Here is a 918,847-nt window from a genome sequence, read left to right as displayed (position 1 = left end):
CATAAAAGCCGATTCAATACAGCAAAGAAGAAAATTGTACAATCATCAAAAATTAATAAATTTATAACGCAAAATACTCCTTAAGGAATTTGACCTATGTGTCTAATTTAGTTTGAAGACATACACTTTGTCTTTTTTGTGTGCTACACGGAACCTACCATGGTAGTTGCCGACCTGCCCCGTAAGATCAATGATCTGCCAGGTGATGCCACCCGAGACGATGGTTTGGATCCGGTCGAACTGGACAAATGCGTGTCCGCTCGTTCCAAATAGCGGTCGCTGGCACCGCAGGCTCATGGTACGTAGCCATATATTCGGACAACTTTCCCGGTCTGTACTATCCATTTGGTAAAGCAGCGCCTGCATAAGCTGCCCGAAAAGCTGGATACTTTCGGTAGGAAGCAACATATGACGGGCCGTGCCGATGCCTTCGTAGGTTTCCTCTAAAAACATCGGGTCATATTCGAATGTTGCACAGATAAACCGCTGTGAAATGTCAATTGCCACGTCGCTAATATGGAGTCCTCGGGTGCGGTAGCCCGTACCGTAAAGTTGTGTCTCACCATCGGTATCAGCCATCTTTTGGGCTTCGGGCAGAACGAGGTAGCGCTTTCCTCCACGGTGGTCGATAGTCACTTTGCATCTATTCCCGCCGATATCCACTTCGATGGTACTGCAGGTACCCTGTACACAGTTTAATCCGTTACGGCTTGCCAGCAAGCGACAGCGGACCGGAATCTGACCTGTACCTAAGCTGCGACTGATCTTCACATCTACAGAAGAAGCGAAGCCACGGGCAATGTCTGAAGGGGCTATCATCCCTAACCGGTTAAGCGCATGCCCGCCCAGGCGCATCACCAGTGCGGTATATTCGAGACTTCCCAAATGAACATCTTCGTTCCGCGGACGTGCGGGACCATCGTAGCACACGTTTATCATGCCCGTTATAGTGTTACCGCTTTCCGTGAGCATGTCCATAGGGACGTGATAATGTCGAAAAGCTTCTGCAAAGTAGCGGGACGTTCTGCCGCCCAACAGTTCTTCCATGCTATCGTATTGTTTTATTTCCATAACCTTCCGTTTTGGGTTTTATGCTGCTAAGTACGATAGGAAAGCCAGAAATATATAATCGATTTTTATGCGGAAATTCAATGCTGAGGGTTATCTTTAAGCGTTTTTTACATCTTGACTAGATGATTGTTTGCCATAAGTGTAAAATATGCACGGAAAGGGCTGTGATTGAGCTGTTCGGGGCAGAAATCGTCTGAAATGAAGCGATAGAAATACGAAACCAATTGAAACTTGCATTTTTATCTAGTTTTCTCAGCTGATCGATCAAGTTTCGATCTAGACTTGCTATCCTGAAATAAAAGTTTTATCTTTAGGCTGTTTAACCAACTGTATAACTAAACGCCTGCTTATTATGATAGATCAGGAAACACTTTTTAAGATTATTGAGCGAAGATTTGAGAACACGTCAGACTTCCAACAGGCCATGAACGATATTTTGGGTGTTGAGGAGTCGAACATACGCAGACGCCTTAACGGTTCCACGCAATTACGCTATTCTGAGCTGCAGAAACTCATAAAGAAATTTTCTATTTCTAGACATGAACTGTTTAGGGATCCGGATCAGGACGTAAGCTTCAAGTATATCCGACTCGACTATCCGAGCGTAGAGAACTATTTGCGCTATATTCAGGGATTGACCGATATGCTGGAGAGCGCTGCGGCTATACCGGAAAGCAAGATCTATTTCGTGGCAGATGATATACCTATTTTTCATTATATGCGTTTTCCCGAACTGACGGCATTTAAGCTTTATTCCTATGCATATGATATGAAGGTTGTGAACACGTCCTTCGAGGTGTATCTGGATAGCTTCCGGGAGCAGGGTCTCCTTCCTATATTTCGGCGTATCAATGATGCGTATGATCGGATACAGTCGGTAGAGGTTTGGGATGATCACGTGCTGGACATGCTGCTTTTCAGTATCGGTGGAAAGCACGACCTGAACTGTTTTGAACGCAGCGAAACGGTGGCGATGTTGCTAGGCCAGCTGAAAGAATTATTATACGGCTTCCGCACCCTGGCCGAAAGTGGAGAAAAAGATCCCGGTGTCAAATTTGAGTTCTTTAAGAACGAAAGCCTAAATCGATTGCCTTATATGATGCTCAGCGATGGCAGTGGCTCGTCGCTGACCTTAAAGCTCCAAATCATCAATAGCATGAGCACGGGGCAGCCTGAATTTGTGGAAGAAGGTGCAAAATGGTTCGATGCGACAGTCAATAAGTCGCTCGCGCTCAGCATGGGCGCAGAACGGCAACGAAACCTATATTTCCAGGGGCTGCACGATCGGGTAGCAGCTGTAGAATTACACACGGCGGTATAACCGTAAACTAAACTGTACGGCGTTCTATGGTTAAACAACCGCTCCATCTATAGTAGCCTGTCTAACAGACCGGAAAGGGTGTTCTCTATTATGGATGGGGCAACAAAAAACAAAGAAAATGAATAAGCATGCTCAAAAGACAATGCAATTGCTCGAAAAAACAATCGAGCTGCTGGAGAAGTTGAACCAGCGTTTTGAAAACCTATCAACAAATCTCTTGGACCGGGTTGCCCCGCCACTCAAAGACCAATTGCTGGATAACACCGACCTGAAAGGTATTCTTAAAGTCGGAGATACAAAGTTCTTCCAGCTAAAAAGAAGCACGATCTTCCCTACCTATCGCCTAAACGGTAAGGATTATTACTTGGAAAATGAGATATTAGAGGCTATTCGGATACACAGATCTAGCTGATAATGTTTTTCCCGGCAGATGCGGCGCGTATCTTCCGGGATACTTTATCCCGTTCCACCCAAGGATGACCTAACAACAACCCAAGAAACACCTAACAATGACCCAAGAATGACCCCAGCCCAACCCAACAAAGGAACAATCACTACCCTGCCTAAGCACAAGAAACACCCAAGAAAAGAACAAGCTATACCTAACAAAAACAAGGTATTTTATCAAAGTTATCATCACAGAATAAAAGCACAATACCCTTTTTAACACAAAAGGTCATCCGGATATTTGAAGACTGTATAAATCTGCCCTTGCAATACCCATTATTTCAATTATCCGCAGCGACGATTTTTTTGAATCCTTTTTTATAAAAAGGATTTTAATAAACGTCTTTTTCCTTCATAATCCTTCGTAATACTTCGCAACCATCTGATTACTATTGATTTGTAAAAATTATTATGAACCTTTGCTTCTGTAAGACAGAGGAATGGGTACCCGGAAGTGCTTACAGCAGTAATAATTTTTAAACAAATAATTCTAAAAAAAATGGCAAAATCAAGAGACAATGTCGTGATGCAGGGCGCATCAGGCAAAGTAGGAAGAAACCTCGTGTTTCGTCAAAGAGGAGATCAAACAATTATCGCAAAGCGTCCTCGCGTGGTAGCGGGAGGTCGTGAGCTTACCCCAAAGCAACAACAGGTGCAGAACCGCTTCCTAAACGCATCCCTATATGCTAAACAAGCTATACAGGATCCGGAGTTGAAAGAAGCTTACGCTAAGAAAGCCACTATAAACCAAACGGCGTACAATGTAGCGTTCAAAGATTTTTTTGCACGCCCAGAAGTACGGTTGCTGAACGATAGCGGATATCTAGGGAACGCCGGCGACGAGATCACGTTTTTGGTAAGGGATATACTGAAAGTGACCGCAATAGAATTCGAGATCCTTGATCAGGATGAAACAGTTATCGAAGCGGGACAGGCCGAGCCTACCGACGAGGAAAACACGGGATGGAAGTACACAGCTAGTACTGAGAACACAGATTATGCGGATGCTATCTACCGGATCACCATGATGGATACGCCAAAGAATATCACGGAAGTGATTAAAGCCTATGGCGAGGACAGAGATGTAAATCCATAGTTAGGGTAAGGGGAGACCAATCGGTCTGCCCTTATTCTTGAGAAATACGTCGAGAAGCTAAAATCAATATAGAAAAAATGAAAACACTTCAAACAAACACCCCTTGGCTCATCAAGGATATGGCAGGGGAACTATCTGGAAAACACAAAATAGGGATTGTCGTCTTGCTGATGCTAGCATTATTCCTGTTTATCGGTACGATCTTACAGTTCGTAGATCCCACCGCAGGCGTGCTCGATATCGGCATCCTATCGGTATGGCTCTTTGGCCTGTTGGTAGGCATGGCAGCCATCTTCTGTAGCCTCTGGTTGCAGGAAATTCTTTGGCAGCCCTTCAAGGCATTCCGTAAAGAATTCAATTACCATTTTAATCAACTGACATCATGGCAACAATGTATCATCTATTTTTCGGTCTTGTTCTTATCGCTTTTTGCGGTGCTGTGGGCGTTGTCCATCATCCTATAGGCATCAGGCAAAAAATTATCGATATTGCTTCGGCCGAAATCGGTGTACGGGAAGCCACAGGTAATAACGATGGCGATAGGGTAGAGGAATATCTCCGGTATACTGGTTTGGGTAAAGGTTATGCCTGGTGTTCAGCCTTCGTGAGCTGGTGTTATGGTCAAGCCGGACTGCCCGAACCCCGCAACCCCTGGAGCCCGGCCTTGTTCCCAAATGCCCGCACATATTGCAGGAGCGATGTCTGTCGTCGTCCCATTACGTTGACGCAGATAAAGCCAGCCGATGTCTTTGGTATCTATGGTCAAGGTGTCCGGCGGATAAACCACGTGGGTCTGGTAAAAGAAGCGCGAAACAACTATCTCGTTACCATAGAAGGCAACAGCAACGACCGGGTGGAGTCTAAACGGCGACATCTGTCTACGATATATGCTTTGGCCGATTGGATAGGAGGTGGGAGATGAGAAAGCTGGCGACTATACACGCGATAGCGTGCTTGACGTTATTATTAACATCATCGTGCTATACGATGCGCAAAAGAATGGACAGCGCGGAGCAACATGGATTTGCCTATACACATACGGCTTCCGCCTCGGACAGTGCTTTTCGGTATTGGTACTTCGCTTCCGATTCGGCTTTCTCCTACCACCCCGATAACGGATTGCGTACGCTCTCGGGTCGTTTATTAGGGTGGGAGTACCGTGTGAACCATCAATCAGAGGAGTATACCGTAGACAGCACCAGCAAACTCCAATATAGCGGAAAGGAGTCGACCCGGAATAGCGCCAGCAATTACTTGCTGCGCTATGCTATATTTTTATTACCGGTGGTGAGCTTCGTTGTAGCCTATCGGGTGATAAGACGATGAGAGAACTTGTTTTCTTTAATTGCACTTATTTTAAGCCAAGCCAGGTACTAAAGGAGCGTATTCCAACGAAATTTAATATAGAAATAACACCCACCAAAACGAAAAAAACCGTTCATCTGGGTATCTTTGTCCAGACTTGAATCTTTACTGTTCATGACAACCAGTGGTACATATCCATCCGATCAAATGCTCGTCAAAGCCCTGCGTTCAGGGGTTGTGAATGCCTACGAAACGTTGGTCAGGGATCATGCCCATCGGTTATTGCAACAGGCGTTCAACCGTTTAGACAATCGGGAAGATGCGGAAGATATTGTTCAGGACCTGCTTATCGATATCTGGGAAAAGCGGAAAAAGCTATACATTGAAGGCTCACTGACCGCCTACCTTAATGTTGCCCTGCGCAACCGGATCTTTGACCATATCCGCCGTTCAGTGCTGCATCGCAAGGCCGCTGAGCGATTGCTGGATCGTCTGGAAGAAATGCAGACATCCGTACTGGACATGCTCGCCGCTAAAGACCTGAGCGACATGCTTTCGCAGGCCGTCGCCGAATTACCGGAAAACATGCAACGGATCTTTGTGCTTCGGGGGGAAGATTATTCTCTCAGAGAGATCGCCGGGGCGTTGGGGCTTTCCGAGCAGACCGTAAAAAGCTACAGTTCCGAGTTGGCTCGCAGGCTGCGGATAGCGATAGCAACCCGATATCCCGACATCAACCGTACGCTCATCCTGACACTGATTCACCTCTTAACAAAAAATTAATCTTTTATTTATTATTCCGAAATATACTTCGGCGGGTGTCTGTTCGTCCTTAGGACAAAATTAACATCGCGTGAAGCTATCATTTTTAAAAAGACTGATTACCCGCTATCGGGAAAATAAAGCAACACCCGCAGAACGATATATACTGGAACGTTGGTATGATTCCTTCGATCAGAAGGAAAAGCCGGCCGCTTGGTTATGCGACGAGTCTGCCCGGAAGGACTATGAAGCCCGGGTGATTGCCAGCACCTTGGCCACCGGAAAGATGAATCGTCCGGCACAATGGAATACTTGGCTACGGGCCGCCGCCGCAATCCTAGTGGTCTGCTCCGCAGCATTTCTCCTGTACCGTCTGTATGGCGATCGCCCCACCGGTCATCTCGGCACCCAAACAGCAGTGGAAATTACCACCGGCCCGGGGCAACTAAAAAAAGCCCTGCTCCCAGATAGTTCGGAAGTTTTCCTAAATGCCAACTCCATCCTGATCGTTCCAGAGGGCTTCGGCGGAACAGATCGGGGTGTACAGCTCATCGGCGAAGCCTTCTTCGATGTCAAGCCCGATAGTGCCAGACCTTTCACGGTTCGTGCTTCCGACCTGGAAGTGCGCGTACTGGGCACCTCGTTCAACGTCAATGCCTACGAGAATACGCATCATATACAGGTTGCTGTGGCCGAAGGGCATGTCGGTATATCGGATAGCGACGGCTTAATCACGGAGCTTAATCCAAACGATCAACTGAACTATGATAAAGCCTCCGGACAGGTTGACCTAGGGCGGACTTCGGGAGACATCCGCAGTTGGACAACAGGACGCACCCTGCTGGATAGAGCGAGCTTTATCGAGCTGGCGCAGGCTTTCGAAACTCTATACGGTCTGCAGCTGGAAAGCGAGGATCCGGCCGTACGGAACGGCAGGTATAACCTGACGATACGTAGTGATCGCCCGGCAACGCAGGCACTCGAACATTTATGTACGCTTATTGGCAGAAAATACAGAAAGGAGGGCGAGGAGCGCATCATTATTTACTAGTATAAAGAAAAGCAGGGCTGCACAGTGCAGCTCCTGCCGGATCGGTGTGGCAGCGGAAAGCTTCGAACCCTATTCTGCCGCCATGTCTACAAAGCATTAAAACTCAAATATTAAATCACCGACCTTCAAAAGTAGGAAAACTTTTGAGGCGTATAAATAACTATGGATAAATTTCTTTCACTGACTTATACATATATGAGAATATTTACCGTCATCAATGTCCTACTCGTAGCCGCAGCGACCTGCCTCCAGGCAGCACCCGGCCGGGCGCAGACATTGGAAAAACGGGTTAGTGTTTCATTCTCCAACATGAGCCTCCACGAGGCTGTGCTGGATTTGCAGCGCAGATCTGGAGCCGAATTTGCTTTCACGGATGAGCTCGGACTCTATGATTTATCAGTCGGTCAAGCCGACTTTACCAACGAACGGTTGTCCGTTATATTGAAAACCATGATGGCCGGGCACAACATCACCTTCTTTGAGCGGGACGGTATCGTCTTCCTCACCGAAGCACAACAGCCGCGTTCCATACGCGGCAGGGTTACCAACCTCCGCAGAGAACCGCTGGCAGGCGCTACGGTGGCTGTGAAAGACCGTAGCGGCCAGATGACAACCACGGATAGCGACGGGCGCTATAGGCTCGCAGTAACCGGAAATCCGGAAATACTGGTGGTCAGCTTTATGGGGTATCAGACCAAAGAGGTTGCCATCGCTAACCGGATGGCAATTGAAATACAGCTAGAGGATGCTTTACGATCGCTAAATGAGGTGGTTGTGGTGGGATATGGCACCCAAAAGAAGGAGAACCTCACCGGTTCTATTTCTTCCTTGAAGGGGGAGGAACTCATAAACAGACCTATCATACGGGCATCGGCTGCCCTCCAAGGGCTCGCACCCGGACTTACCGTTACCCAGCAATCGGGTCGGCCAGGTGCAGACGGTGGTTCGCTGCGCGTAAGAGGTATTGGTACGCTAGGCGATGCAAGTCCGCTGGTATTGATTGATGGCATTGAAGGCGCAATAGACGGCGTTGATCCGAATGACATCGCTTCGATTTCTGTTCTGAAAGATGCGGCCTCGGCTTCGATTTACGGATCCAGAGCGGCTAACGGCGTCATCTTGGTGACAACCAAGCAGGGTAAGGGCGAAAATCTGCAGGTCAACTACAACAACTATATTGGCTGGCAGCGCTTTACGGAACTTCCCGAATATACGGACGGCTATACCTACATGGTTAAATTGAATGAAGCCTATGAAAATATGGGGCGTGATCCGCTCTACTCCGAAGATTACTTAGCGGAATATCTCGAACACAAAGAGACCGATCCAGACCACTACCCGGACGTGGATTGGCAAAAAGAAGTGTATAGCGGATCCGGGTTCACCCAAAGTCATTACCTGAGCGTTAGCGGAGGAGAAAAAGTCAATGTGATGGGGTCTATGGGTTATCAAAAGCAAGAGGGGCTTATTCCGGGCTATGATGCGCAAAGATATTCGTTTCGCTTCAATGCCAAGATGAAGATTTCCGACCGCCTGCAGGCTTCACTGTTGCTTAACGGCCGTTACGCACCGACCGATATTGCTGCCAACGACGGAAATGTCATCATTAATGTCAACCGTTTGCCGGCTATTTACGCATCACGTTATACGGACGGGCGCTGGGCTGCAGGGATGAACGGATTCAACTCCTTAGCGCAGGTTACAGAGGGAGGCTTCGACAGAACGATCTATGGCTTCCTTCGACCGACACTACAGCTTAATTATCAACCTTTGAAGGGGCTTGATTTGGAAATGAACTATACGCCCCAGTTCAGTTCAACAGAAAGTAAGCGCTTTGTCAATGCGGTAGAAACATACGAAGTAGACAGTCAAACACCAACCTTTATTGTGCCTGCTCGTGCCTATCTCGAACAAAGCTACCGAAAGACCTGGGAGAACACCTTTAGGTTATTGGCTCGTTACCAGCGTCGATTAGGCAAACACCAACTAGGTGCTGTCGCGGGCTATGAACAGATCGCTTATCAGGCCAACAATTTCGGGGCAAAACGAGAAGGGTATCCTTTTCCGCAATATACCGAACTCAATGCTGGTTCGGTTGAATTCATGACCAATTCAGGCACAGCAGCAGAATGGTCGCTACGGTCAGGCTTTGGGCGTATGAATTACAGCTTTGCTGATAAATACTTATTAGAGGCCAACCTACGTATTGACGGATCTTCGCGCTTCGCCCAAGGACAAAAATGGGGTACTTTCCCCAGTTTTTCTGCTGGCTGGTTGCTATCCAATGAGCCGTTTATGCAAAGCGTATCGTTCTTCAATACATTGAAACTACGTGCCTCCTGGGGGATGTTGGGCAATCAGCTGATCGGAAACTACCCCGCCGCATCGGTCGTCAACTTAGGGCAATCTTATGTGAACGGAGGGGCTCCACTGGATGGCGCGGCTCAGCTGGCTATGGCCAACGAGGAAATTACATGGGAAAGCACAACTTCTTCCAATGTTGGTATAGACATGACTTTCTTGAACAACAGCTTTGATCTCAGCTTCGATTATTACCTCAGAAAAACCGATGATATTTTGTTGGAGCTTCCTATTCCGGCAACGATAGGTCTTACGGCACCTTACCAAAATGCCGGTAAAGTGGAAAACCGTGGCTGGGATTTAAGCTTGTCGTACCAACAGGCTTATGCGCGCTTCAATCACCAGGTAAAGCTCAACCTGTCCAATGTGGCCAATAAAGTGCTCGACCTGAGAGGTGCAGGGCCAATTATTGGGTCCTATACGGTGAATCAGGAAGGATACCCTATTAACGCACTATACGGCTACCGGGCGCTTGGCCTGTTTCAAAATGAGGCGGAAGTGGAAACAGCGCCTCAGCATATTGGAATATACGCCCCGGGAGACATCCGCTATGATGACGTAAGTGGCGACGGCGCAATTGGGCCGGACGACCGGGTCATCATCGGCAATATCATCCCCCGCTACACCTTCGGGCTTAATTACCGGGCACAGTACAAAGGGTTTGACATGAGCTTTCTTATTCAGGGTGTAGGCAAAGCAGATGTGATGCTAGCCCGTGATGCGGCTTGGGCTTTTTTCAATGCCGGCAAAATAAACACTTGGCAATTGGATGCCTGGAGACCCGATAATCCGGATGCTGCGTATCCAAGACTTATTGCAGACCGCACGCACAATAACTTTCAAAACTCCAGTTATTGGGTCTATAATGCGGCCTACGCCCGCCTGAAAAACCTGCAGCTTGGTTACACCTTTCCAGCCAATTGGGCTAACCGAATAAAAGCAAACCGTATTCGGATATTTGCTTCAGGTGATAATCTGTTCACCTTGCACGACATGCCGCCGGGATGGGATCCTGAAAGACCGAATGGTGATGCCACAAATTATCCCGTCACGGCTACTTACAGTTTTGGTGTAAACATCACGTTTTAACAAAAAAATTAACAGATGAAAACAATATTGATTCTTCTCCTACTGATCAGCTGCTGCCTCTCTGGCTGCCAGTCAGATTTTTTGGACAGGGTTCCTTTAGATCAGCCTTCCAATGCCAGCTTTTTTTCGACGGAAAACGAACTGGATCTGGCGATCAACGGGGCCTATCGTCAACTCTATTGGCACTCGTATAAAGTACCTTACCCTTTATGGTTGGATGCGAGTACCGACCTGGCTTGGTGCCGCGGTGACTTCGGCGGTATGCTGACCGCCCAGGGCGGTCAATTTACGGCAGAGACGCCCCTATTCAACAGCGTATGGGTACATATGTACGAAGGAATTGCCCGCGCAAACAATATCCTGGAAAATATGCATCGTGCACAGGAAGTAGTAACGCCGGAAAAGTACGCAGAGATAGAGGCTGAAGCCCGTTTCCTACGTGCTTATTTTTATTTCTACCTCACCAACCTTTACGGGGACGTACCTTTGGTTACCACCATGCTACAGCTATCGGATACCGATATGCCTCGTATAAACGTGTCGGAAGTACGTCAGCAGATTTACGCCGATCTTGAGTTCGCAGCGCAACATCTTCCCCAGGAGTTGCCTGCGAATCGCTCTGGCCGAGCATCTGCGGCGGCTGCACTTACGCTGATGGCGCGTACAGCCCTACTTGCCGGAGATTACCAGATTGCTGCGGAAAAAGCAAAAGCGGTGATCGATATGGATCAATATCAGCTCTACCCAGATTACCGAAATCTGTTCCAGCCCGAAGGAACCGGCTCTTCCGAAGTCATCATGGAACAGCAATATCATTTAGATGTTTTTACAACCGCCATACCCCGTTACCTAGCTAACCGGGAATCAGGGGGCTACTCTGTATTGGTGCCTACGCAGATACTGGTGGATATGTATGCCTGCAAAGATGGTCTACCCATTGACGAAAGCCCTTTATATGACCCTGCATCGCCTTTTGAAAACCGTGATCCACGGCTGGACCACTCGATCGTATTACCTGGCGAGTGGATTAACGATCTGAGGTTCCAAACCCATCCGGACAGCGTACAAACCTACAAACGGACAGCAAATGGCCTGCAACGTGTGGGCAACCCGGAGGTAACCAATGCCTATGCGACGTTTACGGGTTACTTATGGAATAAATATTATGATGAGGATGACATGCCAGGCAATGCGAACCAGTCGACCTTCAGCACCATGTTGTTTCGCTATGCAGAGGTCCTACTGACCTATGCGGAAGCCAAAATCGAGCTCAATCAAATTGATCAGAGCGTCGTCGCAGCACTTAACGAGGTGCGGACAAGAAAAAGCGTGGAAATGCCGGCGGTGAACATCGCCATGAACCAACAGGCTTTACGGAAAACCGTTCGCTATGAGCGCACGATCGAATTTGCGCTTGAAGGCTTCAGACTTTTCGATATCAGAAGATGGGGCATTGCCGAAAAAGTGATGCCCGGAGATGTTCTCGGGCGTCGGCGAAAAGCGCATTGGTATGACCCTATTATACCAGCCATTGACGAAGATAATCATCCGGTCTATAACAATGGATCAACCATTTTTCAAATCATCAGTACAAATCAGTTTACCAAACGTAATTACCTGTGGCCTATTCCGCAACCGGAATTAGACCTTAATAAACAATTAACACAGAATGAAGGTTACTAAATTATTCACTGTACTGGCTGTCTTAGGATGCATAGCCTGTAGCAAAGCGCAGATACAGGAATACCTGAACGGCGCTAGTAAAATGGCGGTAACGCCGAAAGCTGCAGCCGAAGATTTTATGATTGCCGTTATCGGCGATACCCAGTATTATACAGAAAACCAAGGAACAAACGGACAATATATTGAGCAACTTCACGACCAGATCAACTGGATCCGGGAGCATCGTGTAGACTCCAACATTGTTGCCGTGATCAGTGTCGGGGATATTATCGATGATTATGACCATACGGATCTGGCGACCCAACAACAATGGATGCGTGCTTCCGAGGCTTATGCCGAGTTGGAAAACATACCCGGACTCCCTGACGGGATACCATATGGGGTCGTGGCGGGCAATCACGATATCGATTTCAGTGCACCATGGGGCGTCAGTCCGTATTACGATACGCATTTCGGTCAACACCGATTCAGCGGAAGGTCTTATTATCAGGAGGGTTATCCGGAGGGAACCAATGAAAACCATTACGACTTCATTAATACTTCTTCGGTCAACTTGATGGTCGTTTACCTGCGTTGGAACCGCGATCAGCAACAGGTTACCGAGGCCATCGATTGGGCCTATCAACAGATTGCCGCCCATCCCGACCGGCAGGCCATTGTGGTGACCCACTACACGGTATCGGATAATAAAGATGTCGATATAGATGGCAAAAGCGATTGGGGGCTGCAAGAAAAGGACGGTATCAGTCAAGCTGAACAAATGTATACCCGTTTTCGCGAACTTCCGAATTTCTTTCTGATGCTCGGCGGCCATGTGTCCGGTGAAGGCAGGCGCGTAGATGTATACAATGGCAACATGGTGCATGCCATGACCGTGGACTACCAAGGCAGGGAGTATGTACCGGGCTTGCTGCGTACCATCAAATTTTCTCCTTCCAACGACCGCTTGGACTGCCAGACATTTGTTCCGGGAAGTGCGCCTATTGACAATCTGCAGAGCACATTCAGCCTGCCCTGGAAGCGATCGTATACCATGTCGCGAACAAACGACTATAACAATGATGGGCGTTCCGAACCTGCATTTTTCCAAGACGGCAACTGGATTATTCCGGGTCAGCCAAACCAAACCTTTGGCGATCGTCCTACGGACATTCCGGTCCCGGCAGATTATGACGGCGATGGCAAAACCGAGGTTGCTATTTTTCGAGAAGGCACGACCTATAACCGCTGGATACGCCCCGATGCGGAGGATGATGTTTTCGGTCAACCGGGAGATATCCCTACACCAGGCGATTTTAACGGCAATGGCCAGGTTGACTATGCCTTTTTCCGACCATCCAAGCGTACTTGGTACGTACGGTACAACTATATGCCCTCTCCACGGTATGTGACACAGGTTTACGGAGCGGCAGACGATATTCCTGTTCCAGCTGATTATGACGGCGATGGCAAAGTAGATTATGCGCTCTTCCGTCCGTCTACTGCAGAATGGTTTCGGTTTGCCATTCATCGAGGCCAATACGGAAAACCGGGAGATATCCCGGTACCCGGAGATTACAACGGTGACGGTATCACCGAACGTTCTATATACCGACCCTCTACAAACGAGTGGTATGTGGACGGAATTGCTGATCCGGTCATTATCGGACAGACTGGTGATATCCCTACACCGGGTGACTATAATGGTGATGGCAAGACCGATCGAGCGGTATACCGCCCGCAAACGGGAGAACTTCTATTTCCGAACGGACAGACCATAAGTACGGGGGTAATCAATGGTGTTCCTTTAAATCTCCCTTATGCGATCAGTCATCATTTTTTTGGAGGGAATTAATGTGATTCAAAAGAGACAGTCGCTCCTCGGAAATTCATGACAATTATATTACCATGGTCAATGCGTTGATGGTCAGAATATTATTTTGCAATATCGGTTTTTCACAGAAAAATATGTTTTGAAATTTTTGCTTCACAAGGTAAAACGTTTAGATTTGCGCCAGTTTAATTTAAAATCAATTTTATATGAAAAAATTATTACTTACTTTAACTGCAGTTGCAGGTCTTACCGTTGCATCAAAAGCACAGGAATTCGGTTTCCAAAAAACAGATTTCATCGTGGAAGGTTTTATCAACTCTTCAAATGCGAATGATAAGCAAGAAGAGGAAAAAGTTTCTAAATTCAACTTTAATCCTAAATTCGGATACTTTGTAAGCGATAAAATCGCTGTAGGTTTGGAGTTGGCCGTGGGTAATACCAAAACAACAGATTATTCTGGAGAAAACGACGTGTACGAGAAAGGTAACAACTTTGGTATCGGTGCTTTCGGACGTTACTATTTCCTAGAAGTAGGTTCACGTTTCAAAACCTATGCTGAACTAGGTGCGGGTTACAACCAAGTGGGCGGAGAATTTAACAACGGTACGGAAACAACCGAGCTTGACAAAACGAAAGGTTTCGGAGTAAACGCAGGTGTAGGTGCGAATTATTTCCTTACAAACAACATCGCCGTTGGATTTTCTTTCGGAAACGTTGTAGCATTTAACTCTTCAAAAGTAGACGTTGACGGTGCGAAAGCGCAAAATGAATTCACTACGAACATCAACGTTTTTGATAACTTCTTTAACACAGCTCACTTTGGATTAACGTTCAAATTCTAGTGTTATCTAGTTTTAATGGTATAGAAAAGGCAGTCCGTTTTGGGCTGCCTTTTTTTATGTCGTTACAAATGCTGACCGAAAAATTTCATCCTCCCGTCGTGAGATTTGCTATGTTACGGAAAATAATATTAACTTTATTGACAGGATCGGGTTAGATAGTGAGCTGGGCAAGGGATCCGTTTTTTATTTTCATCTCGGCCTAAATATCACATAAACTTAATACCAGGAATTTGTAACGAGATTTTAAATGTTTTAACTTGGGTCGATTTTTAAGGAATAGATTTTTATATGTCTCTAGAGCCACCATTGACCGCAGAAGAATTCTTGTCTTTCCAGGAAGGTGATGAACATATCTTCGAATATGTCTATAATGTCTATTTTGATGTGATAGTTAAAAAGGTCTATCGTCTGTGCAAAGAGGTGGCTGTAGCCGAGGAGATTACGCAGGAATCCTTTGTGCAGCTTTATTTACATAAAGAGAATTTAAAAGACGCAGAGGGCATATATCCCTATCTGTATGTGGTATCTAAACGATTGGCCATATCGCACTTCCGGAAAAAGGTAAATCAGGAAGAATATGAAAATTATCGTGCATCTAGTTGGGAAGAATCGACAGATGAGAACCAGAAAAGAATAGAAAATAAGGACTTAAGTGCGGTGATACAAAATGCAATCAATGAGCTTCCTCAACAGCAGAGGATCGTGTATCAAATGAATAAGCTGGAAGATAAATCTTATCATGAAATAGCTGATATGGTAGGTCTTTCGAAAAATACAGTTCGCAACCACATCGCAACCGCGACCAAAATTATACGGCTTAAACTCCATAATTTCCTCTTTCTTCTCCTTTTAATAAAAATTTTATTTTCCATATAGTACTTTTTTCGCTATAGGGCGTGTATCTATATAGAAGCACAGCCAGAAAATGAGTAACGAGCCCCAATTAAAGGAGTTAATAATACGCTATCAACAAGGTAAATGTAGCGAGGAGGAAATGCAACGGCTCCGCACTATGCTTGCCGATTCCAAGAATACCGAACTCCTGGAAGAGCTGTATGATACGTTACCTGAAGGATTTCCTGACGACAAACTGTTTCAGCGTAAAGCGGGTATTTATCAACAAATTTTAAACGATAAACGCGTTCGCCGAAAGGTAGCGGATGAATCCGTGTCAATCCGTAAACTTTGGTGGAAAAAGCCATGGATAGCCGTAGCCGCAGCTGCATTAATTGTCATGGTGCCTTTTTTATATAATAATCTTTCATTTTTCCATGCGCCTGAAGATACTCCTTCAAGCAATCTGGCGCAAAATGTCATTGTACCGGGAGGCGATCGCGCGCGTATTATTCTTGATAATGGTTCGGAAATTAATCTAGAAGAAATTCTAGGCGATACGGTCATTGTTCAAAACGGTTTTTCCATCGTTAAAGACGAAAACGGTACAATTTATTATCGCTATGACGATGCAACGACCTTGACACAAACGGCCGTCCACAATACCGTAGTGACACCCAAAGGTGGCCAATATCAAGTGGTGCTGCCAGACGGTACCCGTGTTTGGTTGAACGCGGAGAGTAAACTGCGGTATCCGGTATATTTTGGACAGGACAAACGAGTGGTAGAGCTGGAAGGAGAAGGTTATTTTGAAGTAGCTAAACAAACGAGTGGTGCTAAACGCATACCGTTTATAGTGGAAACGGGTGCACAGGAATTGGAAGTGTTGGGCACGACGTTTAACATCGAAGCTTACGGGAAGAATATAAAAACAACCTTGGTGGAAGGGAAAGTACGTTTAGGGCTTGAGGCCGGAGGACAGGAAGTCTTACTGCAACCAAACGATCAGGCCACAATAAGCAATCGGACGCAGCGATTTGATGTAAAAAAGGTAGATCCTATATATGCAACGGCATGGAAAAATGGAAATTTTGCTTTCCGCAAGGCGACCATCAAAGAAGTGATGGAAAGTGTAGCGCGTTGGTACAATGTGGAGGTGGTTTATAACGCAGCGGTCGACAACAGCCTTTTTACAGGAACGATATCGAGATTTGAGCAAATTGATAACTTGCTTGAACTTATTGAATTAACCGGCAGTGTTCACTTCAAAATAGAAGGAAGGAGGGTCATCGTGGAAGAATAAGGTTTACTTTTTTCATGAGACAAAAAAAAGCAGGAGCGGTCGTAACGCCCCTGGTTTCCGTCTACATGACTAAAGATTGAAAAATAACTAAGGACTAATTAATAATCAATCATATACAAATGTATGAAAAAAAAATATTCAATTCTGATGAAATTGAGTCTAGCCATTCCATTGTTATTAGCCGCCAACCTACATGTTAGCGCATTAACATTCGGACAGACATTTACCTTAAAGCAGAGCAAACTGCGTGTAGAACAATTGTTCAATGAATTACAACGTCAAACGGGATACAATATTTTTTATGACGAATCGATGGTGCCAGCAGCAGCTGTGCTAAACGTTTCTTATAATGATGCTGCCATACAAACGGTATTAAAAGATGTTTCTGATCGATACCAATTGACATATAGCATCGTAGGAAAGAATATCGTATTGAGCAGACGCAAGATTGCTGCGCCTACCACGACGGTAGCTGACGAAATAGAAGAATCTGTGCAGCAACGGACGATAAAGGGTTCCGTTGTGGATGAAGGTGGACAGCCGCTAAGTGGCGTGACGGTGCGAGAGATCGGGCATGAAAACCGTAGCGCTACTGATAGCGATGGCAAATTTTTGTTGCAGCTGCAAGGCACAGATGGGCTGTTGCGGTTTTCCTTAATGGGTTATCTTCCCAAGGAGCAGAGCGTTGGAGCTTCCAACGATATGAATATTAGACTAGAGCTAGATATACAGGAAGTGGACGAAGTCGTTGTCGTGGGATACGGAACACAAAAGAAAGAGAATTTGACAGGGGCTACTACAGTAGTAGATTCCAAGCTGTTGCAAAGCCGACCTGCTGCAAACGTATCATCGCTGCTACAAGGAACTGTTCCGAACCTGCAGGTTACCTTTGGTTCGGGCAGACCGGGCGCTTCTGGAAGATTCAATATCCGCGGCGTCAACTCCATCTCCAGTAATGCTACACCATTGGTTATCATTGACGGATTTGAAGGGGATATCAATCGAATTAACCCCGCCGATGTGGAATCGATTACGGTGCTTAAAGATGCGTCTGCTGCAGCCGTGTATGGCGCACGTGCTTCGTATGGCGTGATATTGGTGACCACCAAAACCGGAAGTGGAAACCGGGCGCAGATTACCTACTCCGGACAGACCTCCGTAAGTGCGCAAACGACATCGACGGATTTTGAAACCCGCGGTTATTATTCAGCGGGCATAAATGATTTGTTTTTCTCTAACTATGCCGGCTCCAATTATACCCGGTATACGGACGACGACTATTATGAGCTCTGGCTGCGTCGAAACGATGAGACAGAGCATCCCGACAGACCTTGGGTAGTAGTGGACGATAGAGATGGTCGTGAAAGCTACGTGTATTACGGGAATACCGACTGGTATAACCATTTGTTTGACCTGAGAAGGCCTATGCATACACATAACCTTAGTGTGAATGGGGTTTCCGAAAACATGAAATATAGCTTATCGGGGAATTATTTTAATCAAGAGGGGGTGTTTCGTCAGCATACGGATGATTTGAAACGGTATAATTTACGGTCGCGCGTGGATTTTACCGTAAACAACTGGTTGGATATTAATACAAACCTGTCTTATTTTAATTCCTCTTATGCCTATCCGGGGCCAAGCGGTGTAGATAATAGTTTTAGCGCGGCTGTGGTGCACGGGCTGGCAAGCATCGTTCCGGTGAATCCGGATGGTACGCAAGTGTATCAAACAAGTATCAGTAATTACAATCTGATGGATGGTTATGCTGCTTTGCTCGGGCAGGATCTTCACCGAAACATGGATAAGGTAAGTGAGTTTTCGCCTACGATAGAAGCGGTGATCAGGCCTTTCAAAGGTTTTGATATCCGCTCAAGTTACCGGTTTATTCATTACAATTACCAAACGATGAATAAATCGGCAAATATAGCGTATTCTAAATACCCAGGAGAGGTATTAAATATCACATCCGGCATTGGGAATGACCGTTTGTATGAAACGCAGGTCAATCATCAATATCAAGCGGTGAACACGTATGCTACTTATCAGAACGTATTTAACAATGATCACGATTTTAAGATCATGGCAGGGTATAATTATGAAACGAAGCATTTAAAAGATATTAAAGTCGCGCGGAATGGCTTGCTAAGCGATCAGCTTACCGACTTCGAAATTGCTACCGGCGACGTGCTGGAAATCAACGGCGGGCAAAATGAATATGCGTTGTTTGGTACGTTTTATAGGCTTAATTATGGTTATCAGGATAAATATTTAGTAGAAGCAGCGGGACGATACGACGGTACGTCGCGCTTTGCAAAGGGACACCGATTTGGTTTCTTTCCGTCTTTCTCCGCAGCTTGGCGCGTGGACAAAGAAAGCTTCTTTGAAGAATGGAATCAAAATGTGCTGAACGGTTTGAAAATAAGAGCTTCATATGGGTCGTTGGGTAATCAGCAAGTGGGGTACTACGATTACTTGCAGACCATCAATGCGGGGAATGTTTCCAAAGAGTATTCTTTTGGTGACGTGATGGCTCCTTATGCGCAAGAGAGTGAACCGAACGCGAGCGATTTGACCTGGGAAACCGTAAACACGACAAATATAGGAATTGATGTGGCGTTGCTCCAATCGAGATTAACGTTCACGGGAGATATCTACCAGCGCGAAACCTTAAACATGCTAACAGCCGGGAGAACAATTCCAGCCTATTATGGAGCAGATTTTCCGTTGGAAAATGCTTCCGATCTACTAACGAAAGGTTGGGAGGCTAGCGTGAATTGGAAAGACGGGTTTGATCTGGATGGTAAACGCTTCAATTATTATGTCGGCGCAGGGGTTGGAGATAATATTTCTCGGGTAACCCGATTTGACAACCCGAACAAAAACCTATCCAATTTTTATGAAGGGCAACGGCTCGGGCAGATTTGGGGATACGAAGTAAATGGATTCTTTAAAACAGATGAGGAGGCTGCAAATTACGCGGTTGACCAAACATCCGTGAATACGATTATCAATACTTCAGCGATTGATCAGGGTTTACATGCCGGAGATATGAAGTTTGAAGACCTGGACGGGGACAATGTTATTTCACTTGGTGATAATACCGCAAACAATCCGGGCGATCGCCGTGTGATCGGGAATTCCTTGCCGCGATACAACTTCAACTTTACATTCGGTGGCGATTGGAATCATATCGATCTTTCGGTCTTTGTACAGGGAATAGGGCGACAGAACTGGTATCCCGATACGAGATCATCTTATTTCTGGGGGCCTTATGCACAACCGTATTCGACATTTATAGGCCAGGATTTTTTGAGCCGCGTTTGGAGCGAGGATAACCCGAATGCCTACTTCCCACGTCCACGGGGGTACATCGCATTGAATGCGACAAACCGCTCATTGGGGGTCGCAAACAGCAAGTATGTACAGGATTTAGCTTATATGCGCTTGAAAAATGTTACCGTTGGTTATACTTTGCCGCCGAAGCTAGCGTCTAAAGCGGGGCTATCGAAGCTTCGGGTATATTTTAGTGGTGAAAATTTGTTGACGTTTACGAAGCTGGAAAGTAAGTATATAGATCCCGAACAAGCGGCAACAGAAAATACATACAATAGGTCGACAAGCCACGCCAAGGTATATCCTTGGGCGACGACATTTACGTTTGGGTTGGATATCAGTCTTTAAAATAGAGCGCGATGAAAAAGAATTTTAACAACATAATGATAGGGGTAGGGCTGATAGTAAGCTTGGTATCCTGTGATTTGGATAAAGTCCCATTAGCGACCCTTTCTCCGGAAACTTATTTCTCTAACGAAGAGGAGCTTCGCTTATATAGTAATAAATTTTATGAAGATGTATTACCAGAAGCGGCAGATATATACAATGATAGGGCCGACGTCATTATTTCCACGCCGCTAAATACAGAAATATCCGGTCAACGGACAGTGCCTGCCACCGGAGGTGGATGGGGGTGGGAAGCATTAAGGAGAATTAACTATCTCCTGCAGAACTCGCATCAAACGGATGATATAGCAGTTAGAAATGAATATGATGCCTTGGCCAAGTTTTTCCGTGCTTACTTTTACTTTGAGAAAATGAAGCGGTTTGGTGATGTGCCGTGGTTTAACGAAGTATTGGGTTCTGATGACGAAAGACTCTTTAAACCTAGAGATTCGAGAACCCTCATAGCAGATTCCATTATGCAAGATTTGGATTTTGCGATTGAATACTTGCCCACAACGAAAGATGTGTATCGGGTAAATAAATGGACGGCATTGGCGTTAAAATCGCGGGTAGGTTTGTTCGAAGGTACTTTCCGGAAATATCACGGCATGGCAGATGCAGAAAAATATCTAAATGCCTGCGTAGCCGCATCGGAAGAACTGATAGATAACGGAGGATATACCTTGTACACGAATGGAAGCACGCCTTATAGAGATCTGTTCGCAACACCTGATGCCAGAAGCCAGGAAATTATCTTGGCGCGGCACTATGACCAAGGACTTAATCTGACACATAGTGTACAGAATGCTACAAATGCGAGCACGTTGGGACGTCCGGGATTATCGAAGAGCTTCGTGAACACCTATTTGACAACAGGAGGGCTTCGGTTCACGGATCAACCAAATTATAATACCAGAGAATTTGTACAGGAAATGCAAAATCGCGATCCGCGTCTTGCGCAGACCATTCGTACGCCTGGATATACTAGAATTGGTGGGGGAGCTGCCGCACCAAACCTGTCCTTTACCGTTACGGGTTATCATCTGATTAAGTACACTATGGAACAGATATATGATGCTTATGATGCGAGTGTCAATGATATGCCCTTGTTCAGGATAGCGGAAACCTATCTGAATTTTGCGGAGGCAAAAGCAGAATTGGGTACGTTGACACAATCGGATTTAAATAAATCGGTGAATTTACTTCGCGCCAGGGTGGGAATGCCTGCGTTAAATTTAGAGCAGGCCAATACAAATCCTGATCCTTATTTATTAAATGAAAATACCGGCTTCCCGAATGTGTCGGAAAAAAATACGCAGTATACGGGTGTTATCTTGGAAATACGAAGAGAAAGAGGGATAGAATTGGTGATGGAAGGCCACCGATATTACGATATCATGCGTTGGAAAGCTGGTAAATTATTTGAAAAGCCATTCTTAGGTATGTATTTCAGCAGGTTAGGCGATTTTGACCTCGACGGAAATGGGACTATAGACCTCTGTCTATATCAGGGTACGAGACCTGGATCGTCGGCGAGTCTGTTTATGGAAGTTGGCCAAGACATCGTACTGTCAGAGGGAACTAGGGGTCATGTGGTGGCACACGGCAACATCAACAGGAAATTTGACGAGGTAGAGGGTAAGGATTATCTATACCCGATTCCTTCAGAGGAGATCAATTTATCGAACGGAACTTTAAAACAAAACCCTAGATGGTAATCATTATGAAAAAGCACAATCTTTTTATTATATTATTTCTAATAAGTTGTTTTACTACACTTGTTCCGATAAGTGGGTGTAGTAAAAAAATATTAGATAATTCGGAATTTGGTAATCTGTTGCCGGAACTCAAGGAACCGGAACCGCCGGTTACGAATGAAACGTTAAAAGATAAGGATGGCTGGGTGAGTGATACGATCGACAATGGCTTTATCCATTATCAATTTTCGAAGTATATTCAAGCACAAACTGCCAACCAGTTTGTAAACGTGGTGGAATTGGATTTGTCAAACCCAGACTATGAATTGGAATTTGTCTCCTTAGGAGATCGAGATACGCTGTCTGCCGTGGCCGAAGCCCGTGGCGCCATCGCTGCTATTAATGGGACCTATGAAGCAGATGCGAGTTTTATAAAAGCGAATGGGAACATCGCCTCGCCGGTTACATTAACCGAAGGGCATTTGCGGTTTTGGAAGCACGAGGGAGCTATTTCGTATAATGCCGGTCAGGACCTGACGATAGGATATGGAACAAAAGAAGATTATGCGCAATCGCCTTATCTTAATATATTTTCGGGAGCTCCAATGCTCATTGACGATTACAAGAAGGTGGGCGAAGATTTTATCGGAGATGTTACCGGGATTAACTTAAATAGCTTAGACTATGAAGATTATCGGAGACATCAAGGCGTTAGGCATCCACGTACCGCGGTTGCCTTGACCGAAGATAATAAACTTCTATTGATCACGATTGATGGTCGTTTTAGTGAATCGGCGGGCATGACGGCAAAAGAAGCAACACAGTTTTTAACCAATTATTTCGCTCCGCGGTTTGCGCTGAATATGGACGGTGGTGGTTCGACCACCATGTACATTAAAGATAAAGGTTACGAGAGGGTTGTCAATTACCCCACGGATAATGGTGCCCGTAACCATTATGGGCAACGTTTATTGCGAACGTTTATATTGGTCAAAAAGAAGGGTAGTGCAGACCAGTTCGCCGGGGGAGATGGCACGCAAGGAAATCCCTATTTGATAGCGACTGCCAATCACTTACAAAATATGCATGCGCTTAATTGGAGCAATACAGAAAATAATCCCTATTACTTTAAGTTGACGGCCGATATTGATATGGTTGGACGTAATTGGAAACCTATTAATAACGCCGACCCGTATATGAAATTTCTTCATTTCGATGGAAATGGACATCTTATCAAGAACTTGACCTCCAAGGATGCTTCGTATGCCAGTTTTTTTGGCGTTCTATTTGGTTCTTGTAAGAATTTAGGTCTTGTAAATGTGGATATACAATCTACAAACGGAGGAGGTGCTTTTGGTGGCTATCTCGGTCTGCGTTCACCAGATAAACCTGTCAAAGTTGGTATCATTGAGAATTGTTTTTCTACGGGTAAAGTAACTGGAACAGATGCAGTAGGTGGAATTGCTGGTAACGTTGGTAAAGCGAATGGAGGCAAAACGAGTCTCATCGTCAACAGCTTCTCGACAGCCGAAGTTATTGCAACGAATTCGGGGGCAAGCAACAGCCGGGCCGGAGGTTTAGCCGGTATCGTATGGGATGGTGGTAAAGTGGATAATGGCTTCTCTGCAGGAAAAATCCTTTCCAATACAAACGCTGGTCGGGGCGCTGGAGGCCTGTTGGGTTGGACAGATGGTAATGTTAAAGGATTAATAGCTTTCAATCCAACTGTGGAAAATGTTGGGGATGGGTTGGCAGGTCGCGTTGTTACCAATATGGGGCAAGTAGCCGGCGTGATTGCTCAGGGCGAAAACTGTTGGGCGTCTGAAGATGTTGTCGTGATAAAAAACGGCAGTCCAGTTCCGTCATCTAGCTTCGTTACAGGCGTAGTTACTGTTCGGGATACACCTTACGATGGAGAGACAAAAAGTAAAGCGTTTCTGAGTGATATGAATAACTACCAAAGTATACTAGGCTGGGAGCTTGGTCCACAGAAGCCTTGGGCCTCTACCGTAAACAGCAAAGGATATCCTATTTTGCAATGGTTGTTCTTAAGAGGGGACTACGAAACGTATTATTAGAAGTTGTCGGTTGTAATTAACGTTCGAGTTCTCGTTATACAGTTTTTAATGGTATAGAAGAGGCAGTCCAAACGGACTGCCTTTTTGTATGTAGACATTCGGTCGGTTTTTGGAAAGGTATTTGTGATTATAAGTTTATTTTAAAGATAAAATAAAGAAATATGGAAGCTTTGGAATTTGAAAAACGGTATTGGAAAGCCATGGAAGACCGCGATATTGACGCTGTTAAAAATCTTACCCGCTTTCCTTGTATTATTACCGGGAAAACGGGCGTGCGAAAAGTGGATGAAACTGAATTTCACAAGAATTTCGAATCTAGCAAGAACATGCGGATGCGAGTTCTTGATATTTCGGATATCACGTCGCAAGCAATCAATGAAACAACGGCTCTTATTGCTTACATCGTTCAATTGGAATATGTCGTCGGCGGACAAACGTCAGCATTTCGCTGTGCATGTGCATCAACATGGGTAAAGGAAAATGATCAGTGGCTTTGCGCCATGCATACAGAATCCGATTTAGAGAAATAAATGTAACACAGCGTAAACCAAAGACGTCAGTCGGTGTTCTTCCTATATAAGAAAGATGAACATGATGAGGTAAACCGTTAGGAAAAATAGGAAAGGTGTGGAATGTTCCACACCTTTCCTATTTTAGGGGTAACATACGCTAAAAGCGATAGCCTAGGGATAAACCGATCATACGATTTCGGCTCTCGAGTTCATTGCTTGTTTTATTGATGGCGTGATTATAACGAAGATCAATAGAAAACTGGTCGATATCCGTACCGATATTGACAAAACCATCGTAGTTTAGTTTCTTATAATCTACTTTTCCGTTTGCACTATTAGCTTTCAGGTTGTAATTGAACTGTGGACCAATAGATGTACGCAAAACCATCTTATCGGTATCCACGACGCGATAACCTATTTGAAGAGGTAAATTTAATTGGTAGAATGTGGGGGCAAATTTTTTACTTTCCAATGTGTAGGTCGATTTAAAACTGGAGAATGCCAATTCGCCTTCCACGTAGAGCTTTTCGGTCGTACGAGCAAATACGCCAGCTTGGAAACCAAATTTTGAATCACTATCACTGACTGCCTTATTTCCATAGCTAGGCATGTTGTAAAGAGCGCCTGCTTTGATGCCAAATTCGACTTCCTGTGCTTGCGTGGTTACATGCATGCCTAAACCCAAAGCCAAGAGCATGGCGACATTCTTTACTTGTTTTTTGAAATTTTTCATTTTTTAATGCTGATAAAATAAATATTATGAATTCCTTTATACCTATGACTGTTAAGTCGGATGATACCCTTATCAGAAAAGAAAAATTATTTTTCGCTAAGGGTAAAATGAAAATGGATTGTCTAGATAGTAAAGAGGCCGGAAAAATGGCCAGGAAAAAGAAAACAGCATGACGTTATGCTCATAGATAAAGAAAAGAAATTTGAGGAAGTATTTCGAACGCATTTTAAGGAATTACACCGCTATGCGTTTAAGATCGTACAAGATGCTGCGGCAGCGGAAGAAATCGTTCAACAGGTTTTTCTAAAACTCTGGGAACGGGATGCACAGCTGGATATCCATACGTCAATCCGATCATATCTCTATCGCTCGGTACACAATGAATGTATGAATGCCATTAAGAGAGAGCAGTATAAGATGAAATATCAAGCTTATCAGGAATATAATAGGCGTGATGATACGTATTCGCAGCAGAACGATCGGGAATTGAAGCAGCAGCTGCACGAGGCATTACAGCAATTGCCGGAAAAGAGCAGATTGGTGTTCGAGATGAGCCGATTTCGGGAGTTGAAATATCAGGAAATTGCCAATGAGCTCACCTTATCATTGAAAACAGTGGAAGGGCACATGAGCAAGGCTTTAAAGCACTTACGCATTCATTTAGCGGATTATTTAAATATCGTGGTCTTCATTATAATGACAAGGTTATGAACAGTGAGTTAATTGTAAAATATATAGTCGGCGAGGCTGATCAGCAAGAGCGTTCTGTGGTGGAGCGCTGGATTGCCGAAGACACCAACAATAAGCAAGAGTTCGAAAAGATGAAAAAAATATGGGACATGGGGGAGTGGACTGAGCAAGTTCCGGATGTGGATATCGACGACGCATGGTCGAACTTTTTGCGGATGCGTGATGGTCGCAAAAAGCATATCAGTTGGAATAGGTGGGCGATAGCTGCTGCGCTATTGGTGTTCTGCGCGTTAGGTTTTTGGGCCATGGAGGCGTCATTAGGGGATCGAAAAACATTCCGGACGGAAACACAGGTACAATATGCGACCTTGCCAGACGGAAGTACCGTACACCTGAATACGCATGCGGAGATGCATTATGGAAAAGGATGGTTGGACAAATATAGGCATGTGCAGCTTCATAAAGGGGAGGTTTTTTTTGATGTCAAGAAAGACCCCAAACATCCCTTCGTGATCCAAGCGGGAAAAAGCGAAATTACGGTGCTGGGCACAAGCTTTCACGTCCGCCGGGAAGGTGTCCTTACGGAGGTCATTGTGGCAAGTGGTTCGGTAAAAGTAGCACGCGGCCAACAGCAGGTCGTACTGAAGCCAAATCAGATGGTACTATTAGCTGATACCTCTACAGCAGAGATCCGTATAGATACCGTTCCGGACCAGCTATATCGTTATTACGTGCGCCAGGAATTTATTTTTGAAAATACCGAATTACAACGTGTTTTTGAAGTTCTGGGTAAGGCTTATGGAAAACAGTTTGTAATCGATAATCCAAAGACACGGGAACTGCCTTATACGGCCACGTTTGAACAGCAAAGCCTACAGGAGATATTGGAGGCTATTTTAAAGACCTTTGATTTGAAGATCGTTAAAAAGGATAATGTTTATCATATAAATTGATCATCATGTATAGGCTAAATAATTTCTTAAAAATGCTAAAAATAATACTATATATTATTCGTCGATCTAAACTTAGAGCTTTGGTTATGCCCATTTTATGTATGTTTTTCCTGTCGGTACAAGGGCAACATAATCTTTCCCGGCGTATCGAGATGCCGAAATTTGAAAATGTGAAGCTGCGGGTGATCTTTGATCAATTAAAGAAAGAAGAATCAGTGCTGTTCTCGTTCAATAGTAATCTGGTTGATCTAGATAAGCCGATTCATGCAGCCCCTTTTCGAGGGCTAATGATTGATTATCTGGAAGTATTGCTTGGTGAGAAATATACTTTCAAGGAAACCAATTCACATATTATCATTACGTATGCGCCACAGCGACTGAACGTGCATACGATCGATATTGATACGTTGAAAAATAACCGCGCGAAGATAACGGGATATGTGATGGATGTACAAACGAATAAACCGTTGGATCTGGTGACGGTATATGACCGAACTACATTCCAGGCAGCCTCCTTAACGCGTAAAAACGGTTATTTTGAACTGGACTTGAAGAACTTGGGAAATACGGTTACGGTTGCACTCAGTAAAGAAAACTACCGGGATACCATGCTTGTTTTATTGCTTCCGATAGATGTGACGAATCCGGATCCAAACAGAAAGGTGGGCTACCACCAAACGCTAGACTCGACAAAGACCATTGCCAACTCGGCATTCGGACGTTTTTTTACGAGTTCAAAGCAGCGTATCCAGAGTCTTAACGTAGGTGGTTTCTTTGTGTACAGCCCATTTCAGATTTCCATGACTCCGGGATTGAGTACGCACGGTCTTTTCAATTCACAGGTGGTGAATAAATTCTCGCTGAATATTATCGGCGGTTACACAGCAGGAGTATCGGGTACCGAGTGGGCGGGTGTTTTTAATGTGAACCAGTTTGATATGCGGGGGGGACAAGTTGCCGGGGTAACGAACGTGGTAGGAGGCGATGTGCGTGGCTTACAGATGGCAGGGGTAGCAAATGTTGGTCTAAATACATTAAAGGGCGTGCAGTTAGCTGGTGTGTGGAATACAATCGATACGTTAATTGTTGGAGCGCAGATAGCCGGCGTGGCAAATTTGGCGACGGACGCTACACGGAGTTTACAGATCGCCGGCGCGATGAATAAATCAACAAACGAGGTAGGGAACCAAGTCGCGGGGGGAATCAACATGGCAAAAAAAGTACGTGGTATACAACTTGGGGTTGTCAATATAGCGGATAGCAGTGACTATCCGATAGGTGTATTCAATTGGATTAAAAATGGTACACGGCAGTTCTCGATCGGACTGGACGAAAGCCAGTTTGCAGCGTTAAATTTCAAGACCGGAGGACGCGTGCTGTATGCGGTCCTAGGTGCGGGAACATATATAGACGATAAAGATTTGCGATATGGTTTTGAAACCGGCTTGGGAGGTTTTCTCGTGAAAAAGAAACGGTTTTCATTATCTGCGGAGCTTACCCATAGGATTCAGTTTGATAAAGACTGGAAATATAATGAGGCAAACCGGAGTTCGTTACGGATTATTCCGGCGATACGTTTGAATAAATCGTTGCAGTTGTACGCGGCGCCATCACTGACCTATGCAGAAGCTACACGTAAAGAGGCTGGCGCTAATGCTGTGTTATGGAAGTTCTGGGGGGCAGATGCTTCCAGAAAGACCATACACGGTGGTGGAATGGTAGGATTATCGTATACATTCTAAGTAAATTGTCGTGATAAGATAGGTTTTAAAAGAAACATTGTTGCGTTTGTAATATTTTATTTATTACATTTGCAGCGATCAAATACCATATCTATCAGACATGTTAGACCAAAGATGCTTTATCAGGTATGCTTTTCTATTCTTGGCGCTTTGTATCGCAGCAACGTTAGCGAATGCCCAACAGCAAAGCATAAAACTCAGAGGAACTGTTTATGAAATGCAACAGAATAACCGACGGCCACTTGGCGCTGCATCCGTCAAGCTGTCGCCGTACGGTTTACAGACTCATACCAATGAACAGGGGGAGTTTCAGTTAGAAGACGTTCCGGTGGGGGCTGTTCGGATTACGGTTAGTCATGTTGGGATGGCCGATTTGGATACGAACATGGTGCTGACAAGAGGTCACGAACTCCGTCTCATCCTGCGGCCCAATTCGTATAGGCTTAGGGAGGTCGACGTTACGGGACGAAGTTCGTCCGCAAACGGTTCGTCCAGTACGCATATCGGTCGTAACGCTATAGACCATCTGCAAGCCAATAGTTTGTCGGATGTCATGTCACTCGTACCGGGGGGCTTGGTCGTGAATCCGAACCTGAATGAACCGAAACAGATCAATATTCGAAATGTAGCCAATGCTACCTCCAATGCGAACGCATTTGGTACCTCTATTGTGCTGAATGGTTCGCCTGTATCCAATAACGCAAACTTGCAGACCCTCACGCCCGTACACACTGGATCGTCTATGTCTGGAGGTACACCGCCGACGGGAGGTTTTGATACACGTAATATTCCGCTGTATAATATCGAGTCTGTGGAGGTTATTCGAGGGATACCCAGTGTCAAATATGGCGATATGACGTCCGGGGCGGTGATCGTCAATCAAAAGGCCGGTGTACATCCGCTAACGGTAGAAGGTAGCACCAATCCCAATCTATACGGCATCAACCTGTCCAAGGGATTTGCGCTCAACGACAGGCAGGACGCCCTCAGTATGGGTGCAGATTATGCACACAATACCCATGATCCGGTTCAGTCGTACCTTTTTTACGAACGTACGTCCCTAAATGCGCTTTACAGTTCGAACTGGCTAAAGAATAAGTTGCGTACCCACCATGGATTGGTGGTTTTCCACGGGGGCGAAACAAGAAGACAAAATCCCAACGACGAAACGCGACAGCTGAGGTCATCAGCGAAAGAACTGGGTTGGGTGTTGAACAGCTCGGGTACCTATCGGCCGCAATCCTCCTCTTGGTGGCGCGAGCTGTCTTATTCGGGTAGGATCGGGGTGACAGACAAGGAGGGCTATTATCAACAGCGTTATACCGCTGCTAATGCAGCCTATGGGATGTCAACACAGGACGGGGCTATATTATCGAATACACCGGGAGGTCGGCTTTTCGATGAAGAGGGGCGGGAAATAACGCGTATCCTACCTGGCGATGAACATCGGTACGCCATTTATCTCCCCAGTACCTATTTAGGTATGCACCAGATCGACGGTAAAGAATTCAACGCCTTTTTCTCGGCGAATACCACCTTCTTTCATAGACTTGGTAATTCCTATCACACCTGGTTGGCAGGAGGAGATTTTAAGATCGACCGGAACTTTGGCACCGGAAGGATTTTTGCAGACAGCTTGCCGCCATACCGAAACCTGAGCTACGTCAACTCTTCCTTTCGTAACTGGCCATTTGATAATATTCCTGCCCTATACCAGATCGGCGCTTTTGTAGAAGACAATATCGTTTACCATATCGGAGATCACCGTCTTAACGTGATTGCTGGTCTTCGCTATGATCGCTTTTCAGGCGTGGATGACCGCGTCTCGCCCCGTATAAACTTCTCTGCCGATATTGTTCCTGACAGGGCTGTACTTCGATTAGGTTACGGCTCGTTGGCCAAAGCACCGGGTTTACTATACACGCATCCTGAACCGGCTTATTTCGATTATATAAACATCAATGAAATGGCCAGCGGGCGTGAAGATGCGCTATTCATGACGACAACGCGCGTATTCGATACCAAGAATAACGATCTAAAAATTGCGACGAATACCAAATTGGAAGCCGGAGTGGATCTACGGCTAGGGAAGACGCAATTGCATGTAACGTTATTTCAAGAAAAGCTGCGCAATGCGTACGGCATCGGTCCTACCCTGAATACATTTCGCCCGGTAGAATACCTACAATATGAACGTGCCCAAGCAGTTGATCCGACATTAAAGATTGCTTCTTCCCATCCGGTATTGGCCTCCTTCAACCAACCCCATAGCAATAACCAGCTGGATAAATGGGGGCTGGAATTCGACTTAAACTTGGGGAGAGTAGATGCGATAAGGACAGCATTTCAGCTCTACGGTGCCCACATTCAACAGAAATCCTATTCTTCGGATTATTTTTTCTACGACGAACAGAGCGGCGCCGGAGCAGCGGATCGGACACACATTGGCTTGTATGCGCCGGAAATGACAAGTGCTAATGAAAGATCAACCGTGACAACGTTAAAGATCGTCCATAACATTCCGCGCATTGGGTTTGTCGTGACGCTCACGACCGATGCCATCTGGAACGAATCGAATTGGACGGTCTACGGCAACGATTCTATTCCTCTCAAATACATCAGTAAAATAGATGGCCAGGTATATGAGTTTAATTTCAAAAATAGGGAAGATGTTACGGAAAAGGAATTTCAGGAGATCCTTCGTCCGGTAGCGCGCCCATTGGAAGTGGTGGAAAGCTTTCCGGCCATGTTCAATTTCAACATGAACATCAGCAAAGAGATTAAGGACTTTCTGAAGATATCGTTTTTTGCAAACAACCTATTCCGGTCATATCCGGTGGCACAATCTGACCGGGTCGGTACGCGGTACTATACACGAAATATGCCTGACAATACACGGAATAGTCCCGGTCTTCCCTTCTTTTTTGGATTTAGAGTCGGTGCTAAATTTTAAAGAGTTTAATAAAGTATATATATATGAAATTAGAAAAATATAACGTGGGTAGTTTGATCGTTGTCTTTTTGGGCGTCTGTACCATCTTTCAAGGCTGTCAGAAAATCAATGATGCACGCGAAATAGAAAATATTCAGTATGCTTCGTTACGCTTGGAGGCTATTCCGGTTATCGAGGAAGTTACATCGACCGAGGGCTTGCGATTGGTTTTGCAAAATTTTCCGGAGGGAATCCGGATCGAACGTACCATGGAGGCTGGGGCCAACTATATCGATAACATGGTGCCCGGTGTGTATAGCGTTACCGTGAGCGGGACGGTAGAGAGTGACCAGGGAAATTTTTTCCTGAATGGTAGCGTGAACAATGTGATGATCCTTCGGGAGAACGAGACGTTGGAAATCGAAGTCGACGGTGCTACGGTGGGTCCTTTCGCCTTCAGCGAAATCTTTTATTCCGGGACAGATCCTTTTTACTTTCGAAACCAGTTTTACGAAATTACCAACAATTCGGATGGAACTGCTTATGCCGATGGGTTATACTTTGCTCGACTGGTGCCTATAGCGGCTTCGACAAGTATGCCGATCTGGCCGGAAGAAGACGGTAATCGATACGTATACACTGATCGTATATGGCGTGTTCCGGGCAATGGCGCGCAGTATCCACTGCAACCGGGAGAATCCTTTACCATTGCACAGTTTGCCGCAAACCACCGTTTGCCCCAGTATAGTCCAAATTCACCCATTGACTGCTCGAAATGTGAGTTTGAGTTCAATATGAATAATCCTAATTTCCCGGACCAGCCGGCCACCGATATGCAACATATATTTTTTAACGGGAACGCTGCGATGGGTTCGTCTCCGCAATACCTGACTTCGGTATTTGGAAGTGCGTTGGTTATATTCCGCGTTCCGGAAGGAGAGACGTATGACCCCGTTGGCAATCCGAATTTACAGACCCGTGACCTGTCCACGACCTCGCCCAATTTGTACGCCAAGATACCGCGTAGCTATGTCGTTGACGCGGTGGAAGCGGTACAAAATGAAACTATGGGAACCGCAAAACGCGTACCTACTGTATTGGATGCGGGGATTACCTATGTCGATGCCACCTACAACTCATTGGGCGTTCGGCGGAAAAAGCTGGGAAACAGAAACGATGGATCACCTATCTTGATGGATACTAACAACAGCACAGATGATTTCGAGCCTAAGGTGGTTCCGCAGTTCAGGTACCACGGACAAGGCGTCCCCGATTGGTCATCTGCGAATTAATCACGGATTAAAAATAGAATTGAGCGACATGAGTATATACCAAAATATCACTTTCTACCTATTGACATTACTTTCCCTTGGCTATGCTAACAGCGTAGTGGCACAGCAAGAGACGGTAGACAATATGCTGCAATGGGAAGTGGATCAGCAATACGGCAATTGGCGTCACACAGGTAACGCTGCCGGGCTGCTAGTTGACCGACCGGCTCACTTTTCTGTGCTACAGGCTGGGTACAGTAGTCAAGCTGGAGATTTCAGAAGACCGCAGGAAGCACGAAAAAGCACACAAGCTGATGTGGGTACGCTAGGTAATATATACCTGGGTGATCTATACATACAGGGACACTTCGGTTATGCTAGACAAGATCGTCGAGCTGCCGAATACAATGCATCCTTGATTGACCCGTTTCGCGGAATGCCATACATGATTGCAGACACCAATGCCAGTCATTGGGCTAACGAGCATTACCGCCTTGGGTTCGAGTTGGCGTTCCCGCTCAAAGACGACAGGTTACAGCTAGGATTGGCCATGGAGTACCGCTCCTCTAGTGGGGCTAAGCAACGTGATGTGCGTGCATTGAACAAGTTCTACGCCCTTCAGGTCAGCCCAGGAGTAGTTTATGAGATTGCTCCGCAACATCGGATAGGCGTCAACGTTTCGTATAGTAATCATAAGGAAGAGGCGACCAATAGGAGCGTAAACAATGAGATCGACCAAGGGTATTTTTCGCTGTATGGGCTGGGACATTCGATCGCCCGGCTAGGCTATGAAAACCTAACCACAACTCGCCAGACAAACTATGAAGCAGATAGGATAGGGGTTGGGTTACAATATGGATTTGACGGTCCTTGGTTTGTGCTGCTTTCGGGGAACTACGAAGTGGGGGCTGAGAATGTACACGTTGGTTTTATGGATACCCGGCCTGAAGGGACACTTTTGCGGGACGATTGGACGGTTACAGTGGCGGTACGCCGTTCGCAAGAACATTGGAAGCACATTATCGATGTGAAAGGCCATTGGTCAAATGCCAGAGGTTCGGAATATATCAACGAATTCGTTCCTGGGCTCGATAGTGACGGCTATATGAATAGATACAGCAGCGTACGTTCTACATATGATAAGTCTGGCATTGGAGCAAGCTACGAGCTGATTAAAATGAATGGCAGCCAATACAGCTACCGAGCTAAGGGAAGGCTAGCTTATGGTATGGCAAAGGATAGATACCTGATACCAAGCTCTACGTTTGCATTCGAAGAAATGCTGTACGGAGCAAGTTTTGAAAAGGCTTTTTCACTGGGAAAGGGGGCGAGGTCTTTTCTTTCCATTGGTGTATCGGTGGATTATAGGCAAAGTCTAAACGCAGATTACCATTATGGTGGATCGCTCCCTAATTCCCTTCCGGTGGCCGATTTAATGGTGCGTGAAACAAATTATTCCGCATCGGATTTCCTGGTCATTGGCGTGCCACTCGTTTATTCGTTCGAACTTTCCGCAGCTCGGGAAACCAGTCTGTTTATCAAGGGTGAGGGCTTTTATCAACGAGCAGACCAAACGTTTTTCGATCATCGTAAAGGTATGCAGGTTAGCGTAGGTGCAACATTTTAGACGACTATTTAATCCATACTACAATTAAAAAATCATTCCAGATGACGATTATCAAACCCCTTTTCGCTCTATTATTGACATTGATTTTATTGCTATCTTGTAAGACGCAATATCAAGGTTCACCGCAAACTGGCGTGGAGATTAGTGACCACTATAGGCTGGCTGATTCCATATTACAGGTCGGGCTGGATAATGAGGCACTTTTTACGCTGCTCGCAGACATTAAGCCTATGAGCAGTCTGGTTTCTTTTTCTTTTCCGATTGCCAATACGGATTCTACGAAATTGTTGGAAGGAAATATACTCGAACCAGATTCTGCAGGGGCATATCTTGCGGAAATTGCTTGTATACAGCGGGCGGTCAATTCCATAAACCTAGACGGTTTGGACGTGGTGTTTGTACCTTACGCAGCAGCTTACGGGAAGAACCGTTCGCTACAGGTTAGTGTGGTTCGTACCGCGTTGCTGGATAGCCTGTTGGACGCGCAGCAGGCATTCTTTGGACAGTTTGGCATAACACGGGGTGCTAACCCGGCAATGGTCGTAACGGCCAACGAGTATGGTAAGAAATACGATCGCCTGCGCGGCTATGGATACTTGTTCGGCTACCCCGATTATGCGGTAGACTTTTTTGTCGAGGCGTTTCATACCGCTGATACTTCTGGTAAGCATGTGGAAAGAGATTTCTTCCGGATGCCCACGTTTAGCTCAGAAGAGGGGAATTTTGTTTACGCTGTGCCGAAAGGTCATCGCATCGGCCAGCTCGACTCCTTGATTGACAATCGTGCTACAAATCTCTTAGAGGAATACAAGAGATGGCGTCCTCGCTATCTCAGACCAGATAGTACCCTCCGTTCGCAGGAATTGATCCGAGATTTTATAGGCAAGCAGAATTAACCGGTTTAGCCGAACATTTTTCTTGGGAATGTTGTTCTTTTAAATAACAAGATATACATGATGAGTACAGTTCTAAGAATAGATACGATGAAAGAAATTAGTTTGTTGACAGCCTTACTGCTGAGTGGTATCATTTTATTGTCCTGTAACGGGGAATCAGGCTCATCATCGACGGATAAGACTGATTCCCTTGAACGGCCGACCGAAAATAATGGTGTTCCGCTGAATAATCTCGAAAGAGATAGAGACACCGATACCGTTGATCAGCGAATAGATAATCATTCCGGTGTCCCATTGGACAATTTAAATCGTGATAACAGCAAGGACACAGTTAGCCGCCCGAATCTGGATTGAGTAACTTTTTACTGGCAGGCCTGGAATACCAAGAGAGAATTGTCAAGACCAACAATAGGGACGGTCCAAATAAAGTTGCCATGTTATCTCCGATGCAAAGGTGGGAAATAATGGCTCCGGACATCAAGAAGAAAAATCCGGCATAAGCCCATTCTTTGAGCAAAGCAAATTTTGGAAGGAGGATAACGACTACGCCGAGTAACTTCCAAACACCGATAATGGAAAGGAAGTATATGGGATAACCTAATTCCAAACTGGTTTTTTGGATTTCTTCTTCCATTTTAACTAATTGCACGATAGCAGTGGACGTCATACCTAGCGCCAACCATACCGTCGAGATCCAGTATACTATTTTATTCCGCTTGTTCATGATTATTGTTGTTTTAGGATTTCCTGTAATCTGTTGTGTGCCATATTTAAACCTTGTGCAAATGGCATCTGGAGTAGCTGATCCCGGAATGCAACATTTTTGAAAATAATTTGCATGGTTAATTTACTCGTGTTATCGTCTAATGCCTCAAACTCGAAAAACTCTAGCTGGACAGGAAAGTCCGTGTTTTCCATTTTAAACGTCCGTGTTATCTTTTGATTTGGGACAAATTCCAAAATGACACCGCTGGCACTGAATACAACATTTCCTTCATAGGAAGTTTCGAATTGCCAACTTCCATACTTTGTATTTTCTAGTTTTATAACTTGCGTACCCATCCACTGTGCTACGATGTCTGGATCTTCATAAGCTTTGAAGAGTAATCCTAACGGTAAATCGAATTCCCTTGTGATAAAGAGTTCCTGTTTGCCCTCTTCGGCGTGTACTTGTGTTTTTAGTTCCATGCTATTTGGTTTTATAATTTTTCATTAAAGCTTCTAATTTGTTGAAACGATCATCCCATATTTTGCGAAAAGGTTCGATGAAATCTGCTATTTCCTTCATCTTGGAACCGTTTAGATGATAGATGATCTCCCGGCCATTTTGTTCGGGTTGCAGAAGCTCACATTCGGCAAGGATTTGGATATGTTTGGAAACAGTAGGCCTGGCCGAATCGAAATTTGAAGCAATAGCTCCTGCTGTCATAGATTGTGTTGCCACCAAAACAAGAATTGCTCTTCTTGTCGGGTCCGCGATCGCCTGAAATACATCTCGTCTTAAATTCATTGTGAAGTCATTTGGCTACAAATATAAATGTAGTCATTTGACTACGCAAATATTTTTATAAAATTATAGACCTAAAATAAAACTTTATCTATCTTGCGGTTATCAATCAGTTAAACATTAAAAATACTCACCGGTAATGAAAGTCTCTAATTCTGATAATAGATTTTGTGCATTTTTAAGAGGGGTGAATGTCAAAGGCACGAATATGAAAATGGCGGAAGTCTGTTCCGTTTTCGCGGAAGCGGGGACGAAAGATGTTTCCGCTGTTTTGGCGTCTGGAAATATCCTGTTTTCCTCGGAAGAAGAAGTGGAAGAGTTAAAAAATACACTGGAGGAGGCTATGTCAGCACATTTTTCCTACGAAGCTTTTCTATTCATCAAAAGCAAGAAGGAAATAGAGGCTATTTTTCGTGAAAATCCTTTTGAGACAAACCCCGGATACCATATTTACAGTTTCGTTGGTGTGGATGGGATAGAAAAAATATTGATGTCAGAATTTGAGAAATCAAGAAAAGCACCGGGAGAAGCGGCACAGATCATAGGCTGTAATTTTTATTGGACTGTTCCTAAAGGAAACACTCTCGATTCCGAGTTTGGAAATATATTGGGACGAAAGAACTTAAAAAATTCTTTCACGTCACGTAATATCAACACTTTTGAGAAAGTGTTAAAGAAAATATAGCACACGACTATTGCTTTTGTTTATATGATGAATAAAGATTTAATACTTCGGGAAAAACTTGCGCTCGCACGTACCGTGTTGGCCAATCAATCTACCTTGTTGTCGTTTATACGGACATCTATGTATTTTCTGGTGGCCGGTGTTAGTATCAATAATTTAACGACTATAGAACAGGGACATCTTATCGAAATTGTATTTATTGTGATTTCGGCAATTCTGTTGGCGGTTGGAATTTTCAATTTTTTGAAACAGAAAAAGAATATCGCCGATAGTGAAAAACACATTGGCGATTATAAGATGGAGTATATGGATAGCAAACGGTAAATGTCCGTTTTTTACTTTACCAAACCTCATTGAAGGTATACTTTTGTATCCGGTATGGTAATAGAAAATTAAACGGAACTATGTTGATAACCAACGAAGGCGATATAATTGGAATGAAGAGAGTGAGTGATGCTGTTGCTCTCACTTTGAAGGAAATGAGAAATTACGTTAAAATTGGAATGTCCACAAAGCAATTAGACGACTACGGAGCAAGAATACTTTCGAGCTTCGGGGCAAAGTCAGCGCCTCATCTTACTTATGGTTTCCCAGGCTCAACGTGTATAAGCGTAAATAATGAATTTTGTCATGGTATCCCTACAGAAAATAGAATACTACAAGAGGGCGATCTGATAAATATAGACGTCTCTGCAGAACTCGATGGCTTTTGGTCTGACAACGGAGGTTCGTTTGTACTCGGAGAAGACATTCACCAACATCAAAAGCTTATTGATGCATCAAAACAGATTTTACAAAAAGCAATAAATACCATAAAAGGCGGAGTGAAAATTTCTGACATTGGACAATTAATGGAAACCGAAGCTAAAAAAAGAGGGTTCATGGTGATTAAAAATCTCGGCGGACATGGTATCGGAAGGGGATTGCACGAGCAACCTGACGAGCTGATGAATTATAAAAATCGATTTGACCAGAGACGGTTTAAAAAGAATTCGGTAGTAGCTATTGAAACTTTTATATCAACTACTTCCTCTTATGCAATAGAGCTTGATGACGGTTGGACAATGGCTGGAGACAAAGGAGGTTATATGGCGCAACATGAACATACGATTATTATTACCGGAGATAAGCCCATCATATTGACGGAGATGAATGGAATTTGGGGTTAACTATCTAAAGCCCAACTCGTAGGCGATTTGGTTAATGGTCTTGCTGCTGTCTAGTATCTTTTGTTTAGCCAGTGCCATTATTTTTAACTGGATGTATTCCAAAACCGTTTTGCGACAAAATAGCTCACAGAGGGCAAGCCTATGGCCTGTGGTTTGTCCGATCGGTAATTCAAATACTGCACAAAATATTACATTTACTAATTCAAACACTGCCCTTGCTGTTTTATGGTTTTAGTTTTGCTATTATTGTGGCAAGTTTGATGAAAATTAAACCCAACACCATGAAAACGATCGTCTTTACATTTCTTAGCTTCATCATCACGCTATCGACAGTACGTGCACAAAAAGGCATCAACTTCTATATCTCCTACGATGCCGGAGGAAGATTAACCATGCATGTTGATAGCGCAGCAAACAATGTCTATTATGGCAATAAATTTCCCAATCAACCCAACACCTCTTTTAATTATTTGCCGGAAGTCAACCATGTAAGTGTCCAGATGTATTTTCAAAAGACAGAGAATCCGCAGAACTATCGGTACACCATTTTGGCCGATGATGAACCGATAGCGGTAAACAAGCCGATCAATAAAGAGGAATTAAAAGATGTCATCAGGAAAGATCATGAATGGAAAGACGAAGTACTGGATTCCACAACACTTGGTGTCTTCCCTATAAAAGGCAAAACCATTACAATACTAACTTATGACATCCAAAGACCGCAAGATGTTTATGAAAATGTGTTTTACGGGAAGTCTATTCCGAGACCAAAAATTGAAATCATAGCAAAGCGTTTCGCAACTGAAAAAGGCATTGACTACACTCGTATAATACGGCCAAAAGAAAGAATAGACCTCACTTTCACTGAAAAAGATGACGAACTGACTATTATAAAAGACAAGACATATATTGACTATATCTACTCCACCTCCATAAAAGATAAGAAAACAGATAAAATAATCTTTGAATCCACTTCATGGCTATATGGCGGCTACCTTAATGAAGAAGGTAATAAGTATTTACCTCATGTAAAGGTCGACAAAAGCATTTTTAAAAAATCGGGAGATTATGAAATCATCATTCAGCCAAAGATTCGATGGGATATATCCCATGAGGGTATTTTCGATTATGATATTTCACCACAAGAAATAGAAAAATATACAGCCAGATATACACTCGCTATCACTTTAGATCAAGAAAGCTACACAAAAAAAGAAGCTTTTATATATACCCTTATTATAACATTTTCTCTTGGGTTCGTTTTTCTTGTTATCTTCTACTTTACGAGAAAAAGAAACAAGAAAAAGCTAGCAGAACAAGAGCAGCAAAAAAACATCGCAAAGCTTCAGCTTAACTCCATTTGTTCCCAATTAAACCCTCATTTTCTGTTTAATGCACTCTCTGGTATTCAAAATCTGATGAATAAGAACGAAACAGACAATGCCAATAAATACCTTTCTAAATTTGCTCGATTAACGCGCAACGTACTTGATTATAAAGAACTGATCAGTTTGTCACAAGAAAAAAACTTATTAGACGACTACCTACAAATGGAGCAATTGCGGTTTGGCTTTCAGTACGAAATCAATCATTCCGAAGACTTGGATTTAGCTAACATAGAAATACCAAGTATGCTGTTGCAACCTTTTGTAGAAAATGCAGTGAAGCACGGCATTTCGCAACAAGCTACTGCTGGAAAAATCGTCATTGAATTTATGAAGCAAGCAGATGATTTGGTCTTGACTGTTACCGATAATGGAAATGGATTTGACACGGGAAAAAGGTACCCTGGTTTAGGTCTTCAATTAAGCGACAGTAGAATAGCGCTATTAAATAGTATTTATAAAGAAAATCGCTTTATCTTAGCTACACAATCGTCTGACGACGGAACTAAAATAGGATTGACATTAACGGATTGGCTATAACATGATGAGAGCAGTTTTAATAGATGACGAAATTTCCAATGTAGAAAATCTACGGACTTTGCTGGAAAAGCACTGTTCGCAGGTAGCTATAATCGCAACGGCGCAAAATGTAAGTGATGCCGTTGATGCTATTGAAAAACATTTACCTAATTTGGTGTTTCTGGATATTCAAATGGGCGATAAAACAGGCTTTGATGTACTAAAACTGTTGCCGTCACGTAATTTCGAAGTTATCTTTGTTACCGCTTACGACCAATATGGAATACAAGCTGTGAAATTTGCCGCTTTAGATTATCTTCTAAAACCTATCGATATTGAGGAATTGATGCATGCGGTAAATAAAGCCGAGCATAAATTGGCTACACAAATGCAAACCTCGCAGCTCGATTTTTTACTGCAACAGCTAAAAAAGCCTGAAAGGAACGTGAGCAAGATTGCCCTACAGATGCAAGGCGAAATAAGGTATGTTGCTTTATCAGATATCATACGTTGTGAAGCAGCCAATACATATACTCACTTCTTTCTTTCGAGTGATGAAAAAATATTGGTTTCTAAATCACTTAAAGAATATGCAGATTTATTGTGCCCCAACGGATTTTTAAGAACGCATCAAAGCCACTTGGTGAATCCAAAATACGTGAAAAGCTGGTTAAGAGAAGACGGCGGTATTTTACTCTTACTATCCGGTGAAAAAATACCCATTTCTAAGCCTAACAAGGATAATGTAAAACAAGCCTTACAACACTTCTAGTTAACTTATTGATTGAAGTGTCGAGTTTAAACAGTGTTTCATTGTAGAATTTATCCATTCAACGCCTTAGCTGGCTTTCAGTCAGCCAAAATGACGGCAAAGTACAGCCGTCATCTTGGCATATTCCTGTCGGAATAATGTGGTAAAAGTTCCTTATGTGATTTTTGGATTAATCACGTTGTAAAACTTCTCTCACTTCAATACTACCGCCTACTTGGTCAAAAATAGGATTGGCTTTTGCCATTTCTACGGCTTCATCAATGGTATCAGCTTTTATGACGATGTAGCCACTGATAAACTCCTTGATTTCGGTATAAGCACCGTCCGTTATGACATTGTTAGACTGAATGGTTTTTGCGTTACCTGCAAATGGCAAAAGTGTATTGCCTTTGTCCACTAATTTGTTTTGCGAGGCAATACCTGCTAACCAATTCATCCTTTCCTGCATTTGTTCGGGTGATGGTTTGAAATCTGAAATGTCCTTTAGTCTGAAAATTAATGCAAATTCTTTCACTGTCTTAAATTTTAAATTAAATATATAATAATGACGACCGAGTTTACGGAATGGGGACAGGTTCTTTGATTTTTATAAATACCTGTCTGTATCCATTACTTCGATCGATGAAGCAATAAAATGACATTTTACCTCCAAGAGGTATGGCGTACAGCCAAAATCATCCGTTTTGCTGGGGAGGATAAAAGAATATATAGTATCTTTGGGGCATACACTTTAATAAAGGAACATACTATGAAGCGTATAATAAAAAGCCTTTTAGCAACAAGTTGCGTTCTATTGGTCTTACACCTGTCTGCCTGTAAGTCCAAAAAAATCGTGGTTAATCCAGGTAGCCAGGTTGAACAGACACCCGTACGGGAAAAGCCCGTAGAGATAGTGGAAGAACCTGCCATCGCTCAAGAGGATCCGCGCAAAGACGCTGAGCCGGTGGTCGAAAAACCCAATTTCAATTTCAAGAACGTCCTGTTCGAATTTGATTCTAGTGTACTCAAAACCGAGTCCTATGCGGTGTTGGACGATATCGTTCGAGAGATGCAAAAAGATCCGTCGGCCAATTTTATCATCAATGGACATTCATCTGTCGAGGGTACGGCCGAATACAACCAATCGCTATCTGAGGACAGAGCCAATGCGGTCAAGCTCTATATTGTCAACGCCGGAGTGCCATCAGAAAATCTTAGCGCCAGAGGATTTGGTGCTTCCAAACCGGTCGCATCCAACGATACAGAAAGCGGGAGGGAACAAAATCGGCGGGTAGAAATATCAGTCGTACAATAGCCGGATTTTGAACTCTTCGGTTCTCATCCCGCTGGGATTGGTTCAGTCCCACATTGCCCAAACTCATGTCTGAACCTTCGAGAATCGAACCCTTGGGTTCTCATCCCAGCTAACAGCAAAAGCAACCCCTTTAGAGTTGCTTTTGTTTGTGATCCCGCTGGGATTCGAACCCAGGACCCATACATTAAAAGTGTATTGCTCTACCAGCTGAGCTACGGAATCTTACTATACTTGCGTTGAAGTGTTGCAAAGGTAGAAAAAATGTTTACTCTTGCCAAATACCTGATTGTTTATTTTTAATAGATTGCTTTAACCAGCTGTTTTTCATTTAAATAATTTTAAAACGCGCTCTTATCATTCGATCTACTTGGTTTAAATCCTGACGCAATGTTACGTCTTCATAGCCTTTTTTTAATAAGAGATCACACGTCTCGCAGCTCAGATATTGATTAATTTCGAAATAGAGACTACCGTTCGGTAACAAATGTTTTTTCCCCATTTCAGCAATAACATCATAGAAAAGGAGAGGGGCCTGCTCCTCGACAAAAAGTGCTGTATGCGGTTCATAAAGTAAAACATTGTTTTGCATGTCTTTTTGTTCGGTTGGCGTGATATAGGGGGGATTACTGACGACAACATCATATTGCTGGTTTCTTTGCATAAAACTGTCCCACTCCAAAACATCTGCTTGGATGAAGTTAACCGAAAGATTTAAATTAGCAGCATTAGCACGGGCAACCGTTATAGCCTCGCCTTGCAGATCAATCGCATCAATCTGCGCTCGGGGTAAGTGCTTTTTAAGGGCAAGTGCGATGCAGCCAGATCCCGTTCCGATATCGAGTATGGACAACTGTTCACTATTTTGATGCTCCTTGACAATCCATTCGACTAGTTCTTCGGTTTCGGGACGGGGAATTAATGTATGTTCGTTTACCGAAACGCGTAGCCCATAGAAATCCGCTACCCCAAGGATGTGTTGTATCGGACGTCCTGTTTTCAGCTCCTCCAGTATGCTCAAAAATCGATGTAACACTGTTTCCGTGATTTCGTTTGTGCTGTTCAACATGTAGTGCGTGTGGCTTTTCTCGGTAACAAAAGAGTATGACATCAAAAACAGCTGTTTAATTTCCCCTATGGGATATAGTGGTAACAGAGCTTCTTCATACATATTTGCTACATCCTTGAATGTTTTCATCTCATTAAATTAAGACCACAAACTTACAAAAGCTGATTACACTTTCGATATTCTTTGGTAAATACTAAGTTTGCAATATGGTACAAGACGAGAGATATATGCAACGTTGCCTGGATTTGGCGACGCTTGGAGCTGGTACGGTTAGCCCAAATCCAATGGTGGGCGCTGTCATTTTGCACGATGATCGTATCATTGGCGAAGGTTATACCTCTCCATATGGCGGGCCTCATGCTGAAGTGAATGCAGTGCAGGATGCCTATCGAAAGTTGGGCGAAGCAGAAGCAAAAGTGCTCTTTCGCACATCCACGATGTATGTCAGTCTGGAACCCTGTTCTCATTTCGGAAAAACACCACCCTGCGCCGATATGCTTGTCGAACTGCAATTCAAGCGGGTAGTTATTGGCTGTCTCGATCCGTTTGCCAAAGTCAATGGCCAAGGATTAAAAAAACTACAACAAGCGGGTATTGATACAATTATAGGTGTACTGGAAGATGCTTGTATATTGATCAATCGGCGGTTCTTTACACGGATTCAACAGCAACGCCCCTATGTTATACTGAAATGGGCACAGACGGAAGACGGTTTTTTCTCGCCTGAGGACGCAGCGCAGCAGTGGATAAGCAATAAAGCGAGCAAACAACTTGTGCATAAATGGAGAGGGGAAGAGGATGCGATATTGGTCGGCACATCCACTGCTCTTATTGATAATCCGGCATTGACGACGCGATTATGGCATGGAAAAAGCCCAAAGCGTATATTAATCGATAAAGAATTAAAAGTATCAGCAGAGGCGACAATTTTTAATGAGGAAGCTGAAACGATCGTATTCAACGCACATCAAACGGACTGGCAAAAAAACAGGAAATTGATTGCATTGGAGCATTTCGATCTCTATCTGCCACAACAGATGTTATATCAGCTTTATCTGATGGATGTACAGTCCTTGATTGTCGAAGGAGGTGCGAAAACACTACAATCGTTCATCGACGCAGGAATCTGGGATGAAGCGCGCGTTTTTGTTTCTCGGTTTCATTGGGGAAAAGGGAGGCTTGCACCTCAATTAAAATCAACAGTAAGCAGCATCCAAAAGGTGGGTACCGATGACTTGAGGATTTATTTCAAAGAAGGGTATGCTTAATGTATTTTTGGTGTATCCAGAAGATCGGTCACATACCCCAATACTTCCTGTTCGGTGTGGCCATCTTCCAACATAGAGAACGTAAGATAGGCGGCGTATATCTCGGCGCTGAATACGACGTGTTTGTCTGAAACTATTTTGTCGATTACATCTTCATGGACATTGATTCCGATATGATGCAATTCATTGTGGAGATTGGTAGAGATGGTGCAGTGTTCTTCTCCGGATGCAAAAGCGACAATGATATGTAGTATGAACTTATCCAAAATTTCCGAGCTGATTTTGGTTGCCTTTTCACCATAGTCACTTAGATTGATTCTTGTCTTAGCACTATTGACAATTTTATCCCAAATGAGGTATTCCGTTTTTGTGTGCATAGCGATGGAAGTTTATAATCTACCTTAAAGGTAACAAAAAGAAAATATACGCCAAAAATATGGATGTATTTTTTTATTATATAAAACGTTAATATAATTAGGCTACCCGTAATATTTCCGCCAGCTCCTTATGTCCCTTTTCGAGAGCTAGATCAGAAGCGGACAAGCCCATTTCCGTTTTTACGGAAACATCTGCTCCGCTTTCCAATAAGATGATGATCATATCAATATTGCCTTGTTGTGCGGCGATATGCAATGGTGTGATACGGGCATGTTGTGCCACGTTTACGTTTGCGCCGGCTTCAATTAACATCTTACTTATCTGATCATAGCCTCCGGTAAGCGCTGTATGCAGCGGATATACATAATACCCATTTTGGGAGCTTATATTGGGGTCTGCACCTTTTGCTAAAAGTGTTTGCACAACCTTTTCTTGCCCGAAATGTGTCGCTATGCCCAAGGGTGTAAAGCCGTGTGTGGAAACCTCGTCAATGACTTCAGGTTTCTGTTTGAGCATGATCTCTATCTGGTCTACTAAGCCGATCGCACAGGACTCATGGATCGTGATGGCGGTTAAGTAATTTAATATCGTTTTGATTACTTGGTCTTTGTGGTAATAACAAGCGAGTAATAAGGGAGATATATCATGGCTTGTTTGCTCTCTCAAAAATTCCGGTTGTGCACGCAACAATATTTCCAGGTCATGGTGATTCCCTGTTTCAATATATTCTTCTAACTTATATAAGCTCATTGTATATCCTTTGAAGTCTACGAATTAAATAAAATTTTGTGAAAAACGGATAAAATGTGAATAAGATTTGATGTGTTCAAAAAAATATGGTGTAGCTATACTTCGACATTTGCCAATAAACTCTTTAAAATGCTGTGGGGTTCTTAATTTAAAGCCTACTTTTGTATTAGCCCTCCCAAAGGGCATGTTTTTCATAGGTAGATGTAGGGCCGAATGTCACAGTTCGGCCCTTACTTTTAATCCCTACCGTTTATACTTATCATGCAATCCCTTCCCTTAACAGAAATATATTACCCGCGGGATCTTCGATCCAATGCATGGATGGATCTATTTCCTCCACTTCATCACATATAGTAACATCATTTACACGCAAATAATTTGTGGCACTTTCTATATCCTCCGTACTTATCTCTAAACTTATTTTTGAATCCGTTATTCCCTCAACACAGTCCAACCACAAAATGTTTTGTCCAAAATCCAATCGGTGCGTTGCCAATACAGCAGAGTGCGTTATAGGTACTTCCTCCACATCAAATAAGAGAATGTCCCTATAAAATGCCACTGTTTCTTCGTATTTTTCTGGTGGAATCTTCATAGCAATATTCACACCGCCTTTGAATCTAATTTCCATAATAAACGGGGTTTTGGTCTCTTCAACTATTCAAAAATAAAGCACTAGGTGTTGAAGTTACTTGCCGTAGGGCAAGTTTTCAAGAGACGCTATTTATTCACCAGTTCTTTTCGGATACGACTGAGGGAGGTATCGGTAATACCCAAAAAAGTAGCGATGTGTTTTAATGGTGCTTGCTGAAAGATAAGTGGTTTCTCGGCCAGGAGTTGTTTATACCGATCTATTGCTGATAGGCTGATGATATCTATAGCTCTTTTTTTGGTGATGAGTAACTGATAGGCCATCCAGGCACGTCCCCATTCTGCCAGTGCGGGAATGGTCTCGAACAGCCCTTGGAATTGTTCGATCTTTATTTTCCACAATATGCAATCTGTTATACAGATAATATTCTCTTGCGTAGGGATATGATGGAATATAGAAGCAACTTCAATGACGACTTCGCCGGGGCAAAAGAAGTTGGTACTGATATCATTACCTTCGTAATCATGAACGAAAGAGCGGGCAATACCTTCGTCTAATATATAGTAGCAATCGCTAATTTGCCCTTCACGCAATAGTAGATCACCTTTTTTAAAGGAGACTTTTTCATGCCGTTCTATAATCCGGTCGATATCAGCATAGGACATAGTCGGATATTGGTAAACTAGGCGAAGTTTGTCTGGGTACATAGCGGGTTTTTGTTTTAAAAATAGATTTTTTTTTAAACAAAACACATACCATTTAAAAATCAAACTTCACCCTGACCCGGATACCGTGTTTCGGTACGTCGGGTTGATCGAGATAATTCAAGCGTTTAACGTAATCTACTCGGATAAATTTAAAGATATTGGTTAAGCCTATACTAGCTTCGACATAAGGTCTGCTTCCAAATCCATATGTAATTGGTTCATTGTCTTCATTCTTTTGAAACTGGAATACATTGCTCGTATAAGCAGGGTTGTTCTCATTACGTAAATCGCCATAAATCGCCTTGATACTGAACACCTCACGCCATTTCAATTTTTTTATCAAGGGTACTTTGTTCAACAGAAACCCGTTCATATAATATTGTACGTTTGCGGAAATAGAACGGTCACTTACAAATTCTAGGAAATTCATAAGATTATAAGACCGAAGCTGATAAGCATATGTTTGGTTCGCCCGATGGATATTCAAAAATGGGAATGGGATATGATCTCCAAGAATATAATTTCCTTCTATATTTACGTCAGCATAGCCAAGTTGTGAAAAATAAAAGCGTTTATCTGCTCCTAACGTGAAATTATGATAATTGTATTCTCCTCCTAAAACATCTTTAAGACCGGCGACATAGTTGAGGTAAAAGATGGGGTATTTGTTATATATAGGTGTGCGGTACAATTTGCCTTGATAAAACTCTTCATGGGGTGCATAGCGTAAACTGACAGAAAGTTCCGTTGTGTTAAGTTCATTGAACAATCTATTATTTCCATGATCATCCAACATTTGGTACGACAATATGCCAGCTGGCTGTTGCCGCCATTTGGATAAACCGATGAGGTAGGAGAAATTGTTTTCAAATTCGCGTTTATATTGCAAACGGTAGATATCATTGTAGAGATAACGCTCATTCTCACCCCGTTTAAACGATAACAAAAAATTATCTTCTTGAACAAATTCTAAATTTTGTCCCGGGATTTTCGTATCTCGCATAACAGACGCTCGTAGGTAATGTTGCGGAAATGTATATACCGATTTGTTGTTGAGGGCGTAGGTTCCGCTCAAGAAATATTTCCATTTTTCGTCTTTAAATCCATAGGCAGTGTAAGCTTCGGCATAAAATCGTTTACTTAGTCTATCCGTTGTGCGTCCACCCAAGCGCAATCTAAAGCCTTCTACCGGATTAAAGCTATAAAACGTATTGACAGGACCAATCTCTACCGGCCCTGCTTGTTTATAGCCCGACAGAACTAAAGCACTTATATCCATAAAGCGCTGAAAGGAGGGAATAAGCTGTAAGGTGTCGATATTACGATATATGTTTTGCTCATTGGGCTTCAGTGCAATTGGACGATGGGTTGTCCAATATGTTTCATTTAATGTGGTATCATTTTCTTGAACGGCTTTTACGACTGACGGTCCTGCATAGACGCTGTCGGGTCGGGCAATACCTGTTCGGAAGTCATCGAAAGTTACGGTGCGATTGCCCTTGATACCTGTGCCTTTATCTGTTAACGAGAAATCCAATCCTAAAGAGCTTGTCTTTAGATAGTAACGGTTGTTAACATCCTGCTGAAAGTCGAGTTTGACATCCAGATCGCGGACAAAGTTGAGGTTAATGTCGTCGGATACAGTAAGATTGGCCCGTTTAACAGCATATTTCCCATCCAGGGTAATATATAATTTTCCCTGGAAGAGAAGATCGGCTTTATTCCGGGGAAAGAAACTTAATTCTACCAAATAAGGAGTTTCTGTTTTAATTGTATCGGTGATGTAAAATCTATAAAACGTCGGTGATGATCCAGCAATCGGACTTAAAAATTGATTTGTTACCAATTCGATATTGCTTTCGTAGATATCGATATCTTGGTAGAGTTTATTAAAGTATGTGCTCAAGCCATCGTTGTCTACGAATTTAGGGTCGAATTGCGCACGCTGTTCTGCTAAAATAAGCTGCTTTGTCGTATTTGGTTTTTTACGTGTATATACCTGCGACAACCTTTCTTCTATAAAGGCAGGTAGCGTATAGCCTCTCGTGGTGCTTCCTGTTTCTACGTCTTCTTTTTCAAATAGAAATTGGTAATTTTTAAATATTTTTCTGTTTTTGAATTTTTCAGATAGGTTGCTCAGACCTAGAGAAACTTTCTCATACTGTCGATACTCGGCATATTCGTAAGACGCGATTCGATTTTCATCTTTATGGGCAATAACCTTTCGTATAAGTTCGACAGCCGGATTGTTTTTATTGGAATATTTGGCTCGTTTCGGAGCTGTAATATTTACAGTCTCAATCGTGTGTTCCTCCGGAACCAGATAAACTGTTAATTCTTGGTAAGTTTCGCCACTAATACTTACATCTTGGGGTTCGTAGCCTACAAAGGATATACGGATTTTGTAAAAATTCGGCTCGACTTTTAATATGAAATTTCCATTATCGTCAGTCGATGCTGCGGTCGTGGATCCTACCGCTGCGACGGTGGCATAACCAATAGGTTCTTTATTGGTTACATCCATTACTTTTCCTTTTAAATGAAGGGTTTGTCCGAACGATAAAACGGAAACAAAAATGAATGCCATAAGCATTCCGGGCTTTAACCTATAGGCTAACAGCTTGTTGGTAATTGACGTTGCGCGATAACCTGACATAGTATATCTCTTTATGAACCTTCTACCTGACTTTTAAACTATGCAAGTCAGTTTTTGAGGAAGTCGAACAAAAGTAATAATACTTTAAATGATTCTAAAGAATGAAGTGTGACGTGGGGAGAATGTGACTTTTTCTTGATAAACTAGGGAAATGGTTGGTTATTAGAAAGGATCTTCTGCTGTAAAAGTTGTCAGCTTTCCGGTGCTAGGATGAATGAATTGGATATACCCGGCATGGAGGTGTAGCCTGTTTGCACGTTGCCCGTATAGATCATCACCCAGTATGGGGGTATGGAGTCCTAGGTGATGGGCGGCGTGTATGCGAAGTTGGTGTGTACGGCCGGTCAATGGAAAAAAATGGATACGGGTAAGCCCATTGTCATGGGTAAGTACCTCGAACTTCGTTTGTGCCGGTTTGCCATATTTGTAACACACTACTTGTCGGGGACGATCGTCTAAATCGACCCGAAGGGGTAAGTTGATAAGTCCATTTTTTAGGTTCACCATCCCATCTAGTATAGCAGTATACCTTTTTATGACGGTATGTTGTATGAATTGTTGTTGAATAAATTGATGTGCGTCTTTATGTTTCGCTAATACCAGAATACCGGATGTAGACATGTCCAGCCGGTGGATAATGACAGGGCCGGAAACCTCCGGATATTGTTCTAATATTCTGGTATAAACGGAATCGGTAATATGGATGCCCGGAACAGAAAGAAATTCCGAGGGTTTATTAATGACGATAATATCGTGGTCTTCGTGAATAATGTCAAATGTACGTCCGAATGCTGGATTTATGCGCATCGGATTGGGCGCCACTTGTAAACCTTTTAGCATGTGTGATAGTATGGGCTCACATTTACTTTTACAAGCGGGATAGAAGTTTTTGTGTTTCCGAACTTCGGAAGATGGTGAAACTCCCCACCAGAATTCCGCCATACAGATAGGCTTTAATCGATGCTGGTATGCATATTGAAGCAATTTTGGGGCCGCGCACTCGCCAGCGCCTGCCGGAGGGATAGGCTGCTTGCTCTCGGCAAAAATGGCTAACACATTTTTCGTTTCCTCCCGCGCATTCAAAAATTGATATTGCTCAAATAATCGCTGTTGCAGCGTTGCAGACTTTAATTTACGACTGCTTTTTAAACTTTCTATTTCCTGCCGCTTATCCTGAATTAATATTTCAATAGATTCTAGTTGTCCTTTCCATTTGCTTTTAAGGACGGCGTATTCATGTTGGTCACGATAGCTTTGTTTGATGAGATCGGTTTCCAACAACTGATAGTCGGCGACCGACAGTATATCCTTGCTTTCCGTTCTTATTTTTTTTCGCTTTGTTTTTTCCTCTTTCATATGGAGGCGATAAGTTTTTAACTCTTCGTCAGCCTGTTGCTGTGTTTCTTTGAGCTGCCGGAGGAGTGCCGGGAAATCGGGAGAACCTTCTAAGGTTTCAATTTTTCGATTTAATGCGTTGATTTGTTCTTCTTCCTGCAAGAAAAAGCTCTCTTTTGTCAGCATATCAAAAATAGGCGGTACAAAAAAGGTGTGTTGATTCGTGCCCGCAAGTTTTCCAGAACACGCAGCCAGATAGCCCATTTGACCGTCTTCATTTTCCACTACTAATACACCAAACATCTTACCAATGGCAGAACCTTCCATTTTCTTTAAGCCAAAGTTGTGCGTAAAGTCCTGTTGCTTTTCGAGATAGATCTGCAATTCTTCAGCAGCTATTTTACTGAGTTCATCAGGTTCATAGCAAAAAGGGAAAGTGAACACTTGGGGTTTTGGTAGTGCGGTAATATCCGATTGAAAATGATGAAAAAAGCTAGGGCTGTTGGCAACCATGCGGACGAAAAACTTTGTGCTGCAAAAATAGAAAAAAACCAACAAAAAGCCGTAAATTGTGTTAATCTCAATAACACGTAATTTTTACTTAAATTTTTAATTATGAAAACGGATATGGAAGAAACAGACACAACTGTGCTTGAAAAAGCTCTAGCGAGCTCGGCTAGCATAGGTATTAAAGAAAAAGACTCACATGCTGTTGCAGCCATTTTGAATAAGTTATTGGCCGACGAACATGTGCTGTATGTGAAAATCCGGAATGCCCATTGGAATGTGGAAGGACCTGATTTTCATTCCCAACATTTGTTTTTTGAAGGTCTATATGGTGAATTGGCAGAAACCATTGATGAAATTGCAGAACGTGTTCGTTCGATTGGGCATTATGCGGTGGGTACTATGAAAGAATTTCTGGAGCTGACCCAATTGACAGAGAGACGTTATAAGAAAAACGATAGTCAAGGGCTTATAAAAGAACTATTATCGGATTATGAGGCTATTATTGTATCCATTCGTGAGCAGATAGACAAGGTTGGTGAAAAGCATAACGATGCCGGAACGGAAGATTTTTTGGTTGGTATTATGGAAGCACACGAAAAAACCGCATGGATGCTACGTGCACACCTGCGTTAGTGTGACCTACCGCCGTTAATAGAGACGTAAACGATTTACTATGAAGGGTATTGTTGCGTCTCTATTTTTGTTATATTTACCATGATATAATCTTTATATATGAAGAAATTTTTTCTAACCGTCCAGAAAGGAACAACATCTAGCAATTTTGCAGCGTTTGTCCTGCGGGTAGGTTTTGGTGTACTGATGATACCTTACCATGGCTATGCTAAGCTAGTTGAGTTTAATGAACGTAAGGATGGATTTGTTGATATATTGGGGTTGGGCAGTACGGTGTCATTGGGCCTAGCCGTATTCGCAGAATTTTTCTGTTCGGTTCTATTGATTCTCGGTTTATTCACCCGCTTGGCTACAATCCCTTTACTGGCTACCATGTTGGTAGCTTTGTATATCCATAACTGGGAATTATTTGGGGAATATGAATTAGCCACTGCTTTTTTTATAGCTTATCTCTCGATTTTAACATTGGGTCCGGGCAAATTTAGTTTAGACTATCTGATTTTCAGACGTAGAAGGTAAGGGTAGAGGCAAAACGGATTATTCCGTTTTGCGTTTAGGAAATTTCCGAAAAGGTTTTTTCCGATTGTTATTTTTCTTTTTGGTTCCCTTACGTGGTTCGTATGAAGGACCTTCTGCAAAATCAGGAGGCAATGGCGTTTTCGGTATCTCTCTTTCTATCAACCGCTCGATACGGGCAAATCGATTTTGATCCTTTTCGTTGATGAATGTAATGGCGGTACCCGTGGTGGCTGCTCGTGCGGTGCGCCCAATCCGGTGTACATAATCTTCCGGATCAGGAGGTACGTCGTAATTCACGACCAAGCTAATCCCAACAATATCGATACCTCGGGAAATGACATCCGTACCTACCAGTACCCTTATTCTTCTTGCCTTAAATCGTTGCATGATATCTTCCCGTTGTACTTGTTCCAAATCCGAGTGGAAACCTTCTGCAACAATTCCCTTTTTAACCAATTCTTTGTTTAACCTTTTAACGATGTCTTTTTTTGAAGCGAAAATAATAACACTCTCATAAGTAGGATTATCTAATATATGTTTGATAAGCTCCATTTTATGCTCATCATATACCAAATATGCTTGTTGGTCGATTCCTTCAGAGGGTTTAGAAATAGCCACGTTGATTTCCAGGGGCTGGTGAAGTATCTTCTTTGCCAGCGTTCGGATTTTTGGAGGCATTGTTGCAGAAAATAATAGACTTTGTCTCTTTTTGGGCAATGCACTAATAATGCGCATGATATCATCATGAAACCCCATATCCAGCATACGATCTGCTTCGTCTAACACGAGGTGTTCCAAATGGCTGTAATCTACCTTTCCCGATCCCATGTGGGCGATAAGCCTACCCGGAGTTGCAACAATGATGTTTACTCCCTCTTGAATTGCTCTTCTTTGCTGTTCGTAACCCGCGCCATCTCCACCACCATATACACATATAGAAGTGGCTCCGGTAAAATACCCAAATCCCATAATCTGTTGGTCGATTTGTACGGCGAGTTCCCGGGTAGGAACGAGGATAAGGCTATTAATCTGTTCTCGAGGATTCTCGGCTATTTTGTTCAATAGAGGCAAGAGATAAGAAGCTGTTTTACCTGTACCTGTTTGTGCACAAGCGATAATGTCCTTTCCATTTAAAATAACCGGAATCGTTTGTTCTTGAATGGGTGTAGCTTCTTCAAACCCCATACTATCAAGGCCCTCCTCTAATGTGGGAGAGAAACCAAATTCAATAAATTTCAATATCTTAATTATTCATTTTGGCTAAAATTAGCGTAATAATTCGGATCAAACAAATTTTAAGATGTATCTTTTTAAAGATCTTTTTTCACCACAGGCATACCGTATCCACTCGTAGATCTATGAATTCAATTTGTTTTTCATTAATAATAATCGGTGTTTTTAATTTTTGTGTTAAAAAAATTATGATTTTTTTGGAAAAATCATAATTCGTTCGTATGTTTATAGTTGTTTATTCCAAGTAAGCAATCTATGTTATAAGCAAAGAAATCATCGGGGGTATAATACGAATCCGCCTCTAGGTTAAAAAAAATATTCCGTTCGCTTTTCCTAGCGGACATAAGTTTGTTTCATTTTGTTGTTTAGTAATCGAGTGATCGCTCAGAAGCCCCGCGGAAATCGCGGGGTGGATGGGCGTTTATACTAGTTCGACTCTCTCGCCTGTCTGACAAGATTTATAGATGGCGTCTATTATTTTTAAATCTCTTAAGCCTTCCTCGCCATCAACGGATATAATAGGCTCTTTCCCTTCTAGAATAATAGACGCCATTTCCTCCATTTGTATGGTTTGATGGGTAACATGCTGTTGTGTAAACGTACCCTTATGCGTCCTTCCTTCTATAGGTCCATAACCGGTGGAAGGTTGCATCTCGGCAAAACCCTTTTCCCCGTTTAAGAAAAATCGATCGAGGTTATTCATATTATATGTAGACAGACAAGAAGATACGGCACCGCTTGGAAAACCCAACTGAAATAATATCGTTTCATCTACACCCTCCTTAAATTTTACCGGATCTGTCTTCATTTCCTGTGCGGTTGCCCATATGGGTTCTTCCCCGACCATGTAGCGAGCGCCATTGACAGCATAAATGCCAATATCCATTAAGGAACCACCACCAGCCAAGGCTCTATCCAATCTCCATTGGTTAGGATCACCTATCCTAAACCCGCATTGTCCTTGAAAAAAAAGGATTTTTCCAAAATCACCGTTTTGTCTCATGCGGACAACTTCGAGCGTTTTCGGCTCAAAATGCAGACGATACCCAACCAATAACTTAACCTTCGCCTCCTTGCATGCCCGAACCATTTCTTCGCCTTCTTTCGCATTTAAGCCCATTGGCTTTTCGCAGATTACGTGTTTCCCTGCTTTTGCGGCTCTTATAACCTGATCGTGATGTAACGCGTTGGGGGTAATTACATATACGGCATCAATGTCGGGGTTATTCTTTAGGTCATCAAAATTTTCATAGTTGTAGCAGTTTTTCTCTGGAATTTGGTATTTCGACTGCCATTCCTTGATCTTGGCGGGTGTTCCGCTGATTACGCCCACCAATTTAGCTTTTTTACACGCCTTCATAGCTTGTGCAACGCGTGTTCCATATCCACCAAGCCCCATGATAGCCACCCGTAAAACCGGGCCGTCATAGGGTTCATTGTCAATACGGAATGAGCCAAATTGCCAGGAAGGGAGCAAAGGCAACACCATGGCTGAATAGGTAATCTTCTGAAGAAATTCTCTTCGTGTACGCATAGGGTTCGAGTTTAATTTTCTATCACCTATAATTAACAATAAAAAGAAGAAAAGGTTTAGAAGCGGGTTTCTATGTAAATTTGAATAATCTAAACCTTTTTGTGATTCAATATGTTCATTAAAAAATAGATAAGACTATGGTGTTACCGATTATATTTGCGGTTCTGTTTATTGCACTTGGAATTTTCTTCGTGATCAGGAGCCAAAAGAGGAAAGAAACGCGTAAACCCAGATGAGGCTAAGCGGGATGATGAAAAATATACGTTCAATACCTCGTATATGGATGTGGAGTGGAGGGATTCTGTTATTAGTGCTTATAGTTGCAATGTCACTAGGTGCATACTACGTACGTAATTGGAAGCCCAAAATCAAAGCCAAACTGGAGGGAGTTGTCCAACAAAAAAGCAAGGGGCTGTACACGTTGACTTATGACGATATGGAACTGCAGATCCTAACAGGTACCGTTCGTCTGACGAATGCGGAACTGGTTTCTGATTCCACAGTTTACCGTGAACAGATTGAGTCGAAGACCGCGTCAGACAGCCGTTTCCATATTAAATTAGAATCCTTAGAAGTGAAAGGCGTGAACCTCTGGTCTGCTTTGATACGCAAAAAGTTATTTATCAAACATGTTACATTGAGGGGAGCAGACTTGCTCGTGCTGAATGAACCCCAGGCTTATAACGATACGGTTAAGCGCGATAGGGCCACTTCGTTGTATGATCGTATTAAAGATACTTTCAAGTCGATACAGGTAGACAAAGTGAGTCTAGATCGTTTTAATGTCGTGTACTCAAAGACAGAAAGCGGTAACACAAACGAGATAAAAGTCGACAGTACACAATTCCGATTTTATGATATTCTGATAGATGAAAACGCAGCAGAGGATTCCACACGTCTATATTATTTCAAAGCCCTACAGATAGATATTCCAAAATTTGAATACGAGATTCCGACCAGCCCTTATAGAATAGGTTTTGAACGTTTGATGATAGACAGTAGGGAGGATCAACTGTTATTGACGAAAATCGACTTGTCACCGAAGATTAACAAAGTAGATTATTTCCGAAATGATAAGGAGAATAAAGCTTTGATTTTTCTAAACTTTGATACTATTCGAATGGAAAAGATCCGTTTTCGAGATATATTTGATAGGCAACGGATTTCCTCTATATACGTACATATGGCCGGAGGTACAGCCTCATTTCACAAAGATAAGCGCTTTCAAAAAGATAACGTAAATAAGATAGGAGAAGCCCCACATCAAAAAATAATGGCGGTTAATCTGCCACTTTACTTTGATACAGTTTTTGTAGAAAACATAGATGTTTCCTATCACGAGTTGAGCGGGAGATACCATCGTGAAGGTGTGATTACTTTTCAACAGGCACATGGTGATATTACCAATGTCACTAACGATACAAGTCAACTGGAAAAGGATAATTTCATGCGAGCAGATTTGCAGGCAAACCTGATGGGATTGGGAAGATTGCATGCCCTATTTGGCTTCGATATGCTGAGCAAAAATGGTAGTCACTCTTATGCTGGAACGTTAGGAAGTATGGAAGTATCAGCTTTTAACCGTATAATTACACCGCTGCTTAATCTCCAGTTTGCTTCTGGGAATGTGCATCGTATACGTTTTGACATGCAGGGAAATGACTACAGAAATTGGGGTAAACTCTATTTTGATTACGATCAACTTAAAGTGAATCTTTTATATCCTCCCGATGCGGAAAGCAATAAAAGAGGAAAGCGCGGTATCCTCACGTTTTTAATCAACCAGCTTTTAATCAATGATAGCAATCCGGATGCAAATGAAGTGTACCACATTGGAGAGATAGATTATGAGCGTGTTCCCGAATATTCTCACTTTAAAACCATTTGGAAAAGTCTTCAGGAAGGGCTGCAACAAACGGTTGGTTTGAGCGAAAGCAGTAAACGGAAACTGAATGAAAGGGAGTAATACCCATCCGGTTAAAAGAGATTTGCGTATTTTTGCGGCATGTCAAAATCACCCATTGTTATTGTTGGAGCGGGGCCAGCGGGATTAATAGCTGCGCAACAGCTGGCAATGAAGGGGTTTGAGGTGCACATCTACGAACAGAACAAAGCTGCTGCACGTAAATTTTTGGTAGCTGGCCACGGCGGATTTAACCTTACGCATAGTGAAGATATCAATACGTTTATTCAGAACTATGATAAGGTCGAAATACAACGTATCGTTAAACATTTCGATAATAAAGCAACGACGGAATGGCTTGGTAGCTTGGGAATCTCTACATTTATCGGCAGCTCCGGTAAAATATTTCCAGCCAACGGGGTAAAGCCTATACAGGTATTGCAAGCGATACTCGCTAAATTAGTAGATGCTGGTGTAAGAATTCACTACGGCTATCGCATGGTCGATTTTGATGAGCATGCCGCCACCTTCACTCATCAAGGAGAATTTACACGAATCGCTTATCATAAACTAATTTTGGGACTAGGCGGCGGATCTTGGTCTAAAACAGGTTCAGATGCGAAGTGGGTAGATCTTTTTAAAACAAGAAGTATTCAAGTTAATACTCTACAACCTGCTAATTCGGGTATGAACACGAAAGATGAATTTTCTACACTTGCCGGCCAAGTACTAAAAAATATTCAGTTAAAATTTGCAGAACACAACAAGTGGGGTGAAATAGTATTTACATCATACGGTATCGAGGGAGCCCCCGTATATTATCTAAATCGTTTCCTGCGTCAGCATCCTTTTCCGAATCGTCTGTTTTTAGATTTAAAGCCTACCCACGCAATGGTTTCCATCGAAAAGGAATTGGAAAATAAAGGGAACGTTGCCTCTGTTCTTAAAGACAAATTAAAACTTTCGAAAACAGCTGTACAATTACTGAGATTTTTGGATAAAGAAACGTATACCAATTCTACCAAATTAGCTTTTGCAATAAAAAATTTCCCTATAGAAGTTACTTCTTTTAGACCTATTGACGAGGTCATTTCTACAGTTGGAGGAGTTTCTTTCGCCGAATTGTCTGCTTCTTTGGAACTGTTAAAGTACCCTAATGTTTTTTGTGTTGGCGAAATGCTCGATTGGGAAGCGCCTACCGGGGGGTACTTATTGCAAGCTTGCTTTAGTTCTGGTGTGTGGGTTGCGGATAATATAAAGTAAAAAAAGACTTAACAAAAGAGACTTTTCATTGTTCTATAAGTAATATACTAAATAGCATAACTATGGGCACAGAAAATCTTTATAATCAAGAAGCGGTAGAGAAGTTAAAGAAAATCGTCGATCAGATTGATATTGGCATGTTGGGAACGTATCCAAAAGATAGCGACTATATTCATGCAATTCCGATGAGCCGGCAGGAAGTCGATGAGGAAGGAAATATTTGGTTTCTGTTTTCTTCGGAAAGTGAGACACATAAACACTTACAGGACACGGCTAAAGTTAGCTTGCTGTATTCGGATGTCCGCAATTATAGCTTTCTGAGCATCAGCGGCGAGGCCGAAATTAGTCAAGATAGAGACCGGATAGAAAAATATTGGAATAAGATGGTTGAAGGCTGGTTTGACCGTGGAAAAGAAGATCCGCGTATACGTGTACTTAAGGTTGTTCCTTATGAGGCTCACTATTGGGATACGAAATCAAGTAAATTAATAACCTTTTTTAAAGTGGCGGCACGTGCTATTACGGGAAGCAATATCGAAACTGGCGAGCAAGGCGATTTGAATTTATAAAATTCAATTGTCGCACACGGTGTCATAATTTCATTGAACTATTTACATCTTTCTAGGTTATCTATAAGGAAAAGATAACCATAGTGATGGATAAATACAGAAGTGAAACGGTTAAAAAAAGAGCGCTGCGTATAGCGCAAGTGGCACCGTTGTATGAGTCACTGCCTCCAAAGTTATATGGCGGAACGGAGAGGATAGTGCATTATTTGACAGAAGAATTAGTTCGGCAGGGGCATGATGTTACACTGTTTGCTTCAGGAGATTCTAGTACAACAGCTAAACTGATTGCCTGTGTCGATGAGGGGCTGCGGTTAAAACGAGATTGTAATGATCCATTAGCGTATCATATTATCCAAATGCAAAAGTTGAATACGCGCGTCAATGAATTCGATATCCTGCATTTTCATACCGATTACCTTCATTTCCCGTTTAGTAACATGTTAGAAATTCCATCTGTTACAACTTTACACGGCCGACTGGATATCCCTGAGCTACAGGATATCTATCATACGTTCCCTTACCAAAACCTAATATCAATTTCTGAAAATCAGCGTCTGCCAATTCCTCAAGGAAACTTTGTCAAAACCATATATCATGGACTTCCTGAAAACCTTCATCACCAAGGAAATGGAAGAGGTGAATACTTGGCTTTCTTAGGTCGGATTTCGCCCGAGAAAGGTGTGGAAAGAGCAATCGAAATTGCATTAGCAACGAATACAAAACTGAAGATTGCCGCAAAAATTGACAAGACTGATTCAGCCTATTATGAGGAAAAAGTGAAATTTCTCTTAGATCATCCTTTAGTAGAATATATCGGAGAAATAAGCGAACAACAAAAAACGGAGTTTCTGGGTAGTGCAATGGCTTTACTGTTTCCTATAGATTGGCCTGAGCCTTTTGGGTTAGTCATGATCGAGGCTATGGCATGTGGTACACCTGTGATCGCATTTAATAGAGGATCTGTACCAGAAATCATGGAAGACCATGTTACTGGTTTTATCGTAGATTCTGTAACGGAAGCTATCGAAGCTGTAAGTCGATTAAAGTATTTATCAAAAATGGAAATACGTCGTGTTTTTGAAAGACGTTTCACAGCAGCTCACATGGCAGACAGCTATATTGATGTGTATCATTCTCTAGTCAACGACAGATACAAAAATGTCCATCGGCGTAGTATGCCAAGATTAAATAAACCAGCATGAAAGAAGAAATAACACAAGAAGAAGAATATCACATCTCATCTGATGCCGTTAATTCAGATGAGGTAAATATGGTGTTAAACTATTCCAATACATTTGCGGTTTTTGACCGAGCCGGGAACATCCACCCTTATGGAAAAATGGTACAGGGCATTTACCACGAGGGTACCCGCTTTATAAATAGATTAGTGTTAAAGTTTAATGGTCAGAAACCTCTTTTACTAAGCGGCTCAATCAAAGAAGGAAATTCCATCTACTCGGCGGATCTTACAAACCCCATGATAAAAGCATGCAAGATACCCGAAAATTCTATTCATATCGAAAGGCACCAATTTGTTCGGGAAGGTGCTTTTTACGAGGAAATCAAGATTCTCCAATATGAGCCTGAAAATTGCTCCTTTGATTTAAGCTTGGATTTTGACGGGGATTTTAAGGATATCTTTGAAATTAGAGGGATAAAGAGAAAAGTAGATACCCATAATGCGTACCCAGTTGATCACGATGAATATTTTGAAACTACTTATTTAGGACTAGATGGTATCAAACGTTCTTTTGAAATCTATTTCCAGTCTGACGGGGAATATAGCTTAGAGGGAAATCGAGCTGTCTTTTCTGTTAATTTAACTTCTAAAAAGGTCGTAACTATTCAGTATTGTATTCATTTCTTGACAGGAGATGAGAAAAAAGACGCTATGTCCTACGCTGAAGCCAGTGAATTAAACCAGTTTGAGTTAAATCAAAGCAAAACCTTGTTCGCCGAGATTAAGACGTCTAATACGCAGTTTAACCACTGGTTATACCGGTCGGAAAAGGATTTTATATCGCTCCTATCCCAAACCGATTATGGAAAATATCCATATGCTGGCGTTCCTTGGTACAATACGCCCTTCGGGAGGGACGGGATAATTGCCGCTATGGAAATCTTATGGATCAATCCAGAAATTGCAAAAGGGGTATTATTATTCTTGGCCGCAAACCAAGCTGTTGACCTAATTTCGGAAAAAGATGCCGAACCTGGAAAAATACTCCATGAAGCGCGCAACGGTGAAATGGCGAATACGGGTGAGATTCCTTTTAAGCAATATTACGGAACAATAGATGCCACGCCTTTGTTTATTATCTTGGCGGGAATGTATTATGATCGTACCGGTGATTTGAACTTAGTTAAGCAAATTTGGCCGAATATTATGGTTGCGGTCAGTTGGATTGATAACTACGGGGATATCGATGGTGATGGTTTCGTGGAATATATACATAAGGCTAAAAATGGTTTGACGAATCAGGGTTGGAAAGACTCCTTTGATTCTATCATGCACGAAAACAATCAACTTGCCGACCCGCCGATTGCTCTATGTGAAGTTCAAAGTTATGTGTATGGTGCAAAACTTCATGCTGGAAAGCTCGCCCTTATACTTGGTGAACAAGATACGTCGTCGAGACTATACGATGAGGCCACCGCTTTAAAAAAGAGCTTTAACGAGCGTTTTTGGGATGCGGATTTATCTAGTTTCGTTTTGGCACTCGACGGTCAGAAAAAGCCTTGTAGGGTAAAGTCTTCGAACGCTGGACACTGCTTATTTACAGGGATTGCCGACGACGATAAGGCTGCTGTTCTTGCGGATACACTACTCGCTTCGGATATGTTTAGCGGATGGGGGGTCAGAACCCTGTCGTCATCATCGGGAAGGTATAACCCGATGTCTTATCATAATGGATCAATCTGGCCTCATGATAACGCTTTGATAGCTTACGGGTTATCAAAGTATGGTTTACAAAAGCATGTTTTAAAAATTATGGGCGCCATATTTGATGCTTCATTATTCATCGAGCTGCAAAGGGTTCCTGAACTATATTGCGGTTTTGAGAGACGGCAAGGTATAGGACCTACGGCGTACCCGGTTGCCTGTTCACCACAGGCGTGGGCAGTTGGTACGGTATTTATGCTGCTGCAGTCTTGTTTGCGTATCGATATAAATGCGATAGATAAAACAATAACCTTCGACCGGATTATGCTTCCGGATTATCTCCACGAAATTCGTCTCACGGATTTGAAACTGGGGAATGAAACGTGTGGCTTGGTCATCAACCGTTCGAAATACGGTGAGGTAGGTTTTAATATTCTCTATAAACCGGATGATTGGGAGATTGTTATAAACTAGTTAATGCCGGATTATATGTGGTATGAAACGACTCTGATCGGTGGTGATTGGCATGTCAGATTCCCTGAATGATATGCCGCAAGCTTCTTGTCCGATAATCCAGCTGCCGATAATCGAAAAGCCTGTATCTTCATGATGTAAGTTAGCGAGCTCCTGATAGATGTAGCCTTCCTCTCCATATTCACCTTCGGTGTGGTAGATCATCTGTTTATCGTAATACATCTCGATATTAGCGCCTTCGCGGGACAGGATAGGTTTTTTAACAAAATGTTTCAAATGAGCCGGTTCGTTAACATATGCAGCTAAGAGGTGGGGATGATTAGGGAATAATTCCCAGAGAATGGGAAGTATCGCTTTGTTGGATAGCAACATCTTCCACGATGGTTCTATCCATTGAGCCTGGTTCGGATCGTTTATAATATGCACGGCGAACTCTTCACGCGTCATCCATTCCCACGGGTATAATTTAAAAATGGATAGAATGGGTTCGCCTTCTATATCTACAAAGCTATTGCCGGTCCAACCGATATCGTCGATATAGATAAGCTTTGTTTTGATACCTGCCTGAAGTGCGGTATCCCGGAGATATTCTACGTTCGTCAGATCCTCTAAGGTCTCTTTGGCACAGGAAAAATGCAGTATATCCCCCTTAAGGTAGGGCTTTAATTCGGTCCAACTTTTTATCAGCTGTTCGTGGACACCGTTAAATTGATCTGTAAGCTGGGGAAAGTAGTGGTTCTTCCAATACCACTGCACAATACTGGTCTCAAAGAGCGACGTTGGTGTATCCGCATTGAACTCCAACATCTTTAACTTGCCATGCACGGAATCGTAGGCAAAATCAAAGCGTCCGTATATAGAGGGCTCGTCATCGTTCCAGGTCCGCTCAATGTGAGGGACCATAAAAGGAGGTATATGGAAATGTTGATACCGTTTGTTTTTGATGATATACTCGACGGCGTCCAAGCACATTTGCCACAGTTCGTTGGTCGCGTTATAGATCAGGTCGGCATCTCGATTACGAATCTCATAATAATAGTCGTCAATCCAATACGGTATCCCATCCATTGTATGGTAGCCGTATCCAATAGACTCCAAGCGGGACTGCCATTGTGGATCGATACGTAATTTTTTAATCTGCATTAGGAACCGTAAGAGGATCGGGTAGTGGAAGCTGCGCTACGGCCAAAACCGCCACGCTGGGCTTGATAGGCCGCGGCCTTCGCGGCATTGGTGCCAGCCACAGACTGGGGATGCAAACTGTTATTGGCGTAACCAAAGCCCCCACCCAAATGTCTGAAGGCCATAAACCAGAGTAGGGCAGAGCCCATCCCTCCGCCGGAATGTCCTTGTGAATAGTTGTCGGTGACCTCTGTATAAGCCGCCGTTGAGTCTGCACGCATAAATATACGCTGCTTGTCCTCATTATACTGCTGATCTTTTTGGGGGGCGCAGGAAGCTAATACAGAAGTAATCAAAACTAATTTGATGCTCTTTGTTGCTGCTTTTCTCATTATTGTACAGTTACGTAGATAGGTACCTTGCTCAATGTAGCTGATGAATCCATTGTATTCCACGTGCCTGGTGCGATGGCCGTCACGATAGTATCGCTGGCCGAAGTAATCTGCTCGCCATTGAACCAGATATGCTGCGTGGTGATATGTAATACGGAGTCTCCCTTGGTCACCGTTTTTAGTGTGACTTCGCGTGCCGATTTTTTATCCAATTGTTCTAATGCTTGTTCGCTTTGCCTCTGGCAGGATGTGGCGCTGATGAAGCAAAATACCCATAATAAATATTTCATCTATTATTTTTTTCTTATGGCCGATGAGAGCTCGAGCAAACAGCCATTGCCTGTGCCAATGATTATTTATATCTCGGTTTCATATGCTGATTTACTTCACAAATCTAACTAAAATACTGTAGATTCCCGCATCGACCACCGTGTAAATACAAATTTGTATTTCGACCTCCTAGGAAATTTATTTTAGGAAAACTTTCGCGTGCATCATATGTTCTTCTTTATGTAAACAACTCTTAGGAATAGAAAGATAAAAACGAAATTGTCATGAAAAAAAATGAACACGAAACTTCTGGATGCCCCTTTCATTCTAAAATCAACGATCTGCAAAAAAATAGAGTCTCGAGTGAGGGGAAACCGATGACTACAGACCAAGGTGTAAAAATCAACGACGATGCGAATTCGTTGAAGGCTGGCGAACGAGGCGCTTCTTTGTTAGAAGATTTTATACTTCGTGAGAAAATTACCCATTTTGACCACGAACGTATTCCGGAACGGATTGTACATGCTCGTGGTTCCGGTGCGCATGGGTACTTTGAGTTGTATGAAGATATGAGTAACTATACTCGTGCTCGAATCTTTACGGATACTGAGCATCGAACTCCAGTTTTTGTCAGGTTTTCTACGGTAGCCGGAAGCAAAGGCTCGGGGGATCTGGCACGGGATATTCGCGGATTTGCAGTTAAGTTTTATACGCAGGAAGGTATATTTGATCTTGTCGGAAATAATACGCCCGTATTTTTTATCCAAGACGCGATGAAGTTTCCGGATATTATACATTCGGTGAAACCAGAGCCAGACTGGGAGATTCCGCAAGCGGCGTCTGCACACGACACATTTTATGACTTTATTTCGTTGGCAACCGAATCGTTGCATAATCATATGTGGGCAATGAGTGATAGGGGTATCCCCAGAAGCTACCGGATGATGGAAGGCTTTGGCATACATACCTTTAGGCTGGTCAATGCACAAGGGAAGTCACATTTCGTCAAGTTTCATTGGAAACCAAAATTAGGGGTTCACTCCGTTACCTGGGATGAGGCAGTGAAAATAAATGGCGCAGACCCTGATTTCCATCGACGCGATTTGTGGGAGGCTATAGAAGCTGGAATTTTTCCTGAATGGGAGCTTGGTCTGCAGATCATTCCGGAAGACGATGAGCACAAGTATGAGTTCGATCTGCTGGATGCAACGAAGTTTGTTCCGGAAGAACTTGTGCCTGTAAAAATTATCGGAAAGATGACGTTGAATCGCAATCCGGACAATTTTTTTGCTGAAACCGAGCAGGTGGCTTTTCATCCAGGACACATTGTGCCAGGTATCGATTTTACGAATGATCCATTATTGCAAGGACGGCTTTTTTCTTATACGGACACGCAATTGTCTCGATTAGGGGGGCCTAACTTTCGGGAAATACCAATTAACCGTGCGGTTAATGAAGTGCACAATAACCACCGCGACGCGCAAATGCGCATGACGATCAACAAAGGTAAAGCGGCGTATTTCCCTAATACAATAGGTGGGGGATGCCCGCATTTAGCGAAGATGGCAGAGGGCGGGTTTACATCCTTTGAGGAGCGGATAGACGGCAAAAAGATTAGGGACAGGAGTCCCAGCTTTAACGATCATTTTTCGCAACCGGCTTTGTTTTTTAGGAGTTTAACAACGTGGGAACAGACTCATTTGATTAACGCTTACGCATTTGAATTGGGGAAATGTATGTTAGATCCGATTAAACAACGTATGTTGTGGCTTTTGTCACAGATAGATAATCGGTTAGCCACGGCTGTGGCAGACAAGCTGGGAATGCAAATACCGACCGGTATAGAAAAACCGATAAATCAAAACATTGGTGCTGATGCAGATCCGCACAAACATGAACCTCCTGCGGTTAACCATTATTTGGAAAAGTCGGACGCCCTCAGCCAAGAACGGTTGCCGGCCGCCATTATAGAGAGCAGAAAAATTGCCGTATTGGTGGCGAAGGGGTTTGATATGGTAGCACTACAAAAAATGAAAACGTATCTGGAGGAACTAAAACACGCGAGTTTTTTGCTTATAGCACCCCATGGTGGTACGGTAGCTAGCGCAGATAGCAGGGAGCATAAGGTGGACCACGCATTAATGACAACCGAAAGCGTACTTTTTGACGCGTTGTATATCCCCGGAGGTGCGGGAAGTATACAAAAGCTTAAAGAAGAAGGAAAGGTGTTTAAATTTATAAATGAAACGTTAAAACACTGTAAGACGGTTGCCTTTGATGGAGAGGCAGAAGAACTGTTTCAGCTTTCAGCTGCAAAGGATTTTGTCAATGACGAAGCCATTTTATTGAATGGAACGCCTGAGCAGTTCGCCAGCGCACTGGCTAAACACCGAAATTGGATGCGCGAACCGTATACGGCACATATAGCCGTTTAAACAGCACTGGTGATGTTAATTAGTTGGCGGGTTATGCTCGCCAACTAATTCGTTCTTATGATGACAGGCAAATTATACTCGGTCATATATTGGACGGTATTTTGATGGGCGTGAAAGTTTTAATGCAAATGTTCGGTATAAAATATAACGGTCTCCGCTATTATTTTATCAATTTCCTGTTCTGAAATGTTATTAAACCCATGATCGCCATTTTTTACCTTTATAAGTTCATGTTGTATACCATATTTGGTAAGGGTTTTCGCCAGTTCTTTAGATTGTTTTATCGGCACGATGCGGTCTTTCGTGCCATGTAGGATAAGGGTAGGGGTTGCAGTTGAATTAACATAATACAACGGTGAGTATTCTTTTGCTATTTCCACTACCTCATCTTTATTTTCTTCTAAAGTGTATCCTGTTAAGGCGTAGATCACTTTTTGCCGAAGAGGAAGTAGTTTGCTTGCAAAGGTCTTGTAAAAAAATACCGTTAGCTTTCCGGCATCTGTACGCAATAAAGCGTTTAAGTCGGTGGGACCAAAATTGTCAACCACGCAGCTGACCTTTGCTGAGAAGTTTGCAAGGCGCTCATCTCCTAGCCATTTAGAATCATCAGAATAAGCGGCTAACATGGCAAGATGGCCTCCAGCGGAGCCTCCCCACAAACCTATTCGGTTGCCATCGAAATTATACTTATCCGCTTGAGCACGCACCCAACGTATAGCGTCCTTACAATCAATAACAGGATCGGGAAAGTGTATTTCTTTATCCAATAAGGTGTAATCGATACTCACTACGGCTACACCAGTTTCAGTTAATGCTTTTCTAAGGGTTCGCATATAATACAGCGTTTCTAATGTGCGGTTTCCTGCTACCCATGCCCCTCCGTGTACAATGATGACAACGGGAGTCCGCTTCGAGACCGGATTAGGATCTGGTAAAAAGATATCCAACGAGAGCGGTTTTCCCGCCTGTGATGTTTTATAGACCACATTTGTAAGCGTATCGGCAGTATGTGCAGACACGCCGGAACCCAGCATGCTTACAATAAGTAAAACTAGGACTGAAATAAATCTCATATATATAGTGTTGATATCACAAACTTATACAAATTGGTTTTTATGCGCAATATGCGTATATGCATGTTCGTTCTGTTAAGTGCTGGTATCTACCGCGATCAGTTTATTTTTTATCTGGCAGTACCGCCCAGATAACATTAGCGGCGTCGTCAGTAACTAACATATATTGTGGCGTGAAGACCACCGCTACGGGACGGCCGTATACTTCAGCTTGTTCTTCGTTGGCGATAAAACCTGTTAAAAAGTCTTGGGGTTTGCCTGTAGGTTTGCCTTGTTCAAACGGAACGAACACCACTTTGTACCCAACCAAGCTAGAGCGATTCCAGGATCCATGTTGGCCAATGTATGCGCCTTGTTGAAAAGCAGATGTCGTGCTAAATGCTAAGCCTAGCGACGCAGTATGCGAACCAAGCGCGTAATCTGGCGTAATCGATTTGGCGGTCAACGAATCAGGCGCGGTTCCCAGATGTTGGTCGTGTTGGGGATCCCATCGGGGGTCGATATGCTTGCCCCAGTAGGTATATGGCCAGCCATACCAGCCGCCGGGTTGTACTGCGGTAATATAATCGGGCACAATTTCGTCGCCCAACTCGTCTCGTTCATTTACGGCAGTCCACAATTGCTTTGTGGTTGATTCCCAATCCATGCCGACAGGGTTCCGTAGACCCGCAGCATATATCTGCTTATCCGATCCATCTGGGTTGATCTCGAGGATTAGCGCTCTGCCAACCTCCTTGTCCATACCGTTTTCGCCGACGTTGCTGCCTGATCCGACAGATATATATATCTTGGATTTATCTTCGTTTGTAGTGAGGTTGCGCGTCCAGTGGTTATTATACCCTCCTGCGGGCAGCGAGAGAACTTTTTCAGGCTTGCTTGTTACTTTTCCTGTAGAAGGATCATATGGAAACCGCACTAACGCGTTGGTGTTTGCTACATAGAAAAAATTGCCGATTATCAACATACCATAAGGTTGTGATAGGTTCGTTAAAATAATGTCTTTCTTGTCAGCTATACCATCATTATCTTCATCCCGGAAGCGCAGTATCTCATTAGGGCTTTTATCGCGGAAAAGATTGCGCGAGTTCTCTTTCTCAGGATCTTCTCCTTCCTTTTCTGTTCGCGACTGGGCCACAAAAACATCTCCGTTTTCCGCTATATAAATGTTGCGGGGGCTGTTAAGGTCGCGGGCGAATGCGACTACCTGATATCCTGATGGTGCAGTTGGCGTACTTTCGCCGTTCCAGCCAATTACCTTTGCAAATTTGTTCTGTGGTGGTGTATCGAAAGGCGCTTTTAATTTGACATCGACACCATATTCGTTGGTAATGGCGCTGGTATCGTCGTCACGGATTAATGTATCGGTTTCGTTCGAGGTTTTATTGCCTGACTGGCCGCAGGAAATTAGAAGGACTATGGCTGGTAATAGTATTGCTAAACGTCTTGTCCGAGATACAATCTTCTGTTTCATATGTTATTGTCTGTTTGCTTATTATTTTTATAACAATTTTTTAAAGGGATGGTTCCCATAAAACGGCAGTTTCTCTTGACTTTGTCATAAATAGGTATAAAGGAATCACATTTTGGGATACCAAAAAACAGTACTGACTTTAAATTGTTCATATGGCAGATCTATTGGTAGTGGAATGATGTATATGTTATGGAGAAACGTGTAAACTTCGAAGTTATCATTATCGGTGGTAGTTACGCCGGTCTGTCAGCGGCTATGTCCTTAGGCCGTTCTTTACGTTCTGTATTAGTTATTGACAGCGGACGACCTTGCAACCTGCAAACTCCGCATTCACAGAACTTCCTTACGCATGATGGGCATACACCCGGTCAGATCGCTGCAGAAGCCAGAAGGCAACTCATGAAATACGACACGATAAAGTTTCATCATGGTCTTGCCGTTGGGGCTTCGAAAACAGACCAAGGATTTACGGTGACTACCCAGACTGGAGAGACCTTCAGTGGGCAAAAACTCATATTTGCCACTGGTATAAAAGATATTATGCCCGATATTCCGGGTTTTTCGGCGTGCTGGGGAATAACCGTGATTCATTGTCCATATTGTCATGGATATGAATTTCGTAATGCTAAAACGGCCATTCTTGCCAATGGAGCGAAAGCTTATCATTTAGCGTCTTTGATAAACAACTTGACGGATGATCTTACGCTTCTCACGAATGGTAGAGTTGAGTTTGATTTTCCAGCTGCGGAGAAATTGAAAGCGAATGATATCGCGATTACGGAGAAAAGGGTTGTCGAGATCGTACATCAAGATGGTCGTGTTGAAGAGGTGGTTTTCGCAGATGGTAGCCGTGAGACATTTAAAGCGGTATATGCTGCTTTACCTTTCGAACAGCATTCAGATATTCCTGTAGCGTTGGGCTGTGCTTTGACGGAATACGGTTATATCCGTGTCAATACGCTGCAAGAGACCACTGTAGCAGGTGTTTTTGCTTGTGGTGACAATGTCGAAATGATGCGCTCGGTAGCAAATGCTGTGGCTTCTGGAAATGCTACCGGAGCGCTCGTCAACAAAGAGCTTGTGGACGAGCGTTTCTGACCGTATGGATCCAGGACGCTCTACAGATTTATATTGTGGGAGTTTTTTATTTCGGCCATGACAAACGTACTGTGTGTACTGCCGATGCTTTCGAGTGTGCCTAGTTTATTGAATACAAACTCTTGGTAATGCTTCATATCCTTTGCAAATACTTTTAGAATAAAATCATAATCGCCGGAGACATTATAGCACTCTACGACTTCATCGATCTTCAGGATGTCTGCCACTAGTCGATGGCCCACCTGGCGGTCGTGCTGCTTCAATTTAATGTTACAGAAAACGATAAATCCTTGGCTAAATTTCTCAGGATTGAGTAGGGCTATATATTTTTTGATATATCCATTGTTCTCTAACCTTCTAACTCGTTGCAGTACCGGGGTAGGAGAGAGATTCACCCGTTTGGCCAACTCCTTAATAGTGTGGTTGGAATTGTCTGCCAATATTTTCAATAACAGCAGGTCTGTCTTGTCAAGTTCTTCCATAGCATAAAACACTTTTTGGTGAACAAATCTAATAAACAAAAAGCTAATTATGCTGAAAAATATATGTTATTCGGTTAAATTATCTAATTATGTAAAAAATTGTGGTTGTTAATAAACAGAAACTAACTTTGTGCAGTGTATAAGCAGACGCGATAAAGTTAAGTTATTCTCACATCTGCAAGACTGTTCACCGAAAAACACAGTATTATTTATGAAATTTTTAGTTACCGGAGGTACGGGATTTATTGGAGCACGCGTTGTAGTCAACCTGTGGGAACGTAAAATTCCGGTGGTGGTTGCTGACCTGAACCTGAATATAGAATGGACGAAGCAGATTGCTTTGTTAAAATATCAAAACGACGATATCAAACTTGCTGAAGTGAAGGAGCAGATTGCTCAGACCACCTTTATTGAGCTGGATGTATCCGATCGAGGGGCAGTTAATAACGTTTTTTTGACTGATCCGGATATTACCCATGTTATCCATTTAGCGTATCTCATGAGTGCTGAAGTGGAAGCCGATCATCATCGTGGCGCATCCGTCAATATTCTAGGTATGGTCAACATGTTTGATATGGTGGTGGATCATAAACTGACTCGTTTGGTGTTTGCCAGTAGCGAGACAATCTATGGGGCAAATCATAGTGCTTATGGCGATGAAGATTACGCTATTAAGGAGGATGACTTTTGTTCACTAGACGACCATTTTTATACCTATGGTGTTATGAAAATGTTAAATGAATTTACGGCGAAGAAATATATCCAGACGAAAGGGGTCAGTATTGCTTCTATGCGTCCTCCGGTTGTCTACGGAGATGGACGCATGCGTGGGTCGGTTCTTTGGGCTTGTGAATTTGCTACCAATCCGGCATTAGGGAAGGAGGTTAAACTGCCCTTCTCTAAGCATGCTCGTGATTGCTGGATTTATGTCGATGACGTCGCCGAGCAGTTTGTCCGGCTGACATTGAAACCGGAGCTCAAGTACTTCGCGTATAACAATGGAGGACATTCGGTGACGGCTGAGGAGTTGATGCAGACTGTTGCGGACATTGTGCCAGATGCTCGGTATACGTTCAACGAGAGCGTGCAGCGGACATCCTTAGTGGATCGTTGTGATGGCGCTCGTTTGGAAGAGGAAATTGGATTTACACCGAGGTCTTTGGCCGATGGGGTGAGAGCGCAGATTGAGGAAGCTAGAAACAGGCAATTACAGACCGTTTAACAGAAAAGTTCTATCTTTATCGATATTTAAAATACTAAGCAAAATATGGCAGGATTTCGTAACACAGTGGTGGGGAGTTACCCGCGTCCGGAAAAGTTAGAAGACACAATGAAGCGGCCGGTAATGACCCAGGAAGAGGTAGATGATTATATTAAATGGGCAGCAAAAGATCAGGCTGATTTGGGGTTGGATACGATTACTGATGGCGAAGGATACCGTGAGAATATGTATTACTTCTATCAAAAGCGTATTGACGGTATTACTTTTGAAGATATGCCTAAGGTTTCTTTTGGGACGGCTGGTTTTGGAATTGAATGCCCTAGAGTAATCGGTGAACTTAAAAATCCACGTTTTGATATTGCACGCAATTGGAAGATCGCCCGTGACGCAGCTCCAGCCGATGTAGACGTGAAACTGACGGTAACAGGTCCTCATGTGTTATATCGATTCAGCGTAAACGAGCGCGAAGATCTGTATCCTGATGCCCAGGCTTTATGTCGCGCTTGGGCCGATGTTTTGAGAGATGAAATTGCGGAAGCTATAGCTCTTGGGTGCGAACATGTACAGTTTGATGAACCGATGTGGACGGAGTCTCCGGAAGAAAGCGTTTGGGCGGCGGAGATTCTGGCTGAGTTAATAGAATCGTTGCCGAAAAAAGTGCGTATCGGATTGCACGTATGTGGTGGAAATCCGAGAAGAAAACGGGTCTATTTTACGAAGTATACTGATATAGTCGACGCCTTTAAGGCCGTACCGGTAGATGAACTTTTGCTGGAACATTGTACACTCAGCTACAATATGCTTGAGTTGTTTGATCAATGGGATTTTAAAGGAGATTTGGCGATCGGTGTGATAGACCAGCGTAGTGATGATCTAGAAACTGTAGAGGAAATACGCCAGCGGTTGAAGCCGGCCCTGGATTACTTTCCCGCTGATCGCTTAATCTTGACTAGCGAATGTGGATTTGGACACGTGCCTATCGATGTTACACATGCTAAATTAAAACGCCTCGTGGAAGCTTCAAAGGTTTTATAATAATGGCATTAATTAGACTAGAAACCCCTTTAAATTTGTTTTAAAGGGGTTTTTTAATTAATTTGTGATTGTTAAACATAGCGAGTGGAGATGATGAAAAAAATTGTGGTACTGACCGGTGCGGGCATAAGCGCGGAAAGTGGTATTTCTACATTCCGGGATGCTAACGGCTTGTGGGAAAACCATGATGTCATGGATGTGGCAACCCCCGAGGGCTGGAGAAGGAACCCTAGGTTGGTACTGGAGTTTTATAACCAACGCAGACGTCAATTAAAAACTGTGGAGCCTAACGAGGCACATCGCTATCTCAAGCGGTTGGAAGAGGAATATGATGTAACTATCATTACTCAAAATGTTGATAACCTGCATGAACGAGCGGGATCATCTCACGTCATCCATCTCCACGGTGAACTAAACAAAGTACGCAGTGTAAAAAATGAACAGCTTGTCTACGATTGGAATGAGGATTTGGTTTTAGGAGACACTGGAGTAGATGGTGCACAACTGCGACCCCACATTGTGTGGTTTGGGGAAATGGTACCGATGTTAGAGAAAGCGGCAGCGGAAACATTGACGGCCGATATGATGTTGATCATTGGCACCTCATTACAGGTTTATCCGGCTGCTTCGTTGGTCGACTATGTGGCAGTGGGTACTCCCATTTATGTTATTGACCCTCATGAGGTAGCTATTCCCCGTAATCCATATATACATTTGATTCCCAAACGAGCTACGGAAGGGGTGATCGATTTTGATAGGAGTTTAAGGGGTGGGTGATTTGAGGCTTTATTTTTATTATATATCAAGACCAATTTAAGTCTTGGAGCGAGTGTCAGGTCTTGGGCCACGTTTATAGATAATTAGTCCGTTGAGGAAATTTCGAAGAAACTGATCGCCGCAAGGTTTGTAATTCGGATGGTCTTCTTTGCGAAAGATTGCACTTAGTTCACTTTTCGTTATCTTAAAATCAACTAAGGATAATACTTCGATAATGTCATCGTCGGTAAATTTTAAAGCCACGCGGAGCTTTTTCATAATATCATTGTTGCTCATGGCGTAAATTTAATGAAAACTATGTTAATAATGCATCGTCTTGTAGCAATTACCTCTTGGAATCTTGATTCCAAGAGGTAATCTCAATTATTATTCTTCCTCTTCTGCGGGGGTATTTCCCGCTGCATTACCGGCAAGATCGCCCCCCTCTTTCTCGGCTCCATCGGATCGATTTGTCTCTCTGATATCAGTTTTATCGTCCTCGGCTGTGGGTTCATTTTGAGGAAAGTCGCTGTAGTTCGCTTTTTTGTTTTCCGCAACGCCCCGCTCGCGGTCTGTCTGCGGCTTTTGATTGTTCTTGTTCGTATTCATATCGTTTTGCTTTAGTTTCTACCTTCCTATAGAACAGTTAGGCTACCGTATAGTTTCCAGTTGCTAAAGCTGCGCAGATGCAACATCGGTAAACGAGCCCCGAAACTTTGAGGTGTCTCGGGGAGTGTTTGTTAGAGATCTGTCTAGCCTATTTGCGGAGCAAATTCTTCAACGGGTAGCCGAACCTTTTTAAGCGGTGCTAGCCAGTCTTGCTCTTCGTCTCGATAACCTAATGATAACAACACTACACTGCGTAGGCCTTGTTGGGCTAAGCCTAGGATGCGATCTACTTGCGTTGTGTCAAAACCTTCCATCGGTGTAGAATCTACTTCTTTAAGGCTGAACGCGTGGAGGTGCTCACAAAGGAAAATATGGTGGATTAAAACAAATCAAATGTGTGAACGTTTATGGAGATATAAACATATCGCTATGAATAATCTTGATTTTGATAATGTGAAATTGGAGCAGCTAAAAAAAGAGGCTAGCCTTCCGCAAGCAGTTGAAGACCAGGTTGAAGAAACATGGTTGGTTAATTCCGGTGATCAGACCGTTGGGGTTGGGCTTTTTCTTCCTGGTAGCGATAAGTGTGTAATGGCTATCGTTGGGAAGAGTGATCATAAAGTTGTGTTAGGGTCTTACGGCACGAGCGATGACCATGCTAAACTTATTGCCCATGCACTAGAGATTTCTTTTCAAGGTTATTTGAGATCTGTCGTTGGAGATACGGTGCTAGGGGATCCGCCTATCGATGAGATACTTGATGAATAATTGGCGCTGGTTCGACGACGAATCTAACCTGTTTTACCTTTGTTAGAAGTTTAAACCTGTATATTTGGTAGCATGAAGGTACTCATTTCTAGAAATATTCCAGATACAACAGCGGTACGGCTAGTGGAAGAAGGATTTGACGTCATAACTGCTGAAAAAGGAAAGATTTGGACTTCCGAAGAGCTCATCAACGCCTGCCAAAACGTGGATTTTTTATTACATCGTGGAGGCACAGTGTTAGACGCAAACTTTTTTTTGCATTGTAGCCACTTGAAAGGTGTTGCTTTAACAAGTGTGGGATATAATCACGTGGATGTTGCTGCAGCTACTAAGGCTTGCATACCGGTCAGTAATACACCGGACGTATTGAGTGACGCAACAGCGGATATTGCATTGCTTCTCATGCTGACAGTTTCCCGAAAAGCTTTCTTTAGGGCAAATCAGGTACTCCGCGGTGAATGGAAGGGTTCGGGCGCTACGGAAGACCTCGGCGTCGAACTTTACCGAAAAACGTTGGGCATATTTGGATTGGGACGGATAGGGCTAGCGCTGGCCCGTAGAGCGAAAGTAATATACGGTATGGAGATTATTTACTATAACCGGCATCGAAATGTCGAAGCGGAACGGGAAGTGGATGCAGTATATGTATCTTTTGACGAATTATTGGAAAGAAGCGATGTGATATCTATACATACCAACTTAAGTCCCGAGACAGAAGATCGATTTAATGCAGCGGCGTTCAGAAAAATGAAAAAATCAGCTATTTTTATCAATACGGCAAGAGGAAAGATTCATAACGAAGTGGATTTGACAGAGGCACTGGCGAGCGGTGATATTTGGGGAGCTGGACTTGACGTTACGAATCCGGAACCCATGTTGCCCGATAATCCGCTTTTAAATATGCCGAATGTATGTGTACTGCCACATATAGGTTCTGCGACTATGGAAACGCGAACAAAAATGGCCGTTATGGCAGCGAATAATTTGGTCGCTGCAAAAAATGGAAAGCGGATGCCGCAGGTTGTCAACGCCGAGGTCTACAAAATGAAATGATATGAGAGCAGTTGTTATCGGAGGATCCGGCGCTACAGGGCGTGAACTTGTTAAGCAACTTATACAAGATTCAAGATTTCAGGAGGTGATCGTTTTAGTTCGCAGACCCTATTTTGAGAAACATGCTAAACTGACAGAGTTTCTCGTGGATTTCGAAAACTTACAACAGTACAAGGATCAGATTCAAGGCGATGTGGCTTTTTCTTGTTTAGGAACCACTTTAAAGGATGCTGGTAGTAAAGGAGCACAATGGCGAGTAGACCACGATTATCAATTGGTATTTGCTTCTATAGCAAAGACGAATGACATCGAAAGTTTTGTGCTGCTGTCGGCTACCGGTGCAGATGAAAATTCTTCTTTTTTCTACAACAAAATGAAAGGAACGTTGGAGAATAATGTACGCAAATTAGTTTTCCCTCAATTTGTTATCTTGCAGCCCGGCGGCATCGAACGACCTAACTCTGATCGAGCGGGCGAAAAAATCTTTATTAAATTATTAAAAATATGTAATGCGATAGGTCTGTTTAAGCGTTACCAACCGATAACAACAGCAAGATTGGCAAAAGCTATGATTGCTTCCTATTTTAAATTTAAAGAAAAATATAAAGTTGTTAGCCTGAACGAAATTAGGCGAATGTCCAAATGAAACCTTACGGCAAAGGGAAGCAGAACGCGTAAAAGTCTGTAAATGGTCAGTGATGAATTTGTCCGTCTGGATACAGACGACCAAATATTCCATTTGGTCTCGCTATCTTTAACAGATTGAGGAATATGGCATACCAAGCATTGATATACGGATTATGTGGGGGCATTTTATTGCTGCTCTCCTTACTGCTGTTATCCAACTTGCCCAAAGTCAATAAAAGAGCTAATATCTTTCTGGGGATCTGTAGCTTTTTCTTATGCAGTGTATTTGTTCAGCTTCTCTTGGAAAATAGTAATTATCTGGAAAACGCCATGTTACTAGCGTCTCTGGAATTTGGAAGATGGGCGATATTCCCCTGTTTCTTCATCGCTATACAACTATACCTATCTCCTGATCAGCCTTATAAGAAATACGCTATCCACTTTGTACCTACCTTAATTTTGGTTCCACTACTTTGGAGTCCTTATACATTGCCCGATGTTCTCCGTTATGTAATACGTTATTTTTTATATGGGCAACTTCTGGTCTATGGAGTTTGGTCGTATGTGCTGCTGTATAAGCATCGCTTGTTGTTAAATACATTTTCTACCAGTCCTGGTGCTATCGATCTTCGGTGGATTATGAATATCTGGTGGGTTATATTATTTTTAGGTATTATGTCGCTTGTGACACGTTTTTTTCCTTTGGTCTCATTGTTGATTGATAGTTCGTATGTGGTTGGAATACTGTTTTTTAGTTATTATGCGCTATCGCAAACTGCAATCTATCCTGTGCGTGATGAGCAAGTCCCGGTTATCAAAGCGGCGGTACTATCTAAAGATAAGGAGCGCCTAACGATGGAACAGGTGCAGTTTTTCAAAGAAAGATTACAGGATTTGATGGACAAAGATCAACCCTATTTAGACCCGCTGTTGAGTTTACCTCATTTGGCTGAAAGGATTGGATTATCTATACACGAGCTTTCTTACGTTTTGAATACGGGTATCGATTCGAATTTTTATCAATTTATCAATGGCTATCGTATTCGTTATGCCCAGCAGCTGTTAAAAGATAATATACTCAATGGATACAGTATTCAGGAAATCTCCATCCGGTCGGGCTTTAATTCTAAAACCACATTCTACACCTCCTTTAAACAAGAAGTGGGTATGACCCCGAAACGATACCTTTTAAAGGTAGAATGAAAGCTATTGCGGTACAAGTTTATCCAAGCGGACACTGATAGCGGAGTAATTTCTTATCCTTGCCTTGTTCACTAAAACAAAGTAAAGATGAAAAGAATACGAAAGCAAATTTTGGTAATAGCAGCTCTAGTTGGGCTCTGTGGACCACATGTCGCGATGGGTGATAAAAGTCGAGATAATGATTTTACTCAGGAACAAACCTCGTTACAGCAGTTTGAAGGTTTTTACCGCTTCCCCAATAGGGTAGCCTATATCCAATTTGACGTAGTAAACAATCAGTTGCGAGCACGTCAAGTGTGGGATGGTCGACAATATGAGTTAAAGAAAACAGGAGAGTTAACCTTTGAATCTGTGGAAGAACAGTATAAGCTGGCTTTTGATGCTGCACCGCCTACTGAGGTAAAGATTCTGGATCGAGTTGATCTGACCAAAGTCGATTTCGATCCGGAGCAACGAAAATCAGTGCCGCCGTTATTAGCTAAGCTATATGCCGGAAGTTATCATCGTGAGGGCAACGAAAAGTTCGAAATTAAAGTTATTTCGGATGGTGGGAACCTTGTACTTATTCAGGGCTGGGATAGTAAACGTATCGAATTAGCATGCATCACTGATCAGGAATTTATCAATCAAGAAGCTGCTATGCCTGTCACGTTTTTTATTGATAGTGACCAAAAAATTGTGATGCGCTGTTTCGAAAGTGATCGTTGGATTAAAGTGGAATAGCTATGAAGTTCGTTGTATTTGCATTCTTTCTGATCTCTATGCCGATGCTCATATTGGCACAATCTGTTTCTGACCCTCACTTTGTGATGAGACTGGAAGATCCTCTTTATCCGGCGAAGGATGGTCCGGTGATTTTGTATGACCAGTATCATCATAATGCTTTTACGTTAGGAGGGCAGTTTAAAGGATTTGCCGATGTGGTACAGGCCGAAGGGTATCAACTTCAGAACCATAATGCTTCTATCGACAGAAAAGTCTTATCCAAAGCGAAGATATTTGTAACGGTCAATGCGTTAAGTCATCCTTCGGATTGGAACCTTCCCAACGTATCTATTTTTAAAGAAAATGAAATAGAAGCATTATACCGTTGGGTGCACGATGAAGGAGGCGGCTTATTCATTATCACAGATCAGATGCCCAGTGCTGGTGCGGTGGGGTGTTTGGCGGAACGGTTTGGTTTTAATGTTATCAATGGTATCACATACCATAAAGATGGACAAGCTGAGCTGTTCAACAGGGATATAGGAAACTTACTTCCGTCTGCCGTTACTGACAGAGAAGGGCACACGGTTAACCAATTGCGGTGTTGGGGAGGAAGCGGTTTTATTCCTCCGGAAGAAGCAGAAGTTTTTTCAGTATTAGGCAATGCATATCGCATATACCTGCCTTCAAAGACAAAAGATATGGAGCGCGCTATCCAGCACGATATCCCTTATATATCGGGTAGGAATATTGCGAATGGAGCCTTACTAGAATGTGGCAATGGCCGAGTGTGTATCTTTGCTGATGCTTCTCCTTTTACTGCGCTGTTAAAAGGTATAAATAGTAAAAAACAGGGAATGAACCATCCTGATGCCGGCGATCACGTGAAGCTATTACGAAATATTCTATGGTGGTTAAATCAGCAATAAATGTCGGAAAACAATTAAAGTATCCGTACGTTTAATACAGATAAAACAAAGCTAGGATGAAAGCGGTATTTTTTTTTGATTTGTTTATAATGGTGTTTTTCTCGATACGCTTTCTTTTGCTTACAATTGTAAAGAGGAGAAGAGGGGCAAAGTTACTTATTATACCAAAGAGGACAAACTTCTGGTTATTGAACATCAATACAACGAATACGATCATTATGAGGCAATAGACCGATATTATATACAAAATGACTCTGTTTATTTTGCGTTTTTTAAAGGGACTTACTGGTCTTTTGCATCTGGGGAAGGCATAACAAAAGACGACATTAAGGAACGTAGAATTTACATTGTCAAAGGAGGCCCAATAAAATGTTTGGAAAAGAAATACAGTATACATTCGGATTCGTCGGAAAATACGGATAGCGATGCCATCACAAACATGGAAGTAGACTGTGTGTCAGCTAAATCAATAGACGTACCTTATCAATTGTTGAAGAAGTATTATAAGCATCCGACTTCTGGTTGTTTGGAATAAGGAGGGAGCATTGGTTTTAAAAGAAACACGAAGTCGGATTGATTTATGTCAATTCAAATCCGGACTTTTAGGGAAATTCGCAACATGTGCATATTTCGGGCCTAGGCTAATAAGTGCTTGTTTCCACAGGTCTTCGCCATCTTGTAGCAGGAGTAGATCGGTTGGGAATTTGTTGTGTACTGCCCAGCTATTTTGTGCGATCTCATCGTCCAATTGTCCCGGCGTCCATCCAGCGTAGCCGAGGATGAATTTAATTTCATCGGGCTGAAGAAGATGATCATTAACCAGAAATCGTATCTGTTCGAAATCTCCGCCAAAGTAAATACCGTCGACGAGTTCAACGCCTCCCTCAATCTTTTCGGGAACCTTATGAAGAAAAAATAACGCTTCTACACCCACCGGACCGCCAATATATAAAGGAAATCGTGGATTTTCTACATCTGGTATTACATCAGATAACAGAAGAGAGGAACGATTATTGACGATAACACCCATCGTTCCATCAGTAGCGTCGTGTTCGCATAATAAAATAACAGACCTTTCGAAATTGTCATCGAGCATAAACGGTTCGGAGAGTAATAAACTTCCCTTTTGAGGTGTGTGCATATTGAACATAATATGAATCTTTCGTCAAAAACCTGTTTCAATATAAGCGATTTTTACCAAAAAAGCAATTTTTTGCCTTCGCATCTTACGAATCCCGCTGCTTTTGATTAAGTTTGTGTTTGCATCAACATACTTAACCCATGTCCATTATCCATAAAGATATTGCAGCTATACGGGAAGATTATTGTAAATATAAATTGGACGAAAAGGATGTTTTACGCGACCCTATCGAACAATTCCAGCGCTGGTTTGACGAAGCTCGTCGTGCTGAAGTCGTAGAGCCGAACGCTATGGTATTGGCGACGGTCGGAGAAGATGGCTTTCCCTCTTCGAGGATTGTCCTACTAAAAGATATAAAGCCCTCCGGATTTAGTTTTTTTACGAATTATCACAGTAAAAAGGGGCAAGCCATCGCGAAAGAAACGAAGGTAAGCCTTTTGTTTTTTTGGTCCGAACTGCAACGTCAGGTACGTATTGAGGGATTGGCTGAGAAATTACTTTCGGAAGATTCCGATGAATATTTTGCATCTCGGCCGAGAGGAAGCCAAATAGGAGCGATTGCCTCCCCACAGAGCCAAATCATTGCTGAAAGAAAGGTGTTAGAAACACGTGTAGAAGAGGCGAGGAGGAAATATCTGGACCAGGTGATTATCGGCCGCCCTGATTTTTGGGGTGGATATTTAGTCAGTCCGTTGCGGATGGAGTTTTGGCAGGGTAGAAGTAATCGTTTGCACGACCGCATTGAGTATGTTTTCCAACAGGGGAACTGGATTATACAACGATTAGCGCCCTGAGACATGATAACCAAAATAAGAGATTTAATAGTTGCTAATATTGGCGAACAGGCTGTCGTCCGTATAGAAGAAGAGCATTTACAGCCTATCCTAATTGTAAACGCTGAGAATCTAGTAGAAATTGCCATATTTTTGCGGGATACTGAAGGATGTTATTTTGACTTTCTCTCTAATGTATCTGCAGTGGATTATTATCCTGATAACCGGTTTGCCGTTGTGTATCATCTGGCGTCGATTCCTTACCAGACACAATTTATACTGAAAGTGGAGATCGAGAACGATCGCCGGCTTGAAAATTTGCCCGCGATCCCTTCCGTTTCCGCCGTTTGGCGTACTGCCGATTGGCATGAGCGGGAGGCATTCGATTTGATGGGGATATTTTTTACTGGGCATCCCGATTTGAGACGTATCTTGCTGCCTGACGACTGGCAAGGCTATCCCTTGCGCAAAGATTATGAAGATGCTGAAACGTATCACGGAATAGCTATTAAATAGACTACGATGACAGGTTATACCGAAGGACTGGAAAATTATAAGAAGAAGATTGCGGCGATTACTTCGCAGGAAATGGTAATCAATATGGGACCACAGCACCCTTCTACACACGGGGTGCTCCGTTTGGAGCTCATTACCGATGGAGAGGTCGTTAGAGAGATCATTCCGCATCTGGGTTATCTTCACCGTTGCTTTGATAAGCATGCAGAATCAATGAATTACGGGAAAGCTATACCGTTTACCGATCGATTGGATTACTTGTCGTCCATGAATAACAGCCACGCTTTCGTGATGGGTGTGGAGCGTATGCTCAAGATAGAGGACAAGCTCCCCAAGCGCGTGGAATATATTAGAGTGTTGGTTTGCGAGCTTAACCGTATTGCTTCCCATTTAATTGCTATCGGTACTTATGGCATCGATATTGGAGCTTTTACACCTTTTATGTGGTGTTTCCGCGATAGAGAGCACATTATGAACATGTTGGAATGGGCTTCGGGATCGCGTATGCTGTATAATTATATTTGGGTAGGTGGTTTATTTTACGATTTGCCTGTGGGATTTGAAGAACGTTGCCAGGAATTTGTAAATTATTTTAAACCTAAATTGGTGGAATTAGATGATTTGCTATCCAATAACCAGATATTTATTTCGCGTACAGCGAATATCGGAGCTTTGCCTGCTGATGTAGCTATCAACTATGGATGCAGTGGACCGATGCTGCGTGCTTCGGGCATCAGGTGGGACTTGCGCCGGGTGGATGGCTACAGTGTCTATCCTGAATTGGAGTTTGAGATTCCAGTTGGAAAAGGAGAAATGGGATCACTTGGAGACTGCTGGGACCGATATAAGGTGCGGGTGGACGAAGTGAAAGAGTCTGTAAAAATCATCGAGCAATGTCTGCAAAGGCTTCAGACAGATTTTAAAAGAAAACCGGATTTCGATTCGCGGGGATTGGTTCCAAAAAAGGTGAACTTGAAAGCGCAGGAATATTATATTCGGGCTGAAAATCCCAAAGGAGAGTTAGGCTTTCATTTTGTAACGCAAGAGAGAACCGATGTGCCCCGACGGGTGAAAGCCAGAGGGCCGAGTTTCAATAATCTCTCTGTATTGCCCGAATTAGGCAAAGGACAGCTTATAGCAGATCTCATTGCTATATTAGGCTCTATTGATATTGTATTGGGGGAAGTAGATAGATAGCATAATTCGTAACTCAAAATTTATAACTAAAACATGTCATCCATTCTCATAAAATCAGCACAAATTGTTAACGAAGGAAAGACTTCTTTGAGTGATATCTATATTAGTAACGGGCGAATCGAAATGATCGCTGAGGAAATTAATCATGCTGCCGATCAAACGATAGATGCGCGGGGTTTACACCTGTTACCGGGATTAATCGACGACCAAGTACATTTTCGCGAACCGGGTTTGACCTATAAAGCAGATATCTGGCATGAAAGCCGTGCAGCTGTAGCAGGAGGAACAACTTCGTTTATGGAAATGCCGAATACGGTTCCGAATACGTTGACCCAAAAATTGTTGCAAGACAAATACGATATTGCCGCCGAAAAATCATTAGCAAACTATTCTTTTTTCATGGGAGCCGCCAATGATAACTTAGACGAGGTTTTAAAAACGAATCCACGTGATGTATGTGGTATCAAAATTTTTATGGGCTCGTCTACGGGTAACATGCTGGTAGATAATGAGGCGACGTTGGAGAAGATTTTTGCCGAAGCACCGACATTGATAGCGGTACATTGTGAAGACGAAGAGACAATACAGCGCAATCTTCAAGCTTTTAAGGAAAAATATGGCGAAGAAGGGCTTCAGCCTTTTATGCATCCGCTTATCAGGACAGCAGAGGCCTGTTATCTTTCTTCCTCCAAAGCAGTAGAACTTGCCAAAAAGCATGATACCCGACTTCATATATTGCATATTTCGACTGCCGCAGAAACCGCACTTTTTATTAATTCTATTCCTTTAAAGGAGAAGAAAATTACTGCGGAAGCCTGTGTGCACCATCTTTGGTTCGCTGATGCAGATTATGAAGAAAAAGGCAATTTCATTAAATGGAATCCTGCGGTGAAAACGGTTGCGGATAGGGAAGGTGTTTTTCAAGCGGTTCTGGATGGTCATATCGATGTCATTGCTACAGATCATGCTCCCCATACATTCGAAGAAAAATCGAAACCTTATGCACAGGCACCTTCGGGCGGTCCATTGGTACAGCATGCACTTCAGGCGCTGTTGGATTTGGTAAAGCAAGGCAAAATGACATTGGAACAGGTTGTGCAAAAAACAGCACATAATACGGCGGAACTGTTTCAAATAGAAAACAGAGGGTTCGTCCGAGAGGGATATTGGGCAGATTTGGTGCTAGTGGACCTCGACCGGCCTTACACAGTTTCTAAAGATAATATCCTGTCCAAATGTGGTTGGTCTCCTTTTGAAGGACATACATTCTCGTCTACAATAGCCCACACGTTGGTTTCGGGAAATTTGGCCTTTACGGATGGCAAGATTATTGAAGTAGGTACCGGACATCGGTTATTATTTAATAGGTAGACGGCCGTATACAGTGTATAGATAGATGGCTATAACGTGTTGAAATGTTATGAAACGCACCTTATTTCTTTTATGTATAGTCACAAGCCTTCAATCTTGTAATCAAGCCACGAGTACGGGGGAACTGAACAACTATGCAGATGCAATGACGCTCGATACAACAGCTTATAACAGCTTACATAGAACATATAGAGAAACCGCTTTAACGAATAGACGGTTTAAGCATCACGATATTATCGACCTGGTGAGAGTGCACGAGGAGAAAGGGACGCTGCAGGTAAGGGAAATAGGGAAATCAGTGGAAAATAGAGCAATATATAAACTGCAATACGGTAACGGCAAGAAAAAGGTAATGCTGTGGTCGCAGATGCATGGGGATGAACCGACGGCGACGATGGCTTTGTTCGATATTTTCAATTTCTTGGGAGGTAAAGATGACGGCTTTGATTCCATTCGAACCTGTTTAAGGGATAACCTAACCATCCATTTTATTCCGATGCTTAATCCCGACGGTGCAGACCGTTTTATACGACGAAATGCACAGTATATAGATTTGAATCGGGACGCACGTGCCAATCACACGGTGGAAGCGAAGATACTGCGTCGAATGGCGGAAGAAATTAAACCAAGCTACGGCTTTAACCTCCACGACCAGAGCATATATTATAATGTGCCCGAAACGAAAAATCCAGTTACTATAGCGATGCTAGCACCAGCTTATAATACAGAAAGGGAAGTAAATGATGTCCGAAAAGGTGCGATGCAGCTGATTGTAGGAATGAACGACCTTCTGCAGCAATACGTTCCCCATGCGGTGGCAAAGTATGATGACACACATTCACCACGCGGCTTCGGTGATAACTTCCAGGCATGGGGAGCTAGTACAGTGTTGATTGAATCGGGCGGCTTGAAAGGCGATCCAGAAAAACAGCAAATAAGAAGATTTAATTTTGCCATTATCCTTAACGCTTTACTGGAAATTGCGCAAGGTTCGTATAAAAAGTACGACTGTAAGGCATACGATAAGATTCCTTTTAACGCGTCTCAGCTACATGATGTGGTTATCCGCCAAATCGATTTGGGAACGGATAGTGTGCCACTAAAAACCGATATCGCTATCCGCCGGGCAGAATTGACCGTGGAAAGGGATTACTGTGTAAGAGGTTGGATAGAGGATATAGGTGACTTGGAAGGTACGTACGGGTATGATGAGCTGGACGCAGGCGGACTGAAATTCGTTCAGGGAAAAGTTTACCCGCGAGCTTTCCAAGCGGTTAATGATATTAGTAATAATAGAGCTTGGGAGTTATTGAAAGAGGGGTATATTGCGGTTAGAGTAACGTCCAGAGGACAGGATCGTTTACATAATCTTCCGTTGGTTGTTTCTGCCCAAGGTGAGCTCGTTCCGACCCCTAAAATTGTATTGACAGGAACCAGTAATTTCTTTTTGGGAGACGGTACTAATTTGAAATATGCAGTGGTCAACGGATATCTTATCGATCTAAGTCGACCACCGCAGGAAAATTTTTATAAAAACTGGATCAATTAGCGGATGCCGATAATAGCTCACGGAAATTGCGTACGCTCTGGGCAACATCACTCTGGTTGTTTTCCCAATTGTATTCGTATTCTGCGGAAAGCATTCCGTCAAAGTTCTGTCTTTTCAGTTCTTCGATAACTTCGTTGATAGGAAGCTTACCTGTTCCCCAGTGTACATCGTGTGCTTTTTTATCACCAAAAGCATCTAAATCTTTAAAGTGTGAATGTATAATCTTGCCCTCTAATTTCTTTAGGCATTCTACAGGGTCTAATCCCGAGCGCATCCAATGGCCAACATCGGCTGCTACACCCATCTTCGGACTTCTTCCTTCTAGTGCTGCCAAAACGGCCTCAGGTTTCCAATAGGTTGTAGGTTCTGGGTGGTTATGAATCGCGGCACGAATATCGTATTTTTCACACAAGGCGGATACGATATCTAGATGCTCTTCTTTAGGCTCGCAATTGATAACTTTTACGCCCATATCCTGTGCGAAGGCAAAAATTTGCTCCCACTCTTCCGCGTCTTTGCCGTTAACTACGCCAAAGGCATGTAATGTTATGTTACGATCGGATAGGAGTTTGCGCACTACATCCCTTCCTTCTTCCGAGAGTGTATAGGTTAACTTTTCCTCGTTCCCAGCTCCGACAATTTGACCTGGAAAAGCTTCCACAAATCGTAAATCGGCACTGTCTATCTTATTCAATGCCTCGGCAAAAGTAAATAACTTAAAGGTGTACGCTTGTGCGCCTAATTTCCAGTTTAGATGTTCTTCGGGATAACCGATAGTATCCTGTAAGGTGTCTTCAACTTGTGTGTTTGATGACGTTGTTCCAGACGAACAAGATAAAAAGGCAATTCCTGCTAACAATATAAGCGAGGACAATGTGTTTAGTTTCATGGACTGATTTATAAGTTTAGAAAGCCAAAGTAACAAAAAATAAGGGGAAACGTATATTTCCCCTTATTTTTTATATGAATTTGTATTTAAGAAATTATTTTGCCAGACATCTCTTCTCGTTGTGCTTTCACAACATCTGAATTGATGTATTCATCGTAAGACATTAATTTGTCAATTACACCGTTAGGTGTAAGTTCAATGATGCGATTTGCTACTGTTTGCGTCAATTCATGGTCACGCGATGTAAACAACATCGAACCTCTAAAATCTAACATACCATTATTCAATGCAGTGATGGACTCCAAATCAAGGTGGTTTGTGGGTTCATCGAATAATAAGAAATTAGCTCCTTGAAGCATCATTTTTGAGAACATACAACGCATTTTTTCTCCACCGGATAATACCGATACCTTTTTCAAAACTTCTTCGCCAGAAAACAACATTTTTCCAAGGAATCCACGAATAAACTGTTCGTCTGCCTCTGGTTTTGATGTGTAATTACGAAGCCAATCCACCAGATTCTCATCGCGACCCTCAAAATATTCAGCGTTCTCAATAGGCATGTCAGTTGGCGTAATGGTAACTCCCCATTTGAACTCTCCACCAAAATCTTTGTCGCGACCTGCTAATATATCATAGAAAGCCGTAGTTACCAACGAGTTTTCAGCCAATAGTGCGATTTTGTCGCCTTTATTGATCATGAAAGTAACATCTTTAAAGTAAACTTCACCGTTGACAGTTTTACTTAGACCCTCTACGTGCAATATTTGGTCGCCCGGCTCACGGTCCATCTGGTTGAACATGATTGCGGGATATTTTCGATTCGAAGGTTTGATTTCTTCGACATTGAGTTTCTCAAGTGCTTTTTTTCTGGAAGTCGCCTGTTTAGATTTCGAAGCGTTTGCCGAGAAGCGGCGGATAAACTCCTGCAATTCCTTGACTTTATCTTCCATCTTTTTGTTTTGGTCCGCACGCTGTTTCAACGCCAGTTGTGAGGATTCATACCAGAAACTATAGTTACCGGTATAGATATTCATTTTACCAAAATCGATGTCAACGATATGGGTACAGACATGATCTAAAAAGTGGCGGTCGTGCGATACAACTAGGACTATAGCCTCATATCCTGCTAAGAAATCTTCTAACCAAGCAATCGTATTGATGTCCAAGTCGTTAGTTGGTTCATCGAGAATCAGAATGTCTGGGTTACCAAATAAGGCTTGCGCCAAAAGCACTCGAACCTTCTCATTACCATCCAGTTCCTTAACCAATTTATAATGAAGATCTTCTTTGATTCCTAAGTTGCTCAATAAGGTAGCTGCGTTACTCTCGGCATTCCATCCGTCCATTTCCGCGAAGAGGCTTTCCAGCTCACCCGCACGTTCGCCATCAGCGTCGGTAAAGTCTTCCTTCATGTAGATGGCATCTTTCTCTTTCATCACCTTGTAAAGTTCCTGGTTGCCCATCATGACTGTCTCGAGGACTGTAAATTCATCGAATTCGTAGTGATTTTGCTTCAGTACGGACATACGCTCGCCCGGGGTAAAAGATACAGACCCTGTAGTAGGATCAACTTCTCCCGAGACAATTTTAAGGAATGTCGATTTTCCTGCACCATTGGCGCCTATGATTCCATAACAGTTCCCAGGCGTAAATTTCAAGTTTACATCTTCAAACAGCACACGCTTCCCAAAACGAAGCGATAAATTAGACACGTTAATCATGTTGCAAAGATACGCTTTATTTATGGGATTTCTAATACATTGTGGGCGCAGGAAAAGTGGGAGGCAGCGTTAAAATAAGTAAAAGTATTTTTAAGCAATCGATTGTGTTTCAACAATGTTTGCATCTGCTGGACTTTTTAGCGAAGTTTAAGTCAGATTATGTCTTAGAACTCCATCAACGGTATCGGGTGGAGTCATACTGACATAGATGAATAATGACGTATTATGAACTTAAACACACTAAAATTAAAAAGTATGCTATGTGGTGCCATTCTCATCGGAATAGCTTCTGCATGCGGCCAAAACCAACAAGAACAAGAGCGGGAAACTTCTTTCGATTTGGTCAACTTTAAGGAATTACCCGACCCGACGGCGGATACTTTGTCCGATTGGTCTATGGTAGAAAATGGATTACACGCTTCTTTTGTGACGATTGATAAACGTTTTCCGAAGTCCATGGCTCCCGACTTCGCTGTCGAAAAGCAAGCCTCCGTTACCGGATGGAGAGGAGAACGTGTCTCTGCTCAAATATTGCTATGGACAAATGCTGAATTACCTGGTGCACAAGTGAAAATATCAGGTTTTCGTACCGAAAACGGCGGCGAGTTGTCAGCAAATATTGCGTCTGCTCATTTTGTGCGCTATGTGATGACCGATGAGTTTGCCGATGGATGTGGACACCGTAAACCGGAAGATTTTGTGTCGTCCCTATCGCCTGATATGTTGGATAGACTTTCGTCTTTTGATCTTGAAGCAAAGAAGGTACGGCCTGTTTGGATAACCGTGCGTATTCCGGAAGATGCCAAACCGGGAAGCTATACAGCAAAGATACAGGTAAAAGCAGATGATAGTCCCACTCAGGAACTGGATTTATCATTGCAGGTTATCAATCAAGCCTTGCCAAAGGCTTCGGAATGGACCTATCATTTAGATTTATGGCAACATCCCTCTGCTGTAGCCCGTGTGGAAGAAGTGGAAATGTGGTCGCATGAACATTTTGAAGCATTGAAACCACAGATGCAGATGTTAGCGGATGTGGGGCAAAAAGTGATTACGGCTACACTTAATAAAGATCCTTGGAATGTGCAGACATTTGACCCCTATGCAGATATGATTATATGGACAAAGCAAAAGGATGGTTCCTGGAAGTACGATTACAGCGTATTTGATAAATGGGTGCAGTTTATGTTAGACCTTGGTATTAACAAAATGATCAATTGTTATTCGATTATCCCCTGGAATAACGAAATACACTATCAGGATGAAGCAAGTGGCGAGTTGGTCAATGTTGAGGCGAAAGCCGGTACGCCTATATTTGAAGAATTATGGACCCCTTTCTTAGTTGATTTTGCCGAGCACCTGCGCGAAAAAGGTTGGCTAGAAAAAACCAATATCGCGATGGATGAACGTACGCGGGAAGAAGTGGACGGGGCATTGTCTTTATTACAGAAAGTGGCACCGGAATTAGGTGTTTCTTACGCTGATAACCAAAAAACCTACCAGCGCTATCCAAATAGTGAAGATATTAGTATTGCTTTGGGGCATCCCTTTTCGGAAGAGGATCTTAAAGACCGTCAATCACGGGGATTGAATACGACGTTTTATATCTATTGCGGTAATGCGTTTCCCAATCAGTTTACATTTTCTGACCCTGCGGAATCTGTCCTCGTGGCGTGGTACGCCGAAGCAGCGAATTTTGATGGTATGTTGCGCTGGGCATTCAATTCTTGGGTAGAAAATCCATTGTTAGATTCGCGTTTCCGCACCTGGCCTGCGGGCGATACTTATATCGTCTACCCAAATGCCAGAAGCTCGATTCGTTACGAGCGTCTGTTGGAGGGGCTTCAAGACTATGCGAAGATTCAAGTCGTGAAACAAGCGTTGGAGGACAAAGGAGACCAGACAAACTTGGATCGGTTGGAAACTGCCATCCAGAAATTGAAGATTACGAAGCGCAACGAAACGTGGAATCAAGATCTCAATGATGCAAAAGCATTGCTTAACGAGCTTTCGGTTCAACTAGTACAATAGGAGTAAAACAACTTTTGTTAAAATAACGGGGATATTATTCTTACTATCAGAGAATAAGATTCCCGTTTTTCATATTACTTCACTGCTTCCCGGAACTTGATTAATCGTAAATAAGCGGGACATTTTTCTAAATCTTTTTTCCAAGCTTCCACTTCGATAAACTGTATCTTCAAGAAAGTGTCCACATCTACCACGGCCTGTTCCTGTGAGATCTCCACCCGTTTGGGGAAAGACTTTCCCAACAATTCGTTTTTCAATTCCTCTATCGTTATCATATAGACAAAAATAGTGATTTTTCATCTGTATGATAATTCATCTTTTTTGTTTCAAAGAAGAGAGCCATCGGAGTGGGCTCAAAGGTAATTCTAATTAGATAAGTCAGAAAAAAAGACTTCAAAGGTGGACATTCAGAAAATTGTGTAACTTTTTTAGGTGAAGTTTTGATAAATAAAAAAAGTTTGTATCTTCGTGTACGTACACAGAAATAAAACAGACCTAAAAATGGCAAGACCGACGTTGTTTTATAATGCAAAAATAATCCTAAAAGATACCCTGACAGACGGTGGCGTACTGGTAGAAAACGGTAAAATCAAAGCTATTATTCCGACGAATGAACTTTCATACATCCATAAATATCAAGGATATACATTGATTGATGTGAAGCAGCAATATTTATCCCCCGGATTTATCGATATTCACATTCATGGTGGAGGGGGATATGATTTTATGGACGGAACAGAAGAGGCCTTTATTCAAATTTCAAAAACGCATGCCCGATTTGGAACAACATCACTTGTGCCAACTACGCTGACGACTACGACAGAGCGGCTAGAGGAGACATTAAGAAGTTATGAAAATGCAAAACAGAGTTTAAATGGGGGCGCAAACCTATTAGGTATCCACTTAGAAGGCCCTTATTTTGCCATGAGTCAACGGGGTGCTCAAGACCCTAGATATATACGAAACCCTAATCAGGATGAATATAAAGCATTGATAGCTAATTATAAAAGTATTGTTCGATGGAGCGCCGCTCCAGAACTAGAGGGCGCACTGGCATTTGGAGAATACCTAGTGGCAAATGATATTATTGCGGCCATTGCCCACACCGATGCAATCTATGAAGATGTTGAAAAAGCATATCAAGCCGGATATAAATTAATGACCCATTTTTATTCGGCTATGTCCGGCGTCACAAGACGCCACGCTTTTCGGTATGCGGGCGTCGTTGAGGCGGGGTATTTAATTGATGATTTTGATGTTGAACTTATTGCTGACGGTGTGCATCTCCCAGATCCACTCTTGAAATTGGTTTATAAAATAAAAGGGCCGGAGAAGATGGTGTTGATAACGGATGCTATGCGCGCTGCTGGAACCAAGGATACAAAATCGATACTAGGGAGTTATGATGATGGCATAGAAGTGCTTGTAGAAGATGGCGTTGCAAAACTTAAAGATAGAACCGCATTTGCTGGTAGCGTCGCGACGGCAGATAGGCTAGTTAGGACAATGTTAGGGCTGGGGAATATTCCGTTGACCGAAATCATTCGTATGATTACCCTAAATCCTGCACGGGTAATGAAAGTAGAAAAGGAAAAGGGCTCGATCGATATCGGAAAAGATGCAGATATTATTGTCTTCGATGATAATATTAATATCCAGTATACCATGGTAAAAGGAAAAATGGTATATGAACGACAACCCGAATAACAGGTTTCGATACCAATAATAGAAGCAGGAATTGACGGAGATAATATGAATTATTTTTTAAAAATATTTTCGGTTACGTACACATTTTTTTATATTTAAACAATAACGAAGTAAACCGGCACAATTTATTTAAATAAACCTTACATAATTTGCCATTAATAAAATATATGAATACGCCATTAATAAACACTTTTTCTAATGAAAAATCTTACTAGAAGAGACTTTTTAGGTGCTAGTTCCCTAGCAATGCTAGGATTAGCCGCGAATCAAGCTTCCGCTTTTACGCTGCCGATAACCTCTCAAAACGAGAAGCGCATAGGTATTATTGGGTTAGACACATCCCATTCAGTAGCTTTTACGAAATCTATCAACCAGAATCCCGAACAGTATAGAGGGTATAAAGTAGTAGCTGCATACCCGTACGGTACGAAAACCATTCCATCGGCTACGGATCGTATACCTAAGTTTACGGAGGATATCCAGACTTATGGTGTGAAGATTACCAAGTCTATTAAGGAGTTATTGAAGCAGGTGGACTTTGTATTGCTGGAAACTAACGATGGACGTCTTCATCTAGAGCAGGCGGAAGAAGTATTTAAAGCTAATAAAGTGCTTTTTATCGATAAACCGTTAGCCGCTTCCTATGCGGATGCCCATAAAATTTTTGAACTCTCCGAACAATATAAAATTCCGTTCTTTTCATCTTCCTCCCTCCGATACATCGACGGAATGCAGGATGTTATTGATGGTAAATACGGTAAGGTACTAGGCGCAGATGTCTATAGTCCGGCGGCGTTAGACCCGAGTCATCCAGATTTTTTCTGGTACGGTATTCATGGTGTGGAAATGCTTTTCGCTGCAATGGGTGTAGGATGTAAATCTGTATCGAGGACGCATACAGAGGGTTCTGATGTTATTGTGGGCGTATGGGACGACAATCGTATCGGCGTAGTCCGTGGTACCCGGCAAGGCAAAAGTGCTTACGGAGGCACTATTTATTGTGAGAAGGCTACGGTAGCATTGGGGGCATTTAAAGGGTACAATTTGCTGTTGGAAAAAATCGTTGAGTTTTTTGATACAAAGACTCCTCCTTTTGATGGCAAAGAAACATTGGAAATTTGTGCGTTTATTGAGGCGGCAGATGTTAGTAAAGTTTCTAGCGGTCGTTCAATTGACTTAAATCATGTTATAAAATAATATCAATTTATTATGAAAAATAATTCAAGAAGAGATTTCCTGAAAAAGACATTGATTGCTTCGGCGGCAATTGGTGTAGGAGGTGTATTACCGGCATTTAGCGCCAAAAGTTATAACAACATCATAGGAGCGAATAATAAGCTGCGCATATCGATGATGGGGGTTAATGCGCGGGGAAATGCATTAGCACAAAATTTTGCGGCTCAACCTAATAGTGATATCATCCACGTTTGTGATGTGGACAGCCGGGCCATTAATAAGTGTATAAAAGGACTGACAAAATACCAGCAGACAATACCAACGGGTTTTGCTGATTTCAGAAAATCGCTGGAAAGCAAAGATGTGGATGTGCTTGTCGTTGCTGCACCTGACCATTGGCATGCACCCGCCGCTATTTTGGCGTCGCAGGCCGGAAAACATGTGTACCTGGAAAAACCCTGTGGGCATAATCCACGGGAGGGCGAACTACTGATCGACGCCGTAAATAGGCATAAGAATGTTATCCAAATGGGGAACCAGCGCCGCTCTTGGCCGAATGTAGTCAAAGGTATCCAAGAGGTACATAATGGTACAATCGGGAAAGTGTTTTACGCTAAAACTTGGTACGCGAATAACCGTCCGTCCATTGGTGTAGGAAAGAAGGTGGCCGTACCGGAATGGCTTGACTTTGACTTGTGGCAGGGACCTGCGCCGCGAAGAGATTTCCAAGACAACCTCATCCATTATAATTGGCACTGGTTCTGGCATTGGGGTACGGGCGAAGCACTGAACAATGGTACGCATATGGTGGATCTTGCACGTTGGGGGCTGCAGGTGGATTACCCTACCCGAGTAAGCTCAAATGGTGGGCGTTATGCCTATCAGGACGACTGGGAGACACCAGACACACAGATGATCAGCATCGAGTTTGGTCCAGATAAATTAATTACCTGGGAAGGAAGGAGCTGTAATCGCACGCCAACAGACGGATCAAACGTTGGTGTCATGTTTTATGGATCTAATGGTTCCTTGCAGATAGATGGCGCGAATTCCTATAAAATATTTGATGTAAAGGGAAAACTCGTCAAAGAGGTAAAAGACTCGGGGCCTATTGATACAACTAGTCTGACGAATCCTTCTCAGCAACTGGATGCTATTCATATACAGAATATGTTCTCGGCTATTAACAATGGAGAAAATTTAAATTCGGATATTATCAGCGGTCATCAAAGTACCTTATTGGTACAGTTGGGTAATATTGCTTTGCGTTCTGGCAAACAGCTGGAAATAGACCCGTCTAATGGACATATAAGCAATGATAAGAAGATCATGCAAGAATTTTGGTCCAGGGAATATGCTAAAGGTTGGGAACCCAAAATCTAAATAAGGGATGAGTGCAACAACGGTAAAAACGGTGGCGAGCCTGACCAAAAGGGAAACGACTATTTCCATTGGTATTATTGCCTTATTATTTTTTATTTTCGGTTTCTTATCATGGATTAATGCCATCCTGATACCCTATTTCAAAATTGCTTGTGAACTAACGCACTTCCAGTCGTATCTGGTAGCGTTCGCTTTTTACATCGCTTATTTTGTTATGTCAGTACCTTCCTCGTACCTGTTAAAAACGGTTGGATTCAAGAAGGGGATGATGGTGGGATTTCTCGCCTTGGCGACAGGGGCATTTATTTTTATCCCGGCTGCGATGACCCGTACCTATGAGGTATTCTTGATCGGGTTGTTTACCATTGGTGTTGGCCTGGCTATTCTACAGACTGCGGCAAACCCCTATATCACTATTTTGGGCCCGAAGGAACGGGCGACACAGCGGATCAGTATTATGGGCATCTGTAATAAATTTGCCGGGATTCTGGCGCCGATATTATTTGCTGCTGCCGTATTGCGCCCGACAGACCAAGCTATGTTTGATAGTTTGGCTGAAATGACCGACGCAGATCGGAGTGCCGCTCTTGATGAATTGATCCGGCGGGTTATCGTGCCTTATGCAGTCGTAGGCTGTGTCATGCTACTCATTGGTATTGGTGTGCGGTATTCCCCACTCCCGGAAATAAATACGGACGAAGAAAGTGAGGAAATAGCGGAGACAAATAGTAGTAAAACCAGTATTTTCCAGTTTCCCCATCTCATCTTAGGCGCGGTGGCAATCTTTATCCATGTTGGAGCACAGGTTATCTCCATCGATACCATCATTAATTATGCGGGATCTATGGGAATCTCGCTGGTGGAAGCAAAAGTATTTCCCTCCTATACACTCGCGATGGCGATTGTAGGTTATTTCATGGGGATAGCCGTTACGCCCAGATTCATCAGCCAAACAACTTTATTACAGATTGTCACCGTATTGGGTGCGGTGCTTTCCTTGCTTATTGTTTACGCAAATGGGGAAGTGACGTTTCTTGGACATACGGCGGATATATCTATTTGGTTCATTACCTTGCTTGGAATCTCTAATTCTTTGACGTGGGCAGGTATTTGGCCGTTAGCACTGGACGGCTTGGGAAGATTTACCAAAGTCGGTGCATCATTAATGATCATGGGGCTGTGTGGTAACGCCATTTTGCCTATGGTTTATGGATATTTTGCAGATGGATATGGTTTACGCGAAGCGTATTGGGTATTATTTCCCTGCTACCTGTATCTTATATACTACGCGGTATATGCACATAAAATTAGAAAATGGAGTTTGTAAAATGAGAACATTAAGCTATTTTTCTTTACCAATAATCCTTCTGTGCGGAGTTGGATGTACCGGTGAGAATCCTGCTAATCAAAAAGAAGAAGATAAAGCCAGATTGACCGTTATCGATCCACAGCATTTTCATGCGGCTTTAGTGCAGAAACATACGCATCCTGGTATCGATTCAGTCGTGCACTTATTTGCAGATTCTAGTGCCACAGTGGAAGGATATAAACAACTGATCACACAATACAATACGCGGGAGAGTGAGCCGACACAATGGGAGACTGTTGATTATTTTGGAGCAGATTTTTTGGAAAAAGCATTTGATCCTACAGCAGGGAATGTTGTGGTGCTGGCTGGTGATAATCAGCGGAAGATAGACTATATCCAAAAGTCCGTTCAGCAGGGGAGAGACGTTTTTGCGGACAAACCTTTGGTCATCGATGCAACAGGTTACCGTAAACTGGAAGCGTTAATGGAAGGTAATGGAGAAAAAGAACAGGTATTGGTTTACGATATGATGACAGAACGATACGATGTGAAAAATCAGATCGTCAAATCGCTACTAAATAATCAGGACTTTTCAGGCGGATTATTGGATGTAAAGGATGATGATCCGTCGATTCTATTCCAAAGTGTGCATCACTTTATCAAGGATGTTTCGGGCAAACCACTCTTACGTCCGGCCTTGTTTTTTGATACCGAAAAACAAGGCGAGGGCCTTGTTGATGTCACGACACATTATATCGATTTGGTACAATGGATGCTGTCATCGGAAACGGTTATCGACATTAACCAAGATGTGAAGCTTACTGATTCTCAACGATGGAAAACCAGCCTATCGAAGGAACAATTTCAAAAGTCAACCGGCTTATCCAACTTTCCATCTGTATTGCAAAAGCATGTTGTCGGCAACGATCATATTGATGTTTTTAGCAATGGAAAACTGGCGTACACCTTTAAAGGTATACCCGTTTCCATTGATGTTAGGTGGCATGCCGAGTCGTTGGATGGGAGGGGAGATCAGTTTTATGCACACTTTCTTACCAATCGGTTAAAAATAGAGATCAAGCCTGATGAAGGAGGTAAAGCGGCTGTTTTTGTCACCCCGAATGAGGATACTCCTGATTTTGGAACCCAATTGAAGGATGCGCTAAGCGGTATCGACAACCTAACAGGTTTAACAGCAGAGAACTTATCAGATGGCTATAAAATTATTATTCCGGAAAATCTCTATCTAAGCCATGAAGACCATTTTGCAAAGGTATTGGACGGATTCTTACAATATCGGAAGGACGGGGTTTTGCCTGCGTGGGAAAAATCGTTTATACTAGCGAAGTATTATTTGACGACTAAAGCGTTGAAGGAAGCAAAGACGATAGAGGAGGAAGGGATTTAGTTTCCGAAAACGTAAGTGAGATAACCAATACGTTTTTGACCATACCTTCCAATCATCATATACTACTGACAGATCACTTCTATGGGCCATATTTATTAACCGCCTACGGCTTGCCCCATTGTTTATAGGGGAGTTGGTACTATGACGACGACTCCCGAACCCAGCCGGTCGAATTGGTATCGTGATGTGGTATTTATATTGAATAAACATAACGTTCCTTATACTTCTTTTGATTACAAAGGAGCGGGTTATAGCGTAGTTAACGAAAACATGACCATTCACTATCCTAATATTGTCGATATATTGCTTGGTAAGTAACTGATAAACTATGATGCCTTTTAAAAAGACGAAGTAATATGATGAAGCAAGCTTATCTAGTGTGTTTATCACTGTTTATATTTTTTCCTATTATGCTGTCAGCACAGGAGCGTATACTCGTTTTTGGTGATGCCCTAAACCAGTCTACAGCATTGAAAAAAGAGCTAGCAGGAAAAAAAATGGAGGTACGGAATATAACAGCCGACGGCCTATCAGATATCTCCGTTGATCAAGGCCGACTGCTATTGATAGGTGAAGACGCACCCTGTCCACCGAAAAGCCGACCCGCCATCAGCCAATATCTCGCAAATGGCGGAAACATCATCGTTGTCGGTCCAGCTAGCTTTGATTATAGGCCCCAACCTGTGAATCCTGTGGTTGTGGTTGACTTCAAAAATATCGATGATTACCAGATAATCGAACCGCCAAGGACACCGAGGCTAGCATCCATGGACAAGCCGGCTATCCAGACCGTAGACCTTCCAAACAGCACCGGGAAAGGGTTAGAATTCGCTACGGAGAAAAGAGGAATGCGTGATATATATGCACAGTTTTCGATAGTAAAAGAAGCTGCCCCTAATAGATCCGTATTAACCTTTAAAGCGAAAGGTAACCACTATATGGATCTGTTATCGCTACAAATCAAAGATCGCGATAACAAAAAGTGGATCACATTTGTTCCGTTATCCTCGGACTGGGGAGATTACACCGTTTCGTTGGCTGATTTTATACCAGAAGGTTGGGACGCCGCAGACATGGTATACCCTTTACTCGGCCCTTCCCGTATAGATTCGCTGGCAATGGGCACTAACTTAATGACTGTCTGGCGGGAAAAAGGCATGGCCTTTGCCATTGCGGATGTTTCCCTATGTGAAAATGAGACCGATATATATGCCCCCACATCAGCGCTTAGACCCTTGTCGCTACCCTTTCAGGAGAACGAAACCACTTTACCGCAATGGATTATAGATCCCTTTTTCCAATCCATGTCTATAAAGGACGCTGTACACATCATCTCGGCCAAAGATTCTCCTTTCGGAGAGATAGCACAACAGACCGTTCAGGATGTCACCATCTTGGCAAATACACTTGCCGAATTTCCCGGATCATTGAATGGAACGGATACCAAAAGTATTTATGATCACCGTATGGATAGAGAAAAACGCGTTATTCCGCTTTTGACAACCGACGATGGAAACATAGTGGCCCGTCTCGATATCCATGCGGGTGGACCCTATAAACATTCCTCGATTGCCGTATTTGGTTTTAGCCCCCAAAGCATCGTCGCACAGCCGCAGTTACGAAACACATTGGTCGGCGTCGCAGATTATATACTGCATACACCTCGTGTTTTGAAAACAACGATCAATACAACGATTCAAAAGAACAAGGAAAGTGTTGTTCCTAAGTTTGTCGTTACTCTTCAAAACCCTACTGCAAAAACGGTAAAAGGAAAGCTTTCTTTGCATATTGAGGGTATACCCCAAAAGAAGGTAGATGTAGAAATTTCACCGGGAGAGACACTTGACAGAATTATAAAATTCGGGGAGGTGCCGACGGGCTTTTCCTTCCAGCAGTTTGATTGGAGCATTGAGTTGGAAACTCCTGATTCCCATGACCGCATAAATGAAACAGTAGATGTGGAGCGTTCTATGCTAGAAGCATTCATCTACCTCGTCAACGTACAGAAAAAATATCCCGACGGCCGGTACAGCCATCACTATTTTGGAGATGCATACGGCGTTCGTGCCATGTTAGCCTATCTGGATTTTTTGGAAAGAAACCCGGAGCATCTGGCGAACAACACGGATCTCTGGGCAAAGATATCGCCAAATGACATCCTGGAAAGTGCTATCCACTTTTGCGACATGCTTGTCGAAAGACAACTGCCAAGTGGCGCTCTTCCGATGGGCTACTCCGAACATGCCAGTGGCTACAACGTTGCCGATGGAGGGCAGATGACATTGGCTTTATTTCAGCTGTCCCGCTATGTAAAAGATGAAAAGAAGAGAAAATCCTATCTGGATGTCTGCTATCGTTTTCTTGACTGGGCGGAGACATTCTATATTGATGAAGCAAAATCCGACTCCCTAAAAGTGAGCAGACCAAAGGATTATGCGAAGGGAAATGCTGCCGCCGGACGGTATGGTCTTGGGCAAGCCGGGCGCAGCCGCCAGGAAACGGGCCCCTCATGGGTGCTTGCCGATATCTTGGCTGCGCAAGCTTATGCAGCTTACATCGACAACCATCCCAGCAACGAGATATATCGGAAAATTGCGGATCGGAATATTAAATTCTATGCAAATGCCAAATATTCTGCTGCCGGGTATTATCAGGCGGAAGCCCTGTTTTGGGCTTGGCTGACAACCGACGACAAAGCGATAAAAAAGGTTATCCTCGAAAATTTGGATGCTTCCTTTTTGCCTCCGCTATACCGTGGCAAGGTAAACGACATGTATGATCTGGGATCACGCTCCACGCTGCGGGCACTCCCCTTGCTTTATTACCAGCAGTTTATGAGCAATACCGCCAGCAATCGCGCCGTTCTGCTAAAGTATATATGGAGCTTTGGAGCCAACACATCGATGTCCGCTATGCGAAACCTTTCGCAGACGTTTCCGAAGCCCGTACATGGAGAATCGCTGGCAGCCACTAAATACGCCGCACTAAGTGCATTATGGTCGATGGAACTGTTAGAACCGGGATCCACTTTATATCAAGAGGTTAAATAAATTAAAAACGATAAAAAATGCAGTATGATGAAAAAAGCTAAATTTATAGGAACCCAAATACATTAACGTTCGTATGCCGCATGTTATTTCTCATCCTCACCGGATAAATGTACGTTGATGTTTCCTCCATGCTCTTTTAGTGCAGCTGCCTCCATGCGGAAAGTAATTCTTTTCAAATTCGGAACCTGCATATCGTATTCGAGCGGAGGCGGATCTAACGAAGTTATTTTTTTTTCGGCGTTTAGTGGTGACAATAGCGTTACCGCTAAAGTTTTGCCATCTTGAGTAAGCAAAAAACCTTCGTTCGTAATTTCAGCTTCGGCTTGGGTCACCATGGCCCAAGTTACCGTTTCTGTCTTTGACGTTAAGGTCAATGAATCCATTATTTCCAGCCTTTCTTCGGATAATTTCCGGAACGTTCGGGTAGCGGCGGAAAGTTTGTCTGGAAATAATGGCCCGAGATCAAATTGACCCTGCGGGTGTGTCACAGAATCAACAAAAAACAGCAGTGTTGCGTTTCCGTTGGCCTGGTGCAGTTGATCGTTTACCGTAAGTGTGCTATGTCCAAAATTGTTTTTGCTTAATAATGTCCATCTTTTACTATCTTTGGTAGAACTCCATAGCCCTTTCAATCCAAGTTTCTCTTCCAGTTGTGTGTAGCCCTGTAAGCCTAAATCTACAGACCATCTTACGCCCTGAAGCTCAAAAATAAAAGATCCTGCGTCCATGTGGCCATGACTTATATTAGCTCTTCCGCCCTTTGCCGCTAGGTAAAAATTAGAAGAGGAATGTTTTCTGGATTTAAAGATGATCAAAGGATTGGGACCATCTCCTTTCCAGTTTTCGGGAAAGGCTTTTTGTGGTAGATCACGTGTTGCCGAGATCCAATGTAATGCCGCTCCGCTGAGTCTCGAAGCGAGTAGCTTGTCATGCCTCGCTTTTTTTGCCGCGAGCATAAACTCTTCTCGATTAAAGTAATTCCTATTTTTAGTTTTGCCGGCAAACCAGGCTAATAATTCATACTTCTCCAGTCCCCAGGCATTGGTCGTTCGGGAGTCAAAATAATTATAATATAATCCGGATGGTCCGGTCAGCATTTCCACAAACAGGGCACTTTCTATAAAACCAGGTATTTTTTCAAGTGCAAAATCAGTTTGAAAAGCAGATTGGAGGGCCGAGAGCATTAATAACGTATAACTGGTGCCATAAGCCCAATAGGAAGCACCCTCCGGATAGACACCATCAGGACCATATTGCGCCAAAGCAATGGGTATGTTTGCGATAGCCCTGTTCATAATTCGAGCAGCCAAGCCCGGATGTTCATCCGCCACAACGATGGCGGCAATCGTTAAGCCACCATGACAAACCTGATTCCAATTATTTTTGTTTTTTACCCAGCGGCTGTATTTTTCTTTAAAGCTTGGTTGTAGTGCTTTTTCGACCAATGCTTTCTTAGCCAGGGCAATGGTTGAAGGAGGGAGCTTCTTTAGTGACCAATCGAGACCGATGGATACACCATAAGCCATTTCGGCGACATCTAAGAAATGACTGGGATTCCAATCTGTGAAATTACACACCGCAATTATCTCCTCATTAAGTCTGGTTAGAAAACGCTTTTCATTAGAAACGGCAAAAACGGTTGACAGTATGCCCATTCTACTTAATGCATCCCTCGATACGGTAAGTAATCGGCGCCCCACCATTTTACGTTCTAAAATTGGTAAACTCAAAATAGACTCCGCGTTTTGGTACAGATAATCGTAGTAGGTGTTAACAATCGAATCCTTTTTAATTGCTTTTTTAATTTCGTTTAGTCGGCGCTTACTTAATATAATCTTAGGCTCATCCGTCTGGAGATGCTTGATAATCCAATTTTCGGAAATGGAGTCGGAAAATGAACTGTTGACGGCGCATGTAAATTCGTCGGCACGAGCCTGAAAAAAAAGGACGATGCTGAGGAACAAGATGATTAGGCTCGATATAATTTTCATCAATATAATAATAAGGACAGGTTTTTTATGATTCGAATCAATTTCCCTCGAAAATACCAATTATCGGTGTGCAGTCCAAATTTTGGCCTAACAATAATTTATCAACCAAAAATATAGGTTAGAAGTCCTGCCTTTTATTGAAAAAAATAGAGATAGAAAAAATATTTTGTGTTTTTTTTGTTGTTGTAATATTAGTTTTTATATTTGATACAATGTTTCGGTTACGTTACCGATTCGTTAATACAAAGATATAAACCAACAGCGATTTTTATAGGAAGCGTACTAGCGCGATGTATTGTCTGGATAATGACATTATATAGGAGACAGGGAGACCGGACAATAAAAAAATAGATTAAGAGGTTGTTTTTTGTGAAATCGGGTACGTTAACATTTATGGAGACACTGAGATAGCGAGAGAAGAAATCGCTATAAAGCAGTATAATAATTTGAGATACAAACCATAATAAATTTAAATATGTCTATCAAGAAGAAACTAAATTATTCCTACGTTGTGTGGTTGTTTTTCCTCACAACATCGTCGTTGACCACATCTTGCTGGAGCGATATGGAGAGCGTTCCACCAGCAGCATTAAAACCCGAGATTACTACCGTGCTTCCGGAGACCGGGGAGGCCGGTACGGTTATCACCATTGCCGGGGCCCGATTTGGAACAGATGCCACAAAGGTGAGGGTCCGGTTTGATAATACGACGGATGCCGCGGAAATATTATCCGTTTCGGATACGGAAATTAAAGTAAAAGCACCTGGTGGGTTTTCAGATAAAGCGGTAAATATTCAGGTGTTTGTGTCGGGTCAGCTCCTTCCTTCCCAATATGCGCAGTTTTATTATGTAGAAAGATTCCGGCCGGAAATCACATCTGTCCCAGCCACTACTTTTTATAATGCCGTATTGGTTATTTCCGGTATAAACTTTAGCCCAGTAGCAGAAGAAAATATCGTAAAGTTTGGTGACATCGAAGCAACCGTTACCGAGGCGAGTGAAACATCCTTAATAGTTTTAGTGCCCGATTTGGGTGATGTAACTTCTACAGATATTACAGTAGCCAGAGCTGATCTGGTTTCCAACGCCATGCCAATAGATATTAATTTGGATCAGAATACAATTGCTAAATATGATTGGGCTGCTACTCCGGTTAGAAACGGGATAGTCCATAAGACGGGTACATTTGCACTATTCGGTGATGTTCAACGGAGAATAAATGTCTTGGATGTAACGCTCGACGAGTCCAATGAATTGGCGATTGGTTTTTCGACAACTAATGCTTCTACCGTAAACATGATTGCTGGTTTAGGAGGAATAGCAGGTATCAATGCAGGTTATTTTCCGATATCCGGAGCGGTAGACAAAGACCCGTATATCAGAATAGACGGAGTTGAAGTGCAGGAGGGTACGTTGACCAGTGTTTCTACTCGTTTTGTTAATGCCGCGTTGACCATAAACAATAATATCGCGTCGGTACGCCATATTACTGGAAGCGGCAATCTGAACTTACAAGCTGCACAAATACCGTTCTCCGAAGCTGAAAACGTTATTGTCTGCGGCCCCATACTTTTTGTCGACCATAATCATCTCCAACAGGATGATAACCCCCACAATACGTCGTCTACGGCTAGAACGGGTTTAGGCGTCAGTGCAGATGGCAAACGCGTCATTATGGTGACCGTAGATACCGGCAATGGTGTAACGGGAGTGACCACCCCGCAGTTGGGACTCATCTTGGAAGCTTTAGGAGCGGCAAGTGGAATGAACTTCGATGGTGGCGGCTCAACGACAATGTATGCACAAGGATTGGGCAGTAATGGTCTTGTCAATCTTCCAAGCGGAGGTTCTCAGCGGGCAGTGAGGAGCGTGGTGTACGTAAAATAATATCTTTAAACAAGAATAAACCTAATAAACTAGCAACTATAAACAGTAGATATATGAAATTACAGATGAAAATTATCTTGTGTTTACTTCTTTTGTCGCCGATACTTCTTCACGCGCAATCCCTCTCGGTAAAGGGTACAGTCACCGATTTTAGAATTAACGAACCTATCGCGGGAGCCTCCGTAACCGTCAAGGGAACGGTCATTACGACTGTTACTAACCAAGACGGTGCTTTCTCGCTGTCAGGTGTTCCCAAGGATGCGACCCTTGTTTTTTCCTTTTTAGGAAGAGAGACACAAGAGGTGGCACTTAATGGCCAGACCACATTGAACGTCGAAATGCGGGAAACTGCAAGTAACCTTGACGAGGTCGTTGTTATCGGGTACGGTACACAAGAGAAACGGGATGTCACCGGAGCCATTACATCGATTTCGGCCGAAGACATGGAAACAAATCCTGGGGCAACGATTAACTCCGCCTTGCAGGGACGGATACCCGGTATGCAGATCGTGACCACTTCGGGGGAGCCGGGAGCAGGTTCGAACATCAAGATTAGAGGTGCGTCTTCAATCAATGGCGGTAGCGAACCGCTTTATATTATTGACGGGGTGCCGATGGAATCCTCCAATATTTCATCCATTGATGGCGATGCGACGTTTAGCCCCATAGCCAGTCTTAATCCCAATGATATTGAATCGATAGAGGTGTTGAAAGACGCCGCTTCAGGAGCTATTTATGGGTCGCGTGCTGCAAATGGAGTGGTGATCATCACGACGAAAGGTGGGAATAAATTTGGAGCAATTCGTCCGAGAGTAACATATGACCATACGTCGAGTATGGTGGCGGTTTCGAGAAAGCTAGATGTTATGAACGGAGACCAATTTAGAACGGCCTATGCCGAAGCTCGAGCCAATAACGGGCAAGGTATTACACAATTATGGGTAACCAATCCCTATCATCCGTACTATAATCGTACCACAGATTGGCAAGATGTGATCTTTAGACCGGCGTATCAAAGTCGGCACGACCTCGGTTTGCAGGGCAGCTCGGAAACATTCTCTTACGGTGTATCCATCGGCTATCGTGATCTTGATCCAGTCATGGTCGCTACTGGCTATAAGCAACTAAATATGCGCGGAAATTTCTCTTATAAATTATCTAGTCGGATATCTGCGGGAACTCGGGTATCGTATACCAATGTGGACTACAACCGTATACTTTCCTCAAGTAGTAATAACTACAGTGCTCTCCGGGCTGCATTGTTTACAAACCCGGTGTTTTCACCTTATGATCCACTTACTGGTGAATTGGTTGACTGGTTAGGTCAGCGGGAAATGAGAAACCCATTGGCAATGGCACAGAAAGTACCCATTAACTTCTTTCAAGATAGAATAACGTTGAATCAGTTTGTCTCGGCAGATTTAATGGAGGGTTTGACACTTCGAACAAGTCTCTATGCTAGTTTTGATAAAACAAAGCAATCGAGCTTCCAGCCAAAGACCTTCGATTCGGCCACCCCAAGAAGAGATTTTGGTAAATTTAGGCAGGGAGACGTGAAAAAATTCGTCAATGAAAATACGTTGTCATATGACAAAAAGATAGATAAGCATCGTATTGGTGTTGTATTGGGACAAGCTATAGAACGGGATTTTAGTGAAAATATCCGTTTGGAGGGCGAAAACCATATTGATTCGAAAGTAACACCTATACAAACAGCAGCACGTTTTACGTCGCTATCGAGAACCGAATCGGAACGTATATTACTTTCCTTTTTTGGGCGGGCAAATTATAATTATGCCAGTAAATATTTGGCGTCTTTTACAATCCGAGCTGATGGTTCATCCCGGTTCGGTAGCGATAAGCGGTTTGGTTATTTCCCTTCTGCCTCCGCTGGATGGCGTTTTTCCCACGAGCCTTTTATGCGCGGTATCAGAAGATCCTTTTTGACGGATGGTAAGGTGCGTGCCAGTATGGGGATAACGGGTAATCAGAGTATTTCCAATTATGCTTGGCAGGGAGAGTATTCAGCTTCTTCTGGCCGATATGATGGAAATGTAATTATTAACCACGCCAGTCTGATGAATACCAATTTAGGTTGGGAGACAACCACGCAGTACAATGCAGGATTGGATTTAACGTTATGGAAAGGAAAAGTCAATGTCACTGCCGATGCGTATCTTAAAAGCAGTAAAGATCTTTTGTTTGATTTTCCGATCAACTATTACACCGGATTTACCTCAGTAGCAACAAATTTTGGAAGTATAGAAAACAGAGGTCTGGAATTTCTAATCGAGACCGTAAACATCGATAAAAAAGTTCGTTGGGAAACAGGTTTCAATATTAGTTTGAACCGTAATAAGATTACACAGCTACCAAATGGAGACGATATACTCGTCAATGAGTATGCACTGGGTAGAATAGGGCAGCCTATAGGTGTGTTTTTTGCGCACCAGGCACTCGGTGTCTATGATCGGGACGAGAGTAATGTATACTTCGCGCCGGATGGCACACAGGGGCAATACCGTAGAGGTGCCGCTACCGGAGAGGTTTTCAAAGGCGGGGATATGATCTGGGCAGATTTAGATAATAATGGTGTTATTGATGATTACGATCGATCGATTATCGGTGATCCCAATCCAGATTTTATTGCTGGCTTTACCAGTAAATTATCCTATGAAAGCTTTTCGTTGAATATGATTTTTTATTGGTCACAGGGGAACATGGTGATGAATGAGTTGAGACGGCGTAGAAACCAAATGACATTTACTGGAAACCTCGGGCAAGATGCTATGAATCGCTGGCGGCAGCAAGGAGATGTGACCAATTTTCCAATGGTACGCTATGGTGATTCCATGCAGAATTTTAGACCATCTAATTTCAATATGGAAGACGGATCCTTTGTTCGCCTGAAAGAAATTACCTTGACTTATCGTGTACCTTCGGATTATCTTAAAGGTTTATTCATCCGATCGGCAAGTGCTTATATATCGGGTACCAACCTATTTACGTGGAGTAAATACAGTGGCTACGATCCGGAGGTTAACTCGTCTACAAATCCGTTTGTATCGGGCGTGGACAACGGTTCTTTTCCGAAAAGCCGATCGTATAATTTAGGGGTAAGGGTTCAATTCTAACATATATCAAAAATATAAAGATGAAAAAATTTATTTTATATCTCTTTCTCGGTGCAAGTTTGACGATATCTTCATGTAATATATTGGAAATTGAACCGACAACGTCGTGGACTGGTACAAACTTGCCTACAGAAGAAGCGCATCTATATGGCGTTTTATACGGTGGCTACGGTCGACTTCAGGCCGCTCTGCGTGTAAATTTCATGGTGTATGGCGATATGCGTTCGGAGGTCTACTTTAATAATGCATTCAATGTCAACATCGACAAAGTCGTTGCCAATAGATTGGACAACGGTATGTCACTTGCCTCTTGGAGGACATTTTATGAGGCGGTTAAACAAGCTAATATCGTTCTGAAATATACCCCAGAGTTGTTGGAACAGCGTATCATTACAGAGGCTGTAGCCAACGATCTGATGGGACAGGCTTATATTCTACGAGCTTATACCTATTTTTATCTCGTACGGATATGGGGAGATGTGCCGCTTGTCACGGAGCCGTTTCTTTCAAACAATGATTTGGTACCGTATGGTCGCGAATCACAAACTAAGGTTTTTGAGCAAATACATCGTGATCTCGAAGAGGGAGCGCTTAAGCTTCCTGCTTCAGGAACGAGCCGTACGGCATTTACGAGAGCTGCGGCTTACGCTATTGATGCACATGCCTATGCATGGGAACATAATTATGAAAAGGCTATAGAACGAATAGACTTGGTTTTGAGTAATTCCAATTATTCGCTTACAGCACTACATAGCACGGCGATAAGTGTGAACGATCCCAATTTTGTAGAGCGGGTACAAGCCACTGAATATGCTGGGATATTCAATAACGGACGAAGCAAGGAATCAATATTTGAATTGGCATTTAGCTTGGATGACGGAGACGATAATCAATATTTGACAAGTTATCTCTCGGGTGGGTTCCCTATCGTGAGGCCTCATCCCGAGTATGCAGAAACGTTTGACGATTTAGACTGGCGCGCTATCATAGCACACAGGTTCAATTCGAACGGTAACTACACGGTAACCAAATTTACAATCGGATTCAGCTCTGACGTAGACACGCGTAACATTGTCCTATTGCGACTAGCAGACCTGTACCTATTGAAAGCTGAAGCTATCGCTAATTTAGGAGATACAGATGATGACCGAAGGGCTGCCATGGATTTGGTTAATCAAATTCGCAATAGAGCCGGAGGTGTAGATTTTGAAATACCAGAGTCCGAATATCTTAATCGGGATATTTTCTATCCGGAATATTTGAAAGATTTCATATTGGAAGAAAGAAAGTTTGAGCTTACCTATGAAGGACAACGTTGGTTTGACCTGGTTCGTGCCGGTAAAGCAATTGAGATTGTTAAAGAACGGGTAGGAATCGATATTCACCCTTTAAGTCTGGTATGGCCAATTCATATCGAGGAGATCAGAAGAGGTGAAGGAGTAGAACAGAATGAATATTATAAATAAGTTTTAAGATGAAAAAATTAGCCATAAAAATGCCTAACAAACTTATTTTAATGTTAGTACTCGGTGTCACTAGCATGTGGAGTTGTCAGGATCTGATCAAGGACTATGAGTTGGATACCAATCCAGATTTTTTGAAGACCATGACGCTAGTGGATTATATCGAGCAAGGGCGCGATACCAGTTTGACGTTATATGCGGAGGCGATCGAGTACGCCGGTCTCACCGAACTAATCGCTAAAGGTGAACAAACTAGGGTCGTACCGACTAATAATGCAATTAGGACACTGCTGGCATCTGCCGGAATATCAAATATAAGAGATCTTTCTCCCAATGTCGTTAAAGGGCTGTTTTCCTATTTGATATTTCCGGGTACATTTCGGTCTATTGACTTGGATGAGAATGAAACAATTGAAGGAGAGACGTTGACTGGTGACCCCTTATACCTAACACGACTCATTTCTTCGACAGATAGGTATCGTGTGGTCGTCAATAACTCGGCTCGGCTGGCAACGCCGCCCATTGATGTTATTCGGCAGGATTATGTTTTTATGGATGGTGTAGCGCATGTGGTGGATTATTTTCCAACTTATCAACAGCTCATGACACCGACGGATTCCGTTCCGGATGATGTGGATTACAGCGAAGCACAGAAAGATACGATATGGGTGACGGATGACGCGCACGCATATGCAGGGGGCAGAAACAACAATTACAATTCTGGTGTTAATCAACTCGTGTCCAGATCTGGACAGTATAGATATACATTTTTTAAATTTAATACGCTTCCTATTGACTACGTAGATGACTTAACCTCGGCAAAGCTACATTTCTTTGTCAATACCATCAACGGATCGAATTTTGTTCCATTTTGCGCCGTGCATGAAACGACAGATGACAATTGGACGGCGCCGACTTTGACGTATAATACGATGCCTGGATTCGGGCCAGAGCTAGTAACAGCGGAGCTTGCCTTGAATTGGAATGAGATCAATCTAACAGGCTACATGCAAAACGTCTATAAAGATGAAAAACCAGTCATTTCTTTAGGACTTCAACTTCTTAATGGCCAAAATATTACATCGTCCAGCGTGCAGATAAGGAATAGGGAGGCCTCCAATGGTATTTATACGCAATTTATTAGTTTGATGGGGCCGATTCCAAGCGAATTGATCCTTCGTCATAATGAGCCAATTGTTGTTGCTAACAACGGTATAACGATACTCACAAAGGATCATTTTAGTATGGCAAGCTACCAATCATCAACGTATACTTATTCTGACAATAACATTATTTTTTCGCTAATGGAAGTTCCGGTTAATGGTACGTTGACAAAATATGGGCTCCCTATGACGAAATTTGCACAATTTACGCAGCAAGAATTGGCACGTGGCGCTATAAAATATGTACATAATGGAAGCGGTAATGATAGCTTCCAGTTGAAGGCATTGGATTTTATTGGCGGTGTTTACGAGGAGCTTTTACCGGTTACGGTCACTGTCCAGTAATCGTTTTTTAAAAATCAATAACTAAAAAATATAGAAAAATACAATATAAAATGAAGAGACTATTTAGTGTATCGGCTATCCTTTTAATTCTTTCCGTTTCTTGTGCGCAAAAGAAAAATTTAGTAAAAGCAGATCCGCACTTATTGACGATTATAGACAACAGTTTGCAGCAAGCTGTAGGTCAATATAAATATATGAAGTCATTGACGGACGAAGATCGATTTCCTAAAAATTATGAACACGGACGTTTAGTGACGAGTAGTGCGAGGGACTGGACGAGCGGTTTTTATCCCGGTACATTATGCTATCTGTACGAATATAGTCAAGACAAGGAATTATTTCAGGAGGTCGAAAATAAATTGACTTCTTTGGAAAGCCAAAAAGACAATAAACGAACGCACGATCTGGGGTTTATGATGTATTGTAGTTTTGGCAATGCCTATCGCCTTACGCAAAAAGAGGAGTATAAAGACATTCTCGTGCAGTCGGCAAAATCGCTGGCGAGCAGATACAATCCCAAGGTCGGTAGTATTCAATCTTGGGACCGTATCAAGTCTTTTGTCAGTGATGAATACTGGGATTTTCCAGTCATTATCGATAATATGATGAATTTGGAATTGCTGTTTTTTGCATCCAAGGCCACGGGTGATGCTCGTTTTAAGGACATCGCGGTTAAGCACGCTGAAACAGCCATGAAAAATCATGTGCGACCAGATTATAGTTCGTATCATGTGGTGGCATACAACCCCGAGACGGGAGCCGTGGAAAGCCGTAAAACCTATCAGGGTTTTGCGAACAATTCTACTTGGGCGAGAGGCCAGGGTTGGGGGATATATGGATTTACGATGGTATACCGCGAAACAGGAGACGAACGTTTTCTGAAGACGGCACAGGGAATGGCAGATTTTTTCCTTGGCCATGAAAACCTGCCGCAAGACAAGATCCCCTATTGGGATTTTAATGCCGGTGAGCCTAATTTTCCGTCCAGCTGGGCTTACGATGCTTCAAAATATCCTGTAATACCTCGGGATGCTTCTGCGGGTGCATTGGTCGCTTCGGCGCTGATTGAACTTTCGGGCTATTCGGACAAGGAAAAAGCAGATAAATACCTACAGGCAGCAGAGACAATGATCAGGTCACTTTCTTCTCCGGCGTACACATCTGCTCCGAAGGAAAACGGTGGTTTTATACTTATGCACAGTGTGGGGAACCTAACGAAAGGAAGAGAAGTGGACGTCCCGCTTTCTTATGCCGATTATTATTATGCCGAAGCCATGTTGAGATATAAAAACTTATCGAAATAATAGAAAACCATAGTATTTTAAAAGAGTTATGATGAAGAGCGTCTTGTGGATAGTTATTTTTTGTTTTTTTTGGGGCCCCTGCCATTCATATGGGCAGGGTGATATGCCAGATGGTAAAGCGCAGCGAGCTTATTATGTGCAAACTTTAGTGCGTATCGCGGATCCTGTATTGGATGCATTGAGCAAGAATGAGTTGAAAAAAAGGATGCCTTTGGAGGCTAAATATCCAGATACCCGTCGAGATTTCATGCATTTGGAAGCTTTTGGTCGGCTACTGGCAGGGATGGCACCTTGGCTGGAGTTAGGTCCTGACGATACCGAAGAGGGCAAGCTCCGCAAAAAGTACATAGATCTTTCCTTGACAGGAATTCATCATGCTACCGATCCGAAATCTCCTGATTTTATGAACTTCACCGAAGGAAAACAACCGTTGGTAGATGCGGCTTTTTTGGCCCAGGCGCTGTTACGGGCTCCTCATCAATTATGGGACAATTTGACAGAGGGTACGAAAGAAAATGTTTTAAATGCTTTGCGTTCGACGAGGGGAATCACACCGGGATACAATAATTGGATATTGTTCAGTGGTATTATTGAAGCTGCATTACAACAATTTGACCGTTCGGGAGATCTGATGAGAATAGATTATGGCGTTAGGCAGATGTTGGCTTGGTATAAGGGGGACGGTATCTATGGAGACGGTCCGGAATTTCACTGGGATTATTATAATAGTTTCGTTATTCAACCTATGCTGTTAGAGATTCTGCAGGTATTGAAAGAGAACGATCTTGATCCGGAAAATAATTATGATCTCGTATTAAAGCGAGCGAGCCGGTATGCGGCAGTACAGGAAAGGTTGATATCCCCCGAAGGTACCTATCCCTTGCTAGGCCGTTCGATACCTTATCGCTTTGGAGCCTTTCAGTTGTTGTCTAAAGCGGCACAGTTACAGTTTCTTCCTGCCAACGTTACACCCCAGCAGGTGAGATATGCGCTTTACACCGTAATCAAAAACCAAATAGAGGCTCCTGGTACATTTGACAAAGATGGTTGGTTGCAGATCGGGTTTTACGGACATCAACCCGAATTGGCTGAAAATTATATCTGCACGGGTAGCTTATATTTATGTTCGCAAGCTTTTCTCGTTTTGGGACTTCCTTCTTCAGATGTTTTTTGGACAGGTGAAAATGTAGACTGGACCTCGAAGTCGGCTTACAAAGGGAAATCTGCACCAATAGACAAAGCGTTGCGAAATAAATAATGGAAGATAAATTTAGGAAGATGAGACGATTTATAGACAAAAAAAGAGGTGGTAGAAAGGGACATCTTATTGCACTTTTGAGTTTGGCAATTTTATGCTGCTTCTCCGCAGCCACGACCGCTGCCGGGCAGCCCCAAACTGCTGGCGAGGATATTCAAGTCCATCGTAATATACGATACGGGGAGAAACCAAAGGGAATTGGACAGGATACGACCTCTGACAGGACGTTAGACCTCTATTTGCCGGAGAACAGAGCGGGTAAATTACCCGTTTTCATGTTTGTGCACGGTGGTGGTTTTGCCGGTGGCGATAAAGGCAATGCGGGTACACAAGCTTTTTGTACAAAGCTTGCCAAGCATGGATTTGCAGTGATTTCTATCAATTATTACCTCACGCTAAAGCACGAGAAAACTGCTGGAGCCAGTTGTACAGCCAATATGTCCAAGGGGCTGCCGACAAAAGGCTTTCATCCAAAATTGCAAGAGGCCGTTAAAAATGCTTCCAACGATGCGCAATTGGCACTGCAATGGATAAAAGACAATACGGACGTCTATAGATTTGACCTGTCGTCGGTTGCTATATCGGGAGGATCTGCAGGTGCAATGACCGCTTTATACACGGCGTATGCCTCGGGCCAGACAATACTACCCATCCAGGCGGTAGTCAATTTATGGGGAGGTTTGGAGAATTCAAACCATATCAAAAGTGGGGCACCAGCATTACTTACTTATCACGGTGACCAAGATAAATTGATCCATGTAGACTATGCCTATGATTTGGAGAAGAAAATGAAGGAGATCGGTAGCGACCTATCCGAAACACACGTCTTTCAAGGTAAAGGACATGCTATCTACAATTATATAACTGCCGAAAAAACCGAAGAAATTGTCGGCTTTTTGAAGAGTGTACTCCAATTGGATAATGTGAAAGTGCAGCGTATCGGAACAGTACAAGGGCTGGATGTTACCGAAGACGAAATACAACGAGAAATGCGGAAATATAGGGCAGAGGTATTTCGTCTCGTGGTCCAAAAGAACGGACTGAAAAATTCAGGAAGTGCTTTTTGGCAAGAATCACAAGTCGATGGCGTAAAAGCGATAGACATTTTGCGCGCGAAAGCCATAAGCGCTCTGACCACTATCAAGGTACAGGAAAAGATGTTGGTCGAAAGAAATCTATGGCCTTACACGAGCTATCCGGAATTTCTCGCTGACCTACGTCGCAACAATGAAAGCCGTCGTAACACCGTAACGGATAACCAGGTGATGTATGGGCCAGTGGAGTTTGACGAGCAGACATTTTTTGATTATCGGTTTAATAATGCACTGATTCAGTTAAAGCATCGATTGGTTGCCGAAGGTGTCATCGTGATTACGGAGGGCGATCTGGAAAATAAGTTTAAGAAGCTACAGGAAACCGTTTACAACGACGAAAAATATACGTTGAAGGAATTCACTCGTCAAGTCAGAGATGCCTATATAGAGGATGCTTACGCTGCTTTGGTTGCTATAAATACGAAAGCTGCAAAAATCGATATTAAATAGCGAATACAGCATTCCCGTACACAAGATTATAAAACAGTAAAAAGATAGTTTAGATGGTTACTTTCAAATTTCGTTATTTTATTTTCAATTCCTTGTTTTTTTGTATGTTATGTATGATTTCCGGTACACTGTCGGCGACTGTCATCACCACGACCGTGTACATTGATTCGGAGAGGGGCAATGATAAAAATGATGGTCTTTCTGAGGCGACAGCTTGGCAGTCATTGACTAAAGTAAATGCGGCAACGTTTGGCCCTGGCGCCAAAATATTGTTGAAAGCAGGGAGTATGTGGGTTGGACGACTACATCCGAAAGGATCGGGCGCTGAACAGCATCCAATTGTAATAGATCAGTACGGAGAAGGTAATAAGCCACTAATAGACGGGAATGGGATGACGGGCAAAGGTGTGGTCTATTTGTACAACCAAGCATATTGGGAAATAAATAATCTCGAAATAACGAACGATGCCGACACACCCGGCGATAGAAGAGGGATAGAGGTGAGTGCAGCAAATGGTGGATTGATCAATCATATTTATTTGAGAAATCTGCATATTCATCATATTAAAGGAATAATTGGAAACGGGCATCCCGAAAAGCGAACAGCGGGGATCTACATTACCACCGTAGCAGATGATATAAAACCGACACGCTACAACGATATTTTAATAGAGAACTGTCATATCCATCATGTTCAAAACCAGGGTATTGCAACGAGTCACGAAAAAGGCGTGTTTGATTATCCCGAGGGAGAAAAGTGGGAAAATAGAAAAATGACAAATCTGATTATCCGAAATAATGTGATTCATCATATTTCCAAGAATGCAATGATAATCCGGATGACAGAGGGCGGTTTGGTGGAGCGTAATCTGTGTTATGAAACGGCAACGGATATCACCGGAAATACCATTTTTTCCAGAACGGTTCGCGGCACCGTATTCCAATATAATGAAGGCTTTCTCAATCGTTCTCCCGATGCAGACGGGAGTCTGTACGACCCCGATATCAACAGCCCCGGCACCATTTGGCAGTACAGCTATAGCCATGACAATGCGCACGGACTGGTATGGTTTTGTACGCATAAGAGAGATGATGGTATTATTGTGCGGTATAACCTGAGTCAGAATGACAAGGGAGCATTAGTTTATTTTAACTATGCTTTTTCGGGAGCGTCCGTTTATAACAACGTGTTTTTTATCGGCGAACATGTGTCACCAGTCATCATCCGTGAACGATCAAATACGGATCACACCTATAGCTTCCATAATAACATTATCTACAACAAGAGTGAGGGGGCTACGTATCGGTTTGCGCTTCCAGGTTACAAAGCGATTCAGAACAGAACGTTTGGTCATAATGTTTTTTACGGAAATCATCCTAAAGGAGAACCAGATGATCCGGCTAAAATCACGGAAGATCCATTATTCGTAGCTCCAGGACTAGGAAGTATTGGCTTGAATACATTGGACGGATATAAGCTCAGGAAAGGATCACCGGCACTGCGCTCCGGTAACGTCATACCTAACAACGGTGGTATAGATTTTTATGGCAACAAGGTAGACAGTAAAAAAATACCCAATAGGGGACTATATGAAGGACCGGGACTTTAGGAATGTAAGAACATAACAAATAACTGTAACACGATGATGAAGAAAAACAACGAATTTAGGAGGTATATTATCCTTTTTATGATAGGGTTGTTCAGTGGTATAAACGTATATTCCCAGATAAATGTGCCGGCTGCGCCGGATTATCAGGTCGCTACGCAAGATGGCGCTTGGTGTTGGTTTGCCGATCCCCGCGCTGTTTATCATAAAGGTAAACAGGAAAAGATATACTATGGTTATATCAGCAGCCAAGGAGATGTGGTCGTTAGTTCGCGAGATATGAAGACAAAAACAATTGAAAATTTTGTTTTACATGAAAAGCTGCAAATTGATGACCATAACGTACCCACTATTTTGTTTTTGCCAGACGGGAAACTACTGGTGTTTTATACCGAGCATAATGGGAAATTCTTTATGCGTAAGAGCAAAAATGCAGAAGATATAAGTGCATGGGAAGAAGAGGTGATACTCTCGTTTGGGTTGGACGATGAGTTTATTACCTATTCTCACCCTGTTATGCTATCGGATGAAAATAATCGTATTTATATGTTTTTCCGAAGTAGAAACAGAAGAACAGGCGCAGCACAGGATGTAAACTGGAAACAGCATTATTCCTATAGTGATGATCTGGGAAAAACATGGTCAATTGCCAAAGCATACCTGACCAGTAAAGGAAGCCATAACAAGATACCTTATTTAAAGATCGTTTCTGATCATAAATCAAAAATTCATTTTCTATTTACAGACGGGCACCCGAAAGTTAGCTTGTCATCGGTATATCATGTATATTACGAGAAAGATAAATTTTATCAAACCAATGGAAATGAACTTCAAGGAATACACGAAATTCCACTGGACATAACCAAAATAGACAAGGTGTATGATTATGATAAAGTGAAAGTCAAATCTTGGATATGGGATATTGCGTTAGACAAAAAAGGACGTCCGGTGATAGCCTATGCACGCTTCCCGTCGATATATGATCATATCTATTACTACGCTTATTGGGATGGTAAAAAATGGCAGGATCATGAATTAATAAATGCTGGAAAATATATGACGGAACCTGAGAAAAATGGGAAAGTATTGGAAGAACATTACTCTGGAGGGCTGGTACTCGATCATCACAATCCTAAAAATGTATTTATGTCCCGTCAGGTAAATGGTGTATTTGAGATCGAACACTGGCAACGGAAGGGGGAAAAATGGAAAACTACCGCATTAACCCATCATTCTTCCGCCAAAAACATACGACCTTATGTGGTCGACCGGCACGCCGGCAAACCGATCGTCATGTGGATGCATGGTGTATACGACCATTTTATCCGGTATAATACATCAATATTGATCAACGAGAAAAAATAGAGCGTTTATGGAATATCCACAAGTTGATCACAGAAACAGGCATGAATATCACTGGAGACAACGAGTCGGCTTACTTTTCGCGTTTCTAATCGTTGCTTTTCAAGCCGGAGCCATGCAGGATCAAATGAAATTGACACCTTTTACAGGCGTTGATTTTGTGCGTTTGGTGGTGGACGAAAGCTTCCGGCAAGCATCCGAAAATACCTTCAACGTAAAAATCCGTTCCTTGGATGACAACAGTACCCTATGGCAAGGGGAGGTGGATTTTGTGCTTATCGAGGATAAGGGCAAACCTACGCTTTCTTGTACAATAAGCGATCTTGCACCACAATTATGGAACCCTACAAACCCTTATTTGTATGAAGTGGTGTTGGAACAATACCAGCGGCGGAAATTAGTCAGTAGCCTGACCGAAAGAATTGGTTTCAGAAGTTTTGAATCAAGGAATGGGCATTTGTTTTTGAATGGGGACCCGATATTTCTTCGAGGCTTTGCCATAAATCCACCCAACAGAGGAATTCCGTCCCACGTGGAGCGAAGTCGAGAATTTGCTATGCAATATGTACGTTTTATGAAGAGTTTGAATGTGAATATTATACGTATTCCAGACGATGAAACATGGTATGATGTATGTGATGAATTGGGGATGATGGTGTTTGGTGGAAATTACAGCGGCACGGTTGCTAGAGGAGCAAAGGTTGAGAATTTTGAGAAAATTGGTGATGAGACAGATGGTGGTTTCCCGCGAGATTATGATATGGGAGTTGCGTGGTATAAACACAACAAACTAGGGGCGATAGCACACCATCCGAGCTTGATGATCTATGCCATGACTAACGAAACACCATTCGCAGGTAGACGAGCCGCCGAATGGGAGAAGTTTCTATCCTATGCATACGACGAATTGAAGAAATGGGATGAAACGCGTGTGTATATTGCCAACGCAGGATACGGCTATGGGAAGGTGGGAGATATTTGTGATCTACACCGTTATTGGGGCTGGTATTATTCCTCGCCTTTTACCTTTCTCCACACGCGAGATAATAATCAGATTGTTCCATTTCCGAAACGGGTACAACCCATAACTTTTACAGAGTGTATCGGTAACTATACCGGACCTGATGGACGGTATAACATGACGCCTAATCACAAAAACCCGGGTTCTCAATTAGCCTGGACCGGACATGCACATCAAGATCTACAAGCAAATCTGGCAGACGAACATCAGATTTATACCATAAAGCAAGCCGTAGAAATTTTCAGACGGTTGCGCGTGATCAACCACGAGCTGAGTGGTATATTCCCGTTTACGATTTTATTTTATAACTGGGATACCGTAAATGAATTTGCCGATATGAATCCTAAACCGGCGGCCGAACAGCTGAAAAGATCCTTTCAGCCTATTTTGTTGAGCTGGGAGTGCTGGACGCCACAGGTCTATGCAGGCGCAACGGTAAAAGCAATAGCGCATGTGGTAAATGATGATGAAGAGAGACGTGATTTGAAAAACGCACGGATTGTTTATTCTCTTTCGGACAAAACGCATAAGAAACTATGGGAAGATAGTGTTGATATTGTCGACATCCCTTATTATGGCACGTACCAACAGCCGATTGAGATGAAAATACCCGATAATCTGGCTACAGGAGAGTATGTGCTTACCGGTAAAATTATCGCTGGAAACCGCAAAGTCAGTAAGAACTCGTATCAGCTTTTTATAGCAAACCAGACATTTGTCCAATCGGCAGCTACGCCAACATCCGATGTACTATTGTATGATCCAATTGGAACGACAGCCGAGTCACTCCAACGCTTGGGCATCGACTACCAGTTATTGACGGATTTTAGACGGATACCGCTTACGTCCTCTTTAGTTATCGGAGAAAATGCAGCAGACGATATCATCCTACGAAATAGCGCTGTCATTAAAGATTACATCACAAGAGGCGGACGGGTGTTGTTTCTTCGTCAGGATTCTCTTCATATGCCCCATGTGAATGCCATCGTTGAAAAGCCTTTCAAAAGTGCTCTTCCCGATATAGATAATCCGGCTTATCCGGCACCTATCCGACCTTCACGTAACGGATACTATGTGAATGCGGAACGTCCGGATCATCCGGTGATGGCTGGAATAGAGCGGCGTAACCTACGGGTATGGTCTGATTACACCAACTGGGACGAAACGAAAAGTAACTTGCCGGCGATATATCCGGTGACAGACGGCTTTACGCCCGTTGATAAGTCCGCGCTGGAGAAGATTGCTGTTTTGGGTAATTATGGTGCCGGACTGGAAGGCGTGGCATTAGCAGAACAGTTTAACGGCGATGGAAGTGTTTTGTTGAGTGGATTCGATTTAGCACGTCGTACCGGACTAGATCCTATTGCAGACCGACTTTTACGTAATTTAATTGCCTATAATGGAACGAACGAGGGGCATGCACGACACCCGTTGATTAGGAGTACCATCGTCTGGGGTGATTATGAAACAGAAAACGGCGTATTGACTGGAGTGAATAGTGGTTTGATGGTGAACGCTACCCCGCGTATTCCCGAATTGAATAAGAATAAGACGATTACGATCACGGATAAAGGGGATCAATTTGCTCCCGGTTTGAGAGTCGCATTTGCGTCACGTCCCGGAATGCAGTATGTAGCTAATGGTCGCCGTCCATTTGGACCATATTTTTTACGAGGTTTTGCAGCCATGCCAGAGATTCAGGATAAAAAGTCAACAGAGGGGGAGGGAAGGTTTTGGTGTAGCGTTTTGCCTGGCGTCAACGTTGCTGTTAGTAAGGTTTGGAACCCCGATGATATACCCTTGACAGTTCAGGTATGGATCAACGGTGAAGCAGTATCAAAAGAAATTGCACCGCATAGTACCGAAGAGGTGAGTTGTCCCGTCAATTCTACGGCGGTAGAGATGGGCTTTAAAGGAGATAGGAGATTAGTTATTTTGGACACAACGTTTATTAATCAAAGATAACAAATGAAAAGAACGCTATTGCTTGTGTTGAGCATATTATATACATCTATCATCTATGCTAAAGTGAAACTTCCGGCATTGATCGATGATGGGATGGTTTTGCAGCGGGACCAACCTGTGAAAATATGGGGTTGGGCGGATGTGGAAGAAGAAATTACCGTGAAATTCAACAAACAGCAATATCAGGTAACTACGGCAGTAGATGGTACATGGTCATTAACCTTACCTAAGCTAGATGCCGGAGGGCCATACGTTATGACGATAGAAGGCGAAAACGAAATAACGATCCGGGACATCCTCGTAGGTGATGTGTGGTTATGCTCCGGGCAATCGAATATGGCCTTTAAGATGGATAGAGTAAAAGAAAAGTATACGAAAGAAATAGCCGCTTCATCCAACAACTTTATCCGTCAGTTTTTAGTAAAGCCGTCGTGGAATTTTTCATTGCAAAACGATGTTCAATCGGAAGGGTGGAAATCGGCAAATCCACAAAATGTATTGGATTTTAGCGCGGTGGCCTATTTTTTTGCGAAAGCGGTGTATGACGATACACGGGTTCCGATAGGGATTATAAACGCCAGTTATTCTGCGACAGTAGCCGAAGCATGGATTAGTGAGGAAGGTTTGAAGCATTTTCCCGACTTTGTTGCCGAAGCTAATAAATTCAAGGATCCAAATGTTGTGAAGCAGACACAAGACGCCGATGATGTGTTGAAGTCGAATTGGTATAAGCTGTCGCGCGAAGAAGATATCGGTTATTCCGACAATGTGACCAATTGGGCAAATCCCATGCTGGATATTTCGAATTGGGAGGTCACGGATGTGCCCGGATACTGGGACAAAGCTGGGATCAAAAATATGCCTGGTGTGGTATGGATGGTGAAGGAAATTGATGTTCCTGCTCATCTAGCCGGTAGGGATGCGACGTTGTTTTTTGGCGCTATAGATGATCGCGATAGCACTTACTTCAACGGTGTTAAAGTCGGACACTCCTATATGCGTGGCCGAGAGCGAAACTATAACGTGCCGGGTAAGTTGGTCAAAGCAGGGAAAAATCGTATTGTGGTACGAATCCTTAATCCGGATGGACCGGGAGGTTTTTACCCAGACAAGGAATGTGTTTTTATTTCGGTAAATGAAAGGATTGACTTGGCAGGAAAATGGAAATACAAAGTCGGTGCTAAACTGTCGGCCTTACGCTCCAATATGACGACCAAGTTTAATATAAAGCCTACAGCGATATACAATAGTATGATCTATCCTCTTACGAATTATTCAATCAAAGGAGTAGTCTGGTATCAAGGAGAGGGCAATGCCGGAAGAGCATATCAATATCGCCAGTTATTTGCGGATCTGATTGTTGATTGGCGAAGCAAATGGGAACAAGGGGATTTCCCATTTCTATACGTACAATTAGCGAATTATGGAAAGGAAGAAGATCAACCGGTTGAATCTTCCTGGGCGGAGTTGCGTGAAGCGCAGTCGATGGCACTTGCCTTACCGCATACGGGTATGGCCGTGATACACGATGTCGGAGAAACGAATGACATCCATCCGCAGGACAAAAAAACAGTGGGGGATCGCTTAGCACTAGCAGCGATGAAGGTTTCGTATGGCCATCAAATTATTGCTTCCGGGCCCGTTTACGACAGTTCTCGTGTCGAAGGCAATAAAATCATCATCCGCTTCAAAAATACAGGCGCAGGTCTTAAAGCAAAAGGGGATGCGGAGCTAACATATTTCACCATAGCGGGAGCAGATAAAAAATTTGTGTGGGCAAAAGCGAAAATAGAGAATAATACTGTTGTTGTATGGGCTGATGAAATAAAATGTCCCGTTGCGGTTAGATATGCCTGGTCAAATAACCCATTAGATGCAAATTTATATAACGAAGATGGATTGCCTGCTTCATCATTTCGTACGGATAACTGGGAAGGTCGTACGTTCAAAAAATAGATCATATTTGCCTAGTAACAGGTAGCCGTATTATTTTTTTATATAAATTTTCTTTTTTACACTTCGTGTTTGTATATTCGTTTACGTACCCATTAAGAATACAGGTTTATAAACGAATTATGGTGTCCTAATATTTTTATACGGAATCAAATACACATGACTATGAGAAGAAAAATTTATTTAACATGTATTTTGTTGTTTTTTGCTTTAGTGAAGATAGGATATGCTGCGGGGGAGATAGAGAAGCGTAGATGGACGCCGGAGTCCATACAACAAAGATTAAAAGGAAGGGTTGTGGATGACTCTGGACAAGCTATTTCCGGCGTTACAATATCTGCAAAAGACGGCAGGTCCTTAGGTGTAACAAATCAGGAAGGAATATTTGAGGTTGTCGGTGTAAATATGGGTGATACTCTTTCTTTTTCTTATATCGGGTACGTACCAAACGAGATAATAGTTTCTAATTTTGAAACGCTTCAAGTCGTAATGACAACACAGCAAGGCAATATTGACGAAGTGGTGGTGGTCGGATATGGTACACAACGACGTTCAGAAATGACAGGGTCTATATCTTCCGTGAAATCGTCAGACTTGGAAAAGGTAGCTGCACCATCATTTACCAGTGCTATACAAGGAAAAGTGCCGGGCGTAACTATTAGCCAAACGACGGGAGCACCAGGTGGGGCGAGTTCTGTACGTATCAGAGGGGTGGGTACAACAGGGGGGAACCAACCGCTATATGTTATTGATGGATTTCCGGTCGGAGGGTCGAATATAGCCATTAATGGAAGTACAGACAATATTGACGGCATGTCGATTGTCAATCCGAATGATATTGAATCAATCGAGATATTAAAAGATGCCGCCGCGGCTTCTATCTACGGAGCCCGTGCTGCGAACGGCGTAATCCTCATCACCACTAAAAGAGGAAAGGAAGGTGTCACTTCGGCAGATTTACATGCGTATACGGGGTTCCAAAACTTATGGAGACAGCCTAAATTTCTAGATGCGGAGCAGTTTACTACATTAGCCAATGAGCTATATCAAAACTCTAATATGGCAACCAATCCCGAATGGGAAAACCCAAGTAGCTTCGGGCAAGGAACAAATTGGATGGATGAAGTATTTCGTACAGCACCCATGTATAATGTGGACTTGTCGCTGACAGGTGGAAACCAAATAATAAGAAATGCCTTATCACTAGGGTATAGAGACCAACAAGGTACTTTAATGGAAACGTGGAATAAACGTTATACCGGACGTGCCAACGTAGACCTAACAGCAACAGATAGATTAAACTTCGGAGGTAGCTTGGCTTTTTCCTATATACAGGGTAAAGGACAACGGAATGAAGATTTTAGGCTAGGTATTTTTAATCTTGCTCAGCAGTTTTACCCGACTCTGGGACGAGAGGATGTTGTCAGCGGCTCATCTGCATTTTACTCCACACAGGGTGATAACCCCTATTTGAGAGCGAAGTCGATGGAAAACTATTTGAATAATCTCCGCCTCTATGGAAATGCCTTTGGCGAATTTGAGATCATGGAAGGCTTAAAATTCAAAAGTAGTATTGGTTTAGATTTTATATCTAACAGAGGCACCGCTTGGCAACCGAAGGTACAGCGTGGTTTTTATACTAACCCGCAGGCGGTGTTGAGCGAAAGGCAGGATCAGGGACTCAACTGGTTGATTGAAAATACGTTGAGTTATAATAAGACGTTTGACAGGCATAATCTCTCTCTCATTGTCGGACAAACGGCACAAAAGAATACAAATGATTGGATTTCAATTACGGCACGTGAATTTCAAAATGAAACCATCCGAGTAATCAATACGAGTTCTGAGTCAGAACGAAGGGGGACAGGTACAGGCTCGATGTATACCTTAGCTTCTTACCTGGGAAGAGCAAACTATTCATTTGATAATAAATACCTGTTTTCTGCAAGCATCCGTCGTGATGGTTCATCTAATTTCGGTCCCTCTTACAAATGGGGGAATTTCCCGTCGGTATCCGCCGGTTGGAATATTTCGGAAGAGTCTTTTTTTAATGCTGACGGAGCAATCAACAGCTTGAAAGTGCGTGCCAGTTGGGGACAATTAGGCAATGATGCTATCGGCGCATTTGGTTATTCTAGTACATTTGGTTTAGGACGCGTGGCTGATAACTATATTCTCGGACCAGACCAACGTTTGATTACGGGAGCAGGTATGATACGTCCGGGTAATTCGGATCTGAAGTGGGAAACGAGCGAGCAGTGGAATTTCGGTATAGACGCTACATTTATGAATGGAGAAGGGTATTTGACCGCCGAGTACTATGTTAAAGATACGCGGGATATGTTGGTGAGTTTGCCTGTTTCATTAGAAGCAGGATTTGAATCAGCACCTTCGGTGAATGGCGGTCGAATCAGAAACTCGGGTTTCGAATTGCTAGTGGGCTACGGCGGAGGAAATGAATTTCAATATGATGTCAGTGTCAATCTTTCTACATTGAAAAATGAAGTACTGTCATTAGGTGCCGGAAATCCGATCAGCGGACCCGTTGTGGGGTTTACGAGCATGAATAGTTCTTATACCGAAGTGGGGCTGCCAATTGGATATTTTAGGGGCTATGTTGTAGAAGGAATTTACCAATCAGATGAGGAGATTGATAAAACATTTCAACCGAATGCGTCTGCCGGAGATTTTAAGTTCAAGGATGTCAACGGTGATAATGTGCTTTCGGACGAAGACCGGGTTATGTTAGGCTCTCCTTGGCCAACACTTACTTATGGTATGAATATAGACCTGTCTTATAAGAATTTTGATTTGAACCTCATGCTTCAGGGAGTTTCAGGTAATGATATCTTCCATGTCAATAAATTCAGTACGTATCCAATCAAATATTTTGGTGGAAGTGGTGTCATCAATGCTTCTGCGGATGTATTGGACAGGTGGACGCCGGAAAATGGTGGAAATACCGTGCCTATTTTGAAATATACGGATTTAAATGGCAATTACGCCAACCTATCGTCATTCTATATCGAAGATGGTTCCTATTTACGTTTGCGGAATTTCACGTTGGGATATACGTTGCCACAAGGATTATTTGAGAATACAAACATGCTAAAACGGCTGCGAGTGTATACGTCGATACAGAATTTGTTCACGTTTACAAAATATTCAGGTTTTGATCCCGAAATTGGAGATACGAACCCATTGGCGAGTGGTGTAGACAATGGCGTATACCCGATGCCCAGAACGTATATGTTTGGCGTGAAAGTAGGTTTTTAATTTGTTAAGATAATGATCATGAAATACATACATAACACTTTTTTATTTTTCGCTACGCTGCTATGCTTGGCATGTAGCGACGATTTTTTGTCTTTGTCACCAAAGGATACATTGATTGAAGATGAGTTTTTTCTGAATATCTCCGATGCGGAAGCTGCGTTGACAGGCGTTTATGCCACGCTTCAAAAAGAAGAAGCGTTTTCTAACGTCCGGGATGCCGCCGATATTGAATGGGCAATATCGGGGGATATGTACGAGATGGATGGAAGCGCAAATCGGATCGAATTGCATTCCTTGACATTACCGTCTACAAATACAATTCTTAGGGATGTTTATTCCGCTGCGTATCAAGGGATAAGTAGGGCTAACGTAGTCGTTGCAAAAGTTGTCGAGATGGAAGAAGGCGATGAGGAAACAAAAAACCAAATTATCGCACAGGCCAAATTTATTCGGGCATTGTTCTACTATCGGTTGGTAACATATTTCGGTGGTGTGCCGTTGATTACGGAGCCTTTAGATGCTAATTCCGATCTGCAGATACCTCGTGCTACAACAGAAGCGGTATGGCAGCAAATAGAAAATGATCTGAATGAGGCGAAAGATGTGCTACCGGCTACATGGACGGGAAATGATGTAGGAAGGGTTACTTCAGGGGCATGCAAAGCTTTATTGAATAAAGCTTATCTGTGGCAGGAAAAGTTCGATGATGTGATTGCCATTTCAGAATCGCTTTTTGAAGAAGAAGTATATACATTATTGCCGGATTACCGTTCCATTTTTATGGAAGAAAATGAGAATAATGCGGAGATATTGTTTTCTACTCAATTTAGGGAAGGCGTGGACGCTGAAGGAAACAATCTTGTGAAACGTACAGCACCTAGAGGCGCTCCTGCTGAGTTTACAGGTGGTGCTGCATGGAGTAACTTTGTGCCGCAGCAGCATTGGGTTGATGCACATGAAACAGACGGTTCCGGAAGAATCATCGACAAAAGATATTGGGCGGCAATTATCGGCCCGGGTGAACATCATCAGGATATGTCCGCTTTTGTGATGCCCGATAATGTGCCAGCTGGTTGGTCACATTCTGGATATATTATGACTAAATATTGGCAAAAACCGACACTGAATAACTCTGGCGTCAATGCACCAGTGATTCGGTTTGCTGAAATAGTGCTGAATTATGCTGAAGCGTTGAATGAAAGAGACCGTACAGAAGAGGCCATAAATCAAGTGAATAAGATCAGAGATCGAGCAGGTCTAGCTGACTTACCACTTACTTTATCAAAAACAGAAACTTTAGATGCGATTTTTAAAGAGCGAAGGATGGAATTTATATGGGAACCAACGGGAGGATTTTCGGATCTGAATCGGAGAGGACGGTTTCTTGACTTTATTGAAGCAGAACGTCCTAATTTTCCGAGCTTAAACGTAAATCAAAAACCATGGCTGCAGACACAGCCGATATTATTTCCTATTCCTAGAGATGCTTGGGATAGAAACAAAGCATTAGAGCAAAATCCACATTACACTTTTTAAAAGGTAATGTGATTTAACGTTTCCCGTTTTTTCGAGAAAAAGGGAAACGTTTTTTATTTTTACTATCCCGACGACATTGTCGTTCTACATTCATTCAAAATTTGATAATGTAGTTCCTATTTCTTACTTTTGGATAGTACTGACCCGAAGCGATTATAAATATCCACGCATGATAAGTGTTTTGACAGAAACGCAGATAAAGATACTATTTGAGCAATATTATATCCCGCTCGTGGAATTTTCGTGGCATATTGTAAAATGTCAAGACGTTGCGTTGGATATCGTTCAAGATACTTTTGTGAAAATATTGGAAAAGAAGGAAGAACTTCCCCCCCCAAGCAGTCATTACAAGGACGGATACGTCAGCTTCTGAAGCGTACGGAAACTTTAGCCCGAAAATTGCATTGAATTACAGCTTGTCCAAAGAACATAATTTTTATGGAATATACAGTAAAGGATTTAGAGCCGGAGGTATCAGTCAATTGTCTTCTGACCCTTCAGCGCCACCTCTTGTTCCGTACGATTCGGAATATAGTGACAACTTTGAAATAGGAAGCAAAAATATGTTTGCAGGCAAAAGATTAAGGTTGAATGCTACTTTATTTTATACCCGGATAAAAAACGGACAGATCCCTGTTCTAATTATGCCGGAAGCACTGACATTAATTCGCAATGCGGCAAAGTTGGAGAGCAAAGGTGTAGAATTAGAACTCTCTGGCCTTCCTGTTAAGGGGCTTGAATTTACCTATACTTTTGGCTATACCAATGCTTCTTATAGAGAACTGATTATTGCAGATGATGGAGAAAATAAAGATTTAAGTGGTAATAAACAGATCTTTACACCCCAAACAACTTCGTTTTTGTCATTACAATATACCCGAAGTTTGGCTTCAAATACAAATTCTAAATTATTTGCGAGGCTGGAGCACAGAAATATCGGAAAACAGTATTTTAATCTGGCGAATACAATCCAGCAAGATGCGTATAATCTGCTAAATTTCCGTTTAGGCTTTCAGTATAAAAGAATGGAAGCAGCTTTATGGGTATCCAATCTGATGAATAAAACATATATTGATTATGCTTATGATTTTGGAGCAGTACATTTAGCGGAGCCACGAATGTATGGTTTAACTATCAAAACTAGTTTTGTAGGAAATTCGGGTAAAAAGGAAGTTAACTAAATTCGTTGATAGTTTGTGAAAAAACTTGGATGTAATAAATAATGTTTCTAAATTCGTTTGTACTATAAATCTGAAACTCCCAATAAGAAAAGAGATGATAAGAGATATTTATTCAAAATTTGGTGTTCTTTCCGGGTACGTTAACGCTTATAGGGCTTTTGCTTTCTGCTCAATAGCTTTTATATTTTTAAGCGGTGTATTTTGGCGAGCACAGGCACAAGATCTAAAAGGTATAGACGTCGTATCCGAGAAAAAGAAAACCACCACGGCGGTTGAAATTGCCGTGGTATTGGAAAAGCAAGATTGGATATATGATATAGGAGAGGAAGCTGTCTTTGTCGTAAAGGCATACAAAAACGGTGTGGCTTGCGACAATGAAAAAATCCAATTTGAAATAGGCCCCGAAAAGATGCCGCTTACGAAACGTGGTGAAGTGGAGATAAAAGGCGGGGAAGCATTGATCTCTGGCGGGACAATGCAGAAGCCCGGTTTTTTAAGGTGCGACGTGAAAATGGATATCGACGGACACCCTTATAACGCTCGGGCGACGGCAGCATTCGCACCGGAGGAAATTAAACCAACGGTGAAGCAACCTAAGGATTTTTCCGTTTTTTGGCACACAGCGATTCAAAAGTCTAAATCTGTGCCGCTACATAAAAAGCTAACCCTACTGGAAGATCGGACAACAGAGGAGGTTAACTTTTATCAGGTTGAATACGAATTTCTGAGTGAAAATGTCGAGAAATTTTATGCTGTGCTCTGTATTCCAAAAAAGGAAGGGAAGTATCCTGCAATCATACGATTTCCAGGTGCGGGTTGGGCTCCGTTGTCGGGCGATAAGGAAAATGCCGCGAAGGGATTCATCACGCTCGATTTGTATATACATGGCAGGCCTGTAACAGAGAAGCAGACGTACTATGAGGATTTGAAGAGCAATGAACTGAAGGACTATATGTATAAAGGTATAGACAACCGAGATTCTTTTTATTACCATAATGTACTCCTAGGTTGTACGCGTGCCGTAGATCTAATTAATGACTTGCCTAATTTCGATGGCGAAAATTTGGGTGCTTGGGGATCAAGCCAAGGAGGGGCGCTTTCGATCATGACTACCTCATTGGATAAGCGTATCGATTATTTTGTCGCGTTATGTCCCGCCATGTGTGATTTTTCAGGCTATTTATATGAGCGGGCAGGGGGATGGCCACATTTTTTTCTGCGCCCAGAATTATATGAAGGTAAGGAAAAGGAAGTATTAGAAGCATTGTCTTATTACGATGTGGTCAATTTTGCCGCACATATCAATGTACCGGGTTTCTTTTCTTGGGGTTTTAACGATGTCACCACACCACCCACCTCCTTCTATGCGGCATATAACATGGTGCAAGCACCAAAACAAACTTTTATCATCCCTGAAGGGGAACATAAGATATATCCTCCACAGCGACAGAAAACCTACAATTGGTTAATGGATAATTTGAGGAAAAATAAAGCAAGTAGCCAAAGTGGAACATAAAAGATAGCAATGGATCGTAGATATTTCTTGACAAGTTCTGCTATTTTATGGGCTTCAACAAGAATAAAGATAGGAAATGCAAACACGGGTAGAAAGTTAGAAATGATAAATCAATCAACAATCATAAAAACAAAGTCAGATTTTGAGAGAGAGAAGCTCCGGTTTCCTTTTGGATTTAAGGGAGCATATCTCAGCGAATTATGGCAAATAGTCGTTTTGCTCGAGAACGATAGGGGAAAAAAAGGACTGGGATTAGCTACACAGAGTGTCCTATATGGTGATGCGGAGATATTTGCCTCTACCTCTGAATCCAACGGAAATGCAAATATGTTTGTACTAACAAATAAAGCGTTAAAATGGATAGAAGGGCGATCATTAGATAGCCCGATAAAGCTGTTCGATGAAATGCTACCTTGGTTGATCGAAGAAGGTAAAAAACTAACAGGATATCCTAATCTTAATATAAATTTTGTATACAATGCCTTGGTTAGTATCGATAATGCAATGTGGATGTTATATGCAGAAGAGAACGGTATCTCAACATTTACCGAACTTATACCTTCGACTTATCGTCAAGCGTTTAGTCACAAAAATGATCGGATCGCCGTTATGTTTCAGATTTCTTATGACATGCCACTGGCAGATATTAAAAAGGCAGCTGAAGAAGGATATTTTGTATTTAAGATAAAAACGGGAAGTCCTGGTGAGCAAGAAAAGATGTTGCAACAGGATAAAGCTAGATTAAAAGAGATCCATGATATCCTTAATGAAGAAAGAAATAAAAGAATAAACAGAATCTATTATACGATGGATGCCAATGGACGCTATGAAAAAAAGGAAACATTGCGAAAGTATCTGGATTACGCAAAAGAAATTGGCGCATTTGAACATATCCTATTATATGAAGAACCTTTTGGGGAGAGTGATAATGAAGACGTTTCGGATCTCGGAGTAATTATCGGAGCCGACGAGAGTATTCACAGCGAAGAGGATGCCCGTCGTAAGATTACGTTGGGATATAAAGCATTTATCTTGAAGGGTATAGCAAAGACATTAAGTCAGACCGTTAAGATTGCTAAGATAGCCCATGAAAATGATATACCATGTTTGTGCGCAGATTTGACAGTCAATCCAATTTTGATGGAGTGGAACAAGAATGTTGCTGCTACACTGGCTCCTTTTCCTACAATTGGGATGGGATTGATGGAAACCAATGGTGGTATGAACTATGTGAATTGGGAAAATATGAAGAAGAGACATCCGCTTGCGGACGCTAAATGGACGCGGGTGGTAAACGGCATATTTACATTAGACCAAAATTTTTATGACACTGCAGGTGGTATTTTTTCCATTTCAACATATTACCAACAAATGATGGGGATTGCGAGGCAGGGATTATGAAGACAATATTAAAAACAACGCCAACGGTTAAGAAGCTGGCTGCCGTAGCTTTTGCTTTTTTGATAGTTATCGGTATTTTGGGTTACAAAGAGGGATATTTAACCCAAAAAGAGCCACCTAAGGAAATTAACATATCGGTATTACCCGGATTGCAGTTTAGTCTACCTAGATTTCATGTTGTTCCAGGGCAGCAGGTCGTCCTTCGTTTTACGAATACAGACGATATGGATCATAACCTCTTGGTTATCCGTCCGAAATCTCGAGAAAAGGTGGTAAATCTCGCCGCCAAATTGGGGGCAGAAGGAGTAGCAAAAAGTTATATTCCCGAAACTGATGACGTGATGTGGCATACGTCTGTTTTACATGCAGATCAAACAGAAACATTGTCTTTCACAGCACCATCAAAAGAGGGGGTATATCCGTATGTTTGTACTCTACCAGGACACGGACATGTCATGTACGGAGCGATGTATGTTAATGAATCTGGTGAAATGCCCGTGTTGACTGAGGATAAAGCAGTGCCACACCATGTTAAGAATAAAGTGCATGTTCATGCAGAAACCAATAATCATCCTTATGAATTGGTACCTCCTTATTATTATCGACTATATATTGATGGCGCAAGCCCAGCAGCAATTGCTGTCCACTTACCTGGAAACATATCCTTTTGTTGGGATGCAACTCCGTGTCAGATGAGATTTGTATGGAAAGACGGGTTTGTCGATAATACGGAGTTGTGGAAAGGCCATAAAGATGCGAAAGCGAAGATAGAAGGGACAATTGTGTACCGCGAAACCCGGCCGGCCGTACTAACGATCGGCGAACAAAATACAAACAAGAATCCGCCTAAATTTAAAGGATATCGGGTAACGGATGGTGATTATTTAGAATTTTGTTATATCGTAGAAGGTATCGAGATTTTTGAAACGATAAGAGAATTGGAAAATAAAAATGGGATTGTACGTCATTTTCGGATTCCAACATTAGATGATAATGTTGTTTTTCACCATACAGAAGAAAAAAAAATAACCTGTTATTATAATGGCGTACCATTACCGGCTGGGCCGCTTGTCTTGGATAAAAAAAACGGAAAGCAATTTAGTGTGGAGTTTAGAATAGAGAAATAATGAGAACGGCGATTACATATTTTTTAGGCGCGTCGATAGCTTTAGCGGCTTGTCAAGGCGATGTTCTAGTCAGTGAGGGTGCATCTTTTCAAATAGATACTATTGAAACACCTCCTGGGTTGACAGCAGAAGTAGCCGCATTGGATTTTTTAGCAGATGGTCGGTTGGTAGCGGCTTTTATGCGGGGAGAGGTGATGATTTACGAACCGGATACGAAGGAATGGCGTGTTTTTGCAACAGGTCTGCACGAACCGCTTGGTTTAAAGGTTATTAATGACCGTGAGATGCTGGTCATGCAATTACCCGAACTAACACGGATCAAGGATACCGATGGCGATGGAAAGGCGGATATGTATGAAACGGTATATGACGGATTTGGTATGACGGGAAACTATCATGAATTTACCTATGGCCCCGTGGAAGACAGCGACGGCAATTTGTATTTTGCCTTGAATTCTTCCTCAGCGGGAGGAGGGATATCTGCTGAACTTCGAGGAGATACGTTGATGGACGGCAAGAGTCGGGAAGGTAAACCTATGTTTTCCATTGTACCCTATAGAGGTTGGGTGATGAAAATGAAAAAAAACGGAGAGATTTTGCCGTTTGCTTCGGGTTTTCGTTCGCCTAATGGATTAGGGTTTGATGCAAAAGGAAGGCTGTTTGTTACCGATAACCAAGGAGATTGGGTAGGGTCGAGCCCCTTGCACTATGTCCAGGAAGGTAAATTTTACGGACATCCGGCAAGCTTGGTATGGACGAAGGGATGGAATAGAGGCAACCCATTTGAACTGAATGCGGATACATTAAATGCAATGCGGGAGAAGCCTGCTGTGATTTTTCCACATAACGTCATCGCAAATTCACCTACCCAACCTGTTCAAATTAGACATAATAAAATGCTAAAGCCATTTGAGGGACAGTTTATTGTAGGCGAGATGAATCAAGAACGCCTAGTTCGTATTATGCTAGAAGATGTAAACGGAGTGGTCCAAGGTGCAGTGACACCGTTTATAGATGGTCAGGGGCTACGAAAAGGAAACAACAGGTTAGTTTTTGCGCCGGATGGTAGTCTGTGGGTAGGCCAATCAGATCATGGCTGGTTAGGAGATAGGGGAATCCAACGCATTTCGTTTACCGGCAAAACGCCGTTTGACGTAGCGGACATACATCTTCTTAAAAACGGGTTTGAAATGTATTTTACACAACCTATCGATCTGGGAGATAGCATTAATATAGCCAAAGCTATCCGAGTTCGTCGCTATAACTATCTATACCATCAAAAATATGGTTCGCCAGAAGTAAATCTTAAACAGATGTCGGTACACGAATGGAAAATATCGAATCGAGGAAAGAGATTGCAGATAGACCTCGGTGAAATGGAGAAAGATTATCTCTATGAAATCACGCTAGATTCGGTTTTTAATAAACAAAGGACAGATACCCTGCTGAATAAGCTAGTGGTATATACGGTCAAGGAAACTTTATAATGATTTGTTTTAATAGAAAAAGCACACGATTTAATATGAAAAGCAGACGAAAGAAGCATATGGCACTTTGGAGCACGGCAGTATTTATGTTAGGCACCTTAGTCACTCACGGACAAACCATGAAAGTGTCCAAAGAAGAAATATGGGATAAGATAGAGCGGTATTTTGTACCACCCGAACAATTTAAACAAGAATTAGGTGAATATCGTTCCCCTTTGAACTTTTATGATGGCAGGGTAGTAAAAACAAAGGAAGATTGGGAAGAACGGAGGACAGAAATTAGAGAAAAATGGCACGACATGATGGGGGAGTGGCCTGATATAATAGAAGATCAGACCTTAAACATATTGGACTCTATTCAGAAAGAGGGGTACACACAATATACGGTGACTTTTAAATGGTTGCCGAACGAAGAAACAACAGGATATCTTTTAGTACCCGAAACAAAAGGTAAAAAACCAGCAGTGGTAACGGTTTTCTATGAACCAGAAACAGCAACAGGTGCGGGAAAACCACATCGCGATTTTGCTTTGCAATTAACAAAACGTGGGTTTGTAACATTATCCATCGGCACGAAAGAGACATCTGCCAACAGAACCTATTCGCTTTATTATCCGTCAATAGATAATGCTACAGTGCAACCCTTGTCTATGCTGGCATATGCTGGGGCGAATGCTTGGGAGGCATTGGCGAAATATCCAGAGGTTGATGAAACTCGCATCGGAATTATGGGGCACTCTTATGGTGGCAAATGGGCGATGTTTGCCTCTGCTCTATATGATAAATACGCCTGTGGGGTATGGTCCGACCCAGGTATTGTTTTTGACGAAACCAAAGGAAGCGGTGTGAATTATTGGGAGCCCTGGTATCTTGGTTATTATCCTCCACCCTGGAAAAACACATGGCGAAAAACAGGAATGGGAGCAGATGCAAAGGGGCTATATCCAAAACTAATTGAAGAGGGATATGATCTACACGAGTTACATGCATTAATGGCACCACGTCCCTTTTTGGTTTCAGGTGGATCTTCGGACCCCTTGGAAAGATGGATACCACTGAACCATACTATTGCAGTGAATGAATTGTTGGGGTTTGAAAACCGGGTAGCGATGACAAATCGCGTAGCACATTCACCAGATAGCACTTCCAATGAACAGGCATTCTTATTTTTTGATTATTTTTTGAAACGATAGGTCGGGCGCGACGATGGATATTTGGAAAATTTAACGTAAATTTATCGTAGACTAACTTTATTAGGGAAGTATGATGTCTGATGACAAGGAAAAAAAACGTTTTGGGATTAAAGATATTGCCAAACTTGCCAATGTTTCTATTGGGACGGTAGATCGTGTACTTAACAATAGAAAGGACGTCTCCGGAGCAACCCGGAAAAAGGTTAAGGATATCATAAAAGAATACAATTATCAGCCTAATCTTTACGCGAGATCACTATCCGTTAAAAATAATATTAAGATTTCCGTTATTATACCTAAGACATCTTTACAGACAGGTTATTGGCAATTGTGTTTAGATGGTATTAGCAAAGGTATACAGGAGCTGGAACCCTTTGGTATACAGACCGAGGTGTTTCTTTATGATCAAGAGGATGTTCACACTTTTTTAGAAGTTTCGGAAAAAACGATAAAGTCTCACTTTAATGCTGTCGTCATAGCGCCGATATTCATTGAAGAAACGGAAGCTTTTGTGAAAAAATGCCATCGGAAAAAACTGCAGACGATATATATAAATTCCGATATTCCAACTAAATCAACATTAGGTTATATTGGCCCGGATTTGAACAGTACGGGAAGACTGGCGGGAAACCTGACTTCTTATTTAGTGGGAACAAATGCCAAGATACTTATTTTGAACATTGCGAAAGGCTTGGAAAACTATAAGTATTTAGATACAAAAATTGAGGGCTATAGAACGTATCTTAATAATCTGAATAAAAATTTTAGAATAGAAGTTGTCGATATTCCCTATAATGAGTATACAGAGGTAGAAAAGGAGTTGTGGACCAGTATTAGAAAGTCTACTCCTGATGTATTATTTGTTACGAATTCCAGGGTTTCTGTTGTAGGACGTTTTTTTCATGATCATCAGGAGATAAAGAAACCCTATATTATAGGATTTGACTTTTTGGAAGCCAACGTAGACTATCTCTCAAAGGGGATTGTAGATTTCTTAATCTGTCAGCGTCCGGATAAACAGGGATATTTTGCGTTAAACTACCTGTATAGATTCTTTTTGCTAAAGGAGAATGTCACGAATTTTAAACCCATGCCAATTGATATTATTACCATTGAAAATTATATGTTTTACGAAAATTGAAAAAAATATTTGTTTTTTTAATGTTTATATTCTACCTTGGATCATATTATAAGCAATAAATTAGTTGATATTATACAAAGACTAACGTGATGAAAAGAATTTCCATAGAAAATTTACCGTTACTTTTTTAACTAATAAGGCATGTCGCCTTTTTTTAGCATAGTGTTCGGTAACGTTAACGAGAAAATATCGAAATAACTATAAATTGTATAAAATAGAACATCAAATTAAAATACAGCGGAGTTAAAATTATAAGACTAATTATGGTTACAAAGAACAACTCTTTTTTATTTTATCCTAGGGGTAGAATGCAAAAACGGGGACGATTATATCCTTTGGTCAGGATATGCGGGATAGGTATAACTGCATTCTTTATAGGAAGCGGTTATACAGCAGCTTACTCATCTGAGCTGGATGAAGGAATGATGCTAAATACCAGCCCGTATAATCAAAGTGAGATAAAAGGTTCCGTACGTAATGCAAATGGGGAGCCTATTGTAGGAGCAACGGTGACCCTTGTTAGGACACAATCAAGTGTCTCTACAGACGAAAACGGAGTTTTCAACCTGTCGGCGTCGGGATTGAGTTCTTCCGATGTTTTAGTCATATCTTATATCGGGTACGTAACTCAAAAAATGAGTGTTGGCAATAAAACGTCCTTCGATATAGTTTTGGAAGGACAGGACTCGACGTTGGAAGAGGTAGTGGTTGTTGGCTATGGTACACAGAAACGTGCTCATATGACAGCAGCTGTTGACGTGGTTTCAGGCGATGCGTTGGCTAATCGTCCGTCTGCGAACGTGGCCGATCTCATCAAAGGGGCATCACCGAATATGAATATCAACATGGGCATGCGGGGCGGTGAGCCGGGAGCAGCAAGTGGTTGGAATATTCGAGGTGTAGGGTCATTAAATGGAGGTAGTGCCCCTCTTGTATTGGTCGATGGAGTAGAGGTAGATATCAACAGCGTAGATCCCGAAACGATAGAAAGTGTGTCTGTACTTAAAGATGCTTCGGCCTCGGCAGTATATGGCTCACGAGCTCCTTATGGTGTAATTCTTATCACGACAAAAAAAGGAAGCAAGACGGAAGGTGTGAAAGTTGATTATTCTAATAATCTCTCGCTATCCTCGCTTCTCCGTTTACCGCATTTTATCGACTCGTATACCTGGGCAACCGCCTATAACCAGGCAAATGCCAATGCAGGACTTGCCCCTGTTTATTCTGATGAACAGATGGAAAGAATAAAAGGTTATATTGATGGTACTTTTCTTTATGAATACGATCCGGAGAATCCAATTGACAATATCTGGGCCGGTAGACGTAATGGGAATGCGAACAATGACTGGCCACATATTTTGATGGGGAACAATGAACTCAGCCACAAGCATAGTTTAAACGTCTCGGGCGGATCAGAGCGTACGCAATATTTTCTATCTGCTGGTTATTCCAGACAGAACGGGACGTATGCTTTCGGTCACGATCATTATCAACGATATAACCTGATGTCTAATGTGTCGACGGAAGTGACGGATTGGTTACGGTTGAACTCCAGCTTAAAGTGGGCTTCATCCGATACGGATTATCCTATGGGGGAGACTACGGTAGGAAGGGAGCATACGTTTCGTGAGATGTTGATGTTTGCCCCGATGATGCCACATTATAATATTAATGGTACGGTTCAAAGTCCATTGGTACGCCTATTACAAGATTCTGGACGGGACAGAAATAAGCGAGCAGATTTTTTAGCCAATATTGGAGCCGAAATCGAACCTATCAAGGGCTGGAGAACCACACTCAATTATAATTATAACATCCGGAATACAAAGGCAGAAGCTAATCCCAAACCGGTGATGGTAGAACTGGGAGATGGTTCGGTGGGTAATATTGGAAAACCGGAATCTACCTATATATCAAATTATTCAGAAAGAGTTTATAAACTGCTCAGTGCGGTGACATCTTATGAATCGCAAATAGACGATCATTTTTTTAATATTATGTTGGGTTTCGAGCAGGAAGAAGCATTGACAACGGGATTAACGGCTACAGGAACATCGCCGGTAGTGGACGATTATCCTTCCATTAGAACATCTTTGGGAGGTGTAATTGCAACAGATAATATGTCACACTGGGCAACCAGAGGTGCTTTTGGTCGATTGAATTATAATTATCAAGAAAAGTATCTAGTCGAAATAAGTGGGCGTTACAGTGGCTCTTCGCGGTTTCCAAAAGAAAACCGTTTCGGATTCTTTCCTTCGGCATCTGTGGGGTATACCATATCTAATGAACCGTTTTGGGAATCTGTACAGCCCTATATCAACTACCTTAAACTAAGAACGTCTTACGGCTCATTAGGCAACCAAAATATTGACCCGAGCGCCGCAGAGCCCTATTGGTTTTATGATAAGCTGAATGTATATCCCGAAGCACCCTGGATTATGGGAAACCTGCGACCGCCGTATGCCACTGCACCTGTTTTAGTGAGTGATAATATGACCTGGGAAACAATTAATACATTTAATGTAGGGATGGAAATGAATCTCCTTAACTCCCGTCTAGGAATTACCTTTGATTGGTATAATCGGAAGACGCTAGATATGTGGGGTGCTGCTTATGAATTGCCCTATGTGTTGGGCGCAACCACACCAATTACGAACAATGCGGATTTATCCACAAAGGGATTTGAGTTGGTTGTTAACTGGAATGACCAAATATCGCAAGATTTTAGCTATAACGTCAAACTGGCATTAGGAGATAGCAGAACAATGATAACGAGATACTGGAATCCTACAAATAGAATAGATGGTTGGTATGCTGGAAAAGAATATGGTGAAATCTGGGGATTTGAGACCGGTGGGATTATCCAAACGGCCGAAGAAGCGCAGGCTGTGTCGGAGATGCAACAGCGATACCATGCGAATTGGGAACCGGGGGATATCAAATATGTAAATCAGAACGATGATAATGTTATTGATGAAGGAAATCGCACATTGGATAGTCATGGTGATTTGAAAGTGATCGGGAATACCAGTCCGCGTTATAACATCGGTATCAACGCAGGTGCCAGCTGGAAAGGTATTGACTTCAATATGTTCTGGCAAGGTATTCTAAAACGGGAATTTTATCCGGAAACGACTTCACCGTTGTTCTGGGGTCTGACAAGTGCTTGGGCCGGTTCGGGTCTTTACAAGGATTCGCCAGCACTAGATTATTGGCGACCAGCGGATGAGCCCAACATCTTAGGACCAAATACAGGAGCTTACCTACCTAAACCTTATTTTACGGCAGAAACAAATAAGAATAGACAGGTGCAGACACGCTATTTACAGAATGCGGGATTTATACGCCTCAAAAATGTACAAGTCGGTTACACGCTGCCGTCTTCTGCGGTAGGGAACATATTTAGTAAAGCACGTGTTTATTTCTCAGGAGAGAATTTATTGACCTTTTCAAGTCTGCCGAAAGTGTTTGACCCGGAGACAGCGATTGCCTCGGATAGCCGGGAAGACGGATATCTCACTAACGGCGTGATATACCCAATGAGTAAGGTGTTTTCTTTTGGTCTTAATCTCACACTAAAATAATTGTGATTATGAAAAATTTAATAATAATAGGACTGATTCCCTTGTTTTTCTTAATGGCTTGCAATGACGACTTTTTAGATCGTCCTCCATTAGATCAAGTAGCATCTGATAGGTTTTTTGAAAAACCTAAAGATTTGGAAACGTATGTAAATCAATATTATAACACGACTTTTTTTCCTAAGTATGCTAACCATGGAAACGATTATGATAGTGATGACTTGGTAGGGCCTACCGTAAATACGCGTTTACAAGGTACAAGACCGGTCGTGACCACAGGGAGCATTGGGTTTGGAAACGTGCGGAGCGTCAATTATTTTATGACACATTATAAAAAAATTGAAGAATTTCACGAATTTGACAGTTATAAGCAATATGTAGGTGAAGCCTACTATTTTAAGGCGGTTACCTATTTTAATCTACTGAAAAGTTATGGCGATATCCAATGGTTGGATATAGATTTAGGTACATCTTCTCCTGAACTATACAATCCACGCACACCCAGACAGATTGTGGCAGATCGCATCATCAGTTGTCTAGATACAGCCGCCATGTATCTGACAGCAGACAAGACCAACGGATATGAGCGTATCAATAAATGGATTGCATTGCTGATGCAAAGCCGTGTGGCGTTGTATGAAGGTACATGGCAGAAATATCATAATGGTACACCATTTGGAGTCGAAAATGCGGATCCGAATAAATACCTTTCGAAAGCAGTAGAAGCTGCCGAGCAAATTATGGAGTCGGGGCTGTATGCAATATATAATAACAATAATCCAGATGAAGACTATAGAAATCTCTTTATCCAACGAGATTATTCAGCCAATAGTGAAGTCATGTTCTGGCGTAAATATGACAATAATCTCTCCCGGGGAGATGGGGCATTTACCAATGACAGGAACTTTAGGATGTCGCAACCACTTGGACGCTCTATTTCCAAAAGTGTTATCGACGATTATCTTTGTACCGATGGGCGGGCAATTACAGGAAACCCACTCTTTCAAGGATATACAACCATCGTACAGGAAATGGAAAACAGAGATCCTAGGTTTAGACAGACGGTCGCTTCTCCCGATCAAGTATGGAAAATACAGGCTAACGGAAACGTAGAAAATTGGTCTTCTGTATTTTCGAGGTTGAATGATAATGCTGACCTCAACGCTCCAACAGGTTACATGATCCAAAAAGGATATGATCCACAGGTCACCTATCATGTACAGCAATATGGAGAGGAACCATCTATTCTCTTTCGGTATGCGGAAGTATTGCTAAATTATATCGAAGCAAAAGCGGAATTGGGTGATATTACACAAGGCGATATCGATAAGACTGTTAAGCTCCTTCGTGATCGTGTGGGAATGCCGAAAATCAATATAGAATCAATCGCAACGGATCCCGATTGGGATTTTCCGGCGCTAACGCCTTTAATTAACGAAATCCGCAGGGAGCGCCGGATAGAGTTGATTGGAGAAGGTTTTAGATGGGATGATATAGCACGTTGGGCTGCAGCAGATGAATTGATCGTTGGAAAAAGGCCCAAAGGATTTAAAGCAAGCCAAATCACAAAGAATCCCTTTCATGAAGACGAAAATGGATTTATGGATCCTTATCAAAAAGCGATGCCGTCAGGGTACGGCTTTAAATTGAACAGGGATTACCTGGATCCTATTCCCGAAAGCCAGATTGTTTTAAATCCAGAAAACCTGACACAAAATCCAGGTTGGTGATAATAATATATGGAGGATCTCGAAAGGAAGCTATAATGTCTGGAAAAAGAAAGCTCGTGTTTTGGGTAATGGGGATATCGGCGTGGTTATGTATGATGTCATGCCAGTCATGTAATCGACATCCACATGATTATGTCACAGAAGTGCTCGACTATGTCAAACTTGATGATTCATTTTTGGAGGTAGCTACGGTAGCAGATAGTTTGCAGGTGCCGTGGGGAATGACATTTTTTGATAATAAAATTTTGTTTACGGAAATTATCGGAAATGTTAAACAACTAGATCTGTCGACCGGTCAAGTTTCTACACTCCTGCGTGTGCCGGATGTATTTACAAGGACAACTCCGGGTTTACTGGATATTGTCGTACAGAAAGATATAAAAGATAATCCCTATGTTATTATTAACTATACGGCTAAAGAGAATGATCGTATCATTTCTAAATTGGTGCGATACACTTATCAAAAAGATACATTGATTAACCCGGTCGATCTGTTGACGGTCAGAGGTGCAAACGGACATAATGGCGCCAGACTAATGCTGGACAGCAAAAATACGCTATATTGGGCAACGGGTGATGTGGCCGATAATACAGAAGCACAAGACTCTACTACATTGAATGGTAAGATTCTGAGGATGACGATAAACGGGGAAATTCCCCCCGATAATCCTATACCAAACAGCTTCGTGTATGCCTGGGGATTTCGCAATATGCAGGGGTTAACCATAGACGACCGAGGGAATATATTTACATCTGAACATGGTGACGCGATTGAAGACGAGATTAATCTGATCAAACCGTTGAACAATTATGGCTGGCCCGCTATAGAGGGTATGCACGATACACCTGATGAGATAGAAATAGCTAAGCACTCCTCACGAACAGAGCCTATTTGGTCGTGGACACCTGTGGTAGCACCCGCCGGTTTAGCATATTACGGAGAAAGCGGTATTCCGGAATGGGAGAACACACTCTTGCTCGTTACGCTCAAATCGCAATCATTAAGGGTACTACATTTGGATGATAAAAATCAACAAATCAAACGAGAGCAAGTCTATTTTTCTAAAAAATATGGAAGGATGCGAGCCGTGTTGGTGACGCCGAATGGCGATATCTATTTGTCGACCAGCAATAGGGACTGGAACCCCCAACCCGGATTTCCGTTGCCAACTGATGATAGGATACTAAGACTAAGAAGAGCTACGGAGACGCCAGATAATCATTTGAAGGAAGATGTCGTAGAAACCGAATCTAAAGAGCATAACGGAAAACAGCTGTATACCAGCTTTTGCGCTTCATGTCATAAAGAAGATGGTCTTGGGGTTAAAGGTACTTTTCCCCCGTTGAAGAATGCTGCGAGGGTAAAGGACAACGATGCTTTTATCGATCTTTTGTTGAACGGCAGCAAAGGTAAAGGTACGATAGATGGTGTTTTTTACGAACAGGGTATGGCCAGCTTCTCCTTTTTGAAGGATGAGGAATTGGCAGCTATTATCAATTATGTCAAGAAAGAATTTGGTGAAGGGAAGCAAGTAAGTGACGATAATGTTAAGAAAAAAAGAAAATAGATGAAGAGACTATTAAACATCTTAGGTCCCGGAATTATCACAGCCGCACTTGTGTTTGGCCCCAGCAAGATGACCATTACCTCCAAAATGGGGGCAGACTACGAATACTCATTGTTATGGATTGTCTTGGTGGCGCTGTTTTTTATGGGGATATATACAGCAATGTGTTCTCGCATAGGAGTGGTTCATGACAAATCTTTATTGACTTTGACAAAAGAACGATTTGGCAAAGGCATCGGTGTCGCCATAGGTGTAGGTATATTTTTGGTGGCGACGTCTTTTCAAGCGGGTAATGGTATTGGTGTAGGTATCGCCATAGGTGAAGCAACTGGAACGCCTATGTATATCTGGATCATTGTTTTTACCGCGATAGCTATTGCTTTGTTGTTTTTTCCTTCCTTCTACAAGATTATGGAAAAGGTGATGCTAACCTTGGTATTGGTTATGCTGGCGTGTTTTATTGCTACACTATTTCTTGCAGATGTTTCATTAGGTAATTTATTTTCGGGTTTTATTCCTTCCGTGCCCGAAAGCTCTCTAGGATTGATAATAGCGTTTACCGCCTCTTGTTTTTCGCTTGTCGGTGCATTTTACCAGACATATTTGATTCAGGAGCGACGGAAATTAAATCGTGGGAGTGTCACTGTTCGCAATTCTGCGAGGGGAGCTTATACAGGAGTGGCTATTTTGGGTTTTATGAGTGCAGCTGTGATGATTTGTGCAGCGGCGGTATTATTCCCCAAAGGCATACATGTAAGTAGTGCCGCTGAAATGGGCAAGGCGTTGGAGCCATTATTTGGAAAACATGCCAGTTCGCTGTTTTTTGTAGGGTTGTTTGGTGCTGCTTTTTCATCGTTGGTAGGTAATGCAACGATAGGAGGTACATTACTAGGAGATGCGTTGGGAGTTGGAAGCAGCCTGGATTCCAAAAAAGTCAAGATATTGATTTCCATCGTCATGGTTTTGGGGTGTGTTGTGGCTATTTCTTTTGGCAGGCTACCTTTGGAGCTGATTGTTCTGGCTCAAAGCGTCACTATATTTTTGGTGCCTTTTATCGGCGTGTCTATTTATTTGATTGCAAACAATAAATCGATTATGGGAGATAAAGCTAACAATCTCTTTTACAAGATAGCGGGGGCATTAGGCTTAATTGTCATCTGTATATTAATGGTTAGTAATGTTTACGATATGTTTTTAAAATAAAAATGGAGAATCAGGTTTTAGTAGAATTGGAGTACAAGTTTACCCAACCGTCCGCGTTATTTCTCGAAGATCTTGCGCATATTGATGGTGATTTTATATTTCTGGGTATTGGAGGAAAAATGGGGCCGAGCATGGCCAAATTGCTATTGGAGGGTTTGCGTCAAATTGGTGTTTCTCGAAAGGTGTACGGTGTTTCACGCTTTTCAGACGACAGCAGCCGACAATACTTGGAAAATTTAGGTGTGGAAACCATCGTTTGTGACTTGTTGGATGACGAAGCTTTACAATCGCTTCCCCATGCAAAAAACGTTATCTATTTGGCAGGCTTTAAATTCGGTGCGACAGGAAAGGAAGATTTTACTTGGGCGATGAATACTTATCTCCCGGGGCGTATAGCGGAGAAGTACAAGGATTCGCGTATCGTCGCATTTTCCTCCGGTAACGTATTGCCTTTTGTCGACGTTCGATCGGGAGGTGTAGACGAATCGGTCCTTCCGGAGCCGATAGGAGAATATGCCCAAAGTACATTAGGGCGTGAACGGATTTTCGCTTATTTCAGTAAGAAAAACGGTACACCGATATTGTTGTACAGATTAAATTACGCTGTGGATTTCCGATATGGCGTGATCCGAGAAATTGCAAAACAGGTTTATCGCCAACAACCGATTGACATACGTACAAATAATGTCAATGTAATCTGGCAAAGTGATGCCAATGAAATAGCTATCCGTAGCTTATTGCATGTCGAAAGCCCGGCGAAGGTGCTGAATGTAACGGGACCGGAAATATTGTCTATAAAATGGGTTGCAGAAAAGCTTGGGGAAATATTGGGAAAGGAACCCTTGTTTGTACTTGAACCTGAACAGACAACATTATTAAATAATGCGTCGGAATGCCATAGGATATTTGGCTACCCAAAAGTAGGTATATTGGATATTATTGCCATTACGGCGCAATGGATATTGCAAGACGGTGGCGAGTTTGGGAAGGATACACATTTCCAGGAGAGAGGAGGGAAATTTTAATGAAAAGATTAGATAGTGTACTAAAGTCTTTGCTCATGGAAGGTACAGTCATTCCTGCTCATCCGCTCGCGCTGGACGAGCTTCGTCATTTCGATGAGGAAAACCAAAAACTATTGACGCAATACTACATCCAAAGCGGTGCCGGAGGAATAGCTGTGGCGGTACATTCTACGCAGTTCGAGATCCGTTTACCTAAATATAATCTCTTTGAGAAAGTTTTACGAGTGACGGCCGATGTTATTGATGGGATCAAACTGGATCGTCCATTTGTAAAAATCGCGGGAATATGTGGTCTCTCCGAACAAGCTGTTCAGGAAGCGCGGATTGCGGTGGATTACGGATATGATATGGGGCTGTTAAGCATGGGAGGGCTGCAGGACTTGAGTGAAAGGCAAATACTCGAACGTACAGAAGAAGTTGCCAAGGTGATTCCTGTATTTGGATTCTATTTGCAACCATCGGTTGGCGGACGGGTGTTTTCGTATGATTTCTGGTCTAAATTTGTAGAAATAGATAACGTAGAAGCCATAAAATGTGCTTCTTTTAACCGTTACCAGACCTTAGACGTAGTCCGGGCGATTGCCAATTCCTCTAGACGGGATCAAATTGCTTTATATACAGGCAACGATGATAATATTGTGCAGGATCTGTTGTCTATTTACCGATTTAATGTAAATGGCAAAGATATAGAAATAGAATTCAGAGGAGGTTTGTTAGGACATTGGGCGGTATGGACCCATAAAGCTGTAGGATTATTGGCTAAAGTCAAAGATTATAAGGATAATCCATCGTATAGTAAATGGAGGGCGTTACAGATATTGTCCAACCAAACGACTGACGCGAATGCGGCATTATTCGATACAGCGAATAATTTTCACGGATGTATACCGGGGATACACGAGGTGCTGAGACGGCAAGGACTGATGAAAGGTATCTGGTGTCTTAACCCAGATGAGGTATTGTCACCGGGACAATATGAAGAGATCTCAAGAATATATGCAGCCTATCCGGAATTAAATGATGACAAATTCGTGGCGGAGTTTTTGAAACAGAATTTGATGAAAATATAAAACTTGGTTTATTGCATGATCGAAAAAATAAGACAACTGGTCTCTGAGGTTAAGGACGAAGCCAGTTTTAATAGACAATATTTTCATAAGTTTCCCGAGTTATCATTTCAGGAATATAATACGTGTCGATATATAAAAGAATTACTGCGGACCTATAATATTTCTTTTGAACGCGTAGCTGAGACAGGTGTTATTGCGAAGATAGTAGGAAAAAAAGCGGATAGTGAACAAACGGTGATCTTACGTGCGGATATAGACGCATTACCCATTACGGAAGAAAATGTAGCAGACTATACATCTCAGCATATAGGCGTTATGCATGCTTGCGGCCATGATTTTCATACTGCAAATTTGTTGGCTGTACTCAAAATATTGAAAGCGCTGGAACATGACTTCGCAGGAACGGTTATTGGGATATTTCAGCCGGCAGAGGAAAAAATACCTGGTGGCGCGGTTTCCGTGCTGGCTTCTCAAAAATTACCTATCCCGCATCAGAATATAAAAGGTGTTATCGGTCTTCATGTTTCACCCGATTTGGAAGTTGGGAAAATTGGACTCAGATTAGGCAATTTCATGGCCTCAAGTGATGAAATTTATTTTACGATTAGAGGTAAAGGAGGGCACGGAGCCCAACCTCACTTAAATATTGACCCCGTAGTGATTACGGCACAATTGATATTGTCGCTACAGCAAATTGTATCCAGATTTGCCAACCCTTCTATTCCATCTGTACTTTCCTTTGGCAAAGTGATTGCAAGCGGGGCAACCAATGTGATTCCGGGTGAAGTATATGTTGAAGGGACGTTTCGGACGATGGACGAACATTGGCGTTCCCAAGCGCTTGAACTAATTGCAAAACATGTCAAAGAGCTACCAGCTATATACGGGGCTACTGTAGAATTGGAGATACGAAGAGGTTACCCGGTATTAATTAACGACCCCAAGCTGGCGGGTACCGTTTCCACTTATTTAAAAGAGTTTGTTGCACCTGATAACGTTGAATCCACAGGTATTTGGATGGCGGCAGAAGATTTTGCCTACTATTCACATCGATACCAGTCATGTTTTTATTTGATTGGAATAGCGAATCCTGATAAAGAAATTGGTTCTGCATTACATACACCAACATTTCAGATTGATGAAGATGCGTTTGACTATGCGATAGGGGGAATGGTGTACACTACCTTGAAACTTTTTGAGAAAGCTCTATAAGGAATGGTTTACAAAACGTCAAAACAACATGATATGCATAGTTTTTGTTACATAATGGTTACGTTACCGAAAAATACTATATTTACCTTATAAGTTATAGTATGGATAGAGAGAGAGATTTTGATATCATTGTGGTAGGATCCGGAATCAGTGGCGGTTGGGCGGTCAAAGAATTTACCGAAAGAGGATTTAAAACACTGTTGATCGAACGCGGCCGGATGGTCAAGCATATTCAGGATTATCCTACGGCATATACGGATACATGGGAGTTTGAACATCGGGGCCAGAGAACGCGAGATGATCTAACGCGGAACAAATGGATTAGCAGACACTACGCTTATTCAGAAGCTACTCGGCATTTTTACATAAACGACGAGGAACAGGAATATATTCAGGAAAAACCCTTTGATTGGATTAGGGGCTACCAGGTAGGCGGTAAGTCGCTGCTGTGGGCTCGGCAAACACAGCGGTGGAGTGATTTTGAATTTGAAGCACCTCGGAAGTACAGGTATGCGGTTGATTGGCCGATACGTTATCAGGATATCGCACCTTGGTATGCGCATGTAGAACGATTTGTCGGTATTGCAGGGACAAAAGATGGTATCCCCAATATGCCAGATAGTGAAGTGGTCGGCGCTTTTGAAATGAATCAAGTGGAGCAAGCCATTGCAAATAGTATTTCGCAGCGTTATTCGGATAGGAAAGCGATTATCGGACGCTGCGCAAACCTGGCGGGGATAAAAGAAGAGCAAATAGCACAGGGGCGAAGCAGATGTATGGCACGTTCGTTATGTGAGAGAGGTTGTCCTTTCGGAGCATACTTTAGCTCGAATTCTTCTACCATCCCCTATGCGGAGAAAACGGGGAACTTAACGATTATAACGGATACCATTGTAGAATCGATTTTGTATGACGAGAAAACGAAGAAAGCGATCGGTGTACAAACTATTGATACCAAAACAAAAGATAAAAAAATTTTTAAATCACGTGTCGTTTTTCTAAATGCGTCGACCCTTAATTCTAATTTGATACTACTGAATTCGAAATCCGATCGGTTTCCGAATGGATTAGGGAATGATAATGGACTAATGGGAAGATATATTACTTTTCATAACTATCGGGGTCGTATTACGGCCGACTTTCCTGGATATGAAAATTCGTATTATTACGGTAGGCGTCCTACCCAGGTTTTTATTCCAGCGTTCAAAAACATTCATCGGACGGAGCAGACTTTTAAGGGGTCATATCTTATCGCTTTTGCCGCTTATCGCGATTCGTGGGCTAGGGGAATCGCAATGGAAGGTTTAGGAGCTGATTATAAGGATAATTTACTGGAACCGGGCGGTTGGAAGATCTCAATGATGATGCAAGGTGAAGTACTCCCATCGTTTGATAATCATGTACGGTTGAGCCCAGACAAGGTCGATAAATATGGCTTACCCCAATTAATTACTTCTGTGGATTATAGTGCCAATGATATGATGATGATGGAAGATTTCTTTAACGAAGGAACGGAAATGTTGACCCAGGCAGGTGCAGAAAATATCCGCACATTAGATCAACACGAAGTATTCGGGAGACAACCGGGATTAGAAGTGCATGAAGTAGGCGGTGTTCGAATGGGAAATGACCCCAATACATCTTTGTTGAATAGGTATAATCAACTACATCTTTGTGAGAATGTTTTTGTAACCGATGGCGCGTGTATGGCCAGTATAGGAAACCAAAATCCGTCACTTACGTTTATGGCACTTACAGCCCGGGCAGCAAACCACGCTATGGACCTAATACAGGAGAAAAAGCTATAACACGAAATAGAAGGGAATCAAATATATAGCTTATTTGAAAAAATATTTTGGATTAAAGAAAGTTTGGCTTATCTTCGGTAACGTACACAATTCACGCTTCCCAAATTATTAGTAAAGCAGAACATTGGTAAGATGATTTGAGAGTGCTACATATTCGTTATTTTTGTATTCTGTAAGAGGGATGTAACGTTTTTATATGAAGAAAAATGAAAAAGAACTGGTCGGCGTAAAAGAAATTGCACGTCGGGCGAATGTCTCTATCGCAACGGTTGATAGGGTACTGCATAATCGGACAGGTGTTTCGGAAAAGACCAAACAAAAGATTAACGACATTATCAAAGAATTGGACTATAAGCCCAATATTTTAGCTAGACGTTTAGCTTCATCTAAAACCATGCACCTGTATACCTTGATACCGGAGGTCTCGGAAGAAACAGATTATTGGTCGGTACCTTTACAAGGCATTATACAGGCAGAGAATGAGATTATGCTTTACAATGTTAAAATCGAGAAACTGTTTTATGATATGAACGATAAGGACTCTTTCGTTAAGCAAACGGAAGTGATTCTGCAAGCAGAATCCGTTGATGGTGTGCTGTTAGCACCGGCGTTTATAGAAGAAGCAATTTCATTTACGGATGTTTGTCAAAAAAGAAAGATTCCGTTTGTTTTCATTAACTCCAATATTCCAAACCGTAAGAACCTCAGCTATTTTGGGCCGGATCTTTTTTATAGTGGATATACGGCGGCCCATTTGGTAGATTACCTTGTTGGGGAGTCTGAACGAATATTACTTATGAACATCGCCAAGGATATTGACTCAGATTACCATATCTTAAAAAAAGAAGAAGGATTTAGCGAATATTTCGCAACGAGAAATTCTAATAGGATACTGAAACGGAATCTTTATGAAACAGACTACCCATCAGTAAAAAAAATGATGGTGGGAGTGTTGAAAGACTATCCTGACATTAAGCTCATTTTTGTAACAAACTCGCGTGTCTCTTTGGTAGCAAAATATCTTCTCGAAAAGAAAAAGCAAGATATACTTCTGATTGGGTATGATTTCCTAGATCGAAATATTGATTTTCTTAATAAAGGCGTGATTGATTTTCTAATTTGTGAAAAACCACAGGAACAAGCTTATCGAGGAGTAAAAGCTTTATATCGTTATCTTATGTTTGAAGAAAAACAAGAGAAGGAATATTTTATGCCCATTGATATTATCCATCGGGAGAACCAAAGATTCTATCGTAATTAGGTATATGATGCATACCTTTTTTTAAATAAATAACGTGTACCTACACAATTATGCTTTAAGGCGGTTTTTTAATCAGAACAATAAAAAATAAATAATGGAAGTCGAAGAAAATAAAATAGAGCAATTGTTGGTCAGAACATATGATGACCGTAAACAGCTCGGAAAAGATGCTGCGGAAATGGTCAGCAAAAAAATTCAGGAATTGCAACAGAACAAGGACTATGTATATATCATATTTGCTTCTGCACCCTCGCAAAACGAGTTTTTAGAAACGTTAGCGAAAGCCACAAATATAGATTGGAAGAAAGTCGTTGCGTTCCATATGGACGAATATATCGGTTTAGATTTAGCCCATCCGCAGAGTTTTGGATATTTCCTAAAGGAAAACTTGTTTGATAAAGTACCGATTCATCATGTGCATTATATACAAGGAGATTCAAGCAATATCGAAGAAGAATGTGAGCGATACGAGCAACTCTTAAGAACATATCCTGTAGATATTGTATGTATGGGCATCGGAGAAAATACACATATTGCGTTTAACGATCCTCATGTTGCGAATTTTGATGACCCTTATTGGGTAAAAATCGTTGACTTGGATGATAAAAGTCGCCAGCAACAAGTAAATGATGGGTGCTTTAACTCCTTTGATGACGTGCCGACCCACGCCATCACATTGACCGTTCCAGCATTATTGCAAGGGAAATTTTTGTATTGTATGGTACCTGGTAAGAATAAAGCTAGAGCAGTCTATCAGACGCTTTATGAAGGAGTAGACTCTCGGTATCCTTCCACTATATTGCGGACGCATCAAAATGCACACTTATTTATTGATAGAGAGAGTGCACAATATCTCCATAAGTCTGTTTGAAAACAACATTACCTTTTCCAAAGATCCGAACATTGGAAAAGGTAATGTTTCTTACTAGGGTGTTACGCGGCCTGGATATTCCTTCAGAGCTTTCTCTAAACAAACCAACGCGTTGCGTAAATGTTCTTGCTTAAGTACATATGCCAAACGTACCTGGTCAGCACCCACATTTGGTGTGCTGTAAAAGCCGGTAGCCGGGGCCATCATAACCGTTTCGTTGTTATACGAAAATTCTTCCAATATCCACTGACAAAACTTGTCTGCATTATCAATAGGAAGTTTAGCTACGACATAAAATGCGCCACCCGGAACAGGGCAAAAGACTCCTTCTATTTTATTTAACCCTTCAACAAGCGTATTCCGGCGGGCAGTATATTCTTTAGATACCGCTTCGAAGTAACTGTCTGGTGTATCTACCGCTGCTTCGGCAGCAATCTGTCCTTCAAGGGAGGGGCTCAAACGTGTTTGGGCAAATTTGAGAGCAGTCTGATACAGTTCTTTGTTTTTAGTGATTAAGCAACCTATTCTTGCTCCACATGCCGAGTACCGTTTGGACACAGTGTCGATAATGACCACATGCTGTTCAAGCCCCTCTATATGCATAGGCGAAAAAAATGTATTACCATCATAGCAAAATTCACGATAAGCTTCGTCCGCAAATAAATAAAGATCATATTTTAGGCATAATGCCCTCAAAGACTCCAATTCTTCGCGCGAGTAGAGATAACCTGTAGGGTTATTAGGATTACAAATTGCAATTGCGCGCGTCTTATCGGTGATTAATTTTTCAAATTCCGCTATCGGCGGCAAAGCGAAGCCCGTTTCTATATAAGATAGAATAGGTCTTACTACGGCATCTGCTGCACAGGCAAATCCGTTATAGTTTGCATAAAATGGTTCGGGAATAATAATTTCATCACCCGGGCTGAGGCAACTTTGCATGGCGATAGTAAGCGCCTCTGACCCCCCGTTGGTCACTAAGATGTCTGTTGGAGCGACACGGTAATTCAATTTGTTGTAATACGTTGCCAACTTCTCCCGATAGGAAGCGATGCCTTCCGATGGCGTGTAGGCCCATATGCTGAAATCGATGTTTTTTAAAGCGTTTAGCATAACTTCGGGTGTCTCGATATCGGGTTGTCCAATATTTAAATGGTATACTTTTTTCCCTTCTTTTTTTGCCTGCTCAGCAAAAGGTGTAAGCTTCCTAATTGGTGAAGCCGGCATATCCCGACCTCTTTTTGAAATTTCTGGCATTACCGTGTACGTTTTTAAGTATATTGCAAAACTAATAAAAAAAGCCGTCAATCGACGGCCTTTTGCTTAATCTATATCTCCTTCTCTGGGGAGAGAGGTTTATTCTACGGTTCCTTTAATTGTTAGTGTTTTTACAGGCGTCTTCGTGTTGGACTTAATCGTAAATTGTTTCGTAAAAGGCCCTTTGGCGGCAGCGTTATATGTGACCGTTACAGTACCTCCTTCCCCGGGTTTAACGGGGGTCTTCGTGAACTCTGCTACAGAGCATCCACAAGAAGGTTTTACCTCGCTGATAATGATAGGGGCATCGCCAGTATTGGAAAATTTAAAGTTGTACGATGCCGGCTTATTATGGGGGATATTCCCGAAATCATGGGTTTCTTTTTCAAATTTGAATTCACCGATAGCCACTGTCAAGGATGTGAAACCAATGACGGCTATAAACGTTGCCAATATTCCTAATGTTTTTTTCTTCATCTTACTATTACTTTTACCTCTTCTGATTAATTATCAAAAGATACGCCAAAATTACAATAGAGCAAAGCATGCGGCTCAAATTCCCCGAAATAGACAAAAATATTACAGAAATAACTAGATAATTCCTTCTTTTAATAGATCCTGTAAGTGTATTATGCCCGCGTACTGCCCCCCTTGGGTAACCAAGAGCTGTGATATGTTATGCTGGCGCATAGTATGGAGCGCGTCGGCAGCTAATTCTTCTCTTTTTATCTCTTTCGGATTTTGTGACATGATGTCGTTGGCCGTTAAATGTGATACGTCCTCATATTTTTCCAGCATCCGGCGGATATCGCCATCCGTAATGATACCTTCGATATTTCCAGCATTAATGACAGCTGTAGCACCTAAACGATATTTCGTGATCGTAATAAGCACTTCGCGTACGCTTGCAGATGGGGAAACTTCGGGTTTGCCATTGTTGTCCGACAGATCGCTAACTTTTAAATACAACTGCTTGCCAAGCGATCCGCCGGGATGATATTTAGCAAAATCACGATCTGAAAATTGCCGACATGTTTGTAAACACACAGCTAAAGCGTCTCCCATGGCCAACTGCGCCGTTGTACTCGTAGTAGGAGCAAGGTTATTTGGACAAGCTTCCCGCTCCACAGAAGTATTCAAGATAAAATTTGCATGTTGTGCTAAAAAAGAATTTATATTACCCACCATCGCCACCAGCGTGTTGCCCGTTTGCTTCAAAAAAGGGACCAATACCTTAATTTCGGGGGTATTGCCACTTTTAGAAAGTGCAATAATAAGATCGTATTCCTGGATGATGCCCAGATCACCATGGATTGCATCTGCTGCATGCATAAAAATGGCGGGTGTGCCGGTGGAGTTTAGGGTGGCGACTATTTTTTGTGCAATAATTGCACTCTTCCCAATACCCGTTACAATAATCCTGCCTGGTAGATTCAATATTTGATTTACGACCTTAATAAAATCGTCGTCAATGAATTGCGTTAGTTTCTGAATTGCTGTAGCCTCCAGTTCCAATGTTTCTATTGCAGTCTTTTTGATATCGATGTTGTGTATCACAGAAAAAATAGTTAATTTTATTTTAATTAACTACAAAAGTAGGTTATTTAGCGCTCAAATGAGCCACGGATCCATCTAATTTTTGTTTGAGGTCAATGGAAATAGAAAAATCACTATTTGACAATTTGCAGGAGTTTTTCGGCTTTGATACCTTTAAAGGAGATCAAGAAGCCATTATAACGAACATCTTGAATAAGAAAGATACGTTTGTTATTATGCCCACAGGAGGGGGGAAATCCATCTGTTATCAATTGCCTGCGCTGATGAGCGAGGGTACGGCTATTGTCATCTCTCCGCTTATAGCGCTCATGAAGAATCAAGTAGATCAGTTGCGGGCGTTCGGGGGGAATGATAGCATTGCACATTTTTTAAACTCTTCGCTTAACAAAGGGGAGATAACAAAAGTAAAAAAGGATGTGACAGAAGGCAAAACAAAGTTGCTCTATGTGGCGCCAGAGTCGTTGGCAAAAGAGGAAAACGTACATTTTTTAAGGCAGATCAAGGTTTCTTTCGTTGCTGTGGACGAGGCACATTGTATATCGGAATGGGGACACGACTTTCGTCCGGAATACCGTAAGATAAGACAGGTCATTAACGGGATTGGCGAAAATATTCCTATTATCGCTTTGACAGCAACAGCTACGCCAAAAGTACAATCGGATATTCGCAAGAATTTGCAGATGAACAATGCGACGTTATTTAAGTCATCCTTTAACCGGCCAAATTTATATTACGAGGTTCGGCCCAAAAAAAGTGTCGTTAAGGAAATCGTAAAGTTCATCCGGAACAATGCTGGAAAAACGGGTATTATATATTGCCTCAGTCGCAAAAAGGTGGAGGAAATCGCAGAAGTGCTTAATATTAACGGAATAAAAGCATTACCGTACCATGCGGGATTAGATGCGAAGACTCGAGCGGAAACACAGGATAAGTTCTTGATGGAAGATGTCGAGGTCATCGTGGCAACTATTGCTTTCGGGATGGGCATAGATAAACCGGACGTTCGGTATGTAATCCATCATGATATCCCGAAATCGATGGAAGGATATTATCAGGAAACGGGGCGTGCAGGCCGTGATGGAGGTGAGGGTATTTGTTTAGCTTTCTATTCTGAAAAGGATATTGAGAAGCTGACGAAGTTCATGAAAGATAAGCCTGTTTCCGAAAGAGAAATAGGCACGCAGATACTAAAAGAAGTTATTGATTACTCCGAGTCGTCTGTATGCCGCCGGAAACAAATCCTGCATTATTTCGGCGAGCAGTTTGACGAGACGGGTTGTAATAATATGTGCGATAACTGTCGTGCACCGAAAACGTATTTTGATGCCGAAGAAAATCTAATGGAGGTGTTGCGTTTTATAGAGAAAGAAGGAGAGAAGTTTGATGACCATCATGTCATTAATGTCATGATTGGGCAAAACAATCAACCGGTGTCTTCGTATAAACATGATCTCCATCCTTTGTTCGGAAAAGGTAAAAGCTTAGGAGTTAATTATTGGAAATCGTTGATTCGACAAGCGGAATTGAACGACTTCCTAAAGAAGGACATTGACCACTATGGTTTACTTATGCTTACTGAACAGGGCAGAAGATATTTGGCGAATCCCTATAATATCAAGTTTATCCTAAATAGGATAATGGAAAAGGCGGATGAGGACGGTACAGAAGAAGTCATGCAAGGTTCCGGAACGTTGGATACGGATCTGTTGAAGATGCTGAAAGACTTAAGGAAAAAAATCGCAAAGCAGAAATCCTTACCACCTTTTGTGATATTTCAAGATCCATCGCTGGACGAAATGTGTACACACTATCCGGTCAGCTTGGATGAGCTGAAGCAAATGCATGGTGTGGGAGCGGGGAAAGCTCTTAAATTTGGGAAACCATTTGTTGAGTTGATTAAACAATATGTAGAAGACAACGACATCGATCGGCCATTGGATCTTGTTATCAAGAGTACTGCAAATAAATCGGCTTTGAAAGTTTCCATTATACAGAATATTGATCGGAAAATCGGTTTGGAGGATATCGCATCCGCAAAGGGAATTAGCTATGAAGATCTACTTAAAGAAGTGGAATCTATTGTCAATTCTGGTACAAAACTTAATCTCGGATACTTTGTGGATGAGATGATAGATAGCGACCGACAGGAAGAAGTCTATGATTACTTTCGAACAGCTGAGGTGGATTCTATCCAGGAAGCGTTGAAAGAGCTTGGAGAAGATGATTATACGTATGAAGATATCCAGTTAATGCGGATTAAATTCATGTCTGAATTAGGCAATTAATAATCAAAATATATGATTCAACAATATTTACCTGCCATTAAACACGGGGAGTCCACCCGTTTTTTTCTAATGGCAGGCCCTTGTGCTATTGAAGGGGAGGAAATAGCTCTCCGCATTGCGGAGCGGATCGTAAAGATTACGGATAAATATGGGATTCCTTACATTTTTAAAGGGTCTTATCGAAAAGCCAATCGTTCGCGTTCGGACTCTTTTACAGGCATAGGGGACGAGAAAGCCTTGAAGATACTGGAAAAGGTGGGGCAGACATTTGGCGTTCCGACAGTAACGGATATACATGAGAGCCATGAAGCCGCTATTGCTGCGGCTTATGTTGATGTATTGCAGATACCGGCGTTTCTGTGCAGACAAACGGAATTGCTGGTCGCTGCTGCGGAAACGGGAAAAGTGATCAATATTAAAAAAGGACAATTTCTATCAGCGTCTTCTATGAAATTTGCCGTAGATAAAGTGAAAGACGTCGGAAATGATAAAGTATTTCTAACCGATAGAGGGAACACGTTCGGATACCAAGACTTGATTGTGGATTTTAGAGGGTTACCTGAGATGCGTGCTTTTGGCGTACCAACGGTGATGGATTGTACACATTCACTGCAACAGCCTAACCAAACGTCGGGCGTTACCGGAGGAAAACCGGAACTTATTGAAACGATCGCCAAGGCAGCTATTGCTGTTGGAGCAGATGGACTATTTATAGAAACGCATCCCGATCCGGCCAATGCAAAATCAGATGGGGCAAATATGCTGCATCTCGATTTGTTGGAAGGCTTACTTGAAAAATTAGTGCGTATCCGCGAAGCGATTTTATAATAGGAAATTAGAGATGTGGGTTACCCCTACATCTCTAATTCTTTACGATAAACTTATTGTCACCCTCGACAACAATATTAATTAAATCCTTTTGACGTAAACTTTTTGTCGCAGCATCCCATTTTTTTCCACTCAATCTTGTCGCTAGTTTCACGTCTGCCAAGATATTACGTTCTTCCTGAAGTTGCGCCAATAGCAGTTTTTCATCCTCTGTCAATTCGATAACGATTTCTTTTTTCTCCGGACGCATTTGCGGGAAAAAGAGTACTTCTTGGATAGAAGCGTTATTGGTTAGGAACATAATCAAACGGTCCATACCGATGCCAAGTCCCGAAGTAGGGGGCATACCATATTCCAACGCGCGTAAGAAATCTTGATCGATGAACATCGCCTCATCATCTCCTTTTTCAGAAAGACGAAGTTGCTCTTCAAAACGTTCACGTTGATCTATCGGATCATTTAATTCTGAATAAGCATTGGCAATTTCCTTTCCGCATACCATGAGTTCAAAACGTTCCGTCAATTCCGGATTGTCTCGGTGTTTTTTGGTTAATGGGGACATTTCGATAGGATAATCTGTGATAAACGTAGGTTGGATATAATTGCCTTCACATTTCTCTCCGAAAATCTCATCAATCAGTTTGCCTTTTCCCATGCTGTCGTCTACAGCAATGCCCATGCTTTTAGCTGCTTCGCGGATTTCGGATTCGGATTTGTTTAAGATATCAAAGCCTGTAAATTCCTTAATGGCATCTGCCATGGTTACCCTTTTATAAGGAGCCTTGAAGTCGATTTCGTGTTCTCCAAAAATTGCTTTTGTTGTTCCATTGACAGCAAGCGCACAATGCTCGAGTAAGCGTTCTGTAAAGCTCATCATCCAGTTATAGTCCTTGTACGCCACGTATATTTCCATTGCGGTAAACTCTGGGTTGTGTGTGCGATCCATTCCCTCATTACGGAAATTTTTGGAGAATTCATATACGCCATCGTAACCCCCTACGATAAGACGCTTTAAATAAAGCTCGTTTGCAATACGTAAATATAACGGAATGTCCAATGCGTTGTGATGCGTCATAAACGGACGTGCAGCAGCACCTCCGGGAATGGATTGAAGGATAGGTGTCTCTACTTCCATATAGCCCGCATCGTTGAAAAATGAACGCATGGCATTAAATAATTTGGTGCGTTTAACGAATATTTCTCGATTTTGCGGATTAACGATCAAGTCTACATAGCGCATGCGGTAACGTTGTTCCGGATCGGTAAAGGCATCATACGTTTTGCCGTCTGCTTCCTTTACAATAGGCAGCGGGCGTAGGGATTTTGTTAATACCGTGAGTTTTTCAACATGGATGGAGATTTCCCCCGTCTGTGTCGTAAAAACATAACCGTCAACACCGATTATATCGCCAATATCCAACAGTTTCTTAAAAACGGTATTATATAAGGTCTTGTCTTCACCAGGACAAATGTCATCGCGTTTGACGTAAGCCTGGATCCGCCCGGTAGCATCCTGCAATTCCATAAACGAGGCACTCCCCATGATACGACGACCCATCATTCGTCCCGCAAAGCGGATATTTTTGTAATTCAATTTATCTCTTTCGTAATTCTCCAGAATATCTGCAGCCGAGACATTTACTTTAAACTCGTCCGCTGGGTACGGGTTGATATCTAAGTCGATAAGGGCTTGGAGATTTAGTCTACGCTGTTGCTCCTGTTCTGATAATACGGTGCTCATGGTAATGATTCAAAATGCTAAATGAGAATGCAAAAGTAGGAAAAAATCTATAAAATATTCTTTTGTTTTATTTAGAGAAATAGATTATCTTTGCACCTCAAATTGTTGAATATATAATAATCATAAAGATAAAATGAAAAAAGATCTGCATCCATCAAACTACAGATTAGTTGTTTTCAAAGATATGTCTAACGACTATTCTTTTGTAACTAAATCATGTGTAGACACAAAAGAAACTATTACTTGGGAAGATGGTAATGAGTATCCATTGGTGAAATTGGAGATTTCGCATACCTCTCATCCATTCTATACCGGTAAAATGAAATTGGTTGATACAGCTGGACGTATCGACAAATTCCGTAGCCGTTACCAAAAGTAATTTAGAACACTGGCTCCGGTCATAAATAAGTTTCATCCCGATAGGTTCTTCTTGTCGGGATTTTTTTATGTAAATTTATCGAATTATGCTGTTAGAAGTCGTATTACATGATCGAGCCCCGTGGCGAGAACATTTATTGCCTATGGCTTTCACAAGACCAGTGGGAGCTTTTCGAATTGGAATTCTGACACTACAAGAGAAATGGCAATTGTTATTCGATGTTCCCGTTGGCTTTTATACAGAACCATACCTTCAAGAAAAATTTCATGGTCCTTCATCTTCCGCGACATATTTAGTCGTGCGCGCTAACCTTTGTCCTACAATGGACCTGGTCAATACCTTATGTACACTAGAAGAAGGGTGTGTATTGGAAAAGGATGGCGATTGGATAGCGTATAAAATCAATAAGTGGAGTCCACAACCGGAGAGAAGCACGTTAAAGGTGCATAATTTTGAAGGCGAGCTGCGACGTATTCAATTTTTAGAAGATATTTATCTCGAAAATGCCAAACAAATTGTCTTTGATTTTAATCTGCTTACAAAAGATAAAACTTCCTCACCACTGCATCCTTCCAATCTGGTAATAGGGGATAACCTCTATGTCGGAACAAATGTGGAAGCATTTGGTTGTACCTTTAATACAGCGCAAGGTCCTATTTATATTGCTAATGATGTATTAATAGAGCAGGGGAGTCATTTGAGAGGTCCAATAGCGATCGGCAAGGGTGCAAGAGTGAAGATGGGAAGCCGTTTGTATCCGAATGTGAGTGTTGGTCCAAAAGCCACTATTGGCGGAGAGGTCAATAATACGGTCATGTGGGAGAATAGTGCAAAAGGGCATGATGGGTATCTAGGCTGCGCTGTAATCGGAGAAGGATGTAATTTAGGCGCAGGTACAAGTAATTCTAATCTTCAAAACAATTGGAAGGCGATTAAGTTGTATGATTATAAACTTGTTGATTGGCGGAAAACAGAACGAAAAAAAGTGGGAGCGTTTATGGGCGATTTCGCGATGTGCGGGATTAATTCTTCCATTACAACAGGTGCAGTAATAGGTGTAGGTGTACAACTGTCTATGTCAAATATTATTCCGAAGTTTGTGCCGGACTTTTCTTGGATGACAGACGAAAAACAAGAAACGTATGTTTGGAATAAATTTGAAGATATGTTGAAAGAGCGTGGAGGAATGATAAATGAAGAAATACAGGAAACAGACCTTCGTATACTATGGGAGGTTTATTGTTTAACAAGACGAGAAGAAAATTAATATTAAAATAGATAACAATAAAAAACGATGAGAAAAAACATTGTAGCAGGAAACTGGAAGATGAATTTGGATTATGAGAAAGGTGTAAGCTTGTTCTCGGAAATTGTTAACATGGTGAAAGATGAGGTAGTGGGCGATCAAGAGGTTATAGTATGCAGCCCAGCAATCCATCTGCATAGCATTGCAAAGTTAGCAGAACCAGTAAGCAACGTTGCTGTCGGAGCTCAGAATATCCATCAGGCTGAATCCGGAGCATATACCGGTGAAATATCCGGAGCGCAGGTAAAATCCACAGGTGCAGATTATGTTATCTTAGGCCACTCGGAGCGTCGAGCCTATTTTGGTGAAACAGACGCTTTATTAGCACAAAAAGTAGATGCTGCACTCGCCAACGGTTTAAAACCTGTTTTCTGTATTGGAGAAACGAAAGACGAACGCGAGGGAGGTCAGGTTTTCGATGTTATCAAAACACAACTTGAAAAGGGCGTATTCCACTTATCTAATGAAGATTTTGAAAAAGTAGTGTTGGCGTACGAGCCGGTATGGGCTATTGGAACGGGATTAACAGCTTCTCCCGAGCAAGCCCAGGAGGTACACGCTTTTATACGGGAAACGGTTGCTAATCATTATATGCAGAAAATTGCAGATGCGACGACCATCCTATACGGGGGAAGTTGTAATCCGGCAAATGCAAATGAATTGTTTTCGCAGAAGGACATCGATGGTGGATTGATTGGGGGAGCATCCCTGAAATCACGAGACTTTTTAGAAATTGTAAAGGTTTTTAATACGAAATAATGAAGTATTCTTCTGTTACGTTTACTTCTCCAACTATGGAAGATTGGCAGAGAGACCTGCTGATTGATTCACTGGGAGCGATTGGCTATGACACATTCGAATATACAGAACAAGGGTTCATAGCTTACATTCCGATGGCCAACTTGGATATACAGGCATTAGAGACGTTGTTATTACGGGAAACGGAGGGTTTTGATATCCGTTACACCATCCAGGAAATAGAAGATCAGAATTGGAATGAGCTATGGGAAAGTAACTTTCAGCCGATTACCGTGGATGATATATGTTATGTACGGGCAACCTTTCATGAACGGAAACCTAGTATGCCCTACGAGATTATTATCGACCCCAAAATGTCATTTGGAACTGGGCATCATCAAACTACATCGATGATGCTTTCCTATATTTTAGAGAATGACTTCCAAGGTAAGGAAGTGTTAGATATGGGATGCGGTACGGGGATTCTTGCTCTATTGGCTGTCATGCGTGGCGCAAAACACGCTCTTGCGGTAGACTATGATGAAATTTGTATAGATAGTGTAAACGAGAATAAAATACGGAATAATATCGAATCTATTGATGGTGAGTTAGGGTCTGAAGAATGTATAAAAGATAAGGTGTTTGATGTTATTCTTGCCAATATCAACCGTAACATCTTAATGGAACAACTGGAGCAATACGGTTTAAGTACAAAGTCTGGTGGAGAGTTGTATATTAGCGGTTTCTATGATGGGGAAGATCTGGAAATGCTGATAGAAAGAGCACAATTTGCTGGATTTGACTATCAGCATAAAAAAATGCGTGATAGATGGTGTGCAGCGAAGTTTGTTAGGAAATGATTGCACAGACGGGAATGCCTAAACTGATGGGTAGGATTTTGACTTTTTATTTTTAAGAAGTATGCGAGTTCATTTTATAGCAATTGGCGGTGCAGTAATGCACAACTTAGCCATTTCATTGGCAGAGCAGGGACATCAAGTGAGTGGATCCGATGACCAAGTTGTCGAGCCGTCAAAGTCTAGGTTGAAAAATGCCGGGCTTTTACCTAAAGCAACGGGTTGGTTCCCCGAGAAGATAACAGAGGATATTGATGCCGTAATTTTGGGTATGCACGCGGAAAGCGAGAATCCTGAATTGCTTCGCGCACAAGAGTTGAATATTAAGATATACTCTTTTCCAGAATTTATCTACGAACAAAGCATGGACAAAACTCGGGTAGTTATTGCCGGAACGTATGGCAAGACGACTATTATGAGTATGGTTATGCACGTGCTCAAGAAACTCGGACGCGATTTTGATTATCTTGTAGGTGCACAGTTAGAAGGGTTCGATTCTCTGGTGAAATTAACTGCTCATAATAAGGTCATTCTATTAGAAGGAGATGAATATTATGCATCTCCGATAGATCACCGATCAAAATTTCATCTTTTTAACCCTAACATAGCTTTAATCAGTGGGGTGGAGTGGAATGAGAGTAGGGCAAATATGGGGCAAAAAGAGTATTTTAAGCAATTTGAGACGTTTATTGATACTATCGTGCCAAAAGGTACACTGATTTACAACAAGGATAATCAAAATCTGGTAGAGATAGTGGAGGCAACTTCGGACTGCAATATTAACCGACACGGCTATAAGCTACCTGAATATTCCATTAACAAAGGTGTGACATATCTCCATCTAGGGGAAGAGCGTATTTCTTTGCAAGTGTTTGGGAAATTGAATTTATCGAATATAGCCGGAGCATATACGGTTTGTGAATGGTTGGGTATCAAACGAATCGATTTCTACGAGACCATCAAAGATTTTAAAAGTTCCATCCGCTATTTAGAATTTGTAGCGAGCGACAACGAGAGTGTGGTATATCAAGATTTTCTTCACTCACCGTATAAGCTCCGGACAAGCATCCATGCGGTTAAGGAACAATTTCCGAACCAAGGACTTGTAACGATCATCGAATTAAACCCTTACGACGTTGCGAACCGGAGTTTTTTGGATACCTATCGAGAATCCATGGACGAATCCGACTATGCTGTGGTTTTAATTAACAAAGAAGCTATCAAAGAGAAAAATATATTAATAAGTAATTTAGCGTCTGAAATTCAGCAAGTTTTTAATCATAAAAACTTTACATTTTTGACAGATATTTCTTCTTTAGAAGGTTATTTGGACAAGTTTAAATCGTTAAACTTCAATCTCTTATTTATGGTTTCGCCCCATCAGAACAGTATGGATATTGTCAGTTTTGCGGATAGATTCCTTAAAAATTATTAATTATTCTGTAAATGCAGTCTCTTTAGTATCTTTTTATTACTTTTGGAAAAGGAGAGAATTATCTAACAGAATAAGACAGCAATACCAAAATGAATGCACTAGGAAAGAAAATTCGTCTGTTAAGACATCAAAAAGGTTGGAGTCAAGAGGACGTAGCGAAACGTCTGGACATTTCAATCCCGGCTTTTTCGAAGATTGAAACGGGGATTACCGATGTGAACTTATCTAGATTGAACCAGATTTCTAAACTATTTGGTATGTCATTGGTTCAGTTGTTGTCTACATCCGACTCAGAAGAAGAAAGACAAGCGCAGGATGAAATTGATGAATTGAACAATAAACTACAAGCTCGGGAAGTTGAAGTGATAGAACTGCAAAAGAAAGTAATCGAACTCTACGAACAGCTTCATAAAAAGTAATTTAATTTTTAAATTATATACAAGAGGATTTGCCATTCAGTTAAACAGGCATTGATTACAAACTATTAATAATAAAAAAGCAGGGTTTCTAAAAATCCTGCTTTTTTAATGTTTCCCACCAACTTTACGTGATCATGTATTAAAAATCATCGTCGTCATCGTCGAAATCATCGAACTCTCCGATAGAATCAATCTCATCTAATTCGAAATCGTCATCATAAACATCATCCGCATCATCCTCTGGACCGTTAAAGTTAATAATTTCTTCAACCAAAACCTCTTTTTCTGCCGCTGCCATCATAGTCTTGTCGTGTTAATAAATGATAAATCTACTGTTTGTTATCGACCGTAAAAATAATCAAGAATCTTCTAACTTGAAATTTTTTTTGTTTTTTTATCACCTGTCAGCCAGTAAGTTAAAATGCCTGTAAGCTATTTTGAGGCTTCGCCTATACTATTATCCTCCGTGATAATGTCTTTCAGCTGGGGTAAATCTTTAACCGACTTAATACCGAAATGTTGCATAAATTGCCCGCTGGTCGTATATAAGAGAGGTTTACCGATGGTTTCCGCTTTCCCAGCAATTTCAATTAAATTTTTTTCCAACAGCCGTTGAATAGAATAATCACAGTTCACACCTCGAATTTGTTCCACCTCCAATTTGGTAATAGGTTGTCGATAGGCAATGATAGACAGTGTTTCCAAGGCAGCTTGGCTAAGTTTCTTTTTGTCCTTATGTGCTTGAAGTTGGTTGACCGCTTCGTGGTACTTTTCTTTAGTTAGAAACTGATAATGTCTATTAAAAATCTTTAGGCTAAAGATATGTTCTTCGGCTTCATATTTTTCCTCTATCTTCTTTAACAGGTCTAATACTTCTTGTTTATTGATGTCGATGGCTAAGGCATCTTTAAGTACCTGTTTTAGATCATTGGCATTGATTCCCTCTTCGGATGCAAAAATAATAGCCTCTATATTTAACAATATATCCTTCACGATGATATACTTTAGTAGTTAATGACTTGTTCTTCCATCTGCGGCAGCTGTCTGAACTCATATTTTTGTGTACGTAATTGAGGTTCAAAACCAGCTTCCAAGATAGCCTCCTGTATAGATGTAGAAGTGAAGCGATGCGGTGCACCTGCAGCGGAAACGACATTTTCTTCTATCATAATAGAGCCGAAGTCGTTGGCCCCCGCGTGTAAACAAAGTTGTGCGGTTTTCTTTCCTACAGTGAGCCACGACGCCTGTATGTTCTTGATGTTGGGTAACATAATACGACTCAATGCAATCATTCGGATATATTCTTCGCTACTTACATTATTGGTGATGCCGCGAAGGCGTTTTAGCAAGGTGCCGTCATCTTGAAAAGGCCAGGGTATAAAGGCAATGAACCCGTAAGCATCGACAGGTTTTTCGTGTTGGACTTCGCGAATCCATACTAGATGTTCAAAACGCTCTTCTATCGTTTCAATATGGCCGAACATCATCGTAGCCGATGTAGGTAAATTGATTTGATGGGCAGCGCGCATGACATCCAACCATTCCTGTCCGCCACACTTACCTTTTGAAATTAATCTGCGTACCCGGTCGTTTAGTATTTCAGCTCCTGCACCTGGAAGCGAATCCAATCCCGATTCCTTCAATGCACGAAGTACTTCAATATGGGAAAGTCCCTCTAGTTTTGCGACGTGGGCAATTTCAGGTGGTCCAAGTGAGTGTAGTTTGAGGGTAGGATAAAGTTCTTTAAGCTGCTTGAACAAGCTCGTGTAAAACGTAAGGCCTAGATCCGGGTGATGACCGCCCTGTAAAAGCAATTGGTCGCCACCATATCGAAATGTTTCTTCGATTTTCTGTTTATACGATTCAATATCGGTAATATAGCTTTCTTCATGCCCCGGACGGCGAAAGAAATTACAGAATTTACAGTTCGCAATACAGACATTGGTTGTATTGACGTTGCGGTCAATCTGCCAAGTAACTTTGCCATGAGGAACTTGTAGTTTTCGTAATGCATTAGCGACATAGGTCAGATCTGCCGTCGCAGCATTTTGGTATAGATAAATACCCTCGTCCTTAGATAGGAATTCGAAATTAAGCGCACGCTCAAGTAATTTGTCTACATTCATCGTCAACAAAGATACATAGGATTTTTATTTTTTTAATGTAAGCTTTATACGGCTAAAGAACTATTATCCCAAAATTTTGTTATATTTATTTGAAAACATATGATAAACTATCTTAAAAAAACATTGATATTATGGAATTAACACATGTAGCAGATAGCGGCAGATGGCTGGCCCTGAATGATGAAGTACAGATTGGTGAGTTAATTTATCAAGTAGACAATAATGTAATGACGATCTCCCACGCCGAGGTTGAACCTTTTTATCGGGGTAATAAAATTGCGGAGGAACTTGTTTTGGCCGCTATCCGCCAGGCAAGGGACAATGGATGGAAAGTAGTTCCAGCTTGCTCGTTCGCGAAAACTGTATTTGATCGCTACCCGAGTGAACAAGATATGTTGGCGTAGGTCACAATACGATTAGCAATATTGCTGAAATAACGACCAGTGTTATAATAAGCATGCGGAATTTCTTTTCTGGAAGGATCTTGATTATTTTTATACCTATGAAACCACCTAAAAGAATGAAAGGGATAGCAAATAAATTCAGATAAATGCCTGACCAAGTAAGGTTATGCCACACAAATGCCTGTAAGGGGATTTTAGTGAAATTCAAAAGCATAATAAACCAAGCGGAGGTAGCGGCAAAACTGATCTTGCTCAATCGCTTCGAGAGCATATAGACGGAAAGAGCAGGGCCGGCGGCATTACCTATCATAGTGGAGAAACCCAGAATAAAACCGAAAATAGGCGAATACCATCGGTTTTTTGTCAGTCTGTCTTGCCTCTGTTGAGAGGTTTTTTCCAACCAGATCATGATACCTACTCCTACAATGATGCATGCACCAATCAGTAGCTTAAATAATTTATCATTAATATAATTCCCCAGGAGTAAACCGACAACGAGTCCAAATAGCGCAGCGGGTAATAATATCTTCACTTCTTTCCACAGAAACTCTTTTCTGTAATAGATAACGGCGACCAAGTCTGCAATACAAAGGAGGATGAGCACGATACCCGTTGAATATTTTGCGCCAAACAGGAAGGCGAATAGGGGGACGGCCAATGTGCCGATATTCTGGATGCCTGTTTTAGACATACCTATTAGCAAGGCACATACAAAATATAAGACCCATCCCCAAGGGGAAGAAATAAGTTGTAGTGCTTCGCCCATGAACTATTGTTGTAATAAGTTCAGTACGCGTGTTGCGTTTATTTCGCGATAATCATTGATGTATAGAGAACATGGAGGCAATTCCTCTCGACTGTGAGAACTCAATACCCCCACCACCTTCATTCCCGCATTTAATGCAGCGGTTACACCGGAAAAAGAATCTTCAAATACAACGCAAGCATCCGGTGATACCCCTAGTTTTTCAGCAGACTTTAGATAAACCTCGGGATGAGGCTTATGTTGGGAGACATCTTCGCTTGCCATTAGCGAATCCATCCTAGCATCGATTTGTAAGCTGTCCAAAATCAATTTTAGATTTGCCAAAGGTGCTGAGGTCGCCACAGCTGTCTTAAATCCGGCAGATTTTAAGTCATCCAGAAACGGCAGATAATGAGGTAATGGAACAACTTCTTGGTGATATATTTTCCGGAAAAGAGCTTCCTTTTCTTCTTCCAACTGTTTCAATTCTTGCCCTATAATCTCCCTTTTGAAGAAATGTGTCATAATATAACTATTATGCTTTCCATACATATGTTCTTCAAATTCCTTTTCCGTATAGGGGATTTTATATTTGTCAAAAAATTGTTCAAAAGCTTTAGCATGATAGGGGTTCGTATGGCAGATAACTCCGTCCATGTCAAAAATAACTGCAAATGGATTCATAATGTGGCAAAGATACGTTTTTATAGGCTAAAAAATTTCCTTTTGATAAGCTCGACATCTTCAGGGTGGTCGACGGCGATGGTGTCAAATTCGGTCTCTGCTATTTTGATCTTGTAACCATTTTCTAACCACCGTAGTTGTTCTAACCCTTCTGCTTTTTCATACGAAGACACAGAAAGTTTCGTAATTTCTTTTAATATATCCACTTTATAGCCATATATGCCGATATGTTTAAAATAGGTATAATTGTTTATCCAGTCGTTTTGTTTTGCCCCGCGTTGAAAAGGGATGGTCTGTCGCGAAAAATACATAGCTTCTTTTCTGGAATTGACCACCACTTTCGGTGTGCTTTCATTAAATAGATCATCGGGGTTGTCTATTTTTTTTACCAAGGTTCCTATTTCAGTTGCTGCATCTTGAAAAAGATTACCCAAGAGCTCAATCTGCAACGGACTTATAAAAGGTTCGTCACCCTGAATATTAATGGCCACATCAAAACCGCTTATTTTCGAAACCACCTCCGCACAACGATCTGTTCCTGATTGGTGGGTTGAAGATGTCACAATCACATTTCCGGCAAATGAACGCACATGCTCCTCAATTCTGGCATCGTCCGTAGCTACAATAACTTCCGAAAGACTAGCGCAACCTTTCACCTGTTCGTAAACACGTTGAATCATGGATTTGCCGCCGATATCAACTAATGGTTTTCCCGGAAAACGGGACGATTCATACCTTGCCGGGATAATTCCAATTGTTCTCATATCCAAAGTAAGTCATTACTTTGTTTACCTCAAAAAAATAATCAAAATTTCCCCAACAAGAATACAATATTCTTCATGGGGAAAAGGCTATTCGTGTTGACGAACGCGTCGTTCTTTATAAAGAAAAGAGTATTCGCCAACAGGAAAGCACTATTCATTATGAAGAAAAGGCTATTCGTGTTGATGAACGCATCGTTCTTTATAAAGAAAAGAGAATTCGCCAACAGGAAAGCACTATTCATTATGAGGAAAAGACTATTCGTGTTGATGAACGCATCGTTCTTTATAAGGAAAAGAGAATTCGTTAACACGAATGCATCGTTCGTGTTAGCGAAAAGAGAATTATTGAAAAGATAGGGATTAAACTTTTTTAGAAAAAAAATGTTTAAAAGGTAACAACATAAGTATATCTTAACGATATGTTTTATTCCATATTACGATTGTTTGTACGTTTGGGATTGATGTGGTATGCTCCCCGATTGAAAGCTAGGAATCTACGACTGGCTCGATATACCTATCCCACTATTATCATAGCGAATCACCCTAACTCTTTTTTGGATGCCTTGGTGATTGCGGCGTATGTGCCGGCAAAAATTTGCTTTCTCGCAAGAGGAGATATTTTTAAACATCCGGTAGCAAATGTAGTCCTACGATCGCTATATATGTTACCCGTCTATAAACGGAACGATGACGAGGACTTTGCTGTGAAGAATGATTTTACATTCGATGAGTGCATGCGACGATTGGCTGCAGGGCAACATGTGCTGATATTTCCCGAAGGCAGATCTCGAAATCTCTGGGAATTACAACCTTTTATGAACGGTGGATTAATATCGCTGTTGGAACGCTCTTACAGGGTAGACTTGCCTTTGCAAATTCAAACCTATACTTTAAATTATAACTCTTTCCGACATGTACCGAAAGCGATGGAATTGGAGGCATTGCCGCCTTTAGATACAACGGAGTATATAAACGATCATAAAGTACAAACAGCAGATATTATCCGGGATGTGCGGAATAATCTCCGCGAAGCGGTAGTCGAAAGCCCTTGGATTGCCGAACTGGCTTTAAGCAAAGATAATCGTTTTTGGCGTATCCTCGCCAAAATAGGATATTACACGCAGTTTTGGTTTTATCGTGTATGGCGGGATTACGTTAAAAAGAAAACTGACGGCACCATATTCTACGATTCATTACTCTTCTCGGTATTATTGTTTTCATATCCGCTATTTGTTTTGTTGTGTAGCGGCCTAATAGGGCAATTTGCGGGATTTTTCGGAGGGCTTTTTGTCTTTATTTTTTTACCTACAACTGCTTATGCGATGGCGAGGTACCAGCAAGCGGTAACAGAAACGGAGACGAATATTCCCAAGCAAAATTCATGGAATAGGACCACAGGATCTAATGAAAATATGGAAGATTCTGAATAGGAGAAAATTGGGGATAGGAGCCTAATAAGAATCAGCGACTCGAGCAATAAACCTAACCCAGTTTACCTTACTTGTTTTTTCACCCAAACGAACAATAATAAGGTTTTTATCAGGATCAACAAAAATGTATTGCCCTAATATACCTTGTGCGTAAAACTGCTCTGCGTTTTTTGTGAGCCACCATTGATACTGGTAAAATGGGGCACTATGTTCGGTAGTATCTAATTTAGTAGACGCTTTTACCCATCGTTCCGGAATGATTTGCGTATCGTTCCATTTCCCGTTGTATAAATATAGTCTTCCTAGTTTAGCAAAGTCTCTTGCGCGGGCATTTAGACAACAGAACGTCTTTTCCAGCCCATCTTTTTTCCGATCGAGGCTCCAAGTAGCATCGTATTCCATCCCTAGTGGCTTCCAAATTTTTTCTTCCAGATAGGAACTGACAGTTTGGGTTCTTAGCGATCTTTCCAATACGAGCCCGAGAAGTTGGGTTGTCCCGCTGGTATAACCAAATTTTTCACCGGGTGTATCTTTCAGTTTTAACTTATTGATGGCTTTCCGAAGGTTGGTGCCATAATAAAAAGTAGCCGCGTGTCCAAATGGATTGGTGTAGCTTTCGTTAAAATCCAGCCCGGACGTCATTTGCAGTAAGTGTTTTATGGTGACAGCGTCAAATCCGTTCGGCTTTAATTCCGGAATATAGTTGGTGACAGGTTCATCCACTGATTGAATTTTTCCCTCTTCAATGGCAATGCCAATGAGCATAGATGTAATGGATTTTGCCATCGAGAAAGATGCAACGACGGATTCCTCCGCGTATTTGTTGAAATATTTTTCATATTGTATACTGTCATCTTGTATAACCAGAAAAGCAACTGTTCTAGTGCGTTCCAAATAAGCATCAAAAGGTTCATCGCCTTTATCCGTATCGATATTATCTGGCTGTTTCGGATGACGTGCTTCCGGAAAGATGAAAGCCGAAGAAGAGGTTTCTATCGTTCGGTAGGGGAATATTTTATGATCAGTGATATTGGCAAAGTTATAGAATACAAATCTTCCTAACTTGCACGACTGAAAAAGTACAACAGATAAAAGCAGAAAACAGATGATTTTGGCCGTATTCTTCATAATGTTCCTCGCATGATGTTCATAATAGTGTTTTCCGAATATACAAAAAAGACCCGCCAACTGACGGGTCTTATTGATTATTTATGCTGTTCACACCATTTGCGTGCATTCACAAAGGCTTCCAACCAAGGGGTAACCTCATCCTGTCTGTCAGCGGGATAGTATGCCCAATTCCACTGGAAGATGGAACGTTCGATATGAGGCATGGTCACCAGGTGACGCCCAGTATTATCACAAAGCATAGCGGTGTTGAAATCCGATCCATTTGGATTATGCGGGTACTGTTCGTAAGCATATTTAGCTACGATATTATACTGGTCTTCGCTGTGGGGGAGGTTAAACTTACCTTCGCCGTGTGAAATCCATACACCCAATGTGCTCCCCGCCAAAGTAGACAACATAATGGAGTTGCTATCTTGTATTTTTACCGAAGCAAAACTAGATTCGTGTTTTTGGGACGTATTATGCAACATCTTTCCATGTACCTCATGTTCCGGATTTATAAGTTCCAATTCCATAAACAACTGGCAACCGTTACAGATACCGACAGACATCGTGTCTGGACGTGCAAAGAAATTTTCCAGGGCATTTTTCGCTTTCTCATTGTAGAGGAAAGCCCCCGCCCAACCTTTCGCCGAACCCAAAACATCGGAATTAGAGAAACCGCCCACAGTGCCGATAAATTGAATGTCTTCCAGCGTTTCGCGACCCGAAATCAAGTCGGTCATGTGGACATCTTTTACATCAAAACCCGCTAGATACATGGCGTTAGCCATTTCTCTTTCGGAGTTTGAACCTTTTTCGCGAATGATAGCTGCTTTTGGTTTTGTTGTCGCCTCTGCTGCGCGTGTAGGCCTTTTGCCGTCAAATTGAGATGGGAATACATAGTTTAGCGGTTGGTTCTTATAGTTGTTATAGCGCTCTTGAGCCATGCCGTTTTTAGACTGTTTGTTGTCTAACAAGAACGACGTTTTAAACCAGTTATCGCGTGTTTCCGCTACGTCAAATGTAAATTCGTCTGCATTATTTTTGAAGGATACGGTGGTTCCGTTGATAGCTTTTCCGATTTTCACGACTTGTATGCCTACTTGAGATAATACCGTTTCAAAAGCGGCATCATCTTTCGCCTGTAATACGACTGCGATATTTTCGTTGAATAATGCTTTAACTGTATCTCTTTCACCTAAACCACTTAAATCGTATTGTGCAGCCAAGTTAACGTCAGCAAATGTCATTTCCAATAACGTCGTAATCAATCCACCTGATCCGACATCGTGTCCGGCGACTACATGACCTGATAGGATGGCTTCCTGTATGGCATTGAATGCCTTTTTAAAGTATTCAGCATCTTGGATGGTTGGTGTTTCCTTACCGATTTTATTGTTTATCTGTGCAAAGGAAGAGCCTCCTAGCTTGAATGTGTCCTGCGACAAGTTGATATAGTAGATAGAACCTACATCTTTTGATAATACCGGCTCAATTACTTTATTGATATTAATACAGTTGCCTGCGGCAGAGATGATCAATGTCCCCGGAGCGATTACGTTTTCGCCATTCGGATATTTTTGTTTCATCGATAGCGAGTCCTTCCCGGTAGGGATGTTGATACCCAAAGCGATGGCAAAGTCAGAGCAGCCTTTTACAGCTTCATACAAACGGGCATCTTCCCCCTCGTTGTTACATGGCCACATCCAGTTCGCCGAAAGTGATACGCCCGCTAGACCATTTTTGATAGGTGCGAATACTAAATTCGACAAGGCTTCAGCAATAGCATTGCGAGAACCTGCAACCGGATCAACCAGCGCTGTCAACGGTGAGTGGCCGATAGTAGTTGCGATACCTTCTGCTGAGTTGTAATCCAATGCCATAACGCCCACATTGTTCAATGGAAGTTGTAGGGGACCTGCACATTGCTGTTTGGCAACACGGCCGCCTACACAACGATCTACTTTGTTCGTCAACCAATCTTTAGAAGCAACAGCTTCCAATTGCAGTACCTGTCTCAAATAGGTAGGAACTTCGTTAACATCATAAGAGATATCAGCATATTGACGGTCGATTCTACGGTCGTTCATCACCGTTTTTGGTGAAGAACCAAAGAAGTCCGCCAGATCGTAGTCCATTGGTTTTTCTCCAGTTGATTTCGACTGGAAAGTAAAGCGATGGTCTCCCGTAACGTCACCTACGGCGTACATCGGTGCGCGTTCACGATCTGCTACCTTTTTCAGGGTTTCCATATCCTTGTCGGCAATGACCAATCCCATACGTTCCTGGGATTCATTACCGATGATTTCTTTTGCTGATAGGGTAGGGTCGCCTACAGGCAGCTTGTCCATATCGATTAGTCCGCCAGTTTCTTCTACTAGTTCTGACAAACAGTTGAGATGTCCACCAGCACCATGATCATGAATCGAAACAATGGGGTTGTTGTCCGATTCTACAAAAGCACGGATAGCATTTGCCGCCCTTTTTTGCATTTCGGGATTTGAACGTTGGATAGCATTCAGTTCGATACCCGAACCGAAAGCACCTGTGTCGGCAGAGGATACAGCCGCACCACCCATACCGATACGGTAGTTTTCACCACCGAGGATAACGATTTTATCACCTTTTTTTGGTGTATGTTTTTTAGCTTGGTCTACTTTACCATAGCCAACACCACCGGCTTGCATGATAACTTTGTCATAACCTAATTTCCGCCCCCCTTCTTCATGTTCAAAGGTCAGTACAGAACCCGCGATCAAAGGCTGTCCGAATTTATTGCCAAAATCAGAAGCTCCATTCGATGCTTTGATAAGGATGTCCATTGGTGTTTGATACAACCAAGGACGTTCTTTCATACCATTTTCCCACGGCTTGTCCTGAGCGGAACCGAAGGATCCGTCTTCTGTTAAATCAGATCCAAGACGTGAGTAAGCGGTCATATACACAGCGGTACCCGCCAAAGGCAAAGCTCCTTGACCTCCCGCCAGTCGGTCACGGATTTCACCACCCGAGCCTGTTGCGGCCCCGGCAAATGGTTCTACCGTTGTTGGGAAGTTGTGTGTTTCAGCTTTGAGCGATAATACCGATTCAAATGCTTTTTCTTCGTAAAAGTCCGGTTTGTCCGCCGATTTGGGGGCGAACTGGGTAATCTTTGGCCCTTTAACAAACGCCACATTATCTTTATAAGCCGAGATAATTTCATTGGGATTGGTTTCCGATGTTTTTCTAATCAACTTGAATAGGGAAGACGGTTGCTCTTCACCGTCGATGATAAAGGTTCCGTTGAATATTTTGTGACGGCAGTGTTCCGAATTTGCCTGTGAAAACGCAAAAACTTCGGAGTCTGTCAGCTTACGTTCGAGTTTCTCCGAAAGCTTGTTCAAATATTCCACTTCCTCTGGACTCAAAGCTAAACCTTCCGATTTATTGTATGCATCAATATCGTCAATTTCCAGAATAGGTTCTGGTTGGATATTGATCGTGTATATGTCTTGTGTCAGTACGGCATATTTCTGCGAAATCATCGGGTCGAAATCTGTGAAGTTTTCATCTACCGGATGAAATTCTTCAATGCGGATAATGCCTTGAATACCCATGTTCTGCGTGATTTCAACAGCATTGGTGCTCCAAGGGGTTATCATCGCAGCGCGGGGGCCGACGTAATAGTCGTCTAATGTCTGTTCGTCGAGCTTTTGCGCGTTTCCAAAAAGCCAATCTAACCTGGAAATATCTTCTGCCGATAAGTCGTTTTGGGTTTGCACACCATACACGGTGCGGCTTGGGTTCACAAAGAAATGAATCATTACTAATGGTGTATTTTGAACGTTCTTCAAATCAAAGTACAAATATACGGAGTATTTTAGTAATGTAACGTATCTTTGCTGCTATTTCCAATAACACGTATATTTTACTACTTTTGTTGAAACCATTGGTTAAATATGTCTAATATCACCATGAATATAAACAGTGATTTTGAAACGTCAAAAATCAGTTTTGACGATTTTCGTGAAATCATTTTAAACGATTATAGATTAGCGGTTGAAAGCCGGATTGCAAGCCTATCGGGTCGTAAGGAGGTGTTAACTGGAAAGGCAAAATTCGGGGTATTTGGTGATGGTAAAGAGATTGCGCAAATTGCCTTAGCTAAGGTATTCCAACCCGGTGACTGGCGCTCTGGCTATTACCGGGATCAAACATTTGCCTTTGCTTTAGGTATATCTAGTATCTATCATTTCTTTTCGCAACTATATGCCAACCCTAATCTGGAAGCTGATATATCCTCTGGTGGCCGGCAAATGAATTGCCATTTTTCTACGCAACTACTTGATAAGGAGGGGGATTGGTTAAATCAGACAGAGCGGAAGAACTCCGCTTCTGATATTTCGACAACAGGCGGACAGATGGCGCGTGTTATGGGACTAGGTTTAGCATCTAAATTATATAAGGAAAATCGAAATCTGGATTATCTCACCTATTTTTCGCGCCAAGGGAGAGAAGTTGTTTTTTGTACCATTGGGAACGCTTCTACATCAGAAGGCGTTTTTTGGGAAACACTTAATGCCGCTGCGGTAAAGCAAATTCCGGTTGTTATTTCCGTTTGGGATGATGGCTATGGAATATCTGTTCCGAACGAGGTGCAAACGGCGAAAGCCGATATATCCGAAGTGCTGAAAGGTTTTCAACGTGAAAACGGTAGTAACGGTATCGAAATATTCAAAGTACGTGGCTGGGATTATCCGGCTTTATGCGAAGTTTACGAACAAGCGGCTCGTTATGCCCGAGAGGAGCATGTACCATGTGTTGTTCATGTTACAGAGTTGACGCAGCCACAAGGGCACTCTACATCTGGATCACATGAGCGCTATAAATCGACCGAACGACTAGAATGGGAAGATGCATTCGACTGTAATCTGAAGATGCGGGATTGGTTGTTGCAATCGGGTATTGCGCAAGAAGAGGAATTAAAGGATCTGGAGAAAGAAGCCAAAGATTTTGTCCGTCAGGAACAGCGGCGTGCTTGGGCGGACTATCATAAGACCCTTCAAGTTGATTTAGATGAAGCAATAACATTGTTATCGGCTATTGACAATCCGATGGTCGAAGTGCCACTAAAGACCTTGCAGTCGTTGGCAGAACCATCTTTGAAGGAAGTCTATGGCAATGTAAGAAGGGCAATTCGCGATTTGCGAGGAATACATTCGCCCGAAAAGGATGCTTTGATGACTTGGTATGCCCAAAAACAGGTGCAAAATTTTGATCGCTATAACGATAAGTTATTTTCTGATACACTCGATTCTCCATTAAAAAAAGACGGCACATCTGCCCATTATGATCAGGATGTCTCTATTGTGGATGGTAGAGAAGTATTGAATGCTTGTTTTGATGCCAATTTCAGACGTGATGAGCGTATTGTTGCGTTTGGCGAAGACGTTGGGAAAATAGGAGATGTTAATCAAGGTTTTGCAGGACTGCAAGAACAGTTTGGCGAATTACGTATTTTTGATACCGGTATCCGTGAGTCCGCTATTATCGGAAAGGGTATTGGCTTGGCTTTGCGCGGTTTGCGCCCTATTGCTGAAATCCAATATCTCGATTACTTGATCTATGCCATGCCGGTATTAAGTGATGATTTGGCATGTTTGAGCTACCGTACCAAAGGAACGCAGAAAGCTCCTGTCATTATCCGCACCAGAGGCCATCGATTAGAAGGTATCTGGCATTCCGGATCACCAATGACGGTACTCCTTGGTGGACTTCGTGGTTTACATATTTGTGTGCCGCGTAATATGACACAAGCGGCGGGAATGTATAATGTACTTTTGCGTTCTGATGAACCGGCGCTGGTGATAGAATGTTTGAACGGCTACCGATTGAAGGAAAAAATGCCCGCTAATGTAGGTGATTTTATGGTGCCAATTGGGGTGGCGGAACAGATACGCGAAGGGAGGGATATTACGGTCGTATCGTATGGTGCCACGTTGCGTGTCGTACAGGAGGCTGCTATTGAATTGGAAAAGTTAGGTATTTCTCTAGAAATTATCGATGCACAATGTTTACAACCTTTCGACCGAACAGAAATTTGTCGCCAATCGTTGGAGAAGACCAATAAACTACTGGTGGTAGATGAAGATATGCCGGGTGGTGCAACAGCATTTATTATGCAGGAGATATTGGAAAAGCAAAATGGCTATTATCTGTTGGACGGACAACCTAGAACGCTTACTGCCAAACCCAACCGCCCGCCCTATGGGTCTGATGGTGATTATTTTACAAAACCTTCCGTAGACGATGTCGTTGAGCTGGCATACGAGATGATGAGTGAATATAATGAAAGCGCCTTTCCGAGATTGTTTTAGTTATAACTAGGTAGAGACGCCGACAGGGCGTCTCTACAGTTAATCTTTATACGCCTTAAATCGCAACAGGTGGTCAGCTAACACCAGTGCCGTCATGGCTTCAACAATGATGACAGCGCGTGACACAACACAGGGATCGTGGCGTCCTTTACCGGAGATGATGGTGCTATCACCGTCCTCGTTTAGTGTTTCCTGATCACGCATAATTGTAGCAACAGGTTTGAAAGCTGTACGGAACGTAATATCCATGCCGTTGGAAATACCGCCTTGGATCCCGCCTGAGAAATTAGTGCGGGTGCGTACTTGCTCTTTTTCTTTCACAAATATATCGTTGTGTTCGGAGCCTTGCATCTCCGAACCGCTGAATCCCGAACCGTATTCAAATCCATGAACAGCGTTAATGCTCAACATAGCCTTTCCTAGATCCGCGTGTAATTTGTCAAAAACCGGTTCGCCAAGTCCGGCAGGTACACCGCGGACCACCGTCGATATTTTTCCGCCAATAGTGTCTCCTGCTTTTCTTATAGAATCAATAAGGGCAATCATTTCATTTGCTGTTGCAGGATCTGCGCAACGGGCGATGTTGCTTTCCCGTACATCGAGTAGCGCTGATAAATTAGTGATATCCAAGTTTGGAGCTTCTAAAGTGCCAACAGCCGAAACATGGGCAAAAATTTCAATGCCCTGGTTCCTGAGGTACAGCTTGGCTATGGCGCCCGCCGCAACCCGTGCTGCTGTTTCTCTTGCAGAAGATCGTCCCCCACCACGATAATCCCGGATACCATACTTCTGTTGATACGTGTAGTCTGCATGCGATGGACGGTATTTATCCGAAATATGGGAATAGTCTTTAGATCGTTGGTCTTCATTTGGTATCAATACAGCAATAGGTGTACCTGTTGATTTTCCTTCGAAAACTCCCGATAGGATTTGAGCAACATCACTTTCCTTACGTTGCGTTGTAATTTTAGATTGCCCCGGCTTTCGCTTATCCAACTCCGATTGTATAAAATCTTCGTCTATATCAATATTGGGGGGGCAACCATCAATAATAACACCAATTGCTTTTCCATGCGATTCGCCGAAGGTTGTTATCTTAAAAAGGTTACCAAATGAATTTCCTGCCATGATGTATTTTTTTTCTAGTTGTTTAACTGTTTGCCTATTGCTTGATGGTGAAACCCTGTTGTTGCAAGTGTTCCCAAAAATCGGGATAAGACTTCTCTACTACCACGGGGTCTTTAATCGTTATTTCGTCAAAAATCAATGCCAATGGTGCGAATGCCATGGCCATCCGATGATCTTCGTATGTGTCAAACGTGATTTGTTTTGGCACATAGACTTCGTGTGCTTTGACATGATAGGTTTCCCCGTCCGCTGTAATAGTGGCTCCAAATTTTTCTATCTCATTCTTTAGTGCGGTGAGTCTGTCTGTTTCCTTGATTTTTAGGGTTTCTACTCCGGTTATAGAGATATCGCGACGGATTGCCGCTGCCAATGCAACAATTGTTTGTGCCAAATCCGGACATGCCTTAAAATCAAATAATACCTTATCAGAGCCTTCGTTAACCTTTGCAATATGTAATCCGTCATCCTGAAAAGAGCTAGCTACCCCAAAGTGTGTCATGATATCCACAATGGCGATGTCGCCCTGTAGGCTGTGGGCTTTTAAACCAGGTAACACGACTTCACCCTTTTCGGATAAAGCGACCATGGCGTACCAATAGGAAGCCGCACTCCAATCCGGCTCAACATAAATTGTTGTCGGTTTAAATTCCTGCGGTGCTATTTCAATAGTATTGTCTGTCCAAGTATGGGCTATTCCGGCTTCCTGCAACATGTCCAAGGTCATCGTGACGTAAGGTCTGGATGTCAGTTCTCCCTCAATTTCCAGTACGAGTCCTTGTTTTAGGGAGGCGGCAATGAGGAGGAGGGAAGACAAATATTGACTACTAACATTCCCTTGTATTCGAACTTTCTGTTTATCCTGTGCCATGCCCCCTTTGATTACCAACGGTGGAAAGCCATCCTTTTTCTCATAATCAATGTTTGCACCGAGTGTTTTCAATGCGTCTACTAGGATGCCGATAGGTCGCTGTTGCATACGTTCCGTACCGGTGAGGATAAAGTTGCCTTCTACCAGATTCAGATAAGAGGTAAGGAAACGCATAGCTGTTCCTGCCGGGCCAATATCCACCGTAATGGTTTCTCCTGTTTCACGGGATGTGTCAGCCAATGTAAGCGCCTTATTCATAATAACAGTATCAGCAGCAGCGGATAGATTTTCTACTTTAACTGCTCCTCGGCTTAGCGCTTGTATAATAAGAGCACGGTTACTCTCTGATTTGGAACCAGTAAGTTGAACCGTGCCTTGTATTACTTTCGACGGACGACGAAGTGTAAGTGGTGTTGAACTCATTTACGCCTCCGCCACAGATTTTGCGTTCATCACTTCATTTTGCTTGCGAATAGACTCGTTGTGCAACAATTCCAGGTATTTAGTTGCAAAGTCTTCGCTAAGTGACAATGCTTTCGCAAGTTGAACTCTTTTTTCTACGATTTCATCCCAACGACTAACCTGTAGGATAGTTACGTTATTATCACGTTTGTACTCACCGATTTTTTCAGCAATTTTCATGCGGTCACCAATTTGCTTGAGGATTGCATCGTCTAACTTATCTATTTGCTGACGCAATTCGGCAAGTTTATCATCGAAAACTGGATTGTTGGATTCTGGATGGCGAACCGATAAGTGGTCGATCAAGTCTGCCAATGCAGCAGGAGTTACTTGTTGTTTTGCGTCAGTCCACGCTACCGAAGGATCGATATGTGATTCTACAATCAAACCCTGTTGGTCCATATCCATTGCCTTTTGTGCAATGTAAGGGAGCAGTTCGCGATTTCCACAGATGTGGCTAGGGTCATTGATGATAGGAAGCTCCGGACAGGCTGATTTCAACTGGACGGCTAAATCCCACATCGGTTCGTTACGGAAAGCAGTTTTCTCAAAAGAAGAGAATCCACGGTGGATAGCACCTAATTTTTTAATACCCGCGCGGTTTATGCGTTCTAATGCGCCAATCCATAAGGAAAGATCTGGGTTGACCGGATTTTTAACTAATACCGGTACATCAACGCCTTGTAAAGCATCTGCAATTTCCTGTACAGTAAATGGATTTGCCGTAGAACGCGCGCCTACCCATAGGATGTCTATTCCAGCAGCTAACGCTTCTTCTACATGTTTGGCCGTAGCTACCTCTGTTGCGGTCAATAGACCTGTTTCTGCTTTGGCTCTTTTTAGCCATTCCAAACCTACGCTGCCTATTCCTTCAAATTCGCCTGGACGAGTACGCGGTTTCCAGATACCCGCACGTAAAACATTTACTTTTCCTGTGTTTGCCAATAGGTGCGCGGTAGAGACTACCTGTTCTTCGGTCTCCGCGCTGCAGGGCCCTGCAATGATCAACGGTTTATCGCCTGTATCTATCCAAGATTTTAAAGGAACGATGTCTAATGTATGTTTCATATTTTTATACTTAATCTTTTTATACTATACTTTTTCATTTTTTACATATTCCCCCATAATGGTGAAATTTATCGTGTGTTTTAGTACTTTGCGGATAGCCGCATCGTAGTCGCTTTGCTTTTTCCATTCCACATCTACATAGAAATCATATTCGTTTCGACGACCAATTACAGGCATAGATTGGATTTTGCTCAGATTCACATTTTGTTCTGCGAAACACTGTAACACATTGGCTAAAGCACCTACCGCGTTTCCTGTTTGAAAAGATAGGGAAGCTTTGTTTGCATTTTTTTGCTCGATAATCTCGTTTGATAAGATCAAGAAACGTGTCGCATTTTTCTTATTGGTTTCTATTCTTTTTTCCAGAATTTCTAAGCCATATAGTTCGGCTGCTGCTATACTGGCAATTGCCGCGGTATTGGTAAGCTTATTTTCGATAATGCTTTTGGCACAGGCGGCAGTATCCATGCCCTCCTTTATTGTCCAATCCGGATGTTCACTTAAAAATTCATCGCATTGACGGATAGCAATCGGGTGTGATTCAACGAATTTTATATCTGCAAGTTTTGCGCCAGGTAATGCCAACAAGTTTTGCTGTATATTTAAGTGTACTTCGCCAATGATATGGAATTTATAATCGCGAAGTAGATTGTAATTAGGTAAAATGCTGCCCGCAATTGCGTTTTCTATTGCCATAACGACATAATCCGCTTTGCCGTGTTTAAGCATTTCACAAGTCTTTTTGAAAGATTCGCACTCCAAAATTTCGATATCCTCATCGCCGAAATATTTATGAGCGGCTTCTTCGTGAAAGGAGGCTTTAACGCCCTGTATTGCAATTTTTGTTTTCATCCAATTATTATATTGATGAGTTAAGTGTTTCAGGTATCAATGAGCTCGTCCTACAAAAAAAGTCCCGAACATCATCCGGGACTTTTTGTCTATTCACACAAACACATAAAATCCCGGCTTTACGTTTTAAAGTAAAAGTTGCCAAAATAAAAATATGTGTTGTGTATCATCATGTCTCAAATTCTACAATCCAAAAGTAGAACTATTATTTTATATATGCAAAATATATTTAAAAATAATTGTTTTTTGTCGTTGATTTTTAAGTGTAAAAATTGTGTTTTTTTATATAAATTTTGACTACTATTTGTTTTAAATAAATATTTTTTTTTAAACCATTTTTATGTTTTAATTTATATTTAAGTTTCTTGTTTTCAATTCTTTAATTTTATAATGGTGTTGATAGTGCGTATTTATTTATACTTTGTATGACTTTTTTTATATTGTTTTTATGTGTATTTTTTGTTAATTTTTTTAATAAAAAAATAGATATAAAACCACATATTTCGTCGATGTAATTTGACTAGTTTACATTAAAATATATTACTTTTTATAAATGGATCCGGTTCGTAAATCGGCCATAGTCCGGTTTGGAGAAGAATACATAATTTCATTCCTTTGTTTTTTCTATGTTATACGTACTCATCAGCGTTATTTGCAGCGTTACTGTATCTGTCGTCATTAAGTTGGCTAAACAGCGTGGGATACAGCATCTCCATCTTATTGTATGGAATTACCCGGTGGCAGCACTGGCGACTTTATTGTTTTTAAAGCCGGGAGCGACGACCGTTCCATTAAGTGCATTGCCCTGGGGATTATATTTGTCGTTAGCATTACTTCTACCATTGATATTTTTATGCATTGCGTACGCTATTCAATATAGCGGTATAGTTAAAACGGAAATTGCGCAACGCCTTTCGTTGTTTATTCCATTGTTAGCCGCATTTTTTATTTTTCATGAAAGTATAGGTGTGTTCAAATTGGCGGGTATAGCAGTAGGCATTGCAGCCATCCTATGTTCTATTGGATGGAAGAAAGGTGGTATAGCCAAAAGCAAAGGAGCGTGGGGTTATGCGGTGATGGTTTTTTTCGGAATGGGGATTATTGATATTTTATTCAAAAAAGTAGCGCTTTATAGACAAGTACCTTATACTTATTCCATGTTGTTGATATTTATTTTGGCTATCGTCGTTTCGTTTCTTTTACTCACTTACCGCATTGCAATCAAGAAAGAACGTATACAATTTAAGTCTGTCATTTGGGGAATCCTTTTGGGATTGTTTAACTTTGGTAATATCTTGTTTTACATGGAGGCCCATCAAGCATTATCGAACAGTCCGTCTGTCGTCTTTACGGGGATGAACATTGGTGTTATTTTGTTAGGAGCGATTGTTGGTGTCGGTTTTTTTGGCGAACGTCTGACACGATTGAATAAGATAGGGTTATTATTAGCTGTTATTTCCGTTTTAATTATAGCATATCTGTGAGTTTATTTGAAGATACATATTTAACCATTGAAGAACCAAGTGAAGGACTGTTCAGAGATAAGGGTAGCAAGTTCATTGCTTACGCTTATCCTTTTAAAAGTGAGGATACACTAAAAGATATCATCGCTGAACTAAAGGCGCTACATCCCAAGGCAAGGCATCACTGCTGGGCATACCGCTTAACGCCAGATCGTTCTATTTTTCGATTGAACGATGATGGGGAGCCGTCTGGAACCGCAGGTCGCCCTATTTTAAACACCTTGTTATCCAAGGAGGTCACCAACGTATTGGTTGTGGTGGTACGTTACTTCGGCGGCACGTTATTGGGTGTTCCGGGATTGATAAATGCTTATAAAACAGCTACACAAGAAGCGCTAGAGACTGCTGAAATTGTGGAGAAAACAGTTAACGATGTTTATCGAATTACTTTTGACTATTTGCAGATGAATGATGTTATGCGTTTGGTTAAGGAAGAAAATTTGCCTATTTTAAAACAAGAGTTCGATAACAACTGTTCTATGGATGTTGAAGTGAGGAAGTTACTAGTTAACCAAGTTGTCCAAAAGCTCGACAAGTTAGATGATGTTCAATATGCATATCTTCATACTTTATGATAGCTGATTCAGAACTGATACTTAATGCCGACGGAAGTATTTATCACCTTAATCTGTTGCCAAAGGATTTGGCATCCACCATTGTTTTAGTGGGGGATCCCGATAGAGTAGGAGAAGTATCTCGTTATTTTGACAGAATCGATTTAAAAAAAGGAAAACGTGAGTTTATTACTCATACAGGCGTATTGAGAAATAAGCGTATTTCGGTTATCTCCACCGGGATTGGTACGGATAATATTGATATCGTTTTCAATGAAATTGATGCATTGGTCAATATTGACTTTGAAACACGTACATTAAAAGAACAGTTAACTAGCTTGGATATTATCCGTATCGGAACCTCCGGTTCGATACAAAGTGATATTCGGATGGGTACCATCTTGGCTAGCGAATATGCAATAGGTTTTGATGCACTGATGCAGTATTATGTGAAAAATTATTCGGAAGAAGAAAAAGATATCCAACATGCCGTAATGAACCATTTTGGGACATTGGGTTTTATCCCTTATATTGGCAGTGCCAGTAAAAGGCTAATCAATCGGATAGCTCGCGATCTTCCAAAAGGTATAACAATGACCACACCGGGGTTTTATGGGCAAGGTCGGTCAATGAGAACAAGAAATGTATATCCTGATCTTGTACGAAAAGCAAACGCATTTAAGCTACAGGGAAGATCGATTACGAACCTGGAGATGGAAACGGCAGGCATTTATGCTTTAGCAAATATGTTTGGACATCATGCTCTTTCTGTTAACGCTATTCTTGCAAATAGAGTACACGATGCGTTTTTGGACAACCCGAAAGAGATTGTAGACAAGGCTATACGTTTTGTGCTGGAAAGGATTTAGCCAGCTTTGATTACTTTCCTTCTTTTTTTAACTTATCTCTTATCAACTGATCTATTACTTCGACCCGACGATAGACAATTTGAGTTGTTTCAACTAGGTTTTTGTATTTGTCAAATATTTCTTTTGCTAATTCTGTGTAATGAAAGAAAAGTTCTTCTACTTTTCCGTATTCCTCTAGAAACGCTTGATGATCATCATCTAACGATACGGTATGGACGGACACCTCCTCATAGCGTGGATAAACCTCATCGAGTGCACTGAAATATTCCGGATTGATCACTGCATCATCTTCGTAGATATTTTCTATATCACGGTTGTATATCTCCGTTAGGTCGACTATTTTTTCATAGAGATTTTGTATATCGACGTTATGTTTGTCGCAGACAGTAAAAAAGGTGCCGATATCAATGGTAATTTCGCCATCAAAAAGTTCTTTATCCTCCAATTCCGTCACACCGAGCCAATCTTCTAGTATTTCCAACTCTTGTTCTATGCCTAAACGTCGAAAAGACAGATCTTCGATGGTATCGTCTGCCGCTTTTAGTTCGGCTTTTATTTTCGATACGTGTTCTTTAACTTCCCATGTCTTATCATGCGCCTCATAATAGGATTGTAAGGCCTCCTGTTCAAATGGAGGCGGTGTAATTTCATCATCAAAATCGAGTGTAATATCTTTTAAGGGATGTTCTTTAACAATCGTCTTTATCATATCATGTTCTGCTGTATCGTGTGTTAAAGTTATCGAATTTATTTAAGAAATAGAAGCTGGCCCTTTGTGCTGTGTAAATAGATGGAGCACAATTGGCTTTTGGGGATCACCCATTTAACCCTTTACGACTTGAATCAAACCGCAATAAAATAAAAAGGAGAATAGTAAAGCTCCATAAAGAAGAACCGCCGTAGCTGATGAAGGGGAGAGGGATGCCAATAACCGGTACTATACCAATCGTCATGCCGATATTAATAAAGAAATGAAAAAATAAGATAGAGGCGACCCCATAAGCATAAATCCGTGCAAAAGCCGTCCGTTGGCGCTCCGCGATGTTGACCAAACGGAGCAGCAATGTAAGATAGATGGCGATAAGTATCGTAGAACCTACGAATCCCCATTCTTCACCGATGGTACAGAAAATAAAATCGGTACTTTGCTCGGGGACGAATTTGTATTTAGTTTGGGTCCCTTGCAGAAAACCCTTACCGAGCAGTTGTCCCGAACCGATGGCTATCTTAGATTGATTGAGATTATATCCTGTTCCCCGGGGATCATCTATTTTTCCCAGAATAATATCAATGCGGTCACGTTGATGCGACTGTAAAACATGTTCGTAGGCGTAATCTACACAAAGGACATACACACTGCATGCCAAAAAGAGTATACCAACGTTGATAATATATTTGCGTTTTTTCCGTAATGAATAAATCAGTAATCCAGCGATGACTGCCAACATACTGATAATAATCCATTGATTGACTAAAAGCGCCAATATAAACAAAAGAATGGCTAGGCCGCCTAACAACAAGAGTGTGTTCCCGACATAACCTTCGCGATAAAAAACAAAAATCAAGGCGAAGAATGCCAATGCAGACCCTGTGTCGGGCTGAAGCATGACCAATGCGACGGGAAAGAGAACAATCGAGGTTCCTATAAACAGGGTTTTAATATTCGGGTTTTTATTAGCTTGAGAGCTTAGATAGGATGCAAGGAGTAAACAAGTAGCCAGTTTCCCGAATTCGGACGGCTGTAAACGAAAACTTCCCAACGGTATCCAAGCTTGATTTCCCCCAACATTCCGACCGACAATCAATACCAATATCAGTAATAAAACGGTGATAATATAGATGAGTGGAGAGGCTGAAATAAAAAACTTGGCATCGATAATCAGAATGCTGAATCCGATAATCAAAGCAGTAAAAATATAAATTGATTGCTTGCCGTAATTTGTTGCCATACTAAAAATACTGGGCTGTTCTGGATCGTAAACGGCCGCATATATATTGAACCAGCCGATTAAGCAGAGAGCGAACCATAACAAAATAGTGAACCAGTCGATGCGACCAAAAAAATTTTTCTCTCTCATTCTACTGATGTCCCTTTCTTATCTGGCTGTGATGTACGAAAAACTCGCGCCTCGGTTCTGTAGCCTGTGCTTCCGGTGTCTTATGTCGTCTTGTTTGCTTCTTCCTGTCCGACGTGGTTTTGTTCACTTCCTCTTCTTTTTTGACCTTGGGCTCAGGAAGGAAACTTGCATTAAAAATGCGGTCTTGCTCATATTTGGGTAAAGAGATAGTATCCTTGAGGTATTTTTCGACGAGCATATTGACAATCGGTCCCGCCCAGACGCCACCATACCCGGCGTTTTCTACAAACACTGCAATGGCTATTTTAGGGTTTTCACGCGGGGCAAAAGCAAAGAATACCGCATGGTTTTCACCATGGGGGTTCTGTACGGTACCTGTCTTTCCACACATTTCCACACCCGGAACGCGTACCCGGTATCCCGTTCCACCCGGAACATTCACCGCGCGGTGCATTCCCTCGATAACAGGCTCATAGTACTTTGCATCTACGCCGGCGCTTATTTTTTCTTTAAATTCATCTTTTACTATTCCTTTTTCACCAATTGCTTTAACCAGATGCGGGCGGTAATAAAAGCCACGATTGGCGACGATCGCCATTATGTTAGCCATTTGCAGTGGCGTTATGCCCATTTCACCTTGCCCGATAGACAAAGAAATATTAAAACTGGAACGCCATTTATCATTGCCATAACGCTTGGTATAAAAATCGGAAGTAGGTATTAGACCTGGCTTTTCACCCGGAAGGTCTATGCCCAAGGTATGACCTAGGCCAAATTTACTCAATGCTTCACGCCAGAGATCGTAAGCTTTCGGACCAGACATGCCCCGAGAGTCAATCATCCGTGCGTATGTGTATCCATAGTATGTATTGCAAGATGTCTGTATTGACTTTGCCAAAGTGGTAGCACCGTCTACGTGGGTACATCGCATGATTGCTCTGCCTCCTCCATAACGGTATCCACCAGGGCAATAGAACACGGTTTTTTCGTCAATAACACCCGCTTGCTGTGCCGTTAATGCAGCAACCACCTTAAAAACCGATCCCGGGGGATAGGAGGCTTGGATAGGGCGAATAAACAAAGGACGTGTCTCGTCCCGTAAAAGTTTCATATAGTTGTTGCCCCTTTGCCTTCCCACCATCAAATTCGGATCGTAGGATGGCGCACTAACAAACGTTAAGATTTCTCCAGTAGCCGGTTCAATGGCAACAACAGAGCCCATCTTATTTTTCATGAGCTTTTCCGCCAACATTTGCAGATCGCGGTCGATAGTTGAAACCAAACCATCTCCGGCAACTGCAAGCGTGTCGTATTTACCCTCCATAAAAGAACCTTTTGGTCGATTGAGCGCATCTACCATCTGGTTTCTTACACCTCGCTGCCCACGTAACAGTTCTTCGTAAGACCGTTCGATACCACTTGCACCAATATAGTCACCCGGACGATAAAAACCTTCAGATCGTTCAATATCTTTGTCATTTACCTCTTGGATATACCCTAGAAGTTGTGGCGCAATACTATCTGGATAGCTTCTGACGGTCCGGTTTTGCACATAAAATCCACGGAATTTATACAAGTGCTCTTGTAATTGTGCATAAGTTGTTGCAGATAATTGTTTTTCAAATATGGAAGGACGGTAAGGGGAATGTGTACGGGCTTTATTCATTCTTGTTTGGAACCCCTCATGGTCGATGTCAATAAGCTGACACAAAAGCGCCGTGTCAATTTCTTTTGCTTCAATAGGGGTCACCAACAAGTCGTATACTGGTTCGTTTTGTACCAAAACTTTTCCATTTCTGTCATATACAACACCTCTTGCCGGATATACAACTACTTTACGTAATACATTGTTATTAGCTGACAATAAATAAGTTTTGTCAATAACTTGAATGTAGAATAGACGAGCTACTATAACGACTGCGATCGTGATGAAAATTCCCTGAATAACAAATTTACGAGCGAAAAAACTATTCATGAACGTAAAGCTCCTTATTTAAATGCTACCAATGCGTGACTTTCTTTTATAAACCAGCAAACTCATCAATAGGATGATACAAGTTGTAAATATACTACTTAAAACAGTACTTGCCAGTGTATACAGAAAATTAGAGAACGTAAACGTTTCTATAAGAAAAAGAAAGAAATGATGTACAAATGTACCAAAAAACACATAGGATAAGAACCATTTCGTGCCCATTATCCCTAAGGAAGGGGTATTAAAAGACTCTTTTAGCTCGACTTCTATAGTGATCTTATGGAAAAATATGCGAAATAGTGCTAAGCCCACGCATGCTGCCGCATGTACGCCAACGGAATCATAAAAAGCATCTATGGTTAATCCCGCTAAAAAGGAGATCAGAAACAATAATAAGTTTGGTAACCCTATCGGTAAAAGAAGGATGAAAAAGATATACGGATAAGTAGTCGCGACATTGTAATAGCCGATATTTTTAAATAAGGCTACCTGTAACAATATCATGATAATAAATCGGAAAATATTTATGATTATTACTCTACCCATTGTCTTGGCTGTCAGCTTCTAGTTCTTCTTTTTCTTTAATTAATAAGTCTTTTACGACATATACATGATGTAAATTACTGAAATTTGTAGATAACTCGATCTTTAAATCTAAAAAGCTCTCTCCAGATTTTATACCTGTTTCTACGATTTTTCCTACCTGGATGCCTGCCGGAAATAAAGAAAACCCAGAAGTATATACTTTTTCGCCCTTCTTGACCTGGACGTGATTTGGGATATCTCTTACCATCCCGTAACGGGGATCTATGCTGCTTCCCCAAACTAATGAGCCGATTACTTCGGAGCTATCCAACGTAACAGAAATTCTAGTATCGGGGTGCAACAGCGACTGTACAGAACTAAAATGAGGAGAGGTTTGGAGCACCACGCCGACAACCCCGTTGGAGGTAATAACCCCCATACCGGTCTCTACACCATCAGCAGACCCCTTGTCAAGTGTAAGATAGTTATTTTTTCTATGGATACTGTTGTTGGCAACATTCGCTACAATAAAAGCATATCGTCCTTGTTCGATGGAATCTATAATATGAACGGTGTCTGCAGAAGTATCAGCTTGAAGAAGATTTTGGATCTGTTGCCTCAATAGCACATTTTCAGCCGCCAATTCCTTATTCGTTTCATTTAAGGAGAGATAACTTTTCCAGGAGTTCACTTGTTCATAATACGAACCAATGATAACATTTGATGAATTGATAAAAGAAGAACGTTGGAAATTGTTGTTACGAACAACTAAGATAATGGATACTACAAAAAAGAGAATAAACCAAAATATAGCATTATATCTAACTAGAAATAGCCAAAGGTTTCTCATTGTAACACCCTTACTGCATTAAAAATTTAAATCTTCCAATGTTTTTCAACGCTATCCCTGTGCCTCTAACCACAGCACGTAGCGGGTCTTCAGCTACATGTACAGGAAGTTTTGTTTTTGCTTGTATGCGTTTGTCTAAGCCCCGTAATAGCGCACCTCCTCCTGTGAGGTATATACCGGTTTGGTATATATCCGCTGATAATTCAGGAGGCGTAATTTCTAAGGCCTTTAGGATGGCTTCTTCGATTTTCGAAATAGATTTATCCAAACAATGTGCTATCTCCGTATATGACACAGTAATCTGTTTTGGGATTCCCGTCATGAGATCCCGGCCTTGTACGGCGAAATCTGCCGGTGGCTCTGAAAGCTCCGGAAGAGCTGCACCCACTTCAATCTTAATTTTCTCTGCCGTGCGTTCCCCGATCATAATATTATGCTGACGACGGATATATTGCACGATGTCTGAATCAAAATTGTCTCCTGCTACGCGGATAGACTGGTCGCAGACGATACCAGAAAGAGCGATAACAGCAATTTCTGTGGTACCGCCACCGATATCGATGATCATGTTACCGACCGGCTCTTCCACATCAATCCCTATACCAACTGCAGCTGCCATGGGTTCGTGAATCAAGTAGACCTCTTTAGCTCCTGCTATTTCAGCTGAATCACGGACGGCACGTTTTTCTACTTCTGTAATGCCCGAAGGAATACAAACGACCATTCTCAATGAAGGAAAAAACCAAGATTTACCTTTGTTCACTAACTTTACCATCCCGCGGATCAAATGCTCAGCAGCTGTGAAATCCGCTATCACACCATCGCGTAATGGTCTTACCGTTTTTATATTATCGTGGGTCTTTCCCTCCATCTGCATCGCTTGTCTTCCGATAGCAATCACCTTGTTGGTGGTACGGTCAAAAGCGACAATAGAAGGTTCGTCCACTACTACTTTGTCATTGTGTATAATTAGGGTGTTTGCTGTCCCTAAATCGATAGCAACTTCTTGCGTAAACCAGTTAAATAACCCCATGAAGTATATATTGTCTTGTTTTCAAATTTAATGCAAACCTAAGTAAAAAAAATGGTTTTATCTACAACCCCAATACCCCTATATAATAATTAAATGTATCGATCTCCAATTCTTTTGTACTGGCCACTTTTAAGGGTAAAGCCTGGAAGCTGGAACCAACTTCATAACGTATTTTGGGGTGTCCTTTTTTCCCAATATGCACAGGCATCCTAAAGTCAGGTGTCTCGGCAATCCAACGACAAAATACCTTCCCGTCATCTCGTCGTACGATTTCCAATACAGGAATAGCTTTATACTGAATATATTGCTCGAATACTTTCGTAAAATCTATACCAGATACGCTGTTCAGATACATTAGGATATCTTGATAATCTACCGTTTGATGGTAGAATTTGCTGTTCAACCCCCGGAGGACAGAACGCCAGACATCGTCGTTGTCAATGATAGTTCGAATCATGTTGTGTAACACACCACCTTTAAGGTACATGTCGCCCGAACCTTCTTTATTGACTCCATAGGGGCCTTGCAGCGGTTTGTCATTCAAAATGCCTTGTCGGTTACCGTTTACGTAAGCTTGACCAGCCTCTTTTCCATAGTGATAGTCGATGAAAAGTGATTCCGAATAATTAGTGAAACTCTCGTGTATCCACATGTCGGCTAGATCTTCAGCCGTGATGTTGTTCCCAAACCATTCATGACCAGATTCGTGAACGATAATGAAGTCCCATTTTAAGCCCCATCCTGTACCCGAGCCGTCATTACCTAAGTAACCGTTTTGGAACTTATTGCCATACGCAATAGCACTTTGGTGCTCCATACCAAGGTGGGCGGTTTCTACTAATTTATAACCATCTTCATAAAATGGATAAGGTCCAAACCAATACTCAAAAGCCTCTAGTGTTTCTTTACAATTTCTTTGTAAATGATTGATTTTGTTTTTGTTTTCTTTTAATACATAGTAGTCGATGGAAAGCGGACCCTCTTCTCCGGAATAAGTTTCGGTAAAATGCGCATAATCTCCAATGTTCAATGCGACATTATAATTGTTTATCGGGTTGTTCACTTTCCAATGGTATTTGGTGTAATGTTTATCTAGCTTTTCGGTCTTTACCAATCTACCATTGGAGACATTTATCACCTCGCTTGGAACGGCAACGGAAATCAACATACTATCCACTTCGTCTGATTGATGATCTTTATTAGGCCACCATACGCTGGCACCTAGACCCTGACAGGCAGTAGCTACCCAAGGTTTTCCTTTGCTATCTGTTTTCCAATCGAACCCGCCATCCCAAGGTGCGCGGGTAGCGGCAATAGGGGTGCCGGAATAATAGACTTTAAAAGAGTCGATCTTTCCTTTCTGGATAATGTCGGGAAAGTCTACAAAAACAGCATTATAAGACCGCTCAAAAGGTAGCTCTTTCCCTTGATATTCCACACGGTCTACCGAAAGGTTTTCAAAAAGATCAAATTGTAGTCTTTTGAAATCTTCAACAATCTCAAATTTAAATAGATTACTACCTGATATAAAGCGATTGTTTACATCTACCTTGATGTCGAGATGATAGTAGTTGATATCATAGCACGTCCGAAGAGGTGTCAGTGTACCACGGAGGGAATCTGCTTTGTTGAATAATTCCTTGGCTTTCATTAGCTGTGCCGTCGCCATATTGTGAATTACCAGAAATAAGAAGAAAAAGATAGCATATCCGATGTCCAGTTTCATCAATGATAAATGGGGTTTGTGATTTTCAAAGATAAAGATTTTAAGGGAAATTATACACGATGAATAACGAGTTACGAACCCGTCAGCTGGCGGACTCAACGAAGTTAACCGGGTTTTGCGAGCTCAACGAAGTTAATTACGAATCACAGGAAACATGTTGCCATGCTGCTGATAAGTGATTAATAATATCGGTAGCTGTAATGCTTTTTTTGTGAATAGATATGGCCGCAATGTCACCCGCTAAACCATGTAAGTATACACCTAATAAAGCAGCATCAGCTGGTGGGTAACGCTGGGCTAACAAAGACGTGATAATCCCAGAAAGTACGTCGCCGCTACCGCCGGTGGCCATACCCGGATTACCTGTAGAATTGAAGTGTACCGTGCCATCTGTTAAAACAATAGCACTATTTGCTCCTTTCACGACGACGATCTGTTGGTAAAGGCGGCTCCAGTCACGAACTTTGTCGATTTTTTCAAAGTCATCTGTCCATGTGCCGATTAAACGCTCCAGTTCTCTAGGATGAGGGGTCAAAATACTATTCGATGGGATGAGGGCATGCCAGTCAGGATTTCTAGCTAAGATATTTATGGCGTCCGCATCGAATAACATAGCTGGTATTTTGGACGTTAGTTTAAACCGCTCAAATAGCTGGCGTAACGTGTTTTCCGTATCTTGATGTGTTCCCATACCCATACCTATGCCGACAGCATCGTAATCTGTGATTTGTTCCGGAAGCATGCTGATATGCGTTTCAAGTGGGTCAGTTTGTACTTGCGCTTCCGGAAAAGCGCTCTGCAATACGGTGTAACCGCAAGTGGGAATATACGCTGTTATCAATCCGCAGCCCGTTTTTAACGCCGCTTTACCGGCTAAGACAGCGGCTCCGATACTGCCATAGCGCCCCCCGACGATATACGTATGGCCGTAAGTCCCCTTATGGGAAAACTTTTTTAGTGGACGCGTTAACGCTTGAATGTTTTCTTTCTGTATATAATTGTAGTTTGTTGATAATGTGTTTTGTATGTCCTTTCTTAAGCCAATATCCAGTATTTGTAAATTTCCTGAAAAAGCAGCGTATTTTGGAAAGAGGAGGCTAAGTTTAGGACAAGCAAAAGTATACGTTACGGTTGCTTGTACAATAGGAGCTTCTATGGGCGTCGGTTTGTCTGCAAAAAGTCCGGAAGGGATGTCGACGGACAATACCGGATTGGGAGCAGTATTAATCTGATCAATGAGTGCTTTCCAGTCGTCATCTAATGGACGGGATAAACCATATCCAAATAGGGCGTCAATAAGGATGCTTTTTTCTGGAACTTCCAAAAAACTTTCTGGTGCCAACGCAGAAATAGGTATCTCCATATCCCGTAGACGTTGTTGATTAATTTCGTTTTCTGTGCTGTAAACTGTATGCGCTAGCAGATAGACGTTAACGATATGTCCTGCGGCCTGTAACATCCTCCCCACAGCTAGACCATCACCGCCATTATTGCCAAAGCCACATAGGATCACAAAAGAGGCCTGTCGTTCGCCAACATATTGCTGTATAGCTTGAAACAATGCTTCCGCTGCCCGTTCCATCAATTCAGCAGGAGCAAGATTTTGGCTCAACATGGTGGCTTGTTCCCATTGGTAAATATCAGAAGTACAGAGAATCTTCATTTTTTTTGTTTAAAAATAACGATTTAATATATTTTCAACACCGCGATTATCTGAAAATTTTTAGGCATCACTTTTGCATAGCTTGGTATTAGGGAACAAAATGTCAACATATGATAAATAGAAGAATAATCATCATGGCCGTCCTGATTTCTGGTTTATTCCTCGCTAGTTGTGGAGGAAAGAAAAGATATGCCGCATTACAAATGCAGCATCAGGATTTGACCGAACGTTATCAACAAAGCCAAATGGAGTTGGCGGAAAGTCGTACAAAAGTTAAAAATTTGGAAGAGCTGTTGGAAATCGAACGCAAAAACAATGCATCCTTACGGGACGCGTTACAGCGTCTCCAAGGAACGTTGGACATGAGTATCAGCCAAAATACGCAAGGAAATGTGAATATTTCGAAATTGGTTGATGAGATTAACGCGTCAAACAGATACATTCAGCATTTGGTAAATACGAAAAACAAAAGTGATTCGCTTAATATGGTGCTGACAAACAATTTGACCCGCTCATTGAGCCGCGAAGAATTGCGTGATGTAGACGTGAAAGTATTAAAAGGTGTAGTATATATATCACTATCTGATAATATGCTTTACCGTTCTGGTAGCTACGAAATTTCCGACAGAGCAGGAGAAACACTTAGTAAAATTGCGAAGATCATTCAAGATTATAGAGAATATGATGTGTTGATTGAGGGTAATACCGATACAGATCCGATTTCGCAAAAGAATATCCGAAACAACTGGGATTTAAGTGTATTAAGGGCTTCATCTGTTGTACAAGCATTACAAGACCAATATGGTGTTGAACCGAAACGTCTGACAGCCGGCGGACGAGGCGAATACAATCCTGTTGCCGACAATACGACACCCGATGGCAAAGCAAGAAACCGTCGTACGCAAATTATCATTACGCCGAAACTGGATCAGTTTATGGAGCTGATCGATAAAGCGCCGGAGACTGCAGAAACGGACGTGCCTACGCAGGACGAACCGGTAGAACCAACAGGATTTTAGAAAAAATATTAGATAGAAAAAAGGCAGGTTACGACCTGCCTTTTTTTATTATACTTGTTTTCGTTTGCTCATCGCTTTTAAAAATAAGTAACCGCAGAGTCCAGATACTAACGAGCCCAGTAAAACGGCTAACTTTGCTTCCTCAACATGTAGCGGGTCACTAAATGAAAGGAGCGAGACAAAAATAGACATGGTAAAACCGATTCCTGCTAACATGCCAACCCCCATGATATGTGCCCATGTCGCTTTATCAGGTAATTGAGCAAGGCCAGATTTTATACACAGGAAAGAAGTGCTAAAGATGCCAATTGTTTTCCCAACGAAAAGTCCAACCATAATACCAAGCCCCATATTCGATGTCAATCCACCAATCATCTCACTTTGAAAGGTGATGGCAGTATTGGCTATGGCAAATAAGGGAACGATAATGAAATTGACCGGTTTGGCAATGGCATGCTCTAGTTTTTCAAGTGGAGATTCGACGTCGCTATCGTTGGTCGGAATGGTCATGGCAACCAAGACACCAGCAATCGTAGCATGAATGCCAGAGTGATGGATGAAATACCAGATAAAGATGCCGGGAATAAGATATAGCCATAAATTTCGTATGCCAAAACGGTTAAATGCTACAAGCAATAATAAAATGGCTCCTGCATATAGTAAATAAGCAAAGTGAAGCTCGGTAGAATAGAAGACAGCAATAACTAGAATCGCAAGTAAGTCATCTACGATAGCCAGTGCAGCTAAGAAAACCTTGAGACTTGTTGGTACACGTTTTCCCAGCATCGAAATAACGGCAAGTGCAAATGCGATATCCGTTGCCATCGGAATGCCCCAGCCATGATGGGTTTCTGTTCCTGCATTGAACAATGTGTAGATGAGCGCGGGAACCAAAGCACCACCAATAGCAGATAATATAGGTAAGGCGGCTTGGCGTGGAGAAGATAATTCCCCTTCTACCAACTCTCGTTTTATTTCTAATCCTACCAACAAAAAGAAAATCACCATCAGCCCATCATTTATCCAATCGGCTACGCTATATCGAAGATGAATGCTGGAGTTCTCAAATCCCAAATGGGTGCCAAGTAAATTATTGAATGCCTCAGATAATGGACTGTTCGCAATGATTAGCGATAAAATAAGGCATAAAAATAATAATATACCTCCTCCTGTACTTGAATCTAAAAAGTCTTTAAGGGCTTTTGGATTGATTAATTTTGCCATAATGCTGCGAAGTTATTGAAAATTATTTGTTTTCAGTACCTTTGGTAGCATGAAATGGGACATCGTGAAAAATGATTTCAAGCGCTACTTGCAATTGGAGCGTAATCTATCAAACCATTCTATAGATGCCTATTTAAATGATGTACAAAAGTTGGAAGCGTATTGCAGCTTTAAAAAAACAGAACTGAACCAGATAGATACCCGTTTCATACAACAATTTCTCGTTTTTATAAATGACTTTAGTATTTCGCCTTTTACACAAGCTCGACTCCTTTCGGGATTGAGGACGTTTTTTACATTTCTTCAGATCGAATATGATAGAAAAAACAACCCCACTGAATTATTGGAATCCCCTAGATTAAACCGTAAAATTCCCAGTGTGCTGAATATCGAAGAGATCGATGCGCTGATTGCGGCTATTGATTTATCTACATTAGAGGGAATGCGCAATAAAGCCATCTTGGAAGTATTATACGGATGTGGCCTACGTGTTTCTGAACTGGTTACACTAAAAATTTCCAATCTTTACCTAGATGTCGAGTTTATCAAAGTAGAAGGGAAAGGGAGTAAGGAGCGTCTTATTCCTATCGGACATCAGGCTGTTAAATACTTGAAAATATATTTGGAAGAAGTCCGCCCTCATATTCCACTGCAAATGGGGCATGAAGACATCGTATTTCTAAATAGGAGAGGGAAGCAGCTGACGCGTGTCATGGTATTCCTTATTATCAAAGATTTGGCAAAGAAAATAAGCTTAACAAAAACTATTAGCCCCCACACATTTCGTCATTCGTTTGCTTCTCATTTAGTGGAAGGTGGAGCGGATTTGCGTGCGGTTCAAGATATGCTTGGCCATGAGAGCATAACGACTACGGAAATTTATACGCATATCGATAAAGACTATTTGCAATCGGTCATTACGCAATACCATCCCAGATCATAAATATCGGCTTAATGCAACTGGGTAAACTTTAATTTGCAATACAATTGCATTTGATGTATCTTTGAGCCCATCTTATGATAGCAAAGATAGGACGGTTTATAGGTGTGATCATGACATTGGTTGTTTTATCAACAAGCAGTGGACTTCACTATACGCATGATGTTACACATCACCATGATTGTTCGTCTTCGGATCATCAAGAACATCCTGAGGCAGATGAATGTGCGCTTTGTTGGTTCGTTTTTCATCAAATAGGCCATCAGTTCGTGTTTGATACTTTGTTACCCGATATAGCGGTAAAAGAGCATACAAGTCTGCTCTACGGACTATACTATTTGTCCTGTCAGGATGGAGCAGAGCGTCTGCAGCAGAATAAAGACCCACCCCGATATATATAAATCCACGACATTCAGATTTATATCATTCATAAAATTTTTTGAATAAATGCAATACAAATGCTTAGCCCTATTAGGGATGCTATGGCTTTTTATCGGCTTATGTAACGGACAACAAGAACGCCCCGTGCCTACAAAAGAACAGGATTCCATCCACTTACAGGATGTGGAGGTTATCGGGCGTCGTGGTGAATTATCCCATAGCGTACATCGTCTTTCCACACAAGAAGCACAAGAAAACAAAGGGAAAACGCTGGCGGAATCTTTAAGGGATATTTCGGGCGTATCTACTATAGGAATGGGAAGCAGTATCGTGAAACCCGTTATCAACGGGCTTCATAGCAATCGGATTCTTATCCTGAACAATGGCATCCGCCAAGAAGGACAGCAGTGGGGCGCCGAACATGCACCTGAAATAGATCCTTTTACAGCAGACCATTTGGAGGTAGTGAAAGGTGCGCAAGGTGTGCGGTATGGGGCAGATGCTTTAGGCGGTGTTATACTAGCCTCGGCAAATGATATTGATTTAGATAAGGAATGGACGGGAGATGTGGATCTGATAGGGCAGTCGAATGGACGTGGAGGAGCTATAAATATACGTGTTGAGGGTGCTGTAAAGGCATTGCCAGGATTAGGTTGGCGCATGCAAGCTAGCGGTAAAAAGTTGGGGAGTTATAAAACGGCTGATTACTTTTTGGGTAATACGGGTATAGAGGAACTGAATTATGCTGGGACATTGCAATATAAACGGGACAGAAATCAACTAGAATTGTATTTTAGTCATTTTGGAACACAACTGGGCATCTTTCGGGGTGCACACATCGGTACGGTTGAAGATATTCAAGCGCGTATCGATTACGGACGTCCTTTTGAAACGTACGATTTTAGTTATCAGATCGAGGCACCCCGACAAAAAGTAACACACGATTTAGTTAAAGCCTCTTGGGAGCATCGGTTTCAGGCCGACCGTAAATTGGAGGTGCAATATGGATTGCAACGGAACCATCGTCGGGAATATGATTTGCGGAGGGTAGAATCGGACGATATCCCCATGGCGGATATGGTATTGACAACACAAAGCTTGGATGTCGTTGTGAAGCAAGGGCATAGTTCGATAGGCGTACAATCTTTGATACAGGTTAATAATAATACACCGGGTACAGGTACGACGCCTATTATTCCCAACTTCGATAGCTACGCAGCAGGAATATTTGCAGTACATCAATTCCATATAGATAGATGGCATGCGGAGATAGGTGGTCGCTATGACTTTAAATATTTGGATATCGCAGGGTATCGTTATCGGCGGAGCGTAATTGCGGACGATGGAACGATCGAGCAATATCTCCTAACGGATACGCGCAGGTTTCACAACGCTTCAGGGACAGCCGGTACCCTTTATCATTTTTCATCTAAACTAAGTTGGAAAAGTAATATTGGTTTGGCTTGGCGGGCGCCTTCCGTGAATGAATTGTATAGCGATGGTGTGCATCATGGAAGTGCGACCTATGAATTGGGAAATCCTGATCTCCGTAGTGAAAAAGGACTGAAATGGATAAATGCTTTTATATGGAGTGATGAACGTCTCCAGGCAACGATAGATGTGTACGCACAGATGTTGTATGGTTATATCTATGCACAACCCAACCCAGATGCTGTTCGTCAAACGATTCGAGGTACGTTTCCGCTGTTCGCTTATCAGCAGCACGATGCTTTCTTTTATGGCGCTGATTTACGTTTACGCTATGCGTTTCTGAATAGATTACATTATGACGCAAGCGCATCTCTGGTTCGTGCCCGTAATGTAGAATTGGATAGCTATCTCCCTTATATTCCATCAGCACGTCTTCAACAAGCACTTTCTCTGTCTTATCTGGGCGAATCTGAACCGGAGAGCTATATCAAATTTGCTCATCGCTTTGTGGCAAAGCAAACCCAATATAACGACGGTATGGATTACGTGGCGCCACCACCGGCTTATCATTTGTTTGATGTCGTGGTGAATAAGCAGATCAAAGCAGACAATCATACCGACAGATCATGGAATGTGATGCTGTCTGTAGAAAATCTATTCAATAGTTCCTATAAGGATTATATGGATCGTTTTAGGTATTTCGCTCACCAGATGGGTAGAAATGTGAATGTAAAAATTTCTTATCAATTTTAGAATTATCAAAATCATGAAACAGATTAATCTTTTTATTTTAGCAATTAGCATACTTTTCTTTGCGCCATCTTGTTCAAAAGATGACCCCATACCAGAAGAAGACCAAGAGGAAGTGGGGATAGCAACATTGGTTTTTACAGAGGTAAAACGGGAGTTACACGAGGGCCATTACCATTACCATGATATTGAAGGCGCTGAGACGATATCAGTTAAATTTGAAGGTAAAGATCTGGCTCCGCCCGTGAATGCACACCTTCATCTGAAAGTAGACAAAAGTTATCGATTAGAATTGAAATCCACAGATTTTTTAGGACGTGAAAGCCAACAAACATTTGTAGATCGTGCAGAGACTCACCAAGCATTTATTTTAGGCGACGAAACGGGAAGTCTGGAGTATGAATATGCAGATCAAGATGCCAATGGAAAAACAGTAAACGTGGGCGTTACAGGTTACTTAACGGTTCGTAAAGAAGCAGATATCTTTGTACTACGTTATGTGCTCCGCCATTTAAACCCAGGTGTGAAGGAAAATATCAAAGCCTCCGATTGGAACAATAAAGATTTTACCAAATTTACTGGAGCAAATGACCTGGACCTAGAAGTACCCGTGCATTTGGTTCATGAAGGTGACCATGATCACTAAGCAGTTGAAAATTGAGAGACGAAAGTGGCGATTGAGCGGAGCCGAAATCCCACTTTCAATATAATGCTGTCTTTTAAAAATTTTCATTTAGATTTTAAAGTAATGCAAAAAGTAGTATTTTTGCCAGCGCAGTTCCCGTAGTTCAATGGATAGAATTTCAGATTCCGGTTCTGACGATGTGGGTTCGACCCCCGCCGGGAACACAAAAAACTTCAAAAAACAGCGTTTTCATAATACGAAAACGCTGTTTTCTCTTTTTATACCATTTTTTCCCTGACAAATAATATTCTTTATATAACGTCGCACTCGAAATATTGCGGAAATATATGAGGAAAAACCGTTGAAATTTTGTAGGTTTACCATATTCGGTTATTATAAACAACAAATTAAATTACGAATGAATCTAATAAAACCTATTGCAATAGCATTCTTATTGCCTGGATTGTGTCAGCTCAGTCAAGCTGCTCCAACGACGATGTTTGAAGAATCACGGAGTATTCTCCGTGCCGATACGCTGTCTTGGGACTCACCTTTGCCTTTTGATCAGGAAGTCAAAACAGGCAAACTGGAAAACGGCTTTCAATATTTCATACGAAAAAACGTGGAGCCCAAAGATCGTGTTACGATGTACCTGGCGACCAAAGTCGGTTCTATTTTGGAATCAGAACAAGAATTGGGCTTGGCTCATTTTATGGAACACATGAATTTCAACGGTCTAAAGCATTTTCCGAAAAATGAACTTATTGATTATCTGCAGCGTGCGGGTGTACGCTTTGGCAGTGACCTCAACGCGTACACCGGCTTTGATCAAACGGTCTATCAGTTACCGATTCCCTCGGACGACCCCGAATTGATGAAAAACGGACTTCAAGTGTTACGAGATTGGGCCCAGGATGCTTTATTGACAGATGAAGAAATTGATAAGGAAAGGGGAGTAGTGTTGGAAGAAATGCGTGGTGGGCGCGGTGCTCAACAACGTATGCGCGATCAATACTTGCCTGTTATGTTGAATAACTCTTTGTATTCAAGTCGTTTACCTATTGGTACGGAAGAGGTAATCAAGAATTTTTCCTACGACGTGTTGCGGGATTTTCATGAAAAATGGTACCGTCCGGATTTACAAGCATTGATTATCGTTGGCGATGTTGATGTAGAAGCGATGGAGGCAGAAGTGCGTCGGTTGTTTGGCGATTTGAAATCACCTGAAAATCCGTCCGAACGCGTAAAGCATAAAGTATCCCTATTGGATAAAAACCAGTTTATAGCCGTGACAGATCCCGAAATGACATATACACTGGGGCAAATTTCCATAAAACATCCAGAAGAAAAAGTCGAGACCGTTCGTGATTTTAGAAGAAGTATTTTAAAATCGGTTTATAATACGATGTTAAATGCGCGCCTTTCCGAACTGTCACAATCCGCTAATCCACCCTTTATACAAGCTAATGTTGGAATAGGTGGATTCTTAGGTGGGTTGGACGCCTATACGGCTTTTTTTGTGGCAAAGCCAAACGAGTTTGAAAATGGCTTTAAAGCGTTGGTTCGTGAATTGGAGCGCGTGCAAAAATTTGGCTTTACAGAAACGGAGTTTGGACGGGCAATCGTTGCCATTCAAAAGAACAATGAAACGGCTTATATCGAACGTGATAAGAAGAAATCAGATAGCTACGTAAATCGATATCTAAATTTTTATCTGGAAGATAGTCCCGCATTGAGCAATGAAGATTCGTATAAGCTATACAACCAACTGTTGCCTACCTTGACGTTGAAAGAGGTAGAGGTAATAGGCAAGGAATTTTATGTGGATACCAATCGGGATGTTATCATTATGGCGCCTGATAAGGAAAAAGAGAATCTTCCAGATGAACAGCGTGTAAATAGATGGTTTGCAGAGGTGGAGGGCGAAGAAATTGGTGCCTACGAAGATAAAGTGTCTGATTTGCCGTTGCTTGCTAAAGAACCTCAAGCAGGTAATGTGGCTTCGGAGAAGGATATTCAAGCGATAGAAGCTAAAGAATTGACATTGAGTAATGGCGTAAAAGTAGTTTTGAAGCCTACCACATTTAAGAATGATGAAATTTTGATCAGTGCCTTTAGTCCAGGAGGAACTTCGTTATACGAGGACAGCGATTATTTTTCTGCGACGCAAGCCTCTAGTTTGGTCAATAGTAGTGGGGTCGGCCAACTGAATACGATTGAACTTCGTAAATATATGACAGGCAAAAATGTCAATATCAGCCCATATATAAACGAACGTGCCGAAGGACTGTCCGGCTATTCTGATAAAGAAGGGTTAAATACCGCTTTTGAATTGATTTATGGTTATTTTACAGAACCACGAATAGAAGATGATATATTCCAAAGTATTGTTACGAGATCATTGTCTATGATAAGCAACCAGGAAAGCGATCCAAATTTTGTCTTTAGAAAAACCATTTTGGAGAGTTTATATAACGGTAGCATCCGTCGTGTTCCTATTTCTGAGGATGGTATTAAACAGATAGATAAAGAACGTGCGTTGGCTATTTATAAAGAACGTTTTGCCGACGCGTCGGATTTCGTATTTACCATCGTTGGCTCTTTTACGGAAGAGGAAATCAAGCCTTACCTAGAGAATTATTTAGCAGCTTTACCCGTATCAGATCGCGAAGAACAAGCAAAGGATTTAGGGCTTTACGAACCCGAGAAAGGTTTCGAAAAAGTAGTGCGTAAAGGTCAGGAAGAAAAAGCCAATGTAATGTTGACTTATTACGGTGATTATACGTACGGTGAGATAGAAAATCTGAACATGAATGCTTTGGAGAGAGTTTTGAGTATCAAGCTAATTGAGCGTTTGCGGGAAGAAGAAAGTGGCGTATATGGAACGGGAGCGAGATCGTCGACAAGTAAAGAACCGAAAAATCGCTATAGCTTTACCGTATCATTTGGTACGGGAGTGGATCGATATGAATCTCTGGTAGCTTCTGCACTCGATGAAATCAGCAAAGTAAAGCAAAATGGTCCCTTGGCTTCGGACTTGGAAAAATTCAAGATAGAGCAAAAGCGTCAATTGGAACTCTCGTTGAAAGAAAATAGGTTTTGGATGGGGCAAATTACAGGGGCATACCAACGTGAAGAAGATCCGACATATATAAATCGTTATCTAGAAGATCTGGATAAAATATCGGTGGAATCCGTTAAGGAGGTAGCCAATAAGTATCTGAAGGAAGATCAACTCTTTAAGTTTATTCTTTTGCCAGATGAAAAATAAAATGCAATATATTGATAAAACAAAAATGCGCAGCTTTTGGGCTGCGCATTGCTAATAATGTGTCGGCGATTAGCCTAAATAAGATTTTAAAATTTTGCTGCGCGACGTATGGCGAAGGCGCTGTAAAGCTTTGTCCTTGATTTGACGTACACGTTCTCTCGTCAAGCTAAATTTTTCACCTATTTCCTCAAGGGATAATTGGTGGTTTGTTCCTAATCCGAAAAACAAGACGATAATTTCACGTTCTCTTTCTGTCAAAGTAGCCAATGAGCGTTTAATCTCCTCAGACAGCGACTCATCAATCAATATACTGTCTGTATCCGGGTCTGCATTTTCCAATACATCCAAAAGGGTGTTTTCTTCCCCTTGAACAAATGGTGCATCCATGGATACATGTCTTCCTGAGTTGCTTAACGTGTCTGACACTTTGTCAACAGTTGTTTCCAAAATATCAGCCAGTTCTTCCGGAGACGGCTCGCGCTCATATTCCTGCTCCAATTTGGAAAAAGCTTTGCTGATTTTACTCAATGAACCCACTTGGTTCAAAGGTAAACGTACAATACGTGATTGTTCAGCAATCGCTTGCAAGATAGACTGGCGAATCCACCATACGGCATAAGAGATAAACTTAAACCCTTTTGTTTCATCAAAACGTTTTGCTGCCTTAATTAAGCCTAAGTTGCCCTCGTTAATCAAGTCGCCTAATGTAAGGCCTTGATTCTGATATTGTTTAGCAACGGAAACAACGAAACGTAAGTTGGTTTTTGTCAATTTCTCCAAAGCAACTTGGTCTCCTTCGCGTATGCGTTGAGCCAAGATCACTTCTTCTTCTGCAGTAATTAAGTCTACTTTACCAATCTCGTGCAAATATTTGTCTAACGACTGTGATTCGCGATTGGTAATGGATTGTGTAATTTTGAGCTGTCTCATTTAATGTATAAATACCTTTCTCTTTTGAAATGTCTGCAAAAATAGTGAATTTTACCCGTAGTTCCTTCATATAAGTGTAAATTAAATACTCTGTATGAGGAAGTTAACATAGGGGATTTAGTGTAAAAATAACAGCAAAAATTATTCCAAACCCCACTATATTACTAAGGTAAACGTAAGAATCCTCAATTTGTTTTGTCTGTTTCTTTTAAATCCTTGTTGTAACGCCTTTGTTATGAAGTTCTTAATTTAAATGTGAATGAAATTTTGTTATTCAATAAAACTTATTTTATATTAGGATTGTTACCTTTAGGTAAAATATGTCATATTTAAAATGAGAAGTTATGCCAATTAAAATTCATTTAGATAAGATTATGTCCGAAAAGAAAGTCTCCTTAAATGAGCTCAGTCATCGTGTGGGGATAACGCTTTCAAATCTTTCTATTATCAAAAATCAGAAATCGAAAGCAATCCGACTAAGTACCTTAGAGGCACTTTGTAAAGCACTGGATTGCCAGCCAGGAGATATGATCGAATATATAGAAGAAGAAAAATAAGACTGATCAATCAAAGCGATATCCTCTCAAGAATTCGTCGATGTGCATTCTTTTCTTACCTTCGAGTTGGAGCGAGGTAATGGAAAGCGAACCATCTTGCGTAGCAAATGACAGAAAAGTTTTTCCATCGGTGACATGTGCTCCAGGTGTTTTATCGAGAGGTTGTCCTTTTTCCGTTTCAAAAATTTTTAAAACTTTCTCATCTAATAATGTAAATGCAGCAGGATAAGGGCTCAGTCCTCTTATTTGATTATATACTTGGTCTGTAGGCTTATCCCATATAATTTTGCAGTCTTCTTTAAAAATCTTTGGCGCTGTTTTTAGCTCTACGGTTTCCAATTGCGATTGAGAAACGGGACAGACATCGTCATTTTTTATCGCATTGACTGTTTTTAATAATACTTCTGCTCCCGCGATCATCAATTTGTCGTGTAGTATACCGGCTGTGTCCTGAGGGTCGATTTCTACGCGTTGCGAAAATAGGACATTACCCGTATCTATTTCATGTTGCAGCAAAAACGTGGTCACACCGGTATAGGTTTCGCCCTGAATAATGGCATGATTGATAGGAGCAGCACCCCGATACTGTGGAAGAAGTGATGCATGGACATTGATCGTCCCTAAAGGAGGCATGTTCCACACCACTTCAGGGAGCATGCGGAAAGCTACAACAACCTGTAGATCTGCACGGTACGATCGGATTTCTGCAATAAACTCAGAATTTTTTAATTTTTCTGGTTGCAGAACAGGCAACCCTTGCCGTATGGCATATTGCTTAACAGCTGATTCATGCATCTTCTGCCCTCGTCCCGCTGGTTTATCTGGTGTAGTAACTACGGCGACAACTTCTTCGCCAGCCTGTAACAACGCCGCTAGAGATGCAACAGCAAAATCAGGGGTACCCATAAAAATAATCCGCATATATTTTTCTTTTTTAGTATCGAAACGAAATGTCGCTAAGTGACAAAAATTATTAACTTTGCGAAGTTACAAAATTAATATTCACCTTGAATTTTCCTTACTTCTTAGCTAAGCGGATCACATTCATGGGGCATCGAACTTTTTCGAAGCTCATTGTTCGTGTGACTATCGGGGCGTTGGCGTTGGCTATTTCTGCCATTATCTTGTCTGTGGCTATATTGAACGGATTCAAACAGGAGATTATTGAAAAACAAAGAGGATTCTTCGGCGATATTGTCATAACTAAAAACGATCTAAGCGCTTCGTACGAAAATACCCCAATCCAATTATCATCCGAAGATCTGAAACAAATGGAAGCGCTACCCCAGGTAGTAGATATAACGCCTTTTGCTACGAAGGCGGGTATTATGAATGTCGACGGACAAGTAGAGGGGGTCTTATTAAAAGGTGTAGATCGAAGCTACAACCAACAATATTTACAGAAAAATATTATAAAAGGCGACACACTAGACTTTTCCTCTTCTGGGAATACACAACTTTTGATCTCTGAATACTTGGCAAATAGATTGCAGTTAGATGTAGGGGATAAGTTCATTATGTATTTTGTCCAAGATCCCATACGCCGGCGTCCTTTTACTATTCAAGGCATTTATACTACACATTCGGAGGAACTAGACAAAACGTATGTCATCGGCTCACTAGATTTGATTAGAAGGCTCAATGATTTACAAGAGAATGAAGTGGGGGCATATCAAATTAGAATAACCTCTTTTGACTTATTAGAAAACACAACACAGGAAATTGATAATATGCTGCCTATCGAACTGGATGCGAGCAATATTGTGCAGCAAATGCCAGATATTTTTAACTGGTTGAATATGCTCGACATGAACGATAACATCATTTTTGTATTAATGGTTATCGTAGCTGTTATCAATATGGTATCTTCTTTATTGATCAGTATTTTGGAGCGTTCTTCCATGATCGGGATATTGAAGGCCCTAGGGTATCCAAACGGGGGGATTCGGCAGGTGTTTTTATATGGTTCCATGTATCTTATTGGCATAGGTTTATTTATAGGAAATGTAATCGCGATTTCTCTTTATTTTTTTCAGACACAAACACACTTTTTTAAATTAGATCCTTATACCTATTATATTCATTATGTACCAATGGATATTGTCTGGTACGAAGTTGTTGGGTTAAACGTTGCCATAGCGATAATTGGGCTGCTGACCTTATTTGTCCCCGCGATGCTTATTAGCCGGATTTCACCCATTAAAACGATACAGTTTAAATAATTCATTACCAGAAATATTGGTACGCTTATATCCAGAGGATTAGGAAATAGACTAAAGTTTTCTTATTTTCCACTTCTATTTGTTATATAACAATAGTTGTTTTTATGGACAAACTCTTACATCATATATCAGAAGCGTTTTCAACGCCGATAACAAACCCTGTTCTGGTTTTTACCATTATCCTCACTATCATTCTGATTTCTCCCATTATTTTGCGACCTATTAAAGTGCCGGGCATTATAGGATTGATTTTGTTTGGGGTACTGTTAGGACCTCATGGTTTGAACTGGCTAGCAAAAATTGATAAGGATACATTACAGGGAATAGGTGTAGATGCCATCGACTTATTCTCCACGATTGGACTCTTATATATCATGTTTATAGCTGGATTAGAACTCGAAATGAATGAGTTTAAAAAAACTAAAAACAAGAGCTTACTATTTGGATTTTTGACGTTTATTATTCCCATCAGTATCGGATTTCCTGTTTGCCACTATTTGTTAGGCTACGACCTTTTGCCAAGTATACTGATCGCCAGTATGTTCGCTACACATACATTGGTGTCCTATCCAATTGTCAATAGTTACGGTATTTCGAAACGCGAAGCCGTAGCGATCACTATTGGCGGAACGATATTAACCGATACCGCAGTATTGATTATTCTGGCTGTTATCGTTGGTGCAGCCCAAGGCGACATAAACCAAGACTTCTGGGTGACTTTGGGCGTGTCGTTTGTATTGTTTCTGTTTATCATGTTTGGCATTATCCCACGGATTGCCAAATGGTTCTTCCAGAAGATCGAAAGCGAGAAAACGGCACATTATATTTTCGTTCTGGCGGTAGTTTTCTTTGCCGCTTTTCTTGCAGAAATTGCTGGACTGGAACCTATCATCGGGGCATTTGTCGCAGGGCTAGCACTAAACAAATTAATACCGCATTCCTCCGCGTTAATGAACCGGATAGAGTTCATTGGCAATGCCATTTTTATCCCCTTCTTTTTAATTTCAGTGGGGATGATTGTGGATGTTAGTGTATTAATGAAAGGTCCTATGGCACTTATTATAGCAGGAACGTTGACGGTTGTTGCCGTAACCGGTAAATTTTTGGCGGCCACAGCAACCAGTTTCTTGGCTAAGTATTCTAAAAATGACCGAAACTTAATCTTTGGACTGAGTAATGCACACGCGGCCGCTACACTGGCCATTATCATGGTGGGGTATGATAAGGAGATTATAGACGAGAATGTATTAAATGGCACGATTGTTTTGATTCTTATAACTTGTATTATTGCGTCTTTGGTTACCGAAAACGCGTCGCGTCGTATCGTGATGGAAGGACATCAGGATGATGAACACATCGAACATGTGCCCGAGCACGAAGAACGCCTGTTACTGCCGATAGCAAATTTGGATACGATGGAGCCGATTTTGGATTTCGCTACCTTGATAAAATCAAAAAAATCCCCGCATCCACTACATATATTAAGCGTCGTGGCAGATAATGAACAGGCGGAACGAAATATGGCAAATGCACGTAAGAATCTTGATAATATGGCCAAGTATGCATCAGGCTCAGAAACAGATGTAGAATTACTGGCCACTATAGATTTCAATATAGCCAGCGGTATCGGGCGTACCTCAAAAGATGTATTAGCTGATTGCCTTATTTTAGGTTGGCCGAGTGCGACATCCTTTATAGATAAGATTGTGGGCGAAAAAACAGAAAGTATTTTAAACCGTACCGACGCCAATTTATTTATGTGCAAGTTTGATAATCCTTTCCTGTCTAATAAATCTATCATTATTTTTGTTCCACCACTGGCAGAATCGGAAAAAGGATTTGAATATTGGATGGAAAAAATGTTAAAGCTAGCCGGCGAGCTAACTTTACCGCTCACATTTGTTTGTAATAGGCGTACGCAAACCACGATTTTAGAAGTGCTGAAAATGTTTGAAACCAGTGTTCCTTGCTCTTTTGATAATTATGAAGATTGGGATAACATTTATGGACTGGCTACTTTTAGCAACGCGGATGCGTTGTTGGTATTTGTCTCAGCACGTTATGGTGATGTATCCTATCGGGATTCACTGGATGGATTGGCAAAAAGAGTAGGTCGTTACTTCAAAAAACAAAACCTGATTTTAATTTTCCCCAGCCGACGGGAAAATCAGCATATAGATGATTATGAAGATGTGAAGACAGCACCTATCTTCCGAAAGATCAGCCGGGAAATTGGTAATATGTTTACCAAAGAATAGGTTAACAGCCTATTTATTTCCTTCGACTGGTCGATTCTCTGGCTAAAAGTAGCGGTTCAATCACAACCGACGTCTGATCTGTACGTGCGGTAACTGGTTGTTCAATGATTTTGAGAAACATTTTTGCACATTCTTTCCCCATTTTCAGAGCCTGTTGATCAATAGTGGAAAGACTGGGTATAATGTGTTCGGAAAAGTTTTGGTTTGCGAAACCGATCACGCCAATTTCTGGAGGTGTGATATGTTTGTCATGAAGGGCTTTGATAATCCCAAGAGCAACATAGTCGTCACCGCCAATGATTGCATCAGGACGTTCTCGAAGTTTCAGTAGTTCATGTGCACCTACGTATCCACCTTGGACATTCAGTTCTCCAAATATTGTATATCCAGGGTTTGCGATAAGCCCCGCTTCTTGCAAGGCAAGTAGGTATCCCTCATATCGCTCTTTAAAAATTTTAATCTGATGTTTAGTGGTGATATAAGCTATTTTCTGATAACCTTCGTCTAATAAATGTTTTGTAGCAATGTAGCCAGCGTGCAGATCGTCGATCTTTACCATCGAACACTGCAGATTGTCGTGCGCCCGATCAAATATAATAAGCGGTTTGCCCTCTTCTTTGACCTTTTCAAAATGGGAAGGATCCTTGGTTTCCAACGACATAGAGGCAACTATACCATCTACTTGTGCTTCTAAAAGAGTCGTTATCCCATTCTTTTCTGAGGTTAACGATTCATTGGTTTGATATAAAAGAATGCTATAACCAAATGATTTTAAGGACGTTTCAAGAGAATGGATAAACGACGCAAAAAACTGTATCTGTGCACTCGGAATCAAAACACCTATAGTATATGTTTTACCAGAGGTGAGGGAAGAGGCGATTTTATTTGGGCGATAATTCAAACGCGCAGCGGTTTCCAAAACGGCTTTGCGGGTTGATTCACTGATGGTCGATATATTATTTAATGCTCTAGATACCGTAGATACGGTTATATTAAGCTCTTTTGCGATGTCGTAGACAGTTGTTTTCTTAGCCAAAATGAAATCTTTTAAATTTAATTTTTGTAAATATAAAATTTATTAGATAATTTTATGCAAGCGGTTGCATTATGTGTCGCTTTAATATATTATTGTGTATGTTATTATTAGGGATAGATTTAGGTACGTCATCTATTAAGGTTTCTATTGTAGATGCTGCGACCAATACTAAAATAGTTTCAACGAGTTTTCCGGAATCGGAGGCACCCATATTGTCAGATAAAGTTGGGTGGGCTGAACAAGATCCGATTACTTGGTGGGCTAATACAAAGGAAGCGATTCAGAAAGCAAACCAGAGCGGACTATACAACCCTAAAGATATTGGTGCTATTGGCATCGCTTATCAGATGCATGGATTGGTTGTTGTTGACAGCGACCACAAGCCATTGCGAAATGCCATCATTTGGTGTGATAGTAGGGCGGTAGAACTGGGCAATAATGCATTTTCCCAGTTACAGGGACAATCCTTTTTAGCAACACATTTGAATTCTCCCGGAAATTTTACAGCTTCCAAGCTAGCCTGGGTTAAGCAATATGAACCGAAACTATATGGACAGATATATAAGTTTATGCTGCCCGGCGATTATTTAAGTATGTGCTTTACGGGAGAAATAAATTCAAATGTAAGTTCCATATCGGAAGGCGTGCTGTGGGATTTCGCAGCGCATCGCTTATCGGAGACACTCCTAAGTTATTATGGCATTGAGGAAACGCTTGTACCAGACCTATCGCCTGTTTTTTCGACATATGGTAGAATCCGTCCAACAGTAGCCGATGAACTTGGCCTCTCATCTGAAGTCGTAGTGAGTTTTAAAGCGGGAGATCAACCTAACAATGCACTCTCTTTGAATGTGTTCGAGCCGGGAGAAGTAGCCGCTACTGCAGGAACATCAGGTGTTATCTACGCGGTAACGGACAAACTGATTTACGACCAGCAATCCCGAGTCAATACTTTTGCACATGTAAATTATAAGGATGACAAGCCGAATATGGGCGTGCTATTGTGCATCAATGGCACAGGTATTCAGAATAGTTGGTTGAAAAAAATAACCGCAATGGGATATGATTATCCGCAGATTAACGAATTGGCGGCTGCAATTCCTATTGGGTCGGATGGTGTCCAAATTTTGCCTTTTGGTAATGGAGCAGAACGAATGCTGCTGAATAAAACAGTACATGCGCATATCGAAAACTTGGATTTTGTACGTCACGATGCCGCTCATCTTTGGCGAGCGGCTCAAGAAGGAATTGCTTTCGCATTTCGTTATGGACTGGATATTATGCGGGAGAACGGTATTGCGCCGGAGATTATCCGAGCCGGGCATGCCAACCTATTCTTAAGCAAAGTGTTTCAACAATCTTTCGCGGGCGCAACAGGCATTCCCGTCGAACTATATGATAACGATGGAAGTGTCGGTGCGGCATTGGGAGCAGGCATAGGGGCGGGTATTTATGTCGATCGGAAAGAAGCGTTCTCCAATTTAAAAAGACAACGAATAGTTGAACCTAAAGAAATAGAACGGTACAATGAGCTATATCATAAATGGAAAAAAAGTCTAGAATATAAACTATCAATTTAACACACAATGGAGATTTTACTAGGAAATCAAACGTATTTCAAAAACATCGGACAGGTAAAATACGAAGGACAGGATTCAGATAATCCTTTAGCCTTTCGTTGGTATGATGCATCCCGCGTAGTAGCTGGAAAGACAATGGCGGAGCACTTTAAGTTTGCCTGTGCCTACTGGCATTCTTTCAATGCAAATGGAGCAGATCCATTTGGTGGGCCTACTTTATTCTTTCCCTGGGATAAAAAAACAACAATTCTCGAACGTGCAAAAGATAAAATGGACGCTGCTTTTGAGTTTATAACAAAAATGCAGCTTCCTTATTATTGTTTTCATGACGTGGATTTAATTGATCATACGGATAATATTGAGGAAAACGAGCGTCATATGGCGCAAATCGTGGAATACGCGACGGAAAAACAACAACAGAGCGGTGTAAAACTATTGTGGGGTACAGCAAATCTATTCAGCCACCACCGATATATGAACGGTGCCGCCACCAATCCGGATTTCCATGTATTATCCCATGCCGGAGCACAGGTAAAAGCGGCCATAGATGCGACTATTGCTTTGGATGGAGAGAACTATGTTTTCTGGGGAGGACGTGAAGGCTATATGTCCCTGTTAAATACCAACATGAAAAGAGAACAAGAGCACCTTGCACGTTTCCTCCATATGGCTAAAGATTACGCTAGACAACAAGGCTTCACCGGTACATTTTTGATCGAACCCAAACCGTGCGAACCGACGAAGCATCAATATGATTATGATGCGGCCACCGTAATAGGTTTTCTGCGTCAATTTGATTTGCTAGCGGATTTTAAGCTGAATTTGGAAGTAAATCATGCCACATTAGCCGGCCACACGTTTCAACACGAGTTGCAAGTAGCAGCAGATGCTGGTCTATTGGGATCTATTGACGCGAACCGTGGTGATTACCAGAATGGATGGGATACCGATCAGTTTCCAAACAACTTGAACGAGCTTGCCGAAGCACTACTTATTATTTTAGAAGCGGGCGGTTTGAAGGGAGGTGGTGTAAACTTTGATGCTAAAATACGCCGGAATTCAACCGATCCAGTAGATTTATTCCACGCGCATATTGGCGGAATGGATAATTTTGCAAGAGCGCTTATTATCGCGGATAGTATTTTAGAGCATTCAGACTACAAAAAGATGCGTTCGGAGCGTTACAACAGCTTTAACAGCGGAAAGGGAGCTGAGTTTGAAAATGGTAATTTGCGTTTGGAGGATTTAAGAAATTATGCTGTGCAGCACGGAGAACCTGCGTTAATCAGTGGTAAACAAGAATATATCGAAAATATCATAAATCGATTTATTTAATTTTTAAATTCTTTTATTACCTTAGCAGCCGAGATCAAATAAACCGTATGAACAATATTTTATCAACACCAGACTATTTAGTTTTCCTCGTTTATTTCGTGATTGTCGCGACGTATGGTATCTGGGTCTATAACAAAAAAAGATCAAAAGTGGCCGGAGGGGACTCCAAGGATTATTTTCTTGCAGAAGGTTCGCTAACGTGGTGGGCTATCGGGGCATCGTTAATTGCGTCTAATATTTCAGCAGAGCAGTTCATCGGTATGAGCGGTTCGGGCTTTAAGATGGGACTCGCGATAGCGACCTATGAATGGATGGCTGCTATTACATTAATTATTGTAGCAGTGTTCTTTATACCTGTTTACCTAAAGAACAAAATCTTCACAATGCCCCAGTTCCTGAACAAACGGTATAATGGGACCGTGGCAATGATTATGGCTGTTTTTTGGTTGGCATTATACGTCGTTGTCAATTTAACTTCTATTTTATACTTAGGAGCACTAGCTGTTAGCAGTATATCCGGATTTAGTTTGGAATTCTGTATGTACGCCATTGCGGTATTTGCTGTTATCATTACGTTAGGAGGAATGAAAGTGATTGGATATACGGATGTTATCCAAGTCTTTTTCTTGATTCTAGGTGGTTTAGCAACGACCTATCTCGCATTAAGCCTTGTATCTGAACAATATGGTGGAGAGGGAATTTTGAATGGCTACGCTATCATGACGGATAAAGCTTCGGAGCATTTTGAGATGATCTTCGCGAAGGATAATGAAAATTATTTGGATTTGCCGGGATTGTCGGTCTTGATCGGCGGCATGTGGATTGTGAACCTCAATTATTGGGGCTGTAATCAGTATATAACGCAACGAGCCTTAGGAGCTGATTTAAAAACGGCACGTAATGGTATCTTGTTTGCTGCTTTCTTGAAATTGTTGATGCCAGTTATCGTTGTACTTCCTGGTATTGCTGCTTATGTACTCTGGAAGGACGGGCATTTCCAAGCAGAAATGTTGCAGGGCGGAGAAGTGAATCCAGACCGTGCTTATCCCGTTTTGCTAAACTTATTGCCCTCGGGTCTGAAAGGCTTATCATTTGCAGCTTTAACAGCAGCAGTAGTGGCTTCACTGGCTGGAAAGGCAAACAGCGTGGCAACCATCTTCTCGCTCGATATCTATCAAAAGGTATTTAATAAGACAGCTTCAGAAACGCAATTGGTCAATACAGGTAAGATCACCATTATTGTATCGATGATACTCGCTGTACTTATTGCCCCACATCTAGGCATCGATAAAAAAGGAGGATTTCAATATATCCAAGAATATACCGGCTTTGTATCGCCAGGTATTTTTGCGATGTTTATCCTTGGTTTCTTCTGGAAGAAGACCACCTCGAGTGCGGCATTATTTGCGACCATTGGTGGGTTCTTATTGTCTGTTTTCTTCAAGTTCCTGCCGAATTTTGCAGATTTATCTTTCTTGAACCCCACAGGTTTTGCGGTGATAAATCCGGCAAGTGGTTTATACGAAATACCTTTCATCGACCGTATGGGATTTGTATTTGTGATTTGTATCATTGGTATGTATATCATCAGTAAAATCGAGAATGCTCGTGGTGTAGTACCAAGAGGATTGGAAGTCGATACGAAGATGTTCAAAGCGCATCCAGGTTTCATTGTAGGCGCACTTTTAGTAGCTTTGGTAACCGCCGCTTTATATATCATGTATTGGTAAAAGAGGGTGAATGCCAATACCAGGTCGATCTGGTAATCGGCATTCACCATCTGATATCTTCATGCCATCAAATACATCGTTGTTGATTAAAAGGGCGCCGTCGAGATCAGCCCAATCTACAAGAGGAGCTAACTGTGCCGCAGCTGAAATAGCACAAGAGGTTTCCGTCATACAGCCAAGCATTACTTTCATATCCAGGGCCCTTGCAAGCTCCACCATCTTTTTAGCTTCGCGCATTCCGGTGCATTTCATCAACTTAATATTGATACCTGTATAAACATCTTTTAAACGAATAATATCACCATAGCGTTGACATCCCTCGTCTGCAATAGTTGGAATAGGAGCTCGCTCCGTTAGCCAAGCCATATCATCTAATTGTTCTTTAGGCATGGGTTGTTCGAGAAAGACTACATTGTGTTCGGCAAGCCAATGCGTCATTTCCAGTGCTAGCTCTTTGTTTTTCCAACCTTGATTAACATCTGCACATAAAGGAACATCGGTTATAGACCGTATAGTATTGATAATCATTTTGTCTGTATCCAAACCCAGTTTAACTTTCAAAATCTTAAACTGGGCGGCTTCTGCCACTTTTTTTCGTATAATTTCTTCGGTATCGATTCCGATCGTAAAGGAAGTTGGTGGAATAAGGTTTGGGTTTAATCCCCATATTTTATAGAAAGGTTGCTCCATGAGTTTTCCTAATAAATCATGTAGAGCAATATCGATACAAGCCTTTGCGGCGGTATTTTGTTCTTGGATGTTGTTTATATAATGTAGTATTTCCTCCGTGTCAAACGGAGAGCTAAACGTAGATAAATCAATCTTGTTCAAGAAATTGACAACACTTTCCTGTGACTCACCGAGGTAAGGGGGCATACTGGCTTCACCATAACCGACCACACCGTCATATTCCAATTCCGTCAAAATAATTGGCGTAGTCGTACGGCTGAACGAGGCAACCGTAAATACGTGCTTCATTTCCAGAATATAAGGTCTGAAACGCAACGTAAATTTGCCCATTTTCTTTATTGTGTAATTTTCCTGTATAAGCATAGATTATTTTTACTGATTATTGTAATAGGGGCTTTCTTCGATTTTCTGGATCGCGGCATCGTCAGCACCAATGTAACGGCGTGCCGCAACAATAGTTCGGGTTTGCACATCATCATAATTTGCAGCACCCTTTAATAAGCTGTTGATCTTGACCATTCCTGCCGCATGAATAAACTCACCATTGCCTATATAGATAGCGACATGTGTCACACGTGCATCAGGTTTATTTTTTTTGTCGGCGGCAAAAAACAATAAATCGGCAGGCTTGAGGTTTTTTATGGCTTTTTCCGGAGAAAGATTTTTGGTATCATCCAAGATGTCAATTGTATCTCCGACCATTACTTGTTGTGATGCATCCCGCGGAATAACGTAGCCGTTCATAAAGAACGACATCTTCGTGAAACCACTACAATCGACACCTTTAACAGAAGTTCCTCCCCACAGATAAGGCAAACCAAGCATCGACTTAGCGCTGATAAGAATCTGATCTGGGGTTGTTTCGCGAGTTGTTAGCCAATTGATAAATAACATGGCTTCCTCTTTGGGAATATACGCTACTCTATTATCGGGATAGACAACCTCGTAAAAATTGTGATCTTCACCCTGCAGCGATAAAATATTGCCATACACTAAATCAGAAACACGTTGGCTAGCTTTATGCGGAAGAGAAAAAGATTTTCCAAATTCCGCGGTATATATAATTTTATCTTTTTCATTCCATGCCAATATTTCGGCTTTGCTCATCGGAACGATTGACGAAGAGGGAATCCACGCCATGTATCCTTCAGGAGTACGTACGCGATAATTACTCCCTTGCTTTTGAAGAATATCTATGCGTGTCCCCAAAAGGAGCTGAGTGGCCATTTCGGCGGAATGGGCAGGCTTGGTACGGAGATTGGCAACGGATAGGTTGATTATACCATAATCTTTGTGGTGTACAGACGAATCTCCTTGGGCAATGGAGCCCGTAGTGTAAATAGTGAAAAATACCAACCAAAGCGTTTTACTGAAAAAATGCATCATCGTTATCATTATAAATACGAATATAAACTAAATGGAGCAAAAACAAAGCTGACATAATTTTTGTATAATTGCAATGGGAATATTAAAGGTTAATAAGGTGGAAAAATTTTACTTTTTAACCATTTTAAGGATTCATGGAAGATAATTTAGCAAAATGAAAGCAACATTTGGAGGAGGATGTTTTTGGTGTACCGAGGTGATATTCCAAAACACAGAAGGTATCCGTAGTGTTTTGCCCGGTTATATGGGAGGGAAAAGAGATAACCCGACATACAAAGAAGTGTGTAATGGCGGTACCGATCATGTCGAAGTTGTACAACTAGATTTTGATGAGCATAAGGTTGACTTTAATACATTATTAAAGGTTTTTTTTAAAACGCACGACCCCACAACATTGAATAGGCAGGGTAATGACGTCGGAACGCAGTATCGCTCTGTCGTTTTCTATCATGATGAGTCACAGAAAGAAACTGCGGAACGTTTCATTGCAGAATTGGAAAAACAGGCCGTTTTTTCAAAACCTATAGTAACGGCGGTGGAACCTGCAGAAACATTTTGGGAAGCGGAAGATTATCATCACGATTACTTTAACCAAAATCCCGGTAACCCTTATTGTGCGGCAGTTATCGCTCCCAAGCTACAGAAGTTTTTGAAAGAATATCGATAAAAAGTAAACTTCATCATGTGCTATGCAAAGATGGCAATAAAGCTATTAACTAAAGTCCGATGTCTGTAAAGCTTCGATTTGCCATTTAATTTGATCTATAGTTATAGGGTATGAAACCTGATTACGTAGACTATCGTAAATAGCATCAAATAAGAGGTTATAACTTCCTTTTTGTGCAGGAAGTAATGACGTACTTTTCTCTCCTTTTCTATCAACGATCACCAGCTTTCCTTCGCTACCCGCTGGTTCTATCCCATATCCTGGTGCGTCTGGGAGCATGCCATCAATTAATTGCCGCTCTTGCACATCGACCATTTTTTTGGTAAAAGTTCCTCTGGACCCATGAACGACAAAAGCTGGTTGTGGATCGGCTACCAAAAGATTTCCAGTTAAAAATACATGTAGATTATCGGGATAAAGTAAATGGAAATTAAAGAAATCGGGCACTTGTGATCCGGGTCTATTAATACCCGTTGTTTTGATAATGTTGTTAGGTTTTCCGAATACAGAAAAGGCCTGGTCAAGAACATGCGGACCTAAATCATATGCCACACCACTAGACGCATAATGACTATTTTCTTTGAATTCTTTTGGTCCCAATTGCATATTGTAACGGTCAAAACGTATATGGACTTCTATGATTTTTCCGAGTTGGCCACTTTCAATAACCTCTTTCACCTGCATGAAATGACTATCATAGCGTCTATTCTGATAGAAAAAAATTTTTTTGCCTGTCTTTTCACTTATTTCGTTTAATTTTTCGAGTTGACCAAGATTATCTACAGCAGGCTTTTCTAGCAAAATATGCTTTCCTGCTTCCAGAGACTCCTTTGCGAACTCGAAATGTGTATAATTCGGCGTATTGACAATAACAAGCTCTATATTATCATCAGCTAACAGTTCGTTAACACTGTTATAACTTTTCACATCGGGATAAATTTCCTTGACAATTTTCTTTGTTCTTTCGACGACCGCCGTGAAATTAAAATTTTCATTGGTATAAATAAAAGGAGCGTGGAAAACGCGTCCTGACATTCCGAAGCTGAGTATACCCGTATTAATCCTCTGTTTTTCCATGTTATAAAACTACAAAAAATAAGACTACTTTTTCTTATTCTTCATCGTCATTTTGGCTTTTACCCCCGCGCCATAGTTATGGCTTTTGTTATTACTGTCTTTCTTTTTATGAAAAGCTCCGCCTTGTGATTCGTCCACTTCTTTCATTTCTTTTGAATTAGCAGAGGGACGATAAATAATGAGATCATCTGGAAGAGGCACAACGGGGATCTTTTTCCCTAAAGATTGCTCTATTTTTTTTAGTTCCGGAAGCTCGATGTCCGTAGCAAATGTAATAGCGATAACTTCATCATTTGACGTTTTTGCGATATGCTGCACAAAAACGTCTCTATTTTCCGGTATTTCAAAATGGAATATAAAAGGAATCCCCGTTAAGTCTATATTATTCGAGCCCTCATTGGCAACAATGAGTATCCGACATTCAGCGATTTGCTTAAAATCACGGATCTCATCAATACCAGCATCGTCATGAAATAAGGGATGTAATACGGCAACTTCTCCTTTTTCTGCGTGTAGACTTCGACCTATTTTTTGAGCAGTAAGTCGACTGTTAACAAATACGACTACTTTATCAAATACGTCATCGTCTGTCATCAACAGATTTAGCAAGTTGATTTTTGTGCTAAAATTAGGAACATGATACAACATGAGCTCATGTGTTTCAATCATTTTCTCACCGTGTTCCTCTACCTCGATTAGCGTAGCAAAAGGCATGAAATCGTCGATCATTAAATGCAACTTTTCATGTTCTACAGTGCTAAATGCCAGATATTGAACTTTTCCGCAGCTTTGTGCCAATTCCCTCACCGGAGTTTGCATTCCTTGTTTAATTATTTCTTCTGCATCATCGATGATAAATGTCTGAATACGATTTAAATTAAGTCCTAGTTTTAGATAGACCGCACGTGCGCGGTTAGGAGTTGCTACCACAATATCTACCCCACGCACTAGATCTTCAATCTCTTCTTCCATACTTCCGCTCGTTTTAAGCCCCATGATGTAAAGGTTCTTATTCTTGCTAATGGTCAGAAAGCGTTCCACTATTTCAGCAATTCTTTCTTCATTAGGCGCTAAAATTAAGACTTTGGGGGCTTCGTCCTGTGTATATTTTAAACGCATCAGTACACCGAGTACATACGTGGTAGTCTTTCCGGCTCCTTCAGGTGCGATGCCGATTACACTATGTCCACCGATGATTCTAGAGAGTGATTTTAACTGGAATTCTTTTGCTGTAAAATAACCCAGATCATTCATGGATGCATGAAGACGTTTATTAAGCTTTAATTTATCTAATGACACAGCTGAATATTAAATGAATAAAATACAAAGTTAGCTAAAATATAATTGGCGTTACGATGTCGAGGTCTTGTTTATATCCGAAATATCCTGGCGGTCGGTAATATACTAAACTGAATATCGACTAAATAGGAAAGATTTTTGTAAATTGTGCACACTATTATTATCATAAAAGTATGCGTAAAAAAACACAAATAATCGCCGCCATGATGTTATTTTCCACGACGGTTGCAGTAAGTCAAATGAAGGTTCGAGAAGAACTGCCCGAAAAATATAAATGGAATCTGTCCGATCTCTATGCTACAGACGAGGTATGGAAAGAGGAGAAAGAACGGATACAAACGAAAATGAAGGACGTAGGATCCTATAAAGGGAAGCTGACTACATCCGGTACCATACTTTTGGAAGCGCTGGAACTACATACTTCGGTCCTTAAGGAAATGGTTCGGCTGTCATCTTACGCATCGATGAAATCTGATCAAGATACCCGAGTAACTAAATACGCCGGTATGAAACAAGAGCTGCAGCAGCTTTTTTCCGAATATGGGGCATTAACATCTTTTTTAGAGCCGGAGTTACTGACGCTTGAAGACGATCAACTTGATAACTTCCTTACGCAAGAAAAGGGGTTAGCAACCTATAAATTTTACCTTACGGATCTCCTTCGGAAGCGAGCCCACCGGGGTTCCGAAGAAGTTGAAAAAGTAATGGCCTATTCCTCATTAATGTCCAGTAACGCCGCCAATATCTTCAATACATTTTTTAATGCGGAGTTTCCGCATCCAGAGGCTGACCTAAATGGTGAGCGTGTGAAACTCAATCCTGCCAATTTTGCATTGTATAGAGCGAGTGATGACAGAGAAGTTAGAAGTAAAGTGTTTGCAACCTATTTCGGTAAGTTGAACGAATTTCAACGCACCTTTGGAGCGCAGTTATACGGAAATATCAATGCCGCACTGTTCGAGACTAAAGCCAGAAATTACAAGAGTACCTTAAATCGGGCGCTGGACAGTGATAACATTCCGACAGATGTTTTTCATAATCTTCTCAAAAATGTAAACGGAAACTTGGAAACCTTCCACCGCTATTTGAATCTCCGAAAACGTATGATGGGGGTAGACACCCTACATTATTATGATTTGTACGCTCCTTTGGTGGAAAAAGTAGATTTGGACTATACAGTCGAAGAAGCAATTGAAAACATTTTACAGTCATTGCAACCTTTGGGTACCAACTACGTGGATGTGTCAAAACGAGCCTTTAATGAAAGGTGGATCGATATGTATCCCAACGAAGGAAAGAGATCTGGCGCCTACTCGAATGGATCTGCGTACGACGTACATCCGTATATACTCATGAACTACAACGGGAAATACAATGATATGTCCACACTGACCCATGAATTGGGACATACTATGCACAGTTATCTGACCAATAAGAAGCAACAGTTTGCCAATGCGAACTATTCCATTTTCGTCGCTGAAGTGGCATCTACATTAAATGAAGAGTTGCTTAACGATTATATGTTGAGACAGATCAAAGACGATGAGCTCCGGCTCGCTATCCTCGGAAACTATCTCGAAGGTGCCAAAGGAACATTATTTCGTCAAACGCAGTTTGCCGAATTCGAATCCATTATCCACGAAAAAGTCGCGAATGGTGAAGCACTAACCGGGGAAGATTTCGACAAATTATACCTTGATCTGACCAAACGGTACTACGGTCATGATCAAAATATTTGTATAGTCGATGACTATATCAAATCCGAATGGTCTTACATTCCGCATTTTTATTACAATTTCTACGTGTACCAGTATGCGACATCCTTCACGGCTTCTACGGCTCTCTCCGAAAAGGTATTAAATGGAACAGATGAAGATCGCAAAAAGTATCTCGATTTTTTAGCTTCAGGAAGTACTAAATATCCTGTGGAGCTACTTGTCGATGCAGGTGTAGATATGAATACTTCAGAACCTTTCGACTTGACTATTGCTAAGATCAATAAAGTAATGGAAGAAATGGAAACCATTTTGACAAGGATGGGCAAATAAATGTGGGCATAAAAAGTACAAGAAGGCGTCCAAAAAAAGACGCCTTTATTGTTAAAAAATCCATTCATCAATCAACCACCTATAGCCGTAAGGATTCAAATCTATTCTCTGTTTATTGTTCGTGTCGTTACTGTATTTTTTATCGGAGACGACAACGTGATATCGTTCTGGATGATCCGATTCCAATGAAACTGTGATGGGTTGGTCACTTAAGTTCTGCAATATAAATACAGTTCTTTTGTCGAATTCATACCGATAGGCCAAACAATGTTTCGATGAGGTGTTGAGCACTGTAAATTTCCCTCGTTGAAAATCCATGTTTTTCCTGGCGTGTATAAATCTTCGTATTGTATTCAAGAGAGACTTATCGTCCTTTAACTGTTTATTTACATTGACCTTTTTATAACTATAGGGGCCCTCGGCGATGATATCTTCATCCATTGCGCCCGCCGTTACTTCAGAGAATCCCCCGTTTTTGCCTGCATTCCACTGCATCAGCGTTCTCACGCTCTGTCGTCCGTCTTTTTGCAGATCGTCTCCCATACCTATCTCTTGTCCATATCTTATGACCGGTGTGCCCGGCAACGAGAATAGAATGCTATAGGCCATGGCCAGACGTGATCGATTGTTGTCAAACATAGGCGGCAACCTCCGACGTATCCCACGATCGAAAATCCGCATATCTTCTTTCGGAGCAAACGTATCGAATACTTTTTGTCGTTCAGCTTCGCTCAATTGTTCTAAATCCAGTTCATCGTGGTTTCGCAGAAAATTAGCCAACTGTTCTTCTTCACTAAATAAGGGGATTTCCTGTAACGCCGTTGCGATCGGTTCCGCTTCTTCGCGGGCAAAAGCTAAAAAGAAATAGTTGTTCAAATAGAAATTAAACAACATGTGCATTTGTTTATTATGTTCCAAAAAATCCGTATAGCGTTTAGGGGGGACATCGACTTCGGCGAGAAATACAGCATCGGAGTTGAGCTCTTCGATATACGCACGCCATTCTCTGAATATATCATGCGGGTCACCGTCGAATTTGCAGTTTCCTTTTTGCTCAATCATATGAGGTGCCGCATCGATGCGGAATCCGTCTACACCTAGTTTGAGCCAAAATCGCATAATCTTTTTAACCTCTTCGACTACGGCCGGATTGGTCATGTTTAGATCCGGTTGGTCATTATAAAATGTATGGTAATAGAAGGCATCGGCCTCTTTGCTGTATGTCCAATTCGTGTATCCCTGCTCTTCCGCAAGAATAGCTTTGCTTCCATTTTCCTCGGGTTTCTCGTTAGACCAGATATAATAATTCCGATAAACAGAATGCGGGTTGTTGGCCGCTTCCAAAAACCACGGATGTTCTTTCGAAGTATGGTTTACGACCAAATCGATAATAATACGCAGGCCGGCTGCCTTTGCCGCATCGACAAGTTTCGCGAAGTCACCCAGATCTCCGAAACGTTTGTCAACCTCATAGTAGTTCCGTACATCATAGCCATCATCTTTATTCGGGCTATCGTAAAATGGCAATAGCCACAAGCAATCTATACCCAAAATGCGAAAATAGTCAAGCGACTGCTGAAGTCCCCTGAAGTCACCAGAACCATCTGCATCTGAATCTTTAAACGACTCAATCGCTAAAGCGTAGATAATGGCGTTTTTATACCAAAGATTTTTGCTCATATCTGTTTAATCTTTAATGAAAGGAAGAACTTCTTTTCCCATAAAGGCGATAAACGCCTCCTGTTGTTGATTTACGTTATGGACAAAAATTTTCTCGAAGCCCATTTTTCGATAGTGCTGGATCGCGTCGACAAACCGCGACGGATCGTTGCTCGCTAATACCTGGTTTTTCACGTGTTCGCGTGTCACGTGTAGTCCGGCACGGTCAAAGAATTCGGGGAGGGCCAATTCGGCCTGTAGTTCATTGCCCAGTGTATTATTGCGCCACGATGTCCAAGCGGATTCTATAGCCTCTTCTTCGGTTGAAGCATAGGACACCTCAAGTTTCATCGCTAGTTTCCCATTCGGGCACGCTGCTTGGAAAGCATTGACAATTTGTTGTAATGTTGGGGTATCCTGATTGACCGTAATTAGTCCATCGGCCCAAGTACCGGCCCAAGCAGCTGTAGATTCCGTAAGCGCTGCGCCATATACAAAAGGAGGAGATAGAGGTCTGGTGTATAGCGTTGCACTTTCGAGTTCGATAGCACCATAGTGTGTAACTGTCTCACCCGACCAAAGACGTTTCATAATCTGAACAGATTCTTCCAGCCGTTTATGGCGGATTTCTTTACTTGGCCACACCTGAGCTGTAATCTTTTCATTTAAGGCTTGTCCGCTGCCTAAGGCTATCCAAAATCGATCCGGAAATAAATTATCAAGCGTTGCTACAGCCTGTGCAACTATGGCGGGGTGATAGCGTTGACCGGGCGCGTTCACAATGCCGAATTCTATCGAGGTCGCCTGCATAGCCGCTCCCAGCCAACTCCAGGCAAATCCACTTTGACTATAGTTCTCACTCCACGGATGAAAATGATCCGAAGACATTACCGCATTAAAGCCCGCCTTTTCCGCTAATTGAACATAAGCAAGAAGTTGGCTCGGTGAAAATTGCTCGTGAGAAGCATGATATCCAATCTTCATAAAAACCTTTCTTTCTAGTATTAACACGCTTGCCCTCCGATAGTTCTCGATAAACAACGTGATAATATACTAAAAAGGTAAAACGGAATGTCCAGCATGTTGTTCAATCAAAAAGAATATATAGAGATCATGGAAATAAAATCAAAACTTGAAAATCCTGTGGATAAATATCCCAAGCCACCTTTCAAAAAGCAATCACAACCCTTTCCGGCGTTAACAGGAAAAATGGATCCCCTTCCTGACCATGGCGAAGATAGTTATCTTGGTTCAGGTCGTTTAGAAAATCGACGGGCATTGATTACGGGCGGAGACTCCGGTATCGGACGAGCCGCAGCCATTGCATTTGCCAGAGAAGGAGCGGATGTAGCGATTAACTATCTGCCGGCAGAGGAAGAAGATGCCAAGCAGGTTATCGACCTGATCGAAAAAGCCGGACGAAAAGGTTACGCTATCCCGGGAGATATTACAGACAGGGATTTCTGCCGGCAACTAATAGATGAAGCGATCGATAAACTAGGAGGATTGGATATTTTGGTAAACAATGCGGCTTATCAGCAGAGCTACGAATCTATTTTGGATATTCCTGACGAGAGCTTTGATACAACGATGAAAACAAATGTGTACGCTCCGTTTTGGATTACAAAGGCCGCTATTCCACACATGCCGGCAGGTTCATCTATTATCGTCACCGCTTCTGTGCAAGCTTATGATCCAGAAGCATCACTTTTGGATTATGCGCAGACAAAGGCTACAAATGTGATTCTGGTCAAAGCACTAGCGCAGCAGCTGGGACCTATTGGTATTCGCGTAAACGGCGTCGCACCCGGGCCCGTTTGGACTCCATTACAGGTGTGTAGCAAAGAACCCGAAACGTTAGTTGATTTTGGAGCAGACACGGCGTTAGGAAGAGCAGGACAACCTGCCGAGCTGGCGTCGATTTTTGTACAGTTAGCAGACAATAACGCAAGCTATTCCACGGGGCAGATTTATGGGGCAGCAGGAGGAGGGGGACATCCTTAACAAGGGGGTTGAAAATATATCCGATTCGGATTTCTTGCCATAAGACAAGCTGACAAAATCTGAAATATAATAGCTTGTGAAAACTTATATGGTTTATTTTGGAACAGACAGCCACTAGAAAGCGGGCTTACTATATAACATTAACATTTAAATATCAATAAAAATGGCAAAACAAGTTTTTATTAATTTAGCGGTAAGAGACTTACAAAAGTCAATGGAATTTTATACGGCATTGGGTTTTACAAACAATCCTCAATTTTCGGACGAAAGTGGTAAATGTATGGTATGGAGTGACCATATTTTTGTGATGCTTTTAACGCACGAAAAATTTGCGACGTTTGCGACCAAACCTATCGCAGACACAAAAAATAATGTCGCGGGACTTTTTTCGTTATCGGTCGACAGTGTTGACGAGGTCAATAATATTGTGACAAATGGATTGAATGCAGGAGGAGTGGAGCCCAGCGAAATGAAAGATTATGGCTTTATGCAACAGCGTACGATTGAAGACCCGGATGGACACACTTGGGAGATTTTCTATATGGATATGTCAAAAATCCCAGCTGAACAAGAGGAATAATAAAAAATATTCCTCTCGTAATGTTTGTTACAAAACATGAAAAGAACCGACATGATAAATATGAGGGCTGGCCGCCATGCCATTAGGGTTACATCCTAATTCGCCTTCTGGTATTTCTCGACCCTGATTTGCGTAGAAATTTATCCAAAACTCATCAAAATCACCCGTCTTTGGATCCTTAAATGTCATGGGTTCTAGTTTAAATAACCTGATGTGTCGAAAAGCTCTTTCCACAAAGTCTGAACAGTAATACGAACTGTCATTTAGCGTATAGCTCCAATTGTAAGGCTTACCCAACAGTTGGTGTGCCGTTTCTATTGCCTTAGGGATAGCATTTTGGTAAATGCTATCAATGCGATATATGGCAAATAGCCTTGTAGCTTCATGATCGATTTTTATTAAACTATCCAAAGGTTCCTTTACAGATCCTTTCTTACTACTTGCGTGGAGTATGTAGGGTTGTCCGTGCGCTATTTCGATGAGGCCTATATGATCGAAAGAAGTATTGTTTGTCCGTTGTGTGACGCGGTTGATAGCACCGGAGAGATTTTCAGACTGTGCTCCAACAAATAAAAGATCACCATGACGGATCGTTAACCCTCTATACGCTATGCTGTCTTGTGCACATACGCATAATACCTGAAATACCAACGCTAGTAAAATTGCTGCTTGCTTCATCTTAGGAACGAATATATAGATAAATACTTTATCAGCTTCATCTTTCTTTTAAAATTAGCTAGACAACAAGCCAGTTAAGGAGTAAAACGCCAAATAAGCCGATAACGGAAACCAATGTTTCCATAATGGACCACGATAGGAAAGTATCCCGCATAGTCAAGCCAAAATATTCTTTAAACATCCAGAAACCGGTATCATTTACATGCGAAAACATGAGGCTTCCTGCTCCGGTCGCCAGCACCATAAGTTCGGGACTACTGTGTGAAGACTCCAGGATCGGTAGCATAATCCCGGCTGTCGTAAGGCCAGCCACAGTAGCTGATCCAACGGCCAAACGTATAATAGCGGCAATTGCCCAGGCTAGAACTAATGGTGAGAGGGTAAGGTCAGCAGTAATTTCCGTGATATATTGCGCCAGGCCACTGTCCACGAGCACTTGTTTGAACACACCAGATGCCCCGATAATAAACAGTATCATTGTTACACCACGGAGAGCTTCTTCAATGCTCTCAGCCTGTTGCTTCATGCTCTTGCCCTGCCTTATTCCCATGGTATACATTGCTAGTAAAGCCGCTAAAAGTAAAGCAAAGACAGGATCTCCTAAAAATCGTATAACCCGGAGAAATTGCGAGTCTTCGGGAAGAAACATAGGTCCGAATGATCCCAGCGCTATGAGAAATACCGGAAACAATCCCGTGAAAATACTAAGTGCAAATCCAGGATAAGCTGTCTGGACTTTAGATGGAGGTGCGAATAATTCTTCGGGCGGATTGGTAGGTATAGATTTCAGGAATCGTCCAAAAATTGGACCACTTATAATGATAGCTGGTACGGCGACAATCATTCCATAGATCATCGTTAACCCAATATCTGCCTGAAAAATGATCGCAATAGCTGTTGCCCCAGGATGCGGTGGCAGGTAGCCGTGTGTTACAGACAGTGCCGCTAGCAAGGGAATACCTACATATAGCAACGGGAGTTTGTTCGATCGACACACCATAAAAACAAACGGAACCAACACGATGAACCCTACGTTATAAAAAAGCGGTATTCCTACGAGAAATCCTGTTAGCACCATAGCCCAAGGTATATATCTCACACCAAATACTCTTGTCAAAACATCGGTTATCTTTTGGGCTGCTCCACCATCAGCTAACAACCTTCCTAAAATTGCACCGAAGGCAAGTATTAAAGCCAACTGGCCCATTGTGCTACTCACGCCAACCTCCACAGATTTCATAATAGAGGTTCCATCCATTCCCATAGCGAAACCAACGGCTATCGACGTAATTAGTAAAGAAATGATCGAATTGAGCTTAACTACTGTTATCAATAGTAGAAGTAAAACTATTCCAGCGAAAACAATCAATAATGGCATAATAAAAATGATTTTAAAACTCTTCCTTCAATTTGAAGTAGAGACGTTCAAATTTCCGAAAGTTCTCCATGTAAATGTGGTGGTTATGCGCATCTGGAAGATATTGTGTGCTGTGCGTATCAACTGTATGTGTCGATAGATATGCTCTCCTAATGCCAAATGCTTCCATTCCTATGATAGCAGCTCCCCATGCCGAACTTTCTACATTCTCTTTCACATACACCGGTTTGTTAAATATGTCGGCCAGCATTTGAACCCACAACACGGAACGTGCTAGGCCACCACTCGCATAAATAATTTCTATACGCTGTGTCGTTTCTTCCAGTGCAATTCCAACACTCAACAACGAAAATAGCATCCCTTCAATCATTGCGCGTGCAAAGTGTGCTCTACTATGCTGAAGCTGGATGCCAAAATAAACACCTTTTGCCTTTGCATCCCAATACGGCGCACGTTCTCCCGTAACATAAGGTAGAAATATTAGCCCGTCCGATCCAGGAGCGACAGATCTGACTTCGTCATCAAATAAAGCTGCGGAATCCATTCCTAGGGATAGTTGAGTGAATTCGGACATAAATTGCTCCATAAACCATTTTCGCACGACTCCGGCATTGTTAATCGCACCACCTACCACAAATTCACCAGGACGAAGGATATAACTGAAAACCCGCTCTTTGGAGTCTGTATTGGAACGATCAGTCACTACTCTTATAGCTCCACTGGTACCGACTGTCACGGAGGCAATCCCAGGCGTCGTTGCATCGACACCTAAATTAGCGAGACATCCGTCGCTAGCACCAATCACGAAAGGCGTGCCTATAGGAATTCCCCATAAACACGCTGTCGCCTTATCATCTACCGTTAGTACATAATCAACAGAAACTAGTGAAGATAATTGTTTTTCCGTTATTCCTGCCTTTGAAAGCGCTAGTTCGCTCCAATGCATGCTATGGATATCTAATAAACCTGTTGCCGAAGCGATAGAATAGTCTACAACATAGGTTCCGAACAGTTGAAAAAAGATGTATTCTTTTATACCTATAAACTTATGTGTCTTTTGACAGATATTTGGCATATGCTTATTCATCCAAATTAACTTGCACAAAGGAGACATCGGGTGTATGGGCGTACCTGTTTCTCGGAATAGCTGATGGCCTGCAGACGTTCCTTTTAACTTATCCGCAATATCTTGACTACGCGTATCAGCCCAAATAATGCAATTTGTAAGAGGAGTGCCCATATCATCCACCGCGATTACGCCATGCATAGCGCTACTCAAAGCTATACCCTTTAGACGATGCTCCTGGTTACTATTCTTCAAAGCATCCATCACCTCTGACACTGCGCGTACGCAAGCCTCATAGATTTGGAGTGGATTTTGTTCATAAAAGCCACTTTGCGGGGATAAAATAGGGTATGTCACGCTAAATTGCGTAATAATTGTGCCTGCTCGATCAAATGCGATCGCTTTTGTTGATGATGTTCCAATATCTAAACCAATGATCATATTTTACTTATACTTAGAAAAAGTCGAGTACAAGTTACGAACATGTATGTCATTTATACGCCATCCCCGCTAAAATATTTATCGACGGACAACATACGCAAGGTAAACTTACTCACATTTCTTGCCTTGGGGCAATTTTAAGTAAGAGAAATCTTCATATACTTGTAAATAGTAGATAGTTAAGAAACCTGGTTAATAACTAGAAATATAAAGCAATGAAAAAACTACAATTCTCCAAAGAAATTAACGCATCAGCTCAAAAGGTATATGAAGCGATGTTGGGTTTAAATGATAAGTCGACTTACGAGCACTGGACGTCGGCATTTAATCCTACTTCCACTTATGAAGGAAGTTGGGACAAAGGGAGTAAAATCCATTTCGTTGGCACAGATGAAAATGGCGAAAAAGGTGGAATGGTTTCGGAGATCGCCGAACATAGACCCGCTGAGTTTGTTTCCATTCGTCACTATGGCTTTTTGGATGGTGATACCGAAGTAACTACGGGTGAGCAAGTGGAAAAATGGGCAGGTGGATATGAAAACTACAGCTTTCGGGAGAATAAAGACATCACAACCGTAACAGTAGATATGGACACGACCGACGAATATTTCGATTATTTCAACGGCATTTATCCCAAAGCCTTGGACAAGCTAAAAGAAATTGCTGAGAAGTAAATGGTTGTTCGTCCATTTCTTCTGCTTATGATCCAGTATGTCGCGCAGTTCTGTCAATAGTTTTAATCATTTTCAACCATTTTCGAGCTGAATCTGATACAATAATTAATGCCGCAGCCATCATTATGATGTCTTTTAAAACCAAACGCCCTGCACCTGATAAATAAGGAAACCCAAATTGCGGTGTTGGAAAATCTCCGCCTAAATTGGGTACATAAACTTCCGGGGTGGTAATCAAAAATGAAAGCGTAACAATTGACATCCCAAAGGTTAATATCCCTCCCCAAAATCCAATCTTAGGGAACCATATGCCAAGCAGAACTAGAATACCTATCACACAAATTACTGTTCCTAGTCCGTAAGAGAACACATATGTACCATTTTCTTTGTGCCATTCAATATTCTTGCGGACGACTAAACCCTCTGGGTTTTTATGCAGTTGATATTGTTTTATTAATATCCCATCTTTATTACTTTCCATCGCTTCTGATTTCGTATAAAAGAAACTCAAAAATGGACTGTTAATAACAAATGGGACAATACCATCTGCTTCATACTGGAAAGCTTTTAACCCCCCAATCCATGCGGTTACGACAAAAATTGATATACGTAAGAAATTAATAAAATATGCGTTTGAACGCCCGAAAAATACTAACAAAGTTTTCATCTTTACCAAATAATTTGCACAAAGCTAAAGTATGTTTAATCCAAACTAATAAAAATGGACAACTTCGTATATTATATGGACTTTTTTGCTATTTCTGCTATCCCTACTTCATTTCTAAACTTTTTAGGTGACACCCCTACATGTTTCTTAAAGAATCTGCTAAAGTAAAACGCATCATGAAACTCTAATTCGGATGCTACTTCTTTTACACTTTTGTAGGTTAGATGCAAAAGTTTCTTTGCTTCTAAAATCAATCGCTCCTGTATTAGTTCCAGAGGCGACTTGCTATACTCTGTCTTAACTCGTTTGCTGAAAGTTGCTATGCTCATTTTGTAATAATCTGCATAAAATTGTACTGTTCGGTGCTGAATGAAATTTTCGTTAATTAAATCTCTAAATTCGGATAAAGAATGCACTGCGGAGCTCGAATATACTTTACGCTGAAGAAGCATTTCTTTATTACAAATCGCTAAAATGAGCTGTAAGTAAGATTTCATGATTGATGAATCATATGATTCATTCGATATTTGAAGGCGTGCTATTCGCTCAAATAACGTATACATTTCGTCCCTAAAATTTGGAGACGCATGAATAAACGGTTGTTCAAAAATATTGTTAAACAATACACCATTACATGCGACTTCTTTTTTGTGATACTCAATACAATAAAAATCTGCATGGAATTCCAATATGCTAACCTTTGAATGTTCATTTATTTGAAATTTTGCTAATTGGAATGGTGATAGAAATAAAATGCAACAGTCCGAAATCTTATAATTCACTACATTGATTGCTACCCTCTTTACCTGTTTTAGTATTAGTACATAATAATAAGCATCATTTATTATTATCTCACTTCCAGAATACTTGCGATCATGGATCCTGATACCTCTGTGCATAACGGTTTTTATCACAATAGGGTGGCACCAGCCCACCATCTTATGGTAAATATTGATTTTAATGTCATTGATCTGTTTTGAATAGTTTGCGATGCAATGGTGTGATTTGATTGTTTGTCCATTCAATAAAATTACAAAAAATAGTAATTATATAGAATACAATCAAAAGTAAGGTGAAATTGAATCATTTGGTTTTTGTATATGACGTATAATTACCTTTTAGCGTCCAATTTTTTCCTGACGATTTACATAATTGTGGTTGGAATTCTTTAGTTTTGGCTATAGCTAGTTAGGGAAAGATTACAATATTATCTCCTCGGCAAAGGAACGTTTGGAAAAAACTCAGAAACACGGACGAACAATGATATTGAAAGAAAGCATCGGCTATAACTACCTGAAATACCTGCTTACGGGTGTCTTTTCAGCTTTGCTGGTTACGGGGTATGCGCAGCAAGATGAGAAAGAGCAGAAAGAGAAACAACAGCCTAGTGAACAACGGCACGAAAGGCAAGCTACCGTTATGGATTCCATTGATATCGTGCGTGACTACCGGCCGATGCTGGCCGATGCCGTAAAGGTCCGCCGGAGCCCGGATATGCGTATCAACCGGGGAGCAATTGAGATTGAGTTGCGAAAGATTGCCACCTCCATATATCTTGCAAGGAACCGATATAAACAAGCTTATAACGATGAATTACTGAAACGAAATCCGAACGCTTCACGCAACAATATCGATAATTACCGGATCAGCTATTTGGCTTATCGGGCAGGCGAATATCCCAGAGCGAGCTCTATTTTGGAGACGTTGGAAACTTCCGATGCCTTTTATCAAGGCTCACTAATTACCTTAGGCCATATCGCCTTAGAAACCGGTGATAAGCAACGTGCACGAGATGCGTTTCTCAAAGCGACGAGACTGGATCTCGATCCCGTATTGAAAGTGGATGCGCTGTTTAACTATGCCAAAATATTGTATGAATTGGACTCCGCTGAGGTCGCCCAGGAAGTCCTCCGCGAATATCTCGCTCGGGAACATGCAAACAGTGATCCTGGTGGCCAAAAACAAGAAAGTGTGGAAACACTATCGGCAGAGGTTTTGTTAGGTACGAGTAACTTCCATGCAGGGGTAAGTATGTTGGAATCGATGAACAACAGGGGGGAGGAGGGCAATTCGACCTATCAAAAAGTAACGTACTATCGCGCGTTGGAATTTTATAACGAGCGTGCCTTCGAAAATAGCATATCCATGTTCATGAGGTCGGAAAAATTCCCGATTGATGCAGAAATGGCGGCATTGGCCACGTACTGGAAAGCGGAGGCGATGTATGAAGTGCGCAAATACAGGGAAGCGGTGGAGAACTTTTCCCGGTTCCTTCGATTGCCCGCCGCACGAAACACTAAAGTATATAATTATGCAAATTATGGACTAGCTTATGCGGCGTTTCGCAATAACAGCTTTGGCATGGCGGCAGACTATTTTGAGCGCTTTTTGGCTATGGATGGAAGTTCAGTAGACGAAAGTGTACGTCATGACGTGATCGCACGTTTGGGCGATTCATATTTGTCCATGCGCAATTACAACCGAGCCAACCGATACTATGACCAGCTGATCAACAGCAAAGCTCCCAATCAAGACTATGCGTTGTTCCAACGAGGTGTTATCTTTGGATTGCAGGGCGACAATGAAACCAAGCTCAGCACCCTGCGGTCCGTTGTGGAGCAATTTCCGGGTTCGAACTATGCGGATGATGTGGCCTTTGAGATCCCGTACACATATTTCACTACCGGAGATTACGATACCGCTATCGAAGGGCTACAGCGGATGATCGGACAGTACCCCCGCAGCAGCTATGTACCCCGTGCGTTGATGACCATCGGCCTTGTCCAGTACAATAAAGGTGACACCGAAGCGGCGAAAGCCACGTTTCAGAAGGTGGTGGAGCAACATGCCGCAACCGATGAAGCAGGGCAAGCGCTGCGTTCTATTGAAAACATTTACCTAGATCAGGGGGATGCTTCGAGCTATATTCGTTACGCGACCAGCACCAATATCAACAATCTGAGCACCGCGGAGCAGGATAACTTAGCTTTCCAAGTTGCCCATTCCCTGTTTGCAAGGGGAGAATACGGCTCGGCTGTGGAAGCGATCAATGCGTATTTTGATAAATTTCCGAAACCCAGACAAGAAAAACATGCCCGTTACATCCGTGGGGTGAGTTTGTACCATACCGGGAACCCAAAGGAAGCGCTGCACGACCTGAACATCATCCTGAACGACTGGACGAGCAAGTATACGGAGAATACCTTGCTGACGGTTGCTGCGCTGTATCTGGGCCTAAAGGAATACAACGAGGCCATTGTGCATCTCAAAAAATTGGAGCTCAACTCAGCATATAGAGAGAACTATAGCTACGCGGTAACCAACCTGATGATTTGTTATTTCGAGCTCGGTGATTTGGAACAGACGGCCAAGTACGCGAAGTTAGTAAAGAGCCACAATAGGTCATCTAAGGAAGAAATTGCCAAGGCACACCTATACAGTGGGCGAGCTTTGCTGCAGGAAGGGAACATGGAGGCTGCCATGAAAGAACTGAATCTGGCCGCATTAAAGAACCAAACGGTGGTTGGCGCAGAGGCACGGTACCGCGTCGGGAGACTGCAGTATGAAAACAAAGAATACGACAAAGCCCAGGAAACAGCCTTTGATGTGATCAACAATATGTCGGCACAGGATTACTGGGTGGCCAAGAGTTTCATTCTGCTTGCGGATGCCTATGGGGGCAAAGGCGATAAGCTCCAAGCAAGGAGTACGTTGCAAAGTGTGATCGAAAATTACGAAGGAGATGATGATGTCATTCCTTCAGCAAAAGAACGTTTACAGAAATTGAAAACGAAGTAGCAGGAATTCGAATATATAACATTTATATAATACCTGCCTATTTGAAGCCCGGCAGTCTTGGACCGATGAACATGCAATGCACAATAAAGATGTAAAAGCTAGTGTTATTTAGTAGGTTGCTTTAGTCATTTTTCCTTCATTCTCAAGCGCTATTGCTTTGAAAAAGTGGTAAGATATAAATCCTCAACTTTCTTCCGTGCCCAGGGTGTTTTCCTTAAAAAAGTCAATGAAGATTTTAGACTCGGATTATCAACGAAACAATTAATCCGTACCTCTTGGCCTAGTGCTTTCCAACTTCCGTAGTGCGATAACAATTCTTCGATAATTGTGTCAAGTCTTTTACCATGTAAAGGGTTGTTTGGTTGTGCTTCCATCCGATAAAATTACAAAAAATAGTTCATTCCAAAGCACTTGTCCAGTGTCGGTCGATGAAGAGGTTTTTAAATTGACGCGCTATTATGACCACGGTAAAAACATCAACTCTTCAGAATATATGCAGGACATATCCTCCGGAATTGGTGAATTGCCATGGGATTCGTCATGATATTCTTAAGCAGATATAAATTACTACCCGCCAGCTTTCCCATGCTAAGGATTTTGTGTTATTTTAAGAATACAGTTCTTTTCTGTTTTGCCGATTGCATTGCCGCATCGAGGATTTCGACAACTATGCAATTAACGGTTAATTCATAAAGATCAAGTTTGTTCAATATTAAAGAACCATTCGCCACAGCGGCTAATACAGAAAATGGATCATCAAACGGAGCCGGTCTTGCAGGAAGTTCCTTTCGTTCTTCTTTATTGTTTCCCAGCAAGCGCTGTTGTAAAGTTGTTGCATCAAGAGCTATTGCATAACCTTTGGTGCCGTATACTTCCATATCCTTTCTAGGAAATGGCCAATTCCACGAAGCCTGAATCAGACATTGCGCTTTTGGATATTGTAGAACGATGGTTGCTTCGTCATCTACATTTTTGTAGATGTGTGGTTTATTTTGATGTATTACCGCCGTCACTGAAAGAGGTCTATGGCCGTTCATCAACCAGGTCATTAAGTTCGCTCCATAGCATCCGAAATCTACCAATGCACCCGCTCCATTCTTTGCCGGATCGATTAGTATTTCTAAGAATTCTTTGCTGACCCCGATTTCTTTTGGTCCTTGATGCCCGTCATTCACTATCACTTTTCGTATTTCTCCCAATTGTCCTTCTTCTAATATTTCTTTAATCTGCTGATTGCTTTCATACCATGACGTTTCAAAATTTGTCAGAACATGTATCTTATATCGTTCAGCGAGTTCTTTTATCTCTTTAGCATCCGCCACGGTCGTTGCCAGCGGTTTTTCCACCATCACATGGATCTGTCGCGGTGCGCAGGCACGTACCACAACAATGTGTTCGTTAATAGCGCCGAATGCTGACACCGCGTCCGGTTTGACTTCATCCAACATTTCTTGCAAATCGGTAAAGAAAAGAGTTTTATCTAGCTGGTACCGTTTAGCATAATGATCAATCAACTGTGGATTGGTTTCATAAATGCCAATTACAGCCACATCCTTTTTGTCTTTTCTGTTGAAGACCCAGTCGACGTGCCCGTGGCTTAGCCCAGCTACAGCCAACCGTAAAGGAACGTCAGCAGAAACTATATGGCTGATTAAAATCAAAAAAATGCTTAACAAAATTGGCTTCATGGTTACAAAAGACTTTCTTTTATTCTATTTAATATGATTGTTTATCAACCAATATAAGAAAAATTCTTTATTTGCCCTTGTCTTCTAATAAACCGTGCTGTCAAGCGAGAAAGACGATGGTCCACAAAATTCGTAAATATAGCATCAAGCTTTTTTGAAGAACACCGTGGCAGATATCGAACAACTCTTGAAACAAATCAAGAACTTTCCCGATGCTGCCAGATATATATAACACATTACCAATTGGAAGCTAGATAAAGCATTGTTAGAGAACGATGATCCCTTGAATGAAACTGACCTCGTGGAAAACTACCTCTTCATCATAATATAATCTGTCATCAAAGGATCCAGATTATTCTGCCTGAACTCTATTGCAATCTGCGCGCGGTGATAAGTAGAATGATTGATAACATGAAAAATAATGTCCCGGATAGAGGAATTAAAATGCCGTCCAGTACTGTTTTTGTAATTTATAACTTGAGTGAGGTCGGAGCTCTCCAAAATACTTAACGAATGTCTGTAGTTTTTTAGGTCCAGATTTATGAAATCAGTAGTGTCGTGGATCTGCCATACACCGAAAGTTTTTTCTCGTGCATGAATCCTGTTGTTCCAGATCTGGTGCGCGTCAAGTATGTGGCTATATAATCCGATAACCTTTTCCGGCAGTTGCTCTTGTAGGGAGACTATCATCTGCGCTAATTTTTGGTTGCATTCGAGATTGTAATCGAAGAGTTCCCTGAAAAATTGTACCATTTGTCTAACTTTTAGATAGACGATAAATATACTCATATTCATTGAAATACCGATTACAATCACTTTAGCTTATTCTACGTTCTAATGAGTATTACTAACATCATCTAAGGCCATTGAAGCAATATTCTCCAAGGATTTTATTCTATCATTTTCATTCATGTTGTACAGGGGTCCGATAAAAGCACTTTGAATAGAAGATACACCACAATATGCTAAAATGCCTTTTTCCAATTGAACGAGTCCACTTGACTTATATATCTCTTCATAGGTGTCAATGGATAAATCTCCTGCTGTGGTGATAATCCTTGCTGTTTTTGCATTCAACAAACCTTTGCTAATACCTTTCTTATTGCTTTCAAAAGTTATTCCTGGTAGAAATGCTCTGTCAAAAAAGCCTTTCATTATGGCAGGCATACCAACACACATGAGTATGGCATGGCCGAGCCGCCGATAGATTTGTTGGTCAGGATAGCGCGGTATTATGGGCTGAGTATTGATGATATTATTTCGGTGGATTTATATCGCGTGTCTTGAAATGGCGGACTGTCAAAAGGGCCGCACAACGGTTATAGAGCACATGAAAAACATATTTGAAGACGGTGAGTTGGAAGAAGAAGTCGTATGTCGGAATTTCCGATATACCACTCAGCACAATTCCGTCAGTGAGCAACCCAACGATTGAAAGAGTACCTTATACAAGGCTATACTATCAATCAAAAATCTTGGGTCTGCTTTGGCATAACATGAAAACAAACAGCAGGAAATATTTTGTAATTTTGTTGTATCTATAAACAGATTAGTGTTCACTGTAGAACCGTCAAAAAAATAAATGAAATATAAAAAGACAAACCCCCACAAAGACTTAAAACCCTTTATTCATTTCTATTGGGAGTTAAAAGGAAATAAACTTGAAAGCCAATTGGAACGTGTTTTTCCAGACGGCTGTGCAGGTGTATTGATGAATTTGGGAGATACTTGTTTAACAGATAATGGCTCACTTTCTTTGGAATTTGGAAAGACATATGTAGTTGGTGCAATGACTTCTTTTAAAGATAGCTTTATTGGTAGTAATACACATTTAATGGGTGTGTGCCTAAAACCTGCAACCTTTGCAAATTTCTATAATTATGCTTCTCAAAATGAATTGATGAACGATACCATTGAGTTTGAAAAATCCAATTCATTTAATGTCGATAAAATCCTTGACAACCCATTTGATTATCTTAACCAATTTTTTTCTGACAGAATGAAAATAAAAAACAATCCATTGCAATTGGTTATTGAGGATATTCATTCTACAGGCGGACTAATCAGCATTTACGAACTGTCAAAACGTAATTTTACAACTGTAAGACAATTAGAGCGGAACTTTAAAAAGTTCGTTGGACTATCCCCAAAAGAATATTCAAATATCATTCGCTTTCAGAAAGCATTGAGTATTATCAAAAAATCACATAAAAATCGAAGTTTTTTTGATATTGCTTTTGAATGTGGTTATTACGACCATTCACATCTTACCAATGAAATTAAACGAAATACGGGGCTTTCTCCATCACAACTTTAAATTGTCGCATTTTTCCAAAGTGCAGACTGCCGACTGAAGCTAACTTTGTGGAAACATTAAATATTTAAACGATAAATAGTGAACTTTACGACCGAAATAAGAAGCCTATACAAACCTGTCCAACCGACTGTCAGACAATCGGCTGATAATGTAATATACACTGAATTTCTGCCCGACATCAAACTTCAACCATTCCTTTATTGCTATTGGCAACTAAAAACCACAAAAGAATTATCCGAACAATTTAATTATCGTGTTGTAGCCGACGGTTGCATTGATATTTATTTTGAACTCAACAACCCGCAGGAAAATTATGTAATGGGTTTCTGCAAAAAGTTTACAGAATTTCCGCTTGATCATACTTTCAACTATGTTGGTCTTCGTTTTTTGCCGACCATGTTTCCGCAAATTTTCAGAATTAACGCAATGGAATTAAGCAACCGATATGAACATTTGCAATTGGTTGTTCCGTATCTGTCCAATTTTATTTCAAATAGTTTTAATGAAAAACAAAAGCAGGAAGAAATCAAAGTCTTGCTTGACAATTATTTTCTCGAACTAATTAAAAAAATAGAATTTGATAACGACAACCGATTATACAATGCAATAGACATCATTTTACAAAACTTTGGCGTGCTTGATGTTGAGAAAGACTTAAACACAGGTATCAGTCAAAGACAACTTCGCAGAATTTTTGAGTTTTATGTCGGAGATACTGCCAAGACATTTAGCAAAGTTATTCGTTTTCAAAATATTTTAAGAGCAAAGCCCTCAAAGCAAAGTTTGTGGCAGAATAAATTATTCTTTGACGCAGGCTACTATGACCAATCACATTTTATAAAAGAGTTCAAAAATTTTTACGGTGTTACGCCAAGCAAGGCATTTGGCAGATAAGGTTGTCCGATTTTTACTATTCTATCCACTTCACTTGTTTGAACTTTGTATCGTTAATCAATTTCAAAAACAATGAAATGGATAGTTTTAATCATTGCCACATTTTGCTTAACTGCAAATGTATTTTCTCAATCAAGTTCAACAACTAAAAAACAAATTAAGATGAAATTAAACGCAGGTATCGTAACACCGAAATTAGCAGAAACAAAAGAGTTTTACACCAAAATATTGGGTTTTGGTGTAACATTTGAAAATGAATTTTACCTTTTGTTGCACACACCCAATCACGAAGCGGAAATAAGCTTTTTACTTCCAAACCACCCCAGTCAGCAATCGTTGTTTCAATCGCCATTTCAAAATAAGGGAGTTTATCTAACCATTGAAGTAGACGACGTTGATAGTATCTACAACCAACTGAAACAAAAAGGAACTGAAATCAAAATAGACATTCGCAACGAACCGTGGGGTGATCGGCATTTTGCTATACAAGACCCAAACGGAGTTGGTATTGACATTGTAAAATATTCACCACCGCAGGAATAGCGGTGATTGGCGAAGACCAACCAAATAGATAAAACTGAAATAAAAATGAGTACGAAATGAAAATAATTGAAATCACTTTTGACGACTTTACAATTACGACAGACAAATCAAAAATGGATATAGTTGCAATCCACGACTTTCTATCAAAATATTCAGGTTGGAGTGACAATATTCCCATTGAAAGAGTGAAGACTTCAATTGACAATTCTTTAAACTTCGGACTATTTCATAACGGCAAACAGATTGGGTTTGCAAGAATCATATCGGATTTTTCAACTATTGCTTACTTGGGAGACATTTATGTTTTGGATATTTATCGAGGACAAGGACTTTCAAAAAAACTAATGGACGCTGTAATTAAACATCCGAATTTACAAGGATTAAGACGGTGGATTTTATTGACATCCACAGCTGATTGGCTTTATGAAAAGTATGGCTTTCGTAAACTGCCAAAGCCAGAATTATATATGGAGCTATTCGACCCCAATGTTTATAAAACAGACATACACAAAATTGACAAATAAATTATTAGGAAACGCCTCCTTGGCGGTTCGAAAACCATCTTTCTGATATTGGTATCACGCGTATTTACGCTAACGAAGGAGGAATTTGGTATATGTCAGGTATGAATACATTTAGAATGCTAACTTGTACATGATTGTTTTTCAATACTGGTAGTGTAAACTGAACTGTGTCACATCACTCGTCCGTTGCACGTCTCCCTGCATATTTGTCAATAATGTGTTCAGTGGCCGCTTTCAGTGATCGTCCGTATTCTACCGGGTGATGGCCGGGATAGGTGAAAAACTCCACTTCATTATTGATCTTCGAGTACCAAACCTTTCCAACATCCTCATGGTTCAACGTGTCTGTACGCGTAATTTTCTGAAAATGGACCAACTTGCTTTTGTCCAAACCAATAACCTGATAAGGTTGATCTTTATCCTGACAATCGATCCCCACATACCGTTCCCCGTTCCAGCACATACAATCCGCAGGCGTAAATATATTATAAACAGCAAACAACACCGTCACAATAACCACACCAACTCCCGCATATAATAGTTTATTGTGTTTCGATCTTCCTTTGATTTCTATCGCTTCTAGCGTGTCCTCTTTATATTCCTTATTTTCAACTTCTGCCTGTTCAATAGCTTTTAGTGTACCGTCTTCCTTTTCTGCTCCATCTGTGGAGGGCCACTCTGCAGATGAGCTGTCGGAGTCCGAACCTGAAGCCAAAGAATTTTCTTCACCCTCATTCAGATCACCCGGATATACATGTTCACCCCAGTGATAAGCTTTGTAGGGACGAGGTTTGAAGTCTATCAAAATCGCTAGCAACTTCACGATATTTTCGTCTGGTCTTTTCTTCGTATCACCATTTATAAAACTCCGCAAGGGCTTTAGCTTGTCCAAATCAAATTTTTCGATAAGAACGGAGAGATCCTTTGAGGACTTTCCGCTATTAAAAAAATCAATAAAGACTTTTTCGTCATCATGATTGAGATTTTCTAGGTAACGTTTTAAACACCAGGATCTAAGCTCTCCCGGAGAAGGATATACTCTATCGAAATGGAGATGACCTTCATTCTTTAAATCTAGGTAGGCGTTTCTCACCGCCGTTTGGAATTTTTCAAACATTTTAACAAAAATAAATCAATCAGATTACCGGAAATTACGGAAATCCGTAAACAGAGCAATCCTAAAACCCACGTAAATCCATCGGAAATTCCAGCAATGTGCCGGAAGAACCGGAATGATCCCGGAAATATCGGAAATATCGTAAAACATTGGTTTTTAGGATTTTGTTGCTCATAAATTTGCTTTCGGAATCAGTTAAAACACCGATTAGTTCTTTCCAGGAAAGATACGAAAGAGATTCCAAAAAGAGAAGAAGTCGCGGTAGGCATTAGCCGGTTTGGGAAGCAGTTACTGTCTCCCGCGATGGAAACTCCCACTTCCCAAAAATTCAGAAGGCCTTCTGAAACAACCGTAGCAATCCCGTGCATGGAGCACGTGGACCTACCAAGTTTTTGACTTTTAATTTTTGAAAAATGTGGTATTTAATTTTAGCCCTATTATTTGGACAAGGTGGTGACGCAGCTCACAATGGTAATAAATCTGGACAGCAAACTGTTCAAAAATCAGGGGATCATGGTGGAGAAACGGATACGCCAAGACCGCCTAAAAATAATTAACAATAAGCCCAATCAACTTAATAAAGGTAGCCTATGGCTGCCTTTTTTTGTTGAGTATTTTTATAAGAGCGAAATAGTATATATATTAGAATAAAAATTAACCTGTGAAGAAAGTTTCGCTATATCTGTTTTTGTTATTTGGTGTTTCGTGTATAAAAAATAATGAAGAAAAGAAAACTCCAATATCAAATGTTGCCTTCGATATAGCTTATGAATACATTGAAAAAGGAAAAGCCGATAGCTCATTTTTCTTTTTTGATGAAGCGAGACAATTATTTCTCGAAAGTGGCGATAGCCTCGGCGTGGCTAAGTGCCTCATCAACATGGCCATTACACAAAAAGACCAGGGCGATCATTTTGGCGCACAGGAAACCGCGCTGCAGGCAGTAGATTATCTAGACAAGAGCAACCCTAAACACCATATATACCTCAGTACGAACTATAACAATCTCGGGGCTGCTACGGGAAAACTTAACGATTTTGAACAGGCTTTAGCGTTCTATAAGTTAGCGCTCCAGTTTTCCCAAGACTCCTTGAATAGCCTGATCTATCAGAACAATATGGCGATAAGTTATCAGAATCTTAAAGCCTATGATAAAGCCGTACAGATTTATACAGATATCTACCATAGCGTTCAGCATAATAGGAGACAGTACGCTCGGGTCCTGTCAAATTTGGCCAGAACGAAATGGCTTGCTGACCCTACGTACCCAGCCGCGGACGAATTGCTGACATCGCTTACTATCCGGAAAGAGGAAACCGACCAATGGGGGCTGCATGCCAGTTACGTTCACCTCACGGATTATTACGCCCATACACGCCCCGATTCCGCATTATGGTATGCAAGAAAAATGTACGACACAGCCAACGAAATCCAAAGTCCGGACGACCAAGTCTATGCCTTAAGTAAGCTCATCGAACTAAGTCCGGAAGGAAAGGCAAAAGAATATTTTCATACCTACCAATTACTTACCGATAGTTTGCATCAAGCTAGAGCCGCGGCTAAAAATCAGTTTGCGCTCATTCGATACGAAGTAGAGAAAAATAAGGCAGATAACCTGCGATTACAGAAGGAAAATGCAGAAAAAATCAATAGACTAACAAGACAACGGTTTTTTACCGGAAGCCTTGTATTTTTATTCATACTCTCCGTCCTAGGGGGACGATTTTGGTACAGAAAGCGTAAACAACGGCTGGAACTCGAAGCACAGCATAAAATCAAAGCCAGCCAGCTTAAAACGTCCCGCAAAGTTCACGATGTCGTAGCCAACGGCATCTACCGGGTGATGAGCGAAATAGAAAACAAAGAAGCTATCGATCGGGAAGGAATTCTGGATAAGTTGGAAGGCGTTTATCATAAATCCCGTGACATATCCTATGAAGCCGAAGAATCCTTCCCCGCCGAACAGACCTATGCGCAACAGATAACCGAACTATTAACATCATTTGCCAACGAGCAGCACAAAGTACTCATCGTAGGGAATGAAAGTCAACTCTGGGACGATGTCAACGAAAATGTGAAAACCGAAATTAAGCATGTGTTGCAGGAACTCATGGTCAATATGCGAAAACATAGTCATACAGATCAAGTGATCATCCGTTTTGAGAAAACCGACGCACAATTAAAAATATACTACAAAGACAACGGTGTTGGGATGAAAAATGTAGATTCTCAAGGAAATGGTTTAAAGAATACGGTTTCCCGTATGAAAAATATAGAAGGGCAAATTACTTTTGCTAGCGAACTGGGAAAAGGATTGAAAGTAGAAATCGCTATTCCCATTTTCTAAAAGAAGAGATGTATGTTTAAAAAAATATTGATCGCTGAGGACCACGAGATAGCCAATATTTCGGTTCAGAAAACACTGCATGACTTAGGTATTCAAGAGGCAAAGTATGTCTACTACTGTGACCACGCGTTAAACTGGATAAAAAAAGCGCTGAACGAGGACGAACCCTACGACCTGTTGATTACCGATCTGATTTTTGAGGATGACAATACGCCGCAGCAGATCACCCACGGCACAGAACTCGTTCGCGCAGTAAAACAAGTTCAGCCAGATTTAAAAATAATCGTACTTTCAGCAGAAACACGTTCCAGTGTTATCGATGAGCTGTTTAAACAGAAGACTATTGACGGCTACGTCCGTAAGGCACGTCGCGACGCACAACATCTAAAAGAAGCTTTGCAAACTGTTTATAACAATAGAACGTATTATTCACCCGAGGTTAAAGAATCATTAAAGGAAAAACATAGTCATGAGTTCACGGCTTTTGATGTTTATATTATTTCCCTGTTGGCAGAAGGGGTGCCGCAGAAGAACATTCCTTCCTATCTGGAGGAGAAGAATATGAAGCCTTCCGGGCTCAGTAGTGTCGAAAAAAGACTAGGCCTCATGCGTACTGTTCTAGGTTTTTCAAAGAATGAACAACTCGTCGCCTATTGTAAAGACGTTGGCATAATTTAGCACACCGAAGTCTATCTTTGCACGATGAAGAACCGTTACATTTTTACCGTTTTATCGGTGTTATTATGCTATATCTCCACAGCCTGCCAGAGTCAGTCAGACTACGTTTATAGCGTTAAAGGCGAAACCGAGGAAGTCACGAGTACACCCCGCGAAAATGAACCGCCTCGCAGAGAAAAGGAAAAACGATGGAAAGAAGGCTACGCCTACGTCACTAAAGTTATCGACGGCGATACGTTTTGGGTGGACAACGGTAAAGAATCCTTCAAAGTGCGCTTCATCGGCATTGATGCGCCGGAAACACGGAACTCCCGCTGGAAGCAAAAAGGATACTTTGCAACCGAATCCAAAGAATACGTTCAGTCTAAGACAGAGCATCAATGGGTACGCCTGGAGTTTGATGTACAAGCTATGGATAGGTACAAACGTAGATTAGCCTACATTTATCTGGAGGACGGAACGTTTCTCAATGCCTCGTTGGTCGAACGAGGCTACGCCGTAGTCGATACCTATCCACCCAATGTAAAGCATGTGGAGCAGTTTATCGATCTGCAAAAACAGGCGCGTAATGCGAAACAAGGCTTATGGGGGAAAGTACCCAAATAATATTCCCAATTATTAATTCTAACCTAGAGACTGCTGCAATCGGCAGTCTCTTTTTTTATACAAAATGGCTGCTTTACGGGAAGCCGTAAAATCAAAACCATTGGAGGCCATACATTTGTATCATTAACAATAACCAGATGACTAAATATGAATGATCATGGCATGGAAATTTAGACGACGTGTAAAGATTATCCCCGGAGTTCACTTGAAATTATACCGATGACCGTTATTTTAGAACTCTTGCGTAAACATACCCACGGTACGTATGGTGCGTCCTTGTTAGATGAAAGGTGGAAAAAGAAGCGGAAAGAAATTTTGGAGAAGGATCAACATCAATGTGTGAACTGTGGGGCCAAAGAAAAATTGCAAGTACATCATAGACAATACCATTTCGATATCAAAACAAGGAAATTCAAAGAACCTTGGGATTACCCCCATGTTCTGATGATTACCCTCTGTGAAACTTGCCACCAACGAGGGCATTACCTGTACAAAGTACCATCAATAGTAATTTAAAATAAAAAATATGACAGCTTTATTCAAAAACATCTTCGGAAGAAACGATGCCTCTATTCCTCCGGTTCCAGAATCCGTCAAAGAAGACCGATCTGTCAAGGATATTAAAGAAGAAGTCTTTATCGAAAAGAATCCCATATCTTCTGATGGGTATTCATCGAATACCAAAGGAATCCTAGCCATTTACCATTATCTAGAAGGGGATTTTGAAACAAAAGGCTTTAATGATGCTATGGTTAGCCCCGATGAAAGCTATAAAAGAGAGAATGTCCAACTGATTAAATATGACTTGGAGATTATCATCCAAAAAGTCAGAATATACCATGATTCCCTTTTAAAGGATTTGGATTTTCACATCCTGTCTAGATCGCGAGCGGGATTGGTGGATCTAGTGGAAGAGTTAAAAAGTCGCAAGACCGATCTGATGGAGCACATTCAGAAAGTGAACGAAATAGATACTTCGTTGAAAAGTAACAATGGTTATTGTGAGCGAGCGATTCTCTCGTACCAACGAGGCTTTACGAAAGGTATGGCATCTATCACACAGGCAAGTCTGTTAACTAAATCATTTTAAGTTATGAAAGCTCATCATACTTATTTAAAGTTTTGTTGTTTCTTAACCGGATTAAGCTATCCTTTGATTCGAAATTCTAGCGAACAGAGCGTGAAAAATGCCAAAAAATATACCGGCGCTTTGTTGATTATTATGCTCGTTTGGTTTTTTATCGGCTATTGTTTTGCGACGAGGTATCTCCATATAGGAGAAGCAGGGGGAATAATAGGAGGGTTGCTCATGTCTTTTATCATTCTACAGATAGAGCGTATTATTATTCTGTCACACCACATCAGTTGGGGAGGTAAGGTATTCCGTATAATCCTTGGATTGGTTATGGCATTATTGGGAGCGATGATCATGGACCAATTTACCTTCAAAGATGATATCGAGTTGCGAAAATCGCAGGTACTGAGCTTAAGAGTAGAAGAAGCAATAAAGATCAGCGAAGTCGATATACGTCGCCAAGTCGCGGAAATAGATAGCATGTTGGATGGCTCCAATAAAAAACTGTTCAGTTTAAGCGAAGAGTTGCAAAAAAGGCCTGTGATCGTTACCCGTTATACCACAGGGAGCGTTACACGAGATAGTCTAGGAAGGCGAATAAGTGCAACAGAAGATATTAATACGACGGTGGCTGACAATCCGCTGAAAATAGAATTTGAATTCTTACAAAACCAAATAGGCGAACTGAATAAGAAAAAATTTGAATTGAGCCAGTCTATCACAGAATTACGAACTAAAAAGGAGCAGGAGCTTAAGGAAGCGACCGGCTTTCTAGATGAACTCGTTCTGCTGAAAGAAGTTGTAGCAGAAAGCTGGGTAGGTATGTTTGTATATGGCCTGTTTTTGTTTTTCTTCCTTTCATTGGAGCTTTTCATCCTTATCATGAAGATGAGTGACAAAGAATCTGATTACGACAAACTGATAGCACATCAGGTTGATGTACGAGCCGAGATGTTAAGTCAATTAAAAATGAGCCCAACTCAGCAATCACACGAGTTGCCTTAAATAAAAAATAACTATGGATATGAAGAAGAAGATACTTTCTACGCTTACGCTTTAAATAGCTATCTTTAAGATCGTATTGACTATCCATGATTAGAGCTTTACTTATTGCTGGGTTTATTTTAAGCGTTTCGATAGTAATTGGACAGACAGTCTACAAGACACCTTCTGGCCAAAAATATCATACAGCTACCTGTCGTTACGTTAAGAATGTATCGACAAAGTTGACGGTTTCTGACGCTAGAAAATTGGGACTTTCTCCGTGCAGCCAATGTCGGCCAGATCAAGCTGGCCAAAGTAATGCTTCTTCGTCAGGATTGGGAATCAGACCGGGAGAGGCAAAAGGTGTGCGAAGTACTTCTATTCGATGTCGGGGAATTACCAAAGCGGGCGCTCGCTGCAAGCGTATGACAAAAAATGTCAATGGCTATTGTTTTCAACATGAGCCGAGTCCATAGCTATTCCATGGGGTTTGTTACTATTTTTTTTAGTATAAAAGAATAGTATATTTGCGTCCACAATATATTAGCGTACAACTGTAAAAGAGACCAATTGAAGCTCGCTTCAACCAAAGAATATAAAGCTATGAGCAAGATTTTAATGTATCAAACAAAAGATAATCGAACCCAGATTGAGGTGCAATTTGATAAAGATACTGTCTGGTTAAATCGGCAACAGATATCTTCGTTGTTTGATAGGGACATCAAAACCATTGGTAAGCATATAGGTAATGTATTTGCGGAAGGAGAATTAGAAGCCGGTTCAGTTGTCGCAAAATTTGCGACAACTGCTTCAGATGGTAAAGTGTACCAAGTCGAACATTACAATTTAGACGTTATTATATCTGTAGGCTACCGGGTAAAATCCAAACAAGGTACCGCTTTCCGTCAGTGGGCAACCCAACGATTGAAAGAGTACCTTATTCAAGGTTACACTATCAATCAAAAACGTCTGGACGAGTTACAACAGACTGTGCAATTCATTGCCGAAAAGGCAAAAGATTTAGAAAATGTAGACGAGGCGAGGGGTATTATGGATATCATTTCACAGTATACCCAGAGCTTTGTTCTTTTGAACCAATTCGATAGCAATTCTATCGAACCGAAAAAGCTCAACGAGAATATTACTTACGAGATTAATTATCCCGAAGCAAAGATTGCCATTGCTGAACTTAAGAAACAGCTAATAGGTAAAAAAGAAGCAACCGCATTATTCGGCAATGAGAAAGATAACAGCTTTGAGGGAACATTGCAAAGTGTTGTGCAGACATTCACGGGGCAATATTTATATTCCAGTATAGAAGAACAGGCTGCCCATCTGCTCTATTTTATCATTAAAAACCATCCCTTTACTGATGGTAACAAACGTATTGGAGCTTTTATGTTCGTGTGGTTTTTAGAGAAGAATAAACATCGATTTAAACGGGACGGTGAAATAAAGATCAATGACAATGCCTTGGTGACATTGGCCTTATTAGTAGCCCAGAGTGACCCTCAGGAAAAAGAATTGATGGTCAAGCTGATTACGCAGCTTATAAATAGCCGGTAGTATAGCTCGGTCGGAGTTTCTTGAAATCTCATCAGTCTTTTACGTCAGGTAAAAAGACTAAAATTCATCAATCAGCCAGCCAAAAGCCTGGAAAAGCAAAAGCCATCCCACAAGTGAATGGCTTCTGCGCAAACACTATCTTCCCAGCGCCTTTCTCCGCTCAATCTCAGCCTGTAAGCTTTGAAACCAAGCCTGATAAACCTGAGGCTCGTAAATCATCTGTTCCTTTGTGTCCTTATTCACCTGGCCCCAGTAACCACTGCGGCTGGACTCAGCACCTTCATACAACGTAATCTTCACTTCCGTTACCGCTTCATTTATACCCTCCACGTAGAACATCGCTTTGGAGGTGTTCGCGTCTTTCGAGCTGCCCCATAACGCCCGTTGCATATTGGCATTTTTGTTCTCTATACGTTTGCTCGCGTTGATCAATCCCGTTTCCTTGTCGGCACGGTCTACGATGTAGCTCTCGGACTGCAGTAAGCTGATAGCGGATTTAAATACCAAATCTTGGTCAGATTCAAACTGTTTGGTCGTCATCATCTTCACTTCAGCCGGCGTTTTGGTAATCATTTGCGTAGCACACGAGCTTAGTAGCGCTACAGCACATAAGCATGTAATAATTTTCTTCATTTTGGTATATAGACTAAGGTTAATAAGCAGTGGATACGACAGAATAATCGGCAACAACATCGTTATCATCGAAAGTGATGATCAGATCGAAAGATTTACTACTGGTACTTTGGCTGGCACGCTGCCCCGCAAAGAAATCTGTTGAACCAGCCTTATTCTCGACAGACATTTTGTTGTAACTCCATACCTCGCGGTTGGATTTGTTTTTCGATACCAGATTAGGCGAGCCGAATAGTTTAAGGATTTCATCCTGCGTTGTCTCTCCTTTGACAACTTTGCTTTTGACCACCCCGATGGTCAGATTGCTTTTTTCGGCAGACCCCTCGGTGCCGTATTTGTAACTGTTGCAAGCAGTGAGGGATAAAATTAATAATCCGGAAAGTATCGTTTTATACATAGTTTAAAAATTTCACAAACATATTTAGTTCATTCGACCCAACCATACGGCTTCCCGTAAGGAAACCTATGGCTGAACGATTAAACTTGTCAGATAGAGGGGTGCGTCATTTACTGCTTTTGTATATCTAAAAGTACAATTGTCTATTACGTAAAATAATACTGCAACATTTTTTAACGTCGTAAACTTAATTATATGGTTTTCCTAAAGGAATTCGACTTATTTCTTTATTTCAGCGATATATCTATTTACATTTTCTGACCCGATACTCCCCCAAAATCCGTAAATTTAACCATTAAGCCATTTTGAAGCATAGTATGGCAGATATCGAATGCCTCGTGCAGCAGTCTCGGTATAACTCCACGCAAAACGGACAATAGCGCTAAATGAAATATGTAGATAAAATATATGGAGAGTTTGAAATTTCAGGAGTGTTTGAAGAAATCATAAATACAGATGTCTTTCAGCGATTGAAGAAAATTCACCAAGGAGGTTCTATTTTTTTGAGTAACCCGAAAGTAAATCATACAAGATTTGAGCATTCGATTGGAGTAATGCTCATTATAAAAAAACTAGGAGGAAGCATTGAAGAACAAATTGCCGGATTAATTCATGATATTTCGCATACCGCATTTTCTCATTTAATTGATTATGTACTTGAAGTAGAAGAAGAGGATTACCATGAACAAAGATATCACGAAGTTTTAAAGGATCGTGAATTAAACGCGGTGTTGAAGAAATATCAGATTGATAGAACGACGTTTATGGATACGGAAAAATTTAAGCTTCTAGAATACCCGCTACCATATTTATCAGCTGATAGGATAGACTATACACTTCGGGATATGTGTCAGATTGGAGAAGTTACCCTTGCCGAGATTTCTTGGTTTACAAAGGGTTTAGTGATGTTTGATAATAGAATTGTCCTGAAATCTAAAGATTATGCAGAGTGGTTTCAATCAAAATACAATTTCCTCACAGCTGAATATTTTGAAAGTCCGGAAAATGTGGAGATAAATCTAATAATGAGGGAAATAATTAGAAGTTGTTTGGGAACAGGGATCATTGAAGAACAGGACTTTTTCGAGGATGACTTTTATCTTATGGATAAAATTAATCAGAAATTAAATTTAAAGCAGTGGATTGATAGAATCCGGAGCAAAGGGTTGAAAAATAAAAAGTTAAAAACTAAAAAACGGATAGTGGATCCTGAGGTCATAGTAAATGGTCAGATCTTAAAATTATCAGAAGTGCATTAGAACAGCTCGCAATGGATACAGCAACATCTTGTCGACTGCCACGAATATTAACCAAATTTGTGACAAGACAAGTAGGCTAGTGACTGAAAGCCGTACGGTTTCCCGTATTTCCTACACGGTGAAGTTTCCTGTCTTTGAAAGTATCAGATTATGAACATATGAAATTCTCAGATTATTGTACACGCTGCGTCTGGATACAGGACCCCTTTAGAAGAGTATAGACTAATCTGAAAACCTTAAATAAACAGGGTTTGGCTGATAGATTATATGATTGTGAGGTTCTTATCAATGAGATATAAAACTGCAACGCTACGTTGCAGTTTTGCTGTCACGACATAGCTTGTTGGTGTAAACCTTTCTTTGAGTTTAAGATTACAGATATCAAGGATAATGAAATTGCCGAACTTCGGAAGTTCCATAAAACCGTATTCGATCTCGATAGTATTTCTTCGGTTGCCAGCGATCTTAAGTTTTTCAATGAACTTCAAATATTGATTACGGCGAGATGCAGGCTCCAAGCAAGGAATTTGTCCGATATTTTGCCAAACAAGTATATCCTAGCGTCGTAACCGCCAAAGTGGAGCAATTCACACCTTTAGTTAAGCGTGGGTTTACGCAGATTGTTCATGATCAAATCAGTGAGCGCCCGAAAAGTGCCCTCAAAAAATTAACAGAAAACGAACGGGAAAACAACCAGATAGACGTACGTCGATGAATGGACAATTAATGTGAGGGTCAAGGGATAACCTCAGTTTTTGACGCGGCTTTCTTTCGAATTAATTCGAACAAGCTCGCGAAATCATCCCCGCCGTGGCCGTCGGCAACACGTTGTTTCATCAGTAGTTCCACAGCGACGAGCAGATCAGGCTTTACTCCTTGTGCGATGCTGAAATCAACGAGGCTTCCGCCGGCAACCTGCATCGCCAAATTGGCTTCTTTGGAGACGTAGTTTCCCACCTCAATCTGTGCTGCCATCTCCGGCATGGCGGTTGTCATTGCCTGTAGCCATGGTATGAGTAAGGACGTGGTGAATTCCGTTATCGGAACCTGAGCGCTATCGATCAATGCCGTTGCCTGAAGGAACCCACCAAACATACCATACATACCGCTGAGCAATGCCAGGTCATGTAGTGCTGCTATTCCAGCGTCAGTGCCGAGGAACTTCACAGCACCCAAGGCGCTCAATACACTTTGATATGCTTCAAACCCGATTTTCGAACCGCTATAAAGGAGGAAGGCTTCTTTTTGGCCGATAAGCGACGGTACTGCCATGATTCCACCATCAACATAACCTTTTGCACCTTTCCCTTCGATGAAGATTGCCATTTCCCGAGCTTGTTTTGGTGTACCATTGGTGAGATTGACCACGATGCGGTCTGCCAAAACGCTCCAGTCCAATTCATCGAAAATGCGATAAACCACCTCATAGTTGAGGACGCAAACTACAATCAGCGGACTTGCCAATACGGCCTCAGTGATTGTTGTGCTACCTTTTGCACCGCTGACTACCATGTCACTGACCTTTTCCGGCGATCGGTTCCATACCGTAGTGGTGTAATTCGCATTTAAGAATGCGTTGGCCAACGCAGTACCCATGGCCCCTAAGCCAACGACGGTTACTGCTCCTTTTGTTTTATTGTTTGTTGTCATAATGATTTTATTTGTGAGTTTCTAGGAATTCTTTTTAATTGCCTCAAATAAACTAGGCCAACCGTCTTTGCCACGTCCTGCTGCAATGGTGTGGTCATAGAGCGTTTTTACCGCTTCCGGCAACACGGTATTGATCCCCGCAGTTTGGCTCGCCCGGACGATGTGGTCGGCAGTTGCGCCCATCATAATGACATTGGCCATATCGCCAGGATATTTGCCTGAATCGATGTGATCAGCAGCTTCTGCCAACGCACCAATAACTGACATGGATTCAAATGTTTTCATGGCATACGGGAGGAATGTTTTAGCGGAAACGCCGGCGGAACCCACGAGCGCCGTGGCGTGCAAATACGCAGCTAAGGATGTGAGGAAAATATCGAGTTGAGCTTGGTAGTAAAACTGAGCGAGTCCGGGATCTTCGCCAACATAATCGGCTCTACCGATGAGCCGAAGGCTCGCTTCATGTGTGTCGAATGCCGCTTTTGGTCCACTATAAAATCCGTATGCCCCTTCTTTCCCCACTAGTTCGGCGGGTACCATAATCCCGCCCACGAGGAGCTCAGCTCCATGGCTTTTCAGCCAAGTGGCCGATTCCCTTGTCTTGTCGGGTGTATCTGAACTAAGATTGACGATAAGTCGATCTCTCAGGGCGTCTTCGGCTCCTGCAAAGATGGTGTACATCGCCCTGTAGTCGGTCAAGCTCAGGATAACAAATTTGCTGGCGCCTAGGGCATCGACAACCGTATTTGCCTTTATGGCTCCTTTTTCAACGATTCTCTCAGCCCTACTGGCGGTACGATTCCATACATTTACCCGGTAACCCTCGTTGAGGTATACCGTTGCCATGGCCTGTCCCATTGGTCCTAAACCAATAATTGTTACCGCATTTTTGTTGTTTGTTACATTGTTCATATGAAGTTCACTTATTTTGTTGGTACAAAAGTAAGTGGACAATGAAGAGTGTATACTTTACAAAAGGAGGAAGATTCTTTAAGAATTACGGAAAGTTACCGGGCTTTCACCCACATGGCGCTTGAAGAAGACGGAAAAGTAGTCGGGATTATTAAAATTGAGATTATGGGCAATCTGTGAAACAGTCATATTGGTTTGTCGCAGGAGTGCCTTGGCATGGTGGAGCCGGGCATGGTGGATGACCTGCAACGCACTTTGTCCACTGACATTTTTTATGGTTTCCGAAAGATGTTTGGGGCTGATATGCATGTGGTTTGCATATTCGCCCACAGCGTCGAACTCCGAATAGTGCTTTTGGACGAGTAGCATGAATTCGTTGTAGATTTCCTGCTCGCGGCCAATACCGTTATGGAGGGGAGATTGATGCCGGTACAGCAGTTTCCCTTTCAGCAAAAGGATATGGAGATAGTTTTTGATGACCTCTCTGCTAAATACATTGTGATTATCGTATTCATACTTTATTTTACGGAATACTTCGATCATATCTTCCGCGTATTGGCCATCAAGTGAGATGCTCGGCGAGCTGAGGTGGTTGAAGAACGGGAAATCCTGTAAAAATAACGTGTTGGATGACTGAAGGTGCAGGAACTCGGGTTTGAATAGGATGGTAAAGCCTTTGTGAGATCCTAGACCGTTTCCAGATTGACAAGATTGGAGACGGTAGGGACTGATAAAGAACAACGTATTTTGACCATGGACCGATGTGAAATTAAATTGGTCAACGGTAAAGTTGCAATCAGTATCGATTTCCAACACTAGCTCAAAATAATGATGACGGTAGGGAATGTCATCCACGCATGCATGCCAGTTTATGTCTTCCCAATCATACATGACGAAATCGGAAAATTTTGGTTGGACCTGAAGGTTACTTACATTCAGGTAATCACTTATATCCTTAAACTGGTGAACGCTTGAAGCCATAATTTACACTACGAAGGTACGCGGTATTATATAAAATGGCGTGAGGTACATGTAGTATTAATGTAAAAAAAGTGAAATCCTAAGTAATAAGAATCCAGCCTTGTTAGCTCTTTAGTCCTTCTGATTTTGATACTATGCGTTTCGATCTTTATGCAAGTCCCAATACATCAGCAAATTCAACAACGTTATTCTCGGGCCCAGCGTCTTTCTCCGCTCAATCTCAGCTTGTAAGCTTTGAAACCAAGCCTGATAAATCTGAGACTAGTAAATCATCTGTTCCTTTGTGTCCTTATTCACCTGGCCCCAGTAACTGTTACCCTAAAAATAGAGAATATCAACTAGATTAGCAATACAAATTATTTGTTCCCAATTAATTGTCTATTCCTCAATAGCATTGAATTATTGATCGGAAGCAATGGCCAACTATTACCGCAGAGAGATTTATTGTTCACAAACGCCATACTGAACCGATTTATCCGTGGTTTCTAGAGAATTGAACTATAGGGCGAAAGTATGAGAAAAAAGAAGTAAAATTGTGAAGTCATCCGCTGGATTTAGCTGGAGCTTAGAGTTCGGGATACAAATAAAAAGAGGAGTGAAAATGACAACTAAAAAGGTGAGCGGTGGATATCCGAAAGTAGCACAGATAATGCTGTTATTATTTTTTGTGCCATTTACAATGTTCCTAACGTATATCACATTTTCAAAAAACCTTACAGTAGAAGGCGGAGTCTTTTTAGTCATTTTTCTTGCCGCAATTTCTTTGGTTTTGAAATTTGGCTTTTCTTATGCTGATGTTTATTTGTCGGAAAACCACGTGATTATAAAGAAGCTGTTTACGACAAGAAAAATTTATCTGGAAAGGATCAGTGAGATTAGCGAATCCTTTTTTCCTTTTACCTATTACATAAAAGTTGGTGAATCGAAGGTATATTTTTTGCCCAATTTTACAGATTTATCCAAACAATTGTTGAGCTTTAATCCGACTAAGGGGTTGCAACTTATTAAGGAAAAGCTTGTTAAGGAAAATGTTGCAAAAAGGAAATAATGTATGCGTGTTCTGTTATAAAGTTACGACATACCGTATTCTTGCTTATACCTAGGCTGCGTGCTATCGATTTGATCGCATAGCCCTGCTCGTGCAGCCTGATCATCTGTTTTATCTGACACATGGGCCTGGGTTTTCCGGCCATTAGGTAATATCTTTTTCCCAAAGTAAACCAAAATCAGAACCTTATGAGGGGTCAATATGCTCCGGAATCGGATAGCTGTTGCCCGGCAATATGGGGTCAGCTTACTCCGGTGTATGCAACAGTAAAAGGAACCTCAGACTTTACACTATTAAAAACTTTATTTAATAAGGTTTTTATAATTCTCTACTTATATAGATATTTGAAATATCTACTTAGGATGTGGAGAATATAGTTTCTTCTGTTTTGTATTTAATCGCGTAATGTAGCTGATTCTATGGATTGTGAATCTACACATATGGTACAAATTGTAGTTGTTGAAAACCGTAAGGTAATCCATAGGCTTATTTTCTACTAAAAGAAATTTGTTAATGACTAGATTGCCCAGACGCCCTGATATTAAGTTGAAATTTCGACAAAAAGATAAACTTTTTGAATTATTCTGTTTGCTAGTTTTACTCGCTTATTGGCTACTGGTGATTCTCAATTACAAAGTATTGCCCGACACCGTACCTATACATTATAACAATTCGGGCGAAATTGATGGTTACGTAGCGAAGAATAAAATATGGAATCTTCCTATTTCCGCAACAATACTCTATTTAGTAATGACGACATTCGCTTTCATTCCCCAGTACTTCAATTATCTAGAAGAAGTTACAGAAGATAATGCGGAGAGATTGTACAGAAAAGGTATTCATACTTTTCGCCTTTTAAAAATATTAATAATTGTTTGTTTCCTGTCGATCACTCTCTTTAGCATGTTTGCGAACGATCTACGTCCATACCCGATCCATAATTTAGTAATAGCAGCACTTCCTTATATTATGTTAGTACCGACATTTTATTACCTATTTAAAAACTAATTTCATAAAGACAAGCTGAAGGGCAGAGACAAATTATTGCCTGTCAATATAAGCTGTATTTACCTACTGAAGAGCAGCTGTTGGATGAACTAAATAAGGAGTTGAAAAGCTTTGACTGGAATTTACCGATTAGCCTGCAAACGGTATTACCTACTTCAATATCTTAACTATCCTTTCACGCTCTTTGTCCGATAAGGGTATAGCCCGTTCTACAATGGGTAGTATCTCATTTTTACGGTCAGTTTGAAGCAGCAGGTCTAGGAATCCCAGATAGGTCCGAATTAAGTCAGCTTTAACACCAACAAAGGCGCGCGGATCAGCTATATAAAGTTCCTGTACCAGTTGCAGGAGGGTCACGTTACGCTGTTTATCCACGTCTGATGAACTGTAGTGAGGCAATAAGTCTTTTTGTACCAGCTCCTGCAGTTTGATATCCACCGCCTGGTCGCGCACATATTTCTTCTGTTTACGTTCCAGCATGTCACGTAGTTCAATTACAAGTTTGCGGTATACCACTTGCTGTTCCTTCTCACTGAATAAGTTTCCCTCACCGGATAACATCATATCGGACATCTCAAAACCGTTAAAAAAAGAAGACTGCACATATACGGAGTGGTGAAAATCGATAGCGTTATTATTAAAGCTGCTCAACAGCTTAGCTACCTCCGCCTTATGGCTGTTCAGGAAATAATAATAGTAACGGTCGCCGATAGGGTATTTCCAACGGATATAGTTTACCTTGAAGACAAAAGAATTTTCCTCGGGGCTGTATATTGTAAACGAAGTTTCATCCGTTTCCTGAATCAGCTGTTGGTAGGAGATAGGCTTGCCATTTATCTTGATGCTGTACCCCAAATCCTTGTTTAGATGCAAGAACCAACCAAACTCCTGCGCCAGAAAATCCACAAATTCCTCCGACTGTAATGTCATAGCATTCAGACCAAATACACCCTCCAACACTACTGTTGTGCCGGTATTTAATGCAGTCGAAGGCTGCGGTTCCGAGTTATCGTATTCGTCCTTCGCGTCTCTGTCTATCACGAGTTTATACTGTACCAAGCTATCGCCGGCAGCTACGACCGTGTACCAGGTAGCGCGTGTTGCGAATAGAGAGAAGGCAAATCGTCCCTTTCCCTTCTTACCACGTGTGTACGAAGTTCGTTTAGGCTGTCCCTTTTTTAAGGAATCCAGAAAATTGCCAAAAGAATAATCCAGCGTATTGGGAGCAATACCTTCGCCATTGTCACTAATGCTAATTTGTTCTATGTAACCGAGCTGATTGCTCGTGATGTCAATAGCTACAACTGTAGCTTTGGCGTCAAATCCATTCCATAGATATTCCGCAATGACCTGTTTAGCATCCTTTGGTAGCCCTGCCGAGTCTATACTCGCATTTGTTATCTTGGTACTATTCTTCATGATTATAAGCCTTCAGGCAAATTTATTAAAATATCTTTGATTTGTGTTTGTTTTGCTAAAAAATATAGTAAGCAGGGGTGGCTTTAAATTCCCTATGCACTGTGTAGGGAATTTGTAACTAATTGCGCATAAGCAAAGCTTTACCCATTATATAATTTTGACAAAAAAGTGTTCTGGAAATTTTTCGATATTCCTTCTTACAGCTTGTTTGAGAGTACGTGTCTCTACACCATAAAGCTCTGCCAAATCCCGATCTAGCATGATATTTTCATGTCGTAGCGTATATATCCTATCCGCCAAAACTCCGTTAGGGATAATTATATCTTGGGTCTGCTTTGCCATAACTGATAATCGTTGATTAGTGTGTTTAATTCTATAGAGGTATCACATTTTGTGATACTTTAATATTTTATAATGTTGTAATCTTGAAATCATAATTTATGACTCCAAGTTGCATCCTCCAAATATAAAAAATATTTTAATAAAGCTAAATATTTTAGTAAATATGTTTTTACGGATAGCTATCTATTGAGTATACTGTATATGGACCAAGTGCTCAGCTATCAACACCATATCAAATTCCTTATCACAATTTTTTTTAGCTACTCAAGAAATTTATCACTCTTCCATTCTCTTTCATTAAAATCTTCTTGAAGTCTAAGGGTAAGCATTAAAATCCCATTCTTGTTAAGAGTATAAAGTGTCGCTGAGCTTCTTACCCGAGAAATCGATGTAGATCTTGTCTGTCGGTTTGTGTTCCAGTACCAGTAAGGTAGGCCCATCCGCAGGTAGTCTTTATATAGGTAATATCACCGACCCATTTTTGGGATAATGCATTCGCTGAAAAATCTCTCCCGAGGAGATTTTCAGCTATACCATAACTATGGCTGGAATCGGTGGTCACCTTATATTTTTTACGGATCTTACTTCTTAAGTTCAGTTTCTTCATTAAGCGCGCTACATACGACCTAGATACCTGCCAGTGTTTTTTCTTCAGTTCCTGCGTAATACGGGGACTTCCGTAGATCTGATGGCTATTTTCATATTCCTGCTGTATCAGGGCAGATAATTCCGCTGTCTTTTTTTCTCTGTTACTTTGTGGTCTGGTCAGCCACTTATAAAATCCACTGCTGCTAACTTTGATTGTATTGCACATCTTTTCTGGCTGGAAAGATATTTATGTGTTTACGTATGAACTCGTACTTTCTCAGTCTCCCTTGGAAAAGATGGCCACCGCCTTTTTTAAGATAGCGTTCTCTAATTCTGCATCCCGCAACCTCTTCTTTAGCTCCCTGATTTCTTGCTCCTGGGGAGTCAATTTGTCGTTTTTAGGTAATATCGTGCCACCATTATATCTTGGATCCATGCGCCATTTACTTAGTCTACTGGCATCCATATCCAGTTCTTTTGCCGCTTCTAATACCGATCCTTTGCTATAAGAAAGCTCTACTGCCATTTTCTTAAAGGAATCGTCAAATACTCTTTTCATCTGTTAACAAATTTAAATCTATTTTTCAAATCTGTCTCCACTCAAAGGTAGCAACTCCATAGAGTTTGAAAAACGCGATAACGGTGAGATAAAGAAAATGAATAGAGATTTTAATTATTTTGAGAACAGGAAGGAGGTTAAAAAATTTGAACGGTTGATTTATGATAAAATTATCGAAAAACTGCATGAAAATAGCAATAAACCAAGAACAATAGCTATAAGGTATCGCTGAATTCCGGGCGGAGCTTCTATGACCCAATAAAAATCTTCACCCCATCTTCCGCCTCGGCAGCCCAATCTCGTGCGCCTGCGGATAAGGCGCGCGATGCGTCATGCTCACATCCTCACGGATCTGCTGATGAATCTTATACTGGCTATCGCGGTCGTGGTTGTACCGCGGGTCCGGGATAAAAGGCAGCTTAGCCATCTTATGGATCGTCAAGGTAGGGAAGTGGTAGTCCACCTCTACCGTGCCGAGCAACAAATAACAGCCGCCACCCTTAAAAGGATGGCGCTCCAGACAGTCCGGAAAATGCGCCGTATCGAAGTAATCACCTTTCACATCGATCCACGTACCAAAGTACATTGCGCCCCTTTTCGTCGGCACATGCTTCCGCGCGATGAGATAAGCCAGCATCCGGACCTGCTTCTTGTGGCAGTTCACCAAGTCAGCCACCATCACATCTCCCCGAAAAGTCGTCTGCAACAGATCAAAAGGCGAGCAGGAAACCGGAAAGCCCAGCAGTTCGATCTCATCAAAAGCATCCTCGAAGTAAGAGCGCTCCAACTTCGGTAGCGACCATTCCTTGGCCGGTTCCCGCAGCAAAAGTGGCATGCGCTGTTCCGGTTTAAAATTTACCAGCAGCAGTCTTGCCTGCACCAATAGCTCACTTTTCGACTTCCCCGTAAAACGGAAAGCCCCGATAAAGATGAGCAGCTGCACCCCCTCGATGCCGATCGGTATACGCTGCACAAAATCCTCCAGTGACCAGAAGTCGCCGTTGCGTTCACGCTCTTCCACGATACCCTCCGCCAGCCTACTTTCCAATCCCTGCAGGAGCATCAGGCCCAGATACACATCCCGACCATATAAAGTCGTCTCATAACCACTTTTGTTGATGCATGGGTTCAAGATATGCGCGCCCGACATACGCGCCTCGTGCACATACACCTCCGTGCGGTAGAAACCACCCTGGTTATTGATCACCGCCACCATAAATTCCAGCGGATAATACACCTTTAAGTAAAGACTCTGGTAACTCTCCACTGCATAAGAAGCCGAGTGCGCCTTACAGAAAGAGTAACCCGCGAACGATTCGATCTGCCGGTACACCTCGCGGCTCAGCACCTCCGGGTGGCCAAGGCGTGTGCAGGACGCAAAAAAGTTATCCTTTACCCGCTGCAAGGCCGACAGCGACCGGCCTTTTCCGCTCATGGCCCGCCGCAGAATATCTCCATCAGCCGCCGATAGGCCACCAAAATGCATCGCGATCTTGATCACGTCCTCCTGATACACCATGATACCGTACGTATCGCCCAGATGCTCCTCGAATACCTGGTGGAAATACTCAAAACGATCCGGATAGTTATGCCGGAATATATACTCCTTCATCATGCCCGATTGCGCTACCCCCGGGCGGATGATAGAAGAAGCCGCCACCAGCGTCGGGTAGTTGTCGCACTTGAGGCGGCGCAGCAGCCCGCGCATGGCCGGCGACTCAATGTAGAAGCAGCCGATCGTCTGGCCGCGAGCCAGAAAATCATTGCAGCGCATTTCCCCCTTGGAGAGCGTCGTATCCCGGATATCTACCTGTATCCCCCGGTTTTTCCTGATCAGTTTAACCGCGTCATTGATGCTGCCCAGACCCCGCTGGCTCAAGATATCAAACTTTTCAAAACCGATATCCTCCGCCACATGCATATCAAACTGCACGATCGGAAAACCCTTGGGCGGCATCTCCAGAGCCGTATAATCGGTTATCGGCGTTTCCGATATCAATATCCCACAGGCATGCATACTCCGCTGGTTCGGAAACTTTTCGAGCATCTTGCCATACTTGTGTACAGCCGCCACCACCGCGTTGTTATCGTGCAGCTCCATCGGCTGGGTTGCCAGCCCGTCCAGTTCCTCCTTTGGCAGACCAAATACCTTGCCCACCTCCCGGAATATCGAGCGGTACTTAAATTCCACATTCGTGCCGCAGAAAGCCACATGTTCCTTGCCATAGCGGTCAAATATATACTGCAATATTACATCCCTTTCCTGCCAGCTCCAATCAATATCAAAATCCGGCGGTGTCTTGCGGTTGAGGTTCAGGAAGCGCTCAAAATACAGATCAAGCTCCAAGGGGCATATATCCGTAATGCCGAGGCAGTATGCCACGATGCTGTTCGCCCCGCTGCCCCGGCCCACGTGCATAAAGCCCATGCTGTTGCTGTAGCGAACGATATCCCAGGTAATCAAGAAATAACCGCTGAATCCCAGCTCATCGATTACCCTCAGCTCTTTTTCCACACGCTCCCGCGCAGGTCGGTTTTTCTCCCCATAACGCTTTTTCAAACCCGCATAAGCCAGCCCCGTCAACAAGTTGATATCACCCTCGCGGTTTCCCGTATAGTGCCTTTTGTTCTTGGGTGTTTTAAAATCAAACGCAAAATCGCAAGCTTCCATTACCCGAGCCGTATTGGCCACGAGCTGCGAGTACTCCCCAAATATTTCCATTAGTTCCCCGGTAGGCCGCATATATTCATCGGTACGGCAGCAAGCATCTTCCGACAAGCGGGACAGCACCACGTTCAGGTCGATAGCGCGCAGGATGCGGTGCAGGTTATACTCCTTTTTGCCCGATACCGTTACCGGGTTTAGCGCCAGCATGCGCGGCAACAAGCTTTTCCATTTTTCCTGTACCAGCAGGTTCAGTTCGCTGGGGCGGATGCCGATATATTCATCCGTGCCCAGCTGCTGCGGCACATTGGACAGCGGATAGATAGTGATGACATCTTGGAAATCTGGAGCCCGATCGGGGAGGGGCATACCCTCGCAGTTGCGGGCCGTAAGCAGTCGGCACAGCTCCCCGATACCCCGTTGCGTTTTCGCCAAGCCGATGTAAAGTAGGCGGTTTCCCTCACGAAATTCCATGCCCACCACAGGTTTTATCCCTTCCTTGCGGCATATCTTGGCAAAATCATAGATTCCCGTTACGGTATTGATGTCCGTCAAGGCGAGCGAAGTTGCCCCGCAGGCAAGCGCCTGCTGCACCAGCGTTTCCAATGAAAGCGTGCCGTAGCGCAGACTGTGGTAGGAGTGGCAGTTCAGGTACATGTTAGACCTCCTCCCTACGCAACCCCCTGAATCCCGAAGCCCGGCCCACTTTATCCACGCCAAAGCGGTTTTTGATGCGGTCCATCGCCTGGTAGAGCGCCACCATTTCCTGTGTATCCTCAAAGATGTCGATCTGTAGGCTGCCCCGCACCAGATTCGTCAGCCGCACACCGATCAGCCGGATGCGCATGCGCCTGTTGTACAGTTTGTCGAATAGCTCCATCACGCAGCGCGACAGCGTATGGTCCGCCGAAGTATACGGAATGCGGCACTGCTTGGTCTCCGTGTCAAAATTGGAATAGCGTATTTTCACCACCACGGTAGAGGTCAGCCACTGCTCGCTGCGCAGCTGATAGGCGAGTTTCTCCACCATACCGCTGATGACGCTGCGCAGTTTGGCCAAGTCGATCGTATCCTGGCCAAACGTATGCTCGGTCGAAATCGATTTACGTTCGGTATACGGTTCTACAGGCGTATAATCTATACCATTGGCCTTTTTCCAGAGGTCGATACCATTCTTACCGATCATCTGCTGCAATACCTCCATCGGCATATCCGCTAGCGTGTGTATCTGCCGGATGCCTATACGCGAGAGCAGCTGGAAGGTAGCATCGCCCACCATGGGTATCTTTTTGATCGACAGTGGATTTAGGAAAGGACGCACCATCCCGGCGCTGATCTCCTTTTTACCGAGAGGTTTTGCTTCGCCTGTACCAATCTTGGCCACGGTCTTGTTTACCGAGAGCGCAAAGCTGATCGGTAGTCCCGTATGGTGGGTGATGGATTGGGAAAGTTCCTCCGTCCACTTATAGGCGCCAAAAAACCGGTCCATACCCGTGATATCGAGGTAGTGCTCATCAATGCTTGCCTTCTCTACCACCGGTGCTTTTTCTTCGATCACCTCCGTCACCATATGTGAAAGCTTGGAATATCGTTCCATATCGCCCTTCATTACTTTGGCCTCGGGGCAGAGCCGCAACGCCATCTTGATGGGCATGGCCGAGTGCACCCCAAAATAACGTGCCTCATAGGAGCAGGAGGCTACCACACCGCGTTCGCCACCACCGATGATGATCGGTATTCCCTTCAGCTTGTCGTTGTTCAAGCGCTCGCAGGATACGAAAAACGTGTCCAGATCCATGTGTACTATTGCGCGTTCCATGCTATACCTTTCCTGTTAAATTTCATACAAAGCTATGTTGAAATACTAAAAATATTAGTATTTTTGTTGTTCAAAATTGGAACAATGTTGTATCTGGCTGACAATATGAAGTATCTGCGCGCGAAGTGGGGGCGGTCACAGCAACAGCTGGCCGACGAGTTGGGTATTACCCGCACCCGCTACTCGAAATACGAGTACGGCATGGCCGAGCCGCCGATAGATTTGTTGGTCAAGATCGCGCGGTATTATGGGTTGAGCATTGATGAAATAATATCGGTGGATTTATCGCGCGTCTTGATTTAAACTTTTAAGCTATGAAGCAAAAGGCGAAATTATTATTTATCAGAGCTATGACGGTATTACACGTATCGAGACCCGTTTCGAGGGCGAAACCGTGTGGTTGACACAAGCACAATTATGTGAGCTTTTTTAAAAATCAAAAGCTACAGTTAGTGAACATATTAAGTATATTTTCGAAGAGGGAGAGCTCGAAGAGGAAGTGGTTGTTCGGAATTTCCGAACAACCACTCAGCACGGTGCAATCAAAGATAAAACGCAAGAACGAGAGGTTAGGCAAATCTGGGGTTGACGAATTTTAAAGGAGATACACCCACTAAGCCAGAGCTACAGACTGCAAAAAACTACCTCAACGAAGAAGAACTAAACGTGCTCAACCGTGGTCACCGCTGTATATGACTGACTGGGTAGCACGTCTTGATGATTTTCTTCGGATGACGGGTAACGAGATTCTGCAACATGCCGGAACGATCAGCCATGAGCAAGCGTTGTTCTTTCAGCCTGTCTTAATCCTGTTGGCGCTTTGGCCGGCGGGTGCAATAAGACATATGTCCAAAAAAAGTTCAACAAACCTTAGTCGGAATCCGTCGACCTTAAGTCCCGTATGATTTATGGAAACAAACCGTAATCCTAGTTTTTTACATGAAAAAAATTGAAATCGGCAAAAAACATTGGGGGCTGTTGTTTTTTTGAAAATGTATATATATTTTTATTCGTACAAATATCAACAATTATTAAAGCGACTAAATGAAATTATCGAAGTTATTCTGAGAAGCGAACCATACCGCAGAAAGGAGTCTAATTCTTACGATAGAAAATAACAAATTAACCGAAAAAAGAAATTATGAGATTAACATCCTTATTCCTACTCGTTTTTATTTTAGTTGGGACAAATCATCTTCAAGCCAAGCGTATTAAGTCGCTAAGTCAAAAGGCAAACAGATCTACCGCGGCTTCTAAGGTTCAAGCGGTTCATAAAAATGAGAAAGATACGATAAAAGTCCAAACACTGTCCATAGATTTTAAAGATCCAAAAAACTTTAGACTGGAAAATGTTTCTTCGATAAAAAGAGGGCAGCTATATCAGATAGAAATTGATAATATTAATCTCAACATATATAACGTGGCAATCGGTAAAAAAGATAGTCTTATCATCTCCGATGTCCAATTTCCGACTTTTGAGTTAATCGGAGCAGACGCCATTAACAATGTAATAGACGGTATCAACATAGCGACTTCTTCGACAAGTATACCGGCGGTTAATCTTTTGGATGAAGCAACTTTAAAAAGTGGCGAAAAAATAAAAGTAAACCTGTTTGGCGAGAAGATCGTTAGTGATCCTTTTGAAATATCAAAGATAACGTCAAGTTTAGATAGTAAATGGGTTGAAGATTACGAAGAGATAGTTAAAGCAATTTATGCCGTGAAAGCGAAAGAGAAAATCAAGATAGAAATAGCTACTAATCAACAGACAATAAAGAACATCTTATCCGATGCAAATGCAGATTTCGAGAACGCAGATGACTTGATTTTTGATGTAAATCTTCAGGCGCTGTCCTATTTAGAAGGGTTGGGTGAACCCAAATTGGACGGTATTTTGAAGGGACGTAAAGCCAGAACACTTCAAGAAATTGTTCGGGATTCTGATACAGCCAGAGGAGCCATTCGGAAAATCAGAAGCGCTTTGGAAAAATTGGAAGCCGACTATAAGAAATTTAAGGAAAGCGATCCAGCATATGCAAAGGAATATGAAGACGCCGAAATAAAAAAGCAGGACGCGACGTTGAATTCTGATTTGTCAAAAGCTAAAGAAACCGTAAACACCATTTTGGAAAAAATTTCCCCCACTAAGATATCTGAATACCTGACTTCTATCATGCATTTGGACAACAATAATAGTAGAAAGTACGTATCAATGCCCTTTCAGCATAATGGTGATATCAGCGATCTTACTATAACTATCTCTCCCAAGAAACCAGAATATGGACAATCCTATACAATGAACTACAAATTTCCAATTGACAAGATCTATATTGGACTAAGTGGAGCCTTTTATTACGCGAATTTTAAACATGAAAGCTACAGTATAAAAGAAATCCCCACCAGCGACTCGACATCTGTTTTCTCTCTTGTGGATGAGGAAAACCGACGAGGAGAGGTCGGCTTTGCGGTACTTTTGCACGTCGGTTACAAAATCGGTAATAACGGATTCGGTGTTCACGGAACTGTAGGCCCGGGATTGTCTATCGCTAATAAACCCTTGCCGCGTATTGCCGGAGGCGGAGGCCTATCTTTCGGTAAAAGAAATGGTATGATTAGCCTAGATTTATTATGTATAGCGGGAAACGTAAATGTCAAAAGTAATGTTTTCAATGATGACAACTACCAACCTATAATTAAACCCGAGAGTCCAACCGTTTCAAAATTGAAAACTACCTGGGGTCTTTCACTTGGGTATATTTATAAATTTTAGACTCACTTACTGATTGGCCCCTCTAATTGTCACAAACATTTATTGAATTGGGACAATACAAAGGTTTTTAATAATTGGAAACGTCTAAATCAAGTAGAAAGTAAGGTTTTAATCATCTAGAGACGAATTGTTTTTCGCTGACGATTTGCAATCGGAGAAAGATTTTGTCTAATTACCGATCAGCCAGCCACAAGCTTGGAAAAGCAAAAGCCATCCCACAAGAGAATGGCTTCTGCGCAAACACTATCTTCCCAGCGCCTTTCTCCGCTCGATCTCAGCCTGTAAGCTTTGAAACCAAGCCTGATAAACCTGAGGCTCGTAAATCATCTGTTCCTTTGTGTCCTTATTCACCTGGCCCCAGTAACCACTGCGGCTGGACTCAGCACCTTCATACAACGTAATCTTTACTTCCGTTACCGCTTCGTTTATGCCCTCGACATAAAACATCGCTTTGGAGGTGTTCGCGTCTTTCGAGCTGCCCCATAACGCCCGTTGCATATTGGCATTTTTGTTCTCTATACGTTTGCTGGCGTTGATCAATCCCGTTTCCTTGTCGGCACGGTCTACGATGTAGCTCTCGGACTGCAATAAGCTGATAGCGGATTTGAATACCAAATCTTGGTCAGATTCAAACTGTTTGGTCGTCATCATCTTCACTTCAGCCGGCGTTTTGGTAATCATTTGCGTAGCACACGAGCTTAGTAGCGCTACAGCACATAAGCATGTAATAATTTTCTTCATTTTGGTATATAGACTAAGGTTAATAAGCAGTGGATACGACAGAATAATCGGCAACAACATCGTTATCATCGAAAGTGATGATCAGATCGAAAGATTTACTACTGGTACTTTGGCTGGCACGCTGCCCCGCAAAGAAATCTGTTGAACCAGCCTTATTCTCGACAGACATTTTGTTGTAACTCCATACCTCGCGGTTGGATTTGTTTTTCGATACCAGATTAGGCGAGCCGAATAGTTTAAGGATTTCATCCTGCGTTGTCTCTCCTTTGACAACTTTGCTTTTGACCACCCCGATGGTCAGATTGCTTTTTTCGGCAGACCCCTCGGTGCCGTATTTGTAACTGTTGCAAGCAGTGAGGGATAAAATTAATAATCCGGAAAGTATCGTTTTATACATAGTTTAAAAATTTCACAAACATATTTAGTTCATTCGACCCTACCATACGGTTTCCCGTAAGGAAAGTTATGACCGGATGATTAAACTTGTCACAAAGTAAAACACACGGTATGCACTGTACGTACACAGGTTGACGATTAACTGTGCACATACACGCAAAAGACGTATATTCGTATGTAGACCAACAAAATTGATCAATGGCCACCAACAAGCACGCAATTATCCGCTACGAAGCACTGGACAGATGTTTCTCCAATAAAGGGCGGAAATTCTTTATCAACGATCTTATCGCTTACGTTGCAGAAGCGATAAAAGATAAAACATTGGAAACGAAAAAATAGTATTGAAGTTATGAATAAGTTTGCAAGAGGTTCGGAATGGAACAAATGGGATTTACACGTCCATACTCCGAAATCGATAATTCAGCATTATGGGGGTGATACTGAAGAAGCTTGGGAAAAGTATATTACTGATCTTGAAGCTTTGCCAGTGGAATTCAAAGCATTAGGTATTAACGATTATATATTCCTTGATGGGTATAAAAAGGTGAAGGAATATAAGGACGAAGGTAGGCTGGCCAATATTGATCTTATTTTACCTATTATAGAATTAAGGGTGAATAAATTTGCTTCGCTTGGTGATGAAGCCTGGAAGAAAGTCAACCTTCATATCATTTTTTCAAACGAACTTTCGCCTGAAGTGATTGAAGCTCAATTTCTTAATTCGATACAGCATTCTGTCAAAATTTCACCGGATATTGAAGGAATTGAATTTCAGGGGGTCGCTACTAAAGAATACCTTGAAGAATTAGGAAAAAAAATCAAAGAAAGTGCCAATGTAGCAATTACCCATTCCGATTTAAAAGTCGGATTTTGGAATATAAATTTTGATTACAAGGATGTCTTGGATAAGGTCGGTGGATATTTTAAGGATAAGTGTTTGACGGCGATTGGTAAAACAGAATGGGATGTAATGCGTTGGGACGGCTCTGCCGCTGATAAAAAAAGTACAATAAATAAGGCTACTTTTTCATTTGTTTCCTTAGAGAAGCCTGACCATTATAAAAGGCATGGTGATAAATTAACGGAAGTGGGAGTTAGAAACTACTTGCTGGATTGTAGTGACGCGCATTCCTATTCGGAAAGGAAAACGGAAAAAGACAGAATTGGCAATTCCTTCACTTGGTTGAAAGCTGATTTAACATTCGAAGGGCTCAAGCAAGTTGCCAATGATAAAACTAGAATATTTATAGGTGATACCCCACCTCTATTAGATAGAAGAAAAAATAGCCCGACAAAATTTATTGATTCACTTTCTATAAAGAAAATTGAAAATTCTGGCTTGGCAGAAAAATGGTTCGAAAATTTCCAGGTAGAATTGAACCCATCGATGGTTGCTATCATCGGAAATAAAGGTCAGGGAAAGAGTGCGATAGCGGATGTAATAGGACTTCTTGGGAATACACGAAATTATGCGGATTTTTCTTTTTTGGAAAGAAAGAAGTTCAGAAAACCAAAACCAAATAGAGCAGAAAGCTTTTCAGGTGATTTAAAATGGGGGGACGGCACAACTGATTCTAGCCTGTTAGACGACAACCCAGAGGAAACCGCTGTTGAAAAAGTTAAATACCTACCTCAAAGCTTTATAGAAAAACTATGTAACGAAGATTTAAAGGATTTTGAGGGCGAGCTTAGAAATGTAATTTTTTCCCACCTTTCAGATTCAGATAAATTAGGTAAACATAATCTTGATGAACTTGTTGAGTTCCATTCCGAAATAATAAATGATGATATTGAGGAAATTAAGGGGAAACTTCAAAATGTTAATAAAGAAATCATTGAACTAGAGAAAAAGAACTCTGAAAGTTATCGAAAGGCTATAGAGGAAAGAATTAAGGAGAAAGACAACGAACTTATGGCGCATGATGCCGCTAAGCCAACACCTGTTGAAGCACCAACGGACGAAACCGCAATTGAAAAAAATAAAGAAATAACCGAGCGTATATCTGCCATAAGAGATCAAATCCCCGCTTTTGATGGTGAAATTGACAAGGCTCAAAAATCTCTCGCCAATACGAAAATAGATATAGCCGAAGTTGAAAAAGTAATACAATCAATTGGATCGTTTGAAAGGCAGTTTGGCAACTTAAAGACTGAGGTCCAACCTACCTTTGATAAACATTCATTAATTCTAAATGATAGTATTTCACTGACTGTAAATAAAGAGCCCCTTGCGCATTTGCTGAGATCCAAGCAAGATCAATCTATTGCTTTAAATCGATCCATCACAAACGAAGAGAAAACAGGATTTTTAGATAGAAGAGAAGCTCTGGACCAAGAACTACATCACCTACAGGAGAAGCTTGACGAACAATCAAGAGCCTACCAGAAGTTTTTAGATGCTAAGAAAACTTGGGAAGAAAAGCGAGAGCTAATTATTGGCGACGAGGATAAAGATGGGTCAATCGCCGCATTAAAAGCCCAAATATCGTACATTGAAGACCGGCTGACAGCCGATTTGGATAAAGCGAAAGAAAGTCGAAAAGCCTTAACGACAGAGCTATTTAAGAAAAAAGAAGAAATAATAACGCTATATAAAAGATTATTTGAGCCGATAACCGCCTTTATTCGAAATTTCGGAACACTTCTGTCGGATTATAGCATCGAATTAGATGTTGATCTAAAGATTGTGGGTTTAGTAGAAAAGTTTTTTGACCATGTTAGTTTGGGCAGTAAAGGGAGCTTTATTGGAAGCCCAACAGGAGTTGAAAAGCTGCATCAAATTATTGAAGACCATGAATTGAAGTCATCTGGTGGGTTAATTGCCTTTTTGGATGAGATTATTTTAAACCTCCATACAGATCAGCGAGAAGATCAAAAGCAAGCTAAAAGAGAGATAGAAGCACAGTTAAAGAAAGGCTATTCCGTACTCGATTTATACACCTACCTGTTTAATTTGGACTATTTAGAACCGGAGTACAAATTAAAATTGGGAGAAAAGAATCTTTCAGAACTCTCACCCGGGGAACGAGGCGCATTGCTACTGATATTCTATCTCACTTTAGATCAAAATGATATTCCTTTGGTTATCGATCAACCGGAAGAAAACTTGGATAATCAGAGTGTTTTTAAAATCCTTGTTCAGTTCATCAAAAGAGCAAAGGAAAAACGTCAAATCATTATAGTTACGCACAATCCAAATTTAGCTGTGGCTTGCAATGCGGAACAAATTGTCCATGTGAGTATGGACAAGGAAGATGGCAATAAGATAAGCTTCATTAGTGGTTCTCTGGAAAATCCAGCAATTAACAATGCGGTGATTAATATTTTAGAAGGCACGTATCCGGCATTAAATACAAGGACAAACACTTACGGTGTCATTACAAGGACATTTAAAGAAATGACTGAATGAAACATGCATTACATATTAAATTTTCTGATATCGAATGGGTTGAGGAGCTTTTAAGTCGCTGAGGGGTGGTGAGGTTAAAAATATTGACGTCGATCAATTATTATGCCCTTTCAGAAAAAGGCTAGAAAACGTTTATTTCTACGGATGCTTCCACTTCGTGGTTTTCGGTTGCGAAATAAGCAGATAAAAAGGGGGCTTCAGGATCCTGGAGGGGCGGGCACAACACTAAAGAACCTAATAGTTTGAAGAACTATACTGATATTATTATGAATAGATTGATATTGATTGGAAACGGCTTTGACTTAGCTCATGGATTAAAAACGAGCTACAAAGATTTTATCTTTTGGTATCTGGATGAATGTTTTAAACGTGCAGGTATATATGCTAATAGTCAGCCGCACGAAGATGAATTTCTTCATATATCGGTTCTTGAACATTATAGGCTTACGAATTTGTATAACCTATCAGGACAAAAAGGATTGAGTGAATATTTATACGAACAGGGGCTTCTGGAACCTTATCTGAGTTTCGATCCTGATAAGCAATATGGAGCAAAAAGCAACATTGAAAAATATAGTAAAGTGTCTGAGTTAACCGCTCACCGTGTATCTTTTAAATCATTATTCTTTAAACGATTAACTGATGCTTGTCTAGAATGCGGATGGGTAGATATCGAGCAAGAGTATTTTGATGCGTTGAAGAAATATAATGATGGCAATAAAGCACATGATTTGGATTATCTTCGAAGAATAAATAAAGATTTTGAGTTTTTGAAAAGTAAACTGGAAGAGTATCTAATTACTGAAGACGGGTCTGGTATAGAAATACATAATAAACTTCTATCAGCTCTAATTTCTGATCTTAAGACGGACGATTTTGACACTTTACTCGATAAAGAGTCTTTAATACAGGGGCAGTTATGGGATATTACAAATGAGCTTAACAACGATAAAGCATATATTTTAAACTTCAATTATACGAATACTTTCAAAAGTTATCTTGACGCAATAAGAGAGCATAAAAGATACTTAAGTGTTGAGGAAAACCATATTCACGGTCAGTTAAATAATCCTGATAACTCTATTATATTTGGATTTGGAGACGAACATGATACTGCTTATACGCAATTTGAGGAACAACGGAATAATGATCTATTTGCACATATCAAATCTTATTTCTATATGCAAACCCCCAATTATCGAAATTTAATAAGATTTTTAAATGATGGGCACTTTCAAGTACTTGTTATAGGACATTCTTGTGGTCTTTCTGATCGTACGATGTTCAAAGAAGTTTTTGATCATGAAAATTGTAAATCTGTTAAAATATACCATTATACAGATGATAGTGGAAAAAATGATTTCTTTGATAAGACGATAAATCTAGGTCGCCATTTTTTAGCGACAAAGGACGTATGCGGAAACTCATTGTGGAATTTAATCCGGCAGATGCTATTCCGCAAAAATGAGGAGAATAGATGTATTATACGAGACTGTAATCGCGAAATGCATTTACGGCTTTCCGTAAAATTGTACAATACAGGTTGTTAACTTTGCCTACTCAGTAGTTTTTATTGCATTATATTTTATAATTGTTTATCTTGTATCTTACTAAACTAACTCGTTATGGGCACTATCAAACCAACCATTTATCTTTTAAAAGAAGACGTAACAGATCCTAAAAAGCTATTTAAACAACGACTTCAAAGCAGAGAAGAAGACGGTTGTATATTGTACTACAAACGAAGTAGACCAAATACCCCTGATTGGGCAGGCTTTGTATTAGAAAACTTCGAACTGAATTCCAATCCTTTTAATAATTCCTCTTCATACGCCGTTGTCGTGATAAAAGTGAAAAATCGATATTTTGCGATACCTTTCGGTATGGGGGTTCATCTAATGGATCTAAGTAAGACAGAATATAATTTTGGTCTAAAGACGGCAATTAATGCTATTCCTAAAAATGAAATTAGGCAGTTGGATACAACTAAACCGGAACAAAAATCACAAAAAACCAAGAGATTGGCGGTGGTTGGTACTACACCAGAGGATTTTGAAATTAATAAAGAAAAAGAAATTCTAAGAGGTATTGTCGGTAAGGTACCTAAAAATATGGAAGTAGGAGAGGCCTTTGAAGGGCGTGACAGCTTGCGGACGATCAAACCTATTGGATCACTGAAGGTGCTGAAACAATACGTTCGTAAGATATACAAACTTTATCAAAAGCAAACTTACAAAACTGAATATCCGTGGATAGACAACATATCTTTAGTTAGAGACAAAAAACTAGAAGAGGACTTGAATAAGTTGCTTGTGAAAGAACTCAAGAATGGGAAATTGGATGAGGTATACGTTATACCTCCTGTTTATTTTGGAGAAGATAATCTTATTAAAGGTTTTGCCTTCACTACCGGAGATGGAACCAGGGTAGATAAAAAGTCTGTATTCGAAATGCCTTCTATACTTGATTGGAAGAAGAGTATAGGCGACGAGCGAAAAAAAATCACGATAGACACTTTGTCTGGATTTAAAATTCACGAAATAAAAGAAGATGGAAGGGGAAGAAGTTGGTCTTTGGAAAGAGCACTTTCTTGGGAAACAGACTTAAATGACAATAGGTATATTCTGTCGGAAGGCAGTTGGTATGAAGTCTCTCCGAACTTTTACGACTTGATAAATAGCTATTTTCAAAAGCGTGTTATTGACGGTAGTACATTATTACCGACGCCGACAAAAAATAAGATTAAGGAGTCAGAATACAATAAGGAGATATGTGATGCCTTAAAGGGACGTTATCTTTTTGACTTGGGACACCCGGATGCTAAAGTTAAGTATATAGGTAAAGATCAGAATGAGGCGTGTGATGTATATGATTCTACAACGAATACCTTTATTCATGTCAAGATGGGTAAATCTTCATTTAGTTTGAGTCATCTGTTCCAGCAAGGAAATTTTAGTGGTATTGTATTGAGACAAGATGAGAAGTTATTGGATCAATTTATTGAACATTTACAAAATGATAAATATAGTGATGCGGCTAAGCTTAAACCGTTGGTACCATCGTCTTATAATATTCTGTTTGTGTCGGTAGTGGCTAAGAATAGTAAAAAGCTAGATATTCCTTTTTTCAGCAAAGTAACTTTTTATAACGTAGCTAATAAGAGTTTGGAATTTGCAGGATATAAGTGCCGGTTTGCTTTTGTTCGGTTACCCTAGAGTTTGTTAAGTAAAAAGTTAAATATAGAGTAGCCATATACATGACTAATTCTGAGTTTTGCTACTATATTTTGTTACTAAAAAAATTATTAACTATGGATGTTTCTTACGTTTTTACGCTTTATGATTGGTTTGTCGATAGAGATAACTTTAAAGAATTTGTTTGGCCAGCATTTATCACAATAGCGACTATATTTTCCTCCGTTTTTTTATCCAAACAGGCGTTTCTACGAACTACCAAAGCTGAGAAACTTAAAAAAGATCGAGATGATGCTAAGTTAAAAGAGGTTATTCTTCGAAATGCAAAAATCGTTTCAGATAAAGTCACCGAGGAGAGTACAAAATTTTTGGAATCATTCGTTGTGGGCTATAATATTGAGAAAGGGATTATGCCGGTCAATATGCTTTATTTATTTCCAGAGTTAGATGTTCTGGATTCTATCGATAAATTGAGATATCATTCCGTTTTCTTTTCTGATGAGCTTGACGAAGATGATCTATCAAACTTATATTACGCACTTGCTGGAATTTCTGGTATTAGAGATACGTATAAAATAATTTCTGAAGAAGTCGTTAAAATAAATTCTTTCATTAGTGAATACGATACATTATTGATGGAGCGTTATCAAAAAATTACTTCATACTTAGAACAAAAAATACTCGACCATCAAAAAGACGACCAACAAAGTAGAAAAGTAAAAGAGGAAGAACTAGCAAAGTTTTATTCTTTGATTAACGAGTATACTAGTAATATAAACAATTTTTACCTGCTAAAGTGCAATGTAGATAAAATAATGGAGCTGGAAATATTTGATGTCGTCGTTAAAGAAGATTTTATTTTATATACGCATGTGATGGACTCCTTCGTACTGTCGTATTTGAAGTATCAGCAAGAGATCTCGGTATTTCATAATCGGATCAAGCATTTAGTAGGGCGACTACTTAAATTGAAGGATCAACTATTGTTACTAAACAGGCTGGATTGAGAACTATAGGGATGTGAAGTTATACAAAGTGGGAAATAATGTACAGAAAAAATAAGATTATAAATTTAGATGGTATCGATTACTTACTGAAAGAACAAAAAGGTAGTGGCGGTTCTGGTAAAGTATGGCGGGCAGAGTCAAACGGAAATACCTACGCTATAAAATTTATTGACTCGACAAATCAAGACAAAATTGCTCGTTTTAAGAATGAGGTAGTCTTTTGCAAAAATACTATGCATAGGAATATCGTAAAAGTGATAGCAACCGACCATAATAACGACATACCTTGTTATGTAATGCCGTATTACTCAAAAACGTTAAGAGATGTAATAGATAAAGAAAAGGATGCTGATAAGCTAATTAAATGCATTATTAAAATTTGTAAAGCGGTAGAGTTTATTCATAAGAAAGGAGTAAAACACCGAGACATTAAACCCGAGAATATTCTAGTCGATAAGAACGAATTGGTGCTGGCAGATTTTGGAATAGCTCATTTCAAGCAGTATGATATAACAAAGAAGAATGACTGGCTTGCAAACCGTAATTACATGGCACCAGAACAGAAGTTGAAAAATAATGCTTTGAACGTTGACGCAGCAGCCGATATCTATGCATTAGGATTAATAATTAATGAGTGTTTTACAAAACAAAATCCTGCAGGTTCCCAATTTAAGTTAATAGCTGATAGTTATCCATTATTCTTTGAGCTCGATAATCTCGTCGAAAATATGATAAGGCAGCAACCCGAGGAACGAATATCAATTGATAGTGTACAGGCACAAATAAAATTTATTAATCAACGACTGAAACAGAATCTTGCCAATATTAAGTATGATCTTGAATTATTCGATCCCCCTCAAAAAATAGAAAGATCTGTATTGCAGAATATCTACAAAAGAGCCAGCGAAGATATTTTATTTGGAAAGTATCTGTTTAGTACCCATTCTAGCAAAGAGATTGACAGATATAATCGTAATTGGCATATGAAGGTTGGTTATACCGTAAGTGATTTCTTATACAACCTTTATGTACAAGAGCAAATATTGCAATTGTGTAAAGGAAAATTTGAGTATGAGGGCAATATTTACAGGAAAGATAATTGGTATAAACCGCTTGACTTGCTTCAAAATGAAGAAGATAAATCACTTTATAGGCAACTAGCAAATGTTTTAGAGAAATACGATTTGAAGAAGAACGGTTATGCTTTATTAGATCTGTCTGGTCAAATTTTGAAGTTTTTTTCATCCTGTGCAGACTATCATTGTAAGGAGATACTGGGCCGAATAGAAAATGTTGAGGAGGGTGCTAGACGTAACCTCAAAAGTGCACCTATTATCTGGATTGTATCAGCTTTGAAGTACGGAGTTCAAGAAAATGATGAATCCCTATTACACGGTCTTGATGTCTTAGGCGGAAAATTTGAATTTATACTTGAAGAGCATATTTCAATCGATTGGGATAGGACCCAGTACTACGAAGCTAATGACGACGAAGAAGAATTATTTGATATTGAATACTTAGAAAAAGAACAAGAGATAATAAAGATTTTAGCTAGCTTTCAGCAGAAATGGAAAATTAGCTTTTCAAAATTGAAAAACGAATCCTATTCTGTCAGGTTTGCAACATACAAGCAATTTGAGAAATTTAGAGACTACGCTCTTGAATTGGCAAAACCGCATTACATATTTGAAGGGGATGTACTCAGTGTTTTGCAGGATCCTATATTCGTTGGCAATATGGTTGAGTTAAAAGTGGGGAGGGTGTTTGATATTCCTCACACAATAGCTCAAATTATAGGTATGAAAGAGATTAATGCTTGAAAGAGATGGGTTTAACGCTAACGTAGTCTATGTCAGCAATAACCCTAGTAGAGACCTAACTGCAATAACCTGCGTTATCATGAGTCGCTGCAAAACTTAACACCTGCAGATGCGTACTGTGGACGATCTGAAAGAATTTTGGAAAAAAGACAACAGGCAAAATCGATTCTTTGAACAAAAGAAGAAAATTGTATAATCAACAAAAATTAATACATTTATAACTAGAAAGTCTCCTTAAGGTTTCATGCTAATGTGTCTAATTTAGTTTGAAGACGTACAAGGCAAGTTAACCGAACTATGTTAAAAAACAATAAATCATCTGTCTCAAAATCAATTGCCTTGGGACAAATCTTGGAATTTGAAGTAGTTTTTCCTAAAGAAGAACGATTAACAATTCAACAATATTTAGCAGGCTGTAGCAGAGAAAAGATCTTAAATGCAGCAGCTTTCTTTTTGGGGTTCAAAAACCGTAAATCAAAGTTTGAGAACAATAGGGAATTTTTAGGGATGTTTTTTCGATCAGAAAACAGCGAGTTCGCTAATGATGTTTATAGCAGGATTAGAGAACTTGAAAAGAAAGGCATGCGTATTGAGATAATAAATCCGTATTCGAGTTTGAGACTTTTTGAATATTACTTTTCAAAGACAGAAGAACCCCAAACTCAAACAGAAGCACAGTTAGAGGTAAATTTGTTTAAAGCTTATTTGGTCCTAAATTCTGAGTTGACAAGAAAGCAAAGTATCGCTTTGCCATCAGCGCAAAAAAGTAATAAAGAATTACGAATCGCAATGATGATGTTTTGTATGCAATACCCCCTTTCAGATAAATTAAACTATGACATTCATCAAATTTGGGCAACACAAATGATTAAAGCTATTTACCTCTTTCAATTTCTTGAAACTGATAGAATAGCTCAACCTTTATTGACTGCATTTGTTACTCATTTCAGTTGTACATCATGGCAAGAATATTTAAAAAGTCTATTGCCATTAACACATTCAGCAATAAAAAGTGAACGAGAAGGACATACTGATATTGTTGTTACTCAGGGAGAAAAATTTGAACAGAGCTGCGCTTTTATTGAAAAGATTATGATACAGGAGAAAGATGAACTTGACCAAAATGACTTTCTTTCCACCAGAGCAAAGCCGTTTTACAAAGTGAATGACGGTGTTTATCGGATTATCTTCAATTTGTTTGTCGTTGAAAAGATATTCAAAGGTGTTTATTTCCTTTTGAGGGATGTAAACAAAGCTTTGCCAACAGCACAAAGGATTAAAGACGTAAGAAGCTTTTACGGGAACGAATTTTCAGAAAAAGTGCTTTGTTATAAGGTTATGGAAAGTATTTACCCTGCTAGATGCATTCGATTCTCAGGAAAGCAATTGGAGGATATGAATATTGATGCTGCACCTGATTACTATGTGAGAAAGGGCAAGAATATATTGTTAATTGAATCAAAGGATTTCTTGATTGCGGCAGATAAGAAAATGTCTTTTGATTATAACGTGTATGAAGAAGAGTTCGGAAGAGTTTTAGATTACGAGAAATTGCCTAACGGAAAGATAAAAGCCAAAGCCGTTATGCAATTGATAAACAGTATACGTAGACTTCTAAAAAATGATTTTATTGCTGATACGGATTATTACTACAAAGATGTTTTCATTTATCCTGTTCTGCTTACTCATGATCATCAATACGATACTCCAGGCTTCAATGAACTTATTAGTTTTTGGTTTCAGGATGCACTTTCAGAATTGGCAGGAGAGGGGCTTTTTACGCATCATGTTAAACCGTTGTCTGTTGTAAATATCGATTCACTTGTTTATCATCAAATGGGTTTAGCGAGTGAAATCCCATTGCATGAAATATTAAAACTTTATCACGAAAGCAAAAAATTAGAGAGACCAAAAAAGAAGATTTTAAAATCACAAAAAGAGTATGATAGGTACTTAGGTAATCAGAAAGAAATGTTAATGTCTAAACTCATCCCTTTTTCCCTTTTTATCAATAATTGTTTTGAAAGCCGTGGATTGTGGAAGTCGCCACCACTGCTCGATTTGATAGCTCCAGCCCTTTTCAAAGAGGAATATGAGAACAAAGCACGCACTTCTTAATTGTTACTGATGATTCTAAAGACCCATCTTTTGAAGAGGCTAAATTTATGTTGGTATCATGCTCTGCGTTTATCAACTATTTAAAAAGTTTGGAACAGACCGCTTAAAACTGATTAGTTTACGTCCAATATTTTATTATGAACAAACTAATTATTATCGGAAATGGCTTTGATCTAGCGCACGGTCTCAAAACAGATTATAAATCTTTCTTAACTTGGTATTTGACGCGGTGTTTCAAGAACGCGTCCAAAGAGAGGGAATATACCGACGACTTTTTGAAAATTGTGATCGATCCTCTACCTAATTACTCCAATCCAGACGTTGATTTTAGAGGTAACTTTTCAGAATTTATAGACAGCTATATTAGTGGAGAAATTATACAAAGCGGTTCGATAATACTCGATCTGAATAATCCGTGGGGAACATTATATACGCTTAAAGTGTCGCTGACCTCCGAGCTATTAGAAAGACTTCTGGGGAAAAAAGGTGATCCCAACTGGGGAGATATTGAGCACGTATTTTATCAAGAACTAAAAAAAGTATTAGCAGACAATAAAGATGCATTTGAAACAAAACGGAAGCTAACGATTCTCAACAATCATTTGGATAGGTTAAAAGAGCTTCTCAGAGAATATCTGCTCCAAGAAACTCAACATGTGAATGCAAGCGATCAATTTATGGCATTGGCTGGAAAGAAAACAGAACTTCGTCATATTTTGGAACAGAAAGGTAGAGGAAGATCGCAAGATATAAGAGAACTAGGGGATTTTAATGTTCATGGAAAGGTGCTTTTCTTAGATTTCAACTATACATTCTTAATTCATAAAAAAATAAGTGCAGACTCTGGATACATTCATATTCCAATACACGGCACTATAAACGGACCATTGGATGAAATGATTTTTGGCTATGGCGATGAAATAGACGAAGTTTTTCATGAAATGGAGAAGTCTAATATGAACGAGTATATGCGCAATATCAAATCTTTTGGATATTTCAAAAATCAACATTATTCTGATTTAGTTCGTTATCTTAGTTCAGAACCATTTGTTGTTTACTTGTGGGGGCACTCTTGTAGTCTTTCTGACAGAACGCTTCTCAATATGATTTTTGAGCATGATAACTGCGCAGCAATAGAGATTTTTTACTACGAAAATGAAGGCTACAATAATTATATTGAACTAACACAAAATATTTCACGGCATTTCCGTGATAAACTGAAAATGAGGAATAGAGTGTTCAATATAAAGAATTGCCAGTCTCTTCCTCAGGAGATAGATTAACAACTGGATCTGTTATGGACTATCAAACTAGATTAACCGTTGGATACTACGGTTCGATTTGTGCCAGTGATTTCGGAAGGATGATGCCAGCTGTTTCGGTTCAAAAGTGTAACTGTCTAAGCACGATTCACATTCGTGCGTCTGCTTTTGCAAGTCCAGCCGTTCCTATCTTTTCGCCGCCCAGAAATGTATGGTAGTATCGTTTAGGTTTCTTTTTTTTAAAATACTGTCCCGACGTTTGCTGTCTAGGCTATCAAATATATCACTAGCTTTCGCAATTCGTTTTATCCGAGGTGCGGCATGTACCCTCGATCGGCGTAAGCTTATAGGTTGCGAATATTTAGTTCTCTCCTTTTTCCAATATAGCACAAATAGGCAACCTATAATTGGAGTGATTATGGCTTAACAACACGAACAGTCTTTATAAATCTCTTAATACTATCATCATGTGTAACACCAAGCTCTTCCTGCCTCTCCTTGAAGCTCCTATTCTCTGAATACTCAGTTCCCAGATGTTCAGGTAGGTAAAACCAGAACTTTGCATCGAACGCTTGAATTCTGGAAACATGCCAGACAGTTCTTGGTACGTATCCGGCTTATTGAAAACCTTCGGAGAGGGCAATACCGATGCAAGAGACGTTTCATCAAGATCTTTTAGTTCGGAAAAATCCTTCCCCTTTTCTTTCAGATGAAGCACATATTCATTGACTGTCTTACGGTTGATGCCCAGCAACCTGGCGATGGAGCGATTACTCTCCCCACGGGCTTTTAATTGAACTATACGTTGGATATCTAACATATCTATGCGGTGACCAGCCATATCTTACAGAGTTAGTGCCCTGCAAAATAGTACTTTGTTTAAAGTGGCCCGTAATCACCGATACAACTGGCCCGCTATGACCGATATATACACAAGGGGTCAATTTGCCCTGGAATCTGATAACGGGTGGACACCTGAGGGGTCAGCATCTGCCGGAATGCCATGCGATTATCGCTCACAATCGAGCTTTACATCTCTAAACACTCACCGGAACTGTGGGGTCAGCTTATTCCAGTGTATGCAGTTGTTATCTCATCTTACTGGTCAAGCAGTTGAAGGGGTCTGTATTTTTTTGCAGATGTACCATTTTTGATAAAATCGGAATATTCATATAGGTAGATGTTTCTAACTTTATCAGGTAACTGCATGTAGCTTTTCAACGTCTTGGAATCAAATATAGTAGTAGATCGCTCAACGGTAATATATTGAAACCGTTGTTGACGGGTTCTTTCCTTGTAAGCATCTATAAAAACAATCACGCATAATAAAATACACGTTCCAAAAATTTCTTTAAAATATTTCATAATTTAATTATTACGTTAACCATTGTGGGTGCCTTAAAAATGAAAAAAGAATTTCCATTCCTAGAGATAACCTAGGGTTGTTTGTCTGATTCAATCCGGTTTCGAAGCACTTCACTGTCAACCAAGCACAAACTTTGATAGAAGCACAAAGCTTGATTTAACCACTGAACCGCCACTTTTGGGAAGGTGCTGTTGGCAGCTGCCTTTTTATTTTTCCGTTGTATCAACTGTTATTACTTCCTTGTTTTCTTCTTTGAAGAATTTTGAATTTTCTTTGAACTCTTTATATTCAGGGGTATTTCTAAATTCTCTTAAAATTGGAAACTCTTCAATACGTTCTACATTGGTTTGTTTTGATTCAAGTACAACAGGTAGTAATTCAATTATTTTTTCTGTTTCACTGCGAATAGCAAAAAGTCCTAATTGAAAAATTTCTTTTTTGTCAGAATAATCAATATTCTTAATCTCTTTTGATATTTGAGAATATTGTCCTAATTCCTTTTTACACAACCAATAATTTATTTGTGCTATTGTTTTATCAACTGGATTTATCTTTGAGTCATTTAATGAAAAGTAACACAAACCCTCAGAAATGTCCCATCTTGAATGAAGAAGATTTTCGTAAATAATATTGCCAAGTATTTCACCTCTATTTTCGTCTTCTGGACTTAGTTTTTTCCATAATTCAGAACCGATTAAAATAAATGCCTTTTGCAATTTACATATTGAATTTTCAAGGTATTGTTTTTCAACTATTAATTTGTCACCAACCTGGATATCTTTTCTTAAAATTTCCTTGACTTTTGATATATAGATAGAATTAACCACACCTCCATTATGAACAAACAAATTTCTTCTCTGATATATTTCAATTAGTTCGTCCATAATCTCTTTGAGATAGCCAAGACCTAATCCTAATTCTTCTTTTAGCAAACTTGTCCAACTTTCAAAGTTGCCTCTTAAAACTTCGTCAATTTTAACATCAATTAGATACTTTTCTGCATCTTCAACAGAGCCAAAAGTCTTTAAGTCTTTCAATGTTAGGGTTCTTTTTTGAACCCCTGCGGATTCAGGATGCTGGTCATAATAATAATGAAGTATTTGAGAAAAGAACCACTCAACGTTGCTTAAAAGAGAAATAAGAGAGTTCGTGTATAACAAACTTATATGCTTATTTGCCTTTTTTACATTTGAAATATGGTCAGCAATTGTGTCGTCATTCGACTTTATTTTTATGGAAAAGGATTTAACCTTTTTATCATCTGATTCTTCTTTTTCAAAAATCACTTCTGTTTCTTCAGAATATTTAGAATCAATTTGACTTTGAATTTTTTCTTGCATTGCAATAAACTTCTCTTTCTCTCCTTCTTTCCATTCAGAGTGTTCTGAAAGAAGTTCTTTCAATAAAGCGGATGCAACTAATGGTCTTACGTGTTGGTCGTGTTCTTCAACTTTATCGTTCAGAAAAGGGTCTATTAATTCTACAAAGTCTCTTAGACCGATAAGACTTTCATTAAAATCAATTATATGTTTATCTAACATTTTCTTATTATTTGTTCGTTTTCATAGGTTGCTGGCAACAATTCTGTTAGCGAAACTAATATACAAAATGTTTCGCTAATCCATCACTATAGGCGAATTTCGTTTTTATATAACTTTTAATTGTTTATTCTGTTAATATAATGTGTTTTAAATATTTTTTTATGTGTGTATAGCGAAGCAATATTAACACAATGATTCTTTTATCAATATGAATAGCGAACCGACCAAAGGGGGCTCACCGCAGATACATAGTAAATCATCTTGATTTTCAAAAATAGATTTTCTCCCTAAAAGAAAAATACGGTTTCCCGTATTCTATGCAAAATGAACCGCCCGAAAGGATGACCATTATAATCTTACTTCTTCTTATAAACGTTAGTATTCCCTTTTTAGGCTTTATAATAATGTTCTTTAAACGCTTTGCTCCAATAGCCACCAGTCAAAGATTTCTCGAGCAAAAACTGTTGCATCAATTTCGTAATTATAAAAACCATAAATAGCTACTAGATCACTTGCGATGATGTTTTGAATTTTTTCGAGATCCGCACCCTTGTGTAGATTAATATCTTATTGGCCATTGTGTCAAATTCATCCATTGGAGATCCAGGAATTAAGCTCCATGAATTGATAATCTTTCTCAGTATGCCAAGTTGGCTATGATACTGATTGAGTAACTGCTTGTTCTCATAGAACCTATATATAATACACGTCAATTATCTTTTACCATATCCACCACCTTTTAATTAACTAAGTTTCTTACTTCGTTGAGTTCCTCCAACTCAACTTGAGAATAATTTCCCCAATGTCCTGCATTTTTAGAGAATTCATTTTTTCTTAAGTGAGGCATATTTTCGTCACATAACTGCTTGACGATTTCATAAGCACTCGAACAGTTCTCAAATATGAAGTCTGGGATGATGAAGATCCCTTTGTTACCATAGGTTTTTATATCTTCGACGTCACCAATTCGAAAAACATTTTCACCAATTCCCCCGCATTTTAGCAAGTTTAGGTACAGTCCTAAATCTTCAACTTCTTTAAAGAACTCTTCAACAGATTGTATAGGTAAATACGGCTCAATAATACTGCGAGAACCCAAAATAAAGGGCAAAGTAAGGCCATTTGTAAAATATCTATTTTCTTCAAAATGACTGAGTAAGGTATACCAATACGGTTTTGAGTTCATCATGTCTTATTTATGGGTAATATCTATCGTCGAATACCTTTTTCTATAGATGTAGTTTCACATTCTTCGGTTTCATAATTCCAGCGTCCTCCGCAATCTAAACATGCGTCGATCTCAAAAAAGTTAGACTTTCTCAAGTAGACGTATGCTAATAAAGTACTCAGCGCTATCAGCAATATAAGTAAATATTTCTTACCTCTCATGATTAGCTTTTAAATCCGTCATTTCCCTTCATAGTTCGTCTTGTCAACGATAATCTTAATCACTTCCTACTGTATAAATTCGTATTCTTTTTCGTTGGGTGAGGATCGACTTGAACATTCGGGTGCCTTTTCAGTTCGTTTTGTAATGACCTTCCTTTAATTTTCAAATCCTCTTGATCAGCTTTATTTTGCTTGGTACATTGTCGATGTCGGAAAAGAATGGAGTTAACTGCGGATCTAACCACGCTATTAAATCGTATAAAGTTTTGTGTATATCGTCTGCATTCAAACAATCGATATGACTGCCGTTGAAACAAATCGGTTCACAGTGATTTATTCTATTCCTGAACTCTTTTATTTTCTCTAATTTGGTATAGATGCTTGCACGGTTTTCAGACGACGGCTTATGAGGAAAGACATGTATTGGACATCCGTTCAGCAATGAATAGTGATGCCCAAGAAAGAGGGCTGTCCAAAAACCGAATGTTTGATCAGCCAAAAGTTTACCGCTTGTGATGGCAATTTTTCTCCGACGAAGCTTTCGTTCCGTATTAGAGATAGATTCCTTTAAGAAGTATCTGGAATTAGAGAGCGAAGGGTGTGACATAAATCCATTCTTTTGGTTAATTATCCAATCTGCGTCTTTAAAATGTGTAGTTACTGTGTTCTGGATAGAGTTGCGCAATACCACTTCAAACTGTGTAAGTAACGGATGAAAAGCCTGTGCTAGACGTATATTGGCATTATATAGACGCTTTGCTCGAGGTATATCGGATTGTGTTGCTTGAAGATACCTATTGTATCGCGGTCTAGATAAATATTTATGTCTGAGATCAATCTTCATTTTGATAATTGGTTTAATATTTGGTATATTTGTAGCGTAAGACTTGGTAAAGCCTCTTTCAGCAATGAAACGTAACTAAGTAGGAGATTAAAGGGATACCGTTTTGGTGTCCCTTTATTTTTTTATACCTCCATTAACCGCCTAATCTCCTCACGCACGTTCCCTATATCTTTAATTAAACCCAAAGCTATTTTTGCTCTAGTAATTCTGTTATACGATTACTCATGCTGGTAACGTTGTCAATTAATAGCAAAATTGCCTCACTTTGTTTCTCATCAGTAGACTTAAAAGTATGAAAAGTACTATTTATAGGTGAACTGTATACATGTTCGAAATGATTTAGATTTGTGGAAGAAGAAAGTAGGGAAGAAACGTCTGTTTTGAATAAGACAGCAGTATTTTTTACTAACTCGGGTGTGATTTTGCCATTCGCATTTTCAATGGCTACAATTTCATTTTCCTCTACATTTAATCTGACAGCTGCCTCTTTTGTGGATATACCACTTATTTCTCTATGTACCTGAAATTTGATTGCAAATTTTTCTTTATCTATATTCTCAATTAGTTTTTGAATATCCATAATTAAAATAGTAATTAAAACTTATTTATTCTGTTTTTGGAGTTCCTTATCCAGCAGAAGCATGATACTTTTATTCATTCTTACGACATTTTCAATCAATAATAGAATAGCTTCGTTCTGTCGTTCGTTTGTTGATTGATAAGTGTGAAAAGTACTCAGTATTGGTGAGTTATGTATATTGTCGAAATAATTTATATCAGAAGAAGAAAGTAAAAGTAACGGATCGATATCTAATATTTCTGACACTTTCCTAACAAATTCGATTGTAATTTTTGTTTCGCCACGTTCATACTTGGTATAAGCTGCTTCCTTTATGCCAAGCCGTTCAGCTACATCAAAAGCTTTTAGACCCTTGATTTTTCGTTGGATATATATTTTCTGCCCAATTTTTTTATTGTCCAAATCTAGATATGATTTATTCTCTTCAGTTGACATATTTAACAAAGATAACTTTTTTGATTTTCAATTGGTAAATAGTTTTTTACTACTTTTTATGGTGGTAAAACTACTAAAAATAATAGTATTTCACAAATTATCATGGTACTTTTGTTTTTAATAATGTATAACACAGAGTGACTATTACATTTTGATTGGATAGTTTACTTAATTTAGTAAATTCGCAGAATCTTCAATAGAAACAATGAAGCTTCTGCTTCGAGTCTTGTTCTGGAAACTAGCACTTTCAATTGAGCACAAGATGAGAAGTAAGAACTCCCATGTTATAAGCATGGGGTTCCCTTCTTATGTGTGCTCAGGGTGTGCTAGCCCTCCAGAACCATAGGTTGGGACCTCATGCTTATAGCTATAAACCCGCTCCTAAGAGACTCGTTTATAAACAAGCGAGTTATGTATAAAAAACAATTATTTAAAAATATTACTAAACCCGCAAGCTGATTGAGCTTGATAAGTCATTTTGGCTTTCCTAAAGATGCGTCAATGCACACCGATTATTTCGATTATGAAAACCCGTATCGTTCGCATCATTTCTGAAACAATTTTACTAACCGTGTGGCCTAAGCTCTGTTTAGGCACAAAGGAGAAATAGCAAAAAACACTTTATAGTCAAAGCTCTAGGCCACACCCTAAAAACCTTAAAAAATGAAACATTTTTACAAGGGTGGGAGAGGACTGGCCTTTAGCCAACGCGAAGGAGGAGCCTGTTTCCGAAAAGAAAAACCACCAAGATTTTCAAAAATCTTAACCAACCAAGGAGAAAGAGCGTCTGTTGCCTTGCCTTCGGCAACCGTTCGAGAGGTGTTCGACGTTTCTTCGGAATATCCTCGGGATTTGTTCGACACTGGTTCGGGCGCTGTTCGGGAAGTGTTCGACTGCTGTTCGGGTGGCAGCCGAAGAACAACCGAAGCTCACCCGAAGCAATACCGAAGTTGTCCCGAACCAGTCCCGAAGCGGACTCGAAGCGCTCCCGAAGGACACCCGAACAGCACCCGAAGAAACAGGTTGGTTTTTTACCGTTTTTTAGGCACACTTAAAGCGAGGATCAAGTATAGATGCAGTAAGGATGTAGTACCTTTTACGCAACCTTTGCGTAAAATAGCTGAGGTACCGTTAATGTACCGCGAGTGTACTGTTAGTGTACGGGGAGTGTACCGAAAAGGTACTGGAGATCTACTAAGAAGCTACTGGAGATCCACTACTGACCTACTAAACGCATGTACCTCTGGCGTAGATCAGCGGTACAGTAAGAGTAGGAGAGAAGTAGGGGCAGAGGCAATGACGAACAAAGTAACCCTTTGTCTGACAGGGTTACTTTGTTTTTCAAGAAGATTATTTTCTTTAATGGCATTGAAGAACATAAGAATCCTTTGTTTGGGATTCTTATGTTTCATGTTGTTTAATCTATCAGACGCCTGGGCGCAGTCCGCGATTCCGCGGACTGCCGAAGGGCAAAAAACAGTATTGATGGGAGAGGTGCTGTCGAGCGTCGATGGTGAGCCTATCCAAGGGGTTTCTGTCCGTGCTAACGGGGTTTCCGCCAGTACCGATGAAACGGGCAGGTTCCGCATACCGGCGAATAAAAGTACAGGAACCATCGAGGTGAAACACATTGGCTTTCAACTACAATCTATTGACTATGATGAAAAGACTACCTATTTAACTATATCACTCGAGCCACTTGAAAACCAGCTTGAAGAAGTCGAGGTGGTAAGTACAGGATATCAGCAATTACCGAAAGAGCGCGCTACAGGGAGTTTTGTGCAGATTGATAATGAGTTGCTAAACCGCAGGGTAGGGAGCAATGTGCTGGACCGTCTGGCCGATGTAACACCTGGCCTGATCTTCAACAACGGAAAGGGAGCCGCAGCACAGATGCGTATCCGCGGGCAGAACACGATACACTCCGATGCCCGTGTGCTGGTCATTGTAGACAATTTTCCCTATGAAGGCGATATCAATAACATCAATCCAAACGATGTAGAGAGTATCACGGTGCTGAAGGATGCTGCGGCAGCGAGTATCTGGGGTGCGCGGGCAGGTAATGGGGTAATCGTCATTACTACTAAGAAGGCGGGTAACCGAGGCGGTACGCAGATCGAAGCAAATGCAAATACCACCGTAGGGCATACGCCGGACGTGCATTACCAGCCGCTGATGTCCAGTGCGGATTTTATTGAGGTCGAACGGATGCTCTTCGACCGTGGCTTTTACACCAACTACGAGAACTCGGTGTCCAAAATGCCGCTGAATCCTGCGGTCGAACTGTTTATCCAGCAGCGCGAGCACCCAGACCGCTATGACGAATTCGAGCGGGAGATCGAGAAGCTGAAAGGATACGATATCCGTTCGGATTACGAAAAATACTTTTACCGCGCACCGGTCATGCAGCAGTATGCCTTCCGCACGCAGGGCAACAATGGTGGCAACCGTTACCATGCATCTGTCGGTTACGACCGGAACCAGACCGAGGTCGTGGGCGATATCGGAAACCGTTTCAGCGGTATCATCGGGAACACCTGGTCTTTACTGGATAACAGACTGGAACTTTCCGGTCAGGCTTCCCTTACTTCCCAACGGAATCAGACCAACGGGATGACCGAGATTACCTATATGGGATACCGGAATATTCCCACATCGACCATATTTCCTTACGCAAGGCTCGCCGATGAACAGGGAAACCCGTTGCCGGTAACAAAAGACTACCGGCTGGGTTACCTGGAATCGGTCGGGGGCGACGGACTGCTCGACTGGTCTTACGTGCCGCTCCTTGACAGGGACAACAACGACAGGACGAGCAGAGGAAACGACCTGCGTATGGACGCCGGAATTCGGTATAAATTAATGGCGGGAATCAATATACATGCCCAATACCAATATTGGACGGGCAACACCCACAACAGGCAACTGTATAACATGGACAGCTACTATGCCCGTAATGAGATAAATCGGCTGACACAACGGGACGCGACCACCGGCGCACTTTCCTATCCGATACCGATGGGCGGCATACTGGATCTGGACAACGTCCGTTCGAAGGCGCACAACCTCCGTCTACAAGCCGATTTTAATTATAATTTTAATGCTGTGCACGAGCTTAACGGTATCCTTGGTTACGAAATCCGCGACCAGCAGACGGATACCGATAGGAGACGTTCCTATGGGTATGATGACCGGGTGGGGGTGAGCCAGTCGGTAAATTATAAGGATTACTATACTGCCTATTTCAATCCATACAGTGCTTACAATCTCATACCCTTTATGGATAATGAAACGGGGACGGTTGACCGCTTCCGTTCGGTGTTCAGTAACGTCTCCTATGTGTACGACCACCGATATACCTTTACCGGAAGTCTACGTTTCGACGAGAGCAATCTGTTCGGAGTGAATACCAACCAAAAGCGTGTTCCGTTATATTCTCTTGGTGTCGGGTGGAACTTGACAAACGCAAGTTTTTTTCGCTCCGAAACTGTGGACCGTTTACACGTACGTGCCACTTATGGTCGGACTGGAAATATCAATAGGAATTTGACGGCCTATACGACAGCGTACTACAATACGCGGCACGCATTGACGCAGTTACCATTTGCCAACATAGTAACTCCGCGAAACCCGGACCTGCGTTGGGAAAAGATAACAACTTATAATCTGGGCGTCGATTTCTCCCTATGGAAAGGACGGTTATCCGGATCGGTAGAATATTACAACAAAGATGGGGATGATGTTATCGGCACGATACCTTCACCAGGAACAGCCGGCATTAAAACGATCACGGGTAACTTTGCGCGAACAAATGCCAAAGGCGTCGAATTGGTAGTGAATACCGTACCTGTCGATGGAAAATTCCGGTGGAGCAATCAGTTGCTGGTCAATACGGTGAAGGATAAAGTGGTTGCCTACAGGGCGAACCCAGTTCCTGCTACACGTATTCTTGCGGAAACCGATGGCATGACGATCAATCCGATCGAAGGCCGGCCGCTTTGGGCACTGTATAGCCTGCCTTGGGGAGGACTGGACCCGGAGAACGGAGATCCAATTGGTTTTCTAAATGGAGAAGCTTCAAAAGACTACCCACAGATATTGCAGTCTGCAACAACGGAGAGTTTAACGTATCATGGTCCTGCCCGCCCCGTGTGGTACGGCGCATTTCGGAACACGTTGGACTGGAACGGACTGTCTGCCTCCGCGAACATTACTTTCCGAGGTGGCTATTATTACCGAAGGAATTCAGTCAACTACGCAGCCAGTTTGTTCCGAGGAGAAGTCGGACACGGCGATTACGCCGACCGCTGGCAGCAGCCCGGCGATCAAGGGCATACGCAGATACCCTCCATGCCGTCCGAAGCAGTAGCAAGCCGGGAAACTTATTATGGTTATGCCGATGTCAATATTGAGAGAGCGGATCACGTGCGGTTGCAGGATGTTCGTCTATCATACAGCTTTCCTTTGGACAAATGGAAGCGGAGCGGAATCGACCGTTTGAGTATATATGGCTATGTCAATAATGTCGGTCTGCTCTGGAAGAAATCGGATGCTGTGTACGATCCGGATTTTACCAATGTCGATTATCTACCGATCCGGACGTTCAGTCTTGGAATTAACGTTATCCTTTAATCAAAAATAGAAATAAAGTAATGACAAAGATATATAGAAGATATTTTATGGTGCTATTGGCATTGGCTGTCCTGGGGGCGTGTTCTCGGGAGTTTCTCGAGGTCAAGCCCCGGAAGGCCCAAGTGATAGTCGAAACGTTGCAGGATGTCGAATCCCTGTTGGATAATGCAAGCGTATTGAACCGTACGGATTATTACCGCATGGTCTCGGATGGTGACTTTTATTATACCGATTCAAAAATCCTTTCGCTTCCCGAAGTGCAGCGGAATTTATACCTATGGAATGCCGAAATTGATCCCACCGGACTAAACAGTTCTCCCTGGGACTTGCCCTATCAGCAGATTATGTATGCCAATATTGCACTGGAGACGCTTGGTGTAATGGTCGATTATGGAGGCAATCGGAATGTCTGGGAGGAATTGTATGGGCGGGCTTTATACTTCAGAGCCTGGGCGCATTATAATCTGTTGCAGGATTTTGCGGAAGGTTATGATCCATCTGCGACCGAGCAACTGGGTGTGCCGATTATTACCGACAGTGCTTTTCCCAGAGATACTCGACGGGAAACGTTGCATGAAGGTTATCGCTTTATTATCGACGAACTCACAGAGGCCATGAATCTTCTACCACAGCAGGCACAGGTGAAGACGCACCCTTCGGTGCAGGCAGCTTACGCTCTGATGGCGCGTGTGTTTCTCAACATAGGTGATTTCGATAATGCCCTGTTGTTTGCGGACCGGGCCTTGGAAATCAGCGGAACGCTCTTAGATTTCAATACACTCTCATCAACAGGCGCTTTGCCTTTTTCCCAGTTTAATTTTTCGACGCATCCAGAGGTCATATTCTTCACAAGCAGCAATGTTCCATTGGTCGGTGTTGCGGGTATTCAAGGGGCGGATGAACTGTATAACAGTTACCTCGATGACGATCTCCGCAAACATACTTTTTTTAACGAGGGGAAATTGTATACGGGTACATATTCCGGTGCTTCGTCCTATCATTTTACCGGACTGGCAACAGATGAGCTTTATCTGATCAAGTCAGAGAGCCTTGTTCGTAATGACCGGTTGGAGGAAGGAATAAAAACAATGGAAGGGTTGCTGATGAACCGCTATGTAGATAATGTATCAACTGCCGATGTACCACAAAACCAAAGCGAATTGCTTCAATGGGTACTGGGTGAAAGGCAGAAAGAGCTGGTGGGACGTGGAACGCGCTGGACAGATCTGAAACGGTTGAATGGAGGTAGCGATACGCATATCGAGCTGTCGAGGACATATAATGGAGAAGAGTTCCATCTCCCGCCTAACAGTAGCCGGTACGTTTTCGCGATACCGCAGGATGAGGTTGAGATTTCGGGGCTGGAACAAAATATTAGAGAATAGAAAGATAATAATATGAAATATTTTATGATAATAGGTATGCTGTTTGCTTGCCTTACGCTTAGGGCACAGGCAATCCCTTCCATTATGTTAAACGATCTTCATGATCGTTCAGAGTCGAGTGTTGATCTCCGAGCGTTGAGTGAGAAAAAACTTGTTCTATTAGATTTTTGGGCTACATGGTGTGGAGCCTGTTTGGCTGCGATGCCGAAAGTAGATAGTATCGCGCAGGAAAATCTCGATCAAGTAGAGGTGATCACGATAACTTCAGAGAATAAGGAGACGGTGCTGGAATTTCTGGAGAAACGCAAAAGTAGAGGAATGTATGTGCATACTTCTCCAAAATTATTCGGCGATACGCTTCTTTCCAGACTTTTTCCGCACCGCGTTATTCCACACTACGTATGGCTTAAAGAGGGGAGAGTTATCGCAGTGACGGAGGAGGTAACAAGGGAAGCTGTGCAGTTGGCCCTGACAGAGGGAAGAACGAATCTCAGGAATAAAATAGATAAAAAAATAGAATCGTTTGACCGGCATAATGAAACACTTTTGGGATTTTTGCAAAAGAATGCCGATCTAAATCTTATCGACATTCAAAATTACTCCTTGGCCACTGGTTACATCGAACGAATTGGGACTTCCAGTGGTTACAGTTTAAACCACATAGATAATATTGACAAAACTAAATTCACGGGAACGAACATGGCGCTGGAGAATTTGTACCGGGTCGCCTTTGGTAAAATGAAAAGGTTCATTAACGACAGTGCGATAGAGGTGAGGTCGAGGTCGAGTTACTTCGCCACTGCAGGTTTGAAGGGAATGCGTTTTTTGGATTGGCTCGTGGATCATGGTGTAAGTTATGAAGCCGTCGTTTCTTCGAAAGAAGATCTTTTTGAAAAAATGATATCCGATCTTCGCGTCGCCTTTCCGATGTTCCATGCGCACACCGTCGAAACAACGGACACCTGTTTGGTATTGACTGAATTTGATCCGAATCCCCGTAAGCTATGGAAAGTGGTTGGCGAAGAGGAGGGACGCTACCGGACCGATATGGATGGTATCGTAATCGATAACGGAACAATATCAGGATTAATGACAGCACTTGAATCTACTGTGTTTTATGGAGCAAAGCAGCCCCTCGTTGATAAAACTGGATACACAGGTAAGATCAGTGTACATCTATTGGGATCGATACGTTCGCTAGATGAGATAAACGCTGCATTGAAACCTTATGGTCTGCGATTGGAAAAAAAAATGGCGATTTATGATAAACTGATCATAGAAGATCGGGATAGAAGTCGTTAACGAAAAAATCCCCATTTGGATAAAAATGGGGATTTGATAATTTAAGTGCCGTTACTAGTTTAACGGAAGATCGCCTGATTCGGTGACGATAAAATTACCCTGACTGTCTTGGACGGCTTTACAAGGGCGCGTACTTAGGGTACACTCACTCTCGCCCGGACTCCCTGGTGTGATTGGCTGCCAATTGGCAGGGATATTGGGATCCATTTCAGCGTTGTAATGCGTAGCGGTTTGAACATTTTTTGAACCGGCGTAACCAGCGCCGGCGGAGAACATAATAGCAGCTGCTGCCATTATTCCCCAAAAAGTGGAATTGTTTTTCATGACTTTGTTAATCATGTTGTTCATAAAAAAGTTTATGTTGTCTACTCTGGTAGCGGTTTTCGGCTTCCCCGCGTATTTGTTTGTTATATAATATCAAGCCGGTAACGGCGACACCAAGCATGATGATGTTGAACCCTAAATGAAAAACATAGCCCAGCGTCGGAAATATCCCCGCACATGCGCAGGTCTGCCCCGGGAATAAATCAGCAAATGCGGTGATTATAAATGCGATGAATGAAGCGAGTAGACCGATAGATAGCCATAGCCCCACTTTTGTGCGATAAAACAGAAAAACCACGGTGATTAAAGCCAGGATCGGTATAAGATAGGCCAGGATATCGCCGACATAGGCTGGAAAAAACTGCTTGTGCATCGAATCTAAATTTCGCTCCATGTTTCCCAGTTTCATCGAGGCGGTATATCCCCAGAGGGCAATCAGTAATATTCTGCTGATGTTGATGACAATTTCTGTTATATTTCTCACATTTGTTTTCATGTTTACTTCTATCGATTCGTGATACTTAGAAAGCAAAACTAATACAGAATGTAGTGCAGGTGTTTGTCCGTTTTTGATATCTTGAATTATCCATTTTTGATTTGTAAATTGCGGAGACCTATTGAAGGAGCATGCTAAAACAATCGGGTACAATGGAGGTAAAAAGAATAGTCGCGAATATAAACACGCAACAAATTGATGCTGCACAACATTTTTACGGTGAGCTGTTAGGTTTGGATATCTTGATGGATCACGGTTGGATAACGAGTTATGGAAATACGGAAACCATGCGTGTGCAGATAGCTTTTGCAACCGAAGGTGGATCTGGAACTGCCGTACCCGACCTATCCATCGAAGTGGATGATGTCGAGGAAGCGTATGCGCGAATGAAAGAACATGGATGCGAAATCGCATACGGTCCGGTCGATGAGCCCTGGGGCGTGCGTCGGTTTTATGTACGGGATCCATTTGGAAAGTTGGTCAACATCCTGATGCATTTATAGCGAAACACGATGGTGTAAGCGATATAGCTCATCTTTGTATGCACCCGGCGTTTGCCCCGTGTGCTTTTTAAAGAACCGGCTGAATGACGCGACGCTGGAAAACTGGCAACGCTCGGCAACATCGCCCAATTGCTGATCGTGTAGAAGTTCTTTTGTGCAACGCGCAAGAAGAAAACGATCTTTATAGCTTCTGGGAGAAGGAAGCTTCTCGTCTTTAAATACACGACATAGATGTGCTGCGGTCACACCCAGATCGTCGGCGACGTGCTGGATACTGAAGGCCTGCCCGTGGGTATGCACATAGGCTTTAACCAGCTCAATGGCATTATCGGCCAGATGTTGTATTGGGTTGATCTGTTCGTATTCCTCGTAGACCTTTCGTCTGGAAAGCTGTACCAGCCGGCTCAGTTCATCAAAAATGAAAGTCTCGTTATTGAAATCGCCTTTCGTTAAATTTTTACAGAGATGGGTAATATGTAGCCGGGTTTTCGGCCCAATGAGAAAATCGATGCTGTGGATCAGGCTTTTCACGTTATTGCGATAGCCATCGATCACCTCATGTAAAAAACGAAAGCTGCGCTCATTGCCATCGCGAAAGATGCCGCCATCGAAGTAAAACCCAAAGATTTGATGTTGTCCACGAGAAAGTTCAACCTGATAATTACCGGGAGGCACATAAAGATAACGGGCACGGCTGGGAGCAAGGGTGCAAACAAGATCGGCCCCAGCATCCCGGATCAGAATGTCGTCGTTTCCCTCGACGACATAGACCACATACAAATCCCCGATATCGACACGGACAGGAATAGTGACAGCCTGCTCGAGCCATAGATCATAACCAAAGAGATAACCATGTTTGCCATCAAATTCTTGTGCAATGGCCCAATTTTCTTCTTTGGCATAGTACTGCGTGTCTGCGTGTCGGATGTTGAGCGAAGGTTTTGGCTGCCCGGACGCTTGATCGGTAATCGCTTGGCCAAAGTGCGATCGAAAGTTAATATGTAGGCTTTTTTCCATAACAGGTATTTTTTCGATTGTTAGTCCCTCAAGCTTACAAAAAATCATCTTTTCATGCCAAGTTCAAGCGAACAAAACACGGATATGGCATAAACGACGCGTATATGGCGTAAACGACACCAAATTGTAACGGTCAAGTAGCGATAAAAACTTGGTAATATAGCTAATCCCGGGGGGTGGGATAACTGGGTCGAATAGGAGTGGAATAAATCCCCGACACAGAATGGTGTCGGGGATATTTGACTTAGGGGAGGAGATTATCTATTGCCCCATCCATTCTTCCATAAGCTCAGCATTGTAAAATTCGATATTATCGATGTAGACTATGTCATTTTCTCTAGTACCGGATCCATCATTTAAGCGTAGGTTCATGGATGTGAGCGCATCCATCTGGTTTGATGTCAAAGCAATATCTACGTAAGACCAAACGCCTAACGCCGGCTGCGGCGCAATATTAAGTATAGGGTCTAGTCCATTATATTTCCACGCAACGGATCTTCCGGAAGCTACCGGATTGTAATACATAAAGCGCACCCGATCGAAATTCTTACCCCAAACCTCACCAGATATGTCTACCGTTGGATTGCTGGCCCGTTTAATGTAAACGTTTAATTGCTGGCTTGCAAAGCTCTTTGTGACCTTCAGCACTTTATTACTCGTATTTAAACCCGATTTCAGCGGGTTGTCCACCACGTCTACAACGGCGGCATCGTTTCCACCTCTAAATTTGATATCCTTGACCCCGCTTTCGAAATTATCTAGGATAAAGGTGTGTGGCTTCACTTTTCCTATAACATCATCGGTATTCCGGATATCCAATCTGATATTAGCGCCTTCACTTCGTATAATACCAATAAGGTTGTCTACCTGTTCGGGATAATCAGTTCCTGCAAAGGTTGCGTGTATCTTGATCATGGATTTAACGGAACCGCTGACGTCGGTATATGCCAACATGCCGCTATACTTACCACTTCCTCCCGAAAAACTGCCGCTACCTAACTTCACGAGTGTACCCGTCCAATCTTTTTTGTAGGCGAGTATCTGATCGACAGTCGTTTCATTCGGTATAATGGTTTTATCTCCTAACTTTTGAATATGGTCTGTCGGAATATCTTTTATCGTAAACTCATCATAAACCTTTGCTAGCGTGCGTTGTGATACAATCACCTCTACTTCATCTCCCACATTCCAATCGGCTTCTTCCGTGGTTTCTATAAAAAGCCCCCCTTTGTTGTTGTCTTCTTGCAATACCACAGTTTTAGCATCGATATTTCTACTTTTAGTATCCGAGATGACAACGCCTTTGATTTTAATATCATCAGGTAAGATAATAGATTCTTGTGATGACAAGTTGGCTTTCAATTGTTCAAATGTAATTAGACTGGGCGTCCGCTTTACATTGACCGGTAGCTGGGCACTGCTTCCGTCTTCTCCGGTGATGGTAATGTTCGTTGTCCCTTCTGTTACACCGGTTATGATAAGTTTAGTACCTTTAACAACGGCCGTAGCAGTAGCGGGATTGGAATTCTTGCTTATAACATAGGGGGACATACCTCCTGAAATAGCGATTTCTACTTGGGCATTCGCAAATAAGTTCGCCGATGTTTGGTGAAGTGATACGGGTACCATTGGATCGCCTTTTCGGTAAATTCCTTGTAAAATCCCCCGATAAGCCGATTTCCGTTGATAGTTGCTATCGAAAACCAATGGCCAATCGGGATTATCTCTCATGAAGGAGTTGTCGTCAGACACTCCCCAAAATGTAATGCCGAACTGTTGCTCTTCCGGCAGATCTAACATAGCCTGGGCTACGGCGCGATAACTCTCCTGTTGCCGGGCGGCTAATGCCTCTGTATACGTTGCGTTAGGATTTTGATCTGGGTTTACAGCAACATCGAGCTCCGACACATGTACCATAAGTTTGGTTGTAGCCGCGGCCATGATGGCATACCGAAGATCGTCGATCGACCGGTTGGTGTTGGTGTGCATTTGCAATCCGATGCCGTGGATAGGAACGCCGGCATTCACCAAGCTGTCTGCCAATTGTTTAGTTGCTAACCGACGGTTGTGGCTGTATTCATGTCCATAATCATTATAGAAAAGGAGTGCATTAGGATCAGCCTCGTGCGCAAATTTGAAAGCCAAACCGATATACTCCAAGCCAATGTTGGTCAGCCAAACTGACGGGCGTAGGGTGCCATCATCCAGGATTATTTCATTAAGGACGTCCCAGGAGGCAATTTTCCCTCGATAGCGACCTACCACCGCTTGAATATATTCGCGCATAATCGCTATCCACTCTTCCTTTGTTCCCGAAAATCCGCTTACCCAATCGGGGGTATGACGGTACCATAGTAGCGTGTGGCCATGTACCCGGAGATTGTTTTGTGCGGCAAAATCAACCAAATAGTCGGCATCCTCCCAGAAGTATTCCCCACGGCCGGTGCTGATGAAATTCATCTTCATCGCATTTTCGGCTGTGATGCTGCTCATTTCCTGGATGACCGTTTGGCGGTATGCTTCACTATTGCGTAGCGGTCCCATCGAAATGGCTGCGCCTATGGGATATGGAGCCTCACGCAGCGTTTCGATAGCTGCTTCGGGATAGCCTTGGATGCGGTTGTCTGATTCAAATTTTTCGCCTTTGCATGTGGTAAAGGCGATTAAAATGGATATTAAATTTAGTATCGTTTTCATCGTATTGGTTTCTATTAGTTATACCCAGGATTCTGTTTCAATGGATGCCCGGTATTGGCGTCAATAATCCGTTGTGGAAACGGTAAAAGTGTATGGAATGGCTGAATGCCGGCTCCACCGTTCCGTTCACCGGATGCAATGGGGTTGTATCGCCGTGTCCGTTCGATCAATTTCCCTGTACGCATAAGCGTTTCCCTACGCGGTTCTTCCGTTACAAGTTCGCGGGCTCGTTCATCGAGTATATAATCCAATGTAACCTCGCCTGCCGACACAGGTGTCGCATGGGCACGTTGGCGCACTTGATTGATGTAAAATGCGGCACCATTACTCTCACTGTTGTTCCCTTGCATGTGTAAAGCTTCCGCAAGCAGTAAATAAGTGTCTGCCAGTCGCAGATAGGTCTGGTCTGCATAAGAATAACTTTCTCCATAGCGAGAAGGATTATCGTACGTCCAATCCCATTTTCGGGTACTGGCCCAGATATGGTTATTGGTGGTCATTTGAGATGCAGACATTTGGCACACGACCGTATTCCCATCCCGATCTACGTAGCTTTTTCGAATAGCGTGTTCGCTAAATCGATCGTCTGATGATTCGTATAGGGAGAATACCCAGGCCGTGATTGCAGCACGCCCGATACCCCGGCCACCGTATTCGGGCGAATAAGCTATATTCCGGTTGTTATACGCCGACACCCAGGTACGCCGCATCGTATTGCTGTACGCTCCAAGGATATTGTCGACATCTGAATTTGGAAATACCCATAGCGCTTCGGTGTTGCCTTGGCTGGGGAGTATGTTGCCGTCATAGAATTGATCCATAAACGCGCACCCCGGTTCATTTCTACGGACACCATATCGCTCGGTAATGAGTTGGTAGTTCGGATTATCAATCACAGCCTTGGCCTTGGCTTCTGCTTGATCGGGTTTGTTTTGCCAAAGGTACAGTTCAGCTAGGTAATGCTGCGCAATCGCCTTTGATAAACGGGTGACGTCGTTGGAATTATCTGGCAACCATTGTTCTGCGAAAAGCAGATCTTCCTCAATAAGGGCCTGAATACTTTCTACCGGATCCCGTTGCCAATCGTCGCGGTAGTTCTCCCCGGTAATTTCCGTCGTGTTGATCGGTACTGCACCAAAGGTCATGACGAGGTGGCGATATGCCCATGCACGGATAAGCCGAGCGTGAGCGACCATTTCATTTTTATTTATTTCATTGTCCGCTGCATTGCCACCCTGCCAATCGACATCCGGATCGCCGGAACGGGCAATGAGCAAATTGGCGGAGCTGATGCATCTGTATAAGATCAGGAATATACCTGGTCTTCCTTCGGTGTCACCATTTAAAAATTGCATCATTCCGTTTAGGTCGGCCGTTGTATATTGGTTGAGGCCTCTCGTCCACGAGAGTTCTGTATTGGCCCAGCCAACGTCGGTGCCGATCTTCCAAATCACACCTAGTTCGGCGGATTGAATGGGTTCCATTCGTTCCTGCCTTGGGAAATGGAGTAGCGCGTTTTTAGCCAGGCGAAAGCCGTTCAGATCGGTATAGAGATTATCTGCATAAGTCTCGTCTTTTGCAATTTCGTCGAGAAAGCTGTCGCTGCAACCGGCCGTCATTACGGTCAGCGTTAGGAGTATGAATAGCTTGTAGGCGTGTGTTTTCATGATTGGATGTAATTGAAATGGTTAAAATCCGATCCGCGCACCGAAAAGAAAGCTTCGTATTTGCGGAATGCCGAAGTCCGATTCGTATTCGGGATCCAGCCCTATGAATCGGGTTAACGTTAGCACATTTTTCACGTTGGTAAAAAGTTCTAGACGATCTATGTTTATTTTATTGGTAATCGATTGGGGTATTTTATACGCCAACGAAATATCGCTTAAGCGAATAAAGGATGCGTCGTTTGTCTTTCCAAAATAATTGAGTGAATAAGGATTGGAATCATCTCGATTGGCGGGGTAAGTGTTGGTTTTATTTTCCGGTGTCCACCATTCCCGTTGCCGGATAGTTGTTGACCCATTGAAATAGGTGTTCATATGCTCGGTAAAACGGGTCGCTCCTTGAGATGCATATATAAAGAAGCTTAGGGATAGATCCTTGTAGGCGAGTGTATTGGTGAGACCTACGGTGTATTTCGGGAAGTTCTGGCCGATGATATGCCGGTCATCCACCGTGATGATACCGTCGTTATTGTGATCCTTTATCCGTACATCGCCTGGTCTTGCGGTGGGCATATGTGAATGGAGTATGTCGTCGGTTTCTTGCCAAATCCCGTCAAATCCATAGGTATAGATGACGCCAATGGGCCTGCCGATAAACCAGCTGCTGGCTACATTGTCCAACGGGTTTCCATCGTCATCAAACAAACCAACATCTACAATTTCATTTTTGGCGTACGTAAAATTAGCGTTGGTTCGCCAAGAGAAGTTATCACTTTGCACATTGATAGAAGATAACGCCACCTCTATGCCGCTGCTCTTCGTCCGACCAATATTCTGTCGGATGGTGGTCACGCCATTGATCTGGGGGATCTGTTTGTTCAACAGCAAGGCTCGGGTATTGGAAAAATAGGCGTCGACCGTTCCGGATAGTCGGTTTTTAAGTATAGAAAAATCCCATCCGATATTGAGCTGACGCGTGGTTTCCCAACTAAGGGTAGGATCGGCTAGCTGGTTGGGATAGAACCCGATCAACGGATCGCCTGCATTATCCAGATAATATTGATTGGCCATGGTCGGCATCGACGAATAGGCACCGATGGCCTGGTTACCACTTTCGCCCAATGATAGCCGCAATTTCGAACGATCTAGCCAGGTGAGGGATTCCATAAAAGGTTCCCGCTCCATATTCCATCCAACAGCCGCAGAAGGGAACACACTGTATTTATTGTTCGCTCCAAAAGCGGAAAAGCCATCACGCCGCACCGTGAAGGTAAACAAGTACCTGCTGTCGTAACTGTAATTCGCTCGAAACATTTGTGATAAGGAAGATTCCTTGATATATTGATCGGATGGGGTTAGCGTGGTAGCCAATCTGAATTGATAGTAGGACATGTGATCGCCCGGAAACCCTACACCGGTATTGTCGTGAAATTTCGTTTCGTACGCCCGGGCGGTATACACCCCCGTTAGGAAAACATTATGGCGTCCGAAATCTCGGGTATAACTCAGAATATTTTCAATAGACCATTCTTCTCGGTTTTGATTGTTGACCGTCGCTGATCCCCCCACCTGACTGCCCCGTAACGTGTTTGAGGACGAACTGTACTGTTCGATCAGTCGTGCGCGGTAGTTGTAACCCGTTAAGGTCTTGAACGAAAGCCCCTCCACAAATGGGAAATCGATCTGGATGTAGTTGTTGGTCAATATCCGTCTGGCTACATCTTCTTTTTGGATGTTTAATCCTTCCAATGGATTTACAATATTCAGATCGTCTGGATTGGGTTGGAAATTCAATTTTCCGTCTTCGTCATAGGGTGCTGTCAACGGATTCATCCGGCTGGCGTTACTGATGTTGGCTCCCTCGCCGGGACGGTCATAATAGCCGATGGTAGAGGCGGTACCGAACGTTAGCCAAGGGGTGATCTCGGTGTCCATATTGATCCGCAGTGCATAACGATTGTATACGTCATTACGTGCTACACCATCGGTTCGGGAAGCGTTTCCTGCTATAAAAAACTTTGTTTTTTCTGCGCCGCCCGAAATGGATAGGTTGTGATCCTGCTTGAAGCCGGTCTGTGTGGCGTAGTCCAGCCAATCGGTATTGACACCGTTCTGGTATTGCTGTTCCTCAAACGAACTGACGAATCCCATGCGTCGTTGTTTAAAATTATAAAACTGGGTGGCATCCATCATATCTGGCCGATTGATGATGTTGCTGGTACTAAGCATGGATTCCAGCGCCAGACGAGTTTTGCCCTTAACGCCTCGCTTGGTGGTGATCAACATAACGCCATTCGCTCCGCGTGCTCCGTAAATCGCGGCAGAAGAAGCATCCTTGAGTACTTCGATCGATTCGATATCGTTCGGGCTTATTTCCGAAAGGAATCCTTCGAACTGAATGCCGTCTAATATGATCAATGGTCCGGCATCGGCGTTGATTGAATTCTGTGCGCGAACCCGCAGCCGGGTATCTCCTTCGGCACTGGTTCCTGTGTTGGTGATGTTCACCCCAGGAAGCTTGCCCTGTAACGACTGTACGACATTGGAGTAGGGCGTATTTTCCAGCTCTTCCGGTCTGATGGAGACGATTGCCCCGGTTACGTCGCTTCTCTTCTGGGTGCCGTAGCCCACCACGACAACTTCATCCAAGCTGGCGTCCTGCATCTTTAAGACCACATTTATTTCCTTTCTCCCGGCAATGGAAACTTCTTGGGGAGCATATCCTATATAGCTGAAGACTAAGTTTGTGTTGCTTCCGATAACTTCGATGTCGTACAGTCCTTGAGCGTCTGTCTTGGTTCCGGTTGTCGTTCCTTTAAACTGCACCGTTACATCGGACATCGGCTCGCCCTTTTCATCCGTAACGCGCCCTCGAATCAGTTCTTGTTTATATTGTACGACGGACGATAGGGGCTTTTGACTAACGGTTTTCTTTTCTTTAATGATAATAATCCGATCGCGTATTTCGTAGGTAAGCTGCTGCTCGGCAAACAATAATTGCAATGACGTTTCCAATGTTTCATTTTGCAACGATATATTCACTGGTCTGGCATTTTTTAAGATTCTGTCATTATAAGAGAAGTCGTATTTGGTCTGTTTGCCTATTTGTTCCAATGCACTGGAAAGCGTTGCATTTTTTAGCGTCAGACTTATGGTTTGTGCTGATACCTTAGCCGTAGCCTGAAAACTAAATGCCAGTACCAATAATACAATAGTTTTTATCACGATAAAGGTTTTTAATATGTGTTTATCAAGGTGAAAAGATGACTTCATTACATAGCTTCTTTTCTCCTTGCAAACAAAGTGAATATTCATAACTTTGTTGTTTATAGGGTTATATTATTCTGTTAGCGATAAATAAATAGAATGTTAGCTCCTTACTAGCCAAGGTATTCCACTACCTTGGCTATTCTTTTGAAGAGGATGCCAAACAACGTAAACTTTATTATTTCATAAGTTGTAGCCTCCTCCCTTTGATCTTAAATTTGACATTGCTTATCTCTTCCAGGGCATACAGCACACTGGACAGGTTTTTATCTCTTTGTATAGATGCGTGTACTTTAATATCATCTGGTATGTGTGTATAATCTACATCCAAGTCATACCATCGTTCGATCTGACGTATAGCTTCGGGCAATGGTGTGGCCTTGAACCTGAACTCTCCGTCTTTCCAAGCAACATATGGTGCTACATCTATCGTGGAAACTTCAAACCCCTTTTGTCGTAAAACCGCTTGCTGTTCGGGTTTAAGTATTTGTGATGTATTATTTTTTACGCTGTTTAGCTCGACACTGCCACTGATTAAGGTGGTGACGGTGTGAAGTTCATCGGGATAGTCATGGACGTTGAATGTTGTGCCTAGTACTTTCAGGTACTGTGATTTGGTCTTCACAATAAAGGGCTGTTTTGGTTTATGGGTTACTTCAAAATAGGCTTCTCCTTTCAATTCTACCATTCGTTCATTACCTCTAAAAGCAGTTGGGTATCGTATCGAAGATTCTGCATTAAGCCATACATTAGTACCATCGGGCAATACGATCTGATATTGTCCTTTGCGTGGCGTGGATAGCGTGGCATATTGCGTTGCCGTATTTTGCGTAATTTTTGAGCCATCGGTATATGCAAATCCATTTTCGCTTATAGCAATGCCGGTTTTATTTTCGTTCAACACGATAGATTGACCATTTTCCAGCGTAAGGGTGGCACGGTTGCCACCCGGTCCTATTTCTATATTGTGCTGGTCGGCAAGCTCGACTTGCTCGATAGGTTGACGGCCAAAATAATAAAATGTCCATGTCGAGACAAGTAGTACGGATGCTGCAATGGACAGACCAATAAGCAATTTTTTGATCTTATCTTTTTTGCTTCTGGTTTGTATCTTTTCCATCAGCAAAGAACGATTTTGTTCCACCATTTCGAGAAGTGGTTTGGACAATGTCTGTTCTTGCTCAATATGAAGAAGTTCCTGCTCCACAAGGGACTTGAGATCGGCCGAATATTCGTCTAGCTCAAAGTACCGTAACAAGATGCTGAGCTCCTCTTCGGTACAGGAATTGTTTAAATAGCGTTTGAATATATCGTCGATATACGTCATGGCAAACCTCGTTTAATTATATAGACGAACCAAATGAAATTGTTCTCGGCTTCAGTTTTAAAAAAAACGAAATTATTTTAAAATAATATAGCTCGCTATGGTAAATAAAAGGTGTGGATAGTTCTCAGATAGCTTTCCCTTGAGAAAATCGGAAGACTTTGCCATGTGATCTTTTATTGTACTTATCGAAACACCAAAGTAAACAGACGCTTCTTCGTAGGATTTGCCTTCGAGTTTAATCAATCTGAAAACCTTTTGTCTCTGTGGAGGTAGGAGTGAAATTAATTGCTCTAATATAGTTGATGTTTCTTTATAGCTTAGCAAGGGTTCTATATGATCGTAAGATAAATTAATATGGACGGCGAGTTGTTTTTCCAACTCTTTGTCTTTTGAAGCTTTACGATAGAAATCTATAGACAAGTTTTGGGCAATAGTGAAGATATACGCTTTTAGATTCGTACCTTCTGTTAAGCTTTTCCTGTTATTCCATAATCTCAAAAAGGTGTCCTGGTGCAATTCTTGAACAACAGCCTGTATCTTAATCAACTTATGTATCTTATACGCCAGTTGGGCAGCATATAAATTGTATACCTGTTCAAATGCCGACGAATCTCCATCCCGCAGCTTTTGCAACAGTTCCCTCTCATCAGTAAAAGGCGGCCTACACATTGAACTAGGTTTGTATAAATTAATTAACGGGTCAAATCTAAAGAAAATATTCTGTAAAGAAAAAACGGCTGGTACCTGATAACTTTTCATTCCAAGATCAAGCGAATAAAACACAGATATGGCGTAAACGACGTCTATATGGCGTAAACGACACTAAATTTTAACCTTCAAATAACCCATTGCAGCATGAAAATTGGCACGAACGCGAATACGTTATTTACGGCGTTTAGGCTGTAACGTACGGTCACATTTTTTTCTTTTCGAAAGGGTTTATAAGATTTGGGCTGTTGGATCCGACAAAATGAGAAATATCTTCCCAACAGAAAGGTACAAGCTGCTGGGGGATAAATGGTAAAATTTTAAAGATAAAGCAACATGGAAAATCTACAGGTATTGTTCAACAGAGAGCCTAATGTACAACCATCGGAAGTATTGACTTGGTCCGAGATCGTTCCATTTTTGGAGGAAGAACCTACCAAAGAAAGATGCCCGATATTTACGCTGTAACGCATATTAGACGCTAACGTTCAGAAGGGTGGGGGCAATGAGCCGCCCTCCCTTCTTTGATAAAACCTTTATAACATGAACAAGACATTATTTGAGTGGCCTTTTGCGCTCTTTAGTGCACATATCCACCATTTTTTGCCGCATATCCCATGGCAGGAACATGAAGATTTATACAGGCGTTTTGAGGCATTTCACAAACCCAAGCAACATAAACTTTTGGAAATCGAACATACCGCCGATATACAGATGTTGCTCCAACTTGAACCGGCTTTGCTCTGCCTATACCATTTGGGAAACCATTTTGAGACGGTGCTTGCATTGGGGAAGGTCGGATTAAGTTTCGATCTCCTGCTAGATAGGGCGGTGTATAGACGCTATGAATCCACTTTTTGGGGGTTACAGGCACAACTCCAACGCAATGGCAGCGCATACCGTTTTTTATTTAGCGACGACCGCGCTGTGCTGCTAAAAATGAGATCCGCCTTGCGGGGGCAGAGACATGTCGTCGTATTTGCCGATGGTAATTCAGGCACGTTAGCAGGGAACAAAGATCTGCGTACGGCAATTCGGTTCCTTGGGGGAAGTTTGCAGGTAAAGCAGGGAATAGCGATGATAAGCCATGTATTACAGGTGCCGATTATTCCTCTGTGGATGAAAGAAGTAAGCGGAGTTTGCAAGCTGAGCGCGGTAGAGCGAATTGATCCGGGTGTGTGGGATGATAGGCGGGGATTTATAGGTCACGGTATGCAGTCCTTATACGATCGGTTGGAAAAGAAGGTGGCCGACCGACCTTGGGTATGGGAATGCTGGGGTTACTTACATCAAAATGGAAGTTTCGATCCGGCAAATTTGCTTCCCTTCCGGAAACAGCGACTGGGCACGAAAGAGGCATGGATACCTATACAATGGCGGGGGCGAATGGCGCATTTTGATCGTGTTTCGTATCAATTAATTCACTAATTAAATTTTTATTTTTTTTCGAGATTCATTAGGTTTACGTACATCTACTAAACCTAATGGATATGACGTGTTCAAGATCGTTAATGCCTGTGCTGGCAATTATCTTTATTATTGCCCTCTATAGTCTTATGTGGAATGTAAATGCGAAGTATGTAGAAGATCATATCCCGCATCGCCATATTGCCGCTGTGGTACTATTGTATGCGGCCTACTATAGCGTGCACCTGCTCTGTTTTGATATGGTATGGAAAGGAGGGTGGGCAAGGCGGATAATTGGCGTGGTTGGCATCACCGTACTTTACTGGACATTATTTCCCGTGATGTATAAGCTAATACAAGAATGGATGCCTACTGTTGGTTTGCAGTTGTTCGACGATACGGTTCCTTATAATGAAGCAGATTTTCGCAAACGGCTGATAAGTCCTTATATAATCGTGGTGAGCATGGCTGCGTTTACAGTGGCGATAACGCGTTTGATACAACATCATTTCGAAAAGAGGCAGCTACTAAAAAAATTGACTGGTTTGCAGCAGCAGTTTATCAAGCGGGAGATAAAAACACATTTTATCAGTAATATTTTAAGCACAAATATTGGTGCGGTACTCTTGGATTCTAAACCTGATCAAAAAAAGAAAATTATAGCCCTGATTGAGTTGCTCGCTTATTTCAATAAGGTGGATCAAGGACGTATGGGTTTGGTATCACTTAAACAAGAGCTACGGCAACTCAAACATTTTATAGCAATGATCAATCAGCAATATGGAGAAGGGACGGTAATGTGTACTGGGTTGGATAACGGCAACAAGTCGGAAGATGTTATACCATTGGGCATACTGCTTTTACCGCTGGAGAATTGTTTAAAATATGCTCGTCTGGACCCTAGATATCCGGTAAGATATGCAATTAAACGAGTGGATGGAGGCGTGGAAATTCGATGTGTCAATTATATCGATTGGAGGGGCGTAGAATCAATGGGCAGTACAGGTAAAGGTATCGAGATGGTCGAAAAGCAGATAAGCGTGCTGGGGCTCCCCATATCTATTACCGTGCAGCAGGATGGAGGAAAATTCTTTTTTACGATAAATATAAATAAGAGATGAAAAAGTCTGTTTATACGTTGCTGATGGTGGATGATCAGCCAGGAAGTATTATGATCTTGCATAGTTTATTGTCGGAGTTTCCTTTTTTGGAGGTGCTGCCTATCGAGTCTGATCCGCTGAAGGCGTTTACATTTTTGCGGGACAACCCGGTAGATCTGCTGTTTATCGACATGCAGATGCCGGATTTGGATGGTATCAAATTGCTTAATCTACTACAGAAACCACCTGTATTTGCAGTATGTTCGGGCTATACCAATCAAGCCTATGATGCGTCGAAGAGGGGAATGATAGGATATATTCCGAAGATGCCTGCTATAGAGGACCTGGAAAGCTTGCTGTGGAGAATGATAGCGGAAGTAGATCGCCGTGAGGAAGAGAAGAGGGATGTAGCGAGGATCAATGTCGTCGATGTGAATCGAATGGAATTCAGCCTGCTGGTCAGTGACATCCGCTATATTTCCAGCCAAGATAAAATTATGTCGATCGTCACGACCAAAGAGACTATTTGTGTTCGCTCGAAGTTGGAGTTGTTGATGGAACTATTACCCAGCGGCTTATTTTCGCGGGTACATCAGAGCTTTATCGTAGCCCTTGATGCTGTTGTCGCGCACAATGGTAGCGAGATTAACTTGGAAGACGTGGAGCCGATCATTCCTATCGGTCGCAAGTACAGGGAACAGTTTAATACGGATTTAGCAACATACCGATATTTTGCATGGAAATAAGAAGATAGTATCTACTATAAAAGAAAGGAGGTAACCATGATAGAATAGCTTATCAACAACTCGAAAAATAGAATTAATGCTCCGTGTTCATTTTATGAAGACACGATAATCCTAACCTTATAACACGATTTATAATGAACAATGATACTTGTGGCCACGAGCCACGTAAATGCGTACAATGTGCCATCTTATTGGCCATCTTAAAAGCACTGCATATTGATGTGGAGTTACCGCAAAACTGTACGGCTGCTCCGAAACCGGATGAAATGCACTTACTATTAACCCGAAAGGAAGTGATGCATAAGCTGAACATTAAAGATAGTACCTATACCCGTTGGGTAGACCGCGGTATCTTGGTGCCGCGGATAATGGGAACCCGACATTTCTTTACCGAATCAGATCTTGACCGTGCTTTCGAGGAAAGCAAGCGCAAAGGCAAGCGTTAATACGTAAACAGCTTTAGACGCTTTAATCGCGCAAGGGGAGGTACATCTATCATCGTGCTTCCCCTTTGTTTTTCCGTACGCCGGCGTCTTGGCGGCGTACGACTAGAACCATATGCCGGACTACGGCACGCTTCTTTCGTATGGGGCAGCGATATATTCACACGTCGAGGCAATTTAGTTGCCTTTCATGTTTGTCTCCCTGTATGGAATATTCATGGTTCCCTGTACCGAGATGATACTTCCGTCCATCATGCTCATTTCCCTGTGTGCCTGGAAGCAACTTCTGTGCGCTAAAGCATTCTCGGCATACGGAAACATGTATGCGTTGGGCAACGAAATTGTTGTCCCGTACACCGATATGAAAAAGATAGACAGGAGCTTGATCAGGTAGGGCAACGAAACAACGTCGGCGTACGACGACGTGATACTTCCGCCCATCGATAGGATACTTCCGTCCGCCGACAGGACATTTCCGTTCGGGTTGCTGACGCTGTTGTCGTCGTCATTAGTGCCCATTTGTGCCCAAATGTGCCCATCTGTCGTCATTTTCCGTTAAAATTTTCCGGCTCAGACCACTTTTGTTGCCACAGCGAGGGAATGGGCCCTGCTGCTAAAACATTATGTGATGAACATAAAACAACAAGCATTGGGCGGTTTCACCAAGGACAGCGATGAAACCGTATTGGTCAAAGGAAAAACGGTGCTGCTTGCCATGACGGGCAACGCCAACTTTGAAACACCGGAACCAACATTGGAAGCGGTGACGGAAGTTCTTAATGATTATGAGCAGAAGCTATCCATGGCAAAACGACGCGGCAGTCCGGAGGATACAGCCGCGAAGAACCAGGCTAGGAAAGCGACGGAGCAGATGCTGAAGCGCTTGGCATTCTACGTGACACAGACAGCTGATGGCGATCTGCCGAAACTATTGAGTTCGGGGTTTGCGGTATCAAGTTTACCGCAGAAGGATGATGTGCCGTTGCCAGTGACAGGGATTACCGTGGGTGACGGACGGCAGAAAGGACAGATGCGATTGGATTTCGACAAAAATCAGTCGGCCAAATTGTACGAATACCAATTGTGCCAGATCGACGCACATGGCTTACCGGATGAATGGGGAGAATCATACACGACGAGCTCGTCAAGGCTCAATATCATCGCCCCGTTGATACCTTATCAGCGCTATGGCGTGCGGGTGCGGGCAGTGAACGGCTACGGCCGCTCGGATTGGTCGGAGATGGTGTCACACGTCGTGCGTTAGCGGATGGAGATCCATGTAAAACGCAGCAGGCAGGGGAAAAACAGTACCCTGTCTGTTCTCTACATCGATGGCGAACAGGTCTGTTATGTACTGGAAGATTCGGTTCGGGATGAGAAGATCAAAGGGAGTACCGCCATTCCTGCAGGTCGCTACAAATTGGCATTCCGACGCTATGGTGGTATGCACGCGCGGTATCACCGGTTATTTCCCGATTTTCATAAGGGGATGATACAGCTGATGGATGTTCCGAACTTCTCCTACATCTATATCCACATGGGTAATAATTTCGCCGACACGGCGGGGTGTCTTTTAGTTGGAAAAACAAAGAAATATTTCAAGAAAATGCATGAATTTGAAATCCGACAATCGAGAAAGGCCTACATCCCGCTCTACAAGCGGCTTGCAGCGATGATGGAAAAAGGAGATGTGTTTGTAAAAATTCACGAACTGAGTTCACGCAGAATGAACTTATAAATAGCATAAAATGAGACAGATAATAAGAAAAATAAGCCAAGCGGTACAGGTGGTACTGCTGGCACCGATAAAATTGCCAGCGAAGGCATTGAATGTATTGAAATACGTTGCTGTAGGGTTAGGTATTATCGAACAGGTGATACAGGATGAGGATACTGAGCGAAAAACGGAAGGAAAGGAGGGAAATGATGAGGCCGCTGAGTAATGTGCAACTGGGTACCCTCGGCGGTACGATCTGCTCGGTTTGGAACAGCTTCGACTGGAGTAACCTTGCACATACGGCTTTGATGGCCGTGGTGGGTGCGGCGGTCAGTTACTTAACCAGCCGTTTGCTGCAGGGTAGGAGGAGACGACGTTAATCTACGTTTTATTGCTCCATAACGAAACCACCTGTAGCGTATGCTACGGGTGGTTTTATGGAAAAACCATAACGCACGGGTATGGACATAGGCTTCGATCACCTGTACGAGTTTAGCTACTAATAGCAGGGGCCTGTTTGATGTATGTGCTGTCTGTGACCTGTTGTAGCAGAAAGTCGGCCATATCTGCGCGAGAAGTAGTAAAACTAAGCCTGCCCTGACCTAAATATCCTGACTTGACATGGTTAGACCGGGCCTTATTATTTAAACCTGCAACTCTGACGAGCGTCCAATCCAAATCCGAATTTCGAACAATTTCGGCGATCTTACGAAGTTCTGAAACGGCGTTGCGGTACTGGCGGTTGAATAATCCCAAGAGTTTCAATACGCCTCTTGTCATACCTAGGAGTAGCGCAAATTTTTTATCAGGCAGGTCTTTGCTGTCTTTTGCATTTGAAGTGGAAACCACAACGAGGCGTTTTACCTTAAATTTTTTCATAGCTTGAATGATGAGTTTTGTCCCTTCGCTTACACAGCCTACTGTCTCTATGACCACATCACTGCCTTCTATGGCCGCTTCTATTGCTGTTTTATCAAGCATGGTGCCTTTTATAAGGGTTAAGTTAGGGTGTTGAATAGTCATTTTCGAAGGTGTCCGGGCATAACCGATTACCTTGTGTCCTGTGTCAAGAGCTTGTTGCACGAGTAGATGTTGCATGCGCCCTGTGGCTCCAAAAATTGTAATTGTCATTTTATTTGTTTTTTTAAAGGTCATGAATTTTTAGTGTAAATTTGTCATGGATTAACTACTGGTAACTAAGTGAAATTTTGTAATCTTATAAATAATGAAGGTTAAATCAAGAAGAAATGTGTCTGCTGAACAATGTAATGAAGCCATGTTGGCTTTAAGAGATAGCATTGAAATTTGGGGCGGAAAGTGGAAACTGATGATTTTGCTTTACCTGACCATAAAAGTGAAAGAAAAAAATTTCTTTATGGAGATTGTCAGAGGAATTCCCGGCATTTCGGGTAAAATGCTATCCAAAGAATTGAAGGATTTGGAAATGAATAAACTTGTCGAACGTATTGTACATACTACTGCACCTATAACGGTAGAATATGCTATTACGGAATACGGTAAGTCTTTTGTTCCTGTTGCTGAAAAATTATTGCAGTGGGGAATGTCTCACCGAGAACTCATCAAGGCAAAATAAGTTTCGTCTCGCCAATGCTATCACTATGTTTTATACAACAGGGGGGCTTAGCTGTTTGTTGTCGTCGTTGTTAGTGTTCCAATTACTTATTTATCTTCGTTTAAAACCTTTTCTACTTGGTTGTAGATAGAGATGAGCTTCTCGTACTGGGTATTTTTTTTATGAAACATCATAGACGTGTATAGGATTTGAGGAGATGTTAAATGTATATCAACTTTTATAATGTTGTCGAGCTTTATAATATCCTCTTGATACTTGGAGTATTTATACCATCGGCTAAAAATTTCATGGCGTATTTTTGATTTTTGGTCGTCATCCGAGCATATGTAAATAAGGGAGTTTTCTGTTTGTTGAAAGAATCTCTGAATGATATTTTGGATAGTTCTAGAAACTTTTGCATCAAAAGGCTCAAGTTCTTCACTTGCTTTTTCCACTATTAATTGATAGACATTTTGTATCTCTTCGCCAGAGATAGACGAAAAAGATTCGTCCACGACGAAAGCAACTCTATATAAAATGCTGTTTTTGGTTACGAAATTGTACGTACTGGTAATGTCGTCAAAAACGTAGTTATAATGGCTTTGCAAACTTAATACCTTTTTTATTCAGTTCTTTAAGAGAGGTTTTTCCCTTCATGTATGAACGCACGGATTCCTTATCAGCAATCATTTTAGATACTGATTTGACGATTGTTTCTTTTTTGATCTCTTGCTTTTTCATACCGATACAAATATAACAAATTATTTTCAACTAATTATTGTCGTCGTCGTTAGTGCCCTTTTGGGCCCATTAGTGCTTTTTTGTCGTCGTTTTCCGTTAAAATTTTCCGACTCCGACCATTTTTTGCCATGACGAGTGAACGGGCCCTAAGGTTATGATACAGCTGATGGATGTTCTGAACTTCTCCTACATCTATATCCACATGGGCAATAATTTCTCCGACACGGCGGGGTGTCTTTTAGTTGGAAAAACAAAGAAATATTTCAAGAAAATGCATGAATTTGAAATCCGACAATCGAGAAAGGCCTACATCCCGCTCTACAAGCGGCTTGCAGCGATGATGGAAAAAGGAGATGTGTTTGTAAAAATTCACGAACTAAGTTCATGCAGAACGAACTAAGTTCACGCAGAATGAACTGAGTTCATGCAAAATGAACTTATAAATAACAGGAAATGAGATAGATAATAAGGAAAATAAGCCAAGCGGTACAGGTGGTACTGCTGGCGCCAATAAAATTGCCGGCGAAGACATTGAATGTATTGAAATACATTGCCGTAGGGTTAGGTATTATCGAACAGGTGATACAGGATGATAGCGACAAACCAAAAACGGAAGGAAAGGAGGGAAATGATGAGGCCGCTGAGTAATGTGCAGCTGGGTACCCTCGGCGGTACGATCTGCTCGGTTTGGAACAGCTTCGACTGGAGTAACCTTGCACACACGGCGCTAATGGCCGTGGTCGGTGCAGCGGTGAGTTACTTGACGAGTCGTTTGCTGCAGGGTAGACGGCGCAGACGATAAACAAAAACCCCCGAAGCGCTTCGGGGGTTTTTATGGAAAACAGGCACAGCGTAGACCTCCGGAGCACTACCGACTTTTTGCCTGCACTGATTTCCTTACTGGCACCACAATTTTTAACCGAAACGACTAACAACCGTAGTGCTTCTATGTCATCCACACGTAACAATCTTGTAAATAATATTTAATTAAATTATTTGTCGTACATTTATATACGTTAATGTAATGTTTTGGATATTTAATTAATTTGCAAATTCAAACACCATTTCCGAAAGATGGTGGTCTCCATAAAAGTTGAGCGTTTCCGATCGTTACGGTACGTGCTCCACGATCACTCTCCGTTCAATGCAGTGCAAGGGAACCGCACTTACTATCCGTACTTAATGTTCTTTGCCTACTTATTTATGCAACGTCCTAACTGCCCATACTTTGCGGGATAAGGACGCCGGTGCGCGAAGATTTCACATCTATTCAAAAACATATATGACACCAAGAACAAAACGGGAAATAGTATTCCTGTCCACTTTTCCGCCACGTGCCTGTGGCATAGCAGCATATACTACAGATCTGATGACGGCAATTTCTGATCAGTTTCTACAGGCCTATTCCCACGTCCCTATACCAATAGAAAATGACGATGAAAGGCTTTCATATGATTTCATGAGTGATCACGTGCTCAATATATCCGATGACGACTCTTTCGGGATCTTGCTGGCCTATCTTAACCGGTCCGATAAAATTGACCTGGTCTTCATTCAGCATGAATTCGGACTCTTCCGAGGCCAAAGCGAGAGATTTCAGGAATGGCTCTCCCAGATAGAAAAGCATGTTATTGTAACCTTCCATACTGTATTGCCGTGTCCTGATAAAAAACTCTTCAAGGAGGTAAACGCTATAGCGGAGGCGTGCGCTAAGCTCGTCGTAATGACCTACCATTCCGCGGATATTCTTACTAGCGACTATCAGATCAATCCCGATAAGGTCATTGTCATCCAGCACGGTACGCACCTGACCCCGGCGACGGACAAGAATGAGATACGCGAGCGATTTGACCTTAAAGGGAGAAAGGTACTCAGCACCTTCGGTCTGCTAGGTCCCGGCAAAAGCATCGAAACAACCCTGGAAGCGTTGCCCAAAATTATAGAAAAGGCGCCAGAGGTCATTTTTCTTATTTTAGGGGTGACACATCCAACCTTATTTCAATCCGAAGGCGAACGGTACCGTCTCGTACTTGAAGAATTGGTCGATACCTATGGGATCGCAGAGAATGTACGGTTCGTCAATCATTTTCTATCAACGGAGGATCTACTTTCGTACCTTTTGGTGACAGATGTCTACCTTTTTACCTCCAAAGATCCATTACAAGCCGTAAGCGGTACATTTGCCTATGCATTGAGCTCTGGATGCCCGATCGTGTCGACACCGATACCACATGTATGTGAAGTGTTAAAGGAAGATATGGGGATTATAATAGATTTTAACGCACCCCTGCAACTGGCCAGCGCAGTCAATCAGATACTGGACGACACAGTACGCTTGGACAGGATCCGGCATATCAATATACAAAAAACCGTGGCCACCTCGTGGCCTAATGTTGCCATAGCGCATATGGAACTATTTGAAGATCTTATCGGAGGGGGGAGGAAGGTTATTTATTCCCTGCCACCGGTTAACCTTGACCATGTTCTCCGCATGACGACAGACATCGGGATGGTACAGTTTGCTGATATAAGTTCGCCAGACCTGGAAAGCGGTTACGCACTTGATGACAACGCGCGAGCACTAATAGCGATACTGCACCATTATAAATCCTATCAGGCAGATGAAGACCTGGCCTTGATCCAAACATATCTGTATTTCATTGCCCGATGCCTGCAGGAAGATGGCACCTTTCTAAACTATGTGGATAAGCAGGGGCGTTTTACCGAACAGAACGAACAGGAAAATCTGGAAGATGCAAATGGTCGCGCCATTTGGGCGTTGGGTGAGCTGTTGGGGATGGCGCAGCTACTGCCGGAAGCGTTCACCAAGATTGCCGGCGATTTGATGGAGCGCGCCTCGGTTAATTTTTTACGCTACTATTCAACAAGATCCATGGCTTTTATAATGAAAGGGTTGAGCTGTGTAGCAGATCGGAGCTATCATGCCCAACTGGATATGCTGGCCGCTCGACTGGCTGCGATGTTCGGACACGAAAGCAGGGACGGGTGGCATTGGTATGAGCCTTACCTAACCTATGGCAACAGCTGCATCCCCGAGGCGATGCTCTGTGCCTATGAAATTACAGGAAAACCGGAATATAAGATCATTGCCTATAAATCGTTCGAGTTTCTGTTAGGCCAGGTGATGGCAGATGACGAAATACATGTTGTTACAAACAAGGGGTGGGCACATCGAGGAAAACCCCGGAATAATTGCAGGGGAGGGGAGCAGCCCATAGATGTCGCATACACCATTATAGCGCTTGATCGTTTTTACCGTATAGACCACGATAACCGATATCGGGAAATGCTGGTCACATCATTCGAGTGGTTTCTTGGTAGGAACCATATCAGGCAGCACGTCTATAATCCGGTTACAGGTGGATGCTTCGACGGTCTGGAAGAAAAGGTTGTCAATATCAATCAGGGGGCGGAATCGACACTTAGTTACTTAATGGCCAGGTTAATTATGGACGGATACATTCAAAAGAAAAAGACTTCCGAAACTTTCTAGCTTTAATCCTTTGAATATCAACTATTATTCGTATCTTTAAAAATAAAGATTCGCATTAATTTAAATCCCTTTCGCGAGTCCGATATGAAAATAAAACATACTGTTTTATCCTGAAATTTTTGCTGGTTTACCGACAAGCAACCTTCTCTTTAAAGCACGTAATATCTCTAGATTAAACAGGCAACAGGGCGCCGATTGGATGCCTTCATGTCTATCGTCGAGCAAGCACGCCGCGCGAGTTGACATAATAACGTTAGTAAACTAAAAAATATACATCATGAGCAAAGATCAAAAAAAGACTAAAAGCACAAAAGAGAAGACACAGTCTTCCTACCAAAAAGAAAAAGACAGCCCGTCCAAGGACACCGTTGATAATGTCTTCAGTAAAAAAAAGAAATAACAGGTTGACGGCTATGCCGTCAACCGTTTTTTAATAACATTACAGCATATGAAAACAACAACAAAATTTAACAATGTAAATACACTATTTTCAAAATCGCTTAAAATGCGGGTCAACACGTACTTCGGCGCGCAGGGGAAGCTAAGGACGGGGGATTGGAGGATCATACTGAAGGCTGTTATTCTCTTGGTTTCATTGTCGATAATATATACGTTATTGGTGGTCGTGCAACCACACTGGGCTGTCGGCACGCTCTTGTGTGTAATCCTGGGAATTAATCTGGCAGCAATTGGATTTAACATTATGCACGATGCCGGGCATAACTCGTTCTCCCGCAGCAAGAAAGTGAATACGCTTCTTTCATATACCTTGAACCTGGTAGGGGGCAATATTTATTTCTGGAAACTGAAACACAATATCGCACACCATACCTACACCAATATCGACGGGGAGGACCACGATATCGAGATCAAATTCATGCGTATCCACCATGATCAGCAGCTACGTAAACATCATAAATATCAGCAATTCTATTTTATCATGCTGTATGGCCTGTCCTATCTGGCCTGGATTTTCTTTCAGGATTATGAAAAGTATTTCCGCCAGAGACTCGGTAGGGATTCCGATAAATTCCCTTTTCCGTTAAGGGAAAAAATTATTTTTTGGGTGAGTAAGACCTTCCATTTAGTAATATTCGTTGTCGTGCCCGTGATGGTGATAGGGTGGTTACCGACATTGATAGGTCTGCTGGTTGCCGGAATGGTGTGCGGAGTTTGTTTAGCGACCGTTTTTCAACTAGCACATGTTGTTTCAGAAACGGAATTTAAAACCATTGAAGCCGATAAGGTAGAAGAAGAATGGATGATCCATCAACTCCAATCGACGGCCAATTTTGCCACAAAAAACAGGATACTTACTTGGCTGCTGGGTGGGTTGAATTTTCAGGTCGAGCATCACCTCTTTCCAAAAATAAGCCATGTTCATTATCCAGCTATCAATAAGATTGTGCAACAAACATGTGACGAATTCCAGGTGAAATACCTCGAATTTCGATCTTTCAGGCAGGCATTTAAGTCACACGTGCTCGTGCTGAAGCACATGTCCGGGCCGATTAGCTAGACGTCCGAAGGTTACTTATGAGCTTGCCGGTGCTGAAGAGCTCTGAAACTTGCTTGTAACCTTCTGCGATAGATCCATGAGCTCTGACAAGCTGTTTTCCAGACTTTTTTTGGAGGGTATGTGAACGCCGTGTAGGATATCGTTACGTAGTTTTCTCGACCGTTCGAGTGCCGCCATTTCTCCCTTGGTTAAACGGCCCTGGTGCTGTATTATTTTAAGAACATCGAACGCCGTCTTCTTACGTTCTGTTTCTTCAGGGAAATATAGTTCCGCTACATTGTTCTCCAGCTTTACCCAACACAAAATATACGCTTCACAGCTGGATATTTTATGGTAGGCAATGCCAAGGTTTTTAAAGTAAGTCCTAAGACCTACCCGGTAATTAAACAACAACATATTCAGTAACTGGTCGGTCGCCGAATCTTTAGAACTGACATCGATATCATTGATGAATTCAATGAATTGATCAGTATCTAACTTTTTTATGGTGCTCAGATAATTGTTTAGCAGGGAGGTGTCACCAATTTTGATTTTATTTTTATGCTTTTTGTCAAAAGCACTGACCAGAAAATTGGTTAACTCGTACTTGTTGGTAATGTCACTCTTCCGTTTCGTACGTTCCGCCATGGCAGACTGCAATCTTTCCAAAGCGATTTCCCCGCTCAATACCATGCCATTTATCTCATCCAATATAGATAACTCTTCCTTTGATAGGTTGCCAGAGTAGGGTTTATAGACCAGATCGTGTTCAACTTCGGACCACGCATGCATTAAAACCGAAGCAACTTGGATTTCTGCGATGATGTCTCTGTTTTGTTTCTCTCTGATTTCCCCCGAAAACCTGATCCTATAATGGGTCGCCCAATAACCTGAAAATCGCTTCGCGTGTTTGGGGGTATGCGCTTCGGTTGGAAATATTTTTTTCTTTTCAACGTTGAATATATCGGTGATTATTTCGTCGATGATGTCCCGTTCTGAAGGGAAATATAAGGACACACGTACACCCGCCAGGTCAACGACATCTTCTAGGATATCCTCCTTAGAGTAATAGTGTTTATCAGCGTTTCGCTTGATCAGTTTATCTCTTAGCCTGTCTTTTTTTTTAGCCCTAAAGGTAACGATCGCTTTGATTCCCCTCCTAAAAAGTTGATCTTCAATTTGCTCGGCGATAGCTTGCGATTGCCGTTGGTAATAGTCGGGGTCGTAATATTTTATAAAATCATCGATCAGTTTCATAGTGGGCGCATCATGGGTCGTGACCTATACAAGGACGCAGCAAACATAAGCTGCGCGTGCCAATAACGGCAAAGCTTGATTTTAAGCCTTTTGCTTAAAGGAACAAGTACAGCGAAGAATAGTTTCAGAGGGCATGAAAGTGAGCTACATTTTCTAAGAAGCTCTTTTCTTACGTTACTATTACCGTTTTACCCCATAATTTGACTTCCGCATGATCGTTGCATAAACCTCGTCCATAAATAACAAAGTCTGGAGGTTCTTGTTGTATTTCCTTTCTTCGAACAAAAGGCTGTAAAGCCCATCGGTTTTTATGGAAGTAAAAATAAATTTTGAAAGTTGCAACCACGAGGGCTTGGGTGGTTCACATTTAACTTGACACTTGATAATGTAGCAATCATGTAGTTCTTCCTCGCTATAGTTGACCGTTAGTTCCTTTGCTTGTGCATTGGGAAACTGTAAAATGATGTGTTTATCCAAAGTTGAAATAGAGATAATGAAAAGTAGAGGCTGTTGATGCCCAAAATAACGATCAAATAGACATATGCCCTGATAGTAGACAAGTTACAAATTATAATTGATAAAACCTAAGGAATACCGTGCATATATCTCAGACTGAGGGCTATTGCATCTTTTATTCAGTTCTTTTCAATTCAACTAATTAACGTTGTCGTCATAGCGCCCATTTGTGCCCAAATGTGCCCATCTGTCGTCGTTTTCCGTTAAAATCTTCCTGCTCACACCACTTTTGTTTCACAGCGAGGGAATAGGCTCTGCTGTTAAAACAATATGTGATAAACATAAAACAACAAGCATTGGGTGGTTTCACCAAGGACAGCGGGAGTATTTTAGTTGGAAAAACAAAGAAATATTTCAAAAAAAATCATGAATTTGAAATCCGGCAATCCAAAAAAAAGCGTACATCCCGCTCTACAAGCAGCTTGCAGCCATGATGGAAAAAGGAGAAGTTTTTATTAAAATGCACGAACTAAGTTCATCCAAAATGAATTTAATTCACGCAAAATTAACTTTTAAATATCAGAAAATGAGATAGATAATCAATAAAATAAGCCGCGCGTTACAAGTGGTACTGCTGGCGCCGATAAAATTGCCGTTTTAAAACATAAGAAATTCTATTATCCATTTTTCATTCTTAAAGTAACTTCCCCAATATTGTAAGCGTAAACAGAAGAAGGAACAAATGTGAAGTTGATTTCACTAACAACTTTGGTATCTTGTTTATCATCTACTTTATTTTCTTATTTAGTCAAAAAAAGTAAAAATAAACCATTTAAAACATGTCTATTTGTACATTTTTTGACCATATAGATATTTTTTGAAAAATTAGAGAGTTTATTTTTATTGTTTTTTGTAACGTTCCATTTTATAATCTTGAGTATCTTTATGAAATAATAGCAAGTTATGATCATTAAATTAATCGCGCCGCTCATCGTATTGATCTTATGGTTTCAAAACACGAATGGACAAATTTTAACAAAAAAGGACATCAAGCTAATCACCAATCAAATCGAAAATCTGATCAATGAACATTATGTTTTTCAGGAAAGTAAAGGAAGAATTGTATCAGAATTTGAGCAGAAAGTAAAAAGTGGCAAATATGATGCAATAACGAATCCCGATAGTCTCGCTGGGATACTTTCGCACGATTTGAAATCGATCAGTAATGATGGGCATTTATATGTACGCTATTTAAGCACTAACGATACGGTTAAAAAAGATGTAAAAGATTGGGAGAAACAGGAATTGGAGCGGGAAATCCGTTCGAACTATGGCTTTCGGGAAGTGCAGATATTAGAAAATAATGTAGGTTTTATAAAAATCACGGAGTTTATGCATCCGCAGCGTGCCATGCAAACGGCTGTAGCTGCAATGAAACTCGTAGAAAATACAGATGCACTTATTATCGACTTGCGGGGAAATGGTGGTGGTTATCCAGGCATTATGGAATACATTCTGAATCATTATTTCGATGGGCCACCCACATTGCTGTCAACAACTTTTTTCGGTGATAGTACCTTGCATCCCGCTCCGAACTACACCTCCGACCTCGTGTACGGGAAGCTCAGGTTAGGTACGCCGTTATACATCCTTATCGATAACAAGACAGCTTCTGCAGCAGAATATTTTACCTATACCTTACAAGCCCATAAAAAGGCCGTGGTAGTAGGAGAGACATCAGCGGGAGCTGCCAATATGAATTCGTTTTTTCCACTGCCCCATAATCTTCGCATTTCGATCTCTACTGCCTCTCCTATCAATGAAATAACAAAGACCAACTGGGAACAAAGAGGCGTTCAACCTGATTATCCAACGAATGCCGAAGATGCAAAAGATAAAAGTGTGGAAATAATCCAATCCAATTAATACAAGGGAGATTAAAGTTGGTCTATGCAGATTATAAATTAATATGCCGCCGTAAACAGTCGGCTGTAACGGAATTAGGATCTTTCAATAAATCTGAAACATTCCCAGAAAATACAACCTCACCACCATATTTACCTGCTCCTGGCCCGATATCTATTATCCAATCGGCTTGAGCAATTACATCGAGATTATGCTCAATAACGATGAGTGTATTATTGTTGTCAACCAGACAATCCATAAAATTTAATAGCTTTTCGGTGTCGCTTGGATGTAAACCTGTGCTTGGTTCATCAAGAACGATTATTTTATTGGAGTTCTTCAGTTCTTTGGTTAATTTCAATCGTTGTCTTTCGCCACCGGAAAAACTACTCAGCCTTTGCCCCAATGTAAGATACCCTAAACCTAACTGGAGCAACGTATCAAAAGATTGCTGATAGCGTTTATCAGGAAAAAAATCAATGGCTTCTTCTACGGTCATATCCATGATGTCAACGATATTTTTGTTGTTGTATTGATAGGTTAAAACCTGCGGTTTGAAACCAGATCCTCCGCAGACTTCGCAGGGTTGGTCAATATCATCCATAAATGCGAGGTCGATTTTTACAACGCCAATTCCTTTACAGTTTTCGCAAGCTCCTTCACTATTTCTACTAAAAAACCGGTCGGATACTTGGTTTACCGTTGAAAGCAGTTTTCTTATAGCATCGGACAACCCCAGATAGGTGAGTAGATTGGAGCGTATGCTTGCAGCAAATAGCGATTGGTCAATTATCGTGGTTTCTGGATAAAATTTAGGTAGTAATTTGCTGATCAATGTACTTTTTCCTGAACCTGCAACTCCCGTAACGACTGTCATTACCTTCTTCGGAATCACTGTATCTATATTTTTTAAATTATACAGATTAGCGTTTTGGATCTGTAAATATCCTTTAGCAAACCTTGGATTTTTCTTGATTTTAGGTGTTTTTGCAAAGTATACACCGGTTTTTCCTGTTGAATGTTTCAATTGGTCAAATGTACCCTCATAGATAACTTCTCCACCTTTCTTTCCTGATTGAGGTCCCATGTCAATAACCCAGTCAGCAATCTTGATTAAATCAGGATCGTGTTCAACAATTAAGACCGTATTGCCTTTATCCCGTATTTGCTTAATGATTGAAGAAATATTCTGCAAATCCTTTGGATGGAGTCCGATACTGGGTTCGTCAAAAATATAGAGTAAATCGGTAAGGCTGTTTCCAAGGTTCCTCACCATTTTTATGCGCTGACTTTCCCCACCCGACAAGGTGTCTGTCCTTCTATCCAATGTCAAATATTGTAAGCCTATCTGAACGATGTTTTGAAGTTTCTTTTTTAGTTCGTCGAGAATTATCGCAAAGGACGACGAATGCAAAGAACCAATAAATTCCAAGAGCTCGTCTACCGAAAGAGATGCACAGTCGGCAATGTTTTTTCCATTTATTTTACAGGATAAAATTTTGTCATCCAACCTTTGTCCATTACATAGAGGACAAGTTTTGGTGATAACAATATTTTTTAAAACTTCTTTTCGACTAATAATTTCCTTTGACTGTTTCTTTAGAAATGCTTTTTCAATTCGAGGGATTATACCCTCATACTTGACCGTTTTTCCCCACTCTTTATTAGGGTTCTTCGGTTTGTGTTCGGTAGCGTTCAAAAGTATATTCCATTCCTCCTTCGTATAATCTTCAAGTTTTTTGTCATTGTCAAAATAACCTGATAACGTATATCTCGTTAAGCGCCACCCACCGGGTTGAAAAGTCGGAAACATTATCGCACCCTCGTTTAAAGACTTATGCTTGTCTATGAGGGTGTCTATACGGACGGTTTGAACAAAACCTAGCCCTTCACACTCTTTACACATTCCTAAAGGGTTATTAAATGAAAAGACATTTGAATAGCCTACGAATGGGCTTCCCATACGAGAAAAAAGTAACCTTAAAGACGCATACACATCGGTGGCTGTTCCGACGGTCGACCTCGCATTTCCTCCTAATCTCTTTTGGTTAATAATAATAGGAACATTTAAGTTGTCAATTTTATCCACGTCTGGGATGCCAATGTGCTGCAGGCGGTTTCGGATAAAGCTCCCCTGTGTTTCGTTGAATTGTCTTTGTGCTTCAGCGCCTATTGTCTCAAATACTAATGACGATTTACCCGAACCGGACACACCTGTAAATACGGTTATCTTATTTTTGGGTATCTGTAAAGAGATATTTTTCAGGTTATTTTGACGTGCATTTGTGACGCGAATGTGTTTCATATTTGTTGACTATTGAACATAACTAACAATAAATGTTCCGTTATAAGGATGAAAGTACACTTTGCTTCTGTGTGGCAGTATCCGCGAAAGCTTTTTTGTACGTCAACGTTGGCTTTACCCGTAGCCTGATGGCGGAGATCAACTGGAATGCCAGGTTCCTGAGGAATAGACATCACTTTTAACAACTGGTGTTTCATTTTTTGATGTTTGTTCCTTAACTGGATTTAATGCCAAAAATTTCCTGATATTTATGCTCTATCTGTGTAGCTTCATCAGCGCTTAATTCTTGAAATTCTTTGTTCTTCGCCCGTTCGGAAAATTTTCCGTTTCCCTGTTCTAAGAAACGCACCGCCAAGGCCACCATTTTATCGGGCATTTCAAACACGTTGTCTAAATAGTCTTTCATCTGATCATATTTTTCCAGATAGTCAACCTCTTCGGGGAAGGTTTGCTCAATGGTTTGCATGACACAGCTGTATAGAAACTCTGCTTGTTTAGTAGCATCAAAATACCGGTATAGGTCAATTGTTTCATTGAGAATATGCACATTGTTCTTGCCGTCTGGACGCCACTCTACAAAATCCAGCCTTGGTATGGAAAACGCTTCTAGCGTTCGGCGGTATTCATCCAAACGTTCCAGTATAATGGATGACACCGGAAATATCATACCTTTTGGAACATACTCCTTTCGTAGCAGTACATGGTGCATGAGGTAACGGTGTATTCTTCCGTTGCCATCCACAAAGGGGTGGATAAATACAAACCCAAACGCGATCATAGCAGCGGCCAAAACTGCATCAAATTCCGCTTCCTGTTCTAGTTTGTCTCCTGTTAAGATCAATCCGTTCACCAGTTGCTGCACATCTTTCCATTTCGCAGAAATATGATCGGGAATAGGTGTTCCGTAAAGACGGTCGTGTTCGCCAACAAACCCTTCCTGCTCACGATAACCCATTTTGGTAAAGCGCGGATTGTCGATTACAACCTGTTGCAGGCGGATCAGCTCATCGGTGCCTATCGGTTTTTGTCCGGCCTGTCCAATCGCCCTTCCCCAACGCTGTGCTCTGTTCTGCGGTGGCTTTTCTCCTTCTATGGCATAGGATGCCTTCGAATCTTTCAACAACAGAAAGGCGGCTGTTCTGGCCATGATATCCGGATGAATCCGCCCCATAATCGTCTGGATACGTTCAGGTAAATCCGCATGGATAAACTCGTCAAGTACAGCTGTTCTTCGAATCATCGGACAAAAGTCCTTAGTTCCGGGCAGGTTGTTACGCACCCGGTGTCTTTTCGAGTTTTCCATTGTTCGGACAACTCCATATTGGATACTGGTATCGACCACTTCGACGTAGTTACCCGTAGTCAGATCGGGCAAATTTAGCTGCCTGTCCATCAGCCATTCATAAAGGAACCATATCTTTCTGCTGTATTGCCCCGTACGTTCCCTTGCAATAACTTTGGTAAGCTCATGCTCAGGGACTTTTTCAAAGAGCTTCTTTAAAAGTCCTAGTTCTACGCCTTCATATTTAAGGGCAAAAGTTAAGTGCCCCATGAGTGTATCTTCCGGTTGGTGACGTGGCGTGAAGATACGCCACTGCGGCGTTGTATAGTGCTTATGCTTATGGCTTATGATGCTCAGCACATCCGGTAGCGGTAATTGCAGATCAAAGGCATTAAGTAGAGCCGCATATCCGGCCAGATACCCCTCTTCGGGAGCAGACCGTCCATGAAAAACGGTTATATTTTGTGAAAAATAATTATTTTTCATATCTTCTTATGAATTTTAATTAATACAAATTTATGAAAAATAATTGTATAAAATGAAAAACGGTTATAAAACTGAGGTTTTTGTGATTTTCTATTATAGATGGATAAAGTCGTAATTTGAGGTAAGCATTCAAAAAAAGCATGAACTTCGATATCTGGCAGTTTGCAAAATCGTTTTTTCGTAAAGACAACTTCGAGTTTCTCGAACAACTGGGAAACCAAGAAATGAGCTCGTGGAATATGAGATTAGAGACGATAATAATACTTCAGCAAGCTTACTGCTGTAATGGAAATACGATCTTTCAACAAGTCTGAAATATTTCCAGAAAACACAACCTCACCACCATATTTACCTGCTCCTGGCCCGATATCTATTATCCAATCGGCTTGAGCAATTACATCTAGATTATGCTCAATAACGATGAGTGTATTATTTCTTCTGGAAAGGATTCCTCGTGGAAAGCAAGGATATTAGACTACCATAAGGCAATTTGTGTCGTGCTACAGATGTTTTTTCACTGGCATGCATTTTATTGAAAGATACAGACTCATCTTTTGTAAGGAATTCAGCCATCCATACGTATGATACAAGTTGCTATGTCAAATAAAAGTAAAGAAAAAGAACACACATTTACTTACAAATAGCACTAAAAATAATTGCCAAATAGTTGTGGTAGCTAAAAAAAAGAGTTCCCGAAAAGATACATATTTTCAGGAACACTTTTTTTATGATTGTACTTTTCTATCTAAAAGCTTGCTTGTAATTCTATTAGCAAGAGGCAATAGAACTATTACGCAAGCATAAACAACAGGAATTGAAATAAGCCATGATTTAAAAAGCTCATTAATCCAATTTTTCGTTAAAACTTCTTTAGTAATACTTGATAAAAAGGACATTAAAAACGTTGTCGGCAGAACCACAAAAAGCGTACTAATTATTCTGTAACGTCTATCTTCCTTAGAATTTACCATTATCATTTTTTTGTTTTTCGGGTTCAGGTATTTTTTCAACGACATCCCAATGTTCTATAATTTTATCTTCTTCAACTCTATACAAATCGTAAAAGGCAACATGATCTCCTTTAAAAGTACCATCACTTAACACCAAGACAAAGTTTCCCTCTCCAAGCACTTTATGTATTTTATTGTAAATTTGCGGTTTACCCTCGATACTCCATTGTTGCAACACATTAAGAAATTCGTGTACTCCATCGTCCATATGTGGATTATGTTGAATCAATTCGTCTCCATTAAAATAATTTGAAATCAACTCGATTTGTCCATTAATAAGGACTTTTTGAACAAACTCTTCAACAAGTGCTTTGTTAACCTCCGTTTTATGATGATCTTTTGCCTTAGTCTTTCCGTCGGTCATTGTCCTTCCGCTTTTATTCAGCTTTTTCGGATTTGTTTGAAGATTATCCCAATGTTCAACACTTATTCCGTTTTCAAAACGGTGTATATCAAAAGCGACGGTGGGTTCAAAAAGGAAATAGTCTACGTGAACAAATCCATAATCACCGTCTTGAAACTTACGGACTACATTTGTGTAAACTTTATCCATGGGCATTTGATCATGCAAGTCCAAAATTGCTTGTAAGCCCGTTGCTACATTTGGATTGTGTTGTTTATAGGAGGTAGGACTGATCAACCCTATTTCCGCCAAAGTTTCAGTTTCAATGCTATTTTGTATAGCTTCAGCTTTGTCTCTATTTGAGAATTCCATTTTTTTTAATTTTAGTGATTAATTATGAGCAAATGTACTTACGTTATACACGTGAAAAAATAAGTGAAAAAATATTGTTATAGGGATAATATTATCCCTATGGTACTGAATAAGAAATATGTTGTAAATTTATTCCATTAAGTAGTATAGATATGTACGAGAAAAAAATACCGAAAGATTTTAGTTGTGGCATGACCATTACTTTTGAGGTTATTGGAGGTAAATGGAAGCCCTGCTTAATTGATTCTATCAACCAAGGAATACGAAGACCGAGTGAACTCGCAAAGAAACATCCGCTCGCGAGCAAAAGAGTTTTGAACTTACAACTTAAAGAGTTGGAGGCATATGGTGTTGTTAGAAAAGTTATTTATCCGGTACTTCCTCCCAAGGCTGAATATTTTTTAACTGAAGTAGGCGAATCGCTTTTACCCCTTGTTGATATGATGGAAAACTGGGGGAGTGATTTTATGAATGATTTTTATAAGAGACAAGAGAATATAAACTCTGACACTATTATTGCAAATAGAAGGTAACTCAAACGAAAGTGATTTAGGCTCAACAGTATAGTAGTAACACATTATGGAAATAGTAAATAGTACGAAAAACGATATACCGGAAATATTTAAACTTTATAAATTAGCCACCTCTGTGCAGCGTGAAAAGTTTCCTGAAAACCAATGGCCACAATTTGATGAAGCATTAATAGAAGAGGAAGTAATTGATAATCGACAATTTAAACTGTTGATTGATGGAAAAATTGCCTGCATTTGGGCAATTACATACAGCGACCCGGAAATCTGGAAAAATGACGATGGAGTATCTTCTCTTTATATTCATAGAATAGCCACAAACCCGAATTTTAGAGGTAATAATTTCGTAAAGATCATCGTGGATTGGTCAAAAGATTTCGCCAAAGACAAAAAATATATCCGTATGGATACTTGTGGTGAAAATAAAGGGTTGATTCAACATTACCAAAATTGTGGTTTTAATTTTTTAGGTATTGAAAAGCTGAAAGACTTTGCGAATCTTCCTTCTCATTACCACAATGCAGATGTTTGTTATTTTGAGATTAAATTAGATAAACAAAGATTTTAAGTAAATTAAAACAACAAAAGTTAATGACTGAACAGGAACAAAATCAATTAAATCAATATCTATTTGGTTTGGCTAAAAAGGCTATCTCTTTTTTGAGGAATCAAGAAAATTGTTAAGAGAATAATTCAGCGCATCGGGTGCAGAATCGGATCTTTATTTTATGCGCTTGGGAGAGGTTTTGAATATGATGCTGGAGATTGAACTGCCGTTATTGCGCCAAATTGACCTAGCCTATGTGGCTAAAATTAAACAGCTGTTAACGGTTATTGCAGAATCAGTACCTTTTATCCCTAACGTGAGTAAATTGAGCGAAAAGATTGGGATTAATAGAAGTACGCTATTGTCTTATTTGCATTATTTGGATGAAATTGAATTAACACGTAATCTCTTCAGATCTAGCGAAGGAATTAGCCTACTACAAAAACCATCTAAAATCTATCTGGAAAACACGAACCTCCTATATTTGCTGGCGCAGGAGAATGCCAATCGGGGAAATTTGCGTGAAACCTTTTTTGCGAATCAAGTGGGGTACGCTTACGAACTCAATTACGCGGAACAAGGAGATTTTACGGTGAATAATCAATATACCTTTGAAATAGGTGGGAAAGATAAGACAGAAAAGCAAGTCAAAGGGCTGGATAATGCCTATATCGTGTCAGATGATATAACGCACGGTTTCCACCACAAAATTCCTTTATGGTTATTTGGTTTTCTGTACTGATTCTCGTACGGGGTATTCCTTTTATTCCATGAATAGTCGCTCCCGCAACCTTTTCCATGCAGATGGACGATAAGTTCTAAATTGTCCTTTTCCTCGTTTATCTGCGCGACGCTATATCGTCTGGCGTCGGTATCGCTTACTCGGACATCAAAGAAAGCACCGACTGGAAAGGCTAGATTTTTAAAGTCGCCTTTCAATTGAATTTGTTTGACAGACGGCGACAGATACATTGTTTTACCAATTTCTACAAAAGGGATCTTGGGTATAAATAGATCCAGTGTATCGAAAACCCATTTTGGAGCACTTGGCATATTATTTCATTTTGTTAGCCACAAAGGACGAAGCTTTGGACAAAAGGAAAAAGGACGGAAAAGTGCAATTATTGGATTATTCGCGGTTTGTTCTTCGGAAAGTCACGGCAGTCATTCCAGTTACCGTGGTGAATAAACGGGAAAAGTAAGGGTAATCATCGTAACCTAATTCTGCGGCGATTTCCTTAACCGATTTGTCGGAATGATAAAGCAAACGCTTGGCTTCCAAAATTACGCGTTGCTGAATGTGGTGCGAAACGGATTTTCCGGTGATGTTTTTCACACATTCATTGAGGTAGGAAACGGAAATATGCAAATTCTCCGCAAAAGCAGATGGGCGTTTCATCGTTAGGAAATGTTGCTCCAATGACCGTAAAAAATCATGGGTAATACGCTCAAATCGCGAAAGGGATTCGGAAGGCTTTGTCGTTTTTACGTATAAGGAAATGAAAAGGCCGACTAAGGCGTTGCAACTATCTTTTAGGGACGAAACGTAAAGTTTGTCTGCCGTTCTTTCGTATAGATTTCTACACAGATCGAATGTTTGCTGGATGAGAGCGAGATCCTCATCGTTTACAGACAGCGGCTTTAACGGCCCGATAGCCTGTAAATTTTTGAGATAATCCGAATGTATATGTTCGTTGTTGATAACGAGCATTTACATTTCGACATGTTCTACTTTCAAAGCGCGGTGTACTTGGTTTGGCGATTGATATAGAATGGTAGGTTGGGTAATCAGGTATTGCTCAAAATCGATTTCGGTGTGCGTAATGCCTTTTTTCTGCAGTACAAAAAAATGGTAATCGTGCCGATGTGCATGCATCGTTTCATCATCCGCCAAAAAAGAATCTGCTGATACTTTTGCAACAGCAATACCATTGCGGTATTCCTTGGGCAATGTTCTTACGGGAATGTCGTTTTTGTTTCTTTTCATGGTAATCTGAAAAAAAATCTAACCTCGCTGTTCAAAAGACTGTCCTGGGCTATCATCAAATCGCCCGGCTGACTGACGCGCAACAAAGGATTATTTTTTATAACTTTCGGTGCGAAATTGCGAAATGTATTTTAAAATCATTGTATGAACACGATACGGCTATACTTGATACTTGCATGTCTTTGTTTATTGATCACTGCATGTGAGAAAAAAGATTGTTTTACGCCTCCCGAACCGGTCGTTTTTGAGTTCGTGGATACCGAAGGAAATAACTTGGTTACTACCGGTCAGCTCCATAAAGACAACTTCGAGTTTCGCGAAGAATTGGGAAACCACGAAAATGAGCTGGTGGAGTACGGGATTAGGGAAGATGATCGTATCAGTCTTCCTAAAGTGGGCTGGTCTGATGGGGTTATACAATACAAATTTTTGTCGACCATAAAATCGTTCTCATTCTTGATAAAGGCCACGAAAAATAAAGGCTGCGGAGGTACAACCATCGAACAGGTAACCTTGGATGACGTGGAGTATGAGCAGAAGGAGGGTTATATTCTGGTAATTTTAGAACGCGAATAAAGCCTAGCATAACAAAATCATTATAACATGGAATTTAGCGCAAATAACCCGGTGGTTAAGCTATGTATACAGGGCATGCATCTGGAGGAGACAGGTAATTATGAAGATGCACTTGCCCTTTTTCTACAAGCTTGGGAGGAGGCAACAGACGATGCTGAAAAATTTACGTCGGCACATCATATTGCCCGTCGGCAAAATTATAAAACGACCAATAGCGTCTAAACGGTTTTTTTGTAATGCTCCTTTTATAATCTTAAGTATCTTTGTGGTATAATAGCAAGTTATGATCATTAAATTAATCGCGCCGCTCGTCGTATTGACCTTATGGTTTCAAAACACGAATGGGCAAATTTTAACAAAAAACGACATTAAGTTAATCACCGATCAAATCGAAAATCTGATCAATGAACATTATGTCTTTCAGGAGAATAAAAAGCGAATTGTATCAGGATTCCAGCAGAAAGTAAAAAGTGGCAAATATAATGCAATAACAAGTCCCGATAGTCTCGCGGGGATACTTTCAAACGATTTGAGATCGATCAGTAATGATGGACATTTATATGTACGATATTTAAGCAATAACGATACTGCTAAAAAGGATGTAAAAGATTGGGAGAAACAGGAATTGGAGCAGGAAATCCGTTCGAATTACGGTTTTCGGGAAGTGCAGATATTAGAAAACAATACAGGTTATATAAAAATTACGGAGTTTATGCATCCGCAGCGTGCCATGCAAACGGCTGTAGCTGCAATGAAACTCGTAGAAAGTACAGATGCCCTTATTATCGACTTGCGAGGAAATGGCGGTGGTTATCCAGGCATTATGGAATACATTCTGAATCACTATTTTGATGGGCCGCCCACATTGCTGTCAACAACTTTTTTCGGTGATAGTACGTTGCACCCCGCTCCGAAGTACACCTCCGACCTGATTTACGGGAAGCTCAGGTTAGGAACGCCGTTATGCATTCTGATTGATAAAAATACAGCTTCTGCAGCCGAATATTTCGCTTATACATTGCAAGCGCATAAAAAGGCCGTTGTGGTGGGAGAGACATCAGCAGGAGCTGCCAATATGAATTCGTTCTTTCCACTGCCTCATAATCTTCGCATTTCCATCTCTACTGCGTCTCCTGTCAATGAAATTACAAAAACCAACTGGGAGCAAAGAGGCGTTCAACCTGATTATCCAGTGAATGCGGAAGATGCTAAAGATAAAAGTATGGAAATAATAGCGTCTGGTCTATTTTGTTTATCAGAGTAAACAATTTTTAAGAATATTGTTTACTCTGATAAGCAATTATCGACCTCTTAGGTTCTCCCATCATTTATTTTTAAAACCACCATCGTTGCCAGTGTATCGTCAAATTTATCGATGTATACGATATTCGGATATAAAGAAGGCGATACAAAATCAAGAACCCTATCGAGGTTTGCATTGGCTTCTCTAGCCAGATCCAAGATACTGGACGAACAGGTGACTGCTTGCGATGTAGACTGGGTAAGTGTCCAGGAGAGCAAGAAATAGCTATCGCTATGCGCCTTCATTTTATCAACTTGATCGTTGATCATTTTAGAAAGATCATTCGTATTGGCATAACTATTATATACATTAAACTCTTTTGTCGTATAAAACCCTTTTCTGTAATACGCGCCAAGCTTGTCGCTATCCACACCTTCGACCACGATGATAACCTTACTGCCGTCGCTCAAAAAATCGTTTAATTTGACTTGGGTAAGATCGGGTTTATCAGAAAACAGCAAGTTATTGATGCCAGCTAACTGTTGGAATAACGTGGCCCATTCTTCATCATTAAATTTTCGATAACTGGCATTGCCGACATCTGTATTAAGGGTGTGGGAAAGGTTAAGAATGACAATTTCCTTCCTACCTTCTGTAAAGCTGTTGACCTCCCTGATTATATCGGATATGGACTCACCATTAGCCCCTTGCCAGGTAGCATCTATAATCTTGCTGTAATGCCCGGTCATGTACTTCCCTGCAGCGATAACAGGGCGGATATCGAAATAGCGAGCGCCATTGGCCAACTGTTCGCCCACGGAGCCAGTCTGCGTTAGTGTATTGCAGTCCCGCCCGAACGCCGTTCCACCATTTCGTGTATACATCCCAGCATCATGCGATCCCGGGATCAAAATATCTTTAAGTGGAAGACCCCCTATACGACTTAAAGTCTGCTCCATCCACCTAGAAGGATCTATCAACATGTAATCTCCAGATGAACCGTACAAGGCAAAAGGCATAGTCCCATCGTGATCCCATCCTAAGTCTATGGTCTTGTTTAGAAGATTTCCATTGCTTGGTATATTAACCAAGTTTACATAGACATCCCTATCGTGCTTATAACTTGCACCGAACTCAAGATAGCAGCTTGGATTGGTGGAGGTATCTGAACCAAATTTGTACTTTACTTCACCGGCATCATCATGCTCGTTCTTAAAGATATTTTCACAAAATTCTACATAGACCTTCACAACTGAACCTGACTTAATTTTGTCAGGAAAGCCCCAGCCGTCCATCTGATATTGATGGTTGTGAAAACAGACCCAATCTTGATCTGTTTGATTTTTAATTAAAATGTGACTTCCTTGTCCCATAACATATAAGTTTTGAAATTAAAAAATTTGTTATCCTAGTTGTCTATTGATTGGTAGTAAGCATCCATATAGGCAACAATATCGTCGTACAATGTCATGTACTGCTTGGCTTCCGTTGAATTAGGGACCGACGCTTTTTCTCTGAAAGTTTTCCAGAGCGGGAGCGAGTTGACCAAGTCTTTGTCGAGCACGTCTTTAACGGCCTGACCGATCTGCGCGGGCGCGTAGTGTGCCGCTAATTGCAACTTCTTGATGTGATGTGTAACCAGTTCGAACAATAAGGTGTTCGCCTGTGCGTTTGCTGGCGCAATATCGGTATCAGGAACTTTTTCCTTTGGTGCGACGTCGTATTCAGGCGGTATCCGGCTAACGTAGGTAACCCGATGCAGCACACGCCAACTCTGATTGGTGTTGGCTCTAGCTTCCCGCAGTGCTGCTGCTCGCGGGTCGTTAGATAGATTCAGCCATCTCGGATCGACTACTCTTTCGAAAAAATCGTCGAAGTTTCCCTTGTCCGGGGGTAGATAAAACGTCATAAAGCGATAGGTGTCGACCTTTCCTGGCTCTGACTTAGATGCGTAAAAGGGTTTTTTCGGATCGTTGCCCAAGTATTTGTTCAAAAAACCATCAGGATCGGCCTGGATATCCAACGATATAGCAGACGTTTCTTCTTTTGCCTTGCTGACTTCGTATTTCATATGCGTACCCCCGTTGAGGTCCAACTCGCCCCAGAAACCCGCTCCCCCAAATACCAATGTGGTTTCTGCGGTCAGCCCCAATGACCAGTCGAAGCTGTATGAACCACCGTAATTTTCCTCAATTTGGCTGACATAACCTTGCTGCTCACGATAGAGCCCTCCCGCGGCAGTCCAGACGTGTGTACTGTACATGCCTTTTTTTGGCGCCCCCTGCTTCCAGTCGTAAAGCGCGTTGGATGAAATATCATTATCGAGTTTATAATTCCGGTCTTTGCCGCGTTTTTTCGCATCGAATTGCTGATACTGAGCCAGTAATTCCTGGTCTTTCCGTTCAATTTGACGTTTGAGTGCATAGGCTTCGGTCGGCTTGAAGTAACTACCCCTTTGTACATCGGCATTTTGATAGTCCGGATCATTTTTTAATCCTACTTTGCCATCCAATGTGCCATTTTTCACATACGCTCGGTTCAACGGGAAATAAATCAGATTGACATCTGGCGGAATCTCTGTATTGGGGACGATCGTAGTGCCCATGAGCGCGCCGGTGTCTTGCAGTAGCAAGGTATAAACATCGGCTGTAGCTGATTTGACCAAAGCATACCCCTCGTTGTTCGGGATAAAGCGCCGTTCACCGTTTTTAAGGAGCATACCTGCCCCGTCGTCTGGCTCCCAGTCGCCACAGTTATACATGGTGTTGACGTTGCCTGATAGCAGGTGGGCAGCGAATTGGCTGCCGGTGTCTTCGCTCTCATTCCATCCTAGTCCGAATGTCACTTTACCGATGACTTCTTTTTTTACGATTTTGGTGATCAGGATGACTTTCTCTAATTCTTTTTCAAAGGATACGCCACCGCCAAGCTTGGTGTTAAAAGCCAGATGACTACCGGTATGCTTGGATCCGGAAAAGCGGAAGGCGGTTGTTTTTTGCTGTGTCAACGCCACGGAGGAACTGTTGTTATACGCGAAGTATGACGGCTTGGTAGGATCTAGGTAATAGGGTTTAGTAAGATTTTCGCTGGGCAGCGGTGGTGCGCCCTCCACATAGCCGATTAGCGACGGGTTGGTTTGGATCTGACCTAGGTACACCATGTTGAGATCGCCCACTTTATACCCCGAGGCGTGTACGATATGGCCGTCTTGATCAACATACAGATAGCAACGTTTTAAGACACTGAATGATTGGCCAGTCGCATCATATTGCACATCGGCATATTCCACTGCTGCTGGCCCCGAGCGAAGAGATGCTTGGGCATCGGTGGCGAGGCCTCCCATGGCATTCCGGACCCGTGGCCCTTCGTTTGCGACCGGTGCGGTCGATGGCACCCAATAAGGAGATGCTTGATGCGTATCGATTTTAAATATGCCGTTGTTGCCGTAAGCTGATTCATCGACACATCGATCGCCCGATCCGGTATCAAAGGCCCAGTAGCCGACCAAATGTGTCTTCAATCCCGATATATGCCGATTCATGTTATCAGTAATTTGCTCGCTGGTTCGGCGCTCCGACCAGACCCGTACTTCTTCCAGATAACCTTCGAAACCATTTGTGACCACGGCGCTATCGTTTATGCAGCCGCCGATGGCAGCTTGCGGCGTCATATAGCCGCCGAAGTCGCCTGGAAGTGCATTGATGCCTGTAGTCAGCTTGCCGTTAATGAGCAGCTGCATGGTAGCATTATCATGGACAAAAATCCACATTTCCTCCTCATTGCTTAACCATACAGCATCATTTGATGACACGCTGTCGTAGGCCGTGCGTCCATTTTGTTCGTTGAAGTACCACGCTGATATAAGCCCGTCCTGCGGAATTTCTTTGATGGTATACAATGCGGCTAGCTGCTCGTCCCCAAGCACTTTATTCCATAACAATACATCCGAGATAGTACCCGAAAAGAATGCTTGTTCGGATACTTCCGCATCTGGCCGTGTCCGCCCCATATTCAGTGGTGTATTGGAGTCAAAAAAGCGGACGTTGCCGTACAATATTGCGTCGTTACTAGCACTGTCTTCTGGATACGTAGCAACGAACTGACCGTTTACAAACAATTTCAAGACTAACTGGTGGTAATTTTCTATCGATGTACTCAGCTGCTTGATTTTTTCTCCATCTTGGTTTTGGGCGACGTTCTCCACTTCTTCTGTGACTTCAATGAGCTCGGCTGTAAAAACCAGATGTGTCATTTCTGTGCTGGTCAATGGACTCGTGGATCGGCATGTTATATATTGCTTGTTGAGCGGTAAGGCATTGCCGTCTTTATCTGTGGCGTTTTTACAGCGAACCGTCAGGTAAGGCTTACCATCTTGCAGACCAATCTCGTAGCTTTGCTCGTCTTCCGTTGCCCCAAATTTGCTAAGCAGCACCTGTTTCTCCTTGGTCGTTTGATCGGCTTTCACCCAAAGTGAGGCTGCAAATGCTTTGTCGAAGTTGAGGCCGTTGTTTGCGCCGCAGTCCGCATAGTTTCCGTCGTTTAATCGAACACCGTAATGTGGTTGATAGGTAGCGGCGAGATGCGTCCACTGATTGTTCGGTACGGCAGCCATTTCGGTGACGATGGCTTGTTTACCAACAGCGGCATAAGCATATTTAAACACGCCAAGGCTTTCCCATATACACTTTTCAGTATCGAAGCTTGTACCGTACAGACCTTGTGTGACGATCGCTTCATTGACAACGGATCCGACACTCGTTTGGCGATCCAGCCGCCAAAGCAGTTGCAGGTTATCAGCACTCGATTGTATAACCCGGTGGTAGTGGTCGGTGACAAACTGTGGAGACAGACTGTCGCGGTATAGGGAAAATTGGTTAAGCCCCATTTCCATTTCTAGCTGTCCCTCCGTAGACTGCGCGTTGCCGCCAACGGTTACCACATGGTTATTGCCCTCGGGCTTACGGGTAGTGTCACTTTTTCCAGACGAAGAGCCGTTGATAAAAAACGAAAGAATTCCGTTTGCGCGTGACACGGTAATCTGGCTCCAGCTGCTGTCGGCTATGTCTTGGGTAAATGCTGACCTTACAGGATCCAAGCTGCCTGTCTGAATGGTGTAAGACAACCTACCTGTAGGGTCCAAGTATAGTGTTTCGATCTGATCTGTTGTTTCGCCATTCTTGAAGGTAAGCGTCAAAACTGGTGCTGGGTGATCCGGTTCAATTGTTTTCAAGGCGGGCTTAATATAGAGCTGTATGGCATAGTTATTCTGGTCAGGAAACAAGCGTTTGTCTCTTTTCGAATCGTCCATACAATCCGCATCATTTACTTCTAGCTTACCCTTACCCATCAGGTAAAGCATGTCGCTGCGCTTTAGCCCCAGCATATTCTGGCTTTTATCGACGCCATTTTCTAAATCGAGGTGTAGGATGCGGTTGGTGTCGCTAGCCAACTTATCGTTGGAAAGGGTCGGGTATGTCCAAGCTTCAAATGTACGTGCCTGTTGAAGGTTCAGCCGTTGGTACTGACTTCCGCTATTATCGATCGTGACCAGCGAATGTTTGCCGCGTAACCCTAGCGCTGATGATGGCGCTATATCAAGCCAACCGCCGTTTACTCCCGTTTTTAAAGGTAGGGCGGTGGCGGCTCCGTTTTTGTCCGTTGTCAATAGTTGAGGATAGCCGTTGTTTGCTGACCGATCAAGTCTGACAGCAAACAGGGGCGATCCCGGTGCTGTCTTTTTTACAGCTAAGCGTTGTTTGAGGGCGTACCCTTTGCTCTTTACACCCTGTATTTGGCTTAAAGGAAGGCTTGCGTTGCCGACCAATCCATTGGCACCGATGGTAAACACCCGGATAAACGCCAGCAAAGCCCGTAAGCCAGCTGTAGGGGCTGCCGCCACGTTGTTGACGAGCAGATCTTGCGCTAGGGCTGGACAATGGAATACGATGTGGTCCGCGACGATTTTGTTATCGCCGTCGGCACTTTTCTTGATAATTTTGCTTAGCTGGCCAAGCTGTCGGTTAATGTTTTTCCAGATTCCTACAGTTTCGGGTTTCGTTGAATCGCTGTATTGCAGGGATATTTTGACGGTACATGTCGTCTTGCTGTTTCCGTTTGTTATCGAAAGCGTGGTTGTTTTGATTTCCTTGCTCGGCACCAGCAAGAGTCCGTCCGGTCCATCGGTGGGCAACTGATAGCAAGCGGTGTTGTTCGGATCATTATTAGCGCCTGCGGTGTAATCGTAGGTGCTTGAGCGGTCGTTGAGTACTTGTGAAAATAACGTGACATCCGTCGGTACATGGTTGATTTGGATGTGTAATGGATTTTCGGGGTTGCCTGGTATGGTGCCCGACAGTATAACGGTGGCGGAGGTGGCCTCTTCGGCTACCTTCACTTCCACTTTGTCGACCGTTACACCATCGGACTGCGTGCCGACTATTTGTACAAATCCGTGTTGTAGTGGATCTCCCACAGCCAAAAAGCCTTGTTTATATACGCCTAAGCTATCGTAGAATACTGTGTTGCTGTCGAGCACATCGGGGTTTAGTGGATCGTTGGTGTAATGTTCTTCCAGTACAGCTGCCACATAATCTGCGCGCTGTAGTAGCCCCTGCCACGTCTCGTTATTACCGATGTTGTCGTCCAGCGTTAAGCTGTACAAATTGGTAGCCGTTTTAGTGAGTTGCACGACACTGTTGTTGAGCAGTGTGCCGGCTTGCCGCCCGATAAATAGCAGGTTGCCGCTGGTTACGGCGTCTGCAGAAGCGGGTCCGGCTGTCCAGGGTATACCAAACACCGGCCGAGAGATCGAGGTATCATATTGTGCTGCAAGGAAGGCATCGTTATTGCCTTGGTAATACAGATGTATTAGCCCGTCTTTACCACCCAATAAAAACGGTGTGCTATCTGGTTTGATCGCGCCAAAAAGGTGGTAACCATCGTCGTCGGCTACCGGGAGCGCAATGCCGGTGTTCACTGTCAGCCCCATTTCGTCCATGCTGCTGATGTCGCCGGTAGGGAGTTGCAGGGGCGGGGTGCCCGGTACCCAGCGCGCACCCGATAAGGTGGCGTCGTGTGTGCCGGCTTTAGAATGGTCTTTGGCAATCAAACCCTTGCCTGTATTGAGCGGCCAATAGGCTAGTAAATCAGGGTGGTCCTCCTGAAGATCGAGTGGTTTAAAGAGATTTTTCTTTGCTACGGCCGCCTGATTGCCCTGCCACAGCCGCACTTCATCCAGCATTCCGGTAAAGTTGCCGCCGTCAGCGCCTTGCCCAATGACGGTCAATACGGTTGGAGTTGGCGTCTTTCCCTTAAAATCGACCGTGGTTTCCAGTGTTACTTCCGATCCATTGATCAACAGGTGGTAACCAGTTTCATCGTAACAGGCAATTACGTTTGTCCAGGTATCTAGTTCTAGTACATTATCCTTGGTCTCGGCCGAGAGTAGATGCTTGCCATCTCCAAACCCGACACCGATTTTTAGGGTATTGGTAATGTAAACTACGGGGGGATAGTCGGCAGCTGCTGTGCCTGGCGCTACACCGAAGATGTATTGTTTATCCAATGTGGTGCCTTTGGGCATGACCCAGCATTGTTGTGTGAATGTCGGTCCGAGCGTTAAGGCCGGGTTTGCCGGAATAAGCAACTGTGCGCAGCCATTGAAAGAGAGGGTGAACTGTCGCGTATTCAAGGCGCCTGCTGCCAATGTCTGCGTGGCATTGTACGTGTTTTGGTAAGCCAGTCGTCCGGTTTCGGCTACCGCGAAATCCAGAACCACAATACCATGCGCTGTTTCGTTTTCCGGAGCCGCGACCGCACCCTGACAGGCGAGCATATAGCGGTAGGCATTTTGGAGTTTGAGCTGCTCGTTGTTAGCCGTGCGTACCTGTTCTTGTTTGTTGTACAGGCATGCTGAGGGTTCACCGGTGAGCGTGATGGCGGCACTCGTCGTGCCACTGCTGGGTTGTGTTAGCGATAGAACCACATTGGGGCTGATGGTCTGCTCAGCGGGATCGAACTGGTCGTCGTCAAATTGGAACCAACCACCTGCGGGTTTGATGATGGAGTAGGTGAAGAGCTTGCCTTCTGCTATCAGAGCGATCTGCCAGGCATATTCATCGGGTGTCGCGGTGGGCAACAATTGTACGTCAAAGCCTGAAATGGAGACTTTTTCACCTGTGGGTGTCAGCGGAAGTACCCAAACAGGTTCCTCGAAAGGTGTATTGTCCATATCCACAAAGCTTTGGTTGTCTTTAGGACCCAGGGGTGTATCTGGTTTTTCACTACGTTGGAACCGGACTTCCCAGCTTGGTTGTAATATCCAGTTCGCGCGAGCTTTAAGGTTGTTGTCACTGTTTTTAGCCGTTGCAGGTTGTTCGGAAAGGACATAGCGATTCGCGTACAGTTGATTATCGATGCATCGGAAAATATAGATATAGTGTTGGTCGGTGACTACCCGAAAAGTGGAGGTTACGCCTAACGTGGGTTCCGGGATACGAAGGATATTGAACCCGGCCATACTCACGGTTGTCGGAAATGCCAATTCTTGGTAGGTCTGCCAATCAAGATCGTCGTGCGAGGAGGCAATATCCGGATCGAGGATGTTGAAGCATATGGAGGTGGTACTTTCGTTTGTATTTACTGCCTGTTTCAGCACGAAGGACACGGCGCGGCCTTGGTGGCTGAGGGTGACGATATTGCTGTATGTTGTTTTGTCGTTCATACCAGGGATTATTTGTTTGCTTTGATATAAAAATGGACAGCTACATTGATGGGGCGGGATTCGGAATCACCGCCGTCGGTACAGGTGCTTTGTTCATATTGGCCATTGTCGGCTGTATTATTACTGTTGGTGACGCCGTGCGTCCCTTTCGAGGATGTGGGTAGATGGTCAAAGCTGGCACTAAACGGCGTGCCGGGACGTTTGGTGGCGTAGGACTGCGTCTGTCCGATGACGGGGTCATCGTCCTGCGTGTCGCCTTGGGCTCCACGTAAGAATTTGCCGCGTAGGTCGGGAAGTTGAAATGCATCAGCGGGGATGCTTTGATCCGGGTTGTTATACAGGTTTTTGACCACCGCGTACAACGCGCTGTATGTATGCTGCGGGTAGATTTGACCTTTGCATGGTAACCAGTAATCGTTTTCGGGCAATGTGCTACCCCCGTAGGCGATAATGGTACCCACGGGCCAGTCATCGGACAGCAGTTGCTGATATAGCACGTGCCAGGCGACGGCGGTGTTAATTGGGCGTGTTTCTTCGTCGCCGCCACCCGTCGTTACCGCAATAGGACCGAAAGAGTTATTGTTCCACTTGTAGACGTCTTTGGCAAAACCTGACATAGCAGGTGCTCCGGATTGGTTCGGCAGGTGGGGAATAGCGGTACGGAAAGGTTTGGAGACCGGGTAACCGGTGGCGTCAGCTTGTTTAGAGCCCACCGCGTTGCCGGTGTTTCCTCCTGGTTGAAGTGCTTCCCGGCCCTCGGCTTCGGGGTCGCGGTTTTCGGCATCCATGTTTACGCCACGGAGGAAATAGCCGCGCAGGTCGGGTAGGTTAAACTTGTTGTCACCGGTAGACCCAAATGCGGTTCCGATGGCTGCAAATAGCGATTCAAACTTACCCACGCGCTGGCGTTCTGCGCCTTCGCAGCTTGCCCAATTGCTGGCGAGGGCTGTAATAGCATGTCCAGCATACGCCATGACCGTGCCTACGGGCGGGGTAGCGAGTCCACCACTGTTGGTCGTTGTTTTCCATTTGATCAGGTAATAGACGTATACATTAATTGGTCTTGTTTCTTTGTCGCCACCTGTGCCATCTGTGTCGCCATAGCCATCTTCATCGCGGTATTTGCCAGCATCGTCGACGCAAGCTCCTTTGTCCAATTTAGAATTTCCGATCTTGTTTTTGGGAATGGTCGCGGTAAAGTCCTTACGAGGTTTTCCGGTGGCCCACGGTTGAAAGGAACCTACCGCGTTGCCTGCGTTTCCATTGTCGTGAAGTGCTGTTCGGCTGGCCGCATCCGGGTCATTGCCGGAATCTTCGCTTACGCCTCGCAGAAACAGACCTCTGAAATCCGGAATATTAAATCTACCGTCGGCTGGGCTTCCAAACGCCTGACCAATGGTGTCGAATAGTTCTTTGTATTCTGTTTGTGATAATTCCGCGCCGTCGCAGATTAACCACCCTGCTGCCTTTAAGGTGTCGCGTTGTGTTTTGGCATCGCCACTATAGGGTATGATGGTGCCCACGGGGGCATCGGAGCTGTTGTTTTTCATGAGGGAAGGGATTTATTTTTGAATACTAGCTATTATACAGTTCATGACGGCTTTAAAGCCGTTTGTTTTTAAGTCGGTCAGCGCATAGCCACCAGCCAGATCGTTTATAGTCTGCGGTATACCGTTAGCCTTCTCGTTGGAAAGGGCGGATGACAATAGGATCTCGACGTCGTTGCCAAATTGGAGGCTCATGGTATAGAGTTGGTGGGCCTGCCGCTCGACATGGAGCTGGTTTCCTAAGCTGATCTGTTGATCGAGATAATCGAGCTTGCTTTGTAGTGTATAGATGCACTGGTGATAAAACATATGGCCCACGGCTGTGCGCAGTCGTTCGAGTAGGTCGGCCAAGACGAAGATATACCACCTTTTTTTAATTGATTCACTGACGGCGGAGGTTCGCAGAAGCGCCCAGACTTTTAAGAAGGCATGCATGGGGTGTTCAATCAATGCGGTTACTAACATACCGTCTGCGTCTTTGATGCCGGCCCATTCTCGAAAATCTTGATCACTGGAATAATGTTCGAGTCCAAAATGCCAGTTTCTTCCGGGTGGCGGATTTTTTTTTAAGTCAAGGAGCGCTTCGGGCAGTTGTATCCGTTGCATTTCCGCCAGCGATATAAAGCTTTGCTTTATCTTTTGCTGGTCGGCCTGATTAAGCTGTGTGTTAATGGTAGTTGATTTCATTTTTTCATAGGATTGTTTGTTCAATACAATGTCTTTACCCCGTCCCTATATTGGATTGGGCATACACAAAGTTTGCAGTAATAGAGTGGTGTTTTCAGGTAGTAATTACCTGACTATAGGAAAGAGGTAAAAATACGGGTACGCTATATGTTGATGTTATCGGGATCGATAATTTTCTGCTGGATGGCGTAAAGGACCAAACCGACTAAATTCTTCGCGCCGGTTTTTGCAAACAGATTGTTCTTATGGCCTTCCACGGTTCGGGTGGTTATAAATAGTTCATCAGCGATTTCCTTGGCGGTCTTTTGTTGTGCCAGTCGAATAAGTACATCGCGCTCACGCGAGGTTAACAAGTCGCTTCCAAGCCGTGGTGGAGATACCTTATGGGATATTTGTTGCCTCAGGATACCGACTTGATCGGGTAGCAGGTAGAAGCCTCTTTGCATAACTTCGTCAAGCACCTCGATCAAAACTGTTAAAGAAACACCTTTGGGTAAAAAAGCGGCTACACCTTTCTTGATCATAAAGCCCAAGGTATCGTTGTGGTAATGGGAGGAAACAACAATAATATGCGCATCGGGGTAGCGATCTTGAATGTTTTCGAGTAGGGTTAGCCCGTCCATTCCTTCCATTTTCAAATCGATAATATAAGCTTCTGGGTGTTGATCTTCCATAGCGTCTAAGCGCTCGAGACAGGAATTGCCGTCGGAGGCTTGCAGAACGATATCGAACCGATCGAAGTTTTTTAAATAGGAGCTCAACAGATCAATGAGCAAAAGATCGTCATCAACCAGTGCCAGTCGGTGTTTTTTTGGTAGGGAAGTGGTCATGAATGGGCTTGTTTATAGAGGTGTTTATTATCGGAACAAATGGAAATAAACTGAAAACCCTGGTAAGATTTAGTTTTGTATTGTCCGGCGATCATCATCATCCGGTTTTGGATACTTTTGATGCCTAATCCGGCTTGGTATCCAGGCGGCAGACCTTTCCCGTTATCACAATAAGCCATACATAGGGAGGCTGGTGTAATCCGTAAATGTAAGCGGACTCGAGTAGCGTGCCCGTGCTTATCGCTATTGACGAAGAGTTCTTGGATGATGCGAAGAAAATGTAGTTTTACGTGGTTTGATATAGATTGCTGCGTACGGACATCGATATAATAATCGATTTCGTAACGGCTAATCCAATGTTGTACCTGATGGGAAATCAGCGTTTCTAATGATGTGTCTTCCAGCAGGGGCGGATAGAGATTGTGGGATATACGTCGTACTTCTGCGATGCAAAACTTAATCTTATCTTGCAGCTTCGGGCGCTCGACATCAAGGTCTACAGACCACTGTAGGGCGGTTAAATGACCATTTAGGGAGTCGTGCAAATCATGAGCTATCCGGGCACGCTCATTTTCTTGGCTCTCCAGCATGGAGAGTCTTAATGATTCCTTAAACCGGTGTTCGTTTTCCAGATGCGCTACTTTTTGTTGATACATGTTTTGCTGATACCGATAGAATAACCAAAAAAAGCAGATCAAAATAGCGGAGATAAAAAACAAGGAAACGATTATCCAGAAAATAATGGTTTCTTCTTTTTGCCAAAGCGCCATAGGTATAGGGTCAAATAGATGTAAAATATGTTGGTAACCAGTAAGTTTATAGCCCAGAGTAAAAATTTGAAATGGGTATGTGCCGTAACGAAAAAATTGATCGGAAGATAGAATATAAAATTCAAGCTGTAGTAAAAGGTCAATGCTACGATCAGACGTACTTTTTGATGATCCATCTGCTCGGAACGGCGAACCCTTTGCAACAGCGACATAAGTCCGTAGGTGACGAGCGTCGCCGAAACGACTACGCGACTGTACGATTGATAGTATGAAAAATCTTGATCGGTGTCCCGAAGGATATGATGCGCAAATTCCCAGGTCACGAAACCTCCGCTGACGAATAGCAGTAGCCCCCCAATTTTTCGTAGGCGGGTAAGGAAAAACCGCATATACATGATGCCCACCAACATCAATTCCGCCAGGGCATATAACTGTACGAAAACGAGATTATCGGTATGAAACGATAACCAGTATCGGCTGGATAGATCCACAATAAGCGCAATGGCCAGATACGCAGACACATAGTAATCCCATGGGTTGGCCGCTTTCCTATAGCAGATTAAAGCTGCAAGGCTTAGGGTCAATAAAATGGGAATGGACCAGGTTGCAGCATCCAGCCATTGTATCCAATTTGACATGATGTTTTAATCAAACAAGATTTCAAATTGCTGTTCTTCGGTTTTTGGGGGAAACGGAGGCACTAGGCGGATCGTATCGTAAGACGCCTGCGATGCAGAACGCGCATCGTCTTGATCGTCGTAGCACCCTCGGATAATCAAATCCATAGACCATAAGGATGTCTTTTTATCGACCTTAAATGCAAAGTATGCGCTATTGACACAGGTTGAAATATCCTCCATCGGAATGATAAAACACCGCACTTTTAGCAAGTCTAGAATAGCGGGATCAATAGCTTTGCCGCTAAAGGTCTCGTTCCAACGATCGATGCGCCTTTGGGCTTCCCTTTCACTGATATCAGATTTTAAATCTGCTTCCTGATCGGTACTTTTTACCGGTTTTGATACATAGATATAGTGATCCATACGGTCCCGGTATGTACTACGATCAAAGGTTTCTGATAGTACAAAAAATCGGAGTTGTTTATAATCGTCTGATACACCGGGGTACACATGGACGTTTTTTGCGTCCGATTTCATAAAATCCAATACACAGAAATCAAAATGGGATTTATCGCTATAGAGGCGCTCTAAGATACTAGGAGCTTCATGGCGCTCAAGCATACCTTTCCAGTTGTGGATATACCGCCAGATGTCGTTTTTTTTCATAGTTGTTTATAAGATTTGTAGATGTTTACTGCGTAGTACGCTTCATATAAGCGTAGCTAAGCAAATGTAATAAAAACGATATAATAATCAATGGAGTTCTTAACGGAAGGTACGCTTCTTACTGTCTTTTCCAGCGCTTGTCGGTAATCACCGATACTTGTATAAAAGAGCGAAATGTATTTTAAAATCATTATATGAACACGATACGGGTATACCTAATACTTACATGTCTTTGTCTATTGATTACTGCATGTGAGAAAAAAGATTGTTTTACGCCTCCCGAACCGGTTGGCAATGGTCGTAAAATACCGCTTTGGCTGTTTGGTTTTCTGTATTAAGCCATGTATATACATGGAAAAAAGAAGCGGTGTTAAGAAATGCATGAACTAAGGGTTTTTTCTTATTTTTGGGTAGATTACAACAACATCAAGATGACAGAATTAAAAGGAAAAAAGGCAATTATTACCGGCGGAGGTCGTGGTTTAGGAAAGGCAGTGGCGCTGGCGCTTGCGGCAGAGGGTGTCCAAGTGGGTATCACTGGGCAAAATGAGCAAAACCTTCAGTCTACCGTGAATGAACTTCGCGGATATGGCGTGGAAGCACACTATGCCGTATTTAACGTCGCAGATCATGCGCAGGTGGAAAAAGGGATAAACGAGTTGGTAGAGGCGCTCGGAGGTGTACATATTTTAGTAAATAATGCGGGCGTAGGCCAGTTCGGCAAAGTGATGGAGATGGCGCCGGAAGATTTCCAAAAGGTATTTGATATTAACTTTTTTGGTGTATACCTCGTGGCCAGAGCGGTATACCCGTATCTAAAAGAAGCAGGACAAGGTGATGTTGTCAATGTGGCGTCTACAGCCGGTTTAAAAGGTGGCGCAGGTATGGCGGCGTATGCGGCTTCCAAAGCAGCAGTAATTTCACTTTCGCAGTCGATGATGGCGGAGTGGCGAAAAGATGATATCCGGGTGGTGACCCTCACACCGAGCACGATTGCTACGGATATGAGTATACAAGGTGGTTTAACGGATGGTAACCCGGATAAAGTGTTGCAGCCGGAAGATTTTGCGGAGTGGGTCGTGGATATTCTTAAAATGAATCGACGTGCGCTGATCGCGAATGGTTCCATTTTTAGTACAAATCCATAAATGAAAAGATATTATTGAATTAAAGCCACCCGGAGCATATGCACGCTTCGGGTGGTTTTGCATCCCTGACATTATCATTGGGTTAGGACAAATTGCATTTGGAAAGAAAATTTGGGCCGGGAGAAAAAATAGTAAAATTATGTGCTATATTTGGTTTTTGGCGTTTCGGTGATCAAAGCAGCCAATAAAGCTAATCGACAATGATAAACGATCAGAATCTATCCGAACATGAGATTCTTCTTCGGCTACAGGCCGGAGATGATGATGCTTTCCGTATGCTCTACGAGCGTTATAGTCGCCTTATATATGGTAACATCATGCGCTTTATCAATGATGAGTCTGTGGCAGACGATCTGCTGCAAGATGTCTTCGTAAAGGTATGGGAACACCGGGCCTCCATTGATCCTAGTCTGTCATTTGCCGCTTATTTATTTACCTGTTCAAGAAACACAGCCTTCAATTTCAAAAGAAGACTGAAATTAGAGATTGAATGTGCGATACACTTGGCCTATGAAAGTGCTGAACTTGCAGAGTCCGTAGATAGCATACTCCATAAAAAAGAGGTACAGAAGCTGATAGAAAATGTAATCAGTCAGCTTCCGCTCCAACGGCAACGAATTTTTAGGATGTGTAAATTAGATGGAAAAAGTTATCAGGAGGTCGCTGAGGAACTCCAGATTTCGGTTTCTACGGTCCGCGACCATATCGTAAAAGCTAATAAGTTCATTAAAGATGTATTGATGTACGAAGGAAGCTTTTCTTCATTACTGCTTCTTTTCTTTTATCTGGGTATTTCTTAAAAAAATAATAGACAGAGCAGACCTTTTTTCACTGGTAGGTGTATTTATATATAAATAGACTGAAAGTGGACCATAATAAATCTAACATACGAGCGCTGTTACAGCGATACAAGGATGGCAAATGTTCGCGGGAAGAATTAGGACATCTTTACGATGAGTTGTCTAATAATAACGACGATGTAGATAAGGCGCTATGGGAAAGTCTGCTGCAGGAAGTGGAGACTGCCAAGCTGAATGATCAAAAATTCGAAGATCTTTATCACAAGATATCTTCTAAAACGATAGCAATTTCTAAGAAGCGGACAGTAAGACGATTGATCCCATTTTGGGCTGCCGCTGCTGTCCTCATCGTTTGCCTATTCGGCCTCTATCTCTATAACGGCACCTTTCAAAAAACCACTCCCGAAACCCAGCGATATACGACACTTGTCGATGTAGCGCCCGGCTCCAATAAGGCCATGCTTAAAACTGCTGATGGAAGTGTTATCGTACTTAACGAGGCACAGGAAGGTATAGTTATGGGAGACGAAATTACCTACACTAACGGTTCGGAGGTGGCAGAATCCATAAATAATGATGATAGCGAAGTACGGTATGAGCTTTCCACACCAAATGGCGGCAGCTATCGTGTCACCTTGGATGACGGAAGCATCGTTTGGTTAAACGCTGCCTCTAAATTAGTCTATCCAGCTAAGTTTAGCCAGCATGAAAGAAAGGTGGTAATAGAAGGAGAGGCCTACTTTGAAATCCAAAAAGATGCTAAGCGGCCGTTCAGGGTTACCAGCGGGGATCAGACGGTGGAAGTACTCGGTACGACATTTAACATCAGTGCATATCCCAATGAACGCTCTGTTCGCACGACCTTGGTAGAGGGGAAGGTAAGAGTCGATCTGAAGGACAAGCTATCTTCTTCCGTGTACTTAAGGCCAGGGCAGCAGTCCATTCTTAAAAATGGGGGCAAAATTTCGGTTAGGGAGGGTAACCTAATGGCAGAAGTTGGATGGAAGGAAGGTTTATTTTACTTTGATGAGACGGCGTTGACGGATGCGATGCTACAGATTAGTCGTTGGTACGATATAGAAATTAGGTACGGCGGGAATGTTTCCCAAACCTATTTTTATGGGCAGATCCCGAGAAGTAAGTCACTTAAAAATGTATTGAATATCCTGGAAGAGGGCAACGTCCGCTTCCGGTTAACAAAAGAGAAAACGAAAAATGTATTGACGGTATTATCCGCACAATAAATGGAGACTAATTTTTGATTGTGAACTTAATAAATGATAAACATGAAAAGAAAACCAACTTGACATAGCAAGATTAGAAAAGCAAAAAAAGGCAGTGCTGGGGGGCACTACCTAAAATTTTGAATGCTTTTATATGCCGCCAAAAAGACGGCTTGTCGTTAACCTTTATAAAAACAATACAAAACTATACAAACATATGATTTTTTATCCATGTGTTAAAGCCTGCTCTTGGACTTTAACTCGCCGAATATTTGTTATGATGAAGTTGGTGATCGTATTTCTATTCATTGCCATGATGCAGGTTCATGCGGAGGGAACTGCGCAGACGATAAATCTTAAAGTAAATAATTCTACGCTTACAGACGCCATGCGAAGCATCCAGAAACAAAGCGGATATGCTTTTTTCCTGAATGGAAAGGCAATAGCGACTGCACGCGTGAGTGCCGAAATTAAAAATGAAACGCTCGATGTAGCCATGAGCAGACTGTTAGGACCTTTAAACCTCGAGTGGGCCATCAAAGATGAAACAATAATAGTGAAACGTCGTTACCCAAAATCCGGCCTCGAACGATCTACAGCTACTTCTTTGCAACGCCGTATAACAGGGCGGATAACGAATGGACAAGGTACACCGCTTGTCGGCGCAACGATCACTGTTAAAGGCGGAACGATTACAACGACCTCAGATAGGGAAGGTGCTTATCAAATCGAAGTACCCGGACCAGAGTCCGTTCTAATATTCTCCAGTATCGGATTTACGCCTTCCGAAAAACTAGTCGGCGAAGAATCTATTATCAATATAATTTTGAAGGAAGCCGTTAGCGATCTGGAAGAAGTCATGGTAGTGGGATATGGTGTGCAGAAAAAAGAAACGGCCACGGGTGCGATTGCTTCGATTAAGGGGTCGACAATTGCTTCTTCGCCTGCAACGAATGTGACCAACAATTTGCTAGGCCGTGTGCCTGGGTTGAGCGCAATTTCACCGAGTGGGGAACCCGGTCGGGACGGTGCCAATTTACTGGTCCGTGGATTGAATACCCTTGGCAATAACAGTCCGCTAATTGTCGTAAACGGTGTCCCTAACCGTAGCTTTGAACGCATAAACCCAAATGATATCGAGAGTATTACGGTATTAAAGGACGCTGCGGCCGCTATTTATGGTGCACAGGCCGCTAACGGCGCTATCATCGTTACCACTAAAAGGGGGAATTCGGGTAAGCCAAGAATAAATCTTGACCTCGGAATGGGCATGAACCAACCTACCCGCATACCGAAAATGGCAGATGCTGTACAATACACGACCTTGCTGAACGAACTGGAATATTATAAAAATCCGAACGGGGGATGGTACCAACGATTCACCGAAGAGGATATCAGGTTATTCGCCGATGGGTCTGATCCATGGGGTCATCCTGACACCGACTGGTTCTCGGAAACGCTGAAACCTTGGTCGGCGCAGCATCAAACAAGTATTACCTTATCGGGTGGGTCAGACAATGTACAATACTTTATTTCCGCAGGCGAAAAATATCAGGATGCGTATTACAGAAAAAGTTCGTCGGATTATCGCCAATATAACTTTAGATCCAATGTTGATGCAAAGGTGAACCAATATATCGATGTAGCATTTGACGTGGCTGGTCGTTTGGAGGATTATAATTTGCCGACACGGCCCACGGAAGATATCATCTGGTCGATGATTACCAGAGGTAAACCAAATATGGCGGCGTACTGGCCGAACGGGGATCCTGGACCGGATATTGAACGCGGCGACAATCCGGTTGTGATTGTCTCTGACGCGCCGGGTTATGATCGAGTAGATAATTATGTTTTTGAAGGTAACTTTCGGGCAAATGTCCGGATACCTTGGGTTGAAGGCCTTACATTGACAGGTAACGCTGCGTATGACCGTTCTTTCCGTTTGCAAAAGGTTTTCAATAAACCGTGGTATTTGTATACGTGGGATGGAAACCCGGATCATGTAACAACACGGGGAAAGCGGGGTTTCGATTCTGCACAATTGACGGAGAACTATTCGGGAGGGGACAATTACCTGTTGAATACATTTGCTACTTACGATAAGTCGTTTGATACGGAGCATCATATTAAATTGATGGCCGGCATGGAAACCCGCGGTGGAAGAGGGAAAAACTTTGGGGCATTTAGAAGGAACTTTATTTCCGATGCCATTGAAGAACTATTTGCGGGGGCAGAAGATCAATTTATGACCAACTGGGGATCGGCATCCCATAATAAATACATGAGCTACTTCGGTCGTGCAAATTACGACTTCAAAAATAAATATCTGCTTGAATTTTTATGGCGGTACGATGGTTCCTACATGTTTCCCAAAGATAAGCGGTTCGGTTTCTTTCCGGGTGTATCTGTGGGTTGGAGAATCTCCGACGAAGACTTCTGGAGTGACAACCTGTCCTTCATCAACGACCTCAAGTTAAGGACATCTTGGGGGCAAACCGGTAACGATCGTATCGCCGAATACCAGTATCTTGCTACATACGGATTTTCTGATCGGAATTATGGTTTTGGTGTTCCGACCATTGACAATAAGCTGCTGGAAGAAATGAAAATCCCCAATCCAAATGTAACTTGGGAAGTGGCAAACCAATTTAATGTTGGATTTGATACGTATCTATTTGGGAATAAGTTCTTTTTGGAATTTGATTATTTCAACAATCTGCGGTCGCAGATATTGGTGACACGTAACGCGTCTGTACCGGGAAGCACAGGATTGGTTTTGCCGCCGGAAAACATTGGAAAAGTAAGGAACAAAGGATTCGAGTTTCATGTCGGTTATCAGGACACGAAAAGCGATTTCGATTATTCGATAGCTTTTAATGCAAGTTATTCCAAAAATAAGATTGTGTTTTGGGACGAAACGCCTGGGATACCAGATTATCAGCAATCTACAGGACGCCCGATGGGGTCCTCGCTGTATTACGAAGCTATTGGGATATTCAAAGACCAAGCGGAAATCGACGCCCATCCTCACCTCCCCGGCGCGGCTCCAGGCGATATTATATTTAAAGACGTGAATGGCGACCAGGAAATAAACGGATTGGATAGGGTGATGAATACGAAGTCAAGTATGCCAAGATTGCTTGGTGGTGTAACCTTGAATTTCAGCTATAAAAAAGCAATTGATATGAGCATCTTCTTTCAAGGCGCTGCGGGTGGGGTGCAGTATATCGACATGGTGGAATCTGGTGATTGGGGGAACTATTATCAATTTTTTGCAGAAGATCATTGGACACCAGATAACACCGCTGCCACCTATCCCAGAGCATATAACCGATCGGAACCTTACTGGACGAACTCCGCGAATACATTTTGGTTAAAACCGACGGACTATATCCGTTTGAAAAATATCGAATTGGGATATAGTTTCTCACAAAACTTGACAGAGAGAATCGGCATAGAGAGGTTACGTATTTATGCGAATGCGTTCAACTTATTTACGGTGGATAAATTAAAACATTTTGATCCGGAGGCGGTTAAAACCGGTCGTTCATACCCTGCGCAACGAATTATTAACATGGGGATTGGTTTAACTTTTTAAACGAAAATTAGAATGAAAAAGATACTTATTAAAACGATCATATTTTTTTGCATAAGCCTCCATTTGGCATGTGACAAGGATTTTCTGGATCTAGAGCCGCTGGGTGAATATTCGGAAACCAATGTTTGGAAAGATTTGAATCTAGCTGAAACTTTTGTAAACAAAATGTATATAAACGTCTTCGGAACACCCTTTGCCGCATGGCGACTCTCCGACTACAGCGACGAATCCCATTTTGTGCCGGATTGGGGTACGGGCAATTTTAATAAAGGATTGATTACTTCAGATAATTTGTATACCTGGCCCGCAACATACGCTACAGCGCATTTAAACTGGAATTCGCTGTACGCTAATATCCGGCAGACCAATATTTTTTTCTCAAAAATCGAAGATATTGCTGCTGACGATCCGGATTTTTCTAATCGGCTGAAAGGAGAGGTTTATTTTATGCGGGCGGCCACGTACCATTATTTGACTACGCTTTATGGTGGGGTTCCGATCATTACTGATGTGTATGGACTAAATGACGATTTTCTTCTTCCCCGGAACAACTATGCGGAATGTATAGATTTTATAGTATCGCAGCTTGACAGTGCTGCCGTGTTGTTGCCAGAAAGTTATTCGGCAGATAGGGCCGGGCGGATTACGAAGGGGGCTGCACTGGGGTTTAAAGCGAAAGTATTGGTTTATGCAGCAAGCGATCTGCATAATCCGGAGAAAAATGGCGCTATCCTTCAGGGCTACACTAATCCTGAGCTGTTAGGTTATACCAATGGCTCTTCCGCTGATCGCTGGAGGCTTGCGAAAAATGCCGCCAAAGCGGTTATCGATTTGCAAACTTATAGTTTACATGCCGCTGAACCTGCCGAAGGGGATTCCATTCCGCAAACCATTGCTGATTATTTTCTGTCGAAAGAATTGACAGCTGAAGATATAATAACGATACACTATACGCCTAAAACGTCTACCGGCGGATGGGTAGATCCTGTTATTGCGTCCAATCCGAACGGGTATCACGGTACAGGAAACCAAAACCCCATAGGGGATTTAGTAGACGACTACGAAATGAAAGACGGCTCTAAATTTAATTGGGAAAATCCGGTGCACAAGGCCAACCCCTATTTAAATCGTGATGCGCGATTTTATGCGACGGTACTTTATGAAGGGGTTCAATGGGCGACTCGACCATCGGATGCACTGGTAATGGATCCTTACAGCAGGATTCAGACAGGATATGTTTATAGCACAAACGGCACGATGATTAAAGCTGGTCTCGATACCAGAAAAGGACCGATTGAGGATTGGAATGGTAGTTATTCGGGATACTATCTCCGTAAAGCGGTTGATCCCACCATTTCGCCGACGGATGGAAAAAAGCAAGATATACCGTTCCGATATATGCGATATGCCGAAATATTGTTGATTTATGCAGAAGCGTGTAATGAACTGGGTGAAGACGCGGAAGCAAGGACGTTTGTTAATATGGTGCGTAAGCGTGCCGGACAACCTGATCTACCCGAGACCATTAACGGAGACGCTTTAAGGGAAGCGATTAGGCAAGAGCGTCGTATAGAACTTGCTTTTGAGGATCACCGCTTTTGGGATGTGAGAAGATGGCTTATCGGACCCGATGCTTCGTATCAGACGCACGGAGTAGATATCCGTTATACGGTTGACAGAACACAAGTCGCGTCCTATCGGCAGCCCGATGGGTCGACCTGGGGTACGCCCGTGTATAATCGTATCGAGATTCCAGGTGATTTAAGAATTTGGCATAACAAATTGTATTTCTTTCCCATTATGCGGGATGAAATACTTAAAAATGATCTGCTCATCCAAAATCCAGGTTATTGATAAACGAATTAACCTGTTTCTTATAGGTTATGCGGCACATGTAGCCGCATAACTTTAATTTAAAGTAATCAATATAATGAAGATAAAATGGACATCGGCTTTGCGGGTGAGCTTGCTGGCAACGGTAGTATTGATTTGTACGTTCGTTAGGTGCGCTTTCGGACAAGGACACACCATCAAACTCACGAATGGTAATTTTATAAATATACAAATTTGTAATGATCAGACGTTTAGGATAAGAGTTTCGCCGTCAAATAGTTTTCCAGAGACACTTATGGAGCGGTATGATATTGTAAAGAGAGACTGGAACAAGGAAACAAAAGTAACAAAGCATGGTTCGGACTATCGATTAGCAACAGACCGAAATCGGTTGGAAATAAATGGGAAAGATGGTACGGTCACCGTTAGATCATCATCAGACGATGAGATCATCACTCGTTTGTCCGTAGTGGAAAAAGGAAATCAAACCTATGAAGCGCTGTATGGGACGGTCACGGACTATGAGCAGTCGTTGCCAAAGAAGGAAATTATCGGAGATACGACAAGGAAAGATCAGGTTTCGGAAAATCTAAAGCAGACAAAAAAACGAGTAGATCCGGCTATACTAAGTCTTTCCATTACGCCAAACGAACGTTTTTATGGTGGCGGTGCGGCCAGTCGTAAAGCTATTCAACATCGGGGTTCGCTGTTGCGGATATGGGCTACGTATCAGCAGTCGGATATGGTTGCGCCATTTCTTGTTAGCTCCCGCGGCTGGGGAATATTTAACAATACGACAGCTTTAAACTATTTTGATGTTGGTCATTTTGAAGATGACCAACTTTATGTTTACAATACGGATGGAACGGTCGATTTTTATTTAATGACGGGGCAATCCTTGGAAAATACAATCGACTTATATACGACGATAACAGGCAAACCATACCTGTTACCCAAATGGGCTTATGGTTTAGCGTTCGGGGGGAATATGATGGAAGATCAGTTTCGAATGTTGGACAACGCAGTACGGTTCCGAGCGGAAAATATTCCGGTTGATGTGTATTGGATCGAACCGCAGTGGATGGCTAAATTTTACGATTACTCAACGGAGAAAGATTGGGATTTATCTAAATTTCCAGCTTATTTTTTTTGGCAGAAGGGCGAAGGTAACCGGTATGAGAACAAGCAGTTGTTTTTATCCAAATTACGCCAACTAGGTTATCATGTAGCGTTATGGTTGTGTATTGATCACGATCTGAGTATTGAAGAGGAAGACCATTTGGCTGCTCAGCAGGGTGGTAAACAGTCGGGCGAAGCACATTGGTTTCCCCATCTGATGAAATTTGTTGACCAGGGGATTGACGGGTTTAAGCTCGATCCGGGACGTACACTCGACGAGCACCCCGATAGAGTATATTACAATGGATACACGGATCGGGAAATGCACAATTTAAATCAAGTGCTATTGCCAAAACAGATGTACCGTGTTTTCCGCGAACATAAAGGAATCCGTTCTTTTCACCACTATTGTGGAGGGTATGCTGGAAGCCAACATTGGGGAGCGTCTACCGCTGGAGACAATGGTGGTGGTCGGGACGCGCTCTATGATCAACTCAACCTGGGGTTGAGCGGATTCCTTAATACTTCCGCGGATGTACTGGACGCGGTAGAAGATGTGAAAGCAGGTTTCCATTTTGGCTTTTTTCTACCATGGGTACAAATCAATAGTTGGGCAAGTATGCATTATCCATGGTATTTTTCGCCCGAATATAAGGAAACGTTTCGTTTCTATGCACAGTTGCGTAACAGCCTATTGCCGTATATCTATTCGACTGCCATACACGGCAGCCAAACGGGAATGCCCATCCTACGGGCAATGCCTTTGGTATTCCCACGAGATAAGGAAGTGGAAAATATGACGACGCAGTTTATGTTTGGGGAACATCTATTGGTCAGTGCCTTTACGGATTCAGTCTATTTGCCTGCAGGTAAATGGGTGAATTACTGGTCGGGCGAAAAGGTAAAGGGTGGGCAGACCGTCTCGCCGAGGATTCCTGCACATACCGGTGGTCAGCTTTTTGTGAAGGCTGGTGCCATTATTCCGTTTCAAAAGCCGATGCAATATGTTGATCAAAATCCGTTAGACACGCTTATCTTAAAGGTATACCCGGAAGGGAAAAGCTCCTATATATTATTGGAAGATGACGGTGAATCGTTTGATTTTGAGCAAGGTGCAATTTCGAAAACACATTTTGAATGTCATGAAAAACGTAATGAGATCGAATTCACGATAGCTCCAACCGCTGGTGCTTATAAAGGCATGCTGGATAGGCGAGCGTATGAGATTGTGTTTAATATCGATCGTAAACCGAATCGGATAGAATTAAATGGTCTGACCATCCAGACGTGGGAAATGAAGGACGGTGTATTACACGTCTTGATCCCCCAATCCGATATTCACAAGCATCAGTTGTTAAAAATTTCAATGGAAGATTAGTTTATGAAATATGTTATAATGTTATTATTGACGGCTGTCTGGAGCGGTAATGCACTATGCCAATCAATGGAAAACGATTGGGATAAAATGAATCGGTCAAAAGAACATGCATTACGGGAATTCCAGCAGCAAAAATTCGGTTTGTTCATCCATTGGGGGTTATATGCTATTCCTGGCGGGGTATGGAAGGGGAAAACAATGGAAGAAATGGGGATTCCGAGTGTAGCTGAATGGATTCAGTTAGTTGCAAAGATCCCACGAAAGGAATATGCGGATTTAGCTGCTTCATTTAATCCTGTCGATTTCGATGCGGACCATATTGTTACCATGGCCAAGGAAGCTGGAATGAAATATATCGTCATTACGAGTAAACACCACGACGGTTTCGCGCTATTCGACTCGAAAGTCAGCGATTTCGATATGATGGATGCCACACCGTTTAAGCGGGATATTGTGCGGGAGTTGTATGATGCCTGTCAACGGCATCAGTTGGAGTTCGGGGTGTATTATTCCCATAATATTGATTGGGCAGATGGGGCTGACGCACAATACGCGACGACAAAAGCCGCTAACGATCGGATGGGGAAAGATACGGATAGCTTCGGCGCAAATTTATGGGATCCGAGTCCCAATACCTTTTCTTCATATCTAAAAAATAAGGCTATCCCGCAGGTAAAAGAACTACTGGAGCAATATCCGGATATACGCTACATTTGGTTTGACATGCCGGGTTTAATGACTCGGGAGCAAAGCTATACCTTTTATAAAACAGTTTATGATATCAATCCAAGTGTCCTTGTCGCTGAACGTATCGGCAATAATATGGGAGATTATGCGATTCCCGGAGACAACCGTATCCCAACCGCTGAAGATCAATTTGATAAGCCTTGGGAAGCGATCGGTACGTTTAACCATTCCTGGGGATACAAGGCATACGACCAAGATTGGAAAAGTGTCGATGAGTTGCTTTACTGGCTTGTCGAAATCGTAAGTAAAGGAGGCAACTATATGTTGAATATCGGTCCGGATGCACAAGGAAATGTAGCGCCAACGGTTAGGAACAACCTACAAAAACTCGGTAGTTGGATGACGGTAAACAAGGAAGCAATTTACGGATCTAAACCGTGGAAAGTGCAACGCGAGGGCCCGACGACCGTGCATATAACAGATACCGAACAACGCGAGAGGGAAGGGTTTAAAGCAGCGTTCACGTCCCAAGATTTTTGGTTTACAGAACGGGAGAAGTATCTGTATGTGGTATCGCTCGAATTGCCTGGAAGTGGGGTAGCCGTTGTAAAAAGCTTGGCCAAGGGACAAATCGGTGTGAAACAAGTGGAGATACTGGGGATAGGCAAAGTCGCTTTTAGCCAAACAGAAGAAGGTCTTTTGGTAAAACTACCAAAATCAGTTCGGAAACTGCCAAAAGGATATACTTTGAAAATAACACCGAGCTCGCCATGAATCGTATCTGTATTGTCTTCCTTGTATGTTTAGGCTTTGCTGTAGAGGGGCGTGGTCAGGACCACCCCTTGGAAACTCCGTTTCCTATACGGGATGCCAAAAAGATATTATTTTTAGGAAATAGCATAACGTATGCGGGGCAGTATGTAGCCCTGTTTGAAAGTTTTTTGATAACGGCTTTTCCAGCCTCAGAGATTGAAACCATTAATCTGGGATTGCCGAGCGAAACCGTTTCGGGTCTTAGTGAAGATGGTCATGCGGAGGGAGCATTTGTGCGGCCGTGGCTGTTTCGCAGGCTTGATAATGTCACCAAACGGATAAAACCGGATGTTGTCTTTGCGTGCTATGGTATGAATGACGGCATCTATCAACCGTTTAGCGAGTCGAATTTTCAGCGATACAAAGAAGGGATGATAGGTTTGTATACGAAGCTTAAAGCGGCAGAGGTTAAACGGATTGTTTTTATTACACCAAGTGTCCATGAAGATCCTATACGGGGTCTTAAAGGCTATAACCTCGTGCTTAATCGGTATGCACAATGGCTTCTCGACCAACGAAGGGAAAGAAACTGGGAAGTCATAGATATACACTTTCCTATGCAAGACTACCTAATGGAAAAAAAGAAACGTGAACCTAATTTTAAATTAGCAGAGGATGGTATTCATCCTGGTTTGGAAGGTCACCGCCTAATAGCCGAATGTATCATTCCTTATTTTGATGACACCTTTGCCACAAAAGACTTTCTAGCTGCGTGTCTGGACAACACGTCTTATTATGCGCAACTTTATAAACTATTGGAAGAGCGACAGGAAATAGTAAAAAATGCGTGGCTAACATATACCGGGCATGAACGGCCAGGGCTACCTGTGGGAAAGCCGCTTGATAAAGCAAAAAAAGAAAGTATGCGCATTCAGAATAAAATACAAAAATTACAGAAAACATTATTATAAACGCAGCGACTATGAAATATCAGATCATCATTTATCTATTTCTTTTATTATCCGTTAACGATTTAACTGCTCAAAGTAAATCCGAACCTTTTGAGGGTGTTCCGGGATGGTTGGAAACACAGGAAAAGCGTCTCGCTTGGTTTCAAGAAGCCCGCTTCGGTGTTTTTATCCATTGGGGACTATATAGTGCTGCCGGCGGTGTTTTTAAAGGTGAAACATACCCGCAGCATTATGCGGAATGGATACAGACTTGGGGTAAGATTCCCAGTAAACAATATACAGAACATTTGAAGCCTAAATTTACGCTACAGGACTTTGACCCCAAGCAATGGGCAAGGTTGGTCAGGAAGTCGGGAGCGAAATATATGGTTCTGACCTCGCGACATCACGAAGGGTTTAGTTTATTTAACAGTGATCAACCTTTTGCATTGCACAATGAGGTAACGGGGACAGCAAATCTGTCGCCTGATGGAAGAGATCTATACCGAGAAATTATGGAGGCATTTCAACAGGAAGGGCTAAAAACGGGAGCGTACTACTCCTTACTGGATTGGCAGCATCCGGATTCGTATGAAGCGTTCCAGTTAAATCCAAATCCTACAGGACATGTTCCCGACCATGAACGATATAAGGATTATATGTATGGTCAGATCAAAGAATTGGCTAACAATTACGGTGCACTGGATGTACTGTGGGCTGACTTTAGTAGTAAGGAACACGAAGGCGAAAGCTGGGGAACGAAACGGATCTTGACGGATCTTATTAAATGGCAACCGAATATATTGATCAACAATCGGTTTTGGAATGGGTTAGAGAACAAGAACGGTGATATAGGAACACCTGAGAAATACGTGCCGCCAACGGGTATCAGCGGAACGAATTGGGAAGTAAATCATACGATGAACGAAAGTTATGGTTATAGTGCGCATGACCAAAATTGGAAAAGCTTCCCACAGATTATGCGCCTATTGGTGGAAACCGTTAGCAAGGGAGGAAATTTTCTTTTAAATGTGGGGCCTGACGGTAACGGCAAAATTCCAGATCAAGCGGTGGAAATATTGGAGCGGGTAGGAAGGTGGATGTCCGTAAACGGCGAATCTATTTATGGAACGCAGGCGAGTCCCTTTCGAAAATTGGATTGGGGCTATTGTACCATAAAAGGGGACAAGCTTTACTTACATGTATTTGATATTCCACAAGGTAATGTTATCAATGTACCGTTAAAAAATGCCGTGAAGAGCCTTTATGAGATGGGTTCGAAAGATGGTTCGATAGATGTGGTTCCGCAGGAAATGGGTTTAGGAATTTCTGTCCCTACGTTTTCGCTGGAGGACGGACCAAAGGTGTTGGTGATGGAGGTGGAGGGTGCCCTCGAAGTGGAAGAGAGTGTTGCCCAAGCATTATCGGATGGCAGGATTGTCTTATCTGCCGACAATGCGGACATCCATACGACTCATGGTATGAAAATAAGTGGTGCGAGACATGATTTTAAACGTCCGAATGCCCTTGCGGGATGGACGCATACCGATGATAAAGTATCTTGGAGGGTAAAGATACAACGGCCCGGACGATACGACGTATTGATTCAGCATTTGCCACTGCCAACAACGGGTGGAACAGTGGTTTTCCATACGGACGCCGGTAAGGTGACGTATAGCTTTGAGGGGAAGGAAGGAAAATCGTTTGAAGAAGTAAAAATGGGCACGATCGAAATACCACAAAAAGCAATAGGGGAACCATTCGTCTCGTTTGTACTCGAAGCGACCACAATCGATGGCAATGGTTTGCCTGAAATTAGCGCCGTAAGCCTTGTGCCAACAGAAAATTAATGTAATATCAAAAAAATGAAAAGAAGAGATTTTATTGATATAGGTTTGAAGTCCGCGGTTGCTTTTACCATCGTTCCGCGGCGTGTCTTGGGCGGGAATGGATTCCTGGCACCAAGTGACAAAATTCAAATGGGCTTTATCGGCGTCGGTAAACAGAGTCTAAATTTGCTGCACGGATTGAACGGCTGTCCGGAAGTGGTTATTCAAGCCGCTTGCGACGTGGATGACAAGAAATTAGATTATTTCGCCCAAGCGGCTACAACTGCTCAAAGTACGGTGGGAAAATCGGACTCCTCTATCGGCAAATATCGACATTTTCGAGAACTGCTGGAATTGACCTCGGTGGATGCTGTCGTTATCGCTACACCGGATCATTGGCATGCGCAGATCGCTGTAGACGCAGCGAAAGCAAAGAAAGATATTTATTGCGAAAAGCCATTAGCCCTGACCATAGCAGAAGGAAGAGCCATGGTGAACGCGGCCAGAAAATACGAGGTTGTTTTTCAAACGGGGAGCATGCAACGTTCGTCGTTCAACTTTAGACACGCCGCGGAATTGGTATATAACGGCTATATAGGGGATGTGAAAGAAATCAACGTGTCGGTAGGGGAACCGGTAAGACAGTGTGATCTGCCTTCCTTTCCTATACCGGATTACTTAGATTGGGATATGTGGATCGGCCCCTCTTTGTACCGCGGTTATCATCCCATTTTATCACCGCCGATCGAAGATGATAAATGGGCGTGGTGGCGAGGATATCGAGACTTTGGGGGAGGGTATATTACAGATTGGGGCGCACATATGTTTGACATTATTCAATGGGCTTTAGGCATGGATAATAGTGGGCCTGTCCAATTTATCCCGCCGAAGGTTCCACAGGCAGAAAAGGGGTTAACATATATTTATGAGCAGGGCGCACGTGTCAATCATGTTGATTGGGGAGAACCTAATGCTATCCAGTTTATAGGGACCGACGGCACCATAGAGGTAAGTAGGTCTTTCTTGAAAACAATTCCGACGACACTTGTTACACATAACCTAACGGCTAACGATAAGCGTCTGTATTATAGTGATAATCACTATCAGGATTGGGTGAAAGCTATTCAATGCCGTTCGAAGCCAATTTGTGACGTGGAGATCGGACAGCGTACGTCGACAGTTTGTAACGCAGTTAATATTGCTTATGAGTTACAAAGGAAATTGCGATGGGATCCAGTAAAAGAGGAATTTGACGATCCGTTTGCCAATATGATGCGAAGTCGACCTTATCGAGGGGATTGGAGTTTATAGTCAGGATATGTATTTGTTTATGTTTACCGCCTTTTCCGGCTCTTTATCGCCCTTATTGATTGTTCGTCGAAATTGACGAAAATATTTGTCGGCAATCGCCGATACTTGCATAAAAAAGCCCATGAATTCGCTTACGTTAACAGTTTATCGATTTGTAATCATGTTGCCGCTCTTGCTGGCGGCATCCTGCAATAAGGACGCACCATTGACAGAGGAACCCGACCCTGTTTTCGGCGAGCCGGTAGTTAAACCCAAGGGACAGCCTGTGGGCGATGCCGTTTCGGCAATGATCGCCCCCGATGGCGGCGTCCTGTTGTATGGGGATATGATACGAATGGAAATCCCGCCCGGCGCCGTGGACGAACTGACGACGTTCAGCATCCAGCCCATCGGCAATACATTGGACGAGACATCGGCTAATCCGGCATTCCGGCTGACGCCCGAGGGTATCCGCTTTAATAAACCTGTTGAGCTCTCGTTTTTGTATGATCCGAGTGCCGATGGTAACCCGACGACACGCATGGTGGCCTTCCAGCGGAGCGACGGGGTATGGTGCGGTAGCTCTACCGAACTGGATGCTCCGCAACGTCGACTAACGGTTGAAACGACACATTTCAGCGACTGGGTGTGGTTTGACCTCTTGTCGCTGCGGAAAGATAAAGAATCGGTAGGTGCAGGTGAAACGGTCAATCTGAAGTTGCTGGAACAGATACTTGGCGAACTCATGCCGGCAAACCACATCGATAGTGTTTCGTTAGCAGCAATGGACGATATCGGCTTTTCTAAGGATTTGACGGTGAGCGGGTGGAAGATTATCTCCGGCCCGGGATCGCTGTCGCCGAAGATCAATACCAATATGGTACTTGGTGACGCGGTTTACACCGCCCCGACCACGATCGAGAGAGCTACGGATGTGGAAATACAGGTCGAAGTGGAGAGCAAGAACGGTTACATCAGCGACCGAGGCGCTCCCGGCGGTCGGCGAAAGCTTGGAAAGCTTATTTTATTGACGACCATCCGGCTTGTACCCGAAAATCTTGTTCAACTCATCGTGAATGGCGTGGAGCAGGATCTATCCAAAACTGGAAACGATGCTAAACTTGTCAATGGTAGTGTATACATACGGTTAGGCGGAGACGAGTCTCCGATTACCCTGACCCTCCAGTGTTTTGGTACTGGCCCCGGCACCTACCCTGGTGGCACCGGCAGAGGCGAGGCCGTGCTGTACTATACAACATATCGTGGAGGGCAAAGGCGTAATGCTGTTAGTTTCTACCGTACGTGTGAGAATGACCATATATTTAACGGAACAGCTACGCTGACGGATGTTGGCCAGTACATAGAAGGTTCGTTTTCGGGCCTAATCTTTCCAATGGATGTACAAAACTGCGAGGTTCCCCCGTCAACTACTGTGGTGTTGAATTTTAAAATTAGCAACGGCTCGCCGTCCATATAGAAAATACGCAGCGACTACAGTATTAATGATTTGATCTGATGCATATAACGTTTTCCTACACCGATTTTCTGCCCATCGTCCATCATAAGATAGAGCCTGCCGATATCCCGATGACAAGCGTGGATGTATTCCAGATTGACGATAAACGAACGGTGCACACGCATAAAGCGGGATGGATCGAGTTTTTGTTCGATACAGCCGATACCTGATGAACTTATAAACTCACCCTTGTCTACATAAACTACGGTATAGTCGCCTGCAGCTTTCAGGTATCGGATATCCTGTACGGCGATGCGTCGTAGCCGTTTACCTTCTTCAACGAAAAGATGCGTAATTAATATCGTATTCATCGGATACAAAAGTAACCGAACCGTTATGCCTATTCCATCGAATTATTGTGGGGAAATAGTTTTAGGTAGTAGTACTCATAAAAAGCCGCACATCCCACTAGGTTCATGACTCATTGTTTTCAGAAACCCGGAGCACGCGCTCCGGGTGTTTGATTAGGTTAGCGTTTCCTCTTTTTCCAAATTTTCTGTTATAGTATAGTTACACTGAACTTTTGGTTTTGGTTTTTGTAGCCGTTTTCGCCACTTTTTATAGAAGTTTGGCTAGTTATAATCTTTTTAATTTATCCTTTAAATATCTTATTATTAACTATATATTGCTTTTTTAAAAGCGTATAGTGCTTTTGTGAGCAGAAACGCCAGTTAATGATAATTTAATTTTCACCTAGTGTAGGCTTAATACTTAATGTTTAACATTGCTTAACTTTTGATGAATGGGATAAGGGTGGGAATAACGCAATGCATGAAAAAGACAAATCAGTAAATAACATGAGCGCCATTAAAAATAGTAGAGCCAATAAAGATATGGATAAGAAAAGTCCATGGATACCCCCCAGAAGGGTGTCGGTGAAAATAAAGCTGTGGTCGAAAGACGTGCCCGGATTGATCATGGCTGTGTTGCTGTCGGTCGCCGGTTCACAGATAGGTCGGGCGCAGGATGTTATTGTTTTGGACAGTGTGCCGCCTACAAATACAGGTGGGCTGGAGGATATTCTGCAAGGTCAGGTGGCGGGGCTGCTGGTCAAGAGTTGGACGGGTACAGCAGGCAGCCAGTCGATCATTAACCTGCGTGGGTTGAGTTTAAAAGGGACCGATGAATCTACATTGCCTCTTTTTATGGTTAATGGTGTGCCCTTCATTGGCAGTCCTTCTGCTGTTACCGGGATCAATCCGTTGAGCTACTATAGTGCGGATCAGATCGAGCGGGTGGAAATTATTAAAGACATTGACCAGTTGGCGGCCCTTGGCATACAGGCCCCCAATGGAGCCATTAATCTCATTATTAAAGAAGGCGTTTCCGGGCTGTTACGTGTGCTTGCCAAGGTCGCTGCTGGAGTGGATTATTTTGCGGGCTTTGATGCGGAGAAGGATGCCTTCTATAATTACAATCCGGCAGCACGGAAATCGGTGTATGCAGCCCAATCATTGATCCATGAACAGTATATCTCGATCGACGGGGGCGGCGACTATGGTTCTTATCTGTTCGGGCTGAATAACTACAATGCCGCGGGAGGAATAGAGAACAGCGGTTATCAACGGCAAAATCTATTTGTTAATGCAAAATATAAGATATCGGAACCCTTTTATATACGGTTTTACAGCAATTTGGCGCTAGCCGACCGGGAGGGTAGATACGCGGGTCAATATAACCGCGATCTGTCTGCTTCGGAGCTAGCGGATGAAGGCTTTTTTATGGATGATAATAAAAACGTCGGTTTGCTCTCGTCCATTGATCTCAACTATCGTTTTACGCCTCATCTTACCGTCCGTTCGGTAGCCGGCCTATCGTATGAAACGGCAGGAAGAGATCTCTACATCCCATCCAATATATTGGATGGCCAAGTGCTAGCGGGCAGTGAAGCTTTTAAAAGACAGATGTTAAGCGTGCATACGAGCTTGAATTATCAGCATCGTTTTTCTGATTTGCTCAAGGTAAATATAACATTGGGAAATCAGCTCGTCAATTCCGACTGTCGGATGACATCCGTTGAGGGATCAAAGGGGTTAGAGAGTGGTGGCTCCGACTATGTGAAGGTAGTGAACGGCTATAATGCAAACCAAACGCAAGCTTATTCAGATAGCGAGCCGGAGAAACTGCTTTCGTTCTACGGTACATTCCATTGGGATTACAAGGAAAAGCTTTTTTTGAATATGGTCGGCCGTGCTGATGGAAGTTCTTTGTATAAAAACAAGTGGGCGTTTTACCCTGCTTTGAGCTTAACGTACGATATGCACCAAGATTTAGGAGTTCCGGTACGCTTCAAGACTGGATACGGACGAACGGGGCAGCGCTCTGGCCCGGAACGCTACCGTGGCGAGCTTATCGGGCTTGGCGACTATTATGGCGGAAATAAACTCGGAATAACGCAGTTGTATGCACCCTTCGCCGACGCAAAAAGTGCGACGATTGATCAATTTGATGCAAATGTCGATGTCGCTATTCACAAATTTGTACAGGTAGAACTGACGTATTTTAATAAGCAATATCGTGATTTTACCTATATGCGCTATTTGCCAAATACGGAAGGTCTGGATTATGCATTCGAGACCGGGGGCGGGATCAGACTGCACGGTTTTGAGCTCGCGTTACAGGCGCGTTGGATACAGCGAAAGGCCCTGGCTTGGTCTAGCCGATTTAACCTTGCAGTACATCGCAACAGGGTAACGAAACTGCCTGGGGAGGTCGCGCAAACGAGCCTTGCTTACCTCTCGCCTGTAGCGGTAGGGGATCAGGTGAGTTCGATTATCGCGTATGAAGGCAATGAAGGCCGGATAATCGGAAACAGTCAACCCAGCACGTTTGGTGGTTTGACCAATGAGTTACGTATGGGCAACGTGTCTATCGGCTTCACATTAACCTATGGCACGGGCGCTGATGCCGTGCTGGAATCATACCAGAGCCGGTACATCGCAGAACGACTGGGTGCTGGCTTTCCATTGGCAGCTCATGAAACGCCCTTTTACTTTACAACGGAACTTCCGGATGGTAATACCGAGTATCGAGGAATCAGTGATATAGAGGATGTCGATTTCGTTCGTTTGAACAAGTTCGGACTGTCGTACCATTTTACCGATTACCTTAAAAAATGGAAAATTAAGGATGCTGCGCTGACGTTGAGCGGCGAAAATCTACTGACTTTTTCTGCATACAAAGGGCTGAACCCCGAGGAAAATATAACGGGAATTCGGAAAGCCAATCTGGGGTACACAGGCACCGCGCTGCCTTCGTCTGTCGTGTTGGGTATGAAACTTACATTTTAAAACGAGAATAACATGATCTTCAAGTTTAATGAGATAAGAAATGGAATTATGAATAGGATAGCGCATAGAAAGTTGGGGGCTTTTTTGACTGTGGTCGTTATGACATGCACAGCTTGTGAGGATTATCTAACTGTGGCCGAGGTGGAAAACAGAACGGTATCGACCGGCTACTACGACTCACCGCAAAAGGTAGAACAGGCGGTTATTGGTGTATATGTTGATCTACGTCGTGCCTTGTTACAAAATTATGCTTGGCTGATGTATGGAGAAGGACGTACAGGCGATTTGACACTCGACGTGGAATATATGGGACATATTGCGGAACAGCATTTAGCTGATAACGATAGGCAGGTAAGGCAATTGACGGATTGGGGTTATTTCTACGATGCCATTAACGATGCAAATCACATACTGGACAAACTGGAGAAGACCGAAACCCCTGCGTTAAGCAGCTACCAATATGAATTGTACAAGGGGGAGGCGCTAGCGCTCAAATCGATGGCCTATTTTTATTTGACGCGGATATGGGATAAGGTTCCTTCTGCCGAGACTTCGGATCGCGGAACGCTGCTGACGCAGGTAGAGGTACTAACGCGCGCTAGCCAATGGGCAAAGGAAGCGAAGGAGTTGCTGCCTTGGCAGCTGGTGAACGATGACGGTATCGTGAGCACAGCACTAACGGAAGTTCGGTTCAATAAAACGGCGGTGAGTTTGCTATTAGCCCACCAACAACTCTGGCTAGGCAAAGGACAAGAAGCTTATAAGGATTTAACACAAGTTTTTGAGGGGCAAAGCCCCGATAGTCTATCCCATTTTGGTTTGTCGCTGGGGAAGGATATGGGTTTAAATGTACCATCAGATCCCTATACGGACCATAACATACATATGTCGGAGGAAAAGTTCGGTAGCGTTTATCCGGGAGGCGATACGCGGCGGTCGATGTTCAATGTTTCTGCCGACGGCGCGACGGCATCTTTAATTATTGAAAAGCGGGATATGTTAATGATCTACGCAAAGCAAGAGATTCAATTGTTGTTCGCGGAAGCTGCTTGGCGATCGGAGCAGCTGGAGAAAGCAAAAGAGCATCTAATGGCGGCGGCAACAGGTGCAACAGAAGATTACACTTTACTGACTTCGGATACGTTTGGTGCAGCGCTGCTACTGGAACGGCAACGGATGCTGATGGGATCGGGACAGCGCTTCTTTGATCTTATCAGGTTTAACAAGATAAGGCAGTTCGTCCCTTTTTATACCGAAGGAGATCTGGCAGCAGGCGCCGCGTACTGGCCGCTATCAGCGCAGAGCATAACAAGTAATGGATTAGAACAGAATGGGTACTGGGCTAAATATAGAATCAAATGAAGACAATAATAAAGGGCACATTTTTTCTTTTCATGATGGTGGTATTTCCGGTGTTCCTGATAGCGCAGAGTCTACGGGTCGGAAAAGTGACGGATTTGCAAGGAAATGCAATAGAAGGCGCTACCATCAGGGTTAAAGGTACATCGAACAGTACCAAAACCGATGTTACGGGTGGTTTTCGGATTGTTCTCCGACCGGGAGATGTCATCGTGAGTTCTTCGGTTGGATTCATGACAAAAGAAATCATATTCCAACAAACGGAATTTCTGTCCATCAGACTAGAGGCTAATCAAGCTATGCTCGATGATGTGGTCGTGGTGGGATACGGCTCACAGACAAGACAAGAGCTTACCGGGGCAGTATCGACACTCAAAATGGAAGAGATTACAGAAAACCAAGTAGCGGAGTCGTTCGAATCGATGATGCAGGGCCGTGTAGCCGGGGTAAATATTCAGCTGAATTCGGGTGAACCCGGCGCAACGCCAAATGTTATCATCAGGGGGCTGGCAGCCGTGAGCCGTGATGATGGGTCGGCCATATCGGAGCCATTGTATGTTGTGGATGGTGTACCCATTATTTCCCGAACGGGTGACGAATTTGCCGTAACCAGTACGAATGTTTTGGCTGATTTGAATCCAAGCGATATTGAAGATGTAACTGTGCTGAAGGATGCCTATGCCGCGGCAATATATGGTTCCCGAGCGGCGAATGGTGTTATCCTCATCACGACGAAGAAGGGAAAAAGAGGTAAACCGCAAATGAACATCAATAGCCGTACAGGTATAAACTTTGTGCCGCGTTTATTGGATGTGGCCGGCGGACAGAAAGAAAGGGAGCAGGTAGCCCGGTTGTATGAGCTCTATGCACCTTATGGCATAGCCATGCCGAGTATGTATACCGATGTGACCAATCCATTCTATAATAACTCATCGAATTGGCAGGATTATCTTTACAATACGTCTGTAACACAGGATTACAATGCCTCGGTTCGTGGAGCAGGCGATTTTGGCCAATATAGTGTGAGCCTTGGTTATTTAGACAATGAAGGAATCTTGTTTAATACGGGGTTTAAGCGGTATAGTATGATGACGAATACTACTTTCAACGCCTTAAACAATGCCTTGGTCATCAATAATACACTCGCCTTGTCGCGTACAGATCAAAATAGAAATCCTGATGCACTTTCTAGCAATTTCTCTTCTTTATTGCCCTTGCCTAATAGCCCTTTGGTGAGAGGAGCCGAAGTGTACGGCTTGGGTAATGTATCAAATGTAAATGACCGGGTTCGATTCAGTTCGGATGTATCCTGGCGGATTATCAAGGATCTAACTTATAAAGTGAGTTTAAGCCTCGAATATACGCGAGCAATGAACGATTCGTTCAACCAATCTAGGCGTACCCTCTGGGGAACAAACCAGAGCGCAGTGGGAGAGAACAGAAACTTGTTATTCCAGAACACACTTAATTATGCACCTCGTTTTGGAAATGGACATCATCTCAGTGTATTGGTAGGGCAAAGTGCTGAAAAAATAGAATCAAAAACAACGAAGGTAAACAGCGTCGCGAGTGCACCGTTGCTGACCTCGAACGTGAAATGGCCAACGGAAAACAATATTGGTATAAGTAATTATGGCGCAAATACCTTGATGTCCTATTTCAGTCGGATTGATTATTCGTTCCAACAGAAATATCTCGTGGGTGCTTCGATCCGAACGGACGGATCATCTAAGTTTGGTCGGGAGAACCGATGGGGTATTTTTCCTTCGGTATCGGCGGGATGGAATTTTAGTAAGGAACAATTATTCCAAAACTGGGAATGGTTGAGCAATGGTAAAATACGAGGTAGTTATGGTATGTCGGGCACGACTTGGGACGAAAATTATTTAGCCTTGGGCTTGATGGACGGCGGATCGCTAGATCAGTATAACTCTTTATTGGAGATTTCGTACGGGGGGATCGCCGGTTTTACACCAACCTGGTACAACGGCTTTAAGAATGAAAACTTGACCTGGGTCAAAAGTCAGATGGGAAATGTGGGATTAGACCTGTCGCTTTTTAACAATAAGGTGGAGGTTATCGTGGATGTATATGAGAAATTGACAAAGGGATTGCTATTGACTACGGCATTACCGACAACTTCCGGCTATAACGAGGTATACCGAAATGCAGCGGATGTATTGAATCGTGGAGTGGAGTTTACACTGAATAATAACCTGAGATCGTCTAAAGATTTCAGTTGGAATATGGGCCTTAATTTCGCTTATAACAAAAACCGTGTAGTGGCCCTCCCAGACGGAAATGCAGACATCATCAAAACAAGTACGTCGGGGCAGGATTTCGGATCTATTATTCGTTCGGGCGCACCGCTCAATGGTTTCTTTTTCTACGAATCGCAGGGCATATACCAAGCGGAAAACGAAATTCCTGTCAATCCAAAATCGGGGCAGAGATTGCTCGGGCTGCAGGATAAAAAATTAGCCGTAGGAGACCGGAATTTTAAGGATCAAAACAACGATTATATCATTAATGTGGAGGATAGAATATATGCTGGTGATCCGAATCCAAAGTGGACGGGTGGATGGACAAATGATTTTTATTATAAGGGCTTTTCGTTTAACCTCGTGTCTACTTTTGTGATTGGAAGAGATATCGTAAATACAGAACTGCTGGAGAGGCTGCAGTTCGGAAAAGATTTCGCCGGCTCTTCTTCTTTACCCGACTTCGACCGTTATTCCATCTGGGAGAAAAGCGGGGACAATGCACGCTATCCAAGTTTGAATCCATGGAATGATGCGTCGCAGATTATCAAATATGATTCCGAATATATCGAAAGTGGCTCGTATTTTAAGATCAAATCGGCAACCTTATCGTACAACTTACCCCGGTCGGTTCTGAACAAACTACGGCTTGATAGGGTGCGTGTGTATTGTACGATGGATAACGTGATAACTTTTCAGGGCTACAGCGGGCCGGATGCCGAGCTGGTTACCGTAGATGGTTTTGATAATTCTGGAGGATATCCTATGCGGCGGATGATGTTGTTTGGTCTCTCTCTAGGGTTGTAAATAGGATGACGGTTTTGTTAATGAATAAGTAAATAGATATGAAAAGCAATATTATTTTAATGAGCCTCGGATGTCTCATGCTTGTATTTTCGGGCTGTAAGGACTGGTTAGAGGAACTTCCGATCAATACCGTAACGGAAGATCAGGCTTGGCAAAATGGAAGTGATGCGGAGGGCGCGGTTGCGGCTGCGTTTTCCATATTCCGCCGTGGGCTGGCTGGCCTAACGAAAGATGATACACCCTCGACCACCAGAAATGGCGCCTGGGGAGACTACTACTTTTGGGGCGATGCCCGTTCGGGCGATTGGATTACGCCGAATAATGATGGAGATTGGCAGGCCGGATTTGAAAATCGGTTGATTGCCCGTACACAGTTGGAACCGATGACAAACTGGCGCCTGTTCTATCGTACTATTGAACAGTGTAACTTGGTGCTCGAAAGGGTGCCAGAGATAACCGAGGGGTTTACAGCGAATAGAAAGGCTGAACTACTCGCTGAAACAAGGTTCTTGCGAGCTATGTCTCACTTTTACGCAGCTAGGATATGGGGGGATATACCCATCAATCTGGAAGCTCGCAATGTGGAGCCTCTGGGACGGGCACCGCTCCATGACGTCATGAAAATGATCGTCGATGAGGTTGAGATAGCGATCACTGATCTCCCTTGGGAATATCAAGGTATGACCCGTAAGTTATCAACCTCTAGAGGGACAAGGGGCGCTGCCCTCGCGCTACAGGCGCACGCGTATATGTGGTTGAAGGATTATGAAGGGGCGGCAGCGAAATTACAGGAGATCATCGAGTCGAACTATTTTGAACTGGCACCTATTTCGGGGTTTAGAGACCTCTTTGATAAAGGCGAATCAAATGAGATGGTTTTTCAAATGTATTATGATAATCAATTTGGGGAGTTCTCAGATTACTATGGGCATATATTGACCTACTATCTAACGAATCCGTATACGAGCCGCTCTGACCTTTCACTCGCTATTCCGAAGTCAAGAATTCTGGAAATTTTTCCAGATTACCAACGAGATCGTTCGGATAAGCGGGTAGCGGAGTTTTTTCAAAGTATCGATTTTTCGGGTAGCGCAAGTGAATTGCGCCCTATATTCGAGGACCCTCTACAAAACGGTGAGCGCCAGATCATGTTTGCGAAATTTAGAAAGGTAAAAGACCGCTCCTATAACCGTATGGACGGTACTGTTCCTGTTTTTCGGTATGGGGGATTGCTCTTGTTGAAAGCAGAGGCGGATGCGCGGCTTAATCGAGTGGACGAAGCAATGCTGAACTTGAATAAGGTGCGTCGGCGTGCAGAAATTCCGGCGTTTACGAGAACGGATCAAACCATCTTGATAGAAGAAATAATGGCAGAACGCAGACGCGAGCTCATCGGTGAATTTCATCGGGTTTACGATTTGGTGCGTTTGGGAAGATTGCACGAGTTCAACGCATTTATCAGTGAGCAGGAGGAGAAAGAAGGTGCGGGATTTTTCCCGGTGAGCGACGAGGCGTTTGCAAACAACCCGAATATGGAGCAAACGTACTACTGGCAGTTTAACCAATAATTATTCCAAATGAAGAACGCTATGAGATTATTTTTCTTACTGTGCTGCATCGGCATATTTTTAGGAGCATGTGATGATGAATATTACAATGATGGTGGGGTGTTGGACAGCGATGTCGGTGTGTTCAACGGTACGACCATGGGTTATCTGGAAAGTCAGCCGGCGATGTTCGATACGCTCACGACACTGATTAAGCTGAATGGACTGGAGGCTGAGGTGAATCGGGCGGGCAGTACCTTTTTTGCTCCGCAAAATTATTCCATATACAACTTTTTAATTTTAAGGTATCCAGACGCTCAAAATCGGCCGAAGAGACTAGAGGACATTCCTGCCTCTGAGATGGCGGAGATCGCGGCAGGTATTCGGAATTATATTATTCCTGACAAACAAATCCGCAGAGAGGATCTGTCGACAGTTTACACGTTTTCTTCCACCTTAGGAGGGAGGAAGGCACGCTTTAACTTAGTGAAAGAAGATTATCTAGGAAACGTGAATATGGGCGCTGCTTCTGTCGTGTTTTCCATAAATATGAGCGCATCGGGTATGCCGGAGAGATACCAGTCGGCAAAAGTGATACGGGCTGATGTAAAAACAACGGATGGATGGGTTCATGTTCTGGTATCTGATACACACATTTTTGGCTTTAATTGATATCTAATGAAAATTTATATGAAAAAGGCAAGGCTACATTTTATCTCTTCCGTACTCGTTGCCACGACCCTGTTTCTCGGTTGTGCGGAGGTACCTGGTCTTGGGAGTATCGCGCCGGATGTACGCTATAAGAACAGGAAGCAGTATGCCATCTCGGGTATGGAACAAAATATTGGAGACTTCTTGCCTTCTACTTCCTCACTACCCTTGAATTTTGAGATCGTTGAGATACGCGAATCGAGTGGCAAGGATGTGTCTGCATTTAAGGAAGAAATTCCCGTAGTTTATTTTAAAACACCAATCGTGGGTGGTGAGACGGAGGAGGAATTGCGTCTTAAAAGTGATACAGTGAGTAGGCCGGCGGTATCGTTAAACCCATTTACGGGTAAGGTGGAAATATTGGAAGGTAATAACATTCCTGCAGGGGAATACCATTTTGATATTAATGTATCCAACACGTCGGGAACGACTTTGTTAAAAGATGCGATTATTATCGAGTTTAGGGAACATGAGGTGATAAGCTGGTCGAGTGGTATGGCAAAAGCCCCAGAAATTGAGCGGATAGCGGATGCGCCTAATCAAATTCTCTTTGTTGGCCATCTGGATGGGATGCCAATCCCGGGAAATCGGATTGATTTTACAACGGATAGGGCATCAGGCTTCAAAGGGAGTTTTGTAAATGATACACCTGAAGGCGAGATATGGAAGGTGAATTTTCCTGTTAAATCGGCTCAAACGTATTGCTCTTGGCAAATACTGGACGATGCAGACGAAACGGGCAGTTTCTCCTATGTGACAGAGAATCTGGACTTTGTTCTCGGCCGTCCAGGGAGTTATGTAATCCGACTTTTTAAATAATTAGAAATGGTTAGCGATATGAAAATTAAATGGGTGTTTTGCTGTTTTATGTTCCAGATGATAGGGATGGGTTTTTCGTTTGGGCAAACGGCCAAGGTGAAGAAAATATTGATAATTGGTGTGGATGGTATGATCCACACTGCAATCGACTATGCGACAACGCCGGGGATGGATAAGCTCATTTCGGAAGCTTCCTATAGTATGGAGGGGTATGGTGGTCTGCCAGCAAATTCAACGGCTGGCTGGTCGACATTGCTAACAGGCGTTTCGGTCGATAAGCATAATGTAAGAGAGTATCCTTCGATCGTCAAATATATTAAAAGTCAAAATCCTGAAATTAGGGTGGCCTCCATTGTTCGCGAGGCGGAAATCAATAGGCTGTTAAATAAAGATGCTGATCTGACGGCAGCTTATAGCGCAGATGGTATGGTATTCGAAAAGACAAAGGAAGTGCTTTCTGGGCAAGAGGCTGATGTGGTATTTACACAATTTAGCAGCCCGAAAGAGGTAGGAAATACGAGCGGATATCAACTTAGACAAGCACCTTATGTTTTAGCTATTCAGCAGGTAGATGGATACATCGACCAGTTGTTTGAGGTGGTAAAAGGGCGGCAAACTTATTCGGAAGAGAATTGGGCAATTTTCGTTGTGTCTACACATGGTGGGACAGAAACCGGCGTGTCATCCAACAATACCGAGGAAGAAATGAAGGTACCCATGATCTTTTCGGGCTCGGAGCTGGATAATAGACAGCTTTTAGTAACGAATATGGCTGCTAAAGAGAATGCGGATAATTTTTTAGCAATTCACAAGGCAAGTAGTGGGGAAAGAACGTACGGTAGAATACCGATTGCGCAAACGGCACTACAAGGGATGGATAAATTCACTATTGAAATGTGGATCAAAGCGGGAACAAACTCCAGCGACCCTGCTATTATGGGCGATAAGGACTGGGGTTCGGGAGGGAATCCGGGGTTTGTCATTTGTCGTAGCGGCTCCTCTTGGAAAATAAACTTTGCAAACGACAAACGAACGAGATACGATATTGGATCGACGAAAGCTATCGAGGATGGTAAATGGCACCACATTGCGGTTTCGTTTGACAAAACGAAGGAATGTGTGGTGTATCAGGATGGTGAACGTGTAGGAGGTGCTGCACTGTCTTATAAAGAGAGTGATCTGATGACGTCCCCTTTTAATTATATACACTTGGCGCAGGAAGGTACCGGCACATACGGCGGTGGCGGACCGAATTGGGCAGGAGCATTCAATGAAGTTCGTATCTGGACGACAGTGCTTTCGGAAGAGACGATAAGAAACTATATGTATTTGCCGAATATCGAAAAGAGCAACCATCCGGAGCTTCAATATTTAAATCTCTATTTAAAATTGGATGAAGTGCGGGGAAATCTCTTGACAGATTATAGTGGGAAGGGTAATCACGGCGAATTAATTGGTTCTGCAAGCCAAAGACATCCTTATTATCCGATAGGTCTTACAGATGTAGCGGTTAATATATTGACCCATTTAGGTGTCCGCGTGCAGGCTTCGTGGGGTTTGGATGGAACCCCTTTAAAATCGAATGTGCCTTTTCGTCTCTTCAAGGTTAATTAAGGATACATAAAATTATGAAACGAATTTTCTTACATATGAAGCTTCAGAACACTTTAAGCCTGGTGCTCATCCTTGTTGCGATGGTATTGGCTACTACATCCTGCGAAAAAGAGATGATTGAACGAACTGTTCCTAACCCTGAACAATTATTAGCTGGACGCTTAACGGGAACTTGGGTTAATCCGGTGAACATTATCACACCAACCGATGTGCCCCCTGAAGTTTTTGGCAATATGAGATTGGTGTTCACTACGGATGATGCCGGTAATCCTGCTGCATTTCTTGGGAAGGACTGTCCCATTGTATTTAGCGCGGCAGAAAGTTCTTGGGTGGTAACAGGTACGCAGGAACTTACAACGGTTAAACTGTCGGGGACAGCGCCGGTTGATGAATTTCAAGCACAGGTGGATGCAAATAATCTAACCTTGTCTTTTTACATGGGATGGGAGAATATAGAAACGGGCGAAACCGGTGAAGGAGATTTTCAGGTGACCTTAACCCGTCAATAAATAATTTACAAATTATATACATATGAACTACACATTTAAATTGATTGGATTGATCGTCATGTGCCAACAAATGGTATCGGCATCGGAACGGCCTAGCTTTGTCGTAAAACCCTACTTACAGTGGTCTACACAGAACGAAATGACGGTTAAATGGGAAACTTCCACACCAATGAGGGGATTTGTGGAGTACGGTAAAGCAACATTTAACGCCGAATCTCCCGTATTATCGCAAAAAGCGGAGGGTAAGGCGGACGTCTCTTTGCAGACCGCGACACTCACGGGTTTGGAGGCTGAAACCGAATATTTCTATCGCGCTGTCAGCATTAGTGCAGCGGGCGACACGTTGCGCAGCCGGATTTATCCTTTTAAAACGGCGGTAAAAGACGATTCACCGTTTGCCTTTACGGTTTTCTCGGATACACAGGGTGTGCCTAATCCGACGGTTTGGGGTCAGGTTGCTAAGATTGCAGAAAGGGAAAGACCAAACTTCGCGATTCATAGTGGCGACCAAGTGGACAATGGACACGATAGAAGCAATTGGATCGGTCAGTTCTTTCCGCAGGGTGAATCATTTATGAACAAGTATGCTGTATTCGCCGTACCGGGAAACCATGAAAATGATGCGCCGAATTACCATAATTATTTAGGGCATCCTGAAGGGTTACGTTGTTACAGCTTTGTGTATGGAAATACGGAGTTCTTCATGTTTGATACAAATCAAGATGTTTCTGAAGGAAGTGAGATTTACAAAAAACTTGAAGCAGATTTAGCGAAATCGACAGCGAAATGGAAAATTGTGGCGCACCATCATCCTATTTATTCGTCTGATAACGATGATTACGGGAATACACGTGTAGCGAAGTCTACCTTAGGGAGCCCAAAATTAAAGCACCTTGCTCCGTTATATGAGAAATACGATGTGGATATCGTTTTTTACGGTCACGTTCACACCTATGAGCGAACATGGCCGCTACGTGATAATAAGGTTGATCTTGAAAATGGAACGATTTATATGACCATGGGCGGTGGTGGTGGAGGATTGGAAACACCCTCGTTTTGGCGGTCATGGTTCACCAATAAATTATTTTTAGATCATCACTTTGGCTACGTGCGGATTGTGAACGGTGAACTGCACTTTCAGGCGATTGACTTGAATGGAAACATTCTTGATCAATTTATTTTAAAGAAATAATCATACACCTATGACGGATCGAAACTATTTACAGACAGAGGGTGATATCAACCTCAGTCACGCGCGGAAGCGGTGGGCAGAAGGAATAGCGGATGATGAGACGACAGCAGCATTAAACAGGGATTCGACGTCTTTTATGCACCAGGCGCTTTCTACGCCTTGTCTGGATGTTGTCGGTTCGAGTGATGGTGTATATATTCAGAATCTGGCGGGAAAGCAATACATGGACTTTCATGGGAATAACGTGCATCAACTGGGGTATCATAACACCTATATTCTGGAGCGGGTCAAAGCGCAGCTGGATACACTTGCCTTTTGTCCGAGACGGTTTACAAACATGCCTGCCATCGAGTTGGCGGAGCGACTGGTGTCCTTGACGAATGATTCCCTTACGCGCGTTCTTTTTGCTCCGGGGGGTACATCAGCCATTGGCATCGCCTTAAAGATTGCCCGTTTCTATACCGGTAAACAAAAGACGATCGGTATGTATGATTCCTTTCATGGCGCGTCTATGGATAGCATCTCATTGGGTGGAGAATATGTATTTCAGCAGGGATTAGGGCCACTGATGCCGGGGAGTGTTCACATCCCCCCGGTAGATACATATCGGGGTATGTGGTATAAGGAAGATAGCGTTTATGGTGATACGGCTTATGCCGATTACCTCGAATATGTGATTCAAAAGGAGGGAGATGTGGGTGTGCTCGTCATGGAGACGATAAGAAGTACGGTGGTACATGTGCATTCTAAGGCGTATTGGAAACGAGTGCGGCAGATCTGTGACAAATATGATGTATTATTAGTACTGGACGAAATTCCGATCGGAATGGGGCGTACCGGGAAGATGTTTGCTTATGAACATACCGGTATCGAGCCGGATATATTGGTGTTAGGGAAGGGGTTAGGTGCTGGAATTATGCCGATGGCTGCTGTGGTATGTAAAGAGAAACTCCATGTGGCGTCTTCGATTTCGCTGGGTCATTTTACACACGAGAAAAGTCCGTTGGGCGCGGCTTCAGCTTTGGCCGCGTTTGATTTTATGGAGCAAAGGGATGTGCTGGGACATGTGAATGAAATGGGGATTTATTTTCAAGAGAGGCTGCTGGCTTTGAAGGATAAATACCAAATAATAGGCGATGTACGAGGAGTTGGACTCTTATGGGCAATGGAGGTGGTGCGCGATAGAGAGACAAGAGAAAAGGATACGATGGCCGCCGAACGGATGATGTACCTCTGTCTAGAACGGGGTCTTAGTCTAAAGGTGTCCGATGGCAGTACGCTGTCTTTGTATCCACCATTGATCATCTCCAAACAGGAGTTGGATATTGCGTTAGGGATACTGGAAAGGAGTTTAATAGACGTTATGGGCGATAATATTTCTGCAAGATGAGCACTTTGTTGAGAACTGTATCAAAGCGCCTATCCGGTGTTTCGTATCGTATGCAGATGGTGTTGCTTGCTTTAGCGGCATTTGGCTGCTATACGAGCATGTATGCCTATAGAAAGGCGTTTACGGCGGGTGTTTTTACCGAGTTACCGCTTTGGGGTGTGGATTATAAAGTATGGCTTGTCATTGCACAGGTGTTTGGCTATATGCTGAGCAAGTTTTACGGTATTAAGTTCGTATCAGAACTTGGGCAGGAAAGGCGGGGAATCAAATTGCTCATCCTGATTGGTGTAGCGTGGTTATCGCTGTTGGGGTTTGCCCTCGTACCGGCTCCTTATAATATCGCTTTCATGTTTATCAATGGTTTGCCATTGGGGATGATCTGGGGTATCGTCTTCTCGTACCTGGAAGGCCGGCGCGCGACGGAGTTTCTGGCCGCGATTATGAGTGTGAGTCTAGTGTTTGCGTCTGGCTTTGTGAAATCACTAGCGCGGTTCTTGATGGAAGAATTCCATATTGTCGAGCAATGGATGCCTTTTGCCACAGGGCTATTGTTTGCGGTACCGCTTGTGCTTTTTACGTTGGTGCTGGAGGCTGTTCCATCGCCGGATAGCAAAGATAAAACTTTACGGAATGAGCGTAAAGCTATGTCGCATCAGGAACGTCTCGCTTTTTTAAAAAAGTTTCTACCAGGATTGATTATTGTCGTGTTTACTTACCTTATATTTAGTGTGCTGCGTGATATACGAGACAATTTCGAAGTAGAAATTTGGGCGGATATTGGGGTGAGGGAAACGCTTATTTATGTGCAGACGGACTCGCTGATCGCACTCGTGGTATTGGTACTCATGGGATTACTTATCTGTGTGAAAAATAATATGAAAGCATTTACATATATCCATGGGATGCTGTTCTTGGGATGTTTGCTTGCGGGCGTTTTTACGTATTTATTCCATGCGAAGGTGGTGGATGGTGTGCTCTGGATGATTATGACGGGCCTGGGCTTATATATGGTGTATATACCCTTTAACGCCATTTTCTTTGAACGTTTTCTCGCCTCTTTTAAAGTGAAAGGAAATATTGGTTTTTTAATGTACCTGGCGGATTCTGTTGGGTATCTAGGGAGCGTTTGTGTGTTGTTGGTACGAGAACTCGGCCTTGTGGAGACAAGTTGGGGTGATTTTTTTCAGCATGCTGTATTAGGGGCTGCAATACTGGGAGGAATTTCCGTGGTATTTTCATGGGTATATTTTAAGAAGAAGAAAGCGATGGCTCGGATTCGTGTGGAGAACGTCGAACTAGCCAGTTGATATGTTTCTTATCATCAAAAAATAGACCGGTCTATAATTTACTAGACCGGTCTATTTGATGTTGCCTAACTTATGAATGGTATAGGGCTGCGATACTGTGTTCTGCGTATCCGGCGCTAGCAGTCATTCCTTTGCCACCGATACCTGTACGAATGTGGATACGATCGTCTATTTCTCGTTCTAAGATATGTTCATCGTGCTGGGCATAATATCCGGCCCAGGAGATAGCGATTTGGCTTTCGTTTATCGGTATGATTCGGTTGGCCTCGGCAAGTATAAGTTTATTGATGTGTGCATTGATACTATAACCTAACTCCTCGAATTGCGTTCCTTTGGCGTATTCGTGTGAATCTCCAATGATGATACTCCCGTCTGTAGCTTGCTTAAATAGAATGTGGATACCCCATTCTTGAAGTTCTTCGTAATGCAGTGGTGTATGCATACTGGAAAATGAGGGGCAGTAGGCTTCGAAGCTTTCGTAGCGCCGGATGGTTAGCCCGGTGAGAATATTGCCCGGTAACTGGATTTGTGGAAGTGGAACGGTACGCAACATTTGTAGCTTACTGATCTGCAAGCCGCTGTCTTCAAACTGCTCTCTGAAAAGTAATTTGAATTCGTACCCGTTGCAGATGATGGCTTTTTCGGCCTGAAATACCTGGTTATCTGTTGCGTTGAGCTTGACTCCGCTTGCAGTACTGTCACAAGATAATACCGTTGTATTGTAATGTAGTGTATAGTTGGAGAACTTTTGCCGTAGGTATAGATGAAGACGATGAATCATGATCTCTGGCTCGACACTGAGTTCCTGCTCAAAAATGATGGCCTCTTTAACGTAGTCTGCTTTGATATCTGGAAATTTGGTTAAGATTTGCTGTTTGTTCCATAATTGATGTGCATAACCCGTTGTGGTGTAGTGTGTGGAGAGTTCATGTATTAATTGAACTTCATCCTTGTCAGATGCAATGTAAAAGCTTCCATTATTTCTTGCCGTGATATCGAATTCGTGCTGTATAGTTTTGTATAGTTCTAAGCTCCGACGACCAAATTCAAACCATTTATCAGACATCCCGGAAGGTACAACCTGACCAAAATTGCGCACAGTAGAACCGACGGGGAAATTGTCTTTTTCCAATTGTAGAACCCGCAATCCACGTAGCAGGGCATGATAGGCGTGGAAGGTTCCTAAAATGCCTCCGCCTATTATCACTAAATCGTATTTATGATTTTCCATTTTTTTAACCATTCTTGTTTTTAATCTAGTAGGGGTAAAATGTCCATCAAGTTGTTGACGATATAGCTTGGGTTTGCAGTCTTTAATTGTTCTGCCGTATGGGCACCCGTCGTTATACCGATGGTGAGCCGGCACCCCGCATTTTTTCCTTCTGTAATGTCGATTATGGAATCGCCAACTTTGACGACTTCATGTCCGGCAGTTATGCCGAGCATGTGCATGGCGAATTTAATCATATCGGGGTGTGGCCGGTTCTGAGGCACATCATCAGCCGTAACAAGTGCATCTATATCCTTTTTAACACGCCATCCAAGCCTATTTAACAACGTTTCCGCGGTATGTTTATTATAGCCGGTATTGAGTACAATGCGTATATTTCTTTGCTGTAATGCCCGAAAGAAATCTAGCGCGTTATCTTGTGCGGTTATTGCGGCGGTTTGATAGGTTTTGTCAAGCATATTCAGAAAATCTTGGAAAATTGATTCGATAATGATATCATCTGGTTTCTCAAAAAATGTATTTAATACGGATTCGATAGCTTGTTTTTTCTCTTTTCCTGCGCCCTCGGCCAGGACCTGTTCTAATGTAACATCATATCCTCGTTGATTGATCGCTCTCTGTAGGGTCTTATATACGAGATTGTCTTCATCCACGGTCGTGCCGGCCATATCACAAACAACCATTTTGATTTTTTGTTTTCCCTGTAGTATTGTCATATTTAATTTGCTATGGAACTAATTATCTGTATTATTTATATGATACAAATATATGGATTAGTTTAGTATTTATAAATAATTATAATGGTATGACGACTTTATTGAAGCTTAATTGTGTTTTATATAGGCTTTTTGCCATAAAAGAAGATGTTAATTAATATTTTGTTTACTTTAGCTAAACATTATAGCTTGGTTTTTTGTTTATAATACATGTGTTGTTTTATTAAAGTTTATTATATTTAGTCCGGTATCAATATCCTGGATATAGATGCGTTATATTACAAACGTAACCCCCTCGGGAATAAAAGCGATGGAAGATAATACGATATTTAGAATAAGTGCGAAAATAAAAGAGATCCGAAAGGAAAAGAATATCACGTTACAGGAACTGGCGGATAAGGCGGGCGTAACAAAAGGTCTTATTTCTCAAATTGAAAATAACCGGACTGTCCCATCTCTACTCGTTCTGATAAACATCGTGAGTGCATTGGATGTAGATCTTAATGAGTTTTTCCAAGATTTCAAATCGAATAATGAAGCTGGGCCTATTGTGGTCCGGAAAAAGGAAGAATATGAAAATTTTGAGAAGGAGCATGCGATCGGGTTTCATTATAAGCGGATCTTTGCTTCTTCAATCGATAGTTCGACCCTAGATATCGTATTGCTGGAACTGGCTCCTGATGCAACACGACCTATGGTGGAAACGGAGGCCTTTGAATATAAGTATATCGTGTCTGGAAACGTAAAATATATTTTTCCTGACCGCACAATCGAGCTGGAAGCCGGAGATTCTGTTTTCTTTGATGGCAGGATCTCGCACACGCCGAAAAACATTGGAACTATTCCTGCCGTAATGTTGATTGTTTATTTTTTTGAAGGCAAAGAGACGTGATTCCTCGATAGTTAGGCGCTGTTTAGATCGAAACATCAAAATCAGCCGCCGTCGGTTCTGATCTTTCAGTTTCGACCAATGCAAGACCGTTGTCATGCAACTGGAAATGATCCTTAACGTCCCAGGTCCAGGTTTTGCCCTGTCGGGTGTTGATACTGACAACCGTATAAGTTACCATAATCTCGTTGTCGTCGACCGCTACATCAATCTTGTCGAACGTTTCTTGTATAGTCGAACCATCGGGGATCGTAGGGCAGCTTTCTAGTTTTTGCAATGTGGTGCTGTCGTCGCGGAACCAGTGACGCAGGAAGCCTAGGTGGGTGTCGGAGCATTGGTAACCCAGATCTAATGCAGTAAGTATTTTACATTTTAGGTTGCTGCGGTCAGGAGCTGCCTTGCCGTCCCAAGCACATTCATTTCCAATAAAAGTTGCCACATAGCCTAGTGCGGCCTTTTCCGGATCGGATATACTGGCTACATAGGCGTCGTCCAGCACGATGGTACTGACGGTTGCATCATATCCATCCATAGGCCGGTCTTCGCGCCAAAGGAATTTGACTGCTTGGGACTGCAGCTTGTATGGCTTCGCCACGGATGCAGTGGTATCCATGCTTTCTGGCCGGGAAGAGTCTGCCTGTGTAACCTGCGTACCACTTTTGCTCGGCGTTTGACAAGCCTGTAGTGCAACGAGTAGGAGCGTACAATAGGTAAACCAGCGTAGGGTGAAAAGGTGAGTAGTGTGCATCGATCTGTCCATATGCTTAGCAAGCTAAGATAATTTCTTCAATTGTCAAACAAAAATAAGCATTACATGTACTTGTACGTACTGGTAATGTCGTCAAAAACGTGTTATAATGGCTTTGCAAACTTAATACCTTTTTATTTTCAAACACCCAAAGCGTGCGCTTCGGGTGTTTACTAGGTTAGGAACCCTGCGGAACTTTCCCATATCCCATGAGCGGATCGGTCATGCTGGATTTACCGGTTTCCAGATGCCCTGCATAGCGATAGACCTGCCTTTCGTCGTCTAGCGAACGTATCTCCAGATCATACCATCCATAGCTTTTACGGAGATCAATCTCTACAACGCGCCGTTGGGCTGTATTTTTGATCAGTGTGCCCTGCCCGTAAGAGAGATCACGGATGGTATGTGGACCGTCAGACTGACGCATATCGATGGATAACATTTGCTTATCCTGTTTCTGACGGACGATTCCCATGTTGGTAACTGCAGGTGTGATAGGGCCTTGGAATGATCGATAAAAGCCATTCGGACCATGGATATCTACCCGATACCTGTGGTCCCGGAAATGGTTTAGTTTCCAGCTATAGGTCAGCGGCTCTTGGCTACACACCGCAAAATTCCAGACACCCCGATTGCGCGACCCATCCTTGTAGCTGTCGTACGTGAGGGCGATAAACGGAACGCCGATGGCTTTGTGAGCTCGAAGCTGTCCGCCGACGGAAAACTGTACGACAAGTTCGCCTGCACGCTCATCGACGTGCGCATTGACTTCGACGTCATAGGGGAGCGCGCAAGCTGGTTTTGTGCCTTCTTCTTGTAGGGGAAGTAGCGATTGGTTGGCATCCCCGCGGCGCCATGATTGAATCTGCTCGGCATCTAACGGCCGGAAGTTATTCGGAACTGTCTTGTCTCTGGCAGAATAAATACGTTGCACATAGGCATTCCGGTTTACAGGTGTAAGGGCAACGTCGGATTGTTTTTGAATGGGACGAAAAACCGATGTTAAATCGCCACAGATGAGTCGGCGCCAAGGGCTGATATTGGATTCGGTGATTTTTTTGCTGAATTTTTTCTCTAGAAAATGCTCCAAAAACTGGAGATTGGATGTATGGTCGAATACCTCTGAATTGACCCATCCACCCTTGGTCCAAGGGGAGGCGACGACCAGTGGTACGCGGAACCCCAAGCCAATGGGGCTGTCGAGTTCGGCGGTAACGTATTCGGCAGCAGTATCCATCCCTTGCGGTGTCTTGCCACTATTCGGGCGGGCGGTGTGAGGCGGAACAAAGGGGGGCACGTGGTCGAAATAGCCATCATTTTCATCGTACGTCAGTATAAATATGGTTTTCTTCCAGACGTCTGGATTGGCTGTCAGGATATCTAGTGCTTCTGAAACGTACCAGGCGCCATACCATGGCGATCCGGGATGGTCGGAAAAACGGCAGGGTGCGACGAGCCAGGATACGGTAGGTAAATTTCCGCTCTTTACGTCTTCGCGAAACTGATGGAATATATCGCCCTGGGGAACACGTACGTTTTTTTCACCTGTATGATCTTGGTAATGGATGGTTTCGAGCCGGTGATAGTTTGGGTCGGCTGTGTTCGTAACGAATGCGCGCTTATGTATATCCTGGGCCACCGGATCGAGCTTTTCAAAATTTTCGGGAGTGTAATAAGCCATGTCTTTTTCGAGTTGGGACAAACGTTCCTGGATCTTTTGCTGCTCGTCGTCGGTGATGTTATCGTTCAATGTTTCTCGCAGACGATGGGCTTCTTGAGCCATATACTGTCGATGGGCCGGGTGAAAGCGCACATTGTACTGGGCATGGAATTCTAAATTATTGTCTGTGAAATTGGCAAGCCAATCTTCCTCCTCAGGGGTGAGCCCGACGGGAAGGCTCAATTCGTTCTGATACACTTTCCAGTCGATTCCGGCTTTCTGCAATCGTTCGGGGTAGGTGGTCCACCGTACATCTTGATAGTTGATCTGCCCGTTATCGACGTGGGCAGTGGACTCGGGATTATGGGGTTCTTCGCGTATGGTACCTGCCCAGAAATAAGATCGGTTCGCGCTGGTACCAGTGAGGGAGGAACAGAAATGTTGGTCACATACGGTGAAGGCATCGGCAAAGGCATAATAGAACGGTATGTCTTGTCGGGCGTAATAGCCCATCGTTAAGGGCATGTGCTGATAGTCTGGATTACCGGCTTTTTTTGCCTCTAACCAGGTGTCCATCTTTCCGTCGTTTCTGGCGCCCACCATGTCACGCCATCCATGTGGGAGGGAACCCATCCAGGTGGCTTTGGTATTTTCGATATCCAGACGAAACGGTGGGAAGGTCTCCTCCTTGGCATTGGTTTGTAACCATACCGGTAAGCCATTGTCAAGCTGGAGAGCGCGCGGGTCGTTAAACCCGCGTACACCCTTTAATGTGCCATAACAATGATCGAAAGACCTATTTTCCTGCATCAGGAAGACGATGTGTTCCGCATCCAGATAAGTGCTCCCTTCCGGGGCTTCGATAGCCAGTGCGCGCTGTATAGAGCTGGGCATTGCCTGATAGGCGGCGGTTGCTCCCGCCAATAGAGCCGCTTTTTTTATGAATGTTCTTCTGTTATCCATCATCGTGTTAAATTACTGTTATTTTTTAGTTTAACCACCATGGTTGGCTATGGATGTTGTCGTCGCCGTCAAATTGGCGTTGGATCGCGTCGTTTACGTGCTGCGTGTTCTGATTATACTCGGTTTGGGGATACATCCACCGGTAGGCTACCTGCACGTTGGCTGCCTTGCGTAGCGTAGGATAACCTGTACGGAGGTGATCGAAATAACTCGAATATCCGCCTTGATGGAAGGAACGCAAATACTTTTGCATCATGATCCGCTCTAATTTGGCTTCGGTAGACGTTGCGTCATCCAGGTCTACCAGCGGTTGGGCGATATACGTTTCAACTTTATCTTCTGCTACGAAGGCGCCCAAGTTTTTCGCGTATGCGGCGTAGAAGGCGAAGGATGCGCGTATACCCTCGTTGTACAGGGCTTTTGCATCGTCGCTTATCCAACCGCGAACCGTCGCTTCGGCGAGTATAAATTGTTGCTCGGCATAGCCCATCAGTACAAAGGGTTCGTTGGTGGGATCGTCTGTGTAGCGGTCGTGTACTTTAGACAGACGCCCTGCTACGGCTTTATCGTTGACCTGTGCATAAGGGGCGATGGGGTCTCCGCCCTCGTACGAACTAAAATCGTCCAAGGCGGCCCCCGCCTCCCGGCCTAAACGCGTCTGTGTGGCAATGACGAATAGACGGGGATCCTTGTGATCTTGAAGGCGGCGAATAAAGGTTGAATCCATATACATTCCGGAACCGTAGCTGCTGGAGTTGAACTCTGGATAGCGCACATCCTGTTGATCCAGAAACGCGAGCTGTCCATCGTCTTCTATGCTTTGTAACAACGGTTCTGCGGCGTAGATTGCTGCAAACTCTGAACGAATATCCATAGCCACGCTTTCTTCGTGTTTAGACAAGGTCATCAGTACTTTTAAACGGAATGCGTTGATAAGCGCTATCCATTTATTTGGATTACCGCTGTAGATAATGTCACCATCCATCGGGTTGGGGTTGTCTTTGAGCAGCGTAACAGCTTCTTCTAATTCGGTTAGTATGCCTTGGAATACAGCTTCTTGGCTATCGTATTTGGGCTGGAAGATGGACGCCGACTCACCCTGCAACGCTTCGGAATAGGGAATATCACCGAAAAAGAGCGTGAGGTTGTAAAAATAGTAGGCTCGAAAGAACTTGCCGAGAGCAATATAGTTTGTTTCGTTAAGTTTTTCCGCCTCTTCCATCATTTTTTGAACATTCCGTAATTGTTGGTATTCGCCGAAGCCCCCGCGTTGCCAATTGTAAAGCTGGTTGGCGTTTTCACCGTCCGTCTGGACAATCATTTTGAGGATGTAAAGCGGTGTAGTGCCATGCCATACACGGAAGGCTTCCCATTCCACTTTACTGAGCAGAGCCTGGGGATGGGTTGTGGCGGCTTCGTTTGGGTTCTCGTTAATTTCCGTCAGTTTTTGACAGGAGTTAACAGATAGGAGGAAGAGGATCGAGATTCCTGTAAATAGAACGTGTTGTATCGTTTTCATGTCTGGAATGGTTAAAATTTGAAATTTAAGGAAGCGCCAATGTATCGGGTTGAAGGATCTTGGAGGTTATCGTCGTTACCGATACCGAAATCGGGGTCTACGTATGGAATCTTCTTCCAAACGAGCAGGTTATATCCAAAGACAGCGAAATCGAGGCTTTTCATTTTCTTGCTGCGGATGATCTTATTTAGATCGTAGCCGATCGATAGTCTTCTGAGCTTGACGAAGGTACGGTCGTATACGTTAGCGAATAGTTCACTTTCCGATTCGGTGACACGCGCTTGGTAAGGGTAGTTTTGGCTCCATGACTGCCAGCTGATTGCTTTATCGAATGGCTGGTAGACGCGGGTGTCTGAGGTGATATTGCCATTTACGTCGTACGTAACGTCGCCATCGGTTACGATGACGCCTTCTGGCACGTAAATGTATTCGCCGGTGTCATATTCTTCTTGTCGATAGCGTGTGGACGAGGGATGTTTGCCGCCCCACCACATCTTCTCGATGGTTTGCGACCGCATCACACCGCCTATAGAGCCATCGATGTCTAGGTGGGCCGTGAAATCTTTCCATTTGAACGTATGTAGGAAACCGAATTGCCAGTCGGGATTGAAGTAACCTAGGTAACGTGGAAATGGATCGCGTAGGGGCATACCGGTAGTCGGATTCAGGACGACCTCGCCGGCTGCGCTTTTTTGCCATACCTGATCGTAATAGGCGTCTGCTCGATCACCTTTTTGCAGGTTTCCAAGCTTAGCTTGGTCGCCATAGATAGATTCCAACCGCTCGACAGATCGCATCCAGTTAATGGTGGTGTTCCAAGAAAAATCAGTGTTCCGGATGAGGGCCATATTCAACACGGCTTCGACCCCTTGCGTCCGGAAGCGGTTCCCATTGACTTTACGGTATCTGAATGCGGATGCTTCGGAAATTTCAAGATCGATAATTTGGTTTTTGTCTAGCACGTTATAGTACGCCAGATCGATTGAAAACCGGTTTTTGAAAAATGCCATGGAGGTACCTAATTCCCATGAAATAGATTGCTCCGGCAAGATGGACGGATTGACAATGCTCTCGGGATAGGTAACAGAAGGTGTTGACCCGTAGGTAATGTTCTTTTTATAGTAGGCCAATAGGTTATAGGGGTCCAAGTCGTCCGATACGGATGCCCAGGAGCTGTATAGCTTTAAGAAGTCTACTTGACTCGGTAAATTGATGTAGTCGGATAGAATCGTGCTTAAGGACGCTGATGGGTAGAAATAGGAGTTGTTTTCGCTAGACAGGGTGGAAGACCAATCGTTACGTCCGGATAGGTTGAGGTAAGTCGACTGGAATAGGTCAAAATTAACGGATGCGTATACGCTTCGGATTACCTTATCCGTGCGTCGGTTCTCGGCCTTTATCGGCCCCTGTGTATTTCCTAGATTGTAGACGCCCGGAACGACAAGACCGTCAGTAGATTGAAAGACCTCGCTGTACGCACGTTTGAAGGTTGATGCACCCGCGTTGACGGTCATTCCTAAATTGTCGCTGAATGAGTCGGTATAGGTGGCGAGTACATCGGCATCAAAATTAAGTTGGTCTTTGTCCCACATCTTATAATCACCGTTACGTGAGTCGCCGTAATTCATATACGATTTTGGACTCTGCATATCCTCAAATTTGGTACGCTGACGCAGGGCCATGCGTCCTTGTACATTCAGTTTAGGTGTGATTTGCCAGTTCAGGCGGGTGTGTCCGTGCAGCACGCCCAGATCGCTCTCCTGGTTTAGTTCATACGCTGCAAAGTAGGGGTTGTTGTACCAGGCATAGTTGTAATTGGCTTGACGATATCCTTCTTGTCCCGGGACATAGAAATGGTTGGCAAGGTCGTTTCCATTGACGTCATTACCCATCCAAAGGAGTATGGTATACATATGGTTTTTGGGACCATAACCATATCTGGGATAGTTGGGTGATTGGACCTTATTGTAGGAAACATTCAGATCTAGATTGAGTGTGGGTAAAAATGTATAGGAAGAATTCATGTTCAGCCCGCCGGAGTGGAGTTTGGTGTTGGGAACCTGACCTTTTTGTAGAGCATATTTTCCTGAGGTAAACAAGCTTAACTTATCATTTTTAAAGGATAGGGTAAAGTTGTTTTCCGTAACAATGCCGGGACGGAGAAAGTCGCGTAGATTGTCGTGCGCCACCCAATCTGTCGGCACGCGTTCGTAGCGCGCTTTGTCGTTGTATATGGTCCCGCTGACATCACCCCACCAGGGAATTACCTCGCCGGTTTGTTTGTCACGGATCGGGCTGTTCCATTGTGGGTATTTTTCGCCGGTGTTGAGTTTTGGCCCCCAGGTCATATCGCCATCGGAGATACCGCCGTCGGCACCGTCCCAAAATTCGTACTGGCCATTGGAGCCGCTTCCGAATTCGGTCTGTGATTCGGGGAATACCGTGAAGCCCGCGGAAACCATATTGGTGGAACCAACCGTAAACTCGAGTGTTTCATTTTTGGCGTTTTTGGTGGTAATCAGGATCGCTCCGTCCTTCCCTCTGGAACCATACAGCGCGGAGGCAGCTGTTCCTTTTAAGACGTTGATGTTCTCGATGTGTTGGCTAGGAATGTCAAACAGATCGGTCTCTACCGGGATACCGTCGATGACAATCAACGGTTGTTTTCCGCGGAGGTTGAAGGAGGGAGCTTGGAAGATACCTGTCGGATTGTTGACGATTAGACCGGCTACCTGGCCTGAAAGGGCATTACCAATATTCATCGTTTTTGATTCTTCCAGTACTTCCGTCGGTACCTCCTGTGTAGCGTATCCTACTTTTCGTTTTTGTTGTTTGATACCGATGGCCGTGACCACGACTTCGTCCATATCGGTACTACTGAATTCATCCAGTGTGAAGACAGCGCTTGACCGCTTTCCGACAGAGACGATGTATTGGCATGTCTGTTTAGCAGAGAGGCCCGTGTAGGATACGGAAATACAGTAATTGCTGTCTGCTGGAAGGTTGCTAAATAGTGCCTTACCTTTTTCGTCGGAAGCGGAGGTGCGTTCGATCTCCAGTGTAGCATTCGTGACTGAAATGGTGGCTGCTGGAATAGCCTGCGAATTGCCGTCTTGCACAACGATTACAAGCTCGCCTACTTTTTGAGCCATCGCCCAGTTGCTCATACCGATAAGCAGCAGGAGGCTGAAGAAACCTTTGAAAGGTGTGCGATTGATAATGGATTTGTTCATATTTTGTTGGTTTTTCTGATGCATAAGTATTCCCTACGGCTGATTTTAGCCGTTTATTTATTCTGTATATTATTTATTTAGTTGTTCACTTTTTGATGGTATAAGCTACTTCTTTTTCATCGTATCGTACGGTAAGGTCGTTTGCTAAAGCAATTGTCTGTATGATTTCTTGTATTTGGTTCCCCTTGTCGTATGTACCATAAAATGACATACCTTTTAAATCGTCGGAATTGAATTTGATCGTGACGTGATAGTAGGCTGCTAAGCGTGGAAAGACTTCGGATAACGGCACGTGATGGAAGTCCAATGCTGTGGCGGTGTCTGGTTGGGGAGTGCGCGCAGGTATAGATTTATTTTTCTCTGGTACTATGGTCGACTCTTCGAGCGCAGTAGTATTCCATTCCTCTCCGGGCGTTAACGTAGCTAAAAGCGTGTCCTGACCATAATCCCGTTGTTGTGTGATGCTGACTTTACCGGTTACCAGTTTTACCCTTGGTGAGCGTTTGCCTTCCATTTTTTCAATCCAAAAAGATGTGCCTAAAGCGGTAGTGATGATATCGCCGGAGTAGACGGATAGAGGACGTTTGGGGTCTTTTGCGACACGAAAGAAGGCTTTTCCGTCTAATCGTAATTCGCGTGCGTCGGTTGCAAATTCTGTTGGCCAGATCAAGGCGCTGCCTGAGCTCAGAAGTACTTCAGATCCATCGCTTAAGGAGATTAGGGTATCCTGGCTGCCATTGTTGGTCACTTGTTGTATAGTGGGAAATGGCTTTGCGGCCACGGTATGCCGATCTTCTGCTTCGGTTTGGTTGGATTGCCAAAGGTAGGCGCCGATCGCAAGTGCCAAAAGAACAGAAGCGGCAGTAGACCACCACATTTTTCGTCTGTGCAGCGATTTCGTATTTTCAAGGGCTCCCGTACGAAGGTCGATCTGTTTTTTCATCACCATCTTCCTGAATTCACTTGCCGCGGGTTGCCCATCCGATATATCCAAATGTTCCATCCACCTTTCGAGATGCTTTTTTTCTTCCGGTGTAATAGTGCCCTGCAAATATTCGTTGATTAAACGTTCTAAATGTTTTTTGTCGTCCTGCATATATATAGTAGTTGCAGAAAGGTTAATAAGGTACCACGGTAATCATATTAACTTTATATAAAGATATGGTGAACGTTATATTGCACTTAGGAAAGGAAAAAAAGCGCAAATAGGAAGGTAGTGGAATGGGATAGGTGTTCTGGAACAGATTTGCGTATATGTTGTAGGGATCGCATAAGCTGATTCTTGACCGTCTGTACAGATATACCCATGGTTTCGGCAATTTCCTTGTTGCTTAGTGAGCGGTAGTACTTTAGGTTGAAGACTTGCCGCATGCGTTCAGGCATATCTTCAACCGATTCTTCTATTGCGGTTAGCAATTGAGTATGCTGTATCTCGCCTTCTAATAGTTGGAGGAAATCTTCTTCTTTTTCGTTTTCTAGGAATGTGAAATAGGAACTTATGTGGCGTTGTTGGATACCTTGCTTCCTAAAATACATGAATACCTTGAAGTATAAGGATGTGATAAGGTATTTACGTACATCGTCGATTTGGGGTAGGGTACTTCGGCGTTGCCAAATATCGACAAAAAGATCTTGTACGATATCCATGGCGATATCGCTATCGCCCGTTTTTTTCAGTGCGACGGAAAGCAGGAGATCCCAGTATCTGTCATAAAGGTGACTGAACGCCTTGTAGTCAGAACGAGCTATATTTTGTACACACGTAGCATCTAACATATCATAAGTAACGAATAGTTCCTTTTGGTACAAACTTCTTTTTTTAATGCAATAGCACCGTTAAGATGCTGTGAAATAAACGTTAATTCTTTGGAAGCTGGACGCAGGTTATTGAATTAAAGCCACCCGGAGTGTGTACAGGCTACGGGTGGCTCTGTATGCTTAACATCATCATTGGGTTATGACGATACTATTTGATGTCTCCATATACGTGCTTGCTTGTCCTGCGTCATGATAGGGACCTGCTGGATAATGGACCACCAGTTCGTTGTATTCACCCGGCGGAAAGTCTTCCGGTACTCGAAATGTAATACTGCTCTCCGTTTTATTAACTATTGTCACGGCTTTATAGCTGTTGCTAAAGTAATTTCCCAGTTCCATTTTCTCCACGTTATCTGTGTTTACCCCAGTGAGGGTGATGGTGCCCCCCGTTTTTACGGATAGGGTTGATTTTGGTGTCTCTATAATTACAAAGGGGTTTTCCGCAACTTCAAAGGGAGTTGTTTCGTAGAAAATCGTGTAACCGGAGGAAAAAATCTTCAAGCCGGAGAAGGTTCCTAGTACAGATGCTAAAACATTGTAGCCAAGTTCGGTACTATGTTGTATTTCTACTTCATGGTCGTTTCCGGCAATATCGACAAAATACACCTTTGCACCATCCGCCAACGTATCAAAATAGTCTCCACGAATGGAAAGCGCAAAGTTTTGAAAGATATACTGTTTATCTTGGTAGGTTTGTAATCCTCCGAAACTGTTAATGTATGGTCGGGGACGGTTATTGGGGATACGTAGGCGATAGGTCTTCGTGTCGCCTGTTTCGGCGGTAACGGTATAAGTCACTTCTCCACGTAAAGCAATGGTTTCGCCGGATGCAGGTGAAATGCTTGCTCCATCAGCGACGTGGATCGTCGGTGTCAATGTTTCTGGAATCGTCTGCCCGATAGGCCAGTATAGGACGATAGAATCTCCATCTATCGCAGCCTTTATCATAGCGCTTTCATCGACTGCTACAGTGAAGTTTACGATATCGTTGTATGGTAGCAAGGCTTCTTCTTTTTTACAAGCGACTGCAACTACTATAGATGCAGTAAAGATGCTGATACGAGTAAATAGCTTCATAATGATTATTTCGTTATAGTAATACCCCACCAACCCGGAGTTGACGGTTCAAATTCGCCACAGACAATGGAAGGGATGTGTGTGCCCGTTGGTGTATCATCGGGTACGCGAATGATAACTTTTTTAGTGTCTTGGCTGAGGATCTCCAACATTTTTTTCTCTCCGCCGATCGTGAAGTAGGCTTCCCGGACATCATGTATGGCCGTAGAGGCACTCTCGAGGGTGAAAGTTTCGCCCGGTCCGATGGTGACCGGTGCATACACAAATGAAGCTGGCCGACCCCATACTAGCTGTACAGGGTAAGTTGTTGTAGCGTTTAGGGCTAAATGTGATACTTTTATATGATACATTCCCGGTAAAAGTTCTGGAGGTATTTGCAGGGAACCATAGCTATAGGTTTTTTTTCCATCAGCACTTATCGAGGGGACTACGCCCGCTGGGCCATACCCTGTATTGGCAATAAAAGGATGATCGTGACCGCTTTCATCAACGAGCGAAGCTTTGATAAGGGTTGGGTCTGTTGTATGAAAGTTTGCTTTGATGCTGATGCGGTTATCTCCTATACTCCATATAGCCGTTTGATCGGCCGTTGAAGGTTCCGTGATGATAAGCGGGGAGACCTGTTGCAGATGAATAGTCAACGTGTAGCTTGTCTTACTATGATCTGCGCCGACAACCGTGTAGATCGTGCCATTGTCGAGTACGTCGACCGGTACAGACTCTTCGAGTAAGCTTGCACCGTCGCTTAATTTTATTTCTGGATCGATGACTGAGAATTGGTAATAGAAAGGCAGATAGAGCGTGATGGTTTTGTCGGATTCATCAACGGCTCCAATGATCTCGCCATCGGCAGTGGGAACTTTAAAGCTTAATATACGGCTCTGGTTCAAGGGAGGCAATTCCTCTGTTTTACTGCATCCAGCTGCAATAAGCAAGATGAAGAATAAAACGGTTGTTGGAGATGTTAATTTTTTCATATGCTGCGGTTAATTACGGTTTGATTTCGAAATGTTTAGAACCTGCGGGAATGACAAGGTACTCGAAGGTGAAGTACATATGTGGCGTGTCTTTGAACCATTTGTCGGCGGTGAAAACATCTTTATAACAGGAGATCATTTTGATTTTTGCGATATCTCCTCTCGGCGTCTTGAGGATGATCGTACGTGCGGGGATTACAGTACCATCATTAGTCGTCACGGATGCCCCCAGGGCATAGGCAACGTGTGTCTTTTCTGTTGTTCCGTTTCCTAGAATTGTGCCTCCAAAATCATAAAGATACCAGCCGATTCCCTCACCGAAGGCTCCAGCATCATCTGTACCAATGACACCGCTGCCTAGTTTAAATTGCGCACCATCAGGTACTTCGGTAACCTCGTCAAAAGGTTTCTCTAGAATAAGAATACCGCCTTTTCCCGCTCCGCCGTATCCAAAATTGGTTGCGTTGGTACCATTATTTCCGCCTATGAAGCTATTGTAAAGCCCACTGAACGAGAGATCCCATCGCATAGTTTTCGCTTGTGCATTTGGTACTTCTTGTTGGGTTGCGAGATTGAAATAGACGGCTGATTTTGCTTCTGTAGGATTGTCGTCGTCCGTTTCCATGGCTAAGTTTTCAACACGATGCAATTTGTAATAAAATTCTTCATCTGGCGTTGGGTCAGGATCGGGTTGTGGATCGTCATTTTTGCTACAAGAAAAGCAAGCTGTACATATTAATAAAAGGTGCAGGTTGAATACTAGATAGTTATAGTTCTTCATTTTTTTTGATAATAATTATAATCCTTTGTTTATATTGAATCTAAATAAACTTAGTGCGAATATGAAGCTTTATTTTCATAAAAATATCTGCATAACCGTATTTCGTATATGAAAATCGATAAATTTTAACGACGATACGATCGATTTAGATTTTCTGTTCCGATGGGCACGGAAGGACACTACGCCGTATTTAATCTAGCGGATAATAATTTGTTCCTATTAAAACCAATAGGTGACGCTGGCAAGTAATTGGGTTCTAGCGATTTTCGCTTTCTTCTGCCTTTCCGTCGGCTATAAATTCGTTAACCTCTTGCATTTCTCCATTTTCAAGATGTTTTACTTCTTCTTCCTGATCGTCTGATTCGACGTCGACATGGAAAGTGCAGCCTATTGGAAAGTGATCCGAACCGACGGACGGGTAAATAAACAACTTGTCTATAATGATCGTTGTACTGTGGAATAATAAATCTAATGGAACTCGAAAAAACCAATATTTCGCATGAAACGTGGACAGTATACCTCGTCCGATACGTGCATCAATTAATTCACTGGCTTTTTTGAACAAAATAGAGGATCTTGCCCATGCCACATTATTGAAGTCGCCGGTCACTACAACGGGTAACTGAAGTTTTCTCACTCTTTTTGCCACCGAGAGTAGGTCGCCGTCCCGTTCTTTGGAATTCTCTTCCTCCGTAGGACTCGGTGGGGGCGGATGTACTGCGAAGAAAACAAAGCGATGGCCATCGCCTGTTTCGAGTTCCGCTTCTATACTAGGGATATCATCAGCTACAAAATAGTGAGTCTGTATTTTTTTAACCTTTAATCTTGTATAGAAATGCATCCCATAAGTATTTTCAAGCGTCACCTTTTCTTGATAGGGATAATCTTTTTCCAGAATGCGCAGCGAATTTTCCCAGTCAGCGTTGCTCTCCATCGTAACGAAGATGTCTGGTTGCTCCTGTTCAATCAGTTCGATAAAACGATGATATTCGTTGTTAAATTGATATATGTTGCATGAGATGATCTTTATTTTATCAGAACTAAACGATGTCTTGGTGGGCTTTTGTTTTCTCCAGAATTTGGTGTACCGCATTAAGATGTAGATATGATAAACAATTAGTACAAACTGCAGAATTTGAATCGTCCATAACCAGACATTGTCCGTTACATATACCATCATGATGCCAAAGACTAGAACTTGTAGAATAACAAGCTGAATTTTGATAAATTCGGCAACGCGGAAAAACCAGTGCTGATGTTGGATAAAGGGAACTACACTTAAAAATATTAAGAGTAGCGAGATAACGGTGAGTGTCGTAGACATGACAGATATAAGGAATTAGCTGAACGATGGGTAAAAGTAAAAAATTTAACTGCAAAATAAGAAAAGGTAGATAATTAGATTTTTTTAACGTTTGTTTGTAGATTGTCTAGAATTAATCTAAATTAGCGCGATTTAAAATTGTTCTAATTAATTGTTCTAGTATACGATGCGAAAAATCTTAGTTGTTGTATGTCTTCTTGCTCATACATTATTGTACGCTCAACAGAAAGTGGAAATCAGGGGGAAAATTTTATCAGCGGACAGCCAGCCGGCTGCTGGTATTACAGTGAATATAGAGGAATTGGCAAAATCTTCTTACACCGATGGGAAAGGAAATTATATTTTCAGTAATGTGGATACAGGGAAATATATGCTTTCGATCTCTGGGGTGGGAATAAAGCCGCTTTCCCGTGAAATCTCTATTCGTTCAGGCGGCCGAAAGCAAATTCCGACAATTTACTTAACGGAGAATCGTGCCTCGTTGGAGGAAATCAATATTTATGGGATACGGAATACGTATACACGGAAAACTAGTCCCTATGTGGCCAAGATGCCTTTACGCAATCTGGAGAATTCACAGTCGTACGCTGTTATAACGAAGGAGCTGTTGCAGAGCCAAGTAAATACAAGTTTTGACGATGCTTTGGCGAATGTTTCGGGTGTGGATCAGTTGTGGGGTGCGACCGGTCGCCCGGGAGATGGAGCGTCTTATTATACGTTGCGTGGATTTACCACGCAAGCAGCAATGGTTAATGGAGTGGTGAGCATTGCTAGTACAAGCCCCGATCCGATAAACCTGGAAACGATTGAAGTGATTAAAGGCCCTTCAGGATCGTTGTATGGTGGGGCGGCTATCGGCTTTGGTGGTTTGATAAATAATGTGACAAAAAAGCCTTTGGATACGTTAGGTGGACGGGTAAATTATATTTTTGGCTCCTTTGATCAACATCGTGTAACGGCGGATGTATATGGTCCGCTTTCGAAGGATCATAAATGGTTAGGACGTGTAAATACAGCCTTTACTAGCACGGGTACTTTTCAGGATGCCGGATTCAAAAGATCTTTCTTTATCGCTCCATCTTTGCTATATCGGGCCAACGAGCGTTTGGATATCCAGCTCGATGCGGAACTTTACCAAAGTAAAGCGACCAACCCCTTGATGGTATTTCTAAATAGAAATCGTGACCTTTTTGCACGTACACCATCCGAGTTGTCGTTTGATTTTGATAAGTCCTATACGAATAATGATGTGACGTTTAAGAACCCTGTCGCCAACATTCGTGGAAACGTAAACTATCGTTTGGATGATCGCTGGACATCCAATACGACGGTCAGTTTCAATCAACGGAAATCGGATGGTTACTTCCAATACGTAATGTATCTGGAGCCAGGTAACGATACATTGATCAGCCGTTATGCCGGCGATCAGGATTATGTGGCGAAAGTCTTCAATGCACAACAGAATTTCGTGGGTGATTACCGGATCGGAACGATGCGTAACCGGACGTTGATTGGTGTCGATTATCTTTTCCAGCAGGCGGAAACACACAACTCTCCTTATGTGTTGGTTGATAAGATAAATACATCCTATGATGATCCTGATTACTATAGATTTAATGCTGCGTTCATTGATCAAGCTATTGCTGCCTCCAATGGTGCTGAAACAAATAACCGTAGCCGTAACGGGGTATTGGGAGGTTATGTGTCTAATGTGTTGGACGTGACACCTGCTCTTCATGTTCATCTTGCACTACGTGTCGATTATTTTGACAACAAAGGAACGTATAATTTTGATGCGGACACCACGACAGGTGGATATAGTCAGACTGCTTTCTCGCCAAGGGCAGGGATCGTGTATGAGCTTATGAAAGATCGGATATCGTTCTTCGGTAATTATCAGAATGGATTCAAAAATGTCGCGCCGATAGTACAGCCCTTACCGGATGTCTCGGGCGATTTCAAACCACAGCAAGCCGAACAATGGGAAGCTGGAGTGAAGTTTAATTTATTTAATGACCGAGTCGGATTGACGGCAAGTTATTATGATATTTCTGTCAGCAATATTACCAGACCAGAGACTATTGAACGTGATGGCGAGTTCTATAACATTACGGTACAGGACGGAACACGCTTGAGCCGTGGGTTTGAATTTGATCTGACGGCTGCTCCAATGGAAGGCCTGGACGTAATTTTGAGCTATAGCAATAACAGCAGCAAGCTCACCAGAGCAGCTGCATCGGTTAATAATCTACGCCCAACGGAAGCGGGACCGAAGAACTTATTTAATTTCTGGGCGAATTATACAATTAGGCGCGGGCTATTGCATGGCGTAGGTATTGGAGCCGGGGTTAACCACGCTGGGAAAAACCTGATTACAAACAGTGTACCTACAGGTGCATTTACCGTTCCGGCTTATACCTTGGTTAATGCGAGTATATCTTATCGGTATAAAAATTACGAACTGGCCGTGAAGGCGAATAATCTGACGGATGAAACGTATTTCAAGGGATGGTCTACAGTTAACCCCATGATGTCCAGAAATGTGCTAGGAAGTGTGGCGTATAGCTTTTAATGTTGGTCACATAGGGGTAAAAAAATGATTTTTTGCTCAATAGCTTACAAGTTTCAATATATTTGGCTTTCCAAATTTAACTATTGAAAAAGATGAATAAATACAATTTCGGAATCGTTGGTCTGGGGGTTATGGGGCGCAACCTGCTTCTCAATATGGCAGATAACGGTTTCGCTGTAGCTGGATTGGATCTAGATCCGGAAAAAGCCGAATCATTACAAGCTGAAGCACAAGGCGGACAAGATATTAAAGCGACGACTCGCGCGGACGAATTTATCGGTTTATTGCAACAGCCTAGGGCAATTATGCTTTTGGTACCGGCGGGTAAGCCGGTTGACGCGGCCATCGCGAGTTTGATGCCGTTTTTAGATAAAGGCGATATTATAATTGATGGTGGTAATACGTACTTTCCAGATACAGATAGACGATTTAACGAACTGTCTGAAAACGGAATCCACTTTTTTGGAATGGGTATCTCCGGAGGAGAAAGTGGCGCAAGGAGGGGCCCTAGCTTAATGCCGGGTGGGAATAGAGAGGCCTATGAGCGATTACGCCCTGTATTCGAAGCGGTCGCGGCCAAAGTAAATGGCGAACCTTGTGTCGAATTTCTAGGCAATGGTTCTGCAGGGAATTATGTAAAAATGGTCCATAACGGTATTGAGTATGGTATTATGCAGTTGATTGCAGAAACCTATGACCTGATGAAAAGAGTATATCGTATGGACAATTCCACGATTCAACAAGCTTTTGAGCAGTGGAATAAAGAAGAACTGAACTCTTTTTTAGTGGAAATTACGGCGCAGATATTAAAGAAAAAAGAAGGAGAAACGTATTTGGTTGATTTGATTTCAGATTGGGCAAAGTCCAAAGGTACCGGAAAGTGGACTTCGCAAAATGCGATGGATCTGCAAGTGCCCGTACCGGTAATCGATGCTGCTGTCAACATGCGGGATATATCCAAATACAAACCAGAACGTATAGAAGCTTCCAACATACTTCTTTGGAATCCGGACAACGAAGCCACAGCCAACGAGAAGAATATAGAACAGCTTAAACAAGCTTTATTTTTCGCTGTACTCAACACCTATGCACAGGGTTTGGCGCAGTTGACCGTTGCTTCCGAAACATATGGTTATGATCTAGATCTGGAAGTGGTAACTAAAATATGGAGAGGCGGCTGTATTATTCGGGCGACCGTATTGGAAGATTTCCGTGCAGCGTATGCCAAGAACCCGCAGTTGCGTAATATTTTATTAGATGAAAATATTGCTCAAAAATTGGTCGCGTGCCAGGAAAGTATCCGTTCGGTAATAAAAGATGCGATAGATCAGGGTATACCTGTATCGGGCTTAATGAATGCGCTGGCGTATTTTGATGCCTACCGTTCGGAAAAGCTCCCGACAAATATCATTCAAGCGCAACGTGACTATTTTGGTGCGCACACGTATGAACGTATCGATAAAGCAGGTGTCTTTCACACGCAATGGGATTAATTTAAGCGATCGTAAAAAATGACGCACGACAGAACAACGGCACCAACATCCATCGTTGTATTTGGTGGAACAGGTGATCTAGCGAAAAGGAAATTGTTCCCAGCTTTCTTTAATCTATTCATCGACGAATGGATGCCAAAGCAATTTCAGATTCTTGCGCTGGGTAGAAAACAATACACGCAGGAGGGCTTTCGAGCTTATGTTTTGGAAAATTTGAAGGAATTTTCACGTAATAACAAATACACCGAAGAACAGTGGATGAGTTTTAGTGAAAAGATAACCTTCCTGAATTTTGACATCACGGATGATAATTCGTTCCTGAACCTAAAAGATAAACTTACGGCGTTCGATGTAGCTTGTAATAGACGAACGAACCGTCTTTTTTATTTATCGGTTGCACCTAGCTTTATAGATAAGGTGTCTGTTAATATACACAAAACGGGCCTAGCAAGCAATATAGAGAAGGATCGTATCATCATCGAGAAACCTTTCGGGTATGACAAGGCTTCGGCGATCGCGTTAAACACGCTATTAAATGAAAACTTTAAAGAAGAACAGATTTATCGTATCGATCACTATTTAGGGAAAGAGACCGTACAAAATATTCTAGCCTTTCGTTTTGCAAATACGGTTTTTGAACCGCTATGGAGCAACAGACATATCGAATCGGTTCAGATAACGGTGGCCGAACAGGTGGGAGTAGAAGATCGGGGTGGATACTACGATCATTCCGGCGCGTTACGTGATATGATCCAAAACCATCTCCTACAAATTCTCTGCATGGTCGCTATGGATGCGCCTGTCGAGTTTGAATCGGCTTTAATCCGAGACAAAAAGGCAGAAATATTAAAGGCGGTAAGAAGAATTAAACCGGAGGATATTAATCATTACACCGTGCGTGCGCAATATACGGATGGTGAAATAAATGGAAAAGCAAAACAAGGATACAAACAGGAGCCGGGTGTAGATCCTAATTCAAATACCGAGACATTTGTAGCCATGAAGTTTTATATCGACAACCCGAGATGGCAGGGGGTACCTTTCTATATGCGCACCGGCAAAAGTATGGCGCAGAAGAAATCGTCTGTTGTCGTGAACTTTAAGGAAGTGCCGAATAAGACATTCGTAAATGGTAGGAATAACCCAGTGCCCAACCAATTGACCATCAATATCCAGCCTGAAATGGATATTCGTTTATCGTTCATGGTGAAAAAGCCTGGTTTGGATATGACGTTAAACCCGGTTGAAATGGTGTTTGACTATTTTGAATGCGCACCGGATAGTCCCGAAGCGTATGAAACCTTACTAATAGATGCGCTCGACGGCGACTCGACGCTATTTATGCGTTCGGACCAGGTTGAGGAAGCCTGGGATATCATCGCTACCATTCAAGAAGAGTGGGCCAATGGTACATATTCGCCGATGCATACCTACGAGGCAGGAAGCTGGGGGCCAGCGGCAGCTGATGAACTGCTGAGCAGACAGGGACATCGATGGTTATCAACAACAATGGAGGATTTAAAGGAGGAAAAACATGTTAGAACAGTTTGAAAGTAAATCGCAAATTTTTGAAACAGCTGCGCATCTATTTGTCGATGCAGCAAAAAAAAATATAGATAAAAAGGGTTTTTTTTCGGTGGCATTGACTGGGGGTTCGTCTCCTATTGATCTGCACAAATTATTGGCTACAGATGCCTATAAATCACAAGTTGATTGGAGCAAGGTTTTTGTGTTTTGGGGCGACGAAAGGTGGGTGCCGCTTGACGACGATTTGAGCAATGCCAAGATGTCCTACGAAACGCTCCTTAATCACGTTCCTATTCCGGAATCCAATATTTTTCCGATGTATAAAGAAGGCGTAGATGCGGAGGAGTATGCGCGGACCTACGAGCAAATTTTGCGGGAAAAATTAAAAGATGTAGCACGGCTCGATTTTATTTTTTTGGGAATGGGAGACGATGGCCATACGGCATCGCTATTTCCAGGAACCGAAGTGCTTCATGAAAAAGATAAATGGGTAGATGCGTATTTTCTTGCGCCACAAGATATGTATCGGATTACGCTAACGGCTCCGTTTATCAATCAGGCAGAGAAGATCGTTGTGATTACTTTTGGCGAGAAAAAAGCCAAGGCCTTGCGGGAGGTCTTGCAAGGAGAGAACAATCCGGAGCAGTATCCGTCCCAACTGCTGGAACCTGCTGAAGGAGAACTGATTTTCCTGGTAGATGACGAAGCGGCTCAGCTATTGACGTGATTCAATGCCCGAGGTACAACCTCGGGCTTTTTTATGCAGATATCTTGTCGCTGTGTGAATAAGCAGGTGATTTATTAGTGGCCAAAGGTCATAAAAGCGTATATTTGTAGCTTTTACAACGAGAAGTTTATGGACGAATCTGTGCAAAAGATCGGCATTGTGGGGAGTGGAAGTTGGGCGACAGCCATGATAAAGATGCTTGGGGATAATGTCGAAAATAAAGATATTTTATGGTGGGTCAGGAAAGAAGAAGACTTGGCTTATATCCGATCTTATGGACATAACCCCAGTTATCTGAGCGCTGTCAAGGTTTCTGTGGAACCAGATAATTTATTCCTTGATGCGAAAGCCGTTATTCAACATTCGGATATTGTTGTATTAAACACACCCTCGGCGTACTTAAAGGCAGCGTTGAAAGAAGTGAGAGCAGAAGATTTCTCCAATAAGATTGTGGTGTCTGCCATTAAAGGTATTATTCCTGACGATAACCTTGTTGTGGGTGACTACTTGACCAAAACGTACCATGTTCCGTTAGAAAACATTGTGGTTATCGGAGGGCCTTGCCACGCAGAGGAGGTCTCTTCGGAAAAACTGTCGTATTTAACTTTAGCGGGTAAAGATGATGAAACCGTTGAACGTGTGGCGACATTTATTCGCGGTCGGTATATCAATACTATTCTTTCAAAAGACATTTTTGGTGTAGAATACGGAGCCGTGCTTAAGAATATATACGCATTGGCGGCTGGCATATGCCATGGGCTGGGATTAGGCGATAATTTCATTGCCGTATTGATTTCGAACGCCATCCAGGAGATGGAGACTTGTTTATCGGCAATTGATCCCGAGGCAGACCGAGATATTAATGCATCGGCCTATCTGGGCGATTTATTGGTAACAGCATATTCGCAATTTAGCAGAAACCGTACTTTTGGTCATATGATCGGGAAGGGATACACCGTGCAGTCAGCGCAATTGGAGATGAATATGGTGGCAGAGGGTTACTATGCGTCTGCATGTATCCAAAATATTATTCAACGTTACCAACTGGATATGCCTATATGCCATATGGTATATGAAATCTTGTATCACCGCCAGCCAGCAAATGCCGAAGTTAAAAAATTAGTAGCAAAATTAACGTAATGAGTTTAACAAAAGAGCAGATAGCAGAAACATACAAAAAAATTCAGGATGAGATAACCTCGGGATTAGAAGCTTTAGACGGAAAATCTACTTTTGTAGAAGAACTATGGCAGCGCGAGGGGGGTGGAGGCGGACGTACCCGTATTATACAGAACGGCGATATATTGGAAAAAGGCGGCGTTAATTTTTCTGCTGTTCACGGGATATTGCCTGAGCCTATAAGAAAATCTTTCAAGGTTGAAGAGGATGAATTTTTTGCTACGGGTGTGTCCATTGTTATTCATCCCAATAATCCATGGGTGCCTATTATCCACATGAATATACGCTACTTCGAATTAGGCGAAAATATTCGCTGGTTTGGGGGCGGTATTGACCTTACGCCACACTATATCATGGAAGATGATGCACGATTTTTTCACCATATGATGAAGAACGTATGTGACAGACATCATCCTACTTTTTATCCAGAATTTAAGGCGTGGGCAGACAATTATTTTTATATCAAACACCGACAAGAAACACGCGGTGTAGGCGGTGTGTTCTATGATAAGCTGACGCCCGAGAAAACAGGGCTGTCAGCAGAACAGCTTTTTAATTTTTCTTGTGATTTAGGACGAACCTTTGTCCCTACCTATACAGAATTGGTAAACCGAAATAGATATCGGAAATTCTCTCCACAGGAGAAAGAATGGCAATTGCTGCGTCGAGGGCGCTATGTGGAGTTTAACTTGGTTTACGACGCGGGCACTCGTTTCGGGTTGGAGACGAACGGTCGTATAGAGTCTATATTGATGAGCTTGCCGGCACAGGCGAATTGGGTGTATGATTTTAAACCCGAAGCGAATTCTAAAGAGGAAAAAACCTTGTCTTTGTTGAAAAAAGGGATAGACTGGGTGGTCTAACCTATAATAATTTTTTATGATCAAATATCAGCGTTTTACACTTGATAATGGCTTGCGTGTGTTGGTGCACGAAGACCATACCACGGCAATGGCGTGTGTAAATATATTATATGATGTTGGGGCGCGAGACGAATCGCCAGACAAAACCGGCTTTGCACATTTGTTTGAGCATCTGATGTTCGGCGGTTCAGTCAACATTCCCAATTATGATACACCTTTGCAGGAAGTAGGTGGGGAAAATAATGCCTTCACGAGCAACGATATCACCAATTATTATATTACGCTTCCGTCTGCTAATTTAGAAACGGCATTTTGGCTAGAAAGTGATCGTATGTTGAGTTTAGCTTTTAGCGAGCAAAGCCTGGAAGTGCAACGAAATGTGGTATGCGAGGAATTTAAACAGCGCTACCTCAACCAACCTTATGGCGATGTTTGGTTACGCTTGCGTCCACTTGCCTACAAGGAGCATCCCTATCGCTGGGCGACGATCGGTAAGGAACTTCGCCATATTGAAGATGCAACGATGGAGGATGTAAAGGCGTTTTTCTTTAAGCATTATGCGCCGAATAATGCCATTATGGTAATCGCGGGCGACGTTACATTTGATGAAGTAAAAACGTTGGCCGAAAAATGGTTTGCTAATATCCCCGCGCGTCCAAAACCCGAAAGAAAATTGCCTCGGGAACCAAAACAATTGGCTTCCAGACGAGAGGAGGTGTATGCGGATGTTCCGGTAAATAGTATTTACATTGCTTTTCACGGACCAGGACGTACACATCCCGATTATCCGGTAATGGATTTATTATCCGATATACTATCGCGTGGAAGCTCGTCCCGTCTATATAGAGCATTGGTAAAGGATCAACCTTTATTCAGCGAGGTGAATGCCTACGTGTGCGGGTCTATCGATCCTAATCTGATTGTTGTCGAGGGGAAACCTCTTCCTCATATGGATATGGCAGAAGCGGAGAAATTGCTGTGGAACCAGCTCGATATCTTAAAATCCGAAATGATGAAGGAGACAGAGCTTCAGAAAGTGAAGAATAAGATAGAATCGACGATGGTGTTTGCAGAGCTTTCTATCCTAGATCGTGCGATGAATTTAGCTTTTTTTGAAGTACTTGGTGATGCCGATCTTTATAACCAAGAAGTAACGAAATACCTTGCCATAACCCCATCGGATATCCAACGGGTAGCGCAGAAAATTTTTACTCCTGAAAATTCGTCAACCCTAATTTATTATGCTAAAGAACAAAAACATGCTGAATAGAACCGTAGCGCCTTCACGTCATGACATACAGGATATTGCCCTTGTACAACCCGATGAAGTTGTTTTTGACAATGGGTTAAGGGTTTTCATTTTTAAAGCGCCAACACAGGAACTGGTAAAGGCTGAATTTATTTTTCAGAATATATTCAATGGTTCGGAAAACGCTCTTCTCCATACCTGTGCTAGTCATATGCTAAAAGAAGGGACAAAAATGCGTACGAGCGCGCAAATCGCTGAAGAGATCGATTTTTACGGTGCTTATCTCATGCCGGAATACAGCTTTGACCAAACGGCGTTAACGCTTTATTCGTTAAATAAGCATTTAAGTGCTGTATTGCCTGTTGTACATGATATATTGAATGACGCTGTGTTCCCGGAAGCGGAACTGGAGACCTATATTCGCAACAATAAGCAAACGTTACAGATTTCCTTGCAGAAAAATGAGTATGTCGCACGTCGGCTATTTTTCAAAAACCTGTTTGGCGAAAGTCGATATGGACGTATTCCGACGGAGGAAGCTTATGATAGGCTAAGCCGGGAAGATTTGATTGCGTTGTATCAGAAGCAGGTGCAGCCCCAAAACTGTACGTTGATCTTATCGGGAAATATTACGGAAGATGTTTTAAAGCAAATACGGGAGCTTTTCGATGTCCAATGGCAAAATACCATGGAAACCAATAGGATCATCTCTCCCGAATTTCCGGTTTTTATGCCTACAACTATAGTAGAAGAGCGTACGGATGCCCTACAGTCGGCGATTCGGTTAGGTATGTCTACCATCAATCGCTTACACCCTGATTTTCCGGCCATACAGTTTGTGAATACACTGCTAGGTGGATATTTCGGTTCTCGTCTGATGCGGAATATCCGGGAAGAAAAAGGATTTACATATAGTATTGGCTCTGCCTTCGCGAGTCTGCAACATACGGGTTTTTTTACGATTGCCACGGAAGTCGGTGCGGATAGCACGCAGGCAACGCTGAGGGAAATAGAAAAAGAATTTGATATTTTACGGAATAGCCAAGCTACCGAGCAGGAAATAGCCTTAGTGAAAAATTATATCTTGGGTTCTATTTTAGGCACGATCGAATCTATCTTTTCGCATGCCGATAAGTTTAAAGCCGTATATTTCTATGGACTCGATTTATCTTATTATACGCGTTATAATGAAATCATCCGCAACATGACTGCTGCGGATGTGCAACGGATAGCAAATACGTATTTTGATTACGATAATCTATTAAAGATCGTTGTAGGTAAGTCTTCTAGCAACTTTTTTTAGAAAAAAGCTGCGCAAAAAATCGCCACTGAAAAATTTTGAATAATTGGATAATGCATCCATAATATCCCTACATATTTCAAAATTTTTGATGTGGCATTAAGAGGGTAATAAGGGATAATACAATTGCATGTACCCTCCTTAACACGAAAACGTCACATCCGGAAATTTGACAACTGTACAACCTCATCCTTAGTACCATCCCTTCCTGTCAAATTTCCGAAGTGACGAGTTTTGCTCCACTTTTGCGGTCAAAAGTGGAAAAGCCAAGTCGCGGCTTGAGCGACAAAAAATGTTATTTTTTTTCGATAACAGCTTTTCCTTCTTTACCCGGAGAACCAGAGTACACTTGTCCTTGGGGCAGGCCTCGAAGCCCCGGTGCTGAGGTAGCAATACGTGAATATATCTGATTTAAATCAGAAACGGGATTAATTGCCCGACCGCCGGCGGATACATCAATGTATACGTAGTTCGGTTGTTTTTTATCTTCTGACTGTGGTGTAATCCCGCTTGGATCGTATTTGAAATTCACTTGACCACCATCGCCGTTTGGATCGGTCTTCGTCCCATTCATGGCATCTTGACCACGGGCAATCACATAGAGCGAACCTAATTTTTTAAGGTTGATATCGATATCGAAGTCCGAAGCATTATTTCGTCCACCTATACCGCTAATAAATGCACCTTTTCCTATTTCCGCATGTTTTACAACCAGTTTAACATTTTTTTTTCCGTAAAACTGCAAAGATGACCTGTCTTTCATGATCAGTGTATCAATATAGATGACCGCAGAGGAATCCCGACTGTTAAAGGTTTTCTTTTTCTTTTTGCCCAGTTCTAATCTGGCAATATGTTCCTCTTGGGCATATCCTAATGATAGGAAGGAAGCCCCTAAGAAGAGGAAGATTATACTTAATGTGTGCGTTAGTTTCATGACTTCTACTATTTGCGTACGTTATATTAGAATAACAAAAGGGCAAATAGTTTAGTTTGTTTCGCCAGATGAATATTGAACAATAAGTTTTGCTGCTTTTTCTGATGCTCCCGGCGAACCAAGTTTCTCCGCGAGTATGTCATAATTCTCCATTACACTGGCGCGATGTTCTTTATTAGTGATCAGTTCACCAAGTTCGTCAGCAATAGTACGGGTATCACATTCTTCTTGGATAAATTCCCGAACGGATAAGAAACCATTGATCAGATTGACTAGCGAAATGAATTCAACTTTTACCAAACGACGAGCTAAAAACACGGTGAGTTTGTTGGCTTTATAAACAACGACCTGCGGTACTTTTAAGATACCTGTTTCCAGTGTAGCGGTACCGCTGGTTACCACGGCAGCTTCCGCATGGTTGAGGAGATCGTATGTTTGTTGGAAAACAACTTTTATAGGTAAATCACCAATGTATTGCTGGTAGTATTCTTCATCAAAATTGGGAGCGCCCGCAATGACAAGTTGGTGTGCTGGAAAAAGATAATACAAATCGACCATAACCGGCAACAGCTTTTCGATCTCCATTTTTCGGCTGCCCGGTAGCAGCGCAATAATAGGCCGCTCATTGAGCCCATTGTCTTCTTTGAAGGCGGCATTGAATGTATATTGACTTATCGCGTCCAACAAGGGATTGCCGACGTAATCTACGGCATAATTGTATTTTTTATAGAAATTGACCTCAAAAGGAAGTATACAGAACATATGGTCGACAACTCTTTTGATCTTATGTACTCGACCTTGGTTCCACGCCCAGATTTTTGGGGAGATGTAGTAACAAACGCGGATACCACGCTTTTTGGCAAATTCTGCGATCTTGAGGTTAAATCCGGGGAAATCTATTAAGATTAAAGTGTCTGGATTTTCTTTGGTAATATCCTCTTTTACCAGCTTAAGATTCTTCCTGATTTTTCCGAGATTTCTGATAACCTCCACAAATCCCATGAACGCCATTTCGGACGTATGTATCAACGGCGTTTGTCCAGATGCCTCGCGCATTTGATCTCCACCTACGATATGGAAACTGGCCTCTGCATCTTCTTTTTTTAATGCGTTGATCAGATTAGCGCCATGTAGATCTCCCGAAGTCTCGCCGGCAATAAGGTAATATTTCATCGTATACTGCGTTATGTTTCACCATATCAAAGATACGTCATTTATATCCCTAATTCAATTTGGAAAGTTCCACCCCAGGAGTTCTTACTGTTATTATTACCAAAATCTCCATTTGGAACGGTATAATTTGCGTTAAGCTGAAATTTCAACCGATGTGCTTTCACATATTTCGTTAGTCCTAATTCAATCACGTCTAACTGATCCTCATAATTTCGCAACTGCTGATGCGGCTTTATATAGGTGTAACGGGTAGCTATTTCGTATCCCTTTTCGAGTAAATAGGAGGCTTGTTGATTCAGGCCCCATCCCTTTTGTGCGTAGGCTAATTCTTCTTCTGGTCCGTCTACTTGATTGAATTGGTCATCGACGATGTTAAATGGGTTATCGACATCTCGCCGCATGTATTCTGCTTGATAGGCGAAGCCCTGATATTTAAAAATAGCGTCTGCAAAAGATGTTTTGAGTGTGAAAGGATTTTTCACATATCGGCCAAGCTGGCCGCCTTCCCTTGTTGTACGATCGTTGTAGCTGTACCCGCCTCCAATGGAAAGTTTAGGCGTTTCCTCGCGCTCAAGGTCTCCCTCCGAGTAATCCCCATCGTTTGTGAAATTGCCCAAAGGTAAAAACTCTACGCGCCCGGTATAAGCTAGTCCGTCATCGGTGCCCAAAGCTGGACGTCCTTCACCGGTCGAAATCGCTGCTTTTGCATTGATAGGCATATCGCCTATTTTCTTGCTTAGGTTAAACGAAACCCCAAAATCGCGATCCAACGTGTAATTACCGTTAACCAATGATCGGTCGGCAAACTGCAATTGACCGGAAGAATTGACGCGCTGTCGGTTACCCGGCAATTTATTTTGTCCAAAGGAAATATAAAAATCATCTGTAAAGTTATAGAAAACCACTGCGTCTCGTACTATATTGGCGATGCCCGTATCATCAAAATCTTGATCGCCCCGGGTAAATGCTAATTGAATGGAGTAGGAAATCTTTGGCGTATAGATGTAGCCGTCCATACGTAGCCGCAAACGACGGATGCGCGCATCGAACTTACCGTTATCGTCGTTATCCATTATATCACTATAGCCGAGTCTGTTTTGCATACGAAATCTAAAATTTGTATAGAACAGGGAATCGTCGCTCATATATTGTATCCCTTTGAAATTTAAAATGGTGGCTCGATCGTCTCGTTCTTGAGCCTGGCTTTGAAGGGAAAGTAAGAGGCAACCTACGGTCACCAGCAGTAATCCAATTTTGATGTTCATGCGTATGGTTATAAAGTAATTTCTAATACGTAGCAAAATGCCAAAGATAATATTTCTTGGTTTTACTTTGCACTGTTTCCAGATACGAAATTTCATTTTAATTTTGGAAAGAAATAGGAATTTTCTATTTGTGTCTTTTTTAGAAAAAGACGCGCAAAACCGAGCAACGGGAGCTCATGAATGCTAAAATAAACATGAATTCATAAATCGTCGCTTCAAATGTTTTACATGGAGGATAGTACAAGAATGAGTTCATGCGGTTGTAAAACATTTGGATGCGACCTTTACTGTTAAGGAAGGGGCGGTACAGTTCTAGTACAGATAAGATAATTGGAGAAAATGGTGAGCGAAAAGACGCGAAAAATAATTCATATTGACATGGACGCATTTTATGCGTCGGTGGAGCAGCGTGATTTTCCGGAACTGCGAGGCAAAGCGCTTGCAGTGGGCGGTTCGCCGGATGGTAGGGGAGTCGTGGCTACGGCGAGTTACGAAGCCCGGAAGTTTGGCGTACGCTCGGCTATGTCTTCCCGACAAGCTTTACAGCGTTGCCCACACTTATTATTTACTCGCCCTCGATTTGACGTATATAGAGAAGTTTCCCATCAAATCCGGGCAATTTTTAAGCGGTATACTGATTTAATCGAACCGCTTTCGCTGGACGAAGCTTATCTAGACGTGACCGAAGACAAACAGGGGATAGGGTCGGCTATTGAAATCGCGAAGGCGATCAAAGCGGCCATTCATGATGAACTGGGGCTCACTGCGTCGGCTGGTGTGTCCACAAACAAGTTTATTGCCAAAATTGCATCGGATTATCAGAAACCGGATGGACTGACATTTATCGGACCTTCCAAAATTGTTCTTTTTCTAGAGCAGCTTCCCATCGAGAAGTTTTTTGGCGTTGGTAAAGTAACGGCTCAAAAAATGAAAAGTATAGGGATACATACAGGGAAGGACTTGAAAGGATTTACAGAGAGCGAGCTGACCCGTCACTTTGGAAAATCGGGAAAATTTTTCTTCCACATGGTTCGGGGTGAGGATAACAGACCTGTAAAACCCAATCGCATCGTCAAATCAATTGGTATAGAGGATACGTTTGAAACGGATCTCAAAGAAGAACAAGAAATGCTGAAAGAGTTGAGGGTCCTATGTGAGAAACTAGAAAAAAGATTAGAAGGGAAGGCAAAACAGGGGCGGACGGTTACCCTGAAAATAAAGTTTGCAAACTTTACGCAGATAACTAGAAGTAAAACAAGTATGTTCTACTTGAATACTGCGGAAGATATTTTCCAGCAGATAACCGACCTCTTCAGCAATGCGAACATGAAAGATAAACGGGTAAGGCTCTTGGGTATAACGATCTCTAATTTTTACGATACTGACTTGGAGAAGTTAAATAACCCGCAATTGCGATTGTTTTGAGACCATGTTAAATATTGTTGCGGCTAAGTTTATATCTTAAATGAAAGTTCAAAACGGAGGAAGATAGAGGGGGTAGTCGTTACATTGGAAAATTGTGTTAAACATGTAGTTTAAACGCTACATGTTTTTTTTAACCTCATCTATCTGTTCAAAGAGTTATTGATATTCTCTAAATTCGCTTACTGGATCATTTCCGGCAATGATTCCATGTTGAGGAGAAATAAACTAATTTTTAGTGCAGATTATGAATATAATGTTACTTAAGGCATATTGGCATGCTATATCCAATAGGCATATTGTTGAAGAAATGGATAAATTGCAAGCCGTTCGTGTTCGTTTGATGAACCAATATGCTTTTTTGATTTCGCTGATTTTTGTTATAGATGCATTTCGGAATTTATGCTTGGGACGCCATCTCAATTTCTTAATTTTGCTTGTCGTAGGATGCGTGTTATTTCTATTATCTTGGTATACAAGAGTATATTTTAGCACAAAGATTGCTGCTTCGACACTAGTAGGAGCGACATTAATGGTATTCTATTTTTGTTCTACGGCAGGTTTTCATAATGGGATAGCTCCTTATTATTTTGCCATTCTGTTTGCTGCTTTATTCATTTTTAATGAAAAAAATAGTCTTTATAATATCTTCGTGTTTTTGTGGGTTTTTGTGCTATTCTATATAGTCCAGCTATTTGATTTGGAATGGTTCGATGGCGTTGAAGAGAGTCAAGTGTATTTTCATAAAAGTCCGCAAACGACCTTTATTCAAGCAATGCTACTATTAGCCGTTAATGGTTATTTTATTATGTTGAAGAACAAAAAAATCCAAAATCTGTATCATCAAGCTTTACGCGGTGATATTGGATTGCTGAATGACGAGTATTCAGAACAACCGAAACCCGCTGCTACATTGAAATCTCCGGCATATGTTGTGAAGTTGGCAAAAGATGATGACATGGCCTTCTTACCGATGTTTAAACAGATCTTTCCAGATTTTTATGAGAAGTTGCACGAAGAGAATCCTGGGATAACCAGAGAGGAATTTAAATTTTGCGCCCTTTTGAAATTAGGATTTACCACTAAAGACATAGCCAATTATAACCATATGGCTGTGCGCAGTGTGCAGACGAAGAAAAGTCGGCTTCGGAAGTCGTTTCGTATTCCTCCAGAAGAGGATCTTTATAAATGGATTGATCGGTTTTGATAAGTAGATAATTACTCCTCCGGCTCTTCCGGTATAGATCTTATAAACTCTGAGGGAGACATTCCTGTTACCTTTTTAAAATTTTGTGCAAATTTGCTCTGTGAAGAGAAACCAGCTTCGTTGGTTAGAGCTGCTATTTTCAATCTTCGATAATAGGGATCGCTTGTCAATCTTTTTACAATGTAATTGACTCGAAGCTCGTTTATATAATTATAGAAGTCCTTTTTCTTTTGCGAGTTGATAACAGAGGAAAGGTACTTCGCATTGGTATCACAATAAATAGCTAGGTATGAAAGAGAGATGTCCCTTTTAACATAAAGATGTTTATCTTCAAACTCTTCCAATCGGTTCATAATCTTGTTGACAATTTGATCTGAAATTACGACCGCGGTAGGTGAAGGCTCATTTTCAATTTCTGACGGCTCGTCTTTATTGCTTTCCTCTTCGGTGTTATCGGGTAAAGGAAATTGTGGACTTTCGACTTTTTTGTCTACCACATTTTTCTTGATTAGTTTCTGCTTCTGTCTAAACTGTGGTAAGATAAAGTAAAGCGTAATGGGGAGCACTACCAATAACCCCATGATGAGAAAGGCTGTTTTACTCTTAGACTGTCGTTGCTGGTCTTCCCTTTCAAGACCTAAACTCGTATAAGAATTATCCACGAAATCAGCCGATTGCTTATAAATTTCGGCTACAATAGAATCTTGTAATTTTTTGATAGACAATGCCTTATTCATTTTATTAGTTGTTACATAAAATCGGTATGCCGTTTCGTTCACTTCTTTCTTCAGTTGCAGATAATAAGATTTATCTGCGATGCGTTGTGCACTGTCTAAATGCTTTTTGGCATTCAAAATATTATCTCTATTAAGATGTATATTCGCCAAGCCATTATGAATTAAAGCGGTAACGTAATTTTCGGGAGCGTTAAGGCTTATACGCAAAGCATTTTGATAGTGTTCTATTGATTTGTCATAATCCGCTAATAAGTAATAATTAAGTCCCAATAACTGCTCATTCTCCATTTTAAAGAAGTCCCGATTTTCCTTGGTGCTTTCGAAATATTGTTCTGACTGTTGAACGTAGGCTATCGCCTGTGTATATCGCTTATTTGCCATCTCGTTATGAGCCATCTCTTGATTAATCAGCCCTTTGGTTGTATTAGCTATTTGTGGGCTTTTTATTTGTTCAGCTATAGCAGATGCTTTTCCTATATACTCTTTTGCCGGCGTAAACAATCTTGCTATTCTATATTGTGTCGCTAAGAAACCATAAACACGAGCCTTCCAGTTCATCTCATCAGTATCATTAACGATTTTTTCTGCTTTCAGCGCGTATTCAATGGACTTTATCGTTTCTGCTCGTTGTTGGTACAGGGAAGCCGTAAGCATCAAGCTTCGAATCTGTAATAAAGGGGTTCGTGATATGGAGTATAATGAGTCGGCAATCTGAAGGGCTTTTGGAAAATCCTTTTGGGATGTTTCCAAATACGTTTTTACGTACAATTCGTTATATGCCTCTAAATCCTGTGCACGTAAAACAACGTTACATATCAATAAGCAAAAAATACAAAAATAGATTAACCCTTTAATGTGCGTCTTCATAGCTATATATTAATATTAGGATGTTTTAAATTGAAATCCAAATAGATGAGTATATTAATTGTAATATTTACGTTGTTGAGGTTTTTTGTTCTTCTATTAAAGTTTCGTACTGATGTCTTTTTAGCCAACGAACAACGGTTTTTTTGCTCACAATACCATATTTTTCCATGGCTTCTTCCAACAACAGTTCGCCTTTTATGATGGCTTGGACAACATCGACTCTTACCTCTTTTTGATAACGTATCATTAATGGTTTCATACTTTCTGAATTCTATAAACACCGCATAGCTACTTTTAACTTCCCCGATTGTGTTTTATGAGTGTGATAAAAACCCAGTACGGCAGGGGATGCAATACCGGGTTTAATCTACCTATGAAAAATTATACCGAGGTTGGTATTATACTAAACAAAATCATTTTGCAAAAATACATTTATTCAATACCCCATAAAAAAAAGGGATACATCTTAGATACAACATAAGGTATCACATATCTACAAGATTTGCCTACATCCACTTTCTTTTGTAATGTAGCTGAACGACTACGATGTATCTACGGTAGGATATCTTACTTATCTGTTTACTAGTTTTTTATATCTTTTTTACGATTATCCTTTTTACCGAAAACGGATAAAATAAAATTGTCTCTTTTCGGTGTTTTGGCTATACTAAAACTTTCTACAGAACGCCAATGCCGCTAATTTTGTCACGTTATTAATCGGGCTCAAACAAGCCAAACTATTAATCGTAGTCAAGAAATATTATTAATTAAATCAGCAAAACCAAAACAACAAAATGGAAGAGCAAAACAACATACTGCCACCCAATATTACAGAATCGCATGGTGGGAGTAGAACAGAAAATGGGAAACTTAATTACATCGCACCCACAATGGGGTCGATTCTCGTGGAGTTGGAAAGCAATATCGCGGCGGGATCGATAACGCTTAAAGAAACCGACGAGGAGGTGCAAGAAAGTTGGAAGGTAGAAGACGATATCATCAAAGACATTGAAATCGATCTTTTTTAATCTAAAGTAAATCCAAAAATGAAGACAATGAAAATAAATTCTACAAATATAATATCGTGTTTATTCTTGATGCTATTTGTTACAGCATCATGTAATAAAGAAAATGGCGTTTATGGAACTTACGATGGCGTCAAATTGAAGGTCAACCTGACACGTGGGATTGTAAAAGATGATTTACAGATCAAAAATAATAACAAATCTTTTGTTTCTGGTTCTAAAATGTCTGTTTCCAAAGGTCTACAGACCCAAACACAAGTCGTTTCACTCGGTGATGACCTTAATATTGTTGCTGAGCTTATACCAGAAACTGAGTACCCGAAAGTTCCTTTAAAGCAATCAGCCGGTGGGGGACTAAAAGCAGCAGCTACCGAAGTTAAAACCTCTTTGGAAATAGGTACCCAATACCGTTTGTTGCTTTTCAAAAATGGTTTATTGGAATATCAGAAAGATTATACTGTGCAAGGAACGCCACATACTTTTACGGAAATTGACCTGGGCTATAATGGTGCAGGTGGTGAGGGAACAGGCCTGAATTTAGGAACAGGAGCGTATACGCTTATTGCCTATTCTGCCGGTAACGACGCTATTCCGGATATGGAAGGGAGTACGTTAGATGACTTTAAGGTTACCATTTCTGAAGATCATGACAAATTCATGCATTTCGTACAGCCATTACAGATTGATTCTGGCGAAAATACAGTTGACGTTGTCTTGGTAAACAAATTGACTGAAATAACAACCGTTATTGACGGGACAAATCTTGGTAGTAATTCCATAAAAGAAATATATCAGCCTCATTTTGAATCGGCTTCCCATAGTACAAATGCAGGCAACCGCGCTACGATAAATCTATCAGACGGATCCATGATTTATCCGGGAACTGCTGAAGATAAGGCAATCAATTTCTCAACAATCCCGAGCGGGGGTGTTACGGTGGCTACCAGTACACCGAGTGTGTTGGTACATGGTGCGACAACTGCAGCCGACTTCCGTATTCCTTACGTTACTGTACAAGGTATGACTCCCAACGGACTGAGTGATCTAGTCCGTAAAGAGATTATTTTTAACGATATCGTGATTACTCCGGGTGTTAAATATGAGCTGCGCCTGCGGCTAAATAGAGGAAGATGTATGATCGATGTCGAAAAAGAAGAATTTGATATGGGGCCGATAACTAGTACCAATGGGAGTATTTCGGAAACATTTGAATTCTCACCGACTGCTAACGGAGGTGTGGTATTGGATATCACCAAGTTAGACAACTCTTTTAATATGATCATCAACGGCGTACCGTTGGCAAATGATGAGATAGATTTTCAGAATAACTCTGGAGCACGTCGTACTGCAAGATTTACTGACGGAACTTGGCATGGTGCGTCTGGTGGTGCACACCCTGAAATATATAATTTAGAAGGAACAGAAGCCGCTCCAATTCTCCGCTTGATTATCAGCCCGGAAGGTAATGTTACGATGGAAGGTAGCAAAGTCAGTGAAGGTCCATTATTCCCGATGGAGTTATTTGGCACTGTAGGTGGCGATGATGGAGATGGCGTAACACCGGTAGCATTTAATAACATCACATGGCATTCTGACGGGGTTACTAAAAATGTGGTAACGGTATCTCAAAACCTTATTGGCCTTACAGAAATGAAAGCCTTTGTAGGAGGTAAACAGATTGTAGATTGTGAGACCGGTTTGCCAGTAAACCCATAATTGAAGAATAAAAATAAAAAGGGAGTGTGTTAATGCGTTCCTTTTCTAGAAAATAGTAATTATCAATTAATAAAATCAATATAAAAAGACATCATAATAGATGAAGAACTTTATTATTTTATCTCTTTTCGCTTTGGGCGGCGCAAGTGCTGGAAACGCGCAATCCCTGCCTGTAACACGCGATACAACGGTTACTGTATCCACTGACCGTTATAAAGTCGTTACCAACCGTTTTGGTGACAACGTTTTTTTCGGTATTGGTGCCGGAGCGCAGATTTTCTTTGGCGACCACGACAAGCAGATGAAGTTTGGTGAACGCCTTACCCCTACTTTTAACGGTTATCTGGGCAAATGGTTCAGTCCGGGATTCGGTGCCCGTGTTGGCGGTAGCTTCGGAAAAATCACAGGGGTAACCCAAAGCGGTCTCTATTCGACCGGTGAGCCTTACGAAGGGAAATCCGGATACGGCTATTGGTTATCACACGAGGAGTTTAAATCATTTCACGTCTATGGAGATGCGCTTTTCAACCTGACCAATCTTTTCAGTGGCTATAAAGAACGTTTTTACAACATCAGTCCGTACGCCGGTTTAGGCTATATGGTCGTGACAGATGAGCCCAGACAACACGAGGTGAGCATGAACATCGGTCTCTACAACACATTCCGTTTGGCGAAACCATTGCATTTAACCCTGGATGTTCGCGGCGCGATGGTGCACGACCGCTTTGACGGTGATCCAGGTCGCCGTCGTCAGGACGGCTCGCTCACGGCATCACTTGGTCTTGCTTACAGATTTAACAAACGCGATTGGGATAAACCAGAAACAACGATTATCGAGGCAAGCTATGATGAGTCTTTGTTGAACGAGCTACGTGACCGTGTCAGAAAATTAGCAGACGACAACGATGCGCTGAGACGTCAACTGGCGGATGCGAAAGGAGAAGTCATCACCGATATTCAATTTAAAGACAGAATCTTGGCGGCTCCTATTCTCGTGACGTTCAAGATAGACACTTGGGAGGTTCGTAACGAAGCGCGCGTAAATCTTGGATTCTTTGCAGAGACGATCAAAAGAGGTAGTCCGGATGTGGTATATACCATTACCGGTTATGCCGATAAAGGCACTGGATCCGCTGCTCGCAACGAACTGTTGAGCCGTAACCGTGCCGCAGCTATCAAAAAAGTATTGGTAGAAGAATTTGGTGTTGATCCATCACGTTTACGTACCGAACATAAAGGTGGCGTAGAAAATATGTACTATAATGACCCACGCGTAAGCCGTGCAGTTATCGTTATCGGGGAGTAATAACTATCATAGGGGCGTAAGTTACGCCCCTACAATAATAATTAACCAACATGTATATCTTACTCATATCTGGTTGTTTTTTACTTGCCATGCTGTTGAGCAGGGGGATGCTCCCTATCATTATGCTGGTTACTTATAAAAAACGGCTTTTCGATCCGATTAATTCGCGTAAGATGCATCATAATAACGTCCCGCGTTTGGGAGGTGTTGCTTTTGTTCCCATACAGTGTTTTCTGTTTATAGTATCGCTGGTTTTTGTCATTAAAATAGCGAATATGGACATGCAAGTGGAATCTTGGGCTCTCCTGCCAAGTTTCATGATGTTGCTATGCGGTTTGGGAATGCTTTTTATGGTCGGTCTTGCCGATGATATGATTGGTGTAAGTTATAAATGGAAATTTGTTGTTCAGATTTTTGTTGCTGCGTTTTTCCCACTTTCCGGCTTATGGATCAATGACCTATATGGTGTCGGACTTATCGTTTCGCTTCCGCCATGGATAGGAATGCCACTAACGATGTTTGTCGTTGTTCTAATTATTAATGCTGTCAACCTTGTTGACGGATTAGACGGACTCTGTTCTGGTGTCGTGGGGACGAGTTGTTTGGTGCTAGGATCTTTATTTATGTACTATGGAGCTTGGTGGCATGCACTGTTTGCGTTTATCACGGTAGGTTTATTAATCCCCTTTTTCTATTTCAACGTATTTGGTGCTACTGGTCGAAACCGTAGGATCTTTATGGGCGATACAGGAAGTACGACCTTAGGATATTCGATAGCGTTCTTGGCGATTAGTTTTGCCATGAACAATACCTATATCAAACCTTTTTCGGATGGTGCTATTGTTGTTGCCTTTTCAACACTTATTATCCCTGTTATGGATGTCGCCCGGGTGATGTTTGTACGTTGGCGAAAAGGGAAACCTGTTTTCAAGCCAGACCGTAATCATTTGCACCATAAATTCCTGCGGATGGGCATGTCGCACCGCGTAGCCATGTTGTCTATCTTAGGTTTGGTGCTATTTTTTTGCTTATTCAATATCCTCATGGTGGAGCTGATCAGCAATAATATTGTTATCCTCTGCGACATAGGCTTGTGGTTAGGCTTCAACTATGTGTTCGATAGAGCTGAACAACGTAATATTAAAAAACAAAAAATAGAAACGCAATTAACGGCGTCTATTGAAATATACAGAAAAAGTGCAGAAAGAAAGCATAGGGGGGTATTACATACGCCCTAATATTTCATATTGCATGTTGGCGAATTCGATTTGCCTATACAAGAATTGAAACAAAAATCTACATGAAAATAGTCCTCATCGGAGGTTCCGGATTTGTAGGTACCCATTTAATCGACAGGTTATTGGAAATACCCGGAATCGACGTGCTGAACATCGATAAAAACAACAGCGAGAAATATCCGCAACGGACACGTATCGGGAATGTTATGGATTGGCAGACGCTGGCCCATCATTCCAAAGGTGGCGATGTGGTGGTCTTGTTGGCGGCGGAGCATCGTGATGATGTTAGTCCGTTTTCACTCTACTACGACATCAACGTAGAAGGTATGCGCAATACCTTAAAAGCGATGGATGCCAACGGTATAAAAAGATTGGTTTTTACCAGTTCGGTGGCGGTATACGGATTGGATCGGGATAATCCCAATGAGTCTTCTGCTATTGAGCCGTTTAACCATTATGGAAGAAGTAAGTGGCAGGCGGAGCAGGTATTGCACGTTTGGTATCGAAACCATCCCGATTGGAATATCAATATCATCCGTCCTACCGTCATTTTTGGTGAAGGCAACCGAGGTAACGTCTACAACCTGTTGAAACAGATTGCCGGTGGCCGGTTCATGATGATTGGCAGAGGGAACAATAAAAAATCGATGTCGTACATCGGTAATATTGTTGCCTTTATACACTTCTTGATTGCAGAGAAGCGGCAGGAGGGATATGAAGTATATAATTATGTGGATAAACCGGATTTCACGACAAATGATCTGGTGCGTCACACCGGGCAGATATTGAGAAAGAAAATCCCGACTGTTCGTATTCCGTATTGGTTGGGGATGATGGGAGGTTATGGGTTTGATGTTTTGGCATCTATAACACGCAAAAAATTGAACATCAGTTCGGTGCGGATAAAGAAATTCTGCGCCACAACACAATTTTCTTCTAGCAAAGCGATGGCATCGGGATTTCAGCCCCCTTATACAATGGAGGAAGGTTTGCGAAGAATGTTAGAAGAGGAGTTTTAATGTAGGGGTGTATAGCATACGCCCTTAAGATAAGAAACATTGGAAAACACAGACAGAACAAAACGAATTGCAAAAAATAGCCTGACGCTATATGCCCGGATGCTTGTGGCTATGTTCATCGGCTTCTATATTTCCCGTTTAATACTAAATGAACTGGGGGTAGAAGACTATGGTATCTATGGTGTAGTAGGAGGGCTTGTTGGTATGTTCAGTGTACTGAACATGTCAATGTCCAATACCACGATCCGGTTTATTACCGTTGCCTTAGGGAAAGGCGATTTGGACGACCTTAAACGTGTTTTTGGCACCGCTTTGTCTATTCATGTGCTGTTAGGACTGTTGGTTGTGTTACTGGCGGAACCCGTGGGCTTATGGTTTTTATATCATAAGATGCAGATTCCCGAAGCCCGTATGGACGCAGCGACCTGGGTATTTCATTGTACCCTTGTTACGGTTTTTTTTTCCATTATCAACGTACCCTATAATGCGATGATCGGTGCTTATGAACGCATGGGCATATATGCGTTTTTCTCCCTGGTTGATTTATTCCTGCGTTTAGGCGTTGTGCTTTCTCTGCCATTTTTTGCGATGGATAAGCTGAAACTTTACGCGATTTTGTTATTAGGGGTTCAAGTGCTGATGCAGTTCATTTATTGGCAATATTGCTTCCGGCATTTTAAGGAGTCACGTACAGGACTGGTCTGGGATAGAAAACACGTAAAGGAAATGTCTTCCTTTGCCGGTTGGAGCTTATTCGGCGATTCGTCGGCTATGATGTTTTCGCAAGGTATTAATGTGCTGTTGAATATCTTTTTCGGACCTGCATTAAATGCGGCTCGGAGCATTGCCGTACAGGCGCAGCAGGTCGTTAACCGTTTTGTTGGGAGTTTTCAGGCTGCTACCACACCACAATTGATGAAAAGTTGCGCGGCGAAAGATTACGGGTATATGCACAAACTAATCTATGCCGGTTCTAAATTTTCTTTTTTCTTTTTCTTGCTGATTGCCTTGCCGGTCTTTTTTGAAGCGCACCAGCTGTTAGTTTGGTGGCTAAAGATCGTACCGGAACATACGGTTATGTTTTTACGGATTATTCTGTTGATTTCGCTGGTAGAATGCTTGGCGAATCCGTTGATTACATCCGCCAAAGCCACCGGAAAGATCAGAAAGTATCAATCTGTTTTGGGAACATTCTTGTTGATGATTGTTCCCGTTGCTTATGTTTTTTTAAAGTTGGGTTTTCCGCCTTATACGGTGTTTGTGGTGCATTTAGTCATGGTGTGTATCGGGCATTATATCCGAGTGGTATTGATAAAACCTATGATTCATTTAAGCGGTAGGGAATATATAAATCAGGTTATTTTAAAAGTGCTGATCGTTTTGTTGTTAACACCAGTTTTTCCCGCCCTGATTTATCTAAATCTGGACGAAAGCGTTTGGCGTTTTTTGGGAGTTGGGTTGGCTGTGTTAATTACGACACCGGTGTTAATTTGGTTGTTTGGTGTCAATCCAAATGAAAAAGCACTGATTGTTGAACAAGTTAAACGCTTTTTGCCAAGGGGAGGATAATAATGGAGCTTACAGAAAAAAAAGTCTTTCAATCGCTACCGATTCTAAACGAAATCGTATCAAACGAGATGTGTGTGGGATGTGGTGCATGTATAGCTCAGCCCGATATGAAGGAAAATATCGAAATGAAATGGAATACGAACGGTTTTTTGGTGCCCGATTTCGGGAACGCCAAGAGTCTGCCTGAAAGCAGCTTGTCCGTATGCCCTTTTAACCCTTTTCCGGATAATGCGGTACGCACAGAAGATGAACTTGCTGCTATTTTTCTAAGCCAATCCCCTAAGCGGTATAATAAAATAGGGCGGTACTACAATATGTATGCCGGGCATGCCGAACAGTTTAGACTGACGTCGTCTTCCGGTGGGTTGGGAACTTACATCACCTATAAGCTTTTAGAAAATCATATTGTTGATGCTGTTTTCTCTGTAACGGAAAGCAGTGAAGAAGGAAAACCCTATACGTACAGTATAATTACACAGAAAGAAGACGTACTGAAAGGGTCGAAGACGAAGTATTTCCCGGTCTCTATGGCAGAAGTGCTAAAGCAACTGTCTGATATGGAAGGGAAAGTAGCCATTGCAGGTATCCCTTGTTTTATAAAAGCGGTCCGTTTGCATCAATATTACCATCCGGAAATGAAAGATAAAATTGCATTCTTGATCGGTATTATATGTGGTGGAATGAAAAGTCGTTTTTTTTCGGAATATCTGGCGGCAAAAGCCGGCGCAAACCCTGCCTTATTCTTTAAGCCTGCGTTTAGAGTGAAAGATTATGACAGCAATGCGTTGAACTATTCGTATTCCTGTGAAGATGAAAATGCAAAGCTTTATCAAATCAAGATGGCGAAAGTAGGTGATATGTGGGGAACAGGTTTTTTTAAAAATAATGCCTGCGATTTCTGTGATGATGTGGCAGCCGAACTGGCAGATATTACATTGGGTGACGCTTGGATAAATCCTTATGAACAGGATGGAAAAGGAACGAATGTTATTATAACCCGAAGTGCTTTGGCAGATAAGCTCCTGCAAGATGGACTTGCAATGGGAGATTTGACACTAGACCATCTAACGGAAGAGCAGTTCATTCAAAGTCAGCAAGGTGGATACAATCATCGGCATCGTGGTATGAAATATCGCATTGCTCTTGCGGATAAAAACGATAGGGTGATTCCACCGAAGCGCTATGATAAGGAACAAATCCCTTTTGAGTTTAGATGGGTGCAGAAGATGCGGATGAAAGTAAGAACATTGAGCATAGCGTATTGGAAAAAAGAAAGAAATATATGGCGTTTTGATGAAGCTATGCAAGATCCGTTAAAAAAACTACAGCGTTATACCGCCCTGTATCATAAAATCAGAAGGTTAAAAAATAAAGTACAACGAGTTGCACCATGAAGATAGCGATATTAACGTTACCGTTGAACGACAATTATGGTGGCATTTTACAAGCCTATGCCCTGCGTGAAGCTTTAATCGCAAGAGGGCATGACGTGTTCCATATAGAAGAAGACAGTCAGGGTACTATGATGTATTGGTCGGCCCGTCGGTTTTATGGTTGGTGGTATACACATCGGTTGCTTCGTCAGTTAGTCAGCTTATGGTTAAATAAAGACATCAATCGTATATACCGGAAGACGTATGATGTGCGGCGTAGGACGACGGAGATCAGAAGATTTGTAAGAAATAATGTTCCCAGACTAGTCCTTAACAAGTTTGAGAACTTAAAAGATAAAAGGTTTGACTGTTTAATAGTAGGAAGTGATCAAATATGGCGTCCCCTATATTATAACCATATCGAAGACACGTTTTTGTCTTTTGCACAAAGTTGGCACATAAAAAAAATGGCATATGCTCCTTCATTTGGCGTGGAGCATTGGGAGTTCAGTGATCAGCAAACCAAACAATGTGCCTTGTTGTTGCAGCAGTTTAATGCGATATCCGTGCGGGAAGACGAAGGTGTTAAGATGTGTCGGGAGAATTTCAGCGTGGATGCTGTTCGTCTGTTAGATCCCACCATGCTTTTGAATAGAGAAGCTTATGAGAAACTGATCGGACAGAAGACAAGTACAAAAAAAGGGCAGTTAACGACCTACATCCTGGATATGAGTGCGGAGAAACGGGCAATTGTAGAGAGATTGCAGGCTATGGCGAATGTACAGCTTGTTGAACTGGGACTGGCTACCTGCGATAAATCCGATATAAAAAATGAAACGAAGAAATCTATTGAACAATGGTTGAAGGAGTTTATGCAAGCAGAATTTATCTTCACCGATTCCTTTCACGGTTGCGTGTTCGCTATTCTTTTTCATAAGCCGTTTATGGTGTATGGAAATAAAGATCGAGGGATGAGTCGGTTCAACACGTTGCTACGGGTGTTTGAATTAGAAGATAGACTCGTCTTTGACAATAAAAGCGCGATTGATTTATATAACAAGCCAATAGATTGGAAAAAAACAGATGCGATCCTTCAACAGGAAATGGAGAAATCCTTTTTGTTTATGGAAACGGTGGGTTTATAAATGAGCATGTATAGCATTATTATTTTTAACTAATGGGGGTAGACGTTAAAGTTTCTGTTATTGTACCTGTATTTAATGCAGGAGAAACATTGCAAAAATGTATTGAAAGTGTTTCAGCACAACACTATCAGAACTTTGAGCTTTTGCTGATTAATGATGGGTCAAAAGATCGGTCTGGTGATATATGCGATGAATACGCCCAAAAAGATGACCGAATTAAGGTTTTTCATAAAAAAAATGAAGGAGTTAGTAGCACCCGGAACGTAGGGTTGAAGGAAGCTAGAGGTGAATATATTGTTTTTTGTGATGCAGACGATTGGATGGCTGCAGATTATGTGCAGGGGCTAATGGACGAACTAGAACGCTATGATGTTGATTTGGTAGATCAAGGTTTCGAACGGGTGTATAACGATGGGTCGAGGCTTGCAGAATCGTATGACAATACTAAATGTTCAAAGGAAGATATGACCAAGTGGATGGAAATGCTGTTGACCGGGCATACCGGGCCTTTCCCGAAGATATATAGGGCACAGATCATTCAAGAGCACGGGTTGACTTTTGATACTTCACTTGAATTCTGTGAAGACCTCGTTTTTAACTTACAATATATGAAACATGCAACCAGAGGCATTTATTTTTCTGGTAAACGAAGATATTATTATCGTCAGGTGGAGACGTCTTTGGGGAATAGCGTGTATCAAAAAGATATGACTGTTGCCGGTAATGCGTTGATTAAGGTAATGGAAGTGCTCAACGATAGCTTTTATGCCAATTTACGTATCGATCGGGAAAAAATGATACGCCTTCGGAACAAAGTTATACAGCTAAGCATGTTCTTCATGACGAGTTTACACAATAACAGTAAACGCGGTGATCGCATAGAAGCATTGAAGACACTCAAATCGTACGAACTAGATCATTATTGGAAGCACATAAAGACGAAGAATCCTCTGCGGAAGCTATTTTATGGGTTATTTGAGCAAAATCATATTCGCTTTGCTGTCTGCGTAGAGGATTTAAGGAAGAGATTTGGAAAAAATTAATGTGTGTGATGAAGAACAGTAAAGAAAAAAAACAAACGGCAGTGTTGACTTTTCTCCAGATGATAAAGTGTATAATCTATTATAGATTCAAAAATATACGACTTCCGAAAATATACGATAAAAAGGAGGAGGTGCAGATGGTGGAAAAGGGGACGGATGATACCGATAGAGAAGAGATACCGAAGCTTATATGGATATACTGGCATGAACAGCAAATACCCTTTTTTATCCAAAGAATTATAGCGCACAATAAAAAAATATTGCCGGGTTATGATTTTAGGATACTGAATCAAGTTACCGTGAAAGATTATCTACCCGAAATATCGTTTAAGCAAAAATTAAAAATTGCGCATAAGGCGGATATTATCCGTTTGGAACTTTTATATCAATATGGAGGTATATGGTTGGATGCAACGGTTATTCTGAAGGAAAATCTGGCTTGGCTGGAGGAACTTTCTGCGTTACAAAAGTATGATCTCATTGCCTATTACCGCGAGCGGAGCACGATCGATAGGGCAAACCCAGTTGTTGAAACATGGTTTTTGGCAAGTCCGCCGAAAACAGCATTTATGAAAGCCTGGGCGGATGAATTTGGAAAGATAAAAGATATAGGATATCAGTATTACGAAGAGCTAAGGCAAAGAGCGGACTATGATATTGTGAAGCAAAAGGTTGAAAGACCGGCATATCTCATGTTGAACCTAGCGCAGCAGATAGCCAGCAGAGCGGCAGGGATGAACGCTTATCTTAAAAAGAGTGAAGATAGTGCACTATTTATACAGGAATATTTCGGTTGGGACAATTATGCCATCAATTATGCTTTAACACAGCTGAAAAAACCGTTGGCGCATCTGCCTCTTATAAAACTTACCTCCGGAGATAGATTGCTGGTGGATATGATGTACAAATTAGGTGCGCTTACAAAGAAAAGTCTGTTGGGCGAAATTGTTTACGGATGTTAAAAGGTTTTGGGTATGACGACTTATAAAAAATATATAACGATAGACGGATATACATATCCATCCTTTTTCTCGAAGAAATATTGGATAGAGCGGTTCCTGAAGTCAGAGCAATATTATATCCGCACGTATATTAAATATTTGCGCAGTGAGGAATATTATACGATCGTCAAACCCTGTAAACTGCTAAAGTACTATTATCAACGCAGGAAGAATATGCTTGGTAGCAGGTTAGGCTTTTTTATCCACGCCGGCAATTTTGGCGCGGGGCTGAAATTGTACCATTACGGGTCAGTTATCGTACATCCCGGAGCTAAAATCGGGAGAAACTGTACGCTGCACGGCAATTGCTGTATCGGCAGTAAGGGCGGATTTCCGGATATACCGCCCCAAATAGGGAATAGTGTAGACATCGGGCAAGGCGCACAAATATTAGGCGATATTACGATAGCGGACGGCGTGAAAATCGGTGCCGGTACCATTGTCACCAAATCTGTTTTAGAGCCGGGTGTCACGGTTGTAGGGATTCCGGCGCGTGTGATTAATTCAAAATGGTAGAAAGCGAAGAGGTATGTTGCAAAAAATGAAGAAAATAGTAAAACCTTTTGTAGAGCGATACAGAAACAACAAGCAGCTCCGGTCGCTCGTGGATCCTATTTTTGTAGATGGCTTTCCGGAAAGCAAGAACTTCGGCGATGCCTTGAATATCGTCCTGGCAAAATACCTCTCCGGAAAAGATGTTTTCCCTTCCCGTTTTTTGAAACAAACCCCACAAAAGAACGCGACCTCTTATGCCATTATCGGCAGTGTATGCCAATGGTCACGTCCGCAGACCATCGTCTGGGGTGCCGGCTTTATCAGAGAGGAGTTTAAAACAAAAGATTTTGTCAAACCCAGCCGGGTGCTGGCCGTGAGAGGACCCTTGTCGAGAGCGGTTTATCAAGCAAATGGTATCGCTTGCCCCGCATGCTACGGAGATCCGGCTTTATTGTTACCGTTGATTTATCATCCGGAAATCGAACCGGTGTATGAATACGGCATTATCCCGCATTATGTGGATTGGGATGCCCAATGGGTCGACCACTATCGTGGAAATAAAAATATACTGGTGATCAATATTATGATCAGCGATAACTATGAGCTTTTTGTAAAGCAGCTGAAATCCTGCCGGAAAATTGTGACCAGTTCACTGCATGGATTGATATTGGCGCAAGCTTACGGTATCCCTGTCTGTACGGTTAAGCTATCCGATGGTGTTGCCGGAGGCGAGTTTAAGTTTACCGATTATTTGCTGTCTGTCGGCAAAGCGCCTGGAGAAAGAATCAACCTCTTTGAGCGGGAAAGTCCGATAGAAAATCTGCCGTATGATAACGAACCTATCCATATAGATCTGGCTCCGTTGATAGCAGCGTGTCCGTTTATGCAGCCGGATCAAAAGGCATATTTGTTGGCAAAGAATACAAGTTATTATCAGGCATATAGCTAAATAAGGTAAAGGTGGATAAGATAAAGGTATTACATATCATGACAAGAGCCGATGTAGGCGGTATCAGTAGCTTGTTGCACAACTACTATACGCATATGTCGCACGGGAATGTCATGTTTCATGTCGTAGCTATTGAAACATCTTATACACAGCGGTATCAACAGATTTTTGAAGCGTTAGGCATGAAGGTTTTTTTCATGCCGGAGAAAATTACGAAGCGTTTACCGTATCTGAGAAGATTGATCCGTACCGAAAAATATGATGCCGTGCATTCGCATGTAGAGCTGGTCTCCGCCGTTTATCTGGGTACGGCGATGCTTGCCGGAACCAAAGTACGCATAGCACACACCCATTTGGCGATAGATAATAAAGGATGGAAAAATAAAATCCTACAATGGTTGCTTAACCGGGTCGTGACCCACCGGGTAGGATGCAGCAAATTGGCGATTTCGAAATTATTCGGTTCGAAATACGTAAAGCATGCTACGGTGATAGCCAACGCCATTAACCCCGCGGAATACATCTTTGATCCTGCAGTCAGAAACACCGTTCGACAGGATCTGCAAATCGAGAAGAAATACGTGGTCGGTTTTGTTGGTCGATTGACCGCGCTCAAGAATATCCCTTACCTGTTGGATGTTTTTAAAGCACTAAATGATAGGAAAGATAATGTGATCTTACTCCTGGTAGGTGATGGCGAAATGCGATCGGCGATAGAAGCCAAAGTAAAAGCGCTATCTATAGCAGATGATGTGAAGTTTTTGGGTACCAGAACGGATGTAAATCACATGCTGATGGCAATGGATGTATTGCTGTTCCCTTCTTTTAGCGAGGGATTTGGGTTGGTGATGGTGGAGGCGCAGGCTGCAGCGTTGAAATGCATAGCATCCTTAGATAGAGTATCCAAAGAAACGTGTATCTCGGACTATAGCCATTATGAAGCCATTGAAAAGCCGGCTCGTGTTTGGGCAGATTTGATTATGGATAAGTGCATAGAATATGCGCGTGTAAATATGGAACAGGAGATTGGTAAACATCATTTTGATGTACGCATAGAGGCAAATAAACTGATTGATTTTTATAATAAAGCTGTTCACGGAAACTAAATGGAAGCGATGCGAAAATACAGAAAAGAAGCGATACCGCTGGTAGTAGCCTTTACTCCGAACTATTTTGTTCCGGCGGCGACTTGTCTGTATTCCATACTGGAGCACAGTGATACTACGGCTTCTTTTCATGTGATCTGCTTGCTTACCGAAGAGCTGCCTGACAATATGAAGGAGGCGCTTGCCCAATTGGATGCGCAGCGCTTACAGGTGATGTACCTCAATTTGGAGGGACAGCTGGGGGATATTTACGTAGATGAACGGTACACCATCGCGGCTTCTTACCGCCTGTTGTTGCCGGAAATTTTGCCACAGTATGATAAAGTGCTGTACATCGACTGCGATGTGGTGGTGCGGAATGATTTGGCTAAGCTTTATCGGGAAACCGCGTTAGAAGCCCATTATCTGGCGGCTGTATTTGAAGCCAGCCTGTATTTTCAGATTCCCTATTTGGAATCGATAGGTTGCCGTCCCGGAGAATATATTAATTCCGGCTTTCTGCTGATGAATTTAGCCAAGCTGCGGGCGGACAATATGGTGCCGAAATTTTTGGAAGCGGCGAGGACGGAAGGTTTGCAGTTTCCCGATCAGGATGTGCTGAACCAGCTGTGCAAAGGGCGTATTTTGGGACTACCGCCATATTATAACGGTATCCGTACATTCTTTCTGCCGCAGTATAAGGCAGACTTTCTGAGATACTATTCCGATGCGGACTGGCAGGCGGTTCAACAGCATGGCACGATGCATTATACCGGGGCCAAGCCTTGGAACGCGTTTACGGTAGCTTTTCAGATCTGGTGGCAATATTACGAGCAGCTTCCGGAAGCCATTAAAGGCACATGGAAGCCAAATAAACGGATGTATCGTTTATACAAAATGAGTAACACCGGGATAGGGAGGTATTGTTTAGACGGTCTTCAACAATTGGTTAGACGCTTTAAATATGGAGTAGCATGAAACACGCTTATCTGATTATCGCGCATAACGAGTTTGAAGTGCTCCAACAGCTATTGCACGCACTGGACGATCCACGTAATGATATCTTTATTCATTTTGATGCGAAAGTTAAAACGCTTCCAAGGCTTCGTACCGCACAGGCAAACCTCTATATCGTTACCGACCGCGTCGATGTAAGATGGGGGCATGTTTCGCAGATAGAGGCGGAGTATGAGCTTCTTATGGAAGCCTATCGCTGCAACCCACGGTATGCTTATTTCCACATCATCTCAGGAGTACACCTGCCGTTGTATGGGCAAGATTATATCCATGCTTTTTTTCAGTCCCAGAACGGGAAACAACTTATTCCGGCGATGACGATAAATAATTTCCAGATGGATTTGAAGATGAACAGGTATAATTTGTTCATGCCCTATTTCGCAAGCGTAAACAAATCGACTAGCCGTTTCGCACAGATTGGTTGGCGCCTCGCACAAAGTATTCAACGGTTTTTCCATATCCGCCGGTATAACCGATCAGATTATCAGTATGGTTCAAATTGGGTGAGCATGACCGATGAAGCCGTTCGCTATTTGCTTTCTATTCGTAAACAGGTACTAAAAAGATATAAATATACGCTATGTGGCGACGAGTTTTTTGTTCCAACGGAGCTGTCAGCATCCGGTTTAGGTTTTACCATAGCCTATAGCGATCGTTTATTGAAGCATGTGATAGGCAACGCCCACGCAAAGGTTTACACCATGGCAGATTACGGAGAATTAGTGGCATCAGGCTGTTTGTTCGCACGAAAGTTTAGTGCTATGGATGGGGAGATAGTTAACAAGATGGTAGAACATAGTAAAAGAAACGGATGAAGCACGCCTACCTAATTATCGCCCATAACGAATTTACGTTGTTGCAGTACCTTATTAAGGCATTGGACGACGAGCGCAATGATATTTACGTCCATTTCGATAAAAAAGTAACAGATATTCCGAAACTTATGGCAAAGCATGCGGGGTTATATCTCACCAAAGAGCGAGTGGATGTGCGATGGGGAGATGTATCCGTTGTGGAAGCAGAATACGTGCTGTTTGAAGCGGCCGCAAAACGGGCGCGATATGGTTATTATCATTTGCTATCGGGTGTGGATATGCCGTTAAAAGGGCAGGAGGAGATACACCTTTTTTTTAACGCGAACCAAGGGAAAGAGTTTATCGGTTTTTCGCAATACGATTACGCGGGTGAGGTAGAACGAAAAGTGCAAAAGTATCACCTTTTTTCAAAAGATTTTAAGTTCAACGGAGGGTTGGTCAGTTTATGTAAGAAAGCTTTGCGTTTTCTGTTCATACGGGTACAAAACATCGTTGGTTACAAACGGCATAGAAGTACTGCATTTAAGAAAGGAACGCAATGGGTCAGTGTAACGCATGATTTTGTGGAATATCTATGCATAAAAAAAGAGGAAGTGATGAAAATATATCATCATACCTTTTGCAGTGATGAGATTTATAAACAAACGCTTTGCTGGCATTCTACATTTAAATCAAGCCTATATGATCTGGAGGACGAAGGAACAGGCTGTATGCGGAAGATCGGTTGGGCTAACGGACAGTTGTCGGATTGGACGGAGAAGAACTATGAAGCACTTATCCAGTCGAAAGCGCTGTTTGCACGAAAATTCAACAGCAAGCATATAGAAGTCGTACATCAAATAATGAAAGAGCTGAACTAATGGAGTATCTGCAAGCGGAGAAAAGACTATCAAGTGTCATTGAATCGATGCGTTTTCCACTGATTTATTTAGTGGTTATTGCACACATGGTGTCTTTTGATACACCTCGGATAACGTTGTCTTGGGATAGTAATGATATATACACCTTCGTTTCGGAAATGATTTCCCACAATTTGGCAAGACTTTCGGTTAGGTGTTATTTTTTGATTTCCGGCTATTATTTGTTCAAGAAATTGGTGGAATGGAACAGCAAGGCATACACAGGGCAGCTCAAAAAGAAAATCCGGACATTGCTATTGCCTTATGTGCTGTGGAACCTGATTTTAGTCGGTGCAATAGTAGCGAAGTATTATTTGTTTAATAAGTTAGGATTAAACGTGGCGAATAGCGAGGTGGAGTATGCTACCATCCGAGACTATTCCTGGTACGAGCTTTTGTGGGGGATGCCTATCAATTTTCCACTGTGGTATATGCGGGATCTAATCTGTATGACCTTAATAGCGCCTTTATTTTATTATTGGTTTGCGTACCTGAAACATTATGGATTAATCCTATTTGTTCCATTTTATCTGTTGGTGCATAACACAGGCGCTCCCGGTTTCAGCTCTACTGCGGTGATGTTTTTCGGTGCAGGCGCATATTTCGCGCTGTATAAACAAAACCTGCTCCTGATTACTGCCCCTTTCAAAAAAATAAGTATGGTACTGGCATTGATGTTATTGCTTGTTTCGACGATGATGAACGGAACTATATATCACGAGTATATCGTCCGGATTTTTATTCTGGTGGGTGTGGTCGCTGTCATCAACCTGTTTGATGTACTCAATAACAACGAGCGCTTGCGGACTACTTTAGCAAAGCTTGCACCGACTTCCTTTTTTATCTATGTGGCGCATGAGGTCTATATTATCAACTGGCTCAAAGGAGGATGGGCGAGATTGCCGTTTTCGGAATCGGGTTGGGGCAAGTTGATCGGATATTTTGTTGTGCCCTGTCTGTGTATCCTCGTGTGTATCGGGTTGTATTATTTAATCAAAGCGATCAGTCCTAAGTTGTTAGGATTACTGACGGGCGGACGGATGTCGTGCTTTGTATATAAGGAGGGGGAAATAAGATGAATGTACCGGTAGTATCGATTATTATTCCTGTTTATAACGCGGCAGATACACTCCATAGCTGTTTAACATCGCTGGAAAAGCAGTCGTATACGCATCTGGAATTGCTGTTTGTCAATGATTGTAGTACAGATCATAGTTTGGAAATGCTTGAGGACTTCGCGCTGTCATCAAAAGATAGGGAAACCATAACGGTTAAGATTATTAGCCACGAAACCAATCAAGGCGTGGCAGCCGCTCGGAACACCGGATTGGAACATGCAACGGGAGATTATATCTACTACGTGGATGCGGATGATTGGATAGAAGATAATACGATTCAATTGGCGGTAGAAGAAGCCGAGCAAAGCGGGGCAGATATTGTTGGCTTTGATTGGTATTTGTCTTTCGCGAAGAAAGAGCGCCTGATGCAGCAACCCCGTTTTTTGACACCAAAGGATGCCATTACCGGGATGTTGGAAGGCAAAATGCGTTGGAACTTGTGGCTTTTTCTGGTGAAACGATCGCTGTATGAAAAAAACAATATCCGGTTTATACCGCAAAGGAATATGGGCGAAGATATGATGGTGACGTTTAAGCTTTTTGCACTAGCAACGAAAGTAAGTCATCTTCCACAGGCTTTGTATCACTATGGGCAATCGAACGCGGATTCGCTGACAAAAGTGTATTCCGATAAACATATAGCGGAAGTTACGGAGAATATGGAAGAAATAGAACGTTTCTTTTCTACCGGAAAATATGCAGAAGTCATAAGAACAAAGTTGGATTTGCTAAAGCTGAACATCAAGCTGCCGCTGTTGATTTCTGGTAGGAGTGCCCGGTATCAAAAATGGTGCAGCTGGTTTCCGGGATCCAATCGATATGCGTGGGACAATAATGCGCAGTCTCTGCGCATCCGTCTGATACAATGGGCGGCGTGGAAAAAGCAGTTTTGGATGGTCAAGTTACATTATTATGGCATTATACGTCTGGTTTACGGCGTGATTTACAGATAAAAAGAAGAATGATACGTATCATATTATATTTTACAGTTGGGGTACTGGTCAGCTTTTACCTGTTTCCGATCGGATTTATGTTTTTACCGAATACGCTTAATACGAAGATGATATTGGGCGTATTGGGCGGAATGCTTTTCGGGTATAACAGCATACAATCACGAGGTATTTCGATGCCGAAAGGACTATTGGGTGCTTTCGGGTTGACCGTACTTTTTTCATTGGTATGCTATATCGCCGTTGATGTCAATAATACAGCAGACTACTCTTATGTGACCTATACCGGTAGCTTCTTTGCTTGGCTGGCGGGTGCTTATCTCGTTTGTATGGCGATAAAAGCGGTTCACGGGCAAGCGACGTTTCGCTTTCTGGTCTTATACCTGGCGACGGTTTGTTTCACACAATGTATTTTGGCCTTATTGATTGACAATATCGAAAGCTTCAAGATACTGGTCAACAGCTACGTTAATCAAGGACAATCATTTTATGAAGAAAAAGACAGGTTGTATGGTATTGGCGCGGCGCTGGACTCCGCCGGCGTACGGTTTTCGGTAGTGCTGGTGACGATTGTTGCCTTGATATGTCATGAACAACAGGTGCGCCGAAGCACGTTGACCATTGTCCTTTTGCTGTTGGTATTTTTTACGATAGCCGTTGTCGGAAATGCCATCTCCCGTACAACGATTATCGGCGTTGGCTCGGCGATGCTGTACTTTATGCTGTTTTCCGGTCTCTTTCGTCTCGAAATACGTTTCAGTGCCATGAAGTTAGGCGTTTGGTTTGGTATAACCCTGTTGGTAGCCGTAGGGATATCAACCTTTTTGTACTATACGAACGCAGAGTTTTACGGGCACATGCGCTTTGCCTTTGAAGGCTTTTTTAATCTGGTGGAGCATGGCAAGTGGAAAACCGCTTCAACGGATAAATTGAACAGTGAAATGTGGATCTGGCCGGAGGATACGAAGACCTGGATTATTGGATCGGGTCTCTTTGGCAACTATGTTTACGGTACTGATATCGGCTATTGCCGTTTTATCCTCTACAGCGGCGTTATCGGGTTTGCTGTCTTTGCGCTATTTTTTATTTATAACGGCTATTTTTTTATGCGCCAGTCGCCAAAATATGCTGCGATGTTTCTGCTGTTTATCGCCATGACCTTTGTGTTTTGGATTAAAGTCGCCACCGATATATTTTTTATTTATGCACTGTTCTATTGCCTGGATGAGTTTATGGAAGAAAGAACAACTATTGAACCTTTAGTACATGAAGATCGTTTATTGTATTCTTAATACCTGGTATTCCGGCGGATTGACCCGCGTCATTGCCAATAAAGCAAATTATTTGGCGGAGGCGGGGCATGAGGTAACTATTGTGACGACCGACCAATTGGGTAAGGGGCATTTTTATGAAATGTCGGACAAGATCAATTTTGTTGACCTGCGGATTCATTACGTGGGGTTTGATGATAAATCCCTGTTGGGCAAATTGCGTGAAGTGCCTAAGCGCATCGTATGGCACTATAAAAGACTGCGGAAATTCCTTAACGAATGGAAACCGGATATCGTGATTTCCACCTTCGGAAGGGAACTCTTTGTGTTACCGTTTATAAAAGACGGAAGCAAAAAAATATTGGAAGCACATTCCTCGCATTTCACATGGATTGATTCCCGCAAAGATAAAGGGCTGTTTGGCAAGTTTCATACTTGGCTGGATGCACAGATGGTACGTCGATTTGACAAATTTATCGTATTGACGGAGGAAGATAAGCCCGATTGGGGAAAGCTCTTTAATATCATGGTAATCCCCAATGCGAATACCATTGCACCGGAGGAAACCGCAGCACTGGATAATAAAGTAGCCATTGCCGCCGGACGATACGGTTATCAGAAGAATTTCGAAAGCCTGGTACGCGCCTGGAAGTATGTGCACGAGGCATGTCCCGACTGGAAGCTGAACATTTTTGGCGGAGGGGTCGTGAATGCAGGTCTTCAAGGCTTGATCGACGAATTGGTACTAACAAACGTGGTGGTCTTGAATCCCTCGAAACGGAATATTTTTGAAGATTATCTCCAATCATCGATATATGTGCTGAGTTCCAGATACGAAGGTTTGGGAATGGTGTTGCTGGAAGCACAGGCTTATGGTGTACCCTTGGTTTCTTACGATTGTAAATGTGGTCCGCGGGATATTATTGAAGATGGAAAGAATGGTTTTTTGGTCAAAACCGGAGATGAGAAAGCTTTAGCAGATGCTATCATTCGATTGGCAAAGGATGAACAGCTGCGCAAAGAGATGGGTAGAAAAGCGAAGCTCCACTCCCAAAAGTTTTCGGAGGAAGCCATTATGAAGAAGTGGAACGATTTGTTTATGGAATTAACGAATAAGCACTAATATTTTGAACATCACGTATTGTATTCTCGGTATGTATAATTCCGGTGGCATGGAACGTGTACTGGCGAACAAGGCAAATTACCTTGTTGCGCAGGGGCATAACGTGTCTATCATCACCACCGATCAGCAAGGGCGGCCATCGTACTTTCCATTGGATGCCGCCATTCGGGTATATGATCTGCATATCAACTATACGGACGATAATACAGCAGGATTAGTAACGAAATTGTTCGCTTACAGGCGAAAGCAAAGACTGCACAAACAACGATTGGCGCAGCACTTGAACCAGTTGAAAGCGGATGTCGTCATCTCGATGTTTGATCACGATACCTCTTTTCTCTATAAAATAAAAGATGGCAGTAAAAAAGTTCTGGAGATCCATTTTTCGCGCTACAAACGCTTGCAATATGGCCGAAAAGGGTTATGGCGTATAGTGGATACTTTCCGCAATTGGCAGGATAAATGGATAGCGAGTCGCTATGATCGTTTTGTCGTATTAACCGAGGAAGACCGTAGCTATTGGGGTAAACTTCCGAATATAGCCGTTATTCCCAATGCGAATAGTTTTATTCCTGTGGCACAGGCTGATGTTGCCCATAAACGAGCTATTGCCGTGGGACGATATGATTATCAGAAAGGTTTTGACGAATTGATCACGATATGGGGAGAGGTACATCAACAATATCCCGACTGGAAACTGGATATTTTTGGAAAAGGTCCCTTAGAAGAGCAGCTGTGCTTGCAGATTCGTGGGTTAGGATTGGAAAATACGGTACGTCTACGCCCGCCTGTTCGGGATATTGAAAAAGCGTATTGTCAAAGCGGTTTATTGGTGATGACCTCGCGTTATGAAGGATTGCCCATGACCCTGTTGGAGGCGCAGGCTTGTGGTTTACCGATGGTAGCTTACGCGTGTAAATGTGGTCCCGGAGATATTATACAAGATGGCGAAAGCGGTTTCTTGATAACGGAGGGCGATAGAGACATGATGGTTGCACGATTGATACAGTTGATGGAAGATGAAGATCTGCGCCGGAAAATGGGTGCGAAAGCGAAGGTGATATCTGCGAACTTCACGGAAGATAAGGTCATGCAGCAATGGTTGAATCTTTTTAACCGGTTAATGTCATGAAGACAATCGTCGTATCTGCCGTGAATATCGTGGAAGCTGGTCCATTAGCTATTCTACGGGACTGTTTAGGTTGCCTTTCGCAATGGGTCGCGCAACAGCAAGGAGCGTATAGGGTAATCGCCATTGTTTATAAACGGAAACTGGCAGATTATCCGCATATCGAGTATATCGAAACTCAATGGCCGAAAAAAAGATGGATAAATCGGTTATGGTATGAATATGTTTCGTTGCGGAAGGTTTCGAAGAACATTGGAGAAGTGTATTTATGGTTTTCTTTACATGATACGACGCCAACAGTAAAAGCGGAGCGCAAAGCTGTTTACTGCCATAATGCACTTTTTGGTTATCGCTGGAAGTTGCACGATTTATTTTTTGCACCAAAGTTGACGCTGCTCGCCATCTTGACAAAATATATCTATCGCCCCAATATCCATCGAAATGATTATGTGGTGGTGCAACAGGAATGGTTTAGAAAAGCGATGCATAACATGTTTGCAGTAAACCGGAATAAGATTATCGTTGCACCGCCTACAGAAATAAAAGCGATTCAACGCGCCACAAATACAAGCCAAGGAAAGGTAAAGTCATTTATTTATGCGGCTTCGGCGAATATTCATAAAAATTTTGAAGTCATCTGTCGAGCCGTGGATATCTTGGAGAATCAGTATGGTATCACTGATTTTCAGGTCTATCTCACCGTACGTGGGGATGAGAATAAATATGCCCGATGGTTGTATAAAAACTGGAATAGGCTGGCAGCGCTCCGATTTATAGGTTTTTTGCCGAAAGAGAAGCTACTCGACTATTACGATACCTGTGACGGACTTATTTATCCGTCTAAGGTCGAGTCTTGGGGTTTGCCTATTTCCGAATTTGCTCTTTATGGTAAATATATGTTATTGGCTGATCTGCCATATGCACATGAAACAGCGGGAGGTAGCAACCATGCTGCTTTTTTTGACCCGGATTCGCCAAGAGCATTAGCGGAAGCGATGAAAAAGCTGATACAAAGTGATGACAGCTTGTTTAAGCCTGTACCGCCTGTTGTTATGACAGAACCGATAGCAGAAGATTGGTCAGTGTTGTTTAACTATCTGATAAATAATGATGAATGATAAATGGATAATGGTGAATGGAACGCTGAAGACAGTTAAGGACTTACAAATCACGAATTAACAATTGACACGGTGAACATACTACAGTTAGGCAAATTTTATCCCATACGCGGCGGCGTGGAGAAAGTCATGTACGATTTGACGCTTGGTCTATCCGAGCGAAAAGTGTATTGCGATATGCTGTGCGCGTCGACCGAAGATCATCCCGCAGAAACCATTTCGCTAAATGCTTATGGGGACGTTATCGTGCTGCCTACACGATTGAAGTTGGCGGCTACAATGTTAGCGCCGAAAATGATTTCGAAATTGCGTCGAATCGCAAAATACTACGATATCATACACATCCATCATCCCGACCCGATGGCTTGTTTGGCCTTGTTTCTTTCTGGCTATAAAGGTAAGGTGGTTTTACATTGGCATGCGGATATACTGAAGCAAAAGACCCTATTAAAACTTTATGCACCGTTGCAAAGCTGGCTGATTAAGAGAGCAGATGTTATTGTAGGAACAACACCCATATATGTCGCAGAATCTCCTTTTCTACAAAAAGTAAAGCACAAAATAGACTATATCCCAATTGGTGTTTCACCATTGAAGAGTGATAAGGAGGAAGTAGCCCGTATTCGGGAACGGTATGGACATAAACATTTAATTTTTTCGTTAGGACGGCTGGTCGAATATAAAGGATATGAATATTTAATTCGGGCAGTAGCGGATTTGGATGATAGCTTTCATCTTCTTATTGGAGGTAAAGGGCCGTTAAAAACATCTTTGGAAGCTTTGATACAGGAATTAGGTGTGGAAGATCGGGTGACGTTGCTGGGGTTTATACCGGATGAGGAAATAGCCAACTATTACGATGCCGCAGACATCTTCTGTCTAAGCTCGATATGGAAAACAGAGGCATTCGCTATCGTGCAGATCGAGGCGATGTCCTTCGGAAAACCAGTTGTTTCTACGCATATACCAGGTTCCGGCGTGAGTTGGGTGAATGAGAACGGTACCTCTGGTTTGGTGGTGGAAAAAGAAAATCCGGAGGCGCTGGTAACAGCGTTTAAAAAGATAGCGGCTGATCCGCAATTAAAACAAAGCCTGTCAGAGGGAAGCAAAAAACGCTACGAAACATATTTCACAAGAGATAAAATGGTAGAAAAGGCTTTGGAGATATATAAACAAGCATAAAACAAAAAACGATGAATATGAGCAAATTTACTTTATTGACCTGGGTATTAGCCCTAGTATTGTTAAATGGGTGCATCGTACCCAAAAAAGTAGTGTATGTAAAGGATATGGTGCCTGATACAGCGTATATGGCGATGGAAATGTTGCCGCTGCGTTTGCAAAAGGACGACCGTATTCAGATTGTGGTGAGCGCCAGTGCGCCGGAACTCGCTGCACCATTCAACGGAGGAGCCGGCAGTTTTCGTGTAGAGAATGATGGTAGCGTATCAACTGTGGTAGACCGTACCAACGGCAGCTATATGATCGATTACAACGGCAATATTGATTTTCCGATACTGGGTACGCTGCATGTAGAGGGATTAACGGTGGACGAGGTCAGGGAATTAATCCGTAGCACGCTGATTTCCAAAGAGTACATTACCAACCCAACCGTGAAAGTAGAGCTGTTGAATTTAAAAGTCAGTGTCATCGGAGCTGTCGGAAGCCAGTCGGTATTGGATGTATCAGAAGCCAAGATCACTTTGTTGGAAGCCATTACGCGTGCCGGCGGATTAAATGTTGTAGCTGACCCACAGTCAATTTTGGTGATCCGGGAAGAAAACGGCGTACGGAAGAAATATGTAAACGACATCGAATCCAAAGCTATTTTCGATTCGCCGACCTACTATCTGCGGCAAAATGACATTGTATATGTAGAACCTAAGACGGCTGTCATGACACCGCGCGAACAACAAACGAGACAATATATGTCGTTTGGTATGAGTTTGTTAGGTATTGGTTTGACCTTGTTCGCTTTATTAAAATAATAACAAAATAGAAATGCGCAGTAATCAATACAGCGGTAGGACCGCTAACGAGAAAAACGAATATTCGATCAATGTGGTAGATATAGTGAAGTATTTGCTTTCCAAGTGGAAATGGTTTGTCCTGTCTATTCTGGTATTTGGTGCAATTTATTATTACCAATATAATAAATCACCGTTTATTTACCGCAGTGCGGAAACGGTCATGATCAAAACGCCGGCAAACACACCGGTAACTGCACGGTTGACACGAACAAGTGCCGCGAATACGGTGAACGTAAAAAGTGAAATCCTGCAGCTTCGTTCCAATGAACTGATGCAAACTACCGTGGAACGTGTTGGAGCCGAAACGGATTACCGGGTGCGTGCGGGCTTACGCTACAATGAACTGTACACCACCAGTCCGGTGCAGGTGAGCATGGAAGGAAAGTCTGCCGACAGGTTTGAGCTGTTGGTGACACCCTTGGACAAAACACATGTACAGGTAGAAGATAGACGGACGGAAAGCCAAGAAAAAGTCAAAGTACCGCTAAATCAAGCGACCAAAACACCGTTTGGTCAGATTACCATAAAGCCTACACCGTTTTATAACGAGAAGGCTTACGGAAAAACAATTTGGGTGACTAAGCGGTCTATTGTGGCTGCGGCAGGCTATTTCCTGTCGAATCTGGACATCAAACAACTGGATGGAGATGCAGGGTTGTTGCAGCTGACGATGGAAGATGCGAATCCGCAGCGTGCGGCGGCAGTGATTACAGAATTGATCGCAGTATATAATGAGGTGGCCTTGCGTGATAAAAACCAGGTAGCGGTCAACACAGAAGAATTTATACGTGACCGTTTGGCGATCATCGAAAGTGAACTGGGTTCTGTAGAATCGGATTTGGAACGTCTACAGACAGCCAATCAAGGGATGGACGCGAAGTCTGAAGGGCAAATGTACTTATCGGATAGCCGCCAGTACCAGTCGGAGCGCACCAAAATCGAAACAGACATTAACTTGGCGAATATGATGCGAGATTACCTGACGGATAAAGACGGGCAATATGAGCTGATGCCAAACAATACGGGCTTGGTGGACGCGAATGTGGAGAATCAGATTAATGAGTACAACACGATGCTCTTGCGCCGGAACCGATTAGTAGAAGGGAGCAGTACCGCCAATCCGGTAGTGGCGGATCTGGATAGAAATCTCGCTTCCATACGCGATAACATCTATGAGGCGATGGACAATGCTATGCGGGGTCTGGATATTAAGTTGAACAACGTGATACAGAAGGAACAGGCTGCACGGGGAAAAGCGATACAGGCACCGAGAAAGCAACGCATGATGCTGTCCGTAGAACGGCAGCAAAAGGTGAAAGAAGAACTCTACTTGTACTTGCTCAACAAAAGGGAAGAGAACGCGATCAACCGGGCGATGACCGATGAAAGTATCCGTATTGTTGATGCTGCTACGCGCTCGAATACGCCTATTTCTCCTAATAAGTACCGGAAATTAGTAACGGGTGTAGCTATTGGTACCGTACTGTCTGCAGCCATCTTATTGATGATGCTTATGTTGGATACCAAAGTTAGAAGCCGTCAGGATATTGAAGGCGCTTTGTCAGTGCCGTTTTTAGGAGAAATACCACTTTCTCGCAGGAAGACAAAGGATCACAGTATCTTAGTAACGGATACGGGGCGTGACCCGCTGACCGAAGCTTTCCGTATTTTGCGTACGAATATCAGTTTTATGTCTAGAGATGGAAAAGAGGCGCAGGTGATTCTGTTGACCTCCTTTGCTATTGGAGCAGGGAAAACGTTTTCTTCCTTGAACTTAGCCGCGACATTGGCCAATATGGGAAAAAAAGTTGCCGTGCTGGATTTAGATTTGCGAAAAGGTACGCTGAGCTCAAGAGTAGGGCTGAACGAAGGAAAGGGATTGAGCCACTATTTGTCCAAGTCAGATATACAAATGGAAGATATCCGTCAGACAATCGATGGTATGGAAAACTTGGATTTCTTCTCCTTCGGTGCCATTGCACCCAATCCGGTGGTCCTGCTAATGGGCCAAAGATTGGATACGCTGATGCACGAACTGCGGAGCCAATATGATTATATCATCGTTGACGGTGTGCCGATGGGCGTCGTTGCCGATGCCGCTATTATGGACAGAATTTCTGACCTCACCTTGTTTATTATTCGTGCAGGTAAAATGGATCGCAGACAGCTGCCGGATATCGAACGTATATACACCGAGAAAAAAGTTAACAATCTGGCCGTTGTATTAAACGGGATCAAACCGGGAGGAAGCGGATACGGAAGCTACGGCTATGGTGGGTATGGCTACGGTTATGGCTATGGAGAAGAAAAGAAGGGATTACGTGGTTTGTTTAAGAAAAATTAAACATTCAATAAAATGGAAGCAGAAGATAAAATAAATACGCGAAACGATTATAATCCTGGAAAGCGGATTGGAATTACATTTTCTACCTTTGATTTGTTGCACGCCGGGCATATCATGATGTTGGCGGAGGCAAAAAGACAATGCGATTATTTGATTTGTGGATTGCAAATGGATCCATCGTTGGATAGACCGGAAAAAAATAGACCAACGCAAACCGTCGTGGAACGCTACATACAGTTGCGTGGATGCATGTATGTAGATGAAATTGTTCCCTATTCTACCGAACAAGATCTTGAGGATATTTTGCGCTCTTTTAAACTGGATGTACGGGTAGTCGGGGAGGAATACAGACACAAGAGCTTCACGGGTAAGAAGTATTGTGAAGAAAAAGGCATTGAGCTGTATTATAATTCAAGAGATCATCGTTTTTCCAGCTCGGGATTACGAAAAATCGTAGCAGAAAAAGAAGCGATGAAAGGGCAGAAGTAATGGGTGTATCTCAAATACCTTTGGTAAAAGCTATGTGGAGTTATCTGCGCAAACGTAAAATCCTGGCTAAACATAAAGAAGTGGCTGCATTTTGGCAGATTATTATTGATGATTACGATACCGAAAAATTGCCGAAGTATGAAGTTTTGCCAAAGAAAACACTAAATACACATAAAATTATATGGCAATATTGGGGACAGGGATTTCAAGACGAGAACCTTCCGGAGGTCGTATCCATTTGTGCGGCGTCTGTAGACCGACATAAAGCTGATTACAAAGTTATTCGCTTGGACGATTCTTCTATTAAAGAATATTTGGATATACCCACCTTTGTGTGGGAGAAGTTTGATAACATCGAGGGCTTTAACAGAACTTTTTTTTCTGATCTGTTACGTGTGGCGTTATTGAATGCTTACGGCGGTGTTTGGCTGGATGCTACTGTTTTACTCACCGGATCTTTACCCGCTTATTTAGAACGATACGAATATTTTCTGTATCAGCGTGATTCCAATGAACAGCACAAACAATACTGGGAAAGCACCTATGCTTATTATTGGGGCTGGCATCCGGATTTCAAGGTCAACATGCTCAGTAGTATTATGTTTGCCCAAAAAAACAGTCAAATGATTGCTGTAATGCTGGATTTGATGTTGTATTATTGGCAAACACAGGATAAATTGGTGGATTATTTTTGCTTCCAGATATTGTACCAAGAACTAGTAACTGGAAAACTTGCTGATAAACGTTGTCCGATCGTAAGTGACGTGATTCCGCATCTGCTTCAAACTAAAATCAACGATGGCTGGGATTTTGTGTCTTATGAAGAAGCTTTTGCGAAGGGAAATATACATAAGATGTCCTATTTTGATGAAGATGCGATGGAAAAGTTACGGAAGTTGGTTATTAATGGGTAAAAAGCAGCTGTCTATAAACTATTTCTGATGGCGCATGGTTCAGCAACGGTTGTCGGTAAATCGGACTACTTTGATGTTTGATTTACCGACAACTTTTTTGTTCTAGAATGTTGCGAGATTAGCGGTAATCACGCGTGACGATGTCATGTGGTCTTTCGTTTTTGCTTTATTGGCGTATCGTTGAAACAAACAGGTTAGGGATTGTAGCTGGGTATACCTCGTTGCTATAAACGCTCCTTGTTTTATTTGTACATATAAACTTGCTTTTTTCTTCCCAATCTTGATATAGCTCCAGACACCCTGCGAAAATAAAACGTGAATGAATCCGTTTCGATTAATTTAATTCTGTCTGACGAGGCAAAATGACATTATTGTTGGGTAGTGGTGTTATTTTTTTATGTACAGAAATAAATTTCATCGTTAAGTGTTGTTTTTAATCGATATATATATGTTTTTTTTCTTTGTTTTTTATTTTATTGATTTCTTATTTGGTTTTTATTGGTGTTTTATCGTTAATTAATGTGTTTTTTATTGTGTTGTTTGTTGTTTTTTGTGTTATTATTGTTAAGAATGGTATTATTTTTATAATATTTTGATTTTTTTGTTGCTTTTTTGATTAGTTATATCAATATTTGTATGTTTTATTATATTAATATTAACTTTTAACCCATTTCATTGTAAAATTTAAAAATTATGGAGATGTTTACAACAAATTTGGTGGATTTTGCTAGTTGTTTCAGTGTGGGGGGTGTGTTTCCTATGCTGTCTGTGATGATGCAAGAGCCCTCTGCAGGAACGCAATCGATTGCGAACGTTTTGCTGACGACAAACAACATTTGGATGATGTTGGCTACCGCACTGGTATTTATTATGCACTTGGGATTTGCCAGTGTAGAAGCTGGCTTTACACAGTCGAAAAACACGGTAAACATCCTGTTCAAGAATACCTTGACACCGGTTTTGGGAATTGTTACCTATGCACTTTTAGGTTTCGCATTAATGTATCCTGGAGATTTTAACGGTTTTTTAGGTTTCGGCATGGAAAGCTGGGACACCATTTGGTTTAATTCCGCAGGAGCGGATGTGAGCGAAGGGTATGCCGATGGGGGCTATACTTTCTGGACGGATTTTCTCTTTCAGGCAATGTTTGCCGCTACAGCTGCTACAATTGTTTCTGGAGCGGTAGCTGAGCGGATAAAGCTGGGGGCTTATTTGACCTTTACTTTATTCTATGTCGGTGTAGTTTATCCGATCATTGGTAGTTGGAAATGGGGTGGTGGTTTTCTAGACGAACTTGGGTTTGTGGATTTCGCCGGTTCTACGCTCGTTCACTCGGTAGGAGGTTGGGGCGCCCTCGTTGGAATTTGGTTGCTCGGTCCGCGTATTGGTAAGTACAATAACGGTAAAACGAGTGAGATATCTGGATCTTCGGTGCCGCTAGCGACAATAGGTGTGTTTCTTCTCTGGCTAGGATGGTTTGGCTTTAACGGTGGTTCTGTACTATCAGCCGATCCCGGACTAACATCGCTTGTACTGGTTACGACAACTCTGGGTGCCTGTGGAGGAGCGATTGGGGGGCATTTCACGAGTATGATTGTCATGAAGCGTATCGACTTTGGGATGGTACTGAACGGCGTTCTTGCTGGCTTGGTCGGTGTAACAGCAGGTGCAGATATTATCACACCGCTTGAAGCGCTCTTCATAGGGGGGGTAGCTGGTATCTTAGTGGTATTCTCGGTAGTACTATTGGATAAAATGAAGCTAGATGACTGCGTCGGTGCAGTATCCGTGCATCTTACCTGCGGAGTGTGGGGAACTTTGGCCACCGGTATCTTCGGTGAGGGAGCATCCTTTATGTCGCAACTATATGGCGTAATAGCTTGTGGTGCTGCTGCCATTATCGGATCTTTTGTTATTTTCTACATCCTGAAAGTAACCATGGGGTTACGTGTTAGTGAGGAGGCGGAAAAACATGGATTGGATAGTGAAGAACACGGCATCCGAGGCTATACTATTCTCTTGGAAGATTAACAATTTTATTATGAAAGGGGTTAAAGAATAACGTGGGGTAGTGCTATACCCCAACGTCATCCCAAACCCAATGGTTTTATCGGCTCGCCTTTATTATATTTTGAACGAACAAATAAACGGCAAGCACCTTATGAATTACAAAAATGAAAAAAATTTTATTGGTTGCCAACCTATTGGTTGCTGGATTTATGGCCAGTGCACAAGATGCTCCACTAACCATTTCTGGATCTGTTGACTCTTATTACAAATATGATTTCTCCGGATATAAGAGTTCAGAGGGTATGGGGAATATTCCAACCTCATTTGCCAACGAGAACAACTCTATCTCACTGGGGATGGTGAATGTTATCCTTGGTAAATCGGTCGGTAAAGCATCTTTTGTGGGGGATGTGTCCTTTGGCCCACGCGGGCAACACCAATCATTGCTAAATGGTGACGATGGGAATTCGTTCCACATTCAGAACCTATATATGAGCTACGCTTTCACCGATAAGTTTTCGATGACGGCGGGGTTCATGGGGACCTTCGTCGGCTACGAGGTAATTTCACCTACGGGCAACTTCAATTATTCGACCTCGTATCTCTTTTCTGCGGGTCCGTTCCAGAATGCGGGAATCAAAGCCGAGTATGCTTTCTCGGATAAAGTAGGCTTGATGGTGGGTTTGTTTAATGACTGGAATGTTTACCAAGATTTGGACGGGGTCTCTGATTTTGGAGCACAATTATCAGTATCTCCTGTTGAAGGTTGGGATGCTTATGTAAATTTCCTGACAGGTAGCGCGGGTACAATCGTTGATTTGACAACTTCGTACCAGGCGACAGACGCCGTGAACATAGGTCTGAATGCTGCTGATATGTCTGCGTCCGGTGACGGGAATAGTGGTTATACCGGCGGAGCATTATATCTCCAATATGGATTTTCAGATGCCTTTGCCTTAGGAGCACGTGGTGAATATTATAAAGAGAAGAGCGATGGATGGGCATTTGTACCGGGTGGTGAGTCTGTTGTTGGGCTGACCCTTTCAGGGAATGTCAAGGCTGGTCCGTTGACCGTCATTCCAGAAGTGCGTTTTGACAAGGGGTCGACAAATATGTTTTACAAAAACATGAATTTGGATCCGACTAAGAATGCTTCACAGTTTTCTTTGGCCCTGGTTTATGGTTTTTAAATAGAAACGAGTAAACGTAAAGACAAAAAGCCTGACAGCGGAGTCTGTCAGGCTTTTTTACGCTTGTGAGTAAACAGGGTCTTACGCTCTATTTCGCTTTCAGTTGTTCAACCTCTTTTATCAAAGCTTCAATCTGTTCCTGCTGTTCCTTAATTGCAGCAACAAGTACAGGAATTAACCGCTCGTTATCCACGTCTTCATATTTGGCAATTTTAGTCGTGTTCTTTCCCTTTTTATACATTTTTGAGGAAGTCTCCAACATATCTGGGAATACGTTTTCGACGTCACGTACTAAAAAACCGTAATGGTTTCCCGCTGGTAAGTCTAGGCTCTTGAATTTATTTCTGTCATAATTGTAAACGATAGGATTCAGGTTTTTCAACTTTTCGGTGGAGTTTTCAATTTGTACAATGTTGGTTTTTACCTCGTCTTTCTGAAACTGTTGACCGAAACTAAGCGAAAAGGTGCCAACGGTCATGCCTAATATACAAATTCCTTTAATGATGATATTTTTCTTCATTGTAATGTTTTTTTATTAAAAATGTGTATGATTTTGCTGAAATACCGCTCGAAAAGTATACGAACAAGTCATTTCATGCAAGCTTTATTGTTTTTGAAAGCAATTTATTTTAATGAAACCCACATCTCCGCATGTGCGTGCAAAAAATATGTTCTTGCGCGGATGTAGCTTTATTATAAATGGATGGAATTATCCAATATTAGGAGGCGGAAAATGTAAGCTGATGCTAACATAAGGCAGCGGTCTGCCGGGCAAAAGATAAAAGCAATCTTTGGGTGATTGTAAAAGACACGGAGAAAAAGCTGTTTCGACTATAATTTCATCGTCTAAACTGAGTCTTGTCTCACTTTCTTCTGCATCGTTGTTTGGATCGCAAATTTGCTCGACACTCACACGGAAATCTCCCGTGATGTACGTCGAAGTAACTTGCAAACAAATCATACTTCCTAGAAGAAGAAATAGATATATTGTCCAAACCTTTTTCATCCACGACATTTAATTTTCTAGATACAAAAATACGGTTTCTAAGGGTTTAAACCTAATTTTTTTTATGTTTATAAAATATTGTTAGTGACTATTTAGTGGTACCAAAAAATCACTTTTTTTGATTTATTTTTTCAAAAATAATATCATTTTCAAAGCCTTTAGATTGCAAATAAATAGCCAATTTAGATTTCTCTGTAAAAGAAAACTCTTTCATTGGTTTATTTAACCTTTTTTCGATAGTTTGTTCTATTTTCTGGTCGTATTCATCAGGATTTATCTCCAATAAGGCAGTACGAATGAGTGGTTCGGAAACATTTTTTGCCTTAAGATGCTGTTTTATCTTGATTTTTCCCCAGCCTTTCATGCGAAATTTACCTAAAGCGTATGCTTTTGCAAATCGTTCTTCATTAAGAAAATTGTCTTCGATAAGTTGGACAATAATATTTTCCACCTCTTCTTGATGAAGCCCCCATTCATATAGTTTGTTGCGTACTTCCTGCTGGGCGCGTTCTTGATAAGCACAGTAGTTTTCAGCTTTTCTTTTAGCTTGGAGAGTCGTTAATGTTTTTTTCTGTTTCTTAAATTCGTCCATCCTGCAAACCTAAATAATTTCGTTTTTATATACTAAATAATAGTATTGTTGAAAATATTGATGAAATTTGTCCTTTACAATTTATCATGTACACACTTGCATCTATTCTTCCTTATATACATACCAAACGACAATTGGTCCACAATGCGGAACAACCGATTTATGATTTGGCTTATGACAGCCGCAAAATAAGAAATGCCGGATACAGTCTTTTTTTTGCGTTGAAGAATGTGCGTGATGGACATACTTTTATTCCAGATGCCTATCAGAAAGGTGTTCGGGCTTTCGTTGTTTCGCATGATGATATCGACACCTCGTTATACCCCGATGCGAGTTTTTTTTGGGTAGACGATGTCCTGTCAGCTTTACAAGAACTTGCACGATATCATCGCAAAAAGTTCAAAAAACCAGTTATCGGCATCACGGGCAGTAATGGTAAAACGATTGTAAAAGAATGGCTTGCTCAACTATTACAGGAAGATAAGAAAGTTTATCAAAGCCCTAAAAGCTACAATTCACAATTGGGCGTCGCGTTATCGCTATGGAACCTTTCGGATGATTATGACTGTGCCATTATTGAGGCAGGGATTAGCTTGCCGGGTGAGATGGATCATTTGCAAGCGATGATTTGTCCGGATATAGGTATCATGACCAATATTGGAGTAGCGCATGCCGACGGTTTTGCTAGCAAAACATTGAAAATAACAGAGAAATTAAAGCTCTTTAAGCATACTAAAAATGTCATCTTCCCTTCGCGCTATGGTTTTGAGGAATACCTGCCTGCCGAAACGAGCATGTTTACCTTTGGAGAGGGTGATATGGATGAGGTGAAAGTGTTGCGCATAGAAGAGAGGCGAGACGGTTGTTCGTCTATCCAAGTGAGCTATAGGCAAGAGATCGTAACTTTTACCGTGCCTTTTGTAGATAAAGCTTCGATAGAAAACGTGTTGATTTGTTTGACTACACTTTTGTTTCTAGACTATCCATTGGATACAATTCTGCATAAGTTGGGTCGACTACGTCCACTAGAGATGCGTTTACAGCTAAAAAAAGGGCGAAATAACTGCTCCATTATTGATGATACCTATTCAAATGATCTGGCGTCTTTACAAATAGCTTTAGACTTTTTGGATCAGCAGCAACAACATAAAAAAAAGACACTCATTCTATCTGATATGGATGGTTTGAATGATCATCTCGAGGCAAAGCTTCTTTCGATCCTGAGGCAACAAAACCTTAACCGGATAATTATGGTGGGTAAATCCTTAAGTCGCTTACAGGATAAACTGGGGACAATACTAGTTTTTTTTGATTCCACGGAAGAACTGATGCGAAACCTGGGAAACATGGTGTTTGAAAACGAATCTATTCTTATTAAGGGAAGCAGAAGGTTTCATTTGGAAGATGTAAGCAAATTGTTGGTTGCTAAATCACATGAAACCGTCTTGGAAATTAATCTCAGTGCATTGGAACATAATTTACAGGTGTACCGTTCGATGTTACCCCTAAATGTCAAGCTCATGGTTATGGTCAAGGCCTTTTCTTACGGGAGCGGTAGTTATGAGGTGGCAAACCTCCTGCAGTTTAATAAGGTGGATTACCTAACCGTGGCCTTTGCGGATGAAGGCGTCGAACTGAGGCAGCATGGGATCGACTTACCCATTATGGTGTTGAGTCCAGATGAGCAGGTTTTCGAAAGTTTGTTAACCTCCAATCTAGAACCGGAAATATATAGCTTTCGTATTTTAAGGGCCTTGATAGATTTTCTACGAATTCGTAAACAGAAAGCTTTTCCTGTCCATATCAAAATCGATACCGGAATGCACCGTCTAGGCTTCTTGCCCGATGAAATGGACGAGTTGACGACGCTATTATCCGCTGCTCCAGAGATTAAAGTGAAGACGGTATTTTCGCATCTGGTTGCTTCGGGCAACAAGCAGCATGATGATTTTACAATACAACAGATTTCGTTGTTCTCTTCAAGCGCAGATAAACTAGAAGAGATGTTGGGTTATAGGGTCTTTCGTCACATAGCAAATACGTCGGGTATTGTAAATTGGCCATCTGCTTATATGGATATGGTACGTTTGGGGATAGGTCTATACGGCGTGGATATGGATGGAAAATTGACACTAGAACAGGTAAGTGAGCTGAAAACCACCATTACGCAAATTAAAAAACTTCCTGCGGGTGCAACGGTTGGTTATGATAGGAAAGGACTGCTGAGCCGACCGAGCCGTATCGCCACCGTGAAAATAGGCTATGCTGATGGTTACAGCAGACGTTTCGGTGGCGGCGTAGGAGAGATGTCTATCAATGGGCAACGGGCCAGGACCGTTGGCTCGATTTGTATGGATATGTGCATGCTTGACGTCACCGATATTGCGGCACAAGAATTAGACGAGGTCGTCGTGTTTCCTGACTTGACCGAAGCGGCACAGCGTATCGGTACAATTCCGTATGAATTGTTAGTAAATATAGCTGCCAGGGTAAAGCGTGTATATTTTTATGGTTAGAAAAAATAAAAAGTAATGAGAAGAGTGTCGCAAAAACTATTGTATTATTTAATAAAGGGCACATTAGTTGCGCTACCGGTGGCGGGAGCGGTATTTTTAATCGTTTGGGTGGTAGCATCCTTAGATAATGCCTTAAATCTAACAACCCACTTTTTAGAAGATGAACAGGGGCATCCACTATATATCCCCGGCATCGGGATATTGACGGTACTCCTTATCCTGATTTTGGTCGGAATCATTTTCACAACCTTCGTCACGGAACCTATACGCGCGTGGCTAAAACGAACCATTGATAAGATTCCATTATTTAATACCTTATATTCTTCTATAAAGGATTTTACAGAAGCCTTCGTAGGTGACGCGAAGAAGTTTAACGAACCGGTATTAGTGTTGGTTAACGAAACCGGAATGAAGAAAATCGGATTTTTAACACAGCGCGACCTACATAAAATCGGACTACCAGATGAAGTTATAGTTTACTTTCCGTATTCTTATTCTGTTGCTGGACAAGTTGTTGTGGTCAAAGCGTCGAATGTGCAACGTTTAGATATGACAGCAACGGATGCTATGAAATTGGTGGTTTCAGGCGGTGTAAGTGGTATTGAGTAGCAGCTTTACGATTTATTCTTTTTTCGCAAGTATCTGTACAGTTCTAGTTGAGATCGGAACGGGGCTTCATCGTTCCGCACGTATTTATTCTCTAATTTATTGTTCAGGATACGTGCTTTCACGTTGTCTTTCAGTTGGATGTGAAGCATATCGATCAGCTCATGTTTTATTTTTTTGTTGGTAATCAGTACAGCGGCTTCTACGCGATAGTCCAGGTTACGGGGCATCCAGTCAGCGGAAGAAATATAGACTAGTTCTTTTCCTGCTGCGTAAAAGTATATCGATCGGGCATGCTCCAGATACTCGTCGACTATACTGACGGCGTGGAGTGGTGTTTTGAATTTTTTTTGGTTGACGGCGCAATAGATACCGCGTACGATCATCTCGATCTTTACCCCCGCATTGGCGGCTTCGTACATTTTACGTATAAGTATCTTATCGCTCAATGAATTAACCTTGACAATTATATGTGCTTTGTTACCAGTTTTGGCTTCGTCAATCTCGTTGTCGATCAGTTTTAAAAATGTGTCGCGCATTGTAGTTGGGCAGACCAGCAGATTTTTGCACGGTTTGAGGCTTTCAGTGAGCTCAACTTTCGGTTTTTTCAATGCAGCAAAAATTTTGTTGACATCCGCCATGATAGCTCGGTTGCTGGTCATAAAGCAATAATCGCCATAGATCTTTGCTGTTTTCTCATTGATATTTCCTGTACTGACAAATCCATATTGCCATGTTTTGTTGTCCACCCTTTTCTTAATGATACATAGTTTGGCATGAACCTTTTTGTCAGGTATACCGAGTAGCACTTTTACCCCCTCCATCTCAAATCGTTCTTTCCACATCAAGTTGTGTTCTTCATCGAAACGGGCGCGTAGTTCAAGCATAACAGTGACATGCTTACCGTTTCTCGCAGCATTAATTAAGGCGTTGGCTACTTTGGAGTTCTCTGCCATGCGGTAAATGGTAACCTGAATCGATTGGACGTGTGGATCCATCGCTGCTTCGCGGAGCAGATCGATAATAGGGTTAAAAGTATGATAAGGGAATGAGAGCAGCACGTCCTTTTTCACCAGCACATCACTTACCCGTTGACGGCCCGCGAAATCGGGGTGGTCAAATGAGCTGCGTTCGACCGCGGGTTTTTCCGATTTGAATATCTTCGGGAAGCTCATGAAATGTTTGAAGTTATGAATCTTCTGCCCAGGAATAATACTATCTTTTTTTGACAAGTTCAACTTCTTGATTAAGAAGGTGACAAGCGATGAGTCCATATCCTTATCGAATACAAAACGTGTCGGTTTACCCTTACGGCGGTTTTTGATACCTTTCTCAATTTTCTCTACCAATGTGGTGTTGATATCATTATCGATATCAAATTCAGCGTCTTTTGTGATTTTGAAAGCATGTGCTTTAAAAGTATCAAACCCGAAATAAGAAAAGATATAGGGCAGATTGAATTTGATGACATCTTCCAGGAGAATGACATGCTTTTGATCTTTCGGCGAGGGTAGTAATACAAACCGGCCATTATTACGCGTGGGATTTTCTATAATTGCAAACTGTGTTTCGTATACCCAATCCGTCTTGCGCATAGCAATACCCAAATAGAGACTTTTGTCCCTTAGGTAAGGCATCGGACGAGATTCGTCCAACATCAATGGGATGACGTTGGATTCTACTTCATCCTCATAATAGCGTCGTACAAATTCCTGCTGTGTGGCACTGAGCTCTTCTGGAGCTTTAATAAAGACCTTTTCCTTCGCCATCTCCGACTGTACCCGTAACCATATTTGGTCGAACTGCTTTTGAAGTTCGATGACCGATTCATTGATCTTATCTAGGATATACTGTGGGTTTTCGAAGAAAAATTCTTTCGACTCTTTTTCGTCCAATACCAATGCCCTCTTTAATCCAGCTACCCTGACACGAAAAAATTCATCCAAATTATTGGAAAATATAGCTAAAAACTTAATGCGCTCCGAAAGAGGCACACTCTCGTCAGCAGCTTCTTGCAGTACGCGACCATTAAAACTCAACCAACTGATATCACGCGGAATAAACCTATTCGTCATTTTTTTCTTTGCCACTGCTTGTTCGCTTTAAATATACCTTCTTAATGTGTCTTAAATATAACGAAAATATTAAATCGATGATTCATACTTTTTATGTTCTTTTTTGAGGGGGATCATGCAATTGTATTGTCCCATTCTTAACCTCTTAATGCCACATGTAAACTATTCTCGATGCGGGATAAGTGCGGGGTAGAGAGACGCATCAAATTTTAAAGTGGCGATTTTTTGCGCAACTTTTTTCTAAAAAAAGTGCCTAAAGAAAAAAGTTATTAAATTTTTTTGAAAAAATAATCACTTGAATATCAGTGTTATAAATATGTGTATATTATACAATAAGCTGAAAATCAGTTTTTTAATTTGTTTTCCTTATGTAGTTTTGTGCCGTAAAATTAGTCACCAAACGGAATAACTATACATTATGGCATTCAAAACATTAGGTCAGTTTATCATCGAAAAGCAAGCGGATTTTCCATATGCAAAAGGCGAATTATCGCGATTGTTGCGTGATATCGGTATCGCAGCTAAGATTATCAACCGAGAGGTCAATAAGGCTGGATTGGTCGATATATTAGGGGAAAATGGTCATCACAATGTGCAGGGCGAAGCACAAAAAAAGCTTGATGTGTACGCGGATGAGCAGTTTATCGAAGCGCTGACCCGAGGTGGCGAATGTTGTTATATCGCTTCAGAGGAACATGAAGAATGTATTGAACTATCGTTAAGAAACTTAACAAATAAAGGTAAGTATATGGTGTGCATGGATCCGTTGGATGGATCTGCAAACATCGACTTGAATGTTTCTGTAGGATCTATCTTTTCCATTTATCGAAGAAAAATGCACGATGTACCTGTATCTGAAGAAGAGATACTGCAGTACGGTCGCGAGCAGGTTGCCGCTGGATATGTCATTTATGGTTCTTCCACCATGTTGGTTTACACAACCGGTAAGGGCGTGAATGGATTTACATTGGATCCGTCTATAGGCGAATTTTGTTTGTCTCATCCTGATATGAAAATCCCTGAAGACGGAAAATCTTATTCAGTGAATGAAGGGAATTATTTGAAATTTCCGCAATATATCAAAGATTACATCAAATTTTGCCAGGAAGAAGATAGTGCGACGTCAAGACCTTATACTTCCCGTTATATAGGTTCAATGGTGGCAGACATTCACCGTACGCTGATCACGGGGGGCGTTTTTCTCTACCCTGAGACCTCCAGTTATCCGAGTGGTAAGCTGCGTCTACTTTATGAATGTAACCCGATGGCATTTATTATCGAACAAGCGGGAGGGAAAGCAGTTTCTGATAAAGAAAGGGTATTGGATATTAAACCAACCCATTTGCATCAACGAACACCAATCGTCATCGGTAGTAAAAACATGGTGGATAAGGTCTTGAGCTTTATGGGTAAGGTTTAGGAAAGGCTTTTTGTTTGGGGTAATATATGTACTTTTTCAGGGTAGCGCTCAGTATATTGTAAGACAATTTGCTGCATATAGAAGTTACTGATACATTTATCTTTATAGGAAACGATATCTTCCACGCTAGACCATTGTTGGATAAACTCCACGAATCCAAAGGCGTAGAGCTTATCCTCTTTAAAATAAACATAACTGCTTTCTTCTTCGTTCCGTCCGCGATCGATAAGTAGAAATGACCTCTTTCGATCACTCAACTGTTGAAATACACTATCAATAAGCTGGTTGTGCTCCTCCAGTGAAGGAAGCGTCTCTACTTGAATTTTTCTGTCTTCGCGTGTTTCTGTAGAGGGGGAATAAAATGAACAAAGTATAGGTGTTAGGTTAAATTCTTCCAGCAAATTGGCCAAAAATAGATTAGCTTCCTGCGCCGTTTCGAAATAGCGGATGCTATTTGCATGACGAGCTGCTTTGCTTATCGCCAATCTACTATAGCCCCGGATATCCTCGTAATGGATAAGCACAAATTTTGGCTCATAACGTTTTAGTGCCCGGTTGTGAACAGGCCAATGCTTCTTGATCATCTGACATTCCATAAGAAGCGCCATAAGCTCGGTGCCGGATTCTTCAAAATCGATCGTTGCGATATCATTTATAAACTGTTGTCGTCTGAGACTCGTGTTTATACCTCCGAAATGGCTTAAAACACGTTTTTGTATATTGACCGCTTTTCCTACATAGATGATTTTCCCTTTCTTATCCCTGAAAATGTAAATTCCAACGGTTTCAGGCAGTCTTCGAAATTGGTCTAAAGAAAGGTGTGTAGGTAATCGATGTTCGGTATTCTTTTGCAAACTCTCTTGCAAATACTGATTTTCGTCGTGTGCAAGCAGTTGGGAGAATAGCTCAGCGGTAGCTTCTACATCACCCATCGCGCGATGTCGGGCAGCAATGTTGATTTCGCGTGCTTTACAGATATCTCCGAGACTGTACGAACGATGACCAGGAAAGATTTTTCTGGACAGCCGAACAGTGCAAAGTTTTGGCGCTTGCCAATCATAGCCTGCTTGCTTCAATTCCTTCACCAGAAACGAGTAATCGAAATTGACGTTATGCGCTACAAAAACTTTACCTTGTAAAAGATGGTATACATCTTCTGCGATCTCGCCGAAAGTAGGTGCACCTTCCAACATGTCCGGTGTGATACCTGTTAATACCTGAATGGCAAAAGGGATAGGGCATTGTGGATTAACAAGACTTTGATACCGTTCGATTATCTTTTTTCCATTATGTATCAAAATGGCAACTTCCGTAATATGACTCCCTCCGGCGTGGCTACCCGTTGTTTCAATATCGACTATGGCAAAATGCTTTTGTTTGTTCACAATGCAATATTACTAATTTAATTAGTAATACCGAAAGTAATGATGTTAATTAACTTATTTGCCAATCAAATCTCGAATAGCTACAGAGGCTATGGCGCCACCAAACGCCGCGGGCAAATATGACATGGTTCCATAAGCAGATTTCTTGAAATTAGTGCCGTCGGTGTATAGTAAGGATTTCTTGTAGGGAAGCTCCGTAGAAAAGGCTACCTTAACGCCGTCCCGGATACCATGTTTGCGAAGTTTCTTTCGGATGTGCTGCGCAAGTTTACAATTATACGATTTACTGATATCGGCAATACGGATTTTGGTGGGGTCTAGTTTACCGCCAGCACCCATCGAGCTGACGAAAGGAATCTTTGCTTCCAGGGCGTGCCTGATAAAAAATAGTTTTGGCGTGATGCTGTCAATCGCTTCCACACAATAATCAGGGTTTGACGCTAAAAGATCCGATATTTTTTCTGGAATAATAAAATCTTGTACAACGTGGAGCTCCAGCTCTGGATTGATGGCTAATAACCGATCTTTCATGATTTGCGCCTTGGCCTCGCCATGATTGGTAGCAAGCGCGGGTAATTGCCGATTCCGGTTGGAGGGGTCTACAGTATCACCATCAATAATAGTCATCTTACCTACTCCTGCACGGCAGATGAATTCTGCGGCAAACGAACCTACACCACCTAAACCTAAAACCATCACATGTGAACTAGCTAATTTTTCTAATGCCTTGCGTCCTGTTAAAGCCTCTGTTCTAGACAACCAAGATAAATCTTTCATTTTCCTATCGGATAGTTAAATATATGCGTGAAATTTTGATACAATTGTTCTTTTAAGAGCTGTAGCTCTATTTTTCGAACGCGGCAAAAATAAGCATAAATATCAACGATATTGACAGATTTATCGTCCGTTTCCAATAAAATTTTGTTAAGCGGTAACTGTTGGATAAGTTCGTCTTTTTTTCCTGAAAGAAGTGCGTTTCCTAGACTGAGGAAATAGCCATAACGGAGAATTTGCGCTGCTAATTCATTTTTTTTCTCGAAACCATGAAAGATAACAGGAACACGCACCTTTTCTTCGCGAAGTATCTGCAGACATTCCTGATAAGCGCGGACACAATGTATAATTAAAGGCTTTTGAATACTGTTTGCATAAGCGATTTGTTTTCGAAAGATAGTTTCTTGTAAGGTCCATGCCGTATCACAAAGTTTATCGAGTCCGCACTCGCCGATGGCTAAAACTTGCTTCTTTTTTCCATATTGATGAAGAGCATCCAATTGTGCCGTGGCGTTTTGTTCGATATACCACGGATGTATACCTAAGGAACAGGGATGGGGAAACAAGTAGTTCTTGGACACAATGACATTGGGAAGCGAAAATATTTGTGCTGTCGGGGCAAGAGTGCAATGGGTATGTATGTTGATGTAAGGCGATGACATATCCAAATATACGGAACGGAATTTATGTTACCAACCTAGCTTCCAATGTTTTAAGTATAGCCGAAGCTTTCAGTAGACATTCTTCGTATTCTTTCTCTGGATCGGCATCAATGGTTATCGCTCCTCCGGTGTGGAAAGACAAGTATTGCTTTTTACTATTATAAAGTAAAGAACGTATAACGACATTGAAATCAAAATTTCCCGCTGGATCAAAATAGCCTACAGCGCCTGCGTATATACCCCGTTTGCTGTTCTCGTAGCGATCGCATAACCTCATTGCACTGATTTTAGGGGCTCCAGTCATCGAACCGGCAGGAAAGGTATTACGGATAGTTTCTATATCTGACATCTCGGTGCTTTTTTGGCAGGTGATGGTGGAGACCAATTGATGTACTTGCTCGAATGTTTGTACCTCCAGTTGCCGTTCGGCTTTTACGGTGCCTTCCTGTGCACTACGCGTTAAATCGTTCCGAACCAGATCTACGATCATCACGTTTTCGGAAATTTCCTTCGGACTGTTTTTCAATGTCTCTACAATGTAAAAGTCTTCCTCCGCCGTCTTTCCACGAGGTGCAGTGCCCTTAATAGGCTGAGAAATCAAGATATTCCCCCGTTTCGCTAAGAAACGTTCAGGTGAAGCAGATAAAATATAATTATCGTTGATTTTGAAAAAGCAAGAGAATGGAGTAGGGGAAATCTCGTTCAATTTTTGGTATACAGCCAACGGTGACAATGTAACTTCTTCCGCATAAAATTCTTGACAAAGGTTAACCTCATATATATATCCTTGTTGGATATGTCTCAATAGTTGCTGAAATGCATCTACATATGCTGATTTGGACATACGCTTTTGAAAACGGATGTTTTCCGTTCCTATTATTTCACTGCTTATTATATTGTCATTAGCTAAAATGTCATGATATACATTTTCCGGATAAGGAGCTTCAATTTTCACCTCCTTATCTTGGAAATGCAAGACGATGGTTGGGATAAAAAAATAAGCTTCCGGAAATTCTAGTCGATCAGGAAAAGAGGTCGTTAAATCTTCTATTTCATTTTTAAGATCGTAACTAAAAAAGCCAGGCATCCACTTATGGGGATGCTTGGCTCTAAATTTTTCTAACGCACGGAATGTATCGGTATACTCGCCAACAAATAAATCCAAAGCTTTTACGGCAAGTAAACTATTTATCTGCGCGTATTCATCGTTGTAGCCATTGGATTGAAAGAAACAAACCTCATCAAATTGTTGGGCCCATTGAAGCGCCTGTCTTTCGAATTGCTGCGTATCAACCTGAAATACGGCTGTAGCCATTTGTTTGTTATATTACAGTTCGATAGTCTGAACGCGATCGGGGCCTACAGATAGATATTTAATAGGTACTTCCAATGCTTGTTCCAAATAAGCGATGTAATTTTTCAATGCAGTAGGAATCTCGTCTTTTGAACGGATGCCCGTAATATCTTGATTCCACCCTTCTATTTCTTCCAAGACAGGTTGTGCTTGGTTGGTGATAATTTCATAGGGCATGTAATCGATAGTTTCGCCGTTGTGTTTGTAATGTGTACACACGTTGATTTTCTCAAATGTATCCAATACATCGGCTTTCATCATGATCAATTCAGTCACGCCATTTAGCATAATGGCATATTTCAATGCCGGAATATCAATCCATCCGGTACGACGCGAGCGCCCGGTAGTTGCACCAAATTCATGTCCTATCTGGCGTAATTTCTCGCCAATTTCATCATCCAGTTCCGTTGGAAATGGTCCGCCACCGACACGGGTAGCATAAGCTTTGAAAATGCCATATACTGCACCAATTTTATTTGGCGCAATGCCCAGTCCCGTACATGCTCCCGCGGTAGTCGTATTGGATGAGGTAACAAATGGATAAGAACCGAAATCTACATCTAGTAATGTACCTTGCGCACCTTCAGCAAGTACCCGTTTACCTTCTTTTAGATAATTGTTGACCAAATGTTCGGCGTCGACGTGTGGAATCGTTTTGATAAAATCAATGGCTTCCATGAAAGCCGCTTCTTTTTCAGAAAAATCAGGAATCTCACCATAGTGAGAAAGAATTTCCAAGTGCTTGGCTTTTAATTTTTCATAGCGTTCTTGAAAATCTGGAAGGGTTGTATCTCCTACACGTAAACCATTTCGGCCAGTTTTGTCCATATATGTCGGGCCGATTCCTTTAAGAGTAGAACCGATTTTACCAGCGCCCATTTTGGATTCGGAAGCTGCGTCCAACAATTGGTGTGTAGGAAGGATTAAATGTGCTTTGCGTGCAAGAACCAACGTACCTTTGCCTACCGGATCAAATCCCGACGTGCGTAGATTATCCAACTCTCGTTTCAAGATAATGGGGTCGATAACGACACCACCGCCAATAAGGTTAAGTGTACCTTCATTAAAAATACCGGACGGGATGGTATTCAAGACAAATTTCTTGTTATCAAACTCTAATGTATGTCCAGCGTTAGGGCCGCCTTGAAAGCGGGCGATTAAGTCATACTTCGGACAGAATACGTCCACGATTTTTCCTTTTCCTTCATCGCCCCATTGCAGGCCCAAAAGCACATCAACTTGCATAATATTTGAAATATCGATATTAAAATTTAAATGATACGTTTAGAAAAAACACGACAAGCCGGTCTTTTCTGAACAAAGGTAATACAATAATTGGCGATTACCACATTAATTTGAAATTACCGGGCTCCTGCCTTTTTTAGGCATACTTTCGGTATTTTCAGCATTGTTCTTTTGACAATCTTCACAGACGCCATAGAGGTTAAGAGAATGGTGCTTGATGTCAAATTTCAATAAATCACCCATCAAACTTTGGATTTGATTGATGCGCGGATCGCAAAACTCGACGACCTTATTACATTCAATGCAGATAACGTGGTCGTGTTGTTTAAAACCATAAGATTTTTCAAACTGAGCCATGTTACGTCCGAACTGATGTTTGGTCACCAGATCGCAGGATACTAACAATTCCAATGTATTGTATACGGTAGCACGGCTTACCCGATATTTTTTATTTTTCATATGGATATACAATGATTCCACGTCAAAATGGTCGGACCGTGAGTAAATTTCTTCTAAAATAGCATAGCGCTCAGGCGTTTTTCTCAGATTCTTATTTTCTAAGTAAGCTTCGAAGATTTTTTTTACCGTTTGATAGTTTTCGCCTTTATTCATATTAATAGTTATTTCTACAAAAATACCAATTTCATCTGTAAAAAACGATGGTTTAATCGTGAAGTACAGGTGTAAGGCTAGTTGTCTGCCTCGTAGCGCGTTATGCCTGTTATCCCGTTGATTTGCTTCAAGGTTTTCATGAGGTCTTCCAATTGTTCGATGTGATTTACAAACACCATAATGTTCCCTTCAAATATTCCCTCATTACTGGTAATGGAAAGCGAACGGATATTGACGTTATATTCTTGCGAGATAACGTTGGTTATCTTGTTTATAAGTCCTACGTCGTCAATTCCTACAATGCGTAATCCCGTAAGGAAAGCTACGTTTGGTTGAGAAGACGCCCATTTTGCCTTCAATATCCGATATCCGTAGCTCGCCATGAGTTTGGATGCATTGGGGCAGCTGGTGCGGTGTATTTTAATGCCATCATTCACGGTTAGGAAACCGAAGATGTCGTCACCCGGGATCGGATTGCAACAAGGCGCCAACGTATAATCAACCTGTTGGTAATCGTCACCGATAAGAATGGTGTCAATTTCTTTTTTGTTGATTTTTTCCACCAAGCCCGAAACATGTGAACTGAAATGGCTTTGACCAGGCGTATTTGTTTTCTCACTTTCCGCGTATTCGCGAAGGTTTTTGATATCAATATTGCCCTTAGCGACATTATAGAAAAGCTCTTGTGAACTAGGATACTTGAAATAGTTGGCAATTTTATTGATATTATCCGTGTTGTACGTGATTTTTAAAGATTTTAATTTACGTTCTAAAATCTCTTTGCCATCTTCTGCTACCCGCCTTTTTTCTTCTTTTAATGAAGAACGTATCTTTGATTTTGCTTTTGCTGTAACAACAAAATTGAGCCAGTCCTCTTTTGGCGTCTGCTTACTGGAGGTGATAATTTCGACCTGATCCCCATTTTGCAACGGATGGCTGAGTGGAACTAATTTGTGGTTAACCTTAGCGCCGATACAGGTTGCACCAATATCCGAATGGATTTCAAAGGCAAAATCCAACGCCGTGGCTCCATTGGGTAGTTGAACCAACGTACCCTTGGGTGTAAAGATAAATATCTCGTCCGAAAACAAATTCATCTTAAAGTCGTCCACGAAATCCATCGCGTTTTGCTCCGGGCTACTCAATAAGTTTCGGACTTTTTGTATCCATTGGTCTAACCCACTGTCAGAGTTAGATTCTTTGTATTTCCAATGTGCGGCAAATCCTTTCTCGGCAATTTCGTTCATACGCTTTGTACGAATCTGTACTTCGACCCATTGGCCTCGGGGGCCCATTACGGTGGTATGCAGGGACTCATAGCCGTTCCCTTTGGGCGAAGAAACCCAATCACGCAGACGATCCGGATTAGGACGGTACAAGTCCGTGACGATCGAATATACTTTCCAACACTCTGTTTTTTCTCTTTCGGTGGGCGTGTCTATGATAATTCGGATAGCAAATAGATCATATACCTCTTCAAACGGAATCGATTTCTTGCGCATTTTATTCCAAATGGAATAAATCGATTTTGGGCGTCCGAATACTTCTGCCTTTATACCTTGTTCCTCAAGTATTTTTTTAACGGGCTCGATGAAGTCAGCTACAAACTTTTCACGCTCCGCTTTTTTCTCGTTTAGCTTTCGTGCAATAAATTTATAGGTATCCGGGTCTGTATACTTCATCGAGAGGTCTTCCAATTCGGATTTTATAGCGTAAAGACCTAGACGGTGTGCGAGGGGAGCGTATAGGTAACTTGTTTCCGATGCAATCTTTAACTGCTTATGTCGGGCCATAAACTCCATGGTGCGCATATTATGAAGGCGATCCGCAAGTTTGATCAGAATAACGCGTACGTCGTCTGCCAATGTAAGTAACATTTTACGGAAGTTTTCCGCTTGCATGGAGCTATTCGGATCAAAGATTCCCGATATTTTAGTAAGTCCATCGATAATGCGCGCTACCTTTTTTCCGAACCGTGCTTCTATATCCTGTAAGGTAATAGACGTATCTTCCACAACGTCGTGCAAAAGGGCACAGACGATAGAGGTTGTTCCTAAACCTATCTCTTCTGCTGCTATCTGTGCGACAGCTATAGGATGATATATATATGGTTCACCTGATTTACGACGCATATCTTTGTGGCTCTCCAACGCGAGGTCGAATGCTCTTCGGATTTCTTGTTTATCGCCCCGCTGTAAAGTCGGTTTGCAAGCTCGAAGTAAAGCGCGATACCTTTTCCTAATCTCCTTATTTTCTGCCTCAATATCAATCTCAAATTCTTCCATATACACACTGAAAAAGTTGCTTTTATATTTTTTTGTTCGTAACTTTATTATTGTTTTTTCGCTTATGTGGAAATGGGTAAAAACAACATATAAATATAGCAAATTTTTTACATATTTGGAAATACATTAATATTTTTTAGAAGGAGATGACGCGGTCTTTTGTATGGGGTCTATTTTTAGCTTTCTTGTTGCCATATACGGGTAAAGGACAGGCTTTGCAGGTTCCCCATTATGGAGAAGGAGAGGGTGAAACGTTGCGGTATTATACCACTACCCGTTTGGAGACAGGAGAAGTACTGCCTTGGTTCCCAATTAAAGATGTCGTCGTTACAGCTAGACGCACGTTTAAGACAGAAGAGGATCGATTAAACTACTTGCGTTTGGAACGAAATGTCCTACGTGTATTGCCTTATGCGATTTATGCACAAAAACGATATGAACAATTGGATCGTGAAATTGCTCTTGCTTCCTCCAAGAGAGAAGAAAAGCGTTTGATTAGAGCGTGTGAAGATGAAATTAAGGAGAAATTCAGAACAGAAATCAAAAATCTGAGCATATCTCAAGGAGCGATCTTAATTAAATTGGTGCAGCGCCAAACGGGGAATAGCAGTTATGAACTTGTACGGGAGATGAAGGGGGGGCTTTCGGCTTTCTTTTACCAATCTGTAGCAAAGGTGTTCGGCCACAATCTCAAATCGGTTTACGACCCTGAAGAAGACTATGAAATCGAAAATATTATCCGAGGATATGAACGTATACGTCCGATAAAGAATTTATATAATTATTAGACCTAAATAGAAAGGAAGCTATGCAAACGGTTTATGATTTCCACGGCCTACAATTTAACGGAGAAAAGAAATCGTTGCAAGATTATTCTGGTAAAGTACTTTTGATTGTAAATACTGCCAGTAAATGTTTCTTTACCAGGCAATTTAAATCGCTGGAGCAATTGTATCAGAAATATAAGGATCAGGGATTCGAAGTTTTAGCTTTTCCATCCAATGATTTTCGCGGACAGGAACCGATGACAGGTTTGCAACTGGAAACATTTTGTCGTATACAGCAACAGGTTACCTTTCCAGTATTTAAACGAATACATGTTGTTGGAGATTATTGTGATCCGTTATTCAGATTTTTGTCCGACAAAAACCTCAACGGACATATAAACGTTAAACCTTTATGGAATTTTCACAAATACCTTATTAACAAACAAGGAGAAGTAGTGGATTACTTCTATAGCGCTACAAGCCCCCAAGCAAAAAGGGTGATGGCAAAAATCGAAAAATTGATAACAGCCTAGAGTATTCTTGATCTCTTTTTTGTTCTACTTGCCATTTTTTACTTAAATATCTACTTTTGAAACAAACAAAAATGTACTATGAAGTTGGATTTAATGGTGATGACCGTTCATCCCGATGATGCCGAATTAGGGGCAGGGGGGACGATTGCGAAATATGTTGCGGAAGGCAAAAAGGTAGGTGTCGTCGATTTGACACAAGGTGAGTTGGGGACACGTGGCACGGCCGAAACCCGAAAGAATGAAGCAGCAAGAGCAGCGGATATTCTGGGAGTGCACGTTCGTGAAAACCTTGGTCTACGTGATGGCTTTTTTGCCAATAATGAAGAAAATCAGCTTGTAGTTGTACGTGCAATCCGCAAGTATCAACCTGAAATTGTGATTACCAATGCGCTTGACGACCGTCATCCAGACCATGGCAGAGCAAGCAAACTAGTAAATGACGCACTTTTTCTAAGCGGGTTACGCCGCGTCGAAACAATGGATGAAGGGCGGTCTCAAGAAGCTTTCCGTCCGCGACTTCAGCTGCAAGTGATTCAAGATAAATATATCCAGCCCAATATCATATTAGATATTACGGACTTCTGGGAAAAGAAAGAGCAGTCCATTTTGGCCTATACTACACAATTTAACGCAGCGCTGGATGATGATGAACCGCAGACGTATATTTCAAATCCTGACTTCATGGAATCTACACGAGGTAGAGCCGCGGAATTGGGACGAAATATACAGGTCAAATATGCGGAAGGGTTTACTGCGCGCAAGTTATTGGGGGTACAGGATATCTTCCAACTCTTATAAAAACCGTACCTTTGCTTTATGTCAACAGGATTAGTTTCACAAGATACGATTGTGGCTTTAGCGACATCGCCGGGGGTGAATGGGGCAATTGCGGTTATTCGTTTGTCCGGTTCGCAAGCAATCGCGCTTACTAACGCTGTGTTTAAAGGAAAAAACCTTCTAGGCCAGCCTTCCCACACGATCCATTTCGGTACAATACGGGACGGAGATGAAATAATTGATGAGGTTCTGGTTTCCCTTTTTAAAGGACCACATTCCTACACGAAGGAAGATGTGGTCGAAATTTCTACCCATAACTCAAAATACATTATCGAACGCTTGATAGGCTTACTTATCAAAAAGGGAGCTAGAGCAGCACAGGCTGGAGAGTTTACATTGCGGGCATTTTTAAATGGTGGTATGGATTTGTCACAGGCAGAGGCTGTTGCGGACCTAATCGCTTCGGAAAACAAAGCTTCCCACGAAATCGCCATGAACCAGATGCGTGGGGGGATCAGTAACAAGCTACAGCAAATGCGCGAACAGCTGATCAATTTTACGGCGCTCTTGGAACTTGAACTGGATTTTGGGGAAGAGGATGTCGAGTTTGCTGATAGGGCACAATTTGAAGCTTTGGTTCAAGAACTTAAGATGCATATCCACAAACTTATTCAATCGTTTGCTTATGGAAATGCAATAAAGCATGGGGTTCCCGTTGCCATCATAGGAAAACCTAATGCCGGGAAATCGACATTGCTTAATACGTTGCTCGACGAAGAACGTGCGATTGTGAGTGATATCGCCGGAACTACTCGGGATACCATCGAAGAGTCGATCAATCTGGATGGAATTACCTTCCGCTTTATCGACACAGCGGGTTTGCGGGAAACGATGGATACCATTGAAGCCATCGGTGTGACCAAAGCTAAAGAGAAAGTTCGGCAGGCGAAGGTGCTACTCTATTTATACGATGATAAAGACAGCACGGCAAATGAAGTCATCGCACAGGTGAAGGAACTTTATTACGACGGTCTTATTGTCATTTTAGTTCGTAATAAAATTGACTTACAGGGAGGATATTACCCAAACGAAATGGATACAAACATTACTAAGACGTTATTTAGCGATTATAGTGATTCGCTAGTTGCCATATCGGCGAAGGACAGTGATAGCGTGGAAGGTTTAAAAAATATTTTGTTGGACAAAATCCGGAAGATGGCGATCGACGACCAACAGATTATTACCAACACCCGCCATGTAGAAGCTTTAGAGCTGGCCTTTAATGCGCTTGAAGAGGTAGAGAAGGGATTGGCGATGCAGATGTCCGGGGATTTATTAGCTCATCATGTGCGCGATGGGTTGAGGCATATTTCCGGAATTACTGGAGACATCGACGTGGATCGGGATATACTGGGTACGATCTTCGGTAAGTTTTGCATCGGGAAATAATGAAAAATCCTGAAGCGGGGAGCTCCAGGATTTTAAACTAACCAATTATTAACCTAAATTATGAATATCGAATAACTTACAATGACCGTGCCAAAACTTATGCATTGATAGTATTTTTTTGTTTCTTAATATCGGTTAATGGTGAAAGCACCTGCTTCAGAAGGCATTTCTTCTTTGTCAAGTACGATCACATTGCCTCCGTAATTAAACGCTAAGCATGACAATTCATTGATTACGTCTGTATATTGTCCATCATGGTGTACTATTTCGCGTTCCTCCATATCAATATGACCATCTATAGATTTCCCATTTTCAATACAAAGCACTTCTACCTTGCCGTCGATAACATCCCTTACCACATCGTTAATATCTACACTACTCAGGTTTTCCGATAGTGCTAGTTGGTAACGTTCTAACAATTCTTTTTTTCGCTTCTCCAATATTCCGTCAAATCCCTCTTGTATTTTTTCTAATAACGCGGCTTTGGTAAGGGAATGGGGATTTATATCTATGTGAATAGGCGCAAAGTTGTTGTGTTTGCTGATACGTATAAAGTGATTTTGATGCTCAGGTAGTGTAACCAGCAAAAGCGGGATATCCGGAGGCATAGGGTAATGCTCTAGAATAGCTTGGTCGATTTTTCTAAAAAATCGATCCATATCGATGTCCGCCTCTTGACTTTTTTCCATGTAGCCGTGGAGTCCGGCCCCCTCGACGACGTTGCCATGTAAATGGTTGTTGGTAAGCTCGGCACCTAGGGCCTCTTTCATGCCAGTAGGCACCTTGTCTTTTATATCGAGTTCCTCAATCTGGTACTTATCGCCTTTATAAAGTTTAACGTCATCCAAAGCTAACGCCAAAAGATAATAAGGTTGGTTCTCATGATATAGTTTAAACAACGGTTTTACACAAAATGAATCGGCCACGCAGGTTATTTCTTGGACTTTTTGAGGCAACCGTAATATTTGTGTATCCTGTGACGATACAAAGATTGCAAGCCCCTCATCATTATGATCCCAAAAATTCTTGTCGTCTATGAGTTTTTCCAATGGCTGAATCAATTTTTCATGTCGATTAAGTTTATTGTCTTTGGTATACTGCAACGTCTTTTTATATAGGTTTTTAAAAGTTATAGGATCCGTTGCATTTGCCGGGTGTACTCGATGGGTAGGCATGTAAATCGAGATACAAGGTTCACCTTGAATTGCTGTAAGTTCTTTTAGTAATTTTAAATCGATTGTTTGCATAATAGATGTTTTTAATGAATGCATTGATGTTCCTTTTAAACATTTCTTCTTTGGACGATTCTAAAACAGAAAAATCGTCCTGCTACATAAAAGCGGCCTATATATAAAACAGTGTAATTAAAGAGATGTTTAGAAAAGTTTATGATAGCTATAAACAAAAAAAGCTGGAGTAAAGAACTCCAGCACTTCACATATTTTGTTTAACTTATTGTTTTGGAAAATTAGGGTGCGCTTTAATCTCTTCTATTTGCAAAATGTGTCTATCTGAGTGTGCTGTTATGAATAATAGATTCTGATAGCCGTCTACCGGTCCTGCGGGTCCTTGGCTAATATGATTTCGCAAAACCTTTATGTCGGCGTTTTTTATATAATCGATGATCTCTTTTCTCCCATTTTCGAATGCTGTTAAAGCTTCGTTTATATCATCGTATTTTCCAGTGGGTTTAAGCATTTCGGGCGCTGGATATTTTTCACCCCTGTTAGTGATGCTCTTGACAATTTCTTCGTCAGTATAACTTGGCTTTTGGGAGGTTTGGGACGTATCAGGTTTTGACATTTCTTGTTTGAACATCCCAAAAATCATAGGTTCTGATAAGACGATATGTTCTAAACACTGACTAATCGACCATTGCCCTTCTCCTGGACTGAAATTTAACTGTTCTTCTGTAAGACCTGTTACATTTTTCTTTAGTTGTGTCGCCGTCTGTTCGTAATGCGTAAGTAGTTTTTGAATATCACGACTACTATCTTGTCTAAAAGATAGCATATTTCGCAAATTATGATCTGCGACTGCGTCAGGGGTGCTTATCAACAGGACGGCCCACAGCGGAGTTACCCTGATGAAATGTAATAGGTGCTTTTTCATAATAGATCCTTTTTATGTAAACGTTAATATAAATTTCCCTACATCTTTTAGCATACAATACTATATACTTTTTTTAATAGGATACTTGACATAAGACAAGATATTTACGGCGACCACGTGAAATACCTGTATTTAAACCAATAACGATGTATAAATACCTAAATTAACAATAAAAACAACCATAGAAGTATTTTTATTGTTCAACAATTGTTTAACAACATAATATTAGATTACAAATAAATAAGATTGTTATGAAAAGGATCATTTTTTTTACATTTATGCTAGGTCTATTAGGTATCGGCTGTGGTGGTAATAGGACTGAAAATTCCGACACAATGGATAGGGACACTATGGGAGACCAAAACTATAGAAATGGAAGTTCGATGACAGATACCACTATGCGAGACACTGTTGATTCGGTACTACCTCCCACACCTGCTCCAGTTACACCTAACTAAATCATGGGGTTAACTTTCAATATCTTAATGCTACTCACTTCTCACGCCAGAATGGATGGGACAGACTCTACGACAGGCGTATGGCTAGGAGAAATGACAGATCCGTATTATGAGTTCGTCGATGCGGGGTTTAAAGTGACGATGGCTAGTCCGTTGGGGGGAGAACCTCCAGTCGATCCCATGAGTAGACTGACGGAGCATGTTACTGCCTCCAACAGACGTTTTTTGGATGATGAAATTGCACAACAACAATTTGCAAGTACACTGAAGCTGGAAAATATACACGCCTGCGCTTTTGACGGCGTGTTTATTTCCGGTGGACATGGCCCGTTATGGGATTTAGCCCGGCATCCGGAGGTAGGCCGATTGTTATTGGAGTTCGTGAAGGAAGATAAGCCGATTGCAGCAGTTTGTCACGGACCAGCTGCATTGCTTCCGCTGGCGGATCTTTATCCCGGATACCTGTTGGGAAAACAATTGACGGCGTTTTCCAATCTGGAGGAAACCATAGTCATGCGTCACAGCAATATTCCCTTTGAACTGGAAACACGGTTGAAAGAATACGGGGCAGATTTTAGTAAGGCTAAGCTTCCTTTTGGTCCACACGTAGTGTTAGATGGGCAGCTTATTACAGGGCAAAATCCACTATCTGCGGCATCTACAGCACAAACCATGATCGAACTTCTCACTTATCCTGCTACTGTAGGAGATCCTTAAAACCTTATGGAGATGAGCGTGTTTTTTCAATAAAAAAGACAGGATATGGCGAAGCTTGCAGACTACAAAAAGAAAAGGGATTTTAAACAAACGCAAGAACCAAAGGGCAGTAGTAAGCGGAAGGACAATCAGGAAGAAAAGTTACGGTTTGTTGTACAACGACATCATGCTTCTCGCTTACATTATGATTTTCGTTTAGAGCTGGACGGGGTATTGAAGAGCTGGGCTGTTCCAAAAGGGCCGTCGTTATATCCGAAAGATAAGCGGTTGGCCATGCAAGTCGAAGATCATCCGATAGATTATGCCTCTTTTGAGGGGATTATTCCAAAAGGTAATTATGGCGCTGGCGTGGTCACTATTTTTGATTCGGGATATTATGAGTTCACTGAAGCAAAGAACGCAAAAGAATTTTTGCAGGATTTAAAAAAAGGTTCTCTAAAATTTAAGTTACACGGACATATCCTCCGCGGCGAATTTGCTTTAGTGCGAATGAAGGGACAGGAGGAGAATGCCTGGCTACTCATAAAGCATAACGATCGATACGCACGGGACGAACCCTACAATAGCGAAGATAGCGTACGACAAGAGGTTAAGCAAGCTGGCGTAGATTTTAAAAAAGAGAAGAAAACTCAAACCTCTAAAAAACTTCCTAAAACTAACCAAAAATCTAATACGGAAGAATTCCTGAAACCTATGTTCGCAAAATTGGCAGAACATCTTCCTGAAGGAACGGAATGGCGGTACGAAAAAAAATACGATGGGTTTCGTATTTTGGCTATAAGGAACGAAATCGGTGTTCAACTTTATTCGCGAAACGGGAAAGATATGAATACATTGTTTCCATCGCTGGTGACAGAACTATCTTCCTTGGACAGGCATGCTTGGATTGACGGAGAACTTGTTATAGAGGACAAATATCAGAAACCACATTTCCAATTGATCGCCAGTGGTGAGCCTATCCCAAGTCATCTTAGATTGCGCTATTATATCTTTGATATACTCCGTTTGGAGGATGAATACGTGACGGATTATGCACTTAAAGAGCGTGGGGAGTTACTTGCACTGTTATTTCGGCGTCTTAAGAAACCTAAAATTGTTCAGTTAACGCAGATCTTAGAAGGTACAACCCAACAAGTTAAAGCAACGGCCGAAAAGCAACAATGGGAAGGAGTTATCGCGAAAGATGTCGATAGCACCTATTTACCAGGCAAACGTAGTGGCTCTTGGACAAAATTTAAGTTGCGGAATAGCCAGGAAGCTATCATTTGTGGTTATACGTCGCCGCAAGGGAGTCGTTCATTTTTCGGCGCTTTGGTGCTCGGTCATTATCGGGAGGGGGAACTGGTATATATCGGCAACTGCGGTACAGGATTCAATGCGAAAAACCTTAAAGATCTCTACACTGCAATGCAGGAGCATGAGAATACACACAAACCATTTGATCAAGACGTGGCGGTTGCGAAAGAAAAGGAAGTGACCTGGCTACGCCCCATATTGGTTTGTGAAGTATACTATAGCGAATGGACAACAGACCATCATCTACGCCATCCGGTATTTAAAGGCTTACGGCAGGATAAAGATGCTGAAGAAATTGAGAAGGAGGATCCCATGAAAAATGAAAATAATAATGATGTAATAACGATAGGTCGTAAAAAAGTTCAATTGACCAATTTAAACAAGGTATATTGGCCAAAAGAACATTATGTCAAAGGGCAGATGATTGCGTATTATGAACAGATGGCCGATTACATACTTCCGTTTATCAAAAATAAACCGATATCGATGCATCGTTTTCCGAACGGCATTACAGCAGAAGGTTTTTTTCAAAAGGATGTGGATACCGATAATATTCCAAGTTGGATAAAAACAGTTCCGATACACTCGGAAAGCACGGGGAAGGAAATAGACTATATCGTTTGTAACGATAAAGCAACGCTTCTTTATATCGCAAATTTGGGTTCTATCGAAGTGAACCCCTGGCTGTCTACATACGGAAAACCGGAACACCCCGACTTTGCCGTGCTGGATCTGGATCCAAACGGAGCCGACTTCCAAGAGCTAATACAAGTTGCTAAGACCGCGCATACTATTTTCCAAGAATTGAAAGTGGCGGCATTTTTAAAAACTTCCGGATCAACTGGATTTCATATCTACCTATATTTAAAAAAGAAGTATACATACGACGTCGCAAGGGACTTTATTGAACTGGTGGCCCAAATGATCCAGGAGAGGCATCAGGACACAACAAGCCTGATCCGCGATCCTAAAAAGAGAAAGGGAATGATTTACTTGGATTTTCTGCAGAATAGGAGGGGGCAGACGATCGCTGCACCTTACTCCCTGCGGCCCAAAGAAGGAGCAACCGTCAGCACACCTTTGCGATGGGAAGAATTAACGCCCAAATTGTGTATAGCGGACTACAATATCAAGACAACATTGAAACGCGTCAAAGAGCTGGACGATCCGTGGGCGACGCTATGGGATAGTGCGGTTAATATAAAACAGGTGCTTGCTAAACTTTAGGCTAAACTAGCCTTTAATTTATTCAACAAGTCTGTGGATTTTGTATTTTCCACTTTCATCTTACGGATAGATGTGTGTTTTCCTTTGGATTTCTGTTTTATAATTTTTAGCAACTCGCTAGTATACTCATTTTTATATTTCGATATATCAAAAGGCCGGCTATGAAGTTTGATCAATTGAAGGGCCATATCCATCTCTTCTTTTTTTAATCGTGTATTGCCAGGCAAGTTTAGTTCATCTGCCGATCGGATCTCTTCCTCAAATCTGATCTTGTTGAGTAAAAGCATATTCTCGTATGGCTTCACGATGGCGAGATGCTCTACATTACGCATGACAAAAGAACCTAATCCGGCAGTTTTACTTTTTTCAAGTGCTTTCAAAAGAAGTTGGTAAGCCTTTGTTCCCCCTTTTTGCGGTTCCAGGTAATAGGGCGTATCAAAATAAATGCTATCTATTTCATCCATCTTAACGAAAGAATGTAGATTTATCATTTTGTTCTTTTCGGGACTGGCCTCTTCGAAGTCTGAATCTTCCAAAATGACATATTTATCTTTTAACAAATAGCCTTTAACAATATTTTCCCACTTAACCTCCTTGCCGGTGTTTTCGTTAACGCGCTTGTATTTGATGTTCGATTTGTCTTTTCTATCTAACATATCTAAATCTAATGAGCTGCTTTGTATAGCGCTATATATTTTAACAGGGATATTAACTAATCCAAATCCTATTGCTCCAGTCCAAATAGCTCTCATAGTATTTTTTGCTTTATTTCTATTAGTAAGAACAATACTTTGATAAAAAGGTTCTTTTGAGAATAATCCTAAATAACCAAGCTCGGCTTATTTAATAAGTTATTCGGGAATTGGAATTATCTCCATATCACCGTGTTATTACTTAGCTGCGATTCTATAAGGGGACTAAAGGGGATTAATAGGGATAACATCTATATTAACCCCCTGTTAAACCCCTACTAACCCCCTGTTAATATCCTATTGATATATAATTTAAATATACGGATGATATACTATAGACGAAACCGGAAGAAGATCTGCAAAATGAATATTTTAGGTGTTTACAGATAATTTTACGTTTTGGGTGTCCGCCATGTCCAGAATAATCCCCAGATGAAAGCTCCCAGCCCTACGGCAAAGCTTTGGAGTAAAGTACCTCCATACTCGATCCACAACTTAGCAAGCCACGGGCCTATTAATTGTGATCCGGCGTAAATGGCAATAAGCGCAGCGGACAATCTCGGTCCCTGATGTGGTTGAAAACGCCTTGCTAATCGTTGCGTACACATAACTGATCCTAAAAATCCACTACCTACTAAAATTGCGCACGCGATTACGCCGGTTCCCGCTGGGATTAGCAATACGGTGGCTACTCCCAGCGCTTGCAATATATATGTATAGATCAGAGCAAATCGGTCTCCGAATCGATGCCCGATCCAGTTCCATATAGGGATGGAAATCAAGCATGAAAGGGACGTGATAGCCCAGACATTTTTTATCCATATACTATCCTCTGACATCGTGTCGTGGGCGAGCGTAGGAAGAAAAGTCATAGGTAAGATATAGCCTAGGCCGGCGCCGATATAAGAAAGAAATAGTGGTGTGCTTCGTCGGTCGAAAAGTGCACTATTTTGTGTCGGTCGTTGGTATTTGTCTTTATAGTCGGGTCTTTCTACTTGAACCTTTACAAACTGTGTGATGCTGTAAGTTGCTAATAATAAGGAGGCAATACCTATTGGAATCCAACGATGTTCCGCTTGAAAAAAAGTTGCTGTCGAATCCACTAATAACCCGCCTGCCAATAACCCGCCAGCCACACCAAAATATACTAAACCACTTAATTGAGGTTTGTTGTTCATGATGAACCACTCCAACAGTAAAGCCGGGGCTAAAACAAACACAATTCCATTGGTAACTCCGTTTAGAAATCGTAATAGCAGCAACAAATCAAAGTGCGAAATAAAACATTGAAATGTGGTGATTAGTACATTTCCCACTAAACCAATCAATAAGTACTTCTTGATAAACTTTGGTTTGGAGTATCGTACCGCAAGTAGTGCTCCAATTAGATAGCCAAAATAGTTTATAGTTGCCAAATCAGCACCTTGTGTGATGGTCAACATACTATCGCTGATAAAATATGGCAATAAGGGCGTGAATGAAAATCTACCTAATGCATGCACTACAGCGAGAGCAGCAATACCCGCTAACAAATAGCGGATGGCTTTTTGTTTAATTGAATCTTCTGTTATATGTGCCACGAATGCATACTAATGACTATCATTTTATTTGCCGGCGCAAGATAATAAATAGTTTGAAGGGGAAGAATATTCTACGATTTCAAAAACAATTTTCACGGACATTTATTCTCTTATTATACGATAAAGAAGAGCAGACATATTATGGCGATTATTGGAGAAATTATTAAAAGGGTAATTGATGTGAACGGCTTGATCAATAAGGACTCTACACCTTGGGAAGCCCAGAAGCAAGTCTTGCTGGATATGCTAGATGTAGCAAAATATACCGCTTTTGGCAGAACGTATGATTTCAGTAATATCCTTGCGGATATAGACCCTGTAAAACATTTCCAACGCGTAGTTCCCATTTTCGACTATGATAAACTCCATGCAGAATGGTGGCATTATCTGCATGAGGGGCATGAGAACGTGACATGGCCTGGAGGGCAACGTTATTTCGCCATGAGTAGTGGGACGACTAGCAATAGCAAAGCCATTCCGGTAACGGATGATATGTTGAATTCTATTAAAAAGGCGGGTATACACCAGATATTGAGTTTGAAGAACTTTGATCTTCCAGGAGATTTTTTTGAAAAGGACATCATGATGTTGGGTAGTAGCACGAAGCTTGTGGAGCATAATGGATTTCTGGAAGGCGAAATTAGTGGTATATCAGCGGCTAATTTACCGTTATGGTTTCGAAGATTCTATAAACCCGGCAGGAAAATAGCAGATAGCAGGGAATGGGACGAGCGCGTGCGTAAAATAGCCCGTGCGGCAAAGAAATGGGATATAGGAAGCATGACCGGTATTCCCTCATGGTCAGAAATCCTGATTAAAGAAATTATTCGCCAAAATAAGGCGGACACCATTCATGACATTTGGCCCAATCTACAGGTATATAGTACTGGCGGCGTGGCGTTTGGCCCGTACCGTAAGAGTTTTGAAAAATTATTTGCGAAGCCTATGATTTATATCGACACCTATCTAGCGTCGGAAGGTTATTTAGCCACCCAAAAGCGTCCAGATACCGATGCAATGGCGCTTATTACCGACAATGGCGTCTTCTTCGAGTTTGTTCCTTTCACTTCCGAAAATATGGATGAGGATGGATGTGTAACGCAACAAGCACCTACGCTGACGATTCAAGAGGTAGAAGAAGGGGTAGAATACGTATTGTTAATTTCTACAGTTTCCGGTGCTTGGCGCTATGTAATAGGAGACACGGTTATGGTAACAGATAAAGAGCGGGCAGAAATCATTATCAGTGGGCGTACAAAGCATTTCCTCAATGTGGTTGGCGAACAACTGTCAGTGCACCAGATGAACCAGGCCATCCAGAAATTGCAAGAACAGTTTGGTTTGGCAATCCGCGAGTTTACCGTGGCATCTGTTCGTCGGGGCGAACGGTATATTAACAAGTGGTATCTGGGAGCAGACCGGGCATTTCCGGCGTCGACGGAAATTACCAAAGCACTTGACGCTGCGTTGCAGGCAAACAATAAAAACTATACCGTTGCGAGACGACAAACACTCGACGGCATCGAAGTGGAAATCATACCCATAACGCACTTTCATCGCTGGAGTGAGCATAATAAAAAGTTAGGTGGACAAACCAAAATACCACGTGTGATGAGCGAAGAAGATTTCGAAACATTTGAAGCATTTATAGCTAGGCTTTAAATGTTATAACAGATTATTTATCTTTATCTTGTGTTCTTTTATATAAAGCCGTTTCATCGGCTAAAAGTTCCTCTTTTTCGGGTTGCGTTTTCCTTTCCATTTCCGAAACCAGTTCAACGATATCATCCGGAGAAAGGTAAAGACGGACAATTTTTTCTTTATAGCGGGAAGATAATTCGCTATGTCCAAGGATGAATTCCTTGGTTGACAGGATATACGAGGACATACCGCTATTAACGGCAAAGATGTCCGCTATACGTTCCACTTTACGCACATATCTTCTGGATAACCAATACAGCAAACCAAATTTCGCTATGCCCCATACGGTTCGCCGTTCGTAATCCATAACATGACCTAATTCGTGGCCAAGCCATCCAATCAACACATCCGCCGGTAAATGGTGGATGGGTTCGATACTTTGCGTAAGCTTAAATACCGGACTGATTAAAATATCATATACTCGTTTATCGCGGGATTGCAGGAGTGTGCTTACTACCGGGCGTGCCGCCATTACAGACCTCTTTAGTTTTGGGGTAAACCTAAATCGAATGTGGGTATGTTCAAGTTCCGGGAAGTGGGATAAAGCCTTGATGGCTGATTGCTCGATAACCTTGGGTATTTCCTTGTTCTTGGGAAATACCGCTAAGTGCCTATTTCTGTCTGTTTTCTCCGCTGTATAAGCGCCCATAAGCTTTTTACCATATTAACAACAAGCAACAGAAATTGTTGCAAATAAACTGGTATCCACTAAAAGAGAGCTTAAAGCTCCTTTCTCAATCTTGCCACTGGGATGTTCATCGCCTCCCGGTATTTGGCAACGGTTCGTCTGGCAATGGTGTATCCCTTGTCTTTTAAAATCTCTGTCAATTTTTCGTCCGCTAACGGTTTGCGTTTATCCTCATTGGCGATACATTCTTCTAATATTTTCTTTACTTCTTTATTGGAAACCTCTTCACCTGAATCCGTTTGGATGGCTTCAGAGAAGAACGATTTTAATAAAAAAGTTCCAAATTCCGTCTGCACGTATTTGGAATTGGCAACACGTGATACAGTTGAAATATCCATTTCGATCTTGTCTGCTATATCCTTTAATATCATGGGCTTAAGAAGACGTTCATCGCCCGTGAGAAAATAATCGTATTGGTATTCCATAATAGCATTCATGGTCTTCAATAGCGTCTGTTGCCGCTGCTTTATTGCGTCTATAAACCACTTGGCAGAATCCAGTTTTTGTTTGACAAACTGTACGGCCTCTTTCATCTTTTTATCCGTCTTTTCCGCTTTTTCGTAGTGTGCAAACATTTCCTGGTAGGAGCGGGAAACGCGTAACTCAGGAGCGTTTCTTCCGTTGAGCGTTAGATGAAGCGTACCGTCATTGTTCATGATATGGAAATCCGGGATAATATGAAGCTGTTTGCCTGCCGAAGCGCCGGAATCGCCTGGTTTGGGATTTAATTTGAGAATTTCGTTGATAATATCTTTAAGCTCTTCTGAATTTACTCCCAATTGCCTCTCTATCTTGTCATAATGCTTTTTAGTAAATTCGTCGAGATAATTCTCAACAACTTTAATGGCCTGACTAATAATAGGATTATTTTGATCCTTTTTACGTAATTGTATAAGTAAACATTCTTGCAAATCTCGTGCACCGATACCAGCAGGTTCAAAATCTTGGATTACCTTTAGTATAGCCTCGACTTCTACTTCTTCTGCAATTACATTTTGTGAAAAAGCGAGGTCGTCGATCAATGACACGATGGGACGTCTTAAATAGCCGTCGTCATCCAAACTACCGATAATCTGTTGTCCGATGAGGTAATCTTTATCCGATAAAGCAAGTAAATCCAGTTGGTTTTGTAAAGACTCGAAGAATGAATCTTGAATAGCTATCGGAATCTCTTTTCTATCGTCATCGTCATCGCTTCCATAATTGGTTGAATAGTCGTTATAGTCCTCTTCCTGTATATATTCGTCTACATTAAACTCCTCGTCAAAATCGTTATCCTGATTTTCGAAATTATCGTCGGGATCATGGTCTGGATATTCCTCAACTGGATCATTCATATTAGTTAAACTCCCGTCCTCTAAAGCAGGGTTTTCCTCTAATTCCTCTTTGATGCGAGCATCAAGAGAAACGGTTGGCACCTGCAACAGTTTTATAAATTGAATTTGTTGCGGGGAGAGTTTCTGTAATAATTTTTGCTGTAATGTCTGTTTTAACATGTTTTAGCTTCTTTTGCAGGGTAAAAATACTTAAATAAATCAGAAAACTAAAGTGTGCGGTATCGCGTACATCTAAAATAGGTATAATTATTGAGGGGAAGTTTCGTTATCAATGTGAAATGTACGCGTATACGTCAAACGTTAAAATACGTTAATTACCGAAACCATAACCTGTTTTTTTGCCTTGCCTCGTTGTTTTTAGAAAAACAATTTCCATATTTACGATATGTTTAAAAGGGTTAAAAACAAAGTCGTCCGTTACCTGTTGATAGCGGTTTATAGCCTTATTGTATTGGTATGTGCTGTTCAGCTAAATTTCTTATGGCTATTTGGGTATTCCCCTACAAAAAAAGACATTGTTCTGCCAACACTCCATATTTCGTCGGAGTTATATACTGCAGACTCCGTTCTGATAGGTCGATATTTTGAGGAGGATAGGGATCCGGTTGGTTATGATAGTATTTCAGAAAATATATTAAATGCGCTTATTGCAACAGAAGATGTTCGTTTCTACAAACATAAGGGGGTAGATTTTATAGGGCTGTTTTCTAGTGTTATATCTACATTGAGGGGGGACAAGCGGGGAGGAAGTACTATCACGCAACAACTTGCAAAGAACCTATATCGAACACGATATAACCAGTCCCAAGGTTTGCTTGGCCGCATTCCCGGAGCACGTCTGGGCGTAACAAAATTTAAAGAGTGGATGACCGCTTATAAATTGGAAAGCAGATATGAAAAAAATGAGATTATCGCAATGTATCTAAATACCGTCTCGTTTAGTAATAACGCTTACGGTATTAAATCTGCTTCTTTGCGATATTTCAATAAACAACCCAATCGATTATCGGCTGTGGAGGCAGCTGTACTGATCGGAATGTTGAAAGGAACGACCCTTTATAACCCTATCCGCAACCCAGATAAATCAAAAGAGCGTAGGAATGTTGTTCTAAGGCAGATGCAAAAGGAGGGGTATATTAGTGAAGAACAATATATTTCCTTTTCCAAGGAACCATTAGCATTGAATGTGAATAATCCAGAGCGAGGTGGAACGAATGATTCATATCTACGGGCGGCTGTGGAAAAATGGCTTGAAAAATGGAGTCAGGAACATGATATAGATATTTACACAGCTGGTTTAAAGATCTATACAACAATCGATTCCCGCATGCAGCAATTGGCGGAAGAAACGGTATCTAAACAGATGGAAGGATTGCAAAAACGTCTAGACAATGCATGGAGAAACGAGGAACCGTGGCGGGATAAAAGTGGTGCTGTAATTCCTGGTTTTCTGGAAGATAAGGCTAGAAGATTGCCGGTATTTATATCGTTAATGAAACAGTATAACGATGACGAAGAGAAAGTATTCCAAAGGATGAGAGAGCCAAAGAAAATGACAATTTTTACGTGGGAAGGTGATAAGGAAGTAGAGATGTCTACGATGGACTCGTTAAAACATTACGTGAGTATGCTGAACACAGGCGTCATGGCAATGGATCCATATAATGGGAAAATTAAAGTGTGGGTAGGAGGTATTAACCACCGTTATTATAAATTTGATCACGTAAATCAGGCAAAACGACAAGCAGGTTCCACCTTTAAGCCTTTTGTCTATCTCACGGCGCTTGAGCATGGTATGGAGCCTTGTGATAAGTATGAAGACAAGCCCGTTCGATTGGATTTTGTCAATAAGCAGGGAGAAAAAGAGGTCTGGGAGCCCAAAAATGCCGATTGGAGTTTTTCTTATCGTAATATGTCGCTTCGTTGGGCGATGGCTCGTTCTTTAAATACAATAACGGCACAGATAACAAAGGATGTTGGTTGGGACAAAATTGTGGAAACAGCGCATCGCTGTGGTATCGTGAGTCATTTGGAATCCGTGCCTTCTGTAGGATTGGGTTCAAATGACGTATCTGTTTTTGAAATGGTGAATGCTTATGCCACTTTCATGAATGCGGGCAAAAGGGTGGAACCGGTTCTCGTTTCAGAGATCTACGATAGTGAAGGGCACCGAATAGCATCTTTCAAAACGAAAGAAAAACAAGTTGTGGATCCAGAGAACGCTTGGTTAATGACGTATATGCTACGTGGCACAATCGAAGAACCGCAGGGAACTTCGCAAGCATTGTGGGAATGGGATCTTTTCGGTGATGAAAATCAGATTGGAGGGAAAACAGGAACCTCCTCTGATTACGTTGATGGATGGTATATGGGCGTGACAAAAGACTTAGTTGCCGGTGTTTGGGTAGGCTGTGATGAGCAAAGCATTCGCTTTAAAAATTCGCAGACGGGGGAGGGTTCTAAAACGGCTTTGCCTATTTACGCAACGTTCATGGAGGAGCTGTACAAGCGGCCGGAACTAGGTGTTACAAAAGGTAAATTCCCGGATCCTAAGGTAGAGATTAAGAAAAAATATAATTGTCCGAGTCCGCGGATACGAATCGAGATACCAAGTGATAGTACGGCAGTGGAATTAGATACAGAAAACGAAAATCCGGAAAGTCTGTTAACACTGCCCTTGCCGGAAGTGGAAGAACAAGAAAGGACAGAAACAGACGAAATAGAAAGATAATTTGTATTTTTGAAAGAGACTAATCGTTAATTATGAGCATAAAAGACACATGTGGTTTAGCGAGCATCCAACAGCTAGTCGTGGGGATGTTTTTACTGTTAGTTGTGCCAAATATAGCGTCTGCACAATATTTTGGACAGAATAAAATGCGCTATAAGAAGTTAGATTTCAATGTGAAGCAAACCCCTCATTTTGAAATGTATAGTTATCTTAACAACGACAGTGTGATAACTTGGTTGGCCAAAGAATCTGAAGTATGGTACAATATGCACCAACAAGTGTTTCAAGACACATTTCTGCGTAAAAATCCACTTATTATCTATAGCAATCACCCCGAATTTCAACAAACGACTGCCATATCCGGAGAAATATCTGTTGGTACGGGTGGGGTGACAGAAGCGTTTAAGCAGCGCGTAGTGATGCCGATTATGCAAATTAACCATCAGACCAGGCACGTACTGGGACACGAGATGGTTCACGCGTTCCAGTTCCGTATGTTGATGGAGGGAAGAGATACCACCCGTTTGGAAAATGTGGGAAATATTCCTTTGTGGATGGTAGAAGGGATGGCGGAGTATCTTTCCATCGGAAAAAAAGACGCATTTACAGCAATGTGGATGCGGGATGCCTATGCCCGTAACGATATCCCCTCGTTAAAGCAACTGACAGAGCAATCCTATAACTATTTCCCGTACCGTTATGGCCAAGCATTTTTGGCGTTTATCGGGGCCACCTATGGGGATACTGTCATTATGCCTATGTTTATGGAGACAGCGAAATACGGCTACGAAATGGGCATACGTCGCGTTTTCGGTTACGACGCGCAGACCATGTCGACTTTATGGCGAAACACGATGGAGTCTACCTTTAAAGCGTTAAATAAAGATACCACCTCTCGTCCTATTGGCCAGGCTTTAATTACTTCCGTCAACGGTGGCCGTATGAACGTAGCACCGGCGATTTCGCCTGACGGACGCTTCGTCGCGTTTATGTCGGAAAAAGATCTTTTCGGTATTGATCTTTTTTTGGCGGATGCCCATACGGGCAAGATCCTGCGGAAATTGGGAAGCCGGACCACCAATAAAGATATAGATGAGTTTAGTTATCTGGAGTCGGCGGGTGATTTTTCTGCCGATAGCCGATATTTTGCTTTCAGCGTATTTAGTGAGGGCAAAAACAAATTGATGATCATTGATATACAAACGGGAAGACCGGTTGCGCTCGAAGCAATGGGGGATATCGTAGAATTTACAAACATCAGCTTTGCTCCCGACGGCGACCGTGTAGCTTTTTCGGGATTGAAAGAGGGGCAGAGCGATATATATATATTTAATTTCAAGACAAAAGAACTGACGCAATTAACGAATGACAAGTATTCCGATTTCCAGCCAAGTTTTTCTCCTGACGGAAAAATGATTGTTTTCAGCACGGACAGAATGTCGTTGGAGAGTGCTTCTCGTTCAGTTGATATTCCTATGGGAATGGCGCTGGTTGATGTCATGACAAAGGAAGTAACCACGATCGATATTTTTCCGGGAGCAAATAATTTAAATCCGCATTTCTCGGGCGATGGTAAGTATATTTATTTCCTGTCCAATGGCGATGGGTACCGTAATATGTTCCGTTACGCACTGAATGGAGCCATAGTAGAGCGGCTTACAGATTACTTTACGGGAATTAGCGGTATTACAGAATATTCCCCTGCAATGAGTATATCCGGCAAAAATGATATTGTGTACTCTTATTTCAAAGGTAATCAGTACAGTATTTATAAAGCAAATGCCTCAGACTTCGAGCCGGAAGTGATTGATGCCAGCGCTTCCGACTTTACAGCTGCCATGTTGCCGCCGAATATAGATCGTGGGGTTAACATTGTTAATACAAATCTGCAGAACTTCAATTCCTATCGTCGAATCGATACCGCACTGATACGGCCTGTACCTTATCGTTCGAAGTTTAAGCTCGATTACCTAGCCAATTCGGGCGTAGGTATGACCGTGGGCACGCGCTATGGAGCGGGGATGGCGGGTGGTATTTTCGGCATTTTTTCGGACATCCTTGGTTATAACCAAATTTACTCGACCTTGAATATAAATGGGGAAGTACAGGATTTTGGTGGACAGGTAGCTTACGTAAATCAGCGAAGCCGTTGGAACTGGGGCGGTTCGTTTTCACACATTCCTTATCGCAGCGGGTTTCGGGCTTATGAAATGGACGATCTGGGTAGAGGAGAAGAACTGGTGCTAAGCGATTATATTATCCGCCAATTTGAGACACAGCTCGATGCTTTCGTGGCCTATCCATTTAATAAGCATCACCGCTTCGAAATAGGTGGTGCGCTGGCACGCTACGGTTATAGCGTGGAAAAATGGCGTCAAAGTTATTTCAGTTTCGGTTTCGTAGATCGCCAAAGATTATCGAATGAGGAAGCAATGGATTTATTGGGTTTTCGTCTGGATCCACTCGTTATGCAGCAGCTCAGTACTGCTTTTGTGGGTGATAATTCCGTATTTGGTTTAACATCGCCAATACAGGGGTTTCGTTATCGCGTATCGGCGGGGCAATATTTCGGTGATCTAAACATGCGCGCGTATAATGTGGATCTACGGCGTTACGTACGCTTTAAACCGGTAACCTTAGCTGTTCGTGCCTATTCTTATATTCGTTCGGGTGGTGATGAGAATCGCTTGCGCGGCAACTATATCGGTTATCCCTTTTTCGTGCGGGGCTACGACAATCTAAGCCGTGACCGCGTCGGAAATATTTCTTTTGATGACCTGATGGGATCTAGGGTATTAGTGGGTAACTTTGAAGTACGCTTGCCGTTTACTGGTCCTGAGCAACTCGCTGTGGTAAAATCCGGTTTGTTGTTTTCCGACCTGAACCTCTTCTTTGATGCAGGATTAGCGTGGAATAGTGGCAATAAAATTGTGAGTAATCTGGACAAAAAACCGACAGTACCTGCAAAAGATCAAAATGGAAATCTTATTCCAGGAGAATCTGTTTATGATCCCAACTATCGCGTGCCGGTATTCAGTGCGGGTATATCTATGCGAGTAAATCTTTTTGGAGCCATGATCCTTGAGCCTTATTATGCGATACCGTTTGTATCGTCAAGGACGAAATTCGGTACGTTTGGATTAAACTTCATGCCGGGCTGGTAGTCCAATAATAAGATGTGGAGGTAGATTAGTGTATTTAAGGTAAGGTTGTGAAGGTCGCTGTTTTGTTTTAAGCATAAACAGCGACCTTTTTATTGTCCGGCCTATTTGTGTGTGATGGAGAAGCATGAAGATTAAGCCAATTGGGATTTTTTAGACGAATTAATTTTTCCCGCTGCATCCGCGTGAAGTGGCGTAATGTGCTATGATAGGAAAGTGCCTTTTCTTTTTTTTCAAATACCTCTATATAAACCACGTTTCTTAGTTTAGGCGAGCTGCCAAATAAGGTAGAGGATGTATGATTTATTTCTTGTAATTGAGTAGACATATCGGTGCAATACCCAACTTCCAAATATGCTCGGTTGCTGTCTGTAATAATATATACAATATGTGATTCCATGCGTTAAGTAATGTTTGTGTACTAATAAATTTGGTTGTTTGAATATTAATTACTAATTTTATTGGCACAATAATACTAATTATTTTAGTAAGAAAAAATTTTTGAGAAAAATATGTCAAATATCGCATCAAATCTTAAGTTTTTAAGAAAGAAAAAAGGTTTAACGCAGCAGCAATTTGCTGATGCGTTAGAGATAAAAAGAGCGTCTGTCGGTGCTTATGAAGAGGATCGTGCCGAACCAAAGTATGAGCTGCTAAGAAAAATAGCGCAGTTCTATGATCTTACCATGGACGAGCTGGCGAATGATGTTATAAACGAAAACTGGAGGCCGCAACCTAAAAGTAATGCATCAAACTTGCGTGTACTGAGTATTACCGTGGACGGAAATGAAAGAGAGAATATTGAATTAGTACCCGTAAAAGCTAGTGCAGGTTATTTAAACGGATATGGGGATCCGGAATATGTTGCGGAATTGCCTAAATTTTCGCTTCCGATGTTTAATCAAGGAACTTACCGCGCATTCGAGATTAAAGGTGATTCCATGTTGCCGCTGCCGTCGGGAAGTATTATTATTGGAGAGTACATCGAAAATTGGCATGACATAAAGCCCAGTCAAACATATGTCGTAGTGTCTAAAGAGGACGGTGTGGTATATAAACGTGTAGCGTACAAGTTTAAAGAGGAAAAAGGATTGAAGTTGGTTTCTGATAACAAAACATATGAACCGTATTGGGTTCATGCCGAGGATATCATCGAAGTGTGGAAGGCTAAAGCATTTATCAGCACAGAGCTTCCGGAGCCAAGTCCAGAGCCTACGATGGAAACGTTGACCTCCATGATGGCGCAGATGCAAAAAACAATAAAATCAGTAGTCGATAACAAATAAATCCATTTGTTTATTTAAAATAATGTGCGTATATTTGTACAATCTGAATAAGAGGGGGCATGGTATGCCCCCTTTTTTAATTCACTTATTGAAATGTTTAATTTACCTATCGAAATAGGGTATGCAAATAGAAGAAAGAGTACGCGAACTAATAGAAGAGAAGATTGCTGACCGGGCGGATTTGTTTATTGTGAAAATTAAAATGCACAATAATGGCCTTCTGGAGATATTGATGGACGGCGACGGTGGAATAGCGATTGAGGATTGTGTCCAAATTAGCCGTCATGTGGGCTACCATTTAGAAGAAGAAGACGCGATCGATCGGGCCTATCGTTTAGAAGTTTCTTCACCGGGGATCGATACTCCATTGTTGTTAAATAGGCAATATCAAAAGAATATTGGACGAAGCGTTCGGATAAAGGGCTTAGAGGGCGAGAAAAGAGAAGGCAAACTGATTGCGGTGACCGATAAAAGCATCGTAATAGAAGAAGTAAAAAAAGAAAAGGGGAAAAAAGCTATCGTAGCAGAAGCTGAGATTCCTTTAGATAGCATAACAGAAACAAAGGTGTTAATTTCATTTAAATAAAAAATGAGCAGCAATATCAATTTGATCGACTCTTTCCAAGAGTTCAAGGAATTTAAAAATATCGATCGCCCGACCGTCATTACGGTATTGGAAGAGGTGTTCCGTAGCATGATACGCAAGCGTTTTGGAACAGATGAGAACGTAGATGTGATTGTAAACCCAGATAACGGGGACTTGGAGATTTGGAGAACACGTGTGGTAATGGAAGATGGATTTTCTGAAGATGACGATTTGGAAATCGAGTTGTCGGACGTACACCAATACGATCCAGATTTAGAGGTTGGCGACGAATATATTGAGCAAATCACGTTGGAGAGCTTCGGTAGACGGGCTATTTTGGCAGCACGCCAGACGTTGGTTTCGAAAATATTAGAACTGGAAAAAGACGAAGTCTTTAAGAAATATAAAGATCGTGAAGGGGAACTGGTGATAGGAGAGGTTTACCAGATCTGGAAAAAAGAAATTTTGGTGCTGGATGAGGACGGAAACGAATTGATCCTTCCCAAAACCGAGCAGATCCCGGCCGACTATTTCAAAAAAGGCGATAGCATCCGTGCTGTGGTATTCAAAGTTGATATGATGAATAGTAATCCAAAAATCATCATTTCACGTACCGCTCCTGAATTTTTGCAACGTTTATTTGAATTGGAAGTGCCTGAAATTTTTGATGGGCTCATCACCATTAAGAAGATCGTTCGTGAGCCAGGAGAAAGAGCAAAAGTTGCTGTGGAATCTTACGATGACCGTATAGATCCTGTAGGTGCTTGTGTGGGTATGAAGGGGTCCCGCATACACGGTATTGTTAGGGAACTGCGCAATGAAAATATCGACGTAATAAACTATACATCAAATAATACGTTATATATCACACGCGCTTTAAGTCCAGCACGTATCTCTTCGATTAAAATTGATGATGAAAACAAGACGGCGGCCGTCTACCTTAAACCGGATCAGGTATCTTTGGCTATTGGTCGAGGTGGGCATAACATTAAACTTGCTGGTAAATTGACCGGTTATGAAATTGATGTGTACAGAGAAAATGATGAAGTAGAAGAGGATGTGGACATCGAAGAATTTGCAGATGAAATCGATAGCTGGATTATCGATGAATTGAAACGCGTTGGGCTTGATACAGCGAAATCAGTTCTAGCATTGACAGAAGCAGAACTGGTGAGACGTACCGACTTAGAAGAGGATACAATACAGGAGATTCTCCGTATCCTCGAATCCGAGTTTGAATAAGGGTTTCATCGCATCCGTATACTGAAAAAACAATTGAGCTGAAATTGTTTTTTCAGTGTAAAAAAACATATTTTTGTAGTATTAAAATTATAGAAGGTAAATAATAGATGACAGAAGGAAAAAGCATAAACTTGCTAAAGGCAGCAAAAGAACTTAACATTGGGATAGGTACGGCTGTTGACTTCTTGGTGAAGAAAGGGTTTGATGTCGAATCGAAGCCTAGCACTAAGTTGTCTCCAGACATGTATACTGTCCTTCTAAAAGAATTTCAAGGAGACAAAATCGTAAAAGACGAAGCGAAACAGATTGTTATCGGTAAAATTCGTCGTGACGAGTCAGCTGCTGGAACAGGTGGAGTGAATCCTGCGGAGTCTAGAGAAGATATTCAAGAAGAAGAAGACAATACAGCGTCTAAGGAAGTTCTAATTAAAGATGCCGGCTTGACTCCCGCAGTGGAGCCTATACAGCCTGTAGAGGAAAAACCCGTAGCGAAAGAGAAAGAGGAGAGTTCTAGCCCGTTAAAAGTCGTTGGAAAGATAGATTTAGACAGTCTTAAACGTGGCAAACCTAAGAAAGAATCCGAAAATGAGGAAGTAGTGCAAGAAACTTCTCCTAAGATAGAGGCATCAGAAACCAAGCCTGTTGAACAGGAGGTAGAGAAAGAGGAGGTTAAGCCTGTTGCAGCGGAACAGCCTAAAGCTGAGACACCTAAGCAGGAAATCAAACCTAAGAAAGAAGAGGATAAGGAGGAACTGCAGCTAAAAGAGGAACAAAAACAAGAAACAAAAGCAGAGCCTGCGGCCAACATGAATAAAGAAACTGAAGAAATTAAACCTCCGGTAAAAGAAGAGCGAAAACCTACCGCCTCTGAAGAATCTCATAAAGATGTAATACGTGCACGTTCGGAGACACTAAGTGGACCAAAAGTAGTTGGTAAAATCCAACTACCTGTGGAGCGTAAACCTATCGCATCATCCTCTGGTCCCTCACACAGCAATGACAATAAGCGCAAACGCAAGCGTTCGAATAAGAACACACCTGTCAATCCAAATGCTGCAGAAGGACAAAGAGGTGGAAATGAAGGGAACGCTAACCGTAGCAGCGGCGGAGGCTTCAATAAAGGCACCGGGCAGCATGCGGGCGGTCATCATAAACAAGGTCAAGGAAGCCAACAACACGGACACGGGAAAGGACGCCATGACCACCGCGGAAAAGGACGCCATCAAGAAACACCGAAAGAAGAACCTTCAGAAAAAGAAATCCAAGACCAAATTAAGGCAACGTTGGCTCGTCTAAGTGGTGCTGGTAAATCAGGCAAATTTGCGCAGCGCGCCAAATTGCGGAGGCAAAAACGTGATGATATAGCACTTTCGGCTGAAGAGGCAGCGATGGAAGAAGCTGCGCAGTCTAAAATTCTACGCGTTACGGAATTTGTAACAGCGAACGAATTGGCGAATTTAATGGACGTGCAAGTAACACAAGTCATCTCGACCTGTATGAGCTTGGGGATGTTTGTGTCGATAAATCAACGTTTAGATGCAGAAACTTTATCGATCGTTGCTGAAGAGTTTGGTTATCAAGTAGAGTTTATTAAGCCAGAGGATGAAGAAGTTACAGAACTAGAAGAGCTGGATAACGAGGCGAATTTAATCCCTCGTGCACCGATTGTAACGGTAATGGGACACGTCGACCACGGTAAGACGTCGCTATTGGATTATATCCGTAAGGCAAATGTAACGAAAGGTGAGGCGGGAGGTATTACGCAGCACATCGGGGCGTATGCTGTAAAGCTGGAAGATGGACGTAAAGTTACGTTTTTAGATACTCCAGGACACGAGGCATTTACGGCTATGCGTGCGCGTGGTGCAAAAGTGACCGATATCGTCATCATCGTAATCGCTGCGGATGATGCGGTCATGCCACAAACAAAAGAGGCCATTAATCATGCGCAAGCAGCTGGTGTTCCGATCGTATTTGCCTTTACCAAAGTCGATAAACCTGGTGCTAACGCAGATAGAATACGTGAGCAATTATCTGGTATGAACATCTTAGTGGAGGACTGGGGTGGTAAGTATCAGGCGCAGGAAATATCAGCGAAGACTGGAGAAAACGTTGACTTATTATTAGAGAAAGTTGTTCTAGAGGCGGAATTGCTGGAATTAAAAGCGGACCCTACAAAGCGTGCAGTCGGTTCCGTGATCGAATCAGCCCTAGATAAAGGTAGAGGTATCGTTACGACAGTATTGATACAAGCGGGTACACTACGTATCGGGGACCCAATCCTTGCAGGTTCACATTCAGGTAAGGTGAAAGCGTTGACGAATGAGCGTGGTGAACGTGTGAAGGAAGCAGGGCCATCCGTACCGGTACAGATCTTAGGTATGTCTGGTGCACCGACCGCGGGAGATAAGCTCTATGTAATGGAAAGCGAATCTGAAGCGCGTCAAGTAGCCAATAAACGTTTACAATTGCAACGTGAGCAAGGTATGCGTGCTACTAAACATATTACATTGGATGAGATTGGACGCCGTTTAGCTATCGGTAACTTTAAAGAATTGAATGTTATCGTTAAAGGTGATGTGGATGGTTCGATTGAAGCTTTGTCCGACTCCTTATTGAAACTGTCGACTGACGAAATTCAGGTAAATATCATCCACAAATCAGTGGGAGCTATTTCCGAGTCTGACGTATTATTGGCGTCTGCTTCAGATGCCATCATCATTGGTTTCCAGGTGCGCCCGACACAAGGTGCTAAGAAGTTAGCAGAACACGAACAAATCGATATTCGTTTGTATTCTATTATTTATGATGCAATCGAAGAATTGAAGTCCGCAATGGAAGGTATGTTGGCTCCGAAATTCGAAGAGAAAATTGTGGCCGAAGTCGAAATCCGTGAGACATTCAAAATATCTAAAGTGGGTACCATCGCCGGATGTATGGTTCGAGAAGGTAAAATAAACCGTAACAACGATATTCGTGTTATTCGTGATGGCGTTGTCATCCATACAGGTAAATTGGCTTCATTGAAACGTTTTAAAGACGATGTCAAAGAAGTATCACAAGGATATGAATGTGGATTGAATATCGATCGCTTTAATGATATACAAGTGGGTGATATTGTGGAAGCCTACGAACAGGTAGAAGTTAAACGTAAGCTTTAATCGTATTACGTGCAAATAATATAATCCCGGCAAATTCTGTCGGGATTTTTTTATATCCTATAGAAGCTATCTATTTGTCTAGTTTCAAGAATTAAGCTACTTTTATGGTATGTATAAATTTGAAATTTCCAATATTATATATCAACCTAATGATACCGTTACGGTAATATTTAAAGACCTGTCTGGCAGTTATCCTAAACCCAAGCCAGGACAGTTTTTGACGGTTTCCTTCACCTTTGGGGACAGAGAGGTACGCAGGTCTTACTCTTTTAGCAGCTCACCTGATGTAGACGAACCGCTTGCCATAACGGTAAAAAGGGTAGATAACGGCGAAATTTCCCGTTTATTACATCATCAAACCAGGATAGGCGATATTATTGACGTATTGGAACCGCAAGGATTATTCTATTATGAACCTCAAAAGGATATAGAACGTACGGTATTTCTTTTTGCTGCCGGTGTCGGCATAACGCCACTTTATTCTATTTTGAAAACAGCGTTGGTCAAGGAAAATAAAACTAAGGTAGTTTTGGTGTATAGCAATAGGTCAATAGCGAGTACGGTGTTTTATGAGGAATTGCTGGAATGGCAGAAACAGTATCCTGACCGATTGGAGATCGTATGGATATTTTCCAGTTCGAAAAACCTTTTGCATGCGCGACTAAATAGGGAGTATCTCATCCGCATCGTACAGGAACAGATGCCAGGACATGGTAAAGTATTGTTTTATACTTGTGGTCCCGTTTTCTATATGGATTTAGTGCGTTTTACCTTATTGGGCATGGGGTTTTCCGACAGTAATATAAAGAAGGAAACGTTTCATTTCCCCGAAGAGGAGGAAGACGATGATGAAAAGGACGAGGAGCCTATAGATGTAACGTCTTATGCTATCAAACTTCTTTTTCAGGGAAAGGAATATGATTTAACTATTCCATATAATAAGACTGTATTGGACGTTGGACTGGAACATAAAATCAAACTGCCCTATTCCTGCAAGTCTGGTATGTGTAGTACCTGTATATCACAATGTACTGCGGGCAGCGTGCGCATGGATTATAACGAGGTGTTAACGGATAGGGAAGTGGAAAACGGCCGTTGTTTAATTTGTGTATCACACCCTTTAGAAGAAGGTACCGTGATTGAGGTGATATGAGGGTGGGTAAGGTAGGATTAAACAACTCGCTTACCATAGACGACCATAAGTCTATCATCAAATAGTGTTGTAAAATATAAATAATCCTCTCCGCCATCTTTAATTTTGAACTTCCTTCGGATTTCCTCTACTTTCAACGGAAAGTTTTTTGCGACGATATTCGCTTTTGTAATGGCAATGTTCTTTTTAAACACGGAAAACGGCACAACTTGTTGTATTTGGAAGATGCGTCCGGGAAATTCGGTAACGATGTTTTCACTGGTATACAAATGGCTGTGCTGATGCAGTTTCTGTAGGCCGAAAGTGATAGCAATAGACTTAAAAGCACCGGCTTTTGTAATCGCGACATCGGGATCGTATAAGAAGTTTGTCGGTTCGCCCAATACCGGTGCTGCCTGTTTTTCCTGTATATAGTTAAAAGAGAAAATCTGCGGTTCGTCCGTCGACAGACGCACGGCATGAATACTGGGTGTACCTTGAAAGGATTTTTCCTGGACAAACAGTAATTCCTTGCAGTCGTTTTCAATACTGATGACATAGACATCTTTGAGATGTGGCAGTACATTTAGTGTCCCCGAGATGTCGAGCAAAGGTGCCAGCTTGGTGATGAGTTTATCGGAATGTTCAAAAAATAAGGATTGATAGGCAACGATATTAGGCTCGCAATCTTCCAATCGGAAGACCTTTTGGTTGTTCACCCTTCGCGACGGATCGATGTAAATGTAATCATACCGCTCACGAGATGGAATTAAGAATGCGATACCGTCTCCGGTGTGGAATTGTACGTTGTCTATGCCTAATTCGTAGAAGTTGTGGGCTACGATTTGTGATAACTCCGGATTGATTTCACAATGTACCACCTTATTCGCCTGTCGTGCGAAATAATAACTGTCCACGCCAAATCCCCCAGTCAAGTCCAACATTGTACTGTTTGATGAAAGGAGGGATGCTTTGAATTTTCCGGTTCTTGCAGATGAACATTGCTCCAGATTGAGCTTTTTGGGAAAATATAGTGCTTCGCCCTGTTCCAACCATTCCGGTATTTTGGTGCTTACCTTTTGCCAACCATTTATTTGTTGAGCAAGCTCTGACGAAGATACGCTCGCAAACGGACTCGTTTTCAAAGCGATGCTGCTGGCATTTTCATGTGCATGCCGGCGGATAAAGGCTTGGACCTCCGATGATAAAATGCTGTTGTTCATCATTTATAACTTATCACCCATCATGCACAACTTCTACAATTCCTTGACCAAAAGTTGACAGGTATAGCTGTCTTTAAGCTCCCGGATAATTTTTTTATTTACCAATACCCGGTCAACCGTTTCCTGATTATAATAACGGATCGTAATCAGCTCCAAGCCCTTTTCTACACTTACCTTATAGCGTTTTTCCAGTTCTTCTAATAGTGCGTCCACGTTCGTTCCGGTATTGTCGATACTAACACAGAAACTGATGGCGCTGTTGTGCATCATATTTATTTTGATACGATGGCTATGGAACAGGTTGAATATATGGCTTAGATTATCCTCTACGATAAACGAAAAGTCGCGCGGCTGTATACTCACAAAAGCCTGGTTGACTTTAAAAATAAAAGAGGGTATAGGTAGCCCGTCGTTCGTTGTACGGATGAGTGTTCCCGACTCCTCTGGATGTACGAAAGAACGCACGTTTAAGGTGATTTTTTTATTCTGTAACGGCTTAATCGTTTTGGGGTGGATAACGGTTGCACCGTAGTAAGTGAGCTCAATAGCATCGGTATAGGACAGCTCTGGAATGAGTTCCGTCGGGTTAAACCATTTGGGGTCTGCATTGAGCACACCGGGTACATCTTTCCATATGGTCACATCATCGGCCTGCAGGCAGGCAGCGAATATGGCTGCGGAATAATCGGAGCCTTCGCGGCCCAAAGTTGTCGTGAAGTTTTCAGAGGTGGAACCGATGAAACCTTGGGTGATAATAATTTGCTCGTCGAGTATGGTGGGCATTTCCCTGCGAATTTTATCTTCTGTTTTTTGCCAGTCTACTTCGGCTTCTCGATAGGTGTTATCCGTAAAAATATAGTCTCGAGCGTCTATCCATCTGATGGGTAAACCTGTATGGGCACAGTAGGCAGCCAGGATTTTCGACGATACAATTTCGCCGGTAGAGACAATCTGATCATGCAGATAATCGTACGAATCTTGAGGTTCTTCTTCCAGTATCCATTCGATTTCTACGAAGCAATTGGCAATCTCATCAAATATAGGATGATTGATTGTACCGAAAAGATCGGTCAGAATCTGTTGATGTGCATGCTTTACTTTTTCCAGCAGATCAAAGGCTTGCCCGGTTTGGTCAACAAAATGTTGGGTGACTTCGGTCAAAGCATTCGTGGTTTTGCCAAGTGCGGAGACTACCACGAGCAGTTCGCCCAGCTTGTATTTTGTTATAATATGTGCTACATTTCGTATGCTATCCGCATCTTTTACGGATGCTCCGCCAAATTTAAATACTTGCATTAAAACGTTTTAATTTTTACTTATGATGCTCACTTATCGCTTCCAATAAGCGCTTACCGGTGTCTGTCGTCACGTCTGCCAGCGCATGGTAAGGGATGGTCAGCGTTGTTGGCCCTTCGGCATATGATTTTATTTCATAGGGGTTGTAATGGAACAAAAGTCCTGTCGGGGTCACACCGAAGTTGTCTGCAAGTGTGAAGGTTTCGTTCTCAAAAAAATAAGCACTTCCGTAGGAGCTGGTATCGTTCAATTGTTCCTGTTTCCTGAAATAGCCTTCCACAATTTGCTGTAAAGCAAGTGTATCTTGAAAAAGATCGTTTAATGCAAGCTTTTTTCTATTTTGTATATCGTAGCTGGACCAGACTTCAATTTCTATACCATGGGCGCCTCCGGTATACTCACTGATGGCGTTTTTTAATGTTAGAAAACCGCGTACGTTCAAGGCGACTTCACAATTCTGATTCCTAAACCAAGCATGAAACGCCTGATTCTCGCTTTCTATCTGTTCTTCTGCATATTCATTGAATCCACCTAGGAAGCTTTCTGCCACTTGGCTTGCATTATGCTCACCATCTATAAAAACAACATCTCGAACCAAGGAATCGATTTCGGACGAAAATACGGGAAAACGCGCGGCATAATAGGTCGTATCCAATGTTGCCCCGTCCCCGGAAAAATAGGGACTTATTTCTTTGAAAACTTCGATGTGATAATCCAGGGTGTCGGTTACGGCCGTAAGCCCGTCCGACGACGCGGGTAGATTTTCCTGCGGATTATTTCTACCGATGCAACTGCTGGCCAACAGCGAGGTAGCCAGTCCGATGCTAAATATAATTTTTTTTTTCATCAATCGTTAAAATTTACGGATACGTTGAGCCATTCATCGTCAAACTCAGCCTCGTATTTCTTATAGAAGTTGATGGCCGGCGTGTTCCAATCGAGCACCTGCCACATCACGCCGCTATATTTGTTTTCTTTGGCATAGGCTATCGTCCGGTCGAGCAATTTTTTCCCGACACCGTGTCCTCGTTCCTTTTTGGTTACGATAAGGTCTTCCAGATATAAGCGCCTACCTTTCCATGTCGAATAACGGATATAGAAAAGTGAAAGGCCTATAATATTACTTTGACGCTCCGCGACAAACGCTCCCCAGACGGGTAAAGAACCAAATCCGCTTTCCATAAATTCCTCCATGGAAACCGTCACGGCGTCTGGTGCTTTCTCGTAAATGGCGAGCTCGTGGATTAATGCCATCATCGCCGGACAATCTGTTTGCTTTGCTTTTCTAATCGTTACCATTTATAATAATCTGAAGATACCGATTGGCATTTTTAGTCTTTGTTTTTGTAGTGTTTGATAATACGTTTGCCAAAAATCGTACTGCCCAGCCGAACCATATTCGCGCCTTGCTCTATCGCCAGGCTGTAATCTGACGACATGCCCATCGATAAGGTGTCAAACGTCTCTGCTTTACGGAAAAAGCTTGCTTTGACGCCATCGAACAGCATCTTTAGTTCATAAAACTCTTCTTTGATGACTTTTTCGTTTTCTGTATTGGTAGCTATCCCCATAAGCCCGCGTACACGAATATGCTGTAATCTCGGAAATTCCTCACTACGGAGCATTTCGATAAGTTCCGCATGATCGAATCCAAATTTAGTAGCTTCGTCGGCGATGTACACCTGCAGCAGGCAATCGATAATCCGGTTATGCTTGCCGGCAAGTTTATCAATTTCTTTTAAAACTTTTAACGAATCAACAGACTGTATCATCGATATAAAGGGAGCGATATATTTCACTTTGTTCGTCTGTAGATGACCAACAAGATGCCATTCAATATCTTTAGGTAAAGCTTCATATTTTTCTACCATTTCCTGAACCATGTTTTCGCCAAATATGCGCTGACCTGCGGCGTAAGCTTCCATGATTTCTTCATTAGATTTCGTTTTGGAAACAGCTACAAGGGTGACACCGATGGGTTTGAGGTCGATTTGTAAAGATTCAATATTTGTTGCAATACTCATTTTGGTGTAATTTCAAACGTTCAGAAACTGAAAAAAGTGATTATTATAATGCCTTTTTGTAATTTTGTACAAACTTACGAAATGCAGCGCTTAATACTTATTATATTGTCGTCGTTTTTTTTGATGATTTCCTGTAATAGATCGAAGCCGAAAGGAACCCTTTCGGAGAAGACGATGATAGACTTAATGACAGAGGTACATCTGGTAGATGGCTATCTGAACACGTTGCCTGTGGATAGCACGCGTCAAGTTATTGACGGGCTGTATGGAAAGGTATTTGAAAACTACGGTATTGATTCGGTGAGATTTAGAGAAAATATAGCTTATTATTTAGGTAACCCTATAGCTTCTAAAGAACTTTACGTGGAAATAACGAAAAAGTTAAACGCCTATGAGGACGACTACCGCCGAACGGATTCGTTGAAAAATGCGCGGATTTCGGACAGCATACGGGTGGTGCAACGATATCAGCGTTTAAAAGAGACTGCTCGTAGATTAATTCTGGAGGTACACGCTGATACGATACCGTTGACATATCGCGTTCATCAAAAAGATTTTATGGACGGGGCCGGGCTGTATGCTATTCAGACGTATCAACCAACGATTCAGCCCACCGTATCCAAAGAAGCGGATGAACCGCATGCAGATGTACCACGAAAGTCTCAAGTAGAGTCTAATTCGGTATCTGTCGAACAGAAACCAGCCGCTACATCCCGGCGAGTCCGACCGACTCCAATTCGGGGTCCCGTACCACAGAAAGTAGAAGCGAAGCCGCTTGAAAATTAAGGAATTTATGATTTTCCCAAAAAATGCGATAGATAAATTAGGTTTTATGGAGATTAAAGACCTAATAAAAGATAAATGTTTGAGTGAATCCGGAAAAGAGATGGTGGAGAAAATTCAACCTCAGGTAAAACTTGAACAAATAGATAGGTTTCTTCGTCAAACACAGGAATTTAAGGATTTGCTGATTAATGATGCCCCGCTGCCCGTGGACCATCTTTATCCTATAAAGCCGTTGGCGGAAAAGGTTCGTGTAGAAGGTTCTTTTTTAGCGGAGGAGGAGTTTCACCGTATTTTGTTATCGCTGCGCACGGTGTACGCTGTCATTCGCTATTTCAATGAACGGGAAGGTCAATATGTGCATCTGGAGCTACTGTTTGAACATCTCCCTATCGAAACGAAAATTATTCGGCAGATTGAAGCGGTGATAGACGACCGGGGAAAAATGAAAGACAATGCGTCCCGCTTGTTGCTAGATTTGACGCAACAGATACTTAAAAGCGAACAGGAAGCTCGCAAGCGTATTGATCACGTATTTAAACAAGCGCAAAATAGTGGCTGGACAGCGGATGGGAACTTAACGATCCGGGATGGCCGTTTGTGTATCCCTATACTTGCCGAAAACAAGCGTAAACTAAAGGGCTTTGTACATGATGAATCTGCTACTGGACAAACTGCTTATATAGAGCCTGAAGAGGTTTTCCACCTTAACAATAAAGTAAGGGACTTAGCTTTTGAGCGCAGGCGAGAGGTTATTCGCATATTGACGGAACTTACCACTGAGTTGCGTCCGCATGTTCCGTTATTGCTGGCGTATCACGGCTTATTGAGCAAGCTTGATTTTGTTCGGGCGAAGGCGTTGTTTGCCATCGACATGGAAGCGGAAATGCCGGAATTGTCAAAAGAGGCGGAGATTAACTTGGTTAACGCGCGGCACCCGTTATTACTAATAAATGCCCGTAAGGAAAGTCATCCGCCCGTGGTTCCTTTGAATATCAAGATCGATCAGCAAGACCGTGTAATTCTGGTGTCGGGGCCGAATGCCGGGGGAAAGTCCGTTTGTATGAAAACAGTCGGTTTGCTCCAACTGATGGTGCAGTCGGGGTTGCTCATCCCAGCAGAAGTGACTTCTAAGTTAGGTGTTTTCCGCCAAATATTTGCTGATATTGGCGACGATCAGTCTATCGAAAGCGACCTGAGTACATACAGCGCTCATCTTTCAAAAATGAAATACTTTACGGAGTTCGCGAATGCCCGTACCTTGGTATTGATCGACGAGTTTGGTACAGGTACTGATCCATTATTTGGAGGGCCTATTGCCGAAGCCGTGTTGGAAGTACTGAACAAAAAAGAGGTGCGTGGTGTGATAACCACCCACTATTCTAACCTTAAGGTATTTGCTAGTAATACAGGGGGCCTGGAAAATGCTTCGATGTTATTCGATAATGTTGCAATGCGCCCGCTGTATATATTGCAGGTTGGAAAACCAGGTAGCTCTTATGCTTTTGAAATTGCGCAGAAAATAGGCCTGAACAAAGAAATTTTGGATGCTGCAAAAGATAAAATCGGTGCCCGTCAGAAAAAAGTAGACACCTTATTAGTGGACTTAGAACGTGATAAAAAGGAGATTTATGACACCAAGACTGCCATCGCCATGCGCGAACGTGAATTGGAAAGACTGAAAGGGGAATACGAAAGCTTGCGGGGATATCTGGAAGAAAATAAGAAGCAGATTCTTAGGGACGCGAAGGAGGAGGCTCGCCAGATTCTAAAGAACGCCAACAAATTAATTGAGAATACGGTTGCCGAGATTAAATCGGTACAGGCGGATAAGGAAAAGACGAAGGACATACGGCGTCGTCTGCATGCCGAAGCCGACAAGCACACTGAGAAAAAACCAACAACTAAACAAACGGCAGTTGCGGAGGCTGATGCTTCTATCAAAGTTGGCGACTGGGTGAAGATTTTGGACGCTGATACGGAAGCGCAGGTAATCGAAGTTTCGAAAGGGAGTAATCTGATTTTGGCGCTAGGCGAGTTGCGCACCGTTGTGAAGAAAAATAAGGTCGTGAAATTGCAAGGAAAGGAAAAAGCGAAAGTGATCAAGAAACACAAAACGATTTCCACAGAATCTGCAGCAGAGTTTCAACCGGAGCTCGACGTTAGAGGAATGCGGACGGAAGATGCGTTACGACAGCTGGAGACGGTGTTAGATCGCGCGGTGATGATCGGTTACCCTTCCTTGAAGATTTTACACGGGAAGGGAGATGGCATTCTCCGTAAATTTATTCGAGATTATCTACGGAAATATAGTCACGTCTCGCATTTTGATGACGAGCATGCCGATCGTGGGGGGGATGGTATTACATATGCTTATATCCAGTAATGAGAAGGCTTGCTTAGCCCAGGTTATTAAACGAATACACATAATCTAAGGAGATAATGGCGTCGTTCGCACGACGGATATTGTATTGTCTACCTGTTATTTCGTAAACTACGGTTAGATGTTCGCCATGTTTTTCTACGCCTTTGCGTTGCGGCTTTACTTTGAATTCCTTCATGAAGTTTTCAAATTCACCCAAACGGGATACTTCGATGTTTTGAAAGGTAACGTGGATGGTCCTTATAAAATAAATGTTGGCCAGTAAGTTTTCCATCTTTTGAAACAGAGACAGGACAACCACCATACATGCGGTAAGAATGAGACCGAAGGTGTAGTTCTCAAAACCAATCATCATGCCTACGCCTGCCATAGACCAAATGACGGCGGCTGTTGTCAACCCCTGCACTGTAAACTTACCTTGGTAAATGACGCCAGCACCGAGGAAACCAATTCCCGTTACAATATTGGCGGCTATACGATCGTCCGAAATATTACCCATGCGGGATGTTAATGTAAAAATCGTAGACCCTAGGCAGATCAGGATAATGGTACGGAAACCCGCAGATTTATTTTTAAATTCTCGTTCGAAGCCTACCACCGCGCCACACAAGATGGACACGAGTACACTTTGAATAGGGAGCTCTTCTAGCCACTCAAACATAGGTGTTAAATATTATGTAAACGATGCATTATGACGTATTGGTAGTAGAACGGTTTCGCAGGGAGAAAGTTTAATGAAGGGGCAATAATGCCCCAAAAACAAATTAAACATTCAACCATTAGAAATTTGGTTTCATTAAATACTTGTCATAGAAGCGGAAGATATGATCGGCAGCTTCTTCGGCAGTATCGACAAAGCGATAAAGTTTCAGATCTTCCTCAGAGATGTATGCATTCCCTAGCATGCTGTGCTCAATCCAGTCAAACAGCCCTTTCCAGTACTCGGTGCCAACCAAGACGATGGGAAATTTGGCTATCTTTCCCGTTTGGATTAATGTTATGGCCTCAAACAGCTCGTCCATGGTGCCAAATCCGCCTGGCATAACGATATACCCTTGCGAATATTTGGTAAACATGACCTTCCGAACAAAGAAATAATTGAATTCGAGAAGCTTGTCACGATCTATGTATTTGTTGTGAAACTGTTCAAAGGGTAATTCGATGTTGAGACCTACCGATTTTCCGCCTGCTTCGTGCGCACCTTTGTTGGCGGCTTCCATGATCCCGGGACCGCCACCGGAAATCACACCATATCCCTTGTCGGCAAGCAAGCGTGCTATTTCTACGGTAATTTCATAATACTTGTGGTCGGTCTTGGTTCGTGCAGACCCAAATATAGATACACAAGGGCCTATCTTAGCTAATTTTTCAAAACCATCAACAAACTCTGCCATGATTTTAAAAATTTGCCAAGAGTCTTTTACTTTTATTTCTTGCCAGGTTTTGTTGGCAAATGAACTTCTTATTTTATCTTCTCTAACCATATATATGATTCCACTTGTTGAGATTTCCAAGATAGGGATTTTTTTGTTTATTTTTGTACATGCATTTTTCGTCGCGACTTTTAGAACAAGCAGTAGATGAATTTGGGCGTTTGCCCGGAATTGGAAAAAAAACCGCTCTGCGTCTGGTGTTGCATTTGTTGAAACAATCAAATAGCGATGTGAGCCGCTTCACACACTCCTTAGATCAACTTAAAGAACAGATTCGTTATTGTAAAACCTGTTTCAATATTTCTGATCATGAGATATGTGAAATCTGTACATCAGTAAAACGGGACCATGCAACAATCTGTGTGGTGGAGGATACACGGGATGTGATGGCTATCGAGAATACCAATCAATATCAAGGTGTTTATCATGTACTTGGTGGGCTTATTTCACCGATGGATGGGGTAGGGCCCTCCGATCTCAAGATAGAAGCACTTATGGATCGATTGAAGAACGGTGAGGTCCGGGAAATTATTTTGGCTCTTAGCGCAACAATGGAGGGTGACACCACTATTTTCTACCTATATAGAAAATTGAAAGGCTTTGAGGTACAAATCAGTACGATAGCAAGAGGTATTGCCTTTGGCGGTGAATTGGAATATGTCGATGAAATCACATTGGGGCGATCCATCGCCACGCGTGTACCCTATGAAAGAAATATAGGGTAGGATAACACTACATTATAATTTCTTCAATATCCATGAAAAACCAATACTGGTAAAAATCAACGCGCCAGCGGTACCTAGCCATAGGTTCTGATAGCCGAAATGTTCTGCGATGTATGTACCCAGATAGGGTGAAAAAATATTGGCAGAAGCGAATGCCAACGAATTGAATCCCATATAAGCACCTTGTGTATTTGGTGTGGCACGGGATGCGCTGATGGTGGCTGTAAAGGGCAGCGTAAGCATTTCGCCAACACAAAGGATAAACATCGCGCCATATAACCAGGCGATGCCCAAGGGAAAAGACAGCATGAAATAGGAAGCCCCTGCAATTGCTGTTCCGAAAATCATGACCTGTCGTGGGGTAAAGCGTCGTTCGACACCGTGCACCAACAGCATCTCAAATACGACGATACTGAAGCCATTAAAACCTAGAAGCATCCCGATCTGCACTTCGGAAAGCTGGATAACTTCTTTATAATATAAGGGAACTGTGCTCAGTAATTGGAAGAAGGCCATCGAAAACAAGCAGCAGAAGATGTTGAAAACGATAAAAGGTGGGTCTAAATAGGCATTTCGGTCGTCTTTCGCTACTACTTTTTCTTCTTTTCGTTGCATATGTATAGTCGACCGAGGCTTGCGGTTCCGGAAAAAGATGAGAAAGACAACTGCGGCCGATAAAGCAGCGATAGCATTTCCATAGAAAATCCAGCTATAGGAAATCATCGCTAGGAAACCGCCCAATGCAGGGCCTACAGAAAAGCCGAGGTTGACCGCCATACGATTGAGGGAATAGGCTTTGGTCAGGTTTTCCGGTTTGGCATACCGGGCGACAGCAACCGAGTTGGCGGGACGAAATGTGTCAGCGATAAGGGTCAACAGGAAGATCATGCCTGCTAGGCTCTCAAAGGTCCTGAACTGTGGAAGTATAACAAAAATAGGAACCGTGAGTAATAGACTGGTCGCTTGTACTCGGAAATTGCCCAATCGGTCCGTTAACCAGCCGCCCAGCCAGGAACCACATACGGATCCTAACCCGAAGCAGCCTAACACCATGCCGACTTGCGCTTTGTTGAAGTGTAGTTCAGAAGCCATATACATACTTAGAAACGGAATTACCATGGATCCCGTACGGTTAATCAGCATCACCAGTGCCAATAACCAAGCTTCGGTAGATAAACCCCTATAGGAGTTGATATAGAGTTGTACTAATTTTTTCAAACCGTGAATGACTGTAAAACAAAACGGACACCTCTTGAAGCGTCCGTCTTAAAACCTTTAAAATAAAGACCGACTAGCTTTTTTTGTATATTTTGTAAAGTCTGCCAGCGTCTGTAATAGCAAATATTTCACCATTTTTACCTTGGGCTACATCACGGAAACGTTGTCCTTCTTTCGCCAAGAAGCGTTCTTCTCCCACCACTTTATTATCTTTTAGAACCAGTCTTGCAATATGCGTACTGCTCAGGCCGCCGTTAAACAAATTATTTTTCCATTCTGGAATAGCGTCGTGTGTATAAAACATTAAGCCACTTGGTGACAATACAGGATCCCAATAATAAACAGGCTGTTCCAATCCTTCTTGTTGTTGGATAGGCGGATTTCCTATTTCTTTTCCGCTGTACTCCAGACCGTAGGTAATAATAGGCCATCCGTAGTTCTTTCCTGCTTCGATGTGATTAAGTTCGTCGCCCCCACGAGGGCCGAATTCCGTAGACCATAAATCTCCGGTTTCAGGATGCAGTGCTAATCCCTGAACATTTCTATTTCCGTAGCTATAAATTTCCGGGCGAGCCTCGCTGTTTGAAACAAAAGGGTTACTAGGTGCCGGCTGACCATCTTTTGTGATGCGGAGAATTTTTCCCAAGGCAGATTGGAGATCTTGTGCCTGCGGTCTTGTTTCTAAGTCGGAACGTTCGCCGGTACTTACGAACAGGTTGCCTTCTCTATCAAATATAATACGTCCTCCATAATGAAGTCGTCCATCATAGGTCGGCAAGGCTTGGTAAATGACCTGTACATTTTCGATGGATTTCTCATCGTCCGCTAACCTTCCTTTGGCGACTGCCGTATGGTTCCCACCAGTTACGGGTTCGGAAAATACCCAGTATACCATTCTGTTTGACGCAAAATCAGGATCGAGCGTAAGCCCAAGAAGCCCACCTTGACCACGTGCATCTACTTTCGGGATACCACCAATCGCCTCGCTTACTTCGCCTGTATCGGACACGATGCGCATGTTGCCTTCGTTTTCGGTAATTAACAGGCGACCGTCCGGCAGTACGGCAATTCCCCAAGGAGATTTAAGTTTATCTGTCACAACTTGGCTCTCGTAGGGAGTCTGTGTTTTAACTCCGGGAGCTCGCGTCTGCCCTTCAAAAGCAGGTTGATAGTCTGTATTAGGTTTGTTTTTTTCTACAGGGGGATAAACACTGTCGGTAACAGCGTTTTCATCTGACGTGTGAGAAGCTCCGTTACTATTGCAAGAAGCGACTATTAATGACGCTGTTGATAATAACAAAAAGGCCGGAAATGTACGTTTCATCTGTTAAATATTATTTTTAGTATGTCTTTTCTATTTTAAGAGCTAAATGTATAAAAATGTTTTGATAAGCCATAAAAAAAGGTTTTCAAACGGGGAGAATGAAAACCTTTAGCTAACCAATTATAAACCTAAATTATGATGCTGCAAAGATAAGGTTGTTTTGGTTAAAAAACAAATATTTTGTAATCTTTCTTATGACTAACCACTATATCATCCAGCGCAATAAACTGGCCCCCCAGGAGAACCCTGCGCCGAACGCAGTCAACATCAATAAGTCTCCTTTTTGTATCAATTTAATATTCTCCCAAATACATAAGGGAATGGTCGCTGCAATCGTATTGCCACGATATTCTATATTGGTCAATGTTTTGTCCTCTTGAATATTAATTTCCTTACCCACAGCATCGATAATACGTTTGTTCGCTTGGTGTGGTACCAACCAGTCTACTTGTTCTATATCCAATTGGTTGCGTTTAAGTACATTTCTGCAGGCATTGCTCATCGATTGTACCGCTTGTTTGAATACAACCTTTCCGTCTTGTCGCAAATATCTTCGTTCATCCGTAAAGATTTCGTCATTGGTAGGGTACAAGGAGCCGCCACCTTCAATGTTTAGGAACTCACGCCCGTCGCCATTACTCTGCATAAAGGCATCAATGACACCTTCTTCTGCAGAAGGTTCCAACCAGACAACCCCAGCTCCATCTCCAAAAAGAATATTGGTGGAGCGATCATTAATATTAACAAATGCACTGATATTATCGGCGCCGACAATAAGTACATTTTTATATCGTTCCGTTTCCACTAACGACGCGCCCATATCCAGTGCATATAAAAATCCTGAACAAGCGGCATTCATATCGAAAGCCCATATATTTTTTAAATCCAGTTTCCGGGCAATGATATTTGCAGTGGCGGGCATCAACACGTCGGGTGTTGAGGTTGCGACGATAATGGCATCTACATCAGAAATATCTTTGTCGTAACGTGTACACAAATCCCGGATTGCCATAACCGCCATATCGGAAGTGGCCAGCCCTTGCTCCAGAATACGACGTTCTTTAATTCCAGTACGTTTTACGATCCATTCGTCCGATGTGTCACACACCTGTTCCAGATCGAAGTTGGTTCTTCGTCCTTGGGGAAGATAACCGCCGATAGCGGTAATAGCAGCATATGGTCGGGATGAATAAATATTTTGCATAATTTTAGTTTCTCAAAATAAAAACAGGGCAAAGGTACGTATTTTTGTAATTAGTTTGGGTAAAACTTGTCGAGTAGTATTTGTCGCTTTTCGTAAGCTTAGCGTAAAAAAATAGAAACATAAAAAAAAGAAACCAAAGAGTACACCTCCGTAACGTGTAAAATGTATATTTACCTCTCAAATGATTACATGAAGAGCCATTAAAAAAGGTATATTTTAACATGTTGTGTCAGTATAGTGCTGAATCATTTTAATTATTTAAAGGAGGGGAAGTTTGAAAATACTTCTAATAGAAGATGAACCATCAGTTATATCCTTGATAGAGCGTGCGCTTAAGGGAGAGAATCATTGTATCAGTATTGCCATGGATGGCTTTACCGGTCTCAAAATGGCTGGATTGAATCACTATGATTTGATTATTCTCGATGTAATGCTGCCGGGAATGAATGGATTGGACGTGTGTAAAAATATACGTATGGCCAATGAAGAGGTTCCTATTCTTATTCTCAGTGCATTGAACCAAACAGAAGATATTGTTGAAGCGTTTAATCGTGATGCAGATGACTATCTGACCAAACCTTTTAAGCTGGATGAGTTGCGTGCGAGGGTAAATAGGTTTTCCCGTCGTGCAAACAACAGGAACTCTACACCGAATACTATTTCTATTGATAATCTCGTTATTGATAGAGACAGTAAGACCGTAACCCGTGGTGATTTATCCATCATATTGACTGCGACGGAATATCGGTTATTGGAATATCTGCTTATTAACAAAAATAAAGTACTATCCCGAGTGGATATCCTCGAGAAGGTGTGGAATATGGATTTTAACATGGGCACAAATGTTGTGGATGTGTATGTAAACTATCTGCGAAAAAAAATTGACCATCCATTTGAAAAGAAACTGATCCATACGGTAATCGGCATGGGCTATGTGTTGAGAAATGAAAATTAAGACACGCATCATCTTATTGTTTACGACAATCTCGATATTTTATATCATGTCATTTGCGATCTATGTATCCTATTTCACACGTGATAGCCTGCAGACTAAATTTTACCATCGGTTGGAAGAGAATGCTACCATCGTCGGAAATCATATCGTTCAGAACGACGCGTACAATAATCAGATATATTATGAAGTAAGGCGTAAGTACTTGGCACAGCTGTCAGAGGGAAAAGATTATCTTCTGCGGATTGTAAAGGATAGCACCAACATTAGGGTTAAGCCCAACTTACCCATGCCCGAATCTTTTTATACGGAGGCAATTGTGAACGGCAAAGCCCAGTATCTTCATGGCAAAACGTCGTACGTAGCGGTATTCTTCGTAGATTCGCTGCATAAGGAAGATCTGTTGGTTATTTCTGAGGGAATAGATGAATACGGGCATGGGGAACAACGCACATTAGACAGAACGGTGGTATCGGGAGCACTGATAGCCACTGCATTGATTTTTCTTTTATCCTTCTATTTCGCCAATAAATTGCTGGTACCTATTCAGGCGATAAACAACGATCTTACCCAGATCGACATTTCTCATTTGGATACACGTCTTCAGAATAAGTTCAATAATGAAAACGATGAGATAGGTACATTGATTGCCAATTTTAACTCGATGATGAACCGTTTGGATATTTCGGTGAAATCACAACAGAGTTTTATCGGCAACGCCTCACATTCCTTGCGCACGCCACTTACCATTATAGGGGGAGAAGCAGAGCTGGCATTACAGAGTCTGGCTAAGCAGCATGAGGCTTATTATTCGATAGAAACGATCTCGAAGCAAGCAAATAAAATGGAGCTGATCGTCAATAATCTTTTGTTGCTCTCGCGTTCTGGCTTCGATAGAAAAATAGAGAATAAGCAACTCATACGGATCGATGAATTGTTATACGATGTACAACGCAATGAAAAGGCTGTGAGCCCAGAATCCCGTATCCGCTTGGACTTTTCGAATATTCCCGAGGAAAGCCATCGATTGAACGTATTTGTCAACCCGGATTTGTTCTATATCGCTTTTAGTAATATATTATCTAATGCTTGTAAATATGGTGAAGATAATACGGTGACCGTCTCATTACAATGTCATTTAAAAAACGTTACGGTAAAAATTACCGATGATGGCATCGGTATTCCTCAGCAGGATCAACCTCATATTTTTGACTCTTTTTTCCGGGCGTCGAACGTCGGAAAAATATATGGAAACGGGCTTGGGCTTGTTTTAGCGAAGAATATTTTCGATCTACACGGTGCTAAGCTCATGATCTCTTCGGTTGAAAACCAAGGGACAAGTGTAACCATTGAAATACCGGTTTGATTTTCTAATTTCGTTTTAATATCACATTAATGTGATTCTTATAAATCCGTAATATACTTGTGAAAAGTTATTTTAATTACGGTACATGAAGAGAATTTTTTTGTGTTTTGCTCTGGGTTTTTTGGTAAAAGCCGGTTATTCGAATGGGGGCAATGGGAAATTAGATGTTGGGCGTGGGCGTCCGGCCGCCGTCCAGGATACATCTGAAAATGAGCCTGACCAATCCAAGCTATTTAATTTCGACGTATTGTTCAGGGGGGCGCTTCTTGGTGACAACCTGGGGAAGGATGATGCCGTTACCCGGGCAAAAATGGAGGAGATCCGTATCCATCTTCACGGAAATTACAACGATCATTTATCGTATAAAGTTCGACTTCGTTTAAACCGTCCATTTACTCAAAATTCCTTGGATAATGGTTCTAACGCACTGGATTTCGCGTTGATCGAGTACAAATTCGGTAAGAACAGAAACTGGGATGTGACGATAGGTAAGCAAAGTGCGATGGTAGGATCGTACGAATTTGAAAACAACCCAATTTATGAATTTATATTCACCGATTACGTCGATCGTATATTGAACTTGTTCGTAACGGGAGCAAAGTTCGGCTATCACGTAAACCCAAATCATTCTTTTCACGTGCAGGTGCATAACACCGTGAACAACAGCTTTAATGAACATATCGTGAACAATGGCTTTGAGCTAGGCGATTTGGAGCGGTCGAAAACACCTATGGGTGCTTACTTTACCTGGGTGGGTGCTTTTGCCGATCAAAAAGTACATACAAAATGGTCTTATCACCTGTCGCAGTTTGCGGATAAACATACCAACCAGGCCATTTCGCTAGCGAACAAGTACAAAACGGATAAGCAAATGGTGTACCTGGATCTGCAATACTCCCATATGGGGGTAGACCATGCGCTAATCGCTTCCAACGGTATCAGCGACTTTTATGGTTATACCGGATCCGATAGGGTATTGGCAAAGGATATTGTCTATAAATCGGCAGTGCTACGTTATGACCAATTTCTTACCGATAAATGGGAAATCGCATTGAAAGGTGCCGTTGAGACTGCTGGCAGTACGAAGGATGAAGAACTCGGCAAAAATTTCAGGCAGAACTACACCTACTTCGCCGCGCTCCAACACAAACCTTTCCGAAACCAAGACATGCGTTTCTATCTAGGTTACATCGGCAACAGCATTTCGTTTGCAGATAAGATGAATATGGAGAGCCAGCAGTTAAATAGGTTGGCATTGGGAGCTTATTTTACGATCCCATTGTTATAGAATAGCTTAAAGAAATTATTAAATGAATAAAATAAATCGATAACAATTATGCGTTTAACACCACGTGAAATCGAAAAACTAATGCTTCATACCGCTGGCGAGCTTGCAGCTAAGAGGCTAAAAAGGGGCGTGAAACTCAATTACCCTGAATGTATCGCGTATATCAGTATGGAACTGATGGAGCGTGCGCGTGACGGCAAAACCGTTGCGGAACTGATGGAGTATGGCACCACACTTCTAAAAAGAAAGCAGGTGATGGAGGGCGTTCCAGAAATGATACATGACGTACAGATCGAGGTTACTTTCCCTGACGGCACGAAATTAGTAACCGTACACAATCCTATTCGTTAACCTTAAAAATCAAAGAACATGGTTCCAGGAGAATACTTTTTGAAGAATGACGATATCAAAGCCAACGTGGGCTATAAGACGAAGACGATATCGGTCGCTAATAGAGGTGACAGACCTATTCAGGTAGGGTCACACTATCACTTTTTTGAAGTGAACAAAGACTTGGAGTTTAACAGAGAAGAGGCATTTGGCATGCGTCTGAATATTCCAGCGAGTACGGCTGTCCGTTTCGAGCCGGGCGAGAAGAAAAATGTCATATTGGTAGAAATTGGTGGAAATAAAGAAATCCACGGTTTCAATGGCTTAACCAATGGTAAGTATACCAATGCGAAGGTGAAAGCTTCGGCTATCGATAAAATGAAGAAACAGAATTTTAAATCTTCTAAATAATTAAAAGAACATATTATGGGAGAATGGAACAGAAGAGACTGGATTAAGATTGTCGGACTGGCAACTGCAGGAGTTGCTACGACAAAACTAAACGCCTTAGGTCTCGAAAAACTAGGCTTGGATAAATCGTCGATTCATTATGACGATGACGGTGCTTTATATATACCACGAGATAAATACGCTTCGCTATTTGGCCCGACTACGGGTGACCGTGTTCGTCTAGCAGATACGGAACTGTTGGTCGAAATTGAAAAAGACTACGCCGTGTACGGCGAAGAAAATAAGTTCGGTGGTGGTAAAACGATCCGTGATGGTATGGGGCAGTCGGCACGTGCCTTGCGTGATGAGGATGTACTCGATTTTTGTATTAATAACGTAATTATCATCGACCACTGGGGTATTGTAAAAGCAGATGTGGGTATTAAAGATGGTAAAATCGTGGGAATAGGTAAGGCGGGTAATCCAGACGTACAGGATGGAGTGACACCGGGCATGGTTATAGGCCCATCAACCGAAGTACACGGCGGTGCAGGCTACATCCTGACGGCCGGCGGCGTAGATACACATATCCATTTTATCAGTCCTACACAAGTGGAAACAGCATTATATAGCGGTGTCACGACGTTTATCGGTGGTGGTACAGGTCCTGCGGACGGAACAAATGCGACAACGGTTACCTCTGGTAAATGGTTTATTCACAAAATGCTAGAAGCCTTCGAGGATTTGCCTATTAATGTCGGTTTCTTCGGTAAAGGGAATATATCCACTACGAAACCTATCGAAGAACAGATTGAAGCTGGCGCATTGGGTGTTAAAATACACGAGGATTGGGGCGCTACGCCGGCAACTATCGATGCGGCATTGAAGGTGGCCGACAAGTATGATGTGCAGGTGGCCATCCATACCGATACGCTGAACGAAGCTGGTTTTTTAGAAGATACGGTTGCAGCGATCGATGGTCGAGTCATCCATACATTTCATACGGAAGGTGCAGGCGGGGGACACGCACCGGATATCATTAAGATTTCGATGTATCCGAACATTATCCCGGCATCAACCAACCCGACAAAACCATTTACGGTGAACACGGCTGAAGAGCACTTAGACATGTTAATGGTTTGCCACCATTTGGATAAAAATGTAAAAGAAGACGTGGCCTTTGCTGATTCACGTATCCGTCCGCAGACGATCGCGGCAGAGGATATTCTACAGGATATGGGGGTCTTCTCGATTATGAGCTCGGACAGCCAAGCGATGGGACGGGTAGGCGAGGTGATTTCCAGAACGTTTCAAACAGCACACAAAATGAAGGTACAGCGTGGACCACTAGAAGAAGATAAAGCCAACAATAACGATAACTTCCGTGTAAAACGATATGTTTCTAAATTTACGATCAATCCCGCAAAAGCACATGGTATCGATAAGTATGTTGGTTCGGTAGAAGTTGGTAAATTTGCTGATCTAGTGCTATGGAAGCCTGAAATGTTTGGTGTGAAACCGGAGATGATTATTAAAGGTGGTATGATCCTTAGCTCGAAAATGGGGGATGCCAATGCATCTATCCCAACACCACAGCCGATTATATATCGTCAGATGTTCGGCAATTATGGTAAGGCTAAAACCAAAACTTCTTTCAATTTTGTATCGAAAGTTTCTATCGATAACGGTACGATTGCGTCTTTAGGCTTATCCAGACAAAGTTTGCCGGTAGAGGGTTGTCGCAAAGTTATGAAGAAAGACATGGTACATAATGACGCAACACCAAATATCGAGGTGAATCCAGAAACATATGAAGTAACAGTGGACGGCGTACTTGCAACTTGTGAACCGTTGGCGGAGCTGCCAATGGCACAACGTTACTTCTTATTTTAATGATCATATCTAATGGCATAACGGGTAATATACGGGCAGATAATACGCTGCTGGAGAAATCTACTGATCAGGTTGAATTAGAATGGTTCGATACCGAAAAACGTGTTTTGAGAGTGCGTACGGTAGATGGTCAGGAAATTGGCTTTCGAAATTTGAGCGGCGCACCGCTGCGGGATGGTGACATCCTATTTGAAGATGAAAATCAACGTATCGTTGTGCGTATATTACCTTGCCTTTGTCTCATTTTCCGTCCACGGAATAAGATGGAAATGGCGACGGTCTGTTTTGAAATAGGCAACCGCCATTTACCTATCTACATAAATGAAGAGGCAGAGGTCATATTGGCTTATGAACGGCCCATACATCAGTTGTTGAAGAAGGGAAACTACGATGTGACAGTGGGCGAACGTGTGATTATACAGACGCTTACGCTGAAAATGCATGAGTGGTCAATAAAAACAAAATTTAATATAACATTAGCAAAACAAGGCGAATGAATCCATTACTGACGCTGTTGCAAATCAATGATTCGGTTTTTCCGATAGGAAGTTTTACCCACTCCTATGGTTTGGAAACTTATATCCATAAGGGGATAGTGCATGATAGCAGGTCTACCGAAGTCTATGCCGAAAAGATGCTGCGCTATAACTTCTTTTATAACGACGCCGCATTTTTCTACGAAACCTGGAAGATATGTGAAAAGAAAGCGTTGAAGCAGAAATTGGTAGAACTTGACAGCTTAATTACATCGCTTAAATCACCTTATGAGATTAGAGAGGCCAGCAAGAAATTGGCGGTCAGGTTTTTAAAGGTGGTAGAGAGTTTCCAGTCTGTAAGGCGTTGCAAAACCTATCTGGAAGCTATTCAAGCAGGTGAAGCGCATGGTCATTACCCAATGGCGTTTGCTATGTACGCGCATGCCCAAAATATCGACTTAGAGGACGCCTTAAGTGCGTTTTACTATAACTCGTTGAATGGGATTGTGACAAACTGCGCGAAGCTTGTTCCGATCAGTCAAATGGACGGACAGAAGATTCTCTTTAAACTCCAGTCTTTGATAAAAGAACTGGTTGATAAGCAGTCGGATATGGATGCAGACATGATAGGGAACTGTTGTGTTGTACAGGATATTCGTTGCATGCAGCATGAAAAACTTTATACAAGAATTTATATCTCTTAATCATTACGATGGAAAGAAATTATGTGAAAATAGGCGTGGCCGGCCCGGTAGGCTCCGGAAAGACGGCCTTGATTGAAAGATTAACACGATCGATGTCAGAAGATTACAGCATCTGTGTTGTTACAAATGATATATATACGCGCGAAGACGCGCAGTTTTTACAAAAAAATTCCGCGTTGCCGGCAGAGCGCATTGCGGGCGTGGAAACAGGTGGATGTCCACATACGGCTATTCGTGAAGATGCATCGATGAATATTGAAGCGGTAGAAGATTTGGTTCAAAAGTTTCCGGACACGCAAATTGTTTTTGTAGAAAGTGGAGGGGATAATCTAACAGCTACCTTTAGCCCCGATTTGGCGGATGTAACCATCTTTGTAATCGATGTGGCCGAGGGAGAAAAAATACCACGCAAAGGGGGGCCGGGTATTACGCGTTCTGATTTATTACTGATCAACAAGATAGACTTGGCGCCGTACGTAAATGCGGATTTGGGTGTAATGGAAAGCGATGCAAAAAGGATGCGGGGCGAACGACCATTTATCTTTACGAATTTGATGTCTCTACACGGACTCGATGACGTTATAAATTGGATCAAGAAACATGCTTTATTAGAACAATAACAGTCGGTATTGATGGATAGTATTATCAAGATTAATGTAGAACGGGAAGGACACCGGAGCGTGTTAAAGGAAAGTTATCACAATGCGCCATATAAGTTAACGCATTATGGTTCCCCTCGGGCCCAGGATCATCTGGAGATGATTATCATGAGTGCCTCTCCGGGAATAATGGACAGCGATTCCTTAGTCATTGATGTACACGTGAAGGAAAATGCACACTTAAAGCTATTTACACAGTCATTTAACAAGTTGCATCCGATGAAGGTGGGTGCATCTCAGGAGACGAATGTATTATTGGATAAAGATAGTATGTTCAACTACGTGCCGCATCCTGTCACGCCTTTTAAAAATTCTATTTTTAAGACGGTGAATACTATCCACGTCAATGACGGTGCGACGTTAATTTGGGGTGATATCATTAGCGCCGGACGGGTGCAACGGGACGAGGTGTTTGCGTTTCGGAAGCTACATAGTATTACCCGTGTCTACCAAGACAGTAAACTGCTCGTGACTGATAATCAATGCCTATTGCCGCAGGAACAACCCGTATCTGACTTATTGTTTTTTGAAGGATATACACACCAAGCCACCCTTCTTTATTGTGGCCCATTTGCGAAACTGATGAAAGGTGAGATGGACGAAATCCTAACAAGGGAGTACGAGGATGTCTCATTTGGATTCACCGAGTGTGCAGAGAACACCATCTTGCTCCGTGCAGTGGGTACCGATGGTGAATTGCTATATAGCTTTCTGACCATGCTGGCGCAAATGTGTTGGGTCTTTACCCAAGACCAGCTGACGAAAAAAGACGAGGAAACTGCCCGCATTGCAGCCCAGGCGCTCCCAAAAGAAACCGGTACAAGCAGGGTCAAAAAAGAAGCAAAAAAGGTGCCTGCAAAAAAAACGACGGGCCAAAAAAAAACAGAAACAACGGAAACCGCTTCTAGCGCCGTGGACGCCAAAAATCTTACTAAGAAGAAGACGATTGGCGGAAAGGGGAAAGAAGTAGCGGAAAAGACCGCGAAAGCGAGGACCGTAAGCAAAAAAGCTGTTTAAATACGTAGAATGATATGCACGAACTAGGTATTGTAAAGGATATTTTTAGAACGTTGGAAGAGGCTTATCCGGATAGATACGAATCTATTGTAAAAATTAACTTGGAGGCAGGCCTATTGAGCAGTTTACAGCCTATACTGATCCAGAATGCTTTTGAAGCTTATGTGATGGATGACACAAGGTTTAAAAATACCGAATTGGAAGTTTCCATATTACCTATCATCGCATATTGTAAGAACTGTGACAAACAGTTTGAAGTGAAATATCACCGGTTTGTTTGTGAATGTGGGCAACCATCGGACACGATTATACAAGGTGAGGAATTAAGAATTAGTCAAGTAACATTTCAGGAGGATAAAAATGAGTAACCCAATAACCCCGAAGAGTAATCAGATGCCGGTGGGTTCTGTACAATGTGATAACACAACGTTGAACTTATTAAAGGCCAACGATTTCGTAGCGAAAGCGATCCGGGAACGTTTGAAAGATGTTTGTGTTATCAATGTTTGCTCGTCACCGGGAAGTGGCAAAACCACGCTGATGCAGGAAACAGGTAAACGCTTGAGCAGCGAGTTGAATATCGCGGTTTTGGTTGGCGATCCCGAAACCGAACGCGATGCCGTCCGTATGCGCGAGGTCGGGATCAATGCACTTCAGATCGTAACAGGAGGTATGTGCCATATTGAAGCACAGATGGTGTTGCAAGCATTGGATCATATCAATTTAGATGGTGTCGATTTGTTGTTTATCGAAAATGTAGGCAATCTGCTTTGCCCTGCAGCGTTTGACTTAGGCGAGGATTACCGCGTCACCCTATTGGCTTCTACAGAAGGTGATGATAAGCCGAAGAAGTATCCGCGTATGTTCTTGACCAGTGAATTGATGCTCGTGTCGAAGGCGGATCTGTTGCCCTATGTTCCGTTCTCGGTTGAAGCGGTTACAAAAGATGCACGCGAGGTTAATCCTAATCTGGAAGTAATTTCGATCAGTACATTAAATGGCGAGGGAATCGATGCGTGGTGCAGTTGGTTAAAAGACAAAGTGCGCGCAAAGAAAGGCATAAAGGGGTAACAATGTATGCTTCCGGTCCAAAAATAGACTTTCTACCGCTCCAATGGTACGAAGTCAATCGAACGGTAATCAAACGGAAGACCGAGGGGGGCAGAGATGTTTCCCTCTCGCGGTTTCCTAAGACGCCTATTTACAACGGCGAGGTGCTCTACGAGACAGACGAGGTTATCGTGAAAGCGCGTGTTGAACCTTGTGCATGTATCGTGTTACATGCGAACGATATGGCGACTATTGGGAACTTTTGCTTTGATGTGGGGAATCGTCATTTACCTATATTTTGTATAGACGATAGGATGGTCGTATCGTATGATGGGCGCCTGTTTCAGGCGCTATCCGCTAAATATGGCGATAAAGTAAGGATGGAGGCAAAAAGACTTGATGTGAGAGATGCCATCAAAGCGTTCGGAAATTATCTATAGCGTTTTGGTACAATATAAAAAGATGCGAAAATATAAGGATGTAGTTTTTAGATATGCGTTACTAGGCTGGTGTGTGGCGGTGCTGATGAGCTGCCAGCAAACTGCACCGCGTACGGATCAGAGAAATGGTACTTATGTCGCAGAGGATAGCAGGGGAACAAAAGTAGCGTTGAAACACCCTGCCAGACGTGTAGTGGTATTGTTTGAACCGATGGTGGACGAACTGTACATGCTACAGGCAGGGGAGGCTATCGTAGGTATTCCCGAACAGGTTTATCAGCATGCTTCTTCTTACCGTTTTCTGTCCAAACTGGACGAACGAATCGCGCGCAAGGAAATTGCTACGCCCACTTATGGAGGTCGAGCGAACAACGTGGAATCGGTTATTGGATTGCGACCGGATTTAGCAATTGTATACGAGCAGGATAAGGAGACGATTACGCAATTGGAAGGGTTAAATATCCCCGTTTTTGCTGTTTCCAGTAAAAATAAACAGCGTATCTATAGTGAACTACGCGGCGTAGCTACATTATTAGGTAAGGAGCAGCGGGCAGCAGAACTTATTTCTTATGTGGAGGAACAACTGAAGAAAATGGACAGACCTACACATGGCGTTCGTAAAAAAGTGTACTATGCGTGGTCGAAAGGGCGTGTTTTGTCCACTTCCGGTAAAGGTTCTTTAATGGATTTGTCTATCGAGGCAGCCGGCGCGGAAAACGCTTGTCCGTTAGAAATGGAGGCGCCTAATATCGGCGCAGAACAGCTTTACAGCTGGAATCCTGATATTATTGTACTGTGGAATTCGAGCTTGAACGATGTATACGATTTAAAAGAACTGGCCGCTCTTCCGGCAGTGAAAAATAAGGAAGTGTATGTACTGACTCCCACCTTCAATTTTGATCCCCACACTATTAAGTTTATGCTTTTTGCGAAGCAATTACGACATTGGTGCTATCCTGAGGAAAGTGCCGAGGAGCTGGAGAAAGAAATTCAAGAAGCGCTGGACACGCTATATGGTAACACAAAAGGGGAGGCTTAACCAATGCAACGGCATTTTAAAATTCTTTTACTTGTCCTGATGCCTTTGGCAGTGGTGTTCTTTTCGTTGTCATTGGGAAGTACAGGTTATGTAGGTTTATCGGACTTAGCGCATTATACCAGGACAGCCATTCAGGATCTCTTCGTTAAGGAATTAACGGAAGCTCCTATGGAGATGGAGATCATCTTATGGCAAGTTCGTTTGCCCCGTATTCTACTCACCTTTATGGTTGGAGCGGCACTGGCGGTCTCGGGAGGGGTGTTGCAGGCGATTTTTAGAAATCCGATCGTTGATCCGTTTTCGTTGGGTATATCTTCAGGTGCAGCGTTTGGCGCGGCATTGTCCATGTTGGTGCCGTTAATCCCGATCAATTTCTCTGCTTTTTTATTTGGTGTTTTGGCTGTAGGGATTACCTATGTTGTTTCTTATTCGGGGGTGCGGACTTCGTTGATAACAATGGTGTTGGCGGGAATGATTATTACCGGTGTTTTTACGGCATTCTTGACTGTATTACAATACCTGAGCGACCCCTATAAGTTGCAAGCCATCGTACAATGGACGATGGGGAATCTCCATACGGCTTCATGGGATAAAGTACAAACAGCATTTTTGCCCATAATAGGTGGACTGGCGGTTATTGCGGCATTTCGTTGGAAGCTAAACTTGCTGGCGTTGGGCGATCAGGAAGCCATGGCAGTGGGCGTTAATCCGCGGAACATCAAATTCGCACTTGTGGGGTTGGCGACAATGATTACAGCGTCTGCTGTGGCTTCCGTGGGTATGATCAGCTTGTTCGGCTTGATTGTACCTCACATCAGTCGTATTGTTTTTGGCCCGAATAACGAAATAGGTATTTTCGCTAATATGAGCATCGGAGGAACATTTTTATTGTTGATTGATGATTTTTCGCGTGCTGTTATGCCATTTGAAATTCCAATAGGCGTTTTTACGATGATACTGGGGGCGCCACTGTTTATTTATCTGATGCGTAAAAACGCTGTAAACTGGAACGCATGAAAGAGTTGATACAGATCCATAACTTATCCTTTTCGTTTGGTAAGCAACAGGTACTTGTCGGACTCACGGCAAATTTCTATGCAAAGGAGCTGACGGTTATTCTTGGAAGGAACGGTAGCGGAAAATCAACGCTTTTCAATATTCTTTCCGGTATGGAGCGCCAATATAACGGTTCGGTACTCTTTGGCGATCAAGACCGAAAACATATCAAATTGGGAAAGAACAGTCCATTGCGGATAGGATTTATGGCACAATTCCATCAAACGACTTTTCCATTTACCGTGTTTGATGTGGTGCTAACAGGTCGGGCCTCATTTTCTAGGTTTGCTCCACGGCAAGTGGATCTCGACTTAGTGGCGGAAAATCTGCGTGCCTTCGGGTTGTGGCACCTAAAGGATAAACCATATACGGCGCTCTCGGGAGGGGAGAGGCAATTGGTTTTGCTGTGCCGAATTTTGGTGCAACAACCGGATGTACTGCTACTCGATGAACCAACAAATCACCTGGACCTGCATTACCAGGTTGCGGTGATGGAACATCTCAAGCGTTTGGTCGAAACTGGTACAACAGTGGTGTCTGTGATGCATGATCCTAACCTTGCACTTTTATATGGCGATCGATTTTATGTGATGCAAGACAAAAAATTACATGGGTTAGAAGAGAAAGACCCAGCTGTGTTGCTTTCCACTTTAGAAAACACCTATAATGTTGCTTTAACAGATGTCCAGCATGATGGGCGAACATTGATAATCCCTAAACGGAAGCGTTTATGATAAACGATATAGACATATTACCTGTAGGCATACGAGATCGTGAAGAAGTTATCGCCTACGTATTGAAAACACGAGAGCATCTATTTCCCATGTTGAACCATCAGGTTATACCGAGAGATTTAAGAGATTTTTCTTCAACGTATGTACAAACCGATGTAGGGGCTTTTTTACAAGCGCGTACAAAACAAGGAAAGCTCATCGGCACCATAGGTATGATGGCGTATGATAATCGTTTTCCCTATTTTTCTTTTACGGGGAGCAAGATTGTCGAAGTTGCGAGGTTATATGTTGAGCCCGCCTACCGGAAATCGGGTCTCGGGACAGCACTTGTACAGCGGTTGAAAACTATAGGACAGCAACAGGGCGTTGAATTATTGTATTTACATACACATCCTTTTCTGGAAGGTGCTTATGAGTTTTGGTTAAAGCAGGGGTTCGATTTGGTCTTGGCATGTGAAGAATCTGGTTTTGAGACATTGCACATGACACTGGATAAGACGAAAGTGATAACGACAGATACTTTTACTTCATTTATGGAGAACCGCTGATGGCAAAAGCTTTTTATACGTTTTGTTTACTGTGTTGCGCAGTGATGAGCTATGCGCAAGTAGATACCACTGTCGTCACCTTAGAAGAGGTATTGATTACCGGTAGGCGGAACAATTCGTATTTAATCAATACGACGGAGCTGGGTGGTAAGTTTTCGGGAATATTGAAAGATCTCCCGCAATCGGTATCGTTAGTGAGTCGTGAATTCATGGAGGATCGACAAGCTTTTCAGATTACGGATATGGTACAGGATCTGGCCGGTGTGAGCCAAGCATCTGTTTATGACGATTTAACCATACGAGGTTTTAACAGTGGTTATGCAAGTGGTCTTCGTTTGGTGAACGGAATGCGCTCAGCCTATGGCTATGGGACTAGTTTTTGGCGTGCACCGCTAACAGCAAATTTGGAAAGTATCGAGGTGCTGAAAGGTCCAGGGGCTTCGCTATTTGGTGATATCGTACCGGGTGGGACGATTAATCTGGTGACGAAAAAGCCGCTCGAAGAACAAAAAACGAATATTGGTTTTAGTGTAGGAAGCTTTCAAACACTTCGGTCTACATTGGATATGGGTGGCCCTTTGGATAAAGACAGCCGATTTTTGTATAGACTCAATCTGGCTTACGAAGCGTCACGTACATTTCGAGATAATAACCAGCGAAAAAATATATTGGTTGCTCCCTCTTTTAGATTTCGTCCTGCAGAAGGAACACAGATTGATGTGGACTTAACCTATGATGATTTTGATGGGTTTTTGGATAGAGGTCTTGGCATCCGAAATAATGATTTCTATGGGCAGGATAGAGCGTTCAATGTAAACCAGCCGACAGATTTTTACCGTTCTAGGTTCTTGACGTTTTCGACCCGTTTGTCACAATACATCACCAGCGATTTGTCTTTGCATGTAAACTACATGAAATCAATATATAGTGAGGATCTGAATGAATTCCGTACACTGAATACGTATGCCAATCCGCCAGAGAATACCATTATGAACATGCGCTTTCTTTCAAAGAAAGTAAAGGATTATACGGATAATCTCGTAAGTTATCTAAGCTACAACCTGCAAAAGCCAGGCCATGCACATCGTTTCGTGTTGGGGGTAGACTATGCACAATACGGTGGAGATAAAAATAACGTACAGCGCGAGGCAAGACGCCGTATGCTGGATGGAGAAGAAGTGCCGCTCACGATTGATCTGGAAAGCCTGGTACGGGATGTTATCGATGTAGGATCTTACGTGTGGTTAGCCCAAGCTGAATTTCCGTTTTTGAATCCGTACAAAAGTATAGGCTTTTATCTGCAAGACCAGATGACTATTGGTGAACGCCTAAACGTAATTGTCGGCTTGCGGCATGAATATTACCGTTCGAGTAGTGCGGATTTGGCGCGGTCTTATGAAACGAGCCAACACGCTTGGTTACCTCGTTTCGGGTTGACATACCATATCAATGACCAAATGAATTATTTCGCGAGCTATTCGCAGGGATATGTTCCGGTGGGGGCAGATTTTATTCACAACCACGAACAATATGGTGCGGATCGCCCATTTTTGCCCGAGCGTAGTTTTCAAGTGGAAACCGGATTGAAAGCAGGGTTCTTTAGCAATCAATTGCAAACAGAGCTTTCTATATTCCATATCGGTAGAGAAAACATGCTAATTGTTACAGGCGAAATGGGCGACAGTGGTTTTCCGGTATATAGGCAATCGGGAAGGGTTATCTCACAAGGGGTAGAATTGGATTTCAGAGGGCAGGTAACGAAAGAACTCCAGGTGATGGCAAATTACAGCTTTAACCGCACCGAGGTGAAATCCTCCTCGCGAGAAATGGAGGTCGGTATGCCATTAGCTAATGCACCGAAGCATATGGGGAGCATATGGATGAAGTATGTTATTCCGCATGCCGCGTTAAAAGGACTGGGATTTGGTGGTGGAACGAATTTTATGAACAGCAGGCGGATGGAGAACCCGATGGCAATAGACGACCAGGGGAATATGAGGTGGGGTGAATGGCCTGCTTACCAGGTCTGGAATGCCGCATTATATTATCATATAAGCGGAGCTCGGCTGAGCCTCAATATCAACAATATATTAGATAAGTATTATTATTTAGGTGGTTTTGATTATACGAGAGGTTTCGTTGGTACGCCCCGTACGTTGATGCTTTCTTTAGGTTTTTCATTTTAGCAGCCATTGGCATCGCGCCTATTGCTAACTACGATGGGGCAAACAATTTCTAAAGTTGTTTGTACTATTATAGACAGGAAATCATTCAACAACCCCTATAAAATGGAAAGCGCGCATGAAAGACACGCAGAACCTGGAAAACCGTATCGAAAAAATAGCAAAGACAGCCAGCGACGACATCGTTGCTGACGCCGATAAACCCACCCACCCAAAACAAGTTTTAAGAGTAGTCGACGCCGTTGTTGTTATCGTCGGTGTCGTAGTTGGCGCGGGTATTTTTCGTACGCCGTCCATTGTTGCAGCAAATACCGGCAGCCCGGAATTATTTTTTGGCGTTTGGATATTGGGCGGGATGGTTTCTTTTATCGGTGCGATGTGCTATGCAGAGCTGAGTACTGCTTTTCCGAACACGGGTGGAGACTATCACTTTTTACACCGTGCCTTTGGTCGACGCTTCGCATTTTTGTTCGCTTGGGCAAGGATGAGTATTATTCAAACAGGCTCTATTGCGTTACTAGCTTTTATTGTAGGAGACTACATGAGTGAACTATATAGTTTGGGCTCCTTTTCTTCCTCTATTTATGCGGCCATGGTGGTCGTTGGACTCACATTTGTCAATATTATCGGTGTACACGTCGGAACAGGAACACAAAAATCCTTAATCAGTTTGCAGTTTATTGGATTGCTCGCCGTGATTGTTGTGGGGCTTTTCTTTGCTCCGCAAAGTAATATTACTGCCGCCGTCACCACGGTCAGCTCTGGTGTAACGCCGGCAATAGGCGGGGCAATGGTGATGGTGTTGTTGACATTTGGAGGATGGAACGAAGCTGGCTATATATCCTCGGAGATGCGAGGAGGTAGTAAAAAAATGGTTACCGTGATGATGGTTAGTATCCTCCTTATTACCGCCATCTATCTATTGATCAATCTAGCCTACTTCAACGTTCTCGGAATTGACGGTTTAGCCTCTTCGGAAGCAGTCGGCGTGGAAACCATGCGTGTAATTATGGGAGATACCGGGGTGTTTCTTGTTGGCTTATTGGTTATCCTGGCCGCACTGACATCGACCAATGCAACCATTTTTACTGGCGCGCGCACCAATCACGCTTTGGGACGGGATTTCTCGATTTTTTCTTTTATGCGAACTTGGAAACCGGAAACATCTACGCCAGTCAATGCACTTTTGACACAAGGAGCGATAGCTGTCGCACTAATCGTTATAGGATCTTTCGCCCGTAGCGGATTTGAATCTATGGTCGACTTTACCGCCCCGATTTTTTGGTTTTTTATATTATGTACCGGGCTGGCGCTTTTTGTTTTACGCCATAAGGAACCGCATACGCCACGTCCGTTTAAAGTGCCTCTGTATCCCGTTCTACCGATTATTTTTTGCCTTACTTCTTCATACTTGTTGTATTCCAGCCTGATGTTCGCTGGAAGGGGAGCATGGCTAGGTGTAGGTGTGCTGTTATTGGGAACGGTCTTTTTCTTTTTTATAGCAGAATCGAAAGACACTAAACAAAAAGCATGACTTTGCTGTATTACTATAGTATCTTGAACTTTTGAGAAAACTAGATGAGCTATATTTTTTTACCATTTAAATTAAACAAAATGAATGCATTGAAAAATTATTTATTGGTGGTTTGTTTGTTGTTAGGCTTCCAAGTATTTGCGCAGAAACCTAATCTGGATGTTCCATACGTACCCACAAAGCAACCCGTCGTAGACGCCATGTTGGATTTGGCAGGAGTGAAAGCGGGGGATGTTCATTATGATTTAGGTTGCGGTGATGGTCGTATCGCCATTTCGGCAGCTAAGCGCGGAGCTACATCAACAGGTGTTGATCTCGATCCACAACGTATTAAGGAAGCAAATGAGAATGCAAAGGAAGCAGGTGTAACTGATAAAGTAACTTTTGTTCAAGGGAACTTGTTTGATTTCGATTTTAGTAAAGCAGACGTGTTAACGCTTTATTTACTCCCAGAGGTGAATTTGAAGCTGCGCTCTAAAATCTTGAAAGAACTGAAACCAGGAACACGCATTGTATCGCATGCTTTTGATATGGGTGATTGGGAACCTGAAAAAACGGTCACGGTAAATGGCAGCACTATATTTTTGTGGACGGTTCCGAATCGTTAATAGCTAAGTGTTCTTTTTTCCCTCAAAAAAGAACCAAAAAAAATCGCCGCTTCGGATGTTTTACATTTGGAATAGTACTAAGGATGAATTTGTGCAGTTGTAAAACATTCGGATGCGACCTTAAAAGTTAAGGAGGGGATGGTGCAAGGCGTAAATAAAAGTGAACAATAACACCTCGCGGTTATGCGGGTTTAATCGGCCTTATATTGTTTTGCGACCATTTTTCAGCAGGCTATTCTGTTAAAAACAGCATAATGTCTGAGCGTAGCGAGTTATATGCTGTTTAGGAATAGACAAAGAAAAATAGCAAAACCATATCCAGCCTTGATTTTTCTCTCTTTTTATCAAGAAAAAGAGATTCAAAAAATTACCACCCTTTTATAGCCCCGCCTTTGAACACTTTGTTCGCTACGGCCTCTACTTCTTCCGACTGATACGCTTTTGCAAAGTTCAGTACTTTTTCGTCCTCTTTGTTGTCTTCCCGACTCACAATGATATTTACATAAGGTGATTTTTCGTCTTCGATAAAAATACCGTTGTCTTTGGCTGTTAAGTTGTGACTGGCAGCAAAATTATTATTGATAACTGCCACGGTCACTTTACCGTCGTCTAATGTACGTGGCAGTTGGGGAGCTTCCAGCGCAAGGATATTGAGTTTTAGATCGTTCTTTGTGATATCTTGTGTACGTGGGAGTAATCCTACGTTATCCTTAAGCTGGATAAGGCCGACTTCTTGCATTAGCAAAAGTGCCCGACCTAGATTTGTCGGGTCATTAGGAATAACCACCGTATCTCCGGATTTAAGTTCACGGATGTTTTTTATTTTCTTGGAATAGCCAGCCATAGGATAAACAAAGGTATTTCCTACAACAGCTAGTTTATATCCTCTACTTGCCATTTGATCGTCTAAATAGGGAGTGGTTTGGAACACGTTAACGTCAATATCACCTTGATGTAAAGCCTCGTTTGGCATAACGTAATCGTTAAAAGAAACAAGTTCGACTTCCAAATTGTACTTTTCTTTTGCTACCTTTTTAGCTTCCTCTGCCAAACTGTATTCAGGGCCGGACTGTACACCTACCCGAAGGATATCCGAAGAACGATTTGCGCCACCACAGGATAAAAGCGAAGCTATGATAATCGCTGAACTAAATAAAGATTTGATTGTATTGTACATATTTTTAATACTTTATAAATTAGCCGTTCATTCACCATTAGTAATTGGCATCATTTCCTATGATCTACATATTTTGATAATCGGTCGCCGATAAACTGTATTCCGAATACGATACCGATAAGTAGTACGAGCACCATATTCATAATCAACGCGTCATAGCCGACATAACCGTATTGATACCCAATATGTCCTAGCCCCCCAGCGCCTACGGCGCCGCCCATTGCGGAATATCCCACTAACGTGATGAGTGTAAGAGAAGCGCTATTTATTAATGCGGGAAGAGCTTCCGGAATAAGCACTTTACGAACAACTTGCATTGTCGTGGCTCCCATAGACCGCGCTGCTTCTATAATGCCATAAGGAACCTCTAGCAGGCAATTTTCCACCAACCTTGCTACGAACGGCGCAGCGCCAATACTCAGTGGTACGATAGCGGCTTTCATACCAATGGAGGTTCCCACTAGGGCACGGGTAAACGGGATCATCCATACGATGAGGATGATAAATGGAATGGAACGGAAAATGTTTACAAAAAATGCTATACTACTGTTCAATGATCTGTTGGCAAGTAATTGTTGTTCGCGTGTTAAAAAGAGCAATATGCCTAGCGGAAGCCCAATCAAAAAACTGAAGAATCCTGAGGAAAATGTCATCACAATCGTTTCCCACGTACCGTTTGCCAATAACCAAAATGTTTCTTCAGACATACTCACTTTTATTAATCGATACGCAATGTAGGATTCAACAATTCTTGTGTGATGGGAGACCTCGGACGCTCAAATAATATATCTACATCGTTCTCTTCTACTAATTCACCTTCCGATATAACCGCTACCCGGTTACATACCGCACGCACGACTTCCATCTGATGAGTAATTAATACGATGGTAATGCCTAGCTCTCGGTTAATACGTTTTAAAAGAGCAAGAATTGAACGTGTTGTTTGTGGATCCAAAGCACTTGTCGCTTCGTCACAAAGGAGAATGTCGGGATTGGAGGCCAATGCTCTACCAATGGCCACCCGTTGTTTTTGTCCGCCGGATAGAGCTACAGGATACTCCTCGCGTTTGTCCGATAAATCTACCATATTCAGTAGATTATCTACTTTTTTATCTATGTCTTCTTTAGCCATACCTATTAATTGTAGTGGAAAGGCTACGTTATCGAAAACGGTACGGGATGAAAGCAAGTTAAAGTGTTGAAAGATCATCCCAATTTTTCGACGAAAAGGAATCAATTCTTTATCAGAAAGCGATACAATATTTTTTTTGGACAGGTATATGTTCCCGGAAGTGGGACGTTCTAACAAGTTGATGGTGCGAACAAGCGTACTCTTTCCGGAACCGGAATAACCGATAATGCCAAAAATATCCCCTTTCTCTATATGGAGCGTAATATTCTTCAGGGCTTGAATCTCCCTGTGTTTCTGGTAGAATATTTTACTGACTTGCTCTAGCTTAATCATATAATTAATCTAGTGCAAAGATAGTGTTTTGTTATTTTACTTGTATAAAAAAAGTCGGTATACCTTCTGTTGATATACCGACGTGGTAGTTATCCTCTGTAGGCTTTTTTAATTTAAGGTAAATTTAAACCCTAATGTAAAACGTGCAGGTTCAAAATTACTTCTATTGGATAGGTTCCACCAAGGTTTCCAGTCGAAATGGAACGCTAGGGGAGCTGACGGTATCTTAAATTCCAACCCGGCTGCCGGGCGAAGCGCAAAATAGGTGCGATCATCGTCCCTATCGTCATACCACCAACGGCCACCGTCGATAAACGCAAGTTGCGGACCGACCCCTACGTACCAATTCAATCCGTTTGTCCCTGCAATAGCTTGGTTATACGAGTAATCCACGCCCAATACCGTCACATCATCTCCAAATAGCACTTGGGCATTCCCTGCGTTTGCACCATCAAAAAAGTGCTTTATTTGTGGCCCGACCAAGGTCGGTCCATCACCTAAATCGATTCCTAACCCCAATGCCGTTCGATAACGTGCCTGTGCATTTACTTCGTTTGTGCCGATGGCCAAGAACGAAGCGGCTAATAAAGATAAAAATACTTTCTTCATATTATTTTTAATTTCAAAACTTACCGGTTATCGATAAATATGTTTCCAAACTAGAAGAAGAGCAAATAGTCTGCCAAATCTTGTTGTCGGTTAGTCATCCTAGTGTTTGAAAAAAAAATATTTTTTAAAAAATCATAAAAATCCGTATATTTGTCCGGCAAATAGAAACTCCAAAGATATTTGCCATATGCAATTAGATCCACAAAAATTCGTAGCAGAAGGTCTCACCTACGACGATGTTTTATTAATTCCTGCGTATTCAGAAATTTTGCCTCGTGATGTCGATACGAGTACGCAACTTACAAAGAAAATCCGCTTGAATATTCCCTTGGTCTCTGCCGCGATGGATACCGTGACGGGAGCTGATTTAGCTATAGCCATCGCGCAAGCGGGCGGAATAGGAATGTTGCATAAAAATATGTCTATAGACGAGCAAGCGGCTGAGGTGCGCAAGGTAAAACGTTCAGAGAGCGGAATGATACAGGATCCAGTAACTTTGTTGGAAGGTTCGACCGTTGGTGATGCATTTAAGATTATGAAAGAGCATAAAATAGGCGGTATCCCAATTGTGAACAACGACGGAAAACTTGTTGGTATTGTTACCAACCGTGATCTTCGATTCCAGAAGGATATGGCTAAGCCGATCAATGAGCTGATGACGAAGGCTAATTTAGTCGTTGCTCCGGAGGGAACAGACCTGATTCGTGCGGAGGAGATTTTACAGAACCATAAAATAGAGAAGTTGCCTGTAGTAGATACAGAAGGTAATTTAAAAGGACTTATTACCTTTAAAGATATTCAAAAATATAAGCATTATCCGAATGCTGCCAAAGACAGCCATGGTCGTTTGTTGGTAGGCGCTGCAGTAGGTGTAACCGCTGATACATTAGAACGTGTTACGGCATTGGTGAAAGCAGGCGTGGATGTTGTAACTATTGATACGGCGCACGGACATTCAAAAGGTGTGATCGAAAAGTTGAAAGAAGTTAAATCGACTTTCCCCCAGTTACAGGTTATCGTCGGAAACATCGCAACAGGTACTGCGGCTATAGCCTTAGCAGAAGCTGGAGCTGATGCAGTAAAGGTAGGGATAGGCCCGGGATCTATTTGTACAACACGTATTATTGCTGGTGTCGGTGTACCGCAGCTATATGCGGTATATGAGGTGGCCAAGGCGTTAAAAGGTTCTGGTGTTCCATTAATTGCTGATGGTGGTATCAAACAAACTGGAGATATTGCCAAAGCGATCGCAGCCGGAGCCGATACAATTATGGCTGGTTCATTATTTGCCGGTGTGGAAGAAGCACCAGGCGAAACGATTATCTATGAAGGACGTAAGTTCAAATCGTATAGAGGTATGGGATCGGTAGAGGCGATGGAGAAAGGCTCAAAAGACCGCTATTTTCAGGATGTGGAAGAGGATATCAAGAAGTTGGTGCCAGAAGGTATTGTGGGCCGCGTGCCTTACAAAGGGACGTTGGCAGAGGTCGTATATCAATATATTGGTGGATTAAGAGCATCTATGGGATACTGTGGTGCGGATACCATCGGAAAATTGAAAGAAGCACAATTTGTGCGGATTACCGGTGCAGGTCTGAGAGAGTCGCATCCGCATAATATTTCCATTACGAAAGAAGCACCTAATTACAGTAGAGGCTAAGCGATAAATTTCCGGTGATACTTGGATTTAAATGCTATAATTATTAAATTGCTTTCAATCGATCAATAATTGTAAAATTTAAACACAAAACTATGGGTAAAGGAGATAAAAAAACACGTAGAGGAAAAATTATTATGGGATCGTACGGAAAGAAACGCCCAAGAAAGCATCCCAAGGTAAAATTGGAAGATAAAAAAGAATAAGCTGTCTAAAAAGACAGCTTTTTTTGTGTAGGTTTATAATGAAAGAGTTTAAAGCACAGGTTCGTATGCTTTAAACTTTGCTTTCGATTCAAAATAATTCCATAGTATATTGGAGATCTTTCTGATTAACACCTCAGCTTCATTATCGTATGTCCAACGTTGATCTTTGTTGTTTTTGGTTAAAATAGCAAAAACAAAATCACCCGATGGAGCGTGCACAAATACCACTTCGTTACGCGTTTGGTTCAATGCACCGGTTTTGGACGCTGTTGCGATATGGGCTGGAAGCTGGGATAGGGCTTCGCCGTTATAATATTGGTTTTTCAAGTAGCGATACATTTTATCGGAAAGGCGAGGAGAGATGACTTTGCCTGCTTCTATCATGGTCATCAGTTTCACAATTTCGCGCGGCGTGGTTTGTCCCCACCCGTATTTTTCCCAAATTTTCTGACGACCTTCCGTGCGAGAATTTACCTTGGTGTTCGGAAGCCCCAGCTCGTCCATCAGCTGATTGATTGCTATGCCTCCACCGGCAAGTTCCTGACACCAGATCGAAGTTACGTTGTCACTATAGGTCAGCATTAAAGAAACCATTGTGGATAGGTTTGTCTGTGCACTATCTTTATAAAACTGCATCAGACCTGAACCGCCGTATATACGTTTGGCATCGTAGATGTAAGAATCATTTAATTTCAGCTTGCCGTGGTTTATTTTATCGAAAACCCCAACGAGAATAGGCACTTTAACTACGCTAGCGGTAGGAAAGATAGTATCCGCCTGTATGCTTACCGTTCTGTTTTTTTTGAAATGCTGTACGAATATCCCCACATCCCCTTGAAAATCTTTGATTTCGTTCTTTAGCATACGCTCCAGCCTCGCATCATTTTTTTGCGCATAACCAATCGAAGCTATCGAAATTAAAAGAACCGTTAACAATCTACGTTTCATAGCGCTTATGGTTATAATTTACGATGAGATTGCCTTACCTTACTGTGTTTTCTGCTATAGAACCAATAAATTGCGATACCGATAGCTAACCAAATTGCTAAACGTTCCCAACTTTCTACGGGCAAAGATGCCATCAAAATCAAACAGACAATAATACCTAATACGGGCACTAGCGGAACTAATGGCGTTCTGAATGGCCTTTCGATTTCCGGGCTTGTTTTCCGAAGTACCAACACGCCAATACAAACCAACGTAAAGGCAAATAGAGTCCCGATACTAACCATATGCCCCAAATCGGAGATAGGAACAAAGCCGGCAAAAAGAGATACGAATACCATGAATATGAGATTCGTTTTCCAAGGTGTCTGGTTTTTAGAAAGGTCGGAGAATATTTTAGGTAGCAATCCGTCTTTGCTCATGGAATAAAACACACGGCTTTGCCCTAGCAGCATCACAAGGATAACGGAGGTATAACCGGCAATGATCGTGATGATAAGCGCCGTATTGAGAAATGTATAGCCTGTATTTGCGAATGCCGTGGCTACGGGCTTGGCATCCCCTTCAAAAGATTTATAGTTTTCCAAACCGGTCATCACATAAGAGAAAAGGACATATAGAAGCGTACAGATAATGAGTGATCCGATAATCCCGATTGGCATACCACGTTTAGGGTTTTTAGCTTCCTGCGCTGCTGTACTCACGGCATCAAACCCGATGAAAGCAAAAAACAAAACGCCAGCAGCCCTCAGGATACCGCTAATCCCAAACTCTCCGAAATAGTCACTGTGTAGAAAAGACCATAAGCTCATATCGCCACTTTTTATCATTTCTTCCCCTTCGTTTGTCGGGACAAAAGGGACGTGATTTGACGAATCAATAAAACTCCATCCCAAAGCGATAAATATCAAAACCACCCCAACTTTTAGAATAACCAGTATATTATTAACTGTGGAGGATTCTTTTGTGCCTCGCATTAATAGTAAGGATAGGAGACAAACAATGATAATAGCTGGAATATTTACATAGCCGCCTTCCCAAGGACCTTTTAAGAATTCCGATGGGATAGATAGCCCGCAAGTCATCAGGAGTTCATTGAAGTACTGCGACCAGCTGACGGCTACGGTGGCACTCGCCAATGCATATTCCAAGACTAAATCCCAACCAATGATCCAAGCCATAAATTCGCCCATCGTTGCGTAGGAATAGGTATATGCGCTGCCTGCCACGGGAATCATGGAAGCAAATTCTGCGTAACAAAGTCCGGCAAAAGAACATGCCAAAGCAGCGATGATAAAAGAAAGGATAACGGCTGGACCCGCGTTCTCGGCTGCAGCAATCCCTGTAAGGGAAAAAAGCCCTGCACCTATAATAGCACCAACTCCTAAAGAGACCAATCCGGTGCTTGAAAGTGTCCGTTTTAGCGTATGCTCCCCACTTTCCCTCGCTTCTTGGATGATCCGTGGTATAGACTTTTTATATAACATAATTCTGTTGTTTATAGGGGTTGATGAAGTCTTATTTTTTCGATTTAAATTTGCTGTAAGAATCGAGTATATATACTCTTAAATCCTCTGGCGAAGCCGTTTCTATAAATTCCAACGATGGACGGAACTGCTCTCTAAAAAGCGCCATTTCCGTAACTGTAAGTGGTATAACAGCACGAATAGCCTGTTCGCTAAACAAGCGATCCACTTTTCGATTATTCTGTTCTTCCAGCAGAAGATCCAAATTTTTGCGGGCCATCTTGCTTTGTCTGCCAAATAAGCGGGAAAGCGAAAGCCTTAGTCCGCCACGTGTCTGCGAAGCTTCTGTAACCTGTCCCTCATTTTTAGCTTTTTCTATTTCGGCGGCCAGCCGGCTGTCCGTAAGGCGGCTTATCACGATCTCATCGATTACAATCGACTTGCTATCGCGGACTAGGTAGATCCGTTGTACGCCTTCCTGATAAATAAAGGCAGTGTCCACCTCATACCCGGGTTGGTTAAAAGTTAATAAATCGTTAATTTTTCCAGATATCGTAAAATTACCTTCTGCATCCGTTTCTGTGGATTCGTTTGTACGGAGGTTCTTGACAGTAACTTCTCTCAACCGCTGGCTGCTTTCCAATTCATGTACGATACCCTTAATTTCCTGCGCATTTACTGATAAGCTAAAACCTACTCCAAAAAGAAGCAGAAAGAACAGGGGAACCAAATATGATATGTTTTTCATTATATTCTCAATTATTATCATTACTCATCACTAATTCCTGGGCCAGACGTTATTTTTTGGATCAATATCCGGATAAACGTTATCTGGGTCAACGACGACTTTCGTTAGTTTTTCTGTAGATTTGAGCTTAAAACGCCAAGATGTGTTACGTTGCCATATTTCTACCGGCAGCTTTTTCCTTATTTTTTCTCCTGACTCCATTGTTGCCTCGATGACGACGGGCATTGGTAATTTTCGTAGGTTGTCAATTGTGATAATGGCGCCATTTTTTGCATCTAAACCTTCGTAGTCAACGGAGCGGACGGCCTGGTCTAACGCCCAATTATTTTTAAACCACCCGCGCCAAAACCACGCGAGGTTCTCACCCGTTTCATTTTCAATAGTGCGGAAAAAGTCATCAGGCGTAGGGTGTTTATATGCCCAGTATTCGATATACTTGCGGAAAGCCCTATCAAAACGTTCCGCACCGATCACCTCATCACGTAATAGTCGAATACCGTATGCGGGTTTATAATAGGCGAGGATGCCAATATTTTTTTCTTTCATGTTCTGAGGGGTCGACATGATGGGTTCCAAATCAGGTCTGGAAAATGCGGGAGCCATACTGTTGCGGTTTCCGAATTTTTTATGATATTCTCCCTTATTAAATGCTTCGGTTGATATACCATTGATAAATGTATTAAAGCCTTCATCCATCCAAGCATGTAAGCGCTCGTTGCTTCCGACAATCATGGGAAACCAGTTATGCCCAAATTCATGGTCAGTTACACCCCATAAATTACCTGCTTTTGCCGTATGGCCGCAGAAGGAGATAGCGGGATACTCCATACCTCCAACGTTGGAGGCTACATTGACAGCCACCGGATACGGATACTCAAACCACTTTTTACTGTAATGCTCGATAGATGCTTTCGTATATTCCGTTGAACGCTCCCAAGCGTTGCCTCCATTGCTTTCAATTGGGTACGCAGATAACGCCAAAGCGCTTTTACCGCTAGGGTTGTTTATTTTTGCGCCATCGATAATAAACGCTTTCGAAGAAGCCCAAGCGAAATCGTGGGCGTTATCCAGCTTATATTTCCATGTTAGGCGTTTTTTGTTTGGACGTGATGCAGCGTTAGTTACCTCTTCTGCTGATCGGATCAAGACCGTTTTTTCACTTCCAGAGGCTTGTTTATATCGGGAAAGCTGTTCGGACGTCCACACTTCGGTAGGGTTAAGGAGTTCTCCGCCGGCCACTACAATATGGTCGGCAGGAACCTCGATTTCTACGTGATAATCGCCGAATTCAAGGTAGAATTCACCTGGTCCAGTGTAAGGCTCTGTATTCCAGCCTAAAATATCGTCATAAACACACACACGTGGATACCACTGAGCTATGGTATAAATCTTTCCATTTTTAGTATTCAATATTCCTGTACGGTCGGCTCCATATTCCGGAACTGTATAAGAAAATTCCATTTCTAAGCTGAGCGAATTGCCACCAGCTTTTAATACTTTAGGCAATTCCAACCGCATCCGCGTATCAATGACTTCGTAGGATGCCTTCGAACCGTCTGAAAAATGAAGATTTGTTAATTGAAACCCTCCTTTGAAGTCAGATTCTGCAGAGCCGTAGCGGCTATCTTGCAAAGGAATAGTAGCTTGTCCCCGTGAATCTTCATGGAAGAGGTTTTGGTCTAGCTGAAACCAAAGATGTTGTAAATCGTCCGGACTGTTGTTGGTATAATGGATGGATAAACGTCCAGAAACCCGGTTTGTTTGTTCATCTAAAGATACTTTGATGGTATAATCCGCCCGGTTTTGCCAGTATGCGTGCCCTGGTTTTCCGCTGGCGGAACGATAAGGAGAGCCATTCTGCGTATAAAAAATAGGGTTAAAAGCTTCTGTATAATCGTAGACGCTGTTTGTTTGTGCACTTAACTGACCTGCCACCAGCAACACAGCAGCAAGCGATGTGCAAATAATTTTTTTAATCATAGTGCTATTTAAGTTTTGCCCGGTATTGCTCTTCATCGAAGCCTAATATAATACCTTTAGGTGATTCTATTAAGGGTCTTTTAATCATACTGTTATTCTTTAAAAGAACTTTGTTCGCCGAATCGGCATCAACTACGGCTGCCTGATCTTCGGGACGTAGTTTTCGCCAGGTTGTTCCTTTTTTATTAACCAAGGATTCCCAAGAAACTTCTTTTTCCCAGACTTCCAGTTGCTGCAATGTTGCAGGTTCTTTTTTGTAGTCATGAAAGTTGTAATCAACTTTATTCTCATCCAGCCATGTCAATGCTTTTTTTACTGTATTGCAATTCTTAATTCCGTATACCTGTAGTGCCATTAGCTATTCTTTTAACATTTGTTGATGTGATAAAGATATTAATATTATTAAAAATAGTGGTATTCTCATAGAATTATATAATGGTGTTGGTGTATTTTTTACACTAAGTGTTGCGTGATATTAAAAAACTCCATACCTTTAGTCTCGAATAACACAAATAATAGAAAAAATATGAGCCTAAAAGATTTTAAGGGTGTTTTAACTGGTGATCAAGTACAAGAGCTTTTTGAGATTGCTAAGAAACATAAATTTGCTTTGCCTGCGGTAAACGTGATTGGGACAAATTCAATCAATGCCGTTATGGAAACAGCAAAAGCTGTCAACTCACCTGTCATTATTCAATTATCAAATGGGGGAGCACAGTTTTATGCAGGTAAATCATTGAACAATGATGGATTGCAAGCCTGTATTTTGGGAGCGGTATCGGCTGCACAGCACGTACATTTGCTAGCGGAGCATTATGGAGTGGCTGTTATATTACATACAGACCATGCGGCTAAAAAATTATTGCCATGGATTGACGGCCTTTTAGATGCGGGTGAAAAATTCTTTGCACAACACGGGAAACCATTGTTCTCTTCCCACATGTTGGATCTGTCAGAGGAGCCGATCGAAGAGAACATCGAGATTTCAAGAAAATATTTAGAGCGAATGAAGCCGCTTGGCATGACGGTTGAAATTGAACTGGGTGTGACAGGAGGAGAGGAAGATGGCGTCGACAATACGGATGTGGACAGTTCGAAATTGTACACGCAACCTGAAGAGGTAGCTTATGCTTATAAAGAACTATCGAAAGTATCGGATAAATTTACGGTAGCGGCGGCATTTGGAAATGTACATGGTGTATATAAACCAGGAAACGTGAAGTTGCAACCGGTTATTTTACATAACTCACAAGCGTATATCCGTGAGAAATTTAACCTGTCTGCGGAGAAACCGGTCAACTTTGTTTTCCACGGCGGTTCAGGTTCTTCACCGGAAGAAATTGCAGAAGCTATTTCTTACGGAGCTATCAAAATGAATATTGATACCGATATGCAATGGGCATTCTGGGATGGTGTTCGTGCTTACGAAGCGAAAAATCGAGATTATTTGCAAGCCCAGATCGGTAACCCGGAAGGTGGGGATTCTCCGAACAAGAAATATTACGACCCACGTGTGTGGCTACGTAAAGGTGAAGAGGCATTTGTAGAACGTCTAAAACAAGCCTTTAACGAATTGAATGCCATCGATGTGAATACCAAACTGTAAGTATTTATTATCGGTATACCTTATAACTTAGCTCACAGCCAAAAACTGTGAGCTATTTTTTATTCCTTCGTTTTCTTAAAATACCTTAATAAATTTTTTTATATCACTCTTTTTGCTATATTTATACAAGAACGATATAGATGATGAATAAGCAACGGTTTTTGAGTTTTCTGGAGTTTGAGAAACGTTATTCTGCACATACCATTTCAGCCTATGCGCTGGAAATAGATCGTTTCCTCAACTTTCTATTAACCGAAGAAATTGCTTTTGAAGAAGTAGACTATCGAATTATCCGACATTATCTGGCGATGATGAAAGAAAACGGTAGACAAGCTGCAAGTATAAATCGGTCTATATCGTCCTTGCGTTCTTTTTATAAATTTTTAGTCAGAGAAGGCTTTGTGGCTTCAAGCCCTATGCAGCTGGTTCGTGCGCTCAAAACCCCTAAGAGATTGCCTGTGGTGGTCGAGCAGGAAAAGATGGTGGATTTGCTGGATATGGGGGGGGCGGATCCGGAGAGCTTTGAGGATACACGCGACTTCGTTATTTTAGAGTTGTTGTTCGGAACGGGTATACGACTTTCGGAATTGCTTGCCATTCAAGAGCGCGACATCGATACCTATAACAAACGGATACGCATATTTGGCAAACGAGGAAAGGAGCGATTAGTGCCCGTGCACCAAACGCTGTTGAAAGAGATCAGGCGCTATTTGATGTTGAAATATGTGCAAGATTTTAAAAACAAATCAACCTTTTTAATCGTTACCAAAGAAGGAAAGCAGGCTTATCCCTCGTTAATTTATCGGACAGTACGGAGGTATCTGGGACGTATCACTTCCCAACAGAAAAAAAGCCCACATGTATTGCGACACACCTTTGCCACCGCGCTTTTAAATAATGGGGCGGATTTGAATGCAATAAAGGAACTACTGGGTCACGCTGGTTTAGCGGCAACGCAAGTTTACACGCACAACTCTGTGGAAAGATTAAAATCTATTTATAAACAAGCCCATCCAAAGGCTTAAACAAAAAAGGAGGAAAAATGAACATTACTGTGCAATCTATCAAGTTTGATGCTGATCAAAAGTTAGTTGAGTTCATCAAGAAGAAAACCGCTAAACTAGAACAGTTTTTGGACAACATCATTGAAAGCGTATGTTATCTTCGTCTGGAGAATGTAGACGATGAAGCCAACAAAGTGGTAGAATTGAAGATGAACATACCCGGTAACCAGTTATTTGCCAAAGCACAGGCGAAAAGTTTCGAAGAAGCAACTGATATTGCTGTAGAATCATTACGGCGACAGATCAATAAACATAAAACAAAAACTAGGACAGCAGTAAGTAACCACAAAGAGCTATTGAGCGATCCCGAAGAGGAATTTTAAAGAGCCGAATATCGGAAAAGGTAAAGCTGATCGAAAGATCAGCTTTTTTATTTACTTTATGTGTAATTTATTTGGATTGAATCTGAATAAGATATATATTTGCTCAGCGAATTTCTAAAGAACGATGATTTGTCCATTAGCACAAGTAGAAGAAGTATATAAAACAACACATGGAGCCGTATACCAATGTAGCCGAAAAAACTGCTATTGGCTAGAATTCCAACAAACAACGACTGCATTTAAGGTTTCGGATTTTTTCCTGTTCAAGAAGCGTATAGATACGTTGGATATTACGCGTATGTTAGCAGATACTTCACGTGCCGCTGATTTTGAAATCGTCATGCCGCACCGTACCGAAAGGTGTTTCATCCTTTCTGTCCAAGACATTTTAAACTTACGGGAAATTTTAACCGGAGCAAAGTTTATGATAGAACTGAATAGCGAAGTAAAAAAGATTCTTCGTAAAGACGCCATGCTTGCCATTTAACTTTTTTAATTGTACTGATTCTAAACAAGTTAAAGTGCATTTTCGGTAATTTAGACTTAATTTGTATTGCATTTTATTTATTTGTTTTGAGCTTTCTTGATTTATCTTTGCATAAACAATGTGAGGGATACATTGTTATGTAAATAAAGTTGTTTAAGATTAAAACAGAATAAATATGAAAGATCTATTGAAATTAAAGTCTTCCTTATCGGAAGAAATAGAAAATATATTAAATGCACAGGTAAAAGTAGAAGCACATGCATCAGCGCTTTATTTAGCGATGTCGTCTTGGTGCGATGATCAAGGACTTGACAATTCAGCGACATTTTTTGCTAAACAAGCGGATGAAGAGCGCGAGCATATGTTGAAGCTTTTTAACTATATCAATAACCGCGGAGGACGCGCTATTTCTCCTGAGATAACGAACATTCCTGTTGATTTCGAATCTTTTCGTGGTGTCTTTGAGCAAACATTGGAACAGGAGATGCATGTGACGGAGCAGTTTAACAATATTGCGGACAAATGCATGAGGGCGAGGGACTACGTTACATTCAATTTCGTACAATGGTTTTTAGAAGAACAGGTGGAAGAAGAGTATGTAGCCCGTCGTATCTTGGAATTGTTTGACGTTATTGGCGAAGAAGGCACGGGTCGTTGGGAAATTGACAAACACCTAGTTAAGGTAACGTTTGACGGAGAATAATTCGGACAAAAGAATTATGTAGGCGGGTCGTTTCGAATGAGATGACCCGCTTTTCTTTTATACGGATTGACCAGGATATAGCGTTATTATATAAACTTTTATTGAATTTCATTTTTTTTGTTATATTGACGAAAATGCGTAAACATTAGTTTTTTGTGAGACATTATCGACATCTTATATTCCTGATTGCAACGCTCTTTTTTATTGGGTGGAGTTCGATTGGAGCAAAAGCCCAAACGGAGTCACGCCAGATTCAGGGATTTGTTGTGGATACTGCTGGGACGAGATTGAAAGGTGTTACGATACGATTGACGAGTACAGAAGACACAGTTACTGTAGTAACGTCGAATGCCGGATATTATCGCGTTAAGGATATTGAAGGTACGGATATCCGGATTTCTTACAGTATGTTGGGTTACCAGATCGTCAACAGGACATTATCACCACAAAATTTATCCAGCTTTATAGTCATGCCCAATGTGATGTTAAAACCACAAAGTTCGTTAATAGAGGGCGTATATATTGTCAAAACTGTTCCGGTAGTCTACGCTGGAGATACCATCCAATATAATATGGATGCGTTCACCTTTCGAGCGAATTCACTTTTAGAAGAGGCTTTAAAGCAATTGCCGGGAATCCAGGTTTCTCGAGACGGTACGGTATACGCACAGGGAAAACCTATTTCATCCGTACGGGTAGATGGTAGAAAATTCTTTGGAGGTGATGTATTAACGGCCACTCGCAACTTGCCTGCAGATTTTATCAAAAGCATACAGATATTAAACCATCGCGATGATCATGCAATAGATAGAGGGTTTACGGCAGAAGACCCTGAGAAGATACTAAATATTGTTCTCAAAGATGACCGTAAGCGTATTTCTTTTGGCCAGTTAACCGGCGGTGTAGGAACTAGAGAACGCTATATCGGTAGTGCTGGTTTTAATCGCTTTGATGACGGGCAGGAATTTTCGTTGGTAGGCTCCATCAACAATACCAATACGAGCTTATTTTCGTTTGGTTCGCCGACGGGGATGGGAGAAAGAGAAAAATCACTTTTTGATGTTAATGATTTTGTAGACCCGACGGACGGTCTTAATAATATAAAATCATTGGGTTTTAGCTTTTCAGATAATCTCGCAGAACATACGCAGCTCAATGCGAGTTATAGCTTCACCAGAAAAAAAAACGTTACAGAGGGGAATTCTATTCTAAGCTCCGATTATGTCGGTAACCGGATTCGGAATAAAGAAGACTATGTTATAAATAATAATGATAATTTTCATCGGCTCACTGCAGAACTTAAACACCGTTTCAAGAACCACGATATCTTGGAGGTAAAACCAGTATTTTCGTACAACGAAGTTTCTGTTTGGAATAAAAGGGATAGGCTGACCAAGAGTAACCAAATAACAAATGACGGAAAATATCAGGACTCATCTTCTCACAAAAACCCGAATTTGGATCTTGATATATTGTACGCCAAAGCTTTTAAGAAACCGGGTAGAAAGTTATTGGGAAGTGTTTCCTTTAACTTTAACAGCCAGCGTAAATTAGAAGATGTATGGGACTACTATGTTTCCGTCGATTCTACGCCTGTCGATCCGATAAGAAGCCGTTTTGAGCAACGATATTTTATTCAGCAACGTAATGGTACGGACGGGGCCAGCGTTTCATTATCTTTTGTTGAACCGTTTTCGGAATACAGTACATTGGAGTTTCTGTATAACTATGAAATAACGGATATGACTACACAGCGGATCGTGGAAGATAAGCTTAAATTTACGGAACCCGATAATTTTTTTTACGTAGACTCTTTGGGTGTGAACTATAATTATCGCTTCAGAAATAGCCGTATGGGACTGAATTACCAATACACGCCAAATAAAACTTTTAAAGCTAATATCGGATTTGCGGTGCAACCTGTTAGATTGACGAGCTTTCTCCCTAGAGAGGACATGCAGTACACGTATGAAAACGTTAATCTGGTACCTACCGCAGGTTTTAAATGGAGGTTGAACGACGAAGCGGACTGGAGTGTTGATTACGTCGGCAAAAACAATCAGCCTAACCTTTTACATATTATCCCTATACGTGATAATAGTAACTCACAGAATATTATCATCGGAAATCCGGAACTGAAAGCGGAATTTTCGAATCGGATTAGCACGACATTACGAAAATTCGTGACGTCAAGAGGTCAATATTTTGAAACGAATTTTGCTTACAATTATGTAGTTAACAAGATTGTTTCCGATAAAAAGGCATTTTTCGGTTCGACTATTCAGGAGACAACGTTTAAAAACACAGACGGATATTACGACATTAAATGGTATTATCTCTTCAATACGCCGTTGTTTAATGAAAATGTACAATTGGATATCAGCGGAAACGTCGATTATTACAATAACTTATCGTATATAAACGATCAACGAAATACAACGCGACAGTTTATATACTCACAGTCTACTCAATTACGTTATACATGGAGCGACTATTTTGAATCTATGTTTAATGCGAACTATCTTTTAAATAGCGCGAGTTATACATGGCCTGTTTCTACAAATATTACGGGTCATAGTTTGCTGGCAAGTGCTGCTACGAAAAGCTATTTGGGAGAATACGTAACGTTGGGCGCAGAGATGTCCCAACGATTCAATTCTGGTTATGCTAGCAGCTTTATGAACATTAATCCGACGATCATCAATGCTTATCTGGAATTTTCGTTTTTGCACAATAAGAGAGCATTGTTACGTTTCCAGGGCTTTGATTTGTTAGACCAAAATAAAAATATGGGTACGTACAGTGAATATATAGGTAATGATATATATGAAGCTAGAAATAATCGGCTTGGGCGTTATTTTATGGTTACTTTAAATATGCGTTTGCAAAAGTACCCGAAAAAAAAGTAGTATAATGAGAGCAATTGTCATTACAAAACCTGGTGATCTTGATGTTTTACAGGTTCAAGAACGCGCTAAGCCGGCGATTGGCAAAGACGAGGTATTGATACAGGTCAAGGCAGCCGGCATAAACCGTCCAGATATTTTTCAGCGTAAAGGAAAGTATCCTGCCCCTGTCGGTGTAGTAGAAGATATCCCTGGACTTGAAGTGGCGGGAATTATTACCCGAGTGGGCAGGGCAGTAACAGAAAGGAAGGTAGGAGAGCGAGTATGTTGCTTGGTTGCAGGTGGCGGCTATGCGGAATATGTGACCGCTCATCAGGACATGTGTCTCTCCATTCCTGAGGGGATCGGTTTTGAAGAAGCAGCGATCTTACCGGAAACAGTATACACCGTTTGGGATAATGTATTTCGTCGCGGTGCATTGCAGAAGGGTGAATCGATTTTAATCCACGGTGGAGCCGGTGGTATCGGTAGTACCGCTATCCAGCTTGCAAAGGCTTTTGGAGCAAAGGTGCTGACGACTGTTAGCTCTGATGAAAAAGAAGCTTATTGTCGGCAATTGGGTGCTGATAACACTGTCAATTATAGAGAAAGTGATTTTTGGGAAGTTTTAGGAGAAGAGAAAATCAACGTAGTTCTAGATAGTATAGGTGGTAGCTATTTCCAAAAAAATATCGACTTGCTGGATACGGACGGTCGTCTGGTGTATATTAACGCCGTGAAAGGACATAAAGTGGAGCTTAATATTTTGAAATTAATGCAAAAACGTATCCTAATAACCGGAAGTACATTACGAGCCCGAGACCTTTCCTTCAAAATATCACTGACGAGGGAAATACATCAGCACGTTTGGCCACTCATCGGAAAATCTTTTCGACCGCAATTATTTAAAACTTTTCCATTGGAAAATGCGGCGGAGGCACATGAATTAATGGAGAATGGCACATTTTTGGGAAAACTTGCACTTGTCATTTGATTACTTTTTAATAGATACGAGAAGCGGACGTAATCATACGTCCGCTTGTTCTTTGATAGGAGAACGTTCATAAGCATGTTCAAAATACTTTCCTAACGTGATTGTCCTTTGGATATCCATTTGGTTAATATAATTATGAAACATACCCTCTGAGCCATGTCCTGTAGCTTCCATCAATAGCGGTGTCGGTATCTTACCATAAAAATTAGATGCAAAACTACGTCTACCGATGTGACTGGATATCGCTTGCCATTTTGGGATTTGAAGCGGTTTGCAACGATGTCCGGATCGCTTGTTGTAATATACCAACGTATGTATATTTGCTAGCTTGGCAAATTCTTTTATTTGTCTGTTGTATAGTTGTTCCGATATCTTGGGAGGAAACTTGTTCGGATACTTTTTTATAATGTGGAGTACTTCTGGGTGGAGCGGAAGCAGAATATCTTTTCCGGTTTTCTGCTGTTGAAATGCAAGGCATTTTTTGTCTTTTATCGTGTGCAACATATCCGAACAAAAATTCATAAAATCCGATATACGTTGGCCGGTATAGCAACTGATTAAAAGCCAATCTCTCGCATGTTGCAATTGAGACGGGATAACGGCTTGCTTTATACTGTTCAACTCTTCTTCAGTTAACGTAACAAAAAGTGTCTTCTTTTTTATCCTCGGTAATTCCAACTCATAGGCGAAGGTCCTTATTCCTCTTTTTTCTAAGAAATTAAGCACAGTCTGGATGAAGGATATCGTACGGTATAGCGTACTTGGAGAGTAATTTTCTTCTGTTCCAAATTGGATGAACTGTTTTACAAAGGAAGCGTCAACTTCCTTTATCTTGAAGTTTTTCATGGCATAACCTTCAAATCGTTGGACAAGGCGCAGGAATACATGATATCGTTTTAATGTGTTCGGCTCGATGATGTGTTTTCGGCTTTCGATATACACCTGGATCTGGTGTGCAAGGTTGTCTCCCTTTACAATTGATTTTTGTCTATAGGCTTGTAACATACAAGCTTGTACACCTTTCTGGATATCGGGTTTGTTTACTTTCTCGTCCCTTAACCAATTGGCTACAGTAATTTTGATTCTGTTCAAACCGTTATAGATAATCTTTGCATTTTTTGTGTAAGGGTTTTCTGGACGTTGTTCGACGTAGTTCCATTCTTTCTCTGTGATTTGATAAGGAGTGTCGAATGTGTAGACTCCCTGTGGAAGATGTAGGTATAAGCGGACTCTATTTTTCTCCACAGAGAATCTTATATCAAATGTTTTCATAAGGATGTGGATTGTTTTTTTACACGTAGTGTCGCGAAGTTAGGTAAAAAATGTAGTCCTACCGAGACTACTTATGACTCAAACAAATATAATAAAAAATTAGGTTCGCGGTGTTTTTCAATCAAGCAAGTATATTTTTTATTATTCGTCTCAATTACCTAAAGTGCTGACAGGAAGTTTTAAATTATTTTCACTATAGTCTCGGTAGGACTACTTATATAATATAGGTGATATAATCTATCCATAGTTTAAATGAAGAAGTCAAAAAGGGAAATACAAATAGAAGCGGTAAAAGCGATTATTTCGGGAGAATTGCTTTTAGAGGAGGCGATGGATAAATATGGTGTTAAGGATAAACGGACGATGTTGGCTTGGATAAAAAAAACGATGCCACTGCTGAATGCACCGGAGTCAGTGCCTAGTAAGAGGACTAAAACGCTTTTTGATACACCCCCGGAAATTCCTTTTATGCGTGATACTAATTTGGATTTCTACCATCAAGATATAATGAAAGAGAATGCATTGCTGAAAAAAGTAATAAACCTGCAAGATAAAGTTCGTGAGCTTGAAGAAATGAACGGACAATTAGTAAAGTATCGGAACTTTCTGATAGAAAAAGTAACTTCTCTGGAATTGAAGATTCAATTAAAAGATAAAGAAGCTAGGTAGGATATTTCGTCCGATAGCGTTTGTGCAAGTTGGCGACACGACAATGGCGTGTTTTCTCGCCCGTAACCCGAATAACACCATCAGGCACTCAGTTTGTTGATTTCGAAAAGCCAAAATATTCAACATGCCCTAATTGAATCTATCGTCCGAGAACTACGTGGTGAGGGACTTTGCCCATCAACTGGCGAGAGTGCTTTAAGAACAACAGCCGTAGTAGAGGTTTTTACAGTTTAAACGCCTGGCGGGCAAGAAGCTGCCAACTACCATTCGATTTCACCCATGTCAACATGATGCCTAAACGAATACTGGCAGGGCCTTTTCCTGGATCATTGGTTTTCGCATGTAATGTATGGCGGACGATGGCTGTGTTATCTTGTAGATCCACAGTTTGTTCAGAAATCTGAATTTCTTCGAAGACCGAAGCTCCCGAAACGAGCGTATTTACAAATTGCTCTTTTGTTTCTATGGTGCCACTGGAATGTCCATAGCTGAGTTTGTCTGATGCAAGTTTATTTAATACTTGCGCCGTTGGTTTTAACATGGCTTCAGTAAGCGCTTTCGTCGCATTTTCAACCTCTTCTTGCAAAGATCTTTTTTCTTGAGCGGATGTTTCGGAAAGTATGGTCGCCATAACGACAGTTAGCATAACTAGGGATACTTTATTATATAACGTCATATAATGTGATGTTTATTCGATTATCGAATTTAATAATTCTCTTTCGATAATCCAAGATATTATTTCTTAAATCGAAGAGACAGATGCCTGAATTTTTGGGATTCAAACTGAAAATTGTTATATTGTCTATATCTTATTATCAACAACATGGAGACTAATAGATATGAAATTCCGGAAAAAACAGCAGGTTACATACAAATAGAAGAGGAATATGGTGCTCACAACTACCATTCATTGCCAGTTGTATTAAGCAAGGGACTAGGGCCATTTGTTTGGGATGTGGAGGGCAAGCGTTACTACGACTTTCTATCCGGTTATTCGGCTATCAATCAAGGACATTGTCACCCGAAAATTGTCGAAGCTTTGATAAAGCAAGCAAAACAATTAACGCTGACATCAAGGGCTTTCCACAGTGATAAAATGGCAGAATACACCCGATATATTACACAGTATTTTGATTATGACAAAGTGTTACCCATGAACACGGGGGTGGAAGCGGTGGAAACAGCTTTAAAATTAGCCCGTAAATGGGGGTATGTTGTAAAAGGTGTGCCGGACGGACAAGCCAAGATTGTCACCGTCGAAGGAAATTTCCACGGTCGTACCATCAATGTTATTTCATTTAGTACAGATCCTACGGCAAGAGTTGGTTTCGGACCTTTTATGCCGGGATACGTCACAATCCCCTACAACAATTTGAATGCACTTCGCGATGCATTTGCAGATGAAAACGTTGTGGGTTTGTTGGTGGAGCCTATCCAAGGAGAAGCGGGAGTCTTTGTTCCCGATGACGGTTATCTGGCGGCCGCTAAAGCATTGTGTGAAGAACATCGCGTGCTATTTATAGGAGACGAGATTCAGACAGGCTTATCGAGAACAGGAAAATTATTGGCTTGCGAGTATGAAAATGTCCGGCCAGATGTTCTTATTTTAGGGAAAGCCTTGAGCGGCGGCGTTATACCAATTTCTGCGGTACTTGCCGATGATGAGATTATGTTGACGATAGCGCCGGGCGAACATGGTTCTACCTATGGCGGAAACCCCATAGCTTGTGCTGTCGCTATCGCTTCACTAGAGGTGTTGAAAGAGGAAAAGCTTGCGGAACGTGCAGCAGAACTTGGTGTTTATTTCCGTTCGGCATTAAACACCTTAACGCATCCCGCAATTAAACAGGTACGGGGGAAAGGACTTCTTAATGCCATCGTCATTGATCATCCGAAAGATAATGCTGCTGACATTTTCTGTTTGGAACTTCTGAAAAATGGTTTGTTGGCAAAACCTACGCACGGCGACAAGATCCGTTTTGCACCCCCCTTGGTAATCTCTAAAGAAGAATTAGAGGACGCTATTCGCATCATCCAAAAATCATTGGCAATATTGGATGAGCCAAAATAAGCGTACGTCTATTGTGAACGTCAAAAAAGATGGGTATTTTTAGAATAATTTTATTTAATAAATAAGACATTTATGAGAAAGATCTTTTTATCAGTGGTGGCAGGTACTGCCATTCTATTTGCTTCTTGTGGGGGAAATTCTTCAAAGACGCAAGTATCCGAAAAACAAGAAGTAGCGGAGAAACAAGGAGACGTATATATTGCAAATGTAGAAGCTTCTGAGGTGACTTGGAGAGCGACGCATAAAGGCGGTCTTGCTCCTCGTTGGGGTACGCTTTCCGTAAGTTCCGGTGAAGTATCGGTTGCAGACGGAAATGTCAATGCAGGTGATTTCACCATTGATATGAAATCCTTACATGTTGACGCTGCTTCGGTAACCGAAGCAGATAAAAAATCTAGCGATTTGCAAAACCACTTGAAAAGCGAAGATTTTTTTGATGTTGAAAAACATGCGACTGCAACCTTCCATATTACACAGGTTGCGGACTTGGATTTATCTAGCGTGAAAGACGCAGTGGATGGCGCAAACAAACTCGTTAGCGGTAATCTTACTTTATTAGATAGCACATTGAACGTGTCTTTTCCTGCTAAGATTGATGTTCAAGACGATAAAGTTGCTGTAGAGGCTAAATTTACTGTAAACCGTGTAGATTGGGGTATCAAATTCGGTACTTCGGATTTGGATCCGGCAGAGTGGGGAATAAGCAGGGACATCGAGGTTGGAGTTAATCTAGAAGCGACGAAACAATAATAGGTGTGATAAACATATCTTTAGAAATGCCTCCTATATGGAGGCATTTCTATATGAAATGATAGTATCTTTCCAAAATAAAAAGGGCTTTCAAACGGGGAGAATGAAAGCCCTTAACTAACCAATTATAAACCTAAATTATGAAAGTACAAATATAGTGTATTTTTTACACTAAGTCAAGCTATTTGATATTAGTTATTTTATATTCTGTAACGTTTTTATATCATTTAATAAGTTTGTGACCAAATATCAACCAAGTATATTATTCGTGAACCGCATTTTTATTCCCATTTGAAAGTTGCCGATCGATTTAAATATCTCTCTTAAAGTAGCCTTTTCAATTTTCGTTAATGTATTTATACGAATATAGTTATTGGGATCTGACTTCTCCACCAATATTTGATTAGCCTGGTTTTCCAACCTCAACGCCATTAAATAATAGTAGGATTGATAAAGTTCATGATATTGTTGAGGCGTGAAGACTCCCGATTCCATCAGTTTCTTTAACCTTTCTCCGGTATTTTCTTGATATATTCTTTTTTTAAGCGCATATACTCTAACCAAGTCGACAATAGGTGTCATCGCATTTTTGATATTGAAAACCTCGGTCTTACCGATGGTTTCGGTTTTAATATTCTTGAAGAAAGTTAGGGGAGGCTCATATTGCAGGGCATTTTTTGCTGTAAAAGCGAAAAACCGATCGTTTGGCTTTTGAAGTTCCACCTCTAAAAATTGTTTGAGTTCTTCGATAATGTTTTTTTCGCCATATAGGAAACGGCAATCAAAAAATGTCGAGAATTTAATTGCGTTTTCGGGTACACTTTCCTCAATCCACTTTTTATAGTTGCGTTTCCAATGTGATAAAGAATGGGTCCACTCGGGATTGCTAGCCATGTATCCTCCTTCACAATAACTGAAGCCGATTTCATTTAAATAATCTGATACTTTTTTCGCGAATGTGAGGAAATATTTTCGAACCATTTCCCGTTGTTCGTTAGCTTTATCTTCATAGATAATGGCATTGTCCTGATCGGTTTTTAAGGTTTGCTCTTTTCTTCCCTCACTTCCCGTAACCATGAAGACAAACTTGGCTGGAGGTTCACCCATTTCCCTAATTACACGTTCAATAACTTTAATGGCGATAGTATCCGCTATCGTTGTAATGACTTGATTGGTAATCTCAGCGTTAATGCCGCGGCCTAATAGTTGTTTGATGATTTCCGGTACATAATTCCATTTTTGACGTAATTCCTCAATGGTTTCCGCCAACTTTACGGATTGAATGAAAACCAGCGGTGATTGTCCCTGTTCGCTTAATATCCGGTTTCGGCTCAAGAAACCCACATATCGTCCGTCTTTTTCTACTAAAAGGTAACGGCTCTTTGTGCTGAACATCATGAGCACGGCTTCATAGAGGTAGGCTTGATGGGATATCGATACGATAGGATTATCCATAACCTCGGCGATTGATGCATTGACATCAATACATTTAGCAATAACGTTGTCTCGAAGGGTTATGTCGGTGGCATAACCTATGATATTTTGGTTTTCGTCCAGAATGAAGATACAGCTTACGCGATTGTTAGCCATATGTTTCGCAGCTTTGTAGATAGGCGTATCTGCGGCACAAGACACAATATCTTTATAGGCTATCCCATCTATTTTTCTGGAATAGAGCTGTTCTGCTGCAATATAACTTTCTTCAAAAGAAGCCGGGGTTTTCACGAAATGTGAAAACTCTTCGTTCAGCATTTTCTTTCCGAAATCCGTTGTATAATATTGGAAAAAATCGTCGTAAGCATGACACAATTCAAGAAATTCCTTACGTGGTAAATTATATACAACCGTGCCCTTTTTCGCCATAACCGATTTTAAAGCTTTCGTTCTGTTGAGGAGAATGGAAATGCCGCCAAAGCAATAAAGAGGATGGTGTATCTCAACCGAACGTTTGTTTTCGGACGAATCGAAAAAAAACGTTTCATATTCTCCTTTGACGATAATATCAACACCTTTTACTTCTGTTACCTCTTGTCTGTAAGCCAGCGTATCCCGTGTATAAGAAGTTTGTATCAACGATTCGGAAATACCTCGAAGTACGCTCTCCGGAAGGATATCAAAGGGTTGTGTGTTTTTTAAAATTTCAATTAAATTTGGCATGATCTGCTTTTTAACACAATGTTAGACATTCTATTTATCTAAAAAGTTAAGTTTTCGTGAAAACATCTTTTGTTGCCGTTCCATATCCAATTCTGTTATCTCATGACGATTCCAAAGTTCGAAAAAACATTTAGCGGTTGCACTGGCATCCTGTTCAGCTTCGTGAATTTCCGTTAACAAGTTGTCGAAAAGGTATTCGTGAAGCTGTGGTAACCGGAGATATGTTATCGATGGATTAGCGGCATATTTCTCGCTATCTAACATCGTGCAGAAAAAGGATTGGCTGTTGAACGGGTTCCTAAGGTTTGCTCTGTAATAATCCGCACTTAATACCTGTACGTCTAATTCAACGAAATGACCAATAATGAGCGGATTATACTTTTGTATGTCGTGCGACAGCTTACGTAATACTTCTTTTCTTCTATCTCCATGCTGTTTTAGAAATTCACTTGTTATACCGTGTACGTTGTAAGAAGAAGAGGTTATCTTTATATCATCGTCATAAATGTATTTGCTCATACGCTTGATTTCGGTCCCGTCAACTTGATAAATAATCCAGGCTACTTGAATGACATGTGGCCAGTTTTTCTCATCTGAATAGGGCCGGTTCCAACGCTGAGGAATACCGGAAGTCTCTGTATCGATAAATAGTAAATGGTTTTTCAAAAATGTGATGGTTTATTCGAAATATAGAACGGATTGATATGATTTTGATTGTCGCTCACTAAGATAAAAACTGTTTTGATATTAAACAACAAAGCTTTCCAATAAGATGGAAAGCTTTGTGATTGTCGGGATGGCCGGATTTGAACCGACGACCTCCAGCACCCCATGCTGGCGCGATACCGGGCTACGCTACATCCCGTAATTCAAGGCAAACCTAAATAAATTTATTTTTATATGCAATATGCATCACCCATATAAAATAAAATTATTTCGCTCTCCTCAGCCATCAAGAGCTATTTTTATTATGCTTTCGCTAGCCTATGAATGGAAGTCTATTACGGAACGTCCTTTTAGAGAACTTCCGCAATAAAATTTCCGGTTTGATCGATTATATCTCTTTTTACGATAATTTCCTGTAGACTAATTTCTCCTATAACGTATTTGAAATCTTGCCCATAGAAACGTTCCACTATCGCATCAAATTGTATCTGATTTAAAGTTTCTTCTTTTACATAACGAAAATATACCTTTAATTTATAATCTGTACTGTACTGGATCTGAGCTGCCTCCAAGTGCTTTTTGTATTCGTATCGGTAGCCATATCGTAATGCAGCGATATCCGAGAGCACTGCGGAGCCGGTAGGATGTCCGCCAGCACCTTTTCCATAGAAAAATTGCTCGTCTGCAAAAGCTGCTTTTACCAGGACGCCGTTGTTTTCGTTTTCTACATTGAACAGGATATTGTCAGGTGTAATCAATCTTGGCAATACGTACAAAACGACCTGATTATTGTTGATTTCTTTTGCGAAAGGTAAGAGTTTAATTTTAAACCCTTTTTCTTTAGCAAAACGGATGTCTCGATCGTCCAGTTTATCAATTCCTATATTGAGAATCTCGTCGGGATTCACATAGATTCCGTAAGCGTGAGAAGCAACAATAGCTAGTTTATATTTTGGATCGAATCCCCCTACATCTAATGTCGGATCTGTTTCTGCAAACCCTAGGTCCTGTGCCTGTTTCAACGCTACGTCATAACCCTGGTTTTCATTGAATATCTTCGATAGGATATAGTTGGACGAACCGTTGAAGATACCACTAACGGAATGCAACAGCTCATTATCATAGTATTCCTCTAAATTACGAATAATAGGAATGCTTCCGCATACTGCACCTTCATATAACAAAGATGTGCCGTATTCTTGTTGAATGAGTGTAAGCTCTTCTAAATGAGAAGCAATCATCTTCTTATTGGCAGAGACTACATTTTTACCGTTTTTTAGTGCCCGCTTAGTGATTTCAAAAGCTGCATTGGCATCGTCTATAAGTTCAACAACGGTATTAATCTCGGCATCTGCCAAAATAGCTTCAGCATCGGTCGTAAACAGTTCCGCTGGGAGTGTTCTCTTCTTGTCCGCATTTTTGATAACAAACTTCTTGATTTCTAAATTTAGTCTTTTCGTTTTTATAATATCATATAAGCCTTGTCCAACCACACCAAATCCAAACATGCCTATGATTAATTTTTTACTCATTGTTATTATTTATCTTCTAAAAAAGTACGTTTATCTGTTATTTAATTGTTTCAAAGGCTTGTTGCAGGTCATCTTTGATATCATCAACATGCTCAATGCCTACTGAAAGACGCAACTGGCCAGGGAATACGCCGGCACTTCTTTGTGCCTCTTCCGGGAGCTGTTGATGTGTAGTCGCCGCTGGATGTATGATTAACGTTTTCGCATCGCCCACATTAGCAAGATGGCTAATTAAGTTCAGTGAATCGATAAATCCATTCGCTTTTTCTGGACCTCCTTTAAGCGTAAATGACAATACCGAGCCATATCCATTCTTCAGATATTTCTGGGCGTTCTGATGATAAGGATGGCTTTTCAAACCGGGGTAGCTTACTTTTTCTACTTGAGGGTGTGCTTCCAACCACTGTGCAATTTCTAGTGCATTATCCACATGGCGTTGTACACGTAAGGAGAGCGTTTCTACTCCTTGTACTAACAGAAATGAATTGAAAGGAGAGAGTGCCGGACCAAAGTCACGTAAGCCTTCTACACGAGCACGGATCGCGAACTGGATGTTGCCAAAAGGTCCTCCTGGTCCAAAAACATCAGCGAATACTAGGCCATGGTAACCTTCGGATGGCTCAGAAAACTGTCTGAATTTGCCATTTCCCCAATTATAGTTACCTCCATCGACGATAATACCGCCGATGCTTGTGCCGTGACCGCCGATCCATTTCGTTGCCGCCTCGACTACAACATGTGCGCCGTGTTCAAATGGCTTAAAAAGATAGCCTCCAGCACCGAATGTATTATCTACGATTAGTGGTAAATCATATTTCTGGGCTAAAGCCGAAATTTTTTCAAAATCGGGGATATTGTAGCTTGGGTTACCTATAGTTTCTACATAAAGAGCCTTTGTTTTTTCATCTATCAAACTCTCCATGTTTTCCGCTGTACTACCCTCTGCGAACCGTGCTTCTATACCTAATCGCTTAAATGATACTTTAAACTGGTTGTATGTACCTCCATATAAGTCTGAACCGGTTACAAAGTTTTCACCGCTTTCGATGATGTTTGTTAAAGCAATGAACTGTGCCGCCATACCCGAGGCTACTGCTACGGCCGCTACACCACCTTCCAAAGCAGCGATGCGTTTTTCAAAAGCATCTGTGGTGGGGTTCATGATACGTGTATAGATATTTCCGAACTGCTTTAACGCAAAAAGATTCGCACCATGTTCCGCATTCTCAAATACATATGAAGTTGTTTGATAAATGGGGAGTGCTCTAGATCCTGTAGTTGGGTCTGCTTCTTGTCCGGCATGGACTTGTAATGTTTCGAATTTTAGGTTTTTACCTGTTGACATAGTTTATAATGTTTTATATGTAAATATAATAAATTAAGCACGCATTCTATCATATGGAAGTTGGTCGTTCATAGGATGGCAATGTGAAGGGAAGGAATGTTTCAGAACCGGACATCACCAAGAACGACTAACGCATTCGCATAGGTGCATAACTGCAACAACAAGCATATGCTGTTGAGAGTGATAGTATTTTATTAGAAATGCTTAGTTTACATGTTTTCATTGTCTTATCTATTTATATGTTCCAAAACGATATTGCTTTGGACAGGATTTGGCACCTTTTCAATTCTCTCTTGCTGGTTGCCAGTGGGTCATGGAGCCAGTCTCTCGCCACTTCTTTATAAATCAAGACCTGACACAATGCAAGGTGCTGATTAGTGTACTTTAATATAGGTACGATGCAAATATAGGGGATTCAGAACGAAAGTAAAAATTAAAAATAAAAAAGCCTTTCCAATTCGGAAAGGCTTTTTCGTGGTGCCAGCTGGATTCGAACCAGCGACACAAGGATTTTCAGTCCTTTGCTCTACCAACTGAGCTATGGCACCTTTAAGTTTTTGTTTGTAATCTGTTACTTTCAGATTTTGTGGTGCCAGCTGGATTCGAACCAGCGACACAAGGATTTTCAGTCCTTTGCTCTACCAACTGAGCTATGGCACCTTCCGCAATCAGGTTTTTCCCTTGATTGCGTTGCAAATCTATATTCTTTTTTTGAAATCTGAAACTTTTGTCTGCATTATTTTTAAAGTATTTTTCAACTAATTGATTCATATGGAAATAAATTACACGGAATAAACACAGCTGTGTCGTAAATAACCTATCTTTGCACTTCACAAATTTAATATGAGTAAAAAAGGCAGGGTATTGGTCGCGATGAGTGGTGGAGTAGATAGTTCCGTAGCGGCCATTATGTTACATGAGCAAGGCTACGAAGTGATCGGTATCACCATGAAAACATGGGATTATGCCTCGGCGGGTGGTTCATCCAAAGAAACCGGCTGCTGCAGTTTGGACAGTATAAACGATGCCAGAGCACTAGCAGTAGGTTATGGTTTTCCACATTATATATTGGATATTCGGGACGAGTTTGGCGATTTTGTTATCGACAATTTTGTTGATGAATATATTGCTGGACGTACGCCAAATCCTTGTGTGCTTTGTAATACACACATCAAATGGTCAGCGCTGATGAAGCGAGCAGATAAATTGGATTGTGAATTTATCGCAACAGGACATTATGCAAATATTCGTCTTCATCACAATGGTAGGTATGTTATATCAAAAGGAAGAGACGAAAATAAAGATCAATCCTATGTGTTATGGGGTGTATCGCAAGAGAATCTTGCGCGGACACAGTTTCCATTAGGTAATTTTACGAAACAGGAAATTCGACAAATGGCTTTAGAGATGGGACAGGAGGAACTGGCGAAGAAATCTGAAAGCTATGAAATTTGTTTTGTACCAGACAACGATTATCGCGCGTTTTTACGTCATAAGCGTCCTACACTTGACGACGAGATCGGACCAGGAAATTTTGTGCTATCGGATGGTACGGTGGTAGGGCAACATATTGGTTATCCTTATTTCACCATTGGCCAACGCAAAGGACTAGGTATTGCCTTGGGTAAGCCCATGTTCGTTATTGAGATACTAGCCGAAAGCAATACGGTGGTACTAGGAGAGGAGCATGAGTTGGAAAAATCACAAGCGTTTGTACGCGATATCAATTTAATTAAATATGCTTCGATAGAAGAACCGATGGAAGTGATAACAAAAATACGATATAAAGACGCCGGCGCACAATCTAATATAACGCAACAAGGTAATACCATGCAAGTGGATTTCGCCCATCGGGTTAAAGGCATTGCACCTGGTCAATCCGCCGTTTTCTATGAAGGTAGTGATTTACTTGGTGGTGGTTTTCTGATGAAATAAAAAGGCTTGCGAATCTGCAAGCCTTTTTATTTCATTATAATTTACCAATTTCTTGCGCCAAGTCGATGATCTTGTTAGAATAGCCCCATTCGTTATCGTACCAAGATACGACTTTTACAAAATTGTCATTCAACGAGATGCCTGCTTTCGCATCAAAGATAGAGGTACGTGCGTCGCCGATGAAGTCAGAAGAAACTACCTCGTCTTCTGTGTAACCTAAGATACCCTTTAGTTCGCCCTCAGAAGCCTCTTTCATCACTTTTTTGATCTCCTCGTAAGAAGCTCCTTTTTCCAAACGAACAGTTAAATCGACTACAGAAACGTCTGCCGTGGGAACACGCATAGACATACCTGTTAATTTACCTTTTAATTCTGGAAGAACTAATCCTACTGCTTTAGCGGCACCAGTAGAAGAAGGAATGATGTTTTGATAAGCACCGCGCCCCCCTCTCCAGTCTTTAACTGAAGGGCCATCAACTGTTTTTTGTGTCGCCGTTACAGCGTGAACTGTTGTCATTAAGCCTTCAAGAATACCGAAGTTATCGTTTAACACTTTTGCGATAGGTGCTAGACAGTTAGTTGTACAAGAAGCGTTTGAAACGATAGTGTATTCTGCTTTCAATTCTTTATGGTTTACGCCCATGACGAATGTAGGCGTGTCATCTTTCGCCGGTGCAGACATCACTACTTTTTTCGCGCCTGCATCGATATGTCTCTGTGCCGTTTCTTGTGTTAGGAAAAAGCCGGTCGATTCGATGATAACTTCAGCACCTACTTCGTCCCATTTTAAGTTCGCTGGATCTTTTTCAGCCGTTACACGAATTGTATTTCCGTTTACGACCAAATGTCCATCCTTCACCTCTACAGTGCCGTCAAATTTTCCGTGTGTAGAATCATACTTTAGCATATACGCCAAATAATCAGGTTCTACTAAATCGTTAATACCTACAACTTCAATATCACTGCGGTTAATAGCAGCTCTAAAAGCTAAACGGCCAATACGACCGAATCCGTTAATTCCAATTTTCATTTTCTCTATTAGTTTTTATTAATGTAATACTTTATTAAGTTTTGAACAGGTTCTTTAATAATAGAACCGATATGTAATCCATGTTCTGCGCCTAGTTCACGTAACCAATCGGCGTAATTGTTGGCTACCGACCCCGTAAAGTTAAACTCGTTGTCCGGATAGTGTTCTGATAAAGGGATCAAGTATGTTTTGATATATATTTCCAATCCTCTTTTTATATGTTGTGTGAAGTAGGGTTCATCTCGGTGTTCATAGATGAAATCGGCAAAACTTGTCAGAAACAGATTCGGATTGGGATTATAATATACCCGTTCCAATATGGAACGTCTATCTATGTTATATCTATGAAGTAATTTTTCACGGATACTGCTAGGCATAGTTTCTGTCAAAAAATCCTTCAATAACTGTCTGCCCAGCCAATTTGTTGAACCTTCGTCAGCTAAGATATAACCCATCCCGTAATTGTTTGGTAGCACTTTTTTGCCATTATAATAAGCGGCATTCGAACCACTGCCAATAATCCCTACAATCCCCTTTTCGTCCCCAAAAGTTGATTTTGCAGAAGCCTCCATATCATGTCCTGCTTTTACTTTGGCATTTTTAAAAAATTGTGCGAATGTTTGCTCTATCTTTTGTTGTCGTTCAGGTGATGATACACCTGCACCGAAAAAGAAGATTTTACGAATCTTTTCGGCGTTATTGATCAAATGATTACTTTTATTCAGTAGCTGTGTAATATATCGCTCATCTTGTATATAGGAATTGATACCCGGTGTGCGAAAGCCGTGGAGTACGCGTTTTTTATCCGCAATCCGCCAATCCGCATATCTCGATCCACTAAAAACAACTACAATCATTATAAAAATCTCTAAAAATAACTCGCCGCAGCTCGTTTGAAAGTCAAAAATTAAAATTTAAGACGCGTAACTATTCATACAATAGTAACAACTCAAAGGTAAAAAAAATGCGTGTAAACAAGCGGCTACAATGCCATTATTTTCGCAATTTCAACAAGATCTTCGTTGAGTTTCAATTCTTTTTTACTGAGTGCTTCTTCTAAAGGTGTAGTGACCATTTCTGATCCACGTATTCCAATAGTCGCTCTTGTATTGCCTTTTAAAAGTTCATTGACTGCTGCGTAGCCCATACGAGTGGCTAATACCCTATCTGCACTACTAGGTGCACCTCCCCGTTGTAGATGTCCTAAAATACTAACCTTTGTATCGTAATAATCGAACTTCTCGTTGACATGTTTAGCAACGTTGTTCGCTCCGCCGTTTTTATCACCTTCTGCAACAATCACGATCATGGACGACTTTTTCCTATCGGCAGCATGTTCCAGCATTTCGATAAGCTCATCAATCGCTGTCTCCTTTTCAGGAAGAAGGATAGCTTCTGCACCTCCGGCTACACCGGCGTTCAGCGCAATACATCCAGAATCACGCCCCATTACTTCGATAAAAAACAAACGATTATGGGAAGCTGCGGTGTCACGGATTTTATCAATTGCTTCAATAACGGTATTGTTTGCTGTATCGTAGCCTATTGTAAGGTCCGTACCGTTCAGATCATTATCTATAGTGCCGGGGATACACATCACTGGAATATCGAATTCGCGAGAAAATATTTCCGCACCTGTAAACGTGCCATCACCTCCAATCGCCACCAAAGCGTCAATTCCAGCTGCACGAACATGCTCGTATGCCTTAGCACGCCCTTCTGCTGTTTTAAATTCCATGCAACGGGCAGTTTTAAGGACAGTTCCTCCCTTTTGTATAATAGAACTGACTGATGGACTATCCATATCAAACATGGTGTTTTCGATCATGCCTTGATAGCCGTGGTAAATACCGGTAACTTTCTTCCCATTATATAGGGCTGTTCTCACAACAGCACGGATAGCAGCGTTCATTCCCGGGGCATCTCCTCCTGATGTGAAAACGCCTACTCTTGTTATTTTTTCCACTCGATTACTCATTTTAGGTTCTACGAATATAGTGTGTATTTTTTACACTATTAAATTTTTTTTGTTTTTTTTGGATTATTATGATAATATTGACAAATAAATAAATTGTACTTACAGATTTAAAAAATCAATTGTTTTGCAAACTCATTTCACAATAGACTGTGTAATATACAGTTTTAACGAAGGTAAGCTTCAGCTATTGTTAACCGAACGAAGTGTTTATCCTTACAAAGATTGGTGGGCGTTACCTGGTTTCTTCGCCCAGAAAGATGAGGAGATGGAGGATGCAGTGAAACGTATCTTATATGAACACACGGGATTAAAAGATATTTTCATGGAGCAGCTGGGCGCATTCGCTGGTTTGAAACGACATCCCGAAGGGCGGGTATTAACGGTCGCCTTTTCAACTATTGTGAAATATGAGGATGTGAAGTACAAGATTAAGCCGATGACCTCTTATATGCGGCAAGCAAAGTGGTTTGCCATAGATCAACTGCCTGACCTCGCTTTTGATCATGCTCAAATTGTCCAACAAAGTCTGCAAAAATTAAAGCATACCATTAACTATTCGACTGCAGTATATGAACTTTTACCCGAGAAATTTACCTTAACGCAGTTGCAACAGGTTTACGAAGCCATTTTAGGTAAGACGCTGGACAAGCGGAATTTCCGCAAGAAAATATCGAATGCGGGATTTCTTAAGGAATTGCCCGAAGTACAAAAGGGGGTTTCGTACCGTGCAGCTAGATTGTATAAATTTGATAAACGCAAATTCCAAAAACAAATAAGCGTAATGTAATTAGTCGAACCGTCTATTCATAAAAGTTAATTTACAGTAAGATTACAATTTGTTGATAAAATGTTTCCTGCGATTTCGTTTTGTTTTTATACTTTTGAACGTTTTTAGAAAAAAGTCAAAAAGTATAAAGTTAAAAATGGATAGTAAAAAGGAACAGATTATTCAAACAGCTCTCAAAAGATTCTCTCATTATGGTTTCAATAAGACCACAATGAGCGAGATTGCGATGGATTTGAATATCACAAAAGCCAATTTATATTATTACTATCCCGACAAAAACGCGTTGATAAAAGATGTATTAGCATATATCTCGGATGAAATTCTTACACAGCAATACGCAGTTCTCAATCAGTATGATGGGAGCTTATTAGACATTTTGTGCAAACTACTGGAGGTTAAAGCTGATTTTTTGAAGGATTACTATGTTCTACACATAAATGAAAATTTGGAATGGATAAAAGGACAAGGAATAGGTACACTTTTAGAACAGTTTCATCAAAGGAATATCGTTATAGTAGAGGATTTATTGGAACGAGCGACGAAACATGGTGAAATCAAGATACATTCTGTAGAAGAAGCAGCAACATCCTATACGGAGATCATGGAAGGATTAAGTCTTATCCGTAGTGTATCTGATATGATTTCTGGCGTGCCGAATGCGCGAAATGTAGATGTTATACTGGAAAGCCAAAAGAAAGCTACAAAATTTATATTTAACAATAAAATAAAAGAGAAAAATTAGTTTTACAGGTCATGTTTTCAAAAATGGGATTTAAATATTTAAGTGTTTTAGCGGTAGGTTTACTTTTTCAGGTGAACTCATTGAAAGCGCAAGAAACGCTGACGCTTCAAGAAGCGATAAAGTATGCACTCGAGAATAAGGCGGAAGCAAAAACAGCTAAGCTAGATGTTGAAAATGCGCAGTATCAAATTGATGAGGTACGTGCGGGAGCCCTACCCCAGATCAATGCATCAGGATCATTGAAATATAACATTCTAATTCCTGAAATGGTCATTGATATGGATGGACAGGTTATCACAGCGAGAATGGGGCTACCTTGGAACTCGAATGCTGTAGTTTCATTGAACCAGCAATTGTTTAATCAATCTCTTTTTACCGGATTGAAGGCGGCAAAAACGACCAGGGAATTCTATCAAGTTAATGCGCAATTAACAGATGAGCAGTTGATTGAAAAAGTCTCCAATTCTTATTATGATATTTTTCAAACACAATTGCAGTTGCAGACTATTCAAAACAATTTGGAAAACACGAGTAAGACCCATCGAATTATTAATGGTATGGTGGACGCCGGTTTAGCAAAAAAGATTGATTTAGATCGGCTTTCCGTAGCTGTTAATAATCTGGAATCTCAGAAACAACAGATATTGAGCGCTTTGGAGATGAAAAAAAATGCTTTAAAATTTGCGATAGGTATGCCGATGGAACGTGATATCGATTTACCCGAAGAAACATTTGAGATAAATCCAGCTATTTCTTTGGAAACCAACAATATTGAAAATAGATCGGAGATCCTACTAAGTATAAAACAAATTGAATTGTACGAACTAAATAAGAAAGCAAAAAAAGCAGATCTATATCCTCAATTGTCTTTGGGAACTGATTTCGGGTTTACGGGGTTTGGTAAAGGCTTTCCGATAGGAGGAGATTTTATGTGGCCGAAAACATCAAGTATTGGTCTGAATTTATCGATACCGATTTTTACAGGTGGTGCTACAAAAGCTCGGATTAATCAAGCGGATATCGATATCCGAAAAGCGAAAGTAGCTTTGGAAGACACGAAACTAGGGATTGCCTTGGCAAATGAAAATGCAAGGACACAGATCAAGAATAGTCTGTTGACTGTTGATGCCAATCGTAGAAATGTAGTGCTTGCTAAAGAAGTTTTGAGCGATACACAAAACAACTATAATAACGGTTTGGCAACATTAACAGACTTGCTAGATGCAGAGAAGGCACTGGCAGATGCAGAGACGAATCTGAATACTTCCTTGCTAGACTATAAATTAGCAGAAATACAGCTTATCAAAGCGAAAGGAAACTTAAAAACTTTAATTAACGAATAATCAACTATTTATACATAACAAATATGAAACGGGTAATTATAACGGTAATCATCATAGCTGCTGCGTTAGCAGGGATTGTGTTTATTTTGAATCAAAACAAGGCTAAAAACGAAGCGGATACAGCTACAGTAGCTATTCAAAACGCCGCGGTCGCCGTTCGTGCCGATACAGCAGATTTTAAAAATGTAAATACACAATATGTAACCAATGGCGTATTTGCCCCTAAACAAGAAGTAATGCTTTCGGCAGAAGCTTCGGGCAAGGTCGTTCGTGTGCTCGTAGAAGAAGGTGCTTATGTAAGAGCTGGTCAGACGCTTGCAATTATAAATGGTGATAAGCAAAATGTTGATGTGACAAATGCACAAGCAATGTATAATAATGCAGAAGCGGAAGTCGCACGCTTTGAAAGTGCGTTTTCTACTGGTGGAGTTACAAAACAGCAATTAGATCAGATGAAACTTCAATTGGAAAATGCGAAGAATAATTTGAAATCGGCACAGATCTCTGCCTCGGATGTAAATATTACCGCTTCCTTCGCAGGTCTTATAAACAAAAGAAATATCGAACCGGGCTCATATGTAAGCCCTGGACAGGAACTGTTTGAAGTGGTTAATGTCTCTACATTAAAATTGAAAATCAATGTAGATGAGAAAAATATAGGACAGACTAAGGTAGGACAAAGTGTGAAAGTAGAATCACCCGTATTGCCTAATCAAACCTTCAACGGCATTGTAACCTTTATTGCACCAAAAGCAGATGGAAGTTTGAACTTTCCTGTTGAGTTGGAGATAAAAAATAACGCTGATAATGATTTGAAAGCAGGAATGTACGGCACTGCATATTTCGGTAGCGAGCAAAGTGTGAACGCTTTGGTTGTACCGCGTGCCGCCTTTGTAGGGAGTGTAAGTTCTAATCAAATTTTTGCGGTGGAGAATGGAAAAGCTGTAATGAAAAACGTAGTATCAGGAAGAAGTTTCGGTGATAATATCGAAATTATTTCCGGTTTGAAAGAAGGTACAGTAGTTGTAACCTCCGGTCAAATCAATCTTTTGGAAGGGACGCCAGTAGAAATTATTAAATAACGAATGAGTTTCATCGCATACGCATAAATAATTTATTTAGATGAAGATTTCTGAAATATCAATAAAAAGACCAAGTATAATTATAGTATTGTTTATTATACTTACGCTTGGTGGAATATTCTCCTATACGCAGATGGGGTACGAACTTGTGCCTAAATTTGAGATCAATGTCATCACCGTTCAGACGGTGTATCCAGGGGCAGCACCTTCTGAGGTGGAAACGTCTGTAACGAAAGTCGTAGAGGATGCTGTTGCTTCGCTAGAAAATGTTAAGAAAATAGAGTCGAAGTCGATGGAGTCCGTCTCTGTGGTCATGATTACGTTGAACACCGGAGCTGATGTCAACTTCCTACTTACTGATGCGCAGCGTAAGATAAACGCTGTCGTCAATGAGTTTCCGGACGATGTGGAAACACCTGCATTGTCCAAATTTTCGCTGGATGATGTGCCAATCATCAACCTATCGGTGACATCAAACTTATCTGAAAAAGATCTATACGACTTGCTGGATCAGAAAATTCAACCTGTTTTTGCCCGTATCAATGGTGTAGCAAAAGTCGATATGATTGGAGGGGAAGAACGTGAAATACAGGTGAGCATCAACCCAAACAAATTGGAAGGATATGGTCTCTCTGTTTCACAAGTACAACAATCCATTGAAGCGGCCAATTTGGACTTTCCGACAGGAAATGTAAAAACGCGGAAAAACCAGACAACGCTACGCTTAGCGGGTAAATTCACGAGCATTGACGAGTTACGCGATTTACCTATTACCACGCCAAGTGGAGCAGCTGTTCGTTTGCGAGATGTTGCCGATGTACAGGATGGTATTAAAGATATCGAAAAAATATCCCGTATTGATCGGAAAAATACCATTTTAATGCAGGTGTTTAAACAGTCTGATGCTAACGCTGTTGCCGTTTCCGAATTGGTAAAAGCAGAAATTGATGTCGTCAAAGCGGATTATTCGGCAGAGGGAGTGGATATTACAATAGCCAACGATACTACAGACTATACGTTGACCGCTGCAAATAACGTTATTCATGACTTAATGATTGCGATTGCATTGGTGGCGTTTATCATGTTGTTCTTTCTCCACAGTTTGCGTGACGCGTTTATTGCCGTAGTGGCCATCCCATTATCGCTGATAGCTACCTTCATCTTTTTAAATATGTTGGGCTATACATTAAACTTGATGTCCCTTCTCGGGCTATCTTTAGTTGTAGGTATCCTTGTGGATGATGCGATTGTGGTTATCGAGAACATCCACCGCCACATGGAAATGGGAAAGAACAAGGTACGTGCTTCATACGATGGCGCGAAGGAAATTGGTTTTACAGTTTCGGCAATTACTTTGGTTATCGTGGTCGTATTCCTACCTATTGCTATGTCGTCTGGTTTGGTATCTGACATCTTGCGACAGTTCTGTGTAACGGTAATGGTTTCTACGCTGCTTTCATTCTTGGTGTCGTTTACGATTGTGCCGTGGTTATATTCGCGTATCGGGAAACTGTCGCACATTGATAAGACATCATTTTTTGGCGGTATCCTTCACGGTTTCGAAGGTGGACTCACAAAGTTGACGAACTGGATTTCGGGGATACTGAAGTGGTCGTTGAAGCGCCGGTTGAATAAAGTGATGGTGTTGCTTATTTCTATCGGTTTACTGTTCGCATCCTTTGCGCTTGTCGGTATGGGATATATTGGGTCAGACTTTTTCCCAGGAAATGACAAAGGAGAGTTTTACCTGCAAATGGAGATTAACAAAGATGCTTCGTTGGAACAAACCAACTTCTTAGTCCAAAAAGCTGAAAACTATTTAGCACAGAAATCGGAAATAGAGCGAATGATTACGACCGTAGGACAGGCTTCTGACGGGATGATGAACGCCGGTGGTACAAAATATAAAGCGGAAATTCATATTATTTTAGAAAACGGATATAATAAGATCGAATCTACCAAAGTCTATTCTGCGAAGTTGAAGCGTGAGATGGAAAATGTTTTAGTGGGTGCGAAACTCAAAACCGTTAATATGGGAATTATGGGCGCAGAACAAGCTCCATTGATGATGACGGTGGTTGGCGCTTCTCCGGAGGACGCATTAGAGACGGCACGTTCCTTTGCTGATATTCTTCGAGGTGTACCGGGTGCATCAGAAATTGAGTTGACATCGGAAGATGGCAATCCAGAGATCAGTGTAGAAGTAAATCGGGATAAAATGAATTCGTTAGGGCTGAACGTGGCGACAGTCGGAATGGCCATGCAAACGGCATTTTCCGGAAATACGGATACAAAGTTCCGGGCAGGCGATACAGAATACGATATAAATATCCGTTATGATGAGTTCGGACGTGGAAACATTGAGGACGTTCGGAATTTAAAATTCATTAATCAAGAAGGACAAGCAATTAAATTATCGCAATTTGCGGATGTTACTTTTGCATCTGGTCCGAGTCTGTTGGAACGCAGGGATAAATCACCGTCCGTATCTGTACAAGCACAAGTAGTGGGGCGTCCGGTGGGTACGGTAGCAGCTGAGTGGGAAACGGAAATTCAAAACCAACTCGATAACAATACCATGACGATGAAACCCGGTGTTTCCTATATGTGGGGAGGTAACATGGAAAATCAGGAAGAAGGGTTTGGCACCTTGGGAGTGGCACTAATTGCCGCTATTCTATTAGTGTATCTAGTCATGGTAGCACTTTACGATAGCTTTATGACGCCCTTTGTCGTCCTGTTTTCTATCCCATTGTCTTTCATCGGGGCGTTATTGGCCTTGGCGATTGCAAACCAAACCTTGAACATCTTTACCATCCTAGGTATTATTATGTTGATCGGCTTGGTGGCAAAGAATGCTATTCTATTGGTAGATTTCGCGAATCACAGGAAGGATGCGGGTGCTACTACATACGACGCGCTTGTCGCCGCAAACCATGCCCGTTTTCGTCCGATCTTAATGACCACGATTGCGATGGTGGTTGGTATGATTCCGATTGCTTTAGCAACAGGTGATGGAGCAGATATGAACCGAGGACTCGCGATTGTGATTATTGGAGGGCTCTTATCATCACTTTTCCTAACGTTGGTTGTTGTGCCAGTAGTCTATTCTATTTTCGATAGTATCAGTCGAAGATTTGGTAAAAAAGAGAAAGAAAATTATGCTGAATTGATGGTGGCTGACTATGTAGAAAACGAAGATTACGTAGATGAAATGGAAGTCAAATATTAGTTTTTAGAATCACAAACTGGAAAAAGAGGCCAACCTAAGTGTGTTGGCCTCTTTTTTTAATTAAGCACGATTTTTGTGCATTATTCTGTAGCTTATAAACCGCATTTTAAAATTGCAATGGATAAATGATTATTTGTTCAAAAAGGAGGTTATATGAATCTTGTACAAAAAATTGGCAGATGGGGTGATGCACATCACCCGCGTTGGCTTGACATCTTAAGAATCTTTCTCGGTATTGTTATTTTTGCGAAAGGAATCAGTTTCGTAAATGACCGTGATGCAGTTGCGGATCTCATCCGGCAAACGAACTTTCAGCTCTCTATCTGGTCGGCTGTTCATTACGTAGTATTCGCTCACCTTGTTGGCGGATTATTTATTATCTTTGGTTTTCAGACACGTCTTGCCGTTATCTTTCAAATACCGATACTTATTGGAGCCGTGTTTTTTGTAAATATTACGAACGGTTTCAACTTTCTCAATTCCGAGTTTTGGATTTCTTTAGTTGTTCTAATTTTGTTGTTCGTATTTTTAATCGTAGGTTCTGGGAGGTATTCGTTAGATAATTTAATGGACAAACCAGGCTATAAACGGTCTATTTAAAATAGAGACAGAGACGTAGCACAGCTACGTCTCTGTTCATCTTATCCTTTTCTATATATCGATAACTGTTTTTGTAGAAACTTTCGTGTATGGTGTATACGGGTTTTTACAGTGCCTTCGGGTAAACCAAAGTGATCGGAAAGTTCACGATATTTATACCCTTCCATATATTGTACAAAAAGTTCATAATGATCCTGTGGCAACTTCTTTAATGCGTCGCGTATGTCCTTCATCACAAACTTTCCCTCTACAGTATTGATTGTAAATGGTTCTGAACAACCTTCTTCTCTGTATCCAGCACTTTGGAAATTTTCGTATTCCGTATGTCGTTGATTACGTCTGTAATGATTGATATATACATTCTTCATAATCACATATAACCACGAAACCAATTTCGGATTGTTGAAAAAATTGTCGAGATACTTAATAGAACGCACCAGCGTTTCTTGGACAAGTTCGTTAATTTCTTCCGGATCTTTAGTAAACTTAAACGCTATATTTTTTAGAATGCTTTGGTTTTCTAATAGCGCTAGATTTAATTTTTTGCTTTCCATAGTCTTGATGTTTTTATCTAGTTTACGTTCGATGTGTTAGCATAAATGGAACAAAAACAATGCAAACTAATGTGGAAAGGACTGTGAAACAGATGCCTAATTTGAAAAATGATGAAAATACGTATAAGGTGTTATTTTCCTAAGAAGCTCAAATTATAGAGAAAAGGTTGTTTAGCGTTTTTTCCTCAAAATGAAATGGTTTAGTCGCGAAAAGTAAAACAGGTATTTTATTTTTTGCAAGCGTATAAATATCGTGAAGAACAATATCAGATATTTATCTCATATATTACCGCGTATTTACCGTGTAAAACATGGCTTTTTATTGTTTTTTTTATCTCTTTTATCTAATTCAGACTTAATCTGCTTTCGTTTTCGTTCAAGGCACCAATGCGTGTATTGTATCCATTTTAGTACTTGCCGGCTTCTGATTGTCCCTTTTTTTTATAATAGCGAAAACAAAACAAAATTTCCCAACATTTGTTATCTTGTCGATATATTGAATACCGTCCGCTTATCATAGAAATGAATCGATACGAAAACTTATTTTTAGAAATCCTACAGCAATCCAAGGGAGCCACTGCTATTTATGATACGGTGGACATACGTATCGCATTCGTTAACGACGCTATGTACGAAATCTGGGGACGAGGTGAGGAGATTATTGGACACTGTTTTGGCGATGTTTTTCCAGAATTTACGGAGCAAGGCTTCACGGAAATATTAAAAAACGTGTGGATAACAGGCGAGACTTACGAGGCAAAAGAATATCCAGCAAATGTAGCGATTAACAAGGTTACGGAACTTAAATATTTTGATTTTAGTTATCAGGCTGTTTTAGATGACGATGGGAAAACGTACGCTATAATCCACACGGCAACGGATGTGTCTTCCCGTCGTCGTGCTTTAGAAAGAGTACAAGAGCAGGATGATATCCTTGCATTTAATAATGAATTGGAGGTATTGACTAGAACATTATCACATGATCTGAAAAATCCGCTATCCATAGCCAAAATGGGAGCACAATACATGCAAACGAAAGATTCGCTTACTAAAGCCGAGAAGTATAAATGGACTACCATTATTTTAGATGCTCTTACCAGCATGGAGCAAATCATAGGACATAAAATACAATTGAATCAGGCTCGTATGCTAAAATACGACAATGAATGTGTTTCTTTAGAGAAAACTATTCGAAAAATATGTCTCGAAAGTCAGACATTGTACAACAGTACCGATTGTGTTTTTAAAATAGGGCAATTGAAATATTTATATGGAGATGAAGGGATACTATATCAGATATTTTTCAATATTATCAGTAACGCTGTAAAATACTCCTCCAAACAAAAGAAACCTATCGTAGAGATTAATAGCTCAAAAAAACAGGGGTATATTGTGTATACGGTACAAGACAACGGAATTGGCATCCCGAAAAAGGAATTGGAGTCTGTTTTTCAACAGTTTCATCGTGCTTCGAACACGGAAGGTTTTCCTGGAACAGGTATAGGGTTATGTGTAGTAAAGAAAATCATGACCCGTCTTAAAGGAAAAATAACACTTTCTAGCACGGTAGACAAGGGGACCACTGTCGAACTTGCTTTTCCAGAAATTACTCAATGTAGAGGTGATGTGGAGCGAACGGATGATTAAAATCCCGTATCGCACAATACGGGATTTTTTGTAGGTATCAATTACCAGATTTTGATACGTTCTTCTTTTGGCTTATACATCTCATCGCCCTCTTTCGTATTGAATGCATCGTGGAAGCCATCAAGATTAACAATGGGAGCAACAGCTCGGTATTGTGCAGGAGAGTGTGGGTCGGTTTTTACTTGGTTTACGACAAATTCATCCGTCGTTTTTGTTCTCCAGATAGTTGCCCACGACAAAAAGAATCGTTGTTCAGGGGTAAATCCATCAATTAAACCAGGGGTTCCGTTGTCATTCAAATACATCTTCAATGCATCAAATGCTACCGACGAACCACCGAGATCTCCAATATTTTCACCCAAGGTAAATCGTCCGTTGACAAAAACACCAGGTACAGGCTCATATGCTTCAAATTGCGCAACAAGCGCATCTGCAGCTGCGTCAAACTTCTTTTTGTCTTCCGGTGTCCACCAGTTATTTAGATTTCCATTTCCATCGTATTGCGAACCGGAGTCGTCGAATCCATGAGATAATTCGTGTCCAATAACTGCGCCGATACCTCCAAAGTTTACAGCTGCATCAGCACGATAATCATAGAATGGTGCTTGAAGAATAGCAGCGGGAAAAACAATCTCGTTGAACAGAGGGCTGTAATATGCATTTACCGTTTGCGGTGTCATACTCCATTCTGTTTTATCCACCGGTTTACCTTGTTTTGCGAGATTGTCTTCGAATGCCCAGCGATTTAGGGAATTTACGTTCTCGAAGAGGGAAGTGCCAACTTCCATTTTCGAATAGTCTTTCCATTTATCCGGATAGCCGATCTTAACATTAAATTTTGCCAATTTTTCCAGGGCTTTCTCTTTCGTTACCGCGGACATCCAGTCCAAGTCGTTGATATGTACTTCGAAAGACTTGATAAGATATTGTACTAACTCTTCACAAGCCGCTTTTGCTTCCGGCGGGAAATTTTCTTTCACATATAGTTTCCCCAATAGTTCACCAGCTGAACCGTTTACAAAATCTAGACCGCGTTTCTCCATATCGCGTTGCTCTTTCTGCCCTTTTAGTTGGCGTCCGTAAAACTCAAAAGCTAATTCGTCCAGCTCGGTAGAAAGATAATTGGTCGCATCGTTCATGACATTGAACTTCAGGTACTCCTTAATCTGCGGAAGCTTCTCGGGTGTAAAAATTTTATCAAGATTCTTGTAATAGTTGATCTCGCTAATGATCACCGTGTCTGCTGTAAAACCGATTTCTTTGATGTATTTCGCAACATCGATGTTTTTGACCATCTTTCCTAAATCTGCTACTGCAACCGGATTGTACCGTTTTTGTGCGTCACGTGACTCTTCGATGGTTTTGAGATAAGAAGCAATTTCCTTCTCAAATGCTACAATTTTAGGGCCTATAGCATCCTCATCAGCTTGATTTACTTTATTGTATAATGTAGAAGCGAAAGTAGCATATTGTTCTAGTGTTTCGGTGTTTTTCTCGTCCACTTTCTGGTAGTAGGAACGCCCTAAGCCTAAACTTCCACCGCTCAGATAAACGGCGTTAATGTCACTGTTTTTCATGTGTGCATACACATAACCACCAAAGAAAGGATTTCCACCTTCCGGACCGACTTCTACCAAGTAATTATAGAGATCGTCCATGTTCTCGATAGCATCAATTTTTTCAAGATAGGGTTTGATCGGATCTGCGCCCAATTGATTACGGTTCTCTATATCCACATAGGATTTGTATAGATCCGCAATCTTTTGTCCATCTGTACCTTTCTCAAACGTTTCGTTTAGCGACGCCTTCAGAATCTTTAATACCGCCTCGTCGGTGTTTTCACGAAGTTCATCAAAAGAACCCCAGCGTGCTTTGTCAGCAGGAATCTCTGCTGTTTTCATCCAGTTGCCATTGACATAATGGTAGAAATCATCTTGTGGACGGACGGTAGTGTCCATTTGCGATAAATCGATCGCTTGATGTTGTTCTCGCGTGCCGTTACATCCGGCTGTCATTACTAAGACAGTGGCCAGTCCAAGAAATTTTTTCATCATAAGTTGTTTTTTAATTCGGAAACCTACAGTCGAGGCAAGTTTCCCATTTTGTCATTTAGTTTTAGTATGCAAACATAATAAAACTTAAGAATATGAAAAGTAACGATTGCGTGGGAAGATTTGGATTTTTCCGTATATTGCTCTTATGATATGGGTAGTGGACGGTCACGAAATAGACATTCTTGTCAGTGCGAGACGAGAGGTAGAGGTACTCCGGTGGAATGAACATAAAAAAATCATACGAGTACCGGTAAGCATGCCCAATACCGAAGCTGTGTGGACTATACGTAATCTTCTGCAAACAAGACTTTCAAGTGCATCACTATGTACAGAAGAACGGTTGGAGGTATTTGACAGGTATTGGCCGATCAAGTTATTTGCAAGAAAAAAGGCGCCCTTTATCAATGGCGACATCATTCATTGCTATATTAAAGGAGGTCGGATGTCGTTAGCAGAAAAAACAAAGATAAGGGAAGAACTGTTACAACGACTTGTATTACATCATATTGGTCAATGGGAAGAAATATTGGGCGTGATGATTTCACATATCGCGTTCCGGAAAAATAAAAATAGGCCCTACGTCATACAACGGAGAAAAGAGCGCATTTGTTTTGATAAAGAACTGTCAAACCTGTCGTTAGAGGCTATTGCCTATTGTTCTTTTAAGGCCGTAGCCGATTACGGCGGCATAGGAAAAAGCATCAAAAGAGGATTATTAGAGAAACATTTCCCCACATGGAGCACAATAGAAAAAATTATTATATATGCATATGCAACCCACGATCACCGTTGAGATACCTATTCCGTTGTCCTTGTTCGATAAATGTCGGGAGCAACCTAGTTTCCTGCTGGATCTATTGACGAAGCAGCAAATAGCACGGATCAAAGCATTTGTTTTCGATAATCTGGAGGATAGAGATGGCGCTCCAGAAGTGGAAAACTTTGGTGTTTCTTTTTTTAAATATAGCGAAGAGGAGAGGAGCGGTTCTTTCCGTCTGTACTTCTATGTTAATCGTCGGTTTTGTTGTTCTGATGTCGAAAGCTCCAGACAAGATTACATTGACTTTAATTTCAGTTATATAAACGAGGCCCTCAAAGCATCCGCTATCTATTTCGATTGGAACTTAATGTAATCAGAAAGCCCTGAATCGTCAATGTTGGAAGGACATCCATTCTATATAATGATAATGGATCAGGATATAAGTGAACGAAAGAGGTTAATTTGAAAAAAAAATGGTATAATTTGAAACACACCTCTTTCACTCACCATTCTTTCCTACTTTTGGAAAAATTAGATTTTATGAACAGATTCCTCATCGTGACCTTTTTTTTCTTGACTATCCAAACAGCACTTGCACAAAGTTCAAAGCTTTCCGGCGTTGTTAAGGATTCCCTTTCGACGAAAGCTATTGCGTATGCCAGTGTCGTATTACTGGATGCTAGCCATAACGTTGTTGACGGCATGATAACAGATTCATTAGGTAGTTTTAATTTTTCCAATTTACAAAACGGAAAAAAATACAACTTAACCGTTAAATTTATAGGCTACAAGCAAAAGAGACTGGCTATTGAAATTGGAAACCAAAAGAAGATTGATCTTGGAAGCGTCCTCATCTCCCTTGCTGATAATAGTTTAGGGCAGGTTACAGTTATTGCCAGCGCGGCAGAACAAAAACATAGTGGTGACAGACAAACCTACCAAGCAAGTCAATATAAAAATGCCATTGGTGGAACGGCGTTGGATATCGTGAAGAACTTACCATCTGCGTCTGTAGATGCCAACGGGAATATCAATGTCCGCGGCAATACGGGGATAATCGTACTAATCAATGGAAAACCATCGTTGCTCGATCAGGCAACTATCTTAAACCAGATAGCAGCCAATGATGTTGCAGAGGTCGAATATATAACCAGTCCTACCGCTCAATTTGACCCGGATGGCAAAGGCGGTATCATTAACCTAAAGACAAAAAAATCTTTGACCAACGGATTTGCGTGGATACTCAACCTCCAAGGTGGATTACCGAGTATTGACGATTACGATAACCGCGAAAGCCAAAAGCGTTTTGGCGGCGACATTGCGTTCCAATACCGGCAAGACAAATTGGAACTGAATGGTTCAGCGAACTACTTAAGAAATGACAATGCCGGATTTCGAGATGGAGATGTCAATACTATTATCGGAGACCGGCAGACCTTCTTCCCTTCAAAAGGGGAAAGAAGCTTTAATAAATATAATTTTGGGATCAGGTTAAATGGTGCTTATGAAATATCCGACAAGCATTCCATGAATTTAGGTGTACTGGCTTCCAGAAGGTTTCAGGACAGGGTTGCCGATATCCACTACACCAATAGGACGATTAGACCATCCACAAACCAAGAAATATCCAGAACAAACTACTTTAATCCTAACCTCCAAAATAAACAAGGAGAATTTTATCTATTGGATTTTTCCTATCAATATAAAATCAACGCTACTCATTCCCTACAATTAGGTGCCATTTACGAATATGCTGACATTTATGGTTCCACTAAAAATGGAAATATCGAAAACGGAAACGACACGATACAATGGACGCATAACACGTATACCAATCCACTGAAAGGATTAAGGCTTTCATTACAACATAGCTGGACGCTAGAAAACGCAGATTTATTAACGGGATATCAATTAAGGAACGATAAACAGAAAGGTAACTTCGAATACCTCGCTTCAGAAAATGGGAGAAATAATCTTGAATTGATCCCGGAATTTACTGGAAAACTGAATGCAACCAATACAGTTCATGCTTTTTTTAGCCAATACGACCATAACTTCACGAATACACAGCTTTCGTTAGGTTTGCGTTACGAATATTATCAACGCGATTTACTTTTGCTAAATACCAATCAGGAATATCCATATGCCATTCATCAATTATATCCTACCTTTAATTTAATGCATGATCTAGGCTCTGGGTGGTCATGGAAATTAGCAGCAGCGAGGAGAGTTCAGCGAAACAATAACTTTGAGCTTAACCCTATCCCTGAACGTGAACATTCTGAAACCCTTGAACAGGGAGACCCAGAATTGTTGCCTGAATTTACCGCAAATGCAGAAACAGGAGTGGTAAAGAAATTAGACAAGGGTAGTATCTTTTTAAATGCTTACTACCAACATACCAAAAACCCGATTCAACGTGTAAATTCTGTTTATGCTGATACTATCCTTCACCGTGTTTTCACCAATGCCGATTATGCTTCCCGCTATGGAGTTGAATTAGGCGGGGAAGGCAAAGTGCTGTCTCGGTTGAAGGTAAACGGTGGATTTAATCTATATAATTATAAAGTCTCAGGTCAAGTATTGGATTATCTGGAAACGAGAACAAATCGGGATTGGGTATACTCTATCAACGCCGGTGTCCAAGTTGATTTTCGAAAAAATTGGAGCACAGGCTTGCAAATAAACTACCTATCAGAAAGACCGACGGTACAAGGTATGGACTCGAGATTTGTGACTCCTCATTTTAATCTAAGTAAGACTTTCCTAAAACAAGCAGTAACTGCTCAACTGCAGTGGCAGTTTATCGAGCTTGGTGATTGGGGGGTGAACGAACAACGGATCACAACTTTCTCCAACGATTTCTATACAACGACAAATTATATTTATGAAAAGAACGTATTTTTAGTTAACTTAAATTTTAATCTTCATAAATTAAATCAGATCTTAAAATTACCGAAAAGTGAATTTGGGGAAAAAGAGTTTTAAGATTCTTGCTTCCTAAAGTCGGTTGGCGTAATGCCGGTATACCGTTTGAAATATTTAGAAAAATTTGATTTGTCTGAAAAACCTAATTTATAAGCCACTTCTGATATAGAATTGGTTGTGTACAAGAGTAATCTCTTAGCTTCTTTAATGATGCATCCGGCCAATACTTCCGAAGCCGTTAGGTTGATATTTCTTTTACAGGCGGCATTCAAGTTCTGAGGGCTAGTGTGCAATTTCGAAGCATAATACGCCACATGGTTTACAACTCTTGGATCTTCATTTAGCAGCGCACAGAACCTAATGTAAATATCGTGCTGAACTGATCTACTTCGTCTCGAATCCGTCGTATACTCTAGAACCTTGGCCAAAATTGCTTTGAACAAACCTTCTTGACAGGCCCTGTTTTCTTCGACGGCCAATAGTTCTAATAGATTTTCAATGGTTGTAGCTTGATTAAAATATATCGTATCAAACTGACTAATCCTATCCACCAGTCTATTGATCTCAAAATCTAAGCTCTGGTCAACAAATTGATTCTTAACCAATAGAACAAGTCCTTTCACTGGGTTGGTCAATTCCCAGTGATGTACGTTATCTTTTTTGATCACCAATAAGCATGGTGTTTTTATTATTGTTTCTCTTCCATCAATATAATGTCTGCCTGTGGTGGAGGAAAGAAACACAAGTTCGAGATAACCATTGTGCTTATGAGGATCAGTGACATTTTTTGAAAGATCAAAAGTAACTACCTTTATAAGTGTTTGGTATTCCAGCTTGTCTTTTACTTGGATTTTTTTTCTATCTATCATCGTTTATAAACGATCCAAATCTAATAAAAAATTGTATACCCCCGTTTTCGTATATTCATCATCTTTCTGTTAATAGATCCAAAGCCACGACGTTATTAAATCTAGGCGTATTGGGTACAAGACGATGAGACCGTTAATATCGTTGAAGTTCGGATAGTTGCCATGGCCTGTTTATGTTAAATTTTTCAGCTTGAGGTTCTTTTCCGTACATCTTCAAACTCCGTTTCGATTTCTTTGGACACAGGTTTACTTAGTAAGGAAACTATCACAATTGTCAGAAAGCTTAAAACAAAACCTGGAATAATTTCATATAGCTCTTTATAGTTATGAGGGACATAAATCCAGAGTAAGACAGTCGCTCCACCCACTAACATACCTACCAATCCGGCTATTGCGGTCATACGCTTCCATAGTAATGACAAAATAATCAGAGGACCGAAAGCTGCTCCAAAACCTGCCCACGCATTACCTACTAATCCCAGAATGCTTTCACGCGGATTCAGTGCGAGTAAGAATGCCACGACCGCGACGACAAGTACTGATATGCGGCTCATAATGAGCATGTTCTTGGCGTTTGCGTGTTTGTTAAAGAACGTCTTGTATATATCTTCTGTCATCGAACTGGAGGTCACTAAAAGTTGGGAAGATATCGTGCTCATCACGGCTGCAAGAATAGCTGAAAGTAGAAATCCGCCGATGATGGGATGAAAAAGTGCTTTTGAAAGATATATGAATATCGTCTCGGATAATTCCCGAGACTCATCAAACTTCGACATCATTTCTATATCGAATCGTTGAAGGTAAGCGATTCCAAAAAAACCGAGAAGCAGAGACCCCAAGACAGTCCCTATCATCCAAGTCATTCCTACACGTCTTGCTTTCTTAATGTCCTTTACACTATCAATAGCCATAAAGCGAACCAAAATATGCGGCTGTCCAAAATACCCCAATCCCCATGCCAGAAGCGACACAATAGATATAGCTGTAGTTCCTCGCAACATATCTACATAGTTGATGTTTTTGGTTGTGATAACATTTAAAGTTTCCTCTACACCATCTAATCGGAAAACGACGACAGTAGGTATCAATATCAAAGCGATGACCATAATAGTTCCCTGCACTGCATCTGTTAAACTAACTGCCATAAAACCTCCAATGAACGTATAGAATACCACGACTAACGACGTCACCCAAAGTCCAACATTATAATCCATATTGAAAGCCGATTCAAAAAGTCTTCCTCCCGAAACCATCCCTGCGGAGGTATACAATGTAAAGAAAACCAAAATAAAAATAGAGGAAACCAATTTTAATAGTTGTGATTTGTCTCGAAACCGGTTCTCGAAAAAAACAGGTAATGTTATCGCATTATTAGCTACTTCGGTGTATACACGTAATCGAGGGGCAACGACGAGGTAATTAAGGAACGCTCCCGTGGTAAGCCCAATCGCGAGCCAAGAGCCTGACAATCCCATCATATACATTGCTCCGGGTAGTCCCATCAGTAACCATCCGCTCATATCAGACGCTCCCGCAGATAGCGCGGTTACGAAAGGCCCCATCTTACGTCCACCGATTAGAAATTCTTCAGAGTTGCTTGTCGACTTTCGATATCCATAGATACCTATCAAAATCATAATTAATACATATAGACCTATGGAAATCAGCTCATAAATGTTCATTGGTAATCGTTTTATTTAGTTTTAAATAACAATACAATACTAAGCTCTTTCGTGAAAGTGTGAAAGTCTAGGAATGGGGAAATCAATATTAAGAAACCTACGTTCGTAGGTTGATGATAAAATCGGATAACATTGAGGCGTACATTATAAAGTAATGACGGCAGAACGTTTTCGATAAATTCACTCTGCACTTCCCAAGATTTTTATCCAAACTCACATTTAGTGCAAAAGGCTATCATAAAGGTATAAAAAAAAAATGAAATATCAAGAGGCTTCGTTGTCTCATCGCCGTGTTCGGAAGCATTAACAATCTTTTCATGTGCTTTGGTCCATATCCATGACCAATAATTCGCCGGATAGGATAGATCAATTTAGGTTAACGGAATGAAAATCGAAATTAGAAAAGAGCATTCTTTTGGAAACCTCTTGGAAGGAACTTTCTTAAGGAGCTGATATACAATATCTTGATAAGAGCTGTTATGCCAAATCGACAGACGCCTGTCTTGTTAATTCAAAGATACAGCGTGTTATTGACATCTGATAAGCATACTTAATTGTGGCATAATCCCGATTAAACAGATAATATCACGAAGACTCCTATAAAAATGATTTAATGTGGTCATTATATCCATAGATAGCCAAAATATCACCTTTTTCCAAAACTGTGTTGGGTTTGGGAATACCGTGTAGTATTGTTGTAACCATACTGCTTCCAAAGGATGTCTTTTGTTCCTTACTTTTTAAAATTGTCAATACCAATAGCTCATATTTTTCGCGAAAGCCTATCTCTTGGATACTTTTACCGATATATTTATCGGGTACAATAGCCTCGACGATACTATAGTTGCTGTTTAATTCAAATGAGTCGACCAGGCCTGTCATACAAAGTTTTTTAGACCAACGTTCGGCGGATTCTTCCTCTGGATGGGCAATTTCCGAGACTCCCAAGGCGGTCAAGACTTTTTCATGTAACCGATTGACTGCTCTGCTGATCAGGCGTTTTACGGACGCCTCTTTACAGAGTGCGGTAACCATGATGTTTGCCCCCTCATCTTCTCCAATAGCCACTACTACGACATCTGTATTTTTAAGCGGTAAAGTGTGGAAAGCGGTTTCATCGGTAGCATCAAGGCAAACGCAGTGTGTTATCTTTTCTTTCAAAGCTGTAATTCTTTCTATACGCTGATCTACACCTACGACCTCATTGCCGTGCATGGTAAGCTTCTCCGCTAAAGAAGCACCGAAATTTCCTAAACCTATTACTATGAACTTCATGATGTAAATATTAATATACTGTCAATTCTTCTGGAGCATAACGATAATGTGTATATTTAGTTTTCTTTATAAAAGCAATCATAACAGAGAGCATCGTCACGCGACCGATGAACATTAGGAAGATTAATACAACCTTACTGCCGAAAACGAAATCAGCAGTCATTCCCAAAGAAAGTCCAACTGTATTATAAGCCGAGAAGCACTCAAAAGCAATATCAAGTAAGGGGCGTTGAGGTTCAAAGAATGAAATGACGAAGACACCTATTCCGATAGTCATAAAAGACAAGAACATCGTTGCAAAGGCACGCTGTATCGATATTCCGCTGATCTCTCTTTTGAATATCTCAGTTCTGTTTTTTCCTCGTGCCAAACTAAGCACATTTAACAGGGCTATTGCAAATGTGCTCGTTTTTATACCACCTCCCGTAGAATTTGGTGAAGCACCGATCCACATCAATAGGATGATGAACAGAATGGACGAAAACTGTAAGGAACCGAAGTCGATACTATTGAAACCTGCTGTTCTGGGTGTAGTTGCGGTAGCAAAAGCAATCGCAAATTTACCGATACCTTCATGGTCTTCGAGTACATGGTTATATTCATTGCAGAAAATCACGAATGTAGCTACAATGGAAATTACTGCGGTGGTAAGGAGATTGATTTTGCTGTTGATGTTTAGTACCCAGGGTCGGTGTAGGTTTTTTTTTAACGACCATATTCCAATTAGTCGTTTTATGATATGTTTTAGATAAGCTAATATATTAATTACAATAGGGAATCCCAACCCTCCAAAAATATAAATCAAGGTTATAATCAACTGAAAGTTGTAGTTGAAGACTACAGTTGTATCCATTAAGCCTGCTGGTAAAATAGAAAAACCCGCATTACAGAAAGCCGAAATGGCATGGAATAGAGAGAAGAATACTCTGTTGATACCTAAAGATGAAATCTCATTTCCAATACTACTGTAAATGGCAAGCGCACCTACCATCTCAATTCCAAAAGTAATCAGTATAGTATGCTTTAGAAGATCAAAAACCTCGGACATTCTTTCCGTGTTGGAGAAACCACCAATGGTCAATTGATTTTCGTATGAACTTCCGCCCTTAAGGAAATAGCTGAAAAGGCCCGCAAAGCTTAAAATACCTATTCCTCCGGCTTGTATTAACAACATAATAATCAGTTGCCCCCAAACGGTAAAATGTGCGGCTGTATCTACAACAATCAATCCTGTGACACATACTGCACTGGTAGAAGTAAATAAAGCGTCTGTCCACGATAGCGGTTCATTCAGGGCAAATGGAAGTTTCAACAATAATGCGCCTCCAATAATCAGCATAAAAAAACTGAATATAAATAGTTGGGCTGGGTTGTACAAACTCTTTTTCATTTCAAAAATGATAAGACCGAGGCAAAGCTATAAAATATTTTGATATCCGAATTTGTGATTGTATTTTCACAAGCAATGTTATCAAATACCGGCTAAGATACCTATCAATATTTGCTAATGCAGCGCTATTCTTTTCATACCTTTATTGTTATGTATTAGTTTTTGTCCTCCTCTTTCAACAAGGAGGCTTTTCTACTCAACAGAACGTATCCGATAACTCCCGAAAGTAGCGAAGCTACCAAAATGGAAAACTTTGCCTCGGCAATCAGAAAACTATCCGAAAAAGACAACAAGGCGATAAAGATGGACATCGTAAAACCAATACCCGCCAAAAGAGCTATTCCGATAACCTGTATCCAAGATGCTCCCTGTGGCATAGAACCGATGCGCAGTACGATAGCCAACTTAGTCATTAGAAAGATACCGACGGGTTTGCCCAACATAAGCCCTAATGTAATCCCTATTCCGAGCGGTGAAACCAGGCCCGCTAACATACCGTCCTCAAACCGTATATTGGTGTTGGCGAGAGCGAACATGGGTACAATCAGAAAGTTTACTGGGGTGGTGAGAGCGTGTTCCAATTTCAGCAAAGGCGGTTCCCCATTTCCTTTAACAATCAATGGTATGGTCATGGCAGTCAATACTCCGGCGATGGTCGCGTGGATGCCTGAATGATGGATAAAATACCATATGAAAAGACCGGGAATGAGATACAATGCCAACGATTTGACACCCATCCTATTAAAGAGAATGAGCAATACTAATATCGCAAAGGCGTACAACAGGTACACTGTATGTAGTTCAGCTGAATAGAAGATAGCAATCACTAAAATAGCAATAAGGTCATCTACGATAGCCAAGGCGGCTAAAAATATCTTTAACGAACCCGGAACCCTCTTGCCCAACATTGCAACGACGGCCAAGGCAAATGCGATGTCTGTAGCCATTGGGATTCCCCATCCGCTTGCGGTTTCTGTTCCTTGATTGACCAAAAGGTATATACCTGCCGGTACTACAGCTCCTCCAACAGCACACAATATGGGAAGTAGGGCTTGCCGAGGAGTAGACAATTCTCCGCTCACCAACTCCCTTTTTATCTCCAGTCCCACCAAAAGAAAGAAAATAGCCATCAAGCCATCATTTATCCATAGGGCGACAGAATATTTTAGGTGTACAGAATTTGTCTCAAAGCCAAGTGACGTATTCAATACCCTTTCAAATGAAGCTCCGAGCGGTGAATTGGCGAGAGCTAACGATACGACTACACAGACGAAAAGAATTATTCCCCCACTGGTCGGAGAATGAATGAAGTGTTTAATAGTTTTAAGCATAATAAGCGTGGTACATAATCTAAACGATCAAAAATAGTATAAACAGATAGATTAGAAAAGTAAGAATCGGACATCAATGCAGATCGTTTATTCATATTAAAAACTATTTTAGTATAATTGATACTTCTTGTCTATGATTAACAATAGAATTAGGCAAAAAGAGTAGAAAATAAAATTGGACACTTGCTATGACGTTAAATAGGTTTATTTCTTAATATTACACTCACTATGCCATTAGTTTTTTTACAAAAGATTAAATCAGCTGTTTTTCCCAAATCAAGACTGGTATGGAGAAAAGATATCGTATATAAGCAACTAAAAAATGAACATTTTTTTGGAGTCTATGTTTTTCCGTGCATGGACTTGAAATCCAATCAACCTTTGTTTAATGATGGTCTACCGTCCCTTATTTTTATGCCGCGAAAATCCGATACGGTTCATTTAAAGGAAAAGGGTGAAATGCTAAAATTCAAATCTTCTTGGATTTGTTGTGGAGTTATTAAAGATACTCATTGGGAGGTGCCAAAAGACCTTGAGTATATTTTGGTTCTGCGTTTCAAACCATCTTCTTTTTATTCGATATTTAATATTAATCCATCTGTATTCCATTCAAAACCTATACATAATTTGGAAGACATTATGGATGAAAACTGGATGCAAGTCTTTGACAAAATGTTTGAAAGGAAAAAAATATCCCAAAGGATTTCCTTTTTGGATGATGCTCTGTCAACGTGTCCAACTAACGATTGCTTTCCACATATATTGAGTACCGCCATGGAATACATCGAAGAAAGAAGGGGGGATACTACAGTTTCCGACGTTCTTCATCAATTGGGAAAAAGAGTCAATTCAAAATGGCTTTACAGAAATTTTGTTAAATACGTAGGTATTCCTCCTAAAAAATATATTTCACTTCAGCGATTTATTTATACATACGGAGATTACAAAGAAAATAGATCAGACGATATATTTAATGTAGCTTTACATTCGGGGTATTATGATTATAACCATTTTTTCAAGGATTTTAAGAGGTACATCGGCATATCACCGTCTAATTATGCTTGGAATTAACTAAACTGTAGGAAATAAAAAAGCTTCAACCAGCCCTTCTGTTCGAATACCTCCCACTAAGCCGAGTAGCTAAACCGTAAATAGAAATAAAAAAGCTTCAACCGTTAGATTAAAGCTCTGCGGAAAGGGAGGGATTGGTTCAGTCCCACATCCCCCATACTCAGCCTTGAACCCTCTTCAAGTCGAACCCTATGGGTTCTCATCCCCTTCATTAGCGAAATGAAGATGCTTTAGAAATAAAAAAAGCTTTAACCTTTCGATTAAAGCTTTGCGGAAAGGGAGGGATTCGAACCCTCGATACGGTCATCCCGTATACAGACTTTCCAGGTCTGCTCATTCGACCACTCTGACACCTTTCCAAATGCGATTGCAAATATACAATATTTATCTTCAGAAACTAATTTATATATAATTAAATATAGACTCTTTCGGCATTTCAAGAGCTAACGATTTCTAAAATTTATGTTGAAATAAGAAATGCTGCTGACATACTGTTGTCACGATCAGATATAATTTTGTTCTAACAATAACAATTTGAACAACATTATTTATTGAATCTTAATTATTTAATAGTATGAAAACTACAGCAATTTTAACAAAAGAAGAGCTTTTAAAACATTGGTTAGGTCATCGCGATTTAACACGTCGTACACTTGAAAAATTTCCTGAGAAAGAACTTTTTGAATTTTCGATCGGTGGAATGCGGCCGTTTTCGGACTTGATTAAGGAGCTATTATCGATTGCAGAACCCGGTTTACGAGGAATTGTCGAAAGAAATGATCAATCTTATGACCATAAACTCGCTTTGGATACTAAAGAAGAGCTGCTGGCAAAGTGGGATGCTGACACGCCCAAAATCATTGAATTGTTCAATCAGATTCCTGAGGAAGATTTTCACGTTACGCATAACTTATTCGGAGAATATAATTTTCCGATATACAGCAATCTGCTATATTTTATTGACAATGAAATTCACCACCGAGCACAGGGGTTCGTGTATCTTCGGGCGTTAGGTATCGAACCTCCTTTCTTCTGGGACAGACCCTAACGGCAGGCAGAGAAGGAAGTGACGCTGATAAATGCCTCTACGTTACGTAGAGGCATTTTTTATATATAGTTTAGATACGAATGTTAGAAACTAACTCTTTTACTCGATCCTTCAATTCATTCGGTTCTAAAATTTTGGCTTCATCTGCAAACATGAGATACCATCGGGCAAATTCTTGTTCCATATTTTTACACTCGAAAGTCATGATTACGCCCGCATCGGTTATCTCTTCTGATACAAATCCGTAATAGGAGCGTTCCCATTCCATATGCCGTGCGTACACTAACGGCACACAAATGCGTATGGTTATGGTCGGAGAAGGATCTTCTTTTGCTAGGTAATATGATAACGGCTTATGTTCTTTAATAAAGGAAACAGATGTTAATTGAATTTTCTGAATGCGGTCGATGCGAAATTGACGGTAATCTTTACGTAAATGACAATATGCCATAAAATACCAATAATTTCCCTGGTGGAAGACACCTACGGGTTCAATTTCTCGATGTATAGGTTTGACAGATGAGCCGCTTTGATATTCCATATCAACCACTTTATGCTGCGCTATACTTTCAAATAATATGGATAATGCCGAAGGAACGTTCTCGTTAAATCGATGTGCAAGCGATCCCATCAACATATTTTCTTCCAATAAATTGACATTTAGTTTATCACTATAACGGAGATATGCCTTAATTTTATTGAGTACAGCACTAAAATGCCGAAATAAGTCAGGATCCACAAATTTCTGCATTAACTTTTCCGCTGCGGCAAGTGTCAAAATTTCTTCTCTGGAAAATTTAGTAGGAGGTAATCGATATCCTTCCACTAAACCATAACCGGTGCCGGCTTCGCCATATATGGGAATACCCGCTTGCTCTAAAGCTTTGATGTCACGATAAATTGTGCGTTGACTAACGTCGAACTGTTCGGCAAGATCCTGTGATCTTACGATAGGTTTAGCCTGTAGCTGAAAATAAATGGCAATAATTCGGTTAAACCGCTTCGTCACATCCATATTGTAAAAGTAAACATTTTGAAACAAAAGAAGGCCAATCCTCGATTGGCCTTCTTTTGTTTTATGGAGTCTATTTCTATCTGGAACAATCAGCTGTCCATATACGATTATCCCTATTATATGCGATATGCAACGTGGAGGCTGTAATTCGGATGGTTCCAATTTCTCCGTCGCTGAAGACAAGTGTGTTATTGTCTCCTTTTTCCATCGTAATATCACCTAGAGTCGGAATACCGTTCGAAAAATTGAACGTATAGTTGTTACCAACTTTAGTAACGGTAACCGATCCGTTTGGCTCGGAAACATCTTCGTCATCGGTACTACTAAATGAAACAGATCCTTCGTACTTACCTAGAAAGAGATCGTTATCTGCAGGATCGTCGTCTTTACTACAAGAAGTAAAAGCGATGAATGTGATGAATAATAGGCCTAAAATTTTCATACTCGTTTTCATATATCTATTTTTTAATTATTTACCAGTTGTCACTTATTTGTTACAATATGGATGCCAGTAATCTTTTCAAAGGATTTGTTAACAATTATTAACTATCTTTTCCGGACTCCAAATTAAGTCGCCGTTTTCCTCTTCAAGTCTTTTATCAACTCGTATATTTCTTGTTGGAGTGCCGCTTGGCTTTTGAGGATCGCAATTGTATTTTCAGAGAAATTGTTTTTAGATGAAAGGATCTGTTTAAAAATGTCCTGTATAATTTCCTCCATCTTTTCACATGATTCAAGTACCTGCTCACGGCCAGAAGCGTGGATGCACGGATCTCGTTTCTCCCATTTGTGGTACAGTTCGCCTGGTGTCCATTGCTTTTCAGAAGGTGACAAACCTTCTTTTGGCAAGATCACAACGAGTTCTGATTTAAACTGTTGTGATAATTGCATACTTTTTTCGAAAAAAGCGATGAGATCCACATCCTTGTCAGGGTCTACTGAAGAAACAGCATTTGTGTAAACTTCTATCCGTTCTGTCAAGACTTGAATTAAGTCTTGTAGCTGATCGGTATGTATATTTTCATTGTTTTCCATAAAAAAATATGACGTTGTTTATTAAGGGAACAATTTGATGGAGATTCCGTTTAAAACTACGATAGTTTTTATTGTTGATGTTTTTATAGTTTATTAGAACATCTTATGGATTCAGTTGTTTTTTTAAATATGTGAGTTTGAATATGGAAACCAATACAATTACAAAAGAGCAGCTTAATAAGCTTGTTGACAAAATAGAAGCGGAGTTTCATGAATATTTTACATCCGATGAATCCCAAGTGGGTTCCCTACATGAGTGTTTTTATACCCCTGAGATATATAAGGAGGAGGGGCTGTTGACCTTAGATCAGGGTGTATTCCACAAGCTTCCAAAGAACATTCAAGAGAAGACACATGAATTGATAGCGGAGTTTACGAAAGTGGACTGATAAATGGTCATTTTAGTTGGGGGTAAAGAACTTTTTCAATCGAAAAAGGTTCTTAAAATATGGAAGAGAAATTGCCAGGACGACCTATTAGAATTATTAAAAGTGTGGAGGACAAAAACCTAGGTGTCTTTTCCGAAGCACTTTACAAAACGTGTTCAGGCGATGAAGAAGCTGTACTCGTCTTGAAAAAAATCGAGCGAGCATTTAATGCGGACCCTGATTACGAGCTTTTACATAATTTAAAAGAGCACGCGTCTGTCAGTTTTAGAAACATACATACTCAACAAGAAGTACGCTTTTTTCCGGAAGATTAAGATCAAAAATTATTTTTTCCTCCATTTCAATACACTTGAAATTGCATAGTGATCGGAAAGTGCAATACCATCGTTATTGGAGAAATATCGTTTTTCCACTTTATATTGTGACGGAGAAAATTCAAGATAAGCATTATTCCGAAAAAAAATCTTATCAATACTCTCGCAATTATTTGTAAGAGCTAGTTTTTCCTTTGGGATGAAAGTGGAATGGGCAATAGGACATTTGCCATTTTTTATTAGTATTGTCCATACGTCCTGCAAGCCTGTTTTTTCTATAAACGAATCCATGTTATCCCAAACGGCGCTAAAATGGGCATTGAAATCGCCCATTACAATGATAGCATTTCCGGCTGAATGTGTATTAATATATTCAGCTAATTGTAATAAATTTTTCTTTCGAGCTGCAGCCGCAGATTCATCATCTTGAGCAGTAGCATGAACGTTATAGACATCCACCCGAATTTCCTTTGCTATTTCAATTTGAGTAAAGGAAAATCCTTTGGCCGCAAGGCAATCTGAACCATTACAATGTCGCCAGGGAATTCGCTTTGTTTTTAGGATAGGATATTTAGACAACGTATTGAGACCATCGCCGTACGGTACTGCTATTTTATGCGGAGTTCGATAGGGGTGTTTATTTTCGTTTCCATAAAGAGCATGATGATAATGGAAATCTTCTTGTACATTCACGATATCGAAGCGGCTAATTTTCCGTGAAATTTCTTTTGTGCTAATGGCACGAGAACTTTTTGCAGATGAAAGAAAATCAGGGAGCCCCGCTATATTATATGTCAATAATGACAGCGCACCTTCATCTTTATCTTTTAATTCACTTTCATAAGCTTCTATATAAGACGGAGGATAAGTATTGGAATGTGTGATTTTGGTTAGATAAAAACCTAAAAAAATTGGAAAGAATGAAACAGATAATACCTTTATCCAGTGCTTCTTTTTATGTGAGACCATATTGAACACCATGTATTTTCGTTTGATATCTCAAAGCTAGACGATGCTTATTATTTATTTGTAAACCGATAATTATCCTTTTGTATTTAAATTATGTATAAAATAAAAATGAGCTCTAAAATTTCATAAATCATTAATATTCAGTTTCTATTAAGAAAATATGAACTATTTATTTTCGTAAAAACAAACATCTTTAGGTGTATGATAAGAATAGCTTTTTTTGCCGAGATACTATTTGAAGAATATGACGGGGCATCCCGCACTATGTTTCAAATTATCAACAGAATAGACCCCACTCGTTTTTCTTTTTTATTTATATACGGAAAAGGTCCCGAGCAAATCGATGGATATGGCTCTATTCGAATACCTACGCTCAATACCGGGTTAAATAAAGATTATAGCGTTAGTCTGCCAGCATTGGCAAAAGGCCATATTAAGCAACAACTAGATACCTTTCAGCCACACGTTGTTCATATTGCGACGCCCTCTTTCTTGGGCTTTTTTGCTCTACGCTATGCACAATCGCGAAATATTCCAGTCATTAGTCTTTATCATACCAATTTTCTTTCCTATATACCTTATTATTTTCGCAAAGTTCCTACGCTCATTAAGCCTATGCAACGCTGGATGACTTCTGCTACCCGTCGGTTTTATAACCATTGCGATATAGTATATGTACCTTCGTGTGCGATGCAAAAGCAGTTGGATAGTCTTGGTGTAGAAAGAGAGAAAATGGTTTTATGGCAACGAGGTATCGACTTAAAACTTTTCAATCCACAAAAAAGAGACCTAGAATACGTGCGAAATATCACGGGAAATGATAACCCCAATATCTTATTCGCCAGCAGGCTCGTATGGGAAAAGAATATACAAACATTAATTGATATTTATAAGCGGCTTCGGAAATCAGAACTAGCACATAACTTTATAATAGCGGGTGATGGGCCGGCTGGAGAGGAAATGAGACGGCAGATGCCCGATGCGTTCTTTATGGGCAAACTGCGACATAACGAGCTCGCAAAATTGTATGCTTCATCTGATATTTTTGTTTTTCCTTCCATCTCTGAAACATATGGAAATGTAGTTGTGGAGGCAATGGCTTCTGGTCTGCCTTGCGTTATTGCTGATAGCGGAGGAAGTGCAGATTTGATACGTCACGGACACACAGGTTACAAATGTTCACCTAAATCGGCAGGGGATTACCTTATTTATATCCGTATGCTATTGTCGGATCCGACATTACATAAATTTGTAAGTAATACAGGGGTTACCTATACACAAAAATTAGATTGGAATAATTTGACAGACCGTTATTTCGATGAAGTAACGCGACTAGGAATGCAGTCGAATGGGCGTATGGTTTGGACGGCATGCTGATGAATAAAAGGGTACTGAAAATTTTAATTCTTGTTTGTATCGTCGTCCCGATAGCTGTATTTATTGTGCAAATTGATTTTACGGCTGTTTTTCAGGAGCTTCGAGAAATAGGCGGTAAGTTTATTACTATCCTGCTCGTTACGTTTCTTGCGTATTTACTGGGGACAATTGGCTGGTGGTTATGCTTAGGGTCACAGCGGAAGAATGTTTCACTGTGGCAGCTCTTCGGTATTCGACAGGTTGGCGAAACTGTGGGTTTCTATAATCCATCAAGCGTAATAGGTGGGGATATGCTAAAGAGTGAAATGCTGAAATCATATGCAGTTTCAGAAGATCGAGCAGTAGAGTCCGTTGTAATATCGCGTATTACGGCTGTTTTATCACAATTATTGCTTTTTATCCTGGGCCTATGCTGGTTATTAGTGACAAGAAGTAACCAACTGAATATAATTTGGTTACATGGCATACTTACTGTGACACTCTTATTAGTTTCGCTAAAAATATTGTTTTTCTATCTACTTAACCAAAATCGGACAGCAAAAATCAACAAGGATAATCGTCTTAACTTATGGAGCCGGCTCAAGGGAATAGTTTCTAATTTAATCGCTCAGACACAATACTTTTTCCAACACAGGCAATCACTTTTTTGGTGGTCATATTTCTTTTTCTTTTTACATTGGTTGGTAGGAAGTTTAGAATTTTATTTCATACTTCGTTTTCTAGGGTATAATGTTTCATTAATGCAGGGTGTTTTGGCGGATATGGGGGTTATCGTTATTAAAAGCGTAGCAGCGTTCGTACCGGGTCAAATAGGCATTGAGGAGTTAGGTAATAAAGTAGTATTGGCCAGCCTTGGTATTCAAGCTGTCACTGCTTGGGTAACGGTGTCTATATTGCGCCGTGCACGCCAACTATGTTGGATTTTGATAGGAGCATTCTGCTATGTTTTTACTCGGAAGACCGATATATTTAAAGTTTTCAGACATGGAAATCCTGTTCGTCAGTCATAAATATCCACCTGCTACCGGCGGAATGGAAAAGCAAAGTTTTGAGTTGATTGAGGGAATGCGTGCGTACGGTACAGTACGGAAAATTGTCTATACAGAAGGCGAAAGCCACTTTCAATTTTTCCGTAAATTGAACGGTCGTATTCTAGCCATGATACATCGGTATCCTAAAATTGGCATTGTACATTTCAACGATGGACTGATAGCAGCGGTTAGTCTTTGGCATGTCGGTTATAGCCATCTACGAAGAGTGGTCACACTTCATGGACTTGATGTCGTTTTCCCTCTGAAAATCTACGAACGTTTTATTTTTCCACGATTTAATCGATACGATCATATTGTAGCGGTTAGTAAGGCTACGGCTGCTGCTGCTGTCCAACGTGGAATAAGCTCGGAAAAGATCTCTGTCATTGCAAACGGTATTAGTCATCAGGTGGCGCCGAAAACCTCTATCACAGAATGGGAAAAATTTCAGCATACATATCACTTACCTGTCGGAAAGAAAGTCTTGGTGACTTTGGGGCGACCAGTTAAGCGTAAGGGATTTTCTTGGTTTATACGGGAGGTATTACCGCTATTGCCGGATGATTTTTATTTAGTCATGGCGGGGCCGTTTGTCAGGGAAACTCGGCCAATTGAAAAATGGCTGTCACGGTTGCCCAGTCGCTGGAGCGACCTCTATATGTTATTTATGGGATATCCGTCAGATCAAGCAGTAATACGCGACCTATTACGTGATCCTACGTATTCGTCCCGGGTGAAACATGTCGGTAAATTACCTTCCGCAGATCTGGGTATTCTTTTAAGCCATGCAGAGGCCTTTTTAATGCCAAACATTAATGTAGACGGGGATATGGAAGGCTTTGGATTGGTCTGTTTAGAAGCTAGTGCTTGTGGAACGATTGTTCTAGCCGCTGCGCTGGAAGGCATTACCGATGCTATACAACATCTTAGAAATGGGATTCAAGTCGAGCCTAAAAATGCCAACGCTTGGTCCAAAGCTATACAGAAGCTGTCGTATGATGACACAGAGGATCGACGTTCTACTTTTAGGGCCTACACCTTAACCCATTTTAGCTGGGAAAAAATGGTAAGTGAATATGCAGACCTATTCAGGGAATTGATTATAAAATAAAAAGAGACTGTTCACAAAAACAGTCTCTTTTAACTTTCTATCGTATCAAACAGTTTTAAACGGTCTCTTGGTTTAAATGTTGTTTGTAGATTGCTTTCTTAATCTGGGTACGACGAGTTACTGATTTTTTCTCGTATGCTTGACGAGAACGAAGTTCACGTAATACACCAGTTTTCTCAAATTTCTTCTTGAAACGTTTCAACGCTCTGTCTAAAGATTCTCCTTCTTTTACATTTACGATAATCATGCTTTTAAATACCTCCTTTCGTGCCCTTTAATTTTGTGTGTGCAAAAATACACAAATAATCTATATATTAAAAGGAATTGTTAAAGAAATGCCGACAATGTGATCCTTTTCACAATTTTTTCTAACGGTTCTTCTTCGTTACACAGTGTAATACCGAATACCGAATCGCAATTTCTCTGCTGCTTCCAAAATGTTGAGGGCTATCCGATGCCTTCCAACATCATCTATTTGTTCGTCGGTCAAATCAGGTCAGTTCGATCTTGTTCAATTAGCATCTCTAAATTCCGAAGCGCTAATTTCTCCTCGATCAAAGGCATCGAATATGGAGCCTTGAGCGCGATGCCCAAAGAAACCATATACGTTTTTGATACCCAAGGATATAAAAGCTTCATGTACACGAGCGAAGTCAATCATAAAAATGACATTACCGTAATCGAGTATAATATTTTCAATTTTTTGCATGGAAAATTTTGTTTTCTCCCTGTAAATATCGATAATTGCATCGTCAAAACAGAACAGTAGTGATGCTTTTGACAGATTACTCAAAATGCTGCGCCTATAGCTCAGTTGGTTAGAGTAGAAGACTCATAATCTTTTGGTCCCTGGTTCGAGCCCAGGTGGGCGCACTTTCAAAAAAAGCCGTTTTTCTTTACGAAAAATGGCTTTTTGCGTTTATTAGGGCACTTTAGGAGCATGCGCCCTACGCTGTGTCGGATTCTCCGAAACGGTGTGTTTTACATAGTTTATTGTTGAACTTCACACAAAACCGTAACAAATAGGTAACGGAACTTTTGTGTGGCAATTGAAAAAATTATGGCAACCGTAAGCGCAAAAGTTTATGTGTCAGAAAACAGCTGCCCAAGGATTACAAGGTAAAAGACCCTTTCATCGCCGACAAGGTCGAGCAGCAGCTAAGGGATTATCGAAAGATGATCAGCGAACTTGACGACCGACTGGATTATTTTACCGCTGAATCTCTACGCGATTACCTGTGAGACAAAGATGAAGATATCGATTTTATCAAGTTTCACGATACAAAGAACTGTATATGCTTTCGTTTGATCTCTGCGGAATAAATGCTGTAGACCTTTATCAATTATCGGAACGGGATATTAGAGACGGCCGCGTGGATTACAACCGTTCCAAGACGGAGGGCAAGCGCAAGGACAATGCATTCATCAGCATCAAGATTGTCGAGGAAGCCAGGCCATTACTTTAAAAATACCTTGGCAAGTTATCCGCACGCTATTCCGGTTGCGACTGTCTCAATTGGGCATTGTGCAAAGGCATGGAACAGTTATGCAAATTGACAGGTATACCCGAACTTACTTTGTACTGGGCGAGACATACTTTCGCAAACACCGCAAGAAATGATTGCCGGATGAGCAAAGACGATGTAGCTCTTGCACTCAATCACGTGGACGAGGGTAATCGCACAACAGATATTTACATTGCCAAAGATTGGAAAATTGTGGATGACGTTCAGCGGAAAGTCATTGCACAGCTTAAAAAAGTTGAAATCAAGGTGATGAAGAAAATACAGGTAAAGAACGGAATAAAGAGCGTGGCCGCCTAATAACTATCATCGTCGAATTGTATGGGGAATCTAGTCCCGGTGCAATTCGATGGGATCATTTTTTAAAATGTAAATTCTGATTATCATGAAAACTGTGTTTTAGTTTTTTATCACTTGTATTATCGCAACAATAAGTTTCTTTGCCGCACTGTCCATGAAAACCCCATGGATTGGATTTGTTGTTGCTTTTGGTGTTTGGTTGATTTTCCTTTGGAACACGACAAAACCGAGGAAGCATTAGTTCTTTCCGCGGAACATTACAAAATTCTCTATCAGTCCTTGACTGATTCTACATCAATCAATTTTGTATTATTGACGCCAATAGCATCATCGGTTGTCACAATCAATAGAGTTTTACCTGTCGGTATAAAGGGTTGGACTCCACGAAAAGTTCTTCTTGAGTTGATTTTTGTTCTTCTTGCGTGGCCATTTCGAATCATTTTTATCCCAAATTCGCATCAAATTTAATTTGTTAATAATGATTCTAAATAATGTGGGTTTGGATTTCTCAAGACTAAGTATGAAAAACCACAACAGGTGGTTTAACATACATAGCATCACGGCTTACCAATACAGTAACCGTTTTATAAAAGATGGTCGATGGGATTTTGATTGGACTCCGCAAGACATCAACAGTTCGGCGTATGTGGATTCGCCCAACGATAATGCATCGGGAACGCTGACACAGGAATTACGTTTTGATAACAACAATCTCGGCATGCCTAACTTATATTGGACTGTGGGAAGTTTTCTCCACTTTCATCAGCGTAAGGAAATAGGCGTGATACATGTTGGCGAAGACGCCGTGTTCGATGGAAATAGCTATGCGCCATATCAACTACGGACACCCTCACAATTTTATAATGTGGGAATCGCAGTTTTCGGCCAGATGTCCTATACGATCTTACCAAAACTGGAAATTACAGCGGGGTTAAGATACGATTGGGAAAACAAATTAATGTATACCCAAACCGATATGATTAAGGAAGGAACGCCTGATACCGAAATCCAGCAACGTATGCGGATAACGGGAAAATACACAGCGTTCACACAGAAGTTGAATTTGAGTTTTAGACCTACGGACGCGGTTATTTTATATGCCACCTATTCCACAGGGTTCCGTGCGGGAGGCTTGAATAATAGAACAAGTATACCGGCATTATTGACCTACAATCCAGAGTTCTCAAGGAATTGGGAGATGGGATTCAAATTTAATGGGATCTCCAACAAGTTTTCCGCTAGCCTAGCTGCATTTTCCCAGCCTGATTTCACTTCTATGTTGGTCGCACAGTACAGCTGTCCAATAGCTCCGAAAATCATTGGTACCGCCCGGCTAGAATGGAATCATATCGGATTTCAATCTTTTGACATCGCAAACTCTATTAGCCAGCGATCTTACCCGCTATTCAACGTGAGGCTTCAAGCAAACTATCAACAGATAGGAATCGCTTTCTGGATGAAAAATATTTTCAACCACCGATATATTTCAAGTATTTATGCTTCGGGTTCACCTTTCGTTGTTCTCGGAGCCCCCGGAAATTACGGCTTAACTCTGTCTCTTAGATTTCAGAATCGATGAAGACGAATGCTAAATACGCTATTATTGGCTTATTATATTTCACACAATCCATCCCCATAGCATTTATGGGAACGGCATTGCTAACCATCATGCGTTCGGAAGGCATTGGATTGGATAAAATTGGCTATTTATCGCTTGTTATGATTCCTTATGCCCTAAGTTTCTTATGGGCGCCACTCGTAGATCGATTTGGTAGCAGTTACTTCAAATGGGTATCCACTGCGAGTATATTGTATGCATTATTTCTTTTTCCGGCGAGCTTTCTATACGTCGATAACTTATACGGGTTGCTTATATTGTTTACCCTTGCGATCTTTTGTATGAGTGTACAGGATATCGCCATGGATGCGTTCGCAATTACATCATTAACGGATAAGGAAAAGAGTATCGGGAACGGGTTACAAGCAGGTGGCGGGTATTTTGGATTATTAATTGGCGGTGGCGGAGTACTACTTGTCTATGACCGATTGGGGTGGGATGCAACTATTACATTGCTGACTGTTGTAACACTTATTCCGGTGATAGCTACAATCCGTTATAATAAATACAGTAAGAAACCGGACACAAGATCGGACGTTTCGATACGACAAATGCTTGAATATTTTAAAGATGCTAAATTTAAAAAATGGATACCTCTTTTGCTTTTATTGAAAATCCCTGCCAATGTCGCTTTTTATTTTTCTAATCCTCAGTTGATAGACAAAGGTCTCGGTCTCGCCGAAGTCGGATATATTTTCGGTATATGGGGCATGGGCGCTGCGGTGGCTTCTGGACTTGTCGCTGGCCTTGTTTTTAAGCGAGCAGAAATACGGACGAAGTTGATAATTGCTATTGTGGCCAATATCATAGCCATTGCCTCAGCATTTCTATTAAGCTATGTTTCATCTTCACAAACAACTATAATTATATTTCTATGCTTGGCTATGGGTAGTATGCTCGGTTTAACCGGCATGATATTAAACGATGTGGCTATGCGACATGTTCGAAGTGGCGTGGAGGCAACAGATTACTCACTGCAAAACTTTCTGTCCAGCTTATTCTATAATCCGATAATATTCGTGTCGGGATATATTGCTCAAAATTTCGGATATCCTGTCCTATTTGTATGTATTGCGGGGATAATCTTGGTACAGCTAGTTTTTATGTCAACATACAAGAGTATAAAACCGAACGAGTGGGAAGATGTTGTTTAGTGATTTTCCTTATTTATATTTTAAGCGTAATTTTAGACATATGAATCTAGATCTTATTGCCACTATGTTGATAGCAGGAGGATTGCTATTGTTATCGTTTCTACATCTCAGTAACGTGACGTCCGTTAATCGGAGAGCCAATCTATTATTTGGCATTTTTACATTTCAATGGTCGACTTTCTGGCTTGATGAGCTTTTATTTTCTGAACACCTCAATACAACAAGTGCCGTATTTATCATATTAAGGACGTTTCAATTTTTAGTACCAATAACCTTCTTTTTAAGTGTCAAATTTTATACCGAACCAGACACAAGGTTAACTTGGAAGCATGGAGGGATAGCCATTGCGCCCGCGGTATTTTTATTATATCTATTATTTAGGCCAAGCGTTAAAAACGAGTTATTTGAAGTTGGCTCTATCGTATTTTTCCTAGGGCACTCCGTATTTTACATAATATGGGCACATGCGAAAATTTTAAAACACCAGCGTGCAATTAAGTCCTTTCATTCCTATACCGAAAAAATAGACCTGCGTTGGATTAAATATATTACTTATAGCTTTATCGGATCAGCAACTATCGTCACGGCGTACAATTTTTTGACGAAAGCAGAGTCGCTCAGTATCTACATCAATCTATTCTTCGTTGCGGTAGTTTATCTAGTTGCATTTTATTCGCTTCGACAAAAGGAGATCTACCCTCAGGGAATAGAGCTCTCCGACATCGTCAGCAATAATACACTAATTGAGCAACAAACAGACGTTCCTAAGGTCAAGGTCATAGAGGATGCTGACTTGCATCAACTAAAGGAAAAATTGCTCCGACTTATGGAACTCGAAAAGCCTTATCTCAATAGTGAGCTCAATCTTGTTAAGCTCGCTGAACAAATGAATTTAACTACCCACCAATTATCTTATTTAATAAACAACGCAATGGGAGAGAATTTCTTCAATTTTATTAATCGATATCGGGTTCGCAAAGCCAAGGAACTATTAAAAAATTCAGATTATGACCATTTAAATGTCCTCGTTATAGCTTATGAATCTGGATTTAATTCGAAAACCTCCTTTAATAACACTTTCAAAAAAATGACAAACTATACACCAACAGAGTATAGAAAAAGCAGTGTTTAGTCTTAATTATTCTACATATATAGGTGCGCTGTACCTCATTGTTTACCCCCCATTTAAGTGTGTTGATTAACAATGTAGAATCAGTCGCCACATGAAAACATTGATTACAATTCGGGTAGCCGTCTAAATGGAACGATAACTATTTGTGCGACTTTACAAACGTATACCCATAAGTTACTGGTTAATAGGTTTTTATTTCGGTATTTGATTTGGTTCAACTTTATAACGAAGAGCGTTTTACAAATCTTATGCCTTTAGTTTTGCTGTTAAAATTTAAATTGACTTGGCTTGGCTGAACTTGCAAGTAATCAAAAAACAAAAGATAATATTAATGACAAATTTCGTTAGGGGCTCGATTTCAATCGACGCAGATTTGATTATAATTCAAGACGTATTGGTGGAGTACAAATACATTGAAGAGTGGGAAAAAGGATTCGATTCTTTTAAGGAACTTCATGTATCTAATGCAATGAAGACGATCGTGCATTGGGATATAGAACATGATATAGATTATATTTTTAGTGTGAAAGAGAACAAGGGGGGGATTCTACTGGAACTTATGGTAGGTGATTTAACCACACGCCTCAATGAAAAATATAATTTGGAGGCACAGCAACACTACGTTGATAACGTACTCTGTCGTATCAAGTCCATATCGGAGAGACTACAAGTCGCTACAAAACAAGTGATATATACGAGTTAAACGAAATGGAAAAAATGCGCTTGGATTTGATGCTATAGCTACGAGTTTTGCCAGGGGATTAAGCTCTATTAAATCCTGTAGCGTTATAAACAAATCTTCAAACGTTATCAGAAATTTTATGGATGGATTATTTTTACCGATGGAATGGTATTTTAGATTTATGAAAATTAGTAAAGACATAAAGAAGCGGGTACTTGAATTAAAATCTACAAAGAGGAAAAACATTTGGCTATTCGGAGGATCCGGATTGACCACTTCGCTGGTTAACCTTGGATTGGTAGATGAAATCCGGATAAGAATCAACCCGATTATTTTGGGTGAAAGAATTCCCTCGTTTAAAGAGGTACAACAGCGCCTTTGATTGCATCTAACTATAGCAAAGCAATACCGTTCAGGGCCAGTAGATCCATATTACGAGGTTGATAACTAAATCTATGACATAACATACTCAACATTTATGAAAAAACATATTTTTTTGACAATATTCAACGTCCTATTTACGTCCATCGTCTTCTGTTATGTATTTGTAGCATTTAAAGAAAAAGAGAAGGACTATTATATAGATGAGATTACCGTTAAGCGGCTAAATATCGTCGATGAATCCGGAGATACTCTTCGAATGGTCATCAGTAATGAAACTCGACAGCACCCGGGTATCCTCAACGGCAGGGAAATGCCACAGCGAGAACGACCAGCTGGGATTATTTTTTTTAATTCAATTGGAGATGAATGCGGTGGACTGTTGTATAATGGTAACGAAGAGCAGGCGGGGCTCGTGCTTTCTGTTGATCAATATCGTGATGACCAAATCATGCAATTACAATATCAGGAGAATACTTTTGATGACAAGCGAAAATACGGACTTCAGATTTGGGATTATAAAAAAGAGGATGGTTTTGACGAACGTTATGAGCGCTACATGGAACTGAATGCTATAGAAGACAAGGAATTGAGGGAGCAGTTGATTAGTGAAATGAAATCCGACAGTTTGTGGATGGAAGATAGAATGTTTGTTGGGAAAAACTATCAAAACCAAGTCGGCTTATTTATTAACGATCAATTTGGTAACGCAAGAATTAGGGTATACATCGATGAGAACGATGAACCTAAATTCGAACTATTGGATAAAGAAGGGAACGTGTTAGGTAATAAATAGACATTGGAAATAGAAAGAAAATCACGCTTTGGTAGATAATATTGCGTTAAGTTTTTTGGAAATTTACCAAAGAAGTATAAATTTAAACCAAACTAATTAGTTGCGCATATGACTAAAGATATCAAATTATATAACGAACGTTTGCCTACTGAGGAAGCAAGAATATGCACTTTTCTCGCCGAAGAAATCGATCGTGCTTTACCAGAGGCTGCAAGCAAAATTTGGCATCGGCATCCGGTATGGTTTCTTGATGACAACCCTGTTGTTGGTTATAATAAATTAAAAGGTGGCATCAGGTTGATGTTTTGGAGTGGCGAGAGTTTTGAAGAAGAGCGACTTGTATCAGGAACAGGAAAATTTAAGGATGCCCATATATATGTTAATTCTGTCGACATACTCAATTTAGAGGAATTATCTCGTTGGTTCTCAAAAGCTAGGGATATTCAGTGGGATTATAAAAATGTCGTCAAACGGAAAGGTAAACTAGTGCGATTAAAATAATAGGATTGGTATGTGTGTGAAATTAGGGTTAGTAGTCGTCGTGGTATGTTTGTTTTCGAAATCATTTGCACAGGTCGATTATCGTGATTTGTCGGAATTATGCAGTATACCGAATGCGCAGCGTTACTTTGATGATTGCGGAGTGAAGGGTACAGTGCTCGTGTATGATACCACGCAAGATAAACTTTTTGCCTCTGACACTGTATCGATAAACGATCCATCGCTTCCAGCCTCTACATTTAAAATAATAAACAGTTTAATTGCGCTGGAGATCGGAGTCATCCCTGACGAATATTACACTGTTAAGTGGTCAGGCGTTACCGACACTGTAAAATATGGATACCGCCCAGATATTTATCATGATATGACAATTGACGAAGCTTTCAGAAGTTCAGCAGTGTGGGTTTTCTTAGAACTTGCACGAAAAATTGGCAGGTCCAATTATGAAAAATATCTGGCTCTATGCGGGTTCGGAGACCCGACATTAATTGCTGAACCTTTGGATTTCTGGAACTTTGGGAAATTTGAGGTGACACCGTTTGCACAGCTAATATTTCTCAAGCGATTGCAACAGGACAGCCTACCTTTTTCGAAACGGAGTATGGATATCGTCAAAAAGATGATGACTACTGAAATCAACGAATCCTATCAATTATATTCCAAAACGGGGTGGACGCGCGACAATGATGTCAATACTGGCTGGTGGGTTGGGTTTATTGAAAAAGGAGAGAGTTCATATATTTTTGTGTCCCGATTCTTGCAAAACCGTAGGAATAATCGAAATGATTTCGGAGCATGCAGGTTATCAGTCTCAAAGGCACTTCTTGGCGAACTACAGATCATCGATTAATACGAAATAAGTGGAAAAACCTAACCTTTTAATTCGCTAGGTAAAACACCGTATTTACGCTTGAAAGCAGCTGCAAAATGATGTGCATGTTTATACCCTATTATGTCTGCCACCTCACTCACGTACCTTTTCTCGTCAAGAAGTAGATACCTTGCTTTTTCCATTTGGAGGTCGCGGATGAAACCAAAAACGGTGTTACCGAAAAGCTCTTTGAAACCGGCTTTAAGCTTGGTTTGATTGATTCCCACTTGCTGAGCCAGCCCCACAATTGAAATGTATTGGTTGAAATGTTGCTCAATAAAGTTTTTAGCATCATGAAGGCACGCTATATCATATGAAGATAATTTACACTTTTTCGGAGAAGTTTGCCTATCCAACTCTTGAATTTGCATAAGGAAAAGTTCCATGGCTTTCGCCTCCAGATAAACGGACATTAAATGACCTTTATAACTATGCGTACCCATTTCGATAATCACTGTTTTCATCTTAGGTGTGATTGTCGCTCGAAAAAATTCTTCTGAATAAGTGGGATGCAGGAGTTGTTGCTGTATTTTTTCGAGGAAACAACTATCTGGAGTATACATTTTCTCAAAAAAAGATAATTCTATAGCAACTTCAAAAAATTGGTCCTTTTGACCATTTTTTGTTTTTGGTATATCATGGGTATAAATGCTTGGATGTTGATGATAAACATGAAATTCCTTTACGTTGGTCGAATCAGATAATTGGAAATGAGATACAATGGACGGCGCATCGAAATGTTCTGTCAGCGTCGATTCAGTCGCCGCTCTGAAGGTACCCCAGGTCATATGAAAATTTTGGTTTGCAACATCCACCAAATCCATGGATACATGATTGTGTCCGATCGAGTAATTAGTCCTTGATAAGCTTTCCGTAAAGTATCGGTTGGACAAGCTGAACCGTTCATTATCTAACGCTAGATGATATCCCATATTATTTCCTTTCCCGTTGATCGTATTTCTCAGCACGTTGACTACCAGTACCTAAAATACAGAATTTTGTATCAGTAATGATATCCAAAAATACACTATTTAGAATTAATATAAAATAATAATGATAGATAACCTGATTGATACGACAGATCCAAATGAAAATCCAAGGAAACGATATGGATCACAAACAGTCTCTACAGATGATCACCCCTTTCTCATGAGTGCCGGCGCTTTAGCTCGTCTATTGAAACCCGTTCGTAAAAAGTTAATATTCGCGACATCGTTGTCCGCTATTGCAGCGGCAGTTGGTTTGGCTCCGTATATAGCCATTGCGGAGATTGGCCGACTCACTTTAAGTTTATCGGATGGCTCGTATGAATCCGACACACTTTGGTTCTGGGTTACCGTCGGGTTAACTGGCGCGTCCCTACGTCTATTGCTTACGTTCTTTTCATCACGTATTGGCCATTATGCAGATGCCGAAATTCTACACGACATACGTCTACGTATCGTTAGACATTTAGGAATACTCCCGTTGGGGTGGTTCCGATATAAAGGCTCCTCGGCTGTAAAGAAAGTTATGACAAATGATCTTGAAGAGATGCATCAACTAATTGCCCATTCCTTGCGTGAAACCGTTGGCGCAGCGGTTGCTATACTAATAGGAAGCGCCTACTTGTTAGTGGTTGATTGGCGACTGGGCCTGATAACAATTTCTGTACTTGTGTTCATGTTTGTTTTCTACCGGATCGCCATGCGTTCCATGACGTTGCACATGGGCAAGCTGCTTGCCGCAGAAGCGCGGATAAGCTCGGCTAGTGTGGAATATGCGGATGGTATAAGCGTTGTGAAAACATTCGGCACAGGCGGTCGAATGATGCAACGATTTGCGAAAGCGGTGGATGAACATACGAAAGCAATGGCTGCATGGGTGTCTGAAACCAAATATAGCTCCGCAATAGCTAGACTACTGGCGTCCGAGATGACGATATTCGGAGTAGTGATGGTGTCGGGGTTGCTTTTTGTTCGTTCCGGCTCGCTCAGCATGGGTGACCTGATTCCATTTCTGGTTGTCGGAATTGGAATGCCGACGTCAATTGTACCGGCAATACATGGGTCGCAGGGTCTACGTAAGGGGCGGCTGTCCGCCGGAAATGTAGAAAATCTATTGAATCGAAAACCGTTGCCCGAACCGTTGCAGTTCCAAACAATGAACGGGTATCAGATATCGTTTAATGATGTGTCTTTCGCCTATGACGGACAAAATATGGTTTTGAAAAACATCAATTTGACCTGTGAGCCTGGAACTGTCACAGCACTAGTGGGGCCATCCGGGGCAGGAAAATCAACATTAGCCAATTTGTTACCTCGCTTCTACGACGTGACAGCTGGATCCATATCTATAGGTGGTGCAGACATACGATCAATACCATCAAACCGCTTGCTATCATCGATGTCCTTGGTTTTTCAGGATGTCGTACTGCTCCGAGACACCGTTGCCGAAAATATTCGCATCGGTAAATCCGGAGCAACACTTGCCGAAATTAAAGACGCCGCGCAAGCGGCTCAAATCCATCACGTTATCGAACAATTGCCAAATGGGTATGATACTGTCTTAGGTTCCGGTTCTAGCGGGTTGTCGGGAGGGGAACGCCAGCGACTCACTATCGCCAGAGCAATTTTGTCGGGCGCCCCTATTGTCATTCTCGATGAGGCTACCGCATCTCTAGATCCCGATAGCGAGTTAGCTGTACAGCAAGCATTGTCAAAGCTTGCCTCGGGAAAAACAATGATTGTCATTGCTCATCGGCTGCACACCATTCAGGAAGCCGATCAAATCATCGTCATTGACGATGGCCAAATCGTTGAAACCGGAAAGCACAAAGAATTGATCATCGCTAATGGTCTTTATAGCCGTATGTGGAATTCACAACAAAAAAATCAAAATCGATATGATAAAGAAATTATATAGTTTATGGCCAGAGCCGGGATTGTTGGTTCGGCTTGGCGCACTGCATGCAACCAATGCGATCCTACAAGGTGTGCTTCTAGGGATGCTAATACCTGTTTTACGAGCGCTATTGCAACCAAAACCAAATTTCGTAGAAGCTGAACCGTGGCTTGTAGCGGGTGGAATACTACTGGTTGTCTATGCTGTATTGACGATTATCGCAACTCCTGTAGGATTTACTGCGAGTATGGAACTTACCGCAAAACTTAGACACCATGTGATGAAGCATATTACCGTCTTGCCATTGGGATGGTTCACAACAGAACAGAAAGCCCGTATGGCACGGTCAATTACTGCTGATGTAGGCAACGCACCAAATCTCGCCGTAACCATCGGTGCTCCAGCAATTACCGCCACTCTGGTACCGGCTACGCTTATTTTGGTCACATTTTTCGTTGATTGGCGAATAGCACTCTTATTATTGACTATCATGGTGATAGCACTTGTTGCTTTAAGACATGCAGGTAACGTTGCAGCTATAGCCGATGAAGAACTCGAAGAAGCTGCTACAGAAATTGCCGGACGCGCCATCGAACTTGGTCAGGCACAAACCGTGCTCCGTGCTGCTGGATTGGGTATTTCAGGAACATCACGTATGCAAGGAGCATTGGAGGAACATCGCATTACCTATCGCAGGGGATTGCAAAAGTCCCTGTGGCCCGATCTTACTTTTACGGGTGTAGTCATGGGCGGCTTCATTGCATTGATTGTGTTAGGCATACAGTTATTGGTCAATAATACACTCTCTGTGCCCGATACCATCGCGCTGTTTGTAATTGCCGTACGCTTTCTTGAACCGCTCGGTTCCCTGATTGAGTTGATAGGTGCTTTGCGTGCCATGAATAATGCGGTAACAAGGGTTCAGGACATCCTTGATACGCCAAGTTTGCCCAAATGCGATAATGGCATAAAAACAATTGAACATGCGGGTATAACGCTCGAAAACGTATGTTATTCCTACGGGAACAATCTCGCGTTAGACGATGTTTCTTTCCATTGTCCACCCGGTAGTACCACGGCTTTGGTCGGAGCATCTGGATCAGGAAAGACAACTGTAATAAGAGCTATTGCCAGATTTTTTGATGTTGACAGCGGAACCGTCCGCATTGGAGGCAAGGAACTAATGTCTTACGATTACGATAGTTTGATGCAGCATGTAGCTGTTATATTCCAAGATGTATATCTGTTTGATACGTCAATTGAGGATAATCTAAGACTCGCGAAACCGGATGCATCTACGACGGAATTATCAAAGGCAGCAGAACTTGCATGCTTAGACGAAATGATCGCGCGATTACCTAATGGTTGGGAAACGAAAGTTGGAGAAGCGGGTACGTCGTTGTCAGGTGGAGAACGTCAGCGGGTTTCAATTGCAAGAGCATTTCTTAAAAACGCACCTATTGTACTGATTGACGAGGCAAGTTCTGCGCTGGATCCTGAAAATGAAAGGGCCATCAGCCGTGCGATAGCGAATTTGGCAAGTGACGTTAACCGTACGGTAATTATTATCGCACATCGACCTACAACTCTTGCTGCCGCCACGCAGGTAGTCTCCTTACATGAAGGAAAAGTTGTTGAGTTTGGTGACCCCGAAGCGTTAAAAAGTGGCAATGGTGTGTTTTCCAAACTATTCCACCAATACGAAAATGTAAGGAGTTGGCATATTTCCAAAGGTTAACTATAGCGATGCTCGAACTTTGATTAATTGTCTCTACCTAATATAGTTTAATCAACATATAAAATTAAAGGTTTATCATTAGATAATCAGGAGTTTGATAATCAACAAACAATGGGTTGAGGAATAAAATAAAAGTCGTTCCTCCACATTGGAAGAACGACTTTTATTTTTCTAACGTATACTTTTGCCCCACTTCTACGTTTGATATAAAAGAACCATTATGGGCATCACGGCCATTTGGTTCTCGCTTATAGTTAGCCGATATTCGTCTGTTGTAGGCATCTATTCCTAACCACGTGATATTGATCATTCCGCTACCAACTCATTCAACGCTTTACGTACACCAGCAGCCATGTAATCCCGACCTCCTTCAGCACGGGTCACTATTTCACCATCTTTTGCAAGAATAACCGTTGTGGGGATAGCACTTCCTAAATAGTCTGCTGGGATATCTCCATTAGGAATGTATACCGGGAGATCGTATTTGTTTTTATTCATAAACGCTTTTGCACCATTCATGTTGCCGTCGACATCAACCATTAGGAAAACAATATCGTCGTTACCTTCAAATGTTTTCTTCAAGTTGTCGATAGAAGGCATTTCCTGGATACAAGGAGGGCACCAGGTGGCCCAAAAATTGATGAATACAACCTTACCCTTGAGCGATTTTAGTGATATCGTTTCTCCTTTTTCATCAATAAATGAAACACCGGTTGTCTTATTTTCCTGACCGATGGTTTCTGGGGTTACATTTCCCGACGCTATCTGTTCTGTTTCCGTCTTCTTTTGAGCCTGTTTGCAGGCTATAAAACTAAAGCTGGTTATAGCTAATAATACATGTGGCAACAACGTGCTTTTATTTAATCTCATATTGTTATATTTTATTCGGTTATACTTCCTTCTTTAATTTCTTCCGATGGTTTTAAAATAACGTCGTCTTTTGGAGAAAGATTGCCAAATACTTCCGTTAATGTATCCAAACGGATACCTTCCTTGATTGGGATGCGTTTTATTTCCTTATCGTTCAGTGTCAGGATATATGTTCCCGACTGCGCATGAAGGACGCTTTTTCCTTGAACCCAGTGGGAGGGAGCTCGACGCTGTAATGTTAGCTTTACCTGTGCATAATCACCGCCTTGTAATTCACCGGCGTGGTTGTCAACGTCGAACTCCAGTGTAAGCGAGCGGTCTTGTTGGTCAAGTAAACCCGATGTACGCGAAAGTATCGCGTCAAATGTTTTTCCGGGTTGGGAGCTCACGGTAAATGTAGCGGACATCCCCTGTTTTACCGAAAAAGCATGTTTTTCTGGTAATGGCAAGGTTAAACGCAACTTGCTACCCTGCGCCATCATAAACAACGGTGTGTTGGTTCCCGTTCCCGCCAACGCGCCCACAGAGACATTCCGTTGGGTAATTACACCATCAAAAGGAGCGATGATGCGTAAATATTGCCGTAGTTGCGAAGAATGGGCTGTTCCCGCTTGGGAAGCATCGTAAGCCGATTTTGCGCTTTCCATGGCTGTTTTTGCCCTGTCCAATTCTATATCTGCTACCGCTCCCGTCGTCTTGGAAGCATCCACCAACCGTTCATATGCCTGTTTAGCATATAAATAATCACTATATACCTTCTGCTCAGTGGATTTGTCAGAAAGATATTGTTGTTCCATTTCGGGCGCTTCCAGTACCGCCAAAAGCTGCCCTTTACGAACGCGGTCGCCCCGGTCAACATATAACTGTTTTACAAATCCCGTAACCTTGGCGTAAACGGATACCTGTTCGTAAGGTTTCAGTTCTCCGGGAACAGATATTTCATATTCTGGGTTTATGTATTGTACAGAAGCTGTAGGATAAGCAACAGGTTTTGCTTCTGTATGCTGTTCTTGTGCTTTTTCGCCGCCGTTTTGGGAGCAGGCTGTAAAAGCCAGTGCCAACATCGTTGCCAGTAGCGCTGATGCTACGGATTTTTTATTTTTTAAAAAGCTTTGATACATCGTTTTCTCTTATTTTAAAATTTATGATATCGTCTGTTTTCCGGATTGTTCTGTATAATATCTGCTCTGCTCATCGTCAGGGTCTAGCGATGGACTGACAATTGAAGTCCTCGACATCAAGGATGCGAAGAAATGCGGAACTAATAGCAAAATGGTGGTCGTCGAAGCAATAAGCCCTCCGATAACTGCTCTGCCCAGAGGCGCAACCTGTTCGGCTCCGTCTCCTAACCCCATAGCCATAGGCAACATACCGGCAAGCATAGCAGCGGCAGTCATGAGCACTGGTCTTAACCGGGAGGAAGCGGCAAGTCTCGCAGCGTTGGCGGGCTTCAAAGCCATCTGTTTCCGGTAATATTCGGCTTGGTTGACCAACAGGACGGCGTTCGATACCGATACACCCAAAGACATGATAATCCCCATGTATGACTGAAGGTTGAGGGTACTACCCGTGAAGAAAAGCAGGATAAGGCTTCCGGCAATGACGGCAGGTAGCACCGAAAGAATAACCAAGGGAACTTTAAAGGACTGGTAATACGCAGAAAGCATCAGGAATATCACAATAATGGCTACACCTAAACCTATCAACAGGCTGTCGAGTGTATCATCCAGCAATTGTAAGGTTCCCTCTGTCCATATCGTAGTTCCGCGGGGTGGTTCACCGGCATCTTGAATAGCTTCCTTGACCGCCCTCGATACTGTACCCAGATCTTTTCCGTAAACATTGGCGACCAAAGTTACATAGCGATTAGGACCTTTGCGGTTTACTTGCGCAGGAGAAGTAACTTTACGTAGGGTCGCAATATCTTCCAGCACAGGACGAGGACTTCCTTTTTTCAGTGGAAGCGACCGCAATCTTTCTTCGGATGACATGACCCCCTCGGGTATCTGCACCTGTGTTTGGAATACCAGTCCTGATCTGGGATCGATCCAAAGATTTTTATCCGTAAAACGGGTGGACGACGTGGCGGTGACGAGGCTTCGGGTAACATCTTGCATCGTTAATCCAAATTGCCCCGCAAGGTCACGGTCAACATCAATTTCCAATGTCGGATAGGAAAGTGCCTCTGCAATACGGACATCCCGTAAATAAGGTATTTCTTTGAGATTTGCTTCAATTTTAGATGCGTGGGCAAAAGCATGGTTTATCTGATTTGCCCCCACTTTTATTTCAATCGGTGTCATGGCTCCTTGACCCATAATTTTTTCGGTCAGTTCCATCGGCTCAAAATTGAATTGGACTTCAGGATGTTTTTCGGCAATCTTTTTCCGAACATCTTCTTTTAGATCTTCCATCGAGCCACTATATACATCCTGATTGATGGATACTTGTAAAACTGCTTCATGCGAGGCACTGGTAAAAAGGAAGATAGGATTGATAGGCGATCCTACGGGATGTGTACCCACAAATGCGGACGTCAGGTTAATGCCACTATCAGGAACCAGCGTCTTTATATCTGCGGTAATTTCCTTGACTATTTTTTCAGTTTTTTCAAGTCGGCTTCCTTGCGGAGCCTGTATCCGTACCTGAAAATCGCCGTTATTGGAACCAGGCATGACATCCATTCCGACAGCGGTAAGCAGCACAGCGGAAATCCCTCCGGCAACGAGAATATAGGCTATAAAAAGAGGCAGCGATCTTGTTCCCCATTTGCGGATCCTGTAAGAATAGTTTACCCGGAATTTATCAAAGAAAGCCCGTTTTCTAGGCGTATCGGCTTTCTTGTTATGCTTATTTTTCATCATCCAATTTGCCAGTATCGGTACAAAGGTCTGCGAGGCTAAAAAGGATGCAATCATGGCGAAAGCAACCGCCATCGACAAGGGCATGAACATGTCTTTCGGAATACCGGTCATGATAAAGGAAGGTGTCAGCACGGCAAGGATACAGAGCAATATGAGCAATTTAGGAATGGAAATCTCCAATAGTGCATCCACGATGGCGCGTTGTTTTCCCTTGCCCATTTCCATGTGCTGGTGGATGTTCTCTATGGTTACGGTAGCTTCATCGACCAAAATACCGATAGACAAAGCAAGGCCGCTCAACGTCATGATGTTGATGGTCTGTCCGAACAGGTGCAATACGGTAACAGCCGATAGGATAGCGATCGGAATGGTCAATACAACGATAATAGCACCTCGAGTATCGCCCAAAAACAGTAATATCATCAGACCTGTGAATACAGCCCCCAATATACCCTCGTGGATAAGTGTGGAAAGTGCCCGTTCAATATAGGTGGACTGGTCGAATTCATAACGAACGTCCACATCGTCGGGCAACTGATTCTTGAGCAGGGGGATGGCATCTTTTAGATTTTTTACGGCATCCAATGTAGAGGCATCCGCTTTTTTGATGATGGGCAGGTAAACAGACCGTTTGCCGTTGACCAGTGCGTATCCCACGGTTTGGTCAGCACCATCCAATACGCTTGCCACATCTCTTATATAGACAGTACGGTTGTCTCTTGTTTTAACAGGCGTATTCAAAAATTCTTCCGGGTCTTTGGCAATGGAGTTAATAGGCGCCATCAGGTTATTGTCACCGATACGGATATTTCCGGCAGGAGACGGGAGACTATTCTTCGTCATGGCTATGGTCACTTCTTCCGGACTTAGCCCATTAGCCTGCAATGCTTCGGGGTCAACATTGACCACAATGGAACGGATATTACCGCCAAAAGGTGCAGGGGAAGTGATGCCGGGGATTTCCACGAACATCGGTCTAACTCTTGTAATCGCGAGGGTCTGCAGTTCATTGACGGAACGTTGCTCACTCTCGAATACAAGCTGTCCAACCGGAAGAGAGCTGCCGTCAAAACGAACGACCATAGGGGGTACGGCGCCGGGAGGTAGAAAACCCATCGCTCTGGAAACGGTGGTGGACACCTCTCCGGCAACCTGGGCCATATCGGTTCCGGGATAAAAAGTCAACTTCATCAAGGTCAAACCCTGTACACTCTTGAAGTCTATATTCTTTACCCCACTTACAAACAACAGTACTTTTTGGAACTCGTTGGCCATAAATCCGTCCATATAGGCAGGAGATAGTCCCCCATAGGGCATCGCGATATATATTGCCGGTAGTTCTACTTCGGGAAAAATATCGACGTTTATTTTTTTAATCGTGTTATAGGAAAAGAAAGCTATCGTCAGCACCACGACTATGATGGCAATCGGCTTTCTTAACGCAAATCTTATCAGGTTCATGCGCAATAATTAAAGATTGTTAAACAGAAAATCGAAATCAGCAGTCAGCTCCGCTTCGTAAGCAAGCAGCATCCAGTAATCACGTGACGCCTCAATGTGGGCATTTTCCGCCTGTTCCAGCAAGGTGCGTATCTGCAACAGCTCACTCAAGGCGATAAGCCCACTTTTATATCTTGCCAGATACATATTATAGGCATCCTGTGATTGCTTTACGGCAAATCCCGTTTTCCCGAGCTGTTCGTATTGCTGATGGATTTTTGCCTGTGATGCGGAAAGATCTGCCTGCATTGCTAGCTCATATTGTGTGTGAAGTTGTTTGGAACTTTCGGCATCTTTGAAAAGTTTCTCGCCCTTCAGCCTACTGGTATGTAAACCGCTGACGCTCCAGGTAATACCCATGCCTACAAGGAAATTATTAGTAGTATTATTAAACCCATCTTTCCATGCGCCGGACACTGTTCCGTTAGGGGCGATACCGGTTCCACGATAGGCGTAACCTCCTAACAATCGTAGGGATGGTAGGGCAGATCGTTTCTCTGCTTCACCACGATGCGTATAATATGCAGACTGCTTATTTAAGGCTTCCAATATAGGATGGGCAAGATTTATATTATTTTGTCGCTTCACGAGATTTTGTGTAAGCGTATGGAAACGATTGGATGATGAGGTATAATCAATATCGTCATTGCCATAAAGTTCGGATAACTTAACGAATGCCGCACGTGTAAGTCCGTACCATTTATCATGCTCGCCCATGGCCTGTACGTATGATGATAAGGCCAGCAGGCCGTCTGCTGCAGGTCTTAATCCGGCTGCAGAAAGACTAGACGTAATGTTTCGTATACTATCAAGCCGTTCTGCATTCTTGGCTGTCCAGTGCAATTTAGCGTCATTATACAATAAGGTAATGTATCGGTCCGACAATATTTTTTTAAGGTTGAGCAAATAAGCATCTTTTTCGCTCACCGTTTTATCAAATAGTGTACGGGCAGCTTCATTTTCCTTGCGAAGCCTGCCAAAGGAAAACAATTCCCATTCCACGGTCGTAGAGCCGAAACTGTTGGCTGCCGTTGAACTGCCTCCTAAAGCCGTTGTTGTACCGCTCACGTTAAAGAAACCAGGTTGTGGAAAAAATGCACCGGCGCTACCTTCATACGTGCCATACGTATTTTGTACCTGTGCTTTTATTTGGGGAAGCATGTCACCCTTTACTACCCGCTCGTGGAGTTTTGCCGCGTCAACCGCTGACGTCTTCGCATTCACGCCCGGATAATTCTTCTCCACTTCGGGCCATAGACTACCCAATGTATTTTCTGTTTGCTGCGCATACAAAGGCTGCACAACTACAATGGCAATGCATAATGCTATGCTTCCCATTATTTGTTTTAACATATTTAATGAAATTTTGAGAAGACCGTCAGATAGTTATCAGACAGCCTCGTATCGTCTTACAATAAAAGCAATAGAAATGATGTCTATTGATACATGATATCAATAGAAAAAAGAAAAATAAAAAGAATCCTTATATAATAAGTTTCCGAAATTGGAGGAAGATGGGTAATCTACCCGGAATTTTCAGGTTACTGTAGCGGGGATGCGCCTGCACGTAAATGTGCTTGTAACCGCATAAGAGAATAAAAGTTACCGCGAGAAGTGCAACGGGCAACAGATCACTTGTGTTGGTAGAAGTTGGCTGAGAAATTTTGGCGTCTGTTACCTGAACATTAGCGCATTTTTCCATTCCATTGACAACAAGCGAATTGTTCTTCTTTGCTGGCTGCTGTTCCGTATTGACCGGAGTACCAGCTAAACTTTTGATACTGCTTTTTACCGGACAGGAGGTAAGCAGCACAAAAAAAACCGAAGCGAATACTGCGAGGTATTTTCCGTACTTTTTTGTGATATGTAACATAATCCTATCCATAAACATTCGAAAGTAGCGATAATTTCCGCTAGACACAAAAAATCACTTTCTTTCCTGGTAATTTTCACGTTTTTTTTACAATATCTGTATCTTATTATAGTACTGGAATATCGTTTTTGACCAATTTTAACGTGTTGCCAAAGGCAACTGCTGCTTGATGTACTTGAACAGTCCAATCTTCCGCTGCATTATCGTCGGCTCCATCCGAAATGTATTTAAGGCAAAGGAAAGGAATATTTTCTTTCATCGCCACTAAAGCTAATGCGTAGGCTTCCATATCCACGATTTGGTAAATTGTTTCTGCGTGTGCCATTTCAAAATTATCCCCCGTTCCACAAATGGTTTCCGGTAGTCCTTCCATGCGCAGACCGTATTCAAGAACAGGAGGCAATCCCGACAAGGGCGTTTCATATTGTTCGAAACCTAATCCTCGGACGTCCATATCTCGCTGTACAAATTTTGTACAACAGACCACTTCACCTTTTTTGTAATGATTACTCCCCGCAGATCCTAAATTTACGATTAGAGAAGGTCTTTTTTGCTGTATAGCCGTCATCAAGCCATAGGTGGCGTTTACTTTGCCAATTCCACATATCAAAGGAGAATATTCCGTAAATATATCAGCGGCCTCGGATGCTAAAGCAAAAGTGAATAGCGTATCTTCTACAGGGAAAGCGGATGTTTGACTAATGTTGATCATTTGTTCTTTTTAAAAGGGTTGTCGGAATGCAAAGTTATCAACAAAAACTGTATATTTGTCAAAACTCCAAAATAGTAAATAAGCATTATATGTAAAATATAGTTTCTTTCAGACATTCAGAAAATAACGAAACCCATCACGGTTTTGGTTGATTTAATAATCGCTAAAAGAAAGAAATTATGCTTATTATCCAAAATTTATCATATATACATCCGAACAAGGAATTGTTGTTCAGCAACATCAATCTCACCGTTAATCCAAATGAAAAAATCGCATTGATTGGAAACAACGGGGTAGGAAAATCTACATTATTGAAAATTATCGCGGGGATGTTAGAACCATCGGCAGGTACATTGCAGATAGAAAACAAACCGTACTATATCCCACAGATATTTGGGCAATATAATCATTTAACGGTTGCGGAGGCTTTGGGAATCGACAAAAAACTGCACGCGCTCCATGAAATTTTAAACGGAAATGTCTCCGAAGAAAATTACGATTTGCTTAACGATGATTGGGCAATTGAAGAACGTTGTAATGAAGTTCTTCGTAATTGGCAACTAAACGATCTTGACTTATCACAGAAGATGGAAACATTGAGCGGAGGACAGAAAACAAAAGTGTTTTTGGCAGGAATTGTCATTCATCAGCCCGAATTAGTTTTATTAGACGAGCCAAGCAACCATTTGGATATAATGGGTAGGCAGCTTTTGTATGACTTTATTCAAAAGACAAAGCAAACCTTTATTATTGTTAGTCACGATCGGAAATTACTGAATATCTTACATACCGTTTGCGAACTAAATAAAAATGGTATTACGGTCTATGGGGGAAATTATGATTTCTATATCGAACAAAAACAAGTAGAAATCAATGCACTTACGCAAGATATCCACAGCAAGGAAAAAGCATTAAGGAAGGCTAAAGAAAAGGAACGTGAGACGATTGACCGACAACAAAAATTGGACATCAGAGCGAAAAAGAACGTAGGTAAAGCCGGACTTCCCGAAATAGTTGCCAATACCTGGAAAAACAATGCGGAGCGAAGTACGGCCAAAATTGCAGGTGTACACACAGAAAAAATCGGAAATATCAAACAAGAGCTTCAAGACCTACGCTCTTCTTTGTCGGAAACCGATCAAATGAAATTCGGATTTGACGATTCAAAACTACATAGGGGCAAAAATCTGTTTATTGCAAACAACATTAACTTTTACTATAAACAGGAAGAATATCTCTGGAACGAAAATATTAATCTGCAGATCGTCAGTGGAGAACGTATTGCCATAAGAGGTGCAAATGGCTCGGGGAAAACAACGTTAATCCAATTAATTTTAGGCAATATAAATCCACAGGTAGGATCTGTTTACCGAGCTGAAAGCAGGTCGGTTTACATTGATCAAGAATATTCCTTGATTAATAACGGCTTGAAGATCTACGAGCAGGCACAGCAATTCAATACGTCTGCCTTGCAGGAACATGAAATCAAAGTTAGACTAAGCCGTTTTTTGTTTACCAAAGACGATTGGGACAAGCCCTGTAACACGTTAAGTGGAGGAGAAAGAATGCGTTTAATGTTATGCTGCTTAAATATTACGCACCGGTCACCCGATATCATTATTTTGGATGAACCAACTAATAATCTGGACATTCAAAATATAGAAATACTAACAGCGGCTATTAACGACTATCGTGGGACATTACTCGTGATATCCCACGATGAAACATTTTTAGAACAGATAAATGTGGAAAGGGTAATTGCGCTGTGAGGATAATTAATTCAACGTTCCTAAACTATCCAAGCCCATATCATGCTGAGCAAGGAGGCCACGCTCGTCCATATCCCGTACAATCTTTGTGCTCGCCATATATTCGGAATTATTCGCGTAAATATAAAGGAGCGTACCGTTTTTTATCGTATTGATAATAGGCTTTGTTACCTGTCTAGGCAATGCCGGACAACCGTAACTCCGCCCTAGGCGACCCGTAGATTTGATAAACGATTCACTGCAATAGTCTGCGCCGTGTATGACAACAGCTCTTGCTTTTGCTTGGTCGTTAATACCTTTTTCAAGTCCGTTAAGCACCAACGAATAGCCATTCCCGCCCTGATAGGTGTTTTCGGTTTCGTAAAAACCTAGAGAACTTTGATAAGAACCATGTCGGTTCGAAAAAGAGCGGGCATATTTATCACCGGAGTTACGTCCGTGCGATACAATCGTATGGTATAAAATCTTTTCATTTTTCATATCCAACACGACCATTCTTTTTTCAGTTGATGGCAATGTGAAATCGATCACCGTTAGGATATGATCATATTTGGGTTGCAAAGTTTGGTATCCTTGCATGGCCTGTGCAAAGGCTTCGTATTTCAAAACAGACTCCAAGTTCATCTTGCGGTAAAGGAGTTTGGTATGGTTAATTTTTGAAATAGGTTCTTTTTCTACTACAGTTTCAATTGGTTTTTCTTTCGGGAGATGTTCTGTCAGCCTAGTTGGTATATAACTCACTAAAAACGACGTCAACAGCACGAATATTAAACTACGCATAGGCAAAAAAAATTAATTCAAATGCAAAGTTAGCATTAATTTGATTATCAAAGTGTTAAATTATGTCAAGATCACTCAATGACGATAACCAACGCATTAAAGGTCTCCGTCCAATCGTATACAAATTTGGCATGTGAGGAAGCATTACGTACACACATGTGCGATCTTGGAGTTGTTCCCAGCGACCAGCTATGTTCTATAATAGGCGCATTAACGCTTTGTGTTGGGACACCATGTATATAAGCACCATTTGTGAAACGGCTCGCATACGGTGCATAACCGTGAATCGTACTGGTGCCATCTTTTAGATAAAACATTTTGGCTTTCTTTTCTTGGACCACAAATATCCCTAACGGCGTTTCGTGCGCATAAGGCGGTTTGTGAACGCCGGAAGTAGCTGGATTCATACTTCGGATAGCCCATTCACAATCACCGATACGCTCTGCTGTAAGGATATTTTGATTGGTGACATCGACAAAAGCAACACGATGGAACGTGACTGTATCACCGATGGCTTTCACATACCGTTTAGGAGTCTCCCAAATTCCTTCAAAAGATACACCTTCTAATTTTACCATATCTAGGGTATCGCTCGACAATAATTTTGCAAGCGCACCATCCCGCCCGTAAATAATAGGAGCATCTGTCTCACCTACAACGTAAAGGGGAGCAGCTTGATAGCGTTCTGTACCTAGCGAATCAGAAATGAGTTTGTATTCATTACGATGATAGTTCTTTACTAACGGTGCTTCCCGGTTTTTATTTTTCCGATTCTGTAAGACAGCATAAGAAGCAGGTGCACGCTGAAAATTTTCTACAAATGCAAGCTTTTCTTTGATTTTATCTAATTGAAAACGTCTGGTAGTATCCTGATAAGGATAGATTTCTTCCAACGTATGTTTATCGTATGTAAGTTCCGTGGAAAGTTTAATATCGTCTGCAGTTCTTGGTCTTTTTCTCGCCTCTTCTTCGGCTTTCTTGACCATTTCCAATGAATCTGCTTTTCTTTGCTCTGCTGGATCAACGGTTTCCGTTTGTTGGTTTCGGTTACACGACCATGTTGCCGCGCCGATGATTAAAAGTGATAACGTAAAATATACTCTCATGTATCGAGTTAACAGTTTGCTGATAGTGATTACCCCAAAGATATAAAAATGTCCCAACAATCCGCTATCTTCGTATAGAGGGTAAAATAATGTAAAAAAATGAAATGGTTTATCTGTATAATGATACTGTGTATCTCTTGTGTAGCAAAATCACAGGGGATATTTCAGACCCGCGACGATAAACCAGTGTCCTTCAAATTTGAGTTAGTAAACAATGTCGTATTGATCCCGCTGACGATAAATGGAATAGCTTTTTCGTTTTTGCTTGATACCGGGGTAAAAGAAACACTCTTATTTGCAAATGCTGAAGACTCACTTTACTTGAATAATCAAAACAAAATGAAGTTTCGCGGTATCGGAATAGAAGAGGGTGTGGACGGGATTCTTTCGACCGATAATGTGGTTGAGGTAGGGGGCGTGGCCGTGGATTCACTTCATTGGCTCTATGTAATACAAGGTGATAAATTGGATATTTCAAGTGATATTGGCGTTGCCATTAATGGCATACTCGGATCTAAATTTTTTGACAGCTTTGCTGTAAAGGTCGATTATCAAAAGCAACGTATTACGTTGTTTCCACCCGATTACAATTATGAGAGATCCATTCGACAATATAACTATGTTCCCCTAACAGTAGAAAACGAAAGACCATATATAACAGCCAATATGCTGATTGATACAACATGGGTCGAAGGTAAGATGCTGATGGATATGGGTAATACTGCTCCCCTGATGTTATTTGCTTTTTTACTGCCTGATTTCCATATCAAAGAACCTTATGTAGAAGAATATATCGGCCGCGGTTTTAATGGTGCTGTCTATGGAAAGCGTAACCGCATTCGTAAAGTCACGTTGGATGATTTTATTTTGGATTACCCGATTGTCGCTTATCCGGACTCAAACGCCTTATTTATGAGTAAACTGGCAGAGAATAGAATCGGTTCGGTTGGAAACCAAGTGCTGCAACGTTTTCATTTGTTGATAGATTATCGGAAAAATGCCTTATATCTCCGTAAAAATAAGAAGTTCGCCAAACCGTTCTTATTAAATATGGCAGGAATCGAAGTACGACATGACGGTATGATCTGGAAAAGAGAATTGGTGAAAACAGGTCTACCCCAAAAAAAAGATAATCAAATGAAACCTGATCAGGGCGTTACCATTAACCTTGCCAATGATGCATTCCAGTATAAGTTTGTGCTGCAACCTACTTATCGTATAGCAGGGATACGAAAAGACTCACCTGCCGAAAAAGCGGGCATCCAAGCCGATGACATGTTATTGAAAGTGAACGGGAAATCAACAGGTAGGCTAACATTGCCCAAAATTATGGAAGCTTTGCAGTCCCGTCCAGGCGAAACCCTCCGTCTCACCTTGCAACGGGGCGATGAACAATATGATGCACGATTTTTGCTTGTCGACCCTATTCCTTTCTATAGATAAAAGCTGCATGAATTGCCATCCAAAAAAAGATACAAATAATTCGTACATACTTCATTGCCAAAAAAAAACAAATTATTCTAATGAAAATTATTGGCATTCCATTTTGAAATACCTTTATTTGCAGAAATCATTCATTATAAATGGCAAAAAATTTATTGATTGTAGAGTCACCGGCGAAAGCCAAAACAATAGAAGGATATCTAGGAAAAGACTTTTTAGTCAAGTCTAGTTATGGTCATATTCGTGATTTAGTGAAGACGGATGACGCCATTGACGTAGAAAATAACTTTGAACAAAAATATGAAGTCCCCTCTGATAAGAAAGCAGTTGTCAGCGAGTTAAAGAAATTGGCGAAGGATGCAGAAACGGTATGGTTAGCATCCGATGAAGACCGGGAGGGGGAAGCCATCTCTTGGCATCTATATGAAACATTATCGTTAAAAGACGATAAAACAAAGCGTATCGTTTTCCATGAAATTACCAAGCCGGCGATCATGAGAGCCATTGATGAGCCGCGCAAAATAGATTATAATTTGGTGAACGCCCAACAGGCACGTCGCGTGTTAGACCGTCTGGTAGGTTTTGAGCTTTCTCCGGTATTGTGGAAAAAAGTAAAGCCATCCCTGTCTGCCGGTCGTGTACAATCGGTAGCTGTACGCCTTATTGTCGAACGTGAACGGGAAATCAATAAATTTAATGCAGAAGCTTCCTTTAAGATTGTTGCGCAGTTTACAACGGGCAGGGGGAAGGATCAGTTTAAAGCGGAATTGCCACAACGTTTTGATCAAAAAAGTGATGCGGAAGCCTTTTTGCGCGATTGTATCCAGGCTGCTTTTGCGGTTACTTCGTTGGAAAAGAAACCCGCAAAGCGCTCGCCGGCGGCTCCGTTTACGACATCTACTTTACAACAGGAAGCCAGTAGAAAGTTGGGTTTTTCGGTGGCACGGACGATGCAGGTGGCACAACGACTCTATGAGGCTGGACGCATCACGTATATGCGTACCGATTCCGTTAATTTGAGTGATACCGCTATTCAGGCAGCACAACAAGAAATTGTGAACGCTTATGGCGAAAAATATCATAAGCTACGTCGTTATAAGACCAAATCTGCAGGTGCACAGGAAGCGCATGAGGCTATTCGTCCAACCTACTTTTCACAGCATACTACTGAAGGTGACCACGCTGAGCGCCGTTTGTATGAACTGATATGGAAACGTGCTATAGCTTCTCAGATGAGCGAAGCAGAGTTTGAGAAAACAACAGCCAAAATATCGGTGTCTACCCGGCGAGAAGAGCTTGTGGCTACCGGAGAAGTGATGAAATTCGACGGTTTTCTAAAAGTTTATATAGAGTCTACCGACGATGAATCCGACAATACCAACGAGCAAAGCGGTGAAAACGCATTGTTACCTCCGTTGGAAAAAGACCAAAGCTTGATACTAAAAGCGATGAATGCAACCGAACGTTTTTCTCGTCCGCCAGCGCGTTATACGGAGGCTTCATTGGTAAAGAAACTCGAAGAATTGGGGATCGGTCGTCCTTCTACATATGCACCTACTATTTCTACAATACAAAATAGAGGCTATGTCGTTAAGGAAGACAGAGATGGAAGGGAAAGGCGATATACCGTGTTGCAGATAGCAGATGACAAAGTCGTCGAAGAAATAAAAACAGAAATGACGGGAGCAGAACGATCGAAAATGTTTCCTACTGATATTGGTGTTTTGGTAAATGATTTTTTAGTAGAACATTTCAATGATATTATTGACTATCACTTTACGGCTAAAGTAGAGAAGGAGTTTGACGAGATTGCCCATGGTGGTAAGGAGTGGACAACGATGTTGAAGGATTTTTACGGACCGTTCCACCAAGGTATTCAAGATACACTGGAACACGCTGATCGGGCAAGCCATGAACGCCATTTAGGAACCGACCCAGCGACAGGGAAACCGATAAGTGTACGCGTGGGGCGGTTTGGCCCACTGGTACAGATAGGTTCTGCAGACGATGAAGAGAAACCACGCTTCGCCTCCTTACGTAAAGGACAAATGATTGAAACCATTACCTTTGAAGAGGCTATGGATCTATTCAAACTTCCTAAAAAAGTCGGTCTTTTTGAAGATAAGGAAATGACCGTAGCTATTGGTCGATTTGGACCGTATATCCGCCACGCAAGCGCTTTTTATTCTTTGCCTAAGGGAATGGATCCAATGGACGTGACAGAAGAAGACGCCATTCAGATTATTCAAGAAAAAAGACAAAAGGACAAGGAAAAGGTTATTCGTGTATTTGAGGAAAACTCCGATGCTCAAATCGAGAACGGTAGGTGGGGGCCTTTTATCCGTTTTGGCAAGCAAAATGTAAAAATTCCGAAGGGTACCGATGTCGATAAGATTACCTACGAGGATGTGTTGAAATGGGCAGAAGCGGATCCGAAAGGTAAAGCGAAGGCGGCTGCAAAAACTGCTACGGCTAAAAAAACGACAACGAAAAAGACTACAAAAAAAACTAGTACAGCTAAATCAAAGAAATAAAGGGGAATGAAGAAAGATCTGCCCGAAAATATTGTAGAAGATATTTCCATTGCGGTAGTACTAGAAAACTCCACACCTTCGGATAAGGTGTGGAATGTATATTTGATTAATGAGAAAAAACTGCCTCTTGTCAACGTAATCATATCATCCAAGGGATATGGCGAAAAAGATGGGAGAGAGGTGAAAACAACAGTTTTGCGCCATTTTTTAGGCGATGTAGAAGGAAATACATCTTGTAAAATAGAAGCAATTGATCCCGAGCTATTTGGTTTGACAAATGAATATTGGTTGAGTTACTATATGGAGAAGACAATTTACGACAAGAAATATATTTTCCTGCCAGAAAGTATTGTGGACGAAAATTTAATTAAAGTTCCGTTAGTGGATAAGCCAGGAATAGTAATCGGAGGGAGCAAATAATGAAACGGGAGAATTTTATCATAGCCATTGATGGATTTTCGTCTTGCGGAAAAAGCACCGTTGCGAAAGCGGTGGCAAAGAAACTTCAATTTGTATTCATAGACAGCGGTGCTATGTATCGTGCTGTGACACTGTATTTTTTGAGACATCATATTGACCTGGCGGATACGGACCAAATTAATGCTGCGTTGGAGCATATTCACATTGATTTTATACCTCACAGCGATAAAGTGTGTGTCTTATTGAATGGGGAAGATGTATCGGAGGAGATTCGAATGATGCACGTTTCCGAAAAAGTGAGCGAAGTGAGTGCCATTAAGGAAGTGCGCCATGCACTGGTCAAACAACAGCAGGATTTAGGAAAACGTCGGAATATTGTGATGGACGGGAGGGATATTGGTACAACTGTATTTCCAGATGCGAATTTAAAAATATTTATGACAGCAAGTCCCGACGTCCGCGCCGAAAGACGATTGGCTGAATTGTTGGCGAAAGGTGAATTGGTGTCGATCGAAGAGATAAAACAGAATTTAGTCCATCGGGATCATATCGATAGTACACGCGAAGAAAGCCCATTAAGACAGGCAGAAGACGCCATCGTCCTGGATAACTCTAATTTAACACAGGAACAGCAACTGCAGATCGTGCTGGAAGAATACCAGAAAAGAAAGGGGGGATATTAAAATGCCCCCGGGTCATCACCTTCTTGCAATACCAATGTCGCCGTGTTTGCGTGCATACGAAGCCGATTGCTCATACTCGACTTGAAAAGGCGCTCCAAGAGACTCTTATTTCTCTTCACAACACAAAGCAGGTCGACGCGATTGCTCTCGATGTACTTATTTAAGGTGTGTTCTATCGATTGATCTAGATCTAACAGTACAAATTCAAGGTTGTCCTCCGGAAACATTTTCTGCCAGCGATCGGTCACTGCAATAATATGGATGTTTTTATCTTTCAAGACGTGCGCACATTTGACTTTCACACCGAATTTATTGGCGATCTCCATGATTTGGCGTAGAGCGGCCTCGTCTTTTTCCCGGAAAAGCGTCGTGAACAATATCTCTTTAATACCGTCGTATTTGGCCTCTCTTGGAACAGATAAAACGGGCACTTTTACGCCTCTGATAACACCTAGGGTATTCGAACCAAAAATTTTATCAATAACACCATCGGCTCGATTCGTTCCCATGACAATGAAGTGAATGCCTTCGTTTTCAATGATGCGCTGTGCATTTGCTACAACGGTTCCTTCCTCAAAAAGAAAGGTCAGTGGCACGTCTGACAGGTTGTAATCATCTGCCAGTTTATGGAGATCTGCGGTATGCTTCTTAAAATTCTCGAATTGATGTAATTCATAATTTTCATACACCTCGGGTACTAGCTCCGGCTGTCCTGCATGCGTAGCCGACAAAACGGGTTGCATATAGGTATTAAGGACATATAAACTGGCATCCATTTCTTTTGCCAGATGTAGGGCATATACAAACGCATTATTTGCTGCGTTTGAGAAGTCTGTGGGGAATAATATCTTTCTCATAACTCTAAGTTTTATATTATACAGCAAGTTAAGCTATTTCCTTGATTTTTACAAGCAATGTGATATGAAATATCCACGATTGCCAAACACAAACACGAGCAAAACAGCTGGATATTCCATATGACCTTTAAAGAACAAATTATTTACATATGAATCATTTTTACAAAAACTGTAGCGTTTTGCAAAAAAGTAACGTTTGGCTATTAAAAAAAAGGTATATGGCAGAATGTTAGTTCTCTGTTCTGGTAATTGAAGATTAATTCGTTAAATTGGCATACCCGAACAGGCGATTTTAAGTGAAGATTGTTCAGCAATATTGGAAGAAGGCGAGACCATTGACCTTACGAGAGGCTTTGGAAGATTGTGTTGTGGGTAAAAGTGAGCGTGGGAAATCGTTTGTTTACAAAAAATACTATGGATATGTCATGGCAGTAGTGCTTCGCTATATTTCTACAGAGATGGAAGCGGAAGAAGCTGTTAACGAAAGCTTTGTGAAGGTATTCAGAAAGATAGCGTCGTTCGAGATGCACGCGGATGAGCCAGCGCTGGAGAAAACATTTCGTTCTTGGTTAGCACGTATAGCGGTGAATACATCAATAGATTTGTTGCGAACGAGAAAGCCAACCAGCTTTCTGGAAGATACATCAGATGAAGAGTTGAAATCACACACGGTTGTTATGACGGATAGATTGGGTGTTGAAGATATTATGAAGCTTTTGACACGATTACCCGATATTCAATGCTCTATTTTTAATCTGTTTGAAATTGAAGGGTATTCACATGAAGAGATAGGGACAATGCTCAACATTCCGGAAAGTACATCAAGAACATATTTGACACGCGCCAAACAGCGCTTACGAAAATTATATATAGAAGAATTTAGTGTTTCGCACAATATACATTCTTAAATGCTAGGGGAACATGAAAAATAGCAATAAGGAACTTATCGATCTCATCAGAGAAGGGCTTAAAAATGCCGAGGAACTTCCTTATAAAGAGGGAGCTTGGGAGACTTATAAAGCAAAATACGAGCCTGCTCAGAAAGTAAGGCCTCTTGCACCACTTTGGGTGGCGGCGGCGATCGCCGCGCTAGCAGGTTTTACTTTTTTGTTTAATGATTGGAACGAACCAACCGAATCAATACGAGTTGTTAAAACGGAGCAACAAAATGTAAAACCGGCGCCAATCGCAGGTGAAATGACTGATAAACCAGTCGTAGTAGAAGAAAATCGCTTAGCTTCGACAAACGCACTGCATAATAACAAGAATGAGAAATTATCAACGTTCGCCGATGACGCGGTTTCTCCGCGTACGGAACGATTTCAATCACAGCTTGCTATACAAGAGATCGTACAATTAGATAGAATGGACATGCAGCCGCTTGATATGACACGCTTAGGCAATACATCTGTCTTAGCGAGAGAAATCAAAAAACCAGATTTGATGGTATTCCGGGAAGATCATAAACCTGTAGCGGCGTTAGCGTGGGACGATGATTTAATAGCCGGTCAGCAAATTGATCCAAATTTCGCTTATCAAAGTGAAGCTGCCCGTCAATTATCTCCCAAGAAATTACGCCTTACCGATCGGTTTGAATTAGGCGCTTTTCTGAGTCCATCAACTACCGATCGGAGTTTCGATCTTGGTGGAGGACTTGTTTTTGCGTATCGATTTAACGACAAGCTCGCCATTCGTACCGGAGCTTCGTTTAATCAATACGAAGTGGGTATGTTGAAATCGCATGTACAAGAAATAGGCGCAGAAAAGAAGCAGGAAGCAGCTCCTATAAAAAATACGGATAAAGTGATTTCCAAAGAAGCGTCCTCTCTGAGAACTAATAATTTCTTTATTCCTAATCTAAATGCAGTAACAGGTAAGGTACAGACGTTGGATATTCCGCTTGAGATACGATATAATCTGACAAAACAATTTTATGCTACTGGTGGTGTTTCTTATGCAGCAGTTTTATCACAAGAACGTTTTGACCACTATGAAGAATCTGCTGGAATACCGACATATTCCAGTGTGTCTGATTCTGAAAAACCAGCTCAAAATTCGGTTACTACAGTCGAGACCACCAAGATAAGTGAAGATGAAAATATAAACACAAATGGTTTTGGTGGATTTGTAAATTTCTCGTTAGGCAGAAAAGTGAATGTAGGGAAAACAATGAAAGTCTCTGTCGAACCGTTTGTGAAACTCCCCGTCGGTCAGTTTAAGCGGGCCGACATGAATTACACAAACGGCGGTATACGTATTATTACGAGTTTCTAATACGATATAGATTATATTTTATCGATACGTACCCAGCTCATACCTGCGGCTATCGCTCCTTGAACACCAGGATCGCCATCTTCGAAAACAAGGCAATCAGCAGGGGCAACATCAAGCTGTTCCGCAGCTAAGAGGAAAGGTTGCGGGGAAGGTTTGCCCTCCGGTGTATCGCCTGCACATACCAATGTTTCGAATTTGCCCGCCACATTGATCACGTCTAATGTGATATTTAAGGTTGAACGGGAACCTCCAGAAACGATTCCAATTTTCTTCTTTCCTACATTTGCCAAAAGATGTTGTAACACATAGTCCACTGGTTTCGTTTGACGGATAAACTGTTCAACAAATATAGTGGACTTTAATCTTGCAAAAGCCAGTGTCTCGATATCTTTTTGATACCGTTTGCCGATTTCGGCAGCAACATCGACTGTTGGCCAGCCTGCAAGTTCCTCTACAATCTGATCATCTAGATCGATGCCATATGCTGCCGACGCCGCTACGTAAGCCGCTTTATGTGCTGGCATGTTATCGGCAAGCGTTCCATCTACATCATATAATAACGCTTTAAATGGTCTGGATTTTTCTTGTAAGATTTCAAATTTTTTCTGTGATTCAGCATTCATGCCGCAAAAATACACAAAAATGTGGTAGAGGCATTATTTAATGGCTTTTCTCCGTGCTTTCTCCTTTACGATCAAACTTAGCTCCCGGTTTGTCTGACTGCCAACAGAAGTGTTCTCTTGTGCACGACGGAATAAATAGGGCATAACGGCCTTTACTGGTCCGTAAGGCATATATTTAGCCACGTTGAAACCAGCATCGGCTAGATTGAACGAGAGATTGTCGGACATACCTAAAAGCTGTGAAAAGAAAATATGAGGATTTGTCGAAGAAATGCCCCGTGCCATCATTTCATCTGCCAACAAAGCGGAGCTTTCTTCATTGTGTGTACCCGCTACTAATCCAATACGGTTGATATGGTCTAGACAAAATACGATAGCCTTGTTGTAATCGCTGTCACATGTTTCTTTATTAGGCTGTATCGGTGATGGATAACCTTTTTCTGCCGCACGCTGGCGTTCTATTTCCATGTAGGCGCCACGTACAATCTTGGCACCCAAATAGAAGTTTTGTGTTTGGGCATACGCGAAGTCCGCCTGTAACGAAGCAAATTTATCGTGGCGATATAGCTGATAGGTATTATATACTATAACCTGCTCTTTGTTATACTTCTCCATCATCTCTCTCGCAATATCATCGATTGTATCTTGCACCCAGGAATGTTCCGCATCGATCAATACCCGATGCCCCACCTCGAAGCAAGCTTTACAGATACGGTCTATTCGATCGTAGACACGACCAAACTCTGCTTTTTCGTCCACTGATAAATTCTCTTTGGCATCTATTTTTGCAAACAGATCAAACCGACCCAGGCCAGTTGGTTTAAAAACACAAAAAGAAGTGTGTTTATTGCGGTTGGTGTATGCTACTGTCCGCAAGATTTCCTCACAATTGGCATCAAAGCTTCCTTCAGCACCCTTTCCTTCAACAGAGTAATCGAGAATCGTCGTGACGTTAGTTCGCCCAAGCTCCTCAATCGCTTGTTCACAATCTTCAATAGATTCGCCGCCACAAAATTGCTTGTAAATGGTATTCCGGATAATTCCTTCTATAGGAAGCCCCACCCTTAAAGCAAAATTTGTCAATGGTGTGCCGATTTTGATGAGTGTATTATTCGAAACCATCTTAAAAAGCCAATATGCTTTTTCCAAATCTTTATCGGATTTATTTCGAAAAGCAATTTCAGTGTCGTTAAAATCCAGTTTAACCAAGTTGTTGGCAGATATCATCATGTAAAATATTAACGGTCAAAATTAAATAATTATTTTCATCTATTTGTTTCTTTTCGATAGTCGATAAGCCTTTATAATTAACGAGAATTATCCTTTTTTTTACTGATATTATTTATCACTTCGTTTCATAACGCTTATTTTTACAAAAAGATAAAATAATAGTAGAAAATAACGAGATGCAAACATTTTCATTAAAGGGAGAGTATATTCAATTGATCCAATTGTTGAAAGCCATGAACTGGGTAGAACATGGTGCTATGGCTCAGTTTGTGGTAGAAGAAGGATTAGTTAAATATAACGGTCAGGTAGATCATAGAAAAAGATTAAAAGTAAAAGTAGGAGACATCGTTGAATTTGATGGACAGCAAGTAAAAATTGTTTAATTTAGTGCTTTAATTATTTCAAACATCATTATACATGACAAAACAAATTGCCAGTCTTGGGTATCAGGTATTCTTCGAAAAAAATCTTGAATCCTTGGAGCCGTTTATCACTTCGCGCAACTACTCCCAAATATTGGTATTAGTTGATAGAAATACGAACGACAATTGCTTACCGATATTACAGTCTGCGCTTTCAGAAATAACGGATTATGATATTATTGAAGTGGATCCCGGAGAGGAAAACAAAAATATCGATTTTTGTATTGGTGTTTGGAAAACGATGCTCGATTTCGGGGCAGATAGAAAAGCGCTCATGATAAATTTGGGTGGTGGAGTCGTCACGGATATGGGCGGTTTTGCTGCATCTACGTATAAGAGAGGAATTGATTTTATCCAGATTCCTACTACTTTACTTTCACAAGTTGATGCGTCTGTCGGGGGGAAAACCGGAATAGACTTAGACAATGTAAAAAATATCATTGGCACATTTACCCAACCTCAGGCTGTATTTATTAGCGGACAGTTTCTCTCGACATTGGATGATCGCCAGATGCGTTCGGGCTTTTCCGAAGTCATAAAACATGGTTTGATTTATGATAAGAGCTTGTTTTTAAGGACTAACGAGGTTTATCTGGAAACAGATGATTTAGATGATATTGTTTTCCGATCCGTAGAGATAAAAAATGAAGTTATCACAGAAGATCCCACGGAAAAGGGTCTCCGCAAAATTTTAAATTTCGGACATACCATCGGGCACGCTATAGAAGGATATTCCTTGATAAACGATGCAACCCCCCTTATACACGGCGAAGCCATTGCGTTGGGTATGATTTGTGAAGCCTATATTGCACATAAAATAAATGGACTTTCGGCAACCGATCTGTCTGAAATAGTTCAAGCATTTGACAACCGATTTGAACGTTATCCGTTTTCCGCAGAGATATATCCAGAGCTTATCGCCTTAATGCAAAATGATAAAAAGAACGTCGGAAAGAGGTTAGGTTTCGCGTTACTGTCTGAAATTGGTAAATGTGATTATAATATCTATGTAGAGGAGGAACTGATTAAGGAGAGTTTGGATTTTTATAGAAATAGGTAGAACATATGGGTAGATATATATCGTTTGCATTGGGTTTGTTCATTTTAGGTAATGTCATTTCGGTCTATAGCCAGGATCGAGTGTTAATTTTTACTAAGACGGCGGGTTTCAGGCATAAAAGTATTCCTAAAGGAGTAGAAACCGTCACAACATTACTTAAAGCTGAAAATATACAGCCTGTCCATTCAGAAGGTGCGCACTATTTTTGTGCAGATAGTCTGCATCAATTTGCCGCCGTCATATTTTTAAACACAACAGGTGATATATTGGATGACCAGCAAAAGGTAGCTTTCCAAAACTTCATCCGCTCGGGAAAAGGATATATGGGTATACATGCAGCTTCTGATACAGAGTTTGAATGGCCTTGGTATGGCGAGCTTGTAGGGGGGTATTTCACCCAACACCCTCCGGTCCAGAAAGCCAAAATCGATGTCGTCGACCGCGCACACGCTGCGACCAAACATTTGCAAGAAGTTTGGTGGCATAAAGACGAGTGGTACGATTTTAGAAATGTACAACCGGGATTACATGTCCTAATGACGCTCGATGAGCAAAGTTATAAAGGCGGTACGATGGGGAAATTTCATCCGATTGCTTGGTTCAGGGAATTTGATGGTGGACGCACTTTCTATACGGGACTTGGACATACTGAGGAAGCTTATGATGAGGACGATTTTCAGAAGCATATTATCGGCGGGGTCAAGTACGTGTTAGGGCGTTAAACGTATTGACTATTCATTTATGAACAAATTTGCGTTTTCTGTATTGGTATTATTCGTTTGTGTTTATGATGGTATTTCTCAAGATATCAGTTTAATACAAAAAGAGTTAGAAGAGTCACCTATACTAAAAAATCATTTTTTTGGTTTTAGCCTTTATGACGTGGATCAGGGCCAATTTCTGATAGGGTCGAATGAGGATAAATATTTTACCCCTGCTTCAAACACAAAAATTTTCACATTGTTTACAGCGCTTAAAAATATAGGTGATTCCGTTCCAGCCCTTTATTATATAGTAAAAGGAGATTCTTTGTTGTTTTGGGGAACAGGCGATCCGACCTTTCTACATTCGAAGTTGGATTCAGCGAAAGTTTATAATTTTTTACAGGCAACGGATAAAAGGTTATTTTATGTAGGGGGAACGGTTACAGAAGAACCTTTTTATCGTCAGGGGTGGGCGATGGAAGATTATGAAGAATACTATCAACCGGAAATAACGCCATTTCCCATTTATGGTAATGTGGTCACATTTAAAGCAATCCCTTGGCAACTTATCACCATACCTCAGTTTTTTATGGATTCAATGATCATCGGAAATGCAGATACTGATCGATTGCGGATACATCGGAAATTTGATGAGAATATTTATTTTCGTAACAGTCCGTTCATTCCGAAGAACTTCATGACGCGAAAACCATTTAAATATTCCGATGAGTTAATCATACAATTATTGCAGGATACGTTACAGAAACCGGTGGAATTAATTCAATACCCCAAGCCCACAGAAGTGAATACTTTATATTCTGTTGCTACACGTGATGTACTACGGGAGATGATGTTGGTCAGTGATAATTTTTTGGCAGAACAGTTAATGATGGTTGCGGCAATGCATAGATACGGTGAATTTAATACCGCTCGTTTAAGAAGAGATATGAAGGCATCATATTACGCTTATTTCACCGATAAAATAGATCTATATGATGGCAGTGGCTTATCACCTTATAATAAAGTTACAGCAAGGAGTTTGATAGAACTTTTGTTGATGATAGCGCACGAGGTCCCGAAAGTAGAGGAGCTTCGTTATTTGTTTGCTGCTGGAGGTTTGGAAGGAACGTTAAAAACGACTTATCGGACGGACGGTGGATTTCCATTTATATGGGCAAAAACAGGCACCATAAAGAGCGTGTATTGTCAAAGTGGCTACATACAAACCGGCAGGGGGAGAAACCTGGCATTTTCTTTTCTTAATAATAATTTTATAGGCTCTGCTACGCCGGTGCGTAAGGAAGTCGCCCGTATCATGACTTTTATCCGGGAGAATTATTGAGTAACTATTTTTTATTATATTCGCTTCACAAATGCGTGTTATCGAAAAAAACAACAAACGCTTAATTCGCTCTTGGTCGATGTTTGACTGGGCGAACTCTGCTTATAATTTAGTTATCACCTCGACTATCTTTCCGGCTTATTATACAGCCATCACGCAGACAGCGGAAAATGGCGATGTGGTTAGCTTTTTCGGATTGAAGGTAATCAACACCGCCCTTTCCAATTTTGCTTTAGCTTTTTCTTACCTCTTCATGGCTTTCGTACTGCCATTTCTTTCGTCCTACGCCGATGTACAAGGAAAAAAGAAAACAATGATGATGTTTTTTACCTATTTTGGGGCCATAGCTTGTATGGGGCTTTTCTTTTTTCGTTTAGAGACACTTGAATTGGGCGTAATATTGTTTGGACTAGCTGCGATGGGTTATATAGGCGGTGTGTTATTCAACAATTCCTATTTACCGGAAATAGCAACCGTAGATAAGCAGGATAGTGTAAGTGCGCAAGGATTTGCGTATGGTTATGTGGGCTGTGTTACATTGCAAATTATCTGTTTGGTGTTTATTTTAAAGCCCGATTGGTTTGGTATTATCGACCCTTCTTTTGGACCACGACTATCGTTTTTGCTTGTAGGGGTGTGGTGGGCTAGTTTTTCTACTATTCCTTTTTTAGCCCTTCCCAATAATCAAAAATCAGCTATCCGAGCCTCCAAGAAAATTTTTCGTACGGTTATTATAGAATATCGCATTGTGATGCGACGCATACAGAAAATGCAACGTATTCGCCGGTTTTTACCTGCTTATTTTTTTTATTCTGCAGGCGTGCAAACAGTGATGATTGTAGCAGCTGCCTTTGGTGCCAAAGAGCTTCATCTCGAAAGCTCTAAACTGATCATAACCATACTGTTAATTCAGCTTGTCGCCATATTGGGCGCTTTTCTCATGTCCAAACTTTCGGCGAGGTTTGGCAACATTAAAATCTTAATCGCCGTCGTGTTCGTTTGGATAGGCGTGTGTGTGTCTGCATTTTTCATAAAAACAGAAGTTGAGTTTTATGTTTTAGCTTGCTTGGTCGGATTAGTGATGGGAGGTATCCAATCATTATCGCGATCCACCTATTCTAAATTCCTGCCAGAAAATATCAAGGATACAACATCCTTTTTTAGCTTTTATGATATTACAGAAAAATTAGCTATTGTATTAGGGCTGTTTTCTTTTGGATTAATAGAGCAGTTTACGCATAATATACGCTATTCAGCGTTATTTCTTTCTGTATTTTTTATTATCGGATGTGGTTTGCTCTTTCGCTTGCTACGATTTAATAAGGCTATGACGTTATGAACGTAGAGATATTTATACCCTGCTTTATAGACCAGATTTATCCCCAAACTGCTTTTAACACGATCAAATTGCTGAAAAAAGCCGGTTGTAATGTTGTCTATAATCCTAAGCAGACCTGTTGTGGACAACCAGCATACAATGCTGGGTTTTGGGATGAGGCGAAGAAAATAGGACTTAAGTTTCTCCATGATTTTTCGGAGGATTGTTATATCGTGTCGCCTTCAGCTTCCTGTATCGGGATGATAAAAAATGGTTATGATGATTTATTTACCAATTCTACGGAGCATAATCGCTGTCGTCATATTCAGTCAAACATCTATGAATTGAGCGATTTTTTGGTAAATGTGCTTAAAAAAGATTATTTTGGGGCGGAATTAGTGGGAACGGCAGTCTATCAAGACCCTTGCTCTGCGTTACGGGAGTGTAAAATTAAAGATGAACCTCGACAGTTATTAGCGCAAGTAGGAGGGCTTGAAGTTGTGCCAATGCGTGATCAGGAAACTTGTTGCGGGTTCGGAAGCATTTTTGCAGTGAAATCCGAAGGTATATCGGCGGCGATGGCCGAACAAAAAGTACAAAATGCTATGGCCGTAAAAGCTGACTATATTATTTCAACAGATAGCCCTTGTTTATTGCAATTACAAGGATATATTGATAAACATCAACTCCCGATCAAGACTAAACACATCGCAGATGTGTTGACATCAGGATGGGCAAATATTTAATAAAACCTATAATAATCCATGAACTCTAGAAGAACTTTTCTAAAAAATTTAGGTCTGGCAGCAGCGGGAGTGGCGATAACTCCTTCTTTAGACGTATTCGCAGCAAAAAAATCGTGGTTTGACATTTCGTTAGCCCAATGGTCCCTTCATAAAACCCTATTTGCAGGTGATTTAAAGAATATCGATTTCCCTGAATTTGCAGCAAAGAAATTTAATATTTATGGTGTAGAGTACGTAAACCAGTTCTTTAAGGACAAAGCAAAAGATACGACTTACCTTAAGGACCTAAATAATCGGGCCAAAGACAATGGTGTAAAAAATGTAATGATCATGATTGATGGTGAGGGAAATCTCGGCGATCAAGATAATGCAAAACGTTTACAAGCTGTAGATAACCATTATAAATGGATCGATGCAGCAGCATTTTTAGGATGTAAATCAATTCGAGTAAACGCTGCTGGAAAAGGAAACCGGGAAGAAGTTGCGCAACGCGTTGTAGAGAGTTTAAGTACATTAGCAGATTATGGCAAAAAGACAAAAATTAACGTCATTGTTGAAAATCACGGTGGTATTTCTTCACACGGTGACTGGTTGGCAGGTGTATTGAAAGCAGTGGGTAAGAAAAATTGTGGAAGTTTGCCAGACTTCGGTAACTTTTATGAATATGACCGCTATCAAGGCGTGCAAGATCTGATGCCATATGCCAAAGGTGTAAGTGCCAAAACAAATGTCTTCGATGTAAACGGAAACGAAGTGAACATCGATTATGCTCGCATGATGCGTATTGTAAAAGATGCAGGTTTCAAAGGTTATGTCGGTATTGAGTACGAAGGAAAAGATCTGCCTGAAGTAGAAGGCATCCTAGCTACCAAGAAATTGCTTGAGCGATTTAAAACGTTGTAGTCTGTTATAACCCGTAATTGAAATTTTACAAAATTAAAAATGGATAAAACGGGAAAAACTAGAATTTTTATTTTCTTTGTAGCAAAGTTACCAAAATCAAACTTTCGACATTATTGCAAGAACAAAGTAATGATAAATTTTTGAGGTTTGATTTTGTTTTTTTAATGTCTATAACTTAAAAAGATGAATCAACAAAAAGAAGACGACGTCCTGGTAAACCACCTTGCCACACAGGGCATTGACGACAAGATGGTGATGGGACATCCCGCAAGTTTATTTGTCCTGTTTTTTACGGAGATGTGGGAGCGCTTTAGCTATTATGGTATGCGCGCCTTATTGACGGTTTTTCTTATAACGGAAATTACCAAAGGCGGGTGGGGATGGACAAATGCCGATGCTATGCAACTTTATGCTTGGTACACTGGGTTGGTCTATCTTACACCGTTGATTGGAGGAATGATCGCAGACAAGCTTACAGGCTATCGGAAAGCAATTCTACTTGGAGCCTTAACGATGACCTTGGGACACCTTTCGATGGCATTTGAAACGTTTGGGGATAGCTTTTTTTACTTGGGGCTCGCTTTAATGATTCTCGGAAACGGTTTGTTTAAACCTAATATCTCCTCTATGGTGGGACAATTGTATCCTGATACCAGCACAAAGAAAGATGCTGGTTACACCATTTTCTATATGGGTATCAATGCGGGAGCTTTTCTGGGCATGTTGTTATGTGGTTATATCGGTGAGAAAATTGGTTGGCATTATGGCTTCGGTCTGGCTGGTGTATTCATGTTTTTCGGTATGTTACAGTTCTTTTTTGCACAAAAGATATTTGGTATCATAGGAGAGAAGCCCGATACAACACATAAACCCGAAGAGCACGTAGAGAAGATTACAGACGAAGAAGCACCTAAACATGTGGTTCGTGATCGACTTATCGTTGCCGGGGTCTTGATGTTGGCCAGTGTGTTTTTCTTCTTTGCTTTTGAACAGGCCGGTGGTTCTATGTCCATCTTTGCCAAAGATTATACACAGCGGGTTTTGGAAGGTAATGCCGGGCTAACTTTTAAATGGGTCGATGCGGCATTGACCATTTTCCCAATCATAATCGTCACATGGGTATTGTATAGTCTGTCTAAAAGAATTGCTTCTGCTTATCCGTTAACAATTATGTTTACGGCGTTGTCGTTTGCCATCATTTGGGGACTTGGTATCTGGAAAGTATATAGAGAGTTCAGTGCAGAACAAACAGAGGTGACAGTATCCTGGTTTCAGATTTTAAACTCCTTCTTCATCATCACCTTAGCTTCTTCTTTCAGTAAAATGTGGGAGAAAATATGGAATCCTTCGGGCGCTGTAAAATTTGCCTTGGGGCTATTGCTGGTGGGCGTAGGTTTTGTTGCCTTGGCTTTTGGAGCCAGCTCCATTCCGAAGGGAGCAACAACGGCTACGGTTAGTATGGTATGGTTAATACTTGCATATTTCTTCCATACGACAGGCGAGCTATGCTTATCACCGGTAGGGTTATCCTATATCAGTAAACTTTCACCGAAGAAATTTGTGGGATTGCTTTTTGGACTTTGGTTTACAGCATCTGCTATTGCGAATTTTATTGCCGGTATGACCGGATCGTATATTGATAAAATTTCTGAAGAATATTCCATGTCGATATTCTTTTATATCATTGCATCCATTCCAATTGTAGCAGCTTTGTTGTTGCTGGTCTTCAGCGGTAAACTGCGGAAAATGACACATGGTATTGATTAAGAAAAGCACCTTATATCTCATCGAACGTGGTAGACAGTTTAGTCATTATTCCGACATACAACGAAAAGGAAAATATAGAGAAAATAATTCGAAAAGTATGTTCCCTGTCTATCCCATTTGATATCTTAGTCGTCGATGATGGCTCGCCAGATGGGACCGGGAACCTCGTTAAAACTTTACAACAAGAGTTTGCGGGACGTCTGTTTATCGAGGAAAGACAAGGAAAGCTCGGATTAGGTACCGCTTATCTCCACGGATTTCAATGGGCCTTGCAGCGACACTATGCCTATATTTATGAGATGGATGCCGATTTCAGCCACAATCCAGACGATTTAATACGTTTACGTCAAGCCTGTTTGAGCGGAGCCGACATGGCGGTCGGCTCCCGTTATATAAAGGGTGTGAACGTTGTTAATTGGCCAATGAGCCGCGTGTTGATGTCGTATTTTGCTTCTGCGTATGTACGACTTATCATGCGGATCGATATTCAGGATGCTACTGCTGGCTTTGTTTGCTTTTCAAGACATGTATTGGAAAAGATTCCGCTAGACAAAATTAGATTTATCGGTTATGCGTTCCAGATTGAAATGAAGTTTACCGCGATCCAATATGGCTTCAAGGTAGTCGAAATACCGATTATATTCACTGATCGTACGGAAGGCGTTTCCAAAATGAGCACGCGGATATTTAGAGAAGCATTTTTTGGTGTTATCCAATTGAAGATAGAGAGTTGGTTTAAGAAATATAAATAGGTAACTTCGCGTATATATGAATGAATATCTTGATCCGAATCCAGAAAAGCTAAATCCTGTAGATAGAGATATAGAAAGGGCCTTACGCCCACAGGTTTTTGAGGATTTTACGGGGCAGGAGAAAATTTTGGAAAACCTCTCCATTTTTGTCAAGGCTGCAAAACTACGCAGTGAAGCATTAGACCATGTATTGTTACATGGGCCTCCTGGCTTGGGAAAAACTACGTTATCCCATATTATCGCCAACGAAATGGGCGTGAATATTAAAATCACATCTGGTCCGGTATTGGATAAGCCTGGTGATCTGGCAGGTCTCTTGACTAATTTAGAGGAAGGGGATGTCTTATTCATTGATGAAATTCACCGTTTAAGTCCATTGGTTGAAGAATATCTTTATTCGGCAATGGAGGATTTCAAGATTGATATTATGTTGGAGACAGGACCAAACGCGCGCTCTGTTCAGATCTCTTTGAATCCTTTCACGCTGATTGGCGCTACGACCCGTTCGGGGCTATTGACAGCGCCTTTACGTGCTCGATTTGGAATTAATTCGCGGCTTCAGTATTATGACGCTAAATTATTGACTACAATTGTATTAAGGTCTGCTCATATCCTCAATACACCGATTACGGAAGAGGGTGCATATGAGATTGCGCGGAGAAGCAGGGGCACACCTCGTATCGCCAATGCTTTATTGCGCAGAACCCGAGATTTTGCGCAAATTAAGGGAAATGGATCCGTCGATAGAGCTATTGCCCAATATGCGCTGAATGCGTTGAACGTTGACGAAAACGGACTAGACGAAATGGATAACCGAATACTGACAACCATCATCGAGAAGTTCAAGGGAGGCCCTGTCGGACTGAAAACAATAGCCACGGCAGTTGGGGAGGATGAAGGAACGATTGAAGAAGTGTATGAACCTTTCTTGATTCAGGAAGGTTATCTGATGCGTACTTCCCGAGGGCGTGAATGTACCGAACTAGCCTTTAAGCATCTCGGAAAAAGTAATTTCCTGAAAGGGAATACCTTGTTCTGAACCTCGGCTATTTTCTTTTCCTTTTGCAACTTTTTTTGTAGTTGCTTGTTTTTCTTCCATGATGAATCCTAGAAAGTTTACGACGTTAAGGAACTTTAATCAGGTTTTACTTTTTTTGGTTTTACTTTTCGCAATCCTATATTATGCGAAAACTTTTCTTGTTCCTGTCGTTACCAGCGCTTTGTTTGCTATGTTATTAGTACCTATTTGCCAAAAACTAGAGCACTGGCGGATGAAGCGGGGTTGGGCTGCAGTTTTGGTCGTGTTAATCAGCATGTCAATTATAATGGCTGTGTTATATGTATTAATAAGTGAACTGGTAGGCCTCGGTGGTGATATTGTTGTCATAGGAAAGCGGATAAACATGATATTAGATCAAACACACGCCTTTGTGGCAGAGCATTTTAATGTATCCAGAATAAAACAGAAAGAATATCTCCAAAAACAATTATCCGAATGGTCTAATGCAACAGGTAAAGTCGTGGGAGGGGCAGTTTTCTCTATTGTTTCCTTGGCAGGTAATGTTTTAATCGTAACCATCTATACAATCTTGATGCTGATATACCGACAACGCATTAAATGGTTTATCCTTCAATTAGTCAAACGTCATGCTGGGCATGATGAAATAGGTCATGCAAAAACAATCGTAGGAAAAATAACAAAAGTGTCTAGTCTATACGTGGGTGGTGTTTTTTCGGTTGTGTTGATATTATCAGTTATTTACTTCACGGGATTGACTCTTATTGGAGTAAGAAATGCTTTATTTTTCGCGCTTTTGGCGGCACTGATAAATGTCATCCCTTATATAGGTTCCGTGTTGGGTGGCGCTATTGTTGTATTGTATACACTGGTAACGGGAGATTCGCTGACTACATCCATCATCGTCACGATTTTTTTTACCGCAGTCCAACAATTAGATAGTTACGTGCTAACACCGAAAATTACCGGAGGAAAAGTAAAACTTAGCCCCTTGTTTACCATTATGGGGTTATTGCTAGGTGGGATGGTATGGGGTGCGGCAGGTATGATTTTGTTTATACCCATATTGGGTATTTGTAAAGTGATTTTTGATAATGTGGATTTGCTCAAACCCTATGGGCATTTGATAGGAGCCTGATAGTCCGCCATATTTTTTATTAGGAGATCCGTCTTAATATTCTATTTGCGCGGCTCGCCAATGCCGGTGTCGGATTTTTGAGCAGATGTTGAATCTGCGCTTTTAACTCATCTTCTATCCAAGGGTTTTTCTTACGCAGGTTGTATAATATATCAAAACAGTTGACTACCACCGCTACCGGGCAGCTAGGGTTAATCAGCCAATTGAAACACTGTTCGATTAGAATTTCTTCTTGATCTGATGTATGTGGTATGGCTGTTTTTACATCGGTCGCCAACATCACTATTTTCGTGTAGCTTCGAATAGTTCCCCAATGACTTTGTTCCGATAGACGATTAATAAGGACATTATATATAGACGAGATCAGAGCAGGCTGTTGTATGCAAACATGTTCCAGAAGCCACGCTGCCCGAAAAGAAACCTGACTATCTGAATGATAAGAATACGCCAATAAACTGTATATCGTAAAACCATGGGTATGAATAAAATCCAGACCGAATACTTTCGCCGAATATTGGCGAATATCTACTTTCAAGAACTTCACCAACTGGGGTTCGAAATCTTTATTCGCCATAAAATTTTGGGTTAAAATTAACCAAGAACAATTGTGCCGTGGCCCGGGTAATGGCGGTGTAGAGCCAACGCAAAAACTCGGTATTGAGCATATCATCATTTAGATATCCTTGATCTACGAATACGCAGGGCCATTGTCCGCCTTGCGCTTTATGACAGGTGATGGCATACGCAAACTTAATCTGTAAGGCATTATAATAAGGGTCTTTTTTGATGGCATCCAAGCGATCTTTTCTGGTCGGTATGTCTGCATAGTCCAGGGCAATCGACTCATATAACTGCTGTTGTTGTTCATAAGGCATGTTTGGCGCATCTACATGTAAACTATCTAATAAAACACGGCATACGACCGGTTCTAACTCATCATCGTCTATAAATTCCAGCGATATATCTGCGAAGCGGAAGCCATGTTGTTCGTGTATATTACTGACCTTTCGAACCTTGGCTAGATCACCATTGGCTATAAAGCCGGTGTTTTTCTCATCGTGTTGTTGCAGCCAATAGTAGTTGTTACGTACCACCATGATTAAATCTCCTCCGGTGATTTCTTCATCGCGAAAGAGAATTTGATTCCGGATATGTTGATTATATAAATTTGCGGATTTATTGGATCGGCATATAACGATGGTATTTTCGATCTCAAAACGATCGTAGCTATAATGCAATCCTTCCAGAAGCCGTTCGCCATTCATGCGAAAAATATCTGTAAACCCCTTAGTGTGAAATTGCGGAAATGGGAGGTTAGCCTCTTGTTTCTCCAAATGGATATCATTACGCACTTTGGTGGCATTATAAAGTATACCCGAAGCTTGTTGCTGTCGCACGACCTCCCGAAGTTCATAATGGAATGTTCTGAGATGGTAGTTGGCTTCGAGATAATTCGGATCCAATGCGGGGCTTTCCAACATACCCACAGGTGGAAGTTGAGCGGTGTCCCCAACGAACATAAGGCAACAATTTTCGCCCGATTGCACATACCGAATCAAATCGTCCAATAAACTTCTCGAAAAGAACTGTTCACTAGAATCAGAAATCATAGACGACTCATCCACAATAAATAATGTATCTTCATGCAGATTTTCCGCTAAGGTAAAATCCAGCTCCAAGCTAGCTGCGGATTTTTTTCGATATATCTTTTTATGGATGGTAAACGCTTTCCTTCCGGAATAGTGACGCATGACTTTTGCAGCACGTCCGGTAGGTGCCAGTAAGACCGATTTTTTTTGAAGTGTAGGTAAAATCTTTACTAATGCACTGATGATGGTCGTCTTTCCCGTACCCGCATAACCTTTTAAAAGAAAACAGGAAGCGGGGTGAAAAACACCTAAGAACTCCTCCAAAAGTACAAACGATTCCTGCTGTTGCCGGGTAGGTTGCCATACAAACTGTTGGGTAAGCAGGTTCTGAATATGCATAATCAAAGTTATACAAAAGGTTGGTCATATCAATTGGAAAAGCTAATTTTGTTGAGGGACTTCTAATACCCAGAGCATGAAATATACGTCAAAGAATTTCCATTTACATTATATACCGCAGTACAAGCTGTTCGTAAAAGCTGATTTTTTAGAGGATACGTTAATCGTTGTGGATGAGTCGAATAGGGTTCAAGCCATGTTCTCTTATCCTATCAACGAACCAGATGCAGAAGCTATCAAATTATTAGGTTTGCCGTTCCAGTACGTATTCATTAGCTTGCCGGTACAAAGTTTGATGTTTATTCCGACTGAAGTATATCAAGAAGAAAATCGTCCATTATATCAAACGTTTTTAGAAGATAACCACACAGAGCGTACGCAGGTTTATACGTTAGACAATTTACAAGTAACGGCATGCTATCAATACGACCTATTGTTATACAATCGTTGGCGCGCAATCTTTCCCCAGGCGAAATTTGTGACTGATTTTCAGCTTCTTTTAGGCGAAGTGCAAGCCTATATTCCAATGCAAGGAGAGGTGTTGGGCGCTCATTTTAATAATACACAGGTAGAGCTGTTTGCATTTAAAAATGGAAGATTTCTATTTTACAATATATTCGATATACAACAGGTAGACGACTTAAATTATTTTGTATTAACGGCATGCCAAGCTTTTGGTTTACACATCAAACTTCATAAAATATTGATTTCGGGCGTTGATACCGAACATACTTATAGTACTGCCCTTACGCACTTTGCAAACCGTATTGAGTTTATGCAAGCCCAGAGTGATTTGCACGCAGATAACGAAAACGTCGGGAAAGAAGTCAATCGTTTTAACTTCATCGTAGATGCTCCTTTATGCGTATCATAGCCGGACAATATGGTGGACTTCGATTATCTCCTCCGTCGAATTTACCGGTTCGCCCGACGACGGACATTGCAAAGGAAGCGTTGTTCAATATCCTAGATAATCGGATTGCGCTGGACGAATGTAAGTGCCTCGATCTTTTCGCCGGAACAGGTAATATCAGTTTTGAACTAGCATCCCGAGGTGCTTTGTCGGTAGAGGCTGTCGATATTCACTTTAAATGTTTGCAGTTTATTAACGATACTGCGAAGAAATTAAAGACTGACGTTATCCTCACACGCAAAGCAGATGTGCTGAAGTTTATTGGGGCGTGTAAAGATCAATATGACTTTATTTTTGCTGATCCACCCTATGATTTGTCCTGCTTACCACAATTAGCCAATCTTATTATTGAAAATGAGCTGTTGGGAGCGGGGGGGATCATGGTTATTGAACATCCTTCTACACGAAAAATGGATGATTCACCGTTTTATATGGAAACAAGGAAATATGGTTATTCTTCGTTCAGCTTTTACAAGTTGGAATCATAAACTCTTAAATTTTATCGGACATGAAAACAGCCGTTTTTGCCGGATCGTTTGATCCTTTTACTTATGCACACCAAAATATAGTTGAAAGGGGTTTATCGCTATTTGATAAGATTGTGATTGCAGTCGGCGTGAACAGTACGAAAAAAGGATTGATGTCTTTCGATGATCGCGTAAAAGCTATTTCGGATCTATTCCAATCGAACGAAAGGGTAGAAGTGACTCAGTTTTCGGGTCTGACGATTGACTTTTGCAAGGGACTAGATGCAAAATACCTGCTTCGCGGTTTGCGTAATACAGCTGATTTCGAATTTGAAAACGCGATAACCCAAAATAACCTCTTGCTTGCACCGGAAATCGAAACCTATTTCCTTATGGCAAAATCTGGGTTAGCCCATATTTCTTCGACGATTGTGCGAGATATTTTGTCTCATAAAGGAGATGTTTCGGCATTGGTTCCGAAGGAGGTCTTAAGATATATCGGTTTGCGTTAAAGGTTTTAAGTAGATAACCAAAAACTAGGTCCTGCCAACCCTTATCTTCCTACCTTTAATCTTTTGATTATTCGCTTGTTTGATAATGCTAGCGGCTACAGCACGTTCCACAGCGACGTAGGATTCTTTGTCTTTGACCTCTATTATTCCGACCTGTTCTTTTGATATTCCGTTCAGGTTTAATAAAAAGCCGACGATATCTATCTTATTGATTTTGTCTCTTTTACCTCCGGTAATATAAAGCGTTGCAAAAGGTGAATTCGGTGGCAAAGGGTACTCTTCATCTAAAAGCACAGTTTCACTGTTTTCCGGTACGTAGGGGTATTCTTCTTCCGGTTTCAGGATAACGTACACCTCACCGCTGGCTTGCATACGTGCCGTTCGGCCATTACGATGAATGAAAGCATCTTCTTTAGAAGGCAACTGGTAATGTATAATTACATCCACTTCCGGGATATCCAATCCACGGGCAGCCAAATCCGTCGTGATCAAAATACGATTGGAGTTGTTACGGAATTTTAACAAGGCAAGTTCTCGGTCTTCTTGTTCTAAACCACCATGAAACATATCATGTATAATTTCCCGATTTTCAAGCAGCTCACTAATATGATCTACAGCTTCCCGGTGATTACAGAAAATAAGCGTTTTCTTTTCTCCGTTCTTGCACAACAATTTAAATAAAGTACTCAATTTATACTGCGCAGGTGTGATTACCTTTTTGATCGTTAGTTTAGGAACCGTATCGGCATCAGCAGAAAAATCGACTATAACAAAATCACCGATTCCAGTAAAACTCGGAATATCTGTCATTTTCGTTGCCGAAGTGAGTATACGATGTTGCAGTCGCGACAGCTGTTCGATGATATATTCCATTTGCTCTTGGAAGCCAAATTCCAACGATTTGTCAAACTCATCCAAGACAAGTGTCTGTATAGTGGAAACGTCAACGTAGGATCTTTCGATATGATACATCACCCGTCCGGGAGTCCCTATCAATAAACTTGGAGCTTCGCGAAGTTTATTACGTTCCGTCTTTGTATCATTTCCGCCATATACACACGTTATTTTGTAACCCATAAGCGCTTTACGCATTACTTGTTCTATCTGCAGCGCCAATTCCCGTGTGGGTACTAATATCAATGCTTGTACACTGTTCTTATCTTTTTTTAGATGTTTCGCTAACAATAAAGCAAATGCGATGGTTTTACCACTTCCGGTGGGAGAATGTAAAACGAAACCTTTCGTGCTATCGTAATTGTTTAGGACGGCATGTTGCATAGCATTTAGTTCAGCAATCTGCATCCTGTTTAAAATTTGTTGAAGCTCCATGCACCAAAATTACGGATTATTTTCATGTTCTTTTTAGAAATTGGCATATTAATTGCTCCGATACAGTAATTCATAATTTAGGTTAATAATTGGTTAGTTAGTAAAAGGCTTCAATCTCCCCGATGGAAGCCTTTTTAATTTTTCATAAACATATCCACGTTTTATATGTTTATTCCAAAAAAGAGCAGGGCATTCGTATGCGGATCAAAACAATGTTTATCGGATTATTATTACTAGGTATAGGTTGTAATCAATCTACACAGCAAGAAGGGGAACGGTGCGATCAATCGGATACCCTATTACAGGACATCGACCAACCTAAAGAGGATCCCTTTGTTTATGTGCCGACAGAGGTTTTCTGGGAATACAAATACGACACTGCCACGCTTGATTTCAGACCTGTTAAAGTACGGGAAGTTCAACCAGATAGTTTAACAGCCGAAGGTATTGAAGCAATGATCAATAACACATGGCCAAATGTACAGGTTCGGTATATCGAAACTTTTGGTGATACAGTGTACCTCGAAATTCCCGAAAGCACCGTATTGACACAGCAAATGGGAACAGCGGGAGCACAACAGTTTATGGTCTCTACGACATATTCCTTTACGGAACTGCCTCATGTGCGATATGTTGCATTTGGTTTTGACGAAGGAGACCATGCTATGCCAGGTGTCTATCACCGGGGCTCATGGGATCATCAATAAACGTCTTGCGACAACTATTTCCCTGTGTAGCTAATATGACCATCAATTTCTAATATATTGCTATCTAATACCGATGTAGTTATATTTATTTTAACATCATGTTGCTGTAAGGATTTGACAATAGAACTGTTCCATGAACTTGGTGTGTTCTTGAAATCAGCCATGACGCGGAATGGACTGGATGTCGTCTCAAAAGTAGGAGAAAATTCTACCCGCTCATCGGTAGACAACAGGATGACGCTATCAGTATACGTCTTGCTGAATTTATAGAATAATTTATTGGGTAGTGAAAAGGCAAGTTGTTCATTTCCTTTCCAGACACTTTCGATAAGCGGCACACTGATTTCCTGTATTTCCTTTCTTTCTATACTATTAAAATCTTCGTCGTAATCGTACACGACAATAGTATCTTGTTGCATTATCATGTTATTACCAATAAAAAGGTCTGTATACCCATACGAGTCATTTATTAGTTTGGTTTTTTCTATACCCGAGACAGCAGACAAAAAATTAGTAATAACCGGTGTTTGTGCGAGTGGTAGTATACTCCAAAACGATAGAAAAAGGTTCGTATTTTCTTTCGGCTTGCGCACCTGCATATCATCGGTCGGTATCTCCGTAGTAAGTTGCCATTGGCCAGACAACGAAATTTGATTTTCAGCTATGTCTGCAAATAACTGAAACGTTGCGTCGATGTCGCGGTAGATTAGATGAGCATTTGTTTTTTTTGTCGAATGAAAAGGAAGATTCCTTACATACACCCAATCTTTTTCTTCTGACCATATCACTTTCATTTCTTCCACGCTGTCCGGTTTTGAAAGACCGATACGGAATAACGCATAGTGTTCATTGTGAAGCGTCGTCATAAAAGGAGAAAAGTGTGCTAACCTTAACTCCGGAGCGTCGTCTATAGCATGTACGGAGTCGTTCGCGTATTTGTTTAAAAAAGCTTCCCATTTTCCAATATTATCAATGCGTTGGATCGTGAAGAACGTGAATGGGTCATTGCTTAATGAAAAAAAGTGAAGTTGTGCAGGAATAGAAATTCCCGCCTTCCACCAATTCTCTACATCCAGCAAGGATACTTTGTCTGTGAGTGTATCCCGCGTTCGACTTCTAAAAAGTTGGTCGAGATTATCTAACAGCAGATCGTCCAATGCAACCGATATGATAGCCTGACTTTTGGAATGCACATATTGGTCAAGTGCTCTGTTTTTTCTGAATAGGTATAATGCAATGATGGTACCAGCTGCTATCACCAGTACCATCACAAAAATCCATAACGTGCGTTTCATCAACTCCGTATATTATTTTTCTATCGTCTTTAACAGTTCCTGTAAAAAATATTGCAGTGCATTCGTTTCCTGTTGAGGGAAATCGACCGCCATCTCTCCGATTATCCTGCCTTTTTTGTTTCCTTGAGCAGTGATGGTAACATCACCGTATTCCGATAGATTATTCACCACGTGATCCCAACGTTTTATTACGGGAATTCCCAATTTATTGATGGTTTCGGGAATTTCGGAAAGATGCGTAACTGCCGTCATGGTATTGGAAAAAATCTGCTTTTTAATACGTCGATCCCCTGAAGTTTGAAAGCGATTTGTTCGGATGGCTGACAGCTGTTCTTCATCATTGCTTATAAAGACAATGTTATCCTTAAATAGGGCGTATATGACTTCATCACCGGGTTTGTCTACAATACGATAGACATCTTCCGTTTGTGTTACTTTATCTTTGGATTCGCCTAGTTTCAAGATCTTTTTATAGATACGTTGATCTTCTGAAGTAAACATCCACAAAAAGGTAGGAATGTAATCATCTTTTGTTTTCTTTACCTCCTTATAATCAAAGGTATTTTCATCGTATTGATAGTCGATATATTCTTTTTCTACTTTTTTCATTTCATTGATGAACAGGAGATGATCGCCACCCATAACATTCGCAATAGCTTTCTCATCCAAGGCGATTTCTAGAGCTGTCGCCACGATGCCCGCTACCTCTCCAAAAGAAAAGTACATCGTCGATCCATATAACTGCTCCATCATGAGCGGGAAGTTCTTTAGGTAAGCTTCGGAATTGAAGTTTAACGACATATACCCAATATGGTTTTCGGGTATGTAACGTGCAAACTTACGGTTCATCTTGTTTTTGTATATGGGTTTGATCATGCGCTCCATTTCCTTGTCTACCCCGAATGAACCTTGTAATTTTAAGGTATGCTTATCTTGTACTAAATCGAGGACAATATCTTGATATGCATACGCGAGTTTCTCCATTTGGCCAACCAAGGCATATTGCATAGCAGGCATGTAATAAGATGGTATAGACTGGCTGTAAAGACTCATCATGTTTTTGGACCAGAAATGAACCAAGGTATTTTTCTTATCAAACTTATTTAAAAATTTATGTGAAGTCGCGTTTTGGATAGGGTGGAGGCAACGATCAAAATCTTCTGCAAGCCATGATGCGAAAGCAGCATTACGGAGCGAGTCGTTTTTCGCATTCCGAGCCATTTCCTGAAGATACGTAGAATCTGAATACGTATCATAAACGGGGTAATCGGTGTATACGAGGGTTTCCTCTGTTTCTCGCACAGGTGGAGGAAAATCCATATTCAGGTTATCGGGAACGGTATCGACAAGATACGTCGTATCGGCGTCAAAATCGTAAGCTTCCCATGCTGTTTCGACGCTATCTGTAATTGTATAGACTTCATCTGCAACGGCGTCAGCCATATCTTCGATATCGGCCGTATCCAGTACGACGTCATATTGATATTCGGGAAATGTAACAACTTTATCATAAGTCGGTAGTTCTATACCGTATCGTTGCGCGACGGAATCAGTATCGAAATAATAACGGCGCGCGTCGCCGGTCAATATAAGAACGCTATGTTTATTCCACGCAACCTGCGTTTTCCCATCGGTGCTGACGCGACGTTCGTAGCCCTGCGAAGTAGGTAACGGAGAAAGTTTGCTAAATAGATTTGTACCGATCTGATGCCCAGATTTTAATGGAAGAAGAATACCGATATAATAAGAACTATCAGTATCTGTTTTATAGATATAAGCACTTCTATCGTAAGATAGATCGAGGTCATTAATACTTTGTATCTGTACATCCTGATTGCCGATATCATCAAAAGCCCCTAGTTTTTGAAATACCTCGTTTATCTTTTCGAAGGAACTATGGTTTACGATAGCTTGGTTGTTGATGAGGAATACAAATGACGCATGTTCGGGTACTTGATGGATAAGATCTTGTTGTCCGTAACCGGTAGCGGCTACGGATAGCCCCAATAACGTAGCGATGTAACTTTTCTGAAGTTTCATTTTCTATTTTACGAGAGTGATTGTATTTGTTAAGTTGGTAGAACCATTAATTAGATCGACTGCTTTCGCTTTTAAAAGAACAGCGCGTTTATTCGTCGATATTTTGGCATGTTTATGGCGCTGGGACTGAATGTTTTTATCAAAGCGAATAATGTTGGTATAATATGCATCTGCAAAGAGACTTTTGTCTTCGTTCGGGATTCTAGAAAACTCTTTTGCTAGGTTCGGCGTATAGGTATAGGAACGTGTAAAGGTTAGTGAAGCGGGATCGTATCGATAGCTGTTATAACTCGTAATTTGGATTTTAAACTGAGAAGATAACGTCTTACTGAAATCATTTAGCGCCTGTATATTTTCGAAGTTGCAAGATACCGTAGCGATATAATTGTTGAAATCAAGATTATATTGCACACTGCTGATCCCTTGAGTGGATTTCAATGTTCGGACTACTTTTTCCATTTCTTGTTTGATGTTTGTTTCCGAAGGGATATCAATCCCGTTAAACCGCTTCATTTTCAAGAGTGATGCAACCTTTGTACGACTCTTACTTAGATTCAAAGTCGCTTTGATGGTTCCTGCTCCTCTGTAATCCATATCAATTTGCTCAACCAGATCGAAACAACTACTTAGTGTCAAGCATCCGATTACGAGCAGTACCCCCATATATTTTTTCATCGTCTTAATCTGTCTGACGCAAAGATAGCAATTTGTTATCTACGAAAAACCTCCAGAATTAGGGATTCTTGAAGATGTATATATATTGTAGAGACGAAAAAAAACCGAAGTTGGGAACTTCTGGATTTCTACAACTAGTCGTCTTCGCGAATATTCTGTCCAAGGAATATTTCATTTTTTTCGTCAGAAGACAAGCTAAGGAAACGTTCGTATTGTTTTAATACGTCGCTGATAATTTCCTCTTTTGTAAAATACTGTACATCATAACCTTTTCTACTATCGCCAAAATAGGTCATCGGAATATAAGTGCGCTGGTGTTCGATATCGGGAGCGTTTTCTTCGGTTCGGAAATAATCTGAAACAGTTTTTTCGACATTTTGTACACCATAAATAAAATCAGCCATATTTTCATGCTGAATTTTAATCTCCACATGGTGAGGTGATTCCGTTAAGGAACTTTTTACCTCCGCGATAATATCATTACTCTTAAACGCTTCCGCTAACTGTTCAAACGCCACTTTAACGGTTTTCGATAAAAATTGATTGATATCATTCTTACCGTGGTAGGAAATAATGCTTTCCAATCGTTCCCTCCAATACGTCCCTGACCAGCTGTTGGTCGAGTGGGACAGCGGTCTCATATAATATTCATTATCGATGAATAAGCCTCTTACCAAGCTATAGCAGAAGAACAACATAATAATAGCAAAGGGCAACGCTGTTATCAACGTCATGGTCTGCAACGATTTAAGTCCGCCGGCATTTAACAATACTAAGGCCAAAAGGGCCAACATTCCGCCCCAAAATACCATCTGCCATTTGGGAGATACTGCCGCATTTTTTGTAGAAATGTTGTTCATCACAAAAATCCCCGAGTCCGCCGATGTGACAAAGAAGATAACAAGGATTAGGATAGCAAATACGCTGACAATGGCCGTCAGGGGAAAATATTTAAAAAATTCAAAAAGCAAGATATCGGTGTTATTTGCTACTGCCGCCAGTGCGCCTTGTGCTGTATGTTGATCCAACCAAGTTGCGCTATTTCCGAAAACCGTCATCCACAGAAAATTAAACAAGGTCGGGATAATTAGCACAGCGCCTATAAACTCGCGTATCGTACGCCCTTTGGAAATTTTTGCAATAAACAGACCTACATAAGGTGACCAAGATATCCACCATGCCCAGTATAGAATTGTCCAATTAAAAAACCACTCCTTATGTGCTGGTTCGTATGTATGCGTAGCAAAAGTCAGGTTAAAAAACTCATTAATATAATAGCCGAGGTTTTCTGAAAAACTTCCTAGTAAATAGACTGTTGGCCCGAATATTAATATAAAAATCAGCAGTACAACTACCGCTACAATGTTAATCTGGCTTAATAGCTTTACCCCCTTAGCCACGCCCGTTGTCGCTGATAAAATAGAAATGGTCATCACACCTACGACAATTAATATCTGTGAAGTAAAAGAAATTTCATCCAAGACACCGAGATGTACTAGCCCCGCACCAAGTTGCGAAACACCAAAACCAAGGCTTGTAGTGATACCAAAAAAGGTACTACATAAGGCGAACATATCGATAAGATCGCCCGCCTTTCCGTCTATTTTCTCTTTTAAAATAGGGTAGAAGCAACTTCGAAGCGATAAAGGCAATCGGTATCGGTAAGTAAAATAAGCTAAACTTAACCCAACAAGTCCATATATCGACCAGGCGTGTATTCCCCAATGAAAAAAGGTATATAACTGAGCGCTTTTTGCTCTTTGTATGGGCGAAGCATCTCCAAAGGCAGCATCAGCATAATGCGATATCGGTTCTGCCACACCGAAATACATCAAACCGATCCCCATTCCAGCGGCAAACAACATCGAAACCCAGGAGAAAAAGGAAAATTCGGGCTTGGAATCGTTCGTGCCGAGTTTGATACCGCCATACTTGCTAAAGAAAAGAAAAAGTAGGAAGAACACAAAGATGGTTACTACCATAACATAGAGCCAATTGAGGTTCTCAAACAAAATATTCTTAACAATGGATAAATAATATTCGGTACGGTTCGGAAAAAAAACCGATAAAATGGTTACACCAAAAATAAAAACAAGGCTTGGTATGACAATCCCAGGAAGGAATGTCGTTTTATTTTTTTTTCGCATATTGCTTTATTATATTACTATATTAATAGTTATTTGACAAAATTGTTTGCTATAAATAGTTATTACTCCTTTTTTAAAAACAGAACTCCCGATAAAAAAATACGCGTCGTATGGAAAACTGTAGTGAGCTTCGGCACAAGAATACAAAAAAATCCCGGAGTGGGGAACTCCGGGATTTTAACTAACTAACCAATTATAAACCTAAAATTATGAAGTACTAGTATAACGCCACCCAGTGTGTATATATTACGCCATAATTGGAAATTAACAAATTTTAACTTCTAAATCATCTCTTGGTTTCCCATATTGTAAAACAAAGACGCACACTAACGTTTCTATATTTTTTCCATTTCCTTTTCAATCGCTTCTTGTGTCTGTGTACTAACCGGTACCAGCGGCAAACGAACCCCATCCGTAGCAATAATTCCTTGATTTTTAAGAATATACTTCACGCCACAGGGATTACCTTCGATAAAGCATAAATCGGTAATCTTCAATAAATCACTATGTAATTTGCGCGCTTCGATATAATTACCGTTCGCGCATTCTTTTACCAATGTTGCAACTTTTTTAGGATAGGCGTTTCCGACAACAGAAATAACACCTACAGCTCCTAATGCCATCATGGGTAAGGTCGCAGGATCATCTCCGGAAATCAATAAAAAATCGTCTGATTTGTCTCGCATAATTTCGCCAAATTGTGCAAAACTAGCCGAAGCCTCTTTAATAGCAACAATATTACGACATGCTTTCGCCAGACGGATAGCTGTGGCCGGTAAGATATTGCTACCTGTTCTTCCCGGTACATTGTATAAGATTATCGGAAGTTTGGCTGCTTCCGAAGTAGCTTTATAATGTTGATATATACCCTCTTGTGTAGGCTTGTTATAATAAGGGGAAACGGAAAGAATAGCACAATAACCGCTTATAGAAAACTGATCGACTTGTCTTACAATTTCTTGTGTGTTATTGCCACCAATACCCGCCACAAGGGGCAATCGACCCGCTACGTGTGTAGAAGTAAACTCCCATACCTGTTTTCGCTCCTCGGCATTTAATGTGGCCGTTTCTCCTGTTGTACCTAAAACGACCAAATAATCCATACCCTCCTTGATCTGATAATCGATTAGATTGCCTAACGATTCATAATCAACTGTTCCATCCGTGTTAAAAGGTGTCACCAATGCGACACCTGCTCCCTGAAGCTCATTCATTATATTATGATATATTTTTACTTATTCTGATCAATCATTCCCAATATTTCCTTATCGGAAATAATGGGTACTTTCAATTTTTCTGCCTTCGCTAATTTTGATGGACCCATTTTATCACCTGCTACTAAGTAATTTAATTTAGCAGAGATAGAAGATAGCATTTTTCCGCCATGCGACTCAATGAGCTGTGCCAATTCTTCTCGTGAAAAATCAGCAAAAACGCCGGAAATAAGAAATGTCTTTCCCTCTAAACTATTACCAGCCAGTACCACCTCACGTTCTTCTACTTCAAATTGTAGTCCCGCTGCTTTTAACTTGTTAATTTCCAAAATGTGCTTTGCATCGTGCAGATAATGATAAACGCTCTCCGCTATACGTATCCCAATGTCTTGGACGTTAGCAATCTCCTCTACACTTGCTTGCGCTAAGTTATCTAAACTTTTGAAATGCAAAGCTAACTTTTTTGCAATAGTTTCACCAACGTGGCGGATACCTAAAGCAAAGAGAACTTTTTCAAAAGGTTTGTCCTTCGAATTTTCGATACCCGTCAACATATTTTCGATAGATTTTTCTCCAAACCGTTCGAGGGTTTTCAATTCTTCCCGATGCTCTTTCAGTGAATAAATATCACTTATATTGTGTAAAAGCCCGAGGGAATAAAACGTTTCTATTGTTTCATTGCCCATACCCTGTATGTCCATCATTTTACGACCGATAAAATGTTGCAACTTACCAACAATTTGTGGTCTACATCCTGATTCATTAGGGCAATAATGCACAGCTTCCCCCTCTTGTCTAACGAGCTGCGTCCCACATTCGGGGCACACGGTAGGATAAACAATAGGAGAAGTGCCCACAGCGCGCTTTTCATTATTTACGCCAATAACTTTAGGAATAATTTCACCCCCTTTTTCTACATATACCGTATCACCTTCATGCAAATCTAATCGTGCTATTTCGTTAGCATTATGTAAAGACGCTCGCTTCACTGTCGTTCCGGCTAGTAATACAGGTTCAAGATTGGCTACAGGCGTGACGGCACCAGTACGGCCAACTTGATAGGTGATATTCTTTAACAAGGTTTCCACACGTTCTGCCTTGTATTTATAGGAAATAGCCCAACGAGGTGATTTTGCAGTAAAACCCAGCTCTTCTTGTTGCGCATAATCATTCACTTTGATGACAATACCGTCAATATCATAGGTCAGCTGGTGACGCATCTCATCCCAAAATTGAATAAAAGCCAGTATTTCATCTATGTTGTCGCACAACTTCGTATGTTCAGATACGGGAAATCCCCAGCTTTTAACCGCCTGTATACTATCCCAATGGCTATCGAAAATTCTATTCCGATTGTCCGCATATAGAAAATAAAGGAAGCAGTCCAGAGGTCGTTTAGCGACCTCTTTGGGATCTTGTAATTTGATGGTACCCGAGGCGAAATTGCGCGGATTCGCATAAGGTTGTTCATCGTTTTCCTCCCGTTTCTTGTTTAGCCTTTCAAAAGCAGCATGGTGCATAAATATTTCCCCACGTATTTCAAACAAGTCAGGGTAGCCACCCGTTGTCAACGAATGAGGTATACTCCGAATCGTTTTGACGTTATTGGTAACCTCATCTCCTTGCGTACCATCGCCACGGGTTACGGCACGTACGAGCTTACCTTGCTCATAAGTAATGGAAATAGAAAGTCCATCAAATTTTAATTCACAAACATATTGCACGTTATCGCCGACGGCTTTGCGCACACGTTCATCGAAATCACGCAGCTCCTGCTCATTATAGGTATTACCTAACGATAGCATCGGCCAACGGTGTTTTATAGTGTTGAATTTATGCGTAATATCTCCACCCACTTTTTGTGTAGGAGAATGAGGATCTTTAAATTGGGGATATTGTTCTTCCAGCGCTTCCAACTCCTTCAATTTTATATCAAACTCATAATCTGATATAAGGGAATTGGCAAGCACGTAATATTGATAATTATATTCCTTCAGCTCTTGTGTCAGCCGCGCTATTTTTTCCTGAATGTCTGCAAGCATAGTGGACAAAACTAGATAAATTTAGGTGTATGCGCAAAATTAAACACTAATAAAAATTCCTGCTTTTCAATTGGGAAAACTTCCGAAGTTTATTTACATAAAAATCCCAAATAATGGACTTTTTATATAACCCCGTTCGGTTTTCTTTTCCAGGATAGCGTTTCCTTTTTTTTGCATTCTTGAAGATATTAAGAAACACGTACTGATGCGCTCTACTAATAGCCCAGGCGTCACGTGGTTTGCCGTCGACCAGAAACTTGATCAATGCTAACAAGTCCAGCCACAGACGCGCAAATATGATCCACCAGCAAGCAAAAAAACCGGCATTTTTCTGTATCATCAACAGATTATTTCGGAAGTTAAGATAGGTCTTTTTAGGATTGCTGGTGTTCAACGTTCCACCACCTACATGATATACAGTGGAATCAGCAACATAACCAATACGGTAGCCCATCCGCTTAAGCCGCCAACACAAGTCGATCTCTTCCATGTGAGCAAAAAAATCGTCGTCAAACCCACCGGATTCCTGCCATACGTCAGCGCGGATGAATAACGCCGCACCTGTTGCCCAAAAGATTTCCCGATTATCATTGTATTGTTGTTGATCCGGCTCTACCTGATGGAATATCCTACCTCGGCAGAATGGATACCCTAACTTATCGATAAATCCGCCTGCTGCTCCGGCATGCTCAAATATTCCTTTATCATGATAAGCCAGAATTTTTGGCTGCGCGGCAACCATATTAGCTTCCGTTTCCAAATATTCAATAACAGGTTCTATCCAATTAGGGGTGACTTCCACATCGGAATTTAAAAGCACATAATAATCCGCTTCTACATGCTTCAATATTTCGTTGTATCCACCGGCAAAACCATAGTTTTTATCGTTTTGGATAATTTTGATAGAAGGATATGTATCCTGCACAAAAGACACAGAATCATCTGTAGAACCATTGTCGCCAACGACAAATTCTATATTGGGATAAGTGCTATTATATATATAAGGAAGAAATTTCTCTAGAAAAAACTTCCCGTTCCAGTTTAAGATAACAACGGCGACTTTGGGATAATGTGTCATATTCTGCGTTTTCGTTTCCAACGTCTATGTGTCCATAGCCAATATTCCGGCTGTTCTCTAATCATTTGTTCCGTAAAACGATTATGGATCTGCGTAATTTCATGTTCTTGATAATCGCCCGGATTTTCAACCAAAGTTGTAAATTTACAAAAGTAACGTCCCCGTGTTTTCTTTCTTCCGATATGGCAATAGACTACGGGGCTTTTAGACAACCGAGCAATACGCTCTGTACCGGTATAAACTAAGGTTTCTTGATTTAAGAACTCCATAAAATAATCGGAATCTTGATAAGTCGGTGTCTGATCCGCAACGAACATACTGATATAAGGCATATCTTTCATCCGGACAATATGACGCAAGATTTGTTTCATGGGAACCATTGTCGCTCCAAAGCGACTGCGCAATCCATTGTACACCTCGTTGAAAGCTTTATCATTGAGGGGTTTGTAAATCACAAGCCGTGGCTTATCAGTCATAAGAGAAAGTCGATAAATACCCAACTCCCAGTTCCCATAATGTGCCGTTACACCGATTACACCCTTATTTTGTTCAAAATGTCGATATACTTCTTCCGGGTTGAGGAGTTCTATACTTTCTAACACCTGCGCTGCTGACATGGTTCGCATCTTAATCGCTTCGACAACTAAATCTGGAAAAAAACGATAGAATTTCTTCGCTAATTGATATCGCTCTTGTTCCGATTTTTCGGGAAATGAGTTTTGCAGGTTATCAAATACGACACGTTTACGATATTGAACAATATAGAAAAGAAGGTAGTACAACACATTAGATATGCCATACAATACCCAAAAGGGCAATAACGAGAGCATATATAGTAGTACATCTATACTTTTCTTTTTCATCTGCATAAATTTGCTTTCATACGTGATGAAGCTATCAGATTTATTCGCCCTATTATTGGAGCGATAAATCATGATGGTCTCATGAATACGGTCAATTCTCCAGGATAAGGTGCAAATATATCCTTAAATAAGTTTAAATTTGCCTAAATTAGTTAAAATACATGGAATCATCGTTACTTTTACCCGCTTTTTATTTACCTCCTGTCAGCTATTTTCATATCATTCAGCAATATAATCAACCACTATTAATTGAACGATGTGAACACTATGTAAAACAGACATATAGGACGCGGACAAAAATAGCCACTGCAAATGGCGTGTTAGACTTGATTGTTCCTATTTTACATGGAGTAAAGGAGCACATTCCGATGAAAGATATTCGCATTAACTACGATTTTAACTGGCAGCGTTTGCATTGGCTTAGCATACAGACGGCGTATAGGAGCTCTCCCTATTTCGAATATTATGAAGATGACTTTGCTTGGTTTTATGCGCAGCGGCATGATTTTCTCATTGATTTCAATATTGAACAGTTGCAATTGTTATTGAAGTGCATGAAAATAAACCGATCTATTACGTTCACAGAAACCTATATATCCACCGTGGAACCGTTGGATTATCGAGAGGTTATCCATCCTAAGAAGCCCAGTCTCTTGGAACAACCGAAACCTTATTATCAAGTGTTTGAAGAGAAGCACGGTTTTTTGCCCGATCTCAGCGTAGTAGATCTTCTGTTTAATCAAGGACCTCAAAGTAAAAACTACTTATAATCTCCCTGCAAAAACATTTCGGAGACGTTGGTTGTTTTAATGACAAATATATCCGTTTCATGAGAGTTTTGTTCGTTTTCCTTTTTCTATGTGCAGGTTGCTTTATGGTATCAGCACAGACAGAGACAGATAGCTTGCACTATCGCAAGATATACTACATGGGAGGGACCGGATTATCCTTTCCACTGGGAAAATCAAAGAATGTACTGGGAACGAAGTTGTTTTCAGGGAGCGCCGGCTTGGATATTGCTTTAAAAGACAGCCGTTATTTTCTTAGCCCTACGCTTTATATGTTGACCTTTCGTTATGATCAGCAAAAAGATGACCCCAAATACAACTATATGATAGAGAATGGACGAACGAATTTCTATATGCTTAGTCTGGCGGCTGGGAGAAGGCATCAATATAGACGACTAAATACTTTTGGGTATATTGGACCAGTGGCGGGATTGGTGGTAGAACCGAGAGGAAATGTTGTAAACGAAAAGCTGAAGATGTCCAACAAATATTCATTAACGGTAGCGGGCAAAATAGGCATGGGGGCAGATTATAAATTTCCTGGGTTTTTCATTGGTGGAGAAATAGGCTATATGTATAATTTCAGAAAAATGGAGGGAAATCCTATACAGTTCTTGACGATTATGGTTGGATTGAAATCTGATATCACGAGTTTAAGTGAAAAAGTTACGGGTGTAATTGGCATAGAGACATATAAAGATTAACAGTATGTATGGCATCTATAAGTTTAAGCGGATAGGGCATATTCTTCGCGTCCTGTCTAAGCACGGTTTAGAGGAGGTGATATCGCGTTCTAACATCGACCGAATTATTCCGGATAGCTTTCTATTATGGAATATGCATACCCGCCGGATTTTTGAAGATGATTTTAATGTCCGTGTGCGCGCTGCTATCGAAGAATTAGGCCCTACATTTATCAAACTAGGACAACTTCTCAGCAATAGGGCAGATATCGTCCCCCGCGATTTACGACAGGAGCTGATAAAGCTACAGGATGAAGTACCTACGGATGTAATCGATATAAAATCAAAACTTCTTGAGGCCTTTGACATTGACGTTGACGAACATTTTAGCCATATCGATGAAGTCCCCATAGCTGCTGCGTCTATTGCACAAGTGTATCGTGCGGTGTTAAAAGACGGAACGGTAGTGGTTTTAAAAGTAAAAAGGGAAGGAATAAGCGACATCGTTCATGCGGATCTAGATTTCATTCGGGACTTGGTAAAGCTTCTACGCGACAAATACGAAGTTATTCAGAGAATCAATCTTTATGAAGTCGTCCAATCATTTGCCAACTCCTTACTCAACGAATTGTCCTTTACAAATGAACTGAATAATATCGAGCGCTTTCGCCGGAATTTTAGAGAAAATGGCAATATTTACGTACCTAAAACGTACCGAGCGTATTCCGACGACGGAATATTATGTATGGAGTATGTGGAGGGAGTTAAAATAAATGATCTAAATGGGCTCCGCGCTTTCGGTATTCCGGCAAAAACGATTCTCCAGAACTGTCTGGACCTATATCTAGAACAAGTCCTTCAGCATGGTTTTTTTCACGCTGATCCGCACCCCGGCAATGTATTTGTTAATAAAAGAGGACAGGTGGTATTTATAGATTTTGGATCGATGGGATTCATGATACCACATGACCGGGATATAATCGAGGCGATGGTTATTAATTTTTTAATGAACGATGCGAAGGATCTTATTCGTAATGTTAAAAAGTTGGCGGTAATACACCATATAGAAGATGAAAGACAGCTCGAACGGGATGCCTACGAAATCTTTCAGATGATCGAAGAAAATGCATTGGACGATATTGATATCGCTGTTATGTTTAGAAAGTTAAATAAGATACTCCAATATAACAGCATTTTACTTCCGGATTTTGTTTATATATTATTGCGTGGTGTTTCCCTAATGGAAGGCACCGGAAGGGAACTCGATGCACAATTGAATATTCCTGAAAGTATCAAACCCTTTGCAACGAAAATAGCAAAAGAGAAGACCTCAGCCGATTATTTGAAGAAACAGCTTTTGGAAAAAAGCAAATTTGTAAAGGAGGTCTTAACCGAAGTACCACAAGACTTGATTACTTTGTTAGAAAAAACCAAGTCGGATAAGCTAACATTAAACCATAAGGTTCAAGATTTTGACCGCATGCAATTGATCCTCCATCGCATAGGAAATAAGTTCTTGCTTTCCTTATTGGCTATGACATTCGGCATAGGAGCTAGTATTTTAGCGCATGGTAGAGTAGGATATCTACTATGGGGAATGCCTATTCTTTCATGGCTTGGTTTCATCGTCAGCTTTGTATTATCTACGATATTAATCATGTACCTGTTACGTAGTAAATAGCCTTGTTTTTTCGTTCATTTACCCAAGTTTTCTTAACTTCATCATTTAATACATACACTATGAGACACATCATTTTATTTTTTATATGGTTAGGGATTGGCCAAATTAGTTATGCGCAGGATGTTCGTTATGAAACGATTGAAGATATTAGCTACGTCGATGAAACGGCATCGGCTTATGCGAAGGAGCAATGCAAACTCGATATACATTATCCCACTTCGGGAGAAAGTAAACCCGTTGTAGTCTGGCTTCATGGCGGAGGTTTAACAGGGGGAGAAAAGGAAATCCCCGATTTTTTAAAAGAAAAGGGACTCGTGGTCGTGGGTGTAGGATATCGGTTTTCCCCAAACGTGAAAGTAGAAGATATCATACAAGATGCGGCAAAAGCGACATCTTTTGTTATGAAAAACGCACGTAAATATAGGGGCAACGTAGACAATGTTTTCATTTCCGGACATTCGGCAGGAGGATACCTGGCATTGATGATCACGCTAAATAAAACTTATTTAGAAGCGGAGGGAGTGGATGCAGATAAATTAGCCGGCATCATCCCCTTCAGTGCACAGACTATCACACACTTTACAGCGCGAAAGGAACAGAAAATTGATGAAAAACAACCGACAATAGACGAGTTTGCTCCTTTATTTTGGATTAGAAAAGATGCCCCACCAATAGTATTATTGACAGGGGATCGTGAATTGGAACTGCTGGGGCGTTATGAAGAGAATGCCTACCTTAAACGTATGCTATCCGTCATAGGACATGAAAATCATAAGCTTGTAGAGTTTCAAGGCTATGATCACGGTATGGTATATCCCGGATTACCTGTTTTGGTGAAAGAAATCAACCGTCTGGTAAAAGAAAAAGAGTAGAGGGCGTGTGATGCGCCCTACTTTTTATCTTCATTCGTAATTTCACGAAGCACTCGACACGGATTCCCAGCGGCAACAACATTTTCGGGGATGTCTTTAGTAACGACAGACCCTGAACCAATCACGGTATTTTTCCCGATCGTTACCCCGGGATTTATAACTGTATGGCCACCGATCCAAGTATTGTCACCGATGGTGATCGGTTTTGCAAATTCCCAACCCGCTACACGAGGCTCGGGATGCACCGGATGTCCGGCAGTGAAAAGTGACACATTCGGCCCTATCATGACATTGTCGCCAATTGTAACGGGAGCACAATCTAAAATGATTAAATTGTAATTCGCATAGAAATTAGCGCCTAGAAAAATATTGTAGCCATAATCACAACGGAACGGAGGTTCAATAAAAAAGCGACTGGTAGTCCTGCCAAATAGTTTTTTTAGAATCTGATTCCGCGCCTTTATTTTGGATGGTTCAAGATTGTTATACTGAAAGAGTTGCTCTTTGGCATGTTGACGCTCATTCATCAGCTCTTTTTCCATTGCTTGGTATAACTCACCCGCAATCATTTTTTCTTTTTCTGTTTTTTCCATTGTAATACGAAGATAGCTTTTTTTCAACGGTAATCGGTTCACAGAAAAAGACAACTTTAATTAGAAAAACCATCCAAATTTATCTAAGTTTGAAAGAAACAAGAAAATAACAAACATGATATTAGGGCAAATAGAACCGAAATCGGTATGGCAATATTTTGAAGCGTTAAATGCCGTTCCTCGTGCATCAAAGAACGAAGAGCAGGTTATTCAGTTTATGTTGGATTTCGGTGATCGTCTAGGATTGGAAACGATACAGGATAAAGGGGGTAATGTTATTATCCGCAAAATGGCTACTGCGGGAATGGAAAACCGCAAGACGGTTGTTTTACAATCCCATTTGGACATGGTTCACCAGAAGAACAACGATACGGATTTTGATTTTGACGCGCAGGGAATCTCCATGTTCATAGAGGACGGATGGGTAAAAGCACATGATACCACACTAGGGGCAGATAATGGAATAGGTGTAGCGGCAATCATGGCCGTTTTAGCATCGGACTCTATTTCGCACCCTGCTATAGAAGCCCTGTTTACGATAGACGAAGAAACGGGGATGACGGGTGCAAAAGGTTTACAGAGTGATCTGCTGAAAGGTGAGATTCTGTTGAATCTTGATACCGAAGAAGATACTGAAATTGACGTCGGCTGTGCAGGAGGGGTAGATGTTACGGCTCGTCGTACCTATATACCTGAATCCGTTTCGGACGACGCCACCTACTATACATTAACGGTGAAAGGGTTGCACGGGGGGCATTCGGGGATGGAGATCCATAAAGGCTTAGGCAACGCCAATAAAATACTCAATCGTCTATTGTATACCTTATTACCATTGGATATTCGGTTGGCTAATATTGACGGAGGCGGACTACGAAATGCGATTCCGAGAGAAAGTGTTGCTATTTTTGCAGCTGATGAAACCACCGAGGAGTTGCTATTATCGGTAGTGGAACAAGAGAGCGCAGCTATAAAGCAGGAATTTGCGACGGTTGACGAAGCGCTCGAAATCACATTGGAGAGATGTGAAAAACCATCAACAGACGTGTTACCGATAGCCGTACAGACAAAGTTGATTCAAACGCTTTATGCCGCACCAAACGGGGTCTACCGCATGAGTACTGCCTTCGATAATTTGGTTGAAACATCGAACAATATTGCACGTGTGAAAGTAGGAGGAGGGAAGATAACAGTTAAATGTTTGACACGTTCATCGGTAGAATCGTCCAAAGTTGATCTGGCAAATGCACTAAAGTGTTGCTTTGAGATGATGGATGCGGAAGTTAGCTTTTCAGGGGATTACCCGGGTTGGACGCCTAATCCGAATTCTGAAATTCTGGACGTGCTCAAATCAACCTATACCAACATGTTTGAAGAAGAACCCCATGTTGTAGCTTGTCACGCGGGATTGGAATGTGGTATATTGGGCAGTCACTATCCTGAGATGGATATGATCTCTTTTGGCCCAACTATTTTAGGTGCGCATTCTCCACAAGAGCGTGTTTCGATATCGTCCGTACAGAAATTCTGGAGATTTTTATTAGAAATCTTAAAACAGATCCCAACAAAATAATTGTAATTAAGGGTGAGGTAATATTAATGCGTAAAGGATGATTTTAAAAAAGCGAAAAAAAGTCTCTCTTGTACTTGGTGGGGGTGGCGCCAGGGGCATTACGCATATTGGTGTCATCCAATGGCTGGAGGAGCAAGGCTACGAAATTGACGAAATTGTCGGTTGCTCCATAGGAGCGCTTGTAGGTGGTGCTTATGCTACCAGCCGTTTACAGGAGTTAGCTGATTGGATGAAAACCCTAACCCGTGCACAGGTGTTTAAGTTAATGGATTTCTCCAACCCGCGCTATGGTTTGTTGAAGGGCGAGCGGGTTTTAAACACGTTACATGAAATATTCGATGACATTAACATTGAGGATTTAGTCCTCACCTATACCGCAGTTGCCACCGATTTAGAAAACGAACAAGAAGTCATATTCCGAGAGGGGAGTATCTACACAGCTATCCGTGCTTCCATCGCTATTCCTGGTATTTTTACAGGCGTATCTATGGAAAATCGTTTTCTAGTAGACGGTGGAGTTTTAAATCCATTGCCTCTTAATCACGTATCTAGAAAAAGAAATCTGATTGTCGCGGTTAATTTGGATGGCGTGCCGATTAAAGATAGGTCAGCTACGCCACCACATTTTACGACAAAGACGCTGTTAATCGAATCATATTATGCAATGCGGCGTAGATTAAGTGCATTGATGTTGGAGCTCCATAAACCTGATTATACGATATGCGTACCGCACAATGCTGCTGAGATATGGGAATTTCACCGTTCAGCAGAATTGATCGAAGTAGGTTACGAATTGGCACGCGCGGTGATTAAATCCCAATCATAAATTCCTTTATGGCATAATTAAATTCTTCAGGTACCTCTAAATTTGGTAAATGTCCGCACCCCGTTATTTCTATAAACCGCGCATTTGGAATAGCTTCTTCTAAATCTTTCATATCTTGTAAGGACGTAATCCGGTCGTCGCTACCGCGAATCAAAAGTGTAGGAACGCTGATATCTTTTAGTGTATCGCTCGTATCTGTCCTAGCTGCCAGCGCCAATAATGTCGAGCAGATGCTTCGTACACTACTTCGCCGGATGGCACTTTTGATGTATTCCACCGCCTCCGGTCTTTCTAAGATACTATGTGGCGAAAATACGTTTTCTACAAAACCAATAGAAAACGGTCTACGTCCATAGTTCAGGATGGCTTGTATGCTGTCAAATCTTTTTTGTTTTCCGGCGTTTGTATCAGCCTTACTATGTGTATCTACTAAAATAAGACCGGAAATTTTCTCTGGAAATAGTTGATAAGCGCGAAGGGCTATATATCCGCCCATAGAGATCCCACAGAGCACTGCCTGCTCGATATCCAACTTTTCCATAAAGACGCCGATATCTTTCGCAAAAACATCGATGGAAAAAAAACCATGTCCACTAGTAGTCAAACCATGTCCCCGAATGTCTAATGCAATTGCAGTGACATCTTCCGGTAACGCCTCCAATTGATCACGCCACATGTTTTTGTTAAATGGAAAGCCATGCAAAAAAATAATGGTTTTGGATGTGGTTGTTCTTGATTTTTTAATGTAATAGGAGATGCTGATGTCGCCAATTCGTATTTTGTTGCTTCTTATTAAGCGTTCGGTCATGTTGTTGAATTTTTATGCAATGTAATTATTTTTTAATCAGCAATATATATACCATAGCGATATTTTGGCAGTCTTTTTTTTGAAAATAATTTGGAAAAAAGGAAAAAGTGACGATATTTGCGTCACCAAAAGCAACAATCAAATGTTGTTATCGATATAAAAAGTCTGCGCTTGTAGCTTAATTGGATAGAGCACCTGACTACGGATCAGGAGGTTAGGGGTTCGACTCCCTTCAAGCGCACTTTTTTACTTCCTTTTATTTTGATTTATTTAAAGAAATTGATTTCATGCAGCGTCTTTTGTGTTTTTCACGAGACCTATTCCCGAGAAAAAGAAGATTAACGCAATAACACCGATTACAGAAAGCGATATATAATCCGTGTTCTGGTTAATCAATTCGTAGCCAGTGTATATTAACCCGATGATACCTAAAATAGTTAGTATCGTTCCAAATATTCGTTTTACGTTCATGATTATGCTTTTTGATATTGAACAATAGTTGTGTCCGAAAGGTTTTAACACGCTATAATATATCATCTAAATATTGCTTTACCGATCCGTTAATTATTTAAAAATTTTTTAACGTTCTCTTCAGTTTCTGGTTTCGCGAAATAGAAATTCGAATTATGACAAATAGGTCTGAAACTGTTTTCGTTCCCCTAGTGGCCCAATCTTAATTATTGTTAAATTCTTCTTTTTTTTGTTGTCTAACAATCATTTTTCGAGATATTCGTTTTGTTATAAAGGTGAATTTGATTCATGAAGCCTTCGAGATTAGCTGTTTATGTTTCGGATTTACAACGCATGACCGGGCAAAGCGAACGCAATTGCCGAAGACTGCTCAACAAAATCCGTGATTTATTCGGACTGGAAAAGCGACAATATGTAACAATCTATCAAGCCTCAGAATATACGGGGATGCCGGTAGCGGACATGATTCGTTTCATGAAATAGCTTAAAAGCCACAAAAAACCGACCCTAGGCTGGCCGGTGCAGAGAAAGACCGCAACCGCGATAACAGATAGTTGTCGCGGTTTTTTTCGCAATGACTAACTCTCCATTGTTCAACACGAATGGCGCATTCGTCAGCATGAATAGTCCTTTTCTCAACACGAACGACACATTCGTCAAGATGAATAGTCCTTTCTTCAACACGAATGACGCGGTTATCAATACGAAAGAATAAACAAATAGACCAAAAGCACGCAAATCGGCCGATATATGCCAAATACGGTCAAATCCGGACAAATGTGACCAAATGGGTCATAAACGGACAAATCGGACAGGCCTTTTTTTTTGCTTTTTACATTTGAACCATACAGCCGCGGATGTGCTGTAAATAACAAATTGTAGGATGTAATAAAAATAAAAATGAGGATACTGAAACCACCGTAGGAATGAGACAATGGCACAAGATGGAGCCAAGGGAAACATTAGTAGAAAAAATTAATATTATCAAATTTAAAATAAGTAGGAATGAAATACACAAGAGCATTAGGTGAAACGCCCAAAGGGACGGGCGACACTGAAATTTTAAGAAGAGCTGGAGCTGTTCTGGAGGCAATGATAGTCAATGAAGAAACCTTTCCGGGTCCGTTGCCTTCCTTGGAAGTGTTACAGGCAGCTAAGGATACCTACGAATCGAGACTGGCGGTCTCAAGCAAAACGCGGGGTTTACAGGATATCAGTTTAAAAAATGAAGCAAAGGCCGCGTTAGCCTATACCTTGCAAAAACTGGCCTTCTATGTCAACACTGTAGCGGATGGCCATTTACCGACGCTTTATGCATCCGGATTCCGAATTACCTCGCCGGTGGTTAAAGGACAAGTTCCATATTCGCCTTCGTGGATAAAAGGTGGAGATGGCCACCTCAGCGTTTCGGTGAATGTGGATTTTCAAAAAGTGGATGGCAATAATGTAGCTTATGAATATTGTTATGCTGTGACAGATGATTTGGATGGTGTACCAGAATGGGGTAATATTGTCCATACCCGGACGACCAGAAAAAACATCATTGATGGATTAGTTCCGAGAACAGTCCTGCACATTCGAGTGCGTGCGGTAAACGCCAATGGCGTAAGCGAGTGGACGCCAGCAATTAAACACATCGTTCGATAAATAGGAGGACGACACAAAAAGAAAAGCATCGGGCGACCGATGCTTTTTTAATTCTTTACTGATATCCTAGCAATTTCATTACCTGTTTAGAATTCTGCTCTTCACCAAACACTTCGAAATTGAACGTTTCGTCCCGGTTTCTGCGAATCAACACATGTTTCGGGGACGGGAGCAGGCAATGATGGATACCCCCATAACCACTTAATACATCTTGGTACGCACCTGTATGGAAGAACCCGACATACTGTACCTTACGGGTTTTCGGCATAAAAATAGAGTCCATATGTGCTTCCTGATTGTAGTAATCCTGCCCATCGCAGGTAATACCCCCCAGCGTAACACGTTCATACTCGGAATCCCAGTTGTTTATCGGCAAGAGGATATATTTTTGGTTCAGTGCCCACACATCGGGCAGATTCGTGATAAAAGAACCATCGATCATGAACCATTTTTCGCGATCGTTTTGTTGCTTGCGACCTAATACCTTATACAAGATACCGGAAGCCTCCGCCACGGTGTACTTGCCAAATTCGGTAATAATATCTGGTTCCATTACCTCATGGTGTGCACAGATCTGTTTGATACGATTGATGATCTCGTTCACCATATACTCGTAATCGAAATCATGCACCAACGAATCCTTAAACGGCATACCGCCACCGATATCTAAGGTATCTAAATCAGGATTTACCTTTTTAAATTTACAGTAGAGCGTAACATATTTCTCCAGCTCGTTCCAATAGTATGGTGTATCGGAAATACCCGAGTTGATAAAGAAATGTAATAACTTGACCTTGAAATTCGGATTGTCGACTATTTTATTGTTATAAAAATCAATAACATCTTCTGAGCGAATACCTAAACGTGAAGTATAGAACTGCGAATCCGGCTGTTCTTCCGATGCGATACGGATGCCCAATGCACAAGGCTCGTCCAGCTCAATCTCGTCGTCATACAGATTAAATTCTTCTTTATTATCTAGTACGGGAATAATATTTTTAAACCCGTCGTGGATCATATCAATGATGTATTGCTTATATTGATACGTTTTGAAGCCGTTACAAATTACGGTAATATCTTTTGTTACCGTTCCTGCTCGCTCTAAAGCGTCGATCATCGGCATATCAAAAGCGGATGACGTCTCTAAATGGATGTCATTTTTCAGCGCTTCTTCAACGATATGTTTGAAATGTGAAGATTTAGTACAATAGCAGTATTTATATGTTCCTCTGTAATCATTTTTCAAAATGGCGGTTTGGAACAAAATTTTTGCTTGCTGAATTTTTTTGCTGACGATAGGTAAGTAGGTAAAACGCAGTGGTGTGCCATACGTCTCTATCATCTCCATCAAATTCAGATCGTGGAAATACAATTCGTCGTCGATAACCTCGAATCCGTCTTGCGGAAAACCAACACTTAAGTCAAGAAATTCCTGATAGCTTTGCATTTTTTATTATTTTTGGCAAAGATATACTTTCATGATGAATACCTTACTATATGAGCTTATGTTTTTCTAATTCATTATCAGAAAGTTATAAAAATTACGAAATAATTACATGGTTAATTCTATTCAACAGACATTAATTACACAGACAATTCGCGCTGTGAAGGAACTTTATAGTACGGATATTCCTGAATCACAGGTGACTTTGCAGGAAACCAGAAAAGAGTTTGAAGGGCATATCACCGTAGTCGTTTTTCCTGTGACACGTTTCTCCAAAAAATCTCCGGAACAAACCGGGAACGATATTGGAAGATTCCTTCAACGTACTGTGCCGGCTATCTCCGCCTTTAATGTAATCAAAGGCTTCCTGAATATCAGCTTTACCGATCAGTATTGGGTAGAATTGGTTAACACGAAGTTGATAGACACGTCTTTTGGTGTATTCCCGCCGAATGGAAAGAAGTTGATGGTGGAATATAGTTCGCCGAATACCAATAAACCGCTTCACTTAGGGCATATTCGAAACAACTTATTAGGATACTCCGTCTCTGAGATTTTAAAGGCTTATGGTTATGATGTCGTGAAAGCTAATCTTGTCAACGACCGTGGTATCCACATCTGTAAGTCGATGCTTGCCTGGCAGAAATACGGAAATGGAGAAACACCGGCCTCGTCGGGAATAAAAGGTGATCACTTGGTAGGTAAATACTATGTTGTCTTCGATAAAGAGTATAAAAAGGAAATCGACACACTGAAAGCGCAGGGACAGACCGAGGAGGCAGCAAAGAAAAACGCACCCTTGATAAAAGAAGCGCAAGCGATGCTCCAAAAGTGGGAAGCTGGTGAGGAAGAGGTTATCGAGTTATGGAAAACCATGAACGGATGGGTGTACGACGGGTTTGAGAAAACGTATAAGCGGCTGGGCGTAGATTTTGACAAGTTTTATTATGAATCGAACACGTATCTGCTAGGAAAGGATATCATTCAGGAAGGACTGGACAGCGGCGTCTTCTTTCGAAAAGCGGACAATTCAGTGTGGATTGATTTAACGAATGAAGGACTAGATGAGAAACTGGTGCTACGAGGTGATGGTACATCGGTATACATTACGCAGGATTTAGGTACAGCCCAACTGAAATACGACGAGTTTGAGATGGACGAGTCTATTTACGTGGTGGGCAATGAGCAGGATTATCATTTTAAGGTATTGTTCTTGATTCTAAAGAAATTGGGAAAACCGTGGGCAGAAGGGCTATTCCATTTATCGTATGGTATGGTCGATCTGCCGTCGGGCAAGATGAAATCCAGAGAAGGCACAGTAGTCGATGCTGACGATTTAATGGCGGAAATGTTGGAAACGGCCAAAACGCGCACGGAAGAATTGGGAAAAACCGAAGGATTGGAAGAGGATGAAAAAGCGTCATTGTACTGTACCGTTGGGATGGGCGCGCTAAAATATTTCTTACTGAAAGTGGATCCCAAAAAACGACTCTTGTTTGACCCCAATGAATCGGTCGATTTTCAAGGGCATACCGGACCGTTTATTCAATACACACATGCACGTATCAAATCAGTCTTACGCAAAGCATCTTATGATAAGTCACTAGCGTTAGGATATCCTGCGGATCTCTCTGTTTATGAACAAGATTTAATACAAGCTTTAAGCAAATTTCCGGAGGTATTGGAAGCTTCGGCGAAAGAATTTTCACCGGCCCAGTTGGCCAATTATGCTTATGAGCTCGCTAAGCTTTATAATAAGTTCTACCATGAAGAAAGCATTATAAAGGCCGAGGATGATACGGTCAAAAATTTCCGTTTACACCTATCGGCGATAGCTGCGCGGATGATTTCGAAAAGTATGCGGCTATTGGGGATTGAGGTACCGGAGAGGATGTAGGTTTTCTTTTCTTTTTCTCCGCGAAAAAGAAACAAAAAGCTCGCCGCTGGGAATCTTTGCGTAAGGGTGAGGTGCAAAGGCAAGTTTGTACAGATGCAAAGTTTCCAAGGCGGCATTTGGGGTTAATTAGGGATAATGCAAATGCGTAACTAAAGCGTTTTTTATCGCATAGTGATTTCGCAGATTAATACTCATTAAGAAAAGAAAAAACTTATGCAAAAAAAATACAAAATTGGATTAATAGGCTTTTCAATAGGTGGACAGGTATTCCATGCGCCGTTTATTGTAGGAAACCCGTCTCTTCAACTCTATAAAGTAACGGCTAGAAAACCTGAACAGCAGCAAGTTTTATCGAATAAATACCCGTCGGCTATTGCGGTACAGACTGTGGATGAAATCATCAATGATCCCCTAGTGGATATCGTCGTAATCGCGACTTCTAACGACGTACATTATTCATTAGCTAAAGGAGCGCTGGAAGCGGAGAAACATGTAGTCGTGGAAAAACCATTCACCAACACAACCGCAGAGGCGGATGAATTGATTGCGTTGGCGAAACAGAAAGGACGGATACTAACTGTTCACCATAATGCCAGATTTCATTCTGATTTTAAGACGGTTAAAAAGATTGTCGAAAGCAAAAGGTTAGGATCGGTGGTCAATTATCAAGCACGTTTTGACCGTTTTAGAAACTTTCTGCGAGAGGGTGCATGGCGGGAACAAGATTTGCCGGGTTCTGGTATCCATTATGATTTGGGTGCGCATCTAATAGACCAAGCACTGCAACTTTTCGGCAAACCCGATGCCGTGTTTGCCGATCTGCGAAAGCAGCGTGAACACGCCAAGGCGGTTGATGATTTTGAATTTATATTAAGTTATCCAACGCGCAAAGTGTCCCTATTTGGGCAGATGCTAGCAAAAGAACCAACTCCTCGGTTTGCATTATATGGCCTGAAAGGTTCCTTCGTAAAACCAGGCATAGACCCTCAGGAAGCTTTATTACGCAACGGTGCATTACCGCACGAAGACCCGAACTGGGGGAAAGAACCTACGTATAATTATGGGGTGTTGAATATATTGGAAAACAGGCAGGATATAAGGGAAACCATTCCTAGTGAAATCGGAACAGGTCAGGATTTTTATCAAAATTTGGTAGAGGTATTACATAATAAAAGTGAGTTAATTATTACACCGAAACAGGCGCGTGATGTTATCCGTACTCTAGAAGCAGCTGAACAATCCTGGAAGGAACAACGGGTTATTTGCCTCAAAGATCAATTGATAGCATATTAATGGATTATGACGCAATTATAATCGGTGGAGGAGCATGTGGACTGATGTGTGCTGCGCAAGCAGGATTGTTAGGAAAACGTACACTAGTTTTAGAAAGAAACGACAAGCCTGGCGCTAAAATACTAATCTCAGGAGGCGGACGCTGTAATTTCACCAATTTATATACCGCACCGGAAAATTTCATTACGGAAAACCCACACTTTTTGCACACTGCTTTTTCGCAATGGACGGTGGAGGATACGATTTCTTTTTTTGAGAATTTCGGTAAAATTCAAGGACAGGAAAAAACACTCGGTCAACTTTTTCCAAAGTCGAATAAAGCAAAAGATATTGTCGCTGTATTCACGAAATTGATGTATGATACCGGGCAAGACATTTGGTTGCAAACCGACGTTAAATCTGTCGAGAAACGAGAAGAAGGGTATCTAGTGTCCTTGGTACGACAGGGAAACGATCAACAGCTCTTTTGTAGGAAAGTAGTTTTTGCTTCGGGAGGTTTACCGGTGACCAAACTGGGCGCTTCGGATTTTGCCGTGAGATCGGCTCGTCAATTTGGTTTATCCATCGTCGACACTGCACCAGCACTTGTTCCGCTGACGATAACAGGAAAGGACGCACCATGGTATGCGTCTTTAGCTGGGAACAGCGTCTTTGCCCGTGTTTACAACAACAGAATCAGTTTTGAAGAGAACATACTTTTTACCCATTGGGGATTGAGCGGCCCGGCTATATTGCAGATATCATCTTATTGGCGCGCCGGTGAAACCTTCACGATAGATCTTCTCCCAAAATTCCGTCTCGATGAACTGATCAAAAGTGAACGAGCTGCCGGAGGGAAGCGTACAGTAGGGCAAATGCTGAACGATTATTTTACAAAGAGAATGGTGGAAGCGTTGGGGACATATCTTCCAATCGAGCTTAAGATTGCATCAATCAGTAAGACAAACGCAAAGCGTGTATGCGATACGATACATAAGTTTACGGTCAAACCTGCCGGTGACAAGGGATATGATAAAGCGGAGGTAATGCGGGGAGGGATCTCGACCGACGAGCTCAATCCTCGCACGCTGGAAGCCAAGAAGCATCAGGGGCTTTATTTTGGCGGCGAAGCTGTAGATATTACGGGTTGGCTCGGAGGCTATAACTTTCAATGGGCTTGGGCTTCAGGCTATTTGATTGCGCAAGATTTGTAGGGCAATCGGTATTTTCTTAACTTTGCACCGAAGCAAACTGGTTCTATCGCTGTCGCATCTACGGATGGGAGAGAGGAAAGTCCGGGCAACATAGAGCAACACGCTTCCTAACGGGAAGGCTCTTGTGTAAATAAGAGACAGAAAGTGCCACAGAAAATATACCGCTCCGACACGTCGGGGTAAGGGTGAAAATGTGAGGTAAGAGCTCACAGTCTTGCATGGTGACATGCATTACGGTAAACCTCGTGTGTTGAAAGACCAAATAGGTTACGAAATTCAGAGGTTGCTCGTCTTTTTCCGATTTATCGGGATTCGTAATGGGTAGGTTGATCGAGCTTGCGTGTGAATGCAAGCCTAGATAAATGATAGAAATCCGCTCGTTTAGACGTTGAGGATACAGAACCCGGCTTACAAGGTTTGCTTCTTTTTAAGAGTTAATAAGTTAATAGGATAAATAAATATGACGACAATCTTAATCATCGACGACGAACGACCAATAAGGAGCTCGCTCCGCGATATTTTGGAATATGAAGATTACAAAGTTCTGGATGTCGATAATGGATTTGATGGCTTGGATCTCTTAAAAAAGGAAAAAATAGACCTCGTTCTATGTGATATCAAGATGAACAAAATGGACGGTATGGAAGTTCTGACGGAGGCACAAAGTATCTGCGATACGCCTTTTATCATGATTTCCGGCCATGGTACTATCGAGACCGCTGTGGAGGCAGCGCGGAAAGGTGCTTTCGACTTTCTGGAAAAACCACTCGATCTAAATAGATTGTTAATTACCGTGCGAAATGCCCTTGAAAAAGGAGGGTTGGTCAAGGAAACTAAAGTTTTAAAGAAAAAAGTTTCCAAAACCAAGGAAATACTAGGCGAATCCCCAACGATTAGTCTTATAAAAGAAACGATAGATCGTGTGGCTCCTACGGAAGCACGTGTCTTAATAACAGGGGAAAACGGCTCAGGAAAAGAATTGGTAGCGCATTGGCTTCATGAAAAATCTACTCGTGCAGGTTCGCCTTTAATAGAGGTCAACTGTGCCGCAATCCCATCTGAGCTGATAGAGTCTGAATTATTTGGACATGAAAAGGGTTCGTTTACATCGGCAGTAAAGCAGCGTATCGGAAAGTTTGAGCAAGCTAATGGTGGAACATTGTTTTTGGATGAGATCGGTGATATGAGTCTTTCTGCCCAAGCGAAAGTACTACGTGCACTTCAAGAAAATAAAATAACACGTGTAGGAGGTGAAAAAGAGATAGATGTGAATGTCCGTGTAATCGCGGCAACAAATAAAGATTTGTTAAAAGAGATAGAAGATGGCAATTTCCGTATGGATCTTTACCATCGGCTGAGTGTTATCTTAATTCATGTACCTTCTCTTAAAGAACGTGCTACCGATATTCCTATTATTGCATCAAGTTTCTGTGAAGAAATATGTGGTGGATACAACACGCCTACTAAAGAGATTACCGAGGGAGCTATGCAAGCATTACAAGCGTTGCCCTGGACAGGAAATATTCGTGAATTGCGGAATATGATTGAACGATTGATTATCCTTAGTGATAAGAGAATTACGGAAAAAGAAGTGGCATTGTATGCGAACCCGTCGAACACGAACATAACTACGGAGAATAACGGAGGTTTGAAAACAGGACAAACCCTCGATTTTGATAAATTTGAATCTTTTCAGGATTATAAGGATTACGCGGAAAAGGAATTTATTAATTTTAAATTGGATAAGAATGGTTGGAATGTTTCAAAAACCGCCGATGATATCGGAATACAACGCAGCCATTTATATCATAAAATCGAAAAATTTGGATTAAAACGTACGGAATAGGATGGAAAAAAAGCGGTGGAAATTTCCACCGCTTTTTGCTACTCATTGAATTTTCGTTTCTGCCTCCTGTAAAGCACAACAATAATAAGTAAGAGTATAATCGCTCCCACAATAATCGCCGCTGTAGGCGATGTTTCTTCTCCCTCCGTATTTATATGTTGGCTTGCTCTTGCAAGTAACGCGAAATAGCTAAATAAAATAATAAACCCCACCTTTCTCATAACTTAAATATTTAAAAAACCATAATGGATATAATGTAACGTTTTCTGTGTTAAATAACAAACTTTTTTAACACAAAGATGTAGTATTTTGTGTTAAGAAATGTTAAACAACCATAAAGCTCTTTTTCACTTTTTTTACAAACAGTAGTTGCAACAAAGAAGATTTACATTTCTTCCGGAACCGGACTGTGTATCAATTCTTGCGCTTCGAGTAAGATTCGTTTTTTTTGATGTTTGGCAGTTCGCAGAAATTCGAGGTAATTAGGATTTTCAAGCAAGTCACGGACGAGTATGCAGCCATTTTTGAGTAACAACGATGTTTCTATAGCATTTAAATTGGTTAAACAGGTTACTGGATACAAGTCTAAATTATCTACTTGATTTTTAATGCTATTGTGGGCAGGGTAGTCCCAAGCTAACATATTTAATTTATAATATTCTCCAAAACTGATGGAGTCAGAAGTGAGGTAGGCATTCGTCACCAGCCAACCATCTGTAAATTGTTGAGGCGTTTCAAAAAAAGAAAAGGAAAGACCTTTGATATCTTTTACTCTTGACAGAAAATACATGGGGGTAGTTACAGAAATTTTCGCATCCACGTCATTTCGGAATTTACATTCTATAGCCAACATAGAATCACCTTTTGTTGCTATAACATCAATTTCATGTGTAACCGCATGGCCTTGTACTGTTTTTCCGGTAACAGTTTTATAACCGGCGTTAGCAAACAATTTACCTATCCATTTCTCAAAGTAGAAGCCCTCTGGTCCTAAATCCCGAAGTGCCTTCTTCAATGAATACCTGGCTGCATAGGAATCACGATGATTTTTTAACAAATCGAAAGCAAGTTCATACAGTTCGCGTGTAGTTATACCATCGTAGAGACGCGGTTGTATGCGTTGGAAAACCGTATCAACTTCGTCTTCCGAAGCTTCTGATTTAGTCAGCGAGTGTCTTAATTTGTTAGGTTCAAAGGGAACCAGCTCCCCCGAGTGTTTTTTTACATATATTTTCATTGTAATCTGTTTGGGTACCAAAAAGGTACTATTTTTTATATAAACAGCAAAACATTTTGAATAAATAGATTGTTCTATTAAAAAAATTGGTTATGGGAATTATAGATCAAGCAGTAGACAAAATGAAAACTAAACTAGACGATGCTTGCGAACATGGCACGATAGGAAGTTCAGAGCGTATGCTATCTGTCATAGCGGGTGGTTTTATCTTAGGATATAGCGCCAAAAAATTACTAAAAAAACCATTAGCCGCTATTTCCGGTCTTACGTTGGGAGGTGCATTGGTCGCCAGGGGTGTAAGCGGAAAATGCCCTATTGTGGGAGCAATTGAGGATGCAGAACAACAGGAACGGAATCTTACACTAATCGAACGCCGCTATTTCGAGAAATAAATCGAGGTTTGTTATATACTAATTCTGGCTGAACCATCCTTGTGATGGTTCAGTCTTTTTTATCAACTAATAAAACCTTTCACATATTGCTGTGTGATCTCATGCTGTGGATTTAACAGTACATCATCTGTTTTGCCAAATTCAATGATCTCGCCGTTATACACAAATATGATATAATCAGATACACGACGCGCTTGCCGAAGGATATGTGTAACAAGTACTATTGTGTAATCCTGTTTTAGCGCTATCAGTAGGTTTTCTATCGTTTGAGTTGAAATAGGGTCTAGCGCGGACGTGGACTCGTCTCCCAAAATAATTTCTGGCTTTACGGCGAGCCCGCGAGCTAAGCAAAGACGCTGTTGCTGTCCTATAGAAAGCTTGGTCGCCGATCCTTCCAAGCGGTCTTTTACCTCGTCCCATAACCCAACATTCCGGAGCTGAGTTTCCACTATTTCCGTCAATACTTTTTTGTTTTTCTCGCCGTGTATACGCGGTCCATACGCTACGTTGTCAAAAATGGACATTGGTAAAGGGAAAGGTTTTTGTGAAAGTAATCCCATTTTTTTACGGATATGGGTAACCTCTGCATCTTTAGCATAAAGATCTTCGCCATTCACCAAAACTGACCCTGTAATATTCACACCTTTGGCGTCGTCTACCAGACGATTTAAGGTCTTGAGCAGCGTCGTTTTCCCTCCGCCCGAGGGTCCGATAATGGAAGTTACCGAATTATTGGGAATTGACAGGTTTATATTCTTTAAAATACGCTTACCCTCAATGGTAACATTCAGATCTTTAATTTGTATATGTGGTATAGAAGTATTCACTAAATCTTGTGTTTCTGCTGTTTGGAGGCTAGAAGATGTGTACATATAACGATTATTAAAATAATAAATGTCAAAACTAATGCAGAAGCATAGGCACGTCCTTGTACCTCCGGAATCGGACTACTCAACTGGAAGAAAATAGCCAATGGCAATGTGGCCGCAGGTTCATCTACATATTTTGGAAGATTATCGCTAAAACCCGTTGTTAACAAAACGCCAGCTACGTCTCCGATTGCCCGGCCAAATGCCAATAGAATAGCGGTAAAAATACCCGGTTTAATATATTTTAATAGAATTTTCGCCAATTCCCATCTTGTCGCTCCCAGTGAAAAGGTTACATGCTTCAAATCGACAGGAATCGTTTTTAATAATTCATCTATAGTCCGCACGACGATAGGAATCGTTAATAAGGTAATCGTAATGATACCACCCAATAAGGATGCCCGAATACCCATCCAAATCATGATGCTGAAAGCAATAGCACCGTATACAATGGAAGGAATACCAAAAAGGACGTCAAACAACAGTTTGCAGGAGCGCTCCAAAAAAGATCCGCTCTTTACGTAAACGTTGAGAAAGATGGAAATAGGAATTCCAATGAGCGTGGCAAGCAAAGTAGAAAACGTTGCTAAATACATCGAACCTAAAATAGCATTCAGGATACCACCTTCCTTTCCAATATAAAAACCACCTTTTGGAGCTTGACTAATCATTTCCCAAGATAAATATGGGAGCCCCTGGTAAAGAATGGTACCAATAATAAAGAAGAGGGAACCCGTGATCGTTATTCCCGAAAGCTGCATAGCCACCTTGGCAATTTTTTCTTTTAGTAGTCGTTTCTTTATATTACTCATTATGATTTCGCCTCCAATCTGTTGAGTATTAACCGCGATATTAAATTAAATCCGAAAATGAGTACAAATAACAGTAAAGCTGCAAACATCAAAGCAGAATCGTACAACGGTATCGACATCATCTCACCAAAATTATTGGCAATCAATGCCGGCAGGGGATACCCTGCGTCAAAGAACGACTTCGGAATCTGCGGAATATTTCCACAGACCATCAGTACAGCTATCGTCTCGCCAAAGGCACGAGAAATACCTAAAACAACAGCTGCTATCAATCCCGGCTTGGTTTTCACTAATATAACTTTGACAATGGTTTCCCATTTTGTGGCGCCCAATGAAAGTGAAGCGGCTTTCAATTCATAAGGAATCGTTTGTAGTACTTCTACCATGATGCTCATCATAATCGGAAAAATCATCACTGCTAACACAATTCCCCCGGCAAATACCGTGTAACCCGTAGTTTCCGCTCCCACAATAGGCGCAACGTATTGGCTCAAAAAAGGAACGACAAATAATACTCCCCAAACACCGTAGAGTACGGGAGGAATTGCAGCTAATACATTCACTAAAGGCAAAACCATTCTACGCAGCGCTTCGCTGGCGTATTCTACTAAATAGGCAGAAGCCAAAATACAAAGTGGAGCGGCAATGATAAGGGATATAAACGTTACCCAAACAGTTCCCATGATGAAAGGAAGGAATCCAAAACTTCCGTTGAGAGGAGACCACACACTTTCCGTAAGGATAGCACCCAAACTCTCTGCACGAAGCAAAGGAATAGATTTGAAACTAAGCCCCGTAAGTATAAGGATGATAACAACAAGGGATAATGCCAACATGGCGGCAAAACTACGTTGTATAAGCTTGTCTTTTATTAATCTCCAGTTCACTTTATAATGATAATTTATTAAGTTCAATGGTTTTTATCGCATCGTTCAAAGGAACGTATCCATTTTCAAGCAGATAACCTTGCTGCTCCTTTTCCAGAACAAATTGTATAAACGCTGTCAGTAATTTTGTTTTTTTGTCGGAGCGAATGACAAATGTCAGGTCACGGGAGGGAGGAGAGGGGTAGCGATTGGTGGCAACAGCATTTGTTAAAGAATCAATATGGCTATAGAAATTTTCTTCTTCATCGATATGGCCATTGTTATTAAGATCCAACGGAAGGATACCGATATTTTCTACTGTCTGTTTCGTTTTCAGATTATAAACAAAATTAATATTGCTGAAACCAATAGAAAGTGGCTTGTCTTTGATAGCCTGTACCAGACCAGGATCTCCGAATATACCCACGCCTTTTAATCCTTCTTGGTGTACGCCTAAAAACTTCGCCCACGTTTCAGCTGCGCCTGCAGCGTCTGAACGTACATATACCTCGATCGGCTTATTTACAAAGCGCGAATCAATGTCGCTCCATAGTTTATATTTCTGATGTACAAAAATACCTTCTAATTCTTCTTGTGTAAGACCGCGTTCTTTTATCAGTGTATAATTGGGATGATGGCGATTAAAAGACCCAACCACTGCATCTTTTGCGACATGTACGGGATAAGCGCCCTTAGTGATCTCTTGTTTATGGAGGTCACGGGATACTAAGCCGATATCCACCATGTTGGATAGGACGTCGGCAATACCCTTTCCCGCACCCCCAGCTGAAATGTTAAATCGAACATGTGGATGTTCCTTTTTAAAATCTTCACTCCATAATACAACAATAGGATATAAAGCAAACGCACCAGAAATGGAGATATTTCCGGTGTAACCGTTTTTTTCATCATATCCCTCTTTAACTTTCGGGGCGCAAGAAGTTACTAAAAATAAGAGTAAAAAGCTATATATTAAATAATTATGTTCTTTCACCTAATTTTGTTATTTGAATTGCTTCGAAAAATTATTTTACAAATATATACTAAATTGGTAGATTTTATGTGTTTAGTATATAAAAATTTTATAACTTTGTCTTCAAGTTGTTGAAAAGAAGCCATCGGATGGCAGGGATAATTAGCAAATTAAAAAATAGAGAGAAGAGATCATGCAAAGCTTTCGCACAGAATTAGAGAATCCAATAGTAGAGCAGGAGATAATTGAATTAGAGAAAAAGATAAGAGCTTATCGCGAGGGAAATATCGTAGAGGACAGATTTAAATCCTTACGCTTAGCTCGTGGTATTTATGGACAACGTCAACCAGGAGTCCAGATGATACGTATCAAATTACCATTTGGTAAGATAACTTTTAAACAGTTATTAAAGATTGCAGATATCTCAGATGAATATGCGAGCAGTAATATCCATTTTACGACAAGACAGGATATACAAATACATTTTGTTAGTCTGGACCGTACCCCCGAGCTATGGGCAAAATTAGCGGCGGACGACATGACTCTTCGTGAGGCCTGTGGTAATACGGTCCGGAATGTAACTGCTTCTCCAACAGCCGGAGTAGATCCGGACGAACCTTTTGACGTTTCTCCTTATGCGCAAACAACATTCGAATATTTCGTTAGGAACCCCATTTGTGCTGAAATGGGACGAAAGTTTAAGATTGCATTTTCATCGAGTATAAAAGATACGGCTTTTTCCTATATACACGATTTTGGCTTTATCCCTAAAGTGAAAACCGTAGATGGTCAGGAAGTCCGTGGTTTCACTGTGATGTTCGGAGGCGGCCTGGGCGCACAACCGATTTTAGCACATAAAATACATGATTTCTTGCCTGAAAATGAAATTATTCCATTGATGGAGGCGACTATACGTGTGTTCGATCGGCATGGTGAACGAAACAATAGAAACAAGGCACGCTTTAAATATGTGGTACAAAAGTTAGGGTTAGAGGAAGTATTAAGGCTCGTTGAGATTGAGCGCAAAGCGAATAAAAGTAAACAGTTTGTGTTCAAAAAAGATAAAATCACACAACCCGAACCTCCGCCAGTATTTTCGGGTATAGTGGAACCACTCGATGCAAACGCTTATGCCATGTGGTCGAAAACGAACGTTTTTGAACAGAAGCAAAATGGATTCTACGGCGTATATGTTAAAGTACCCACCGGAGATATTTCGACCGCAAACGCTCGGTTGTTGATAGCTGGAATCCGTGACCATGTCGCTGATGACATGCGGATCACCCAAGATCAAAATTTATTGTTAAAATATGTTCGGAAAGAGTCGCTTCCGCATATATATAATGTATTGCACCAATTAGGTTACGCAAGATTCGGATTTAACAGTACATTGGATGTAACAACCTGTCCTGGAACAGACACCTGTAATTTAGGGATTTCCAATTCAACAGAAATGGCACGTGTGTTGGAGCAATATATAGAAGAATTTCATACAGATTTCGTCTATGAAACAAATCTGAAAATCAAAATTTCCGGTTGTATGAACTCTTGCGGTCAGCATGGTCTAGCACATATAGGATTTCATGGTGCGTCGCTCAAAGCTAACGGCAAAGTATTGCCTGCAGCACAAATCATGATGGGCGGTGGAACTGTTGGTGACGGTATTGGTCGTGTATCCGATAGAATCACCAAAGTACCGACCAAACGGGTTACACAAGTTGTAGACGTCGTATTAAATGACTATAAATTAAATAAGTTGGAAAACGAGAATTTCCATGATTACTACGACAGGCAAACAAAAGATTATTTCTACCGTCTGCTGAAGCCTCTTGCGGATTTAACCAATCTAATAGATGATGAATTCGTAGATTGGGGGCGTGACGATGTATACAATACAGCTATCGGCGTGGGAGAATGTGCAGGGGTAGTCATTGATTTAGTGGCTACACTATTGTTCGAAGCAGAAGAAAAACTAGATCTAGCAAAAAAAATGTTAGAAAAGGGACAATATGCAGATAGTATATATCATGCATATAGTGCCTTTGTGTGGACAGCCAAAGCGTTGCTTTTGGACAAAGGAATAAATGCCAGCACACAAGTGGCCGTTATTGACGAATTTGATGTACAATATGTACAAACGGAAATATTCACTTTCCCGACTTCGTTTAAAGAACGCGTATTACAAATTAATAAATACGAGCCTTCTCAAGAATTTGCAGAAACATATTTAACACAGTCTACGGCATTTTATGTCGATGCTGCAGCTAGGAGAGAGGAGTTACGGGCGGCGACAACAACTGTTTAGTTTATATAATAGGAGGGAAATAAGGAATGCAGATTAAACCATTTATTACTTTGGTAGGAGCTGGACCGGGGGATCCCGATCTGATTACGCTAAAAGGTATAAAAGCTATTCGTGACGCGGATGTTATTCTCTATGATGCTTTGGTGAATGAAGAACTATTGTCTTATGCCAAGCCATCTTGCACATTGATTTATGTAGGTAAACGGGCGGAACGCATATCGACTTCACAAGATTATATCAATAAACTTCTCGTTGATTACGCATTGACCCACGGTCATGTCGTACGTTTAAAAGGAGGAGATCCATTTGTATTTGGACGAGGAGGAGAAGAGATAGATTACGCTAGACAGTTCGATATCCCAACCGCTGTTATACCTGGGATATCTTCATCCGTTGGTTTAACAGGTTTGCAACAGATTCCATTAACATATCGTGGAATAAGTGAGAGTTTTTGGGTTATTACTGGCTCCACATCTGATGGTCGACTTTCGGATGATTTAAAATCGGCAGTGTATACGAGTGCTACGGTTATTGTACTTATGGGATATGCTAAATTGGCCCAAATCGTAGATTTTTACCAACAGCATGGCAAGGGCCAGTTGCCTATAGCACTTATTCAAAATGGCTCATTGCCCAACGAACGTGTTGCGCTAGGGCGGATAGATAATATCTTAGCGGAAGCTGAGCGAAACCTTGTGGGTGTTCCTGCTATTATCGTTTTGGGCGAAGTCGTTGCCAAACATCAGGCGTTTGAAAATATAAAGAAAGAGCTTCAATCAATTACGGTGTAAAATGAACGAACTGTTTCCTATATATGTGAAACTTCACCAAATTCAGACCTTACTGGTAGGAGCTGGCAATGTAGGGTTGGAAAAATTGCAGGCAATTTTAACCAATTCGCCACAAGCAAAAGTACATGTCGTCGCGGCAGAAGTTAGTACCGAGGTTCACGAATTGATCCAAGGGAAGGGAAATATAGAAGTTTCAGCACGGGAATTTGACGAAAGTGATATTGAAAATGTGGATTTAATTATCCTTGCAACGAACAATACAGTATTAAACGCTAATATTCGTCAGCTGGCCAGCAAGCACCACATTTTATTGAATGTGGCAGATAAACCCTCTCTTTGCGACTTTTACTTGGGTTCGGTCGTTTGTAAGGGTAATCTTAAAATCGGAATATCAACTAACGGGAAATCGCCTACTATAGCAAAACGGATTAAGGAGTTTCTCAACGAATTGCTTCCTGAAGAAATCGACGAGACACTCGAATTAATGGGTCAGTTAAGGGATAATTTAAAAGGTGATTTTCAAGAAAAGATACGTGCTTTAAATGCACATACAAAAGATGTTTTAGTTAAGAAATCGTATGATAGCACAAATTAAGCAAGAAATACAAGGCTTGAATGCTGCAGAAATTATTGAATATGTGCAGCGAAAATATGGTCCTAAAACTGTTTTTTCGACTTCATTTGGTATAGAAGATCAAGTTATAACCCATTTGATTGCGCAATCCGGAAAAGAAATTTCTCTTTTCACGTTGGAAACAGGACGCCTTTTCCCAGAAACATACTATGTATGGAACAGGACCCTAGAAAAATATAAACTTCCTATCAAAGCCTACTACCCGAATACGGAAGCACTGGAGCAAATGGTTACAAAAAAAGGACCATCAAGCTTCTACGAATCGGTGGAAAATAGGAAGGAATGTTGCTATATCCGTAAAATAGAGCCTTTACGCCGTGCGATACAAGGATTTCAGATTTGGATTACAGGCATCCGAGCCGAACAGTCGGCTAATCGAGAAGATATGGAAAATATAGAGTTGGATGCCGCAAACAATATTATTAAAATACACCCTTTGTTTCACTGGACATTAGAAGAAGTAGAGCTTTTTTTGAAAAAAAATGGGATACCTTATAATCCATTACATGACAAAGGTTTTCCGAGTATAGGCTGCCAACCTTGTACGCGGGCGATACGCGAAGGAGAGGACTTCCGCGCCGGCAGATGGTGGTGGGAAGATAAAAGTAAAAAAGAATGTGGTCTACATGTTACACAATAAAGAAGAGACAATAGATTATAAACAGAAGATGGATTATTTAGATCATTTAGAAGCGGAGGCGATATATATCCTGCGTGAGGTAGCGGGCCAATTCGAGAATCCTGCGCTTTTGTTTTCAGGAGGCAAAGATTCGATAACGTTGGTGCATTTAGCGAAGAAAGCATTTCGCCCGGGCAAATTTCCTTTTCCATTGGTGCATATCGACACTGGACACAATTTTCCAGAGACGATTGAATTTAGAGATTGGTTGGTCGAGCAGCTAGGAGAGAAACTCATTGTTGGATTAGTACAGGAAAGCATCGATCAAGGAAAAGCAGTCGAACAAAAAGGAAAAAATGCCAGCCGTAATGCATTGCAAACTGTGACACTTTTGGATACCATCGAAAAGTACGGCTTTGACGCCTGTATAGGAGGGGCTCGGAGAGACGAGGAAAAAGCTAGGGCAAAAGAACGTATTTTTTCCGTACGTGATGAGTTTGGTCAATGGGATCCAAAACGCCAACGTCCGGAACTTTGGAACATCTTAAATGGAAAAATCCATAAGGGTGAAAATGTAAGGGTATTTCCTATCTCGAATTGGACAGAACTGGATGTTTGGAACTATATCAAACGGGAGAATATAGCGTTGCCTTCGATATACTTCAGCCATGAACGTGATGTGGTGTTACGAAACGGACAATGGATGGCGGCAGCACCATTTTTACATATCGACGGAGAAGATATCGTTGAGCATAAATCGGTGCGTTTCAGAACCGTAGGCGACATGACCTGTACAGCAGCAGTAGATTCGGTTGCGATTGAACTTGACGACATCATCGCAGAAATTAAAGCTTCGACCGTCAGCGAAAGAGGAGCGCGGATGGACGACAAAGTTTCTGAAGCCGCGATGGAAGAGCGTAAAAAACAAGGATATTTTTAACCGATAAGGGAATAAGGAATAAAGAATATTGAAAAATGAACATACTGAAATTTATAACAGCAGGCTCTGTAGATGACGGTAAAAGCACCCTAATCGGACGCTTACTATATGATACAAACTCAATTTTAGACGATCAATTAGAAGCGATAACAAAGGCTAATCGTAAAAACAACGATGGAACCGTTGACCTAGCTATATTGACCGATGGTCTAAAAGCCGAGCGGGAACAAGGTATTACCATTGATGTAGCATATAAATACTTTCAAACAGAAAAGAGGAAATTCATTATCGCAGATGCCCCCGGACACATCCAGTATACACGTAATATGGTGACTGGCGCGTCAAATTCGGAATTGATTATCATTTTAATTGATGCACGCAAAGGGGTTATTGAGCAAACTAAACGTCACTCATTTTTAGCAAAATTATTGTCATTGAAGAAAGTGCTTGTTTGTGTCAATAAAATGGACATGGTTGGATTTGATCCATTTGTTTATGAAAAGATCAAAGCTGATTATTTGGCTTTGGCAGAACGATTGGGACTTGAAAATATTGACTTTATTCCTGTTTCTGCTTTAAAGGGGGATAATATAGTACATCGCTCAGAAAGAACACCTTGGTATACTGGATCTTCATTATTAGATTATCTGGAAACAGTCAACATAGAGGATAAAAAGCTACAGCCGTGGCGTCTTTCAGTACAGTGGGTGGTACGTCCACAGACAGAGGATTTGCACGACTATAGAGGGTATGCTGGACGTGTCTTAGGTGATGGCTTACAGAAGGGAGAGGAGGTTATTGTATTGCCAAGTGGTGTAAGAAGTGCGGTAGAAAGTATTGAACTGGCCGAACAACAGTTAGATCATGCACCAAACGGACAATCCGTTATTGTTCATCTAACAGATGATATCGATATTTCACGAGGCGATATTCTGGTGTCAGCTAGCCATCCAGCATTAGCAGAAAGAAATTTTGAGGCTAATATTTGTTGGTTCGATAATAAATCATTGGATACGAATCAGGTGTATTTACTACAAAATCATAGTACACTTACCAAAGTTAAGGTGACGGAGATTTTGTATAAATATGATGTCAATACGCAGGAAAAACAATATGATGAAGATATTCGGTTAAATGATATTGGTAAAATTGGAATCAAAGCCGCTGACGAAGTTGTATTTGATCTCCATCAGGATTTCCCCGAAAATTCGCAAGCCATATTAATTGATCCTAGAACGAATTTGACAGTAGGTGCTGTTATGATTGAAAATGTGGCATAATTTAAAATAAATATTATAAGTAAAAACGGCTTTTGATTGTCTCAAAAGCCGTTTTTACTTATAGTGTACAATGAGGAGAGGAACTCATAATTTTCTATTTAACATAATATTAATTATAATTCTCATGGTATTGGGGGAAAAATAAGACCTGTTTTGACTATGCAATCGCGCAAAGATCTAAAAAATGAAAACTTTGTGATATACATGTGATTATGGCCAGTTTTTTTAAAAGAATATTCGCTATTTGTCAATTATTTTAATAATTTAGCAACCTGAGGGAATATAAAAAATATAATTGCTAACAAATGTCACTTAACTTTAAAAAGTTTATCAAATACGTTGAGGATAGAAATCCAAACGAACCAGAATTTTTACAAGCTGTTGCGGAAGTTACTGAAGATTTAATACCGTACATCAATGAACGGCATCCAACTTGGGTCGATTTAAAAATATTAGAACGTATCGTCGAACCAGAGCGCGTTATTTCTTTTCGAGTAACATGGTTAAATGATAAAAATGAAGTTCAGGTGAACCGCGGTTATCGCGTACAGATGAACAGTGCTATTGGGCCATATAAAGGAGGACTCCGCTTCTCTCCCACTGTAAACTTAAGTATTCTTAAATTCCTGGCTTTTGAACAAGTGTTCAAAAATAGCTTAACAGGAATACCTCTTGGCGGTGGAAAAGGTGGTTCAGACTTTGATCCAAAAGGCAAGTCAAATATGGAAATTATGCGATTTTGCCAAAGCTTCATGACGGAGCTATATCGCCATATTGGAGCTGAAACAGACGTTCCGGCCGGTGATATTGGTGTGGGAGAACGTGAGGTAGGTTACATGTTTGGTCAATATAAGCGCATTCAAAATGATTTTACCGGTGTATTAACCGGAAAAGGAAAGCATTGGGGCGGTTCTTATATCCGTCCGGAAGCAACAGGATATGGCCTGCTCTATTTTGTAGAATGTATCTTTGAAAATATTGATGAAGAGATTGCAGGAAAGACTATCGCAATCTCTGGGGCAGGAAATGTTGCATATTATGCGGCTGAAAAAGCGATACATCTAGGCGCAAAAGTGATTTCTTTGTCGAATAGCACCGGAACACTGCATGATCCCGAGGGATTAACTCTTGAGAAGTTATCTTACGTAGGTACATTAGGGCGTGAATTGTCAAAATACCCGCAAAAATTTAAAGCTGCAATTTTTCATGCAAATAAAAAGCCTTGGCATCTTAAATGCGATATTGCCCTTCCATGTGCCACGCAAAATGAGCTGGATAATGAAGACGCCAAGATGCTTGTTAAACACGGTTGTGTATGTGTCGCAGAGGGCGCTAATATGCCTTCTACTGCAGAAGCAATTAAGATATTCCATAAAGCGAAAATCCATTTTGCTCCTGGTAAAGCCGCGAATGCGGGTGGCGTAGCGGTTTCTGGCCTCGAAATGTCGCAGAATTGGATCGGGCAACAGTGGAACGCTGAAAAAGTAGATACTCGATTGAAGGGCATTATGAATAATATCCATAAGACTTGTCTAAAATATGGAAAAGAAGAAGATGGATATATCAACTACTTAAAAGGTGCGAATATCGGCGGCTTTATTAAAGTAGGCGTCGCCATGAAAGCGCAGGGGTTGGTTTAGTCCTCAATTTCGCGTAAATTCGAAAGCTCCACAATATAGATTGTGGAGCTTTATTTTTATCTAATTTTTTATTATATGAGAACAGTTGCAGAACTCCCCCATCCTGATTGCAAAATAACGATTTTTTCAATGAACCAGAAGTTCATTATCAAGTTCGAACAGGGTGTTCTTGAGCAATCTTATAAATTAGCGGAAACGGATGTTATCGGCGGTGTCAATGGCGTATTTGAACTTTTAGACGAGGAATTTATCAATCAAGTAATTACACAATTTAAACAGATGCGTAAAGCCTTTGTCGGTGCCTATGAAAGATATGAATGATTTATTTCTATAAACATATGTACAATATTGATAAACAAGATCATATATTATTTATAGATTAAAAACAAAATAAAATTTGGCATTAGAGGGTTTCCTTTTCAATATCCCTTCATCATTTCCTAAACATTAGGTTCATATAAAATACACAATATATTGACTACAAACGAATTAATCATTTTACGAAATAATATTTGGCGAAAAAGTAGGGCAAAATATTGTATTAGAAAGAAAACGAGGTTAAAATAAAAATATCGATCGGCAGATCGTAGGTTTCTGCCGATCGTTTATTTTTTCTAAAAGTCGACCTTGATAATTGATTTTAAAGGGATAAGGATCCCATTTTTTATTTGGATATATCGTTCGGTCAATGACCAAACTGTCGTCTCGACACGCTTTGAACCATCCTCTGTTTGAAATACAATGGTTGTTTTAGACTTAAATTCATTTCCCAAACGCTGTGCCGAGCGTAACTTGTCATACAATACAGCCGTATTATCGACCTCAGCTGGAACAATCTTATATTCACCAATACGCTCTTTTTCTATAATTTCTACACTCATATATCAATAATTTTTGTTTTGTATAATCCAGTCAAATAAACTTTTAACGTATTATTAAATATAAATATTGACTTTGACGTTTTATACATAACAACAAATTCTTTACATTATTGCTTGATTTTAACATTTATTTGTAACAACAGTCATCTATTTATAAAAAAACATCCAAACAAGGTTTAACCCTGTTTGGATACTTTGTAAATCCACAGTTGTATAGATAATACACTTTGTTATGACGCAAATGCTCTGTCCCCTTTTTTGTAAGGAAAGTTGCCATCGTATTTTCCTGGAATTTTAACGTAACGTAGTGCCTTCGTCATGCCGACTTCTGAAGTAAAGAATCCCGTCAATGTTAATTGTTTTAACATGTGAAAGAAATGGTTTGGAAGCTGTTCAACTTCGTTTGCATTCTTTCCACTTTTTTCAGCGTCTTCGTTCAATTTCTTTTGCTTATCGCCTCTTTCTTTTTGAAATTCTTTGGCTTCTTTATCAAACATATTGACATACTGCAATTGTTCCTCTTTTGATAGCTCTTGGAATTTTTTACCAAATTCCTTTTTCGCTCTATCGTCTACACCATCTAAACCTTCTAGGAACGCTTTCTGATCTTGTGGATCGTAACAGTCACGGATCATTACTGGAATAAATTCGCCCACACCAGCTTCCTTGGCACCGGGTGTTGACGTTTTAGGTAAAATTGCTTCAGCAAGATCACCTAAAAAATTCATCTTATCTTTTTCGAACAATACCGCGACATCCTTAGAGGCGGGTCTTGTACATCCTTCTAAGAATAAGTTAGCTCCTATAACAGAGCCACCGATAAGCATCGCTACACGTTGAATCGCTTCTCTTCTATTCATTTTCTTAAGATTAAATACTATAATTTATATCCCATCCTTGACGATATTCCCGTTTCACAAACTGATTTACGATGTCAAAGTTGGTTACCTTCATTTCGTCCTTGTCCCATAATAACTTGAGGTTCCTGCCCGGGAACTTATTATCTACCTGGAGATCCGCACCACGGATTGCTAAATTCGCCATGAGAATAGCCTCGGTAAGCGGACCTGAAATCTCAAACGGTGCGCTGACTTCCATATTTCCATATCCGGCGATACAAGCTTCTACCCACTGTGCATAGTGACCACTTGCTTTACCCGGAACACGTGCGTATTTCTGTTCTACACTTTCTTTACGGGTAGTAGGAAGCAATCGAGCGTTATCGCCATAGGTATCAGCCAATAATTTTCCTTTTGTGCCGACAAATAAAATACCATTACCGCCATCACCGAAAACTTCATTAGGTTCCAATTCGTCTGGACGAGCGGGTTGTATACCGCCATCCATCCAATGCAAGGTAACTGGTCCACTTGTTTTTTCGGTTTTGGGGAAAGTCATCGTAACGTGGCTCGACGGCGGGCAGCTTTCAGGGAAATAACCCCGTTTAAATTCGTCCACATAAATTGTACCTACGGTAGCCTGTACATCCTGTACGTATTGAAGATTTAACGTACTAAAAGGTACTTCCAAAAGATGGCATCCCATATCGCCTAATGCGCCCGTTCCGTAATCCCACCAACCACGCCAATTGAATGGCACCAGTTTTTCGATATAATCTTTATACGGAGCCGTTCCTAACCAAAGATCCCAATCCAGCTCGTTTGGCACAGGTGCAGTTTGGGTTGGCCATGGAATCCCTGAAGGCCATACCGGTCTGTCGGTCCAACAGTAAATGGTATGCACATCGCCTATCAGACCTGCCTCATACCATTCCCTGATTTCCCGAGGGCCATCGTTGGAAGCTCCTTGGTTTCCCATTTGTGTCACGACCTTATATTTCTTTGCAGCATCTGTTAACACACGCGCTTCCCAAACATCATGTGTCAAGGGCTTTTGTACATATACATGCTTCCCCAATTGCATTGCAGCTAAAGTCTGTATAGCATGATTATGGTCTGGAGAAGAAATAGAAACAGCATCTATATGTTTGTGTTCGTTGTCCAACATCTCCCGATAATCTCTATAATATTTCGCTTTCGGGAAGTTTTTCACCGCTCCGGCCGCACGACGGTCGTCTACATCACATAAAAAAGCGATCTCTGCTTTCCCACTTTTGTGAAAAGACATAATGTCACCGTAACCTTTGCCTCCGACACCTATTCCAGCGATAGATAATTTATCGCTTGGGGCTACAAATCCTTTTCCGCCGAGTACATGACGGGGAACGATCATAAAGCCCGCTGCAGCTAAGGCAGCGTTCTTTATAAAATTCCTCCTTGAACTATTTGTTGCTATCATAATTTATTACATTAAGCCTGTTATAGATTTCCTTTTTTAAGCTCGTTAACGGCAAAATCCACAGCACGCGCCGTTAAAGCCATATAAGTCAATGATGGGTTCACACAAGCACCTGATGTCATTGCCGCACCGTCCGTTACGAATACATTCTTCGCATCCCAAACCTGATTATGCTTGTTTAACACAGAATTTTTAGGGTCTGTTCCCATACGGGCCGTTCCCATTTCGTGAATTCCTTGACCAAAGCCATAGGTGTTATCATAAGTCCTAACATTTTTAACACCGACTTTCTCCAGCATCTCTTTCATCTCCTCCATCATATCCGGACGCATTTTTAACTCGTTTTCCTTGATTTCCATATCCATTGCCAATACCGGTAATCCCCACTTATCTTTCTTATCCTTATCCAGGAAGATTCTATTCTCGTGATACGGCAATATCTCTCCAAACGCACCGAAGCCAATACTCCAGTTACCTGGTTCCAGCATCGCATCTTTCCAATCGCCACCAACACTCATTTCGGCAATCTCACCGGACCATCTTCCTCGGCTAGCAGCTCCTTGATAACCGAATCCACGAACATAATCCCGTTTTTTATCATCACCAGGTACATTCACAAAACGAGGTACGTATAATCCCGTCGGACGTCGTCCAAAAATATATTTGTCCTCATAGCCTTCCACAGTTCCGCTAGCTCCACAGCGGAAATGGTGATCCATTGCGTTGTGGCCAAGTTCGCCTGAGCTACTGCCTAAACCGCCTTCCCAAACGTCGGTAGCTGAATTCATCAATACCCACGTTGAATTAAATGCCGAAGCACATACGAAGATCACTTTTGCATGGAATTCATACGTTTTATTAGTCTCGGCATCAACAATCTCTACTCCCGTCGCCTTTTGAGTATCCTTATCATATAGAATACGTGTTACGATAGAGAACGGACGAAGTGTTAAGTTACCCGTTGCCATAGCCGGTGGCAATGTAGAAGATTGTGTACTGAAATAAGCGCCGAAATTACATCCTAACCAACACTGATTTTGATATTGGCAATTAACACGACCGGTATGAGGTTTGGTGATATTAGCCGTACGTCCCATAATAAAATGGCGTTTACCACCATATTCCTTTTGTAAACGAGCAGCTAGGTCTTTCTCAACAACATTAAAATCCATGGGAGGCAGGAAATCACCATCTGGCAATACATCTAAACCGTCGCGGTTACCGGAAATACCTGCCCATTTCTCCGCATAGCTATACCATGGCGCGATATCAGCATACCGAATAGGCCAATCTGTACCATGCCCGTCTTTTACATTTGCCTCAAAATCTAGATCAGAAAAACGATAGCTTTGACGTCCCCACATAAGAGAACGTCCTCCTACATGATAACCACGATACCAGTCAAACCGCTTAACTTCCGTATAGGGACTCTCTTTTTCGTTTACCCAAAAGTCAAGATTTTTTTCATTCAATGGATAATCTCGTTTCAATACGGGATAATCTTCTTCCATTTGCTTGGTACGCCCTCCTCTATGTGGATATTCCCAAGTATTTTTATTCGCGTGGTAGTCTTTTATATGCTCAACGTTTCTTCCGCGTTCCAGCATGATGGTTTTCAGCCCCTTCTCCGTAAGTTCTTTTGCAGCCCAACCACCACTGATGCCTGATCCGATGACAATTGCATCATAAACATTATCTGCCATACCTTTTCTATTTTTTTTGTTTGTTTTTTATATTGTTTTACTCTCTATCTTTCTTGTTTTCCTATGCAGTTGTATTTTCTATTTTTTCATTCTTAAAGAACAACATGAACAAAATCATCACTAGTAAAGCGATTCCCGCAGGAACTAGCCAGACCTGTTGCCAAAACTGTTCAACGTTTCCCGAATTCGCATCTGAATAGTAGTTGGCGACAATCCCAGCGACCTGAAAGCCAATCAGCTGCCCGACACCGTAAGTTGCTAATGTAATCAATCCTTGAGCAGAACTTTTATATTTTGCCCCAGCCTTACTATCGGTATAAATCTGTCCGGATACGAAAAAGAAATCATAGCAGATACCATGCAATGCAATTCCTACCAATAACATCCATGTGCCCGATCCGGCGTCTCCATATGCAAACAATAGATAGCGAACGACCCAAGCCAACATCCCAAATAAAATGGTTTTCTTAAATCCGAAACGCACAAAAAAGACTGGAAGTAATAGCAAGAAAAATGCTTCGGAAACCTGTCCGATTGCCATCTTTCCAGTTACATTCTCCATCCCTATTTCTGATAGAAAACGATTTGTCAATTGATAGTAAAACCCTAAAGGGATACAGATTAAGATAGAGGAGATGAAAAATACTAAAAAGTTCTTATTGCCGAGCAACTTTATTGCGTCTAATCCTAATATTTCAGAAACATTGCCCTTCTTCTCGCCATCTTTTTGTACAGGAGGTGTTTTAGGCAAAATAAAGCTGAATAATCCTAAAATTAGGGAACCGATAGAAGCCATTAGAAATGTATTTTTTAACAGTCCTTCGGCAATGCCCTCTTTGGAGTCCCAAGCCAAGAAGCTAATCGCAAAACCTGCTAATATCCATCCTATCGTTCCCCAAACTCTAATACTGGAAAACTGTTTCTCCGGGTTTGACATTTGACGAAAAGAGACCGAATTGACCAGGGCCAAAGTAGGCATATATAGGATCATATATACCAAAACATATGGATAAAAAACGGCAATATCCGTAGCATTATACATCTGGAACATCAAAACCGCACCGATTAGATGCAATATTCCCAATATCCGCTCTGCATTGAAGTATTTGTCCGCAATCATCCCTATAATGAATGGCGCAATGATTGCACCCAACGATTGGGTAGAGAAAACATTTGAGATTTCATTCTCATTTGCAGATAAATTATTAGGAAGAAAATTCCCTAACGTTACGAACCACGCTCCCCAAATAAAGAATTCAAGGAACATCATAAATGATAGTTTAAATCTTATGGATGTTGACATCTGATAATAGGTTTATTTATGTAAATATATTACTTCTCCTTTATATTATATAATACGCTTAAAAATTGTCGACTTCTCGATAGGCGTTTACTAATGCCTTTTCGCCTTCTACTCCCGATTTTGACATGCCATGCTCCATCCCCACAACACCTGTATATCCCTTTTCTTTCAGCCACTTAAATACATTTTTATAGTTTATCTCTCCCGTCGTGGGTTCTTTTCTTCCAGGGTTATCTCCTACTTGGATATAAGCAATTTCACTCCAACACATATTCATAAGGTTGATGAGATTACCTTCATTTTTTTGTTGGTGATATGCATCATATAAGATTTTACAAGATGGACTTCCTACCGCCTTACAGATCTCGTATGTTTGATCCGTGTAACGAAGAAATAAGTCCGGCGTATCGCTCAATGGTTCCAATACCATCGTGATACCATGTGGTTCAAAAATTTCGGCACCACGTTTTAACCCTTCAATCACGTTAGCCGTTTGCACACCTATAGGTAGATTACGTTGATAATTTCCCGGAACAACGGTCACCCATTTGGCATTGACACGTTTTGCGACTTCCACAGATTGCTTACATCCGTTTAAGAAAACATCAATATGTTCCTGTTTGCCCGCGGCCAGGGTGTTGGCTCCGTTTCCACCTTTTGGTACAACAAACACGCCCATGCGCATACCTAATTTTGCCAAGGTCTCTCCCACTTTCACTTGCTCTTCGACCGGTCGGGTTGGCAAACCATTGTCTTCGATACTACGAAAACCCAATTCGTGCATGTATTTGATTTCGTCCACAAAGTTTTTACCTGCCGTTGCTGAAAACATACCTTGATGCGGGGCATAATCTAATTGGAAGGTTGCCCCTTCTTTATTTTGTTTTGTTGCTGCCATAATTTCATCACCTAAAATAGCTGTACTTCCAATAAACGCTGCACCACTTTTTATAAAATCTGCTCGTTTCATTACATTAAATTTAATCGGTTAATTATTCTTTACATACCGGTAAAAACCTGTCGAAAAAGCTTCTTTAAACCGGTCGTTATCCTTATAAATAATATAGACTTCGATATCGTTTAGTCTATTTGCTAAATTTACACCTTCTTCTGGCGTCATCGCCATAAATACATTGTCATAACCATCAGCATCCATCGCTGTGGGTGCTATAACCGTTACACTGGCGACATTATTCTGTACTGGATAACCGTCATGTGGATTGATATGATGATGGATACGACGTCCTTCCAAGTCAAATGCTCGTCTATAATTCCCGGATGTAGTTACCCCCTTATCCGTCAACTGCAGGATAACATTCGAATACTTTCCATTCCGCGGACTTTCGATGGCAATTTCAAAAGGAATGTTAACATCCTTATATCCTTTTACTTTTATTTCTCCACCTAACTCAACTAAATAGCTTCCAATACCTCTACTATCCATGAACTGAGAAATAACATCCACAGAATACCCCTGTGCTATCCCATTTAAATCTACTTGCACTCTTTTATCTTTCTTAATTAGTATATTGCCATCTAAGACAAGTTTATCCATCCCTACAAACTGCAATATGCTATCGATTGTCTGCGGTTGAGGAAAGGTATTGATACGATCCGGACCAAATCCCCACAAGCTTACAAGAGGCATTACGGTGATGTCAAAAAACCCATTTGAGATACGATTCAAATCAAACGAACGTTTGACCACATTCGTCATGTGGTCATCCAACACTATACTTTTATCCCCCCCATTAAAAGCCGATATGAGAGATTGTTTGTCATACAGCGACATTGACCGGTCAATAACGTTCAGCACACTATCTATCTCTATTTTAGAAACGATAGAATTTGGTGCATAGTATTGAATCCTGTAAGACGTACCCTGCGCCTGTCCATTAATAATAAATTTAGGTTGTTGGCCATAAGCAAAACAACCTAAGGTTATTAAAGATAATATGAACACATTCCTTAACACGTTTTAAATATAAAGTTCCGTGTTTTTTCCCGGAATAGCATAAGGGTATTCTCCATTTTCATTCGGAATGATATTAGGCAATGCATCCCAGGCGTAAACGTTAGGGGATAAATCGACCGTTGAAGTTATAGCTTCATCCCATTTGATTACCTTGCCTGTGTAACAAGCTATACGACCAATGATACCTGTGAGTGTGCTATAAGCCCCGTGCTGCGTATCGTCAAAAGCGTATTCGTTTTTTGCTATCGCCGCAAAAAGCTCTTTATGTTCCTGTCGGTAAGCATTTGGATTCCCTTTAGGATCATGACGGTATATTTCGTTCCCCTTTGCATCCCATAATACCGCTTGGTTACCCGCCGAAAGGTAAGCACGACCGTTTGTCGCCTGAAAAGTTTCGTCCACGCGATTGGATACACCTTCAAAATGTCTACACTGACTATATACCACCGAACCATCATCATATGTGAGCTCAATGGCAAAGTTGTCATAAATTTCGCCATAATCTTTGCCTGTACGATGAGCCCTACTTCCTGTACCTTGAATAGAAACAGGATACTTTCCTTTTACCCAATTGGCGATATCAATGTTATGTACATGTTGTTCGACAATATGGTCGCCACAAAGCCAATTAAAATAAAACCAATTTCGCATTTGGTACTCCATTTCGGTTTGCTCCGGTTTGCGTGGGCGAACCCATACTCCTCCACTATTCCAGTAAACCTGTCCAGATACAACATCACCGATCGCGCCATCCTGTATACGTTTGATAGCTTCTCGATAATTTGTCTGATAGCGCCGTTGTAAACCGACGACTACATTTAATTTCTTCCTTTTGGCTTCTTCGGCTGCCGCAAGCACCTTTCTTATACCCGGGATATCCACTGCTACGGGCTTCTCCATAAAGACATGCTTACCTGCCTTTACTGCTTCTTCAAAGTGTATGGGTCGAAATCCCGGAGGTGTGGTCAGCAATACCACATCGGCGTCCTTAATGGCTGATTTATAAGCGTCAAACCCAACATATTTACGACTGTCCGGCACGTCCACTTTATCGCCAAACTTTTCTTTTATAGTTTGGTAGGTCTTTTCCAAATTATCTTGAAAGGCATCTGCCATCGCGACCAATTTAATATTTTGCCCTGAGGCAAAAGCGTCAAAAGTAGCGCCGGTACCACGTCCCCCACATCCAATCAACGCAATCTTGATAACATCGCTTCCCGCAGCAAACACATTGGACACTGGCATAGAGGATAACATCGCCGCACCTGATAGAACTGAACCTGTCTTAATAAAATCTCTCCTTTTAAAATGTTGCATTAGTTTAGGTATTATAATTTATTTATTAAAAGTCTTTTATAGGCTCCTGATTGTAATAGGCTGTAATTTCCTCTGGGGACGGTTGATTTACTGGACGAACAAGACGTAGCCCAACAAATGGCGCTTCGGGAAACCACCAATTAGATTTTGGTATTTGTGGATCCAACTGCTTCCATATAGGATCCGACGCCATACGAGCAGCCGACCTAAGCTGACCAGCGCCGCTATCGAAAGATCCTCCTCTTACGCTGTGCGGATAAAGCTCCGTGGGTACGGCAACTGGATTTTTAGCAGTTTTATTCTCAAACCGTTTGTAATAATCAGGTATATATTGGTCAAAAGTCCATTCAGCTACGTTTCCGGCCATATCGTATAGACCCCAAGCGTTCGGTTTCTTCGTCCCTACTGAAGCAGTTTTTTCGCCACTATTTGCTGCATACCAAGCATATTCATCTAATTGAACAGAATCGTCACCAAAGAAATACTCACTTGTAGATCCCGCACGACATGCATACTCCCATTCCGCTTCTGTCGGTAAGCGGTAAAACATGCCCGTGCGCGTATAAAGCCATTTACAAAACTGAATAGCATTATAGTGCGTCATGGCTAGCGCAGGATGACCTTCTTTACCCATACCGAAAGTCATATCCAAATAAGGTTTTGTGGGCCGCGTAACGGCATCTACTTCAGATGAAACTTTACCGTCTATCGTAATAGTTTGCTCTAAATCCTTGTATACAAAAGGCTCATATAAATCCCAAGTGACTTCATAAGTTCCCATCCAAAACGGATCAAGTTCCACTTGATGGACAGGCTTTTCATCCTCTTTATCAGATTTATCACTCCCCATAAGAAAAGTTCCACCAGGAATTGCCTCCATGGAAAACTCCAAGTTTGTTCCCTCTATTTTCTGTATGTAACGTTCGTGCTTTTCCTGTGCTTTTGAAAGGAGGTTAGCCACCATGAACGTAAAAATAAACACACCGTTCTTTACAATTTGCATTGTCATTAATCTAGATTTTTATAAATCGGAATTAAATATAGGAATAATATTGTAAAAAATACACTAAGTCCTTTTTCCAACAATCAAGTTACAAAAAAATATGGCTTGTGCAGGTTCTCCTAACAGGCCTAAAATATCTCTATTTCAGTAATAACGCATGCCTCTTAACACCAAAAAAAATAATATCTTTGGCAGCAAATTTTATTAGTTTTTAAAAAACAGTATTGGATAAAGTATTTTTTACCTCAGTTTTAACGATAGCTACTTTACATCTTTGCGCCCAAAAGGATTCTATCTCCTCATTTGAACAATCTATAAAGAATCCGCTCATTATCGAGTTGGAGATCGAAAATGGAGGGATATTGGCAGCAAAGGATATACGACGAACCACTTTTGAAAGTGCTTATTATAACGGAATTAATTTAAAAATCGGTTGGAAAATACAAAAATCAGACGATCAATATTTTACATTATATAACAATCCCACATACGGAGTAGGGTTTTACAGTAGTACATTTAACACTGATATTATAGGAAGTCCTTACGCCATCTACGGATTTGTACAATCTCCTTTTGGAAATTTAACGAACAGGCGCTGGGGGTTCGATTACCGCATAGGACTTGGTATTTCCGGTAATTTTACCCCTTATGATCCAGAAAATAATCCGCTGAATGTCGTCATTGGCGCAAAGAATAATGTATTTATCGATCTCGGTATACGAAGTCAATATAAAATTAATCCAAATTGGCGTATTGGACTAGGCTTGGCCTATCACCATTTTTCGAACGGTGCTCTTCGGTTGCCAAACAAAGGCGTCAATTTGGTTCCACTGACAGCATCCATTACATATCAACCAAATGGTCATTCTGTCCTTCCCGACAAAAGTGACATAGCACCTTATAGCGACAAAATATTATACCATATTAACTACGGCGCTGGCTGGAAACAATTAGACAAAGACAAAGATGAGCGTTTTCTAAAGACCACATTAAGCCTCTATGCTAGTAAACACGTTTCGTATAAATGGCGGATGGGCGGCGGTCTCGATTTATTCTATTCTGCTTCAGGCAACTATGATGAAATTGCAGGCGAAGATAGCGGCAAATTAAGCGCTAAATTATCAGGTGGCCCATCTTTTTATTTAGTACATGTATTAAATCGCAACCTTGTATTGAATGGCAACGTCGGATATTATATCCACAAACGATATTTCAACGGAGAAATAAATCGGATTTTCTTAAGAGCAGGCGCGCGATATTACGTTTATAAAGATTTTAACGCTGGCATTTCTATCAAAGCCCATAAAGGAAAGGCTGATTTTATCGAGTGGACAGTTGGGTATACGTTTAATAGGGATTAACTTTTAATGTCGCATCCGAATATTTGAAGTTTGTAGAAATCCTCCCTTGCACGGACCATTGTTTCAAATATTCGAAGCGACCAGCTTTTTGGTTCGTTTTATTTAAAAAAAAGAACAGAAAAACAATTTACATAACTAATTTTCCGATACTTTTCGCCAGATTTCTGTCTACCGTAATATATCCGGGATAGTAAATATTACTGTTACCGATTTTAATAGAAGGTTTTATTTTTAGGACGAGAAAACCTTCTCCTTTCCTCGTGAAAAGCTCATTTAACACATTTTCCACTCCTTTTTCTTTTGCGGTACCAAAGATGTTCGCTTTAAAGGTTAAAGGAACGACTGTGCTCTCGCCGGTTGCCAAATTAAGATTTTCGTTCACTGTCCCTTCAAAAAGCGGTTTCCCTTGAATTTCAATTAAATATTTAAAGGAATTGATTTTTGTTGTCGTTGTCGTGGGATTACTAACTTTCATATTTATTTGCGCTTCTAGAGGCAAATCTTGACGTAACATAGCCATGGCTATCACCGGCAGGGAGCCTAAATTCACTCCGTCCTTCCCTGTATAGCTATCCATGTCTCTGCCTGCTAAACGAATATCTTGCATCGATTCCACTGTGTAATTGAATTTGGCAAGTGCATCTATCTGTTGTTTATTAATAGCACAACCACTCAATAATAATCCTATGAACATCACGCATAGGATATTGATATTTCTTCTTTTCATATCTAATTTATTATTTTCCCTTATTCCTTTTTCCACCAAAATTATATGTCAATCCTAAAGTAAATACAGCATTTCCCGCTTTTAAATAAGTGTTGTCCACCACATTAAAGTTAAAGCCATTTGTATACTGTATCTGAAAACCTCTATTCAACTCCATGCGTGTATAAAAAAGAGGTTCGATAAATAATGCTTCTTCTGTTGGACTGGCTAAACCGTTAATTGTAAAATCTTGCATAGCCACCCTACTGGCGCGGATAGCCGTGCCATAATTTAACTCGCGTGGTTTGCCAAATAGATTTAGTTTCTGTCTCCGTGTGGAGGAGTAATTTACTTGAACAAAAATTTTATCAAAATCCATCACTCTTGTTTCTACGGGCATCATGCCTGTTGTAGAAGCCCGACGGTCAACTTCTGTTGAAGACCCGATACCGTAACCCGCATATATTTCGAGTACCTGTCTTTTTTGCTTACCGATTCGGGTAAAATAACCAAGACCACCCTCTATCAGATGTTGCTTAAATAACTCATTTTTATTGTTGTTACCACCTTGATCAACGTAGGATCCATTTGCTATAATGGCTATATGGTTACCTACAGCGACACCTACATTTCCACTTAAGTTCCCTTTAATATTAGCATGGGCAGCCGCATGCACCTCTCCTTTCCCTTGAAACATTGGTGTTGCAGGCACATTGGGCATATACATTGAGCTACACGAAGCGAAAAATAATGCTAGAGGCAAGATAATGATGTATACAAATCTAATGTACATAAGTGTTGTTCTTACGTTCTAGCAATAAGTAATTATTGTGCCAAAATTATTTCAGCCTTTTCTAATTCCGTTTGCATCTCCTTTTGTAGTTTTGAAGCTTCCTCTCGTGCACGTTCCGCAAAGTCCTTTCCATCAGATGCATATATAATACCGCGGGTGCTATTTACCAACAAACCACATTCTTTATTCATACCGTATTGACAAACTTCCTGCAGAGAACCGCCCTGCGCGCCCACACCGGGTACCAGAAGAAAATGATCCGGAACGTGTTGCCGGACCTTCAAGAATCCTTCTCCACGGGTCGCTCCCACCACAAACATCGTATTTTCCGGTGTGCCCCATACTTTTACCTTTTTTAATACGTATTCAAACAGTTCTGTGCCCGATGGGTTGGTAAAGTTCTGAAAATCCTTGCTCCCCGGATTCGATGTCAGTGCTAAAACAATAGACCATTTATCGGGAATATCTAAAAACGGAATCACAGAATCATGTCCCATATACGGTGCTATCGTAATCGCGTCAAATCCTAAACCCGATACTTCTTGATCAAAGAACGCCTTGGCATATCTAGTAGAAGTATTGCCAATATCACCTCGCTTAGCATCTGCAATACTCAGACAGTTTTTGGGCAAGGTTTCCCATGTTTTTTGTAACGATCGCCATCCCTTTTCACCGTAGCATTCGTAAAAGGCGATATTAGGCTTATAGGCTACACACAGATCCTCCGTCGCTTCAATAATCGCTTTATTAAAAGAAAATATAGGATCTTCATCGTCTAGCAGATGCGTAGGTATCTTCGCTAAATCTGTATCCAATCCTACGCACAAAAAGCTTTTTTTTGTTTTAATTTGGTTAACTAACGCTGCTCTGGTCATGTTTATTGATGGATTAATTCTGTAATAAAGTCGGATACCTCTGCGCGAGAATAATCCGCCATACCTTCATGTTGTGCAGCAATTTTTCCTGTTTTATCTAAAATGACTGTCGTTGGAATAGCTCCTCCCAACCATTCGCTCGGAATCTGACTCTCCGGATAATAAACAGGTAAGTCCATATCGCCCTGCCGCATAAAATCACGTGCCTTCTCCTTTTCACCTTCAATTTCAACGATGAGGAAAGCCACTTGATCATTGCCTTTAAATTTATCTTTCAATACTTGAATAGAGGGCATTTCCGCTTTACAAGGAGGACACCAAGTCGCCCAAAAATTCAAGAAGACAACCTTTCCCTTTAAATCCGGTATGTTCACGACCTCTCCCTTATCATCTGAAAAGGCAATCCCCGCGTAGTTGCTGCTCGGCGCCACCTCAACTTCCGAAGTCTGCGTAGGTGGCACCTCCAATTTAGGCTTAAATAAGCCGATCTTCATCAATCCCTGTTGTACCCAGGCACGACCACTTGGCAGGATCAATAAAACGATCAATCCCGCGAATATGACGTTGCTAACTATTTTCCAAATTTTCTTTTTATCCATTATTATGAATCAAACTTCTCCAGTAATTTTAACAAGGTAGCAAAATCTTTCGGATATGGCGCTTCAAAATTGTATTCCTTTCCCTCAATGGAAAAGCGGATTTGATGCGCATGCAAAGCAAATCGTTTCATAATCGGTTGCTCCTCTTCTCCCTTGGCCATCGTAAAACCTCTTTTTTTAATCTGAGACAAATAAACAGGTTTACCACGATACATCTCATCGCCCACAATAGCCGCCCGCTGAGTAGCCAAATGGATACGGATCTGGTGCATACGTCCAGTAATTGGTTTACATTCAACAAGTGTAAAATGTCTAAAGTACTGTATGGAATTAAAAACAGTTTCGGCGGGTTTTCCATTGGCACGATCGATGGAAACATTTTTATTTCCCTGATTCAAAATAGGCAAATTCACCAATAGATTTGTAAATGTATGCGTACCGCTGATAATCGCGTGATATATTTTATCTACGCGTCTACGTTCGAATTCCATAGAAACTAAACGATATGTCTCTGGATTTTTCGCTAACAAAAGTAGACCAGAGGTATCTTTGTCCAAGCGGTGACACACCTGAGCATCTGGGTGATATTTTTTGGCCAGACGTAAGATATTGACCTCATCTCCGCTCCTATTGTCTAACGACGCTACAAACGGCGGCTTATTAATGACGATAAGGTCATCATCTTCAAAAATGATCAGATCTTGAAATTTCGGAAATTTAAATAAACGATTGTCGCTTTTTTGCATAAACGCAAAAATACAGAAATACCTTTAAGATCCTCGACTTCTATAACTTTTTATTAGCTTTGTCTCTTCAAACTACAAGCAATGTCAGTAAACAAAATAATCAAACGAGTAACCACGAACACCATTTTGGCCATGAAAGCAAACGGTGAAAAAGTTAGTATGCTCACGGCCTATGATTACTCTACTGCACGCGCATTGGACGAAGCCGGTATCGATGTTTTATTGGTAGGAGATTCGGCAGCGAATGTCTTTGCAGGATATGAAACCACTTTGCCTATCACATTGGATAACATGATATACCATGCCAGCGCGGTAGCGAGAGGGGCAAAACGAGCTTTGGTATTAGTTGACCTTCCTTTCGGTGAATATCAAGGCACACCCGAAGATGCTTTCAAATCGGCTGTTCGGATGATGAAGGAATCAGGTTCCCACGCATTGAAATTGGAAGGCGGTGCTGAGATTTTGGATAATATTAAAAAGATTATTGATGCGGGTATTCCTGTCTGTGGACATCTAGGCCTTACACCGCAGTCTATTAATAAATTCGGTACATTCGGCGTTCGCGCACAAGAGGAGACCGAAGCGGAAAAACTGAAATCGGACGCGTTGGCACTTCAAGAAGTAGGTTGCTTCGCTATTGTTCTGGAAAAAATACCGGCAAAACTTGCTACAGAAGTTAGCGAATCACTTTCGATCCCTACTATTGGTATCGGTGCGGGGAACGGATGTGACGGACAGGTATTAGTCGTTAATGATATGCTTGGGTTCACAAAAGATTTCAAACCAAAGTTCTTGAGACGTTATATGGAAATGTACAATGGTATTGTGGAAGCGGCGACAAAATACGCCGAAAACGTGAAATCCGGGGACTATCCCAATGAAACCGAACAATATTAAGCGAACGAAGGATAGAGGCGCTATTACGAGTCACAGACAACTAATCATGGATTACCGATGAAAATATTTATTATTGTCGCTTTAGTAGGACTTTTGGTATATCTTATTGCCAGGAGATTTATGTTGACAAGTGTAGGCAATACATCAATTGTAAAAGCGAGTCAGCGTCAACATTTCGTCTTGATAGATACTTCACCTCAACTTATCAGACGCGTGACGAAAAGCACCTTACGTACGGTTGGAATAGGCTTTTTACTACTTATGATTACGCTAGTTTTGGGAATGAAAATAAAAATCCTTTGGATACTCATACCGCTAAGTCTTTACCTCATAGGTCAATTTTTTGTATACACAAATCACATTAAGTCCACTAAAGATCAGCGCATTTACTTTAACCTTGAAACATATGAAGTCTTGGTTGATTATATTAAAGACCAACCTTTGTCTTTTAATTTAATGCGAGATGTCATGAGCGTATCCGAAATAAAATCCGTTCAAAAAAACCGGGATACACTATTTGGTTACTACAAACTCCGTTTAAAGCAAGGCGCTGTTGTTATTCCCTATTTAGTCGAACAAAACGACAACAGAGTGAATAAGCTCTTTTTTACTTACCTCAATGAAAATTTTAAAATCGAGATAGAAAGTAGATTATTTCCTATCATCTAAAGCGATCAATCATTAATCGCCCGCCAGATAATATCTTTTAACTGCTGGATGTTTTTACCCGTTACGGAAGAAATGAATATCGAAGGTATTCCTTTCGGTAATGTTTCCGCCATCTCCGTTTCAAGCTCATCATCGAGCATATCCGATTTTGTAACCGCTAATAGGCGTGGCTTATCCATGAGCTCCGGGTTATAGGCGGTCAACTCATTTAATAAAATCTCGTATTCATCTGCAATGCTGCGGTCGGTATCCGCCGGAATCATAAATAAAAGGACAGCATTACGCTCAATATGGCGTAAAAACCGGTGACCTAATCCCTTACCCTGTGAAGCACCTTCGATAATTCCCGGAATATCTGCCATCACAAATGACCTGTTGTCACGATAACTTACAATTCCGAGGTTGGGTACCAGCGTGGTAAATGGATAATCCGCGATTTCGGGTTTTGCGGCAGACACGACAGATAGCAGCGTGGATTTTCCAGCATTTGGAAAACCGACCAACCCAACATCTGCCAATACTTTCAGTTCAAGTATAATCCATTGTTCTTGTCCCGGTGTCCCCCCTTGCGCAAAACGTGGCGTTTGTTGTGTAGCAGATTTAAAGTGCCAATTACCCAATCCACCTTTCCCTCCTGGGGTCAATATCTTGGTTTCTCCGTCTTCTGTAATATCAAATAGGACTTCACCAGTGTCGGCATCCTTAGCAACCGTTCCTAGGGGGACTTCCAATATTTCGTCTTTTCCGTTTGCCCCCGTACGCAACGCGCTTAATCCTTGCCCGCCATTTTCTGCAATAATATGCTTACGATATTTTAAATGAAGTAATGTCCAGTGCTGTGAAGAACCTTTTAGGATGATATGGCCACCGCGACCACCGTCACCTCCATCTGGTCCGCCTTTGGCGGTAAATTTATCCCGATGTAGGTGGGCCGAGCCGGCTCCTCCATGGCCAGAGCGACAACACACCTTCACATAATCTACAAAATTTGAGCCCTGAGCCATATTATACAATAATACTTTTACTGTGGAGAATTAATATTTGTCAATAATCTCCGTCAATGACTGGAAAATCGTGTCAATATCACCGATACCGTTCACTTTAGACAATTTACCCTGTGTCTCATAATAGGGCAATACGTGTATGGTCTTATTAAAATACTCTTCGATACGTTTGTTCAACTTATCGGCAGCATCATCAGCGCGACCAGAGATTTCCTGGCGTTTTGCAATACGCTGCTTCAACTCTTCTTCAGTTACGTTTAATGCCAACACACCTGTGATGCTTTCATTAATCGATTCCATAAATTTGTCCAAAGCTTCGGCCTGCGCTACTGTGCGCGGAAATCCATCAAAAATAAATCCTTTCGCTTGTGGATTTTTATTGATTTCCTCTTCCAACATCGCAATGGTGATGGAATCCGGGACGAGATTACCATCGGCAATGATTTGACTCACTTGCCGACCCAGCGCTGTTTGATCTTTGATATGAGCACGAAAAATATCGCCTGTGGAGATATGAACTAATTGGTATTTTTCAATGAGTTTTTCTGATTGGGTACCTTTCCCTGCACCGGGAGGACCAAATAAGACGAGGTTTAGCATAAGTTGTTATTTTATGTTCAAAAAAAAGCCTAATCCCCGATAAAGAATTAGGCTTTGCTTGTGCGCTCAAAGGGAGTCGAACCCCTAACCTCCTGATCCGTAGTCAGGTGCTCTATCCAGTTAAGCTATGAGCGCGGTAACCATCACATCTTGACATATAGCCCGTCTTGTTTTTGGTGATGCAAATATAGGGAAATGGAACGGCTATACAAACTTTTTTTTCTTTTTTTTGTTGCGGAGAAAGGTGGTATTTTTGTTCATTGAAGTTTGTCCCCATTCCTGAATCTCAATCGTCACTAAGGTGAACAATAAAATTTTTAAAAGATGAAAGAATTTGCATTAATTTTTAGATTAAAAGACATCTCCGACTTCAGGCCATCCCCTGAACAAATGCAGGAACGTATGAATTGGTTAGCAGGAATCGCTTCACAGAACAAATTAGCAGACAAAGGCAATACACTTTTACCAAATACAGGAAGTGCTAAAACTGTAAAACGGAACAACGTAGTAACAGATGGAGCTTACACCGAAATAAAAGAATTTATCAGTGGTTACATTGTTGTGAAAGCTGAAACTATTGATGAAGCGGTAGAAATGGCAAAAGCAAATCCGATTTTTGATCAAGTGGGTGGGAGTATTGAAGTAAGAGAAGTTTTAAAACGTGACTAGTAAAAAGACACATAATGAACTTTTACCTCACTTATTCCGACAGGAATATGTTAAAATGACGGCTGTTCTGTGCCGTCATTTTGGTTTAGAGCATATGGAAATTGCCGAAGATATTGCAAGTGATACGTTTTTAAAAGCCTCCGAGTATTGGGCAATCAACGGAGTTCCGGAAAATCCTACAGGTTGGCTTTATGCAGTTGCGAAAAATAAAACCAAAGATTATTTTAAACGTCTTGCTATTTTTGAAACACAAATCAAAAATTCTATAAAATCAAGTGAAACCGAAGACGAAAAGGATTTTGAATTTAGCAATCAAAATATCTCAGACAGCCAATTAGCGATGATTTTCGTGGTTTGTAATCCTGTAAACCCGACCGAAGCACAGATTTGCTTAGCACTCCAAGTTCTTTGTGGTTTCAGTATAGAAGAAATTGCAAATTCTTTTTTGAGTAAACCTGAAACGATAAAAAAACGTCTCCAAAGAGCAAGAACCAATCTTCGCAACGATAAATTTCAAATTAAAAACGTAAGTAGGGAAGAAATAAAGTCTAGACTAGATACCGTTTTAAAGACATTATATTTGCTTTTCAACGAGGGCTATTTTTCCAAAACAAATAATCAGCTCATTAGAAAAGACCTTTGTTCAGAAGCTATAAGACTAACTTTAATCTTGACAGAAAACCCATTGACAAACCAATCTCAAACCAACGCGTTGTTAGCTTTAATGTGCTTTCAAAGTTCACGATTGGAAGCAAGAACCAATGATAAAGGCGAAGCAATTTTGTTTGATGAACAAGATAAAAGTTTGTGGGATAAGTCGCTTATTGAAAGGGGGAATTATTATTTGATAAATGCCACAAATGGCAACGAAATCTCAAGATATCATTTAGAGGCAGGTATTGCTTATTGGCACATTACACCGACAGGCGAAAATAAATGGAAACATATTTTACAACTTTACAATCAACTTATTTTAATTGAGTATTCGCCTGTCACAGCATTAAACAGAATATTTGCTTTTGCCAAAGTTTATGGAAATAAAAAAGCTATTTCCGCGGCCGAAACACTCAATCTTGTTGATAGCGATTATTATCACGGATTGTTAGGCTATCTGTATTCAGACATCAATATTACGAAAGCTGTTGAACATTACGAACAAGCAATTCAACTAACCAAGTCCAAAATAGAAAAGCAAACCTTAAAAAGGAAAATTGAGCGCCTCAGAAAATTTAGCTAAGTTTATCCTCCACCAGCTCACCTGATAAAAAAAGCTCAACTTTCGTTGAGCTTTTTTTTGAGCCTCCTATCGGGATCGAACCAATGACCTACTGATTACAAGTCAGTTGCTCTACCAGCTGAGCTAAGGAGGCTTTAAATTGTTTCTGATTCAGTGATGCAAATATCATAGTTCTATTTTTATTATGCAAATACTTTTTAAAAAAACTCATTGTATAGAATGCAAAGAACATAAACACAAACTATGAAATTTTTAAAAACAAACAAGCTAGAATCAACAAATAGGTCATTTTGTCATCTAAATATATTTTTATGTGACAAAATTTCTGATTTATTCACCGCAATCAAAAAGGCACTTAAATTGTTTATCAATAAAACGATATCAATTAACGCATTTACATAGATTAAAAGAGATATTATTATATGAACTTTAACAACTATACAATCAAAGCGCAGGAAGCTATACAAAAAGCTTCCGAAATGGCGACGGGCAATCAGCAACAAGCGATTGAACCTGCGCATATATTGAAAGCACTCCTAACCGTAGACGAACACGTTATCGGACATCTATTAAAGAAGCTCAACGTTAACACGAACTATTTGGATACCGAAGTCGACAAGCAAATCGCTTCGCTCCCCAAGGTAAGCGGCAGCAGCGTATACCTAAGTAACACGAGTACTTCTACTCTGCAAAAAGCACAAAGCTATCTCAAGGAGTTCAACGATGAGTTTGTATCCATTGAACACATTCTTCTGGGACTTCTTTCCACAGGCGATAGAACCGCTTCTCTACTGAAAGATCAGGGCGTGAATGAAAAGGATCTCAAGCTAGCCATCAAAGAACTTAGAGGGAATAACCGTGTTATCGATCAAAATGCAGAAGCAACTTATAATGCATTAGGAAAATACGCGCGGAACCTCAATGAATTTGCAGAATCGGGTAAATTGGATCCCGTTATCGGTCGTGACGAAGAAATCCGTCGCGTAATGCAAATCCTCTCCCGTCGTACGAAGAATAATCCTATTTTGGTTGGTGAGCCGGGTGTGGGTAAAACAGCTATTGCGGAAGGTATTGCACATCGTATTATTAAAGGTGACGCTCCGGAAAACCTTAAATCCAAAACCGTATTTTCGCTCGATATGGGCGCACTTATTGCCGGAGCGAAATACAAAGGCGAATTTGAAGAGCGTTTGAAAGCTGTGGTAAAAGAAGTATCGGATAGTGCCGGCGAAATCATCCTGTTTATCGATGAAATCCACACCTTGGTGGGGGCTGGTGGCGGTGAAGGTGCTATGGATGCGGCCAACATCCTAAAACCTGCTTTAGCACGTGGTGAGCTTCGTGCAATCGGCGCCACAACTTTAAATGAATATCAAAAATACTTTGAAAAAGATAAAGCGTTAGAGCGCCGATTCCAAAAGGTCATGGTCGACGAACCGGACACACAGGATGCGATTTCAATCCTCCGCGGTCTTAAAGAAAGATATGAAACCCACCATAAGGTACGTATCCTGGACGAATCTATTATCGCCGCAGTAGAGTTATCACAACGCTATATCACGGATAGATTCTTACCAGATAAAGCAATTGACTTAATAGATGAAGCGGCCTCTAAACTACGGTTGGAAATGGACTCCGTGCCAGAAGCAGTTGATGAATTAGAAAGACGCATCATGCAACTGGAAATTGAGCGGGAAGCGATTAAGCGCGAGCATGACAAGAAAAAAGTAAGCGAGCTCTCGGAAACGATAGCGAACCTTTCTAACGAGCGCGACTCCCTGAAAGCAGCTTGGCAATCTGAGAAAGGTTTGGTCGATAAAGTCAACCAGGAAATCCAGCATATCGAAGATTACAAACTGGAAGCAGATCAAGCAGAACGTGCTGGCGATTACGGTAAGGTAGCCGAATTGCGGTATGGAAAAATTAAAGAAGCACAGGATAATGTTGAAAAACTGAAAGCCGAACTTGCGGAGAAGCAACAAGACAGTCGTATGCTGAAAGAAGAAGTCACCTCGGAAGATATCGCCGATGTCGTATCCCGCTGGACTGGTATTCCGGTCAGCAAGATGGTGCAGTCTGAACGCGAAAAACTGCTTAACCTAGAAGAAGAGTTACACAAGCGCGTGGCTGGACAGGAAGAAGCGATTGAAGCAATTGCTGATGCTATCCGCCGTTCCAGAGCCGGACTGAGTGATGCGAAACGTCCGATCGGTTCGTTCATCTTCCTCGGTACAACCGGAGTAGGTAAAACAGAGCTTGCTAAAGCATTGGCCGAGTTCCTGTTTGATGATGAACAAGCTATGGTACGGATAGACATGTCGGAATATCAAGAACGTCATGCGGTATCCAGATTAATCGGTGCGCCTCCGGGATACGTGGGTTACGAAGAAGGCGGACAATTGACGGAAGCCGTTCGTCGTCGACCTTACTCGGTCGTGTTGTTGGATGAGATCGAGAAAGCCCATCCGGACGTATTCAATATTTTATTACAAGTTTTGGATGATGGACATTTGACAGATAACAAAGGACGCGTGGTCAACTTTAAGAATACGATTATTATCATGACGTCGAACACCGGATCGCACATTATCCAGGAGAATTTCTCCAAATTGGATGATAGCAACCGCGATGAAGTGATTGCAAAAACCAAGGATGATGTATTTGAACTCTTACAGAAATCGATCAGACCGGAGTTTCTGAACCGTATTGATGAAGTGATCATGTTTACGCCGTTGAGCCGGGATGAAATTGGCGATATTGTGCGCATGCAGTTTCAGAAGATACAGAAACAACTCGCGGAACAGAATATATTCTTATCTGCCAGTGAAGACGCACTTGACTGGTTAGGTCAATTGGGCTATGATCCGGTATACGGTGCAAGACCATTGAAACGGGTTATACAAAAGCGGGTACTCAATGAACTCTCTAAAGAGATCCTTTCGGGTAAGGTAATCAGGGATTCCGTTATCCAACTGGATGTATTCGATGGTAAATTTGTGTTTATGAATAAAAAAGACGGGGATCTATAATCCCTGTCTTTTATTCTTTAATCCGCCATACGGAAATAGCACCTAACAGCATAAATATTCCTCCTAGCATTATTCCATATATCGGTTGGCTATCGAAAACATATTTAATAATCATCCCGCCAAAAAAGCCACATATAATTTGCGGAAAGGTGATAAAAAAATTAAAAATCCCCATATATACCCCCATCTTACGTACCGGCAGGCTGTCGCTCAGAATAGCATAAGGCATGGAGAGAATGCTTCCCCACGCTATACCAACACCCAACATCGTTAACAATAAGATATTCGGAGAAGAAATAAAGAGTATGGAGATCAACGAGACTCCACCTATTACCAATCCGAACGCATGTATTTTCGTTCGCCCAAAACGATTCGCAAGCCGAGGTAAGAAAATAGCGTATATCGCAGATATACCATTGTATACACCAAAAAGTACACCGACCCAATTGCCAGCTTCCGCATACAGACGATTGCGCTCTCCATCCATCTTATAAAATACATGTTCCGCAATAGCGGGTGTCATGTATACCCACATCATGAAAAGTGCAAACCAGGAGAAAAACTGTACCCATCCGAGTTTTTTCATGGTTAGCGGCATCTGTTTGAAATCTTGAAAGATCGCTCCCAAATTATGGTTGGTTGAAGATTGAACTTCCGGTTCAGCTTCTTCCTCCCCTACAAAAGACTGCAGTTCTTGCGGCGAATATTCCTTCGTAGTGAAAACAGTCCACAGAATGGTAGCGATCAATACGAATGCTCCAAAGTAAAACGAATAAATTACATTCTGAGGAACAATACCGTCGCCTCCATCCGCAGGGATAAGTAAATATTCTGCAAACACATAAGGTAACCAAGAACCGACTACAGCCCCCACACCTATTAAAATAGTCTGAACCGAAAAGCCCAAACTTCGTTGAGCACTGGGAAGGTTATCCCCTACAAGTGCTCGAAAAGGTTCCATGGTTACATTGATCGACGCATCCATCAGCATGAGCATACCAGCACCGATCAACAATGGCGGCAGTATTGCCGTAAACAGGGCTATATTAGGCATCAAGACCAATGCAATTGCCGTTAACAAGGCCCCCACCAGAAAGAAAGGCCGCCGCCGGCCCATCTTTGTCCAGGTGCGATCACTATAGTGGCCTATAATCGGCTGCACAATCATCCCGGTAATCGGTGCGGCGAGCCAAAATAAAGACAAATGCTCCACATCAGCACCGAATGTTTGCAGAATACGGGAGGCATTGCTATTCTGCAAAGCGAACCCCATTTGGATACCCAAAAAGCCCATACTCATATTGAAGATCTGAGCTACAGTCAAAGTGGGTTTAACGCGTCGTATATTGTTCATGAAAAGGTTTTAAGATTTCCATTCAGGTTCTATCAAAAGCTGTTCACCGTTAAATATAATACTAATTTCGGTATCAGACAGGTTTTTGACTTCAAAATCATCCTGACTTACATTAATATACAACTTCGTTCCTCTATACTGCACGTGAAAAGCATAGCTTTGCCAGTTTTTAGGGATAAAAGTTTGAAAATGTAATTGACCGTCGCGTACGCGCATACCGGCAAATCCCTCTACAATAGCCAGCCAGGTGCCCGCCATCGATGTGATGTGCAGCCCATCTTCGGTATCGTTGTTATAATCATCCAAATCAAGCCGAGCGGTGCGGAGATAGAACTCATATGCCTTCTCTTCTTTACCCAATTTGGCAGCGATAATCGCATGTACACAAGGCGAAAGGGAACTTTCATGAACAGTTAACGGTTCGTAGAAATCATAGTTACGACGAATAGTGTCCGTATCAAATTCATCTTCGAAGAAATATATGCCTTGCAGCACATCTGCCTGTTTGATATAACAAGAACGTAGTATCCGATCCCAACTCCAGTGTTGATTCAAAGGACGTACTTCCGCTGGAAGCTCCGCAACAGGGATCAATTCCTTATCCAAAAAACCATCTTGTTGTAGAAATACACCGCGGTCACTATCTTCGGGTAGGTACATATTATCTATGATGTGTTGCCATTGTGCACCTTCTTTTGCTTTAAAATCCAGTCTCGACAACAACTCGTATAAGCGATCCTCGTGATGTGTCTGCTCCTGCTGAATGATTTCCAATGTATAATGCAAACACCATACAGCAATTTTGTTCGTATACCAGTTGTTGTTTACATTATTCTCATATTCATTCGGGCCGGTTACACCCAGCATCACATATTGCTGTTTTTGCTCACTCCAATTGACACGTTGCGCCCAAAAACGGCTGATACCGATCAGGATCTCCAAACCGTGTGCAAGTAGATATTCACGATCGTCTGTATAGCGGACATAGTTGTAAATAGCAAAAGCAATGGCGCCGTTCCGATGGATTTCTTCAAACGTAATTTCCCATTCATTGTGGCATTCTTCTCCGTTGATAGTGACCATCGGATATAAAGCCGCTCCATCACTAAACCCTAATTTGCCCGCATTTTCAATAGCTTTTTCCAAATGCTGATAACGGTAAAGTAACAGATTACGGGCTATCCGAGGCTCTTGTGTCGCCAGATAAAAAGGCAAACAATATGCTTCGGTATCCCAATAAGTTACCCCGCCATATTTCTCCCCGGTAAAACCTTTCGGTCCGATATTCAATCTAACGTCTTCGCCTGTATACGTTTGGTTTAGCTGGAAAATATTAAACCGGATAGCTTGTTGTGCAGCAACATCTCCCTCGATTTGTATATCACTTTCTTGCCAGATGTGCGCCCAAGCGTCTGTTTGTAATTGCATTAATTCGCTGTAGCTTTTGGAAGCTATTTTTTTCAAACTGGTTTTTGCTGCTTCCGTCAACTTATCCAGAGGATGATTGAGCGAGGTGACCATCGCGACATATTTCTCCACACGAACGGACTCGCCAGCTTTCAAATGCGTATGCAACTCCTCGCCCACGTAGAATTGTTCTTTTCTCTTTCTGTCCGACGACAGTACCGCTCCACCAACATAAAACACGTTTTGCAAACGCGCTTCTACACGAAACTGCGTCTTCTTGGTTTCCGTTACCAGTACCAGGTCATCCTGAATGTCTTCCACAATAGGTACCCAAAAGCCTTCATCGTAATTGCTGTCCCGATTAAGAACATCACCATTTAAATAAGAACGAATAGATACGTTTGCATCCGAATTTAAGACACGTAGCGTATACTGCAAGGAGGTTGTATCTGATTGAAACAGATGATACATCCGCTTAGCGGTCACTTCCACTTCCGTACCATTAGGCATTTTTGCCTTAAACGTACGATAAAGGACCCCCCCTTTCATATCCAAACGGCGCTCAAAACTGGTGATTTCACATTTTGCCAAATCCAGTACCGTACCGTCAATTTGAACGTCCAACCCAATCCATTGCACGGCATTGATTACTTTAGCAAAATATTCGGGATAGCCATTCTTCCACCAGCCCACTCTTGTTTTATCAGGATAATACACACCGGCTAGATAAGAACCTTGCATCGTTTTTCCAGAATACGCTTCCTCAAAATTCGCCCGCTGTCCCATCCGGCCATTACCAATGGAAAAAATACTTTCCGAAAACTCATTGTGCTCTGCTCTAAACTGATCTTCAATAATATGCCAAGGATCGTGTATGATATAATTCTTCATGTTCTTCGTTAATAGTCACTTATCAATATTTCCGACAAATCGTCGACACGTACATTGTAGTTAGACAGCGAATAAGACTTGTCTACGGCTATCACCTGCATATTGGCGGCCCTTGCCGCATCAATTCCTGCCTGCGCATCTTCCAGCACAACACACCCCGAAGGCGCTACACCAACCGCCGTAGCGGCTTTCAAGAAAACTTCCGGATCAGGTTTAGAATTTTTGACAGCATTCCCGTCGATGATCGCATCAAAATAATGTCGAATACCGGTTTTCTCTAAAATTCGTAACGCATTTTTACTCGCCGAGCCCAATGCGATCTTTTTATCAGTTGCTTTCAAATAGGTCAATAAATCTATCGTGCCCGGCAACACATCGCCTTCCTTCATGTTCTCTACCAACTCCAGATACCACGTATTTTTCAACGACGCCAATTGTTCCTTCTCCGGCGCAGACACTTCCTTATTTGCCCACTTTAAAATAAGATTCAGGGAGTCCACACGACTCACTCCCTTTAATTGTTCATTTTCTATCTCTGTAAAATCAAAACAAAATTGTTTTGCCAGTCGCTTCCAAGCCTGATAATGAAACACAGCCGTGTCCACCAAAACCCCATCTAAATCAAATATGACAGCAGCTACTCCGTCTACTATTTCTCTTGCCTTCATTCGTTATTTTAGTTCAAAAACCAACGTTTGTTTCCCCTTCACTACAATGCTTTTTGGTAAATCCGAAGATTGACCCGTTAAAATATTTTTGAGCTGACTAGACTGGCCGATACCCTCGTCAAAACGAGCTAATGCTACATCCTGTTGTTCATCACCACAGTTCATAAGCACCATTACTTTTTCCTTTTTGTTATACCGGAAATACACATATACATCATTTTGCGGCGCATAGTGCAACAGCTTGCCATCCTGTAAGGCAGCTGTCTGTTTTCTATATTGCGCCAATGTACGCACATGGTTAAACATGTCATTTTCAGCTTCTGTGCGTCCCTCAGCGGTAAACTTATTCACTTCATCTCCCGGAAAACCACCTTTAAAATCATCCCGTACCAAGCCATCCGGCCTGCTGAAATTTTTCATTAATATCTCTGCACCATAGTACATTTGCGGGATACCTCGGTAGGTTAACAACCAACTAAAAGCACTTTTATATTTTTCGATATCTTCACCCACTGTTGAAAAGAAACGGTCCTTATCATGGTTATCGAGGAAGATCACATTTGCCAAAGGGTTTGGATACAGGTAGTCGCCACTTACGGTGCTATATAATTTGTTTGCACCATCTTTTTCCAGATTAAGTGCATCTCCGATAGCGTAGTTTAACTGAAAATCCGTTACACCTTCCAATTTCGTATCCACATTCTGCCCTACTTTTTGACCGCCTAAGAAATACGCTTGGTTAGGAACCGAGTGTACCCATGTTTCCCCAAAGAAGGAGAAATCGGGAAATTCCGCACGAATGGCATCTGTCCATTTCCCCATGAAAGCCAGATCATTGTAGGGATATGTATCGATACGAAAACCGTCCACGCCCGCTTCTTCAATCCACCAGATATGACTCTGCGTGATGTATTTCTGGATCTGTTCATTTTGATGGTTCAAATCCGGCATTGTCTTCACAAACCACCCTTTTTCCATCAGATCCTTGTCTGCCTGCGTTCCATAGGGATCAAACATCGTCTGGTCTTTATAGGTTGTTTGTGTAAATGTATCCCACTCATGTAGCCAATCAGAAGAAGGACGATCTATAACTGTCCAGTGATATAGTCCTACGTGATTAGGCACTACATCATGAACAAGTTTCATGTTGCGTTTATGTAATTCTTTTCCTAGTTCACGGTAGGTATCGATGGAGCCAAATCGGGGATCTATTTGGTAATTTTCCGTATTGGCATAACCGTGATAAGAAGCCTGCGGCATGTCGTTCGTCAAGACCGGAGTCATCCAAAGAGCCGTTACACCTAAATTCTCGAGGTAATCCAAGTTATTGATAATACCTTGAAGATCACCACCGTGTCGGTAATACATGGAATCCCGGTTTACAGCTGTTTCGCGCATACCCTTTACTGAATCATTACTGGGATCGCCGTTGGAAAACCGATCGGGCATAATCAAGTAGATAAGATCTGCCGCATGTACACCTTGTGCTTTAACCAAATCTTTGTCACGATTTTTCAATGTATAGTCGCGGGTCGATACCTTCTTCCCGTTTTTGTATAGCTCTATAGGGTAGGTTCCTGCTTTTGCATTATCCAGAATTTCGACATCCAGAAAAAGGTAATTCCTATTTTCCACCTGATGGACTTTTTTTAAATGCATGCCCGTTCTAGGCAATTTCACTTCACAATCTCCGATATCGGAACCATGTAATACGATTTGCAGTTCCGGATTGTGCATACCTACCCACCAATGCAGGGGTTCCGCCCGTTGTATGGATTGCCCTTGTGCAAAGGCAATCCATAGCGTCGAACATAATAGCGTGATCGCTATCTTGATGTGGTTCATTTTCAAAAGTATAAGAATAAAAAATCTCTGCTTCAACAAAAAAGGGTTGAAGAAACGTGTATTTTCAGCTATAAATTAAGGATGCTGCGTATCACTATGCAGACACCCTCGATTATTGTTGTTTAGTAATTATTACTGCTTTTCGATCTTCGCCGTATAGCCCGCTGGACTTAGATTAAGCTCAATGTTGTACGTCCCGGCAGATGTGATATCGATATTGCTACCACCCCATGTCAAGTTCGACTCATCCCCCCCCAAATTGGCAGGAATATCATCGAAATCCCAAGCATTGTTGTATCTAAATTTCAAACCTCCCTCGGATAGGTTGGCTGTAATTTTCCAGGTGTAGGTACCTTTTCCACCCTCAAACATCATGTCTGTACTTTGATCCCAGCCACCCGCTGTAGCATCACCAACGATACCCCAAGTCACTTTTAGCAGATCATAAGTTAGCGCTTCCGCGTCCATACGCACGCGGTAGAACCCATTTTCTTCGACTGTAATATTTCCGGCATCTCCAGCCTGCAACAACGTACCTGCCGACGCACCTAACCCATAAGCATTATCCCAGGTCTTGTCCGGCAAGAACTTAAATCCGCCTCCGTCTGCGGTGATATACTCAAAAATTTCAAATTTGTCTTTGCTCTCACTATTATACAAGAACATCGGCGTTGCCAAGGGCGGTTCCCAGCCCGCGCCTGTTGATCCACCCACAAGGAACATTTCCGGACTGCTTTCCAAAATGGTCAGCGCCCGGGTTTTCTCTATCCGTTGTCCGCCGGCATCATAACTCACTTGAAGTAATACATCGCCCATCCATGATCCGTCATTTGGAATATCAAATTCACGAGATAGTATTTTTTCATCGCCTTCCAACGTGATTTGCTCTGTCATTAACGCGTCGCCATCTTTTACAATGCTAAATTCAAAAGCATTTACCCGATTGGAAATAAAACCTACACGTAACTTTTGTCCCAACTGCACACTATTAGGCGTGTTTTCATTAATCGAAACAATAGCGTCATCTATTTCATGCACAACCTTTTTACAGGACGTAAACCATCCCATCGCCAGTACCATTACTGTCATCAGGGAAATATATATTTTATGGGTCTTCATTTTTCTGTATCGTTTAATTTGTGTAACCAGGATTTGGTGTCAAGTTTCCATTATTGGCCAACACGGTTGCCGGGATCGGGAAGATGCGCTTATAAGTTTCTCCCGCATTAGCAGGCTTGAACAACATGGCGTTTTCCCATTTGCCAAAGCGGATCATATCTGTTCGGCGTGTCACTTCAAAAGTGAATTCCAATGCACGCTCTTTGTAAATGGCATCCAACGTTAACGTCGCTGCTGTGAAGTGCTTTTCTGGATTTAAAGGAAATGCCCTTCCACGGACCTGATTGGCGGATTCCAATGCTTCGATCATCGTGCCGTTTGTCGCTCCACGTAATATAGCTTCGGCCTTCATCAGTAATACATCGGCTAAGCGGTACACCACCACGTCGTTGTTTGCATTTGTACCGATGTGGTCTTTATCCGGAAAGTATTTCACACAACGTGCTCCCGCCAAACGACCACCGTCATCTGCACCGCCGATATCAAAATCTGAACCCGGCAGCAAGTTATAACCGTAAGGATCAAGCACGATATTAATACCGTTGTACACCAACGGCGCTCCAGTAGCCGTGTATTGCTGGCCGTATAACCACTGTTGTTTGCGGATGTCATCATCATCAAACAGATCGAAATATTCCGGTTGGGCGCTCCACCCATTCCACGGATTTGTATTCAAACTGAACGTTTCGCGATGAGAGTAATGCAACACTTTATTGAACAGCTCATTGCCTGTTGCGCGTGCTGCGTGAAAGGGGATAGAGAAAATAGGTTCCGAATCCTGTGCACCATTATCCGGACGGAATTGTGCCAACATATCACTTTGCAAGGAATACGCAGTTCCCTCGGTAAGCACGATATTGGTATGTTCCACCACTTTATTCCAGTTTGGCGTACCCGTATATATCTGCGCATTTAAATATATTTTTGCCAACAGCGTATGGGCAAACCATTTCGTCGGCCTTCCGTAGGTAAGCTCCGACTTCTCTTCGCTCAAAAGCGAAAGATTATCTTCCAGTTCCTTTACGATAAAATCAAAAACCTGCGCTCTTGGCGTCGTTGATGGAAGTTCACCGCCGGTGTCGAAAGTGGTTTGCAATGGAATATTTCCATAGGCATCCATCATTAAATAATAATACCAGGCGCGCATCGTTTTGATTTCGGCAATTGTTTGCCCTTTGGTATCCGATTCCGGTGCATTTTCCAGTACCCCAAGCACACGATTACAAGTTCCTATCGCATTGTATCCCCAATTCCAAGCGTTTCGTACCACTTCATGCGATGGTGACCAAGTATGCATGTGCATATCCCGCCACTTTCCGCCATCAAACCAGTCCCCACCACGTGTCGGGATAACCACTTCATCCGATCCGGCAGTTTGCAAATCAAAATAATCCCGGAAGTAGTCACGTGCAGCCGTATAAACAGGCCCTGTGAGTGCCACAAATTGTTCCGGAGTTTTCGGAAACGTATCTTCTGAATAAGCCGAGTGCATGTCTACATCTAGTTTTGTACAGGATGTGCCTGTACATAACGCTCCGGCAAACAGCAACATATAAAGTTTATTGAATTTCATTTTCATAGCCATTTAGTGTTAAAATGTTAAGTTCACGCCCACAACAAACGATCTTGTTCTGGGGTAATAGTTCCGGTTATCAATCCCCGGGTCTAGTCCACCAAGGTTAACTTCAGGATCTACGCCACTGTAATTGGTCAATACAAATAAATTTTGACCGGTTACATATAAACGTGCTTGTTTGAAATAGCGGGTGTTGCTCGTATTGAACCGATAACCTAATGTTGCGTTATCCAAACGTAGGAATGACGCGTCCTCAATAAAACGACTGGATGCAATAAGCGGAGTCTCAAAAATTCCTTCTGCCACGGCGTCCTTGGAAATATTGGTTACACTAGCCTGTTGCAAGCGGGATAAATCTGCTCTGGTAGCGTTAAATATCTGGTTCCCGTACATACCGCGCAAGAAGAAATTCAAGTCCCAGCTTTTATATCTGAAATTATTGTTCCAGCCATAAGTGAATTTTGGTAACGCGTGTCCCATGATCTGATAGTCGTCGGGTGCTGAAATTTGATCTTGTGTTACTAGTTCACCGGATGGCTTTTGATAGATGGTACGTCCTGCGTTTTCATCGTAACCGATATATTTTGCTACGTAAAATGTACCGATGGGTTGTCCAGGAAGTACAATAGATGCCGTTTGTCCGGTCCATCCCTCTAAGCCAATGCTCCCTTCATAACGCTGTGACACACCGATATTCTCGATATTAGATTCCAATGAACCCACTTCGTTAACATTTCTCGCAAAGTTTACAGTTGTACTATAGGAGAAATCCGCGTTACTGTACACATTGGCGTTCAGCACGACTTCCACTCCTTTGTTATTCATGCTGGCACCATTCGCTAATAAACGATTATGTTGATAAGGTGGCGATGGCACATCATATTCATATAATAAATCTCTTGTGCGTTTGTCGTAATATTCGACTGTACCGCTGAACCGTCCTCTGAGCAATTCAAAATCCAAACCCACGTTAAACATCGAGGTTGTTTCCCATTTTAAGTCTGGATTTTCATTTTGGTTCACACCATAAGCCGACATCCAGGTACCATTATAGAGAAACTGTCCGCTTTGCGGTCCAAACACCACAATAGATCGATAAGGGTCAATATTCTGGTTACCGGAAACACCATATCCTGCTCTCAATTTCAAATCCGAGAATAGGTTTTGATCTTCCATAAAGGATTCACTACTCAATCGCCACGCTGCTGAAACAGAAGGGAATGTTGCCCAGCGATTGTTAATACCGAATTTTGAGGATCCATCCTGTCTTAAGGAAGCACTTACCAAATACTTGTCGTCAAAATTGTACCCCACCCGGCCGAAGAACGAAATCAAAACAGATTCCTTTAAGGTCGGCGAATCCGTAAACGGATTATATCCTTCTGGAAGCATACCTAGGTTGAGATTGTTTGATCCCAAATCATCCGAAAGAAACCCTACGGAAGACGCCCATATGCCATCATCGTTTTTGGTGCGTTGATAGGAATATCCTGCCATGGCATCAAACGTATGTTTGTCTTTGGTTAAAGAGTAGTTGAGGTAAGATTCCAAAATCTGGTCAATATGTTTTAGATTCGTACGGTCAGCATATCCTCTACCTAATGCTTTCGAGTCGAAATCCGTACGGTGCATATAATATTTTTTGTCGTAGTGCGTACGTTGGTAGGAAAGCACGTTCGACCAAATCAAGCCATCTATTATTGTCAAATCCGCTTTGAAGTTACCCATAAGCACATTGTTGCTTCTGGACTCATCCCGCTGATTTAGTATCGCCACGGGGTTAAAGTAATTTGTCCGGCCGGGTACTTGAAAATAACCACCGTATTGTTCATACGACGGATCATCGGACATGATCGGTGACGTCGGTAAATAGCGTGCAGCACCATTGAAAATATTGTAATCAACATGATCCGAATTGTTAATACTATTCGACAGGTTAAACGCCAATTTAAGTCTGTCATCGAACGCATTTTGATCGACTCCAGCACGTGCTATGATGCGCTCTACACCGTTACGTTTTACAATACCTTGATTGTTAAAATAGTTTACCGAAGCATTATAACGTGTACCTTCGCTTCCACCAGTTAAGGATAGGTTATGGTTATGTGAGAAACCTGATCGTGTAATTTCTTCTTGCCAATCCGTATCATGACCTGTTTCACTTGCAGCTACGGACAGACCATGGTCTTGTAAAAACTGGCTATGTTCGGTGGCATTCAATACATTTACCCGATTGGCTACAGATTCGCTTGCTGCCCATCCGCTGTATGTTAACACCGGAGCTCCTGCTTTGCCTCGTTTGGTGGTCACGAAGATAACCCCGTTTGCTGCACGAGAACCGTATATTGCGGTGGATGACGCATCCTTCATCACGTCCATCGACACGATATCGTCAGGCGCAACCAATTCAATACTTGCTCCGACAATCCCATCAATTACATATAACGGCGACGAACTTGCTGTTAATGAAGATGGCCCCCGAAGTTGGATGTTGGAACCTGATGTAGGATCTCCTCCCGACCGATTGACCGTCAATCCGGCAACCTTACCAGCCAAAAGCTGGTCGGGCGAAATCACGACACCTTTGTTAAATTCTTCTGGTGCGACACTAGACACCGAACCCGTGATCTGTTTTTTCCTTGCTGTACCATAACCGATGACCACCACCTCATCAAGGCTACTGGAAGTCGTTTCCAGTGTAAAGTTTAATGTGTTGTCACCGACTGTTAAGGCAACGTTTTGTTCGGCGGTTTCATACCCCATCATATTGACCACAACCCTGTGGGAGCCGGCTGAGATATTACCGAGACTATACTCCCCGTTTGCTCCTGAGGATGTAGAAATCTGTTGACCAAGAATTTGTATAGTTGCCCCCGGTACACCTACTCCTTCGCTATCCAAAACCCGACCTTGTAGCCGTGCCGTCTGCGCGAAACCAAGTGTACTAAGCAACATTAAAAAACTCATGGCCATTACGCTGCGTAATGTGAATTTGTTCATCATGTGATTAGTTTATTATTGTTTATTGTTCAGTTTATTTATACTTAATATGTAATATTGTCCTGCTGTCAATGGAATCGAACTTGTCGAACGCCAATCGCGTGTTATCCCTGTCAAGTTATCGTACCAACTTTTTTGTAAGTTTTCCGGAATAGTGAAATCATGGGCAACCACGTCAAAGTTCCCGACCACAAGTACCTCCTGCCCTCCTTCTTTCAACACATAATATTTTAGGGCACCATTTACGTTGTGATTGATCGCTCCATTTCTAAAAATAGCGTTCTGACGTTTCCAGTCAATTAACCTTGCATAGTGTGCAAAAAGGCTATAACGTTGCGAATCCTTCAAATAATCCCATTTTAATGGTTTTTCTCCTGTTCTGCCGTTTTCATCAATCGACATATCATACCCTAGTTCTCCGAATTGCCATATCATCTTGGGGCCAGGCGCACAAAGGAGAAATGCCGCAGCTTGTTTCATACGTTCCAATGCCGTCGTTAGTTCTTTGGTTGAATAATTGCCATTTGTATTACCATATTGTAAGTTTTTGTACATCAAGCGTTCTTCGTCATGGGATTCCATATACGACACGAAATACGGTTTTTCGAAACCATGCGCATCGGCGAAAAGGCGTTTAAGATCGGAGTTATCATTCCACCCCATGGTGGCTTCATTGAATGCATGGTTTAGGTTATTCCACAAAAACATACCCTCGCTTGCCAGTTCCTTTTCTTCCCGATCTTCCGCAAAATGCTCTAAAATGACGTAGAAGTCCTGATCCCGTTCACGGATAAAATGGTTATAGTTTTTCCATATCGCGATACGGCTCGCATCATAGGCTGACCATTGCTGTACTGCGCCGTCACTTTCGTCCGTACCCGAATTTTTCTGTGTAAAACCTTTGGAGAGGTCAAAACGGAAACCATCTACCTTAAACTCTTCCATCCAGAACGCGATAACATCTTTGGTAAATTGCTGCGTAAGCAGACTTTCGTGATTAAAATCGTAGCCTACGTTAAATGGATGGGTAGGCGTAATATTAAACCAAGGATTATTCGTTAGCACACCGGATTGTTGGTATAAACGCACCATAGGTGACTGTCCGAACGCATGGTTCAACACCATATCCAATATCACGGCAATGCCCTCTTGGTGACATGCATCGATAAACGCTTTCAATTCATTTGTGGTACCGTAATATTTATCCAATGCAAAATGAAACGATGGATTATAACCCCAACTGGAGTTTGCCTCAAATTCCTGTACTGGCATCAGCTCGACAGCATTCACGCCCAATCGTTTCAGGTAAGAAATAGAATCCCGTAGTGTTTTATAGTTGCGTTGATCCAAGAAATCCCGTACATGCAATTCATAGATGACCAAATCGAACGCGTCGGGACGATTAAATGTCGTGGTTTGCCAAGCATATGCTGTGTTGTTTAACGATAATACCGAAACGATGCCCTGTGTTGCGCCTTGAGGATAACTTGGCAATTGTGGGTTCTGTGCTACTTCCCCATCATGATTTGGATCCAGCACTAATCTCGCATACGGATCAGCTATCTTTAGCTGTCCGTCTATCAGAAATTGGTATGTATAATTCTTTTGAAAATCCAGCTGTTTTAATGTGATCCACCAAGTATTACCGTCTGGTGTCCGTTTCATCGCATAGTCTTGTGTCGCTTGAAAATCGTTGAAATTACCTAATAAGAATGCAGAAGACTTATCGGGCGCAGTAAGTGCAAAAGACACTTCGTGCTTATCACGATTAATTGTAACCCCGTTTTTATTTATCCCCGCAGGTAATTCAGCGACTTCCACATCACCTTCCACAAACACAGTAAGCACCCTAACAGCATGTTGCCCGTTCGCTTCAATACGCGCTTCGATATGCTGCAACCCGGTACCATTCAGCTGTAATTTGTGCTCAAGCTCATTTCCTTGGCTGGTCGCAACTTCCTGTCCATTTATGGAAAGCTTTAATGTACCTGACTGGGAGGCGTGTAGGCGAATAGGGAGTTCCTCTCCCACTGCAAATGATTGCTTTTCCGATTGTAAAACAAACGTGGGTTGAACCGTAGGCGCTTTAAAAGTTATATGCGGTTTTTGTTTCGATGAAATCGCCCAATACATATCCGACCCATCTACATTACGCAACACTTTACTTCCATCTGCATTCCGTACTAAAAAGGCAATATGCGTTACGTCATTTGTTTGTGTACGTTTGAAAAAGCTCGCGGGATGAATAGCAATACTATATCTACCGTCCGCTTCCCGTTTTAATTTATAGGTATCGAGATTCTTGTCCCACGCTGTAGCGACCTCTTTCCATTCTTTTTCCGATGTGCTGCTTGTCAGTAGTAAGCCTGCATGGAGAAATAGATCGCCCGAATGGTTAGCAAGCTCTTTATTACCTTTCGTGAGATCAAAAGTCAACGTAGTGGTCTCGTCCCAATAAATAAAATCATTGGATAAGGTTACCAGCCCTTGCGCTATCTCCTCGCCGATGGGGTCTACATCCGGTTTCACATCCTTTTTACAGGCAATGATCCAAAGTACCATGACGAGCAAATACCCTAAATTTTTATTCGTTTTCATTTACAATGCGGTTAGCCAAAACCTACTGGGAATGTTCCCGAAATAACTCCACTTAACTTAATTATGGAAGAACGAAGTGTATTGTAATAGCCTACTCTTGTGATCCCTCTATAATTGTTAGCATTTCGGGAATGTTCCCGAAACATATCAAAGGTAAAAATGTTTCGGGAATAATACAAAGTAAAAAATGATTTTTTTATGGAAACTCAAAATTTCCGGCTGGAATCTTGAAAAATAAGGCTGGATTGTAATAATGTGGTCTCCTGTTGGCGAAGCTCTATCGGTTTATCCAAAATCTGGAAAAGAAAATTAGCAGCTTCCTTTCCCATCGCGAAGGCCGGTTGCTTCACGACACTAAGCGCGGGATTTAATAGATCTGCGATGTCTAAACAGGAAAAGCATATCAGTTTCAGGTCTTCCGGAATCTGTACCCCTTCTTCCCCAGCAACACGAATGGTAGATATCGCCAGTCTTTCCACGGAAGCAAAAATCCCGTCAGGTTTATGTTGTTTAATGAGATTTCTAATGGCCGCCCTGTTTTTCGTTTCGTCGTTTTCTGTGTCCAGTATCAGCTCTTCCCGAAATGGTATACCATTATCTTCCAATGCTTTTCTATAACCATCCATTCGAATCTTGCCAATGGACACTTTTTGGTTAATAACGAGATAGGCTATGTTTTTACATCCGTTATCAATAAGATGCTGCGTGGCGAGTCTACTGGATTCAAAGTCATTACCGGTTACGAAATGTCCATGAAAGTCATCATAACTCCTATCAAAGAATACAATGGGGATATCATGGTCAATCAACGTTTGCAAATGACTATGGTCTTTTCCCTCTCCAGAGGCAGAAATCAATACGCCATCTACACGGCCATTTCCCAACGAACGTACAATAGATGCTTCATTCTGTACATTATTATCCGTTACGTATATTAAGGTATGGTATTTTTTTGAACGGGCAACCAGTTCAATGCCTTTTATCGCCTGACTGAAAAACTTGTTTCCAAATTCGGGGATAATGATCGCAATCGTTTGGCTGCGGTTCCCCCGTAAGCTACTCGCATACAAGTTTGGAGAAAAACCGAGCTCTTCCGCTTTCGCCAAAATGCGCTCTTTTGTTTTGGGGCTAATATCGCTACTATCCCGAAATGCCCGGGATACTGTGGATTTGGACAGCCCTAACGTCTCTGCTAAATCAACTATCGTTATCTGTGACATATCTTTATGATGATGATTTCAAAGATAATAATAATTCGTAGTTTGTTCTTCGATTTGTGCAGTGTCTCCTAACGCAGGAAAACAATATCCAATAAATAAAACGCTGCAAATATCACGGAAGCTACGCCATTGGTCGTCATAAACGCTCTATTTACACGGCTTAGATCCGTGGGGCTAACAATACGGTGTTGATATACCAATAGAAATCCATAAAATGCAACCCCAAAATAATAAAGCCAACCCACAGGCATATAGAATGCTGGAAGTAGTACAAATACGAAGGAGAGAACATGCAGCATTTCCGAAATGCGCAATGCTTTTTTTGCACCGAAATAGGCGGGAATAGAGTTCAGGCCATTTGCTTTATCGAATTCCTCATCTTGCAAGGCATAGATAATATCAAATCCGCCGGACCAGCACATGACGGCGATGCCGTAGAATATCGGTACGATATCGAATTGGTTGGTTACGACCAAATACGCTCCTATGGGTGACAAGCCCAACCCAACTCCCAATACAATATGGCACAAAGGTGTGAATCGTTTTGTATAGCTATAAAACAATACGACAAACAAAGCAACAGGCGATAAATAGAAACACAGTGTATTGATGAAATAGGTTGCTGCTATAAAAATCAAGCAATTGACAATGGTAAATGTCAAGGCGCTATTGGCGGAAATTTTTCCGGCCGGAATATCGCGCATGGCCGTACGGGGATTTATGGCATCAATATCACGGTCTAAAAAACGATTAAATGCCATCGCTGCGTTCCGGGCGGTTACCATGCACACCAGCATCAGCAATAGCTTTTTCCAATCAAAGCCGTGCGCTGTAGTTTGTATAGCTAAAAAGAAACCGATAATGGCAAAGGGCAATGCAAAGATGCTGTGTGCAAACAGCACGAGAGACATGTACTTCTTCATGGTTATTCCTGCTCAACAATAGGCGAAACGAAATTCTTATTGATGTCGTCTATCGTCGCTAAAATCTCCTCCATACCTTGCTTCTTCTCGGCGGACGTCAAAAAAACCGGGGGAACCTCTTCAAACCAGGTTAGGAGTGACTTTTTGAATTGAGCGATATTTTGGTCGGACTTCAAACTGGATTGCTTGTCTGCTTTTGTAAATACAAGCAAAAAAGGCAACCCCTGCTCTCCTAGCCAACAACAAAATTCTAAATCGATTTTTTGTGGCTCGTGCCGGCTGTCAATAAGCACAAAAATACATTGTAAATTCTCACGTTTCGTTAGATATCTTCGAATAAAACGCTCCCATTCTGCTCGGTTCTTCTTGGATGTCTGCGCGAAACCATAACCCGGAAGGTCGACAAGGTACCATTCTTTATTAATTATAAAATGATTGATAAGTTGTGTCTTCCCTGGTTTTTGCGATGTTTTTGCTAGATCCTTTTTATTGACCATGGCATTGATCAACGACGATTTACCCACGTTTGAACGGCCTATAAAGGCGTATTCTGGCAACGATGGTTCCGGAAGTTTCCGTACCTCGGTATTGCTCATGACAAATTCAGCAGTTTTTACAAGCATACAGCAAAGGTAATGTTTTTTCCCGTTTGTCTGATATTCGTTCAAGAGCTACTATTGGCGCGACGACCTGCACAGCGATTACGGACGTAATTACACGAATACAAAACATTATCGATACGTGAATCGTTAGCATATTATATGCGTATAAATCTTTTAGAGATGGAGAACAACAATTTAAACGAAAAAGAAAAATCAAATGATGCGACTCCACAACGTCCCGAGGGCGAACGTATCTTAAACGCCCCTCTTGTAGAAATGGACTTGTTTGGCTTCATTGAGCAAATAAAAAATGAGCCGACTTGGGCTGATAGCGAACGGAATTCTATTACGATTTTTAAGTCGGAGACGATAACGATTGTGCTGATCGGACTACATGAAAATGCGGAATTGAAACCACATAAAACAAATGGTACGATCAGTGTACAGGTGTTAAGCGGAAAAATCGAATTCAGCACAGAGGACCGGTCCGTACAAATAGAAAAAGGACAAATGATAACGTTGCAAGAGAATCTGATGCATAGCGTAAAGGCATTGACAGAAAGCTTTTTGTTACTCACGCTGGTCATGAAAGAATAAAGTTATACGATATCATCTATAGACTGACAACCGGATTTAGTAGTTTGATTCAAACTAGACATGTGTTAGTAAAAATTTCTAATAAAAAGGAATATCCAGTATTTTTTTTGGACTGTGTTATATTTAACGAAATTATACGTTATTTTGAATATATATAACCAAACACAGTATAAATTAAAATATTATGAAGGGATTATATGATTTAGACGAGGTTGATGCGAAGTTACTGAGACTTCTACAGAATGACTGCTCGTTGAGTAATAAGGAATTGTCCTATCGCTTAAATAAATCGATTACAGCTGTCCATGAACGCGTAAAAAAGCTCAAAAATGCCGGTTTTATAAAGCGCACAGTGGCGATTCTTGATAGGAAGAAAGTGGGAATTGATCTAATATCGTTTTCTCAAGTATTTCTCAAGGCACATACCTCGGAAGTATTGAATGAATTTGAGAAGCAGGTCTTAGGATTTCCAGAAGTGATGGAATGCTATCAAATGGCCGGCTCTTATGATTTTATGTTGAGAATTGCTACAAGAGATATGGAAGCTTACCATAATTTCCTTAGGTACAAACTGGCTGTGTTGCCCCATGTCAACACAGTACAGACATACTTCGTTCTCTCCGAAACCAAAAGTCAGACAGCTTACCCCATTTAGAATCAATCATAGATATACAAAAGCAACTTTATTTTCTTCGGTAAAGATTGGGGCAAATCACCCCTAACCAAAACAATGCACGGTTTTTTTCTTTAAAACAGTAAAATATTCTAAAATAGAGTAAGCCTATTGAATATTACTCTTTTAAGCCAGACATTTGACCATAAATGATACCTGATTTAGGAAAATGATACCTGGTTCAGGAATCTTGCTCGAGGAATCAAACAAATTTCCCGTGCACAACCATTAATAAATTTGATATGAAAAAATCATTGGAAAAGAGACCAGATTTGCGTTATTTATCGATTTCGGATACGGCTAAAGTAAATTATCAGAAAGATGTTCCTGAACTTGTGGAGAAAGCCATATTGCACCGAGAAGGCGTACTTTCTGACACCGGGGCGCTAGTGGCCAGTACCGGACATTTCACAGGGCGATCCCCGCAAGACAGATATATTGTGGACGATCCGCTGTCCCGAACGAATATATGGTGGGGTGAAATAAACCAACCCATTTCTGAAGAATCTTTTCAGTTTTTGTTCCATGAAATGGGCAGGTATTTATCTGATAGGGAAACCTATGTACTGGATTCGGTTGTGGGCGCAAACGATAAGTACAGTTTGTCCGTAAGAACAGTTACAGAGACCGCCTATCAATGTATCTTCGCAAAAAATCTTTTTATTGAAGACGCAGTTGCCAAGGGAGGTCAGCAACCCGAGTGGTCAATATTGGCAGCAGCAGGTTACCGTTGTGATTGTCACGGCCGACTCGGACTCAAAAATCCTAATTTCGTAATTATCAACTTATCAAGAAAAGTAATCCTGATCGGTGGAACGGGGTACACAGGAGAGATAAAGAAGTCGATGTTCTCGGTAATGAATTATCTTATGCCGACGATACATAACGTTCTTCCTATGCATTGTGCAGCAAATCAGGATCGAGAAGGTAATGTTGCACTTTTCTTCGGACTTTCGGGCACAGGAAAGACAACACTTTCTGCAGACATAAACCGTATGCTTATTGGGGACGATGAGCATGGTTGGGATGATAATGGCGTTTTTAACTTTGAAGGGGGTTGCTATGCTAAATGTGTAGGCTTATCGAAAGACAAAGAACCGCAGATATTTAAAGCAATCCGATTCGGATCGCTTATTGAAAATGTTGTCTTCATTCCCAATACCCGCACACCGAACTATGATGACGTAACGAAAACGGAGAACACGAGAGTTGCATATCCCATCGAGCATGTGGACAACAGCGTTAAATCTGGTGTGGGAAGAAAGCCACAGAATATATTTTTCTTGACAGCAGATGCATTTGGCGTCCTTCCACCAATATCTCTATTAACTCGCGAACAGGCTATGTACCACTTTCTCTCGGGTTACACCGCAAAAATTGCCGGAACTGAATGCGGTGTCAAAGCGCCAAAAGCTGTATTTTCGGCCTGTTTCGGGGAGGCATTTCTCCCACTACACCCAACTGTTTATGCGGAGCTTCTGGGTGAGAAAATAACGAAACAAGACGTAGACGTTTGGCTTGTCAATACGGGTTGGATCGCCGGACCATATGGAGTTGGTAGAAGGATAAAGCTGGCATACACAAGGGCGCTAATTAAATCAGCTTTAAACGGATCATTGAAAGACGCAACTTTTGAAACGCATCCTACATTTGGACTTAAGTTTCCTACGACCTGTGCGGAGGTTCCGAACGAGATATTAAATCCGGCAGAAATGTGGGACGACGCAGACGCATACAATTTTCAGGCCACCAAGCTTCAGACTTTATTCGAAAAGAACTTTAAAAAGTACGAATCAATTTCAAACAGACAGGATCAGGAACCACAAGAAAGCGCTATCAGCTTTGGAAAAGCATAAGCCGCCGTATATGGGGTAGCAACAGCAAAAGTTTAGTCGGACAACGCCCGCGCCGTCCGACCAAATAGTAGCTGGATGCTACCCTACACTCGTTACTTTTTTTTCGGCTCCTGCATCTTCTCCATTTGCCGGGTAGCCTGGCTATCGGACATGAGGTTACTCGCGGCGATCATTAACTTGTTTTTAACACCAGAGATTACCTTGTCCTTACCCGCCATCAATGCGCTGTAGCCATCCTTTGCTACTTTCTTAGGATCACTAAGCTTTTGGTCCATTATTTTTGATCCGGTCATACCAGCTTTGTTGAAGAAATCCGTGTCTGTAGCACCCGGTTCTAAGACCGTAATGGTCACATTGCTATCAGATATCTCCTGTCTTATTGCCTCCGAAAGCGAAAGGACAAATGCTTTTGTTGCATGATAAACTGCCTGCCAAGGGCCAGGAATTTCAGACGCTATCGATCCCAACTGTAAAATCTTGCCCCTTTCATGCGCTAACATATCTTTCAGAAAAAAATGGGTCAGGCAGGTCGTCGCTACGATATTGAGTTGGATAATCTCCAGTAGCCTATTCAAGTCTGCTTTAACAAACAGCCCATATTCCCCCTGTCCGGCATCGTTGACTAGTATATCGATAAAGATATGCTTATCGGCGACTTGCCGATAGACCTCCGCGGCGGCATTGAAAGCAGCCAAGTCCTGCGAAATCGTAACGACTTCGATATCGAATTCTGTTTCTAACTCAGTCTTGACACTGGAAAGCCGAGCATCATCTCGTGCCACCAAAACAAGGTTATAATTATCTTTTGCAAAAAGTCTTGCAAGTTCCAGCCCTATGCCAGCAGTCCCGCCTGTAATGAGCGCATACTTTTTTAAGTTATCGTTTTTCATGATCTATGCTTTATCGTCGACAATCCGTCGTATATGAAGAACGGACACAGATGTGTTTGGTTCTAGACAACAAAAACAATTTAATCATCTCCGTTGTCCTATTGGAACAATATGAACATAATTGATATCATACTTCTGCTGATTTTCTTCATCTCCGTAGGGAATGGGGTGACCAAGGGGTTCTTTGCCGGAATGGCAGGGTTAGCCTCTTGGCTAGGAAGTTTGCTGATTACGTTTGCATTATATAGACATGTAGCGCAGCTTATCGAAACAAATATCACATCCAGTGTATGGACAATGCCCCTATCATTCCTATTCACCTTGCTTATCGTTGGTTCGATCCTGTCTTTGTTAGCGGCCAAGACCCTGAACGCTATTCCGTTAAAAATTCAGAAACATCGATTGAACAACATTTTTGGATTTTTACCAGGTATTGTCACAGGATTTCTTTACGCCGCTATTACCGCTACCCTTTTGCTCCTATTGCCATTCTCGGAATCCCTGATATTGCGAACACGGGAAAGTAAAATCGCAGAACAGCTGACAAACATATTGACGCAAATCGAACAACCATTCGCGCCAGCGCTCGAAGCTGTAAACCGATCCATCAATAAGATGACTATCGATCCCAAATCGTCGGAAAGCGTACGCCTCCCCTTTGTAGTGGCGAATCCGAAGCCGAGACCAGATTTGGAGAGCCAAATGCTCGACCTTATAAACGATGAACGGACAAAGGCGAACCTAGGGGCGCTGACGCTAGATGAAGAACTGACACCCGTAGCGCGCCAACACGCGAAAGATATGTTTGCCAGGAGCTATTTTTCGCATATTTCCCTGGAAGGACAGACACCGTTTGACCGTATCCGCGCAGCTAACATCAGGTTTGTCGTAGCAGGCGAAAACTTGGCAATTGCACAAAATCTCCTTTTGGCCCACGATGGGTTAATGAATTCACCGGGACATCGCGCCAATATCCTTCGAAAAACATTCGGCCGTGTAGGAATCGGTATCCTTGATGGCGGTATATATGGCTTAATGGTTACACAAAATTTCCGCAACTGACCAAAAAACTACCGATCATCTAGAAAACACGAAAGTAAACGGTTAAAAAGTGATCTACCAATTTCCACCATCAGATTTGCCGATTATAAAACTGGAAAAGAAAAGCGGTTAATCTCTGAAATCATAAGTATATTAGCAGCAAAATACGCGTTATATGCTAGACATCCGTCATATCGTTAAACAATATAGTAATCACCGCGCTTTGGATGACGTGTCCTTGCATGTACCCAAAGGTAGTATTTTCGGTCTTTTAGGCCCCAATGGCGCTGGAAAGACATCCCTTATCCGTATTATCAATCAGATTACTGGACCAGATAGTGGTGAAATTTATTTCGATGGGGAGCTTCTTCATCCCAAACATATAGAGCGCATCGGCTATCTGCCGGAAGAACGCGGGTTATATAAAAAAATGAAGATCGGCGAACAGATGCTCTATTTGGCACAACTCAAAGGATTGTCGAAAAGGGATGCTAAACAGCGCATTCAGCGCTGGTTTGAAAAGTTACAGATCGAAAGCTGGTGGGACAAAAAAGTGGAGGATCTCAGTAAGGGCATGCAACAAAAGGTACAATTCGTTGCGACTGTCGTACATGAACCGGATCTTATTATCCTCGACGAACCCTTTTCGGGATTTGACCCCGTTAATGCACAGCTGATACAGGAGGAAATTCTGGAACTGAACAAAAAAGGGGCTACCATTATTTATTCTACGCACCGCATGGAATCGGTCGAAGAACTTTGTGATAATATCGCGCTGATTAATAAATCGAAAAAAGTACTGGATGGCCCGGTCCGGAAGATAAAGCGTTCTTACCAAAATCAAATGTATGTAATTGAATTTAAAGAACAAGATGGCATCATTCCAAGCTTCATAGGGACATCGTTATTTGAAGTAGTGGAAGAAAAAACAACGACTGACAGCCGTGAAGTCACTATTCGTGTACAGGAAGACAATTCATTGAATGATATTTTATTATACTTGATTTCCCAAGTGAAGATACGTCAAGTGAAGGAAGTTATTCCATCTATGCACGATATTTTTATTGATCAAGTTAGCGGATCGACTAATAACAAGTATATCCACCATGCATAAAATATTATTAATCATCAATCGGGAATATTTTAGCCGTGTAAAGAAAAAATCTTTTTTGCTGGTGACGTTTCTTGTGCCCATGTTGTTTATCGGCATGTATGTGGCTATATTTTTTCTTACCAAACAGAGTTATGAGGATACCCATGCGATTGTACATGTTGTTGACGAAGAGGGATCAATTGCCGATCAGTTAAAAAATAATAAAAACATTACCTATTCTTTTTCAAATACGGATCTGCAAGAGCAGATTAAAAACTTAAAAAATGGGGCTAAGAACACCAACCTGTTAATCATACCCGCTGACTTCTATACTGCTAGGAAAATCGAACTATTATCTTCCGGAAAACCCAATATAGGCACACAAAACGAGGTCAGGTCACAGCTCCGAGAAATTATCCGTAATGAACAATATCGCAAAATGGGGCTGAATGCAGATCGTATTCGCAACATTAACGACAACATCCAAATTGCTGCAAAGGAGGTTACCGAAACCGGAGACGCTAAGGATAGCCATACGGAAGTTGCGATGGGTATTGCAATGGGATTGTGTTTCTTAATTTATTTATCGTTAGTGCTTTTTGGGACCCAAGTGATGCGTGGTGTCATAGAGGAAAAATCAAACCGTATTGTAGAGGTCGTCATATCTTCCGTAAAGCCGTTCCAGTTGATGATGGGAAAGATTATTGGGATCGGTTTGGTCGGCATCACGCAATTTGTGCTTTGGATTATTCTTTCTTTGACCTTAATGACGATCTTTTCAACCGCTTTATTCAACGATAAAGAGGTAGCTCAGCAGGCTATGGGGCGTAATATGCGTGAATTGCCCGGCGAACAGTCTACGACCGCAAATGCAGACTTTGATTGGATGGCCGCACTTGATTCCGTGGATTTCACCGAGCTTACGATCTGCTTTTTTGTTTTCTTCTTTGGAGGATATCTCCTGTATAGCGCTTTATTCGCCGCAGTAGGCTCCGCCGTAGACAATGAAACAGAAGCAGGGCAATTTACCATGCCGATAACCATGCCGCTGTTAATACCCTATGTCCTATCATTTGGGGTACTGATCAACGACCCTCACGGCAGTATAGCAACATGGTTAAGCATGATTCCGTTTACGTCGCCCGTTGCCATGTTGGTTCGTATTCCATTCGGTGTACCTACTTGGCAGATTGTATTATCTGCCGCTCTGCTCATTGGGGGATTTATTCTCACGACTTGGTTTGCCGCACGCATATATCGTGTGGGAATTTTAATGTACGGCAAAAAAGCAAGTTTAAAAGAACTTATAAAATGGTTTAATTATAAAAGATAGAGATTAGAATGACGACATCTCAAAACACAGAAAAGAAAAAGTCGGGAGTTTTTGGAAAAGTCCTGGCTTGGCTGCTTATCATCATATTTCTTACTGTAGGTGGCTGGGTTTACTATAAATACTATTTCGTATTTGGTGAAGGTGTAAAATCAGGTTATCTCAATTTCGCGGTAAAAAAGGGAAACCTTTTTAAAACGTATGAAGGTAAGTTGATTCAAGAGGGATTAAGGACCCAAACCGGTAGCGGCGTATCAAGCAATGAGTTTGAATTTTCGGTGGAAAGCGATTCCATTTTTAGCATACTGGAGCTGAATAGCGGTAAGTATTTTGATTTGCATTATAAAGAATATCACGGCGTATTACCGTGGCGTGGCAACACCCGATATATCGTAGATGAGGTTATTAACATGAAGTAACCCCTATTTAGCATTGGGCTGATAAAATTATCTCGTTATAAATGAACTTCTTCGCTTTATACCCCTATTTTTTGTTTAAAAATATTTGGAGTGTATGGGGAATTGTCCTACTTTTGTGTCATCAAAATCACGGTAGGCATAGCTCAGTTGGTTAGAGCACTAGATTGTGGTTCTAGGGGTCGTGGGTTCGAGCCCCATTGCTTACCCAAAAGCTTCTCTTTTCAGAGAAGCTTTTTTGTTTTGAATATCCGCATCTCAGGTTCTGCGTTTGCCTAAATTTTTACTATCTTTAGGGAATAAACCGACAAAAAGCATGCTTAAAACCAGTTCCGTTGAATTTTCAAATGTCCACGCTATATACAATAGCAAGCCTTTTGACGGCTACTTAGCCTTTCTTCCGGAATCTGTATCGAATAGCGCTACTATCGTCCATCATACCACTACGCTGAACACCCTGTTAGAAACGAACGTATCTTATCGCCATTTCAACGGGAGAGATTTCTGTTGGTTTGAATTCAAAGATACAAAGCTATCCACCGACTTATCCATCCAGATTACTACTCCTGGAAACTACCTCTGGCTCCTAATTAATATGCGCACCGGGATTTTGTTGACATTGGACAGTAGACATCTCGTACCCACCGATATGTTGCTTTGCTACCAAACGTTGGCCGATGACCACTTGATTTCGTTAGGTAACAACAGCTCCTGGTTTCTGTTATTAGGAATTGATGGCCGTATGCTGCAGGAGCTGACGGCTGAATATGCACAATTGAAGCCCCTGTTTGCGGCGGCAGCCGAAAAAAATATCTCGCATCGTATCATCGGGACGATGCGTCTCCATGCCAAGCTTAAACGTATATTGGACGGGCTACAGCAGATGGAATTTCGACCATTTAGTACATATTACCAGTTGGCCAATTGGAACATCCGGTTCTTCCGTCATGTATTTCAGGAAATGGAACCGCCCTCTGTTGACAAGAAAGACCACGAAATCGAGCTGTATTACAAAGCCATGGCTTATATCCGGGACAATTTCTATGACGATCAAACCAATATCGAAACAATTGCCAGCGCACTGCATGTCAGTGAAAGTACACTAAAAAGGGCTTTCCAAGACAAACCTTTTAAGGTAACCGAACAGATTATCGAGTACAGGCTTCAGGAAGCGAGAGCATGTATCCGGAACTCCGATACACCGATTACAACCATCGCTGCTTCTTTAAATTTCGCCTGTCCCAAAAACTTCAAACGCCTTTTTACGAAACGCTTTATGATAAGTCCGCTACAATACCGGCAGAGCACGCGATTGAAGCGGTTGTTTTAATCGACGCTGGTACAGACCATTCTCTCTGCTTACATGTGTGTCCTGTCTGATAGGTCATGACCGATGGCTCAACGCAAACCGCTTTTGACTGATTGCGCTATACCATTGTGCCATATGAATAGAACGACGCCGTAACGATACACACCAACAGGTCTATGGACATCACCAATGATACTGCTTACATCAACGATGCCCCGATGCACATGTGCTTTCGGCCAGCTGTCATTACCCGTAGCCCAATGTACCAGTCCAATGATCCAAAACACATCACCTTTAGCATATTGGTAAATACATCTGATTCGTTGGTGATGTACAATGAGCCGTTGTTTATGCACAAAGGTAAGTAATTACTCATCACAAAATATGCTTTTATTTATCGGAAACGCCGTTTCTGGTACAAAAATAAAGACGAGGGGGCTAATCGGGTCACAACTATCCGGTGTCGGCGGAAAAGTTGACCCCAATAGCCCCCCTCTTAAGAAACGCCTCTCCCTATATTTGAGGCGTTAATTAATTTTTTATCAACAATTTAAATTTAATCATTATGGCAAAGCCAGTACTAACATCAAAAACGCGTACGGAATCAAGGTTGGTTCAATACGCCTCCAACGTGGTCAAAAAATCAAAGGAGAATGCAGATCTGTTTCCGGATGCCACGGAGAAAGTAACACTATTGGAAACTGCGTTAGCGGATTACACGGATTCTTTATCCGAAGCGGCGTTCAGAGACATGCGGCAGGTGGTCATCAAAAACCAGCAGGCAGTTTTGGTCAGGCAGCTGCTCTATGACCTGTCGCTACATGTAGAATCTGTCGCTAAAGGCGACCCCAACATCGTGTTGGCGGCAGGCTTCGTACCCGGCAAGAACAATGCTCCCAACGCAGGGATATCACCCAAGGCCAACGACCTGCGTGCGGTAGTTACCCATCCGGGAACCAACACGGTACAGCTGCGCGTCAATCCATGGCGCCCGGCAAGGTTCTACCAATTTGAATACCGCAAGACAGGTAGTCTCAACGAATGGACAACGGTACTTAGTACAAAATCCAAATTGGGCATTTCGGATCTGGACTACCTACAGGAATATGAATTCCGGATCACCTATCTAGGCACTAATCCAACTCCTAATTACAGCGACACTGTACGCTGTGTGGTGGTATGACCTTTATTTATCCGATCTGCACGTTAGTAGGTCGGATACTTAGGTTATCGTATTTTTTTAGTATGTTTAAAAACCAATATATAAAAATGAAAACTATTACCATAGATCATCCGCTCCGCACCATCAGCTATCAAGCACATGACGATCGCTACCCCCTAAATCACGAGACCCAAGCTTTGGATAATTATAGATTGGCACACGACCAGGTCTGGCGTATGAAACTCCTATTCGAAAAAGAAAAAGGCGAAGCGCAGCTTGCCCTCATAAACCTCCATAAATTGGATGAAGAGCGAGATGAATTAAACGATATGTTTGGTTTTTATAAAGAGCATGTTGATTTCTCCAGCAAAAGTTTGCATACCGAACTGGAGGTTGGCTTTCAGGTCGAATTGCGCAACTTCTATAACAGCGTCATCGAGCAGCATCGTAAACTGGTACAGTTTTATGATGTTATCGGTACGCGTGACAGGGAATATATCACCATCGCGGATACCTATTGCAGAGGGGAAAAACCGATCGATCCACTGCGTTTTGAAGTACTTGATTCGGTCTTTAGGCACCACGAAGATATGCATGTGGATGTCGTTTCACTCGATAAAGATCTCCAGCAGTTTCTAACTGTATTGGCAGATGTTTATCTCCTCCTGGACAGTTATATCCAACAATACAACATACTGTACAGCACCTATAGCGATATCCTGCAAAAAACAGCGCAATTGACAAAGGATGTGCAGGTGTTAGAGACTGTGTGGGGAGAGCAGTAGAATTTCTACTGCCCTATCGTACCGCCTTCACCTCAAAACCATCCAGCATATTCGCTTCGTCTGCTGCTATTTGCAATTTCGTAAACGGCTTCTTCGTAAAGAATAAAGCACTCATATTGCTTTTTCCTCCGTCAGCAAATAATTCGATGGAATTACGATCCAACAAGAAACGAATATCCAAATCATCTCCTTGAACCAATCGTGGTGCAACCGGACGATGGATAAATTTATCGCTGAAATTTGCGTCGCCCGCTTTTGAACGATCGATGAAATACTGCTGCTTGTCCACATCATAACCAAACACCAAGGCATCTCCCTCTTCATTCGATAGCGTTACGCGGAAGCCCGTAGCTTTTTTCAATGTAAACGATGCGTCAAAGGTATTCTGGAGGGAAGCGATAGCGTCACTTAAATCTGCTTCATTCGCTAATTCTACCGACTTGGATTTGGTTGTTACCTCGCTGCTTACCTTATCAATTTCCGAAGCAGGGGTAGAAGTTAACAACCATTTATCACCTTCTTTCACTAAGCCCAATTCCCGCACAATCGTATTCCCACTTCGCCAATTAGATGCCGGAACATCGTTTGCATATTCCCAGTTGCTCATCCAGCCGATCAGTAATTTGCGGTCGCCGGTATTTGAAAAAGTAACGCCAGCGTAATTGTCCGGGCCGTAATCCATCCAACGGATATTATTCTGTGCAGTTGTAAAGGTTTTGCCGTTGAAGTCTCCGACAAAATATTGCGTTGCCGAACCGGTGTTCGGTCCGCCGGGATTGATGCTAACCAACAATACCCATTTCTCGCCTTCGGCTGTAGAGAACGGTAATAAATCCGGACATTCCCATACGCCTCCATGTGCACCTATCCCCTCGCCAAACTCGCTTAGTCTTTCCCACTCTTTCAGATTTTTAGAACCGTAAAAGGTAATGGACTGCTTTGTGGCAAGCGTCATGATCCATTGCTTTGTTTCGGTATGCCACATCACCTTGGGATCGCGGAAATCCCAGATACCCGGATTAGGCAATACCGGATTACCGTCATACTTCGTCCATGTCTTACCTTGATCCAAACTATAGGCGATACTCTGGGTTTGGTGCAGCCCGGTTTTCTGATCTTCGATTTCGTGGCTATGATTGGTGTATATAGCTACTAACGCATTCGCACCAAAGCCTGCTGTATTGTCTTTGTCGATAACGGCACTTCCTGAGAAGATGGTGCCTAAGCTATCGGGGAAAAGTGCGATCTCCTGCTCCTCCCAGTGAACTAAATCCGTACTCGTGGCATGTCCCCAGTGCATCGGCCCCCATTTTGTATCATCCGGATTATGTTGGAAAAACAGATGGTAGGTTCCATCCAGATAAACCAGACCGTTGGGGTCGTTCATCCAACCTTTTTTGGGAGAAAAGTGATAAGCCGGGCGAAAGTCTTCCAAATTATCGATCTGCTGGTTATGTTCCGTGGAGGGTTGTTGTGGTCCGCATCCAACTAAAGCAAGGGCGAATAAGCCAATTGTTAATTTATTCATCGTTGTTATTCCTTTAATAATTTGTTTATAAAAGTATTTCATTAAACATCCCTATCAGGATTTTGTTATGGCCATTCCCGATATTTTTATTGTCCCGTTATCTGAAAAAATAGCCCAAGGGTTTTCATGCATTTTGTATATACGATTGGTAAACGCAACATTATTATTTACGTAGACCACACAAATCGAGTTTTCGATGACGATCTTGACATCAAACACCTGGTTTGCCGGAACAATGAGCGGTGTAAAATTGAGTTCTTTCTTCGTTGCGGAATTCCTATTTTCTTGATGCATAAATAGAGAAGGCATCTCCCAACGATTGGATGAAGTTAAGTCAAAAGATACACTATAAACCTCTGACAAATCATCACAGGCCCCGAATGAAAAACCAAAACGTTCAGATTGTGACGCATCTATTTTCATCGAAATCTTTACCGGTTCCGTATTTCGATTGAATAGTGCATAACTCCGATCAGAAGACGAGGTACTGATTGTAAAAGTATTCGCATCGTTTGAAACATTGCCTTCTGATTTTATCTGGGCAAAAGCCACTTCTGTATTAAACTTTGCATCCACGGCATCGGGAATAGCCGGATACAGTTTACCACTCGGTTGTTTTACCAATTTGTGCGAGATCAGCGATCCAGACCAGTGCAACTCGTTATTACTGTTTACCGTCTGTCCGGTAGAACACCATCCCGATAGGTAACGTGTAGTGCCGTTACTCGCCGTCTTTCCGGCATATAGGTATAACCCATCAAACGTCTCGTGATGTCCATCCGCATCACGACAAATCCTCCACGGACCATCGGGCGAATCCGAAATCCGATAAAAGGTTTTACGATGCTCATCACGATTAATACGGGAAAACGTTAGGTACCATTGGTTATCCATTTTAAATATATCCGGGCATTCCAATATTTCCGAGTCCGTTTCTATTTCGTGCTTTCCGGGATGGTCAGACGTTGTTGCTACTAAAGGCTCGATGAGTGACCAGTTGCTCAAGTCCGGAGATGTAAAACGTGCAAGTGTCCCTTTACCATCTTTACGGGTCGTAACCAGCATCACATAGCTATTACGCGTTTCGTCCCAATAAACATGGGGATCTCGGAAGTTATTTTGATCATATCCGCCCGGTGCTTGGAAGGCGGCTGCCGGTTGTTTCGTCCAATTTAGCATATCCGATGACGTAGCCATCATCACTTTTTCAGCTGGATTCAGATGGGCATTATGCCCGGTATAAAAGCTATAGTACGTATTATCTTTTTTTATAAAACTCCCCGTGCCTATCCACTCTTCTTGACTTCCTATCGCTCCAGAAGGTATGATTTCTGTAAAACCTTCAAAAGATGCAAAATCAGCAGATCTTGTCAGATAAATAGGATGATGATTTGCATTTTCATACAGATAGAACAAGTAAAATTTATTGTCATCCGCATTGAAATAAGGCATCGGATCACCCACAAAGCCCTGTTGTGGTTTATAAAACAGCTGATATCCTCCGGCTTCTTGCTTGTTACTGCATGTTATAGACATATCAACCGTGGGGTCGGGTTCTGGATCGGTCGGAGCAGGTATCTCATTGTTTTTGCACCCTGCCAGCAGGTGTATAAAGAATAAAACTGGAAATAGGCCTATCATTGCTTTCATATCGTTATTCTTTAGGAAGTGCTTTCAATTCGTCCCAATACATCCGCTGTGTTTCGAAAGCCAGAGGCGACCCGTTAGGGTGCTCATGCGGCATCACCAGGATATTATTAATGATCGCTGTGCGATTCGCAGGAATTTCAAAAATCAACTCCTGCCATTCACCGAGATGATCTTCGGAATACCATGCTCTTAACCAATCCTTATTGTTTTCGCCATCAGATTGTATTTCAAGCTGTACATCTCCAGCCACCTGTTTAAGCACCATAATGGAGAAACGGTTATATTCAGCGGGATCGATGTTTACTTTGTTCTCGTTCCAAAGTGCTCCTCCATGCCATCCTTCTCCTGTAACTGCATTTCGCACCATGGAAACACATAAAGGTGAAGCATTGATTCCATCGGTTTTAGGGTTGTTACTTTGGTTTTCAACCGCCGTTCCCAAATCCGCCCATTGGGGGGCAATGTTTTCACCGTTGAAGATGATCAACGGCTGCTTCGGCTCATCTCCTATTATTGCCGTGGCTGTATAGCTGAACGTTTCTCCCATATACGACAACGTATAGGTTACCGGCGAACTGAAATCAACATAGTTTCCTTGTGCCGGAGATATTTCTGCCCCGTCGGTGTATTCTACCATCGGGCTAAGCTGGGTCAGATCGGTACCCTCGGGTAAATAAATGACAATACTGTTATCATTTTGGTTGATCATACCGGTACGGTTCCCGATACGAAAAGCTGTTATTTCGGCTTTGATTTCCTTAACTATTACGCGATACGTCTGGAATACATTTCCATTATACACACGGTATATTACTGGCGAACTAGCAGAAAACTGGAAATTCTGCGCAACTCCGGAAGCTGGCTTTATTGCTGCATTGGCAGGCAAATCGATAACAGGTGCGACAGCGGATAAATCGGTACCCGCTGGAACTAGAACCGTGATTGTTCCGGTTTCGTTATCTACGACGCCATTAACATGGGCTACTTTAAACGCCAGCACATGGACATCAGCATTCAAATCCAGCGAATCGGCTACTTCTTGCTTGCAGGCATTAAAAAGCCCGCCGAGTAGTAGAACCAGTCCTATATTGATGATTATTTTTAACGTGTTCATACGATTTTATTTTTCAAACCCTCTTTTTAATATCCAGGATTCTGTTGGTACAGATACTTACTTAACCTAATCTGTGCTTCGGGAATAGGCAGGTACTCGTGCTTATTCGCTGCAAACTGTGCAGAAGCATAATACGATCGGCGCGACCGTTCCGCATTGTAATAAGCGTTCATAGTCTGCTCGGCTACGCCCCAACGCACCAAATCAAAAAAACGTTCGTTTTCCATAGCCAATTCCAGCCGTCTCTCCCATCGTAGTGCTTCCCGGGCGACTGATTCACTCCAGTTAATATTCACACCGTCTCTATAAGTTTCAATAAGTGTCTTGTCGCTGGTGTAACCTGTGAACTGCATGCTACTTTTTGCACGGGCGCGTATCTCATTGATTAAAGGCAAAGCTTCTTGAGGACGATGTAGTTCGATAAGTGCCTCAGCCCGCATCAATAAGACATCAGCGAAACGAATCAGAATCCGATTTTTGGTATTGGCATAGAAAGGAACCATCGGTACAAAACAATCGCAGTCGGGGTCTACATTTTCTTTTAACGAAGCGTATACAGAATAATCTGCCGGGTTACGGTTCCAATTTTCTTCATACAAACGGTCTGTATTGTATTTATAAGGTAAACCCGGGATGGCTACCGTATGGAAAAGTCTTGGATCGTATTTTTCTGTGTTACTATAGTTATCCAATGTATTGTAATTTTCTATTGGTAACCCATTGCCGGTTGTGCGGAAAGCGTTGACCAAACTCTGGCTTGGTTTTTTAAAATCACAACAACCTAACCCCATCGGTACCGAAAGGACATCCGACAGGTTTACCCGTCCGAATTTCGTTCCATCGTCCTTCGAATATTGTACGGAAAATATAGCTTCTTTACCATTTTCATAACTACCGGGCAAAAAATTGAAGGCAAAATCAGCTTCCAGGCTGTAGTCCGAAGATAACACGATCTGTGTGTTTTGCAACACTTTTTCCAAGTCTGCCGCATCAATTCCTGTGACGGTATTTCGCTCCGGATCACCTTGCCTATATGCCTTATACAAATAAGCTTTTGCTAGGTATGCAGCAGCAGCCGTCTGATTAGCCCGCCCGATCTCCGTTTGTGTCGGAGGTAAATTATCTACAGCATATTGAAAGTCATCAACGATTTTCTGCCAAAGCTCATCGTTCGACAGTTCCCGATTGGACACGGTTTCATAGCTATCGATTGGTGTATTTTCGTCTATATAGGGTACATATTTGAACAGGATTTTAAGCATAAAGTAAAAATGCCCCCGCAAAAAACGGGTTTCTGCTAGTTTTACTTCTTTACCCTCAAAGTCACCAGCTTCGTGTATCGTACGGATTGTCGTATTCGCACGGGAGATGGCAAGGTAACATTGAAACCATAGACGATCCACCTCGCCAAAATTGGTCATGATATTATTGGATACTTCCAAGAAATGAAAAACCTGTATATCCTGCGGACCAGAGCCGCCTTTATAGGCGTCATCTGAGCGGACAGTACCGTAAGGCCATAAGCTAAAAGGTACATCGTAGTGATCGTTTCCCAAAGCCGAGTAGGTCGCCGTAAGCAGCCTATCCACGTCATTTACCTGATCTGAACTAAGCACCCCATTGGGTGTTTCGTCCAGGAAATCGGCACAACCTGTTAACAAACCGGTGGCCAACATCATCGTAACTATTTTATTAAGTGCTCTTTTCATGGTGTAATAATGATTAACGTTTGTCTTCTAAATGATTAAAATATAACATTCAATCCTGCCGTCCAGGTGGTTGGAATAGGGTAACCCCATCCCACATTTTCAGGATCTACCCCTGTAAATGCTTTTGATTTTACCGTGAACAAATTTTGTCCGGTCACATAGAAGCGTAGACGACTCATGCGCAATCGCGAAACCATGTCAGTGGGAAGCGTATACCCAAAAGACAAATTGCGTAATTTTAAATACGAGCCATTTTCTATATAGTATGTAGAAAGACGGCCTTCGTCGTTGTTATTGGTCGTTTGCAAAGCAGGAATATCGGAACTGCTGTTTTGCGGTGTCCAAGCATTCAACAAGCGCCTTCCCTTATTTGAATTGACATCGTCCACACTCCAGAAATCGGTCTGTTTTTTTAACCAGTTTTCGACATCAATACCTTGTACACCTTGAAAATAAGCAGAGAGATCAAACCCTTTATATTTAAGCGTTGCATTCAAGCTGTACGAAAAATCAGGATGTGGATTCCCTATCCAGGTCCGGTCAAGATCGGTAATATCGTTGTCCGTATCATAAATATTTACATAACGTAAACGTCCGATACCTTTACCGGTCTGGTTAACATGTGCATTTACTTCATCTTGATTTTGAAAAATACCATCTGTCACGAAACCGTAGAATGATCCCAATGGACGACCAATAATGTTATCTCCTTGACGGCCACCATACGAGTTTTCCACCGCTTCCGGCAAATGCGTTATCTTATTTTTATAAGCAGAAATAACCCCTGTTAATTCATAGTCCAGGCCAAAAGCCGTCTTATTACGATAACCAGTGGTCACATCAATACCTTTGTTCTCCATGGAAGCACCGTTTGCCCAACGATAGCCGCCTTCACCCACCACACCGATGTAAGCAGGATTAATCAACATATCCTTGGTGGCTTTCACGTACCAATCAACCGAGCCGAATAAGTTCTGTCCGAAAAGTGAAAAATCGAGACCGATATTGGTTTGTGTTGTTGTCTCCCATTTCAAATCATCGTTTTGGGTCTGGATCTTGCGATATCCCGATGGTAAAATCCCCGATCCGTTTCCTGCCAAGTCATAAGCTGTTCCATTTACGATATCCCAGGTCGGGTCGGCGACACCATATTCCGGTACAAAGAGTGCATAGGTCGCTAAGTTATCGATACCTTGATTTCCGGTCTGACCCCAACCTACCCGTAGCTTTAAGTCAGAAATAAAGCTTTTAGTGCTTTCCATAAAACGCTCTTCTGAAATACGCCAACCTGCTGTTACCGCAGGGAAGGTTGCAAAACGGTTATTTTTTCCGAAGCGTGAAGACCCGTCGTGTCTAACAGTAAAAGAAGCTAGGTAACGATCATCAAATACGTAGTTTACTTTTCCGAAATAAGAAAGCAAAGAAAAACCTGTCGAACCGCCACCTACTGCAGCTGTTCCGGTACTGACGCCTGGCCACATATATTCGGGTGTTTCAATAACGAACGCGCCTTCTCCTGCTGTATAAGCATTAAAGGAAATGTCCCGCTCTCTATTCATCTCCATACCGCCTAATATGTCAAAGACATGTTTCTCTATTGTTTTTCTATAATTCGCGGTGTTTGACCAGGTCCATTTCATCCCATGGCTTTGTTCCATATTGACGCCCGTTCTATTGTTATTCAAAAAACCGGATTGATAGGAAACTTCCATATGACGTTTATAAAAGTTGCCATAGTCAACACCGTAACTGGTTCTCAAATGCAAATCCTTTATAATCTCCAAATTTGCATAGGCATTTCCGAAAAGCCGCCAATAATTGTAGGCATTGTTCCGATTGTCGTAAAGCAATCGCATCGGGTTATGTCGGTCATTCATTCCTTGAGAAGGGCCTCCCCAACCTATACCATCCACCGTATGCACTGGAATAACGGGTAACGCTTTTAATGAAAGATCCAGTACATCTCCAGGTACTTGTACTTCTCCCGTGTTGTTCACCGTAAAGTTTTCTCCTACGACCAGTTTTCCATCAAAAAATTTGTAGTCGGTATTCAAACGGGCCGATATACGTTTAAAATTCGTATGCTTCAACGTTCCGTTGTTATGAAAATACCCCAACGAGAAAAATGAACTACTTTTATCGGTTGCAGAGCTAAATGAACCATTATAGGATTGAATCAACCCCGGTTTAGACACCTCGTCGAACCAATCGGTATCCGAAGCGCGCATCGTCTGTCTGTTGTCCAGAAATTGAGATACATAAATATGATCCAACTGCGGCTGACCGTCGGCGTCGTTACTCCAATCAAACTGATAACCAATATTATTACTATTCGGGTTGGCTCCGCTGTTCATCATCGCCTGCCACATAGCTTGTCCGTATTCCTGCGCATTGAGTACTTCCATACGGTTATTGAAAAAGGTACTTGTCGCGTAGGCATCAAAAGTGATCTTTGGATCACCCGATTTTCCTCTCTTAGTCGTGATAACAATAACACCATTTGCTGCCCGTGAACCGTAAATGCTTGCGGAAGAGGCATCTTTCAATACCTGTATACTCTCGATATCGTTCGAATTCAACTCATGCATTCCTCCCTGAGTAGGCACACCATCAATAACGTATAATGGGTCTTGGCTGCTATTTAAGGAGCTGATCCCACGCATCCGTACCGTAGCCGCACCGCTGGGGTTACCATCTGCCGTTACGGTCATGCCCGGAACACGTCCTTGTAAAGCTTTAATTGGATTGTTTTCGGGCGCTTTCATCATTTCCGTCACATTTACGACGGAAACCGCGCCGGTCAAATCTTTTTTGCGCTCGGTCTGGTACCCCGTAACCACCACTTCTTCTAGTCCCTGTTCGATGCTGACCAAGCGAATCTCCATAAATCTTGTGGTTCCTGTGGCTACGGTTTGCGTTTCATATCCAACGTAAGATACTTCCAGGGACGCGTTATCGTTTGGTAGCAACAACGTGAATTCTCCTTTTTCATTTGTCTGTGTCGCCTGCTCGGTTCCCCTAACCATTAAAGATGCACCCACTATGGGCACGTCTGTACTGCTGTCTGTCACTCTTCCCTGAAGTGTTACCTGCTGTGCAAAGCTGGTAACAGAAAAAAGAACCATGTACAGAAGCAGGATTGCTTTCTTTTTTGTAAACATATAATCGGTTGCTTGTTAATAAATAAAATATTTACGTTTGTCTATTAGTGTGTTTAATATTTGGTATTGTCTAAAGAATTCAACCATACAAATCTATTGATAGTAGGCGCGTCATAACTCGGACATGCTCCTGTACTTTGTGTAACAAAGGCACTTAGCGTTGTGGCAAACTCCAACATTTCTTCCGGTGTTGCCTGTTTATCTTGGCGGCAACGCTGCGACAGAAAAGCTGCCAGAAAAGAATCACCGCTACCAATGGTATCTTTCACTTCGACTCTTAATGCTGGAAAATGATAAGAGAATTTCCCCAGCTTCGAATGATAAATAGCGCCTTTCGCCCCATAGGTTACGATAAGCTCATTGATGTTAAAGGTGGTCATGACGGCTTCCGCTTTTGCGGCATCAGTATCGGTATCTGGCAACTCCAACCAAGTTGCTACAAAACCCAGTTCCTCTTCGTTCATCTTCACCAAATCAGCATATCCTAGTAATTCAAAGATGCGCTCTTTTGTATAATGCGGCGCCCGCAAGTTTACGTCCAACACCTTGTAATTTGCGACTTGTATTAAGGTCTGAAGCGTTTTGTAAGTGGCATTATGACGTGTAGATAAACTACCGAACACAAAAAAATCAGCTTGACGAACAGTTTTTATCTCTTTTTCTCCTAACGCAATATTATCCCAGGCAACAGGAAACACGATGTCGTAACGAACATCTTTTTTTTCATCGATATGGACTTCTACGGTCGATGTTGGGTATTTATTATCTTTCTGGAAAAGCGTTAAGGGTATAGCCAATTCGGCACATAGTGTCATGATATCTTCTCCCTCTGCATCCTCACCTACACGTGTAAGCATATCGGTAGGGATACCCAACTTATTTAAATGATACGCTACATTGAGTGGTGCACCGCCTAATTTTCGTCCTGTAGGCAAGTTATCCCAAAGCACTTCCCCAAAACAAACCCCTTTGATATTTAATATTTCGTTCTTCATGTTCTTTTTCAATTAATGTAATGGCATCGCATCCCCCATATCCTCGAGCGATTTCCCTTTGGTCTCCGGCATCAATTTCCATACATAGAGCAGCTGTAGTACCATACATCCCGCGAAGATCAAGAATGTATAACCTCCTCCTAATAATTCGGTGAGTGCCGGAAAACAAAAAGTAATAATTGCTGCCATGACCCAATGGGTTAAACTTCCCAGTGTCTGTCCTTTGGCTCGTACATCATTGGGGAAAATCTCCGATATAAACACCCATATCACCGCGCCTTGTGAGAAGGCAAAAAAGGCAATAAACAACATGAGGTAGACGGTTATCGCCATACCTTCGGTAACACCGGAGAAAAAAGCATACGATACCAACGATAACGCTCCAATCATGCCTATAGATCCGATAAACATGAGCTTACGTCGCCCGACCTTATCGATAAAATTGATGGCCAGCAGGGTAAAAATAAAATTGACCAATCCAATTCCAACGGTAGACAGCAACGAACTTTGTGCACCCAGTCCTGCCATTTCAAAAACGCGAGGTGCATAATAAATAATGGCATTAATACCCGATACCTGATTGAATATGGCGAATAAAACGGCCAGCATAATGGGAAGATTGTTGGCTTTCGAGAACAAACGTCCCTCTCCTTTTGTCTGCGTTTTTTGTTGATTTTTCAATATCAATTCAATATCCTGCTCAGCTTGTTTACCACTGACTTTCTGCATAATAGCCGTAGCTTCCTCTTTTTTTCCGCGGTGCAATAACAACCAACGCGGGCTCTCTGGTACGAAGAAAATCAAGATAAAGAAAATAAGGGATGGAAAGGCTTGTACACCAAGCATCCAACGCCACGACTCTTCTCCGCCTTGGCCGATAAAATAATTGGACAGATATGCGACCAATATTCCTAATACCACATTAAACTGAAATAACCCAACCAATTTCCCTCGAGATTTAGCCGGTGAAATCTCGGATATATATATAGGTGCGGTTACGGACGATACACCTACTCCAATACCGCCTAAGAAACGGAAAATGATAAAGATATTCCAATCTTGTGCGAGTGCGGTGCCAATAGCTGAAAAGAAGTAGAGTGCCGCTACCAGAAATAAGGTTGTTTTACGGCCCAATTTATCCGATGGATAAGCGCCCATTGCAGCTCCCATAACTGTTCCGATTAGTGCTATGGCCATCGTTAAACCGTGCTGAAATTCGCTTAGCGACCAGAATAGCTGGACGGCTTTTTCTGCACCTGATATAACGGCCGTATCAAAGCCGAATAAAAATCCGCCTAATGCCACTACGAATGACCAGGCCAAAACTGTGTTTTTGTTCATGTTACTTTATTTACAACTGATTAATCCAAAATTAACATGAACGTCATCTCTGCTTAAATAATCGCCAACTTAATTATATCAAATTTGTATCAACGACAATAGTTGATTAAATAGTTATGTATCAATTTTTTAAATTTTATTTAGATATTTAAGAATATCAATTTTGTACCATTTCTTTAGATTATGTTACCTATCGAAACGATCAACAAAAAGTGTATTTTACACACTAAGATTTGTTGTTCTGTTAGGAAAAAACAAAAAGATGTATCTTGTCGAGAAAATTCAAAAACACGGGGATGTCAAGGTTTTACATTTTTTTTGCTTTCGTGATACTTCTGTGCTGTCATGCTTGTCAGCCGAGTGGAAATAATACGCAGTTTACCATCGCTTTTTCACAGTGTATCGGTGATGACGCCTGGCGGGAAACCATGCTGGATGAGATGAAAAGGGAGCTCTCTTTCTATCCGGACATCGAATTTATCTACCACGATGCCAGAGGAGATAACCAAAAGCAGATACAGCAAATCAGAGAGCTGCTTGAACAGGATATCGATCTGCTTATTGTTTCGCCCAATGAAGCCGAACCATTGACGCCTATTGTCGATTCCGTTTTTCAAAAAAATATTCCGGTGATTGTCACCGACCGCAAAACATCGTCCGGTTTATATAACGCATATGTTGGGGCGGACAACCTTGCGATTGGTAAACTAGCTGCACAGTTTATGGTGCATACGCTCAGCGGACAGGGACAAATAGGTATTGTCACAGGGCTGAAAGGTACATCGGCATCTATTGAAAGGAAGAAAGGACTACTCGATGCATTAGATAGTGCAGGCACGGTTCGTCTAGGGGTTGAAATACAAAGCGACTGGGAAAGAAATACCGCCTATGCACAAGCTAAACAGCATATTAAACAGCTTCTTGAGCAAGATATTATTCTAGCTTTTAATGACCAGATGGCTTTTGGTGTCATCCAAGCACTCCGGGAGGCGGGTGAAAACCATAAAAGGGTTATCGGTATTGATGCTCTTCCCGGCGAAGGCAATGGACTATCGGAAATTGTCAACGGAGCATTATTCGCTTCCATGCTCTATCCCACCGGCGGCACGGAGGCTATTCGCACCGCAATGGCTATTTTGCAACGTAAACCCTATAAACGGGATAATATTCTGGGAACAATTGTCATCAATCAAGATAACGCAGGACTCATGATGTTGCAATCCAACAAAATACAGGAACAACAGGAAGATATAGATAAACGGCAAGAGCTTATCGTCGAACAGAATAAAATATACCGAAATCAACAGACGACATTGAATATCCTGATAACAAGCTTAGTACTAGCGGTGGTATTCGGGGGAATTTCAATTATTGTTATCAAAAGTAATTGGGAGAAAAATAAACATCTTGAAAAACAAAATGAGGAGATACTCTCCCAACAACAGCAAATTGTGGAGATGAATGAACAGATACGGACTGCTTCCGAAGCGCAAAGTAAATTTTTCACGAACGTATCCCACGAATTTAAAACACCGCTTACACTTATTCTTACCCCTATGGAGGAATTGGAGAAAGAGAAAAATTTGTCTTCTGAGGGTGCAGACCAACTAGCACGTATAAAACGGAATGCAAAAAAGCTACAAAACCTTGTTACCGACCTGATTGACATTCATCGTATTGACAAGGCCAAAAGAAAGTTGCAAGCTGCCCCTGTACAGATTGATACGTTTGTCCAGCAGGTATTGGCAAGTTTTAAACCCTTATCGCAGAAAAAACGGATATCGTTAAGCTACATCAACAAAACACCGCACAAAGAAATCTGGATTGACGAGTATTTAATGGAACAGGCACTTTCCAATCTGTTATCAAATGCTTTTAAATTTACAGCAACAGGAGGAAAGATAAGTGTCGTAGTAGAAGAAAATACCTTTGGGGATCATTTATATATTCGGGTAGTTGATAATGGAAGTGGTATATCTGTTACGGATATGGACTATATCTTTGACAATTTTTATCAAGGCGAACAGCACCTTTCCGGTTCAGGTATTGGTTTGGCCTATGTAAAGGAGATTGTTGAACTTCATCACGGCCAAGTGACCGTCAGTAGTAAAAAAGGGGTCGGTTCGTCGTTTACGTTACGTTTGCCTACGGGACATTTACATTTATCAGAAGACGAAAAGAAAAGTTTACTAGACCATACTTCTACACGGCAAACGGAACGTGAGGAGCACATCTTGAATGTAGAGGAGCTTACCGAGGAAACCGTTTCGTTTTATTCCAGTAAGGCTGCTAATATTCTGGTCGTTGACGACCATCCGGATATCCGTCTGTTCTTGAAAGATATTCTCGAAAAGGAATATAATTTACTATTTGCCAAAAGCTATCGGGATGCTATGGCAAAAATGGAACAAAGTTATCCAGATCTCATTGTGAGCGACATTATGTTGCCCGATGGAAGCGGTTTAGATCTATTAAAAATGATCAAAAACAGTCCACAGTTTAACAAAACCCCCGTACTATTGCTAAGCGCGCTGGATACGGAAGAGGATAAAATTGAGGGAATGCGCCTGATGGCGGATGCATACCTTACCAAACCTTTTCGTGTCGACCACCTAAAAGCCGTGATAACCAACCTCCTTACTTCCCGTCGACAACTGAAAGATCATTACACCAGCATTTTAGAGCCGGGAGAAACGGCAACGGATATAAAACAACATACTGCACAGGATAAACGGTTTATGCAAAGTTTAGATATGGTTATCGAGGAACATATCGGAAAAAAATCACTCAGTGTAGAAGATATTGCACATGCGCTGAATATCTCCCGCGTACAGCTGTACCGCAAAACCAAGACCCTATTGAACAGTAGTGTAAATGAATACCTTCTCCAACGTCGTTTAACCAAATCTAAACACCTTTTACTGGAAGGGTTGCATATCAATGAAGTGGCTGAAAAAGTAGGTTTTTCCTCAGCGGCCTATTTTGCCGCAGCTTTCAAAAAACAATTTGGGATTACGCCAACGGCATATAGAAAGGACAAGCTGAAATAATAATGGGTCGACCGACGGTCAACCCATATTTTTATTAAATCATTCCAACGCTTCGTTTGATAAAGGAAGTTAAATCTGCTCCTTTTAACAGGCCACGAGATAATAAGGCCAAATCAAAAGCTTGTTTCGCCAGCTGTGTTCCATCCTCTTCGGAGCTCTCCAAAATTCGCTTTATCAACGGGTGGTTTCCATTGACGGTCACTTTATAATTATCAGGTAATGTGCCATAGAAGCCCATGCCTCCTCCTGTTTTCGCCATGTCTTTCATCCGGCGCATAAACTCGTCTTCCGTAACCGAAACGGGTAGGCCATCCGCGTTTAGCGCGTCAACTTCCACTTTCATATCGGCTCTGGAAATCGCTTTCTCAAAGAGTTCCGATGCTTTCTTTGATTCTTCTTCCGATAAAGATAACGTCTGTGTTTCCTCTTTCTGGATCAATTTGTCAACAACGTCCGCATCCACGCGTTTTGCTTGGATCTTCTCACCACCTTTTTGTTCTAAATAGCCCACGAAATGGTTGTCCAATTGACCATCGAGTACCAATACATCATAGCCTTTCTCTTTCACCGAAGCGATAAAGCCGTCCTGCTGTGACGGATCGTTGGTATATAGATACACAATATTACCATCTTTATCGACTTGAATGTCTTTTACTTTTTCGTAGTATTCTTTTAGTGTAAAGCTCTCGTTGTCCATATTAGACAACAAGCAGAAATCATTGGCTTTTTCTGCAAACTTTTCATCGCTTAACATTCCATATTTGATAAAGAGCGCTATATCATTCCACTTTTGTTCAAAGTTCTTACGGTCAGCTTTAAATATCTCATTTAGCTTATCGGCAACTTTCTTGGTGATATAATTGTTAATCTTCTTCACGTTGCTATCTGCCTGCAGGAACGAGCGGGATACGTTCAACGGAATATCCGGCGAGTCGATAACACCTTGTAGCAACATCAGAAATTCCGGTACGATGTCCTTCACCTCGTCCGTAATAAATACCTGGCGGGAATACAACTGAATTTTATTTCGCTGGATATCCATTTCGTTCTTTATTTTCGGAAAGTATAGGATACCCGTTAAGTTAAACGGATAATCAACATTGAGGTGTATCCAGAACAGAGGTTCGTCCATTGAATAGGGATACAACTCACGATAGAATGCTAGATAATCTTCATCTTTTAGTTCGGATGGTGCCTTCGTCCATGCCGGTGTTGTGTTATTGATAATATTATCGACTTCTACCGATTTATATTTTGGCTTGCCTTCTTCGTCTTCCCCATCGGGCTGTGATTCTGTTTTGGTTCCAAACCGTACAGGAACGGGTAAGAAGCGCGCATATTTATTTAAAATCTCGCTCAGACGACCTTCGTTCAAAAACTCCTGCGATTCCTCATTGATATGGAGAATCACATCGGTACCGCGTTCTGTGCGCGTGCCTTCGCTTATTTCGTAAGAGGTACTTCCATCACAAGTCCAGTGCGCCGGAGCAGCTCCGTCTTGATGTGACAAAGACTGAATTTCTACTTTGTCTGCGACCATAAAAGCAGAATAAAAACCAAGACCGAAGCGACCAATGATCTCGTTGGCATCGTTCGCTTCTTTAAATTTCTCCATAAACTCTGTAGCACCCGAAAATGCTATTTGGTTAATGTATTTTTTGATCTCTTCTGCCGTCATACCGATACCACGATCGGAAATGGTAATCGTTTTGGCGTTTTCGTCGAAATTCACGTCGATGGTCAGATCACCCAGCTCACCTTGAAACTGTCCCAAAGAAGATAATCTCTTTATCTTTTGAGACGCATCCACAGCGTTGGATACCAACTCGCGTAAAAAGATTTCATTATCGGAATAAAGAAACTTCTTAATCACCGGAAAAATATTCTCGGTATGGATCGAAATACTACCTTTTTCTTGCATATATTATTTAGTTTTTGTCTATAAAAAATCAATTAGAATCATATCAAGGAGCATTCCATTTGTCTTTTTTAGGACAGGATGACAGTTATCGAAAGAAAAAATGTAATTTAGACAGTCACAAACATACCCAACGATGAAGCTTGCATTTATTCCTTATATTTTGATTACCGTATTTTCTTGTAATAACCCTCAACAATCTAAACAAATGACATACGACACAACCGGTCACATTGAGCGCTATGATGCAGCTCTGGATGCTATTATCGACAGTTCTGCAATAGCAGAAATTATTGCCGAAGGCTTTGAATGGAGTGAAGGACCGCTATGGATCGAAAGTGAGCAAATGTTATTGTTCTCGGATGTGCCGACGAATACGATTTACAAGTGGACGACGGAAGACGGAAGTGAAGTTTATGTAAAACCTAGTGGCGATACGAGTGATCATCCTAATCGACGTAAGGAGCCAGGCAGCAATGGCTTATTGTTAGATGATCTCGGAAACCTGGTGTTGTGTCAACATGGTAACCGTCAGATCGCCCGAATGGATGCCACGTTACAGCAACCTAAATCAAACTTTATTTCTCTAGTAGATAAATATGATGATAAACGTCTCAATAGTCCCAATGATGCGGTGTACAATAAGGAAGGTGTGTTATTTTTCACAGACCCGCCTTATGGATTGCCCACACAGCGTGACGATGATCCCGAGAAGGAAATACCTTTTAACGGTGTATATAAAGTAAAACAAAACGGTGAAGTTATGTTGTTGACCGATAAGATTAGTAAACCCAATGGTATCGCATTTTTTCCGGACGGACAAAAGCTGTTGATCGGCAATTCCGATCCTAACGCTGCGAATTGGTATATATTGGATTTGACAGACACCGCTGTAACACCGAAACTATTTTACAGTGCGACGAACGAACGCGGTGGGTTACCGGGATTACCGGATGGTTTGAAGATCGACAGCAATGGCATCGTGTATGCAAGCGGTCCTGGCGGCATATGGATATTCGACAGCACAGCCAAAGTACTTGGTAAAATCGCGTTGGATGAGGCCGCTTCCAATGTGGCTTTGTCTTCCGATGAGAAAACATTGTATATAACCAATAGTGGAAAGGTGTTACGTATTGGACTTAAATAACATCTTCCGGAGGTTTATTTACAGCTCTTAAAGCGTTAATATACCTCGAAAACCGCGGGCAGCGTAGTAGGACTCTGCGCCATTATGGTAAATAAAAACCTGACCGTATCGCCAATCTCCGAAAATAGCACCGCCTTTTTCTCGGATGGCAGATGGTGTCAATACCCAACTGGAAGTTTTAGCATCAAACTTTCCAAGTGTCTGTAGCGCGCGGTATTGTTCTTCGGTTAAAAGGTCGATTCCCATTTCAGCAGCCATTCCTACAGCGCTATGTTTAGGCTTATGTTCTTTTCTGGATTCCAGTGCTTCGGGATCATAGCAGACACTCCTTCTCCCTTTTGGGCTTTCCGCCACACAATCACAAAATACATATTCATCCGTCTCCTTTTGGTAATCTATTACATCCGGTTCGCCTCCCGTTTCCTCCATTTGATGAAGAGACCAAAGCTTTCTAGGGCTGGCAACGAGCCTTTCCTGTATTTTTGCCCAATCCAAATCAGGATGGCGGTTTCTATTTTTTTCAAACCGTGTTTTCAAAGTTTCGAGAAGCTCGTCTGTTTGTTCCTGCGAGAGTTTCATTTTATTACTCATGGTATAGCGCTGTTTGATTGAAAAAAACGAATATACAATAAATCTGTTTTAAGCGAAGATAAAAAAAGCCGTTCTTGTTGAAAGACCGGCTTTTTTTATTTTCTTCGGGATGTTTAAAGTTGTTTACTTAACTTCTCTACCAAAACAGATTTGGGTACAGCACCAATCTGCTTATCAACAATTTCGCCGTTTTTGAAGAACAACAAAGCGGGAATATTGCGAATACCATATTTAACAGAAATGTCCGGATTATTATCCACATTTACTTTTCCTACTACCGCTTGTCCTTCATATTCCGTCGCGATTTCATCTACTACGGGACCAACCATACGGCAAGGGCCACACCATTCTGCCCAAAAATCAATTAAAACAGGTTTATCTGATTTAAGAACAAGCTCTTCAAAATTGCTATCTGTAATTTCTAATGCCATAATATTAATTTTTCTGATTTCTCTTATACAATTAAACAAAGATAGAAAATTTGACTATAGATAATCGTCATCTGCTCTTCACAAATTTTTATAGCCTATCAATTTAATCTATAATTAACACCTTCAAATTTTTCCAAACCGTCCAAAAAGTCGTTCGTGAGATTTATCTTCAATGATTTGGCGGGCATTTCTATAGCCAGCTCATCCTGTACATCTAAAATTTTAAATTTCAGCTGGCAGTTGCATTCCGTTCCTTCCGTTTTTGTTGATTCAACCAAGGTATACATTTGATGGACAAACTGTTCATTCAACAAGTGAAGGGGGCATTGTATGGTAAATGATTTCGCCATTTTGTCCCGTAAGTCGGAAAGTAACTGTATGTTTTTTAATTCAAAGCCCCAATTGCCTGCCTGTCTGAAGCGTTCTTGTACCAGTCCCCTGATCTGCACAAAAAAACCTTCTTGTAAGTATCCTCGAAACTTGACGTAATCCTCTCCAAACACCATAATCTCAAAGGATTCGCTGTAGTCCTCTATAATAAACGACCCAAATGGTTTCCCGGATTTTGCTACTCTATGATTCGCTACGGCAATGATGCCACCAACAACCACTTCTTTGTTTTTTATCCGGTTAAACTCCAAAAGTACCTCTTCCTCTACCTCACTCGCTTTAACCTTGTTGATCAATTGGAGATCTATCACCTTGTTGTGGCAGAAGTGCTTTATCTCAAATTTATAGTTATCCAGCGGATGGCTGGTTAAATAGATACCAATAACATCTTTTTCATATTTAAGTTTTTCGATAAGTCCCCAAGCTGGACAAGGAGCCAATACAGGCTCCGGTAATTCTGTTGCTGCTGACCCACCAAAGAGACTCGCTTGCGCGGAGTTTTCGTTTTCTTTTACTCGATGACCGTATTTAATAGCCTTCTCCAAGCCAGTAGAATTGTCTCCATCCACATGGAAGTACTGCGCTCGATGGGTACTGGTAAAACTATCAAAACCACCGGCATACGCTAAACTTTCAAATGCTTTTTTATTCGCCGCACGCAGATCCACTCGTTTGGCCAAGTCGAATACAGATTTATATTTACCATCCTTTTCGCGTGTTTGGACAATGGTATCCACTGCACCTGCCCCCACGCCTTTTACTGCCCCCATTCCGAAGCGAATTGCTCCCTGATCGTTCACCGTAAACTTATAATAGGATTCATTGACATCTGGACCGAGCACCTGTAGCCCCATCCGTCGGCATTCTTCCATAAAGAACGTCACCGTTTTGATATCGTTCATGTTGTTGGATAGCACGGCAGCCATATATTCCGCAGGATAATGGGCTTTGAGATAAGCTGTTTGATAGGCTACCCAAGCATAACACGTCGAGTGTGATTTATTGAAGGCATAAGACGCAAAAGCTTCCCAGTCTGTCCAGATTTTCTCCAATACTTTAGCGCTGTGCCCATTTGCTGCCGCCTGTTCGATAAACTTCGGTTTCATCTTATCCAACACGGCTTTCTGCTTCTTACCCATCGCTTTACGCAAAACGTCAGCGTCGCCCTTAGAGAAGCCCGCCAACTTTTGCGACAAAAGCATCACTTGCTCCTGATAGACGGTGATACCATACGTTTCCTGTAGGTACTCCTCACACGCTTCCAAGTCATAGGTAATAGGCTCTATTCCGTGTTTTCGCTTAACGAAAGACGGAATGTATTCCATCGGCCCCGGACGATATAAAGCGTTCATCGCAATCAAGTCGGCAAAAACTGTGGGCTTCAACTCTTTCATGTACTTCTGCATCCCGGGAGATTCGTATTGGAACACACCAACCGTTTCTCCACGTTGGAACAGCTCGTACGTTAACAGATCATCGATGGGAAATTTATCGGGATCGAGTTCTATACCATGCCGTAATTTTACGTTCGCGACAGTATCCTTAATTAAGGTAAGCGTCTTTAGCCCCAAGAAGTCCATCTTTAGTAGACCGGCGCTCTCGACTACAGAGTTATCAAATTGCGTCACGTACAGATCGGAATCTTTTGCCAATGATACCGGCACAAACTTCGTAATATCGTCCGGTGTGATAATTACCCCGCAAGCGTGGATTCCCGTATTCCGCATAGACCCCTCTAAAATACGCGCCTGCTTGATCGTTTCCGCTTCTAATCCCGCACCATCGGCCAAGGATTTTAAACGGTTGACCGCTTCCAATTCTTCGGAGCGTAACACTTCCTTCATCGCTTTATCATCCATCGAGAAAATCTTACTCAACTTCAGGTTGGGAATAAGTTTTGCAATCTCGTTGGCATCTTGCAAAGGTAAATCAAGCACCCGTGCCGTATCCCGAATAGATGACTTCGCCGCCATCGTACCATAGGTGATAATTTGGGCTACCTGCGAAGCCCCGTATTTATCGATAACGTATTGCATGACGCGGCCTCGCCCCTCATCATCAAAGTCGATGTCAATATCGGGCATGGAAACACGGTCGGGGTTCAAAAAACGCTCAAAAAGCAAATCGTATTCAATCGGATCCAAATTGGTAATCTTCAAACAATAAGCTACGGCAGAACCAGCCGCCGATCCCCGTCCCGGCCCCACTGAAACACCCATTTTCCGAGCCGCGTCAATAAAATCGTGTACAATAAGAAAATAGCCTGGATACCCTGTTCTTTCGATAGTTTCCAATTCGAAATCTAAACGCTCCCGAATAGTATCGGTTATTTCTCCATAACGCTCTTTCGCACCTTCATACGTCAAATGGCGCAAATATGCATTTTCACCGCGCTTACCGCCATCCAAGTCATCCTCAGCGTGCAGGAACTTCTCTGGAATAATAAATTTGGGCAGGAGGACATCCCTATTTAAGGAATAAACTTCTATCTTATCTAAGATTTCCTGTATATTAATAATGGCATCGGGTACATCTGCAAATACCCGTTTCATTTCCGCCGTCGACTTAAAATAGTACTCTTGGTTAGGCAATCCGAAACGGAAACCGCGTCCTCTCCCCTTTGGTGTAGACAGCTTTTCCCCATCTTTCACACAAAGTAAAATATCGTGGGCATGTGCATTGTCTTTACTGACGTAATAGGTATTGTTTGTAGCAATTAACTTAACACCATGTCTCCGGGCGAGTTGAATTAGTGTTTGGTTTACCCGGTCTTCATCTTCCTGCCCATGTCGCATCAGTTCGATGTAAAAATCTTCCCCAAACTGCTCCTTCCACCATACCAATGCCTCTTCTGCCTGCGTTTCACCAATATTAAGTACTTTGCTCGGTATCTCGCCATATAAGTTACCTGAAAGCACCATGACATCTTCTTTATACTGCTCAATCACCGATCGGTCTATACGAGGCACATAATAGAATCCTTCCGTATAGGCAATCGACGCCATTTTAGCCAGGTTATGGTACCCCTTGAGGTTCTTTGCCAGAAAGACAATTTGATAGCCATTATCTTTCCTTGACTTATCAGTCCGGTCTTCGCATACATAAAACTCGCAGCCTACAATAGGTTTAATCGTTCGGCCAACTGGTGGTTCTCCGCGTTCTAATGCTTCTGCGTTTTTCGCTTCAATTTCCTTATTATAACCAAGTGCTTGATTAACAAAATGAAAAGCACCCATCATATTTCCATGGTCGGTAAGTGCCACTGCTGGCATATTCGCTTTGGCCGCAGCCTCCACTAACGCTGGGATGGCAATGGTCGACTGCAATACGGAAAACTGCGAATGGTTATGCAGATGGGCAAACTCTGCCTCCTCTAGTGCTTTCTTAAGCTCCTCGTCTATAACGGTTGTAGGTTCTTCCGTCTTTTGAGCAGCACGAATAGCATCTGACGCGGCTTTTAGATTGATATGTTTTAACCCTACCGAAGCAACGGTGTCGGGATTGTGTTGTCTAAATTCAACAAAATATCCGGTATCTACCTGTAATTCTTCCGGCGTAAAAACTTCCCGTCTAATGAGCTCGAAAAAACAACGCGTTGTTGCTTCCACATCGGCGGTAGCATTGTGTGCCTCTGCGAATGGAACGCCAAATAGATAGTTGTGTAGTTCGGTAAGGTTGGGCAGTTTATAACGTCCTCCACGTCCGCCGGGAAGTTTTAATAATTCTGCAGTAACTTCTGTACACGTATCCAATACAGGCATATTTGCTAGCGGAGAATTAACATCATACCGGTACAGTTCGCTTCTCATGATGTTGATGTCAAATCCGATATTCTGCCCGACAACAAACTTCGCTTTTGCTAAAGCAGAGTTGAATTTGCCCAATACATCGATTAGCGGGACACCTTCTTTTTCGGCCAACTCGGTTGATATACCATGGATCTTTTCGGAATCGTACGGAATGTTAAAACCATCTGGTTTAATCAAATAATCCTGATGCTCTACCAGATTCCCCATTTCATCATGCAGCTGCCATGCTATTTGTATACAGCGCGGCCAGTTATCCGTATCTGTAATGGGCGCATCCCAACGCTTCGGTAAACCTGTAGTCTCCGTATCAAAAATTATATACATCAAATTCCCTTTCTCTTCTCAACAAAATTAAAAAATAAAGGGATGGAAATACATTGTTTGTACGTCAAATTATTTATCTATTTTTTTCGATAAATATACTATTCTCCAAATGAAAACGTTATATATGTAATTTCATAATTTAGGTTAATAATTGGTTAGTAGAGAAACACCCTAGAGCGCCCGCTTTTAGGGTGTTTCATTTTTGCGCTGTCACTCCTATGTAAAAACATTCTTACTTATTCGGTATTGGAATATAATTTGACAAGCATAATTCATGATGAATTTCTTAAAAATAGTGTTGTTTATAGCTATTTTGGCTGTTATTGGCTGGTTTTTACTTGCGCGATACGGCAATCGGCAGACATCGGAAAGTAAACATCAAATGCTAATCGAACGCATTGAAGCGATGGGCAAGTTGGAGCTGGTAAAGTATCGGTTCAGCGATGTATTGGAACATAAAAACGTTAGCGCGTACTTACCAGATGCAAGCGTTCTACTTATTATTAAAGCTGATGCTGTGGGGTGTGTAGACCTGACAAAACTCTCTCCACAAGATATAGAGGTAATCGATGATTCGGTATCGATACGACTGCCAGACCCCGAGATATGCTATGTCAAAATAGACCATGAGGCGTCGAAAGTATATGATACGAAAATGGCATTCTTCCGCGAAGCTACTTTGGTAGATGAAGCCTTTAAAAGTGCAGAAAAAGAAATCTACAAAGAAGTACGAAATTCGGATATTTTGCGACAGACTAGTGCAAATGCCATTCATGTGTTTAAGCCTTTATTAGAAGGATTGGGTTTTTCTAAAATAAACGTACATTTTAAATAAATTAGAGAAGGACTGTCTTAAATGTTAAAAAATGTTAAAGGATCAGTTGTAGATAATAGTTTACAGTCTCGAACGTTATAAGTATATAATTTCATAATTTAGGTTAATAATTGGTTTGGTAAAATCCTGGGGCTCCCCGCTTCAGGATTTTTCGTTTTAGAAGGCGGGATATTAAAATTTTCAATATAAAAAAGAAGACCTCCATCCGGGCGGATAGAGGTCTCACTAACCAATTATAACTTGCCGCCATGCTCTAGCGGACTGAATTATGAAATGCTAAGATAACAAGAAAATCTAACAAAGCAAAATAATTCCCCACCTATTTTATCCTACCCAAGTTCGCTTCTTGGCGCCATTTTTTCCAGAGAGAATCAACCAATGGAACTTGAGCATTTCTAAGTTAAACTTATTCCGACGTTTTTTGCCGAACTACCAGAAACACATCCTCGTCCAACGGCAGATAACCATATTCATAGACAAAAAAATAAATCTGCCCTTTGGCATTACTAAGCTGATTCGTAAAGAAATCGAAATCAAATCCTTTAGATAGCAGTTTTTCACGAGATACTTTCTGCATTTTTTCTTTTCCTAATATCTTACCGAGAACTTGTCGGTTACGCTTCAATATATCATTGATTTTTCGGACAAAACTATTAGGAAGGCTATTTCGTTTATTGTTGTAAGCATTTCGGCAGGCATCATGGCAAAAGCGTTTATCCGACCGTCCAACAACTAGCTCGCCACAAGCTAAACACATCCGTTTTTCCATATTTTACATAATTCTTTTACTGTACAAACGTTTGTAAACGCTTATAAACGTTTATAAACGCTTATAATTGGTTAACTACCGGCTAGTCGAAACCAGCTTTCGCAACTTTGAAATGTCAAAAGCGAATGCCGTTGACATTATAAATGTAAAATATCTAATGTGAATTTACAACTAAAATTTCAATATTATGAGCACATTAATGAATGCAGTACAACTTATCGGCCGCTTAGGAGCCGATGCAGACGTGAAAACAACGACAACTGGAACGAAAGTTTCCAATGTACGTTTTGCCACCAACGAATATTCCAAAAACAGTCAAGGAGAATGGGTCGAAATTACGTATTGGCATAGTTTGGTATTTTGGGGAAAGCTAGCCGAAAGATTAGAAAAGAAATGTAAAAAGGGAACGCGTCTGTTGATACAAGGTTCTTTAATTTACCGTGATTATACCGATGTCAATAACATCAAGAGGGAAGTTACCGATATACGGGTGCAACAATTTATAGTGTTAGACGGCCATACTAGCAATACGTCATTATTAGAAGTTTCGTCCGGTGTCGACGAGAATGACACGGATGACCTCCCTTAAACGAAAAAGGGCGTCTTTCAGAAAATAGACGCCCTCTCCTATTAGATTATACTTAAAAATCCCAACCTGCAGCTTCTGCAAGCTTTTTGGGGATATCGGTATTTTCCATTTTATGTGTGAATCTTTCTGCTCCCGCTCCGATAGCAAAAACAGGAATATAAGCTGCTGAATGACTTCCTGATGCCCAGCTCACAGAGCCTTTTTTATTCAATATCTTGATAGCTTCGCTTGCCAATTTTTCATCGTTCGCATATAAACTTTTTGCGGTTTCTGTTTCATGTTGTACAAAACTCTTCTCATAAATATCCTGAAGTGCTTTTTCTTCATCTTCACTAACTGTCACATCAGCAAACAGCCCGATATTTTCTGCTAGGATACCTTTTACTTCATTCCAACTCACTTCCTTTTTTGACGCTCTCAAATCAGATATTAGCTTCGATAAGGTGCCTTGCGATACACGTTGGTTTGCCAATAGTTTTGTGTTTAGACGACTTCCTCCATTGCCCACCGCAATTCCGCCGGTTTCATGGTCAGCAGTGATAACGATTAAGGTCTCCTCTGGATGCTTTTCGTAGAATGCATAGGCTCGTTTCACTGATTCATTGAAATCTAATACCTCCCGAATGGTCGTTGCCGCATCGTTCGCATGCGATGACCAGTCGATTTTACCGCCTTCTACCATTAAAAAGAACCCGTTATTGTTGTTTTTCGTCAACGATTCAATGGCCGCATCAGTTATCTGCGCTAAGTTTAAATCGCCTTCTTCTTGGTCAATCGCAAATTCTAAGGACGATTTGTCGCTACCTTTTACGTTCATTAAAATTATTTTATCAGCAGATTGTTTCACAGAATTGTAATTCTCCAAGCCATAAGCTAACGTATATCCCGCCCTTTCAAACTGCGGAAACAAGGAAGGAGCTTCTTTTTTATCTGAATCTTTATCTGGACTTAAGAACCCAGATCCGGCAAAGAAGTCAAAATTTGATTTTATTAAGTCTTGTCCTATTTCATAATACCGACTACGATTCGGTTGATGGGCATAGAATGCCGCTGGAGTAGCGTGATCTATACTGACGGATGTCGTAACCCCCACCTTAAGTCCTGCTTCTTTTGCAACATAAGCAATGCTCTTGTAGGCTGTTGTGCCCGCACTGTCCATTCCGATTACGCCGTTTTTCGTCTTCTTACCTACCGCCAACGCTGTTCCACCTGCTCCCGAATCGGTTACACCATGCGATAAAGAATAAGATGTAGCGAATGTGGCATAGGGAAAGGTAGAGAACACCAGGGGGAATACCGTGTTGCGGTCTTCCTGAGCTGCTAGAAAAACCTCAGTCAGATTAATCTGGTTTAATCCCATTCCGTCGCCAATCATCAAAAAGAGGTATTTGGGTTTCTGTTGTGCGAACGCGCCGAACACAACAAACAAAAGAAGGTAAAGAATCAAAAAGTTTTTCTTCATTGTTTTCTGAATATGTTTATGATGACAAATATAAAATATTACTGTAAAGTGTATGTTAAATTCCCAAATCTTATCCAACAAGTTACATAGGTTTAGGGAAAACACTATTTTTGTCATATGACAGTACGACAGAAAGAAATGATTGTTCAGGATTTCGAAAAATATATGCGACACGTGGTGCGAAGCAGCACACCTTTTACGGTAGTAAATTTTGCTGCATTTGCGACATCCTTGGTTAACTTTTACAATGGCAGTAATTTGATCTCAACAAATGACCGAAAAGAAGCCGCTTTACTACTTAGTAACTGTTTTAATTCCGGTATGGGAAACCGTATTACCCAAGAAGATCTTAACCAAATTGCTGATCTGATAGTTTCAGAATTTACAGTTGATTATTCCATTTTAAACCCGATATTTTCAACTACGGAGTAATCAGGGAATTCGCTTTTTAAATCTCATTTTTTTCTGATAGGTACTTGTGAATACCAAGCATTTTATCTAAGTTTGAATGTTTTTTCAAAAAGGGGGATTAGCTCAGCTGGCTAGAGCGTTTGGCTGGCAGCCAAAAGGTCATCGGTTCGACTCCGATATTCTCCACAACAAAAGCGTAAATAGCAACTAAAAGCTTTTTACGCTTTTTACGCTTTTTATTTACTCTTGTATCGTCCACACCAATTTATCAATAGCATATCCCGAACGTTTGGCATAAGCGAGATACTTTTGCTTAATATCATCTGGTAGGGTCTTATCCCGAGAAAGTATCCACATATAATCGAGGTTCTCACCAAACACTAAAGCATAACGATAAGCGTCATCCATCATCACGACATTATATCCCGAATAGAACGGGCCGAAAAAAGAAACTTTTAGAGCTCCCTCTTCTTCACTTCTTACAAATTTTGCCTTACCAATACTTTGCTTATACTTCTCTTTTACCATATCATATCCCTGATTGTTGACCCGGATACTGCCATCCTCGTTCAACGCATAAGACGCGATGACATTTTTGAGGTTCTTTTCCCAATAAAAATCTATTCGTGCGATCTCATACCATTCACCCAAATATTTATCTTTTTGGAAACCCTGCACCACCGCCACGTTAGATTTAACGGGCTTTAATAAATTATATAATGTCGTGCCAGCGGCTACGGCCGTTAGCAACAATAATGATTTTTTTCTGTCCATATACACTAAACCCAAAAGCATTATAAAAGTTTGGCTATTAATTGATAGTTTTGAAAACCTTCTCGAGACATCCAAGAAGGTTTTTAGCGAATATTACGGATAACATTTTCAGCAAAGAACATTGTATTCAAAAGAAGAAGCAAAAAAATTAAAAGAGCAATTTTGGACAAACTTTGGTCGGTTTATGTCCCCGATTCCAAATGAAGAAGGGTTAAAAGTCAATTGGGTCAACTATAAAACGGGGATTAAGCATCTTTACTTTCGTATGGAGGTAGATAATAAAACCGCAAGCATCTATATTGAAATCAGCCATCCGGAGAAAGGGATACGGGAACTGATGTTTACACAATTCCAAGAATATAAAACGATACTACATGCAGAACTGGATGAAGAATGGATATGGACTGAAAACCACGATGATGAATACGGCAAAACCACCGCCCGTATCGGAATAGAGCTCAACAAAAAAGCTTCCGTTTTTAAAGTGGAAGACTGGCCGACTTTAATTAGTTTTTTCAAACCTCGTATTATTGCCTTAGATCGCTTTTGGAGTAATGCAAAATATGGGTTTGAACTATTTAAATAAGACCTTTATTATGATATCGTTGTGCTATCACCGTAACGACCAGTATCTGGAAAGCATGAAAAATCATCAACGGAAGAAAATATAGGCCTGCGCTAGCAGAATGGGCGAACAAAAATTTACCGAATACTGAACCGTGGGTCAGTGACTTCTTAGATCCGCAGAATAACGCTGTTATAAGGTCTTCCCTATTGAATTTAAAGACAAATTTACTTAATAGATATATCAATCCGTAAACGAGTATAAACAGCAACACAACGCCGACAACAATCCACAATAGGTACAACTTCCCGGTACTTTCGAACACACCGCTTACAAATGACTCCGCAAAGCTATCATATACAATAAGTAAGATGATTGATTTGTCGAACAATGTTAACTCCCGATTATATTTTGAAACCCATTTCCCAAAATACGGTTGCAAGAGTAATCCCCCAACGACAGGGAGAATAATCTCCTTGATCAGCCCCCAATACACGTCGCCCAAAATATCAACCTCACCGAAGTCGAGAAAAAACTGCATCCATAACGGCGTGATGACTACACCTATTAGCCCCGAGATACTCGCATTAAAAATTGCTGCGGGGATATTTCCGCCGGCAATGGAAACCATGACTACAGATGAGGAAACCGTGGATGGCAACGCCGCCAGAAAGAAAAACGAGAGCCAAAAATCCCCCTGTAATTCACTGTGGACAAACGGATAAAATGGTAGCAATAGCAGTGGAAATAAGACAAAGGTAGCTCCTTGTACCAACAGATGAAGTTTCCAATTGCTCAATCCTGTTTTCAATTGCCGAAAACTTAACTTTAGCCCATAGAAAAAGAAAATTAATGATACACCAACGCTCGTAACCCAAGTCAGTATTTGCCCATCACGCCATAAGTAAAGCTGTGGAAAAAAATAAGCTAGTACAATGAAGCAGAGCAAGGCTAAAATAAAGCCATCGAATTTCAGTTTCATATAGACATATAATGAAGCAGAGACGCAACGTGTTGCGTCTCTGTCGGTATTCGATAATATTGTAGATGACTAGCCTTATGAAGACAGCTTGCCTAGCGCTTCTTTTATCCTACTTAAAGCTTCTTTCAAGGCATCATCCGAAGCTGCATACGAAAGACGAATGTAGTTGTTGTTTCCGAAAGAATCACCTCCAACTGTGGCCACATGTCCTTCATTGAGTAGATATAGCGCAAGATCTGAGGAATCTTTTATTACATTTCCTTGTGTGTCTTTCTTACCAAAAAACGAACTGATTTCTGGAAAAAAATAAAATGCTCCTTCTGGAAGATTCGTTTTAACGCCAGGAATATCATTTAACAAATCATATACCAGTTGACGTCTGCGTAAAAATGCTTCCTTCATTTCATTTACGCTTTCTAATCCATCGTTATAAGCAGTAATACCCGCCCGCTGCGCGATAGAGCAAGTGCCCGAAGTTGTTTGCCCCTGCAATTTATCGTTCGCAGCAGCAATTTCCTTGTTAGCAGCTATATATCCTAAACGCCAACCTGTCATTGCAAAAGCTTTGGAAAAACCATTTACAATGATAACCCGCTCACGGATGGACTCAAATTGAGCGATGGATTCATGTTTGTCGATGAAGTTAATATGTTCATAAATTTCATCCGACAAGATGAAAATATTCGGATGTTTCTCAAAAACCTTAGCCAATGCCGCTAACTCATCCTTGCTATAAACAGACCCTGTTGGATTGCAAGGCGAAGAGAACATAAACAATTTCGTTTTGGGCGTGATAGCCGCCTCAAGTTGCTCCGGTGTGATTTTGAAATCCGAATCGATATCAGTATCGATAAATACGGATTTTCCTTCCGCCAATACAACCATCTCTGAATACGAAACCCAATATGGTGTAGGGATAATAACCTCGTCACCTGGATTGATCAGCGTCAAAATAACGTTCGAAAGTGATTGTTTTGCGCCGGTAGAAACCACGATTTGCGAAGGTTCATAATCCAAACCATTTTCATTCTTTAACTTATTTACAATGGCTTGACGGAGTTCGGGATAACCTGGTACTGGAGAATAACGTGTATAGTTTTCGTCTAGCGCTTTCTTTGCTGCATCCTTTACGTTATTAGGTGTGTTAAAGTCTGGTTCTCCCACGCTTAGACTAATAACATTGATGCCTTTAGAAGCTAACTCGCGCCCTAATTTCGTCATTTTTAAGGTCGCTGATTCGGATAAATTATTAATCCTATCTGATAAATATGATGTCGTACTCATGATGTTACAAATATATACATACTCTCCATTTATCACATGGAAATTTTGAGAAAACTAACGTGATAAAGAAAATGTAAAGATTTCAATTGGTTTTTATAGATTTGTTTTCATGGATTCGCGGAGAAAGTTTTTAAAAAATATTGGTGTTGGTTCACTCTTACTTGGGCTACATCCTATTTATGGCCAACAAATAAAACGGCGACAGAGAGCGGTGAATAAACCTATCGTCCTCTCCACTTGGGATTTTGGGTTGAAAGCGAATACTGAAGCATGGAAAGTTCTTTCTATCGGAGGACGTGCATTAGATGCAGTGGAACAGGGCGTGCGCTATACGGAAGCTGACCCTACTGAGCGCAGTGTAGGCTACGGTGGGCGTCCGGACAGAGATGGCAAAGTGACGTTGGATGCCTGCATCATGGACGAAAACGCGAATATTGGGTCGGTGGCTGCATTAGAGCAGATCAAGCATCCCATATCTGTTGCCCGGGCGGTAATGGAAAAAACACCACACGTTATGCTCGTGGGGAATGGCGCGTTACAGTTCGCACAAGAACAGGGGTTTCCACTCGAAAACCTGCTGACAGAAGCTTCCGAAAAGGAATGGCGCGAATGGCTTAAAACAGCGAAGTATGAACCTGTTGTCAACATTGAAAACCACGACACCATTGGCATGATTGCATTAGATGCGCAAGGTAATCTTTCCGGAGCCTGCACAACTAGTGGTATGGCTTTTAAAATGCACGGACGGGTTGGTGACTCCCCTATTATTGGTGCCGGACTATACGTCGATAACGAAGTGGGTGCTGCCACGGCCACCGGACATGGCGAAGAGGTTATCCGAACAGTCGGTTCGCATTTGGTTGTTGAATTGATGCGTCAGGGACGCAGCCCTCAAAAAGCTTGTGAAGAGGCTGTCAACCGGATTATTAAATTTACCGAAAATCGTAGGAAAACGTTAGATAACATCCAAGTTGGATTTATTGCGCTGAATAAACAAGGGGAATTTGGTGCGTATTGCATACATAGCGGTTTTAATTACGCGAAATATGACCATGTCGGAAACGAGCTTATATCTTCTCCATACTATCTTCAATAAATAAAGATGCCAAAAATAGAAATTGCTTGTTTTAATATAGAAGCAACACGTATAGCACAGCAGTACGGCGCCGACCGCGTAGAGTTTTGTGCCGATATGCAAGTCGGTGGAACAACTCCCAATTTGCAGGAAACAGAAATCGTACGCCGTGAATTACATATCGGGCTTCATGTGATGATACGCCCCCGAGCCGGGAATTTTGTGTATTCAGCGGAGGAATTTGCACAAATGAAAAAAGACATTTCATTATATAATACTTTAGGTGTAGACGGTTTTGTCTTTGGCCTTCTAGATGTTACAGGAAACATAGATAAGCAAAAAAATAAAACATTGGTTGAGCTAGCAGAAGGCAAACCTTGTACTTTCCATAGAGCGTTCGATGAAGTTTCCGATAGTGTCCAAGCATTAGAAGATATTATTTCCTGTGGTTTTACTACCGTGCTCACCTCGGGATGTGCACCGAACGTAGATTTGGGGCAAGAAGAGTTGAAACGTTTGGTACAACAAGCCCGTGATCGTCTTGTAATTATGCCCGGTGGCGGTTTGCGTTCCACTAATATTGGACGTATTTGGCGAGAAACAGACGCGGCGTATTTTCACTCATCGGCTATCACCGACGGTTCGGAAACAGCGGTCGCGACAGAAGTAGAGGCGTTAGTACAAGCGGTTAAATTATGCTAGATACTTTAAACCGAGGCGCAAACCGTATCCGATCGCTATGCCGATCACGAAACTAGCTAAAGTCCCTACAAGGATATATTCTGTAAACTTGGTATCTTTCGCATTTGTTAGATCGCCGAAACGAAAGATGGATTTTGCCCCCAACAGAAACCCTATCCCAGACAAAAAACCGACTTGTATAAAGAGGACGATCAGCAACCGTTCCATAATACCGATGAGCATACCCGCATCTACGAGAGAGTTTTTGGGTTTTGTGATGACATCAGCTTCGGACGTCCATTTGCTGAAGAAAACCCGTAACATAATCGGGCTAACGAAAGCGATCAATACAAAAGCTAAAACATATAATAGGTTTTTTGTAGAAAATAACGTTTCCCAATTGACAGGTAAGCCATATGTATACCATACAACCGCAACCAATGAAAGGATATGTAACGCTTGATCTGTTAGGAATAACAAAAACGCACGACGTGGAAATTTTTTCTCAAAATAAACCTTACCGCTGTCTATCAACAGATGTGCGCAACTTAAAAACAATATAACCTGCCATTGATCAGAGAGTTCCGGAAGAAAGAACACAACTAATAAAGCGGTGTGTATGGCAATATGCAATAGTAAATAGCCAATATGCTCTTTTCGTTTCTGTACCCATTTTTTGGGCTGTAATACAAAATCGCCTATAAAATGAGCCAGTAGCAGCTTTAAGAATAAAATACTCATAACGCTAACATTTCTTTTGTACAGTAATCTAATGCACGTTGTATTTTAACATAGCTCGCTTTCTGCAGTTCAGTGCTCACTTGACTTTGATATTTCTTATCCAATATTTTGGCCAATTCCGCTTGGTTGACGCCCTCATTTTGAAACGCCGCTTTTACCGTCTCTGCCATATTAGGTGTCCAACGTGTAGCCAGTTCCGCCACCAATGGTAATATAACATTGCATACGGCGTCGAGTGTGGGATAAGCCGATTTAAAAAAGATGGTGTCTTTTTTTAATTCTTCAAAAGCTTCTCCAGAATAAATAAGTGCAGAACCAAAGGAGTTTTTGATATGCGGAGCATCATATTCTTTCGTTCCGATGCCGATGCCAATACGTACATCCAAATCATACACCAGCATAGCCGCTTTAATATAAAAAGTTGCTGTTAACACGTTTTGCAACGTAAGCTCCGCTTGAAAACTATCTCCCCGAAAAATATCAAATTTATTCGAATACACACCTATGGCTTCTTCCAATGCCGGCATCCATACTTTCGGGTCTTCGGAGCGCGATTTGATTATATCACCTGATATGACAGCTATCATATAACATCTTTTACTCAAAGATAGGTATACAACAGCATATCAGCAAAATTAGTGATAAGTAAAATTATCACTAAAATCAATGATAAAACAGAATATCACTAAAAACAGTGATAAATGGAGATATCATTAAAAATAATGATAATATAGCTCAAAAAGTAAGGTATAAAAGGTTATACGACAATATTGATAATCTTGCCCTTCACGAAAATCACCTTTTTCACGGCTTTTCCATCCAGATAGCGCTGCACATCTGCATTTGCTAAAACAGTTTCCTCTACAGCGTTCGGATCCAAATCTAGCGCCAACGGTAAGTTCATCTTCATTTTTCCATTAACAGAAACCGGATAAGCAAATTCTGATTCAACCAAGTATTCCGGATTAAAAACAGGATATGATGCGTAGGAGATTGTGCCAGCCTCATTCCCTAATAACGCCCATAATTCTTCCGCAATATGAGGAGCATAAGGCTGAAGGACAATAATAAGATCTTGTAATATTTTGTGCTTATTACATTTCAAATCGGTCAGTTCGTTCACACAAATCATAAATGCCGATACAGAAGTATTGAACGAGAACCGCTCAATATCCTCTTCTACTTTTTTGATGATTTTATGCAATGCTTTATATTCCGCTTTGGTAGGCTCTTCACCGGACACGCCAAAATTTCCCTGTGCATCATGGAATAAACGCCATACCTTACGTAAAAATTTATATACTCCCTCAATACCATTTGTGTTCCAAGGTTTTGATTGCTCCAATGGACCCAAGAACATTTCGTAAAGGCGAAGTGTATCGGCACCATATGCCTCTATAATGTCGTCGGGGTTAACCACGTTAAATTTAGACTTTGACATCTTCTCCACTTCGTTTCCGCAAATATACTTGCCATTTTCCAAAACAAATTCCGCATCTGCAAAATCTGGACGAAATGCTTTGAATTTCTCCGTATCGAGTACATCGTTATAAACGATGTTCACATCGACATGCAATGGAATCGTCTTGTATTTATCTTTTAGACCATACGAAACAAAAACATTTGTCCCTTTGCCCTCTTCATCAAGAACACGATATACAAAATTAGAGCGTCCTTGAATCATTCCTTGGTTGATCAACTTTTTGAAAGGTTCCTCTTCATTGTGATATCCTAGATCTTTCAATACTTTATTCCAAAATCTAGAGTAGAGCAAATGCCCCGTAGCATGTTCTGAACCACCAATATATAAATCGACAGCTTTCCAATAATCTACAGCCTCTTTGGATGCAAAAGATTCCTTATTCGTGGGATCCATATAACGGAACCAATACCAAGAAGAGCCCGCCCAGCCCGGCATTGTACTCAATTCATGCTCATATTTGCCTTGATATTTCCATCCTTCTGCCCTGCCCAATGGCGGTTCACCTGTTTCTGTAGGCAGATATTTGTCTACCTCCGGCAATAATAAAGGTAACTCTTCCTCTTTTATCAAATAAGGCAATCCATCTTTAAAGTATACCGGCACAGGTTCGCCCCAATAGCGCTGACGGCCAAAAATAGCATCGCGCATTCGGTAGTTTATTTTAGCCTTACCTAAGCGGAGTTCTTCCAAGCGTTCAATCAAAGCTGGCACAGCTTCAATATACGTCATACCGTTGATAAAATCAGAATTGATATAGCGGCCATCTTTCGTGGGATCAGCTTCTTCTTCTATGTTTTGTGCATCGGAAATCGGGATAATCGGCAAATTAAAATGTTTTGCAAAAACATAATCCCGTTGGTCACCGGATGGTACGGCCATCACAGCTCCCGTTCCATATCCCGCCAATACATAGTCTGCAATCCAAATGGGCACGTCGGTTCCAGTCAACGGATGTTTCGCGTATGAACCTGTAAAAGCACCTGATACCGTTTTGGTATCTGCCATACGATCTAGTTCAGATTTCTTCGCCGTTCTTTCTTTATAAGATTCTATTTCAGACCGTTGATCATCTGTCGTCAAAGAATCAACTAATTCATGTTCTGGTGCTAAAACGATAAACGAGACACCAAAGATGGTATCTACCCGGGTGGTAAATACTTCAATATCTGTATCCAACTGAGGCAACGGGAATTTTACCGATGCCCCTATCGATTTCCCTATCCAATTACGCTGCATTTCCACTAATGGTTCCGGCCAATCCACCGTATCCAATCCGCGCAGCAAACGGTCAGCATATGCTGTAATACGCATTGACCATTGCATCATTTTCTTCTGTTCTACAGGATATCCCCCACGCTCTGATACACCATTGATAACTTCATCATTAGCTAATACAGTGCCTAAAGCAGCACACCAATTCACCGTACTTTCCCGCAAATAGGCCAATCTATATTTCAGCAATTCGCGTTGTTGTTCCTCCTCCGAAAAACCATTCCATTCGGCTGCTGTAAAGGTCAATACATCTTCATCACAAACCGCATGAATACCTTCAGAACCAGAGGTTTTGAATCGCTCTATTAAATTATCGATTGACTCCGCTTTATCTGTCTCATTACTATACCACGCATTGAACAACTGCATGAAAATCCACTGTGTCCATTTATAATAATCGGGTTCGGATGTGCGCACCTCCCTCGACCAATCGTAAGAAAAACCGATGTTATCCAATTGCTCTCTATATCGCGCGATATTTGCTTCTGTCGTAACGGACGGATGTTGTCCCGTTTGAATAGCATATTGTTCAGCAGGCAGCCCAAATGAGTCATAACCCATGGGATGCAATACATTAAAACCTTTCAATCTTTTATATCGGGAAAAGATATCAGAAGCAATATAACCGAGCGGGTGCCCAACGTGCAGTCCGGCGCCGGACGGATAAGGGAACATGTCCAATACGTAATACTTTGGCTTATCTGTTGTCCCTGCGGGCTTAAACGTATTATGTTCAGCCCAAAATTGTTGCCACTTCTTTTCTAACGATTGATGATTGTATTCCATAATAATGTTGCTGCTAATCTGAAAGAGATGCGAAAATAGCTATTTTACATCAATTTAGACATAAAAGTTTCAGAATAGACAATAAAATGTGTATATTGAATGTTAAATGTCTAGGTGTTTAGGCAAATTATTCGGATGAATTGTTTCTTAAATGCACATTATTATTTACTTTCGCATCATAATATTAGATTAAAAAGAGCGTATGTCTACTCACGAAGAAGGTTCACCGAGAAAGAAAACCAAATCTGTTTATGTGTCAACGGTCATTAGTATCGCGTTGGTATTATTGATGACAGGTTTACTAGGCTTGATTTTGGTGCACGCAAAGAATCTGTCAAAATACGTCAAAGAAAATATCGTTCTCAATATCATAGTCAATGACAATGTAAATGAGGGAGATGTATTGGCGATGCAAAAAGACCTTGAAAAAGATCCTTATGTATTACGCACAGAATATATTAGCAAGGAGCTTGCGGCGAAAAATCTAAAGGAAGACCTCGGGGAAGATTTTGTAGAATATCTAGGACACAATCCCCTGCTACCTTCGATCGACGTATACCTCAAAGAACAATATGCCAATACCGATAGCATACAGACTTTTATTCAAAAATCAGCTAAAAACAGTCGTGTTAAGGAGGTTATATATCAAGAATCGCTCATTGACATGGTCAATAAGAATATCCGTATTATTGGTATCGTTGTTTTAGGATTCACCATTGTGTTGTTAATCATTGCCGTAGCGCTAATCAATAATACGATTCGTTTAGCGATTTATTCACAAAGGTTCCTCATCAAGAGCATGCAATTGATCGGCGCAACGAAGAACTTCATTCGTAAACCTTATCTCCTATATGGTATATTCCATGGTTTGCTGGGCGCCCTGATCGCTATTTTGCTATTGATATTTACCTTGCAATTCGCCCAAAAACAGATTCCAGATTTAGTATTTTTACGTAATTGGTATGAGTTTGGTGCTATTTTCCTTATTGTCGTTGCTTTAGGTATTGTTATTTCCGGTTTCAGTACATACTTCGCGGTAACAAAATATCTAAGAGCTAAATCGCATAGCTTGTATAGGTAATGATGAGTTATAAGAGAGTTAAACCGTAAATGTATAAAAAGTGAAATGTAACGGGCAATTATATTAGTCCAATTAAATCACGAACAAAGAGATATGTCAGAAAAGAAACAACATTATACTTCACAGCCAAAATCCGGCTTTGTTTTTGAAAAAATAAACTATCAACTGTTTATTGCCAGCGTGCTGGTGGTTGTTCTGGGTTTCATCCTCATGATGGGCACAGAAGATATTTACAGTTTCACAAAGATAACGCTAGCTCCTTTCGTGGTTGTCCTCGGATTTGCTTTAGGCTTCGTTGCTATTTTATACAAACCCAAAAACAAAAAAAATAATTAAGAATGACCTATTTTCAGGCGATTGTCTTGGCAATCATTGAAGGATTAACAGAATTTTTACCTGTTTCTTCGACAGGTCATATGATTATCGGAACAGCGTTAATGGGTATGGAGCCCACTCCTTTCGTCAAACTGTTTACCATCGTTATACAGCTCGGTACGATCCTTTCCGTTTTAGTTTTATACTATCGGCGGTTCTTTAAATCACTCGACTTTTATTATAAGCTGGTAGTCGCTGCTATCCCAGCTTCTATACTTGGATTAGTGCTTAACGATTTCATTGATTCCCTTTTAGAAAGTCCGTTGATGGTAGCGGTAATGCTAGTCATTGGCGGTGTCATCCTATTATTTGTGGACAAGTGGTTTAACAAACCTCAAGTTGATAATTCGGATGATATTTCTTACAAACAAGCGTTTATCATCGGTTGGTATCAATGTTTGGCGCTGATTCCTGGAACGTCACGTTCGGCAAGTACGATAGTTGGCGGTATGACCCAAAGTCTGACCCGCAAAGCCGCTGCCGAATTTTCTTTCTTTTTGGCCATTCCAATGATGGCGGGCGCTTCTGTTGTTAAACTTTATAAATTCTTTAAAGAAGGTCATGTTTTTACGGGTGAAGAAATAAATCTCCTTATCGTTGGTAATGTGGTCGGTTTTATTGTCGCCATAATTGCCATTAAAAGCTTTATCAGCGTATTGACAAAATATGGTTTTAAAGCGTTCGGATGGTATCGTATTATTGTGGGGCTCGTGATTATTGGATTATTATTGAGCGGACATAGCCTTGAAATTATATAAATGACAAACGTAGAAGAAACCGTATCTTCTCCATTCAATTTTGCAGAAGGTGAGGTTCTATTGGTTGATAAACCCTTGGATTGGACCAGTTTTGATGTGGTAGGTAAGCTCCGCAATAGTATGAAGCCTCAAAAAATTAAAGTAGGCCATGCCGGAACCCTCGATCCCTTGGCAACTGGATTATTGATTATCTGTACAGGTAAATTCACAAAACGAATAGACTCTTTCCAGGCGGAAGACAAAGAATATACGGGTGTGATTACATTGGGGGCAACTACCCCGTCCTATGATTTGGAAACAGTAGTTGATCAGACCTTCGATTATACGCCTATCACCGAAACTGAAATATATGAAACGGCACTACAATTTATAGGTGAACTTGAACAGTATCCGCCCGCCCATTCGGCCATTAAAATAAAAGGCGAACGCGTATATGAAAAAGCACGACGCGGAGAAGATGTTGAATTGAAAGCACGGCGTATTACGATTAACCGCTTCGAAATAGAGAAAATCGAGATGCCCAATGTGTATTTTAGAATCAGTTGTTCCAAAGGGACTTATATCCGCTCTATCGCACATGATTTTGGAAAGGCTTTGGGAATTGGCGCCCATCTCAGTCAGCTTAGACGTACCAAAAGTGGTGATTTTCATGTAGATAATGCTTGGAATTTGCAAGATTTAATTGAAAAAATTAAATTACACAAAAGAACGATTCAACAATAGACAAACAACTAATTATAAGTAGTGAAAATATATAAAAGTTTAGATGAGTTTGAACCACTCTCAAATGCTGTCGTAACCATTGGCACATTTGACGGTGTACATATTGGCCATCAGAAAATCTTATCCAAATTAAGGGAATGTGCTGCAGAAGGAAATGGCGAAACTATCTTACTTACTTTTTTTCCGCATCCCCGTCTAATCATCAATCCGGATGACGATAATTTGCGTCTTATTAACGATATAGAGGAAAAGACCCATCGATTAGCCTTATCGGGAATTGACCACTTAATCATTACGCCCTTTACACGTGATTTCTCCAATCAATCACCGGAAGAATACATCAGTAATGTCTTGGTTGGCCGACTAGGCACAAAACAGATTGTGATTGGATACGACCATCATTTTGGCAAAGACAGACAGGGCTCTATCAAGGATCTAAAAGAGCTGGCCGAGATATATGACTACGCTGTTGAACAGATCCCGGAACAGGATATCGAGGATGTTGCCGTATCATCTACCAAAATCCGGGAATCCTTAATAAAAGGGGACATCGAAACTGCAAACAAATATTTAGGTTATCCATTTGAACTGACCGGTACTGTCGTACGTGGCGATCAAATCGGTCGGGAGATCGGTTTCCCTACCGCGAACCTTAACGTACACGAAGCACATAAACTTATCCCGGCGTATGGCATTTATGCTGTAGAAGTGGAAATATACGCCAATATGTCCACCGTCCATACCGGCGAGTATGTCGCTCCACAACCCGACCGCATAGCAAAAGGAATGGCGTATATTGGTACCCGCCCAACAGTGGATGGCATGAACCGAAAGATTGAGATCAACTTATTGGATTTTAAAGATGATATTTATTCCGCGACTCTACGGGTTAAGTTTCTTAGGTTTATCCGCCACGATCAATGGTTTGATTCATTGGAAGCTATGCGCAACCAGATTAAAGAAGACGAAAAAAGTATTCGGGAATATTTCGGGATATAGCTTAAATTAATATCGGATAATAAACATGCCCCAAGTCATTTAGCACGGTTAGATCAACAGGTTTCGGAAATATACCGTATACCGCTGATCCGGAACCGGACATGGAAGCATATATGGCTCCTTGCGCATATAAAGCTAATTTGATTTCCCTTATAATGGGGTATTTTTCGAAGACACTTTCTTCAAAGTCATTTTTAATATAAAATTTCCAGTCCTGTATAGGGAAACGTAGCACTTCCCGCAAATCTTCTTTTGCAGGACGGGGTACGATATGTTGATATGCTTCTGCTGTAGCTATATTTATTTGAGGCTTAACAAGCACCAAGAATTTATCCGACAGGTCTGTTGACACAGCAGAAAAATCCATTCCGATTCCTTCCGCATAACGCGGTTTGTTCTGAATAAAAAAGGGGCAATCTGCTCCCAATTTGGCAGCTTCTTCTTCCAGCTGTACGGCAGAAAGCCCAATATCAAATTTTTCATTGAGCATTTTTAGTACAAAAGCACCGTCCGACGAACCTCCTCCTAAACCTGCTCCATAAGGGATCTGCTTATGTAAATGAATATGTACTGTCGGTAAACTAAATCTTTCTGAAAATAAACGGAAAGCCTTTAAACACAGGTTATTATCTTCTACCGGCAAATGTAGCCCCGTAATTTCCAAGGTTGTTTTAGCAGTCGATTCGGTTGATGTGATTTCTATGATGTCGTATAACGGGAAAGGATAAAATACAGATTCCAATAAATGATAGCCATCGGCACGCTTGCCGACAATATTTAGTCCGATATTGATTTTAGCGTTAGCAAATGAAATCATAATGCAATGATAGTTAAAAGTTCTTTTTTTCCGTAAAAAAGAACCAAAAACCTCGCTGCTTCGAATGTTTTACATTTGGGATAGTACTAAGAATGAGTTCTGTACAGTTGTAAAACATTCGGATGCAGCATTTTAATGTTAAGAGAGGATTCATGCAATTATCCCATCCTTAACCCCTTATTGCCACATATAAACTATTCTCGATGCGGGAGAAGTGCGAGCTAGAGATATTAAACATTCATTAAACCTTAACAGCGGAGGTTTAACGAAGCTTTTGCTAAAAAGCATCTGAGTTTGTAACTTGCAAAGTTCGTAAAGGAAATATATGATATTACGTATCTTAAATTTGTTGTTTTGTTTACTTCTAAGCATTTGCTGTTATGGACAATCCATTTCCTCTATCGGGAGTCCATATGTACAGAATTACACCAAATCGCAATATAAAGCAGGAAACCAGAATTGGAGTATTGATCAAGGACAAGATGGGGTGATATATGCTGCTAATGGCGACGGCGTGATTATGTTTGATGGCGCTTACTGGGAAATATATCCGTTGAAAAATAACGTGGGTGCGAGAAGTGTACGGGTGTCGCAGGATGGAAAAATATACGCCGGTGGTAAGGAAGAGTTCGGCTATTTCGAAAAGAAGAACGGCAAGCTTCAATACCATTCTTTAACTCATTTGGTAGAACCGGATATCATTCAAAACGACGAAATATGGAAAATTCTTTTTACGGGCGATTCGATCATCTTTCAATCGTTTTCTAAATTTTATCTTCTACATCAGCATAAAATAACAACACATTATGGTAATGGAGAACCTTTCCTCTTTGCCCACCAAACGGCAGAACGTATTTGGCTGGAAAAGATTCCAAGTGGATTAAGTGCTTGGGGGCCTAATGGTTTTACGCCGCTGGAAACACGGTTGACCAATGTACTGGTATTTCTTCCCTATAGTGCAAACGAGATACTGGTCGGGACATCAAAAGAAGGGCTCTTTCTGCTGAACGAAAATGGAAAAGCTACTCCATGGAACCCCAATTCCCAATTAAATCAACTTCTTAGGGAGGCACAAATAAATAACGGCATTAAAATCGACGATAATACGTTTGCATTCGGAACAATAAAAAATGGCATTTTCATCGCCGATAAAACGGGGAAAATCCTTCAACATATCCACAAACGAAATGGCCTTCAAAACAATACCGTGCTCAGCATGGTTTTGGATAAACAAGGGAATATATGGGCCGGTTTGGATAATGGTATAGACCGCATAGAGATTAACTCGCCTTTTTATTATTACAAGGATATTTTCGGGGAACTCGGTACGGTATACACCATCAAAGTATTCAAAGACAAAATCTACCTCGGAACGAATCAAGGCTTATTTTACAGCGATTGGACGGCTGATAGTTATCTTCAACAACTTCAATTCCGATTCATTCCTAATTCTCAAGGACAGGTTTGGTCATTGGAAACATTTAATAATCAACTTATTTGTGGACACAATGATGGTACATTTTTGGTTAAAGGCACCCGTATAGAACGAATATCGAATTGGACAGGAGGTTGGCAAAACATCCAACTCACACCAGATGCTCCTTTTTTTATACAGGGCAATTACACTGGGATAGCATTATTTGAAGACCGCCAAGAATGGCAGTTAAACCATAAATTTGAAGAGCCTAAACAATCGGTTCTTAAGCTTTATCCCTGGGAGAATATGACCTTTTGGGCAGTATTTAACAATAGTATTCAACTTTTAGAACTATCCACGACAGGCCCGTCCCTAAAAACTTTAAAGACTTTTTCTTTCTCGGAAGACTTCCCAGACATCCAACGGATCACGCCTACCAGCATACGGGGTAATACGGTTTTCGCTAGCGATAAGGGTATTTTCACTTACGACAAGGTATTAAGTAAATTCGATGTATACGATGATTTAAATAAATCACTCGGGTCCTTTGCACAATCCGCTAGAATTCAAGAACGTGACGATGCTACATACGTCTTTATCAACGATGGGCGATTTGCTCTAGTGAAATGGAACGAAAACGCGATTCATATTGATTCCGCAACTTTCAATGTGTTGGAAAACACCGTTATGAAAAACTATGAAAATGTAGAGTTTGCTGCAGATCGGTTTCTTTTTGCATTAGACAATGGATTCGTTGCCTACAATCCGCTTTTTAAACATAACTTACCTATTGAAAGTCCGATCATCAAAGGATTGCGGGATATTTCCACGATGAGTGGCGATTCGATACGTTATCTGGAGATTGATAAGTCAATTCCTTACAATCATAACAATATACGTGTTATGTTCTCCTCTCCATGGTATTCCAGTACGCCCTTAAAATACCAGTATCAATTAGAAGGATACCACAATAAGTGGTCAAGCCCTTCCGAAATACCCTATATTGACTTTACGAATCTTTCGTGGGGAACCTATACGTTCAAGGTTCGAGCGATTGCCACAAACGGACAGATCTCAGACATCAGTCAAATAACATTCACCATTAATCCACCGTTTTATTTACAATGGCCCGCGCTACTTTTATATGTTATTATACTGGTGGTGGCCATCACGATCATACGTAGGCGTATCATTGAGAAGATAAAACAAGACAAACTCCAATTAAGGCAGAAACTTCGCCGCCGCCAAGAGGAATTGTTACGCCGTGAAGCCGAACAAAACGAGAAGAAGCTCATGCAGTTGAAGAATGAGCAATTGGAGCAGGAATTAGAGCAAAAAAGCCGAGAGCTTGCCAACGTAGCTACCAATATCGTATACAAAAACGAACTATTGAATAATTTGCAAGAGGAACTCTTCCATCTCAAAGACAAAGATGGCAATAAACTGTCTGCCGACCAATTGCAGAAAATAAACAAGCTTGTGGACAACGCCCGTAGTGATGAACGCGATTGGGATATCTTTGAGAAAAGCTTCAATGAGTCACATGAAAATTTCTTTAAAAAATTAAAAGCAGATTATCCAACCTTATCTCCAAATGATCTTAAGCTATGCGCTTATTTACGACTCAATATGTCTAGCAAAGACATTGCCTCCTTGCTCAATATCACTACGCGCGGTGTAGAGGTAAGACGCTACCGTTTACGTAAGAAATTTGATTTACCGACGGAGAAAAATCTAACAGAATTCCTTTTAGAGCTATAAAAAACTACGTCAATAATACTACAAACATTTAGTGTACACAATACACTAACTAGAAATACTTGAGCAAGTATATACATTAAATAAACATCTGATTATCAAAATAATAACCTATACAAAACGTTCTTTCGGAGCAGGTATAGATGCATGACGTAGTAATGTGAAGTAGCTTTATTTCGCCAACAAACTAATACATCACATCTTTGTTAAGATTATATACGCTGTGTTGCGATAAGCTTTTATTGTGCCACAATTATAAACATTAACAAACTAGTTTTATGAGGAAGCTATTTATATTTTTTTTGTTTTTAACCACTACCCTATCCTATGGGTATGCACAGGTTAGAACAGTCACCGGAACTGTAAAAGACAGTCAATCTTTGATTGCTCTTCCGGGGGTTACGATTTCCAAACCGGACGGGACGGGAACCCAAACAGATGCCGCTGGACAGTTTTCTATTGAAACAGGTGCTACAGATTCGTTAACATTTCGTTTCATCGGTTATACACCGCAAACCGTACGTGTCGGCGACCAAGAAACATTGGATGTTTTCTTAATCAGTGAAGATCAAGCTTTGGAAGAAGTTGTTGTTATTGGTTATGGGACAGCTAATAGAAACGATTTAACCGCCCCCGTCACAGAAGTAAACGTCGAAGATCTTACTAAGCGGACAACCGCCAACCCTATGCAGGCACTACAAGGAAGTGTTTCGGGCGTTCAAGTTGTCACCACTGGCGCCCCAGGCAGTAGCCCTACCGTAAGAGTTAGAGGCGTCGGTTCCTTGAACAATGAAAACCCGCTGTATGTGGTAGATGGTATGTTTGTCGATAATATAGACTTCTTAAACTCCAATGATATTGAGAACATGTCCATCTTAAAGGATGCCTCCGGAGCCGCTATCTATGGTGTACGCGCAGCGAACGGGGTGGTCATCATTACCACAAAAAAAGGAAAGATGAACATGCGTACACGTGTGAACTACGAAGGCTATGTCGGATTCCAAAGCCCGGTAAACATGCTCAGGATGGCTAATGGAGAAGAATATGCAGCTATGCAACTCGCTAAACGTACACGAGGAGATTCCCTTTACGTCCTTAGTTCGATCGACCAGTTCGGCGGTCAAGGATTAGTTCCCTCCACCAGTACCGATTGGTACGGTGAATTGTTAAGGAACAATGCACCGATGCACAGTCATTCGCTTGACATTATGGGCGGTACAGAGAAGGTTAACTATTCCTTCGGAGCCAATATGCTGGATCAAGAGGGAATCATGGATGCCCGAAACGACTACAAGCGGTATAATTTGCGTTTTCAAATGGAGGCGCAGGCATTTGACTGGTTAAAACTGGGCTTTACCGCACATTTGAGTAATTCCACGCTTTTCTCACCGGATAACGGTGCATTTATGTTGGCGTACCACGCATCGCCTCTCTATCCTGTACGAGACCCGAACAATGCCAATGCTTATCCAGAAGATTTCGCATCGTCTACCAGTATCGGTTACAACAATGGTGTTTTCAATAACCCGGTAGCTCAGGCTTTTTATAATTATGACAGGACAAAAGCCTTTCAGGTATTGCCTTCCGCTTATGCCGACGTGAACATATGGGGTGATAAGCTTAAATTCAAAACACAGTTGAGCCAACGTTTAGCATCCCACCATAAATACGATTATACGCCAGAATATTATGTGGACAATACACAACGTTCACAGTTATCGAGGCTGACGTCCATACAGGATCGATATACCAACTACATCTGGGATAATTTGCTGACGTATACAGATCAAGCAGATGACCATAACTGGAGTGTTTTGTTGGGACAGTCGATGCGCGAAGACAGATGGCGTAAAACCCAAGTTTCTGCAGATGATATCCCGGCAAACGAAGAAAGCTGGTATGTCGATCTGGGAACAAGGTCGATAACAGGCTATGAAGAAGAGGGAACGCGAAACGCCGGGCTTTCCTATTTTGCCCGGGGAACATACGACTATCGAAAAACCTATCTCTTAACAGCAACATTTCGTGCAGACGGCAGCTCTAAGTACCAAACGAAGTGGGGCTATTTCCCTTCTGTTGGTTTAGGTTGGGTTTTAACGAACGAGAATTTCTTTCAAGGGCAGGACTTCTTAAACTTCCTAAAATTAAGAGGTAGCTGGGGTAAGCTAGGAAACGACGGAATTAATGCCAACGCGGGCTATGCGCAGTTGAATATCGGTAACGATTATTCGGGGATCTTCGGCAGCATCGGTCCGGGAACCGGCGTCTATATTCCCGGATATACGATCGAAACGCAATACACCAATGTAGGCTGGGAAGTCGTAGAAGAATGGGATTTTGGTTTAGACTTCACCATGGCTAACGAACGGTTAAAAGGATCGGTAGACTATTATCACCGCTTGACACATGGTTTGGCATTCAACCGTACAAGAGCACTCCGCGGTGGCACGCTATATGGTAATTTTGGTGATGTCGCGAACAGTGGTTTTGAATTTAACCTGAATTGGACAGATCGTATAGGAGATTTTGGCTACCGTATCGGAGGTAACCTAACTACCTTGAAAAACGAAGTGAAAGACCTCGGCGGAATAGCTTACCTGATGGGCGGACAAACTACCCGTCCGGTTCGCACAGAAGTAGGTAAACCATTGAATTATTTTTATGGATATGAAGTAACAGGAATTTATCAAAACCAGCAACAGATTGACAACGACCCCATTACCGAGGGCGAAGATAGCATAAAACCCGGTTATTTTATTTATAAAGATCAAAATGGTGACGGCGTGCTGAATGAGGATGATAGAACCGATATAGGAAATTATTTACCGAAGATCACCTATGGTTTCAATATGGGTTTTGATTATAAAAACTTTGACCTGAGTATCGTGTTCCAGGGACAAGCGGGCAACAAACTATTGAATCAAAACCGGGCGGCACGTAGTCAGTATTCGATGATGAACGGTGATGCTGAATTTGTGACCAATCTATGGAACGGCGAAGGTTCCACAAACATGTATCCTTCGGCAGAAGCGACCACCGACGGATATAATTTCCAGGCCAACAGCTTTTGGGTGGAAAGTGGTTCCTATCTACGGATACAGAATATCCAGTTAGGTTACAATTTTAATATTGGAAAAGAAGATAAACAAACCCGATTCAGGGTGTTTGCTACGGCAGACCGCCCGGCCATCTTCACGAACTACAGTGGTTTTACGCCGGAAGTAACGGGAAGTGGTGTCGCAGGTCTGGGATATGATTTAAGTATTTATCCGGTATCCGCAACATATAGTGTCGGTGTCCGAGTATCCTATTAATTTAATCAAGATTATCATGAAAAAATATATCAATATCGCATTATTCTCTTCTTTAGCTTTGTTAGGAAGTTGTTCCAAGGATTTTCTCGACAGGCCTATGGAAAACACGGCACCGGCTGAAACGGTCGATTACACCGACTTGTCCTTAATGTATCAACCCGTTTCGGGGGTATATCGAACTGCCTCCAAGGGAGCTCCAGGATTTACTCACTGGATCGATGTCGCCATGCGTGCCGTGCGAGGAGATGACCTAGATAAAGGGAGTACCGAAAGCGATCAGGCCGGATTGAATGAAATAAAAAATTTCAGAAACAACGCCTCTGTACAAGCATTTTGGGGATTGAACAACTGTTGGACAGATTATTATGGTGTGATTTTCTTCGCGAACGAAGCGCTGCTGGAATTGGATAAGTTTGCTGAACACATTCCGGATGGAGATCAAACCAACCGCGCATTGAACAATCGCTATAAAGCGGAGGTTCGTTTTATCCGTGCGTTTGCGCATCTCGTCGTCTCCCGTGTGTTTGGTGATGTTCCGATCTTAGTTAACAACGCCGTGATTAATGAAGTTGAGAAAAGTACAGTAGAACAGGTGCGGCAGTTTATCATCGACGAAATGAACGAAAGCGCTGATGCATTAGAGGATGCCGCGCCTAGAAATGCGCAGCATGTGGGCAGTGTGACGAAATACAGTGCTCTCTTACTCAAAGCCAAAGCGGCTAGCGATATTGCGAAAAATGACAACGGTAGCCCATACTGGGATATTGTACTGGATGCAACAGAACAGATTATCGCAAGCAACAAATTTCGGTTGTTTGATGATTTTTACGAGCTGTTTAAAATACCCGGAAAAATGAGCACAGAATCGCTTTATGAAATACAATACTCCGATTTCGGAAATTCGTCCGGCACGGATGTAAGACCTGGTGAATTTTTTGCTTTCCAAGGGCCGTCGGGCAATCAGCAGGGAAGCCCGGTAGCTGGATGGGGATTTATGAAGCCGTCCAAAAAAATCATTGATTTCTTAACAGAACGGGGAGACGATATCCGACTTAAGACTACCGTTTTGTATGCTGGAGCGAATCCTAGCACTTTTGTCGAAACACAAAGTGGCGATAAAGTTTACGGAAATACAAACGGACAAATCCATTTTAATGGAAAAGTTTATCTGCCAGCTAATCAAATGACCCCTGGACGTACTGCATACGGTTCGGACAACAATATACGCGTATTCCGTTATGCAGATGTCTTATTGCTCAATGCCGAAGCGAAAATCCGGAAAGGGCAAAACGGAGATACGCCGCTTAATATGGTCCGGGAACGTGTAGATTTGGATCCGATTACCGGCGCTAACTTACAAGATGTACTAGACGAACGTCGTGCAGAATTTGCCTGCGAATGGTGGGGCGAACGTTATAATGATCTCCTGCGCACGGGAATGGCAGAAACGGCGCTAGCTGACTACGGCTTCACTCCAGCAGCGCAGTATCTACCCGTTCCACAAATCCAAAAGGACTTGAATCCGAATTTACAATAAAACACCTTAAATGAACCCGTTGGGGAATAGTTTTTCTGCGGGTATCATTTATATTATCAAACCATGGAAAAGAGATTTATATAGATGAAGAAACAGATTATATATCTAAGCATTCTCGCCGGTATCCTGTCTTGTACCTCTCCAAACACGGCAGAAAACGATACCGGCAAAGAAACAACGAAGGACACCTTATCCGACGATTCATTAATTACACTGGTTCAAAAACAAACGTTCCAATATTTCTGGAATGGGGCTGAACCAAACTCCGGATTGGCCAGAGAACGGATTCACATAGATGGCGAATATCCTCAAAATGATGAAAACGTTATTACTATTGGTGGAAGCGGTTTTGGTTTGATGGCGGTATTAGTAGGGATACACAATGGATTTATCACTAAAGAAGAAGGACTGGCACGTTTTGAACAAGCATTAAATTTTCTAGATAAAGTCGATCGCTTTCAAGGAGCGTGGTCACATTGGTATCACGGTGATACCGGTGAACCGAAAGCTTTTAGTGATGCAGACGACGGCGGCGATATTGTAGAGACAGCTTTTATGGCGGAAGCGCTCATTTGTATCCGCGAATATTATAAAAACGGTAACGACGAGGAAAAGAAAATAGCGGCTAAAGCCGATGAACTTTGGAAAGGTATCAACTGGGATTTCTACCGAAATGGAAAAGATGTACTCTATTGGCACTGGAGTCCCAAACACGAATGGGGCATGAATCATGCTATACAAGGATTTGACGAATGTATGATTGCTTACATTTTAGGGGCTTCATCCCCTACCCATGCCATTCCGGCGGATACGTATCACAAAGGTTGGGCGCGCAACGGAGCTATTCGCAGTTCCGTTACAAAGTATGATATTCCTACCGTATTGAAGCACAATGCAAAAGAAGGCGAAATAGGTCCGTTATTCTGGTCACACTATTCCTTTTTAGGACTTAATCCAATGGGACTATCCGATCAATATGCAAACTATCAAGATGTGGTTACGAACCATACCAAAATCAATATTGCTTACGCTAACGAGAACCCGAAACAGTTCAAAGGTTATGGAGCAGACAAAGGCTGGGGATGGACAGCAAGTTATTCTACCAATGGATATAATGCCCATCACCCGGACAACGATCCTACAGGTGTTATCTCCCCCACAGCAGCGATTTCTTCCATACCCTATACACCCAAAGAAAGCATCAGCTTTATACGCTATTTGAAAGATAGCGTCGGCGATAAAGTTTGGGGCAAATACGGATTCTATGATGCCTATAGTGAAACAGAAAATTGGTATCCGCAACGCTATCTTGCCATTGATCAAGGTCCTATGGTCGTGATGATACAAAACTTTAAAGATCGTTTCATCTGGGATCTCTTCATGGGCGCGCCAGATGTACAAGAAGGTTTAAAAAAACTGGGATTTAAATACTAACGTATAAGCGTTAAGTTCAAATAGATAACATTTTGCAGGTGCGTCATTGATAACTAAGATATGTCTAAGAAACGTAAAATACAAAGTATCCTATTTTTATGGTCAGCGTGGTCAATGTTTGCTTATTCCCACGTGCAAGAAGGAACACAGCAACGTCCTAACATTATCTTTATTATGAGCGATGACCATGCAGAGCAGGCCATCAGCGCGTATGGCCATCCAGTTTCGCAAATCGCGCCAACACCGCAAATCGACAGAATAGCTGAAAACGGGGCTATATTCCTAAACAACTACTGCGGCAATTCCATCTGCGGCCCCAGTCGCGCGGCCGTGCTAACAGGTAAACACAGCCATAAAAATGGTTTTATGCGAAACGGGAATAAAGGCTTCGACGGATCCCAACAAACGCTTTCCAAAATACTACAGAAAAACGGTTATGAAACAGCAGTTATTGGCAAATGGCATCTCATCTCAAAACCCACTGGCTTCGATCACTGGGAAATATTAAATGATCAAGGGGATTATTACAACCCTTATTTCATCACCGAGCAAGATACTGTTCGTCATATGGGTTATGTCACTGACCTGATAACCAATATGACTAAAGCTTGGCTAGACGGAAGAGATAACAACAAGCCATTCTTTTTAATGATGCATCATAAAGCCGCACATCGAAATTGGGTTCCAGCGGAACGACATTACAAACTTTATGAGAGCACTTCATTTCCCGTTCCGGAAAACTATTTCGACAACTACGAGGGGCGGTACGCGGCATCGAAGCAGGAAATGAATATCTATAAAGACATGTATGAAGGGCATGACCTCAAAATGGTCGCAGGTGTCGATTCCGACAGCCTGCTTTATGACCCTTGGCCACACGCTTTTTTAGAGACTATGACCCCATCAGAGCAGAACACTTTTTTTGCGGCTTACAGAGATCGTAACAACGATTTCTATACGACTGCGCGAACCGAACGAGAAAGAGCGATATGGAAATACCAACGCTATATGCAAGATTATATGGCAACAGTCAAGTCGTTGGACGAAAGCGTAGGCGAAATATTGGATTATCTTAAAGCTACGGGACTGGACAAAAACACTATTGTGATATACACCTCTGATCAAGGATTTTACCTCGGCGAACATGGGTGGTTCGATAAACGTTTTATGTACGAAGAATCTTTTGGTATGCCGTTATTAATGTCTTATCCCCAATACATCAAACCAGGAACAAAAGTGGAAGGTTTGACGCAGAATATAGACTTTGCCCCTACGTTATTGGATATGTGCCATATTGAGATTCCAGATGACATGCAAGGAGTATCTTTCAAAAAGCTCGTGGAAAACAACAAGACGCCACGTGATTGGCGGAAATCGCTATACTATCATTATTATGAATTTCCGGGTTTTCACAGTGTACGCGCCCACTATGGTGTCAAGATGAAGCGATACAAACTCATGCACTTTTATAAGGAAGATATTTGGGAGTTATATGACCTCAAGAATGACCCCACAGAAATGAACAATATATATGGGAAAATGGGCGCTAAAAAAGTTACCAAGAAGCTAAAGAATGAACTGCGCCACTTACGAGAACAGTATGAGGTGGACGAGGATTAACACTATGCAAGTGAAAGATAAATTATGAGGAATTTCCTATTACTTCTGTTTTCAATAGCGATTACCACATCAGTACACGCCCAGGGCATGCGTATGGATACTTACTGCAATCCGCTCAATATCGATTATACCTACATGATTTTTAATTCCCATCGAGATATATCCTATCGCTCGGGTGCTGATCCTGCGGTAGTAGAGTTTCGGGGTGAATATTATCTATTTGTTACTCGATCGATGGGATATTGGCATTCCACTGACCTACAAAACTGGAATTTTATAAAACCCGAGAAGTGGTATTTTGAGGGATCGAATGCACCTGCTGCACATAATTACAAAGATTCCGTGCTCTACGTCACCGGAAATCCATCCGGGCACATGAGCATCCTCTATACCGATGATCCTAAAAAAGGTAATTGGAAAGCTGTACCAGCTATCATCAACAATCTGCAAGATCCTGATTTATTCATTGACGACGACGGACAGGCTTATATGTTTTGGGGATCATCCAACAAATTCCCAATCCGGGGCCGTAAATTGGATAAAAATAAACGTTTCATTGCCGATTCGGTGGTCGTAGAACTATTTAACTTGATACCTGAAAACCACGGTTGGGAACGCTTTGGCGAAAATCATGCAGACACGGTATTAGGCGGATACATGGAAGGACCGTGGCTAACTAAGCATAACGGAAGATATTATATGCAATATGCGGCACCCGGCACACAATTCAATGTTTATGGCGATGGTGTGTATGTAGCCGACGGCCCTCTAGGGCCATATAGATATCAGCAACACAATCCAGTCTCCTATAAGCCGGGAGGCTATATGAACGGTGCCGGTCATGGTAGTACCGTAATAGGGCCCGGCGGAAATTACTGGCATTTTGCAACGATGGATTATTCGGTCAACATGACTTGGGAACGACGCTTATGTATGTTCCCTACATTCTTCGACCAGGATGGTATTATGTATACTGACACCTATTTTGGCGATTATCCACGCTATGCACCGTCCGTACCGAATAAAGGCGGACGATTTAGAGGGTGGATGTTATTATCCTATAACAAGCCGGTTAGCGTGTCTTCCATGCAAGAAGGTTTTGATAAAACCGCGTTAACCGATGAGGTAGCCAAAACGTCGTGGCTTGCTGAAAGCAATGATGATAAACAATGGATTATCATCAATTTGGAGAAACCAGCGGATATGCATGCCATTCAGATAAACTACGCCGATTACGAATCCGACATGTACGGAAGAATCGACGGGTTAAGACACCGTTATACTGTAGAAGGGTCTCTTGATGCCGAAAATTGGTTTGTGATTGTGGATAAAAGCAAAAGTTTTAAGGATACACCCAACGACTATATCGAGTTGGAGTCTGCGGTATCAACGCGTTATATCCGCTATAAGAATATCGAGGTGCCTACTCCTAACCTAGCTATATCCGAAATTCGAGTTTTTGGTATAGGAACAGGACGGAAGCCCGCCAAGGTTAAGAATTTTCACTTAGACCGCCACAGTGATAAACGCGATATTTCCATTAACTGGACAAAACAAGAGAGCGCCCAAGGTTATAATGTGCGTTGGGGCATAGCACGGGATAAACTATATAGCTCCTGGATGGTATATGACGACAATACGTTGTTGTTGAAGTCGTTAAACACAAGTCAAACCTATTATTTCGCCGTGGAAGCTTTCAATGAAAATGGCGTCTCAGATTTATCTAATATACAGAAAGTGGAATAACACGTATCGAACCTTATATAGGGTAATCGTGGATCAATCCATTGGTTGGCTGAGAATACTCGTCAACCATAGAAAAAAATAAATGCATGAAAAAAACGACAATATGGATGCTCGGTGTTGCTATAGCATGGAGCGTTAATGTGAAAGCCCAAACCGATACCAAAATGGACCAGTTCATTTCAGAATTGATGGGCAAAATGACCGTGGAAGAAAAAATCGGACAGCTAAATCTCGTCACTGGAGGGGAAGCCGTCACCGGATCAGTAGTGTCAACGGGTGTCGAGGCGAAAATTAAAGCAGGTCAAATCGGTGGAATATTCAGTATGTCTTCGCCTGCTAAAATTAGAGCCGCACAAGAACTAGCTGTTAAACAATCACGCTTGGGCATCCCTATTATTTTCGGGATGGACGTTATCCATGGATATAAAACGATGTTTCCTATCCCACTCGGTTTAGCTGCCACTTGGGATATGGGGCTTATTCGCGAATCGGCTCGTATCGCCGCAGTAGAAGCTAGCGCAGATGGTCTGAACTGGACATTCTCTCCGATGGTCGATATTTCCCGTGACCCGCGCTGGGGACGGATATCAGAGGGAAGTGGTGAAGACACTTACCTCAGCGCACGCATAGCAACAGAAATGGTAAAAGGGTATCAAGGGGATGATCTCACCGCACACAACACCCTAATGGCATGTGTAAAGCATTTTGCGCTCTACGGTGCTGCCGAAGCTGGACGAGACTATCATACGACCGATATGAGCTTGCATCGTATGTACAACGAATATTTTCCGCCTTACAAAGCCGCCATTGATGCCGGTGCCGGAACGGTCATGACGTCGTTTAACGACATTAACGGCGTACCTGCTACCGCAAACAAATGGCTGATGACAGATGTTCTGCGCAATCAATGGGGATTCAACGGAATGGTTGTTACCGACTATACGGCGATCAATGAACTGATTGACCATGGTTTGGGCGATCTACAAGCCGTATCCGCACTAGCGCTAAAGGCAGGTGTACACATGGATATGGTAGGTGAAGGCTATCTTACTACATTAAAAAAATCGTTAGATGAAGGCAAAGTGACCAAAACGGAAATTGATGAAGCTTGTCGACTCATATTAGAAACAAAATATAAATTAGGGCTTTTTGACGATCCGTTCCGCTATTGCAATGAAGAACGTGCAAAAAACAATATCCTCACCCCCACCCATTTGGCCAAAGCACGTGAAATCGCCGGTAAATCGTTTGTACTGCTAAGGAATGAAAATAATATCCTGCCGCTTAAAAAAAATGGCACAGTTGCACTTATTGGCCCCCTATCAAACACCCGAGCGAATATGCCCGGCACTTGGAGTGTAAGTGCAGACCTCGGAAATACCCCTAGCCTATTAGAAGGCATGCAAGCCGCTTTAGGCGACAACGTTAAAATCGTACAGCATTTGGGAGCCAACCTCCTATCGGATGCAGCGTATCAAGAACGCGCAACAATGTTCGGTCGCACCATACCCAGAGACGAACGTCCGGAAGCGGAAATTATCGCCGAAGCGTTAACGGTAGCGGAGTCGGCGGATGTAATCGTAGCCGCTTTAGGTGAGTCCTCTGAAATGAGCGGTGAAAGTTCCAGTCGCACGGACTTGGATATACCAGATACACAAAAGCGATTATTAGAAGCCTTATTAAAAACCGGTAAACCTGTTGTATTGGTTTTGTTTACAGGAAGACCATTAACGTTAACCTGGGAGCATGGACATGTTCCTGCTATATTGAATGTTTGGTTTGGTGGTACCGAAACTGGTAAGGCGGTAGCCGATGTCCTTTTTGGCGATGTAAATCCTTCCGGGAAACTTCCGGCTACCTTTCCGCAGAATGTGGGGCAAATTCCTTTATATTATAGTGCTAAAAACACCGGACGTCCGCTGGCAGCCGGAGCTTGGTTTGAAAAATTCCGTTCGAACTACCTCGATGTAACCAATGAACCCCTCTACCCTTTTGGATACGGCTTAAGCTATACGACATTTACATACGGCGATATCCAGTTGGACAAAAACTGCATGAAAGCCGATGAAAAAATTACCGCCACCGTTACAGTGACGAATAGCGGTAACTATGATGGCGAGGAAGTGGTACAGCTTTATATCCGAGATCTCGTCGGTTCAGTTACCCGTCCGGTGAAGGAACTTAAAGGATTTCAGAAGATTTTTCTTAAAAAAGGCGAAAGTCGGGATGTGGTTTTTGAAATCGATGTTGAAGATCTGAAATTCTACAACAATGCGCTTGAGTTTGTTGCCGAACCGGGAGATTTTAAACTATTTATCGGCACCAATTCTAGCGATGTTAAGGAAACAAATTTTTCACTACATTAAATCAGCTGGAGCCGCAATATTTTTTCATCAGAAACAGCCTTTAAGTTATGTTAAAGGCTTTTTTTTGTATACCTGCGAAGCGACTACTTAAAAATAAAAAACGTCTAACAAAAACAAAAGGTCATCTCACATAAACAAAAAATCATCTAACGAAAATGAAAGGTCAGACAACTAAGCAAAATTAGCTGAATAAAATTTTGTTCCGTCAGCAGACATAGTTGCATTGTCGCTTAACAAAACACGTTTAGCAGACGTATATTTTGTGCCAACAGCGATGTTTTGACATTGTCGTCTCACAAAGCATACTTATTAGGCGAAGATTTTGCACCATCAACAGACATTGCCGCATCATTACCTAACAAAGCACGTTTAGCAGACGTGTATATTGTTCCAACAGCAGACGTTTTCGCATTGTCGTTTAAGGGTGGTAATTTATACCGCTATAATTTCCTTCATCATCCCGAACGAAACAAATAGTCAGGCTATTTTCTTTTAGGGTTCTTCGTTTTTTCGTACTTTTACCTACTTTCAAAGTAAAACAAACTGTATCAAAATAAAAGGCATTTTATTTTAAATGAGCGAAGAGACAAATTTTCCGGGCGAAAATCCAGATCAGAACACAGATCATCAAGAACACGAGTTAAATTCGACAACTATTCCCTTATCGGGCTTGTATGAAAACTGGTTTCTGGATTATGCTTCTTATGTTATTCTGGATCGTGCCGTACCACATATCAATGATGGTTTTAAACCTGTACAACGCCGTATCCTCCATTCCTTGAAGGAAATGGACGATGGACGCTATAATAAAGCGGCGAATGTCATTGGTAATACTATGAAATACCATCCACATGGTGATGCTTCGATTGGTGATGCGATGGTACAACTCGGACAAAAAGATTTACTGATCGACTGCCAAGGAAACTGGGGAGATCCGATTACGGGCGACTCTGCTGCTGCTCCCCGTTATATTGAGGGACGTTTGTCTAAATTTGCTAATGAAGTGGCTTTCAATCCGGATACAACGGAATGGCAATTAAGCTACGATGGACGGAATAAAGAGCCTGTTACGTTACCTGTAAAATTTCCGCTCCTCTTGGCGCAGGGTGCAGAAGGTATTGCGGTAGGACTGGCAACCAAGATCATGCCTCATAATTTCATTGAGCTGATTGACGGTTCTATACAGGTGCTGAAAGGCGAACGCCCCAATTTATTTCCCGATTTCCCAACAGGTGGGCTCGCGGATGTCTCGAATTATAATGAAGGACGCCGGGGTGGTAAAATTCGCGTGCGCGCGAAAATCGAGGAACGGGATAAAAAGACGTTGGCGATTACCGAAATCCCTTATGGAACCACGACAGGTGGTCTGATAGAGAGTGTGGTTACCGCCAACGAAAAGGGTAAAATCAAGATTAAAAGAATCGAAGATAATACGGCTGAAAATGTGGAGATAATCGTGCATTTGGCAGCGGGCATTTCGCCGGATGTAACCATTGACGCACTGTATGCCTTCACCGCCTGCGAGACATCCATTTCGCCGAATACCTGTGTTATCATCGATAACAAGCCACACTTTATGAGTGTGAACGACATCCTGATTGAAAACACAAAGCAAACGAAGGCACTGTTGAAACGGGAGCTCGAAATTAAGCTACACGAACTGCAGGAGAAAATATTTTTCAGTTCACTGCTCAAGATTTTCATTCAAGAAGGCATGTATAAACATCCGGATTATGAAAATGCAGGTGATTTCGAAACAGTCGTGCACGTATTAGATGGTCTTTTCGAACCCTTCTTCGATCAGTTTTACCGCGCGATCACACCAGAGGATTACAAAAGACTTATCGACAAGCCGATGAGTAGTATCACCCGATTCGATGTGAAGAAAGCCGACGAGCAGATGAAATCGCTGGAAGACGATATCAAAGTGGTTAAAAGGAATCTTCGAAACTTGACGGAATTTACCATTGACTGGTATGAACACTTGCGCAGCAAATATAGCAAAGGGCGGGAACGCAAGACGGAAATCCGTATTTTTGATAAGGTGGAAGCTTCACAAGTTGCGCTTGCTAACGCCAAACTTTATGTGAACCGCACGGAAGGCTTTATAGGGACAGGCATGCGGAAGGACGAATTTGTATCGGAATGTTCCGACATTGACGATATTATCGTATTCCGTGCCGATGGCAAGTATTCGGTAACGAAAGTGCAAGACAAAGTGTTCGTGGGAAAAGACATTATACACGTCGCCGTTTTCAAAAAAGGCGATGACCGTACCATTTACAATGCTATTTATAAAGACGGCACATCGGGCACCAGTTACGTCAAACGATTTGCGGTTACCGCGGTAACACGTGATAAGGAATATGATATTTCTAAAGGCACGAAAGGTTCCAAAATACTTTATTTCACTGCCAATCCAAATGGTGAGGCGGAAATTGTGAATATACAGCTTAAACCACATTCAAAACTACGGAAACTTAGCTTTGATATTGATTTTGCTGAAATCGCCATTAAAGGTAGAGCTTCCCAAGGTAACATCGTTTCCAAATACCCCGTTAAAAAGGTCTCCTTCAAAAATGCAGGTGTTTCGACACTTGCTGGACGCAAAATATGGTTTGACGATATACTTCGCCGCCTTAACGCGGACGAACGTGGTAGCTACCTCGGTGAATTTGATGGTGATGACAAAATCCTATTGGTATACAAAGACGGTTCCTATGAGTTCTCTAGCTTTGATCTCAGCAACCACTTTGACAGCAATGTCTTACGCATGGAGAAATTCATACCGGACCATGTGTATACCGCTGTTCACCAGGACGGTAAATCGGGAACGTACTATGTAAAGCGCTTTAAGTTTGACGACCAGCCCACCGGCAAACGTGTTTCCTTTATTAATGAAGCCCCCGGTTCTAAGCTTATTATACTGACAAACGGTACGGAACCCATCGTTCGGGTAGATCTGCTAAAAGGAAAAACGCAAACACCGGAAACGTTGGAACAACCCTTAAACGAGGTTATCGATGTCAAAGGTATGCGAGCACAAGGTAACCGGCTTTCGTTCCATACGGTAAAAAAAATTAAATTAATTACGGAAGAAGTTGATCTGACGAACAAAAAGGAACAACAAACTGATAAGGATATACTTGCCGACACCGACAATCCGGAAAAGGGAACAACAGAAGAAGTGTTAAAACAAGAATCTGATGATCAAAAAGTTGCCGTGGAGAAAAGTGAAGAAACGATTGCTGTGCAAGACAATCGGAGTGACGATATCAGCTTTGAGATCACGAATCCCGATGACATCAATCTAGACGATTCCGGACAGACCTCATTGTTTTAAATGTATAATGTGTGAACCGTTTGTGTAATGGCTTTCTATCATGAATATGTCAAAGTGATTACATTTATTATCATACATCAATGCGTAGCTGTGATATTTGCCTGATATTTGTACTATTCAACAAGTTTAAAATATAAAATGGAAAATACAATTATGGCAACATGGAATTTAGACAAAGCGCATAGCGAGATCGAATTCAAAGTAAAACATATGATGATTTCAAACGTTAAAGGATATTTTCACGACTTTGATGTTACAGTAAATGGTAGTGCAGAAGATTTAACACAGGCACAAGTAGATGTGGAGATTAAAACCGCATCGGTTAATACCAAAAGTGAATCACGGGACGAGCATTTACGAGGTGCTGACTTCTTCAACGCTGACGCTTACCCTATCATTCACTTTACAACAACTGAAATCAAAAAGATAGACGATGACGAGTTTGAATTAACCGGTGATTTAACCATTAAAGACGTTACCAAGCCGGCAAGTTTTATTGCTGAATTTGGTGGTTTGGCCAAAGATCCTTGGGGAAACCAAAAAGTTGGATACACGGTAAATGGCAAGATTAACCGTCAGGAGTTTGGTTTGACTTGGAATGCTGCTTTAGAAACAGGTGGCGTTATGGTCAGCGAGGACGTTAAATTTTATGCTGACGTACAATTTGTCCTTTCTTAAAATAAGAGAGAAACATAGAGACGCAACATCTTGCGTCTCTATGTTTTTATAAATGCTCTTTATATACCAATTTACGGATACCGCGCTCTAGTTCAGCGCGATCGTTTTCAGACAACACAATCGGTCGTTGTATAACTTCTATTAGATCATTCAATTGCGCCAACGTACGCACGCCTATCGCCGTGACATCCACAACAGAAGGACTGAGGACATACGCCAGTAAAAGATGGGTTTTACTGATACCCAGCGAAGTCGCGAGCTTTTCTACATTCCGCTTTGCACGTCCCACTTCTCCTGAAGTTAATTGCAAATAATCTTTTACTGGTTTATCGATTAACAATCCCTGTGTCAATGCCCCCCGACTAATAACAGAAATATTCTTCTCCTCCAAAAGCGGAAAAACAACTTCCGGCCTGCGATCTAAAAGATTATACTGCATCATGACGCTTACGATATTTGACTTTTCGGCATATTCCTTAATCACGTTTGGCCGTATAGAAGAGAGACCATAATAACGAATCTTACCCTCCTTTACCAACAGCTCGAACGCTTCTATGATTTCATCTATCGGATCCTCTATTGTGCCACCGTGCAATTGGTATAAATCAATGTAATCGGTGTTCAACCGCGCCAACGAAGCCTCTACCGCCTTGATAATGTAAGGTTTGGAAGCTTTCCAATCCCATGTACTACCATCAGAACGCCATTGATTACCGACTTTGGTTGCCAAAATGACTTTGTCACGTATCGATGCTAACGCTTGGCCGATCATATCCTCGTTCATGCCTCGCTCATACAGATCAGCTGTATCAAAATAATTAATACCTAATTCAATAGCTTGCTGCAGAATCTCTACGTTCTGTTTCGTTGCGCCGCCTTTCAATGACATCGATCCCAAACCAATAGGCGCAACGTGTAATGCTGAATGTCCTAGTTTCTTTAATGCTATCATTTCTAACGTAAAGTCCCTACAATGTGGCCGGTGCTTCTTGACCTTTTATCCCGATTAATTCGATTTCAAAAATCAATGGGCTATAAGGCGGTATATCTCTCCCCGCGCCACGTTCGCCATAACCTAATTTAGAGGGGATATATAACCTGTACTTCGCCCCACTTGCCATTAACGGAATGCCTAACTGCCACCCTTTAATAACATTGGTTAGATCAATATCCAACGGTTCCCCGCGTTCATATGAATTATCAAAAACCTTTCCATCCGCCAATGTGCCTTTATAATGTACCGTTACTTCATCCTCACTCGTAGGTTTCGCTCCACTCCCCTCTTGAATCACCTCATAATAAAGTCCATCTTGAAAATGCTGGATACCGGGTTTTTCTTTAACGGTGTTAAAAAAAGTGATCTCCTCTTCCTTGAACACCTTAATTTTTTCTTCCGCGGCCTTTGCAAAAGCCTCCTTAATAATACGTATTCCTTCTTCTTCGCCAATCAATTCCTCTTTTCCCTGTATGGCGTCATTTACACCTTGTAAGAAACTTTCAGAATTAATCTTAACGCCACTGCTCGTGAGTGAAGAACCTACGTCTTTACCCAATGCATAGGATACGGAATCGGTATTTGATTTTAAAACTTGCGCCTGCGTTGCGGACATACCTGTAAATGTAACTGCCATCACGGCAAATCCAATCTTGCTTATATTCATTGTTTATGTTTTTCCACTATATTCGTCACAATATCCCTCGTCATATTGGGGTAATCAACCGTGACTTTAATCTTACTGTTTAGCCATGCCTCAATAGCATAATCAAATTTTTTCTTCAAGCTAGCAATCACTGGAACGCCCATTTGCTCCAATGCCGCTGCGTTTAAATGCTGCTCATATTGATTTTTCATGGGAATCACCAGCAATTTCTTTTCCAAAAAAAGCGCCTCTGCCGGCGTCTCAAACCCCGCACCACATAATACTCCTGACGCATCCGCCATACTTTTCACAAACGTATCACTCTTTATTGGATTAATAGTGACGTTTTTCACGGTGAATTTCTTTTTGTTATGTTTAGAATAGACATCCCACTTCACATCCGGAAACTTAGAAAGGTTTTTTAGCAAATGTGCGTCATCGTATGCAGGTAGATAAACGGTATAGTGTCCATTATCCTTAGGGTCAAGCTGGCGGATAGATTCCCGTATTACCGGCGTATAGATATGATCATGGTAAGCTTTAAAGTGAAAACCGTAGGCGAAACTTGACGGCGCATAGTTCTTCATAATAAATTTACCCAACATATCCGTTTCCTCTGGTTTAGGACTTGCAGGGTCCAATGCGCCTATCTGATGGCTTAGCCCGACACACGGAATTTCCCGGGTTTGACAAGCCCAAGCTGAAATGGGTTCGAAATCATTGATGATAAGGTCGTATTTTTCAACAGGTAGACTATTTATTTCCTTAATAAATCTCCGAACAGTGGAACTCATAAAAGTTCGCCATAGATCCACACCACCGGATTTTCCAAAAATAAAGCTCAAACCGTGCAAACGGTATTTGACCGGGAATGGTAACTCGATATCTGCTTGGATACCGCTCACCAGCACGTCTACTTCAGCTAGTGTCTGCAATATCGGAATAATGTCCAAGGCTCTGCATAAATGACCATTACCCGTTCCTTGCACTGCATATAATATTTTCATTTCCGCTTATATATATAGCATTTATATAATTGCCCAAAGTACTAATTTTCCTGTAATTGGGGAACAAGTAACTTACTTTAATTTAAATTTATTATCTTTATGATAGACCATCTATACAAGTGAATTATGTACAGCAGATATTATTATGTCTTGGGCACGCTCCTTATTTTAATATGCAGTTCATGGGGATTTTACGCGCACAAAAAAATTAACCAAGCATCGGTGTTTACGCTACCTACGCAGCTTGCTAAGTTTTACAAACGGCACATTGATGTAATCACCGAAAAAGCGGTGGACGCAGACAAAAGATGTTATGTGGATTCTCTGGAATCTCCCAGACATTTTATTGATGTTGAAGAATATGAAGACGGGAATATCGATTCAATTCCTATCCATTGGAGTCGCGCAACAGAAAAATTCCAAGAGCGCAAGTTGCGAGCGAGCGGTATTGTGCCTTGGCAGATATATTTCACCTACCAGAAACTGGTGAAGGCATTTCGGGAAAACAACACAAATGCTATCATTCGCCACTCTGCCGATCTCGGTCATTATGTATCGGATGCACACGTACCGCTTCACACCACGCGCAACTATAACGGCCAGTTAACCGGACAGATCGGTATCCATGCATTTTGGGAGAGCAGATTGCCAGAAATGTTCGCTGACGGTTACAACTTGTTCGTCGGAAAAGCCGAGTATCTCGATAGTCCGCTTGATTCCGCATGGGCCATCGTACGGGAAAGCAATGCTTTGGTTGATTCGGTACTATTGCTAGAAAAAGAACTCTCCAACACATTCCCCAAACATCTACAACGAAGTTATATTACCCGAAACAATATACTTATTTTCAGCCATTCGGACGCTTATGCCAATGCTTACCATCAGCGTATGGAGGGTATGGTCGAAGACCGCATGCGAAAATCCATTCAGCGTACGGGTTCCTTTTGGTTTTCTGCTTGGGTAGACGCCGGACAGCCTTCTTTAAAGGGCAAATTCAAATCCGATCAAAAAGATGAAATAACTGATGTCCAACAAGGAAAAATTATCGGACGAGAGGAATGGCATTAGACTATTTTCGTCATTCCTCTTTGTAATATTTCTAACGCTTCCTCCATCTCATTTTTGTTTAAATGACCGAAACCTAATCGCATAGCGGACAAGGTGTTGTTCTGGTATAACAAATTCTTTGGAATAAATAGATTATCTTTTTTACACAAATTTGCTAACTGAAAAAGAGAAAAACGTTTGTCCCAAGTAGTCCATAGAGCTAAACCTCCTGAAGGTTTTTGGAACGCTACTATTTCGTTAAAGCGCGTTTTTAAAATCTCACAAAATAGATCACGACGTTCGCGGTATATTTTCAACGATTTTTTGAGATGTCGATGAATCTCCCCCTCCTCTATCATTTCGCCTAACGCCTGTTCCATGATCACATCTCCTTGCCTATCGATAATACCCAAGTATTTACGCATTTCTGCAATAAGGTTATCCGGAGCGACGACAAAACCTCTCTGAAAAGCGGGAGCAAGTGATTTTCCAAACGACCCGACATATACCACCATCCCATTCACGTCACCGCTTGCTAAAGGCATAACAGCCATCTGCTCATATTGAAAATCATAATCGTAATCATCTTCTACGATAATAAATCCGTATTCTTGCGCCAGCTGTAACAAGGCGATTCTTTTTTGGGCAGATAATGTTACCGTGGTTGGATAGTGATGATGAGGTGTAACATGTACCATACGTACCTCGCCCGGTTTAAAGTGTGTACGGATATAATCTATATCAATACCGCTTCCATCCACTGGAATGGTGCTTATGCTGGCGCCCATTTTTTGAAATACCATATTGGCGGAAAACATACTTAAATCGCCAACCAAAACATGATCTCCTTTCGAAAGCAAGATTTGTGAAATAATATATAGACTCATTTCCACACTGCGCGTGATGAGTAAGTTATTTTTAGAAATATGTAGGCCCCTTGAAAAATTCAGATAGTTACTCAATTGCTCCCTAAAAAATTCACTTCCTTCCATATTGTGCCCTGTAAGACGTTTCAAATTGTGCTTACGTTTCATCGAAGCGCTGTACCAGCGAGAAAGATTTTGCATCTGTGTAAGCCGTATGTCTGGTTGTCCATCGTTAAAAACCAAGTGATTCTTCGAAAATTCAAAAGGAGTGTCCAGAATTGTCGATTGGCTAAACTTGAATCCGGTCGAGGTAGGGTATTTTGCTAGAGAAACCAATTTTTCATAAGGTTTATCCATTTTCACCTGATGTGATTGATTGACGACGAATGTCCCCTTGTTTGGTCGCACCTCAACCCATCCTTGTGCTTCCAACTCATCATATATCGCAATAACCGTTTTGCGGTGCACTTGCAATACTTCGCTTAGGGCCCTTGTCCCCGGTAGCTTCGTACCTACCAATAAATATCCCCGCTGAACGGCATTTATCATCTGTTGAGAAACCTGCAAATATATTGGTTGTACCGATGTTCGGTCAATAAGCACAAAACTAGAGAACAAATCTAAAACCGGACTACTCATCTTATTAAAATTGGAACCGTATAACAATCCGGAAAGATAATACTTTTGCCGTATGAAATTCATAAATAATCATCAGATATTATTAGCCGCAGCATTTTTGCCGTTGTGGGGACAAGCGCAGGAAGTTAAAATAGACAGTATTCAAGAAGTGATCGTTCATGCAAACCGATTACAGATTCCTTTTAGTAAAGACAATAGAAATGTGGAGATTTTGAGCTCCGGACAGATCAAACAACTACCGGTCAAAAACTTGAATGAAGTACTCGGGCTTTTAAATGGAGTTGATCTGCGACAACGTGGCCCTTTTGGTGTACAGGCGGACGTAAGCATTGATGGGGGAAGCTTTGAACAGACACTGGTCTTGGTCAATGGTGCCAAAGTTTCCGATTCGCAAACGGCACATCACAATCTAAACTTACCCATCCCTTTAGATGCGATCGAAAGAATAGAAGTGCTTCGGGGTGCAGCAGCGCGCATTTATGGTATCAATGCTTTAACTGGAGCCATCAATATCATTACTAAGACCGTAGATAAAAGCTCGATACATGCCAATGTGTACACAGGGAGTTCGTTTAAAAACAGAGACGAAGAGGACAAAGACGGTATTTATTATCACGCCGGTACACAACTCGGTGCGAGATGGTTTGGTGATAAACATCAACATCAGTTATACTATAACAAAGAGAAATCTAATGGACAGCGCTACAATACCGCATCACAGAACGATAAAATATTCTACCAAGCGAACCTAACGATAGACGATGATAATGAGATCGAGTGGCTGGGTAGTTACATGTATAATCGTTTTGGCGCTAACGGTTTCTATGCTGCTCCGGGAGATAGAGAATCTGAAGAAATTGTAGAAACTGTATTTGCATCCATAAGCTCCAGACATCAGCTTTCAGAACGGTTCTACCTTAGCCCACGCGTAACCAACCGATACAACGAGGATGATTATCGTTATTTTAAGCACAACCTTTCTTCTGCGCGTTCACTTCATTATAACAATGCGTTTTCGATGGAGCTAAATAGCCGATACCAAACAGCATTTGGTGATTTTGGGCTCGGCCTGGAATCCCGCTTCGACCGCATCGCAAGTTCGAATATGGGAGACCACGATCGAAGCAATCACGGTGCTTATGCAGAGTTCCGAACCGAACGTTTAAAAAATATGACGGTCAATGTCGGTGCATATATCAATCACAATACACAGTATGGCTGGAAAGTCTACCCGGGTATCGATCTAGGTTATAACATTACACAGCATTGGAAAGTCGTACTCAACACCGGATCAAGTCAGCGTATACCCTCTTTTACAGACCTTTATTTAAACCAACGCCCGGGAAATATCGGCAATCCAAGTTTGTTTTCAGAAGACGCTTGGCAAACCGAAGGCGCGATTAAATTCCAAAGCACAAATTTCATTGCCCATGCAGGATATTTTTATCGGAACGTCCGAGATTTCATCGATTGGATAAGAACTGATGTCAACGAACCTTACCAACCATTTAATATGGGCAAGAACAAAGTACATGGCATAAACACGAATTTGCTATATATTTTCCAAGCGAACGATATCCGTTACCGGGTGAATCTCGGATACAATTATCTGGATGCATCCTTGGAGCAAATCGACGGATCCATATCCAAATATAATCTAGAAAACCTAAAACATCAGGCGAAGTTACTCTTCATGGCAAACAGCACCGTTTGGCATGCTTCTATAGCCAATCGCTTCCATCAGCGGATATCAGACAAATCTTATTTCTTAACGGATGTACGAATTGGATATCGCTTTCCGTTTCTTTCCGTGTATGCCGACGCACAAAACATATTTGATATCACCTATATCGAAACGAGTGCTATCCCCATGCCTGGAAGATGGTATAGTTTGGGCGTAAAATACGAATGGGGCAGATAATGCCCCACTCCTTTCACCGACTGTAAGGTGGCTTTCGCCTATTTTTATGATTCGTTGACCTAAATCCTCTCCTACCTTTTTCTCTTTCCCATTTATTTTGCTTTTACAAACACGAAACAAATGGGATGGTTTACAATTTTTAAAAAGAACAAAGATATTCGGAACGTAACTGAAACAACATCCGTTCCAGATAACGCATCTCCAGCATCTGTAGACGGTAAGTCGCAACTTAATGGAGCATCTATACATGATGGGCAAGGCATTTTTCTCATTTATAATTACCTGCAGCAGGATTTTGAAACGCGCGGATATCATGATGCACTTACCAGCCCCGACGAAGGCTATCGAAATGACAATATCAAATTGATTAAATATGATCTGGGGATTTTAATACAACAGGTCAGAACCTATCATGATTCACTCATGAAAGATATAGAGTTCCATATTCATTCTCGGGAACGCGCCGGATTGGTCGATTTGGTCGACGAATTAAGAATTAAACAAACCGACCTATTGGACCACATCGAAAAAGTAAAGGCATTTGAACAAGCATTGCAAGTGGATACGGGTTTATGTGAACGCGCTATACTGTCCTATAAACGAGGTTTTATGAAAGGCATGGCTTCTATTACCCAAGCCTATCTGTTAACAAAGAAATTTTAGGAGGATGAAGGATTGGTGGTTAAAATTCGGATGTTTTATAACGGGCTTCAATTATAATCTCGTCAAAAACTCCAGTGAGCAGTCGGCAAAGAATGTAAAAAAATATACGTCGGCCATGTTGCTTATTGTTTTGGTCTGGTTCTTTATCGGCTATAGCTTCGCTACACGTTATCTGCATTTAGCCGGTTGGGGCGGTGTTTTTGGCGGCGTATTAATGAGTTTCGTGGTTATTCAGATCGAACGTATTATTATTCTGTCTACACGCGTCAGCATTTGGTCTAGTCTATTTCGGGTACTGCTTGCTTTAGTAATGTCCATATTAGGCGCCTTCATCATGGATCAGATCACTTTCAAAGATGACATCGAATTACGTAAAGCACAGGTAATGGACGAGCGTGTAAAAGTTGCCGTCAAACAATCCGAAGAAGATATACAAAAACAAATTCAAGATTTGGATACCATGATTGCCGCTGCCAATTCGAGATACGAAACGGTAAGCGAAGATCTTAAAAAGAATCCGGTTATTATAACATCTTACACGAATCGCAGTGTGACGAGGGACGGCCAGGGCAAGGAGGTAAATAGTACACAATCGACCAACAAATCCGTCATGGAAAATCCCAAAAAACTGGAGATGGAACAATTGCATAAGCAGATCGAAACGTTACAAAACAAAAAGTTCGCACTGGCGGCGTCCATCATGTCCATTAAAGAACGGAAGGAACAGGAGCTAAATGCTTCCACTGGTTTCCTAGATGAATTGACGTTACTGCACGATGTCGTGACTTCTTCCTCGATAGGATTATTTGTTTATTTGCTTTTCCTGTTCTTTTTTCTTGCTATTGAATTGTTCGTTCTGGTCATGAAATTAACCGACAGCGATTCGGACTACGATAGGCTGCTTCGACATCAAACGGATATCCGGGTACAGATGTTAGATAAACTCCGCATCCCGTAAACAAAGCTATATCAGAAATTGTTATTCATTATATTAAACAACTAAAAACAAGTATATTATGTCATTCAAAGAAACATTTATCGTAAACGGTGAAAACCTGTTAAAGAAAATCAAAGAGATTATTGCTGAGGGTAATGTAACCAAAATTAGCATCTCCGATAAATCCGGAAAAGAAATCATGAGCTTCCCTGTTACCATTGGTGTGGTAGGCGTTGTCTTTGCCCCAATATTTGCTGCCATAGGCGCTCTAGCAGCACTTCTTACCGAATGTAAAATCACGGTGGAAAAACGGAAGGATGACGATGTTCCTCCTTCGAACGAACCACCAGCTGACGAACCATTGCACGGGGAAGGAACCATTATAGAGGTTAAGTAGGCCAAGTTTTCAAAACCAACTGCTTTGGATATTTGTTATGGGTATAACACATAATCAAAATATCATGGCAGCAAAAACAATTGGTATAGTTGTAGGATCTTTAAGAAAAGGTTCTTTCAGTAAAAAGATTGCAAATTTTCTTATCGAAAATGCACCAGAGGCCTATACACTGGAACGTATCGAAATAGGTGATCTTGCGTTATACAATCAAGATTACGACGAAGGTGAAAGCCCTGCAGCCTACGCTCCTTTTCGCAAAAAGATCAAATCGTTAGATGGGGTTGTTTTCATCACACCGGAATATAATCGCTCTGTACCAGGCGTGTTAAAAAATGCAATAGATGTTGGTTCCCGACCTTATGGCCAAAATGCATGGGGAGGGAAACCAACATTAGTCATTTCTTCGTCTATAAGCAACTTAAGCGGCTTCGGCGCCAACCATCATTTACGGCAGTCGCTTGTTTTCCTTGATATGCCAACATTGCAACAACCCGAGGTCTATCTGGCGAACGTACAAAAATTGTTTGACGACAACGGTCATCTGACTAACGAAGACACGGCTAATTTTTTAAGACAGGTACTGGATTCTTACACAAAATTTGTTGAACAGCATACTAAAGGTTCTCATTAATTAAACGCTCTAGTTCGTTTGCGGGGTATACGCCCGATTGTCTCCACCGTATTTCCCCTTTGCGGAAGAGAACCAATGTGGGTACACCACGTACCCCTAACGTTGATGCGACTTGGGGATTCTTGTCGACATCTATCTTTATGATAGAAGCACGTTCACCTACGCGCTCCTTTAGTTCATCCAATATCGGCGCTTGCATCTTGCAAGGGCCGCACCATTCGGCGAAAAAATCGACCAGAACCGGTTTGTCTTGATTTATTATCTCTTGGAATGTCATAGTGTTTCTTATTTTATTTTTTGAACATCGCGGACAGGAGCCACAAATATATAAGCATTTTGAAGAAGAAAAGTTTTAGTCACGCCATAATTTTGTTAATAAACATAATTTTGTTAATGAGGCAGCTTTTCCTTTAAATACCCATACAGCCACGTACCTGCAACAGCACTGAGCAAAGTCACGATAATCACAGTGACACCTGTACCAATCTGTGCATACAATGGTCCGGGACACGCTCCTGTAATCGCCCAACCGAAACCGAAAATCAATCCCCCATAGATTTGACCTTTATTGAATTTCTTTGGAGAAATGCTGATCGGTTCGCCGTAAATAGTCTTGATATGGAATCTTTTAATCAGCCAAACAGATAGAAGCCCTACCAATACTGCACTACCAATTATTCCATACATATGAAAGGATTGCAAACGAAACATTTCCTGTATACGAAACCAACTGATAACCTCCGATTTGACAAATATAATCCCAAATATTATACCTACTATCACGTATTTGATATGGTGATACCATTTATGTTCCAATCGGCTTTCATTGACGCACATCGCGTCCTGTGCTCTTTTTTCCAAATCTGTATCTTTGTAATCCATCTTTAGTCTTTAAAGTGATAATATATAGGGCAAAATCAGGTTCGCCATGATAAAACCTCCAATCATAAAACACATTGCGGCCACAAGTGAAGGCCATTGAAGGTTAGACAAGCCCATAATAGCATGCCCACTTGTACAGCCACCGGCATAACGCGTGCCAAATCCAACTAGAAATCCCCCCACTATCATCAGGAAAAATCCTTTTAACGTAAAAAGTGATTGCCAGTTCATGATGTCCTCAGGAACTAAATTATTATAGTTTGTTATACCATAACCTGCCAGTTCATCCGCTAATGCCGGATTCACAACCACGGGGTTTGGATTACTGAGGAGTCCCGCTCCGATAATGCCTCCTAACAGAATACCAGCTACAAAAAACAGGTTCCAAACTTCTTTTTTCCAATTGTACTGAAAGAAGGGTATTTTTGCTGGTATACAAGAAGCACATATATGGCGTAAAGATGAACTGATTCCAAACGATTTATTGCCCAGTAGCAGCAAGGCGGGCACTGTAAGCCCAATCAACGGCCCAGCGATATACCAAGGCCAAGGTTGTTTCAAGAATTCTAACATTTTCAACTAATTTTTATTAATTCCTTTCCATTCCTTCATCCCACCAGCATAATTTTTAATCTTGTCAAACCCATTTCTCTTCAAAAGAGAATAAGCAATAGTGGAGCGATCGCCGGCTTGACAATGAACAATGATCTGTTTGTCTTTGTTTATTTTATCTAGGTTGTTCTCCAATGTCCCCACAAACACATGGTCTGCTCCTTCTACATGCCCTGCTTCATATTCGGTAGCTCCACGTACATCAACGATCTGCACATCCTCTTTGACGATGGACGTTCTAAACTCATCTAGTGAAATCACTTCCGCTATTTCTAAATCCAAACCCAGGTCGTCGACATCTGAAATATAACCATATATATTATCCAAGCCGATACGCATGAGCTTACGTGTCAAATCTTCCATCTGGTTATCTTCTGCTACCAACACAAATTGTTCTTGGTAGTTCAGTAGCCAACCGCACCAAGTGGCAAAGGAATTGTTGCCCTGAATGTTTACGCTTTTTGGAATGAAACCTTGTGCAAAATCGGCTTTTTTGCGCGTGTCTATAACCGTAAGCCCTTTCTTGTACGCGGAAAGAAACTGTTCTCTGGATAATTTCGGATGTTTCGGAACCTCTATCAACAAGGGCCGGTCAACTTTGTTGAGGTGCTTCATCTTAACAAAATAGATTGGCGGTTCGGGCTGGTCGGCTAAAAGGTAATCAGCAAACCCCTGTTCATCATCCCCATATTGAAATGCCCAATTACGGATCTTTTCATAGCCTACCGTCGAACTGTGTACGGCTCCTAATGCTTTTCCACAGGCAGAACCTGCACCATGTGCTGGCCATACTTGAACATATTCCGGTATTGCTGCAAACTTTTTCAGCGATTGACACATCTGCTTAACACCAATTTCTTTTGTTCCCATCAGTCCGGCAGCTTTCTCCAGCAAGTCCGGACGTCCGATATCTCCTACAAACACAAAATCACCGGTAAATATCATGACAGGCTTATCAGTCGCGGGATGATCAATCAATAAAAAGCAGATACTTTCGGGCGTGTGTCCGGGTGTGTGGATGACCTCCAGACTGAGGTTACCCACTCTAATAACATCGCCGTCCCGCAATCCTTCATGTGGAAACTGATATTGCCAATCCTCGCCACCTTCATCGGAAAGATACATTTTAGCCTCGGTAACGGCCGCTAACTCCCGCGAGCCACAAAGAAAATCGGCGTGGATATGTGTTTCAGCGATGTGCGTTATGCGAAGATTATTTTCCTTCGCAATGTGCAGATATACATCTATATCTCTTTGCGCGTCAATCACGATGGTCTCACCTGTAGCTTGGCAGCCTATTACATAGCTAGCTTGTGCTAAACTTTTATCATAAACGTGTTGAAAAAACATATCTTTATTTTTAAGTAGTTCTATATTAACTTATTCTATTGTCTTATACAAAGTTCCTATTTTATTTTTTATTGTTCGGTTACTTTGGTTACACAAGTTTTGATTTCTAAAAAGTCCATTTCCGCGTGGCCGCTCCATAAAACTATTTGTCGACTAACATGTTATTATTAACAAAGACAAAATGAATATGACGTCATTATTCCAATACCGTGTACACCTTGTTGACAGCCCTTTCTGGGCTTTTGCGATCCATGATGGACATCAGGTAGACCCGGCTGCAGAGCAATTTATCCTGTTAGATGAAACCCAACGTTTAAGAGAAGAAGATCCCTATACTGCCTCGATGGCAGAATTACCCGTCAACCAACTTTTTGTTGCTACCTCGCGCTTTCAATTGGATATTAACCGAAAGGAAGAAGACGCCGTGTACCTTCGACCTGAACAGGCTTGGGGATTGAATGTTTGGAAAGACACACTACCGTCTACCATTTTACAGCAACTCTATGAGGAGCATAAGAATTTCTATCAGCAGCTGGATAACTATATACAACATACCATTGATAAATACGACTTTTTTATCGCTTTTGATGTACATACGTATAATGCCCAACGAATCAGTGAAGAAGAGCCGATCGATAAAAAAGCGAATCCGCAGATAAACTTAGGCACATATTACAACGATGAAAAATGGCGATTGGTTATCGACAAATTTATAGAGAGTGTACAGAGCCAACAACTGTTGGGAGAAGCTATTGATATTCGGGAGAACGTAAAATTTAAAGGTGGATATTTGGCGCAGCATATTCTTCAGAAATTTGGTGACCGAGGTTGTGTCCTGTCGATCGAATTCCGAAAAGATTTTATGAACGAATGGACGGGGCTTCCTTATCAACCTATTATACTTGAATACAAACAGTTATTGCTTCGTGCGTTAAAAGATTTGCAAAAAATAGATGCATATGGAGTTTAAAGACAAAATATTGCCTCAACTATTACGGGCAATTAAAAACAGGACGCCCATACATAAGCAAATCCCGAATCGGGGAAAAATTATCTTTAACAAAATAGTTCCCTATCTATTCATTTATCGTGTGCCCGAGTCGGGTAAAGACCGCGTGCTGTCGGAACTAACTAAATCGGAGCTAGCTAGCGTGATCTTTTTGCCCAATGGTGATGACGATCAGATAAGTCAGTGGATTCCGAAATTGACAAGCGCGATGGCAGATGAATTTGGCACCTGCTTACTCATTGAGGTTTGGAATGCCGCGGTTGATCAAGATACAGATATTGCAATTCATCTTTCGCAAAAAAATGCGCTGGTGCTGGCCGAGTATCTCAAGAAAAATATAGAGACGGAAGCACCTGAACTTCTCATCGAGCTCAAGAAGGAAACGAAGTTACCCCGACCGCCCCGACTTCCACTTTTGGTAAACACGGAAGATACAAAAAGTAACATTGTCCTTTCTCTGGGTATATCTGTTCGCAAAACATATGAGGATATCAATGGTGTACATTTACCATTGTTGGCTAGGGTTTTTCGAGAGTCTTTAGCAAAAGGTCTTTCACGCTTATTCTTTGAATTTGTGCGGCTGTATACAACGGCCAAGGCCACGGAGTTTAAAATGAAGGGTCAGGAAAAACTTTATACAGAGATATATGAAATCGATCGGGCGCTGGCGAAAGAAAGTCAAAAATTTGATTTTCTGCTGCTGACTACGCCGACCAATTCACACGACGCATGGTTACAGTTCAAGAAGGATAGATTCCGAAAAACACCTATTTTTCATTATCGTCCTATTCCAATCGATCCCGATATCGTGAAGCGAAACCTGTATAACCTACGTATTGAAGATATCTACGACCCTACAATTGCTTATCTTTTTAGAGATAAGCGGCGGGAACTCGACGATATGATGACTATGCTCGCTTCTCGCGGTACATCGGATTTCAAATATGGAAGCTTGATGGTTTTTGGGAATGTAGATGAACAATTATACGATTTGGCAAAAGCCGTACTCACTGCCATTGATAGTATTGCACAACCAGATCGGCAAAAACCAGAAGAAGAATATTTAGATGCCAAAGCATTCGCGCAGTTAGCAGAAGAGGAAATATCATTTCTCCAACAACAATCCCCTACGTTCAAAACCAGCGTACGGGTACGTGATGATATCGCTGGGGTTATGGTAAACCATGGTGTTCTAAATATCAGTAAGCAATATAAGATAAGTAAGCGGCGAGCACTCGCACTTATCCAGCATGAAGTGGGCACTCATATCATTACCTACTTTAACGGAAAAGAGCAGCCTTTTAGTTTCTTCAGGTTGGGTGTTCCCGGATATGAACAGTTGCAGGAAGGACTGGCCGTTCTTGCCGAATATCTAGTTGGCGGGCTTACCAATGAACGGTTACGCATATTGGCGGGGCGTGTCATCGCAGTACAACATATGCTACTCGGGCATTCGTTTGTGGAGACATTTGATATGTTGCACGAAGAGTATGGTTTCAGCATGAATACCTCCTTTACCATGACCATGCGTGTATATCGTTCAGGTGGGCTCACAAAAGACACTGCTTATTTGCAGGGATTTAAAGAGCTTATTCAATATATACAGGAAGGCAAAGATTTGAATCTATTGACCATTGGCAAGATCCGAGAAGACTATCTACCCATCGTGCACGATTTGATCCAACGGGGTGTATTGAGACCGCCGCGCATTAAACCGCGTTACTTAAGCGAGCCTTATACGGAGAAATTGAAAGATTTAAATCAATTTGCCAGTATTTTTAAAATGATTAATTACTAATATCAAAGAAAATATATGAACATCGCATTCGTAATCAACCAAACCCACAAAGAGGAAACTATATATACCACCACTTGGTTAGCTTTTAACGCACATAAGCGTGGACATAGCGTGCTTTATATAGGTTTAGCTGACTTTACTTATCATCAAGAAGACAGTGTGGGAGCATATTGCCGTATATTGCAGCCTATGGAAGAGGTAGAAACCCCAGATCAATTGCTTGAAGTTCTACGCAAAAAAGAAAAAGAGTATGTTGATGCACATGATATGGATCTACTTTGGCTTCGTTATGATCCGGTTGTCGACATGATTAATCGCCCATGGGCTTCCGCAACAGCGCTCCAATTCGCACAGCTCATCAAACGGAGGGGGACGTGGGTTATTAACGACCCCGACAAATTAGTTGAGGCTACAAACAAATTCTATTTAGAATACTTTCCAAAGGAAATTCGTCCGAAAACCATAATTACCCGTTCTTATCAGGATGTGATATCTTTTTTGGATGAGCAAAACAATAAAATTATCCTTAAGCCATTAACGGGATCTGGAGGTAAGAATGTTTTCTTGGTGAAAGAAGATGAACGACATAACTTAAAGCAAACGGTAGAAGTCATTACGCGCGACGGCTATTTACTAGCGCAGGAATACTTGCCCGACGCCGCAAACGGTGATATTCGTTTTTTCCTGTTAAATGGCGATCCGATACAAGTAGACGGAAAATATGCGGCCGTTAACCGTGTACAGAAAAAGGGAGATATCCGGAGCAATATCCATCAGGGGGGAAGTGCCCAACAAGCGAATATTAATGACACCATCTTGGGTACAGTTTCCAAAGTCACGGAGAAACTTAAAGAAGACGGCATGTATTTCGTAGGACTCGACATCGTAGGTGATAAAATAATGGAAATCAATGTCTTTAGCCCAGGCGCACTCAACTTGGCCTCTAAACTTAATGATGTGGACTTTGTTAGTTTTGTTTTAGATCATATAGAAAAACAAGTTGAGCAACGGAAAAATTCGAAATAGAAATATATAACTTGAAAAACGCCTTTCAAAATTTTGAAAGGCGTTTTATGAAGGTTCTATTTTACACTCTTTTCCAGTTCCCTTACAAAATCCTTTCCCCAATAATGGATATCATAATATTTCACTTGATCATACAACCTATTGATACGTGCAGTCCGTTCCGCTTCTGGCATAAGCAGCGCTTTTAATAAGCTCTCTTTCATACTTTTCATATCATAAGGGTTAGTCAGAACTGTATAGGGTAATTCAACCGATGCACCCGCAAACTCCGACAACACCAAGGCGCCCGCGCCCTTAATAGCTCCTTGCACGGCAACGTATTCTTTTGCGACCAGATTCAATCCATCCCTCAATGGTGTAATCCAAGCGATATCGCTGATAGCGTAGAGCTGCACGACCTCTTCAAAAGGCAGTGACCTATAAAAGTATTGGATGGGTGTCCAATCCATTGTCGCAAAACGACCATTGATTTCACCTACCGCACGGTTAACCTCATCGCGTATGTCATCGTATATTTTCATGCCTTGTGAGGGCGGTGTACAAATATTTACCAACTCCACTTTTCCACGATATTCAGGGTTTTCCTCAAGAAACTCACCAAATGCGTGAATTTTTTCTAATGGTCCTTTTACATAGTCGAGACGTTCTACGGAAAGAATAGTCGTCATCCCGCTTGTAGCTTTCTTTTTAAGCGCAGAGGAAACTTCCTTTTTAATATCTGCTTGTTTGAGAATAGACCGTATCTTTTCCATATTCACGCCGACGGGCTGTGCACCTAACCTTATTTGGCGACCATCTATCTCGATAACTTTTGTCATCTGGCTTACCCCTAAAGCGCAGCTGTAAGTCAGAAACTGTTTTGCCGTGTTGATCCGCTTTACGACCTTGAACGGTGTATGCGATCGCAGTACATCAATAAAATTCTCCACGTAGCGTGGTATATGGAAACTTATGAAATCACATAGCAATAAGCTTCCTATAATCTCCTTACGCCACGGGATGATGTTGAAAATATCGGCCGCCGGAAATGAGGTATGGTGGAAAAAACCAATCTTTAAGTCCGGACGTAGCGGTTTTAAATAGGCAGGAACCATCCAAAGGTTATATTCGTGAATCCAAACCAAGGCATCTTGATCAGCTTCTTTCGCAATACGCTCGGCAAAGATTCGGTTAATTTTTAGATAATGCTCCCAGTCGTCGTGATTAAATTTCGCCTTGTCTACAAAAGAGAAAATTGTAGGCCAAAAAGCTTCTTTGGAAAAAACACGATAAAACTGATCTATATCCTCTTTCGAAAGACCGATGGTAGCTGCCACCAAGTTCGGATATTTATCCTCATCGATCAATTGATTGGGTACATTGGGGGTATTCTCTTGTTGGACCTCCTCTCCGACCCAAATACCGGATCGTTCTTTTTCGAATAGTCCAAGTAATGATGGGATAATGCCATTGGGACTTTTCGGAGTTACCCTCTTCGGTTTACCATCAACAATCTCTTGTTCAAAAGGCAATCGATGGTAAACCACCACCAGTTGATTAGAACCTTTGCCAGGTTGTGTCGATTTATATTTATGCACCGAATCGGCATATCTACGGAAAGGTTCAAAGTAAGTCATCGACTCTATAATGCCCCCCGCTCCCGACTCGACCGCGTGATAAACATTTTCATAACTGGCCGTATGTTCAAGCAAAGATGATTCTGCCTCTCCTACTACGACTCCCTTATATCCCGTATCATACAAAGAGAGATCATTAAGCGTATCGCCCGCAACCAATACATCACCCTCATTAATGTGCAGATGCTCAACCAACGCTTTCAATGTGCTCCCTTTGTTCACATCTTTGGGTAATATGTCCAAATATTTATTAACCGATGTAATTACATCACAATCGAAACTCTCCGCTATTTTATAAACATGGGATAAATTCGTGCCTGTATCATAGTAGAAAGAGCAGCGACGTTGTTGAGGAACTTCTTGATAAACCACATCCGTTTTTTCCAAAACACGCGAACGTATTGCATAAGGAGAAGGCCATCTGCTCTCGATATTTCCTTGTATCGGTTCTATGGCTTCTAATGTTAACCCGTTAACGATAGTCGCCCCGACATCCGCAATAATATAATCAGGTCTCGGAATGAGCGGATCATTGAGCAAGGGGATAACAGATTCTAAACCACGCCCAGTAACAAACACTAACTGTATTTCGGAAAATTGTTTAATTAATCGATACAGACGCAGTCTATTTTTCATGCTTCCACCTAAAAATGTTCCATCTAAATCTGTTGCTAATAGCATCATATTATGTCCTTTTTTATCGTTTTAAATTCTAAATGTGATTGGCATATGTATATAAAGAATCGTTTAGCTGTTACCGTTAGCCGGATAAGCTTAGAATCTTTTGCCATTTGAAAAACTCAAATATACTAAAAATTAAACTATTAAGCAAATTGAAATGTAATTTAGGATCAAACGGTTATCATCTGCCTAACAAAATTATTTACGAACTATAATAAACTAAAGATAATAAGTTGTATATTTAACGAAACCTATTGACGTGTTTTATGTTTACTAAACTAATTGCTGTAGACGACCAAAAAATTGGCACAGTACATTTCCATGCTTTTGTAATCAAAATACAGGACGACGAGGTCGGTTTTGCTATTTTTATGGATGAATTGCCCACACCATTACTGTATTTTTACCGAGATAGTATAGACAGCATTACCTTTAAAATTGATAACGATCAATTTTTGGCGATTGTCAAAAACAGTAAATTCACGAGTGAGGTACGAAAGGAACTTTATAAAGAATTCGAGTTTTTTTTACGCACGATGGAAGAGCGAGCAACGGCTTATTTATTTAAGAATGCTGCTATAAAATATATTACAAACTCCCGTGACATCATCCGATATAAAAACTATTATATTTCTGCTGGTACAAAAACGTTCGAGCAGGAATGAAGGTAGGCAGAATACTACCTTCAGAGCCCCTCAAACAACAGTTTTTTTGTATATTATTATCTTAGGAGATAACTAGTTGAGAATAATAACCTCCACACGTCTGTTTTTCTGACGGCCTTCTGGTGTTTTATTATCTGCTATCGGACTCGTCTGTCCTAAGCCCTGTGTACTAATACGAGATCCTGATACACCTGCATCTTCCAAGAATTTCTTAACCGAAGCAGCTCTTTTTTCTGACAACCATTGGTTGTATTCTGCCGTCCCTGTTGCGTCCGTATGGCCATCCACACGTACCTTCTTTGCCGTATCGTTGATCAGCAGTTTTGATAGTTTACTTAATTCTATCTTTGCCTTATCTGTTAAATAGGAAGAATTTGTTGGAAACAAAAGGTCGGAAGAAAGTGTAAATTTAATTCCCTCGTCCGTGCGTTTGGCATCTTTAAACTCACCTTTCACATTTTTCAAACCGTCGTCAGTTCCATCCTTAGAAACGACAGCACCGGGATTAACCATAATAGCTTGTTGTTTGCAAGACGTTACACCAAGAGCAACGATAAGTGAAAATGCAACCGTACTTAGATATTTCATGAATTTGTTTTTAAGTTATGCCGTAAAGATAGTAATTTTCAAAGTTCAAGCCTAAGGCTTCTTTTTTATTTATCCTCTCCAAATAGCTTTGTCAACAACGCTTTTATTTCTGGTATTTCTCTGTATAAATTCCATATCAACCCTGATCGTGCGTTTTCGATACAAACGGCGATAGCCGCTTGGTTTGTAGCAAAATATTCATCCGACACATCGTTGTTTCGCAAATCAAGCCACGCGCGGAATCCATATTCTGTAAAAAAGTTTTCACCATAGTTATCATACAATGCGAGCACAGCCTTTTTCCCTTCTTCATTCAACATAAACATCGAGGATGGTGCGATAGCGGGGTTGATGCGATAGCTTCCTACGCTATCCATACGTTGATAAAACCCCCATATATCGGAATTGGTTGACCCTACTCCGATTTCGTTATCTCGGCGTTTCCGTACTTTAATATAATTGCGTATTGCGTCTTCATAATCGATATTTCCGTCGCTTAACAATTTAGGGTGTATCGTGAAAAATGGTTTGTATAAATCCAATAAAGTTGATCCCGAAAAGCCAAACAGAAGGTGTTCTCCATACATAATGGTATCTTGAAACACCGAGACTCTATTGGCTATATGTTCCGATCTGTTCCCAAGGGGGTCAATGGCAAATCGGAAGCTTCGCATGAGAGTTGAAATCGTGTCTCTTGCAAGGCTATCCATCTTATTATAATCCGATGAGTAAGTTAAATCGATATTTTTAATGCCATTTTCGTAAGCAGAAAGTGGGATCGCATATTTCGGAGCACTCATCGCCAACAAGTACGCATTGATGGATTCGTTTATCCCACCAAGGGTCGGATAGCGCTGGGAGGAATCCGCTACTGATATTTTTTCTACCAGCACGTCGCTATATCCTTCCGCTACTAATTGATTCCATTTAATATTTTCCCAAAGTGCAGTTATCCGTTTCCGCATATCCGTTTCGGTTTCGTTATCCTCTGAAAAATATTGACGCGCCACGAGTAACGCTTCTATTATAGATGACGTTGCTAACACATCGTAAGTTGCTTCATTATTACGATGTTCGGGCAAGCCTGTACGTCCGTCAAAATACGCTGGAAAGATGCCTAAATGGTTCTGTGCTTTCGCGAGAAAATAAACAATACGGGAAATACGTCCTACAGCTAGAGATCTATTAATGCGTTCTTTTTCTACGCCAACAATTAAGCTTAATATGGCATTCCCACTTTCCTTAACTGATACAACGGCACGCTCTTTCATACGGAATGGCAGATACATACCACTATTGATATCGTAGTTCTCTGCGAAATAATTGACATGTGCTCCTTGCACCAAATCCAATAATTCTGTTTCATTCAGCTTTTTCGTCTTCACTTCCTTTACTGCAGAAAACGGTGATTCCTCATAATTATAGTCGACCCATGCGATTTTATAATAATATGTTTTGCCAAGGTCATCGACATAGTCTAAACAGCCTTGCATCGAAGTTGGACGTATACCGACTGCACGGAAATCTTTGCTGTCCTCTGATCGATATATTTTGATATAACGGATGGAGGGTGTCAATGGCAATTGCCATTGCAAATGAACCTGCTTATCATATGCCACAGCAGACGATAGGATGGCGGGTGAAGAGAGTTTTACTTGCGAAGCACCCTTGGAAAGAAACTCCACCTGGTCAATAAACAGATAATGTATTACGTCATCTGGTCCATTTTGAGCAAAGCGCAACGTAGTAATAGATTCTTTGATATGCAAGTTCTTAAAATCACCTATTGGAATCCGCACATCTATCCACTTGTTATAGTCGAGATTCTTTATATAAGATCCCAATTCCAATTGGTTTGTTTCTGAATGTTTTTGCCGAATACTTATTTTAGGTAGATTATTCGCTTTTGTATTTACGGACTTGATAAATAATTTAAACACGAGGTAGTCAGAACGATCAATCTGATAATTGAGTTTCTGACGGCTATACTGCAGATCGACTTGCCAGTCGCCATCCACAGCCGACTTATATTGTAAAGAGAGTGAATTGCCGGGCGTGAAGAACAATGTATCAGACACCAATAGATGATGATTCAAGTTCTCAACCCAGGAGTGTCCCTCATAATTCACCTTACTTTTGGCGTAAACACCTTTCACCAAACTGTTGTCAAAGACAACTTCGGGATAGGTATCGGCATATCCGTTTTTCGATGCGCCGATCATACTAGCTAGTATAAGAACAAACAAATAGAGTTGCTTCATAACAAATATTGATCTTCGACAAAAATAAGCAAATATTGAACCATTTAACTATTCTCCATGTTTTAAAAGCTTTGGTAAGAAAAATATTACGCACATTTTTAGATGGTTAGCATTAGTTACATCAAAAAGCGTAAAAATAATTTTTGTAATAAGATTTTCTCTCTATATTTGCATCGTCACAAGCGAAAGTAGCTCAGTTGGTAGAGCACAACCTTGCCAAGGTTGGGGTCGCGAGTTCGAATCTCGTCTTTCGCTCAGTTGCCTAGGTGGTGGAACTGGTAGACACGCAGGACTTAAAATCCTGTTCCCGTTAAGGGAGTGCGGGTTCGATTCCCGCCCTAGGTACTTCAAACCCTTGATAACATATTGTTATTCAAGGGTTTCTATTTTTACGGGGTGTAAAAAAGATGTAAAAATTTGTGAGAAATTATTTTAAAAAACTGAATTATAGATAGGTGTTTTGTAACAAATAAAATATGGGTTCGAATACCTCCCGATTCACAAAACCACCTGTGAATCATACATTTACAAATTTAACACCCAAAATTACGCACAATAATTTTGGGTGTTTTATTAAACCTCCTTTTTAATATTTTTTTGACAAATATAAATGTCAAGGGAAAATTGTGAAATAACTTATTTATGCCTCTTTACGAATAATTTTTGATAATATCAGGAGTTAGTTCTGTGATTTTTGTACTTATATTTTCAAAATGATTTATAAGGTATAACAAGTTATTGATATTTATAGGAATCGATAAATCTGACATTGCAATTTTTTTCAAGACATCTTCCCTGTCAATTTTTAGAATGGCTTTCCCAATTTGAATATCACTATCGAAAATTTCAGCAAGCTCCATTTTTAACGGTATTAGTGCGGGCAGACTGGTATCCACTGTAATGGAAAGTGCCTCCCGACTGAAATCGTCTATGACGTTCAATGTACGTATCGTTTTTCCGCTGGCCAGCGTGTCGTGCATGAAATCAAGGCTCCAGGTGATGTTCGGTCCGATAGGACAGAGTAAAGGTGCTTTTACTCGTGCCGGAAGACGTTTCTTGCGCTTGTTGCGCAGATTAAGCCTCATAGATGTATAAATACGATAGACACGTTTATGGTTCCACATATATTGTAACTTTCTGAGCCGGTGATACATCATCCAGAATCCCCATGTACGGTGGAGTTCGGCCAGCTTGGAAAGCTGCTCGATGACCTCTGTATCATCTTTACGCGTTGAACGGTAATAAAATACAGATGTACTCAGGCAGAATATTGCACAGGCCTGCCGCAGGCTCATCCCGAAATATTCGCGGGCATAACCTACAAGCTCACGCTTTTCGGCAGGCCCTAGAGCTTTTTTTCGATAACGTCTTTTAAAACCGTGATCTGTAATGTCTGCTCGGCAACAATCTTTTTGTACTGCGCCAACTCTTTTTCCATTTCTCGGAGCTGCTTGAGCTGGGAAACCTCCATGCCAGAATATTTGCTCTTCCAAGAATAGAATGTTCCTTGACTAATGCCATGCTCTCGACAAATGTCCGAAACCGATTGTCCCGACTCCTGTTGCGATAAAATCTTGATGATCTGTGATTCGCTGAACTTACTTTTTTTCATTGTCCCTAAATTATAAAACTACATTAATAATCGTAGCTAATTCTAGGGAAGATTACATTATCTCATATACAATATCAATAATACAATTTTCTGCAATGTTTGGTAAAGTGAATTTGCTCAGGTTTACGAATTCATTCACTTTTTCGTGAAAGACAGCTCCTTTATCCATCTCGACCGTATGTATTTTCCCATCAATATAATGTATATATCCTTTAACTTCGCTCACCGTCTCGAATTTATTTCCAATTTTATAGAGAGGAATAACATAGTTAGCTTGATCAAATCCTTCTTTATCTAAAATTTTAATCCGTACGCCATAACGGTGTATGACCCGCAACTCTCTTTCACTTTCATCCACCTGGATGTCAGATCGCCCCTTTTCCAATATAACCACAGCATGTGAAGTGGAATCCACTATAGGAGAATTAGGTATTTCAAAATCGCGAAAAGAAATTGCTGATAACTCATTCGTTTGAGCATGTGTATGAAAGAAAAACACTTGAAAAATCCAGACAAGAGTAAGAAATCTGTACATCATAATTAGGTTATTTTTGCAGTGAATATAGCTAAAAAAATAATATCTCTAAAATAGATGCACTATTTTTCGCTAATAACGATTCTTTTTTTATCGCCCGATGAACTCGAGACGAAAAGTAGAATGGAATTCACTCCCTTAGACGTCACTCCTCTGTATCGGCAAACCTACCGAACGACCAGCCCAAAGCCGTAGTACGAGACCAACATACCTCCTCGTCAACAAATCTGAATCTTCGATCGAAATGGCGGCCTAGTTATTCTCAAATCGCGCGTAAAGCTTACTAATGCGAAATAATACCGCCTGTATGTCACGACTTTGCAAAAACATTCCTGTCTGTAGTAGAGCCTGCTTACTTCCTGTGTTATCGCGGCGAATGATATTTAACTGATTTTCGAAATTCACATTAATATAATCCCGGATCTGGTTGCGTCTTGCACGCAGCTTATCTATATCCGGCCCCTGATCTTTGTTCAGTTCTTCCGTTATCTGCTCAAAGAACCCGTGCATCATCACGTTCAACGTATCTACGATTGAAGTAAACTTAGGATGCAGTGGTTGATGCAGATTCTCAAAATATTGAAGGCTCTCCGTACTCAATGAGTTGGCCGATTGAATCAAGTCCTGCAAAAGATCCGTGCTATGAACGACAACACCCGAGGTTTTTTGATCGACGGTATTCAACTCCCGGATTGCCCGAAGGCTCTTTCGCTTCAGCTTAGTCGTATACTTGTTCAACTCTTTGAGTTCCATACTAGCTTTTTTTAGTAAATGTACGTCATTATTACTGATGCCATTGAGAATCTGATTATACATCTGAGCCAGATCGATCAAGAAACTGATTGCCATTTTCTTGCTACGTATATACACATCCAAATCCTCAACGTCTAGCAGACTGAGCTTACTTCTTTCGCTCTGTGCTTTTTTCTCTTTCTTTGCAAAGCTAATATGTGAAATGATCACGTAGGTAACTACGACCCCCATTAGTATCAGAGCCCCCGCTATACCGCCTTTATATATAATCAGAGCAAAAATAGCAGAAACACTAAATGCGATTAACGCCGTGATAAACCACCCGCCGACCACACTTAGCACACCGGTTACCCGATATACGGCCGATTCACGTCCCCAGGCTTTGTCAGCTAGCGAAGTTCCCATTGCTACCATAAAAGTCACATAGGTTGTAGAAAGTGGCAGTTTTTTTGAAGTCGCCCAAGCGATAAGCAAACTGGCCAAAATTAGGTTTGTGGAAGCTCGGACAAGATCAAACGCTGGTGCATCGCCAGCAACTTGTGTCGCCTGCCGGAGCTTTTCTTTCTCAAAACTGATATCGTAGCGTCGCTTTATATTTCTGGGCACAAATGCTGAAAAAATATTCCCCAATAAGAATGAAGTACGGACCACGCTCCTTGACACGGCGTTGGGTGTAAATTTATCGTCTTCCTCATCATTATGACTGCCGAGATTAACCTCAGTTTCTGTCACTTTCCGTGCTTTGGAACTGAGCCAAATTGTACCGGCCATTACCAACCCAGCGATAGCCAACATATAGGGTGGTACTATAATATCGCTACTTGCTAGAAATGTTTGATAAAATTGGTCTGCAGCTATTCCGCTTCCGATCCAATTTTGATATGCCATCAACCCAGAAATGGGTACTCCGATAAAGTTTACCAAATCATTCCCTGCAAATGCCATTGCTAGAGAGAAAGTTCCCGCCAAGACGACGATCTTTAGTGGATTGATCCTAAAGAATCGTTGCAGAACAATGCACAAGAGGGTAAAAAATACGAAAATACCGAGGAGTACAACAAGGGTATTGTCGAGAATCCAAGAAATGAAACCTGAATCGGACAAAGTGGTTCCTGACATCCCTTTAATTAACAGAAAGTAGACAATTGAGGTAATTCCCAAGCCCGAAAACGGCGCACCGAACTGAGCTAATCGAGTTTTATACTGAAACGAAAATACCATTCGGCACAAGTATTGGATAAGAATCCCTGCGGTGAAGGCTATAAAAATCGAAAGGAAAATACCCGAAACGATGGAGAAGGTACTCTCTATATTGATATACTGCAAGCTTGCCGAGATCGGCTCATTTTTTTCAATGGTAAGCAGGAGACCTACCATCCAAGCTGCGCCAAGCAGTTCAAAGACAATCGATACAGTAGTCGAGGTGGGCAAACCGAGCGTATTGAAAATGTCCAATAGCACGATGTCCGTCAGCATAACGGCTAGAAAGATCCATAGAACCTTATCGAACGTAAAATATTCTGGATGGAAAATCCCTTTTCGCGCGATTTCCATCATACCACTTGAGAAAAATGCACCTATCAAGATACCAAGCGCCGCTAAGGTAATAATGGTACGGAAGGAGGCAACCCGGCTCCCAATTGCTGAATTTAGAAAATTTACAGCATCGTTACTAACTCCAACGATCAAATCGCCGATTGCTAGAATAAGTAGCACAACCACCAAAAAAAGAAACCAGTCCATACTATTTCAGATTAAGTTGCAAACTTGTATATTTTTCACCAATTTACTGTTTATTTTAGGTTAAAAAATTATTAAGTATATGTTATTTAAATATAAAGCAGCTATACCATCCAGATCGAACCCTGCGGGTTCTCATCCCATCAGTAGCAAAATAAAAACGCATTAGAATAAAAAAAAGCTCCAACCTTTTTGATTGAAGCTTCGCGGAGAGTGAGGGATTGGTTCAGCCCCGCAAGCCCCATACTCAGCCTTGAACCCTCTTCGAGTCGAACCCTGCGGGTTCTCATCCCATCAGTAGCAAAATAAAAACGCATTAGAATAAAAAAAGCTCCAACCTTTTTGATTGAAGCTCTGCGGAGAGTGAGGGATTCGAACCCCCGAACCTGTGACAGTTAACGGTTTTCAAGACCGCCGCATTCGACCACTCTGCCAACTCTCCGCGACAAAAGTACAAATTTTATCTTTCATGCAAAATTTTATTTCAAATTTCCAATGGACAGCTAATAGTTTGTTAAACAGCATACCTTCTCCTGTCGAGAAAGCCCAGTATCGACAAGCATCTATGACCGATTCGATTTGCTTAAAACGCCTTTTTGATATAAACGCAAACAAAAAATTTATCTAAAAAAAATATACCTTTGATGTGCAATAAGTTAGTTTAACCTTTACAAAAAATAATCATTTTATTTTGCAAAATAAGCGCAATTGCCTACTTTTGTTGCACCGAAAGGAGCGCCAATAGCTCAGCTGGATAGAGCAACGGTTTTCTAAACCGTCGGTCTCAGGTTCGAATCCTGATTGGCGTACTTAAGAAGCCTGCAATCATTTGATTAGCAGGCTTCTTATTTTTTTAGAGCATGGAATGAGCTGGGTAAGCTGATTATCTGTAACCAGTGATTCTTCAGGAATTAGAACACTTCTTTTCGATAAGCATATAAATAATTTAGTTGAATTAGGAAATGGTACATAGAAAAAGCCGCAGTCTATTTAAGAACTGCGGCTTTCGCACTTGTTTACTTACCTAATTTAACTTTTTATTTCGCTTGGTTCGCACGTATGATATTCAGTGCTCCACCAGCCTTAAACCATTCAATCTGTTGTGCATTGTACGTATGGTTAACTAGGATACTATCCTGCGAACCATCTGCATGGTGCAAAACAAGTGTCAATGGCTTTCCAGGTGCAAATTCTGTTAAACCAATGATATCAATGGTATCATCTTCTTGGATTTTATCGTAATCGTCCTTATTGTCGAACGTCAATCCCAACATACCTTGTTTTTTCAAGTTAGTTTCGTGGATACGGGCAAAAGATTTAACCAAGACGGCACGTACGCCGAGATGACGAGGTTCCATCGCCGCATGTTCGCGAGAGGATCCTTCACCATAATTCTCATCGCCAACCACGATCGAACCAATTCCAGCAGCTTTATAGGCACGCTGTGTAGCCGGTACTGCCGCATATTCTTCAGTCAATTGATTCTTAACAAAGTCTGTTTTATCATTAAAGAAATTGACCGCACCGATAAGCATGTTATTGGATATATTATCCAAATGTCCTCGATATTTCAACCAAGGACCTGCCATCGATATGTGGTCAGTAGTACATTTGCCCTTTGCTTTTATTAACAGTTTCAATCCAGTTAAATCTGTACCTTCCCACGCAGGGAACGGTTCTAATAATTGCAAGCGATCAGACGTAGGAGATACATCTACCGTTACCGAGGAACCGTCTACCGCTGGTGCTTGATAACCTGGGTCTTCAACATCAAAACCTTTTGATGGCAATTCATCACCCGTTGGTGGATCCAATTTCACCTGCTCACCGTTTTTATTGACCAACGTATCTGTAACCGGATTGAATCCTAGATTCCCAGAAATGGCAATAGCCGCCACCATCTCTGGAGAAGTTACAAAAGCATATGTGTTAGGGTTACCATCAGCACGTTTCGCAAAGTTTCTATTAAACGAATGCACAATAGTATTCTTCTCTTGCTTATCTGCTCCTGCACGATCCCACATACCGATACAAGGACCACAAGCGTTCGTGAAGATCGTAGCATTTAAATCTTCGAACGTTTTTAACAAACCATCACGATCTGCCGTATAACGCACTTGTTCAGAGCCCGGATTAATACCAAATTCAGCCTTGGTAACCAAGCCTTTATCGATAGCCTGTTTAGCAATAGAAGCAGCGCGTGATAAATCCTCATAAGAAGAGTTTGTACAAGAACCAATTAATCCCCACTCTACTTTTAATGGCCAACCGTTCTTTTCTGCTTCTTCACGCATACGTGAAACAGGTGTGTACAAATCCGGCGTGAATGGTCCATTCAAGGACGGTTCTAATTCTGACAAATTAATTTCAATCAACTGATCGAAATATTGCTCTGGATCAGCGTAAACTTCAGGATCTGCTGTGAGGTGTTGTTTAATGGCATTTGCCGCATCCGCTACATCTGCCCTTCCGGTAGATCTTAAATAACGTTCCATAGAAGCGTCATAACCGAAAGTTGACGTCGTCGCCCCAATTTCTGCTCCCATGTTACAGATAGTGCCTTTACCTGTACATGATAGAGATTCAGCTCCTTCTCCAAAATACTCTACAATAGCTCCAGTACCGCCTTTCACTGTCAAAATACCGGCTACTTTTAGAATAACATCTTTTGGTGCAACCCATCCCGATAACTTACCGGTTAATTTAACACCGATTAATTTAGGGAATTTAAGCTCCCATGGCAAACCTGCCATGACATCACATGCATCAGCTCCACCAACACCGATAGCTACCATACCTAAACCGCCAGCATTCACCGTATGGGAGTCAGTTCCAATCATCATTCCCCCGGGGAAAGCATAATTTTCTAACACCACTTGGTGAATAATACCTGCTCCAGGCTTCCAAAAACCTATACCATATTTATTTGATACAGAAGATAAGAAATTAAATACTTCCGAACTTTCGTTTTTCGCACGCGTCAAATCCTGTTCTGCTCCGTCCCTTGCTTGAATCAAGTGGTCACAGTGAACGGTTGAAGGCACAGCCACTTTTGGGCGTCCAGCTTGCATAAATTGCAATAAAGCCATTTGTGCCGTAGCATCTTGCATGGCGACACGATCCGGAGCAAAGTCCACATAAGAAGCACCCCGCTCATAAGCTTCGGTTGCATTTCCTGCCCATAGGTGAGCATACAAAATTTTCTCAGCAAGAGTTAAAGGTTTATTAACCACTTGACGTGCAGCGGCAATGCGCTCGTCATATTGGCTATAAACCTTTTTAATCATTTCTATATCAAAAGCCATTTATTTAATAATTATTTGATGTACTGTGTTTAAAACTAAATCGGTTGCCCAATTTTTTGATTTAGGGCAAAAATACAAAAAGAATAGGTTTTAAATACCTTTAAACCAATTCAAACCCTAATTTGGAATAAATCCAAACAACTTAAATCTTGGTTGTTATTGGCAAGACGTTTTTTAACTGGCGAACGGCTTCTGTGGGGTCTTCAGCGCCAAAAACGCTGCTTCCTGCAACCAACACATCAGCCCCCGCTTCTAGTAGTTTTGCAGCATTTTTTGTACCTACTCCCCCATCAATTTCTATTAATAGGGAATCGTTTACTCCTTCAGATACATCTCTGAGTTCCTTTATCTTCGCATAAGTCTGCTCAATAAATTTCTGCCCCCCAAAACCCGGATTAACTGACATGATGCACACCAAATCTATATCTCGGATGACGTCTTTCAGCAAACTCACCGGTGTATGTGGGTTCAATGCCACACCTGCTTTACACCCAAGTTCTTTAATCGCAGCCAATGTACGATGAAGATGTGTACATGCCTCATAATGTACGGTAATAATAGATGCTCCCGAATTTTTGCACGTTTCTAAATAACGATCCGGATCTACAATCATCAAATGCACATCTAACGGTTTTGTGGCATATTTAGCGATAGCCTGCATAACTGGAAAACCAAACGAGATGTTCGGAACAAATACACCATCCATAATATCGATGTGAAACCAATCCGCTTCGCTCTTGTTTACGACCTGGATATCATGGTAGAGGTTCGCAAAATCAGCTGCCAGAACAGAGGGGGCTATCAGATGTTTTGTTATAGGCATATTCTTTTATATATTTTTTGCAAAGATACAGAAGTTTGAGGCTATTATGCGAGGAAATTCGTATTTTGATCCTTTAAACGATTGCTCAATAAATAGTACATTTGTTGTAAATTATATTGACAGGATAAAACAATAAGCAAGTGGCAAAACTTAAGATCAATTACCTTCGCGACAAGAATCAAAACAATTCTCTTATAGTGAAATCGGCTATGATCATTTTGGCGATTGTATTGATTTGTATTTTTTTACCGAAGCAACCACGCTTTCAATACGAATTTGAAAAAGGTAAAATATGGAATCATGAGAACCTAGTATCTCCCTACAATTTTGCCATTTTAAAAACACAGGAAGAGCTTAACAGAGATAGAGAACAGATACTTAAGACAGTTCAACCCATCTATAATTTAAACGCGAGTGCTAGCAAAGAACAAATCGACCAGTTCAACACCGACATTGCGGAGAAATGGCAAATAGCAAATATGGATTCGGTATCCAGTCAGGATATGGCAACATATCAATCCGTGGGGAATGCACTTCTTAATTACATTTACAATCGGGGCGTTATTTCGTTGAACAACCGTTATCAAAACAAGGGAATAGATGCTGAACAGGTGGACAAAGCACAGAGTCAGTATAATTTTACGCTGATTCAAGACAATGTTGCTCAACAAAAAAACACGGCTGATATTTTTACGATTGAATCCGCTAATCAGTATATAGAAAACAACATTTCCAAGAATATCAAAATAGATCAAAAAACATGGTTAGTGGAAACGTTGAAGAACTATGTAACCATTAACTATATTTTCAACGAAAACCTAACGAACAAAGCGGAACAGAATGCTTTGACTAATATTTCCACTACTCGAGGAATGGTGCAAAAGGGAGAGCTTATCGCCGAAAAAGATAAAATCATCAGTAACGAAACTTACCAAAAATTAGCTTCTTTACGTAAGGTATTTGAAGATGAAGCTCGTATTAGTGGTAACCAAGGATATGTTATGCTCGGCCAATTTGTGGTCATTTCGATGTGTGTATCTCTTCTGATGGTATTCCTGTATTTTTTCCGATCGACGATCTTTGGGAGCAATAGATTATTATTTATTATTCTAATTGTCATTGTATGTATGCTCGGTGTGTTGTCTTGGGCCATTAACATGAAAATTCCGAATCTCTATTATATACCTTATTGTAGTGTTCCTATTATCTTTAGGGTGTTATTTGATACCCGAGTGGCACTGAACATACATCTATTAATGGTCTTATTGGCGGCACTGTTTGTGCCAAATAGTTTTGAATTTGTCTTTTTACAATTCGTGACAGGTATGGTTGCTATTTATAGCATCAGAACTTTAGTCAAGCGGGAGCAATTTTTGGTATCTTCCCTTATTATCTTAGGCACGTATATCACAGCCTATGTAGGTCTAGTATTGACCCGTAACGGGTCGATAAGTTCCATTTATTGGATAGATGTAATACCGTTTGTCGTTAGCGTCGGTTTAACGCTACTAGCATACCCCTTAATATATGCATTCGAACGCTTATTTGGTATCGTTTCCGATCTTACTTTAATGGAATTGACGAATAGCAACTCCCGTTTGCTGAGGGAACTTTCCTTAAAAGCGCCCGGGACTTTTCAACATTCACTGCAGGTAGCCAATCTGGCGGAAGCCGCTATCTACAAGATCGGAGGAAATCCGTTGCTAATCCGCGCAGGAGCTCTATATCATGATATCGGCAAAATGTCGAACCCTCTGTTTTTTATAGAAAATCAAAAGACAGACACCAATCCCCATGCAGAGCTTACTCCCGAACAGTCTGCACAAGTCATTATATCACACGTGCATAAAGGCATTGAGATGGCAAAAAAAAACCAGCTTCCTGAAGTTATTATTGACTTTATACGTACACATCACGGTACGACACGGGTTGATTACTTCTATAATCTGGCTATTAAGAATAATCCAGATAAACTGGTAGACGAAAGCATTTTCAAGTATCCAGGGCCGGTGCCCTTCTCGAAAGAAACGGCTGTACTGATGATTGCCGACTCGGTGGAGGCAGCTTCTAGAGCGTTGAAAGAACCGACAGAAGAATCTATCAACAACCTGGTGGACAAGATAGTGGAGTATAAGATCACCCAGCGTCAATTTATCAATTCGAATATTACCATGCGTGATATCACAGAGGTGTCTGATATTTTTAAATCTATGCTGAAAAGCATTTATCACGTGAGAATTGACTATGATGTCAATAAAAAAACCGGCATAGCGACAAGTGGAATAAAAAATTAAATTGAGTGTCAGATGTTTATTCTTTTTTGGCAAAAAAACCGTTTTAAAGCTTTGCGGATTGGAATATTTGCTTTATGTTTGCACTACTTAAATAAAGGAGAGGTGCCTGAGTGGCCGAAAGGAACAGTTTGCTAAACTGTCGTACTGGAAACGGTACCGCGGGTTCGAATCCCGCTCTCTCCGCAGAGCTTCAATGAAAAGATTGGAGCTTTTTTATTCTAAAGCATTTTTATTTTGCTACTAACGGGATGAGAATCCGCAGGGTTCGACTCGAAGAGGGTTCAAGGCTGAGTAAGGGGCTCGCGGGGCTGAACCAATCCCGCTCTCTCCGCAGAGCTTCAATCAAAAGATTGGAGCTTTTTTATTCTAAAGCATTTTTATTTTGCTACTAACGGGATGAGAATCCGCAGGGTTCGACTCAAAGAGGGTTCAGGCTCGAGTATGAGGCTCGTGGGGCTGAACCAATCCCGCTCTCTCCGCAGAGCTTCAATCAAAAGATTGGAGCTTTTTATTTCTAAAGCAATGTCTACTAATGCCGACCGGGGATGAGAATGTACCATTTCTAATCGCATTGGTAATCGAAATAGGAATGAAATGAATCTGAACGCGATTAGTTTCGAATAACCAACTCCAGCACTTCTCCCGGTAAACCATCAAAATCTGCAAATTCTTTGGAAACAAAACCGTTATTAATTAGGATTTTCCGAGATGGAATGTTTTTCGGATCTATAATCGCAAACAATTTTGTAATGAAACCGTGTTTTCTTGCCACTTCGATCAGCTGACGAGCAACTTCACCCGCGATCCCTTTCCCCCAATATCTAGGTAGAAGCATATACCCCAACTCTGCCTTGTCGCTATGGGGTGCTTCTATTTCCAGTTTCCCAACGCCTATAAAATTATCGGACTTTTCTTCCATAATTTTAAAATGTCCGAAATCACTGTGAAACTGATTTTCCAACATCCGTTTCTCGTAATCGGCTTTCGCTTCTTCTAGAGGAATGGCCCGTTCGGTAATCATTGCCATCACAACTTCATCACCGACCAAATTAAAATACACCGAGAAATCAGCCGGTGTAAGCTTTTCTAACCGAAATTTTATAATCATCTGTCAATTTTCTTTGTTGCCACAATCGAATATAGCATCGGGATTTTATTATCAAGATGGGCGATCCTATATTTATTAGGTGCAATTTCAATTGTCTTATTAAAACAATTGTAGGGCGAATAATCATATTCGTCAAACGAATTGATTTCAACTCCATTTTTTATTAAACTAGTAATCACTTCACTCAAACTATGATTCCACGTAACATTTTCCTGACTGATGGAAGCTGTTTTATCTGCGTATGTTCCATTTTCAGATTCAACAATTGCCCCTGAATTGCTATAATTATATGCAATTTTCTCAAAATTTTCATCGAACATCCATACTACCGGATGAAACTCAACAAAGACAAATTTTCCCCCAGGCCGTAAAAATTTGGAAATAATTTTTGCCCATTTGTCTAAATCCGGTAACCAACCAATAACACCATAACTGGTAAATACAATATCAAATTGTTTATCCAGATGATTGGGTAAATCGTAAATGTCGCAACAGATGAAATTTGCATTTGAATTGGTATCTTGCGCAATTTTCGTCGCTCTTTGAATTGCTTTGTCGGCTAAATCTACCCCTGTAACTTCAGCACCGAGTCGGCTCAAAGAAATTGAGTCTTGTCCGAAATGACATTGCAAATGCAAAATACGTTTCCCCTTGATGTCTCCTAATAGTTTCAACTCAATATCATTTAACGAAGTTTTTCCTTCTAAAAAACTATTGAGGTCATAAAATTCAGATTGCAAATGAGTTTCGATTCTGTTATTCCAAGATTGGCGGTTTATTTCCAAATAATTTTGCACGGCATTCATTTTTTAATTGTTTTCTTTAATATTTCTTTGCCCATATTTGTTGACAATATATAAAAAATTCGCTGTTTTGACCTTTTTTGTCTAGATTTAGACGATAAACCAAACGGACGTATGAAGAGAATACTTTCAATAGACGGTGGCGGTATCCGAGGTGTCATTCCAGGAATGTTTTTAGTAGCACTGGAAGAAAAAATACAACAGGCAACTGATAACCCCGAAGCTCATTTAACCGACTATTTTGATTTTTTTGCAGGCACAAGTACAGGAGGAATCCTTTTATCGATTTTGCTTTGTCCGGATGACAATGATCCGAAAAAGCAGAAATATACCGCCAAAGACGCACTTGACATCTATCTAAATCATGGAACCGAGATATTTTCTGCCTCAAATTGGCGTCGTTTTCTAAGCAAATTCGGTTTGCTAAGCGAGCTATACGATGAAACCATATTAGAAAAGGTATTGAAGAGTTATTTTGGAAATAAAAAACTCAGCCAACTTCTTAAACCCTGCATTATCACGGCATACAATATTGAATTACGAAAAAATCATCTTTTCCGACAGCAGAAAGCTATATCGCATGGTGACTCACGCGATTTTTATATACGGGACGTCTGTCGTGCGACATCCGCTGCACCTACGTATTTCTCCGTAGCTGAAATATTTTCTCTCGCTAAAACGCGCTACCCCTTAGTTGATGGAGGCGTTTTTGCACACAACCCCTCCCTATCCGCTCTTTTGGAAGTTATTAAAAGCTATAACACCTATAAGATAAATGATATTTGGATTCTTTCTTTAGGAACGGGATTATCGAAAATGTCTTATAATTACGAAGACTTCAAGAAAAAGAGGGCAATCTCCATAGGGCCTGCATTGGTCGACATTATGAGTAGTAGTTCTGCAGAAAGCACCGACTATTACCTAAAACAATTGTTCCGTTCCGTTAACAAATCAGGCAATTATATACGTATCGAACCAAGTAACCTCTCCTCCGTCAACCCATCGATGGATTCGGCCTCCGCGTCGAACATTCAAAAACTTATTTCCTTAGGCGATAAATTAATCAGCGAACACGAAGAACTAATGAATCAAATTGTTGCCGAGGTTATCCAAGACAAAAAAAATAACTCAGATCGATCGGTATGGAATTTTTTAAAAAATTAACCCTCAAATTTCCTCTATAAATAGCCTTTGATGGCAGAGGAGAGCGAAATAATTTTTATTTTAATCAATTCGTGAATGCGAAGCATTTTATTTAGGTTTACACAGCAAAAAAACAAGTATGGCACTAAATTACATTTGGGTCTCTTTTTTCTTGATAACATTTCTAGTCGCTATAATTAAACTCATTGGCGGCGATACGGAAGTATTCCAAAATGTTGTTAATTCACTCTTTGAAAGTGCTGCTAATGGAGCGACGATATCCCTCGGCTTAATTGGTATGATGACGTTTGCTCTGGGCATTATGAAAATAGGAGAAAAGGGGGGCATGATTAATATCTTCGCTAAAGCAGTAGGCCCTTTTTTTAACCGGCTTTTTCCTGAAATTCCGAAAAACCATCCTGCATTGGGTTCCGTACTGATGAATTTTTCTGCCAATGCATTAGGGCTGGATAATGCTGCTACCCCTTTGGGGCTAAAAGCGATGAAAGAATTGCAGGAGCTTAATCCCCAAAAAGATACAGCAAGCAACGCCCAGATTATGTTTATTGTGCTAAATGCTTCCAGTCTAACGTTGCTACCTATTTCTATCATGGCATATAGACAAGAAGCAGGTGCAGCACAGCCTTCCGATATCTTTTTGCCGATCCTCATCGCTACATTCTTTTCTACGCTAGCGGCACTTATTATGGTTGCTATTTACCAAAAGATTAATCTTTTTAATAAGACGATTCTTATTTATTTGGGTGGGTTGCTCGTTTTGGTGGGTAGCGCGTTATATTATTTCAGCACATTAGCACCGGAGGAAATTGATGTTATATCCCGCGTGTTCGGTAACCTGGTTTTATTTAGCATCTTCGTTTCCTTTATCGCGCTCGCAGTGTTCAAACGTATTAATGTCTACGATGCCTTTATCGAAGGAGCAAAAGAGGGATTCGAAGTTGCTGTAAAAATTATTCCCTATCTGGTAGCTATTTTAGTAGGTATAGCCGTTTTCCGAGCTTCGGGAACCATGGATTATTTGGTAGACGGTATCTCCGCCCTCGTCTCATTTGTCGGAATAGACACATCGTTTGTCGAAGCGTTGCCGGTTGCATTCATGAAGCCTCTGAGTGGTTCGGGTGCACGGGGGCTGATGGTAGAACTGATGGCAACGAGAGGTGCTGACGATTTTGCGGCGCGTGTAGCCTGTGTAATACAAGGTTCTACCGAAACTACGTTCTACGTGTTGGCTGTTTACTTTGGCTCAGTAGCCATCAAAAAAACACGGCACGCGCTCCCCTGTGCACTTATAGCGGAATTTATTGGTATTATTGCCGCTATCATCGTGGCCTATATTTTCTTTGGATAAAAGGATAAACTATATTAAAAAACACATAAATGAAAACAATTGCATTAATTGCACATGACGGAAAAAAAGCGGATATGGTGGGATTCGTAAAAGACCATATTGAGTTTTTGAGAGATGCACATATCATTGCTACCGGCACGACTGGATCGTATATCGCACAAACCGGTTTGGAGGTAGAACTCAAACTAAGTGGGCCGAAAGGAGGAGACGCACAGATAGCCGCACTAACTGCAGAAGGAAAAGTGGACGGTATTATATTTTTCCGTGATCCGCTAGGTAAGCATGTACACGAGCCCGACATCCAGATGCTGATGAGAATATCTGACTTATATAACGTACCGTTAGCTACGAATCCCGCGACAGGAAGTTTAATTATCGAGGGATTATTTTCATAAAGAATTAAGCAATCTTATTGTCATAGAAAGCAATTTAATATAAATTAATCTGCTTTTTTTTAGTTGAACATAGTATATTTGCCGACATTCAAAAATTAAAAATACATGTCTTCAACTAACTACAGCGAGGTTGATACACCATTTCAGCTATTTGACAGAGCGGAGTGGAGAAGTCTAAACGGCCAATTTTCCCACCATCTTACATCGGATGACATAGAAAACCTGCGTGCGTTAAATGAGCCGCTCACTGTTACAGAAATTGAAGAAATATACTTTCCGCTAGCCCATTTGTTGGGTATTTTGATTAAACGCACAAAAGATCAGCATACCGCCGTTAATAATTTTCTGAACAGAGGCGCTGATACCCTTCCTTTTATTGTGGGCATTGCGGGATCCGTTGCCGCAGGAAAAAGTACAACTGCACGTGTATTACAGAAAGTACTTTCCATGCTTCCTTCCAAACCTAAGGTGGAGCTTGTTACTACAGACGGCTTTTTGTATCCAAACAAGATTTTAGCGGAACGGAATATACGCAAAGGTTTTCCAGAAAGTTACGATACGAAACTGTTACTGAACTTTCTTGCATCAATGAAATCTGGTGTGTCTCAGTTTGAGGTACCCGTCTACTCCCATTTGGAATACGACATTATACCCCATGAGAACCAAATCATCGCACAGCCAGATATTCTTATCGTAGAGGGGATCAACGTATTGCAGGTAAACTCATCTACGGGTAGCAGCGTCTTCGTTTCAGATTATTTTGATTATTCTATTTATGTCGATGCAGATGAAAAGGATTTGATAAATTGGTATATCAATAGATTTGAGTCTTTACGCGCTACATCTTTCCAAAATCCAGCGTCCTATTTTCATCGTTATGCCAATCTAAACAAAGAAGAAAGCATCGCTATGGCAACAAATATCTGGGATACTATTAACCTTCCAAATCTACACAAAAACATATTGCCTACTCGTTATCGCGCTGATTTAATTCTTGAAAAGGGATCTCACCACTTTGTAAAGCAAATAAAGGTGCGCAGAATATAATTTAAGTGTTTATATCGTATTCCCTCTTAAACTTCAATACTTCCTTAAAAACTTCGTTTTCTACCTGTTTATGCACTTTATTGCTGCTGCTTTTCGCGTGTATCTCCATTTTGTATTTAACATAGTCTTTCCCTATCTCGACAACCTTTAGCTGCAATTCATCTTCTCCGGTTAAATATGGATGATTTACTAAAAGCGCTCGTATACTTTCTTCCAGTTTATCCACCTCAACAGCTGCTTGTAGTGGTAATTCAAATTTCACGAGAAAAAGTGAGGAACGATGAGCCGATAGGTTGATTATGGGAGACGTAAAAACCATGTTATTGGGCACCATAACCATATCATCATCCTCGTTTTGTATAACTAAACTGGAAAAATTGATGTCGACAATGCGTCCTTTATGTTCGCCAACCTTTACCCTATCTCCTACCGACAGCTGATCAGAAAACATAATGAACAGTCCCGATATCAAATTGGTGATATACTCCCGGAACGTAACCGCTACCGCCATAGCAACAATGGTTAAGCTCGTAACGAAGTCCCGCGGGTCTATACCAAAAGCAATCATGAATGCGATAATCGCCATCGTTGTATTAAGCACTACTGTCAATCGATTGATACCGAGGACAAAATTACCCCGTACCGCACGTTTTTCATGCCTTTTATTATATATCATAATGATGATATACCGGCCGATGGAAAACAATATGCTCGATGTCAAAAATAGGTTGAGTGCATTAGATAGATTATTTAACCAAGGGCGTTCCTTATAGGAATCGCCAAAATACCAAAAAGAGGTGTATAATAAAACCCATAGAAACAGCTTAATTAAAAACGGTATGGGGTTGGTATCTTTCTTTTCTTCTGTCATGATAATAAAACGCCCTAAATTATCATTTTTCTGCTGATATTACAATATACGTATACAAACTGAACGTTTAATTGTTACCTTTCTTTATATCTGGGTACAATCTTTACAGTATCAACGGAAATAGAAAAAGCGTGTAATTTTTTCTCAAAAAGGACAAAATAAACTAACTTAGCAGGCAAAAATGCGCTAGATACATAATTATGCAAACAACATTTGATTTTGAAAAGCCTATTGCAGACTTGCAAACCCAAATAGAAAAGGTCCTACAAGTGCAGGAAAAGACCAAGGTAGATATGAGTGCCACAGTTAATGAACTAGCGGAAAAACTCGAACAAACCAAGCAAGATATTTATGCAAACCTAACTGGTTGGCAAAAAGTCCAGATGTCTCGTCACCCGGATCGTCCGCAGACGTTCGATTACATCGAGATGATTTGCGAGGAATTTATCGAGCTTCATGGCGACCGCACCGTGCGAGACGATAAAGCTATTATCGGAGGTTTTGCTTCTATCAATGGGCAATCCGTTATGGTAATTGGGCATCAAAAAGGAAAGAATACAAAAGAGCGCCAATATCGAAATTTTGGTATGGCCAATCCAGAAGGATATCGAAAAGCGCTTCGATTGATGAAAATGGCGGAGAAGTTTAATAAACCGATCGTAACATTAATTGATACCATGGGTGCTTATCCTGGCCTGGAAGCAGAAGAACGCGGACAAGGGGAAGCTATCGCCCGCAACCTGTTAGAAATGTCTGTACTCAAAGTGCCTGTTATCTGTATCGTTATCGGAGAAGGTGCTTCGGGAGGTGCATTAGGAATTGGTGTAGGCGATCGCGTTTATATGATGCAAAACACGTGGTATTCGGTTATCTCACCTGAATCCTGTTCTTCTATTCTTTATCGAAGTTGGGATCAAAAGGAAAAAGCGGCGGAATCCCTTAAACTAACAGCAGAGGATATGTTGAAAAACGGATTAATTGACGGAATCATCGGCGAGCCAATAGGTGGCGCACATCAAGACCCGTCCGTAGCTGCAGAAAATCTAAAAGCACGAATTTTAAACGATCTTACTGAACTAACACGAAAAGATGCTGATAGCCTTGTTGCCGAACGTATCGACAAGTTTAGCAAAATGGGTGTTGTAGTAGAATAAAAAGATTAATATCTAAACGGATAGTCCCCTATAAACTCAAACCTATAATCGGTTGTCGTTTGGATAGTATCGATCAGTGAGGACAGCAATTGCTGTCCTTTTTTGCTCTGGAACATATCATCGTGCATTAATAATACAACGTTATTTGGCTCCATCGACGATTTATTGTCCATATAATTCCGAATGCGCGTATATATCTCGTTAACCGGTTGGACAGGCATACCCGAAGCACCGTGAATTCTCCATTCCACATCCCAACCGTAAACTTTATACCCATTCGTGTATAACATATCGGCCGTACTCGCTCCACTTTTTAGATCGATTCGCCTTACATCATCATAAATCCAGATATTACGTCCAGGCAAACGCACTATTTTATGCGTCAGCTCCAGATCCAGTTCATTCTTTTCAAAATCTTCATACGCACTGACTGGGTTGCTATAGAACGTTGTAAATCTGTTGCCCGCATGTGTATAGCTATGGTTATAGCATTCCACCAAGGCATTATCCTTATATCGCTGTAGATCTCTTTTCAATCGCTTCGACATATGTGCATGTCTACCGACCAAAAACACGTTGATTTTTATATTCTTTGCTTTCGCAATTGAATCAATTGCCGAACTTCCAATCAAAGGACCATCATCAAAGGTAAAATAAACATGCTTAGGAAGTTTGTTCAATTCCCGACGTACAGAATCCCTAACACGGCGACGTTCCGTTCTTACAAACCTATCTAGCGAATCTTTACCGATCGGATTCAACGTATCTACCGGGATCTGAACAGGATTTCGCCATCGTTCTGTTAAATATCCTTTTTGATTTTTCACACTATCTTCTGATTTTGGATCAGATAACCCCACGACACTATCGACTTCTAATGTATCCGTATCCGGAAGCGAGCTTGCAGCACTTATACTCATATTCCCTTGACAACCTACAAAAGACAGGGTTGCCATCATAACAGCTCCCAAATTGAAAATGGGTTTTATCGCTTTCCGCATGTATTATTTCAATTATTAAATTTGACTCAAACTTAAAAAATCTGTTTGACAAAAATTGACTTGTGTGGAAAGAACATGCAAAAATACCAGACTTTAGCTACATACAGTTGATTTTCGTTATCTTTGTACGATTTAAAAAATTGAAATTTTCATGGCTTTACAATGCGGTATAGTAGGTTTACCAAATGTGGGTAAATCAACATTATTCAACTGTCTGTCCAATGCAAAAGCACAGGCAGCAAATTTTCCCTTTTGCACAATAGAACCCAACGTCGGTGTTATTACTGTACCCGATGATCGATTAAATAAATTAGCGGAAATTGTTAAACCACAGCGCGTCGTTCCGAATACTATCGAGATTGTAGATATTGCCGGTTTGGTAAAAGGCGCTTCCAAAGGTGAAGGATTGGGAAACCAATTTTTAGGAAATATCCGCACAACGAACGCCATTATTCATGTTTTACGTTGTTTCGATGATGGCAATGTGGTACACGTAGACGGCTCGGTGGATCCCATTCGCGATAAAGAAATCATCGACACCGAGTTGCAGCTGAAAGATTTGGATACCGTTATTAAACGTATCCAAAAAGTAGAGAAAATGGCAAAAACAGGCGGTGATAAAGATGCAAAAAGAACGTATGAAATCTTGTCGGTTGTCAAAGAACATCTAGAAGTTGGTAAATCTGCCAGAACAGCTCCTATCCAATCGGAAGATTTTGAATTTATCAGTGATCTCGCTTTATTGACGATAAAACCTGTTTTATACGTTTGCAACGTAGACGAAGCTTCCGTAACAACGGGAAATGCATATGTCGACCGGGTTAAAGAAGCTGTAAAGGATGAGAAAGCTGAAGTACTCGTGATTTCGGCCCAAATTGAATCCGAAATTGTGCAACTTGAATCGTACGAAGAGCGTAAAATGTTCTTGGACGACCTCGGCTTGGACGAATCCGGTGTATATAAACTAATCAGGGCAGCTTATTCCCTATTGGACCTCGCTACTTACTTTACCGCTGGTATCCAAGAGGTACGGGCATGGACAATCGAGAATGGTTTTACAGCACCACAGGCGGCAGGTGTTATCCATACTGACTTCGAAAAAGGCTTTATCCGTGCAGAGGTTATCAAATATGACGACTTTATTAAATATGGTTCAGAAAATGCGGTTAAAGAGGCGGGTAAGCTTAGCGTAGAAGGAAAGACATATATCGTTGAAGATGGCGATATCATGCATTTTAGGTTTAACGTATAATGATATATATCTCATTATAAAACAAACGCCCGGCTTTTTGTTGGGCGTTTTATTTTTTTTATCTTCGAGTATGAAATTTGGACAAGTAAATAATCCGGAAGAAATTGATTTCTCGCTTCCTCCTACTCCATCGGAGACAATTCAGTTACTGGAAGCACACCAACAAAAGAAACCGCTAGAAGTTGCAGTAGGTTGCGCAAAGTGGAACAAAGCGGATTTAAAAGGCTTCTACCCTCGAGGTACTAAAGATGAATTGGCATACTATTCCAAGCAATTTAACTCTATTGAATTAAATGCAACATTTTACAATTCTCCCTCTAAAGAGCAGGTAAAAACCTGGAAAGACAAAACACCTGGTGATTTCAAGTTCTTCCCTAAAATTCCTCAATCGGTTAGCCATTATTCCAGACTCCTTAACACCGACGAAAAGGTAAAGGATTTTGTAGATGCCACGGTGTTATTTGAAGAGAAATTGGGTATGGCGTTCCTACAGATGCACGATAATTACAAACCAAAGGATTTTGATCGGCTGAAAGAATTCTTGCATCGTTTTCCGAAAGGCTATCCACTGGCCGTAGAAGTCCGTAATCAAGAGTGGTTCTCGGAAAAAAAAATCAGTGAGAAACTATACGAATTATTCGAAGAAACCCAAACGACCAATGTACTCGTCGATACCGCTGGCAGGCGTGACATGGTACACATGCGCTTAACAACCCCAACAGCGTTTATACGCTATGTTGGCGCTAATCATCCTTCCGACTACGATCGGTTAATCGAATGGGTTAAGGTCATTAAAAAATGGAAAGAAGCTGGTCTACAACAATTGTATTTTTTCGTTCATCAAAACATAGAGTTGGAATCGCCTTTACTAGCAGCACATTTTATTGAACATCTTAACAAGGAAATAGGTTCCAATCTTCGTATACCAAACAAAGAAAATACGTTGTTTTAACCCTATCCATTTAATGGACGTTTAGGTTGGCTCGTCTGGACCGGATGAGGACATGCTCTTCATTTTAGCCTTAACAAGCTTGTCCACACGATACATGAACAATATGGAAACCAATGATATAGCAACCACTGCGTAACCAACCATATCATAATGTTCCAGCGGACTGAATTTATTTTGCTGATAAACAATAAGCCCGGCCATCGTCGCTGCAATCCCACCAGCTATTTGCTGTAACGATGCGTTAATGCTCATAAATGCACCACGATCTTGCATATCTGGAACAGCAGAAATGAGAGCCGAAGACGGGACCATTCTGCTCATAATCCCCATCATCATGCAAATATTGATAACCAAAACCCACATAAAAGGGGTTGTAGATAGGTTAGTATAAATTACACAAATAACCATCAACCAAATCGTGGCGGCTGCAAATAATTTATACTTATTTACTCTATCGCTCACTTTGCCTATGAATGGCATAATAATCAGTGAACTTACACCCGACACCATAAATAGAAAAGGTAACTGCTCATTACTTATCCCCAGATTATTTACAGCAAATACAGTTCCGTATGGCATCATCATAAAGCCCCCGACGGATAATATCGCAGTCGTTAAAAAGCCAACGTGATAAGATTTCTTTTTTAACGTCTGCATTAAATGGCCAATTGCTTTTTTCTGTACTTCCATCCCTAAATGGGCATTTACCGGTTTTAGCCGCACCGTGATAATAATCGCTATAATTACCGCCAATCCCGCTATAAATAAAAAGGGAGCCTCCCATCCCATTCTATTCGCGATATAAAGCCCGATAGGAATACCTAACACCTGACTGGCCCCAAATCCCATCTGAACAAATCCCATAACCCGACCTCTTTTTTCCAAAGCAAACAAATCCGTGATAATGGCCATGGAAATAGAACCGATAACGCCCCCGAACAAGCCGGTTATAATTCTTGCGGCTACCAGTGTATAGAATGTATTAGCGATTCCGCAAAAGATTGTACCGATAATAAAACCATAATAAAAAAACAACAACAGTTTCTTCCGATCATACTTGTCGGCAAAACCTGCCGTTAAAAGTCCAGAAGCACCAGCACTGAAAGCATATGCAGATACCACGATGCCGAAAGATGAGGCGTTCATATCCATAGATTTGATGAGTAGGTCGCCCAAAGGTGACATCACCATAAAATCCAGAATAACCGTAAATTGGCTGATGGCTAAGATGAAGATTACAAATTTTTCGTATCCTGTAAAAGGTAAATTTATTTTTGTCGGCATAAAATTTATGATATCTTATTTCGCCAGACAAAGATAGCTTTTTGTATTATATGTTAGTCTTCCTTTTCAAGTTCCTCAAACATCCGGCGGTCTTCCGCGGCACCTATAGTATCACCTAGACGGTCTCTCATATCAGCACGATAAGCATATAGATCAGAATAATAAGGGTTTAACGTTATCGCTGTGGAGTAATCTTGCAGTGCAGCTTCCCAATTTTCAAGTTTCTCAAACAGATCGCCACGTAATGCATATACATAAAAATCTTCGGGAATCAAACTTACCAGCTTATTAAAATCGAGCAACGCCTCCTCATATAACTTCAAATCGGCTAAAAATCCACCTCGTTCTTCATAAGTCACGCTGGCGTCAGGCTGAACTTCCACAGATCTATCAAAATCGACTCTAGCCTTTCCGTGTTCTTGAATAGCCTTGAATAATTTAGCCCGAAACAAATATGCTTGAAAGTGTTCCGAATTCATTGCTATCGCCTGGTTTAAATCAGACAGCGCTTTATCATATCGTAGTAAGCGCAGATGTAAAGCACCACGATATACGAGCACGTCCACATCCTCGGGATATTTTTCGTGGGCGTATGCATACAATTTTAGTGCATGCTCGTAATCAAATTGCTGGGTAGTTTCCAAAGCATCAGACAATATCTCCTTCAATTCGATATCCCTCCATAAACGTGTTTCTTCTTTTGGTCTATTTTCTACCCATTCTAGAAAGGCTTGATAATTAAAATCTAAATTTTTGGCTACTTGATAATCGTAAAAAGCCCCCTCTTCGTCTCCCAAAGCCATATTTAGGATCGATCGACAAGCGTAAAAAAAGGGCTGGTCAGAAAATTGTTGTATTGCTGCTGCATACTGTTCTAGCGCTATTTTCGGCTGCCCATTTCGATAAGAGGTAAAAGCCTCTCTAGCTCGGGTTAACGCCGGTTCGTCGGCTGCTATCTCTACGGGCTCTAAAAAAGTTAAAGGAAAAAGCTGGGCGCTCGCCAGAAGAAAATTTCTGTTATTTTTTAAAGACATGATCAAAAATAGTAATTACCAGAATCTTTTCACAATACGAAGCTTATGGGTATAGCGGTTTTGTTCCTTATTAAAGATACCCTCCGGATCCATTTTGTCTATACGTACACTTGCAGAAGCGTGGAAGATCGTTTCTACATCCATCATGATACCCACGTGCGTAATACGTCCGTCCTCATTATCAAAGAAAGCAAGGTCTCCAGGCTTAATTTCGGAAAAGAAGTCGACGGTTTTTCCTTTTTCGGCTTGCTGGTAAGCGTCACGTGGCAACTGTATTCCGAAATGCGTATATATACCCTGGCTAAGCCCCGAACAATCGATACCTACGTGGCTACGTCCGCCCCAGAGATAAGGACTGTTGTAATAATATGCTATTAATTTAGGGAATTCTATTTCAAAATCTGTTGTGTTCGGTCTTCGTAAATTTCCGTCAATCTGATATGGAAAACCAGTATATTGCTGTTGTAAAAGTTGTTTAGGAATTTTTGTCCCTGCAATTAAATCAACTTTCCTATCGCCTGAGAAAGCCGCTGCACCCATAATATCCACAACAAGGCAATCGCCTTCCGAGGTAGCTATAAAATTATTTTCCGGTAAACGTACAAACTGTCCGCGTTGTAACCAGCCTTCATAATCAATATGGAACATACGGATGTACGCCCACTCCTTTTCTTCCTGAAGTATTTCAAATTGCTCCGCAAAAAGTACTTGACTCACCATTTCACTACGGTGTGTGTTAGCCGCTCTTAAGGGGATTATCGATAAATTACAGACACCTATATTCATATCAGTTGATTTTTATAAAAACAAATACCACGGCAACGCTGTTTTGTACATACGAATATATCACTTTTTATATAGTCACAAAAGATGAGCAGTCACAGATTTAATCGCATACTTTTAGCCGTAGACGATACACCATGTACCGTCAAGGCAATTGATTACGCAAAAGATTTAGTTCGGGAGTTTCGTTCTTCGCTTGCGTTGGTCACTGTTGTTCCTCCTACCTCGCCCGCAAACTATGGCGCAGATCCGCTATTAGGACAACAACCCATCGTGGTACCAGAAGTTCCCGAAATACAGCAAGAATCTGCCCAGCGATTCTTGGAAAGTATTGGAGCTGATTTCGAAGGAGCGCAGGATGTTTTTTTATTTAACAAAGTGGGCAATGTTCGAGATGAAATTCTCAGTACAGCTACCGAATGGACAGCAGATCTTATTATTATGGGGTCTAATGGACGTACCGGCTTTGAACACTTTATCTCGGGTAGTGTATCGGAATCAGTTATACGAAAAGCGAGTTGCCCAGTACTCGTTATTCCCGGTAAATGCGACTAACACTAAACACTTTACACTTCTATTATACTAAATTTTTCTCAGTCGGGCGGCAAACATGCTGTCCGATTTTCTATTATATCCTTTAATAATGCCACCTTCTTCCATCATTAATCCATGTTCCTCTTCCAAATAACGGACGATCTCTTCATTCTCGGCTTTAAATACCGAACAGGTGATATACATTAATATTCCTTGAGGTTTAAGGTAGCCAACTACAGTGTCAACGATTTGACGTTGAAGGGAAACAAAGGTCTGTATACGCTCTTCATCAAATTGGCTCAGCATTTCCGGTGTACGTCCCCAGGTTCCCGAACCAGAGCAAGGCGCATCTACCAATATACCATCAAAAGCTTCTCCATCCATCAAGTGATTGATATCTTGGGTCAAATCTAAGACCTTTTTCCTGTAGTCCGTTTTTATCTTTGCTTTGTCAAAGCGCTCGTCTAGGTTGCGAAGTATACTCAGCCGTATATCCGAGACCAATAGATCAATATGTGGGCAACGATCTAATAACAATAATGATTTTCCACCCGAACCAGCACATGCGTCCCACCATCGTTCTCCCGGCGTCGGCGAAAGATCGCCTAGGCTTTGCTGAGAAGATAAATCCTGCACTTCATATAACCCCGCTATCTTTCTTATATTCTGTAACTTACTTCCATTTTCTAAACAATAAGCATTTCCAAAAACATATTTAAAAGCAATTCCGTGTTCGGCAAGTTCCCGTTCCACAATAGCTTTATTATTTTGCGGTACGCGAATGAATAAATCGGGTTGTACCAAATGACTTGCTATGAATTGTTCTTCCTGAATAGCTGGTGACAAATGAAAAGCAAAAGGAAAAAGATAATCCACCACCTCGTAGCCCTGGTTCTTCAGAAAAAATATCTTTTCCGGTAAAGATGCAGCAATATTGGAAATCCAGCGCGGTTGATAAAGTTCGACAACAGCGCTTTGCGTTTCACACAAAAATTCAGCAACCACTAGACGGTCAATCGTGGATAAATCTATCGCAGAACGTCCTAAACGGAAAAAATTATAGCATAAACGAGAAGTCATCCGTCTATCGGATGACCCCATTTGTTTATTTTCTTTAAAAAATCGAGTAAGAAACCGAGCGAAGGGCTCCGTTTTATCATAAGCGCTTATTGCGCGTTGAAAATTGCGCAACTGCTGTTCGACTCTACTTGAGTTAACTTCCATCTTAGTTTAACTGAAACGATGAGCCTTGATAGCTTTTAAACGAAACCGCGTTATTTATAAATCCCCAAGCTTCGTTATAATTGAATGCATAAGTACTAAATAAGCCTTCGAATTTTTCTTTCGTGATATGTTCGGAATAATTGTCACCATATTTTGCCAGTAGATTTCCAAAATATCGGGCTGCATCATATCCTTTATAGGAATAATCCGAAGGATTAACATTATATAAGGAATAGTATTTATCTTTAAATTCCTTTGTTTCTCTTGTCCATGACTTTAAATGGCTTTCTGAGGTGATAACAGGTCGGAAATCAACAAATCGCTCATATATACTGAAATCTATACGATCCCATAAAGGGTGTCCGTATACGCGAAACATATAAAATTCTTCGGAAGATTTTGCTTCTAAATTACTCACAAAAGAACGCAACTGAAATCTATCGGTCGTACCCGCTACTATCAAATTCGTACCTGTTAGACTAATTTCCTCATTCAGTTGGGGAATCGACGATACGGAACGAACCTGGACAGACGGATTTGCCTTCTTAAGTTCCGACAAGAAACCGCTTAAAAATTGACGTCCGTCATTGTCTGACGTATTATAGATAATAACCACGTCCCCAGTTTTGTAATCTTTTCCAACGCGTTCTGCCATAGCTTTAGTATGTACATCAATAGATGGGGTTAGGGACACTAAATTAGGCAAATTGAATTCCCGAGCCTTCGTTGCTGCCAAAGGATTTACCTGCAATGCATTTTTGTTTGAAAGATGCATACCAAATGTGGTTATTTCTTTCGGGAATACAGGCCCTACAATCAGTGCCGCACTTAAAACCTCTTCCGATTTGGCGACCGATTGATTATGTATTGCGTTATCTCGCGAGTCAATTACATTGAGCGAAAAAGAGCGACCTTTTTGTGCCAATTCATTCAACCCCAACTGAAAACCTTGGTAAAAGTCAAGTGCAATTGCCGAACGATTAACGTCTTCTTTTGATAATGTATGAGGTGAAATCCTATCCAATTGAAAAGGTAGAATCAATGCCACACTGTTTCTAGCTGCTTCTGCTTTACGAGCATCTTCAACTGTTGTTTCTTTATCTACCGCTTCCGGTTTTTCCTCTTTTGGAACAGTCCCCCCTATATTCCCACCACTATGGTCAGGTGATTTTAGTACCTTGGTCTTAGGTGAACAAGCTCCTAAAAAGAGGAACAGTGTTAATATCCATACGAATGACCGCTTATTCCCATTCAATTGTTGCTGGCGGTTTTGAACTGATATCATAGACAACTCTATTGATTCCTTTAACATGATTGATGATTTCGTTTGAGATTTTTGCTAACAAATCGTATGGCAAGTGAATCCAATCGGCTGTCATACCGTCTAACGAGCCTACTGCACGTAGGGCTACCACGTGTTCATACGTACGCTCATCGCCCATGACGCCTACAGATTGCACCGGTAGAAAAATAGTCCCTGCCTGCCATACTTTATCATACCAACCCGCTTCTTTTAAGTTACGAATATAGATATCATCAGCTTCCTGCAAAATCCGTACCTTTTCTTCTGTGATGTCGCCAAGCACGCGAATAGCTAGTCCTGGCCCCGGGAAGGGATGCCGTCCTAAAATATTGGAATCTACCTCCAATGTTCTTCCTACACGACGTACTTCATCCTTAAACAAGGCCTTCAACGGCTCTACTACTTTAAGCTTCATAAAATCGGGCAAACCTCCAACATTATGATGGGATTTAATAGTTGCTGATGGCCCTTTCACAGAGATCGATTCAATAACATCAGGATAGATCGTCCCCTGTCCTAACCATTTTGCTTCAATTCCTTCCGGCAGTTCATGTTGAATATCCTTAGAAGCCTGATCGAACACGTCAATAAAGGATGCACCAATTATTTTCCGCTTTTGTTCAGGTTCCGATACACCTGCCAATCGACCAAAAAACAATTCTTTCGCATTGATTCCTTTAATATTTAGTCCCATATTTTTATATGAATCCAATACTTGTTCGTATTCATTTTTACGAAGCAAACCATGATCTACAAAAATACAATGTAGATTTTTCCCGATAGCTTGGTGTAATAATACCGCTGCTACCGTAGAGTCTACACCACCCGACAATGCCATGATTACATGATCATCCCCTAATTGCGCCTTCAGCTCTGCTACTGTCGTTTCGACAAAGGTATCGGGAGTCCAGTCTTGCGAACAACCACATATGTCAACGACAAAATTCTTTAACAATACTTGTCCGTCGGTGCTGTGTGTCACCTCTGGGTGGAATTGGATACCGTACGTGCGTGTGCCTTCTATTTCGTATGCTGCCACACGTACCTTGTCCGTACTAGCAATAATTTTAAAATTGGAAGGTATTTCCTTAATGGTGTCTCCATGCGACATCCACACCTGTGATTGTACCGGTACACCTTTCAACAAGGTACTTTCCTGATCCACAAATTGTAAATTCGCACGGCCATACTCCCGGATTTCGGAGGGTAATACCTCTCCTCCGGATTGCTGTGCTAGATATTGCGCCCCGTAGCAAACGGCCAATAATGGAAAACGATTTTGAATGTTGGTATAGTCTACCTGAGGTGCATCCTCTTGCCTAACAGAATATGGGCTACCTGAAAAGATAACACCTTTTACCGCATCATCAAATTCCGGTAAATTGTTATATGGATGAATTTCACAATAAACGTTAAGCTCACGAACACGGCGTGCTATTAGCTGTGTATATTGCGAGCCAAAATCAAGAATGATAATTTTTTCGGACATGGCGCAAAGTTACATATTCGCCTTGTATTTTTAGCGATTTTAATTGATTTCCTTTAACGTCCCAATAAAGCCAATTCTTCTTCCGAATACATCTTTGCACCTTTTAGATAGACATAGATAAGTTGTTTCGTTTCCTTATCTCTTAACTTATATAAATTGTTCACTAAAAAATCTTTATCTTCTTCTATATTATCTTTATATCCTAAATACGATGGAATATAGTATTGAATACATAACCGAATATAACGCAATTCTATTTCGCTGGGGTTGTCCGCTATTTCCTCTTCCAACATCTTCTTTCCGTTTCGGAAGTAGCTCATTTTTTTCAGGGGGTTCCCGGTATGTTTTGCCATAAACATGTGGTATGCCGCTTCATATCCCCGTTCGACAGGACAATCTGCGTACTCTTCTAAGGCTTCCAGATGTTTTTTGCATGTTTCTTCATCTTTATGTCCTATCTTGAAATCCTTTCGAATTTCAGTAAGAGAAAGCTTTTGCCCAAATAATGCCGCCGTTGTCACTACTAGCTGAAACAACACTATATAAAAACATCTTTTCATCATAAGCTCTATACGTTGGTTATACACTACATTTGTTTACAAAATATAAGCCAATCTTGATTTAGAATGCCTCTTATATAAAGTACAAATATTAATTAAATTTGTTCAACAAGTTACCGTATAAATCCATACCATACAATTAATTTTAGCAATCTATCTTGAAAGCAGGCGTACCGACGCCGCTTCTGAAGGAAAATACGACGTCGGCATACAGAAGTATGACATCGGCATACCGAAAAACAAAGAAGAAACACGACGATCAACGTATATTAATTGCTTTCGTTGGTAATCCGATTACAATCCTAATATCTGTTTTTGGTCCAGAAGTTCATTCCTTAATTTGTCGTAATCAATGTCTTGAACGGCTTTTTTACTATCAATGGCCTGCACAGCGGCTACGGCCGCACTCTGTCCCAAAATCATAAACACCGGTTCCATTCTAATCGAACCAAAAGCAATATGGGATGCCGACAGGGAAACAGGCACCAATAAATTCGTACATTCTTTTGATTTGGGTAATATGGCTCGATAAGATATAGGATAAGGTGGAAATTTACCCACTTCCACATTTCCTTCATTTTTCACCATTCCATTTACAACAATACGCTGTACATTATGACTGTCCATGGTATACGCAGCCATACCGATTGGATCGGTGATTACTTCTTTTCCTCTACAATTGCGCTCTGTCATAACGTATTCCCCGATCATCCGTCTGCCCTCGCGCACATACAATTGTGGCGTAAAATGTCCATGCTCGACATATTCGTCTTTCGGATATCCCCAGTTTTTCACAAAATTCTGTAGCTCTTTTGGAACGCGTTCGTCATTTATATAAAAATAAAGTAAACCCTTAACATGAGCCACGTGTTCCTCGAATATTTTCTTCCGCTCTTCGAAGCTTGCCTCGGGCCAATTATGGTTAGCACCGATTAGGTTGGTCGAAAATGCTCCACGGTTGTTAATATCCGTTTTGCGGTTCGGCATCCGGCTCCAAATAAAATAATTATTTATCTTGCGATCCTTGGGCTGCGCGTCAAATAAACGTACCAAAAGCTCGTACTTTTTTGGATCATATCCTTCCGGTTTCGTTATCGGAATCATATTTTCCGTACTGTCTGTCAAACAGATCCGAAAATTATAAGCCTGAACCAGTTTGTCCCCTGTACCAGTAGGATTCGCCTGTCCGCTGCTTATTCCCGGCAATAGACCACTTGATGGATCTCCCGGAACGACATACGGACTTACACCGTCGGGAAATTGATGATAACCGGATTGTTTTCGGTATGCTGCTAATTGATATCCATTTAATGTCTCCTCATAAACACTATTGTCTTCTCTCCCCACCGTATGCGATACGCCTGCCATGGCAAAAAGATCTCCTTCGTATGTACAATCTAAAAAAACCTCTGCTTCAATCCGTTGTGTGGTTTTATTCGAACCATACGTATGGGCTAAATCAACGGATCTAATTTGTGTTTTTTTCTTATTTACTTTTTTTATACGCTGGTTATAAATAACCGGAATATCTGCTGTTTGGATATAGGTTTCAAAAATTTTCTTCGCTTCTTTCGGTTCAAACTTCCAGGATTCATCCTGGCCATATACTTCACCTAATTGCTTATAGAATTCTCGTGATAACCCACCGATAGCATTTTTATTTCCGATATCAGTTTGGCCCAAGCCACCGGATGACAAACCTCCAATGTGACCGTCCGGCGATATCACCACCACTGATTTTCCCATATTTTTTGCCGTATAGGCAGCAACTATTCCTGCAGATGTACTACCGTAAATACAGATATCATATTTTTCATTAGCACATGTTGTTGTTATGCTCGTTAGTACGATCAACAGCAGGAATGCATATTTTATCATAAGCTTTCTCATTTTTTTGATTTTTATATCTACTAAACAGTGTTCTTTTTCTACTACGATTTCCTATTTTATAAAAACTTATTCTACGCTCACAACCTGACCAAAGACACCTATATTGCTGAGAAAAAAGTGCGGTTGATTTTCAAAGGTTTCCATCACCCTGATTCGGATAAATCTCACCACAGGCGCATCCATAGAAATAGTAATTTCATGACCTTCCTGCGCTGCAGCTATATCTTCAAACGTTACCGGCTGTCCCGGAGACAAACCAGAGGGTCGGACGACTTCATACTCTCCTAACTTATTCCAATTAGCATAATTACCGTTAGGACCAGGGTTGTCTGTTCCCCAAAACTCTATCTTTTTAGGGTTGGCATTAGCATAGAGCAGTGTAGGTTCCGATACAGTTCCCCGTTGCCAAAACTTAAAACGGGTCAGCTTAGCGGTTACTCCCATATCGATTGTAACCTGATTGGGCACTCCCGAGTTGGTCGCTGTACGATACCACCCGCCCGATCCGGAGGCAGCACTTTCAAGATCTCTGTTCCAAAGAAAAGGTATCCGGTTTGCCCCAAAATCAAGTGGATCATTCTCCAACCTATGTGCAGCAAATCTGCTATAATCTAATTCCCTTTCTATTAACCGAATCTCTTCCGTTTTAAAATCGGTATAAAAGGTATCTATCGCCAACGAGTAAGGACGATGCCAGGTACGGTAATCAAAGCTACCACCTAATACCACATTATTCAATGTGGTATTTGTTTCGGATATCGGTACAAAAACGGTCGTTGCTACACCATCTTTGTCTATATAACGGATTTCAGATCCAATTTCGTTACCTTCTGGGTTGAACCAGGAAATAATGGCCTGATCCTCTAAATAGCTGATATTTTCTATCGCCCGATGAAAACAATTTTGTTGATATTCATCACCATACACTTGCCCTTCTACGGTTGATTTTATCGATCTGCTCCCTTCCATATTAATGGAATAGATGTCAAAAGAATAAAAACGTTCCTCTAGATCATCAATAACGACGCCTATACTATCAACTCCGTCTGTTTTATTTACGTCAATCGTTAAAGAATCTAAATAACTATTCCAATAGACTTTCATCTGGGTAATATTCGGATCCTTTATTCTCCAGGAAAGCAAGGCTCGGTTTTTACCCGGATGGAACAAAACGGAGTCTGCCTTCCCTGTATAAATGATTTCTCCCCCTTCAAGAAACTCTTTATAAAAATGGTCTTGCTTTCTACAGCTAAAAAGCAGGCAGCTTATACATATATATGCGAACACGCATTTCATTATTATTTTCATGGTATATCAATTAACAGGTTGACCATATAATCTAAACAAACTCATCCAGAAATAATCCGTAACACCATACGTACGGAGAACTCTTATACGGAAGTAGCGCATGGGCTCTATATCAGCGGAGTATATATCGTATTCGTGCCCTTCTACGGCAGCCGCAATATCTTCCGGCGAATTATTAGGAATCGGAAGACCCGATGGTTTAGTCAATTCACAATCGGCAATTTTTGTCCAACTATCAAAGGATCCATCTGGATTTGGATCATTACTGCCCCATAATTCAAAAAAACGTGGACTTCCCGCTGTGTATAGCAAATCCAGCTCCGCCACCGTTCCTCGCTGCCAAAATTTAAAGCGACTTAATCTTACCTTTTGCTTCATATCAAATGTCACCTGGGTTGGCATCGGCGTGCCATTATCCGTACGGAAATATGATCCTGCACCAGATAGATTATTGTTCAATAAAAAACTCAATACGGCGTTATTCCAGTGGTTCGGATCATTGGGCATCTTCATTGCTGTGAACAAAGTACGATCCAGCTCCACTTCATATATCGGAGTCAATTCTGTATTCAATATGTCCGATCTATTGCCCCACCGATCATTTACAAATATTCTAAAAGATTGCAGTCTCGATTCCAAACCTCTGACCTTCAAGACATCTGTTTTTTTATTCGTATAAAACGTTTCGACGGTATACCATTCACTGTTTTCATTTATACTTTCTACCACCACGGAAACTTCTGCTTCTTCATCATTCTCAAATTCAATGGCCATTCCACCAAAGGCTTCATCGACCTTTAATGATCTAAAAATAGTGGAAACAGGGGGCTCCAACGGGTTTACTTTTATGGTGACAGGTTCAGACCTTTTCAGATTTCTCCCGACAGAATACAATTTCACCTCATATTCCCGTGAAGAACCAAATCCAGCAATCTCCAACGAATGATTGTAGTTAGAAGATTTAGACGTTACTATCCTCCCTTGTCCCATATCTACTTCTGCTTCCACGTATAATAGCGAGGTCTCACGGGGAAGCGTATAAGAAATCTCAACCTTTCCAGGTTTATTTTCTACTTTTGGATCCCTTACTGCTTGTGGAATAACGTCACTATCATACATTATTTTGGTAACCTCCTCCTTACACGAAGAGGTCAATAATATAGCGAGTATGGGTATAATAATAGATTTTATCGTTTTCATCTCATTTAATTATATACAAAAACATGAATTACCATCCCGGGCTTTGTATCAAACCCTTATTCCGTAACATTTCCGATTCTTGAATAGGCCAGAAATAATCTTTCAACCCAAAGGTCTGGTTAAAAATAACAACAGGTCTATAATAGGTTTCCGGTGCTTCTTGCTGCGTGTCCCAACCAACAATTGGATTATTGAGTACCTGTGGAGCCGTCCGCCACCTCCTTAAATCCCAAAAACGGCTTCCTTCAAAAGCAAGTTCTATACTTCGCTCCCGGCGAATAATATCACGCAGCCCTTGTTTTGTGTTGTATTTATTAGGCTGATTAGAATAATTACGCCAAGATTCTTCTATCGATTGGAGACCAGCCCGCGTTCGTATTAAATCCAAATAATGAAATATTTCAGGCGAGGGACCAAAGACCTCATTAGATGCTTCGGCGTATAACAAATATAAATCGGATAGCCGCATAATCGGCCATGGATACCGTTGCACTGTCCACTGCGCAGCTTGAGCCGCATTCAAATAGTTTACCACTTTTTTGGGGAGGTATCCGGTAGCGGAGTAGGCGTATGCGTGTCCCGATGCGGCCCCTCCCAGCCTACTTTCCACATAGAAATTATCCTCATCCTCCAGTCGGCCGTGCCCATACCATCTTCCGCCGTCAAATCCTAAATAGGCATAAAAACGCGGTTCGCGGTCGAAATTGAGCGCCACCGTCGTATAGCCCTCTTTGATGTAGTTTTTATCAATATGCTCTGCTGTTTTTAAAGTATAGCGGTTGGCATAATCCCAAGATGTGTCCTCTTCTATGGGCACCCCATTTTCCGAGTAAAACAAATCCACGATAGAGAGGGGCACGGATAAATATCCCCCAAAATATGTGGCATTCCCCGGAAACAGACGTGGGTAGGCAGCGGTCTGTATACCTCCGGCTGTACTGTTGGTGCTTCCCCAGATGATTTCCGAATTCCACCGTTCGGTCATCGCGGTGCGGAGATCCAATTCCGTCTGCGTTGTATCGGAAATATCGTATCCGGTATTGCCGATATAATGCAGCTGCATATCTAATGCGTGGCAAAGATCAATAGCTTCTCTACAAGCATCGGCAGCTCTTACCCATTTCTGCTCCTCATACTGGCTGTTAAAAAGGTTTTCTCCGCGCGAGTTCCGATACTGCGGAAAGTCCATGTTGCCGTTGAACAACGGGCTGGCTGCCGTAACCAAAACCTGTGCTTTAATCGCCATGGCTATCGGCTTGGTAATTCTTCCCAGCTCTTCCACCTCAAATTGAACTCTATCAGGCAAATCAACAATTGCTTCATCCATTAAACCGACGATATAGTCCACGACCTGATCGATAGGATCACGCGTTATGGCTTTGACTTCATCCACACTCACAGAAATCGGTGGGCTTTCGTGCATGATCGGAATCGGACCATACATACGCATAAGCCAAAAGTGATAATAAGCTTTCAGAAATTTCGCTTCGGCACTCATTTTTGCTTTGTCGTAGACTGACATGTTTGGAACCAGATGAATATTGTCGAGGAAGATATTACAATCCCGGATGCCTTGAAATATATTATGTCCTCCCCTACCTCCTTGCCAGTAATCAATAATCGGGTCTTGCACATTTTGCAGACCTCTAGCAATGGCAAATGAATTATATTCATAATAAGAATTAAACCACATTTCATCTGCTCCCGCAATCGCCGGATTTCCACTATAGGGATCCGCAAAACCGGGAAGCCAGGAATAACAGGTAAACAGATATTTTTCGGCCGTCAAAGGCGTGCGAAATGCGTAATCGAGCGTCGGTATATTATCCGGAGTCACATCCAGATAATTACAAGACGTTAATGTTCCTACGAAAAGAAGGTAAAGTATGTGTTTCTTAAATTTCATTTTTGACAATTTTAAAAGGATACGTGAACACCTAGGTTATATACCCGCTGCACAGGGTAACCGAGACCATTTCCCGCCATTTCGACATCCCACAACTTGAAGCTGCTTAACGTCAGTAAGTTGATACCACTAGCGTAAATGCGAATACTTTCCAATCCGATACGTTCCAGTTTGGATCGCGGAATGGTGTAACCAAATTCGGCATTTTTCAATCTTAGGAAAGAGCCGTTCCGCATAAACCATGTGCTGGATTGTATGTTGTTGGCATGGTCCATTGTGGTAAGCCGAGGCCATAGTGCCATGACATTTGCATTATCTTCCGACCAATGATTATCGGCGTAAGCTTTTAACAATTGGTTGTTATAAGTAATTCCTGAACTTCGTTCAGCATCATCGTAATAATAGGCCGTAAAAGGAGCCGTGGCCTCGGGATCTATCCAGAAAGACTCCTGTGCCAGTCCTTGAAAAAAACAGGATAAATCAAAGTTTTTAAAACCGGTAGAAAAACCAAAACCATATACAATTTCCGGTCGTGTCGGATTCCCGATAGGCACTTGGTCCAATGGCGTAATCTGTCCGTCGCCATTCACATCTCGGTACTTAATATCCCCGCCCCGCGTCGGTGTCAAACCGAAATTCTGTATAGGTGAATTAGCCACTTCCTCATCATCTACAAATAGACGTTCGGCGATATATCCCCACCGCTGGGTTAGCGGATAGCCAATTTTTGATCGCCAAACCTCCGGATCGTATTCCGGCTCTTCATTCACCTTATACTTACTCGTGGCATAGGTAAAATTACCACGTGCTGTAATCCAGAAATCTGGTGAAAAATTATGCTGATAATCCACCGACATATCCATTCCACGCCCTAATGCCTCACCGACATTTGCTCTGATGGCTGCCGAAAAACCCATATACGCTGGAATAAAAGCCCGTGTCATCAAGATATTCTTTCGATACTCCGAAAAGAAGTCGGCTTGTATACCAACCTTATTAAAGAGTTTCAGTTCGACGCCTAAGTTTGCCTTTTGTGCGATTTCCCAAGTAATATCGGTATTCTCATAACGGCTGACGGAAACACCACTATTGGAATAATTCCAATCCGTCCCAAATACAGCTCCTCGCCCAGACACATCCATATTGACGTTGGAAAGGTAGAAAAAACGATCGTTCGCACTACCGATTTCGTCATTCCCCACCAATCCGTAGGTGGCTCTTAACTTAAACAAGGGTACAACGGACGAAAAAGGTTCCCAGAATTTTTCGTTCGACACCTGCCAGGCTACTCCTCCCGACGGGAAAAAACCAAACCTATTGTTCGTATGAAATCGTTCGGATCCGTTATAGCCAAAATTAAATTCTGCCGAGTAACGGCTATCATAATTATAGGTAAACCGTCCAGACACTCCTATATTTCGGGCTGGGAGTGATAGCTGTAAACTACCCGCATTCGCGTCCAGCGCCTGACGCATAATATAAACCATCATCGCGCTTATCCCATGTTTCTCCCGGAACGTACGGTTATAATTCAATGCCGACTCCAAATAAAAAACAGATTTTATTGTTTTTGATCCGGGATCAAAACTTAAATATTCCTCTCCAACGGGGTAGGGACTTCCGCTCCGTTCGTTCAGCACCTGTAATGTCAAGTCTCCGGTTTGGGAGTCGTAATAAGAGGGCTGATAATAAAACGGTGAGTAAGCGCGTGATAAACTGAAATAAGACTGGCGGTTTGTATTCGCCATGGCACGAAAAGAAAGTCCCTCTGTTAAAAACGAAAGGTTTTGTTTCAATTCAAATTGCGCCATCATCACCGAACGGGAATAGTCACGGTATCCTTTTACCATGTCTGCGTAAGGATTGATATAACGACCCAAATTTGATCCCCCAAACATGATATGTTCTAGATGGCCGTATTGTTCCGTTTTTGGATAGTAAGCGGGAAACATAACGGGATTGCTGCGCATGACATTTTGGTACATTTCTTTACCACCGTCCAGTGGTCCGGTATATTCGTCAAACGTACCATACATGCGGACGCCTACCTCCGTTGTTTTCGTCAGGTTAACGTTGACATTCGAACGTAGAAGGTATTTTTTGAGGTCTATATTGTTGTTGAAATTACTTTGTCCACCTACTTTCAACACACCATTGTCCCGCGTAAACGCACCCGCAAAATAATAACGGGCGACTTTCCCTCCTCCACTAACGCTTAAATTGGCACGCTGGTTCATGGTATAGTCCCGAAAAAGCTCTTTCCGCCAATCCGTGGCCGGATACATATAAGGATTTGTTCCCGCTATCGTATTGTCTATTTTACTTTGGGGATATAGCAATCGGGCTAATGGATCCCGAGTTTTCACCGCTTCGTTATGCAACCGCATATACGTAATGGGATCGGCAAGCTCCACATTCTGGGTTGGTGTCGAAATAGAATTTTCGATACGGAAAGAGATTTTCGCCGGTCCTTCTTTTCCCTCTTTCGTCGTGACTAATATAACACCATTTGCGCCCCGTGCACCATATAAAGCGGTTGATGCCGCATCTTTCATGATGGTAAAGCTTGCAATATCATCCGGTTGTAGATTCCGTAAATCGGTGGTGGAAAATTCGACGCCATCGATGAGGATTAAAGGATCGACCTTTCCGGTTCCGAAAGAGGTCACTCCACGGATAAAAAAATCCGCATTATCCTGTCCAGGCTCTCCACTCCGTTGGTAGGCAATTATGCCGGCAATTCGCCCTGCTAACGCTGTTGTCAAGTTGCTTGACGGTATCCGAAGCTCATCCGGATTGATCGTGGTCATCGCCCCCACGACCTCCGATTTTTTCTGTGTACCATAAGCCACCACAACTACTTCATCTATGTCGCTGTCAGCGTAGTGCATCTTCACGTTCACAACAGATCTGTCCTTAACCGGAATTTCCTGCCTATTGTATCCGACCATACTGAAAACCAATACCGCATCTGCAGGCACTTCCAGCACATACCGGCCGTTCAGATCGGTGGTTGTGCCGATTCTATTGTTGTCCTTCACTCCTACCGACACACCGGAGAGGGGCGTTCCTAAGGAATCCGTCACTAAACCGTTCACCGTGTTAGACGCTTGTTGTCTAACTATCACACGTTCTTTTTTTATTATGGTTTTAGGCACAGCTTTCACCACAATCGTTCCATCATGCAATTGATACGTCAGAGGTTGGTTTTCTGTGAGCTTATCCAACGCATTTTTGAGCGGTACATTTTGTAGGTTCACACGCACCTTTTTGGTGTTTCGAAGTGCTTCCTCAGGATAAATAAAACGGTAGCCGGTCTGCTGCCTGATGATGGAAAAAGCAGTTTCCAGCGATTTGTTGTTTAAATGCAATGTGACAGTCTGCGCAAGTCCGGTCGACATAGCGTGTAATGTCGCAATTAGCATAAAAGCAATTGTTAGTTTCATTGCTAGGATATTTTTTTTAGACAGGTAGATACAACGGTCTCTACGCCGTTGTCTCGTACGGATATTATGCATACCTTTGTTATAGATTAAGGTTATAAATAAAACAATTCATACAGTTAGTGTAGCTTTAGTCTTTCTACTGGGGGTATGGCTGTACCCTCAGTTTATCGACTTTTCTTTTGATTTCATCGTTCTTTTTCTCTCATCATTATATTGTCTTTTAGTTTAACAAGTTCTATTTTCTAACACGGAGTTTCTTCCCCGCTATTGTAATTTTGTATGGCGTCAGGTCGTTCAATACAGCGCAGACAACCTCAATGGATTCACTTTTCTTAATTCCACCGATATACCTCTTATCAGGGAGGGGGATTGTAATATCCAATTCTACATTATACCAACGGGCAATATCATCCAATACCTCCTTCAATCGTTTACTATCAAAATAAAAATAGCCTTCTTTCCAGGCCAACGCTTCCTCGAGATCGGCTTTCCCAACTTCAACATTTCCATTTCCACTTACAGCCGCATAACCTGGTTCGATAATTTTACTATCTTCCGGTGTGCTGACTTTAATTGTACCCTCTGTTAAAATCGTTTTAATTTTTTCTTTATAGAGGTGCGTATTGATATTAAATGCCGTTCCTAAAGCCTCTACCTGGGTTCTTCCTACGCTTACCCTAAATGGCCTAGTGACATCTTTGGCGATCTCAAAATAAGCCTCACCGCGTACGGTTACTTTTCGTTCGTCTCCTGCAAAGACTGACGGGAACTCCAATTCAGAATCGGCATTCAACCATACCTTTGTTCCGTCCGCCAATTGGAGGTGGTATGTTCCTCCTAAGGGTACCTGCAATTTGTGATGTTGTATTGTTGCATTTTTTGCTGTGCGATAATCTAATGTTGAACCCGAGATAGGCAGAATCATCTTGCCATCCACTATGATATCCTCTTCCTGCTCTTCCAGTACTGTTATGGTACCATCGGATAAGGTCAACGTAGCTAGGGTTCTTCCCGGAGCCACCTCCATCGTCTTTCCGACGTTTTCCGTCAATCTATTCTCTTCTTGTTTTTTAAGAAAGAAACTTCCAGCTACTCCGCAAATGATAACTATGGAAGCTGCGGCTACCCACCATGTCCTATGCCCGATCTTTCTTCTTGTGTTATGATGATATTTTTCGCGTACAGATTGCCAATCTTTTTCGACATCAATTTTTTGATAGTCCGTAAACCTTTTATTGATTTCTTCTAAGGGTAAATCTTGGTTAGTCATCCACGAACGCAATGTTGGATATTTTTTCACCATATCCATTAGTTCATTGTATTCCACTGCAGAAATATTACCTTGTATATATTTGGAAATAAGCTCTGCAGCTTTTACATATTCTTCATTCATCGGTTCTCTTATGTATCGTTTTTTATCTTTATGCTACCAATCCCTTGGGATATAACACTAAGACACTCATGAATGAAAAAAGGATGAAAGGGGGGAGGAATTTTTCTAAAAAAAGATAAAAACAAAACTTTTCAGTACGGACATGACCGGAGCGAGTCTATGTCGAAGAAGTTCTACCGAACGTCTTTTTTGCGTTTTTATCGTATTGATCGAAACACCACATAATTCGGCTGCTTCCCTATTTGATTTGTCCTCCAACCACGTCAGTCTACAGACTTCCTGACAAGATTTCGGAAGGGACTCAATGGCTTTATATAAGTTATGAATAGTTTCTGCATAAATCATGGCATCTAAAATACGAGTATCGTCTATCTCATTCCATGGATTGATTTGATGGTATTCATTCTGAACTTTCTGATGCCTGATATAATTGAGAGCTGTATTCCGAACAGCGGTATAAAGGTAGCTTTTTATTGCTTTTTCATGAGAAGGAAGTTCTTCTGCCTTCTCTAACATTTTCACAAAGGTATCTTGAACAATGTCTAACGCAGCTTCTCGGCATTTTACAATATGCCATGAAAATTCTACAAGTGCAATGTAATATTGCTCAAATAGCATTTTTATCTGCGCCTCTGTCAAAACCTTATTCATACGTTAAATTCATAACTGCTTCATACTTTTGATGTCGCAAACATATGTAAAATAAATAAAGACGTTATTATAGAGCTGTTATCAAAATATTAAGTTCAGTTTAAATATAGTAAAATAATTTCCATTATCAATCGGGAATAATTTTGAAAAAATCACAGACTAATACTTACACCTCTCCACAAAAAAATACACGCATTTTTTATAACGAAAAAATTACTTCTCCCGCGGCTATTTAAAATTTCTTCCTTTATAAAAAACACCCTCCGCTGTTCCTTCCGGAGTATTTTCGAGATCTAACAACCAATTATTTAGATTAAAACACTGTTGCACTACAACATGGATGACGCGTTCTTCTACTTGTATATGTCCAGTCACCATCAAGAGTTTAGCTTGCAATATCTCCCGACGATATTTTTCAAATACCTTTCCCCAAAGTACCAGATTGGCAAAACCTGTCTCGTCTTCAATGGTTACGAACAGTACGCCTTTGGCTGTTCCGGGCCGCTGCCGTACGGTAATGAGGCCACAGACTTTAACCGGCATTCCGTTTTTTAAAAGTGGTAATTTATCGGTAGGCAGTACGTGCAATAAGTCCAGCTTCTTTCTTAAAAAAGATACCGGATGCGCCTTGATAGATAGCCCTGTTGTTGCATAATCCTGCACCACATGTTCACTTTCGGACATAAAGGGCAAACGAATCTGTTTTTCCTGCGGATTTGATGTCTCCTGTCCTTTAAACAAAGCAATTTGTCTGTCTTGTACCGCGGCAACTTCCCACAATGCTTGTCGGCGATCCAAACCTATAGACCGAAACGCGTCGGCATCTGCAAGCCTTTCTAATGTAAACATAGACAGTATATCCGCCAATTGATCCACCCGTGTATAATGTTTATGACGGCATTGAATTAATTTCTCGATATTTTCCTCTTTTAAACCTTTAACCTGTCTAAAGCCTAACCTTAACTTATGCGGACATATCCCAAACTCCCCTTCCAATGTATTATCCCAAAAAGAGTGGTTTATATCTACGGGCAATACTTCTACACCGTTCTTACGCGCATCGATGATAATTTGAGCTGGCTGGTAAAAACCCATGGGCTGACTATTTAGCAAAGCAGCAGCAAACACATCAGGGTAATAACACTTTATCCAGCTCGATACATATACAAGCAGCGCGAAAGAAGCCGCATGGCTTTCCGGGAAACCATAGCTACCGAAGCCTTCCAGTTGCCGAAAAACACGTTGTGCAAATTCTTCCTTGTATCCATTAGCCAGCATGCCATTTACCATTTTATCACGGAAGTAACTCACTTCTCCTTTCGATTTAAAAGTTGCCATACTACGCCGCAGCGCGTCGGCTTCAGCCGGTGTAAAGCCTGCGGCCACGATAGCAATTTCCATCGCCTGTTCCTGAAATAACGGAACCCCTTTTGTTCGTTCCAAGATACCTTTAATTTCTTCTGACGGGTAGTCTATTGCCTCTTCTCCGTTTCGTCTCCGCAGATAAGGGTGCACCATATCCCCTTGAATGGGGCCAGGCCTCACGATAGCCACTTCAATAACCAAATCATAAAAACAGTTAGGTTTCAAGCGAGGTAACATAGACATCTGTGCCCGGCTTTCAATCTGGAATACACCCAAGGTATCCGCTAGACTGATCATATCATAGACTTTTTTGTCTTCCGTGCCCATACTCGTCAACGTTAGTTCATCACCATAATGTCTTTTTATCAGGTCAAACCCTTTGCGGATACAGGTCAGCATACCCAATCCCAACACATCCACTTTAAGGAATCCCAACGCTTCCAAATCGTCTTTGTTCCATTCTAGATTAGTACGTTCCTCCATTCGAGCGGGAATAATAGGACATAACTCATGAATTTTGCCTTGCGTAATAACAAAACCACCCGTGTGTTGCCCTAGCTGCCTTGGAAATCCAATCAGCTGCTCGGCCAATTCCAATATTTTGCGGAAGTGTGGATCTTCAACATGGAACCCATGCTCCTTAAACCGGTCAGGCTCCAAAGCACTATCCCAGTGTGAACCAATCGTTCGGGATAACCTGCTGAGCGCATCCATAGATAACCCCATAGCCTTGCCTACATCCCGTAAAGCCCCTTTCGCACGTTCTTGTGTCACCGTCGCAACAATAGCGGCTCGATCCCGACCGTATTTCTCATAGATATACTGGATAACTTCCTCCCTTCGTTCATGTTCAAAATCGACATCAATATCGGGCGGTTCGTCTCGTGCATCTGACATGAATCGAGCAAACAACAACTTTATATCAGTAGGATTAACCGATGTGATTTCCAGGCAATAACATACAATGGAATTTGCCGCCGAACCACGCCCCTGACATAAGATACCACGTTCACGGGCAAAACGCACATAATCATATACCGTCAAAAAATAGGACGCATAGTTTTTTCGTCGGATAAAGTCTAGCTCCATTTGTATGGTAGGTGCATGCTTCTCTAATTCCGCTTCATTAAAAAGTTTTTTTGCTCCCTGCCATACCCATAGTTCTAATTCTTCCTGTGGTGTACGCCCCTCCTGCGTAAGTTCTTCTGGGTAGACATATTCCAGCTCATCTAACGAAAAACGGCACGCATCGGCTATTCGGATGGTATGTTCCAATGCCTCCGGATAGGGCGCAAACAAACGTTCCATTTCTTCCTGTGGTTTTAGATACCGTTCGGCATTGGAGTGCAAGCGAAAGCCTGCCGTATATATCGTACATTTTTCACGGACACAAGTCAGGATATCCTGCAATTCACGACGTTCCGGAATATGATAATGGACATCACCTAAGGCTACCACAGGGATATGAAGCCATTCGGCTAAATCATACAGAAGAAACAGTCGTTTGGTATCATTCCCTTGATAAGTGCGGGATAATCCCAGATAAATTTGCCCTTTCAAATGGGCAGCATACGCAGCCGCACTTTCCATAAAAGCCGCATCTAACTCAAAATTATCCGAAAGTGTGGTCGGTGGTACAATGATAAACAGTAAATCTTCTTTATGGATGTATACATCCGCTTGGTAAAGATGACATTTTCCTTTTTCCGTCCGCAAGTTCCCCGTTGTCAACAAGCTACACAATTTACTATAACCTCTCTTATTCTTCGGATATGCCAATAAGCCAGGTCCATCCAATAGATCCAAACGGCAACCTAGGATAAAACGTATCTGATGTTTTCGTGCCGCCACATGGGCACGCACAGCGCCTGCCAAACTATTTCTATCCGCAACAGCTATAGCTTCATAACCTAACGATGCCGCTTGTTTCACTAGCTCTTCGGGATGGGATGCACCTCGAAGAAAACTAAAATTACTGGTTACTTGCAATTCTATATATCCCATGATCTTCTCCTACGCAAAAAATCCATGCAAATACCAATTCGAAGAACGATCTCCTTGATAATGCCCTAAACGAAATAACCAATATCTCCTTCCTTTATCATCTTCTACATAGTAATAATCCCGATGCTCTCCCTGTTCGATCCACCATTCCCGTTCTATTCGCTCCGGGCCGTCTGCTTTTTTAATAAGATGCACCTTTTCTTTATAACGGAACAACATCGGAGGATAATCCGGAATGGGTGCACTTACTTCAATAGGATGAGGTGGATCTAGCAATCGCGTCGGACGAGGGCGGTCTGTACGCCATGCGGTAGTTCGTTTCTCCGTCAAGCAGCCAGCTAGCTTGATGGAACGTTCCGGCCAATAATGTTCATCCGGCAAAAAACGATTTATGCGACATGTAACATCTCTCCCTTTAAACCTATCTAGTAATTCTGCCAATGCATCATTATCTAAACTCCCTTCTCCACTCCATAACAACTCTTGAACGGGTACCGCGTCCTCAACTTTAGGAGCTTCTAATACAAAAACTTCAATTCCCCATCCCGGCGCTATCGTTGGTATCTTTTGTTTAAATAAACCAGCAAGATGTTTTACATGTGCAGAAGCGCGGTTTGTACCAATCTCTATATACTTTACCTTTCCGTCTACACGATAACAGGATAACTTAGCTTTGCGCAGGCCTTTCCCCTCGCCTATCAAGCGTTTGCACAACATATCCAACAGTTTTTCTATCGCCATTTCAATACCTTTTGCCGTCTTGATAGGTTCCAGACAAGGAAGCCGTTCAGCGTAAGGAATAACTGGTTTTAATGGCGCGATAAACTCTTCTTCTTTTCCCAAGGCTTGTCTCACACGTTTTATCAGGTCTTCTCCAAAACGTCTTTTCAATACCTGTGGTGGTATCTGCATCACACTAGCTACCGTTCTAAATCCTAATTTTTTCAGTCGTTCAAGAAGATCGGATTCTAAACGTAAACAAGCTATAGGCATGATAGATAAAATTTCTTGCTGCGCATTGTCCCGAATAATAGTTCCATGCTGTCCATATCGGGCTATTGCCCAAGCAGCTCCTATAGTCGAGGCTATACCTATCCGAACTTCATACCCTCTTTGTTTCAACTGCAGGTGAATTTCTTGCAGATAAGTTTCTTCTCCTCCCCATAAGTGGGCACAGCCTGTTATATCTAAAATTAAGTAACCTGCCGTATCCACACTTACCATAGGCGTATATCGCATACACCACAACCCCATACTTTTCAATAACCTCTCCTTTCGTAGCGGTTTATCTTGTAATACTTCTAACTGAGGAATTGCCGCCCTAGCGTCGGCAACCACCATATTGGGTGTAACTCCATACTGAGCTGCTGACGGGTTGACAGCCGTAACACACATTCTACCCCGCACGGGCATAGCAAATACGACAGGTATATCGGCCAATTGGGGATTATGTTTCGTATACCAATCCGTCAATAAAAAAGGAAGCCATAATACAGCATATCGTTTTACCATGATTACCCCACCTTTCTCTTAGCATGATATATAGGGTCTGAAGATAGCGTTAACCGCTTAGCTTGTAATTGGTTTTGTCTCCATCCTACTTGCCATCGGCTGGGGCTTCCATTCCTGACTTTTAAGAGTTCTACCTCCCACTCCGGAAACCCCACACCGGGCATATCTCCTTGCACATGGCTTGGCAAGGAGCGAATATGCCATCGTGCCGCACAAATGGTTGTACCAAGAAATCGGGGTTTTAACCGTAATACAAACCCAGTAACCTTACTTTTCTCCACAGCGAGTTGTAACCGTCTGGATTGCACAAAATCAATATCTTGTACTTCCGCAATAACCACACGTATTCCCTCGCATTTTAAGCCTTCTTCCAATGCCCAAAGGATGTCCTTATGTTTTTCCATCTGTACAAAAATGATACGATCCGGATCTACACCGAACAATTTGATGGAAGGTGCAAACAGTTGACTGGAACTACTTATCCATAAGCCTACGCCACCTTTCTGTATCAAAAAAGACAATAGTGCGGCTATGAAACCACTTGATGCAGCATCTTCTTCGTTGTTTTCACTCATAAATTCGTGCAGAGTACCTACTGGGAAAACATGACCTGGAAAAGCTTTCTCCAGCTCTCCCAGACCTACATCATAATCCTTTTTTTCTATCTGTTTAAAGCCTTGCCATTGCAATATCTGATGTTGCAAATCAGCTATCAACATCGATTTTTCGACAGATGCACTCATAGCTATTACCTTTCTTTAGAACAAAGGTAATACTAATATTTTTAGTAAAAAAGTCTGTAAAGGAAAATAAAATTATATAATCTCGTCTGCTGTGTCTTCCCGAAACGGAGCTTCTTCATCAAATTCGCCTTCCCATTTCGCGACGACAACTGTCGCTAAACAATTTCCGATAACATTGACTGAGGTACGGGCCATGTCCATCAATTCGTCTATTCCCAGAATGGCGGCAATAACAAAAGTCGGTAACCCAAATTGATCCGCCGTAGCGATCAATACGATTAAAGATGCTCGCGGTACAGCAGCAACTCCTTTAGAGGTAATCATGAGCGTGAAAGCAATCAATAATTGCTGCCCAATAGACAAAGGTATACCAGCCGCCTGCGCTACAAAAATAGAAGCCAACGACAGGTATAAAGATGTACCATCCAGATTAAAGCTATATCCAGTTGGAATAACAAAAGATACAATCTTGCGAGGCACACCAAATCTCTCCATGGCGTTCATGGCTTTCGGCAGCGCCGCATCGGAACTGGTTGTTGCAAATGCTATGGAAACAGGTTCCTTAACTGCATGCATAAAACGTTTCACCGGAATTTTTAAGAATAAGGCAATCGGCAGGAGCACTCCTCCCAAGAAAAGCAGTAAAGCTAAATATAGACTTCCCAGGAGCATAAAGAGGTTTTTTAGGATATCCACACCGAGATGTCCTACGGTATAGGCCATGGCGGCTCCCACACCAATTGGCGCAAAGAGCATGACAATATTGGTAAATTTAAACATGGCCTCCGAAAGACTCTCTGTAAAATTGACCAACGGTTTTCGCTTCTTTTCTTCCACCAAAGCTAGCCCAATACCAAATATCACCCCGAATACGACAATCTGTAATACTTGATTTTCGTAAACTGCTTTGACTATATTTTCGGGGAAAGTGTCCCGTATAAATGCGTTAAATTTATATACACCATGCGCATTGCTCGATATATGCGACATAGCTGTACTATCCGCTATGCTCATTGAGGCGGTTTTAGGAAGTTCTTCATGGGGCATATTTTCCACATCCACGCCTACCCCCGCCTTTGTAATATTAATTACGATCAAACCGATAAATATAGCACAGGTAGTTGCCGACACAAAGTACAACATAGATTTCCATGCCATTCGTCCTACCGATTTTAGGTCGGAGTGCCCTGCAATACCAAAAACAAGCGTAGCAAACAGAATAGGGCCAACAATGGTTTTTACCAGTTTTATAAAAGCTTGTGACAGAGGCTGTAAAGCACGGGCAAAATTAGGAAAATCCAACCCGATAAATACTCCTAACACCAAACAAGTCAGTATCCACGTGGTTAAATTTTTACGGACAATCGCATTCAATGTTAAAACGGACGCTACTATCCACCGCACCCACCTCATAAAATCCGGATGGATAGCAAACCAGTTTAATTCATATATTAGGGTAAGAACGAGAGCAATCGAAACAGTAAAGAGCGTGGTAACAGCGATTTGTCTTTTTAACATCTAGCTTTATATTTGTTTTTGAAAGAAACAAATGTATAAAAATTGTCTCTTATACAAAACACATTATTGTATTACCCGTTGAAAAACAAAACAATATCGGTTTATAATAAAAAAAGCATCACCTACAAGGTAATGCTTTTTATAATTTAAGCGAAAAGCAACATCTTTACTTATTCAGCGTGAAGCCACGCTTTCTTTGCTAAGAGTTCTTCTTCAGTCTCTACAACTTCCTCATCTTCCACACAGCAATCCACTGGACATACTGCTGCACATTGCGGTTCGTCATGGAAACCTTTACATTCCGTACATTTGTCTGAAACGATGTAATATACTTCATTTGAAATAGCTTCTTGGGATTCATTGGCATCCAACGTTACGCCATCTCCAAAATCAATCACACCATCCAGAGCCGTTCCATCCGAAAATTTCCAAGTTACACCTGCATCATATATAGCGTTGTTCGGGCATTCTGGTTCGCATGCGCCGCAATTTATACACTCATCTGTAATTTTAATTGCCATTTATCACCTCACAATTATAATAAATAAACTAATTTTGTCTCGTCCTAAAATAATACTACAAAGTTAGTAGTTATTCTTAAGACAGGCAAAGATACTTCAAAAAAAAATCAGAACAATTCTAAATTAAAAAGATTTGACACAGAAACAACGAATTGATGCCTTTGTAGCACTGGGCAAGTTACTTGCCTCGGATCAAGAAAAAACAGACCGGGTTTTGCAGCAAGCATCCATAAAAAATCCGTGGTATACCGTTAAAAATACGAGAAAGCAACTCCAGGCATTGTCTTCCAATCTGACATCCGAAAGGCTTACACAATGGGTAGCCCCCTACGCAGATACAGAAACCAATCAGATTGTCGGTCTTATATTAGCCGGAAACATACCGTTAGTTGGATTTCATGATATATTATGTGTGCTTATCGCAGGCTTTCGTGCGCAGATTAAACTCTCTTCTGATGATGCAGGGTTAACATCCTTTGTGCTTCATGAGCTTATCCAAATAGAACCCGCATTTGCTGAAAAAATACAGATTGTAGATCGATTGCAACAGTATGATCTGATTATCGCTACCGGGAGCGATAACAGTTCCCGCTATTTCGATTATTACTTCGGAAGGAAACCCCACATTATCCGCAAGAATCGAAACTCCCTAGCTATTCTTACTGGCGCGGAATCTCCAGAACAGCTGAAGGCTTTAGGATTTGACATGTTCGATTATTTTGGACTCGGATGTCGATCGATTTCCAAACTATATGTCCCTCGTCATTACAACTTCCGTTCATTTTTTGAAGCGCTCGAAGACTTTAGTGCTATTAGAGATCATAATAAATATGCTAACAATTACGACTATAATAAGTCCATCTATTTAATTAATGGCGACAAGCATCTTGACAATGGTTTTATGTTACTCAAAGAAGATACAAGCTTCGCATCTCCATTAGCTACCGTGTTTTATGAAGAGTATGATCATATTCACCAAGTTGTTGCCCAATTAGAAGCACAGGCCGATAAAATACAATGTATCGTCAGCGAAGCCACAATAGAAACAAGTATTCCAACGTTCCCTTTAGGAGGCAGTCAATGTCCTTCGTTAACGGATTATGCTGACGGAGTGGATGTCATGGCATTTCTTTCTGAAAAAAAATGATAACTTTGTTATGATGTATGTTATTAAAGTTAAAGGTGTAGCCAAAATTCCCGATTATGTCCAACTGCGGGACGAAGCTTTTACCTTGTTAGCATATTTTCGAGTAGATAGACCAGACAAATCCCTAGAAAAAATAGGGCTGGGTGACAAAACCGATTATATCATGCAGGTTGTAGCGGAAATGCCTTTCGGCCAAATAAAAAAAATTGATGTATAAAACAGTATGACAACAGCGAGCAACACAGTTATCAAATTAAAAAACGTAGATATATACCAACAAAAGCATTTGGTACTTTCCCATGTTAATCTCGATATCAACCAAGGCGAGTTCATCTATTTGATTGGTCAATCGGGGACCGGAAAAAGTAGTTTGTTGAAAATAATATATGGCGACCTCTACATCGCCAGTGGTGAGGGAATGGTAGCAGGTTTCGACCTGAAAAAGCTGCATGAAAACGACGTTCCTTATCTTCGTCGAAAATTAGGCATTGTCTTTCAGGATTTCCATTTATTAAATGACAGAACGGTAGAGAAGAATCTCGAATTTGCCTTGAAAGCTACGGGATGGACAGAAAGGGGATTGATAGAAAACCGTATGTTGGATGTTTTGGAAAAAGTGGGATTACGATCTAAACTACGTAAAATGCCTCACGAATTATCCGGTGGTGAGCAACAACGTGTCGTTATTGCCCGAGCGTTGTTAAACAATCCAGAAATTATCCTCGCCGATGAGCCGACAGGAAATCTCGACCCCGCTACATCGGAAGAAATCGTACTTTTATTAAGAGATATCGCCGCCTCAGGTACTGCTGTATTGATGGCGACCCACGACTACCAGATTATTAAGAATATGCCCGCCCGTATTATCAAAACGGCGGATACTGCGTTATACGACAATGTAGAGATATAAATCGCGACACTGACAGAACATCACAAAGCCGACATTTTGATAGTTTATTTTCTGATAGACTGACAGGGTGTCGGTTTTATTTGTGTTGGCAATATTATTGAGTGCCAACAAAGGATATTAATGTAGGCTATAATATAGATATGATGAACGAACAGGAAAACAATATTCAAGACGAGAATTTAGCGTCTGTTGATCCAACTCCGGAGGAAAGTACAGGCCAATCCGAAGAAACAACTGAAGAACGTTTACAACAAGAATTGGCAAATGCGAACGACAAGTACACGCGTCTATTTGCTGAATTCGACAATTATAAAAAAAGAACGTCCAAAGAACGCGTAGAGCTTATACAGTCTGCCAGCAAAGACGTTTTAGCTAAACTTTTACCTATCCTAGACGATTTTGACCGTGCTCTGGTTGCCATGGAAACGGCACAGGATATAGAATCGGTAAAACAAGGTGTTGATCTGGTCAATCAAAAATTTAGAAAAATATTGGCGAATGAGGGATTAAAAGAAATGGAGAATCTTATCGGTCAGCCTTTTGATGCTGAATATCAAGAAGCCATTACCGCAATCCCTGCTCCGTCAGAAGAATTAAAAAATAAAGTTATAGATGTAGTGGAAAAAGGTTACTTTCTCAATGATAAAGTAATTCGTTTCGCAAAGGTAGTAATAGGTCAATAAGAAGATGGCTAAGAGAGATTATTACGATATATTAGGTGTTTCAAAGTCTGCGGATGCATCCGAAATCAAGTCTGCATACCGCAAACTAGCGATAAAATACCACCCCGATAAAAATCCAGACGACAAAGAGGCCGAAGAGAAATTTAAGGAAGCAGCTGAAGCGTATGAGGTATTAAGCAATCCAGAGAAACGCCAGCGGTATGATCAGTTTGGTCATGCGGGGAATTCGGCTTCCGGCTTTGGCGGCGGCGGTATGAATATGGAAGATATATTCAGCCAGTTTGGTGATATTTTTGGCGGCGGCCATCCTTTCGAAAGCTTCTTCGGTGGTGGTGGACGTAGCGGAGGTGGCAGACGCGTGCAGCGTGGCACCAATCTTCGTATTAAAGTGAAATTGACTTTAGAAGAGATAGCCAAAGGTGTAGAGAAGAAAGTTAAAGTAAATAAGCAGGTACAGTGTCATACTTGTGGCGGCACCGGGGCAAAGGATAAATCATCTTACCACACTTGTAAGACTTGTGGCGGTGTAGGATCCGTTAGGCGGGTAACCAACACGATATTGGGACAAATGCAGACAACGAGTACCTGTCCTACCTGTAATGGTGAAGGTGTTGAAATCACCTCCAAATGTACGACTTGTAGAGGCGAAGGGTTAGAAAGAGGCGAAGAAACAATTGCTATCAACATCCCTGCAGGCGTGAGTGAAGGTATGCAGTTATCGATGAGCGGAAAAGGAAATGCCGCACCAAGAGGAGGCATTCCGGGAGACTTGATCATCCTCATCGAAGAGATACCGCACGAAACATTAAAACGTGACGGCATTAATGTCATCTATGACCTGTATATAAACTTTGCAGATGCAGCGCTAGGTACAAGCGTCGAAATTCCTACTATTGACGGAAAAGCAAAAATAAAGATAGATCCCGGAACGCAAGGTGGGAAAATTCTGCGCTTAAAAGGAAAAGGTGTACCGGAGGTAAACTCTTATCACAAAGGAGACCAATTGGTATACGTTAACGTATGGACACCTAAAGCCGTCTCTCCGGAAGAGCGTTCCGTTCTGGAAAAACTGAAAGGTTCAGCAAACTTTAAACCTCAACCGGGCAAAAGTGAGAAGTCGTTCTTTGAACGCATCAAAGAATATTTTGAATAAATAAATTTTCATTCTATTTGATAGAACCTCGGAGAAATACCGAGGTTTTTCTTTTTATATATAACACGAAGCGAAATAAGGTCGGTTAGGAATTGGAACAAAAATGCGTGTTGGTTGTTCAAAATATAAAGTATTATATATGATAACTACCGAGAAGCAAAAGCAAGAATCAGAGGCATTCCATCGGGATGCACTCCGGCTATTACTTGACAGCAATTGCGAATTTATGCTAGGAGGCGCTTTTGCCATGTTTCATTATACGGGTATATTCCGTGATACGAAAGACTTGGACATCTTTTGCAAGAGCAGTGAATATCCTAAAATATTAAAATATTTCGCTGCTCAAGGTTACGAAACCCAATTAACCGATGTCCGTTGGCTAGCAAAAGTTTTTCATGGTGAATATTTCATCGATATCATTTTTGATACCGTTAGCAATATTTGTACAGTAGATGATTCCTGGCACGCAAGAGCCTCGACAGGAACATTTGCTGGTGTACCTGTACAATTTATACCCGTGGAGGAGCTTATTTGGTGCAAAATATACGTGCAGAACCGAGAGCGGAACGACAGTGCCGATATCAACCATATCCTTTTAAAATATGGTAAAAACGTGGACTGGGAACTACTGTTACAACGTCTAAACCCTCACTGGCACTTATTATTGGCACAGCTGCTGACCTTCCAGTTTGTGTATCCCGCCGATTATCGCGACATTATCCCTAAGTGGCTTTTCGACGAGCTGATGGCTCGCGCAGCTGAACAATACGACCTTCCGCCTCCATTAGAAAAGGTGTGCCGGGGTCCTCTCATCGATCAGACCCAATACGAAGTGGATATTAAAGAATGGGGTTACAAATCATCTACAATAACAACAATCTGATAACATGACAAAAAAAAAAAAAACAAAGATTGCCGCCATGGCCGATATTCACACCAAAATCACTGATCATGGCAGTTTGCGATCAACCTTCGAACAAGTGTCTGAAGAAGCAGATGTCTTGGTTATTTGCGGTGATCTAACGGATACAGGCGATGAGGATGAAGCAAAGATTCTCGGTGAACAATTAGATATCTTAAGCGTTCCCGTAATCGGCGTTTTAGGAAACCACGATTATGAAAAGGGAAGGCAAAAAATTATCAAACAAATTCTCTCGGAACACAATATGATTATTTTAGATGGCGAATCGACTGTTGTCGAGAACGTAGGTTTTGCGGGTGTAAAAGGATTTGGTGGAGGATTTGACCAATATATGCTTTCCATATTTGGGGAAGATATGATGAAACAATATGTACATGAGGTGGTCAACGAATCATTGCAATTAGATCGTGCTCTTACACGGCTGGAACAAGAGTGTCCGGAGTTGCCAAAAGTGGCACTTTTACATTATGCTCCTATTAAAGAGACAATTGCAGGCGAGCCCGAACAGTTATTTCCATTTTTAGGTTCGTCCCATCTTGTAGAGCCTCTTATCCGACGTCAAGTTTCTGCAGCTTTTCACGGACATGCACATGCGGGCAAGCTCCGCGGTTCCACCACAACCAAGATACCCGTATACAATGTCGCCCTTCCCGTGTTAAGAAAAGAACATGCGAACGCTCCCTATTTAATAGTCGAAGTGTAACTGTACAATGGCAGAAATATCTGCCATTCTTACGCTGCCAATTTATCTCTTTTCCTGCCAAATTGCCTACATGGATTATTTTCTGTGGTCCTAGGTATGTTATTTTTCTCAAAAAGTAAAATAAATAATCAGATTTTCAATCATTTGCATAAACAAACAATCCAGTGACATTTAATTCTGGCATTGGCACAAGTATTGAATAAACTGAACTTAATTGACAAAAAGTCAAATAATTAAAATAAATTAAATTAAAGTAACATGAAAAAGTTTTACTTAACATTGGCGGCTGTAGCAGCGTTAACATTTGCCTCACAGGCACAAACAGAAAAAGGTAAATTTATTGTCGGTGGCGGATTGGGATTCGATACAGAATCTGTGAAAGACACCGATTCGAAGTTTAATTCGTTTAACATTATGCCATCTGCAGGTTATTTCGTATCCGACAACATTGCTGTAGGAGTCGGTTTAGGTTATCAATGGAACAAAGCCGAATATAATGCAGAATCGAGTATAAAAGAACAAGCAAGCAGTTCTTTTGCTGTTGCTCCTTTCGGTAGATGGTATTCAGCTAATGGCCCAGTGAGATTCTTCGGACAGCTTTCGGTTCCAATGTCATGGGGAAATCAAAAAGTCAATGATGAAAAAACTGCCGATATTACTAACTACGGTGTAGAATTGGCACCCGGTATCGCGTATTTCCCTACATCAAAAATCGGATTGGAATTTAAAGTGAGAGGATTGTATTACAATTCTCGTACGAGCGATCCTGTAAGTGATTTGCCTAAAACCACTGTTAATACGTTTGGTTTAAATGCTAATTCATTGGCTCCAACAGTAGGTGTACAGTTTTATTTCTAATACAAATCATTAATACCACAATAACACCATTGAAAAAGCCGGTCTATATGAGAACCGGCTTTTTTATTATCATATTTAATATAGCATATTATGCAAATGATTCTATCGCCGTGTTAAACGTCGGCGAGGGTCGCATAGCTTCAGACGCCAATTCATCACTAGGGAAATAATATCCACCGATGTCTTGCGGTTGGCCTTGCGCACCGATCAATTCTTCATTGATTTTACCTTCGTTTTCTGCTAGTGCTTTCGCTAGATCACCAAACTTAGACGCTAATTCTGCATCTTCTGTTTGTGTAGCCAAAGCTTCTGCCCAATACAAAGCCAAATAGAAATGCGAGCCCCTATTATCAATTTGTCCTACTTTACGTGCTGGCGATTTATCGTTGGCAAGGAATTTTTCTGTCGCCACATCCAATGCATCTGCCAAAACCTGCGCTTTCGCATTCTGCTGTGTTTGCGATAAGTGCTCAAAAGAAGCGCCCAATGCCAAAAACTCACCCAATGAATCCCACCGTAGATAACCTTCTGTTACGAACTGTTCTACGTGTTTAGGTGCGGATCCCCCTGCTCCTGTCTCAAACAAACCACCACCATTCATCAACGGAACAATAGACAACATTTTTGCCGAAGTACCCAACTCTAAGATCGGGAACAAATCCGTTAAATAGTCACGCAGCACATTCCCGGTTACGGAAATCGTGTCTAACCCTTTACGAATACGCTCTACAGAGAATTTAGCGGCTTCGATTGGCGATAATATACGGATATCCAAACCTGCTGTATCAAAATCAGCTAGGTATTTATTTACTTTTTTAATGATTTCACGGTCGTGCGCACGGTTTTCATCTAGCCAAAATACTGCAGGCGTATCTGATAGACGAGCACGGTTTACAGCCAATTTCACCCAGTCCTGAATAGGAGCATCTTTCGTTTGGCACATCCGGAAGATATCGCCCTCTTCTACCAGTTGTTCCATGAATACATTGCCGGATGCATCGATTACACGAATGGTTCCTTTGGAAGCAGCTTGGAAAGTCTTATCATGCGAACCATATTCTTCTGCTTTTTGTGCCATCAATCCCACATTCGGAACAGATCCCATTGTTTTCGGATCATAAGCACCATTTGCTTTACAATCGTCAATTACAGCCTTATAAACACCAGCATAGGAACGATCTGGAATAATGGCAATGGTATCTTGCTGCTTTCCTTCTTTATTCCACATCTGTCCGGATGTACGAATCATCGCCGGCATGGAAGCATCGACAATCACATCCGAAGGAACGTGCAAATTGGTAATCCCTTTATCCGAGTTTACCATAGCCAAATCAGGTCCATCTGCTATTGCTGCTTCAATAGCTGCTTTTACCTCCGCTTCTTGTGGATGCCCAGCAATTTTAGCATACACCTCACCTAAACCGTTGTTTTTATTGATACCCAAGTTAGCAAACAAATCACCGTACTTGGCAAACACCTCTTTGAAGTATACCTCTACGATCGCACCAAATATGATAGGATCCGATACTTTCATCATCGTTGCCTTCAAGTGAGCTGAAAGCAATACACCTGCTGCCTTGGCTTCTTGAATCGCTTGCGCTACGAAAGCTTTCAGTTTAGCTAAATTCATCACCGATGAGTCAATAACTTCACCAGCTTTTAAATTAGCCAATCCTTTTAATTCCTTTACATTCCCATCTTCACCTACAAACTCAATTTTGAATTGGGTATCATTGTCTATCGTAACTGATTTTTCTGTAGCATAAAAATCGCCATCAGACATCGAAGCTACTTTTGTTTTACTATCTGCCGACCAGGCACCCATGCTATGTGGATTTGCTTTCGCATAATTCTTTACCGCTTTCGGTGCTCTACGGTCTGAATTTCCTTCACGCAATACAGGATTCACTGCTGAACCCAAAACTTTCGCATACGTTGCTTTAATTTGTTCTTCTTCTGCATTCGCCGGTGTATCCGGATAATTAGGCACGTTGTAACCCGCCTTTTGAAGCTCTGTTATTGCCCCTTTTAACTGTGGAATAGAAGCCGAAATATTCGGCAATTTGATAATATTCGCTTCCGGTGTGGTCGCTAACTGTCCTAATTCTGCCAATGCATCAGCTACTTTTTGTTCTGGTGCCAAGTACTCAGAAAAATTAGCTAGTATACGTCCAGCCAGCGAAATATCTCTTAATTCGACTTCGATATCAGCTGTTTTTGCAAAAGCTTGAACAATGGGTAAAAACGAATAGGTCGCCAATAAAGGCGCTTCATCTGTCTTCGTGTAAATGATTTTGGATGACATAATTTTCTATTGAAATATTCTTAATGTTCGATGAATAAGGATCAACGCCATTGTGTTTACGTTTATCCTAAAAATTCGCCTAAAGGTAAGCATTTGAACGCAAAAATGGAAGTGTGTTTCTGCTTCTTTGATAGAAGCTCCTCCTACAACTCCGGATGTCTATTTTTCAAATTCAGCTATCTGAAGATAACAAAAAACAGGTGTTCCTTGTGCTCGATGCGCTCATCAGGGATTACAAGCCAGAAAAACATATGCGCAATAATCGGATAGGAGGAACGTGCCACACTTCATTCTATATTAAGGTGCTTCAATATACACAATCTCTCCCTCCATACACTCGACCGTCACCAATGGAGATTCTGAAATGATTTCTTGAAAAAAGCTGCCCCAAATCCCTCCCTTAATAAATCTAATATCATATAAAAAATAATCTAGTTTAACAACTGACCTGAAAGCTTCTTCACTAAATTAATAATTGAAAACATCTGATCAATACCTAAACAGTAAAAACTATTAGCATAACCTTTCACAATTGGATCTATTGTATCACTTTGCCATGAAAACTTAAAGCTTGCTAATCCATTTGTAATAACAGCAAAGCGTCTTGCTGTTTTTTCCTCATGAAACAATGTAACGCAGTCTAGTTCGCTAAACTCAACAAATGAAATTTCTCGGTATATTTGTCTTTTTGCACTGACTAATAAAAAAGTGATCTCTGGAAAATCCTTACTCCAATTGTTCAGGTTGTTTATGCCGACCAGACATGGTCCGCACCACGTAGCCCAGAAATCGAGTACCAGTAGCTTATCTCTATATTGTTCGAGCGTCCCTTTTACAGTATCCCAGTTGGCATAAAAGAGGTGCTCCATGGTTCAGAACTTTTCAGGCAGTTTTTGTCCCATGATCGCAGGACCGGTTTCGGTTTGCCCTTCGGCAGTCCGCGTTTCCGTGGACTGCGCCCAGGCTCCTGATAGATTAAACAACATGAAACAAATCAATGCCAACACAAAAGACATTGATTTGTTCTTCATTGCCTCTACCCCTACCACTCTCCTACTTTTACAGTACCGCTGATCTACGCCAGAGGTACATGTGTTTAGTAGCTCTCCAGTACCTTTCTAGTACCTTTTCGGTACACTCTCCGTACACTAACGGTACATCAGCCATTTTACGCAAACGTTGCGTAAAAGGTACTACATCCTTACTGCATCTATACTTGATCCCCGTTTTAAGCACGTCAAAAAAACGGCAAAAACGCCGCCTGTTTCTTCGGGTGCTGTTCGGGTGTCCTTCGGGAGCGCTTCGAGTCCGCTTCGGGACTGGTTCGGGACAACTTCGGTATTGCTTCGGGTGAGCTTCGGTTGTTCTTCGGCTGCCACCCGAATAGCAGTCGAACACTTCCCGAACAGCACCCGAACCAGTGTCGAACAAATCCCGAGGATATTTCGAAGAAACGTCGACAACTTCTCGAACGATTGCCGAAGGCAAGGCAGCGCCCCCCTCTTTTACTTGATTGGTTAAGATTTTGGTAATCTAGGTGGTTTTTTTTTTCGGGAACTCGCTTCCCCTCCTTATAATCGGGAGGGTGTCCCTCTGCTTGGTCGTAAACAACTACGATATACCCAGAGGAACAATCACTATTTCTCCTTCTCCTCTGTTGCAATTCAACAGTATATACAGTTGGTGGAACAGATGACGGACTTCTACCCTATCCAGCAATCCATGCAGCAAACCGAACAAGCCATTGTACGGGGCAATCACTCCACGAGAGCCTCTCGAGCTTCGATTTCTATCCACCAAAGATCATCCAGCTAATCCGCGTAGGCGAAGAGGTAAATCGCCTCGAGTTTTTCTTCGAAAAGATTGCCAACCAGCTCACCGAAGAGGTGGAATACAAAACCTCAACGATTTCCACGGTTCTGGAACCACTTATCATCATTTTCTTAGGGTTGGTGGTAGGTCTGATCTTGATAGCGATGTATCTGCCGATGTTCCAGATGAGTAATAGTTTTTGAGTAATGTCCACAAATATTTTGCGGTTTCCTATTAGTCTAAAATTGGCCATATGACTATTATTTTTCCTCAAAACTTTTCAATTCTTTATTTACCTCAACCAACAGCTGCTCTTCAGTGGGTAAATTTAACCCTAAAAACTCCAAATACTTCGGGTCTTTAATAATCTCTTTAGCATCAGATGGAAGCTTCTCGTTTTTAGCTACCGACAGGACACTTTCTCTGTCATTACTTACTTAAAGACGCTCGTAGAGGTTACTGTAGATCTGTCGCTCCAATTGCCGGACCGTCCAGTTGTTCTTGATAGTTTCTGCAATATAAAAATCTCGTTGTTGATCGATTTCTAATCTGAGCAGGAGTTTATATTGACTCCAACTTAATTGCGAATACAGTGTATTCGCAATTGGAAACGTACGATAAAACTGACGAGAAAGTTCGATTTGACGCTTAGAAAAGCCACTACCATACTCCGGTTCTAATTCATCTGCAATGTATTCTGTAAGGTACTTCCCATAGTCTGCCCGATTTTTGCCTTCCTGCTCTTCTTCGAAAATACGTTTACCAATATGCCAATACATCAACGTACGTTGATGGTCAACGGCACGGATTGCCTTATCTTTTGACTGGACAATGATACTCTTGATATCCTTAATAATAGATTGATTTATAATCATGTTAATCGGTTTTATTTTTCGAATCTTTTTCAATTCAAAGTTATAAAACCGAACCCAATAAAACTAATATTTTTAGCATAAATGTCTATTGGAATCTAATTAGATAATATGAATGAAATGCGCTGTTTTAAACAAGACAATGAGTTAGTGGTTTTTAATCTCTCTAATTAGACAACGCCAACAACGCAAACGAACCCAGCCAATGGCTTCCCATATAATCATCATCCGAAATATTCTTTAAAGAGAATTCAATATGTGTATTGGCGAGCGGCACCAGGGTATGCTGTAATTCCGGTAATACACGGGCTATACCATACAAACAGTTTGCCCGGCTAAAATTCAAACCATCCAAATGGACCAGTTTACCATCTGTACGATCGCTTACAATAGCGGGTTCAAGGGTTTCGATTTCCGCCTCAAATAACACCGGCATAAAATTCACAAGCCAGTTTTGGTATTCATCTTTCGGCATCACCTTGCTCATAAGATAAGCCTCCTCCAAGCAAGGCGAAAGAAAATCATAACCACTGGGTTCGTAAGCGAGGTTACAATTTTTATCTTGTTCAAAAAAACGTATACTATTGGTTTTTATCGCGTTGAGCAACGCCATATCACCCGTTGCTTCCGCGTACTCATACATCAGCGTAAGGCTAAAAGCCGTATTATCATGCTGTCCGGTACGGATAGGATATACCAATTTACATAAATATTGCTGTGTGCGTTCCGACAACAGATCGACCAGCGGCTGCAGCGTCTTTGCCCATTCCTGCGCATCTGCATTCCGCCACGATATTAGTTCCTGCTGCAGTTTAAACAACCATGCCCAACCATAAGTACGCTCAAAGCTCAGGTTATTCTCGTCCTGGAAGAAAGCGAGTTCCACCGCCAAGTTTTCTTTTGTAATATGGCTTTTCAACAATTGGCGAATCTTTCCGTCCGAATCAAGTTCCGGATACTGCTTTAGTAACCGGACAATAGACCAATACCCGTGGACAGACGAATGCCAATCAAAGCACCCGTAAAAGATAGGACGCAACGCCTTAGGAGATTTTAGGTCCGCATCGCTTCCCAATACCTGACCTAGTTTATTTGGATATTCGATCGTTAAACAGTGCGTAGGCAATTCAAAAATTCGTTTTGCAGTTTCCTCGTTTAGGGTTAATTGTGCTACTTTAACAATATCTTCCGCGTTTTCCTCTTTTCGCTTATCCCCAGATTCACAAGAAAGAAAAAAAGCAAAAACGCCCATACCAATGAACTGTAAAACCAAATATCTGTACTGCATAACTCTTTATTTTAGTCAACAACTATATTATTATACGTAAAATTAGAAATAAAAAGCCTTAAATAAGAACGCTCAGTATCAATCCACACCATGCACCATCCCCACCTTAACACTAATTATCGTATCCAGAGATTGCACAGCCCCTCCTTAACACGTCAATGTCGCCTACGAATGTTTTACAACTGTACAAACTCATCCTTAGTACTACCCCAAATGTAAAACATTCGAAGCGACGATTTTTTTTGCTTCTTTTTTTGAGGAAAAAAAAGAAGAAGAATATTTACCTTTGCTCCCTCTATTCAACACATGCAAATGAACAAAGCACTTATCGCGTTAGCATTTGGCGGATTAGCTATCGGGATGACAGAGTTTACCATGATGGGCATCCTGCCAGACATCGCCAAAGATTTGAAAATTGACATTCCCGAAGCCAGTAACTTAATTGCACTTTATGCATTGGGCGTTGTGGTAGGTGCACCTACCCTGGTTGCATTCAGCGGAAAATATTCGCCGCGAAATATATTGCTTTTTCTGATGCTCCTCTTTTTCGTATTCAATGGTATTTTCGCCATCGCACCTAACAAGGTTTTGCTACTAACTTCACGCTTTATATCCGGCTTTCCGCACGGTGCTTTTTTTGGTGTTGGTTCGGTGGTAGCTGCGCGACTGGCTAAACCCGGCAAAGAGGCACAGGCGATCTCTATCATGTTTACCGGAATGACCATTGCAAACTTAGCAGGTGTACCGCTGGGAACTTATATCGGTCATCATTATTCCTGGCGGATCACCTACGGCGTCATCAGTTTATTGGGCCTTATTACTTTTCTAGCCATTTATTTTTGGATGCCGAGAATGGAAGCTAGCAAGACAAACAATGTATGGAAGCAAATCAGTTATTTCGCCCGTTGGGATGCTTGGTTAATGGTGGCTGTTATTGCTATCGGAACGGGTGGTCTCTTTGCATGGATATCCTATATTGCCCCGCTAGTGACGGACGTCTCCAATCTTCCTGAAAACCGCGTGCCAGTCATCATGATATTAGTCGGATTGGGTATGTTTTTCGGGAATATTATCGGTGGTAAACTTGCCGACAGCATAACACCCTCGAAAGCGGTTATTATCGGTTTTATAGCGATGGCAACGTGTTTATTGGTTGTGTTTTTCATTGCACACGTCACCTATTTGGCCTATCCCATGGCATTCATTACGGGGATGATATCCTTTTCTATCGGTTCGCCGCTACAGATGATGCTGATCAACAACGCCAAAGGTGCGGAAACATTCGCCGCGGCGGCCGGACAGGCAAGCTTTAATATCGGGAACACGCTTGGGGCTTATCTCGGCGCTATCCCTATTACACTCGGATATGCGTATAACTATCCGTCGCTGGTGGGTGTAAGTATGGCTAGTATGGGAGCTATACTCGCGTATATTTTCTGGAAAAAAGTGGTCAGAGCGAAAATGAATCTCTAGGAGGAGCGCTGCTTCTCCCAGGCAATAACCAAACGGCTCATCAGCGAATAACGCGCCATACCTTCGGGTTGGTTGTTATGGCGCAAATAGCCTCCATAAAATAAGTTCGTCAAGCGATTAAATGTACCGTCATATTGTTGCCAAAAGAGACGTTCTTCTGCGTAATCACGGCGGACATCCGCCGATAGTTTGGCAACATACGATTCATAAAGCATTTTATCCTCAAAATACAGCGGCCGAAGTAAATACTGCACAGTCTCATAATAAGCAGCATAACGATACCACACATTGGAATGGTCTTGGAGCATCAGGAAAGCGATAAAATTGCATTCGTCTTCAAACCCTATCCCCATTTGATGCGCCAATTCATGTACCACCGTAAACGGATAAGAGGTTTTGGGCATGATACCATTTACCTGCACTTCCTGCGTAAAGGGGTTAAAATATCCGGTTACTGTAAAGTAGGAAACTAACCTACTTGATAAAGGCTGTTTCGCTTTAACCTGCGTACGGGATAGCATCGGCAACCTATCACCGCTTTCGTCCATTAACTGTTGCAATTCTTGTCGCGCATGCGTCTTATCCATCATGGAGGTATCCAGCTGTTTCCGAAGCTGGTTGATTTCTACTATATAGCGATCTAGTATTTCGATATAATCTTCTTGAACGATGGTATCGATCTGTAGTTCGAGTTGTTGTTGTAAAGGTACCCTATAATAATGGAGACCCCAGCTCACATAGAAGTAAATATACGTAGCGAGCAGAACCAGGACAAACTGCATCAATCGCTTCCGTGCCGCTTCCCATTTACGTTTGACTAGTGCCATCGCAGACGATATCGCTATCCATAGAAAGCTGCCCGATAAGAATCCATAGAAAACATCTCCGATACTAAACGGTAACCAACCGAATAATAACTTCGGTAAATGAGAAAAAAGGGGATAAAACTGACGACTATAATATTGCTCGATAAATGCCGGCGACTGTTTTATCCAGGATAAAACGAACATCACGACAAGACACACGGCTATCGCAATGAAATAGCGTTTACTTCCGCTTTTTAAATTAACTTTCGGTTTCAAAATATAGTTTGTAATAATTTAGACCACGTTCCTCATCGAAACCAGATTCAATATAGTCTCGTTTGCCATGCACGTAAATATGAAAGTTTTTATCCAATTTAAGGACAGACTTGTAAGAAGCCGCCATTTTCTTTACCGCTGGGGATGCGATTTCAAAGTTTGGTTGGAATGGCGTATCGAACTCTTCGGCGAAGTTTTCTTGATATTCCTTGAAGAGCGAGGCTGCCTGCGGGTTGCCGATCACTTCTTCTTCAAATTCCCCCTGATCGAATGTTTCCTTCGTTTTAAAATAGTTCATCGAACGATTTAAGAGATCAATTTTGTCTGCATTTTCCAGTTCAAATGCTTCATCTAATTTATCATTCACGAAATTCTTATAGACCTTCAGTAAATTCCCCGTCTGTTGGAAACTATCATTACGCGCCTTGATCTTCAAAAAATCATCTTTCCAGTATACGGCTTCAGATTGGTTTGTTTGGTCGACGACCAACACCTTATAGCCCTCCTCTTCTTCTGTCTTCACGATGACTACACCTTTATCCAATTTATTGATATTGATGGCTTCCTGTTCATAATCCAGGTCAAAACCGCCCGCGTTTGGATACACTTTTAAATAAGCTTCCTTGTTTTCGGATTTAAAGATGCCTATAGCGTCATGTTCTTCTCCTTCCAGTTGCACATTCTTAAGTGCAACGACATATACCTCTCCCGCTTTTATTTTCGGATGTTCGGAAACTTCATATAGATGTTTCGCTAGTTGCTGGGACATATCATGGAAAGCCATCTTCCCATCAAAATATTGCTTTGCAAAATAATAGATCTCATTGAGTTGCAAATCATCATTCGGATGATAAAAGCGATATACCTCGTTTGCCTTGCTAAAAGGTTTCATAAAATACTGCATCAACAGATCCGGCAGCACCTCGTCCTGCGAGATATCAACGGGCGTGTCGGATAGTACATAAAACTCGTCCTGCGCCTTGTTCCCTACACGATGTATGGCGAGTTGTTCAAAAGTTGCGTCTTGGTGAAAGAACATTTATTTAGTTTTTATTCGTTACTAGTGACTCGTTATTCTTAATCAAAAGCCAAAAATATCAATGGCTGTTTTATAGGTACTCACATGTGCATTCACGATATCTTTTATATGTTCGGAATAACCTCCCCCCATACTGATTTGCACAGGAAGTCCGTTTTGTCGACATCTATGCAATACCAATTCGTCCCGACGCTGGCATCCATCGGCCGTCAATTTAAGCTTTCCCAGTTTATCAGTTGCTAAAATATCGACTCCTGCTTGATAAAACACAAAATCAGGAGCAAAAACTGTAAATATTTTATCGAGGCTGTCCTGTAGTAAGGACAAATAGGCTTCATCGTTCATGCCATCCGGCAGGGGTATATCCAAATCCGAACATTCCTTGATAAAAGGAAAATTTTTATCGCCATGCATAGAAAAGGTAAATACATTCGGATGTCCCTCAAAAATATGAGCCGTTCCGTTGCCTTGATGCACATCGAGATCGATGATCAATATCTTGGCTACCAATTTCTGATCCAGCAGATAAGCGGCTGCCACCGCCTGATCGTTTAACAAACAGAAACCTTCTCCAAAATCGCGGCCGGCATGATGCGTTCCTCCAGCGACGTTAAAAGCCACGCCATGCTCCAAAGCGTATAAACTGGCTTGGATCGTTCCGTCCAAAATATACCGTTCGCGGTCTACTAAAGATTGTGACAACGGAAACCCAATCCTACGCACCATTTTAGCATCCAATGATAAATCCATCAGCTGGCTGACATAATGCTCATCGTGAGCCAATACGATCGCGGATATATCGACAAGTTTTGGTTCGAAAAAGCTACTTGCAGACACGGCTCCTTCGTAAAGCAACTGCGCCGGGATAAGCTCATATTTTACCATAGGAAAACGGTGTCCCGTTCGTAAGGGATGTATGTAAGCCGGATGGTATGCTATGCGTAACACGATGTTTCTTGTTTTATTCCTCGCGAAGTTAAAGGATATTTTTTATCTTCGAGGGCTACAGACCGAATCAATTCATCAGAAAAAATGGAAGAAACGAACAATTTACCTATTTTAAGTGCAGAAGAGTTGCGCGTTCTAGGTTCGCTTTTGGAAAAATCCAAAACAACACCGGAATATTACCCTATGACCTTAAACGGATTACAGACCGCTTGCAACCAGAAAACCTCCCGAAAGCCTGTCGTTTCGTATGACGAAAATACCATTATCGAGGCATTGGATACGTTACGGAAACGAGGACTTGTATCTACGGCGGTCGGTGGCGGTAGCCGTGTGACAAAATACAAACATAACCTTGCCATACAATATCCGTTGATTCCGCAAGAGTTAGCGGCATTATGTCTGCTCATCCTCCGTGGACCTTTGACGCCAGGAGAGATCAATTCAAATGCCGGTAGACTATTTAATTTCGAGAGTATAGATGAAGTACAGGACGTATTGAACCGCTTGCAAGACCAGGAGCCTTCTTTTGTAAAACAACTGGCAAAGCGTCCCGGCCAAAAAGAAGTACGTTATGTACATCTGCTCGGCGAGGTGAACGAAGAAGATTACGACAACCTCAGCAGTGCTTCGGACAGCAATTCATCGAATCGCATACAGGAATTAGAGGCGCGTGTAAGCACACTGGAAGAGCAATTGGCCGCACTAAAGAAAGAGTTTGACTACTTAATGGAGCAGTTGTCTTAGCTGAATAAAATATAAAATCTTAACCCACCTGTTACTTTTTAACGATTTGTACCGTTTCGTATGTTTAAGGCATAGCTTTTGCTATCCTTAAGCACACAAACTAGCGTAAGAAAAAAAAATGAAAAGAACACCTGCAACTACATTCGTCATATTAGCCTTAATAGCGTTGGTATTGATATTTGCGACTACTTGTGCCGGATTGGAATAAAAAGGCGAGTCGACGATCATCTACAGAATAATATTTATTCTATTTCCTATTAAATCAAGGCATGTCTTTTGTTAATTTCTATAGAAAAACAAAGGATGAAGTCATGAGAAGAACACCATATACTACAATCACCATTGTCGCCCTTGTCATGTTGGTCATGATATTTGCGACCACTTGTACCGGAATAGGGTAAAAAAGAATACGCTACCTTTCTTTTTCCCAAAAGTCTGCATTTTTAATCCCCAGTTCTTTGGGATTGAAATCCGGGTCTTTGATTCCTGCTTTACGTTTCGTTTTGTAATCCCGCCACACTTTCAATGCAGGTTTGCTAAGCAACAAGATAGCGATTAAGTTTACCCACGCCATCAACCCTACACCGATATCACCCAAGTTCCAGGCTAAGCCAGCCGTTCTGACTGTTCCAAAATAGGTTGCCGCAAGAAAACCTATTCGCAAGATCCAGATCACCACCTTTGTATTCCCTTTTTTAAAGATATAAGCGATATTGGTTTCCGCATAGTAGTAATAGGCCATAATCGTGGTAAATGCAAAAAAGAACAAAGCTATTGCCACAAATTGGTTTCCTATTGTGGGAAAATGATGCGCTACAGCGGCTTGAGTAAAGCCGTCTGCCTCTAGGCCCGGCACATGTTCCGTCACGAACGTCAATGCTCTCCCGGCGGCATCAAACGTCTCGCCTGTATTGAACATTCCCGTAAATAAAATCATAAAAGCGGTCGCGGTACAAACAAACAACGTATCTACATACACCGAAAACGCCTGTACCAACCCTTGTTGAGCGGGGTGTTTTACTTCCGCTGCCGCGGCGGCGTGCGGTGCTGTTCCCTGCCCAGCTTCATTGGAATATATTCCGCGTTTTACACCCCAGGCAATAGCCATCCCTATAATCCCACCAAAGGTCGCATCCATGCTAAAAGCAGAAGAGACAATCAGTTCGAATACCGCGGGAATCTGTGAAAAATTTAAAGCTATAATCACCACAGCCATCAAAATATAAGCACCTGCCATAAAGGGCACAATGTACTCGGCCGCTTTTCCTAAACGTTTAACCCCGCCTATAATAATAATGCCTAATAACAAAACAATAGCTACGCCTATCCAATTCACAGGAAAGTCAATACCTAGAAAGGATAAGGTTGTTAATTCTATACCAAAAGCATTTGTTACTGTCCCGTTAACTGCATTGCTCTGTACACCCGGTAATAGAAATCCGGTACTGATAATAGCCACAATCGCAAAAAGGACAGCATACCATTTTACGCCAAGCCCCTTCTCGATGTAGTAAGCGGGGCCTCCTCGATATTGGCCATCCTGCTCCTGTTTGTAAACCTGTCCTAAGGTAGCTTCCACAAAAGCGGAAGCGGATCCTAAAAAAGCAATTGCCCACATCCAGAATACGGCGCCCGGCCCACCCATAAAGATTGCAGTAGCCACCCCAACAATATTACCCGTCCCAACCCGTCCTGAAATAGCCAGAGCAAAGGCTTGAAAAGAAGAAATACCTTTATCAGAGTCACGTTTTATAAATAATAACCGCAGCATCTCCTTGATATAACCTACTTGTAAAAATCGGGTTCGGATGGAGAAATATAATCCTGTGAATAAACATAGGTATATAAAAAAATCGCTCCAAACAAGATTAGATACAGCTTTTACAATACTTTCCATATATTTTTTTGAATCATGTGGTTATGTAAGGGTATTTCTATGCCTTAAAGAACGGATTTTTTTTGCAAAATACCATATCTTTGAAGAAAATAGCACGAAATAATGTCAAACTCGGATAAGGCGATCAGAACGACTTACTTTAGCATACTCACCAACTTCTTATTGGCATTGGTGAAGTGGTTAGCGGGTTACTTCGGACATTCCCATGCTTTGATTGCCGATGCCATTGAATCTACAGCGGATATTTTTTCCTCCTTTTTGGTATTATTGGGGTTAAAATATTCCAAGCGCCCTGCCGACCACACGCACCCTTATGGACACGGGCGTATAGAGCCTTTGATTACTTTTATCGTCGTTATCTTCCTTATTGTTTCGGCTTTCATTATTGCCAAAGAAAGTATATATAACATTCAAACACCACATGAGGCGCCTAAATCCTGGACATTGTATGTTTTGGGCGCGATCATCCTCTGGAAAGAAATTTCTTTCCGGGTAATTATGCGGAGAAGCAAAAAGCTCAACAGTACCTCTCTCAAAGCCGACGCCTGGCATCACCGTAGTGATGCAATTACCTCTGTCGCGGCTTTTATCGGTATATCGATCGCCCTAATTTTTGGTGAAGGATATGAAAGTGCGGATGATTGGGCAGCACTGTTGGCTTCTGGACTAATTATCTATAATTGCTACGGCATATTTCGTCCGGCGTTGGCGGAAATTATGGACGAAAACCGCTACGAAGAATTGGAGGAAGAGGTACGTCAACACTCCCTGCAAGTAGCAGGAGTCGAGTTGATAGAAAAATGTTATATCCGAAAAATAGGCATGCTCTTCCAGGTAGATTTGCATGCCGTTGTGAATCCCGAACTGTCTGTACGCGAAGGGCACGCTATCGCCCATGACCTCAAAGACTATCTCATCGAAAACTTAGACAACATCGGGAATGTCTTTGTACATATTGAGCCGTTCGAGCGAGATTAATCTTCCTTAATCAGCGCTCTATCCAAATGCACATATCCACCATCTACGTGAATAAGCTGTCCGGTCGTATGGCTTGATTTATTAGACAGTAAAAACACGGTCGTATTAGCTATTTCTTCCGGTGTAGTCATACGATGCTCCAATGGTATACGATCCGTAATTTTCTTCAAGGTTTCTTCCGGATTATCCAATGTTTGTATCCAGGAATCATACTGTGGTGTCGCACATTCAGCTACAACAATAGCGTTCACCCGAATACCGTACGGCAACAGCTCTACTGCCCATTCGCGCGTAAGAGCGTTCCGCCCTCCATTTGAAGCTGCATAACCTGACGTATTTCCCTGTCCGGTCTCTGCTGTTTTTGAACTAATATTTACAATACTGCCTTTAGAAACACGTAAAGCGTCGACACTGTAATGAACCATTAAATAATAGTGAACCAAGTTTTTATGCAATGATTCGACAAATCGTTCGTAGTCACCAGACAGGAGTCCGACGCCATCATTATGGCCGGCGTTATTGACCAAGCCGTCAATACGTCCGCAAGCACGCAATGTCTCTTCTACTGCTTTCTTACAATCTTCCGATTTGGAAAGTTCAGCTTCCACCGAAAGAGCTTTACCCCCTAAAGCCTCGACTTCTGCTTTAACGAGATCGTTATCGGCTTGCTTTCGCCCCACAATAACAGGTAGCGCTCCCTCTTTTGCCAGTGCGAGGACGACGGCCCTACCGATACCTTTTGCACCGCCGGTTACGATGATTACTTTATCTTTTAAATTTAAATCCATTCGCTATGCTTTACTTTATTCCATAAAACCGGGCAGCATTTCCTCCCCAGAAAGCCTCCCGTTCTTCTTCGGAAAAACCTTCTATCGCCGTTTCAACAATCTTCATTACCTGCTCATATGTAGCAGCAACAAGACAAACCGGCCAGTCCGTTCCGAACATGATGCGATGCTTTCCAAAGCTAGAGATAACATGCTGAATATAAGGCTTAAAATCTTTCACTGCCCAATGTTTCCAATCCGCTTCGGTGACCAATCCGGAAACCTTACAAGATACATTCGGATATGCCGCCAATTTTTCTATAAATGCTGCCCATTCGTCAAATTCCCTTGTTCGTATAGCCGGCTTTGCCATGTGGTCCAATACAAAAGGTTGTTCCGGGTTTTGTTCCACACAGGTTAAGGTACTGTCGTAATGTCTCGGACGGATTAATAAATCATACGTATATTGACGAGCCGTCAACGCTTTAATTCCGCGTAAGAACGCCGGGCGGATTAAAAAATCGGGATCTTCTTCTGCCTCAATTACATGCCTAAATCCCTTGATAATGTCATGCTGACTAAAGCTCTCTAAATGTTTCTCTACGTCTTCTGATTGTAGATCCACCCATCCGACAACTCCCTTAATCATCGCATACATAGTCGACAAGTCTACCAAGAACTGCGTTTCTTCGTGTGATTGCGATGCCTGTACAGCAATTGTACCATCTATCCCGTTCGATTTGAGTACTGTAGCCAAATCAATCGGCAAAAAATTCTTCCGAATGGCTTCCATATCATCGGTTATCCAAGCGTCCCGATCCGCATTGAATATCCAAAAGTGCTGATGTGAATCAATACGCATAAGTGACAACCTCCTGGCGGGATTCGCCTAAATAATCTGCTCCCAATTCAACCACATCTCCGGCTTTGAGGTAAATCGGTGGATTAAAACCTAGCCCCACACCCGCCGGTGTTCCAGTGGAAATCACATCGCCCGGTAACAAGGTCATAAATTGTGAAACATAAGATACGACATGTTGCACAGAAAAAATCAAATCGGCCGTGTTACCGTCTTGATATGTTTTACCGTTGACCTTTAGCCAAAGACGCACGTTGTTGATATCCGGGATTTCGTCGACCGTAGTCATATAGGGACCCATCGGTGCAAATGTATCGCAGCCTTTTCCTTTATCCCATGTTCCTCCACGTTCCAACTGGTATTCGCGTTCCGACACATCATTATGCAACACATAGCCTGCTACATAATCCAATGCCGCTGCCTCTTCTACATAAGAAGCCTTTTTCCCTATCACAATACCAAATTCTACTTCCCAATCGGTTTTTGTCGAGTTTCTGGGAATCATTATTTGATCGTTAGGTCCTACCAATGAAGTTGTCGATTTCATAAAGATAATTGGTTCGCTCGGTATCGCTGCTCCAGTTTCCTCTGCATGGTCCTTGTAATTCAAACCTATACAAACGATCTTAGAAGGGCGGGCAAAAGGAGCTCCTAAGCGCGTATCCGTAGGGACTTCTGTCAACGTACCTTCGTTTGCCTTTACAAACTCTTCTAGTCTGGTTAAGCCGTTTTCCGCGAAAAACTGCTCATTATAATCTCCACCAAAAGCAGAAACGTCATAATTTACGCCATCGATTTGCACACCAATTTTTTCTTTTCCAAATTCCCCGAATCGTATTAGTTTCATTATTCTCTCTGTATTAAATATTTAAATATTATCAATTAATTGTTCAATTTAATAAACCCACCGTCGATAGGATAATCATTTCCTGTTATAAAGCCCGCATCATCGGAACACAGAAATAATGCTAATTTAGCAATTTCTTCCGGTTTCGCCATTCTGCCTATAGGTTGGGATTTGGAGAGCTTCTCAAACATTTCCTCCTCTTGCCCAGGATAATTCTTAGCAATAAAACCGTCCACAAAAGGGGTATGTACCCTTGCTGGAGAAATCGAATTCGAACGGATGTTATCCGCTATATAATCTCGCGCTACGGACATGCTCATAGCGTAGACAGCACCTTTACTCATAGAGTACGCAAATCTGTCACTAATCCCTACAACAGATGCAATGGAGGCTAAGTTCAAAATGGCGCCACCACCATTAGCCTTCATAACAGGCACTACAGCATAAAGGGCGTTATATGCTCCTTTTACATTTACATTAAATACGCGTTCAAAATCTTCCTGCAAACATTTTTCCAAGTTCCCTACATGCGCGATGCCTGCATTATTGACAAGGATATCCACCCGGCCAATGCTTTCGACCACGCGCAGAATATCGGCTTGTTCAACAACGTTACACGCATGTAATTTCGCTTGCCCACCCATTGATATAATACCGTCGACAACAGGTTGGGCCACCTCGGCATTTAAATCTATTACGTGTACATAAGCTCCTTCTTGGGCAAAAAGCTCTGCTATTGCTTTTCCTATACCACTACCGCCTCCCGTAATAATTGCTACTTTATTATTTAGCTTTGACATGTTATTTAAGTGTTAATTTACGTATTAATTTACAATGATACGCCTCTCCGCCATGGGATGAAATCATCTTGCCCCAACTGTACGGCTCTAGGTTGTTCTTCTCCACTTGCCACCGTTATTACATATTCCAATATCCGGTGCGCAGCTTGCTGAATGGTCTCCTCGCCATCGATGATAGTTCCACAGTTAATATCGATAATATCGGGCATCTTTTCGAATGTTTTTGTATTGGTGGATAATTTAATCACGGGCGTAATAGGATTCCCTGTTGGTGTCCCCAATCCGGTTGTAAATAGCACTATATTGGCTCCGGCCGCAACTTCCGCCGTTGTACTTTCTACGTCGTTTCCCGGCGTGCACAACAAGTTCAATCCCTTTGCATTGATTACTTCCGGATAATCCGTTACCGCCATGATAGGAGAATTCCCACCTTTCTTTGCAGCACCAGCAGATTTTATAGCGTCGGTAATCAATCCGTCCCGGATATTTCCTGGTGAAGGATTCATATAAAAACCGGAACCATCTGCCTCTGCTTTTGCATTGTATGTTTTCATCAAATGCATAAATTTCTCCGCCGTCGCCTCATCGATGCATCGATCGCTCAACTCCTGTTCTACGCCACAAAGCTCTGGAAATTCTGCTAAAATAACCGAGCCTCCCAGCGTCACCAATATATCCGAGACATATCCTAAAGCGGGATTCGCAGAAATACCCGAAAATCCATCGGATCCACCGCACTCCAAGCCGATACATAACTTATCTAATGTTGCCGGTTGACGAGTCTGTTTGTTCGCTTGCGTGAGTCCGGCAAAAGTCGCTTTGATGGCCTTCTGCATTAATTCCTGTTCTGTACCCTCTAGCTGTTGCTCAAAAATGTACAACGGTTTATTAAATTTCGCATCCCGCTTCTTAATTTCGTCCCGCAATATAGAGGCTTGTGCGTGCTGACAACCCAGGCTCAAAATAGTAGCACCAGCGACATTTGGGTGCGTAATATACCCCGCAAGCAATCCACATAGCGCATCGGAATCCATCCGTGTACCGCCGCAGCCCATATCATGATTTAAAAACTTGACGCCATCTACATTTGGAAACAAACGGGTTTTCTCTTTACGGATTTTCGCTGACGAAAGGTCTACGGCCAACAACTCATCTACAGAAGCGCCTGCCTGATAACGAACGATCAATTCATCCACTTCATCCGAATAATCTCTTGATTCTACATGATAACCCAATTTCTCTTCCAACGCGGATTTCAATGTGAGCACATTTCTGTTTTCACAAAACACTAACGGGATGACTAGCCAGTGATTAGCCGTTCCTACTGTACCATTGCTACGGTGGAACCCACTGAAAGTACGCCCTTCAAAAGCAGACACATCCGGCTTATCCCAATCTAATTTTCTGTTCCCCAACTTAAAACTATCGGAGGCATGGCGTAAATTATCAGTACTGATACGCACACCTTCTGCAACAGCATAATTCATTTTACCCACTAAAACGCCGTACATCAGTACATCGGCATCCTTTTCCAGCGCGTAAATCGTGAATTTGTGTTTCGCGCGGACAGCTTCCTGTAAGATGAAGCTTCGTCCGTCGAATTCCACCTCAAATCCCGGAGGCAAGTCCCGCAACGCTACCAATACATTATCTTTGGGGTGTATTTGTAAATATGATAATCGCTCTCTATTCATCCTTATAATTCAAAAATTTTGTCCATCAACACCCATTTTTCTCCTGGTTTTGCTCCCGGTAGAGCTTGCTGGTATTTCCACATCAATGTTTCCCATTCCTGTACTTTTGGATTAGCTGCGTCCATTTCATCTTTCTTTTCGAAACTGAACTCATTATTCACATCTAAAACCATAAATAGTCTATTTGCAAAACGATATATAACCATCTCCTGAACACCTGTATCTTTTATCGATGAACGAATTTCCGGCCATACAGCTCGGTGGTAAACCTCATATTCTGCTATTAATTCGGGATCGTTTACGAGATCTAGTGCAAGTGCATATCTCTTCATATAGTATATTCTTTGTTATTATTCCTATTCTTCCAAGCAAACAGCGCCACCATTACAAAACACATAAACACGACATAATATGCCAGTTGGAAATCGCCTGTCCAGTCGGACACCAGCCCCAATACTGGCGGCAAAGCAGCTCCGCCTACAATCGACATAACAATCAGGCTGGACGCTGATTTCGTATCCGCGCCTATACCTTCCACACCGACTGCAAAAATAGTTGGAAACATGATAGACATAAAAAAAGCAATAGCAATCATAGCATATAAGGTTCCTATCCCGTTGCCATAAATTACATATAACGTTAAACCCATGGAAACCAACGCATATATCAATAGCAACTTAAGTGGTTCTATATATCGCATAAAGAATGTTCCAATGAATCTACCGAGCATAAAGGCAAGTCCCGCAACACCAGCGTAATAACTTGCTTGCGTAGGAGCAACACCTGAAACCTCCGTTGCGTACATAACCAAAAAACTCAATATACAGACTTGTGCTCCGATATAGAAAAATTGCGCTATTACTGCCCAAGATACATTTTTGTGTCTTAGCGAACCGAACACACCTTTAGAACCGCCCCCCTCTTCCTTTTCTTTGATTTCGGGCAGTTTGGTGAAAATGAAGAAAACGGTTAGCAATAGCAGAATCAATCCCAGCACAAGATACGGTCCCTTTACAGAAGCAGTTTCCGCTTGGATGTAAGCATTTCTTGCCTGCTCACTCAATGCTGCAATCTCTTCAGCAGACTTTGGTTCTTCCGTTAGAATAAATTTACCTCCAACAATAGGTGCAACAAATGCTGCTAAGCCATTGAAAGATTGTGCAAAGTTGAGCCGCTGCGTTGCTTTTTCAGGATCACCTAATACCGTAATATACGGATTTGCGGCCGTTTCCAATATAGCAAGCCCACAGGACACTATAAATAAAGCCCCCAAAAAGAAATAATAGTTGATCTTATTTGCAGCAGGAATGAAAAGGAAACATCCTAATGCGAAAACAAGCAATCCCACTGTTATACCTGTCTTATATCCAAAACGCTTCATGATATAACCTGCAGGAATAGCCAATAAAAAATAAGCTATAAAAACTGCAGAGTCCACCAAAGACGCCTGGAAATGGGTTAAACTAAACGCATTTCGTAAATGTGGAATCAGAATTGGATCTAGATTGTGGATGAAACCCCAAAAGAAAAATAAAGAGGTTATTAACGCAATAGCTAGTGTATATTTCTTTTCTCGTGCCATAGGAACTGAATTGGAAAGTAAAACTAATATAAATTACCATAGCATTATTGAACTATTTTACCGATTTATTAACCAATATTAACACTGATTATGTACATTTAAGCATTCTATACGAATAAATAAATTATCTTATTGATGCAACGTTTAGATCATACCTCGTCCACTCTTAGTGCAATCGCTGTCCGGCATGATAATATGCCTCAAAACAATATCTGGCATTATCATGAAGAATTAGAATTTATTTATATTAAGCACGGAAAAGGAACGTTCTTTGTAGGCGACTGCATCCAGCAGTTTTCTGATAATTTTACTGTTTTAATAGGCTCTAAAACACCGCATTATTGGCTTTTTGATGAAGAATATCTAAAGGCTGATGGATCCACTGTAGCCACGATATATGCTATCCACTTCAAACCCGATTTTGTCGGTTCTGATTTTTTTGGATTGCCGGAGGCCATCGGGATTAAGCAGGTTTATCGGCTAGCAAAACAGGCTATTTTATTTCCATCGAACAACCCAAACCTTGTACATTTCTTCGAAAATATACCTAACCAATTGCCTACCAAACGACTCATTAAGCTTCTGGAAATTCTCGATTATACAGCAGCCCTACCTATGCTGACTACATTAGTAAGTTCCCACTACACGAATCCACAGCAACAAGGCGACTATCTTCGTATGAATAAAATACTAGATTATATCCGTTTACATTACAAGTCTAAAATTCATCTTGATGAGATCGCTCATATAGCTGGGATGACATCTAACTCCTTTTGTCGCTACTTTAAACAGCGTACCGGAAAAACACTGATTGAATTTATTAATGAACTTCGAGTAGGTCACGCCTGTAAGCTACTATCGGAAAGCAACGCACCCGTTAAAGAGATCTGTTTCGAGTCCGGTTTTCATAATTTCGTCAGTTTTCACAAGATGTTTAAATCCATCACTGGTTCTACGCCCTCTGCCTACCGGGAATCGATTCAATAGCTCGCCCGAAATGGACATCTTGCACGTTTACTAGAAAACCGTTATATTTGCTCTTTTGGCAATGATGTCTGCCCTAAACCGCCCGAAAAAGCTGATGACGTCTACTTTATTTGCATAATCTTCAAACAAGATAGTTATTGATAAAGATGATAAAGTCAGTTCCTTTGATTCGCCTCTTTTTTAAATGGTTGTTTTTAATATGTGCTATTTCCGGTTTGGTAGGTCTCCTATCCGCTGCATTTCTGTATGCTTTAAATGAAGTCACCCTGTTTCGCGAAACGCACCGCTGGATCATACTTTTGCTACCTTTTGCCGGCATGTGTATTGTATGGTGGTATCAACGATATGGAGGCGGAGCACAAAAGGGGAACAACCTCCTATTGGAAGAATACTACAACCCTACGACTCCAGGAATTCCAGGGAAAATGGCACCTATGATCATTCTCACAACCTTAATGACCCATCTTTTCGGTGGCTCGGCAGGGCGCGAAGGGACAGCAGTACAATATGGAGGCGCTATTGCAGCCCAATTCAACAAGTTCGTTCCGCTAGGGAAGCAAGACAAACGCATTCTCTTGTTATGTGGGATAGCGTCGGGATTTGCTTCACTTTTCGGAACACCATTAGCGGGTGCCATTTTCGCTATCGAGATGGTCCAGCTAGGTAAAATACGCTGGCGAGGTATAGTTGCTATATTGGCAACAGCTTTACTTTCTAACTGGGTATGCACGCTCTACGGTGATTTACATACCCATTATCCTCCTATCGGAGAAGTTCCCTCCTGGTCTTTTCCTATCGTTGCTTACCTGTTGCTTGCGGGGAGCTTATTCGGACTGGCGTCCATTCTATTTCGCTATACCGGCGATATATTCAGCATCGGATTCAAAAAAATAAAGCAACCATTACTTCGCCCTTTTATTGGTGGAATATTAGTTATTTTAACCGTCTTTCTTTTACAAACCACAAAACATATAGGGCTCGGTATCTCTACGATTATTGCCGCCTTTCAGCAACCTCTTCCCCCGACGGATTTCCTTATCAAAATAGGACTGACTGCACTGACTTTGAGCGCGGGCTTCAAAGGGGGGGAAGTTACGCCGCTGTTTTTCATTGGCGCTACCTTAGGCAATGCCTTGGCACCTTTCATCCCACTTCCGATGGCGCTCCTAGCCGCTACCGGTTTTGTCTCCGTGTTTGCCGGCTGCACAAAAACACCCATCGCGTGTACAGTGATGGCCATAGAGTTATTTGGCTGGCAATACGGCTTGTTTTTCTTAATAACCTGCCTGATTAGCTATGTAGTCTCCGGAAAAAAAGGTATCTATAGTGCGCAAAGAATTAAAAACTTTAAACTTTTTTAAATCCACAACGAGACCTGAGATTTTACCGTCTAGGGAATTAGTGAAGTTTTTATATGTTATGTTTTCAGCGTAGCATACAACTCTAGATACAGATCAATCGCTTTTCTTTTATCCATAGTGAGATGAAAATCAAGGCTCTCGGTCAAATACGCGTGGTAATCAAAACCCTCGTATACAGGCAGTCCTGGGATAACATCTTCGGGATGTTCCACTCCCATTGCCAGCGCATGGTTGAACGCTTCTTTAAAATCTTCAGGTAATTCCTTATTCGAAACCCATACGGCGAAAGCAAAAGGCAAACCGGTCATATCTTTCCAATAATATCCCAAGTCGTACGCAAAGGGTACTTTGTTTTTTTTGCCAAAAGTGCGATCACCAATCAATACATAAGCATCGGCCTGTCCTTCTGTGAGGATTTCTACGTCTTTTTTCCAATAATGCTTCAATAGAATTTGTGCCAATCCATTGGAGGTTCTGGACTGTTTATCCAACAGCAACGTTTCGATTTCCTCAATCGGTTTATTGGAAAAAATAAACACAGAATCTACTGCACCATCACTTCCAATACAGTAATCACCAATAATATGGTAATTAGAGAGCTTAGCTAAAGCGGCAATAGGAATAATCCCCATATCCACCTCGTTATCGATTACCTTCCGCGCACACTCACTGGGGTAGTCTACCGAGAGGTCTATCGCATTTATCACGTCTGAGTTTCTTATACCATTCAAAAAAGGAAGTGTGTTTGTATAAGAAACAGCAGATATCGCTATTTTATTCATTATAGATTTTCTAGATGTTTAATGTTATAATGATCAACTATTTCAAAACAGTTACCATTATATTCCAATACATACAGGGCTGTATTGGTATGTGGGAAATCATCCATTAGGCATACGGCAACATTGGTCAAATGACAGAGCAAGATACGCATTGCGCGGCCGTGCATACACACCAGAACCGTTTCTTCATCTTGCTGTTGCAACATGTAAGATATTGCTTGTTGCTGGCGGGCCACCAGCTGGTTCGGAGATTCTCCTTGCTCGATGCTTAAATCCAAGTTTCCCTCTCTCCAAGAATTTACTACTTTCTCAAAACCTGTTATAATAGTGTCATCCTGCTCCTTTCCTTCATAAATCCCCCATGAAATTTCATCCAGGCCCACCAATTCCTCACTCGGTATGCCTTGTTCAAGAAAGGGCCTAACGGTTTGTTTGGTCCGTAACAAGGTAGATGTATATATCTTATCAAAAGGCACATGGTTAAAGGCTTCATAAAAAGCCTGTGCTTGCCTATGTCCCGTTTCATTCAGCGGAGAATCTATACCTCTCCCCTGCACAATCCCTTTTAAATTTAAATCTGTTTGTCCGTGTCGGATAAAATAAAATGTCTTTCTCAATGTCTAACGGTTATTCTACTACGGGTAACGAATAATAATTTGGCTTATTTGCATCGTCAAAAACAACATCTTTATAATCAGTTACTACTTTATAAAGGGTGTCGCGTTCAATTGGATGTCTGCCTACCTGCTTAATAAGCTCGACCAATTGGCGAGTGCTCATTGCCGGGTGTTGTTCTTCTGCGCCGGCCATGGAGTAGATTTTAGTAGTATCATCTAATGTGCCATCTATATCATCCACGCCGAATGCCAACGAAAGTTGTGCAGTATCTCTGGAAATCATCGCCCAATAAGCTTTGATGTGATCAAAATTATCCATATAAATCCGCGCAACCGCGTAGTTGCGCAAGTCTTCCACAACCGATACTTCCGGTACATGTGACATTTGATGACCTTGATTACGGAACTTCAAGGGGATAAATGCTTGGAAACCTTCGGTTTTGTCCTGCAATTGACGTAATCGCTCCATGTGGTCTATACGATGCCAAAATTCTTCAATATGTCCATACAGCATCGTAGCGTTGGTACGCATGTGCAAGCTATGCGCTTGTTCGTGAATGTCTAACCATTGCTCGGCCGTACACTTGTCGCCTGCTATTTTCTCACGGATTTCCGGATGGAAGATCTCCGCACCGCCTCCCGGCATAGAATCAAGACCACATTCCTGCAGGTATTTCAAACCATCGTAATGGCTCATTTTTGCTTTTTTGAAGATGTAGTAATACTCTACCGGCGTAAGCCCTTTAATATGTAAATCAGGGCGGTGTGCTTTACACTGACGGAAAAAGTCGGCATAAAAATCTAGATTCTGTTTTGGCACAACGCCACCTGTAATATGTACCTCGGTAACTGGCTCGTCGTCGTACTTTTTTACAATATCCATCATACCCGCAACATCCATTTCCCATCCCTGCTCCCTCTCTTTAATCAACCGGGAATACGCACAGAACTTACAATCGTACACACATACGTTAGTGGGCTCGATATGAAAATTTCTGTTGAAGTACGTATAGTCACCGTGTTTTTTCTCACGGATATAATTAGCGAGCACACCTAAATAGCCGAGTTCTCCGCGCTGGTATAGTATAACGCCTTCCTCAAAACTCACCCGCTCACCTTGAAGCACCTTTTGGGCGATTCGTCTTAATTCGGTGTCTAAGTTTTTATCTTGAATTAAAAAATTAAGTTTCTCCGTTGCGTTCATTTCTGCCTCCTAACAAATTTATTGTTTTATACTTTTTTTTCCGCAAAAAAAGTATACAAAAAAACTCGCCACTTTAAAATTTTGAATGGAAGGGATAGTGCATTCATCTTATTTCTACATATTTCAAAATTTTACATGTGGCATTTAAAGGCTAAGGAGGGGATAATACAATTGCACAATTCCTCCCTTGACATTAAAAGTCGCATCCGAATGTTTTACAACTGTACAAATTCATCCTTAGTACTATTCCAAATGTAAAACATTCGAAGCGACGAGGTTTTTGCTTCTTTTTCACGGGGAAAAAGAAGTTAAAAGACTAATCAATAAACTGCTGCATATCAATCAACCGTCTATACAACCCGTCCTTTGCGATTAGATCGTGATGACTCCCTTGTTCTACAACTTGTCCATTCTCAATCACCACAATATTATCTGCATTTTGGATTGTACTTAAACGATGGGCAATAACTACCGTCGTTCTATTTTCCATCAGTTTATAAAGTGAGTCCTGCACTAATTTTTCTGATTCCGTATCTAATGCTGAGGTTGCCTCGTCCAATAACATGATCGGAGGATTCCGCAACACTGCCCTGGCGATACATATACGTTGCCGCTGGCCACCGGATAATTTAGCTCCGCGGTCACCGATATTTGTTTCGTAACCATTTTCCGTTTTCAAGATGAAGTCGTGCGCATTCGCAATGCGTGCCGCATGTTCCACTTCTTCCATGGTCGCATTCGGTTGAGCAAAAGCAATATTATTAAATATGGTATCGTTGAACAATACCGTTTCCTGATTTACAGTACCAATCAGTGTCCTCAACGATTCCTGTTGAAGGTCACGCACATCGACGTCATCTACTAAGATCGCCCCGCCAGTCACATCCATAAACCTGGGAATCAAATCGACCAATGTCGATTTTCCTCCTCCCGACGGTCCCACCAAAGCTATCGTCTTGCCCTTCGGTATCTCCATATTAATGTTGCGCAAAATCTGTTTCTCGCCATATGCAAAATTTACATCCTTAAACGCTATTGACTGGTTAAAACCATGTACGGGTTTTGCATCAGGTTTATCTACCACTGCATTACGTTCGTCGATAAGTTCTAATACACGTTCGCCGGCCGCAATGCCATTATGGATACTCGAAAACGATTCTGTCAAAGCTTTTGCCGGACGCATCACTTGTGAGAAAATACCGATATACGCTATAAATTCCGATGCGGACAGCTCCCCCTGTCCTGTTAGCACTAAGTTTCCTCCATACAACAATATAACGGCCACCATCACCACGCCAAGCAATTCGGAAACAGGTGAACTCATTTGTTGTCTGCGTACCATTCTTCGGAGTATCTTCGAATAGCGCTCACTTTCTCCGTTAAAGCGGTCTTTTACAAATGGAATGGCGTTAAACGCTTTGATGATTTTCACACCTGAAAGTGCTTCATCCAAATACGATATCATATTCGCGTAAGACTGCTGCGCTTCCCGAGCCTGTTCACGCAATTTTTTTACGATTAACGAGATTAAAAAAGCAGAAACAGGAATAACGGCTATTGAAAATAAAGTCAATTTGGCAGAAAAACTAAATAGAACAACTATATAGGCTATAAGCTGTAAGGGTTCTTTAAAGGCAACTTGTAAGGTCGATGTTACAGAAAACTGTACCACTTGTACGTCCGATGCTATTTTAGACATCACATCCCCCTTGCGGCTGTTTGTAAAAAAACCCACATGGAGATCCATCACATTGTTGAATACCGCTTTACGCAAATTTAAAAGAGTGTGTATCCGCAAGTTTTCCATTATCCGCTGCGATAAATATCGAAAAAGATTGCTTATAAACACCGACGTGACAATAACGATACAGACATATTTGAGTGCTTCGTATGGCCCTATATCATAGTAAAGCTTATCCGCCAGATACATAAACCATTCGCCCATATCATAGCCATCTGGTTTCGCTGGAGTATTTACGGCGTTAACATCAGCATTCCCTGTTCCTTTAAACAATACCTGCAATAAAGGGGCTAACAGGGCGAGGTTAAGTGTGCCAAAAACCACCGTAATAATGGTACAAATAATATACGGAATGGCATATTTCCCGATAGGTTTTGCGAAAGATAACAGTCTAAAGTATGTCTTCATGTACGATATTAAGACTACAAAAGTAACAAACAAATGCATTTTACCTAATGTAAAAGCGTCAACATAGCCCTATTGTTGCACTGTTTTGATATTTTCCTATTAAATAGGATTCTTTATTGCATTAAATCTGTAATTTAGGCGCTAAATTTCAAATTTATTAATATGCACATAGAAGTTGCCCATAGACTACAACATACAGAGGAGTACTACTTCTCCAAAAAGTTGCGGGAAATTGACGAAATGAATAAGCGCGGGGCACGGGTGATTAACTTAGGCATCGGAAGCCCCGATCTGCCACCACATCCAGACGTATTGCGTGTTTTAAGCGAGGAAGCAAGTAAAAATTATACACACGGATATCAAAGCTATAGAGGAGCCGCGATTCTTCGGGAGGCTATGGCTGACTGGTATAAACGTTATTACCATGTAGATTTAAATCCACAAACGGAAATTCTTCCCCTTATTGGTTCAAAAGAAGGCATCGTGCATATCTGTATGACCTATTTACAAGAAGGCGATGAGGTACTGATTCCCAATCCGGGTTATCCGGCTTATACAAGTGCCGTAAGAGTAAGCGGTGCAACGGCTGTTTCGTATGAATTAAAAGCCGAAAACAACTGGCAACCTGATTTTGAGTTGCTGGAAAAAAGCGATCTAAGTAAAGTGAAAATGATGTGGATTAACTATCCGCACATGCCTACTGGCGCATCTGCTACAATCGAATTATTTGAACGGATTGTAACTTTCGGCAAAAAACATAATATATTGATCTGCCACGACAATCCTTACAGCTTCATATTAAATGACAAACCACGCAGCTTAATGGCTGTAGAGGGTGCAAGAGAAGTAGCCATCGAACTAAACTCTTTGAGCAAGTCATCTAATATGGCCGGTTGGCGCATTGGCATGCTGATAGCGGACGAAAACCGTATCAACGAAATCTTACGTTTTAAAAGCAACATGGATTCGGGTATGTTTTTACCGCTACAGGCGGCTGCAGCAACGGCACTTCGACTAGATTCATCTTGGTATACTGAACTTAATGCCGTCTATGCCAAAAGACGCGAAAAGGTTTTCCGTATCATGGATATATTGGAATGTGATTATGACCGCGCACAAGTCGGGCTTTTCGTTTGGGCGAAAGTTCCCGACAAATATACAGACGGATATGCTTTAAGCGATGATATTCTACACCAGGCATACGTATTCATTACTCCTGGCGGAATATTCGGCAGCGCAGGCGAACAGTATATCCGGATCAGCCTCTGTGCGAAGGAGGAAGTATTTGATCAAGCTATCGAACGTATCGAAGGGCGGGGAACAAAAGAAAAAAGTTAAAAATTTGAACATTGGATCTACAAAAAAAATGAACATAACTATTGTGGGCGTGGGATTAATTGGAGGCTCTATCGGCATCCGCCTGAAGGAAACCCAATTTGGTGAAAAGATAATCGGCGTAGAAAAAAACGAAGCCAACGCAAAAAAAGCCTTGCAACTGGGACTCGTTGACGAAATTCAGTCACTGGATGAGGCGATTGCATCCAGCCGAATTATTATCTTAACTGTACCGGTAGACGCTATCACGCACCTGCTACCAGGTATTTTGGACAAGGTGACCAATCAAGTGGTCATTGATATGGGATCTACAAAAACAAACATCTTACGTCTGATAGAAGATCATCCGAACCGGGGACGGTATATCGCAGCGCATCCGATGGCCGGTACAGAATACTCGGGTCCCGAAGCGGCTATCCCCAATCTGTATAAAGATAAAGTGATGGTATATGTGGAAGCGTTCAAAACGGATGAAGACGCTTTTGAGCTAGCCGATTCGCTGACAGAAAAACTGGAAATGAAAACCACGTTTATGACAGCGGAGGAACACGACATGCATACAGCGTATGTATCGCATATTTCCCATCTTACTTCTTTCGCGCTTGCATTGACTGTTTTGGAAAAAGAAAAATCACAGGGACGTATTTTTGAACTTGCGGGATCGGGATTTGAATCGACCGTCCGCCTCGCAAAATCATCTCCAGATATGTGGACGCCTATTTTTAAACAAAACCGTGACAACGTATTGGAAGTATTGGAAGAGCATATTAAACAGCTGCAAAATCTATATACAAAATTAGATAAAGAAGATTACGAAGGGTTACATAAACTAATAAAGAAATCCAATAAAATAAAAAGGATCATCAAATAATTATTTGCAAAACACACAACAAAAGTATACTTTTGTTGCATTATTAATAAAAATGACTTATTTGTTCACACATCACATCCATTTCCACCATCGCCATTTTGGCGATATGTAATGTAATGTGTTTCTACGTGAAGCAAAAACCCCGAGTTATCTTTCTTTTATTAATAATAGTAAACATTAAAAATCCTACATTTTGAAGAATCTTAAAATCGCTATCCAAAAATCGGGTAGATTAAATGAAAAATCGGTTCAGTTGCTTAAAAACTGCGGGCTTGATTTTGAAAACTATAAAAGTTCCCTTATCACCACGGTCAATAATTTCAACCTGGAAATATTGTTCCTACGCGACGATGATATTCCCGGATACGTCGCACAAGGCATTGCAGATTTAGGTATTGTCGGAGAGAATGTTATTGATGAATCGCAGGAAAAAGTGACGTATTTGCAAAGGCTCGGTTTTGGTCGTTGTATGTTAAAGATCGGAATTCCTAAAGACTCCGATATACAGGAACTCAAAGATTTACAAGGCAAAGCAATAGCTACCACCTACCCTAACATTCTCCAAGAATTTTTGGCTGAACATAATCTATCAGCGGAGATACGACAAATTTCGGGCTCTGTAGAGATAGCGCCGGGCTTAGGTTTAAGTGATGCCATCTGCGATATCGTTTCTACGGGCGGCACGTTAAAAAGCAATGGGCTTAAACCCTTCGCAGATGTGCGCCGTTCCGAAGCTATTCTTATTGGTCGCGAGGGGTTGACAGAAAACCCCATTTTATGCGAACTGCTGCAGCGTGTACAGTCGGTGTTACGTGCAAAAGAAACGAAATACGTTGTATTAAACGTGGAAAAAAGCAACCTCCCAAAGATAACAACGCTGCTGCCGGGTGTAAAAAGTCCAACAGTAGTTCCGCTTGCAGAAGAGGGCTGGGTAGCCGTCCACACCGTTATTCCCGAGGATGATTTCTGGGATAAAATCAATAAATTGAAAGCCGCTGGCGCACAGGGTATTGTGGTCATGCCTATAGAAAAAATAATACTATAATGTTAAAACGGTATTCATTTAACAGCTTAACCGCAGCGGATATCGAACAACTCACTGCGCGCAACACGGATGCTACGCATGCCATTCAAGACGCGGTATCGCAGATCATTGATGATGTTCGTCTACGCGGCGATCAATCGCTGAAGGAACTTACATTAAAGTTCGATAAAGTAGCCCTTGAAAGGCTTTATTTGGAAAAAGAAGATATTGAGGCGCTGGCCTCGACCATTACGCGCGACCAACAGCGTGCATTGGAAATAGCCTTTCAAAACATCCATAAGTTTCATAGTAGCCAGCTACGTAGAGAGCGGGTCGTTGAAACCATGCCGGGAGTGGAATGTTGGCGTGAAGTGCGCCCCATTGAAAAAGTGGGATTATATATCCCTGGCGGATCAGCGGTTTTGCCAAGTACCTTACTAATGCTCGGCGTACCGGCACGGATAGCGGGATGCAAAGAAATCGTGGTATGTTCACCGCCGCAACAAACCGGAAAAATAAACGGCTTTGTCGCCTACTGTCTGCTATTGTTAAAAATTGAAAAGATATACCTTGTAGGTGGTGCACAAGCCATTGCTGCGATGGCGTATGGCACGGAATGCATACCGAAGGTGGACAAGATATTCGGTCCGGGAAACCAGTTTGTCACCAAAGCAAAAAGTATCGTTCAGAGTATGGTAAACGTCAGCATTGATATGCCCGCCGGTCCCTCTGAAGTTTTGGTCGTAGCCGACCATACCGCCCAGCCGGCATTCGTTGCTGCCGACTTATTAGCGCAGGCAGAACACGGGCCGGATAGTCAAGCGGTTCTTGTAGCCACATCAGCAGATATCATCCAGCGGGTTAACGACGAACTTCAGAAGCAACTCGACGTGTTACCTCGCGCAGAAATAGCGAACATGGCCCTTAAAAATTCATATGCTATGGAGGTGACTGACTTACAGGAAGCACTCGATTTTTCCAACCGGTATGCTCCAGAACATCTGATACTGGAAACAGACGAATGGAAAAGTTTACTTCCACGCATTACCAATGCAGGTTCGGTGTTTTTAGGGCACCTCACCCCAGAGAGCGCCGGCGACTATGCTTCAGGTACCAATCACACCTTGCCTACTTCGGGTTATGCACGTTCTTATTCTGGCGTCTCCGTAGATTCTTTTGTTAAGAAAATCACATTTCAGCACATCTCCCGTGACGGGTTACGTCATATTGGCTCCACCGTGGAGACTTTAGCCGAACTGGAAGGGTTGCATGCGCATAAAAACGCAATAAGTATCCGAAAATAAAGCCCTCGGTTCTTATTGGTTTTTCTATCTTTGCAGCATATTTCCCAAACAAAAGCGTAGAAGGCTTTGTTCTATCTACTGTTGGGCAATACTTATACAAACGAACAGTTTATTATGGCAGATAATAAAAAACACATTGTCGTTGTAGGTGGCGGATTTGCGGGTATAAATTTCGTCAAATCTTTAGGAAAAAGACACCCTTACAGAGTGACCTTAGTGGATATCAACAATTACAACTTCTTCCCTCCTTTAATTTATCAAGCGGCTACCGCTTTTATAGAAGCTTCGAATATCAGTATGCCTTTCCGCAAAATGTTTAGAAAACATCAAGGATTCTCCTTCCATCTCGGAAGGTTATTGAATATTCGTGCGGAGAGCAACCTCATTGAAACGGATACGGGCGATTTACCGTACGATTATTTAATTTTAGCCACGGGCACCGAAACTAATTTCTTCGGCATGGAGAACGTCAAGAAAAAGGCATTTCCGATGAAGAATATCACCGATGCACTCGCTATCCGGAACAAGTTATTACTTAACCTCGAAGATTATATTCAACGGACAGATGATCCGGATCGCGAAGCGTATATAAACATCGTCGTTGCTGGCGGTGGCCCATCTGGTGTGGAGGTTTCTGGAATGATCGCCGAGCTGAGTGAGCGTATTGTTAAAAAAGAATATCCAGAATTAGTGGGATTAAAACCAAAAATCCATCTGGTAGATGCGGGGCCAGCCCTTTTAGCCCCTATGAGTAGCGTCGCTCAGAAAGAAGCGTTTGAAGTTCTGGAGAAACTAGGGATAGATATTACGTTGAATACTGCTGTCAAAGATTACGTGGACGATACGGTTATCCTAGCTAACGGCGCTGAAATAAAAACCAAAACATTGATCTGGACTTCTGGGGTTATAGCTCGCGAGTTACCGGGGCTACCAGCAGAAAAGTTTGGAAGAGGACGTCGGGTTTTAGTCGATCAGTTCAATGGCGTACAAGGTTATCACAACATTTTTGCTATCGGCGACATCTGCTTTCAGGACACAGACCCGAAATTCCCCAATGGTCATCCACAATTAGCCCAAGTTGCTATTCAACAAGGGATTTTATTGGCCAAGAACATTATTGCCAAAGATCAAGGACAAACATTGAAACCGTTTTCGTATGTGGATAAAGGAAGCATGGCCATCATAGCGCGTTACAAAGCTGTCGCCGACTTACCTAAATTTTCCTTTACCGGTTTCTTTGCTTGGCTCACGTGGCTGCTTATCCATCTTTTCCCTATCGCAGGCTTTCGTAATAGGTGGAAATTGTTAGGAAACTGGGTTTGGTCTTTCTATTCAGCCAACTCCGATCTTCGTCTAATCATCCGCAGCGAACGGAAGCGAGACAACAATGAAGTAAGAACGAATATTCATGGCTAGAATAACTTCTTAACATACATCAATAATTTAAATAAAGACTTGCCATAACTTTGTGTTATCAAAACAATAAAGTTATGGCAAAATCAATTTTACATAAAGCAGATTCCAGAGGAAAAGCAGACCACGGTTGGCTTAAAAGCTTTCATACATTTAGTTTTGCTTCCTACCATCATCCTGATCGTGTACATTTCGGTGCCCTTCGTGTGCTGAACGACGATCAGGTATCGGGCGGACAGGGATTTGGCGAACATCCCCATAATAACATGGAAATCATTTCCATTCCGTTGAAAGGGGAGCTGAAGCACCGCGACAACATGGGGAATGAAGGCGTTATCAGACCCGGCGAAATCCAGGTAATGAGTGCCGGTACGGGTATTTATCATTCGGAGTTCAATAATATGCCCAATGAGGCAGCCGAATTCCTTCAAATATGGATTTTCCCAAATAAACGTAACGTTGACCCACGCTACGATCAAGCCAAGTTACACTATCGGCAACTCCCCAATCAGCTAGAACAGATTCTTTCCCCAAACCCAAAAGATCAAGGTGTGTGGATACATCAGGAGGCCTGGTTTCATATGGGCCTTCTCGAGAAAGGAAATCATACGGAATATGTACTCAAAGATCCTGCAAACAATGGTGTATATATTTTTGTTCTTAACGGTAGTGTGCGAGTCGGTGACCAAATTTTAAACCGACGAGATGGTTACGGACTGTCGGAGATTGAAAGGTTCACACTTGAAGCTACTGCAGATGCCGAGATATTATTAATGGAAGTTCCCATGGAAATACAATAAGAATTATTTATTCAAAAATTATATACAGATGAAAAAGTTAACTTTATTTTTTGCATTTCTATTCGTTTCAATAGGATTGTTTGCGCAGACAACATGGACGGCGGATCCATACCATTCTAAATTAGGCTTTACGGTTACGCACTTGGGTATTGCGGACGTCCCCGGTCATTTCAACACGTATGACGTATCGATCGTTTCGTCTAAAGAAGACTTTAGTGATGCTGTTATCGAACTGACTGTACAAACTAACTCGATAGATACCCGAGTGGAACCGCGGGACAATCATCTAAAAAGCGCTGATTTCTTTGATGCTGAAAAACATCCTACAATGACGTTTAAAAGCACTTCTATTGAAAAATCCGGACAGGATACCTATACGCTTAAAGGAGATCTCACTTTACTAGGCGTTACAAAACCGGTTACCATGACGATGAAACATCGCGGAACTACGCAAAATCCAAATGCTGATGGAGCTCCTGTAGCCGGTATTCAAATTACAGGGGAAATCAAACGATCCGATTTTGGTTTAGGCTCTAAATTCCCCGCTCCTATGATTAGCGATGGAGTACAGATAAAAGCGGATGGCGAATTTGGTCATAAGAAATAATACACTTCGGGTTCGGAGAACCTTCGCTATCTATTCGGACTCTATCCGGACTCTATTCGGACTCTATTCGGACTCTGTTCGCCAATTTACCGTATATTTACCGTGTAACCAACGTGTAATTACCGTGCGCGGCTCGGTAACTACACGGTAAACTGACATAAAAAACACGGTCATTGGGCGAAGAAAGTATAAAGAAAGGGCGAAGCACGTACGTAAAAAGGTAAAGGCCGGTTTTCTTCAGATATTGTGTTTTCATCCCTCCTATCGGGTCCTCATCCCTCCTAACAAAAAAACATCCTCGTTAGGATGTCTTTTTTGTGGAGCCGGAGGGATTGCTTGCGTCTCACAGCCCCGCACTCAGGGCAGCAGCGAATATATTTCGAACCCTCTATCGGGTCCTCATCCCTCCTAACAAAAAAACATCCTCGTTAGGATGTCTTTTTTGTGGAGCCGGAGGCTCTTTTTTTATGGTTTTTTAAAGATTATTACGCACTTAATAAAAAGCATAAACAACTGTAAATCAGTGTAAAAATATCATTTTAGATTTTTATGAGTTTTTAGGTATTCTGAAAAATTGGGTGTAAATTTGGGTGTACATATTTTACTTACACCCAAAAATGAACATCAAAAGAAAT

Annotated in this window: 790 protein-coding genes, 17 tRNA genes, 1 other RNA gene, 1 pseudogene and 2 riboswitches; of the genes and pseudogenes, 461 read left to right on the top strand and 348 right to left on the bottom strand. The window is 41.7% G+C overall.

Translation table 11 applies throughout. From position 1 onward, the window contains the following. Positions 1 to 102 precede the first annotated feature (102 nt). Complete coding sequence (locus tag G5B43_RS04025; protein ID WP_165293396.1) at positions 103 to 1,071, bottom strand: AvrD family protein; 969 nt, start codon at positions 1,069 to 1,071, stop codon at positions 103 to 105. 352 nt (positions 1,072 to 1,423) lie between these two features. On the opposite strand from G5B43_RS04025, the gene G5B43_RS04020 reads away from it, so the two are divergent. The 18 genes from G5B43_RS04020 (at position 1,424) to G5B43_RS03935 (ending at position 25,006) form a co-directional block, all read left to right on the top strand. Then, positions 1,424 to 2,392: a hypothetical protein gene (locus G5B43_RS04020; RefSeq protein WP_165293395.1), complete on the top strand. Its 969-nt coding sequence runs from the start codon at positions 1,424 to 1,426 to the stop codon at positions 2,390 to 2,392. A gap of 118 nt (positions 2,393 to 2,510) precedes the next feature. Then, positions 2,511 to 2,804, top strand: coding sequence for a hypothetical protein (locus G5B43_RS04015; protein WP_165293394.1), 294 nt, complete (start codon positions 2,511 to 2,513; stop codon positions 2,802 to 2,804). A 534-nt stretch (positions 2,805 to 3,338) separates the two neighbouring features. Then, on the top strand, positions 3,339 to 3,935 hold the full coding sequence (locus G5B43_RS04010) for a hypothetical protein (RefSeq protein WP_165293393.1): 597 nt from the start codon (positions 3,339 to 3,341) through the stop codon (positions 3,933 to 3,935). A gap of 77 nt (positions 3,936 to 4,012) precedes the next feature. Continuing rightward, a complete protein-coding gene (locus tag G5B43_RS04005; protein ID WP_165293392.1) occupies positions 4,013 to 4,399 on the top strand; it encodes a hypothetical protein in 387 nt (128 codons plus the stop codon). Then, positions 4,318 to 4,857, top strand: a complete 540-nt coding sequence (locus G5B43_RS04000; RefSeq protein WP_240904721.1) for a CHAP domain-containing protein — start codon at positions 4,318 to 4,320, stop codon at positions 4,855 to 4,857. The genes G5B43_RS04005 and G5B43_RS04000 overlap by 82 nt, the downstream gene beginning before the upstream one ends. 65 nt (positions 4,858 to 4,922) lie before the next feature. Beyond that, positions 4,923 to 5,261, top strand: coding sequence for a hypothetical protein (locus tag G5B43_RS03995; protein ID WP_165293391.1), 339 nt, complete (start codon positions 4,923 to 4,925; stop codon positions 5,259 to 5,261). Between the two features lie 186 nt (positions 5,262 to 5,447). Continuing rightward, a complete protein-coding gene (locus G5B43_RS03990; protein ID WP_165293390.1) occupies positions 5,448 to 6,023 on the top strand; it encodes an RNA polymerase sigma factor in 576 nt (191 codons plus the stop codon). Between the two features lie 70 nt (positions 6,024 to 6,093). Further along, positions 6,094 to 7,053 carry a FecR family protein gene (locus G5B43_RS03985; RefSeq protein ID WP_165293389.1) on the top strand — a complete coding sequence of 320 codons (960 nt, stop codon included), beginning with the start codon at positions 6,094 to 6,096 and terminating at the stop codon, positions 7,051 to 7,053. Between the two features lie 162 nt (positions 7,054 to 7,215). Continuing rightward, complete coding sequence (locus tag G5B43_RS03980; protein WP_165293388.1) at positions 7,216 to 10,503, top strand: SusC/RagA family TonB-linked outer membrane protein; 3,288 nt, start codon at positions 7,216 to 7,218, stop codon at positions 10,501 to 10,503. A 15-nt stretch (positions 10,504 to 10,518) separates the two neighbouring features. Further along, positions 10,519 to 12,186 (top strand): RagB/SusD family nutrient uptake outer membrane protein, encoded by a 1,668-nt coding sequence (locus G5B43_RS03975; RefSeq protein ID WP_165293387.1) that lies wholly within the window; start codon positions 10,519 to 10,521, stop codon positions 12,184 to 12,186. Next, a complete protein-coding gene (locus G5B43_RS03970) occupies positions 12,173 to 14,020 on the top strand; it encodes a metallophosphoesterase (protein ID WP_165293386.1) in 1,848 nt (615 codons plus the stop codon). The genes G5B43_RS03975 and G5B43_RS03970 overlap by 14 nt, the downstream gene beginning before the upstream one ends. Positions 14,021 to 14,205: 185 nt before the next feature. Further along, on the top strand, positions 14,206 to 14,841 hold the full coding sequence (locus G5B43_RS03965) for an outer membrane beta-barrel protein (RefSeq protein ID WP_165293385.1): 636 nt from the start codon (positions 14,206 to 14,208) through the stop codon (positions 14,839 to 14,841). Between the two features lie 288 nt (positions 14,842 to 15,129). Next, positions 15,130 to 15,717, top strand: a complete 588-nt coding sequence (locus tag G5B43_RS03960) for an RNA polymerase sigma factor (RefSeq protein WP_165293384.1) — start codon at positions 15,130 to 15,132, stop codon at positions 15,715 to 15,717. A gap of 49 nt (positions 15,718 to 15,766) precedes the next feature. Next, positions 15,767 to 16,978 carry a FecR family protein gene (locus tag G5B43_RS03955; protein WP_165293383.1) on the top strand — a complete coding sequence of 404 codons (1,212 nt, stop codon included), beginning with the start codon at positions 15,767 to 15,769 and terminating at the stop codon, positions 16,976 to 16,978. Positions 16,979 to 17,125: 147 nt separating this feature from the next. Beyond that, positions 17,126 to 20,662 (top strand): SusC/RagA family TonB-linked outer membrane protein, encoded by a 3,537-nt coding sequence (locus tag G5B43_RS03950; RefSeq protein WP_165293382.1) that lies wholly within the window; start codon positions 17,126 to 17,128, stop codon positions 20,660 to 20,662. Positions 20,663 to 20,673: 11 nt separating this feature from the next. Continuing rightward, the gene (locus G5B43_RS03945) at positions 20,674 to 22,419 is read left to right on the top strand and encodes a RagB/SusD family nutrient uptake outer membrane protein (protein WP_165293381.1); all 1,746 of its coding nucleotides are present in this window, start codon (positions 20,674 to 20,676) and stop codon (positions 22,417 to 22,419) included. 5 nt (positions 22,420 to 22,424) lie between these two features. Further along, the gene (locus tag G5B43_RS03940) at positions 22,425 to 24,476 is read left to right on the top strand and encodes a phosphodiester glycosidase family protein (protein WP_165293380.1); all 2,052 of its coding nucleotides are present in this window, start codon (positions 22,425 to 22,427) and stop codon (positions 24,474 to 24,476) included. Positions 24,477 to 24,637: 161 nt separating this feature from the next. Further along, positions 24,638 to 25,006 (top strand): nuclear transport factor 2 family protein, encoded by a 369-nt coding sequence (locus G5B43_RS03935; protein ID WP_165293379.1) that lies wholly within the window; start codon positions 24,638 to 24,640, stop codon positions 25,004 to 25,006. A 139-nt stretch (positions 25,007 to 25,145) separates the two neighbouring features. Here G5B43_RS03935 and G5B43_RS03930 read toward each other — a convergent pair whose 3' ends face one another. Then, complete coding sequence (locus G5B43_RS03930) at positions 25,146 to 25,721, bottom strand: porin family protein (RefSeq protein ID WP_240904720.1); 576 nt, start codon at positions 25,719 to 25,721, stop codon at positions 25,146 to 25,148. A 177-nt stretch (positions 25,722 to 25,898) separates the two neighbouring features. On the opposite strand from G5B43_RS03930, the gene G5B43_RS03925 reads away from it, so the two are divergent. From G5B43_RS03925 to G5B43_RS03890, 8 genes are all read left to right on the top strand, one after another. After that, the gene (locus G5B43_RS03925; protein ID WP_165293378.1) at positions 25,899 to 26,432 is read left to right on the top strand and encodes an RNA polymerase sigma-70 factor; all 534 of its coding nucleotides are present in this window, start codon (positions 25,899 to 25,901) and stop codon (positions 26,430 to 26,432) included. Continuing rightward, complete coding sequence (locus tag G5B43_RS03920) at positions 26,429 to 27,364, top strand: FecR domain-containing protein (protein WP_165293377.1); 936 nt, start codon at positions 26,429 to 26,431, stop codon at positions 27,362 to 27,364. Before G5B43_RS03925 ends, G5B43_RS03920 begins: the two co-directional genes overlap by 4 nt. Positions 27,365 to 27,450: 86 nt before the next feature. Further along, positions 27,451 to 29,106 carry a carboxypeptidase-like regulatory domain-containing protein gene (locus tag G5B43_RS03915; protein ID WP_165293376.1) on the top strand — a complete coding sequence of 552 codons (1,656 nt, stop codon included), beginning with the start codon at positions 27,451 to 27,453 and terminating at the stop codon, positions 29,104 to 29,106. Between the two features lie 100 nt (positions 29,107 to 29,206). Then, complete coding sequence (locus G5B43_RS03910) at positions 29,207 to 32,059, top strand: TonB-dependent receptor (protein WP_165293375.1); 2,853 nt, start codon at positions 29,207 to 29,209, stop codon at positions 32,057 to 32,059. A 23-nt stretch (positions 32,060 to 32,082) separates the two neighbouring features. Continuing rightward, positions 32,083 to 33,330 carry a DUF4876 domain-containing protein gene (locus G5B43_RS03905; RefSeq protein ID WP_165293374.1) on the top strand — a complete coding sequence of 416 codons (1,248 nt, stop codon included), beginning with the start codon at positions 32,083 to 32,085 and terminating at the stop codon, positions 33,328 to 33,330. Further along, complete coding sequence (locus G5B43_RS03900) at positions 33,254 to 34,936, top strand: DUF6850 family outer membrane beta-barrel protein (protein WP_165293373.1); 1,683 nt, start codon at positions 33,254 to 33,256, stop codon at positions 34,934 to 34,936. Before G5B43_RS03905 ends, G5B43_RS03900 begins: the two co-directional genes overlap by 77 nt. A gap of 41 nt (positions 34,937 to 34,977) precedes the next feature. Then, positions 34,978 to 35,832 (top strand): hypothetical protein, encoded by an 855-nt coding sequence (locus G5B43_RS03895; RefSeq protein ID WP_165293372.1) that lies wholly within the window; start codon positions 34,978 to 34,980, stop codon positions 35,830 to 35,832. A gap of 57 nt (positions 35,833 to 35,889) precedes the next feature. After that, complete coding sequence (locus G5B43_RS03890) at positions 35,890 to 36,186, top strand: hypothetical protein (RefSeq protein WP_165293371.1); 297 nt, start codon at positions 35,890 to 35,892, stop codon at positions 36,184 to 36,186. Here the strand turns inward: G5B43_RS03890 and G5B43_RS03885 are convergent. The 3 genes from G5B43_RS03885 to G5B43_RS03875 are packed head-to-tail and all read right to left on the bottom strand — an operon-like array spanning position 36,164 to position 37,342. After that, complete coding sequence (locus G5B43_RS03885; protein WP_165293370.1) at positions 36,164 to 36,556, bottom strand: DoxX family protein; 393 nt, start codon at positions 36,554 to 36,556, stop codon at positions 36,164 to 36,166. The two genes, G5B43_RS03890 and G5B43_RS03885, sit on opposite strands and share 23 nt — an antisense overlap. 2 nt (positions 36,557 to 36,558) lie before the next feature. Continuing rightward, on the bottom strand, positions 36,559 to 37,020 hold the full coding sequence (locus G5B43_RS03880) for an SRPBCC domain-containing protein (RefSeq protein WP_165293369.1): 462 nt from the start codon (positions 37,018 to 37,020) through the stop codon (positions 36,559 to 36,561). A gap of 1 nt (position 37,021) precedes the next feature. Continuing rightward, positions 37,022 to 37,342 carry a metalloregulator ArsR/SmtB family transcription factor gene (locus G5B43_RS03875; protein ID WP_165293368.1) on the bottom strand — a complete coding sequence of 107 codons (321 nt, stop codon included), beginning with the start codon at positions 37,340 to 37,342 and terminating at the stop codon, positions 37,022 to 37,024. Positions 37,343 to 37,478: 136 nt separating this feature from the next. Between G5B43_RS03875 and G5B43_RS03870 the strand changes: the two genes are divergently transcribed. From G5B43_RS03870 to G5B43_RS03850, 5 genes are all read left to right on the top strand, one after another. Beyond that, on the top strand, positions 37,479 to 38,024 hold the full coding sequence (locus tag G5B43_RS03870; protein WP_165293367.1) for a DUF1697 domain-containing protein: 546 nt from the start codon (positions 37,479 to 37,481) through the stop codon (positions 38,022 to 38,024). A 24-nt stretch (positions 38,025 to 38,048) separates the two neighbouring features. After that, positions 38,049 to 38,348, top strand: a complete 300-nt coding sequence (locus tag G5B43_RS03865; protein WP_165293366.1) for a DUF202 domain-containing protein — start codon at positions 38,049 to 38,051, stop codon at positions 38,346 to 38,348. Between the two features lie 80 nt (positions 38,349 to 38,428). Next, positions 38,429 to 39,193 carry a type I methionyl aminopeptidase gene (gene map / locus G5B43_RS03860; protein ID WP_165293445.1) on the top strand — a complete coding sequence of 255 codons (765 nt, stop codon included), beginning with the start codon at positions 38,429 to 38,431 and terminating at the stop codon, positions 39,191 to 39,193. Positions 39,194 to 39,474: 281 nt separating this feature from the next. Further along, a complete protein-coding gene (locus G5B43_RS03855) occupies positions 39,475 to 41,118 on the top strand; it encodes a sensor histidine kinase (RefSeq protein ID WP_165293365.1) in 1,644 nt (547 codons plus the stop codon). A gap of 1 nt (position 41,119) precedes the next feature. After that, positions 41,120 to 41,869 (top strand): LytR/AlgR family response regulator transcription factor, encoded by a 750-nt coding sequence (locus tag G5B43_RS03850; protein WP_240904719.1) that lies wholly within the window; start codon positions 41,120 to 41,122, stop codon positions 41,867 to 41,869. Between the two features lie 169 nt (positions 41,870 to 42,038). Here the strand turns inward: G5B43_RS03850 and G5B43_RS03845 are convergent, their stop codons facing one another. Beyond that, positions 42,039 to 42,305: a YciI family protein gene (locus G5B43_RS03845; RefSeq protein ID WP_240904717.1), complete on the bottom strand. Its 267-nt coding sequence runs from the start codon at positions 42,303 to 42,305 to the stop codon at positions 42,039 to 42,041. Between the two features lie 312 nt (positions 42,306 to 42,617). Between G5B43_RS03845 and G5B43_RS03840 the strand changes: the two genes are divergently transcribed. Next, positions 42,618 to 43,163 carry an OmpA family protein gene (locus tag G5B43_RS03840; protein WP_165293363.1) on the top strand — a complete coding sequence of 182 codons (546 nt, stop codon included), beginning with the start codon at positions 42,618 to 42,620 and terminating at the stop codon, positions 43,161 to 43,163. Positions 43,164 to 43,312: 149 nt separating this feature from the next. On the opposite strand, the gene G5B43_RS03835 is transcribed toward G5B43_RS03840, so the two are convergent. Continuing rightward, positions 43,313 to 43,385: transfer RNA gene (locus G5B43_RS03835), tRNA-Lys, on the bottom strand. A 106-nt stretch (positions 43,386 to 43,491) separates the two neighbouring features. Further along, entirely contained in the window at positions 43,492 to 44,358 is an 867-nt protein-coding gene (gene prmC, locus G5B43_RS03830) for a peptide chain release factor N(5)-glutamine methyltransferase (RefSeq protein WP_165293362.1), read from the bottom strand. 77 nt (positions 44,359 to 44,435) lie between these two features. On the opposite strand from prmC, the gene ribD reads away from it, so the two are divergent. Further along, positions 44,436 to 45,497 (top strand): bifunctional diaminohydroxyphosphoribosylaminopyrimidine deaminase/5-amino-6-(5-phosphoribosylamino)uracil reductase RibD, encoded by a 1,062-nt coding sequence (gene ribD, locus G5B43_RS03825; protein ID WP_165293361.1) that lies wholly within the window; start codon positions 44,436 to 44,438, stop codon positions 45,495 to 45,497. Here the strand turns inward: ribD and G5B43_RS03820 are convergent. The 6 genes from G5B43_RS03820 to G5B43_RS03795 all read right to left on the bottom strand — a co-directional run bounded on the left by G5B43_RS03820 (position 45,494) and on the right by G5B43_RS03795 (position 52,428). Further along, positions 45,494 to 45,874: a hypothetical protein gene (locus G5B43_RS03820; RefSeq protein ID WP_165293360.1), complete on the bottom strand. Its 381-nt coding sequence runs from the start codon at positions 45,872 to 45,874 to the stop codon at positions 45,494 to 45,496. The two genes, ribD and G5B43_RS03820, sit on opposite strands and share 4 nt — an antisense overlap. A gap of 97 nt (positions 45,875 to 45,971) precedes the next feature. Further along, positions 45,972 to 46,625, bottom strand: coding sequence for an ankyrin repeat domain-containing protein (locus G5B43_RS03815; RefSeq protein ID WP_165293359.1), 654 nt, complete (start codon positions 46,623 to 46,625; stop codon positions 45,972 to 45,974). Between the two features lie 259 nt (positions 46,626 to 46,884). Then, complete coding sequence (locus G5B43_RS03810; RefSeq protein WP_165293358.1) at positions 46,885 to 47,256, bottom strand: hypothetical protein; 372 nt, start codon at positions 47,254 to 47,256, stop codon at positions 46,885 to 46,887. An 89-nt stretch (positions 47,257 to 47,345) separates the two neighbouring features. After that, positions 47,346 to 47,924 carry a Crp/Fnr family transcriptional regulator gene (locus G5B43_RS03805; protein ID WP_165293357.1) on the bottom strand — a complete coding sequence of 193 codons (579 nt, stop codon included), beginning with the start codon at positions 47,922 to 47,924 and terminating at the stop codon, positions 47,346 to 47,348. A 52-nt stretch (positions 47,925 to 47,976) separates the two neighbouring features. After that, positions 47,977 to 50,580, bottom strand: coding sequence for a DUF5686 and carboxypeptidase-like regulatory domain-containing protein (locus tag G5B43_RS03800; protein ID WP_206367213.1), 2,604 nt, complete (start codon positions 50,578 to 50,580; stop codon positions 47,977 to 47,979). A gap of 162 nt (positions 50,581 to 50,742) precedes the next feature. Then, on the bottom strand, positions 50,743 to 52,428 hold the full coding sequence (locus tag G5B43_RS03795) for an RluA family pseudouridine synthase (protein WP_165293356.1): 1,686 nt from the start codon (positions 52,426 to 52,428) through the stop codon (positions 50,743 to 50,745). Between the two features lie 102 nt (positions 52,429 to 52,530). Here G5B43_RS03795 and G5B43_RS03790 point away from each other — a divergent pair, with 102 nt between their 5' ends. Together G5B43_RS03790 and G5B43_RS03785 are read left to right on the top strand one after the other, a co-directional pair. After that, a complete protein-coding gene (locus G5B43_RS03790) occupies positions 52,531 to 53,058 on the top strand; it encodes a Dps family protein (RefSeq protein WP_240904713.1) in 528 nt (175 codons plus the stop codon). A 99-nt stretch (positions 53,059 to 53,157) separates the two neighbouring features. Then, positions 53,158 to 53,577: a DoxX family protein gene (locus tag G5B43_RS03785; RefSeq protein WP_165293355.1), complete on the top strand. Its 420-nt coding sequence runs from the start codon at positions 53,158 to 53,160 to the stop codon at positions 53,575 to 53,577. Between the two features lie 18 nt (positions 53,578 to 53,595). Here G5B43_RS03785 and G5B43_RS03780 read toward each other — a convergent pair whose 3' ends face one another. Both G5B43_RS03780 and G5B43_RS03775 read right to left on the bottom strand, forming a co-directional pair. Beyond that, the gene (locus G5B43_RS03780; protein ID WP_165293354.1) at positions 53,596 to 54,816 is read right to left on the bottom strand and encodes a DEAD/DEAH box helicase; all 1,221 of its coding nucleotides are present in this window, start codon (positions 54,814 to 54,816) and stop codon (positions 53,596 to 53,598) included. A 415-nt stretch (positions 54,817 to 55,231) separates the two neighbouring features. After that, positions 55,232 to 56,344 (bottom strand): Gfo/Idh/MocA family protein, encoded by a 1,113-nt coding sequence (locus tag G5B43_RS03775; RefSeq protein ID WP_165293353.1) that lies wholly within the window; start codon positions 56,342 to 56,344, stop codon positions 55,232 to 55,234. A gap of 247 nt (positions 56,345 to 56,591) precedes the next feature. On the opposite strand from G5B43_RS03775, the gene G5B43_RS03770 reads away from it, so the two are divergent. The 5 genes from G5B43_RS03770 to G5B43_RS03750 all read left to right on the top strand — a co-directional run bounded on the left by G5B43_RS03770 (position 56,592) and on the right by G5B43_RS03750 (position 63,437). After that, positions 56,592 to 58,310 (top strand): hypothetical protein, encoded by a 1,719-nt coding sequence (locus G5B43_RS03770; RefSeq protein WP_165293352.1) that lies wholly within the window; start codon positions 56,592 to 56,594, stop codon positions 58,308 to 58,310. A 39-nt stretch (positions 58,311 to 58,349) separates the two neighbouring features. Further along, positions 58,350 to 59,510, top strand: coding sequence for an NAD(P)/FAD-dependent oxidoreductase (locus tag G5B43_RS03765; RefSeq protein ID WP_165293351.1), 1,161 nt, complete (start codon positions 58,350 to 58,352; stop codon positions 59,508 to 59,510). A gap of 62 nt (positions 59,511 to 59,572) precedes the next feature. Then, positions 59,573 to 60,079 (top strand): pyridoxamine 5'-phosphate oxidase family protein, encoded by a 507-nt coding sequence (locus G5B43_RS03760; protein WP_165293350.1) that lies wholly within the window; start codon positions 59,573 to 59,575, stop codon positions 60,077 to 60,079. A gap of 86 nt (positions 60,080 to 60,165) precedes the next feature. Next, entirely contained in the window at positions 60,166 to 61,281 is a 1,116-nt protein-coding gene (locus G5B43_RS03755; protein ID WP_206367212.1) for a glycosyltransferase family 4 protein, read from the top strand. Continuing rightward, a complete protein-coding gene (locus G5B43_RS03750; RefSeq protein ID WP_165293349.1) occupies positions 61,278 to 63,437 on the top strand; it encodes an amylo-alpha-1,6-glucosidase in 2,160 nt (719 codons plus the stop codon). Before G5B43_RS03755 ends, G5B43_RS03750 begins: the two co-directional genes overlap by 4 nt. Here the strand turns inward: G5B43_RS03750 and G5B43_RS03745 are convergent, their stop codons facing one another. From G5B43_RS03745 to G5B43_RS03735, 3 genes are read right to left on the bottom strand one after another with little or no spacing between them, the layout of a single operon-like run. Further along, complete coding sequence (locus G5B43_RS03745; RefSeq protein ID WP_165293348.1) at positions 63,438 to 64,580, bottom strand: glutathionylspermidine synthase family protein; 1,143 nt, start codon at positions 64,578 to 64,580, stop codon at positions 63,438 to 63,440. It lies immediately after the preceding gene. After that, entirely contained in the window at positions 64,580 to 64,951 is a 372-nt protein-coding gene (locus G5B43_RS03740) for a hypothetical protein (RefSeq protein ID WP_165293347.1), read from the bottom strand. The genes G5B43_RS03745 and G5B43_RS03740 overlap by 1 nt, the downstream gene beginning before the upstream one ends. Beyond that, positions 64,951 to 65,241: a hypothetical protein gene (locus G5B43_RS03735; protein ID WP_165293346.1), complete on the bottom strand. Its 291-nt coding sequence runs from the start codon at positions 65,239 to 65,241 to the stop codon at positions 64,951 to 64,953. The genes G5B43_RS03740 and G5B43_RS03735 overlap by 1 nt, the downstream gene beginning before the upstream one ends. A gap of 264 nt (positions 65,242 to 65,505) precedes the next feature. On the opposite strand from G5B43_RS03735, the gene G5B43_RS03730 reads away from it, so the two are divergent. Continuing rightward, a complete protein-coding gene (locus G5B43_RS03730) occupies positions 65,506 to 67,656 on the top strand; it encodes a catalase (protein ID WP_165293345.1) in 2,151 nt (716 codons plus the stop codon). A gap of 119 nt (positions 67,657 to 67,775) precedes the next feature. Here G5B43_RS03730 and G5B43_RS03725 read toward each other — a convergent pair whose 3' ends face one another. Both G5B43_RS03725 and G5B43_RS03720 read right to left on the bottom strand, forming a co-directional pair. Then, positions 67,776 to 68,729, bottom strand: coding sequence for an alpha/beta hydrolase (locus G5B43_RS03725; protein WP_165293344.1), 954 nt, complete (start codon positions 68,727 to 68,729; stop codon positions 67,776 to 67,778). 103 nt (positions 68,730 to 68,832) lie between these two features. After that, the gene (locus G5B43_RS03720) at positions 68,833 to 70,200 is read right to left on the bottom strand and encodes a PQQ-dependent sugar dehydrogenase (protein WP_165293343.1); all 1,368 of its coding nucleotides are present in this window, start codon (positions 70,198 to 70,200) and stop codon (positions 68,833 to 68,835) included. 189 nt (positions 70,201 to 70,389) lie between these two features. Here G5B43_RS03720 and G5B43_RS03715 point away from each other — a divergent pair, with 189 nt between their 5' ends. Continuing rightward, positions 70,390 to 71,298, top strand: coding sequence for an NAD(P)/FAD-dependent oxidoreductase (locus G5B43_RS03715; RefSeq protein ID WP_165293342.1), 909 nt, complete (start codon positions 70,390 to 70,392; stop codon positions 71,296 to 71,298). A gap of 20 nt (positions 71,299 to 71,318) precedes the next feature. Here G5B43_RS03715 and G5B43_RS03710 read toward each other — a convergent pair whose 3' ends face one another. Further along, complete coding sequence (locus G5B43_RS03710; RefSeq protein WP_105724110.1) at positions 71,319 to 71,780, bottom strand: Lrp/AsnC family transcriptional regulator; 462 nt, start codon at positions 71,778 to 71,780, stop codon at positions 71,319 to 71,321. 211 nt (positions 71,781 to 71,991) lie between these two features. Here G5B43_RS03710 and G5B43_RS03705 point away from each other — a divergent pair, with 211 nt between their 5' ends. The 3 genes from G5B43_RS03705 (at position 71,992) to G5B43_RS03695 (ending at position 74,814) form a co-directional block, all read left to right on the top strand. Then, positions 71,992 to 73,002, top strand: coding sequence for an NAD-dependent epimerase/dehydratase family protein (locus G5B43_RS03705; protein WP_165293341.1), 1,011 nt, complete (start codon positions 71,992 to 71,994; stop codon positions 73,000 to 73,002). A gap of 45 nt (positions 73,003 to 73,047) precedes the next feature. Beyond that, positions 73,048 to 74,037, top strand: a complete 990-nt coding sequence (locus G5B43_RS03700; RefSeq protein ID WP_165293340.1) for a cobalamin-independent methionine synthase II family protein — start codon at positions 73,048 to 73,050, stop codon at positions 74,035 to 74,037. Positions 74,038 to 74,127: 90 nt separating this feature from the next. After that, positions 74,128 to 74,814, top strand: coding sequence for an SIR2 family NAD-dependent protein deacylase (locus tag G5B43_RS03695; protein ID WP_165293339.1), 687 nt, complete (start codon positions 74,128 to 74,130; stop codon positions 74,812 to 74,814). Between the two features lie 36 nt (positions 74,815 to 74,850). Here the strand turns inward: G5B43_RS03695 and G5B43_RS03690 are convergent, their stop codons facing one another. The 3 genes from G5B43_RS03690 to G5B43_RS03680 all read right to left on the bottom strand — a co-directional run bounded on the left by G5B43_RS03690 (position 74,851) and on the right by G5B43_RS03680 (position 75,716). Further along, positions 74,851 to 75,090 carry a DUF1456 family protein gene (locus tag G5B43_RS03690; RefSeq protein ID WP_165293338.1) on the bottom strand — a complete coding sequence of 80 codons (240 nt, stop codon included), beginning with the start codon at positions 75,088 to 75,090 and terminating at the stop codon, positions 74,851 to 74,853. Positions 75,091 to 75,180: 90 nt separating this feature from the next. After that, positions 75,181 to 75,402, bottom strand: coding sequence for a hypothetical protein (locus tag G5B43_RS03685; RefSeq protein ID WP_165293337.1), 222 nt, complete (start codon positions 75,400 to 75,402; stop codon positions 75,181 to 75,183). Positions 75,403 to 75,545: 143 nt separating this feature from the next. Continuing rightward, positions 75,546 to 75,716, bottom strand: coding sequence for a hypothetical protein (locus tag G5B43_RS03680; protein WP_206367211.1), 171 nt, complete (start codon positions 75,714 to 75,716; stop codon positions 75,546 to 75,548). A gap of 79 nt (positions 75,717 to 75,795) precedes the next feature. On the opposite strand from G5B43_RS03680, the gene G5B43_RS03675 reads away from it, so the two are divergent. The 7 genes from G5B43_RS03675 (at position 75,796) to G5B43_RS03645 (ending at position 81,222) form a co-directional block, all read left to right on the top strand. Next, complete coding sequence (locus tag G5B43_RS03675) at positions 75,796 to 76,170, top strand: hypothetical protein (RefSeq protein ID WP_165293336.1); 375 nt, start codon at positions 75,796 to 75,798, stop codon at positions 76,168 to 76,170. 72 nt (positions 76,171 to 76,242) lie between these two features. After that, positions 76,243 to 77,223 carry a 2-hydroxyacid dehydrogenase gene (locus tag G5B43_RS03670; RefSeq protein ID WP_165293335.1) on the top strand — a complete coding sequence of 327 codons (981 nt, stop codon included), beginning with the start codon at positions 76,243 to 76,245 and terminating at the stop codon, positions 77,221 to 77,223. Position 77,224: 1 nt separating this feature from the next. Then, positions 77,225 to 77,869, top strand: a complete 645-nt coding sequence (locus tag G5B43_RS03665; protein ID WP_165293334.1) for an NAD(P)H-binding protein — start codon at positions 77,225 to 77,227, stop codon at positions 77,867 to 77,869. 125 nt (positions 77,870 to 77,994) lie between these two features. After that, entirely contained in the window at positions 77,995 to 79,053 is a 1,059-nt protein-coding gene (locus G5B43_RS03660) for a helix-turn-helix domain-containing protein (RefSeq protein WP_165293333.1), read from the top strand. 87 nt (positions 79,054 to 79,140) lie between these two features. Further along, positions 79,141 to 79,776, top strand: a complete 636-nt coding sequence (locus G5B43_RS03655) for a hypothetical protein (protein WP_165293332.1) — start codon at positions 79,141 to 79,143, stop codon at positions 79,774 to 79,776. 2 nt (positions 79,777 to 79,778) lie between these two features. Continuing rightward, positions 79,779 to 80,687, top strand: coding sequence for a hypothetical protein (locus G5B43_RS03650; RefSeq protein WP_165293331.1), 909 nt, complete (start codon positions 79,779 to 79,781; stop codon positions 80,685 to 80,687). 373 nt (positions 80,688 to 81,060) lie between these two features. Next, on the top strand, positions 81,061 to 81,222 hold the full coding sequence (locus tag G5B43_RS03645) for a hypothetical protein (RefSeq protein WP_165293330.1): 162 nt from the start codon (positions 81,061 to 81,063) through the stop codon (positions 81,220 to 81,222). Positions 81,223 to 81,270: 48 nt separating this feature from the next. Here the strand turns inward: G5B43_RS03645 and G5B43_RS03640 are convergent, their stop codons facing one another. Then, positions 81,271 to 81,837 carry a YqgE/AlgH family protein gene (locus G5B43_RS03640; RefSeq protein WP_165293329.1) on the bottom strand — a complete coding sequence of 189 codons (567 nt, stop codon included), beginning with the start codon at positions 81,835 to 81,837 and terminating at the stop codon, positions 81,271 to 81,273. 131 nt (positions 81,838 to 81,968) lie between these two features. Between G5B43_RS03640 and pdxH the strand changes: the two genes are divergently transcribed. The 5 genes from pdxH to G5B43_RS03615 are packed head-to-tail and all read left to right on the top strand — an operon-like array spanning position 81,969 to position 87,234. Further along, on the top strand, positions 81,969 to 82,622 hold the full coding sequence (gene pdxH / locus G5B43_RS03635; RefSeq protein WP_165293328.1) for a pyridoxamine 5'-phosphate oxidase: 654 nt from the start codon (positions 81,969 to 81,971) through the stop codon (positions 82,620 to 82,622). A gap of 3 nt (positions 82,623 to 82,625) precedes the next feature. Beyond that, positions 82,626 to 83,117: an NADH-quinone oxidoreductase subunit C gene (locus G5B43_RS03630; protein ID WP_165293327.1), complete on the top strand. Its 492-nt coding sequence runs from the start codon at positions 82,626 to 82,628 to the stop codon at positions 83,115 to 83,117. A 6-nt stretch (positions 83,118 to 83,123) separates the two neighbouring features. Then, a complete protein-coding gene (locus tag G5B43_RS03625) occupies positions 83,124 to 84,314 on the top strand; it encodes an NADH-quinone oxidoreductase subunit D (RefSeq protein ID WP_165293326.1) in 1,191 nt (396 codons plus the stop codon). A gap of 33 nt (positions 84,315 to 84,347) precedes the next feature. Then, positions 84,348 to 85,685, top strand: a complete 1,338-nt coding sequence (locus tag G5B43_RS03620; RefSeq protein WP_165293325.1) for a dihydroorotase — start codon at positions 84,348 to 84,350, stop codon at positions 85,683 to 85,685. Positions 85,686 to 85,734: 49 nt separating this feature from the next. Continuing rightward, the gene (locus G5B43_RS03615; RefSeq protein WP_165293324.1) at positions 85,735 to 87,234 is read left to right on the top strand and encodes a M14 family zinc carboxypeptidase; all 1,500 of its coding nucleotides are present in this window, start codon (positions 85,735 to 85,737) and stop codon (positions 87,232 to 87,234) included. On the opposite strand, the gene G5B43_RS03610 is transcribed toward G5B43_RS03615, so the two are convergent. Further along, positions 87,227 to 88,123, bottom strand: coding sequence for a sugar phosphate isomerase/epimerase family protein (locus G5B43_RS03610; protein ID WP_165293323.1), 897 nt, complete (start codon positions 88,121 to 88,123; stop codon positions 87,227 to 87,229). The two genes, G5B43_RS03615 and G5B43_RS03610, sit on opposite strands and share 8 nt — an antisense overlap. Positions 88,124 to 88,209: 86 nt before the next feature. Continuing rightward, positions 88,210 to 89,847, bottom strand: a complete 1,638-nt coding sequence (locus tag G5B43_RS03605) for an ABC-F family ATP-binding cassette domain-containing protein (RefSeq protein WP_165293322.1) — start codon at positions 89,845 to 89,847, stop codon at positions 88,210 to 88,212. Positions 89,848 to 90,072: 225 nt separating this feature from the next. On the opposite strand from G5B43_RS03605, the gene G5B43_RS03600 reads away from it, so the two are divergent. Beyond that, the gene (locus G5B43_RS03600; RefSeq protein ID WP_165293321.1) at positions 90,073 to 91,878 is read left to right on the top strand and encodes a DUF4091 domain-containing protein; all 1,806 of its coding nucleotides are present in this window, start codon (positions 90,073 to 90,075) and stop codon (positions 91,876 to 91,878) included. A 74-nt stretch (positions 91,879 to 91,952) separates the two neighbouring features. Here the strand turns inward: G5B43_RS03600 and G5B43_RS03595 are convergent, their stop codons facing one another. After that, positions 91,953 to 92,153, bottom strand: coding sequence for a DUF6965 family protein (locus G5B43_RS03595; RefSeq protein ID WP_165293320.1), 201 nt, complete (start codon positions 92,151 to 92,153; stop codon positions 91,953 to 91,955). Positions 92,154 to 92,379: 226 nt separating this feature from the next. On the opposite strand from G5B43_RS03595, the gene nagA reads away from it, so the two are divergent. From nagA to G5B43_RS03560, 7 genes are all read left to right on the top strand, one after another. Further along, positions 92,380 to 93,585 carry an N-acetylglucosamine-6-phosphate deacetylase gene (gene nagA / locus G5B43_RS03590; RefSeq protein ID WP_165293319.1) on the top strand — a complete coding sequence of 402 codons (1,206 nt, stop codon included), beginning with the start codon at positions 92,380 to 92,382 and terminating at the stop codon, positions 93,583 to 93,585. 198 nt (positions 93,586 to 93,783) lie between these two features. After that, entirely contained in the window at positions 93,784 to 94,782 is a 999-nt protein-coding gene (locus G5B43_RS03585; protein WP_165293318.1) for a Gfo/Idh/MocA family protein, read from the top strand. Between the two features lie 12 nt (positions 94,783 to 94,794). Next, the gene (locus G5B43_RS03580) at positions 94,795 to 96,144 is read left to right on the top strand and encodes a Gfo/Idh/MocA family oxidoreductase (RefSeq protein ID WP_165293317.1); all 1,350 of its coding nucleotides are present in this window, start codon (positions 94,795 to 94,797) and stop codon (positions 96,142 to 96,144) included. 7 nt (positions 96,145 to 96,151) lie between these two features. Continuing rightward, the gene (locus G5B43_RS03575; RefSeq protein ID WP_165293316.1) at positions 96,152 to 97,471 is read left to right on the top strand and encodes a sugar MFS transporter; all 1,320 of its coding nucleotides are present in this window, start codon (positions 96,152 to 96,154) and stop codon (positions 97,469 to 97,471) included. 1 nt (position 97,472) lies between these two features. After that, positions 97,473 to 98,861, top strand: coding sequence for a putative oxidoreductase C-terminal domain-containing protein (locus G5B43_RS03570; protein WP_165293315.1), 1,389 nt, complete (start codon positions 97,473 to 97,475; stop codon positions 98,859 to 98,861). Positions 98,862 to 99,002: 141 nt separating this feature from the next. Beyond that, positions 99,003 to 99,179, top strand: coding sequence for a hypothetical protein (locus tag G5B43_RS03565; RefSeq protein ID WP_165293314.1), 177 nt, complete (start codon positions 99,003 to 99,005; stop codon positions 99,177 to 99,179). A 38-nt stretch (positions 99,180 to 99,217) separates the two neighbouring features. Next, positions 99,218 to 101,911, top strand: coding sequence for a hypothetical protein (locus G5B43_RS03560; RefSeq protein ID WP_165293313.1), 2,694 nt, complete (start codon positions 99,218 to 99,220; stop codon positions 101,909 to 101,911). An 83-nt stretch (positions 101,912 to 101,994) separates the two neighbouring features. On the opposite strand, the gene G5B43_RS03555 is transcribed toward G5B43_RS03560, so the two are convergent. Next, positions 101,995 to 103,902, bottom strand: a complete 1,908-nt coding sequence (locus G5B43_RS03555) for a heparinase II/III family protein (protein ID WP_165293312.1) — start codon at positions 103,900 to 103,902, stop codon at positions 101,995 to 101,997. A 475-nt stretch (positions 103,903 to 104,377) separates the two neighbouring features. On the opposite strand from G5B43_RS03555, the gene G5B43_RS03550 reads away from it, so the two are divergent. From G5B43_RS03550 to G5B43_RS03400, 31 genes are all read left to right on the top strand, one after another. Continuing rightward, positions 104,378 to 105,790 carry a phosphodiester glycosidase family protein gene (locus tag G5B43_RS03550; protein WP_165293311.1) on the top strand — a complete coding sequence of 471 codons (1,413 nt, stop codon included), beginning with the start codon at positions 104,378 to 104,380 and terminating at the stop codon, positions 105,788 to 105,790. A gap of 53 nt (positions 105,791 to 105,843) precedes the next feature. Continuing rightward, positions 105,844 to 108,924: a SusC/RagA family TonB-linked outer membrane protein gene (locus G5B43_RS03545; RefSeq protein ID WP_165293310.1), complete on the top strand. Its 3,081-nt coding sequence runs from the start codon at positions 105,844 to 105,846 to the stop codon at positions 108,922 to 108,924. 20 nt (positions 108,925 to 108,944) lie between these two features. Continuing rightward, entirely contained in the window at positions 108,945 to 110,390 is a 1,446-nt protein-coding gene (locus tag G5B43_RS03540) for a RagB/SusD family nutrient uptake outer membrane protein (protein ID WP_165293309.1), read from the top strand. Positions 110,391 to 110,398: 8 nt separating this feature from the next. Beyond that, positions 110,399 to 111,895 carry a DNRLRE domain-containing protein gene (locus G5B43_RS03535; RefSeq protein ID WP_165293308.1) on the top strand — a complete coding sequence of 499 codons (1,497 nt, stop codon included), beginning with the start codon at positions 110,399 to 110,401 and terminating at the stop codon, positions 111,893 to 111,895. 50 nt (positions 111,896 to 111,945) lie between these two features. Next, a complete protein-coding gene (locus tag G5B43_RS03530) occupies positions 111,946 to 113,199 on the top strand; it encodes a glycoside hydrolase family 88 protein (protein ID WP_165293307.1) in 1,254 nt (417 codons plus the stop codon). A gap of 28 nt (positions 113,200 to 113,227) precedes the next feature. After that, complete coding sequence (locus tag G5B43_RS03525) at positions 113,228 to 114,457, top strand: DUF2264 domain-containing protein (protein WP_165293306.1); 1,230 nt, start codon at positions 113,228 to 113,230, stop codon at positions 114,455 to 114,457. 20 nt (positions 114,458 to 114,477) lie between these two features. Next, positions 114,478 to 116,001, top strand: coding sequence for an alpha/beta hydrolase (locus G5B43_RS03520; RefSeq protein ID WP_165293305.1), 1,524 nt, complete (start codon positions 114,478 to 114,480; stop codon positions 115,999 to 116,001). A 113-nt stretch (positions 116,002 to 116,114) separates the two neighbouring features. Beyond that, positions 116,115 to 117,611 (top strand): hypothetical protein, encoded by a 1,497-nt coding sequence (locus tag G5B43_RS03515; protein WP_165293304.1) that lies wholly within the window; start codon positions 116,115 to 116,117, stop codon positions 117,609 to 117,611. A 33-nt stretch (positions 117,612 to 117,644) separates the two neighbouring features. Further along, positions 117,645 to 118,973, top strand: a complete 1,329-nt coding sequence (locus G5B43_RS03510; RefSeq protein WP_165293303.1) for a BNR-4 repeat-containing protein — start codon at positions 117,645 to 117,647, stop codon at positions 118,971 to 118,973. A gap of 7 nt (positions 118,974 to 118,980) precedes the next feature. Then, positions 118,981 to 121,956, top strand: a complete 2,976-nt coding sequence (locus G5B43_RS03505) for a glycoside hydrolase family 2 TIM barrel-domain containing protein (RefSeq protein WP_165293302.1) — start codon at positions 118,981 to 118,983, stop codon at positions 121,954 to 121,956. A 3-nt stretch (positions 121,957 to 121,959) separates the two neighbouring features. Continuing rightward, complete coding sequence (locus G5B43_RS03500) at positions 121,960 to 123,912, top strand: sialate O-acetylesterase (RefSeq protein ID WP_165293301.1); 1,953 nt, start codon at positions 121,960 to 121,962, stop codon at positions 123,910 to 123,912. 162 nt (positions 123,913 to 124,074) lie between these two features. Then, positions 124,075 to 127,185: a SusC/RagA family TonB-linked outer membrane protein gene (locus G5B43_RS03495; protein WP_165293300.1), complete on the top strand. Its 3,111-nt coding sequence runs from the start codon at positions 124,075 to 124,077 to the stop codon at positions 127,183 to 127,185. Between the two features lie 18 nt (positions 127,186 to 127,203). Continuing rightward, positions 127,204 to 128,721 carry a RagB/SusD family nutrient uptake outer membrane protein gene (locus tag G5B43_RS03490; protein ID WP_165293299.1) on the top strand — a complete coding sequence of 506 codons (1,518 nt, stop codon included), beginning with the start codon at positions 127,204 to 127,206 and terminating at the stop codon, positions 128,719 to 128,721. 169 nt (positions 128,722 to 128,890) lie between these two features. Next, on the top strand, positions 128,891 to 129,094 hold the full coding sequence (locus G5B43_RS03485; RefSeq protein WP_165293298.1) for a hypothetical protein: 204 nt from the start codon (positions 128,891 to 128,893) through the stop codon (positions 129,092 to 129,094). Between the two features lie 31 nt (positions 129,095 to 129,125). Then, on the top strand, positions 129,126 to 129,902 hold the full coding sequence (locus tag G5B43_RS03480) for a TonB-dependent receptor domain-containing protein (protein ID WP_410528473.1): 777 nt from the start codon (positions 129,126 to 129,128) through the stop codon (positions 129,900 to 129,902). 94 nt (positions 129,903 to 129,996) lie between these two features. After that, positions 129,997 to 131,418: an acetylxylan esterase gene (locus G5B43_RS03475; protein ID WP_165293297.1), complete on the top strand. Its 1,422-nt coding sequence runs from the start codon at positions 129,997 to 129,999 to the stop codon at positions 131,416 to 131,418. 102 nt (positions 131,419 to 131,520) lie between these two features. Further along, complete coding sequence (locus tag G5B43_RS03470; protein ID WP_165293296.1) at positions 131,521 to 132,819, top strand: enolase C-terminal domain-like protein; 1,299 nt, start codon at positions 131,521 to 131,523, stop codon at positions 132,817 to 132,819. Beyond that, positions 132,816 to 133,946 (top strand): plastocyanin/azurin family copper-binding protein, encoded by a 1,131-nt coding sequence (locus G5B43_RS03465; protein ID WP_165293295.1) that lies wholly within the window; start codon positions 132,816 to 132,818, stop codon positions 133,944 to 133,946. Before G5B43_RS03470 ends, G5B43_RS03465 begins: the two co-directional genes overlap by 4 nt. After that, positions 133,946 to 135,433, top strand: coding sequence for a PQQ-dependent sugar dehydrogenase (locus G5B43_RS03460; RefSeq protein ID WP_165293294.1), 1,488 nt, complete (start codon positions 133,946 to 133,948; stop codon positions 135,431 to 135,433). Before G5B43_RS03465 ends, G5B43_RS03460 begins: the two co-directional genes overlap by 1 nt. A 35-nt stretch (positions 135,434 to 135,468) precedes the next feature. Beyond that, positions 135,469 to 136,626: an acetylxylan esterase gene (locus tag G5B43_RS03455; RefSeq protein WP_165293293.1), complete on the top strand. Its 1,158-nt coding sequence runs from the start codon at positions 135,469 to 135,471 to the stop codon at positions 136,624 to 136,626. Positions 136,627 to 136,696: 70 nt separating this feature from the next. Further along, entirely contained in the window at positions 136,697 to 137,767 is a 1,071-nt protein-coding gene (locus G5B43_RS03450; protein ID WP_165293292.1) for a LacI family DNA-binding transcriptional regulator, read from the top strand. 308 nt (positions 137,768 to 138,075) lie between these two features. Then, positions 138,076 to 141,351, top strand: coding sequence for a SusC/RagA family TonB-linked outer membrane protein (locus G5B43_RS03445; RefSeq protein ID WP_165293291.1), 3,276 nt, complete (start codon positions 138,076 to 138,078; stop codon positions 141,349 to 141,351). Positions 141,352 to 141,359: 8 nt separating this feature from the next. Beyond that, a complete protein-coding gene (locus tag G5B43_RS03440) occupies positions 141,360 to 143,078 on the top strand; it encodes a RagB/SusD family nutrient uptake outer membrane protein (protein WP_165293290.1) in 1,719 nt (572 codons plus the stop codon). 35 nt (positions 143,079 to 143,113) lie between these two features. After that, complete coding sequence (locus G5B43_RS03435; RefSeq protein ID WP_240904709.1) at positions 143,114 to 144,646, top strand: PQQ-dependent sugar dehydrogenase; 1,533 nt, start codon at positions 143,114 to 143,116, stop codon at positions 144,644 to 144,646. Continuing rightward, on the top strand, positions 144,647 to 145,849 hold the full coding sequence (locus G5B43_RS03430) for an NRAMP family divalent metal transporter (RefSeq protein WP_165293289.1): 1,203 nt from the start codon (positions 144,647 to 144,649) through the stop codon (positions 145,847 to 145,849). It abuts the gene before it with no gap. 2 nt (positions 145,850 to 145,851) lie between these two features. After that, complete coding sequence (locus tag G5B43_RS03425; protein WP_165293288.1) at positions 145,852 to 146,874, top strand: NAD-dependent epimerase/dehydratase family protein; 1,023 nt, start codon at positions 145,852 to 145,854, stop codon at positions 146,872 to 146,874. Then, positions 146,874 to 147,944 carry a dihydrodipicolinate synthase family protein gene (locus G5B43_RS03420; RefSeq protein WP_165293287.1) on the top strand — a complete coding sequence of 357 codons (1,071 nt, stop codon included), beginning with the start codon at positions 146,874 to 146,876 and terminating at the stop codon, positions 147,942 to 147,944. The genes G5B43_RS03425 and G5B43_RS03420 overlap by 1 nt, the downstream gene beginning before the upstream one ends. Positions 147,945 to 147,959: 15 nt before the next feature. Continuing rightward, on the top strand, positions 147,960 to 149,156 hold the full coding sequence (locus G5B43_RS03415) for a M20 family metallopeptidase (RefSeq protein ID WP_165293286.1): 1,197 nt from the start codon (positions 147,960 to 147,962) through the stop codon (positions 149,154 to 149,156). A 101-nt stretch (positions 149,157 to 149,257) separates the two neighbouring features. Continuing rightward, entirely contained in the window at positions 149,258 to 150,964 is a 1,707-nt protein-coding gene (locus G5B43_RS03410; protein ID WP_165293285.1) for a GMC oxidoreductase, read from the top strand. Positions 150,965 to 151,160: 196 nt separating this feature from the next. Further along, positions 151,161 to 152,225 carry a LacI family DNA-binding transcriptional regulator gene (locus G5B43_RS03405; protein ID WP_165293284.1) on the top strand — a complete coding sequence of 355 codons (1,065 nt, stop codon included), beginning with the start codon at positions 151,161 to 151,163 and terminating at the stop codon, positions 152,223 to 152,225. A gap of 94 nt (positions 152,226 to 152,319) precedes the next feature. After that, on the top strand, positions 152,320 to 153,096 hold the full coding sequence (locus G5B43_RS03400; RefSeq protein ID WP_165293283.1) for a glucosamine-6-phosphate deaminase: 777 nt from the start codon (positions 152,320 to 152,322) through the stop codon (positions 153,094 to 153,096). A 54-nt stretch (positions 153,097 to 153,150) separates the two neighbouring features. On the opposite strand, the gene G5B43_RS03395 is transcribed toward G5B43_RS03400, so the two are convergent. The 3 genes from G5B43_RS03395 to G5B43_RS03385 all read right to left on the bottom strand — a co-directional run bounded on the left by G5B43_RS03395 (position 153,151) and on the right by G5B43_RS03385 (position 155,907). Continuing rightward, positions 153,151 to 154,353, bottom strand: coding sequence for a pyridoxal phosphate-dependent aminotransferase (locus G5B43_RS03395; RefSeq protein WP_165293282.1), 1,203 nt, complete (start codon positions 154,351 to 154,353; stop codon positions 153,151 to 153,153). A 99-nt stretch (positions 154,354 to 154,452) separates the two neighbouring features. Continuing rightward, positions 154,453 to 154,830, bottom strand: coding sequence for a DUF1573 domain-containing protein (locus G5B43_RS03390; RefSeq protein WP_165293281.1), 378 nt, complete (start codon positions 154,828 to 154,830; stop codon positions 154,453 to 154,455). A 114-nt stretch (positions 154,831 to 154,944) separates the two neighbouring features. Then, positions 154,945 to 155,907: an SIS domain-containing protein gene (locus tag G5B43_RS03385; protein WP_410528477.1), complete on the bottom strand. Its 963-nt coding sequence runs from the start codon at positions 155,905 to 155,907 to the stop codon at positions 154,945 to 154,947. Positions 155,908 to 156,005: 98 nt separating this feature from the next. On the opposite strand from G5B43_RS03385, the gene recQ reads away from it, so the two are divergent. Together recQ and kdsA are read left to right on the top strand one after the other, a co-directional pair. Beyond that, on the top strand, positions 156,006 to 158,195 hold the full coding sequence (gene recQ, locus G5B43_RS03380) for a DNA helicase RecQ (RefSeq protein WP_165293279.1): 2,190 nt from the start codon (positions 156,006 to 156,008) through the stop codon (positions 158,193 to 158,195). Positions 158,196 to 158,207: 12 nt separating this feature from the next. After that, positions 158,208 to 159,023: a 3-deoxy-8-phosphooctulonate synthase gene (gene kdsA / locus G5B43_RS03375; RefSeq protein WP_165293278.1), complete on the top strand. Its 816-nt coding sequence runs from the start codon at positions 158,208 to 158,210 to the stop codon at positions 159,021 to 159,023. A gap of 34 nt (positions 159,024 to 159,057) precedes the next feature. Here the strand turns inward: kdsA and lysS are convergent, their stop codons facing one another. Continuing rightward, on the bottom strand, positions 159,058 to 160,764 hold the full coding sequence (lysS, locus tag G5B43_RS03370) for a lysine--tRNA ligase (protein ID WP_165293277.1): 1,707 nt from the start codon (positions 160,762 to 160,764) through the stop codon (positions 159,058 to 159,060). 133 nt (positions 160,765 to 160,897) lie between these two features. On the opposite strand from lysS, the gene G5B43_RS03365 reads away from it, so the two are divergent. The 6 genes from G5B43_RS03365 to G5B43_RS03340 all read left to right on the top strand — a co-directional run bounded on the left by G5B43_RS03365 (position 160,898) and on the right by G5B43_RS03340 (position 165,898). Further along, complete coding sequence (locus G5B43_RS03365) at positions 160,898 to 161,143, top strand: type B 50S ribosomal protein L31 (protein WP_130139794.1); 246 nt, start codon at positions 160,898 to 160,900, stop codon at positions 161,141 to 161,143. 85 nt (positions 161,144 to 161,228) lie between these two features. Next, a complete protein-coding gene (locus G5B43_RS03360) occupies positions 161,229 to 162,410 on the top strand; it encodes a putative sugar nucleotidyl transferase (RefSeq protein ID WP_262887152.1) in 1,182 nt (393 codons plus the stop codon). A gap of 27 nt (positions 162,411 to 162,437) precedes the next feature. Beyond that, complete coding sequence (tpiA, locus tag G5B43_RS03355) at positions 162,438 to 163,208, top strand: triose-phosphate isomerase (protein ID WP_165293275.1); 771 nt, start codon at positions 162,438 to 162,440, stop codon at positions 163,206 to 163,208. Beyond that, the gene (gene prmA / locus G5B43_RS03350) at positions 163,208 to 164,047 is read left to right on the top strand and encodes a 50S ribosomal protein L11 methyltransferase (protein ID WP_165293274.1); all 840 of its coding nucleotides are present in this window, start codon (positions 163,208 to 163,210) and stop codon (positions 164,045 to 164,047) included. Before tpiA ends, prmA begins: the two co-directional genes overlap by 1 nt. 61 nt (positions 164,048 to 164,108) lie before the next feature. Continuing rightward, positions 164,109 to 165,479 (top strand): Mur ligase domain-containing protein, encoded by a 1,371-nt coding sequence (locus G5B43_RS03345; RefSeq protein WP_165293273.1) that lies wholly within the window; start codon positions 164,109 to 164,111, stop codon positions 165,477 to 165,479. Between the two features lie 89 nt (positions 165,480 to 165,568). Further along, the gene (locus tag G5B43_RS03340; protein WP_165293272.1) at positions 165,569 to 165,898 is read left to right on the top strand and encodes a helix-turn-helix domain-containing protein; all 330 of its coding nucleotides are present in this window, start codon (positions 165,569 to 165,571) and stop codon (positions 165,896 to 165,898) included. 139 nt (positions 165,899 to 166,037) lie between these two features. On the opposite strand, the gene G5B43_RS03335 is transcribed toward G5B43_RS03340, so the two are convergent. The 3 genes from G5B43_RS03335 to G5B43_RS03325 all read right to left on the bottom strand — a co-directional run bounded on the left by G5B43_RS03335 (position 166,038) and on the right by G5B43_RS03325 (position 168,024). Beyond that, on the bottom strand, positions 166,038 to 166,199 hold the full coding sequence (locus tag G5B43_RS03335) for a hypothetical protein (protein WP_165293271.1): 162 nt from the start codon (positions 166,197 to 166,199) through the stop codon (positions 166,038 to 166,040). Positions 166,200 to 166,330: 131 nt separating this feature from the next. Continuing rightward, positions 166,331 to 166,891: an SMC-Scp complex subunit ScpB gene (scpB, locus tag G5B43_RS03330; RefSeq protein ID WP_165293270.1), complete on the bottom strand. Its 561-nt coding sequence runs from the start codon at positions 166,889 to 166,891 to the stop codon at positions 166,331 to 166,333. Between the two features lie 11 nt (positions 166,892 to 166,902). Continuing rightward, on the bottom strand, positions 166,903 to 168,024 hold the full coding sequence (locus tag G5B43_RS03325; RefSeq protein WP_165293269.1) for a CofH family radical SAM protein: 1,122 nt from the start codon (positions 168,022 to 168,024) through the stop codon (positions 166,903 to 166,905). 131 nt (positions 168,025 to 168,155) lie between these two features. On the opposite strand from G5B43_RS03325, the gene G5B43_RS03320 reads away from it, so the two are divergent. Further along, complete coding sequence (locus G5B43_RS03320; RefSeq protein ID WP_165293268.1) at positions 168,156 to 168,428, top strand: GNAT family N-acetyltransferase; 273 nt, start codon at positions 168,156 to 168,158, stop codon at positions 168,426 to 168,428. A 1-nt stretch (position 168,429) separates the two neighbouring features. Here G5B43_RS03320 and G5B43_RS03315 read toward each other — a convergent pair whose 3' ends face one another. Genes G5B43_RS03315 through kdsB form a run of 3 tightly spaced genes read right to left on the bottom strand, consistent with a single transcriptional unit; the run spans position 168,430 to position 170,621 of the window. Further along, complete coding sequence (locus G5B43_RS03315) at positions 168,430 to 169,194, bottom strand: sulfite exporter TauE/SafE family protein (RefSeq protein WP_165293267.1); 765 nt, start codon at positions 169,192 to 169,194, stop codon at positions 168,430 to 168,432. 3 nt (positions 169,195 to 169,197) lie between these two features. Further along, positions 169,198 to 169,857, bottom strand: a complete 660-nt coding sequence (locus tag G5B43_RS03310) for an HAD family hydrolase (protein ID WP_165293266.1) — start codon at positions 169,855 to 169,857, stop codon at positions 169,198 to 169,200. Positions 169,858 to 169,877: 20 nt separating this feature from the next. Further along, positions 169,878 to 170,621 (bottom strand): 3-deoxy-manno-octulosonate cytidylyltransferase, encoded by a 744-nt coding sequence (gene kdsB, locus G5B43_RS03305; protein WP_165293265.1) that lies wholly within the window; start codon positions 170,619 to 170,621, stop codon positions 169,878 to 169,880. Positions 170,622 to 171,040: 419 nt separating this feature from the next. Between kdsB and G5B43_RS03300 the strand changes: the two genes are divergently transcribed. Continuing rightward, entirely contained in the window at positions 171,041 to 172,051 is a 1,011-nt protein-coding gene (locus tag G5B43_RS03300) for a 1-acyl-sn-glycerol-3-phosphate acyltransferase (protein WP_165293264.1), read from the top strand. Positions 172,052 to 172,072: 21 nt separating this feature from the next. Here the strand turns inward: G5B43_RS03300 and G5B43_RS03295 are convergent, their stop codons facing one another. Next, positions 172,073 to 173,179 carry a serine hydrolase domain-containing protein gene (locus G5B43_RS03295; protein WP_165293263.1) on the bottom strand — a complete coding sequence of 369 codons (1,107 nt, stop codon included), beginning with the start codon at positions 173,177 to 173,179 and terminating at the stop codon, positions 172,073 to 172,075. 77 nt (positions 173,180 to 173,256) lie between these two features. Continuing rightward, on the bottom strand, positions 173,257 to 176,967 hold the full coding sequence (gene purL, locus G5B43_RS03290; protein WP_165293262.1) for a phosphoribosylformylglycinamidine synthase: 3,711 nt from the start codon (positions 176,965 to 176,967) through the stop codon (positions 173,257 to 173,259). Between the two features lie 135 nt (positions 176,968 to 177,102). Between purL and G5B43_RS03285 the strand changes: the two genes are divergently transcribed. After that, positions 177,103 to 179,520, top strand: a complete 2,418-nt coding sequence (locus tag G5B43_RS03285) for a thiamine pyrophosphate-dependent enzyme (RefSeq protein ID WP_165293261.1) — start codon at positions 177,103 to 177,105, stop codon at positions 179,518 to 179,520. A gap of 39 nt (positions 179,521 to 179,559) precedes the next feature. Here the strand turns inward: G5B43_RS03285 and aroC are convergent, their stop codons facing one another. The 4 genes from aroC to G5B43_RS03265 are packed head-to-tail and all read right to left on the bottom strand — an operon-like array spanning position 179,560 to position 183,898. Further along, on the bottom strand, positions 179,560 to 180,648 hold the full coding sequence (aroC, locus tag G5B43_RS03280) for a chorismate synthase (protein ID WP_165293260.1): 1,089 nt from the start codon (positions 180,646 to 180,648) through the stop codon (positions 179,560 to 179,562). 34 nt (positions 180,649 to 180,682) lie between these two features. Then, positions 180,683 to 181,939 (bottom strand): 3-phosphoshikimate 1-carboxyvinyltransferase, encoded by a 1,257-nt coding sequence (aroA, locus tag G5B43_RS03275; RefSeq protein ID WP_165293259.1) that lies wholly within the window; start codon positions 181,937 to 181,939, stop codon positions 180,683 to 180,685. Beyond that, on the bottom strand, positions 181,940 to 183,046 hold the full coding sequence (locus G5B43_RS03270; protein WP_165293258.1) for a chorismate mutase: 1,107 nt from the start codon (positions 183,044 to 183,046) through the stop codon (positions 181,940 to 181,942). Positions 183,047 to 183,070: 24 nt separating this feature from the next. After that, positions 183,071 to 183,898 carry a prephenate dehydratase gene (locus G5B43_RS03265; protein WP_165293257.1) on the bottom strand — a complete coding sequence of 276 codons (828 nt, stop codon included), beginning with the start codon at positions 183,896 to 183,898 and terminating at the stop codon, positions 183,071 to 183,073. A 626-nt stretch (positions 183,899 to 184,524) separates the two neighbouring features. On the opposite strand from G5B43_RS03265, the gene G5B43_RS03260 reads away from it, so the two are divergent. The 3 genes from G5B43_RS03260 to G5B43_RS03250 are packed head-to-tail and all read left to right on the top strand — an operon-like array spanning position 184,525 to position 186,844. Next, entirely contained in the window at positions 184,525 to 185,382 is an 858-nt protein-coding gene (locus G5B43_RS03260; RefSeq protein WP_165293256.1) for a DMT family transporter, read from the top strand. Beyond that, on the top strand, positions 185,379 to 185,996 hold the full coding sequence (locus G5B43_RS03255) for an IMPACT family protein (protein ID WP_165293255.1): 618 nt from the start codon (positions 185,379 to 185,381) through the stop codon (positions 185,994 to 185,996). Before G5B43_RS03260 ends, G5B43_RS03255 begins: the two co-directional genes overlap by 4 nt. Next, positions 185,993 to 186,844 carry a nucleoside phosphorylase gene (locus tag G5B43_RS03250; RefSeq protein ID WP_165293254.1) on the top strand — a complete coding sequence of 284 codons (852 nt, stop codon included), beginning with the start codon at positions 185,993 to 185,995 and terminating at the stop codon, positions 186,842 to 186,844. The genes G5B43_RS03255 and G5B43_RS03250 overlap by 4 nt, the downstream gene beginning before the upstream one ends. Positions 186,845 to 186,854: 10 nt before the next feature. On the opposite strand, the gene G5B43_RS03245 is transcribed toward G5B43_RS03250, so the two are convergent. The 8 genes from G5B43_RS03245 to G5B43_RS03210 form a co-directional block, all read right to left on the bottom strand. Then, positions 186,855 to 187,553 carry a hypothetical protein gene (locus tag G5B43_RS03245; protein ID WP_165293253.1) on the bottom strand — a complete coding sequence of 233 codons (699 nt, stop codon included), beginning with the start codon at positions 187,551 to 187,553 and terminating at the stop codon, positions 186,855 to 186,857. A 106-nt stretch (positions 187,554 to 187,659) separates the two neighbouring features. Beyond that, entirely contained in the window at positions 187,660 to 188,922 is a 1,263-nt protein-coding gene (gene rodA, locus G5B43_RS03240) for a rod shape-determining protein RodA (RefSeq protein ID WP_206367210.1), read from the bottom strand. 1 nt (position 188,923) lies between these two features. Continuing rightward, positions 188,924 to 190,897 (bottom strand): penicillin-binding protein 2, encoded by a 1,974-nt coding sequence (gene mrdA / locus G5B43_RS03235; protein ID WP_165293252.1) that lies wholly within the window; start codon positions 190,895 to 190,897, stop codon positions 188,924 to 188,926. Between the two features lie 18 nt (positions 190,898 to 190,915). Next, positions 190,916 to 191,443 (bottom strand): rod shape-determining protein MreD, encoded by a 528-nt coding sequence (locus G5B43_RS03230; RefSeq protein WP_165293251.1) that lies wholly within the window; start codon positions 191,441 to 191,443, stop codon positions 190,916 to 190,918. Continuing rightward, complete coding sequence (gene mreC / locus G5B43_RS03225; RefSeq protein WP_165293250.1) at positions 191,436 to 192,272, bottom strand: rod shape-determining protein MreC; 837 nt, start codon at positions 192,270 to 192,272, stop codon at positions 191,436 to 191,438. Before mreC ends, G5B43_RS03230 begins: the two co-directional genes overlap by 8 nt. A gap of 10 nt (positions 192,273 to 192,282) precedes the next feature. After that, positions 192,283 to 193,305 (bottom strand): rod shape-determining protein, encoded by a 1,023-nt coding sequence (locus tag G5B43_RS03220; protein WP_165293249.1) that lies wholly within the window; start codon positions 193,303 to 193,305, stop codon positions 192,283 to 192,285. 61 nt (positions 193,306 to 193,366) lie between these two features. Continuing rightward, complete coding sequence (locus G5B43_RS03215; protein WP_206367209.1) at positions 193,367 to 195,031, bottom strand: M1 family metallopeptidase; 1,665 nt, start codon at positions 195,029 to 195,031, stop codon at positions 193,367 to 193,369. Positions 195,032 to 195,167: 136 nt separating this feature from the next. Continuing rightward, complete coding sequence (locus G5B43_RS03210) at positions 195,168 to 196,694, bottom strand: NAD(P)H-hydrate dehydratase (protein ID WP_165293248.1); 1,527 nt, start codon at positions 196,692 to 196,694, stop codon at positions 195,168 to 195,170. 110 nt (positions 196,695 to 196,804) lie between these two features. On the opposite strand from G5B43_RS03210, the gene G5B43_RS03205 reads away from it, so the two are divergent. Beyond that, positions 196,805 to 197,713: a flagellar motor protein MotB gene (locus G5B43_RS03205; RefSeq protein WP_165293247.1), complete on the top strand. Its 909-nt coding sequence runs from the start codon at positions 196,805 to 196,807 to the stop codon at positions 197,711 to 197,713. 48 nt (positions 197,714 to 197,761) lie between these two features. On the opposite strand, the gene nhaA (G5B43_RS03200) is transcribed toward G5B43_RS03205, so the two are convergent. Beyond that, a complete protein-coding gene (gene nhaA, locus G5B43_RS03200; protein WP_165293246.1) occupies positions 197,762 to 198,937 on the bottom strand; it encodes a Na+/H+ antiporter NhaA in 1,176 nt (391 codons plus the stop codon). A 49-nt stretch (positions 198,938 to 198,986) separates the two neighbouring features. Between nhaA (G5B43_RS03200) and xerD the strand changes: the two genes are divergently transcribed. From xerD to G5B43_RS03170, 6 genes are all read left to right on the top strand, one after another. Then, positions 198,987 to 199,880 carry a site-specific tyrosine recombinase XerD gene (xerD, locus tag G5B43_RS03195; protein WP_165293245.1) on the top strand — a complete coding sequence of 298 codons (894 nt, stop codon included), beginning with the start codon at positions 198,987 to 198,989 and terminating at the stop codon, positions 199,878 to 199,880. Positions 199,881 to 199,954: 74 nt separating this feature from the next. Beyond that, positions 199,955 to 200,278, top strand: a complete 324-nt coding sequence (locus G5B43_RS03190) for a hypothetical protein (protein ID WP_165293244.1) — start codon at positions 199,955 to 199,957, stop codon at positions 200,276 to 200,278. Positions 200,279 to 200,324: 46 nt separating this feature from the next. Beyond that, positions 200,325 to 202,442 (top strand): TonB-dependent receptor, encoded by a 2,118-nt coding sequence (locus G5B43_RS03185; RefSeq protein WP_165293243.1) that lies wholly within the window; start codon positions 200,325 to 200,327, stop codon positions 202,440 to 202,442. Between the two features lie 13 nt (positions 202,443 to 202,455). After that, positions 202,456 to 203,085, top strand: coding sequence for a hypothetical protein (locus tag G5B43_RS03180; RefSeq protein ID WP_165293242.1), 630 nt, complete (start codon positions 202,456 to 202,458; stop codon positions 203,083 to 203,085). Between the two features lie 131 nt (positions 203,086 to 203,216). Next, positions 203,217 to 203,288, top strand: a tRNA-Arg gene (locus G5B43_RS03175). A 194-nt stretch (positions 203,289 to 203,482) separates the two neighbouring features. Then, positions 203,483 to 206,335, top strand: coding sequence for a M16 family metallopeptidase (locus tag G5B43_RS03170; RefSeq protein WP_165293241.1), 2,853 nt, complete (start codon positions 203,483 to 203,485; stop codon positions 206,333 to 206,335). 69 nt (positions 206,336 to 206,404) lie between these two features. Here G5B43_RS03170 and G5B43_RS03165 read toward each other — a convergent pair whose 3' ends face one another. Further along, complete coding sequence (locus G5B43_RS03165; protein WP_105716195.1) at positions 206,405 to 207,265, bottom strand: RNA polymerase sigma factor RpoD/SigA; 861 nt, start codon at positions 207,263 to 207,265, stop codon at positions 206,405 to 206,407. A 344-nt stretch (positions 207,266 to 207,609) separates the two neighbouring features. On the opposite strand from G5B43_RS03165, the gene G5B43_RS03160 reads away from it, so the two are divergent. Further along, positions 207,610 to 207,822: a helix-turn-helix domain-containing protein gene (locus tag G5B43_RS03160; protein WP_165293240.1), complete on the top strand. Its 213-nt coding sequence runs from the start codon at positions 207,610 to 207,612 to the stop codon at positions 207,820 to 207,822. Between the two features lie 6 nt (positions 207,823 to 207,828). Here G5B43_RS03160 and fmt read toward each other — a convergent pair whose 3' ends face one another. Next, positions 207,829 to 208,743, bottom strand: coding sequence for a methionyl-tRNA formyltransferase (gene fmt, locus G5B43_RS03155; protein ID WP_165293239.1), 915 nt, complete (start codon positions 208,741 to 208,743; stop codon positions 207,829 to 207,831). Between the two features lie 125 nt (positions 208,744 to 208,868). On the opposite strand from fmt, the gene G5B43_RS03150 reads away from it, so the two are divergent. Both G5B43_RS03150 and G5B43_RS03145 read left to right on the top strand, forming a co-directional pair. Further along, entirely contained in the window at positions 208,869 to 210,044 is a 1,176-nt protein-coding gene (locus G5B43_RS03150) for an ABC transporter permease (RefSeq protein ID WP_240904706.1), read from the top strand. Between the two features lie 104 nt (positions 210,045 to 210,148). Next, a complete protein-coding gene (locus G5B43_RS03145; RefSeq protein ID WP_165293237.1) occupies positions 210,149 to 212,302 on the top strand; it encodes a cation:proton antiporter in 2,154 nt (717 codons plus the stop codon). 13 nt (positions 212,303 to 212,315) lie between these two features. On the opposite strand, the gene G5B43_RS03140 is transcribed toward G5B43_RS03145, so the two are convergent. After that, positions 212,316 to 213,338 carry a LacI family DNA-binding transcriptional regulator gene (locus tag G5B43_RS03140; protein ID WP_165293236.1) on the bottom strand — a complete coding sequence of 341 codons (1,023 nt, stop codon included), beginning with the start codon at positions 213,336 to 213,338 and terminating at the stop codon, positions 212,316 to 212,318. 98 nt (positions 213,339 to 213,436) lie between these two features. Here G5B43_RS03140 and G5B43_RS03135 point away from each other — a divergent pair, with 98 nt between their 5' ends. Genes G5B43_RS03135 through G5B43_RS03125 form a run of 3 tightly spaced genes read left to right on the top strand, consistent with a single transcriptional unit; the run spans position 213,437 to position 217,983 of the window. After that, positions 213,437 to 214,918: a xylulokinase gene (locus G5B43_RS03135; RefSeq protein WP_165293235.1), complete on the top strand. Its 1,482-nt coding sequence runs from the start codon at positions 213,437 to 213,439 to the stop codon at positions 214,916 to 214,918. A gap of 6 nt (positions 214,919 to 214,924) precedes the next feature. Continuing rightward, on the top strand, positions 214,925 to 216,253 hold the full coding sequence (gene xylA, locus G5B43_RS03130) for a xylose isomerase (RefSeq protein ID WP_165293234.1): 1,329 nt from the start codon (positions 214,925 to 214,927) through the stop codon (positions 216,251 to 216,253). A gap of 47 nt (positions 216,254 to 216,300) precedes the next feature. Further along, complete coding sequence (locus tag G5B43_RS03125) at positions 216,301 to 217,983, top strand: sodium/sugar symporter (RefSeq protein WP_165293233.1); 1,683 nt, start codon at positions 216,301 to 216,303, stop codon at positions 217,981 to 217,983. Here G5B43_RS03125 and G5B43_RS03120 read toward each other — a convergent pair. Together G5B43_RS03120 and G5B43_RS03115 are read right to left on the bottom strand one after the other, a co-directional pair. Continuing rightward, positions 217,963 to 219,003 carry a dipeptide epimerase gene (locus G5B43_RS03120; protein WP_240904705.1) on the bottom strand — a complete coding sequence of 347 codons (1,041 nt, stop codon included), beginning with the start codon at positions 219,001 to 219,003 and terminating at the stop codon, positions 217,963 to 217,965. The genes G5B43_RS03125 and G5B43_RS03120 overlap by 21 nt on opposite strands. Positions 219,004 to 219,045: 42 nt before the next feature. Next, positions 219,046 to 220,059 carry a C40 family peptidase gene (locus G5B43_RS03115; protein WP_240904704.1) on the bottom strand — a complete coding sequence of 338 codons (1,014 nt, stop codon included), beginning with the start codon at positions 220,057 to 220,059 and terminating at the stop codon, positions 219,046 to 219,048. Between the two features lie 154 nt (positions 220,060 to 220,213). Between G5B43_RS03115 and msrA the strand changes: the two genes are divergently transcribed. Continuing rightward, the gene (gene msrA, locus G5B43_RS03110; RefSeq protein WP_165293230.1) at positions 220,214 to 220,726 is read left to right on the top strand and encodes a peptide-methionine (S)-S-oxide reductase MsrA; all 513 of its coding nucleotides are present in this window, start codon (positions 220,214 to 220,216) and stop codon (positions 220,724 to 220,726) included. Positions 220,727 to 220,771: 45 nt separating this feature from the next. Here msrA and G5B43_RS03105 read toward each other — a convergent pair whose 3' ends face one another. Both G5B43_RS03105 and G5B43_RS03100 read right to left on the bottom strand, forming a co-directional pair. Next, positions 220,772 to 221,803 carry a Gfo/Idh/MocA family oxidoreductase gene (locus G5B43_RS03105; protein WP_165293229.1) on the bottom strand — a complete coding sequence of 344 codons (1,032 nt, stop codon included), beginning with the start codon at positions 221,801 to 221,803 and terminating at the stop codon, positions 220,772 to 220,774. A 24-nt stretch (positions 221,804 to 221,827) separates the two neighbouring features. After that, positions 221,828 to 223,102: a DEAD/DEAH box helicase gene (locus tag G5B43_RS03100; protein ID WP_165293228.1), complete on the bottom strand. Its 1,275-nt coding sequence runs from the start codon at positions 223,100 to 223,102 to the stop codon at positions 221,828 to 221,830. A gap of 173 nt (positions 223,103 to 223,275) precedes the next feature. Here G5B43_RS03100 and pepF point away from each other — a divergent pair, with 173 nt between their 5' ends. After that, positions 223,276 to 225,150, top strand: coding sequence for an oligoendopeptidase F (gene pepF, locus G5B43_RS03095; protein ID WP_165293227.1), 1,875 nt, complete (start codon positions 223,276 to 223,278; stop codon positions 225,148 to 225,150). 51 nt (positions 225,151 to 225,201) lie between these two features. Here pepF and G5B43_RS03090 read toward each other — a convergent pair whose 3' ends face one another. After that, complete coding sequence (locus G5B43_RS03090; protein WP_165293226.1) at positions 225,202 to 226,830, bottom strand: alpha-amylase family protein; 1,629 nt, start codon at positions 226,828 to 226,830, stop codon at positions 225,202 to 225,204. A 6-nt stretch (positions 226,831 to 226,836) separates the two neighbouring features. Beyond that, positions 226,837 to 227,793, bottom strand: a complete 957-nt coding sequence (locus tag G5B43_RS03085) for a TIGR03885 family FMN-dependent LLM class oxidoreductase (protein ID WP_165293225.1) — start codon at positions 227,791 to 227,793, stop codon at positions 226,837 to 226,839. A gap of 129 nt (positions 227,794 to 227,922) precedes the next feature. On the opposite strand from G5B43_RS03085, the gene G5B43_RS03080 reads away from it, so the two are divergent. Further along, on the top strand, positions 227,923 to 228,813 hold the full coding sequence (locus G5B43_RS03080; protein WP_165293224.1) for an SDR family oxidoreductase: 891 nt from the start codon (positions 227,923 to 227,925) through the stop codon (positions 228,811 to 228,813). Positions 228,814 to 228,976: 163 nt separating this feature from the next. After that, complete coding sequence (locus tag G5B43_RS03075; RefSeq protein ID WP_165293223.1) at positions 228,977 to 229,393, top strand: VOC family protein; 417 nt, start codon at positions 228,977 to 228,979, stop codon at positions 229,391 to 229,393. A gap of 27 nt (positions 229,394 to 229,420) precedes the next feature. On the opposite strand, the gene G5B43_RS03070 is transcribed toward G5B43_RS03075, so the two are convergent. Genes G5B43_RS03070 through G5B43_RS03060 form a run of 3 tightly spaced genes read right to left on the bottom strand, consistent with a single transcriptional unit; the run spans position 229,421 to position 232,956 of the window. Further along, on the bottom strand, positions 229,421 to 230,071 hold the full coding sequence (locus G5B43_RS03070) for a YiiX/YebB-like N1pC/P60 family cysteine hydrolase (RefSeq protein ID WP_165293222.1): 651 nt from the start codon (positions 230,069 to 230,071) through the stop codon (positions 229,421 to 229,423). A gap of 58 nt (positions 230,072 to 230,129) precedes the next feature. Continuing rightward, positions 230,130 to 231,449: a gluconate:H+ symporter gene (locus G5B43_RS03065; RefSeq protein WP_165293221.1), complete on the bottom strand. Its 1,320-nt coding sequence runs from the start codon at positions 231,447 to 231,449 to the stop codon at positions 230,130 to 230,132. 13 nt (positions 231,450 to 231,462) lie between these two features. Next, a complete protein-coding gene (locus G5B43_RS03060; protein ID WP_165293220.1) occupies positions 231,463 to 232,956 on the bottom strand; it encodes a gluconokinase in 1,494 nt (497 codons plus the stop codon). Positions 232,957 to 233,171: 215 nt separating this feature from the next. Between G5B43_RS03060 and G5B43_RS03055 the strand changes: the two genes are divergently transcribed. Next, the gene (locus G5B43_RS03055; protein WP_165293219.1) at positions 233,172 to 233,630 is read left to right on the top strand and encodes an SRPBCC domain-containing protein; all 459 of its coding nucleotides are present in this window, start codon (positions 233,172 to 233,174) and stop codon (positions 233,628 to 233,630) included. A 25-nt stretch (positions 233,631 to 233,655) separates the two neighbouring features. Here G5B43_RS03055 and G5B43_RS03050 read toward each other — a convergent pair whose 3' ends face one another. Next, positions 233,656 to 234,297, bottom strand: a complete 642-nt coding sequence (locus tag G5B43_RS03050) for a DUF417 family protein (protein WP_165293218.1) — start codon at positions 234,295 to 234,297, stop codon at positions 233,656 to 233,658. Positions 234,298 to 234,368: 71 nt separating this feature from the next. Further along, positions 234,369 to 235,196, bottom strand: coding sequence for a helix-turn-helix domain-containing protein (locus G5B43_RS03045; protein ID WP_165293217.1), 828 nt, complete (start codon positions 235,194 to 235,196; stop codon positions 234,369 to 234,371). Between the two features lie 361 nt (positions 235,197 to 235,557). Here G5B43_RS03045 and G5B43_RS03040 point away from each other — a divergent pair, with 361 nt between their 5' ends. Beyond that, entirely contained in the window at positions 235,558 to 238,095 is a 2,538-nt protein-coding gene (locus G5B43_RS03040; RefSeq protein ID WP_165293216.1) for a tetratricopeptide repeat protein, read from the top strand. Between the two features lie 149 nt (positions 238,096 to 238,244). Here G5B43_RS03040 and G5B43_RS03035 read toward each other — a convergent pair whose 3' ends face one another. The 4 genes from G5B43_RS03035 to G5B43_RS03020 all read right to left on the bottom strand — a co-directional run bounded on the left by G5B43_RS03035 (position 238,245) and on the right by G5B43_RS03020 (position 240,950). Then, complete coding sequence (locus G5B43_RS03035; RefSeq protein WP_165293215.1) at positions 238,245 to 238,469, bottom strand: VF530 family DNA-binding protein; 225 nt, start codon at positions 238,467 to 238,469, stop codon at positions 238,245 to 238,247. Positions 238,470 to 238,697: 228 nt separating this feature from the next. Then, positions 238,698 to 239,783: a Gfo/Idh/MocA family protein gene (locus G5B43_RS03030; RefSeq protein WP_165293214.1), complete on the bottom strand. Its 1,086-nt coding sequence runs from the start codon at positions 239,781 to 239,783 to the stop codon at positions 238,698 to 238,700. A gap of 309 nt (positions 239,784 to 240,092) precedes the next feature. Then, on the bottom strand, positions 240,093 to 240,536 hold the full coding sequence (locus tag G5B43_RS03025; protein ID WP_165293213.1) for a DinB family protein: 444 nt from the start codon (positions 240,534 to 240,536) through the stop codon (positions 240,093 to 240,095). An 81-nt stretch (positions 240,537 to 240,617) separates the two neighbouring features. Then, the gene (locus G5B43_RS03020) at positions 240,618 to 240,950 is read right to left on the bottom strand and encodes an NAD(P)H-dependent oxidoreductase (RefSeq protein ID WP_165293436.1); all 333 of its coding nucleotides are present in this window, start codon (positions 240,948 to 240,950) and stop codon (positions 240,618 to 240,620) included. Between the two features lie 415 nt (positions 240,951 to 241,365). Here G5B43_RS03020 and G5B43_RS03015 point away from each other — a divergent pair, with 415 nt between their 5' ends. The 4 genes from G5B43_RS03015 (at position 241,366) to G5B43_RS03000 (ending at position 244,061) form a co-directional block, all read left to right on the top strand. After that, positions 241,366 to 242,100, top strand: coding sequence for a helix-turn-helix transcriptional regulator (locus G5B43_RS03015; RefSeq protein WP_165293212.1), 735 nt, complete (start codon positions 241,366 to 241,368; stop codon positions 242,098 to 242,100). A 78-nt stretch (positions 242,101 to 242,178) separates the two neighbouring features. Continuing rightward, positions 242,179 to 242,994, top strand: coding sequence for a DUF6597 domain-containing transcriptional factor (locus G5B43_RS19605; RefSeq protein WP_165293211.1), 816 nt, complete (start codon positions 242,179 to 242,181; stop codon positions 242,992 to 242,994). A gap of 72 nt (positions 242,995 to 243,066) precedes the next feature. After that, positions 243,067 to 243,537, top strand: coding sequence for a VOC family protein (locus G5B43_RS03005; protein ID WP_206367207.1), 471 nt, complete (start codon positions 243,067 to 243,069; stop codon positions 243,535 to 243,537). A gap of 56 nt (positions 243,538 to 243,593) precedes the next feature. Then, positions 243,594 to 244,061 carry a GNAT family N-acetyltransferase gene (locus G5B43_RS03000; protein ID WP_165293210.1) on the top strand — a complete coding sequence of 156 codons (468 nt, stop codon included), beginning with the start codon at positions 243,594 to 243,596 and terminating at the stop codon, positions 244,059 to 244,061. 175 nt (positions 244,062 to 244,236) lie between these two features. On the opposite strand, the gene G5B43_RS02995 is transcribed toward G5B43_RS03000, so the two are convergent. Then, positions 244,237 to 245,178, bottom strand: a complete 942-nt coding sequence (locus tag G5B43_RS02995; protein ID WP_165293209.1) for a hypothetical protein — start codon at positions 245,176 to 245,178, stop codon at positions 244,237 to 244,239. Positions 245,179 to 245,591: 413 nt separating this feature from the next. Here G5B43_RS02995 and G5B43_RS02990 point away from each other — a divergent pair, with 413 nt between their 5' ends. The 9 genes from G5B43_RS02990 (at position 245,592) to rhuM (ending at position 252,434) form a co-directional block, all read left to right on the top strand. Beyond that, positions 245,592 to 245,735, top strand: coding sequence for a hypothetical protein (locus G5B43_RS02990; RefSeq protein WP_165293208.1), 144 nt, complete (start codon positions 245,592 to 245,594; stop codon positions 245,733 to 245,735). A gap of 104 nt (positions 245,736 to 245,839) precedes the next feature. After that, entirely contained in the window at positions 245,840 to 247,525 is a 1,686-nt protein-coding gene (locus G5B43_RS02985; RefSeq protein ID WP_317167463.1) for an ATP-binding protein, read from the top strand. Positions 247,526 to 247,537: 12 nt separating this feature from the next. After that, entirely contained in the window at positions 247,538 to 248,203 is a 666-nt protein-coding gene (locus tag G5B43_RS02980; protein ID WP_165293207.1) for a response regulator, read from the top strand. 24 nt (positions 248,204 to 248,227) lie between these two features. Continuing rightward, entirely contained in the window at positions 248,228 to 248,809 is a 582-nt protein-coding gene (locus G5B43_RS02975; RefSeq protein WP_165293206.1) for a thermonuclease family protein, read from the top strand. A gap of 219 nt (positions 248,810 to 249,028) precedes the next feature. Beyond that, a complete protein-coding gene (locus G5B43_RS02970) occupies positions 249,029 to 249,325 on the top strand; it encodes an HNH endonuclease (RefSeq protein ID WP_165293205.1) in 297 nt (98 codons plus the stop codon). A gap of 10 nt (positions 249,326 to 249,335) precedes the next feature. Beyond that, entirely contained in the window at positions 249,336 to 249,899 is a 564-nt protein-coding gene (locus G5B43_RS02965) for a hypothetical protein (RefSeq protein WP_165293204.1), read from the top strand. A gap of 3 nt (positions 249,900 to 249,902) precedes the next feature. Beyond that, positions 249,903 to 250,889 carry a DUF4407 domain-containing protein gene (locus G5B43_RS02960; protein ID WP_165293203.1) on the top strand — a complete coding sequence of 329 codons (987 nt, stop codon included), beginning with the start codon at positions 249,903 to 249,905 and terminating at the stop codon, positions 250,887 to 250,889. A gap of 86 nt (positions 250,890 to 250,975) precedes the next feature. Beyond that, positions 250,976 to 251,344 carry a DUF5763 domain-containing protein gene (locus tag G5B43_RS02955; protein WP_165293202.1) on the top strand — a complete coding sequence of 123 codons (369 nt, stop codon included), beginning with the start codon at positions 250,976 to 250,978 and terminating at the stop codon, positions 251,342 to 251,344. 127 nt (positions 251,345 to 251,471) lie between these two features. After that, entirely contained in the window at positions 251,472 to 252,434 is a 963-nt protein-coding gene (gene rhuM / locus G5B43_RS02950; RefSeq protein WP_165293201.1) for a virulence protein RhuM/Fic/DOC family protein, read from the top strand. Between the two features lie 135 nt (positions 252,435 to 252,569). Here rhuM and G5B43_RS02945 read toward each other — a convergent pair whose 3' ends face one another. Both G5B43_RS02945 and G5B43_RS02940 read right to left on the bottom strand, forming a co-directional pair. Then, the gene (locus tag G5B43_RS02945; protein WP_165293187.1) at positions 252,570 to 253,067 is read right to left on the bottom strand and encodes a hypothetical protein; all 498 of its coding nucleotides are present in this window, start codon (positions 253,065 to 253,067) and stop codon (positions 252,570 to 252,572) included. Between the two features lie 19 nt (positions 253,068 to 253,086). Continuing rightward, the gene (locus tag G5B43_RS02940) at positions 253,087 to 253,464 is read right to left on the bottom strand and encodes a hypothetical protein (protein ID WP_165293186.1); all 378 of its coding nucleotides are present in this window, start codon (positions 253,462 to 253,464) and stop codon (positions 253,087 to 253,089) included. A 386-nt stretch (positions 253,465 to 253,850) separates the two neighbouring features. Between G5B43_RS02940 and G5B43_RS02935 the strand changes: the two genes are divergently transcribed. Together G5B43_RS02935 and G5B43_RS02930 are read left to right on the top strand one after the other, a co-directional pair. Next, positions 253,851 to 254,723 (top strand): HD domain-containing protein, encoded by an 873-nt coding sequence (locus G5B43_RS02935; protein ID WP_165293200.1) that lies wholly within the window; start codon positions 253,851 to 253,853, stop codon positions 254,721 to 254,723. A 505-nt stretch (positions 254,724 to 255,228) separates the two neighbouring features. After that, positions 255,229 to 255,438: a hypothetical protein gene (locus tag G5B43_RS02930; protein WP_165293199.1), complete on the top strand. Its 210-nt coding sequence runs from the start codon at positions 255,229 to 255,231 to the stop codon at positions 255,436 to 255,438. A gap of 20 nt (positions 255,439 to 255,458) precedes the next feature. Here G5B43_RS02930 and G5B43_RS02925 read toward each other — a convergent pair whose 3' ends face one another. From G5B43_RS02925 to G5B43_RS02915, 3 genes are all read right to left on the bottom strand, one after another. Next, positions 255,459 to 256,373, bottom strand: a complete 915-nt coding sequence (locus G5B43_RS02925; RefSeq protein WP_165293198.1) for an NAD(P)-dependent oxidoreductase — start codon at positions 256,371 to 256,373, stop codon at positions 255,459 to 255,461. 21 nt (positions 256,374 to 256,394) lie between these two features. Beyond that, entirely contained in the window at positions 256,395 to 257,285 is an 891-nt protein-coding gene (locus G5B43_RS02920; RefSeq protein ID WP_165293197.1) for an NAD(P)-dependent oxidoreductase, read from the bottom strand. Between the two features lie 78 nt (positions 257,286 to 257,363). Beyond that, complete coding sequence (locus G5B43_RS02915) at positions 257,364 to 258,266, bottom strand: helix-turn-helix domain-containing protein (protein WP_165293196.1); 903 nt, start codon at positions 258,264 to 258,266, stop codon at positions 257,364 to 257,366. A gap of 601 nt (positions 258,267 to 258,867) precedes the next feature. Between G5B43_RS02915 and G5B43_RS02910 the strand changes: the two genes are divergently transcribed. After that, entirely contained in the window at positions 258,868 to 259,314 is a 447-nt protein-coding gene (locus G5B43_RS02910) for a hypothetical protein (RefSeq protein ID WP_165292683.1), read from the top strand. Here the strand turns inward: G5B43_RS02910 and G5B43_RS02905 are convergent. Beyond that, on the bottom strand, positions 259,286 to 259,420 hold the full coding sequence (locus G5B43_RS02905; protein ID WP_165293195.1) for a helix-turn-helix domain-containing protein: 135 nt from the start codon (positions 259,418 to 259,420) through the stop codon (positions 259,286 to 259,288). The two genes, G5B43_RS02910 and G5B43_RS02905, sit on opposite strands and share 29 nt — an antisense overlap. 407 nt (positions 259,421 to 259,827) lie before the next feature. Here G5B43_RS02905 and G5B43_RS02900 point away from each other — a divergent pair, with 407 nt between their 5' ends. Next, entirely contained in the window at positions 259,828 to 260,322 is a 495-nt protein-coding gene (locus G5B43_RS02900; RefSeq protein ID WP_165293194.1) for a DUF1648 domain-containing protein, read from the top strand. A 150-nt stretch (positions 260,323 to 260,472) separates the two neighbouring features. On the opposite strand, the gene G5B43_RS02895 is transcribed toward G5B43_RS02900, so the two are convergent. From G5B43_RS02895 to dinB (G5B43_RS02870), 6 genes are all read right to left on the bottom strand, one after another. Continuing rightward, positions 260,473 to 261,741, bottom strand: a complete 1,269-nt coding sequence (locus G5B43_RS02895) for an ATP-binding protein (protein WP_165293193.1) — start codon at positions 261,739 to 261,741, stop codon at positions 260,473 to 260,475. A gap of 147 nt (positions 261,742 to 261,888) precedes the next feature. Continuing rightward, positions 261,889 to 262,083 (bottom strand): ORF6N domain-containing protein, encoded by a 195-nt coding sequence (locus G5B43_RS02890; RefSeq protein ID WP_206367206.1) that lies wholly within the window; start codon positions 262,081 to 262,083, stop codon positions 261,889 to 261,891. 373 nt (positions 262,084 to 262,456) lie between these two features. Then, entirely contained in the window at positions 262,457 to 262,897 is a 441-nt protein-coding gene (locus tag G5B43_RS02885) for an IS3 family transposase (RefSeq protein ID WP_165293192.1), read from the bottom strand. A gap of 51 nt (positions 262,898 to 262,948) precedes the next feature. Further along, on the bottom strand, positions 262,949 to 263,230 hold the full coding sequence (locus G5B43_RS02880) for a transposase (RefSeq protein ID WP_165293191.1): 282 nt from the start codon (positions 263,228 to 263,230) through the stop codon (positions 262,949 to 262,951). A gap of 268 nt (positions 263,231 to 263,498) precedes the next feature. Then, entirely contained in the window at positions 263,499 to 266,552 is a 3,054-nt protein-coding gene (locus tag G5B43_RS02875; protein WP_165293190.1) for a DNA polymerase III subunit alpha, read from the bottom strand. 1 nt (position 266,553) lies between these two features. After that, positions 266,554 to 267,693 (bottom strand): DNA polymerase IV, encoded by a 1,140-nt coding sequence (dinB, locus tag G5B43_RS02870; protein WP_240904701.1) that lies wholly within the window; start codon positions 267,691 to 267,693, stop codon positions 266,554 to 266,556. Between dinB (G5B43_RS02870) and G5B43_RS19600 the strand changes: the two genes are divergently transcribed. The 3 genes from G5B43_RS19600 to G5B43_RS02855 all read left to right on the top strand — a co-directional run bounded on the left by G5B43_RS19600 (position 267,694) and on the right by G5B43_RS02855 (position 270,484). Continuing rightward, positions 267,694 to 268,017 carry a helix-turn-helix domain-containing protein gene (locus tag G5B43_RS19600; protein ID WP_206367205.1) on the top strand — a complete coding sequence of 108 codons (324 nt, stop codon included), beginning with the start codon at positions 267,694 to 267,696 and terminating at the stop codon, positions 268,015 to 268,017. Positions 268,018 to 268,406: 389 nt separating this feature from the next. After that, positions 268,407 to 268,619 (top strand): hypothetical protein, encoded by a 213-nt coding sequence (locus G5B43_RS19245; RefSeq protein ID WP_206367203.1) that lies wholly within the window; start codon positions 268,407 to 268,409, stop codon positions 268,617 to 268,619. Between the two features lie 236 nt (positions 268,620 to 268,855). Further along, positions 268,856 to 270,484, top strand: a complete 1,629-nt coding sequence (locus tag G5B43_RS02855) for a hypothetical protein (protein ID WP_165293188.1) — start codon at positions 268,856 to 268,858, stop codon at positions 270,482 to 270,484. A 243-nt stretch (positions 270,485 to 270,727) separates the two neighbouring features. Here the strand turns inward: G5B43_RS02855 and G5B43_RS02850 are convergent, their stop codons facing one another. Beyond that, positions 270,728 to 271,225, bottom strand: a complete 498-nt coding sequence (locus tag G5B43_RS02850; RefSeq protein WP_165293187.1) for a hypothetical protein — start codon at positions 271,223 to 271,225, stop codon at positions 270,728 to 270,730. 19 nt (positions 271,226 to 271,244) lie between these two features. Further along, positions 271,245 to 271,622, bottom strand: coding sequence for a hypothetical protein (locus G5B43_RS02845; RefSeq protein ID WP_165293186.1), 378 nt, complete (start codon positions 271,620 to 271,622; stop codon positions 271,245 to 271,247). 197 nt (positions 271,623 to 271,819) lie between these two features. Between G5B43_RS02845 and G5B43_RS02840 the strand changes: the two genes are divergently transcribed. The 8 genes from G5B43_RS02840 (at position 271,820) to G5B43_RS02805 (ending at position 284,455) form a co-directional block, all read left to right on the top strand. Further along, positions 271,820 to 271,963: a hypothetical protein gene (locus G5B43_RS02840; protein WP_165292682.1), complete on the top strand. Its 144-nt coding sequence runs from the start codon at positions 271,820 to 271,822 to the stop codon at positions 271,961 to 271,963. A gap of 10 nt (positions 271,964 to 271,973) precedes the next feature. Continuing rightward, on the top strand, positions 271,974 to 275,033 hold the full coding sequence (locus tag G5B43_RS02835; RefSeq protein WP_165293185.1) for a TrlF family AAA-like ATPase: 3,060 nt from the start codon (positions 271,974 to 271,976) through the stop codon (positions 275,031 to 275,033). A gap of 266 nt (positions 275,034 to 275,299) precedes the next feature. Then, entirely contained in the window at positions 275,300 to 276,583 is a 1,284-nt protein-coding gene (locus G5B43_RS02830; RefSeq protein ID WP_165293184.1) for an AbiH family protein, read from the top strand. Positions 276,584 to 276,658: 75 nt separating this feature from the next. After that, a complete protein-coding gene (locus G5B43_RS02825) occupies positions 276,659 to 278,248 on the top strand; it encodes a DUF6119 family protein (RefSeq protein ID WP_165293183.1) in 1,590 nt (529 codons plus the stop codon). 95 nt (positions 278,249 to 278,343) lie between these two features. Further along, complete coding sequence (locus G5B43_RS02820; RefSeq protein ID WP_165293182.1) at positions 278,344 to 279,234, top strand: hypothetical protein; 891 nt, start codon at positions 278,344 to 278,346, stop codon at positions 279,232 to 279,234. Positions 279,235 to 279,272: 38 nt separating this feature from the next. Beyond that, complete coding sequence (locus G5B43_RS02815) at positions 279,273 to 281,054, top strand: serine/threonine-protein kinase (protein WP_165293181.1); 1,782 nt, start codon at positions 279,273 to 279,275, stop codon at positions 281,052 to 281,054. Between the two features lie 297 nt (positions 281,055 to 281,351). Continuing rightward, entirely contained in the window at positions 281,352 to 283,172 is a 1,821-nt protein-coding gene (locus G5B43_RS02810; RefSeq protein ID WP_165293180.1) for a hypothetical protein, read from the top strand. Between the two features lie 137 nt (positions 283,173 to 283,309). Beyond that, entirely contained in the window at positions 283,310 to 284,455 is a 1,146-nt protein-coding gene (locus G5B43_RS02805) for an AbiH family protein (RefSeq protein WP_165293179.1), read from the top strand. A gap of 421 nt (positions 284,456 to 284,876) precedes the next feature. Here G5B43_RS02805 and G5B43_RS02800 read toward each other — a convergent pair whose 3' ends face one another. From G5B43_RS02800 to G5B43_RS02775, 6 genes are all read right to left on the bottom strand, one after another. Continuing rightward, positions 284,877 to 285,275: a helix-turn-helix domain-containing protein gene (locus G5B43_RS02800; RefSeq protein WP_165293178.1), complete on the bottom strand. Its 399-nt coding sequence runs from the start codon at positions 285,273 to 285,275 to the stop codon at positions 284,877 to 284,879. 731 nt (positions 285,276 to 286,006) lie between these two features. Next, positions 286,007 to 287,341 (bottom strand): hypothetical protein, encoded by a 1,335-nt coding sequence (locus G5B43_RS02795; RefSeq protein WP_165293177.1) that lies wholly within the window; start codon positions 287,339 to 287,341, stop codon positions 286,007 to 286,009. A gap of 739 nt (positions 287,342 to 288,080) precedes the next feature. Beyond that, entirely contained in the window at positions 288,081 to 288,530 is a 450-nt protein-coding gene (locus tag G5B43_RS02790) for a hypothetical protein (RefSeq protein ID WP_165293176.1), read from the bottom strand. 363 nt (positions 288,531 to 288,893) lie between these two features. After that, on the bottom strand, positions 288,894 to 289,574 hold the full coding sequence (locus G5B43_RS02785) for an Abi family protein (protein WP_165293175.1): 681 nt from the start codon (positions 289,572 to 289,574) through the stop codon (positions 288,894 to 288,896). A 187-nt stretch (positions 289,575 to 289,761) separates the two neighbouring features. After that, positions 289,762 to 290,154, bottom strand: a complete 393-nt coding sequence (locus G5B43_RS02780; protein ID WP_165293174.1) for a hypothetical protein — start codon at positions 290,152 to 290,154, stop codon at positions 289,762 to 289,764. Positions 290,155 to 290,175: 21 nt separating this feature from the next. After that, complete coding sequence (locus G5B43_RS02775) at positions 290,176 to 290,589, bottom strand: helix-turn-helix domain-containing protein (RefSeq protein ID WP_165293173.1); 414 nt, start codon at positions 290,587 to 290,589, stop codon at positions 290,176 to 290,178. Between the two features lie 663 nt (positions 290,590 to 291,252). On the opposite strand from G5B43_RS02775, the gene G5B43_RS02770 reads away from it, so the two are divergent. The 3 genes from G5B43_RS02770 to G5B43_RS02760 are packed head-to-tail and all read left to right on the top strand — an operon-like array spanning position 291,253 to position 297,908. Continuing rightward, entirely contained in the window at positions 291,253 to 295,221 is a 3,969-nt protein-coding gene (locus tag G5B43_RS02770; protein ID WP_165293172.1) for a SusC/RagA family TonB-linked outer membrane protein, read from the top strand. A 20-nt stretch (positions 295,222 to 295,241) separates the two neighbouring features. Next, on the top strand, positions 295,242 to 296,606 hold the full coding sequence (locus tag G5B43_RS02765) for a RagB/SusD family nutrient uptake outer membrane protein (RefSeq protein WP_165293171.1): 1,365 nt from the start codon (positions 295,242 to 295,244) through the stop codon (positions 296,604 to 296,606). Positions 296,607 to 296,618: 12 nt separating this feature from the next. After that, complete coding sequence (locus tag G5B43_RS02760) at positions 296,619 to 297,908, top strand: TlpA family protein disulfide reductase (RefSeq protein ID WP_165293170.1); 1,290 nt, start codon at positions 296,619 to 296,621, stop codon at positions 297,906 to 297,908. A 54-nt stretch (positions 297,909 to 297,962) separates the two neighbouring features. Here the strand turns inward: G5B43_RS02760 and G5B43_RS02755 are convergent, their stop codons facing one another. Both G5B43_RS02755 and G5B43_RS02750 read right to left on the bottom strand, forming a co-directional pair. Next, positions 297,963 to 298,247, bottom strand: a complete 285-nt coding sequence (locus tag G5B43_RS02755) for a hypothetical protein (RefSeq protein ID WP_165293169.1) — start codon at positions 298,245 to 298,247, stop codon at positions 297,963 to 297,965. Continuing rightward, a complete protein-coding gene (locus G5B43_RS02750) occupies positions 298,240 to 298,716 on the bottom strand; it encodes a MauE/DoxX family redox-associated membrane protein (RefSeq protein WP_165293168.1) in 477 nt (158 codons plus the stop codon). The genes G5B43_RS02755 and G5B43_RS02750 overlap by 8 nt, the downstream gene beginning before the upstream one ends. Positions 298,717 to 298,859: 143 nt before the next feature. Here G5B43_RS02750 and G5B43_RS02745 point away from each other — a divergent pair, with 143 nt between their 5' ends. Further along, entirely contained in the window at positions 298,860 to 299,231 is a 372-nt protein-coding gene (locus G5B43_RS02745) for a VOC family protein (RefSeq protein ID WP_240904699.1), read from the top strand. On the opposite strand, the gene G5B43_RS02740 is transcribed toward G5B43_RS02745, so the two are convergent. The 6 genes from G5B43_RS02740 to G5B43_RS02715 all read right to left on the bottom strand — a co-directional run bounded on the left by G5B43_RS02740 (position 299,226) and on the right by G5B43_RS02715 (position 309,872). Continuing rightward, the gene (locus G5B43_RS02740; RefSeq protein WP_165293167.1) at positions 299,226 to 300,248 is read right to left on the bottom strand and encodes a helix-turn-helix transcriptional regulator; all 1,023 of its coding nucleotides are present in this window, start codon (positions 300,246 to 300,248) and stop codon (positions 299,226 to 299,228) included. The two genes, G5B43_RS02745 and G5B43_RS02740, sit on opposite strands and share 6 nt — an antisense overlap. A gap of 261 nt (positions 300,249 to 300,509) precedes the next feature. Then, positions 300,510 to 302,945, bottom strand: a complete 2,436-nt coding sequence (locus G5B43_RS02735; RefSeq protein ID WP_165293166.1) for an endo-1,4-beta-xylanase — start codon at positions 302,943 to 302,945, stop codon at positions 300,510 to 300,512. Positions 302,946 to 302,959: 14 nt separating this feature from the next. Further along, positions 302,960 to 304,612 (bottom strand): RagB/SusD family nutrient uptake outer membrane protein, encoded by a 1,653-nt coding sequence (locus G5B43_RS02730; protein WP_165293165.1) that lies wholly within the window; start codon positions 304,610 to 304,612, stop codon positions 302,960 to 302,962. Between the two features lie 21 nt (positions 304,613 to 304,633). Further along, positions 304,634 to 307,834 (bottom strand): TonB-dependent receptor, encoded by a 3,201-nt coding sequence (locus tag G5B43_RS02725; RefSeq protein WP_165293164.1) that lies wholly within the window; start codon positions 307,832 to 307,834, stop codon positions 304,634 to 304,636. A 220-nt stretch (positions 307,835 to 308,054) separates the two neighbouring features. After that, positions 308,055 to 309,203: a FecR family protein gene (locus G5B43_RS02720; protein ID WP_165293163.1), complete on the bottom strand. Its 1,149-nt coding sequence runs from the start codon at positions 309,201 to 309,203 to the stop codon at positions 308,055 to 308,057. 72 nt (positions 309,204 to 309,275) lie between these two features. Then, positions 309,276 to 309,872 (bottom strand): RNA polymerase sigma factor, encoded by a 597-nt coding sequence (locus G5B43_RS02715; RefSeq protein ID WP_165293162.1) that lies wholly within the window; start codon positions 309,870 to 309,872, stop codon positions 309,276 to 309,278. A 375-nt stretch (positions 309,873 to 310,247) separates the two neighbouring features. Here G5B43_RS02715 and G5B43_RS19480 point away from each other — a divergent pair, with 375 nt between their 5' ends. The 5 genes from G5B43_RS19480 to G5B43_RS02695 all read left to right on the top strand — a co-directional run bounded on the left by G5B43_RS19480 (position 310,248) and on the right by G5B43_RS02695 (position 313,610). Further along, the gene (locus tag G5B43_RS19480) at positions 310,248 to 310,379 is read left to right on the top strand and encodes a hypothetical protein (RefSeq protein ID WP_262887150.1); all 132 of its coding nucleotides are present in this window, start codon (positions 310,248 to 310,250) and stop codon (positions 310,377 to 310,379) included. Between the two features lie 75 nt (positions 310,380 to 310,454). Then, a complete protein-coding gene (locus G5B43_RS02710) occupies positions 310,455 to 311,339 on the top strand; it encodes a hypothetical protein (protein WP_165293161.1) in 885 nt (294 codons plus the stop codon). 62 nt (positions 311,340 to 311,401) lie between these two features. Beyond that, entirely contained in the window at positions 311,402 to 312,439 is a 1,038-nt protein-coding gene (locus tag G5B43_RS02705; RefSeq protein ID WP_165293160.1) for a histidine kinase, read from the top strand. Continuing rightward, positions 312,436 to 313,164: a LytR/AlgR family response regulator transcription factor gene (locus G5B43_RS02700; protein ID WP_165293159.1), complete on the top strand. Its 729-nt coding sequence runs from the start codon at positions 312,436 to 312,438 to the stop codon at positions 313,162 to 313,164. Before G5B43_RS02705 ends, G5B43_RS02700 begins: the two co-directional genes overlap by 4 nt. A gap of 134 nt (positions 313,165 to 313,298) precedes the next feature. Continuing rightward, on the top strand, positions 313,299 to 313,610 hold the full coding sequence (locus G5B43_RS02695; RefSeq protein ID WP_165293158.1) for a helix-turn-helix domain-containing protein: 312 nt from the start codon (positions 313,299 to 313,301) through the stop codon (positions 313,608 to 313,610). 174 nt (positions 313,611 to 313,784) lie between these two features. Here G5B43_RS02695 and G5B43_RS02690 read toward each other — a convergent pair whose 3' ends face one another. Then, positions 313,785 to 314,156, bottom strand: a complete 372-nt coding sequence (locus G5B43_RS02690; RefSeq protein WP_165293157.1) for a hypothetical protein — start codon at positions 314,154 to 314,156, stop codon at positions 313,785 to 313,787. 253 nt (positions 314,157 to 314,409) lie between these two features. Here G5B43_RS02690 and G5B43_RS02685 point away from each other — a divergent pair, with 253 nt between their 5' ends. The 4 genes from G5B43_RS02685 to G5B43_RS02670 are packed head-to-tail and all read left to right on the top strand — an operon-like array spanning position 314,410 to position 315,704. Continuing rightward, a complete protein-coding gene (locus G5B43_RS02685; RefSeq protein ID WP_165293156.1) occupies positions 314,410 to 314,871 on the top strand; it encodes a fibronectin type III domain-containing protein in 462 nt (153 codons plus the stop codon). A 3-nt stretch (positions 314,872 to 314,874) separates the two neighbouring features. Beyond that, complete coding sequence (locus G5B43_RS02680; protein ID WP_165293155.1) at positions 314,875 to 315,345, top strand: DUF5675 family protein; 471 nt, start codon at positions 314,875 to 314,877, stop codon at positions 315,343 to 315,345. Positions 315,346 to 315,355: 10 nt separating this feature from the next. Then, positions 315,356 to 315,550, top strand: a complete 195-nt coding sequence (locus G5B43_RS02675; protein ID WP_165293154.1) for a hypothetical protein — start codon at positions 315,356 to 315,358, stop codon at positions 315,548 to 315,550. Next, the gene (locus G5B43_RS02670; protein WP_165293150.1) at positions 315,531 to 315,704 is read left to right on the top strand and encodes a hypothetical protein; all 174 of its coding nucleotides are present in this window, start codon (positions 315,531 to 315,533) and stop codon (positions 315,702 to 315,704) included. The genes G5B43_RS02675 and G5B43_RS02670 overlap by 20 nt, the downstream gene beginning before the upstream one ends. Before the next feature lie 112 nt (positions 315,705 to 315,816). On the opposite strand, the gene G5B43_RS02665 is transcribed toward G5B43_RS02670, so the two are convergent. Continuing rightward, positions 315,817 to 316,479 carry an NAD(P)-dependent oxidoreductase gene (locus G5B43_RS02665; protein WP_148918942.1) on the bottom strand — a complete coding sequence of 221 codons (663 nt, stop codon included), beginning with the start codon at positions 316,477 to 316,479 and terminating at the stop codon, positions 315,817 to 315,819. A gap of 70 nt (positions 316,480 to 316,549) precedes the next feature. Here G5B43_RS02665 and G5B43_RS02660 point away from each other — a divergent pair, with 70 nt between their 5' ends. Next, entirely contained in the window at positions 316,550 to 316,918 is a 369-nt protein-coding gene (locus G5B43_RS02660; RefSeq protein ID WP_148918941.1) for a winged helix-turn-helix transcriptional regulator, read from the top strand. Between the two features lie 86 nt (positions 316,919 to 317,004). On the opposite strand, the gene G5B43_RS19675 is transcribed toward G5B43_RS02660, so the two are convergent. Both G5B43_RS19675 and G5B43_RS02655 read right to left on the bottom strand, forming a co-directional pair. Continuing rightward, entirely contained in the window at positions 317,005 to 317,352 is a 348-nt protein-coding gene (locus G5B43_RS19675) for a DUF6169 family protein (RefSeq protein ID WP_410528476.1), read from the bottom strand. A gap of 136 nt (positions 317,353 to 317,488) precedes the next feature. After that, a complete protein-coding gene (locus tag G5B43_RS02655; RefSeq protein WP_165293153.1) occupies positions 317,489 to 317,638 on the bottom strand; it encodes a hypothetical protein in 150 nt (49 codons plus the stop codon). Positions 317,639 to 317,792: 154 nt separating this feature from the next. Here G5B43_RS02655 and G5B43_RS02650 point away from each other — a divergent pair, with 154 nt between their 5' ends. The 6 genes from G5B43_RS02650 to G5B43_RS02630 all read left to right on the top strand — a co-directional run bounded on the left by G5B43_RS02650 (position 317,793) and on the right by G5B43_RS02630 (position 322,671). Beyond that, positions 317,793 to 318,038, top strand: coding sequence for a DUF5675 family protein (locus tag G5B43_RS02650; RefSeq protein ID WP_165293152.1), 246 nt, complete (start codon positions 317,793 to 317,795; stop codon positions 318,036 to 318,038). Positions 318,039 to 318,130: 92 nt separating this feature from the next. Next, positions 318,131 to 318,286, top strand: coding sequence for a hypothetical protein (locus G5B43_RS02645; RefSeq protein ID WP_165293151.1), 156 nt, complete (start codon positions 318,131 to 318,133; stop codon positions 318,284 to 318,286). Further along, positions 318,267 to 318,440, top strand: coding sequence for a hypothetical protein (locus G5B43_RS02640; protein WP_165293150.1), 174 nt, complete (start codon positions 318,267 to 318,269; stop codon positions 318,438 to 318,440). Before G5B43_RS02645 ends, G5B43_RS02640 begins: the two co-directional genes overlap by 20 nt. 480 nt (positions 318,441 to 318,920) lie before the next feature. Further along, a complete protein-coding gene (locus G5B43_RS02635) occupies positions 318,921 to 321,152 on the top strand; it encodes a glycosyltransferase (RefSeq protein ID WP_165293149.1) in 2,232 nt (743 codons plus the stop codon). A 277-nt stretch (positions 321,153 to 321,429) separates the two neighbouring features. Then, complete coding sequence (locus G5B43_RS19475) at positions 321,430 to 321,552, top strand: hypothetical protein (protein ID WP_262887149.1); 123 nt, start codon at positions 321,430 to 321,432, stop codon at positions 321,550 to 321,552. A gap of 48 nt (positions 321,553 to 321,600) precedes the next feature. Beyond that, a complete protein-coding gene (locus G5B43_RS02630; RefSeq protein WP_165293148.1) occupies positions 321,601 to 322,671 on the top strand; it encodes a fatty acid desaturase family protein in 1,071 nt (356 codons plus the stop codon). Positions 322,672 to 322,686: 15 nt separating this feature from the next. Here the strand turns inward: G5B43_RS02630 and G5B43_RS02625 are convergent, their stop codons facing one another. Then, positions 322,687 to 323,907 (bottom strand): RelA/SpoT domain-containing protein, encoded by a 1,221-nt coding sequence (locus G5B43_RS02625; RefSeq protein WP_165293147.1) that lies wholly within the window; start codon positions 323,905 to 323,907, stop codon positions 322,687 to 322,689. Positions 323,908 to 325,326: 1,419 nt separating this feature from the next. Here G5B43_RS02625 and G5B43_RS02620 point away from each other — a divergent pair. Continuing rightward, on the top strand, positions 325,327 to 326,289 hold the full coding sequence (locus G5B43_RS02620; protein ID WP_165293146.1) for a S41 family peptidase: 963 nt from the start codon (positions 325,327 to 325,329) through the stop codon (positions 326,287 to 326,289). Between the two features lie 31 nt (positions 326,290 to 326,320). Here the strand turns inward: G5B43_RS02620 and G5B43_RS02615 are convergent, their stop codons facing one another. The 4 genes from G5B43_RS02615 to G5B43_RS02600 form a co-directional block, all read right to left on the bottom strand. Beyond that, positions 326,321 to 328,573: an ATP-binding cassette domain-containing protein gene (locus G5B43_RS02615; protein WP_165293145.1), complete on the bottom strand. Its 2,253-nt coding sequence runs from the start codon at positions 328,571 to 328,573 to the stop codon at positions 326,321 to 326,323. Positions 328,574 to 328,787: 214 nt separating this feature from the next. Next, positions 328,788 to 330,341: a Fic family protein gene (locus G5B43_RS02610; RefSeq protein WP_165293144.1), complete on the bottom strand. Its 1,554-nt coding sequence runs from the start codon at positions 330,339 to 330,341 to the stop codon at positions 328,788 to 328,790. A gap of 725 nt (positions 330,342 to 331,066) precedes the next feature. Next, complete coding sequence (locus G5B43_RS02605) at positions 331,067 to 331,312, bottom strand: DUF2798 domain-containing protein (protein ID WP_165293143.1); 246 nt, start codon at positions 331,310 to 331,312, stop codon at positions 331,067 to 331,069. Continuing rightward, positions 331,299 to 332,066: a hypothetical protein gene (locus G5B43_RS02600; RefSeq protein WP_165293142.1), complete on the bottom strand. Its 768-nt coding sequence runs from the start codon at positions 332,064 to 332,066 to the stop codon at positions 331,299 to 331,301. Before G5B43_RS02600 ends, G5B43_RS02605 begins: the two co-directional genes overlap by 14 nt. 152 nt (positions 332,067 to 332,218) lie before the next feature. Between G5B43_RS02600 and G5B43_RS02595 the strand changes: the two genes are divergently transcribed. The 3 genes from G5B43_RS02595 (at position 332,219) to G5B43_RS02585 (ending at position 333,885) form a co-directional block, all read left to right on the top strand. Then, positions 332,219 to 332,599, top strand: a complete 381-nt coding sequence (locus G5B43_RS02595) for a winged helix-turn-helix transcriptional regulator (RefSeq protein WP_165293141.1) — start codon at positions 332,219 to 332,221, stop codon at positions 332,597 to 332,599. Positions 332,600 to 332,645: 46 nt separating this feature from the next. Continuing rightward, entirely contained in the window at positions 332,646 to 333,164 is a 519-nt protein-coding gene (locus G5B43_RS02590) for a GNAT family N-acetyltransferase (protein WP_165293140.1), read from the top strand. A 184-nt stretch (positions 333,165 to 333,348) separates the two neighbouring features. Then, a complete protein-coding gene (locus tag G5B43_RS02585; protein WP_165293139.1) occupies positions 333,349 to 333,885 on the top strand; it encodes an ATP-binding protein in 537 nt (178 codons plus the stop codon). On the opposite strand, the gene G5B43_RS19670 is transcribed toward G5B43_RS02585, so the two are convergent. The 3 genes from G5B43_RS19670 to G5B43_RS19240 form a co-directional block, all read right to left on the bottom strand. Then, positions 333,810 to 334,115 carry an FAD-binding oxidoreductase gene (locus G5B43_RS19670; protein ID WP_410528475.1) on the bottom strand — a complete coding sequence of 102 codons (306 nt, stop codon included), beginning with the start codon at positions 334,113 to 334,115 and terminating at the stop codon, positions 333,810 to 333,812. The genes G5B43_RS02585 and G5B43_RS19670 overlap by 76 nt on opposite strands. Positions 334,116 to 334,272: 157 nt before the next feature. Beyond that, a complete protein-coding gene (locus tag G5B43_RS02575; protein WP_206367202.1) occupies positions 334,273 to 334,854 on the bottom strand; it encodes a helix-turn-helix domain-containing protein in 582 nt (193 codons plus the stop codon). Continuing rightward, positions 334,855 to 335,130, bottom strand: coding sequence for a hypothetical protein (locus tag G5B43_RS19240; RefSeq protein ID WP_206367201.1), 276 nt, complete (start codon positions 335,128 to 335,130; stop codon positions 334,855 to 334,857). A 144-nt stretch (positions 335,131 to 335,274) separates the two neighbouring features. Between G5B43_RS19240 and G5B43_RS02570 the strand changes: the two genes are divergently transcribed. The 3 genes from G5B43_RS02570 (at position 335,275) to G5B43_RS02560 (ending at position 336,970) form a co-directional block, all read left to right on the top strand. Further along, entirely contained in the window at positions 335,275 to 335,706 is a 432-nt protein-coding gene (locus tag G5B43_RS02570; protein ID WP_165293137.1) for a hypothetical protein, read from the top strand. A 27-nt stretch (positions 335,707 to 335,733) separates the two neighbouring features. Further along, entirely contained in the window at positions 335,734 to 335,928 is a 195-nt protein-coding gene (locus G5B43_RS02565) for a hypothetical protein (RefSeq protein WP_165293136.1), read from the top strand. A gap of 61 nt (positions 335,929 to 335,989) precedes the next feature. Next, a complete protein-coding gene (locus G5B43_RS02560; protein WP_165293135.1) occupies positions 335,990 to 336,970 on the top strand; it encodes a S41 family peptidase in 981 nt (326 codons plus the stop codon). A gap of 47 nt (positions 336,971 to 337,017) precedes the next feature. On the opposite strand, the gene G5B43_RS02555 is transcribed toward G5B43_RS02560, so the two are convergent. From G5B43_RS02555 to G5B43_RS02520, 8 genes are all read right to left on the bottom strand, one after another. After that, positions 337,018 to 338,322 (bottom strand): hypothetical protein, encoded by a 1,305-nt coding sequence (locus G5B43_RS02555; protein ID WP_165293134.1) that lies wholly within the window; start codon positions 338,320 to 338,322, stop codon positions 337,018 to 337,020. A gap of 35 nt (positions 338,323 to 338,357) precedes the next feature. Next, positions 338,358 to 345,671 carry a LamG domain-containing protein gene (locus tag G5B43_RS02550; RefSeq protein ID WP_165293133.1) on the bottom strand — a complete coding sequence of 2,438 codons (7,314 nt, stop codon included), beginning with the start codon at positions 345,669 to 345,671 and terminating at the stop codon, positions 338,358 to 338,360. 8 nt (positions 345,672 to 345,679) lie between these two features. Next, a complete protein-coding gene (locus G5B43_RS02545) occupies positions 345,680 to 347,221 on the bottom strand; it encodes a phage tail protein (RefSeq protein ID WP_165293132.1) in 1,542 nt (513 codons plus the stop codon). Between the two features lie 12 nt (positions 347,222 to 347,233). Next, positions 347,234 to 347,929: a hypothetical protein gene (locus G5B43_RS02540; protein ID WP_165293131.1), complete on the bottom strand. Its 696-nt coding sequence runs from the start codon at positions 347,927 to 347,929 to the stop codon at positions 347,234 to 347,236. Between the two features lie 119 nt (positions 347,930 to 348,048). Next, a complete protein-coding gene (locus G5B43_RS02535) occupies positions 348,049 to 348,735 on the bottom strand; it encodes a response regulator transcription factor (protein ID WP_165293130.1) in 687 nt (228 codons plus the stop codon). Continuing rightward, a complete protein-coding gene (locus G5B43_RS02530) occupies positions 348,732 to 349,391 on the bottom strand; it encodes a sensor histidine kinase (RefSeq protein WP_165293129.1) in 660 nt (219 codons plus the stop codon). The genes G5B43_RS02535 and G5B43_RS02530 overlap by 4 nt, the downstream gene beginning before the upstream one ends. Positions 349,392 to 349,462: 71 nt before the next feature. Continuing rightward, entirely contained in the window at positions 349,463 to 350,143 is a 681-nt protein-coding gene (locus G5B43_RS02525; protein ID WP_165293128.1) for a hypothetical protein, read from the bottom strand. A 6-nt stretch (positions 350,144 to 350,149) separates the two neighbouring features. Next, positions 350,150 to 350,791 (bottom strand): hypothetical protein, encoded by a 642-nt coding sequence (locus G5B43_RS02520; RefSeq protein ID WP_165293127.1) that lies wholly within the window; start codon positions 350,789 to 350,791, stop codon positions 350,150 to 350,152. 431 nt (positions 350,792 to 351,222) lie between these two features. On the opposite strand from G5B43_RS02520, the gene G5B43_RS02515 reads away from it, so the two are divergent. The 11 genes from G5B43_RS02515 (at position 351,223) to G5B43_RS02465 (ending at position 368,876) form a co-directional block, all read left to right on the top strand. After that, positions 351,223 to 351,939 (top strand): 3-ketoacyl-ACP reductase, encoded by a 717-nt coding sequence (locus G5B43_RS02515; protein WP_165293126.1) that lies wholly within the window; start codon positions 351,223 to 351,225, stop codon positions 351,937 to 351,939. Between the two features lie 200 nt (positions 351,940 to 352,139). After that, positions 352,140 to 352,739 (top strand): RNA polymerase sigma factor, encoded by a 600-nt coding sequence (locus G5B43_RS02510; RefSeq protein ID WP_165293125.1) that lies wholly within the window; start codon positions 352,140 to 352,142, stop codon positions 352,737 to 352,739. A 65-nt stretch (positions 352,740 to 352,804) separates the two neighbouring features. Then, positions 352,805 to 353,983 carry a FecR family protein gene (locus tag G5B43_RS19595; protein ID WP_165293124.1) on the top strand — a complete coding sequence of 393 codons (1,179 nt, stop codon included), beginning with the start codon at positions 352,805 to 352,807 and terminating at the stop codon, positions 353,981 to 353,983. Positions 353,984 to 354,239: 256 nt separating this feature from the next. Beyond that, positions 354,240 to 357,560: a SusC/RagA family TonB-linked outer membrane protein gene (locus G5B43_RS02500; RefSeq protein WP_206367200.1), complete on the top strand. Its 3,321-nt coding sequence runs from the start codon at positions 354,240 to 354,242 to the stop codon at positions 357,558 to 357,560. A 12-nt stretch (positions 357,561 to 357,572) separates the two neighbouring features. After that, the gene (locus G5B43_RS02495) at positions 357,573 to 359,414 is read left to right on the top strand and encodes a RagB/SusD family nutrient uptake outer membrane protein (RefSeq protein ID WP_165293123.1); all 1,842 of its coding nucleotides are present in this window, start codon (positions 357,573 to 357,575) and stop codon (positions 359,412 to 359,414) included. A 76-nt stretch (positions 359,415 to 359,490) separates the two neighbouring features. Continuing rightward, entirely contained in the window at positions 359,491 to 361,890 is a 2,400-nt protein-coding gene (locus G5B43_RS02490) for a TIM-barrel domain-containing protein (protein WP_165293122.1), read from the top strand. Between the two features lie 3 nt (positions 361,891 to 361,893). Beyond that, the gene (locus G5B43_RS02485; RefSeq protein WP_165293121.1) at positions 361,894 to 363,351 is read left to right on the top strand and encodes an alpha-L-fucosidase; all 1,458 of its coding nucleotides are present in this window, start codon (positions 361,894 to 361,896) and stop codon (positions 363,349 to 363,351) included. After that, positions 363,348 to 364,301 (top strand): SGNH/GDSL hydrolase family protein, encoded by a 954-nt coding sequence (locus tag G5B43_RS02480; RefSeq protein WP_165293120.1) that lies wholly within the window; start codon positions 363,348 to 363,350, stop codon positions 364,299 to 364,301. Before G5B43_RS02485 ends, G5B43_RS02480 begins: the two co-directional genes overlap by 4 nt. Positions 364,302 to 364,312: 11 nt before the next feature. Continuing rightward, a complete protein-coding gene (locus tag G5B43_RS02475; protein WP_165293119.1) occupies positions 364,313 to 366,130 on the top strand; it encodes an alpha-L-fucosidase in 1,818 nt (605 codons plus the stop codon). 15 nt (positions 366,131 to 366,145) lie between these two features. Beyond that, entirely contained in the window at positions 366,146 to 367,420 is a 1,275-nt protein-coding gene (locus G5B43_RS02470) for a Gfo/Idh/MocA family protein (protein ID WP_165293118.1), read from the top strand. A gap of 121 nt (positions 367,421 to 367,541) precedes the next feature. Beyond that, positions 367,542 to 368,876 carry a hypothetical protein gene (locus G5B43_RS02465; RefSeq protein ID WP_165293117.1) on the top strand — a complete coding sequence of 445 codons (1,335 nt, stop codon included), beginning with the start codon at positions 367,542 to 367,544 and terminating at the stop codon, positions 368,874 to 368,876. Positions 368,877 to 368,890: 14 nt separating this feature from the next. Here G5B43_RS02465 and G5B43_RS02460 read toward each other — a convergent pair whose 3' ends face one another. Beyond that, positions 368,891 to 369,226, bottom strand: coding sequence for a LytR/AlgR family response regulator transcription factor (locus G5B43_RS02460; protein ID WP_165293116.1), 336 nt, complete (start codon positions 369,224 to 369,226; stop codon positions 368,891 to 368,893). Positions 369,227 to 369,712: 486 nt separating this feature from the next. On the opposite strand from G5B43_RS02460, the gene G5B43_RS02455 reads away from it, so the two are divergent. The 11 genes from G5B43_RS02455 to G5B43_RS02405 are packed head-to-tail and all read left to right on the top strand — an operon-like array spanning position 369,713 to position 385,721. After that, positions 369,713 to 372,205: a TonB-dependent receptor gene (locus G5B43_RS02455; RefSeq protein WP_165293115.1), complete on the top strand. Its 2,493-nt coding sequence runs from the start codon at positions 369,713 to 369,715 to the stop codon at positions 372,203 to 372,205. A 12-nt stretch (positions 372,206 to 372,217) separates the two neighbouring features. Continuing rightward, on the top strand, positions 372,218 to 373,567 hold the full coding sequence (locus G5B43_RS02450; protein ID WP_165293114.1) for a RagB/SusD family nutrient uptake outer membrane protein: 1,350 nt from the start codon (positions 372,218 to 372,220) through the stop codon (positions 373,565 to 373,567). After that, positions 373,564 to 376,632 carry a SusC/RagA family TonB-linked outer membrane protein gene (locus tag G5B43_RS02445; RefSeq protein WP_165293113.1) on the top strand — a complete coding sequence of 1,023 codons (3,069 nt, stop codon included), beginning with the start codon at positions 373,564 to 373,566 and terminating at the stop codon, positions 376,630 to 376,632. Before G5B43_RS02450 ends, G5B43_RS02445 begins: the two co-directional genes overlap by 4 nt. 38 nt (positions 376,633 to 376,670) lie before the next feature. Continuing rightward, a complete protein-coding gene (locus tag G5B43_RS02440; protein WP_165293112.1) occupies positions 376,671 to 378,200 on the top strand; it encodes a RagB/SusD family nutrient uptake outer membrane protein in 1,530 nt (509 codons plus the stop codon). A gap of 21 nt (positions 378,201 to 378,221) precedes the next feature. Continuing rightward, positions 378,222 to 378,851, top strand: a complete 630-nt coding sequence (locus G5B43_RS02435; RefSeq protein WP_165293111.1) for a fasciclin domain-containing protein — start codon at positions 378,222 to 378,224, stop codon at positions 378,849 to 378,851. Between the two features lie 18 nt (positions 378,852 to 378,869). Continuing rightward, positions 378,870 to 379,709 carry a DUF5007 domain-containing protein gene (locus G5B43_RS02430; RefSeq protein WP_165293110.1) on the top strand — a complete coding sequence of 280 codons (840 nt, stop codon included), beginning with the start codon at positions 378,870 to 378,872 and terminating at the stop codon, positions 379,707 to 379,709. A gap of 18 nt (positions 379,710 to 379,727) precedes the next feature. Beyond that, positions 379,728 to 381,323, top strand: a complete 1,596-nt coding sequence (locus G5B43_RS02425; RefSeq protein ID WP_165293109.1) for a LamG-like jellyroll fold domain-containing protein — start codon at positions 379,728 to 379,730, stop codon at positions 381,321 to 381,323. Positions 381,324 to 381,358: 35 nt separating this feature from the next. Beyond that, complete coding sequence (locus G5B43_RS02420) at positions 381,359 to 381,832, top strand: hypothetical protein (RefSeq protein WP_165293108.1); 474 nt, start codon at positions 381,359 to 381,361, stop codon at positions 381,830 to 381,832. Positions 381,833 to 381,854: 22 nt separating this feature from the next. Next, positions 381,855 to 383,024, top strand: a complete 1,170-nt coding sequence (locus G5B43_RS02415) for a purple acid phosphatase family protein (protein WP_165293107.1) — start codon at positions 381,855 to 381,857, stop codon at positions 383,022 to 383,024. 10 nt (positions 383,025 to 383,034) lie between these two features. Then, a complete protein-coding gene (locus G5B43_RS02410) occupies positions 383,035 to 384,414 on the top strand; it encodes an aspartate aminotransferase family protein (RefSeq protein WP_165293106.1) in 1,380 nt (459 codons plus the stop codon). Positions 384,415 to 384,422: 8 nt separating this feature from the next. Further along, positions 384,423 to 385,721: a DUF5690 family protein gene (locus G5B43_RS02405; RefSeq protein WP_240904695.1), complete on the top strand. Its 1,299-nt coding sequence runs from the start codon at positions 384,423 to 384,425 to the stop codon at positions 385,719 to 385,721. A 70-nt stretch (positions 385,722 to 385,791) separates the two neighbouring features. On the opposite strand, the gene G5B43_RS02400 is transcribed toward G5B43_RS02405, so the two are convergent. Next, on the bottom strand, positions 385,792 to 386,952 hold the full coding sequence (locus tag G5B43_RS02400) for a TIGR03364 family FAD-dependent oxidoreductase (RefSeq protein WP_165293104.1): 1,161 nt from the start codon (positions 386,950 to 386,952) through the stop codon (positions 385,792 to 385,794). 20 nt (positions 386,953 to 386,972) lie between these two features. Beyond that, positions 386,973 to 387,668: a phosphonatase-like hydrolase gene (locus G5B43_RS02395; RefSeq protein WP_206367199.1), complete on the bottom strand. Its 696-nt coding sequence runs from the start codon at positions 387,666 to 387,668 to the stop codon at positions 386,973 to 386,975. A 268-nt stretch (positions 387,669 to 387,936) separates the two neighbouring features. Between G5B43_RS02395 and G5B43_RS02390 the strand changes: the two genes are divergently transcribed. After that, positions 387,937 to 388,560: a helix-turn-helix domain-containing protein gene (locus G5B43_RS02390; protein ID WP_240904694.1), complete on the top strand. Its 624-nt coding sequence runs from the start codon at positions 387,937 to 387,939 to the stop codon at positions 388,558 to 388,560. Positions 388,561 to 388,582: 22 nt separating this feature from the next. Here G5B43_RS02390 and G5B43_RS02385 read toward each other — a convergent pair whose 3' ends face one another. From G5B43_RS02385 to G5B43_RS02340, 10 genes are all read right to left on the bottom strand, one after another. Further along, a complete protein-coding gene (locus G5B43_RS02385) occupies positions 388,583 to 389,317 on the bottom strand; it encodes a hypothetical protein (RefSeq protein ID WP_165293103.1) in 735 nt (244 codons plus the stop codon). 166 nt (positions 389,318 to 389,483) lie between these two features. Continuing rightward, positions 389,484 to 391,928, bottom strand: coding sequence for a phosphocholine-specific phospholipase C (locus G5B43_RS02380; protein ID WP_206367222.1), 2,445 nt, complete (start codon positions 391,926 to 391,928; stop codon positions 389,484 to 389,486). Positions 391,929 to 391,953: 25 nt separating this feature from the next. Continuing rightward, positions 391,954 to 393,447, bottom strand: a complete 1,494-nt coding sequence (locus G5B43_RS02375; protein ID WP_165293101.1) for a SusD/RagB family nutrient-binding outer membrane lipoprotein — start codon at positions 393,445 to 393,447, stop codon at positions 391,954 to 391,956. Between the two features lie 11 nt (positions 393,448 to 393,458). Beyond that, a complete protein-coding gene (locus G5B43_RS02370) occupies positions 393,459 to 396,680 on the bottom strand; it encodes a SusC/RagA family TonB-linked outer membrane protein (protein ID WP_206367198.1) in 3,222 nt (1,073 codons plus the stop codon). Positions 396,681 to 396,765: 85 nt separating this feature from the next. Continuing rightward, on the bottom strand, positions 396,766 to 397,776 hold the full coding sequence (locus G5B43_RS02365; RefSeq protein WP_165293100.1) for a FecR family protein: 1,011 nt from the start codon (positions 397,774 to 397,776) through the stop codon (positions 396,766 to 396,768). An 86-nt stretch (positions 397,777 to 397,862) separates the two neighbouring features. After that, positions 397,863 to 398,489 carry an RNA polymerase sigma factor gene (locus G5B43_RS02360; RefSeq protein ID WP_148918913.1) on the bottom strand — a complete coding sequence of 209 codons (627 nt, stop codon included), beginning with the start codon at positions 398,487 to 398,489 and terminating at the stop codon, positions 397,863 to 397,865. A gap of 138 nt (positions 398,490 to 398,627) precedes the next feature. Further along, complete coding sequence (locus G5B43_RS02355) at positions 398,628 to 399,575, bottom strand: hypothetical protein (protein WP_165293099.1); 948 nt, start codon at positions 399,573 to 399,575, stop codon at positions 398,628 to 398,630. 5 nt (positions 399,576 to 399,580) lie between these two features. Further along, the gene (locus tag G5B43_RS02350) at positions 399,581 to 400,552 is read right to left on the bottom strand and encodes a hypothetical protein (protein ID WP_165293098.1); all 972 of its coding nucleotides are present in this window, start codon (positions 400,550 to 400,552) and stop codon (positions 399,581 to 399,583) included. Positions 400,553 to 400,565: 13 nt separating this feature from the next. Further along, positions 400,566 to 401,333 (bottom strand): HmuY family protein, encoded by a 768-nt coding sequence (locus G5B43_RS02345; RefSeq protein ID WP_165293097.1) that lies wholly within the window; start codon positions 401,331 to 401,333, stop codon positions 400,566 to 400,568. Positions 401,334 to 401,589: 256 nt separating this feature from the next. Next, positions 401,590 to 402,657 carry an endonuclease/exonuclease/phosphatase family protein gene (locus tag G5B43_RS02340; RefSeq protein ID WP_165293096.1) on the bottom strand — a complete coding sequence of 356 codons (1,068 nt, stop codon included), beginning with the start codon at positions 402,655 to 402,657 and terminating at the stop codon, positions 401,590 to 401,592. Positions 402,658 to 402,823: 166 nt separating this feature from the next. Between G5B43_RS02340 and G5B43_RS02335 the strand changes: the two genes are divergently transcribed. From G5B43_RS02335 to G5B43_RS02300, 8 genes are all read left to right on the top strand, one after another. After that, a complete protein-coding gene (locus G5B43_RS02335) occupies positions 402,824 to 405,229 on the top strand; it encodes a TonB-dependent receptor (RefSeq protein ID WP_165293095.1) in 2,406 nt (801 codons plus the stop codon). A 92-nt stretch (positions 405,230 to 405,321) separates the two neighbouring features. Beyond that, positions 405,322 to 406,722, top strand: coding sequence for an NADP-dependent phosphogluconate dehydrogenase (gndA, locus tag G5B43_RS02330; RefSeq protein ID WP_165293094.1), 1,401 nt, complete (start codon positions 405,322 to 405,324; stop codon positions 406,720 to 406,722). 18 nt (positions 406,723 to 406,740) lie between these two features. Further along, positions 406,741 to 408,273, top strand: coding sequence for a glucose-6-phosphate dehydrogenase (zwf, locus tag G5B43_RS02325; protein ID WP_165293093.1), 1,533 nt, complete (start codon positions 406,741 to 406,743; stop codon positions 408,271 to 408,273). Then, on the top strand, positions 408,257 to 408,976 hold the full coding sequence (gene pgl, locus G5B43_RS02320; protein WP_165293092.1) for a 6-phosphogluconolactonase: 720 nt from the start codon (positions 408,257 to 408,259) through the stop codon (positions 408,974 to 408,976). The genes zwf and pgl overlap by 17 nt, the downstream gene beginning before the upstream one ends. Before the next feature lie 129 nt (positions 408,977 to 409,105). Further along, positions 409,106 to 410,116: an NAD(P)H-dependent glycerol-3-phosphate dehydrogenase gene (locus G5B43_RS02315; RefSeq protein WP_165293091.1), complete on the top strand. Its 1,011-nt coding sequence runs from the start codon at positions 409,106 to 409,108 to the stop codon at positions 410,114 to 410,116. Further along, complete coding sequence (hemF, locus tag G5B43_RS02310; protein ID WP_165293090.1) at positions 410,116 to 411,018, top strand: oxygen-dependent coproporphyrinogen oxidase; 903 nt, start codon at positions 410,116 to 410,118, stop codon at positions 411,016 to 411,018. The genes G5B43_RS02315 and hemF overlap by 1 nt, the downstream gene beginning before the upstream one ends. Before the next feature lie 16 nt (positions 411,019 to 411,034). Continuing rightward, positions 411,035 to 412,288 carry a M16 family metallopeptidase gene (locus G5B43_RS02305; RefSeq protein WP_165293089.1) on the top strand — a complete coding sequence of 418 codons (1,254 nt, stop codon included), beginning with the start codon at positions 411,035 to 411,037 and terminating at the stop codon, positions 412,286 to 412,288. Continuing rightward, complete coding sequence (locus G5B43_RS02300; RefSeq protein ID WP_165293088.1) at positions 412,278 to 413,570, top strand: M16 family metallopeptidase; 1,293 nt, start codon at positions 412,278 to 412,280, stop codon at positions 413,568 to 413,570. The genes G5B43_RS02305 and G5B43_RS02300 overlap by 11 nt, the downstream gene beginning before the upstream one ends. 292 nt (positions 413,571 to 413,862) lie before the next feature. Here the strand turns inward: G5B43_RS02300 and G5B43_RS02295 are convergent, their stop codons facing one another. The 3 genes from G5B43_RS02295 to G5B43_RS02285 are packed head-to-tail and all read right to left on the bottom strand — an operon-like array spanning position 413,863 to position 416,939. Then, positions 413,863 to 414,501 (bottom strand): hypothetical protein, encoded by a 639-nt coding sequence (locus G5B43_RS02295; RefSeq protein WP_165293087.1) that lies wholly within the window; start codon positions 414,499 to 414,501, stop codon positions 413,863 to 413,865. A gap of 51 nt (positions 414,502 to 414,552) precedes the next feature. Then, complete coding sequence (lpxB, locus tag G5B43_RS02290) at positions 414,553 to 415,674, bottom strand: lipid-A-disaccharide synthase (protein WP_165293086.1); 1,122 nt, start codon at positions 415,672 to 415,674, stop codon at positions 414,553 to 414,555. Positions 415,675 to 415,715: 41 nt separating this feature from the next. Continuing rightward, positions 415,716 to 416,939, bottom strand: coding sequence for a porin (locus G5B43_RS02285; RefSeq protein WP_165293085.1), 1,224 nt, complete (start codon positions 416,937 to 416,939; stop codon positions 415,716 to 415,718). A 378-nt stretch (positions 416,940 to 417,317) separates the two neighbouring features. Between G5B43_RS02285 and dinB (G5B43_RS02280) the strand changes: the two genes are divergently transcribed. Together dinB (G5B43_RS02280) and G5B43_RS02275 are read left to right on the top strand one after the other, a co-directional pair. Beyond that, entirely contained in the window at positions 417,318 to 418,364 is a 1,047-nt protein-coding gene (gene dinB, locus G5B43_RS02280; RefSeq protein ID WP_240904693.1) for a DNA polymerase IV, read from the top strand. A 253-nt stretch (positions 418,365 to 418,617) separates the two neighbouring features. Continuing rightward, the gene (locus G5B43_RS02275; RefSeq protein WP_165293083.1) at positions 418,618 to 419,568 is read left to right on the top strand and encodes a helix-turn-helix transcriptional regulator; all 951 of its coding nucleotides are present in this window, start codon (positions 418,618 to 418,620) and stop codon (positions 419,566 to 419,568) included. A gap of 11 nt (positions 419,569 to 419,579) precedes the next feature. On the opposite strand, the gene G5B43_RS02270 is transcribed toward G5B43_RS02275, so the two are convergent. Both G5B43_RS02270 and G5B43_RS02265 read right to left on the bottom strand, forming a co-directional pair. Then, positions 419,580 to 421,172, bottom strand: a complete 1,593-nt coding sequence (locus G5B43_RS02270) for a helix-turn-helix domain-containing protein (protein ID WP_165293082.1) — start codon at positions 421,170 to 421,172, stop codon at positions 419,580 to 419,582. 67 nt (positions 421,173 to 421,239) lie between these two features. Further along, positions 421,240 to 421,431, bottom strand: a complete 192-nt coding sequence (locus tag G5B43_RS02265; RefSeq protein WP_165293081.1) for a helix-turn-helix domain-containing protein — start codon at positions 421,429 to 421,431, stop codon at positions 421,240 to 421,242. Between the two features lie 535 nt (positions 421,432 to 421,966). Here G5B43_RS02265 and G5B43_RS02260 point away from each other — a divergent pair. The 29 genes from G5B43_RS02260 (at position 421,967) to G5B43_RS02120 (ending at position 454,553) form a co-directional block, all read left to right on the top strand. Beyond that, entirely contained in the window at positions 421,967 to 422,200 is a 234-nt protein-coding gene (locus tag G5B43_RS02260) for a hypothetical protein (protein ID WP_165293080.1), read from the top strand. A gap of 69 nt (positions 422,201 to 422,269) precedes the next feature. After that, entirely contained in the window at positions 422,270 to 423,913 is a 1,644-nt protein-coding gene (locus G5B43_RS02255; RefSeq protein ID WP_165293079.1) for a hypothetical protein, read from the top strand. A gap of 100 nt (positions 423,914 to 424,013) precedes the next feature. Continuing rightward, entirely contained in the window at positions 424,014 to 425,219 is a 1,206-nt protein-coding gene (locus G5B43_RS02250) for an OmpA family protein (RefSeq protein WP_165293078.1), read from the top strand. Positions 425,220 to 425,269: 50 nt separating this feature from the next. Continuing rightward, positions 425,270 to 426,457 (top strand): MraY family glycosyltransferase, encoded by a 1,188-nt coding sequence (locus G5B43_RS02245; protein WP_165293077.1) that lies wholly within the window; start codon positions 425,270 to 425,272, stop codon positions 426,455 to 426,457. 62 nt (positions 426,458 to 426,519) lie between these two features. Continuing rightward, the gene (locus G5B43_RS02240) at positions 426,520 to 427,476 is read left to right on the top strand and encodes an NAD-dependent epimerase/dehydratase family protein (RefSeq protein WP_165293076.1); all 957 of its coding nucleotides are present in this window, start codon (positions 426,520 to 426,522) and stop codon (positions 427,474 to 427,476) included. A 39-nt stretch (positions 427,477 to 427,515) separates the two neighbouring features. Continuing rightward, positions 427,516 to 429,045 (top strand): lipopolysaccharide biosynthesis protein, encoded by a 1,530-nt coding sequence (locus G5B43_RS02235; protein ID WP_165293075.1) that lies wholly within the window; start codon positions 427,516 to 427,518, stop codon positions 429,043 to 429,045. 2 nt (positions 429,046 to 429,047) lie between these two features. Continuing rightward, entirely contained in the window at positions 429,048 to 430,439 is a 1,392-nt protein-coding gene (locus tag G5B43_RS02230; protein WP_165293074.1) for a Coenzyme F420 hydrogenase/dehydrogenase, beta subunit C-terminal domain, read from the top strand. Continuing rightward, positions 430,436 to 431,563 carry a polysaccharide pyruvyl transferase family protein gene (locus G5B43_RS02225; RefSeq protein WP_165293073.1) on the top strand — a complete coding sequence of 376 codons (1,128 nt, stop codon included), beginning with the start codon at positions 430,436 to 430,438 and terminating at the stop codon, positions 431,561 to 431,563. Before G5B43_RS02230 ends, G5B43_RS02225 begins: the two co-directional genes overlap by 4 nt. A gap of 32 nt (positions 431,564 to 431,595) precedes the next feature. Continuing rightward, positions 431,596 to 432,606: a glycosyltransferase family 2 protein gene (locus G5B43_RS02220; protein ID WP_165293072.1), complete on the top strand. Its 1,011-nt coding sequence runs from the start codon at positions 431,596 to 431,598 to the stop codon at positions 432,604 to 432,606. Between the two features lie 8 nt (positions 432,607 to 432,614). Beyond that, a complete protein-coding gene (locus G5B43_RS02215) occupies positions 432,615 to 433,568 on the top strand; it encodes a glycosyltransferase family 32 protein (RefSeq protein WP_165293071.1) in 954 nt (317 codons plus the stop codon). 12 nt (positions 433,569 to 433,580) lie between these two features. After that, positions 433,581 to 434,123 carry a serine O-acetyltransferase gene (locus tag G5B43_RS02210; protein ID WP_165293070.1) on the top strand — a complete coding sequence of 181 codons (543 nt, stop codon included), beginning with the start codon at positions 433,581 to 433,583 and terminating at the stop codon, positions 434,121 to 434,123. Positions 434,124 to 434,148: 25 nt separating this feature from the next. Beyond that, positions 434,149 to 435,051 (top strand): polysaccharide pyruvyl transferase family protein, encoded by a 903-nt coding sequence (locus G5B43_RS02205; RefSeq protein WP_165293069.1) that lies wholly within the window; start codon positions 434,149 to 434,151, stop codon positions 435,049 to 435,051. A gap of 11 nt (positions 435,052 to 435,062) precedes the next feature. Continuing rightward, the gene (locus G5B43_RS02200) at positions 435,063 to 436,157 is read left to right on the top strand and encodes a glycosyltransferase (RefSeq protein WP_165293068.1); all 1,095 of its coding nucleotides are present in this window, start codon (positions 435,063 to 435,065) and stop codon (positions 436,155 to 436,157) included. Positions 436,158 to 436,166: 9 nt separating this feature from the next. Further along, positions 436,167 to 437,114 carry a glycosyltransferase family 8 protein gene (locus G5B43_RS02195; protein ID WP_165293067.1) on the top strand — a complete coding sequence of 316 codons (948 nt, stop codon included), beginning with the start codon at positions 436,167 to 436,169 and terminating at the stop codon, positions 437,112 to 437,114. Further along, entirely contained in the window at positions 437,111 to 437,968 is an 858-nt protein-coding gene (locus G5B43_RS02190; protein WP_165293066.1) for a beta-1,6-N-acetylglucosaminyltransferase, read from the top strand. Before G5B43_RS02195 ends, G5B43_RS02190 begins: the two co-directional genes overlap by 4 nt. Next, positions 437,965 to 438,828 (top strand): beta-1,6-N-acetylglucosaminyltransferase, encoded by an 864-nt coding sequence (locus G5B43_RS02185; RefSeq protein WP_165293065.1) that lies wholly within the window; start codon positions 437,965 to 437,967, stop codon positions 438,826 to 438,828. Before G5B43_RS02190 ends, G5B43_RS02185 begins: the two co-directional genes overlap by 4 nt. Continuing rightward, positions 438,828 to 439,946 carry an acyltransferase family protein gene (locus G5B43_RS02180; protein ID WP_165293064.1) on the top strand — a complete coding sequence of 373 codons (1,119 nt, stop codon included), beginning with the start codon at positions 438,828 to 438,830 and terminating at the stop codon, positions 439,944 to 439,946. The genes G5B43_RS02185 and G5B43_RS02180 overlap by 1 nt, the downstream gene beginning before the upstream one ends. Then, positions 439,943 to 440,938, top strand: coding sequence for a glycosyltransferase family 2 protein (locus tag G5B43_RS02175; RefSeq protein WP_165293063.1), 996 nt, complete (start codon positions 439,943 to 439,945; stop codon positions 440,936 to 440,938). Before G5B43_RS02180 ends, G5B43_RS02175 begins: the two co-directional genes overlap by 4 nt. A gap of 8 nt (positions 440,939 to 440,946) precedes the next feature. Then, on the top strand, positions 440,947 to 442,227 hold the full coding sequence (locus G5B43_RS02170; protein ID WP_165293062.1) for a hypothetical protein: 1,281 nt from the start codon (positions 440,947 to 440,949) through the stop codon (positions 442,225 to 442,227). Next, a complete protein-coding gene (locus tag G5B43_RS02165; RefSeq protein ID WP_165293061.1) occupies positions 442,202 to 443,329 on the top strand; it encodes a glycosyltransferase family 4 protein in 1,128 nt (375 codons plus the stop codon). The genes G5B43_RS02170 and G5B43_RS02165 overlap by 26 nt, the downstream gene beginning before the upstream one ends. A gap of 4 nt (positions 443,330 to 443,333) precedes the next feature. After that, entirely contained in the window at positions 443,334 to 444,461 is a 1,128-nt protein-coding gene (locus tag G5B43_RS02160; RefSeq protein ID WP_165293060.1) for a glycosyltransferase family 4 protein, read from the top strand. Further along, complete coding sequence (locus G5B43_RS02155; RefSeq protein ID WP_165293059.1) at positions 444,458 to 445,576, top strand: glycosyltransferase; 1,119 nt, start codon at positions 444,458 to 444,460, stop codon at positions 445,574 to 445,576. The genes G5B43_RS02160 and G5B43_RS02155 overlap by 4 nt, the downstream gene beginning before the upstream one ends. 72 nt (positions 445,577 to 445,648) lie before the next feature. After that, a complete protein-coding gene (locus G5B43_RS19590) occupies positions 445,649 to 446,758 on the top strand; it encodes a glycosyltransferase (protein ID WP_165293058.1) in 1,110 nt (369 codons plus the stop codon). A gap of 17 nt (positions 446,759 to 446,775) precedes the next feature. After that, on the top strand, positions 446,776 to 447,564 hold the full coding sequence (locus G5B43_RS02145; RefSeq protein WP_165293057.1) for a polysaccharide biosynthesis/export family protein: 789 nt from the start codon (positions 446,776 to 446,778) through the stop codon (positions 447,562 to 447,564). 13 nt (positions 447,565 to 447,577) lie between these two features. Continuing rightward, positions 447,578 to 449,950, top strand: coding sequence for a GumC family protein (locus G5B43_RS02140; RefSeq protein WP_165293056.1), 2,373 nt, complete (start codon positions 447,578 to 447,580; stop codon positions 449,948 to 449,950). A 12-nt stretch (positions 449,951 to 449,962) separates the two neighbouring features. Continuing rightward, positions 449,963 to 450,439: an adenylyltransferase/cytidyltransferase family protein gene (locus G5B43_RS02135; protein ID WP_165293055.1), complete on the top strand. Its 477-nt coding sequence runs from the start codon at positions 449,963 to 449,965 to the stop codon at positions 450,437 to 450,439. Continuing rightward, on the top strand, positions 450,439 to 451,353 hold the full coding sequence (locus tag G5B43_RS02130; protein WP_165293054.1) for a capsular polysaccharide synthesis protein: 915 nt from the start codon (positions 450,439 to 450,441) through the stop codon (positions 451,351 to 451,353). Before G5B43_RS02135 ends, G5B43_RS02130 begins: the two co-directional genes overlap by 1 nt. A 699-nt stretch (positions 451,354 to 452,052) precedes the next feature. Further along, on the top strand, positions 452,053 to 453,384 hold the full coding sequence (locus tag G5B43_RS02125; protein ID WP_240904692.1) for an ammonium transporter: 1,332 nt from the start codon (positions 452,053 to 452,055) through the stop codon (positions 453,382 to 453,384). 143 nt (positions 453,385 to 453,527) lie between these two features. Beyond that, positions 453,528 to 454,553, top strand: coding sequence for an outer membrane beta-barrel protein (locus G5B43_RS02120; protein WP_165293053.1), 1,026 nt, complete (start codon positions 453,528 to 453,530; stop codon positions 454,551 to 454,553). A gap of 88 nt (positions 454,554 to 454,641) precedes the next feature. Here the strand turns inward: G5B43_RS02120 and G5B43_RS02115 are convergent, their stop codons facing one another. Further along, positions 454,642 to 455,073, bottom strand: coding sequence for a tail fiber domain-containing protein (locus G5B43_RS02115; RefSeq protein ID WP_165293052.1), 432 nt, complete (start codon positions 455,071 to 455,073; stop codon positions 454,642 to 454,644). 595 nt (positions 455,074 to 455,668) lie between these two features. Then, positions 455,669 to 456,151 (bottom strand): regulatory protein RecX, encoded by a 483-nt coding sequence (locus tag G5B43_RS02110; RefSeq protein ID WP_165293051.1) that lies wholly within the window; start codon positions 456,149 to 456,151, stop codon positions 455,669 to 455,671. A gap of 86 nt (positions 456,152 to 456,237) precedes the next feature. Here G5B43_RS02110 and G5B43_RS02105 point away from each other — a divergent pair, with 86 nt between their 5' ends. Together G5B43_RS02105 and G5B43_RS02100 are read left to right on the top strand one after the other, a co-directional pair. Next, complete coding sequence (locus G5B43_RS02105; RefSeq protein ID WP_165293050.1) at positions 456,238 to 458,667, top strand: bifunctional UDP-N-acetylmuramoyl-tripeptide:D-alanyl-D-alanine ligase/alanine racemase; 2,430 nt, start codon at positions 456,238 to 456,240, stop codon at positions 458,665 to 458,667. A gap of 15 nt (positions 458,668 to 458,682) precedes the next feature. Next, positions 458,683 to 459,276 carry a DUF502 domain-containing protein gene (locus tag G5B43_RS02100; protein WP_165293049.1) on the top strand — a complete coding sequence of 198 codons (594 nt, stop codon included), beginning with the start codon at positions 458,683 to 458,685 and terminating at the stop codon, positions 459,274 to 459,276. A gap of 5 nt (positions 459,277 to 459,281) precedes the next feature. Here G5B43_RS02100 and ppk1 read toward each other — a convergent pair whose 3' ends face one another. Further along, complete coding sequence (gene ppk1, locus G5B43_RS02095; protein ID WP_165293048.1) at positions 459,282 to 461,348, bottom strand: polyphosphate kinase 1; 2,067 nt, start codon at positions 461,346 to 461,348, stop codon at positions 459,282 to 459,284. 415 nt (positions 461,349 to 461,763) lie between these two features. Between ppk1 and fbp the strand changes: the two genes are divergently transcribed. After that, a complete protein-coding gene (gene fbp / locus G5B43_RS02090) occupies positions 461,764 to 462,768 on the top strand; it encodes a class 1 fructose-bisphosphatase (RefSeq protein ID WP_165293426.1) in 1,005 nt (334 codons plus the stop codon). Here the strand turns inward: fbp and G5B43_RS19585 are convergent. The 7 genes from G5B43_RS19585 to G5B43_RS02055 form a co-directional block, all read right to left on the bottom strand. Then, positions 462,765 to 464,153, bottom strand: coding sequence for an exonuclease domain-containing protein (locus tag G5B43_RS19585; protein WP_165293047.1), 1,389 nt, complete (start codon positions 464,151 to 464,153; stop codon positions 462,765 to 462,767). The genes fbp and G5B43_RS19585 overlap by 4 nt on opposite strands. Before the next feature lie 54 nt (positions 464,154 to 464,207). Further along, the gene (locus G5B43_RS02080; RefSeq protein ID WP_165293046.1) at positions 464,208 to 464,930 is read right to left on the bottom strand and encodes a ThiF family adenylyltransferase; all 723 of its coding nucleotides are present in this window, start codon (positions 464,928 to 464,930) and stop codon (positions 464,208 to 464,210) included. Next, entirely contained in the window at positions 464,927 to 465,589 is a 663-nt protein-coding gene (locus G5B43_RS02075) for a TatD family hydrolase (RefSeq protein ID WP_165293045.1), read from the bottom strand. Before G5B43_RS02075 ends, G5B43_RS02080 begins: the two co-directional genes overlap by 4 nt. A gap of 22 nt (positions 465,590 to 465,611) precedes the next feature. Then, complete coding sequence (locus tag G5B43_RS02070; RefSeq protein WP_165293044.1) at positions 465,612 to 466,904, bottom strand: anthranilate synthase component I family protein; 1,293 nt, start codon at positions 466,902 to 466,904, stop codon at positions 465,612 to 465,614. A 12-nt stretch (positions 466,905 to 466,916) separates the two neighbouring features. Continuing rightward, entirely contained in the window at positions 466,917 to 468,188 is a 1,272-nt protein-coding gene (locus G5B43_RS02065; protein WP_165293043.1) for an adenylosuccinate synthase, read from the bottom strand. A gap of 105 nt (positions 468,189 to 468,293) precedes the next feature. Continuing rightward, positions 468,294 to 468,800 carry a Fur family transcriptional regulator gene (locus G5B43_RS02060; RefSeq protein ID WP_240904691.1) on the bottom strand — a complete coding sequence of 169 codons (507 nt, stop codon included), beginning with the start codon at positions 468,798 to 468,800 and terminating at the stop codon, positions 468,294 to 468,296. 77 nt (positions 468,801 to 468,877) lie between these two features. Further along, positions 468,878 to 471,085: a RelA/SpoT family protein gene (locus G5B43_RS02055; RefSeq protein WP_165293042.1), complete on the bottom strand. Its 2,208-nt coding sequence runs from the start codon at positions 471,083 to 471,085 to the stop codon at positions 468,878 to 468,880. A gap of 146 nt (positions 471,086 to 471,231) precedes the next feature. Here G5B43_RS02055 and G5B43_RS02050 point away from each other — a divergent pair, with 146 nt between their 5' ends. The 4 genes from G5B43_RS02050 (at position 471,232) to mnmE (ending at position 474,611) form a co-directional block, all read left to right on the top strand. Next, positions 471,232 to 471,873: a DUF4294 domain-containing protein gene (locus G5B43_RS02050; protein WP_165293041.1), complete on the top strand. Its 642-nt coding sequence runs from the start codon at positions 471,232 to 471,234 to the stop codon at positions 471,871 to 471,873. Positions 471,874 to 471,893: 20 nt separating this feature from the next. Beyond that, entirely contained in the window at positions 471,894 to 472,385 is a 492-nt protein-coding gene (locus tag G5B43_RS02045; RefSeq protein WP_165293040.1) for a glutathione peroxidase, read from the top strand. A 78-nt stretch (positions 472,386 to 472,463) separates the two neighbouring features. Continuing rightward, positions 472,464 to 473,183, top strand: coding sequence for a bacillithiol biosynthesis deacetylase BshB1 (gene bshB1, locus G5B43_RS02040; RefSeq protein WP_165293039.1), 720 nt, complete (start codon positions 472,464 to 472,466; stop codon positions 473,181 to 473,183). An 18-nt stretch (positions 473,184 to 473,201) separates the two neighbouring features. Then, entirely contained in the window at positions 473,202 to 474,611 is a 1,410-nt protein-coding gene (mnmE, locus tag G5B43_RS02035; protein WP_165293038.1) for a tRNA uridine-5-carboxymethylaminomethyl(34) synthesis GTPase MnmE, read from the top strand. A gap of 125 nt (positions 474,612 to 474,736) precedes the next feature. Here mnmE and G5B43_RS02030 read toward each other — a convergent pair whose 3' ends face one another. Then, a complete protein-coding gene (locus tag G5B43_RS02030; protein WP_165293037.1) occupies positions 474,737 to 475,858 on the bottom strand; it encodes a hypothetical protein in 1,122 nt (373 codons plus the stop codon). Between the two features lie 205 nt (positions 475,859 to 476,063). Beyond that, positions 476,064 to 476,723, bottom strand: a complete 660-nt coding sequence (locus G5B43_RS02025) for a DinB family protein (protein WP_165293036.1) — start codon at positions 476,721 to 476,723, stop codon at positions 476,064 to 476,066. Positions 476,724 to 476,974: 251 nt separating this feature from the next. Between G5B43_RS02025 and G5B43_RS02020 the strand changes: the two genes are divergently transcribed. From G5B43_RS02020 to ligD, 3 genes are read left to right on the top strand one after another with little or no spacing between them, the layout of a single operon-like run. Continuing rightward, positions 476,975 to 477,181, top strand: coding sequence for a hypothetical protein (locus G5B43_RS02020; RefSeq protein ID WP_165293035.1), 207 nt, complete (start codon positions 476,975 to 476,977; stop codon positions 477,179 to 477,181). 3 nt (positions 477,182 to 477,184) lie between these two features. After that, positions 477,185 to 477,898 (top strand): type 1 glutamine amidotransferase domain-containing protein, encoded by a 714-nt coding sequence (locus G5B43_RS02015; RefSeq protein WP_206367196.1) that lies wholly within the window; start codon positions 477,185 to 477,187, stop codon positions 477,896 to 477,898. Positions 477,899 to 477,943: 45 nt separating this feature from the next. Then, positions 477,944 to 480,421, top strand: a complete 2,478-nt coding sequence (ligD, locus tag G5B43_RS02010; protein WP_165293034.1) for a DNA ligase D — start codon at positions 477,944 to 477,946, stop codon at positions 480,419 to 480,421. Here ligD and G5B43_RS02005 read toward each other — a convergent pair. Together G5B43_RS02005 and G5B43_RS02000 are read right to left on the bottom strand one after the other, a co-directional pair. After that, complete coding sequence (locus G5B43_RS02005; RefSeq protein WP_165293033.1) at positions 480,418 to 481,173, bottom strand: Ku protein; 756 nt, start codon at positions 481,171 to 481,173, stop codon at positions 480,418 to 480,420. The genes ligD and G5B43_RS02005 overlap by 4 nt on opposite strands. 332 nt (positions 481,174 to 481,505) lie before the next feature. Next, positions 481,506 to 482,693, bottom strand: coding sequence for a YbfB/YjiJ family MFS transporter (locus tag G5B43_RS02000; RefSeq protein WP_165293032.1), 1,188 nt, complete (start codon positions 482,691 to 482,693; stop codon positions 481,506 to 481,508). 141 nt (positions 482,694 to 482,834) lie between these two features. Between G5B43_RS02000 and G5B43_RS01995 the strand changes: the two genes are divergently transcribed. After that, positions 482,835 to 484,355, top strand: coding sequence for a GH3 auxin-responsive promoter family protein (locus G5B43_RS01995; RefSeq protein ID WP_165293031.1), 1,521 nt, complete (start codon positions 482,835 to 482,837; stop codon positions 484,353 to 484,355). Positions 484,356 to 484,368: 13 nt separating this feature from the next. On the opposite strand, the gene G5B43_RS01990 is transcribed toward G5B43_RS01995, so the two are convergent. Further along, a complete protein-coding gene (locus G5B43_RS01990; protein WP_165293030.1) occupies positions 484,369 to 485,043 on the bottom strand; it encodes a hypothetical protein in 675 nt (224 codons plus the stop codon). A gap of 71 nt (positions 485,044 to 485,114) precedes the next feature. Continuing rightward, positions 485,115 to 486,578, bottom strand: coding sequence for an RNA polymerase factor sigma-54 (rpoN, locus tag G5B43_RS01985; protein WP_165293029.1), 1,464 nt, complete (start codon positions 486,576 to 486,578; stop codon positions 485,115 to 485,117). Between the two features lie 226 nt (positions 486,579 to 486,804). Between rpoN and G5B43_RS01980 the strand changes: the two genes are divergently transcribed. Next, complete coding sequence (locus G5B43_RS01980; protein ID WP_165293028.1) at positions 486,805 to 489,150, top strand: transglycosylase domain-containing protein; 2,346 nt, start codon at positions 486,805 to 486,807, stop codon at positions 489,148 to 489,150. A gap of 32 nt (positions 489,151 to 489,182) precedes the next feature. Then, entirely contained in the window at positions 489,183 to 492,314 is a 3,132-nt protein-coding gene (locus tag G5B43_RS01975; protein ID WP_240904690.1) for a DPP IV N-terminal domain-containing protein, read from the top strand. A 67-nt stretch (positions 492,315 to 492,381) separates the two neighbouring features. Here G5B43_RS01975 and G5B43_RS01970 read toward each other — a convergent pair whose 3' ends face one another. Further along, positions 492,382 to 492,711 (bottom strand): GIY-YIG nuclease family protein, encoded by a 330-nt coding sequence (locus G5B43_RS01970; protein ID WP_165293027.1) that lies wholly within the window; start codon positions 492,709 to 492,711, stop codon positions 492,382 to 492,384. A gap of 112 nt (positions 492,712 to 492,823) precedes the next feature. Between G5B43_RS01970 and G5B43_RS01965 the strand changes: the two genes are divergently transcribed. From G5B43_RS01965 to G5B43_RS01945, 5 genes are all read left to right on the top strand, one after another. Beyond that, entirely contained in the window at positions 492,824 to 493,597 is a 774-nt protein-coding gene (locus G5B43_RS01965; protein ID WP_165293026.1) for an XRE family transcriptional regulator, read from the top strand. 121 nt (positions 493,598 to 493,718) lie between these two features. Next, positions 493,719 to 494,183 (top strand): ribosome assembly cofactor RimP, encoded by a 465-nt coding sequence (gene rimP / locus G5B43_RS01960; RefSeq protein WP_165293025.1) that lies wholly within the window; start codon positions 493,719 to 493,721, stop codon positions 494,181 to 494,183. A gap of 3 nt (positions 494,184 to 494,186) precedes the next feature. After that, positions 494,187 to 495,425 carry a transcription termination factor NusA gene (gene nusA / locus G5B43_RS01955; protein ID WP_165293024.1) on the top strand — a complete coding sequence of 413 codons (1,239 nt, stop codon included), beginning with the start codon at positions 494,187 to 494,189 and terminating at the stop codon, positions 495,423 to 495,425. 107 nt (positions 495,426 to 495,532) lie between these two features. Continuing rightward, complete coding sequence (gene infB / locus G5B43_RS01950; protein ID WP_165293023.1) at positions 495,533 to 498,586, top strand: translation initiation factor IF-2; 3,054 nt, start codon at positions 495,533 to 495,535, stop codon at positions 498,584 to 498,586. 109 nt (positions 498,587 to 498,695) lie between these two features. After that, positions 498,696 to 499,739: a ferredoxin--NADP reductase gene (locus G5B43_RS01945; protein WP_165293022.1), complete on the top strand. Its 1,044-nt coding sequence runs from the start codon at positions 498,696 to 498,698 to the stop codon at positions 499,737 to 499,739. A 17-nt stretch (positions 499,740 to 499,756) separates the two neighbouring features. On the opposite strand, the gene G5B43_RS01940 is transcribed toward G5B43_RS01945, so the two are convergent. From G5B43_RS01940 to G5B43_RS01920, 5 genes are read right to left on the bottom strand one after another with little or no spacing between them, the layout of a single operon-like run. Next, positions 499,757 to 500,944, bottom strand: a complete 1,188-nt coding sequence (locus tag G5B43_RS01940; protein WP_240904689.1) for a class I SAM-dependent methyltransferase — start codon at positions 500,942 to 500,944, stop codon at positions 499,757 to 499,759. Positions 500,945 to 500,974: 30 nt separating this feature from the next. Then, complete coding sequence (locus G5B43_RS01935; protein WP_165293021.1) at positions 500,975 to 502,237, bottom strand: aspartate kinase; 1,263 nt, start codon at positions 502,235 to 502,237, stop codon at positions 500,975 to 500,977. A 16-nt stretch (positions 502,238 to 502,253) separates the two neighbouring features. After that, the gene (locus G5B43_RS01930) at positions 502,254 to 503,084 is read right to left on the bottom strand and encodes a DUF3298 and DUF4163 domain-containing protein (RefSeq protein ID WP_165293020.1); all 831 of its coding nucleotides are present in this window, start codon (positions 503,082 to 503,084) and stop codon (positions 502,254 to 502,256) included. Then, positions 503,084 to 503,536 (bottom strand): GNAT family N-acetyltransferase, encoded by a 453-nt coding sequence (locus G5B43_RS01925; protein ID WP_165293019.1) that lies wholly within the window; start codon positions 503,534 to 503,536, stop codon positions 503,084 to 503,086. Before G5B43_RS01925 ends, G5B43_RS01930 begins: the two co-directional genes overlap by 1 nt. 32 nt (positions 503,537 to 503,568) lie before the next feature. Then, positions 503,569 to 504,261 (bottom strand): YggS family pyridoxal phosphate-dependent enzyme, encoded by a 693-nt coding sequence (locus G5B43_RS01920; RefSeq protein WP_165293018.1) that lies wholly within the window; start codon positions 504,259 to 504,261, stop codon positions 503,569 to 503,571. Between the two features lie 81 nt (positions 504,262 to 504,342). Between G5B43_RS01920 and G5B43_RS01915 the strand changes: the two genes are divergently transcribed. Continuing rightward, entirely contained in the window at positions 504,343 to 505,047 is a 705-nt protein-coding gene (locus G5B43_RS01915; protein ID WP_165293017.1) for a DUF4296 domain-containing protein, read from the top strand. A gap of 7 nt (positions 505,048 to 505,054) precedes the next feature. Beyond that, positions 505,055 to 507,430 (top strand): endonuclease MutS2, encoded by a 2,376-nt coding sequence (locus G5B43_RS01910; protein ID WP_165293016.1) that lies wholly within the window; start codon positions 505,055 to 505,057, stop codon positions 507,428 to 507,430. Positions 507,431 to 507,443: 13 nt separating this feature from the next. Here G5B43_RS01910 and G5B43_RS01905 read toward each other — a convergent pair whose 3' ends face one another. After that, positions 507,444 to 508,088 (bottom strand): MgtC/SapB family protein, encoded by a 645-nt coding sequence (locus G5B43_RS01905; protein WP_165293015.1) that lies wholly within the window; start codon positions 508,086 to 508,088, stop codon positions 507,444 to 507,446. Between the two features lie 118 nt (positions 508,089 to 508,206). Beyond that, positions 508,207 to 508,911: a TIGR00730 family Rossman fold protein gene (locus G5B43_RS01900; RefSeq protein WP_165293014.1), complete on the bottom strand. Its 705-nt coding sequence runs from the start codon at positions 508,909 to 508,911 to the stop codon at positions 508,207 to 508,209. A gap of 59 nt (positions 508,912 to 508,970) precedes the next feature. Between G5B43_RS01900 and recR the strand changes: the two genes are divergently transcribed. Beyond that, on the top strand, positions 508,971 to 509,585 hold the full coding sequence (gene recR, locus G5B43_RS01895; protein WP_165293013.1) for a recombination mediator RecR: 615 nt from the start codon (positions 508,971 to 508,973) through the stop codon (positions 509,583 to 509,585). A gap of 12 nt (positions 509,586 to 509,597) precedes the next feature. On the opposite strand, the gene G5B43_RS01890 is transcribed toward recR, so the two are convergent. From G5B43_RS01890 to G5B43_RS01880, 3 genes are all read right to left on the bottom strand, one after another. Further along, positions 509,598 to 510,803: an MDR family MFS transporter gene (locus G5B43_RS01890; protein WP_165293012.1), complete on the bottom strand. Its 1,206-nt coding sequence runs from the start codon at positions 510,801 to 510,803 to the stop codon at positions 509,598 to 509,600. A gap of 73 nt (positions 510,804 to 510,876) precedes the next feature. Further along, positions 510,877 to 512,127: a PQQ-dependent sugar dehydrogenase gene (locus G5B43_RS01885; RefSeq protein WP_165293011.1), complete on the bottom strand. Its 1,251-nt coding sequence runs from the start codon at positions 512,125 to 512,127 to the stop codon at positions 510,877 to 510,879. Positions 512,128 to 512,332: 205 nt separating this feature from the next. Beyond that, positions 512,333 to 513,331 (bottom strand): beta-ketoacyl-ACP synthase III, encoded by a 999-nt coding sequence (locus G5B43_RS01880; protein WP_165293010.1) that lies wholly within the window; start codon positions 513,329 to 513,331, stop codon positions 512,333 to 512,335. 274 nt (positions 513,332 to 513,605) lie between these two features. On the opposite strand from G5B43_RS01880, the gene G5B43_RS01875 reads away from it, so the two are divergent. The 20 genes and pseudogenes from G5B43_RS01875 (at position 513,606) to G5B43_RS01780 (ending at position 531,598) form a co-directional block, all read left to right on the top strand. Next, positions 513,606 to 514,286, top strand: a complete 681-nt coding sequence (locus tag G5B43_RS01875; RefSeq protein ID WP_165293009.1) for a response regulator transcription factor — start codon at positions 513,606 to 513,608, stop codon at positions 514,284 to 514,286. Then, complete coding sequence (locus G5B43_RS01870) at positions 514,276 to 515,649, top strand: sensor histidine kinase (RefSeq protein WP_165293008.1); 1,374 nt, start codon at positions 514,276 to 514,278, stop codon at positions 515,647 to 515,649. The genes G5B43_RS01875 and G5B43_RS01870 overlap by 11 nt, the downstream gene beginning before the upstream one ends. Before the next feature lie 85 nt (positions 515,650 to 515,734). Further along, entirely contained in the window at positions 515,735 to 516,937 is a 1,203-nt protein-coding gene (locus G5B43_RS01865) for a porin (RefSeq protein WP_165293007.1), read from the top strand. 48 nt (positions 516,938 to 516,985) lie between these two features. Next, positions 516,986 to 517,288, top strand: coding sequence for an urease subunit gamma (gene ureA / locus G5B43_RS19315; protein ID WP_105716306.1), 303 nt, complete (start codon positions 516,986 to 516,988; stop codon positions 517,286 to 517,288). An 18-nt stretch (positions 517,289 to 517,306) separates the two neighbouring features. After that, a pseudogene (ureB, locus tag G5B43_RS19310) lies at positions 517,307 to 517,603 on the top strand (urease subunit beta); the annotation flags it as partial. A 90-nt stretch (positions 517,604 to 517,693) separates the two neighbouring features. Next, positions 517,694 to 519,550: an urease subunit alpha gene (ureC, locus tag G5B43_RS01850; RefSeq protein WP_165293005.1), complete on the top strand. Its 1,857-nt coding sequence runs from the start codon at positions 517,694 to 517,696 to the stop codon at positions 519,548 to 519,550. Further along, positions 519,550 to 520,047 (top strand): urease accessory protein UreE, encoded by a 498-nt coding sequence (locus G5B43_RS01845; RefSeq protein ID WP_240904688.1) that lies wholly within the window; start codon positions 519,550 to 519,552, stop codon positions 520,045 to 520,047. Before ureC ends, G5B43_RS01845 begins: the two co-directional genes overlap by 1 nt. Then, a complete protein-coding gene (locus G5B43_RS01840) occupies positions 520,044 to 520,730 on the top strand; it encodes an urease accessory protein UreF (protein WP_165293004.1) in 687 nt (228 codons plus the stop codon). The genes G5B43_RS01845 and G5B43_RS01840 overlap by 4 nt, the downstream gene beginning before the upstream one ends. Before the next feature lie 8 nt (positions 520,731 to 520,738). Then, entirely contained in the window at positions 520,739 to 521,350 is a 612-nt protein-coding gene (gene ureG, locus G5B43_RS01835) for an urease accessory protein UreG (RefSeq protein ID WP_165293003.1), read from the top strand. 12 nt (positions 521,351 to 521,362) lie between these two features. Next, positions 521,363 to 522,406, top strand: coding sequence for an urease accessory protein UreD (locus tag G5B43_RS01830; protein WP_165293002.1), 1,044 nt, complete (start codon positions 521,363 to 521,365; stop codon positions 522,404 to 522,406). A 14-nt stretch (positions 522,407 to 522,420) separates the two neighbouring features. Beyond that, complete coding sequence (locus G5B43_RS01825; RefSeq protein WP_165293001.1) at positions 522,421 to 522,774, top strand: hydrogenase maturation nickel metallochaperone HypA; 354 nt, start codon at positions 522,421 to 522,423, stop codon at positions 522,772 to 522,774. Continuing rightward, positions 522,767 to 523,477, top strand: a complete 711-nt coding sequence (gene hypB, locus G5B43_RS01820; RefSeq protein ID WP_165293000.1) for a hydrogenase nickel incorporation protein HypB — start codon at positions 522,767 to 522,769, stop codon at positions 523,475 to 523,477. Before G5B43_RS01825 ends, hypB begins: the two co-directional genes overlap by 8 nt. A gap of 2 nt (positions 523,478 to 523,479) precedes the next feature. Then, positions 523,480 to 523,896, top strand: a complete 417-nt coding sequence (locus G5B43_RS01815) for an urease accessory protein UreE (protein WP_165292999.1) — start codon at positions 523,480 to 523,482, stop codon at positions 523,894 to 523,896. Positions 523,897 to 523,918: 22 nt separating this feature from the next. Next, positions 523,919 to 524,935: an ABC transporter substrate-binding protein gene (locus G5B43_RS01810; RefSeq protein ID WP_165292998.1), complete on the top strand. Its 1,017-nt coding sequence runs from the start codon at positions 523,919 to 523,921 to the stop codon at positions 524,933 to 524,935. A gap of 3 nt (positions 524,936 to 524,938) precedes the next feature. Continuing rightward, the gene (locus G5B43_RS01805) at positions 524,939 to 525,952 is read left to right on the top strand and encodes a FecCD family ABC transporter permease (RefSeq protein WP_165292997.1); all 1,014 of its coding nucleotides are present in this window, start codon (positions 524,939 to 524,941) and stop codon (positions 525,950 to 525,952) included. After that, entirely contained in the window at positions 525,949 to 526,725 is a 777-nt protein-coding gene (locus G5B43_RS01800; RefSeq protein WP_165292996.1) for an ABC transporter ATP-binding protein, read from the top strand. The genes G5B43_RS01805 and G5B43_RS01800 overlap by 4 nt, the downstream gene beginning before the upstream one ends. Then, entirely contained in the window at positions 526,722 to 527,273 is a 552-nt protein-coding gene (locus G5B43_RS01795; protein ID WP_165292995.1) for a GNAT family N-acetyltransferase, read from the top strand. The genes G5B43_RS01800 and G5B43_RS01795 overlap by 4 nt, the downstream gene beginning before the upstream one ends. Further along, the gene (locus tag G5B43_RS01790; protein WP_165292994.1) at positions 527,273 to 529,459 is read left to right on the top strand and encodes a TonB-dependent siderophore receptor; all 2,187 of its coding nucleotides are present in this window, start codon (positions 527,273 to 527,275) and stop codon (positions 529,457 to 529,459) included. The genes G5B43_RS01795 and G5B43_RS01790 overlap by 1 nt, the downstream gene beginning before the upstream one ends. A 115-nt stretch (positions 529,460 to 529,574) precedes the next feature. After that, a complete protein-coding gene (locus tag G5B43_RS01785) occupies positions 529,575 to 530,990 on the top strand; it encodes an APC family permease (protein ID WP_165292993.1) in 1,416 nt (471 codons plus the stop codon). Between the two features lie 80 nt (positions 530,991 to 531,070). Then, positions 531,071 to 531,598, top strand: a complete 528-nt coding sequence (locus G5B43_RS01780) for a class I SAM-dependent methyltransferase (protein WP_165292992.1) — start codon at positions 531,071 to 531,073, stop codon at positions 531,596 to 531,598. A 367-nt stretch (positions 531,599 to 531,965) separates the two neighbouring features. Here the strand turns inward: G5B43_RS01780 and metQ are convergent, their stop codons facing one another. From metQ to G5B43_RS01760, 4 genes are all read right to left on the bottom strand, one after another. After that, positions 531,966 to 532,775 carry a methionine ABC transporter substrate-binding lipoprotein MetQ gene (gene metQ, locus G5B43_RS01775; RefSeq protein WP_165292991.1) on the bottom strand — a complete coding sequence of 270 codons (810 nt, stop codon included), beginning with the start codon at positions 532,773 to 532,775 and terminating at the stop codon, positions 531,966 to 531,968. 50 nt (positions 532,776 to 532,825) lie between these two features. Beyond that, a complete protein-coding gene (metI, locus tag G5B43_RS01770; protein ID WP_165292990.1) occupies positions 532,826 to 533,482 on the bottom strand; it encodes a methionine ABC transporter permease MetI in 657 nt (218 codons plus the stop codon). Positions 533,483 to 533,493: 11 nt separating this feature from the next. After that, on the bottom strand, positions 533,494 to 534,240 hold the full coding sequence (locus G5B43_RS01765; protein WP_165292989.1) for a methionine ABC transporter ATP-binding protein: 747 nt from the start codon (positions 534,238 to 534,240) through the stop codon (positions 533,494 to 533,496). A 108-nt stretch (positions 534,241 to 534,348) separates the two neighbouring features. Continuing rightward, positions 534,349 to 534,849 carry a hypothetical protein gene (locus G5B43_RS01760; RefSeq protein ID WP_165292988.1) on the bottom strand — a complete coding sequence of 167 codons (501 nt, stop codon included), beginning with the start codon at positions 534,847 to 534,849 and terminating at the stop codon, positions 534,349 to 534,351. Positions 534,850 to 535,036: 187 nt separating this feature from the next. Between G5B43_RS01760 and guaB the strand changes: the two genes are divergently transcribed. Continuing rightward, positions 535,037 to 536,509, top strand: a complete 1,473-nt coding sequence (gene guaB / locus G5B43_RS01755) for an IMP dehydrogenase (RefSeq protein ID WP_165292987.1) — start codon at positions 535,037 to 535,039, stop codon at positions 536,507 to 536,509. A gap of 92 nt (positions 536,510 to 536,601) precedes the next feature. Beyond that, positions 536,602 to 536,712 (top strand): 30S ribosomal protein THX, encoded by a 111-nt coding sequence (locus G5B43_RS19665; RefSeq protein ID WP_165292986.1) that lies wholly within the window; start codon positions 536,602 to 536,604, stop codon positions 536,710 to 536,712. Between the two features lie 48 nt (positions 536,713 to 536,760). Here G5B43_RS19665 and G5B43_RS01745 read toward each other — a convergent pair whose 3' ends face one another. Genes G5B43_RS01745 through G5B43_RS01725 form a run of 5 tightly spaced genes read right to left on the bottom strand, consistent with a single transcriptional unit; the run spans position 536,761 to position 542,206 of the window. After that, complete coding sequence (locus tag G5B43_RS01745) at positions 536,761 to 537,660, bottom strand: serine hydrolase (RefSeq protein WP_165292985.1); 900 nt, start codon at positions 537,658 to 537,660, stop codon at positions 536,761 to 536,763. Positions 537,661 to 537,671: 11 nt separating this feature from the next. Then, entirely contained in the window at positions 537,672 to 539,144 is a 1,473-nt protein-coding gene (locus G5B43_RS01740; protein WP_165292984.1) for an amino acid permease, read from the bottom strand. Between the two features lie 31 nt (positions 539,145 to 539,175). Beyond that, positions 539,176 to 539,871: a hypothetical protein gene (locus tag G5B43_RS01735; protein ID WP_165292983.1), complete on the bottom strand. Its 696-nt coding sequence runs from the start codon at positions 539,869 to 539,871 to the stop codon at positions 539,176 to 539,178. Between the two features lie 30 nt (positions 539,872 to 539,901). Continuing rightward, positions 539,902 to 541,851 (bottom strand): M1 family metallopeptidase, encoded by a 1,950-nt coding sequence (locus tag G5B43_RS01730; RefSeq protein WP_165292982.1) that lies wholly within the window; start codon positions 541,849 to 541,851, stop codon positions 539,902 to 539,904. A 4-nt stretch (positions 541,852 to 541,855) separates the two neighbouring features. After that, positions 541,856 to 542,206, bottom strand: coding sequence for an ArsC family reductase (locus tag G5B43_RS01725; protein WP_165292981.1), 351 nt, complete (start codon positions 542,204 to 542,206; stop codon positions 541,856 to 541,858). A 171-nt stretch (positions 542,207 to 542,377) separates the two neighbouring features. On the opposite strand from G5B43_RS01725, the gene fbaA reads away from it, so the two are divergent. From fbaA to G5B43_RS01690, 7 genes are all read left to right on the top strand, one after another. Further along, a complete protein-coding gene (gene fbaA / locus G5B43_RS01720) occupies positions 542,378 to 543,457 on the top strand; it encodes a class II fructose-bisphosphate aldolase (RefSeq protein WP_165292980.1) in 1,080 nt (359 codons plus the stop codon). Between the two features lie 140 nt (positions 543,458 to 543,597). Next, complete coding sequence (locus G5B43_RS01715; RefSeq protein WP_317167460.1) at positions 543,598 to 544,482, top strand: tyrosine-type recombinase/integrase; 885 nt, start codon at positions 543,598 to 543,600, stop codon at positions 544,480 to 544,482. Positions 544,483 to 544,499: 17 nt separating this feature from the next. Then, entirely contained in the window at positions 544,500 to 544,844 is a 345-nt protein-coding gene (gene hpf, locus G5B43_RS01710) for a ribosome hibernation-promoting factor, HPF/YfiA family (protein ID WP_165292979.1), read from the top strand. Between the two features lie 124 nt (positions 544,845 to 544,968). Continuing rightward, positions 544,969 to 545,331, top strand: a complete 363-nt coding sequence (locus G5B43_RS01705; protein WP_165292978.1) for a DUF6686 family protein — start codon at positions 544,969 to 544,971, stop codon at positions 545,329 to 545,331. Between the two features lie 175 nt (positions 545,332 to 545,506). Next, positions 545,507 to 546,034, top strand: coding sequence for a ferritin (locus G5B43_RS01700; RefSeq protein ID WP_165292977.1), 528 nt, complete (start codon positions 545,507 to 545,509; stop codon positions 546,032 to 546,034). Positions 546,035 to 546,189: 155 nt separating this feature from the next. Further along, entirely contained in the window at positions 546,190 to 548,943 is a 2,754-nt protein-coding gene (locus G5B43_RS01695) for a TonB-dependent receptor (protein ID WP_317167459.1), read from the top strand. A gap of 4 nt (positions 548,944 to 548,947) precedes the next feature. Beyond that, positions 548,948 to 549,913: an NAD(P)H-quinone oxidoreductase gene (locus G5B43_RS01690; protein ID WP_165292976.1), complete on the top strand. Its 966-nt coding sequence runs from the start codon at positions 548,948 to 548,950 to the stop codon at positions 549,911 to 549,913. Between the two features lie 33 nt (positions 549,914 to 549,946). On the opposite strand, the gene G5B43_RS01685 is transcribed toward G5B43_RS01690, so the two are convergent. After that, the gene (locus G5B43_RS01685; protein ID WP_165292975.1) at positions 549,947 to 551,185 is read right to left on the bottom strand and encodes a tyrosine-type recombinase/integrase; all 1,239 of its coding nucleotides are present in this window, start codon (positions 551,183 to 551,185) and stop codon (positions 549,947 to 549,949) included. Between the two features lie 252 nt (positions 551,186 to 551,437). Between G5B43_RS01685 and G5B43_RS01680 the strand changes: the two genes are divergently transcribed. After that, on the top strand, positions 551,438 to 551,854 hold the full coding sequence (locus G5B43_RS01680; RefSeq protein WP_165292974.1) for a hypothetical protein: 417 nt from the start codon (positions 551,438 to 551,440) through the stop codon (positions 551,852 to 551,854). Positions 551,855 to 552,077: 223 nt separating this feature from the next. On the opposite strand, the gene G5B43_RS01675 is transcribed toward G5B43_RS01680, so the two are convergent. Beyond that, positions 552,078 to 552,530: a nuclear transport factor 2 family protein gene (locus G5B43_RS01675; protein ID WP_165292973.1), complete on the bottom strand. Its 453-nt coding sequence runs from the start codon at positions 552,528 to 552,530 to the stop codon at positions 552,078 to 552,080. A gap of 147 nt (positions 552,531 to 552,677) precedes the next feature. Here G5B43_RS01675 and rocD point away from each other — a divergent pair, with 147 nt between their 5' ends. Both rocD and G5B43_RS01665 read left to right on the top strand, forming a co-directional pair. Beyond that, a complete protein-coding gene (rocD, locus tag G5B43_RS01670; protein ID WP_165292972.1) occupies positions 552,678 to 553,925 on the top strand; it encodes an ornithine--oxo-acid transaminase in 1,248 nt (415 codons plus the stop codon). Positions 553,926 to 553,997: 72 nt separating this feature from the next. Next, a complete protein-coding gene (locus G5B43_RS01665; protein WP_165292971.1) occupies positions 553,998 to 554,675 on the top strand; it encodes a YceI family protein in 678 nt (225 codons plus the stop codon). A 249-nt stretch (positions 554,676 to 554,924) separates the two neighbouring features. Here the strand turns inward: G5B43_RS01665 and G5B43_RS01660 are convergent, their stop codons facing one another. The 7 genes from G5B43_RS01660 to G5B43_RS01630 all read right to left on the bottom strand — a co-directional run bounded on the left by G5B43_RS01660 (position 554,925) and on the right by G5B43_RS01630 (position 561,035). Further along, entirely contained in the window at positions 554,925 to 556,832 is a 1,908-nt protein-coding gene (locus G5B43_RS01660) for a DUF294 nucleotidyltransferase-like domain-containing protein (protein ID WP_165292970.1), read from the bottom strand. A 30-nt stretch (positions 556,833 to 556,862) separates the two neighbouring features. Next, positions 556,863 to 557,498 (bottom strand): 3'-5' exonuclease, encoded by a 636-nt coding sequence (locus G5B43_RS01655; protein ID WP_165292969.1) that lies wholly within the window; start codon positions 557,496 to 557,498, stop codon positions 556,863 to 556,865. 125 nt (positions 557,499 to 557,623) lie between these two features. Beyond that, positions 557,624 to 557,697, bottom strand: a tRNA-Pro gene (locus tag G5B43_RS01650). A gap of 151 nt (positions 557,698 to 557,848) precedes the next feature. Continuing rightward, entirely contained in the window at positions 557,849 to 559,030 is a 1,182-nt protein-coding gene (locus tag G5B43_RS01645) for a homoserine dehydrogenase (protein WP_165292968.1), read from the bottom strand. Between the two features lie 37 nt (positions 559,031 to 559,067). Beyond that, positions 559,068 to 560,375 carry an O-acetylhomoserine aminocarboxypropyltransferase/cysteine synthase family protein gene (locus G5B43_RS01640; RefSeq protein WP_165292967.1) on the bottom strand — a complete coding sequence of 436 codons (1,308 nt, stop codon included), beginning with the start codon at positions 560,373 to 560,375 and terminating at the stop codon, positions 559,068 to 559,070. Between the two features lie 232 nt (positions 560,376 to 560,607). Next, positions 560,608 to 560,722, bottom strand: a riboswitch (SAM riboswitch). Between the two features lie 128 nt (positions 560,723 to 560,850). After that, positions 560,851 to 560,923, bottom strand: a tRNA-Phe gene (locus G5B43_RS01635). A gap of 39 nt (positions 560,924 to 560,962) precedes the next feature. Then, a tRNA-Phe gene (locus tag G5B43_RS01630) sits at positions 560,963 to 561,035 on the bottom strand. 183 nt (positions 561,036 to 561,218) lie between these two features. Here G5B43_RS01630 and mnmA point away from each other — a divergent pair. Continuing rightward, the gene (gene mnmA, locus G5B43_RS01625; RefSeq protein WP_165292966.1) at positions 561,219 to 562,310 is read left to right on the top strand and encodes a tRNA 2-thiouridine(34) synthase MnmA; all 1,092 of its coding nucleotides are present in this window, start codon (positions 561,219 to 561,221) and stop codon (positions 562,308 to 562,310) included. A gap of 34 nt (positions 562,311 to 562,344) precedes the next feature. Here the strand turns inward: mnmA and gap are convergent, their stop codons facing one another. The 3 genes from gap to pfkA all read right to left on the bottom strand — a co-directional run bounded on the left by gap (position 562,345) and on the right by pfkA (position 565,318). Continuing rightward, a complete protein-coding gene (gap, locus tag G5B43_RS01620) occupies positions 562,345 to 563,340 on the bottom strand; it encodes a type I glyceraldehyde-3-phosphate dehydrogenase (protein ID WP_165292965.1) in 996 nt (331 codons plus the stop codon). Positions 563,341 to 563,348: 8 nt separating this feature from the next. After that, positions 563,349 to 564,197: a hypothetical protein gene (locus G5B43_RS01615; protein WP_165292964.1), complete on the bottom strand. Its 849-nt coding sequence runs from the start codon at positions 564,195 to 564,197 to the stop codon at positions 563,349 to 563,351. A gap of 125 nt (positions 564,198 to 564,322) precedes the next feature. Next, positions 564,323 to 565,318: a 6-phosphofructokinase gene (gene pfkA, locus G5B43_RS01610; RefSeq protein WP_206367194.1), complete on the bottom strand. Its 996-nt coding sequence runs from the start codon at positions 565,316 to 565,318 to the stop codon at positions 564,323 to 564,325. A 124-nt stretch (positions 565,319 to 565,442) separates the two neighbouring features. On the opposite strand from pfkA, the gene G5B43_RS01605 reads away from it, so the two are divergent. From G5B43_RS01605 to G5B43_RS01580, 6 genes are all read left to right on the top strand, one after another. Then, positions 565,443 to 566,105, top strand: a complete 663-nt coding sequence (locus G5B43_RS01605) for an NUDIX hydrolase (protein WP_165292963.1) — start codon at positions 565,443 to 565,445, stop codon at positions 566,103 to 566,105. 136 nt (positions 566,106 to 566,241) lie between these two features. Then, positions 566,242 to 566,847 carry a TetR/AcrR family transcriptional regulator gene (locus tag G5B43_RS01600; RefSeq protein WP_165292962.1) on the top strand — a complete coding sequence of 202 codons (606 nt, stop codon included), beginning with the start codon at positions 566,242 to 566,244 and terminating at the stop codon, positions 566,845 to 566,847. Positions 566,848 to 566,870: 23 nt separating this feature from the next. Further along, a complete protein-coding gene (locus G5B43_RS01595) occupies positions 566,871 to 568,190 on the top strand; it encodes a TolC family protein (RefSeq protein ID WP_165292961.1) in 1,320 nt (439 codons plus the stop codon). 23 nt (positions 568,191 to 568,213) lie between these two features. Then, positions 568,214 to 569,272 (top strand): efflux RND transporter periplasmic adaptor subunit, encoded by a 1,059-nt coding sequence (locus tag G5B43_RS01590; protein ID WP_165292960.1) that lies wholly within the window; start codon positions 568,214 to 568,216, stop codon positions 569,270 to 569,272. 40 nt (positions 569,273 to 569,312) lie between these two features. Beyond that, a complete protein-coding gene (locus G5B43_RS01585; RefSeq protein ID WP_165292959.1) occupies positions 569,313 to 572,504 on the top strand; it encodes an efflux RND transporter permease subunit in 3,192 nt (1,063 codons plus the stop codon). Positions 572,505 to 572,657: 153 nt separating this feature from the next. Continuing rightward, the gene (locus G5B43_RS01580; protein WP_165292958.1) at positions 572,658 to 573,104 is read left to right on the top strand and encodes a DoxX family protein; all 447 of its coding nucleotides are present in this window, start codon (positions 572,658 to 572,660) and stop codon (positions 573,102 to 573,104) included. A gap of 41 nt (positions 573,105 to 573,145) precedes the next feature. On the opposite strand, the gene G5B43_RS01575 is transcribed toward G5B43_RS01580, so the two are convergent. Beyond that, positions 573,146 to 573,658 (bottom strand): RNA polymerase sigma factor, encoded by a 513-nt coding sequence (locus G5B43_RS01575; RefSeq protein ID WP_165292957.1) that lies wholly within the window; start codon positions 573,656 to 573,658, stop codon positions 573,146 to 573,148. Positions 573,659 to 574,180: 522 nt separating this feature from the next. Here G5B43_RS01575 and G5B43_RS01570 point away from each other — a divergent pair. Then, positions 574,181 to 575,305, top strand: a complete 1,125-nt coding sequence (locus G5B43_RS01570) for a PAS domain-containing sensor histidine kinase (RefSeq protein ID WP_165292956.1) — start codon at positions 574,181 to 574,183, stop codon at positions 575,303 to 575,305. Between the two features lie 41 nt (positions 575,306 to 575,346). Here G5B43_RS01570 and G5B43_RS01565 read toward each other — a convergent pair whose 3' ends face one another. Then, the gene (locus G5B43_RS01565; protein WP_240904687.1) at positions 575,347 to 577,359 is read right to left on the bottom strand and encodes a M13 family metallopeptidase; all 2,013 of its coding nucleotides are present in this window, start codon (positions 577,357 to 577,359) and stop codon (positions 575,347 to 575,349) included. A 145-nt stretch (positions 577,360 to 577,504) separates the two neighbouring features. Between G5B43_RS01565 and G5B43_RS01560 the strand changes: the two genes are divergently transcribed. From G5B43_RS01560 to G5B43_RS01550, 3 genes are all read left to right on the top strand, one after another. Next, on the top strand, positions 577,505 to 578,152 hold the full coding sequence (locus G5B43_RS01560; protein ID WP_165292955.1) for a hypothetical protein: 648 nt from the start codon (positions 577,505 to 577,507) through the stop codon (positions 578,150 to 578,152). Further along, complete coding sequence (locus G5B43_RS01555; RefSeq protein ID WP_165292954.1) at positions 578,130 to 578,492, top strand: hypothetical protein; 363 nt, start codon at positions 578,130 to 578,132, stop codon at positions 578,490 to 578,492. The genes G5B43_RS01560 and G5B43_RS01555 overlap by 23 nt, the downstream gene beginning before the upstream one ends. A 167-nt stretch (positions 578,493 to 578,659) precedes the next feature. Next, positions 578,660 to 581,107, top strand: coding sequence for a TonB-dependent receptor (locus tag G5B43_RS01550; protein ID WP_165292953.1), 2,448 nt, complete (start codon positions 578,660 to 578,662; stop codon positions 581,105 to 581,107). On the opposite strand, the gene G5B43_RS01545 is transcribed toward G5B43_RS01550, so the two are convergent. From G5B43_RS01545 to nhaA (G5B43_RS01525), 5 genes are all read right to left on the bottom strand, one after another. Further along, positions 581,104 to 581,916 carry an AraC family transcriptional regulator gene (locus G5B43_RS01545; protein WP_165292952.1) on the bottom strand — a complete coding sequence of 271 codons (813 nt, stop codon included), beginning with the start codon at positions 581,914 to 581,916 and terminating at the stop codon, positions 581,104 to 581,106. The two genes, G5B43_RS01550 and G5B43_RS01545, sit on opposite strands and share 4 nt — an antisense overlap. Positions 581,917 to 582,101: 185 nt before the next feature. Beyond that, the gene (gene putP / locus G5B43_RS01540; protein ID WP_165292951.1) at positions 582,102 to 583,598 is read right to left on the bottom strand and encodes a sodium/proline symporter PutP; all 1,497 of its coding nucleotides are present in this window, start codon (positions 583,596 to 583,598) and stop codon (positions 582,102 to 582,104) included. A gap of 597 nt (positions 583,599 to 584,195) precedes the next feature. Continuing rightward, entirely contained in the window at positions 584,196 to 584,873 is a 678-nt protein-coding gene (locus G5B43_RS01535; protein ID WP_165292950.1) for a potassium channel family protein, read from the bottom strand. A 10-nt stretch (positions 584,874 to 584,883) separates the two neighbouring features. Beyond that, on the bottom strand, positions 584,884 to 586,263 hold the full coding sequence (locus G5B43_RS01530) for a TrkH family potassium uptake protein (RefSeq protein WP_165292949.1): 1,380 nt from the start codon (positions 586,261 to 586,263) through the stop codon (positions 584,884 to 584,886). Positions 586,264 to 586,418: 155 nt separating this feature from the next. Then, a complete protein-coding gene (gene nhaA, locus G5B43_RS01525; RefSeq protein WP_165292948.1) occupies positions 586,419 to 587,594 on the bottom strand; it encodes a Na+/H+ antiporter NhaA in 1,176 nt (391 codons plus the stop codon). A 228-nt stretch (positions 587,595 to 587,822) separates the two neighbouring features. On the opposite strand from nhaA (G5B43_RS01525), the gene G5B43_RS01520 reads away from it, so the two are divergent. Further along, positions 587,823 to 588,665 (top strand): helix-turn-helix domain-containing protein, encoded by an 843-nt coding sequence (locus tag G5B43_RS01520; protein WP_165292947.1) that lies wholly within the window; start codon positions 587,823 to 587,825, stop codon positions 588,663 to 588,665. Positions 588,666 to 588,936: 271 nt separating this feature from the next. Here G5B43_RS01520 and G5B43_RS01515 read toward each other — a convergent pair. Next, a tRNA-Ser gene (locus G5B43_RS01515) sits at positions 588,937 to 589,024 on the bottom strand. A gap of 215 nt (positions 589,025 to 589,239) precedes the next feature. Here G5B43_RS01515 and G5B43_RS01510 point away from each other — a divergent pair. After that, positions 589,240 to 589,713 carry a DinB family protein gene (locus G5B43_RS01510; protein ID WP_165292946.1) on the top strand — a complete coding sequence of 158 codons (474 nt, stop codon included), beginning with the start codon at positions 589,240 to 589,242 and terminating at the stop codon, positions 589,711 to 589,713. A 70-nt stretch (positions 589,714 to 589,783) separates the two neighbouring features. Here G5B43_RS01510 and G5B43_RS01505 read toward each other — a convergent pair whose 3' ends face one another. The 3 genes from G5B43_RS01505 to G5B43_RS01495 form a co-directional block, all read right to left on the bottom strand. Beyond that, positions 589,784 to 590,728 (bottom strand): helix-turn-helix transcriptional regulator, encoded by a 945-nt coding sequence (locus tag G5B43_RS01505; RefSeq protein ID WP_165292945.1) that lies wholly within the window; start codon positions 590,726 to 590,728, stop codon positions 589,784 to 589,786. 76 nt (positions 590,729 to 590,804) lie between these two features. Then, the gene (locus G5B43_RS01500; RefSeq protein WP_165292944.1) at positions 590,805 to 591,182 is read right to left on the bottom strand and encodes a hypothetical protein; all 378 of its coding nucleotides are present in this window, start codon (positions 591,180 to 591,182) and stop codon (positions 590,805 to 590,807) included. A gap of 113 nt (positions 591,183 to 591,295) precedes the next feature. Then, a complete protein-coding gene (locus G5B43_RS01495; protein ID WP_165292943.1) occupies positions 591,296 to 591,763 on the bottom strand; it encodes a hypothetical protein in 468 nt (155 codons plus the stop codon). A gap of 143 nt (positions 591,764 to 591,906) precedes the next feature. On the opposite strand from G5B43_RS01495, the gene G5B43_RS01490 reads away from it, so the two are divergent. After that, the gene (locus G5B43_RS01490; protein ID WP_165292942.1) at positions 591,907 to 592,152 is read left to right on the top strand and encodes a hypothetical protein; all 246 of its coding nucleotides are present in this window, start codon (positions 591,907 to 591,909) and stop codon (positions 592,150 to 592,152) included. Between the two features lie 59 nt (positions 592,153 to 592,211). Further along, on the top strand, positions 592,212 to 592,466 hold the full coding sequence (locus tag G5B43_RS01485; RefSeq protein WP_165292941.1) for a hypothetical protein: 255 nt from the start codon (positions 592,212 to 592,214) through the stop codon (positions 592,464 to 592,466). Between the two features lie 9 nt (positions 592,467 to 592,475). Here the strand turns inward: G5B43_RS01485 and G5B43_RS01480 are convergent, their stop codons facing one another. Further along, positions 592,476 to 593,447 (bottom strand): endonuclease/exonuclease/phosphatase family protein, encoded by a 972-nt coding sequence (locus G5B43_RS01480; RefSeq protein WP_165292940.1) that lies wholly within the window; start codon positions 593,445 to 593,447, stop codon positions 592,476 to 592,478. Between the two features lie 189 nt (positions 593,448 to 593,636). Here G5B43_RS01480 and G5B43_RS01475 point away from each other — a divergent pair, with 189 nt between their 5' ends. From G5B43_RS01475 to G5B43_RS01465, 3 genes are read left to right on the top strand one after another with little or no spacing between them, the layout of a single operon-like run. Next, positions 593,637 to 594,812: a glycosyltransferase family 4 protein gene (locus G5B43_RS01475; protein WP_165292939.1), complete on the top strand. Its 1,176-nt coding sequence runs from the start codon at positions 593,637 to 593,639 to the stop codon at positions 594,810 to 594,812. Then, a complete protein-coding gene (locus G5B43_RS01470; RefSeq protein WP_165292938.1) occupies positions 594,812 to 595,822 on the top strand; it encodes a lysylphosphatidylglycerol synthase transmembrane domain-containing protein in 1,011 nt (336 codons plus the stop codon). The genes G5B43_RS01475 and G5B43_RS01470 overlap by 1 nt, the downstream gene beginning before the upstream one ends. Further along, a complete protein-coding gene (locus tag G5B43_RS01465; RefSeq protein ID WP_165292937.1) occupies positions 595,797 to 596,954 on the top strand; it encodes a glycosyltransferase family 4 protein in 1,158 nt (385 codons plus the stop codon). The genes G5B43_RS01470 and G5B43_RS01465 overlap by 26 nt, the downstream gene beginning before the upstream one ends. 55 nt (positions 596,955 to 597,009) lie before the next feature. Here G5B43_RS01465 and rpsU read toward each other — a convergent pair whose 3' ends face one another. Further along, positions 597,010 to 597,201 carry a 30S ribosomal protein S21 gene (rpsU, locus tag G5B43_RS01460; protein WP_165292936.1) on the bottom strand — a complete coding sequence of 64 codons (192 nt, stop codon included), beginning with the start codon at positions 597,199 to 597,201 and terminating at the stop codon, positions 597,010 to 597,012. Between the two features lie 264 nt (positions 597,202 to 597,465). Continuing rightward, positions 597,466 to 597,663: a hypothetical protein gene (locus G5B43_RS01455; RefSeq protein ID WP_165292935.1), complete on the bottom strand. Its 198-nt coding sequence runs from the start codon at positions 597,661 to 597,663 to the stop codon at positions 597,466 to 597,468. 90 nt (positions 597,664 to 597,753) lie between these two features. Between G5B43_RS01455 and G5B43_RS01450 the strand changes: the two genes are divergently transcribed. The 10 genes from G5B43_RS01450 (at position 597,754) to G5B43_RS01400 (ending at position 605,891) form a co-directional block, all read left to right on the top strand. Continuing rightward, a tRNA-Ile gene (locus G5B43_RS01450) sits at positions 597,754 to 597,827 on the top strand. A gap of 662 nt (positions 597,828 to 598,489) precedes the next feature. Then, on the top strand, positions 598,490 to 598,777 hold the full coding sequence (locus tag G5B43_RS01440; protein ID WP_165292933.1) for a hypothetical protein: 288 nt from the start codon (positions 598,490 to 598,492) through the stop codon (positions 598,775 to 598,777). Between the two features lie 520 nt (positions 598,778 to 599,297). Continuing rightward, complete coding sequence (locus G5B43_RS01435; RefSeq protein WP_165292932.1) at positions 599,298 to 600,356, top strand: TonB-dependent receptor; 1,059 nt, start codon at positions 599,298 to 599,300, stop codon at positions 600,354 to 600,356. Then, on the top strand, positions 600,353 to 601,549 hold the full coding sequence (locus G5B43_RS01430; protein ID WP_090974088.1) for an MFS transporter: 1,197 nt from the start codon (positions 600,353 to 600,355) through the stop codon (positions 601,547 to 601,549). The genes G5B43_RS01435 and G5B43_RS01430 overlap by 4 nt, the downstream gene beginning before the upstream one ends. 40 nt (positions 601,550 to 601,589) lie before the next feature. After that, entirely contained in the window at positions 601,590 to 602,681 is a 1,092-nt protein-coding gene (locus tag G5B43_RS01425; protein ID WP_090974089.1) for a helix-turn-helix domain-containing protein, read from the top strand. 331 nt (positions 602,682 to 603,012) lie between these two features. Beyond that, entirely contained in the window at positions 603,013 to 603,384 is a 372-nt protein-coding gene (locus G5B43_RS01420) for a hypothetical protein (protein WP_165292931.1), read from the top strand. A 118-nt stretch (positions 603,385 to 603,502) separates the two neighbouring features. Beyond that, complete coding sequence (locus tag G5B43_RS19660; RefSeq protein ID WP_410528472.1) at positions 603,503 to 603,745, top strand: dihydrofolate reductase family protein; 243 nt, start codon at positions 603,503 to 603,505, stop codon at positions 603,743 to 603,745. Positions 603,746 to 603,841: 96 nt separating this feature from the next. Then, positions 603,842 to 604,540, top strand: coding sequence for a hypothetical protein (locus tag G5B43_RS01410; RefSeq protein WP_165292929.1), 699 nt, complete (start codon positions 603,842 to 603,844; stop codon positions 604,538 to 604,540). Between the two features lie 108 nt (positions 604,541 to 604,648). Beyond that, a complete protein-coding gene (locus tag G5B43_RS01405) occupies positions 604,649 to 605,041 on the top strand; it encodes a DUF1801 domain-containing protein (protein WP_165292928.1) in 393 nt (130 codons plus the stop codon). Positions 605,042 to 605,051: 10 nt separating this feature from the next. After that, positions 605,052 to 605,891: a class D beta-lactamase gene (locus tag G5B43_RS01400; RefSeq protein ID WP_165292927.1), complete on the top strand. Its 840-nt coding sequence runs from the start codon at positions 605,052 to 605,054 to the stop codon at positions 605,889 to 605,891. A 20-nt stretch (positions 605,892 to 605,911) separates the two neighbouring features. Here G5B43_RS01400 and G5B43_RS01395 read toward each other — a convergent pair whose 3' ends face one another. After that, entirely contained in the window at positions 605,912 to 606,736 is an 825-nt protein-coding gene (locus G5B43_RS01395; RefSeq protein ID WP_165292926.1) for a helix-turn-helix transcriptional regulator, read from the bottom strand. 229 nt (positions 606,737 to 606,965) lie between these two features. Between G5B43_RS01395 and G5B43_RS01390 the strand changes: the two genes are divergently transcribed. Together G5B43_RS01390 and G5B43_RS01385 are read left to right on the top strand one after the other, a co-directional pair. Next, positions 606,966 to 608,816 (top strand): ABC transporter ATP-binding protein, encoded by a 1,851-nt coding sequence (locus tag G5B43_RS01390; protein WP_206367192.1) that lies wholly within the window; start codon positions 606,966 to 606,968, stop codon positions 608,814 to 608,816. Beyond that, a complete protein-coding gene (locus G5B43_RS01385) occupies positions 608,797 to 610,533 on the top strand; it encodes an ABC transporter ATP-binding protein (protein ID WP_165292925.1) in 1,737 nt (578 codons plus the stop codon). Before G5B43_RS01390 ends, G5B43_RS01385 begins: the two co-directional genes overlap by 20 nt. 163 nt (positions 610,534 to 610,696) lie before the next feature. On the opposite strand, the gene G5B43_RS01380 is transcribed toward G5B43_RS01385, so the two are convergent. The 7 genes from G5B43_RS01380 to G5B43_RS01350 form a co-directional block, all read right to left on the bottom strand. After that, positions 610,697 to 610,843 carry a hypothetical protein gene (locus G5B43_RS01380; RefSeq protein WP_165292924.1) on the bottom strand — a complete coding sequence of 49 codons (147 nt, stop codon included), beginning with the start codon at positions 610,841 to 610,843 and terminating at the stop codon, positions 610,697 to 610,699. Further along, on the bottom strand, positions 610,840 to 611,403 hold the full coding sequence (locus G5B43_RS01375) for a TlpA family protein disulfide reductase (protein WP_165292923.1): 564 nt from the start codon (positions 611,401 to 611,403) through the stop codon (positions 610,840 to 610,842). The genes G5B43_RS01380 and G5B43_RS01375 overlap by 4 nt, the downstream gene beginning before the upstream one ends. Before the next feature lie 11 nt (positions 611,404 to 611,414). Then, the gene (locus G5B43_RS01370; RefSeq protein ID WP_165292922.1) at positions 611,415 to 612,524 is read right to left on the bottom strand and encodes an efflux RND transporter periplasmic adaptor subunit; all 1,110 of its coding nucleotides are present in this window, start codon (positions 612,522 to 612,524) and stop codon (positions 611,415 to 611,417) included. A 21-nt stretch (positions 612,525 to 612,545) separates the two neighbouring features. Continuing rightward, positions 612,546 to 615,728: an efflux RND transporter permease subunit gene (locus G5B43_RS01365; protein WP_165292921.1), complete on the bottom strand. Its 3,183-nt coding sequence runs from the start codon at positions 615,726 to 615,728 to the stop codon at positions 612,546 to 612,548. A gap of 9 nt (positions 615,729 to 615,737) precedes the next feature. Further along, entirely contained in the window at positions 615,738 to 617,120 is a 1,383-nt protein-coding gene (locus G5B43_RS01360) for a TolC family protein (protein ID WP_165292920.1), read from the bottom strand. Positions 617,121 to 617,250: 130 nt separating this feature from the next. Further along, complete coding sequence (locus G5B43_RS01355) at positions 617,251 to 617,640, bottom strand: hypothetical protein (protein ID WP_165292919.1); 390 nt, start codon at positions 617,638 to 617,640, stop codon at positions 617,251 to 617,253. A 106-nt stretch (positions 617,641 to 617,746) separates the two neighbouring features. Further along, positions 617,747 to 618,352 carry a nucleosidase gene (locus G5B43_RS01350; RefSeq protein WP_165292918.1) on the bottom strand — a complete coding sequence of 202 codons (606 nt, stop codon included), beginning with the start codon at positions 618,350 to 618,352 and terminating at the stop codon, positions 617,747 to 617,749. Positions 618,353 to 618,531: 179 nt separating this feature from the next. Between G5B43_RS01350 and abc-f the strand changes: the two genes are divergently transcribed. After that, positions 618,532 to 620,121 (top strand): ribosomal protection-like ABC-F family protein, encoded by a 1,590-nt coding sequence (gene abc-f, locus G5B43_RS01345; protein WP_165292917.1) that lies wholly within the window; start codon positions 618,532 to 618,534, stop codon positions 620,119 to 620,121. A 6-nt stretch (positions 620,122 to 620,127) separates the two neighbouring features. On the opposite strand, the gene G5B43_RS01340 is transcribed toward abc-f, so the two are convergent. Next, positions 620,128 to 620,901 carry a murein L,D-transpeptidase catalytic domain family protein gene (locus tag G5B43_RS01340; RefSeq protein WP_240904686.1) on the bottom strand — a complete coding sequence of 258 codons (774 nt, stop codon included), beginning with the start codon at positions 620,899 to 620,901 and terminating at the stop codon, positions 620,128 to 620,130. A 71-nt stretch (positions 620,902 to 620,972) separates the two neighbouring features. Then, positions 620,973 to 622,007: a L,D-transpeptidase gene (locus G5B43_RS01335; protein WP_165292916.1), complete on the bottom strand. Its 1,035-nt coding sequence runs from the start codon at positions 622,005 to 622,007 to the stop codon at positions 620,973 to 620,975. Between the two features lie 99 nt (positions 622,008 to 622,106). On the opposite strand from G5B43_RS01335, the gene G5B43_RS01330 reads away from it, so the two are divergent. From G5B43_RS01330 to cmk, 4 genes are all read left to right on the top strand, one after another. After that, a complete protein-coding gene (locus tag G5B43_RS01330; protein WP_165292915.1) occupies positions 622,107 to 623,450 on the top strand; it encodes a PDZ domain-containing protein in 1,344 nt (447 codons plus the stop codon). A gap of 140 nt (positions 623,451 to 623,590) precedes the next feature. Then, complete coding sequence (gene topA, locus G5B43_RS01325) at positions 623,591 to 625,984, top strand: type I DNA topoisomerase (RefSeq protein ID WP_165292914.1); 2,394 nt, start codon at positions 623,591 to 623,593, stop codon at positions 625,982 to 625,984. A 6-nt stretch (positions 625,985 to 625,990) separates the two neighbouring features. Next, positions 625,991 to 626,404, top strand: coding sequence for a hypothetical protein (locus G5B43_RS01320; protein ID WP_165292913.1), 414 nt, complete (start codon positions 625,991 to 625,993; stop codon positions 626,402 to 626,404). Further along, positions 626,404 to 627,087, top strand: a complete 684-nt coding sequence (gene cmk / locus G5B43_RS01315) for a (d)CMP kinase (RefSeq protein ID WP_206367191.1) — start codon at positions 626,404 to 626,406, stop codon at positions 627,085 to 627,087. The genes G5B43_RS01320 and cmk overlap by 1 nt, the downstream gene beginning before the upstream one ends. On the opposite strand, the gene G5B43_RS01310 is transcribed toward cmk, so the two are convergent. Continuing rightward, on the bottom strand, positions 627,084 to 627,944 hold the full coding sequence (locus tag G5B43_RS01310) for a universal stress protein (RefSeq protein ID WP_165292912.1): 861 nt from the start codon (positions 627,942 to 627,944) through the stop codon (positions 627,084 to 627,086). The two genes, cmk and G5B43_RS01310, sit on opposite strands and share 4 nt — an antisense overlap. 296 nt (positions 627,945 to 628,240) lie before the next feature. Here G5B43_RS01310 and G5B43_RS01305 point away from each other — a divergent pair, with 296 nt between their 5' ends. Together G5B43_RS01305 and G5B43_RS01300 are read left to right on the top strand one after the other, a co-directional pair. Beyond that, positions 628,241 to 628,852 (top strand): RNA polymerase sigma factor, encoded by a 612-nt coding sequence (locus G5B43_RS01305; RefSeq protein ID WP_165292911.1) that lies wholly within the window; start codon positions 628,241 to 628,243, stop codon positions 628,850 to 628,852. 13 nt (positions 628,853 to 628,865) lie between these two features. Further along, entirely contained in the window at positions 628,866 to 630,218 is a 1,353-nt protein-coding gene (locus G5B43_RS01300; protein ID WP_165292910.1) for an outer membrane beta-barrel protein, read from the top strand. Between the two features lie 11 nt (positions 630,219 to 630,229). Here the strand turns inward: G5B43_RS01300 and G5B43_RS01295 are convergent, their stop codons facing one another. After that, positions 630,230 to 630,841, bottom strand: a complete 612-nt coding sequence (locus G5B43_RS01295) for an HAD family hydrolase (protein ID WP_165292909.1) — start codon at positions 630,839 to 630,841, stop codon at positions 630,230 to 630,232. A 33-nt stretch (positions 630,842 to 630,874) separates the two neighbouring features. Beyond that, entirely contained in the window at positions 630,875 to 632,068 is a 1,194-nt protein-coding gene (locus tag G5B43_RS01290; protein WP_165293415.1) for a proline dehydrogenase family protein, read from the bottom strand. Between the two features lie 179 nt (positions 632,069 to 632,247). Here G5B43_RS01290 and G5B43_RS01285 point away from each other — a divergent pair, with 179 nt between their 5' ends. The 11 genes from G5B43_RS01285 (at position 632,248) to G5B43_RS01235 (ending at position 643,241) form a co-directional block, all read left to right on the top strand. Continuing rightward, the gene (locus G5B43_RS01285) at positions 632,248 to 632,454 is read left to right on the top strand and encodes an RNA-binding S4 domain-containing protein (protein WP_165292908.1); all 207 of its coding nucleotides are present in this window, start codon (positions 632,248 to 632,250) and stop codon (positions 632,452 to 632,454) included. Positions 632,455 to 632,488: 34 nt separating this feature from the next. Beyond that, positions 632,489 to 633,553: a 3-dehydroquinate synthase gene (gene aroB / locus G5B43_RS01280; protein ID WP_165292907.1), complete on the top strand. Its 1,065-nt coding sequence runs from the start codon at positions 632,489 to 632,491 to the stop codon at positions 633,551 to 633,553. A gap of 5 nt (positions 633,554 to 633,558) precedes the next feature. Further along, a complete protein-coding gene (locus G5B43_RS01275; protein ID WP_165292906.1) occupies positions 633,559 to 634,275 on the top strand; it encodes a ThuA domain-containing protein in 717 nt (238 codons plus the stop codon). A gap of 19 nt (positions 634,276 to 634,294) precedes the next feature. Beyond that, positions 634,295 to 635,599 (top strand): D-alanyl-D-alanine carboxypeptidase, encoded by a 1,305-nt coding sequence (locus tag G5B43_RS01270; RefSeq protein ID WP_165292905.1) that lies wholly within the window; start codon positions 634,295 to 634,297, stop codon positions 635,597 to 635,599. Between the two features lie 31 nt (positions 635,600 to 635,630). Further along, positions 635,631 to 636,938 (top strand): MFS transporter, encoded by a 1,308-nt coding sequence (locus G5B43_RS01265; RefSeq protein ID WP_165292904.1) that lies wholly within the window; start codon positions 635,631 to 635,633, stop codon positions 636,936 to 636,938. After that, positions 636,935 to 637,663, top strand: coding sequence for a (Fe-S)-binding protein (locus G5B43_RS01260; protein WP_165292903.1), 729 nt, complete (start codon positions 636,935 to 636,937; stop codon positions 637,661 to 637,663). Before G5B43_RS01265 ends, G5B43_RS01260 begins: the two co-directional genes overlap by 4 nt. 18 nt (positions 637,664 to 637,681) lie before the next feature. Continuing rightward, entirely contained in the window at positions 637,682 to 638,566 is an 885-nt protein-coding gene (locus G5B43_RS01255; RefSeq protein ID WP_165292902.1) for a sugar phosphate isomerase/epimerase family protein, read from the top strand. Positions 638,567 to 638,749: 183 nt separating this feature from the next. Further along, the gene (locus tag G5B43_RS01250; RefSeq protein ID WP_165292901.1) at positions 638,750 to 640,333 is read left to right on the top strand and encodes a peptide MFS transporter; all 1,584 of its coding nucleotides are present in this window, start codon (positions 638,750 to 638,752) and stop codon (positions 640,331 to 640,333) included. Between the two features lie 26 nt (positions 640,334 to 640,359). Beyond that, complete coding sequence (locus tag G5B43_RS01245; protein WP_165292900.1) at positions 640,360 to 641,085, top strand: polyprenol monophosphomannose synthase; 726 nt, start codon at positions 640,360 to 640,362, stop codon at positions 641,083 to 641,085. 16 nt (positions 641,086 to 641,101) lie between these two features. Beyond that, positions 641,102 to 642,124 carry a Holliday junction branch migration DNA helicase RuvB gene (gene ruvB / locus G5B43_RS01240; protein WP_165292899.1) on the top strand — a complete coding sequence of 341 codons (1,023 nt, stop codon included), beginning with the start codon at positions 641,102 to 641,104 and terminating at the stop codon, positions 642,122 to 642,124. A 58-nt stretch (positions 642,125 to 642,182) separates the two neighbouring features. Beyond that, a complete protein-coding gene (locus G5B43_RS01235) occupies positions 642,183 to 643,241 on the top strand; it encodes an AI-2E family transporter (protein ID WP_165292898.1) in 1,059 nt (352 codons plus the stop codon). A gap of 19 nt (positions 643,242 to 643,260) precedes the next feature. Here G5B43_RS01235 and G5B43_RS01230 read toward each other — a convergent pair whose 3' ends face one another. After that, a complete protein-coding gene (locus G5B43_RS01230; RefSeq protein WP_165292897.1) occupies positions 643,261 to 643,815 on the bottom strand; it encodes a hypothetical protein in 555 nt (184 codons plus the stop codon). Further along, a complete protein-coding gene (locus G5B43_RS01225; RefSeq protein ID WP_165292896.1) occupies positions 643,805 to 645,229 on the bottom strand; it encodes an ATP-dependent RecD-like DNA helicase in 1,425 nt (474 codons plus the stop codon). The genes G5B43_RS01230 and G5B43_RS01225 overlap by 11 nt, the downstream gene beginning before the upstream one ends. 76 nt (positions 645,230 to 645,305) lie before the next feature. On the opposite strand from G5B43_RS01225, the gene G5B43_RS01220 reads away from it, so the two are divergent. Genes G5B43_RS01220 through coaD form a run of 3 tightly spaced genes read left to right on the top strand, consistent with a single transcriptional unit; the run spans position 645,306 to position 647,121 of the window. After that, positions 645,306 to 646,103 (top strand): DUF3822 family protein, encoded by a 798-nt coding sequence (locus G5B43_RS01220; protein WP_165292895.1) that lies wholly within the window; start codon positions 645,306 to 645,308, stop codon positions 646,101 to 646,103. Further along, on the top strand, positions 646,091 to 646,630 hold the full coding sequence (gene rsmD / locus G5B43_RS01215; protein WP_165292894.1) for a 16S rRNA (guanine(966)-N(2))-methyltransferase RsmD: 540 nt from the start codon (positions 646,091 to 646,093) through the stop codon (positions 646,628 to 646,630). The genes G5B43_RS01220 and rsmD overlap by 13 nt, the downstream gene beginning before the upstream one ends. A gap of 20 nt (positions 646,631 to 646,650) precedes the next feature. Continuing rightward, a complete protein-coding gene (gene coaD / locus G5B43_RS01210) occupies positions 646,651 to 647,121 on the top strand; it encodes a pantetheine-phosphate adenylyltransferase (protein ID WP_165292893.1) in 471 nt (156 codons plus the stop codon). Positions 647,122 to 647,145: 24 nt separating this feature from the next. Here coaD and G5B43_RS01205 read toward each other — a convergent pair whose 3' ends face one another. Continuing rightward, positions 647,146 to 648,423, bottom strand: a complete 1,278-nt coding sequence (locus tag G5B43_RS01205) for a DEAD/DEAH box helicase (protein ID WP_240904685.1) — start codon at positions 648,421 to 648,423, stop codon at positions 647,146 to 647,148. A gap of 224 nt (positions 648,424 to 648,647) precedes the next feature. On the opposite strand from G5B43_RS01205, the gene G5B43_RS01200 reads away from it, so the two are divergent. Continuing rightward, on the top strand, positions 648,648 to 649,157 hold the full coding sequence (locus G5B43_RS01200; RefSeq protein WP_165292891.1) for a hypothetical protein: 510 nt from the start codon (positions 648,648 to 648,650) through the stop codon (positions 649,155 to 649,157). A gap of 14 nt (positions 649,158 to 649,171) precedes the next feature. Here the strand turns inward: G5B43_RS01200 and G5B43_RS01195 are convergent, their stop codons facing one another. The 8 genes from G5B43_RS01195 to G5B43_RS01160 all read right to left on the bottom strand — a co-directional run bounded on the left by G5B43_RS01195 (position 649,172) and on the right by G5B43_RS01160 (position 660,511). Next, entirely contained in the window at positions 649,172 to 650,452 is a 1,281-nt protein-coding gene (locus G5B43_RS01195; RefSeq protein WP_165292890.1) for a hypothetical protein, read from the bottom strand. A 12-nt stretch (positions 650,453 to 650,464) separates the two neighbouring features. After that, positions 650,465 to 652,492, bottom strand: coding sequence for a DUF4836 family protein (locus G5B43_RS01190; RefSeq protein ID WP_165292889.1), 2,028 nt, complete (start codon positions 652,490 to 652,492; stop codon positions 650,465 to 650,467). Between the two features lie 3 nt (positions 652,493 to 652,495). Continuing rightward, the gene (locus tag G5B43_RS01185; protein WP_165292888.1) at positions 652,496 to 653,167 is read right to left on the bottom strand and encodes a hypothetical protein; all 672 of its coding nucleotides are present in this window, start codon (positions 653,165 to 653,167) and stop codon (positions 652,496 to 652,498) included. A 134-nt stretch (positions 653,168 to 653,301) separates the two neighbouring features. Continuing rightward, complete coding sequence (locus G5B43_RS01180; protein ID WP_165292887.1) at positions 653,302 to 655,314, bottom strand: BCCT family transporter; 2,013 nt, start codon at positions 655,312 to 655,314, stop codon at positions 653,302 to 653,304. A gap of 335 nt (positions 655,315 to 655,649) precedes the next feature. Continuing rightward, positions 655,650 to 656,528 (bottom strand): 4-hydroxy-tetrahydrodipicolinate synthase, encoded by an 879-nt coding sequence (gene dapA / locus G5B43_RS01175; RefSeq protein ID WP_165292886.1) that lies wholly within the window; start codon positions 656,526 to 656,528, stop codon positions 655,650 to 655,652. A gap of 17 nt (positions 656,529 to 656,545) precedes the next feature. Then, positions 656,546 to 658,570: an NAD-dependent DNA ligase LigA gene (gene ligA, locus G5B43_RS01170; RefSeq protein ID WP_165292885.1), complete on the bottom strand. Its 2,025-nt coding sequence runs from the start codon at positions 658,568 to 658,570 to the stop codon at positions 656,546 to 656,548. Between the two features lie 46 nt (positions 658,571 to 658,616). Continuing rightward, entirely contained in the window at positions 658,617 to 659,648 is a 1,032-nt protein-coding gene (locus tag G5B43_RS01165; RefSeq protein ID WP_165292884.1) for a glycosyltransferase family 2 protein, read from the bottom strand. Beyond that, positions 659,645 to 660,511 carry a lysophospholipid acyltransferase family protein gene (locus G5B43_RS01160; protein ID WP_165292883.1) on the bottom strand — a complete coding sequence of 289 codons (867 nt, stop codon included), beginning with the start codon at positions 660,509 to 660,511 and terminating at the stop codon, positions 659,645 to 659,647. Before G5B43_RS01160 ends, G5B43_RS01165 begins: the two co-directional genes overlap by 4 nt. Positions 660,512 to 660,672: 161 nt before the next feature. On the opposite strand from G5B43_RS01160, the gene G5B43_RS01155 reads away from it, so the two are divergent. The 4 genes from G5B43_RS01155 to G5B43_RS01140 are packed head-to-tail and all read left to right on the top strand — an operon-like array spanning position 660,673 to position 664,535. Beyond that, positions 660,673 to 661,281 carry a WbqC family protein gene (locus G5B43_RS01155; RefSeq protein ID WP_165292882.1) on the top strand — a complete coding sequence of 203 codons (609 nt, stop codon included), beginning with the start codon at positions 660,673 to 660,675 and terminating at the stop codon, positions 661,279 to 661,281. A gap of 59 nt (positions 661,282 to 661,340) precedes the next feature. Beyond that, positions 661,341 to 662,003, top strand: a complete 663-nt coding sequence (locus tag G5B43_RS01150) for a hypothetical protein (protein WP_165292881.1) — start codon at positions 661,341 to 661,343, stop codon at positions 662,001 to 662,003. 4 nt (positions 662,004 to 662,007) lie between these two features. Continuing rightward, positions 662,008 to 663,663: an ABC1 kinase family protein gene (locus tag G5B43_RS01145; protein ID WP_165292880.1), complete on the top strand. Its 1,656-nt coding sequence runs from the start codon at positions 662,008 to 662,010 to the stop codon at positions 663,661 to 663,663. A gap of 59 nt (positions 663,664 to 663,722) precedes the next feature. After that, entirely contained in the window at positions 663,723 to 664,535 is an 813-nt protein-coding gene (locus tag G5B43_RS01140) for an alpha/beta hydrolase (RefSeq protein WP_165292879.1), read from the top strand. 17 nt (positions 664,536 to 664,552) lie between these two features. Here G5B43_RS01140 and G5B43_RS01135 read toward each other — a convergent pair whose 3' ends face one another. Beyond that, positions 664,553 to 665,155 (bottom strand): sugar O-acetyltransferase, encoded by a 603-nt coding sequence (locus G5B43_RS01135; RefSeq protein ID WP_262887146.1) that lies wholly within the window; start codon positions 665,153 to 665,155, stop codon positions 664,553 to 664,555. Between the two features lie 88 nt (positions 665,156 to 665,243). On the opposite strand from G5B43_RS01135, the gene G5B43_RS01130 reads away from it, so the two are divergent. Together G5B43_RS01130 and G5B43_RS01125 are read left to right on the top strand one after the other, a co-directional pair. Further along, a complete protein-coding gene (locus G5B43_RS01130; RefSeq protein WP_165292878.1) occupies positions 665,244 to 666,698 on the top strand; it encodes an aminoacyl-histidine dipeptidase in 1,455 nt (484 codons plus the stop codon). Between the two features lie 37 nt (positions 666,699 to 666,735). Beyond that, positions 666,736 to 667,524: a patatin-like phospholipase family protein gene (locus tag G5B43_RS01125; RefSeq protein WP_165292877.1), complete on the top strand. Its 789-nt coding sequence runs from the start codon at positions 666,736 to 666,738 to the stop codon at positions 667,522 to 667,524. Here G5B43_RS01125 and G5B43_RS01120 read toward each other — a convergent pair. Continuing rightward, positions 667,508 to 668,332 (bottom strand): alpha/beta fold hydrolase, encoded by an 825-nt coding sequence (locus tag G5B43_RS01120; protein WP_165292876.1) that lies wholly within the window; start codon positions 668,330 to 668,332, stop codon positions 667,508 to 667,510. The two genes, G5B43_RS01125 and G5B43_RS01120, sit on opposite strands and share 17 nt — an antisense overlap. Before the next feature lie 167 nt (positions 668,333 to 668,499). Between G5B43_RS01120 and G5B43_RS01115 the strand changes: the two genes are divergently transcribed. Further along, positions 668,500 to 668,573 (top strand) — tRNA-Arg (locus G5B43_RS01115). Positions 668,574 to 668,617: 44 nt separating this feature from the next. Here G5B43_RS01115 and G5B43_RS01110 read toward each other — a convergent pair. Then, entirely contained in the window at positions 668,618 to 668,803 is a 186-nt protein-coding gene (locus G5B43_RS01110) for a hypothetical protein (protein ID WP_165292875.1), read from the bottom strand. A gap of 288 nt (positions 668,804 to 669,091) precedes the next feature. On the opposite strand from G5B43_RS01110, the gene G5B43_RS01105 reads away from it, so the two are divergent. From G5B43_RS01105 to G5B43_RS01095, 3 genes are all read left to right on the top strand, one after another. Then, the gene (locus tag G5B43_RS01105) at positions 669,092 to 669,286 is read left to right on the top strand and encodes a hypothetical protein (RefSeq protein WP_105717172.1); all 195 of its coding nucleotides are present in this window, start codon (positions 669,092 to 669,094) and stop codon (positions 669,284 to 669,286) included. Positions 669,287 to 669,377: 91 nt separating this feature from the next. Next, positions 669,378 to 669,518, top strand: coding sequence for a hypothetical protein (locus G5B43_RS01100; protein WP_165292874.1), 141 nt, complete (start codon positions 669,378 to 669,380; stop codon positions 669,516 to 669,518). 290 nt (positions 669,519 to 669,808) lie between these two features. Then, positions 669,809 to 670,450, top strand: a complete 642-nt coding sequence (locus G5B43_RS01095) for a fibronectin type III domain-containing protein (protein ID WP_165292873.1) — start codon at positions 669,809 to 669,811, stop codon at positions 670,448 to 670,450. Positions 670,451 to 670,505: 55 nt separating this feature from the next. Here G5B43_RS01095 and G5B43_RS01090 read toward each other — a convergent pair whose 3' ends face one another. Then, positions 670,506 to 671,897 carry an arginine decarboxylase gene (locus G5B43_RS01090; RefSeq protein ID WP_165292872.1) on the bottom strand — a complete coding sequence of 464 codons (1,392 nt, stop codon included), beginning with the start codon at positions 671,895 to 671,897 and terminating at the stop codon, positions 670,506 to 670,508. Positions 671,898 to 672,006: 109 nt separating this feature from the next. Between G5B43_RS01090 and argS the strand changes: the two genes are divergently transcribed. The 5 genes from argS to G5B43_RS01065 all read left to right on the top strand — a co-directional run bounded on the left by argS (position 672,007) and on the right by G5B43_RS01065 (position 678,123). Then, positions 672,007 to 673,791 carry an arginine--tRNA ligase gene (gene argS, locus G5B43_RS01085; protein ID WP_165292871.1) on the top strand — a complete coding sequence of 595 codons (1,785 nt, stop codon included), beginning with the start codon at positions 672,007 to 672,009 and terminating at the stop codon, positions 673,789 to 673,791. A 213-nt stretch (positions 673,792 to 674,004) separates the two neighbouring features. Then, positions 674,005 to 675,084: a Gfo/Idh/MocA family oxidoreductase gene (locus tag G5B43_RS01080; RefSeq protein ID WP_165292870.1), complete on the top strand. Its 1,080-nt coding sequence runs from the start codon at positions 674,005 to 674,007 to the stop codon at positions 675,082 to 675,084. Then, a complete protein-coding gene (locus G5B43_RS01075; protein WP_165292869.1) occupies positions 675,084 to 676,277 on the top strand; it encodes an NAD(P)/FAD-dependent oxidoreductase in 1,194 nt (397 codons plus the stop codon). The genes G5B43_RS01080 and G5B43_RS01075 overlap by 1 nt, the downstream gene beginning before the upstream one ends. A 30-nt stretch (positions 676,278 to 676,307) precedes the next feature. Further along, positions 676,308 to 676,704: RNase P RNA component class A (gene rnpB / locus G5B43_RS01070), an RNA gene on the top strand. Positions 676,705 to 676,737: 33 nt separating this feature from the next. Continuing rightward, positions 676,738 to 678,123: a sigma-54-dependent transcriptional regulator gene (locus tag G5B43_RS01065; RefSeq protein WP_165292868.1), complete on the top strand. Its 1,386-nt coding sequence runs from the start codon at positions 676,738 to 676,740 to the stop codon at positions 678,121 to 678,123. Positions 678,124 to 678,161: 38 nt separating this feature from the next. On the opposite strand, the gene G5B43_RS19655 is transcribed toward G5B43_RS01065, so the two are convergent. Both G5B43_RS19655 and G5B43_RS01055 read right to left on the bottom strand, forming a co-directional pair. After that, positions 678,162 to 678,344 carry an LPXTG cell wall anchor domain-containing protein gene (locus G5B43_RS19655; protein ID WP_165292867.1) on the bottom strand — a complete coding sequence of 61 codons (183 nt, stop codon included), beginning with the start codon at positions 678,342 to 678,344 and terminating at the stop codon, positions 678,162 to 678,164. 164 nt (positions 678,345 to 678,508) lie between these two features. Beyond that, entirely contained in the window at positions 678,509 to 679,360 is an 852-nt protein-coding gene (locus G5B43_RS01055; RefSeq protein ID WP_206367190.1) for an ATP cone domain-containing protein, read from the bottom strand. A 92-nt stretch (positions 679,361 to 679,452) separates the two neighbouring features. Here G5B43_RS01055 and G5B43_RS01050 point away from each other — a divergent pair, with 92 nt between their 5' ends. Beyond that, positions 679,453 to 679,752 (top strand): YgaP-like transmembrane domain, encoded by a 300-nt coding sequence (locus G5B43_RS01050; RefSeq protein ID WP_165292866.1) that lies wholly within the window; start codon positions 679,453 to 679,455, stop codon positions 679,750 to 679,752. A gap of 62 nt (positions 679,753 to 679,814) precedes the next feature. Here G5B43_RS01050 and G5B43_RS01045 read toward each other — a convergent pair whose 3' ends face one another. Genes G5B43_RS01045 through G5B43_RS01030 form a run of 4 tightly spaced genes read right to left on the bottom strand, consistent with a single transcriptional unit; the run spans position 679,815 to position 683,293 of the window. Then, positions 679,815 to 680,624 carry a phosphate ABC transporter ATP-binding protein gene (locus tag G5B43_RS01045; protein WP_165292865.1) on the bottom strand — a complete coding sequence of 270 codons (810 nt, stop codon included), beginning with the start codon at positions 680,622 to 680,624 and terminating at the stop codon, positions 679,815 to 679,817. After that, on the bottom strand, positions 680,579 to 681,433 hold the full coding sequence (locus G5B43_RS01040; RefSeq protein WP_165292864.1) for a PstA family ABC transporter permease: 855 nt from the start codon (positions 681,431 to 681,433) through the stop codon (positions 680,579 to 680,581). The genes G5B43_RS01045 and G5B43_RS01040 overlap by 46 nt, the downstream gene beginning before the upstream one ends. Further along, positions 681,433 to 682,320 carry a phosphate ABC transporter permease subunit PstC gene (pstC, locus tag G5B43_RS01035; protein WP_317167456.1) on the bottom strand — a complete coding sequence of 296 codons (888 nt, stop codon included), beginning with the start codon at positions 682,318 to 682,320 and terminating at the stop codon, positions 681,433 to 681,435. The genes G5B43_RS01040 and pstC overlap by 1 nt, the downstream gene beginning before the upstream one ends. Position 682,321: 1 nt before the next feature. Continuing rightward, positions 682,322 to 683,293: a PstS family phosphate ABC transporter substrate-binding protein gene (locus G5B43_RS01030; protein WP_165292863.1), complete on the bottom strand. Its 972-nt coding sequence runs from the start codon at positions 683,291 to 683,293 to the stop codon at positions 682,322 to 682,324. 172 nt (positions 683,294 to 683,465) lie between these two features. Here G5B43_RS01030 and G5B43_RS01025 point away from each other — a divergent pair, with 172 nt between their 5' ends. From G5B43_RS01025 to G5B43_RS00990, 8 genes are all read left to right on the top strand, one after another. Next, positions 683,466 to 685,577 (top strand): HEPN domain-containing protein, encoded by a 2,112-nt coding sequence (locus tag G5B43_RS01025; RefSeq protein WP_165292862.1) that lies wholly within the window; start codon positions 683,466 to 683,468, stop codon positions 685,575 to 685,577. Between the two features lie 26 nt (positions 685,578 to 685,603). Beyond that, complete coding sequence (gene cobA, locus G5B43_RS01020) at positions 685,604 to 686,368, top strand: uroporphyrinogen-III C-methyltransferase (protein ID WP_165292861.1); 765 nt, start codon at positions 685,604 to 685,606, stop codon at positions 686,366 to 686,368. 1 nt (position 686,369) lies between these two features. Continuing rightward, positions 686,370 to 686,963: a bifunctional precorrin-2 dehydrogenase/sirohydrochlorin ferrochelatase gene (locus tag G5B43_RS01015; RefSeq protein WP_165292860.1), complete on the top strand. Its 594-nt coding sequence runs from the start codon at positions 686,370 to 686,372 to the stop codon at positions 686,961 to 686,963. Beyond that, entirely contained in the window at positions 686,947 to 687,642 is a 696-nt protein-coding gene (locus tag G5B43_RS01010; RefSeq protein ID WP_165292859.1) for a phosphoadenylyl-sulfate reductase, read from the top strand. Before G5B43_RS01015 ends, G5B43_RS01010 begins: the two co-directional genes overlap by 17 nt. Before the next feature lie 28 nt (positions 687,643 to 687,670). After that, positions 687,671 to 688,561, top strand: a complete 891-nt coding sequence (cysD, locus tag G5B43_RS01005) for a sulfate adenylyltransferase subunit CysD (protein ID WP_240904728.1) — start codon at positions 687,671 to 687,673, stop codon at positions 688,559 to 688,561. A gap of 35 nt (positions 688,562 to 688,596) precedes the next feature. Beyond that, positions 688,597 to 689,841 (top strand): sulfate adenylyltransferase subunit 1, encoded by a 1,245-nt coding sequence (locus G5B43_RS01000; RefSeq protein WP_165292857.1) that lies wholly within the window; start codon positions 688,597 to 688,599, stop codon positions 689,839 to 689,841. 305 nt (positions 689,842 to 690,146) lie between these two features. After that, complete coding sequence (gene gdhA, locus G5B43_RS00995) at positions 690,147 to 691,481, top strand: NADP-specific glutamate dehydrogenase (RefSeq protein WP_165292856.1); 1,335 nt, start codon at positions 690,147 to 690,149, stop codon at positions 691,479 to 691,481. A gap of 129 nt (positions 691,482 to 691,610) precedes the next feature. Beyond that, the gene (locus tag G5B43_RS00990) at positions 691,611 to 691,802 is read left to right on the top strand and encodes a hypothetical protein (protein WP_410528471.1); all 192 of its coding nucleotides are present in this window, start codon (positions 691,611 to 691,613) and stop codon (positions 691,800 to 691,802) included. 293 nt (positions 691,803 to 692,095) lie between these two features. Here G5B43_RS00990 and G5B43_RS00985 read toward each other — a convergent pair whose 3' ends face one another. The 9 genes from G5B43_RS00985 to G5B43_RS00945 all read right to left on the bottom strand — a co-directional run bounded on the left by G5B43_RS00985 (position 692,096) and on the right by G5B43_RS00945 (position 701,967). Further along, positions 692,096 to 692,362 (bottom strand): hypothetical protein, encoded by a 267-nt coding sequence (locus G5B43_RS00985; protein WP_165292854.1) that lies wholly within the window; start codon positions 692,360 to 692,362, stop codon positions 692,096 to 692,098. Between the two features lie 230 nt (positions 692,363 to 692,592). Further along, a complete protein-coding gene (locus G5B43_RS00980; protein ID WP_165292853.1) occupies positions 692,593 to 693,222 on the bottom strand; it encodes a gluconate 2-dehydrogenase subunit 3 family protein in 630 nt (209 codons plus the stop codon). A 10-nt stretch (positions 693,223 to 693,232) separates the two neighbouring features. Beyond that, positions 693,233 to 694,660 (bottom strand): Gfo/Idh/MocA family protein, encoded by a 1,428-nt coding sequence (locus tag G5B43_RS00975; RefSeq protein WP_206367189.1) that lies wholly within the window; start codon positions 694,658 to 694,660, stop codon positions 693,233 to 693,235. Between the two features lie 20 nt (positions 694,661 to 694,680). Continuing rightward, a complete protein-coding gene (locus G5B43_RS00970) occupies positions 694,681 to 696,363 on the bottom strand; it encodes a GMC oxidoreductase (RefSeq protein ID WP_165292852.1) in 1,683 nt (560 codons plus the stop codon). Positions 696,364 to 696,424: 61 nt separating this feature from the next. Further along, complete coding sequence (locus tag G5B43_RS00965) at positions 696,425 to 697,666, bottom strand: nucleoside permease (RefSeq protein ID WP_165292851.1); 1,242 nt, start codon at positions 697,664 to 697,666, stop codon at positions 696,425 to 696,427. A gap of 58 nt (positions 697,667 to 697,724) precedes the next feature. After that, positions 697,725 to 698,636: a hydroxypyruvate isomerase family protein gene (locus G5B43_RS00960; protein ID WP_165292850.1), complete on the bottom strand. Its 912-nt coding sequence runs from the start codon at positions 698,634 to 698,636 to the stop codon at positions 697,725 to 697,727. A gap of 18 nt (positions 698,637 to 698,654) precedes the next feature. Beyond that, on the bottom strand, positions 698,655 to 699,629 hold the full coding sequence (locus tag G5B43_RS00955) for an FAD:protein FMN transferase (protein ID WP_165292849.1): 975 nt from the start codon (positions 699,627 to 699,629) through the stop codon (positions 698,655 to 698,657). Between the two features lie 15 nt (positions 699,630 to 699,644). After that, a complete protein-coding gene (locus tag G5B43_RS00950; RefSeq protein ID WP_165292848.1) occupies positions 699,645 to 700,958 on the bottom strand; it encodes a Gfo/Idh/MocA family protein in 1,314 nt (437 codons plus the stop codon). Positions 700,959 to 700,983: 25 nt separating this feature from the next. After that, complete coding sequence (locus G5B43_RS00945) at positions 700,984 to 701,967, bottom strand: formylglycine-generating enzyme family protein (protein ID WP_240904684.1); 984 nt, start codon at positions 701,965 to 701,967, stop codon at positions 700,984 to 700,986. Positions 701,968 to 702,185: 218 nt separating this feature from the next. On the opposite strand from G5B43_RS00945, the gene G5B43_RS00940 reads away from it, so the two are divergent. Continuing rightward, positions 702,186 to 703,322 carry an acyloxyacyl hydrolase gene (locus tag G5B43_RS00940; protein ID WP_206367188.1) on the top strand — a complete coding sequence of 379 codons (1,137 nt, stop codon included), beginning with the start codon at positions 702,186 to 702,188 and terminating at the stop codon, positions 703,320 to 703,322. Between the two features lie 127 nt (positions 703,323 to 703,449). On the opposite strand, the gene G5B43_RS00935 is transcribed toward G5B43_RS00940, so the two are convergent. Genes G5B43_RS00935 through G5B43_RS00915 form a run of 5 tightly spaced genes read right to left on the bottom strand, consistent with a single transcriptional unit; the run spans position 703,450 to position 707,041 of the window. After that, a complete protein-coding gene (locus tag G5B43_RS00935) occupies positions 703,450 to 704,049 on the bottom strand; it encodes a hypothetical protein (RefSeq protein WP_165292847.1) in 600 nt (199 codons plus the stop codon). A 10-nt stretch (positions 704,050 to 704,059) separates the two neighbouring features. Next, the gene (locus tag G5B43_RS00930) at positions 704,060 to 704,821 is read right to left on the bottom strand and encodes a hypothetical protein (RefSeq protein WP_165292846.1); all 762 of its coding nucleotides are present in this window, start codon (positions 704,819 to 704,821) and stop codon (positions 704,060 to 704,062) included. Positions 704,822 to 704,853: 32 nt separating this feature from the next. Continuing rightward, the gene (pyrF, locus tag G5B43_RS00925) at positions 704,854 to 705,696 is read right to left on the bottom strand and encodes an orotidine-5'-phosphate decarboxylase (RefSeq protein ID WP_165292845.1); all 843 of its coding nucleotides are present in this window, start codon (positions 705,694 to 705,696) and stop codon (positions 704,854 to 704,856) included. 2 nt (positions 705,697 to 705,698) lie between these two features. Continuing rightward, entirely contained in the window at positions 705,699 to 706,295 is a 597-nt protein-coding gene (locus G5B43_RS00920) for a TlpA family protein disulfide reductase (protein WP_165292844.1), read from the bottom strand. A 2-nt stretch (positions 706,296 to 706,297) separates the two neighbouring features. Beyond that, a complete protein-coding gene (locus tag G5B43_RS00915) occupies positions 706,298 to 707,041 on the bottom strand; it encodes an RluA family pseudouridine synthase (RefSeq protein ID WP_165292843.1) in 744 nt (247 codons plus the stop codon). Between the two features lie 81 nt (positions 707,042 to 707,122). Here G5B43_RS00915 and panB point away from each other — a divergent pair, with 81 nt between their 5' ends. Beyond that, entirely contained in the window at positions 707,123 to 707,938 is an 816-nt protein-coding gene (gene panB, locus G5B43_RS00910; RefSeq protein ID WP_165292842.1) for a 3-methyl-2-oxobutanoate hydroxymethyltransferase, read from the top strand. A gap of 57 nt (positions 707,939 to 707,995) precedes the next feature. Beyond that, the gene (locus G5B43_RS00905) at positions 707,996 to 708,607 is read left to right on the top strand and encodes a hypothetical protein (protein ID WP_165292841.1); all 612 of its coding nucleotides are present in this window, start codon (positions 707,996 to 707,998) and stop codon (positions 708,605 to 708,607) included. A 5-nt stretch (positions 708,608 to 708,612) separates the two neighbouring features. On the opposite strand, the gene obgE is transcribed toward G5B43_RS00905, so the two are convergent. The 3 genes from obgE to G5B43_RS00890 form a co-directional block, all read right to left on the bottom strand. Then, entirely contained in the window at positions 708,613 to 709,611 is a 999-nt protein-coding gene (obgE, locus tag G5B43_RS00900) for a GTPase ObgE (protein WP_165292840.1), read from the bottom strand. Positions 709,612 to 709,641: 30 nt separating this feature from the next. Then, positions 709,642 to 710,211, bottom strand: a complete 570-nt coding sequence (locus tag G5B43_RS00895) for an adenylate kinase (RefSeq protein ID WP_165292839.1) — start codon at positions 710,209 to 710,211, stop codon at positions 709,642 to 709,644. 61 nt (positions 710,212 to 710,272) lie between these two features. Then, positions 710,273 to 710,346, bottom strand: a tRNA-Arg gene (locus G5B43_RS00890). 189 nt (positions 710,347 to 710,535) lie between these two features. Between G5B43_RS00890 and G5B43_RS00885 the strand changes: the two genes are divergently transcribed. Continuing rightward, complete coding sequence (locus tag G5B43_RS00885) at positions 710,536 to 710,880, top strand: YciI family protein (RefSeq protein ID WP_165292838.1); 345 nt, start codon at positions 710,536 to 710,538, stop codon at positions 710,878 to 710,880. Beyond that, the gene (locus G5B43_RS00880; protein WP_317167454.1) at positions 710,873 to 712,117 is read left to right on the top strand and encodes an RNA polymerase sigma factor; all 1,245 of its coding nucleotides are present in this window, start codon (positions 710,873 to 710,875) and stop codon (positions 712,115 to 712,117) included. The genes G5B43_RS00885 and G5B43_RS00880 overlap by 8 nt, the downstream gene beginning before the upstream one ends. A gap of 60 nt (positions 712,118 to 712,177) precedes the next feature. On the opposite strand, the gene G5B43_RS00875 is transcribed toward G5B43_RS00880, so the two are convergent. Next, positions 712,178 to 712,250, bottom strand: a tRNA-Thr gene (locus G5B43_RS00875). A 289-nt stretch (positions 712,251 to 712,539) separates the two neighbouring features. Between G5B43_RS00875 and clpB the strand changes: the two genes are divergently transcribed. Further along, positions 712,540 to 715,146, top strand: a complete 2,607-nt coding sequence (clpB, locus tag G5B43_RS00870) for an ATP-dependent chaperone ClpB (protein WP_165292837.1) — start codon at positions 712,540 to 712,542, stop codon at positions 715,144 to 715,146. Positions 715,147 to 715,156: 10 nt separating this feature from the next. Here the strand turns inward: clpB and G5B43_RS00865 are convergent, their stop codons facing one another. From G5B43_RS00865 to yihA, 11 genes are all read right to left on the bottom strand, one after another. Next, a complete protein-coding gene (locus G5B43_RS00865) occupies positions 715,157 to 716,500 on the bottom strand; it encodes an MFS transporter (RefSeq protein ID WP_165292836.1) in 1,344 nt (447 codons plus the stop codon). A gap of 9 nt (positions 716,501 to 716,509) precedes the next feature. After that, positions 716,510 to 718,798: a family 65 glycosyl hydrolase domain-containing protein gene (locus tag G5B43_RS00860; RefSeq protein WP_165292835.1), complete on the bottom strand. Its 2,289-nt coding sequence runs from the start codon at positions 718,796 to 718,798 to the stop codon at positions 716,510 to 716,512. Positions 718,799 to 718,806: 8 nt separating this feature from the next. Next, on the bottom strand, positions 718,807 to 719,466 hold the full coding sequence (pgmB, locus tag G5B43_RS00855; protein WP_165292834.1) for a beta-phosphoglucomutase: 660 nt from the start codon (positions 719,464 to 719,466) through the stop codon (positions 718,807 to 718,809). A gap of 3 nt (positions 719,467 to 719,469) precedes the next feature. Then, positions 719,470 to 721,311 (bottom strand): glycoside hydrolase family 13 protein, encoded by a 1,842-nt coding sequence (locus tag G5B43_RS00850; protein ID WP_165292833.1) that lies wholly within the window; start codon positions 721,309 to 721,311, stop codon positions 719,470 to 719,472. Positions 721,312 to 721,443: 132 nt separating this feature from the next. Beyond that, entirely contained in the window at positions 721,444 to 722,430 is a 987-nt protein-coding gene (locus tag G5B43_RS00845; protein WP_165292832.1) for a SusF/SusE family outer membrane protein, read from the bottom strand. Between the two features lie 13 nt (positions 722,431 to 722,443). Beyond that, positions 722,444 to 724,009, bottom strand: coding sequence for a RagB/SusD family nutrient uptake outer membrane protein (locus G5B43_RS00840; RefSeq protein WP_165292831.1), 1,566 nt, complete (start codon positions 724,007 to 724,009; stop codon positions 722,444 to 722,446). A gap of 12 nt (positions 724,010 to 724,021) precedes the next feature. Next, entirely contained in the window at positions 724,022 to 727,009 is a 2,988-nt protein-coding gene (locus G5B43_RS00835; protein WP_165292830.1) for a SusC/RagA family TonB-linked outer membrane protein, read from the bottom strand. 12 nt (positions 727,010 to 727,021) lie between these two features. Next, positions 727,022 to 729,604 carry an alpha-amylase family glycosyl hydrolase gene (locus G5B43_RS00830; RefSeq protein WP_165292829.1) on the bottom strand — a complete coding sequence of 861 codons (2,583 nt, stop codon included), beginning with the start codon at positions 729,602 to 729,604 and terminating at the stop codon, positions 727,022 to 727,024. A gap of 206 nt (positions 729,605 to 729,810) precedes the next feature. Then, positions 729,811 to 730,824, bottom strand: a complete 1,014-nt coding sequence (locus G5B43_RS00825) for a LacI family DNA-binding transcriptional regulator (RefSeq protein WP_165292828.1) — start codon at positions 730,822 to 730,824, stop codon at positions 729,811 to 729,813. 68 nt (positions 730,825 to 730,892) lie between these two features. After that, positions 730,893 to 731,747 carry a 4-hydroxybenzoate octaprenyltransferase gene (locus G5B43_RS00820; protein ID WP_165292827.1) on the bottom strand — a complete coding sequence of 285 codons (855 nt, stop codon included), beginning with the start codon at positions 731,745 to 731,747 and terminating at the stop codon, positions 730,893 to 730,895. Between the two features lie 2 nt (positions 731,748 to 731,749). Continuing rightward, positions 731,750 to 732,370, bottom strand: coding sequence for a ribosome biogenesis GTP-binding protein YihA/YsxC (gene yihA, locus G5B43_RS00815; protein ID WP_165292826.1), 621 nt, complete (start codon positions 732,368 to 732,370; stop codon positions 731,750 to 731,752). A 159-nt stretch (positions 732,371 to 732,529) separates the two neighbouring features. On the opposite strand from yihA, the gene G5B43_RS00810 reads away from it, so the two are divergent. From G5B43_RS00810 to pckA, 3 genes are all read left to right on the top strand, one after another. Then, positions 732,530 to 732,946 (top strand): cupin domain-containing protein, encoded by a 417-nt coding sequence (locus tag G5B43_RS00810; protein ID WP_165292825.1) that lies wholly within the window; start codon positions 732,530 to 732,532, stop codon positions 732,944 to 732,946. 184 nt (positions 732,947 to 733,130) lie between these two features. Beyond that, positions 733,131 to 733,601 (top strand): Lrp/AsnC family transcriptional regulator, encoded by a 471-nt coding sequence (locus G5B43_RS00805; RefSeq protein ID WP_165292824.1) that lies wholly within the window; start codon positions 733,131 to 733,133, stop codon positions 733,599 to 733,601. Positions 733,602 to 733,861: 260 nt separating this feature from the next. Then, positions 733,862 to 735,475 carry a phosphoenolpyruvate carboxykinase (ATP) gene (gene pckA / locus G5B43_RS00800; protein ID WP_165292823.1) on the top strand — a complete coding sequence of 538 codons (1,614 nt, stop codon included), beginning with the start codon at positions 733,862 to 733,864 and terminating at the stop codon, positions 735,473 to 735,475. Positions 735,476 to 735,567: 92 nt separating this feature from the next. Here pckA and G5B43_RS00795 read toward each other — a convergent pair whose 3' ends face one another. Beyond that, positions 735,568 to 736,365 (bottom strand): SDR family NAD(P)-dependent oxidoreductase, encoded by a 798-nt coding sequence (locus G5B43_RS00795; RefSeq protein WP_165292822.1) that lies wholly within the window; start codon positions 736,363 to 736,365, stop codon positions 735,568 to 735,570. Positions 736,366 to 736,476: 111 nt separating this feature from the next. Between G5B43_RS00795 and G5B43_RS00790 the strand changes: the two genes are divergently transcribed. From G5B43_RS00790 to G5B43_RS00765, 6 genes are all read left to right on the top strand, one after another. Next, complete coding sequence (locus G5B43_RS00790; protein WP_165292821.1) at positions 736,477 to 737,427, top strand: CvpA family protein; 951 nt, start codon at positions 736,477 to 736,479, stop codon at positions 737,425 to 737,427. A 154-nt stretch (positions 737,428 to 737,581) separates the two neighbouring features. After that, positions 737,582 to 738,520, top strand: a complete 939-nt coding sequence (locus G5B43_RS00785; protein WP_165292820.1) for an ABC transporter ATP-binding protein — start codon at positions 737,582 to 737,584, stop codon at positions 738,518 to 738,520. Next, entirely contained in the window at positions 738,513 to 739,832 is a 1,320-nt protein-coding gene (locus tag G5B43_RS00780) for an ABC transporter permease (protein ID WP_165292819.1), read from the top strand. The genes G5B43_RS00785 and G5B43_RS00780 overlap by 8 nt, the downstream gene beginning before the upstream one ends. An 8-nt stretch (positions 739,833 to 739,840) precedes the next feature. Beyond that, complete coding sequence (locus tag G5B43_RS00775; protein ID WP_165292818.1) at positions 739,841 to 740,248, top strand: hypothetical protein; 408 nt, start codon at positions 739,841 to 739,843, stop codon at positions 740,246 to 740,248. A 132-nt stretch (positions 740,249 to 740,380) separates the two neighbouring features. Next, positions 740,381 to 740,454 (top strand) — tRNA-His (locus tag G5B43_RS00770). A 107-nt stretch (positions 740,455 to 740,561) separates the two neighbouring features. Beyond that, on the top strand, positions 740,562 to 741,575 hold the full coding sequence (locus tag G5B43_RS00765) for a helix-turn-helix transcriptional regulator (RefSeq protein ID WP_165292817.1): 1,014 nt from the start codon (positions 740,562 to 740,564) through the stop codon (positions 741,573 to 741,575). A 68-nt stretch (positions 741,576 to 741,643) separates the two neighbouring features. On the opposite strand, the gene G5B43_RS00760 is transcribed toward G5B43_RS00765, so the two are convergent. Next, positions 741,644 to 741,910, bottom strand: a complete 267-nt coding sequence (locus G5B43_RS00760; protein ID WP_165292816.1) for a hypothetical protein — start codon at positions 741,908 to 741,910, stop codon at positions 741,644 to 741,646. A 209-nt stretch (positions 741,911 to 742,119) separates the two neighbouring features. On the opposite strand from G5B43_RS00760, the gene G5B43_RS00755 reads away from it, so the two are divergent. Next, the gene (locus G5B43_RS00755; protein ID WP_165292815.1) at positions 742,120 to 742,737 is read left to right on the top strand and encodes a hypothetical protein; all 618 of its coding nucleotides are present in this window, start codon (positions 742,120 to 742,122) and stop codon (positions 742,735 to 742,737) included. 86 nt (positions 742,738 to 742,823) lie between these two features. Then, a complete protein-coding gene (locus G5B43_RS00750; RefSeq protein WP_165292814.1) occupies positions 742,824 to 743,501 on the top strand; it encodes a hypothetical protein in 678 nt (225 codons plus the stop codon). Between the two features lie 13 nt (positions 743,502 to 743,514). Here the strand turns inward: G5B43_RS00750 and G5B43_RS00745 are convergent, their stop codons facing one another. From G5B43_RS00745 to G5B43_RS00715, 7 genes are read right to left on the bottom strand one after another with little or no spacing between them, the layout of a single operon-like run. Next, positions 743,515 to 745,029: a glycoside hydrolase family 32 protein gene (locus tag G5B43_RS00745; protein WP_165292813.1), complete on the bottom strand. Its 1,515-nt coding sequence runs from the start codon at positions 745,027 to 745,029 to the stop codon at positions 743,515 to 743,517. Between the two features lie 54 nt (positions 745,030 to 745,083). Continuing rightward, positions 745,084 to 746,679: a glycoside hydrolase family 32 protein gene (locus tag G5B43_RS00740; RefSeq protein WP_165292812.1), complete on the bottom strand. Its 1,596-nt coding sequence runs from the start codon at positions 746,677 to 746,679 to the stop codon at positions 745,084 to 745,086. 4 nt (positions 746,680 to 746,683) lie between these two features. Then, on the bottom strand, positions 746,684 to 747,793 hold the full coding sequence (locus G5B43_RS00735) for a hypothetical protein (RefSeq protein WP_165292811.1): 1,110 nt from the start codon (positions 747,791 to 747,793) through the stop codon (positions 746,684 to 746,686). A gap of 26 nt (positions 747,794 to 747,819) precedes the next feature. Further along, a complete protein-coding gene (locus G5B43_RS00730) occupies positions 747,820 to 749,502 on the bottom strand; it encodes a RagB/SusD family nutrient uptake outer membrane protein (protein ID WP_165292810.1) in 1,683 nt (560 codons plus the stop codon). 35 nt (positions 749,503 to 749,537) lie between these two features. Next, positions 749,538 to 752,663 carry a SusC/RagA family TonB-linked outer membrane protein gene (locus G5B43_RS00725; protein ID WP_165292809.1) on the bottom strand — a complete coding sequence of 1,042 codons (3,126 nt, stop codon included), beginning with the start codon at positions 752,661 to 752,663 and terminating at the stop codon, positions 749,538 to 749,540. Positions 752,664 to 752,716: 53 nt separating this feature from the next. Continuing rightward, positions 752,717 to 753,658 (bottom strand): carbohydrate kinase family protein, encoded by a 942-nt coding sequence (locus G5B43_RS00720; protein ID WP_165292808.1) that lies wholly within the window; start codon positions 753,656 to 753,658, stop codon positions 752,717 to 752,719. Between the two features lie 12 nt (positions 753,659 to 753,670). Then, positions 753,671 to 754,999, bottom strand: coding sequence for a sugar porter family MFS transporter (locus G5B43_RS00715; RefSeq protein ID WP_165292807.1), 1,329 nt, complete (start codon positions 754,997 to 754,999; stop codon positions 753,671 to 753,673). Between the two features lie 296 nt (positions 755,000 to 755,295). Here G5B43_RS00715 and G5B43_RS00710 point away from each other — a divergent pair, with 296 nt between their 5' ends. After that, entirely contained in the window at positions 755,296 to 758,049 is a 2,754-nt protein-coding gene (locus G5B43_RS00710; RefSeq protein WP_165292806.1) for a substrate-binding domain-containing protein, read from the top strand. Between the two features lie 34 nt (positions 758,050 to 758,083). Here G5B43_RS00710 and htpG read toward each other — a convergent pair whose 3' ends face one another. After that, positions 758,084 to 759,970 (bottom strand): molecular chaperone HtpG, encoded by a 1,887-nt coding sequence (htpG, locus tag G5B43_RS00705; protein ID WP_165292805.1) that lies wholly within the window; start codon positions 759,968 to 759,970, stop codon positions 758,084 to 758,086. 205 nt (positions 759,971 to 760,175) lie between these two features. Between htpG and G5B43_RS00700 the strand changes: the two genes are divergently transcribed. After that, positions 760,176 to 761,114, top strand: a complete 939-nt coding sequence (locus G5B43_RS00700; protein WP_165292804.1) for an SMP-30/gluconolactonase/LRE family protein — start codon at positions 760,176 to 760,178, stop codon at positions 761,112 to 761,114. Between the two features lie 27 nt (positions 761,115 to 761,141). On the opposite strand, the gene G5B43_RS00695 is transcribed toward G5B43_RS00700, so the two are convergent. The 3 genes from G5B43_RS00695 to dnaE form a co-directional block, all read right to left on the bottom strand. Next, the gene (locus G5B43_RS00695) at positions 761,142 to 761,705 is read right to left on the bottom strand and encodes a DUF4256 domain-containing protein (RefSeq protein ID WP_165292803.1); all 564 of its coding nucleotides are present in this window, start codon (positions 761,703 to 761,705) and stop codon (positions 761,142 to 761,144) included. Positions 761,706 to 761,818: 113 nt separating this feature from the next. Then, entirely contained in the window at positions 761,819 to 762,136 is a 318-nt protein-coding gene (gene trxA, locus G5B43_RS00690) for a thioredoxin (protein ID WP_165292802.1), read from the bottom strand. Between the two features lie 98 nt (positions 762,137 to 762,234). Further along, positions 762,235 to 766,659 (bottom strand): DNA polymerase III subunit alpha, encoded by a 4,425-nt coding sequence (dnaE, locus tag G5B43_RS00685; protein WP_165292801.1) that lies wholly within the window; start codon positions 766,657 to 766,659, stop codon positions 762,235 to 762,237. A gap of 274 nt (positions 766,660 to 766,933) precedes the next feature. Here dnaE and G5B43_RS00680 point away from each other — a divergent pair, with 274 nt between their 5' ends. After that, a complete protein-coding gene (locus tag G5B43_RS00680; RefSeq protein WP_165292800.1) occupies positions 766,934 to 767,494 on the top strand; it encodes a DUF4230 domain-containing protein in 561 nt (186 codons plus the stop codon). Positions 767,495 to 767,900: 406 nt separating this feature from the next. Here G5B43_RS00680 and G5B43_RS00675 read toward each other — a convergent pair whose 3' ends face one another. Continuing rightward, positions 767,901 to 768,263, bottom strand: coding sequence for a hypothetical protein (locus G5B43_RS00675; protein WP_165292799.1), 363 nt, complete (start codon positions 768,261 to 768,263; stop codon positions 767,901 to 767,903). A 187-nt stretch (positions 768,264 to 768,450) separates the two neighbouring features. Between G5B43_RS00675 and G5B43_RS00670 the strand changes: the two genes are divergently transcribed. Then, on the top strand, positions 768,451 to 768,852 hold the full coding sequence (locus tag G5B43_RS00670; RefSeq protein WP_165292798.1) for a single-stranded DNA-binding protein: 402 nt from the start codon (positions 768,451 to 768,453) through the stop codon (positions 768,850 to 768,852). Positions 768,853 to 768,904: 52 nt separating this feature from the next. Here G5B43_RS00670 and G5B43_RS00665 read toward each other — a convergent pair whose 3' ends face one another. Continuing rightward, the gene (locus tag G5B43_RS00665) at positions 768,905 to 770,314 is read right to left on the bottom strand and encodes an alkaline phosphatase (RefSeq protein WP_165292797.1); all 1,410 of its coding nucleotides are present in this window, start codon (positions 770,312 to 770,314) and stop codon (positions 768,905 to 768,907) included. A 117-nt stretch (positions 770,315 to 770,431) separates the two neighbouring features. On the opposite strand from G5B43_RS00665, the gene G5B43_RS00660 reads away from it, so the two are divergent. Next, positions 770,432 to 770,746: a hypothetical protein gene (locus tag G5B43_RS00660; RefSeq protein ID WP_165292796.1), complete on the top strand. Its 315-nt coding sequence runs from the start codon at positions 770,432 to 770,434 to the stop codon at positions 770,744 to 770,746. Between the two features lie 91 nt (positions 770,747 to 770,837). Beyond that, a tRNA-Ala gene (locus G5B43_RS00655) sits at positions 770,838 to 770,911 on the top strand. Positions 770,912 to 770,965: 54 nt separating this feature from the next. Here G5B43_RS00655 and G5B43_RS00650 read toward each other — a convergent pair. After that, positions 770,966 to 771,499, bottom strand: coding sequence for a lipocalin family protein (locus G5B43_RS00650; protein ID WP_165292795.1), 534 nt, complete (start codon positions 771,497 to 771,499; stop codon positions 770,966 to 770,968). 121 nt (positions 771,500 to 771,620) lie between these two features. Here G5B43_RS00650 and G5B43_RS00645 point away from each other — a divergent pair, with 121 nt between their 5' ends. After that, positions 771,621 to 772,085, top strand: a complete 465-nt coding sequence (locus G5B43_RS00645) for a DUF4268 domain-containing protein (RefSeq protein ID WP_165292794.1) — start codon at positions 771,621 to 771,623, stop codon at positions 772,083 to 772,085. Here G5B43_RS00645 and G5B43_RS00640 read toward each other — a convergent pair. Both G5B43_RS00640 and G5B43_RS00635 read right to left on the bottom strand, forming a co-directional pair. Continuing rightward, positions 772,078 to 773,046 (bottom strand): bile acid:sodium symporter family protein, encoded by a 969-nt coding sequence (locus tag G5B43_RS00640; protein ID WP_165292793.1) that lies wholly within the window; start codon positions 773,044 to 773,046, stop codon positions 772,078 to 772,080. The genes G5B43_RS00645 and G5B43_RS00640 overlap by 8 nt on opposite strands. A 75-nt stretch (positions 773,047 to 773,121) precedes the next feature. Beyond that, positions 773,122 to 774,330, bottom strand: a complete 1,209-nt coding sequence (locus G5B43_RS00635; RefSeq protein WP_240904683.1) for a pyridoxal phosphate-dependent aminotransferase — start codon at positions 774,328 to 774,330, stop codon at positions 773,122 to 773,124. Positions 774,331 to 774,439: 109 nt separating this feature from the next. Between G5B43_RS00635 and G5B43_RS00630 the strand changes: the two genes are divergently transcribed. Both G5B43_RS00630 and G5B43_RS00625 read left to right on the top strand, forming a co-directional pair. Further along, a complete protein-coding gene (locus tag G5B43_RS00630) occupies positions 774,440 to 775,426 on the top strand; it encodes an isoaspartyl peptidase/L-asparaginase family protein (protein ID WP_165292792.1) in 987 nt (328 codons plus the stop codon). Between the two features lie 6 nt (positions 775,427 to 775,432). Further along, positions 775,433 to 776,107 (top strand): copper homeostasis protein CutC, encoded by a 675-nt coding sequence (locus tag G5B43_RS00625; protein WP_165292791.1) that lies wholly within the window; start codon positions 775,433 to 775,435, stop codon positions 776,105 to 776,107. On the opposite strand, the gene G5B43_RS00620 is transcribed toward G5B43_RS00625, so the two are convergent. The 3 genes from G5B43_RS00620 to leuS all read right to left on the bottom strand — a co-directional run bounded on the left by G5B43_RS00620 (position 776,099) and on the right by leuS (position 780,368). Continuing rightward, the gene (locus tag G5B43_RS00620) at positions 776,099 to 776,827 is read right to left on the bottom strand and encodes a DUF3307 domain-containing protein (RefSeq protein ID WP_165292790.1); all 729 of its coding nucleotides are present in this window, start codon (positions 776,825 to 776,827) and stop codon (positions 776,099 to 776,101) included. The two genes, G5B43_RS00625 and G5B43_RS00620, sit on opposite strands and share 9 nt — an antisense overlap. Next, positions 776,824 to 777,414: a hypothetical protein gene (locus G5B43_RS00615; protein WP_165292789.1), complete on the bottom strand. Its 591-nt coding sequence runs from the start codon at positions 777,412 to 777,414 to the stop codon at positions 776,824 to 776,826. The genes G5B43_RS00620 and G5B43_RS00615 overlap by 4 nt, the downstream gene beginning before the upstream one ends. 170 nt (positions 777,415 to 777,584) lie before the next feature. Next, positions 777,585 to 780,368 (bottom strand): leucine--tRNA ligase, encoded by a 2,784-nt coding sequence (gene leuS / locus G5B43_RS00610; protein WP_165292788.1) that lies wholly within the window; start codon positions 780,366 to 780,368, stop codon positions 777,585 to 777,587. 202 nt (positions 780,369 to 780,570) lie between these two features. Between leuS and G5B43_RS00605 the strand changes: the two genes are divergently transcribed. From G5B43_RS00605 to G5B43_RS00585, 5 genes are all read left to right on the top strand, one after another. Continuing rightward, on the top strand, positions 780,571 to 781,449 hold the full coding sequence (locus tag G5B43_RS00605; protein ID WP_165292787.1) for a cell division protein FtsX: 879 nt from the start codon (positions 780,571 to 780,573) through the stop codon (positions 781,447 to 781,449). Positions 781,450 to 781,542: 93 nt separating this feature from the next. Next, on the top strand, positions 781,543 to 781,785 hold the full coding sequence (locus G5B43_RS00600) for a DUF3098 domain-containing protein (RefSeq protein WP_165292786.1): 243 nt from the start codon (positions 781,543 to 781,545) through the stop codon (positions 781,783 to 781,785). Positions 781,786 to 781,787: 2 nt separating this feature from the next. Continuing rightward, the gene (locus tag G5B43_RS00595; protein ID WP_165292785.1) at positions 781,788 to 782,582 is read left to right on the top strand and encodes an undecaprenyl-diphosphate phosphatase; all 795 of its coding nucleotides are present in this window, start codon (positions 781,788 to 781,790) and stop codon (positions 782,580 to 782,582) included. Beyond that, a complete protein-coding gene (gene truB, locus G5B43_RS00590; protein WP_165292784.1) occupies positions 782,583 to 783,305 on the top strand; it encodes a tRNA pseudouridine(55) synthase TruB in 723 nt (240 codons plus the stop codon). Between the two features lie 21 nt (positions 783,306 to 783,326). Then, positions 783,327 to 784,304 (top strand): bifunctional riboflavin kinase/FAD synthetase, encoded by a 978-nt coding sequence (locus tag G5B43_RS00585; protein ID WP_165292783.1) that lies wholly within the window; start codon positions 783,327 to 783,329, stop codon positions 784,302 to 784,304. Position 784,305: 1 nt separating this feature from the next. Here the strand turns inward: G5B43_RS00585 and ispE are convergent, their stop codons facing one another. After that, the gene (gene ispE / locus G5B43_RS00580; RefSeq protein ID WP_165292782.1) at positions 784,306 to 785,121 is read right to left on the bottom strand and encodes a 4-(cytidine 5'-diphospho)-2-C-methyl-D-erythritol kinase; all 816 of its coding nucleotides are present in this window, start codon (positions 785,119 to 785,121) and stop codon (positions 784,306 to 784,308) included. Between the two features lie 325 nt (positions 785,122 to 785,446). Between ispE and G5B43_RS00575 the strand changes: the two genes are divergently transcribed. The 10 genes from G5B43_RS00575 (at position 785,447) to G5B43_RS00530 (ending at position 804,334) form a co-directional block, all read left to right on the top strand. Continuing rightward, the gene (locus G5B43_RS00575) at positions 785,447 to 788,299 is read left to right on the top strand and encodes a triple tyrosine motif-containing protein (RefSeq protein ID WP_165292781.1); all 2,853 of its coding nucleotides are present in this window, start codon (positions 785,447 to 785,449) and stop codon (positions 788,297 to 788,299) included. Positions 788,300 to 788,574: 275 nt separating this feature from the next. Further along, complete coding sequence (locus G5B43_RS00570; RefSeq protein WP_165292780.1) at positions 788,575 to 791,610, top strand: SusC/RagA family TonB-linked outer membrane protein; 3,036 nt, start codon at positions 788,575 to 788,577, stop codon at positions 791,608 to 791,610. Positions 791,611 to 791,626: 16 nt separating this feature from the next. Then, on the top strand, positions 791,627 to 793,147 hold the full coding sequence (locus G5B43_RS00565; protein ID WP_165292779.1) for a RagB/SusD family nutrient uptake outer membrane protein: 1,521 nt from the start codon (positions 791,627 to 791,629) through the stop codon (positions 793,145 to 793,147). Between the two features lie 84 nt (positions 793,148 to 793,231). Next, a complete protein-coding gene (locus tag G5B43_RS00560) occupies positions 793,232 to 794,581 on the top strand; it encodes a glucoamylase family protein (RefSeq protein WP_165292778.1) in 1,350 nt (449 codons plus the stop codon). A 60-nt stretch (positions 794,582 to 794,641) separates the two neighbouring features. After that, entirely contained in the window at positions 794,642 to 796,201 is a 1,560-nt protein-coding gene (locus G5B43_RS00555) for a sulfatase (RefSeq protein WP_165292777.1), read from the top strand. A 24-nt stretch (positions 796,202 to 796,225) separates the two neighbouring features. Next, on the top strand, positions 796,226 to 797,947 hold the full coding sequence (locus G5B43_RS00550; RefSeq protein ID WP_165292776.1) for a family 43 glycosylhydrolase: 1,722 nt from the start codon (positions 796,226 to 796,228) through the stop codon (positions 797,945 to 797,947). Between the two features lie 107 nt (positions 797,948 to 798,054). Then, positions 798,055 to 800,313: a beta-glucosidase BglX gene (gene bglX, locus G5B43_RS00545; RefSeq protein ID WP_240904722.1), complete on the top strand. Its 2,259-nt coding sequence runs from the start codon at positions 798,055 to 798,057 to the stop codon at positions 800,311 to 800,313. A gap of 285 nt (positions 800,314 to 800,598) precedes the next feature. Continuing rightward, complete coding sequence (locus G5B43_RS00540) at positions 800,599 to 800,790, top strand: hypothetical protein (protein WP_165292774.1); 192 nt, start codon at positions 800,599 to 800,601, stop codon at positions 800,788 to 800,790. 97 nt (positions 800,791 to 800,887) lie between these two features. Beyond that, positions 800,888 to 803,656, top strand: a complete 2,769-nt coding sequence (locus G5B43_RS00535; protein WP_165292773.1) for a DNA gyrase/topoisomerase IV subunit A — start codon at positions 800,888 to 800,890, stop codon at positions 803,654 to 803,656. Positions 803,657 to 803,809: 153 nt separating this feature from the next. Beyond that, positions 803,810 to 804,334, top strand: coding sequence for a YceI family protein (locus tag G5B43_RS00530; RefSeq protein WP_165292772.1), 525 nt, complete (start codon positions 803,810 to 803,812; stop codon positions 804,332 to 804,334). A 46-nt stretch (positions 804,335 to 804,380) separates the two neighbouring features. Here the strand turns inward: G5B43_RS00530 and G5B43_RS00525 are convergent, their stop codons facing one another. Genes G5B43_RS00525 through G5B43_RS00515 form a run of 3 tightly spaced genes read right to left on the bottom strand, consistent with a single transcriptional unit; the run spans position 804,381 to position 806,981 of the window. After that, positions 804,381 to 805,286: an aldo/keto reductase gene (locus G5B43_RS00525; protein ID WP_206367187.1), complete on the bottom strand. Its 906-nt coding sequence runs from the start codon at positions 805,284 to 805,286 to the stop codon at positions 804,381 to 804,383. 16 nt (positions 805,287 to 805,302) lie between these two features. Further along, entirely contained in the window at positions 805,303 to 805,995 is a 693-nt protein-coding gene (locus tag G5B43_RS00520; RefSeq protein ID WP_165292771.1) for an FKBP-type peptidyl-prolyl cis-trans isomerase, read from the bottom strand. Then, complete coding sequence (locus G5B43_RS00515) at positions 805,992 to 806,981, bottom strand: glycosyltransferase family protein (RefSeq protein ID WP_165292770.1); 990 nt, start codon at positions 806,979 to 806,981, stop codon at positions 805,992 to 805,994. The genes G5B43_RS00520 and G5B43_RS00515 overlap by 4 nt, the downstream gene beginning before the upstream one ends. Before the next feature lie 126 nt (positions 806,982 to 807,107). On the opposite strand from G5B43_RS00515, the gene G5B43_RS00510 reads away from it, so the two are divergent. Then, positions 807,108 to 808,049, top strand: a complete 942-nt coding sequence (locus G5B43_RS00510; RefSeq protein WP_165292769.1) for a zinc dependent phospholipase C family protein — start codon at positions 807,108 to 807,110, stop codon at positions 808,047 to 808,049. Here G5B43_RS00510 and G5B43_RS00505 read toward each other — a convergent pair. Beyond that, the gene (locus G5B43_RS00505; protein ID WP_165292768.1) at positions 808,046 to 809,533 is read right to left on the bottom strand and encodes a PLP-dependent aminotransferase family protein; all 1,488 of its coding nucleotides are present in this window, start codon (positions 809,531 to 809,533) and stop codon (positions 808,046 to 808,048) included. The two genes, G5B43_RS00510 and G5B43_RS00505, sit on opposite strands and share 4 nt — an antisense overlap. 52 nt (positions 809,534 to 809,585) lie before the next feature. Here G5B43_RS00505 and G5B43_RS00500 point away from each other — a divergent pair, with 52 nt between their 5' ends. The 5 genes from G5B43_RS00500 to G5B43_RS00480 all read left to right on the top strand — a co-directional run bounded on the left by G5B43_RS00500 (position 809,586) and on the right by G5B43_RS00480 (position 814,082). Next, positions 809,586 to 811,454 (top strand): TonB-dependent receptor plug domain-containing protein, encoded by a 1,869-nt coding sequence (locus tag G5B43_RS00500; RefSeq protein ID WP_165292767.1) that lies wholly within the window; start codon positions 809,586 to 809,588, stop codon positions 811,452 to 811,454. A gap of 120 nt (positions 811,455 to 811,574) precedes the next feature. After that, positions 811,575 to 812,117, top strand: a complete 543-nt coding sequence (locus tag G5B43_RS00495) for a hypothetical protein (protein WP_165292766.1) — start codon at positions 811,575 to 811,577, stop codon at positions 812,115 to 812,117. A gap of 4 nt (positions 812,118 to 812,121) precedes the next feature. After that, positions 812,122 to 813,075: a DUF4407 domain-containing protein gene (locus tag G5B43_RS00490; protein ID WP_165292765.1), complete on the top strand. Its 954-nt coding sequence runs from the start codon at positions 812,122 to 812,124 to the stop codon at positions 813,073 to 813,075. A gap of 58 nt (positions 813,076 to 813,133) precedes the next feature. After that, a complete protein-coding gene (locus G5B43_RS00485) occupies positions 813,134 to 813,451 on the top strand; it encodes a DUF4342 domain-containing protein (protein ID WP_165292764.1) in 318 nt (105 codons plus the stop codon). A gap of 64 nt (positions 813,452 to 813,515) precedes the next feature. Next, a complete protein-coding gene (locus tag G5B43_RS00480) occupies positions 813,516 to 814,082 on the top strand; it encodes an NADPH-dependent FMN reductase (protein WP_165292763.1) in 567 nt (188 codons plus the stop codon). Here the strand turns inward: G5B43_RS00480 and trxA (G5B43_RS00475) are convergent. From trxA (G5B43_RS00475) to G5B43_RS00460, 4 genes are all read right to left on the bottom strand, one after another. Continuing rightward, entirely contained in the window at positions 814,066 to 814,371 is a 306-nt protein-coding gene (gene trxA / locus G5B43_RS00475) for a thioredoxin (RefSeq protein WP_317167467.1), read from the bottom strand. The two genes, G5B43_RS00480 and trxA (G5B43_RS00475), sit on opposite strands and share 17 nt — an antisense overlap. 101 nt (positions 814,372 to 814,472) lie before the next feature. Further along, a complete protein-coding gene (locus G5B43_RS00470; protein ID WP_165292761.1) occupies positions 814,473 to 814,964 on the bottom strand; it encodes a DUF6691 family protein in 492 nt (163 codons plus the stop codon). Positions 814,965 to 814,973: 9 nt separating this feature from the next. Continuing rightward, complete coding sequence (locus tag G5B43_RS00465) at positions 814,974 to 815,537, bottom strand: YeeE/YedE family protein (RefSeq protein WP_165292760.1); 564 nt, start codon at positions 815,535 to 815,537, stop codon at positions 814,974 to 814,976. Between the two features lie 6 nt (positions 815,538 to 815,543). Then, a complete protein-coding gene (locus tag G5B43_RS00460) occupies positions 815,544 to 816,926 on the bottom strand; it encodes an MBL fold metallo-hydrolase (protein WP_165292759.1) in 1,383 nt (460 codons plus the stop codon). Between the two features lie 187 nt (positions 816,927 to 817,113). Between G5B43_RS00460 and G5B43_RS00455 the strand changes: the two genes are divergently transcribed. From G5B43_RS00455 to G5B43_RS00445, 3 genes are read left to right on the top strand one after another with little or no spacing between them, the layout of a single operon-like run. Then, positions 817,114 to 817,896 (top strand): N-formylglutamate amidohydrolase, encoded by a 783-nt coding sequence (locus G5B43_RS00455; RefSeq protein WP_165292758.1) that lies wholly within the window; start codon positions 817,114 to 817,116, stop codon positions 817,894 to 817,896. Next, the gene (locus G5B43_RS00450; protein WP_165292757.1) at positions 817,886 to 819,733 is read left to right on the top strand and encodes a flavohemoglobin expression-modulating QEGLA motif protein; all 1,848 of its coding nucleotides are present in this window, start codon (positions 817,886 to 817,888) and stop codon (positions 819,731 to 819,733) included. The genes G5B43_RS00455 and G5B43_RS00450 overlap by 11 nt, the downstream gene beginning before the upstream one ends. A 15-nt stretch (positions 819,734 to 819,748) precedes the next feature. Then, entirely contained in the window at positions 819,749 to 820,759 is a 1,011-nt protein-coding gene (locus G5B43_RS00445; protein ID WP_165292756.1) for a glutathione synthase, read from the top strand. 56 nt (positions 820,760 to 820,815) lie between these two features. Here G5B43_RS00445 and ggpS read toward each other — a convergent pair whose 3' ends face one another. Then, positions 820,816 to 823,059 (bottom strand): glucosylglycerol-phosphate synthase, encoded by a 2,244-nt coding sequence (gene ggpS / locus G5B43_RS00440; RefSeq protein ID WP_240904682.1) that lies wholly within the window; start codon positions 823,057 to 823,059, stop codon positions 820,816 to 820,818. A gap of 263 nt (positions 823,060 to 823,322) precedes the next feature. On the opposite strand from ggpS, the gene G5B43_RS00435 reads away from it, so the two are divergent. After that, positions 823,323 to 823,721 carry a hypothetical protein gene (locus tag G5B43_RS00435; RefSeq protein WP_165292755.1) on the top strand — a complete coding sequence of 133 codons (399 nt, stop codon included), beginning with the start codon at positions 823,323 to 823,325 and terminating at the stop codon, positions 823,719 to 823,721. 72 nt (positions 823,722 to 823,793) lie between these two features. Here the strand turns inward: G5B43_RS00435 and G5B43_RS00430 are convergent, their stop codons facing one another. Both G5B43_RS00430 and G5B43_RS00425 read right to left on the bottom strand, forming a co-directional pair. Continuing rightward, positions 823,794 to 824,309 carry an OmpA family protein gene (locus tag G5B43_RS00430; RefSeq protein WP_165292754.1) on the bottom strand — a complete coding sequence of 172 codons (516 nt, stop codon included), beginning with the start codon at positions 824,307 to 824,309 and terminating at the stop codon, positions 823,794 to 823,796. A gap of 65 nt (positions 824,310 to 824,374) precedes the next feature. Beyond that, on the bottom strand, positions 824,375 to 826,570 hold the full coding sequence (locus G5B43_RS00425; RefSeq protein ID WP_240904680.1) for a glucoamylase family protein: 2,196 nt from the start codon (positions 826,568 to 826,570) through the stop codon (positions 824,375 to 824,377). 182 nt (positions 826,571 to 826,752) lie between these two features. On the opposite strand from G5B43_RS00425, the gene G5B43_RS00420 reads away from it, so the two are divergent. Next, positions 826,753 to 826,825: transfer RNA gene (locus tag G5B43_RS00420), tRNA-Gly, on the top strand. Between the two features lie 5 nt (positions 826,826 to 826,830). After that, positions 826,831 to 826,915: transfer RNA gene (locus G5B43_RS00415), tRNA-Leu, on the top strand. A 305-nt stretch (positions 826,916 to 827,220) separates the two neighbouring features. On the opposite strand, the gene G5B43_RS19305 is transcribed toward G5B43_RS00415, so the two are convergent. From G5B43_RS19305 to G5B43_RS00395, 5 genes are all read right to left on the bottom strand, one after another. Then, positions 827,221 to 827,865: an IS3 family transposase gene (locus G5B43_RS19305; protein ID WP_410528474.1), complete on the bottom strand. Its 645-nt coding sequence runs from the start codon at positions 827,863 to 827,865 to the stop codon at positions 827,221 to 827,223. Positions 827,866 to 827,915: 50 nt separating this feature from the next. After that, positions 827,916 to 828,182: an IS66 family insertion sequence element accessory protein TnpA gene (tnpA, locus tag G5B43_RS19650; protein WP_165292753.1), complete on the bottom strand. Its 267-nt coding sequence runs from the start codon at positions 828,180 to 828,182 to the stop codon at positions 827,916 to 827,918. A gap of 52 nt (positions 828,183 to 828,234) precedes the next feature. Continuing rightward, positions 828,235 to 828,720: a hypothetical protein gene (locus G5B43_RS00405; protein ID WP_165292752.1), complete on the bottom strand. Its 486-nt coding sequence runs from the start codon at positions 828,718 to 828,720 to the stop codon at positions 828,235 to 828,237. Positions 828,721 to 828,969: 249 nt separating this feature from the next. Next, positions 828,970 to 831,213 carry an inorganic phosphate transporter gene (locus tag G5B43_RS00400; RefSeq protein ID WP_165292751.1) on the bottom strand — a complete coding sequence of 748 codons (2,244 nt, stop codon included), beginning with the start codon at positions 831,211 to 831,213 and terminating at the stop codon, positions 828,970 to 828,972. Positions 831,214 to 831,567: 354 nt separating this feature from the next. Then, positions 831,568 to 831,652, bottom strand: a tRNA-Ser gene (locus G5B43_RS00395). A 293-nt stretch (positions 831,653 to 831,945) separates the two neighbouring features. Here G5B43_RS00395 and G5B43_RS00390 point away from each other — a divergent pair. After that, a tRNA-Arg gene (locus tag G5B43_RS00390) sits at positions 831,946 to 832,019 on the top strand. Positions 832,020 to 832,247: 228 nt separating this feature from the next. Here the strand turns inward: G5B43_RS00390 and G5B43_RS00385 are convergent. Both G5B43_RS00385 and rpe read right to left on the bottom strand, forming a co-directional pair. Further along, on the bottom strand, positions 832,248 to 834,515 hold the full coding sequence (locus G5B43_RS00385) for an aconitate hydratase (RefSeq protein WP_165292750.1): 2,268 nt from the start codon (positions 834,513 to 834,515) through the stop codon (positions 832,248 to 832,250). A gap of 142 nt (positions 834,516 to 834,657) precedes the next feature. Then, complete coding sequence (rpe, locus tag G5B43_RS00380) at positions 834,658 to 835,338, bottom strand: ribulose-phosphate 3-epimerase (protein ID WP_165292749.1); 681 nt, start codon at positions 835,336 to 835,338, stop codon at positions 834,658 to 834,660. A 140-nt stretch (positions 835,339 to 835,478) separates the two neighbouring features. On the opposite strand from rpe, the gene G5B43_RS00375 reads away from it, so the two are divergent. Further along, complete coding sequence (locus G5B43_RS00375; RefSeq protein WP_165292748.1) at positions 835,479 to 837,632, top strand: HD family phosphohydrolase; 2,154 nt, start codon at positions 835,479 to 835,481, stop codon at positions 837,630 to 837,632. A 96-nt stretch (positions 837,633 to 837,728) separates the two neighbouring features. Further along, positions 837,729 to 837,815 (top strand) — tRNA-Ser (locus G5B43_RS00370). Positions 837,816 to 838,242: 427 nt separating this feature from the next. Here the strand turns inward: G5B43_RS00370 and G5B43_RS00365 are convergent. Together G5B43_RS00365 and G5B43_RS00360 are read right to left on the bottom strand one after the other, a co-directional pair. Then, complete coding sequence (locus tag G5B43_RS00365; protein WP_206367186.1) at positions 838,243 to 838,740, bottom strand: GNAT family N-acetyltransferase; 498 nt, start codon at positions 838,738 to 838,740, stop codon at positions 838,243 to 838,245. Further along, the gene (locus G5B43_RS00360; protein ID WP_165292747.1) at positions 838,737 to 839,546 is read right to left on the bottom strand and encodes a class I SAM-dependent methyltransferase; all 810 of its coding nucleotides are present in this window, start codon (positions 839,544 to 839,546) and stop codon (positions 838,737 to 838,739) included. Before G5B43_RS00360 ends, G5B43_RS00365 begins: the two co-directional genes overlap by 4 nt. A gap of 111 nt (positions 839,547 to 839,657) precedes the next feature. On the opposite strand from G5B43_RS00360, the gene G5B43_RS00355 reads away from it, so the two are divergent. The 4 genes from G5B43_RS00355 to coaA all read left to right on the top strand — a co-directional run bounded on the left by G5B43_RS00355 (position 839,658) and on the right by coaA (position 843,497). After that, entirely contained in the window at positions 839,658 to 840,707 is a 1,050-nt protein-coding gene (locus tag G5B43_RS00355; protein WP_165292746.1) for a patatin-like phospholipase family protein, read from the top strand. Between the two features lie 118 nt (positions 840,708 to 840,825). Further along, on the top strand, positions 840,826 to 842,055 hold the full coding sequence (locus tag G5B43_RS00350) for a nucleoside recognition domain-containing protein (RefSeq protein WP_165292745.1): 1,230 nt from the start codon (positions 840,826 to 840,828) through the stop codon (positions 842,053 to 842,055). Between the two features lie 29 nt (positions 842,056 to 842,084). After that, positions 842,085 to 842,450 (top strand): methylglyoxal synthase, encoded by a 366-nt coding sequence (locus G5B43_RS00345; RefSeq protein ID WP_165292744.1) that lies wholly within the window; start codon positions 842,085 to 842,087, stop codon positions 842,448 to 842,450. Between the two features lie 105 nt (positions 842,451 to 842,555). After that, complete coding sequence (gene coaA, locus G5B43_RS00340) at positions 842,556 to 843,497, top strand: type I pantothenate kinase (protein WP_165292743.1); 942 nt, start codon at positions 842,556 to 842,558, stop codon at positions 843,495 to 843,497. A gap of 1 nt (position 843,498) precedes the next feature. On the opposite strand, the gene G5B43_RS00335 is transcribed toward coaA, so the two are convergent. Beyond that, positions 843,499 to 844,368, bottom strand: coding sequence for a mechanosensitive ion channel family protein (locus tag G5B43_RS00335; protein WP_165292742.1), 870 nt, complete (start codon positions 844,366 to 844,368; stop codon positions 843,499 to 843,501). Positions 844,369 to 844,568: 200 nt separating this feature from the next. On the opposite strand from G5B43_RS00335, the gene G5B43_RS00330 reads away from it, so the two are divergent. Next, on the top strand, positions 844,569 to 845,522 hold the full coding sequence (locus G5B43_RS00330) for an acetyl-CoA carboxylase carboxyltransferase subunit alpha (RefSeq protein ID WP_165292741.1): 954 nt from the start codon (positions 844,569 to 844,571) through the stop codon (positions 845,520 to 845,522). 5 nt (positions 845,523 to 845,527) lie between these two features. Here G5B43_RS00330 and G5B43_RS00325 read toward each other — a convergent pair whose 3' ends face one another. Then, positions 845,528 to 846,523: a polysaccharide deacetylase family protein gene (locus G5B43_RS00325; RefSeq protein ID WP_240904678.1), complete on the bottom strand. Its 996-nt coding sequence runs from the start codon at positions 846,521 to 846,523 to the stop codon at positions 845,528 to 845,530. A 151-nt stretch (positions 846,524 to 846,674) separates the two neighbouring features. On the opposite strand from G5B43_RS00325, the gene ychF reads away from it, so the two are divergent. Both ychF and G5B43_RS00315 read left to right on the top strand, forming a co-directional pair. Continuing rightward, the gene (ychF, locus tag G5B43_RS00320) at positions 846,675 to 847,775 is read left to right on the top strand and encodes a redox-regulated ATPase YchF (protein WP_165292740.1); all 1,101 of its coding nucleotides are present in this window, start codon (positions 846,675 to 846,677) and stop codon (positions 847,773 to 847,775) included. Positions 847,776 to 847,845: 70 nt separating this feature from the next. After that, positions 847,846 to 848,727, top strand: a complete 882-nt coding sequence (locus tag G5B43_RS00315; protein ID WP_165292739.1) for a DUF72 domain-containing protein — start codon at positions 847,846 to 847,848, stop codon at positions 848,725 to 848,727. Between the two features lie 21 nt (positions 848,728 to 848,748). Here G5B43_RS00315 and G5B43_RS00310 read toward each other — a convergent pair whose 3' ends face one another. The 3 genes from G5B43_RS00310 to G5B43_RS00300 are packed head-to-tail and all read right to left on the bottom strand — an operon-like array spanning position 848,749 to position 851,831. Beyond that, complete coding sequence (locus G5B43_RS00310) at positions 848,749 to 850,011, bottom strand: MFS transporter (RefSeq protein ID WP_165292738.1); 1,263 nt, start codon at positions 850,009 to 850,011, stop codon at positions 848,749 to 848,751. Between the two features lie 53 nt (positions 850,012 to 850,064). Further along, positions 850,065 to 851,045, bottom strand: a complete 981-nt coding sequence (locus tag G5B43_RS00305) for a tetratricopeptide repeat protein (RefSeq protein WP_165292737.1) — start codon at positions 851,043 to 851,045, stop codon at positions 850,065 to 850,067. 15 nt (positions 851,046 to 851,060) lie between these two features. Beyond that, positions 851,061 to 851,831 carry a C40 family peptidase gene (locus tag G5B43_RS00300; protein WP_165292736.1) on the bottom strand — a complete coding sequence of 257 codons (771 nt, stop codon included), beginning with the start codon at positions 851,829 to 851,831 and terminating at the stop codon, positions 851,061 to 851,063. A gap of 84 nt (positions 851,832 to 851,915) precedes the next feature. Here G5B43_RS00300 and G5B43_RS00295 point away from each other — a divergent pair, with 84 nt between their 5' ends. Further along, positions 851,916 to 852,383, top strand: coding sequence for a universal stress protein (locus G5B43_RS00295; protein ID WP_165292735.1), 468 nt, complete (start codon positions 851,916 to 851,918; stop codon positions 852,381 to 852,383). 27 nt (positions 852,384 to 852,410) lie between these two features. Here G5B43_RS00295 and G5B43_RS00290 read toward each other — a convergent pair whose 3' ends face one another. The 16 genes from G5B43_RS00290 to G5B43_RS00215 form a co-directional block, all read right to left on the bottom strand. Then, entirely contained in the window at positions 852,411 to 853,586 is a 1,176-nt protein-coding gene (locus tag G5B43_RS00290; RefSeq protein ID WP_165292734.1) for an RsmB/NOP family class I SAM-dependent RNA methyltransferase, read from the bottom strand. 1 nt (position 853,587) lies between these two features. Beyond that, entirely contained in the window at positions 853,588 to 854,871 is a 1,284-nt protein-coding gene (locus G5B43_RS00285) for an ABC transporter substrate-binding protein (protein WP_240904677.1), read from the bottom strand. Continuing rightward, positions 854,828 to 856,378 (bottom strand): glutamine-hydrolyzing GMP synthase, encoded by a 1,551-nt coding sequence (gene guaA, locus G5B43_RS00280; protein WP_165292733.1) that lies wholly within the window; start codon positions 856,376 to 856,378, stop codon positions 854,828 to 854,830. Before guaA ends, G5B43_RS00285 begins: the two co-directional genes overlap by 44 nt. A 53-nt stretch (positions 856,379 to 856,431) precedes the next feature. Continuing rightward, positions 856,432 to 856,941, bottom strand: coding sequence for a hypothetical protein (locus G5B43_RS00275; RefSeq protein WP_240904675.1), 510 nt, complete (start codon positions 856,939 to 856,941; stop codon positions 856,432 to 856,434). 291 nt (positions 856,942 to 857,232) lie between these two features. Then, positions 857,233 to 858,828: an FAD-dependent oxidoreductase gene (locus G5B43_RS00270; protein ID WP_165292732.1), complete on the bottom strand. Its 1,596-nt coding sequence runs from the start codon at positions 858,826 to 858,828 to the stop codon at positions 857,233 to 857,235. A 66-nt stretch (positions 858,829 to 858,894) separates the two neighbouring features. Continuing rightward, positions 858,895 to 860,124: a DUF4998 domain-containing protein gene (locus G5B43_RS00265; RefSeq protein ID WP_165292731.1), complete on the bottom strand. Its 1,230-nt coding sequence runs from the start codon at positions 860,122 to 860,124 to the stop codon at positions 858,895 to 858,897. Positions 860,125 to 860,142: 18 nt separating this feature from the next. After that, positions 860,143 to 861,336, bottom strand: a complete 1,194-nt coding sequence (locus G5B43_RS00260; RefSeq protein WP_165292730.1) for a DUF5000 domain-containing lipoprotein — start codon at positions 861,334 to 861,336, stop codon at positions 860,143 to 860,145. Between the two features lie 28 nt (positions 861,337 to 861,364). Further along, positions 861,365 to 863,242 carry a RagB/SusD family nutrient uptake outer membrane protein gene (locus G5B43_RS00255; protein WP_165292729.1) on the bottom strand — a complete coding sequence of 626 codons (1,878 nt, stop codon included), beginning with the start codon at positions 863,240 to 863,242 and terminating at the stop codon, positions 861,365 to 861,367. Positions 863,243 to 863,253: 11 nt separating this feature from the next. Further along, positions 863,254 to 866,688, bottom strand: a complete 3,435-nt coding sequence (locus G5B43_RS00250) for a TonB-dependent receptor (protein ID WP_240904674.1) — start codon at positions 866,686 to 866,688, stop codon at positions 863,254 to 863,256. A gap of 235 nt (positions 866,689 to 866,923) precedes the next feature. Continuing rightward, positions 866,924 to 868,081 carry a FecR family protein gene (locus G5B43_RS00245; protein ID WP_165292727.1) on the bottom strand — a complete coding sequence of 386 codons (1,158 nt, stop codon included), beginning with the start codon at positions 868,079 to 868,081 and terminating at the stop codon, positions 866,924 to 866,926. 105 nt (positions 868,082 to 868,186) lie between these two features. After that, positions 868,187 to 868,732, bottom strand: a complete 546-nt coding sequence (locus G5B43_RS00240) for a sigma-70 family RNA polymerase sigma factor (protein ID WP_165292726.1) — start codon at positions 868,730 to 868,732, stop codon at positions 868,187 to 868,189. A 228-nt stretch (positions 868,733 to 868,960) separates the two neighbouring features. After that, complete coding sequence (locus G5B43_RS00235) at positions 868,961 to 872,101, bottom strand: error-prone DNA polymerase (RefSeq protein ID WP_165292725.1); 3,141 nt, start codon at positions 872,099 to 872,101, stop codon at positions 868,961 to 868,963. A gap of 9 nt (positions 872,102 to 872,110) precedes the next feature. Continuing rightward, on the bottom strand, positions 872,111 to 873,613 hold the full coding sequence (locus G5B43_RS00230) for a Y-family DNA polymerase (RefSeq protein ID WP_165292724.1): 1,503 nt from the start codon (positions 873,611 to 873,613) through the stop codon (positions 872,111 to 872,113). A gap of 2 nt (positions 873,614 to 873,615) precedes the next feature. Then, positions 873,616 to 874,356 carry an ImuA family protein gene (locus G5B43_RS00225; protein ID WP_165292723.1) on the bottom strand — a complete coding sequence of 247 codons (741 nt, stop codon included), beginning with the start codon at positions 874,354 to 874,356 and terminating at the stop codon, positions 873,616 to 873,618. 72 nt (positions 874,357 to 874,428) lie between these two features. Beyond that, the gene (locus G5B43_RS00220; protein ID WP_165292722.1) at positions 874,429 to 875,874 is read right to left on the bottom strand and encodes a dicarboxylate/amino acid:cation symporter; all 1,446 of its coding nucleotides are present in this window, start codon (positions 875,872 to 875,874) and stop codon (positions 874,429 to 874,431) included. Positions 875,875 to 876,044: 170 nt separating this feature from the next. Continuing rightward, positions 876,045 to 876,395 (bottom strand): 4Fe-4S dicluster domain-containing protein, encoded by a 351-nt coding sequence (locus G5B43_RS00215; RefSeq protein WP_165292721.1) that lies wholly within the window; start codon positions 876,393 to 876,395, stop codon positions 876,045 to 876,047. Between the two features lie 133 nt (positions 876,396 to 876,528). Between G5B43_RS00215 and G5B43_RS00210 the strand changes: the two genes are divergently transcribed. The 8 genes from G5B43_RS00210 to G5B43_RS00175 all read left to right on the top strand — a co-directional run bounded on the left by G5B43_RS00210 (position 876,529) and on the right by G5B43_RS00175 (position 882,771). Beyond that, complete coding sequence (locus G5B43_RS00210) at positions 876,529 to 877,542, top strand: acyl-CoA reductase (RefSeq protein ID WP_165292720.1); 1,014 nt, start codon at positions 876,529 to 876,531, stop codon at positions 877,540 to 877,542. Positions 877,543 to 877,555: 13 nt separating this feature from the next. Then, complete coding sequence (locus tag G5B43_RS00205; RefSeq protein ID WP_165293399.1) at positions 877,556 to 877,759, top strand: fructose-6-phosphate aldolase; 204 nt, start codon at positions 877,556 to 877,558, stop codon at positions 877,757 to 877,759. Positions 877,760 to 877,765: 6 nt separating this feature from the next. Then, positions 877,766 to 878,452 (top strand): cell division ATP-binding protein FtsE, encoded by a 687-nt coding sequence (locus G5B43_RS00200; protein ID WP_165292719.1) that lies wholly within the window; start codon positions 877,766 to 877,768, stop codon positions 878,450 to 878,452. A 143-nt stretch (positions 878,453 to 878,595) separates the two neighbouring features. Further along, positions 878,596 to 879,135: a nucleotide exchange factor GrpE gene (locus tag G5B43_RS00195; protein ID WP_165293398.1), complete on the top strand. Its 540-nt coding sequence runs from the start codon at positions 878,596 to 878,598 to the stop codon at positions 879,133 to 879,135. Positions 879,136 to 879,139: 4 nt separating this feature from the next. Next, on the top strand, positions 879,140 to 880,288 hold the full coding sequence (dnaJ, locus tag G5B43_RS00190; protein WP_165292718.1) for a molecular chaperone DnaJ: 1,149 nt from the start codon (positions 879,140 to 879,142) through the stop codon (positions 880,286 to 880,288). A gap of 139 nt (positions 880,289 to 880,427) precedes the next feature. Further along, positions 880,428 to 881,171, top strand: a complete 744-nt coding sequence (locus G5B43_RS00185) for a nucleotidyltransferase (RefSeq protein WP_165292717.1) — start codon at positions 880,428 to 880,430, stop codon at positions 881,169 to 881,171. 4 nt (positions 881,172 to 881,175) lie between these two features. Then, complete coding sequence (locus G5B43_RS00180) at positions 881,176 to 881,913, top strand: metallophosphoesterase (protein ID WP_165292716.1); 738 nt, start codon at positions 881,176 to 881,178, stop codon at positions 881,911 to 881,913. A 258-nt stretch (positions 881,914 to 882,171) separates the two neighbouring features. Further along, positions 882,172 to 882,771, top strand: a complete 600-nt coding sequence (locus tag G5B43_RS00175; RefSeq protein WP_165292715.1) for an outer membrane beta-barrel protein — start codon at positions 882,172 to 882,174, stop codon at positions 882,769 to 882,771. A gap of 88 nt (positions 882,772 to 882,859) precedes the next feature. On the opposite strand, the gene G5B43_RS00170 is transcribed toward G5B43_RS00175, so the two are convergent. The 3 genes from G5B43_RS00170 to G5B43_RS00160 all read right to left on the bottom strand — a co-directional run bounded on the left by G5B43_RS00170 (position 882,860) and on the right by G5B43_RS00160 (position 886,107). Beyond that, positions 882,860 to 885,076, bottom strand: a complete 2,217-nt coding sequence (locus tag G5B43_RS00170; protein WP_165292714.1) for an NADP-dependent isocitrate dehydrogenase — start codon at positions 885,074 to 885,076, stop codon at positions 882,860 to 882,862. Positions 885,077 to 885,507: 431 nt separating this feature from the next. Further along, positions 885,508 to 885,945, bottom strand: a complete 438-nt coding sequence (locus G5B43_RS00165) for a TlpA family protein disulfide reductase (RefSeq protein ID WP_165292713.1) — start codon at positions 885,943 to 885,945, stop codon at positions 885,508 to 885,510. A 3-nt stretch (positions 885,946 to 885,948) separates the two neighbouring features. Further along, a complete protein-coding gene (locus G5B43_RS00160) occupies positions 885,949 to 886,107 on the bottom strand; it encodes a hypothetical protein (RefSeq protein ID WP_165292712.1) in 159 nt (52 codons plus the stop codon). Between the two features lie 148 nt (positions 886,108 to 886,255). On the opposite strand from G5B43_RS00160, the gene G5B43_RS00155 reads away from it, so the two are divergent. Together G5B43_RS00155 and G5B43_RS19580 are read left to right on the top strand one after the other, a co-directional pair. Beyond that, positions 886,256 to 886,597 carry a hypothetical protein gene (locus tag G5B43_RS00155; RefSeq protein WP_165292711.1) on the top strand — a complete coding sequence of 114 codons (342 nt, stop codon included), beginning with the start codon at positions 886,256 to 886,258 and terminating at the stop codon, positions 886,595 to 886,597. 95 nt (positions 886,598 to 886,692) lie between these two features. Then, positions 886,693 to 887,091: a type II secretion system F family protein gene (locus G5B43_RS19580; protein WP_317167466.1), complete on the top strand. Its 399-nt coding sequence runs from the start codon at positions 886,693 to 886,695 to the stop codon at positions 887,089 to 887,091. Positions 887,092 to 887,325: 234 nt separating this feature from the next. Here the strand turns inward: G5B43_RS19580 and G5B43_RS00145 are convergent, their stop codons facing one another. Together G5B43_RS00145 and G5B43_RS00140 are read right to left on the bottom strand one after the other, a co-directional pair. After that, a complete protein-coding gene (locus G5B43_RS00145) occupies positions 887,326 to 887,763 on the bottom strand; it encodes a DUF1016 N-terminal domain-containing protein (protein ID WP_240904672.1) in 438 nt (145 codons plus the stop codon). A gap of 163 nt (positions 887,764 to 887,926) precedes the next feature. Beyond that, positions 887,927 to 889,048: a DUF2891 domain-containing protein gene (locus tag G5B43_RS00140; protein ID WP_165292710.1), complete on the bottom strand. Its 1,122-nt coding sequence runs from the start codon at positions 889,046 to 889,048 to the stop codon at positions 887,927 to 887,929. A gap of 312 nt (positions 889,049 to 889,360) precedes the next feature. Between G5B43_RS00140 and G5B43_RS00135 the strand changes: the two genes are divergently transcribed. Continuing rightward, positions 889,361 to 890,521: an MFS transporter gene (locus G5B43_RS00135; protein WP_165292709.1), complete on the top strand. Its 1,161-nt coding sequence runs from the start codon at positions 889,361 to 889,363 to the stop codon at positions 890,519 to 890,521. Here G5B43_RS00135 and G5B43_RS00130 read toward each other — a convergent pair. Genes G5B43_RS00130 through G5B43_RS00120 form a run of 3 tightly spaced genes read right to left on the bottom strand, consistent with a single transcriptional unit; the run spans position 890,518 to position 893,590 of the window. Next, a complete protein-coding gene (locus G5B43_RS00130) occupies positions 890,518 to 891,603 on the bottom strand; it encodes a DUF3810 domain-containing protein (RefSeq protein WP_165292708.1) in 1,086 nt (361 codons plus the stop codon). The two genes, G5B43_RS00135 and G5B43_RS00130, sit on opposite strands and share 4 nt — an antisense overlap. Continuing rightward, complete coding sequence (locus tag G5B43_RS00125) at positions 891,587 to 892,642, bottom strand: nucleoid-associated protein (RefSeq protein WP_165292707.1); 1,056 nt, start codon at positions 892,640 to 892,642, stop codon at positions 891,587 to 891,589. Before G5B43_RS00125 ends, G5B43_RS00130 begins: the two co-directional genes overlap by 17 nt. A gap of 42 nt (positions 892,643 to 892,684) precedes the next feature. After that, positions 892,685 to 893,590 (bottom strand): histone deacetylase, encoded by a 906-nt coding sequence (locus G5B43_RS00120; protein ID WP_317167451.1) that lies wholly within the window; start codon positions 893,588 to 893,590, stop codon positions 892,685 to 892,687. Between the two features lie 84 nt (positions 893,591 to 893,674). Between G5B43_RS00120 and G5B43_RS00115 the strand changes: the two genes are divergently transcribed. Next, positions 893,675 to 894,334 (top strand): YceH family protein, encoded by a 660-nt coding sequence (locus G5B43_RS00115; RefSeq protein ID WP_165292706.1) that lies wholly within the window; start codon positions 893,675 to 893,677, stop codon positions 894,332 to 894,334. Positions 894,335 to 894,746: 412 nt separating this feature from the next. Here G5B43_RS00115 and G5B43_RS00110 read toward each other — a convergent pair whose 3' ends face one another. Continuing rightward, the gene (locus G5B43_RS00110) at positions 894,747 to 896,231 is read right to left on the bottom strand and encodes an alanine/glycine:cation symporter family protein (protein ID WP_165292705.1); all 1,485 of its coding nucleotides are present in this window, start codon (positions 896,229 to 896,231) and stop codon (positions 894,747 to 894,749) included. A gap of 102 nt (positions 896,232 to 896,333) precedes the next feature. On the opposite strand from G5B43_RS00110, the gene G5B43_RS00105 reads away from it, so the two are divergent. Continuing rightward, entirely contained in the window at positions 896,334 to 897,209 is an 876-nt protein-coding gene (locus tag G5B43_RS00105) for a cation diffusion facilitator family transporter (RefSeq protein ID WP_165292704.1), read from the top strand. Here the strand turns inward: G5B43_RS00105 and G5B43_RS00100 are convergent. Genes G5B43_RS00100 through fucP form a run of 7 tightly spaced genes read right to left on the bottom strand, consistent with a single transcriptional unit; the run spans position 897,206 to position 903,758 of the window. Next, positions 897,206 to 897,997, bottom strand: coding sequence for an SDR family oxidoreductase (locus G5B43_RS00100; protein WP_165292703.1), 792 nt, complete (start codon positions 897,995 to 897,997; stop codon positions 897,206 to 897,208). The genes G5B43_RS00105 and G5B43_RS00100 overlap by 4 nt on opposite strands. Before the next feature lie 10 nt (positions 897,998 to 898,007). After that, the gene (locus G5B43_RS00095; protein WP_165292702.1) at positions 898,008 to 898,838 is read right to left on the bottom strand and encodes an amidohydrolase family protein; all 831 of its coding nucleotides are present in this window, start codon (positions 898,836 to 898,838) and stop codon (positions 898,008 to 898,010) included. Next, positions 898,828 to 899,682 carry a fumarylacetoacetate hydrolase family protein gene (locus tag G5B43_RS00090; protein WP_165292701.1) on the bottom strand — a complete coding sequence of 285 codons (855 nt, stop codon included), beginning with the start codon at positions 899,680 to 899,682 and terminating at the stop codon, positions 898,828 to 898,830. The genes G5B43_RS00095 and G5B43_RS00090 overlap by 11 nt, the downstream gene beginning before the upstream one ends. A 35-nt stretch (positions 899,683 to 899,717) precedes the next feature. Next, a complete protein-coding gene (locus G5B43_RS00085) occupies positions 899,718 to 900,482 on the bottom strand; it encodes an SDR family NAD(P)-dependent oxidoreductase (protein WP_165292700.1) in 765 nt (254 codons plus the stop codon). 29 nt (positions 900,483 to 900,511) lie between these two features. Beyond that, positions 900,512 to 902,176, bottom strand: coding sequence for a UxaA family hydrolase (locus tag G5B43_RS00080; protein WP_165292699.1), 1,665 nt, complete (start codon positions 902,174 to 902,176; stop codon positions 900,512 to 900,514). A 2-nt stretch (positions 902,177 to 902,178) separates the two neighbouring features. Then, the gene (locus G5B43_RS00075; protein ID WP_165292698.1) at positions 902,179 to 902,508 is read right to left on the bottom strand and encodes an L-rhamnose mutarotase; all 330 of its coding nucleotides are present in this window, start codon (positions 902,506 to 902,508) and stop codon (positions 902,179 to 902,181) included. Beyond that, positions 902,505 to 903,758, bottom strand: a complete 1,254-nt coding sequence (fucP, locus tag G5B43_RS00070) for an L-fucose:H+ symporter permease (RefSeq protein WP_165292697.1) — start codon at positions 903,756 to 903,758, stop codon at positions 902,505 to 902,507. The genes G5B43_RS00075 and fucP overlap by 4 nt, the downstream gene beginning before the upstream one ends. A 135-nt stretch (positions 903,759 to 903,893) precedes the next feature. Between fucP and G5B43_RS00065 the strand changes: the two genes are divergently transcribed. Both G5B43_RS00065 and G5B43_RS00060 read left to right on the top strand, forming a co-directional pair. Then, on the top strand, positions 903,894 to 904,745 hold the full coding sequence (locus G5B43_RS00065; RefSeq protein ID WP_165292696.1) for a helix-turn-helix domain-containing protein: 852 nt from the start codon (positions 903,894 to 903,896) through the stop codon (positions 904,743 to 904,745). Positions 904,746 to 904,793: 48 nt separating this feature from the next. After that, positions 904,794 to 904,856: riboswitch (Fluoride riboswitch) on the top strand. Between the two features lie 35 nt (positions 904,857 to 904,891). After that, positions 904,892 to 906,106 carry a chloride channel protein gene (locus G5B43_RS00060; RefSeq protein WP_165292695.1) on the top strand — a complete coding sequence of 405 codons (1,215 nt, stop codon included), beginning with the start codon at positions 904,892 to 904,894 and terminating at the stop codon, positions 906,104 to 906,106. Positions 906,107 to 906,162: 56 nt separating this feature from the next. On the opposite strand, the gene G5B43_RS00055 is transcribed toward G5B43_RS00060, so the two are convergent. From G5B43_RS00055 to G5B43_RS00040, 4 genes are all read right to left on the bottom strand, one after another. After that, complete coding sequence (locus tag G5B43_RS00055) at positions 906,163 to 906,888, bottom strand: menaquinone biosynthetic enzyme MqnA/MqnD family protein (RefSeq protein ID WP_165292694.1); 726 nt, start codon at positions 906,886 to 906,888, stop codon at positions 906,163 to 906,165. Next, entirely contained in the window at positions 906,888 to 907,505 is a 618-nt protein-coding gene (locus G5B43_RS00050) for a histidine phosphatase family protein (RefSeq protein WP_165292693.1), read from the bottom strand. The genes G5B43_RS00055 and G5B43_RS00050 overlap by 1 nt, the downstream gene beginning before the upstream one ends. Positions 907,506 to 907,515: 10 nt before the next feature. After that, the gene (locus tag G5B43_RS00045; RefSeq protein WP_165292692.1) at positions 907,516 to 908,709 is read right to left on the bottom strand and encodes a radical SAM protein; all 1,194 of its coding nucleotides are present in this window, start codon (positions 908,707 to 908,709) and stop codon (positions 907,516 to 907,518) included. A gap of 316 nt (positions 908,710 to 909,025) precedes the next feature. Then, complete coding sequence (locus G5B43_RS00040) at positions 909,026 to 910,858, bottom strand: ABC transporter ATP-binding protein (protein WP_165292691.1); 1,833 nt, start codon at positions 910,856 to 910,858, stop codon at positions 909,026 to 909,028. Between the two features lie 162 nt (positions 910,859 to 911,020). Between G5B43_RS00040 and G5B43_RS00035 the strand changes: the two genes are divergently transcribed. From G5B43_RS00035 to G5B43_RS00005, 7 genes are all read left to right on the top strand, one after another. Continuing rightward, entirely contained in the window at positions 911,021 to 912,196 is a 1,176-nt protein-coding gene (locus G5B43_RS00035; RefSeq protein WP_165292690.1) for a pyridoxal phosphate-dependent aminotransferase, read from the top strand. 28 nt (positions 912,197 to 912,224) lie between these two features. Then, positions 912,225 to 913,064, top strand: a complete 840-nt coding sequence (locus G5B43_RS00030; RefSeq protein ID WP_165292689.1) for a prephenate dehydrogenase — start codon at positions 912,225 to 912,227, stop codon at positions 913,062 to 913,064. Positions 913,065 to 913,257: 193 nt separating this feature from the next. Beyond that, positions 913,258 to 914,109 (top strand): ATP phosphoribosyltransferase, encoded by an 852-nt coding sequence (hisG, locus tag G5B43_RS00025; protein ID WP_165292688.1) that lies wholly within the window; start codon positions 913,258 to 913,260, stop codon positions 914,107 to 914,109. Continuing rightward, a complete protein-coding gene (gene hisD / locus G5B43_RS00020; protein WP_165292687.1) occupies positions 914,109 to 915,392 on the top strand; it encodes a histidinol dehydrogenase in 1,284 nt (427 codons plus the stop codon). The genes hisG and hisD overlap by 1 nt, the downstream gene beginning before the upstream one ends. Before the next feature lie 114 nt (positions 915,393 to 915,506). Then, a complete protein-coding gene (locus tag G5B43_RS00015) occupies positions 915,507 to 916,808 on the top strand; it encodes an NAD(P)/FAD-dependent oxidoreductase (RefSeq protein WP_165292686.1) in 1,302 nt (433 codons plus the stop codon). A 74-nt stretch (positions 916,809 to 916,882) separates the two neighbouring features. Next, positions 916,883 to 917,605, top strand: a complete 723-nt coding sequence (locus tag G5B43_RS00010) for a pirin family protein (RefSeq protein WP_165292685.1) — start codon at positions 916,883 to 916,885, stop codon at positions 917,603 to 917,605. 28 nt (positions 917,606 to 917,633) lie between these two features. Next, entirely contained in the window at positions 917,634 to 918,212 is a 579-nt protein-coding gene (locus tag G5B43_RS00005) for a YceI family protein (protein WP_165292684.1), read from the top strand. The last annotated feature ends 635 nt before the right edge of the window (positions 918,213 to 918,847 follow it).

This window comes from Sphingobacterium sp. SGR-19, assembly GCF_011043555.1.
Classification (GTDB): Bacteria; Bacteroidota; Bacteroidia; order Sphingobacteriales; family Sphingobacteriaceae; genus Sphingobacterium.
This window is presented reverse-complemented; position numbering and strand designations above follow the sequence as displayed.

Coding starts and splice junctions, on each gene's coding strand:
- G5B43_RS04025 (WP_165293396.1), bottom strand. CDS start 1,071: ATGGAAATAAAACAATACGATAGCATGGAAGAACTGTTGGGCGGCAGA.
- G5B43_RS04020 (WP_165293395.1), top strand. CDS start 1,424: ATGATAGATCAGGAAACACTTTTTAAGATTATTGAGCGAAGATTTGAG.
- G5B43_RS04015 (WP_165293394.1), top strand. CDS start 2,511: ATGAATAAGCATGCTCAAAAGACAATGCAATTGCTCGAAAAAACAATC.
- G5B43_RS04010 (WP_165293393.1), top strand. CDS start 3,339: ATGGCAAAATCAAGAGACAATGTCGTGATGCAGGGCGCATCAGGCAAA.
- G5B43_RS04005 (WP_165293392.1), top strand. CDS start 4,013: ATGAAAACACTTCAAACAAACACCCCTTGGCTCATCAAGGATATGGCA.
- G5B43_RS04000 (WP_240904721.1), top strand. CDS start 4,318: ATGGCAACAATGTATCATCTATTTTTCGGTCTTGTTCTTATCGCTTTT.
- G5B43_RS03995 (WP_165293391.1), top strand. CDS start 4,923: ATGCGCAAAAGAATGGACAGCGCGGAGCAACATGGATTTGCCTATACA.
- G5B43_RS03990 (WP_165293390.1), top strand. CDS start 5,448: ATGCTCGTCAAAGCCCTGCGTTCAGGGGTTGTGAATGCCTACGAAACG.
- G5B43_RS03980 (WP_165293388.1), top strand. CDS start 7,216: ATGGATAAATTTCTTTCACTGACTTATACATATATGAGAATATTTACC.
- G5B43_RS03975 (WP_165293387.1), top strand. CDS start 10,519: ATGAAAACAATATTGATTCTTCTCCTACTGATCAGCTGCTGCCTCTCT.
- G5B43_RS03970 (WP_165293386.1), top strand. CDS start 12,173: ATGAAGGTTACTAAATTATTCACTGTACTGGCTGTCTTAGGATGCATA.
- G5B43_RS03965 (WP_165293385.1), top strand. CDS start 14,206: ATGAAAAAATTATTACTTACTTTAACTGCAGTTGCAGGTCTTACCGTT.
- G5B43_RS03960 (WP_165293384.1), top strand. CDS start 15,130: ATGTCTCTAGAGCCACCATTGACCGCAGAAGAATTCTTGTCTTTCCAG.
- G5B43_RS03955 (WP_165293383.1), top strand. CDS start 15,767: ATGAGTAACGAGCCCCAATTAAAGGAGTTAATAATACGCTATCAACAA.
- G5B43_RS03950 (WP_165293382.1), top strand. CDS start 17,126: ATGAAATTGAGTCTAGCCATTCCATTGTTATTAGCCGCCAACCTACAT.
- G5B43_RS03945 (WP_165293381.1), top strand. CDS start 20,674: ATGAAAAAGAATTTTAACAACATAATGATAGGGGTAGGGCTGATAGTA.
- G5B43_RS03940 (WP_165293380.1), top strand. CDS start 22,425: ATGAAAAAGCACAATCTTTTTATTATATTATTTCTAATAAGTTGTTTT.
- G5B43_RS03935 (WP_165293379.1), top strand. CDS start 24,638: ATGGAAGCTTTGGAATTTGAAAAACGGTATTGGAAAGCCATGGAAGAC.
- G5B43_RS03930 (WP_240904720.1), bottom strand. CDS start 25,721: ATGAAAAATTTCAAAAAACAAGTAAAGAATGTCGCCATGCTCTTGGCT.
- G5B43_RS03925 (WP_165293378.1), top strand. CDS start 25,899: ATGCTCATAGATAAAGAAAAGAAATTTGAGGAAGTATTTCGAACGCAT.
- G5B43_RS03920 (WP_165293377.1), top strand. CDS start 26,429: ATGAACAGTGAGTTAATTGTAAAATATATAGTCGGCGAGGCTGATCAG.
- G5B43_RS03915 (WP_165293376.1), top strand. CDS start 27,451: ATGCCCATTTTATGTATGTTTTTCCTGTCGGTACAAGGGCAACATAAT.
- G5B43_RS03910 (WP_165293375.1), top strand. CDS start 29,207: ATGTTAGACCAAAGATGCTTTATCAGGTATGCTTTTCTATTCTTGGCG.
- G5B43_RS03905 (WP_165293374.1), top strand. CDS start 32,083: ATGAAATTAGAAAAATATAACGTGGGTAGTTTGATCGTTGTCTTTTTG.
- G5B43_RS03900 (WP_165293373.1), top strand. CDS start 33,254: ATGATTTCGAGCCTAAGGTGGTTCCGCAGTTCAGGTACCACGGACAAG.
- G5B43_RS03895 (WP_165293372.1), top strand. CDS start 34,978: ATGACGATTATCAAACCCCTTTTCGCTCTATTATTGACATTGATTTTA.
- G5B43_RS03890 (WP_165293371.1), top strand. CDS start 35,890: ATGATGAGTACAGTTCTAAGAATAGATACGATGAAAGAAATTAGTTTG.
- G5B43_RS03885 (WP_165293370.1), bottom strand. CDS start 36,556: ATGAACAAGCGGAATAAAATAGTATACTGGATCTCGACGGTATGGTTG.
- G5B43_RS03880 (WP_165293369.1), bottom strand. CDS start 37,020: ATGGAACTAAAAACACAAGTACACGCCGAAGAGGGCAAACAGGAACTC.
- G5B43_RS03875 (WP_165293368.1), bottom strand. CDS start 37,342: ATGAATTTAAGACGAGATGTATTTCAGGCGATCGCGGACCCGACAAGA.
- G5B43_RS03870 (WP_165293367.1), top strand. CDS start 37,479: ATGAAAGTCTCTAATTCTGATAATAGATTTTGTGCATTTTTAAGAGGG.
- G5B43_RS03865 (WP_165293366.1), top strand. CDS start 38,049: ATGATGAATAAAGATTTAATACTTCGGGAAAAACTTGCGCTCGCACGT.
- map (WP_165293445.1), top strand. CDS start 38,429: ATGTTGATAACCAACGAAGGCGATATAATTGGAATGAAGAGAGTGAGT.
- G5B43_RS03855 (WP_165293365.1), top strand. CDS start 39,475: ATGAAAACGATCGTCTTTACATTTCTTAGCTTCATCATCACGCTATCG.
- G5B43_RS03850 (WP_240904719.1), top strand. CDS start 41,120: ATGATGAGAGCAGTTTTAATAGATGACGAAATTTCCAATGTAGAAAAT.
- G5B43_RS03845 (WP_240904717.1), bottom strand. CDS start 42,305: ATGAATTGGTTAGCAGGTATTGCCTCGCAAAACAAATTAGTGGACAAA.
- G5B43_RS03840 (WP_165293363.1), top strand. CDS start 42,618: ATGAAGCGTATAATAAAAAGCCTTTTAGCAACAAGTTGCGTTCTATTG.
- prmC (WP_165293362.1), bottom strand. CDS start 44,358: ATGAAAACATTCAAGGATGTAGCAAATATGTATGAAGAAGCTCTGTTA.
- ribD (WP_165293361.1), top strand. CDS start 44,436: ATGGTACAAGACGAGAGATATATGCAACGTTGCCTGGATTTGGCGACG.
- G5B43_RS03820 (WP_165293360.1), bottom strand. CDS start 45,874: ATGCACACAAAAACGGAATACCTCATTTGGGATAAAATTGTCAATAGT.
- G5B43_RS03815 (WP_165293359.1), bottom strand. CDS start 46,625: ATGAGCTTATATAAGTTAGAAGAATATATTGAAACAGGGAATCACCAT.
- G5B43_RS03810 (WP_165293358.1), bottom strand. CDS start 47,256: ATGGAAATTAGATTCAAAGGCGGTGTGAATATTGCTATGAAGATTCCA.
- G5B43_RS03805 (WP_165293357.1), bottom strand. CDS start 47,924: ATGTACCCAGACAAACTTCGCCTAGTTTACCAATATCCGACTATGTCC.
- G5B43_RS03800 (WP_206367213.1), bottom strand. CDS start 50,580: ATGTCAGGTTATCGCGCAACGTCAATTACCAACAAGCTGTTAGCCTAT.
- G5B43_RS03795 (WP_165293356.1), bottom strand. CDS start 52,428: ATGGTTGCCAACAGCCCTAGCTTTTTTCATCATTTTCAATCGGATATT.
- G5B43_RS03790 (WP_240904713.1), top strand. CDS start 52,531: ATGAAAACGGATATGGAAGAAACAGACACAACTGTGCTTGAAAAAGCT.
- G5B43_RS03785 (WP_165293355.1), top strand. CDS start 53,158: ATGAAGAAATTTTTTCTAACCGTCCAGAAAGGAACAACATCTAGCAAT.
- G5B43_RS03775 (WP_165293353.1), bottom strand. CDS start 56,344: ATGCGTACACGAAGAGAATTTCTTCAGAAGATTACCTATTCAGCCATG.
- G5B43_RS03770 (WP_165293352.1), top strand. CDS start 56,592: ATGATGAAAAATATACGTTCAATACCTCGTATATGGATGTGGAGTGGA.
- G5B43_RS03765 (WP_165293351.1), top strand. CDS start 58,350: ATGTCAAAATCACCCATTGTTATTGTTGGAGCGGGGCCAGCGGGATTA.
- G5B43_RS03760 (WP_165293350.1), top strand. CDS start 59,573: ATGGGCACAGAAAATCTTTATAATCAAGAAGCGGTAGAGAAGTTAAAG.
- G5B43_RS03755 (WP_206367212.1), top strand. CDS start 60,166: ATGGATAAATACAGAAGTGAAACGGTTAAAAAAAGAGCGCTGCGTATA.
- G5B43_RS03750 (WP_165293349.1), top strand. CDS start 61,278: ATGAAAGAAGAAATAACACAAGAAGAAGAATATCACATCTCATCTGAT.
- G5B43_RS03745 (WP_165293348.1), bottom strand. CDS start 64,580: ATGCAGATTAAAAAATTACGTATCGATCCACAATGGCAGTCCCGCTTG.
- G5B43_RS03740 (WP_165293347.1), bottom strand. CDS start 64,951: ATGAGAAAAGCAGCAACAAAGAGCATCAAATTAGTTTTGATTACTTCT.
- G5B43_RS03735 (WP_165293346.1), bottom strand. CDS start 65,241: ATGAAATATTTATTATGGGTATTTTGCTTCATCAGCGCCACATCCTGC.
- G5B43_RS03730 (WP_165293345.1), top strand. CDS start 65,506: ATGAAAAAAAATGAACACGAAACTTCTGGATGCCCCTTTCATTCTAAA.
- G5B43_RS03725 (WP_165293344.1), bottom strand. CDS start 68,729: ATGAGATTTATTTCAGTCCTAGTTTTACTTATTGTAAGCATGCTGGGT.
- G5B43_RS03720 (WP_165293343.1), bottom strand. CDS start 70,200: ATGAAACAGAAGATTGTATCTCGGACAAGACGTTTAGCAATACTATTA.
- G5B43_RS03715 (WP_165293342.1), top strand. CDS start 70,390: ATGGAGAAACGTGTAAACTTCGAAGTTATCATTATCGGTGGTAGTTAC.
- G5B43_RS03710 (WP_105724110.1), bottom strand. CDS start 71,780: ATGGAAGAACTTGACAAGACAGACCTGCTGTTATTGAAAATATTGGCA.
- G5B43_RS03705 (WP_165293341.1), top strand. CDS start 71,992: ATGAAATTTTTAGTTACCGGAGGTACGGGATTTATTGGAGCACGCGTT.
- G5B43_RS03700 (WP_165293340.1), top strand. CDS start 73,048: ATGGCAGGATTTCGTAACACAGTGGTGGGGAGTTACCCGCGTCCGGAA.
- G5B43_RS03695 (WP_165293339.1), top strand. CDS start 74,128: ATGATGAAAAAAATTGTGGTACTGACCGGTGCGGGCATAAGCGCGGAA.
- G5B43_RS03690 (WP_165293338.1), bottom strand. CDS start 75,090: ATGAGCAACAATGATATTATGAAAAAGCTCCGCGTGGCTTTAAAATTT.
- G5B43_RS03685 (WP_165293337.1), bottom strand. CDS start 75,402: ATGAATACGAACAAGAACAATCAAAAGCCGCAGACAGACCGCGAGCGG.
- G5B43_RS03680 (WP_206367211.1), bottom strand. CDS start 75,716: ATGGAAGGTTTTGACACAACGCAAGTAGATCGCATCCTAGGCTTAGCC.
- G5B43_RS03675 (WP_165293336.1), top strand. CDS start 75,796: ATGTGTGAACGTTTATGGAGATATAAACATATCGCTATGAATAATCTT.
- G5B43_RS03670 (WP_165293335.1), top strand. CDS start 76,243: ATGAAGGTACTCATTTCTAGAAATATTCCAGATACAACAGCGGTACGG.
- G5B43_RS03665 (WP_165293334.1), top strand. CDS start 77,225: ATGAGAGCAGTTGTTATCGGAGGATCCGGCGCTACAGGGCGTGAACTT.
- G5B43_RS03660 (WP_165293333.1), top strand. CDS start 77,995: ATGGCATACCAAGCATTGATATACGGATTATGTGGGGGCATTTTATTG.
- G5B43_RS03655 (WP_165293332.1), top strand. CDS start 79,141: ATGAAAAGAATACGAAAGCAAATTTTGGTAATAGCAGCTCTAGTTGGG.
- G5B43_RS03650 (WP_165293331.1), top strand. CDS start 79,779: ATGAAGTTCGTTGTATTTGCATTCTTTCTGATCTCTATGCCGATGCTC.
- G5B43_RS03640 (WP_165293329.1), bottom strand. CDS start 81,837: ATGTTCAATATGCACACACCTCAAAAGGGAAGTTTATTACTCTCCGAA.
- pdxH (WP_165293328.1), top strand. CDS start 81,969: ATGTCCATTATCCATAAAGATATTGCAGCTATACGGGAAGATTATTGT.
- G5B43_RS03630 (WP_165293327.1), top strand. CDS start 82,626: ATGATAACCAAAATAAGAGATTTAATAGTTGCTAATATTGGCGAACAG.
- G5B43_RS03625 (WP_165293326.1), top strand. CDS start 83,124: ATGACAGGTTATACCGAAGGACTGGAAAATTATAAGAAGAAGATTGCG.
- G5B43_RS03620 (WP_165293325.1), top strand. CDS start 84,348: ATGTCATCCATTCTCATAAAATCAGCACAAATTGTTAACGAAGGAAAG.
- G5B43_RS03615 (WP_165293324.1), top strand. CDS start 85,735: ATGAAACGCACCTTATTTCTTTTATGTATAGTCACAAGCCTTCAATCT.
- G5B43_RS03610 (WP_165293323.1), bottom strand. CDS start 88,123: ATGAAACTAAACACATTGTCCTCGCTTATATTGTTAGCAGGAATTGCC.
- G5B43_RS03605 (WP_165293322.1), bottom strand. CDS start 89,847: ATGATTAACGTGTCTAATTTATCGCTTCGTTTTGGGAAGCGTGTGCTG.
- G5B43_RS03600 (WP_165293321.1), top strand. CDS start 90,073: ATGAACTTAAACACACTAAAATTAAAAAGTATGCTATGTGGTGCCATT.
- G5B43_RS03595 (WP_165293320.1), bottom strand. CDS start 92,153: ATGATAACGATAGAGGAATTGAAAAACGAATTGTTGGGAAAGTCTTTC.
- nagA (WP_165293319.1), top strand. CDS start 92,380: ATGGCAAGACCGACGTTGTTTTATAATGCAAAAATAATCCTAAAAGAT.
- G5B43_RS03585 (WP_165293318.1), top strand. CDS start 93,784: ATGAAAAATCTTACTAGAAGAGACTTTTTAGGTGCTAGTTCCCTAGCA.
- G5B43_RS03580 (WP_165293317.1), top strand. CDS start 94,795: ATGAAAAATAATTCAAGAAGAGATTTCCTGAAAAAGACATTGATTGCT.
- G5B43_RS03575 (WP_165293316.1), top strand. CDS start 96,152: ATGAGTGCAACAACGGTAAAAACGGTGGCGAGCCTGACCAAAAGGGAA.
- G5B43_RS03570 (WP_165293315.1), top strand. CDS start 97,473: ATGAGAACATTAAGCTATTTTTCTTTACCAATAATCCTTCTGTGCGGA.
- G5B43_RS03565 (WP_165293314.1), top strand. CDS start 99,003: ATGACGACGACTCCCGAACCCAGCCGGTCGAATTGGTATCGTGATGTG.
- G5B43_RS03560 (WP_165293313.1), top strand. CDS start 99,218: ATGATGAAGCAAGCTTATCTAGTGTGTTTATCACTGTTTATATTTTTT.
- G5B43_RS03555 (WP_165293312.1), bottom strand. CDS start 103,902: ATGAAAATTATATCGAGCCTAATCATCTTGTTCCTCAGCATCGTCCTT.
- G5B43_RS03550 (WP_165293311.1), top strand. CDS start 104,378: ATGTCTATCAAGAAGAAACTAAATTATTCCTACGTTGTGTGGTTGTTT.
- G5B43_RS03545 (WP_165293310.1), top strand. CDS start 105,844: ATGAAATTACAGATGAAAATTATCTTGTGTTTACTTCTTTTGTCGCCG.
- G5B43_RS03540 (WP_165293309.1), top strand. CDS start 108,945: ATGAAAAAATTTATTTTATATCTCTTTCTCGGTGCAAGTTTGACGATA.
- G5B43_RS03535 (WP_165293308.1), top strand. CDS start 110,399: ATGAAAAAATTAGCCATAAAAATGCCTAACAAACTTATTTTAATGTTA.
- G5B43_RS03530 (WP_165293307.1), top strand. CDS start 111,946: ATGAAGAGACTATTTAGTGTATCGGCTATCCTTTTAATTCTTTCCGTT.
- G5B43_RS03525 (WP_165293306.1), top strand. CDS start 113,228: ATGATGAAGAGCGTCTTGTGGATAGTTATTTTTTGTTTTTTTTGGGGC.
- G5B43_RS03520 (WP_165293305.1), top strand. CDS start 114,478: ATGAGACGATTTATAGACAAAAAAAGAGGTGGTAGAAAGGGACATCTT.
- G5B43_RS03515 (WP_165293304.1), top strand. CDS start 116,115: ATGATTTCCGGTACACTGTCGGCGACTGTCATCACCACGACCGTGTAC.
- G5B43_RS03510 (WP_165293303.1), top strand. CDS start 117,645: ATGATGAAGAAAAACAACGAATTTAGGAGGTATATTATCCTTTTTATG.
- G5B43_RS03505 (WP_165293302.1), top strand. CDS start 118,981: ATGGAATATCCACAAGTTGATCACAGAAACAGGCATGAATATCACTGG.
- G5B43_RS03500 (WP_165293301.1), top strand. CDS start 121,960: ATGAAAAGAACGCTATTGCTTGTGTTGAGCATATTATATACATCTATC.
- G5B43_RS03495 (WP_165293300.1), top strand. CDS start 124,075: ATGAGAAGAAAAATTTATTTAACATGTATTTTGTTGTTTTTTGCTTTA.
- G5B43_RS03490 (WP_165293299.1), top strand. CDS start 127,204: ATGAAATACATACATAACACTTTTTTATTTTTCGCTACGCTGCTATGC.
- G5B43_RS03485 (WP_165293298.1), top strand. CDS start 128,891: ATGATAAGTGTTTTGACAGAAACGCAGATAAAGATACTATTTGAGCAA.
- G5B43_RS03475 (WP_165293297.1), top strand. CDS start 129,997: ATGATAAGAGATATTTATTCAAAATTTGGTGTTCTTTCCGGGTACGTT.
- G5B43_RS03470 (WP_165293296.1), top strand. CDS start 131,521: ATGATAAATCAATCAACAATCATAAAAACAAAGTCAGATTTTGAGAGA.
- G5B43_RS03465 (WP_165293295.1), top strand. CDS start 132,816: ATGAAGACAATATTAAAAACAACGCCAACGGTTAAGAAGCTGGCTGCC.
- G5B43_RS03460 (WP_165293294.1), top strand. CDS start 133,946: ATGAGAACGGCGATTACATATTTTTTAGGCGCGTCGATAGCTTTAGCG.
- G5B43_RS03455 (WP_165293293.1), top strand. CDS start 135,469: ATGAAAAGCAGACGAAAGAAGCATATGGCACTTTGGAGCACGGCAGTA.
- G5B43_RS03450 (WP_165293292.1), top strand. CDS start 136,697: ATGATGTCTGATGACAAGGAAAAAAAACGTTTTGGGATTAAAGATATT.
- G5B43_RS03445 (WP_165293291.1), top strand. CDS start 138,076: ATGCAAAAACGGGGACGATTATATCCTTTGGTCAGGATATGCGGGATA.
- G5B43_RS03440 (WP_165293290.1), top strand. CDS start 141,360: ATGAAAAATTTAATAATAATAGGACTGATTCCCTTGTTTTTCTTAATG.
- G5B43_RS03435 (WP_240904709.1), top strand. CDS start 143,114: ATGTCTGGAAAAAGAAAGCTCGTGTTTTGGGTAATGGGGATATCGGCG.
- G5B43_RS03430 (WP_165293289.1), top strand. CDS start 144,647: ATGAAGAGACTATTAAACATCTTAGGTCCCGGAATTATCACAGCCGCA.
- G5B43_RS03425 (WP_165293288.1), top strand. CDS start 145,852: ATGGAGAATCAGGTTTTAGTAGAATTGGAGTACAAGTTTACCCAACCG.
- G5B43_RS03420 (WP_165293287.1), top strand. CDS start 146,874: ATGAAAAGATTAGATAGTGTACTAAAGTCTTTGCTCATGGAAGGTACA.
- G5B43_RS03415 (WP_165293286.1), top strand. CDS start 147,960: ATGATCGAAAAAATAAGACAACTGGTCTCTGAGGTTAAGGACGAAGCC.
- G5B43_RS03410 (WP_165293285.1), top strand. CDS start 149,258: ATGGATAGAGAGAGAGATTTTGATATCATTGTGGTAGGATCCGGAATC.
- G5B43_RS03405 (WP_165293284.1), top strand. CDS start 151,161: ATGAAGAAAAATGAAAAAGAACTGGTCGGCGTAAAAGAAATTGCACGT.
- G5B43_RS03400 (WP_165293283.1), top strand. CDS start 152,320: ATGGAAGTCGAAGAAAATAAAATAGAGCAATTGTTGGTCAGAACATAT.
- G5B43_RS03395 (WP_165293282.1), bottom strand. CDS start 154,353: ATGCCAGAAATTTCAAAAAGAGGTCGGGATATGCCGGCTTCACCAATT.
- G5B43_RS03390 (WP_165293281.1), bottom strand. CDS start 154,830: ATGAAGAAAAAAACATTAGGAATATTGGCAACGTTTATAGCCGTCATT.
- recQ (WP_165293279.1), top strand. CDS start 156,006: ATGGAAATAGAAAAATCACTATTTGACAATTTGCAGGAGTTTTTCGGC.
- kdsA (WP_165293278.1), top strand. CDS start 158,208: ATGATTCAACAATATTTACCTGCCATTAAACACGGGGAGTCCACCCGT.
- lysS (WP_165293277.1), bottom strand. CDS start 160,764: ATGAGCACCGTATTATCAGAACAGGAGCAACAGCGTAGACTAAATCTC.
- G5B43_RS03365 (WP_130139794.1), top strand. CDS start 160,898: ATGAAAAAAGATCTGCATCCATCAAACTACAGATTAGTTGTTTTCAAA.
- G5B43_RS03360 (WP_262887152.1), top strand. CDS start 161,229: ATGCTGTTAGAAGTCGTATTACATGATCGAGCCCCGTGGCGAGAACAT.
- tpiA (WP_165293275.1), top strand. CDS start 162,438: ATGAGAAAAAACATTGTAGCAGGAAACTGGAAGATGAATTTGGATTAT.
- prmA (WP_165293274.1), top strand. CDS start 163,208: ATGAAGTATTCTTCTGTTACGTTTACTTCTCCAACTATGGAAGATTGG.
- G5B43_RS03345 (WP_165293273.1), top strand. CDS start 164,109: ATGCGAGTTCATTTTATAGCAATTGGCGGTGCAGTAATGCACAACTTA.
- G5B43_RS03340 (WP_165293272.1), top strand. CDS start 165,569: ATGAATGCACTAGGAAAGAAAATTCGTCTGTTAAGACATCAAAAAGGT.
- G5B43_RS03335 (WP_165293271.1), bottom strand. CDS start 166,199: ATGATGGCAGCGGCAGAAAAAGAGGTTTTGGTTGAAGAAATTATTAAC.
- G5B43_RS03325 (WP_165293269.1), bottom strand. CDS start 168,024: ATGAATGTAGACAAATTACTTGAGCGTGCGCTTAATTTCGAATTCCTA.
- G5B43_RS03320 (WP_165293268.1), top strand. CDS start 168,156: ATGGAATTAACACATGTAGCAGATAGCGGCAGATGGCTGGCCCTGAAT.
- G5B43_RS03315 (WP_165293267.1), bottom strand. CDS start 169,194: ATGGGCGAAGCACTACAACTTATTTCTTCCCCTTGGGGATGGGTCTTA.
- G5B43_RS03310 (WP_165293266.1), bottom strand. CDS start 169,857: ATGAATCCATTTGCAGTTATTTTTGACATGGACGGAGTTATCTGCCAT.
- kdsB (WP_165293265.1), bottom strand. CDS start 170,621: ATGAGAACAATTGGAATTATCCCGGCAAGGTATGAATCGTCCCGTTTT.
- G5B43_RS03300 (WP_165293264.1), top strand. CDS start 171,041: ATGTTTTATTCCATATTACGATTGTTTGTACGTTTGGGATTGATGTGG.
- G5B43_RS03295 (WP_165293263.1), bottom strand. CDS start 173,179: ATGAAGAATACGGCCAAAATCATCTGTTTTCTGCTTTTATCTGTTGTA.
- purL (WP_165293262.1), bottom strand. CDS start 176,967: ATGATTCATTTCTTTGTGAACCCAAGCCGCACCGTGTATGGTGTGCAA.
- G5B43_RS03285 (WP_165293261.1), top strand. CDS start 177,103: ATGTCTAATATCACCATGAATATAAACAGTGATTTTGAAACGTCAAAA.
- aroC (WP_165293260.1), bottom strand. CDS start 180,648: ATGGCAGGAAATTCATTTGGTAACCTTTTTAAGATAACAACCTTCGGC.
- aroA (WP_165293259.1), bottom strand. CDS start 181,939: ATGAGTTCAACACCACTTACACTTCGTCGTCCGTCGAAAGTAATACAA.
- G5B43_RS03270 (WP_165293258.1), bottom strand. CDS start 183,046: ATGAAACATACATTAGACATCGTTCCTTTAAAATCTTGGATAGATACA.
- G5B43_RS03265 (WP_165293257.1), bottom strand. CDS start 183,898: ATGAAAACAAAAATTGCAATACAGGGCGTTAAAGCCTCCTTTCACGAA.
- G5B43_RS03260 (WP_165293256.1), top strand. CDS start 184,525: ATGTTATACGTACTCATCAGCGTTATTTGCAGCGTTACTGTATCTGTC.
- G5B43_RS03250 (WP_165293254.1), top strand. CDS start 185,993: ATGATAGCTGATTCAGAACTGATACTTAATGCCGACGGAAGTATTTAT.
- G5B43_RS03245 (WP_165293253.1), bottom strand. CDS start 187,553: ATGATAAAGACGATTGTTAAAGAACATCCCTTAAAAGATATTACACTC.
- rodA (WP_206367210.1), bottom strand. CDS start 188,922: ATGAGAGAGAAAAATTTTTTTGGTCGCATCGACTGGTTCACTATTTTG.
- mrdA (WP_165293252.1), bottom strand. CDS start 190,897: ATGAATAGTTTTTTCGCTCGTAAATTTGTTATTCAGGGAATTTTCATC.
- G5B43_RS03230 (WP_165293251.1), bottom strand. CDS start 191,443: ATGGGTAGAGTAATAATCATAAATATTTTCCGATTTATTATCATGATA.
- mreC (WP_165293250.1), bottom strand. CDS start 192,272: ATGAGAAACCTTTGGCTATTTCTAGTTAGATATAATGCTATATTTTGG.
- G5B43_RS03220 (WP_165293249.1), bottom strand. CDS start 193,305: ATGGGGTTATTTAACTGGTTTACGCAAGAAGTTGCTATCGATTTAGGG.
- G5B43_RS03215 (WP_206367209.1), bottom strand. CDS start 195,031: ATGAAACTGGACATCGGATATGCTATCTTTTTCTTCTTATTTCTGGTA.
- G5B43_RS03210 (WP_165293248.1), bottom strand. CDS start 196,694: ATGAAGATTCTCTGTACTTCTGATATTTACCAATGGGAACAAGCCACC.
- G5B43_RS03205 (WP_165293247.1), top strand. CDS start 196,805: ATGATAAATAGAAGAATAATCATCATGGCCGTCCTGATTTCTGGTTTA.
- nhaA (WP_165293246.1), bottom strand. CDS start 198,937: ATGGCAAAATTAATCAATCCAAAAGCCCTTAAAGACTTTTTAGATTCA.
- xerD (WP_165293245.1), top strand. CDS start 198,987: ATGAAATGGGACATCGTGAAAAATGATTTCAAGCGCTACTTGCAATTG.
- G5B43_RS03190 (WP_165293244.1), top strand. CDS start 199,955: ATGATAGCAAAGATAGGACGGTTTATAGGTGTGATCATGACATTGGTT.
- G5B43_RS03185 (WP_165293243.1), top strand. CDS start 200,325: ATGCAATACAAATGCTTAGCCCTATTAGGGATGCTATGGCTTTTTATC.
- G5B43_RS03180 (WP_165293242.1), top strand. CDS start 202,456: ATGAAACAGATTAATCTTTTTATTTTAGCAATTAGCATACTTTTCTTT.
- G5B43_RS03170 (WP_165293241.1), top strand. CDS start 203,483: ATGAATCTAATAAAACCTATTGCAATAGCATTCTTATTGCCTGGATTG.
- G5B43_RS03165 (WP_105716195.1), bottom strand. CDS start 207,265: ATGAGACAGCTCAAAATTACACAATCCATTACCAATCGCGAATCACAG.
- G5B43_RS03160 (WP_165293240.1), top strand. CDS start 207,610: ATGCCAATTAAAATTCATTTAGATAAGATTATGTCCGAAAAGAAAGTC.
- fmt (WP_165293239.1), bottom strand. CDS start 208,743: ATGCGGATTATTTTTATGGGTACCCCTGATTTTGCTGTTGCATCTCTA.
- G5B43_RS03150 (WP_240904706.1), top strand. CDS start 208,869: ATGGGGCATCGAACTTTTTCGAAGCTCATTGTTCGTGTGACTATCGGG.
- G5B43_RS03145 (WP_165293237.1), top strand. CDS start 210,149: ATGGACAAACTCTTACATCATATATCAGAAGCGTTTTCAACGCCGATA.
- G5B43_RS03135 (WP_165293235.1), top strand. CDS start 213,437: ATGTTATTATTAGGGATAGATTTAGGTACGTCATCTATTAAGGTTTCT.
- xylA (WP_165293234.1), top strand. CDS start 214,925: ATGGAGATTTTACTAGGAAATCAAACGTATTTCAAAAACATCGGACAG.
- G5B43_RS03125 (WP_165293233.1), top strand. CDS start 216,301: ATGAACAATATTTTATCAACACCAGACTATTTAGTTTTCCTCGTTTAT.
- G5B43_RS03120 (WP_240904705.1), bottom strand. CDS start 219,003: ATGGGCAAATTTACGTTGCGTTTCAGACCTTATATTCTGGAAATGAAG.
- G5B43_RS03115 (WP_240904704.1), bottom strand. CDS start 220,059: ATGATGCATTTTTTCAGTAAAACGCTTTGGTTGGTATTTTTCACTATT.
- msrA (WP_165293230.1), top strand. CDS start 220,214: ATGAAAGCAACATTTGGAGGAGGATGTTTTTGGTGTACCGAGGTGATA.
- G5B43_RS03105 (WP_165293229.1), bottom strand. CDS start 221,803: ATGGAAAAACAGAGGATTAATACGGGTATACTCAGCTTCGGAATGTCA.
- pepF (WP_165293227.1), top strand. CDS start 223,276: ATGCGTAAAAAAACACAAATAATCGCCGCCATGATGTTATTTTCCACG.
- G5B43_RS03090 (WP_165293226.1), bottom strand. CDS start 226,830: ATGAGCAAAAATCTTTGGTATAAAAACGCCATTATCTACGCTTTAGCG.
- G5B43_RS03085 (WP_165293225.1), bottom strand. CDS start 227,793: ATGAAGATTGGATATCATGCTTCTCACGAGCAATTTTCACCGAGCCAA.
- G5B43_RS03080 (WP_165293224.1), top strand. CDS start 227,923: ATGGAAATAAAATCAAAACTTGAAAATCCTGTGGATAAATATCCCAAG.
- G5B43_RS03075 (WP_165293223.1), top strand. CDS start 228,977: ATGGCAAAACAAGTTTTTATTAATTTAGCGGTAAGAGACTTACAAAAG.
- G5B43_RS03070 (WP_165293222.1), bottom strand. CDS start 230,071: ATGAAGCAAGCAGCAATTTTACTAGCGTTGGTATTTCAGGTATTATGC.
- G5B43_RS03065 (WP_165293221.1), bottom strand. CDS start 231,449: ATGCCATTATTGATTGTTTTCGCTGGAATAGTTTTACTTCTACTATTG.
- G5B43_RS03060 (WP_165293220.1), bottom strand. CDS start 232,956: ATGATCATTGGTTTAGATATTGGAACATCATCAACAAAAGCGATCGCA.
- G5B43_RS03055 (WP_165293219.1), top strand. CDS start 233,172: ATGAAAAAACTACAATTCTCCAAAGAAATTAACGCATCAGCTCAAAAG.
- G5B43_RS03050 (WP_165293218.1), bottom strand. CDS start 234,297: ATGAAAACTTTGTTAGTATTTTTCGGGCGTTCAAACGCATATTTTATT.
- G5B43_RS03045 (WP_165293217.1), bottom strand. CDS start 235,196: ATGCACAGAGGTATCAGGATCCATGATCGCAAGTATTCTGGAAGTGAG.
- G5B43_RS03040 (WP_165293216.1), top strand. CDS start 235,558: ATGATATTGAAAGAAAGCATCGGCTATAACTACCTGAAATACCTGCTT.
- G5B43_RS03035 (WP_165293215.1), bottom strand. CDS start 238,469: ATGGAAGCACAACCAAACAACCCTTTACATGGTAAAAGACTTGACACA.
- G5B43_RS03030 (WP_165293214.1), bottom strand. CDS start 239,783: ATGAAGCCAATTTTGTTAAGCATTTTTTTGATTTTAATCAGCCATATA.
- G5B43_RS03025 (WP_165293213.1), bottom strand. CDS start 240,536: ATGGTACAATTTTTCAGGGAACTCTTCGATTACAATCTCGAATGCAAC.
- G5B43_RS03020 (WP_165293436.1), bottom strand. CDS start 240,950: ATGCCTGCCATAATGAAAGGCTTTTTTGACAGAGCATTTCTACCAGGA.
- G5B43_RS03015 (WP_165293212.1), top strand. CDS start 241,366: ATGAAATATAAAAAGACAAACCCCCACAAAGACTTAAAACCCTTTATT.
- G5B43_RS03005 (WP_206367207.1), top strand. CDS start 243,067: ATGAAATGGATAGTTTTAATCATTGCCACATTTTGCTTAACTGCAAAT.
- G5B43_RS03000 (WP_165293210.1), top strand. CDS start 243,594: ATGAAAATAATTGAAATCACTTTTGACGACTTTACAATTACGACAGAC.
- G5B43_RS02995 (WP_165293209.1), bottom strand. CDS start 245,178: ATGTTTGAAAAATTCCAAACGGCGGTGAGAAACGCCTACCTAGATTTA.
- G5B43_RS02990 (WP_165293208.1), top strand. CDS start 245,592: ATGTGGTATTTAATTTTAGCCCTATTATTTGGACAAGGTGGTGACGCA.
- G5B43_RS02980 (WP_165293207.1), top strand. CDS start 247,538: ATGTTTAAAAAAATATTGATCGCTGAGGACCACGAGATAGCCAATATT.
- G5B43_RS02975 (WP_165293206.1), top strand. CDS start 248,228: ATGAAGAACCGTTACATTTTTACCGTTTTATCGGTGTTATTATGCTAT.
- G5B43_RS02970 (WP_165293205.1), top strand. CDS start 249,029: ATGACCGTTATTTTAGAACTCTTGCGTAAACATACCCACGGTACGTAT.
- G5B43_RS02965 (WP_165293204.1), top strand. CDS start 249,336: ATGACAGCTTTATTCAAAAACATCTTCGGAAGAAACGATGCCTCTATT.
- G5B43_RS02960 (WP_165293203.1), top strand. CDS start 249,903: ATGAAAGCTCATCATACTTATTTAAAGTTTTGTTGTTTCTTAACCGGA.
- G5B43_RS02955 (WP_165293202.1), top strand. CDS start 250,976: ATGATTAGAGCTTTACTTATTGCTGGGTTTATTTTAAGCGTTTCGATA.
- rhuM (WP_165293201.1), top strand. CDS start 251,472: ATGAGCAAGATTTTAATGTATCAAACAAAAGATAATCGAACCCAGATT.
- G5B43_RS02945 (WP_165293187.1), bottom strand. CDS start 253,067: ATGAAGAAAATTATTACATGCTTATGTGCTGTAGCGCTACTAAGCTCG.
- G5B43_RS02940 (WP_165293186.1), bottom strand. CDS start 253,464: ATGTATAAAACGATACTTTCCGGATTATTAATTTTATCCCTCACTGCT.
- G5B43_RS02935 (WP_165293200.1), top strand. CDS start 253,851: ATGAAATATGTAGATAAAATATATGGAGAGTTTGAAATTTCAGGAGTG.
- G5B43_RS02930 (WP_165293199.1), top strand. CDS start 255,229: ATGCAGGCTCCAAGCAAGGAATTTGTCCGATATTTTGCCAAACAAGTA.
- G5B43_RS02925 (WP_165293198.1), bottom strand. CDS start 256,373: ATGACAACAAACAATAAAACAAAAGGAGCAGTAACCGTCGTTGGCTTA.
- G5B43_RS02920 (WP_165293197.1), bottom strand. CDS start 257,285: ATGAACAATGTAACAAACAACAAAAATGCGGTAACAATTATTGGTTTA.
- G5B43_RS02915 (WP_165293196.1), bottom strand. CDS start 258,266: ATGGCTTCAAGCGTTCACCAGTTTAAGGATATAAGTGATTACCTGAAT.
- G5B43_RS02910 (WP_165292683.1), top strand. CDS start 258,868: ATGACAACTAAAAAGGTGAGCGGTGGATATCCGAAAGTAGCACAGATA.
- G5B43_RS02905 (WP_165293195.1), bottom strand. CDS start 259,420: ATGATCAGGCTGCACGAGCAGGGCTATGCGATCAAATCGATAGCACGC.
- G5B43_RS02900 (WP_165293194.1), top strand. CDS start 259,828: ATGACTAGATTGCCCAGACGCCCTGATATTAAGTTGAAATTTCGACAA.
- G5B43_RS02895 (WP_165293193.1), bottom strand. CDS start 261,741: ATGAAGAATAGTACCAAGATAACAAATGCGAGTATAGACTCGGCAGGG.
- G5B43_RS02890 (WP_206367206.1), bottom strand. CDS start 262,083: ATGGCAAAGCAGACCCAAGATATAATTATCCCTAACGGAGTTTTGGCG.
- G5B43_RS02885 (WP_165293192.1), bottom strand. CDS start 262,897: ATGTGCAATACAATCAAAGTTAGCAGCAGTGGATTTTATAAGTGGCTG.
- G5B43_RS02880 (WP_165293191.1), bottom strand. CDS start 263,230: ATGAAAAGAGTATTTGACGATTCCTTTAAGAAAATGGCAGTAGAGCTT.
- G5B43_RS02875 (WP_165293190.1), bottom strand. CDS start 266,552: ATGTACCTGAACTGCCACTCCTACCACAGTCTGCGCTACGGCACGCTT.
- dinB (WP_240904701.1), bottom strand. CDS start 267,693: ATGGATCTGGACACGTTTTTCGTATCCTGCGAGCGCTTGAACAACGAC.
- G5B43_RS19245 (WP_206367203.1), top strand. CDS start 268,407: ATGACTGACTGGGTAGCACGTCTTGATGATTTTCTTCGGATGACGGGT.
- G5B43_RS02855 (WP_165293188.1), top strand. CDS start 268,856: ATGAGATTAACATCCTTATTCCTACTCGTTTTTATTTTAGTTGGGACA.
- G5B43_RS02850 (WP_165293187.1), bottom strand. CDS start 271,225: ATGAAGAAAATTATTACATGCTTATGTGCTGTAGCGCTACTAAGCTCG.
- G5B43_RS02845 (WP_165293186.1), bottom strand. CDS start 271,622: ATGTATAAAACGATACTTTCCGGATTATTAATTTTATCCCTCACTGCT.
- G5B43_RS02840 (WP_165292682.1), top strand. CDS start 271,820: ATGGCCACCAACAAGCACGCAATTATCCGCTACGAAGCACTGGACAGA.
- G5B43_RS02835 (WP_165293185.1), top strand. CDS start 271,974: ATGAATAAGTTTGCAAGAGGTTCGGAATGGAACAAATGGGATTTACAC.
- G5B43_RS02830 (WP_165293184.1), top strand. CDS start 275,300: ATGAATAGATTGATATTGATTGGAAACGGCTTTGACTTAGCTCATGGA.
- G5B43_RS02825 (WP_165293183.1), top strand. CDS start 276,659: ATGGGCACTATCAAACCAACCATTTATCTTTTAAAAGAAGACGTAACA.
- G5B43_RS02820 (WP_165293182.1), top strand. CDS start 278,344: ATGGATGTTTCTTACGTTTTTACGCTTTATGATTGGTTTGTCGATAGA.
- G5B43_RS02815 (WP_165293181.1), top strand. CDS start 279,273: ATGTACAGAAAAAATAAGATTATAAATTTAGATGGTATCGATTACTTA.
- G5B43_RS02810 (WP_165293180.1), top strand. CDS start 281,352: ATGTTAAAAAACAATAAATCATCTGTCTCAAAATCAATTGCCTTGGGA.
- G5B43_RS02805 (WP_165293179.1), top strand. CDS start 283,310: ATGAACAAACTAATTATTATCGGAAATGGCTTTGATCTAGCGCACGGT.
- G5B43_RS02800 (WP_165293178.1), bottom strand. CDS start 285,275: ATGGCTGGTCACCGCATAGATATGTTAGATATCCAACGTATAGTTCAA.
- G5B43_RS02795 (WP_165293177.1), bottom strand. CDS start 287,341: ATGTTAGATAAACATATAATTGATTTTAATGAAAGTCTTATCGGTCTA.
- G5B43_RS02790 (WP_165293176.1), bottom strand. CDS start 288,530: ATGATGAACTCAAAACCGTATTGGTATACCTTACTCAGTCATTTTGAA.
- G5B43_RS02785 (WP_165293175.1), bottom strand. CDS start 289,574: ATGAAGATTGATCTCAGACATAAATATTTATCTAGACCGCGATACAAT.
- G5B43_RS02780 (WP_165293174.1), bottom strand. CDS start 290,154: ATGGATATTCAAAAACTAATTGAGAATATAGATAAAGAAAAATTTGCA.
- G5B43_RS02775 (WP_165293173.1), bottom strand. CDS start 290,589: ATGTCAACTGAAGAGAATAAATCATATCTAGATTTGGACAATAAAAAA.
- G5B43_RS02770 (WP_165293172.1), top strand. CDS start 291,253: ATGAAACATTTTTACAAGGGTGGGAGAGGACTGGCCTTTAGCCAACGC.
- G5B43_RS02765 (WP_165293171.1), top strand. CDS start 295,242: ATGACAAAGATATATAGAAGATATTTTATGGTGCTATTGGCATTGGCT.
- G5B43_RS02760 (WP_165293170.1), top strand. CDS start 296,619: ATGAAATATTTTATGATAATAGGTATGCTGTTTGCTTGCCTTACGCTT.
- G5B43_RS02755 (WP_165293169.1), bottom strand. CDS start 298,247: ATGATTAACAAAGTCATGAAAAACAATTCCACTTTTTGGGGAATAATG.
- G5B43_RS02745 (WP_240904699.1), top strand. CDS start 298,860: ATGCTAAAACAATCGGGTACAATGGAGGTAAAAAGAATAGTCGCGAAT.
- G5B43_RS02740 (WP_165293167.1), bottom strand. CDS start 300,248: ATGGAAAAAAGCCTACATATTAACTTTCGATCGCACTTTGGCCAAGCG.
- G5B43_RS02735 (WP_165293166.1), bottom strand. CDS start 302,945: ATGAAAACGATACTAAATTTAATATCCATTTTAATCGCCTTTACCACA.
- G5B43_RS02730 (WP_165293165.1), bottom strand. CDS start 304,612: ATGAAAACACACGCCTACAAGCTATTCATACTCCTAACGCTGACCGTA.
- G5B43_RS02720 (WP_165293163.1), bottom strand. CDS start 309,203: ATGACGTATATCGACGATATATTCAAACGCTATTTAAACAATTCCTGT.
- G5B43_RS02715 (WP_165293162.1), bottom strand. CDS start 309,872: ATGTGTAGGCCGCCTTTTACTGATGAGAGGGAACTGTTGCAAAAGCTG.
- G5B43_RS19480 (WP_262887150.1), top strand. CDS start 310,248: ATGGAAAATCTACAGGTATTGTTCAACAGAGAGCCTAATGTACAACCA.
- G5B43_RS02710 (WP_165293161.1), top strand. CDS start 310,455: ATGAACAAGACATTATTTGAGTGGCCTTTTGCGCTCTTTAGTGCACAT.
- G5B43_RS02705 (WP_165293160.1), top strand. CDS start 311,402: ATGACGTGTTCAAGATCGTTAATGCCTGTGCTGGCAATTATCTTTATT.
- G5B43_RS02700 (WP_165293159.1), top strand. CDS start 312,436: ATGAAAAAGTCTGTTTATACGTTGCTGATGGTGGATGATCAGCCAGGA.
- G5B43_RS02695 (WP_165293158.1), top strand. CDS start 313,299: ATGAACAATGATACTTGTGGCCACGAGCCACGTAAATGCGTACAATGT.
- G5B43_RS02690 (WP_165293157.1), bottom strand. CDS start 314,156: ATGACGACAGATGGGCACATTTGGGCACAAATGGGCACTAATGACGAC.
- G5B43_RS02685 (WP_165293156.1), top strand. CDS start 314,410: ATGGCAAAACGACGCGGCAGTCCGGAGGATACAGCCGCGAAGAACCAG.
- G5B43_RS02680 (WP_165293155.1), top strand. CDS start 314,875: ATGGAGATCCATGTAAAACGCAGCAGGCAGGGGAAAAACAGTACCCTG.
- G5B43_RS02675 (WP_165293154.1), top strand. CDS start 315,356: ATGAGACAGATAATAAGAAAAATAAGCCAAGCGGTACAGGTGGTACTG.
- G5B43_RS02670 (WP_165293150.1), top strand. CDS start 315,531: ATGATGAGGCCGCTGAGTAATGTGCAACTGGGTACCCTCGGCGGTACG.
- G5B43_RS02665 (WP_148918942.1), bottom strand. CDS start 316,479: ATGACCTTTAAAAAAACAAATAAAATGACAATTACAATTTTTGGAGCC.
- G5B43_RS02660 (WP_148918941.1), top strand. CDS start 316,550: ATGAAGGTTAAATCAAGAAGAAATGTGTCTGCTGAACAATGTAATGAA.
- G5B43_RS02655 (WP_165293153.1), bottom strand. CDS start 317,638: ATGAAAAAGCAAGAGATCAAAAAAGAAACAATCGTCAAATCAGTATCT.
- G5B43_RS02650 (WP_165293152.1), top strand. CDS start 317,793: ATGATACAGCTGATGGATGTTCTGAACTTCTCCTACATCTATATCCAC.
- G5B43_RS02640 (WP_165293150.1), top strand. CDS start 318,267: ATGATGAGGCCGCTGAGTAATGTGCAGCTGGGTACCCTCGGCGGTACG.
- G5B43_RS02635 (WP_165293149.1), top strand. CDS start 318,921: ATGACACCAAGAACAAAACGGGAAATAGTATTCCTGTCCACTTTTCCG.
- G5B43_RS19475 (WP_262887149.1), top strand. CDS start 321,430: ATGAGCAAAGATCAAAAAAAGACTAAAAGCACAAAAGAGAAGACACAG.
- G5B43_RS02630 (WP_165293148.1), top strand. CDS start 321,601: ATGAAAACAACAACAAAATTTAACAATGTAAATACACTATTTTCAAAA.
- G5B43_RS02625 (WP_165293147.1), bottom strand. CDS start 323,907: ATGAAACTGATCGATGATTTTATAAAATATTACGACCCCGACTATTAC.
- G5B43_RS02620 (WP_165293146.1), top strand. CDS start 325,327: ATGATCATTAAATTAATCGCGCCGCTCATCGTATTGATCTTATGGTTT.
- G5B43_RS02615 (WP_165293145.1), bottom strand. CDS start 328,573: ATGAAACACATTCGCGTCACAAATGCACGTCAAAATAACCTGAAAAAT.
- G5B43_RS02610 (WP_165293144.1), bottom strand. CDS start 330,341: ATGAAAAATAATTATTTTTCACAAAATATAACCGTTTTTCATGGACGG.
- G5B43_RS02605 (WP_165293143.1), bottom strand. CDS start 331,312: ATGGTAAATTCTAAGGAAGATAGACGTTACAGAATAATTAGTACGCTT.
- G5B43_RS02600 (WP_165293142.1), bottom strand. CDS start 332,066: ATGGAATTCTCAAATAGAGACAAAGCTGAAGCTATACAAAATAGCATT.
- G5B43_RS02595 (WP_165293141.1), top strand. CDS start 332,219: ATGTACGAGAAAAAAATACCGAAAGATTTTAGTTGTGGCATGACCATT.
- G5B43_RS02590 (WP_165293140.1), top strand. CDS start 332,646: ATGGAAATAGTAAATAGTACGAAAAACGATATACCGGAAATATTTAAA.
- G5B43_RS02585 (WP_165293139.1), top strand. CDS start 333,349: ATGATGCTGGAGATTGAACTGCCGTTATTGCGCCAAATTGACCTAGCC.
- G5B43_RS19670 (WP_410528475.1), bottom strand. CDS start 334,115: ATGTATCTGTCGCCGTCTGTCAAACAAATTCAATTGAAAGGCGACTTT.
- G5B43_RS02575 (WP_206367202.1), bottom strand. CDS start 334,854: ATGCTCGTTATCAACAACGAACATATACATTCGGATTATCTCAAAAAT.
- G5B43_RS19240 (WP_206367201.1), bottom strand. CDS start 335,130: ATGAAAAGAAACAAAAACGACATTCCCGTAAGAACATTGCCCAAGGAA.
- G5B43_RS02570 (WP_165293137.1), top strand. CDS start 335,275: ATGAACACGATACGGCTATACTTGATACTTGCATGTCTTTGTTTATTG.
- G5B43_RS02565 (WP_165293136.1), top strand. CDS start 335,734: ATGGAATTTAGCGCAAATAACCCGGTGGTTAAGCTATGTATACAGGGC.
- G5B43_RS02560 (WP_165293135.1), top strand. CDS start 335,990: ATGATCATTAAATTAATCGCGCCGCTCGTCGTATTGACCTTATGGTTT.
- G5B43_RS02555 (WP_165293134.1), bottom strand. CDS start 338,322: ATGGGACAAGGAAGTCACATTTTAATTAAAAATCAAACAGATCAAGAT.
- G5B43_RS02550 (WP_165293133.1), bottom strand. CDS start 345,671: ATGAACGACAAAACAACATACAGCAATATCGTCACCCTCAGCCACCAA.
- G5B43_RS02545 (WP_165293132.1), bottom strand. CDS start 347,221: ATGAAAAACAACAGCTCCGATGCCCCCGTGGGCACCATCATACCCTAT.
- G5B43_RS02535 (WP_165293130.1), bottom strand. CDS start 348,735: ATGACCACTTCCCTACCAAAAAAACACCGACTGGCACTGGTTGATGAC.
- G5B43_RS02530 (WP_165293129.1), bottom strand. CDS start 349,391: ATGTATCAACAAAAAGTAGCGCATCTGGAAAACGAACACCGGTTTAAG.
- G5B43_RS02525 (WP_165293128.1), bottom strand. CDS start 350,143: ATGTCAAATTGGATACAATGGCTGGATGCTGCAACCTGGTCCATTCCC.
- G5B43_RS02520 (WP_165293127.1), bottom strand. CDS start 350,791: ATGAAAAAAAACGACATCTGGCGGTATATCCACAACTGGAAAGGTATG.
- G5B43_RS02515 (WP_165293126.1), top strand. CDS start 351,223: ATGACAGAATTAAAAGGAAAAAAGGCAATTATTACCGGCGGAGGTCGT.
- G5B43_RS02510 (WP_165293125.1), top strand. CDS start 352,140: ATGATAAACGATCAGAATCTATCCGAACATGAGATTCTTCTTCGGCTA.
- G5B43_RS02500 (WP_206367200.1), top strand. CDS start 354,240: ATGATGAAGTTGGTGATCGTATTTCTATTCATTGCCATGATGCAGGTT.
- G5B43_RS02495 (WP_165293123.1), top strand. CDS start 357,573: ATGAAAAAGATACTTATTAAAACGATCATATTTTTTTGCATAAGCCTC.
- G5B43_RS02490 (WP_165293122.1), top strand. CDS start 359,491: ATGAAGATAAAATGGACATCGGCTTTGCGGGTGAGCTTGCTGGCAACG.
- G5B43_RS02485 (WP_165293121.1), top strand. CDS start 361,894: ATGAAATATGTTATAATGTTATTATTGACGGCTGTCTGGAGCGGTAAT.
- G5B43_RS02480 (WP_165293120.1), top strand. CDS start 363,348: ATGAATCGTATCTGTATTGTCTTCCTTGTATGTTTAGGCTTTGCTGTA.
- G5B43_RS02475 (WP_165293119.1), top strand. CDS start 364,313: ATGAAATATCAGATCATCATTTATCTATTTCTTTTATTATCCGTTAAC.
- G5B43_RS02470 (WP_165293118.1), top strand. CDS start 366,146: ATGAAAAGAAGAGATTTTATTGATATAGGTTTGAAGTCCGCGGTTGCT.
- G5B43_RS02465 (WP_165293117.1), top strand. CDS start 367,542: ATGAATTCGCTTACGTTAACAGTTTATCGATTTGTAATCATGTTGCCG.
- G5B43_RS02460 (WP_165293116.1), bottom strand. CDS start 369,226: ATGAATACGATATTAATTACGCATCTTTTCGTTGAAGAAGGTAAACGG.
- G5B43_RS02455 (WP_165293115.1), top strand. CDS start 369,713: ATGAGCGCCATTAAAAATAGTAGAGCCAATAAAGATATGGATAAGAAA.
- G5B43_RS02450 (WP_165293114.1), top strand. CDS start 372,218: ATGATCTTCAAGTTTAATGAGATAAGAAATGGAATTATGAATAGGATA.
- G5B43_RS02445 (WP_165293113.1), top strand. CDS start 373,564: ATGAAGACAATAATAAAGGGCACATTTTTTCTTTTCATGATGGTGGTA.
- G5B43_RS02440 (WP_165293112.1), top strand. CDS start 376,671: ATGAAAAGCAATATTATTTTAATGAGCCTCGGATGTCTCATGCTTGTA.
- G5B43_RS02435 (WP_165293111.1), top strand. CDS start 378,222: ATGAGATTATTTTTCTTACTGTGCTGCATCGGCATATTTTTAGGAGCA.
- G5B43_RS02430 (WP_165293110.1), top strand. CDS start 378,870: ATGAAAAAGGCAAGGCTACATTTTATCTCTTCCGTACTCGTTGCCACG.
- G5B43_RS02425 (WP_165293109.1), top strand. CDS start 379,728: ATGAAAATTAAATGGGTGTTTTGCTGTTTTATGTTCCAGATGATAGGG.
- G5B43_RS02420 (WP_165293108.1), top strand. CDS start 381,359: ATGAAGCTTCAGAACACTTTAAGCCTGGTGCTCATCCTTGTTGCGATG.
- G5B43_RS02415 (WP_165293107.1), top strand. CDS start 381,855: ATGAACTACACATTTAAATTGATTGGATTGATCGTCATGTGCCAACAA.
- G5B43_RS02410 (WP_165293106.1), top strand. CDS start 383,035: ATGACGGATCGAAACTATTTACAGACAGAGGGTGATATCAACCTCAGT.
- G5B43_RS02400 (WP_165293104.1), bottom strand. CDS start 386,952: ATGGAAAATCATAAATACGATTTAGTGATAATAGGCGGAGGCATTTTA.
- G5B43_RS02395 (WP_206367199.1), bottom strand. CDS start 387,668: ATGACAATACTACAGGGAAAACAAAAAATCAAAATGGTTGTTTGTGAT.
- G5B43_RS02390 (WP_240904694.1), top strand. CDS start 387,937: ATGCGTTATATTACAAACGTAACCCCCTCGGGAATAAAAGCGATGGAA.
- G5B43_RS02385 (WP_165293103.1), bottom strand. CDS start 389,317: ATGGACAGATCGATGCACACTACTCACCTTTTCACCCTACGCTGGTTT.
- G5B43_RS02380 (WP_206367222.1), bottom strand. CDS start 391,928: ATGGATAACAGAAGAACATTCATAAAAAAAGCGGCTCTATTGGCGGGA.
- G5B43_RS02375 (WP_165293101.1), bottom strand. CDS start 393,447: ATGAAAACGATACAACACGTTCTATTTACAGGAATCTCGATCCTCTTC.
- G5B43_RS02370 (WP_206367198.1), bottom strand. CDS start 396,680: ATGAACAAATCCATTATCAATCGCACACCTTTCAAAGGTTTCTTCAGC.
- G5B43_RS02365 (WP_165293100.1), bottom strand. CDS start 397,776: ATGCAGGACGACAAAAAACATTTAGAACGTTTAATCAACGAATATTTG.
- G5B43_RS02355 (WP_165293099.1), bottom strand. CDS start 399,575: ATGAAGCTATTTACTCGTATCAGCATCTTTACTGCATCTATAGTAGTT.
- G5B43_RS02350 (WP_165293098.1), bottom strand. CDS start 400,552: ATGAAAAAATTAACATCTCCAACAACCGTTTTATTCTTCATCTTGCTT.
- G5B43_RS02345 (WP_165293097.1), bottom strand. CDS start 401,333: ATGAAGAACTATAACTATCTAGTATTCAACCTGCACCTTTTATTAATA.
- G5B43_RS02340 (WP_165293096.1), bottom strand. CDS start 402,657: ATGTCTACGACACTCACCGTTATCTCGCTACTCTTAATATTTTTAAGT.
- G5B43_RS02335 (WP_165293095.1), top strand. CDS start 402,824: ATGCGAAAAATCTTAGTTGTTGTATGTCTTCTTGCTCATACATTATTG.
- gndA (WP_165293094.1), top strand. CDS start 405,322: ATGAATAAATACAATTTCGGAATCGTTGGTCTGGGGGTTATGGGGCGC.
- zwf (WP_165293093.1), top strand. CDS start 406,741: ATGACGCACGACAGAACAACGGCACCAACATCCATCGTTGTATTTGGT.
- pgl (WP_165293092.1), top strand. CDS start 408,257: ATGTTAGAACAGTTTGAAAGTAAATCGCAAATTTTTGAAACAGCTGCG.
- G5B43_RS02315 (WP_165293091.1), top strand. CDS start 409,106: ATGGACGAATCTGTGCAAAAGATCGGCATTGTGGGGAGTGGAAGTTGG.
- hemF (WP_165293090.1), top strand. CDS start 410,116: ATGAGTTTAACAAAAGAGCAGATAGCAGAAACATACAAAAAAATTCAG.
- G5B43_RS02305 (WP_165293089.1), top strand. CDS start 411,035: ATGATCAAATATCAGCGTTTTACACTTGATAATGGCTTGCGTGTGTTG.
- G5B43_RS02300 (WP_165293088.1), top strand. CDS start 412,278: ATGCTGAATAGAACCGTAGCGCCTTCACGTCATGACATACAGGATATT.
- G5B43_RS02295 (WP_165293087.1), bottom strand. CDS start 414,501: ATGAAACTAACGCACACATTAAGTATAATCTTCCTCTTCTTAGGGGCT.
- lpxB (WP_165293086.1), bottom strand. CDS start 415,674: ATGAAATATTACCTTATTGCCGGCGAGACTTCGGGAGATCTACATGGC.
- G5B43_RS02285 (WP_165293085.1), bottom strand. CDS start 416,939: ATGAACATCAAAATTGGATTACTGCTGGTGACCGTAGGTTGCCTCTTA.
- dinB (WP_240904693.1), top strand. CDS start 417,318: ATGGACGCATTTTATGCGTCGGTGGAGCAGCGTGATTTTCCGGAACTG.
- G5B43_RS02275 (WP_165293083.1), top strand. CDS start 418,618: ATGTTACTTAAGGCATATTGGCATGCTATATCCAATAGGCATATTGTT.
- G5B43_RS02270 (WP_165293082.1), bottom strand. CDS start 421,172: ATGAAGACGCACATTAAAGGGTTAATCTATTTTTGTATTTTTTGCTTA.
- G5B43_RS02265 (WP_165293081.1), bottom strand. CDS start 421,431: ATGAAACCATTAATGATACGTTATCAAAAAGAGGTAAGAGTCGATGTT.
- G5B43_RS02260 (WP_165293080.1), top strand. CDS start 421,967: ATGGAAGAGCAAAACAACATACTGCCACCCAATATTACAGAATCGCAT.
- G5B43_RS02255 (WP_165293079.1), top strand. CDS start 422,270: ATGCTATTTGTTACAGCATCATGTAATAAAGAAAATGGCGTTTATGGA.
- G5B43_RS02250 (WP_165293078.1), top strand. CDS start 424,014: ATGAAGAACTTTATTATTTTATCTCTTTTCGCTTTGGGCGGCGCAAGT.
- G5B43_RS02245 (WP_165293077.1), top strand. CDS start 425,270: ATGTATATCTTACTCATATCTGGTTGTTTTTTACTTGCCATGCTGTTG.
- G5B43_RS02240 (WP_165293076.1), top strand. CDS start 426,520: ATGAAAATAGTCCTCATCGGAGGTTCCGGATTTGTAGGTACCCATTTA.
- G5B43_RS02230 (WP_165293074.1), top strand. CDS start 429,048: ATGGAGCTTACAGAAAAAAAAGTCTTTCAATCGCTACCGATTCTAAAC.
- G5B43_RS02225 (WP_165293073.1), top strand. CDS start 430,436: ATGAAGATAGCGATATTAACGTTACCGTTGAACGACAATTATGGTGGC.
- G5B43_RS02220 (WP_165293072.1), top strand. CDS start 431,596: ATGGGGGTAGACGTTAAAGTTTCTGTTATTGTACCTGTATTTAATGCA.
- G5B43_RS02215 (WP_165293071.1), top strand. CDS start 432,615: ATGAAGAACAGTAAAGAAAAAAAACAAACGGCAGTGTTGACTTTTCTC.
- G5B43_RS02210 (WP_165293070.1), top strand. CDS start 433,581: ATGACGACTTATAAAAAATATATAACGATAGACGGATATACATATCCA.
- G5B43_RS02205 (WP_165293069.1), top strand. CDS start 434,149: ATGAAGAAAATAGTAAAACCTTTTGTAGAGCGATACAGAAACAACAAG.
- G5B43_RS02195 (WP_165293067.1), top strand. CDS start 436,167: ATGCGAAAATACAGAAAAGAAGCGATACCGCTGGTAGTAGCCTTTACT.
- G5B43_RS02190 (WP_165293066.1), top strand. CDS start 437,111: ATGAAACACGCTTATCTGATTATCGCGCATAACGAGTTTGAAGTGCTC.
- G5B43_RS02185 (WP_165293065.1), top strand. CDS start 437,965: ATGAAGCACGCCTACCTAATTATCGCCCATAACGAATTTACGTTGTTG.
- G5B43_RS02180 (WP_165293064.1), top strand. CDS start 438,828: ATGGAGTATCTGCAAGCGGAGAAAAGACTATCAAGTGTCATTGAATCG.
- G5B43_RS02175 (WP_165293063.1), top strand. CDS start 439,943: ATGAATGTACCGGTAGTATCGATTATTATTCCTGTTTATAACGCGGCA.
- G5B43_RS02170 (WP_165293062.1), top strand. CDS start 440,947: ATGATACGTATCATATTATATTTTACAGTTGGGGTACTGGTCAGCTTT.
- G5B43_RS02165 (WP_165293061.1), top strand. CDS start 442,202: ATGAAGATCGTTTATTGTATTCTTAATACCTGGTATTCCGGCGGATTG.
- G5B43_RS02155 (WP_165293059.1), top strand. CDS start 444,458: ATGAAGACAATCGTCGTATCTGCCGTGAATATCGTGGAAGCTGGTCCA.
- G5B43_RS02145 (WP_165293057.1), top strand. CDS start 446,776: ATGAGCAAATTTACTTTATTGACCTGGGTATTAGCCCTAGTATTGTTA.
- G5B43_RS02140 (WP_165293056.1), top strand. CDS start 447,578: ATGCGCAGTAATCAATACAGCGGTAGGACCGCTAACGAGAAAAACGAA.
- G5B43_RS02135 (WP_165293055.1), top strand. CDS start 449,963: ATGGAAGCAGAAGATAAAATAAATACGCGAAACGATTATAATCCTGGA.
- G5B43_RS02130 (WP_165293054.1), top strand. CDS start 450,439: ATGGGTGTATCTCAAATACCTTTGGTAAAAGCTATGTGGAGTTATCTG.
- G5B43_RS02125 (WP_240904692.1), top strand. CDS start 452,053: ATGTTTACAACAAATTTGGTGGATTTTGCTAGTTGTTTCAGTGTGGGG.
- G5B43_RS02120 (WP_165293053.1), top strand. CDS start 453,528: ATGAAAAAAATTTTATTGGTTGCCAACCTATTGGTTGCTGGATTTATG.
- G5B43_RS02115 (WP_165293052.1), bottom strand. CDS start 455,073: ATGAAGAAAAATATCATCATTAAAGGAATTTGTATATTAGGCATGACC.
- G5B43_RS02110 (WP_165293051.1), bottom strand. CDS start 456,151: ATGGACGAATTTAAGAAACAGAAAAAAACATTAACGACTCTCCAAGCT.
- G5B43_RS02105 (WP_165293050.1), top strand. CDS start 456,238: ATGTACACACTTGCATCTATTCTTCCTTATATACATACCAAACGACAA.
- G5B43_RS02100 (WP_165293049.1), top strand. CDS start 458,683: ATGAGAAGAGTGTCGCAAAAACTATTGTATTATTTAATAAAGGGCACA.
- ppk1 (WP_165293048.1), bottom strand. CDS start 461,348: ATGACGAATAGGTTTATTCCGCGTGATATCAGTTGGTTGAGTTTTAAT.
- G5B43_RS02080 (WP_165293046.1), bottom strand. CDS start 464,930: ATGAAAGATTTATCTTGGTTGTCTAGAACAGAGGCTTTAACAGGACGC.
- G5B43_RS02075 (WP_165293045.1), bottom strand. CDS start 465,589: ATGTCATCGCCTTACATCAACATACATACCCATTGCACTCTTGCCCCG.
- G5B43_RS02070 (WP_165293044.1), bottom strand. CDS start 466,904: ATGGCTACAGCCGTATTTCAGGTTGATACGCAGCAATTCGAAAGACAG.
- G5B43_RS02065 (WP_165293043.1), bottom strand. CDS start 468,188: ATGCAAGTTGATGTGCTTTTGGGCCTGCAATGGGGCGATGAAGGAAAA.
- G5B43_RS02060 (WP_240904691.1), bottom strand. CDS start 468,800: ATGAATAAAGGCGAAAACTATCAAACGGTAAAAAAAATCTTCGAAGCT.
- G5B43_RS02055 (WP_165293042.1), bottom strand. CDS start 471,085: ATGGAAGAATTTGAGATTGATATTGAGGCAGAAAATAAGGAGATTAGG.
- G5B43_RS02050 (WP_165293041.1), top strand. CDS start 471,232: ATGACGCGGTCTTTTGTATGGGGTCTATTTTTAGCTTTCTTGTTGCCA.
- G5B43_RS02045 (WP_165293040.1), top strand. CDS start 471,894: ATGCAAACGGTTTATGATTTCCACGGCCTACAATTTAACGGAGAAAAG.
- bshB1 (WP_165293039.1), top strand. CDS start 472,464: ATGAAGTTGGATTTAATGGTGATGACCGTTCATCCCGATGATGCCGAA.
- mnmE (WP_165293038.1), top strand. CDS start 473,202: ATGTCAACAGGATTAGTTTCACAAGATACGATTGTGGCTTTAGCGACA.
- G5B43_RS02030 (WP_165293037.1), bottom strand. CDS start 475,858: ATGCAAACAATCGATTTAAAATTACTAAAAGAACTTACAGCAATTCAA.
- G5B43_RS02025 (WP_165293036.1), bottom strand. CDS start 476,723: ATGAAAAAGCACCTATTACATTTCATCAGGGTAACTCCGCTGTGGGCC.
- G5B43_RS02020 (WP_165293035.1), top strand. CDS start 476,975: ATGAAAAGGATCATTTTTTTTACATTTATGCTAGGTCTATTAGGTATC.
- G5B43_RS02015 (WP_206367196.1), top strand. CDS start 477,185: ATGGGGTTAACTTTCAATATCTTAATGCTACTCACTTCTCACGCCAGA.
- ligD (WP_165293034.1), top strand. CDS start 477,944: ATGGCGAAGCTTGCAGACTACAAAAAGAAAAGGGATTTTAAACAAACG.
- G5B43_RS02005 (WP_165293033.1), bottom strand. CDS start 481,173: ATGAGAGCTATTTGGACTGGAGCAATAGGATTTGGATTAGTTAATATC.
- G5B43_RS01995 (WP_165293031.1), top strand. CDS start 482,835: ATGGCGATTATTGGAGAAATTATTAAAAGGGTAATTGATGTGAACGGC.
- G5B43_RS01990 (WP_165293030.1), bottom strand. CDS start 485,043: ATGGGCGCTTATACAGCGGAGAAAACAGACAGAAATAGGCACTTAGCG.
- rpoN (WP_165293029.1), bottom strand. CDS start 486,578: ATGTTAAAACAGACATTACAGCAAAAATTATTACAGAAACTCTCCCCG.
- G5B43_RS01980 (WP_165293028.1), top strand. CDS start 486,805: ATGTTTAAAAGGGTTAAAAACAAAGTCGTCCGTTACCTGTTGATAGCG.
- G5B43_RS01975 (WP_240904690.1), top strand. CDS start 489,183: ATGAGCATAAAAGACACATGTGGTTTAGCGAGCATCCAACAGCTAGTC.
- G5B43_RS01970 (WP_165293027.1), bottom strand. CDS start 492,711: ATGGAATCACATATTGTATATATTATTACAGACAGCAACCGAGCATAT.
- G5B43_RS01965 (WP_165293026.1), top strand. CDS start 492,824: ATGTCAAATATCGCATCAAATCTTAAGTTTTTAAGAAAGAAAAAAGGT.
- rimP (WP_165293025.1), top strand. CDS start 493,719: ATGCAAATAGAAGAAAGAGTACGCGAACTAATAGAAGAGAAGATTGCT.
- nusA (WP_165293024.1), top strand. CDS start 494,187: ATGAGCAGCAATATCAATTTGATCGACTCTTTCCAAGAGTTCAAGGAA.
- infB (WP_165293023.1), top strand. CDS start 495,533: ATGACAGAAGGAAAAAGCATAAACTTGCTAAAGGCAGCAAAAGAACTT.
- G5B43_RS01945 (WP_165293022.1), top strand. CDS start 498,696: ATGTATAAATTTGAAATTTCCAATATTATATATCAACCTAATGATACC.
- G5B43_RS01940 (WP_240904689.1), bottom strand. CDS start 500,944: ATGATGAACAACAGCATTTTATCATCGGAGGTCCAAGCCTTTATCCGC.
- G5B43_RS01935 (WP_165293021.1), bottom strand. CDS start 502,237: ATGCAAGTATTTAAATTTGGCGGAGCATCCGTAAAAGATGCGGATAGC.
- G5B43_RS01930 (WP_165293020.1), bottom strand. CDS start 503,084: ATGAAAAAAAAAATTATATTTAGCATCGGACTGGCTACCTCGCTGTTG.
- G5B43_RS01925 (WP_165293019.1), bottom strand. CDS start 503,536: ATGGTAACGATTAGAAAAGCAAAGCAAACAGATTGTCCGGCGATGATG.
- G5B43_RS01920 (WP_165293018.1), bottom strand. CDS start 504,261: ATGAGTATTGCAACAAATATTGAATCTTTACAAATCGACCTCAAACCC.
- G5B43_RS01915 (WP_165293017.1), top strand. CDS start 504,343: ATGCAGCGCTTAATACTTATTATATTGTCGTCGTTTTTTTTGATGATT.
- G5B43_RS01910 (WP_165293016.1), top strand. CDS start 505,055: ATGATTTTCCCAAAAAATGCGATAGATAAATTAGGTTTTATGGAGATT.
- G5B43_RS01905 (WP_165293015.1), bottom strand. CDS start 508,088: ATGTTTGAGTGGCTAGAAGAGCTCCCTATTCAAAGTGTACTCGTGTCC.
- G5B43_RS01900 (WP_165293014.1), bottom strand. CDS start 508,911: ATGGTTAGAGAAGATAAAATAAGAAGTTCATTTGCCAACAAAACCTGG.
- recR (WP_165293013.1), top strand. CDS start 508,971: ATGCATTTTTCGTCGCGACTTTTAGAACAAGCAGTAGATGAATTTGGG.
- G5B43_RS01885 (WP_165293011.1), bottom strand. CDS start 512,127: ATGAAACGTACATTTCCGGCCTTTTTGTTATTATCAACAGCGTCATTA.
- G5B43_RS01880 (WP_165293010.1), bottom strand. CDS start 513,331: ATGCAAAATATTTATTCATCCCGACCATATGCTGCTATTACCGCTATC.
- G5B43_RS01870 (WP_165293008.1), top strand. CDS start 514,276: ATGAAAATTAAGACACGCATCATCTTATTGTTTACGACAATCTCGATA.
- G5B43_RS01865 (WP_165293007.1), top strand. CDS start 515,735: ATGAAGAGAATTTTTTTGTGTTTTGCTCTGGGTTTTTTGGTAAAAGCC.
- ureA (WP_105716306.1), top strand. CDS start 516,986: ATGCGTTTAACACCACGTGAAATCGAAAAACTAATGCTTCATACCGCT.
- ureC (WP_165293005.1), top strand. CDS start 517,694: ATGGGAGAATGGAACAGAAGAGACTGGATTAAGATTGTCGGACTGGCA.
- G5B43_RS01845 (WP_240904688.1), top strand. CDS start 519,550: ATGATCATATCTAATGGCATAACGGGTAATATACGGGCAGATAATACG.
- G5B43_RS01840 (WP_165293004.1), top strand. CDS start 520,044: ATGAATCCATTACTGACGCTGTTGCAAATCAATGATTCGGTTTTTCCG.
- ureG (WP_165293003.1), top strand. CDS start 520,739: ATGGAAAGAAATTATGTGAAAATAGGCGTGGCCGGCCCGGTAGGCTCC.
- G5B43_RS01830 (WP_165293002.1), top strand. CDS start 521,363: ATGGATAGTATTATCAAGATTAATGTAGAACGGGAAGGACACCGGAGC.
- G5B43_RS01825 (WP_165293001.1), top strand. CDS start 522,421: ATGCACGAACTAGGTATTGTAAAGGATATTTTTAGAACGTTGGAAGAG.
- hypB (WP_165293000.1), top strand. CDS start 522,767: ATGAGTAACCCAATAACCCCGAAGAGTAATCAGATGCCGGTGGGTTCT.
- G5B43_RS01815 (WP_165292999.1), top strand. CDS start 523,480: ATGTATGCTTCCGGTCCAAAAATAGACTTTCTACCGCTCCAATGGTAC.
- G5B43_RS01810 (WP_165292998.1), top strand. CDS start 523,919: ATGCGAAAATATAAGGATGTAGTTTTTAGATATGCGTTACTAGGCTGG.
- G5B43_RS01805 (WP_165292997.1), top strand. CDS start 524,939: ATGCAACGGCATTTTAAAATTCTTTTACTTGTCCTGATGCCTTTGGCA.
- G5B43_RS01800 (WP_165292996.1), top strand. CDS start 525,949: ATGAAAGAGTTGATACAGATCCATAACTTATCCTTTTCGTTTGGTAAG.
- G5B43_RS01795 (WP_165292995.1), top strand. CDS start 526,722: ATGATAAACGATATAGACATATTACCTGTAGGCATACGAGATCGTGAA.
- G5B43_RS01790 (WP_165292994.1), top strand. CDS start 527,273: ATGGCAAAAGCTTTTTATACGTTTTGTTTACTGTGTTGCGCAGTGATG.
- G5B43_RS01785 (WP_165292993.1), top strand. CDS start 529,575: ATGAAAGACACGCAGAACCTGGAAAACCGTATCGAAAAAATAGCAAAG.
- G5B43_RS01780 (WP_165292992.1), top strand. CDS start 531,071: ATGAATGCATTGAAAAATTATTTATTGGTGGTTTGTTTGTTGTTAGGC.
- metQ (WP_165292991.1), bottom strand. CDS start 532,775: ATGTACAATACAATCAAATCTTTATTTAGTTCAGCGATTATCATAGCT.
- metI (WP_165292990.1), bottom strand. CDS start 533,482: ATGTCTGAAGAAACATTTTGGTTATTGGCAAACGGTACGTGGGAAACG.
- G5B43_RS01765 (WP_165292989.1), bottom strand. CDS start 534,240: ATGATTAAGCTAGAGCAAGTCAGTAAAATATTCTACCAGAAACACAGG.
- G5B43_RS01760 (WP_165292988.1), bottom strand. CDS start 534,849: ATGAAGAAAGTATTTTTATCTTTATTAGCCGCTTCGTTCTTGGCCATC.
- guaB (WP_165292987.1), top strand. CDS start 535,037: ATGCAATTAGATCCACAAAAATTCGTAGCAGAAGGTCTCACCTACGAC.
- G5B43_RS19665 (WP_165292986.1), top strand. CDS start 536,602: ATGGGTAAAGGAGATAAAAAAACACGTAGAGGAAAAATTATTATGGGA.
- G5B43_RS01745 (WP_165292985.1), bottom strand. CDS start 537,660: ATGAAACGTAGATTGTTAACGGTTCTTTTAATTTCGATAGCTTCGATT.
- G5B43_RS01740 (WP_165292984.1), bottom strand. CDS start 539,144: ATGTTATATAAAAAGTCTATACCACGGATCATCCAAGAAGCGAGGGAA.
- G5B43_RS01735 (WP_165292983.1), bottom strand. CDS start 539,871: ATGAAAAACATATCATATTTGGTTCCCCTGTTCTTTCTGCTTCTTTTT.
- G5B43_RS01730 (WP_165292982.1), bottom strand. CDS start 541,851: ATGATTAAAAAAATTATTTGCACATCGCTTGCTGCTGTGTTGCTGGTG.
- G5B43_RS01725 (WP_165292981.1), bottom strand. CDS start 542,206: ATGGCACTACAGGTATACGGAATTAAGAATTGCAATACAGTAAAAAAA.
- fbaA (WP_165292980.1), top strand. CDS start 542,378: ATGAGCCTAAAAGATTTTAAGGGTGTTTTAACTGGTGATCAAGTACAA.
- G5B43_RS01715 (WP_317167460.1), top strand. CDS start 543,598: ATGATGAATAAGCAACGGTTTTTGAGTTTTCTGGAGTTTGAGAAACGT.
- hpf (WP_165292979.1), top strand. CDS start 544,500: ATGAACATTACTGTGCAATCTATCAAGTTTGATGCTGATCAAAAGTTA.
- G5B43_RS01705 (WP_165292978.1), top strand. CDS start 544,969: ATGATTTGTCCATTAGCACAAGTAGAAGAAGTATATAAAACAACACAT.
- G5B43_RS01700 (WP_165292977.1), top strand. CDS start 545,507: ATGAAAGATCTATTGAAATTAAAGTCTTCCTTATCGGAAGAAATAGAA.
- G5B43_RS01690 (WP_165292976.1), top strand. CDS start 548,948: ATGAGAGCAATTGTCATTACAAAACCTGGTGATCTTGATGTTTTACAG.
- G5B43_RS01685 (WP_165292975.1), bottom strand. CDS start 551,185: ATGAAAACATTTGATATAAGATTCTCTGTGGAGAAAAATAGAGTCCGC.
- G5B43_RS01680 (WP_165292974.1), top strand. CDS start 551,438: ATGAAGAAGTCAAAAAGGGAAATACAAATAGAAGCGGTAAAAGCGATT.
- G5B43_RS01675 (WP_165292973.1), bottom strand. CDS start 552,530: ATGACGTTATATAATAAAGTATCCCTAGTTATGCTAACTGTCGTTATG.
- rocD (WP_165292972.1), top strand. CDS start 552,678: ATGGAGACTAATAGATATGAAATTCCGGAAAAAACAGCAGGTTACATA.
- G5B43_RS01665 (WP_165292971.1), top strand. CDS start 553,998: ATGAGAAAGATCTTTTTATCAGTGGTGGCAGGTACTGCCATTCTATTT.
- G5B43_RS01660 (WP_165292970.1), bottom strand. CDS start 556,832: ATGCCAAATTTAATTGAAATTTTAAAAAACACACAACCCTTTGATATC.
- G5B43_RS01645 (WP_165292968.1), bottom strand. CDS start 559,030: ATGAGTAAAAAATTAATCATAGGCATGTTTGGATTTGGTGTGGTTGGA.
- G5B43_RS01640 (WP_165292967.1), bottom strand. CDS start 560,375: ATGTCAACAGGTAAAAACCTAAAATTCGAAACATTACAAGTCCATGCC.
- mnmA (WP_165292966.1), top strand. CDS start 561,219: ATGAGTAAAAAAGGCAGGGTATTGGTCGCGATGAGTGGTGGAGTAGAT.
- gap (WP_165292965.1), bottom strand. CDS start 563,340: ATGAAAATTGGAATTAACGGATTCGGTCGTATTGGCCGTTTAGCTTTT.
- G5B43_RS01615 (WP_165292964.1), bottom strand. CDS start 564,197: ATGATTGTAGTTGTTTTTAGTGGATCGAGATATGCGGATTGGCGGATT.
- pfkA (WP_206367194.1), bottom strand. CDS start 565,318: ATGAGTAATCGAGTGGAAAAAATAACAAGAGTAGGCGTTTTCACATCA.
- G5B43_RS01600 (WP_165292962.1), top strand. CDS start 566,242: ATGGATAGTAAAAAGGAACAGATTATTCAAACAGCTCTCAAAAGATTC.
- G5B43_RS01595 (WP_165292961.1), top strand. CDS start 566,871: ATGGGATTTAAATATTTAAGTGTTTTAGCGGTAGGTTTACTTTTTCAG.
- G5B43_RS01590 (WP_165292960.1), top strand. CDS start 568,214: ATGAAACGGGTAATTATAACGGTAATCATCATAGCTGCTGCGTTAGCA.
- G5B43_RS01585 (WP_165292959.1), top strand. CDS start 569,313: ATGAAGATTTCTGAAATATCAATAAAAAGACCAAGTATAATTATAGTA.
- G5B43_RS01580 (WP_165292958.1), top strand. CDS start 572,658: ATGAATCTTGTACAAAAAATTGGCAGATGGGGTGATGCACATCACCCG.
- G5B43_RS01575 (WP_165292957.1), bottom strand. CDS start 573,658: ATGGAAAGCAAAAAATTAAATCTAGCGCTATTAGAAAACCAAAGCATT.
- G5B43_RS01570 (WP_165292956.1), top strand. CDS start 574,181: ATGAATCGATACGAAAACTTATTTTTAGAAATCCTACAGCAATCCAAG.
- G5B43_RS01565 (WP_240904687.1), bottom strand. CDS start 577,359: ATGATGAAAAAATTTCTTGGACTGGCCACTGTCTTAGTAATGACAGCC.
- G5B43_RS01560 (WP_165292955.1), top strand. CDS start 577,505: ATGATATGGGTAGTGGACGGTCACGAAATAGACATTCTTGTCAGTGCG.
- G5B43_RS01555 (WP_165292954.1), top strand. CDS start 578,130: ATGCAACCCACGATCACCGTTGAGATACCTATTCCGTTGTCCTTGTTC.
- G5B43_RS01550 (WP_165292953.1), top strand. CDS start 578,660: ATGAACAGATTCCTCATCGTGACCTTTTTTTTCTTGACTATCCAAACA.
- G5B43_RS01545 (WP_165292952.1), bottom strand. CDS start 581,916: ATGATAGATAGAAAAAAAATCCAAGTAAAAGACAAGCTGGAATACCAA.
- putP (WP_165292951.1), bottom strand. CDS start 583,598: ATGAACATTTATGAGCTGATTTCCATAGGTCTATATGTATTAATTATG.
- G5B43_RS01535 (WP_165292950.1), bottom strand. CDS start 584,873: ATGAAGTTCATAGTAATAGGTTTAGGAAATTTCGGTGCTTCTTTAGCG.
- G5B43_RS01530 (WP_165292949.1), bottom strand. CDS start 586,263: ATGAAAAAGAGTTTGTACAACCCAGCCCAACTATTTATATTCAGTTTT.
- nhaA (WP_165292948.1), bottom strand. CDS start 587,594: ATGCTTAAAACTATTAAACACTTCATTCATTCTCCGACCAGTGGGGGA.
- G5B43_RS01520 (WP_165292947.1), top strand. CDS start 587,823: ATGCCATTAGTTTTTTTACAAAAGATTAAATCAGCTGTTTTTCCCAAA.
- G5B43_RS01510 (WP_165292946.1), top strand. CDS start 589,240: ATGAAAACTACAGCAATTTTAACAAAAGAAGAGCTTTTAAAACATTGG.
- G5B43_RS01505 (WP_165292945.1), bottom strand. CDS start 590,728: ATGGATGTGACGAAGCGGTTTAACCGAATTATTGCCATTTATTTTCAG.
- G5B43_RS01500 (WP_165292944.1), bottom strand. CDS start 591,182: ATGAAAACGAGTATGAAAATTTTAGGCCTATTATTCATCACATTCATC.
- G5B43_RS01495 (WP_165292943.1), bottom strand. CDS start 591,763: ATGGAAAACAATGAAAATATACATACCGATCAGCTACAAGACTTAATT.
- G5B43_RS01490 (WP_165292942.1), top strand. CDS start 591,907: ATGGAAACCAATACAATTACAAAAGAGCAGCTTAATAAGCTTGTTGAC.
- G5B43_RS01485 (WP_165292941.1), top strand. CDS start 592,212: ATGGAAGAGAAATTGCCAGGACGACCTATTAGAATTATTAAAAGTGTG.
- G5B43_RS01480 (WP_165292940.1), bottom strand. CDS start 593,447: ATGGTGTTCAATATGGTCTCACATAAAAAGAAGCACTGGATAAAGGTA.
- G5B43_RS01475 (WP_165292939.1), top strand. CDS start 593,637: ATGATAAGAATAGCTTTTTTTGCCGAGATACTATTTGAAGAATATGAC.
- G5B43_RS01470 (WP_165292938.1), top strand. CDS start 594,812: ATGAATAAAAGGGTACTGAAAATTTTAATTCTTGTTTGTATCGTCGTC.
- G5B43_RS01465 (WP_165292937.1), top strand. CDS start 595,797: ATGGAAATCCTGTTCGTCAGTCATAAATATCCACCTGCTACCGGCGGA.
- rpsU (WP_165292936.1), bottom strand. CDS start 597,201: ATGATTATCGTAAATGTAAAAGAAGGAGAATCTTTAGACAGAGCGTTG.
- G5B43_RS01455 (WP_165292935.1), bottom strand. CDS start 597,663: ATGCAAAAAATTGAAAATATTATACTCGATTACGGTAATGTCATTTTT.
- G5B43_RS01440 (WP_165292933.1), top strand. CDS start 598,490: ATGGAACAGTTATGCAAATTGACAGGTATACCCGAACTTACTTTGTAC.
- G5B43_RS01435 (WP_165292932.1), top strand. CDS start 599,298: ATGAAAAACCACAACAGGTGGTTTAACATACATAGCATCACGGCTTAC.
- G5B43_RS01430 (WP_090974088.1), top strand. CDS start 600,353: ATGAAGACGAATGCTAAATACGCTATTATTGGCTTATTATATTTCACA.
- G5B43_RS01425 (WP_090974089.1), top strand. CDS start 601,590: ATGAATCTAGATCTTATTGCCACTATGTTGATAGCAGGAGGATTGCTA.
- G5B43_RS01420 (WP_165292931.1), top strand. CDS start 603,013: ATGACAAATTTCGTTAGGGGCTCGATTTCAATCGACGCAGATTTGATT.
- G5B43_RS19660 (WP_410528472.1), top strand. CDS start 603,503: ATGGATGGATTATTTTTACCGATGGAATGGTATTTTAGATTTATGAAA.
- G5B43_RS01410 (WP_165292929.1), top strand. CDS start 603,842: ATGAAAAAACATATTTTTTTGACAATATTCAACGTCCTATTTACGTCC.
- G5B43_RS01405 (WP_165292928.1), top strand. CDS start 604,649: ATGACTAAAGATATCAAATTATATAACGAACGTTTGCCTACTGAGGAA.
- G5B43_RS01400 (WP_165292927.1), top strand. CDS start 605,052: ATGTGTGTGAAATTAGGGTTAGTAGTCGTCGTGGTATGTTTGTTTTCG.
- G5B43_RS01395 (WP_165292926.1), bottom strand. CDS start 606,736: ATGGATTTGGTGGATGTTGCAAACCAAAATTTTCATATGACCTGGGGT.
- G5B43_RS01390 (WP_206367192.1), top strand. CDS start 606,966: ATGATAGATAACCTGATTGATACGACAGATCCAAATGAAAATCCAAGG.
- G5B43_RS01385 (WP_165292925.1), top strand. CDS start 608,797: ATGATAAAGAAATTATATAGTTTATGGCCAGAGCCGGGATTGTTGGTT.
- G5B43_RS01380 (WP_165292924.1), bottom strand. CDS start 610,843: ATGATCAATATCACGTGGTTAGGAATAGATGCCTACAACAGACGAATA.
- G5B43_RS01375 (WP_165292923.1), bottom strand. CDS start 611,403: ATGAGATTAAATAAAAGCACGTTGTTGCCACATGTATTATTAGCTATA.
- G5B43_RS01370 (WP_165292922.1), bottom strand. CDS start 612,524: ATGTATCAAAGCTTTTTAAAAAATAAAAAATCCGTAGCATCAGCGCTA.
- G5B43_RS01365 (WP_165292921.1), bottom strand. CDS start 615,728: ATGAACCTGATAAGATTTGCGTTAAGAAAGCCGATTGCCATCATAGTC.
- G5B43_RS01360 (WP_165292920.1), bottom strand. CDS start 617,120: ATGTTAAAACAAATAATGGGAAGCATAGCATTATGCATTGCCATTGTA.
- G5B43_RS01355 (WP_165292919.1), bottom strand. CDS start 617,640: ATGTTACATATCACAAAAAAGTACGGAAAATACCTCGCAGTATTCGCT.
- G5B43_RS01350 (WP_165292918.1), bottom strand. CDS start 618,352: ATGATCAACATTAGTCAAACATCCGCTTTCCCTGTAGAAGATACGCTA.
- abc-f (WP_165292917.1), top strand. CDS start 618,532: ATGCTTATTATCCAAAATTTATCATATATACATCCGAACAAGGAATTG.
- G5B43_RS01340 (WP_240904686.1), bottom strand. CDS start 620,901: ATGCGTAGTTTAATATTCGTGCTGTTGACGTCGTTTTTAGTGAGTTAT.
- G5B43_RS01335 (WP_165292916.1), bottom strand. CDS start 622,007: ATGAGAGTATATTTTACGTTATCACTTTTAATCATCGGCGCGGCAACA.
- G5B43_RS01330 (WP_165292915.1), top strand. CDS start 622,107: ATGAAATGGTTTATCTGTATAATGATACTGTGTATCTCTTGTGTAGCA.
- topA (WP_165292914.1), top strand. CDS start 623,591: ATGGCAAAAAATTTATTGATTGTAGAGTCACCGGCGAAAGCCAAAACA.
- G5B43_RS01320 (WP_165292913.1), top strand. CDS start 625,991: ATGAAGAAAGATCTGCCCGAAAATATTGTAGAAGATATTTCCATTGCG.
- cmk (WP_206367191.1), top strand. CDS start 626,404: ATGAAACGGGAGAATTTTATCATAGCCATTGATGGATTTTCGTCTTGC.
- G5B43_RS01310 (WP_165292912.1), bottom strand. CDS start 627,944: ATGAGAAAGATATTATTCCCCACAGACTTCTCAAACGCAGCAAATAAT.
- G5B43_RS01300 (WP_165292910.1), top strand. CDS start 628,866: ATGAAAAATAGCAATAAGGAACTTATCGATCTCATCAGAGAAGGGCTT.
- G5B43_RS01295 (WP_165292909.1), bottom strand. CDS start 630,841: ATGAATGCTGAATCACAGAAAAAATTTGAAATCTTACAAGAAAAATCC.
- G5B43_RS01290 (WP_165293415.1), bottom strand. CDS start 632,068: ATGATATCTGCCAACAACTTGGTTAAACTGGATTTTAACGACACTGAA.
- G5B43_RS01285 (WP_165292908.1), top strand. CDS start 632,248: ATGCAAACATTTTCATTAAAGGGAGAGTATATTCAATTGATCCAATTG.
- aroB (WP_165292907.1), top strand. CDS start 632,489: ATGACAAAACAAATTGCCAGTCTTGGGTATCAGGTATTCTTCGAAAAA.
- G5B43_RS01275 (WP_165292906.1), top strand. CDS start 633,559: ATGGGTAGATATATATCGTTTGCATTGGGTTTGTTCATTTTAGGTAAT.
- G5B43_RS01270 (WP_165292905.1), top strand. CDS start 634,295: ATGAACAAATTTGCGTTTTCTGTATTGGTATTATTCGTTTGTGTTTAT.
- G5B43_RS01265 (WP_165292904.1), top strand. CDS start 635,631: ATGCGTGTTATCGAAAAAAACAACAAACGCTTAATTCGCTCTTGGTCG.
- G5B43_RS01260 (WP_165292903.1), top strand. CDS start 636,935: ATGAACGTAGAGATATTTATACCCTGCTTTATAGACCAGATTTATCCC.
- G5B43_RS01255 (WP_165292902.1), top strand. CDS start 637,682: ATGAACTCTAGAAGAACTTTTCTAAAAAATTTAGGTCTGGCAGCAGCG.
- G5B43_RS01250 (WP_165292901.1), top strand. CDS start 638,750: ATGAATCAACAAAAAGAAGACGACGTCCTGGTAAACCACCTTGCCACA.
- ruvB (WP_165292899.1), top strand. CDS start 641,102: ATGAATGAATATCTTGATCCGAATCCAGAAAAGCTAAATCCTGTAGAT.
- G5B43_RS01235 (WP_165292898.1), top strand. CDS start 642,183: ATGATGAATCCTAGAAAGTTTACGACGTTAAGGAACTTTAATCAGGTT.
- G5B43_RS01230 (WP_165292897.1), bottom strand. CDS start 643,815: ATGGCGAATAAAGATTTCGAACCCCAGTTGGTGAAGTTCTTGAAAGTA.
- G5B43_RS01225 (WP_165292896.1), bottom strand. CDS start 645,229: ATGCATATTCAGAACCTGCTTACCCAACAGTTTGTATGGCAACCTACC.
- G5B43_RS01220 (WP_165292895.1), top strand. CDS start 645,306: ATGAAATATACGTCAAAGAATTTCCATTTACATTATATACCGCAGTAC.
- rsmD (WP_165292894.1), top strand. CDS start 646,091: ATGCGTATCATAGCCGGACAATATGGTGGACTTCGATTATCTCCTCCG.
- coaD (WP_165292893.1), top strand. CDS start 646,651: ATGAAAACAGCCGTTTTTGCCGGATCGTTTGATCCTTTTACTTATGCA.
- G5B43_RS01205 (WP_240904685.1), bottom strand. CDS start 648,423: ATGCAGATTGCTGAACTAAATGCTATGCAACATGCCGTCCTAAACAAT.
- G5B43_RS01200 (WP_165292891.1), top strand. CDS start 648,648: ATGCGGATCAAAACAATGTTTATCGGATTATTATTACTAGGTATAGGT.
- G5B43_RS01195 (WP_165292890.1), bottom strand. CDS start 650,452: ATGAAACGCACGTTATGGATTTTTGTGATGGTACTGGTGATAGCAGCT.
- G5B43_RS01190 (WP_165292889.1), bottom strand. CDS start 652,492: ATGAAACTTCAGAAAAGTTACATCGCTACGTTATTGGGGCTATCCGTA.
- G5B43_RS01185 (WP_165292888.1), bottom strand. CDS start 653,167: ATGAAAAAATATATGGGGGTACTGCTCGTAATCGGATGCTTGACACTA.
- G5B43_RS01180 (WP_165292887.1), bottom strand. CDS start 655,314: ATGCGAAAAAAAAATAAAACGACATTCCTTCCTGGGATTGTCATACCA.
- dapA (WP_165292886.1), bottom strand. CDS start 656,528: ATGAATGAGCTTCAGGGAGCAGGTGTCGCATTGGTGACACCTTTTAAC.
- ligA (WP_165292885.1), bottom strand. CDS start 658,570: ATGCTTGCAGACATTCAGGAAAAAATAGCGCGGCTGACACAAGAGCTG.
- G5B43_RS01165 (WP_165292884.1), bottom strand. CDS start 659,648: ATGACACATTATCCCAAAGTCGCCGTTGTTATCTTAAACTGGAACGGG.
- G5B43_RS01160 (WP_165292883.1), bottom strand. CDS start 660,511: ATGAAAAAGAAAAGTATAGATGTACTACTATATATGCTCTCGTTATTG.
- G5B43_RS01155 (WP_165292882.1), top strand. CDS start 660,673: ATGGAATCATCGTTACTTTTACCCGCTTTTTATTTACCTCCTGTCAGC.
- G5B43_RS01150 (WP_165292881.1), top strand. CDS start 661,341: ATGAGAGTTTTGTTCGTTTTCCTTTTTCTATGTGCAGGTTGCTTTATG.
- G5B43_RS01145 (WP_165292880.1), top strand. CDS start 662,008: ATGTATGGCATCTATAAGTTTAAGCGGATAGGGCATATTCTTCGCGTC.
- G5B43_RS01140 (WP_165292879.1), top strand. CDS start 663,723: ATGAGACACATCATTTTATTTTTTATATGGTTAGGGATTGGCCAAATT.
- G5B43_RS01130 (WP_165292878.1), top strand. CDS start 665,244: ATGATATTAGGGCAAATAGAACCGAAATCGGTATGGCAATATTTTGAA.
- G5B43_RS01125 (WP_165292877.1), top strand. CDS start 666,736: ATGATTTTAAAAAAGCGAAAAAAAGTCTCTCTTGTACTTGGTGGGGGT.
- G5B43_RS01120 (WP_165292876.1), bottom strand. CDS start 668,332: ATGACCGAACGCTTAATAAGAAGCAACAAAATACGAATTGGCGACATC.
- G5B43_RS01110 (WP_165292875.1), bottom strand. CDS start 668,803: ATGAACGTAAAACGAATATTTGGAACGATACTAACTATTTTAGGTATC.
- G5B43_RS01105 (WP_105717172.1), top strand. CDS start 669,092: ATGAAGCCTTCGAGATTAGCTGTTTATGTTTCGGATTTACAACGCATG.
- G5B43_RS01100 (WP_165292874.1), top strand. CDS start 669,378: ATGACTAACTCTCCATTGTTCAACACGAATGGCGCATTCGTCAGCATG.
- G5B43_RS01095 (WP_165292873.1), top strand. CDS start 669,809: ATGAAATACACAAGAGCATTAGGTGAAACGCCCAAAGGGACGGGCGAC.
- G5B43_RS01090 (WP_165292872.1), bottom strand. CDS start 671,897: ATGCAAAGCTATCAGGAATTTCTTGACTTAAGTGTTGGTTTTCCGCAA.
- argS (WP_165292871.1), top strand. CDS start 672,007: ATGGTTAATTCTATTCAACAGACATTAATTACACAGACAATTCGCGCT.
- G5B43_RS01080 (WP_165292870.1), top strand. CDS start 674,005: ATGCAAAAAAAATACAAAATTGGATTAATAGGCTTTTCAATAGGTGGA.
- G5B43_RS01075 (WP_165292869.1), top strand. CDS start 675,084: ATGGATTATGACGCAATTATAATCGGTGGAGGAGCATGTGGACTGATG.
- G5B43_RS01065 (WP_165292868.1), top strand. CDS start 676,738: ATGACGACAATCTTAATCATCGACGACGAACGACCAATAAGGAGCTCG.
- G5B43_RS19655 (WP_165292867.1), bottom strand. CDS start 678,344: ATGAGAAAGGTGGGGTTTATTATTTTATTTAGCTATTTCGCGTTACTT.
- G5B43_RS01055 (WP_206367190.1), bottom strand. CDS start 679,360: ATGAAAATATATGTAAAAAAACACTCGGGGGAGCTGGTTCCCTTTGAA.
- G5B43_RS01050 (WP_165292866.1), top strand. CDS start 679,453: ATGGGAATTATAGATCAAGCAGTAGACAAAATGAAAACTAAACTAGAC.
- G5B43_RS01045 (WP_165292865.1), bottom strand. CDS start 680,624: ATGTACACATCTTCTAGCCTCCAAACAGCAGAAACACAAGATTTAGTG.
- G5B43_RS01040 (WP_165292864.1), bottom strand. CDS start 681,433: ATGAGTAATATAAAGAAACGACTACTAAAAGAAAAAATTGCCAAGGTG.
- G5B43_RS01025 (WP_165292862.1), top strand. CDS start 683,466: ATGCAAAGCTTTCGCACAGAATTAGAGAATCCAATAGTAGAGCAGGAG.
- cobA (WP_165292861.1), top strand. CDS start 685,604: ATGCAGATTAAACCATTTATTACTTTGGTAGGAGCTGGACCGGGGGAT.
- G5B43_RS01015 (WP_165292860.1), top strand. CDS start 686,370: ATGAACGAACTGTTTCCTATATATGTGAAACTTCACCAAATTCAGACC.
- G5B43_RS01010 (WP_165292859.1), top strand. CDS start 686,947: ATGATAGCACAAATTAAGCAAGAAATACAAGGCTTGAATGCTGCAGAA.
- cysD (WP_240904728.1), top strand. CDS start 687,671: ATGGATTATTTAGATCATTTAGAAGCGGAGGCGATATATATCCTGCGT.
- G5B43_RS01000 (WP_165292857.1), top strand. CDS start 688,597: ATGAACATACTGAAATTTATAACAGCAGGCTCTGTAGATGACGGTAAA.
- gdhA (WP_165292856.1), top strand. CDS start 690,147: ATGTCACTTAACTTTAAAAAGTTTATCAAATACGTTGAGGATAGAAAT.
- G5B43_RS00990 (WP_410528471.1), top strand. CDS start 691,611: ATGAACCAGAAGTTCATTATCAAGTTCGAACAGGGTGTTCTTGAGCAA.
- G5B43_RS00985 (WP_165292854.1), bottom strand. CDS start 692,362: ATGAGTGTAGAAATTATAGAAAAAGAGCGTATTGGTGAATATAAGATT.
- G5B43_RS00980 (WP_165292853.1), bottom strand. CDS start 693,222: ATGAATAGAAGAGAAGCGATTCAACGTGTAGCGATGCTTATCGGTGGC.
- G5B43_RS00975 (WP_206367189.1), bottom strand. CDS start 694,660: ATGATAGCAACAAATAGTTCAAGGAGGAATTTTATAAAGAACGCTGCC.
- G5B43_RS00970 (WP_165292852.1), bottom strand. CDS start 696,363: ATGGCAGATAATGTTTATGATGCAATTGTCATCGGATCAGGCATCAGT.
- G5B43_RS00965 (WP_165292851.1), bottom strand. CDS start 697,666: ATGTCAACATCCATAAGATTTAAACTATCATTTATGATGTTCCTTGAA.
- G5B43_RS00960 (WP_165292850.1), bottom strand. CDS start 698,636: ATGAAACGAGCAGATTTTATAAAAAGTGGTGCAGCGTTTATTGGAAGT.
- G5B43_RS00950 (WP_165292848.1), bottom strand. CDS start 700,958: ATGCAACATTTTAAAAGGAGAGATTTTATTAAGACAGGTTCAGTTCTA.
- G5B43_RS00945 (WP_240904684.1), bottom strand. CDS start 701,967: ATGACAATGCAAATTGTAAAGAACGGTGTGTTTATTTTTACGTTCATG.
- G5B43_RS00935 (WP_165292847.1), bottom strand. CDS start 704,049: ATGAAAAGAAGAAATATCAATATCCTATGCGTGATGTTCATAGGATTA.
- G5B43_RS00930 (WP_165292846.1), bottom strand. CDS start 704,821: ATGTACATTAGATTTGTATACATCATTATCTTGCCTCTAGCATTATTT.
- pyrF (WP_165292845.1), bottom strand. CDS start 705,696: ATGACCAGAGCAGCGTTAGTTAACCAAATTAAAACAAAAAAAAGCTTT.
- G5B43_RS00920 (WP_165292844.1), bottom strand. CDS start 706,295: ATGGATAAAAAGAAAATTTGGAAAATAGTTAGCAACGTCATATTCGCG.
- G5B43_RS00915 (WP_165292843.1), bottom strand. CDS start 707,041: ATGCAAAAAAGCGACAATCGTTTATTTAAATTTCCGAAATTTCAAGAT.
- panB (WP_165292842.1), top strand. CDS start 707,123: ATGTCAGTAAACAAAATAATCAAACGAGTAACCACGAACACCATTTTG.
- G5B43_RS00905 (WP_165292841.1), top strand. CDS start 707,996: ATGAAAATATTTATTATTGTCGCTTTAGTAGGACTTTTGGTATATCTT.
- obgE (WP_165292840.1), bottom strand. CDS start 709,611: ATGGCTCAGGGCTCAAATTTTGTAGATTATGTGAAGGTGTGTTGTCGC.
- G5B43_RS00895 (WP_165292839.1), bottom strand. CDS start 710,211: ATGCTAAACCTCGTCTTATTTGGTCCTCCCGGTGCAGGGAAAGGTACC.
- G5B43_RS00885 (WP_165292838.1), top strand. CDS start 710,536: ATGAAAGAATTTGCATTAATTTTTAGATTAAAAGACATCTCCGACTTC.
- clpB (WP_165292837.1), top strand. CDS start 712,540: ATGAACTTTAACAACTATACAATCAAAGCGCAGGAAGCTATACAAAAA.
- G5B43_RS00865 (WP_165292836.1), bottom strand. CDS start 716,500: ATGAACAATATACGACGCGTTAAACCCACTTTGACTGTAGCTCAGATC.
- G5B43_RS00860 (WP_165292835.1), bottom strand. CDS start 718,798: ATGAAGAATTATATCATACACGATCCTTGGCATATTATTGAAGATCAG.
- pgmB (WP_165292834.1), bottom strand. CDS start 719,466: ATGAAGGCAAGAGAAATAGTAGACGGAGTAGCTGCTGTCATATTTGAT.
- G5B43_RS00850 (WP_165292833.1), bottom strand. CDS start 721,311: ATGAACCACATCAAGATAGCGATCACGCTATTATGTTCGACGCTATGG.
- G5B43_RS00845 (WP_165292832.1), bottom strand. CDS start 722,430: ATGAAGACCCATAAAATATATATTTCCCTGATGACAGTAATGGTACTG.
- G5B43_RS00840 (WP_165292831.1), bottom strand. CDS start 724,009: ATGAAAATGAAATTCAATAAACTTTATATGTTGCTGTTTGCCGGAGCG.
- G5B43_RS00835 (WP_165292830.1), bottom strand. CDS start 727,009: ATGATGAACAAATTCACATTACGCAGCGTAATGGCCATGAGTTTTTTA.
- G5B43_RS00830 (WP_165292829.1), bottom strand. CDS start 729,604: ATGAAAACGAATAAAAATTTAGGGTATTTGCTCGTCATGGTACTTTGG.
- G5B43_RS00825 (WP_165292828.1), bottom strand. CDS start 730,824: ATGTCACAGATAACGATAGTTGATTTAGCAGAGACGTTAGGGCTGTCC.
- G5B43_RS00820 (WP_165292827.1), bottom strand. CDS start 731,747: ATGAAGAAGTACATGTCTCTCGTGCTGTTTGCACACAGCATCTTTGCA.
- yihA (WP_165292826.1), bottom strand. CDS start 732,370: ATGCTTGTAAAAACTGCTGAATTTGTCATGAGCAATACCGAGGTACGG.
- G5B43_RS00810 (WP_165292825.1), top strand. CDS start 732,530: ATGGAGAACAACAATTTAAACGAAAAAGAAAAATCAAATGATGCGACT.
- G5B43_RS00805 (WP_165292824.1), top strand. CDS start 733,131: ATGAAGGGATTATATGATTTAGACGAGGTTGATGCGAAGTTACTGAGA.
- pckA (WP_165292823.1), top strand. CDS start 733,862: ATGAAAAAATCATTGGAAAAGAGACCAGATTTGCGTTATTTATCGATT.
- G5B43_RS00795 (WP_165292822.1), bottom strand. CDS start 736,365: ATGAAAAACGATAACTTAAAAAAGTATGCGCTCATTACAGGCGGGACT.
- G5B43_RS00790 (WP_165292821.1), top strand. CDS start 736,477: ATGAACATAATTGATATCATACTTCTGCTGATTTTCTTCATCTCCGTA.
- G5B43_RS00785 (WP_165292820.1), top strand. CDS start 737,582: ATGCTAGACATCCGTCATATCGTTAAACAATATAGTAATCACCGCGCT.
- G5B43_RS00780 (WP_165292819.1), top strand. CDS start 738,513: ATGCATAAAATATTATTAATCATCAATCGGGAATATTTTAGCCGTGTA.
- G5B43_RS00775 (WP_165292818.1), top strand. CDS start 739,841: ATGACGACATCTCAAAACACAGAAAAGAAAAAGTCGGGAGTTTTTGGA.
- G5B43_RS00765 (WP_165292817.1), top strand. CDS start 740,562: ATGCTTAAAACCAGTTCCGTTGAATTTTCAAATGTCCACGCTATATAC.
- G5B43_RS00755 (WP_165292815.1), top strand. CDS start 742,120: ATGGCAAAGCCAGTACTAACATCAAAAACGCGTACGGAATCAAGGTTG.
- G5B43_RS00750 (WP_165292814.1), top strand. CDS start 742,824: ATGAAAACTATTACCATAGATCATCCGCTCCGCACCATCAGCTATCAA.
- G5B43_RS00745 (WP_165292813.1), bottom strand. CDS start 745,029: ATGAATAAATTAACAATTGGCTTATTCGCCCTTGCTTTAGTTGGATGC.
- G5B43_RS00740 (WP_165292812.1), bottom strand. CDS start 746,679: ATGAAAGCAATGATAGGCCTATTTCCAGTTTTATTCTTTATACACCTG.
- G5B43_RS00735 (WP_165292811.1), bottom strand. CDS start 747,793: ATGAACACGTTAAAAATAATCATCAATATAGGACTGGTTCTACTACTC.
- G5B43_RS00730 (WP_165292810.1), bottom strand. CDS start 749,502: ATGAAAAGAGCACTTAATAAAATAGTTACGATGATGTTGGCCACCGGT.
- G5B43_RS00725 (WP_165292809.1), bottom strand. CDS start 752,663: ATGTTTACAAAAAAGAAAGCAATCCTGCTTCTGTACATGGTTCTTTTT.
- G5B43_RS00720 (WP_165292808.1), bottom strand. CDS start 753,658: ATGAAGAACGAAATATTAAATATCAAAGGGGTTTGTTTTGGGGAAGTG.
- G5B43_RS00715 (WP_165292807.1), bottom strand. CDS start 754,999: ATGAACAAAAACACAGTTTTGGCCTGGTCATTCGTAGTGGCATTAGGC.
- G5B43_RS00710 (WP_165292806.1), top strand. CDS start 755,296: ATGTCAAGGTTTTACATTTTTTTTGCTTTCGTGATACTTCTGTGCTGT.
- htpG (WP_165292805.1), bottom strand. CDS start 759,970: ATGCAAGAAAAAGGTAGTATTTCGATCCATACCGAGAATATTTTTCCG.
- G5B43_RS00700 (WP_165292804.1), top strand. CDS start 760,176: ATGACATACGACACAACCGGTCACATTGAGCGCTATGATGCAGCTCTG.
- G5B43_RS00695 (WP_165292803.1), bottom strand. CDS start 761,705: ATGAGTAATAAAATGAAACTCTCGCAGGAACAAACAGACGAGCTTCTC.
- trxA (WP_165292802.1), bottom strand. CDS start 762,136: ATGGCATTAGAAATTACAGATAGCAATTTTGAAGAGCTTGTTCTTAAA.
- dnaE (WP_165292801.1), bottom strand. CDS start 766,659: ATGTATATAATTTTTGATACGGAGACTACAGGTTTACCGAAGCGTTGG.
- G5B43_RS00680 (WP_165292800.1), top strand. CDS start 766,934: ATGATGAATTTCTTAAAAATAGTGTTGTTTATAGCTATTTTGGCTGTT.
- G5B43_RS00675 (WP_165292799.1), bottom strand. CDS start 768,263: ATGGAAAAACGGATGTGTTTAGCTTGTGGCGAGCTAGTTGTTGGACGG.
- G5B43_RS00670 (WP_165292798.1), top strand. CDS start 768,451: ATGAGCACATTAATGAATGCAGTACAACTTATCGGCCGCTTAGGAGCC.
- G5B43_RS00665 (WP_165292797.1), bottom strand. CDS start 770,314: ATGAAGAAAAACTTTTTGATTCTTTACCTTCTTTTGTTTGTTGTGTTC.
- G5B43_RS00660 (WP_165292796.1), top strand. CDS start 770,432: ATGACAGTACGACAGAAAGAAATGATTGTTCAGGATTTCGAAAAATAT.
- G5B43_RS00650 (WP_165292795.1), bottom strand. CDS start 771,499: ATGGACAGAAAAAAATCATTATTGTTGCTAACGGCCGTAGCCGCTGGC.
- G5B43_RS00640 (WP_165292793.1), bottom strand. CDS start 773,046: ATGAAACTGAAATTCGATGGCTTTATTTTAGCCTTGCTCTGCTTCATT.
- G5B43_RS00635 (WP_240904683.1), bottom strand. CDS start 774,330: ATGAGTACGACATCATATTTATCAGATAGGATTAATAATTTATCCGAA.
- G5B43_RS00630 (WP_165292792.1), top strand. CDS start 774,440: ATGGATTCGCGGAGAAAGTTTTTAAAAAATATTGGTGTTGGTTCACTC.
- G5B43_RS00625 (WP_165292791.1), top strand. CDS start 775,433: ATGCCAAAAATAGAAATTGCTTGTTTTAATATAGAAGCAACACGTATA.
- G5B43_RS00620 (WP_165292790.1), bottom strand. CDS start 776,827: ATGAGTATTTTATTCTTAAAGCTGCTACTGGCTCATTTTATAGGCGAT.
- G5B43_RS00615 (WP_165292789.1), bottom strand. CDS start 777,414: ATGATAGCTGTCATATCAGGTGATATAATCAAATCGCGCTCCGAAGAC.
- leuS (WP_165292788.1), bottom strand. CDS start 780,368: ATGGAATACAATCATCAATCGTTAGAAAAGAAGTGGCAACAATTTTGG.
- G5B43_RS00605 (WP_165292787.1), top strand. CDS start 780,571: ATGTCTACTCACGAAGAAGGTTCACCGAGAAAGAAAACCAAATCTGTT.
- G5B43_RS00600 (WP_165292786.1), top strand. CDS start 781,543: ATGTCAGAAAAGAAACAACATTATACTTCACAGCCAAAATCCGGCTTT.
- G5B43_RS00595 (WP_165292785.1), top strand. CDS start 781,788: ATGACCTATTTTCAGGCGATTGTCTTGGCAATCATTGAAGGATTAACA.
- truB (WP_165292784.1), top strand. CDS start 782,583: ATGACAAACGTAGAAGAAACCGTATCTTCTCCATTCAATTTTGCAGAA.
- ispE (WP_165292782.1), bottom strand. CDS start 785,121: ATGATTTCATTTGCTAACGCTAAAATCAATATCGGACTAAATATTGTC.
- G5B43_RS00575 (WP_165292781.1), top strand. CDS start 785,447: ATGATATTACGTATCTTAAATTTGTTGTTTTGTTTACTTCTAAGCATT.
- G5B43_RS00570 (WP_165292780.1), top strand. CDS start 788,575: ATGAGGAAGCTATTTATATTTTTTTTGTTTTTAACCACTACCCTATCC.
- G5B43_RS00565 (WP_165292779.1), top strand. CDS start 791,627: ATGAAAAAATATATCAATATCGCATTATTCTCTTCTTTAGCTTTGTTA.
- G5B43_RS00560 (WP_165292778.1), top strand. CDS start 793,232: ATGAAGAAACAGATTATATATCTAAGCATTCTCGCCGGTATCCTGTCT.
- G5B43_RS00555 (WP_165292777.1), top strand. CDS start 794,642: ATGTCTAAGAAACGTAAAATACAAAGTATCCTATTTTTATGGTCAGCG.
- G5B43_RS00550 (WP_165292776.1), top strand. CDS start 796,226: ATGAGGAATTTCCTATTACTTCTGTTTTCAATAGCGATTACCACATCA.
- bglX (WP_240904722.1), top strand. CDS start 798,055: ATGCTCGGTGTTGCTATAGCATGGAGCGTTAATGTGAAAGCCCAAACC.
- G5B43_RS00535 (WP_165292773.1), top strand. CDS start 800,888: ATGAGCGAAGAGACAAATTTTCCGGGCGAAAATCCAGATCAGAACACA.
- G5B43_RS00530 (WP_165292772.1), top strand. CDS start 803,810: ATGGCAACATGGAATTTAGACAAAGCGCATAGCGAGATCGAATTCAAA.
- G5B43_RS00525 (WP_206367187.1), bottom strand. CDS start 805,286: ATGATAGCATTAAAGAAACTAGGACATTCAGCATTACACGTTGCGCCT.
- G5B43_RS00520 (WP_165292771.1), bottom strand. CDS start 805,995: ATGAATATAAGCAAGATTGGATTTGCCGTGATGGCAGTTACATTTACA.
- G5B43_RS00515 (WP_165292770.1), bottom strand. CDS start 806,981: ATGAAAATATTATATGCAGTGCAAGGAACGGGTAATGGTCATTTATGC.
- G5B43_RS00510 (WP_165292769.1), top strand. CDS start 807,108: ATGTACAGCAGATATTATTATGTCTTGGGCACGCTCCTTATTTTAATA.
- G5B43_RS00505 (WP_165292768.1), bottom strand. CDS start 809,533: ATGAGTAGTCCGGTTTTAGATTTGTTCTCTAGTTTTGTGCTTATTGAC.
- G5B43_RS00500 (WP_165292767.1), top strand. CDS start 809,586: ATGAAATTCATAAATAATCATCAGATATTATTAGCCGCAGCATTTTTG.
- G5B43_RS00495 (WP_165292766.1), top strand. CDS start 811,575: ATGGGATGGTTTACAATTTTTAAAAAGAACAAAGATATTCGGAACGTA.
- G5B43_RS00490 (WP_165292765.1), top strand. CDS start 812,122: ATGAAGGATTGGTGGTTAAAATTCGGATGTTTTATAACGGGCTTCAAT.
- G5B43_RS00485 (WP_165292764.1), top strand. CDS start 813,134: ATGTCATTCAAAGAAACATTTATCGTAAACGGTGAAAACCTGTTAAAG.
- G5B43_RS00480 (WP_165292763.1), top strand. CDS start 813,516: ATGGCAGCAAAAACAATTGGTATAGTTGTAGGATCTTTAAGAAAAGGT.
- G5B43_RS00470 (WP_165292761.1), bottom strand. CDS start 814,964: ATGGATTACAAAGATACAGATTTGGAAAAAAGAGCACAGGACGCGATG.
- G5B43_RS00465 (WP_165292760.1), bottom strand. CDS start 815,537: ATGTTAGAATTCTTGAAACAACCTTGGCCTTGGTATATCGCTGGGCCG.
- G5B43_RS00460 (WP_165292759.1), bottom strand. CDS start 816,926: ATGTTTTTTCAACACGTTTATGATAAAAGTTTAGCACAAGCTAGCTAT.
- G5B43_RS00455 (WP_165292758.1), top strand. CDS start 817,114: ATGACGTCATTATTCCAATACCGTGTACACCTTGTTGACAGCCCTTTC.
- G5B43_RS00450 (WP_165292757.1), top strand. CDS start 817,886: ATGGAGTTTAAAGACAAAATATTGCCTCAACTATTACGGGCAATTAAA.
- G5B43_RS00445 (WP_165292756.1), top strand. CDS start 819,749: ATGAACATCGCATTCGTAATCAACCAAACCCACAAAGAGGAAACTATA.
- ggpS (WP_240904682.1), bottom strand. CDS start 823,059: ATGATGCTATTAGCAACAGATTTAGATGGAACATTTTTAGGTGGAAGC.
- G5B43_RS00435 (WP_165292755.1), top strand. CDS start 823,323: ATGTTTACTAAACTAATTGCTGTAGACGACCAAAAAATTGGCACAGTA.
- G5B43_RS00430 (WP_165292754.1), bottom strand. CDS start 824,309: ATGAAATATCTAAGTACGGTTGCATTTTCACTTATCGTTGCTCTTGGT.
- G5B43_RS00425 (WP_240904680.1), bottom strand. CDS start 826,570: ATGAAGCAACTCTATTTGTTTGTTCTTATACTAGCTAGTATGATCGGC.
- G5B43_RS19305 (WP_410528474.1), bottom strand. CDS start 827,865: ATGAGCCTGCGGCAGGCCTGTGCAATATTCTGCCTGAGTACATCTGTA.
- tnpA (WP_165292753.1), bottom strand. CDS start 828,182: ATGAAAAAAAGTAAGTTCAGCGAATCACAGATCATCAAGATTTTATCG.
- G5B43_RS00405 (WP_165292752.1), bottom strand. CDS start 828,720: ATGATGTACAGATTTCTTACTCTTGTCTGGATTTTTCAAGTGTTTTTC.
- G5B43_RS00400 (WP_165292751.1), bottom strand. CDS start 831,213: ATGGACTGGTTTCTTTTTTTGGTGGTTGTGCTACTTATTCTAGCAATC.
- G5B43_RS00385 (WP_165292750.1), bottom strand. CDS start 834,515: ATGGCTTTTGATATAGAAATGATTAAAAAGGTTTATAGCCAATATGAC.
- rpe (WP_165292749.1), bottom strand. CDS start 835,338: ATGCCTATAACAAAACATCTGATAGCCCCCTCTGTTCTGGCAGCTGAT.
- G5B43_RS00365 (WP_206367186.1), bottom strand. CDS start 838,740: ATGATTATAAAATTTCGGTTAGAAAAGCTTACACCGGCTGATTTCTCG.
- G5B43_RS00360 (WP_165292747.1), bottom strand. CDS start 839,546: ATGAATGCCGTGCAAAATTATTTGGAAATAAACCGCCAATCTTGGAAT.
- G5B43_RS00355 (WP_165292746.1), top strand. CDS start 839,658: ATGAAGAGAATACTTTCAATAGACGGTGGCGGTATCCGAGGTGTCATT.
- G5B43_RS00350 (WP_165292745.1), top strand. CDS start 840,826: ATGGCACTAAATTACATTTGGGTCTCTTTTTTCTTGATAACATTTCTA.
- G5B43_RS00345 (WP_165292744.1), top strand. CDS start 842,085: ATGAAAACAATTGCATTAATTGCACATGACGGAAAAAAAGCGGATATG.
- coaA (WP_165292743.1), top strand. CDS start 842,556: ATGTCTTCAACTAACTACAGCGAGGTTGATACACCATTTCAGCTATTT.
- G5B43_RS00335 (WP_165292742.1), bottom strand. CDS start 844,368: ATGACAGAAGAAAAGAAAGATACCAACCCCATACCGTTTTTAATTAAG.
- G5B43_RS00330 (WP_165292741.1), top strand. CDS start 844,569: ATGCAAACAACATTTGATTTTGAAAAGCCTATTGCAGACTTGCAAACC.
- G5B43_RS00325 (WP_240904678.1), bottom strand. CDS start 846,523: ATGCGGAAAGCGATAAAACCCATTTTCAATTTGGGAGCTGTTATGATG.
- ychF (WP_165292740.1), top strand. CDS start 846,675: ATGGCTTTACAATGCGGTATAGTAGGTTTACCAAATGTGGGTAAATCA.
- G5B43_RS00315 (WP_165292739.1), top strand. CDS start 847,846: ATGAAATTTGGACAAGTAAATAATCCGGAAGAAATTGATTTCTCGCTT.
- G5B43_RS00310 (WP_165292738.1), bottom strand. CDS start 850,011: ATGCCGACAAAAATAAATTTACCTTTTACAGGATACGAAAAATTTGTA.
- G5B43_RS00305 (WP_165292737.1), bottom strand. CDS start 851,045: ATGTCTTTAAAAAATAACAGAAATTTTCTTCTGGCGAGCGCCCAGCTT.
- G5B43_RS00300 (WP_165292736.1), bottom strand. CDS start 851,831: ATGAATATAGGTGTCTGTAATTTATCGATAATCCCCTTAAGAGCGGCT.
- G5B43_RS00295 (WP_165292735.1), top strand. CDS start 851,916: ATGAGCAGTCACAGATTTAATCGCATACTTTTAGCCGTAGACGATACA.
- G5B43_RS00290 (WP_165292734.1), bottom strand. CDS start 853,586: ATGGAAGTTAACTCAAGTAGAGTCGAACAGCAGTTGCGCAATTTTCAA.
- G5B43_RS00285 (WP_240904677.1), bottom strand. CDS start 854,871: ATGATATCAGTTCAAAACCGCCAGCAACAATTGAATGGGAATAAGCGG.
- guaA (WP_165292733.1), bottom strand. CDS start 856,378: ATGTCCGAAAAAATTATCATTCTTGATTTTGGCTCGCAATATACACAG.
- G5B43_RS00275 (WP_240904675.1), bottom strand. CDS start 856,941: ATGATGAAAAGATGTTTTTATATAGTGTTGTTTCAGCTAGTAGTGACA.
- G5B43_RS00270 (WP_165292732.1), bottom strand. CDS start 858,828: ATGAGAAAGCTTATGATAAAATATGCATTCCTGCTGTTGATCGTACTA.
- G5B43_RS00265 (WP_165292731.1), bottom strand. CDS start 860,124: ATGAAATGCGTGTTCGCATATATATGTATAAGCTGCCTGCTTTTTAGC.
- G5B43_RS00260 (WP_165292730.1), bottom strand. CDS start 861,336: ATGAAAACGATAAAATCTATTATTATACCCATACTCGCTATATTATTG.
- G5B43_RS00255 (WP_165292729.1), bottom strand. CDS start 863,242: ATGAAATTTAAGAAACACATACTTTACCTTCTTTTCGTAGGAACATTA.
- G5B43_RS00250 (WP_240904674.1), bottom strand. CDS start 866,688: ATGAAACTAACAATTGCTTTTATGCTAATTGCGACATTACACGCTATG.
- G5B43_RS00245 (WP_165292727.1), bottom strand. CDS start 868,081: ATGAATGAAGAATATGTAAAAGCTGCAGAGCTTATTTCCAAATATATA.
- G5B43_RS00240 (WP_165292726.1), bottom strand. CDS start 868,732: ATGAATAAGGTTTTGACAGAGGCGCAGATAAAAATGCTATTTGAGCAA.
- G5B43_RS00235 (WP_165292725.1), bottom strand. CDS start 872,101: ATGGGATATATAGAATTGCAAGTAACCAGTAATTTTAGTTTTCTTCGA.
- G5B43_RS00230 (WP_165292724.1), bottom strand. CDS start 873,613: ATGGTAAAACGATATGCTGTATTATGGCTTCCTTTTTTATTGACGGAT.
- G5B43_RS00225 (WP_165292723.1), bottom strand. CDS start 874,356: ATGAGTGCATCTGTCGAAAAATCGATGTTGATAGCTGATTTGCAACAT.
- G5B43_RS00220 (WP_165292722.1), bottom strand. CDS start 875,874: ATGTTAAAAAGACAAATCGCTGTTACCACGCTCTTTACTGTTTCGATT.
- G5B43_RS00215 (WP_165292721.1), bottom strand. CDS start 876,395: ATGGCAATTAAAATTACAGATGAGTGTATAAATTGCGGCGCATGCGAA.
- G5B43_RS00205 (WP_165293399.1), top strand. CDS start 877,556: ATGTATGTTATTAAAGTTAAAGGTGTAGCCAAAATTCCCGATTATGTC.
- G5B43_RS00200 (WP_165292719.1), top strand. CDS start 877,766: ATGACAACAGCGAGCAACACAGTTATCAAATTAAAAAACGTAGATATA.
- G5B43_RS00195 (WP_165293398.1), top strand. CDS start 878,596: ATGAACGAACAGGAAAACAATATTCAAGACGAGAATTTAGCGTCTGTT.
- dnaJ (WP_165292718.1), top strand. CDS start 879,140: ATGGCTAAGAGAGATTATTACGATATATTAGGTGTTTCAAAGTCTGCG.
- G5B43_RS00185 (WP_165292717.1), top strand. CDS start 880,428: ATGATAACTACCGAGAAGCAAAAGCAAGAATCAGAGGCATTCCATCGG.
- G5B43_RS00180 (WP_165292716.1), top strand. CDS start 881,176: ATGACAAAAAAAAAAAAAACAAAGATTGCCGCCATGGCCGATATTCAC.
- G5B43_RS00175 (WP_165292715.1), top strand. CDS start 882,172: ATGAAAAAGTTTTACTTAACATTGGCGGCTGTAGCAGCGTTAACATTT.
- G5B43_RS00170 (WP_165292714.1), bottom strand. CDS start 885,076: ATGTCATCCAAAATCATTTACACGAAGACAGATGAAGCGCCTTTATTG.
- G5B43_RS00165 (WP_165292713.1), bottom strand. CDS start 885,945: ATGGAGCACCTCTTTTATGCCAACTGGGATACTGTAAAAGGGACGCTC.
- G5B43_RS00160 (WP_165292712.1), bottom strand. CDS start 886,107: ATGAAGAACAAATCAATGTCTTTTGTGTTGGCATTGATTTGTTTCATG.
- G5B43_RS00145 (WP_240904672.1), bottom strand. CDS start 887,763: ATGATTATAAATCAATCTATTATTAAGGATATCAAGAGTATCATTGTC.
- G5B43_RS00140 (WP_165292710.1), bottom strand. CDS start 889,048: ATGCAGTACAGATATTTGGTTTTACAGTTCATTGGTATGGGCGTTTTT.
- G5B43_RS00135 (WP_165292709.1), top strand. CDS start 889,361: ATGAACAAAGCACTTATCGCGTTAGCATTTGGCGGATTAGCTATCGGG.
- G5B43_RS00125 (WP_165292707.1), bottom strand. CDS start 892,642: ATGTTCTTTCACCAAGACGCAACTTTTGAACAACTCGCCATACATCGT.
- G5B43_RS00115 (WP_165292706.1), top strand. CDS start 893,675: ATGGAAGAAACGAACAATTTACCTATTTTAAGTGCAGAAGAGTTGCGC.
- G5B43_RS00110 (WP_165292705.1), bottom strand. CDS start 896,231: ATGGAAAGTATTGTAAAAGCTGTATCTAATCTTGTTTGGAGCGATTTT.
- G5B43_RS00105 (WP_165292704.1), top strand. CDS start 896,334: ATGTCAAACTCGGATAAGGCGATCAGAACGACTTACTTTAGCATACTC.
- G5B43_RS00100 (WP_165292703.1), bottom strand. CDS start 897,997: ATGGATTTAAATTTAAAAGATAAAGTAATCATCGTAACCGGCGGTGCA.
- G5B43_RS00095 (WP_165292702.1), bottom strand. CDS start 898,838: ATGCGTATTGATTCACATCAGCACTTTTGGATATTCAATGCGGATCGG.
- G5B43_RS00090 (WP_165292701.1), bottom strand. CDS start 899,682: ATGAAACTAATACGATTCGGGGAATTTGGAAAAGAAAAAATTGGTGTG.
- G5B43_RS00085 (WP_165292700.1), bottom strand. CDS start 900,482: ATGTCAAAGCTAAATAATAAAGTAGCAATTATTACGGGAGGCGGTAGT.
- G5B43_RS00080 (WP_165292699.1), bottom strand. CDS start 902,176: ATGAATAGAGAGCGATTATCATATTTACAAATACACCCCAAAGATAAT.
- G5B43_RS00075 (WP_165292698.1), bottom strand. CDS start 902,508: ATGAAGAGATATGCACTTGCACTAGATCTCGTAAACGATCCCGAATTA.
- fucP (WP_165292697.1), bottom strand. CDS start 903,758: ATGGCACGAGAAAAGAAATATACACTAGCTATTGCGTTAATAACCTCT.
- G5B43_RS00065 (WP_165292696.1), top strand. CDS start 903,894: ATGCAACGTTTAGATCATACCTCGTCCACTCTTAGTGCAATCGCTGTC.
- G5B43_RS00060 (WP_165292695.1), top strand. CDS start 904,892: ATGATAAAGTCAGTTCCTTTGATTCGCCTCTTTTTTAAATGGTTGTTT.
- G5B43_RS00055 (WP_165292694.1), bottom strand. CDS start 906,888: ATGAATAAAATAGCGATATCTGCTGTTTCTTATACAAACACACTTCCT.
- G5B43_RS00045 (WP_165292692.1), bottom strand. CDS start 908,709: ATGAACGCAACGGAGAAACTTAATTTTTTAATTCAAGATAAAAACTTA.
- G5B43_RS00040 (WP_165292691.1), bottom strand. CDS start 910,858: ATGAAGACATACTTTAGACTGTTATCTTTCGCAAAACCTATCGGGAAA.
- G5B43_RS00035 (WP_165292690.1), top strand. CDS start 911,021: ATGCACATAGAAGTTGCCCATAGACTACAACATACAGAGGAGTACTAC.
- G5B43_RS00030 (WP_165292689.1), top strand. CDS start 912,225: ATGAACATAACTATTGTGGGCGTGGGATTAATTGGAGGCTCTATCGGC.
- hisD (WP_165292687.1), top strand. CDS start 914,109: ATGTTAAAACGGTATTCATTTAACAGCTTAACCGCAGCGGATATCGAA.
- G5B43_RS00015 (WP_165292686.1), top strand. CDS start 915,507: ATGGCAGATAATAAAAAACACATTGTCGTTGTAGGTGGCGGATTTGCG.
- G5B43_RS00010 (WP_165292685.1), top strand. CDS start 916,883: ATGGCAAAATCAATTTTACATAAAGCAGATTCCAGAGGAAAAGCAGAC.
- G5B43_RS00005 (WP_165292684.1), top strand. CDS start 917,634: ATGAAAAAGTTAACTTTATTTTTTGCATTTCTATTCGTTTCAATAGGA.